This window comes from Aquimarina sp. KJ22-3 (assembly GCF_055808215.1).
Genome location: NZ_CM147859.1, coordinates 1,326,442 through 2,249,187, shown reverse-complemented (window position 1 = coordinate 2,249,187; position 922,746 = coordinate 1,326,442). Strand labels below are relative to the sequence as shown.

At 36.0% G+C, this 922,746-nt stretch carries 857 protein-coding genes, 15 tRNA genes and 23 pseudogenes (2 of these 895 cut by a window edge); 461 read left to right on the top strand and 434 right to left on the bottom strand.

All coding sequences use genetic code 11. The annotated features are described in order from the left end of the window. The 4 genes and pseudogenes from AC0L3Q_RS10270 to AC0L3Q_RS10255 form a co-directional block, all read right to left on the bottom strand. On the bottom strand, positions 1-534 hold the start of the coding sequence (locus tag AC0L3Q_RS10270) for an MAC/perforin domain-containing protein (protein WP_473286477.1). Its footprint begins 1,230 nt before the window's first position; the window shows 534 of its 1,764 coding nt (coding positions 1-534); its start codon is at positions 532-534; the stop codon falls past the left edge of the window. Positions 535-575: 41 nt separating this feature from the next. Further along, the gene (locus tag AC0L3Q_RS10265) at positions 576-1,724 is read right to left on the bottom strand and encodes a hypothetical protein (protein WP_473286476.1); all 1,149 of its coding nucleotides are present in this window, start codon (positions 1,722-1,724) and stop codon (positions 576-578) included. Between the two features lie 187 nt (positions 1,725-1,911). Further along, on the bottom strand, positions 1,912-3,450 hold the full coding sequence (locus AC0L3Q_RS10260) for a hypothetical protein (RefSeq protein WP_473286475.1): 1,539 nt from the start codon (positions 3,448-3,450) through the stop codon (positions 1,912-1,914). A gap of 355 nt (positions 3,451-3,805) precedes the next feature. Beyond that, positions 3,806-4,641 (bottom strand): annotated as a pseudogene (locus AC0L3Q_RS10255) (sterol desaturase family protein). A gap of 459 nt (positions 4,642-5,100) precedes the next feature. Between AC0L3Q_RS10255 and AC0L3Q_RS10250 the strand changes: the two are divergent. Next, a tRNA-Arg gene (locus tag AC0L3Q_RS10250) sits at positions 5,101-5,174 on the top strand. A 722-nt stretch (positions 5,175-5,896) separates the two neighbouring features. Here AC0L3Q_RS10250 and AC0L3Q_RS10245 read toward each other — a convergent pair. The 3 genes from AC0L3Q_RS10245 to AC0L3Q_RS10235 are packed head-to-tail and all read right to left on the bottom strand — an operon-like array spanning position 5,897 to position 9,197. Next, a complete protein-coding gene (locus AC0L3Q_RS10245; RefSeq protein ID WP_473286474.1) occupies positions 5,897-6,493 on the bottom strand; it encodes a biliverdin-producing heme oxygenase in 597 nt (198 codons plus the stop codon). Then, on the bottom strand, positions 6,483-6,893 hold the full coding sequence (locus AC0L3Q_RS10240; RefSeq protein WP_473286473.1) for a response regulator: 411 nt from the start codon (positions 6,891-6,893) through the stop codon (positions 6,483-6,485). The genes AC0L3Q_RS10245 and AC0L3Q_RS10240 overlap by 11 nt, the downstream gene beginning before the upstream one ends. Before the next feature lie 6 nt (positions 6,894-6,899). Next, entirely contained in the window at positions 6,900-9,197 is a 2,298-nt protein-coding gene (locus tag AC0L3Q_RS10235) for an ATP-binding protein (RefSeq protein ID WP_473286472.1), read from the bottom strand. 699 nt (positions 9,198-9,896) lie between these two features. Here AC0L3Q_RS10235 and AC0L3Q_RS10230 point away from each other — a divergent pair. Continuing rightward, positions 9,897-10,187: a phosphoribosylpyrophosphate synthetase gene (locus tag AC0L3Q_RS10230; RefSeq protein ID WP_473286471.1), complete on the top strand. Its 291-nt coding sequence runs from the start codon at positions 9,897-9,899 to the stop codon at positions 10,185-10,187. A gap of 178 nt (positions 10,188-10,365) precedes the next feature. Here the strand turns inward: AC0L3Q_RS10230 and AC0L3Q_RS10225 are convergent, their stop codons facing one another. Then, entirely contained in the window at positions 10,366-11,259 is an 894-nt protein-coding gene (locus AC0L3Q_RS10225) for a DUF6588 family protein (RefSeq protein WP_473286470.1), read from the bottom strand. A gap of 8 nt (positions 11,260-11,267) precedes the next feature. On the opposite strand from AC0L3Q_RS10225, the gene AC0L3Q_RS10220 reads away from it, so the two are divergent. Together AC0L3Q_RS10220 and AC0L3Q_RS10215 are read left to right on the top strand one after the other, a co-directional pair. After that, positions 11,268-11,933, top strand: coding sequence for a sensor histidine kinase (locus AC0L3Q_RS10220; RefSeq protein WP_473286469.1), 666 nt, complete (start codon positions 11,268-11,270; stop codon positions 11,931-11,933). Beyond that, a complete protein-coding gene (locus AC0L3Q_RS10215) occupies positions 11,920-12,318 on the top strand; it encodes a response regulator (RefSeq protein WP_073316603.1) in 399 nt (132 codons plus the stop codon). Before AC0L3Q_RS10220 ends, AC0L3Q_RS10215 begins: the two co-directional genes overlap by 14 nt. Positions 12,319-12,842: 524 nt before the next feature. On the opposite strand, the gene AC0L3Q_RS10210 is transcribed toward AC0L3Q_RS10215, so the two are convergent. Genes AC0L3Q_RS10210 through AC0L3Q_RS10200 form a run of 3 tightly spaced genes read right to left on the bottom strand, consistent with a single transcriptional unit; the run spans position 12,843 to position 14,637 of the window. Next, positions 12,843-13,328 (bottom strand): potassium transporter TrkG, encoded by a 486-nt coding sequence (locus AC0L3Q_RS10210; RefSeq protein ID WP_473286468.1) that lies wholly within the window; start codon positions 13,326-13,328, stop codon positions 12,843-12,845. A 5-nt stretch (positions 13,329-13,333) separates the two neighbouring features. Continuing rightward, on the bottom strand, positions 13,334-14,164 hold the full coding sequence (locus AC0L3Q_RS10205) for a potassium transporter TrkG (protein ID WP_473286467.1): 831 nt from the start codon (positions 14,162-14,164) through the stop codon (positions 13,334-13,336). Beyond that, the gene (locus AC0L3Q_RS10200; protein ID WP_473286466.1) at positions 14,161-14,637 is read right to left on the bottom strand and encodes a DUF3124 domain-containing protein; all 477 of its coding nucleotides are present in this window, start codon (positions 14,635-14,637) and stop codon (positions 14,161-14,163) included. The genes AC0L3Q_RS10205 and AC0L3Q_RS10200 overlap by 4 nt, the downstream gene beginning before the upstream one ends. 339 nt (positions 14,638-14,976) lie before the next feature. On the opposite strand from AC0L3Q_RS10200, the gene AC0L3Q_RS10195 reads away from it, so the two are divergent. The 9 genes from AC0L3Q_RS10195 to AC0L3Q_RS10155 all read left to right on the top strand — a co-directional run bounded on the left by AC0L3Q_RS10195 (position 14,977) and on the right by AC0L3Q_RS10155 (position 20,722). Then, positions 14,977-15,462 carry a Dps family protein gene (locus AC0L3Q_RS10195; protein WP_473286465.1) on the top strand — a complete coding sequence of 162 codons (486 nt, stop codon included), beginning with the start codon at positions 14,977-14,979 and terminating at the stop codon, positions 15,460-15,462. Positions 15,463-16,229: 767 nt separating this feature from the next. Then, positions 16,230-16,586 (top strand): hypothetical protein, encoded by a 357-nt coding sequence (locus AC0L3Q_RS10190; protein WP_473286464.1) that lies wholly within the window; start codon positions 16,230-16,232, stop codon positions 16,584-16,586. A gap of 201 nt (positions 16,587-16,787) precedes the next feature. Further along, on the top strand, positions 16,788-16,979 hold the full coding sequence (locus AC0L3Q_RS10185) for a hypothetical protein (protein ID WP_073316593.1): 192 nt from the start codon (positions 16,788-16,790) through the stop codon (positions 16,977-16,979). A gap of 189 nt (positions 16,980-17,168) precedes the next feature. Then, entirely contained in the window at positions 17,169-17,732 is a 564-nt protein-coding gene (locus AC0L3Q_RS10180) for a type 1 glutamine amidotransferase domain-containing protein (RefSeq protein ID WP_473286463.1), read from the top strand. Between the two features lie 303 nt (positions 17,733-18,035). Continuing rightward, complete coding sequence (locus AC0L3Q_RS10175; RefSeq protein ID WP_473286462.1) at positions 18,036-18,707, top strand: nitroreductase family protein; 672 nt, start codon at positions 18,036-18,038, stop codon at positions 18,705-18,707. Positions 18,708-18,777: 70 nt separating this feature from the next. Further along, positions 18,778-19,170: a hypothetical protein gene (locus AC0L3Q_RS10170; protein WP_473286461.1), complete on the top strand. Its 393-nt coding sequence runs from the start codon at positions 18,778-18,780 to the stop codon at positions 19,168-19,170. Then, entirely contained in the window at positions 19,157-20,080 is a 924-nt protein-coding gene (locus AC0L3Q_RS10165; RefSeq protein ID WP_473286460.1) for a formate/nitrite transporter family protein, read from the top strand. Before AC0L3Q_RS10170 ends, AC0L3Q_RS10165 begins: the two co-directional genes overlap by 14 nt. A gap of 27 nt (positions 20,081-20,107) precedes the next feature. Then, positions 20,108-20,410 (top strand): HPF/RaiA family ribosome-associated protein, encoded by a 303-nt coding sequence (locus AC0L3Q_RS10160; protein WP_473286459.1) that lies wholly within the window; start codon positions 20,108-20,110, stop codon positions 20,408-20,410. Positions 20,411-20,443: 33 nt separating this feature from the next. After that, the gene (locus AC0L3Q_RS10155) at positions 20,444-20,722 is read left to right on the top strand and encodes an acetyltransferase (RefSeq protein WP_473286458.1); all 279 of its coding nucleotides are present in this window, start codon (positions 20,444-20,446) and stop codon (positions 20,720-20,722) included. A gap of 443 nt (positions 20,723-21,165) precedes the next feature. Here AC0L3Q_RS10155 and AC0L3Q_RS10150 read toward each other — a convergent pair whose 3' ends face one another. The 4 genes from AC0L3Q_RS10150 to AC0L3Q_RS10135 all read right to left on the bottom strand — a co-directional run bounded on the left by AC0L3Q_RS10150 (position 21,166) and on the right by AC0L3Q_RS10135 (position 23,691). Next, a complete protein-coding gene (locus tag AC0L3Q_RS10150; RefSeq protein WP_473286457.1) occupies positions 21,166-22,182 on the bottom strand; it encodes a helix-turn-helix domain-containing protein in 1,017 nt (338 codons plus the stop codon). 47 nt (positions 22,183-22,229) lie between these two features. Continuing rightward, on the bottom strand, positions 22,230-22,388 hold the full coding sequence (locus AC0L3Q_RS10145; protein ID WP_473286456.1) for a hypothetical protein: 159 nt from the start codon (positions 22,386-22,388) through the stop codon (positions 22,230-22,232). A 123-nt stretch (positions 22,389-22,511) separates the two neighbouring features. Then, positions 22,512-22,958, bottom strand: coding sequence for a response regulator (locus tag AC0L3Q_RS10140; protein WP_473286455.1), 447 nt, complete (start codon positions 22,956-22,958; stop codon positions 22,512-22,514). Further along, positions 22,945-23,691, bottom strand: coding sequence for an AraC family transcriptional regulator (locus AC0L3Q_RS10135; protein ID WP_473286454.1), 747 nt, complete (start codon positions 23,689-23,691; stop codon positions 22,945-22,947). The genes AC0L3Q_RS10140 and AC0L3Q_RS10135 overlap by 14 nt, the downstream gene beginning before the upstream one ends. 109 nt (positions 23,692-23,800) lie before the next feature. Between AC0L3Q_RS10135 and AC0L3Q_RS10130 the strand changes: the two genes are divergently transcribed. The 7 genes from AC0L3Q_RS10130 to AC0L3Q_RS10100 all read left to right on the top strand — a co-directional run bounded on the left by AC0L3Q_RS10130 (position 23,801) and on the right by AC0L3Q_RS10100 (position 28,664). Then, a complete protein-coding gene (locus tag AC0L3Q_RS10130) occupies positions 23,801-24,973 on the top strand; it encodes a histidine kinase dimerization/phospho-acceptor domain-containing protein (protein ID WP_473286453.1) in 1,173 nt (390 codons plus the stop codon). Continuing rightward, positions 24,940-25,362, top strand: coding sequence for a sensor histidine kinase (locus tag AC0L3Q_RS10125; protein WP_473286928.1), 423 nt, complete (start codon positions 24,940-24,942; stop codon positions 25,360-25,362). The genes AC0L3Q_RS10130 and AC0L3Q_RS10125 overlap by 34 nt, the downstream gene beginning before the upstream one ends. 64 nt (positions 25,363-25,426) lie before the next feature. Further along, complete coding sequence (locus tag AC0L3Q_RS10120; RefSeq protein ID WP_473286452.1) at positions 25,427-26,044, top strand: hypothetical protein; 618 nt, start codon at positions 25,427-25,429, stop codon at positions 26,042-26,044. Then, positions 26,041-27,627 (top strand): ATP-binding protein, encoded by a 1,587-nt coding sequence (locus tag AC0L3Q_RS10115; RefSeq protein ID WP_473286451.1) that lies wholly within the window; start codon positions 26,041-26,043, stop codon positions 27,625-27,627. Before AC0L3Q_RS10120 ends, AC0L3Q_RS10115 begins: the two co-directional genes overlap by 4 nt. Continuing rightward, on the top strand, positions 27,620-27,889 hold the full coding sequence (locus AC0L3Q_RS10110) for a response regulator (protein WP_473286450.1): 270 nt from the start codon (positions 27,620-27,622) through the stop codon (positions 27,887-27,889). The genes AC0L3Q_RS10115 and AC0L3Q_RS10110 overlap by 8 nt, the downstream gene beginning before the upstream one ends. After that, positions 27,882-28,028 (top strand): hypothetical protein, encoded by a 147-nt coding sequence (locus AC0L3Q_RS10105; RefSeq protein ID WP_473286449.1) that lies wholly within the window; start codon positions 27,882-27,884, stop codon positions 28,026-28,028. Before AC0L3Q_RS10110 ends, AC0L3Q_RS10105 begins: the two co-directional genes overlap by 8 nt. A gap of 9 nt (positions 28,029-28,037) precedes the next feature. Then, a complete protein-coding gene (locus AC0L3Q_RS10100) occupies positions 28,038-28,664 on the top strand; it encodes a biliverdin-producing heme oxygenase (RefSeq protein ID WP_473286448.1) in 627 nt (208 codons plus the stop codon). Here the strand turns inward: AC0L3Q_RS10100 and AC0L3Q_RS10095 are convergent. The 8 genes from AC0L3Q_RS10095 to AC0L3Q_RS10060 all read right to left on the bottom strand — a co-directional run bounded on the left by AC0L3Q_RS10095 (position 28,627) and on the right by AC0L3Q_RS10060 (position 34,848). Then, a complete protein-coding gene (locus AC0L3Q_RS10095) occupies positions 28,627-29,010 on the bottom strand; it encodes a DoxX family protein (protein WP_473286447.1) in 384 nt (127 codons plus the stop codon). The two genes, AC0L3Q_RS10100 and AC0L3Q_RS10095, sit on opposite strands and share 38 nt — an antisense overlap. 7 nt (positions 29,011-29,017) lie before the next feature. Next, positions 29,018-29,260, bottom strand: a complete 243-nt coding sequence (locus tag AC0L3Q_RS10090) for a DUF7218 family protein (RefSeq protein WP_473286446.1) — start codon at positions 29,258-29,260, stop codon at positions 29,018-29,020. Positions 29,261-29,301: 41 nt separating this feature from the next. Beyond that, positions 29,302-30,159 (bottom strand): mechanosensitive ion channel family protein, encoded by an 858-nt coding sequence (locus tag AC0L3Q_RS10085; protein WP_473286445.1) that lies wholly within the window; start codon positions 30,157-30,159, stop codon positions 29,302-29,304. 39 nt (positions 30,160-30,198) lie between these two features. Next, positions 30,199-31,938 carry a thiamine pyrophosphate-dependent enzyme gene (locus AC0L3Q_RS10080; RefSeq protein ID WP_473286444.1) on the bottom strand — a complete coding sequence of 580 codons (1,740 nt, stop codon included), beginning with the start codon at positions 31,936-31,938 and terminating at the stop codon, positions 30,199-30,201. A gap of 149 nt (positions 31,939-32,087) precedes the next feature. Beyond that, entirely contained in the window at positions 32,088-32,417 is a 330-nt protein-coding gene (locus AC0L3Q_RS10075; protein WP_473286443.1) for a hypothetical protein, read from the bottom strand. Positions 32,418-32,546: 129 nt separating this feature from the next. Then, positions 32,547-33,221: a head GIN domain-containing protein gene (locus tag AC0L3Q_RS10070; protein WP_473286442.1), complete on the bottom strand. Its 675-nt coding sequence runs from the start codon at positions 33,219-33,221 to the stop codon at positions 32,547-32,549. 89 nt (positions 33,222-33,310) lie between these two features. Further along, a complete protein-coding gene (locus AC0L3Q_RS10065) occupies positions 33,311-33,463 on the bottom strand; it encodes a hypothetical protein (RefSeq protein WP_170864600.1) in 153 nt (50 codons plus the stop codon). Positions 33,464-33,486: 23 nt separating this feature from the next. Beyond that, positions 33,487-34,848, bottom strand: coding sequence for an NAD-dependent succinate-semialdehyde dehydrogenase (locus AC0L3Q_RS10060; RefSeq protein ID WP_473286441.1), 1,362 nt, complete (start codon positions 34,846-34,848; stop codon positions 33,487-33,489). A 182-nt stretch (positions 34,849-35,030) separates the two neighbouring features. Between AC0L3Q_RS10060 and AC0L3Q_RS10055 the strand changes: the two are divergent. The 3 genes and pseudogenes from AC0L3Q_RS10055 to AC0L3Q_RS10045 all read left to right on the top strand — a co-directional run bounded on the left by AC0L3Q_RS10055 (position 35,031) and on the right by AC0L3Q_RS10045 (position 35,919). Then, positions 35,031-35,362 (top strand): annotated as a pseudogene (locus tag AC0L3Q_RS10055) (YtxH domain-containing protein). A gap of 46 nt (positions 35,363-35,408) precedes the next feature. Then, positions 35,409-35,708, top strand: a complete 300-nt coding sequence (locus AC0L3Q_RS10050; protein ID WP_473286440.1) for a hypothetical protein — start codon at positions 35,409-35,411, stop codon at positions 35,706-35,708. A 7-nt stretch (positions 35,709-35,715) separates the two neighbouring features. After that, positions 35,716-35,919 (top strand): DUF6327 family protein, encoded by a 204-nt coding sequence (locus AC0L3Q_RS10045; protein ID WP_073316549.1) that lies wholly within the window; start codon positions 35,716-35,718, stop codon positions 35,917-35,919. A 1-nt stretch (position 35,920) separates the two neighbouring features. Here AC0L3Q_RS10045 and AC0L3Q_RS10040 read toward each other — a convergent pair whose 3' ends face one another. From AC0L3Q_RS10040 to AC0L3Q_RS10015, 6 genes are all read right to left on the bottom strand, one after another. After that, positions 35,921-36,985: a helix-turn-helix domain-containing protein gene (locus AC0L3Q_RS10040; RefSeq protein WP_073316547.1), complete on the bottom strand. Its 1,065-nt coding sequence runs from the start codon at positions 36,983-36,985 to the stop codon at positions 35,921-35,923. Between the two features lie 199 nt (positions 36,986-37,184). Beyond that, entirely contained in the window at positions 37,185-37,652 is a 468-nt protein-coding gene (locus AC0L3Q_RS10035; protein ID WP_073316545.1) for a hypothetical protein, read from the bottom strand. A 34-nt stretch (positions 37,653-37,686) separates the two neighbouring features. Then, the gene (locus tag AC0L3Q_RS10030) at positions 37,687-38,193 is read right to left on the bottom strand and encodes a Dps family protein (protein ID WP_473286439.1); all 507 of its coding nucleotides are present in this window, start codon (positions 38,191-38,193) and stop codon (positions 37,687-37,689) included. A 158-nt stretch (positions 38,194-38,351) separates the two neighbouring features. Next, positions 38,352-38,954 carry a DUF2652 domain-containing protein gene (locus AC0L3Q_RS10025; protein WP_473286438.1) on the bottom strand — a complete coding sequence of 201 codons (603 nt, stop codon included), beginning with the start codon at positions 38,952-38,954 and terminating at the stop codon, positions 38,352-38,354. Positions 38,955-38,972: 18 nt separating this feature from the next. Further along, positions 38,973-40,154 (bottom strand): DUF2254 domain-containing protein, encoded by a 1,182-nt coding sequence (locus tag AC0L3Q_RS10020; RefSeq protein WP_473286926.1) that lies wholly within the window; start codon positions 40,152-40,154, stop codon positions 38,973-38,975. 111 nt (positions 40,155-40,265) lie between these two features. Further along, positions 40,266-40,985 carry a flavodoxin family protein gene (locus tag AC0L3Q_RS10015; RefSeq protein ID WP_473286437.1) on the bottom strand — a complete coding sequence of 240 codons (720 nt, stop codon included), beginning with the start codon at positions 40,983-40,985 and terminating at the stop codon, positions 40,266-40,268. 505 nt (positions 40,986-41,490) lie between these two features. Here AC0L3Q_RS10015 and AC0L3Q_RS10010 point away from each other — a divergent pair. From AC0L3Q_RS10010 to AC0L3Q_RS09985, 6 genes and pseudogenes are all read left to right on the top strand, one after another. Then, positions 41,491-41,862 carry a hypothetical protein gene (locus AC0L3Q_RS10010; RefSeq protein WP_473286436.1) on the top strand — a complete coding sequence of 124 codons (372 nt, stop codon included), beginning with the start codon at positions 41,491-41,493 and terminating at the stop codon, positions 41,860-41,862. Between the two features lie 96 nt (positions 41,863-41,958). After that, the gene (locus AC0L3Q_RS10005) at positions 41,959-42,393 is read left to right on the top strand and encodes a hemerythrin domain-containing protein (protein WP_073316540.1); all 435 of its coding nucleotides are present in this window, start codon (positions 41,959-41,961) and stop codon (positions 42,391-42,393) included. 120 nt (positions 42,394-42,513) lie between these two features. After that, a pseudogene (locus tag AC0L3Q_RS10000) lies at positions 42,514-42,627 on the top strand (hypothetical protein); the annotation flags it as partial. 9 nt (positions 42,628-42,636) lie between these two features. Continuing rightward, positions 42,637-43,515, top strand: a complete 879-nt coding sequence (locus tag AC0L3Q_RS09995; RefSeq protein ID WP_473286435.1) for a DNA topoisomerase IB — start codon at positions 42,637-42,639, stop codon at positions 43,513-43,515. 111 nt (positions 43,516-43,626) lie between these two features. Next, positions 43,627-44,525: pseudogene (locus AC0L3Q_RS09990) on the top strand (mechanosensitive ion channel family protein). A gap of 157 nt (positions 44,526-44,682) precedes the next feature. Continuing rightward, the gene (locus tag AC0L3Q_RS09985) at positions 44,683-45,012 is read left to right on the top strand and encodes a four-helix bundle copper-binding protein (RefSeq protein WP_473286434.1); all 330 of its coding nucleotides are present in this window, start codon (positions 44,683-44,685) and stop codon (positions 45,010-45,012) included. Positions 45,013-45,163: 151 nt separating this feature from the next. On the opposite strand, the gene AC0L3Q_RS09980 is transcribed toward AC0L3Q_RS09985, so the two are convergent. Further along, positions 45,164-45,649, bottom strand: a complete 486-nt coding sequence (locus AC0L3Q_RS09980; protein WP_473286433.1) for a hypothetical protein — start codon at positions 45,647-45,649, stop codon at positions 45,164-45,166. 316 nt (positions 45,650-45,965) lie between these two features. Further along, a pseudogene (locus AC0L3Q_RS09975) lies at positions 45,966-46,174 on the bottom strand (hypervirulence associated TUDOR domain-containing protein). Positions 46,175-46,579: 405 nt separating this feature from the next. Between AC0L3Q_RS09975 and AC0L3Q_RS09970 the strand changes: the two are divergent. After that, positions 46,580-47,029: a ferritin-like domain-containing protein gene (locus tag AC0L3Q_RS09970; protein ID WP_073316534.1), complete on the top strand. Its 450-nt coding sequence runs from the start codon at positions 46,580-46,582 to the stop codon at positions 47,027-47,029. A gap of 109 nt (positions 47,030-47,138) precedes the next feature. On the opposite strand, the gene AC0L3Q_RS09965 is transcribed toward AC0L3Q_RS09970, so the two are convergent. The 3 genes from AC0L3Q_RS09965 to AC0L3Q_RS09955 all read right to left on the bottom strand — a co-directional run bounded on the left by AC0L3Q_RS09965 (position 47,139) and on the right by AC0L3Q_RS09955 (position 50,072). Next, positions 47,139-48,230: a DUF748 domain-containing protein gene (locus AC0L3Q_RS09965; protein ID WP_473286432.1), complete on the bottom strand. Its 1,092-nt coding sequence runs from the start codon at positions 48,228-48,230 to the stop codon at positions 47,139-47,141. Between the two features lie 91 nt (positions 48,231-48,321). Next, positions 48,322-48,906, bottom strand: a complete 585-nt coding sequence (locus AC0L3Q_RS09960) for a DUF3332 domain-containing protein (protein ID WP_473286431.1) — start codon at positions 48,904-48,906, stop codon at positions 48,322-48,324. 131 nt (positions 48,907-49,037) lie between these two features. Further along, positions 49,038-50,072 carry a helix-turn-helix transcriptional regulator gene (locus AC0L3Q_RS09955; RefSeq protein ID WP_473286430.1) on the bottom strand — a complete coding sequence of 345 codons (1,035 nt, stop codon included), beginning with the start codon at positions 50,070-50,072 and terminating at the stop codon, positions 49,038-49,040. 239 nt (positions 50,073-50,311) lie between these two features. Here AC0L3Q_RS09955 and AC0L3Q_RS09950 point away from each other — a divergent pair, with 239 nt between their 5' ends. Next, positions 50,312-51,013: an SOS response-associated peptidase gene (locus AC0L3Q_RS09950; protein WP_473286429.1), complete on the top strand. Its 702-nt coding sequence runs from the start codon at positions 50,312-50,314 to the stop codon at positions 51,011-51,013. Positions 51,014-51,030: 17 nt separating this feature from the next. Here AC0L3Q_RS09950 and AC0L3Q_RS09945 read toward each other — a convergent pair whose 3' ends face one another. The 3 genes from AC0L3Q_RS09945 to AC0L3Q_RS09935 form a co-directional block, all read right to left on the bottom strand. Then, entirely contained in the window at positions 51,031-51,333 is a 303-nt protein-coding gene (locus AC0L3Q_RS09945) for a hypothetical protein (RefSeq protein WP_473286428.1), read from the bottom strand. A gap of 129 nt (positions 51,334-51,462) precedes the next feature. Beyond that, positions 51,463-52,476 carry an AraC family transcriptional regulator gene (locus tag AC0L3Q_RS09940; protein WP_473286427.1) on the bottom strand — a complete coding sequence of 338 codons (1,014 nt, stop codon included), beginning with the start codon at positions 52,474-52,476 and terminating at the stop codon, positions 51,463-51,465. 125 nt (positions 52,477-52,601) lie between these two features. Continuing rightward, positions 52,602-53,744, bottom strand: coding sequence for a helix-turn-helix transcriptional regulator (locus AC0L3Q_RS09935; protein WP_473286426.1), 1,143 nt, complete (start codon positions 53,742-53,744; stop codon positions 52,602-52,604). A gap of 147 nt (positions 53,745-53,891) precedes the next feature. On the opposite strand from AC0L3Q_RS09935, the gene AC0L3Q_RS09930 reads away from it, so the two are divergent. The 5 genes from AC0L3Q_RS09930 to AC0L3Q_RS09910 all read left to right on the top strand — a co-directional run bounded on the left by AC0L3Q_RS09930 (position 53,892) and on the right by AC0L3Q_RS09910 (position 55,969). Beyond that, a complete protein-coding gene (locus AC0L3Q_RS09930; RefSeq protein ID WP_073316526.1) occupies positions 53,892-54,056 on the top strand; it encodes a DUF1328 domain-containing protein in 165 nt (54 codons plus the stop codon). 23 nt (positions 54,057-54,079) lie between these two features. Beyond that, on the top strand, positions 54,080-54,262 hold the full coding sequence (locus tag AC0L3Q_RS09925; RefSeq protein ID WP_073316525.1) for a hypothetical protein: 183 nt from the start codon (positions 54,080-54,082) through the stop codon (positions 54,260-54,262). A gap of 248 nt (positions 54,263-54,510) precedes the next feature. Further along, positions 54,511-54,843, top strand: coding sequence for a hypothetical protein (locus tag AC0L3Q_RS09920; RefSeq protein ID WP_073316524.1), 333 nt, complete (start codon positions 54,511-54,513; stop codon positions 54,841-54,843). A 119-nt stretch (positions 54,844-54,962) separates the two neighbouring features. After that, entirely contained in the window at positions 54,963-55,331 is a 369-nt protein-coding gene (locus tag AC0L3Q_RS09915; RefSeq protein ID WP_473287056.1) for a hypothetical protein, read from the top strand. Next, positions 55,238-55,969 (top strand): AI-2E family transporter, encoded by a 732-nt coding sequence (locus AC0L3Q_RS09910; RefSeq protein ID WP_473286425.1) that lies wholly within the window; start codon positions 55,238-55,240, stop codon positions 55,967-55,969. Before AC0L3Q_RS09915 ends, AC0L3Q_RS09910 begins: the two co-directional genes overlap by 94 nt. A 135-nt stretch (positions 55,970-56,104) precedes the next feature. Here AC0L3Q_RS09910 and AC0L3Q_RS09905 read toward each other — a convergent pair whose 3' ends face one another. Next, positions 56,105-56,515 carry an arsenate reductase family protein gene (locus AC0L3Q_RS09905; RefSeq protein ID WP_473286424.1) on the bottom strand — a complete coding sequence of 137 codons (411 nt, stop codon included), beginning with the start codon at positions 56,513-56,515 and terminating at the stop codon, positions 56,105-56,107. Positions 56,516-56,608: 93 nt separating this feature from the next. Here AC0L3Q_RS09905 and AC0L3Q_RS09900 point away from each other — a divergent pair, with 93 nt between their 5' ends. The 4 genes from AC0L3Q_RS09900 to AC0L3Q_RS09885 all read left to right on the top strand — a co-directional run bounded on the left by AC0L3Q_RS09900 (position 56,609) and on the right by AC0L3Q_RS09885 (position 59,516). Next, a complete protein-coding gene (locus AC0L3Q_RS09900; protein ID WP_473286423.1) occupies positions 56,609-57,235 on the top strand; it encodes a PLDc N-terminal domain-containing protein in 627 nt (208 codons plus the stop codon). Then, the gene (gene cls, locus AC0L3Q_RS09895) at positions 57,175-58,029 is read left to right on the top strand and encodes a cardiolipin synthase (protein WP_473286924.1); all 855 of its coding nucleotides are present in this window, start codon (positions 57,175-57,177) and stop codon (positions 58,027-58,029) included. The genes AC0L3Q_RS09900 and cls overlap by 61 nt, the downstream gene beginning before the upstream one ends. Positions 58,030-58,175: 146 nt before the next feature. Beyond that, complete coding sequence (locus tag AC0L3Q_RS09890) at positions 58,176-58,781, top strand: porin family protein (RefSeq protein WP_073316520.1); 606 nt, start codon at positions 58,176-58,178, stop codon at positions 58,779-58,781. A gap of 141 nt (positions 58,782-58,922) precedes the next feature. Beyond that, complete coding sequence (locus AC0L3Q_RS09885; RefSeq protein WP_473286422.1) at positions 58,923-59,516, top strand: porin family protein; 594 nt, start codon at positions 58,923-58,925, stop codon at positions 59,514-59,516. Positions 59,517-59,648: 132 nt separating this feature from the next. Here AC0L3Q_RS09885 and AC0L3Q_RS09880 read toward each other — a convergent pair. Both AC0L3Q_RS09880 and AC0L3Q_RS09875 read right to left on the bottom strand, forming a co-directional pair. Continuing rightward, positions 59,649-61,042, bottom strand: a pseudogene (locus tag AC0L3Q_RS09880) (NAD-dependent succinate-semialdehyde dehydrogenase). Between the two features lie 39 nt (positions 61,043-61,081). Continuing rightward, a complete protein-coding gene (locus tag AC0L3Q_RS09875) occupies positions 61,082-61,822 on the bottom strand; it encodes an SDR family oxidoreductase (protein ID WP_473286421.1) in 741 nt (246 codons plus the stop codon). Between the two features lie 209 nt (positions 61,823-62,031). Between AC0L3Q_RS09875 and AC0L3Q_RS09870 the strand changes: the two genes are divergently transcribed. After that, on the top strand, positions 62,032-62,667 hold the full coding sequence (locus tag AC0L3Q_RS09870) for an SDR family oxidoreductase (RefSeq protein ID WP_473286420.1): 636 nt from the start codon (positions 62,032-62,034) through the stop codon (positions 62,665-62,667). A 27-nt stretch (positions 62,668-62,694) separates the two neighbouring features. Here the strand turns inward: AC0L3Q_RS09870 and AC0L3Q_RS09865 are convergent, their stop codons facing one another. The 10 genes from AC0L3Q_RS09865 to AC0L3Q_RS09820 all read right to left on the bottom strand — a co-directional run bounded on the left by AC0L3Q_RS09865 (position 62,695) and on the right by AC0L3Q_RS09820 (position 76,980). Then, positions 62,695-63,591, bottom strand: a complete 897-nt coding sequence (locus AC0L3Q_RS09865; protein ID WP_473286419.1) for a DUF6268 family outer membrane beta-barrel protein — start codon at positions 63,589-63,591, stop codon at positions 62,695-62,697. Positions 63,592-63,595: 4 nt separating this feature from the next. Then, positions 63,596-64,873, bottom strand: coding sequence for a ShlB/FhaC/HecB family hemolysin secretion/activation protein (locus tag AC0L3Q_RS09860; protein WP_473286418.1), 1,278 nt, complete (start codon positions 64,871-64,873; stop codon positions 63,596-63,598). A 50-nt stretch (positions 64,874-64,923) separates the two neighbouring features. After that, a complete protein-coding gene (locus AC0L3Q_RS09855; RefSeq protein ID WP_473286417.1) occupies positions 64,924-67,302 on the bottom strand; it encodes a metallophosphoesterase family protein in 2,379 nt (792 codons plus the stop codon). A gap of 12 nt (positions 67,303-67,314) precedes the next feature. Further along, a complete protein-coding gene (locus AC0L3Q_RS09850) occupies positions 67,315-68,844 on the bottom strand; it encodes a GH3 family acyl-acid amido synthetase (RefSeq protein ID WP_473286416.1) in 1,530 nt (509 codons plus the stop codon). Positions 68,845-68,853: 9 nt separating this feature from the next. Next, positions 68,854-69,366 carry a Pycsar system effector family protein gene (locus AC0L3Q_RS09845; RefSeq protein ID WP_473286415.1) on the bottom strand — a complete coding sequence of 171 codons (513 nt, stop codon included), beginning with the start codon at positions 69,364-69,366 and terminating at the stop codon, positions 68,854-68,856. An 89-nt stretch (positions 69,367-69,455) separates the two neighbouring features. Beyond that, complete coding sequence (locus tag AC0L3Q_RS09840) at positions 69,456-70,076, bottom strand: HD domain-containing protein (protein ID WP_473286414.1); 621 nt, start codon at positions 70,074-70,076, stop codon at positions 69,456-69,458. A 49-nt stretch (positions 70,077-70,125) separates the two neighbouring features. Then, positions 70,126-70,698, bottom strand: coding sequence for a hypothetical protein (locus AC0L3Q_RS09835; RefSeq protein WP_139241996.1), 573 nt, complete (start codon positions 70,696-70,698; stop codon positions 70,126-70,128). A gap of 180 nt (positions 70,699-70,878) precedes the next feature. After that, positions 70,879-72,339, bottom strand: coding sequence for a CotH kinase family protein (locus tag AC0L3Q_RS09830; RefSeq protein ID WP_473286413.1), 1,461 nt, complete (start codon positions 72,337-72,339; stop codon positions 70,879-70,881). A gap of 1,012 nt (positions 72,340-73,351) precedes the next feature. After that, positions 73,352-74,053 carry a hypothetical protein gene (locus AC0L3Q_RS09825; RefSeq protein ID WP_473286412.1) on the bottom strand — a complete coding sequence of 234 codons (702 nt, stop codon included), beginning with the start codon at positions 74,051-74,053 and terminating at the stop codon, positions 73,352-73,354. A 230-nt stretch (positions 74,054-74,283) separates the two neighbouring features. Beyond that, entirely contained in the window at positions 74,284-76,980 is a 2,697-nt protein-coding gene (locus AC0L3Q_RS09820) for a leucine-rich repeat protein (protein ID WP_473286411.1), read from the bottom strand. A 380-nt stretch (positions 76,981-77,360) separates the two neighbouring features. Between AC0L3Q_RS09820 and AC0L3Q_RS09815 the strand changes: the two genes are divergently transcribed. The 32 genes from AC0L3Q_RS09815 to AC0L3Q_RS09660 all read left to right on the top strand — a co-directional run bounded on the left by AC0L3Q_RS09815 (position 77,361) and on the right by AC0L3Q_RS09660 (position 96,266). Then, positions 77,361-77,738, top strand: coding sequence for a DUF5071 domain-containing protein (locus tag AC0L3Q_RS09815; protein WP_473286410.1), 378 nt, complete (start codon positions 77,361-77,363; stop codon positions 77,736-77,738). Positions 77,739-77,803: 65 nt separating this feature from the next. Continuing rightward, positions 77,804-78,265, top strand: a complete 462-nt coding sequence (locus tag AC0L3Q_RS09810) for a hypothetical protein (protein ID WP_473286409.1) — start codon at positions 77,804-77,806, stop codon at positions 78,263-78,265. Positions 78,266-78,357: 92 nt separating this feature from the next. Beyond that, positions 78,358-78,795, top strand: coding sequence for a hypothetical protein (locus tag AC0L3Q_RS09805; protein ID WP_473286408.1), 438 nt, complete (start codon positions 78,358-78,360; stop codon positions 78,793-78,795). Positions 78,796-78,863: 68 nt separating this feature from the next. Next, the gene (locus tag AC0L3Q_RS09800; RefSeq protein ID WP_473286407.1) at positions 78,864-79,010 is read left to right on the top strand and encodes a hypothetical protein; all 147 of its coding nucleotides are present in this window, start codon (positions 78,864-78,866) and stop codon (positions 79,008-79,010) included. A gap of 167 nt (positions 79,011-79,177) precedes the next feature. Next, a complete protein-coding gene (locus AC0L3Q_RS09795) occupies positions 79,178-79,549 on the top strand; it encodes a hypothetical protein (protein ID WP_473286406.1) in 372 nt (123 codons plus the stop codon). A 193-nt stretch (positions 79,550-79,742) separates the two neighbouring features. After that, positions 79,743-80,318 (top strand): DinB family protein, encoded by a 576-nt coding sequence (locus AC0L3Q_RS09790; protein ID WP_473286405.1) that lies wholly within the window; start codon positions 79,743-79,745, stop codon positions 80,316-80,318. Positions 80,319-80,422: 104 nt separating this feature from the next. After that, complete coding sequence (locus tag AC0L3Q_RS09785) at positions 80,423-80,707, top strand: hypothetical protein (RefSeq protein ID WP_473286404.1); 285 nt, start codon at positions 80,423-80,425, stop codon at positions 80,705-80,707. A 29-nt stretch (positions 80,708-80,736) separates the two neighbouring features. Further along, the gene (locus AC0L3Q_RS09780; RefSeq protein WP_473286403.1) at positions 80,737-80,886 is read left to right on the top strand and encodes a hypothetical protein; all 150 of its coding nucleotides are present in this window, start codon (positions 80,737-80,739) and stop codon (positions 80,884-80,886) included. A gap of 6 nt (positions 80,887-80,892) precedes the next feature. Continuing rightward, positions 80,893-81,249 carry a hypothetical protein gene (locus AC0L3Q_RS09775; RefSeq protein WP_473280663.1) on the top strand — a complete coding sequence of 119 codons (357 nt, stop codon included), beginning with the start codon at positions 80,893-80,895 and terminating at the stop codon, positions 81,247-81,249. Positions 81,250-81,323: 74 nt separating this feature from the next. Then, complete coding sequence (locus tag AC0L3Q_RS09770) at positions 81,324-81,776, top strand: T6SS immunity protein Tdi1 domain-containing protein (protein WP_473286402.1); 453 nt, start codon at positions 81,324-81,326, stop codon at positions 81,774-81,776. Further along, positions 81,769-82,014: a hypothetical protein gene (locus AC0L3Q_RS09765; protein ID WP_473286401.1), complete on the top strand. Its 246-nt coding sequence runs from the start codon at positions 81,769-81,771 to the stop codon at positions 82,012-82,014. Before AC0L3Q_RS09770 ends, AC0L3Q_RS09765 begins: the two co-directional genes overlap by 8 nt. 231 nt (positions 82,015-82,245) lie before the next feature. Next, complete coding sequence (locus tag AC0L3Q_RS09760; RefSeq protein WP_473286400.1) at positions 82,246-82,584, top strand: hypothetical protein; 339 nt, start codon at positions 82,246-82,248, stop codon at positions 82,582-82,584. Between the two features lie 462 nt (positions 82,585-83,046). Next, on the top strand, positions 83,047-83,439 hold the full coding sequence (locus tag AC0L3Q_RS09755; RefSeq protein ID WP_473286399.1) for a hypothetical protein: 393 nt from the start codon (positions 83,047-83,049) through the stop codon (positions 83,437-83,439). 4 nt (positions 83,440-83,443) lie between these two features. After that, positions 83,444-83,839: a hypothetical protein gene (locus tag AC0L3Q_RS09750; protein ID WP_473286398.1), complete on the top strand. Its 396-nt coding sequence runs from the start codon at positions 83,444-83,446 to the stop codon at positions 83,837-83,839. 184 nt (positions 83,840-84,023) lie between these two features. Continuing rightward, positions 84,024-84,617 (top strand): hypothetical protein, encoded by a 594-nt coding sequence (locus AC0L3Q_RS09745; RefSeq protein ID WP_473286397.1) that lies wholly within the window; start codon positions 84,024-84,026, stop codon positions 84,615-84,617. 96 nt (positions 84,618-84,713) lie between these two features. Next, positions 84,714-85,298: a hypothetical protein gene (locus tag AC0L3Q_RS09740; protein WP_473286396.1), complete on the top strand. Its 585-nt coding sequence runs from the start codon at positions 84,714-84,716 to the stop codon at positions 85,296-85,298. Positions 85,299-85,577: 279 nt separating this feature from the next. Continuing rightward, a complete protein-coding gene (locus AC0L3Q_RS09735; RefSeq protein ID WP_473286395.1) occupies positions 85,578-85,985 on the top strand; it encodes a hypothetical protein in 408 nt (135 codons plus the stop codon). 316 nt (positions 85,986-86,301) lie between these two features. Continuing rightward, positions 86,302-86,742 (top strand): DUF2975 domain-containing protein, encoded by a 441-nt coding sequence (locus tag AC0L3Q_RS09730; protein ID WP_473286394.1) that lies wholly within the window; start codon positions 86,302-86,304, stop codon positions 86,740-86,742. 2 nt (positions 86,743-86,744) lie between these two features. Further along, entirely contained in the window at positions 86,745-86,951 is a 207-nt protein-coding gene (locus tag AC0L3Q_RS09725; protein ID WP_073312430.1) for a helix-turn-helix domain-containing protein, read from the top strand. A 142-nt stretch (positions 86,952-87,093) separates the two neighbouring features. Beyond that, the gene (mog, locus tag AC0L3Q_RS09720) at positions 87,094-87,636 is read left to right on the top strand and encodes a molybdopterin adenylyltransferase (protein WP_473286393.1); all 543 of its coding nucleotides are present in this window, start codon (positions 87,094-87,096) and stop codon (positions 87,634-87,636) included. Positions 87,637-87,670: 34 nt separating this feature from the next. Then, positions 87,671-88,054, top strand: coding sequence for a VOC family protein (locus tag AC0L3Q_RS09715; protein ID WP_473286392.1), 384 nt, complete (start codon positions 87,671-87,673; stop codon positions 88,052-88,054). Between the two features lie 227 nt (positions 88,055-88,281). Further along, complete coding sequence (locus AC0L3Q_RS09710) at positions 88,282-88,626, top strand: hypothetical protein (RefSeq protein ID WP_473286391.1); 345 nt, start codon at positions 88,282-88,284, stop codon at positions 88,624-88,626. Between the two features lie 167 nt (positions 88,627-88,793). Then, positions 88,794-89,354: a helix-turn-helix domain-containing protein gene (locus AC0L3Q_RS09705; protein WP_473286390.1), complete on the top strand. Its 561-nt coding sequence runs from the start codon at positions 88,794-88,796 to the stop codon at positions 89,352-89,354. 78 nt (positions 89,355-89,432) lie between these two features. Continuing rightward, positions 89,433-89,870, top strand: a complete 438-nt coding sequence (locus tag AC0L3Q_RS09700; RefSeq protein ID WP_473286389.1) for a GNAT family N-acetyltransferase — start codon at positions 89,433-89,435, stop codon at positions 89,868-89,870. A 219-nt stretch (positions 89,871-90,089) separates the two neighbouring features. After that, positions 90,090-90,644 carry a hypothetical protein gene (locus tag AC0L3Q_RS09695; RefSeq protein ID WP_473286388.1) on the top strand — a complete coding sequence of 185 codons (555 nt, stop codon included), beginning with the start codon at positions 90,090-90,092 and terminating at the stop codon, positions 90,642-90,644. 168 nt (positions 90,645-90,812) lie between these two features. Continuing rightward, entirely contained in the window at positions 90,813-91,364 is a 552-nt protein-coding gene (locus AC0L3Q_RS09690; protein WP_473286387.1) for a hypothetical protein, read from the top strand. Positions 91,365-91,513: 149 nt separating this feature from the next. Next, positions 91,514-93,442 (top strand): glycosyl hydrolase family 28-related protein, encoded by a 1,929-nt coding sequence (locus AC0L3Q_RS09685; RefSeq protein ID WP_473286386.1) that lies wholly within the window; start codon positions 91,514-91,516, stop codon positions 93,440-93,442. A gap of 57 nt (positions 93,443-93,499) precedes the next feature. Beyond that, complete coding sequence (locus AC0L3Q_RS09680) at positions 93,500-93,889, top strand: hypothetical protein (protein WP_473286385.1); 390 nt, start codon at positions 93,500-93,502, stop codon at positions 93,887-93,889. 15 nt (positions 93,890-93,904) lie between these two features. Then, on the top strand, positions 93,905-94,717 hold the full coding sequence (locus AC0L3Q_RS09675) for an AraC family transcriptional regulator (protein ID WP_473286384.1): 813 nt from the start codon (positions 93,905-93,907) through the stop codon (positions 94,715-94,717). A 140-nt stretch (positions 94,718-94,857) separates the two neighbouring features. Then, positions 94,858-95,238, top strand: coding sequence for a VOC family protein (locus AC0L3Q_RS09670; protein ID WP_473286923.1), 381 nt, complete (start codon positions 94,858-94,860; stop codon positions 95,236-95,238). A gap of 176 nt (positions 95,239-95,414) precedes the next feature. Beyond that, positions 95,415-96,017 (top strand): alpha/beta hydrolase, encoded by a 603-nt coding sequence (locus AC0L3Q_RS09665; protein ID WP_473286383.1) that lies wholly within the window; start codon positions 95,415-95,417, stop codon positions 96,015-96,017. Positions 96,018-96,032: 15 nt separating this feature from the next. Continuing rightward, the gene (locus AC0L3Q_RS09660) at positions 96,033-96,266 is read left to right on the top strand and encodes a hypothetical protein (protein WP_473286382.1); all 234 of its coding nucleotides are present in this window, start codon (positions 96,033-96,035) and stop codon (positions 96,264-96,266) included. A gap of 119 nt (positions 96,267-96,385) precedes the next feature. Here the strand turns inward: AC0L3Q_RS09660 and dsrP are convergent, their stop codons facing one another. The 14 genes from dsrP to AC0L3Q_RS09590 all read right to left on the bottom strand — a co-directional run bounded on the left by dsrP (position 96,386) and on the right by AC0L3Q_RS09590 (position 115,597). Next, the gene (gene dsrP, locus AC0L3Q_RS09655) at positions 96,386-97,612 is read right to left on the bottom strand and encodes a sulfate reduction electron transfer complex DsrMKJOP subunit DsrP (protein ID WP_473286381.1); all 1,227 of its coding nucleotides are present in this window, start codon (positions 97,610-97,612) and stop codon (positions 96,386-96,388) included. A gap of 30 nt (positions 97,613-97,642) precedes the next feature. Continuing rightward, positions 97,643-98,710: a 4Fe-4S dicluster domain-containing protein gene (locus tag AC0L3Q_RS09650; RefSeq protein ID WP_473286380.1), complete on the bottom strand. Its 1,068-nt coding sequence runs from the start codon at positions 98,708-98,710 to the stop codon at positions 97,643-97,645. Positions 98,711-98,741: 31 nt separating this feature from the next. Continuing rightward, entirely contained in the window at positions 98,742-99,362 is a 621-nt protein-coding gene (locus AC0L3Q_RS09645; protein ID WP_473286379.1) for a cytochrome c3 family protein, read from the bottom strand. Position 99,363: 1 nt separating this feature from the next. After that, complete coding sequence (locus tag AC0L3Q_RS09640) at positions 99,364-100,056, bottom strand: cytochrome C (RefSeq protein ID WP_473286378.1); 693 nt, start codon at positions 100,054-100,056, stop codon at positions 99,364-99,366. Positions 100,057-100,061: 5 nt separating this feature from the next. Continuing rightward, entirely contained in the window at positions 100,062-102,392 is a 2,331-nt protein-coding gene (locus AC0L3Q_RS09635) for a molybdopterin-dependent oxidoreductase (protein WP_473286377.1), read from the bottom strand. 6 nt (positions 102,393-102,398) lie between these two features. After that, entirely contained in the window at positions 102,399-102,632 is a 234-nt protein-coding gene (locus tag AC0L3Q_RS09630; RefSeq protein ID WP_473286376.1) for a hypothetical protein, read from the bottom strand. Positions 102,633-102,816: 184 nt separating this feature from the next. Then, complete coding sequence (locus AC0L3Q_RS09625) at positions 102,817-103,233, bottom strand: hypothetical protein (RefSeq protein ID WP_473286375.1); 417 nt, start codon at positions 103,231-103,233, stop codon at positions 102,817-102,819. Positions 103,234-103,391: 158 nt separating this feature from the next. Next, positions 103,392-104,447, bottom strand: a complete 1,056-nt coding sequence (locus AC0L3Q_RS09620; protein WP_473286374.1) for a S1C family serine protease — start codon at positions 104,445-104,447, stop codon at positions 103,392-103,394. A 39-nt stretch (positions 104,448-104,486) separates the two neighbouring features. After that, positions 104,487-105,164 carry an ion channel gene (locus AC0L3Q_RS09615; RefSeq protein WP_473286373.1) on the bottom strand — a complete coding sequence of 226 codons (678 nt, stop codon included), beginning with the start codon at positions 105,162-105,164 and terminating at the stop codon, positions 104,487-104,489. A gap of 4 nt (positions 105,165-105,168) precedes the next feature. After that, the gene (locus AC0L3Q_RS09610; protein ID WP_473286372.1) at positions 105,169-108,279 is read right to left on the bottom strand and encodes an efflux RND transporter permease subunit; all 3,111 of its coding nucleotides are present in this window, start codon (positions 108,277-108,279) and stop codon (positions 105,169-105,171) included. Between the two features lie 22 nt (positions 108,280-108,301). Continuing rightward, positions 108,302-109,393, bottom strand: a complete 1,092-nt coding sequence (locus AC0L3Q_RS09605) for an efflux RND transporter periplasmic adaptor subunit (RefSeq protein WP_473286371.1) — start codon at positions 109,391-109,393, stop codon at positions 108,302-108,304. Positions 109,394-109,403: 10 nt separating this feature from the next. After that, on the bottom strand, positions 109,404-111,740 hold the full coding sequence (locus tag AC0L3Q_RS09600) for a TolC family protein (protein WP_473286370.1): 2,337 nt from the start codon (positions 111,738-111,740) through the stop codon (positions 109,404-109,406). A 38-nt stretch (positions 111,741-111,778) separates the two neighbouring features. Then, positions 111,779-112,189, bottom strand: coding sequence for a hypothetical protein (locus AC0L3Q_RS09595; protein ID WP_473286369.1), 411 nt, complete (start codon positions 112,187-112,189; stop codon positions 111,779-111,781). A gap of 240 nt (positions 112,190-112,429) precedes the next feature. After that, positions 112,430-115,597, bottom strand: coding sequence for a cytochrome c biogenesis protein (locus AC0L3Q_RS09590; protein WP_473286368.1), 3,168 nt, complete (start codon positions 115,595-115,597; stop codon positions 112,430-112,432). 137 nt (positions 115,598-115,734) lie between these two features. Here AC0L3Q_RS09590 and AC0L3Q_RS09585 point away from each other — a divergent pair, with 137 nt between their 5' ends. Genes AC0L3Q_RS09585 through AC0L3Q_RS09575 form a run of 3 tightly spaced genes read left to right on the top strand, consistent with a single transcriptional unit; the run spans position 115,735 to position 117,630 of the window. Then, on the top strand, positions 115,735-116,499 hold the full coding sequence (locus tag AC0L3Q_RS09585) for a Rossmann-like and DUF2520 domain-containing protein (protein WP_473286367.1): 765 nt from the start codon (positions 115,735-115,737) through the stop codon (positions 116,497-116,499). Next, positions 116,483-117,007, top strand: a complete 525-nt coding sequence (locus AC0L3Q_RS09580) for a KdsC family phosphatase (protein ID WP_473286366.1) — start codon at positions 116,483-116,485, stop codon at positions 117,005-117,007. Before AC0L3Q_RS09585 ends, AC0L3Q_RS09580 begins: the two co-directional genes overlap by 17 nt. 50 nt (positions 117,008-117,057) lie before the next feature. Beyond that, the gene (locus AC0L3Q_RS09575; protein WP_473286365.1) at positions 117,058-117,630 is read left to right on the top strand and encodes a non-canonical purine NTP diphosphatase; all 573 of its coding nucleotides are present in this window, start codon (positions 117,058-117,060) and stop codon (positions 117,628-117,630) included. Here AC0L3Q_RS09575 and AC0L3Q_RS09570 read toward each other — a convergent pair. Beyond that, a complete protein-coding gene (locus AC0L3Q_RS09570; protein ID WP_473286364.1) occupies positions 117,627-118,259 on the bottom strand; it encodes a CPBP family glutamic-type intramembrane protease in 633 nt (210 codons plus the stop codon). The genes AC0L3Q_RS09575 and AC0L3Q_RS09570 overlap by 4 nt on opposite strands. Before the next feature lie 752 nt (positions 118,260-119,011). Between AC0L3Q_RS09570 and nhaC the strand changes: the two genes are divergently transcribed. Further along, complete coding sequence (gene nhaC / locus AC0L3Q_RS09565) at positions 119,012-120,493, top strand: Na+/H+ antiporter NhaC (protein WP_473286363.1); 1,482 nt, start codon at positions 119,012-119,014, stop codon at positions 120,491-120,493. A 45-nt stretch (positions 120,494-120,538) separates the two neighbouring features. On the opposite strand, the gene AC0L3Q_RS09560 is transcribed toward nhaC, so the two are convergent. Next, on the bottom strand, positions 120,539-120,937 hold the full coding sequence (locus AC0L3Q_RS09560; RefSeq protein WP_473286362.1) for an acyl-CoA thioesterase: 399 nt from the start codon (positions 120,935-120,937) through the stop codon (positions 120,539-120,541). An 89-nt stretch (positions 120,938-121,026) separates the two neighbouring features. Between AC0L3Q_RS09560 and AC0L3Q_RS09555 the strand changes: the two are divergent. Further along, positions 121,027-121,655, top strand: a pseudogene (locus tag AC0L3Q_RS09555) (NAD(P)H-dependent oxidoreductase). Positions 121,656-121,745: 90 nt separating this feature from the next. Then, complete coding sequence (locus AC0L3Q_RS09550; RefSeq protein ID WP_473286361.1) at positions 121,746-122,936, top strand: DegT/DnrJ/EryC1/StrS family aminotransferase; 1,191 nt, start codon at positions 121,746-121,748, stop codon at positions 122,934-122,936. 14 nt (positions 122,937-122,950) lie between these two features. On the opposite strand, the gene AC0L3Q_RS09545 is transcribed toward AC0L3Q_RS09550, so the two are convergent. The 6 genes and pseudogenes from AC0L3Q_RS09545 to AC0L3Q_RS09520 all read right to left on the bottom strand — a co-directional run bounded on the left by AC0L3Q_RS09545 (position 122,951) and on the right by AC0L3Q_RS09520 (position 130,717). After that, positions 122,951-123,718 (bottom strand): MBL fold metallo-hydrolase, encoded by a 768-nt coding sequence (locus tag AC0L3Q_RS09545; protein ID WP_473286360.1) that lies wholly within the window; start codon positions 123,716-123,718, stop codon positions 122,951-122,953. 71 nt (positions 123,719-123,789) lie between these two features. Then, positions 123,790-124,662: a helix-turn-helix domain-containing protein gene (locus tag AC0L3Q_RS09540; protein WP_473286359.1), complete on the bottom strand. Its 873-nt coding sequence runs from the start codon at positions 124,660-124,662 to the stop codon at positions 123,790-123,792. Between the two features lie 94 nt (positions 124,663-124,756). Then, positions 124,757-125,907, bottom strand: a pseudogene (ribB, locus tag AC0L3Q_RS09535) (3,4-dihydroxy-2-butanone-4-phosphate synthase). A gap of 44 nt (positions 125,908-125,951) precedes the next feature. Then, positions 125,952-127,394, bottom strand: coding sequence for an LptF/LptG family permease (locus AC0L3Q_RS09530; protein WP_473286358.1), 1,443 nt, complete (start codon positions 127,392-127,394; stop codon positions 125,952-125,954). Between the two features lie 126 nt (positions 127,395-127,520). Continuing rightward, a complete protein-coding gene (lolA1, locus tag AC0L3Q_RS09525; RefSeq protein ID WP_473286357.1) occupies positions 127,521-128,156 on the bottom strand; it encodes an outer membrane lipoprotein periplasmic chaperone LolA1 in 636 nt (211 codons plus the stop codon). Between the two features lie 59 nt (positions 128,157-128,215). Continuing rightward, a complete protein-coding gene (locus AC0L3Q_RS09520) occupies positions 128,216-130,717 on the bottom strand; it encodes an FtsK/SpoIIIE family DNA translocase (RefSeq protein WP_473286356.1) in 2,502 nt (833 codons plus the stop codon). A gap of 321 nt (positions 130,718-131,038) precedes the next feature. On the opposite strand from AC0L3Q_RS09520, the gene AC0L3Q_RS09515 reads away from it, so the two are divergent. After that, complete coding sequence (locus tag AC0L3Q_RS09515; RefSeq protein ID WP_473286355.1) at positions 131,039-132,166, top strand: hypothetical protein; 1,128 nt, start codon at positions 131,039-131,041, stop codon at positions 132,164-132,166. 60 nt (positions 132,167-132,226) lie between these two features. On the opposite strand, the gene AC0L3Q_RS09510 is transcribed toward AC0L3Q_RS09515, so the two are convergent. The 5 genes from AC0L3Q_RS09510 to AC0L3Q_RS09490 form a co-directional block, all read right to left on the bottom strand. Continuing rightward, on the bottom strand, positions 132,227-132,595 hold the full coding sequence (locus AC0L3Q_RS09510) for a diacylglycerol kinase (RefSeq protein ID WP_473286354.1): 369 nt from the start codon (positions 132,593-132,595) through the stop codon (positions 132,227-132,229). 5 nt (positions 132,596-132,600) lie between these two features. Continuing rightward, on the bottom strand, positions 132,601-133,101 hold the full coding sequence (gene tpx, locus AC0L3Q_RS09505; protein WP_473286353.1) for a thiol peroxidase: 501 nt from the start codon (positions 133,099-133,101) through the stop codon (positions 132,601-132,603). 110 nt (positions 133,102-133,211) lie between these two features. Continuing rightward, positions 133,212-133,469, bottom strand: coding sequence for a DUF6952 family protein (locus AC0L3Q_RS09500; RefSeq protein WP_473286352.1), 258 nt, complete (start codon positions 133,467-133,469; stop codon positions 133,212-133,214). Further along, positions 133,450-133,764, bottom strand: coding sequence for a thioredoxin family protein (locus AC0L3Q_RS09495; protein ID WP_473286351.1), 315 nt, complete (start codon positions 133,762-133,764; stop codon positions 133,450-133,452). The genes AC0L3Q_RS09500 and AC0L3Q_RS09495 overlap by 20 nt, the downstream gene beginning before the upstream one ends. 66 nt (positions 133,765-133,830) lie before the next feature. Continuing rightward, positions 133,831-134,469, bottom strand: a complete 639-nt coding sequence (locus AC0L3Q_RS09490; RefSeq protein WP_473286350.1) for a peroxiredoxin — start codon at positions 134,467-134,469, stop codon at positions 133,831-133,833. A gap of 320 nt (positions 134,470-134,789) precedes the next feature. On the opposite strand from AC0L3Q_RS09490, the gene AC0L3Q_RS09485 reads away from it, so the two are divergent. The 4 genes from AC0L3Q_RS09485 to AC0L3Q_RS09470 all read left to right on the top strand — a co-directional run bounded on the left by AC0L3Q_RS09485 (position 134,790) and on the right by AC0L3Q_RS09470 (position 139,122). Then, entirely contained in the window at positions 134,790-136,985 is a 2,196-nt protein-coding gene (locus AC0L3Q_RS09485) for a tetratricopeptide repeat-containing hybrid sensor histidine kinase/response regulator (RefSeq protein ID WP_473286349.1), read from the top strand. A gap of 112 nt (positions 136,986-137,097) precedes the next feature. Beyond that, positions 137,098-138,267 (top strand): trans-sulfuration enzyme family protein, encoded by a 1,170-nt coding sequence (locus AC0L3Q_RS09480; RefSeq protein ID WP_473286348.1) that lies wholly within the window; start codon positions 137,098-137,100, stop codon positions 138,265-138,267. Next, complete coding sequence (bshB1, locus tag AC0L3Q_RS09475; RefSeq protein WP_473286347.1) at positions 138,268-138,987, top strand: bacillithiol biosynthesis deacetylase BshB1; 720 nt, start codon at positions 138,268-138,270, stop codon at positions 138,985-138,987. 59 nt (positions 138,988-139,046) lie between these two features. Then, positions 139,047-139,122 (top strand) — tRNA-His (locus AC0L3Q_RS09470). Between the two features lie 141 nt (positions 139,123-139,263). On the opposite strand, the gene AC0L3Q_RS09465 is transcribed toward AC0L3Q_RS09470, so the two are convergent. Further along, positions 139,264-139,422 carry a hypothetical protein gene (locus AC0L3Q_RS09465; RefSeq protein ID WP_473286346.1) on the bottom strand — a complete coding sequence of 53 codons (159 nt, stop codon included), beginning with the start codon at positions 139,420-139,422 and terminating at the stop codon, positions 139,264-139,266. Between the two features lie 378 nt (positions 139,423-139,800). Further along, positions 139,801-140,862, bottom strand: coding sequence for a M28 family metallopeptidase (locus AC0L3Q_RS09460; RefSeq protein ID WP_473286345.1), 1,062 nt, complete (start codon positions 140,860-140,862; stop codon positions 139,801-139,803). Positions 140,863-141,034: 172 nt separating this feature from the next. Between AC0L3Q_RS09460 and AC0L3Q_RS09455 the strand changes: the two genes are divergently transcribed. After that, a tRNA-Ser gene (locus AC0L3Q_RS09455) sits at positions 141,035-141,119 on the top strand. Between the two features lie 178 nt (positions 141,120-141,297). Here AC0L3Q_RS09455 and AC0L3Q_RS09450 read toward each other — a convergent pair. From AC0L3Q_RS09450 to AC0L3Q_RS09420, 7 genes are all read right to left on the bottom strand, one after another. Further along, on the bottom strand, positions 141,298-142,695 hold the full coding sequence (locus tag AC0L3Q_RS09450; protein WP_473286344.1) for a serine hydrolase: 1,398 nt from the start codon (positions 142,693-142,695) through the stop codon (positions 141,298-141,300). Positions 142,696-142,777: 82 nt separating this feature from the next. Next, positions 142,778-143,242, bottom strand: a complete 465-nt coding sequence (locus AC0L3Q_RS09445) for a YybH family protein (protein WP_473286343.1) — start codon at positions 143,240-143,242, stop codon at positions 142,778-142,780. An 8-nt stretch (positions 143,243-143,250) separates the two neighbouring features. Next, the gene (locus AC0L3Q_RS09440) at positions 143,251-143,685 is read right to left on the bottom strand and encodes a nuclear transport factor 2 family protein (RefSeq protein WP_473286342.1); all 435 of its coding nucleotides are present in this window, start codon (positions 143,683-143,685) and stop codon (positions 143,251-143,253) included. A 12-nt stretch (positions 143,686-143,697) separates the two neighbouring features. Then, positions 143,698-144,444 (bottom strand): type 1 glutamine amidotransferase domain-containing protein, encoded by a 747-nt coding sequence (locus tag AC0L3Q_RS09435; RefSeq protein WP_473286341.1) that lies wholly within the window; start codon positions 144,442-144,444, stop codon positions 143,698-143,700. A gap of 75 nt (positions 144,445-144,519) precedes the next feature. Beyond that, complete coding sequence (locus AC0L3Q_RS09430; protein WP_473286340.1) at positions 144,520-145,335, bottom strand: helix-turn-helix domain-containing protein; 816 nt, start codon at positions 145,333-145,335, stop codon at positions 144,520-144,522. A gap of 311 nt (positions 145,336-145,646) precedes the next feature. Then, on the bottom strand, positions 145,647-146,048 hold the full coding sequence (locus AC0L3Q_RS09425; RefSeq protein ID WP_473286339.1) for an ACT domain-containing protein: 402 nt from the start codon (positions 146,046-146,048) through the stop codon (positions 145,647-145,649). A gap of 236 nt (positions 146,049-146,284) precedes the next feature. Continuing rightward, the gene (locus tag AC0L3Q_RS09420; protein ID WP_473286338.1) at positions 146,285-147,409 is read right to left on the bottom strand and encodes a glycoside hydrolase family 18 protein; all 1,125 of its coding nucleotides are present in this window, start codon (positions 147,407-147,409) and stop codon (positions 146,285-146,287) included. Positions 147,410-147,742: 333 nt separating this feature from the next. Between AC0L3Q_RS09420 and AC0L3Q_RS09415 the strand changes: the two genes are divergently transcribed. Next, positions 147,743-149,239 (top strand): hypothetical protein, encoded by a 1,497-nt coding sequence (locus AC0L3Q_RS09415; protein ID WP_473286337.1) that lies wholly within the window; start codon positions 147,743-147,745, stop codon positions 149,237-149,239. Between the two features lie 280 nt (positions 149,240-149,519). Beyond that, on the top strand, positions 149,520-150,029 hold the full coding sequence (locus AC0L3Q_RS09410; protein WP_473286336.1) for a GNAT family N-acetyltransferase: 510 nt from the start codon (positions 149,520-149,522) through the stop codon (positions 150,027-150,029). Between the two features lie 72 nt (positions 150,030-150,101). Here the strand turns inward: AC0L3Q_RS09410 and AC0L3Q_RS09405 are convergent, their stop codons facing one another. The 3 genes from AC0L3Q_RS09405 to AC0L3Q_RS09395 all read right to left on the bottom strand — a co-directional run bounded on the left by AC0L3Q_RS09405 (position 150,102) and on the right by AC0L3Q_RS09395 (position 152,257). Continuing rightward, positions 150,102-150,527 carry a nuclear transport factor 2 family protein gene (locus AC0L3Q_RS09405; protein ID WP_473286335.1) on the bottom strand — a complete coding sequence of 142 codons (426 nt, stop codon included), beginning with the start codon at positions 150,525-150,527 and terminating at the stop codon, positions 150,102-150,104. A 212-nt stretch (positions 150,528-150,739) separates the two neighbouring features. Next, positions 150,740-151,393 carry a DUF4386 domain-containing protein gene (locus AC0L3Q_RS09400; RefSeq protein WP_473286334.1) on the bottom strand — a complete coding sequence of 218 codons (654 nt, stop codon included), beginning with the start codon at positions 151,391-151,393 and terminating at the stop codon, positions 150,740-150,742. 450 nt (positions 151,394-151,843) lie between these two features. After that, complete coding sequence (locus tag AC0L3Q_RS09395) at positions 151,844-152,257, bottom strand: hypothetical protein (protein ID WP_473286333.1); 414 nt, start codon at positions 152,255-152,257, stop codon at positions 151,844-151,846. Positions 152,258-152,545: 288 nt separating this feature from the next. Between AC0L3Q_RS09395 and AC0L3Q_RS09390 the strand changes: the two genes are divergently transcribed. The 3 genes from AC0L3Q_RS09390 to AC0L3Q_RS09380 are packed head-to-tail and all read left to right on the top strand — an operon-like array spanning position 152,546 to position 155,114. Beyond that, a complete protein-coding gene (locus tag AC0L3Q_RS09390) occupies positions 152,546-154,570 on the top strand; it encodes a PAS domain-containing sensor histidine kinase (RefSeq protein ID WP_473286332.1) in 2,025 nt (674 codons plus the stop codon). Then, positions 154,567-154,749, top strand: a complete 183-nt coding sequence (locus tag AC0L3Q_RS09385) for an ATP-binding protein (RefSeq protein ID WP_473286331.1) — start codon at positions 154,567-154,569, stop codon at positions 154,747-154,749. Before AC0L3Q_RS09390 ends, AC0L3Q_RS09385 begins: the two co-directional genes overlap by 4 nt. Further along, the gene (locus tag AC0L3Q_RS09380) at positions 154,746-155,114 is read left to right on the top strand and encodes a response regulator (RefSeq protein ID WP_473286330.1); all 369 of its coding nucleotides are present in this window, start codon (positions 154,746-154,748) and stop codon (positions 155,112-155,114) included. The genes AC0L3Q_RS09385 and AC0L3Q_RS09380 overlap by 4 nt, the downstream gene beginning before the upstream one ends. Before the next feature lie 15 nt (positions 155,115-155,129). Here AC0L3Q_RS09380 and AC0L3Q_RS09375 read toward each other — a convergent pair whose 3' ends face one another. From AC0L3Q_RS09375 to AC0L3Q_RS09365, 3 genes are all read right to left on the bottom strand, one after another. Further along, positions 155,130-156,239, bottom strand: coding sequence for a DEAD/DEAH box helicase (locus AC0L3Q_RS09375; protein ID WP_473286329.1), 1,110 nt, complete (start codon positions 156,237-156,239; stop codon positions 155,130-155,132). Positions 156,240-156,315: 76 nt separating this feature from the next. Further along, positions 156,316-156,675 carry a hypothetical protein gene (locus tag AC0L3Q_RS09370; RefSeq protein WP_473286328.1) on the bottom strand — a complete coding sequence of 120 codons (360 nt, stop codon included), beginning with the start codon at positions 156,673-156,675 and terminating at the stop codon, positions 156,316-156,318. Between the two features lie 212 nt (positions 156,676-156,887). Next, entirely contained in the window at positions 156,888-157,781 is an 894-nt protein-coding gene (locus tag AC0L3Q_RS09365; RefSeq protein ID WP_473286327.1) for a DUF72 domain-containing protein, read from the bottom strand. 303 nt (positions 157,782-158,084) lie between these two features. Between AC0L3Q_RS09365 and AC0L3Q_RS09360 the strand changes: the two genes are divergently transcribed. Continuing rightward, positions 158,085-158,492, top strand: coding sequence for a glyoxalase (locus tag AC0L3Q_RS09360; protein WP_073314497.1), 408 nt, complete (start codon positions 158,085-158,087; stop codon positions 158,490-158,492). 2 nt (positions 158,493-158,494) lie between these two features. On the opposite strand, the gene AC0L3Q_RS09355 is transcribed toward AC0L3Q_RS09360, so the two are convergent. Further along, complete coding sequence (locus AC0L3Q_RS09355; RefSeq protein WP_473286326.1) at positions 158,495-159,451, bottom strand: phosphoribosylaminoimidazolesuccinocarboxamide synthase; 957 nt, start codon at positions 159,449-159,451, stop codon at positions 158,495-158,497. Positions 159,452-159,503: 52 nt separating this feature from the next. Then, on the bottom strand, positions 159,504-160,460 hold the full coding sequence (locus AC0L3Q_RS09350) for a PhoH family protein (RefSeq protein ID WP_073314501.1): 957 nt from the start codon (positions 160,458-160,460) through the stop codon (positions 159,504-159,506). Positions 160,461-160,721: 261 nt separating this feature from the next. Here AC0L3Q_RS09350 and AC0L3Q_RS09345 point away from each other — a divergent pair, with 261 nt between their 5' ends. The 11 genes from AC0L3Q_RS09345 (at position 160,722) to AC0L3Q_RS09295 (ending at position 170,402) form a co-directional block, all read left to right on the top strand. Continuing rightward, complete coding sequence (locus tag AC0L3Q_RS09345; RefSeq protein WP_473286325.1) at positions 160,722-161,552, top strand: SAM hydrolase/SAM-dependent halogenase family protein; 831 nt, start codon at positions 160,722-160,724, stop codon at positions 161,550-161,552. Positions 161,553-161,626: 74 nt separating this feature from the next. Next, entirely contained in the window at positions 161,627-161,911 is a 285-nt protein-coding gene (locus AC0L3Q_RS09340) for a putative quinol monooxygenase (protein ID WP_473286324.1), read from the top strand. Positions 161,912-161,951: 40 nt separating this feature from the next. Continuing rightward, positions 161,952-164,348: a gliding motility-associated ABC transporter substrate-binding protein GldG gene (gene gldG, locus AC0L3Q_RS09335; protein ID WP_473286323.1), complete on the top strand. Its 2,397-nt coding sequence runs from the start codon at positions 161,952-161,954 to the stop codon at positions 164,346-164,348. 148 nt (positions 164,349-164,496) lie between these two features. Continuing rightward, positions 164,497-165,192 (top strand): ABC transporter ATP-binding protein, encoded by a 696-nt coding sequence (locus AC0L3Q_RS09330; protein WP_473286322.1) that lies wholly within the window; start codon positions 164,497-164,499, stop codon positions 165,190-165,192. A 12-nt stretch (positions 165,193-165,204) separates the two neighbouring features. Next, positions 165,205-165,945, top strand: coding sequence for a DUF2927 domain-containing protein (locus AC0L3Q_RS09325; protein WP_473286321.1), 741 nt, complete (start codon positions 165,205-165,207; stop codon positions 165,943-165,945). Between the two features lie 92 nt (positions 165,946-166,037). Beyond that, positions 166,038-167,387, top strand: coding sequence for a DNA recombination protein RmuC (locus tag AC0L3Q_RS09320; RefSeq protein WP_473286320.1), 1,350 nt, complete (start codon positions 166,038-166,040; stop codon positions 167,385-167,387). A 10-nt stretch (positions 167,388-167,397) separates the two neighbouring features. Next, the gene (locus AC0L3Q_RS09315; protein WP_473286319.1) at positions 167,398-167,724 is read left to right on the top strand and encodes a hypothetical protein; all 327 of its coding nucleotides are present in this window, start codon (positions 167,398-167,400) and stop codon (positions 167,722-167,724) included. A gap of 4 nt (positions 167,725-167,728) precedes the next feature. Then, the gene (locus tag AC0L3Q_RS09310) at positions 167,729-168,898 is read left to right on the top strand and encodes a serine hydrolase domain-containing protein (protein ID WP_473286318.1); all 1,170 of its coding nucleotides are present in this window, start codon (positions 167,729-167,731) and stop codon (positions 168,896-168,898) included. Positions 168,899-169,031: 133 nt separating this feature from the next. Further along, positions 169,032-169,400: a 6-phosphogluconate dehydrogenase gene (locus tag AC0L3Q_RS09305; protein WP_073314517.1), complete on the top strand. Its 369-nt coding sequence runs from the start codon at positions 169,032-169,034 to the stop codon at positions 169,398-169,400. A gap of 6 nt (positions 169,401-169,406) precedes the next feature. Next, entirely contained in the window at positions 169,407-169,949 is a 543-nt protein-coding gene (locus AC0L3Q_RS09300; RefSeq protein WP_473286317.1) for an acyl-CoA thioesterase, read from the top strand. A 72-nt stretch (positions 169,950-170,021) separates the two neighbouring features. Further along, complete coding sequence (locus AC0L3Q_RS09295) at positions 170,022-170,402, top strand: c-type cytochrome (protein ID WP_473286316.1); 381 nt, start codon at positions 170,022-170,024, stop codon at positions 170,400-170,402. Between the two features lie 6 nt (positions 170,403-170,408). Here the strand turns inward: AC0L3Q_RS09295 and AC0L3Q_RS09290 are convergent, their stop codons facing one another. The 10 genes from AC0L3Q_RS09290 to rpmH all read right to left on the bottom strand — a co-directional run bounded on the left by AC0L3Q_RS09290 (position 170,409) and on the right by rpmH (position 187,033). Further along, the gene (locus AC0L3Q_RS09290) at positions 170,409-170,765 is read right to left on the bottom strand and encodes a hypothetical protein (RefSeq protein ID WP_473286315.1); all 357 of its coding nucleotides are present in this window, start codon (positions 170,763-170,765) and stop codon (positions 170,409-170,411) included. A 123-nt stretch (positions 170,766-170,888) separates the two neighbouring features. Next, positions 170,889-173,315: a VCBS repeat-containing protein gene (locus AC0L3Q_RS09285; protein ID WP_473286314.1), complete on the bottom strand. Its 2,427-nt coding sequence runs from the start codon at positions 173,313-173,315 to the stop codon at positions 170,889-170,891. Further along, positions 173,207-174,193 carry an FG-GAP repeat domain-containing protein gene (locus AC0L3Q_RS09280; protein ID WP_473286313.1) on the bottom strand — a complete coding sequence of 329 codons (987 nt, stop codon included), beginning with the start codon at positions 174,191-174,193 and terminating at the stop codon, positions 173,207-173,209. Before AC0L3Q_RS09280 ends, AC0L3Q_RS09285 begins: the two co-directional genes overlap by 109 nt. Before the next feature lie 78 nt (positions 174,194-174,271). After that, on the bottom strand, positions 174,272-176,035 hold the full coding sequence (locus AC0L3Q_RS09275) for a RagB/SusD family nutrient uptake outer membrane protein (protein ID WP_473286312.1): 1,764 nt from the start codon (positions 176,033-176,035) through the stop codon (positions 174,272-174,274). Between the two features lie 11 nt (positions 176,036-176,046). Continuing rightward, on the bottom strand, positions 176,047-179,496 hold the full coding sequence (locus tag AC0L3Q_RS09270) for a TonB-dependent receptor (protein WP_473286311.1): 3,450 nt from the start codon (positions 179,494-179,496) through the stop codon (positions 176,047-176,049). Between the two features lie 139 nt (positions 179,497-179,635). After that, entirely contained in the window at positions 179,636-180,646 is a 1,011-nt protein-coding gene (locus tag AC0L3Q_RS09265; RefSeq protein ID WP_473286310.1) for a FecR family protein, read from the bottom strand. Between the two features lie 157 nt (positions 180,647-180,803). Next, complete coding sequence (locus tag AC0L3Q_RS09260) at positions 180,804-181,358, bottom strand: RNA polymerase sigma factor (protein ID WP_073314529.1); 555 nt, start codon at positions 181,356-181,358, stop codon at positions 180,804-180,806. A gap of 107 nt (positions 181,359-181,465) precedes the next feature. Then, complete coding sequence (locus tag AC0L3Q_RS09255; RefSeq protein WP_473286309.1) at positions 181,466-183,739, bottom strand: glycoside hydrolase family 3 N-terminal domain-containing protein; 2,274 nt, start codon at positions 183,737-183,739, stop codon at positions 181,466-181,468. 180 nt (positions 183,740-183,919) lie between these two features. After that, the gene (gene carB, locus AC0L3Q_RS09250) at positions 183,920-186,772 is read right to left on the bottom strand and encodes a carbamoyl-phosphate synthase large subunit (RefSeq protein WP_473286308.1); all 2,853 of its coding nucleotides are present in this window, start codon (positions 186,770-186,772) and stop codon (positions 183,920-183,922) included. 102 nt (positions 186,773-186,874) lie between these two features. Next, positions 186,875-187,033: a 50S ribosomal protein L34 gene (gene rpmH, locus AC0L3Q_RS09245; protein ID WP_073314535.1), complete on the bottom strand. Its 159-nt coding sequence runs from the start codon at positions 187,031-187,033 to the stop codon at positions 186,875-186,877. Between the two features lie 175 nt (positions 187,034-187,208). On the opposite strand from rpmH, the gene AC0L3Q_RS09240 reads away from it, so the two are divergent. Both AC0L3Q_RS09240 and AC0L3Q_RS09235 read left to right on the top strand, forming a co-directional pair. Continuing rightward, complete coding sequence (locus tag AC0L3Q_RS09240) at positions 187,209-187,724, top strand: tetratricopeptide repeat protein (RefSeq protein ID WP_073314537.1); 516 nt, start codon at positions 187,209-187,211, stop codon at positions 187,722-187,724. A gap of 150 nt (positions 187,725-187,874) precedes the next feature. Continuing rightward, positions 187,875-188,717 carry a TlpA family protein disulfide reductase gene (locus AC0L3Q_RS09235; RefSeq protein WP_473286307.1) on the top strand — a complete coding sequence of 281 codons (843 nt, stop codon included), beginning with the start codon at positions 187,875-187,877 and terminating at the stop codon, positions 188,715-188,717. An 11-nt stretch (positions 188,718-188,728) separates the two neighbouring features. Here AC0L3Q_RS09235 and AC0L3Q_RS09230 read toward each other — a convergent pair whose 3' ends face one another. The 3 genes from AC0L3Q_RS09230 to AC0L3Q_RS09220 all read right to left on the bottom strand — a co-directional run bounded on the left by AC0L3Q_RS09230 (position 188,729) and on the right by AC0L3Q_RS09220 (position 190,839). Continuing rightward, positions 188,729-189,097: a sulfite exporter TauE/SafE family protein gene (locus tag AC0L3Q_RS09230; RefSeq protein ID WP_473286306.1), complete on the bottom strand. Its 369-nt coding sequence runs from the start codon at positions 189,095-189,097 to the stop codon at positions 188,729-188,731. Between the two features lie 56 nt (positions 189,098-189,153). Further along, on the bottom strand, positions 189,154-190,101 hold the full coding sequence (locus tag AC0L3Q_RS09225) for a lytic transglycosylase domain-containing protein (protein WP_473286305.1): 948 nt from the start codon (positions 190,099-190,101) through the stop codon (positions 189,154-189,156). Positions 190,102-190,167: 66 nt separating this feature from the next. Then, entirely contained in the window at positions 190,168-190,839 is a 672-nt protein-coding gene (locus AC0L3Q_RS09220) for an alpha/beta fold hydrolase (protein WP_473286304.1), read from the bottom strand. 280 nt (positions 190,840-191,119) lie between these two features. On the opposite strand from AC0L3Q_RS09220, the gene AC0L3Q_RS09215 reads away from it, so the two are divergent. After that, the gene (locus tag AC0L3Q_RS09215) at positions 191,120-191,431 is read left to right on the top strand and encodes an N-acetyltransferase (protein WP_073314547.1); all 312 of its coding nucleotides are present in this window, start codon (positions 191,120-191,122) and stop codon (positions 191,429-191,431) included. Positions 191,432-191,484: 53 nt separating this feature from the next. Here AC0L3Q_RS09215 and mtaB read toward each other — a convergent pair whose 3' ends face one another. Beyond that, on the bottom strand, positions 191,485-192,855 hold the full coding sequence (mtaB, locus tag AC0L3Q_RS09210; RefSeq protein ID WP_473286921.1) for a tRNA (N(6)-L-threonylcarbamoyladenosine(37)-C(2))-methylthiotransferase MtaB: 1,371 nt from the start codon (positions 192,853-192,855) through the stop codon (positions 191,485-191,487). Between the two features lie 70 nt (positions 192,856-192,925). Between mtaB and AC0L3Q_RS09205 the strand changes: the two genes are divergently transcribed. After that, positions 192,926-194,557, top strand: coding sequence for an ABC transporter substrate-binding protein (locus tag AC0L3Q_RS09205; RefSeq protein WP_473286303.1), 1,632 nt, complete (start codon positions 192,926-192,928; stop codon positions 194,555-194,557). Here AC0L3Q_RS09205 and AC0L3Q_RS09200 read toward each other — a convergent pair. From AC0L3Q_RS09200 to AC0L3Q_RS09190, 3 genes are all read right to left on the bottom strand, one after another. Further along, complete coding sequence (locus AC0L3Q_RS09200) at positions 194,554-195,729, bottom strand: GlmU family protein (RefSeq protein WP_473286302.1); 1,176 nt, start codon at positions 195,727-195,729, stop codon at positions 194,554-194,556. The two genes, AC0L3Q_RS09205 and AC0L3Q_RS09200, sit on opposite strands and share 4 nt — an antisense overlap. A 444-nt stretch (positions 195,730-196,173) precedes the next feature. Next, a complete protein-coding gene (locus tag AC0L3Q_RS09195) occupies positions 196,174-196,425 on the bottom strand; it encodes a type B 50S ribosomal protein L31 (protein ID WP_073314555.1) in 252 nt (83 codons plus the stop codon). Between the two features lie 83 nt (positions 196,426-196,508). After that, a complete protein-coding gene (locus AC0L3Q_RS09190; protein ID WP_473286301.1) occupies positions 196,509-197,003 on the bottom strand; it encodes a hypothetical protein in 495 nt (164 codons plus the stop codon). 331 nt (positions 197,004-197,334) lie between these two features. On the opposite strand from AC0L3Q_RS09190, the gene AC0L3Q_RS09185 reads away from it, so the two are divergent. The 8 genes from AC0L3Q_RS09185 (at position 197,335) to AC0L3Q_RS09150 (ending at position 202,359) form a co-directional block, all read left to right on the top strand. Beyond that, a complete protein-coding gene (locus tag AC0L3Q_RS09185) occupies positions 197,335-197,832 on the top strand; it encodes a DUF4199 domain-containing protein (RefSeq protein ID WP_473286300.1) in 498 nt (165 codons plus the stop codon). A 119-nt stretch (positions 197,833-197,951) separates the two neighbouring features. Then, the gene (locus AC0L3Q_RS09180; RefSeq protein ID WP_473286299.1) at positions 197,952-198,440 is read left to right on the top strand and encodes a DUF4199 family protein; all 489 of its coding nucleotides are present in this window, start codon (positions 197,952-197,954) and stop codon (positions 198,438-198,440) included. 36 nt (positions 198,441-198,476) lie between these two features. Continuing rightward, positions 198,477-198,986 (top strand): hypothetical protein, encoded by a 510-nt coding sequence (locus AC0L3Q_RS09175; protein ID WP_473286298.1) that lies wholly within the window; start codon positions 198,477-198,479, stop codon positions 198,984-198,986. Positions 198,987-199,610: 624 nt separating this feature from the next. Beyond that, on the top strand, positions 199,611-200,129 hold the full coding sequence (locus AC0L3Q_RS09170) for a DUF4199 family protein (RefSeq protein WP_473286297.1): 519 nt from the start codon (positions 199,611-199,613) through the stop codon (positions 200,127-200,129). A 34-nt stretch (positions 200,130-200,163) separates the two neighbouring features. Next, complete coding sequence (locus AC0L3Q_RS09165) at positions 200,164-200,673, top strand: DUF4199 family protein (protein WP_473286296.1); 510 nt, start codon at positions 200,164-200,166, stop codon at positions 200,671-200,673. 96 nt (positions 200,674-200,769) lie between these two features. After that, complete coding sequence (locus tag AC0L3Q_RS09160) at positions 200,770-201,273, top strand: hypothetical protein (protein ID WP_473286295.1); 504 nt, start codon at positions 200,770-200,772, stop codon at positions 201,271-201,273. A gap of 36 nt (positions 201,274-201,309) precedes the next feature. Continuing rightward, positions 201,310-201,813, top strand: coding sequence for a hypothetical protein (locus tag AC0L3Q_RS09155; RefSeq protein ID WP_473286294.1), 504 nt, complete (start codon positions 201,310-201,312; stop codon positions 201,811-201,813). Between the two features lie 36 nt (positions 201,814-201,849). After that, positions 201,850-202,359, top strand: coding sequence for a DUF4199 family protein (locus AC0L3Q_RS09150; RefSeq protein WP_473286293.1), 510 nt, complete (start codon positions 201,850-201,852; stop codon positions 202,357-202,359). A gap of 32 nt (positions 202,360-202,391) precedes the next feature. Here AC0L3Q_RS09150 and AC0L3Q_RS09145 read toward each other — a convergent pair whose 3' ends face one another. Further along, positions 202,392-204,083 carry a helix-turn-helix domain-containing protein gene (locus AC0L3Q_RS09145; protein WP_473286292.1) on the bottom strand — a complete coding sequence of 564 codons (1,692 nt, stop codon included), beginning with the start codon at positions 204,081-204,083 and terminating at the stop codon, positions 202,392-202,394. A 345-nt stretch (positions 204,084-204,428) separates the two neighbouring features. Between AC0L3Q_RS09145 and AC0L3Q_RS09140 the strand changes: the two genes are divergently transcribed. The 17 genes from AC0L3Q_RS09140 to AC0L3Q_RS09060 all read left to right on the top strand — a co-directional run bounded on the left by AC0L3Q_RS09140 (position 204,429) and on the right by AC0L3Q_RS09060 (position 218,409). Further along, positions 204,429-204,989, top strand: a complete 561-nt coding sequence (locus AC0L3Q_RS09140; protein WP_473286291.1) for an RNA polymerase sigma factor — start codon at positions 204,429-204,431, stop codon at positions 204,987-204,989. A 27-nt stretch (positions 204,990-205,016) separates the two neighbouring features. Next, positions 205,017-205,577 carry a DUF4199 domain-containing protein gene (locus tag AC0L3Q_RS09135; protein ID WP_473286920.1) on the top strand — a complete coding sequence of 187 codons (561 nt, stop codon included), beginning with the start codon at positions 205,017-205,019 and terminating at the stop codon, positions 205,575-205,577. A 31-nt stretch (positions 205,578-205,608) separates the two neighbouring features. Further along, positions 205,609-206,106 carry a DUF4199 domain-containing protein gene (locus AC0L3Q_RS09130; protein ID WP_473286290.1) on the top strand — a complete coding sequence of 166 codons (498 nt, stop codon included), beginning with the start codon at positions 205,609-205,611 and terminating at the stop codon, positions 206,104-206,106. Continuing rightward, a complete protein-coding gene (locus AC0L3Q_RS09125; RefSeq protein WP_473286289.1) occupies positions 206,075-206,671 on the top strand; it encodes a DUF4199 domain-containing protein in 597 nt (198 codons plus the stop codon). Before AC0L3Q_RS09130 ends, AC0L3Q_RS09125 begins: the two co-directional genes overlap by 32 nt. A gap of 1 nt (position 206,672) precedes the next feature. Beyond that, positions 206,673-207,170, top strand: coding sequence for a DUF4199 domain-containing protein (locus AC0L3Q_RS09120; RefSeq protein WP_473286288.1), 498 nt, complete (start codon positions 206,673-206,675; stop codon positions 207,168-207,170). 46 nt (positions 207,171-207,216) lie between these two features. Beyond that, positions 207,217-207,705 carry a DUF4199 domain-containing protein gene (locus tag AC0L3Q_RS09115; RefSeq protein WP_473286287.1) on the top strand — a complete coding sequence of 163 codons (489 nt, stop codon included), beginning with the start codon at positions 207,217-207,219 and terminating at the stop codon, positions 207,703-207,705. Between the two features lie 193 nt (positions 207,706-207,898). Beyond that, positions 207,899-208,423 (top strand): DUF4199 domain-containing protein, encoded by a 525-nt coding sequence (locus AC0L3Q_RS09110; protein WP_473286286.1) that lies wholly within the window; start codon positions 207,899-207,901, stop codon positions 208,421-208,423. 118 nt (positions 208,424-208,541) lie between these two features. Continuing rightward, positions 208,542-209,090, top strand: coding sequence for a DUF4199 domain-containing protein (locus AC0L3Q_RS09105; protein ID WP_473286285.1), 549 nt, complete (start codon positions 208,542-208,544; stop codon positions 209,088-209,090). 12 nt (positions 209,091-209,102) lie between these two features. Beyond that, entirely contained in the window at positions 209,103-209,630 is a 528-nt protein-coding gene (locus AC0L3Q_RS09100; RefSeq protein ID WP_473286284.1) for a DUF4199 domain-containing protein, read from the top strand. A gap of 12 nt (positions 209,631-209,642) precedes the next feature. Next, complete coding sequence (locus AC0L3Q_RS09095) at positions 209,643-210,476, top strand: DUF4199 domain-containing protein (protein WP_473286283.1); 834 nt, start codon at positions 209,643-209,645, stop codon at positions 210,474-210,476. Between the two features lie 204 nt (positions 210,477-210,680). Further along, complete coding sequence (locus AC0L3Q_RS09090; RefSeq protein WP_473286282.1) at positions 210,681-211,178, top strand: DUF4199 domain-containing protein; 498 nt, start codon at positions 210,681-210,683, stop codon at positions 211,176-211,178. Positions 211,179-211,397: 219 nt separating this feature from the next. Beyond that, a complete protein-coding gene (locus AC0L3Q_RS09085; RefSeq protein ID WP_473286281.1) occupies positions 211,398-212,345 on the top strand; it encodes a glycosyltransferase family 2 protein in 948 nt (315 codons plus the stop codon). Between the two features lie 72 nt (positions 212,346-212,417). Then, positions 212,418-214,148 carry a phospho-sugar mutase gene (locus AC0L3Q_RS09080; RefSeq protein ID WP_473286280.1) on the top strand — a complete coding sequence of 577 codons (1,731 nt, stop codon included), beginning with the start codon at positions 212,418-212,420 and terminating at the stop codon, positions 214,146-214,148. 30 nt (positions 214,149-214,178) lie between these two features. Next, positions 214,179-216,002, top strand: a complete 1,824-nt coding sequence (locus AC0L3Q_RS09075) for an ABC transporter ATP-binding protein (protein ID WP_473286279.1) — start codon at positions 214,179-214,181, stop codon at positions 216,000-216,002. Between the two features lie 676 nt (positions 216,003-216,678). Further along, positions 216,679-217,221 (top strand): RNA polymerase sigma factor, encoded by a 543-nt coding sequence (locus AC0L3Q_RS09070; RefSeq protein ID WP_473286918.1) that lies wholly within the window; start codon positions 216,679-216,681, stop codon positions 217,219-217,221. A 31-nt stretch (positions 217,222-217,252) separates the two neighbouring features. Next, the gene (locus AC0L3Q_RS09065; protein WP_473286278.1) at positions 217,253-217,897 is read left to right on the top strand and encodes a hypothetical protein; all 645 of its coding nucleotides are present in this window, start codon (positions 217,253-217,255) and stop codon (positions 217,895-217,897) included. 50 nt (positions 217,898-217,947) lie between these two features. Continuing rightward, the gene (locus AC0L3Q_RS09060) at positions 217,948-218,409 is read left to right on the top strand and encodes a hypothetical protein (protein ID WP_473286277.1); all 462 of its coding nucleotides are present in this window, start codon (positions 217,948-217,950) and stop codon (positions 218,407-218,409) included. Between the two features lie 31 nt (positions 218,410-218,440). Here the strand turns inward: AC0L3Q_RS09060 and AC0L3Q_RS09055 are convergent, their stop codons facing one another. Then, a complete protein-coding gene (locus AC0L3Q_RS09055; protein WP_473286276.1) occupies positions 218,441-219,505 on the bottom strand; it encodes a WD40/YVTN/BNR-like repeat-containing protein in 1,065 nt (354 codons plus the stop codon). A 76-nt stretch (positions 219,506-219,581) separates the two neighbouring features. Here AC0L3Q_RS09055 and AC0L3Q_RS09050 point away from each other — a divergent pair. The 9 genes and pseudogenes from AC0L3Q_RS09050 to AC0L3Q_RS09010 all read left to right on the top strand — a co-directional run bounded on the left by AC0L3Q_RS09050 (position 219,582) and on the right by AC0L3Q_RS09010 (position 233,791). Next, positions 219,582-220,789, top strand: a pseudogene (locus AC0L3Q_RS09050) (RsmB/NOP family class I SAM-dependent RNA methyltransferase). 127 nt (positions 220,790-220,916) lie between these two features. Beyond that, positions 220,917-221,210 carry a hypothetical protein gene (locus AC0L3Q_RS09045; RefSeq protein ID WP_473286275.1) on the top strand — a complete coding sequence of 98 codons (294 nt, stop codon included), beginning with the start codon at positions 220,917-220,919 and terminating at the stop codon, positions 221,208-221,210. A 2-nt stretch (positions 221,211-221,212) separates the two neighbouring features. Next, positions 221,213-221,644: a hypothetical protein gene (locus tag AC0L3Q_RS09040; RefSeq protein ID WP_473286274.1), complete on the top strand. Its 432-nt coding sequence runs from the start codon at positions 221,213-221,215 to the stop codon at positions 221,642-221,644. Positions 221,645-221,874: 230 nt separating this feature from the next. Next, positions 221,875-225,540 (top strand): phosphoribosylformylglycinamidine synthase, encoded by a 3,666-nt coding sequence (gene purL, locus AC0L3Q_RS09035; RefSeq protein WP_473286273.1) that lies wholly within the window; start codon positions 221,875-221,877, stop codon positions 225,538-225,540. A 341-nt stretch (positions 225,541-225,881) separates the two neighbouring features. After that, on the top strand, positions 225,882-227,654 hold the full coding sequence (locus AC0L3Q_RS09030) for an AMP-dependent synthetase/ligase (protein WP_473286272.1): 1,773 nt from the start codon (positions 225,882-225,884) through the stop codon (positions 227,652-227,654). A gap of 194 nt (positions 227,655-227,848) precedes the next feature. Beyond that, positions 227,849-228,304 carry a MarR family winged helix-turn-helix transcriptional regulator gene (locus AC0L3Q_RS09025; RefSeq protein WP_073314584.1) on the top strand — a complete coding sequence of 152 codons (456 nt, stop codon included), beginning with the start codon at positions 227,849-227,851 and terminating at the stop codon, positions 228,302-228,304. Between the two features lie 17 nt (positions 228,305-228,321). Further along, positions 228,322-230,727, top strand: a complete 2,406-nt coding sequence (locus AC0L3Q_RS09020; RefSeq protein ID WP_473286271.1) for a 3-hydroxyacyl-CoA dehydrogenase NAD-binding domain-containing protein — start codon at positions 228,322-228,324, stop codon at positions 230,725-230,727. A 21-nt stretch (positions 230,728-230,748) separates the two neighbouring features. Continuing rightward, entirely contained in the window at positions 230,749-231,936 is a 1,188-nt protein-coding gene (locus tag AC0L3Q_RS09015) for an acetyl-CoA C-acyltransferase (protein ID WP_073314588.1), read from the top strand. Positions 231,937-231,973: 37 nt separating this feature from the next. Continuing rightward, positions 231,974-233,791 (top strand): acyl-CoA dehydrogenase family protein, encoded by a 1,818-nt coding sequence (locus tag AC0L3Q_RS09010; protein ID WP_473286270.1) that lies wholly within the window; start codon positions 231,974-231,976, stop codon positions 233,789-233,791. Positions 233,792-233,903: 112 nt separating this feature from the next. Here AC0L3Q_RS09010 and AC0L3Q_RS09005 read toward each other — a convergent pair whose 3' ends face one another. After that, positions 233,904-234,698: a DUF8213 domain-containing protein gene (locus AC0L3Q_RS09005; RefSeq protein ID WP_473286269.1), complete on the bottom strand. Its 795-nt coding sequence runs from the start codon at positions 234,696-234,698 to the stop codon at positions 233,904-233,906. 656 nt (positions 234,699-235,354) lie between these two features. Between AC0L3Q_RS09005 and AC0L3Q_RS09000 the strand changes: the two genes are divergently transcribed. The 4 genes from AC0L3Q_RS09000 to AC0L3Q_RS08985 all read left to right on the top strand — a co-directional run bounded on the left by AC0L3Q_RS09000 (position 235,355) and on the right by AC0L3Q_RS08985 (position 241,065). Next, positions 235,355-237,649, top strand: coding sequence for a starch-binding protein (locus AC0L3Q_RS09000; protein ID WP_473286268.1), 2,295 nt, complete (start codon positions 235,355-235,357; stop codon positions 237,647-237,649). A gap of 117 nt (positions 237,650-237,766) precedes the next feature. After that, on the top strand, positions 237,767-238,570 hold the full coding sequence (locus tag AC0L3Q_RS08995; protein ID WP_473286267.1) for a sugar-binding protein: 804 nt from the start codon (positions 237,767-237,769) through the stop codon (positions 238,568-238,570). Between the two features lie 124 nt (positions 238,571-238,694). Further along, a complete protein-coding gene (locus AC0L3Q_RS08990; RefSeq protein WP_473286266.1) occupies positions 238,695-239,813 on the top strand; it encodes an MFS transporter in 1,119 nt (372 codons plus the stop codon). 70 nt (positions 239,814-239,883) lie between these two features. After that, the gene (locus AC0L3Q_RS08985) at positions 239,884-241,065 is read left to right on the top strand and encodes a nuclear transport factor 2 family protein (protein ID WP_473286265.1); all 1,182 of its coding nucleotides are present in this window, start codon (positions 239,884-239,886) and stop codon (positions 241,063-241,065) included. A gap of 26 nt (positions 241,066-241,091) precedes the next feature. On the opposite strand, the gene AC0L3Q_RS08980 is transcribed toward AC0L3Q_RS08985, so the two are convergent. From AC0L3Q_RS08980 to AC0L3Q_RS08965, 4 genes are read right to left on the bottom strand one after another with little or no spacing between them, the layout of a single operon-like run. Then, on the bottom strand, positions 241,092-242,894 hold the full coding sequence (locus AC0L3Q_RS08980) for a hypothetical protein (RefSeq protein ID WP_473286264.1): 1,803 nt from the start codon (positions 242,892-242,894) through the stop codon (positions 241,092-241,094). Between the two features lie 10 nt (positions 242,895-242,904). Beyond that, positions 242,905-244,113 carry a DUF4249 domain-containing protein gene (locus AC0L3Q_RS08975; RefSeq protein WP_473286263.1) on the bottom strand — a complete coding sequence of 403 codons (1,209 nt, stop codon included), beginning with the start codon at positions 244,111-244,113 and terminating at the stop codon, positions 242,905-242,907. A gap of 4 nt (positions 244,114-244,117) precedes the next feature. Continuing rightward, entirely contained in the window at positions 244,118-246,871 is a 2,754-nt protein-coding gene (locus tag AC0L3Q_RS08970) for a TonB-dependent receptor (protein ID WP_473286262.1), read from the bottom strand. Between the two features lie 12 nt (positions 246,872-246,883). Continuing rightward, positions 246,884-247,639, bottom strand: coding sequence for a hypothetical protein (locus AC0L3Q_RS08965; protein ID WP_473286261.1), 756 nt, complete (start codon positions 247,637-247,639; stop codon positions 246,884-246,886). A 278-nt stretch (positions 247,640-247,917) separates the two neighbouring features. Between AC0L3Q_RS08965 and AC0L3Q_RS08960 the strand changes: the two genes are divergently transcribed. After that, the gene (locus AC0L3Q_RS08960) at positions 247,918-249,258 is read left to right on the top strand and encodes a M28 family metallopeptidase (protein WP_473286260.1); all 1,341 of its coding nucleotides are present in this window, start codon (positions 247,918-247,920) and stop codon (positions 249,256-249,258) included. A 32-nt stretch (positions 249,259-249,290) separates the two neighbouring features. Further along, complete coding sequence (locus AC0L3Q_RS08955; protein ID WP_473286259.1) at positions 249,291-250,217, top strand: alpha/beta hydrolase; 927 nt, start codon at positions 249,291-249,293, stop codon at positions 250,215-250,217. A gap of 51 nt (positions 250,218-250,268) precedes the next feature. Here the strand turns inward: AC0L3Q_RS08955 and AC0L3Q_RS08950 are convergent, their stop codons facing one another. From AC0L3Q_RS08950 to AC0L3Q_RS08915, 8 genes are all read right to left on the bottom strand, one after another. Continuing rightward, entirely contained in the window at positions 250,269-251,003 is a 735-nt protein-coding gene (locus tag AC0L3Q_RS08950; protein WP_473286258.1) for an SGNH/GDSL hydrolase family protein, read from the bottom strand. A 72-nt stretch (positions 251,004-251,075) separates the two neighbouring features. Then, positions 251,076-251,867 carry a cupin domain-containing protein gene (locus AC0L3Q_RS08945; protein ID WP_473286257.1) on the bottom strand — a complete coding sequence of 264 codons (792 nt, stop codon included), beginning with the start codon at positions 251,865-251,867 and terminating at the stop codon, positions 251,076-251,078. Positions 251,868-251,896: 29 nt separating this feature from the next. Then, entirely contained in the window at positions 251,897-252,418 is a 522-nt protein-coding gene (locus AC0L3Q_RS08940) for a hypothetical protein (RefSeq protein ID WP_473286256.1), read from the bottom strand. A 10-nt stretch (positions 252,419-252,428) separates the two neighbouring features. Next, the gene (locus tag AC0L3Q_RS08935) at positions 252,429-252,800 is read right to left on the bottom strand and encodes a VOC family protein (RefSeq protein ID WP_473286255.1); all 372 of its coding nucleotides are present in this window, start codon (positions 252,798-252,800) and stop codon (positions 252,429-252,431) included. Positions 252,801-252,837: 37 nt separating this feature from the next. Then, positions 252,838-253,353, bottom strand: coding sequence for a hypothetical protein (locus tag AC0L3Q_RS08930; protein ID WP_473286254.1), 516 nt, complete (start codon positions 253,351-253,353; stop codon positions 252,838-252,840). Positions 253,354-253,440: 87 nt separating this feature from the next. Next, positions 253,441-254,532 carry a hypothetical protein gene (locus tag AC0L3Q_RS08925; RefSeq protein WP_473286253.1) on the bottom strand — a complete coding sequence of 364 codons (1,092 nt, stop codon included), beginning with the start codon at positions 254,530-254,532 and terminating at the stop codon, positions 253,441-253,443. Positions 254,533-254,547: 15 nt separating this feature from the next. Further along, positions 254,548-255,624, bottom strand: a complete 1,077-nt coding sequence (locus AC0L3Q_RS08920) for a serine hydrolase domain-containing protein (protein ID WP_473286252.1) — start codon at positions 255,622-255,624, stop codon at positions 254,548-254,550. 84 nt (positions 255,625-255,708) lie between these two features. Then, entirely contained in the window at positions 255,709-256,509 is an 801-nt protein-coding gene (locus AC0L3Q_RS08915; RefSeq protein ID WP_473286251.1) for a helix-turn-helix domain-containing protein, read from the bottom strand. 152 nt (positions 256,510-256,661) lie between these two features. Here AC0L3Q_RS08915 and AC0L3Q_RS08910 point away from each other — a divergent pair, with 152 nt between their 5' ends. Then, positions 256,662-257,324, top strand: coding sequence for a class I SAM-dependent methyltransferase (locus AC0L3Q_RS08910; protein WP_473286917.1), 663 nt, complete (start codon positions 256,662-256,664; stop codon positions 257,322-257,324). 29 nt (positions 257,325-257,353) lie between these two features. Here the strand turns inward: AC0L3Q_RS08910 and AC0L3Q_RS08905 are convergent, their stop codons facing one another. From AC0L3Q_RS08905 to nfsB, 10 genes are all read right to left on the bottom strand, one after another. Then, positions 257,354-257,875, bottom strand: coding sequence for a DUF4269 domain-containing protein (locus tag AC0L3Q_RS08905; RefSeq protein ID WP_473286250.1), 522 nt, complete (start codon positions 257,873-257,875; stop codon positions 257,354-257,356). Between the two features lie 15 nt (positions 257,876-257,890). Next, positions 257,891-258,454 (bottom strand): hypothetical protein, encoded by a 564-nt coding sequence (locus tag AC0L3Q_RS08900; RefSeq protein WP_473286249.1) that lies wholly within the window; start codon positions 258,452-258,454, stop codon positions 257,891-257,893. 9 nt (positions 258,455-258,463) lie between these two features. Further along, positions 258,464-259,597, bottom strand: coding sequence for an FAD-dependent monooxygenase (locus tag AC0L3Q_RS08895; RefSeq protein ID WP_473286248.1), 1,134 nt, complete (start codon positions 259,595-259,597; stop codon positions 258,464-258,466). A gap of 116 nt (positions 259,598-259,713) precedes the next feature. After that, positions 259,714-260,148, bottom strand: a complete 435-nt coding sequence (locus tag AC0L3Q_RS08890) for a cupin domain-containing protein (RefSeq protein WP_473286247.1) — start codon at positions 260,146-260,148, stop codon at positions 259,714-259,716. 91 nt (positions 260,149-260,239) lie between these two features. Then, the gene (locus AC0L3Q_RS08885; protein ID WP_473286246.1) at positions 260,240-261,718 is read right to left on the bottom strand and encodes a hypothetical protein; all 1,479 of its coding nucleotides are present in this window, start codon (positions 261,716-261,718) and stop codon (positions 260,240-260,242) included. Between the two features lie 101 nt (positions 261,719-261,819). Beyond that, positions 261,820-262,698, bottom strand: a complete 879-nt coding sequence (locus AC0L3Q_RS08880; protein ID WP_473286245.1) for an AraC family transcriptional regulator — start codon at positions 262,696-262,698, stop codon at positions 261,820-261,822. A 53-nt stretch (positions 262,699-262,751) separates the two neighbouring features. Continuing rightward, positions 262,752-263,675, bottom strand: a complete 924-nt coding sequence (locus tag AC0L3Q_RS08875; protein ID WP_473286244.1) for an LLM class oxidoreductase — start codon at positions 263,673-263,675, stop codon at positions 262,752-262,754. Further along, positions 263,676-264,473, bottom strand: coding sequence for an SDR family NAD(P)-dependent oxidoreductase (locus AC0L3Q_RS08870; RefSeq protein ID WP_473286243.1), 798 nt, complete (start codon positions 264,471-264,473; stop codon positions 263,676-263,678). A gap of 61 nt (positions 264,474-264,534) precedes the next feature. Continuing rightward, positions 264,535-264,837, bottom strand: coding sequence for a DUF1330 domain-containing protein (locus AC0L3Q_RS08865; RefSeq protein WP_473286242.1), 303 nt, complete (start codon positions 264,835-264,837; stop codon positions 264,535-264,537). 32 nt (positions 264,838-264,869) lie between these two features. Continuing rightward, the gene (gene nfsB / locus AC0L3Q_RS08860; protein ID WP_473286241.1) at positions 264,870-265,523 is read right to left on the bottom strand and encodes an oxygen-insensitive NAD(P)H nitroreductase; all 654 of its coding nucleotides are present in this window, start codon (positions 265,521-265,523) and stop codon (positions 264,870-264,872) included. Positions 265,524-265,637: 114 nt separating this feature from the next. Here nfsB and AC0L3Q_RS08855 point away from each other — a divergent pair, with 114 nt between their 5' ends. Further along, complete coding sequence (locus AC0L3Q_RS08855; protein ID WP_073315344.1) at positions 265,638-265,973, top strand: winged helix-turn-helix transcriptional regulator; 336 nt, start codon at positions 265,638-265,640, stop codon at positions 265,971-265,973. A 94-nt stretch (positions 265,974-266,067) separates the two neighbouring features. On the opposite strand, the gene AC0L3Q_RS08850 is transcribed toward AC0L3Q_RS08855, so the two are convergent. The 9 genes from AC0L3Q_RS08850 to AC0L3Q_RS08810 all read right to left on the bottom strand — a co-directional run bounded on the left by AC0L3Q_RS08850 (position 266,068) and on the right by AC0L3Q_RS08810 (position 272,205). After that, positions 266,068-266,625 carry a YbhB/YbcL family Raf kinase inhibitor-like protein gene (locus tag AC0L3Q_RS08850; protein WP_473286240.1) on the bottom strand — a complete coding sequence of 186 codons (558 nt, stop codon included), beginning with the start codon at positions 266,623-266,625 and terminating at the stop codon, positions 266,068-266,070. Between the two features lie 82 nt (positions 266,626-266,707). Next, positions 266,708-267,556: a helix-turn-helix domain-containing protein gene (locus AC0L3Q_RS08845; RefSeq protein ID WP_473286239.1), complete on the bottom strand. Its 849-nt coding sequence runs from the start codon at positions 267,554-267,556 to the stop codon at positions 266,708-266,710. 121 nt (positions 267,557-267,677) lie between these two features. After that, positions 267,678-268,046: a nuclear transport factor 2 family protein gene (locus AC0L3Q_RS08840; protein WP_473286238.1), complete on the bottom strand. Its 369-nt coding sequence runs from the start codon at positions 268,044-268,046 to the stop codon at positions 267,678-267,680. A 3-nt stretch (positions 268,047-268,049) separates the two neighbouring features. Next, the gene (locus AC0L3Q_RS08835) at positions 268,050-268,244 is read right to left on the bottom strand and encodes a tautomerase family protein (RefSeq protein ID WP_473286237.1); all 195 of its coding nucleotides are present in this window, start codon (positions 268,242-268,244) and stop codon (positions 268,050-268,052) included. A gap of 18 nt (positions 268,245-268,262) precedes the next feature. Then, complete coding sequence (locus AC0L3Q_RS08830; RefSeq protein WP_473286236.1) at positions 268,263-268,679, bottom strand: DoxX family protein; 417 nt, start codon at positions 268,677-268,679, stop codon at positions 268,263-268,265. 134 nt (positions 268,680-268,813) lie between these two features. Further along, complete coding sequence (locus AC0L3Q_RS08825) at positions 268,814-269,377, bottom strand: Crp/Fnr family transcriptional regulator (protein WP_473286235.1); 564 nt, start codon at positions 269,375-269,377, stop codon at positions 268,814-268,816. A gap of 38 nt (positions 269,378-269,415) precedes the next feature. Continuing rightward, positions 269,416-270,480, bottom strand: a complete 1,065-nt coding sequence (locus AC0L3Q_RS08820; RefSeq protein ID WP_473286234.1) for an alpha/beta hydrolase family protein — start codon at positions 270,478-270,480, stop codon at positions 269,416-269,418. A 120-nt stretch (positions 270,481-270,600) separates the two neighbouring features. Next, positions 270,601-271,512, bottom strand: coding sequence for a hypothetical protein (locus AC0L3Q_RS08815; protein ID WP_473286233.1), 912 nt, complete (start codon positions 271,510-271,512; stop codon positions 270,601-270,603). A 120-nt stretch (positions 271,513-271,632) separates the two neighbouring features. Further along, entirely contained in the window at positions 271,633-272,205 is a 573-nt protein-coding gene (locus AC0L3Q_RS08810; RefSeq protein WP_473286232.1) for a Crp/Fnr family transcriptional regulator, read from the bottom strand. Between the two features lie 79 nt (positions 272,206-272,284). Here AC0L3Q_RS08810 and AC0L3Q_RS08805 point away from each other — a divergent pair, with 79 nt between their 5' ends. Beyond that, on the top strand, positions 272,285-273,241 hold the full coding sequence (locus AC0L3Q_RS08805; protein WP_473286231.1) for a nucleoside hydrolase: 957 nt from the start codon (positions 272,285-272,287) through the stop codon (positions 273,239-273,241). 81 nt (positions 273,242-273,322) lie between these two features. Here AC0L3Q_RS08805 and AC0L3Q_RS08800 read toward each other — a convergent pair whose 3' ends face one another. From AC0L3Q_RS08800 to AC0L3Q_RS08725, 16 genes are all read right to left on the bottom strand, one after another. Beyond that, the gene (locus AC0L3Q_RS08800) at positions 273,323-274,096 is read right to left on the bottom strand and encodes a DUF1330 domain-containing protein (RefSeq protein WP_473286230.1); all 774 of its coding nucleotides are present in this window, start codon (positions 274,094-274,096) and stop codon (positions 273,323-273,325) included. A 7-nt stretch (positions 274,097-274,103) separates the two neighbouring features. Continuing rightward, the gene (locus tag AC0L3Q_RS08795; protein ID WP_473286229.1) at positions 274,104-274,973 is read right to left on the bottom strand and encodes an SDR family oxidoreductase; all 870 of its coding nucleotides are present in this window, start codon (positions 274,971-274,973) and stop codon (positions 274,104-274,106) included. Between the two features lie 67 nt (positions 274,974-275,040). Beyond that, a complete protein-coding gene (locus AC0L3Q_RS08790; protein ID WP_473286228.1) occupies positions 275,041-275,898 on the bottom strand; it encodes a helix-turn-helix domain-containing protein in 858 nt (285 codons plus the stop codon). Between the two features lie 123 nt (positions 275,899-276,021). Continuing rightward, positions 276,022-276,519 (bottom strand): GNAT family N-acetyltransferase, encoded by a 498-nt coding sequence (locus AC0L3Q_RS08785; RefSeq protein ID WP_473286227.1) that lies wholly within the window; start codon positions 276,517-276,519, stop codon positions 276,022-276,024. A 32-nt stretch (positions 276,520-276,551) separates the two neighbouring features. Next, entirely contained in the window at positions 276,552-276,899 is a 348-nt protein-coding gene (locus AC0L3Q_RS08780) for a VOC family protein (protein ID WP_473286226.1), read from the bottom strand. A 15-nt stretch (positions 276,900-276,914) separates the two neighbouring features. Beyond that, the gene (locus AC0L3Q_RS08775) at positions 276,915-277,211 is read right to left on the bottom strand and encodes a DUF1905 domain-containing protein (RefSeq protein ID WP_473286225.1); all 297 of its coding nucleotides are present in this window, start codon (positions 277,209-277,211) and stop codon (positions 276,915-276,917) included. Between the two features lie 93 nt (positions 277,212-277,304). Then, positions 277,305-277,724: an SRPBCC family protein gene (locus AC0L3Q_RS08770; RefSeq protein WP_473286224.1), complete on the bottom strand. Its 420-nt coding sequence runs from the start codon at positions 277,722-277,724 to the stop codon at positions 277,305-277,307. A gap of 104 nt (positions 277,725-277,828) precedes the next feature. Continuing rightward, the gene (locus AC0L3Q_RS08765; RefSeq protein ID WP_473286223.1) at positions 277,829-278,185 is read right to left on the bottom strand and encodes a SnoaL-like domain-containing protein; all 357 of its coding nucleotides are present in this window, start codon (positions 278,183-278,185) and stop codon (positions 277,829-277,831) included. Positions 278,186-278,193: 8 nt separating this feature from the next. Then, a complete protein-coding gene (locus tag AC0L3Q_RS08760) occupies positions 278,194-278,808 on the bottom strand; it encodes an SRPBCC family protein (RefSeq protein WP_473286222.1) in 615 nt (204 codons plus the stop codon). A gap of 53 nt (positions 278,809-278,861) precedes the next feature. Beyond that, positions 278,862-279,374, bottom strand: coding sequence for an SRPBCC family protein (locus AC0L3Q_RS08755; protein ID WP_473286221.1), 513 nt, complete (start codon positions 279,372-279,374; stop codon positions 278,862-278,864). A gap of 125 nt (positions 279,375-279,499) precedes the next feature. Further along, positions 279,500-280,372, bottom strand: coding sequence for an RNA polymerase sigma factor (locus AC0L3Q_RS08750; protein WP_473286220.1), 873 nt, complete (start codon positions 280,370-280,372; stop codon positions 279,500-279,502). A gap of 103 nt (positions 280,373-280,475) precedes the next feature. Further along, a complete protein-coding gene (locus AC0L3Q_RS08745; protein ID WP_473286219.1) occupies positions 280,476-281,288 on the bottom strand; it encodes a DUF4437 domain-containing protein in 813 nt (270 codons plus the stop codon). Positions 281,289-281,397: 109 nt separating this feature from the next. Then, the gene (locus AC0L3Q_RS08740) at positions 281,398-282,492 is read right to left on the bottom strand and encodes an L-dopachrome tautomerase-related protein (RefSeq protein ID WP_473286218.1); all 1,095 of its coding nucleotides are present in this window, start codon (positions 282,490-282,492) and stop codon (positions 281,398-281,400) included. 222 nt (positions 282,493-282,714) lie between these two features. After that, positions 282,715-283,185 (bottom strand): DinB family protein, encoded by a 471-nt coding sequence (locus tag AC0L3Q_RS08735; protein WP_473286217.1) that lies wholly within the window; start codon positions 283,183-283,185, stop codon positions 282,715-282,717. 18 nt (positions 283,186-283,203) lie between these two features. Then, on the bottom strand, positions 283,204-283,692 hold the full coding sequence (locus AC0L3Q_RS08730; protein ID WP_473286216.1) for an OsmC family protein: 489 nt from the start codon (positions 283,690-283,692) through the stop codon (positions 283,204-283,206). An 8-nt stretch (positions 283,693-283,700) separates the two neighbouring features. Continuing rightward, the gene (locus AC0L3Q_RS08725) at positions 283,701-284,099 is read right to left on the bottom strand and encodes an amino acid-binding ACT domain-containing protein (protein ID WP_473286215.1); all 399 of its coding nucleotides are present in this window, start codon (positions 284,097-284,099) and stop codon (positions 283,701-283,703) included. A 69-nt stretch (positions 284,100-284,168) separates the two neighbouring features. Between AC0L3Q_RS08725 and AC0L3Q_RS08720 the strand changes: the two genes are divergently transcribed. Beyond that, entirely contained in the window at positions 284,169-284,852 is a 684-nt protein-coding gene (locus AC0L3Q_RS08720) for an ArsR/SmtB family transcription factor (protein ID WP_473286214.1), read from the top strand. Between the two features lie 21 nt (positions 284,853-284,873). Here the strand turns inward: AC0L3Q_RS08720 and AC0L3Q_RS08715 are convergent, their stop codons facing one another. Then, a complete protein-coding gene (locus tag AC0L3Q_RS08715; protein ID WP_473286213.1) occupies positions 284,874-285,506 on the bottom strand; it encodes a LysE family translocator in 633 nt (210 codons plus the stop codon). A 362-nt stretch (positions 285,507-285,868) separates the two neighbouring features. Here AC0L3Q_RS08715 and rpsU (AC0L3Q_RS08710) point away from each other — a divergent pair, with 362 nt between their 5' ends. Together rpsU (AC0L3Q_RS08710) and AC0L3Q_RS08705 are read left to right on the top strand one after the other, a co-directional pair. Further along, positions 285,869-286,069: a 30S ribosomal protein S21 gene (gene rpsU / locus AC0L3Q_RS08710; protein WP_073314696.1), complete on the top strand. Its 201-nt coding sequence runs from the start codon at positions 285,869-285,871 to the stop codon at positions 286,067-286,069. Between the two features lie 317 nt (positions 286,070-286,386). Further along, positions 286,387-286,578 carry a cold-shock protein gene (locus tag AC0L3Q_RS08705; RefSeq protein WP_473286212.1) on the top strand — a complete coding sequence of 64 codons (192 nt, stop codon included), beginning with the start codon at positions 286,387-286,389 and terminating at the stop codon, positions 286,576-286,578. 99 nt (positions 286,579-286,677) lie between these two features. On the opposite strand, the gene AC0L3Q_RS08700 is transcribed toward AC0L3Q_RS08705, so the two are convergent. The 6 genes and pseudogenes from AC0L3Q_RS08700 to AC0L3Q_RS08675 all read right to left on the bottom strand — a co-directional run bounded on the left by AC0L3Q_RS08700 (position 286,678) and on the right by AC0L3Q_RS08675 (position 291,667). Continuing rightward, on the bottom strand, positions 286,678-287,445 hold the full coding sequence (locus AC0L3Q_RS08700) for a hypothetical protein (protein ID WP_473286211.1): 768 nt from the start codon (positions 287,443-287,445) through the stop codon (positions 286,678-286,680). 140 nt (positions 287,446-287,585) lie between these two features. After that, positions 287,586-288,095, bottom strand: coding sequence for a cupin domain-containing protein (locus AC0L3Q_RS08695; protein WP_473286210.1), 510 nt, complete (start codon positions 288,093-288,095; stop codon positions 287,586-287,588). Continuing rightward, positions 288,096-288,712, bottom strand: a pseudogene (locus AC0L3Q_RS08690) (FMN-dependent NADH-azoreductase). Positions 288,713-288,769: 57 nt separating this feature from the next. Continuing rightward, positions 288,770-289,603: a sigma-70 family RNA polymerase sigma factor gene (locus tag AC0L3Q_RS08685; RefSeq protein ID WP_473286209.1), complete on the bottom strand. Its 834-nt coding sequence runs from the start codon at positions 289,601-289,603 to the stop codon at positions 288,770-288,772. A 126-nt stretch (positions 289,604-289,729) separates the two neighbouring features. After that, positions 289,730-290,641 (bottom strand): alpha/beta fold hydrolase, encoded by a 912-nt coding sequence (locus tag AC0L3Q_RS08680; RefSeq protein ID WP_473286208.1) that lies wholly within the window; start codon positions 290,639-290,641, stop codon positions 289,730-289,732. A 117-nt stretch (positions 290,642-290,758) separates the two neighbouring features. Continuing rightward, positions 290,759-291,667: an NAD(P)/FAD-dependent oxidoreductase gene (locus AC0L3Q_RS08675; protein WP_473286207.1), complete on the bottom strand. Its 909-nt coding sequence runs from the start codon at positions 291,665-291,667 to the stop codon at positions 290,759-290,761. A gap of 263 nt (positions 291,668-291,930) precedes the next feature. On the opposite strand from AC0L3Q_RS08675, the gene AC0L3Q_RS08670 reads away from it, so the two are divergent. Next, entirely contained in the window at positions 291,931-292,311 is a 381-nt protein-coding gene (locus tag AC0L3Q_RS08670; protein WP_473286206.1) for a Fur family transcriptional regulator, read from the top strand. Positions 292,312-292,462: 151 nt separating this feature from the next. Here AC0L3Q_RS08670 and AC0L3Q_RS08665 read toward each other — a convergent pair whose 3' ends face one another. Further along, a complete protein-coding gene (locus AC0L3Q_RS08665) occupies positions 292,463-292,981 on the bottom strand; it encodes a GNAT family N-acetyltransferase (RefSeq protein WP_473286205.1) in 519 nt (172 codons plus the stop codon). A 207-nt stretch (positions 292,982-293,188) separates the two neighbouring features. On the opposite strand from AC0L3Q_RS08665, the gene AC0L3Q_RS08660 reads away from it, so the two are divergent. Continuing rightward, a complete protein-coding gene (locus tag AC0L3Q_RS08660) occupies positions 293,189-294,364 on the top strand; it encodes an alpha/beta hydrolase-fold protein (protein ID WP_473286204.1) in 1,176 nt (391 codons plus the stop codon). 44 nt (positions 294,365-294,408) lie between these two features. Here the strand turns inward: AC0L3Q_RS08660 and AC0L3Q_RS08655 are convergent, their stop codons facing one another. The 3 genes from AC0L3Q_RS08655 to AC0L3Q_RS08645 all read right to left on the bottom strand — a co-directional run bounded on the left by AC0L3Q_RS08655 (position 294,409) and on the right by AC0L3Q_RS08645 (position 295,771). Then, positions 294,409-294,807 (bottom strand): DUF4345 domain-containing protein, encoded by a 399-nt coding sequence (locus tag AC0L3Q_RS08655; RefSeq protein ID WP_473286203.1) that lies wholly within the window; start codon positions 294,805-294,807, stop codon positions 294,409-294,411. Positions 294,808-294,922: 115 nt separating this feature from the next. Then, on the bottom strand, positions 294,923-295,318 hold the full coding sequence (locus AC0L3Q_RS08650) for a hypothetical protein (RefSeq protein ID WP_473286202.1): 396 nt from the start codon (positions 295,316-295,318) through the stop codon (positions 294,923-294,925). Positions 295,319-295,399: 81 nt separating this feature from the next. Continuing rightward, complete coding sequence (locus AC0L3Q_RS08645) at positions 295,400-295,771, bottom strand: hypothetical protein (protein ID WP_473286201.1); 372 nt, start codon at positions 295,769-295,771, stop codon at positions 295,400-295,402. A gap of 112 nt (positions 295,772-295,883) precedes the next feature. Here AC0L3Q_RS08645 and AC0L3Q_RS08640 point away from each other — a divergent pair, with 112 nt between their 5' ends. Then, complete coding sequence (locus AC0L3Q_RS08640; protein WP_473286200.1) at positions 295,884-296,738, top strand: SPFH domain-containing protein; 855 nt, start codon at positions 295,884-295,886, stop codon at positions 296,736-296,738. Positions 296,739-296,740: 2 nt separating this feature from the next. After that, complete coding sequence (locus AC0L3Q_RS08635) at positions 296,741-296,920, top strand: type II toxin-antitoxin system antitoxin (RefSeq protein WP_073314726.1); 180 nt, start codon at positions 296,741-296,743, stop codon at positions 296,918-296,920. 29 nt (positions 296,921-296,949) lie between these two features. Here AC0L3Q_RS08635 and AC0L3Q_RS08630 read toward each other — a convergent pair whose 3' ends face one another. The 12 genes from AC0L3Q_RS08630 to nagB form a co-directional block, all read right to left on the bottom strand. Beyond that, complete coding sequence (locus tag AC0L3Q_RS08630; protein WP_473286199.1) at positions 296,950-297,081, bottom strand: hypothetical protein; 132 nt, start codon at positions 297,079-297,081, stop codon at positions 296,950-296,952. Between the two features lie 26 nt (positions 297,082-297,107). After that, positions 297,108-297,410 carry a hypothetical protein gene (locus AC0L3Q_RS08625; protein WP_473286198.1) on the bottom strand — a complete coding sequence of 101 codons (303 nt, stop codon included), beginning with the start codon at positions 297,408-297,410 and terminating at the stop codon, positions 297,108-297,110. Between the two features lie 204 nt (positions 297,411-297,614). Beyond that, positions 297,615-298,139, bottom strand: a complete 525-nt coding sequence (locus tag AC0L3Q_RS08620) for an STM3941 family protein (protein WP_473286197.1) — start codon at positions 298,137-298,139, stop codon at positions 297,615-297,617. Positions 298,140-298,197: 58 nt separating this feature from the next. Continuing rightward, positions 298,198-298,725: a DUF4442 domain-containing protein gene (locus AC0L3Q_RS08615; protein ID WP_473286196.1), complete on the bottom strand. Its 528-nt coding sequence runs from the start codon at positions 298,723-298,725 to the stop codon at positions 298,198-298,200. A 121-nt stretch (positions 298,726-298,846) separates the two neighbouring features. After that, positions 298,847-299,206 carry a DoxX family protein gene (locus tag AC0L3Q_RS08610; protein WP_473286195.1) on the bottom strand — a complete coding sequence of 120 codons (360 nt, stop codon included), beginning with the start codon at positions 299,204-299,206 and terminating at the stop codon, positions 298,847-298,849. A gap of 138 nt (positions 299,207-299,344) precedes the next feature. Beyond that, complete coding sequence (locus tag AC0L3Q_RS08605; RefSeq protein WP_473286194.1) at positions 299,345-300,364, bottom strand: M12 family metallopeptidase; 1,020 nt, start codon at positions 300,362-300,364, stop codon at positions 299,345-299,347. Between the two features lie 169 nt (positions 300,365-300,533). Next, entirely contained in the window at positions 300,534-301,838 is a 1,305-nt protein-coding gene (locus AC0L3Q_RS08600) for a lytic polysaccharide monooxygenase (RefSeq protein ID WP_473286193.1), read from the bottom strand. A gap of 84 nt (positions 301,839-301,922) precedes the next feature. Then, the gene (locus AC0L3Q_RS08595; protein WP_473286192.1) at positions 301,923-303,620 is read right to left on the bottom strand and encodes a carbohydrate-binding protein; all 1,698 of its coding nucleotides are present in this window, start codon (positions 303,618-303,620) and stop codon (positions 301,923-301,925) included. A 28-nt stretch (positions 303,621-303,648) separates the two neighbouring features. Continuing rightward, positions 303,649-307,281 (bottom strand): cellulase family glycosylhydrolase, encoded by a 3,633-nt coding sequence (locus AC0L3Q_RS08590; protein ID WP_473286191.1) that lies wholly within the window; start codon positions 307,279-307,281, stop codon positions 303,649-303,651. Positions 307,282-307,384: 103 nt separating this feature from the next. Next, complete coding sequence (locus AC0L3Q_RS08585; RefSeq protein ID WP_473286190.1) at positions 307,385-313,252, bottom strand: glycosyl hydrolase family 18 protein; 5,868 nt, start codon at positions 313,250-313,252, stop codon at positions 307,385-307,387. A 180-nt stretch (positions 313,253-313,432) separates the two neighbouring features. Then, entirely contained in the window at positions 313,433-315,478 is a 2,046-nt protein-coding gene (locus AC0L3Q_RS08580; protein ID WP_473286189.1) for a beta-N-acetylhexosaminidase, read from the bottom strand. 9 nt (positions 315,479-315,487) lie between these two features. Continuing rightward, positions 315,488-317,455 carry a glucosamine-6-phosphate deaminase gene (nagB, locus tag AC0L3Q_RS08575; protein ID WP_473286188.1) on the bottom strand — a complete coding sequence of 656 codons (1,968 nt, stop codon included), beginning with the start codon at positions 317,453-317,455 and terminating at the stop codon, positions 315,488-315,490. A gap of 317 nt (positions 317,456-317,772) precedes the next feature. Between nagB and AC0L3Q_RS08570 the strand changes: the two genes are divergently transcribed. After that, a complete protein-coding gene (locus AC0L3Q_RS08570) occupies positions 317,773-321,087 on the top strand; it encodes a VCBS repeat-containing protein (RefSeq protein ID WP_473286187.1) in 3,315 nt (1,104 codons plus the stop codon). A gap of 54 nt (positions 321,088-321,141) precedes the next feature. Here AC0L3Q_RS08570 and AC0L3Q_RS08565 read toward each other — a convergent pair whose 3' ends face one another. The 3 genes from AC0L3Q_RS08565 to AC0L3Q_RS08555 all read right to left on the bottom strand — a co-directional run bounded on the left by AC0L3Q_RS08565 (position 321,142) and on the right by AC0L3Q_RS08555 (position 327,724). Next, positions 321,142-322,980 (bottom strand): Ig-like domain-containing protein, encoded by a 1,839-nt coding sequence (locus AC0L3Q_RS08565; RefSeq protein ID WP_473286186.1) that lies wholly within the window; start codon positions 322,978-322,980, stop codon positions 321,142-321,144. A gap of 141 nt (positions 322,981-323,121) precedes the next feature. Next, on the bottom strand, positions 323,122-324,711 hold the full coding sequence (locus AC0L3Q_RS08560) for a RagB/SusD family nutrient uptake outer membrane protein (RefSeq protein ID WP_473286185.1): 1,590 nt from the start codon (positions 324,709-324,711) through the stop codon (positions 323,122-323,124). Positions 324,712-324,721: 10 nt separating this feature from the next. Then, on the bottom strand, positions 324,722-327,724 hold the full coding sequence (locus tag AC0L3Q_RS08555; RefSeq protein ID WP_473286184.1) for a TonB-dependent receptor plug domain-containing protein: 3,003 nt from the start codon (positions 327,722-327,724) through the stop codon (positions 324,722-324,724). A gap of 238 nt (positions 327,725-327,962) precedes the next feature. Between AC0L3Q_RS08555 and AC0L3Q_RS08550 the strand changes: the two genes are divergently transcribed. From AC0L3Q_RS08550 to AC0L3Q_RS08475, 16 genes are all read left to right on the top strand, one after another. Further along, a complete protein-coding gene (locus AC0L3Q_RS08550) occupies positions 327,963-329,012 on the top strand; it encodes a sensor histidine kinase (RefSeq protein WP_473286183.1) in 1,050 nt (349 codons plus the stop codon). Beyond that, positions 329,009-329,734 carry a LytR/AlgR family response regulator transcription factor gene (locus AC0L3Q_RS08545; RefSeq protein WP_073314759.1) on the top strand — a complete coding sequence of 242 codons (726 nt, stop codon included), beginning with the start codon at positions 329,009-329,011 and terminating at the stop codon, positions 329,732-329,734. Before AC0L3Q_RS08550 ends, AC0L3Q_RS08545 begins: the two co-directional genes overlap by 4 nt. Positions 329,735-329,747: 13 nt before the next feature. Then, positions 329,748-331,688 (top strand): sodium:solute symporter family protein, encoded by a 1,941-nt coding sequence (locus tag AC0L3Q_RS08540; protein WP_473286182.1) that lies wholly within the window; start codon positions 329,748-329,750, stop codon positions 331,686-331,688. A gap of 25 nt (positions 331,689-331,713) precedes the next feature. Next, a complete protein-coding gene (locus tag AC0L3Q_RS08535; protein WP_473286915.1) occupies positions 331,714-333,327 on the top strand; it encodes a M1 family metallopeptidase in 1,614 nt (537 codons plus the stop codon). Next, positions 333,327-333,845, top strand: a complete 519-nt coding sequence (locus tag AC0L3Q_RS08530; RefSeq protein WP_473286181.1) for a DUF2867 domain-containing protein — start codon at positions 333,327-333,329, stop codon at positions 333,843-333,845. Before AC0L3Q_RS08535 ends, AC0L3Q_RS08530 begins: the two co-directional genes overlap by 1 nt. 16 nt (positions 333,846-333,861) lie before the next feature. Further along, entirely contained in the window at positions 333,862-334,665 is an 804-nt protein-coding gene (locus AC0L3Q_RS08525; protein ID WP_473286180.1) for an arginase family protein, read from the top strand. 7 nt (positions 334,666-334,672) lie between these two features. Continuing rightward, positions 334,673-335,485, top strand: a complete 813-nt coding sequence (locus tag AC0L3Q_RS08520) for a hypothetical protein (protein WP_473286179.1) — start codon at positions 334,673-334,675, stop codon at positions 335,483-335,485. 33 nt (positions 335,486-335,518) lie between these two features. Beyond that, the gene (locus AC0L3Q_RS08515; protein ID WP_473286178.1) at positions 335,519-336,559 is read left to right on the top strand and encodes a zinc-dependent alcohol dehydrogenase family protein; all 1,041 of its coding nucleotides are present in this window, start codon (positions 335,519-335,521) and stop codon (positions 336,557-336,559) included. A gap of 11 nt (positions 336,560-336,570) precedes the next feature. Further along, on the top strand, positions 336,571-337,494 hold the full coding sequence (locus AC0L3Q_RS08510) for a carbon-nitrogen hydrolase family protein (protein WP_473286177.1): 924 nt from the start codon (positions 336,571-336,573) through the stop codon (positions 337,492-337,494). A gap of 109 nt (positions 337,495-337,603) precedes the next feature. Next, on the top strand, positions 337,604-337,762 hold the full coding sequence (locus AC0L3Q_RS08505) for a hypothetical protein (protein ID WP_473286176.1): 159 nt from the start codon (positions 337,604-337,606) through the stop codon (positions 337,760-337,762). Positions 337,763-337,916: 154 nt separating this feature from the next. After that, positions 337,917-338,798 carry a DUF4350 domain-containing protein gene (locus AC0L3Q_RS08500; protein WP_473286914.1) on the top strand — a complete coding sequence of 294 codons (882 nt, stop codon included), beginning with the start codon at positions 337,917-337,919 and terminating at the stop codon, positions 338,796-338,798. A 239-nt stretch (positions 338,799-339,037) separates the two neighbouring features. Continuing rightward, positions 339,038-339,889: a DUF6492 family protein gene (locus AC0L3Q_RS08495; protein ID WP_473286913.1), complete on the top strand. Its 852-nt coding sequence runs from the start codon at positions 339,038-339,040 to the stop codon at positions 339,887-339,889. A gap of 106 nt (positions 339,890-339,995) precedes the next feature. Continuing rightward, positions 339,996-340,835, top strand: a complete 840-nt coding sequence (locus tag AC0L3Q_RS08490; protein ID WP_473286175.1) for an alpha/beta fold hydrolase — start codon at positions 339,996-339,998, stop codon at positions 340,833-340,835. Continuing rightward, a complete protein-coding gene (locus AC0L3Q_RS08485; protein ID WP_473286174.1) occupies positions 340,828-341,322 on the top strand; it encodes an RNA polymerase sigma factor in 495 nt (164 codons plus the stop codon). Before AC0L3Q_RS08490 ends, AC0L3Q_RS08485 begins: the two co-directional genes overlap by 8 nt. A 24-nt stretch (positions 341,323-341,346) precedes the next feature. Then, positions 341,347-341,910, top strand: a complete 564-nt coding sequence (locus tag AC0L3Q_RS08480; protein ID WP_473286173.1) for a hypothetical protein — start codon at positions 341,347-341,349, stop codon at positions 341,908-341,910. Between the two features lie 72 nt (positions 341,911-341,982). Continuing rightward, a complete protein-coding gene (locus AC0L3Q_RS08475) occupies positions 341,983-342,558 on the top strand; it encodes a YdeI/OmpD-associated family protein (RefSeq protein WP_473286172.1) in 576 nt (191 codons plus the stop codon). A 7-nt stretch (positions 342,559-342,565) separates the two neighbouring features. Here the strand turns inward: AC0L3Q_RS08475 and AC0L3Q_RS08470 are convergent, their stop codons facing one another. Both AC0L3Q_RS08470 and AC0L3Q_RS08465 read right to left on the bottom strand, forming a co-directional pair. Then, entirely contained in the window at positions 342,566-343,294 is a 729-nt protein-coding gene (locus AC0L3Q_RS08470; protein ID WP_473286171.1) for a LytR/AlgR family response regulator transcription factor, read from the bottom strand. A 2-nt stretch (positions 343,295-343,296) separates the two neighbouring features. After that, complete coding sequence (locus AC0L3Q_RS08465) at positions 343,297-344,367, bottom strand: sensor histidine kinase (RefSeq protein WP_473286170.1); 1,071 nt, start codon at positions 344,365-344,367, stop codon at positions 343,297-343,299. 184 nt (positions 344,368-344,551) lie between these two features. Here AC0L3Q_RS08465 and AC0L3Q_RS08460 point away from each other — a divergent pair, with 184 nt between their 5' ends. The 9 genes from AC0L3Q_RS08460 to AC0L3Q_RS08420 all read left to right on the top strand — a co-directional run bounded on the left by AC0L3Q_RS08460 (position 344,552) and on the right by AC0L3Q_RS08420 (position 357,948). Next, on the top strand, positions 344,552-346,963 hold the full coding sequence (locus AC0L3Q_RS08460; RefSeq protein ID WP_473286169.1) for a TonB-dependent receptor domain-containing protein: 2,412 nt from the start codon (positions 344,552-344,554) through the stop codon (positions 346,961-346,963). Between the two features lie 180 nt (positions 346,964-347,143). Continuing rightward, the gene (locus tag AC0L3Q_RS08455) at positions 347,144-350,452 is read left to right on the top strand and encodes an amidohydrolase family protein (RefSeq protein WP_473286168.1); all 3,309 of its coding nucleotides are present in this window, start codon (positions 347,144-347,146) and stop codon (positions 350,450-350,452) included. A 149-nt stretch (positions 350,453-350,601) separates the two neighbouring features. Next, positions 350,602-352,098 carry a S10 family peptidase gene (locus tag AC0L3Q_RS08450; RefSeq protein WP_473286167.1) on the top strand — a complete coding sequence of 499 codons (1,497 nt, stop codon included), beginning with the start codon at positions 350,602-350,604 and terminating at the stop codon, positions 352,096-352,098. A 14-nt stretch (positions 352,099-352,112) separates the two neighbouring features. Beyond that, on the top strand, positions 352,113-352,574 hold the full coding sequence (locus AC0L3Q_RS08445) for a DUF3291 domain-containing protein (protein WP_473286166.1): 462 nt from the start codon (positions 352,113-352,115) through the stop codon (positions 352,572-352,574). Further along, entirely contained in the window at positions 352,567-353,157 is a 591-nt protein-coding gene (locus AC0L3Q_RS08440; RefSeq protein ID WP_473286165.1) for a hypothetical protein, read from the top strand. The genes AC0L3Q_RS08445 and AC0L3Q_RS08440 overlap by 8 nt, the downstream gene beginning before the upstream one ends. A 15-nt stretch (positions 353,158-353,172) precedes the next feature. Further along, entirely contained in the window at positions 353,173-353,865 is a 693-nt protein-coding gene (locus AC0L3Q_RS08435) for a DUF2490 domain-containing protein (protein ID WP_473286164.1), read from the top strand. Continuing rightward, positions 353,814-354,974: a pirin family protein gene (locus AC0L3Q_RS08430; RefSeq protein ID WP_473286163.1), complete on the top strand. Its 1,161-nt coding sequence runs from the start codon at positions 353,814-353,816 to the stop codon at positions 354,972-354,974. The genes AC0L3Q_RS08435 and AC0L3Q_RS08430 overlap by 52 nt, the downstream gene beginning before the upstream one ends. 118 nt (positions 354,975-355,092) lie before the next feature. After that, the gene (locus AC0L3Q_RS08425) at positions 355,093-357,171 is read left to right on the top strand and encodes a response regulator (RefSeq protein WP_473286162.1); all 2,079 of its coding nucleotides are present in this window, start codon (positions 355,093-355,095) and stop codon (positions 357,169-357,171) included. Beyond that, positions 357,172-357,948 (top strand): DUF1853 family protein, encoded by a 777-nt coding sequence (locus AC0L3Q_RS08420; RefSeq protein ID WP_473286161.1) that lies wholly within the window; start codon positions 357,172-357,174, stop codon positions 357,946-357,948. It begins immediately after the preceding gene. Positions 357,949-358,011: 63 nt separating this feature from the next. Here the strand turns inward: AC0L3Q_RS08420 and AC0L3Q_RS08415 are convergent, their stop codons facing one another. Beyond that, positions 358,012-359,475 carry a magnesium chelatase gene (locus tag AC0L3Q_RS08415; protein ID WP_473286160.1) on the bottom strand — a complete coding sequence of 488 codons (1,464 nt, stop codon included), beginning with the start codon at positions 359,473-359,475 and terminating at the stop codon, positions 358,012-358,014. Positions 359,476-359,525: 50 nt separating this feature from the next. Further along, positions 359,526-360,656 carry a vWA domain-containing protein gene (locus tag AC0L3Q_RS08410; protein WP_473286159.1) on the bottom strand — a complete coding sequence of 377 codons (1,131 nt, stop codon included), beginning with the start codon at positions 360,654-360,656 and terminating at the stop codon, positions 359,526-359,528. 443 nt (positions 360,657-361,099) lie between these two features. Between AC0L3Q_RS08410 and AC0L3Q_RS08405 the strand changes: the two genes are divergently transcribed. After that, positions 361,100-362,179, top strand: a complete 1,080-nt coding sequence (locus AC0L3Q_RS08405) for a serine hydrolase (RefSeq protein WP_473286158.1) — start codon at positions 361,100-361,102, stop codon at positions 362,177-362,179. Between the two features lie 271 nt (positions 362,180-362,450). After that, positions 362,451-362,810, top strand: a complete 360-nt coding sequence (locus tag AC0L3Q_RS08400; RefSeq protein WP_473286157.1) for a hypothetical protein — start codon at positions 362,451-362,453, stop codon at positions 362,808-362,810. Here the strand turns inward: AC0L3Q_RS08400 and AC0L3Q_RS08395 are convergent. Continuing rightward, positions 362,807-363,049 carry a hypothetical protein gene (locus AC0L3Q_RS08395; protein ID WP_473286156.1) on the bottom strand — a complete coding sequence of 81 codons (243 nt, stop codon included), beginning with the start codon at positions 363,047-363,049 and terminating at the stop codon, positions 362,807-362,809. The genes AC0L3Q_RS08400 and AC0L3Q_RS08395 overlap by 4 nt on opposite strands. A 111-nt stretch (positions 363,050-363,160) precedes the next feature. On the opposite strand from AC0L3Q_RS08395, the gene AC0L3Q_RS08390 reads away from it, so the two are divergent. Together AC0L3Q_RS08390 and AC0L3Q_RS08385 are read left to right on the top strand one after the other, a co-directional pair. After that, a complete protein-coding gene (locus AC0L3Q_RS08390; RefSeq protein ID WP_473286155.1) occupies positions 363,161-363,934 on the top strand; it encodes an MBL fold metallo-hydrolase in 774 nt (257 codons plus the stop codon). A gap of 18 nt (positions 363,935-363,952) precedes the next feature. Then, positions 363,953-367,142: pseudogene (locus AC0L3Q_RS08385) on the top strand (WD40/YVTN/BNR-like repeat-containing protein). 54 nt (positions 367,143-367,196) lie between these two features. Here AC0L3Q_RS08385 and AC0L3Q_RS08380 read toward each other — a convergent pair. Beyond that, positions 367,197-367,892: a hypothetical protein gene (locus AC0L3Q_RS08380; protein ID WP_473286154.1), complete on the bottom strand. Its 696-nt coding sequence runs from the start codon at positions 367,890-367,892 to the stop codon at positions 367,197-367,199. Positions 367,893-368,152: 260 nt separating this feature from the next. Between AC0L3Q_RS08380 and AC0L3Q_RS08375 the strand changes: the two genes are divergently transcribed. Together AC0L3Q_RS08375 and AC0L3Q_RS08370 are read left to right on the top strand one after the other, a co-directional pair. Next, positions 368,153-368,836: a DUF2490 domain-containing protein gene (locus tag AC0L3Q_RS08375; protein WP_473286153.1), complete on the top strand. Its 684-nt coding sequence runs from the start codon at positions 368,153-368,155 to the stop codon at positions 368,834-368,836. Next, positions 368,836-369,405 (top strand): cysteine hydrolase family protein, encoded by a 570-nt coding sequence (locus AC0L3Q_RS08370; RefSeq protein WP_473286152.1) that lies wholly within the window; start codon positions 368,836-368,838, stop codon positions 369,403-369,405. The genes AC0L3Q_RS08375 and AC0L3Q_RS08370 overlap by 1 nt, the downstream gene beginning before the upstream one ends. A 2-nt stretch (positions 369,406-369,407) precedes the next feature. Here AC0L3Q_RS08370 and AC0L3Q_RS08365 read toward each other — a convergent pair whose 3' ends face one another. Further along, positions 369,408-370,211: a helix-turn-helix domain-containing protein gene (locus AC0L3Q_RS08365; RefSeq protein ID WP_473286151.1), complete on the bottom strand. Its 804-nt coding sequence runs from the start codon at positions 370,209-370,211 to the stop codon at positions 369,408-369,410. A 449-nt stretch (positions 370,212-370,660) separates the two neighbouring features. Here AC0L3Q_RS08365 and AC0L3Q_RS08360 point away from each other — a divergent pair, with 449 nt between their 5' ends. Both AC0L3Q_RS08360 and AC0L3Q_RS08355 read left to right on the top strand, forming a co-directional pair. Then, positions 370,661-371,236, top strand: coding sequence for a type II toxin-antitoxin system RatA family toxin (locus AC0L3Q_RS08360; RefSeq protein ID WP_473286150.1), 576 nt, complete (start codon positions 370,661-370,663; stop codon positions 371,234-371,236). Continuing rightward, positions 371,233-371,772 (top strand): hypothetical protein, encoded by a 540-nt coding sequence (locus AC0L3Q_RS08355; protein ID WP_473286149.1) that lies wholly within the window; start codon positions 371,233-371,235, stop codon positions 371,770-371,772. Before AC0L3Q_RS08360 ends, AC0L3Q_RS08355 begins: the two co-directional genes overlap by 4 nt. Before the next feature lie 106 nt (positions 371,773-371,878). On the opposite strand, the gene AC0L3Q_RS08350 is transcribed toward AC0L3Q_RS08355, so the two are convergent. Beyond that, positions 371,879-373,003, bottom strand: coding sequence for an alpha/beta hydrolase family protein (locus tag AC0L3Q_RS08350; RefSeq protein ID WP_473286148.1), 1,125 nt, complete (start codon positions 373,001-373,003; stop codon positions 371,879-371,881). Between the two features lie 76 nt (positions 373,004-373,079). On the opposite strand from AC0L3Q_RS08350, the gene AC0L3Q_RS08345 reads away from it, so the two are divergent. The 9 genes from AC0L3Q_RS08345 to AC0L3Q_RS08305 all read left to right on the top strand — a co-directional run bounded on the left by AC0L3Q_RS08345 (position 373,080) and on the right by AC0L3Q_RS08305 (position 379,459). Next, on the top strand, positions 373,080-374,294 hold the full coding sequence (locus AC0L3Q_RS08345; protein WP_473286147.1) for a bifunctional alpha/beta hydrolase/OsmC family protein: 1,215 nt from the start codon (positions 373,080-373,082) through the stop codon (positions 374,292-374,294). 79 nt (positions 374,295-374,373) lie between these two features. Continuing rightward, entirely contained in the window at positions 374,374-374,679 is a 306-nt protein-coding gene (locus AC0L3Q_RS08340) for a Crp/Fnr family transcriptional regulator (protein WP_473286146.1), read from the top strand. A gap of 57 nt (positions 374,680-374,736) precedes the next feature. Continuing rightward, on the top strand, positions 374,737-374,943 hold the full coding sequence (locus tag AC0L3Q_RS08335) for a hypothetical protein (protein WP_473286145.1): 207 nt from the start codon (positions 374,737-374,739) through the stop codon (positions 374,941-374,943). A gap of 57 nt (positions 374,944-375,000) precedes the next feature. Continuing rightward, complete coding sequence (locus AC0L3Q_RS08330; RefSeq protein ID WP_473286144.1) at positions 375,001-376,005, top strand: NAD-dependent epimerase/dehydratase family protein; 1,005 nt, start codon at positions 375,001-375,003, stop codon at positions 376,003-376,005. A 113-nt stretch (positions 376,006-376,118) separates the two neighbouring features. Further along, positions 376,119-377,177 (top strand): helix-turn-helix domain-containing protein, encoded by a 1,059-nt coding sequence (locus AC0L3Q_RS08325; protein ID WP_473286143.1) that lies wholly within the window; start codon positions 376,119-376,121, stop codon positions 377,175-377,177. A gap of 74 nt (positions 377,178-377,251) precedes the next feature. After that, positions 377,252-377,605 carry a hypothetical protein gene (locus tag AC0L3Q_RS08320; RefSeq protein WP_073314819.1) on the top strand — a complete coding sequence of 118 codons (354 nt, stop codon included), beginning with the start codon at positions 377,252-377,254 and terminating at the stop codon, positions 377,603-377,605. 36 nt (positions 377,606-377,641) lie between these two features. Further along, positions 377,642-378,112 carry a YHS domain-containing (seleno)protein gene (locus tag AC0L3Q_RS08315; RefSeq protein ID WP_473286142.1) on the top strand — a complete coding sequence of 157 codons (471 nt, stop codon included), beginning with the start codon at positions 377,642-377,644 and terminating at the stop codon, positions 378,110-378,112. A gap of 28 nt (positions 378,113-378,140) precedes the next feature. Then, the gene (locus AC0L3Q_RS08310) at positions 378,141-378,494 is read left to right on the top strand and encodes a hypothetical protein (protein WP_473286141.1); all 354 of its coding nucleotides are present in this window, start codon (positions 378,141-378,143) and stop codon (positions 378,492-378,494) included. 128 nt (positions 378,495-378,622) lie between these two features. Continuing rightward, positions 378,623-379,459 carry a M23 family metallopeptidase gene (locus AC0L3Q_RS08305; protein WP_473286140.1) on the top strand — a complete coding sequence of 279 codons (837 nt, stop codon included), beginning with the start codon at positions 378,623-378,625 and terminating at the stop codon, positions 379,457-379,459. A 78-nt stretch (positions 379,460-379,537) separates the two neighbouring features. On the opposite strand, the gene AC0L3Q_RS08300 is transcribed toward AC0L3Q_RS08305, so the two are convergent. From AC0L3Q_RS08300 to AC0L3Q_RS08290, 3 genes are all read right to left on the bottom strand, one after another. Beyond that, complete coding sequence (locus AC0L3Q_RS08300) at positions 379,538-379,951, bottom strand: hypothetical protein (RefSeq protein WP_473286139.1); 414 nt, start codon at positions 379,949-379,951, stop codon at positions 379,538-379,540. A 170-nt stretch (positions 379,952-380,121) separates the two neighbouring features. After that, positions 380,122-382,401: a fibronectin type III domain-containing protein gene (locus tag AC0L3Q_RS08295; protein ID WP_473286138.1), complete on the bottom strand. Its 2,280-nt coding sequence runs from the start codon at positions 382,399-382,401 to the stop codon at positions 380,122-380,124. A 205-nt stretch (positions 382,402-382,606) separates the two neighbouring features. Next, positions 382,607-384,988, bottom strand: a complete 2,382-nt coding sequence (locus tag AC0L3Q_RS08290; protein ID WP_473286137.1) for an Ig-like domain-containing protein — start codon at positions 384,986-384,988, stop codon at positions 382,607-382,609. A 286-nt stretch (positions 384,989-385,274) separates the two neighbouring features. Here AC0L3Q_RS08290 and AC0L3Q_RS08285 point away from each other — a divergent pair, with 286 nt between their 5' ends. Further along, positions 385,275-386,030, top strand: a complete 756-nt coding sequence (locus AC0L3Q_RS08285) for a hypothetical protein (RefSeq protein ID WP_473286136.1) — start codon at positions 385,275-385,277, stop codon at positions 386,028-386,030. Positions 386,031-386,057: 27 nt separating this feature from the next. Here the strand turns inward: AC0L3Q_RS08285 and AC0L3Q_RS08280 are convergent, their stop codons facing one another. Further along, positions 386,058-389,309: a M36 family metallopeptidase gene (locus AC0L3Q_RS08280; protein WP_473286135.1), complete on the bottom strand. Its 3,252-nt coding sequence runs from the start codon at positions 389,307-389,309 to the stop codon at positions 386,058-386,060. 414 nt (positions 389,310-389,723) lie between these two features. Between AC0L3Q_RS08280 and AC0L3Q_RS08275 the strand changes: the two genes are divergently transcribed. The 4 genes from AC0L3Q_RS08275 (at position 389,724) to AC0L3Q_RS08260 (ending at position 392,318) form a co-directional block, all read left to right on the top strand. After that, on the top strand, positions 389,724-390,293 hold the full coding sequence (locus tag AC0L3Q_RS08275; protein ID WP_473286134.1) for a YdeI/OmpD-associated family protein: 570 nt from the start codon (positions 389,724-389,726) through the stop codon (positions 390,291-390,293). Positions 390,294-390,534: 241 nt separating this feature from the next. Further along, complete coding sequence (locus AC0L3Q_RS08270; RefSeq protein WP_473286133.1) at positions 390,535-390,897, top strand: superoxide dismutase family protein; 363 nt, start codon at positions 390,535-390,537, stop codon at positions 390,895-390,897. A gap of 88 nt (positions 390,898-390,985) precedes the next feature. Then, the gene (locus AC0L3Q_RS08265) at positions 390,986-391,516 is read left to right on the top strand and encodes an RNA polymerase sigma factor (RefSeq protein WP_073314838.1); all 531 of its coding nucleotides are present in this window, start codon (positions 390,986-390,988) and stop codon (positions 391,514-391,516) included. A 7-nt stretch (positions 391,517-391,523) separates the two neighbouring features. Continuing rightward, on the top strand, positions 391,524-392,318 hold the full coding sequence (locus AC0L3Q_RS08260; RefSeq protein ID WP_473286132.1) for an anti-sigma factor: 795 nt from the start codon (positions 391,524-391,526) through the stop codon (positions 392,316-392,318). Positions 392,319-392,374: 56 nt separating this feature from the next. Here AC0L3Q_RS08260 and AC0L3Q_RS08255 read toward each other — a convergent pair whose 3' ends face one another. From AC0L3Q_RS08255 to AC0L3Q_RS08240, 4 genes are all read right to left on the bottom strand, one after another. Then, a complete protein-coding gene (locus AC0L3Q_RS08255) occupies positions 392,375-393,532 on the bottom strand; it encodes a hypothetical protein (protein ID WP_473286131.1) in 1,158 nt (385 codons plus the stop codon). Between the two features lie 310 nt (positions 393,533-393,842). After that, a complete protein-coding gene (locus AC0L3Q_RS08250) occupies positions 393,843-395,132 on the bottom strand; it encodes a tetratricopeptide repeat protein (RefSeq protein WP_473286130.1) in 1,290 nt (429 codons plus the stop codon). A 152-nt stretch (positions 395,133-395,284) separates the two neighbouring features. Beyond that, positions 395,285-395,899: a DUF4331 family protein gene (locus AC0L3Q_RS08245; RefSeq protein WP_073314846.1), complete on the bottom strand. Its 615-nt coding sequence runs from the start codon at positions 395,897-395,899 to the stop codon at positions 395,285-395,287. Between the two features lie 23 nt (positions 395,900-395,922). Beyond that, positions 395,923-396,624: a DUF4331 family protein gene (locus tag AC0L3Q_RS08240; RefSeq protein WP_473286129.1), complete on the bottom strand. Its 702-nt coding sequence runs from the start codon at positions 396,622-396,624 to the stop codon at positions 395,923-395,925. A gap of 163 nt (positions 396,625-396,787) precedes the next feature. On the opposite strand from AC0L3Q_RS08240, the gene AC0L3Q_RS08235 reads away from it, so the two are divergent. Next, positions 396,788-397,972, top strand: coding sequence for an LETM1-related biofilm-associated protein (locus AC0L3Q_RS08235; protein ID WP_473286128.1), 1,185 nt, complete (start codon positions 396,788-396,790; stop codon positions 397,970-397,972). A gap of 1 nt (position 397,973) precedes the next feature. Here the strand turns inward: AC0L3Q_RS08235 and AC0L3Q_RS08230 are convergent, their stop codons facing one another. Together AC0L3Q_RS08230 and AC0L3Q_RS08225 are read right to left on the bottom strand one after the other, a co-directional pair. Next, positions 397,974-398,603, bottom strand: coding sequence for a hypothetical protein (locus AC0L3Q_RS08230; protein WP_473286127.1), 630 nt, complete (start codon positions 398,601-398,603; stop codon positions 397,974-397,976). A gap of 6 nt (positions 398,604-398,609) precedes the next feature. Beyond that, complete coding sequence (locus AC0L3Q_RS08225) at positions 398,610-399,104, bottom strand: RNA polymerase sigma factor (RefSeq protein ID WP_073314852.1); 495 nt, start codon at positions 399,102-399,104, stop codon at positions 398,610-398,612. A gap of 309 nt (positions 399,105-399,413) precedes the next feature. Here AC0L3Q_RS08225 and AC0L3Q_RS08220 point away from each other — a divergent pair, with 309 nt between their 5' ends. Together AC0L3Q_RS08220 and AC0L3Q_RS08215 are read left to right on the top strand one after the other, a co-directional pair. Beyond that, a complete protein-coding gene (locus tag AC0L3Q_RS08220; RefSeq protein ID WP_473286126.1) occupies positions 399,414-400,145 on the top strand; it encodes a LytTR family transcriptional regulator DNA-binding domain-containing protein in 732 nt (243 codons plus the stop codon). Between the two features lie 1,063 nt (positions 400,146-401,208). Beyond that, positions 401,209-402,507: an NAD(P)/FAD-dependent oxidoreductase gene (locus AC0L3Q_RS08215; RefSeq protein ID WP_473286125.1), complete on the top strand. Its 1,299-nt coding sequence runs from the start codon at positions 401,209-401,211 to the stop codon at positions 402,505-402,507. A 10-nt stretch (positions 402,508-402,517) separates the two neighbouring features. Here AC0L3Q_RS08215 and AC0L3Q_RS08210 read toward each other — a convergent pair whose 3' ends face one another. Together AC0L3Q_RS08210 and AC0L3Q_RS08205 are read right to left on the bottom strand one after the other, a co-directional pair. Continuing rightward, complete coding sequence (locus AC0L3Q_RS08210) at positions 402,518-402,748, bottom strand: GLPGLI family protein (RefSeq protein WP_473286124.1); 231 nt, start codon at positions 402,746-402,748, stop codon at positions 402,518-402,520. Positions 402,749-402,792: 44 nt separating this feature from the next. Continuing rightward, a complete protein-coding gene (locus tag AC0L3Q_RS08205) occupies positions 402,793-403,353 on the bottom strand; it encodes a hypothetical protein (RefSeq protein WP_473286123.1) in 561 nt (186 codons plus the stop codon). Between the two features lie 177 nt (positions 403,354-403,530). On the opposite strand from AC0L3Q_RS08205, the gene AC0L3Q_RS08200 reads away from it, so the two are divergent. The 13 genes from AC0L3Q_RS08200 to AC0L3Q_RS08140 all read left to right on the top strand — a co-directional run bounded on the left by AC0L3Q_RS08200 (position 403,531) and on the right by AC0L3Q_RS08140 (position 413,121). Next, positions 403,531-405,684 carry a TonB-dependent receptor gene (locus AC0L3Q_RS08200; protein WP_473286122.1) on the top strand — a complete coding sequence of 718 codons (2,154 nt, stop codon included), beginning with the start codon at positions 403,531-403,533 and terminating at the stop codon, positions 405,682-405,684. Between the two features lie 18 nt (positions 405,685-405,702). Further along, positions 405,703-406,125: a DUF2141 domain-containing protein gene (locus tag AC0L3Q_RS08195; RefSeq protein WP_473286121.1), complete on the top strand. Its 423-nt coding sequence runs from the start codon at positions 405,703-405,705 to the stop codon at positions 406,123-406,125. A gap of 96 nt (positions 406,126-406,221) precedes the next feature. Beyond that, positions 406,222-406,845 (top strand): hypothetical protein, encoded by a 624-nt coding sequence (locus AC0L3Q_RS08190; protein WP_473286120.1) that lies wholly within the window; start codon positions 406,222-406,224, stop codon positions 406,843-406,845. 31 nt (positions 406,846-406,876) lie between these two features. After that, positions 406,877-408,232, top strand: a complete 1,356-nt coding sequence (locus AC0L3Q_RS08185; protein ID WP_473286119.1) for a 2TM domain-containing protein — start codon at positions 406,877-406,879, stop codon at positions 408,230-408,232. Then, positions 408,225-408,527: a 2TM domain-containing protein gene (locus AC0L3Q_RS08180; protein WP_473286118.1), complete on the top strand. Its 303-nt coding sequence runs from the start codon at positions 408,225-408,227 to the stop codon at positions 408,525-408,527. The genes AC0L3Q_RS08185 and AC0L3Q_RS08180 overlap by 8 nt, the downstream gene beginning before the upstream one ends. Positions 408,528-408,540: 13 nt before the next feature. Then, a complete protein-coding gene (locus tag AC0L3Q_RS08175) occupies positions 408,541-408,873 on the top strand; it encodes a 2TM domain-containing protein (RefSeq protein ID WP_473286117.1) in 333 nt (110 codons plus the stop codon). Between the two features lie 4 nt (positions 408,874-408,877). Next, positions 408,878-409,192: a 2TM domain-containing protein gene (locus AC0L3Q_RS08170; RefSeq protein WP_473286116.1), complete on the top strand. Its 315-nt coding sequence runs from the start codon at positions 408,878-408,880 to the stop codon at positions 409,190-409,192. A gap of 48 nt (positions 409,193-409,240) precedes the next feature. Next, positions 409,241-409,549, top strand: coding sequence for a 2TM domain-containing protein (locus AC0L3Q_RS08165; protein WP_473286115.1), 309 nt, complete (start codon positions 409,241-409,243; stop codon positions 409,547-409,549). 57 nt (positions 409,550-409,606) lie between these two features. Beyond that, on the top strand, positions 409,607-410,362 hold the full coding sequence (locus AC0L3Q_RS08160) for a LytR/AlgR family response regulator transcription factor (RefSeq protein ID WP_473286114.1): 756 nt from the start codon (positions 409,607-409,609) through the stop codon (positions 410,360-410,362). A 120-nt stretch (positions 410,363-410,482) separates the two neighbouring features. After that, a complete protein-coding gene (locus AC0L3Q_RS08155; protein ID WP_473286113.1) occupies positions 410,483-411,184 on the top strand; it encodes a tetratricopeptide repeat protein in 702 nt (233 codons plus the stop codon). A gap of 320 nt (positions 411,185-411,504) precedes the next feature. Beyond that, the gene (locus AC0L3Q_RS08150) at positions 411,505-412,104 is read left to right on the top strand and encodes a helix-turn-helix domain-containing protein (protein WP_473286112.1); all 600 of its coding nucleotides are present in this window, start codon (positions 411,505-411,507) and stop codon (positions 412,102-412,104) included. Between the two features lie 506 nt (positions 412,105-412,610). Continuing rightward, entirely contained in the window at positions 412,611-412,811 is a 201-nt protein-coding gene (locus AC0L3Q_RS08145) for a hypothetical protein (protein WP_473286111.1), read from the top strand. A gap of 127 nt (positions 412,812-412,938) precedes the next feature. Beyond that, positions 412,939-413,121, top strand: coding sequence for a hypothetical protein (locus AC0L3Q_RS08140; RefSeq protein ID WP_473286110.1), 183 nt, complete (start codon positions 412,939-412,941; stop codon positions 413,119-413,121). A gap of 125 nt (positions 413,122-413,246) precedes the next feature. Here AC0L3Q_RS08140 and AC0L3Q_RS08135 read toward each other — a convergent pair whose 3' ends face one another. Beyond that, positions 413,247-414,050 carry a lysophospholipid acyltransferase family protein gene (locus tag AC0L3Q_RS08135; RefSeq protein WP_073314872.1) on the bottom strand — a complete coding sequence of 268 codons (804 nt, stop codon included), beginning with the start codon at positions 414,048-414,050 and terminating at the stop codon, positions 413,247-413,249. Positions 414,051-414,095: 45 nt separating this feature from the next. Continuing rightward, the gene (locus tag AC0L3Q_RS08130) at positions 414,096-414,692 is read right to left on the bottom strand and encodes an NUDIX hydrolase (RefSeq protein WP_473286109.1); all 597 of its coding nucleotides are present in this window, start codon (positions 414,690-414,692) and stop codon (positions 414,096-414,098) included. 38 nt (positions 414,693-414,730) lie between these two features. Here AC0L3Q_RS08130 and AC0L3Q_RS08125 point away from each other — a divergent pair, with 38 nt between their 5' ends. Then, a complete protein-coding gene (locus AC0L3Q_RS08125; RefSeq protein WP_473286108.1) occupies positions 414,731-415,480 on the top strand; it encodes a peptidylprolyl isomerase in 750 nt (249 codons plus the stop codon). Positions 415,481-415,530: 50 nt separating this feature from the next. Here the strand turns inward: AC0L3Q_RS08125 and AC0L3Q_RS08120 are convergent, their stop codons facing one another. Together AC0L3Q_RS08120 and AC0L3Q_RS08115 are read right to left on the bottom strand one after the other, a co-directional pair. After that, positions 415,531-415,692, bottom strand: a complete 162-nt coding sequence (locus AC0L3Q_RS08120) for a hypothetical protein (protein WP_473286107.1) — start codon at positions 415,690-415,692, stop codon at positions 415,531-415,533. Positions 415,693-415,762: 70 nt separating this feature from the next. After that, on the bottom strand, positions 415,763-416,479 hold the full coding sequence (locus tag AC0L3Q_RS08115; RefSeq protein WP_473286106.1) for an RDD family protein: 717 nt from the start codon (positions 416,477-416,479) through the stop codon (positions 415,763-415,765). 37 nt (positions 416,480-416,516) lie between these two features. Between AC0L3Q_RS08115 and AC0L3Q_RS08110 the strand changes: the two genes are divergently transcribed. From AC0L3Q_RS08110 to AC0L3Q_RS08080, 7 genes are all read left to right on the top strand, one after another. Continuing rightward, positions 416,517-417,482, top strand: coding sequence for a stage II sporulation protein M (locus AC0L3Q_RS08110; RefSeq protein WP_073314881.1), 966 nt, complete (start codon positions 416,517-416,519; stop codon positions 417,480-417,482). Next, entirely contained in the window at positions 417,472-418,344 is an 873-nt protein-coding gene (locus AC0L3Q_RS08105) for a hypothetical protein (protein WP_073314883.1), read from the top strand. Before AC0L3Q_RS08110 ends, AC0L3Q_RS08105 begins: the two co-directional genes overlap by 11 nt. Position 418,345: 1 nt before the next feature. Continuing rightward, on the top strand, positions 418,346-419,095 hold the full coding sequence (locus AC0L3Q_RS08100) for a DUF4129 domain-containing protein (protein WP_473286105.1): 750 nt from the start codon (positions 418,346-418,348) through the stop codon (positions 419,093-419,095). Between the two features lie 3 nt (positions 419,096-419,098). Next, complete coding sequence (locus AC0L3Q_RS08095; RefSeq protein ID WP_473286104.1) at positions 419,099-420,307, top strand: DUF4350 domain-containing protein; 1,209 nt, start codon at positions 419,099-419,101, stop codon at positions 420,305-420,307. Between the two features lie 12 nt (positions 420,308-420,319). After that, positions 420,320-421,360, top strand: a complete 1,041-nt coding sequence (locus AC0L3Q_RS08090; protein WP_473286103.1) for an AAA family ATPase — start codon at positions 420,320-420,322, stop codon at positions 421,358-421,360. A gap of 6 nt (positions 421,361-421,366) precedes the next feature. Continuing rightward, positions 421,367-422,698: a DUF58 domain-containing protein gene (locus AC0L3Q_RS08085; RefSeq protein ID WP_473286912.1), complete on the top strand. Its 1,332-nt coding sequence runs from the start codon at positions 421,367-421,369 to the stop codon at positions 422,696-422,698. Positions 422,699-422,853: 155 nt separating this feature from the next. Further along, positions 422,854-423,276 (top strand): DUF2141 domain-containing protein, encoded by a 423-nt coding sequence (locus tag AC0L3Q_RS08080; RefSeq protein ID WP_473286102.1) that lies wholly within the window; start codon positions 422,854-422,856, stop codon positions 423,274-423,276. A gap of 81 nt (positions 423,277-423,357) precedes the next feature. On the opposite strand, the gene AC0L3Q_RS08075 is transcribed toward AC0L3Q_RS08080, so the two are convergent. After that, a complete protein-coding gene (locus AC0L3Q_RS08075) occupies positions 423,358-423,981 on the bottom strand; it encodes a hypothetical protein (RefSeq protein ID WP_473286101.1) in 624 nt (207 codons plus the stop codon). 199 nt (positions 423,982-424,180) lie between these two features. Here AC0L3Q_RS08075 and AC0L3Q_RS08070 point away from each other — a divergent pair. Next, positions 424,181-425,130: pseudogene (locus tag AC0L3Q_RS08070) on the top strand (LysR substrate-binding domain-containing protein). Between the two features lie 14 nt (positions 425,131-425,144). Here the strand turns inward: AC0L3Q_RS08070 and AC0L3Q_RS08065 are convergent. From AC0L3Q_RS08065 to AC0L3Q_RS08055, 3 genes are all read right to left on the bottom strand, one after another. Then, positions 425,145-425,345, bottom strand: a complete 201-nt coding sequence (locus AC0L3Q_RS08065; protein ID WP_073314891.1) for a hypothetical protein — start codon at positions 425,343-425,345, stop codon at positions 425,145-425,147. A gap of 132 nt (positions 425,346-425,477) precedes the next feature. Beyond that, entirely contained in the window at positions 425,478-426,278 is an 801-nt protein-coding gene (locus tag AC0L3Q_RS08060; protein ID WP_473286100.1) for a TIGR00266 family protein, read from the bottom strand. Positions 426,279-426,384: 106 nt separating this feature from the next. Further along, a complete protein-coding gene (locus AC0L3Q_RS08055) occupies positions 426,385-426,840 on the bottom strand; it encodes a DUF4442 domain-containing protein (RefSeq protein WP_473286099.1) in 456 nt (151 codons plus the stop codon). 155 nt (positions 426,841-426,995) lie between these two features. Between AC0L3Q_RS08055 and AC0L3Q_RS08050 the strand changes: the two genes are divergently transcribed. The 6 genes from AC0L3Q_RS08050 to AC0L3Q_RS08025 all read left to right on the top strand — a co-directional run bounded on the left by AC0L3Q_RS08050 (position 426,996) and on the right by AC0L3Q_RS08025 (position 430,919). Continuing rightward, complete coding sequence (locus AC0L3Q_RS08050) at positions 426,996-427,448, top strand: DUF4870 domain-containing protein (protein WP_473286098.1); 453 nt, start codon at positions 426,996-426,998, stop codon at positions 427,446-427,448. Positions 427,449-427,451: 3 nt separating this feature from the next. Further along, the gene (locus AC0L3Q_RS08045) at positions 427,452-427,985 is read left to right on the top strand and encodes a hypothetical protein (RefSeq protein ID WP_473286097.1); all 534 of its coding nucleotides are present in this window, start codon (positions 427,452-427,454) and stop codon (positions 427,983-427,985) included. 75 nt (positions 427,986-428,060) lie between these two features. Then, positions 428,061-428,396, top strand: coding sequence for a PadR family transcriptional regulator (locus AC0L3Q_RS08040; protein WP_073314900.1), 336 nt, complete (start codon positions 428,061-428,063; stop codon positions 428,394-428,396). A 1-nt stretch (position 428,397) separates the two neighbouring features. Continuing rightward, on the top strand, positions 428,398-428,973 hold the full coding sequence (locus AC0L3Q_RS08035; protein ID WP_473286096.1) for a PspC domain-containing protein: 576 nt from the start codon (positions 428,398-428,400) through the stop codon (positions 428,971-428,973). Further along, complete coding sequence (locus AC0L3Q_RS08030; RefSeq protein ID WP_473286095.1) at positions 428,948-430,144, top strand: hypothetical protein; 1,197 nt, start codon at positions 428,948-428,950, stop codon at positions 430,142-430,144. Before AC0L3Q_RS08035 ends, AC0L3Q_RS08030 begins: the two co-directional genes overlap by 26 nt. Positions 430,145-430,190: 46 nt before the next feature. Continuing rightward, a complete protein-coding gene (locus tag AC0L3Q_RS08025; protein WP_073314904.1) occupies positions 430,191-430,919 on the top strand; it encodes a head GIN domain-containing protein in 729 nt (242 codons plus the stop codon). A gap of 185 nt (positions 430,920-431,104) precedes the next feature. On the opposite strand, the gene AC0L3Q_RS08020 is transcribed toward AC0L3Q_RS08025, so the two are convergent. After that, positions 431,105-431,602, bottom strand: a complete 498-nt coding sequence (locus AC0L3Q_RS08020; RefSeq protein WP_473286094.1) for a hypothetical protein — start codon at positions 431,600-431,602, stop codon at positions 431,105-431,107. 243 nt (positions 431,603-431,845) lie between these two features. Next, positions 431,846-432,676: a DUF1963 domain-containing protein gene (locus AC0L3Q_RS08015; protein ID WP_473286093.1), complete on the bottom strand. Its 831-nt coding sequence runs from the start codon at positions 432,674-432,676 to the stop codon at positions 431,846-431,848. 302 nt (positions 432,677-432,978) lie between these two features. Between AC0L3Q_RS08015 and AC0L3Q_RS08010 the strand changes: the two genes are divergently transcribed. Then, positions 432,979-433,839 (top strand): GIN domain-containing protein, encoded by an 861-nt coding sequence (locus tag AC0L3Q_RS08010; RefSeq protein ID WP_473286092.1) that lies wholly within the window; start codon positions 432,979-432,981, stop codon positions 433,837-433,839. Positions 433,840-433,917: 78 nt separating this feature from the next. On the opposite strand, the gene trxB is transcribed toward AC0L3Q_RS08010, so the two are convergent. Beyond that, on the bottom strand, positions 433,918-434,886 hold the full coding sequence (gene trxB, locus AC0L3Q_RS08005) for a thioredoxin-disulfide reductase (protein ID WP_073314907.1): 969 nt from the start codon (positions 434,884-434,886) through the stop codon (positions 433,918-433,920). A gap of 167 nt (positions 434,887-435,053) precedes the next feature. Here trxB and AC0L3Q_RS08000 point away from each other — a divergent pair, with 167 nt between their 5' ends. The 7 genes from AC0L3Q_RS08000 to AC0L3Q_RS07970 all read left to right on the top strand — a co-directional run bounded on the left by AC0L3Q_RS08000 (position 435,054) and on the right by AC0L3Q_RS07970 (position 439,843). Next, positions 435,054-435,878 carry a tetratricopeptide repeat protein gene (locus AC0L3Q_RS08000; protein ID WP_473286091.1) on the top strand — a complete coding sequence of 275 codons (825 nt, stop codon included), beginning with the start codon at positions 435,054-435,056 and terminating at the stop codon, positions 435,876-435,878. A 239-nt stretch (positions 435,879-436,117) separates the two neighbouring features. Next, positions 436,118-436,735 carry a helix-turn-helix transcriptional regulator gene (locus AC0L3Q_RS07995; RefSeq protein WP_473286090.1) on the top strand — a complete coding sequence of 206 codons (618 nt, stop codon included), beginning with the start codon at positions 436,118-436,120 and terminating at the stop codon, positions 436,733-436,735. Between the two features lie 363 nt (positions 436,736-437,098). Beyond that, positions 437,099-437,878: a sterol desaturase family protein gene (locus tag AC0L3Q_RS07990; protein ID WP_473286089.1), complete on the top strand. Its 780-nt coding sequence runs from the start codon at positions 437,099-437,101 to the stop codon at positions 437,876-437,878. Between the two features lie 82 nt (positions 437,879-437,960). Beyond that, complete coding sequence (locus tag AC0L3Q_RS07985; RefSeq protein ID WP_473286088.1) at positions 437,961-438,392, top strand: hypothetical protein; 432 nt, start codon at positions 437,961-437,963, stop codon at positions 438,390-438,392. Between the two features lie 15 nt (positions 438,393-438,407). Then, positions 438,408-438,749, top strand: coding sequence for a YdhR family protein (locus AC0L3Q_RS07980; protein WP_473286087.1), 342 nt, complete (start codon positions 438,408-438,410; stop codon positions 438,747-438,749). Between the two features lie 32 nt (positions 438,750-438,781). Further along, complete coding sequence (locus AC0L3Q_RS07975) at positions 438,782-439,393, top strand: trimeric intracellular cation channel family protein (protein ID WP_473286086.1); 612 nt, start codon at positions 438,782-438,784, stop codon at positions 439,391-439,393. A 36-nt stretch (positions 439,394-439,429) separates the two neighbouring features. Beyond that, positions 439,430-439,843 carry a hypothetical protein gene (locus tag AC0L3Q_RS07970; RefSeq protein WP_473286085.1) on the top strand — a complete coding sequence of 138 codons (414 nt, stop codon included), beginning with the start codon at positions 439,430-439,432 and terminating at the stop codon, positions 439,841-439,843. 52 nt (positions 439,844-439,895) lie between these two features. Here the strand turns inward: AC0L3Q_RS07970 and AC0L3Q_RS07965 are convergent, their stop codons facing one another. Both AC0L3Q_RS07965 and AC0L3Q_RS07960 read right to left on the bottom strand, forming a co-directional pair. Continuing rightward, the gene (locus AC0L3Q_RS07965; RefSeq protein WP_473286084.1) at positions 439,896-440,243 is read right to left on the bottom strand and encodes a hypothetical protein; all 348 of its coding nucleotides are present in this window, start codon (positions 440,241-440,243) and stop codon (positions 439,896-439,898) included. Positions 440,244-440,302: 59 nt separating this feature from the next. After that, entirely contained in the window at positions 440,303-440,821 is a 519-nt protein-coding gene (locus tag AC0L3Q_RS07960; protein ID WP_473286083.1) for a fasciclin domain-containing protein, read from the bottom strand. Between the two features lie 122 nt (positions 440,822-440,943). On the opposite strand from AC0L3Q_RS07960, the gene AC0L3Q_RS07955 reads away from it, so the two are divergent. From AC0L3Q_RS07955 to AC0L3Q_RS07895, 13 genes are all read left to right on the top strand, one after another. Then, complete coding sequence (locus AC0L3Q_RS07955) at positions 440,944-441,498, top strand: RNA polymerase sigma factor (protein WP_473286082.1); 555 nt, start codon at positions 440,944-440,946, stop codon at positions 441,496-441,498. Next, positions 441,495-442,277, top strand: a complete 783-nt coding sequence (locus tag AC0L3Q_RS07950; protein WP_473286081.1) for an anti-sigma factor — start codon at positions 441,495-441,497, stop codon at positions 442,275-442,277. The genes AC0L3Q_RS07955 and AC0L3Q_RS07950 overlap by 4 nt, the downstream gene beginning before the upstream one ends. Before the next feature lie 10 nt (positions 442,278-442,287). Then, complete coding sequence (locus tag AC0L3Q_RS07945; RefSeq protein ID WP_473286080.1) at positions 442,288-442,650, top strand: VOC family protein; 363 nt, start codon at positions 442,288-442,290, stop codon at positions 442,648-442,650. 133 nt (positions 442,651-442,783) lie between these two features. Next, complete coding sequence (locus tag AC0L3Q_RS07940) at positions 442,784-443,314, top strand: hypothetical protein (protein ID WP_473286079.1); 531 nt, start codon at positions 442,784-442,786, stop codon at positions 443,312-443,314. Positions 443,315-443,507: 193 nt separating this feature from the next. Beyond that, the gene (locus tag AC0L3Q_RS07935) at positions 443,508-443,834 is read left to right on the top strand and encodes a hypothetical protein (protein WP_473286078.1); all 327 of its coding nucleotides are present in this window, start codon (positions 443,508-443,510) and stop codon (positions 443,832-443,834) included. A 135-nt stretch (positions 443,835-443,969) separates the two neighbouring features. Continuing rightward, positions 443,970-446,117 carry a TonB-dependent receptor family protein gene (locus AC0L3Q_RS07930; protein ID WP_473286077.1) on the top strand — a complete coding sequence of 716 codons (2,148 nt, stop codon included), beginning with the start codon at positions 443,970-443,972 and terminating at the stop codon, positions 446,115-446,117. Positions 446,118-446,169: 52 nt separating this feature from the next. Further along, on the top strand, positions 446,170-447,444 hold the full coding sequence (locus AC0L3Q_RS07925) for a PepSY-associated TM helix domain-containing protein (RefSeq protein WP_473286076.1): 1,275 nt from the start codon (positions 446,170-446,172) through the stop codon (positions 447,442-447,444). Between the two features lie 2 nt (positions 447,445-447,446). Further along, entirely contained in the window at positions 447,447-447,800 is a 354-nt protein-coding gene (locus AC0L3Q_RS07920; RefSeq protein WP_473286075.1) for a hypothetical protein, read from the top strand. Positions 447,801-448,179: 379 nt separating this feature from the next. Next, the gene (locus tag AC0L3Q_RS07915) at positions 448,180-449,082 is read left to right on the top strand and encodes a DJ-1/PfpI family protein (protein WP_473286074.1); all 903 of its coding nucleotides are present in this window, start codon (positions 448,180-448,182) and stop codon (positions 449,080-449,082) included. Positions 449,083-449,146: 64 nt separating this feature from the next. Beyond that, positions 449,147-449,578: a hypothetical protein gene (locus AC0L3Q_RS07910; RefSeq protein ID WP_473286073.1), complete on the top strand. Its 432-nt coding sequence runs from the start codon at positions 449,147-449,149 to the stop codon at positions 449,576-449,578. A 245-nt stretch (positions 449,579-449,823) separates the two neighbouring features. Further along, on the top strand, positions 449,824-450,462 hold the full coding sequence (locus AC0L3Q_RS07905; protein WP_473286072.1) for an OmpA/MotB family protein: 639 nt from the start codon (positions 449,824-449,826) through the stop codon (positions 450,460-450,462). A 133-nt stretch (positions 450,463-450,595) separates the two neighbouring features. Continuing rightward, positions 450,596-451,546 (top strand): bifunctional helix-turn-helix transcriptional regulator/GNAT family N-acetyltransferase, encoded by a 951-nt coding sequence (locus AC0L3Q_RS07900; RefSeq protein ID WP_473286071.1) that lies wholly within the window; start codon positions 450,596-450,598, stop codon positions 451,544-451,546. 261 nt (positions 451,547-451,807) lie between these two features. Next, entirely contained in the window at positions 451,808-452,254 is a 447-nt protein-coding gene (locus AC0L3Q_RS07895) for a hypothetical protein (RefSeq protein WP_473286070.1), read from the top strand. 41 nt (positions 452,255-452,295) lie between these two features. Here AC0L3Q_RS07895 and AC0L3Q_RS07890 read toward each other — a convergent pair whose 3' ends face one another. Both AC0L3Q_RS07890 and AC0L3Q_RS07885 read right to left on the bottom strand, forming a co-directional pair. Then, on the bottom strand, positions 452,296-453,102 hold the full coding sequence (locus AC0L3Q_RS07890) for a DNA alkylation repair protein (RefSeq protein WP_473286069.1): 807 nt from the start codon (positions 453,100-453,102) through the stop codon (positions 452,296-452,298). Beyond that, a complete protein-coding gene (locus AC0L3Q_RS07885) occupies positions 453,099-453,452 on the bottom strand; it encodes a hypothetical protein (protein ID WP_473286068.1) in 354 nt (117 codons plus the stop codon). The genes AC0L3Q_RS07890 and AC0L3Q_RS07885 overlap by 4 nt, the downstream gene beginning before the upstream one ends. Before the next feature lie 110 nt (positions 453,453-453,562). On the opposite strand from AC0L3Q_RS07885, the gene AC0L3Q_RS07880 reads away from it, so the two are divergent. From AC0L3Q_RS07880 to AC0L3Q_RS07865, 4 genes are all read left to right on the top strand, one after another. Beyond that, positions 453,563-455,278 carry a LytTR family transcriptional regulator DNA-binding domain-containing protein gene (locus tag AC0L3Q_RS07880; protein ID WP_473286067.1) on the top strand — a complete coding sequence of 572 codons (1,716 nt, stop codon included), beginning with the start codon at positions 453,563-453,565 and terminating at the stop codon, positions 455,276-455,278. A 123-nt stretch (positions 455,279-455,401) separates the two neighbouring features. Continuing rightward, complete coding sequence (locus AC0L3Q_RS07875) at positions 455,402-456,208, top strand: DUF1330 domain-containing protein (protein WP_473286066.1); 807 nt, start codon at positions 455,402-455,404, stop codon at positions 456,206-456,208. A 371-nt stretch (positions 456,209-456,579) separates the two neighbouring features. After that, the gene (locus AC0L3Q_RS07870) at positions 456,580-457,188 is read left to right on the top strand and encodes a carboxymuconolactone decarboxylase family protein (RefSeq protein ID WP_473286065.1); all 609 of its coding nucleotides are present in this window, start codon (positions 456,580-456,582) and stop codon (positions 457,186-457,188) included. Positions 457,189-457,224: 36 nt separating this feature from the next. Beyond that, positions 457,225-458,127 carry a hypothetical protein gene (locus tag AC0L3Q_RS07865; RefSeq protein ID WP_473286064.1) on the top strand — a complete coding sequence of 301 codons (903 nt, stop codon included), beginning with the start codon at positions 457,225-457,227 and terminating at the stop codon, positions 458,125-458,127. A gap of 114 nt (positions 458,128-458,241) precedes the next feature. On the opposite strand, the gene AC0L3Q_RS07860 is transcribed toward AC0L3Q_RS07865, so the two are convergent. The 5 genes from AC0L3Q_RS07860 to AC0L3Q_RS07840 form a co-directional block, all read right to left on the bottom strand. Next, complete coding sequence (locus AC0L3Q_RS07860) at positions 458,242-459,003, bottom strand: DUF481 domain-containing protein (protein WP_473286063.1); 762 nt, start codon at positions 459,001-459,003, stop codon at positions 458,242-458,244. A gap of 73 nt (positions 459,004-459,076) precedes the next feature. After that, a complete protein-coding gene (locus AC0L3Q_RS07855) occupies positions 459,077-459,469 on the bottom strand; it encodes a DoxX family protein (protein WP_473286062.1) in 393 nt (130 codons plus the stop codon). A gap of 15 nt (positions 459,470-459,484) precedes the next feature. Continuing rightward, positions 459,485-460,114, bottom strand: a complete 630-nt coding sequence (locus AC0L3Q_RS07850) for an SGNH/GDSL hydrolase family protein (RefSeq protein ID WP_473286061.1) — start codon at positions 460,112-460,114, stop codon at positions 459,485-459,487. Between the two features lie 5 nt (positions 460,115-460,119). Continuing rightward, complete coding sequence (locus tag AC0L3Q_RS07845) at positions 460,120-460,974, bottom strand: DUF5694 domain-containing protein (protein ID WP_473286060.1); 855 nt, start codon at positions 460,972-460,974, stop codon at positions 460,120-460,122. Between the two features lie 44 nt (positions 460,975-461,018). Beyond that, positions 461,019-462,266 (bottom strand): hypothetical protein, encoded by a 1,248-nt coding sequence (locus tag AC0L3Q_RS07840; RefSeq protein ID WP_473286059.1) that lies wholly within the window; start codon positions 462,264-462,266, stop codon positions 461,019-461,021. 209 nt (positions 462,267-462,475) lie between these two features. On the opposite strand from AC0L3Q_RS07840, the gene AC0L3Q_RS07835 reads away from it, so the two are divergent. Next, complete coding sequence (locus AC0L3Q_RS07835; protein ID WP_473286058.1) at positions 462,476-463,264, top strand: LytR/AlgR family response regulator transcription factor; 789 nt, start codon at positions 462,476-462,478, stop codon at positions 463,262-463,264. Positions 463,265-463,266: 2 nt separating this feature from the next. Next, positions 463,267-464,373, top strand: a complete 1,107-nt coding sequence (locus AC0L3Q_RS07830; protein WP_473286057.1) for a sensor histidine kinase — start codon at positions 463,267-463,269, stop codon at positions 464,371-464,373. Between the two features lie 129 nt (positions 464,374-464,502). Here the strand turns inward: AC0L3Q_RS07830 and AC0L3Q_RS07825 are convergent, their stop codons facing one another. From AC0L3Q_RS07825 to AC0L3Q_RS07760, 14 genes are all read right to left on the bottom strand, one after another. After that, positions 464,503-465,774, bottom strand: a complete 1,272-nt coding sequence (locus AC0L3Q_RS07825) for a DUF6161 domain-containing protein (RefSeq protein WP_473286056.1) — start codon at positions 465,772-465,774, stop codon at positions 464,503-464,505. Positions 465,775-465,889: 115 nt separating this feature from the next. Further along, a complete protein-coding gene (locus tag AC0L3Q_RS07820; protein WP_473286055.1) occupies positions 465,890-466,759 on the bottom strand; it encodes a histidine kinase in 870 nt (289 codons plus the stop codon). Between the two features lie 189 nt (positions 466,760-466,948). Continuing rightward, on the bottom strand, positions 466,949-467,638 hold the full coding sequence (locus AC0L3Q_RS07815; RefSeq protein ID WP_473286054.1) for a response regulator: 690 nt from the start codon (positions 467,636-467,638) through the stop codon (positions 466,949-466,951). 190 nt (positions 467,639-467,828) lie between these two features. Beyond that, complete coding sequence (locus tag AC0L3Q_RS07810; protein WP_473286053.1) at positions 467,829-468,464, bottom strand: hypothetical protein; 636 nt, start codon at positions 468,462-468,464, stop codon at positions 467,829-467,831. A 91-nt stretch (positions 468,465-468,555) separates the two neighbouring features. Further along, positions 468,556-469,761: an extracellular solute-binding protein gene (locus AC0L3Q_RS07805; RefSeq protein WP_473286052.1), complete on the bottom strand. Its 1,206-nt coding sequence runs from the start codon at positions 469,759-469,761 to the stop codon at positions 468,556-468,558. Between the two features lie 81 nt (positions 469,762-469,842). Further along, a complete protein-coding gene (locus AC0L3Q_RS07800) occupies positions 469,843-471,402 on the bottom strand; it encodes a hypothetical protein (protein WP_473286051.1) in 1,560 nt (519 codons plus the stop codon). Next, positions 471,395-471,754, bottom strand: a complete 360-nt coding sequence (locus tag AC0L3Q_RS07795; RefSeq protein WP_473286050.1) for a hypothetical protein — start codon at positions 471,752-471,754, stop codon at positions 471,395-471,397. Before AC0L3Q_RS07795 ends, AC0L3Q_RS07800 begins: the two co-directional genes overlap by 8 nt. A 266-nt stretch (positions 471,755-472,020) precedes the next feature. Next, complete coding sequence (locus tag AC0L3Q_RS07790; RefSeq protein WP_473286049.1) at positions 472,021-473,418, bottom strand: serine hydrolase; 1,398 nt, start codon at positions 473,416-473,418, stop codon at positions 472,021-472,023. 341 nt (positions 473,419-473,759) lie between these two features. After that, positions 473,760-474,263 (bottom strand): hypothetical protein, encoded by a 504-nt coding sequence (locus AC0L3Q_RS07785; protein ID WP_473286048.1) that lies wholly within the window; start codon positions 474,261-474,263, stop codon positions 473,760-473,762. 196 nt (positions 474,264-474,459) lie between these two features. Next, positions 474,460-474,534 (bottom strand) — tRNA-Pro (locus AC0L3Q_RS07780). Between the two features lie 54 nt (positions 474,535-474,588). After that, on the bottom strand, positions 474,589-475,608 hold the full coding sequence (locus tag AC0L3Q_RS07775) for a cytochrome d ubiquinol oxidase subunit II (protein WP_473286047.1): 1,020 nt from the start codon (positions 475,606-475,608) through the stop codon (positions 474,589-474,591). Positions 475,609-475,613: 5 nt separating this feature from the next. Then, positions 475,614-476,912, bottom strand: coding sequence for a cytochrome ubiquinol oxidase subunit I (locus AC0L3Q_RS07770; protein WP_073314989.1), 1,299 nt, complete (start codon positions 476,910-476,912; stop codon positions 475,614-475,616). Positions 476,913-477,119: 207 nt separating this feature from the next. After that, on the bottom strand, positions 477,120-480,242 hold the full coding sequence (locus tag AC0L3Q_RS07765) for a starch-binding protein (RefSeq protein WP_473286046.1): 3,123 nt from the start codon (positions 480,240-480,242) through the stop codon (positions 477,120-477,122). Positions 480,243-480,616: 374 nt separating this feature from the next. Further along, entirely contained in the window at positions 480,617-481,558 is a 942-nt protein-coding gene (locus tag AC0L3Q_RS07760; protein ID WP_473286045.1) for a tryptophan 2,3-dioxygenase family protein, read from the bottom strand. 322 nt (positions 481,559-481,880) lie between these two features. On the opposite strand from AC0L3Q_RS07760, the gene AC0L3Q_RS07755 reads away from it, so the two are divergent. From AC0L3Q_RS07755 to AC0L3Q_RS07745, 3 genes are all read left to right on the top strand, one after another. Continuing rightward, a complete protein-coding gene (locus AC0L3Q_RS07755; protein WP_473286044.1) occupies positions 481,881-483,014 on the top strand; it encodes an AraC family transcriptional regulator in 1,134 nt (377 codons plus the stop codon). 154 nt (positions 483,015-483,168) lie between these two features. Beyond that, positions 483,169-484,155: a TolB family protein gene (locus tag AC0L3Q_RS07750; RefSeq protein WP_473286043.1), complete on the top strand. Its 987-nt coding sequence runs from the start codon at positions 483,169-483,171 to the stop codon at positions 484,153-484,155. Between the two features lie 57 nt (positions 484,156-484,212). Then, positions 484,213-485,127 carry a TolB family protein gene (locus tag AC0L3Q_RS07745; RefSeq protein ID WP_473286042.1) on the top strand — a complete coding sequence of 305 codons (915 nt, stop codon included), beginning with the start codon at positions 484,213-484,215 and terminating at the stop codon, positions 485,125-485,127. A 396-nt stretch (positions 485,128-485,523) separates the two neighbouring features. Here AC0L3Q_RS07745 and AC0L3Q_RS07740 read toward each other — a convergent pair whose 3' ends face one another. From AC0L3Q_RS07740 to AC0L3Q_RS07725, 4 genes are all read right to left on the bottom strand, one after another. Next, entirely contained in the window at positions 485,524-485,871 is a 348-nt protein-coding gene (locus tag AC0L3Q_RS07740) for a T9SS type A sorting domain-containing protein (protein ID WP_473286041.1), read from the bottom strand. Between the two features lie 17 nt (positions 485,872-485,888). Beyond that, positions 485,889-486,350: a leucine-rich repeat protein gene (locus AC0L3Q_RS07735; RefSeq protein ID WP_473286040.1), complete on the bottom strand. Its 462-nt coding sequence runs from the start codon at positions 486,348-486,350 to the stop codon at positions 485,889-485,891. Positions 486,351-486,664: 314 nt separating this feature from the next. Continuing rightward, positions 486,665-486,856 carry a hypothetical protein gene (locus tag AC0L3Q_RS07730; RefSeq protein ID WP_473286039.1) on the bottom strand — a complete coding sequence of 64 codons (192 nt, stop codon included), beginning with the start codon at positions 486,854-486,856 and terminating at the stop codon, positions 486,665-486,667. Between the two features lie 204 nt (positions 486,857-487,060). Beyond that, positions 487,061-488,170 (bottom strand): hypothetical protein, encoded by a 1,110-nt coding sequence (locus tag AC0L3Q_RS07725; protein ID WP_473286038.1) that lies wholly within the window; start codon positions 488,168-488,170, stop codon positions 487,061-487,063. A 325-nt stretch (positions 488,171-488,495) separates the two neighbouring features. On the opposite strand from AC0L3Q_RS07725, the gene AC0L3Q_RS07720 reads away from it, so the two are divergent. Continuing rightward, positions 488,496-489,122, top strand: coding sequence for a putative quinol monooxygenase (locus tag AC0L3Q_RS07720; RefSeq protein WP_473286037.1), 627 nt, complete (start codon positions 488,496-488,498; stop codon positions 489,120-489,122). A 96-nt stretch (positions 489,123-489,218) separates the two neighbouring features. Here the strand turns inward: AC0L3Q_RS07720 and AC0L3Q_RS07715 are convergent, their stop codons facing one another. The 4 genes from AC0L3Q_RS07715 to AC0L3Q_RS07700 all read right to left on the bottom strand — a co-directional run bounded on the left by AC0L3Q_RS07715 (position 489,219) and on the right by AC0L3Q_RS07700 (position 493,942). Next, complete coding sequence (locus AC0L3Q_RS07715; RefSeq protein ID WP_473286036.1) at positions 489,219-489,902, bottom strand: helix-turn-helix domain-containing protein; 684 nt, start codon at positions 489,900-489,902, stop codon at positions 489,219-489,221. A gap of 205 nt (positions 489,903-490,107) precedes the next feature. Further along, complete coding sequence (locus tag AC0L3Q_RS07710; protein ID WP_473286035.1) at positions 490,108-491,676, bottom strand: HAD-IA family hydrolase; 1,569 nt, start codon at positions 491,674-491,676, stop codon at positions 490,108-490,110. A 105-nt stretch (positions 491,677-491,781) separates the two neighbouring features. Then, positions 491,782-492,651 (bottom strand): polyprenyl synthetase family protein, encoded by an 870-nt coding sequence (locus AC0L3Q_RS07705; protein WP_473286034.1) that lies wholly within the window; start codon positions 492,649-492,651, stop codon positions 491,782-491,784. A gap of 304 nt (positions 492,652-492,955) precedes the next feature. Further along, on the bottom strand, positions 492,956-493,942 hold the full coding sequence (locus tag AC0L3Q_RS07700) for a lipocalin family protein (protein WP_473286033.1): 987 nt from the start codon (positions 493,940-493,942) through the stop codon (positions 492,956-492,958). Between the two features lie 715 nt (positions 493,943-494,657). Between AC0L3Q_RS07700 and AC0L3Q_RS07695 the strand changes: the two genes are divergently transcribed. The 3 genes from AC0L3Q_RS07695 (at position 494,658) to AC0L3Q_RS07685 (ending at position 496,493) form a co-directional block, all read left to right on the top strand. Next, complete coding sequence (locus AC0L3Q_RS07695) at positions 494,658-495,605, top strand: tetratricopeptide repeat protein (RefSeq protein ID WP_473286032.1); 948 nt, start codon at positions 494,658-494,660, stop codon at positions 495,603-495,605. Between the two features lie 141 nt (positions 495,606-495,746). After that, complete coding sequence (locus tag AC0L3Q_RS07690; protein WP_473286031.1) at positions 495,747-496,040, top strand: hypothetical protein; 294 nt, start codon at positions 495,747-495,749, stop codon at positions 496,038-496,040. A gap of 117 nt (positions 496,041-496,157) precedes the next feature. Further along, the gene (locus tag AC0L3Q_RS07685; protein ID WP_473286030.1) at positions 496,158-496,493 is read left to right on the top strand and encodes a helix-turn-helix transcriptional regulator; all 336 of its coding nucleotides are present in this window, start codon (positions 496,158-496,160) and stop codon (positions 496,491-496,493) included. A gap of 70 nt (positions 496,494-496,563) precedes the next feature. Here AC0L3Q_RS07685 and AC0L3Q_RS07680 read toward each other — a convergent pair whose 3' ends face one another. The 4 genes from AC0L3Q_RS07680 to AC0L3Q_RS07665 all read right to left on the bottom strand — a co-directional run bounded on the left by AC0L3Q_RS07680 (position 496,564) and on the right by AC0L3Q_RS07665 (position 500,601). Beyond that, the gene (locus AC0L3Q_RS07680; RefSeq protein WP_473286029.1) at positions 496,564-496,956 is read right to left on the bottom strand and encodes a hypothetical protein; all 393 of its coding nucleotides are present in this window, start codon (positions 496,954-496,956) and stop codon (positions 496,564-496,566) included. After that, complete coding sequence (locus AC0L3Q_RS07675) at positions 496,953-497,333, bottom strand: hypothetical protein (protein ID WP_473286028.1); 381 nt, start codon at positions 497,331-497,333, stop codon at positions 496,953-496,955. Before AC0L3Q_RS07675 ends, AC0L3Q_RS07680 begins: the two co-directional genes overlap by 4 nt. A 179-nt stretch (positions 497,334-497,512) precedes the next feature. Continuing rightward, on the bottom strand, positions 497,513-497,698 hold the full coding sequence (locus tag AC0L3Q_RS07670; protein ID WP_473286027.1) for a hypothetical protein: 186 nt from the start codon (positions 497,696-497,698) through the stop codon (positions 497,513-497,515). After that, positions 497,698-500,601 (bottom strand): leucine-rich repeat protein, encoded by a 2,904-nt coding sequence (locus AC0L3Q_RS07665; RefSeq protein WP_473286026.1) that lies wholly within the window; start codon positions 500,599-500,601, stop codon positions 497,698-497,700. Before AC0L3Q_RS07665 ends, AC0L3Q_RS07670 begins: the two co-directional genes overlap by 1 nt. Before the next feature lie 1,152 nt (positions 500,602-501,753). Here AC0L3Q_RS07665 and AC0L3Q_RS07660 point away from each other — a divergent pair. From AC0L3Q_RS07660 to AC0L3Q_RS07650, 3 genes are all read left to right on the top strand, one after another. Further along, the gene (locus AC0L3Q_RS07660) at positions 501,754-502,518 is read left to right on the top strand and encodes a LytR/AlgR family response regulator transcription factor (protein WP_473286025.1); all 765 of its coding nucleotides are present in this window, start codon (positions 501,754-501,756) and stop codon (positions 502,516-502,518) included. Between the two features lie 418 nt (positions 502,519-502,936). Then, the gene (locus AC0L3Q_RS07655) at positions 502,937-504,118 is read left to right on the top strand and encodes a DUF3440 domain-containing protein (protein ID WP_473286024.1); all 1,182 of its coding nucleotides are present in this window, start codon (positions 502,937-502,939) and stop codon (positions 504,116-504,118) included. Further along, positions 504,111-504,728: a ParB N-terminal domain-containing protein gene (locus AC0L3Q_RS07650; RefSeq protein ID WP_473286023.1), complete on the top strand. Its 618-nt coding sequence runs from the start codon at positions 504,111-504,113 to the stop codon at positions 504,726-504,728. Before AC0L3Q_RS07655 ends, AC0L3Q_RS07650 begins: the two co-directional genes overlap by 8 nt. Positions 504,729-505,252: 524 nt before the next feature. Here AC0L3Q_RS07650 and AC0L3Q_RS07645 read toward each other — a convergent pair. From AC0L3Q_RS07645 to AC0L3Q_RS07625, 5 genes are all read right to left on the bottom strand, one after another. Further along, positions 505,253-505,501, bottom strand: a complete 249-nt coding sequence (locus AC0L3Q_RS07645; protein WP_473286022.1) for a type IX secretion system membrane protein PorP/SprF — start codon at positions 505,499-505,501, stop codon at positions 505,253-505,255. Between the two features lie 29 nt (positions 505,502-505,530). Further along, positions 505,531-506,193 (bottom strand): PorP/SprF family type IX secretion system membrane protein, encoded by a 663-nt coding sequence (locus tag AC0L3Q_RS07640; RefSeq protein ID WP_473286021.1) that lies wholly within the window; start codon positions 506,191-506,193, stop codon positions 505,531-505,533. 515 nt (positions 506,194-506,708) lie between these two features. After that, positions 506,709-509,300, bottom strand: coding sequence for a T9SS type B sorting domain-containing protein (locus tag AC0L3Q_RS07635; RefSeq protein ID WP_473286020.1), 2,592 nt, complete (start codon positions 509,298-509,300; stop codon positions 506,709-506,711). Between the two features lie 405 nt (positions 509,301-509,705). Beyond that, positions 509,706-510,404 carry a hypothetical protein gene (locus AC0L3Q_RS07630; protein ID WP_473286019.1) on the bottom strand — a complete coding sequence of 233 codons (699 nt, stop codon included), beginning with the start codon at positions 510,402-510,404 and terminating at the stop codon, positions 509,706-509,708. Next, complete coding sequence (locus AC0L3Q_RS07625) at positions 510,401-514,615, bottom strand: T9SS type A sorting domain-containing protein (RefSeq protein ID WP_473286018.1); 4,215 nt, start codon at positions 514,613-514,615, stop codon at positions 510,401-510,403. The genes AC0L3Q_RS07630 and AC0L3Q_RS07625 overlap by 4 nt, the downstream gene beginning before the upstream one ends. A 613-nt stretch (positions 514,616-515,228) precedes the next feature. Between AC0L3Q_RS07625 and AC0L3Q_RS07620 the strand changes: the two genes are divergently transcribed. After that, a complete protein-coding gene (locus AC0L3Q_RS07620) occupies positions 515,229-516,224 on the top strand; it encodes a hypothetical protein (protein WP_473286017.1) in 996 nt (331 codons plus the stop codon). 149 nt (positions 516,225-516,373) lie between these two features. Here AC0L3Q_RS07620 and AC0L3Q_RS07615 read toward each other — a convergent pair. Further along, positions 516,374-516,451 (bottom strand) — tRNA-Pro (locus tag AC0L3Q_RS07615). A 182-nt stretch (positions 516,452-516,633) separates the two neighbouring features. Here AC0L3Q_RS07615 and AC0L3Q_RS07610 point away from each other — a divergent pair. From AC0L3Q_RS07610 to AC0L3Q_RS07510, 21 genes and pseudogenes are all read left to right on the top strand, one after another. Beyond that, positions 516,634-518,916 (top strand): TonB-dependent receptor domain-containing protein, encoded by a 2,283-nt coding sequence (locus tag AC0L3Q_RS07610; protein ID WP_473286016.1) that lies wholly within the window; start codon positions 516,634-516,636, stop codon positions 518,914-518,916. A gap of 43 nt (positions 518,917-518,959) precedes the next feature. Beyond that, positions 518,960-520,072 (top strand): PQQ-dependent sugar dehydrogenase, encoded by a 1,113-nt coding sequence (locus AC0L3Q_RS07605; RefSeq protein WP_473286015.1) that lies wholly within the window; start codon positions 518,960-518,962, stop codon positions 520,070-520,072. Positions 520,073-520,106: 34 nt separating this feature from the next. Further along, positions 520,107-520,574, top strand: coding sequence for a c-type cytochrome (locus AC0L3Q_RS07600; RefSeq protein ID WP_473286014.1), 468 nt, complete (start codon positions 520,107-520,109; stop codon positions 520,572-520,574). A gap of 129 nt (positions 520,575-520,703) precedes the next feature. Next, positions 520,704-521,453 (top strand): hypothetical protein, encoded by a 750-nt coding sequence (locus AC0L3Q_RS07595; RefSeq protein WP_473286013.1) that lies wholly within the window; start codon positions 520,704-520,706, stop codon positions 521,451-521,453. Between the two features lie 48 nt (positions 521,454-521,501). Beyond that, the gene (locus tag AC0L3Q_RS07590) at positions 521,502-522,359 is read left to right on the top strand and encodes an anhydro-N-acetylmuramic acid kinase (protein WP_473286012.1); all 858 of its coding nucleotides are present in this window, start codon (positions 521,502-521,504) and stop codon (positions 522,357-522,359) included. Continuing rightward, the gene (locus AC0L3Q_RS07585) at positions 522,353-522,586 is read left to right on the top strand and encodes an anhydro-N-acetylmuramic acid kinase (RefSeq protein WP_473286011.1); all 234 of its coding nucleotides are present in this window, start codon (positions 522,353-522,355) and stop codon (positions 522,584-522,586) included. Before AC0L3Q_RS07590 ends, AC0L3Q_RS07585 begins: the two co-directional genes overlap by 7 nt. Before the next feature lie 57 nt (positions 522,587-522,643). Continuing rightward, complete coding sequence (udk, locus tag AC0L3Q_RS07580; protein ID WP_473286010.1) at positions 522,644-523,252, top strand: uridine kinase; 609 nt, start codon at positions 522,644-522,646, stop codon at positions 523,250-523,252. 37 nt (positions 523,253-523,289) lie between these two features. Beyond that, positions 523,290-523,649, top strand: coding sequence for an FtsB family cell division protein (locus AC0L3Q_RS07575; RefSeq protein ID WP_425290157.1), 360 nt, complete (start codon positions 523,290-523,292; stop codon positions 523,647-523,649). After that, entirely contained in the window at positions 523,642-525,006 is a 1,365-nt protein-coding gene (locus AC0L3Q_RS07570) for a methylmalonyl-CoA mutase subunit beta (RefSeq protein WP_473286009.1), read from the top strand. Before AC0L3Q_RS07575 ends, AC0L3Q_RS07570 begins: the two co-directional genes overlap by 8 nt. A gap of 86 nt (positions 525,007-525,092) precedes the next feature. Beyond that, positions 525,093-525,725, top strand: a complete 633-nt coding sequence (locus tag AC0L3Q_RS07565) for a hypothetical protein (protein ID WP_473286008.1) — start codon at positions 525,093-525,095, stop codon at positions 525,723-525,725. Between the two features lie 119 nt (positions 525,726-525,844). Beyond that, positions 525,845-527,977, top strand: a complete 2,133-nt coding sequence (gene scpA, locus AC0L3Q_RS07560; protein ID WP_473286007.1) for a methylmalonyl-CoA mutase — start codon at positions 525,845-525,847, stop codon at positions 527,975-527,977. Between the two features lie 78 nt (positions 527,978-528,055). Further along, a complete protein-coding gene (locus AC0L3Q_RS07555) occupies positions 528,056-528,937 on the top strand; it encodes an SDR family oxidoreductase (protein WP_073315062.1) in 882 nt (293 codons plus the stop codon). Positions 528,938-529,077: 140 nt separating this feature from the next. Continuing rightward, the gene (locus tag AC0L3Q_RS07550) at positions 529,078-529,842 is read left to right on the top strand and encodes a ParA family protein (RefSeq protein ID WP_473286006.1); all 765 of its coding nucleotides are present in this window, start codon (positions 529,078-529,080) and stop codon (positions 529,840-529,842) included. 6 nt (positions 529,843-529,848) lie between these two features. Then, a complete protein-coding gene (locus AC0L3Q_RS07545) occupies positions 529,849-530,760 on the top strand; it encodes a ParB/RepB/Spo0J family partition protein (protein WP_473286005.1) in 912 nt (303 codons plus the stop codon). Further along, entirely contained in the window at positions 530,750-530,926 is a 177-nt protein-coding gene (locus AC0L3Q_RS07540; protein WP_473286004.1) for a hypothetical protein, read from the top strand. The genes AC0L3Q_RS07545 and AC0L3Q_RS07540 overlap by 11 nt, the downstream gene beginning before the upstream one ends. 41 nt (positions 530,927-530,967) lie before the next feature. Next, complete coding sequence (locus AC0L3Q_RS07535; RefSeq protein ID WP_473286003.1) at positions 530,968-531,378, top strand: DUF5683 domain-containing protein; 411 nt, start codon at positions 530,968-530,970, stop codon at positions 531,376-531,378. 32 nt (positions 531,379-531,410) lie between these two features. Further along, positions 531,411-532,108, top strand: a pseudogene (gene dapB, locus AC0L3Q_RS07530) (4-hydroxy-tetrahydrodipicolinate reductase). Positions 532,109-532,160: 52 nt separating this feature from the next. Further along, the gene (gene lepB, locus AC0L3Q_RS07525; RefSeq protein WP_473286002.1) at positions 532,161-533,738 is read left to right on the top strand and encodes a signal peptidase I; all 1,578 of its coding nucleotides are present in this window, start codon (positions 532,161-532,163) and stop codon (positions 533,736-533,738) included. A gap of 51 nt (positions 533,739-533,789) precedes the next feature. Continuing rightward, positions 533,790-534,413, top strand: a complete 624-nt coding sequence (locus tag AC0L3Q_RS07520) for a WbqC family protein (RefSeq protein ID WP_473286001.1) — start codon at positions 533,790-533,792, stop codon at positions 534,411-534,413. Beyond that, on the top strand, positions 534,414-534,722 hold the full coding sequence (locus AC0L3Q_RS07515; protein ID WP_473286000.1) for a DUF6122 family protein: 309 nt from the start codon (positions 534,414-534,416) through the stop codon (positions 534,720-534,722). 90 nt (positions 534,723-534,812) lie between these two features. Continuing rightward, the gene (locus tag AC0L3Q_RS07510) at positions 534,813-535,595 is read left to right on the top strand and encodes a M949_RS01915 family surface polysaccharide biosynthesis protein (protein ID WP_473285999.1); all 783 of its coding nucleotides are present in this window, start codon (positions 534,813-534,815) and stop codon (positions 535,593-535,595) included. A 55-nt stretch (positions 535,596-535,650) separates the two neighbouring features. Here the strand turns inward: AC0L3Q_RS07510 and AC0L3Q_RS07505 are convergent, their stop codons facing one another. The 6 genes from AC0L3Q_RS07505 to AC0L3Q_RS07480 form a co-directional block, all read right to left on the bottom strand. Further along, positions 535,651-536,634 (bottom strand): endonuclease/exonuclease/phosphatase family protein, encoded by a 984-nt coding sequence (locus AC0L3Q_RS07505; protein ID WP_473285998.1) that lies wholly within the window; start codon positions 536,632-536,634, stop codon positions 535,651-535,653. A gap of 42 nt (positions 536,635-536,676) precedes the next feature. Then, positions 536,677-538,317, bottom strand: a complete 1,641-nt coding sequence (locus tag AC0L3Q_RS07500) for a rhomboid family intramembrane serine protease (RefSeq protein WP_473285997.1) — start codon at positions 538,315-538,317, stop codon at positions 536,677-536,679. Then, entirely contained in the window at positions 538,318-540,222 is a 1,905-nt protein-coding gene (gene mutL, locus AC0L3Q_RS07495) for a DNA mismatch repair endonuclease MutL (protein WP_473285996.1), read from the bottom strand. It abuts the gene before it with no gap. Next, positions 540,223-540,513: a riboflavin synthase subunit beta gene (locus AC0L3Q_RS07490; RefSeq protein WP_473285995.1), complete on the bottom strand. Its 291-nt coding sequence runs from the start codon at positions 540,511-540,513 to the stop codon at positions 540,223-540,225. A gap of 101 nt (positions 540,514-540,614) precedes the next feature. Next, positions 540,615-541,121 carry a 6,7-dimethyl-8-ribityllumazine synthase gene (gene ribH / locus AC0L3Q_RS07485; RefSeq protein ID WP_073315084.1) on the bottom strand — a complete coding sequence of 169 codons (507 nt, stop codon included), beginning with the start codon at positions 541,119-541,121 and terminating at the stop codon, positions 540,615-540,617. Positions 541,122-541,199: 78 nt separating this feature from the next. Beyond that, positions 541,200-541,973 (bottom strand): tetratricopeptide repeat protein, encoded by a 774-nt coding sequence (locus AC0L3Q_RS07480; RefSeq protein WP_473285994.1) that lies wholly within the window; start codon positions 541,971-541,973, stop codon positions 541,200-541,202. Positions 541,974-542,109: 136 nt separating this feature from the next. On the opposite strand from AC0L3Q_RS07480, the pseudogene recF reads away from it, so the two are divergent. The 3 genes and pseudogenes from recF to AC0L3Q_RS07465 all read left to right on the top strand — a co-directional run bounded on the left by recF (position 542,110) and on the right by AC0L3Q_RS07465 (position 543,903). Next, positions 542,110-543,188, top strand: a pseudogene (gene recF / locus AC0L3Q_RS07475) (DNA replication/repair protein RecF). A 5-nt stretch (positions 543,189-543,193) separates the two neighbouring features. After that, a complete protein-coding gene (locus tag AC0L3Q_RS07470; RefSeq protein ID WP_473285993.1) occupies positions 543,194-543,607 on the top strand; it encodes a lipocalin-like domain-containing protein in 414 nt (137 codons plus the stop codon). Next, positions 543,607-543,903 carry a DciA family protein gene (locus tag AC0L3Q_RS07465; protein WP_073315091.1) on the top strand — a complete coding sequence of 99 codons (297 nt, stop codon included), beginning with the start codon at positions 543,607-543,609 and terminating at the stop codon, positions 543,901-543,903. Before AC0L3Q_RS07470 ends, AC0L3Q_RS07465 begins: the two co-directional genes overlap by 1 nt. On the opposite strand, the gene AC0L3Q_RS07460 is transcribed toward AC0L3Q_RS07465, so the two are convergent. From AC0L3Q_RS07460 to AC0L3Q_RS07445, 4 genes are all read right to left on the bottom strand, one after another. Then, complete coding sequence (locus AC0L3Q_RS07460) at positions 543,889-544,281, bottom strand: acyl-CoA thioesterase (protein WP_473285992.1); 393 nt, start codon at positions 544,279-544,281, stop codon at positions 543,889-543,891. The genes AC0L3Q_RS07465 and AC0L3Q_RS07460 overlap by 15 nt on opposite strands. A 159-nt stretch (positions 544,282-544,440) precedes the next feature. Then, positions 544,441-545,862, bottom strand: coding sequence for a hypothetical protein (locus AC0L3Q_RS07455; protein WP_473285991.1), 1,422 nt, complete (start codon positions 545,860-545,862; stop codon positions 544,441-544,443). A gap of 260 nt (positions 545,863-546,122) precedes the next feature. Next, a complete protein-coding gene (locus tag AC0L3Q_RS07450) occupies positions 546,123-547,544 on the bottom strand; it encodes a hypothetical protein (protein WP_473285990.1) in 1,422 nt (473 codons plus the stop codon). A gap of 228 nt (positions 547,545-547,772) precedes the next feature. Further along, positions 547,773-548,927 (bottom strand): hypothetical protein, encoded by a 1,155-nt coding sequence (locus AC0L3Q_RS07445; protein WP_473285989.1) that lies wholly within the window; start codon positions 548,925-548,927, stop codon positions 547,773-547,775. A gap of 169 nt (positions 548,928-549,096) precedes the next feature. Between AC0L3Q_RS07445 and AC0L3Q_RS07440 the strand changes: the two genes are divergently transcribed. From AC0L3Q_RS07440 to AC0L3Q_RS07425, 4 genes are all read left to right on the top strand, one after another. Then, a complete protein-coding gene (locus AC0L3Q_RS07440; protein ID WP_473285988.1) occupies positions 549,097-549,618 on the top strand; it encodes an RNA polymerase sigma factor in 522 nt (173 codons plus the stop codon). Between the two features lie 137 nt (positions 549,619-549,755). Further along, the gene (locus AC0L3Q_RS07435; RefSeq protein ID WP_473285987.1) at positions 549,756-550,670 is read left to right on the top strand and encodes a FecR family protein; all 915 of its coding nucleotides are present in this window, start codon (positions 549,756-549,758) and stop codon (positions 550,668-550,670) included. A gap of 4 nt (positions 550,671-550,674) precedes the next feature. Further along, positions 550,675-553,227: a TonB-dependent receptor domain-containing protein gene (locus AC0L3Q_RS07430; RefSeq protein ID WP_473285986.1), complete on the top strand. Its 2,553-nt coding sequence runs from the start codon at positions 550,675-550,677 to the stop codon at positions 553,225-553,227. Positions 553,228-553,293: 66 nt separating this feature from the next. Continuing rightward, complete coding sequence (locus AC0L3Q_RS07425; protein ID WP_473285985.1) at positions 553,294-554,400, top strand: C1 family peptidase; 1,107 nt, start codon at positions 553,294-553,296, stop codon at positions 554,398-554,400. Between the two features lie 51 nt (positions 554,401-554,451). Here the strand turns inward: AC0L3Q_RS07425 and AC0L3Q_RS07420 are convergent, their stop codons facing one another. Both AC0L3Q_RS07420 and AC0L3Q_RS07415 read right to left on the bottom strand, forming a co-directional pair. Beyond that, the gene (locus AC0L3Q_RS07420) at positions 554,452-554,871 is read right to left on the bottom strand and encodes a nucleoside-diphosphate kinase (RefSeq protein ID WP_473285984.1); all 420 of its coding nucleotides are present in this window, start codon (positions 554,869-554,871) and stop codon (positions 554,452-554,454) included. A gap of 160 nt (positions 554,872-555,031) precedes the next feature. Continuing rightward, the gene (locus AC0L3Q_RS07415) at positions 555,032-556,063 is read right to left on the bottom strand and encodes an alkaline phosphatase D family protein (RefSeq protein ID WP_473285983.1); all 1,032 of its coding nucleotides are present in this window, start codon (positions 556,061-556,063) and stop codon (positions 555,032-555,034) included. 78 nt (positions 556,064-556,141) lie between these two features. Between AC0L3Q_RS07415 and AC0L3Q_RS07410 the strand changes: the two genes are divergently transcribed. From AC0L3Q_RS07410 to AC0L3Q_RS07400, 3 genes are read left to right on the top strand one after another with little or no spacing between them, the layout of a single operon-like run. Next, positions 556,142-557,149, top strand: a complete 1,008-nt coding sequence (locus AC0L3Q_RS07410) for a DHH family phosphoesterase (RefSeq protein ID WP_473285982.1) — start codon at positions 556,142-556,144, stop codon at positions 557,147-557,149. Next, positions 557,146-557,697: a gliding motility-associated peptidyl-prolyl isomerase GldI gene (gene gldI, locus AC0L3Q_RS07405; RefSeq protein WP_473285981.1), complete on the top strand. Its 552-nt coding sequence runs from the start codon at positions 557,146-557,148 to the stop codon at positions 557,695-557,697. The genes AC0L3Q_RS07410 and gldI overlap by 4 nt, the downstream gene beginning before the upstream one ends. Positions 557,698-557,709: 12 nt before the next feature. Beyond that, on the top strand, positions 557,710-558,855 hold the full coding sequence (locus AC0L3Q_RS07400) for a peptidylprolyl isomerase (RefSeq protein ID WP_473285980.1): 1,146 nt from the start codon (positions 557,710-557,712) through the stop codon (positions 558,853-558,855). Between the two features lie 61 nt (positions 558,856-558,916). Here AC0L3Q_RS07400 and AC0L3Q_RS07395 read toward each other — a convergent pair whose 3' ends face one another. Then, positions 558,917-560,377: an aminoacyl-histidine dipeptidase gene (locus tag AC0L3Q_RS07395; protein ID WP_473285979.1), complete on the bottom strand. Its 1,461-nt coding sequence runs from the start codon at positions 560,375-560,377 to the stop codon at positions 558,917-558,919. A 100-nt stretch (positions 560,378-560,477) separates the two neighbouring features. On the opposite strand from AC0L3Q_RS07395, the gene AC0L3Q_RS07390 reads away from it, so the two are divergent. Beyond that, on the top strand, positions 560,478-561,548 hold the full coding sequence (locus tag AC0L3Q_RS07390; RefSeq protein ID WP_473285978.1) for a DUF3810 domain-containing protein: 1,071 nt from the start codon (positions 560,478-560,480) through the stop codon (positions 561,546-561,548). A 27-nt stretch (positions 561,549-561,575) separates the two neighbouring features. On the opposite strand, the gene AC0L3Q_RS07385 is transcribed toward AC0L3Q_RS07390, so the two are convergent. The 9 genes from AC0L3Q_RS07385 to tgt form a co-directional block, all read right to left on the bottom strand. Continuing rightward, entirely contained in the window at positions 561,576-562,700 is a 1,125-nt protein-coding gene (locus AC0L3Q_RS07385) for a pyridoxal-phosphate-dependent aminotransferase family protein (RefSeq protein WP_473285977.1), read from the bottom strand. 287 nt (positions 562,701-562,987) lie between these two features. Beyond that, complete coding sequence (locus tag AC0L3Q_RS07380) at positions 562,988-563,797, bottom strand: DUF6503 family protein (RefSeq protein WP_473285976.1); 810 nt, start codon at positions 563,795-563,797, stop codon at positions 562,988-562,990. A gap of 74 nt (positions 563,798-563,871) precedes the next feature. Then, positions 563,872-564,858, bottom strand: coding sequence for a DKNYY domain-containing protein (locus AC0L3Q_RS07375; RefSeq protein WP_473285975.1), 987 nt, complete (start codon positions 564,856-564,858; stop codon positions 563,872-563,874). A 123-nt stretch (positions 564,859-564,981) separates the two neighbouring features. Further along, positions 564,982-566,166 carry an asparagine synthetase B gene (locus tag AC0L3Q_RS07370; RefSeq protein ID WP_073315367.1) on the bottom strand — a complete coding sequence of 395 codons (1,185 nt, stop codon included), beginning with the start codon at positions 566,164-566,166 and terminating at the stop codon, positions 564,982-564,984. 97 nt (positions 566,167-566,263) lie between these two features. After that, positions 566,264-567,808, bottom strand: a complete 1,545-nt coding sequence (gene dnaB, locus AC0L3Q_RS07365; protein ID WP_473285974.1) for a replicative DNA helicase — start codon at positions 567,806-567,808, stop codon at positions 566,264-566,266. A gap of 168 nt (positions 567,809-567,976) precedes the next feature. Then, the gene (locus AC0L3Q_RS07360; RefSeq protein ID WP_473285973.1) at positions 567,977-568,930 is read right to left on the bottom strand and encodes an acetyl-CoA carboxylase carboxyltransferase subunit alpha; all 954 of its coding nucleotides are present in this window, start codon (positions 568,928-568,930) and stop codon (positions 567,977-567,979) included. A 52-nt stretch (positions 568,931-568,982) separates the two neighbouring features. Beyond that, entirely contained in the window at positions 568,983-569,915 is a 933-nt protein-coding gene (locus tag AC0L3Q_RS07355; RefSeq protein WP_473285972.1) for a DMT family transporter, read from the bottom strand. Then, positions 569,902-570,972, bottom strand: coding sequence for an LptF/LptG family permease (locus AC0L3Q_RS07350; RefSeq protein ID WP_473285971.1), 1,071 nt, complete (start codon positions 570,970-570,972; stop codon positions 569,902-569,904). Before AC0L3Q_RS07350 ends, AC0L3Q_RS07355 begins: the two co-directional genes overlap by 14 nt. Before the next feature lies 1 nt (position 570,973). After that, a complete protein-coding gene (gene tgt / locus AC0L3Q_RS07345) occupies positions 570,974-572,104 on the bottom strand; it encodes a tRNA guanosine(34) transglycosylase Tgt (protein ID WP_473285970.1) in 1,131 nt (376 codons plus the stop codon). A gap of 176 nt (positions 572,105-572,280) precedes the next feature. On the opposite strand from tgt, the gene AC0L3Q_RS07340 reads away from it, so the two are divergent. From AC0L3Q_RS07340 to AC0L3Q_RS07330, 3 genes are all read left to right on the top strand, one after another. Beyond that, positions 572,281-573,126: a transketolase gene (locus tag AC0L3Q_RS07340; protein ID WP_073315134.1), complete on the top strand. Its 846-nt coding sequence runs from the start codon at positions 572,281-572,283 to the stop codon at positions 573,124-573,126. 22 nt (positions 573,127-573,148) lie between these two features. Next, positions 573,149-574,102: a transketolase family protein gene (locus tag AC0L3Q_RS07335; protein WP_473285969.1), complete on the top strand. Its 954-nt coding sequence runs from the start codon at positions 573,149-573,151 to the stop codon at positions 574,100-574,102. A gap of 219 nt (positions 574,103-574,321) precedes the next feature. Beyond that, positions 574,322-574,927, top strand: a complete 606-nt coding sequence (locus AC0L3Q_RS07330; protein ID WP_473285968.1) for a porin family protein — start codon at positions 574,322-574,324, stop codon at positions 574,925-574,927. A gap of 54 nt (positions 574,928-574,981) precedes the next feature. Here the strand turns inward: AC0L3Q_RS07330 and AC0L3Q_RS07325 are convergent, their stop codons facing one another. Continuing rightward, on the bottom strand, positions 574,982-576,193 hold the full coding sequence (locus tag AC0L3Q_RS07325) for an FKBP-type peptidyl-prolyl cis-trans isomerase (RefSeq protein ID WP_473285967.1): 1,212 nt from the start codon (positions 576,191-576,193) through the stop codon (positions 574,982-574,984). Between the two features lie 89 nt (positions 576,194-576,282). Here AC0L3Q_RS07325 and AC0L3Q_RS07320 point away from each other — a divergent pair, with 89 nt between their 5' ends. Both AC0L3Q_RS07320 and AC0L3Q_RS07315 read left to right on the top strand, forming a co-directional pair. Beyond that, a complete protein-coding gene (locus AC0L3Q_RS07320) occupies positions 576,283-576,684 on the top strand; it encodes an RNA-binding S4 domain-containing protein (protein WP_473285966.1) in 402 nt (133 codons plus the stop codon). A gap of 93 nt (positions 576,685-576,777) precedes the next feature. Next, positions 576,778-577,278, top strand: coding sequence for a phosphoribosyltransferase family protein (locus tag AC0L3Q_RS07315; protein ID WP_473285965.1), 501 nt, complete (start codon positions 576,778-576,780; stop codon positions 577,276-577,278). Here the strand turns inward: AC0L3Q_RS07315 and AC0L3Q_RS07310 are convergent. Further along, positions 577,270-577,765 (bottom strand): annotated as a pseudogene (locus AC0L3Q_RS07310) (shikimate kinase). The gene AC0L3Q_RS07315 and the pseudogene AC0L3Q_RS07310 sit on opposite strands and share 9 nt — an antisense overlap. 149 nt (positions 577,766-577,914) lie before the next feature. Here AC0L3Q_RS07310 and AC0L3Q_RS07305 point away from each other — a divergent pair. The 3 genes from AC0L3Q_RS07305 (at position 577,915) to AC0L3Q_RS07295 (ending at position 578,252) form a co-directional block, all read left to right on the top strand. After that, positions 577,915-577,987, top strand: a tRNA-Lys gene (locus AC0L3Q_RS07305). Between the two features lie 40 nt (positions 577,988-578,027). Beyond that, positions 578,028-578,100, top strand: a tRNA-Lys gene (locus tag AC0L3Q_RS07300). Between the two features lie 68 nt (positions 578,101-578,168). Further along, a tRNA-Leu gene (locus AC0L3Q_RS07295) sits at positions 578,169-578,252 on the top strand. A gap of 56 nt (positions 578,253-578,308) precedes the next feature. On the opposite strand, the gene AC0L3Q_RS07290 is transcribed toward AC0L3Q_RS07295, so the two are convergent. Continuing rightward, a complete protein-coding gene (locus AC0L3Q_RS07290) occupies positions 578,309-578,731 on the bottom strand; it encodes a hypothetical protein (protein WP_473285964.1) in 423 nt (140 codons plus the stop codon). Between the two features lie 367 nt (positions 578,732-579,098). Between AC0L3Q_RS07290 and AC0L3Q_RS07285 the strand changes: the two genes are divergently transcribed. From AC0L3Q_RS07285 to AC0L3Q_RS07270, 4 genes and pseudogenes are all read left to right on the top strand, one after another. Then, the gene (locus AC0L3Q_RS07285; RefSeq protein ID WP_473285963.1) at positions 579,099-579,995 is read left to right on the top strand and encodes a MerR family transcriptional regulator; all 897 of its coding nucleotides are present in this window, start codon (positions 579,099-579,101) and stop codon (positions 579,993-579,995) included. Between the two features lie 15 nt (positions 579,996-580,010). After that, a pseudogene (locus AC0L3Q_RS07280) lies at positions 580,011-581,497 on the top strand (phytoene desaturase family protein). Positions 581,498-581,534: 37 nt separating this feature from the next. Further along, positions 581,535-582,374 carry a phytoene/squalene synthase family protein gene (locus AC0L3Q_RS07275; RefSeq protein ID WP_473285962.1) on the top strand — a complete coding sequence of 280 codons (840 nt, stop codon included), beginning with the start codon at positions 581,535-581,537 and terminating at the stop codon, positions 582,372-582,374. 75 nt (positions 582,375-582,449) lie between these two features. Further along, positions 582,450-582,851: a sterol desaturase family protein gene (locus tag AC0L3Q_RS07270; RefSeq protein ID WP_473286910.1), complete on the top strand. Its 402-nt coding sequence runs from the start codon at positions 582,450-582,452 to the stop codon at positions 582,849-582,851. A 14-nt stretch (positions 582,852-582,865) separates the two neighbouring features. Here AC0L3Q_RS07270 and AC0L3Q_RS07265 read toward each other — a convergent pair whose 3' ends face one another. The 12 genes from AC0L3Q_RS07265 to AC0L3Q_RS07210 form a co-directional block, all read right to left on the bottom strand. Next, positions 582,866-583,348 carry a TlpA family protein disulfide reductase gene (locus tag AC0L3Q_RS07265; RefSeq protein WP_473285961.1) on the bottom strand — a complete coding sequence of 161 codons (483 nt, stop codon included), beginning with the start codon at positions 583,346-583,348 and terminating at the stop codon, positions 582,866-582,868. Between the two features lie 252 nt (positions 583,349-583,600). Beyond that, positions 583,601-585,016: a hypothetical protein gene (locus AC0L3Q_RS07260; protein ID WP_473285960.1), complete on the bottom strand. Its 1,416-nt coding sequence runs from the start codon at positions 585,014-585,016 to the stop codon at positions 583,601-583,603. Between the two features lie 75 nt (positions 585,017-585,091). Then, positions 585,092-585,760 (bottom strand): Crp/Fnr family transcriptional regulator, encoded by a 669-nt coding sequence (locus tag AC0L3Q_RS07255; RefSeq protein WP_473285959.1) that lies wholly within the window; start codon positions 585,758-585,760, stop codon positions 585,092-585,094. 131 nt (positions 585,761-585,891) lie between these two features. Beyond that, complete coding sequence (locus tag AC0L3Q_RS07250; protein WP_473285958.1) at positions 585,892-588,162, bottom strand: aconitate hydratase; 2,271 nt, start codon at positions 588,160-588,162, stop codon at positions 585,892-585,894. 201 nt (positions 588,163-588,363) lie between these two features. Further along, positions 588,364-591,141, bottom strand: coding sequence for a bifunctional aconitate hydratase 2/2-methylisocitrate dehydratase (locus tag AC0L3Q_RS07245; RefSeq protein ID WP_473285957.1), 2,778 nt, complete (start codon positions 591,139-591,141; stop codon positions 588,364-588,366). Positions 591,142-591,768: 627 nt separating this feature from the next. Continuing rightward, on the bottom strand, positions 591,769-592,200 hold the full coding sequence (locus AC0L3Q_RS07240) for a hypothetical protein (protein WP_473285956.1): 432 nt from the start codon (positions 592,198-592,200) through the stop codon (positions 591,769-591,771). A gap of 118 nt (positions 592,201-592,318) precedes the next feature. Next, entirely contained in the window at positions 592,319-593,275 is a 957-nt protein-coding gene (locus AC0L3Q_RS07235) for an AAA family ATPase (protein ID WP_473285955.1), read from the bottom strand. 1 nt (position 593,276) lies between these two features. Continuing rightward, positions 593,277-594,539, bottom strand: a complete 1,263-nt coding sequence (locus tag AC0L3Q_RS07230; RefSeq protein WP_473285954.1) for a peptidylprolyl isomerase — start codon at positions 594,537-594,539, stop codon at positions 593,277-593,279. Next, positions 594,511-594,750: a hypothetical protein gene (locus AC0L3Q_RS07225; protein WP_473285953.1), complete on the bottom strand. Its 240-nt coding sequence runs from the start codon at positions 594,748-594,750 to the stop codon at positions 594,511-594,513. Before AC0L3Q_RS07225 ends, AC0L3Q_RS07230 begins: the two co-directional genes overlap by 29 nt. Then, positions 594,734-595,582: a peptidyl-prolyl cis-trans isomerase gene (locus AC0L3Q_RS07220; RefSeq protein ID WP_473285952.1), complete on the bottom strand. Its 849-nt coding sequence runs from the start codon at positions 595,580-595,582 to the stop codon at positions 594,734-594,736. The genes AC0L3Q_RS07225 and AC0L3Q_RS07220 overlap by 17 nt, the downstream gene beginning before the upstream one ends. Positions 595,583-595,585: 3 nt before the next feature. Continuing rightward, a complete protein-coding gene (locus tag AC0L3Q_RS07215) occupies positions 595,586-597,271 on the bottom strand; it encodes a peptidylprolyl isomerase (protein ID WP_473285951.1) in 1,686 nt (561 codons plus the stop codon). Continuing rightward, complete coding sequence (locus tag AC0L3Q_RS07210; RefSeq protein ID WP_473285950.1) at positions 597,205-597,540, bottom strand: hypothetical protein; 336 nt, start codon at positions 597,538-597,540, stop codon at positions 597,205-597,207. Before AC0L3Q_RS07210 ends, AC0L3Q_RS07215 begins: the two co-directional genes overlap by 67 nt. 167 nt (positions 597,541-597,707) lie before the next feature. On the opposite strand from AC0L3Q_RS07210, the gene AC0L3Q_RS07205 reads away from it, so the two are divergent. The 3 genes from AC0L3Q_RS07205 (at position 597,708) to AC0L3Q_RS07195 (ending at position 599,039) form a co-directional block, all read left to right on the top strand. Continuing rightward, complete coding sequence (locus tag AC0L3Q_RS07205) at positions 597,708-598,157, top strand: SRPBCC family protein (RefSeq protein WP_473285949.1); 450 nt, start codon at positions 597,708-597,710, stop codon at positions 598,155-598,157. 47 nt (positions 598,158-598,204) lie between these two features. Continuing rightward, entirely contained in the window at positions 598,205-598,444 is a 240-nt protein-coding gene (locus AC0L3Q_RS07200) for a hypothetical protein (RefSeq protein WP_473285948.1), read from the top strand. A 79-nt stretch (positions 598,445-598,523) separates the two neighbouring features. Further along, complete coding sequence (locus AC0L3Q_RS07195) at positions 598,524-599,039, top strand: OmpH/Skp family outer membrane protein (RefSeq protein ID WP_073315175.1); 516 nt, start codon at positions 598,524-598,526, stop codon at positions 599,037-599,039. A gap of 69 nt (positions 599,040-599,108) precedes the next feature. On the opposite strand, the gene guaB is transcribed toward AC0L3Q_RS07195, so the two are convergent. After that, positions 599,109-600,584, bottom strand: a complete 1,476-nt coding sequence (gene guaB, locus AC0L3Q_RS07190; protein WP_473285947.1) for an IMP dehydrogenase — start codon at positions 600,582-600,584, stop codon at positions 599,109-599,111. 315 nt (positions 600,585-600,899) lie between these two features. Here guaB and AC0L3Q_RS07185 point away from each other — a divergent pair, with 315 nt between their 5' ends. From AC0L3Q_RS07185 to AC0L3Q_RS07175, 3 genes are all read left to right on the top strand, one after another. Further along, positions 600,900-601,682, top strand: coding sequence for a phosphatase PAP2 family protein (locus AC0L3Q_RS07185; protein WP_473285946.1), 783 nt, complete (start codon positions 600,900-600,902; stop codon positions 601,680-601,682). Positions 601,683-601,853: 171 nt separating this feature from the next. Next, positions 601,854-602,189: a hypothetical protein gene (locus AC0L3Q_RS07180; protein WP_473285945.1), complete on the top strand. Its 336-nt coding sequence runs from the start codon at positions 601,854-601,856 to the stop codon at positions 602,187-602,189. A gap of 292 nt (positions 602,190-602,481) precedes the next feature. Beyond that, positions 602,482-603,558, top strand: coding sequence for an acyloxyacyl hydrolase (locus AC0L3Q_RS07175; protein ID WP_473285944.1), 1,077 nt, complete (start codon positions 602,482-602,484; stop codon positions 603,556-603,558). Positions 603,559-603,862: 304 nt separating this feature from the next. Here AC0L3Q_RS07175 and AC0L3Q_RS07170 read toward each other — a convergent pair whose 3' ends face one another. The 25 genes and pseudogenes from AC0L3Q_RS07170 to AC0L3Q_RS07050 form a co-directional block, all read right to left on the bottom strand. Further along, entirely contained in the window at positions 603,863-604,321 is a 459-nt protein-coding gene (locus AC0L3Q_RS07170; protein ID WP_473285943.1) for a hypothetical protein, read from the bottom strand. A 149-nt stretch (positions 604,322-604,470) separates the two neighbouring features. Next, entirely contained in the window at positions 604,471-605,763 is a 1,293-nt protein-coding gene (locus AC0L3Q_RS07165; protein WP_473285942.1) for an RNA polymerase sigma factor, read from the bottom strand. A gap of 5 nt (positions 605,764-605,768) precedes the next feature. Continuing rightward, positions 605,769-606,110 carry a YciI family protein gene (locus AC0L3Q_RS07160; protein WP_473285941.1) on the bottom strand — a complete coding sequence of 114 codons (342 nt, stop codon included), beginning with the start codon at positions 606,108-606,110 and terminating at the stop codon, positions 605,769-605,771. Positions 606,111-606,121: 11 nt separating this feature from the next. Further along, positions 606,122-606,469, bottom strand: coding sequence for a YciI family protein (locus AC0L3Q_RS07155; RefSeq protein WP_473285940.1), 348 nt, complete (start codon positions 606,467-606,469; stop codon positions 606,122-606,124). Positions 606,470-606,744: 275 nt separating this feature from the next. Then, positions 606,745-607,113, bottom strand: a complete 369-nt coding sequence (locus AC0L3Q_RS07150; RefSeq protein WP_473285939.1) for a lipocalin family protein — start codon at positions 607,111-607,113, stop codon at positions 606,745-606,747. Between the two features lie 113 nt (positions 607,114-607,226). Next, complete coding sequence (locus AC0L3Q_RS07145; protein ID WP_473285938.1) at positions 607,227-608,084, bottom strand: hypothetical protein; 858 nt, start codon at positions 608,082-608,084, stop codon at positions 607,227-607,229. A gap of 78 nt (positions 608,085-608,162) precedes the next feature. Further along, positions 608,163-608,585 (bottom strand): nuclear transport factor 2 family protein, encoded by a 423-nt coding sequence (locus AC0L3Q_RS07140; protein WP_473285937.1) that lies wholly within the window; start codon positions 608,583-608,585, stop codon positions 608,163-608,165. A 253-nt stretch (positions 608,586-608,838) separates the two neighbouring features. Beyond that, the gene (locus AC0L3Q_RS07135) at positions 608,839-609,318 is read right to left on the bottom strand and encodes a DUF1203 domain-containing protein (RefSeq protein ID WP_473285936.1); all 480 of its coding nucleotides are present in this window, start codon (positions 609,316-609,318) and stop codon (positions 608,839-608,841) included. A gap of 77 nt (positions 609,319-609,395) precedes the next feature. Continuing rightward, a complete protein-coding gene (locus tag AC0L3Q_RS07130) occupies positions 609,396-610,232 on the bottom strand; it encodes a bifunctional helix-turn-helix domain-containing protein/methylated-DNA--[protein]-cysteine S-methyltransferase (RefSeq protein ID WP_473285935.1) in 837 nt (278 codons plus the stop codon). A 74-nt stretch (positions 610,233-610,306) separates the two neighbouring features. Continuing rightward, entirely contained in the window at positions 610,307-611,548 is a 1,242-nt protein-coding gene (locus tag AC0L3Q_RS07125) for a DUF3570 domain-containing protein (protein ID WP_473285934.1), read from the bottom strand. Between the two features lie 41 nt (positions 611,549-611,589). Further along, positions 611,590-611,802: a DUF4266 domain-containing protein gene (locus tag AC0L3Q_RS07120; RefSeq protein ID WP_073315204.1), complete on the bottom strand. Its 213-nt coding sequence runs from the start codon at positions 611,800-611,802 to the stop codon at positions 611,590-611,592. Next, positions 611,799-612,728 (bottom strand): FAD:protein FMN transferase, encoded by a 930-nt coding sequence (locus tag AC0L3Q_RS07115; RefSeq protein ID WP_473285933.1) that lies wholly within the window; start codon positions 612,726-612,728, stop codon positions 611,799-611,801. Before AC0L3Q_RS07115 ends, AC0L3Q_RS07120 begins: the two co-directional genes overlap by 4 nt. Positions 612,729-612,869: 141 nt before the next feature. Further along, positions 612,870-613,220 carry a thioredoxin family protein gene (locus AC0L3Q_RS07110; RefSeq protein WP_473285932.1) on the bottom strand — a complete coding sequence of 117 codons (351 nt, stop codon included), beginning with the start codon at positions 613,218-613,220 and terminating at the stop codon, positions 612,870-612,872. 385 nt (positions 613,221-613,605) lie between these two features. Next, a complete protein-coding gene (locus tag AC0L3Q_RS07105) occupies positions 613,606-614,109 on the bottom strand; it encodes a ferritin (RefSeq protein WP_073315210.1) in 504 nt (167 codons plus the stop codon). Between the two features lie 157 nt (positions 614,110-614,266). Beyond that, positions 614,267-615,592: a tetratricopeptide repeat protein gene (locus tag AC0L3Q_RS07100; protein ID WP_473285931.1), complete on the bottom strand. Its 1,326-nt coding sequence runs from the start codon at positions 615,590-615,592 to the stop codon at positions 614,267-614,269. 137 nt (positions 615,593-615,729) lie between these two features. Continuing rightward, positions 615,730-617,862: a tetratricopeptide repeat protein gene (locus AC0L3Q_RS07095; protein ID WP_473285930.1), complete on the bottom strand. Its 2,133-nt coding sequence runs from the start codon at positions 617,860-617,862 to the stop codon at positions 615,730-615,732. 213 nt (positions 617,863-618,075) lie between these two features. Next, a complete protein-coding gene (locus AC0L3Q_RS07090; RefSeq protein WP_473285929.1) occupies positions 618,076-618,588 on the bottom strand; it encodes a PAS domain-containing protein in 513 nt (170 codons plus the stop codon). Positions 618,589-618,683: 95 nt separating this feature from the next. Then, a complete protein-coding gene (locus AC0L3Q_RS07085; RefSeq protein WP_473285928.1) occupies positions 618,684-621,152 on the bottom strand; it encodes a TonB-dependent receptor domain-containing protein in 2,469 nt (822 codons plus the stop codon). Continuing rightward, positions 621,133-622,491 (bottom strand): annotated as a pseudogene (locus AC0L3Q_RS07080) (HTTM domain-containing protein). The gene AC0L3Q_RS07085 and the pseudogene AC0L3Q_RS07080 overlap by 20 nt, the downstream one beginning before the upstream one ends. Positions 622,492-622,510: 19 nt before the next feature. Next, positions 622,511-623,626, bottom strand: coding sequence for an imelysin family protein (locus AC0L3Q_RS07075; protein ID WP_473285927.1), 1,116 nt, complete (start codon positions 623,624-623,626; stop codon positions 622,511-622,513). Positions 623,627-623,727: 101 nt separating this feature from the next. Then, positions 623,728-624,957: a DUF4856 domain-containing protein gene (locus AC0L3Q_RS07070; RefSeq protein ID WP_473285926.1), complete on the bottom strand. Its 1,230-nt coding sequence runs from the start codon at positions 624,955-624,957 to the stop codon at positions 623,728-623,730. 168 nt (positions 624,958-625,125) lie between these two features. Further along, entirely contained in the window at positions 625,126-625,587 is a 462-nt protein-coding gene (locus AC0L3Q_RS07065) for a heme-binding domain-containing protein (protein ID WP_473285925.1), read from the bottom strand. A gap of 13 nt (positions 625,588-625,600) precedes the next feature. After that, positions 625,601-626,466 (bottom strand): annotated as a pseudogene (locus tag AC0L3Q_RS07060) (hydroxymethylglutaryl-CoA lyase). Between the two features lie 226 nt (positions 626,467-626,692). Beyond that, positions 626,693-626,857, bottom strand: coding sequence for a hypothetical protein (locus AC0L3Q_RS07055; protein ID WP_473285924.1), 165 nt, complete (start codon positions 626,855-626,857; stop codon positions 626,693-626,695). A gap of 128 nt (positions 626,858-626,985) precedes the next feature. Next, a complete protein-coding gene (locus tag AC0L3Q_RS07050; protein WP_473285923.1) occupies positions 626,986-628,722 on the bottom strand; it encodes a helix-turn-helix domain-containing protein in 1,737 nt (578 codons plus the stop codon). Between the two features lie 387 nt (positions 628,723-629,109). On the opposite strand from AC0L3Q_RS07050, the gene AC0L3Q_RS07045 reads away from it, so the two are divergent. Next, positions 629,110-629,262 (top strand): hypothetical protein, encoded by a 153-nt coding sequence (locus AC0L3Q_RS07045; RefSeq protein WP_473285922.1) that lies wholly within the window; start codon positions 629,110-629,112, stop codon positions 629,260-629,262. Positions 629,263-629,378: 116 nt separating this feature from the next. Next, positions 629,379-630,008 (top strand): hypothetical protein, encoded by a 630-nt coding sequence (locus AC0L3Q_RS07040; protein ID WP_473285921.1) that lies wholly within the window; start codon positions 629,379-629,381, stop codon positions 630,006-630,008. 57 nt (positions 630,009-630,065) lie between these two features. Here the strand turns inward: AC0L3Q_RS07040 and AC0L3Q_RS07035 are convergent. Both AC0L3Q_RS07035 and AC0L3Q_RS07030 read right to left on the bottom strand, forming a co-directional pair. Further along, positions 630,066-630,697, bottom strand: a pseudogene (locus AC0L3Q_RS07035) (LysE family translocator). Position 630,698: 1 nt separating this feature from the next. After that, positions 630,699-631,724: a quinone-dependent dihydroorotate dehydrogenase gene (locus tag AC0L3Q_RS07030; protein WP_473285920.1), complete on the bottom strand. Its 1,026-nt coding sequence runs from the start codon at positions 631,722-631,724 to the stop codon at positions 630,699-630,701. Positions 631,725-631,816: 92 nt separating this feature from the next. Between AC0L3Q_RS07030 and pepT the strand changes: the two genes are divergently transcribed. After that, positions 631,817-633,061 (top strand): peptidase T, encoded by a 1,245-nt coding sequence (gene pepT / locus AC0L3Q_RS07025; protein ID WP_473286909.1) that lies wholly within the window; start codon positions 631,817-631,819, stop codon positions 633,059-633,061. Positions 633,062-633,145: 84 nt separating this feature from the next. On the opposite strand, the gene yajC is transcribed toward pepT, so the two are convergent. The 4 genes and pseudogenes from yajC to AC0L3Q_RS07005 form a co-directional block, all read right to left on the bottom strand. Further along, positions 633,146-633,439, bottom strand: a complete 294-nt coding sequence (gene yajC / locus AC0L3Q_RS07020; RefSeq protein WP_473285919.1) for a preprotein translocase subunit YajC — start codon at positions 633,437-633,439, stop codon at positions 633,146-633,148. A 1-nt stretch (position 633,440) separates the two neighbouring features. Next, complete coding sequence (locus tag AC0L3Q_RS07015) at positions 633,441-633,920, bottom strand: DUF1573 domain-containing protein (RefSeq protein ID WP_473285918.1); 480 nt, start codon at positions 633,918-633,920, stop codon at positions 633,441-633,443. 48 nt (positions 633,921-633,968) lie between these two features. Further along, positions 633,969-634,879 (bottom strand): annotated as a pseudogene (gene nusB / locus AC0L3Q_RS07010) (transcription antitermination factor NusB). A 171-nt stretch (positions 634,880-635,050) separates the two neighbouring features. Then, the gene (locus tag AC0L3Q_RS07005) at positions 635,051-636,151 is read right to left on the bottom strand and encodes a Glu/Leu/Phe/Val family dehydrogenase (protein WP_473285917.1); all 1,101 of its coding nucleotides are present in this window, start codon (positions 636,149-636,151) and stop codon (positions 635,051-635,053) included. 141 nt (positions 636,152-636,292) lie between these two features. Here AC0L3Q_RS07005 and AC0L3Q_RS07000 point away from each other — a divergent pair, with 141 nt between their 5' ends. The 3 genes from AC0L3Q_RS07000 to AC0L3Q_RS06990 all read left to right on the top strand — a co-directional run bounded on the left by AC0L3Q_RS07000 (position 636,293) and on the right by AC0L3Q_RS06990 (position 641,125). Beyond that, positions 636,293-638,050 (top strand): ABC transporter ATP-binding protein, encoded by a 1,758-nt coding sequence (locus tag AC0L3Q_RS07000; RefSeq protein ID WP_473285916.1) that lies wholly within the window; start codon positions 636,293-636,295, stop codon positions 638,048-638,050. A gap of 78 nt (positions 638,051-638,128) precedes the next feature. After that, positions 638,129-638,512, top strand: coding sequence for a PUR family DNA/RNA-binding protein (locus AC0L3Q_RS06995; RefSeq protein ID WP_473285915.1), 384 nt, complete (start codon positions 638,129-638,131; stop codon positions 638,510-638,512). 99 nt (positions 638,513-638,611) lie between these two features. Then, entirely contained in the window at positions 638,612-641,125 is a 2,514-nt protein-coding gene (locus AC0L3Q_RS06990) for a M14 family metallopeptidase (protein ID WP_473285914.1), read from the top strand. 21 nt (positions 641,126-641,146) lie between these two features. Here AC0L3Q_RS06990 and AC0L3Q_RS06985 read toward each other — a convergent pair whose 3' ends face one another. Together AC0L3Q_RS06985 and AC0L3Q_RS06980 are read right to left on the bottom strand one after the other, a co-directional pair. Beyond that, a complete protein-coding gene (locus AC0L3Q_RS06985; RefSeq protein ID WP_473285913.1) occupies positions 641,147-642,028 on the bottom strand; it encodes an alpha/beta fold hydrolase in 882 nt (293 codons plus the stop codon). Next, positions 642,015-642,479: an Mpo1 family 2-hydroxy fatty acid dioxygenase gene (locus tag AC0L3Q_RS06980; RefSeq protein WP_473285912.1), complete on the bottom strand. Its 465-nt coding sequence runs from the start codon at positions 642,477-642,479 to the stop codon at positions 642,015-642,017. Before AC0L3Q_RS06980 ends, AC0L3Q_RS06985 begins: the two co-directional genes overlap by 14 nt. 111 nt (positions 642,480-642,590) lie before the next feature. Between AC0L3Q_RS06980 and AC0L3Q_RS06975 the strand changes: the two genes are divergently transcribed. Both AC0L3Q_RS06975 and AC0L3Q_RS06970 read left to right on the top strand, forming a co-directional pair. Further along, on the top strand, positions 642,591-643,148 hold the full coding sequence (locus AC0L3Q_RS06975; protein WP_073315238.1) for a thioredoxin family protein: 558 nt from the start codon (positions 642,591-642,593) through the stop codon (positions 643,146-643,148). Between the two features lie 3 nt (positions 643,149-643,151). After that, the gene (locus tag AC0L3Q_RS06970) at positions 643,152-643,679 is read left to right on the top strand and encodes a GNAT family N-acetyltransferase (RefSeq protein ID WP_473285911.1); all 528 of its coding nucleotides are present in this window, start codon (positions 643,152-643,154) and stop codon (positions 643,677-643,679) included. Here AC0L3Q_RS06970 and AC0L3Q_RS06965 read toward each other — a convergent pair. The 5 genes from AC0L3Q_RS06965 to AC0L3Q_RS06945 all read right to left on the bottom strand — a co-directional run bounded on the left by AC0L3Q_RS06965 (position 643,676) and on the right by AC0L3Q_RS06945 (position 647,916). After that, positions 643,676-644,194 carry a YfiT family bacillithiol transferase gene (locus tag AC0L3Q_RS06965; protein WP_473285910.1) on the bottom strand — a complete coding sequence of 173 codons (519 nt, stop codon included), beginning with the start codon at positions 644,192-644,194 and terminating at the stop codon, positions 643,676-643,678. The genes AC0L3Q_RS06970 and AC0L3Q_RS06965 overlap by 4 nt on opposite strands. 6 nt (positions 644,195-644,200) lie before the next feature. Next, entirely contained in the window at positions 644,201-644,995 is a 795-nt protein-coding gene (locus tag AC0L3Q_RS06960) for a hypothetical protein (RefSeq protein WP_473285909.1), read from the bottom strand. Between the two features lie 269 nt (positions 644,996-645,264). Further along, positions 645,265-646,197, bottom strand: a complete 933-nt coding sequence (locus AC0L3Q_RS06955) for a peptidylprolyl isomerase (RefSeq protein ID WP_473285908.1) — start codon at positions 646,195-646,197, stop codon at positions 645,265-645,267. A 352-nt stretch (positions 646,198-646,549) separates the two neighbouring features. Further along, positions 646,550-647,353 carry a tetratricopeptide repeat protein gene (locus tag AC0L3Q_RS06950; RefSeq protein ID WP_473285907.1) on the bottom strand — a complete coding sequence of 268 codons (804 nt, stop codon included), beginning with the start codon at positions 647,351-647,353 and terminating at the stop codon, positions 646,550-646,552. Further along, positions 647,350-647,916 carry an RNA polymerase sigma factor gene (locus AC0L3Q_RS06945; protein WP_473285906.1) on the bottom strand — a complete coding sequence of 189 codons (567 nt, stop codon included), beginning with the start codon at positions 647,914-647,916 and terminating at the stop codon, positions 647,350-647,352. The genes AC0L3Q_RS06950 and AC0L3Q_RS06945 overlap by 4 nt, the downstream gene beginning before the upstream one ends. Positions 647,917-648,022: 106 nt before the next feature. Here AC0L3Q_RS06945 and AC0L3Q_RS06940 point away from each other — a divergent pair, with 106 nt between their 5' ends. The 6 genes from AC0L3Q_RS06940 (at position 648,023) to AC0L3Q_RS06915 (ending at position 652,850) form a co-directional block, all read left to right on the top strand. Continuing rightward, positions 648,023-648,613, top strand: coding sequence for a hypothetical protein (locus AC0L3Q_RS06940; RefSeq protein WP_473285905.1), 591 nt, complete (start codon positions 648,023-648,025; stop codon positions 648,611-648,613). A 215-nt stretch (positions 648,614-648,828) separates the two neighbouring features. Beyond that, entirely contained in the window at positions 648,829-649,416 is a 588-nt protein-coding gene (locus AC0L3Q_RS06935) for a hypothetical protein (protein ID WP_473285904.1), read from the top strand. A 70-nt stretch (positions 649,417-649,486) separates the two neighbouring features. Beyond that, positions 649,487-650,128: a hypothetical protein gene (locus tag AC0L3Q_RS06930; protein WP_473285903.1), complete on the top strand. Its 642-nt coding sequence runs from the start codon at positions 649,487-649,489 to the stop codon at positions 650,126-650,128. Next, complete coding sequence (locus tag AC0L3Q_RS06925; protein ID WP_473285902.1) at positions 650,125-652,218, top strand: CHAT domain-containing protein; 2,094 nt, start codon at positions 650,125-650,127, stop codon at positions 652,216-652,218. The genes AC0L3Q_RS06930 and AC0L3Q_RS06925 overlap by 4 nt, the downstream gene beginning before the upstream one ends. A 78-nt stretch (positions 652,219-652,296) precedes the next feature. Further along, positions 652,297-652,638, top strand: a complete 342-nt coding sequence (locus AC0L3Q_RS06920) for a hypothetical protein (RefSeq protein ID WP_473285901.1) — start codon at positions 652,297-652,299, stop codon at positions 652,636-652,638. 20 nt (positions 652,639-652,658) lie between these two features. Further along, complete coding sequence (locus AC0L3Q_RS06915; protein WP_473285900.1) at positions 652,659-652,850, top strand: hypothetical protein; 192 nt, start codon at positions 652,659-652,661, stop codon at positions 652,848-652,850. Positions 652,851-653,348: 498 nt separating this feature from the next. Here AC0L3Q_RS06915 and AC0L3Q_RS06910 read toward each other — a convergent pair whose 3' ends face one another. Next, positions 653,349-655,553, bottom strand: coding sequence for a RecQ family ATP-dependent DNA helicase (locus AC0L3Q_RS06910; RefSeq protein WP_473285899.1), 2,205 nt, complete (start codon positions 655,551-655,553; stop codon positions 653,349-653,351). 238 nt (positions 655,554-655,791) lie between these two features. On the opposite strand from AC0L3Q_RS06910, the gene AC0L3Q_RS06905 reads away from it, so the two are divergent. From AC0L3Q_RS06905 to lptB, 4 genes are all read left to right on the top strand, one after another. After that, positions 655,792-656,757, top strand: coding sequence for a KpsF/GutQ family sugar-phosphate isomerase (locus AC0L3Q_RS06905; protein ID WP_473285898.1), 966 nt, complete (start codon positions 655,792-655,794; stop codon positions 656,755-656,757). Then, the gene (tatC, locus tag AC0L3Q_RS06900; protein WP_473285897.1) at positions 656,757-657,590 is read left to right on the top strand and encodes a twin-arginine translocase subunit TatC; all 834 of its coding nucleotides are present in this window, start codon (positions 656,757-656,759) and stop codon (positions 657,588-657,590) included. The genes AC0L3Q_RS06905 and tatC overlap by 1 nt, the downstream gene beginning before the upstream one ends. Continuing rightward, complete coding sequence (locus AC0L3Q_RS06895) at positions 657,590-657,937, top strand: carboxymuconolactone decarboxylase family protein (protein WP_073315252.1); 348 nt, start codon at positions 657,590-657,592, stop codon at positions 657,935-657,937. Before tatC ends, AC0L3Q_RS06895 begins: the two co-directional genes overlap by 1 nt. Positions 657,938-658,019: 82 nt before the next feature. Then, positions 658,020-658,766, top strand: a complete 747-nt coding sequence (gene lptB / locus AC0L3Q_RS06890; RefSeq protein WP_073315253.1) for an LPS export ABC transporter ATP-binding protein — start codon at positions 658,020-658,022, stop codon at positions 658,764-658,766. 19 nt (positions 658,767-658,785) lie between these two features. Here the strand turns inward: lptB and AC0L3Q_RS06885 are convergent, their stop codons facing one another. Continuing rightward, positions 658,786-659,535 carry a CDP-alcohol phosphatidyltransferase family protein gene (locus AC0L3Q_RS06885; RefSeq protein ID WP_473285896.1) on the bottom strand — a complete coding sequence of 250 codons (750 nt, stop codon included), beginning with the start codon at positions 659,533-659,535 and terminating at the stop codon, positions 658,786-658,788. Positions 659,536-659,689: 154 nt separating this feature from the next. Between AC0L3Q_RS06885 and lnt the strand changes: the two genes are divergently transcribed. The 5 genes from lnt to AC0L3Q_RS06860 all read left to right on the top strand — a co-directional run bounded on the left by lnt (position 659,690) and on the right by AC0L3Q_RS06860 (position 666,084). Next, on the top strand, positions 659,690-661,357 hold the full coding sequence (gene lnt, locus AC0L3Q_RS06880) for an apolipoprotein N-acyltransferase (protein ID WP_473285895.1): 1,668 nt from the start codon (positions 659,690-659,692) through the stop codon (positions 661,355-661,357). Beyond that, on the top strand, positions 661,354-663,222 hold the full coding sequence (locus AC0L3Q_RS06875; RefSeq protein ID WP_473285894.1) for an ABC-F family ATP-binding cassette domain-containing protein: 1,869 nt from the start codon (positions 661,354-661,356) through the stop codon (positions 663,220-663,222). The genes lnt and AC0L3Q_RS06875 overlap by 4 nt, the downstream gene beginning before the upstream one ends. A gap of 37 nt (positions 663,223-663,259) precedes the next feature. Next, positions 663,260-663,838 carry a hypothetical protein gene (locus AC0L3Q_RS06870; protein WP_473285893.1) on the top strand — a complete coding sequence of 193 codons (579 nt, stop codon included), beginning with the start codon at positions 663,260-663,262 and terminating at the stop codon, positions 663,836-663,838. A 67-nt stretch (positions 663,839-663,905) separates the two neighbouring features. Next, a complete protein-coding gene (locus AC0L3Q_RS06865; protein ID WP_073315257.1) occupies positions 663,906-664,592 on the top strand; it encodes an ABC transporter ATP-binding protein in 687 nt (228 codons plus the stop codon). Positions 664,593-664,644: 52 nt separating this feature from the next. Next, positions 664,645-666,084, top strand: a complete 1,440-nt coding sequence (locus AC0L3Q_RS06860) for a sodium:solute symporter (protein WP_473285892.1) — start codon at positions 664,645-664,647, stop codon at positions 666,082-666,084. Here AC0L3Q_RS06860 and AC0L3Q_RS06855 read toward each other — a convergent pair. Further along, positions 666,061-666,423, bottom strand: a complete 363-nt coding sequence (locus AC0L3Q_RS06855; RefSeq protein WP_473285891.1) for a CoA-binding protein — start codon at positions 666,421-666,423, stop codon at positions 666,061-666,063. The genes AC0L3Q_RS06860 and AC0L3Q_RS06855 overlap by 24 nt on opposite strands. A 398-nt stretch (positions 666,424-666,821) precedes the next feature. Here AC0L3Q_RS06855 and AC0L3Q_RS06850 point away from each other — a divergent pair, with 398 nt between their 5' ends. Beyond that, complete coding sequence (locus tag AC0L3Q_RS06850; protein ID WP_473285890.1) at positions 666,822-669,194, top strand: TonB-dependent receptor; 2,373 nt, start codon at positions 666,822-666,824, stop codon at positions 669,192-669,194. Positions 669,195-669,476: 282 nt separating this feature from the next. On the opposite strand, the gene AC0L3Q_RS06845 is transcribed toward AC0L3Q_RS06850, so the two are convergent. The 7 genes from AC0L3Q_RS06845 to AC0L3Q_RS06815 form a co-directional block, all read right to left on the bottom strand. Then, a complete protein-coding gene (locus tag AC0L3Q_RS06845) occupies positions 669,477-670,484 on the bottom strand; it encodes a 3-oxoacyl-ACP synthase III family protein (RefSeq protein WP_473285889.1) in 1,008 nt (335 codons plus the stop codon). A 213-nt stretch (positions 670,485-670,697) separates the two neighbouring features. Continuing rightward, positions 670,698-671,606: an aKG-HExxH-type peptide beta-hydroxylase gene (locus AC0L3Q_RS06840; protein ID WP_473285888.1), complete on the bottom strand. Its 909-nt coding sequence runs from the start codon at positions 671,604-671,606 to the stop codon at positions 670,698-670,700. Continuing rightward, complete coding sequence (locus AC0L3Q_RS06835; protein WP_473285887.1) at positions 671,607-671,744, bottom strand: hypothetical protein; 138 nt, start codon at positions 671,742-671,744, stop codon at positions 671,607-671,609. A 337-nt stretch (positions 671,745-672,081) separates the two neighbouring features. Next, positions 672,082-672,714, bottom strand: a complete 633-nt coding sequence (locus tag AC0L3Q_RS06830; protein WP_473285886.1) for a response regulator — start codon at positions 672,712-672,714, stop codon at positions 672,082-672,084. Further along, positions 672,707-674,671 (bottom strand): tetratricopeptide repeat-containing sensor histidine kinase, encoded by a 1,965-nt coding sequence (locus tag AC0L3Q_RS06825; protein WP_473285885.1) that lies wholly within the window; start codon positions 674,669-674,671, stop codon positions 672,707-672,709. The genes AC0L3Q_RS06830 and AC0L3Q_RS06825 overlap by 8 nt, the downstream gene beginning before the upstream one ends. 269 nt (positions 674,672-674,940) lie before the next feature. Further along, on the bottom strand, positions 674,941-676,248 hold the full coding sequence (locus AC0L3Q_RS06820; RefSeq protein WP_473285884.1) for an ABC1 kinase family protein: 1,308 nt from the start codon (positions 676,246-676,248) through the stop codon (positions 674,941-674,943). A gap of 42 nt (positions 676,249-676,290) precedes the next feature. Continuing rightward, positions 676,291-676,956 carry a TetR family transcriptional regulator C-terminal domain-containing protein gene (locus AC0L3Q_RS06815; RefSeq protein ID WP_473285883.1) on the bottom strand — a complete coding sequence of 222 codons (666 nt, stop codon included), beginning with the start codon at positions 676,954-676,956 and terminating at the stop codon, positions 676,291-676,293. 255 nt (positions 676,957-677,211) lie between these two features. On the opposite strand from AC0L3Q_RS06815, the gene htpG reads away from it, so the two are divergent. The 8 genes from htpG to AC0L3Q_RS06775 all read left to right on the top strand — a co-directional run bounded on the left by htpG (position 677,212) and on the right by AC0L3Q_RS06775 (position 684,713). Then, positions 677,212-679,098, top strand: coding sequence for a molecular chaperone HtpG (gene htpG, locus AC0L3Q_RS06810; RefSeq protein WP_073315267.1), 1,887 nt, complete (start codon positions 677,212-677,214; stop codon positions 679,096-679,098). Positions 679,099-679,362: 264 nt separating this feature from the next. After that, entirely contained in the window at positions 679,363-680,205 is an 843-nt protein-coding gene (locus tag AC0L3Q_RS06805; protein WP_473285882.1) for a response regulator transcription factor, read from the top strand. A gap of 89 nt (positions 680,206-680,294) precedes the next feature. After that, positions 680,295-682,619, top strand: coding sequence for an outer membrane beta-barrel protein (locus AC0L3Q_RS06800; RefSeq protein WP_473285881.1), 2,325 nt, complete (start codon positions 680,295-680,297; stop codon positions 682,617-682,619). Between the two features lie 108 nt (positions 682,620-682,727). After that, positions 682,728-682,961: a thioredoxin family protein gene (locus AC0L3Q_RS06795; protein WP_473285880.1), complete on the top strand. Its 234-nt coding sequence runs from the start codon at positions 682,728-682,730 to the stop codon at positions 682,959-682,961. Between the two features lie 77 nt (positions 682,962-683,038). Beyond that, a complete protein-coding gene (locus AC0L3Q_RS06790) occupies positions 683,039-683,761 on the top strand; it encodes a hypothetical protein (RefSeq protein ID WP_473285879.1) in 723 nt (240 codons plus the stop codon). A 7-nt stretch (positions 683,762-683,768) separates the two neighbouring features. Continuing rightward, entirely contained in the window at positions 683,769-684,032 is a 264-nt protein-coding gene (locus AC0L3Q_RS06785; protein ID WP_473285878.1) for a DUF2024 family protein, read from the top strand. Positions 684,033-684,108: 76 nt separating this feature from the next. Beyond that, complete coding sequence (locus AC0L3Q_RS06780) at positions 684,109-684,378, top strand: MarR family winged helix-turn-helix transcriptional regulator (protein ID WP_473285877.1); 270 nt, start codon at positions 684,109-684,111, stop codon at positions 684,376-684,378. Beyond that, positions 684,375-684,713, top strand: coding sequence for a hypothetical protein (locus AC0L3Q_RS06775; protein ID WP_473285876.1), 339 nt, complete (start codon positions 684,375-684,377; stop codon positions 684,711-684,713). The genes AC0L3Q_RS06780 and AC0L3Q_RS06775 overlap by 4 nt, the downstream gene beginning before the upstream one ends. A gap of 55 nt (positions 684,714-684,768) precedes the next feature. Here the strand turns inward: AC0L3Q_RS06775 and AC0L3Q_RS06770 are convergent, their stop codons facing one another. Beyond that, entirely contained in the window at positions 684,769-687,078 is a 2,310-nt protein-coding gene (locus AC0L3Q_RS06770; protein WP_473285875.1) for a S9 family peptidase, read from the bottom strand. A gap of 252 nt (positions 687,079-687,330) precedes the next feature. Between AC0L3Q_RS06770 and AC0L3Q_RS06765 the strand changes: the two genes are divergently transcribed. The 3 genes from AC0L3Q_RS06765 to AC0L3Q_RS06755 all read left to right on the top strand — a co-directional run bounded on the left by AC0L3Q_RS06765 (position 687,331) and on the right by AC0L3Q_RS06755 (position 689,289). Further along, positions 687,331-688,185 (top strand): hypothetical protein, encoded by an 855-nt coding sequence (locus AC0L3Q_RS06765; protein WP_473285874.1) that lies wholly within the window; start codon positions 687,331-687,333, stop codon positions 688,183-688,185. 142 nt (positions 688,186-688,327) lie between these two features. Then, positions 688,328-688,675: a DoxX family protein gene (locus tag AC0L3Q_RS06760; RefSeq protein ID WP_073315274.1), complete on the top strand. Its 348-nt coding sequence runs from the start codon at positions 688,328-688,330 to the stop codon at positions 688,673-688,675. A 2-nt stretch (positions 688,676-688,677) separates the two neighbouring features. Next, entirely contained in the window at positions 688,678-689,289 is a 612-nt protein-coding gene (locus tag AC0L3Q_RS06755) for an alpha-ketoglutarate-dependent dioxygenase AlkB family protein (RefSeq protein WP_473285873.1), read from the top strand. A gap of 85 nt (positions 689,290-689,374) precedes the next feature. Here the strand turns inward: AC0L3Q_RS06755 and AC0L3Q_RS06750 are convergent, their stop codons facing one another. Beyond that, positions 689,375-689,788 (bottom strand): hypothetical protein, encoded by a 414-nt coding sequence (locus AC0L3Q_RS06750; protein WP_473285872.1) that lies wholly within the window; start codon positions 689,786-689,788, stop codon positions 689,375-689,377. A 203-nt stretch (positions 689,789-689,991) separates the two neighbouring features. On the opposite strand from AC0L3Q_RS06750, the gene AC0L3Q_RS06745 reads away from it, so the two are divergent. Continuing rightward, the gene (locus tag AC0L3Q_RS06745; protein WP_473285871.1) at positions 689,992-690,849 is read left to right on the top strand and encodes a helix-turn-helix domain-containing protein; all 858 of its coding nucleotides are present in this window, start codon (positions 689,992-689,994) and stop codon (positions 690,847-690,849) included. Positions 690,850-690,856: 7 nt separating this feature from the next. On the opposite strand, the gene AC0L3Q_RS06740 is transcribed toward AC0L3Q_RS06745, so the two are convergent. Beyond that, positions 690,857-691,639: a S1/P1 nuclease gene (locus AC0L3Q_RS06740; protein WP_473285870.1), complete on the bottom strand. Its 783-nt coding sequence runs from the start codon at positions 691,637-691,639 to the stop codon at positions 690,857-690,859. Between the two features lie 161 nt (positions 691,640-691,800). On the opposite strand from AC0L3Q_RS06740, the gene AC0L3Q_RS06735 reads away from it, so the two are divergent. From AC0L3Q_RS06735 to AC0L3Q_RS06715, 5 genes are all read left to right on the top strand, one after another. Beyond that, positions 691,801-692,727, top strand: coding sequence for an alpha/beta hydrolase (locus AC0L3Q_RS06735; RefSeq protein ID WP_473285869.1), 927 nt, complete (start codon positions 691,801-691,803; stop codon positions 692,725-692,727). A gap of 43 nt (positions 692,728-692,770) precedes the next feature. Beyond that, positions 692,771-693,577 (top strand): Cof-type HAD-IIB family hydrolase, encoded by an 807-nt coding sequence (locus AC0L3Q_RS06730; RefSeq protein ID WP_473285868.1) that lies wholly within the window; start codon positions 692,771-692,773, stop codon positions 693,575-693,577. A 2-nt stretch (positions 693,578-693,579) separates the two neighbouring features. Continuing rightward, the gene (locus AC0L3Q_RS06725) at positions 693,580-695,481 is read left to right on the top strand and encodes a M61 family metallopeptidase (protein WP_473285867.1); all 1,902 of its coding nucleotides are present in this window, start codon (positions 693,580-693,582) and stop codon (positions 695,479-695,481) included. Positions 695,482-695,560: 79 nt separating this feature from the next. Then, complete coding sequence (locus AC0L3Q_RS06720) at positions 695,561-696,865, top strand: DUF819 family protein (protein ID WP_473285866.1); 1,305 nt, start codon at positions 695,561-695,563, stop codon at positions 696,863-696,865. 174 nt (positions 696,866-697,039) lie between these two features. Further along, positions 697,040-697,738, top strand: a complete 699-nt coding sequence (locus AC0L3Q_RS06715) for a DUF4369 domain-containing protein (RefSeq protein WP_473285865.1) — start codon at positions 697,040-697,042, stop codon at positions 697,736-697,738. Between the two features lie 53 nt (positions 697,739-697,791). Here the strand turns inward: AC0L3Q_RS06715 and AC0L3Q_RS06710 are convergent. The 8 genes and pseudogenes from AC0L3Q_RS06710 to AC0L3Q_RS06675 all read right to left on the bottom strand — a co-directional run bounded on the left by AC0L3Q_RS06710 (position 697,792) and on the right by AC0L3Q_RS06675 (position 716,659). Then, positions 697,792-697,865 (bottom strand) — tRNA-Thr (locus tag AC0L3Q_RS06710). Positions 697,866-697,923: 58 nt separating this feature from the next. After that, positions 697,924-698,190 carry a hypothetical protein gene (locus tag AC0L3Q_RS06705; protein WP_473285864.1) on the bottom strand — a complete coding sequence of 89 codons (267 nt, stop codon included), beginning with the start codon at positions 698,188-698,190 and terminating at the stop codon, positions 697,924-697,926. 39 nt (positions 698,191-698,229) lie between these two features. Further along, positions 698,230-698,690, bottom strand: a pseudogene (locus tag AC0L3Q_RS06700) (peroxiredoxin). A gap of 1 nt (position 698,691) precedes the next feature. Beyond that, the gene (locus tag AC0L3Q_RS06695; RefSeq protein WP_473285863.1) at positions 698,692-699,102 is read right to left on the bottom strand and encodes a 6-pyruvoyl trahydropterin synthase family protein; all 411 of its coding nucleotides are present in this window, start codon (positions 699,100-699,102) and stop codon (positions 698,692-698,694) included. After that, positions 699,099-699,620 (bottom strand): isopentenyl-diphosphate Delta-isomerase, encoded by a 522-nt coding sequence (idi, locus tag AC0L3Q_RS06690; protein WP_473285862.1) that lies wholly within the window; start codon positions 699,618-699,620, stop codon positions 699,099-699,101. The genes AC0L3Q_RS06695 and idi overlap by 4 nt, the downstream gene beginning before the upstream one ends. A 222-nt stretch (positions 699,621-699,842) precedes the next feature. Next, positions 699,843-701,798 (bottom strand): OmpA family protein, encoded by a 1,956-nt coding sequence (locus AC0L3Q_RS06685; RefSeq protein WP_473285861.1) that lies wholly within the window; start codon positions 701,796-701,798, stop codon positions 699,843-699,845. A gap of 30 nt (positions 701,799-701,828) precedes the next feature. Next, entirely contained in the window at positions 701,829-702,785 is a 957-nt protein-coding gene (locus AC0L3Q_RS06680) for a PorP/SprF family type IX secretion system membrane protein (protein WP_473285860.1), read from the bottom strand. A gap of 50 nt (positions 702,786-702,835) precedes the next feature. After that, positions 702,836-716,659 carry an Ig-like domain-containing protein gene (locus AC0L3Q_RS06675; protein WP_473285859.1) on the bottom strand — a complete coding sequence of 4,608 codons (13,824 nt, stop codon included), beginning with the start codon at positions 716,657-716,659 and terminating at the stop codon, positions 702,836-702,838. Positions 716,660-717,213: 554 nt separating this feature from the next. Between AC0L3Q_RS06675 and AC0L3Q_RS06670 the strand changes: the two genes are divergently transcribed. After that, positions 717,214-718,800 carry a peptide chain release factor 3 gene (locus AC0L3Q_RS06670; RefSeq protein WP_473285858.1) on the top strand — a complete coding sequence of 529 codons (1,587 nt, stop codon included), beginning with the start codon at positions 717,214-717,216 and terminating at the stop codon, positions 718,798-718,800. 148 nt (positions 718,801-718,948) lie between these two features. Here AC0L3Q_RS06670 and AC0L3Q_RS06665 read toward each other — a convergent pair whose 3' ends face one another. From AC0L3Q_RS06665 to AC0L3Q_RS06540, 26 genes and pseudogenes are all read right to left on the bottom strand, one after another. Next, positions 718,949-719,263, bottom strand: coding sequence for a DUF3467 domain-containing protein (locus AC0L3Q_RS06665; protein ID WP_473285857.1), 315 nt, complete (start codon positions 719,261-719,263; stop codon positions 718,949-718,951). Positions 719,264-719,315: 52 nt separating this feature from the next. Continuing rightward, entirely contained in the window at positions 719,316-723,617 is a 4,302-nt protein-coding gene (gene rpoC, locus AC0L3Q_RS06660) for a DNA-directed RNA polymerase subunit beta' (RefSeq protein WP_473285856.1), read from the bottom strand. A gap of 99 nt (positions 723,618-723,716) precedes the next feature. Then, entirely contained in the window at positions 723,717-727,526 is a 3,810-nt protein-coding gene (rpoB, locus tag AC0L3Q_RS06655; RefSeq protein WP_473285855.1) for a DNA-directed RNA polymerase subunit beta, read from the bottom strand. 133 nt (positions 727,527-727,659) lie between these two features. Continuing rightward, positions 727,660-728,037: a 50S ribosomal protein L7/L12 gene (gene rplL / locus AC0L3Q_RS06650; protein ID WP_473285854.1), complete on the bottom strand. Its 378-nt coding sequence runs from the start codon at positions 728,035-728,037 to the stop codon at positions 727,660-727,662. Positions 728,038-728,104: 67 nt separating this feature from the next. Then, entirely contained in the window at positions 728,105-728,626 is a 522-nt protein-coding gene (rplJ, locus tag AC0L3Q_RS06645; RefSeq protein ID WP_073321994.1) for a 50S ribosomal protein L10, read from the bottom strand. A 15-nt stretch (positions 728,627-728,641) separates the two neighbouring features. Continuing rightward, positions 728,642-729,337 (bottom strand): 50S ribosomal protein L1, encoded by a 696-nt coding sequence (gene rplA, locus AC0L3Q_RS06640; RefSeq protein ID WP_473285853.1) that lies wholly within the window; start codon positions 729,335-729,337, stop codon positions 728,642-728,644. An 18-nt stretch (positions 729,338-729,355) separates the two neighbouring features. Further along, positions 729,356-729,793 carry a 50S ribosomal protein L11 gene (gene rplK, locus AC0L3Q_RS06635; RefSeq protein WP_073322000.1) on the bottom strand — a complete coding sequence of 146 codons (438 nt, stop codon included), beginning with the start codon at positions 729,791-729,793 and terminating at the stop codon, positions 729,356-729,358. Between the two features lie 74 nt (positions 729,794-729,867). Beyond that, positions 729,868-730,422 (bottom strand): transcription termination/antitermination protein NusG, encoded by a 555-nt coding sequence (gene nusG / locus AC0L3Q_RS06630; RefSeq protein ID WP_073322003.1) that lies wholly within the window; start codon positions 730,420-730,422, stop codon positions 729,868-729,870. 9 nt (positions 730,423-730,431) lie between these two features. Then, positions 730,432-730,629, bottom strand: a complete 198-nt coding sequence (secE, locus tag AC0L3Q_RS06625) for a preprotein translocase subunit SecE (protein ID WP_073322006.1) — start codon at positions 730,627-730,629, stop codon at positions 730,432-730,434. Positions 730,630-730,733: 104 nt separating this feature from the next. Beyond that, positions 730,734-730,806, bottom strand: a tRNA-Trp gene (locus tag AC0L3Q_RS06620). A 58-nt stretch (positions 730,807-730,864) separates the two neighbouring features. Beyond that, positions 730,865-732,052: an elongation factor Tu gene (gene tuf / locus AC0L3Q_RS06615; protein ID WP_473285852.1), complete on the bottom strand. Its 1,188-nt coding sequence runs from the start codon at positions 732,050-732,052 to the stop codon at positions 730,865-730,867. Between the two features lie 57 nt (positions 732,053-732,109). Next, positions 732,110-732,181 (bottom strand) — tRNA-Thr (locus tag AC0L3Q_RS06610). 123 nt (positions 732,182-732,304) lie between these two features. Then, positions 732,305-732,377 (bottom strand) — tRNA-Gly (locus tag AC0L3Q_RS06605). 60 nt (positions 732,378-732,437) lie between these two features. After that, positions 732,438-732,520 (bottom strand) — tRNA-Tyr (locus AC0L3Q_RS06600). 129 nt (positions 732,521-732,649) lie between these two features. Then, positions 732,650-732,723 (bottom strand) — tRNA-Thr (locus AC0L3Q_RS06595). Positions 732,724-732,824: 101 nt separating this feature from the next. Further along, positions 732,825-733,127, bottom strand: a complete 303-nt coding sequence (hpf, locus tag AC0L3Q_RS06590) for a ribosome hibernation-promoting factor, HPF/YfiA family (protein ID WP_073322013.1) — start codon at positions 733,125-733,127, stop codon at positions 732,825-732,827. 68 nt (positions 733,128-733,195) lie between these two features. Further along, a complete protein-coding gene (locus tag AC0L3Q_RS06585) occupies positions 733,196-733,792 on the bottom strand; it encodes a tyrosine-type recombinase/integrase (RefSeq protein ID WP_473285851.1) in 597 nt (198 codons plus the stop codon). Between the two features lie 99 nt (positions 733,793-733,891). Next, positions 733,892-734,077: pseudogene (locus AC0L3Q_RS06580) on the bottom strand (site-specific integrase); the annotation flags it as partial. A 109-nt stretch (positions 734,078-734,186) separates the two neighbouring features. Next, positions 734,187-734,381, bottom strand: coding sequence for a 30S ribosomal protein S21 (gene rpsU / locus AC0L3Q_RS06575; protein WP_473285850.1), 195 nt, complete (start codon positions 734,379-734,381; stop codon positions 734,187-734,189). 197 nt (positions 734,382-734,578) lie between these two features. Then, positions 734,579-735,961, bottom strand: coding sequence for an alpha-amylase (locus AC0L3Q_RS06570; RefSeq protein WP_473285849.1), 1,383 nt, complete (start codon positions 735,959-735,961; stop codon positions 734,579-734,581). Between the two features lie 217 nt (positions 735,962-736,178). Next, positions 736,179-737,345 (bottom strand): acyl-CoA dehydrogenase family protein, encoded by a 1,167-nt coding sequence (locus AC0L3Q_RS06565; protein WP_473285848.1) that lies wholly within the window; start codon positions 737,343-737,345, stop codon positions 736,179-736,181. Positions 737,346-737,550: 205 nt separating this feature from the next. Continuing rightward, positions 737,551-738,426: a ComEA family DNA-binding protein gene (locus AC0L3Q_RS06560; RefSeq protein WP_473285847.1), complete on the bottom strand. Its 876-nt coding sequence runs from the start codon at positions 738,424-738,426 to the stop codon at positions 737,551-737,553. 10 nt (positions 738,427-738,436) lie between these two features. Beyond that, complete coding sequence (locus tag AC0L3Q_RS06555) at positions 738,437-740,038, bottom strand: alanine/glycine:cation symporter family protein (protein ID WP_473285846.1); 1,602 nt, start codon at positions 740,036-740,038, stop codon at positions 738,437-738,439. A gap of 98 nt (positions 740,039-740,136) precedes the next feature. Next, complete coding sequence (locus AC0L3Q_RS06550; protein ID WP_473285845.1) at positions 740,137-741,030, bottom strand: potassium channel family protein; 894 nt, start codon at positions 741,028-741,030, stop codon at positions 740,137-740,139. Positions 741,031-741,148: 118 nt separating this feature from the next. Next, positions 741,149-741,370 carry a PspC domain-containing protein gene (locus AC0L3Q_RS06545; protein WP_073322038.1) on the bottom strand — a complete coding sequence of 74 codons (222 nt, stop codon included), beginning with the start codon at positions 741,368-741,370 and terminating at the stop codon, positions 741,149-741,151. 29 nt (positions 741,371-741,399) lie between these two features. Next, a complete protein-coding gene (locus AC0L3Q_RS06540; RefSeq protein WP_473285844.1) occupies positions 741,400-742,680 on the bottom strand; it encodes a DUF2851 family protein in 1,281 nt (426 codons plus the stop codon). A gap of 185 nt (positions 742,681-742,865) precedes the next feature. Between AC0L3Q_RS06540 and AC0L3Q_RS06535 the strand changes: the two genes are divergently transcribed. Beyond that, a complete protein-coding gene (locus tag AC0L3Q_RS06535; RefSeq protein WP_473285843.1) occupies positions 742,866-743,720 on the top strand; it encodes a peroxiredoxin family protein in 855 nt (284 codons plus the stop codon). Positions 743,721-744,047: 327 nt separating this feature from the next. Here the strand turns inward: AC0L3Q_RS06535 and AC0L3Q_RS06530 are convergent, their stop codons facing one another. Further along, positions 744,048-745,028, bottom strand: coding sequence for a helix-turn-helix domain-containing protein (locus tag AC0L3Q_RS06530; protein WP_473285842.1), 981 nt, complete (start codon positions 745,026-745,028; stop codon positions 744,048-744,050). Positions 745,029-745,179: 151 nt separating this feature from the next. Continuing rightward, positions 745,180-746,541 carry a pyridoxal-phosphate dependent enzyme gene (locus AC0L3Q_RS06525; protein WP_473285841.1) on the bottom strand — a complete coding sequence of 454 codons (1,362 nt, stop codon included), beginning with the start codon at positions 746,539-746,541 and terminating at the stop codon, positions 745,180-745,182. 197 nt (positions 746,542-746,738) lie between these two features. Here AC0L3Q_RS06525 and AC0L3Q_RS06520 point away from each other — a divergent pair, with 197 nt between their 5' ends. From AC0L3Q_RS06520 to AC0L3Q_RS06510, 3 genes are all read left to right on the top strand, one after another. After that, positions 746,739-747,185: a tetratricopeptide repeat protein gene (locus tag AC0L3Q_RS06520; RefSeq protein ID WP_473285840.1), complete on the top strand. Its 447-nt coding sequence runs from the start codon at positions 746,739-746,741 to the stop codon at positions 747,183-747,185. A 20-nt stretch (positions 747,186-747,205) separates the two neighbouring features. Then, on the top strand, positions 747,206-747,826 hold the full coding sequence (locus tag AC0L3Q_RS06515) for a tetratricopeptide repeat protein (RefSeq protein WP_473286907.1): 621 nt from the start codon (positions 747,206-747,208) through the stop codon (positions 747,824-747,826). Positions 747,827-747,930: 104 nt separating this feature from the next. After that, positions 747,931-748,335, top strand: a complete 405-nt coding sequence (locus AC0L3Q_RS06510; RefSeq protein WP_473285839.1) for a helix-turn-helix transcriptional regulator — start codon at positions 747,931-747,933, stop codon at positions 748,333-748,335. A 22-nt stretch (positions 748,336-748,357) separates the two neighbouring features. Here the strand turns inward: AC0L3Q_RS06510 and AC0L3Q_RS06505 are convergent, their stop codons facing one another. The 4 genes from AC0L3Q_RS06505 to AC0L3Q_RS06490 form a co-directional block, all read right to left on the bottom strand. Continuing rightward, positions 748,358-749,848, bottom strand: coding sequence for a TonB-dependent receptor plug domain-containing protein (locus AC0L3Q_RS06505; protein ID WP_473285838.1), 1,491 nt, complete (start codon positions 749,846-749,848; stop codon positions 748,358-748,360). Next, complete coding sequence (locus AC0L3Q_RS06500) at positions 749,845-751,023, bottom strand: carboxypeptidase-like regulatory domain-containing protein (RefSeq protein WP_473285837.1); 1,179 nt, start codon at positions 751,021-751,023, stop codon at positions 749,845-749,847. The genes AC0L3Q_RS06505 and AC0L3Q_RS06500 overlap by 4 nt, the downstream gene beginning before the upstream one ends. Before the next feature lie 17 nt (positions 751,024-751,040). Continuing rightward, positions 751,041-751,946, bottom strand: coding sequence for a FecR family protein (locus AC0L3Q_RS06495; protein WP_473285836.1), 906 nt, complete (start codon positions 751,944-751,946; stop codon positions 751,041-751,043). Positions 751,947-752,034: 88 nt separating this feature from the next. Further along, entirely contained in the window at positions 752,035-752,556 is a 522-nt protein-coding gene (locus AC0L3Q_RS06490; protein WP_473285835.1) for an RNA polymerase sigma factor, read from the bottom strand. 433 nt (positions 752,557-752,989) lie between these two features. Here AC0L3Q_RS06490 and AC0L3Q_RS06485 point away from each other — a divergent pair, with 433 nt between their 5' ends. From AC0L3Q_RS06485 to AC0L3Q_RS06455, 7 genes are all read left to right on the top strand, one after another. After that, complete coding sequence (locus tag AC0L3Q_RS06485; RefSeq protein ID WP_473285834.1) at positions 752,990-753,697, top strand: hypothetical protein; 708 nt, start codon at positions 752,990-752,992, stop codon at positions 753,695-753,697. A 77-nt stretch (positions 753,698-753,774) separates the two neighbouring features. Further along, entirely contained in the window at positions 753,775-756,675 is a 2,901-nt protein-coding gene (locus tag AC0L3Q_RS06480) for an immunoglobulin-like domain-containing protein (RefSeq protein ID WP_473285833.1), read from the top strand. A 128-nt stretch (positions 756,676-756,803) separates the two neighbouring features. After that, complete coding sequence (locus tag AC0L3Q_RS06475) at positions 756,804-757,505, top strand: hypothetical protein (protein WP_473285832.1); 702 nt, start codon at positions 756,804-756,806, stop codon at positions 757,503-757,505. A gap of 190 nt (positions 757,506-757,695) precedes the next feature. Further along, a complete protein-coding gene (locus AC0L3Q_RS06470) occupies positions 757,696-762,693 on the top strand; it encodes a C1q-like domain-containing protein (RefSeq protein WP_473285831.1) in 4,998 nt (1,665 codons plus the stop codon). An 18-nt stretch (positions 762,694-762,711) separates the two neighbouring features. Continuing rightward, positions 762,712-763,158 (top strand): T9SS type A sorting domain-containing protein, encoded by a 447-nt coding sequence (locus AC0L3Q_RS06465; protein WP_473285830.1) that lies wholly within the window; start codon positions 762,712-762,714, stop codon positions 763,156-763,158. Positions 763,159-763,599: 441 nt separating this feature from the next. After that, positions 763,600-772,014 carry an MBG domain-containing protein gene (locus AC0L3Q_RS06460; RefSeq protein WP_473285829.1) on the top strand — a complete coding sequence of 2,805 codons (8,415 nt, stop codon included), beginning with the start codon at positions 763,600-763,602 and terminating at the stop codon, positions 772,012-772,014. A 98-nt stretch (positions 772,015-772,112) separates the two neighbouring features. Then, on the top strand, positions 772,113-772,814 hold the full coding sequence (locus tag AC0L3Q_RS06455; protein WP_473285828.1) for a hypothetical protein: 702 nt from the start codon (positions 772,113-772,115) through the stop codon (positions 772,812-772,814). Positions 772,815-772,858: 44 nt separating this feature from the next. On the opposite strand, the gene AC0L3Q_RS06450 is transcribed toward AC0L3Q_RS06455, so the two are convergent. Next, a complete protein-coding gene (locus AC0L3Q_RS06450) occupies positions 772,859-774,100 on the bottom strand; it encodes an ABC transporter permease (protein ID WP_473285827.1) in 1,242 nt (413 codons plus the stop codon). Positions 774,101-774,108: 8 nt separating this feature from the next. On the opposite strand from AC0L3Q_RS06450, the gene AC0L3Q_RS06445 reads away from it, so the two are divergent. The 5 genes from AC0L3Q_RS06445 to AC0L3Q_RS06425 all read left to right on the top strand — a co-directional run bounded on the left by AC0L3Q_RS06445 (position 774,109) and on the right by AC0L3Q_RS06425 (position 780,549). Further along, positions 774,109-775,410, top strand: a complete 1,302-nt coding sequence (locus AC0L3Q_RS06445) for an exo-beta-N-acetylmuramidase NamZ family protein (protein ID WP_473285826.1) — start codon at positions 774,109-774,111, stop codon at positions 775,408-775,410. A 136-nt stretch (positions 775,411-775,546) separates the two neighbouring features. Beyond that, on the top strand, positions 775,547-776,827 hold the full coding sequence (locus tag AC0L3Q_RS06440; protein ID WP_473285825.1) for a tetratricopeptide repeat protein: 1,281 nt from the start codon (positions 775,547-775,549) through the stop codon (positions 776,825-776,827). Continuing rightward, the gene (locus AC0L3Q_RS06435; protein WP_473285824.1) at positions 776,794-777,711 is read left to right on the top strand and encodes a sensor histidine kinase; all 918 of its coding nucleotides are present in this window, start codon (positions 776,794-776,796) and stop codon (positions 777,709-777,711) included. Before AC0L3Q_RS06440 ends, AC0L3Q_RS06435 begins: the two co-directional genes overlap by 34 nt. 104 nt (positions 777,712-777,815) lie before the next feature. Then, complete coding sequence (locus tag AC0L3Q_RS06430; protein WP_473285823.1) at positions 777,816-779,915, top strand: tetratricopeptide repeat-containing sensor histidine kinase; 2,100 nt, start codon at positions 777,816-777,818, stop codon at positions 779,913-779,915. Further along, on the top strand, positions 779,905-780,549 hold the full coding sequence (locus AC0L3Q_RS06425; RefSeq protein ID WP_073322061.1) for a response regulator: 645 nt from the start codon (positions 779,905-779,907) through the stop codon (positions 780,547-780,549). The genes AC0L3Q_RS06430 and AC0L3Q_RS06425 overlap by 11 nt, the downstream gene beginning before the upstream one ends. An 18-nt stretch (positions 780,550-780,567) precedes the next feature. On the opposite strand, the gene AC0L3Q_RS06420 is transcribed toward AC0L3Q_RS06425, so the two are convergent. Both AC0L3Q_RS06420 and AC0L3Q_RS06415 read right to left on the bottom strand, forming a co-directional pair. After that, positions 780,568-781,503: a PorP/SprF family type IX secretion system membrane protein gene (locus tag AC0L3Q_RS06420; protein ID WP_473285822.1), complete on the bottom strand. Its 936-nt coding sequence runs from the start codon at positions 781,501-781,503 to the stop codon at positions 780,568-780,570. Positions 781,504-781,506: 3 nt separating this feature from the next. Continuing rightward, positions 781,507-788,073, bottom strand: coding sequence for a T9SS type B sorting domain-containing protein (locus AC0L3Q_RS06415; RefSeq protein WP_473285821.1), 6,567 nt, complete (start codon positions 788,071-788,073; stop codon positions 781,507-781,509). A gap of 200 nt (positions 788,074-788,273) precedes the next feature. On the opposite strand from AC0L3Q_RS06415, the gene AC0L3Q_RS06410 reads away from it, so the two are divergent. From AC0L3Q_RS06410 to AC0L3Q_RS06375, 8 genes are all read left to right on the top strand, one after another. Further along, positions 788,274-788,753 carry a hypothetical protein gene (locus AC0L3Q_RS06410; RefSeq protein ID WP_473285820.1) on the top strand — a complete coding sequence of 160 codons (480 nt, stop codon included), beginning with the start codon at positions 788,274-788,276 and terminating at the stop codon, positions 788,751-788,753. Between the two features lie 57 nt (positions 788,754-788,810). Beyond that, a complete protein-coding gene (locus AC0L3Q_RS06405) occupies positions 788,811-789,107 on the top strand; it encodes a zinc-ribbon domain-containing protein (protein WP_473285819.1) in 297 nt (98 codons plus the stop codon). Positions 789,108-789,192: 85 nt separating this feature from the next. Continuing rightward, positions 789,193-789,876 carry a Lipl32 family lipoprotein gene (locus AC0L3Q_RS06400; RefSeq protein ID WP_473285818.1) on the top strand — a complete coding sequence of 228 codons (684 nt, stop codon included), beginning with the start codon at positions 789,193-789,195 and terminating at the stop codon, positions 789,874-789,876. 96 nt (positions 789,877-789,972) lie between these two features. Continuing rightward, positions 789,973-790,173, top strand: coding sequence for a hypothetical protein (locus AC0L3Q_RS06395; protein WP_473285817.1), 201 nt, complete (start codon positions 789,973-789,975; stop codon positions 790,171-790,173). A gap of 20 nt (positions 790,174-790,193) precedes the next feature. After that, positions 790,194-790,961: a hypothetical protein gene (locus AC0L3Q_RS06390; protein ID WP_473285816.1), complete on the top strand. Its 768-nt coding sequence runs from the start codon at positions 790,194-790,196 to the stop codon at positions 790,959-790,961. Between the two features lie 20 nt (positions 790,962-790,981). Then, positions 790,982-792,022, top strand: a complete 1,041-nt coding sequence (locus tag AC0L3Q_RS06385) for an SPFH domain-containing protein (RefSeq protein WP_473285815.1) — start codon at positions 790,982-790,984, stop codon at positions 792,020-792,022. 32 nt (positions 792,023-792,054) lie between these two features. Continuing rightward, positions 792,055-793,134, top strand: coding sequence for a DUF6620 family protein (locus AC0L3Q_RS06380; RefSeq protein ID WP_473285814.1), 1,080 nt, complete (start codon positions 792,055-792,057; stop codon positions 793,132-793,134). Positions 793,135-793,371: 237 nt separating this feature from the next. Beyond that, on the top strand, positions 793,372-794,055 hold the full coding sequence (locus AC0L3Q_RS06375) for a Lipl32 family lipoprotein (protein ID WP_473285813.1): 684 nt from the start codon (positions 793,372-793,374) through the stop codon (positions 794,053-794,055). A 75-nt stretch (positions 794,056-794,130) separates the two neighbouring features. Here the strand turns inward: AC0L3Q_RS06375 and AC0L3Q_RS06370 are convergent. Further along, positions 794,131-794,618: pseudogene (locus AC0L3Q_RS06370) on the bottom strand (YkgJ family cysteine cluster protein). Between the two features lie 38 nt (positions 794,619-794,656). On the opposite strand from AC0L3Q_RS06370, the gene AC0L3Q_RS06365 reads away from it, so the two are divergent. The 3 genes from AC0L3Q_RS06365 to AC0L3Q_RS06355 all read left to right on the top strand — a co-directional run bounded on the left by AC0L3Q_RS06365 (position 794,657) and on the right by AC0L3Q_RS06355 (position 796,266). After that, positions 794,657-794,899, top strand: coding sequence for a hypothetical protein (locus AC0L3Q_RS06365; RefSeq protein WP_473285812.1), 243 nt, complete (start codon positions 794,657-794,659; stop codon positions 794,897-794,899). Between the two features lie 11 nt (positions 794,900-794,910). Continuing rightward, positions 794,911-795,372: a hypothetical protein gene (locus tag AC0L3Q_RS06360; RefSeq protein WP_473286906.1), complete on the top strand. Its 462-nt coding sequence runs from the start codon at positions 794,911-794,913 to the stop codon at positions 795,370-795,372. Positions 795,373-795,492: 120 nt separating this feature from the next. Continuing rightward, positions 795,493-796,266 (top strand): hypothetical protein, encoded by a 774-nt coding sequence (locus AC0L3Q_RS06355; RefSeq protein ID WP_473285811.1) that lies wholly within the window; start codon positions 795,493-795,495, stop codon positions 796,264-796,266. 95 nt (positions 796,267-796,361) lie between these two features. On the opposite strand, the gene AC0L3Q_RS06350 is transcribed toward AC0L3Q_RS06355, so the two are convergent. Further along, on the bottom strand, positions 796,362-797,990 hold the full coding sequence (locus tag AC0L3Q_RS06350; protein WP_473285810.1) for an amidohydrolase: 1,629 nt from the start codon (positions 797,988-797,990) through the stop codon (positions 796,362-796,364). Between the two features lie 382 nt (positions 797,991-798,372). Between AC0L3Q_RS06350 and AC0L3Q_RS06345 the strand changes: the two genes are divergently transcribed. Continuing rightward, complete coding sequence (locus AC0L3Q_RS06345) at positions 798,373-798,615, top strand: hypothetical protein (protein WP_473285809.1); 243 nt, start codon at positions 798,373-798,375, stop codon at positions 798,613-798,615. Positions 798,616-798,647: 32 nt separating this feature from the next. Next, positions 798,648-799,262, top strand: a complete 615-nt coding sequence (locus tag AC0L3Q_RS06340) for a hypothetical protein (protein ID WP_473285808.1) — start codon at positions 798,648-798,650, stop codon at positions 799,260-799,262. A gap of 49 nt (positions 799,263-799,311) precedes the next feature. Here the strand turns inward: AC0L3Q_RS06340 and AC0L3Q_RS06335 are convergent, their stop codons facing one another. Continuing rightward, entirely contained in the window at positions 799,312-800,085 is a 774-nt protein-coding gene (locus tag AC0L3Q_RS06335) for a LytR/AlgR family response regulator transcription factor (protein WP_473285807.1), read from the bottom strand. After that, positions 800,082-801,107 (bottom strand): sensor histidine kinase, encoded by a 1,026-nt coding sequence (locus AC0L3Q_RS06330; RefSeq protein WP_473285806.1) that lies wholly within the window; start codon positions 801,105-801,107, stop codon positions 800,082-800,084. The genes AC0L3Q_RS06335 and AC0L3Q_RS06330 overlap by 4 nt, the downstream gene beginning before the upstream one ends. 231 nt (positions 801,108-801,338) lie before the next feature. On the opposite strand from AC0L3Q_RS06330, the gene AC0L3Q_RS06325 reads away from it, so the two are divergent. Together AC0L3Q_RS06325 and AC0L3Q_RS06320 are read left to right on the top strand one after the other, a co-directional pair. Continuing rightward, positions 801,339-802,538 (top strand): hypothetical protein, encoded by a 1,200-nt coding sequence (locus tag AC0L3Q_RS06325; protein ID WP_473285805.1) that lies wholly within the window; start codon positions 801,339-801,341, stop codon positions 802,536-802,538. 118 nt (positions 802,539-802,656) lie between these two features. Continuing rightward, a complete protein-coding gene (locus tag AC0L3Q_RS06320) occupies positions 802,657-803,673 on the top strand; it encodes a YaaC family protein (RefSeq protein ID WP_473285804.1) in 1,017 nt (338 codons plus the stop codon). Positions 803,674-803,724: 51 nt separating this feature from the next. Here the strand turns inward: AC0L3Q_RS06320 and AC0L3Q_RS06315 are convergent, their stop codons facing one another. The 6 genes from AC0L3Q_RS06315 to AC0L3Q_RS06290 all read right to left on the bottom strand — a co-directional run bounded on the left by AC0L3Q_RS06315 (position 803,725) and on the right by AC0L3Q_RS06290 (position 814,402). Next, complete coding sequence (locus tag AC0L3Q_RS06315; protein ID WP_473285803.1) at positions 803,725-805,518, bottom strand: DUF885 domain-containing protein; 1,794 nt, start codon at positions 805,516-805,518, stop codon at positions 803,725-803,727. A 33-nt stretch (positions 805,519-805,551) separates the two neighbouring features. Next, the gene (locus AC0L3Q_RS06310) at positions 805,552-806,154 is read right to left on the bottom strand and encodes a hypothetical protein (protein WP_473285802.1); all 603 of its coding nucleotides are present in this window, start codon (positions 806,152-806,154) and stop codon (positions 805,552-805,554) included. Between the two features lie 22 nt (positions 806,155-806,176). Beyond that, on the bottom strand, positions 806,177-808,069 hold the full coding sequence (locus AC0L3Q_RS06305; RefSeq protein WP_473285801.1) for a DUF4214 domain-containing protein: 1,893 nt from the start codon (positions 808,067-808,069) through the stop codon (positions 806,177-806,179). Positions 808,070-808,731: 662 nt separating this feature from the next. Beyond that, positions 808,732-809,544, bottom strand: coding sequence for a M23 family metallopeptidase (locus AC0L3Q_RS06300; protein ID WP_473285800.1), 813 nt, complete (start codon positions 809,542-809,544; stop codon positions 808,732-808,734). 70 nt (positions 809,545-809,614) lie between these two features. Next, complete coding sequence (locus AC0L3Q_RS06295) at positions 809,615-811,357, bottom strand: TonB-dependent receptor (RefSeq protein ID WP_473285799.1); 1,743 nt, start codon at positions 811,355-811,357, stop codon at positions 809,615-809,617. A 27-nt stretch (positions 811,358-811,384) separates the two neighbouring features. Further along, on the bottom strand, positions 811,385-814,402 hold the full coding sequence (locus tag AC0L3Q_RS06290) for a tetratricopeptide repeat protein (protein WP_473285798.1): 3,018 nt from the start codon (positions 814,400-814,402) through the stop codon (positions 811,385-811,387). Between the two features lie 304 nt (positions 814,403-814,706). On the opposite strand from AC0L3Q_RS06290, the gene AC0L3Q_RS06285 reads away from it, so the two are divergent. Continuing rightward, positions 814,707-815,390, top strand: a complete 684-nt coding sequence (locus AC0L3Q_RS06285; RefSeq protein ID WP_473285797.1) for a cell division ATP-binding protein FtsE — start codon at positions 814,707-814,709, stop codon at positions 815,388-815,390. 933 nt (positions 815,391-816,323) lie between these two features. Here the strand turns inward: AC0L3Q_RS06285 and typA are convergent. Together typA and AC0L3Q_RS06275 are read right to left on the bottom strand one after the other, a co-directional pair. Next, the gene (gene typA / locus AC0L3Q_RS06280; protein ID WP_073321062.1) at positions 816,324-818,123 is read right to left on the bottom strand and encodes a translational GTPase TypA; all 1,800 of its coding nucleotides are present in this window, start codon (positions 818,121-818,123) and stop codon (positions 816,324-816,326) included. A gap of 141 nt (positions 818,124-818,264) precedes the next feature. Then, a complete protein-coding gene (locus AC0L3Q_RS06275; RefSeq protein ID WP_473285796.1) occupies positions 818,265-818,801 on the bottom strand; it encodes a DUF3575 domain-containing protein in 537 nt (178 codons plus the stop codon). 120 nt (positions 818,802-818,921) lie between these two features. Here AC0L3Q_RS06275 and kdsA point away from each other — a divergent pair, with 120 nt between their 5' ends. Together kdsA and aqpZ are read left to right on the top strand one after the other, a co-directional pair. Continuing rightward, complete coding sequence (gene kdsA, locus AC0L3Q_RS06270; RefSeq protein WP_473285795.1) at positions 818,922-819,743, top strand: 3-deoxy-8-phosphooctulonate synthase; 822 nt, start codon at positions 818,922-818,924, stop codon at positions 819,741-819,743. Positions 819,744-819,944: 201 nt separating this feature from the next. Beyond that, entirely contained in the window at positions 819,945-820,628 is a 684-nt protein-coding gene (gene aqpZ / locus AC0L3Q_RS06265) for an aquaporin Z (RefSeq protein ID WP_473285794.1), read from the top strand. A 191-nt stretch (positions 820,629-820,819) separates the two neighbouring features. Here aqpZ and AC0L3Q_RS06260 read toward each other — a convergent pair whose 3' ends face one another. Next, positions 820,820-821,176: a DUF1801 domain-containing protein gene (locus AC0L3Q_RS06260; RefSeq protein WP_473285793.1), complete on the bottom strand. Its 357-nt coding sequence runs from the start codon at positions 821,174-821,176 to the stop codon at positions 820,820-820,822. 114 nt (positions 821,177-821,290) lie between these two features. Here AC0L3Q_RS06260 and AC0L3Q_RS06255 point away from each other — a divergent pair, with 114 nt between their 5' ends. The 8 genes from AC0L3Q_RS06255 to AC0L3Q_RS06220 all read left to right on the top strand — a co-directional run bounded on the left by AC0L3Q_RS06255 (position 821,291) and on the right by AC0L3Q_RS06220 (position 826,769). Beyond that, positions 821,291-821,992 carry a DUF6090 family protein gene (locus AC0L3Q_RS06255; protein WP_473285792.1) on the top strand — a complete coding sequence of 234 codons (702 nt, stop codon included), beginning with the start codon at positions 821,291-821,293 and terminating at the stop codon, positions 821,990-821,992. A gap of 84 nt (positions 821,993-822,076) precedes the next feature. Next, positions 822,077-822,682 (top strand): hypothetical protein, encoded by a 606-nt coding sequence (locus AC0L3Q_RS06250; protein WP_473285791.1) that lies wholly within the window; start codon positions 822,077-822,079, stop codon positions 822,680-822,682. A gap of 29 nt (positions 822,683-822,711) precedes the next feature. Continuing rightward, positions 822,712-823,005, top strand: coding sequence for a winged helix-turn-helix domain-containing protein (locus AC0L3Q_RS06245; RefSeq protein WP_073321048.1), 294 nt, complete (start codon positions 822,712-822,714; stop codon positions 823,003-823,005). Positions 823,006-823,063: 58 nt separating this feature from the next. Further along, complete coding sequence (locus AC0L3Q_RS06240) at positions 823,064-823,378, top strand: hypothetical protein (RefSeq protein ID WP_073321046.1); 315 nt, start codon at positions 823,064-823,066, stop codon at positions 823,376-823,378. Then, positions 823,378-824,022 carry a DUF1361 domain-containing protein gene (locus AC0L3Q_RS06235; RefSeq protein WP_473285790.1) on the top strand — a complete coding sequence of 215 codons (645 nt, stop codon included), beginning with the start codon at positions 823,378-823,380 and terminating at the stop codon, positions 824,020-824,022. The genes AC0L3Q_RS06240 and AC0L3Q_RS06235 overlap by 1 nt, the downstream gene beginning before the upstream one ends. Before the next feature lie 30 nt (positions 824,023-824,052). Next, positions 824,053-825,408: a cell envelope integrity protein CreD gene (creD, locus tag AC0L3Q_RS06230; protein ID WP_473285789.1), complete on the top strand. Its 1,356-nt coding sequence runs from the start codon at positions 824,053-824,055 to the stop codon at positions 825,406-825,408. Between the two features lie 182 nt (positions 825,409-825,590). Beyond that, complete coding sequence (locus AC0L3Q_RS06225) at positions 825,591-826,190, top strand: RNA polymerase sigma factor (RefSeq protein WP_473285788.1); 600 nt, start codon at positions 825,591-825,593, stop codon at positions 826,188-826,190. Between the two features lie 84 nt (positions 826,191-826,274). After that, positions 826,275-826,769: a DUF192 domain-containing protein gene (locus tag AC0L3Q_RS06220; RefSeq protein ID WP_473285787.1), complete on the top strand. Its 495-nt coding sequence runs from the start codon at positions 826,275-826,277 to the stop codon at positions 826,767-826,769. 72 nt (positions 826,770-826,841) lie between these two features. On the opposite strand, the gene secDF is transcribed toward AC0L3Q_RS06220, so the two are convergent. From secDF to gyrB, 6 genes are all read right to left on the bottom strand, one after another. Further along, complete coding sequence (secDF, locus tag AC0L3Q_RS06215) at positions 826,842-829,877, bottom strand: protein translocase subunit SecDF (protein ID WP_473285786.1); 3,036 nt, start codon at positions 829,875-829,877, stop codon at positions 826,842-826,844. A 198-nt stretch (positions 829,878-830,075) separates the two neighbouring features. After that, positions 830,076-830,696 (bottom strand): hypothetical protein, encoded by a 621-nt coding sequence (locus AC0L3Q_RS06210; protein ID WP_473285785.1) that lies wholly within the window; start codon positions 830,694-830,696, stop codon positions 830,076-830,078. Between the two features lie 73 nt (positions 830,697-830,769). Then, entirely contained in the window at positions 830,770-831,696 is a 927-nt protein-coding gene (mdh, locus tag AC0L3Q_RS06205) for a malate dehydrogenase (protein WP_473285784.1), read from the bottom strand. A gap of 92 nt (positions 831,697-831,788) precedes the next feature. Next, the gene (locus tag AC0L3Q_RS06200) at positions 831,789-832,790 is read right to left on the bottom strand and encodes a DUF6588 family protein (RefSeq protein ID WP_473285783.1); all 1,002 of its coding nucleotides are present in this window, start codon (positions 832,788-832,790) and stop codon (positions 831,789-831,791) included. Positions 832,791-832,885: 95 nt separating this feature from the next. Further along, a complete protein-coding gene (locus tag AC0L3Q_RS06195; RefSeq protein ID WP_473285782.1) occupies positions 832,886-834,784 on the bottom strand; it encodes an outer membrane protein assembly factor BamB family protein in 1,899 nt (632 codons plus the stop codon). Positions 834,785-834,825: 41 nt separating this feature from the next. Continuing rightward, complete coding sequence (gene gyrB / locus AC0L3Q_RS06190) at positions 834,826-836,766, bottom strand: DNA topoisomerase (ATP-hydrolyzing) subunit B (protein WP_473285781.1); 1,941 nt, start codon at positions 836,764-836,766, stop codon at positions 834,826-834,828. A 421-nt stretch (positions 836,767-837,187) separates the two neighbouring features. Here gyrB and AC0L3Q_RS06185 point away from each other — a divergent pair, with 421 nt between their 5' ends. After that, a complete protein-coding gene (locus tag AC0L3Q_RS06185; RefSeq protein ID WP_473285780.1) occupies positions 837,188-838,360 on the top strand; it encodes a M12 family metallopeptidase in 1,173 nt (390 codons plus the stop codon). A gap of 123 nt (positions 838,361-838,483) precedes the next feature. Here the strand turns inward: AC0L3Q_RS06185 and asnB are convergent, their stop codons facing one another. Continuing rightward, entirely contained in the window at positions 838,484-840,166 is a 1,683-nt protein-coding gene (asnB, locus tag AC0L3Q_RS06180) for an asparagine synthase B (RefSeq protein ID WP_473285779.1), read from the bottom strand. A gap of 262 nt (positions 840,167-840,428) precedes the next feature. Here asnB and AC0L3Q_RS06175 point away from each other — a divergent pair, with 262 nt between their 5' ends. After that, the gene (locus tag AC0L3Q_RS06175) at positions 840,429-840,962 is read left to right on the top strand and encodes a DUF2911 domain-containing protein (RefSeq protein ID WP_473285778.1); all 534 of its coding nucleotides are present in this window, start codon (positions 840,429-840,431) and stop codon (positions 840,960-840,962) included. A 1,740-nt stretch (positions 840,963-842,702) separates the two neighbouring features. Here AC0L3Q_RS06175 and AC0L3Q_RS06170 read toward each other — a convergent pair. After that, positions 842,703-843,332 (bottom strand): 7-carboxy-7-deazaguanine synthase QueE, encoded by a 630-nt coding sequence (locus AC0L3Q_RS06170; RefSeq protein WP_473285777.1) that lies wholly within the window; start codon positions 843,330-843,332, stop codon positions 842,703-842,705. Between the two features lie 69 nt (positions 843,333-843,401). Then, positions 843,402-843,848, bottom strand: coding sequence for a RidA family protein (locus AC0L3Q_RS06165; RefSeq protein WP_473285776.1), 447 nt, complete (start codon positions 843,846-843,848; stop codon positions 843,402-843,404). 108 nt (positions 843,849-843,956) lie between these two features. Between AC0L3Q_RS06165 and AC0L3Q_RS06160 the strand changes: the two genes are divergently transcribed. From AC0L3Q_RS06160 to AC0L3Q_RS06120, 9 genes are all read left to right on the top strand, one after another. Next, positions 843,957-845,492 (top strand): helicase HerA-like domain-containing protein, encoded by a 1,536-nt coding sequence (locus AC0L3Q_RS06160; protein WP_473285775.1) that lies wholly within the window; start codon positions 843,957-843,959, stop codon positions 845,490-845,492. Positions 845,493-845,531: 39 nt separating this feature from the next. After that, positions 845,532-846,098 carry a hypothetical protein gene (locus AC0L3Q_RS06155; RefSeq protein ID WP_473285774.1) on the top strand — a complete coding sequence of 189 codons (567 nt, stop codon included), beginning with the start codon at positions 845,532-845,534 and terminating at the stop codon, positions 846,096-846,098. A gap of 9 nt (positions 846,099-846,107) precedes the next feature. Then, entirely contained in the window at positions 846,108-846,476 is a 369-nt protein-coding gene (locus AC0L3Q_RS06150) for a cupin domain-containing protein (RefSeq protein WP_473285773.1), read from the top strand. Then, entirely contained in the window at positions 846,473-847,312 is an 840-nt protein-coding gene (locus tag AC0L3Q_RS06145) for an alpha/beta hydrolase (protein WP_473285772.1), read from the top strand. Before AC0L3Q_RS06150 ends, AC0L3Q_RS06145 begins: the two co-directional genes overlap by 4 nt. A 63-nt stretch (positions 847,313-847,375) precedes the next feature. Further along, positions 847,376-848,236: a 23S rRNA pseudouridine(2604) synthase RluF gene (gene rluF, locus AC0L3Q_RS06140; RefSeq protein WP_473285771.1), complete on the top strand. Its 861-nt coding sequence runs from the start codon at positions 847,376-847,378 to the stop codon at positions 848,234-848,236. A gap of 84 nt (positions 848,237-848,320) precedes the next feature. Further along, on the top strand, positions 848,321-849,283 hold the full coding sequence (locus tag AC0L3Q_RS06135) for a YybH family protein (RefSeq protein ID WP_473285770.1): 963 nt from the start codon (positions 848,321-848,323) through the stop codon (positions 849,281-849,283). Between the two features lie 22 nt (positions 849,284-849,305). Further along, positions 849,306-849,734 carry a VOC family protein gene (locus AC0L3Q_RS06130; RefSeq protein ID WP_473285769.1) on the top strand — a complete coding sequence of 143 codons (429 nt, stop codon included), beginning with the start codon at positions 849,306-849,308 and terminating at the stop codon, positions 849,732-849,734. 133 nt (positions 849,735-849,867) lie between these two features. Then, positions 849,868-850,866, top strand: coding sequence for a sterol desaturase family protein (locus AC0L3Q_RS06125; protein WP_073320985.1), 999 nt, complete (start codon positions 849,868-849,870; stop codon positions 850,864-850,866). After that, the gene (locus tag AC0L3Q_RS06120; protein ID WP_473285768.1) at positions 850,863-852,227 is read left to right on the top strand and encodes an aldehyde dehydrogenase; all 1,365 of its coding nucleotides are present in this window, start codon (positions 850,863-850,865) and stop codon (positions 852,225-852,227) included. The genes AC0L3Q_RS06125 and AC0L3Q_RS06120 overlap by 4 nt, the downstream gene beginning before the upstream one ends. Here AC0L3Q_RS06120 and AC0L3Q_RS06115 read toward each other — a convergent pair. Further along, positions 852,224-853,024: a class I SAM-dependent methyltransferase gene (locus tag AC0L3Q_RS06115; protein ID WP_473285767.1), complete on the bottom strand. Its 801-nt coding sequence runs from the start codon at positions 853,022-853,024 to the stop codon at positions 852,224-852,226. The two genes, AC0L3Q_RS06120 and AC0L3Q_RS06115, sit on opposite strands and share 4 nt — an antisense overlap. A 123-nt stretch (positions 853,025-853,147) precedes the next feature. On the opposite strand from AC0L3Q_RS06115, the gene AC0L3Q_RS06110 reads away from it, so the two are divergent. The 10 genes from AC0L3Q_RS06110 to AC0L3Q_RS06065 all read left to right on the top strand — a co-directional run bounded on the left by AC0L3Q_RS06110 (position 853,148) and on the right by AC0L3Q_RS06065 (position 860,124). After that, complete coding sequence (locus tag AC0L3Q_RS06110; RefSeq protein WP_473285766.1) at positions 853,148-853,792, top strand: flavin reductase family protein; 645 nt, start codon at positions 853,148-853,150, stop codon at positions 853,790-853,792. Positions 853,793-853,829: 37 nt separating this feature from the next. Next, positions 853,830-854,366 carry a GNAT family N-acetyltransferase gene (locus AC0L3Q_RS06105; protein WP_473285765.1) on the top strand — a complete coding sequence of 179 codons (537 nt, stop codon included), beginning with the start codon at positions 853,830-853,832 and terminating at the stop codon, positions 854,364-854,366. A 51-nt stretch (positions 854,367-854,417) separates the two neighbouring features. Then, entirely contained in the window at positions 854,418-855,839 is a 1,422-nt protein-coding gene (locus AC0L3Q_RS06100; RefSeq protein WP_473285764.1) for an amidohydrolase family protein, read from the top strand. Between the two features lie 114 nt (positions 855,840-855,953). Further along, positions 855,954-856,793, top strand: a complete 840-nt coding sequence (locus AC0L3Q_RS06095; RefSeq protein ID WP_473285763.1) for a helix-turn-helix domain-containing protein — start codon at positions 855,954-855,956, stop codon at positions 856,791-856,793. A gap of 116 nt (positions 856,794-856,909) precedes the next feature. After that, a complete protein-coding gene (locus AC0L3Q_RS06090; protein WP_473285762.1) occupies positions 856,910-857,383 on the top strand; it encodes a hypothetical protein in 474 nt (157 codons plus the stop codon). A gap of 38 nt (positions 857,384-857,421) precedes the next feature. Continuing rightward, positions 857,422-857,793, top strand: a complete 372-nt coding sequence (locus tag AC0L3Q_RS06085; protein ID WP_073320959.1) for a DoxX family membrane protein — start codon at positions 857,422-857,424, stop codon at positions 857,791-857,793. A gap of 153 nt (positions 857,794-857,946) precedes the next feature. Beyond that, positions 857,947-858,102: a hypothetical protein gene (locus AC0L3Q_RS06080; RefSeq protein ID WP_170864653.1), complete on the top strand. Its 156-nt coding sequence runs from the start codon at positions 857,947-857,949 to the stop codon at positions 858,100-858,102. 164 nt (positions 858,103-858,266) lie between these two features. Beyond that, on the top strand, positions 858,267-858,815 hold the full coding sequence (locus tag AC0L3Q_RS06075) for a carboxymuconolactone decarboxylase family protein (RefSeq protein ID WP_073320956.1): 549 nt from the start codon (positions 858,267-858,269) through the stop codon (positions 858,813-858,815). A gap of 128 nt (positions 858,816-858,943) precedes the next feature. Continuing rightward, complete coding sequence (locus tag AC0L3Q_RS06070) at positions 858,944-859,312, top strand: cupredoxin domain-containing protein (protein ID WP_473285761.1); 369 nt, start codon at positions 858,944-858,946, stop codon at positions 859,310-859,312. Between the two features lie 86 nt (positions 859,313-859,398). Next, positions 859,399-860,124: a hypothetical protein gene (locus tag AC0L3Q_RS06065; protein WP_473285760.1), complete on the top strand. Its 726-nt coding sequence runs from the start codon at positions 859,399-859,401 to the stop codon at positions 860,122-860,124. A gap of 17 nt (positions 860,125-860,141) precedes the next feature. On the opposite strand, the gene AC0L3Q_RS06060 is transcribed toward AC0L3Q_RS06065, so the two are convergent. Beyond that, positions 860,142-861,284 (bottom strand): MFS transporter, encoded by a 1,143-nt coding sequence (locus tag AC0L3Q_RS06060; RefSeq protein WP_473285759.1) that lies wholly within the window; start codon positions 861,282-861,284, stop codon positions 860,142-860,144. Between the two features lie 126 nt (positions 861,285-861,410). On the opposite strand from AC0L3Q_RS06060, the gene AC0L3Q_RS06055 reads away from it, so the two are divergent. From AC0L3Q_RS06055 to AC0L3Q_RS06010, 10 genes are all read left to right on the top strand, one after another. Next, positions 861,411-862,277 (top strand): AraC family transcriptional regulator, encoded by an 867-nt coding sequence (locus tag AC0L3Q_RS06055; protein WP_473285758.1) that lies wholly within the window; start codon positions 861,411-861,413, stop codon positions 862,275-862,277. Positions 862,278-862,387: 110 nt separating this feature from the next. Next, positions 862,388-863,656, top strand: a complete 1,269-nt coding sequence (kynU, locus tag AC0L3Q_RS06050; protein ID WP_473285757.1) for a kynureninase — start codon at positions 862,388-862,390, stop codon at positions 863,654-863,656. Continuing rightward, positions 863,656-865,053 carry an FAD-dependent monooxygenase gene (locus AC0L3Q_RS06045; RefSeq protein ID WP_473285756.1) on the top strand — a complete coding sequence of 466 codons (1,398 nt, stop codon included), beginning with the start codon at positions 863,656-863,658 and terminating at the stop codon, positions 865,051-865,053. The genes kynU and AC0L3Q_RS06045 overlap by 1 nt, the downstream gene beginning before the upstream one ends. A 22-nt stretch (positions 865,054-865,075) precedes the next feature. After that, positions 865,076-865,492, top strand: a complete 417-nt coding sequence (locus AC0L3Q_RS06040) for a RidA family protein (RefSeq protein WP_473285755.1) — start codon at positions 865,076-865,078, stop codon at positions 865,490-865,492. Between the two features lie 26 nt (positions 865,493-865,518). Beyond that, entirely contained in the window at positions 865,519-866,286 is a 768-nt protein-coding gene (locus AC0L3Q_RS06035) for an IclR family transcriptional regulator (protein ID WP_473285754.1), read from the top strand. A gap of 12 nt (positions 866,287-866,298) precedes the next feature. After that, entirely contained in the window at positions 866,299-867,741 is a 1,443-nt protein-coding gene (locus AC0L3Q_RS06030) for an aldehyde dehydrogenase (RefSeq protein ID WP_473285753.1), read from the top strand. Between the two features lie 23 nt (positions 867,742-867,764). After that, positions 867,765-868,544: an SDR family oxidoreductase gene (locus AC0L3Q_RS06025; protein WP_473286904.1), complete on the top strand. Its 780-nt coding sequence runs from the start codon at positions 867,765-867,767 to the stop codon at positions 868,542-868,544. Between the two features lie 80 nt (positions 868,545-868,624). After that, positions 868,625-869,152, top strand: coding sequence for a 3-hydroxyanthranilate 3,4-dioxygenase (locus AC0L3Q_RS06020; RefSeq protein ID WP_473285752.1), 528 nt, complete (start codon positions 868,625-868,627; stop codon positions 869,150-869,152). A gap of 61 nt (positions 869,153-869,213) precedes the next feature. Continuing rightward, positions 869,214-870,314 (top strand): amidohydrolase family protein, encoded by a 1,101-nt coding sequence (locus tag AC0L3Q_RS06015; protein WP_473285751.1) that lies wholly within the window; start codon positions 869,214-869,216, stop codon positions 870,312-870,314. A gap of 110 nt (positions 870,315-870,424) precedes the next feature. Then, entirely contained in the window at positions 870,425-871,066 is a 642-nt protein-coding gene (locus AC0L3Q_RS06010) for an O-methyltransferase (RefSeq protein WP_473285750.1), read from the top strand. A gap of 98 nt (positions 871,067-871,164) precedes the next feature. On the opposite strand, the gene AC0L3Q_RS06005 is transcribed toward AC0L3Q_RS06010, so the two are convergent. From AC0L3Q_RS06005 to AC0L3Q_RS05980, 6 genes are all read right to left on the bottom strand, one after another. Continuing rightward, positions 871,165-872,661, bottom strand: coding sequence for a S8 family peptidase (locus tag AC0L3Q_RS06005; RefSeq protein WP_473285749.1), 1,497 nt, complete (start codon positions 872,659-872,661; stop codon positions 871,165-871,167). A gap of 344 nt (positions 872,662-873,005) precedes the next feature. Next, entirely contained in the window at positions 873,006-873,299 is a 294-nt protein-coding gene (locus AC0L3Q_RS06000) for a Sec-independent protein translocase subunit TatA/TatB (protein WP_473285748.1), read from the bottom strand. An 86-nt stretch (positions 873,300-873,385) separates the two neighbouring features. Then, positions 873,386-875,692, bottom strand: a complete 2,307-nt coding sequence (locus tag AC0L3Q_RS05995; RefSeq protein WP_473285747.1) for a M1 family metallopeptidase — start codon at positions 875,690-875,692, stop codon at positions 873,386-873,388. Positions 875,693-875,755: 63 nt separating this feature from the next. Then, positions 875,756-876,262, bottom strand: coding sequence for a DUF6702 family protein (locus AC0L3Q_RS05990; protein WP_473285746.1), 507 nt, complete (start codon positions 876,260-876,262; stop codon positions 875,756-875,758). A 41-nt stretch (positions 876,263-876,303) separates the two neighbouring features. Continuing rightward, a complete protein-coding gene (locus tag AC0L3Q_RS05985; protein ID WP_473285745.1) occupies positions 876,304-877,059 on the bottom strand; it encodes a peptidase associated/transthyretin-like domain-containing protein in 756 nt (251 codons plus the stop codon). Between the two features lie 79 nt (positions 877,060-877,138). Continuing rightward, a complete protein-coding gene (locus AC0L3Q_RS05980; RefSeq protein ID WP_473285744.1) occupies positions 877,139-877,930 on the bottom strand; it encodes a carboxypeptidase-like regulatory domain-containing protein in 792 nt (263 codons plus the stop codon). Between the two features lie 100 nt (positions 877,931-878,030). Here AC0L3Q_RS05980 and pepE point away from each other — a divergent pair, with 100 nt between their 5' ends. From pepE to AC0L3Q_RS05955, 5 genes are all read left to right on the top strand, one after another. Beyond that, positions 878,031-878,738: a dipeptidase PepE gene (gene pepE, locus AC0L3Q_RS05975; RefSeq protein ID WP_473285743.1), complete on the top strand. Its 708-nt coding sequence runs from the start codon at positions 878,031-878,033 to the stop codon at positions 878,736-878,738. 9 nt (positions 878,739-878,747) lie between these two features. Then, positions 878,748-879,662: a glutaminase gene (locus tag AC0L3Q_RS05970; protein ID WP_473285742.1), complete on the top strand. Its 915-nt coding sequence runs from the start codon at positions 878,748-878,750 to the stop codon at positions 879,660-879,662. Between the two features lie 1,243 nt (positions 879,663-880,905). Next, the gene (locus AC0L3Q_RS05965; RefSeq protein ID WP_473285741.1) at positions 880,906-881,520 is read left to right on the top strand and encodes a tetratricopeptide repeat protein; all 615 of its coding nucleotides are present in this window, start codon (positions 880,906-880,908) and stop codon (positions 881,518-881,520) included. A 350-nt stretch (positions 881,521-881,870) separates the two neighbouring features. After that, on the top strand, positions 881,871-882,974 hold the full coding sequence (locus AC0L3Q_RS05960; RefSeq protein ID WP_473285740.1) for a glycosyltransferase family 2 protein: 1,104 nt from the start codon (positions 881,871-881,873) through the stop codon (positions 882,972-882,974). A gap of 61 nt (positions 882,975-883,035) precedes the next feature. Beyond that, a complete protein-coding gene (locus AC0L3Q_RS05955; RefSeq protein ID WP_473285739.1) occupies positions 883,036-883,608 on the top strand; it encodes a class I SAM-dependent methyltransferase in 573 nt (190 codons plus the stop codon). Positions 883,609-884,174: 566 nt separating this feature from the next. On the opposite strand, the gene AC0L3Q_RS05950 is transcribed toward AC0L3Q_RS05955, so the two are convergent. Beyond that, positions 884,175-884,247: transfer RNA gene (locus tag AC0L3Q_RS05950), tRNA-Gly, on the bottom strand. Positions 884,248-885,086: 839 nt separating this feature from the next. Here AC0L3Q_RS05950 and AC0L3Q_RS05945 point away from each other — a divergent pair. The 10 genes from AC0L3Q_RS05945 to AC0L3Q_RS05900 all read left to right on the top strand — a co-directional run bounded on the left by AC0L3Q_RS05945 (position 885,087) and on the right by AC0L3Q_RS05900 (position 904,126). Further along, positions 885,087-891,116, top strand: a complete 6,030-nt coding sequence (locus AC0L3Q_RS05945; protein ID WP_473285738.1) for a hypothetical protein — start codon at positions 885,087-885,089, stop codon at positions 891,114-891,116. A 119-nt stretch (positions 891,117-891,235) separates the two neighbouring features. Continuing rightward, a complete protein-coding gene (locus AC0L3Q_RS05940; RefSeq protein ID WP_473285737.1) occupies positions 891,236-891,712 on the top strand; it encodes a hypothetical protein in 477 nt (158 codons plus the stop codon). Positions 891,713-891,756: 44 nt separating this feature from the next. Continuing rightward, positions 891,757-892,413: a hypothetical protein gene (locus AC0L3Q_RS05935; RefSeq protein ID WP_473285736.1), complete on the top strand. Its 657-nt coding sequence runs from the start codon at positions 891,757-891,759 to the stop codon at positions 892,411-892,413. A gap of 13 nt (positions 892,414-892,426) precedes the next feature. Further along, positions 892,427-897,937 carry a beta strand repeat-containing protein gene (locus AC0L3Q_RS05930; RefSeq protein ID WP_473285735.1) on the top strand — a complete coding sequence of 1,837 codons (5,511 nt, stop codon included), beginning with the start codon at positions 892,427-892,429 and terminating at the stop codon, positions 897,935-897,937. A gap of 316 nt (positions 897,938-898,253) precedes the next feature. Continuing rightward, a complete protein-coding gene (locus tag AC0L3Q_RS05925) occupies positions 898,254-899,402 on the top strand; it encodes a gliding motility-associated C-terminal domain-containing protein (RefSeq protein ID WP_473285734.1) in 1,149 nt (382 codons plus the stop codon). 378 nt (positions 899,403-899,780) lie between these two features. Then, positions 899,781-901,250, top strand: a complete 1,470-nt coding sequence (locus AC0L3Q_RS05920) for an immunoglobulin domain-containing protein (protein ID WP_473285733.1) — start codon at positions 899,781-899,783, stop codon at positions 901,248-901,250. A gap of 117 nt (positions 901,251-901,367) precedes the next feature. After that, complete coding sequence (locus AC0L3Q_RS05915; protein WP_473286902.1) at positions 901,368-901,919, top strand: ClpP family protease; 552 nt, start codon at positions 901,368-901,370, stop codon at positions 901,917-901,919. Between the two features lie 30 nt (positions 901,920-901,949). Beyond that, complete coding sequence (locus tag AC0L3Q_RS05910; protein WP_473285732.1) at positions 901,950-902,675, top strand: M15 family metallopeptidase; 726 nt, start codon at positions 901,950-901,952, stop codon at positions 902,673-902,675. Between the two features lie 56 nt (positions 902,676-902,731). Beyond that, positions 902,732-903,199: a CAP domain-containing protein gene (locus AC0L3Q_RS05905; protein ID WP_473285731.1), complete on the top strand. Its 468-nt coding sequence runs from the start codon at positions 902,732-902,734 to the stop codon at positions 903,197-903,199. Positions 903,200-903,358: 159 nt separating this feature from the next. Beyond that, positions 903,359-904,126 (top strand): M48 family metalloprotease, encoded by a 768-nt coding sequence (locus AC0L3Q_RS05900; RefSeq protein ID WP_473285730.1) that lies wholly within the window; start codon positions 903,359-903,361, stop codon positions 904,124-904,126. 75 nt (positions 904,127-904,201) lie between these two features. On the opposite strand, the gene AC0L3Q_RS05895 is transcribed toward AC0L3Q_RS05900, so the two are convergent. Beyond that, positions 904,202-904,582, bottom strand: coding sequence for an ankyrin repeat domain-containing protein (locus AC0L3Q_RS05895; RefSeq protein ID WP_473285729.1), 381 nt, complete (start codon positions 904,580-904,582; stop codon positions 904,202-904,204). A 474-nt stretch (positions 904,583-905,056) separates the two neighbouring features. On the opposite strand from AC0L3Q_RS05895, the gene gpmI reads away from it, so the two are divergent. The 4 genes from gpmI (at position 905,057) to AC0L3Q_RS05875 (ending at position 908,929) form a co-directional block, all read left to right on the top strand. Beyond that, entirely contained in the window at positions 905,057-906,574 is a 1,518-nt protein-coding gene (gpmI, locus tag AC0L3Q_RS05890; RefSeq protein ID WP_473285728.1) for a 2,3-bisphosphoglycerate-independent phosphoglycerate mutase, read from the top strand. Between the two features lie 103 nt (positions 906,575-906,677). Then, the gene (locus tag AC0L3Q_RS05885; RefSeq protein ID WP_473285727.1) at positions 906,678-907,244 is read left to right on the top strand and encodes a thioredoxin family protein; all 567 of its coding nucleotides are present in this window, start codon (positions 906,678-906,680) and stop codon (positions 907,242-907,244) included. Between the two features lie 74 nt (positions 907,245-907,318). After that, positions 907,319-908,137 carry a type I methionyl aminopeptidase gene (map, locus tag AC0L3Q_RS05880; RefSeq protein WP_473285726.1) on the top strand — a complete coding sequence of 273 codons (819 nt, stop codon included), beginning with the start codon at positions 907,319-907,321 and terminating at the stop codon, positions 908,135-908,137. A 24-nt stretch (positions 908,138-908,161) separates the two neighbouring features. After that, positions 908,162-908,929, top strand: a complete 768-nt coding sequence (locus AC0L3Q_RS05875; protein ID WP_473285725.1) for a methyltransferase domain-containing protein — start codon at positions 908,162-908,164, stop codon at positions 908,927-908,929. Here the strand turns inward: AC0L3Q_RS05875 and AC0L3Q_RS05870 are convergent. The 9 genes from AC0L3Q_RS05870 to AC0L3Q_RS05830 all read right to left on the bottom strand — a co-directional run bounded on the left by AC0L3Q_RS05870 (position 908,926) and on the right by AC0L3Q_RS05830 (position 917,438). Beyond that, positions 908,926-909,921 (bottom strand): FAD:protein FMN transferase, encoded by a 996-nt coding sequence (locus AC0L3Q_RS05870; RefSeq protein WP_473285724.1) that lies wholly within the window; start codon positions 909,919-909,921, stop codon positions 908,926-908,928. The genes AC0L3Q_RS05875 and AC0L3Q_RS05870 overlap by 4 nt on opposite strands. A gap of 5 nt (positions 909,922-909,926) precedes the next feature. After that, positions 909,927-910,304 carry a Na(+)-translocating NADH-quinone reductase subunit F gene (locus tag AC0L3Q_RS05865; RefSeq protein WP_473285723.1) on the bottom strand — a complete coding sequence of 126 codons (378 nt, stop codon included), beginning with the start codon at positions 910,302-910,304 and terminating at the stop codon, positions 909,927-909,929. A gap of 53 nt (positions 910,305-910,357) precedes the next feature. After that, on the bottom strand, positions 910,358-911,236 hold the full coding sequence (locus AC0L3Q_RS05860; protein ID WP_473285722.1) for a DUF4846 domain-containing protein: 879 nt from the start codon (positions 911,234-911,236) through the stop codon (positions 910,358-910,360). A 79-nt stretch (positions 911,237-911,315) separates the two neighbouring features. Then, positions 911,316-912,626: an NADH:ubiquinone reductase (Na(+)-transporting) subunit F gene (gene nqrF, locus AC0L3Q_RS05855; RefSeq protein ID WP_473285721.1), complete on the bottom strand. Its 1,311-nt coding sequence runs from the start codon at positions 912,624-912,626 to the stop codon at positions 911,316-911,318. Position 912,627: 1 nt separating this feature from the next. Further along, on the bottom strand, positions 912,628-913,344 hold the full coding sequence (gene nqrE / locus AC0L3Q_RS05850; RefSeq protein WP_073321595.1) for an NADH:ubiquinone reductase (Na(+)-transporting) subunit E: 717 nt from the start codon (positions 913,342-913,344) through the stop codon (positions 912,628-912,630). Positions 913,345-913,355: 11 nt separating this feature from the next. Continuing rightward, positions 913,356-914,054: an NADH:ubiquinone reductase (Na(+)-transporting) subunit D gene (locus AC0L3Q_RS05845; RefSeq protein ID WP_073321593.1), complete on the bottom strand. Its 699-nt coding sequence runs from the start codon at positions 914,052-914,054 to the stop codon at positions 913,356-913,358. Between the two features lie 3 nt (positions 914,055-914,057). Next, the gene (locus AC0L3Q_RS05840) at positions 914,058-914,816 is read right to left on the bottom strand and encodes a Na(+)-translocating NADH-quinone reductase subunit C (RefSeq protein ID WP_473285720.1); all 759 of its coding nucleotides are present in this window, start codon (positions 914,814-914,816) and stop codon (positions 914,058-914,060) included. Positions 914,817-914,818: 2 nt separating this feature from the next. Then, positions 914,819-916,078 carry an NADH:ubiquinone reductase (Na(+)-transporting) subunit B gene (locus AC0L3Q_RS05835; protein ID WP_073321587.1) on the bottom strand — a complete coding sequence of 420 codons (1,260 nt, stop codon included), beginning with the start codon at positions 916,076-916,078 and terminating at the stop codon, positions 914,819-914,821. A 4-nt stretch (positions 916,079-916,082) separates the two neighbouring features. Then, entirely contained in the window at positions 916,083-917,438 is a 1,356-nt protein-coding gene (locus AC0L3Q_RS05830; protein WP_473285719.1) for a Na(+)-translocating NADH-quinone reductase subunit A, read from the bottom strand. Between the two features lie 188 nt (positions 917,439-917,626). Here AC0L3Q_RS05830 and AC0L3Q_RS05825 point away from each other — a divergent pair, with 188 nt between their 5' ends. The 3 genes from AC0L3Q_RS05825 (at position 917,627) to apaG (ending at position 920,576) form a co-directional block, all read left to right on the top strand. Continuing rightward, positions 917,627-918,895 (top strand): type IX secretion system plug protein, encoded by a 1,269-nt coding sequence (locus tag AC0L3Q_RS05825; protein WP_473285718.1) that lies wholly within the window; start codon positions 917,627-917,629, stop codon positions 918,893-918,895. 141 nt (positions 918,896-919,036) lie between these two features. Next, positions 919,037-920,188 carry a DUF3667 domain-containing protein gene (locus tag AC0L3Q_RS05820; protein ID WP_473285717.1) on the top strand — a complete coding sequence of 384 codons (1,152 nt, stop codon included), beginning with the start codon at positions 919,037-919,039 and terminating at the stop codon, positions 920,186-920,188. A gap of 1 nt (position 920,189) precedes the next feature. Continuing rightward, a complete protein-coding gene (gene apaG, locus AC0L3Q_RS05815; RefSeq protein WP_073321576.1) occupies positions 920,190-920,576 on the top strand; it encodes a Co2+/Mg2+ efflux protein ApaG in 387 nt (128 codons plus the stop codon). Here the strand turns inward: apaG and AC0L3Q_RS05810 are convergent. Continuing rightward, on the bottom strand, positions 920,569-921,567 hold the full coding sequence (locus tag AC0L3Q_RS05810) for a DUF6695 family protein (RefSeq protein ID WP_473285716.1): 999 nt from the start codon (positions 921,565-921,567) through the stop codon (positions 920,569-920,571). The two genes, apaG and AC0L3Q_RS05810, sit on opposite strands and share 8 nt — an antisense overlap. Continuing rightward, entirely contained in the window at positions 921,564-922,280 is a 717-nt protein-coding gene (locus tag AC0L3Q_RS05805) for an NRDE family protein (protein ID WP_473285715.1), read from the bottom strand. The genes AC0L3Q_RS05810 and AC0L3Q_RS05805 overlap by 4 nt, the downstream gene beginning before the upstream one ends. 169 nt (positions 922,281-922,449) lie before the next feature. Between AC0L3Q_RS05805 and pruA the strand changes: the two genes are divergently transcribed. Further along, positions 922,450-922,746, top strand: the 5' portion of a protein-coding gene (gene pruA / locus AC0L3Q_RS05800; RefSeq protein WP_473285714.1) for an L-glutamate gamma-semialdehyde dehydrogenase. It continues 1,332 nt past the right edge of the window; the window shows 297 of its 1,629 coding nt (coding positions 1-297); its start codon is at positions 922,450-922,452; its stop codon lies beyond the right edge, outside the window.

Here is a 922,746-nt window from a genome sequence, read left to right as displayed (position 1 = left end):
CAATTGTGCTGCTCTGGGTTCCATGGGAGCAAAGCCTTCGGGAACTCCATAGCGATACATTGGTTTGTAGATTCTGGCAATTACAGTAATATGATTCTCATCCATTTTGATACGTTCTTCAATGGTTTTTTTACTACTTCTTCCAAAGCCAAAAATTTTAAAAAGAAAATTTACATTTGTACTTGTTGATTTTCGTAAAAAACGTTCCAATTCGTCATTAGTCTCTACAACTTCAACAGTTCTTTCAGCCAATGGAAGGTTACCATGATCTTGTTTGACAAATAACTGATTAACTGCAGGACGATATTCTCTGCCAGTAACAGGACTATAACCGTTACCAGCATACACTGGTTTACCATTATGGATTAATACTTTCTGAAAACTTTCAGAAACATCAATACCTTCATCTTTTATTGTTTCTTCGGTTATTTCTTCATTAATGGCGTCTTGTTCATTTAAGTTTTCCTTTTCACAGCTTAAAAAAACCGATAGCACCAATGAAAAAAATAATCTATATCTATATATTTTGTTCATAACTCTACATTTAAATTTAGCTTTTTGATAAACTTTATCTATTATACTCCTAGGATATCCGCATAATCACTCTCTTGAGGAGTTGTTGAATTGTTACAATTGCTAGAATTTTTAATTTGATTGTCAATAAACTGTAATGCCTCTTTGGCTTTTGATTTTTGATCCATATCCTCACTAAAAATTGCTATATCTGCTATTTTACTTCTTAGTTGATACCACGCTTTGGTATCTGAGATACACTTTTTAACTTTTTCAAAATTTTGTTGTAGTGTAGGATTAGTAATAACCGTGTTATAAGAATCTATTGTTGTGGTTTGAGGTGTCAAAAAGTTTTTATCCCTATTATTAATTTCTATCTTTAGTTTATTAAACTCTTCTTCAAGGTCTTGGGGATTATTGATATTCCCCGGAGAATAGCTGTTTAAACTTGAAAAAATTTTAACTTCTTTTGATGTAGTTTTAATAAGGTTTTGCTGTTCTACCGTAATCTGCCCATCAATTTCATAATCGAATATATCACCGAATTTAATACTCAGAGCTTGCTCTAAAACGCTCTTCTGTAATTCGGAAATAGTTGTGGTGTCATATTTATAGATATATAATGCATTACCCCCTACTGACTGTTTTGATATAAATCCTGGACCATAATATGGTTGAAAATAAACCGCATCTTGATAATCCAAAACAACACTTGCAAATGCTTCTATTTCGAATAAATTATCTTCAGATAGTTCAAACTCGGTCTTAGTCAAAGCTATACTTGAAATTACATATATGCTATTTCCTTCAATAGTAATTTCTCGATTTAAGATCTCTCTAAATGAAAAGGTAGTAGAAAGTTCTTCTTCTGACTCATTATTTTTTTGTTCTTGATCAGTTTCTACTAAAAAACTCTCAATATCTTGATGCGTTTTTATGATTTTAAACTTTACCGCTCGTGGTAATTGAACATCTTTTTCTTCTTCCAAAATATTTAAAAATAATGGAGAGTGAATGGACTTTATCAAAGGATTATACCCATATCCTACATTAAGTGTATCTCCTCTATAGACAATGGATTTTTGTGAAAAGAGGTCTTCTTTGGTAACCATTTGATTGTGCTCAAGATCATTTTTTTGATCCTCTTCAGAACATGACCATATTCCTAGCGATAAAAGGACGATAAATGTTATTAGACTATAATTTTTCATATTTTTTGTAGTTAAAAAAGGTCTTCTTAGGTAAACACCTTAGAAGACCTTTATGTATTTATTTAAACACTTTTGATCAAAAGTTCGAACTACAGCACCATTGAAACAAAGAATTTTGAAATTGTTTGCCTCAGATACTATTATTTATAACTTTTGGTGATCTCCTTAATTCGTGTTTAACTTTTAATTATAACCAACTTGCATAATTCGCTCTATTGGGTGTATTAGATCCTGTACAATTATCTCTGGAGTTTGCGATATTCGCTCTGATTTCATTTAAAGCGTTTTGTGCAGCTTGCTTTTTGGCCTGATCTGTACTAAATTCTATAACTGATAATGCCGTTCCTTCTAGGGCTTTCCATGCGTCCCAATCTGCATAACATTTGATCTGTTTTTCATAAGCTTCTCTTAATAAGAAGTCTACCTTTTGAGCTTGTTGATCGGCAAAAGGATTTGTCCCTGGAGTAGCATTGAATATCTGGTACATATCGAGGAAATTTCCATAATCACCAGCGATAACGCTAAAAACACCTGCATGATTTGGATTTGCAGCAAGATGATTTACTAGACCAGTTTGTACTTGAAAAAGGTCTTCAACAGCAGTTTCTGGTTTAATATTTGGAGGAACATACTGACCAATATTCGTGTATACTTCAACCTTGGTGCTTTTCTTTCTCAATTCTTTTTTAGTGAATTCTATCACTTCCTGACCAAAAGAAAAATTGAACAACGCACCTATACCTAACTTAAGCTTTAATGCATATTCTTTTCTTTCTACATCAGTCATATTTTTAGAACTAAATTCCATTTTATATACTACTTCTCCTCCCTTAATTACGCCCGATGCAAATAATGGTCCATACAGATCAACAAAGTAAGGTATTGCTACTTCGGGACCATTTGGCGCGCTAAGCGCATAATTAAAAATTTGTTTTGCTGTTGGATCAATATTACCCGTGTCTGTTGGATCAAATGGATTTAATGGAGGTTTGATTTTGATACCTGGTAAAGAATATGATTGATCGTACACCTTTACGGTTGCTAATAAAGTAACTGTGGTATCATTTATTCTAAGATCTTTTAGCACTTTATTCCTAAATTGGATATCAAAAGAGAATAAATTAGATTGAATACCCGGTGCGTTCGCCGGAGGTGTTGGTGAACCCGGTTTAGCATTTGGTTTTGCCGGTGTTTGACCATTTTCATTTTTACCTTCAGGGATTGTTCCTTCAGTTTTTGTAGTTTTCGGTTTGGTTTTTTGTTCCTTTCCTGGTTTTGCTGCCGGAACTACTTGTTCAGCAATTGATAGCGATAAGGTATCTGTTCTAGAAAAGTAAGTTATTGCTCCATCATAGTTTTCAATGATATCTACCTTTCTAAAAGATACTCCTTGAGCAGGATAGGATAAAATATCTTCTGTACCTTTAAATACAGGAAAAGCAAATTGCGTTACCGTATTTCCGTTTACATCTTTTGCTAATGGATCAAATCCATATCCAGCATGATAAGTCAAAGCATTTGGTGTACCAGCCCCAACTGTAACACTTTTGCCATCTAATTGAGATTCGCGATCGGCTTTTAATTTGTCTAACTTCTCTTTAAGTTCGCTTTCTGTTAAATCGAGTTGAGTTAGTTGGTTTTCTCTTTCTGCAAATTCATCATTGTCTTTGTCACAAGCGAATAACAAACCGCAGAGTAATGTTAGAAGAATTAATCGATTTTTCATTTGATTTTAAGATTTAATATGTTAAAGTTTTGGAGCCAAACGAGGATTCATCTGGATGTTAAAGAAGTAAATTTTAGAAATAGGTTTACATCACAAACCCATAAATCAAGCTCAACTCCATCTTGTTGATTGATTAAAAATAGGTTTATGAACTTACCCATCCAGGTAACTATTCATCAAGTATGTTTTAGGATTCACGAAAGAAGGAATACAATTCAGAAAAGAAAATATAAGAAAAGAAAAATTTATATGCATCTTGAAGAAACCAGGTGAAGAAGATCTCTACAAAAAAGGGTACTTTGCTAAAAAGGTTCTTTTGTTTACAAAAAACAATAAAGATCTACCGTAGCAGGTCTTATTTCTCCTTTACGAAACCGTGTATGATTTGTTTAAAAAAGCTCTTCGGAATTTTTTCATCCCCAGGAAATCCAATAGTTACTGTACCACTATCTTCAGGAATATAGTTTGTTTTGAAGAGGTAATCCCAGATACTAAGGCTAATTCCGAAATTTACTCCAAAAGCTCCTTTGGGCAATTCATAAGCATGGTGATATAAGTGCATGACAGGATTGTTTAGAATATATTTCAAAGGCCCCCAGGTAACCTTAATATTCGCGTGATTAAAATGACCAATAGCTATCGCTATAAAATGGACAATAAAAGCCTGCTCAGGTTCAAAACCACCTATTAGCATTACTCCCAGCGTTTTTAAGGGTTTATACAATATGTTTTCCATCCAATGATAGCGTAGATGTGCAGCAAATCCCATCTCTTTTACCGAGTGATGTATTTTATGAAACCTCCACAACAAATGGAATTTATGCAACAATACATGAGTAAACCACTGTACAAAATCCAACAGAATAAAGAATATCAAAAGCTGAAGCCACATCGGGAAGGTCGAAATATCCAATAACGTAAGGCTCTTCGCTGAAATTCCAAGCTGTTCGAACCCAACTCCTAGTATCCCGTAAAACCCACTAATGGCAATAGCGAAAAGAAAAAATTGAAATACATATATATACCATCTAACCAAAAATCTTTTCTAAAAATCGATTGATGTTTACGCCACGGAAAAGCAATCTCTAATCCCCAAACTAATAAAGAGATCAAGGTAAGTCCCCAAAAGTAATTGAGATACCAAGGCACCTCGAACAAAATAGATTTCCAGGTCCATTGTATATTATTCATAAAAGCCTCTATAAATACGCTGCTGTATTTTTCTATAATCATAATTCTTTTCGCACTTTTAAAAACATATTCTTTAGATCGTATGATATAGGATTCCTTTACACTCTACTTCTAATTTTTTGCAAAATAATACCCTCGATTCATCAAATCGGATCTAATTCTTTATTAAAAGTACGATTTACCTAGGACTATTTTTGTAACAATGGTCACAAAACCATTTGTACAAAAAAATATAAGGCTGTGTTTTTACCTAATAAATAATTGAAAACAAAATAATTGAAGTACGATTGTTTCATAAAAACATCAATAAAGAAAAAGACCAAAAAAAATGTACTAAAAAAATCCCGTATAATCCTTGCAGAAATGGTGATCTGTTGTATATTTGCGTCGCTGAAATCGACAACCAATCATTAAGCAATATAAGTAGGTCTGGTCCTACTACTACATATACAAAATAATGGTCGCGTAGCTCAGCTGGATAGAGCATCTGCCTTCTAAGCAGACGGTCACAGGTTCGAATCCTGTCGCGATCACAAAACAACCTCTCGATTTTCAAGAGGTTGTTTTTGTTTTAGGTACTTCTCTCTTCTTTGAGTTTTATGAAAACGCACACTTTTCCAAAATTTAACATATTATCATAGATTTTAACAGCATTTGAGCTTATTTGTGTTACCAACTATAAAACTCAAAACCTATTTTTACTATTTCAACCTTCCTTAGATATTCAGAAAACTTCAACTTCTCTTTTTTATAAAAAGCTTTAGAAAATGCATCTGTAGAATTAAAACCTACAGTGTTGACTATAGCTTTCAATTTGTAGTTTCGAAAGCTTTTAACATACTGTGACCTATTGATCAAATGGTTAATTCTAAGTTCATTCACATATTAGTAAAGCTTTTCTGTTTGTAATTATTCACTACCTTAAAAAGGTACTTAGAATTGGTGTTAAATTTTTTAGCTAACGTGATCGTAGTAATTTTGTGCTTGAGGTATTCTTCATTTTTTCAACCTTGGCATGCCTGTTTATCCTATAAAAAAATAAAGATGCAAATTGGGAATACCAGATTAATGCAACCAATATTTTGGATATAGATTCCAGAGTCAACAATAGTGCTACAAATCTTTTCGTATCATTATCAAGAACTTTTACCCAACCTAGATTTATTTCTTTTAGGCTACGTTATTATTTATAATATACTTTACTTCAGTGTGTGGATTTATATCGTAAAGTATTGGGTAAAAGCTAAATCAAATTTTACGCTTCAATTAAATCAAGTGATTTTTTGGCTTTTAAATGAAGCTTAGCAAATAACTGAAACCCTTCAAGACTACCATTTTCTATTTCTTTATAGTTGTCGTTTAGATAAATAAGTAATTCGTTTTTGAAAGATGTCCAGTTTTTTGTTGCTGTTTTTAATGAAGTTTTTAAGAAATTAGAAGCGTTCCAGGAAACAAAGTTTTTATTCTTACCCAATTCATTAAAAATTATTCTATTCCCCATGGTAGATCCCCTCATTACATAATACATTCCTAAAGCATGGAAAGCAGACTGATAATCATATATTGTTGGAATTGTTGAAACTTTTATGTTTAAAATATCTAAATCTTCTAATAGAGCTGCGCCAATGGCCTCTTGTTTTGGTAGATCTTCTAATTTTAAGCCATCAATCTCATTAGCTAATTTCATTTGGTGAGATACCTCATTATAAAACAGGTAATGTGTAAGTAGAAACAATGCGTAGCTATCCTTGTTTGGATTGCTTATTAAGTCATTTCCGTTTGTTGTTAGTTCTACTTGTTTATGCGCATCTCTTGTCGCGTATCTTAGATGAGTTAAATAATCATTTTTCATATTCTAACACGGTTTTGATTTTTTCTAATTTTTCTTCGCTCAACGGTTTTGACATAAAATCCAATACAAAAGGATGATTTTTTGCTTTAAATTTATCTGTTGGATTTGCAGAAGTAGAAAGCATTACTATGATGTGTTGTTGTTGCAAATCTGGTTTTAATTGATTGTACTCTTCTAGGAATTCCCACCCATTCATAACCGGCATATTGATATCAAGAAAAATAATCTCCGGGTTCACTACAGATGAATCGGGATTTTTATACTGATTTAGAAAGTCCAAAGCCTCCTGACCATCTCGACAATCATATACGTACTTGGCAAATTGAAATCTTTCAATAATTTTACGATGTACAAAGTTGTCACATCTATTATCATCTATTAATAATACACTTTTAAACATTTTCTTTTACTTTTTTGTTAATTCATGATCTAATTGTTCGCTTTTTAAGGTGAACCAAAATGTGGTTCCAACTCCAATTTCGGAGGTTAGCCAGATTTTACCGTTCATGCTTTCTACGATTTTTCTGCAAGTGGGTAGTCCTATACCAGTTCCAGGAATGTCTTCATGATGATGTAGTCTTTGAAAAAGAGAAAATACTTTTTCAAAATCTTTCTTTTTAATTCCAATACCGTTATCCGTAATGGAAAACATCCAACTAGACCCATTTTTTTTAGCATGAATTTCGATTATTGGGGAGATATTTTCTTTACAGTATTTTAGACTATTTGAAATGAAGTTTTGAAAAAGCTTTTTAACATCTACGGGGTCGCAGTAAATGACAGGGAGATCGTTGAAGATAATTTTAGCACCAAGTTCATTAATTTTTAAACCAAAATCCTCAATAATTTCGTTGAGAACACTATTTAAATCTGTATTTTCTCTCATTTTTGAGCTTCCTACTTTTGAATAAACAAGCATTTGATCAATGAGTTTACTCATACGTTTCGCAGAATTTCGTGTTTTACCTAGATATTCGTCAAATGAGCCATTTTTGTCACTTAATTCTTCATCGATTAGCATCAAATAGTTATCTATAGTTCTAAGAGGTTCTTGTAAATCGTGAGAGGCTGTATAAGTGATTTGCTCTAATTCACGTTTGTAATTTTCAGATTGAAAAGGATTCCAATCTCGGTTTCGCTTGATTATAATGTCTTTTACCCGATGGATCATTTCAATAGTTACATTATCCCAGGGAGAACATTTAAAATTTACTGCATTTTTCCACTTTTCAAATGATTTTCTGGGGCTTAATTGAATATCACCATCTTCATCATAATCAACTTCATAAGGACGTCTCGGATCTCCAGCCCATTCATATAAGGTACGCTCTGATTTTTTAAACCAAAGAATCATACAATCGTCTAACTCTTTTAGTTGAATAATAGCTGCACCACCTATTTCTTCAGATAATCCTTTAAGATTTATTTGATCTTTAACAAGCTCACGGATATCCTTGGTTGTGCAAATATCATTTTCAAAAAAATCTGGATTCTTTTGAAGACAATTATATATTTTTAGTAATATATCTTCATCTGGAGTTAATTTTTGGCGATAAATTCCTAAAGAAGAAGTCACCAATGCTGCTCCATCAACTTGTAACAAATCTGGAAGATCAATTTTATCATTAATAAGCTGTAGTAGCACTTCCCAGGAAGAAACTAAGTATTTGTTGAAATCTTCTTCCTTCTTTCTTAATTCTTTCCTTTTCTTTTGCTCTTTAGCAAATTCAATTTCAGAAATACGTCTACATAAATTATCCACAATTAGCTCTCCGGTTTTTCTGGTTTCATAATTGACGAAGAAGGGAGAGTAATGGTGACATGCTACGAGCCCCCAAAGCTTATTGTCAATGATCAGCGCTAATGTATAAGTTGCTTCTACTCCCATATTTTTAAGATATTCGATATGGATAGGAGAAGTGCCTCTTAATTGAGTGTATGTTAAATCCAAATAATCATAAGGGTTCTTAGCTTTAGGATTAAAAATTACCCTGTTCGTTATGGAGCTGACGTTAGGTATAATTCTACTTTTATTTTTTAAAAACAAGTCTCTGGCGATTGGCGGGATATCCGTCGCGGGATAATGGAGACCTAAAAAAGGTTCAATTTCTTGTTTTTTACTTTCCCCTTCAACGGATCCGTGATAATCCTCGTCAAAACGATAAATCATCACACGATCATAGCCTGTAACCTGTCTATATTTTTCGGTGAATACTTTAAAAAGTTCCAGTAAATTGTCAACGTACTGTAGTGGCTCTGTTACCATTCTAATTTCATGAAAAGAAGATAATGTTCGACCTATTAAATTTTTATCGCGATATATTGGTTCCAGTTCAATGAAACGAGTTTTATTATGAATATGCCTAATAACATTCCAGGGTTTGTTATTGATGAGAACAGGGATGGGATCTATAGAGTTCCATGAAAAAGGGTCTTCCATTTCTTCGAAGGCTTCAGAAATGTCATTATCCATCCATTCTTCAGTGGGCAAATTAAAGTATGAATCTATGTCAGGATTTGAAAAAACATTTGAGACATTCTCACTCAAAAAGATCGGGGCATTGGGTTGTTCATTATCCCATGCGATTAATACTCCATGACTTTGAGTGACAATAGGTCGATGTATGGGTTCCTCACCACAATTATCAAGGGTTAATTTAAAAGTAAGGTAATTTTTTCTATAACTATCTCGTGTTATTGGCATAAATTAAAAATTAAAATTCATGCTCTTGACGATGTGAGGTACTAATAATTTTAGGGGCAGAAATAGTTTAAAATAGAGATCGAGGAAATAAAAAAACTACATTTTTCTTTTTTTTGTTTTACTGACCTTCGCTTTTTTTAAACACATGTTAAATAAAATTACAAAAAAATATTATGCAATAATAACTGATAAGAATATTTTAACATTTATTGAAATTGACAAGTGATTCGGTTCTAATATTATAGTAGAAAGGAAAACGTTGACGATTAGCCTCTCATCAAATTGAATATCTAATTGATCCATAGATACTATATATAATACCGATCTTAATAATTTTTATTACTCAAAAAGAAGATAATAGCTACGCCAAAAGTTACCGATTCATTTTTAGATTTGACGCTTCAACTTTTCACAGATAAAAAATAGTACTTGTTGACTTGAAGGGATTATTTTCGTTTTTCGAATTTTAAATATGTATTACCTGTAAATCGAAACAACCATTATCATCCGTATGACTATTTATAGCGCTAATAGTATTGTATTATTTTTTTGGCGAAGATTTAATAAAGCTGGCATCAGTATTAAGAAGTTTTATTCCTATTTTTATTCTTGTTCCTCTTATTACATCAATTTACTTATCATATTTGGATAATAAGTAGTTAATACACTTATAAAAGCAAAACAAATTAAAAATAAGTTATGAAATATTATGATACACTTATCGAGGCTATTAATGCCTTAAAATTAAAAGGTTTTACCCAAGATTTTAATGTAAAAGGAGATACGATTTATTGTCCAGTTCTTAAAATGAACTATAAGCCAAAAGAATTTGAAATAGTAGAAAAACATCGTTTTGAAGGTATGAGCAGTGTAGACGATAATTCTATTCTTTATGCCATAAGCACCAAATCTGGCGTAAAAGGATTACTAGTGGATTCTTATGGGATATACAGCAGTGTTTCAAAAGAAATGCTTGATAAATTGAAGTAAAATTTAATGTAATCCAAATTGAGCATAAATTGTAATATACTTGTATGGAGATAAAGGATATTCTAATACACATAAAATCATAGAGTCCTTTAAGTAAAAAATTCTATGATTTTATTTGTATTTATCTATTAAGAAACAAACTACAGAACTTCATAATAAATCAATAATCCAGCAACTATTATAAACCAAAATTAAGACCGAAAGATAATCCGCTATACTCGGCTAGCGTATAATCTAAATTCATACGGAAAAATCCTAATGTAAGCTTAGCTCCTAAAGTACCACGAACGCCAGAGATCTTACTTTCTACTGAAAAAGGATCTGTAATCTCTTCTTCTGAAATTACACCGGATTGCACCCTATATGTCCCAAGTAAATCAGTGGTTGAAGTTCCTGAAAGATACCCTATTCCACCATAAAAATTGAAAACGGGCATTTTTGTAGCTCCAATCACTTGAAATAACAAGGTATTGGTGTTATTTTCAAATCGCTGATTTTCTCCGTCTACAATGTTGGTATCTGTAAAATCATAACTACCATCCAAATGAGTATAAGCTATTAAGCTAGAAATAGCAACAGGAAAAACCTTATCTGCAGGTAACCAAGATGTAAACTCATGTTGTAGACCAAAACCGTAAAAACCTACTTTGGCGTCGCTGGTGTTTATTTTTGGGAAGAATCTTGCCTTTATCTCCGTTCCTTTTAAAGGAGCAAAACTAGCTTGTAAAAAAGCAGTAGGAACAAAATTAATATTTGATTCTCCTAAACCTGTTGGTAATTCAAATTCTGCATCCTGTGGTGGTATTAAAGGCACTGAGCTTTCCCCTTCAACAACCACGACGATTCCTTCTATGTCTCCAAAAGCAGTAGCAACTTCTTTTTGTAAGCTCCCGTCCCTAAATTGTAGATTTTCATATTGAGAAGTATCTAAAACAAAAGACTTGTTATCATCTCCCACAAAGGCAGCGTTGGCAACTATTGAAATCTCAAAGCCGAACTTCTTCTTAGACTTCGCATCATTAAACCAACCATGATTCATGCTATACATCAAACCATCTGATGCTGGCCTCAAATAATCTGATGCAAAACTTTGCGCATATCGTCTCGCATAATCTTAAATCACATTCTGGTAATTTTAGTATGTTACTAGATCTTTATCTACAAGAACATCCTGAATTAGAAAATGATGAAATTGTCAAATTGTTTAGATTGGCGTCTGATAACTTAACGGAAACCGTAAAACATCTTAATGAAGTGGTCTTGATGAATACTACTGTAACAGAAGGCCTAACTAGTATTAATCTTTGTAAAACCATTAATAAAGTTATACATGGCGTAAAACTAATTGCTCAAAAGGCTAACGTAAAGATTGAAAATGCTGTGGACCAGAGTGCAAAAATCATGGCCGTTTCTGCATACTTAGATAGTATATTACTCAACTTCATAACCAACAGTATCAAATACCGATCTCTTACAAGAGACAGTTATATTATTTTGAATGCCTATCATCAAGACAACTATCTTGTACTTTGTATTGAAGATAACGGCATAGGTATAGATTTGGATAGACATCATGCTAAGCTGTTTGGAATGTACAAGACCTTTCATGAACACAAAGAAGCAAGAGGTATTGGATTGTTTATTACTAAAAATCAAGTTGAAGCTATTGGAGGAAAAATTGATGTAGAAAGTACTGTAGACGTCGGTACTACTTTTAAAGTATATTTTAAGTATGAAGAAAATTGATATTGCTTGTATTATAGATGACGATCCGATATTTGTATTTGGAGTAAAAAAAGTAATGCAACTTGCGGATGTTTGCACCAATTTCTTAATTTATAGAAACGGCAAAGAGGCCTTGGATGCGTTAACTAAGCTAATTTCCGATGAGGAAAAACTACCCGATGTTATTCTTTTAGATCTAAATATGCCTATTTTGGATGGTTGGCAGTTCTTGGATGAATTTATAAAGGTTCCTGTGTCAAAAAAAATAACCGTATATATCGTCTCGTCTTCGGTTGATCCCAAAGATGTCCTTCGAGCAAAATCTTACAGTATAGTAAACAATTATATTGTAAAACCTATTACAATGAAAAAACTTGTAGAAGCTTTTAGTAAAGTACATACATAAAAAGTGAATGTAAACTCTACTAAAGATAGATAATTTCTCTAAAGTAAATTATTGATTAAAATGAAAAATAAGTTGGATTTATTAATGATCAGCTAATATTTCAAATTGTAAAATCCTTAAAATCCTCTTTTAAATCACATCTAATTTAATGTAACAGAACAACTAGTTAAAACTTCTAACTTAATCATATATATTATTATTTTAAAATGATTAAAAAAAGAATCGATAGCGACCAAAACACCTATTGCTTATTGCTATATTGGGCACACATCCTCAGAGAATGACTATAATCAATAAACTAAAGGGTTAATTATGGAAAGTCAGCTTATGGTATCCGGAACTTCTAGCTGTGCCTTTGAGGATTTTTTTAAAACATCATCTATTTCTGTATAAAATTATAATCCCTAGTAGTAAGGGAATAGATTTGCTGACCGAATACTTCAACCATAATTAATTACTTCTGAACAAATGATTCATCGAAATAATACACAAGTAAACGCAGTAATCAAACATCAAAGTATATGTTAACTTTGCCTTTCGGTTTTTCGAGCTAATAAAGCATAACCGAAAGTAATAACTCCTAATCTACCAATAAACATAATTACTATAAAAACAATTTTACCAAAAGTAGTAAGTTCGCTTGTAAGACCTACACTTAATCCTACTGTTCCTAAAGCCGATGCAACTTCGAATAAGATATTTTTAAAATCTCCTCTTTCGGTGAACGAAAGCAAAAAACATGAAAAAAATATGATCATTGTATAGAAAATAAATGTAGAAGTAGCTACATATAATCTTTCAAATGGAATTTTCCTTTTTAAAAATGTAATCTCTTTTTCTCCATACAATCTACTTTTTATAATAGCGAGCATCGCAGTAAGAGTAGTGATTTTCATGCCTCCTGCTGTTCCAGCAGGTGATGCTCCTATATACATCAAAAAAATAACCATCAACAATATTGGTAATGATAATTGAGCTGTATTGATTGTATTAAAGCCTACGGTTGTCATTGAAGTCATGGCTTGAAAAAAGACGCCAATATTTTTTCTTTACCTTGTAATTCTTGTATCAAAGGCTCAGAAAAATATGTAATTACCGTCCCAAATAACAAAAGAATTAAAAATCCAACCGATACCATTTTAGTGGTAAAAGAAATCTTTGTGGTCCGTCTGGAAATTTTATACCAAATATCTGTTACGACTATAAATCCAAGTGAACCACAAATAGCCAATACGGATATAATAATATTAATAAAGGTATTTCCAGTAAAATCCATAAAACTATTGTTACTCAATCCAAACCCAGCTGTACAAAACGCAGAAACACTATGAAAAATACTATTCCAAAGTGCTTGCCCTACATCAATTCCCTCTTTCCTGAATGCTATAAAAAAACAAATAGCTCCAATGATTTCCATAAATAGCGTGTAGATAATTACAGAGCGAAGAAAATCTTTGATTTTAAGCTCTTTGGGTACATCAAACTCTGTCTGGATAATTTTTCTATGCCAGTGAGTAATTCGTTTAGTAGTTGATAACAAATAAAATGTAGTAAAGGTCATATACCCTATACCTCCAATCTGAAACAATAACATAACAATAAACTGACCTAATAGATTATAACTATCATAAATACTTACGGTTACCAGTCCAGTGGTAGAGATTGCGGAGGTAGCTATGAAGAGATTATCAACCGTACTTACATAGGTTTTTTGTAGAAAAGGTAAAGATAATATTCCCCATCCAATTAATATATAGGTCAAAAACCCATAAACCAAATTAGCTTGGGGAGAGTTTTTCAATTTAAATCGATCGTATTTTGAGAAAACAGTACTAAGTAGTTTCATTTTTTAGTTTCAGAAATTACAACGCCCTCAGTAGTAAACGCAAAGCCTTGCTGACCAGATACTCCAACCATCACTCCTTGAAAAATCGGAGCCAATGTTGTATTTGCTCCCCAAGTGATTAAAAAATTTGCTCCACTCCCACCAGAAGTATCTTCCTCTTCAATTACATATTCAATAGATTCCAAAGGTTTTAAAAATATAGGTTGTTCTATATACCCTCGAACTAAGTTTCCTTCTGTATTATAGTAGTCCACATTTTTTATAAAAAGAGAATCTTTTCGACTCGTATTTCTTATGCTCAAAGTTGCCGTAAGTTGAAATCTAAAATCCTTGGTCTTATTATATATGTCTGAATAAATAGGAACATATACCTCTTTTTTAACAAGATAACTGAAACCGTCATCGGTTTTCGGTATTGTGTTTTCTCGTAAAATACCTTGTTCTATCTCTTTGTTAGGATTTTTTTGATACAAGAAGATAAACTTAAGAGTATCAATAAAATAAAAAATTGGTGCTTATAATTCATCCTATATTCTTTTTTATGCAATCTGAAATTACATTTATTTTTCGGGTTATATCCTAAGTTTTAACATTTTGTAAATAAAACAATTGTTTACCTCCATGTTTTCTTAAAAACATATTTGCTCAAACTTGTTGTTCGACAATATCTTATTATTCACAATTACCAAAAAAGTCACAAAAACTACGGTATGAGTTAACCTATTGTTTGATTTTATGGTTAATTGAAAATAAGCTCAAAAAACGTAAAGAATTAATTTAAAATAAACCATATAAACAAGGTAGATATGACTATGAAAACACAAAAAGCTTATAAAAAACTAGGATTTACCTATTTAGAAACTGCAGAAATTGTCGTAGCCTTAAATAAGCTACTGGCCAATTATATCGTTCATTATCATAAGCTAAGAACGTTCCACTGGAATGTAGAAGGTGCTGATTTTTTTGAACTACATGAACAATTTGAAATTGAGTACAACAAAGTAAAAGAACAAACGGATATTATTGCAGAGCGAATAAGAGTATTTGGGTTAAAACCTAAAAACACCTTGCAACAACATCTTAATATGGCAGATATTACAGAACAGGAAAAAGAAGTCACTCCTATGGAGATGGTACGAGAAATATTACATGATTTTGGGATACTCCACGACTCTCTTTTAGATGTTTTAAATGCTGCCCTAGCATCAGGAGACACAGTAAGCGAAGAAATCACAACACAGTTTATGAGAAGATTAGAAAAAAGACATTGGATGTTTACGGCCTTTTCCAAATCATAATAGTCTAGAACTCCCCATCAACTCATTAACTATTCATTAACATATTTAACAGATATTATGTAGTCTGGACTCCAGAAATAGTTAAATCCAGTTAAAAGGCTTGACATTTTTTGGATATAAGATATTATATAAGGGTATGAGTATTACATCAACATTCTCAAAAAACATTCAATCTTTTCTGATGCCGACTCGCATCCAGTTTTAGTTGTTGATGACCATACTTTTCTTTTGAGATTAAACATATAGTTTTTTATATGATTCAAGGATTCAGGCTCCCAAAAGGTGCTCCGTCTTTATATATCTAAAGGAATAATGAAGTACAATTAAAATCAATTGTTTTGAAAAATGATACTAAAAAGTCCTTAATTCTATTAACTATTATGTCGGTTTTTGCCTTCATTATAGCCCTAGCAGTAACCATAGTATAAGGATAAATGAATGAAAAGATTCTAAATTCTAAATTCTAAATAGAAGTTAATGTTTAAATGATCAACTCATCACTATCATGTTTACAGACCTTTTGAAAAGATTATTTTATTAAAAACTGATTTTAAAGGAAAAGACATCAAAAAAATCTAAGAAATGAAACCAAAAGTAAAATTCAAGAAAAAAATAATAAAATCATTAGTTTTTCTAGTGTCTGGTGCCGTATTAGTTTATGGATTAGCGCTATTGGCTATTATGATTATTTAAGATAGCAAATTATGTCTATCCAATAGCATTAGTCAAATCATAAGATTCTTATACAAAAAAACAATAATCAATTTATGAATAAAAAAAAGTACATAGAAAGAGCACTTAACTGGGTGAATAAAAGACCTACTACCGCGATCAAATCGATTGCTCCGGGCTTCGATGAACCTAAAACATTTCTGAGCAAATCTACTAATGAAAAAATTAAAGCTGATTTATCATTCATCACATATGGAGGAGCAAAGCATTTTTCAGACATCGCTTTGAAAAAGAAAAATGCAAAAAAATTAGTTATTAAATGGAAAGTTTTGAGCTATATGGCAGCTATGAAACGGGGGAAACTACATCTTTTAGCACCAAGTGGTCACAAAGCTTTTACCAAAAGGCTCGTAGAGCGTCATAATATTAATGCAGAAATACATTCAATCTAAATCAAACAATCAATAAAAATGTCTAACAAAAACGGAATAAGTAACAAAGATAAAACAGCCCAAGATTTGAGAACCGAAATAAATTATTGGAAAAATAAAAGAAACCAAAGAACATGCAAGCAATTTTCCAAAATGTCCTATTGGGAGGTAGTATCCACGAACTCTGCACTTTAAAATCAATAATAATATTATAAAAAATTTATGTCTTTTATTCAAATTAAGCGAAAAACCAAAACCGAAAACAGATATAGTCAAAAAATGGGAAGACTTATTACACAAGTAACGTATATCCAAAAATATTGCTTAGGACTTCCTGTTCAGACTATTCATAAATATAGAAAAACCTATTATGGTAAAGTAAAAAGTTGTTCAGATTGCATATTAGAAGCTTAATCTTTTAAAGCTTTTTTTCTAAGAACCGGCATCATAAATATTTAAATTTATGTGATACTAATACCGTTAATAAGTGAATACCAAATTAGAATATGATATGAGTTAATCAATATCTTTTTTCAGCACCAATATAACCTTTATTCAATGTAATTTTATGTAAGAATATTTACTTAAAAAATTATAAAGGTTATGAAATTAAAAGGAAAAAACATTGCAATCCTAGCCACGAATGGATTTGAAGCTTCTGAGTTATTTTCTCCACTCGATGCGGTAAAGAAAGAAGGTGCTGAAGTGCACATTATATCCGAATCTCTTGGAGAAATTAAAAGCTGGGAAGATGGGAATTGGGGTAAAACTATAAGTGTTGATAAAACATTACAAAACGCCAATGAGTCCGATTATCATACGTTAATCTTGCCTGGTGGAGTTATAAATCCAGATACACTTCGAGCAAATGATAAAGCCTTATCATTCATACAAGCATTTTTCAAAAGTGGTAAGCCAGTAGCAGCGATATGCCATGCTCCTTGGTTACTTATTAGTGCAGGTGTAATTGAAAATCGCGAGGTAACATCATACCATACGATCAAAGATGACGTGATTAACGCAGGTGCAAAATGGGTTGATCAAGAAGTAGTTGTTGATAGCGGCTTGACTACAAGCAGAAATCCAAACGATTTACCAGCTTTCATAGAAAAAGTGATAGAAGAATTATGTGAAGGGAAGCATGAAGACCAAGTAGTGAATGCATAATCAATTCAGTGCAAAACTTGTCATGAATTTCACACAATATATCTAACACTACACTTTTGAAATTCTTTAACTGCCAGAAGTCACATCAACATCTTGCGAAAAATAGTAACTAATTTTTTGTAAGTCGTGTTGGAAAAGAAAAATCCAATTCCGTATCAGTAATTTCTACTTTGATAATTCATGTTCGGATTTACCGATGGATAGTAAATATATTTTCTTGAAACATAGAAGGTTAATAAGGGCTTCTGGCAACAAGTTACTAAACTAATTAATAGAATATTATCTGAAACAAAATTAATGATTATGGGAAATAAAATTGCTAAAGAAAAAGTTACCAAATTTAATATTTTACCTATTCTCAAGAAACGCTATTCGCCTAGAGTCTTTGCAGACACTCCTCTTACCGAAGTTGAACTTAGAACATTATTTGAGGCAGGAAGATGGGCTCCAAGCTCCTACAACAGACAACCCTGGAGAATAATATGGGGAATAAGAGGAAGTAAGACTTATGACAGAATATTTGATTGTCTAAGTGACTTTAATAAATCATGGGCAGCCAACGCTCCAGTCCTTTGGTTAAATGCTTATAAAAAAACAACTGAAGAAGGAGAAGATAACTTTCATGCGCTTCATGACTTAGGTCTATTCATGGGTAATGTTACCGCTCAAGCTCAACACCTTGGGATTGCACTACACCAAATGGCAGGAGTTAATTACAAAACAGCGCTTACAGAATTTGGATTCCCTGAAGATTATCATGTCGCTACAGCAGTAGCTCTAGGCTATTATGGTGGGGATTTAAACAAGCTTCCAGAAGATTTACGAGAACAAGAAAATCCAGAAAACAGAAGTCGATTAATGCAAAGAGAATTTACCTTTAATGGTAATTATATGAATAACAACGATAAAAACTCTACAGAGCAAGTTAAAAAATCTGATAAAGAACAAATCATGAAAAAGATAAATGGCGAATAACATTAATTATGCAAATTTTACTTTTCCGGTTTGCCTGAAATTTAACAACAAATAATTTAAGAAAAGAGTTATGAAAAAAATTCTAACAACATTGGCAATACTTTCCTTTACCATTGTTACCGGCCAAAACCCTTTTACTCAAAAATCTGATAATCTAAAGATTAAAGAAGAAGCAAAAGAGTTGGCTAAGGAATACGATCAACAACTCGGAATGACAGAAGATCAATTATTACAATTCGAAATAAAAGTTGAGGAGTATATGATAAATGAAAAGAAAATAAGGGATAGTAACTTGAATATCAAAGAAAAGATAAAGGCGCTTGAAATCAACTTGAATAAAGAAACATCGGCTATGAGCAATATATTAACACGAATACAGTATGATCTTTATAAGAAGATCAAACCGCAATATCAATCTATTGATTCTGTCGTAGTCGGTGAAGTAAAAAATGTTAAAAACTAAACATTTCTCTACTTTAGAAAAAGAAAGTACTGAAAAAAGAAAAAACAACAGAGGAATCAAAAGCCATATGGCAAAAACAAAAACTGAACAAAAGTCAAATATTGATAATCGTGACCTTAGTATTCAAGAAAACGCACCAATGTCACACTCAGAAATTTTAAGAGAACAAATTTCTGAAGCACTAGATATTTATGACAAAACCAATTCGAGTATTTTTCTTAGTTCGTTTACCGCAGGGCTTGAAATTGGTTTTAGTTTTCTTCTTATTTGTGTCATGTCAGATTTTTTAATGGGTAGCATTACCCAAGAAGCCATCTGGAAAATAAATGCCTTGGTTTACCCTGTTGGTTTTATTTTAGTAGTATTGGGTAAATCAATACTTTTTACCGAACAAACCTCTCTTTTATTTCTACCAGTTTTAAACAAAAAATCTAACTTATCAGATCTTTTTAGACTCTGGAGTTTAGTCCTGGTAGGTAATATTTTGGGAGGAATGCTAATTAGTATAATTGCAGTTTGGATAGGCCCTAGACTTCACATTTTCAGCGCTGAAACAATAGAAAAAATTTCAATTCATGTTATTCATGACAACCTAGTAGTTATATGGGTTAGTGCAATTTTGGCAGGTTGGCTTATGGGACTTTTATCATGGTTACTTACTTCATCCGATAGTACAATAAGCAGAATTCTTATCATCTATATTATCACAGCGGTAATTGGAGCTATGGGATTACACCACAGCATTGTTGGTAATATCGAAGTCTTTTCTGGTCTTATAATTTCTAACGAAATTACTCTAAGAGATTATTTACTTTTTCAGACCATTGCTATTTTGGGAAATGCTCTAGGAGGGGTCGTTTTTGTAGCTCTTTTAAAGTACAAAGCCTTTGCTTTTGATGGTAATAATTAATATAAAATGTTATAAATAAAAATAAAAATGAAGACAATTTTTGAATATACAAACGTAAGTGCTAGTTCTCGATTAGAGAGTATAGCCATCGAGAAATTAAATAACCTAAAAACAAAATATTCCTTTATTCTCAGAGGGGATATTTTTTTTAAGAAAGAGAACACTACATCAGATGAAAAAGGACATCATTGTGGAATCAGATTGAGCGCTCCTGGCCCTAGGTTATATGCAGAATCTAGTGAAGTTAGTTTTGCAGAGGCAATCACGGAAACTATTAGAGACTTAGACGATCAACTGAGAAAAAGAAAAGAAAAAATGAAAACGTTTTAAAACGGTTCAATAACATTCTGTGATATTCTATAAATGAAATATTCCGAACAATATGATGATGTTTATGAAATGCTTCCAGAAAAGCTTGCAGAAAAATATCCAGAGCTATCTTTCGATAATCATTGTTATCTAAGAATAGCTTTGGATAACATGGCCAGCACAAAATGGGATACGGTTATTTTAAGGCCTGCATACAAGCATTTATCTTTAGAACAACGAAAGGAAATTATAAGACTTTTGAAAGCTTACTTCTATGACAAGTCACTATTATTAAGTCACAATCAACAATCGTTACAATATCGCAGAAAATAAGTACTATTATTATTCTAACCTATTTGTCAGCGATTTCCTTTACTTTTTATGGAATCAATTGTCTGGTAAAACCATAAAATCAGGAGACAGATAATCAAGTCATATAAATAAGTTAGAAACTGCATTTTAATGGCGACCAATACTTATTCAAAATTTCATCTTTCAATGCAGTGAAAAATGTAAGAGTTATTCTCTGAATCGCCTCCTTTTGGTTTGAATAGTTAATCCCAAAAAACACTGTTCTTTTAAGTATCTAAAGAATAATGTATTATTATCATTTTTTAGATTGATTTCTGAACACTTAACACGTTCTTGATTTTTTTTATCCGTACAACTTCGACTTATTTCCGTTTTTTAATGTTAAAAATTTGAGTGATTTCTGCTATTTGTAAAATAAAAAGTGATTGCTTTTGGGCAACCACTTTTTCATAATATATAGAATCTCAAGCAGATGTCGCTAGAGAGTAGACGCGAGATTTTTCTTGATAATACCGTGGGCTGCAATTGTACTTTTCTTTAAAGATTTTTGAGAAATAGCTGCGACTAGTAAAACCAATTGTATAAACAACTTCAGAGATATTAAGATCAGTAGTTTTTAATAAATTTTCTGCTTTTTCAATTCTAATATTTTTAATGTAGTCCGTTACCGTTCGGTTATACAATAATTTAAAACCTTCTTGCAATTTTGCTGCGGGTAACCCTGTTTGTTGAATCAAGTATTTTATCGAAAAGGGATAATCACAATTATTTTGAATTTCTTCAGCAATATCCTTGATGATTTTTTGCTCTTTTAAAGTTAATAACCCGTTTACATCGCTAATCGACGAAATATCTTTATGGTGATGTTGAATTCCCATTGCTAAGATTAATTGTATCACTCCTTCGACAAATAATTTCTTTACCACTCCATTTTTCTCAGTACTTGATATTTTTCCTATTTGATCTGATATTTTGAGATTAGAAGATCCATAATATGCAAACTTCTTATTTTCCAGTTTTTCTTCAAATATTCTGAAAATTTCAGAAACTACACTGGTGATCATTTCCTTCGGTTTTTCTACAGATATAATGGCAATTTTTACCGTTTCGCCTTTTTTCAAAATCAAATCCGCTGACTCCTTGTCTATTATAATAGCTGTTTGAAATTCATCAATAACAGTTTCCTTGCCATTCATTTGATGAATCCCTTGTCCTTTACAACAATAGATAAAGTGTATCAAATCCGTTTCTTTTGTAAGAAAAGGTAATTTTACATTTGAAAAACACTCTAAATTAATTTCTGTATACCATTTGTATTTACCAGATGGAATTACTTTAATGTGCCCTTCAGCAAGCTCATTACTGATAGGTAAAACATATTCTTCTGACACTGAAAAATTTTCGACCTTTAACTTTGATAAAAGCTGCTCATAAAAGCCACGGTCAAAAGACGGTTTAAATGTACTTTCTAATACTTTCATAATTTCTTAAATCATTAAATGTTAACGTGTTTTGCATCAATGAAGAACTATCTTCTAGAGGAACTACTTTTACTACCGTGATTCGTTTTTAAAGAAATATTGAAACCTACCAGCGATGTTTGGTTAGAACGGTTTTCTGAACCCCCTGGATAGTTTTTTAAATCGTTAAAGACTCTACCTATTCTGGCGTGATGTTTCGTTTTCATAATTCGTGTGTTTAACTTTTTAGTAAATTTCGTAAACAACGAAGTGAAACACATTACAGAATTTTCAGAAAACGTTATAGAATTTTCAGAGAAGGGATGGATTTATTATAGTTCGAGTATGGTTTATACTCTTAAGAGGAAATTTTCTCTACTAAGATTAGAGGTTTGATATTGCCAATTTATTTTTAAAACTCGTTTTATTACAGATTTTAACTGATTAAAATCGTTCGGTTTATTGATATAGACATTTGCCCCTTTTACAAAAGTATCCTCAATATCCTCGTCAGAAGAGGAAGTAGAATATATGGCTATTGATAAGTCCTTAAATCGTTCGTATTCCCTTAATTCTTCCAGGCATTCAACTCCATTTTTTATAGGCATATTCAAATCCAAAAAAACCAAATGGGGTAAAGATTGACCGGGAAGTGTTAAATAGTCCAAAAATTCCTGTCCATTTCCAAAAAGGGATAGATTGGTCTTTAGATCTACTTCTTCAATAGCATCTTTAAAAAACATTCTATCATCTTCATCATCATCTACTAAAACGACTTGCAGTCTATCTAAATTCATTGTTTAGGAAATTAGGATTTTTAGGGGTCTCTGTAAATTCAGAGCGCTTTGTTATAATTTTCTGAAAACTTGTGGGTGTAAGTCCAGTTACTTTTTTAAACTGTGCTGACAAATGCGCAGTACTGCTGTAACCTAACTCAAAAGCAATTTGTTTTAAAGTAAATTGATCTTGTATTAGCATCTGCTTAACCCTATCAATACGCTTTATGATTAAAAAATTTTCTATAGAAGTATAGGTGCTTTCAGAAAAAAGACTAGATAGGTACGTATATGAGTACCCTAATTTTTCGGGTAAATATGCTGATATCTTATGATTCTTTTCTGAAGAAGTATCTAAAACCATTTCAGAAACTGTATCTTTTATTCGCTGAACGACTTCAGTTTTATGATCATTAATTATTTGAATACCGTATACAGATAGCAATGTTGTAAGTTCTTTAATTTTATCTATACTTAAAGCATGCAAAAACTCCACTTCTCCCACTCCATTAATTTTATAATCGATCTTTAATTGATCCAATTGCTGTTCTAATGTCTTTTTGAAAATGACATTCATATCATATTTAAGGTAAACCTTCATTGACAAACTCCCAAAATTCATAATTCTATGTAAAGCAAAAATAGGTAATGATTTTTGTCCATTTGATGTAATATTTAACACTATCAGGGATTTCTTTAGCACTATTGGATCAAAATCTAATTTTGCGCCAGAAACAATTATATTTAAATACAATTTGTGTTTCGTTTGAAGTAAATCTTATAACTCTGAAATTTATTAAAACAATTATTTGAAGACGCAAAAACATCTTTAGTTTAATAACCCATTTTCAAATTAATCGCTATTGGCTTTCAGTAATAATATATCCTCTCATTTAGATTCTGCAGAATTCTTAAAATCGTTGATTGAACGCTCGGATAGTATAATAAGCTATTTTACTCCAATTTTTGAAACAAATCAAATTGTTGATTTCAATCTAGACTATATTACAGCTAATTTTGATAAGTATATAAATAATCATGTCGATACTATAACAAATAAACTAGCATCAACGGTATTCCCCATTATTTTTGAAAACGGAATTTTTGAAATTCTAGTAGCTTGTTACACAAAAGAAGATTTGGAAATATCTTATGAACGTGAGTTCGAGTTTGAAGGGAAGAAAATATGGTTTCAAAATAAGGCAATAAAACAGGAAAATGGTATTACTATTACATCAAAGGATATTACTCAATTAAAAGAAATTGAAAGTAAGCTTAGAGATTCTTTAAAGCGATCAGAATTTCAAAACACTATTTTAAAAGATTCTGAATACATATCAAAAACCGCAAGTTTCAGATGGAATATTAATAAAAATAACTGGACCTTTTCAGAGAACATAAAACATCTCTTCGAATATGATTCAGAGTCCCTCGCATTAAAGAAAAAAGGGCTATTTAAGTTTTTGAATGATGATGAAGGAAAAAAACTAAAAATAAGTATTGACAAATTAAAATATGAAGACGTCTTACCGCCATTTGATTTTTCAATGCGTTTGAGTAACGGAGAAACTCGTTATTTTTCGTTGACTGCAAATTTTGTCCCTTCCAAAGATGGACAAATGATGCTAGGAGTGGTAAGAGATATCACCGATATTACTGAATCTCAACAATTATTGAAACGAAAAAATGAAGAACTTCTAAAGATCAATGAGGAACTCGACTCTTTTAATCATATTGCTAGTCATGACCTTCAAGAACCCTTAAGAAAAATTAGAATGTTTATTTCGAGAATAAAAGCAGGGAACCATGAAGCTATTCCCAATAAAACACTAGAATATTTTGAAAAAATCAATCTATCTGCAGAAAGAATGCAGGAACTTATACTACATCTTCTCACCTATTCACAAATCGGAAAAAAACAGGTGGCTAAAGAAACGGTAAATCTAAACGATATTGCCCAAGAATCCTTAATAGAACTAGAAGAAGAGATTAAGAAAAAAATATACAAATACATCTTGATAAACTTCCTACTATAAAAGGTGTTCCTTTTTTAATCAAACAATTATTCGTTAACCTTATTTCTAATTCAATAAAGTATAAAAAAACGAATGTAACTCCTAAGTTAAACATCTACTCCAAGAGCACGTCTAGCAATAATTCTGTTAACGAAAATGTTCAATATTTGGAAATTATTTTTGAAGACAATGGAATCGGATTTGACCCAAAATATAAAGATTCTATTTTCAAACTTTTCTACAGGTTACACGACAAAACAGTGTATAAAGGTACGGGTATCGGACTATCGATTTGCAAGAAAATTATGGAAAGTCATAATGGGTCGATCGATGCAGATTCTAAGCCTCACGAAGGGGCTAAATTTAAGCTGCGTTTTCCTGTACACAAAACATTATATCGATCAAGTTAAAATCAAATTGATAGCAGATAGAATAGCGATAGAAAAAAATTATCTTTAACAATAATAACGAATTATGGAGAGTCCTTCAACCCTATATCCCAAAAATATCGACCTCACCAACTGTGATAAGGAACCTATTCATTTAGTAGGAAAAATTCAAAATTTTGGGATTTTGTTGGCTGCTAACTTAACGACTGATGAGATTACTTTCTACAGTGAAAATTGTCTGCATTTTTTCAATCAAACTAAAGAAAACATCAATAAGATCAACGATTTAATACCTGCCCCATATTTAAAGTTGATCAAGGAAAGGCTTGAGTTAGACATTCAAGAACCCATACCTGTTATTTTATCAAATCAAAATTATTTACTTATTCCTCATGTTAGTGACACTAACTTGGTATTAGAAATAGAGGAAAATAATAATCCAATACAACCGTTGTCGTATCAGGCACAATTGACCAGAATCATAACGGCTCTTAGTCAAATTGATACTCCTCTGGAGATGTGTGATACCGCAGCTCAACTAATAAAGGAAATTTTTGGATATGACAGAGTGATGATCTATAAATTTGATGCAGATTGGAATGGTGAAATTGTAGCAGAACAAAAAGAATCTCATCTCGAAAGTTGGCTGGGCCTACATTATCCTGCATCCGATATACCTCAACAGGCAAGAAAACTCTTTTGAAGCAAGGAGTGCGAATTATTGAAGATGTTTCTTCAGAACCAATTCCCATTTTACCGGTAAACAATAAAATGTCTGTTTCATTGGATCTTTCAAAATCTGAATTAAGAAGCGTTTCTCCAATTCACATAGAATATTTAATGAATATGGGAGTCAAGGCTACCCTTACAGCTGCCATTGTTTTTCAAGGGAATCTATGGGGACTAATTGCTTGTCATCATTATACTCCTAAATACACCAATTTTCATCTTAGACTATCGTGTAAATTTATCACTCAAGTTTTTTCCACACAATTGGGATTAAGAAGTACAAATCGATTATTAGAAAAAACGAACATTTCAAACGAAATTAGATCGATACTTATAGAACAAATGAGTAAAGACTGGAATATTGTTGAAGGACTCACAACTGGAAAACAAACATTATTGGATATTACAGAAGCTACTGGCGCAGCAGTTTGTATAGATGGAGAAATTACTACTTTAGGAATCACTCCAAAAGAAGGAGAAATTAAGGAAATTGTTGAAGCTTGTTTTTTGGAGAAAAAAGCAGGAGTCTATAGAACTAATAATTTTAGTTCAGAACATGTCCAATTTGATTCTATTAGACAATCGGCTTCGGGAGTCCTTTGCGTTTTTATTTCCTCTACAGAGCAAAATGCTTTATTATGGTTCAAACCCGAGGTCCTTGAAACAATATCTTGGGGAGGCAATCCAAATAAAGCAGTCATTCAAAACAAAGACAAACGTATTTCTCCGAGAAAATCTTTTGAAAAATGGTCTCAAGAGAAAAAAGGCTTTAGTTTAGCTTGGCAAGACTATGAAGTTGCTGCAGCTATGGCGTTAAAAGATCATATTGCTGAGATTATAGTTCAAAAATATGATGAAATGAAAATTTTAAATAACCAGTTGAAAAAAGCGTATGAAGAGCTGGAAACATTTAGTTATAGCGTTTCGCACGATTTGAGATCCCCACTTAGAGGTATTGATGGCTTTGCTCAAATCATTAAGGAAGATTATTTTGAGAGCCTAGATTCCTTTGGTAAACAAGCAGTTAACACTATTATATCTTCAACTCAGAAGATGAATATGTTAATCGATGATATATTGTCCTTCTCGGGCCTAGGTAAAAAAAATACGGAATTTAACCAGCTAGATATGAACACCTTAGTCAATGAGGTAATTATCTATCTACAAGTATCAAATTTGTTTAAACAAACTCAACTAAAAATACACGACCTACCAACTGTGAATGGGGATAGAACAATGCTTTTTCAATTATTGAGTAATTTGATAAGTAATGCTTTTAAATACTCGTCAAAGGCCAAAAATCCAATTGTTGAAATAGGATACCAATCACCTAACTTTTATGTAAAAGATAATGGGATAGGGTTTGATGTAAAACACAAAGAAAGAATTTTTGGTATTTTTAGCAGATTGGTGAACGATGAATATGAAGGATCTGGAATAGGTCTTGCTATATCAAAAAGGGTCATTGAAAAACACAACGGAGACATATGGGTAGAAAGTATACCTGGATTAGGTTCCACTTTTTATTTCGCAATTAATACTACAAAAAATGAATAATTCTTATATCGTATCCATCGAAGATAGCCGCACAGATATAGAACTGATGAAGCGTGTGGTAAAGAAAGAAATGAAAGACTGCGATGTGAAGTACATTGAAGACGGAGAATCTGCTATTCAATTTTTCGAATCTCAGCAATTTCGGGACCACCCACCAAAGTGCATTCTCATGGATATTAAATTACCCAAAATGAATGGTTTAGAAGTACTAAATTATTTGAGAAATAAAAAAAGTAAAAAACATACCCGTAGTTATGCTTAGTTCGTCAGATAGGCCAGAGGAAATCGAAGAAACCTATCACCTTGGAGGGAATAGTTATATTGAAAAACCTAAAAACTATGCAGAGCTTAAAGAAAAATTACCAAAGATTATTACTTATTGGTTGACATATAACAAATAATGAAATTAAATGAGTACGTCAATATTACAAGTACTGAAACAAGAAACTTCATTGCTACACAAAACTGCAGAAGAAAAAAACCTTGCCAAGTATATCATCGAAAATTCGATCACACTTGAGCAATATATTGCCCTTATCAAACAGAACTATACCTTGTACAAAACCTTGGAAGATCAGTTAATCTGTAACAAAGAACTTTTACCTGAACCTTATCAAAAGTTTGTATCTAACAAAAAAAGTGAAGCCTTAAAAAAAGATCTTTCAAACCTTAATGTTTTTTGGGAAGACACAAAATCACTTACAATAAGTTTTTCTGATAGCTTTGCTTCTGTCATAGGTATTATGTATGTCATTGAAGGATCTATGCTCGGCGGACAGGTCATTAAGCATCATATCCAGAAATGCCAATCCTTACAAGGTATTCCAGAGCAGTTTTTTTTCGGAGATGATTCCAAAGCTGTCCGGCTAAGGTGGAATCAATTTTGCGATACGCTCCTTAAAAGCTCATTTACCGAAAGTGAGGTTAGACAATCTGTTTTGTCGGCAAAAAAACCTTTGAATATTTTATTCGAGTTTTCTCTGAAACCGAAAAAAAAGTTTAGAGAGTTAGATAGATATGAGTGCTCGAAGCAATAACCAAACACATTATCATAAAAATAAATGCTGGGTATGATTTATACAATGCGTCTTTTACCCTAAAATGCATTATAATTGATCCTAACAGTAAAACTGCCAAACCTAAACTAGCTATTTCCTGTACTATAGGGAACCATATAGAGGCTATTAATAATACTGCTAACGATATTTTAAGAAATCCAACAAAAAAACAAAACCATGTTGGTAAGCCGTAGAGATGAAACTCCTCTACAATATTTGTAGCATTACCTCCTCTCCATTTTGTTGCCTTTTTCGGATTAATAACCCATACATTTAAGATACTTAAACCAACGATTAGCTTTAGCCCGATGAGAATATAATTCATACGCTTATTAATTATTTCGTAATGCGTTTATTAATTCTTTTTTATTCATTTTTGACCTTCCTTCTATTCCTATTTTTTTGGCTTGCTGATAAAGTTCTTCTTTGGTTCTCTCTTCATAATTCGATGCCTTGCCTCCTTTTACTCCGCTATTCGGAGTATTAGCAATTCGAGCAGTTTTTTCTTTACTATACCCTTTATCGCGAAGGGCTTCATACTGGTCCTCATTTTTTATTCTAGGTCGATCCCCCATAGTTCTTACAGGTTTATATATGTTCTCTTATTTGTTCTATTTTAAGAAACTCCAGTAGACTTATTCTCTTCTTTACGCAGATCATACAATTTGATCTCTCTTTGCGGGAAAGGAATAGAAATATTATTCTCCTCTAATCTCTTTTTTGCTTCTTCTATTGTATAAAAGTGAATCGCCCAAAAGTCCTCATTCGATGCCCAATAGCGTAATGAAAGTGTTACAGAGTTGTCTCCCAAAGTAGTTACTACTACCTCTGGCGGGTTATCTTGCAGCACCCCTTGCTGTTCATTGATCAGTTCTAGAAGTAAATCTTTGGCTTTTTTAATATTACTAGAATAGGAAATTCCTATATCAATTTTATTTCTTCTAATCCCTTCAGCGGTATAGTTAATTATATTATCATTAGATAATTTGCCATTAGGAATAATAGCCAATTGATTTCCAAATGTATTTAGTTTTGTAGTAAAAATAGAAATCTCTTTCACCGTACCGGATATGCCTTGGGCCTCTATAAAATCACCTATTTTAAATGGTTTAAAAAATAGAATAAGTACTCCTCCTGCAAAATTTGACAAAGATCCCTGAAGGGCAAGACCAACAGCCAGTCCAGCTGCACCCAAAATTGCCACTAGAGATGAAGTTTGAACACCCAACTGGGTAATCACAAGAACAACTAATAGAAGTTTTAGACCAATATTGAATAAATCATATAGAAAGCGTTCAAGCGTTTCATCATAATCCTTTTTCTGAAAGAATTTTTTCAGTCCTCGACTAAATATTCGTATCATCCACAGACCGAGTATAAAGATGATGATTGCAGATAGTACGCTTGGCGTAAAATCCCAAGCCCATTCTAAAAATTGTTCCCAGTTTTCTTTAGTAAGTCCTAGTTTTTCCATGTGTTTTATATTAATTATGTTTATTCTCAAACTAGGAATTTAATCAAAATATGCTTCAATTTCTTGTTTTATATTTTCCCACTGTTCTTTCTCTCCGTTAAAAGCTCTGAGCACTTCTTTGATTTTTGATAATCCAAAACCTTTGGCTTCTTCCCAACCTATTTTAGGAGGTAGGGATAACTCAGCATTGGTAACAATTGCATCTATTACAAAAGGTTTTGTTGCTCTTTTGGCCATTTCTATAGCCGGAACTATGTCTTTCGCATGAGTTACCTTAATTCCATCACCACCGCATAGTTTTGCATAATCTGAAAAACTAAAATTATCTACTTTAAGTGCTTCCAAATTTGGAGCTAGACCTGCTTCTTCCATTTCAATTTTCACAAATCCCAGTTGCGAATTATTAAATACAATAATTTTTATGGGAAGATTGTATTTCACCGCAGTAGAAAAATCCTGTAATGACATATTAAAAGCACCATCACCTATAAGTCCCCATACCTCGCGATCAGGATATTGTAACTGAGCGCCTATCGCTGCGGGCAGACCAACAGCCATAGAACCGTGGTTAAATGAACCGATCGCTCTCCTATCTGAATGAAAATTCATAAAGTTAGATGCCCAGATAGCCGCGGTTCCCGTATCAATAGCAAAAATTGCATCATCTGATGCAACATCACTGATCTTTTTTGCAAAAATATGCGGATGTAAGGGCTCCATATCGCGCGAAGGATCGGCTTTGGCGTCATTAGTTTTTTTCCATTTTTTAAACTCTTCTCTCAATTCACTTAAAAAGGAATCATCCTGCTTACTATCACAAATTAATCCTAACGAGGCCACAGTTGATTTGACATCCCCATGCAACCCTAAATCAATTGGACAACGATTTCCAATATTTTCTGGCGCTATATCTATTTGAATGATTTTGCTTTTTTCAGGAAGGAAATCTGTGTAGGGAAAATCAGTTCCCAGCATCAGAAGTAAATCGCTATCCATAACAGCTTTGTATCCAGAAGGGTTCCCGATTAATCCTGTGAGACCAACAACATTTTCTGTATCATGATCAAAAATATCTGAAGCTCTTAAAGTATGTGTAATGGGCGCTTTTATTAATCTCGATAAATCTAAAACTTCCTTTTTTGCATTTCTACAACCTGCCCCAGCCAAAATACCAATTTTGTTTGCCGTGTTTATCAACTTGGCAGCCTCACCTAGTTCCTTTTTTAAAGGAATAACTACGCTGTTTGATCGAAACACCGCATGAACAAATTGTTGGTTTTCCGCTTTCATTTTTGCAATATCAGCGGGAAGCTCTATTCTACAAACACATTTATGATTAATAGCTATTTTGATCGCTCTTAGGATGACTCTAGGAGCCTCTTCTGGAGAGCGGATGATCGCCTGATACTCACAAACATCATCAAATATCTTTTTTAAATCTGCTTCTTGATGATAGTTTGTCCCCAAATGTTCAATCGGTATTTGCCCTGTAATTGCAACAACGGGAGATTTCTCTTTTTTAGCATTATACAATCCATTGATTAGATGTAGAGCGCCTGGGCCTACAGTACTGGCACAAACTCCAAAGTTGTTACTTAGTTCGCCCTGCGCGAAAGCCGCATAAGAACCGTTACCTTCGTGGTTCACACCAACCCATTGTATTTTGTCTTGTTTAGCAATAGCGTCCACTAAGGGATTTAGGGCATCTCCAGCAACACCAAAGATGTGCCGAACACCTTCTTCTGTCAAAATACTTAATAATTGTTCCGAAACATTCATTCTTGTTTATTTTAATTATGCAGTAAACACCAATTGAGACTCAAAAGACTCCGACCATTTAGAAGCCCTATCAATCGCAGGGATAATAGTAGCAAAAACCTTGAATTGTCTAGAATATACAGAGGTATTATCTTGTAACTTCCCCAATTTTAAGGCCATAGGTGTTTTGATGGTAGTATTTTTTTCTGTACTTCTTCGGATCTTAAGAGAATAGTTTCTTTACATAAAAAATCATCTTTTCTCTTGTCACATTCGATTCTCAACATTTTAGAATCATCCCAATTTGACAAAAGTACCGGAACGTCTTTTGTACCATGAATATCGAACACAAAAAGATGTAATATATATTCCATATTTCCTGTTACATCCAAGGGATGAAATTCTATTTCCGTATTTACAATGATGTTATTTACCTTTTGGTCATCCACTTCAACATATTCTGGAATTCTATCTAAGGTTACTTGTTTTATTTTAGCCATTTGATTTTTTTTACATGATTAAACCTATACTCTGGATCTACTTATTTGATTAGACTATGAAAGGGGATAAAACAATATTCTTCATCCCCCTTCACGCATAATCAATCAAACTAATCTACTCACAACAAATCATTTTCTTATTACAATAGCTCCCCCAAAGGTTTTATCCTCCCTTACGTTTTCTGGGTTACCATATATTTCAATTGTTCCTCCGGCAGTAACATTAGCTTCTACAAATTCATCGCTATGTATAAAAGCTTCTCCTCCTGCAAATACAGTTACATCCGTTTGTTTCGTTTTGAGGTCCTCACCATAATATCGACCTCCAGTTCGTACCACTACGTCTTGATTTGGCACTGTTCCCGAAACATTTATTTTTCCTCCTGATACCGCTTTTACATCTAATTTTCTAGCTTTAACTTCTAACGCTATTTTTGCTCCCTCCTGAACTCGAATGCTGATATATTTTGAGTCAATAATATCCTCGGATGTTATGGTTGCATTTTCATTGGCATCAATTAAATTCAGCTTCTCAGAATGATAAATAGTAACCTTTGTGTCCTTACCATCTAACATATTATCGATTTCCATTCGAACTTTAAGTCTTCCATCTTTATTAACAATGGCTACCTGATCCACATCATCACCAGTTATCACCGCTTTATTTTGATTTGATCGAATCAAATTGACGCTAATAGCATCATAGACCTTAATTTCATTAAACGTTTCTAATTCTACGGTAGTTTTTTGCGCTATAATTGCTAATGGCGCCATTAGTAACATCCATATTATTTTCTGTATCATTTACTATTTTTTTTATTAATTCAAATTTATTTTTCTTTCCTGTAGGTTTTTATCTCAATACCTAGTTTTATTAATTCATATCGAATGCTCTAAAAAAACTCTAATAAAAATCCTGATGTGATCACTCCTATAATTAAGAGCACTAGCACTAATGCTATAAATTTTGCTCCTAGTTTTGTTTTTTTATTTTTTTGAAAAATATAATCTTGTCTTTCTTCGTCTTTCTCTTTAATAAATTTCATTCTATGTTTTTTTGATTCTACTTCTATTTAACATAAACAGTTTTCTCATTAACAAATGCCAATATCCCTTCTTTGGACAATTCTCTTCCAAATCCAGAATTTTTTGTACCTCCAAATGGTAATCTGGGATCAGATTTCACCATTTCGTTTATAAAAAAAGCACCATCTTCTACTTCTCCAATTCGTTTTCTAATTGCTTCAATGTCTTGTGTAAAAACCATGATACCCAAGCCAAAATTTGATGTTTTCGCTAATTCAAACGCATGATCCTGACCGTTTGCTTTTGTAACCGCTGCTACTGGTCCAAAAACCTCTTCGTCAAACACAGGCATTCCTGGTTGGACATCTATTAAAATGGTCGGTTCGAAAAAAGCTTTGTCGCGTCTATTACCAAGAAATATTTTTGCTCCCATATCAATAGATGCATCCACTTGGCGTTGCAGTTCTATCGCAAGATCTTCTCTTGCCATGGTACTTATTTCAGTCTTGGGATCAAGAGGTGCTCCGAACTTTAATCGTTTAATTTCTTCTTTAAATTTTTGAAGAAATTCATCATAAATCTCTTCTTCGACTATAAATCGTTTTGCAGCGATGCAGCTTTGACCAGTATTTTGCATTCTTGCCCTAACAATGGTTCTAATATGTGCCTCCAGATCAGCATCCTTGAGTATAATACAAGGATTGTTTCCTCCCAACTCTAGAATGACTTTCTTAAGATTTCTTCCTGCTATTTCAGCTACTTTTCGCCCTGCTTTTTCACTACCTGTAAGACTAACTGCCCTTACTATTTTACTTTCTATAATTTGTTCTATTTGTTGATGCGTGGCAATAATAGTTTGAAAACAACCTTTTGGATAGCCTGCCTCTTCGAATATGTTCTGTATCGCGAGAGCACAACCAGTTACGTTATTCGCATGTTTTAATAAAATCGTATTGCCTGCGGTCAATGTAGGAACAGCGAAGCGAAATACCTGCCAAAAAGGATAATTCCACGGCATGATCCCTAAAATAGTTCCCAATGGATCCTTACTAATAAAGCTTTCTTGTGCTTCCGTTTGTATTAACTCATCCGCTAAAAAATTAGCAGCATTTACTTTATAAAAATCTATTGCCCAAATACACTTTTCGATTTCTGCTATGCTTTCTTTATAGGGTTTCCCCATTTCTTGAGTAATAAGATTAGCATAATCCGTTTTATTTTCCTCCAAAAGAACGCTCAACCTTTCTAATAGCTGGGTACGATAAGATATAGGTTGGAATTTCCACTCTGCAAAGACCCTTCGGGAATGGTTTAAACAATCCTCTAACTTTTCTTTACTGTAAGTTGTAAATTCTTGTAAAACTTCTCCTGTAAAAGGATAGGTAATTATAATTGTATCAGACATGTTGTTTTTCTTTGATTACCCAAAATTATTTAAGTTCGATAATAAAGATTAACCCTTTTCGAATAAATAATAACGCGTTTGAAAAATTCATTTCCGTTAACTTCCCTATGATTTGAGTTAACGTACACCACTGTTTTTCAAGATCTTTGTAATAAATTAAGTTTAACATAAAAACTAAAACAATGAGTAATAATAGTAATACAGTATTAGGCGTTCTTGCGGGAACAGCTATTGGTGCAACGTTAGGTATCTTGTTCGCGCCAGACAAAGGATCAAATACCAGAAAAAAATAGTAGAAGAAGCATCTGCTACAAGAGATCGTATCGCAGATGAAGCTATTACTTTGAAAGATCAAATGGCCGCTACACTTTCAACAAAAAAAGAAACCTTAGATGACCAATTAGAAGCCATTGTTTCTGATGCTAGTCACCAAGCAGAGGACTTAATTACCTCTTTGGAAAAGAAATTGGATAGATTAAAAGCTCGTACTAAAAAACTGCAGAAAACATCATAATGAAAGTTTTAGAATCCATAAATGAAACTTCGAATAAAGCTTTAAGTTGGGGGAGAGCTATGTTAAGTTTTCACAAAAATATTATAAGCTTAAAGCTTTTCAGCAGTTAACAAAAGCATTTTCTTTTTTAAGCAAGCTTGCCATCATAGGTAGCTTGCTTTTCTTAGGATTGATATTTCTTACCGTTTCAGGAGCAATCTGGTTAAGTCAAATAATAGGTAGTGCTCCATTAGCTTGTTTACTTATGGCAACTGCATTATTTATCTGTACAGCTATAGGATACCTATTTAGAAAACAAATTGACAAAAACATCATTAGAAAAATGTCTAAAGAATTTTTTGACTAAATACATTATGGAAAAAACATATAACTCTTTTAAAGAAATAGAACAAGATCTTCGCAAACTGAATTTACAAAGAAAAATATCTTTTGAGCAAATGAAATTAGTGAAACACGAACTAAAAGAAGATCTACAACCCTATAATTGGGTGATTACCGTATTAAATTCGGTAAAAAAATACGGTATACTATATATAATCAGAAAAATTTTTAAGTAAATCAAGCTACCTCAGCTATTTCCTCTACTGGTAATGCTGCTCTATTTTTGAATTCGTTAGGACTGATGTCGTATTTTTCTTTAAATATCTTCGAAAAATAACTCCTACTGCTAAATCCAATAGTATAAACTACTTCAGAAATATTCATTTCTGTAGTTGCTATTAGGTCTCTTGCCGCTTCAAGGCGTACATGTCGAATGTACTCGGTTACTGTCTTCGCATATAATAACTTAAAACCTTCTTGCAGTTTTGCTTGGGCCAAACCGGTTTCCAGCTCTAATTGTTCCAGAGTATAATCCTTAGCAACATTTTTAATTATTTTCTTGGCTAGATTCCGTATAATTTTTAATTCTCGTTTTAGCAATGTAGTTGGTAAAACTTCCTCTTTTACAGCCCTATCATGTTGTTGAATGTGCATGGATAATATCTGATATACCATACCTTCAATTTGTAATATTCTAATCATTCCCTTTTGTTTTACCTTCCGTAAAGCAGAAATTTTGTCAGCCAATTTCAAATTAAATGTACCAAAGTATGCAAATGCATTTTCATGGTCCTCATCCATGAATACCTCATATAACTTTTGATTTAATTGAGATACATTATTTAACCGTTTTTTTAAATATTTCTTTCTGGCAATCTGAATTACATTTATCTCTAGCTTTATCTCTTTAGGAAGATATCCATAATTGTATCCACCGTCTTTGCTGGTAATAATTACTGATTGAAATTGCTCTAATGATCTAATCTCAGTTTGAAACCCAAAACGATGACCACAATGCCCCTCTAAGCAATATGCAAAATGTATGGGGTTGTATTCTGAAGCATCCATAACCAATACATAATCTTTATGAAATTTGATGTCATATTCCAGTAAGTTAACTCCCCAATCGAAAGTTATAAATTTGATAGAACCATGTGCATTAAGATTATTTACCGTTAAAACATATTCTCCCCATCTTTCTTGTATGGTTCCCCCTATTACTTCTTGAATCTGCCGTACCGTACCTTCTGTACTTTGGGCTGTTATTTTAATTTCTATTGCATTTGGTGCTTCTGAATACATGATGACGAAATTAATTGAAAAACAAAAATGTTATATCAGATTATAAAAATAATAAACAAATGTTAAATTACCATTGGAAAAATCGACAATTATATGTTAAAATACATCTACGTTTTGAAAATATCATATCTAAACTCTACCACCTAAAAAAGACTTCCGTATGGAAGTCTTTTTTAATTACTAGTATCTATGCAGAATTTTAAATAGTATCAAATTCATCAATAAAGAAAAAGTCTTTATCCTCATTATTTACAAAATATACTCCTTCTCCAAAAATATATTCTACATACCTATCATCTACCACTACTTTGAATCCTCTATCGGTAGGTTTCAATTCAAAACTATCTTCAGGTTCTTTTGAATATCTAAGAACAATATATTTGTCGTAGTCATCGTACATATCATTATCAACATAAATCAATTTAGTCACCTTTGCTGGAGTAATCTCTCTATCTTGATTTAACTCACCTTTATCTTTCTTGTCCAACTTTAAAGGTGTTGTACTTGTCTTAAAAACGGTTACTTTATAAGGAACTGTTTTACCATCTTTTTTATACTCATAACTTTTTACCGTAGTTGTTTTCATTTTTTGCGAATCGCTTTGAGCGAAAGTAAAGTTGACGGCTAATATTAAAATTGTACTTACTAAAAATTTTATTGTTTTCATTTTTGTGTTTTTTAATTATTACTATTACTTCTAATTAGGCTTTTTCTACCATACTTGTATCCAGTTGATCTGCGGTATTCTTATACCATGCATTCAACATCCAACTTAATTTTTCCAGTTCTCGAATATAAGCTCCAATCATGTCAATGGTCCCCTCGTCCCCTGCTTCTTCAGCATGCGTTAGTACTACTCGCATTTGGATTAATAATTTTTTGTGGTCTTCCAAAAGTTCTTTTACCATTTCGGTATCTTTTAGAAGCGGAGAAACCTCTTCTACAGTGGCTATTTTGATATATTCTTGAAACTGACTGACCGGGTGGTGCTGCAATGTTAAGATACGCTCCGCTATTTCATCAATTTTAACTTTGGCATCATTGTATAATTCTTCAAATTTTTCGTGAAGATCAAAGAAGTTTTTCCCTAAGATATTCCAGTGAAACCCTCTCAGTTTTTGATAATATAGATTGTAATCTGCAAGTAGAATATTTAATTCTAACACTACAGGTAAAAGCTTTTTCTCATTCATATTCAAATAATTCATAGCAATTTTTTAAGATTAATTTTTTATTGAAATCAAACATTAAAACGTATTTCTTAATGCTCAATACAAAGATATGATGAGCTGCGAGGTGTTCTTTGCTCATTTACTATTTATCTTAACTCTATTGTTAGTTGAAGAAAGAATAAGAGAAAGAAGACTTATTCTATTAACGGTTTCAAATCAATGTAGCTGTAATTTACTTCTCCTATGTGTTGGTATTCGGTTTCTCGATCATGTAGATCACCCCAACCAAAATTACGTTCTATGGTAGTTTCCTTGTATTCGGATAAAAGATCTTCAGAGAGTAAAATGTATTCTTCTATTGGGATTTTATTTTTAAGTAGTCTATGGGCAATAATTACATCCTCCCCCATTAATTTGATGTTTTTACCAATAGGAACAGCTGTTATTTGTTTACCATAATGAAGGACTATTTTTAACCCCAAAATATCAGGTATTTTTTCTCCTCCTGGTACTTTTCTATACTTGTGTTTTAGTTGTTTTAATTGTTTATAAAACTCGGTATAAAACAATCTACATTGATATACCAATTCGGTAAAAGTAGGTAGTAACCCTGTTCGATAAAACAATATCGCATCGCCTTCTATTTCTGATACACGAAGTTCTAATTTATTCGCATATATAACTTTGTTAAGTAAGGATGGGATGACCTTTGAACTTAATTCAATATCCGTTGAGCTCATAAACTGAGTAAAGCCGCTAATATCAGGTATACAAATCAAGGTAGGTTCTGCTTCCATGTTTTAAATTTTATAGAATTATTCTACCAACTCTAAGATACGTTTTAAATCTTTATGATTACCAATATTCGCTTTTAAATCACTTTGTAAAGCCTTTATTTCATCCGATATAGCAGTAATATAATCTGTACAAATATTTTTCGTGTTCCAAACATAAATCAAAGTAGACATAAGTTCGTAGGCAACAGCGCAATCCATTTTTGCATATTCTCGTATAGGCTGTACTATTATTCTCATCAACTCTCTTGCCGGAATGTTTTGATGAATTATTAGCATTTCAAGGTCAGAACGTTTTTCCAAGGTTTTTGGTTTAAGTGTAAGTGCTTTTGATAATAACTGCCCAATTTTTGAGATAGCGTTAATCGCTGTCCCTGGATCATTTATTCCCGGAGAAAGTGCTTTTACCACTACTTCTGTTAATTTAATCATTCCACTAATACTACTATCATCCTCATGAGGATTAGACAAAATATACAATGACAGTTGTAGCTCTTCTATCTCATCATTTGACAATTCCTCTCGAACCTTCATAATCGGATCATTTTTCCAAACATGTTGATCGGCATATGGAATGATTTCAATAATTTTTTCTTGCTGTTTAAATGAATCTCCCAGAAGAGAAACATCAAAAGATCTATAATATCCGCTTTTACCGCTTTGGATTACTTTCCAATCTTCTGTAGAATTCTCTGGACTTGGTATATCTGCAGATTCTTCCTGTCTTCTCTTTTCAGCATCTAGAAGTTTGTCACTCTTATAAAAAATTTTATCAATGATATTTTGTATTTGTATTGCTTGAGAAATACTATGAATAAAATAGACAAACAAACCAATGCAAAAAGCGCCTAAAATGGCGGATATCATAACAGAAAATCCAACAGCATTTTTGGAAGGTCCATAAGCTCCAAGAGACATTAATACGATGATATTGAATAAAAGCGTACCAATATAAAATCCTAAAATAATTTGATGTCTTTTATTAGAGATAAGTCCAGGTAGTAAACGTGGAGAAAAATTAGTTGACGCCTGATTAAGCACTACCATTACCATAGTAAAACTAAAAACTGTTAGTGATAGAATACCTCCGAATAAAGTAGACAGGATAGTTCTAGCAGTTTCATGATCCTTTACAATTAAAAAAGGTATCTTCTTTTTAAAAGCATGAACAACTTCCAAATTTTCAACAAATAAAAGCGTAATGGCTAAGAAAAAAAGCTACGCTAATCAACACCGGGTAAAAAGCAATACTATGAAAAATAGTACTTTTTAATTTCTTCAAAAACTTTAGCGCAGCTTTCATATATTCAAGAACTATCTATATTCTGGATTCTCAAAATTCCATCGAGTTCCATCGTCCCAATCATTCCTTGAGTTCCCGTAGGAATTATACCCATTATTGGTTTTTAACATCTTTGCTAAATGAAGCATATTGTATGTCATAAAAGTGGTATTTCTATTAGTAAACTCATTATTTTTAGCTCCAGACTCTTTATCCAAGTAACTAGGCCCAGGTCCGGCTTCTCCTATCCATCCACAATCTGCTTGTGGAGGAATACTATAACCTAAGTGCTGTAAAGCGTATAAAATGCCCATGGCACAATGTTTTATACCATCCTCGTTTCCTGTCACCACACATCCACCAACTTTACCGTAATACACATACTGTCCCTTTTGATTGGTTTCTCCACTCATCCCATATAGACGTTCTATAAGCTTGGTGGCAATAGATGATTTCTCACCAAGCCAGATGGGGGTCCCAATAATTAAAATATCTGCGTCCATTACTTTTTGGTATATATCTGGCCATTGATCTTTATCTTTTCCCTGCTCTTTCATATCCGGCATAAGACCATAAGCTATATCATAATCTACCAGTCGTAAATATTCAACAGAAACGTTTTCTGATTTCATTATTTTTATTGATACTTCCATCAACCCTTCGGTATGACTTTGTTCCCCAGAATTTTTCAAAGTACAATTAATGTAAAGTGCTTTCAAATTGGAAAAGCTAGGTCTATTTATATTTTTCATATCAAGATGATTTTGCAGCTTTAAAACTCATCATTTACTACAAGAAAGTTGTGCTTAATTGCTTCGATTATTAACGCTATCCAAAGTTTTTGAGATCTCAAATGATCGATGTGAAATTTATTTGCAAAACAGTTAATCAAAATTGTAAATGCGCACAAAAAAAAGAGATTGCCCGTAGTTTTGATAAAACATTTTAATCAAGGGCTCCCGAAAAACGTAAAAACGAAATACATCATTAGGGCAAATGTAATGTGTAAATCAACTAGGTAGCCCTTGTCATTTTAACCTTAAACCATTTATTTATGAAAAATTTTATAGGAATAGCAATCATTATTATTTTATTAAGTAGTTGTGACGTACAACAAAAAAAGAGGCAAAGCTACCTGATGTAGATGTTGAGGTAGAGACCGAACCTGGTCAGTTACCAACCTTTGACGTGGATTGGGCGGATGTGAATGTTGGAACAAAAACTAAAACAGTTACAATCCCTAAAGTTGTCGTTGTGATGGAAGAAGAGGAAATAGAGGTTCCTTACATTGATGTAGATATGCCTAATTCTGGAGACAAAGAAGAACTTACTCTAAGAGTAGAAGCCGAAGTAGAAGATAAAGAACATACTATTGATATAAAGGAAATTATTGCCACTGGTAAAAATCTATATGTGATTTCGGAATTAGAAGAAAAAGAACAAAGTCTGGAAGACAAAAAATTAAGAATCTCAGATCAGGTTATTTTGAATGCTCCGGATCTTAATGTTAAACACATCATCATAGGAGAAAAACCTAATCGTGTTTTTAATGATGAATATAAATATGTAACCGACATAGCAGATTTTAAATCAAACCTTAAAAATTCAAAGGTGATTTTCACCAAATAATATATCCAGATTCCAGGATAGATATGGTTAGTTGCTAAAATAGCCTCTTAAGTATATTTAAGAGGCTATTTTTATCAAATCCTAAAACTTGAAACAATGAATATTTTTGAAGCATTAAGAGAAGATCATACACTACAACGAAATTTACTAAAAGAACTAATAGAAACCTCTGGTGATTCTAGCGAAAGAGTGCAGATTTTCAAAAAAATAAAAAAAGAACTTTCGGTTCATGCCGACGCAGAAGAAAGACATTTTTATGTTCCTCTTATCACTAGTGATCGGACTCAAGAAAAAGCCAGACATGGTATTGCAGAACATCATGAAATTGATGAGCTAATCGAAGAGCTAGAAAACACCGAATATTCCTCATCTGCTTGGCTCAAAATAGCAAAACAGCTCAAAGAAAAAGTCGAACACCATCTCGATGAAGAGGAACATGAAGTGTTTCAAATGGCAGGAAAAGTATTCACTCAAGAACAAAAAAATAATTTAGCAAAAGATTATTTGTCTTATCTCGATAATAACAGATAACCAAAAATTATTTGTGATGATGAATATGGAACGCACAAACCCTAAATTTTTAAAGCAGATCATTACTACACCTGAAACCGTAATTGATCAACTGGATTTGGTGTATGTAGATGAAAACCAATTAAAAATAATAAGACAAAAAAAGAGAATAACTTTTGTTACCTATTAGACAATAAGCTAATTAGTAATGAAAAAGACATTAAAAGAATCCAGAAATTAGTTATTCCCCCTGCATGGCAAAAAGTGAAAATCACTACTTTAGAAAATGGTCATCTACAAGCTGTAGGTAGAGATTTAAAAAATAGAAAACAATATCGATATCATTCTCTGTGGAAGACCATTCGTAATCAAACTAAATTCTATAAGATGATGGATTTTGGAAAACAACTCCCCAAAATACGTAAGAGAGTTGATCTTGACCTTGAACAGAGGGGTTGGCCAAAGTCAAAGGTTTTGGCATTGATAATTCGTTTAATGGAAGAGACACATATTCGAGTTGGAAACGAACAATATGCTAAACGAAACAAAACCTTTGGTCTCTCCACAATGCGCACACGGCATGTATCCTTAGAAAACAATAAAATGAAATTCGATTTCATTGGTAAAAGAGGGAAAAAACACTCGGTCACTTTGCGTAATAAAAAATTGATTCGTCTAGTCAACCAATGCGAGGAAATACCAGGATGGGAATTGTTTCAGTACTATGATATTAATGGGGATAAGCATAGTGTAGACAGTGGTATGATTAATCATTATATCCATCAAATATGTGGGGATTTATTTACCGCAAAGGACTTTAGAACTTGGGCCGCAACCTCTATTTTCTTCGAGACGCTAAAGGATCTAAAAATCGGTAATTCTGATCAAAAAAGACAAAAGAACGTACTACAAGCCTTTGATGCTGCAGCCAAAGGTCTTGGTAATACCAGAAATGTTTGTAGAAAATACTATGTACATCCAGCTATAGAAAGAGCATACTTAGACGGTTCTATTCAAAAAACTTTTGACAATATAGATAATTACATCTCGTCTTCTGCTTCCTATTTTTCGCCTTCAGAACAAGGTATTTTGGAATTAATCGGAAGTTATACCCCTGCATTTTTGGAAAACATTAAAAATTAAAATAAGTAAATTGTTTGAATAAGCCTCTAAAAATATCATGATACCTACAACCCTAAATATCCGTGGGGATATCATCTATTTTAAGAATTAAATAAATAAAAAGATAAAATAATGAAAGAACAATTGATTAATGCCTGGAATAAGATGATGGAGAAACTAGAGTCATGGCTAGACAGTATAGTGGTAAACTTACCAAATCTAATCATTGCGATTCTTGTTTTTATAATCGCTATTATCGCTTCAAAATATATAAGCAAACTTGTCCTTAAACTTTTGGAAAGAAGTCGTTTACAACGGGCAATGAAAAAGTTGATTTCTAAATTGGTATCAATATTAGTGATTTTGATAGGTCTATTTCTAATACTGGGAATATTAAATCTTAGCAAAGCATTAAATACCATCTTGGCGGGTGCCGGAGTAGCTGGTTTGGCAGTAGGTCTTGCATTACAAGGGGCACTTGCAAATACCTACTCAGGAATCATACTTTCGTATATCAAAAATTTAAAGTTTGGAGATTGGATAGAAACTAATGACTACGAAGGTGAAGTTGTTGATATCAGTCTTAGAGCACTCACATTGAAACAGGTCGATAATAACCTGGTGTATATTCCAAACAAGCTTGTCGTAGAGAATCCTATTAAAAATTACTCTACAACAGCACAATCAAGAGTTATACTAGAATGTGGAGTTGGGTATGAGTCAGATTTACGTTTTGTAAAAAAACTCACTATTCAAACCGTGGTAGAAAACTTTGAAGCAGTAGAAAAAAAGACGATGTATTATTTTTGTGGAGGGGATTTGGAGATAGTGCTATCAACTATGAATTGCGTTTCTGGATCAATTCAACTTCTGCTTTAGAAGTAGCCAAAGCCAAAAGTGAAACTATGATGTTGTTAAAGGAAGCTTATGATGATAATAATATCAATATCCCATTCCCTATTAGAACTCTTGATTTACCTGAAGAATTAAAATCGTTATTAGAAACTCATGAAAGAGCATCTGAAAAATAAAGAGCGATATCAAACAGATCTCATAATACTTGATCATGTTCCATTGGAAAATGTCGTTTTTTCTAACAACCAATTATATGCTTAAGCGGAATCAATAATTACAATAACCTCCACCCTACAAAAAGTATTTGCAGAGAGAAATTAAATATAACTTAGAATGAAAAATAATGAGAAGTTAATAAAAGAACTTGTGAGCTGCGCTATAGAAATTAGAAACTTTGGGTTTTTATGTCTTAAGGAACAAAACGTTGATAGATTTAAAAAGTGTATCGAAATTTCTGTATTAACTGCAGAAGTCTGTGAGTTTACCGCAAAAGTTTTGAGCACTCCAATTTCTGAAAAAGAAACAAATGACTTATTAAAACAATGTGAAGAACAACTTTTATCTTGTTTCGATGCATACAACCATCATCAACTGGACTATTGCAAAGAATGTTGTGTGATTTGTAAAAGAACTATAAGTACTTTATCTCAAAACATACAATAACCCATTCCTTAACAAATCTAACAACTCATACACTTTATTCCTTGCATAGTATATGCTTTTGAGCATAAGCGTTTATAACACGAAAGAATCCCGAATAATAATCGTGTCAATCAAATAGTTCTTTTATCAAATAAAACGAATAGATACCTTATCAATAGCTTTGAAGTCTAACAATTTTGGATTCTTTTATATTTATCTCCCTTTCTTTATTAAGTCTTTTGATCATCTCTGCACCTCTTACATGTTGAAAAATAAGAAACGTCATTACACGAGTTATTACTTCAGCGATTTCTATTGACAAGGAGGGTTTGTTCAAAAGCTCTGTAATCGTATCTATCAGTTCCCCATCAAAATTTAAACATTTAATCATTAAATGTATATATTTTTCTCTACCTAAGAGCGATGTTTCTTGATTCTCTGAACGTATGCCCTTTTCTATATACAACATAGTTGCAACCATGTTGTGTGAAGTTAAAACTTCAACAATTTCGTTAGCAAATTTATTTCTCTTCGAGCTTTGAAAATTCAAGAATCGTGTAAGTTCAACCAACTGAACTTCTTGTGCAGCTTCAAAGTATATTTTCTCCGCTTCAAAAATCATTTCAAGTAATTTTTGCATTTCTTTTTCAATTTCCATAGTTATTGTTATTTAGTTTTCTATTAATAGATATTGAGTCAGCATGTTTATATACTAGTCACTCCGACTGATTATTGGATGTTTCTAGAAAAACCTCATTATCGTTTTTGAGTACGTGTTTTCCATTTTTCAACCTAATATATAAAGCTTTTACGGCACGACTAAAGCGTGAAGCCTTACTTCTCTTTCTTATCGTTTTTTGTTGTTTATAAGCATATGTCTCCTCTACAATACCACTCCGAACTGTATTGTTTTCTTTCCATTTCACTTTATTACCTTTCCTTATCATTATTTTTAAATCTTTGATGAATTGATGCTACATCCGTTCTACTTCGCTTTCACTTTTTAAAGCATAATTACCGTCATCTAACTTTATGTATAAAGCCTTGTTATTGTTCTCCCCATTTCTGGTAACCTCGGTGCCTTTTATCGTTTTGGTAATTTTTTTGAATATGTTTCTTCTACTTTACCCGTAGCGTACCCATTTCCCCAATTCCATTTTACTTCTGTACCTTTTCTTATCATAATTATATTTTTTCAAAATATCTTAAACTATTCAATTTCACATTTGTCTAATCCGTTCAAATATTAACTCAAATCATCTATAGAACAATTACTTACTAAACAAAAAGTTAAATTCTAAATGAGTTAACAATTACATTTTTTGAGCAATCAATGCCTCAAACACCTAGCTATTTTTGGAGTATATCTTAAAATCATCATTTATGGGACTTCAGTTTTTACTCATATTTATAAGTGGAATAGCATCCGGTATTATCATCACTATCACCACAGGAAACTCTAAAAAACGGAAAAGAAATTAACCAACGTATAGCAAACCAAAAAGATATCTATACGACCTAATAGATAGATGTTAACCGATAAGCATCTCTAAATAATGTTATCGCTAATAATAAATAAATTGTTATTATGACAACGTATTCTGAAAAAGTAGGAGGTAAATTAAATGACCTTTTAGAAAAAACCTATGATGCAGAAAAAGGGTTTAAAAAAGCTGCAGACAATGTTAAACACAGTGGACTCAAAAATTATTTCAACCAAAAAGCGCAAGAACGCCATGATTTTGGATACGCTTTAAAAGCGGAAATTAAATCTTTTGGTCAGCCAGTGGACAATGGAGGAAGTATTACTGGAACAATGCATAGAGCATGGATGGATGTAAAGTCCGTTTTATCAAAAGATAACGAAGAATCTATGCTAGAAGAAGCCATAAGAGGAGAAGAAGCAACTGTCGAGGAATATAATGATGTACTTTCTGAGACGACATTGCCGCCAAGTACACAAACCATTCTTACCCAACAAAAGAACAAAATCATGAATGGATTATCTTCTATCAGAAGATTAGAAGACTTAAATTAAGAATTTCTATTAATTCTATTTTCAAGGGTCAAGATTATTTGATAGGTGTAACAGCCTCGAAAAGACTGTGATGAGTGTTTTAAGAAGTCTTTTAATCAAATGATCTTGATCATTTTTTATCCATTTCTTTTTGAACATTTTCGAAATTAATAGAATCATCTGTCACATTCTCAAAAGCCTTAATCCAGGCATTTTTAAAAATATTTAATATCGCATTCCAGCTACCTGTTTTTACGTTATTTAAATTCCCTTGTAAAGGGACCTTGGTCGCCAGGGAATCTTTCTTATGATTTTTTAGAAGAAATTTGAAAAATCCCACAAAACCCTCCCACAAAGTATCTAAAAAACCATCGTCATTACCGATTAACTTGGCATTTGTGAGTATTGGTTTGACGTATCCTTTTAAATAGCTATCTGCTATAACCACTTCACTATAAATACTTAGATCGCCTTCTTCAAAATCTAGTCCGGTATAATGATGAGTAAAATCATTTAACGACTTCATATTTGTTTTTTCTAGCGAAAACGAAATATCCATATCAGGAATTGTTTTTATCAGGTCAAGTTTTCCCTCTAATTGAACATTTCCCCGTCCTATTGAAACTGCATTGGCTTTTATCGTAGAGGGCAACTCTAAATTTTCCCGTGCCACGTTTTTTAAATTTTTTGCCTCCAAACTAATCTGATCAAAATAGAGGTCAATGGTAGGACTCGTGGATAGCTGGATAAAAGAAGCTTTTCCGTTAATAATTTCTAATCTATTAATATCAATAGGAACCAAATCTGTTAACGCTTTGGTCCAATCATTTAACACAGGTGATTCTGAATCACCAGTCCCTTGATCTTCAAAAACATAATTTAATTTTGGTTCAGTCATTACAATTTCACTTACGATCTTTCCTTTGAAGAGAGCAGCCCACTCTATTGAAATGTTAGTTTTTTTGAAGTCTAGAAATGGTACTTTAGAGTCGGCTTGTATTTTTTGTAATGACAAATATTCGATTTCATAAGCCCCCTGAAGTAAACAAATATTTATACCCTCAACCTGGCCGTGATATCCAGGAATATCGGCCAAGACTTCATTCACGTATTCTTTGACATAAAAAGGCAGTAAAAGTCTACCCACAATTAGAATTACCGCTATTATAACAGTTATAACCACTAGTTTTCTTTTCGTAAAAGCCTTTTTCTTACTTTTCATCATATTTTCAAAATAGAATAATTAATTCTTAAATCAAAAAAGAGATTGCTCTAAGAACAATCTCTTTACGGATATCTGCAGACAATACTAATTATTGGTCATTTTCTGTTAACAGGCAATCCTGAAACGAAATAATTTTATGATGTAATAGTGCCAACCCTTTATCCTTAGAATCATTAGGGTTAATTTTTACTTTTTCCCCATCAGGCAGATGTACTACATAAAAACCATCTTCAAAAGAAGAGAGTTTAATAAGTTCTCCATTAGCTTTTATTGCACTCCATGTTTTGTGAGAAGGGCTATAAACCAAATCCAATTTTTCTCCTTTTCGTATTCCCTCTACAATATGAATTTGTAGTCTATTTTTGGAAGCTGTCATTTTGTAAGTATTTCCATCTCGCTCTACAATTTGTGTTTCGCTTTCACCTTCATTCATTGCAAGAGGGTTTGACCCACTCCAAAATTCAATCACGTTAAAAATCAATGTATCTCCCAAAAAGAATAAACCATATACCGGTATGATATTTAACCCCCAAAAGACTAAGTTATTTACAAATCTACTATCGGTAAGATCTTGATTCCAATCTTTAAGTCCATTAAATGCACTAAATGATCCCAAGCAACTTGAGAAAAGAATAGATGTCGATAGTGCAATGCATATTGTTGTTTTTTTCATAATTTAAATTTTATTTACTATTTCAAAATTAACATCTACACTTGTTAAGATTGACTCAAAAGAAAATTTAACTAACTCAATACGTATTCTTAGAAACAAAAGAGCATTTTTGATTATATGTAGATAAAAAATTATTCTTGAGCCGATTCTTTAAGATACCTTAGGCATTTGATTTTATATTCTTTTGGACTATAATTATACCTCTTTTTAAAAATTTTGCAAAAATAGCTTCTACTGGTGAGCCCAACAGAGTAGGTAACTTCTGAAATGGTTAAATCGGTAGTGCGAATAAGTTTTTCTGCCTGTTCTAAGCGCACATTTCTAATAAAATCAGAAACTGTCCTATTAAACATAAATTTAAAACCCTCTTGTAATTTTGCGGGAGAAAGACCAGATCTAGCACACAATGTTTTTATAGTATGTTGATCCTCTGGTCGTGTTTTGATGTAGTCACTTGTAAAGGTTATCTCCTTCAATTCATTTTTCAATAAACCGCTAGTATTTTGATTATTACCTACCTCCTGACAAAATTTTTCTATGTGTCTAGCTAATACCAAATAGTATCTTCCTCTTTGCGACAACATTTCGGAAATTTCATTGGCATATTCTATACCGATAAGTAATTTTAATTGTTCTGCAATTTTCAAACTATGTCCTCCGGAATGATAATACCTTTTTCTGGTACCAATCTTCCTAAGAAGATCCTGAATTCTTCTTTCAAACTTGTTGGAATCCGCATCAAACTTGGCAAAATATTCCTTTTTATTGACTACCAATATGTTAAGCACTAAACGTTCCCCTGCCTTTACAAAAATTCGATTAACCAACCCTTGCTCAGTATGTATGACTGCAGTTTGAAATTGTTCTATCGTATGTACTTTATCCAAATCATCAAACTGATGTGAACAAGACCCTTCTAAACAATATAAAAATTGAAGAGAAGTAAACGTAATGCATTCAATTGGAATTTCTAAATCCTGAGATGGAGTTAAATCAAAATCAAACGATTGTAGCCCATATTGAAGATTAATAAATCTCACCTTTCCAGTCCCAACTTGTTTATTTGGTATAATACTATAAGTATCGTACTTTTTTTCAAGAACACCCTCTAACAACTCCTGGAATTGAAAAAATTCAGGAGGTATATCATTACGAAATGAGCTCATCGTCTTCACCATTACACCTTGAGCATATATAATATTAATTATCAGAAACTTACACCCAAATGTAACGTAATAAACTTGCTTTGTTTAACGTTTTTAGATTTTTCTATGACTCTATCGATTCACAAACTAAACATTCATTAAATTTATACGTTATATTTTATCATATGCGTTAGTAATTAAATGAAACAAGGTAATTTACGCTGTGTATTTTTATTTACTTGCGTACAGATATAAGTTGAATGTTAAAACAAGTTTCAAATATTGCCAATAGAGAACGTTTAGAAAATGAGATGGGCGTACCTTTCAAATACCCTAAACTTTATGTTCCGAATCCTGTAATTGACGGAAACTATGAATCTACTTTATCAGTTATTACCTTAGACAATCCCGACTATATTTCTTTTGCTATTTGGGGGATCTTGCCTTTTGATTATTATGATGATTGGAAGGATTTTCAAAAGGTACTGCAGACAATTACTGCTACTAAAGACAAACTAAGTTCTGATTACTTTTTTGAACAACCCTACCAACAAAGAAGATGTCTAGTTGTGGTAACAGGCTTTTTTATTTATCACCTTTACCAAGGGTCTTTACATCCTTACTATGTGTATTTAGAAAATCAACAACCTTTTTGTATGGGAGGTATATACAATACATTATCCGATGGCTTTATTACCAGTTCTATCCTATTAACAGAGTCTAAAGGAATAATCAGCAAAATTCAGAATTTAAATAACACTATGCCTCTTGTAATTCCAAAAGAATTTTATCAAACATGGCTGGATTCAAAAGCCCCTAGGGACAAGCTCGATAGCATACTAGATCATACATCAGTTCCAAAATTTAGGTCCCACCCTATTGCCAAAGAATTCTTCAAGAATGATATTGCATATACCTCTATGTTAGATCCGGTGTACTACAAAAACATCCCGATTCCCTAGTCATAAGTATCTTCTGTCTAAAATTGAAATTCTTTTTTAATTTGAGCCATATCAATTTTTAGCGTCATGGGTATAATCCCATATTTTGGACCGAGTCCGTTAATCATAAAGTTACCGATATATGCTCTCGCAAGATCTATATTTTCAAAAATATAGATAGCTCCCAAAGTTTTGGTTTCATCATTATAGTGACAATAAAAAGAGAATAGACCTTTAATCTCCCTAACCTTTTCTTTTCTATTTTCTACAATTTTTTTTAATTCTAATTCTGTTAATGTGGATTGAAATTTTAAATGTACAATTGTTCTCTCACCTTGCATCTAATATAGTAGGTTTTTAAGATTAGACTGTTACGTTTCATACTAAATAATGAGATATGAATCGAATTTATATTGGGGTAATAATAGGCATTTATTCAGACGACAGTACCATTGTGAATTTCTAATACTTTATTTTATTTTTTTGCGATATTCGGCAGGTAAAATCCCATATTTCTCAAAAAATATCTTAGAAAAATAGCTTCTACTTTTAAAGCCTATTTTATAGACAATTTCGGATATAGAATCATCCGTATTTTTGATATAATCTCTGGATATTTCTAGTTTTAACTGCCTAATATATTCATTTACAGATTTGGAATATAAGACCCTAAAACCAAGTTGTAATTTTTTTGTGCTAAGTCCTGCTCTGGTGGCCAAAATATCAACCGATAAAGGTTCGGAGATATTATCTATAATATACTCAGACAGTTTATGAATTTTTTTGATATCTGATTTGGATAGGGATTCTGGCAATACCATCCCACTTTCGTGATTGCTATGCTCTAACATTTGCATAGCCAAAATCAAATTAAGTTGACCTTCTATAGACAAAGTACGCACAATACCGCTCTCATAGCTTTCCTGTAACTGTCGTATCTGATCTGCAATTTTAAGATTAAAATTTCCAAAATGACTATATCGAGTTTCAGAATTCCCGTCTTGAAAAACATCAAGTAAGCTCTTGCTTAGAAAAGATAAATTATTATTTCTTTTCTTTGAATACTCCTTTCTCAACACGTAAATAAAATTTACTTTGATAGCTACTTTTTTTGGAAAAATGTAAGTTTCAATAGAATTTTTCCTGGAAGAAATAATAATATTCTGATAACGCTCAAAACTTCTTGGTCGAGGGTCAGAATCATTAGAATACTCTAGACTTCCCTCAGAAACAAAGATAAATTCTATAGGATTAGCATCAGCTATATTAAAAACAATCTTGATGTCTTCTGTAAAATTAACATCGTAATCAACCAGAGAAACACCCCAATCAAAGGCGATACTACGTATCATCCCCTTGCCCAATTCATTATCAAACTCCAAAACATATTCTCCCCATTGTTCTTTTAAACTACCCTGCAAATATATTTTGAGTTGTTCGAGGATTTCTGCTCCCTCTATACTTTTGATCTCGATTACGCGCATTCCTGTACTTCTAAGTCTTTTTTTGAATTGTACAAAGAAATCGGATTTACGTTAAACAGGTTAACAATTTTGAAACTTATAATAACACTATTGGTCTGTTAAGGCGGTAATTTTTTGTCAAAAATTTATTCAAAAAAGAGAGAACGGGAGTACTTCAGAAGATTAGTTTTATGCAGATCGAGAATCATCTTTCTGATTTCTAATCTGATCCAAATATTGCTTAGGACTAACACCATATTTTTTTTGAAAAGTTTTGAAAAATAGCTTCTAGAATTGATCCCAACTTTGTAAGTGATTTGAGTTATATTGAGATCAGACGACTCTAAAAATTCTTTAGCCTTTTCAATTCTATAATTTCTGATATACTCGTTAACCGAAGTTTTATATAATTGTTGAAATCCGTTCTGAAGTGTATTTTGGTTTAATCCAACGCGTTTTGCCAGATTTACAACGTTATCCATACTTTCTATTTCGTCTCTTATAATGGATGTTGCTTTTTGTATAGACTCTACTGTAGATTGCCTTAAAATCAAACGCTTATCAGGTTCATTTAAATCATCAAGATATTGTTTGAGTTGAAACGTTAAAATTTCATAAGCCTTCCCTTCAAGATACACCTGTCGCATAAAACCGGTAAGCTCACATTCTGTAAATTCAGAAATAAATTTTGATATTTCAAGACTGTAATAATTTTTGTAATAAAATTGTTTGATTCCATTTACATCCCTGAAAAGATCAATCAAATCGGTATTCATATTAGGAAGGAAAGACTCTATTTTTTCTTCAAACAATTTTCTGTTGATCTCTAAACTAAAAATGCATATTGGTACATTCGCAGGAATTTTAAAAATGTGGTTGTTGGTGGGAGTACTTGCTACCATCGTATTTTCCAATCTTCGAACCTCATGTAATTCTTTACCTTCTTCAAAACCATGAAAAAAACTTGATTCTCTATTGAAAATAACCTTTAGAGGATGAATCGTACCCTTTTCCAATTCGAATCTAAATTCCTTATTAAGTAAATAATCCGTTTCTACCACACCTACTCCAAAATCAAACTGAAAAGACCTAACATATCCAGAACCCATTTCATCGGGTAATCGAACACAGCATTCATGATGAGTTTGTTCATAATCTACTCCCAGGCTCGTCGCTAAATCAATTACGACCTTATGAACGCTATGGTCTTGTATACTTATTTTTTTCTCATTAAATAGGATTAGAAACTGAATATAGCTAAAGATACTGCATTTTAAAGTAAGAAGCATACTTTCAGAATCCCTATTTGCAATGGAGTTAACAATACTAGTGATACAGCAAAGCTTTTGTCTGATATCTCATGATCTTTGTTACACAAGTTCTTAAAGATCTTTTAAGTACTAAGACAATAATATTAACTAAAAAACACAATTATTATGTTACGTTGGACAGTCATTTTTATAATCCTAGCACTAGTAGCGGGAATATTTGGATTTGGAGGTATTGCTGCAGGTGCAGCTAGTATTGCCAAAGTTTTATTTTTCATTTTTATCGTATTATTTATAGTATCGTTAATTTTTGGAAAAAGATTTAAGGCATAATTAAATTTAAAATTAAACATATCATGAAAAAAGTTATAATAACCTTGTTTTCTTTTGTTTTTGTTGCAACTATATTAACAAGTTGTAGAGAAAAGAAAAGTACAGGAGAAAAAATAAAAGACGGAGTAGAAGAAGTTGGAGAAGGCATTGAAGAAGCAGCCGAAGAAGTAAAGGATGAAGTTGATGATGCAACTGATGGGAACTAAAAACGTATAGAAAAATTGTTGAGGATGAATAAACGGGTAATATCTGGGGTAGATTTTTTACCCGTTTATTATTATGTAAAATAAACAACCATGACATATGAAAAAAAACTCAGGCAAATACTTTCAAAACCTAAATCCTCAAAAAGTGGTAAAACTAGTTGTTCCACTATTTATAGCTTCTTTTATTGTAATGTGTATTTATTTCTTAATAATTTTTGAAACAGTTGTGGGCTAAACTATTTCATTTTATGAAAGCAAATCTTCCAAAAAACGAAAAATATTACATAAAAAAGTACGCCGATATAGGATACGCGACTAATTTTTATTTTGAGAAAAATAAAATAGTCAATAGTTTGACAAAATGCGCGCATAAGCCGAAGGATATTAGCATCGTAGCGCAACATCGCTTCGAGGGTATTAGAAATCCTGCCAACCTATCCATACTTTATATTATGGAAGATAGTGACGGTTACAAAGGCAGTTTTTTGGTTTCATATGGCGCCGCCGCTAATCAAGCTATAATTGAGTTTTTTAACCATGTCCCAGAACAAAACATTTCTAATAAAGCTTATATTATTTGATCCTATCTTATTAAATCAAAAGTTTTGAAAAAAAAGAGTCTATTTTTAACATTAGTGATTTCAGCAAAAAAATTATAAAATCCACTAGTATCGTCATCATTATGATATTGTGTACTTTTTTGATTCTTAAAGGTTTTAAAGTTTTATTGCTTATTTTGGCAGGTGTTTTATTTGCTACTTTTTTTCGAGGAATAGCCTCTGCAATAGAATCGAAACTCCCCTTCAACAGTGGTTTATCTTTATTCGCATCAGTACTATTAGTGGTAACAGTATTTTCATTAACCTTAGTTGGTATAGCACCTAGAGTTTCATCGCAAATGCAAATATTGGATAAAGAATTACCTCTAGCTGCTAAAGAAGCGCAGCAAAAAATAGAATCCAGCCCAGTGGGTTATTGGGTTATACAACAAATACGTATTTACAAAAAAAGTATGAACGAGATAACGAAAAACTCACACTATTTTTCAGTTCATTTTTTGGAGGATTAGCTGATATCTATATCATTTTCTTTCTTGGATTTTTCTTTATGATCCAACCAAAAATGTATAGTCGAGGAATTATCTTATTATTTCCTAAACCCAAAAGAGAAAGAGCCCACCAGGTAGTTTTGACCATGGGTTATACATTAAAGAAATGGTTGTTGGGAAAATTATTGTCTATGATAGTTGTAGGTGTTCTTACAGGTATAGGATTAGCAATACTTGGGGTGCCTCTGGCATTAACTTTAGCCATTTTTGCTGCACTTATCACTTTTATACCAAATTTTGGGCCAATTATAGCCCTAATTCCTGCATTTTTACTCGCATTTACGAAAGGGGTAGATCATGCTATTTACGTCTGTATTTTATATGCATTTATACAAGCCGTAGAGAGTAACATCATCACTCCTATCATTCAAAGGAAGATGATCTCATTCCCATTAGCTATGATTTTGATTGCCCAGGTTGTTCTAGGGATTTTTACAGGTGTATTGGGATTAATACTCGCAGTACCTGTAGTCGCCATCATTATGGTTGTAATAAAAATGGTATATATCGAAGACATACTAGGAGATTACTCCGTAGAAGTAAAAGGAGAAGAAAAATATATAAATAAAAAATTTGAACCTCAAAAACTAGAAGAATGAATAAAAAAAGTTTGAACAAAGAGAAAAAAGAAAAACTTTCCAGTCAGTTAGAAATGCCTCAAAAAAAGCTTCTTTTGAGGAAACCAAAGAAGCTATGCAAAAAGATCAAAAAACAAAAAAGTAAAAACTCTGAATTCATTTTTCCGGGTTTTTGGGTACTCCTGCACTATCTGGAGCCATAAATTTTAAAAAGTCCGCTGGGGTATGTAACAAATGAAATTCTGTATTTTGAATCAGAATAGAAAATTGAACTAAATGAGGATGGGTTTCTAATACTTTCAGCCAATCATGATCGTTGAGATGAATATCATCCGCATAGATTTCCGTAAAATCTGGGTGTTTTCTATTCACCAGTTTTTTAATTTCAACATTTAATTCGTCTGCGATTTCTACCCACTGCGTGGCCGTTACCTTTGTTTTTGCAGTATCGATACTTCTAACTTTCTTTTTGGATTCATTAATATATGCAAAGGTTTGTTTTCCTATAGAAGTATTAGAGTTATAAATTAATGTAAGTTGTTTGTTATCCGTTGAAAAAATTCCCATAATGATTTCGTATTTTTAGTAAAAATAGGATGTACTATAACAGGATCAAGATGCAATTCAACTAAATTTTAACGCATTTAATAAAAAAGATGTATGACTTTTTTAATTATCATATACGCAATCCTTACTCTGCTTGCTTTTTTCCATATTATTTTATTTGGTTCTAGACCTGTAAAGTCTCTAAGTTGGTTGCTTATTGTATTAATATTTCCTTTTATAGGTATACTACTATATATTGTATTTGGGATCAATAGAAGGAGAATAAAAATTTATAAACTCAAACAAACAGTTAGACGCCGACTTTATGATGACACGTTTCGTAATCATAAAACAAAAGAATCAGAACTAGAATTTGAGAATAAACAAGGTGAAAAATTAGCCAAACTCTTAAAAAATAGCTCCTATTTCGATGCTCAACCGGGAAATCATGTAAAGGTATTATACAATGGAAAAAAGACATTTGATACTATTTTTGGAGCTTTACAGAAAGCTGAAAAATTTATACATCTACAATACTACATTTTTGAAGAAGGAGATCTCCTTGATAGATTATATAAGTTATTCGAGGAAAAAATAAAGCAAGGTGTAGAAGTTCGCATTTTATACGATGCCATAGGTAGTTATGGTACTCGGAAAAAAATGAAAAAAAATTTAGAAGTATCGGAGCCAAGGTATACCCTATCTTACCTCTTCATTTTGGCAGTATTCTTTATACATTGAACTATAGGAATCACCGTAAAATTATTATTATCGATGGAACAGTAGGTTTTACCGGAGGGGTCAACATATCGGATAAATACATCAAACCAAATTCAGAACTTGGTATTTGGGACGACACTCACCTATATCTTAAGGGTCCCGTTATAGATAGCCTACATCGAGTTTTTATAAAGGATTATTATTTTGCTAGCAATGAAAAACTCCTATTGCAAGAAGAATATCTCCCGGAAATTAAAGAAGAAGGTACAATTACTGCACAAATTGTTGCTGGCGCTCCAGATGCAGATCATCCTGCTATTATGCAACAATACATAGCCATGATTAATCTTGCAGAAGATTATATTTACATATCGAATCCATATTTCATACCAAACAGTGCTATGCTAGAAGCCTTAAGAATTGCGGCTTTAAGTGGCGTGACTATAAAATTGCTTGTTCCTAGAAAATCAGATTCTTGGTTAGCAAAACACAGTATGTTGTCATTTTTTGAAGAGTTACTTTTTTTGGGAATAGAAATTTATCAACAAAAAGACGATTTCTTACACAGTAAAGTCATTGTAATGGATGGTAAAATTGCTTCTATTGGATCTGGTAACTTTGATCATAGAAGCTTTGAGCATAACTTCGAAACCAACGCCCTTATTTACGACCAAAATATAGCCGAAAATGTTTGCCAAAACTTCATCAAAGATTGTGAAGAAAGCGTTATTCTAAATTATGAAAGTTATAAAAAGAGGGCATTACACAGGAAATTATCCGAAGGTATAGCAAGATTCTTTAGTCCTCTTCTATAAGCAAGAGTAAATCCAAAACAAAAAAGCATATCTTCTTAATTTTTGTTAAACATTCTTTTGAGTTAAAGACTCTGTCATTTGAGTTCGTAAAGGGTACTTAATCTGGGTAATTTTGAAACCAGTAATAAATAAAAACTCAAAAAAAAATGAAAAAAATTACAGTACTATTAGCCTTCATGTTATGCACAACTTTAGCTAATGCCCAACAAGACACCGATAATAAAGTCCAATTTGGTGCTCGCGGAGGTGTTAACTTTTCTACGATTACTGGAAGTGATTTTGAAGACCCAAAATCGAGAACAAGTTTTTATGCGGGTCTTGTGGCAGAAGCTTTTATAGCAGAAAAATTTTCATTACAAGCTGAGGCTTTTTATTCGGGGCAAGGATTTGATATTGAAGAAACCTCTTTTGCCGGTGTCACCGTTACTCCATCAGCAGAATTTCAAGTCGATTATATTCAAGTTCCTCTTTTGGCAAAGATCTATCTTATTGAAGGATTAAACGTTCATGCGGGTCCACAATTTGGATTCAAAATAAACGAAGAAGTAGACACTGATCCTACCGGAGACGGTGGTGATTTTGACACTGATCAAATCAAAGATTTTGATTTCCAATTAGCGGCTGGAGCAGAATTTAAACTAACTTCTGGATTCTTTATCCAAGCTCGATACAGTTACGGTTTTTCTGAGGTAGTAGAAGATTCAGATGCCCATAATTCTGTATTTTCTGCGGGTATTGGATTTATGTTTTAAAAGCATATAAAGTAATGATGAACTAATTAAAAGCTTGTCTTTTTGAGGCAAGCTTTTTTGCGTTAATAACTATCTGTTTAGGGTTAAAAAATGTAGATGATAACGATTACTTTTCCAATCATAGATATCATAACTTACATCATGAAAAAGAAAATCTTTTTGTTCTTTCTAATTATCAATTCATTTAGTGTGATTTCACAAGATTATGATTACCTATTTGCATCCAGTCGAGTAGGCACTAAAGCCGGAGTCAATTTCACAAACATTGTGTCTTCATTAGAGGAGTTTGATAATACTCGGTTCAGAACAGGTTATTATATTGGTTTGGTATTTGAAGGAATGATAAACGAAAAGTTTGGGATCAATGTAGAGGCAATATACACTCGACAAGGATTTGAACTTAAAGAGAATGCTGCTCATCACAAATCGACAATAAAAATAGACTACATCCAGGTACCTATACTTACTAAAGCTTACTTGAGTAAAAGTTTCAATGTGCAAATAGGATTGCAAATGGGTTTTAAAATTGGAGATAAAATAAATAAAGAATTTTTTCCTGACTTAAATATGAGACCCATCAATAATTTTGACCTTCAATTAGTCTCTGGTTTAGAATATCTTTTAAAAACAGGTTTTTTTATTCAAGCTAGATACAGTTACGGTTTGTCTGAAATAATAGAAAGTTCAGATGCTCACAGTTCGGTATTTTCTACTGGTATAGGATTTATGTTTTAATCAATTATATAAATAAGTTTATTTAAAATAAAAAGCTTGTCTGTATTAGACAAGCTTTTTCAATTATTCCCTGTTTTGTTTTTTTACTATTAAATCTGGGTTCTTTTTATAACTAACATTTTTCTAATACTTCTAGTCTCTAATCATAATAGATTTCACATTAACGAACTCCTTAACCCCAAAACCACCATGTTCTCTCCCAAAACCTGAGTCTTTAACTCCTCCAAAGGGCATATTTGGCTCTGCCAATCCAAATGAATTAATAAATATCATTCCTGTATCAAAATTGTTTTCTGCTAATTTAATTGCTTTTTCAATATCCTCGGAAAATATTCCTCCCCCTAATCCGAACCTGCTGTCATTTGCGATGCGAAAGGCATCTTCATCATCTTTAGCTTTGATTAGTGATGCCACAGGTCCAAATAATTCATCATCATATGCAGGTTGACCGGGCTCTACCAATTCTAAAACAGTTGCAGGATAATAGAATCCAGCACCTTCAGGAATTTTTCCTCCACACAAGATTTCTGCTCCTTTTGATACACTTTCTACTACTTGATCATGCAGTTTATCCCGTAAATCTTCTCTAGCTATTGGTCCCATATCACTTTGATCAGAAAAGGGATCTCCAATTCGAATAGCTTTCATGGCAGCAACAAAGTTATCTTTAAAGGATTCATAAACTGAGTCTACTACTATAAACCGCTTTGCAGCGATGCAAGTTTCTCCGTTATTATAAATACGACCTTTAACACACATTTTTACCGCTAGATCTATATTCGCATCCTCAAGAACAAGATAGGCATCATTACTTCCTAATTCTAGTACTGTTTTTTTAACTGGACTCCAGCTTTTTTTCCTATTTCTTTACCTGCTATTGAACTTCCTGTCAATGTAACACCTTTCACTAGATTATTTTTTATTACATAATCTGATTGTTCATGGTCAATAATTAATAGTGTAAACAGACTTTTTGGAAGATCGGAATCGTTAAATACTTTTTCTAAAATTTTAGCAGATCCTGTCACGTTTGAAGCGTGCTTTAGTAATACACCATTTCCTGCCATAATGCTTGCAACTGCATATCTAATTACTTGATAAGAAGGATAATTCCACGGTTGTATTCCATAAATTACACCTAAAGGACTGTAGGTAACTATTCCTCTGCCGCCATTTAAAAGTTTTCTCTCTTGATTTTGAAGTGCACTAGGTCCGTTTTCTGCGGTATACTCACAAATTGCTATACACAAATCAATTTCTTGTTCGCTTTGTGATAACAGCTTACCCATTTCACTTGTCATCATCTTAGCAAGTTCGCTTTTATGAATCTTTAAGTTTTTACCGATGCTTAGTATAGCATTAGCTCTTTCTTCTAAAGAGGTATTTCTCCATTGTAAGAAAGCCTTATTACAATTTTCTATGCTGTCGGTCAATTGTTCGTCTGTGATATACTGATGACTTGCAAGTTCCTCTCCAGTAGCTGGATTTATAGTGGTGATAATATGTTCTTCAGTTGTAGTTTCCATTATTGTTTAATTACTTAATTATAAAAAATTAGTTTCTTTCTATTGTTGCTCACTAGGCATGATATAAACATCGTTTATATTAACTCTTTCAGGTTGGGTAATAGCATAGTAAATTGCATCCGCAATATCTTCTGCCTCTAATGTAGTCATCTCTTTCATAGCTGACATTTTCTCCAAAATTTCTTTATCGGTAATCGTGTCCAAAAGCTCTGTAGAAACTGCACCTGGCTCGATAGAAGTTACGTTTATTCCATATTTAGGAGCTAGCTCTTGTCGTAATCCTTCCGAAAACATTTTAACCGCTGCTTTTGTTGCGCAATAAACAGCTCCTCCAGGGAAGTATTTATAAGCTGCAGTAGAAGATATATTAACAATATGCCCTCCTTTATTTTTTATAAGTGTTGGTAGTATCGCTGCGACTCCATTAAGTACACCTTTAATATTAACTTCGACCATCGTTTCCCACTCATCGGTTTTCAAATTCTTAATGTACGATAATGGCATTAAACCGGCATTATTGATGATCCCATTAATAGTTTTATATTCTTCCAGAGTTTTAGACACAACCTTTTCGAAATCTTCTTTTTTGGTAACATCAGCTGTAACCACAAGTGCTTTCCCTCCGTTTCTCTCTATTTCGTCCTTCAGTTTTTCTAACTTTTCCTCTCTTCTAGCTGTTAAAACCACTCTAACATTATTTTTTGCAAGTTTTAAAGCTGTGGCTTTTCCTATACCGCTTGAAGCCCCTGTTATGATAAAAACACTATTATCTAATTTCATAATTATTAATTTAAGATTATTACATGTATTTACCCAAAGATGCATTATCATAAGGATAGTTCTTGTCGTGATCCAAACCATTATTAACCCATCTCAAAACAAAATGTAGTAAGTAAAAACAGCACAATTTCGTATGAGATAATTATTAAATGATTTGCATTACACATAATGGAAGAAAAAAAGAACTTTACCTCCTAAAAAAATTAATTATGGAACGCATACTTATAGCAGGAGCCAATGGAGCTGTTGGAAAAAAAATTGTGAAAATTTTAGAACACTCCCCACTTTATACTCCTGTAGCAATGATCAGAAAGAACGATCAAAAAGAACAATTTGAAGGTCGAAATATAACTACCGTACTAGCCGACCTGGAGGGTGATATTTCTGGGGTCACTGTAGGTATTGACAAAGTAATATTTGCTGCTGGTTCTGGCGGAAAAAAAGTGGTAGCTGTGGACCAAGAAGGGGCAAAAAAACTCATTGATCAATCTAGTGAAACGGGAGTCAAAAAATTTATCATGCTCAGTTCTATGGGGGCAGACTCACCTCAAGATGCAGATCGACTAAAAGAATATTTAATGGCAAAACATAATGCCGATGAACATTTAAAGAACAGTAATGTAAACTTTACTATCATAAGACCAGGGAGTTTAACTGATAAATCTGGTACAGGTAGGATTGTTTTAGACAAAAGGCTGAAAGAATCTGGAAAAATTAGTAGAGATGATGTAGCACAAGCATTGGTGGAGTCGCTACCTGACAATATCGCAAACAATGTCATTTTCGAAATCCTGGAGGGTGATCATTTAATTGCTTCAGAAATAGCTAAAACAAAAACGATGTAATACTGAAGAAATTTATTCTTCTCAAAATCATATTTTTAACTTTATCCCCCCTCTAAGGTAAAAACTATTTTGATCGTTTATTGTTAAAACATCTTCTCTATTTTCATTACGCAATCTAATATCATTAATCAATGTTACTCCTGTATAGGTATAGAATAAAAGATGCTTCGTAAAATAGTGTTCATATCCAACTCCAACCAATGCAGTTGTCATTGATATATTCGCGGCGTTTTTGACTTCCTGCTCCTGTTGATTGAAAAATACTTGATTATTCTGAAGGTTAGCGAAAAAACCGTCAAGGGTCACAAATCCTTGAAGTATATTGCTTTGATTAAAATAATATTTAACATTCGTTTTGGGAACTCCCAAGACAAAAGACCAAGAAGGATGAAATTGCCTAAAATAATTCACAAAAGGAAGCGGAAAAGGTCTACCAGCAGTAGTAGAATATCTTAACCCTAGAATTAAACGCCAAGGTTTCAAAAGATCATCTTTCATTTTATTTTTAACAAAATAAAATGAACCTGTAAACAAAAGATCATCTGTAATAAGTTTGTCTTGCTCAAAATTTGAAGCAGCAATCATACCTGCTCTTGTAGCAAATCTCCAATTGTTTTTTAATGTAAAGGTAATTCCTATATTCACCTCAAAAGAACTAAATCTTTCTAGATTATCAGTATTAAAAGTTGTTTGATCACGATATATAAAATTGATGTTTCTATACTCCAATCCGGGTACCAGATAACTTCCTTTATTATTTAGTTTTATGGGAAAATTAGCCAAAGCTCTAAATCTTCTAAAAGAGTTATCGCTGTCTTTTTGTGGAAAATACGTATATTCTATTCTGGCCAAATCACTAACCTGTGCCAAGATAGATACTTCACTTATGATTATAAATAATAGAATTAGTATACTACTTCTCATAGGCTTAGAACTTAAAAGCAAATGCAAATGAGAAACGTGCCCCATCTTCTCCAAAGAACAGGTTGAACGTACTATTGATGGCATCTGCGCTATTTACCCAAAAACCACCACCTACATCACTATGCCATTGATTTCGATCTTCGGTATCTACAAGCCATACTCTTCCTGTATCTACTCCTGTAAAAAGCCCTATTTGAAGCGGAAGCACTCTAGTTTTAAATTGATCAAAACTATATCTTATATCAGCGCTACCCGCGAGTGATGACTGTCCAGAAAAACGTTGATTACGATATCCCCTAAGCAAATTCTCTCCTCCTATTTGAGCAGACTGATAAAACTCGTACAATCGGCCTATATTAAATTGGCCTTGCGCCGCGGTTTTTAATACCCACTTTCGATTACGAGACAACGCGTTATAAAAACTTAAATGAGGTTTAATATATCCAAAGGTTCTTTCTGTATTTTCAACATTCATTCTACCCCCAACATTAACTTCGAATTTCATCCCTCTGGTAGGGTTTACATTTACATCATAACTTTCATATCGATAGGTTCCATCAAGACCTGCAAACCATTTTCTATCAAAAATTTCGGGATCATCAAAGTTAACTTCGGTAGTTATAAAACGATCTGGAGTATCGTCTACTTTTATCCCTTCAAAAGAAGCTGTATACTCGAAGTAACTTCCTAATCTACCATTTTTAACAGCTCCTATCAGAGTTCTGTAGGTGCTTAATTTCACCCTATTGTAATCGAAATCAAGATCATCTTGATTATTGTCTGTATCATTTCCAAATCCAAAAAAGTTTACAGCAAAATTGGGACTAGTGTATCTTCCTCCTATCAATAAATTGTAATCTCCCAAAACTCCAGAGAACTCTCCTTTATACTCTAAATCGAATCCTTGTGTAGCAAAATAATATCCTCCCGAAATTTTATGTGTTGCTGTAAAAGGATTTTGCTGGAATCCTTTTATAGAAACAATACCTGTAGGTCCGATTCGTAAACCGTCATCTGGGTTAAATCCAACAGCTGGTATTATCGAAGTGGCTTTTAAAACATCTTCATCTTTATTAAAATGGTTTATTCTATAATTATCGGTAAATTTAAATGCGGCTCCTCCTCTTTTTTCTACTGTATTGGGTTTACTTTTATGATCATATACTTTTACACGTCTTCCTTTTTTAATGTTATAAATATCATTGTTTTGCCCCCCAATAATTCTTAATTTAATAGGATTCTCCGGTTTTCCATGAACTTCGATACTATCATCATCATCCAAAGCATAAATCCAAATTTCTTTAGTATCTTTTTTATGGTAAACACGATCACTTACAATATCCGCTTTTTTCCCTTCTTAATCCTATAAATTGTGATTTTGGTCTTCCCATTTTCTTGTCGCTCTATATCTACGTAATCATCCTTATCCGTTCCTGTAACAATAACTAAATCTGATAAGTAATTATAATAACGATTAGCAATGTCTGTGATGTTGTTTCTTCTTTCTTTTAAACTATACTTTATATGTTGTAGATCTTCTCCCTTTGCTTCTGAAGGTATATTCTCGAATGCCTTATCGATAATTTCATCAGATAGGTTTTCTTTTATAAATCTTGCTTGCTCTAACCATTCTTCTCTACCACTATTTTTGATCAAGGTACGATCCAGGCGAGTAGCAGAAGTATTTAACCATTTTACATCCTTTAATTCTGCATCATAACGCTGGAATTGATTGGCAAAGCCAAATAATCCACGTAGCGCACCCATGAATCCACCATCAAAATTCGAAAAAGCCTGATCCCTGTCTCGCGGTATGGGTTTAAAGATATGATCTCCATTCTCTAATTCATACTCTGCCCAGCGCCATTGATCTTCATGCCTGTCCCAATCACCGATTAGCATATCAAACAATCTTGCTCGTATATAAGAGGATTCCTCAATCTTGTATTTTTCGTCCCTGCGTAATCGTTCGTAAACATCTGATGTACTCTCTATATCATCTGGTTTTCCAAAGGAAGATAGGTTTTTATGGTTTTCCTCTGGTCTTTCTACAATCATGTATAATTCATCTCCATGATCTATGTTGTATTTACCCAGGGCTTTCTGCTTGGGCACATAATATATCTTTGGATTCGTATGGAACACCCCAACAGCATCTGATAACATTGGTATTACGGTAAAAATATAGGGATGAGATGCTGTATAAAAGTCTTTTAATATATCCTCAGAAACTGTATTTTCTAATGATTCCTCGACATAATTATCCTTAAAAATAGTGGACTGTAAAAATTTAACTCCGCTTTTTTTAAGTGCTCTCATATTGTATTCTCGCCCATCTTTGGCCTTTAATCGTAGTGATCTAGTTTGATGCCCTCCTCCTTTCCGAACTACCTCTAATCCACCATAAAGTGTATCCAAAATAGCTACCCTGGCCTCGATTTTTGTTCCGTACAAATCTCTATAGTGATCCCCCCAGATACTTTCATAAAAATCAGTTTTTTCATTGGATTCTGGTTCATAGACCGAAGCTTGAATTGTTGCTGGATACTTAGGTGGTAGCATGTTTAAATCATACTCAACGTTAGGCCCATAAATTTCCTTACTGTAAAGAAGATATGGTTCGTTGTCTCGATTTCCATAATATGATACCCATGTTGACCCATTTTTATAGATGTCCAGTTTTGCAAAACCTTGTCCTCCATAGGCAAAAAGTCCGTCATTACTCAAGGTCGCATACGAGTTTTTTGCACCAGCACCAGAAACAATTTGTTTGATACCCTCGTGTTCAATGTATTGCAATGAGTGTTCATGTCCTGAAGCAAATATGATTCTTTCTGCTCCCTTTGCTAGAGTCTCTAGCCTTCTTACTAATGACTTATATTGTTTATTCTGATTATCCTGTGTTGAAATCCCACCTGCCGTACGTATTTGCATAGCAAGTGAACCTAAAATTGGTAATGGAATTTTCTTCTGTGAAGGAAATAAATGTTTGACCGGAGCGTACTGCCCTCCATGTACTCCATTGGTGTAAAGAGGATGGTGTAATGCAAAAAGAATAGTTTTATTTTGATTTTTCTTCAATTCACTTTCCACCTCCAAGAACATTGCTTCTCTAGTCTTTATCTCTGGACAATTATCATTAATGGTTGGGTGCTTATCCCAATCCTCGAGATACCACTGAGAGTCTAAAATAATTAATTGAATGTTTTCTGAGATTTCTATGCTCTCAAGGGCACATCCCGTTTTTGGTTTGAACAGCTTTTTATCGTCTAACCGATCCTCAAAATACTTTTCTTCTCGTTCTAATCCTTTCAAGCCCTCGTTATACCAGTCATGATTACCGGGTATAAAATACACTTGTCCACCAAAATCTTGTACTGCTTCTATTTGAACATCCAATCGGTGCTCTGCAATCTCACGATCCTTTGCATCTTTTTTGGGCATTCCATCTGGATATATGTTATCTCCCAAAAAAATGGTGTAGTTTCCTTTTTGGGGATGAACTGAAAGATATTTTTTTAAGATTGTTAAGGCAGGAGTACTTTTTTCGGCCTTAGCATAACCAGCATCTCCAATGAGGTAAAAGGTTTTCTCAATCTCGCCTTCATTAGGTGTGGCTTCATTGAATTCTTCTCTGTATTTAGGTTCATATAGTGCGCAACTAGATATAAGCAGAGCAACACATAAGAACATTACGTATTTATAATTCATTAAGATCTTTTTTTAGCTTGAAATAGTTTGTGAAATAAATGCTTCCCATTCTGAAAATTTTTCTTCAGACATGACTCGTTCCATTTTTACCTGCCCTCCTTTTTTCTTTTGCGCTCCGCTCCATTCTGCAAATAGCTCAACAGGAACTTTGGTAACTTTAACTCCCTTCAATGCTTTATTTCTGGCTACTTTGTAGTTTTTGTTTGCATCTTTAAGGCTTTTATCCAGTGTAATGGCCAAAGTTTCTTCATCAATTAGAGTGTCGGTACCCAAATACCAATGGTGATAAAACTCATTATTAATTCGAGTAGCAGCCAACGTAAATTCCGGGATTTCGGTATCAAATTTCTCTTCTATTTCTCTCAACGCTGCGTTCATTTTATTAACTGATAATTGAGATCCGACTACATTTAGAAAAAACTTAGTTCTACCGGTAATTTTAATTTCAGCTCTCTCGATATCTGTAAATTCTATGGTATCACCAATAATATATCTCCATGCACCAGACACCGTACTAATCAACAACACATAATCCTGACCCATCTCAACATCAGCCAAAGTGATAGATGGTGCATCTTGCTTCAGAGACCCGTCTTGGTTAATGTATTCCGGTTGAAAAGGCACAAACTCAAAATAAATCCCATTATCCGTTATAAGTTTCATTGCGTCGGTTTCGGGTCTTTCTTGATAAGCTATAAAACCTTCGGAGGCAAGATAGGTATCGATAACCGTGATAGGATGTGCTAAGAGCTTATTAAAACTTTTCTCGTAGGGAGCAAAAGCGACTCCTCCCGAAGTATATACTTGTAAATTGGGCCATATATCATGAATGGTATCCGCATTATGATAATCAATTACTTTTTGTAACATCAACTCCATCCAGGAAGGAATACCACTCAATGCTCCTATATCCCAATCTTTTGCTTTTTCTGCAATACGTAGTACTCTTTTGTCCCAGTCGTCAATTTGAGCAATTTGATTTCCTGGTTTATAATACCCTTCAAACCAAAATGGAATATTGCTAGCGCTAATACCACTAATTTCACCTTCTAAATGCCCATCTTTCTCTTTTAAATCTGTAGAACTACCTAACATCATGATTTCTTTTTCAAAAAATGAAGCTGGTAGATCAAAATTAGACAATGCCTCTACCTGTTTAATTCCAGCTTGTCTAATCGCTGTAATCATATCTTCAGTCACAGGTATCCGCTTACTTTTCTTACCAGTAGTTCCAGAACTGAGCGCAAAATAATCTGGATTTCCTGGCCAGGTTATGTTTTCTTCTCCTTCAATAACTCTACGCCACCATGAACTATGTAATTGATGATAATCAAAATAAGGAACTTCTCTTGCAAAATCTTCTTGAATTTCATCGGATTGAAGAATTAACTCGAAACTATATTTTTTACCAAATTCGGTATGTTTAGCCTTTTTCAGCAAATCGAGAAGAACTTTCTCCTGAGCTTCTATATGATTGGGTTCAGAGGAAAGCGCTCCTTTTAAATTAATTACTCCTTTTACTATTGATCCAATAATTTCCATATGATTTAGTTATTTTGTTATGATAGGTTCTACAACTTTTCCTGCAACATCAATTTCGGCAAACGCCAAGATAAAGGCTACTACAGAGAGAATGATCCCTGCGGTAAATACGATATATGTAATTTTAAGCAGGGTATATTTTTTCTTAAGCACAAGACCTAATAGATACAGATCTTTTGTAAGCATTTTATAAACATATGATTTGTCATTAATTACCTCGTCAATCGCTTCTTGATACCTCTCGTAGGACATCTTAAAAAAATTCCCGAAAAACAACAGATTAACTTTACGGTTCCTTACTTGTTCTTTGGTAAACTCACCTCCTGTAACTTTTGGTTGAGTAGACATTATGGAAAGTATAATTGCAGCCACACTGAATAGCACCAATATCAAACTAGGAATCATCAAGTGACGATTGGACGGAGCGTCCAATTTTGGAATTAAGTTCGCTAACGCCAAGGAGATAATAATCGCATTTACAGAGAGAAGAATATTCGCTTTGGTATCTGCGATATCACTCAACTTAATATGATTACGCAAGGTTACCCTATACAAGGTCTGTATTCCTCTTTCAGGACTTTCATGTTTGTATTTAGCTTTTAATTTTGCTTTTAAATCTTCTTTTTCTCTTTTTTTCTTCTCTTTTTCTTTTTTTTAAGAATGCCGAGTAGGTTTTTGTTTTTTTCTGGTTCCCAATGTTCAATAGCATACCTAGTATAATATTGATGCTCTTGGGTAAACAATTTTGTATTTTCTTCTCGCCATTCTTTGGCAGAGTATTCTCTCCCTTGCGCCAATAGTATCTCTTGGCGTAGCAATTGGCTTACTTCTTTAAAATAATTTTTGGCAAGATGAGAAGTATCAGCATCTTTAAGTATTTCTTCCAAAAAAGAATTTGGTTTTGTATCCAATTTAGTAGCTAGAATACAATTCTTAACTAGTGTAATTTTTTCCTTGTCTACTCCATTTTCAATACAAAAAGACTCAGCAATCTCTGCGCTTTTCAGTTCATGATCCTTTTCTCCATTGATATAACCTGTATCATGAAACCATGCGGACAATAAAACGATTTCTTGATTTTTCTCCTCAACTTCAGAGTTATCCATAATCTCTTTTGCCGAGTTTACAACTCTTTGCGTGTGCAAATAATTATGATAGAGGTACTTTTTCGGAAGCTTATTTTTAAAAAGTTCAAATATATATTTTTCAGATTTTTCTAGTATTGATTCCATTATGATTGATTTTTAGGTAGTTGCGAAATATGGATTACATATACAGCTACTAATTGCCCTCTAATTCCCTAGCAAGAGACAAAATTTCGTCAGGAGACAAGTATAATTTTCTTATACGATCTTTATATACCATAGGGAAATTACCATTATTCAGAATGAACCTTTTCGTTTCAACAATGTATTGTTGCATTTGATGCGTTATCGCATATACATCTGCTATTCTCTCGGCTTCCCTAATATGATTTTGAGAGAAAAAATAGCGTATACCAAACCAAATAAGATTAATGGTATTTCTATTTTTATAATCCATTATGTGACCTAATTCATGCCCTAACCAACCTATTAAAACGTTTTTTGGTATATCAGCTAATGGTAATTGCATACCATCGATTTTAAAAACTTTGCTGATCAAAATCACGTACTCTCTTTTCCCTTTGCTCTTGATAAGTGATGAAAATTTTGGTTGTGCCTTCATGAAAGATTTTTTTAATGAAGGTTTGAGCTTAAATTCGATTCTGGTTTCAGCCAGTTCTGGATAATATGAAAGTGCTGTACCTACCTCGTTAATAAGAGCTTCAGGTATAATTTTGTTTTTTAGATGTATGTTATTTGAAATTGCCATAATATAGTTGGAGGCTAAAATGCAAAAGCCTGTAAGTATTAGTTTTATTGAAATATAGATTCTGTACATTTTACTTAAGAAAGATAGTATTATGATAGCAGTATCTTTAATTCATATGATAGAAAGGGTAACTCTTTTGGTGGATTAAATATCGATAAGAAAGACAATAAGGCTCTTTTTTTAAAGTGTATCAAAATACTTATCCAAATACTGAAGTCGATTAAGTAACCAAGTTGTCATATAATCAAAATGGTCTTGTAAACTAATTCTGGATAACCATACCATTTGCTCTCTTTCATAAACTTTATTATCAAAGAAATAGTCATATTGTTCTTGGATCATTTCAAACAAATTGTCATTGCTAAGTTGTTGCCTACGAAGATTACTCCATCTTTCTTTGAGTCTTCTCCTAAAATTGTTAGGGTTAGTTTTCATCAAACGATCAAATAACCCGTTACTTAAAATATCGTCTGTAGTTGATATTCTTTTTCCATCCTGAATTGTTCCTAAAACACCATCTAAATCCCATGGAATATTAAAATAAGGGCTCTTTTTGTCGTATCTCGCTACATAAAAGTTTTTACCTAAATTATCTGTGGCGCGCAGCAGATTTACAAATAGAAAATAATCAATAGCATTATCCAGGTTGAATTTTTTAGAGACTTTCTTTTTGAAAACAAAATCCTTTGATTTAACAACAAATCTTGTGAATTTATAAATATTTTTCCATTGTACTTTGTAGTTTTTATATGGATATTCTATCTCGTATCCTGCCCAATGCGGAAAGATGTTCTTATATTTTGGAGCAACCCTGTAAGATGGAGCTCCATTGTAGCTTGATGCTTTAAACAGTTCTCCTTTTATCTTTTTCTTATTGTATTTTTTGAGCTGTAGTAGTTTTCTATCTACTTGTTCCATTAGCGCATAAATCCCAATATATTTTTCATTCAGAAACACTTCGGTAAAATGTAAATCGACTCCACTTTTGGCATCTTTTTCTTGATCCAAATAATGAGGTTGGTGAATCGACAACCATAATTTATTGGCTAAAAAAGAACGTAATCGCAATGGCTCATTATATAAACCATCTAATACCCAATCATCATCATTTCGCAAATCACCAAATTGAAGATCAACTGATTTTTGTTCTTGATCATCTTCCCAAAACTCTAGATCATAGGTCTTTTTTGGAAATTTTAAAGATATATTACCTCGATATTCTATTCCAGGTGATGCGCTTACAATAGTATCTCTATTCGCAAACGAAAATTTTGCAATAGTTTTAGGGTCATCCCTAATGGTATCTGTTGTTATCTTTATAATAGGTAATTGAGTTATATAAATCCTGAACTCGGTTTCGGCATTTTTTGCTTGAAGCCTTTCCTGGTAAGACAACTCTTTTAAAGAAAATATAAACTTCTGCCCTTTATTAAATTGTACTTGGACGTCCTTATTAGAAGAAAGAGAAGAAAAATCCGTAAGGTCTACATTCCAAACGATAAGATTATTCTCGTAATCTATCCCATAACTTTCAGTCTTTGGAATAACTTCATGATAATTTTGAGCCACAGTTTGTTGTGTACCTATAACAACAATAGATGTAATTAATAATAGCGTTATTTGCTGTAGGTACTTTCTCATGTTACAAAAATGCATTAGAAATAAAGCAAAGTATAACGCTATTCCGATATATCTTGACTGGATCCATAATCTCTTATTAAAGGGTTAGATGATTTTGTACAGGAGAATATAGATAAATTTAGACGCCTAGTATTCTTTTTTCTATACTTTTCTTCTATACTGAAGGTTGAGATTCTAGTTTAAACGATGAGTATTTTACGAAATATAAACTACTTGGAATCATAATGGTTGATCGAATGTATTATTATTGTCTCGATAAGTGCTACAAAAGTTTACGAATGTTGGATTTAAGACCGCAAAAAATATGGGTTCAATGGTAAACACTATCATTTCAATTTTATACTAATTACAACTGCTATATTTCTGGAACGTTGTGCAACATCACCTAAACCATGAATGCAAGAAAAAGTAATGATAAAATAATTAACATGTGTTTCATAAGAACCTAAGGCTATAGATGATATCATACTCTTGTGTTTTTATTGTTTGGATAGAAGTATCAATAAACAGGTTAAATTACGGTTCGAGTGATCCGTAGAAAGCAAATTGTTAGGTTACATTTAATAAGTTTTTTAAAAACTAGAAACTTAGTTTAGAAATTTGTGGGTTTGTAAAAATTCAAAATACAACTTTACAAATAGAAAATATTACGAAGACCTTGATCCTAAGAGATTTTTTAACCTATTACACAAACTCCCCCTCGACCAACATCGCGTCAAACCTAACCCACTAACCTCGATGGCCCTCCCCACAAATTTTTATCGACCAACGGCACTCGGTAGCTACTCCGCACAGATAGGTCACCCTCCCGAGCACTAGGTGTATCGATCAGTGGTATAGGGAGATGCTTCCGCGCAAGGTAAAAAGAAGCCCGCGTACCAAACCGGGGCGTCCGCATGGCGCGGAGACCCCAACCCAGTGCGCGGGCCAGTAATAGTAAGCTTTTAAAGAATATGAGAACTTAAAAAGTATCTAATTCTTACAACCATCAACCATCAACTATGAACAAGTCTCACCTACGTCGGTATCGGCTTATGTATCCTTTGTAACGCTCCGGATCTTTTCTAAAAGCATATTTACCCGTATCTCTAATCTCATCCATCGCTTCTTTAAGGTGGGTAAACGCACGGTCACGAATGTTCTTGGCTTTAGAATTGTCTAAAGTTGTACCATTAGCTTTGGCTAATAGCTCGGCCAGGTCGTCTGACTTTTGTTCAGCAACATCAAAGCGTGACAGGTCATACTTAATAGCTTCAAATTCGTTGGCATTTGCATTTCCCAGCACACTGATATCCATCAAATCCTGGATCATATCAGCATTACCATCGCCTCCTGCAATAGTGCGTACTCGCCCTAATAGATCTGGGCGTTTTCTAAACGCAAAACGCATATCAGCCAACAGATCGTTTCTAAACTCATAAGCTTTGGGTGACTCTTCTCTCCAGGCCTTGGCAGCTTCTTCCTGGCTATAACGTTCCTTGTTCCAAATGGCTTGTGCATATCGGCACGCTCCTGTTCGTATTGGTAGATCGATTACATATTTGCTCCAATCTAACCCTATACTAACTAGTACTTGTTTATCTTCTTGCGCCCAAACAAATAAGTCTTCGGCTTCTTGTGTAGTGACATCTACGGGTTGTGATGGTGCTTTAACTAATTCTTGGGGTATGTTTTCTAATTCGATTAATTTCTTTTCAAAATTTTGTTTGGACATTCGTATTATATATTTATGGTTTATACTTGATATAAGTTGTGAGGGGGCTTTTTTTGGAAATGGTACTTCGACTCGATGATCTGGTTTCTGAGCCTGACGAAGAACACCCTTCGACCCTTCGAGGACCTCAGGGTCCGCAGGGTTCGACATTACAGAGGGCTGAGGCTCTCGAAGCCCGACGAGCTCAGTAGCCACGGAGTCGAAGCCCGGCTACTACAGAAACAAAAACATCAATAATTAACATAGATCATTTTTGCTTCGTGGTCCAACCCAGGTTCGTTATAGTCGATCACACATACATAAGAGCCCACGGGTACCATGCTGCCATTATAAGTACCATCCCAGGCATCGCCGGGACCGCCATAATGGGCACTGAATAACAAGCGTTGGTTCAGGTCGTATATCTTGACCACGTTGTTCTTATATTTTTCAAGATCTTCGATCACCAAGGTATCTGCAATGCCATCGGCGTTGGGTGAAAACCCTCTATTAAAATTCTCAATAAGCTGGGAAAGGATACTTTCCGTTGATATTGATATAGATCTAAAGCCGCCCCAACCATTATCTTTATAAGCTTGTATTCTACCTGTGGGTACCACAAGGTCAATTTGGTGTCGATTTGCATTGGCGAAGGCAGTGGCATCAAGTGCTGGTGGATCATTGGCTTCTACCGTTACCAAGCTAAGGTCAGGATTGTTATAAAAAGCGTGGCTATCTATACGTTCCACACTGTTCGGTATAGCAATAGCTGTCAATTGGTTGTTACCGAACGCTAGTTCTCCGATACTGATTACAGCGGATGGAATCTCAATACTAGCCAGTTCTTTATTTTGAAAAGCATTTTCTTTGATAGCGGTCACTGTATAGGGTTCCCCACTATGATCCACTGTTTCAGGAATACTCACGTCTTTGGCCATGCCAATATAGTCCACCACCATAACTTCAGTTCGAGAGGTAATTCCGTATTTTATGTCATCAACGGTAAAGATTCCGTTGCTGATGGATCTGAACCCGTGCCACCCATTATCTAAATACTCCTGTTTCTTGCCAGTGGGTATAACAAGGTCTATTTGGTCACGATTTGGATTTGTAAATGTATCCTCATGGAGCGATGGAGGATCGTTAGCCTCCACTGTCATCAAGTGAAGGTCTGGGTTATTCTGAAAAGCATACAAATCAATGTTTTTCAGACTACCTGATATGGTTACCTCTGTCAATTGGTTGTCAAAAAAGGCCTGGTAACCAATATGTTCCACATTTGCCGGTATAGTAATCTTTGTTAGTTTATTTCGGGAAAAGATCCACTGTTCAATCCTGGTCACACCATTAGGTATGGTGACCTCCGTTAATTCGTTATGTCCAAATGCCCGTTGCCCGATACTAGTCACACTTTCTGAAATCTTAACACTGCTCAATTGGTTTTGCCAAAATGCATCTTTCCCAATACTTTTCACATTGCCTGGTATGTCAACCTCGGTCAATTGATTATATGCAAAAGCAGACTCTCCTATATAGGTCACACCTTCGGGTATGGTGATCTCTGTCAATTGGTTGTCTGCAAAAGCACCTTCCCCGATCCTGGTAACACTTTCTGGAATTTGTACAGTGTTTAATGTTCTGTCAACCCGTTCCGTTTCATCCGTAAAACTCCTTGAATCTGTATTCCGCATAGCATTATCCCCTATAGCCGTGACCGTATACATATTGTCATTCTCACTGTTTGGGAGGTAATGGACTTCTGAGGGGATTTCTACATGACCTCCGGTAGGAACTCCGCTAAGGCCTATATAATTTTTGAGCATTACTTCATTGGGGGATGTCGATGTGACTTCCCATATAAAGCCACTATTATTGTGTTCTTGGCCAATGAGCGAAAAGATGTCATTAAAACCTGTCCACCCTGCATCTTTATAAGCTTGCACCCTATCCTTGGGCACGATCACCTTTATTTTGTCGTGACGATATGGATACTGAAAGGCATCTGCATCGAGCGTCGGTGGTTCATGGGCCGTCACTGTCACTCGATTAATATGCCGTGTATAAAAGGCACGGGACCCAATACTTTTCACAGTCCCCGGTATCACAACCGTTAGCAAAGTTGGATTCAGAAAAGCATCATCACCTATAGCAGTCACCGGATAGGTACCCCCATCAATCTCCACCGTTGGAGGAATGGTCATATTAAAGCCTACGCCAATATTGCCAATCACTGTTACTTCGTTTGGAGTGTCAATAATTCCGTATATAACGCCATCCAAGATAATGGCTCCAGAGGTGATGCTCATAAAACCTAAGTCCTTCCAGCCTGCATCTTCATAAGCTTGGATACTAACAAAGGGAACCACAAGGGCCATTTTTCGGGTAGGGCCCTGTGGAGTATTAAAGGCTGTTTCATCAATTTCTGGTGGTGGATTGCCTTGGGATCTCACAATGAGGTCTCCGTTCCCAAAAAAAGCCCCGGGCCCAATATATTCCACATTGGCTGGTATGGTCAGCTCTTCTAAACCGTTGTTACCGGAAAAGCCCCACCTCCTGATATGGGTGACACTGTTCGGTATGTCTACCTCGGTCAATTTATTGTTAGTAAAAGCCCCAAGTCCAATAGTGGTCACTGTGTTGGGTATGGTGACATGGGTCAGCCCCTTTCCTATAAAAGGTCGAATAACACTCCCCTGAAAAGTATCGGTATCTTCACCAATGAGGGTCACTGTGTAGGTTTCACCATCATGAAGGACCGTTCCGGGGATGTCCACCTCTGTGGCCGAACCCTCATAAACCACAATCCTAATTTCGGGTGTAGTGATTGAAGTAATTTCGTATTTAATGGCATCAACCGTAAATTGATCCCCTACATTTTGGCCATATCCAGCCAGGCTCATCCATACCATAATAATGGTGGATATTATTAATTGTACTTGCTTTTTCATGTTGGAAAGTTTTTAGTATGAACTTTTGAATATTATTTTATAACAAAAAACCTTTACAAAAAGAAAGTACCCAACAATTAGTGCCCAACCTTGTTAAAAACGGGATGTTATATAGTGTTTTGGGGACAATGGGAATCTAGCAATCCCCTTTGGTGATCTAACATTAAGCCTTAGAAGCTAAAATTTAGGCAAGATGGTTCGAACTTTAGTCTATCAAAGTTTAAGCTTGAATCTTTTTGAGTTCTTAGGGTAACACTTTTGGGTTTACAAGCACTTACAATTAGTTACAAACAATTACAACTCCATATAGGAGAAATATAGTTACCTTTAATAACTATATACATACGTTGTGTGTCATTGTGTCATTGAATAAAATGAAATTGAAAGAATTAATCCCAAAGAATAAAAGTGATATAGAAACAGCCAATAGATTGAAAAACTATTCTTACCAAGAAATAAAATCTATTGTTCCAGAATTATTGGAATGGATTCAAGATTTGAACTGGCCTGTTGCTGAACCAGTAGCTGAATATTTAAAGTCAATTTCTGAATATCTAACTGAAGACATCATTAAAATTTTAAGAGGGAATGATGAAACTTGGAAGTATTGGTGTGTTTCTATTTTTGGAATTAATCCTACCAAGTCAGTTGATCCAGAATTAATGAAAGAATTTATGCGGATTGCAAACAATCCAACTGAAGAAGAAATTTCGGAAGAAGTATACGAACTAGCTCAGGAATTGATTAATAATAAATGAAAACGAAATTGAAGAAATTTAATCTGACTTTATCTCTTTTCGGAGTATTAGTAACAATATTTTTTATGTCTTGTAACAATGGAGATTATTTACAAGAGTACAAGAACTATGATGAATTCAGTGAGATTAAAAACCCAAGATTAATAGGTTGGTTTCCTATCGAGTTAATAAAGTCGGACGCTTTCAATATCAAAAATGTATCTTATCTGAGTACAAAATGTGTATTCGGAGTTTTTGATTATAAAAATGACAAATTGTATGATTCTATATTCAAAACGGAAAATTATATTGACAAAAAATATGATAGAATACTTCAATCTCAAATCGGATTAGTTAAAAATATCATTCCTGAATGGTTTCCAAAAGTGGACCATTGGAATGTTAAACAGAATGGAATTATTCTCTTTGATAATTGTTATGCTTATCGTGACTTGAATAAAAAACAGATATATTACTTTCATCCTGAAGAAGAAAGTACTTTAATCAACGGAAAAAGATATCCTGGAATAAGAAATACTATTAGATAAAACGAACACACAACAATTTGTATATTGCATATGCCGCCTTCGGCAGGCAAACGTAACATACAAGAGACGTTAGGTAATATTAGAACTTAAGAATGAAGAAAATCATATTAATTGTATTTATAGTTATACTTTCAACTCAAACTTTTGCTCAAAAAATATTTGGAGAAGGAGTTATCAATATTAGATTCAATGCTAATACAATTGTTGAATTTTATGACTCTATAGAAAGTGATTCTCCAACAAAAATTATGGAATTTTTTGACAATAAGTCAACTAAAAGTTGGGATATCAAAGATTTGGAAATGCATAGAAAATGGACTAATGCAATAATCCATCTCGATTATTCTATTTTCGAGTTCCAATACACACAAATTATTGATAACCGTATTGAAATTGTAGCAAACACAGAGACTGGAAAAAAATATTGGATAAAGAAAACTGATAATATAGAAATTAAACCCTGGTTTGAATACCTTTCTGGAATGTTTACAATTGGTTTGAAAAAAATTACCCACAAAAATTCCATTTAGAGCCCAAAAAGGGATCAAAAGAATTTAAAATTACAAAAGAGTATCAAAGATGTTATTTTGTAAAATCAATGAAAGGAGAATGGATTGAGATATCTACTCATGGAGATTGTGAAATTGATGATGTTTATGAAAGTAAAAGAAAAAAGATCCCCTCAGTATGGGTAAAATGGAGAGAAAATGACGAGATAATAATAGATTATTTCCATATAGCTTAAAACATTACCTAACAATTTGTATGATACATGTGTACCCTTCGGGATGCAAACATACCATACATTAAACGTTACCACACATCTGAGAAATCTAAAATTTGAAAATAGTTTTCAAAATATTAATTCTGACATCTCTCCTATTTGGTTGTTCAAATCCCAATCGAAATTTGATGGTATACGAAAATGACTATGAAGTTGATTTGACCGAATTGGACTCTGTTCGAAAAAATTTAAACGGATTTTGGATTCCAGAAAATGACCAAGAAGAACAAGAAATCCTATGGTTAAATTTTGAATCGAATAAGAATTTAACCAACTGGGAAACTATACCTTATACGGATGAAATAAAACGAACGGAAATATTACCATATAAATCTTGTTCTACAATTATTACTTTAATAAAAGTTAATAATGAAGTTCAAATACAATTCGTTTCGTTAGGTGGACAAGACACATCAAAAATTGACCAATTAACTAAAACGAAATTTAAAATTGACGGAATTACCTACCTGAAACACAAAGGTTATGAGTTCTTGAAATAATAAATGTGTGATAACACCATATATGTGATCATAGCAGCTAAATGATCAATCCAATGGTTATCGTATTTTTGCAAAGGTGCAATCCTTACAGAAAGGAAAAGCTAGCAACCAATGCACATAAAAGATCCAAAAGCAAGGTAATATTTTGCTCTGCTATTATACATATATTAAAGGTTGGCAATAATTTAGTAGAATGAATCAATTTAGAAAAATTCAAAGACCGATGCGGACAGAGTATCCAGAATATTCACAGCATTATTTTGATCTGATAAAAACGGATGACGATATTCTACAAGAGCTTCATGACAATTTTTTCAAACTAAAGGAACTGATCTTTTCTTTGCCAGAAGAGAAATTAGATTACAGATACGCCAAAGATAAATGGACCATCAAGGAAATATTGGTTCATAATATAGACGATGAAAGAATCTTCACCTATAGAGCTTTGCGGTATGCACGAAATGACAAGACTCCTTTGCATGGATTTGACCAAAATAATTATGCAAACTATTCAAAAGCTAATAAAAGAAGTTTAGAAAATATTTTCGATGAATACTGGAGCGTTAGACTATCAACATTATTATTATTTCAAAACTTACCTGAGGAATCTCTGATGCGGTCTGGAAGCGGAATCGATGATGATGGGGAAATTAAAAATGAAAGAACTGTTCGAGCTTTGATCTATCATATAGCTGGACATGAATTAAGACACATAAAAGTAATTAAAGAAAGATATATGGGAATGAAGGAAGAAAAATACCCTATTTAATAAAAATCTATTGCCAACAATGGCTATAATTTATTGTGGTTTTGTGCCACACCAAAATAAAAGTATAAATCAACAGCTGATTTCTAGACGGAATAATCTTGCGGATGATTCCACAACGAAATCATAGCCCGGAGCGTTATGTTCAATTACCAAAAATGGACGAAGAAAAAATAATTGATATAAAAATGTATGTTCCTGAAGAAGCTTCAACGGGTACATATGAGGTAATAAAAGTTTCGGAATACACATATAAATTAACTAATAACGACCCTTTTAGTGAAATTTTGACTTATGGGACCATAATAGAAGTTCTACCAGAAAAAAAGATGAAGATACATATGTCTTTAAGGGAGTTTATGCCGAATCTGATTATACTCTTGAAGTTATAGGATTGCCATCAGCTTTGAATGAAACTGAAATGAGAGTTGTTGGACAAATGGTTATTGATGAAGGTGGCTATTGGGAAGTTATTTTTGGAGGAATGGGATATGTTAATCTACCAAAGACTTCAAAGCTTAACGTAATTAACGAATTAAATAAGCTTATAAAAGCAAAGAAAAACGAATAAAGTCTAATGATTGATTTTGAATCAAAAATAGAAATTGAAGAATTACTTGCTTGGATGGACGGAGGTTCAATCACATTAAAATGTAGAAATAATCTAAATCAAGAATTTGAAATAGAATTTGTACAGAATGTCTCTTGGGTTTTATATGAGTCCCTAAGCATTCCTGGAAGAGTATATCTAGATAAAAAGTTAATCACCCAAAGGTCTGACTTGGAAACAAAAATTATCAACGCTTTAAAAGTGGCTAAACTTCATTCAAAGGACTCTTTGGATCAAAAGATATTGAAAGAAAAACTGGACTATGTCAATTCTGAAGAGTATTTGACTGATCAAGAAAAAATTAAAAAAGCAAAAAGAACATAACAATTTGTATAATGCATATACGCCCTTCGAGATGCAAACGCAACATACAAGAGACGTTGTGATTAATTACTAAAATGGAAGTCAAGATTAATAAATATTGGGGTTGGAAAGGATTTGTTGCGACTGAAATTATATCCACAAATGAATTTGGAAATGTAATCTTCAAAACGGACAAAAATCACTACTGGAGAATTTGTCCGGAAGAAATAAGTTGTGTAAAAATAGCAGAGAATGAATCTGATCTAAATACAATTCTGGTTGACCCTGAATTTATTGAAGATTGGAAAATGAACAATCTCGTGGAATTAGCAAAGTCCGAGCTTGGAGAATTAGAAAATAATGAAAAATACTGCCTAAAAATGGCAGCGGTAATCGGAGGTCAATATGAGAAAGACAACCTTGGTAAGATAGACTTTTCTCGACTCATAGCATTTAGTGGAGACTTAGGATATCAAATAAAAGATTTAAAAGACGGACAAAAAATAGAGCTAAAAATAGATAAAAAAACAAGTGAAGTTGATGAGTGAGGATTTTGAAATTGGAATGAAGCTCTCTTTGAATGGAGAAAATGGTGTTGTAGTGGAATCTGATTTAAAAGAATTTAATTCTTATGGAATAATAAGATGGGATACTGATAAAGAATCGGATTATGAAGATTGGAGAGGTCTCTTTGGCTCTTTTAAAGATCAAGGAGGAATAATTCTGGAAAACAATTATCAGTTTAAATTTATCAGTGATAATGGGAAACTCAAAAACAAAAACTGATCACAACACCATATATGATGTCATAGCAGCTAGGTGATCAATCTAATGGTTGTTGTATTTTTGGTAAGACACAATGCTAGCAAAAAGTAAAAGTTAACAATCGCTGCGTGGAGATATGCAAAAGCAGGGTAACATTTTGCCCTGCTGCGACACGTATGTTAAACGTTGGCAATAATTAGAACAAACTAAAATCCGAAACCGAATTTGATTAATATGACAAAAATCCCTTTAATGACTTTTGACAAATTATTTGACTTGATTGAGGATAATAGATTTGAAAACGATACTGATAAAAAGATTGCAGAAAAAATATTTGAAGCAGAAAGGGATTGGAAAATGACATCTCAGGAATCTTTAAATAATTTTATGACTGTACTTGAAAAAGAAACTGGAGAAACTGTTACTAAAACAAGTCTGAAGAAACTGTTGAAAAAATATAATCAAAACCTTTCAAAGTATGCCTGGGAAGTTGAAAGTATCTGTTCTTTACTTGAAATTTTTGAATTGACAGAAGAAAGCGAATTAAGAAATATTTTCTCAAACATTGCTAACAAAAATAAGACCGACTAATATGGAAATAATATTAATCATTCTTGTTCCGATTATTATTTGGATTGCAAGTATCTATATGCTTTCAGGTTGGGAGAAATTCAATAAGTTTTTCATCGTAAACGGAATTTTAATAATTGCATATGTTGGGTTTTTAATTTATGGAAAATCATTTTGAGGTCATGACGAATATGGATTAGGATTTCTGTTTAGATTAGGATTATGTTTATTGACTCATGTGTTGATTGTATTTGTATTTGCAATCATAAAAAGTAGACAATTAAAAAAATAACTATTTCCAACAATATATGTGCTCATAGCAACTAAGTGATCAATCGAGAGGTTATTATATTTTTGGTAAGGCGCAGCAATCGCAATAAAGAAAAGTTAGCAACCCATGCACAAAAAGATCGAAAAACAGGGTAACCTTTTGCTCTGCTACGACACATATATTAAACGTTGTGTGTCATTAAAACAAAAATTATGGGAAGATGGATGAGAGCTTTAAATAAAAAAGAAGAAGTTGTTTCTGAGATGGCTCCTAATTTTCTAATTTATTGTTCTAGACATTTACCTAAAAACATAAGAGATGAGTTCCCAATACTCTTGAATTTAGACCTCAATTCAGACAAATGGATAGACGAATTACAAACGTATAAACAGGACAAAATATCTGAACTGAGAAACGAAATTGAAAGAGTCAGCAGAATACTGAATAAAGAAGAGTTTGTTCCTAAAGTCGACTCGGAAAAGATTTTAAAGTTTTGGACAACGGATGATTATGCTTTGAAGGACATAAATAATGATATAGATAATTTAAAATCTTTCTTTAAAGAGTCGATAGAGCAAGGTTTAGAAGTGAAAATTTATTTGTAAATCAATGGAATCAGGTTTCATAAAAATCATTGAGTGTTTTAATATTTCAAGAGTAGGTCTAATGACGGAACTACAACATTTTGAAAATGGTATTCCACCTGGCGCCCAAATTATTGATTTGAATACAGAGGAATCTTGGATTGTTAAAAAAAGAGTTCTTTCAGGAACTTTACTAGTTGCAAATGATTCTGAGAAATACTTTGACTGTGAAACTGAATATATGCACGTTAGTAGTGTATTTAAGACAATAGAAGATAGAGAAGTTGCGGTTCAAAAAGAATTGGAAAAACGAAAAAATGGAATCTATTGGTATTTACTTAAACCTGAAAACAAAAAACAGAAAGTAAAACCTGAAATTGGAATTGAATTAAAAATAAAAACTATTGCTAACACTATGTAAAAATGCATTAAAACACATTTTACATTAAACGTTGTGTGTAATTCCAATATCAGAATTCAATTAATCTGTTGAAACTAACCAAATATGAAATTGAGAAATTTTGTAAAAATATAATTACACTGTATATCAGAAACAAAATTTGATATTAGTCCAGATTAGAAACAGACTTAATTACAAAAACAATATGGGAGGAATGTATCATCCTACTAGTAAAGGAATAATTGACGGACGTATAAAGGGTTTAAACAACTCAGTTGATATCACTAGATTTATGGTAAACAATGGCTTAAAAGAGTTAAAAATGCCTGATTACTATACTTTACCTGGAACTGAGTATTATATCGGTTTTGGTACAGGTTATGAACTAGGTCAAAAATTGAGAGATTTATTGGAAAACGATACCACTAGTAAAATGCCTTTAGACGAAAAAATAGAATGTCTTTCGTTTCTACTAAAAAAGCAAGAAAGCTGTAGATTAATACTATCGACAGATTCTTTTCTTGATAATATTAAACATTGGAATGAATTTAACATCTCAAAAACCGTTATAAATGATATTCAAAGCCTTTTAAAAGAAAATAAAATACAAAGAGCTGTTAACAAAATTCTTATATACCTAAAAGATAGATTTTACTTAAAAACTTCAATGGAATTTTATCCGATATATGAAAAACTAATATACCTAAGACAAGAGAAAAAGAAAGATAAAGAATTTGTAATTACTGAAGAGCTAGAAAAAATAAAAATGGAAATCCAAAATTGGATTAGTTTGAAATAAGGAAAACTACACACAACAATTTGTATATTGCCTAGGCTCCCTTCGTGAAGCAAACGCAATATACAAGAGACGTTGTAACACATTTTAACAAAAGCATTGAAAAATATAATAGCACTACTCCACCCGATTGAAAAAACAAAATCAATTCAAATAGAATTTAAAACAGAATTGAGTGAAATCGATATTTTCAAAAAATTAATACTTGAAGATTACAAAGTTTATCAGTTCATCCAAAATGACTATCTGTATAATATGGAACCTAATGAACTGGACTCTAAAAACGTGAAATATGATGTTCTAAAACGTGAAAAGAAAACTTGGTTTGGATTATCTAAAAAAAATGTCTCTGATATTCTAATTCATCCTAAAAATGATTTTTACTATCCATATGGATATGGACATTACTTTTATTTATACACAAAGAATAAAATTAACCTTCCCGAATTTGAAAATTGGATGAAGTCATATTTTCCTAATCCATTTGGAGATTTTGATGACACTTGGGGAAGTGGGGTAAGCGAAAACTTCAAGCTGTTAAATAAAGATGATTATATCTTGATTACAAATCACGATGCTCAAAAGAACATTGGAATTACAGCAAATGAAATCATAACGAACAAACTCTTAAAAAAAATTGAAAGTTTCGAAAACATTAAAAAACTGATCTTTGAAAGAAAATAGTAGAGCGTGTTACAACACCATATATGTGATCATAGCAGCAAAGTGATCAATGGAATGCTTGTTGTATTTTTGGTTAGACACAATGCTAGCAAAAGGCAAAAGTTAGCAACCAATGCACAGAAAGATCGAAAAACAAGGTAACCTTTTGCTCTGCTACGACACATATGTTAAACGTTGTGCATAATTTAAATGAACAGATTTCTAACCATATTTTTATTTCTTTTTATTTCAGTCGGTTCATTCGGACAAAATAAAAATCAGAATTCGGAATTAATAAAAATGTCGGAAACAGATTCTTTGTACTTGACTTCAATTGAAAAATACATAGTTGAAATTGATTCGTTTTACAACAAATACTCACAAGTAAAGCAACCAAAAACAATTTTTATTGAGTATCAAGATTACCTATCTAAAATGCCTGATTCGATAAGCGGATATCGAATTCAAAAAATCGGATTAGGAAATAGAAAGAAAATATTTAATGAAAATAAAGGTGAATTAAGATATGTGAAGATTTTTCCTCTGACAATAAAAGATGGACAATTTAACATAACGCTGATTCCATATTTTGCGGAATTAAAAAGAAAAAATCACTTATTTTTAAGTTTGAGCGATTGGACACGAGTCATTTTTGAATTTCAAAATGGACGTCTGAATTACCAAAAAACTGAAAATGGTGGAATTTAAAAAATGGAGTAAACTTTTTGCTATTCATCTCTCCTTCCTACTCGTTTAATCTTCGTTTTATAAAAGTGGCTATAAAGCTCTTTTATCTTCTCCATCAAAAAAACAAGCACCTGAAAATCAACTCCCAAAACTAATTTTTTATCATTTTTAAATATTTAATTATTGTTTTTCAATAATTTTTTATAGATTAGCAATAACAAAATATTTTTACAATGGGTAGTATATCAAAAAAAAAGGATACAGGAATTCAGGCTTTTAACACCATATACATTATCGGAATTATCTTCGTTATTGGTAAACTAACCGATGATTTACAATGGACTTTTCAACTGATAAAAAAATGGAGCTTGCCCGAGGAACCTTTTTCTCTAAAGTCAATATAGTCAACAGTGACGTACAGATTTCGATAACCGCATATCTTATTTTTGCTATCGCCTATATTCTGGTTTTTGGGTTTATCATCTTGGGGCTCTATCAACTTAATAACACCACAAAACTTCTGGCAGAAAGAAAAATTTTTCAACAAGAAGTGGGCGCAGCATTTAAAAAGGCTGGAAAATCATTTCTCGCTTTTGCATTTGGAACATTACTTATTGATATCGCTTTTCTCGCCTGGGCAAAAACTTCAAGTAGAGTTGTTGACCTTTTATCAACAGAACTATTAGTGTTTTTGATTTTGGGGTATTTTATGTTCTTTTTGGCTGATGTATTTAAAAAGGGAATTTCACTACAAGAAGAAAACGAATTAACTATATAATTATGGCTATAATAGTTAACCTAGATGTGATGCTTGCAAAACGAAAAATGCAATCAAAAGAACTGGTAAAAATACTGGGAATCACACCTGCAAATCTTTCTATATTAAAAACGGGTAAGGCCAAAGCAATTCGATTTACGACACTAGAAGCTATTTGTAAAGCATTGGATTGCCAACCTGGGGACATTTTAGAATATGTAGAAGATTAAACCTACTCAATAAGTAAGATTGAAATCGTTGTAATTTCGCTACTTTAGTACTCATTTTGAAAGCACTATAACACCATTTAAAAAAGCAAAAACAAATACGCCTCACCAGGCCTAAACCAACGATAACAAAAGATTATTCTGAATGCAAGTAAACAAAGAGATCAAAATAGGAATTATTACAGTAAGTGACAGAGCCAGTGCAGGTGTGTACGAAGATCTAAGTGGTAAAGCAATCATACACACCCTTAATGAATACCTGATTTCTGATTGGACCGAAGTATATGAGATAATTCCTGATGAGCAAGAAGTAATTGAACAAACCATCATTGATATGGTTGATCAGCAAAATTGTTGTCTGGTGGTGACCACAGGAGGTACGGGACCTGCTAAAAGGGACGTTACCCCAGAAGCTACCGAAGCAGTGTGTGATCGTATGATGCCAGGATTTGGAGAATTGATGAGAGCTGAATCTTTAAAATATGTACCCACTGCTATTCTATCGCGACAAACGGCGGGTCTTAGAGGAGGAAGTTTAATCATCAATCTACCCGGAAAGCCAAAATCGATACGAGAATGTTTGGATGCCGTTTTTCCAGCCGTACCTTATTGCATAGATCTTATGGATGGACCTTTTCTGGAATGCGATGAAGAAGTTATACAACCTTTTAGACCAAAGAAAAAATAATTAATTTGTAGTTGTAACTATCAAACCTAAACAAATGCCTGCTTTTTCATTCAATCATATTGCGCTTTCGGTAAAAGATGTTGACGAATCTATTGATTTTTATAAAAAAGTACTACAGCTTGATGAAATTGAGAATACAGCATCCAACTCCAAAACCAGATGGTTATCCCTAGGAGAAGGCAAGCAATTGCACCTCATTCCTCGCCCGGATGCAGAGATAAAAACCAATAAAGCTGTTCATTTTGCACTGGCCACAGAAGATCTAAGTCCATTTATTAAACATCTGGAAGTATTAAACATTAACTACTCTGACTGGCGAGATACGCCAAATAAGGATTATGTTCGAAAAGATGGGGTCAAACAGATCTATTTTCAAGATCCTAATGGCTATTGGATCGAAATTAATGAAGATATATAGTTTTTTATTTTAACGGCCTAATAAAACAGGATACTTCAATACTATTTCATTACCTTAGAGATTCCCTATCAATAATCAAAAAGGCGTATGACCAAAGAAGCTGCAGAAAGGCAAATTCACAAAAACAAAGTAACTGGAGACATCATACTTACCCCCTATTCTATCGAATACTCACCTATATTGTTGTGCTTGTTTTTTGTTTTATAACGATATTCTCCATCTTTTGGATGGTCATCTTAATACAAAAAGAAGGCTTGCTATCTATTGGTGGTATTCCTGTAATTACTTTTTTTGCCGGATATGGTGCATATGTTGGTTTAGTCTTAATTCGATATATAGGCACGAAGATTAGCTATAATAAATATGGTTTTACAATCATCAAAAAAGGGAATAGTGTTAATTATCCTTGGTCTCAAGTTGCAAAAACCAAGTATTATGGCATTTTTAATGTTTTAAGATTATTTGACGCAGAGGGTAAAACTATGTATACCATTCAAGGCACAACCAAATCCAATAAAAAGTTTATTCAAAAGATCAGTAGTGCTGTTGGATATACAAGCGATGTATTTTAATCCCAGAAGAAATTAAACTAATACATACTTTCTTATGATACTTCTATACATTAGACAACGCTATGACATTTGATAACAAAACAAATGCCGTATAAAAGTCAATAAAAAACCGTTATCATACTTTGGGTGAATCACTACTTTTAGCACCAAATAAAACAAACAAGAAAATGAATTGGATTGCGAGCAAAATAAGTGAAATCAGAAAAAAGAAAGGACTTACACAAGAGGAATTAGCAGAACAAGCAAAAGTAAACTTAAGAACCATTCAACGAATCGAAAACTCAGAAAATGAACCAAGAGGTAAAACGCTTAGTTTGATTTGTGAGGTTTTGGAAATTGATCCAGTGGAGTTGATTTCGGAAGAAAAGAAAAATCAAGAAAAAAACATTGGAAAGAAAATAGTAAACCTCTTTTTTCTCATAGCACTTAATTTAATATTAATAGGAATCATCGGATTTCTGACACTAGATTCTAATGCAAATACAAATAGTATATTTGGAGGATTTCTAGTAAGCATTTTTCTTCCATTCTTTATCGTATTTCTAAGTCAAAAAATAAGTGGCACTACACGGATCTTAAAATTCGGATTGGGGTATATCATTTATTTCTTTTTGGTGGTTATACAGCACGGATTCCCAACTGGGTTTGTGAGTGAGTTATTTCCTTGTCTTTTGATTAGTTTGGCTGTATTATATTTTGGAAATGATTTTTTCAAAAATGTGGTATAAAAAGCTTTGTTTATATTCACTAACCTTCTGCTTATTCAAAGATTCCAAATATAAGTTTGAAGCAAAATAAAACATAAAATGATCCGACCATATACATCAGCTGATAAAGAAGAACTATTGAGGGTTTTCGCCTTGAATACTCCTCATTTTTTTGATAAAAAAGAAATCCAGGATTTTGAGGCATATTTACAAGAAAACGCTTCAACTTATTTGACTATTGAGGTTGACAATCGTGTTGTAGGTGGCACAGGATATTATGTAAATAAAAATGACAAATCTGGCCGAATCACCTGGATATTCTTTGATCCCGAATATGCAGGGCAAGGACTAGGAAAACAGGCTGTATACCATTGTCTAGAACTGTTAAACAACCATAGTAACGTAGAAAAATTTGTAGTAACCACCTCACAACATGCCTATCAGTTTTTTGAAATATTTGGATTTAACACCTATCGAATCGAAAAAAATTATTGGGGAGAAGGGCTTGATCTCTATGAAATGGAAAAACCAAAATAGTGCTATTCCGTAAATGTTATTGACGATTAACCCTAACTAATATCAAACCTATATTCAACATATGTACTATAACTATTCTTACAATGATTAACAGAAACCGACGTTCAATAAGTAATAGCTAAACAACAAATACGTATTACAATTTTTCGACCTCACCATTTTTCTGCCCGCAACACTCAGCTAAATACAAGATTAGTATTTATAGTAGTGTTTTTCTGTGTGTTTGGTTTAAATGCTCAGGTTAAATTAAAAGTAGAGCCGGGAGTGCTTCTCGAAAATGATTCTGAAAACTTAGGACTACTGCTCAATATTGAACCACATGTAAAGGCTTCAGAAAAAACTGCCATCGGGTTGAGATTTGGAATTGCAGTAAATCCTCAAAAAATAAACATCGACAACGATTCGTCTTTTTTTATCGATGAATTAGATGACAATGGTATCATTTCATTTGTACCCACATTTGATTATTATTTCAACATCAATCGCATTAAACCTTACCTGGGATTGGGTACTGGATACTACCTATTCAACAATATTGATGTTTCAAATAGAAACACTGCTTTAACAGTAGAAGGCAATGTTAAGAACCAGCTTGGATTTTTGATACGAGGAGGGCTCCAACTTGGGAACACAAGATTTGGATTGGAGTATAATTTTATACCAAAAGCTGATATTAAAATCCCCGATGATCAGATCGTCGGAACCATCGACAATAGCTATTTGGGAGTATCAATTGGGTTTATTCTTGTTGGGAAAGAAAAATTTGAAGAATGATTAATTGTACTCGTCAATTGCAAAAATCAATGTAATCGTACATCACTTAGAATTACCAGGATCCACTTTGCCTTTCAGGATATCAAATGCAAAAACCGAAAAAAATAGTGTTTATTTGTATTCTTCATTGTGAATAGAAAAAGTAAAACAAATTAACTATTGCGGTTCATGAAAATAAAGTTTCCCAAGACAGAAAGAATTCTAAGTCTTTCAGCAATGATTGTGAGTATCCTGACATTGATTATTTTTATTTATCAAACCAATATTATTAACCGACAAAGCAAGCTTTCGGTTAAACCTCGTCTTTCATTTGGAATTACACAAACTACAGGAGATTCTATCGTTTCATTTACCCAATGGGTAAAAAACAAAGGGCTTGGACCTGCCATTGTGCAAAAGGCGAATATTCTGTACAAAAAAGAGCAGTACAAACTAGACTTCGATGCTTTTGCGATTAAAAAATTTCCACAAATTGAAGAGTATGGCAATATTGCTGAAACCGCTTCTGTGGAAGATTATACTACCCTATCCTCTAACGAAACTCTAGTCATTTACAAATTTGATATCCCTATTGCCAAATTACCTCAACTTACCAAATATTTAGAGCTAGATCCCATCAGCCTTAATCCAAAATGGAAGTTTAAAATTCAATATACCTCGATGTATGAAGATGCTATATGGGAAATCAATAATACAGATAATGTGCCTGTGGAAGAATAATGTATTGTATTCTATTCAAATTCTAATAAATGTAAAATCGATTTGCCAGAAAGTATTATTATCTAAAAGTTATGAAATAAAAATTAGGGGTAACATTTTGCTCTCTTACAACATATATCATAACTAACATTTGTTAAAATACACTATACATGAAAAGCAAAGTTTTTTATTATTTTTTGATCCTTGCAACTTCAATTTCTACTTTCGGCCAGCAAACTACTGAATTTGTAAGTACTGGAGGTATACAGGATAACAACAATGAACTAAACAATGAATTGTCTAGAGCTATAGAAGCCGTCGGAGGAAATGGTACTATCACTATAAAAGGAGATATTATCGTAATGGACGATTTTGAAATTCCGTCAGGAATAGAACTCAATTTTTTTAAAGGAAACAAAATAATAGTTAGCCCAGGTGCTAAACTTAATGTAAATGGATATATTAAAGCCGGTATTTACCAAATCTTTGATGGTGATGGAGATGTAATAGGGACTCCAATTGTCAAAAAAATATACCCTCAGTGGTTTGGGGCAAAGGGAAATGGTACTACCAATGACTATTCTGCAATACAAACTGCAATAAATTTATTACCTAAAAGTACTGATCAATCATATTCTGGAGGGATATTATTCTTCCCAAAGGGCAAGTATAAAATTGATAAGTCACTAGTAATTGATGAATCTATAGATCATAGTTTAATTCAAGGAAACAATCAGGGAGGTCCTAGTAGAATTGTTAATACATCCAATACCAACCCATTATTTAAAGTAAAAGGTATAGGGGTAACTAACTACTTATTGGGCATTCAATTTAAACATTTAATTCTTCAGGGACATATCGGAATTGAGACTTTTTACACTGCAGATTTGATCGTAGATAAATGTACATTTTCTATTACAAATAATGATCCTGGAAGTACCGTTAAAGCGGCAGGAATATTAATGGCAGAATCTGAAAACCCCCAAGAAAATGGACAAGAAGTAAGGACTCGAATTGTTAACTGCAGATTTACTGGTAGTAAAGATAGCGCTAATAGTAATTTTGGAATACACTCTAAAAGTGTATCTCGAATAGCTGATATAGACATTAAAAACAATATTTTCATTAACCTCTCAGAATCAGCAATTGATTTAGGGTATTTGGATGGTGGCGTCATTGCAGAGAATAAGTTTTTTTCTGATATCACCTCTGGATCTGCTCATGGTATAGTACTAGGCAAACCTATTTGGGCAATAATTAGAAACAATCATATTTTTAACAACAGAGGAAACGGGATCTTACTTAAGGGGCCTCGTTGGTCCATTTGCAATGAGAACATGTTTGTGAATACAGGGAAAGATCGAAGAGCTGCTTTAAGAATACAATCTTTTGATGCAACGCAATTTGATCCCGATGATAAAATACATTTGGGAAGTAACAATCAGTTTAAAGGAAACATTTTCAAAAATTGTTTTACGTCCGCAATTAAATTTATTAGTCTTGAGACCAATCAAAAAATGTCCAACAACCTAATTCAAAATACGCAAATATATGGGTCAGGTTATACTGGGGTTACTGCTGTGGATGCCATTATTCTTGAAAACTGTGAAGATTTTCAATTCAAAGACACCTACGTAAATGGAATAGCTACGGAGATCATTGACAACGTCGAGGTAAATATTAAACGTACAAGATATTGGTTAAACACAAAAGAATGTAGTAATATTTCGTTTTCTGGTACACGATTTGAAAATACGCTGGAATTGGATTTATTTAGAAACGGTTATAATCAATTATTTTTTAACAATTCTACTAAAGCAAAAGTCATAAACAATAATTATAATGTACTATCAACCGATAAGATTATTATTGGTTCTGGCAACATAAATATTTTTCTACCTTCAGCAAGTGTTGGAATAAATCCCCTAACTATCAAATTGGTATCTGATGGGCAATTGAGTATCGTCCCAAAAACAAACCAAACAATTGATGGTCAAATCATTTTTTCACTAAAAACCAAAAATGATACCGTATCTATGATGAGCGATGGGGAAAAATGGTATATTATCAATAATGATGTAGAAAATCTCAACAATTAAAGTATAAAGAAAAAGAGGTTCTGACATTTTAAAAGCTATAAATTCTAATTCATAGTAATGGATCAAAGTACATCCGAATGGTATCTAGACATTAAAAAAGAACAGATAGAAAAGTATGGGGCTGTAATTCCACCATGGGTATTTTCACCAGATTCTCACCCACTAAGTATAGAATGGAGAATGGGATCAGGAGAAACACAAGTTATGGTGTTTAGCATTTGGTGGGACCAACAACAATTTTCTGAAGAAGATGCACTTCGTTATTTCAAAAAGTTCTCGCCACCACCAAGATGGATGATGTGGATGGCCGATGTATTATGGGATATAGAAATCTGGGACTCTGAGGTGTTTGAAGATTCTCCTTCATATCATAAGCTCTTGGAATTAGGATTTGAAGAGGTAAAAGATTTTAAATCTGATTTTGAGGATCCGAAATGGTTAAAATAATTCGATCAACATGACATGAAAGAATTTGAAATCATAAAAAACCATTACAAACCTATTCAACCTACAGTAAAAGCTGAAGACAAAGAAATTGTATATCAGGAAATTCGACCCAATCCTATTATCGAAAATTTCGTGTATTGTTTTTGGCAATTAAAAACACCTAAACCTCTTCACAAACCCTTTGTATACCGAGTGGTTTCTGATGGATGTATTGACATATTTTTTGATCACAATCAGCCTTCAGATAATTTTATAATGGGATTCTGTAGAAAGTATACCGAGTTCCCTATTGGTACTCACTTTGATTATATTGGGATTCGGTTTTTACCCGCTGCCTTTCCTCTTCTTTTTGGGATCAATGCCAAAACATTAAGCAATCAATCACCACCTTTGAATGTAGTATTGCCTGAACTTTCTGATTGGATTGTTTCAGAAATAAAGCGATCTGATTCATTTGCTCATATTACTACCATCTTGGGCGATAAGTTAGCCAATATTATCCAAAATCAGGAGTTGCGATACGATACTCGATTCCTGAATTCTTTAGAGCTTATTTTTCAGAAGAATGGTTTTCTAGACACTGAAAGAGAACTGGATACTGGTCTAAGTTCTCGACAACTACGTAGAATTTTTAATTTTTATATCGGTACCACCGCAAAATCCTTCAGTAATGTAGTACGGTTTCAGTATATTTTGAATGCAAAACCTTCTAGGCAAAGCCTAAAAGAGGACAAACTATATTTTGATGTCGGTTTTTTTGATCAAGCCCATTTCATCAAAAACTTCAAAACATTTTACGGGGTTACTCCATCTGAAGCCTTTGATTAGCCTTTGTCCGATTTTTACAATTCCTCTCTCCTATCCTGCGCTAAGTTTGTGTTATCAAAACATAAGAAATGAGAAATATAATAGTAATCGCAGTTGTACTTATTTCATTTGGATCGGTACACGCACAAACAACAAGCATCATGAATCTGAACGCAGGAATATTCACCAAAAAAATCAAAGAAAGCAAAGCCTTTTATACTAATAACCTGGGATTTGGAGTGGCTTTCGAAAATGAATTCTATCTTTTATTACACACTCCAAACAAACAAGCTTCGATCTCGTTTACACAATCCAACCACCACACCCAACAACCCTTTTTCCAAACAGAATACGCTGGTACTGGTATGTATTTTACTATCGAAGTTGAAAATGTAGATGCTGTATATCAAGAATTAAAGGAAAAGGGTATTGAAATCAAAATAGCACTTAGAGATGAACCCTGGGGAGATCGACATTTTGCTATAGAAGATCCCAATGGTATTGGTATTGATATCGTAACCTACACAAAAACAGAAAATTAAAACATACGCAGGATAACGTTTCCACAAAACTTTACCGTACCCCACCCGCAAAGTAATTCCCTAACTCGGTCAAATTCTCCTTGTCCTTTTGAAGGATAAAACCGATAGCGGAATTCTTTGCAATTTCATTACCTTGGTAATCCACAAAAAACTTATCATCTATATCACTTTACAACATGACCAATTCACATCAAAGCACTAGAAAAAGTATTGTAAGTCTTGTAGTAGTATGGATTACTTTTTGGTCGTATGGACAACAACTACCCAATAAAATCAGTGAAACTGAGTTTTCGATTGGTAAATCAATCAAAATTCAATCGGAAATACTGAACGAATCTCGTACTTTAAACATCTATTTACCTTTGAGCTATACTTCAGATACTGCAAAAACCTATCCGGTTATCTATCTGCTCGATGGTTCAAAGGATGAAGATTTTATTCATGTATCCGGTATTGTTCAGTTTGGCTCTTTTTCCTGGATAAATATGTTGCCAGAATCTATTGTGGTGGGTATTGCCAATGTAGATAGAAAGAGAGATTTTACCTATCCTACTCAAAACGAAAAGGATAAAAAAGAATTTCCCACAACGGGTAAATCAGGACACTTTATCAAATTCATCGAAAAGGAGTTGCAACCATTTGTAAAAGCTCATTTCAGAACCAACCAAACCAAGACGATTATTGGACAGTCTTTGGGGGGATTGCTGGCCTCAGAAATATTAATGAAAAAAACTGAACTTTTTGACAACTACATCATTGTAAGTCCAAGTTTATGGTAGGATGATGGATCTTTATTGAACTATACTCCTAAAGAAGCTGTAACCGAAAAATCCATATTCGTCGCCGTAGGAAAAGAAGGTGAAATTATGGAACAAGCTGCCGAAAAGCTGTACAAAAAACTAAGTCTTCTAAAGCAGAACAATGCTAAACTTCATTTTAAGTTCTTAGAAGATAAAGATCACGGAGATGCACTTCACGAAGCAGTATATCATGCATTTGAAGCACTATTCAAAACCGAAAAAAAGTAGAAAGGCTGTTGTAATTTCTACATGTCTGGTAAAAGTTCTGGCAAGAACGAATAAGTACTTCTAAATCAAATAAAACATGAAAGACCCTCATTGCATAATCGCGTCTTTCCTTTCACATACTAGCTTTTTTTGTTTTTGAATCTCAACTTCCCGGTTTCGATACCTATTGCGGTTTTTGCCAAAATGGTAAACACAAAAGCCCCTAATGCCCAGATTCCAAGGGTTACCCCTATTTCGATACCTGTAGGCATATATTCTGCTATTTTCCCGTAGGGTCCTGGTATAAAACCTGGTACAATTAACCCAAAACCTTTTTCGATCCAAATTGCAACAAAAAGCATAAAGCAGCATAAATACAACACCCTGAAGTTGTTTCTCAGCTTACTAATCGTTAACAGAATGGTGGCAATCACATTTAATGTTATTGCTGTCCATATCCAGGGAAGCAATGCCGTTTTACCTTCTAGTCCAAAGAACAGGTAGAAAGCACTTTCGCTATGATGAGTTGGGAAGTAAAACTCTTTAAACAACTCAGAGATGAGCATAATCAAATTGATCTGCGCTGCTACAGTGACTATAGTAGCAATTTTCTTGATGGTTTTATCTTCAATACTAAACTCAGTAAACTTACGGATGATGGCCAAAACCAAAATGATCAAGGCAGGTCCTGCCGCAAAAGCCGAAGCCAAAAATCGAGGTCCCAACAAAGCATTGTTCCAAAAAGGGCGAGCTTGTAATCCCTGATATAAAAATGCAGTAACCAAATGAATTCCCACTGCCCAAAAAACGGATAAAATAGCTCCTGGGACATACACTTTGGGGTTGGCATCTTTTCCTTGATAGTGCTTAAAAAGAATATAGAAAGGAATGGTAATATTAATAAACAAATACCCATTAAGTACAATCACATCCCAGGTAAGCATAGAATTCGGAAAATTAAAGACGCCAATGCCCGGGATCATATGCCAAAGCACCGATGGACCTCCCATATCTGCAACAACAAAAGCCAAACACATAATCAATGCTGCTACCGCTAATCCTTCTCCTATAAGTACCGCTTGCTTAAAATCAATATCGTGCAATACATAGGTTGGCATAACCAACATTACCGCAGCAGCAGCTACACCTACCAAAAAGGTGAAATTAGAAATATAAAGTCCCCAACTTACACGATCTGTCATACCGGTAACTATCAGGCCTTCTTCCAATTGTATAGAATAGCAATACATCCCGACAAGCATCACCAACGTCAAAAAGGCCATCCATAACAAATATTTAAATGATCCTTTGGTAGAAACATCCAGACTATCGATAACTAAGCTTCTAAAAACTCTAAGTGTTTTCATTGTTTTGTTTTTGGAACGGTTTTTAACTCATTAATCCATAAAATACCAGAATTTGGGCTCTGTTCCCAGATCTTCCTTCAGTCGGAAGACTTTTTTGTTCTCCAACACCCATCGTATCGTACTATCGGGATCTAACAGGTTTCCAAAAATTCTAGCTCCTGTTGGGCAAGCTTCTACACATGCTGGATCTCTACCGGCTCTGGATCGTTGTACACAAAAAGTACACTTTTCCATTACTCCTTTCTTTCTCACGCGATTCCCTAAATAATGTTGGTTCTTATTGATTTCATTTTCTGGAACTTCTGGAGTACTCCAGTTGAATCTTCGTCCATCATAGGGGCAGGCCGCCATACAATATCTACAACCCACACACCAATCATAATCGATTACAACCAGACCATCATCTTCTCTCCAGGTGGCTTGAACGGGGCACACCTCAACACAAGGTGGGTTATCGCAATGAAAACACTGTGTCCCCATATAAAAATGTCCTTCAGCGGGGACTTCGTGGTAATAATTATCATCTGCTTCATTAAACTGAAAACCTTTTCCTTCTTCAATTTCATGAATACGGATATACTGCATTTGTGAATTTCTATCCTGATTATTTTCCTCTACACATGCATTTACACAATCCATATATCCTTGACATTTGGAAATATTAAAGGCATACCCAAACAACACATCTTCTGAAGCATTTTGAGAAGACATATTGATATTCTTGCCTTTACGGAGTTGATATGATCGAACCAAACGATCTACCGTTGCCTTTTTTTCATCATCGGTCATCAACTTATAATTTCCTTTAAACTGCTCTTCCCAATCTATTTGTGCCTTTTCTTTTGATTCATCACTGGTGGTAAGACTACAGGAAGAACTTACCGCCCCAGCTCCTATCAATAAACTAGCAGTTAGTTTTCGAAAAGCAGTACGCCTATCCATTGTTACATCAAACACTTGATCAAAGCCATCTTTGGTGGTTTGATCCTCCTGAGCATGTGAGTTACACCCTCCAGAAGATTTCCCACAGCCACAAGCCGTTTGCTTAGGTGTTTCTACTCCCAGATCCAGTTTAAACCATTTTTTATCGCTATCCATACAATTGTTTTTGTAAGGTTATTATATGATGCTATTCTCTTTCTTTTACTTTTTGTGTATTAAACCTAGAAGGCCATCTCGACACAATTTTAGGCTGATGCGGATTATGGCAATTCACACAGGTCATCGCCACTCTTGGATTGGCCCAACCCCCAATGTTTTTTCCATGTGCTCCTCCTACCCAATCTTTGAACTGATCACTATGACACTGGGCGCATAACTTATAACTATGATTAAAATCTATTGAAGCAGCTGCCAGGCTTTGCAAATTATTCATGCTATTTCCATTATGACAAGTAGCACAATTCATCACCTCGGGATCTGCATGTACTACTTTGATATCCCAATGTGCTTTCTTTTTTCCTTCTTCCTTTAACTCTTGTAAAGGTTTGGTATGACACTCGTTACAGGGGAATGAGGTAATTTGCCCCTTTCTATCAGGAATCAAAAATGAATGGCTTTCTTGTATAACTTCTACTGTTGTAATATCACCAACATATTTTTCTGATGTAATGGGTACTCCTTTGAAATCTTTACTTTCTGCTTCAATCTTTTCTTTTAAGGAATGGTATCCTTCTTCGTGATGATTACAAGAAGTGCAGAGTACAATAACCAGTAAAGTGAGTGTAAAATGGAATATTGTGTTTTTCATTTCAATTACTTTTGGTTCTGGTAAAAATTTCAGTTTGCACCATCTCACTACTTGCAGGCACATGACATTGTCTACAGTTGATACGTTCTGGATGCGTTACTCTAATTTCTTTGGGTGCCGCTGGACCTGCATGACAAGACAAACAATTTTCTCTCATATCGATAGGGTGAGGCATTATTGGTGGACTACCTGGCAAGGCATTATTGTACCCTACTGTAGCCGCTTTCATTTTATAGAAATTGGTTTCTTTAAAATTGGTATTGGCCAACTGTGCAACATGGCATTGTCTACAGTTGATCATCTCTGGATGTGGAGTTACTGGTGCATAAGCGTTAAACTTTTCTGTAAAACCGCCATTAAGATGGCATTGTAAACAAGCCTTACCTCCCATACCGCGTTCTCCTTTTACCAAAGGATGAGGGATTGAAGGAGGAGCTCCTGGGTAAGCACGATTTGTATAATAGGTGCTTAACGAGCGCTGATGATTAGAATCCACCGGCATCTCGAGATACTTTAGTGCCAACTCAGAACGTTCAAACACCTTTTTTTCTGAAGAAATGGTAGGAATTGCTTGTTCTTTAATAATTGGGGTATACGCTTCCTTAAGTCCTTGCTTATAGCTATACCCCCAGTTGGCGACAAAACCAGCAAACAGAAGTGTGAATATGACGATAATACCTAACCTCTTTTTCATACTACTTATACTTTTTCAACTTTTACCGCACATTTCTTGTAGTCTGGTTCTTTTGAAATTGGACAAAACGAATCCAAGGTAAGTTCATTGATCAATTTACTTTCATCAAAAAAGGGCACAAACACCTGCATCGGTGCCGGAATCCCACGTTGATCTACGGCAGCTGGTAATATGATTTCTCCCCTACGTGTAGTAAGCTTGACTTTATCTCCATTTTTGATTTGCATTCTTTTGGCATCCTCTGGGTGTAATTCTACATAGGCCTTAGGCATGGCTTGATGCAACACAGGTATTCTACGAGTCATAGAGCCTGTATGCCAGTGTTCTACTACCCGACCGGTTCCTAACCAGAATGGATACTCGTCATCAGGCTCTTCTGCGGCGGGTTCGTAGGGACGTTGCCATATTACTGCTTTACCATCTGGTTTTCCATAAAAATGAAAGTCCTTACCATTTGAACATGCTGGATCATATTTTGCATTAAAACGCCATTTGGTAGACTTACCATCTACATAAGGCCATAGCACTCCCGGTTGTGCTTTTAGCACTTCTAATGGCGCCATATTGTGCTTTTTACCTTCATGATGCCTACGGTATTCCTTATATATTTCTTCGATATGAGTTTCTTCTTTGTAGTAAAATTGTTTTTCGAATCCCATACGTTTTGCTACCTCAATCAGCTGCATGGTATCGCTCATGGCTTCACCAGGTGGTTCCAACATTTGCTCAAAATATTGTGTACGTCTTTCAGAGTTACCGTACATTCCTTCTCTTTCTACCCACATCGCCGAAGGTAAAATGACATCTGCCACATCGGTAGTTGGTGTAGGATATACATCGGATACTACGATAAAACGTTCCTCTTTTTCCGCTCCATTTCTATATCTGTTGAGCTTGGGCATGCTAACAAAAGGATTAGTGACCTGTATCCACATAAAACGAATATCCCCGCGATCTAATGCTCTAAACATTTCTACCGTATGATAAGTTGGTTTAGGAGAAATATTCTCTACGGGCACGTCCCATATTTTTGCGGCAAATTCTCGATGTTTTTTATTAGCCACAACACCATGTGGCAATTTATGTGTAAGCGTTCCTACTTCACGCACCGTACCACAGGCACTAGGTTGCCCGGTTAAAGAAAATGGGCTATTACCTGGTTCTGAGATTTTACCAGTTAACAAATGAATATTGTATACCAAATTATTGATCCAGGTTCCTCTGGAATGTTGGTTCATCCCCATACACCAAAAAGACATGACTTTCTTATTGGGATCTCCAAAATAGGATGCTAAATATTTAACATCCCTAACCGAAACCCCGGAAATTTGTGCTGCTTTTTCGGGAGTATAATCGTTCAGAAACGTTTTGTAATCTTCGAAAGTAATTTTCTCTTCCTTATCGCTGAAGGCATAATTATCTTCTAATCCATACCCCATATTTGTCAATCCTTTACTGAAAGTACAGTGCTCTTCAACAAAAGCTTTATTCATCCATCCATTATGTATAATTTCATAACAAATGGCATTTGCCACTGCCAAATCTGTCTGTGGTTGAAACAATATGGATTTGTTGGCAGCCATACTGGTTCTTGTGGTACGGGTGGCAAAATCGATAATCTTTACTCCTCTTTTTAAGCGCTGATCCAACAATCTCGAAAACAACACCGGATGCATTTCTGCCATGTTATTGCCCCACAACACAAACACATCAGCATGATCGATATCTTCATAACAGCCCATCGGTTCGTCTAGTCCAAATGAGGATAAAAAACCGGTTACTGCGGTAGCCATACATAATCTTGCATTAGCCTCTACATTATTGGTGCCTATACATCCTTTGAAAAGCTTGGATGCAGCATAACCATCGGGGATGGTCCATTGTCCTGATCCATAAATAGCCACCGAATCTTTTCCGGTTTTATCAATAGTTTCTTTCATTTTGGAAGCCACCAAATCCAACGCTTCCTTCATAGAAGTTTCTACATAGGTTCCATTCTTTTTCACCAAAGGTTTTGTCAATCTATCCTTGCCATACAACGCCATGATAGAGTGATATCCTTTTACACAACACAGTCCTTTATTCACGGGAGATTTTGGATCTCCTTTTACCGCCACTGCTTTTCCATTTTCGGTACCGATCAATACTCCGCAACCTACACCACAAAATCTACACGGTGCTTTTTTCCAATCCAAATTCGCATCAGACGGGATTCCTTTTTCTTGTTCTTCTGCAAACATAATTCCCGGAAACATTGTAGCCGCAGCTGTCATTGCCGATAACAGTGCCATCTGTTTTACAAACTTCCTTCTGTTGATCTGTTCTAGATGATCCATAATATATTAGTTTGGAGAGTTAAAACCGGATACCATTGCCAATAACTTCAAGCTTGAAATACTTTCAATTTTTGCTTTTAAACGCTCGTCATCCTGCTTGGTGGCTGTATCTGTGATCAGGATAATTACATCTTTATTCTCTGCCGGAAGGATATCACACATTGATAGTTGAGAAAGTGCAACTATGAGCTCCTCCTTTTTTCCTGAGTGTGGATGGGCTAGGTAACTTTTGATTGGCATAATAAAATAGTTTATTAATGAATACTAAAGATGTAGTAATCATAGGCAACAAAAAATGATATTGATCATTGATTATTACATCTTGATGTTCTACTATCAAAACATAATGCTATCTCTTATCAACAAGAGATCATAATAGCGTATCCAAAGACTATTTTATTTCCAATACTTACTTGTCGAAGTCTTACTGTTTTTCCCAACCGCTTCGGTTATATACACTAGTAACAATTTTATCAAAACTTTCTTTGTGTATATCAAACTGCGCTTTGGACAAAATCTCTTGTACGTCTTTGTCCATTATACCAAGTATAATTTTAAATTTGGAGATAATTTGCTGTTCTGTAAGATCAGAATCTTTATCATTCAACCTGGCCATCTTATTACTATGATACCCAATAATCATGTAATAATCATCCTGTAAATCTTCAGTAAGATTCATTTTTTCTACCTGCTCAGCAACAAAGGATTGTAAATTGTCTTTTTCTGATGAAGTGAAGATTTCTACCTTATTATTTTGTCTTTGTTGTTGTTTTTCGTCGTTAGTTTGACCCATTGACAAATAAGAAGAAAAAAGTAAAAGCCCTAAAACAAACTTTTTCATGGAGTGATGGTTTGGTTGTGTGAAAATGCAACTACTTAAATTTACTAATTTTCTCAAAACCAAGTGTTTTCAAAACATAAAATCCTTAAAAAACAGAATCGTTCTAAATAAATTGAACTTCTATTTAAAGTAGTAGTTGTAGTAGTAATTAATATTCGTTATTGTTTAGGAAATTTTACTGTGCCTACTCGTCCTTCCCGAAGAATGGTGACTACAATGGTATCCCCTGTATTAATTTTCTTGACTTTTTCCTTTACCAAATACCCGGAGTTTTCATTCTCAAACTTAATTCCAGCAATATCCAAAATCACATCTCCCCCCAGCATTATTGATTCTCCATCGATAATGGCGGGTATGCGACCTCCCTTCAATCCTAATTTGCCTGCTGTACCTTGAGTAGAGGTATTCAAAATCAATAAGCCTGTTGTTTGTGGTATATTGAGTACTCTGGCCAAAGTTCCTGAAACCAATCTGGCCTCCATCCCTGTCCAGGTATCCGGGTCATCCATTAAGAGTTTGTGTGCTACATTAGAAGAAACAGCAAATCCAATACCGTCAAATCCTCCTGAAACTGTATAAATCCTACTAGCTATGCCTACCACTTCGCCTTTCATATTAAAAACAGGCCCTCCCGAATTACCAGGATTGATCGCAGCATCGGTTTGCAAAAATTCTACTTTCACAAAGTTGTTACTCATATTTTCAGGAATATGTCTACCACTTAAAATTCCTCTGGACAAAGATTGTTTAAAACCATGAGGAGCACCCAAAACGAATATGTCTTCTCCTATTTGCACACTATCAGAGTTTCCGATGGTGGCCACGTTCTTATCTTTTACCTGAAAATCTCCTTTAATTTTTAGTAGCGCAACATCAGCACTAGGGTTGGATGATAAAACCTCGGCCTCATATTTGTCTCCATCTACAAAAGAAACTGTGATCACTTCTGCTGCCTTAATTACATGCTCTGCGGTCCAAATCAAACCTTCTTTTGAGATCAAAAAACCAGAACCTTGTGAAGATTGTGTGGCTAACTTTCGATTAACCCCTTCACCTTGCGAGCCTATACTTACGACATCTATCACCACTACAGAAGAACTAATCTCCTTGTAGAGATCGGCAAGGTTCTGACTATATGTATTTCCTAATGTAAAAAGGAAAATAAGACAAAATAGTATTTGACTGTAAACATTTGAAAAACAATTTCTTTTCATTGGTCTTATCATTACATCTTTAAATTCATAAAACAGTATCTATTCATCCAGCTTTCGGGGAGAATGTCCGATATACTTCCCAACGACAATTGCGGTGACAATCACCAAATAAAACTGTCCGAGAAGCCCAATCAAAACTGAGGCTTTTTGAGCCAAGGAAGTAACAGGTATAATCTCACCATACCCTATAGTCATTAATGTGATATAACTATAATACATCAATCGTTCTGTAAACAATTCTATCTGATCAGTTGTGGCGGCCAATCCTTCAAAAGAGTTGGGATACGCCATTTCGATACCCAAACAAATAAAAAAGCCTATCAGTCCCAAAGATATGTAGCCACTTATCAATCCTATAATTACATTTTTATTGACCAACTTGGCCTCCAGAATCTGCAATATGATTTCAAAAGTTACCATACCATAGAACAAAAAATAGGTAATCATGTTGAGGAATCTCAAAAATACGCTATCCTGATCTTCTAATAAATCCGCACCAAAAACAATCCCAGATACTACCAGTAGTACAATAAATAACCACATTAATTTTCTTCTTCTGGAAATCAGTAAAACCCCTGCAGCCAGATTCACCAGAAATAATATTGGTGAGATGACAATTTCGAAAAAGGCTCCGGGGAATATTAACGACCCAAAAAGAATTGCTATCTGACTGAATAAAAATAATTCAAATCGATATGGATACAAGCTTTCGAGCATAGGTTTAGTCCAATAATTCTTCGTTGAAGGTGTAGTCTTTGTAATCGACTTTGTACAACACACTATAGAACGAAGGAATAAACAATAAAGTGATTACCGTTCCAAAAAGTAATCCTATCATAATGGTTACGGCCATAGGCTCCCACATTTCACCCCCTCCTAGATATAAAGGAATCAAACCTAAAACGGTAGTAAAGGTGGCTAGCAAAATAGGTCGAAAACGTTGAATACATGCACCTATAATGGCATCTTGAGGTATTCGTTTTAATTCATTTTCTTCAATTTCAATTCGATCAATCAGTACAATTGCATTATTAATCACGATTCCCGCAAGAGAGATGACTCCCAAAAACGCCATAAATCCAAACGGAACACCAAACAATAACAATCCTAGCACCATACCGATCACTCCAAGAGGAATGGTGGTAACCACCATGGTCATTTTTCTAAAGGAATTAAACTGAACAATAAGCAACATTACTATGATAAATGCCGAAAGAGGCAGATACTTTGCTACTGCTCCCATATTCTCTGCCGTATTTTCTGCATCTCCTCCCAGTTTATATGTATATCCATCTCCCCATTGGTTTTGCTGTTCCTTCAACCAAGGAGTGATTTCTGAAGTTATCGCAGAAGCATTCCCATCTTCGGTCAATTCACTGGATACATTAACTGTTCTGGTAAGATCCAATCTCTTAATTTTTGAATATTGCCATTGTGGAATAATACTGGCCACTTGTAGTAAAGGAACACTTTTTCCAGAATTTTGGCTATACACATTAAGCGTTTCTAAAGAAGCCAAAGTTTGTTGTTTTCCTTGATTACTAGTCATAATAATTGGAATGGACTTATCCCCTTCTCTGTATTCTCCAGCCTTAAAACCATCCAAAATTGTTTGTAATGATATTGCCACATCCTGATTGGTAATCCCAGCGGTTTGCGCTTTATTTTGATCAATATTAATCACAAATTTCTTTCCTTTTGGTCCCCAGTCATCCTTGATGTTTTTAGTTCCCGAAATACTAAAAAGTCTTGTTTTGATCGATTCAGAAATACTGGACAGTTTATCAGGATCATCTCCAGAAACTTTAATTTCTATCGGGGTTCCACTTCCTCCAGATCCTAATAACCCTACTTTAATATCAGCATTGGGAAAAGTGTCAAAACAATAGGCATCTATTCGCTTCACCATATCATTGTTGACTAAAAAAGTAGAAGTGTTCACCAAAATATGTGCGTAGTTCGAATTTGCTTCATCTGGGCTATATCCCAAATCATAAGAAGATGGACCTTCACCTATATACGACGACCAATCAACAATCCCATCTTTGCGATCTTCATTTACTTTAAGATCCTCTATAATAAATTGTTCTATGGCAGCTACTGTAGCTGTTGTACTTTCAATTTTGGTGCCCTCCGGTAAATTGATATCAATAGTAATCATATTTCGATCACTATCGGGGAAAAACACAAATGCTAATTTTGTAAACCCGTATAAGGACAAGAAGAACAGGACCACAATACTTATTAATACTGTCTTTTTCCAGGTTAATGCTACTAGAATTAAATCCTTGTACTTTGATTTTAACAGATTGATCATTCGATCCAGAAAACTAGTCTTTCCATCTTCTTGCTTTTTAATCTTCAGGAAAAACACACAAAACAAGGTAATAATGGTTAGTGAAATGATCCATGAGGATAACAAAGCTATGGTAATCACCACAAAAAGAGGTCCCATAATATCTCCCATTACGGATTCTGCCAGGAAGAAGGATAAAAACGCCGCAGAAGTGGTCAAAGTAGAAATCAAAAGAGGAGTAAATAATTCTTTACAAGAATCTATGGCAGCTGATTTTACATCGATTCCATTTTCCATTTTTACCATTATGGACTCGGCCACCACAATAGCGTTATCTACCATCATTCCCAATGCCATAATTAAAGCAGCCAGGGTAATTTGATTCAGTCCAACGTCGATAAGTCCCATAACCATCAAAGTGGTTATAGTTACAATAGGAATTAAACTCGCAATCACCAACCCTGTTCTCACCCCCAGAAAAAGAAGCATTACCGCCAATACAATAACGATGGATTGCATCAGGTTCCCCAAAAAATCATTGATTTTAAGATCAATATACTCATCTATAGAAGCTAATCTAGAGACTTCTAATCCTACTGGAAGTTTAGCCTGCCACTTTGCCAGCAGTACATCGATTTCCTCACCCAATTTGATAATATTACTTCCTTCAATCAAAGAAACATGTAGGGAAATAGCATCTTTTCCATTAATTCTCACAATTTGATTGGGAGGATCGATATATCCCTTTTCTATCGTAGTGATATCGCCCAAACTTACTACCTGACCACTTTGACCTATCGGGATGAGCATTTCTTTGATATCTTCAACAGTATCAAAATTACCGGTAGGTTCCAGAATAATTCGTTCTTCTTCAATATTTACTTCTCCTCCAGAATTTAGAATATTTGTAGTGGTGATGATATTTTGTAAGCTACTGGATGTAAGCCCATAAGCCTTTAACTTCGCATTATCAAACTTCACAAAAACCCGCTCTTCTTGTGCACCGTTAATTTCAACTTTTGCGGCATCCTCTAGCTTAATGAGATCATCTCTCAAATCATCTGCCTGGTCTTTCATTTCGGCATAAGAGAAACCATCACTGGTTATCCCCACTGCAATCCCAAAAACTTCACCAATCCCATCATCTTTTAATTGCGGATACACATTATTAGGTAATCCGCTGATATCATTTAACTTTCTTCGTAACCGATCCCAAACGGATTGTAATTTTTGAGGGGTAACTTCCATCTTCAATTCTACCTGTACTACTGATAATCCTGTTCTGGAGGTACTTGTTACTTTTTTAAGTTCGGGTAACTCCTGTGCTACTTTCTCAATCTTATCGGTTACCAGTTCTTCGACCCGTTCGGGACTTGCTCCTGGAAATGAAGAAACCACTGAGGCCACCCTTACTGTATAAGGAGGCATACTGTCTCTTGAAAGAGAGGCGTATAACACCATTCCCATAATGATAACAACCCCCAGAATACTCAAAGAAACTCGATTTTTTTCTATAGAAAACTGTGCTAAATTCATACTAGCGTCTTTTTCGGAATGATTATTTTAGTTTCACTTTTTGTCCATCCAAAAGCGTTTGAAGCCCTGCTGTAGCTATTTTTTGACCTTTGGAGAGACCACTTTTTATTTTGAATCCGCTAGTAGTCAATTCTCCTAACTCTATATGTTGTTTCTTTACAATCCCTGTGCTATCGGTATCAGCTTCGATTAAAAAAACAAATCTACCGGTTCCATCTTCGCCCACTGATTTTACAGGAATTACAAGTGAAGTATCAGTGACACTTTGTTCATCCCCAAAATTAAACGTCACATTGGCCGTCATCCCAGGTTTGATATCCTTGGTTACATTGGTAATATCAATTTTTACGGGATAGGTAGCTGTACCTTCTCCTACTATTGGTGATATTTCGATAACGTTTCCGGTAAACTTTTGATCCAACAATGCCGAAAAAGCAATGTCAGGATTCATTCCTAATTTTACTTTATTGATCACATTTTCAGGTAATCCCACTTCAATATTGGTATGATCTCCAGCATTGAGCACTGCAATTACCTGTCCGGCACTTACGTTCTCATTTAGTTCGCTATTCTTGGCCGCAATAATTCCAGTTTTAGGAGCTCTTATATATCCATAATTGATCTGGGATTGTTGTATACCTTTGTTCCTCTTGGCAGATTCATATTGGTCCAATGCCGTCTGATAAGAGTTCCGCGCATTTTCGTAGTCACTCAATGAGTTGCTTCCCTTTTCATACAAAGACTTTACCCGGTCCAGGCTAGATTTTGCAGTATTCATTGCAGATTTTGCACTATTGAGTGCAGAAACAGATTGCTCATAAGCCAGATTGGCTTGTACATTATCCAACTTGGCAATCAAATCTCCTTTATTCACCTTCTGCCCTACTTTAATATCGAGAGTGGTGATAATACCATTGCTTCTGAAACTCAATTCAATTTCATCTCCTGCTTTTGCGATACCACTAAAGGTTCTTACATTTTGTGCACTAGAATTTCCTACCTCCTGATATTCTACAGGTCGTAAAACTTCTTCCTTTTGTACTTCTTTGTCTTTGCAGGCGCCAAATGTGATACTAATGCATATCCATAGCGAAATGTGTCTTAACAATTTCATAGGTCGTTACTTAGTTTTTATTTAAAATGTATTGTGTTGCTCGTTGAATAAAATCTTGATTATCTGCCTCGGTATTCATCAAAAAGAAATACCCTATCGCTCGTTCTAACTGCATCGAAGTCAATAAATAATCATAGTTTGCTGTTGCCCTTGCCAATTGGGATTGCAGATAGTTCGTTTGTGCATCAATTAACTGAATAAGTGGAACTGCTCCCTGTGCGTAGGCATTCTGCGTAAGATCTAAACTTTCTCTAGCTGCTTCTTCTGATATTTTGGAAATCTCGATATTGGCAATTTGATTGATCATATCTAATAGAATATCGTTGACATTTCTTTCAATATTCAACTCTATGTTTTCTTTCTGTACAGAAAGTTGATCTTCCTGGATTTTTGCCGTCCGTTTATTGATATTTCTCTGATTTTGCTGAAAAATAGGTAACGAAAGGTTCACCCCTACATTGTAGCTTCCATCAGGGATATCAGGAAAACCAACGGGAACTGTAGATCCTTCCCCAGATCGAGAAAAGGTAAGATTATATTGCCCTTGCAAAGCAACGGTAGGTACAAATCGCCCTAAATCATTCAATCTATAATTACGTTGTGTTGCTTCTAGGTTAAAGCCTATATTTTTTAGTTCTGGGGCATTTTTTTTGGCTTCTTCTACCAAAAATTCTATTAATGCTGGTCGTAATTTCGGGTCATCCAAAATCTCCAAAAAATCCTGATACTGATAGTTTTCAAAAACACCTTCAGAAATTTTGGCATCTTCGATATCGATTTCGGTGGTGATCGGATTATTCATTAACTGATTAATCGTATTTAGCGCTTGTCTTTTCTGGTTTTCTGCATTAATTAAACTCTGTGTATTTTGAGCGAGCTGACTTCTGAAACGCAATACATCAGACTTACCTGATTGCCCGGCAGCAAAATTTTGATCTGCCAAATCCAAATTCTTTTTGGTTACCTGAAGGTTTTGATTCTGAATTTCAACATTAGTTTTCAAAATTAAGGCGTTAAAATAAGCTGTTGTTGCATCCAACAAAGCATCCAGTTCTGCCGCATTATAGGTTTCTTGCTGTGCCTTCTGCAAATTCTCATTGATTGTGATATTAGCCCCAGCACTTTCTGAATAAATCACCTGCTCCAAAATAATGCTTCCTGAGGTAGATAATTCGGGATTTGCTCCATTAGAGACTTCGGCTGTATCAGGATCCAAGTACGCCCCATTGGCACTCGCGGTGACATTGGGTAAATAATTACTTTTTGCAGTTTTTACGTCCTGACTGCTTAGGTCTATGTTTTTTCGTTCGGCATTAAGGGAAAGATTCTTTTCTACAACACCCTTCATGATATCCAAAATTGAATACGAAGTTCCTACCAGAACATCATTATCTCCAACAAAATCTGCATTTGCCAGCATGCTATAACGCAAAGGGAACCCTATTTGTCTAGCTGTACCAGAATTAATGGATAGTTCCTTTTTGTAATCTAAATACATGGGTAGTTCTGAAGGGTTGGTACCATTAATAATAGCTTCTACATTTAATGCTATACGTCTAAAAAATTGATCAATATTGGTCGATGGTTGATTGGCTGCCAAAATCCCTCTTTCTACATCTTCTCGACTAAAAGCAGAAAATGAAGGAAGTTTTTTGGAATTGATATCATTGATCAACTCCTCAAAATTTTGATCACTTAAATAAAACCCACCAGCCAAATACACGGCGTCAATATCATTTAAATCATCGGTTACCTTTCCTTCTTTGGGCAACGCGATGAGCTTATACGTAGCCTCATTTTTTGCAAAATATCCATCAAATAATGCTTTAACAGGCAAAACGCCTGGAACGAAATCATCTATGATGATTCCTACCTTTTTATAGTTATATAGCGTTTTGAAGGTATCAAGATCTGCTGTATACGAAAAAGGAGCAATGAGATACGTAATATTATTGATGCCGGATGTTTTTTGATTTTCAGGAAATTCGTAAAAATCACTATTGGCGCTACCAAATAAAATGACAGGTTTTGGATACTGTTCTTCTTTATCAATAATTAAATTATTGATGACTCCAAATGCCAAAATAATATCACTGTCAGAATTCAGTAGTTGTTGATAATTAGCCTTTGCTTTTTCGATGGTAAAGTCGTTATCCTGTACTTCCTTAAAGACTACAGTAGCATTTTGACCTACTACAGCCTTGACTTCGTTTTTTAATTTCTCCAATAGTGGTCTGGTCTCCGGAGTGGATTTATCTGCCAAGACACCAATATTCACAGTTTTGGTGGTTTGTGAATATCCCAATAAACAAACTAAGGATAATACGAGTAATCCTATTTTTTTCATATTTCAAAGATGATTGTGTGTACTATTTCTTCGCTAAATTATAGCTGATTTAATCTTTTGCTCACCGACCAATACAAACGTTCGTAGAATTTGGAAAACTCTTCATACCGCATTTCTGGTAAAATGGATTTAAGCTCTTGATCTTGTTTCTCAACCAACGTCTTAAAATGATCTAAGCGTTCTATTTTTGTAAGATCTGAGTCTTCACCAAGTTGCTTCATCTTCAAACTATAATATGAGGTGATGATACCAAATCGTCGCACAGTCTCCTCATCCATATTCGCATCATTTCTTATTTGATCGAACCAGTTTTGGATATACTGAATCTCTTCTTCTTGAAAAATTGCTGTAGTAGGTTTGGGAGCTGCCTTATTTTCTTTTGACTGACCACGAGCACTGAAGGACAACAATAACGTTAAGGAAATAAAAATACATTTCTTCAAGTACATGTTGGTCGGTTTTGTATCTGTATACAAGTTACTAATTTTTGAGAGTTAGTCATGTTTTTTCAAAAAAATTAGACGTAAAGAAAAATAAGACACTATTATTCAGCTTCTTAAATATCAAAAAAACTTCTACGAAAATCGGGAACTATAGTTGATACTCAAATATAACTAATTTGAGAGGATGCTATTTACAAATAAAAAAGCCTTGTTAGATACAAGGCTTTTGAGAATGAGTATTTCTGATTACGAAATTTCTTTTTTCTTTTTATAATGCACATTGTGTCTCCAATAAGACACAGCTCCTAAAATCAGGATAAAGACTATAGAATAATATACCGAGCTAGGAGTAATCACTTTATCCCCACTAGCATAAGAGTGTAATCCTTTCAAATAGAAATTCACTCCAAAATAGGTCATCAATACACTGTAAATAGCAATTACAGACAGTAAATTAAATGTCCATCTTCCTCTTAACCCTGGTACCAAACGCATATGGATTACAAAGGCATATACCATAATGCTGATCAATGCCCAGGTCTCTTTAGGGTCCCAACCCCAGTATCTACCCCAACTCTCATTGGCCCACATACCTCCTAAGAAATTACCGATCGTCAACATCACCAAACCGATAGTAAGCGCCATCTCATTGATAATTGTAATTTCTTTGATGTTGAGTTCCATTCTTTTCTTGTTGGACTCTGTGGTAAGAATCGTAAGTAACAATGCTAATATTCCTAAAATTGCCCCAACAAAGAAAGGTCCGTAACTACCCACAATAATAGAAACGTGAATAAGTACCCAGTAGGAATCCAATACCGGTTGCAAATTAGCAATGGCCGGGTCGGTCCAGTTTTGGTGAGCGAAAAACAATATTATTGCTGCCACAAAAGTAGTAGCTGCTATGGTTAAATTACTTCTTTTACCGAAAGCTAAACCAATAGCCAGCGTCATCCAAGCCACATATATCATAGATTCGTAGGCATCACTCCAGGGAGCATGGCCAGAAACATACCAACGTATAATCAATCCTGCGGTATGCAAAATAAACAATAAGATTACGATCCCGATGGTACCCGAAATAAGTCCTCTAATAACTTTAGAATCTTTAAAAATCCTGAAAATCACAAATATCATCAAGAACAGTCCTATCATCATATAGTAACGATATAGAGTTCTGAAGATGTCGTACTTATTTAAAGCGATCTCTGCCTTGATTTTCTTATCTGAAGGTAATACCTCACTTCCAAACTTTTTCTGGTAACTCTTAATACTCTCTACATATTGATCTGATTTACTGTAGTCTCCTGTAGCACGAGCTTCTTGCAAAGATTGTCTGTAAATCGGAATGATTTGACGGGTATATACCGAATCCATTCCAGAGAACTTATATTCGTTCAGTTCTGGCATCGAAACCCATTTGTTTCCTTCATCGCCTTGTACAGGGAAAATCCTAAGAATACCACCACCTAATGCTTGATTTAGCAAATAGAATTTCTCATGCGTTTTTAAGAAATCTTTCTCAAAACTACTTGGAGTATTAGTTTTACTAGCCTCTTCCAAATATGGATCCAACTTATAGGAGCCATCTGGTTCAAACAGATCGATAAGTGATACTCTTCGTTCAGTTTTTGGCACTCCTAAAATTCTCCGGAGGCTATCATTTTCTCGTTGTATTTCTATGATCGGAACACTATACCACACAAATGGATTCTCTACCATAGAAACAAAAACCTGATCCGCATTTAATCCTTCGTAGGTATCTTTCTTGCTTATTTTTCGTAATAATTCTGAAGAAAAGGTATTTACCGGTTTCATTCTTCCTCTTTCGTCCTGAATTACGATACTTCCAAACTTGGCTGCATGTTCTTTGGTTACTGCGTTGGTTTTGATCACAGAATCCAATTCTGCTTTTGTAGGGAAGGTTTGTACATGATCAGAATGTCCTGGTACTTCTTGCGAAAAAGAGGATATTGATATCCCTAATAAGAAAACAGTAACTAGATCCTTTTTCTTCGATTTCACCTTGCTTAGCATCGCTTCCAAGTCTTTAAAACGTGATCCTCTGGTAAACAGAATAAGCATTAATCCAAGATATAATAACATATAACCTGCATAGGTAATCCCTGTTCCCCAGCGATCATGATTTACAGATAGCACAGTTCCTTTTTCATCTGGGTCAAAAGAAGCTTGAAAAAATCGGTAGCCTCTATGATCCAGAATATGGTTCATATAAATATCGTATGGTCTAGAGTTATTATTCTCTACAATATCCACTTTACTCATATAGGATTTGTATACGTTCTCTGTACCTGGGTATTTTTCAGCAATAAAATCGTTCAATTTTAACGAAAACGGAAGTTCCATTTGCTTGGATCCATATTGGAAATACATCTCTAGTCCTCCCAGAGATACTTGTGTCATATCATTAAGATATCCTTTACCTCCTAGCAGTTTTACTTCTTTTGTTTCACCGTTTGAAGTTACATCAAAAATTAAAGCATCTTGTTGACCTTTGTCTTTAATCTCGATTGGTGTTACATCATAATTTCCTTTGATTACAGGATCTGGAATCACAAATTGCATCCCAGCCGTTTGATACAGAGATCTTAATTGTAGAGGCTGCAAACTATCTTTAAATACCAATCCCTGATGTTGATCCGCCATACGTAAATATGAACCATCAAAAGGAGAGTCTATAAAATACTCATCATTTTTGTAAGTAATATTGATAGCGCCTTTGGTAGGTGCATTAAAAGCCATCAATATATTGTGGATATTGGCTACTTCTCCTTCTTTTAGGAAATGATCATGTCGATTCCCTCCACTTGACTCTACAATTTTCAAATAGTTTTCACCATTTTCTGAAGGAACTAAGCCCATTTCAGCTCCCATAATATAGTCTTTGTAGACAATAGTAACAGGTTGTTTGTTATAATCGGTCTGAATGGTAAAATCATTACCAGTAGCTTCAGCAAGTTCTAGCGGTTCGTAAACAATACGACGGAGTGGCTCTCCATCAATTTCACCATCCATAAAAATGGTTAAGTATGTTTTTTCAGAAAGGAACTTTGATGTAGTTTCTCCTTCTCTTATCGGCATTACTCCTTCATAACTAACATATCTAGTAACAAATGCCCCAACGATAATCAAGATAAAAGATAAATGCAATAACAGCGTAGCCCATTTTTCTTTTTTGTACAAACGATAGCGTACTATATTTCCGCAAAAGTTGATTGCAAAAAAGACCATTATGGCTTCAAACCACCAGGTATTATATATCCAAATTCGTGCTGCTGTAGTACCATGGGCATCTTCCAAAAAAGTGCCTATTCCCATAGCAACCGCAAATACAATAAACAATATGGCCATTAATCGTGTGGAGAATAAAATACTTGCAAGTTTTTTCTGCATCGTTACTTTCATTTTTAGCTCGGCAAATTTAAGGTTTTTGTAAGGATAAAATATGATTATTAGCTTTTACTTTAAAGGTTTTAACAGAAGTATGCATCTTGTTGAATTTTTTGATCGAACTTCCTTATTTTTACCGCATGATAGAAGTATGTCTTTTGGGCGCCGGAAACGTAGCAACACACCTATACCAAGCATTGAATGGGACGGAAGATGTGAATATTATTCAGTGTTATAATCGCAAGGGAGTACTGCTTCATCCGGATCAAGAGCCTACTAAAGTGACAACCGATATAGCTGCCCTAAAAGATGCAGATGTATACATTGTTGCTGTTAGTGATGACGCTATCGCCCAAATTTCGGATCAATTACCTTTCCAAAATCGTTTGGTAGTGCATACCTCTGGAAGCGTGCCTATGAGTGCTATTGCTGGTAATAACCGCAAAGGAGTATTTTATCCTTTGCAAACTTTCAGTAAAGATAAATCGGTAGATTTCAGTATGATTCCTATCTGTATGGAAGCCGAGGAAACCCAAGATTTAAATACATTAAAAAAATTAGCTTCGCCCTTATCTGACAAAGTATATGAAATAACATCCGCTCAACGTAATGTGTTGCATGTATCGGCTGTTTTTGTAAATAACTTTACCAATCATTTGTATACTATTGGCACCGATATCTGTGAGGCTTATGATGTTCCTTTTGAGATTTTGCATCCGCTGATCCAGGAAACCGCAAAAAAGATCTTGGAAATCCCTGCAATAGAAGCGCAAACAGGACCCGCAATACGTAATGATCAACAAACAATAGCGCGGCATTTAAAAATAATGAATACCGACTCGCAAAAAGAAATATATACTATCCTTACCAAAGCTATACAATCAAAACATGGAAAAAAGCTATAAAGAATACTTACACCACATCACCACATTTATCTTTGATGTAGATGGTGTATTGACCGATGGAACCGTAATTATTAATACCGATGGAGAACTTCTAAGAACAATGAACATCAAAGATGGATATGCTCTTAAAACTGCTGTTCAGCAAGGGTTTAACGTTTGCATCATTTCTGGTGGTAAAAATGAAGGGGTCCGTAAACGTTTAAAAGGTTTGGGTATTACTGATATTTATTTGGGAGCTCATCATAAAGTAGATCAACTAGATGAATATATGGACATCTACGATATTAAACCCGAAAACGTACTCTATATGGGTGACGATATCCCCGATTTACCCGTAATGCAATTGGTTGGATTACCCACCTGTCCTCAAGATGCCGTGGCAGAAATTAAAGAAGTGTCAAAGTACGTTTCTTTCAAAAAAGGAGGAAAAGGATGCGTAAGAGATGTCATTGAACAGGTTTTAAAAGTTCAGGGAAAATGGATTTCGGATTTTGACGCCGAAGCATAGACACAAATGATAGGATCATTTTAAGTTCAACCATAAGAAAAGTCTAACTTATGAAACTTGTTTTTGCTACGCATAATCAAAACAAACTAAAAGAAGTGCAAAAACTTTTGCCTACGTCTATTCAGCTATTAAGCCTTACTGATATTGGATGTACAGAAGATATTCCTGAAACTTCATCAACTATTGAAGGAAATGCTATTCTTAAAGCAAAGCATGTCAAACAAAATTATGGCTATGATTGTTTTGCAGATGATACAGGACTTGAAGTAGATTCCCTAAATGGTGCCCCAGGAGTATATTCTGCTCGATATGCTGGTGACCAGAAAAACGATCATGCCAATATGGATAAGCTGCTAGATGCGTTAAACGGCAATTCAAATAGAAAGGCGCATTTTAAAACGGTTATCGCATTAGAATTAGAAGATACGCTTCATACCTTTACAGGGATTTGTGAAGGAAATATTACCACTGATAAAAAAGGAAATGAAGGCTTTGGTTATGATCCTATTTTTTTACCTTATGGATATGAACATACTTTTGCGCAATTATCGCTAGAAGAAAAAAACAAGATCAGTCATCGAGGAAAAGCGGTACAGCAATTGGTTGATTTTTTAAACGGTTAATTCACTCCAGGAAAAGCAAGCATCTCCCCCATACCTACGGTAAACAACCAGTTACCATAAATTGCATGTTCTACGGAGACCAAAGTCGTTGATTTTGTTTTCTGATAGGTATACGCAAAAAGTAATCCTCCCAAAAAAGTAAGCAACTGCACTAAAAAGCTTTTTAAAAAGATATGAGCCAAAGAGAACAAAATAGCATTGATAAAGATGAATAACCATTTGTTATTAATCAGAGATTCATATCGATCGTAGAAAAATGTTCTATAGATGATTTCCTGAGGCCAAACGGATAAAAATGTATAGATAAACAAGATCATTACCCACAACTCTGGTCTTTTAAGCATTACAAAAAATAATTTATCTGGCGCCACAAACAGCACGTACGGAACAGTTACGGTAATAATAATCCCAAGTTTCAGCAAAATTTCTCTCAAAAAGGATTTCCAATAGGCCTTGGGAGGAAATTTTAATTTTAAAAGACCTCCTCTTCGTAGCAATATCAGTATGTATATAAAGCATATAAGGGTAAGTCCAGCTTTTATATAAGCTGGATACGGAAATAAAAAACTAATGGGTAATAGTACAAAAAGAAATAGTAATTCAAAACCTTTATAAGCGGAATTATACATAGCAGAGTTTTTTACGAATTTCATTATAAAAAATGAAAGAACACAACATCTGGTTAATTTTGATAAAATTTTAAACAAATGTCCTTTCTCAACCTAAGGAAATACATAGCATATAAAAAGCCTCTATGGTGTAGAGGCCTTTTATTAGGGGTAATTAATTTTGGCTTAAGCCAAGTTGAGTTCAGTGGGGCTAATCAATATTTTAAAAATTTATGTCGGTTGTAATCCTTGTTGTATATGTGGTAATCCGTAATACATCTTACAAACAAAATTACATTATTATCAATATTGATCGTCAAAGTACGAATTTAATCGATAAAAAGCAAAAATAGTGTTAAAAATGTTAATTTTTTACGGAAATTCTCAAAAAGAAAAGCCTCTTGGGGGAAGAGGCTTTTTAACAAGTTTTGGGGTCAATAATTCGGGGGAATTATTTTTTCCAGGGACAAAAAAAGTCTAAAAACAATCAAACAAACAATTCAAATTTTTCTCTTTCTCTTACTTTTCTCATTTACACTTCAAAAGTAGTACAGTATTCGAGATTTTATATAAAAAGGGGAATTCAAAAATCATGTTTTATCGATAAAAAACACAAATAATCGATGAAAAGCGAAATCTTGTATAAAAAATCAAAAAAAGAGAGAGTTTTTAAATGATAAGTACCGACTTTATCTACTAATTAACTGATCCCATACGTTGCATAAATTTCATTAATATCGTAACATTACATCCGAAAATTTTGAAAATCACGTATGGAAAGTCAAGACATTACTCCTTCTACCCCAAAAAATGAAGAAATTATAGAAAACAAAGCCCTTAATATTTGGGAAGCACTCATACCTGTAGTGATTTTGGTAATTATGCTATTCTATAATGTATTTGTTTTTGGTGATGATGCGTTGAGTGGAAGTAATCAGTTTATTCTGTTGTTAGGAGCAGCCGTGGCTGCCATTGTAGGATTCTTCAACAAAGTATCTTACAAACAAATGATGGAAGAAGTAGCCAATAATGTAAAATCCACTACTGGAGCTTTACTCATTTTATTAATGGTAGGTTCTTTGGCTGGTACCTGGCTTATTAGCGGAATTATCCCTACGATGATTTATTATGGGCTTCAAATCTTAAATCCCACGATATTCCTTGCCGCCTGTGTAATTATCTGTGCAGTGATCTCTATTGCCACAGGTAGTTCCTGGACGACTTCGGCTACAGTGGGTATTGCACTTATAGGAATTGGTGATACTTTAGGAATCTCATTAGGGATGACAGCTGGAGCTGTAATTTCTGGAGCTTATTTTGGAGATAAAATGTCTCCCCTTTCGGATACTACCAACCTTGCTCCTGCTATGGCTGGTGGAGATTTGTTTTCTCATATCAAGTACATGACGTACACTACGATTCCAACCATTACTATTACACTTATTGTGTTTATTATTATTGGCTTTTCGATAGATACTTCTGGAACTCCACAAATAGGAGAACAATTAGCAGCGATAAAAGGAGCTTTTACCATTACGCCATGGTTGTTTATCGTTCCAATTCTAGTGATTGTTCTTATCGTAAAGAAGACACCTCCTTTGATTGCTTTGTTGGCCGGTACTTTATTAGGAGCTATCGCTGCAATAATCGCACAACCTGATATTGTTATGAATATTACAGAAAGTTCAGAACTGACTTTTACCTCCGCCTATCAAGGAGTAATGAAAGCGATGACCGTGGATACTGCAGTAGAAACTACAAATGCACAACTCAATGATTTATTTACCTCTGGAGGTATGGCAGGAATGCTAGGCACTATATGGTTGATCGTATGTGCCATGGTATTTGGTGGTATCATGGATGCTATTGGAGCTTTGGCTACTATCAGTAAAGCATTATTAAAAATGTTTGATTCTGTGTTTGGTCTATTTGCAAGTACTGCAGCTAGTTGTCTGATCTTGAATGCTACTGCTTCGGATCAATATCTGGCGATTGTGGTACCAGGACGCATGTATGCAAAAGCGTTTAAAGATAAAGGGTTAGCACCAGAAAACTTAAGTAGAACGCTTGAAGATACGGGTACAGTAACATCAGTACTTATTCCTTATAACACCTGTGGAGCATATCAAAGTGGTGTATTAGGTGTTCCTGTTGTAGATTATGCCTTCTATGCGATCTTTAATTGGTTAAGTTTCTTTATGACCTTGATCTTTGCTGCTTTCCGCATAAAAATTAAACAACTGAAGGAAAACTAAATTCGATAAAAAAATAAAAAGGAGATTCTTTTGAATCTCCTTTTTTTATGATTGAACATCAACAATCGGAATTGGTTTTTTATCATTACCAATGGCAACAAATTTGAAAGATCCTGTGACCGCAAGCTCTCTATTAAAACTATACATGTCCTCTTTGTAAATATCTACTTTTACCGTACAACTGGTCCTTCCTACTGCTGCTATTTTTGCAATTAACTCTACAATGGTGCCACCAGGAATTGGTTTTTCAAAATCAACTTTATCCGAAGAGATAGTAACTACCTTCTTTCGGCTAAAACGAGTTGCACAAATAAAAGATGCCTCATCCATCAATTGCAGCGCAGTACCTCCAAATAAGGTTTCGTAGTGATTTGTAGTATTGGGAAAAACGGCTTTAAAGATTCTGGTTTCAGATTTTTCGATCAATTCTTCAATAGTGTTCATATGATGATGATATAGTTTTTTCTTATATAGATTTGTACCAAAGGTAAATCATATCGCAGTATCTTTGCTATGTATTTAAAAAACTTCCAATGGATATTATAGAAAGTTTACGTTGGCGTTACGCCACCAAAAAATTTGATGCTGAAAAAATTCTTCCAAAAGAAAAGATTGATATACTTACAGAGGCCTTTAACCTAACTGCTACATCATATGGGCTTCAACCACTTAAACTTATTGTCATACAGGATAAAGAATTACAAAAAAAGCTAGTAGCACATTCCTGGAATCAAAATCAGGTAGTGCAAGCTTCGCACGTTTTGGTTTTTGTATCGAAACGCAAATTGGAGAAGCATATATTCGTGATTACTTCAACAATGTAAAAGAAATCAGAAATACGTCTGAGGAGATACTGAAACCGTTTAGAGAACAATTAGTGGAGTCTTTCAAAGAAAAGCCTACAGATGAAATTGCCGTTTGGGCTGCCAAACAGGCTTATTTAGCCATGGGTAACTTATTAACCGTATGTGCCTTAGAAAAAATAGACGCCTGCCCTATGGAAGGTTTTATCCCACAAAAATATGACGAAATTTTACAACTTGATGAGAAAGGTCTGACCTCTGTTTTGGTACTCCCCGTTGGGTATCGAGCAAAAGATGATATGTTCTCTGACTTTAAGAAAGTAAGGCGCTCTACCAAAGACACTATAATAAATATTTAGTTAAAAAAATATAAAATAGCAACAAGCATATAAGAACTCTTTTCGGTACTTTTGCCGAAAAGAGTTTTTAATATAATACCACAACTAGCTATGCCAGGATTTGAATTATTTGGTGAAGAAGAAAGGAAAGAAGTACAAGACGTTTTGGATAATGGAGTCTTAATGCGTTATGGTTTTGATCCTATGAGAAACGGTCACCATAAAGCCCTCGAACTTGAAAAAGATCTGGCAAAGCGAATGGAAACCAAATATGCTCAATTAGTTTCTAGTGGTACTGCAGCTCTTACTGTTGCCCTAGCTTGTGCAGAAATTGGTGCAGGAGACGAGGTAATCATGCCCACTTTTACTTTTGTGGCAAGCTTTGAAGCCATACTTTCTGTAGGCGCTGTTCCTGTACTATGTGATATAGATGATACGCTTACTTTGGATCCAAAAGCAGTACAAGCTGCCATCACTCCAAAAACAAAGGCAGTAATGCCTGTACACATGTGTGGATCTATGGCGGATCTGGCAGCGCTAAAAGCTATTTGTGATAAACATCAACTTATTTTGTTAGAAGATGCATGTCAGGCTATTGGGGGGACTTATGACGGAAAACCTCTGGGAAGCTATGGGGATTTAGGTTGTTTCTCTTTTGACTATGTAAAAACGGTTACCTGCGGTGAAGGTGGTGGTATTATTACTAATTCTGAACTGTTTGCGGATAGAGCTCACAAATATCACGATCACGGACATGATCATATCGGTAATGATAGAGGTGCAGAAACGCATCCGTTTTTGGGATACAACTATCGTATTTCTGAATTAAACGCAGCGGTTGGAATTGCGCAATTGAGAAAATTAGATCATACGCTTTCTGTACAAGAAAAGAATTATACCGTATTGCGAAATGCATTAACCGAAATCCCTGAAATTACTTTTAGACGTGTACCGGAAACCGGAGTTGAAAATTATTCCTTTTTAAATATATTTTTACCCAATGAAGATATCGCAAGAAAAGCGCATAAAGCATTGGGAGCACATGGTGTAGATGCCTGTTTTTATTGGTTTGACAACAACTGGCACTATTACAAAAAATGGGAGCACCTACTAGAACAAAAGTCTTTAGGCAAATTGTCTCCCGAAGTACAATCCGGATTACAAAAGAACAATCGGTCTTTCGATGCCAGCGATGCATGGATGGGAAGAACCATTTCTTGCTTGGTGAAACTGGGTTGGTCTGAAGAGGAAACCCGAGAAAGGGCTACAAACATGGTGGCTGCTATCAAAAGCGTATTATAACTATATAGTTCGAATTAAAAGATCATACATTCTCCATCATTTGGAATAAATACCTTATCTGATAACCCTATGTTATGCACTTCTTTTTTTAGTTGTGCTCTGGTTGTGGGACAATGATTCACAGATTCCATATGGTTGGCGATAACATGACCCGGTGCATCCTTTATAAATTGAAGAATATCCTCCATGGTCATTAATAAAGGTTTGAAAATATCAAATTGAGCAGAACCTGTTGCCAAAATATTAATATCCGGTTGATATTCTGCAAGCACTTTTTTTACGTCATTGGTATAAATCGTATCTGAACTGATATAGATTGAAGGTTGATCCTTAAATTGAATATAAAACCCCATGACATTACCAGCAGGTTTTGCTATAAAACCATAACCATGACGAGCAGGAATTCCTTCAATTTTACCGCCTAAAAAGTCTACTCTTTTCCAATAGTTAATCTCCTGAGAAATATTCAAGCCTTTTTTCTCCAAAGCGGATACATCTTTTACACTGCAAATAATGGGTATGTTTTTGGAACGTAGGAAATGCTCTGCCTTTTTATCCAAATGATCCGGATGCAAATGAGTAAGCAAACAATGTGTTGTCTTTGAGATAAGCTCCATTGCGGCAGTGGGTAAATCAACTGTAGGATTACGTTGTGGTTTGAAACGGAAAAAGGTAAACGGAGGTCCCGTTTCTCCTTTTTGCCCCAACATTGGATCTACCAGGATTACTTTATCTTCTATTTCTATGACCAGAGTAGCATTTCGAATATGATGAATTTTCATTTCCTATTAGATTTTTAAAAAAGTACGCTACAAAAATCTAAATATGAAATGAATAGAAGGATACCAAACGGCTACGAATAACTACCATTTTGATAAGACAAGCGATACTCTTTTGGAGTTAAGCCTGTTTGATTCTTGAAAAACCTAGATAGATGGTTCGACTCAGAAAAGTGAAATATGTCGGCTAACTCTTCGATTGTAGACATGGTAAACAACAATTTCATTTTGATTTCAAAAGCCAATCTGGACTTCAAAAATTCGGTGGTTGTTACATTAAAATGCTTACTGATCGCTTTATTTAAAGTAACCCTACTTACCTTTAATATATCAGTATAATCATCTATACGCTGTTTTTCGTAGATATGTTGTTCTACCAATTTTCGAAACTGATACGCTAGAATATCATTAGAAATAGTAGAAACAATATCATACTGTTCTGAATACAAGCGATTCAACTGAATTAAAAGATAATACAAAATAGAGCGAATAAGATGAACACTATCGCTTTTGGGATGTTGTAAATCGGTTTTTATTTCCTTAAGCTTTTCTAAATAATCATTCTTTATACGCTCAGAAACATTGAGATGTAATGGGAAATCTGTTTGGTAAAAATATAGCAAACGATATGTAAAATATTGATCGGCAAAAAAATCATTTAGGAAGTCTTCTTGAAAAACTAGAATGGTGGCATCAAATTTTTCTTGATCCACATCCCATTGATATCGTTGATTTTCTGTAATGAATACAATACTATTATCTTCAAGAGTAATCGTTTGATCATTTAATAGTAATGTACCATTAGCCTCTTTGATAAAAACAATTTGAAAAAAGTCTGTAGTATATACATCATCAGAGAAGACAATGCTACTTTCAAATTTGATCCGCAGCACATTAAGAAGAAGATCGACTCCGCATAAACTTTTATTGAACTTTACATGTTTCATTCACCATATGGCTAGTTCTTCTTCTATTTTTTAACAAAACCAAATAACATTCGGTTCTATTTGTATCGCACTAAGCGTAAAGATTAATTACGTACTAATAATTGACGTAATCTACGATTTCGAGTCCATAACCAATCATCCCTACTCTCTTTTGTTGTACCGTATTAGAGACTAATCGAATTTTATGGATGTTCAAATCATGAAGAATCTGAGCACCTATTCCAAAATCTTTGCTATCCATCATGATTTTTGGCGCTTTTACTACATCTTCTCCATTCTGAATTTCCTTTAACCCTTTTAAACGTCCTAAAAGGTTCAAAGATTGACTTTCCTGATTGATAAAAATAATAGCTCCTTTCCCTTCGGTATTAATCCTTTGGAACATAGCGTCCAAACGTTTATCTGCATTGTTGGTCAAGGTTCCTAAAATATCATTATTAAATAAGGTAGAGTTTACTCGAGTCAACACTGGCTCGTTGTCACTCCAGTTCCCTAAAGTAAGTGCTATATGGATTTGGTTGTTTGTAGTTTGTTTATAAGCTCTTAATCTATATTTTCCAAAACGTGTTACTAAATCAAAATCTTCTTTTTTCTCGATCAAGGAGTCATGTTGCATTCTATAGGCTACCAGATCTTCTATAGAGACTAATTTCAAGTCAAATTTTTTGGCAACTTCGACCAGTTGCGGTAAACGAGCCATTGAGCCATCCTCATTCATGATCTCTACAATAACTCCTGCTGGTTTTAGACCTGCTAATCGGGCAAAATCTATTGCGGCTTCAGTATGACCTGTACGTCTTAATACTCCCCCTCTTTTGCCTTAAGTGGAAAAATATGACCAGGTCGAGCCAATTCATGTGGTTTGGTATTTTGATCGGTAAGTGCCAATACGGTTTTTGCTCTATCGGCAGCAGAGATACCTGTCGTAACTCCATTCCCTTTTAAGTCCACAGAAATGGTAAAAGCCGTTTCCATCGGATCCGTATTATTGCCGACCATCATATTTAATCTCAGATCTTCACAGCGATTTTCGGTAAGCGGAGCACAAATAAGTCCTCTACCATGCGTAGCCATAAAATTGATCATCTCTGGAGTCACCTTTTCTGCCGCAGCCAAAAAATCTCCTTCATTTTCTCTGTCCTCATCGTCTACTACAATGATCACCTTTCCCTGTCGAATATCTTCAATAGCTTCCTGAATAGTATTCAACTTGATCTTGCTGGTAGTCTCCTTAATTTCTGACATAGTATTCCATATAATTTAGATGCAAAGATATTCAAAAAAGAAGACTATTTTTCTTCTTTTGAGAATCGTTTTGCAAAGAAATCTTTAACAGGCTGAACAAAGTTATCAAAGTTAAAAATACCTTGATCCGTTGTTGCTCTTCGAGTAAGAAAGATACTGAGTGGAAAAATAATAAAGGTAGAAAGCCATGAACCTATAAAAGGGGGTATCCCTCCTTCTTCTGCACTATTTTTTGCAAAAATACCGATAAAATGATAGGTCAAAAACAGCACTACACCGATTACAATCGGCAATCCCATCCCTCCTTTTCTGATAATTGCTCCTAGCGGTGCTCCTACAAAAAACAGAATAATACAAGCAACTCCCAAAGCGTATTTATCATGCAGTGACATTTCGTATTTATTCAAAGCTCTTTTCAGCGCTGTAGTTGTACTTTGGGTAGAGTTAATTTGTCTGATAACTCCATCAGCATTAGAAAAAGCCAATTTAAAAATCTGTACTTTTTGTTTGGTATCAAAGTAATCCTTCAGGTCTAAAGAATCTTCGATTGCTTTTGGAAGTGTATCTATTTTAATATTCTTATTTAGTTCTTTTAAGCCATTTCTTTTTTCGATATTGTCTATTACCGATTCGAAATCTTTATTTACCCGATCAGACAAGGTATCGATCTCATGTCTCAGTTCGTTCACATTCAACATATTGTAGCCTTTTCGATACTGCTGTGCATCCATATCTACATTATCCAAAGAAGATAGATCTATGTTAAGTAAGTATTTTTCAAAATGAGTTTTGGCAAATGGGATCTTTTTTCTTCGTTGTGGAGAACGCTGCTGGATTTCGTCATAATAATTCCCATCTTTAAGTATCAGCGTAATTAAGTCAGAATCTGTACTCCCTCTTAATTCTCCATCTACCGCTTTAATCACTGTAAAATTACCCGGTCTTGCTGCTTTTTTATGGATGATAATATCTCTTAGAAATTGATCATTATCTCCATACTTCTCGGCGACCTTAATATTGATATCTCCCAGATCATTAAATTGATTGGGAGCGATTACCATTGCGGGTTTGACCTTTACTATGTTTTTCCTGAGATTAATGAATCTTTTTTCTGAAGATGGAATTACAGTATTCGAAAAAAGAAAAGCTCCTATTCCTACAAAAAAGATAAAAACAGCTAGTGTTCTCATGGCACGCTGTAGCGAGATCCCTGACGATTTCATTGCAGCAAACTCATAATTTTCGGCAAAACTCCCGAAAATCATGATGGAAGTCAATAAAATTGTAAGCGGCAGTACCATAGGAATTAACCTTGGTGTCGCAAACGTCAAAAACTTAATGATTACAGAAAAGTCCAAATCTTTTCCCGCCAATTCAGATATAAACAACCAGATTGTTTGTAATAAAAGAATAAACATAATAATGAAGAACAGTGGAAAAAACGTCTTCAAAAAGGTTGATAAAATATATCTGTCAAGAATTTTCATTCACTTAAATTTCCTAATCAATATTTATATAAGGACACTATAAAATGCCATTCCAAAAACTATTAAAAGACAAAGAACGTGTATTTTTTAATACCCGTTCTTTTGTTTATCATAATTTTATGTAGATCAATCCAAACGATTGATATAATAGCTATCGTACTTAGACTCATCAAAAATGAATAAGGTCTCTGATAGCGGTTGATTCGTTTTAAAACTAGTTACTGTAAAGGTTACATTAGAACCATTGTTTTGTTTCTGAATCATTTTATAAATGTGCTTTGTTTGCTTATCGATTCCTAGCAATACTTCTTTCAGATCGCTTCTCGAATCGATCGGAATCAACTTTACAAATTGAATCTTACGACCTTGTACATTCTGAACAATATCCATTTTATAGGTATACCCTTCTTCGTAAAAAGTCAGCATTTTGGATGGAGTGATGCTGTTGTCATCATCTTCATCTTGGGATGAAATATTAATCTCCTCATCTTCCGGCACAATTACGTATAACTTTTTACCATCATACATCTGCTCTGTCCCCATCAAATTCAAAAGATATTTATTTCCTTTTAAGGTAACGTCTCCTCTGGTTTCCTGAGATACATTTTCTGCTGGATTATTGATAGCATATTTAAATCCTATCACAATATTACTGTAACTTTTTACCTTTTGGGAAACCTCATCCAATAACCCCTTCGCATCCTGAGCTTGCATTGCAGCGGCTCCCATAAAAAGTACTGCGAATACAATCTTTTTAATCATTCTATTTAATTTCTTTGTTTTTGTGTGTATCATTATAAATTGGGTGTTAAATTCTATGATCACTCATTATCTAATAACTGTTGAAGTGCCACCAAATCTGTAACCAACACTTGTCTTGCTTTACTACCTTCAAAAGGTCCTACAACTCCGGCAGCCTCTAACTGATCGATCAAACGACCTGCACGATTGTACCCTAACTTTAGTTTCCTTTGTAATAAAGACGCCGATCCTTGCTGTGCTGTTACAATAACTTCAGCTGCTTCTTTAAACAGTTTATCTCTATCGCTTTTATCTATATCAAGACTTGTGCCACTTTCTTCTCCCACATACTCTGGAAGCAAATGCGCATCGGGATATGCTTTTTGACTACCTATGTACTCTGTAATGCGTTCTACTTCTGGAGTATCTACAAAAGCACACTGAATACGAATGATATCATTTCCTTGCGTATATAGCATATCTCCTCTACCAATTAACTGATCGGCTCCTCCGGTATCCAAAATCGTTCGAGAATCAATTTTTGAGGTTACCCTAAATGCAATTCGCGCAGGGAAATTGGCTTTAATCATACCTGTAATTACATTTACCGAAGGTCTTTGTGTAGCGATGATCAAATGAATCCCAATAGCACGGGCCAATTGTGCTAATCTGGCAATCGGAGTTTCTACTTCCTTACCGGCAGTCATAATTAAATCTGCAAACTCATCGATTACTAAAACAATGTAAGGTAAAAATCGATGTCCGTTTTCTGGATTTAATTTTCTAGTCTTAAACTTAGCATTATACTCTTTGATATTACGCACCATAGCCTGTTTGAGCAGGTCATATCGAGCATCCATCTCTATACACAAGGAATTGAGTGTATTTATTACCTTGGTATTATCTGTTATAATTGCTTCTTCGGCATCCGGTAGTTTTGCTAAGTAATGTCTTTCGATTTTATTAAATAAGGTCAATTCTACCTTTTTAGGATCTACCAATACGAATTTAACTTCTGCTGGATGTTTTTTATACAATAGCGAAGTCAGTATCGCATTAAGACCTACCGATTTACCTTGTCCTGTAGCACCAGCCATCAACAAGTGAGGCATTTTGGCTAAATCTGCTACAAAGGTTTCATTAGAAATAGTTTTACCTAGAGATAATGGCAATTCCATTTCAGCATTCTGAAATTTTGGTGATGCTATAGCAGAACGCATTGAAACAATGGTTGCATTTTTATTTGGTACCTCTATACCAATTGTTCCCTTACCAGGTATCGGAGCGATAATACGAATACCCAAAGCAGCAAGAGAAAGAGCGATATCGTCCTCGAGATTCTTAATCTTTGAAATTCGAATACCAGCTTCGGGAACAATCTCATACAACGTAACCGTTGGTCCTACAGTAGCTTTTATTTGAGCAATTTCAATTTTATAGTTCTTTAGTGTCTCTACGATTCTATTTTTGTTTTCTTCAAGTTCTCCCTGATCAATAGTGATCCCACTACTATTTGCCGTATAATCCTTTAATAGATCGATAGTTGGAAATTTAAAGTTGCCCAGCTCTAAGGTAGGATCAAACTCCCCAAAATCTTTAACCAGTTTATTACTGATATTTTTGACTTGTTCTTCTTCGGCAGTGGTCTCTACCTCCATCGCAATATCTTCTGGATTATCTTCGGATTTAATAACGAGTTTGTCAGGAACATCATTATCTCTATTCTCGGGATTGCCATAAAACTGATTGATAGTAGGGTTCAGCGTAATTTCGTTATTATCAGTATTGGTTGCAACAACTTTTACTGGCTCTTCCTTTTTCTTTTCTACCTTTTCTCCATTCTTGGATCTGGCAATAATGGCATCAATTTTTTCTTTAATTCCAGAAGAAGAAGTCTCTGGTTCTTTTTCTATTGTTTCCTTTACTTCATTATTAACCGAAGTAGGTTTTGGTGAAGCTTCAAAATCATCTGCAATCACTTTTTGTGTCTTCTTGATAGAGGCAGTTAGTTTTTCTGGTGTATATCGCAAACGGATCACAATGTATATGATTGCAAAAAACGCTAGTATCAATACTGTACCAATAAAACCTACATAATCTTGTAAAAGGTCATTGATCTCATATCCTATTACACCGGCCAAAAGACCTCCTTCTTTTTGTACAAAACCAAAAACTACCGATACCCAAATCATAACCAAAACTCCCCAAAACCAGAATCCAGCCAACTTCTTTTTATTCAAATCGAAGAACAGGTAAACCCCTGTCAGTGAAGTAAGTACCGGAAGCACTAGTGCTGATATTCCGAAACCTTGAAAAATGAAAAAATGACTCACTTTTGCTCCAGATTTACTTAACCAGTTTTTTGCAGTAGAACTTCTATTATAAAATTCTGAAATTTCGCTTTGATCCATTTTCCAGTTGAAGAAAAATGAGATAAACGCGAAAAATAATCCTATTCCCAGAAAAAACAAGAAGCTACCCAAAACTACTTTCTGTTGCCTGGATAAAGTGAACCTTTCTTTTAAAGAGGTTTTTGTTTTTTTTGTGGTTTTCCTTTTTGTACTTACTTTTCTTTTAGCCATTATTTTAATGTCTTATCGCAAAAATACGAATATCTATATTGGAACGTAAAAATGCCTTAAAAATTTTCTTTTATCCTTATAACAGCCAAAAGTTAGAACCATAGAATTATAACATTTTTAAGACCGAATTTAATAATTACTTAACGATTTAATTTATTAATAATCAGTATCTTGAAGAGATTTCAAGAACTACTTGATTCTTGTGTCCATCAACTTACCTTCCAAAAAAGTAACGTTCACCAGGTAACTGTTCTACTATTGCTTTAGAACGGCTATACTGCGTTGTATTCACATTAAATCTAAATGCTTAAAAAAAATGTTATGAAAAATTTACTTTTATCCTTTGCTCTATTAATTTCTTCTTTAGGTTGGACTCAAAACACCAATGATGTCATTACTTTAAAAAACGGAAGTGTCATTATCGGTAAGATTACCGAGTTTAACTACAACAGTAACGTGTCCATACAAACTCAGGATGGTTACAATTTTACATTCAGGGCTAATGACCTAAAAAGTGTAAAAAAATTACCCGCAACCAACGAACCAACTAATACTCCAATTCCTAATCAGAATTACGCCAATAGTAATTCTAATCAAGGGATCACTTCTTCTACAAATCAATTTACCAATACGCAGCCAGCTGTAAATCAAGGCGTCCCTTCTGGAACTAACACTTGGGATCAGCGGTCTTATACTCCTAATATTCAAAACAATCTGCAAAACCAACAGCTTCCCAGCACAAATCAACAATTTGCAGCAAACACAAGTGCCAATACATATGGCCAAAATTATCCAAATACAAGTACCTATCAACAGCCTAAAACATACCCAAATACACAACATGCTCAGAATTTTCAAAATCCTCAGCCAACACAGAACTTTCAAGGACAAAACCAATATCAATCTGCAAACGCTTTACCGGTAAATCCTTCTCCACAAAACGTTAGTCCCCAATATGGTAATACCGGAAACAATTATGCGAATCCAAATTCATCAAATCGTTATGCAGCACCACAAGGGTATGCTCAAAATCAATTCGTCCCCGCACCAGTTCCTAGTCCTACTCCCACAACTGTTCCTGCTCCTGCTCCCAGAGCCGTTCAAAGCTCCGATATTTTCACTAATGTTGATAACTATGGAAGTATTACAAAAACAGCTCCTGTAGACTGCTCCAGAGGATTTGGAAATTATGGTTTTATCAATAAAACAGGAAGAGATATCATTGTGAGCCTTCAAAAGCAACAAAGTGATGGTGTCTACGGCGATTTTAAAGAAATTTCTATCATCGCAGGTTCCAGAGGGTATTTTAATAATATGAAAGCAGAAAGCTATCCCTTTTTTATTAAACAGAAAAGTCTAGTAGGTAATAACCGAAACGATTATGTCATCTTGGGTAGAGGAAAAATAAAGATAGAAAAATGTAAAACCACATTTATAGAGATTAAATAATCTCCTTTACCAAAATACAAAAGCCGCTTTATCTCATTATAAAGTGGCTTTTGTTTTATTTTAAAATATGTAAGGAATATAAATGATCAATCCAATGATTACTGCGGTTACTGCCGCAATAAAAACTGCCCCAGCTGCAACATCTTTTATAAATCCAATTTTATTATGAAAATCTGGATGAATAAAATCCGCTACCGCTTCTATCGTAGTATTTAAGCCTTCGATACTCATTACCAATCCTATGGCAAAAATTTGTAAAATCCATTCGGTAGAAGTGATATTAAAATAAAATCCCAAAAAGGTCATAACTACAGCAATACCCGCTTGTACCTGTATACTTGGTTCTGTTTTGAGCAATAACATTGCTCCGGTAAATGCATAACCACATCCTTTTAGTCTTCCTACGATAAACTTGGTGATCTTACTCATCTTTTTTAGGAGAGCGCATTAATTGCAGCTTCATAATTAGGTTCCTGTGCAATTTCTGGTACTTGTTCTGCATATGCAATTGTCCCATTTTCATCTACAACTACAACTGCTCTAGAGTGTAATCCTTGCATAGGTCCATCAACGATTTCAACTCCATAATCCTTTCCGAACTGTCCGGTCTTAAAATCTGATTGATTGATTACATTTTCAAGTCCTTCTGCACCACAAAAACGCCCCTGTGCAAATGGTAAATCTCTGGAAACACATAATACTTTTGTATTTGATAAATCGCTAGCCTCTTTATTAAAAGCTCTAACCGAAGCAGCACATATACCGGTATCGATAGATGGAAAGATATTTAGAACTACCTTTTGTCCCTTATAATCTGATAATTTTGAAGTAGACAGATCTGTATTTACCAATTCAAAATCAGGAGCTTTCTGCCCTACTTCAGGTAATGTTCCGATAGTATGTATTTCTGTTCCTTGTAAAGTTATTGTAGCCATAATATAAATGATTGTTTTTTGTGTGTTAAAATTAAAAAGATTATATCGTATTTTGGTAAAGTTTCTATAAAATAAAAAACCTCCCGATAGGAAGGTTTGCTTTTTCTTTTTCAGGTATCGATAGACCCCAAAACTCGCTGCATAAAATTGTTGAGCGCTTCTTTTTTGGGAGTACCTTGTTTGATCATTTTATCAACCTCTAAGGCACCATACATATTCGATATTAGTTCCCCTATTACATCAAGTTCTTCATCTTTTAACGAAGGAACCTCTGTTAAGGCTTCCAAAGTTTCTATGGTTTCAACGACAAAATCTTCATCGTTTTCTTCTATAAAACTTGTAAGGTGCTTAATTACTGGTAACTTCATTTACTAGGTCTTTTAAGATTTCAAATTTATTTGTTTGGACCTGATTCACAAAAGCTCCATTTTTGAAAGTAGCGAATGTAGGTAAGTTATCTACTGTAGCCATCTTTCTGGAGTTTGGATATTTTTCGGCATCTACAACGATAAATGTAGTATCGCTATTTTCTGTAGCCAATTTTTTAAATTTCGGTTTCATTATTCTGCAGTTACCACACCATGAAGCAGAATACTGAACCACTACTGTTTCAGAACCTTCAACGATTTGAGAAAGGTTATCTTCACTTAGTTCCTGAACCATATCTATATGATTTAAAAAACGCACTCTTGGATCATAGCATACCCATAGAGTGCGTTTGTTACTATTTTAGTTAGCCGCCAAGTATGACGCTACACCTTCTCTATTTGCATTCATTGCCTCTTTTCCTTCTTCCCAGTTTGCAGGACAAACCTCACCATTTTTTTGAACGTGAGCATAAGCATCAATTAATCTTAAAAACTCTGCAACGTTTCTTCCTACTGGCATATGATTTACTCCTTCATGAAATACCGTACCTTCTTCATCGATAAGGTAGGTCGCTCTGTAAGTTACGTTATCTCCTTCTACAGTCACCACTCCAGTTTCCTCGTTGTACGTTTCATTAGTAATATCAAGGATTCCTAGAGTACTAGCAAGATTACGGTTAGAGTCTGCAAGAATTGGGTATGTTACTCCTTCGATTCCTCCATCTTCTTTAGCGGTATTTAACCATGCAAAATGCACCTCTGGTGTATCACATGATGCCCCGATTACAATTGTATTTCTCTTTTCGAATTCTGCTAACGCTTCTTGAAAAGCGTGTAATTCTGTTGGACATACAAAAGTAAAATCTTTTGGATACCAGAAAAGCAATACTTTTTTGTTGTTATTTTTTGCTTCTTCCAAAACGTTAAGTTTAAAAGTATCTCCCATATCGTTCATTGCGTCAACGTTTAAACTCGGGAATTTTTTACCTACAAATGTCATATTGTATTTTTTAAATTGATAATTGATTAATTTTTTAAAACAGCGCAAAGATACATCTTGATAACAGACTAGAAATACCCCTTTATTTTAATTTTTTATGTATGAATAGTTTTTTCTAATTATCCATTACGGAAACCACAAAATGTATTAAATTCTTACAAAATAACACATTTCCTTACAAAAATTACGGATAAATAGCACTTTTTTTACGGTGAATTGCACTCTGTTTCATCAATTTTCGTATTTTGGTCCAAGGAAACGAGCCAAGAATAACAAGAAAGTTGAAAAAATATATTCACTATATAACCATCATAGTACTAATGGGTTTTACCCATATAGTGCAATCTCAACCTTCCATTATTTCGGATAGTATTCAGAGCTATATCGAAAAAGCCAAGCAACTACAAAAAGAATACGAATACACAAAGTCCCTGGAGATTGCCAAGATAGCATTGCAAACTGCACTTTATAATAATGATGATAAAAGTCTTGCTGATATTTATTTTATCATAGCCAAGAATTATGAAATTAATGAAGATGATAACAAGGCAAGAACAAATTACCATAAAGCACTAATACTTGCTAAAAGCTCAAAAAGTAGAGAGTTAGAAATCGACCTACGCAACAACTTAGGTAGGATTAATACCAAACACAATCTTACTAGAGCCAAAGGTGTAGAAGATTACAAACAATCTTATTCGTTAGCTTTCAAGATTAATGATACCATACGAATGATTACTCCTCTCCTTAATCTTGGAGAGTATTATATCACCAGAAACGATTTTGATAGTGCTTACGAATATTTAGCGCCAGCCAGAAAACTTATACATGAAAATTCTCATAATCTGTCAAAAACCAAGTTGACCGGATTGTTAGGAAAATACTATTTAAGTATTAGAAAGTATGAAGATGCAGAAGGCTTTATTAATGAAGCCATTAACTATGCAGTAGTAGAAACCACCAATAAAAAGAATAGTGACGAAGTGTTATCTACTTATCACGAAGAATTGGCTTCTGCATATCAAACCAAATCAGAACTATACAAATCTCAAGAAGACTATCTACAAGCCTATATTTTTCAGAAGAAACAATTTCAGAACATCCTAAAAGAGAAAGAATACAAGAAATTTAAGGAACTGCGACAGGCTATTACAGAATGGGAAGTAGATCAGCTGGAAGAAAGAGCAACCAAAGCCGAAAATGAGAAAAAGGAAAGTGAATCGGAAGTGATCAAATGGAGAATTAGTATCATCCTTGGTATTATTTTGATTCTAATCTCATTGGCGTTTTTAATAAGTTCTTACAAAAACAATATCCAGAAGAAACGATTGAACCATGTATTGATCGAAAAAAATAAAGAACTGGTTAGTGCCAAGGAAACCGCAGAGCAGGTTTCTACGCTAAAATCCCAGTTTATATCTACAGTAAGTCACGAACTTAGAACTCCACTATATGGAGTTATTGGTTTGACCTCACTGTTGATGGAAAATCCAGCCGAAAAGAAGAAAAACGAATATCTGGAATCCTTAAAATTCTCTGGAGATTATCTGTTGGCATTGATCAACGATGTATTACAGCTGAGTAAAATAGAAACTAACGAAGTTACTTTGGAAAAGGTATCTTTCGAAATCCGATCGCTAATCGAAGGAATTGTAAACTCTTTGCATACCAAACAAAAAAGCAACAACAACGCCGTTCATATAGATATTGACTCCAAAATCAACAGCACTTTATTGGGTGACTCCGTTCGATTATCTCAAATTCTAATCAATCTAATCGGTAATGCCCTGAAGTTTACCAAAGATGGTAATATCTGGATCTCTGTGAAATGTTTGCAACAGTATGACGATCGTTATTTATTACGCTTTTTGGTGAAAGACGATGGAATCGGTATCCCAAAGAGCAAGCAAAAATCGATTTTCGATAATTTTGCTCAGGTTAAGAATGAAAACCAGGAGTATGAAGGTACTGGTTTAGGTCTTGCCATTGTAAAGAAACTGATACAACTACACAAAAGTGAAATCAAAATAAATAGTCAGGAAGGTAAAGGATCTGAATTCTATTTTGATTTGATTTACGAAAAAGCAATCAAAGAGCAGGAAATTTCATTACAAACTGGAGAAACGCTGAGTATTGGTACGACCAACTTTAATGTGCTGATTGTAGATGACAATAAGATTAACCAGATTGTTACTCAAAACATCCTGAAGAAAAAAGGATATACCTGTAATATTGCCAGCAACGGTATGGCGGCCATCGAGATGTTGAAAGAAGAAAAATTTGACTTGGTATTGATGGATATCAACATGCCAGAAATGAATGGTCTTGAGGCAACCAAAGTGATCCGAACCTTCAATACCCATATGCCGATTATTGCGTTAACGGCTGTAGAAGAGGGAGAAATCAGAAATCAAGCTATGTCGGTAGGAATGAACGATGTAATTATCAAACCATATGATACGCAGCAATTCTTCCAGACTATTATGCGTAACATTTCCAAAGTGAAAATGGCCTAATCTCCAGCCCATTTATTTCTTCTTAATATTTCTTTCTAAACTGTTAAATCCTATTCGATTTCTTTTGAATATCTTAATTTAGATGCAAAATCAATTACAGCACTAAACGACTATGAGTTCAAAAGAAATAGGTTTTAATACCATTTGCACCCATTTGGGAGAAATTGAAGACCAACAATTTAAAGGAGCTATTTCTCCGATTTATTTATCCACCTCTTACGCTTTTGAAGATGTTGATGTAAAACGATACCCAAGATATTTTAATACCCCCAACCAGGAAGCTTTATGCAGAAAAATAGCTGCTCTGGAAAAAGGAGAAGCATCTTTAATTTTCGGTAGCGGTATGGCCGCGATTAGCACTGCTTTGTTTGCTTTCTTACAAAAAGGAGATCATATCGTATTACAACGAACCTTGTACGGAGGTACTGCGAACTTGGTTAATGAAGAGTTTGAAAAACACGGCATTGAATTTTCGTATGTAGATACCCAAACCGCAACTGGTTTTGAAGAAAAGATTCAGCCCAATACAAAAGTGATTTATATTGAAACTCCGTCTAATCCATTGCTAACGATAACCGATATTGAAGCCATTGCTACTATAGCAAAACGCCATGGTATTGTTAGTATGATTGACAACACCTTTGCTTCACCGGTAAATCAAAATCCCATCGAATTAGGAATTGATATTGTCATTCACTCCGCTACAAAATATTTAGGCGGCCATAGTGATATTTTGGCCGGAGCGGTAATTTCTACTGAAGAATATATGAATCGCATCTTTGAAGTTGCCAAAAACTTTGGAGGAAGCCTAAGTGATTTTACGGTTTGGATGCTCGAGAGAAGTATCAAAACTTTAGGCTTGCGGGTAAAACAACAAAACGAAAACGCAATGAAACTTGCGACCTGGTTAGACGAGCAAGAAGACATTGCTGCTGTGCATTATCCAGGCTTACCAACACACCCAGATTACCAAATTGCCAAAAAGCAAATGAAAGGATTTGGAGGAATGTTATCGTTTGAATTGCAATCACATTTGGATGCTACGCAATTTCAGAAAGCGTTGACATTGATTAAAAGTTCAATGAGCCTTGCCGGGGTAGAAAGCACCATCCTCTCTCCTACACTTACCTCGCATGCTCTACTTTCTGAAGAGGAAAGAAAGCGTCAAGGAATAAATGACGGTCTATTACGACTAAGTGTAGGTATTGAAGAAGAAAACGACTTAATACAAGACATTGAGCAAGCTTTAAACAAAGTAAAAACTTTAGCACTTCAAGATTAAATGACAAAATTAGATATTCTGGCCATAGGCGCACATCCAGACGACATCGAGTTAAGTTGTTCTGGTACTATAGCCAAAGAAGTTGACCGTGGAAAAAAAGTAGGCATACTAGACCTTACCAAAGGAGAGTTAGGCACTAGAGGAACACCTCAAATAAGAGCCGCAGAAGCGCAAAAAGCCGCAGAAGTACTAGGAGTAACAGTGAGAGAAAATCTAGGCTTTAGAGATGGTTTTTTTGTCAATGATGAAAAGCATCAACTGGAAATTATTAAAGTGATCCGCAAATATCAACCAGAGATTGTACTCTGTAATGCTATTGATGATCGTCATATCGACCATGCAAAAGGCAGCAAATTGGCTAGTGATTCTTGTTTTCTATCGGGTTTGCGTATGATCGAAACCCAGGTAGATGGTAAAACACAAGCTCCTTGGAGACCCAAACAGGTATACCATTACATCCAATGGAAAAACATTGAGCCAGACTTTGTGGTGGATGTAAGTGGTTACATAGATCAAAAAATGGATAGTGTACGGGCCTATGCTTCTCAGTTTTATGATGAGAACAGCAAAGAACCTTCTACCCCTATCTCAAGTAAGAACTTTATGGAGAGTATTAAGTACCGAGCTGCCGATTTAGGTAGAATTATTGGGGTAGCCTATGCCGAAGGCTTCACTGTAGAGCGCTCTGTAGCAGTAGATTCCATTTTTGACTTAATTTAATTCAAAAAAATGTTTGCATAAATACAGAAATACTTTATTTTTGCAAACCAAAATTAAATGGTGGTTGTAGCTCAGTTGGTTAGAGCGCCTGATTGTGGTTCAGGAGGTCGTCGGTTCGAGACCGATCTTCCACCCGCCTTTAAAAACCTCGCTTATAGCGGGGTTTTGTCGTTTATAGCTCTAATGCAACCCTCCATGTTACCCAAAAATTCAGGGGTAAATACTTAAATTTTACAAAAAATCTATGCAAATAGCTATATATAAAAGGAAAGCAAACTACGACTTGCAATAACGTCCAGGTTCTGGCATCGCATTTAGTGCAATGAAGTTTTTACAATCACCTGCACTGTGATTTTTAGTATCAGATAATGCTCCACCATTGATAATTATCTGTTCTTTTCGGGATAAAGGTCTGAATTGTGTGAGATCAAGCATACTAATTTATTTTGATATGCTTAAAGATACTAAAATCTGTTCTTAAATCTTTGAAGAGAAGAACTTGCCTATTGGCATAAAAAAAGGTGTAGTTAGGGCTACACCAATTATTCATACTGTGCTTACGTTAAGGGTTAATCCCCCAATTTCTGCATTTTGACAATGCAATATTACGGTTTTACCGTAGATATTCCAAATTTTCCATAACGATTTCATCAAAAAAATTCGTTCTAACTGAACATAGGGCATATAAAGTTTAACTTGTTATAATGACAAAAGAGGAGTTCAATTACATTGAACCCCTCTTTTAATTTTTAATCCTCCTTTTACATCATTGTCTTCGATGATCAAAGGATTTCACTTTTATAAATACTATACTTATTTCCCTTCTTTTTTATCAGCACCATCTACAATAAGACGTTCTGAGCGATTGGCTACTTCCCAGGCGGTATAGAACACCAACTGTGCACGTTTGGTCAACAAATCATAATTAATTTTATCTGGAGTATCGGTAGGTTGATGATAATCCTCATGCACCCCATTAAAATAAAAGATAATAGGAATGTTATGCTTTGCAAAATTGTAATGATCACTTCTGAAATAAAAACGATTAGGATCATTCTTGGCATTATAGGTATAATCCAAATCCAGTTGTATATACTTTTTGTTTACCTCCTCACTAATATTGTGTAGTTCTGTACTCAAACGATCACTACCTATCAAATACACATAATTATTCTTATCATCAGTATCATGTGCTTTATCTATTCTACCGATCATATCAATATTCAGATCAGTCACTGTATTTTCTAAAGGAAAAACTGGGTTTTCTGTATAAAACTTAGAGCCATACAACCCCTTTTCTTCTCCTGTTACATGTAAAAATAGAATAGAACGCTTTGGGCCTTTACCATCTTTTTTGGCTTGCATAAACGCCTGAGCTATTTCAAGTATACTCACAGTACCAGAACCATCATCATCGGCTCCATTGTATATATTTCCATCTAGATCTACACCTACATGGTCATAATGTGCAGATAGTACAACGATCTCTTCAGGTTTTTCTGTCCCCTCTATATAGGCCAATACATTTTCTGAAGCTTTGATATCTCCCCTGAAATAACTTTTAGGAATCTCCTGGAAATAATCATCTCCTCCCAAAGGAGAAGGAATTCCCATTTTTTTATACTGTTCTTTAAGATATTCTGCAGCCTTTTTCTGCCCTGGTTCTCCGGTATCCCGCCCTTCAAAATCGTCTCCTGCAAAAGTGTACAAATAAGTTTTAAGTTCTTCGGCTGTAATGGTCTTTGCGTATTTTGTAGCCGTTTCATTCTTACTTTCGAGCGTACTTTCTGAATTTTGATCTGTGGTAGAAGATTTTTGTGAAGTCCCACAACAACAAACAATAAGGGACCCCAGTAGAATTAATGTGTTTTTCATGCAATTATTTAATTTAGAGCGTACAAGATACTTAATTCATTGCATATCTTTTCAACAATAAGTTATGGAATGTAAAAACCTCTAAAATTATTTTAAAAATATTCTTTTTAGAATTAAAAAAGGTTTTATATTTGCACCCGCAATCAGGGAATACCTGATGAGACCAAACACTGGAGAAATGGCAGAGTGGTCGAATGCACCGGTCTTGAAAACCGGCGAGGGTCACACCTCCGGGGGTTCGAATCCCTCTTTCTCCGCAAAAAGAAACCCACAACGAGAGTTGTGGGTTTTGTGTTTTATGAAGGGGATTTAATTTGTCTTAATTAAAAAAAGGAATTACTACGGTTTTGAGTATCAAATAATCATCAAAAAACAACAAAATAAACCATTCAGAAAGATTATCGAAAAATCTCCGAGGTTTTAAACCTTCATATGTTATTTTTTAATGTTGCTTTTTATCCTTTTAATCATCTCTTCGGCATTTGCGTTTTCTGGATTTAGTTCCAACGATTTTTTATAGTTTAGCAAAGCCAGATCATATTGTTTATCTGTGTAGTAAGCTTCACCCAAACTATCATATGCGTTGGCATTGTTGGGAAATTCCGAAACAGCTAATTTAAATATTTCTATACTCTGGTTTATTTTTTCTAATGACAGTAAGTCATACCCAAGACTATTTAGTTCGTTTGGGTTTTCAAAACTGTAGATGTCATGATCACTTTCTTTTAAAGAATAATAATATTGGATCCCTTCATTGATATTCTCTAAACACTTTTTTCTAATTTCTCGATATATCGACTTTTTAGGTAAGATGAACGTCTTGTCTTTCATAATATTAAAAACAGAATGTCCTATTTCCCATACATGATTTTTATTGTTGGACATTAAAATAACATTGAGGTCATTCTCGAATTCACTAATAAAAACTGATCCAAACTGATAGGATTCACCTCCATGTTTATGTATAGTATATTCGTCATCCGTACCCCCTAGAATTGCCTTTCTGTTTTCAAAATATTGATTCCTCAAAAGAGTTTTTAATGATTCTCTTGAAATTAACTTGTTATGGTGTAAAGCTGTAATCCATATATTTAAATCTTCTATGTTTGTCCATAAAATACCTTTTATCATATAAACTTCAAGAGAATTTTGCTTATAGATATCAAAACTTCTAGTTCTATTCGGGTAGACAAATTCCGGATCAAAAACTGCTCCTTTCATTCCTAAAGGAATAATAATATTTTCTTTCACAAACTCTTGAAACGTTTTTTTTGTAACCTTTTCAATAACTTTTTGTTGAAGAAAAATACTATTAAGATTGTAATGGAAATCTGTACCTGGTTCAAATAGTAAACTCGTTACTCCTTGTAAATCTTCTAAAATATCTTTCTCATTCTTTACATTATCATAATCAATTTGAGGAAGTCCACCTACATAGTTTAAGAGATGCTTGATGGTTATCTTTTCTGACCAATTTGGTAAACCTAAATCAAATCGAGAAAGTGTATCATCCAAATGTAATTCCCCTTTCTCAATCAACATCATAATAGATACTGCAACAAATTCCTTTGCAATTGAACCAGGACAGAAGATAGATTTTTTTGTGAGTCCAGTAGTTGATGAACCGTCTGTATATCCAAATGAGTTTTGATACACAATAGAATCATTTCTTGTTACTAATACATTGCCATTAAAAATTCCTCTCTTATAACTAATCTGCATTAGCGAATCAATAGTTTTATTGTATTTCAAAAGAGGTTGAGTTTCTTGTTTTTTTGAGCTGTTACATCCCAAAAAGAATATTGAAAGGATGAAAATGATATATTTGATCATATGACTAATTTGGTTTGATGAGCTGATTTATTAAGAGCTATAAGAGCTCTTTTTAAACTTTATAGTTTTTTTATCTAAAAAACTACCGAGTAGTTGAATTCCAGATATCCAGATACATTTTCCAATCGGTATCCACTTTTTTCCAAACAATAACATATTTACCCGTCCAAGCAGAAATGCTACCGTCTTTGTGTTTGGTTTTCCCCTCATAATAACCATAATCATAAGCTGTATTACCTACAATAGTAATCTCTTCTTGCATAATCTTATGATATGGAGTCGATATCCCTTCTGGTAAAGTCCAATATTCTACAATAGTATCTCCAGATAGAATTTTGGATTTATTTGGAAAGATCTTAGCATCTGCGGTATAACTATTAGAAATCCCTTGATAGTCTGAAGCCATTACATAGGCAGAAAACTGAGTCGTGTTTTTAAGGATAACATCAATATCGTCTCTGTTACCGTTAAACTGTTGAGCGTAAGAGCTAATGGACGACAACATCAATATAACCAAAATTTTGCCGGTATAAATTATGTTTTTCATATCGTCCTTTATGATTGTACTAAATTCTTAACTGTATAACTTTTGTGAATGATTTTCCACGTACCTTGATATTTAAGCAACATAAAGTAATCAGTAACAACCCTACGGTTAGGCATAATGATTTCTACTTTGGCCGTTGCTACATTTTGATCATAATCTATAGCAACAATACGTCCTATTCTATTGCTTTTTTGTCCTTCTTTTATCCTGTTTATATAGTTTTTACCCTCCCAAACGCGTAAACTATCTTCTTGAGTAACAGAATAGAGATTAAACTTAGGATGGAAAGCTTTTTTTAACTTATTGGGTTCTCCATTAGCGGTACCATCTATATACAGCATAATGGTTTCTGAGATTTTTTGAATTTCGGATGGGCTCTGTTTCTGACTATTAGCTGCACCGAATGCAAAAAGTAAAATTGTTGTAAAAATTATTTTTTTCATTTGTAAGAGTGTTTATTTGTTTGTTAGAATGTTGACCACTTGTTGCGCCACAGATTTTGTAGCGGATGGATCTTGACCAGTAATAAAATTCTCATCTATTACGTAAAAGTTATCTTGTCGCTGATCTGAGTATAAAAAGTTCCCTTTATTTTCTTTGATTTTTTTCTCGATTGAAAAAGGGAATGTCTTGTAATATGTTGCTCCTTTATTTTCAAATAAGTCCGGATAACCACTAATTTTCCTATTTTGGTAGAGAGAATTACCATGTTTATCTTTGAGGTTGACAATTCCTGCTGTTCCATGACAGACCGCAGAAATGATCCCATTTTGATTATAAATCTGTTCTGCGATATTTTTTATTTCTATATTTTCTGCAACACCGAACATGGCAGCTCCACCACCGCTATAGTATATAGACACATAGTCGCTTGGATTAATATCACTTGGCTTTTTGGTGTTTTTTAGGACATTCATGAATTCACTGTTGTAGATATATTTCTTTTGGATCGAATCTGAAGTTGAAATATATCCTATCGGGATTGCCCCTCCTTTGGGGCTGATAACATCGACGGAAAAGTTGTTATTTACAAAAATGTCATAAGCCTCAACTATTTCTGCAAAATGATTTGAAGCATTAATTTCACTATTGCCATAGGTATGTTGATTTGAAGTCACGATCAGAATACGCCCATTATTTTCATGTTTTGAGCAGTTCGCTAATAGTAAAACAACTAAAAAATAGAGCAGGTTTTTTTTCATATTTCTCTTGTTTTGAGCAAATATGAAAAACGGAATCGAGTAATAGATATAGAATAATCAAAGAGTAGTTCGGATTTATAAAACCGAACTAAAACCAATGTTTTTTTGGTATTCCGAAGGTGTTTGTCCAGTATTTTTTTTGAAGGCGGTAAAGAAAGTTGATTTCGATTTAAAGCCACTTTCATAACCTATACCTTCTATGGTGAAGTTAGTTTTTTTGTGTAGTAACTCCTTTGCCTTTTCTACACGTAGCTCATTGATGAAAGTTGAAAAAGATTTTTCCAGTATTTCATTCAAATACTGTGATAAAATGTGTTTTGGTACGCCCAGCTCTCCTGCTATTTTTGCGAGAGTTATATGCTGGTCAAGAAATAGTTCGTTATCAACAATTTTTGATAAACCCGTCTCTATTTCTGCTAGCATTCTATCTTCGATATCTTTGTTTTTGTATTTTTCCTTTTCTTCAAAAAATGTAGGCTGTTTATTGCTTTTAAAAATAAGCAGCAGTACTATTAGGTACAAAACAAATGAAAATGATAACGCTCCAACTATATATGAGGTGTATGCACCAATGTTATATCCTAACCAAATAAAACCAATTCCAAAATAAATACTTAGTAGCCAAATATCAATGTTTTTTAGTTTGTCTTTGGTTTTTAGCTTTTGAATGATAGGCTTGATAAATTTATAGGATAGAATAATGTAGACCAACCATTGAAAATAGATACCTTTTACTATCCATTGACTCCAAATCTTTCGGTGTCCTACATAGGGGTAAAAAATACCTAGAATAGAAATTCCAATCAAAAATGGTATGACATGAATTGCCCAATTTATTCTTTCTTTCTCAGTATATTTTTTTAGATAAAGAAATAAAAAAGGACCTATCAAAATACAGGCCGATAACCCAATTTGAATGAAAACATTGGATAGTTCCCGATTAAAATAGAAAAAAACCGATTTGATGATTCTAATGCTTAACACCAAAAGCAAGAAAGCCAGAAAATAATTTGAGAATTTTTTGGTCTTTGCGGTAAATGCAAAGTATAAAGAAAGAATAAAGCCATTGAAAGCCCCTAAAGCGCTAAAGAAAAAGATAATTTGACTTTCAAAATTCATAAATACGAGTTTGTTTCAAGTTTCAATTACATTGTTTAATATATGTCTTGTTGCAGCGCAAAATGTTACCGTAACTTTCGGTTTTACTGTTCATCTTTGGATAGCATAGACAGTACTTCAATAGCTTTATGAGCATCTCTTTTGTCAACAAAGATATGATCGTGATAATACCCAGCAATGACATTACAACTTATGTTGTGTTTTGCCAATTCTGTCGAAAATATCGCTGCTAAACCGACAGCTTCAAGTGATGAATGCACCATAAGAGTGATCCAAGAGGCAACATATTCGTAATCCAAGTTCAACTCATCTGCCTTTCCTTTCTCTATCACTATGGTTGTTCCTTCTCGCTCATTAAACTTACAAATAGTATCGTTGAGATTAATTTTACTAATATCGTTTATTGACGAAAAGACATACTCTCCATCATTAAGTTTGGGTTTCATTCCTTTTATTAATTCAGATAATTCTTTTTCACCAGCCATTTCATATTCGCTTTGTATTTGTATAAAGAGCTACCACATATTCTCCATTCAAACAGAACAAGTCAAAATAGCTCGACATAAATTTAATAAACATATATTTTAATCGGGGCTATTGTCCTGGTACAAATCAATATTTTGTTCTTCTGAAAATTTTTCAGTCAAAAGATCCCATAACTCAGCATATCCGTTATCATAGCCTAAGGCCCAAATTCCTACACCACCCAATCGATTGTTCTTTACCCAATCATATTTGATCGAAAGTGATTTTTTATCCTCAAAAAAAGCTGATGAAATTCGTCGTCATTTTCTTTAACAACCAAATAGGTTGAAGAACTTATGGAATCAAATTGTACCGGAGTTTGTAATGAATCTATATAGAATTTCTTAATCCTTTTGTAGGGTGGATGGTCTATAAATTTTGATACCGTTGCCCCTGGGGACGATTTTTTGGTAGACCATTGTGCGCCATAATAAGGTAGGCCAACGATTAACTTATTGAGATGTACTCCCTTATTTTCATAATATTGAATAGAGTTTTTTAACCCTTTTCCAAATTTTTGACTTTGATTAAATGGGGTCACTGGTCCTGTGATTTTGCTAAACCTACCATAATAATCGTACCCCATTAACGTGTAAAAATCTACGTAGGGATCAATCGTTGGAATATCAAAAATAGCGTTCCAATCTTCAGCATACAGACAGAGAGAGATCATGTAGTTTGGATTCTTTTGTTTTAGTCCGTTTGAAATTGCAATAATAAACTTGGTAAAGCTCGTTTTATCTTTTTTGGATACACCTTCGAAATCGATGTTTATCCCATCTGCCGATCTTAACGCTAATAAATTTGAAACGCTATCAATAAGAGTTTTCTGAGCTTTAGGGTTTTTAAGAAAAATAGCATTATTCTCACTTCCAAAATTAGATATAGAAAGAAATACTTTACAATTAGACGCCTTAGCACTATCGATCAAAACAGTAGTTTTCCATTGATGGATAGTTTTATATCTTCCTGTTTCTGGTTGTATGCTATAAGAAAAATAAGAAATACCCCATAGCATAGAAAAATTATAATTTTTCCAGGAAGAACCATTGGAATAAATGTGCCAGCCGAATGTGCGTATATCTGGATGAATTTTTCCTTTTTTGAGCGATACTTTTTTTTGTGAAATAGTATTAAGGCTATCCCACTGCTGTTCCGTTTCGAAATCAAATCCTTCATATTTCTTTTCATGTAAATGTCGTTGACTAATAAAATCGACCTTATCTAACTCTGAATTTGTATTCTTATTTTCAGCTGTGCTATCATTACCACATCCTACTAGTAATAGAATTGAAATAATAGTAATTAAAAATATTTTCATCGAATGTTATCTAGCGTTGCGTATCTAAAAAGTAGCAGATTTAACTGAATAATTTTTCAATTTTAAACTAATACTGAATTTACAAAAACTACTTTTGATTTATCATGTAAACCGGTTTTTTTAACTAACAACACAATTACTAAATAGAACTAACAAATACCATGGTGGGAGAATGAATTGAACATTTTAGTTATTGTATCTTTATCATTTTTAATTGATACTATCTTTATAGTTTTTCTTATAACTCTTAATAAGATTAAACCGATTTATTTATCTTTAACGCTACGTAAATACTCCGTCACATTAATATTTTTTTATCCTTACCTGATTATTGTGAATGAAGAAAAACCTAATTACGAAGACTTAAAACATGAAAACGAGCTTCTAAAATCCAAATTAGAGGAGATTGAACAATCCCGTAAAAAGAAAATTACGGTCACAAAATGGATTGGAAAAAAAGGCCTCACATTTTTTTTAGGATCGGGACTAAATGCATCTATTAAAAAATGTATTCATGAGTTTAACTCTGAAAAGATAATCTCTACTGACTCAATTGCTGATCTAGCTACACATCTTGTTTGGAGATTGACAAGAATAGGAATCATTGGGTTAATTCTTGCCGTTTTACCCTCAATTTTTTTGATTATCCAGACGAATTATCTAGGCAAACAAAATGAAAAAATAGATAAACAAAATGAGCTAATTAATAATCAAAACAGCAAATTAGTTCAGCAGAATTATTTGGTAGAAGCACAAAGAAGGGCAACATTGCAATTTGAGCTTTCTGAGATTTTAAATCGAATTGATGAAGAACTTGAAATCAATAAAAATGGACAACTAAGCGGATCGTTAAAGAGTAGAGTTATTGCTCTTACTTTAGCGATGAAGCCCTATCGTAGTTATGAAAATGATACACTTAAAGCTCCATTCAATTTTGAAAAGGGGCAGCTTTTTACATATCTGGTAAATAGTGTAATCAACGAAATAGATCTTAACGAAATACTTAGCAATGGAGATTTTTCCTATATGAAACTTAAAAATATCACATTAGGTATCCGTAAAAGGCATAATTTTTTATCAAAGAACAAAAATGATAGTTATCCAGGATTGAAAATCTACGATTTTACCTTTAAGAATTCAATACTCGAAAATGTAAATTTTGACAGAATAAGATTTGACCAGGTAAAATTTGAAAAAACATTAATCAATAATCTTAACTGGCGATCTGCAAGGTCTAAAAAAATAATATTTATTGACTCCGAATTATCAGAAAGTAGGCTTTACTTCCGTGATAATACAGAAAAAAATAATTTGAATGAATCTCAGACCCATGTAACTGAGTTTTTCTTAAGAAATTCGAATATAACCAAAACAAGATTTCAAGGTAAAAGTTATCAGACTGAACAAATAGACGCAATAAAGATTTCATCTTTACTCAATTGGTCTAATAAAATAAACAAGTCCTTTTTTTTAAATGTAAAACTAATTTTAGGTGCAATGCAACGACATAATAACTTATCCATTACGGATATAGTTTATATGAATCATAAACAAAATAATAATATAGAAATTTCCCGGAGAGGTTACACGCCCAATTTAAATAGAATCTATTCCAATAACGAGATAAATTTTACAGGAAATACTATACCATTTATAGTTCCAAAAGAAACGTTTCTTGGCAAAATGTATCAGGAAAACAATTGGATTAAAAAGGATTATATAGATATGCATAAAAAATTTAATGATACAAATAGTGTGTATAAAAATGATTCAATTGTAAGCTATCCATCTAAGATTAAATATTATAATTACATCAAAGCAAAATTGTAATTTCATAAATCTCATTTTGACTTTAAGTTTTATTTCTCCTTTAAGGAACAATTAACCACTTGTAATATATGTTTTACCTGATCTTCATATTCCAAATAACAAAAAGCAAATTAATTAATAGAAAATAAAACAACTTTAGTTTTTGCTTCAATAACACATATATTCACTCTCCATGAACTTTGATTTGTTCTCCTAAGATTTTAATAATTTTACCCTACCTAAGCAATTTTCGGGTTGTACCCTTTTAGTCGTACCTCGATCTTTGCTAAAACTAAAAACCATGAACATCCACAACTGCGAACTATCTGATATCTCAGCAATTTTAGAATTATACGAAGCGGCAAGAAACACACAAATACAGCACAATGTGGTGGTATGGCCCTATTTTGAAGCTTCGTTTGTACAACAAGAAATAGAAGAAGGACGGCAATGGAAATTGATCGTAGACGAGCAAATCGTGTTCAACTGGGCGATTGCTTATACCGACAAAGAAATATGGGGAGATCGGGATCAAAATGATGCCATCTATATCCATAGAATTTGTAATCATCCCAGTTTTAGAGGAAATGGCTACATCCATACGTTGGTTACCTGGGCCAAAATGCACGCAAAGGAACATGGAAAGAAATACATTCGACTAGATACACTGGGTAACAACAAAAGCTTAATCAAACACTATACGTCTGCAGGGTTTGAATTTTTAGGAATTTTTGAGCTTACCAATACCGCCTCACTACCTCAACATTATCAAGAGGAACCCAATTGTTGTCTTTTTGAGATGAAATTATAAAGTGATTATTAATAATCAACTTATACTTTAAATGCAAAGATTTCATTTATAGGTATAAAAACGGAAAAATTATTATTCCAAAGATTGCCATACCACCTTATTGATCATCCACTTATCATTTTGTTTCACTAGTAGCAAGTAATCGATTCCCCAATAAAGTGTCAATTTCACATTAGCAATTTTGTCTTGGGCATCCAGAATTTCAATCTTCTTTACGGCATCTTTTGGAGCCGCCCATTTTGGGTTATTTGCTACATCAACCGCAAAACCAATGGCTTTATCATAGGTCATAATATGCTCTTTGGACCCATTGCTTTTACTACCATATCCCAATTTGGATAGATTTGGATGAATACTTCTTTTGATCTTAGTTGTATCTCCTTCATAAAAACCCTCAATATAGTCCAGCGCTGCTCTTTCTATTTGATCCTTATCCTGGCCATATGAGTCTAGATGAAAACAACATATGAGCAGAAAAATTAAAATTAATTTCTTCATGATTTATACCTCTTGTTAATTGATATTACTTGTGCATATCTATCCCTACTAATTCTCATCTTTATACGTTCCCTAACGGCTTCGTATAGATATCTTTAACTAATTAAATATACTCAAATTTCTAGTTTACAACTAACCCTACTAATCACCGTCTGGTTGCTCACCTGTACTGGGGTGAAACCAAAGAGTAACCAAACCAGCTCTAATTGCACTTATATATCGTTATTCGCTTGTTTTTTTACTCCTCGAATTACAAACCATAAGATGAATATTAACTCTCCAAAGGTCATTAACTCCAGAATTAAGTTAAGTTGATCAAAATCAGGGAAAATTAGTTTTAGGAAAGAGTTGATAAGATATCCAAAACCAGCAATAAATAAGAAAATTCCGATTAATTTGGGAAACCAGTCAAACTTATACGCTAACCAACCAAGAGGTAACAACCATAATCCCCAAAATATTATCGAAATATACATTCTCTGATTATAAAGGGTTAGCATTTCAATAATTTTATCAGGATCTTCTAAATGCCCTGCAATACTTAAGTTTATGGTTTCATTAACCATTGAGATAGGCACACTTACCAATGCCAAGATGAGCAATAAAGCCGATGTGGTCTTATCTAGATCTTTGAACAATTGATAAAAAAGAAAAGGGATAATGATAAAAAGCAGTTGCGTGATTAACCTCCCAGCAACTCCTAGTCTAAATAGTAACATATTTTCCTTAATATTTTCGGATGTTGCTATTGGATCGGCAAAATCAATTAAAACTGAAGGAACATACATGATGCTAAACATTCCAAAAAGCATCCAAATCGGGTAAAGAATTCTAAGGTTTCTAACAATACTTGTTTTGCTTTCCATAATTCAATTTTTAGAAACTAAGCAGTGGACAATTTTGAAACTTCTTAGCGGATTAAAAATATACGACGATTGTATGGGAAGTATGTTACTTAACATTTCCTGCTTTCAAAAAAATCCCTCAATAAAAAATACAACCGACTTAAAAAACAGGGATTGGTTAATGCCTATGAAAGTCTAAAGTCATTCATAAAACTAATCAAACAATTGAAGCTATTATGAAACAATGCAATTTTGCTTAAGGGTTTAAATTTATTATCTCAGATACCGAAATTCACAAAATAGAGCTAACTATATTTCATGAGGATTAAATACTTCCAGTTCATCTAATACTATTTGGTAACGGAAGTTTTTATTTGATGAATTTCTAAAATATGTATCTGCCAAAAGCCCTCGACTTGATCAAGGGCTTTTGTTTGTATAAAAAATAAGATTCTCAATACTTCTACATACCTACTTCACTCCTATCATTGTAGGCTTTCCAGAGCCGTAATTAATGGTATGTATTCCCTTTCTATACGTTCTACAACTATATTGATCTCCACTTTCGTCCTTAAAAAGATATTTTCCATTCTTGTGATTCGCAAACTTAACTTGATAGTCATATAACCATCCTTCTTCAGACCATACATAACCACCACAAATACCAATACTTATGGCTTCTTGTGAAGTAAAACTATCACCATCTGGTGTGTAATTAATTTTTTTATATCCGCCTTTTGCTGTAGCAACTTCACTGTCTGTTTCCGCTAGCTCAGACATTAGATTTTCTTTGGTATAACCTGCTGACTTAGGGTAACCCACTTCGTATTTTTTTCCTGCATCATTGGTCAATTCAATGATGATGTAATCTTCTGTTTCTTCCATGATATTTATTTTTAATGTTTATATTTCTGTATACAACTAGTTTGTTATTTCGTTTTAAAGAATCCTGCTGTACGAAATTATTGTATTAAGAATTTTGAAAACAGACCATTAATCCTTGTTTTATAAATCAAGGGTTTATACGTATTGCATATCAGGTTCTATGATTTCAGGGTTTGAAGCATCTGAAGCCCTGTTTTACGGCTTTCCCATAGAAATCCCTCCTTTACGGCAAACCTCAATTTAAATTCGAAATCATTTTGTAACTTTAAGAGAAATATACCCTGAACTATGCCTTTTAACATAGCACAATTAGAAGTTCTTGCAGAAAAAACGCAGCTTTTTCTCTTTATCTTTTCACAAGAAGGAAAGATCATTGCGTTCAATAAAAGATGTGAACTTTTGTTCCCTGAAGGTTGTGATGGAATAAAAGGAAAAAACATAACGGATTTTGTAATCGATGATGACGTGCAGGTATTTACCAACACGATTTCGAATCTAACCGTACAACAGCCAAAAACCAATGAGTCCTTCACTTTTCCCTCTGGCAAAATAGGCGTCTTATCTTTAAAGTTTGATTTTACGCTTTGTGATAATTTGGTGTACGCCGCTGGTATAGACACCACCGAGGAGTATAAAGAACATAGAGCACTTATTACCATTTCTAAACTCACCAAGACCGGAGCCTGGTATTTTAATCCAAAAAGCAAGGAGATGTATTGGTCTCAGGGATGCTATTTTGTTAAAGATCTGGATCCCAGTACACCGATGACTCGGGATTTGGGAGCTAGTTTTTATCCCGAAGAATCCAGAGCACGGGTAGAAAACTATCTGGACACCCTTCTAAGAACAAAAAGACCCTATGAGTATACCGAAAAGATCATCACAGCCAAAGGAGTAGAAAAATGGGTAAAAGTAGTGGCTCACCCGGTGATCTATAAAAACGAAGTGGTCTTTGTAAATGGAACTATTGCCGATATTACCGAACGCTATAATTACATCGAAAAACTAAAATATAACGAAGAGACTAAGCACCTGGCACTAAAAGGGATTCAATCTGGTCTTTTTGATCATATCATACCAGAAAATGAAGTCTACTACAGTGCCGAATTTAAACGAATGTTGGGGCTTCCTTCCAATCAAAACCAGGTATCTGAAGAGGCTTTCAGACAGATGATCCATCCCGAAGATGTTGAAAGTGCCATGCAACGACATTCTGAAAACCTAAATAAACCTGACAACTACTATTTTAATCATTACCGCCTAAAAGATAACTCTGGTGAGTATCGATATTATGAGGTCCATGGTTTCAGAAGAAAAAATGATAACGGTGAAACGATACGTATGATCGGAAATCTAATCGATGTGCACCAAAGAAAAGTACATGAAAAAACCATAGAAGAAAATAAAAAACGACTTCAGGCTATGGTAAACAATGGAATGGACTATGTAGTACTTTTGAATACCAAAGGAGAAATCCTAATGGCGGATGAGGATTCTGTAAAAATTATAAAACGGGATTTTAATGTAAATCCAAAAGAATCTACCTGCCAATTTATTGATGTTATCCCTATAAGTTTCAAAACTACTTTTGCCCATTTTTTTAATGAAGCTATCAAAGGAAAAATTGTAAAAGAGGAAATAGAACGGGTTACTCCAAAAGGAGTAAATCAATGGTTGGAAATTAAGTATATTCCCATTTTTGATGATCAACTAAAAACGGATTCGGTATTGATCACTTTTCATGACATTACCGAAGAAAAACTGGCTCGTATCGCTATTAGAGACGCGCATATCAAAGAACAGGAATTAAGTGATCTGAAATCGAATATCTTGTCTAATTTCAGTCATGAAATACGTACTCCGCTCAATGGAATCATAACCATTAGCAAGCTTTTACTAGACGATCATAGTAAAGAAGAAAAAGACCAACTCAAAGATTATCTTCAGGAAAGTCAAGACCGATTATTAGATACTTTGGATACTTTGGCTGGTTTTAGTGAGCTAGAAACCATACAGAAGAATCTGCAGTACACCAAACAAGACATCAATTATGTGGTAGAAACCTCACACCGGGATCATAAACATCTCGCAAAAGCCAAAGGCCTTGATTATTTTTTGGATTTGGACGAGTCAAGTCCAGAGGCCTTAATTGACGAAGGACTATTTAAAACTGCCATAGATCATATTATTAATAATGCCATTAAGTATACGAACACCGGAAGTGTAAGAGTAAAGATTAGCACCCAAGAGTCGAAAAAAATATTTATATTTATATCATTGATACCGGAATCGGAATCGGCAAAAAATTCTTGAATAAAATATTTGATCCCTTTATTCAGGAAAGTATTGGTTTGAGCCGAAAGTATGAAGGAACCGGTATTGGCCTTAGTTTATCAAAGCGATATATTGAAATCTTAGGAGGAGAAATAAATGTAAAAAGCAAGCTAAACAAGGGTACCGAGTTTACGATTATAATTCCGAAATGCCTATGAATATTCTCTACGTAGAAGACAACAAAATAAATGCAATGGTGATGGATAAGATGTTGTCTAAACATAATTCTAATGTTATTATTGCAGAAAATGGTAGCGAAGCGCTAAAATTAGTACGAGAGAAAAACCTTGATCTTATTTTGGTAGATATTAACTTAGGCTTAAATCAAATGGATGGTTGCGAGTTACTACAACGATTTAAAAGGTTAGAAATCCTTAAAAACATCCCCGTATTTGCAGTTACCGCTTATGCTATGCCTGGCGATGAGCAGCGATTTCTTGGATTAGGATTTGACAACTATTTCTCCAAGCCTGTAAATTTTGAAAAATTAATCTCCGCAATTTCTACGCTAGCGATCAACTAATTTTCTATCCGAATATTACCGTACTTGTCCGAATCTAATTCCGAGTTCTTTCTCTATAGACCGAATCATTTTTACCTCGGTTCTTGTCACCAAGGCTAGCGAAAGCCCTGTATTACCTGCTCTGGCTGTTCTACCACTTCTATGCGTATAGTATTCTATCTGATCCGGAAGTTGATAATGAACAACAAAAGCCAAATTTGCTACATCGATTCCTCGCGCTGCCACATCAGTAGATACCAAAAGCTGTAATTTTTTACTCCTAAAAGCCCGCATCACCTTATCTCTGTCTTTTTGAGTCATCTCCCCTTCTAGCAATCCAACTTCATAATTCTTGGCCTTCAGTTGTTTTGATAATGTTCTTGCTGCAACCTTAGTCTTTGTAAAAATAATACCTCTGTTGTCCTTTTGTGTCTTTAAGAAATACGTGAGTGTATCCAACTTTCCAGCGTCCTCTCCTATTACAAATTGATGATCTATTCCTTTATTAGCAGTATCTTTACGATCTACCGCTATTCGAACTGCATTTTTTGCTACATAGGTGTTGATAATCTCATTAAGACTATGTGGCATGGTGGCAGAAAACAACCAGATATTGCGATACCCTTTAGTTTTATTTAAAATAGTCGTTAGATCTTTTTTGAATCCCATGCTCAGCATCTCGTCAGCTTCATCCATAACGACTGTATGAACACGAGAGATATCTATCACTTTCTTATCCATCAAATCGATAAGTCTTCCTGGAGTAGCTACAATAATATGGGTTGGTCTCTTTAATCTGGTAATTTGGCGTTCAATCTTTTCCCCTCCATACACAGATTCTGTGAATATTTTATGGGTGTACTTGGTGAACTTAAAAAGTTGTTTGGCGATTTGTTGTCCTAATTCTCGGGTAGGCGCTAGAATTAATGCCTGCACCTGTTTTTTGTTAGGATCTATTTTGGAGAGTAACGGAATACCAAAAGCCGCAGTTTTTCCTGTTCCTGTTTGTGCTTTACCAATAAAATCAGTTTGCTGCTCAAGCAAGATAGGTATGGCCTGTTCCTGGATTTTGGTGGGTACCACAATACCCATTTCTTTTAATCCTTTATTAAAGTCTTTAGGTACTCCTAAATCTGAAAACGTCATAGTTCACGAGTTTAAAGTGCAAAAGTAATTGAATAATCATAATTATTCGCATACAATTCAAACTCATAAAAATGGTTTAGCAAGAAATTTTCACAAAGTATCTGAAAAGTTGTCTTCTGCTTTTGATATTTAATCCTCTTTTATGAAAGTGAGTATGATCCATACAAAAACCTCCAAGGCAATTTAGATCCTCTTCTTTTTCAGAAGACATAATATCTAATAAGGATACATCATTACGATGATTATGTTCTGCTTCTAACTCAAGGTTAGCCAATAAAACAATAATAGTATCCGCATCCAAATGTGTATTTATGGATACCTTTTCGTGGCTATGCTGATGGGCTATTTGGGAAGTAGGTGTCGACGATTGAGAAAATCCAAGGTTGGATAAAAATATAAAAACCAATAAGAAAGAATAGTGTAGAAGTTTAGTCATATAGCTCATTATTAGGGGATTGAGTTTTGTTTTTCACAATTCAAAGATAAATTCGTACAATTTAAATCGATAAATTCTTACAAAATTACTTTTAAATTCATCGGCAAAGTACACATATTATCGTTTAAATGCAAGTTTAAACTGATTTTTAACACTTTAACCTCGAAATTAGTAAGACAAACTGCTTATCCCTATATAAATACTATAATTTGCTACTCAAACAATCGCGGCTCATTAGACAAATGAGCAGGCAAATGCAATTGTAAATCCAGCTTTTCGTTTAGTTTTTTGATAAAATATCCAGACAATAATGGAGATTCTTTTTCTATATTCTGGTGTACAAAAAAATGAATATGATTGATTCCGTAACCCTTCCAGGCAACTAATCTTTCAATCCAATCATCTAGTCTAGAATAATCAGTATCGTGATTTGCACCTACATAACGTACAAAAGCTTCGTCGTTGGTAAGTCGCATATGTAATAGATCTCTACGCCCTGCACTATCTGTTATAATATTTGCAATCGAATGCCTTTCCAAAAGATCATACAACTCATTGGCTACTGTTTCATCATTAAACCAATCTGTATGTCTAAATTCTACCGCTAATCGAACTTCTTTGGGCCATTTCTGAATAAAATTAACAACTCGATCAAAATTTTTGGGAGCAAAGTTCCCATGCATTTGTAAAAAAATGGTACCTAACTTTTCCTTGAGATGTATAGCATTGGCCAGATACTCATCTACATAAGGATATACATCCTCATTTAATCTTTTGAGGTGAGAAATATTTTGCACTAGCTTTGGGAAAAACTTAAACCCATCTGGGGTCTTGTCATACCACTTCTTGAACTGATCTTCTGGAAATATTCTATAAAACGTGGCATTGAGCTCTATACTATTAAATTGCCTCGAGTAATACTCAAGTTCATCTTTGGTCCCTCTGGGGTAAAACCCTTTGAGATCCTGTCGATTCCATTTGGCACATCCTACATGTACCGATAGACTATTTGTACTTGTTTCTTTTAAAACTCTTGGAGTTTCAGAATGATCATCGGGTAAAGTAAAATCAATAATTTCAGGACGTTCTACACTGCCAAATTTCATAAGAGTATCAAAAATTAGTTGTCATTAACAAAAATAGGGTTTAATTAGTTACGCTATCTATTTTAAGAAGACAAACTATATGGACTCCTTTCTTAGCAATTCTCACCTCACCATAACCTTATTATTATGAATAACTTATAGTTCTCCTAACTTTTCAGAAACATTAAAGTCATAAGTTATCAACGCACACAAAACATCCTGTACAACCAAAATAAACATTGTTTATAAGTAGTTTAAAACTCTAAATATAGACTTGAATTTTGCGTAAAACATTTAAGTAACTTTAGTAAACCTTCTTTAATTATGGAAAACAGGGAATCTAATTTATTGGCAATGCGTCCGCAATTGCTGAATGCAAGAGTATCAGATAATATGTCTAATGACGAGAGGTTTCAGAACAAAACCATTAGGCCTATTATAAAATTACAAGGAGATTTATTAATCGTAGTATTTAAAAACTACATCAAAAAAAGGAAAAACACCTTCTACGAGCTAAAGCTCGAAAAAAGAATGGAATTTATTGAAAACGCCATTCAAAAGGACATGAAATTCAGAAATAGTTTAAAAGGAATGATCATAGGCCAGTTTACGGTAGAAGAATATCAGATTTATATCCAAAATTCTTCTGCCCTCAACAAGCGTATGATGAATATTGTAAAAGAACGCCTTCAAGACAATGTGCAATTGCTTGAGCATTCTTTGGCCTCTTAGACTTATACTGTAGTCGTCTTTAAATAAGACAGCACATTGTTCTCTATGCGTTGTCTTATTTGAGACACGTCTGCTTTTTCAAAAGAAGTAGCGGTAATGTTCTCGAACAGTTCTATGTATCGATCTGAAACAGATTGAATATATGTCTCTGTCATTTCAGGAACTTGCTGTCCTTCTTTACCTTGAAATCCATTGCTAATTAACCACTGACGCACAAATTCTTTGGACAGCTGTTTTTGAGGCTCTCCTTTTTGTTGCAATTCTTCATATCCATCTGCATAGAAGTATCGTGAAGAGTCTGGTGTATGAATCTCATCAATCAATACTATTTTGCCATCTTTGGTTTTCCCGAATTCATATTTGGTGTCTACCAAAATCAAACCACGTTGTGCTGCAATCTCTGTTCCTCTCTGAAAGAGTTTACGGGTATAGTCTTCCAATACCAAATAATCCTCTTCGGATACAATCCCTTGAGCCAAGATTTCTTCTCTCGAAATATCTTCATCATGCTCTCCGTTCTCCGCTTTTGTAGAAGGAGTAATAATAGGCTCTGGAAATTTATCATTTTCTTGCATTCCTTCTGGCATAGCGACCCCACAAAGCATTCTTTTGCCCGCTTTGTATTCTCTTGCCGCATGACCAGACAAATATCCTCTAATTACCATTTCTACTTTGAAAGGTTCACAAAGATGACCTACGGCAACATTGGGATCTGGTGTAGCGATCAACCAGTTTGGCACCAAATCTTCAGTAGCCTTCATCATTTGGGTTGCAATCTGGTTTAGAATTTGCCCTTTAAAAGGAATTCCTTTAGGCATTACCACATCAAAAGCCGATAAGCGATCGGTGGCAATCATTACCAAAAGTTCATCTCCTATATTATATACTTCTCTTACTTTTCCTTTATAAACCGATTTTTGATTAGGAAAGTTATAATTTGTACTTACAATTGTATTCATTGATCATTGATTAATGTTGAGTCTTTGTGTTTCTACTGAAACCAAGACTACATTATCCATTTCTATTTTCTATTTCTTTGTAGGCTGCAATTACCTTTTTCACCAATTTATGACGAATCACATCTTTGTCATCCAGGTGGATAATCCCTATACCCTCAATATTTTTTAACACAAGTAACGCCTCTTTAAGTCCTGAAGTAACTCTGCGTGGTAAATCGATTTGACCTGGATCTCCAGTAACGATAAACTTTGCATTTTTACCCATACGTGTCAAAAACATCTTCATCTGCGCATGTGTTGTATTTTGTGCTTCATCCAAAATTACAAATGCATTATCCAAGGTTCTTCCTCGCATAAATGCCATTGGCGCAATTTGGATAACCCCTTTTTCGATCAAACTGTTTAGTTTTTCACTAGGAACCATATCCCTTAAAGCATCATACAAAGGTTGCATATAGGGATCTAGCTTTTCTTTTAAGTCCCCTGGTAAGAAACCTAAATTTTCTCCAGCTTCTACTGCTGGTCGGGTAAGGATAATACGTTTTACCTGCTTTTCTTTAAGCGCTTTTACTGCCAAAGCGACTCCTGTATAAGTTTTTCCGGTACCTGCTGGTCCTATCGCAAAAACCATATCATTCTTGTAGGAGCACTCTACTAATTTCCGTTGGTTTGCGGTTTGGGCTTTGATCAATTTACCTCCTACCCCATGCACCAAGGTTTCTCCGCTATTCTTAGACGTTTCATAATCTGCCTTACTCTCACTGGTAAGTACACGTTCGATTATATTTTCGTCTAATTTATTGTATTTGCCAAAGTGCTCCAGTAACATGTTCAAACGAGTATCAAACTCTTCTAACATGTCCTCATCACCATACACCTTCATTTTGCTACCTCGTGCTACAATTTTAAGCTTTGGGAAATATTTTTTTAACAATTGAATATTGCTATTCTGAAGTCCGAAAAATTCTCTCGGGTTAATTTCTGTAAGTTCAATAATAAGTTCGTTCAAAAGCTATACGAATTTTAGTATGAATTGTTTTTAGGATTAACTAAGTTTGTTATTTCGAATTCAATCGGAAAAACAAGTTGGTTTTATTGGAAAAAATGAAATGATCAATGGTAATTTGTAAAGGAATGGTACACAACAATACCCTCTTCTAAAACGCTAATTTCTTTCATTTTATCTTTCTGATAAAACCTTTTTAAAGTTCGAAACAAATTTACATATTTTTAAGCGCTTACGATTAAAAGATATTAACAATTATTGTTCATGCCAATTATTACTTTAACTACAGATTTTGGAATCAAAGATCATTTTGTGTCTGCGGTTAAAGGGGCTATCTATTCAGAATTGCCAGAGGCCAATGTTGTTGATATATCTCATGAAATTTCTCCTTTTCATATTACGGAAGCCGCGTACATCATTCAAAATGCATACAAAAGCTTCCCAAAAGGGAGTATTCACATTGTAGGTATCGACAGTGAGATGCATGCAGAAAATAAACACGTCGCAGTCAAACTGGATGATCATTATTTTATTTGTGCCAATAATGGATTGATATGCTTGATCACCTCACAATTTAATCCTGAAAAGATTGTTGAAATCAATATTCATGATGCCATAGTTTCTAACTTTCCGGTTTTGGATGTATTTGTTACGGTTGCTTGCCATATTGCAAGGGGTGGAACACTAGAAGTTATTGGGAAACCTATTTCAGAAATTAAAACTATCAAAGGGATAACTCCAATTGTAAATGTGGGAGATAAACAGATCGTTGGAAGCATCATTTATATAGATAACTACGGCAATCTGGTTACCAATGTAACCCGCAAACTATTTGAAGATGTAGGTAAAGGAAGGAAATTCAAAATAACTGCACGAACTGCAGTTTTTCAAAAGGTATATAACCGTTACAGCGACGCCATAAATTTTGAGATTGAAAAAAGTAGACGTGAGGAAGACGGTAAAAAACTGGCGATTTTTAATTCATCAGGATATTTAGAGCTTGCCATCTATAAAAGTAACCCTAAGACGGTGGGAGGAGCGTCAAGTCTTTTTGGTTTGTATTACAGAGATACAGTGAGTATCACTTTTGAATAGTTTTTTAATGTTTATTAAAGAAAAACAGAATATAAAACTTTGTAGCTTTGCCCTTTGGGTTGAAATTTAAAACAATGATAATACGGATTGTAAAAATGGGATTTGTTCCCGATCAAATTGATGCTTTTCTTGAAAACTTTGAAAAGAATAAAGATAAAATCAGACATTTTGAAGGGTGTAGTCATCTGCAACTCTTAAGAGATATACACCATACGCATCAATTTTTCACCTATAGTCATTGGGAATCTGAAGAACATCTCAATAACTACAGAAACTCTGCGTTATTCAAAGAAGTTTGGGCAAATACAAAAAACAAATTCAACCAAAGACCAGAAGCCTGGAGTGTGGATGCCGTTTAATTATTATGTTCATCCTTTCAATTTATAAACCTGAGCACATATGCTACCATTAATACGAAAAGAAATAAGTACCTTTTTTTCTTCAGCTGCCGGATATTTGGTGGTTGGTATCTTTTTAATTTTAAATGGACTTTTTCTTTGGGTTTTTAAAGGGCAATACAACATTCTGGATAGTGGTTTTGCAGATCTGTCTCCTTTTTTCCAAATAGCTCCATGGATACTGCTTTTTTTGATCCCTGCCGTAACCATGCGAAGCATTGCCGAAGAAAAAAGGCAAGGTACACTCGAATTATTGATGACCAAGCCGCTACCTATATGGAAACTGGCAGTTGGTAAATATCTAGGTTGTTTTTTACTGATTCTTATCGCCTTTATTCCTAGTATCCTATATGTGATCAGTATTTATCAACTTGGTAACCCCACTGGTAATCTGGATATGGGAAGTACATTAGGATCTTACATTGCGTTATTACTTCTAGGGGCTGCATACACTGCTATCGGTGTATTCTCTTCCTCGATTACCAAAAATCAAATTATCGCATTTTTGATTGCGCTATTTTTGTGCTTTGTATCCTATTTTGGATTTAGTGAACTAGCACAATACGCTTTTTTGAATTCAGATTCTTTCAGTGCCGAAGAGTTAGGATTGGCCTTTCATTATGACAGGATTAGCAAAGGGGTTTTGGATACCAGAGATGTCTTCTATTTTTTAGGTATCATTGCCTTGTTTCTACTTTTTACTGTTATTGCGCTCCACAAAGGTGATTTTAAACAAAAAATCAAACCTATTGTCATTGGACTGGTAGCTATATTGGTCATAAATGTTTTTGGAAATTCCTTTTATAAGAGATTTGACCTTACCCAAGATCAACGCTTCACTTTATCTTCAGCTACAGAAGATTTAATCTATCAAGCAAAAACACCAGTAGTAATAGATGTATTATTAAAAGGAGATTTTCCTTCAGAATTTAGACGTTTACAACAAGAAACTGCACAGGTTTTAGAAGAATTCAATTCCTTGAATTCGAACATTCAATATATTTTCACCAATCCATTTGAAGAAGAAATTCTACGTTCTGAAACCCTTGAAGAACTACAACGTTTTGGGCTCACTCCAATGGAGGTTAGTGTAAAAGAAAGCGGAAAGACGGAGATCGAAACCGTTGTGCCTTGGGCGATACTCAGTTATCAAAATAGAAGTGTAAAGGTACCTTTGATTAAAAACACTATTGGAGCCACATCAGAAGAACGTGTTAATAACTCGATACAGCAATTAGAATATGCTTTTGCCGATGGATTATCGAAGTTATTAAATCCCAAAAAGCAAAAAATAGCCGTATTAAAAGGTAATGGCCAGTTACCCGATGTGCAAATTGCAGACTTTATAAAGACACTTCAGGATTACTATTTTGTTGGTGCTTTTACTTTAGATTCGGTAGCTAGTGATCCAGAAAAAACGCTACACGATCTAGAAAGGTTTGACATGATCATCAATGCAAAACCGACAGAAGCATTTTCTGAAAAAGAAAAGTATGTATTAGATCAATTCATAATGAAAGGTGGGAAATCTCTTTGGTTGCTGGAGTCTGTAACCATGGAGGTTGATAGTCTTATGAATCCTGAAGGTAGTGCGGTTGCCGTGATGCAAGATCTTAGACTTGGAGATGCATTATTTTCTTACGGAGTACGGGTAAATCCAGTTATAGTGAATGATTTGTATTCTGCTCCCCTAGTATTAGCTTCTGGACAAGGAAATGATACGCAATTTACTCCTTACCCATGGTTTTATGCTTCGCTGACCAAAAGCAATAACAATCATCCGATTGTAAAAAATACAGAATCTGTCAAATTCGATTTTGCCAATCAGATTGATACTCTTAAAAATGAGGTTAAAAAAACGATCTTACTCACCAGTTCTGATAAATCCAAGTTAGAAGGAGTTCCTAAAGAAATAAGACTAGATATCATCAGAAAAAAACCAGATATCGCCAGCTATAATCAAGGACCACAAGATTTGGCCGTATTGTTAGAAGGAAAGTTTAAATCTACCTATAAGGATCGTATTAAACCTATGAATCTGAGTGCTCACAATGACTATAGCGTCAGTACAAAAATGATTGTAATCGGTGATGGAGATGTTATTCGCAACAAAACCAGAAGAGGACAACCTATAGAATTGGGTTACGATCCGTATATGAACCTGAAATACGGTAACAAAGAGTTCTTGCTCAATTCGATTAACTATTTACTGGATGATTCTGGTCTGATAGAAGTACGTAGTAAGGAAATTGAAATTCCCTTCCTGGATGTAGAAAAGGTAGTAGCCAACAAAACACTATGGCAGGTAATTAACATTCTTTGCCCTCTATTAGTCCTTGGTATTTTTGGTTTTCTCTTTACCTGGATGCGTAAGAAACGCTACCAAAAATTGAGTTAAAAATCTATTTTCTATCTTTGGGATAACCACAACCCAAAAAATTTAACCTATCGACCCCGATAATCTTCATATCGTATTAAGAACGGAAGACCTTTCTATTGGTTATAAAACCAAAAACGAATTAAAGGTAGTTTCTGCAGATCTCAATTTGAAATTATATGAGGGAGAACTGGTGGGACTCGTAGGTGCAAATGGTATCGGTAAATCTACTTTATTAAGAACTTTATCCAAGGTACAACCTCCTTTACACGGAAAGGTAATCCTCTCAGAAAAAGAACTAAGTTCGTATAAATCGATCGAGTTAGCTGCTCAACTCAGTATTGTGCTTACTGAGCAAATTGCTTCCAAAAATCTCACTGTCCAAGAACTTGTTGCTCTTGGCAGACAGCCGTATACCAATTGGGTAGGTAAAATGACCGAAGAGGATATCGAAAAAGTAAAAAAAGCAATCGAAGTTACCCATATCAACGATCTGGTATCCAAACGTTGTTATGAACTGAGTGACGGTCAACTTCAAAAAGCATTAATAGCACGAGCAATTGCGCAAGACACTCCATTTATTATGCTCGATGAGCCCACAACACATTTGGACATTTACCATAAAGCGTATATCTTAAAACTACTGAAACGATTGGCCTTTGAGACCAAAAAAACCATATTATTTTCTACCCACGAAATTGATTTTGCCATCCAACTATGCGATAAAATGATCGTCATGAACAAAGACGGTTATGAATTTGGCAGGCCCAAGGAATTGGTACAGGCAAGAGCTTTTTCTGGATTATTCCCCGAAGACCTAATACTTTTCGACTCAAAATCCGGCAGGTATAAAGTCAGAAACTAAACTTAAAAAGCTATGAAAACATTTTACTATAAACTCTTCGCACTTCTGTTTATTGTTACACTAACATTTTCTTCTTGTTCTAGTGATGACTCTACAGAACCGGATGGGATGGAAACCCCTGATGAGAATGGACTAACGGATTATCAAAAAGACGTAGTCACCTACTTCAAAGAAGTAGCTTTGGGATTCGAGTTTGGAAACGCTAGCCGAATTACCCGAAAATGGAATACGGATATGAAGATTTTTGTAGGCGGTACCCCAAGTACAGCTTTGAGAGATGAACTAGATCGAATCATTGCAGAAATTAATGCACTTACAACCGATGGATTTATGATCGAAATCGTTCAGGATCAAAATGAATCTAATTATTTTATATTCTTTGGATCTGGAAACGATTATGCTGCGATTTACCCGGATCAATCTTCATTTGTTGTCAATAACTGGGGCCTTTTTAGTGTGTTCTGGAACGGGAATAACGAACTTAATGGCGGACATATGTATGTGGATATTGTAAGAGCAAATGAAGCTGCACAAAAACATTTATTACGAGAAGAACTTACACAATCTTTGGGGTTAGCCAGAGATTCTAGTAGATATCAGGATAGTATTTTTCAAGCGGCATGGACCACTACTAACGAATATGCTACTATCGATACAGATCTTATTCGATTACTATATCATCCAGAGATGGAAATCGGATTAGACGATACTGCAGTAGAAACCTTATTAATCGCTATTCTTACTGCTCCGTAAACACCTATTTGTTGTTAGCAATTTCCTTATCGCAAAAGCGACGTTTCTTAGTTCTAATCTTTATCTTTGAATACAATAAATTCAAAGATTAGATGACAGAATACACACCGATCATTATTGCTGTTGGGGCAATGGTTGCAGCCATTATTGTTGGGTTCTTTATAGGTAAGTATGTGGCTTCATTGAAGTACAAAACAGATAGTAGTACGGTTCAAGAGCGGGCCAATCAACTACAATACCAATATGATGAACTTAAAAAGACTTCGGAAAAGCAGTTGGCAGAGCTAACACAAGATCGGGAAGGTATCCGAAGAGAAAAAGATTTCTTGAATACCGAATTGACTCGCAGAAACACAGAGTTTGAGGCCTTACAAATAAAAAACAAGGAGCAAAAAGAAGAAGTTGAAAAGCTACAGGAGAAATTCACCAAAGAATTCGAAAATTTAGCCAACAAAATTCTTGATGAAAAGTCTAATAAATTTACAGAACAGAATAAGGAAAACATCAAAAACATCCTGAATCCACTTCAGGAGAAGATCAATACCTTCGAAAAGAAAGTTGAACAAACTCATAAAGAAAGTATTGACTATCATGCTGCGCTGCGACAGCAAATTCTAGGCCTTAAGGATCTTAATGAACAGATGAGTAAAGAGGCTACCAATTTGACCAAGGCACTGAAAGGAGATAGTAAAATGCAAGGAAATTGGGGAGAATTAGTGCTCGAAAGAGTCCTCGAGAAATCTGGTCTGGAAAAAGACAGAGAATATTTTGTGCAACAAAGCTTTACCAATGAAGAAGGGCAACGCGTAATGCCAGATGTCGTGATCTATCTCCCTGATAATAAAAAAATGATTATTGACTCTAAGGTAGCATTAACTGCCTATGAGCGTTTTACCAATGAAGAAGACGATACCCAAAAAGCTATCCATCTAAAAGAGCATATTGGTTCCTTAAAAAGACACGTGGATCAACTTTCAGAAAAAAATTATCAGGATCTCTATGATATCGATTCTCCAGATTTTATTTTGATGTTTGTTCCTATCGAACCTGCATTTGCCATAGCCATAAACGAAGATAACAAACTCTATAATCAGGCTTTTGAAAAGAATATTGTAATCGTAACGCCTTCTACCCTTCTGGCAACATTGCGCACCATAGATACCATGTGGAATAATGAAAAGCAACAACGTAACGCCATTGAGATCGCCAGACAAGCTGGGGCATTGTATGATAAGTTTGAAGGCTTGGTAAAAGATCTTACTGGTGTAGGTAAAAAAATTGATGATGCCAAAAAAGACTATTCAGCTGCAATGAATAAATTGGTAGAGGGACGAGGTAATCTTATTACCAGTGTCGAAAAACTAAAGAAAATGGGAGCCAAAGCCAAAAAAGCGTTACCAGAAGCTATCATCAAAAGAGCAACAGAAGATTCGGATTTATAAAACTTTTAGTATGGGACCTAGTATATCAGAAATTATCTATTACATTTTTTTAGGATTAGTTACTTCCTTGGGGCAATTATTTCTAGTAGTAATTTGCATGTATTATCTTTTTAAAAGAGGTCCAAAAGCGGATAGTCTTTTATTAGTAATTGGTAGTGGATTATCTATTTTAGGAACTATTACCAGTCGAGTTGGGATCGGTTATGCTACTACCTGGGGATCCGACAAATATTTAATTTTCTCTTATTTTTTACAAGGGCTCTTCTTTTTAAGCTCACTCCTATTTGCCGTTGGTTTTCTGCTTTTAGTTCGACGAATCACCAAAAAACAACTCTAATTTTATGATTCCAATCCATCTCACACAAATTTCTCGTATTTTCAATAGTATATTGCTTTTCTTTTTTATGTTCTCTGCTTGGGGACAACAACTGTATTTTCCTGAAAGAGGAGAATGGGAAGAAAAAACACCAGCAGCATTTAGCATCAACACCCAAAAGTTACAAGAGGCCATAGATTTTGCCAAGACTAACGAATATTCTGGTGCCAAAGATTTAAGACAAGCGATATTAAAAGGGTTCGAAAGAGAACCTTATCATAAAATCCTTGGTCCTACCAAAAAGAGAGGAAATCCAGCCGGTGTGATTCTAAAAAATGGATACATCATTGCACAGTGGGGTGATACTGAGCGAGTAGATATGACTTTTAGTGTTACTAAAAGTTACTTATCTACCATGGCAGGACTCGCTGTAGACGCCAACTTAATCTCTTCTGTAGATGATTTTACATATACGTATTTATGGGATCAAACCTTTGATGGCGCTCACAACAAAACGATTACCTGGCGTCATTTACTAACACAATCCTCAGATTGGTCAGGTCAATTATGGGGAGGGTATGACTGGGCAGATAGACCTCCCAGAGAAGGAGGAATAGACGACTGGAAATCTCGCAAGCTCAACACCCCAGGAACTGTCTTTGAGTATAACGATGTACGCGTAAATGTACTGGCATATTCCTTACTTAACGTTTGGCGTAAACCTTTACCTCAAGTACTAAAGGAAAAAATTATGGACCCCATTGGCGCATCCACTTCCTGGAGATGGTTTGGTTACGACAACTCTTGGGTTACTATAGATGGTTTAAAGATGCAATCGGTAAGCGGTGGTGGGCATTCTGGTGGTGGACTTTTTATCAACACCCTGGATCATGCCAGATTCGGACTCTTGTTTTTGAATAATGGTAAATGGAAGAACCAACAATTGCTATCGCCATCCTGGATAAAAGAGGCTATACAACCTTCGCAAGCTAATTCGAACTATGGATTTATGTGGTGGCTCAATCAAAAAGGAGCTCGCCATTGGGAAGGGCTCCCTGAGCATTTGTATTATGCAGCCGGTTTTGGAGGAAATTTTATTGTTATCGATCAAAAAGAGCAACTGGTTGTGGTAACCCGATGGTTAGAGCCTAATCAAATTGATGAATTTATGACCAAAGTGTATCAGGCGCTATGAAATGAGTATAAACAAAATTAATTTTTTGTTTACTCACTTAAATAATTAAATTTTTTATGCGAAAACGAAGTGGTTGATCTAAGCAGAAATTTTTTATTTGTTTAATCACCAGAAAATAAAAATTTTCAAATAGATGAAAAAAATACTAGCCATAATTATTGCCGTTATTTTGCTGCTGTTTGCGGGTTGGTATGCTACCGTATATTATACCACTTATAGTAAAGGAACACGCAGTGGCGAGCTTATTAAATTTAGCAACAAGGGTGTTGTTTTTAAAACCTGGGAAGGCGAAATCAGTCAGGGAATATCAGGAGCGCAAATTTTTAGTTTCTCTGTAGAAGATAGTGACAAGGAAGTGATCAAAAAACTTCAGAAATTTCAAGGGCGTTATGTAAAACTTACCTACAAAGAACGATTTGCAACCATCTCCTGGTTGGGTGATACCAAATATTTTATTGTAGACGTAGTAGAAGAAATCTCTCCACATTTCAGAAATAAATAACTTGCCATGAAAAAATATAAAACCAATAAAGATTCCAGAGTACTGATTTCTGAACTGATGCTCCCCTCCCATTCTAATTTTAGTGGAAAAATACATGGCGGCTATATTCTTTCGCTAATGGATCAAATCGCTTTTGCCTGTGCATCCAAACATTCTGAAACCTATTGTGTAACAGCTAGCGTGGATAAAGTAGATTTCCTGAAACCAGTAGAAGTAGGAGAACTAGTAACCTTAAAAGCTTCTGTAAATCATGTTGGAACGACTTCTATGGTGGTTGGAGTGCGGGTTGAAGCTGAAAATATACAAACCGGTAAAATCAAACACTGCAATTCTAGTTATTTTACGATGGTAGCCAAAGACAATGATGGAAAAAGTGTTGCGGTGCCTGGTTTAATATTAGAGAACAAAACCGCTGTAAGACGTTTTGTAAGAAGTATTATCAGAAAGGAAGATGCCAAAGTAAGACGAGGGCGTTTTAAAGCTTCAGAATTTGAATATGAATCTCATTTGGAATTATTGAAGGAATATAACGTTAAAATTGAACTATAATTTAGCTGTATATTTCTCGTTATATAGGTAATTCTTGAATCTTTCGTATATTTCAGAGAAAAACCCCACGCTATGAAAACTATATGTTCAAAATTTTTACTTTTCGCCTCGTTACTCGTACTTGCAAGTTGCGGTGGTAGTGATGATTCTGATCCTGATCCAGGGCCAGATCCGGATGTAAATCCTAATCCAAATAAAATAACTACCTATGAAGCCGATGTAAAGGCAATCATCGATGAACACTGTTTAGAATGTCATACCATTCCATTGGCGCAAGGAGCTCCTTTCCCTATGCGAAATTATGATGAAACCATTATTGGCGTGAACAGAGATTTGGTGTTAAGAATGGTTTCTAATAGTGTTAATAACGTAATGCCTCCTGCAGGAAGATTACCTCAAGAAATTATCGATGTTATCCTAGACTGGGAAGCCGACGGGTTTTTAGAAAGATAGAGCTATCTATTTGTTATTTATAGCATCCTGTCCTTTATAAAATCTGCCAATAGCAACATAATTACCAGTATACACTTCTACCAGATAGTGTCCTTTCCTAAGGCCAGACACGTCGATATCTCGTTCTAAGTGCAACTTTTTCTCTAGTCTAACTAGTCCTCCTTTGTCCATAATTTTGATCTGGAGAGGTCCTTTTACATCCAAATTGGTTTTGATTGTAATCAAACCTGATGAAATAGCGGGAGCAACTTCTACAGAAAACACTTCGTTGTTTACCTTTATAGGATTTGTGCTTTCAGGAAGGTTGGGGTATACCAAGGTCATACCTGCGAATAACAAAAAATAGAGTAATACTTTTTTCATGTGACTGCTTTTACTACAATTTACTAATAATCAGTAATATATGTCGTTAACAAACACATAAAACAACAGATCTTTTGAAATTTTGACAAAAGATTATGATTTGTTGAAAAGCTACACTCCGTTTTAATTTTTGGTTTTAACTTCTACAAATTGAAGGTAATCATTGTTCTTTGCCGATATGATATACTCAGTCTTTTTGTTAGAAATTAGCGCCATATCCTTTACATCTCCAGAAATAAACAATCCACTCTCTGAAGCTGAAATGGGATCAAAACCACCCATTCCGTTTCCTTTTAGGAATAAACCATAACCTGCGTCATTTCTAGGGGTTTCTACTTCAGAGGCATATAGGTTTCCTGCAACTACTGCATCCATATTTCCATCTTTATCAAAATCCTTTACCAAAACCTGATTAATTGAAGATAGCTGCGCTTCTACCGGTAGCTCATGTACTTTAAACTCTGCTCCATCTTTATTTTCAATATAAATACTTGCAAAAGATTTAACCTGGTAATGCAAAGAAGAGTCCAAGGACTTTTTGGTATATACCTCAACCAACGTTGCTTCAGAGAAACTTTTGTAGTCTTTGAACTTATATTCTATCCCTGGGATTTGCTCTGAAGAACATTGTCTCCCCCTAACAGGAAACTGCTTCCCGTCATTAAAATAACTCAATACGATATCTGAAGAATTATTTTTATCAAAATCATTCACATAAATATCAAAGGTTTCATCTTCGGTAGCCTGGTATTTATAATTGAGTCCATTATTCCCTAAAATATAGTCCATATCGCCATCATTATCAAAATCTCCCTCTGCTATACTCCACCACCAACCGGTAGTATCATCGCCCAACCCTAATTGTTCCGTCTGTTCTTCGAATCCTGCTTTCGTGTTCTTAAAAACCCGTACCGGCATCCATTCTCCCACAATAATCACGTCTGGCCAATCATCATTGTCGATATCTGTAACTACCGCACTGGTTGCCATCCCTAATCCAGTTAGTTCTTTGGCCATTTTTTGAGTAACATCTTCAAATTTTGGAACTCCATCGCTACTTACATTTCGCAACAAGTAGCTATTCGCAGGGCTTGGATAATGCCATGGCACCTGTCTACCCAGTACCAAAATATCTTCTTGTCCGTCTTTATCAAAATCCAAGTTATACACACGAGATCCACTGGTTAACATTTGAGGTAAGGTACCTTCTTCTGCTTTGGATAAATTTCCTTTACCATCATTGATATAAATCCGATCCTGTAATTGTGCGGCATCTGGAGCAAACTCATATCCACCACTTACCACATACAAATCTTTATCTCCATCCTGATCTATATCAAAAACAAGGGCTCCAGTATCTTCGCTTTTCTTATCCGCTTCAAAACTATCTGTCTCTAACTTTTTAAAACCCGTCTCTTCTTGCAAATACACACTTCCTGCAACTCCAGAAGCTCCTCCTACAAAATAGTCTTCTAATCCATCATTATTGAGATCTCCAACCGCTAATGCAGGACCAAAACGAGACATTCTATGTGGCAGTAGTACTTGTATTTTAAAATCATCATAGGAGTTTTCCTCGTGTTTGTGTGCCGGAAATGAGGTTTCTGCTAAAGAAGAGAACAATGTTTGTTTTTCACCTTCTGAAGAGTCATTTTGAACAGCATCTGTATATGCTAAAGTAAGTATCTGATTTGCAGAAACTCCTTTAAGATCTTGTGATTTACCGTCTGGCCATACCACTTTAACTTCTTCTATTGCAGTCTCTGAACCGATTCCAAAATGCATTTCGGGAGCTACTGAGGATTGAAATCCACGAGTAAGTGTCAATTCCTGCATTTGAGTTTGATCAGCTACAGTGACATAAACTCTGGCTCCCAATCCAAATGTATTATTTTGATCTCCTTTGAATCGAATGGTTAAGTAATTATGAAGCTGTGCGCTTTTGTTTTCAAAAACAGAAGCGTGATCGTCAATATTATTGGTCACAATTTCCAGATCTCCATCATTATCCAGATCTGCATAGACCACTCCATTTGAGAAACCTTCGTACTCAATACCCCATTCTTTATTAATCATTTCAAAATTGTAATCTCCTGTATTGCGATACATGAAATTATCTATTCTTTCTGAAGGTATTTTTAAGCTTTTCTGTAGCAAGCTATCACTATCGGCCGATAATCGGTCTATTTTCTTAAAATAGTCATTGTTATTTATTTCTCGTCTTGTTCCGTTAGAAACAAACAGGTCTTTGTAACCGTCGTTATTGAAATCTGCAAATAACGGCCCCCAGCTCCAATCTGTAGAAGAGGTTCCTGTTATTCTGGACACATTTGTAAATTGAGGAACACCATCTTTAATAATTCCGGTGTTTTGTTGTAGACAGTTATGCATGTATTGATAATGAAAACCAGAATTTACAGTACTCCAAAACAAACTAGGATTCATACTGGCCATGTTGGCCTTTTTACGTCTATTGGATTGCGCATCCATATCCACCTGAAAAATATCCAGATTTCCATCATTGTTGAAATCTGCGATATCTGCTCCCATACCAAAAAAGCGGTTTGCGAAGTCGCTTCTTTTACGACTTCTCTAAATGTACCGTCTTGATTGTTGATGTATAAATAGTCTGGCGTACTAAAATCGTTAGACACGTAAATATCTGGCCAGCTATCATTATTTAAATCTCCAATGGTTGCGCTAAGGGTTAACCCAAAACTCCTTACATTAGCTTCCTTGGTTACATCTACAAATTTATCTCCATCGTTACGGTACAAATGATCAGATTCATGATCTTTTAACGTTCGCATTTTGAATGCATAATAGAAATTAGGAGCATTAAAACTTGTCGGCGGATAATTGGCTACATATAGATCCAAATCTCCGTCCTTGTCGTAATCAAAAAACGTAGCCTGTACACTGTTCCCTATATCAGCAATACCATATTCTTCGGCTTTTTCTGAAAAGGTATTGTCCTTGTTATTGATAAATAATTGATTGTATTTTGGTTCAAACTTACCTCCTACAGAACAGTAGATATCTAGATAACCATCATTATTGACATCTACCATAGTCACTCCGGTATACCATCTGTCATCACCAGAAACTCCGGCAGTTGTCGTAATATCTTCAAAAGTAAGATCTCCTTTATTGAGATATAATGCGTTAGCCACCTGATTTCCTGTAAAGTATAAATCCTTCAATCCATCATTATTGATATCTCCAACAGCTACTCCTCCACCCATATACAAATAGGAGTAGGTAAAATAGTTTAGAGAATCAGTCTCCGTAAGGATGTTACTAAATTCAATACCTGTCGTTTTTGGGGTTAACCTTTCGAAAATTTTCTCATCAAAAGATGTTTTTTCTTTTGTACAACTCCCTAAAATCAGGCCTATAATCAGGATTTTCAAATATCTCAATGTCATTTTCTTTTATTTAAAGAAGCAAAAAAACAGTATGCATAACATACTGTTTTTTAGAAAACAATTCAAACTAAAAACAATTTAATATCCATCGTTTTGCATGATAACACCACCGCTCACATCAATTACACTTTGTGCAATTGGATATACAATACTTCTTCCGGGAAAAGTTACTCCACTAAGATGTGTACGCTTGGTGCCTTCAACAGCAAGGTAGGTATTAATTGTATTTACGGCTTCGCCGCGTCTTACTAAATCAAAGAATCTATGTCCTTCGAGTGCAGTTTCGATTCTGTACTCGTGTGCTACTGCTCGTATTGCTTGTGCCTGATCTGTAAAGGTTCCATAAGTACTAATTACATAATTAGCAGCTGGTGTCGCGGTTGGGTTCCCATCTACATCCAATGTTCTTACAAAATCTTCTGGATTTGCTGCACGCATTCTCACTCTATCCACTAGTGCTGCTCCAAGATCACCCTCACCATTAGCAGCCATGATCTCTGCTCTCCATAAAAGAATTTCAGCAAAACGAATAATATTTGTATTAATCGCACTTACAGCAGGAGCCCATGCACTTGGCGCATCAATAGAAGGATCGTTAAACTGGCTAGCTCTAAATACCGAAACTTTTTGTAAGTACGGTCCTCCATTGGCCGGGTTTCGAATCCAGGATTGTCCTGGCATAATTCCCCAACCATTAAAATCTATTCCTCTTCGACCTACTTTCCAATCTAATCTTGGGTCCAACTCACCAGTATATGGTGTAAAAGGGTCTTCTGCAGGAACTCCATCATCATTGGTTACATCAACATCGTTAAATGTATCCAATAATGGTAATCCAGAAGCATCGGTCTTATAGGCATTCACCAAATTTTGTGATGGTTGGAAGAAACCACAACAAGCTCCTCCTGTAGTACCTACTGGTGCTCCCTGAGGAAAATTAAGTGCTTGTCCCCAAGTACCATTATCATCATTTGCAGCTCCATCACTAACCGTATGTTGTACTGCAAATATAGATTCACTAGAGTTTTTTGTCGCTGCATTAAAATTATCCGAATATTTCATTGTCAGACTATACGGACCTCCATTAATAACATTATCCAATATTGGACTTGCCGCAGCATAATCTAACTGGTACATATGGGCCTTAGCCAAATAAGCAGTGGCTGTCCAGCTATTTGCTGCACCCACAAATCTTGACGTTTCAGGAAGGTTATCTATAGCATATTGAAAATCAGCTTCGATCAATGCCCAAGAATCTACATTTTCATTAGATTGTGATTCTGTAACTGTTTCATCGATGTAAGGAATTTTACCCCAAAGCTTCTTAGCTTCAAAATGATAGTGTGCTCTAAGGAATCTACCTTCTGCCTCAAACTGAGCAGCTTCAGCAGCAGTTAGATCTCCACGTTCTAAACCTGTTTGAGCTCCACGGATTGCTTCATTACTTCTTGCTACTCCTTCAAAAATAGCATTCCATAAAAACCCATAATAACTATTTTCTGTAGCTAAAGCTCTATATGCCTCAATATTATCAATAATAGGCTGATCCCCAGGGTCACTACCTTTATAGGCATTATCTGAAGACACCTCTCCATAAATCCAATGCGAAGGATCTGATCGCCATGGATCAGAAGTTGAAACATTAAGGTCCAACATTCCATAAGCTGCAGTTAATTGTGAACTTACCCAACTACTATCAAACACAATTACATCTTCACTTAACTGACCTTGCAACGGGATTTCTAACTCGTCTTTACAAGCCTGGAATATCGTACCAGCAAGTAACAAAACAGTCATTACTTTGATTGTTCTGATTTTCGAAAGTTTATATATCTTAATCATTGCTATTTTTTTTAAAATGAAACGTTTACTCCCAGGTTTACTGAACGTGAAACTGGGTATGCTCCTCTATCAACTCCGATTTCCAAGTTGGCTTGTTGTTGGTTGGTGTAGTTTGATAAATTGATCTCAGGATCTAAACCAGAATAATCAGTAATCGTAATCAGGTTCTTTCCTTGCAAGAAAAATCTAATCTTATCTAACTTCAATTTTTCACTAATCGCATCTCCCAAGGTATATCCGACAGCTATGTTTTTTAATCTTACATAAGATCCATCTTCGATATAGTAGGATGATCCTACAGACTCATCTGCACTAAGCGTAAATGCAGGTAAAGTACCTCCTGGATTTGTTGGAGACCATGAATTTCTAATATAGTCTAAACTTCTAGCTCCTTCAAAATTTGAGAAATCTGTCCAGAACCTTGTTAGATTATAAATATCATTTCCTTGAGATCCCTGGAAAAGCATTGATAAGTCGAAATTCTTATACGTAGCATCGAAATTAATTCCGTAAGTAAAATCAGGATGCGGGCTTCCGATAATATCTCTGGCATCTCCCGTAATAATAGCTCTACCCGTATTTGGGTCTATTCCTTCCCAAGTAAATCCAACAAAAGAAGAAATAGGCTCACCTGCTAATGTATTGGTTGTTTCGAATCTAGTTTGCGATCCTAAATTCGGATTTGCAATTACTTGATCCAAGTTGCTCTCATCCAAGAAATCCACTTCGTTCTTATAGTGAGATACATTAAGACCTATCGAATAAGAAAAAGCTCTTTCTGGATTACTAGAGTATGTAATTCCAAGATCAAATCCTCTATTCGTCATCTGACCAAAGTTTCTAAAGATAGAACCAATAGTATTACCAAACACGGTAGGATCTACTGGTACTGCCAATAACATATCTTCGGTTACTGCTTCGTACACGTCTAAATCAACACTTAATGCATTGTTGAACAAGGTAGCAGCAATACCAATGTTGGTTGTGGTTGTGGTCTCCCAGGTAAGATCTGGATCTCCTATATTGGATAAGAAAAATCCAGTATTCCCATTATAGTTATAAAAGTTCAGGTTCGAAGCAAAGGATGTGATTCCTCTAAACGCAGGAATCGAATTGTTTCCTACTTGTCCCCAGCTAAACTTTAATAATAAATTATCAACTATTGGAGAATCTTCAAGGAAACTCTCTCCAGATAATCTCCATCCTAAACTAAATGCAGGGAAAACAGCATCTTGATTACCTCCTTCAAAAAGTGAAGATTGATCTTGACGCACGGTAGCACTTACTAAGTATTTATCGTCATAGGCATAATCCACTTTTCCGAAGACAGAAAAACTAGAAGATTTTGACTGTCCACTACCTACGGTTTGCACACCTGTACCTGCACTAATGAAGGTGAAATCAGGATCATCCTGTAAGAAATTTGTTACTTGCGCGAAGAATTGTTCGAATCGGTTCTTTTTAAATTCCGTACCTACGAAGGCATCTACACTATGCACACCATTAAAGATCTTTTTATACTGTAAAATATTATACCAGTTTGTATTAAAAATATCTGTAGATGTCTCTCTTAACAGGTTTACCTGTCTTGCTGCAGAATTTTCGAAATCTACAGGTCTAAAGAATGAAAATTTAGAAGCTGTTAAATCCGCAGTAAATGTGGTTTTTAGTGATAATCCATCAAATATGTCTACTTCGGCATAGATAGAACCTAAGGCTCTAATGGTTTCTGTAGGATTCTCTGCATTTCTATCTGCTTGTCCAATCGGATTTGAAGCATTACCAACCCCTCCAATACCCGCGGTACCTGCATAATTTCCTTGAATATCAAAAACAGGAATTAAAGGGTTACTACGATATAAGGATGCGATTTGTCCTTCATTATTCTGGTTACTTGAACTCCCTACAGGGTCAATAATTCCGATTCTTTCTGAATATGATACGTTTACAGACTCTCCTAATCTAAGACGATCTGTGATATCAAATTCAGAGTTTACTCTTAGGTTATATCTTTCAAAACTAGTAGCACGCCCTACCCCTTCTTGATCTAATAAACCAAGTCCTACGTACAACTTCGAATTTTCTCCTCCTCCAGTAGCAGAAATATTATGTTGTTGTACAAAGGCAGTATCAAAAAATGCATCAAACCAATCGGTTCCTGCCTGATTTGCTCTAGTAATTCTATTGTTTGGAAAACTATACGTACTCTCATCCAGTGTTCCTACAAAACCTTCAGGAAGAATGTAATCCGGAAGTATTGGATTAGGTCCTGTACCGTATTGCGGATGAGAAAGTGCTAAACCATCATTTGATAGGGCTTGCCAGCGTGCATCTGCAATTTGTTGTGGTGTAGCGAATTCTGGAAATACAGATTCTGGAATAAAATCAACACCTGTTAGCGCACTATAGTTAAAAGAAACTTTATTGTTCTTGTTTCCGTTTTTTGTAGTAATTACGATAACCCCGTTTGCTGCACCAATACCATAAATAGAAGCTGCTGCCGCATCTTTAAGAACCTGAATCGATTTGATATCATTAGGGTTTAAATCATTTAAACCTTGCCCTGTTTGTACCCCGTCAATTACATATAATGGATCATTACCATTAATAGTACCATATCCACGAATCCTTACTGCCGAATTTCCTCCTGGTCCACCTTCAACACCAACAGTAACCCCAGCTGCTTGTCCTTGTAATGCTTGTTCTAAACTAGCAGGAGTAGTCGCCGCGATAGCCTCAGATTCTACTATAGTTACAGATCCAGTAATGCTTCTGGCACTTTGTGTGGTATATCCTGTTACAATAACTTCACTAAGTTCGCTAGCATCTTCTAGCAAGGTAATATCCATTGAAGATTGCCCTGCAAACGTTTGCTCTTTGGTTACAAATCCGATATATGAAAAGACTAAAATATCTCCGCTAGAAACCTCTAGCGTGTATTTTCCGTCAAAATCAGTTTGTGTACCTTTTGAAGTTCCTTTTACCAATACATTTACCCCTGGTAAGGGAGATCCGTCTGATGTACTTACCGTTCCAGAAATTGAAGTCTGAACAGTAAGTGCGTCTGAAAACGTTTTCGTAATTGGCTCAATTTTTTGCCTTGATATGACAATTTGCCGATCAATAACTTTGTATACCAAACCTGTTTGCGTTAATGCCTTATCCAGTATTTCGTTTACTGTAGATCTTTTTAGATTAAGCGTTACTTTATGATCCTTTTTTAATACGTCGTCTTTGTAGAAAAATATAAACTCACTTTGAGAATGAATCTGCTCGAACAGATCTTCCAAAGTTGCGTTTTCGACTTTAATAGTAAGCTTTGTTTGTGAGTAAGAGTTATATGCGTATGCACTCGATAGCCCCAGACACAAGAATAAAATAAAAACCCTCATAATGGTTAATAAAAAATTGTATGTCTTCTTTTTGGATAAAAAAGAGTGACAGTTAGCTTTTTTATTCATAATTTTGTTTTTTATGCGTTAAGTATTGCATTATGCAATACGAGATGACTCTGGTCAGAAAATGTTGCCGCATTTTCTGACTTTTTTATGAAGTAAATAAAATGGAGGTGGTGGTTCTGTTATTTCATATATTTTCTGTTTAGTTAATTACAATTTTACCGTTCTCTTTTTCATATTTTAAATCAGTGGTTTCCTTAATAATTTCGATCACTTTTTCGATACTATCTTTTAAATCCAAATGCCCAGAGAAAGTCTCATTCTTAAGATCTTCGTCATTGATAACAATCTGAACATTATAGAATCTAGATAGTTTCTTTACAATTCCTGAAAGTCGTTCTTTTTTGAAAATGAACTTCCCTTCTCTCCAGGACATATATTTTGCAACGTCTACGTTACTGCTTCTTATCGTCTTGTTCCTATGACTGTAAACAGCTAATGTTCCTGGCTTAATTTTTATTTTAGAGTTTCCAAAAATTGAATTCGAAGTGTATTTGATTTCTACGCTTCCGCGTTCTAGAGCAGTACTAGTATAGGAATCATCCTCGTAACTACTTACATTAAACACCGTTCCTAAAACCTTAATATCATAATCATTAGTCAATACATAAAATGGTTTTTTCTGATTATGTCTAACATCAAAAATCGCTTCTCCTGTTAAGTGCACTTCTCTTTTATTTCCAACAAATGCAACCGGATATGTAAGTTTAGATCCAGAGTTCAACCATACTTTGGTTCCATCTGATAAGGTAAGTTTTGTTCTTTTCCCATAAGGCACCAATATCGTATTGTAACTTTCTTTGGCTACTTGCGCTACCTTCTCAGAACTATTGATATTCACTTGATCCCCAGTACTCGAGTATTCAATATTAGATTCTTTTTCCTGTATATTGATTTCTTTATTGTCATGTAATACAAGTTTCACATCTCCTTCTTGAATCAAATTCACCTTATTGGCATCCACATAATTTTTGATTTTCGAAGTCTTTGTGAATTTATTCTGGTAGACTATCGACAGCAATAACACTGAAATTATTGCCGCCGCCATACCAAAAAAATAGGTAACCTTCCTCTTCTTCCTTTTGCGATTATGTTCAACAATGGAGGTATTTATCCTAGATTTTAAAAATTCCTTTTCTTTTTCCGTTAACATCTTTATGATATTATATAATTACAATATTTCTTTATCAACACGTTTTTTTATTCGACGCAACCCATCATTCTGATACATAACGAATTGATCTTCTACATACTAAAGCACTCATATCAAAAAACATAGACAAAAATCTAATATTATTTTTTTTGATTGGCTATACTTCTATTTCACTTCGGAGTTTTTTTACTGCTCTGTAGATAAGAGTTCTTACAGATTCGATAGAAATCCCAAGGATAGCAGCTATTTCTTCGTAAGACTTTTTTTCATCAAATTTGAGGGACAATCCTTCTCTTTGCCTACTAGATAGGGAGGTTAAGGCCAAAGAAAGTTTAGCACTGATTTCTGCAGATTTTTCAGATTGTATAATAGATTCTTCGACAGAACTATTCATAGATACTATTTCTTTTCTATTCTCGTCTGCCGAAAAAAGTTTGATTTTAGACTTAAACTTTTTATTAATCTTACGTTTTAAAGATTTAAAAAGGTAGAATTTCACATTATCAACATCAGATAATTTCTTTCTATACTTGTAGATATCCACAAACAAATCATGGATACAATCCATAACATGATCTTTGTCGTTGGTATGTTGGGTTCCAAATGCATACAACGTATCAATATATTTATCATAAAGTGAATTAAAGGCTTCTAAATCTCCTTGTTTAACTTTAGACCATAATATAGCATCAACATTTGTAACGACTTGCATTTGAACGAATTTGTGTAATTTATGAATTCCTTAAAAATATAACCTCATTAGCACCTTTTCAAGATTAATTTAACATTTTTTTTATATATAAATATAATCAAAAACGTTTATATCTCTTTTTCTAAAACAATTTTTTTGACCAAATTTCCTACAGAAATTTCAAACTCCCCACTTTCTGCGACCCACTGGTTATTTTCATCTACAAATTTGAGATCATCTACATCGATTGTAAACGAAACGGTCTTAACTTCTCCCGGTTGAAGTTCGATCTTACTGAACCTTTTCAGCGATTTTACTTCTGGAGTAATACTGGCATAAAGATCTGTGAGATACAACTGCACCACTTCTTTTCCTTTTTTCTCTCCAGTGTTTTGTACATCTACGCTCACTTTTACAGCATCTCCTTTTTTGAAGAAAACTTTATCAAAACTCAAATTTTTATATTCAAAAGTGGTGTAGGACAATCCAAAGCCAAACTCCCACTGTGGATTATAACTTCTTTGATAATCTGCATCATCATTTTGTTCACTATCTCCAAGACTTTCGGTATACTTACGATTGTACTTTTGCAAAGCACTGGTATATCGCGGGTAATTGTACGGTAACTTACCACTTGGATTTACATCTCCATAAACCACATCAACTAAAGCTTTTGCACCTTCATTTCCTGGAAGATAGCACTGTAGTACTCCGTCCATATCCTTTTCAAACTGACTGATTATTCTTGGTCTTCCTTCATTAAGTACCAAAATGATTGGTTTATTCAGTTTACTCAATGCTTCAGCCAATTTTACTTGTGGTTCTGTAATTACCAAATCATCAATATCTCCTGGAGTTTCCGTATAATTATGTTCACCCAAACACAACACGATATAATCTGCTTGTTTTGCCAGAGCAACGGATTTGGCAATATCTATTTCTTCAAAAATAGATACTCCCGGAGCATATAATACATTTTCTTCCCCTAGTTTCTTTTCAAAAGCTTGCTTAATATTCAGGTTATCTTTAGCGTATTGATCACTCTTCTCCCCTTGCCATGTATAAGACCAACCACCATTTAGATATTTCATACTATTTGCGGTTGGCCCTGTAACCAATACTTTCTTTTCTTTGGACAATGGCAAAACATTCTCCTTATTTTTTAATAGGGTAATAGACTCTGAAGCCGCAATGTATGCTAAGGCCGAAGAAGAGGCTGTACCAAAATCGGGATAATCTTCAGGATTGGTAACTGGCGTTCTAAATAAATCTAATTCGTATTTTACTCTTAATATTCTTCGTACGGCATCATCAATTCGAGCCATTGGTATTTCCCCATCACTAACCAAAGAGAATAACTCCTCATAAAATGTATAATCCTCAGGAACCATACTCATATCAATACCTGCCATTACAGATTTTTTTACAGCTTCTCTCATGGTTGCTGCTACTTTATGACGCGTATGTAAATAAATAATATCTTTCCAATCGGTAACTACAAATCCTTTGAAGTTAAGTTCCCCTTTTAAAATATCGGTAATAATTCTTTTACTAGCATGAACTGGTGTCCCGTTAATCTCCCCAGAACTGATCATTACGCTTTTTGCTCCGGCTTCTACACTCTTTTCGTAAATCGGTAAATCGTATTGCCTCAACACTCGTTCTGGTATGATACTCGGTGTTCTATCTTTACCTGTTGTTGGACTACCATATCCTATATAATGTTTAATACATGCTGCAACTTTGTTAGCATCCCCAATATCATCTCCTTGAAATCCTTTAACCATGGCTACTCCCATTTCAGAAGATAAATAAGAATCCTCTCCAAAAGATTCCCAAAGTCTTGACCACGCTGGGTTTCTAGGTAAATCCAAATCTGGAGAAAATACCCATGGGATCGAAGAAGCTCTTGTTTCATATGCAGAAACCGCCGTACATTTCTCAACCAATTCTGGATCCCATGTTGCTGCCATACCAATCTGCTGGGGAAACAAAATGGCACCAGCGGTATAACTGGCTCCGTGTATAGCATCAATGCCATATATCACAGGGATCTTATTATCGGTTTTATTCGTTTCTTCTAGAATTTCGTTCAATACTTCGTACCACCGTTGTGGTGTAGGTGCACCAGGGTTAGGTACATTTAATATAGAACCTATTTTATATTTATGAATAGCTTCTCTCAACTTCTCTTTATCCAAAACACCTGGAGATCCGCTCTTCTCTAAGGCAGTAACTGTGATTTGTGTCATCTGACCTATTTTCTCTTCTAAGGTCATTTTTGACATCAATTCTGCTACTTTTTTATCTATTGGATCTGAAATTTCTTCTTTTTCTTTGAAGGCACAAGAGGAAAATAATGCTATTCCATAAATCATAATTAGGAAAGTGACGGTTCTCATATCAATATAAAATTTATTTCTCAGATACTATTATACAGAGAACCCAATTTACGATGTATAGACAAAAAAATTAAGTTTTTTTTAAGGAGTCCAAAAAAATAACTTAAAATTTTACGTATTTAACAAAATAAGCCGGATCCTAACTAGTAGAATCCGGCTTATTTTTATGTGTCAAAATGCTTATTTACTTAGATACATCTTTCTACGTGAGTATAGATCATAGAACTGATCATCTTTAAGATCATCAATGAATAAAATGCTCTCTCCAGTACTTTTCATTTCTGGTCCTAACTTCTTATTTACGTTAGGGAATTTATTGAAAGAAAATACGGGTTGCTTGATCGCGTATCCATTTAGATGTGGCTTGAAATCAAAATCAGTCACTTTCTTTTCTCCAAGCATTACTTTGGTTGCATAATTTACATATGGCTCTCCGTAAGCTTTTGCAATAAACGGAACCGTTCTAGAAGCTCTTGGGTTAGCCTCGATGATATATACTTTATCATCTTTGATCGCAAACTGGATGTTAATCAATCCCACTGTATTCAACTCAAGTGCAATCTTTTTGGTATGATCCTTAATTTGTTGCATTACAAATTCTCCTAAATTGAAAGGAGGCAATGTAGCATTCGAATCTCCAGAGTGTATACCACAAGGCTCGATATGCTCCATGATACCAATAATATATACGTTCTCTCCATCACATATCGCATCAGCTTCGGCTTCGATAGCACCATCCAAATAATGATCTAACAGCAATTTGTTGTTTGGTATTTTACGTAACAAGTCCACTACATGCTCTTCTAACTCCTGTTTGTTGATCACAATTTTCATCCCTTGTCCTCCTAGTACATACGAAGGTCTTACCAGAATCGGGAAATTCAATCGATCCGCCACTGCTAGGGCTTCGTCTGCTGTTTCTGCCGTATCAAATTCTGGATAAGGAATTCCATTTTCTTTTAATAAGGTCGAGAAACTTCCTCTGTCTTCTGCCAGATCAAGCGATTGATAACTTGTACCAATAATCTTGATTCCGTAACGATCTAATTTTTCTGCAAGTTTAAGCGCTGTTTGCCCTCCTAACTGTACAATAACACCTTCTGGCTTTTCGTGTCTTATAATATCGTAGATATGCTCCCAGAAAACAGGTTCGAAATATAGTTTATCCGCTGTATCAAAATCTGTAGAAACCGTTTCTGGGTTACAGTTGATCATGATCGTCTCGTAACCACATTCTGCAGAGGCCAATACCCCATGTACACAACAGTAGTCAAACTCGATTCCTTGTCCAATTCGGTTAGGACCAGAACCTAATACTACGATTTTCTTTCTATCGGTTACTACACTCTCATTATGCACAGACACCACACCTTCTGGTGTTTCTATTTCTTCTTCAAAAGTAGAATAGAAATAAGGTGTTTCTGCTCTAAATTCTGCAGCACAGGTATCTACAAGCTTGTATACTCGTTTGATTCCTAGCTCTTCTCTTTTATTATACACTTCACTTTCGTAGCAACCTACCATGTGTGCAATTTGTCTATCTGCAAATCCTTTTTGTTTTGCTTCTAAAATCAAATCTTTGGTAAGCGACTGTATCGTATAGGTAGAAATCTCTTTTTCAAGATGGTGTAGTTCTTCGTATTGTTTCAAGAACCACATATCGATTTTGGTAATCTCATGAATTCTACTCAATGGGATTCCCATCTGGATAGCATCATAGATCACAAATACTCTATCCCAGCTGGCATAAGTAAGTTTTTCTATAATCTGATCGTAGTTCTTATATCCTTTCCCATCAGCTCCCAGACCATTTCGTTTGATCTCTAGTGACTGCGTAGCTTTGTGCAATGCTTCCTGGAAAGATCTTCCAATTGCCATTACCTCTCCTACAGCTTTCATCTGTAATCCTAGCGTTCTGTCTGATCCTTCGAATTTATCAAAGTTCCAACGTGGTATTTTGACGATTACATAATCCAAAGTAGGCTCAAACAATGCCGAAGTAGATTTTGTAATTTGATTATCCAACTCATCTAAGTTGTAACCGATCGCTAATTTGGCGGCTACTTTTGCAATAGGATATCCAGTAGCTTTTGATGCCAATGCAGAAGATCTGGATACACGTGGGTTAATTTCGATAGCAATGATTTCTTCCTGATCATCCGGACTTACAGCAAACTGCACGTTACATCCTCCTGCAAACTCACCGATGCTACGCATCATATGGATTGCCATATCACGCATCTTTTGGAAGGTCTTATCACTTAATGTCATTGCCGGTGCAACCGTAATCGAATCTCCGGTATGAATCCCCATTGGATCCATATTTTCTATCGTACAGATAATAACTACATTGTCATTGTTATCACGCAGTAATTCTAATTCGTATTCTTTCCATCCGATCAAGGCCTTATCGATCATCACCTCATGGATTGGAGAAGTTTCTAATCCTCTGGTCAACAACTCATCAAAATCCTCTTCTTTATATACAAAAGAAGCTCCTGCTCCTCCTAAGGTATAAGAAGCTCTAATTACTAATGGAAATCCAAACTCCTGAGCAATTTCTTTACCTTTCAAGTAAGAATTAGCGGTTGCTTGAGGTGCCATTCCGATGCCAATCTTCAGCATTAACTCTCTAAACTGCTCTCTATCCTCGGTAATGTTAATGGCGTCGATATCTACACCAATAATTTCAACATTGAAATCTTCCCATATCCCTTTCTCATCTGCTTCGATACATAGGTTAAGTGCAGTTTGTCCTCCCATCGTAGGCAATACCGCATCAATCTGAGGGTGTTCTTTTAAGATTTCAACAATCGATTTCGTATTCAAAGGTTTAAGGTATATGTGATCCGCCATAGATGGATCAGTCATAATCGTTGCAGGATTCGAATTGATCAAAATCGTTTCAATTCCATCTTCTCTTAATGAACGTAATGCTTGCGATCCTGAATAATCAAATTCACAAGCTTGCCCAATTACAATCGGTCCAGATCCGATAATCAATATACTCTTAAGGTCTTCTCTTTTTGGCATGTACTTAAAATTGTGTTGTATATATTATTTTTTTCTAGCAGATATAAAAAAAGGCGTTACCGATAAAGTAACACCTTTAATATTTTAAACTACGCATTCTCATTAATGCTTATGTCTTAATTCTGAAGAGACAGATAATTTCTTTCTTCCTTTGGCTCTTCTTCTAGCCAATACCTTTCTACCATTTACAGAAGCCATACGCTCTCTGAAACCGTGTTTGTTTTTTCTCTTTCTTTTCGATGGTTGAAACGTTCTTTTCATTACTATCTATCTTTATAAAATCTTCTTGAATACCTTATTTTGAATTTTTCGGATATCTCTACCCAAAACTGCGGGCAAATATACGAAGACTTTTTACTTTGACAAACCTAAATATCAAAATATTTTTATTTGTTTTTATTACCTTTGCCGCGACTTACAAAATAACACATTTTCAATGTTCAATAAAAATATAAAATTAGTAATAGCAGCTCTAATTATTGGTGCTGGCGTATGGCAAATCATAGAAGGATACACGGGTAATGGAATAATGCTAATTTTATTATCACTGGTTTTTGTGTTTTTATACTTTAAAAACGAAATGATTTTGCTTGCTTTTTTAAGACTGCGCAAGCAAGATTTTGATGGTGCAAAAAAATGGCTGGACAAAATAAAAAATCCAGAGGTTGCCCTTACTACAAAGCAACAAGGATACTATAATTATCTTTTGGGGATTATGTTATCTCAAACCAATATCACACAAGCCGAAAAATATTTAAAGAAAGCGGTTAAGCTTGGATTATCAATGAATCAAGATTTGGCCGTAGCAAAACTTAATCTTGCTGGTATCGCAATGACCAAAAGAAGAAAGAGAGAAGCACAAACCTTGCTTACTGAAGCCAAAAAATTGGATAAGCATGGTATGCTTAAAGATCAGATTGCGATGATGAAACAGCAAATGAAGAAAATTTAGGCACACTAATTGTTTACTATATTACGTTATGTAATAAGTCTTGTATAGCTTTATTGTTGAAAATCTTAAAGTAAGGAGCATTAGTTTTTATAACAAAAAAGCTTATTTTTAAGGACTTTATAGTACATTAGCTATTGTAATTATTTTAGAATGAGAAAATTATTAATTCTAGGAATACTCTTCTCTTTTTGTAGTCATCTATTTGCACAAGAAGAAGTAAGAATCCCCTTTTCTGTCGCTATTTCTGCTCATATCGTCAAGTATAATCAAAAGATGGATGAAGCTTACAGACAAAACGACTTAGAGCGGGCCACCTTTTTATTTGATTCTTTGGTTACCAATCACCTTAATGGAACCTATATGGACGATTTTACCTTTAACACCATTAAGGAAGAGCCCATTACTTTCAAAGAATACGAAAAACCCATTTTTTTAATTACATATGCCGCATGGTGTGTTCCTGGAATTGGAGAAATCCCTGCACTTAATGATCTAGCAGATAGATTTCATGATCAGATTGATTTTGTGGTATTGTTTTGGGATACCAAAGAAAACTTAAAAGACAAAAGCGACGACTATAGCAAGAACATCCAAATGGTTTATGTTGACGAAAAGACCAACCAGGACTCGTATATCGTAAATAAGCTTAAACACGCCCTAGGATTCCCGATGATGTATTTTTTGGATGAAGAGAAAAAATTATTAAATATTCAGAAAATAGAAACGCATCATTCTAGCGAAACCTTGAGTAATTCTTATAACATTCATTTCAATTCTCTGTCCAAGGGAGTATCTTTAATCATTGCTGACCTTGATCGAAAAGGTCTACTTAAGGATGATACAGATACTGAAGCTCTTAAAGAAAAAGAAGCCGAAGATGAAGAAGTTGGTGAAGATGGTAGAACTGCTGAAGAAAGAAGAATCGACGAAGAGTACGAAAAATACAAAAGAGAAAAAGATTCGTTGCGAAACCTATTAAGAGACAAAAACTAATATTGAGTTCGTTACTTTCCTAAAATCATTTTTAGAGCTACTAGTAAAAGTACACCTCCGAATATTTTTTTGAGCAAAACTTGATTGATAGATATTGCAAGTTTACTGCCGAGATATCCTCCTATAATGAAGGTAATGGCAATAATACCTGCATATTTCCAGTTTACGTGCCCTTCCTGATAATAGTTATAGGCCGCCAACAAGGTAACCGGTACAGCAAGTACAGCCAAACTTGTCCCCTGTGCTTCATGTTGGGAAAAATTTAACCACAGTAACATCAACGGAATCATCACTACGCTTCCGCCAATACCTAAAGTTCCACTAAAAAAACCAGCTAATAATCCGATTAGCACCAAAGAGATTAGCACACTTATATTCATAGTTGTAATATATAAGCAGCTAACTTACTTAAAAAACTTGTAAAACGGGAGATTAATTACTGTCCGGTACCCACATTATAATATCCGTCTCTAGGAATTTTTATAAAATATTCCTTACCAGTGGTATTATTCAAATGGGTTTCTCTTAACCAGGGATTATGCAATTTTAGAATCTTATAATTGATATCATGTATTTTGGCAAACTCGTTGAAATCAGTAATAGGCTCATCTACAAACACATTAAATGTCGGAATGTGTTTATACAAATCTTCATCATTGAAATTGAATCCATATTTCTTTGGATTGCTCAAAATCTCTTTTACTGCAACGATTCTAAACACATAACGTCCTGTTTCCTCACCTAGCAACAGATCATAGTAAGAACCGGCATCTTGTCTTTCCAACTGTCTATTGATTCCTGCACGACCTGCATTGTATGCTGCAGCTGCCAATGTCCAGGATCCAAACTTCTCCTTGGCACTTTTTAAATATTTACAAGCTACTTCTGTAGATTTTTCGATATGATAACGCTCATCTACATTTTGATTCACCTCTAAACCATATTCTTTTGCAGTTCCTTTCAGCAACTGCCAGAAGCCAGTTGCTCTAGCTGGCGATACCGCTTGTGTCAAACTACTCTCAATAACAGCAAGGTATTTGAAGTCTTCAGGCACACCATTTTCTTTCAAAATAGGTTCTATAACCGGGAAATACTTGTTGGCACGTTTAAAAAGTAACAACCCATTAGATTGCCAGTAGGTATTTACCAACAACTCTCTATCCATACGCTCTCGGATATCCGGGTTATCGATAGGCACCAATTCTCCAGCAAAATTCAGATTATCAGGCATTGGGATAGCGTAAACATTGTAGTCGTTTACCAAATTATCCTCAAGCTGTTCTTGTACAGGGGTCTTTTGAGGTTCTTCCTGCGTTGCGTTTACCAGAATGCTGAAAACAAACAGCACTCCTAAAAAAACTAATACTTTTTTTATCATCTTCATCTCTAAGTAGGTTTTATTTTATTGGGGAAATAAAATTTAGATTACAATATAACGTAAAAAGTTAGACTAATGCAAGTTATCCCCGATTATTTCAGGTAAATGTTTATTAAACCATCTCGCCCTATTTACAATCATTACATGCGTTCCCTGATCAACCGTAATACAATTTTTGATATTCGCTATTGGAAAAACAATATCCTTATCTCCATGGATATGAATCAGGTCCTCTGGAGCTTCTTCTTGATCCCAGCATACCATATTCTTGATCGCCCAGTCCAGATATCCTTTATCATTCACCGATAAATAGCGTTGGTACATCGCTGCTCGTTTCTTTGCAAAATCCCCAAAAGCCAGTTTTTCCCAATTATCAATTTTAGAAACCACAGCAGTTGGCAACAACTTGTACAGTCCGGTTTTACGAGCGATTTTCATTCGCTTTGGCAATTCGTCTTTACTCTTTACACTAGAAACGATAATAAGTTTCTTAAGTTGCAAATATTTACTCATCTCCTGAACAATCACCCCTCCAAACGAAACCCCAAGCAACACTGCATCCTTATGTTTAATTTCTTCGCACATCCGTTGTGCATAATCCGCTATAGATTCTTCCTTATTTGGTATTTTCCAAGGGATAGTGTAGGTCTTAAAATGCGCTTCTGGTAGACGTATATGTTCAAAAATCGAAACATCGGCAGCCATTCCTGGCACAAAATAAACATGGGTAACTTCCTGCGACATAGCTATTTTAACAGTACTATTAAAGTTTAAAGCTCTAATTTTCTTATCTTTGCAACTCAAAATTATAGTATTCCCCCTTTAGATAAAAGGAAATACATCAATAATTTTTTATTGAAACAGGGAATGTAAACTAACAAATCTTAGTTAGGCATCAACAAAATAATTACTGAACCTATCAAGTTTCGGATATGGTTTTGCGTGTTGCTTTCGGATGTTAGTCAGTTAATCAAGGGGGTTACCCCATAAGTAAAACTTATTTACCTCATAATTAAAAAACAATATGGAGAACTTGAGTGATGTTGGATTAGAAGTTATTGACAATGAATTTCTAAGACAATTTGAGACTACAATTGAAGGTCAGAAAGCGACCATCGAGTACGCCCAACAGGAAAGAAAAATTTTCCTGACAAAACTCATCATGAGCGAAGAACTAGTAAAGAAAGGATTTGAGGAAGATTTTATCGTTGCTGTTTTCAACATTATCGAAGATCGCAACATAAGATTGGTTCCAACAAGCCCTACGATTGCAAAATTTATGCGGAAAAATAGAAGGAAATACAAAGATTTATTACCCGTAGGAATAAACATATAGTCTTACAACGTATATAGCATAAAAAAACTGCAATTACTTGCAGTTTTTTTTGTTTATGCTTCTTGTATTTTTTCGGGTTCTGGCACAAAATCAAATCGCACCATCCCATCATCATCAATTTTTGTCAACACCACCCGGTGCAAGGAATTTACATAAGCCGGATTCCATGGCATTTTTACCTTGACATAGTTTTCAGTAAATCCATGGATATATCCTTCCTTATTTTCAGATTCAAACAATACTATTCTTTCTGTTCCTATCTGACTCTCATAAAACGCTCTTCTTTTCTTAACCGACAAACCACGCAACATTTTACTTCTCTTTTTACGAACATCCATAGGCACTACACCATCCAAATCAGCTGCAATTGTATTATCCCTTTCGGAATAGGTAAACACGTGTAAGTAAGAGATATCTAATTGCGATAAGAAATTATACGTATCCAGGAAATGATCATCAGTTTCTCCTGGAAATCCAACAATCACATCCACCCCAATACAGGCATGTGGCATTACTTCATTGATTTTTGTCACTCTATCCACATATAGATCACTCAAATACCTGCGACGCATCAATTTCAAAATCTCATCATTACCGGATTGTAAAGGGATATGAAAATGTGGCACAAAGGTTCTGGATTGGGATACAAAATCTATAGTTTCGTTTTTCAATAAATTAGGCTCGATTGAAGAAATACGTAATCGTTCTATACCTTCAACCTGATCCAGGGCTTGAACCAATTCAAAAAAGGTATGCTCGTGTTTTTTGTTCCCAAACTCTCCTTTACCGTAATCCCCAATATTCACACCCGTAAGTACGATTTCTTTGATTCCTTGTTCAGATATTTCTTTGGCGTTTTTCAACACATTAGACAAAGTATCACTACGGGATATCCCACGAGCCAGAGGAATCGTACAATAGGTGCACTTATAATCGCAACCATCTTGCACTTTCAAAAACGCGCGGGTTCTATCCCCGATCGAGTAACTCCCTACATAAAAATCTGCCTCTTCGATCTCACAAGAGTGCACTTGACCGAAATCGTTTTTAGACAGATCATTGATATAATCTGTGATCTTGAACTTTTCTGTTGCTCCCAGCACCAAATCCACTCCATCTACCGCAGCCAGTTCTTCCGGCTTTAATTGCGCATAACATCCTACAGCAGCCACAAACGCATCTGGGTTTACTTTTTGCGCTTGTTTTACGATAGTTTTAAATCGCTTATCCGCATTTTCGGTTACCGAACAGGTATTGATCACATAAATATCTGCATGCTCTGCAAAATCCACACGATCAAAACCTTCGTCTACAAAACTTCGGGCAATAGTCGATGTTTCTGAAAAATTCAGTTTACATCCCAATGTATAAAAAGCAACTTTTTTCTCATAAAACCAGCTGTCGTTTTCCTTGAAGGCAGAAATCTCTTTATCTTTATCCTTTACAATAAAATTTAAGGGTGCAAATATACCAACAATAATTCGTTTACTAAAATTGAAATTCAATTATCATTTCCACATAAATCACTATATAACAATATTTTATATAGCCCTAACACTTGTTTCTTGTAGTAATTCTGAAGAAAAAGATAGAGATCACCTTGTTTTTCGCTATAATCAATACGAGAATGTAAGTTCGCTAGATCCAGCTTTTGCCAGAGATGTAGCCAATATTTGGGCTACAAATCAATTGTTTAATGGATTGGTACAGTTGGATGATAGTTTGCATATCAAACCAGATATCGCCAAACGCTGGGAAATCTCTGAAGATGCTCTGCACTATACTTTTTACCTTAGGGATGATGTGAAATTTCATAAACACACTTCGTTTAACACCAAAGACAGCACCAGAAGAGTGGTTGCAAAGGATTTTGTCTACAGTTTTAACCGACTAAAAGATCCTAAAGTTGCTTCTCCTGGGAATTGGGTACTAAAAAATGTAAAGCATTATCATGCCGTTAATGATACCATTTTAAAAATAGACCTCAAGATGCCGTTCCCTGCCTTTTTGGGACTTTTGAGCATGCGATACTGTTCTGTAGTACCCAAAGAAGCGGTTTCGTATTATGGTGACGAATTTAGAGCTCATCCCATTGGTACAGGTCCTTTTAAATTTAAGCTATGGGAAGAAAACGTAAAATTGGTCTTTCGTAAAAATCAATTGTATTTTGAAAAAGATGACAACGGCAAGCAACTTCCCTATCTTGAAGCCGTAGCGGTTACCTTTTTACCTGATAAGCAAAGTGAGTTTTTGCAGTTTACCAAAGGAAAGATCGATTTATTAAACAGTTTGGATGCTTCGTATAAAGATGAACTTTTGACGCCCAGCGGCAAACTAAGAGACAAATACAAGGATAGAATCAATATCAGCAAAGGGCCTTACCTAAACTCTGAGTACCTGGGGTTTTATATGGATACCGAAAAAGAGGAAATCCAATCCCTTTTATTACGTAAAGCAGTAAATCATGGGTTTGATCGTAAAAAAATGATCACCTATCTTAAAAATGGTATTGGTATGCCTGCGGAAAATGGTTTTATTCCCAAAGGGATTCCCGGTTATGCCAACATCCCTGGATTTGAATACAATCCCGAAAAATCAAGAAAACTAGTCGAAGCCTATAAAAAAGAAACGGGAGATAACGAACCCACAGTTCGAATTGCCACCGATGCTAACTATCAAACCATCTGTGAATATATACAACGCGAACTCGAAAAAATAGGTATCAACATTATTGTAGACGTGATGCCCTCCTCAACCATACGACAAAAGAAATGGGCTGGGAAATTAGATACCTTCAGAGCGAGCTGGATTGCAGACTATCCCGATGCCGAAAACTTCTTATCTCCCTTCTACAGCAAAAACCATACACCCAACGGACCAAACTACACACATTTCAAAAATGAAACTTTTGATCGTTTGTATGAGGAAAGTTTTTTGATTACCGATGATCAAATACGAGAACAATATTATGCCAAGATGGATTCTATCATTGTAGCCCATGCGCCTATTGTCCCGTTATATTATGACGAGGTAGTACGTTTTACACAAAAAAATGTGAGAGGATTAACTAATAACCCTCAAAACTTTTTGATTCTAAAACGAGTTTGGAAAGAGAAACTCGACTAGAAGTTTTTTCTCCAGTCTTTAGTCGTCTCAAAAACATGTTCTAATATCTTTTTATCCTCTTCGGTGAACTCGACCTTACGCCTATCCATTACTACTTTGGCCACTTCGAAAGCCTTTTTGGTAAGATAAGTCTTAAAACCTGCGCTCCCTCCCCAGCTATAACTAGGAATAAAATTGCGCGGAAAACCACCACCAAAAATATTGGCGTTTACTCCTACTACAGTACCCGTATTAAACATGGTATTGATCCCACACTTGGAGTGATCTCCCATCATTAATCCGCAGAATTGCAGCCCTGTTTTGGCAAAACCTTCGGTTTCGTAACTCCAAAGGCGCACAGGAGCATAATTATTTTTTAAGTTCGAAGTATTTGTATCTGCACCCAGATTACACCACTCACCTAGTACGGTATTCCCAATAAATCCATCATGCCCTTTATTGCTATATCCAAAAATTACCGAGTTATTCACCTCTCCTCCTATTTTGGAGTGTGGCCCCACCGTGGTTCCTCCATAAATCTTGGCCCCCATTTTTACAGTAGCGTTATTACACAACACAAAAGGACCTCTTATGATGCTTCCTTCCATAATTTCGGCATCTTTACCAATATAGATAGGTCCTCCACTAGCATTCAATATGGTAAACTCTAGTTTTGCTCCTTCTTCGATAAATACGTTCTCTGGAGCAATCACACGATTGCTTTCGGGTATAGGTTGACTTTCTCTATCGGCGGTAACCAAGGCAAAATCTTGCACAATGGCTCGCTCATTTTTAGAAAATATATCCCAGGTATTTTTAACCGTAAGCAGTTCCTGCTCGTGATGCACAATGGTAAAGCTCTCAAAATCCACTTCCTGATCTTCTTTTACAAAAAAGGCAATTGGTTCTTCACCATCAAAAATGGCTTGATTTTCTTGTAACTCTTTGATTTTAGCCACCAAATCTGTCGTAGGTAAATACGAGGCATTGATCATAACATTATCCTCCAGCTCCACCATAGGGAATTTCTCACTCAAATACTCTTCAGTAACGGTAGAAGTGGTATACCCAAGATGTTGCTCCCATTTTCCACGAATCGTTAAGATCCCGATTCGTATATCTGCTACAGGTCGTGTATAAGTAAATGGTAATAAAGCATTGCGCGAAGGCCCATCAAAAAGAATGTAGTTCATGTGCTATGATCAAAAAGTTACTATTGGTTAACTGCGACAAAAATAAGCACGTTGGTCTTAAAAATAATGCGGTTGGGCTATTTTATTTGGAAATAAATGGTGGAGGGGTTTTGATTTTGGTTGTATGGTGTGTTGATAAGGGGCTGCACTTCGCACTTCGACTCCGCTCAGTGCTCAAGGTAACGTTGCGATACACACAAATAACGCTTACTTATACCGAGTAGAACCGTACTTCGCCCTTCGAGAGCCTCAGGGCTCGATAAGACGATAATTGAAATATGTATTGGTTATGTGTGCCGGGTGCAGCCGCACTTCGACTCCGCTCAGTGCTCGGTAGCGTTACAATACGCTCAGGTCTGCCTACGTACACTGAGCGGAGCCGAAGTGTACAAACAAAAAAGCCTTTCCTATTCGGAAAGGCTTTTTGTAAACGATGTCGCCAAATTACTTCTTGAATTTCGCGTATTTGTTTTTGAACTTGTCGATACGTCCTGCGGTATCGATAAGTTTTGATTTTCCAGTATAGAATGGATGAGAAGTTCTAGAGATTTCTAATTTCACTAGCGGATACTCAACACCATCAACATCGATAGTCTCTTTAGTATTCGCAGTAGACTTAGTAATAAAAACCTCGTCGTTAGACATATCTTTAAAAGCTACTAATCTATAATTTTCTGGGTGAATACCTTTTCTCATTTGGTTTATCTTTTCTTTTTTGCGAGGTGCAAATTTACAACTAATTTCTTAATTGCAAAATATTTTTGATAGAATAAAAAGAATTAATCGTTAGTATTATCTCCTTCATCAGAAACTCCATCTCTCTCTTTGCAAACCCCGACAAGATCAAAAATGAATTCTAACACACCACTTGATGTGGAGCATATTTGATCTGTTGAATCCTTTCCCTGAGCACCTAGATCTATTCTTAAATATTCATAAAGTTTAACTATTTCTTGTAATTCTTCTCTGGAAAGATTCAGGGCTTTTAACTCATAATACAATCTTAAAAATGTCGGACTTAGATCTCCTAAGAACTCATTAAATATAACCTCTACCTCAGCGTCACTTAGTTCTTGACCATTTTTTGTGTGTGATAATTTCCCTAAAAAATCATGGAATTTACCTGTCTTGATTGCACTGTTATTGAACTCGATAAGTGCTTGTTTGACTAATAATTCTTTCTCTGCTTGAGAAACCTCCTCTACATCATCCCTGGTACAAGATGAAATTCCTATAACCGAAACGGCTATTAAAAAAAGTAATAATTTTCTCATACGTGATTCTTTTTGTTAATATATTTTTATTCAATTTAAAAATTGGGGTATTCTGTTAAAAATTCATCTTTTTCACATTCCAATCAAAGAGAAAAACCCATATCACTCAAAAAATCAATCATTTACATCAAATCCCCCTATATTGAGTAAATCCCCTTATTTTTCCACTGTTCAGGCCTTAAATTACATGTGGTAAAACCGTAAACATTTGGCTAAAGATACGATAAAATTATGAATTATCCCGACAAAATGCTAATTTTATTACAATTGTAACATTTTTTTATATTTGTATACTGATATTAAAAAGCATATCAAAAGGAATTTAACGCTTATGAGTGAAACTACTATTTCTTTTAAAAAACACATTCTCGTATACGGCCTAATAATGGGGTCCCTATGGATCATTTTTAGTCTAATCAGATATCTTACTCATAATACAATGAACGAGCATTGGGGGTTTTCGGTTATTGAATTATCCATATATATATGTACAGTCTTATTTGGAATATATAAGTACAAAGCTTTATCAAAAGGTTTTTTAACATTAGGTCAAGGACTGAAAGTTGGAATGGGCATAATTATTATCGGATCTTTGGTACAAATATTATGGGATATAATTTTACTTAGAATAATTGCCACAGATATACTTGACCAACTGATCAGAATATCTGAAAGCACCTCATCAGAAAAAAATCATGTATCGAACAAAAGATTTGATTTTTTACTAACAATATCGTTAGGCACTTTAATTGGTAATACTTTGCTTACCTTTGTAGTTTCTTTGCTCGGCGGAGCCATCATGCAAAAAAATCCAGATCCTTTTGATTAACATAACAAACTATTGTTTCTAATCGTATGACAACAGCAATATTTTGAGGAAATAGGGAATAGCTTGTAACATCTTAGTAAAACACTATAAAAGCAACCTTAAACAGCTAAATTTACAATATGAAAGAAACGAGTATTTCTGTAAAAAAACATATTGTAAAATATGGGCTAATACTTGGGTTTCTTTGGGTTTTTTACATTTATATTCTCTATTTGACTGATAATTTAACAAACTTTCATTGGATATTTGGAGTGATCGAAATAGCTATCTATGGAAGTATACCTTTTTTGGGCATTTATTTCTACAAAATCTTTAACCGAGGGATTATCAAATTCATTCAAGCGATAAAGATTGGACTAAGTATTGTTTTAATAGGTACTTCTATGCAAATCATTTGGGATGTTATTTTGTTTACATTGATTACTCCCGACCTACTTCATCAAAAAATTGGATTTCCCGAAGATATATCAATTGTTGAAAAAACTGACGTTAGTGAAAAAATTGCTTTCTTTTTAATTATATCAATTGGTAACATAATCGGTAATCTATTTTTGGGTACTATAGTTTCTGCATTGGCCGGGGCTATTATGCACAAAAGATCTATGTAAGTTAATTTTGATTATTCAAATACCTTGTATATCAATATGAAAAAAGCTAAGATTTCTATTAAAAAGCATATTATAACTTATGGAATTGTTTTAGGGATTATATTCATATTTTACTTATACATGTATAAGTATAGCAGTTTTAATTGGAATAACTTTGGACTACTTGGTATAACTATGTCAGCTTTATTTGATCTATTTTTTTATATCAGTTTTCTTTCTTTTGCTATATATAAGTTTAAAATGCTAAATGATAAAATCTTATCATTAAAACAGGCTTTAATAATTGGTGTTGGCATCATGGCACTTGGAACTTCCATACAAATCACTGTGGATATCATTATAAGAACATTAATTGCCCCTCATTTATTAAATCAAAATATTGGATATCCCAATGATGTGAGCTTAACACCGGAAAAACACTTTTTGGGGCAAGCTTTGGATCATATTTCTTTCTGGTCACTATTTACTGTTACTGTCAATTTATTTTTTGGATTTGTTATTTCATTGGTTAGTGGAGCGATTATGCACAAAAGACCTATTCAATAATTTTTTAGAAACAACTCGCAATTATCTATTATTCTCTCTACACCTATTTATGTCGATATTATGAAATATCTCTTCTTATCCTTAAGTTTATCTAATGAAACAAGGAAACATTTCTATTAAAAAGCATACAATAACCTATGGAGTTATTCTAAGTATAATAGCAATTGTATACATGCTTAAAAATTTCTATACCCCTTATAATTATAATGGCTATGGTCCCATTGGTAAAAATGTATCAAGTTTACTCGAACTATTGTTTTATATCTGTTTTATCTCTTTTGCTATTTACAGATTCAAAAATTAAACAATAATACAGTCGTATTAAAACAAGCATTACTAATTGGTGTAGGCAGTATGCTTATTGGTGGTTTTTTCATCACTAGTGTTGCCCGTATAATTTTATATGCTATAGACTCCAATAAATTAAACCGATTGGTTGGATTTCCTGAAGATATTTCAACACTATCTGAAAAATCACATTTTGAAAGAGTATTTTACAAGTTGGCCGACCTATTTTTGACAGATGTGATTTTCCATCTAGTTTTGGGATTGATCATTTCCTTAATTGCTGGCGCTATTATGCATAAAAGGTCTATTTAAGATAATTTTGATTTTTCAAATACCATGTATAGTATTACGAAACAAGCTAACATTTCTATTAAAAAACATATTCTAACCTATGCCGTGATTTTGGGGATTATCAAGACGATGTATTTACTCGTTGGCAAGTATAGTAAGTATCATTGGAATCATTATAATGAAGTTGGAAGGATTGTATCAAGTGTACTGGAACTATTGTTTTATATCAGCTTTATCTCTTTTGCCATTTACAAATTCAAAAAATTAAACAATAATGTAATCGTATTAAAACAAGCATTACTAATTGGTGTGGGCAGTATGCTTATTGGTGCTTTTTTTATCACTAGTGTTTCCCGTATAATTTTGTATTCAATAGATACAGACTTATTAAATAAATTCATTGGATTTCCTGAAGATGTTTCAACATTATCAGAAAAATTATATTTCGAGAGAATATTTTACAAGCTTGCTGACCTATTTTTGGTAAATGCGTTATATTATCTAGTTCTAGGGTTGATCATTTCTTTAATTAGTGGGGTGATTATGTATAAAAGATCAATTTAGTATCATTATTGATTAGCAAAAACGTTTTAGAATTATGAAAGCAACCCAAATTTCTATTAAAAAGTATGTTATAACCTATGGTGTGATTTTAGGAATTATATTAATAATATATTTACTTGTAGGCGTATACACCAAGTATCACTGGAATCATTATGATCAAGTTGGTAAGAATGTATCAAGTTTATTGGAACTATTGTTTTATATCTGTTTTATTTCTTTTGCCATTTATCGATTTAAAAAATTAAGCAATAATATGATCATATTAAAACAAGCACTAATTATCGGCGTGAGTATTATGTTTATCGGTATTTCTATACAAATTATAACAGATAAAATTTTAATCACATTAATAGATCCAAATTTATTGAATAAATACATCGGATTCCCAGAGGATGTATCAAAAACACCAGAAAAATATATTCTAACAAAATCTTTCAATCACATTATTGAGCAGACTTTAATTTATTATGCTTTCTATTTGCCATTGGGAGCAATCATTTCTTTAATAGTTGGGGCGATTATGCACAAAAGACCTATTCAATAATTTTTTTAGAAACAACTCTCAATTACCTATTATTCTCTCTACACTCTATTCATGTTGATATTATGAAATATCTCTTCTTATCCCTAAGTTTACCTAATGAAACAAGGAAACACTTCTGTAAAAAGACATACAATAACCTACGGAGTTATTTTAGGGGGCATAAATATTATGTATTTCCTTACCCGTGCTTATACCGGTTATTATTGGAGTAATTATAGTAGTTTTGGTAAGAATGTATCAAGTTTACTAGAACTTATTTTTTATGCCAGCTTCGTAACTTTTACCATTTACAAATTCAAAATGTTAAACAATAAAATCATACTATTAAGACAGGCTTTACTAATAGGTGTAGGTTGTATGGTTATTGGCACTTTTATTGATCAAGTTGTATCTATTGTTTCTTATACAGTGGATCCCGTCAAATTAAATCGGATTGTTGGATTTCCCGAAGATGTTTCGATACTAACAGAAAAATCCTATTTAGGAAGAATACTATATGAGATCGGGGTTGGATTTTTATTAAACTTAATTACCTTTTCAGGTTTAGGATTAATCACCTCTTTAATAAGTGGAGCGATTATGCATAAAAGATCGATTTAAGTTAATTTTGATTATTCAAATACCTTGTATATCAATATGAAACAAGCTAACATTTCTATAAAAAAACATATCCTAACTTATGGAATTATCTTGAGCATGGTATTAATTACTTATATGCTTGTAATAACCTATACGACCTACAATTATACTGATTATAATCAAGTTGGCAAGAACATATCCATTGTACTCGAATTGTTTTTTTATATCGGTTTTATCACTTTTGTCGTCTACAGATTTAAAAAATTAAACAAAAATACGATCATATTAAGACAAGCATTACTAATTGGAGGAGGTAGTATGCTTCTTGGTGGCACCATTCGTAATATTTCCCGTATGATTTTATATGCTATTGACTCCAATAGCTTCAATCGATTGATTGGATTTCCTGAAGATGTTTCAACATTTTCAAAAAAGTACATTTTTAAAAAAGTGTTTTTTAGGTTAACCGAGCAATTTTTGGGGGATGTATTTTTTCATTTAGTTTTAGGATTGATCATTTCTTTAATAGCTGGGATCATTATGCATAAAAGATCGATTTAAGTTAATTTTGATTTTTCAAATACCATGTATAGCAATATGAAAAAAGCTAAGATTTCTATTAAAAGGCATATCATAACCTATGGAGTTATTTTAGGGATTATAAATAATATATATTTCCTTACCCTTCGTTATATGGGTTATCATTGGAGTAATTATAGTCGTGTTGGTAAAAATGTATCAAGTTTACTGGAAATTATTTTTTATACCAGCTTCGTCACTTTTGCCATTTACAAATTCAAAACGTTAAACAATAAAACCATACTATTAAAACAGGCTTTACTGATTGGTGTAAGCTGTATGGTTATTGGCACTTTAATCGATTGGGTTCGTCGTATTATTCGTTATATAATATATCCCGATTTATTAAATCTGATTGTTGGATTCCCTGATGATGTTTCGACATTAACTGAAAAATCACATTATGCAAGAGTACTATATGAGATTGGATCTCGGTTTTTAACACAATTAATATTCTACGCAAGTTGGGGGTTAGTTATTTCTTTAATAGCTGGAGCTATCATGCACAAAAGATCGCTTGAGAAATAATAAACTTTTTAGAACTGCAATACTTACAATTCTTACCCTACTTGTTTTAACTTATTGATAAATGAAGATGGGTATAATCCTGTTTTTTTATGAAATGCCTTAGAAAAAGACTCGCTATTATTAAACCCTATATCTTCAGAAATTCCTTTGATCGAATACAACCGAAACTGTGGATCATTACGTAAACGCTCAATAGCATATCCAACCCTAAGATCATGTAGGTAGTTAGAAAAATTCTTCCCCTTAGACACATTTATAATTTTGGACAAATAAGCCGAATTGGTATTCAATTCTTTAGCCAATACCCCTAGACTATATTTGTTATCCAAATATCGCTGGTCATTCTCAAACGCCTCCATACCGTTTAGCACCCGATCGATAACTTCTTTAGAAATTTTTAAATCATTAAGCTGTTTTTCTTTCTCTTCTTTAAGTTCTGGACTACTTTCTTCGGCAGTATTGTTATTCGAGACTATAGCTCTAAAACTCTTTTGGTAACGTTTACGGTCCTTAAACAAATAAATAATGACCGAAATTAAAATGATCCAAATCAACACCGAAAAGATAAAGACCAATTTCCAGTATCTTATTTCATCACGTACATCCGAATATTTGGCATCTTTATTGGTGATTATTTTATACACATAAAAATCCTCAATCTCTTGTCCCAGATCTTCCGTAAAATTTGACTGAGTAATACTATCGATTCTAGCCTTACGTTGAGTATACCATTCTGTAGTTTTGGTATCATTTCTTAAGGTATAATGGTCCTGTAAAACGGTATATGCATCCATCATTCGGGGTAGGATATCCTGTTGCAATTGCACTACAGAGTCCATCTTTTTCAAAAAGTAAATACCTTTTTCTTGTTGACTTATTTGCGTATAGGATTGCCCCAAATAGTAATACAAATCTACCAAATCCCCATGAGCTTGCTTATTTTCCCAATAATTCACCCCTTTAGTCAAACTATCTACAGCATTTTGATATTGTTCTTGATGATAATGTGTAATTCCTGATCCTAATAGGGTTTTATAATAGCCTTCTTCATTTTTGGTAGTGTTATACTCATCTAACCCTTTTTGAATATACTCTAGTGCCTTTTCAAAATTTTGTTCATCATTATAGGCTTTAATCAAAAAAAGTAAATCTTCATGTCGTAAATCGATATCATTTTTTACAGCATATCGATAGCAATCTCTCAAAATTTGCCGTGCTCTTTTGTATTTCCCTACCCTACTTTTAAATCGCCCTAGTTTTCTATTACAATGATATCGAATACTTGCATTTGGTCTAAGTACCGTAGACGAATTAGCCCGTTCAAAGTATTCAAAAGCTTCTGCAAAGTTGTTTTTAGCAAAATAATAATCCCCTTTTAGCAAATATCCTCTGGCGGGATACTCATTACTTCTTGATTTTTCGTCCAGATTAATAATGCTATCAGCATATTTTAAGTATGTATCCTGCCCCTCATAAAAACGAGAAACCAAAAAATAACCATGGGCAATGGTAATTTTCTTTTCTTCTTTTTTTCCTTTTTCCAAATAGGCCTCGGCATAAGTAAGTGCTTTTTCGGGTGATGTTTTGTAATGTTCAAAAAAGAGTTCATACAATTTGAAGTAGGATTTAGAAAGTAACGAATCCTGACGTTTTGAATGATCAATATCATTCTGTGCACATATCGAAAAGCTTATCAAAAAAAATACAAACACTACTCTTTTCATCTTCAATATATCGTGTTATGGATAGAAATTAAGACAATATTACAACTTAAAACTACCAAATACCACAGAAAGCAACTCTAAAAATCAAAAAACGACACAAACCACTGTATACCAAACAAATAACACCTTTAATTAACCCTAAAAAAACAGTCGATTTTTATAAAATCCGACATATTTTGCTTGTAAATCGGTAAGAATTTGACATACATTTGTTTCAACAATCAAACAAAACCTCACTAACAAAAAAGACAACGTAAATCATCATATTCATTTTATAAAAAAAGTAAAACCCTACAAAACATACCCCCTTGTAACATGTAATCACTAAGTAAAAAATGTCCTACCATGAATGAAGAGAAAAGTATAGAAGGAATTATTGAAGGGAATCCAATTGTTTTAAAATCTATGTATCGCCAGTATTTGCCCTATGTAAAAAGTTATGTATTAAAAAATGGAGGTTCGAGTCAGGATGCAGAAGACATTTTTCAGGATGCCATGGTCATCGCTTATCTTAAACTAAAAGAAAATAAGGGTATCGTAACCACCACTTTTGGAGCCTATTTTTGTGGAATTTGCAAAAACTTATGGAAGAATCAACGTCGAAAGGATCGCAAATGGGCAATGATGGATGTGATGACTCAGCCCATCCAGGATCATGAAATCCCTGTTGAAGAACAACTGTGGCAAAACGAGCGAAAAAGCCTTTTTTACAGTTACTTTTCAACACTGCAAGAATCCACCAAACAACTGTGGCAATTGTTTTTTGAAGACAAAAGCACAAAAGAAGTGGCAGCACAAACCGGTTTTTCTGAGAACTATGTTCGTAAAAAGAAATGCGAAACCAAAAAAGAACTCATGCATACTATTGCACAGGATCCTATGTACTATGAGCTAGCAGCAAAATAATCACTAAGCAATATCTAGTTATACTCCATAGTTTTATTAATTTTATTTCTTTTTTTATTACCTGATCAAAAAATAACCATCATCTCTAAATCAAAATACATAATAGGTCTATACGGTACGCTTCTAGGCATGATCTGGGTGTTATTGAATCATTTTATCAATCCGGTTCACAACTTTTGGGCTACTTCTTTTACTTTACTTCTTATACAATGTCTAGTTATTGTGTATGGCATATACCAAAAAAAACAATACAACCAAGGTTGGATCAAAATTGACACAAGTCTAAAAATCGGAATGGGCATTACCTTACTAGGAGCGTTATTAATTGCTGTCTATACACTCATACTCATGGTATGGATTGATGCCGAAATGATGTCAACAACTGCCCTATCCTATGAGAAATGGATTGTAGAAAGCAACCCTAATATGTCTCCCCAAGAAATGCATCAACAAATGGAAAGCTTCCAAAAATACAATTCACCCTATATCTTTATCGCTATTGGATTTGGTATACTGCTGTTTTTTGGGTTTCTATATACCATAGCCTGCGGAGCTATTCTTTATAAACGGCCAGAAGAATCAGCATGAAAAAATATACTATACATACAGCGTTTCAGATATGAAAAAACACATGATTACATATGGGCTAATTCTTGGCATTCTTACGACGACAAAAATTATATTTATAAAGTATATTGCCAAGCCAAGTGGTTTTGTTATTGGTCTTTTAGATTTAATTTTTATAGGTTCAACTATTTTTTATGGTTTATATCAATATAAAAGAAGTAATAATGGTATTCTAACCATAAAACAAGCATTATATATTACTTTGGGAATTTCATATTTTGGGGGATTGTTTACAATCCTGTGGTTTGCTTTAAAAAATAATATTATAGAACCCGACTATATCAATACATTAGTAGAGCGAAAAACGGAAAAGTTATTACAAGAAAACTTCGATGTCACTTATGAAGAGGTCGAACAACTTAAAAAAGACATCCCTTTTTATGCAGGCTCATTTTCTCAAGCAGGAGTATTCACCGTCCAAAACCTAATAATTGGGCCTTTTTTCGGATTAATTTCCTATGTTTTTTTACATAAAAGGCAAAAATTATAGAAGGAATACAATGTTTAAAACGAATCTTCTTTTTAAAAAACACATCCTCAAATACGGAATCATTTTAGGAATTCTTCATAATCTGTATAGAATCAGCATTTACCTAAGTGGGAACTTATACACTAAAAATGATTTAATATACTTGTTTGATTTTATCATTTTGTTTTTGATCATTGTTGGTAGCATAGTCTTTTACAAAAAACAGAATAGTAGTTTTATTAGCATAAAACAGTCGTTAACTATTGGATGTTGGGTTGGAATTATTGGAGGTATAATCAGTTATGTTTGGTATTTTCCATTTCTTAATTTTATAGAACCAAATTATATCAATGAAATTTTATCAAAAAAACGAGAATTATTTGTCAAACGAAATCCAAATATGTCCTTAAGAGAACTAGAACAAACTATGGCTTTGGTATATCGATGGAATACTTCATATGCAAATTCATTATTTGCAATTCTTTCAAATTTAACATTGGGATCCATCATTTCTCTAGTAATAGGATCTATTCTCTACAAAAGACCGGAAGCGTCAGCATCGAACGCAAATAACACGAGGTATTGAAATGAAAAAATACATAATTACATATGGACTAATTCTTGGTGTCCTTAGTACAACAAAAATTATATTTATGAAGTATATTGCACAGCCAAGTGGTTTTGTAATTGGACTTTTGGAATTAATTTTTTTAGGTTTTACTATTTTTTATGGTTTATATCAATATAAAAGAAGTAGCAATGGTATTCTTACCTTAAAAAAGGCATTATATATTACTTTGGGAATTTCATTTATTGGGGGATTGTTTACCATCCTGTGGTTTGCTTTAAGAAATAACGTAATAGAGCCCGACTATATCAATCGACGAATAGAGCAAGAAAAAGAAAAACTATTACAGGAAAACTTCGATATCACTTATGAAGAAATAGAACAAATTAATAACGACATCTCTTTTTATGCGGCCTCATATACTCAAGCAGGAGTCTATATATTTCAAAATCTAGTATTTGGCCCTTTTGTGGGATTAATAGTTTATGTCTTTTTATATAAAAGGCATAAATTGTAGAAGATATATTATGTGTAAAAAGAACACTTCGTTAAAAAAACATATTTTGATTTACGGTTTATGCTTAGGTTTTCTTTCTACCCTACAACGTTTTTTTTATCATTTATCAGATTATTTTAGTATCAATCAGGATATAATAGGCTTAGCAGATGGAGCAATTTTGACAATAGTGATTTCTTATGGTATATTAAGATATAAGAAGATAAATAATGGGGTTATCAACTTAAAAAAGATAATGACTATTGGTTTGGGGATATCTTTTATTGGTGGATTAATTACGCTTATTTGGCATTTTGCATTACGAAATGTTATCGAACCCAATTTCATTGATGAAATATTGGAAACAAAAAAGCAAGAGCTATTACTTAAAACCCCAGATATATCTCTCAAGAAAATAGAACAACGATTATCATGGTTGCGTATATATCATGCTTCTTATACCCAAATGATTATTAGTATTTTATCTAATTTAATTTTTGGATCAGTAATCGCTCTAGTTATTGGTAGTTTTATACACAAAAAACAGAAATTATAATTGTACTAAAGTCTTCTCTACCCTTTTACCAACAACAATCTTAAGACATCCTACTACTTAAGTATTGTGTAGGAATAACCAACCAAAAAAGTAGGATCCTTGTTGAAAGGATTGAACTACCATCTTCTAATTTGTAACATTTTGGTATATTTATATACTTATGGTTTATAATTAACCTTAACAATGTTCAACAATGGAAAATGAAAAACCTTCTTCAAAAAAGATAATTGTCAATTATGGAGTAATACTAGGAATCATCTCTGTATTACTTGGTGTGGTGATTTATGTAACCAATACATACACCGATCCACATTGGTCTTTTACCCTAATTGGAATTTTAATCCTTATTGCAGTAATTGTAATGGGAATCAAGGCCTATAAAAAATCAAACCACGGTTTTCTAGAACTTACCGACGCTTTAAAAATCGGTATTGGGATCGCCCTTATCGGTGGGATTATTGTTGTAATCTGGTCATTTGTTTTAACAACAGTAATCGAGCCAGAATACATGCAAAATGTACTGGATGCACAACGTGAAAAATTACTAGAAAATCCAGACATGACAGAAGCCATGGTGGAGCAAAGTATGTCTGTAATGGAAAAAATGAGTAGCCCAATGATTGGTGCTGCATTTTCTCTTATTGGTAACTTGTTTTTAGGTTTTATCTTTTCGTTATTTGCGGGACTCGCAATGAGACAAAAACAAGAACTCTATTAAGACAAAATATATAGATTTTACGATTTATAACGTAAAATCAACATATCGCATAAAAGGGCTGTAATCGTATTACAGCTCTTTTTTTATATTCCCTGGGTTGCCATCAAATAGTTTTAATTTGGTATTTTCGGTTTTTGCTTCAAACAAAAATGATGAACTCGCCAATATGTTAGTCAAAATGACTCCAATCAATAAACTCATTGTAAAACACGGCTTGATTTATGGAAGTATCTGGTTTCTTTATTATTCCATCTTTTACATATTTGACGCACTAGAGTATAAAAAATCAATTAGATTCATTTTTGGATGTTTATTTCAAGTATGGTGCTTTACCTACTCAGTATATATCTATAAAAAAATAAATCATAATATCTTAAAACTTAGAGAGGCAATAAAAATTGGTGTTGGGATAGGTCTTTTTGTTGCAATTTTTAATGCATTATGGTGGCCGATACTTTACCGATTTGTTTTAGAACCAAATTGGTTTGATGACATATTAAATAATGACATAATAAATAATCCAGAATTGACACCATCTGAGGTAAAAAAAGATCTTATTTCAATGTTTTTACTTGTCAACATTTCTGAGTTTTTTCTTCAAATTTTTGTAGGACTCTTAATTTCCTTAATTGCTGGAGCCATATTTTCCAGGAGAAAAAAATTATAATCAATCCCAATCATGACAACCAATAAATTTCCATTAGGTAAACATATACTCAAATACGGGTCTGCTTACGGTGGTATCTGGCTTTTAAAAACCACTGTTTCTTATCAAATTTTTAAAGCTCCAGATCCCTTGCTTTGGTCATCCATTGTAATAGAAATTTTCCTTTTTATTATTGGAATAACCTATGCAATATACATCTATAAAAAACTAAATAAAGGATTTTTAAAAGTTGCGCATGCCATAAAAATAGGCCTTGGCATGGAGCTTATTAAACTTATTATGATTACCGTACTAATATTTACCTACAACCATGTTACTAATGCTCACCTAGATGAAACCGTTTTGGACGAGCGAAGAGAAAAAATAATCGTAAATGAACCAAATATATCTCCAGAAAAAATGAAAACAGTAGTATTTCAACCAAAAAGGAATTCCGTTTTTTCCACTAACTACTCTGTTGGACTCTTAGGGAATCTTCTATTCAGTTTTATAATTGCTATTATCGTTGGGGCAATACTTGCGAAAAGAAAAAAATTATAACTACAAACTATCATGACAACCAACAAATTCCCATTAGGCAAACATATACTCAAATACGGGGTGATTTTTGGCATCATATGGCTTATTAGGCACTTTATATTCACAAAACTAGAATTAGACGAGCCATTTCCATTATGGACAGATGGAATATTAAATGTTTTGGCTATTATTCTGCCAATATATATTTATAAAAAGAAACATTTCGGGTATTTAAAATTTGTAGATGGCTTAAAGATTGGTAATGGTACGAGTTTCATAGTTTTTATTTTTTTACATGTCAGACTTGTGATCACCAGAATCAACGATCCAAATTTTGCCAATAATATAGTAGATAAGGAAAGAGAAGAAATGATTACAAATAATCCCTTATTCTCTCCTAATAGTGTCACAGAAAACATTCCAAATGCTCTACTTACACCAAAAGATATCTGGGTATCTTTAGCTTATTTTGTGGGCTGCTTTATACTCTCCGTGATAGTAACCGCAATATTATATAAAAGAAAAAAATATGATCAATCTCAAATCATGACAACCAACAAATTTTCATTAGGTACACATATACTCAAATACGGGGTGATTTTTGGCATTATATGGATTTTAAGAAATATCATCGTATACTTTATATATAATAAACTAGGGCCACTTGATTTATTACCAACATTAGCTGATCTTATCCTATATATTTCAGGAATAACCATAGGAATATGTACCTACAAAAAGAAAAACTTTGGATATTTAAAATACCTTGATGGTTTAAAGATTGGTAATGGCACAAATCTAATTGTTTATTTTTTTGCATCTTACAACTGTCACCTATCGGCTTTATCATCCAAGTTTTATGGATAAAATTGCCACTAATCGAAGGGAGGAGATAATTACTAACAACCCAATCCTATCTCCGGATGAAATAAAAGAAACCCTCCCAAGTACTTTTTTTCGCCCGCTGAAGACATTCAGACTTTGTTAATTCATATGCTCTTCGGTTTAACGATCACTCTGGTAGTTACAATTATTCTTTATAAAAGAAAAAAATTATAATCAACCCCAATCATGAAAACCAACAAGTTTCCATTAGGCAAACATATACTCAAATATGGATTAATTTTTAGTGGCTTATGGCTTTTAAGATTTCTTATTATCTATATATTTAAAAAATTAGAGTTTGAAGTACCAAAGCCAATAATACTAATAGCAGAAGCTCTACTGTTTGTTTTCTGCGCCATCCTTGCAATTTACACCTACAAAAAGAAAAATTCTGGGTATTTAAAATTTATGGATGGCTTAAAAATTGGTAATGGCACTAATATCATAGTTGTTATTTCTTTACATATCAGACTTATGATTATCAGAATCAACGATCCAAATTTTGCCAATAATATAGTAGATAAGCAAAGAGAAGAAATGATTACAAATAATCCCTTATTCTCTCCTAACAATATCACAGAAACTATTCCAAATGCTTTGTTAACGCAAAAGGATATCCTGGGGTTTGCAGTTTATTTTGTATTTTTTTATACTCGCTTTGATTATTACTGCAATACTATATAGAAGAAAAAAACCAGATTCGGGTATTTAGATTCGGTAGCGTATAAAACCGTATATTCTATTTTTTTAGACCTGACCCCAAAACCTAGTTGTATTGGATCATACCAAAAACCTATACCAGCTCGTAACATTTTATTATCTTTGATTCATATTTGCGGTTTGCCTTGACAAAAAAACAAATGCAAGAGATAATCTCGGCAAATACAACTTATGTATTAATTTATGAATATATCTGTGGTCATACCACTGCTCAATGAGCAGGAATCACTTACCGAATTATACAATTGGATTGCAAAAGTTATGCAATCCAATTCTTTTTCTTACGAAATTATCTTTATTGATGATGGTAGTACCGATGGATCTTGGGATACCATCACCCAATTGTCACAACAAGACCCACAGGTAAAAGGGATTCGCTTTTTAAAAAACTTTGGAAAGTCCCAAGCCTTACACGCTGGCTTTGAACAAGCAAAAGGTAATGTGGTGATTACTATGGATGCAGATCTACAGGACAATCCAGAAGAAATCCCAGAATTGTATGACCTGATCGACAAAGACGGGTATGATCTGATCTCAGGCTGGAAAAAGAAACGCTACGACTCGGTAATTGCAAAAAATTTACCTTCTAAACTATTTAATGCAGCAGCGCGTAGCACCTCTGGAGTAAAATTGCATGATTTTAACTGCGGGCTCAAGGCCTATAAAAATATTGTAGTAAAAAACATCGATGTACATGGTGAGATGCACCGCTATATCCCAGTTTTGGCTAAAAATGCTGGTTTCAACAAAATTGGAGAAAAAGTAGTGTTGCATCAGGCCCGTAAATATGGTAAAACCAAGTTCGGGATGAGTCGTTTTATCAATGGCTTTCTGGATTTGGTCACTATTTGGTTCATGTCTCGTTTCGGTAAGCGACCTATGCACTTTTTTGGGTTAATCGGCACCTTATTATTTATCGTTGGATTTGGGTTTTCGTTATACCTGGGTATCGATAAACTTTTTATAGAAACCAAAGGTCGACTTATCGCCCAGCGCCCAGAGTTTTATATTGCTTTGACTGCCATGATTCTGGGAACACAGTTCTTTTTGGCTGGTTTTTTAGGCGAAATTATCCTCACTAGCAAAAGAAGCAAAGAGCGTTATAAGATTTCCGAAAAAATACACCTCTAAAAGTGTGATTTTCTGCGGTATTTTCATGCCCAAACTAGTATTAAATAGTATTTTTGTTATAAAATCATTTTCATGCAAGTAACAGATTCCGACATCAGCCAAAAAGTAAGCGAGTGGCTTACTCCTATCTTTGACACAGAAACACAACAACACATTAAAAACCTACAGGAAAACGCTCCCGAAGACCTAAAAGAAAGCTTTTATAAAGACTTAGAATTTGGTACCGGTGGGATGCGTGGTGTAATGGGTGTCGGAACCAATCGCATTAATAAATATACCCTGGGTAAAAGTACTCAAGGACTTAGTAATTACTTACTCAAACAATTTGAAGGCGAACAACCCAAAGCAGTAATCGCCTACGATTGCCGAAATAATAGTGATACCCTGGCGCAAGTAGTTGCCAATGTATTTTCGGCCAATGGAGTAAAGGTGTACCTATTTTCTAGCCTACGCCCTACTCCAGAGCTATCTTTTGCCGTAAAAGAGTTAGGATGCCACTGCGGGATTGTACTTACGGCTAGTCATAACCCACCAGAATATAACGGATATAAGGTATACTGGCAAGACGGTGGCCAATTGGTACCACCACAAGATGCTGAAATCATTGCAGAAATCAATGCATTACAATACGCAGATATTAATTTTGAAGCACAACCGGATCTTATTGAAAAAATAGATACAACTATTGATGAAACTTTTATCAATCAAAGTGTACAAAACGGGAGTATCTCAGCTACTAAAGAAGCCAAAGATAATCTTACAATCGTATTTACCTCCTTACATGGTACTTCTATCACTGCTGTGCCCGAAACCTTAAAACGTGCAGGGTTTAAAAACGTGCATATCGTAGAAGAGCAAGCAGAACCTGATGGTAATTTCCCAACAGTAAAATCTCCCAATCCGGAAGAACCAGAAGCACTAACCATGGCTATGGATTTGGCCAAAAAAGTAAATGCTGATATCGTGATCGGTACTGATCCAGATTGTGACCGTTTAGGAATCGCGGTACGTAATACGGATGGAGATTTACAATTGCTGAATGGGAATCAAACCATGGTGGTAATGACCTGGTTTTTGCTAGAGCAATATGCCAAAGAAAAAACATTTAAGGGTAACGAATTTATTGCCTCTACCATTGTATCCACCCCCATGATGCGTAGCATTGCCAATGGTTTTGGAGTGGAATATCTAGAAGTGCTTACCGGATTCAAATGGATTGCTAAACTGATCAAAGACTTTCCTGAAAAACATTTCATTGGTGGTGGTGAAGAGAGTTTCGGTTTTATGGTAGGTGATTTTGTGCGTGATAAAGATGCGGTGACTTCTACCCTATTGGCTTGCGAAATTGCAGCTTACACCAAAGCAAATGGCAGTTCATTCTACACTACTTTGTTAGAACTGTATACCAAATATGGTTTTTATAAAGAAAATTTGGTGTCGCTAGTTAAAAAGGGAATCGAAGGGGCGCAAGAGATCAAACAAACCATGATTGATCTTCGTAATACTCCACCACAACATTTGAATAACGAAAAAGTGGTCTTGATCGAAGATTACCAGAGCAGCGTTGCCAAAAACCTACAAGATCATACAGAAACAACCATCGATATCCCAAAATCGAATGTGTTGATTTTTTACACCGAAGGTGGTAGCAAAATTGCGGCTCGACCTAGCGGTACCGAACCAAAAATTAAGTTTTACATCAGCGTACAAGCGTCTTTGGATTCGGTAGCTGACTTTGATACCGCACAACAACAATTGGATAGCAAGATTGAAGCTATCAAAAAAGATTTACAATTAACTTAAATAACAGTGATAGCTGTTTTGAAATAATTAATGAAATACTTTAAACAAATTCTCCGCTTTGCGGCTCCTTATAGAATATATGCAATCTTAAATATCATCTCGAATATTTTTTATGCGCTCTTTGGTACATTGGCCATGGTGTCTTTATTTCCTATGCTTAATGTATTGTTTGACAAAACCAAAAAAGTATATGAAGAACCGCAGTGGGAAGGTTTCTTTAAGGTGCGCGATTATGCCGAGAGTTACCTGAGTTACTTTGTAACACAAAAAGAACAACAAGGAAGCGATGATGTATTGATTTTTATGGTGATTCTGGTGATCAGCATGTTCTTTTTGAAGAACATTTTTAGTTACCTGGCCATGTATTTTATCACCTTTTTACGAAATGGGGTATTAAAAGATATTCGTAATGAACTGTATCACAAAACCGTAGCATTACCCCTTTCTTATTTTTCTGAAAAACGAAAAGGAGATACGATGGCACGTATATCTACCGATGTTTTGGAGATTCAACATTCTTTTTTGTCGATTTTAGAATTGATTGTACGAGAACCGTTAATGATTCTATTCACTATTGTAGCGATGGTGTTGATCAGTGTAAAACTGACCATATTTGTATTCATTTTTATACCCGTATCTGGTTTCTTAATCTCTTTGATCGGAAAGCGTTTAAAAAAGGACTCAGACAAAGTACAGCAAGAACAAGGGTTTTTCCTCTCTATAGTTGAAGAAACGCTTGGTGGATTGAAGGTAATCAAAGGATTTAATGCCGAAAAGATCTTTGGGAACAAATTTGAAGCTTCCACAAAACGATTCTATGACTTCTCGAATACCTTATTAAATAGACAGAATTTAGCATCTCCTACTAGTGAGTTTCTAGGAATCTCAGTTATTGCTATCTTATTATGGTATGGTGGACAAATGGTTTTGGTAGACAAAACCCTGGATCCAGGGCTCTTTATTGTATATATGGGATTGGCATATAATATTCTGACTCCGGCAAAAGCGATATCCAAAGCCAGTTATGGTGTAAAAAGAGGAAATGCGGCTGCAGAACGTGTCTTAGAAATTTTGAACACGCCTTCTCCTTTACAAGACAAGCCTAATGCCCAGGAAAAGGAAGGGTTTGGTCAAAAAATTGGGATTAATAATATTTCCTTTAAGTATGAGGATGACTATGTATTAGATGATTTTTCTTTAGAGGTTCCAAAAGGTAGCTCCGTTGCCTTGGTGGGACAATCTGGTAGTGGTAAATCCACCATTGCTAACCTGGTCACTCGTTTTTATGATGTCAATAAAGGAAACATCAGCATCGATGGTGTTGATATAAGAGATTTAAGCAAACACTCTTTAAGAAATTTAATGGGATTGGTAACTCAGGATTCGATCCTATTTAATGATACCATCAAAAACAACCTATTAATAGGAAACGAAACAGCAACAGAAGAAGAGATTATAGATGCGTTGAAAGTGGCCAATGCCTGGGAGTTTGTAAAAGACTTACCCAAAGGTATCGATACCAATATTGGAGATAGCGGAAATAAACTAAGTGGTGGTCAAAAACAACGTCTATCGATCGCCAGAGCGGTATTAAAGAACCCACCTATCATGATTTTGGACGAGGCTACCTCTGCACTGGATACTGAAAGTGAACGACTTGTACAGTCTGCCTTAGAGAATATGATGAAAAATCGAACCAGTATTGTGATCGCTCATCGATTATCAACAATACAAAATTCAGATTTAATCGTTGTAATGCAAAAAGGTAAAATTGTTGAAAAAGGTACACACGAAGAATTAACTGCAAAAGATGGAGTGTATCAAAAATTAGTAACGATGCAGTCGTTTGAATAAAAATTAATTGACTTCCAAATAGTTATAAAAGAAAAAAGAGTGCTATCGCACTCTTTCTCTTCACACAAATCATCTTAATTTAGGGGCTTACTCTAAAATTAAAACTCACTCTTATTAATAAACTTTCACCTTGGGGGAAATGAAAGTAGTAATTCATTATTACAGTGTAAAGATACGACTAATTTTCAGTTTTCCAAATAAAAAATGCATTTTATCTAAAAAAATGTGTTTTTTAACGTTTTGATATATTAAATACATCATATTTTGTAGCCTTATTCCTACTTCACTCAAAAATATCAAAAAGCTATAAAAAGAAAAAGAGTGCTGTCGCACTCTTTCTCTTCACACAAATCATCTTAATTTAGGGGCTTACTCTAAAATTAAAACTCACTCTTATTAATAAACTTTCACCTTGGGGGAAATGAAAGTAGTAATTCATTATTACAGTGTAAAGATACGACTAATTTTCAATTCTCCAAATAAAAACTGCATTTTATCTATAAAAAATGCAAATAAACATCAAATTTAACATTTATTCCTACATTTTTCCTACATTTTTCCTACAAAATTAATCGGTTTACCTTTTTTTACAAGTTTATTAAACCTTTTTTGTGTACATTAGTCTAAGAGGTTAGAATAAACTATCACTAATCATATAAAAAGTCTACCATTGAATATTCAAGAAGAAGAAAGCTTACTTATTACCCTGCAATCTGATGAAGATATCAATGCAGCCTTTAGCAAGTTGGTTACCCTCTACAAGCAACGTTTGTATTGGCATATACGTAATATGGTCAAAAGCCATGACGACACCGATGATATTTTACAGAATGTCTTTATTAAGGTATATAAGAATATAGGTAAGTTTAAAGGAGAAAGTAAATTGTATTCCTGGTTATATCGTATTGCTACCAACGAATCGATTACCTTTCTCAATCAAAAAGCAAAAAAATATAATATTAGTAACGAAGAACTAAACTTGCAATTGGTACAGAATTTGGAAGCTGATGTATATTATAATGGTGATGAAATGCAATTGAAGTTACAAAAGGCCGTTGCCACTCTGCCTCAAAAGCAGCAACAAGTATTTAACATGAAGTATTTTCAGGAATTAAAATACAGAGAAATATCAGAAATCCTGGAAACCAGTGAGGGAGCCCTAAAAGCTTCTTATCACCTGGCAGTGAAAAAAATAGAAGAATTTTTAAAAGAAGGTTAAACCTTTATACATTTACACAGTCATATATATAGTGAAAAAAGATAAATTACATAAAGACAACGGAGGTTTTAAAATACCAGATGGATATTTTGAAACATTTGAGGACCGGTTACAAGAGGCCATCGCTTCTGAAACCGATACCTCTCTTACTCTGGATACAAAGATATCTTCAGGGTTTACTGCTCCCGATGGCTACTTTGATCATGTAGAGGAATCTATCACTAAAGCCATAACGTCTCAAGAAGAAGAGAAATCAATACTAGATCATAAAATCTCTTCTGGGTTTGGCACTCCTGAATCCTATTTTGAATCTTTGGAAGAAAAGGTATTGCAAAAAGCTACAAAAGAAACGCCTAAAGGAAAGGTAATCTCAATATTCTCTAAAAGGAATATACTTTACATCTCTGGTGTAGCGGCTTTGATTGCCATTATCATTTCTGTATCTATTACTAAAGGGAATACCGGCTTAACAGATATCAATACTCTGGAATTAGCAGATATCCAAGATTATTTTGCAGAAGGGAATGTAGAACTTAGTAATGAAGATATTGCTTCCTTATTGGATGAAGAGACTAACTATGCCGATGTATTTGAGGAAAAAGAAATTTCCGAAGAAGAACTATTAGAATATCTATCCGAAGAAGATCTCGAGGATGACATTATATTTACAGATTAACAAATGAACGAGTGTATAGCTCCAAATGAACGATTGAAAAATTAAATTTGATGAAAAAGATACTACTACTGATATGCTTCGCTTTTATTTCGCTACACGCTATGGCGCAAGGACCTGGTCCAGGTGGCGAAAAAATCAAAGCGTTTAAAGTTGCCTTTATCACAGAACAATTAAATCTAAGTAGCAAAGAAGCGCAACAGTTTTGGCCTATCTATAATGCTTATGATGAAACCGTGCACCAAATAAAGAAAAGTGAGCGTAAGGGTTTTAGAGCACTAAAAGAAGCTTACAATGGACCCGATGGATTAAGTGATCGCCAGGCAGGAACATTTTTGGACAATTATATGGATGGCGAAACTAAAAAAATGGAAGCTAGAAAAAAATTGATCAAAGATTTGCAAAGCGTGCTCCCAAATAAAAAGATCGTACGTCTGATTAAGGCTGAAAATGATTTCAATAAACGATTATTAGATCGAGTACGACAATGGCGAAATCGAAGAAATAATCAATAAATATAGGAAGAGGCTTAGATAAGCCTCTTTTTTATTTAAACGTAAGTTTGGCAATTCTTCCTTTACCCGCTGCAATAGCAGTACTATCTTTCAAAAAACGTAAGGTGTAAAATCCTTCTTTACTTAGTTCTTTCCAGGAAGCTCCCCTATCGTTGGAAATGCTAATCCCGGTAAAACCTACCACAACCATTTCTTCTCCTTTCCCATTAGGGATGTAGCGAACGCAACTTTTATAACCCGCTCCACTACCATCGGCAATCAAAGTCCATGTTTTCCCTCCATCTTTCGTAATGGCTTTGTTGGCCTTGTTGTCCTCAGGTTGGGTATAGTCTCCTCCATAAATCACTCCATTCATAGCATCAAAAAACGCCATCGAATATGCTCCCGTAGTTGGCTGTCCTTGTATAATAGGTGTATCTGTAACCGTCCAGGTTTTTCCTTTGTCTGGCGAGTAAAACACCCGAGATTTCATCCCTCCTGACACAATCCAGGTGTGCTCGTCTTGTATAGCGATATTGCCATTACTTGCCGCAAATGCAGCCTCTCCTTCTGCTGTTTCTGGTAGATCTTCGCAAGATACCTTTTGCCAGGAATTGCCTCCGTCTCTAGTGATGATAACAGATAAGCATCCATCTGTTGGATCCCCCATTGCGATTCCTTCTTTATCGTTCCAAAACGCAATGGCATCATAAAATGCTTTTTTATGATGTTCTTCGTAGACCAACTTTTCTTCTTTATTTTCAATATTCACCTTTCGCAACCTGGCTGGCGAACTGATTCCCAAACTGTAAAATGAATTGTCAACAAAAGTAACTGCTCGATGTTCTGTGATCCAATTCTTACTGCTATCTACCGTCTCATTAATTGTATACTCTTTCAATTCCACCGTATTGGTCTTCAAATCCAAAAAACCATACCCTTTGTTAAATCCAAAACCAACCAAAGAATCTCGATATATGTCAATAGCGCGTATGCTTATTGAGTCCTTATAGAGTATTTCTATACCCACTTCAGAAAAACTTGGCTTTACGATTTCCTCTTTAGTAGCACAGGATAATATGCTCAAAACGAAAATAAGGATCAAAACTACTCTCATATGCAACAATTTTGACCAAATATAATAGTATTTGATTACAAACGTCTACCTTTGCAAACCTTTAAAAAGTAGCAACATGCGTTTACATAGAAATCTTGTTTTTGCGGTAATTGACGGACTTAATGAAATCTTTAATGAAGATGGCTATGCCGACAAAGTAGTTCAAAAACTTTTGAAGCGGGACAAAAGATGGGGATCTCGGGATCGAAGCTTTGTAGCAGAAACGGTTTATGAAATTGTACGTTGGAAACGCCTGTATGCTGAAATCGCTGAAGTAAAAGAGCCTTTTTCAAGAGAAAATCTATGGCGAATTTTTGCGGTTTGGGCTACGCTACGAGGAATTACACTACCCGATTGGAAACAAATCGGCCCTACTCCTACTCGACGTATCAAAGGACGATTTGATGAATTAAGTAAAATCAGAAAGTTTAGAGAATCTATTCCTGATTGGATGGACGAAATCGGAGAACAAGAATTAGGGGCTAAATGGGAAAAAGAATTGAAAGCGCTCAACGAGCAGGCTCCAGTAGTGTTAAGAACCAATACCTTAAAAATTTCGAGAGATAAATTACGAAGTGCCTTAGAAGATGAAGATATCGATACCGAATTCATCAAAGGATATCCAGACGCTTTGCAGCTTACTGAGCGCAAAAATGTATTTACCTCAGATGCTTTCAAAAATGGTTTTTTCGAGGTACAGGATGCTTCATCGCAATTGGTGGCTAACTTTCTGGATGTACAACCAGGGCAACGTGTAGTCGATACTTGTGCCGGTGCTGGAGGCAAAACGTTACACCTTTCTGCATTGATGCAAAACAAAGGGCAAATCATTGCTATGGACATCTACGGCAATAAACTGAAAGAATTAAAAGAAGAGCAAAAAGAGCAGGTGCTCATAATATCGAACCTCGCACCATAGAAAGCACTAAGGATATCAAAAAGCTACATGGAAAAGCAGATCGGGTTTTGATTGATGCTCCGTGTAGTGGATTAGGGGTACTAAGTAGAAATCCTGATGCCAAATGGAAGCTTCAGCCTGAGTTTCTGGATTCGATCAGACAGACACAATCAGAAATTTTGGAGAGTTATTCAAAAATGGTAAAACCCGGAGGGAAACTGGTTTATGCTACGTGTTCCATCCTACCTTCAGAAAATCAAAACCAGGTAGAGGATTTTCTTACCACAGAAACCGGAAAAAATTTCAGTTTTATCAAAGACAAAAAAATATTATCTCATCAATCTGGTTATGATGGGTTTTATATGGCTTTACTAGAAAGAAAGTAAACTAGTCTTTTCTTACCTATTAATAATTGTAAATCATTTTCACTGAAAACAAGGTGTTTTGGTAAATGTCTTTGCAAGATATTTGCTTCATGTTTATAAGTACAACACTATAATTGTAATTCGTAAAATGAAGTGGATTAATTCTCAAATGGTGATCTGGTTGGTAATTCAATTACTGATGCTTCTAATTACCATGTCTTCTCAGGAGCAAGAAAGCCTCATTATCTTTTGGGTGACTCTTCCATTCGCAATATTAAATTGTATTGCCATCGCTATTATTTGGTTTGGAAAACCTAAAACCGGAAGTATTTTATTCTTTATAGGAAGTGTTTTATTTATACCCATTGGCATCATTGGAGCTATAGGAGCCAGAAAAAACCTAAATCAAATCAAAAAAGAGAAGTTCATTAATACAATATAAGTATGGAATTAATACAAGAATTTTCACTACGTAAACAATTAGCCAATCAAAACTTAATCATGGGAGGAATAATCGTACTCATTAGTATTATTATGTTTTTCCTAATTGGAAATCTCATGATGATTGGTCCAGGTATTTTATTATTGGTCATTGGTGGTTTAAATCAAAACTTAAAAGTAGTAAAAGTCTATCCTGAATATTTAGAGGTTAAACTTGGAGTTCTCGCGCCGAAAAAATTTATTCGCTACAATCAAATCACCCAATTCAAAGCTGTTAATAAAATCCTGGAAATACACTATAATACAGACGAAAGTAAATTCAAAAAAGTAAGAATTGCTAAAAGAGCTCTGGAACAAGAAGATATAATTGCCATTAATAATTTTTTATCAGAGCATACAGATTTGGATTCGAATAACAGTTGGATTAACGGGTAATTACAGGGGCTAGACGATACTTTGGGATCCAGCACTAAAATTATACACAATTGTATGTATTGCAAAAAGGTGGGGCGTTAATTATCAGAATGTATACCTAGTAGTCTTTATACTTTCTGGTTTTTAAAATTTGGTGAATAACTAAAGGATCCAATAGCTATTTTGTGCTTGATTTTACATTTAAAATAGTAAATTTGCAGCTTAATTAAAACAACACAAATAATCGAAGTATGATTCATTTCTTCGGAAACCCAAAAGAGAAAGTATTTGCCGTTCAAGCCAATACTGAAATTACCCCAGAAAGTATTAAAAAACTCACATGGTTATTTGGCAACCAACCTAAAATATCTACGGCGTCTGTTGACGCTTTTTTTGTTGGTCCACGTGCCGCAATGATCACTCCTTGGAGTACCAATGCAGTAGAGATCACCCAAAATATGGGTATCGAAGGAATCATACGAATTGAAGAGTTCAACTCGGTTCCAGAATCGCATACGGACTTTGATCCAATGCTTTCTCAAAAGTACGATGGATTGGATCAGGATATTTACACTATAGACATCCAACCAGAAGCGATTATGGCCATCGAAGATATTGCAGCCTATAACGAAAGTGAAGGATTAGCACTAAGTGAAGAAGAGATTGAATACCTGGAAGGAATAAGTCAAAAAATTGGTAGAAAACTCACAGATTCTGAAGTATTCGGTTTCTCACAAGTAAATTCAGAGCACTGTCGTCATAAAATCTTTAACGGTACTTTTGTTATTGATGGAGAGGAGCAACCCTCTTCTCTTTTTAAAATGATCAAGAAGACGTCAGAAACACATCCTAATCATATCGTTTCTGCATATAAGGATAATGTTGCCTTTATCGATGGACCTAAGGCTACGCAGTTTGCTCCTAAAACCGCAGACAAACCAGACTTTTATACCGAACAAGATTTTGAAAGTGTAATTTCTCTAAAAGCAGAAACACATAACTTCCCGACCACGGTAGAGCCTTTTAATGGTGCCGCTACAGGTTCTGGAGGGGAGATAAGAGACCGTCTCGCAGGAGGAAAAGGTTCTTTACCGCTAGCAGGAACTGCAGTATACATGACTTCATACTCAAGACTTGAAGAAAACAGACCTTGGGAGCAAGCCGTTGCAGAGCGCGATTGGTTGTATCAAACTCCAATGGACATTTTGATCAAAGCTTCTAATGGAGCTTCGGATTTTGGAAATAAGTTCGGGCAACCTTTGATCACTGGATCTGTACTTACTTTTGAACATGAAGAAGATGCTAGAAAGTTAGGATTCGATAAGGTAATCATGTTAGCTGGAGGTATTGGATATGGTAAAAAAGACCAAGCAATCAAAGCCAAACCGGAAACAGGTGATAAAATTGTAATTCTTGGTGGAGAAAACTATAGAATCGGCATGGGAGGTGCAGCTGTATCCTCTGCAGATACTGGGGAATTTAGTAGTGGTATCGAATTGAATGCCATCCAACGTTCTAACCCAGAAATGCAAAAAAGAGCAGCCAATGCGATTCGCGGTATGGTAGAAAGCGATCAAAATACGATTGTTTCTATTCATGATCACGGAGCTGGTGGGCATTTAAATTGCCTTTCAGAGTTAGTAGAAGAAACAGGAGGTAAAATCGATTTGGATAAGCTACCTGTGGGAGATCCTACCTTATCCGCAAAAGAAATCATAGGAAACGAATCACAAGAGAGAATGGGATTGGTGATCGGACCTGATAATATCGACACCCTACAACGTATCGCTGAGCGTGAACGCTCTCCTATGTATCAGGTTGGAGATGTAACCGGAGATCATCGTTTTACCTTTACTTCAGCAACTAAAGGAGACACCCCTATGGACATGGATCTGGACCATATGTTTGGAAGTTCTCCAAAAACCATCATGAACGATGTAAGTATTGATCGTAACTATAATGAGATCAATTACACTACAGATAAATTAAAAGATTACCTCGAGCAAGTGTTGCAATTGGAAGCTGTTGCCTGTAAAGACTGGTTGACTAACAAAGTAGACCGTTGTGTAGGAGGACGTGTAGCCAAGCAACAATGTGCAGGACCTTTGCAATTACCGTTAAATAATTGCGGAGTAATGGCGATAGATTATAAGTCCGGAGAGGGTATTGCTACTTCTATAGGGCACTCCCCTATTTCTGGGTTGATTGATCCCGAAGCGGGAAGTAAAAACTCTATAGCAGAATCACTTACCAATATTATTTGGGCTCCTTTGAACGAGGGATTATCTTCCATTTCATTATCTGCAAACTGGATGTGGCCTTGTAAAAATGAAGGAGAAGATGCAAGGCTATACAAAGCTGTTAAAGCTGTTTCTGACTTTGCCATAGATTTAGGGATCAACGTACCAACGGGTAAGGATTCTTTATCCATGAAACAAAAGTATCCTAATGAGGAAGTTATCGCGCCGGGTACAGTAATCATATCCGCTGCTGCACATTGTAATGATATTGCCGGAGTGGTTGAACCGGTATTAAAAACATATGGCGGAGATATCTTCTACATTAATATGTCCAATGATAAACATCAATTAGGTGGATCTTCATTTGCGCAGGTACACAATAAAATTGGTACAACAGCACCAAATGTAACCGATGCTAAAGCCTTCAAAACTACGTTTAATGTCATCCAGCAATTGATTAAGGATCGTAAAATTATCGCAGGGCATGATGTTGCCTCAGGAGGTTTAATCACTACATTATTAGAACTATGTTTTGCTGATGTAGATCTTGCTGCCAATATTGACCTTTCTGAAATTGGAGAGTTTGATTCTATCAAACTCTTATTTGCTGAGAATGCTGGAATTGTTTTCCAAAGTGCTCCTAATAGTGATGTAGCACAAATACTTGCTGAAAACGGAATTGAATTTTTCAAGATTGGTAAAGCTGTTGAAGGAAACACACTTCAAATCGTGAATCAGGACGATAGTTTTGATTTGAATATTGCAGAACTCCGAAATACTTGGTACAAGACCTCTTACCTTTTGGACCAAAAACAAACGGCAAATGGCCTTGCCAAAGATCGTTTCGAGAATTATGCAAAGCAACCTTTGAAATATGAGTTCCCTATTCATTTTATGGGAAGAAAACCGATCATTGATAGTAGTAAGCCTCGTCCAAAAGCAGCGATCATTAGAGAAAAAGGAAGTAACTCTGAGCGTGAAATGGCCAATGCTATGTACCTGGCTGGTTTTGATGTAAAGGATGTGCACATGACTGATCTTATTTCGGGACGTGAGACTCTTGAAGACATTCAGTTTATTGGTGCAGTTGGAGGATTCTCAAATAGCGATGTATTGGGATCTGCAAAAGGATGGGCTGGAGCATTTCTATATAATGAGAAAGCCAATACGGCGTTGAAAAAATTCTTTGATAGAGAAGACACACTCTCTGTAGGGATCTGTAACGGTTGTCAGTTATTTATGGAATTAGAAGTGATCAATCCAGATCATGAAACCCATGGAAAGTTAATTCACAATACTTCGCATAAGCACGAAAGTGCATTTACATCGGTAAAAGTTCAGGAAAACAATTCTGTAATGCTATCTACTTTGGCAGGAAGTACACTTGGGGTTTGGATTTCTCATGGAGAAGGGAAGTTTAACTTACCCCTATCTGAAGACAATTATCATATCGTAGCCAAATATGGTTACGATGCATATCCATCTAATCCAAATGGATCAGATTATAACGTAGCGATGATGGCGGATAAAACCGGTAGACACCTTGTAATGATGCCACATATCGAACGTTCGATTTTCCAGTGGAACTGGGCTAATTATCCAGATGGTAGAAAAGATGAAGTATCTCCATGGATCGAAGCTTTTGTAAATGCAAGAAAGTGGATAGAAAACCGATAATCATAAAGCGGTAGGATTAAAGATATCTTAAACTAGAATAGAGAATACTACCATATCCTCTTTAAAATTACGATATCAAGAATATCGCATCAAAAACAATAAAAAATTAAGGAGTTGATAAATTACAGCTCCTTTTTTTATATATTAGGGTTGTGTATTATCAGATTTTTTATAATTTGCGAAACTATGCACGCATAGTAATTTAACAAGATTCCTAGAAAGTAAAATGAAGCATTTGTTTTTGGTATATAATCCCTTGGATTTTACTATCTTATAAAGTTTTTATGCCATTCTTCTAGATAAGATTTGTTGAATTCTACAAAAAACATTTAAAACGACTTATGACGACAATTACTAGATTATTTGATTTTCCACATTATCAATTAGAGAAATTTAATTTAGACAAGGCTTTAATCACAAAGTATAATGGAGAGTGGATTGCTACTTCTACCCAAGAATACATTAATAAAGCTAACCAGATTAGTAGAGGTTTACTAAGACTGGGGGTAAAACCAAACGATAAAATCGCCATAATATCTTCAAATAATAGAACTGAATGGAATATTACAGATATTGGTGTGTTACAAATCGGAGCACAAGATGTTCCTATTTATCCTACAATTTCTCAGGAAGATTATGAATATGTATTAAATCACTCAGAGTCGGTATATTGTTTTGTTTCTGATGATGAAGTATTTCAAAAAGTAAAAAATATTCACGGAAATGTACCTTCATTAAAAGGAGTATATTCTTTTAATGATATAGACGGTTGTAAAAGCTGGAATGAAGTTTTAGAATTAGGTAAAGATGACAGCAACCAGGAAGAAGTAGAAAAGTTAATGGCAGGAGTACATGAAGATGATCTCGCTACCTTAATATATACCTCTGGTACTACAGGTCGTCCAAAAGGAGTAATGCTAAGTCATAAAAACGTGGTAAGCAATGCCTTGAGTGCTGCAACTCGATTCCCTATTCCTTCGGGAGAAGCGAAAGCATTAAGCTTTTTACCAGTATGTCATATCTATGAGCGTATGCTGATGTATTTATACCAATATTTGGGTGTAAGTATCTATTTTGCAGAGTCGCTAGAAACGATCAGTGATAACCTTAAAGAAGTGAAACCAGATGTAATGACAGCGGTACCTCGACTTCTCGAAAAGGTATATGATAAAATTATTGCAAAAGGAGCGGATTTAACAGGGTTAAAGAAAAAGCTCTTCTTCTGGGCAGTAGAACTTGGTTTAAAATACGAACCATACGGAGCCAACGGATGGTGGTATGAAAAGAAACTAGGGTTAGCCAGAAAATTAATATTCAGCAAATGGCAGGAAGCTCTTGGAGGTAACCTAAAAGTAATTGCTTCTGGAAGTGCGGCACTACAACCAAGATTGGCAAGAGTATTTAATGCTGCTGGAATGTCTGTGATGGAAGGATACGGTCTTACCGAAACCTCTCCCGTAGTATCCGTAAATGATGAAAGAGAGAAAGGTTTCAAAATTGGAACTGTGGGTAGAATGATCCCAAATACTGAAGTTAAAATTGCAGAAGACGGTGAGATTCTTGTAAAAGGACCACAAGTAATGCAAGGATATTACAAAGACCCAGAAAAAACTGCTGAGGTATTAAAAGATGGATACTTCCATACTGGTGATATCGGTGAGATTGATAGCGATGGGTTCTTAAGAATTACAGACCGCAAAAAAGAAATGTTCAAAACTTCTGGTGGAAAATATGTGGCTCCTCAATTGATCGAAAACGCCATGAAGCAATCCAGATTCATTGAACAAATTATGGTGATCGGTGAAGGAGAAAAAATGCCAGCTGCTTTCATTCAGCCTAACTTTGAATTCTTAAAAGATTGGGCAGAAAGAAAAGGACTGCAGATCGGCGGAACAATGGAAGAAATGATTAGCAATCCTACCGTAATAGAACGCTATCAAGAAGAGGTAGATGAGCATAACGAAAAATTTGGTAAGTGGGAACGCGTAAAGAAATTCGAATTGACTCCAGATGAGTGGAGTATCGATGCGGGTCACCTTACCCCTACTATGAAACTAAAAAGAAGAGTTATCAAAGAAAAATATAGTGCGTTATACACTAAGATTTATGGCTAATTCAAACTACTGATTACAATTGTAATATATATACAAGCTTAACTGTTAATCAGTAAACTCCTCATTTTATGGGGAGTTTTTTTATTAATTCAATAGAAAAACGTAAATTACTTCAACATTTTCTAAATTTTTACATTATTTATTATGCATGCATAATAAATTTTTCTTACCTTTACCATCACAATAATAAACGAATGAGGGAAAAAACGATCGACTATGCCCTTCGGGCTACATGGATGGCGGTTGCCAAGATGTATAACGAAGAAGCAAGTAAAAAAGGCAGTACTATGGCTACTGGATTTGCACTCCTAAGTATTGATCCAGAAAGCGGCACTCCATCAACCTCTTTAGGACCCAAAATGGGCATGGAAGCTACAAGCCTGTCACGTACTTTGAAAACCATGGAAGAAAAAGGATTAATCTATAGAAAAAAGAACCCTCAGGATGGCCGAGGTGTTTTGATCTATTTAACCCCTTTTGGAGTAGAGATGAGAAATTTCTCTAAAGAAGTGGTTTTCACTTTTGACAACGCGGTAAAAAAACATATTCCAAAAGAAAAGCTTGATGTTTTTCTGGAAGTATTTCAGATCATCAACGATTTAATATCGTCAAAGAAAATTTATAAAAAACAGGAATCTATAAAACCTTAACAACCAGAAGTTCAACAATGAAAAGAATCATTAAAAAAGTTGCAGTCGTCGGCTCAGGAATTATGGGATCGGGAATTGCATGTCATTTTGCTAATATTGGTGCAGAAGTTCTATTATTAGATATCGTTCCTAGAGAACTAAACGATAAAGAAAAGGCAAAAGGCCTTACTTTAGAAGACAAAGTAGTAAGAAATCGATTAGTAAATGATTCGCTTACCGCTGCGCTTAAATCAAAGCCCTCTCCTATTTACCATCAAAAATTTGCAAACCGAATTACCACAGGTAATTTGGAAGATGATATTGCAAAAGTTGCAGATGTAGATTGGATTATCGAGGTTGTTGTTGAGAGACTTGATATCAAAAAACAAGTTTTCGAAAACTTAGAAAAATACAGAACACCAGGAACTTTAATTACTTCAAATACTTCTGGTATTCCTATCAAATTTATGAGTGAAGGTAGAAGCGAAGATTTCCAGAAACATTTCTGTGGAACACACTTCTTTAACCCTGCTCGTTACTTAAAGTTATTTGAGATTATCCCTGGTCCACAAACTTCTACAGAAGTATTGGATTTCTTAAACGGATACGGAGAGCAATTCTTAGGTAAAACTTCTGTTGTAGCCAAAGATACACCAGCATTTATCGGTAACAGAATTGGTATCTTCAGCATCATGAGTTTATTCCATATGGTAAAAGAAATGGGATTAACTATAGAAGAAGTGGACAAACTTACTGGTCCGGTAATCGGTCGTCCAAAATCAGCTACCTTCAGAACGGTAGATGTTGTTGGTCTGGATACTTTGGTTCATGTAGCTAATGGTATCGCCGAAAACTGTCCAGATGACGAACGTCATGAATTGTTTAAACTTCCTGATTTCATCAATACGATGATGGAAAACAAATGGTTAGGGAGCAAAACAAAACAAGGATTCTATAAAAAACACGTTTCTCCAGAAGGTAAAAAAGATATTCTTTCTTTAGATCTAGATACTTTGGAGTATAGAGAAAAGAAAAGAGCTTCTTTTGCTACATTAGAAATGACGAAGACTATCGATAAAGTAATCGATCGTTTTAAAGTACTAGTATCTGGAAAAGATAAAGCAGGAGAATTCTATCGTAAAAACCTTGCCGCTTTATTTGCATATGTTTCAAACCGAATCCCAGAAATCACTGACGATTTATACAAGATTGACGATGCGATGAAAGCTGGTTTTGGTTGGGAACATGGACCATTCCAAATCTGGGATGCTGTAGGTGTTGAAAAAGGAATAGAAATGATGAAAGCTGAAGGATATGAGCCGGCAGCTTGGGTAAACGAAATGTTATCTTCTGGAAGTTCTTCTTTCTACACGGTAAAAGAAGGTGCTACATATTTCTACGAAATTCCAACAAAACAACAAACTAAAGTCCCCGGACAAGATGCCTTTATCATTTTAGATAATATTAGAGAATCTTCTCAGGTATTCAAAAACAGTGGTGTTGTTGTTGAAGATCTTGGAGATGGAATCTTAAATGTAGAATTCCAAAGTAAGATGAACACTATTGGTGGTGATGTTCTTGCTGGTCTTAATAAAGCTATTGATCTTGCTGAAAAAGATTTCCAGGGATTGGTTGTTGGTAACCAGGGAGCAAATTTCTCTGTGGGTGCAAACATCGGTATGATCTTTATGATGGCCGTAGAGCAAGAGTATGACGAATTGAACATGGCAATCAAATACTTCCAGGATACCATGATGCGCATGCGCTACTCTTCTATCCCAACAGTTGTGGCTCCTCACGGAATGTCGCTTGGTGGTGGATGTGAGATCTCACTTCATGCAGACAAAGTTGTTGCAGCTGCAGAAACTTATATGGGATTAGTAGAATTTGGTGTTGGTGTGATCCCAGGTGGTGGTGGATCTAAAGAAATGGCATTGAGAGCTGCTGATTTATTCAAGAAAAATGATGTAGAGTTAAATATTCTACAAGAGCATTTCTTAACCATTGGTATGGCAAAAGTGTCTACTTCTGCTTACGAAGCCTTTGATACTAACCTACTACAAAAAGGTAAAGATATTGTTGTAGTTAACAAAGACCGCCAGATCGCTACCGCAAAAGCACATGCAAAATTAATGGCAGAGCAAGGATATACACAACCGCCTCGCCGTAAAGACATAAAAGTACTTGGAAAACAAGCACTGGGTATGTTCTTGGTAGGAACAGATTCTATGGAAGCAAGTAGATTTATCTCTGAACACGATCACAAAATAGCCAACAAACTAGGTTATGTAATGGCTGGAGGAGATCTTTCTGAACCTACCCTGGTTACAGAACAGTATTTACTTGATCTTGAAAGAGAAGCTTTCTTGTCTCTTTGTACAGAACGTAAAACTCTTGAGCGTATCGAACACATGCTTAAGAAAGGAAAACCTCTTAGAAACTAGAACCTTAGAAAAAGAAAAAAGATGAAAACAGCATATATAGTAAAAGCTTATAGAACAGCCGTGGGAAAAGCGCCCCGCGGATTGTTCAGATTTAAAAGAACTGATGAATTAGCTGCAGAAACTATCGAGCACATGATGAAAGAGCTTCCTCAATTGGATAAGTCTCGTATCGATGATGTGATCGTAGGAAATGCAATGCCAGAAGGTGCACAAGGATTAAACATGGCCCGTTTGATTTCATTAATGGGATTAGATTCTATCGATGTACCAGGTGTTACCGTAAACCGTTTCTGTTCTTCTGGACTTGAAACTATCGGAATCGCTACTGCAAAAATTCAAGCAGGAATGGCAGATTGTATCATTGCTGGTGGTGCAGAGAGCATGAGTGCAGTACCAATGACTGGTTTCAAAACAGATTTGAACTATGACCTGGCAAAAGATAACGCAAGTTATTACTGGGGAATGGGGAATACTGCAGAAGCCGTAGCAGATCAGTTTAAAGTATCTCGTGAAGATCAGGATGAGTTTGCTTACAATTCTCATATGAAAGCATTGAAAGCACAAGCTGAAAATCGTTTTCAGGATCAAATCGTGCCTATCAACGTAGAACAGACTTATATCGATGCTAGTGGTAAGAAAGCTACAAAATCATATACGGTAAACAAGGACGAAGGACCTCGTGCTGGTACTAGCAAAGAAGTTCTAGGTAAACTGAGACCAGTATTTGCTGCAGGTGGTAGCGTTACTGCGGGTAACTCTTCTCAAATGAGTGATGGTGCTGCTTTTGTATTGGTAATGAGCGAAGAGATGGTAAAAGAACTTAATTTGGAGCCTATCGCACGCATGGTAAACTACGCAGCTGCTGGAGTTGAACCAAGAATTATGGGTATCGGACCAGTAAAAGCAATTCCAAAGGCGTTGAAACAAGCTGGTTTAAAGCAAGATGATGTAGAGTTGATCGAACTTAACGAAGCTTTTGCTTCTCAATCGCTTGCTGTAATCCGTGAACTTGGATTAAATCCAGACATCATCAATGTAAACGGAGGTGCTATTGCACTAGGACACCCACTAGGTTGTACAGGAGCAAAGCTATCGGTACAGCTATTTGATGAGATGCGTAAACGTGAAATGAAAGGAAAATACGGTATGGTTACTATGTGTGTAGGAACAGGACAAGGAGCCGCTGGTATTTTTGAGTTTTTGAATTAAAATAAAAGAGTAAAAGAAGAAATATAATACGAAGAAGATGAGTACAGAAACTATAAATAAAGATATTTTACGAGGTGGACAATTCCTGGTAAAGGAAACAAAATGTGAAGATGTATTTACTCCAGAAGATTTTTCTGAAGAGCAAAAAATGATGCGTGATAGCGCGAGAGAATTTGTAGATCGCGAATTATGGGCGCATTGGGAAAGATTTGAGTCTAAAGACTACGATTACACCGAACAGTGTATGAAAAAAGCTGGTGAGCTTGGTCTTTTAGGTGTTGCTGTTCCTGAAGATTATGATGGACTAGGAATGGGATTTGTTTCTACAATGCTTGTATGTGATTATATTTCTGGAGCAACTGGGTCATTCAGTACAGCGTTTGGAGCACACACTGGTATCGGTACTATGCCAATCTCATTATACGGAAATGAAGAACAAAAGAAAAAATACGTTTCTAAATTAGCCACTGGTGAGTGGATGGGTGCATATTGTTTGACTGAGCCTGGAGCAGGATCTGATGCTAACTCAGGAAAAACCAAAGCTGTTCTTTCTGAAGATGGAAAATACTATTCGATCTCTGGTCAAAAAATGTGGATCTCAAATGCAGGATTTTGTAACCTAATGATTGTTTTTGCTCGTATTGAAGACGACAAAAACATTACAGGTTTTATTGTAGAATATGATCCAGCAAATCCTAATGGAATTTCTTTAGGAGATGAAGAGAAAAAATTAGGAATCCACTCCTCTTCTACTCGTCAGGTATTCTTTAGCGATACCAAAGTACCAGTAGAAAACATGTTATCTGAAAGAGGTAACGGTTTCAAAATTGCAATGAATGCTTTAAATGTTGGTCGTATCAAATTAGCAGCTGCTTGTTTGGACGCGCAACGTAGAGTAATCAATGAGGCTACAAAGTATGCTAACGAGCGTATCCAGTTTAAAACGCCTATCGTTAATTTTGGAGCTATAAAATCGAAGCTTGCTGAAATGGCTACCAACACCTATGCTGATGAGTCTGCAAGTTATAGAGCTGCAAAAAATATCGAGGATAGAATCGCTATTCGTCAAGCCGAAGGTAATACTCACCAGGAAGCCGAACTTAAAGGTGTAGAGGAATATGCTATCGAGTGTTCTATTCTTAAAGTAGCAGTTTCTGAAGATGTACAAAGTTGTACAGATGAAGGTATCCAAATCTTTGGAGGTATGGGATTCTCTGCTGATACTCCAATGGAATCTGCTTGGAGAGATGCTCGTATTTCTCGTATCTATGAAGGTACCAACGAGATCAACAGAATGTTGGCAGTGGGTATGCTAGTAAAAAAGGCAATGAAAGGTCATGTTGATCTGTTAGGGCCAGCTATGAAAGTTGCTGATGAGCTTACAGGAATTCCTTCATTCGATACTCCGGATTACTCAGTATTGTTTTCTGAAGAAAAAGAAATTATTGCCAAGTTGAAGAAAGTATTCTTAATGGTGGCTGGATCTGCTGTTCAGAAATTCGGACCAAAATTAGAAGAGCACCAACAGTTATTAATGGCTGCTGCTGATATCTTGATCGAGATCTACATGGCAGAATCTGGAATACTACGTACCGAGAAAAACGCTAAACGTTTTGGTGAAGAATCTCAGGATACTCAAATTGCAATGAGTCAATTATACTTGTACAATGCAGTAGACATCATCATCAAGAAAGGAAAAGAAGCTATCGTTTCTTTTGCTGAAGGAGATGAGCAAAGAATGATGTTAATGGGTCTTAAGCGTTTTACTAAATACGCAAACCAACCTAACGTTGTTGAATTAAGAACTAAAATTGCCAACAAAATATCTGAAGAAAACGGATACTACCTTGGATAATTAATAATACATATTGCCCCCCTAGGGCGTTAAACTAGGGAGTTGTTTAATTTTGATTTAAGAAACCGCCTTTTTAGTATTGGGTAAAAGGCGGTTTTTTTATGCGTATTATTTAACCTCTACATCCTCGTATTACTCCAAAAAGGTAATCATCTGCAGCTTGTCCATACTCATCGCCACAATTACTATCAAATGGATTGGTACTTCCTCCTAATACTCTACCGCACTGATCATGATCCAGACAGTCCTTTGTCCATGCACTAGCCAAAGTAAAAATTCCAGGACATCCAGAACCGCAACGCCCCAAACAACGATCACCGTTTACTAATTTTCGCTCTCTGAATTCTCTTCCTCCGGCATCGTCATAAACCGCGGTAACATAAGTATTTTTGCGAATACAGGTAATTCCTTCATTAGCCCCTTTTATTCCATTAAGCCTATTACTTCTTATGCTCAACTTATCATGAGCATAATGGTTAGGTGATTTGGCCCAATATTCTAGTAATCTCAATAATGTAAACTCTGCCAGCGTAAAATTATCTACAGAACCATCTTTAAACAAATACTCGGATAACTCTTGACCCAAATCCAAAAATGCTTCTTTTTGACTTTTACTTAAAACTGCTTTGCTTCCATCCAGATCTATATTTTCTGTAGCATAATCAATAGCGGCAGTAAGAGAATATTGGTCTATATTAATCGTAGCGATATAAAGCACATCACTCTTAGCGATCACCTTAAAGTGAATTTCGTGACCATTAATTCGTTTTTGCCCACTGAGTATATCTGTTTCCTGAATTTCTAATCCTACAGATTGTGCAGTTTGATTTTCTTCAGATTGCTCGCAAGAAACTGTTAACAGCAAACAAATCAAGGCAATACCTAATAATCTAAATCGATTTTTCATTGTATAATAAAATTTAAGTTAGTGTTCTAAAGATAGAAAGTGAAAAAAACACAATGAAAACCTAAATATTACCAAAACATTAAAATAATGGACGAAAGGTTAAAAGGGTAATAACTTTGTAAGATATTACTCAATAAATCAACAATTTATCAACACGAAAACGTTGTAGTACGGTTAGGACTCAAAGAAATTGAATATTTCGTAATAACTTAGTGAAAATTTAACACAAGAGACACTTTTACAAACAAAAATTTATTAATTATGAAATTAATTTCTCCAACTACGAAAATTGGAAATTTATTTGAGCTACTTATCATACATCAAAGAAGCCTCATTTTTTTTGATTAATGCTATAGTTTTTCAAATTCTGAAAACTCATCTTCAGGATATTTAAAGTACTTCTAGATTGTTTAGTTATCTGTTTTGATCTTCCTAACCTAACGAGTAAACCACAATACAGATAATTACACCAGAAAAACATAATCGGTTAGTCATTGATTTACAAGGTTTTTCAAATTTCAATCAAGTTGACATCCAAATACAACCACTCCTTAAGATTTAATGTATTCAACATAGCCATACTGTATTCTTATTGGCTTGTTTTATTAAAATTTTAAAACACTTATCACACTTAACTTAACTCAAAAAATTGAGAAATGAAACGAAAATTTTTTACCTCACTTTTAGTAACCTTACTTTTATGGATCCCCTTCATAGGGGTTCAGGCCCAAGATGAAGATGTTATGTTTCAGGCTTTTGACTGGAATGTACAAAACCAACCTGCCGGACAGACTTGGTATAACGTTGTAACTCAAAATCGAAACGCTATTAAAGATGCAGGCATCGATTTGATTTGGATGCCGCCACCAAGTAATTCTGCTGCTCCACAAGGATACTTACCTAGAGAATTGTATAACTTTGATAGTGCATATGGTACTGAAGCGCAACTACGTAACTTAATCAATCAATATCACGCTTTAGATATGCGTGTGATTAGTGATATCGTTATCAATCACAGAGTTGGTACCAATGATGCGGTTACATTTACAAATCCTGCATGGCCCACGTTTTATATCACTGCAGATGATGAAGGAAGAAATTTCGTAAACTTCCCAGTTAATTTCAGTATCAACAACGACTTCTTTCCTGGTAATGCTCTGAAAGCTGACGGATCTAATGGTGGATTTGCAGCGGCAAGAGATTTGGACCACGAAAACCCAGAGGTACGACAAGAAATCATCAGATGGATGAATTTCTTGAGAAACGATCTTGGTTTTGATGGATGGAGATATGATTTTGTACATGGGTACAATCCTATTTACAACAAAGAATATAACGATGCGACGAATCCATATTTTGCTGTTGGTGAATTGTTAGAAAGCAGCCGAGTACAAACCAATAATTTTGTAAACTGGACACAAGGTTCTTCGTCTGCATTTGATTTTAACACCAAGGTAAGTCTACAAAATGCGATTAGAGATAATAACCTATCCTACTTACGGGATTTTTCAGGAAACCCTTCGGGGATGATTGGGATTAACCCAACCAAATCAGTTACATTCTTAGACAATCATGACACAGGAGAAGCACAGCAATGTTGTGGATCTAATTTTGTATTTCCAGGTGGAGAAACCAACTTAAGAAAAGGATATGCTTACATTCTTACGCACCCGGGTAATCCAATGGTATTTTGGACACATTTCTTCAATGCTGGAACAGGAGTTCGTGATGCGATCAAAGATTTAATTGCGATCAGAAAAGATGTAAGAGTATTTTCAGGATCCAATATCAGTATTGCTGAAGCAAAAAATGACCTCTACGCCGCTTACATCGATGGTAGAAATGGTACTATTGCAATGAAATTAGGTAGCGGTAACTGGTCTCCTAATGGTAGTGGATGGACCTTAAGAACTTCAGGTAACGACTACGCTGTTTGGACACAAGGAGGAAGTAATACTGGAGGTGGAACCACAACGGTAGATCCATTTACCGTTAATTTCCAAAAACCAAGCGGATGGAGCAATAACGTTAATGTATATTTCTTTGATGCTTCTACAAATGCAACGTTACCAGGGACTGCAGGATGGCCAGGACAATCTATGAGTAACATCTCTGGGACACAATGGTATGCATATACCTTATCACCACAAGCTGGTACGTCTGCGGCGAATATTCGAGTAATTTTTAATGATGGTAGCGGCAATCAAACCGACGATCTCACTAGAAGTACAACAGGATGGTATACCAACAATACTTGGACAGATACGTGCCCAAGTGGTTGTAGTGGTGGATCAACTCCTTCTAATCAGGTAACCCTTAATTTCTTAAGACCTGGCGGCGGATGGGGCAATACTGCCAATATCTATCTGTACAACAAAGCCACCAATCAAACACTATCCGGCACACCTGGATGGCCAGGCCGATCTATGGATAATCTGAGTGGTACATCATGGAGTGAAAGTACATTTACAATCCCGAATGGTGTTTCTACTAATGATATTGGAGTTGTTTTCAATAATGGAAATGGGCAACAAACTGTAGATTTAACAAGAGGTACCAACGGATGGTTTAGAGTAACAGGTAGCAGCAATGGAAAAAGAACAGGAACCTGGACTGCAAATTGTACAACCGGATGTCCAAATAGAGCAGCTAACCTAACCGTTGCTATTGATGATGACAATGGAGTATTAGCCAAAAATGCAGTAACCATCTGGCCAAATCCTGTAAGAAGTAATGCTACCATTTCAGTAAATACGATCACTGATGGGATTCTGGAAATCACAGTATCCAATATTCTAGGTCAGACAAAAACTATTTACAGTCAAAAAACATTGGCAGGAAGCCAAAATATTCCTTTAGAAAACTCTCAAATAGGAGAAGGAATGCAGTTCTATACCGTAAAATTAAATGGAGAAAGACTTTCGGAACCAATACGGGTCGTAAAACAATAATCCGCTAAGTTTATTCAATTTTAACATTTTTTTTGTTATACTAATAAGCGATTGTGTCTTATATAAGATACAATCGCTTATTAATTTTTAGAATAAACTTTTATTAGCAATAGATATATGAACCGATTACTTATTTTACCAGCATTTACTTTTATCTTTCTTTATTCCTGTGCCAAAACTCAAAAACAGGACTCAGATAGCTCTGTCTCATCGGTAGCAGCAGTAGCACAGACATTGGCAAAACCAGAAAAAAAGGATCACCAAATCATTGAAGTCCAAAAAGCAGTCATCGTACCCGAAATTGATGGAAAAATGAATGATCCTATATGGAACGATTTAAAATGGTTACCTATGGACCAGGCCTGGATTGGTGAATATCCTACGGTAGATGATTTTTTTGGCAGATATAAAATTGCTTGGACTCCAGAAGCCTTATATATCCTTGTAGAGGTAAAAGACGATGTATTAATTGATCAATACAAAGACCCCCTTACACAATGGTGGGACGACGACTGTGTCGAAATTTTTATCGATGCAGACAACTCTGGAGGAGAACACCAGTTTAACAACAATGCTTTTGCTTATCATGTGGCATTGGATGGAAACGTTGTTGACCTTGATGCAAAAAAAGAACCCATTCTGTACAATAATCATGTAACCTCTAAGAGAACAACTACAAATGATGTTTCTGTTTGGGAGTTTGAAGTAATCGTTTATAACGACACTTATGAAGAAGGAAAAACCAATGATGCCAAGATCCTGCAAAAAGATCAGAAAATAGGTTTCGCCATTGCCTATAATGACAATGATACCAGTAAAGAACGCGAAAATTTTATGGGGTCTGTTTTTGTTCCAGGGGAAGATAAAAACCAAGGTTGGATCAATGCTGATATCTTTGGAACCATAGTGCTTCAAGAATAGGACAGGCTAGTTTTAAAAGATATTTATGAATTAAAAAATCTAGAAACCGATTTTAAATACATATATTTAGTCATAAATATCTAGTCCTCTGAAACCAAAGTTTTATATACTTCCTGTAATTATTTTGTCACAATTTTTTTGCACCTCTCTTTGGTTTGCAGGAAATGCGGTTATCGATGACTTAGCTACACAATTTAGTGTAGAATTTAATTTACTAGGGTACTTATTATCTTTTGTTCAGTTTGGATTTATCGTTGGGACCCTCACCTTTGCTTTGTTAACCCTGGCCGATCGCTATTCTCCTTCTAGAATATTTATGATTTGTGCCTTTTTGGGGGCAATATGTAATTTGTCATTGTTAATTCCCAACATTAGTATTTTCAACCTGCTCACCGCACGCTTTGGAACCGGTTTTTTTCTTGCAGGGATCTATCCTATCGGTATGAAGATCGCTTCAGATTATTACAAAGGAGGATTAGGTAGAGCCTTGGGATATTTGGTTGGTGCCTTGGTTCTGGGAACTTCTTTCCCTCATTTTATCAACGAATTCTCTTGGAGTAGTGATTATAAAGCGGTAATTATAAGTACGTCTATTTTGGCTAGTATTGGAGGCATTAGCATTTGGGGACTTGTACCCGATGGCCCATATCGAAGACCTGTGAGCAAATTGCAACTTGGTATAGTTACGCAACTTTTTAGTATCCAAAATTTTAGGAAAGCAGCTTTTGGTTATTTTGGACATATGTGGGAGCTTTATGCTTTTTGGGGATTCGTGCCGGTAATTTTAAAAACATATGCAAGATACAATGCTATCGAATTACCGATTTCCTTCTGGTCTTTTATTATTATAGGAATAGGAGCTGTTTCTTGCGTGTTGGGAGGATTAATCTCCCTGCGAACGGGAAGCAGAAAAGTGGCCTACAATTCTTTACTCGTTTCAGGAATATTTTGTGTGCTCTCTCCCTTGTTATTTAAGCTATCTCCTCAACTATTCATCTCAGCCTTATGCATTTGGGGAATGGTAGTCATATCAGATTCACCACAATTTTCTACTATGGTTGCAGCGACCTCTCCTCCAGAATTGAGAGGTACTGCCTTAACGATCACCAACTCTATTGGTTTTGCCGTGACTATTATTAGTATTCAGCTATTATCAGCATTGGTTGAAGTTTTTGACGATCGATTGATCTATTTATTCCTGGGATTTGGACCTTTGTTTGGATTATACGCCATGCGCAAATAGGTATTCATTATTAACAATTCCTTAGGAAAAAGCCTTTTTTTCCATGTATTTTAGAAAGCAAATATTTTTTATGAAACGTATCGTCTTTCTCGCAATTCAGCTTATCGCTATCACTGTATTGTCTCAAACCAATACTGAAGTTTTTCTATTTGACCTCAATAAAGAAAATAATGTCATTACACTCAATAATCAACGAAATATATCCAACAACGAAGGATATGACAATCAACCTTCTTTTTTTGACGATAACACCCTTCTTTTTGCGGGCACCAGAAATGGTCAGACAGATATTGCTGCATACACCATAAAAACGAATACTATCCATTGGGTAAACTCCACTCCAGATGGTAGTGAATATTCTCCTACCAAAATTCCTGATGCGAACAAAATTTCATCAATTAGACTGGATAAGGACGGGAAACAACTTTTATATGCCTACGATTATAAAACAGGAAAATCCAAAGCCCTTTTTGAAGATTTGAAAATAGGATATCATACCTGGTATGATGAAAATATTGTGGTTTCATCAGTTTTAGAAGATGGTGGTTTATCTCTTGTTGTGTCTAACCTAAAAGACAACACCAACAAAACTATTCAGAAAAAAATAGGGAGGTCATTACATAAAATTCCTAATTCTAATTTGATAAGTTATATCAGCAAAGAGAATGAAAATTGGGAAATCAAAAGCCTTGATCCGCTTACAGGAGTTACGAAAAAAATTACAAATACTTTCCCAAATGTAGAAGACATGTGTTGGTTGGCGGATGGTACTATTCTTATGGGAAAAGGCAACTCCATTTTTAAATTCAAACCCAAAGAAGACCAATTTTGGAATATGTTTCACTCTTTTACTGATAAAGAATTAGGAAATATTACTCGAATTACTACAAATTCGACCTCAACAATGCTGGCTCTCGTATCGGATGCTTCTCCAGAACATATTGTTCAAAAACAACTTGATGCTTACAACAACAGAGATATTGAAGCATTTTTGGCAACATACAGCAAGAATGTAAAAGTGTATAATTTCCCTGAACAATTGCAATATGAGGGTCGTGATCAGATGAGAACTTCGTATGCAGGCTTCTTTAAAAACACTCCTGATTTGCATTGCGAAATCAAGAATCGTATTGTTTTTGGCAATAAAGTGATCGATGAGGAGTTGGTAACGCTTAACGGCTCTCAATTTAGTGCTGTAGCGATTTACGAAGTTAGTAACGGTAAAATATCAAAAGTTACTTTTGTTAGATAAATACTCCATGCAATAAACCAGGAATACTATTCTACGGTAAATAGCTTTCTCACAGAAATGGGTACTCCATCGTGAGTAAAACCTTCCAAAGCAATTTCATAGGTGCCCACCACATCCGAAGTAAAAAAATGAAGCTCGTTTTTACTATCAGGTTGTATCTGTAGTCTGGGTTCCCAATATAATTGATATCGATAATCTGGGATACGATCATACGTTGTAGTCGTATAATCTTGCTTATAGTATTGTTTTTCTCTAGCTGGCCTATGGGTAGTAATTTGTTTGATGTAACTCTTATTGAGTTCATCAAAATAATTTCCTTCCAAGGTTTTGATACTTACTAATCCATCATATACCTCTGCGCCTAAATAATAGCGATCTGGTAAAAAACCTATACTTTTTACTTTTCTGGCATCATAATTTAATACCTCTTCTTGTTCTTGTACCAAAATCCCGTCTACCAGTACTAAAGGCAAAAAATTATCATCCTTTTTTATCGAATAGTTTCCCTGTATAGCAAAGACTTCTTCTTTGGTACTACTTTTCCTGGTCCAAACTTTGTCTACAATCTCTACCAATGTTTCTTTTACTGTGGCAAATCGGGTGTAATCATTTAACTCATAATTCTCATAAAGTTGCCCATAAAATGGTTTTTCCTTTTTAACTTCATTAATGGTATCTGGTTTTATATTATAAAAGCTATTATCAATTTGATTATAAATACTTCTATGTAAAATTTCTTTACGCATGGCAGCAGTAATCGCTAGCTTATGCATGTTAAAAGATTGTGGATTTGGAGAAGGCACCTCATCCAGAATAATACTGTACTTATCCTTTTGTGTATCCAAAACCTGAACAAAAGATGCTCCTGCTCCTTGTTGATTGTGTTGTATATTAAAAACAAAATTACCTTTTAGATCAGTAGACACTATACTGATATGATTTTCTCCGTCCACAGTTGAGAGAGCAACGGGTACATTTGACACCTTGCACAAAGAATCCTTTGATACTATTTTACCATAGATCAATTCACCCCTCATTTCAGGTAAAAAAACAGAAGCTCCCACATTTTTTCCTTTGCTTCGAAGTTTGTTTGGATCGAATTCATTAAAATCAATTGTTTTTATAGGAGTAGCAGCATGAATTGCATTAACTTTTCTCACAGACAACGAATACGAAACTGATGTATCCGATGTATTTCCTATGGCAAGGTTCACTTTTGTTCTTTTGGAATACTTTTGCTTATCCAGAAAAATAGTTACCAGGTCTTTTCTGTTTTCCTGGGAAATTACAATGCTTTCTTTTTGATCATTCGGTAAAGAAAGTAGCTCTGAATTATTCGCAAGTACTTTTTCCTGATTTCCTTGATACGGATTAAGAATACTCACATCCCCTTGAAAAAATGGAACTTCCTCGGCATTGAGCATCCACTGGGTATATGCCAAAAGTTTGTAGTTACCCGAAGGAAGATCAACTGGTATAAAGAAGTCTCCTTGTGCCAATCCAGAATGCAATATTACTTTTTGTTGAAGCACCGTTTCCTTGTTTTGATTGATCAACTTTATATAGGCTATTTTACTGATATCACTTAGTTGTCTGTTTTGGTTGTTAATACAGTACAAACTATAGTACAAATATTCTCCACAAAACAACAAGGTACTATTGTAATGCACAAAAATTCGTTCTTGTGGGATTTGACTATACTCTAGTACTTCTTGATTAGTTCTTAGCTCAGATAATCTTTGACCATAGCCTATCAAACTGTTAAACAGAAAAACGCTAAGTACAAGGTTTGTTTTTAGTACAGTTCTATATTTTACTTTTTTTTGCATAAATCACTATTTAATCTACCCAAAAATCAGGCACTGCACTACTTCCAAAAACAGTACAATCCCCACAGGGTCTGGGTACAAAAACCAAAACACCACTTCCTGGTTCATCACCTCTAATTTCTTCTAAGAATTTGATACTGCCGGATCGAATCAATTCTCTTAATCTTCTGTCAAAAGACTCTGGAGTTTCGCCTGTATTGGGTCTCGGTATTATTCTATCACATCCAGGAGAAAATCTAGGCAAATCATTTAAGAATTCTTCTCTATCAAAAAATATACGTTCTTCCTTTACCGAAGCCACATTAAAAAAACCAAGAACTCTTTCGTTGGGGTTGGTCTGGGAGGTAATGTTACCACTAATAAAACCAGGTTGTACTTGCGAAAACAAACTTTCGGATTGAGAGAAATTGGAAAGTGTTTGATAAAACCCATTAGCTTCCTGCGATTGCACGAATTGTCGTACTAAAATGCTGTATCGCTCTGACACCCGTATATCTTCTGCCTGAATAAAACGCAGGAAAAATCCGCTCACACGATCTTCATTTAATGTATTGGTATCTGTAATCAAAATCTCTTCTGAAACTCGATTATTAAAACATGTTTGCTGATTTTCTGATCGTTCTACAAACTCTAACGAAGGTGTCAAATCCACTGGCACCCAAAAACGAGCTACAATTTTATAAGTCTCTTCAAACTGATATCGGTAAAACTTAGAGTTTCCGGTTTCATCAAAACTATCCACAAAAAGCCCAACACCTTCTACTCCATCGTTATTTGTCATTCGCATTGGAAACACCCGTTCTATATTAGAAGTAACAGGAGGCAATTGCACTATTTTAGACAGATAAACCCGACCTTCTACAGTTTCTATAGAAAGTTGATAGTTCTTGTTGGGAACAACGGTAAAAGGAATAATGGACTCATACCTGCCTGGAAAAATTTCATCAAAAGGAATCGTGGTAGTTTCATCTTCAATAATTTTTACAATAGCGCCTTGTTCGGCTGCTGGTCCATTCTCTTCAAATCTAAAAGTTCTGGTAAGGAGTACTTCTTGACGTTTTAACTCATTTGTAATTGTGGCATTAACCACCAAAATACTCTCAAAATCTTCGGTCTCAACATCAAATTCTTCAACACAACTGAATAGCAACAAACAGCAACTCAATAGATATAAGATTGCTTTATGATACGTATGATTATGATTATTTAGTATCTTCATCACCTTAAAATTTGAAATTATATGTAATAGAGGGAACAGGTACCGAAAAGACCGAGCTTTGTAATGCCTTTACTTCTCCTTCTTCGGTCACAAAAAAGACAGAAAGTGGATTGTTACGTCCTAACACATTGTATACCGAAATGGTCCAAAACCCATGCGCTAGCTTGTTCTTTTTATGATTCCCTTCTATATTCAACCCAATATCTAATCGGAAAAAATCTGGAATTCTAAACTTGTTACGATCACTGAACACCGTAAATTCTGCATCATCAAAACTAAAAGTACCAATGGGGAAAGTCACTGGTCTACCGGTTTGATAGACAAAATTGGTAGCCAAGCTAAATCGTTTCGTAAATCGATAGTTGGTCACCAAACTAAAATCGTGCGGTCTGTCAAAGTTTGACGGGAAAAAATCTCCATTATTGACCCGCTCCTCACCAAAGGGACTATCTAATTGTATAAAGGATCTTGAATACGTATATCCCAGCCATCCATAAAGCTTTCCTTTTTGTTTTTTGACCAGGAACTCAACTCCATAAGCTTTTCCTTTTCCCTGTAACACTTCGGTTTCTATATTTTCATTCAGTAGGATTTCTGCACCTGTCTTAAAATCAAGTATATTTTTGGAGGTTTTGTAAAACCCCTCTAGACTCATTTCGTAGGTGTTATCATCAAAGTTTTTATACAGGCCAAGGGCATAATGTCGCGAACTTTGCGGTTCGATATTTAAATCAGAGAGTTTCCAGGTATCTATAGGGGAAACTGTTGTATTATTGGATAAAGTATGGATATACTGGTAGGTCGAATTATAAGATGCTTTTAACGAAAAGTCTTCAGTAAACAAATACCTTCCTGACACTCTTACTTCTGGAGCTGAATAGGTTTCTATCACTTCATTTTCATCAAAAGTAAGCGTCTCTGTAATACTGCTTTCTTCTCTAGGGACTCCCTCTTGAAATACATTTTGAGTTCCAGCTCCCAGGGCATTATAGATGGAGTATCTTAGCCCGGCATCCAACGTAAACTTTTCAAAAAGATCTACTTCTGCGGCAACAAAAATAGCCGATTCCAAAGCTCTTTCCTTTTCGATAGTTAATGGCTCTACAATTGATTCTGTGCCTTTGGGTGTAATGCTTCCAGGATTTACAGAATATAGTTTACTCGCGACGCCATAATCAAATTTCAATCGATCACTATATAAGTGCTTAAAATGTAATTTTAAAGCGGTTTCATTGATTCGATATCCCAATTCGAAATCATCATCTGCATCTCCGTCAAACTCAATATCAAAGCTATATTCACTGTTTGAAAGCGCTATTTCTCCACTATTTTTATCATTAAATTTCTGATCCCAACGTAGAGAAAAAGCTTTATTCCCATACACATACAAGGAGTCAGAAGTAATACTAAAATCATCTCTACTCCAATAGGCCATCGCTTCTAGTTTAGCGTTTTTTGAAATCTGATGATTGTACTTGGCAATTCCGTCATAAAATGAAGCCTCACTATCTTGCAGGGATTCTTCATCCAAAGCATCCAAAATCCAATTCGCATATGCCGCTCTACCTCCTACTAATAATCCAGATTTCTCTTTTACAATAGGTGTTTCGAGAGCAATATTTGCGGTTACAGGTCCAATTGCTCCTTCTAAACCGAATTTATCTGTAGAAGCATCTTTGGTCTGTAGATCAAAAACCGATGATAATCTTCCTCCATAAGATGCTGGAATACTACTTTTATAAATATTTGCTTCTCCCAGTACAAATGGATTTAAGGCCGAAAAAATCCCGAAAAAATGTTGAGGATTATAAACCACTGCCTCATCCAACAAGATCAAGTTTTGATCAGATTTACCTCCTCGTACGTTGTAACCTATCGTACCTTCTCCTGCTGTTGTTATTCCTGGTAACGTAGCGGCAACTTTTAAAACATCTCGTTCTCCTAGCGCCAGCGGTATATTTTTGGATTCTTTGATATCAATTTCAGTTTTGGTTACTACATCGGTTACCGCATTATTTACATCAGACTGAAGAATTACAGCTTCGAGCTGTTCAATTTTTTCTTCTAGTTTGATATTCAGGGTTCCGTTATTGTATATAATCAAACGCCTTTTGAAATTCTCCATTCCTAAGGCATTCACTTCAAAAAGATAAGTTCCTCTTCTAAGTTCTATAGCGTAATACCCATTATTATCTGTTCTAACTCCAGTATTTCTACCTCCAAGAATGATCAAAGCATTTACCAATGGTTTTTGTGTTTTGGTATTAGTGGCATATCCAGATATGGTAAAGGATTCCTGATTCGTTATTTCTGAAGATTTTCCGATTTTGACGGTAGGAATGATTTGTTGATTTGATTGTCGATATGACTTCTCAAAAATTAGAGAATTGATCCTTTTGGATGTATTAGCAACGGTACTATCCCCTATTTCCTGGGCTCCAAAAAAGCCTTTAGGCAAGTATCCATAAATGCGATTATTGTTGGTTAAAATGACCCTATCTTCCAGAAGAAAGTAATTTAGAGAAGTAGTATCCAAAAGGTTTTCTAATATTTCTTTCATCGTAGCATTCTGAAAACTACCGCTTACATCCTGATATTGATCTACCCAAGGTTCCTGATAAAAAAAAGTACAATCACAAAGTCCTTCTAACTGCAATATGGCCGATTGTAAATCCACATTTTCAAAAGTAACGGTAATCCTCTTGTCTTCTCCCTGAGACCAACCTATCTGAGCACACAAAAAAAGAGTATGATCCAATTATTTTTCATACTATATATCGTTACTGGTTGATAAGTTATCCCCTATATATTCAAATAAGTTTTTCATAAAGAGATCCGGATTCGACTTTCGTTCTTGTCTTTGATCGGTATAGTATTTTTTGATGATGCCTTTCTCTTCGGGAAAAACATCTAGAATATCGCTTTTAGAGGTAACATCCCAATAAGAATCTTCATAGAACAAGACATAGGAGTGATCATCTACAAATTCATAATAAATCTTTGTTTTCCCTAAATCTTCTATACGCTCTTTTCTATTCCTTTTGTTTTTCTTGTACAACGTAAAGACCTCATCGTTTACTATGATTTGATAAAATCCCCTTATTTCAATTCCATCAGTAGACATCGTATCCAATCGCTTAAAATTGAAATCTTTAATTGAGAAATACTCTATTTTCTCATCAATCAATTGAATTATCGAAGAAGAGGTACCTGATTTTAGAGCTACCAATACATGATCATTTTCTAAATTGTATTTCAATGGTACCTCATAATAGGTTTGATTATTATAGGTAATCGTTGCCAGCTGTACTTTATCAGACAGAAAAAAAGCATGCCTATCTTCAAAAATTTTATTTACATCGGTATCTACATATTGTCTTCCATTAAAAAGTCCGGTATGTGTTTTACCAATCATACCATCGAACCAATTATAGTATTGGGCACTATCACTATTTTTTTGACCATAAAAAGCATATGATACCAATAGCAATACAAAAGCGCTCTTTTTTGTGATTATAAAATTCATGTTCCCCAAAAGATAATTATGCAAAGAATTTATGTCGGTAATCCAGTATTTTTGTCCCCCAAAAACACCAACACTATAGAAAGATAGATCGAAATATTGAATTGTATCACTTACTAATTCAGCTACAACGTTTTCGTGTTAATAAGTTTGTAAAATATGCAACATAAGCCTTAGAAAATCGCATATCTTATTCCAAATCTTCAGATCTCTTATAAATTTGTTAATGAAGCTTCTTACACAAGTGCTTTTACTTAAATTAGGCGATCAAAAAATTGAAAATGAAAATAGTTTTTACCACCGCCTTACTTTTATTTACTACCACTCTTGTCGCTCAAACCGACCAAAAAATATACGATATTATCAATGCTGTATCCACAGAAAGAATTGAAACTGATGTCAAAAAACTTGCTGGATTTGGTACTCGCCATACTTTAAGCGATACTGTTTCTAATACCCGAGGTATTGGAGCGGCAAGAAGATGGATCAAAGGAGAGTTCGAACGTATTTCTAAAGATTGCAATAACTGTTTAGAGGTATTCTTTCAAAAGGACTTAGTAAAAAAAGGAGCCAACCAACGTATTGTAAAGGACTTATGGGTGTATAATGTAGTTGCGATCCAAAGAGGAACTAAGTATCCCAACCGTTTTATCGTAATGAGTGGTGATATCGATTCAAGAATTACCGATCCCAATAACTTTACCGATGACGCCCCTGGAGCTAACGACAATGCTACTGGTATGGCAGGAGCAATAGAAGCGGCCAGGGTACTTTCTAAATACAAATTCGAGAGCAGTATCATCTATGTAGGGTTGTCAGGAGAAGAACAAGGTCTGTTCGGGGGACAAGGCCTGGCGCGATTTGCTACTGAGAAAAAATGGGAAATCATTGGTGTGATGAACAATGATATGATCGGAAATATAAAAGGAGTTGACGGAGTAATTGATAACCGTACATTTAGAATATTTTCTGAACCCGTACCTCCCTCTGAAACCAAAGAACAACGAAGAGCAAGACGTTTCTATGGTGGTGAGGTAGATGGTATCTCCCGACAGCTTGCCAGATACATACATAAAACAGTAAAGACCTATATGCCTGAAATGAATCCTATGATGGTATATCGATTAGATCGTTTTGGAAGAGGAGGACATCACAGACCTTTTAATGATGCTGGTTTTGCTGGTATTCGAATCATGGAAGCTCACGAAAATTACACACAACAACATCAGGATATTAGAGAAGAAAATGGAATCAAATATGGAGATGTTGTAGAGCATGTTAATTTTGAATATGCAGCCAAACTAACTGCCGTAAATGCAATCAACCTAGCAAGTATGGCCTGGGCACCTCCTGCTCCAACAGAGGTAGGAATCGGAGGTATCGTAGAACCTTCTGCAAAGTTTCGATGGAAAAAGAGTAATGACCCCAACATAAAAGGATATAAGATATATTGGCGAGATACTACTTCTCCTACCTGGGATTACAGCAGATTTGTAGGAAACGTAGATAATTTTGTATTAGATGGAATTGTCATCGACAACTTCTTTTTTGGAGTTAGCGCGGTGAGTAAAGACGGATTCGAAAGTCCAGTTGTATTTCCTACCAAAATCTTTAGAAACTGAAACAATTCATAACACCACTAAAAACTTAAATAATGAGAAGATTAACCACCTTTTTAGTTACCATTGTCCTAATAGGATGCAACCAGACTAAAACTCCCTCGACGCAAGCAGTAGCTGTTTCAGAACCAACCAATGCGTTGAAAGAAAGCAAAGTTGTGATCCACAAAAACTTTGAATCCAAATTCGTAGATGCTCGTAATGTTGAAGTCTATTTACCAAAGGGATATGATGAAAATAGCACCGAAAAGTACCGGGTACTGTACATGCACGATGGACAAAATGTTTTTAATCCTGAGACCTCCTATACTGGGATTGATTGGGGAGTAGATGAAACTCTGGATAGCCTGTTGGAAAATGGTAAAATCAAAAAAACCATTGTTGTAGCAGCCTGGAACAATGGCCCGAAGCGGTTTGTAGAATACATGCCAAAAGCACCCGCTGAAGCTACAGCCACTCCTGAAGCCAAAAAAGGATTAAAAGACAATACCGGTTTTGATCAACTGTATTCTGACGATTATCTTCAATTTTTGGTAGAAGAATTAAAACCATTTATTGATAAATCCTATAATGTATCTACGCTAGTTGAAGATACTTCAGTTATGGGATCATCTATGGGTGGGCTGATTTCATTGTATGCGATCTGTAAATATCCAAAAGTATTTGGCGCGGCAGGATGTGTCTCTACCCACTGGCCAGTGCCTGTTTTGGGAGATGCTTTTATCGGTACATTAGCTGCTTCTCTACCAGATCCAGAAACCCATAAGATTTATTTTGATTTTGGAACTGAAGGATTAGATGCCCAATACGAACCTTTTCAAATCAAAGTAGACAAGATCATGGTTGATAAGGGGTACACACAAGAAAAAAACTGGATCACCAAAAAATTCGAAGGTGCAGGCCACAACGAAAAGAGTTGGAAATCCAGAATTCACATCCCTCTGGAGTTCTTATTGAACTAAGTAATCACAAACATTATTTTGTATTGAAATTTCAGTGTTTTTGTTAATTCTCTATTTCAATATATCTTTTAAAACCGTAAAGTACTTGTTGGCTATAAAAGCGGCTCCCGCGGCATTATAATGCACATCGTCAGCCAGAAAGGAATCATTAAAACCATCCTGCATATCAACCGTCATTACTTTTGAAGTGGCGGTGGTTTGCTGCGTTGCAATGCGTGAAATATCTTGTAGGGCTTGGTTATAAAAAGTCAGGAACTCTTGAGTTTGCTCGCTCGTTAAAGGTGGAGCGGGTAATTCTATAAGAATGGTTACATTTTGATTGGCAGCCTGAATGGCGTCAATAATTGCGTTAATATTGGCCAAAGTTTGGGTATAATTATCAATTCCGTCATTACCCCCAGGTGAGCTAAACAGCACAATATCTGGGATTCCGGCTTCATTTATCCATCCATTAAGTCCGGCAAGAATTTCTGTAGAATTGATACCTCCTCTCCCCTCGTGATCTATATCAAAAGATAAACCTTTAAAATCAGGATAAGAGGCCCCATCTTTTGCGGTTCCTATAAAATCGAAATCATATGCTCCATCTACCAGTAATTTCCATAAATCGTATCGATAACTTTCGTATTCTGGTCTAGCTCCAGCAACCCTGGAAGCACCTAACGGCATAATTTTATTAATAGAAGTACTTGGATTGGACGTGGTGGGAGCTGCATTATCATCCTCGCTACAGGATAAAAAAATGAACAAAAACACTAAAATTGGGTAGAAAAATTGGTTTTTCATTGTTTTACTTTTATGATTTGCTGTAAGAACAGCTCAATCAAAAAATACCCTACTTACTTGTTGCTATTTCTTTCAAATTTGTTTTACCCGTAATGTTCTGCAAAGATCGTGTCCTTCGCTTTTCCAATGTCCCGTAAACCCTTTGGGGAGAACAAAAAAGTCTCCTCGATAAAAAGTTTGAGAATTTCCTGATTTCGGAGTAATCGTAAGTACTCCTGCGAGTACATGAATAAATTCTTCTTTTGGTTGATCCACGATTTCCATTTCACCAGAGATTTCAGCTTCTGTAGTTACTTCTAACTCTACCCCATGGTACAAGACATCCCTATATTTTTTCGACCCTAAAGGGGTGAGCTGAATTCCGGAAATACGATCTTTATTCAATACAAAAGGAATTTTTGATTTTGATATTGCTGTACTATCCGAACGGGTATTTGATATTACCGAAAGCTCTAAGTGGTAGGTATTCCCACCATTATTTGTCCATTTCCCCGAAAATCCTTTGGGCACAAAAATGTAATCTCCAGCAAAAAAAGAAAACTCTTTATCGTCTTTGGGTTCGATATCGGCACGTCCATTCAAAAAATATACAAATTCATCAATCGGGAAATTAGGTATGTCATTAACTGCTGTTTCACTGGAAAGGATAAAAACACTCAACTCACTACCCTGGTAAATTCTTTTTTGGAAATACTCACGATCTGGATGCGCTTTTAACTTCAGCTTTGGAATATCCATACCAGACAATAACCGATCCTCTATTTTAAAAGGAACTATAGCTTCCTTCTCTTGGGCAAATCCAGAACTAATAAAGACTAAGAAACTTAATACTCCTATTCCTTGTATAATTTGGTTTCGTTTCATGTCATTGTTAGGTTATGAATAGTTTGATTTCAAAAACAAGGCGAACTTCCGTAAGGATCAGCGTTGTGATCAATGGTAAAATTGAAAACCTTCGCATCTTTACCTCTGGTATACTCCACATAATCCCAGATACCCGAATGTGTTAGCTTATATACTCCGTTTATCTTTCCTTCGTAAATTTCATTATAATACCTTGCATACACCGGATATGGCCCTCCTGGGTTTAAATTATCCGATTCCTTCACAAAAGTAAGGTCAATCGCAGTTTTCATTCCTTTGTATTTTACCTGCCTGGCTTTACTCTGATCATCAAAACTAATCCAAATGACCAAATCAGATTGTTCATCTTCTGTATAGCAGATATAATGATCTATTTTGCCAGGTTTTGAAGCATTCTTGTTTTCTTCAGTTACATCATTTTTACTATGATCTATCTCCTCTTCATTCTTGAGCGTATCAATTGCTGTAGATTCCTTATCCTTATGATTCGATTTTGTTTGTGAACAAGCAATAACAACCACCAAAAGGCAAGAGAGCATTATTTTTTTCATGTTACTGTTATTAAACATGTTGATCAATAAGAATAGCATTGCCATCTGGATCAAAAACCGTTATACTACCCGGACCCGAAGTGGTGGTATCTACTTCCTTTTGCAACTCAATCCCTTTTGATTTTAATTCTTCCTGAATCGTTCTTATATCATCAAACGTATCCAATTGTTCTGCATTTGTATTCCATCCCGGATTGAAAGTGAGAATATTATTCTCAAACATTCCTTGAAATAAACCTATCAAAGAATCCTCGTTTTTCATAATCAGATAATTGTTTGCCGGATCACCTGCAAAAACCGTAAATCCAAAAGTTTCATAAAATTCTTTGGACGCCTTTATGTCTTTTACACTAAGGCTAATAGAAAATGCTCCTAATTTCATGTTTGTATGTTTTTTAAATTAATTCCTATAACAAATATCACTTATTAATCATCTCAATAGCCTTAGATTCATCTTCATTTAGTATTACATTCCTCATAATTCCTCCTCCCGTATCATCCCATAGCATAAAGGCAATTACATAGTAGTTTCCAGACGGGAGATTGCTAAACTCGAATTCTCCTTCTTGATTACACATTGTTTTTTTGGTGTCGTGATATGCTTTGGGATCTGGTGTAAATTTTGGAACACCATCTTCTACATATACATATCCAAAATCTTTATTGTTATATATATGCATTAATCTTTCTTCGGTATATCGACAATTAGGCATTAATTCGATTCTGAAATCTTTTCCATAGCGTAATTCACCATTTTTCGAAGTGAATTTTGCAACACCTTTTATGGTACCATTACCTGTATTCTTGAACCATTTCGTCCCTTCTTCATCAAACGCATTTTCAATCTTTATAGGTTTTTCCTGCTCTACATTTTGTTCGCTATAACTACATAGGTATGTAAATCCAATAATGAAGAGTATCAATTTGTTTTGCATGGTTGATATGGTTGTAAGTTTCCTTACGAATATAAGAAACCTTGTAGTTAAAAAGCGTTAAGTATCCGTTATTCTAAAATCTACCATTTAATCGAAACAAGGAAGTACATCTTCTTCGAAGTAGGGTTTTTGATCTACCCAAAACATATAATCTACTTTCAAAAAATCTGAAGCAAAAGCGTATAACATAGGTACAATATTGTTTCTACCAATTCCTTTGTCATTTTTTTCGTTATAATCTTTGTCTGCTCCAGTTTTGCCTATATAGTTGCCGTCTTGAATTGCGATTCCTACAGGAACCGTCAGCGTATTTTCATGCATTTGTGCCAACGCATGATTCAATTGCCCTTTTCGGGTGACCATCAAATCTGGCGCTCCTAAACCTACACCAATTTCCTGACCGTAATTATAAATTCCTTTCAAGTACCCTTTATCTTCCCAAGGCAACCACTCTCCTGGCATAAAATTAGCGTAAATCATTGTTGTACTTTTTGGAAATGCTTTCTTCAGAGCTAACATATTATTTTTTACTCCATCTACATACTTCACTTCGGTAAAACCATACTCGTTATTTTTGAAACTCAAAGATGTTTCCTGAAGATTGATTCCTTCAATTCTACCATCAAACTCCTGCCCCAAAGCCATCAAAAAAAGTGCAAAACGTTCTTGTACTTTTTTGCTCCATCGTTTGGCAACCCATCCAACGGGTTGTTTGTTCTCGTGATGTAGCACTGCACCCTGATCATACTCTTCCTGCATGAGATATTCTGGGACCGGTTTATTTTTTACGGAAAAAGTAGCATCTTGTAATTGGATAAATAATTTCTTGCCAAATTTTTCCAAATAGCTAAGATCTTGTTCTATTATTGAAAAATCATACGCTCCCTTTCTAGGTTCTAGTTGCTTCCAGGAATACATAATTTGTGCCCCTGCAAATGCATCATGATTCAACATGGCATGCGATTTAAGCTTTCCTCTGTCCCTGGAAAAATAAACAAAATGCTGGATTTGGCTTTTGGGTATTGGGCAAGAAGCTTTGCTGTATTTTTTATAAGAATTGAGGTATTTGTTTGCCGGATTATCCCAATTTTGAGCGGAACTCCAGAAACTAATGATCAAAAAAGTAAACACAAGAAAAAATCGCATTTCTATAACAAGGCCTCCTGTTGGTTTACTCATCTAGCTTATCAATTTTTATCCATTATTAATTCCAGGTACAATATACTCATTTATGATCTCATCGGTATAATTATGAGCATTTCTATTTCCATAATTTGTAGTAGTAATTACTAATACTACATCCAATTCTGGGATGGCCAATACCTTTTGTCCTCCGTTTCCAGCCATAGCGTACGAACGGTATTGTTGATCCTTCCCAAAGGCTTTTAACCAAAACAAATATCCATATTCTACTCCATCTCGTACCTTAGCTTTGGGAGTTGTTGCTTTTTGAATCCACGATTTGTCCATAATTTGTTGCCCGTTCCATGCACCACCATTTAAACACATTTGGATAAGTTTTAAAAAGTCTCTGCTTTGATATTCACTTCCTCCAGCAGTATTCAAGATACCCTCTGGGTTATAATGAATTTTGTAATCTTTAATTTCCAGGGGTTCGAACAGGTGTTGCTTTGCAAATTCTACCACATCCATACCGACTGCCTTCTGTACAATTTCTGCCATTGCAGCCGATCCTGCCGAGCAATAACTAAAGGATCTCCCATAAGGTTGATCTTCTGGTTTGGGTTCAAAAGGATAAGATCGGATGGGTAGATCAACAAAAAAGCTGGTCCAATCTTCTATAGGGTACATACGTTCTTCATTCCCCCTCGAAAAACTATTAAAATCATTGCACTCCAACATCGAACTCATCGTTAGTAGGTCCTCTATCGTAATTTCTAACTTACGAGGGTCTGGATGCTCTACAGGAGTCTTATGTTTCAGATAAGTAAATATCTTATCTTTTTCAGATTTTATATGACCATTTTTTATCGCAATACCAGTAAGTAGTGTTGCCATTGTTTTTGTTGCCGATCTAGTATTATGCTTACTATTTTGATCTGCCCCATTATAATATTTTTCAAACAACACTCTTCCTTTTTGCGCAATCAAAACACTGGTAATTCGTTCGTATTTTCCGGATTGAATGGCACTATCCATGTTATCAAAATACTCATTTGGAGTACCGTTTACTTCAGAAAAATCCAGCTGCCCCATAATAGTTTGAAAAGCAAATAAAAAAGTAAGGGTAATTAAAGATGTTTTATACATAATTTACGTTTTTTGAGATCGCAAAATACTATTCCCTACATTGCAAAAATAGAATGAAATTAACATCTATGCCGAAACCTCAACTTAAAGTACATTTTTTCTAAATGCACTTGGTGTTCTTTGCAAATAGGTTTTAAAAGTTCTCGTAAAATGGCTTTGATCCGAAAACCCGCATATGTGGGCAATTTCGGTTAAACTAAAGTTCTTATTCATCAAATAAGCTAAGGCTTTCTTAATTTTTTGCTGACGAATATAATCTCCTAAAGAACTTGCAAAATACTTTGGCACCGCCCTAGAAATATGTCCCGGATGAACGCCTAACTGATCAGAGAGAGATTGAAGTGTTATTTGATCATGAGTGTCATTTAGTATTTGCCTTAGTGATGCCACCCAAGCAGGTTGTTTACTTTTAGAGAGCGCCGCCTCCTGTATATTTTCGCATAATTGAAGTAGCAATAGTTCTATGGGCAATTCTGAATAAACATCTTGAAATCTGAATTCAAAATAAATCTTTGCCAACAGATGATGAGATTTGGGGTGATCAACGATACTGCTTCCTTCCCAAAGGTTAATATTCAATTTTTTAGTATCAAACCAAGCTCTTGGAAATTCTATATGAAACCCTCTGGCATACGAAGTTTCTTTAGAATTGTAATGAGCCTCTTGCCAGTTATGAAAAATTAGACTTCCGGGCTGACATGTTTGTTTCAACTTTTTATTTACATCAAACAAGTTTCCTTGCAGAACGTACATAAAATAGGGGTTTTCATGAAAATGCCAATCCGTACGGGCAGCAGAGTAATCGTATTCAGATAAGATAACCCCGTCAAAATCTACTTCAGATTTTTTTATTCCGTAGTATTTCCCTGGGGTAAGTATTTTCATACTTTGTTGCTAGTTAAATTTGACATAAACAATATAGGCAAAAGCTATCATACTGAGGCGGCTTATTAATCCAAAAAGCCAATATTTATAGCATTTAAAAAAATTATTGTTTGGCTTTAGTTACTTTTACCATGGTAGCAATGCAATCACTCATGAAAGAAAAAAGGAAAAAGCAACCCTGGCCCACCCAAGAGGTTATGAAACAGATTTATGAGATGCAACTTTGGGGAGCTAATGATGCTGCCTTTTATTCGGGAATCGGGTCTCATCATACCGATATGGTTGATCCTTATTTAACAGCAGTACGTTCATTTTTGAAATCTTTTGAAAGTCCTATCACAGTATGTGATTTAGGCTGTGGTGATTTTAATGTTGGAAAAGAATTGGTACCCTACACTCAAAAGTACATTGGGGTAGATATTGTACCGGATTTGATCACTCACCATAGAGAACAATTTAAGACTGCACATTTAGAATTTCACTGTTTAGATATTGCAAAAGATGATTTACCTGCTGGAGACTGCGCCATACTAAGACAAGTATTACAACATTTATCAAATACCGAAATACATGGCATTGTCAAGAAGTTATCTCAGTACAAATATATTATTCTAACAGAGCATATCCCAGAAGGAAATTTCGAACCAAATAAAGATATCATTACAGGGCAAGGTATTCGTTTGAAAAAGCAAAGTGGAGTGCAATTGTCATCTCCTCCCTTCAATTTTAAAGTAAAAGAAGAAAAAATGTTGCTATCCAACCGTATCGATGAACATCCAGGTATGGTGGTAACCACTTTGTATACAGTCTTCTAAATCACCAAGTGGCACGAACAAGATTTTTGCTAGGGTTTAATCTTAAGAAGGGCTTCATAAGGGTTTCCCTGTAGACCTAGTAGTTTGGCAAATGCGGGTTCTGTTTTATAGCCTTCTTTCTTTAATTGGATAATGTTCTTCTTAAACACTGCATCCTGTTTATTCAATATTTCGTACTCAATGAGCATGTGTCTGTAGGCATTTTGACTTGTAGTAGGTATATCCTGACCGAAAATTTCAACTCCAAAATGATCAGATTCAAAATTGGCCACAGTTACCAAAAGATGATCTTGAATATAAGTTCGTATTTCAAAATTCTCTTCCTCAGAGAAAAACTGCTCAATGGTGGATGAAAATTCAGTATGATCATTGCATTGACAAATGATGTCTAAATCACTATTTGGGAGATCAATACCAATAGGTATGGTACCGGCCAAAACTGGGTTGTACTTCTCTAACTTCTCGAATATTTGAAGTTGCGTAAGGTCGGTATACGCTTTTTGCTGACGTTCATTTCCATTCTTCAAATAAGTTATATCCAGGAAATTCATCTCTCAACTTTTCAATTATTTTTTAACCGCTTCATCCCATATTTTCTTGATACTTTCTAAATTGGTTTTTGGTCTTATTCCTAGCGGATGTAGCGCATTTTTGGTTAACAAAAGTATTACTTCCTGATCTTTACGTAATCTCGGAAAACTTGGTTCATCTATAAAAGTTACCTTATTTACTTTGTTGTATGAAGGACTAAAATAAAGATCGATTTCTTGCGGTCCTGGGCCCTGCTTATAGTTTACATTTTTGGCTTTAACATGAAGTACTACTTTCTTTTTTTCTTCAAGATCTTTTTTCAGCTTTGCATATTTAAACGAAAAATACAAGTACAAAACCAAAGCTCCTGAAATCGAAAATATCATGATTAAGGTAGGGAGCACTCCCAAAGACTCAAACATGGTCAAATTAGGGTCAGAAATCTCAACTCTTCTTTTTTTAGGGATTAATCCCATGGGGATTACCGAAAAAACTATTAACAAAACGAAAACACCACCGCCCCACATGGCGATTAGGTTTCCTATTTTTTCATAATGTCTTCTTAACTTACTTTTTTCAGCTGGGTTTAAATCTTCCATATACTATTTTCAAATTTGATACATTTCTATCATCTTCTTTTGCAGTACTTTTTTCGGAACACGTTTCAACACAAAGTTTCTAAAACCTTGGCCATATTTCCAGTGTGCCATCTTTCCAGTACTCCAGGATTGATTAACAATTGTGGTTACTTTCTTCTTTCTTTTCCCTTCAAATATCTTAAAATTGTGTTTATTCCCCTGATCATTTGCTATCATTTTACTCAAATAATAGGCATCTTCTATCGCTTGTGCTCCTCCCTGTCCCATATTAGGAGTGGTGGCATGGGCTGCATCCCCAATCAAACAAATATTATCATGATGCCAATGATCCAGAAGAGACAAATCAATAATGTCATTACGAACTATTTTCTCTATTGGTGTGGATAAAATCAACTGAGTTACCATTGCATCAAATTCCTTAAACATTTCTACAAGCTTTTGCTGTAATTGATCACGATTGTCCTTTTGATCGGGACGATCCAGGGCCACTGCAAACCAATACACCTTGTTTTCTGCTATTTTTGATATTCCAAATCGTATTTGATTCCCCCAAAGTTCCATCCCTCTATGTTGAAATTCGGATGTCATTTCAAAATTTGCTACCCCTCGCCAACATGTCTGGCCAGAATATCTGATTTTACTTTCAGGAAAAAGTTGTTTTCTCACTTTGGAATGTATCCCATCGGCACCTAATAAGTAATTTGTTTCAATAATGGTATCATCTTCAAATTTTACCTTGATGTTTCCATTTGGATGTTCTTCATACGATTGAAAGCCTTTACCCAAATGTATTTTTTCTTTCGGAATTTTATCAAACAACAGTTGTTGTAATGCTGCTCGATGTATCGCAATTGTGGTAAATCCAAACTCTTCTTCTATAAAATCCTGATCATTATCCGAAATTGGAGCCAAGTCTGCCTGTGCCAAGGTAATTTGGTTGATTGTATTTCCTTTTACTTTTACCTCGTCCAAAACATCCAAATATTGCAAAACTGATAAGGCATTTGGAGCTAACCAAATCCCCGCTCCCACTTCATCTATTTTTGGTGCCTTTTCAAAAACCTCGTAATCTGCTCCGATTTTTTCTAAAGCTAAGGCAGTGGTCAATCCCCCAATACCTGCTCCGATAATTGCATATTTCATCTGTTTAAAAAATTTTATTTTTCTGGTAATAAAACAAACAAAAACTCTCTGCTAAGATCCACCTATCCGTTTTCCAATAAGTTAATCAAATTTCCTATAATCAAAACTGAACAAAACTATTCTTCATAAATATCATATGCCTCAGAGATTGATCTTATAAGTTCTGGATTTTCAAAATCAGATTCTGAAAGCAGAGATAGTTTCTCTAAATAAAGATCAAATTGACCATTTTTGAAAATCGTTAGCATTTTCCCTCCTTCTTTACAACTTGCTGCATGCCATACGTTAGGCGGTACCGTGATCGTATCTCCCGGTTTACCCACAATCGTTTCGTTATCAAAAATCAAGGTTACTTCTCCTTCCAAAATATAAAAGACCTCTGTCATGATCTTATGATGATGTCTCCCCAAATAAAATCCTGGTTTTAATGTATCCTTTACAAAGCTAAGTTCCCCATTCGTATGCTTCGAAGAGAGCTTTATAAAACAATGATCTTGAGCATAGTTGTAGTTCTCTCCTTCTCCTTTTCTTATAATTTCCTGTGTTTCCATTTTAGTTTGTTTTAAATAAAATAGTTGAAAAAATTATAAAGGACCATTCCTATAGAACGGCCCTTTAAAATTATCATTTGTTTAGTTAAGATTAAAATTTTCCGTTCTGATTTTTCCATTCTGATCTTGGTGGAATAGTTGCAATTACATCCCAATGTTCTACAATCTGCTCATCCTCTAATCGGAACAAATCATAAAAAGCGGTATGCGCTCCTTTACCAAATTTCCCTTCGCTAACGGTAAGCACAAAATTTCCTTCTCCCAATACCATATGCAGCTTATCATACTCCATGACCAAGCCATTTTCTTCAAAATATTTCATTGCCGCTCCAAAACCCTCTAAACCGTCTGCTACAGCTGGATTGTGTTGTATGTACTTTGTTGGATTGATGTAAGTTGTGATTTGATCATTTTGATGATTGAGTAAAACATCGTTCACAAATGATGTTACAATGGTTTTATTACTTTCACGTTTTTCTTTATCCGTTATATCTGTAGCCCCATCAGTTTGTGTGCGATCACTTGGATTAGGTGGTTGTACTTCTATCAGGTTATCCCAATGTTCTACGATCAATCCATTTTCAAATCTGAAAATATCAAAGCCGATTTTAGGTCCAAAAAAATCGTAAATCGTATGTGTAAACACATAATCTCCGTCCTGAAAGGCTCTTACCACATTGGCTTTAAAACCTTGTGGTGGTGCATGCTGCATAATCTCTCCAAAACCTGCACGTCCATCTCCTACGCTCAAATTATGCTGAATATACTTTTGAGGATTGATGTAAGAAATCGGTGTTTTGTCTCCTGTATTAAAACTATTTAATAAGGCAACTACTTTTTCTTTGTTCGTTAGTTCCATATTCAAAAATTTATATCTTCCCATAGCCATGGTAGATTGATCCATATCTTGCATAAATTCTTTGGCAGTAGGATTGTTCATAAATGCATCTAACGAAGCATCAGAATCTTCCTTATTGGTCCAATACACTGCAACCAATTGTTTACCCTCTTCATTTACACCGGTAAGTCTTTGTAGAAATCCTTTTCGTTTTCCAGTAAAATCGGTTTCTACTTTTTGATTCAACAAATTAAACTGTGTGATATCCGTTTCCTGGGCCAAATTAAAAGACATCACCTCAACAAAATAGCTGTCATTCGCATTAAAAACCTTATCTATCCCATACCTAGACATTTTCATGGTATTCGCATTGATCATTTGTGCATAGTCTTCAACAGATGGATCGCTCATAAATTTATTCATGGAAGCATCGGCATTAGGTATACTCTTCCAGTATACGATGACCACATATTCTCCTTTTTCGTTAACACCGCTTTGGCGTTTGATAAATCCGGGTTGCTTACTGGTAAAATCACCTTCTATTTGCGCATCTCTTTTCTCAAAATCAGCAGGATTTACATCGTTATTAATTTGAAAAGTGGTTACCTCCATAATGGTTTTTCCTTCCATAGCATTCTCAGTGTTTGATTGGGGATCCTTCTTTTTGTTGGTAGAGCATTGACTAAAAACTAAAGCCAATACCACCAACATACATTGTGCAGAATATTTCATTTTTGATGTGTTTAATGGTTTGAAATTCTGCAGTAAAATTAATTTTACGCCTAAAAAAAGAATGGTGAAAACCATCCTTTATAGTGTCAAAATTGGAAAATTTACTGATGCGCCTGTCGAAACACATCCGGAGAAGCGCCTACATACTTTTTGAAATATTTGAAGAAATTAGCGGGATCATCAAACCCAGAGGTATACGCAATTTCTTTGATGGGAGTATTGGTACTAATCAGTAGTCTTTTGATTTGCATTATGGCAATTTCATTGATAAATGTTTTGGCAGGTTTATTCACCACAGCTTGCACAATATTATTTAGTGTTTTTGTGGTCACCCCCATACTTTGTGCATAATCCATTACTTTTTTATTTTCAAAACACTGCTCTTCTACCATACGTTGAAACGAAAGAAATTCTTCCAAGTACTTTTTCTTGCCAGAGAGTTGGCCATTCTGTGATTTTATACGAAATAGTTTGGTAATGATCATATGCAATGCACTTCGGGTTATTCCTATCGAATATTCATCTTTACATTGATACTCTAATTCGATTTGCTTAATCAAGGTGGAAAAACTGGAAAATGCTTCTTTATCTTCTCTTAATTCTATTTTGGGAAAACTCAATAATTCATTAAAGAGCTGGAAGGATTTTAAGGCTTCTAATTTATTAAGATGACTCACGATAAAATCTTCTGTAAAAATCAATAAATATCCTTTTACAGTACCACTTTTAAAAAACTTTTGTATTTGATCCTTTCGAATTAACAATACAGTCCCGCTCTGGTATTTGTAATCCGTAAAATCAATAGTATGGTAACCCTCTCCCTCCAGTACCAAAAAGATATTGTAAAATTTGATGATATGATTCTTGCAGATATCATGATCCAAAGTTCTGTTCAACAGCTCTTCAATTCGAACTACCTCAAAATATGATTGAGGATTGGTTTTATTATCGAATTGTATTTGCTTGATGTCTTCTCTCATGAAAACCTTGAATAGAACATTGGTTATGTTCGAAGCAATATACTAATATTCTATCAGGAAAAATGAGGCAATACACTTTCTCCAAGCTCTTCAATCACCTGATCAGCTGGTCTGGAACCATATTTCAAATTCAGAATTACGTGATTGACTCCATAGGACTCTAAGAGTTTCAAATGAGAGATTGTATACTCTACCCCTGCTTTAAAACCAAGGTGTATTGGGCTTGGGGTAGCTTTTTCATTCTCTAATAAGTCTACATACAGTGATTGCATAAAAGGTTTCCAATCTTGTTGCGCTTTGTCAAGTGCGTCATTCCATTGATGCATTACTCTTTGTAGGGTAGCAAAATCTCTGGGGTAATACAGCCACCCATCGGCATATTCTGCTATCCAATCTATAGATTGTCCTGAATGCCCGGTTACCAGAAATGGTGTTTTTGAATTGTATTTTGGTAATATATCTATACCTCCATTTGTACCACCGTAATATTTGGATTGATACACCGGAAAATCTTGTTGTAGGGCTTTGATGTAAAAAAAGCTATCTCTGAAAAGTTCTGCTTTTTGATCTAATTTTTGATGAAAAGCAGGATACTCAACAGGGCGATCACCAGAAGCTACTCCTGCCACGACTCTACCTCCAGACAAAACTTGTAAACTATTTATTGATTTTATCGTATGTACTGGATGACGTAATGGAAGAATCACGCTACCTGTAGCCAAAGCAATCTCATTGGTGTGATTCATAATATGCGTCATGTATATCCAGGGATCAAATAATTGCCCCGCATCCCCAAACATGGGATCATTAAACGGTACATCCCGGAACCATAATGCCTTAAAACCTAATTCCTCGGCTCTTTTGGCCAAATGCTCTTGATTTTCCATTTTGGCAATTGATCCTTTGTAAGATTCTAACGGAAAGACAAGCCCTAATGTGAGTTTTCCCTTTTTTGCTATTTTTTGAAATGCTTCCATTTACACAGATAAAATTGATTTGGTGGCTGCAATTAGTTGATGTATTTTGTTGTCATCGTACGCATCAGTGTGCGCTTGGGAAAACTTCCCTTTATCATTATCAAAGTATTTACCTGAGCTATTTGCATACTGGTCAGAACTAGCTAAATCATACAAAATAGATGCTCCCTTGTCGGCAGAAGACCAATGCTGCCCATAAGCTTCTTGTACCATTTTTGTATTTAATAAAGAGCCTGGGTTTACAGCAATTACATTGGCAAAATCCCATTGCTTCGCTAAATAAAAACTCCACATTGTTAACGCTAATTTACTTTGAGCGTACGTCTGCTGTGTGGGCACTATTTCTTTACCTAGCAAGGCATTTAACGAAACTGGTGATTGCGCAGCCGAACTAAGATTAATAACTCTTGGAGAATTTGATTTTTTAATAAGATCGTGCAACTGATTGGTAAGTAGAAATGGAGCCAAATAATTGACTACAAATCGAAGATCCAATTGATCCTCGTTTTGTTGATTTTGACTCTTAAAAACACCCGCATTATTGATCAATACATCAATTTTTGAAAGCTCTTCTTTAAGCTGATCTGTCATCTTTTGTATGCTTCCAAAACTGGATAAGTCGGCAACGTATCCTTTTATACGATCATTGTTTGTTTTTTCTTTTAACTCTGCAATAGTAGTATTTAGTTTTTCCTGATTTCTTCCATGCAGTATCACTTCATGCTGATCTTTTGCAAGCTTCAAAGCGGTCAACTTACCGATACCATCTGTACTTCCTGTAATCAATATCGTTTTCATGCCCTAGTGTGAATTTTAAAGAAAGAGTGCTCTTCTAGAGAGCAACTCTTTCTTGTATTAGTTATGCCAAATCATCTTTGGCTTCGATTAAATAGTGATGACTTACCGATCCCTTGGTTCTTGCTTCTAAATGTGGCACATATTCTTGATCCTTCATAAAGTTCAATGCAGCTTCCTTGGATGGCCATTCTAAAATTATCCGTAAAGCAGCAGGTTGATCGTTTCCTTCTATTTGTTCGTGAGAAGCAGTTCTTGCCAGATATTTACCTCCGTGTTTTGCAACTATTTTACCTGAAACGGCTACATAGTCGGCCACCCATTTGTCGTCTGTGGGTGTTACATCTAATACTGAATAATAACTCATTGTTTTGTGTTTTAAATGGATTATATTTTTGATTATACTAAGGTTAAAATCTCGTTTTGATCCAATCTGGATTTTGGAAGTTTGGCATTAAAATCCTCTTCACTACGATATCCCAAAGCCACTAATGTAACCGCAGTAAATCCTTTTTCACGCAAACCAAATTCTTCGTCAAAAGCTTTCATGTCAAAACCTTCCATAGGAGCGGCGTCTATGCCCATTGCGGCTACACCCAGTAAAAAGTTACCGATGTTTAGGTATACTTGTTTTTCCATCCAATGCTGAAAATCTTTCACATCATACCTATGGATATCTGCAAATAGGTTTCTAGCTCCATACGTTTGTTCTTTGAATTCTGGTTTGGCGTATCGGCCATCATTGTCTTCTTTATCTACCAAATGACGCATGTACTCATCAGTAGCGCTAGTTCGAGAACAGAAGGCAACTACATGAGATGCGTTGAGGACTTTGGGTTCGTTGAAAATAAAAAAACCTTGTGTGCTTTTGGTAAAACGTTGCTTGCCTTCTTCGGTTCCAGCAATAATGAAATGCCAAGGTTGTAAATTGGTACTTGAGGGAGACATTTGTAACAAGGATTTAACTTGTTCTAAATCCTCTGGAGAGATTTTTTTATTGGGATCAAACGACTTTGTCGTATATCTCCAATTCAATACATCTGTAATATTCATGAGTGTAAAACTTTATACTATATTTTTTATAGTAGCAAAACTAATTATAGTTTTTTATCTTTGCAATAACGGTCAAAAAGGATAGTATAGATTATGGAAGAAGCAACACCGAAAATGTTAACGTTTAAAGGAAAGGAATATCCTTGCTGCGCAAGTCTTACCATGGGCATTATAGGAGGTAAATGGAAAACGGTAATTTTATTTCATTTAATGCACGGAACACTTCGCTATAGTGAGCTCCGTAAACAAATGCCTACGGTAACCGAACGTACCTTAAGTTTACAGTTGAAAACACTGGAAGAAGATGGAATCATCAACAGAAAGGTATATACTTCAAAACCTCCTCTAAAAGTGGAGTACTCTTTGACCGACTTTGGAAAGACACTCATCCCTATTGTGCAATCCATAGCCGACTGGGGAGATTTTGTATTAGAAAACTATTCAAACTAAGGGTAACGTTTTTAGAGGAGATTTACAATTTCCTTAAAAAAACAAAAACGCAAACCCGAGAGTTTGCGCTCATTACACTATTTACCCAGATGTATTATTTTGCTGTTCTTTGGTAATATGTTATCAAACTAGCTTTAGCCAATGTATTGTTCCATAAATAATAGCCTACTACTGCGGGATTGGTATTGGCTTTTAACCCCAATTTATCCGTTTTTAATGCATGTACAGTTATAATGTACTGGTGCAATCCATGTCCTTCTGGTGGACAAGGACCACCATATCCATTGGCTCCATAATCGGTAATACTTTGAATAGCTTCTTTTGGGGCTAAATTTAATGCTACATTTCCTGCATTGGATACCAATTCGTTAACATCCGCTGGAATATCAAAAACCACCCAATGCCACCATCCACTGCCCGTGGGAGCATCCGGATCATACATGGTAATGGCAAAACTCTTGGTGCCTTCGGGAGCATTTTTCCATGATAATTGAGGAGATTGGTTCTTACCTACACACCCAAAACCATTAAATTCTTCATTGATTGTCGCTTCTCCACCCAAATCCGTACTGGATAAAGTAAAGGTACTTTGTGCAAAAACCGTAGTTGAAAATGCAAGTATAATTCCTAAAATAAAATTCGTCTTATTCATCAGTTGTACTTTTAAAATTATAGGTACAAATGTATCGACGACCTTTAGAAAAGAGGTGTTTCCTTTAGCTCGAAAAGTAGTGCTAAAAGTTCATTTTTGATTGGTACTGTTTAGGTGTAATTCCGAACTTCACCTTAAATGCATGAATAAAATTAGACAGGTTTTCATAGCCTATTTCTTCAAAAATATCTGAAGGTCTATTGGATTTATTTTTCAAGAGAAATGCAGAGTGCTCTAATCGTTGATCCTGAAACCATTTACTGGGAGAGCTATGAAAGTGTTTTTCAAATTCTCTTTTGAAAGTAGACACACTCATATTAGACAGAAATGAAAGTTCTTTGATCGTCAATTTATTCAAGCGATTACTCTCAATAGTCTGAATAAATTTTTGGCTCTCATTATCAGTATCATGTAATAAGGCGTACAGAAATGCTACTCCTTTAACTTGAATCAGATACAGCATTATTTCTTCAAATTTAACTTCGAGTATATTCTTTTGAGTATCCTTGGGGAGTTTGGAAACGTCAAGAATACTTTCTACAAACCTACTGATAAACCCATCATAACTAAATGAGTAGGTAGAATGATGCTCCAAACTTTTAGGAGTATCGAAGTCATATTTCCGGATAAACTTAAGTACGGATTCATTAGAGAAGAAGAATAATACACTACGATAATAATTCTTGATATTAGACAGTTTTTCGGTCATCAAACAATGACCTGATTTCATCAATAAAAACTGATGATTATCAATTGCAAAAGATGAGTTATCAAAAAATACTTCCTTATTCCCTTCTTGAAGGAAACTAAAGGTGTTTTTGGTTAGGACCACCTGTTGTTTTGAAATTTCCTGGGTACTCTCATAATCGTAAACCTCGATAGCAATCGACGAATCCTGATACAATTCATCTGGTAAAGTAATTGTTTTCATTATCGTTTAATTAAAAACAGTCTAATACTTCGTAAAAGTACAATTTACTAGGTATTCCATAAAATGATAAGGGCAGTTTGCCCTTATCATTATCTCCAAAACTCGATTTACCTCATGGTTTTTAATTCACATGTGTATATAACTTATTAACTATTTTCCATCCCTCCTTTCCTTTATACAGTGATAAGAAATCATAGTAATTATATCCTAACATTGGCACATGTAATTTTATCATTGCCGTTTTTCCTAAGATATCCACTCCTATAATTTTCATTCTCAATGATTCACCCAGGTCATTAGGACTTTGTCTATTTCCAACAGCTGCGAGATAGGCCTCCATATTTTGAATACGATCTGTTCCATTAATATCTCCATAAAGAACCGCATCCTCATGAAAACAATCTTTTAGTTTGCTAATCTCACCATAAAAGATTCCTTCAAAATAATTATGGATGAGCTTCTCAATTGCTTTGTGGTTTGACGTAAACATGAGCTACTTTTTTGTTCCTTCATATTGTTTACCATCATATCCCCAATTGTCGATGGGTACTTCGTCGATAACAATATGAGTAGTTTTTGGGTTTTTCTGAAGTACATCTACCAGTACCTTAGTGGTTCCCTCGATTAATAAGCGCTTTTGTTCCTTGGTAACTTGTTCGTCTGTGATTTTGATATTTACGTATGGCATAATTTTTATTTTTATTGATTAATCCCATTTTGAAGTTGTGGATACTGCATATTTCCCTGCTCCCAGAAAAAATATAGTTACCGATCCTAATAAATAAAGTACCTGAAGCTCTATTCCCCATCCGCCAAACTGATTCAACGAAAAAACATCTGCTCCATGAGCTAATAAAATCGCTATTAGGAAATTAAAGGCCACCGCCAAACTGCTTAGTTTAGCTTTATATCCAATAATTATAAGAATTGGAGCTATTATTTCTCCTACAAAAACTCCGTATGCCAAAAGGCTGGGAATTCCGTATCCATCAAGTAGTTCTTTGACAAAAGCGTAACCCGAATTCATGTTGGCAATCCCATGAAATAGAATTAGCACTCCGATCGTAATTCGAAGCAATAAAAATCCTTTGTTATTGCTTTCTTCTTTTTGTAATGCATTCATATCTAATTTTTTAGGTTAAAATTATTTATGAAGCAAAGTTGTGGGATATTAGAATGAATGAACAGGACCTAGATCACCTTTTTGAAGTGATCTACATCACATTGTGGAAGAACATAACCAAATAGAATTTTGGGTTAAGAATCTAATCTACTTAGGGTTTCTCGGGAAACACCCAAGTAAGCAGCAATCATTTTTTTTGGGACTCGTTGAAAAAGTGCTGGGTATTGTTCTAGGAGCATTTCATATTGTTCTTTGGTAGAACTTTTTAATAATGCCAAAACTCGATTCTGAAGAGCAATACGTCCCATTTTACTCTTTTTTGCCCAAAAATGCTCCATTTTATGCATCTCGGCAGTGAGCTTCTCTCTATTTTCATAAGTAATGTAGAGTAGTTCGCTATCTTCAATACAATCGATATATGTTTTGGATTTTATTCGTTTCACAAAGGATTCGTAATCAGTAATCCACCAATTTTCCATACCAAATTGTAAGATATGCTCTTTCCCCTGATCATCTACAAAATAGCTTTTTAAACACCCTTTGATGATCCAATATTCTTTATCCACATAGTCTCCTTCCTGCACAATATATTGATGCTTTTTCTTTTTGATGGGAGTAAAATGACTGAGCACAAAATCAAACTCCTCATCAGTAAGAGTAATAATTTCTTCAATATGTTGTCTAAGAAGATGTTTCATAAGAAGTTATTTCTACAAAAAGATAACACGGGACGCCCCTATTTTGTTTTTTTCTGAATCCATTTGAGCATAATCTCCATAGCCGTTGGAGAAAATGTTTGTTCTATCGATGCATATTCATTTGGCAAACCCGTTTCGCTCTCCTGAAATAAATGATTTAAATTATCTAATACCATGGTTTCTACATCTACATTACCGCCTTCTTTAAGATTCTTTTCGATACTTTCGAGGTTTTCTGTTGCGGGTACTTGTAGATCATTACTACCATTAAGTGCAAGCACTGGGCATTTGGTTTTACCAAGCGCTATTGCAGGGTCAAATTTGATAAAATCTACCAACCAAGGAATTGCTAACTGCTCTGAAAGTAAATTGAGCTGATTTTCTGGTAGCGCCGCTCCAAAAACTTTGGTAAAATAGCTTTTTAAATCCACCTCCAGTTGTGTTCTATCTGATGATGCCAAAATGATGTCATAGGCGCCTTTCATGTTTTGTTGTCCCAGTGTGATCATCGGCTCTGGGACCAACATTTTTCTTTCAATTTTTTCTTTTTGCAAGAGCATTAATTGATCTCCACGTAAAGCAGAACCAGAAAGTAAGACGACAAAAGAAACATCGTTTGATTGACTAGCAACCATGGGAGCGATCACACCACCTAAACTATGCCCTACCAAACCAATCTTATCTGTGTCAATTTCTTTTCGAGACTTCAAATATGCAATTGCACTTTGGGTATCCCTAGCCAATCCTTCTAAACCTGTATCATTATGACTTCCTTGAGATTTTCCAGCACCCCGATCATCTACTCTTAATACGGCAATACCATTTTTCGTTAAATAATCGGCAATAACCAGAAAAGGTTTATGATTCATCAATTCTGAATCCCTATTTTGTGCTCCACTACCACTGATTAGAATTACCGAAACAAAATCAGAACCTGTTTTGGGGTATGTAAATGTACCAGCAAGAGCAACACTATCCGTTTCGTTCTTAAAAACTACTTCTTCGACATGATAATCAAATGGTTCTTTGGGTTCTTGTGGTCTATTTTGTCCGTATATACATGATACTGTAATGAAAAGAAAAAACGAAAGAGTTTTATTCATAGGGTTAGTCGTTTCTTTAGGATATGAAATTAAGTAGGCAACTTTTACTTCCAATCTCGTATTGATGAATTATTGCCATGCGTAAAGGTAGGTAATACCTATGAATTCTTAAAAAATGTACTACCAATCATCCATTATTTTCAGGAAATAAGGATCTACTTCGGTAGCCAATCTATCTCCGAAATCTTCTTCGCTCATTTTTCCTTTCCAGGAATCATCATATTTGATCAAAAAATCATTTAAAGGTTTTAAAATATCACTCCCTAAAGAGTCTATTAATTGTTTTGCTGTTTGTGTAAATCTCATTTGATACTGCCCATAATTTGCAGGATTCATTTCATAGTAATGCGTATCAAAATCCAATAGACTTGTATAGGACAAATCTGGTGGAGGATTCCTTAAACTAAAATCTACCAACTCCATAACATACTTCAGTTCTTTTGGTTTTTTGGTCTTATAAAAAGCATATAAGCCCATATTAGCATGTATTTCTTCTAGCCATCTACTCATAGAATAGTTTTCCTGATTTTCAGGATCCTGAAAACTATGCGTTAATTCGTGTATTACTAACTTATCAAAGAAAAGGCGCATGTCTAGTTGGCCATTAGCATTGGTATAGGTACTTACCAAATCCTGTGTCATGTCCTTGGGGAAACTTTGAATCATTTCTTCGTATCCAGAAGCCATATGATTTTGTCCCGCCCCAACAATAAGGTTGCCTCGATAATACTCTGGCATCCCCACTACCGGAGAGTATGCGTTTCTAGTCCAATCTTGAGGAGCGACCACCAACACACAAAAATTATCTTTAGGTCCCATTATTTCAGATAAGAACTGATAGGCTTCATTTACCAAAATGGACTGTTTTTCGGCATGATTTATTTCTCCTTCGCTATATAACGTTTGAAATACATAGTTGGTTTCCAATTGTATAAGCCCTTCGTGCTTAGCTGTGTCTAAAACTGGCTGCTGCTTAGATTTACCACATGAGATGAATAGAAAAACGAACAAGAGAAGATAGGCTGATTTCATAACTATAAATTCTAGATGATATTGAAATAGGCCTGTATTTGGTAGAAGAGCACTCTAAGATAACAAAAATCCACATAACACATTCAATAGCAACCTCTTGCTCTTTCCCACAACATACTTTTATAGGTTGTTTTCAGTATTATTTTTTAATGCCCTGTTTAAACTTCGAATCGTAATCCCAAGGTAATCGGCAATATCTTGTTTCGAAACATTTAATTGTTGGTTGGCTATCAAAGCCATAAACTTTTTCAAATTATAGTCAATAGGATGTAATTGTTGTTGAGAAGCTCTCATCGCGGTGTTACGCAATTTCACGGCTATTGCTCTTATTACAATTTGGTTTAAAGCATGATGCTCATCCAGTAATTTGTAGAAGTCGCTTTTATATACTTTGAAAGCAGTAATCTCTGTTATAGCCTGTACATTGCTAAAACTTAACGTATCTGTAAACACTTCAATTTCGCCTAATATTTCTCCCTCGCCTACAAATTCCTGGATAAAATCTCTACCATTATCCTCATTTACAAAGCACTTGGCAATCCCTCTTTCAATAATGAAAATAATATTACCCTTTTTGTGCTGATGAATTAAGAAATCTCCAGGACCAAAAACTTCTTTGTGTATACAATCTATAGTGTTCGAAGTTTTTAAATCCTTGAAATAGTCTACCAACTCTTTATTAATTCTAATCATGACATGGCTTGGACAAATGTCCTTTTAGTTCTCGATACAGCATGCTTACTTTGCTTCTTGTTAAAGGTACACAACTACAATGAAAAAAATAATTATTGATACTGATCCTGGCATAGACGACGGAATGGCGATACAGTTAGCCTTGCATAGTCCAGAATTAGACATATTAGGTTTAACCACCATTTTTGGAAACGCATCAATCGACTTAACTACAGCCAATGCCCTGCGACTTTTAGAAATTGCGGATCAAACCAGTATTCCCGTTTGTAAAGGTATCAACAAACCTCTTAAAAGGCCATTTGCTGGAGGCGTTCCTCAAGTACATGGAGAAGATGGTAAAGGAAATATCGAACACCCTAAAAGTAAATTAAAACCAGATCCAAGATCGGCTCACGAGTTTATGGCTGAAAATATCAAATCCCATCCGGGTCGAGTTACTATTCTTGCTATTGGTCCGCTAACGAACCTTGCACTATTGCTAAAAGAATACCCAGGGATTGAAGAACTGGTAGAAGAAATTGTTATTATGGGAGGTAATGCTTTTTGTCCAGGAAATGCTACTTCTGCAGCAGAGGCTAATATCCTGTCTGATCCAGAGGCAGCGGATATTGTTTTGGGAGCCAACTGGAAAGTGCATATGATAGGGTTAGATGTTACTCACAAAGTTTTGATGACCAGCGAGCAACTGGATCGAATTGCCAAAACCGAAAGTCCTTTGAACCAATATGTCTCTGCCACCTTTCATTTTTATAGAGACTTCTTTAAAAAAGTAAATCAAATTGATGGTATATATGTTCATGATTCTACTGCAGTGGTATATGTTCTGAAACGAGCTCTTTTTGAAACCAGAGATTTTCCAGTAAAAGTGGAAACTACCAATTCTATGAGCCTTGGTAAAACATGGCCTTCGATCGGTGAATCGGATCATGAGGATGGAGATGAACTCTTACCCTGGAAAAATCGCCCTAAAATAACTATCTGTGTAGATGTAGATGCCAATACTGTTTTACAGCTTATTGAGGAGCGACTCCATTAAATCTAGTAATAAAAAAAGCAGAAAAGAATATGCTAGATTCTTTTCTGCTTTTTTCAACGGACAACTACAAATCACCTGTGCTTATAAAGAGGCTTCACCAATAAAGAAATATAAATTCTGAAGGGCTTCATCTCTTTTAGGAAATAGTGCCTGCATTCTTTCATCTGTTCCCATTTGTTGCAATCCATTCATGGAGTCAAAGTAAAATCGGTGGATCTCATCTGGCATTTCTACACTTCCTTTGGATTGAAACGGAGCTATAAAACGTTCGAAATGGGTTCCAAATTCTGGCATGATTTTACAAACATCATCGTGATACTCTTCAAACTGCTTTACATAACGTTCACCCTCCTTAAAATAGATCAAAGCAACACCATAGGTTTTGGTATGATCTCCGGTTTCTCTTTCAAATTTAAAACTGGTATTCTTACTGGTAAAAATAGAAATGTCCTTTATTGCGGGCATTGCATATTCATTTCGAATCTTTATAAATTCTGGATCCTCATTGAATTTATTGAATACCTCAATACTTGGGTAGGTCGCAAAATGAATCTCATCGGGCAATGCTATTTCTCCTTTTGCCAACATTTTGGGCGCAATAATACGTTCTATTTTTCCGCCATATTTTTCTAATATGGCTCCTCCTTTTTGTTTGTATTCTTCAAAACGTGCTTCTTCTCCTTCTTTAAGATATACCAAAGCTACATTTACTATTTCTTCATTTTTAACTATCATTGGATCTACTGTTTGTACATTAGTATTCGCCTGTTCTGGCTCTTGCGTGGTAGATGTTTTACATGAAATAATCAAAAAACATATAAAAGCTACACCTACCTGATTTATCATCGTTTTCATTTGTTGTCTAGATTAAATGTTCCATTTGTAATGTGTCCTTGATCAAGCTTTCCTGAATTGGACTCGTTTTGGTATTCAGCTCGTTCGTATTATAATCTATGCCAACCGCTTCTCGTATAGGCCGGGTTCCTTTTTCCATCTGAATCACATTTAAAATAGCATCTGCGATCTCTTCAGAATTTGGAGCATCTTCACTTTTAAAAAACTCTCCAAAATTTTGAAGCATCGCCGCCGGAACTTCACGCATTTCTCCATAGCTTTTCAGCACCTCATCGTCATCTTCTTTAGGGCCACTGTATAGTAGACCTGAAGGATAAGGTCCTGGTTCGATAATAGTAACATCTACGTTTAATGGTTTTAATTCATACTTCAACGATTCCGAATAGGCTTCCAGAGCGAACTTACTAGCGCAATACACACCAAAATATGGGAATACTAATCTCCCGGCTAATGATGAAATATTTATAATCAATCCGTCTGAAGATTCTTTAAGCAAAGGAAGGAAAGCTTTTGATGTTCGGATTACTCCAAAGAAGTTAGTATTGAACTGTTCTTCTACCTGTTGTAAACTATACGCCTCGGTAATACCTACGTACATTACTCCGGCATTGTTTACCAAAACATCTATCCCACCATCTTCTTTGGTAATTTGTTCTACTACCGCATTTACAGAGGCATCACTAGTTACATCCAAATCTGTCACCGTAATAGCAATATTTTCACTCTTTGCTATAGATGCTAACGCTTCCCTTTTTTCTTTGTTTTTTCCACTTGAGTCACGCATGGTAGCCCAGACTTTATACCCTTTTCGAGCTAACGCGAGTGTAGTTAAATAACCAAACCCATTACTTGCCCCTGTAATCAATACATTTTTCATTAGTAATTTATTTTTCGATTAATAATGAAACAAAGATCGATACCAGAGAGAAGGAACCGTTTTACGATTAGTTCAATGATTTGCCCAAATAGGTCAATTTATAAGTAGTAGGAGAAGTTCCATACCGAAGCTTAAAAGTTTTAGAAAAATGAGAAACGTTAGTAAAACCACATTCGTAGGCAATATCGGTGGTTCTTAGATCTGTAGAGATCAGCAGTTCTTTGGATTTTTCTAATTTTTTATCTCTTAAATAGGTTGCCGGTGAAGTATTATATATTCTTTTAAACTCTCTTTTAAAGGTAGATAAGCTTTGATTGTTCAATATCGCGAGTTCCTCTAAAGTAATATTAGAATAATGATGGGCTTGTATAATTTCTCTAAAGGAATAGGTATTGGGTTCAAATAAATTTGAAAGGATGGATTGTATATCGGGTGCATTTTGCGTCTGATTTAATAACAATACAATTTCCTTCAGTTTTAGGATTAAAATTTCTTCATTAACCAAGTTGGGATTTTCAAAATAAAACAAAATACCTTCGATATACTTTCGGATTAAAATGTCACTTTTAAGTTTGGACATCCCTGTATCCAAAGGCATCTTTTTTGTGAGAAACTCTGGTAGTTTGTTTTCGTAGATCTTCAATAAGATTTCAGGATAAAAATGCACCGCCAATGCCTGATAGGTATCCGATTCTCCCGAGGGTAGCATGTTACAGGTATAATTCCCACATTTCATCAACAGGGATTCTTCTGCCTCGATGGTGACACGTTGTGTTTCTGAAATGGAATTATATTCTCCTTGCAGAATATACAAGAAACAAGCCTCGTTAGGCATCAAAGTAGGCTTCTTATAAGGAGGCTTCAGAATAATGGTTTCAAAAAGCAATTTACCAAATAAGTCTATGGTTTTATAATCCTGTATCATCCTTCATTTTCTATCAAAAATACATGTTATCCCTGTATTTTTCTTTTAAAATTAGTCCAAGCATTTGTCAATTCGGGTCAAACTAGGTTAAAATGTTCATTGATCTAGAAATCAAGCACTAAGTCATCTTTCTTGGTATATTTTCCTTTTTAATTCAAAAACGAAACAGCTAGTGGCATCAAAATCTCGCTCTTCAACAAATTCGAAACCGAGTCTTTTATAAAAGCGATGTGCTTTGGTATTTGTTTTCAAAGGGTCGATTAGTATTCCATCAACATTTGGCACTTCAAAACATCTTTGTATCGCAAGTCTCATCATTTGGGTACCGTACCCTTTATTAAGATCCGTTTCTTCTCCTATCCAAATATCGATGGCCCTTTTATTGGGTGCAACCTTTCCCCAATAATGAGTCTCTTCTAGATATGGATCAATGATTTGAATAAACCCAATTGGTCTGCCATCTAATTCGGCAACGAGTTGTTCTCTCCAAACAGGAGTATGTGGTAATTCTGTTTCCCAATTCCAATCCTCATCGGGATCACAATCGATTACATGTTGCTTGGTATCCCAATATTTCAGTAGTTCGAGGTCATGTATTGTAGCGGCACGTAGTGAAATCATGATACAAATAATAGTCGAGTCTTCTTATTTCATTATTGATCAGACCAAATAGCCAACTCATTGCCCGCTGGATCCAAAAAGTGAAATCTACGCCCTCCGGGAAACGAAAAGATCTCTTGCGCAAGTTTTCCTCCGTACTGCAATACGGTTTCTTGTATTTTCTCCAAATTTGCATGATACAATACCACCAAAGCACCATTAACTATAGGATCATCCGATTTTTCAAAACCACCTTCTAGTCCACTATCTGCAAATGCAGTATAATCTGGCCCATAATCAGTAAACTTCCAACCAAAGGCTTTTATATAAAAGGTTTTTACCGCTTCCAGGTCTTTTGCTTTAAACTCTATGTAATTGATATGATTGTCTTGTTGCTTCATTCTTGAAAGGTATGTTTATAATAAAATATATACTTTGATCTCTTCATCGATTTGGATATGAGTCTTTTTCCTAATTGCCGCTTTTACTGGTAATATATAAGCCTCATTCTTTGTATCATACCAAATAGCAGTATCCCATTGGATCTCCTTAATAATAGCAGAAGCTTTCATCCTTCCCCAACCTTCTTCCTGCCACTGTAGATGTTCTCTGATTTCTTTTGACATCTCTTTTGGAACGGATACAAAAAACCATCCTCCCGGAGCATCGTGCTTCCATAATTTGGCTGAAAAAGTATATTCAATTTTTGCCATATGTTTTTGCTATTGAAACATAAAAATATTAAAAAAAGCACAGGCCTTTACGCCTATGCTTTATTAGTTATCACCAATATTATGGATTGTAGATTATTTGATGAATCCTACCATATTTTCCACCATTTCGGTTACAGCTCCTTGTAAAAAGGCTCTGAATTGAATCTCGGTCATATTCGGGTTTTTCAGGAATTCGTAATTAGATGTCCATACAATCATCGATTTATTTAATCCCATATCTACGACCCGAAAACTATTCTCTACCTTCTTTGCCGGAACTCCTTCTACCACTTGCCACGTATAGGTTCGGTCACTATCATCAAATTTCATGATTTTTTCTTTAAACTTTCCATTTCCATCGGGCGCAGTACAGACTCTGGTTCCTCCTACTCCTTTTGGACCTATCCATTCTACCTTGCCCACAAAAGAAGATATCTTATCAATATTATCCATTTTTCGTATTTGTTCCCAGACCTTATCCGCAGAAAAATCTACATGTGATACATAACTCAAATCTGATTTGTGATTTTGTGCCTGTACCTGAAACGTTCCTACTACGGTAACTATTATTATTACAACTTGTTTGATCTTTTTTTCATTTTGTTATGTGTTTATTGTTAATAAAAGAATTGTTCAAGAATGATTTTACCATCTTCGACTTGATAAATAATAAGTTCATCAAGCTCCATTTCATCTCCATTTTTGAGCGTTAAAGAAATCTTATACGGAATAGCAATGAAGTTCTTGCTCGTCACATAATCTCCAATTTCTAAGGACGTTACTTCCTCAATATTTCCGGTCATAACTGTATCCTTTTCTTTGATGGCTTTTACTCCAACTAATTCGGGAAAATGAGGAGATTGTGGTTCGATGTGTTTTACCTTCTCTTGATGAAAAAGGGTGTCATAAATGTCTTCGAACTTCCCTTCTTCCAGCAGTGTTTTTAGTTCTTCGGCTATAGCTTCTGTTGTCATATTATATATTATTTTAACACGGTGTAGTTATAAGTATTTTTAATGTCTTTGAATTTGTTGTTAGAGGCATTTACTACTTCTCCAGTTTCTACATAATGTTTTAATCCCACTAATGTCTCTCCCAATAACTTTTTGAATTTACCCTTAGCCAATCCAGCCATAAAAGCAGGTTTGGTTCTAAACTGAAACTTATAGCCTGCTGTTGCAGTCCCATCTCCATTATCTTTCACATAGTAAATAGCTTGAGAATTGTTTTTGTCCAAAGGAAATTTAGCTGCATCTTTAATGATATTGGTCATACGCAAATTTTGCGCATCAATGTCAAGAATAGTCTCGTGTGCCCATCTCTTTTTATTTTCACTGAAATAACACTTTCTCTCTGCTCCAACTTCTCCTTTTAAGGAGCCATTTTCATAATTAGAAGAATAGATAAAGGGAGAAAAGTTTCCCACTTTGCCATAGTCCAATACCATGGTTTCCCAAACTTTTTCTGCTGAAGCGTTTATTACAATTTCGGTATTAAGGGTTTTGAACTTTTTTGTCATCCGTTCTTGCCCCAGGATCGAATGACTTGCTAATCCAAAAGCCAAAACGATCATTACTGTGTGCATTACATTTTTCATGTGTTTTTAGATTTTTAAAGGTTTATTGTTTGGATACATCAATTCAAACGGTGTTACAAAACTGAAGCCACCTTCTTTGATAATTTTTGTAATTCTTTTGTTTTATTAGGGCTAGGCTGTCCTGTTTCTACAAAGTGTTTTAAGTCATTTGGAATACTTGCAATCTGTTTGGCTAATTGTATTTTCATTATGGGAGCCATTACTCCACCAATAAAACCTTTGGTAGTCACTATCAGATGCATATTTACTCTGGTCGTATCGCTTCCTATTTCGTTCAACTGCCAATTATTAATCGCGGTATCAACAAAAAACGGAAAACCTTCTATGACTTCGTACTCTAACTCATAGTTCTGTGGATCAAAAGTTCGTATTACCTCTTTGATCTTACCTGATGGTAATTCGCAAGCTCTGTTATTAGAAGGAGCTTCTACAATTGTTGGTGCTCCATATCCTTTGGAATGATTGAGCCCTGAAGCCCATTTGTAGGCATCCCCAAATTGATTCCCCAAGATATCCCACACGGTTGCAATCTTCCGGTTAATAATAATTTCTTTCTTAAATTCCATATCGATAAAAATTAAATGAATTAATGATTTATCATTTGGATACGAGAAAGTTATAGGTGTTACAAAATCAAAAAAGACTACTTCTTATTGAAGTAGCCTTTGATATATAATCGAAAAAAGGAGGATTACAGACGGAAATAGTCAGTAAGCTTTTCATTATTAATCAACTCATTCACAATGGTATCTTTGTCAAAATCATCTTTTACCGGATGTTCCTGAAACAGTTTTGTATATGTGTCAGAAAAATCATCTAATGCGGCAGCATGATTTTGCTCTACAAAGTCTTTTACTTTGGTTTGCGTTTTGATATTGAATACCATCTTTTCTTCGTCCAAGACTCCCATTTGTTTTAAGGTCTTTGCCTTTTTGGGACAACGACAAGGATTGTTTGTATTGACCAAACCACATTTGTTATTCATATAATTAAACAGGTCTTTACGAGCTCTATGTAATTTGATTCTAAAATTTTGTGTGCTGATATTGAATATTTCCGCACCCAAATTATGATCAATTCCAAAACTTGCTCCCAAAATAAAAATAAGACGCTGTTCCCTATTCAGACACATAATCATCCCACTCATACATTGAATCTGCATTTCTTTAGAAAGTTCTTGATAGGCAATATCTTCCTCGATAGTCAATTCGGCATTGGGCACCTGATCCAGGCGTTCGCCATAATCAGTAAAGTCCGAAAATTTCTCTTCTCCTTTTCTGCGTTTGGTCTGCAAAAATTCATTAACCACAATTCGATACAACCAGGTACGAAATTTACTTTTGAAACCAAACTGCGCTAATTTGGTTATCACTTTTATTAATACCTCTTGTGTAAGATCTTGAGCATCGTTTGGATCATGACACAATTTCCAGGCAAGGTTATAAATAAAAGGTTGATGATATCCTATAAGATCGTTGAGCGCTTTTCGATCACCTTGGATAGCTTGTTTTACTAATTCTTGTTGTTCATTATCAGAATACGTTTTGCTAAATGGAAAATTCATAATTACAAGGTTTTATTATTCTGATACAGAATTCGTGTAGGTGTTACAACTTTATGGAGTAATTGCTATCTGTACCAAACAACAATCCTCAACTGAAATGATTTCAGTTTTTCACTTTGATATCACCATTAGTTCTAATATACAATATACTATTGTCATTAGTTTCGTTGGCTACCCTATGAATTGCCTCATCCGTAGCTGTGAAATAACTTCCAGGATCTAAGATTTTCACATCTCGATTTTGAGGCAAAGTGTAATGCAGCTCTCCTTGCACAAGAATCGCATGAAAAACTTCTCCATCACTAACAATTTCACCGGTAAATTGTTTTGGTATTTTTACTAAAAAGCCTTGTAGACCATCATTATTATTACTTTTCCACAGAAAACTTATTTCAGCATTACTTTCTACACTAATCCAATTGGTAGCTTTGTTAGTTACCCAAACTACGTTTGCAGCATCTATGTTAACAGGACGTTCTCCATTATCAAAAGCTTGATCAATGGGTTTTACCAAATATGGCCCGTTATCTATTTCCACATAGGCAATATTTTCTTTTCCTTTTGCAGAAGTAATATGAGATTCTCCTGCCGGTTGTGTCCAAAAAGAACCTTTTGGCATCCACATAGCAGTAGCATCTGGATCATCATTATGAATTAAACCCTCGATTACAACAGCCCGATAGGTAACATTATGAATGTGCGGAGGTGAAGAAAAACCGTCTACAAATTTTGCCAAAAATCCAGTTGCTACAGTATCTTTTCTATCGCCCCAAACCGTTCCTGCTAGTGGGCTTTTATCTCCTCTTGCCGGATTTAATTTTTCCCATTCGATTTCAGAGCTTAATACTACCTTATTCGTAGATATTACTTTTTTAGGGTTGGAAACCTTTTGTACAGGCTTTTTTCTTCGGCACAAGAAATTGCCATACTAACGGCAATAACTATGTATAAGATCTTTTTCATTGTCTCCTAAAATTTTATTGTTTACTGAATTTATCCAACACGAATGGGTTTCTAGATACGTGTTATAACTTTACTTTTTTGATGAAATAAGGAGGCGTTCCTAAGTCTTCGGCTCCAGTAAATGCTGGTGCTTTATGCAATTGGTTTACTACCACGTACAACCATCCATCATTACCCACTGCTACATTATCTGGCCAATCGATAGACTTATCTCTTATTACGGGTTGTAATTCTCCTGATGCATTCAATACATCTAAACCATACTCCTGAAGGTTGGTAAAGTAATGGTTCCCATTTCTATCTGTAGCAACACCGTCTGATATAGGTTTTGCTCCTACTACCTGTATCGCCTTAGCTATTTCACTGTCTTCCTTTCCTTCTCTAAATACATTTGCTGGCACACTATACCATTTGGTTCCATTCATGGCTCCAAAAAACAAGGTATTTCTATCATAATTTAAAGTAATTGGATTTACCGCTACTCTCGCCGGAGCACCTCCAAAATGGATCACTTTACCATCGATGACCATATCGATGTCCTCGGCCTCAACCACTTTATCTGCAAATCTTCGTACCGTTTTGTTGTTGATATCAACTGCCAAAATTCCTGGATTTGCAATATCTGCAAGATAGACCCAACCGTTTTTCTCATCTACCGCCAAGTCCTGAATAAAACTTCCCTTGGGAGCCACATCTTGTGGAAACTCGAATCGAAACACCTCTTTTTTGGTACCAATATCAAAACCAAACAAACGAGTTTTTCCTAGATTTTGCCCCATATCAATAATCCAAAGCACATTGTTTTTGGCAACACGTATTCCTAATGGAGTATCGAGTTTATCGTCACTTGCGGCTGCACCATTCTTTTGGTAATCGGTACTTGGAAAAGGTTCTATATTACCATTCTTTATCTCTACTAACTGAAAGTTAGAAGCATCCAAAGGATGCATGGTAGCAAACACACGCCCGTCTTTGGATACCGCAACATTGCCCGGACGGGTATCAAACTCAGCAACATTTTGCAGTACCTTTTCTTCTTCTTTCTCCTCAGTAACTTCAGTAGCATTGGTGTTTTCCTCTTTCTTTTCAGGAGATTTACACATAGTACAAACACTTAAAATCCCAGTAACGGCTAATGCTATAGTTATTTTTTTCATAGTAAGCGGTTTTAATGATTTGTTGACTTTTTATTGAATGCGATCCTTAGCATGACAAACGAATCTTGCTAATCTATTCTCATCCTATGATTCCTATACATGCAAAGGTACATAGGGGTTGCTTACCATACAATACCGGTCAAAAAGGATAGTCTTGGTTTTTAGGTTAAACCTTCGTTAAAATTCACTTTACAATGAATGACAGCAACTTCTCTATTTCCATTAATCCCATATCAAAGGTCTCTCTATCCCAATGGTTCTGAGGTAGTCCAGAATTTGCCCAGTATGCACGGCTTCATGATATGCAATACGATTTAAGTAATCTCCCAAGGTTTTGCTTTGTCCCACTTCAGTTCTTTCTATCCTAATGCTATTGAGACTCGACGGATCTATATTTTGTATCATTTTTACAAAGGATGTTCGATACGGTTTGCAAAACTCAAGTTCATATTGGAGGTCTGAGTAGGGTAACTCCTGCCATGGAGATGGATAATCGCCAAGGTTTCCTCTATTTTTAATAATGGTATGAAAGAGATGTTCTGCTTCCAAAACATGTCTGACCATTTCCAGACATGTAAATGCTTTTGGGTCTGGTTTCCAATTGAGATATTCGTCGGGGATACCTTCCCAGAGTTTGATACTTCGTCTTCTGATTTCAGAAAAATTTAATAGGATGACTTCGATAGGGTTCATTTCATCTTATTTAGTTAGTTATTGATGTTTCTTGTCTTCCTCAGAAAAACATTGAGGATGATGTGTCACTTTAAAATTCATAGAATTCGCGATAAAACAATATCCATTGGCTTTTTCATGTATTTCTATTGCTTTTTCTATCATTGTATCTTCTGCAACGGTTACTACGGGATGTAAACGTACTTCAGAAAAATATCCACTTCCATCCTCTTTTTCGATCATTATGCCTTTTGCCTGATCTTTATAACTGGTCACTACAACTTTTGCAGTAGCGCACAAATGCAAATACCAAAGCATATGACAGGAGGATAAGGACGCCAGCAATAACTCCTCTGGATTATGTTTTGCCGGATCTCCTCGAAATGAAGGATCCGAAGATCCTAAAATTTCCGGTTTATTGACTACGCTAATGCTATGGCTCCGTTCAAAAGCGCTATACGCTGCGGTACCTTTTCCTGTATTGCCTGTCCAGGTTATGGTAGCCTGGTATTGATGTTCTTTTTTCATATTATTTATTAATTATTCCACCATTTTTTCATCCAAGTATCGGATATTACTTTTGCCTTATCATAATCATCTACAACTACGATCAACTGATTGTCATGATCACTGTATTGCGTGATAATATTGACATTGGCCTCGGCTAATGCTCTGCAAAACATTCCTAATTGACCAGGTACGTCCTGTCTAAGTTTTTGAATCACCACCTCATTAATTTGGGTAACCTTTATTCCTTCTTGTTCTAACACGATTTTAGCTTTGTCAGCTTCGGCGACCAAAAAATGCGCAATAGCATGTGTGCCATTATAAAAAACGCCTCCGCCCTCGAGGCTAATGTTGTTCTTTCCTAAAGTTTCGCCCATTAAAGCCAATTGCCCGGGCTTGTTTTCGAATATAATTTCTATGTCTTTCATTTTATATGGTTTTAATTTATGACGAAGTAAATTCAATTATTACATTTACATTTCATTTGAGAATGAACTATGGAAGAAACTAATTTTGTCTCGGTGACCTCTTTGCTTTGTGAACCTTCCAGAGCAAAAATTCTGTGGAATTTATTGGATGGAAGAGCCTACACCGCAGGAGAATTAGCACTTGCTGCCGACATATCAACTACTTCGGTGAGTAACCACTTATCTAAACTACTCAAAGGCAACCTACTAAAAGTAGATGTGCAGGGTAGACATCGATACTACTCTTTTGCTTCTAGTGAAGTCGCCTATGCCGTAGAATCTATGGCCTATTTGGCGAATAAAAAATTACCAAATACAGAAAATAAGCGTACCCAAAAAATCGGGGTCAAATATTGCCGAACCTGCTATGATCATATGGCGGGGTACTTAGGCGTAACCATAACCGAAGCTATGGAAAAGAAGGGATACCTTCAAAAAAGTGAGAACCATTATCTAGTTACTCAAAAAGGATGGACATGGTTTTCTCAGCTTGGTATTTCCCAAGATGATTTTATCAAAAGCCGTCGTCCCTTGACTAGGCAGTGTCTGGACTGGTCCGAACGTCGCCCTCATCTGGCAGGACACTTGGGTGCTGTACTATTGAACAAAATGTTGGAACAACACTGGTTTAAAAAAGTAGAATTCTCCCGAGAGCTTGTAGTTACTTCCAAAGGAAATCAATCTTTATACGATCATTTGGGAATCAAACTTTAACCTCTCTTGGTCTCACCTAGACTATTTCACTTTAGCAAATGCCATTTTTACTGCCAATCCTGTGAGTACCGATGCCATAAACCATTTCTGAACTCGTAACCAAATTGGTTTTTTTGAAAACCAGTTAGCCATTTTGGCGGCAGATAACACAATCAAAAGGTTAACAATAAAACTGATGACCACCTGTACTACACCCAACTGAAAACTCTGACTTAAAATCGAACCATATTCTGGTTTGATGAACTGCGGAAAAAAGGAAAGGTAAAAAACCGCCATTTTCGGGTTCAAGACATTCGTCATTAATCCAATATTAAACAGTTTGAAGGGTTTATCTTTTTTAAGGTTTTGATCCGCATCAAAAATTTTGTTTTTTGATCTTACCGAATTGTATGCCAGATAAAGCAGATACCCTACCCCAAGAAACTTTACGACAACAAATGCATAAGGCACTGCAAAGAATATAGCTGTAAGTCCAAATGAGACCATGAGAATATGAAATAAAAAACCACACATTACTCCAAAAAGAGAGATAATTCCTGCATTTTTTCCTTGGGATAAAGAACGAGAGATTAAATAAATCATATTTGGTCCTGGTGACAGTACCATAAGTAAAGCTGCTAATGCAAATACTAGTATATCAGTTATGGGTATCATAGTTTATATATTATAATTTAAATTAAAGCGATAATCCTGTTTTGAATTTCAGCATTCACAACTTTCCTATAAGAATCGTTCTTTCTTTGTAAAAATACGATAATCCACTATTTCTTGTTGTTATAAATCAGAGTATCTCTGCTTAAAGACCAACTGATTTCATTGAATTAAAAATAAACCCAAATAATAAGTGATAAGTTATAATAATACCTTATCTATGCATATGCGTTTGTGATTCATCAATCGCAGTACTACAAAATCTTTAAGAGAATAATATAGCTTGTTTTAATTGATGCTTAAATAAGATCGAAAAAATCGAGATCATTACGAACTTTTAGGTGAAAACAATTAAAACTAAAACTATGCTAATAATACAGGTTAAAAAAGGAGAAAGTATTGATAGAGCTCTTAAAAGGTATAAGAGAAAGTGCAAAAACGTTAAGCTTGTAAAAGAAATAAGGTCACGCAAAGAATATGTAAAAAAGTCTGTTAAAATGCGTGAACAAATGAAAAAAGCTCAACATAAGGCAAAGTATCTTCGCGAACATAGTGACGAATTTTAGCTAAGAGCATAAAACACAAGCACTTCATTTACTGTGTATTAATTTATTGTTATCAAAATAATTTTTCATTTGATCATGGTTATTTTGCGAATAAATATGCTATTTTTGCAGCGTTCAAATAGAACTGCTTTTTGATTTTAAGGTATTATTTAGTAATTAGTTTTTTGAGTTTATTCTCTTCTTGCCTTTTTTATTTCATTATTACTTTATTTTTTTAAGTGTTTAGAATGACGTTATAACTATTGTAATCAATTCTAAATTTTATTAAGAAGAACTGTTTGAACACTATAACATTTAATAATTTAAAATTTAGTAAGATGCAAGAAGGCACAGTAAAATTTTTTAACGACTCAAAAGGATTTGGGTTCATTTCATCAGAATCAGGACAAGATATTTTTGTACATGCAACTGGTTTAATAGATGAAATAAGAGAGAATGACAAAGTTGAATTCGAAACCGAACAAGGAAAAAAAGGATTAAACGCTGTTAATGTTAAAGTGATTTCATAATTCAAATTATATAATCATTTTAAGAAGTGAAAAATATTGCAAAGATTGTCTTACAAAGACAATCTTTGTTGTTTATATGACTGGCTTTATTTCAACATGTTAGTTGATAATATAAAGAAATAGGACTAGTAACAAAAATACAATTCCAAACGCAACTTTTATAGGAAATTGAGCTACACCAAAAGTAATATTCATCACTTTTTCTAAACCTGTTGTTGCAGCATCAATTGAATTTGAATACACTTGTAGCGCTCCAGGTTCATCCTCCTTTTTTTCTAGTTCCTGTTTTAATTTTTGCTCATCAAATTTTACTGTATTAGCTACTAATCTCAGAACTCTTTTCACCATCCAATTTATGACACGACCTACAAATGGAACTTTGTCAGCTATTATTTTTGAAACCATCGGAATCGTAATAATATGGATAATACCCTTGAAAAGTAATCCAAGAACATCTTTTCTATTCTCCTTATCTATTTGATTATTTACTTGGTTGATATCCATTACTGCAGATTTCATAATATCTAACGAATAGTTGATGATTCCCCACATGTCTGATTTCATTTTCCAAGTCAAAAAAAGCAATCCAGCCAGAATTCCTGATGCAAGAAAAAGTACCAAACCAAATATCCCATAAATTAGGTATTCAATATGCACCAAACTAAATATAAAAAAACCTACTACGTAAAGTAAAATTGAAATTAAAACAGGACGAACTACCCAATTGATCACGTACTTTGGAAAAATCAACAAGTCTACAAAATTGGCAACGACCTCTTCATTTCGATATTTCTGTACATCGATGCCTAGTTCTTCCTTTATTTTAAGGTCTAATTTCTCAACATCCTTTTGGGTTCTTATTTTCATATTTTGGATTTATCTTTTTACAAAAAAGATGCAATATACAAATTGTTAGTCCCAACATGTTCAACATCCATAAAGATCAACAAACTAAGTGTACCCTATGGTTTCTTCTTATCAATTCTTCAAAGCTTATCTTACTTTGACTACTCCCTAACTGGCAGCATATCCGAAGTATCTACAGGGAAACTGTCGTATTTGTTATATAATTTCAAATACTTTTTGGGGTCGATAGGAACTTCGTTTAAGGTTTCGTACAACCCTCTAAAAAACCCTTCTCGTTTTTGTGATGGGTTAAAAACCAGACTCAGTTTCACTGTCTTATCGGTATCATTTTTAAATCCATGTGGTGTAAATCTAGGAATATAAGCGACTGTACCTGGATGTACCTGCATTTCTTTATCTCCCACTTGCATCGTTAAAACTCCTTCGTTTACGATAAAGGTTTCGTCCATAAATCGATGATAGTGTAGCTTTGCACCAATGGCCATTGGAGGTAAGGTAATTTCATAAATCCCTAATTGATCGTTAGACATTTCGCTGGTCACTTTAAAGTTTATCGAAATGGTTTCCAATTCTAGTTTTTCTCCTTGTTCTGGAGCTACAATCACTGCTTCATTTTCCAGTTGATCATTAAAATAATCTGTTTTTTTCATTTATCGTGTTTTTAGTATTTCTAGTATTTGTTCTTTTTGACGGTTTAGATTTTCCTGAAGAATGTTTGGATGCGCCGTCCCTTCTAGCGAGAAAATGACCCTTTGCTTTATCCCCATAAAACCGAAAATGGTGGTTAAATATGGCTCTTGAAAATCCAAAGCTTCCATAACCGTGTTTTTGTAAACTTCTCCTTTGGCAGTGATGATGAAAGCTTCTTTTTTTTCAGTAATCCCTGATAATTTCCATTATGATCAACCATAAAAGTATGTCCAGACCTAACCACATGATCCAGATATGATTTTAAGGCTGAAGGTACATTCAAGTTATACAATGGACTGCTTATCAGAATTTGATCTGCTGATTTGAGTTCTTGTATCAAAGCATCAGACAAGGCAATCGCCTCTCTGTTTTGTTGAGTATAGTTCTCTTCAGGAATATGAAAAGCCTGTACCGTTTCGTTCTGTAAATGCGGAATATTGATTCGGGTTAGATCCCTGTGTATTACTCTTCCTCCTGGGTTTGCTTTTTCCCAATGGGTTTCAAAAAAATCGGCCAAATTCCTGGAGTGAGAACCTTCGGTTCTGAGACTTGCGTCTATTCTTAATAATGTTTTCATCTATTGATTTTTTATATTCAATAGAATGACAAAAAAGCCCTTTAAAACGTGACCGATTTATAACAAAAAAGACCGTAATTTCTTTGGATCAACTATAGAATAGATACTTTTGATTTTGGTCCCTTCTAACTCAAAAACCTGGCAGTTATATAAGGTACCATTTTGAAAAAACAAAATAGCTGGTTGGTGGTTTAGATACTTCATTTTGATCGTCAACCCTGCCAAAAATGCTTTGTATACGTAGATCAATAGTTTGGAAGCACTTGTTATTCCGGTAGTTAATGCTCTTACCACTTTGATATCTTTTCCTCCATCCGCAGCCACAACGATATCATTGGACAATAGATTTTCTAAAGCGATAAGATCCCCACTTTGTATGACTTTGACATAATTTTCTAAAGAATAAGTATCATACACCGTATTTGTATTTTCATTGATCTGGGTATTCTGCACTTTTACCTTTGCTCTACTTAGTAATTTTCGAGAATTTTCTATTGAAAAACTGAGCACTTCAGCTATTTCTTTGTGAGAATAATCGAATGCTTCTTTTAGAATAAAAACCGCGCGTTCTTTTACCGTTAACTTTTCAAGGAGGACCAACATCGAATAGGATAATATTTCCTCTTTATGAATACTATCATCCGTATTTTCGGTAGAAAAAGGTTCTGGTAACCAAACTTCATTCATTCGGGTAATTTTACTTCTCCTCTTTTTTAGATTGATGGCATGATTAATTACAGATCTGATTAAGTATCCAATCTCATTTTCTACAGATGATTTATCTATGGATAGATACTTTATCAAAATATCCTGAATAGTATCTTTTGCATCTTCAGAAGAACCTAAGATGTTATATGCATAAGGAAATAAGATGTCATGATAGTTTTTCAAAACAAGCAGGTGTATTTTATAATAAGACAATTCAAATTATAAAAATGTGACATCATTCTGAAAAATAATATTAAAAACAGACGATAAACCAGTCGTACATATGTTTTTGGCCCCTGAAACCTATTGTTATTGATTCTCCTTTTTAGATAAAGATCTAACTATGTCAATCATTGCAGTACTAAATTTTTTAGGTTCGTCACTTGGGATCTCATGTGTAGAGTTATAAAACCAAATAATTTCTTTATGATCCGCTTCGATATCTTGGATCAGCTCTTCTGCTACCTCATAATTTGACACCAAGTCCTTTTTACTTAAGAAAAAATAAATCGGACAATCTATTTTTTGAACAATATGCGAATAATCAGTCCTGGAAGCCTCCAAAAAAATCGACATCCATTTTGCGGACCATTCTTTGAACAAAGCCTTGGGGTAGTATCTTTTTGAAGATTTTGCATTAGAGAAATAGGCAGTCCATTTTCTTTGAACATACAACGCCTTCCAAGAGGCAAATGGAATTGTAACATCGGTAAGTTCTTCTATGGCCTGTGAATTATTCGTATGTTTTGCTTTTTCTTTAATAAGTTGTAAAGTTTTTGCTTCGGAAGCATCTCCATGGATCATAGCACTTACCGATATGTAGGCATGTAATAGTTCTGGATATTGATGTGCAAATTGAAGCCCAAGGACACCTCCCCAAGAAAACCCGACTAAATACAGTTTTTCTTTGTTAAACTTCTGCAATACATAATCCACTACTTCTTTGGTATCTTGATGCATCAAGTCTATTGAGATAGGATCATCTTCGGATCCCCATGCTGCCGTAAAACCACTACCTCGCTGATCCCATTGTACTACAATGAAATCTTTTTTTAGATCTTTTATAAACTTCTTGCTATACACCTTGGATGAAAACCCTGGGCCACCATGCAGAAATAAAAGCACTGGTTTTGTTGCATCTTCCCCTTTGGCACCTATCCATTGTTTGATCCCTCCTATTTTTACACCTTCATGAGTTTTTACAGATTGTGCAGAGGCCAAAATATTGAAAAAAATGCTAGTATCAGTATAATAGTGGTAGTTGTTTTCATGTTAAAAATTTACTGCATTGGATCAAAAACAATACCAACTTTGTGAATCACCGCTTTGCAATAACGCCTAGAATTGCTCTTGTGCCAATTCCATATTCACAACCGCACCCGTTGTATTACCAGCGGCTACCGCATTAGCTACAGAACGCATCCTGGTAGTATTATCCCCACACGCAAATACGCCTTCTACGGTTGTTTTTTGCATCATATCTACTTCCAGATAGCCTTGCTCATTTAATGTACAACCCAAAGAAGCTGGAATATCCGAATGCTGAGCAAAAGGAACGGAAGCATATACAGCTTCAAAACTTGTTGTACTACGATCAGTAAAAATTACATTTTTCACATACCCGTTATCGTGTTCTATTTCCAAAACCTCTTTTTCTACAACCTCAATATTATTGCGCTTAAGTTTTGCCAGCTCCTCTTTATCAAAATCTGCTTTTCCAGAAGTGATAATAGTTAGATCATCGGTTAGATTAGCAACTAAAGTTGCTAAATGCATCCCTTTTTCACCATTAGCCATAATTGCCGTTTTTTTATGATGTACTTCGTAACCATGACAATATGGGCAATGAATTACAGAAATCCCCCAACATTCTGATATTCCTTTTATGGCCGGCATCAAATCCTTTACTCCAGTAGCAAAGATCAATTTTTGAGTAATAAACTCCTCTCCTTTTTCTGTAAAGACATGAAATCCTTGAGCAGACTTCTTACCATCGACTGCCAGATCTTCAACGAATTTTATGGTTTTATACTGCAATACTTGTGCTTTGGCTTTTTCCGCAATTACACTCGGTTGTACTCCATCCTGGGTAATAAAATTATGAGAATGAGGTGTTTGTCGATTGCAGGGCAAACCACTATCGATTATTAATACTTTGCGCAAAGAACGGCCCAATGACATTGCCGCAGATAAACCTGCATAACTCCCTCCTATGATGATGACTTCAAAATTATTCTCTGTATTCATTTTCTTACCATTTAAAAAATTAGCTACGGAAAGGGTTCACGCTACCCAAATCCTTTGTAACGTATTTTTCATCTATTTTAATTTTATTATTGCGATTAAGTCGCAATAACATGAGTACAAATATAAACCTATTTCATATTATTGCAATGAAGTCGCAATAAAATTTTACATTTGTGATATGAAATAAGCCATTATGTTGATCTTCAACAGAACTGATTATATGGCGATTCCATCTGACGATTGAAAACAACAAATAAAAACAGATGAAACGAAGAAATACTCCTACAAAAGAGGCTGTACTTTCTGTTTTGGAATCAACAGCCAAGGCAATGAGTCAAGATGCTATTGAGAAAAAAATTGGTATCGATATCAATAGAGCCACCATCTATAGAGTATTAAACCGTTTTTGTGATGATGGCATACTACATAGAATTGTTGCTGACGATGGGAAACAATATTTTGCTTTATGCATGAAATGCGATGATCATCATCAACTAAAGGATCATTTTCACTTTCGATGTAAAGTATGTGAAACCATTGAGTGTTTACCTGTTCCTGTACATTTTTCTTTAGCCAAAGAATATCAGGTAGAAAATGTGAACTGTGTGATTACAGGAGTTTGTAGGGATTGTTGTAGCTCATAGAACTATAGGCTTTTTCATTTTATTACTGTACTTCCTTTAGAAAACTTTTTTAATCCAGATGTATACACATAAATTATATATCCAAATACCAAGGTAATAAAATTGAAAGAAATTATAATCTAAGACTACTTATTACCTTATGACCTGTCTTCTAAACCAGCACTTTGCGCATCACTAGATTTTCATAAGTATTGAACTCCATTGGAAAATCTACATTACCGATAGCAACATAGCCTTGTCTTTTGTAAAAAGTAATCGCTCTAGCATTATGAATGTATACCTCTAGATTGCATTCTTTGTATCCATTTATCTGTATTTCCTTTTCGACTTCTTGAAGCAAACCAAATCCGATACCTTTGCCATAAAACCGTTCTAATACATATAATTTACTTAATTCTGGAACAGATATTTTTCGAATTGGACAGGTGCTGTGATACATTATTTCGGCAACTCCAACCGGATTCCCGTTTTGATAAGCCACAATCAATTGGTTTGGGTTTTCTTGGATCACTTGCTCAATATAGTCGGTAGAAAATCTTTTGGTAATAAAATTGGCAAACTCAAACGTGATTCCATCTATTGCATAAGTTTGAATATATACGGTTTTTAACAATACCGATATTCGTAAAGCATCTTTGTATTTGGCTTTACCATAAGTTATTTCATTCATAATATTGATTTCCTATTATTCTTTAATGTATCTGTTTGCTCTAAAGATGCAAGATATTCTTACCCGTTGCTTTTTACATTGTAAAAATCCCATTTTGTTGTACAACTGTAACAATCCAAAAAAAATGTACTCTTTACTAACGTATAGTTTCACTATACGTTACGAGTAACATAAACAAATATTTACTTCTACAAAACACTAGCCGTCATGAAATTCATTAAAACCATCCTTTGTCTTTGTATTTTATTTAAGAGTTGCCTGGCATTTGGGCAAGACAAAAACCAATCAGAAATTGAACATACCATTGATTCCAAAATTTTTGAAAAGAAACGTAGTATAAAAGTTTTTTTACCTAATCGGTATCATCGGGATTCTATTTCAAAATATGCTGTGACCTATGTACTGGATGCGCAACATCAGATATTTTGGGATGCCGCCAAAGGAAACATCGGATACATGGTAGACAACTATTCTGTAATGCCTATGATTGTGGTAGGTGTGGTTTCGGATCAACGCGGACCAGAATTTAATCCAAAATCTACCAAATTGCAAGAACATTTGGCCAAAGAGGTTTTCCCGTTAATAGAAAAAGAGTACAGAACAGACTCTTTTAGAGCAATCGTAGGACACTCATGGGGTGGCGCATTTGTAGGGAATACGATATTTAGTGACAAACGTGATATGTTTGATGCCTATGTTGGCATCAGCCCTTCTTTTGGAGATAAGGATAACGTCATTGTAAAACATGCTGATTCTTTATTAAAAAACAAAACTACCTTTGGTAAATACCTGTATTTTAGCCATGGAGATGTAGGCCGTAGAGAAAAAGAATTCAAAGGATATGTGAATAGCATTGATTCCTTGTTAACCAAATATCCAAATACAACAATCGCTTGGCAACCTCGGCCTATCACAGGTGTGGGGCATTGGCAAATTGTTGGACCTTCTATTTGTGATGGTTTGATTAGCATGAGTCGTAATTATTTTGCGGATCAAAAGGTAATGGAAGATCTGGCAAAAAAGCCCAACAGTGATTTAGCTGCTCAAGTTGCGCTTTTTAACAAAAAACAAAAAGCAACTTTTGGATATGTTCATGAAGCAAGTGCAGGTTATTTGAATTTTGTCGCTAACGATTTTAAGGCTCTGCAGGATTATGAAACTGCTTTAGCTATTTATACTATGGCAATTGCGAAAAAGCCTAACCATGTACAAATACATGCTAATGTGAGTGACTTGTATGATAAAATGGGTAAAAAGGAACAGGCAAAAACCATGTTTTTAAAAACCAAAAAACTATTAGACGAACAGAAATCTGATTTTAGTGAAAACTATTATAAAAACACTTCCGAATGGATTGACGAAATGTTAGCTGGCTATGACTAAAGAAGCAAGCTACTTTCCTTTTCTATCCTGATTCTCCGGGTAACCTATGCTAGTGGTTTGCTTTTTAATAAAACCAATGCAGATAGTGTCCCTAATAGTAATTCGATAACCAACGCTATTAGCAAAGATTGGTTTGGTGTGCCATCAAGCCCCAAACTTACTATCCTGCCCAATGCGTACCCAAGATATACCATAGTAGAAACGGTTAACGATAGCCTTATCATTTTTTTCTGAAATACTCCTAAAAACATTAGAAATCCAGCAATTACTAACACCCCGCCCGGAGATCGTAATTCGCTTAACAAACTGGCACTTGGCGATTCAAAAACAATCTGAGACGTAGCGTGAAAATCTAAAGGAGTAAATGTCAAAGCTCCTCCAATCCATAACGCTACCACACTAGTAACAACTAATAATACTTTGATTAAATATATAGCTTTCATGACTTATTATTTTGATACAAATATGAGTCAAAGAAGCTGTTTCAATTTGTTTGAAAAGCGTTTTGATTTGTTCGAAAAGAGATAGCACAGAAGAGTTTAAATAGGATACATGTATCTAGGAATCTCGTATCTTAGAAAAAATTCCAGTTGCACCATTTTTGTCAAGTGTATATGTCACTTTTTTTCTGTTTTCAGATACTACGGGTTTGATTATAATCTTTTTCGGAACTCTGTTCCGATATATGAAACCTGACATTTTATTATCTGGTGCTAAAGAACTATATCTACTTTTTACGTAGGGTCTGGCACCATCAGTTGGATGAAACTCTTCCTCGAGATACTCTATTTCATCTTCATACAATTCTCGTACAGTGCCGTCATCCTCAACATAAACATATGCAAACCCATTTTCTTTAGGACGCAATGGTATAAAATATCTTAAATAAATAATTCCTATTGCTAAAAGAATTATCCCCGCCAAAACTCCAATTATAATAAATAACACGCTCATTTATGATTACTATTCTTTAAAACTAAACCCTACAACAACAATTCTTTTATGTATCTAATCATTAAAATTCTGATTATCATATTAATTCAAACTTCTTGTCTTGTATTGAAAGCTGAAACTGTTGTTTACCAATTGCACTTCCGCCGAATAAAAATTGAGCTGGTTATCATCAACATCCAATTCATACACCACAATTTTTACATGATGCCCTGGCCTTCCATCAAAGTCTTTGGGAATGTCTATTCCAGTTACCACGATCGTAATTCTTTCACTACCTACACTAACATTGCCTTCGTACCAATCCTCATCGGCATAAGCGATAGTACCGTGACTTATCGTTAATTTATCCCCATACCAATCCTGATCCTGTAGACTACTACCATCTTCAAAAAGTGTTCTTAGGTTAATTCTTATCAGACGTTGTTGTCCTGCCATTGCTATTTGTTTTTGCATCTATTACAAGTTTACAATATACAAACTGGGTTCCCTTTTATCGAAAAATGCAATTCCAATTTTTAAATCTGAAAAATATTTAGTATTATTATGATATCAAATTAGTATCAAAATGAAAAAAGAAACAGAATTTAAAGCGACCAATGGATATATAATGTTATTTATACTAGCCGTAACTATTACAGGCATGATGACAGGTTTGATCATTTTCGACAATCCTTTTTTCTTACTACTAGGATTACTCATTATACTGATTGTCAAAGGCTTTTTTATTGTTAATCCTAATAGTTCTAAAGTACTCGTGTTATTTGGTGCTTATAAAGGAACAGTTCGAGACAATGGTTTCTTTTGGGCCAATCCGTTTTTTTCTAGACAAAAAATTTCGTTACGCGCTAGAAATTTTGACAGTGAACGTGTAAAGGTGAATGACAAAATTGGTAATCCCATTATGATTAATGTGATTTTGGTTTGGCAGGTTTCTGACACTTATAAATCAGCTTTTGATGTAGACAACTATGAAGAATTTGTAAAGGTACAGACTGATGCTGCAGTGCGTAAACTTGCCGGGTCGTATCCTTATGACAATTTTGATGATGAACAGGCAGAATTTACACTACGCTCAGGTATGGACGAGGTAAACGAAGCCTTGGAAAATGAAATTACTGAACGTCTCGCTATTGCAGGAATTAAAGTAATGGAAGCCCGAATTGGATACCTGGCCTATGCTCCGGAAATTGCAAGCTCGATGTTAAAACGCCAGCAGGCAGTAGCCATTGTAGCCGCCAGAAAGAAAATTGTAGAAGGTGCTGTGGGTATGGTTGAAGATGCTTTGCATAAATTATCAACCGACGATATCATTGATTTTGATGATGATAAAAAAGCATCTATGGTTAGCAATTTAATGGTAGTTTTGTGTGGTGATAAAGAGGCGGTTCCTGTAGTGAATACCGGAACTCTAAATTCTTAATTGTGAGTAAAAGAAAATCATTTGTACTTCGTATTGACCCAGAGCTATTTAAACAAATCGAAAAATGGGCTGATGATGAGTTTCGTAGTGTTAATGGCCAAATCGAATGGATGATCCATAAAAGCTTGAAGGAAGCAAAACGATTACCCAAAAAGGGTCGAGATAAAGATGATGATGCTTAGATCGAAAAATTTATCCATATAGATAACTCTTATTGTTTTTGCATCCTGGCAATATTTCTTAGATTTATCAATACTCGTTCGGCATCTTTATTTTCAGGAAATAGAAAGGATCTGGTATTAATAATAAGATAAGTCTCAAATGTTCCATCATCATTTTTCATTTCTACTGTTATGTATTTTGTCTTTTTTAATTGAAATGAATCAGGATACCCGATTTTATCAAAAGAATACGATTTAGCCCGTCTAAATTTCTTTTTAAAACAATTTTATCTCCTACAATTCGTGCATCGCAAGCATACAGAAATTGATAAATTACTAATACTACCAGTAAGAGTAATAATACTCCCCCTAATAACATTCGTTCATTGAATTCATATTCTATTACCGCAAATAAACCTATAGCCAAAAGAAATAATGTAAATATACCAGCCGCATACAATCCAAAACTAGTCCAATTTGAAGATAGTTTGACTTCTTTTTGAGTATTCATTTTATTTAGGTTTTAAGTGAGTATTGGTCTCAATTGATTAATGGTTAAAATCTGTTCTTATTACGCTTTAGATTAAAAAACTAACAATTTTAATATACGGTATATACCTACGGCTTTTCAGGCTTGGTCAACCAATTTATCAACACTAATATACTCCTTTTCATTAAAAAATAAATAAGAATCATAAACAAAATAAGCTTATTTTTAGGCAGGAGAAGGTAAGGTTTTTAAGAGTTGCTCACGATGATCTACCTCGGCCTGTATCATAGCAACAATAAGATAGGTCAACTTTACTGCATCTACTTTTACCTGACCTAGATTCAGGTTCAGTTCTTGCGCGCCCAAAGCTTCATTCCATCGCACTACATTCCGTTTAAAACGGCTTTGCTTATGTGAAGGTTTAAACTGCTCATCGATCACTAAACATACAAATTCCTGCCCGCTAATGCTTATGGGATAGGCATCTTGTATTAGCTCCCAGTTGATAAACTCATTATGCGCAGTACGATCAAAAATCCCAATGGTATTGATAATAATTTGTGGTCTGCGATCTAATAAATTATAGATCCCAATTGGATAACCCAATCCAAAAAAACCTATCGCTAACCAGATGACCCACCCGGGAGCATCAGTTGTAAGCAACCAAATACCAGGTATCACAAACAACGAGCACAAAAGCATCAATTTTATGGCTTTCCAAGGCGATTTATAGATCTTTATTTCTTGCATTACAGGTAAGTATTAGCATTTATAAATGTAAGAAATAAAAAGTCAATTGCAGCTATTGTTAGCGCTGTTGGGCTTGCTTTCGTTTTTCTTTATAAAAGGCCTTATCCGCTATGTAAATGATCTTTCGAACTTCACAAAAGGTTTTATTGTTGTCCTTATTGGTGAGATAAGTTATTTTTTCGATCTCGATCTCTTTTTCCTGCTGTACTCTACGAGTAATATCATTGAGTTCCTCTACTGTATAAGTAAAGTCTGCATACAAATGCTCTTTGGCTGGTCGTTTAAAAAATACTTGAGCAGATTTGTCCCACACCACATAATCATCTCCAATCAGATTCATTAATTGCACCATAGGAATAGGATCTACTGCTGAGAACATACTGCCTCCAAAAATAGAGCTCACATAGTTTTTGTTTTTGTAACTGATCTTAATACGTATCCGAATATGCAACAGATCTTTTGATGCCTGAATTACACGACCAGTACTACGCCGATACATGGGTGATAAATTGAATCCGTATTTAAAAAGGACATCTTTCCCTAAATATTTGGTGCCTACAGCAGCTATTTTTTGGTAAATGGACATTACACCTTGTTTTTGTAATTTTTCTCAGTCCACAAAACTAGGAATTGCTGGGCAAATTCCGATATATTATTTTGAGAAGCGTTCGTTTTATTTGATAAATCAATCTGATTCTTTTTAAAGCTTAACGAGTAGGTAATAGTTTGTGTAAATATATATTTGATGTGATCAATACAACAATAAATACGAGGTTGATCACTGTAATCCCCCAACCATCTTTATGAGCAATATGAGCTACAATCGCGGTGACAAAAAATAGTCCTATCCCGGCATACCCCCATTCTTTAACTTGAACAGGTACTTGTGGAACCAGTAATACGACTACCGCCAGAATTTTTAGAACAGCTAATTGTATTCTAAAAAAATCAGGAAAACCCAGAGATTTAACTCCTTCGATCATTTCTTTATTGGTCAAATAAGCAATAGCACTCCACAACAAAATTGCTGATAACAATAAGGTTGATGTCCAATAGATTACTTTCATAAATAACGGTCTAAACCTAAATTAAACAATCACGAGTAAGATCCTGATTAAAGTAACTAAAAAAACATTCTAAAAAAAGAAATCCCCAGATTCTTAAAGATCCTGGGGACAACTCAATGACGATTGTTAAACGTATGCTTAACTTATATAATACCAGGTGGTACCTCTTAATTCTACACGTCTCCAACGACTTTGACTACGATCGTAATACCACCATTGGTCGTTCCAACGGTATACACGAACTCCGTGGATCGTATAGTAATTTCCGTTTTCGTACTCTTCTCCTCCTCCATCGGCTGGATACATTTTATTGATCCCGGCTAGATCTCCTGCCGATAATCCATTACGTTGTGTACTATACCCACTTCCGTCTTTTTTGGTGATCGTACGTTGTCCATTTTTAGAAAATGATCTTGAGCTATACATCATGATCGATCCAAAATCCAGGCTGTTTGTGTATTCATCCCCATCACGTCCTCGTTGTACATAGGTTTGAAAATTGTGTTCTTTACCAGATTGGATGTTTTGCCATTGTATGGTGATCCAGTCGTCTCGATCTGCTCTACTTTGTTCATGCCATAATCCTACAGCATGACCAATCTCATGGATCGTACTCCCGGTAGAGCAACCATCTGCTAGATTAATATTCTGTCGCCCTCCAATCATTCCTACGCTTGAAGAACATCCTGATCCTTTTCTAAATCGTATGTAGTTGGATTGATTGGTACGGCGTACAAAAGTTAAAGCAGTATTAGCTTCCCAATGAGCTATGGCATCAGTAACTCGGTACTGCTTAGGCAAACCTGAATCAATAGTGTAATATACCGTATTATTGGGCCAACGCCCTCCGGTTCTACCCACACTTTTGTTGGCTCCACTTTCCCCAGGTTCAAAAACAAGTCTTTCTGGATCTCGGGTTAACATGTCTTTTTCGAAAATGATGTCTCCCTCCATAATAAACTGTCCATTGATTTCCTCGATGGCCAGTTTCTCTCCGGCATAGTACATTTCACTTACTTTACCTGTTTCATCAGGAAAAGCTACTTCTACGGTTTCTTCTTTTGACGATTGATTGAGAATCGTATCATCAAAGGTCTCATGGGTACATGCAGTAACCAAAAGCCCTAAAAACAATGACTTTGCGATTGTCTTTTTCATAATAGTTGAGTTTGTATTAGGTTTAGATATAAATTGGTTTTGGTGTGGTCGTTTGGTTTTTGACCTCCCAAAAGTACGTTCTACATTGCTTATTTACTGGTACTAAACTAGTATCCGAAGGCATTGATTTAGTATTCGACAAATCACGCTTCCATTTACCCATTTCATACTATCTAACAATGATTTTATGGCTTGTAAAAGCTCCATTTTGATCCTCTAAAACACATAAATAAATTCCTGGAGCCAAGCTTTTCGTATCAAAAGAATGCAGGTGTATCTCTGGTGTTTTAGGTTCATTTTCAAATACGGTTAACACTTTTTGATTGGATAAACTTCGTATCGTCATGGTTAACTTCCTGGGCATATCTACTTGGTATGTTACTTCCGAAACATTTCCAAATGCATTCGAAACGCTTTTAATTTCAAACGTTTGCTTGAAACTATTACGAGTAGTACCGGTGCAGTCTCCCATATTTTTCCATACATCCCACTGACCTGAATTGACTTCCGGATTATCTCCTTGGGTCCACCATTTTGCCTGGTACGTCACTCCATTGTATGCCACTTGATCACCACCTATATAAATTGTTGTAGGCAGCCAAGTAGTCAAACCATCACATTCATCACTTCCAGCACCTTCACAATTCCCTACAGAAGTATAAACCAGTTGCTCACAATTCACTGTAAATTCACTAATTAGATGGTTAGAAAGATCTTTTGACTGCCATTGGCTACCTACTGTAGTGTTCGTATCATATACATTGCCAGCAGTGGCTGTTCCCATAAGAGTACTATCTTGAAAATACTGAAGTGTGCAATCGGTGGTGTTACTAAAAGTAACAGCTATCGAATCTCCTGTATTACATCCGGTTGAACCATCAACCATGATATCGCTTACCGAATAAAATGCTTCGTGACTTTCGTTATAGTCCCGTTGCCAAACACTTACCAGAGCAGCTCGTTTGCCAGCATAAGAATCGGGAATAAAAGATCTAATCGTAGTAAATGCTGCTGCTGGGCTTTGACCAACATGACCAATTTCTAACAAGTCATTCCAGTGTAATGGTTGCGTAGGGTCCCAATCCAAAGGAGTAATATACACCTTATAATATTGTGTTTTATGCGGTGCTGTATTTTGCCATTGCACATCTATATATCCATGATTAACTGTTGTTGCGGGCCAGGCATTCGTTAACGCATCCAGGCAACTAAAATCTATTGCGCTACCATTACCTCCGCTGGCAATTTGACCATCCGGCACAAAATCCTGGTGTCTACCAAAATTAGTATCCGGTTGTAGAACTCCCATCCAATTATAGACTGCATTGCCACAAGGTTGACATATACTAGTTGTTGGATTGTTGTAACAATTGTAAATTCGACTAGGGGGCCAAATGACGGTCCCGTGCGAAAAAGTAAGTTGAGAAAAACTCAATAAAAACAGAAAAAATGAGCACAGTTTAATTTTTTTCATAATATCAAAATTTAGATTAGTATTATTTTAAAAAGTGCTAGGGGTAGCAAAGGCCCAGGCAGGCCTTACATGTATTCTTTTGGTTTATTGTTTTGTAAAACGTTTGGTTTTACCGGTTTTAAAGTCTTTTACTACATACATTCCTGAAGGCAATTCATGCACATCTATAATCAAAGAGGTATCATCCGCCTTCGTTTTAGTGGTTAGCAGTAGATCTCCATCTAGGTTATAAATACCAAGAGAAGTTTGGGCTTTTGCACCTTCCAATCGAATTTCATGCGTAGCAGGAACAGGGTAAATGATTAAGTGTTCTTCTTTGCTCGGATCTAATTTTAACTTGGAAGTAAGTGTATTGGTCGTAGATCGTATCTCGAGCCAATTGATATTCCATCCTCCCGAAAGAGCTTTTATCGCTATTTGCTGAACTCCTTGTTCTAAGTTGACCATATGCGTTATAGTGGTCCAGTTTTGCCAGTCTCCTGTATTAGGAATATCTAGGGTGCCATAAACAGGTGCTCCACCTGCCTTTTCAAATTGAAGTCTCCCTCCAGTATTGGGACTCGCCACCCGATATTCAACAGAATAACTTCCTGTTCTTGGAATAGTTACATCCCAAACCAACCAGTCATTAGCATCAATCCAACCTACATTAAGCCCGCCTTCAGAGCAAGGTTCTGTTTGAGTTCCAGACTGTACGACACTGTTTTCTGCTTCGATACGTGTAGACCAAGAAGGTTGAATTTTGGACACGATTGCCGAACTCATAATATCATTAAACCCTTCATTTACTAAGCAGTTATCATCACTTGTTTTTAGTAAAGATGTTCCTGTAAAATTATCATGTTCATACATGGTAATCTGATATCCATCCTGAACGCGAACTGAAGAAATATCATTATCCACCAACCCAAGTGCCTGCAGTTGATTCATAGAGTAGCTACCTTCATTTAGAGGTACGCTATAGCCTCCGTAATCACAATGCTGAAAAAGATTTACAAGTCCTGAAGGCGCATTCGTTTGTTGATACACTCGAACATAATCTACTAACATCCTTCCAGGAAAAGCAGTATTATCCACCGCAAATCCAGGCCAATTTCCTCCTATCGCCATATTGAGTAAAATGAAAAAATTGTCATGAAACTCCGAAGTTCCATTTACTCCGTTGGCAATACTAGCTTCGTGATACAGGATGTTATCCACATACCATTTGATAGCATTGGCATCCCATTCTATGGTATACACATGAAAATCCGTAACATTGCCTACAGGAGTAGCCCCACTATAATTAGCATATAGATTATTATGATCCTGCCAATGGATGGTTCCGTGAGTTTGTGTTTCGGTATTTACATGCTCCATAATATCTATTTCTCCGCAAGCTGGCCAGCCTATTGATGAAATATTATCGCCCAACATCCAAAATGCAGGCCAGGAACCCGTAAATGAAGGCATTGCAATACGAGCTTCAACCTTCCCGTACTTCCAGGATTTTCTTCCCTGGGTTTTCATTCTTGCCGAGGTATAATTGTAACCTCCTACAGATTCTTGCCGGGCCGTTATGACCAGATTGCCATTTTCAACAGTAGCATTTTGCTGTTGATAATACTGAAGTTCATTATTACCCCATCCAGAACTTCCATTTCCGGTTTCGAAAACCCAGTCTGTACTTATTCCATTTGTAAATTCGTCTTGCCAAACCAAAGTCCAGTTTTGTGCAATTGACAAATGGCAGCATAAGGATGTAAATAAAAGCAGGATCGTTTGTGTTTTGATCGTTTTCATAATTGTTAGTTTTAAGAGTTACTTACTATTATTCCTTGATCAATCTTCCTGTATACCTTTTGTCGTTTACCCTACTCTTATAAAAATACATTCCAGGAGCTACATGTTCCAAATCTATTCTCACTGATGTATTTACCTTCTTATTGGTAAAATCATCTTTGTGATATACTTTCATCCCGACCATATTGTAGATCTCAATGCTGAAATTATGAATTGGTGTATCTAGAGTGAAGTGTACATATCTTTGTATTGGATTCGGAAATATGCTAAGCTCCTCGGTACTAACTTTTAGCGATGTAGCTACTTCATTACTTCGACTTTCTAATCCATCGAGATAGGCTCTTACTGTATTTGAAAAGTTTTTATTTTCGAACGCATCCCAATTGATAGACCAACTCATTACACCTCGCAACGCCGGATAGGTTTGTGTAAGATTGTATTGCCCTCCAAATCCATTTCCTTTGATCAGGTAATCAAGAGCTGTAATTACACCTTGTGCTCCTGTGTGACCATTCCCAGCATTTACTGTTGACGGAACTCCAATCAAAATCTGATCAGGTCTTAAGGCTGGGAAGAACTTACTTTGATCTCTGGTTATTGGAAAACCTTTCAGTAACATATCCACCAAAGACACATAGAAATCTGAATTCCCCATACCATAAAACTGATCGTCCAATGCCGTTATCGAACCAGAATTATAATACTGTACCTGTAAAAAGGTAAGCTTATCACGCAACGCATGAATTAACGGCAAATATGCTCCTGCTCTGCGATCTGCTCCTGCAGAAATTCCTCCATAGAAAGAATATCCTAACTGTACAAAAAAGGTCTCTGGTGCCATCGTAAGGATAAAATCGTCTCCAAAATGGTTGCATACATCTCTCACCGCATTTATGGTATTCACGATTACCGGAGTGGTGGGATTTTCAAAATCGGTATCTCCCAGATTAAACGAAAGAGATTGTCCTTCAAAATCAATATCCATCCCATCGAATCCGTATTCTTCAATAATCGAAATCATGGAGGTAATGAACTTGTCTCTTGCTGAGGTGGTATTCAACTGTACTTGTCCTTCAGCACCACCGATAGAGATGATTACTTTTTTACCCTGACTTTGTAACCATTGAATATCGGACTTAAATTCATTAACATCATAATTAATAGTCCCAAAAACAGGGTCCAGCTCGAAGCCTATTTCACCATCGGTTGGAGAAATTTTAGACACCGCAAAGGATACATTGATTACATCCCAAGCAGGAGAGACATCTCGTAATTTGATTAACCCAGATCCATTTTGAAAATTATGCCAATATCCATTCAAAATTCTGGCTGGTAATCCTGTGGTAGGTGGCGGAGTTACAGTACCTACTGTGATAGTTACCGCTGCAGATTCAGTGGTTGCATTATCGTTATCGGTTGCTTTAGCTGTTAAGGTATAAGTTCCCGTAGTGGCATTAGTCCAAATCGACTCATAAGGTGCTGTGGAATCTTCTCCTATTTTTATACCGTTTCTAAAAAACTCTACCAAACTAATTGTTCCATCTGTATCTGAAGCTGAAGCCGTAATGTTAATCGTGCTTCCCGCGACAAAAGATTGCCCGGTATTAGGCTGTGTAATAGTCACGGTAGGGACTTCATTTCCATCGGGTGGATTACCCCCTCCACATTCACCAATCAAAGTCCAGGCGTCTTGCCAATAGGTTCCTTCTCCTGGTGCATAGGCCCATGCGGCTCCATTACACCATCCCGAAAACGGATACGGTTTACATTCATATGTATTTCCATTATTTTGAACCACACTACCTGCAACATAACCTCCATTTTCAGCATATTGTGGATCAGTACAGGTCGTACCTCCAGTATTGTTTTCTACGGAAATAGTAACAGCAGAAGATGTACTACTGGCATTATCATTATCGATAACTATTGCCGAAATTGAATGACTTCCCGTAGTTGATACCCAACTAGCATCGAAAGGAGCCGAAGTATCCTCTGAGATCTTATTTCCATCCACAAAAAACTCTACACGGGTTACACTACCATCTGCATCGGATGCATTTGCAGAAATAGTTACGGTTTGTCCTGCTGTATATGTCTCTCCTTGTTGGGGTGCGGTAATCGTGACAATCGGCAATTGATTATCAGGGGTTGTTTCAGAAGTAAATGTAAATCGATGAATATTAAAATCACCACTATCCATAACTACCCGTATGATCTGTGGTCCTGCAGTAAGGGGAACATTAGCTGAAATAGTCTGCCAAACTTGCCACCCTCCCGTATTAGGTACAATCATAGGGCCACTAACATCTTGATTGTTGACTTCCAAATGAAACTGTTTCCCTCCGGATATAGCGGCTACACGAACTTCAAGAGCATACGTTTTTGTCTCTTGTACATCTACAGAATACTCCAACCACTCGCCAGCATTGATCCACCCCACATTATATCCTCCTTCGGAGCAGGGTTCTACATCGACCTCATCAGTACGATATGAACCTCCCTGATTTGCAAAACTAAGATCGTTGTAGGCGATACCAGAACCGCCAAGATCATAATTTTCTGCCTCTACAATTCCAGGAATTACAGCTGGAGTCCCTAAATACGGACTTTGGGTTTCTCCCGGATCACCCCCTGGAAAATCATCGGCTGGAAATTTAATTTTATCACGTATCCAATTACCAGCTTCTTTTAATCGATTGGTAGTCCATGGACCTCCAGAACATGTTCCTGCCTGCCATGCAGCTCCAGAACGGGTATCATCAGAGTAATTCCAACTGGTCCAGCTTATTTTCTTTTGACGCATCAAATCAATAAAACGCTGCGTCATAATAAAGTCATTCTGGCCATCTCCTGTAAATTCCTGACTTCCAAATTCGGTGACAAAAACAGGCAGTTGATTAGAAGCTTGATCCAAAACATTTAGATATGCATCCTGATGACTCTTTGCATAAAAATGAAATGTATACATCACATTATCAAAAGACAACGGATTATCGAGTACATCCTGTAGATTCCCTTCTCCAGACACTCCAAATGTTGCCCATCCCTGAGTACCTACCAGAACCACTGCATCGTTATCAATCCCACGAATTACCGGGATGATCTGATCTGCGTATGTTTTGATACGATTCCAGTTCACCCCAGCACCGTTGGGTTCATTGCACACATCATATATAATATTATTCTTATTCTTATGTTCGTTGGCTATATCGGCAAAAAATCTTTTAGCATTTTCGAGATTGGCATTTGGATCTCCGGGACTGAGTTGATGCCAATCAATTAGCGCATACATCCCTCTTTCTGTTGCTTCATTAATCAGTCGACTCACTTGTGTGGTAAATCCAGCCGGATCGGTTTCATATCCACCTTCCTGTACATATAAAGAAATACGAAGGATATCTGCTTCCCAATCGTATGCCAAGGCATCCAGCGAAGCTTCGGTTAAACAATCTTCCCATCCATACCATTGTATACCATGGGTACTCATTCCACGCAGTTGTACGGGTTGATTATATTGGTTACAAAGTTGTGTTCCACATACTTTTAGTTGACCATTTTGGGATACAGGGGTGTTTTGAGCGATGGTCTTTGTACTAAACAATATGCAGAACACAAGAGTAATCAAAACAATATAATTGGCTAATATATTTTGTGTTTTCATAGTTGATGTTTTAAGAGGGGAATTAGGATTCCCAAATAGAGAAAGAAAAAATCACCCGATGACAGCAATTCTAATATCATCGGGTGATCAAAAAAATGAGAGCTTAACGCTTAATAAGCTTTCCTGTGGTCTTACCTTTTGTGGTAGTAATCGTATAGAAGTATAATCCTTCTTCTAGTTGACTTACATCAAAAGTGGCTAGGTTACTTCCCTTTTGTAATTTGGTATTTTGGTATTGTAATACCTGTATACCTGTGGCATTAAAAATTTGTAGATCAAAAGTGCTGTTAGATATTTGATTATCCAATTTTAAGTTGATCACATCTCCTTTAACTGGGTTTGGAGAAAGGGTAACTTCGGTAGTTTCCTCTTCCTGAACGAGGCTTGCTCTGGTATCCAAACCATCCAGATACGCTCTGTGCGGATTAGAGAATCCGAAACCTGCTACAATATCCCAGTTGATAGACCAAGTCATCAATCCTCTGAAATTAGCATATCCAGAAGGGTTACGCAACGTATAGCGCCCTCCAAAGGATTGCCCCTTGATGATATAATCCAATGCCTTATGCACCTCTGAAGCCTCTGTATATCCACTCCCCGCCGCTGAAGGGCTTGCCGGTAATCCTATAGCAACCTGATCCGGACGCAAAGCAGGGAACTGTTGTCCACCCGCTACAGGGAATCCTTGCAGCAACATATCGGCCATGGCCACATGAAAATCTGCGTTTCCTGATCCATAACACAATCCATCTAAACCAAGCATACACCCGGTGTTGTAATGTTGCACATGAATGTAATCCATATCGTTACGAAGTGCATATATTAATGGAAGATAAGCTCCACTTGGTCCTCCATATCCACTAAATCCTCCTTGCACAAATAACGTTTCTGGAGCCATAGACAATATAAAATCAGAGTTATATTGACTCAGGATAGTTCTAAAGGCATTGATTAAATTAACCACCTTAGGAGATGTTGGGTTTTTAAAATCGGTATCTCCCGTGGCCAACGAAATTGAAGAACCTTCAAAATCAATATCCATTCCATCAAAACCATATTCGTTGAGAATACTGATCATCGAATTACTGAAAGCTTGAGCATCTGCTGGGCTATCTACATCTACAGCTCCGGTGGCACCACCCATAGAGATTAATACCTTCTTACCTCGACTTTGCAATAAAGCAACATCATTCTTAAACTCCTGAACACTTGAATAGATCGCTGGATCCGGAGTAAAAACCATTGTAGCTCCATTAGGTACCGTCGGGATGGCAAAAGATACATTGATCACATCCCATTTATCGGATACATCTCTTAGTTTTGGTATAGAAGAACCGTTGTCAAAATTATGCCAATACCCAACCAAAATTCTTCTTGGTAAATCTCCTCCTGGATTTGGTGGATTTGTAGATCCTACAGAAATATTTACCGCAGTAGCATCACCTGTAGCATTTTCATTATCAGTTGCTGTGGCAGTTAAGGTATAATTCCCTGTAGATACATTACTCCATGTATAACTATAAGGACTATTGGTATCCTCTCCTATTTTGGTGCCATTACTGAAGAACTCAACCTTGGTCACTGTACCATCACTATCTGATGCAGATGCATTAATAGTTATAGTACTTCCTGCTGTAAATGTTTGTCCGTTTGCCGGTTGTGTAATCGCAACTGTTGGTGCTTCGTTACCCGGAGGATTACCTCTATCGCATGCTCCTACCAAGGTCCAGGCATCTTCCCAATACGTTCCTTCTCCCGGAGCATAGGCCCAAGCAGCACCATTACACCATCCAGAGAATGGATATGGTTTACATTCATACAAATTACCATTGTTCTGCACCACACTACCTGCTTCGTACCCTCCATTTTCTACATATTGTGGGTCATTACACTCGCCTCCATCAGCTGGATTTCTGGTAACAGTTATCGAGTTTGAAAAATCATAATCTCCCTGTAAATCTGCAGTATTATTGTTGGCTGCAAGACCTACTAATCCATCTTCATAGCTTAAATGCCAGATCAGGCAGATCCCAGCAGGGGCTTCATCAAAATTCACATCCTCTGGAGCTGCAGGTAATCCAAGTATAGTTCCCATATCATCGGTAACCACCCATTGAGAGTTGGTTCCGCTATTTCCAGTTAAAGTAACTCCCGAAACATTATCAGCAATACCATCTCCTACTGTAAATACAAATGGCCCACCACTTATTGTTCCTCCAGAAACAGTATTTCCATCAGTATTTACTACGATGCTTATCGCAGAAGATGTGGTTGTAGCTCCCTTATCGTCAGTGGCCATTGCAGTAAGCGTATGATTGCCTTGAACTGCAGTCCAATTGCCCCCATAAGGTGCTGTTGTATCCTCTGCTATCATATTTCCATCCACGTAGAACGTCACTTTTGTGACACTACCATCACTATCTGATGCCGTTGCAGCGATATTAACAGCATTACCCACTGTAAATGTTGCTCCGGACGGAGGCGAAGTAATAGAAACTTGTGGTGCTACATTATCGGGCTGACATGGATCTCCTACTACTTGGTTAATAGCAGCCAATAAAGAGGTGTTCGGATCTGAAGTGTCGTGAGATAGCTCCCACATCATGATTCCACCAGCACGATCTAATGCCATTTGCGTTTTCGCCTTGATGGTTGGAATTCCATTATAATTATTTCCTTGAAAAGAATCACTATTCGGACTAGCGCCTTGTGCTAATAACGAAGCATAGCTCTGCGCTTGCGGGCGGCTGTAAAAAGGAACTCCCAATACTGCTTTTTCTTTTGGTAATCCTCTGCCTAACCAATAGTTTAACCCTCCTTCGGCTTGAGCCATTGTAGAGTGCTCAGGACCATCATAGGCCATAATATTTAAGAAATCTACGTCATCAAAAACACCGTTAAGCACGCCATCTGCATTCCATCCGGAAACCACAACTGCAGCAGTCAATAGTTTTCCACGACTATGCATAGCCTGACCTAATTCTTGCATTAACAATTCGAAGTGTTGTGGTTCATTCCCTTCTCGAGGATATTCCCAATCCATATCAACTCCGTCAAGATTATATTGATTTACAAAGTTGACCAGATTATTTATAAAAGCTGTTCTTGTCGTTGGATTTGCTGCCAATGTAGTAAATGGAGCATCATTACCATCCATCCATCCTCCCACAGCAATCAATACTTTTACACCTTGCGCATGCCCCAAAGTAACGATTTCTTGCATTTTTGCAGCATTTTCGAGCGGTCGTAAACTACCATCACTATTCGGCAGTAGGAAAGAATAGTTAATATGGGTTAATTTATCATATTGAATTCCGTTTGCGGCTCCCTGCCAGCTAGGCATATATCCAACAACTTTAAAACTACTATTACCGCAACCTCCATCAGCATTTACCGAAATGGATACAGCAGATGAAGTAGTTGATAAATTAGCATTGTCTGTAGCAATAGCAGTGATGCTATGACTTCCCAGAGTACTATTCCAGTTTGTGGTATATGGTGCAGTAGTATCTTCGGCAATCAAATTTCCATCCACGTAGAATGCTACCTTAGTGATATTCCCATCCGCATCTGATGCATTTGCATTTATTGTTACTGTACTACCTTCGGTAAACGTTTGTCCGCTTGAAGGTGAGGTGATGGATACCTGTGGGGCCGCTTGACCATCTCCACAAGGACCTATCAGTTTCCAAACATTTTCGCGATTCGTTACGGGGTCATTATTTTGTGTCCACCACTTGGCTTCGTACTCATTTCCTTGATAAGACACTCTATCCCCTCCTGTGTACACTTGACCAGGAACATATGCGGGTACAGAACAATTGTCTCCTCCGGTAACCGTAATAGTAACTCCTACCTGGCTTGTTCCGTTTCTATTATCTGTCGCTCTTACTTGTATCGTATGACTTCCTGAAGAAGCTCCTGTCCAGTCATAACTATATGGTGCTGTAGTATCTTCTCCCAAGAGCACATTTCCATCATAAAATTCTACCTTGGTTATGGTTCCATCAGCATCTGAAGCATTAGCAGTAATACCAATAGTAGCTCCAGATGCAAATGAAGTTCCTTCCTGAGGAGCAGTAATAGCTACTTGAGGTAGTTGATTTTCTACGTCGATATCACCAACAATAACAGATACGGTTGCTGTTGCACTCGCTCCGTCATTATCATAAGCTTTTGCGATTATCGAATTAGGTCCCAGTGGTGCGTTCTGCCATGTATAGGCATATGGAGCAGACGAATCTTCTCCTAGCAAAACTGTACCTGCATAGAACTCTACTTTAGTAATACTACCATCAATGTCATTGGCATCAGCTGTTATTGCAATATCATCTCCAGCAGAAAACTCGGTATTGTTGGCTGGAGATGTTATAGATACCGTAGGATTAATATTTCCTCCACCAGTAGCAAAAACTTCATTTACCTTATTCACTAAAGGTGATTTTACATTTGACCATCGTTTTAGCTTATTTCCAAAGGATTGGGCTGTACCTGATATTTCGAGGTCTCCAAAAACAGTCCATACGATAGTTCCTCCAAGGTTATTCTCGTTGATATATTGTGCCTTAATTCCTATAGACTCTTCATCATCATAACTCAAAAAGAAATTTCCTTTGGTCATATAAGGTACTTTGGCCTGATCGTCCCATTGTCGGGTCCATCCACTACCTGCTCCAGTTTTTTGTTTGATAAAAAAGTGGTTTGGTGTTCCATCATACACATCCAAAGGCCAGTTGGTATAATCTGCAGATGTACTTACTGGTCCATCAGGTTGTATCGTTACATTTCTTTTAGAAGTAGGTGCGTTGAGAGCAGCTGTACCTTCGGTAACCACTCCTCTACCATAAAAAGGAATCCCAAAATTGATTTTAGTCGATGGAACTCCCAAAGAAAGTAGTTTGTTAAGTGTAGATTGCCAATTGAAATCTGGCGCTTCGGCTCCATCATATGGATAGATAGGTGCATTATGTCCTGCAATATTTGACCATCCTCCGTTAAAATCATAGGTCATCATATTAAAGTAATCCATACTGTTCACTAACTGAGGCCAGTTGAATCCATCCAATTTTACTGGATCTGCAGACATTGCTGCGGTGATTAATTTATCTGGGCCAATAGCAGTTCTAATCTCTTGAACCAGAGTTGCAAAATTGGCAAAATCGGCGTTGGTACCTGTAAAGTTCATCCCGGCATAAGGCCCTGGATATTCCCAATCCAAATCGATACCATCAAAGCCCATATTGATTAGCTTTTTGCAGTCTTCGATAAAGCGAGCTCGTTTTACCGGATCTGCTGCCATTTCAGGAAAATGTTTACACATACTCCAGCCTCCTATGGAAGCCATCACTTTTACCCCATTGTCATGAGCAAGTTCTAGGAGTCCTTTGGCTCCGCTACCTTCTTTTGGTAATGGAAGTGGTAATACCCCGCTTAATCCCCATTCGGGATGTGTCCATGTATTTCCGCCAACCTCTACCTGAAAACCTAAAGCTTCAGCGCGTTGTTTGACATCTTCGTTGATCCACTGAATGGGTTCTATTTCTCCAAAAAGAATATAGAAATCCCAACTACTATAAACATCACCATATAGTAGATCTCCTGGTTGCTGTACTTGCCCCTCTTGATAGATCTGTTTATTTCTTAAATCTCCGCTATGCAATGACCCGTCGACTGCCACTCCAAAAAAGGAAAAATTAAGAATTGTGTATTTTGAATAATCTATATTCAATTGTGTTAAAGCACCTGCGGAAGGTACTCCCGCACTAGCGGCTTTCCAAGCATCCCAATTGGTAATATATCCAATGATTTGCTTGTTGTGATTAGATGTAGTTGCACTTCCTCCAGTATTCACTTGTGCCTGGCACAAGTCACCGATAAGAAGTACGCTAATAATCGCTAAAAAGTTGAAAACTCGGATTGATTTTTTGGGTATAATCCCCTCTAACCAGTCCCAAAGATTGATTGGTTTCATGAGTTAAAGATTTGTGTTTGTATTAAGTCTTTATAAAAATATTAACACTGATACTCAATGTGTAATTTTTTATACGGAGGGAGTCAAATAATAGCTAAACAGCCTTATTTTTATCACTAATAGCATGTACATCAAAAATTCAACAAAACCGGAAGAAACTGGTTAATATCGTATTAAGTATTACAATTCATTTTTCTTTAAATGCTCAAACAATTTCATAAAAGCGTCATAAGTCACGATCTCGACATCCGCTCGAGGCTCTTTGACGATGTTCATTAAGGAAGAGAAATCATTTGCGTCTACTTTGGATACCCCTTCTTGTTTTAGAATTTTCAGGAAAAAAGCTGAAACATCTTTTAGCGCTGACGATAATTTCAATACTTCTGAAACCAAAGGCGTTTCTCCTTGCAGAACGAGTAGTTCTTCGTGATTTCCTATCCATTGATGAAACATAGATTCTAAAGGTTTTTGAGCTACTTCAGCATTTGTAATAAAGGCATTCACCAGTTGATTAAATTGATAAGCATCCAGAGCATCTGTAGTACAAGCATCTGCAAATAATGTAAAGGGCGAATACGATTTGTACTCCGTTCCTCCCTTATTGCGGCTGTATTTTTGTAAAGGTTGACAGACTTTGGTTAATTTCTGAAGTGCATCTATTTGATATCCATTGGAGATATTTCTTAGGATCACATTTTGATTTTTAAGATGAGTGAGTCCAAGTTCTTCTAGTCGAAAACTGATCATAGTAAGTCGTTTTCTCATGTGTTGAATATCTGTAACCGTAGCAGGTGACCAAAACCGTTCGGCTATTGCTGCAGTTCTTGGCCAGATCCTGGAATCGATAGTAAGCGGTGTTACTAATTCTCCCCACATGGTAACTTCTCCTCCTAAAATTTTCTTTTGCTCCTCTTTTGTTAAGCTGAAGGATTTGGGCAGCGGATCTACTAAATAATGGTTATCTACATCATGCATACGATCGATATAATACCCAGTAGATAAAATAGAATAATGTCCTTTTTGTGCCGCTTTAGCCAATGACTCACCTGGTTGTAGCCCTTCCTCTACGCCTCTCCATGAATGAATTAATGCAGTTGTTGGCATTTGTGGAGTCATAATCTCTTCCCATCCTACTAACTTTTTACCTAGTTTTTCTAAGATCTTTTGTAATCTGAGATTGAAATGGGTTTGTAAATCGTGATTTGATTGAAAACCGTGTTCCTTTTTGAAAGCTATGATTTCAGGGTTTTCGTCCCAGTGCTTCCCTTCATTTTCATCACCTCCAATATGAACATAAGGATCAGGAAATAGTTCTGCTATTTCGGTAAATACATCTTCCAGGATTTGATATGTCTTCTCGTTGGTAGGATCCAAAGTAGGGTCAAAAATACCAGCATAACGTTCGATAGTATAAGTATCTTTTTTACTTCCCAACTCAGGATATGCGGTAAGCAACGCAGATGCATGCCCGGGAACATCTATTTCTGGTATTACCTTAATCCCTCTCTCTGCAGCATATTGAATGATCTCTTTTATTTCCTGATGTGTGTAGTACTCTCCGTCAGAACCAAGTTCATGCAATTTCGGGTGTCGTTTTGATTCCAATCTAAACCCTTGATCATCTGTTAAATGCCAATGAAAAACATTGAGTTTAACAGCTGCCATGGCATCAAGGTTTCGTTTTAACACGTCCAAAGGTTGATAGTGTCTAGCTACATCGATCATCAAACCACGCCAAGGAAACCTTGGTGCATCTTCAATATTCAATGCAGGAATATAAAAATAGTTAGCACTGGGGGTTACTAATTGCAACAAGGTTTCCAGGCCTCTTAGAGCACCAATATCAGTTATCGATTTGAGATAAATAGTCTTATCTGTTATTTGCAGCGAATATGACTCATCATCAAAGTTTTGTAAACTTCCCTCTCGTTCAACTTCAATAATAAATGATGGAATATTTTTTGCTTTTTGTGGGAAGCCTTCTTCAAAAAACACCCCTGTTCTTCCACTTAATCGTCTTAAAAAACGAGTAGCTCCATTATGCAATCGTTTAGAAGACACATTTTGAATAAAAAGGGTAAAATCTTCTTTTATTACATAACTTCCTGCACCTTGACGGATTTCTTTTGGCCAAGGCATTAAATTATATGAATACTGATCCGTTGTTTGTGCTGTAACTAATTGCATTGTCCCAAGTATTAGGGCGATCCAATATATTTTTTTCATTAACTTCTTTTAAAAATGATATCGTTTAAAAGCCTCTATGGCTTCGTATTCTGCTAAACCTAGTTTGTGATATTTTTCTGCTGTTTGTTGATTTCGTTCTTCTGCTCTTACCCAAAATTCTCTAGAGTCATCTCCTTGAAACATCACTCCATCCTTTTGAGACTGGTGAAAAAATATGGCCTTGCGTTTCTTTAGTACCTCATCTGGGCTTAAGGGAACGGCCATTTCTATATCATGAATATCCCATTCCTGCCAAGCTCCTCGGTATAGCCATACCCAACAATCCTTCATATATTCTTCTTCTCTCAAATCATTTAGCACTTCAAACAACACATCCAAACATACTTTATGTGTCCCATGAGGATCTGCCAGGTCACCAGCGGCATAAATTTGATGGGGTTTGACTTTTTTGATTAGGTCGGTTAATCGTTTTTTATCCTCTGGTCCGTACGGGTTTTTCTTTACCGTTCCGGTTTCGTAAAAAGGAAGATCAAGAAAATGCACATATGCATCTGGCAAGCCCAAAAACCGTGTCGCTCCATAAGATTCTCCTCTACGGATCAGTCCTTTTAAAGATCTCGTTGATTCAGAATCTATAATCCGTTCCTGTTTCTTTTTGAGTTCCAAAATGATTGAACCGATGTTTTCCTTATCAGTTGAAGGTAACATATTTTGTATCACCTCTGCATATTTTATGGCCTCTTCATCAGACACTGCAATGTTCCCTGAGGTCTGATACGCTACATGTACAATATGATCTTGTTCTATTAACCGAAGAAATGTTCCCCCCATAGAAATCACATCATCATCGGGATGAGGACTCAAGATCAACACCCTCTTTTTATGTGGAGTATTTCGCTCTGGTCTATAAGTATCGTCAGCATTTGGTTTCCCACCTGGCCATCCGGTAATGGTATGCTGTAAGGTGTTAAACATTCTGATATTTAGTTCATATGACGAGCCTTCTTCTGCCAAAAGCCCTGACATTCCATGGTCATTATAATCCTTGTCCGTTAATTTCAGAATTGGTTTTTGCACCTTTTGACTCAACCAGATAATGGCTTTATTCTTGTTTTTTTCGTTCCAACGGCAAGGGCCAACTAACCAAGGAGTTTTGATTCTTGTAAGTTCTTCTGCAGCCTCCTTATCCAGAACAAATGTGGTATTTTCATGACGCTGCAAATACGAAGCAGGTACTTCGGAAGAAACCATTCCTTCTATAGTTTCCTTTACTACCTCGGCTTTTTTATGCCCCCAAGCCATAATGACAATGCGCTTTGCTTTTTTAATGGTTCCAATACCCATCGTAATCGCTTTTTTCGGAACATTTTCGATACCAAAAAAAGCAGGAGCAGCATCAGATCGTGTAAGATGATCCAGAGTGATACTTCGAGTTACCGAATTATAATGAGATCCTGGTTCATTAAATCCAATGTGCCCGGTTCTACCGATTCCTAACAGTTGAAAATCCAATCCACCAAAGGAGTTTATTTTTAGTTCGTAATCTATACAATATTGGTGAATTTGTTCCTGTGGAATAGTCCCATCAGGGATATGAATATTTTCTGGTAAAATATCTACATGATTAAACAGGTGTTCGTGCATGAAATAGTGGTAACTCTGTACATTGCCCTTTTCCATTGGGAAATACTCATCCAGATTAAACGTAACCACATTGGCAAAACTAAGACCTTCTTCTTTATGCATTCGTACTAGTTCTTCATATACTTTTATTGGCGAAGAACCCGTTGCTAATCCTAAAACACAAGATTGTTGTTGTGCTTGCTTTTCTTTGATTAATCCTGCTATTTCTTGTGCAATAATGATAGAAGCATAATCCGAACTCTTAAAAATCACATTATGGATTTTTTCAAACCGTGTCTCTTCAAATTTTCCGGCTTCGCGATAGCTGATATCCTTGTAATAAGGTCCGTTGCTATTATTGATCGAGGAATCGTACTTTGTTTGTGTACTCATTGCGTAACTTAAGTTATGTTGTTTAATGGCTTATCGAAAATGAAACTATTACCTATATGGCTTTTATGAAAAGTTTTTCGACAGATGACATGAAAGCAATCACAAATGACAATAAAATTGCACCGGATGGTGAAGCAAAAAAATACCGATACTTCTATAGAAACTCGGTGATTGTACTAACGGGGTTCTTTCCCCATAAAAACACCTATATTCAAAATCTGGTTGTATGTCGACAAAAGCATGCTATATAGAGCATAAATTCGGGAATTGACACAAACTTGATTACTTTAATTTCTTATAGAAATTTGTCTTCGAAAATGGTCTTTAGAAAATTCTGGATTTTACTATTCCTACTTCTTGCACATTGCAATACAAAGCATCAAAACAGTAACGATAAGAAAGTTCAAGAAAAGGAATCACTATTCAAAATGATTGACCCTTCTGTTTCTAATATTTATTTCAAAAATGAGGTGTCTGAAACCTTATCATTTAACTTCTTAAACTATGCATACATATACAACGGTGGAGGAATTGCAGTAGGAGATATCAATAATGATGGATTAGAAGATCTGTATTTTAGTTCTAATCAACACAGTAATAAATTATACCTAAACAAAGGCAATTTTGTTTTTGAAGACATTACTGAAAAAGCCGGAGTTGAGGATGCTACTGGTTGGACTACCGGTGTATCGATGATAGATATCAATAATGATGGATGGATAGATATTTACGTATGCAAATCGGGTTCATTACGTGACTCTGAAAAAAGGAAAAACAAATTATATATTAACCAACGAGACGGAACTTTTCTAGAGCAAGCAAAGGTCTATGGACTAGATAGTGAAGCCTATTCTACTCAAGCCTATTACCTGGATTACGATAAAGACGGTGATATGGATATATACTTGGTCAATCATCGTGCTGATTTTAACAACAATGTGGTTGTTGATCCCAGAATACAGAATAATATCGATCCAGAAAGTACAGATCAGCTCTTTGAAAATGTAAACGGAAAATTTAAAAACCTCACACAAACCTCCGGAATTCTAAATAAAGCCTGGGGACTTAGCGCAGCAATTGGTGATTTTAATGAGGATGGATGGCCGGATATTTACGTAGCCAATGATTTTCTGGAACCGGATTTCCTTTATATCAATAATAAAGATGGGACTTTTACCAATCGGATTCTTGAAACTTTTGATCACATTTCTGCAAACAGTATGGGATCAGACTATGCAGATATTAATAATGACTTAAAACCAGATCTTATCGTTTTAGACATGCTTGCCGAAGATCACCAAAGAAGCAAAGAAAACATGGCAACCATGAGCACTGATAACTTCAAGTATTTGGTAGATATTGGATATCATCATCAATACATGTCTAATATGCTTCAGTTGAATCTGGGAGATGGGTCTTATGGCGAAATTGGACAGTTATCAGGTATTGCCAAAACTGACTGGAGTTGGGCTCCTTTAATTGCAGATTTTGATAATAACGGGTATAACGATCTTTTGGTTACCAATGGTATCAAACATGATCTTTCTAATCAGGATTTTAGAAATCGTATGCGAAACAATATCCTCAATCAAAAGAAAGTCACTTTGCAAGAAGCCATAGGCATGATGCCTTCTACAACTTTGGAAAACAAAATATTTTCGAATGCTGGCATGTATCAGTTTCAAAACAAAAACCAAGAATGGGGATTACACCACAAAATAAACTCTAATGGTGCAGCCTATGTGGATCTTGATAACGACGGTGATTTGGATATTGTCTTAAACAATCAAGATGACATTGCCAGTATTTACCAGAATCAACAATCCAACAATTATATAAGCATCACATTGTCTAATCCTGAAAACAATAATACACTTTTGGGGACTCACATTAAGGTATACACCAATCAACATCAACAGATGAAAACATATTATACCAGTAGGGGTTTTCAATCTTCGGTAACCAACAGACTGCACTTTGGCTTGGGCAAAACCGAAATCATAGACAGCATTGTGGTTGATTGGCCTAACAATCAATCCAGTTCTCTAAAAAACGTTGCGGCAAATCAAAAACTTTATATTGATTATAAAAAGAAAGAAGCATTCTCAAAATCACAAACGACAGAGACGGTCGCAATAAAAGTCCATCCTAGAAATGCATTTGGAGTAACTTACAAACATCAGGAAACCCAATTTGATGATTATGCACTACAACTATTGCTCCCCCAAAAACAAAGTGAAAAAGGAGCTCCAATTGTAGTAGCTGATGTCAACAACGATGGCTTAGAAGATTTCTTTGTAGGGAATGCAAAGGGAGCTAGTGCCATGCTCTATATTCAAAATGATTCGGGTTCTTTTTCTATCATGAGTCAAAACACTTTTGAGCAGGATAGTTATTTCGAAGATCGAAAAGCGCTGTTTTTTGATTATGACAACGATGGAGATCAAGATTTGTATGTTGCTTCCGGGAGTTATGAAGATGCAATTGATAGTTCTTATTTACAGGATAGAATTTATGAGAATAATGGTCAAGGTCATTTTACAAGAAAAGAAAATCTATTACCTAAAATCCAAACCGTATCAGGAGGAATTGTTATTGCAGATTTTGACAATGATCAAGATCAGGACATTTTCATCGGTGGAGGTTTTATTCCAGGTAAATACCCTTCTGCTTATCCTTCCTATATTTTGAAAAACGAAAACGGAAAGTTTATTGATGCTACTCAGGATATAGCAAAAGACTTATCAAACATTAATCAGACCAATGATGCCCTATTTTCTGACTATGATAATGATGGTGATCTGGATCTTATGGTTGTTGGCGAATGGTCTTCGCCTACAATTCTAGAAAATAAAAAGGGAAAATTTGAGACTGCAGATATCAAAGCGCTAAATGATTTGTCTGGTTGGTTTTTTAAAATTTCAAGTTCGGATATTGATAACGACGGTGATATCGATTACCTCTTAGGTAACTTGGGTGAGAATAATAAATTTCATCCCTCGACAGATAAACCTTTCCATATATATGCCAAGGATTTTGACATCGACAGTAGTATTGATATTGTCTTAAGCAAAACCACAAAAAAAGGAGTTTTGCTACCTGTTCGAGGAAAGGAATGTTCGTCTCAGCAAATCCCTGGGCTTTCTGAAAAATTTAAGACGTATAATTCATTTGCTGCCGCTTCTTTACCTGAAATTTATGGTCAAGAAGCTCTAAATAATGCAGTTCATTATACTGCTACCTGTTTTACTAGCTTGTTATTAAAAAACAAGGGACAAGGAAATTTTGATGTTCAAGAACTGCCTATTACAGCTCAATTCGGCCCCACTTCAGATTTTTTAGTCGAAGACTTTAATCAAGATGGTTATAAAGATGTTTTTGGTATCGGATCTCTATATGAAGCTGAAACCGAAACTATTCGCTATGATGGTAACAAGGGGTATTTCTTATTTGGAAATACAGATCACACTCATTTTACTTCTTATCTGCTATCTGACACATTACAACAATTACAGGCTAAAGCCTGCAGATTTATTACTATCAAAAACAAAAAGCACATTCTGATTTTTACCAAAAACAACGAGTTGAAGTTTTTGGAATACAAATTTGAAACAAAAAACCTCCATAAATAGCAGCCACACTATTTACAGAGGTTTCTCCAATTAAAAACTAACATTTATACATTTCTAATCACATGAACGTATGGTTTTCCACCAGTGTTCTCCACTTCCTGGAGTTACCCAAATTGGTCCGGTTTGTGCCTCATACAACACTCCTTGATATACCACCTGATCTCCTTGATTGTATATTTTTGGATAAGCTTCCCAATTAGCAACTCCGCTGCAAGAACCACTACCCCCTCCATCAGATTGTACTGAGATTGCAACCGCTGAAGAAGTTGTTGTTTCTCCAGCATTATCCGTGGCAATTGCGGTAATGGTATAATTTCCAGTACTTGCATTAGTCCATGAATAACTGTACGGGCTTGTAGTATCTTCTCCTAATTTGGTGTTTCCTTCAAAAAACTCTACTCTAGTAACGGTACCATCGCTATCAGATGCATTGGCAGAAATTACTATCGTAGTCCCTTGAGTAAACGTGGTGTTGTTTGATGGAGAAGTGATCGTTACCGAAGGTAGTTGATTACTTCCATCGCCTCCACCATCACCACAATTCTGTACCAATTCCCAAGGTTTACCATTTCCTGTATTCGAGGAGGGTACATCTCCTTGGGTCCACCATTTTGCACGATATAATTGATTTTGGTATACCGCTTCCTGACTACCTTGATATGCTGTGGCGGAGTTCCATTGCGCTGAATTACATCCAGTACCATCTCCACCACCATCACCTCCGCCGTCTCCACCGTCATATGGTGATTCTGGGTAGTTTTCTGCATTCGCGATGGCTTGGGATTGCGATATTCCATCCAATACCTGACTTGCCACATACAAATATCCATAAGCAGAGGAATTTCCATCTCCCAACAATAATTGCCAAATCATAATCCCATCATTGTTCACATTAGTTGCTGCTATATGAGCAGATAGCTCTGCCATAGTTTGATAGGTATACGTATAATATGGCCCCCATGGTTCATCCGGATAATGTGTTCCTGCTGCAATCGAGAAACCATATCGATCTGCATAATGCTTGTAAGCATCGTACATTATTTTTCTGTTGCTTGCAGCTCCAGTATTATACCCTTGATAGGCTATTAGATCTATTTTATCTCCCACAGCCTCCATCACCGGAATCATATGCCCTGTGGTAGCAAAGCCATATAAACTAATAGCTTGATTTGGAGAAGTAGCATTATATAAATTCGCATCAGATTCTCCAGTTACGCTATTTCTTTTGCTATAGGCAAATGGTGATGAAGGATCATCATTATTTAATCCTCCTAAGGCTCCAACTCCTGCTGGTGCACAGGCTAACAGATATTCTCCTTTGGGCATTATCGCTCTTGAGTTATTGAAAAAATCAATAAATCGTTGCACATTAATAGGTTCTCCTATGGTAGCAAAGCTCCCATTGGGTTCAAAATCCCAATCGATCCCTTCAAATCCCATGTCATCGACAAGATCTTTGATTTGTTGATAGTTAATATCATAAGCAGCATCCGATCCCCAATACGTCTCTCCTCCTACGGATAGTATCACTTTGGTCCCCTTTGATTTTAGGATAGCTACAGATTCTTTTAGCGTAGCACCTCCATACGGTGTTTGGATACCTGTATTTGTTATATCCAGTGATCCTTTCTGATATCGTAGATTAGGTCTTGCAAAAGCGAGAAACACGTGGGTAACATGTTTGGGAATATCTCTAAGTTTAGAACCCTGACCCGTTGTAGTCCAACTCTCTGACCATGATGGAAAATATCCCAAAACAATGGGTTGTGTAAGCGCAGTTTTTCCATCAAGCTGAACGGATGGATCTTCCTCTCTGAGATCATTTACAAAGCTCTCATTATTGCAAGAAAACAATAATGCTAGCATCGTAATTACTGTGATAATTCTTTTCATTGATTTCATAATATATAGTTAGATGTTTGTGTTAGGTAGTATTTATTTCATGCATTCTTGTTTAAATAGTTCATTAAAAGAAGGAAAAAAGAGAGAAACGGAATACAATTCACTATTTCTCTCTTTAAAATCACATGTGTGTTAGAAGTTTCCTCCAGGCACATCCCACCAAAGTCGTGTACCTGCGTTATCAGGCCCTCCCAATTTGGTTACCGCATCGGCCACACCATCAGGATTGGTTTGTAATTCGCTATCTACAAAAGGTATCCTTCTGATTTGAAGATCGGTATCCACTACTCCTCCACTCTGGTTACTCACAACAGGGAATATTTTTGGATATCCAGTACGTCTGTACTCACTCCATGCCTCTTGCCCTTCTGGGAATAAGGCGATCCATTTTTGAGTAATGATACGTTCTAGTTTTTCTTCATTAGTAGCCGCATCATCCCAGGCAATAGTAATGGTGCTTAAAGCATTTATACTATTTCCTGGTGTAACAGGATCTACATAATCCATGGGAGTTCTTGTTCCATTGGAAACATAATCTGATATACCTCCTAAGCCATACTGCTGAAACGAGGTGGTAATTCCTTGCTCGTAGTTACCCTGTACATCTCCTGCACCGGTCCAACCTCTTAATCCAGCTTCTGCTTTTAAGAAAAACACTTCGGCTGCTGCCATCAATTGCACTCGTGGCGTCAACACTTCATCTGCCAATAAAGAAAAAGTAACATAGTCTGCTTTTTGAGCCAGCTCATCATCATATCCTGGTAAAAGCGGTAATCCATTTCGAACTCCTTTATATACTCCTTCTTCAACTTCTGAAGTATTAAAGTAGCTACCAACTCTAGGGTCTTCATATCCTACTAAAATAGATTCCATCGAAGCATTCATACGGATATCTCCCCAAGAATTATTAATAGTGCGTACCGGATGATCTAGTGTTCCATTCACAAAAAAGCCATCAGGATTAGCTTCGATAAGTCCTATAGGATGATTTAATGATTTCTCACCTTCGGATTGTGCCTTGGTAGGTGCTACTTTTGAAATTCGGATCGCTAAACGTAATCGAAGTGCATTGGCATACTTAATCCAGTTCTCATAATTTCCGCCATAGGCTAAATCAAAAGCTGCAAACCTTGGGCTATCAATATTATCCGATAGTATTTGGATAGCCTCTTCCAGATCTGCGAAAAAAGCATTATAAGCTTCCTCCTGTGAGTCATACTCACTCGTTGTTGCAGATTCTCCAAATTTGGTATACACTATTGGCCCAAATACATCAGATACTCTGTGCATAGCAGTAACTTTTAGTATTTGAGAAACCGCGAACAACTCTGGAAATGTTTCCCGTGTTTCGTTTTCAATGGTCTTGGCATTGTTCATTACATTAGAGTACGGTACACTCCAAATGAAATTATTCCAACCACTTACCAAATTATAGGTAGTATTGTTCGCCCCAGCTACAAAAGGTCTGGGATTCGTCATATATCCCGAAAACACATCTGCATTGAGATTTTGCTGTAGTTGAAAAGACCATGGCGGTGTATATTGATAGATATTCTCGAACATAGGCTTATATAAAGATCCTACATTCTGAAAGTCCACTTCTAACTGTTCTTGAGTAATGTTTCTGGGGTTTCCGTCCAGGTCTTCTAAACCTTCAGCACAGGAAGACAAGAAGAATGTTATCACCACAAACCCCGATAAAAATATATTGCTGTTTTTCATTTTACTAATTTTAGAAACTTAGATTAACATTCAACCCCCAACTTCTGGTTGAAGGAAGTCCTAATACATCAACACCTTGTAAAGCGTTTCCTGTACTTAACGTCACGTTTGGATCATGCGGAGCATCTTTATAAAAGAAGAATAAATTGTTACCGATTAACGAAGCCTTTATACTTCTGAAAAAAGAATTTTCTGAAAGTTGGAAATTATATCCCAAAGCAATTTCGGCAAGACGTACATTGGTAGCGCTGTATACATACTCTCCTGTAAATCCGTTTCTTCCTCCTGCTAGCCCATAATATTCTTGCGCAGTCAAAGTCGATACATCTCCTGTTGGACTTACCACTTCGATCAATGCATTTTCGGTTTCTCTTTGTGTATTATTACTCAAACCTTCGACAATAGCCTCAGTCATACTGATGGTTTCTCCTCCAAATTTCCCATCGATCAAGAAATCCAAACTGATGTTTTTGTAAGTCATGGTGTTGTTCCACCCCAAGGTAAAGTCAGGATTGGCATTACCCACTTTTTCTAGTCCTGCAATGGTATTGTCTGGGTTTTCATCATTAATTACTATAGCTCCCGCGTCAACTACAGGTCTTCCGTTGGCATCACGTTTTACCACTTGCGCATAGATATCTCCATACTGCCCACCTTCTACCAAATAAGAGGCAAAAGTATTTACCCCAGGAGGCGAAATCACTTGATTATCAATTTGTACATCATCAGATGGGTTACTGATTTCTTGAACCTCATTATCATTAGCCGCAAAATTGATATTCGAAGTCCATTTAAAATTTTCTGTTTGAACTGGAGTAGCAAAAATTGACGCTTCGAATCCTTCGTTAATGATATCTCCAGAGTTTACTCCTACAGTTACAGAACCTGTTCCGGTAGATACCGGTACTTGAAAATATTGATCCACTGTACTGGTATGATAATACCCAATATCAAATCCAAATCGATTATCAAAGAATCTCCACTCGGTTCCTATCTCAAATGAGCTTTGTTGTTCTGGGCGTACTTCACCCAAAGGTCTTACTGGATCCAAAGGACTTAATCCACCTCCGAAAAGAATTTGTCGTTCAGGAAATACTGTGTTTGCCGGTACATCATTACCTACTTGAGCATAAGATCCTCTTATTTTTGCAAAGGAAATTTTCTCTCCCATATCAAAAATCTCCGTCAGAATTCCCGTAATACCCGCCGATGGATAGAAGTAAGAATTATTACTAGAAGGTAAAGAAGAAGACCAATCATTTCTTGCTGTTAGATCTACGAATACTTTTTCATTAAATCCAATGGTAGCACTGGCAAAAATTGAGTTTACCTTTTTGTCTAACGAACTTTGAAATAGAGAAACTTGTGGGTTTGCATTAAAATTCTGAATAGAAAACACATTCGCAAATTGTAAGCCTCCGTTAGTTCCAGAGTCTGCATTTAATAATTCTACGGTAGTTCTCGTCGTACTCGTCCCGACATTTGCTGAAAGTGATATGGTATTAAACTGTTTATTTATCGTAGCGATCACATCACCGTAAAGTTGTCTGATATCCTGTTCTGTAAAAATATACCTTCCATTTGCGGGTGCTAGCGTAGCTTCGGTAGTTGCATGAACCTTTTTCTCGTAATTCAAAAAAGTTTGATCATATGTACCTCTACTCTGTACAGAAATCCAATCATTGATTTTGAATTTTAAATTCATGGAAGCCAACAATTTCCTATTAGTGTCTTCACTTGCATTTCTGTTTAATATCCAATAGGGGTTTTGTTCGATATCCGAAGTTGCTCTAAACCAGCGTTGACTTTGAATATTTCTATCAGGGTCTAATTCTTCAAAATTCTCATAATCCGATAGTCGTTCTCCTGGGGAATCAAAGTTGTATGCTCCCACAAGTGGGTTAAAATACAAACCTGAAATCGGTCGATTATCAATGGTTTGTGTAGATGCCAATACATTGGCACTAGCCGTCAAAACACCGTCGAAGAATTGTGCATTCTCTCGAATGTTTATAGTATGCTGGCTCATTTTATTGGTGGGTAATATCCCAGAAGCAAAGGTGTTGGAATATGAAAAATACGTTTGTGCTTTCTCACTTCCTCCAGAAAGAGAAACCGCATTAATATTGGTAACCCCATTGTTGAAGAAATCCTCAATATTACTTTCGGCTTCGTCATTAAGATCGATATAATACGCCGCAGACTCTACTAATAAATTAGAAGACGCTTCTACCTTAAAAGATCCCGCTCTTCCTTTTTTGGTAGTAATCAATATGACCCCGTTCAATCCTGCGCTTCCGTAAAGTGCAGATGCCGATGCTCCTTTTAAAACGGTTAAGGATTCTATATCGTCTGGATTAATTAAAGACAATACATCTCCTCCATCACGGTTTCCACCGTTAATATCTCCAAAGGTATCCAAGGGTTGTCCTCCCGTAGGGTTGGATAATGGTACCCCATCAATTACATATAAGGGTTGGTTATTCCCCAATGAAGCATTTCCTCGCAAAGTAACTTTTACAGATCCCCCAGCACCTGAGGAGCTGCGGTTTACAACTACCCCAGAAACCTTCCCGGATAGACTATTTACCGGATTGGTTTGCCGTACTTTGTTTAATTCATCGGCATTAATGTCCTGAGCAGCATAGGTAAGTGATTTTCTACTTTTTGCAATACCTAATGCAGTAACAACAACATCTTCGAGCTGCTCCAGGTTCTCTTCCATAGCAACATCGATTACGTTTGATGCTCCTACTGTAAGCGAAATAGTAGTGAGTCCCACATAACTAAACTCCAAGACATCACCCGCAGATGCCGTAATAGTATATTTACCATCAAAATCTGTTTGTGCCCCTTTTGCCGTTCCTTTTACAATTACATTAACTCCTGGAAGCGGCATGGCATTTTCTCCCGTTGAAGTTACTGTTCCCGAAATTGTTTTTTCTTGCGCTTTGACCTGTTGTGTCATTAATAGTACTAAAAGAACAGAAAAAACTAGAATAGTTCTTTTCATGAAATTAAGATTGATTTGTTTGATTATTTCCGATTTAAAGGTTTTATGAATAAACTTGAAAAAGAAATTAAATATCTAAACAACGTTAAAAAAACAATAAACGACATGTTTCTTCATATAAGTGTTTTTGCGATTGAGTACTTTTTAAAATATTCACTAAAGTATTTTGCTTTTAAACAAAAAAACACATAATTTTTTCACGTTTTTTAACAATTTCACACAAAAAACATCAAAAACCGTGTTTAACTGGATAGCAACATCTGATGGTTACAAAATGCCAAAAAAGTATCATTTCATATTTTGGGCAGGCTATTTTTTGATCAATTTTATTCGTTGGGGAAGTTACTTCGATGATTATGTGTATTCATTGAAATCAAATCTGGTAGAATTCTTTATTCATATTCCGATTACTTATTTTCATATTTATTACCTGATTCCCAAATTTGTTCTTAAGAAAAAACTACCACTCTATCTTATCACAGCCATATTAACCTTGGCTGTGGCATACATCGTACGAACAGAACTTAATCTTCTATTAGTGACCAGCAATATCTGGCCAGAAGCTATCGGGACCCAAAAAGCCTATAGTTTTAATCATATTGTAGCGGTTACTATTGGAGAAGTATATGTAGTTGCACTCGCTACCGCGATAAAATTAACTATGGATTGGATTGCCGAACGAAAGAAGAATTCTCAATTGAAACAATTACAGCTAAAAACTGAATTAAAATATCTAAAATCACAAATACAACCTCATTTCTTCTTTAACACCTTAAACAACCTATATTATTTAACGATAGAAAAATCGGATAAAGCTTCGGATGTGGTTCTTAAATTATCCGAAATCATGCAGTATGTTTTGTACGATGTTAAAGAGCCAAAAATTGGATTGCTTAATGAAATTAACTATATCGAAAGTTACTTAGAACTAGAACGATTACGACATGGTGAAAAAGTAAACTCAGAAATTCAGATAAGAGGAAACATTGATGATATTTCTATTCCTCCGTTGTTATTACTACCTTTTATCGAGAATTGTTTTAAACATGGTAGTAAAAACAATGAAGAAGTACGTCTCGACATTCATTTTGAAAATGAGAAAAACGAACATCTCATTTTTAAAGCCAAAAACAACTTTAATTCTGATTATACGGATGATAAAAAAAGAGGTATCGGAATTGAAAATGTAAGACGAAGACTAGAATTATTATACAAAAACAAATACTCTTTAGAGACCAAAGTAATAGATAATACGTTTAACGTATTATTAAAAATCCCCATCCTATGATTGTCAAATGCATTATAATAGATGACGAGCCATTCGCGATAAAAGTAATCGAATCGCACCTGGCTTCTTTTAAAAACATAGAACTTTTAGGATCTTTTCACAATCCTATAGAAGCCTTAGAAATTATAGAACAAGGAGAAGTCGATGTCATCTTTCTGGATATCAATATGCCCGGGATGAACGGATTAGATTTCATCAAAAACAGTAGAAACAACTATCAGATTATTATCACTACAGCGTATCGCGAGTATGCTGTAGAGAGCTTTGAACTAGACGTTCTGGATTATTTGGTAAAACCTATTCCTTTTAATCGTTTTTTAAAAACCATCAATAAGCTCACTCAGGTCATTAATAAAGACCAATCAAAAAATGAAGAGTATCAAGGAAATAAGGATCCTTTTATTTTTCTTAAAGTGGATAAAAAACTGGTAAAAATACTCTTGAAAGATATTCTTTACATCGAAAGCCTTAAAGATTATATTAAGGTGATTACAACACATGGTAATTATCTGGTTCATAAATCGCTAACAGGAATAACGGAAGAGTTACCTGATTCCAATTTTATACGCGTGCACCGCTCCTATACTATTGCTATCGATAAAATTAAATCTATTGAAGGCAATCTGGTAGAAATCGATTCTAAACGAATACCCATCGGCCGTAACTACTCCAAACACGTAAAAGAAACTATTTTCAGCAACAACAAAGATTTACATATTTAAAATATCATTATACATGATCACACTTTCAACCCTAGACCTTATTCTTATATTTTCATTTTTCACACTCACTTTATTAATTGGTATTTGGGTTTCTAGAACCTCGGGGAAAAATACCAGCGAATTCTTTCTATCGGGTAGAAACATGCCTTGGTGGTTATTGGGACTATCTATGGTGGCCACCACCTTTTCTACTGATACTCCAAATTTGGTTACCGATATTGTTAGGAAAGGAGGAGTATCTGGCAACTGGGCATGGTGGGCTTTTTTGATTACAGGTTTACTCACTGTATTTGTATATGCCAAATTGTGGCGTAAGTCTAATGTAAATACCGATATAGAATTTTATGATCTAAGATATGGAGGTAAACCAGCGCATTTTTTACGTGGATTTAGAGCAGTATATCTAGGGATCATTTTTAATGTACTCGCAATGTCTGGTGTTACCCTTGCTGCTATAAAAATTGGACAAGTGATGCTTGGGTTAACAGCCTTAGAAACTGTAGGTATTGCTTCGGTAGTAACTGTTATTTTTAGTGCTATTGGAGGGTTTAAAGGAGTAGTGTATACGGATTTCATTCTTTTCTTTACAGCAATGATTGGTGCACTTGGAGCGGCTTATTATATAGTAAATTTACCTGAGGTGGATGGCGTAGCCAATCTTATAGCTCACCCACAAGTGGCCGATAAAATCTCGTTACTTCCTGATTTTGATAATACTGAATTATTGGTATCATTATTAATCATTCCACTTGCTGTGCAATGGTGGAGTTCATGGTATCCTGGGGCCGAACCTGGTGGTGGTGGATACATTGCACAACGTATGCTGGCAGCCAAAAATGAGAATCACGCTATTGGTGCTACTCTATTTTTTAACATCATGCATTATGCTATCCGACCATGGCCATGGATTTTGGTAGCACTCGCTTCTTTGGTATTATACCCAAAAGATGATGCCAACACTATGGAAGCTGCTAAAAGCAATTATATAGAAATGCAAAAGTTGGCAGAAACCAGAGAACTTACTCCTGAAGAAGCCGAACGAATGGACGCTTATTATTTTGCTTCGGAAGGGCTAACTGCCATACGACAAGCGTTCCCCGAAGATAAAGTACAAAAAGATAAGATAGGTCATGATATCGCATATTCGGCAATGCTTACTCGTCTACCTTCAGGATTGTTGGGTATTGTTTTGGCTTCGCTGATAGCTGCTTTTATGTCGACTATTTCTACGCATCTTAACTGGGGATCTTCCTACATCGTACATGATTTTTATGCCCAACAAATCAACAAAAAAGCTTCAGAAAAAGAGCTGGTGCTCGTAGGAAGAATAAGTACTGCTATTTTGATGATTCTTAGCGCCGTCTTAGCATTATTGCTCACCAACGCTAAGCAGATTTTTGATTATATTATTATGTTTGGTGCAGGAACCGGACTTATTTTCATCTTGAGATGGTTTTGGTGGAGAATCAATGCCTGGAGCGAAATCTCTGCTATGTTTGCCTCAGGAATCGTATCTATAATTTTTGGATTAGAATCTGTAGACCATGCATTATTTGCTGAAGGAATGCTTCCTGGATGGTCAAAATATCCAATTATCGTAGGTATTACAACCGTGATTTGGCTTATCGTGACCTTCGTAACTAAGCCAGAAGACGACAAGGTGTTATTCGATTTTTATAAAAAAATACAGCCCGGAGGACCTGGTTGGAAAAGCACGATTCAAAGGGCGAAACACCAAGATCTAAATATTGTTACAGATAATAGTACATGGAGTGTTCCTTCAGGAATATTGGCAATGATTGTAGGGTGTATTATGATCTATGGAGTACTTTTTGCTGCTGGATATTGGATCTATGGAGAATATACTTTTGCAATTATTTTAACAATAGTTGTTATTGTCGCTGTCTACATTTTAAGTAAGTTGTGGAAGAAAATTAAAACCACCATCTTATAAGAGACGGCTCACAATACATGATTAGATTTTTTTACCCTTACTATTAGTTCTGGGGTTCACTACTATTGAGGCTCAAGAACATACATTTACAAGACAAGATACCTTAAGGGGTTCGATAACACCCGAGAGAGCATGGTGGGATCTTACCTACTACCATCTAGATATTACTGTAAAGCCTGATCAAAAAACGATTTCAGGAAAAAATACGATACAGTATAGGGTATTGGATGCTCATAATACCATGCAAATTGACTTGCAGCCTCCTTTGAAGATTGAAAAGGTAATGCAAGGCGATCAAGAGCTAAAAGTAAATTCTGATGGAAATGCCCATTTTGTGACACTTACTGATGAACAAAAGAAAAACGACGTCAATACTGTAGAGGTATACTATAGCGGAAAACCTCGAAAAGCTGTAAATGCTCCTTGGGATGGGGGTATTTCCTGGAAAAAAGATAAAAATGGAAAACATTTTGTTGCTTCTTCATGTCAAGGATTAGGTGCCAGCGTTTGGTGGCCTAATAAAGATCATATGTATGATGAAGTAGACAGTCTTTTGATAAGTGTGAATGTTCCTAAAGGTTTAATGAATGTGTCGAATGGTAGACTGCGAAAGATAGATGAACATAATAATGGTACCAGAACCTTTCATTGGTTTGTCAGTAATCCTATCAATAATTATGGAGTGAATATTAATATTGGAGATTATATTCATTTTGGAGAACAGTACAAAGGTGAAAAAGGGTATTTGGATATGGATTATTATGTATTACGGTATAACCTGGATAAAGCCAAAGAACAATTCAAAGACGCTCCCAAAATGATGAAAGCCTTTGAACATTGGTTTGGCCCCTACCCTTTTTATGAAGATAGTTTTAAACTGGTAGAAGTTCCCTATTTGGGTATGGAACATCAAAGTTCGGTCACTTATGGTAACAAGTACAAAAATGGATATCTGGGTCGAGATCTTTCTGGTTCTGGTTGGGGATTAAAATTTGACTTTATCATTATCCATGAAGCTGGTCATGAATGGTTTGCCAACAATATTACTTACAAAGATGCAGCTGATATGTGGGTGCATGAAGGATTTACCGCGTATTCTGAAAATCTGTTTCTGGATTATTATTATGGCAAAAAAGCCTCTGCCGAATATGTGATTGGGACAAGAGGAAATATTCAAAATGATAGGCCAGTTATTGGCACCTATGATGTTAATCATGAAGGTTCCAGTGACATGTACTACAAAGGAGCTAATATGCTGCATACCCTAAGACAACTTATCGAAGATGATGAAAAATGGCGAACTATTCTTAGAGGATTAAATAAAGATTTTTATCATCAAACTGTTACCACAAAACAAATAGAAGACTACTTAAGTAAAGCGACCAATATTGATCTTACTCAGTTTTTTGATCAATATTTGAGAACGATCAAAATACCAAATCTTGAGTATTCTTATAAAGATGGGGTCCTTAAATATCGCTACACCAATGTCGTTGAAAAATTTGATATGCCAGTACGTGTTTTTGTTGATGATAAAGCGCATTGGATACAACCGAATGCCAAATGGCAAAGCAAAAAGTTGACCGGAAGTAATTTGCAGATTGATGCCAATTTTTATGTACATCCAACACCCATATAATGATCGTTTCAGAAGTCGATTTACCAAAGAGCTCTTTGCTAGCGAATACCAGGCATGATTATACCGATAGCTTCTCTGGCAGCATCAATACTTCGTCTACTATTGATCAGCATCAATTAGTAAAAGCTTTTTTTGTATCCTCTCCAAAATGGGTGGGTGCATTACTGTTTTTACGAAATAAAATTGTGGCTGTATTTGGACTCAAAACTGGTGAAGCAATTTCAAAAGAAGACATTCTTAAGAAAGATTTCAGACTACAGAAAGGAGATGCTGTTGGAATTTTTAGAGTATACGACAAAAGTGAAGATGAAATTATTTTTGGAGAGGACGACAGCCATCTTAATTTTAGAGTCTCTCTTTTATTAACACAAGAAAACACAACCAGGGATTTGATCATATCTACAGTTGTGGTATTCAATAACTGGTTAGGAAAATTATATTTTCTTCCAGTAAAACCCTTCCATAAGCGTATCGTAAAAAGTATGCTCAAAAGAACACTAAAGGAATTAAAGAACTAAACAATTACTCGAGTTAATGAAAATTTATTTTCCACAATGGCAAGGATCTGGTACAGGAAAAAATATTGAACCTGGAGCAGAAGCGATTCTAAAATACCTTGATGACCCCGAATTCATAAATATTCCTTTGTCTAGTATTACCGCCGGAGCACAGGGAATACAAAAACATCATATTAACAACTACGACGCCATTACCGAACAACTAACTCGTTTAAAAAAAGAAATAGCTACCGCGCAACCCGATACCCTTAAAACTATTGGTGGAGATTGCGGATTAGAAATTGTGCCTGTATCTTATCTCAATCAGAAATATCCCAATTTGGGTGTAATATGGTTTGATGCACATGCTGATATTAATAAGCCTTGTGATTCCCCAAGTTGTAATTTTCATGGCATGCCCTTACGTACATTATTAGGTGAAGGAGAACCCGAAATGAATCCTTTACTGTTTTCTACCATTACGGCATCACAAATCCACTATGTTGGGTTACGAGATATAGATAAGACCGAAAAAGACAGAATACAAGAAGGAGAAATTTATGCCCCGACCCAAATAGATGTTGATCATCTAACGGAGACCTTGAAGGCTAAAGATATCACCCATTTGTACCTGCACTTCGATTTTGATTGTCTAGAGCCCAATGATTATGATAAAACCTATTATAATGTTCCCAATGGAGTAAGTATTACTGATGCTGAAACCTGTATAGAGGCACTTACCGAGAATTTTACGGTTGTAGGAAGTAGTGTTCTTGAATCTGTAACGACAAAAAGTGAAGAACTACAACCGATTTCAAAAATTATCGATCTTTTAATCTGACACTGCTATGGACGCTAAATTCGTATTCTCTTTCTTACTAATTTTCACCCTTTTTGTTTTGGGATGCAGTAATGAAACCGCAAAGAAAAATACGAACAACAAAGAAAATAAGAAAAACGAAGTATTGGTATTAGGAGCCATTCATGGGGGACATCTTACAGATTCAGTATATAATACAGCGTATTTAACTCAACTAATAAGAGCAATACAACCAGATTATATCCTAGCAGAAATACCCCCCGATCGATTTGATCAAGCTGTAAAAGAATTCAAAGAAAATGATAGTATTTCAGAATCCCGAGTACGTCGGTTTCCTGAATATGTCGATGTGGTTTTTCTGCTAACCAAAGAAATGAATTTTGAAATTATTCCTACTGCTGGGTGGACATTACCCATGGCACAAGAACGCAGCCAAAAATTACAGGCGATAAGCAAGGACTCTACTCGAGTTGAAGACTGGGATGCATATCGCAAAGCAAACCGTACATCTGATTCTGTTTACCAAGCAACGGGAAAAGTAAATGATCCTTACTTTATTCATACCCACACTTATGATAGTATACAGGATATCGCTTTGCAGGTATATAATGATTTGTTTAATGTAGAATTAGGCCTGGGAGGATGGGATAATATCAATATTGCTCACTATTGGAAAATTGAAAAAGCACTAGAAAAACATCGGTATCAAAATAAAAGAATGCTTATTATATATGGAGCAGGTCATAAAGGTTGGTTTTTAAGAGAGTTAAGAAAGCGTGATGATATCAAATTATTAGAGATGAAACCTTTTCTTGACAAAATATCTCAAAACCCATCCTAAAACCCAAGTTCCACCAGCATATTAAAAAGTTCTATGAAAGCAATTGTATTTGAAGAATTTAAAGGTCCTCTAACCGTACAAAATGTACAAGATCCAACACCTAACTCACACGGTGTTGTTATTAAAGTCACTGCAACTGGGTTATGCCGTAGTGATTGGCATGGTTGGATGGGACATGATCCAGATATCCGATTACCACATGTCCCTGGGCATGAATTAGCAGGGGTTATCGAGGCTACCGGGAAATTTGTCAAAAACTTTAAAATTGGAGATAGAGTTACCGTTCCCTTTGTAGCGGGTTGCGGTCACTGTGGTGAATGTATATCGGGCAATCATCAAGTGTGCGATCACCAATCCCAACCCGGATTTACACACTGGGGTTCTTTTGCAGAGTATGTTGCTATAGATTATGCAGATACTAATTTGGTTCGACTACCCGATTCGATCGATGATGAAACCGCTGCTACTTTGGGGTGTCGATTCATCACATCTTTTAGAGCTGTTGTAGAGCAAGGTAAAGTAAGTGCAGGACAATTTGTAGCAATTCATGGATGTGGTGGTGTTGGTTTGTCGGCAATAATGATTGCAAAAGCGATAGGTGCGCAAGTTATTGCGATAGATATCAATGATCAAACTTTACAATTTGCCAAAGAATTGGGTGCTTTTGCAACAATTAATGCAAAAGATCAAAAACATATTGTGGATGAGATACGATCCTTGACCAATGGAGGTGTTCATGTTTCCCTCGATGCGTTAGGAAGTGCAGCTACTTGTTTTAATTCTGTGGCTAATCTCAGAAAAAGAGGAAAACATATTCAGGTAGGTCTAATGACAGGAGATCACGCACATCCCAAAATCCCCATGGACATGGTACTAGCTAATGAGCTAGAAGTAATTGGAAGTCATGGGATGCAAGCTTACAAATATCCAGAGATGTTACAAATGATAAGCGACGGTACGTTGAAACCCCAAAAATTAATCCAGAAAACTATTTCTCTCGAGGATGCAATAACCGCCCTACCCCAAATGAACACTTTTCAAAATATGGGAGTACAAGTAATTAACTCTTTTTAAAACCCTAAGGTATGTCTATAAAAGTATGTTTGATTCAGGATCACCCAGAATTTTTTGACAAAGAAAAAACCATTGATAAGGTGGCTTCTTTGGTTTCTCAATATGCCAAAGAAGGTTGTAACTTGATTGTTTTCCCAGAATCTTTTATACCTGGATATCCCAGAGGGTTTTCTTTTGGAGCAAAGATAGGTAGCAGAACTTCAGAAGGCAGAGAACTATATGCTACATATTATAATAATAGTATTGATCTGGAAAGCGAGGATCTAAAACGCCTAGAAAAAATAGCTAAGTCCGAAAATGCATACCTGGTTATTGGCGTAACCGAAAAACAAGTCGTAAACGGAAGTTTGTATTGTTCTATGCTTTACATTTCTCCAACTGAAGGATTGTTAGGGGTACATAGAAAAATTAAACCTACTGGTACAGAACGCCTAATCTGGGCTGAAGCTGCTGGAGAATCCTTAGTGGCATTCGATACTAAAATCGGGAAATTAGGAGGATTGATCTGTTGGGAAAATTACATGCCACTAGCGCGTATGTCTATGTACCAACAAGGAGTAGAAATTTATATTGCTCCCACTGCAGATTCTAGAGAAGAATGGACCTCAACCATGAAACATATTGCTCTAGAGGGGAGATGTTTTGTTTTGGGTTGCAATCAATACTACACCAAATCTATGTATCCAGACACCTATCAAACTATGGTAAATAACGAACCTGAAGAAATGTGTCCAGGAGGTAGTATCATTGTTTCTCCATTAGGAAAAGTTATAGCGGGACCTCTTTTCGGTGAATCCGGAGCGTTAATTGCTGAATTGGATCTGAATGAAATCACAAAAAGTAAACTGGATTTTGATGTAATTGGTCATTATTCCAGAAATGACATCTTCCATTTTGAAGTAAAAAATCAGCCCGATATGAAGGCAGAAAATTAAATTCCTAATAAATCTTAATATCAGTTAACCTTAGGTTAATTAACACTTGAATTCAAAATACCTTATCTCATAATTAATACATTTAAGTATCAACTTAAATATATGTATCATGAAAAAGCAGAAGCTAAAAAAGCTAAAACTGGACAAGAATGTAATTTCTAAACTGGGTTCTTTACAACTAAAAGGAGGAACTGCTAGTGGTTTATGTACTTCTAGTATTGATCCTCATGAATGTCCTTTGGCTTGTGCCACTGGAGGAACTTGCTAGTCCTCAAAAGTGTGAATCACTTTATTTAACTCTTATGACCGTTGAAGCATTATGTTTTAACGGTTTTTTTGGTGATCTATCACAACATTTTTACAAAAAAATTTAAAAAATCATTAATTTGGTATTACCATGAGACCAATAGTTTTATTTTTTCATCTTCACGAATTTTTGTTTTTCCCAGCAAATAGCAGACGAAAGTTATGATCCTAAAATAGAAGATCCAGTCTACGAAAAAGGTAAAGGTCCTATAGTATACCTTGATGAAGCGCACCATAATTTCCATACTAAAGATGGGCGTTACAAAGGCTTTACAAAAGTATTAGAAAGTGATGGGTACGTTGTAAAATCTTATAAAAAAGCTTTTACCAAAGAAGAGTTAGCCAAAGGGAAAATCCTGGTAATTTCCAATGCACTTCACGAAAGTAATCGTAGAGCTTGGTACCTTCCCAATCCTTCCGCTTTTACTCAAGAAGAAATAGACGAGATAAAAGTATGGGTACATCAAGGAGGAAGTCTATTTTTAATTGCTGATCATATGCCAATGGCTGGCGCTGCACAAGATCTTGGATCCACTTTTGGTTTCGAGTTTACTAATGGCTTTGCGTTAGACACGGTTCAAAGAGGCCCTTCATTTTTTGATACAAAAGAAGGTTCGCTTATTGAGAATGCTATCACCAACGGAAGAAAACCAGAAGAAAAGGTACATCAAGTTACTACTTTTACCGGACAAGCATTCAAAATACCTACGGATGCTGAACCTATATTGGTTTTTGACGAACGATATGTAAATCTTCTACCCGACACGGCTTGGGCTTTCAAAAAAGAAACTCCTAGACACAACTTAAAGAACTGGTATCAAGGCGCCTATAAAAAACATGGCGCAGGAAGAGTAGTAGTTTTTGGTGAAGCAGCCATGTTCACTACGCAACTGGCAGGGCCAAACAAAATAAAAGTGGGTATGAATCATCCAGATGCCAAACAGAATTATCAGTTATTATTAAATATTATTCACTGGTTGGATCACAAATACAATTAATGCAAAGTATCAAAATACAACAAAACAAGTTGATGTATTGAGAGCTAAAATATTCTTAAATCTTAAATAGTTTAAGTACTAAATTGTACAGAAATTGAACAAAGAGCATTCCTACCCCATTTAATGAATACCAATTAATGATGAACTGCCTTTATGAATAAACCTATTAAATTCACCTTTGTTTTACCTACCAGACTTAGGGGAGGAAGAAAATATGATGACTACTTCAGAGTAAAAGAATTTCTTATCCCTTCACTGAAAAAAATTTAATTGATAAAGATCGTATTGAATTAATCATTATCATCCCAGAATATGAATTCATCTATTTTGACCCAGAAGACCTTGGGCTTTCAAATTTTAGATATAGAGTTTTTGGCGACAAAGAAGTCATAGGAAAACAACATCATATTGGTGGATGGTACAAACAACAATTGATTAAACTAGCAATTGCCGGTGTTGTTACTTCAGACTATTTTTTGACTTTGGATGCTGACGTTATTTTATGTAACCCTATTTCTTATAAAGATTTTTTTCAAGATGATAAACCCATAATTCAAAAAGAGTTGTATAGCTATCACATCCGATGGTGGCAAAGTACTGCAGCTCTATTACATTATGACATCAAATTTGATCCCAAAGCGTATTGTCCTGGTGTTACACCCGCGGTACTTTCTAAAGAATTGGTAATCAAAATGGTTTATCATCTTCGAAAGCATTTTAATGACTCAGATTGGATGGGTAGTTTATGTAGAAATCTGAAACATCCTTACGAAGCGTCCTGGACAGAATATTGTTTGTATTGGTTATTTATAATGCAAGAGCATAATTTGTCCTCTTTGTACTGCACAAACCCAGATCGAATTTTATTAGGTAAAAGTATTTGGTCTGATGGTGAATTCCATAATATGAAAGGAAGCATAGGCTCTCAACTGTTTGAGTACAAAAATCATATTTTTAGTATTGTACAAAGCAATCTGAATGATTTGAGTTTTGCAGAATTAAAAAAAGAGTTGACACCGTTTATTTTTGAAAAAGGTGTGAATCCTTATGAACCCAGAAAAACGAATACTTGTGCCGGTTTTATTCATTAATGGGATTATAAAATTTTAGCTATATCCAATTTTTTTTGTGTTTTTTCAAATCAGGTGTAACAATTCTTTTGGCATTGCATCAAAGGGAAAAACAAAACACAAAAACATGAAAACTTTAAAAATCGCTTTTCTACTAATTATCGCCACAAGTTTGGGATATAGTCAATCATCATCAATCAAAATTGAAGTTCTTGGCGAGGGGGATCCGATACTATTCCTTCCAGGTTTTATCACCCCAGGATCTGTTTGGAAAGAAACGGTAACACACTTAACTTTAGATAATGAAGCACACTTAGTATCCTATGCTGGTTTTAACGGTATAGCTCCAATAGAAATGCCTTGGTATGACACCATCAAGAAAGAATTGGTCACCTATATCAAAAATAAAAAAATGACAAATGTAACGATAATAGGACACAGTATGGGTGGCAATCTCGCTACAGATTTGGCGGCAGAACTACCGAATATCGTAACCAAATTGATCATTGTGGATGCTCTTGCTTGTATGCGCGAAGTCATGATGCCCGGTGTACCTGCCAGTAGTTTACAATATGATAGTCCTTACAATCAACAGGTATTGGCTATGGAAGAAGCTCAATTTAAGCAAACAGCTATGATGATGGCTCAAAACATGACGAGTACTAAAGACAAAGTACAAACCATCGTCGATTGGATCTTGGAGGCCGACCGCAAAACGTATGTTTATGGATATACAGATTTATTAAAATTGGATTTGAGAGAAGTATTGGATAAGGTAAACGCTAAAACTTTAATTCTCGGAGCTTCTTTTCCTTCTTTAGAAATGGCCAAAGATAATTATGAAAAACAATATGCAAATTTATCTGATAAGACCATTACCATGGTTTCAAACAGTAAACACTTTATTATGTTTGATCAACCCGAATGGTTTTATAATCAGGTAAACACTTTTCTAACTAATGAGTAAAAAGAACCAACAACTCTTTGAGACGGTATATCGGCAGTGCTACCCTATGGTATTGCAAATGTGCCTGGGTTTTGTAAAAGGTAATAGTGATTTGGCTAATGATTTATCTCAAGAAGTATTTATCAATATTTGGAATGCTCTAGATAAATTCGAAGGAAAATCCACTCCCAAAACCTGGGTGTATAGAATTACTGTGAATACCTGTTTACAATATCTTAGAAAAGAAAAGAATAAAACGAAACTTCCGATAGAAAAAGTAGAACAGGTATTGATTGATGAATCCAAAGAAATTGATCATCAACAAAATCAACACCTGTACCGTGCAATTGGACAACTAGAAGAACTAGATCGGCTTCTTATCATGATGGTACTCGAAGAACAAGATTATGATACTATTGCCGAAGTACTAGGAATTACTCCAACGAATGTTAGAGTAAAAATTCACAGAATTAAAAAAAGACTAAAAAAAATATTGGATCATGAGTGATAATTTTGAAGCACTACAAAATCAGTGGAAAAAAATAAAAAGCAAGTTGAACACGATTCTGATGCGATGAGCAAAATGTTAGCATCTATAAAAGCCAAAAGAAACTGGAGCAAACGATTTCATTACGGGAACATCGTTGTTCTCTCCCTTGTAGTCGTTCTAATTTCTTCCTTTTTCTACTTTGTCGCACCAGTACAAAAAATCTTAAGTCAGATTGGAGTGGCACTTATGGTCGGAGGTTTACTACTTAGAATAGGCATCGAGTTTTTTAGTGTTGAAAAACTAAAGCAAATACAATTTGACGATACTGTTTTGAAAAACACAACGGATACTCTGTCTTTTTATGCCTTCAGAAAGCAAATCCATGGCCCAATTACAATAGGCATTATCGCCTTATACACTATAGGTTTTTTCTTTATTACTTTAGAATTTACATTATATTTTTCTACAGTAGCAATGATCCTTATTTATGTATCCTATGTTATTGGAGCGATTGTCCCTGTATTTTTTGTTAGGAAAAACATCAAAAAAGAAATTAGAATTTTAAAAGAAATCTCCCAATTAAAAGACCACATTAGTATAGCATAAGCTACATATCCAAAGTACTACTAAAAAATAAAAAGCGTATCTTAAAATTCTTATTGAAATACTCCAAACAAAATGCAAGACAAACCCGAGTTATATTTCAAAAATGATGAAGAATGGCGTGGCTGGCTACACGAAAACCATAGGGAATATGGAGGTGTTTATCTCATCTTTTATAAGGTGGAAACCAAAATACCCAGTATGCGTTGGGAAGAAGCCGTGCGTGTAGCCCTTTGCTATGGATGGATCGATTCTACTGTTAAGAGGATTGATGACCAACGTAGACGGCAATATTTCTGCCCTAGAAAACCAAAAAGCGTTTGGAGTAAAGTAAATAAGATCCATATCAAAGAGCTTATCAAAAACAAACTTATGCACAAAAGCGGTTTGACTAGTATCCAAATCGCCAAAGAAAATGGATCTTGGACTGCTCTAGACGATGTCGAGAACGGAATTATACCTGAAGATCTACAAAAAGCCTTTACATTAAATCCTCAAGCCTATCAAAATTACCAACAATTCGCCAGAGGATATCAAAAAAGCTATTTATACTGGTTAAATCAAGCCAAAAGAGAAGAAACTCGAAATCAACGAATTATTGAAATTATCAACTTATGCGAAGCCAATCAAAAAAGTAGAGGTAATCGATAACGAAGTATCAAAACATCAATTTTTTGATATTATCCATATATCCTCTACTCACTCTAACCACCTCATCATTTTGCATAACTACATCGTAGCTTTTGGTGTATTTAATTAACTCTTTCACATTATGAATATTAATTATTGAGGAGCGGTGAACTCTAATAAATACTGATGGATCCAGTTTTTCTTCCAAAACAGAAATTCCGAAATTACTCAAATAAGTACCATTATTCGTAATCAATTTAGAATAATCCCCATACGCCTCAACACGAATAATCTCATCTACAGCTACAGTAATTAGTTTGTTTTGAGACTGTACCAAGATGCGTTCTGGATATTTGGGTTTATCCATCAATAAACTCTCTGCTAATGGCCTAATTTTATTTTCTTTGGTGTTATTCGATAATTTTTCTATCGCTGTTTTAAAACGTTCTTTGGTATATGGTTTCAACAGATAATCAATCGCATGCACTTCAAAAGCTTGCAAAGCATACTTATCGTAGGCGGTAGAAAAGATAATTTCAGGGATTTCTTCAATATGTGTCAGCACATCGAACCCCGTCATACCAGGCATCTGTACATCCATAAATACCAAATCCGGAACGAACTCATTAATCATTTTTACTGCGTCCACTCCATTATTAGCTTCTCCTAGTAACACGAGTTCGGGAAAATCAACCAAATACTCTTTGATCAACTTTCTTCCAGCTACTTCGTCATCAACAATAATTACTTTTTTCATTTTTAAATAGCAAAATTTATTTTAAGGCCCTTAGGCTCATTTTCTGAAATATGTAATGTGGTATTGTAAATTTTTTCTAGTCTCATTTTGGTATTCGTTAACCCAATACCTTTATCGAATACCTTTTCTTTATCCTTGATTCCAACACCCGTATCTGAAACCTCAAAATATAGTTTTTCTTCTTTTCTGAATATTTTTACTGATACTGTACCGCCTTCGATGAGAGATGCTAATCCATGTTTTACAGAGTTTTCTACCAAAGGCTGTAATAACATGGGAGGAATCATTTCATTCATTACATCTTCTGCAACATCAATTTCAATTTGTAAACGTTCTTCAAATCTTTCTTTTTCAAGTGCAAGATATTTTTTGACAAAATCGAGTTCGTCTCGAAGAGGAACTCGTTCTGATTGAGAAGCTTGTAGTTGATATCGAAACAAATCTGATAATTCTGCTATTAGATGTCGTGTCTTTTCGTTACCAGGAGGAACTGAAGCGCTTATTGTATTAAAAACATTGTATAAAAAGTGCGGATTTAATTGCGCTTTTAAAGCTGCCAATTCACTTTTTAATGCTGATGCTCTTAACTCTGCCTCAAGTTTTATTTTATTTTTATTATCTACATGATATTGATACGAATGAAAAATTCCAAACTGTAAAATATAAAACAAAGCAGGTATATATATATCCCATATTTTTGCTGGCCCCGTTAAATAGAAAAACCCAAATAGACTACTAAAAATGCTGTATAGCTGTTGCCAAACTAAAACAAAAAATGGCAATAACAAGACATGTAACAATAATTTCTTTTTCATTGGCCAAGCCTTTAATTCTCTAAACAAAAGCCACCAAATGGGAATAGTGATTATAATTTTTAACAGATACCCTAACCCGCTGTCGTCCATAAAAGTTATCGGATCAAACAATATATTCCCTTCATTATCGAATCTGCCACGATTCATCCATAAAGCGATATGATATGCTGAAGCAAAAAAACAATAGAATCCTATAAACGCCATCAATTCGCCGATTCGAACTCCTAAAAACTTTTTCTGTAAAAATGATTTTTCCATAACGATATTCAATACCTACAAAGCTAAACTTAAAAAACTTTTCTATCATTTATTTTTCGATGAGTGGTCCTATAGCCCGCCGAACTGGAATTTTCCGTTCAACCCCATATAGGACCACTTATCGGTTTTCACGTGCTTGATATCATCTTAAAATTCATATTTGCCTCATCAAATTTTAACAATCATGAAAACGAAAACAGTCAGGTTATTAGTAGTATTAGGGATAATTATAAACCATTATGCAATTGCACAGTATAACGTTACAGGTACTATTGCAAATGAACAATCCTCCCCTATCGAATCCGCTACCATTTCATTAATCAATTCTTCGAATAATCAATTTATTAAGGGAGTAATTACAAATACCGAAGGGATATTCAATATTCCTAATATCAACAATGGATCTTATATTGTAATCGTTTCGAATTTGGGGTATGCAGAATTTAGAACTGCACCCTTTACTATTGAGGACACGGATAAAAACTTAGGTATTATTCAACTTTTTCCCGAAGCCGAAAATCTAGAGGAAGTTACCATTACAGCAGAAAAACCTATTGTCGAAGTACTTCCAGACAAAACAATATTTAATGTTCAAAATACTTTGGGAGCCACTGGAATTTCAGGTTACGAATTGTTGCGTAAAGCTCCGGGAGTAATTATTGATAATAACGACAATCTCGTCGTAGAAGGTAAAACCGGAGTATTAATTTATATCGATGACAAACCATCTGTGCTAAGAGGGCAAGATTTGGTGAATTACCTAAAAACCATACAATCCAGCGATATTGAAGCCATCGAAATTATCACACAACCTTCATCAAAATATGATGCCGAAGGTAATGCAGGTATCATTAATATCAAGTTAAAAAGAGATAAAACTTTAGGTACGAATGGATCTGTGGGTAGCGGTTTCACCTATGGAGATTTTGCAAGATATGCGAGTTCTCTCTCATTTAATAACAGAAGTAAAAAATCTAATTTTTATGGGAGTTACAGCAATCGATTTGGAAAGAGTTTCAACTTTATCAACCTTTTCCGAACGCAAAACAATACCATTTTTGATGCCAGAACAGAGACTATTAACGATAACAATAGCAACAATATAAAACTAGGGTATGATTATTATGCCAATAGCAAATCCACTTTCGGGGTCATTATTTCTGGTAACTTCTCAAATAACATCTCTGATAGTGATTCGAGAACTCCAATCATTCTACAAGGGACTACAAACCCAGATCAAGTTTTGGTCGCTGGCAGTGATACGGATACCCAGACTCAAAACCTATATGCCAATATCAATTACAAGTTTAAAGATACTCTGGGGCATAGTCTGAATGTGGACTTAGACTATGGTGGATACAATAGTGATCGTACAAATTTGCAACCTAACCGTTATTTTAATGGAGATGAAACCGAATTGATTAGTGAAACCATCAATTTTATGGTCACCCCCATAGAAATCACACTTTTAACAGCAAAAGCCGATTACGAACAAAATTTTTGGAAAGGAAAACTTGGGTTAGGTGTAAAATATTCCAATATCAATACAGAAAACGAATTCGATTTTTTTGATCGTATAAACGGCAATGATGTTCTTAACTTAGACAGAACTAATGATTTCACCTATGACGAAAGGATAAGTGCGGCTTACGTGAATTACAAACGAAAATTCAAAAAAACATCACTTCAATTTGGACTTAGAGTAGAACATACTGATTCTGATGGACAGCTATTTAGTGCTCAACAAAATGCAGACGATCGTGTAAAACGTGATTACACAGATTTTTTTCCTAGTGGAGGGATCACCCATCAAGTAAACAGAAAAAACTCTTTGGCCCTATTGTATAGCAGAAGGATACAACGACCTAATTATCAGAACTTAAATCCTTTTGAGTATAAAATTGATGAATTATCATTTAGACAAGGAAATCCTTTTCTTCAACCTCAGTATACCGATAATATTAAACTTTCGCATACTTACAACTATCGATTAACCACTGCCATCAGTTATAGTTTTATCAAAGATTACTTTGCCCAGGTGACCGAGGCTCTTGGTGATGATCAAAATTTTATCATTACCCGTAATGTAGCTAATCAAAAAATTATCAACCTTAGTATTTCATATCCTACAAAAATTACAAACTGGTGGAGCGTATATTACAGCATAAATGCCTATAGAAGTATTTTTGAAGCTACCGATGAGGATTTTCTTTCTGTATCCCAAAATACACTAAGTCTTTATGGCCAGAACACCTTTTCCCTACCTAAAGAATTCAAGATGGAAATCTCTGGTTGGTACAGCTCTCCTTCGATCTGGGGAGGAACGTATCAAACACAAAGTCTGGGATCATTAAACCTTGCTTTACAAAAGAAATTTCTTAATAATAAACTTACCGCTCGTCTAGCATTTAATGACATTTTATTTACCACTCCATGGGAAGGTGACACACAATTTGGCGACTTAAGAATAGATGGTAGCGGAGGAAGTGATAGCAGACAAGTACAATTTAACTTGACCTACAACTTTGGAAGAAAAGAAATTAAAGCTTCCAGAAAACGAAAAACAGGTCTCGAAGACGAAAAGAAAAGAATTTAGAATTAGCCATAATCTTACTCACCGGAATTTATGACAAATGCATGAATTCCGGTTTTTTTATTGTCATATGCTCCTACGTTATGGAACGCTTTTGATTCCTCTACCTCTAACCGATTAACAACTCTTTAAGATATTTTTTGGTATAAATCCTTATTTTCGGATCACTATAAACTACACATCATGCATAAACATATTATTACTGCTCTGACCTTAGGAGTATTTGTAATTTTTAACGCACACGCTCAAAAGAAGAAAAAAGACAAAAAGGAAGAAGAAAAATGGGAGGTTACCAATCCGAAAGGAGAGTTTAACTACAAAGATCATTCGTTTACTACTACTGAAGGAACCTGGATGAACCTAGATATAAGTCCCGACGGTAAAACAATAGTTTTTGATATGCTGGGAGACATCTATAGTCTTCCGATTTCTGGAGGTAAGGCCAAAGCATTACGAACCGGAATCCCCTTTGAAATCCAACCTCGTTTTAGTCCAGATGGAACTAAAATATCATTTACCAGTGATGATGGTGGTGGTGACAACGTTTGGATAATGAATACCGATGGAAGCAACGCCAAACAAATTACCAAAGAAAGTTTCAGGCTATTAAACAATGCTGTTTGGATGCCCGATGGAAACTATTTGGTAGCAAGAAAGCACTTTACTTCTCAACGGTCTTTGGGAGCTGGAGAAATGTGGCAATATCATGTCACCGGAGGTTCTGGATTGCAATTGACCAAAAGAAAGAACGATCAACAAGATGTAAACGAACCTAATATTTCTCCCGATGGAAAATATATGTACTACAGTGAAGACATCTACCCAGGTGGTTCTTTTCAGTACAATAAAGATCCGAATAAGCAGATTTACGTTATAAAGCGCTATGAATTCGAAACGGGAAAAACGACAACGGTTACTGGTGGACCTGGTGGCGCTGCCCGTCCTCAAGTATCCAGAGATGGAAAATTATTGGCATTTATTAAAAGAGTTCGTACCAAATCTGTTCTTTTTATTCATGATCTCGAAACTGGTCAAGAGTGGCCTATTTATGATCAATTAAATAAAGATCAACAGGAAGCTTGGGCTATTTTTGGAGTGTATCCCAACTTTAGTTGGCTTCCAAATAATAAGGAGCTCGCCTTTTGGTCTGGAGGAAAAATCAATACGATTAATATAGATACCCAACAGGTCACTAATATTCCTTTTACTGTAGATGCTACTATTAAGATTGCAGAGACTTTACATTTTAACTCACCTGTAGCTCCAGAAGAGTTTACTGCCAAAGTGATTAGAAATGCAGTAACTGCACCAGATGGAAAAACAATTGTTTTTAGTGCCTTAGGCCAATTATGGAAAAAAAGTTTACCAAACGGAAAACCTCAACGTCTTACATCACAATCTACACACTTCGAATTCGAACCCAATTTTTCTCCAGACGGACAAAGTATTGTTTATGTAACATGGAATGATGAAGAACTAGGGTCTGTAAATAAAATTTCGATTTCTGGAGGATCGTCTACAAAGCTTACCGTAGAAAAAGGAATCTACCGTACGCCAACATATAACAATACTGGAACCGTAATCGCTTTCAGAAAAGAAAATGGAAATAGTGATCAAGGACTTAGTTTTGCCAAAAACACTGGAATCTATACCATGTCCTCTACTGGTGCTAATCAAAAATTAGTGATCAACGAAGGAGAATACCCATTGTTCTCAAAAGATAACCAACGTATTTTCTATCAAACAGGTGGTACTTATTTTGGTAGTTTGACTAAAAAGCTAGCTTCAGTTAATCTAAATGGAAAAGACAAGAAGACACACCTTAAGTCAAAATATGCAAACCGATTGGTGCCAAGTCCAGACAATAAATGGATTGCTTTTACCAACTTGCACAAAGCTTTTATAGCTCCTTTGGTTCTAAACGGAAAAGAGATTGACCTCGATAACAAAACCAAATCGGTTCCTGTAACTCAAATATCCAAAGATGCAGGTATTAATCTTCATTGGTCACGGGACAGTAAAAAAATATTCTGGACTTTAGGGGGTGAATACTTTGCAAATGATGTAAAAGACAAATTTACTTTTTTACCAGGATCACCAGAAAAAGTAGGAGAAATTACATCAAAAGGTATTGAAATTGGCTTAAATGTAAAAACAGATGTTCCTACTGGTAAAATTGCATTTAAAAATGCCCGAATTATCACTATGGAGGGCAACGAAGTTATCGAAAATGGAACGATACTTATTAATGGTAATCAAATAGAAAAATTAGGGAATGCTTCTGAAGTAACCATACCTGCAGATTACAAAACTTATGATGTTTCTGGTAAGACGATTATGCCAGGAATCGTAGATGCTCATGCACATATTGGTGGTTTCCGATACGGACTTACTACCCAAAAACATTGGCAACTGTATGCTAACCTTGCTTTTGGAGTAACAACGGTACACGATCCTTCTGCTAACACGGAGTCAATTTTCACCATGTCAGAAATGATCAAGGGCGGAAATATGGTAGGACCTCGTCTCTACTCTACCGGGATTATTTTATATGGAGCAGATGGAGATTTCAAAGCGGTAGTCAACAATCTGGAAGATGCCAGATCTGCTATACGAAGAACTAAGGCATTTGGAGCGAAATCGGTAAAAAGTTACAACCAACCGAGACGAGATCAAAGACAACAAGTAATACAAGCAGCGCGAGAATTGCAAATTAATGTTGTGCCCGAAGGGGGATCGACCTTTTATCACAATATGTCTATGATTATGGATGGTCATACCGGTATCGAACACAATATTCCTGTAGCACCTGTTTACAAAGATGTTAACGAATTATGGAAGACCAGCAAAACCGGATACACTCCTACTCTTATTGTAAATTATGGAGGTATGAACGGAGAGTATTACTTCTATCAAAAAGATAATGTTTGGGAGAATGAAAAGTTACTGAAATATACTCCTAGATCTATTGTAGATGCAAGATCAAGACATAGAACCATGGTACCAGATGAAGAATATGAAAACGGTCATATTTTGGTTTCTAAAACCTGTAAGGCATTGACAGATCTGGGTGTAAAAGTAAATCTGGGAGCACACGGTCAATTACAAGGATTGGGGGCACATTGGGAATTATGGATGTTTGAACAAGGAGGTATGACCAACCTTGAAGCCTTACAGGCAGCAACCATCAACGGCGCTCAATATATTGGCGCCGGAAATGAAATTGGATCCCTTAAAGCAGGAAAACTTGCCGATCTTATCGTTTTGGATAAAAATCCTTTAGATGATATCCGAAATACTGAAAGTGTAAAGTTTGTAATGGTAAACGGTAGATTGTATGATACAGATACCATGAATGAAATTGGAAATACCACCAAAGAACGCAGTAAATTCTGGTGGGAAAACAACAAATATAATCAAGCTTTTGAATGGCATCAGGAATCTCAAAGCTTTATGCGAGCCGGATGCGGATGTCATATCGGACATAATTAATACCAAAGACCCTAAAGATGCTCAATCTCTAGGGTCTTTTGATATAAACTCAACTCAAAAAAACTATGAAAAGACTAGTATACCTAATCTTATTTTCCACACCATTTTTTGGCCGTGTACAGATAAAAATTAAACCTTACATTTAAAGAATGAAACACCAACGATCAATTCTTACTCATCTGCTTCTACTTTTAGTGGTAACCTTAAATGCACAACATGTAAAAGTTCCAATAGATACCACCATAGTCTCCAATCACAGTACAACAATCAAAGGGAAAACAATTCCGTACAAAACTACTGTAGGTTTTCAGCCTGTTTGGGATGAAAACGGAATGCCCATAGCTTCCTTGTGTTACACCTATTACAAACGATCTGATATCAAAATTGATCAAAATCGTCCGCTGCTAATTTCATTTAACGGAGGTCCAGGTTCTGCTTCGGTTTGGATGCACATTGCTTATACAGGTCCAAGAATACTAAAAATAGATAATGAAGGGTTTCCTGTACAACCTTATGGTATAAAAGCAAATCCAAATTCGGTTCTGGATGTCGCCGACATTGTTTTTATTAACCCAGTAAATACTGGTTATTCGCGAATGATCCCAGGAAAAGATGGTAAAATGCCTGATAAAAAATTGTTTTTTGGAGTTAATGCAGATGTAAAATACCTGGCGGACTGGATCAATACTTTTGTATCCCGTACCAATCGTTGGAGATCCCCTAAATATCTTATTGGTGAAAGTTATGGAACTACCAGAGTATCGGGATTGGCATTAGAATTGCAAAATCGTCAATGGATGTATTTGAACGGCGTGATTCTGGTATCTCCTACTCAGATAGGATTTAAATTTGATGGCCCAGTAGAGGTAGCAAATCGTTTACCTTATTATGCAGCAGCAGCATGGTATCATAAGATGTTACCACCTGAGTTGCAAAGTAAAGATTTGCTAGAAGTGCTCCCCGAAGTCGAAAATTATACAATCAATGAGTTGTTACCTGCTATTGTACGAAGCGGGTATTTGGATGCGAGTAAAAAAGAAGAAGTTATTTCCAAAATGGCATATTATTCAGGTTTATCCAAAAAGACCATTCGCCAGCATAATCTAGAAGTCCCCAAAAGTTATTTCTGGAAAGATTTACTAAGAGATAAAGATGGTTATACCATTGGAAGATTAGATTCCAGGTATAAAGGAATGGATATCAAAGAGGCCGGAGAAAGACCTGATTATAATAGCGAACTCACGGCTTGGTTACACGCTTTTACGCCAGCAATAAATTATTATTACAGCCAAGAATTAGGTTTCAAAACGGACTTAAAATACAATATGTTTGGTCCTGTAAGACCTTGGGATAGAACGGAAGATAGCACTGGAGAAAACCTGAGAAAAGCAATGGCTATGAATGCTAATTTATATACGATGATCCAATCTGGATATTATGATGGTGCTACCACTTATTTTAATGCCAAATATGTAATGTGGCAATTAAACAGTAATGGTAAATTAACCGATCGTCTCAGTTTTAAAGGATATCGAAGTGGACATATGATGTATCTTCGTAATGAAGATCTAATACGAGCCAATGAAGATATACGAGCATTTATTACCAAATCTTCAGCAAATATCAATAAAGGTTCTAAGTATTAAAAAATTACAATATCATGCATTTAGCTCAAGTAAATATTGCCGAAATGATTGCTCCTATTAATGATCCGGTAATGGCAGACTTCGTCAACAATCTAGATAGAATTAATGCTCTGGCAGAATCTAGCGAAGGTTTTGTTTGGCGACTAAAAGGTGATGAAAACAATGCCACCGCCATACGAGTTTTTGACTACGACTTTTTAATTATTAACATGTCTGTATGGGAAGATATCGATACCTTATTCGATTTTACGTATAAAACTGCTCATGTAGAGATTTTAAAGCGAAAAAAAGAATGGTTTCATAATATGAAACAAATGCATATGGCGTTTTGGTATGTAGAAGAAGGACACCATCCCACTCCTGAAGAAGCCAAAGAAAAATTGCAATATATCAGAGAGCATGGTGAAACACCTGTGGCCTTTACTTTCAAAAGCAGATTTACTCCGGAGGACTACAAAACGTATCAACATGGCTAAGCTCATTCGATTGTACACCCCTCTGTTGACCTTTGCTCTATTTGGCATGACGTTTACAAGTTATTCTCAAATAAAATTTGAAAAAGAGTATCGAATCAAGGAAGACCAAGTCCCGAAGCAAGCAGTGATGTTTATCAAAAAAGCCTTTGATAACGTCAAGATCAAATGGTATAAAGAAGAAAGCCATGAAGGGAAAACAATAGAAGCAAAAACTGTAGTGGATGGGATAAAGCACAGTATTGAGTTTGATACATTGGGCACCCCTTTGGATGTAGAGAGAACGGTTAAATTATCTTCATTATCCTCTACACTTCAAGAACATATCAAAACTACACTCGAGCAACAATTTGTAAAATATAAGATCATCAAGATTCAAACACAATGGAAAACTATTGATGAAACTCTTATACAACTGATCAAAGAAGAAAAAACAACACATCCTTATGTTCAAAATTATGAGATTGTGCTAAAAGGAATGGTAGATCGTTCATATCAGCGATTTGAAGTTTTGCTTAATCAAAAAGCTGAATTATTAAAAATATTGACTATTCAGCAAAGAAATACAGATAATCTGGACTTTTAAAAACTTGAACTGGTGATGAAGTTGTTGATCTGCATACTTTTTTCTTTCCTTTTTATCTCATATTCCTGGTCTCAGTCTAGCTTTTCTTCTGGGTTATTACCCAGAATACGAGTATCCACCAAAATCGGGGATAACTTAAAATTGGTCAACGGAATAGAGTCCAGACAACTACTCATAGACAATACTAGAGAAGAATCTTTTGATTACGAATATGTGCTTACGGATCTTTCTTCCTTACTCTCTTATAAATTGGGTTCAAGTAGCAAGATCAACGCTGGATATCTCATTCGTTTTGAGGATAATGAAGTATTCCATCGAACGATACAACAATTGAGTTGGGTACAATATGCAGATCCAATTAGATTCGGACATCGTTTTGTTACTGATCAAACCTTCGGAAACAAACAATCTCCTAAATTTAGGGCACGATACCGACTTACTCTTGAAAAACCACTCTCAGGAAATAAAATTGATCCTACCGAATGGTATCTCAAATTAGGAAATGAATACCTTGGAGAATGGCAAAACGGTGAATTTAATCTGGAAATTCGTTTGCTCCCATTTCTAGGATATGAAGTGAGTAACACCAATAAGATTGAGTTTGGATTGGATTATCGAATTAGTAATTTAATCGATTCTGCTACAGAAAATGATCTTTGGATAACGGTGAACTGGTATTACACTCTTCAGTTCAAACCAAAGAATTGAAGTTAAAAATCAAAGGATTACTATTCTCATTCTTTTATCTTAACCCAACTTTAATACATCATTTCGGATTAATTAAATACATTAGAAAAAAATTAGAGATGCCAGCAATCAAAAAAATCAAACCTCTAGGGTTTCCTTGGGAAACCAGTGATCCTTTTTTATTTTGTGCTTACCACGAGGATCAATATCCCAAAGGAAATGGAAAACTTGGCCCAGCAGATTCTCTCGAAGGCCGTAATCTTGGTCAAGATTTCACGGTAAAGAATGGCTGGCGTATGTATCATGGAACAAAAGTCCCTGGTTTTCCAGCGCATCCTCATAGAGGTTTTGAAACCGTTACTATTGTACAAAAAGGACTGGTAGATCACGCGGATTCGTTGGGTGCTGCTGGGAGATTTGGTAATGGTGATGTGCAGTGGATGACTGCAGGCCGTGGTGTGCAACATTCTGAGATGTTTCCTTTGCTAGAAACCGAAAAAGAGAACCCCTTTTTATTGTTTCAGATTTGGTTAAATCTACCCAGAGAGAAAAAAATGGTCGATCCACATTTCAAAATGCTATGGAATGAGGAAATTCCTAAAATCACTATCAAAGATGATCAAGGTTTTTCTACTGAAATTGTTTTGGTAGCCGGAACCATCAACAACATAAAAGCTCCAGATCCAGCACCAAACTCATGGGCTGCTCGTGCAGACAATGATTTGGTAATTGCCACTTTGAAAATTGATCCACATGCTACGTTTTCGCTACCTAAAACTTCATCTGGGACAAACAGATCCTTGTATTTCTTTAAGGGAAATGAAATAACTTCAGAAGGGTTTACAATTCCCGTAAATCATGAAATCATTTTGGAAGGAAGTGAAGAGTTAATCCTCAAAAACGGTGACGAAGAGGCACATCTTCTATGGCTTCAGGGAAAACCCATTAATGAACCCGTGGCCAAACATGGCCCATTTGTTATGAACAGTCAACTAGAAATACGAGAGGCTATCCATGAGTATCAACAAACTGAATTTGGAGGATGGCCCTGGCCAACTTATGATCATGTCCATGATCCGACAAAGGGTAGGTTTGCGCGCTTTCCTGATGGAACAGAGGTTACCAAGTAATTTTGGTGAACCAAAACGCTTGCTTTTGAGTATTTTACTATTACATTTTTAAAAGTGTTAACATTATACTATCTTTATTTTAGGGCTCAAAAAGTAAAGGAAGTATTAGTATAGCATTATGTCAAAAAAACCACTAACCACTCTTTTAGCATTTTCTATATTTTTCGGGCTCATTTCATGTTCTAAATCCACGTCTGTACTTACTCCGGAAGAAGAACAATGGTTACAAGAAAAAGAAAATATTTCAGTTGCTTTATTTCCGTATTATGCTCCTTATCAATACATCAAGGACACCAATAAAATAGATGGTATCCTCATTGACTATTTACAGCTTATAGAAGAAAAGATTGATTATAAGTTCGAGCGCAGAATATACTATAACTGGGAACAAGTAATACGGGATGCCAAAAATGACAATTTGGATATCATTCTTGAAATTCAAAAAACTCCAGATAGAGACCCCTATCTTAATTTTTATTCACAACTATTCAAATCTCAACATGTTATTGTTACCAGAAAGGATAATGATCTCGGTTCAAAAATTAAGAATTATTACAATAAAACAGTCGTTGTGCCCAAAGATTTTGCAATCGATGACATCCTTAGGGCGAATGAAAAAAAATTAACACTAAGTAATGAGATCGATGATCTTACCTGTCTAAAGCAAGTTAGCAATGGAGTTTATGATGCCTATATCGGTCCTATTGCTGTTGCCAACTATCTAATCAGCACAAAAAATCTGGATAACCTAAAAATTGCCGGAGAAACAAAATACAGTTATGTACCTGGAATTGCAGTACAAAAAAATAATGCTATCCTAAATCGGATAATTGCAAAAGCCGAAAATAGCATTTCTGATACCGAGAAAGAGGTGATTTATGACAATTGGCTATACCGAGAAATTGTACCCTTTTACAAAAGAGCGGATTTTTGGATTTGGCTTTCGGCAATTGTGGTAGTTATCCTTCTAGGAATATTGTTGATCAACAAGTATTTAAAACATATCATCAGACAAAGAACCAAAGAACTAAGAGCTGCCAAGGAACTAGCAGAAGAGAGTAATAAACTTAAAACTGCCTTTATACATAATATATCTCACGAGGTTCGCACGCCGATGAATGGGATAATGGGATTCTCGGAGTTATTAAATGATCCCGAAACCACAGCAACGGAACAAAAGGAATACTCAAAAATCATTATAGAAAGCAGTAATCAATTGATTAATATTATAGATGATATCATCGAGATATCTCGATTAGAAACCAACCAGATAGAATTACATCTGGAAGAAATCAATTTCAACAGATTACTAGATACTCTGTTTTCCCAATTTCAGAGTAAAGCGGTGAGCAAAAACATCGCAATTCATCTCAATAATAAGTTAACTGAAGAAGAAGGCAATATCCTAATGGATCGATCCAAAATCAATAAAATACTATATAATTTGATCGACAATGCCATCAAATTCACTAAAAGAGGGATTGTGGAAATTTCTACTGAAATAAACAAAGATACCTTACAAGTATCGATTCGAGATACTGGGATAGGTATTAAATCAAAAGATCAGGAAATCATTTTCAGGAACTTCTCTCAATCCGAAAAAAATGTAACAAAAAGCTATGATGGACTAGGACTAGGGCTTTCTATAGCACAAAAAAATGCGGAGCTTATCAAAGGAATAATTACCTTTACTTCTATTCCTAATAAAGGTTCTACTTTTATGCTAAAAGTTCCTTACCATCCTGTAATGGACCCCAACAAAATGCAAGATATCGATACCCCAAACTCTGAAGAAAAACCGATCAAACAAGTAATTCTTATTGTAGAAGATGGTGATGTTAATTACCTTTTCCTGAAAACGGTTCTAATGAAAATGAAAGATTACAAATTTGTGATTCATAGAGCGGAAAATGGTAAGGAAGCGGTAGAAATATGCCAAAAGAACGAACATATTGACTTGGTTTTAATGGATATAAGAATGCCTGTTATGGATGGATATACTGCGACTCGAAAAATCAAAAAACTAAGACCTAAATTGCCTATTGTTGCGCAAACGGCGTATTCTACAGAAGAAGATATACAAAAGGCCTTGGACGCCGGATGCGATGATTTTGTTTCAAAACCCGTGGATAGAAAAATACTAAAACCCATTATAGGTAAGTATTTCTCGGTTTTTACCAGATCAAAATATTCATAAATGCCTTTGAAAGAACAGTATCTCAGTTTTTTAAAAACTCCTGTTCTATGGAATAATAATGGTGTTTTTGATATTCATTCGTTCCACTTAGACCACAACGAATTGGAAATGTCCATACCTGAACCTTCTGAAATTACTTTTTCTGAAAATGAAGTATTGGGCAAACGAATCGAACACTTTTTTGATTACTATATCAAAACTTCTGAGAGATACCTACTTCTTCTCAAAAATCTGCAAATTTTTAGTGATCAGATCACGATTGGCGAATTGGATTTTATTGTTCAGGATCTAGTTAAAAATAAAGTGATCCATATAGAACTCGTATTTAAGTTTTATGTATATGATCCCACATTTAATGATGAGATGGATAGATGGATTGGGCCTAATCGTAAAGATACTTTTCGGCAAAAAATGGACAAACTGAGGCAAAAGCAACTCCCACTACTTTTTAAAAAGGAAACCGGAGCTGCATTAAAGGAATTAAAGCTCGATACTCAGGACATCGATCAAGCTGTATGCTTTATGGCTCATCTCTTTGTTCCTAAATCCATGATTGGAACATCTACTACCTCATTCAATACTAACTGTATTGTTGGATACTGGATACGAGGAGAAGCGTTTTTGGAGGCAGCATATGGTAAGCATCTCTTTTATATAGCACAAAAAAAGAATGGATGGTTGATCCCAAATACCATTCAGAGTGGTACTCATTTACAACAGCTCAAAAGTATGTCTCAGAGGTATTGTTACAAAAAAGATCTCCACTACTCTGGATGAAAAGTGGAGATCATGAATTTGAACGTTTTTTTGTGGTTTGGTGGTAAGAAATGCTTTATTCGCCTACAAACCACTTATATAACTTCCGTAAAGGTCTTTGAATCCAAAACCTTCAGAAAGTCTATACTTGCTTAGTTTTTTGAATTCTACTAACCCCCAGAGTAAAAACTCTTTCATGAAATAAGTGTCTTTTTTATCCAGATCCTCCTGATGTTCTTTGATCAATTGATTAAGTGGTTCGATAGAATCTAACTTCTCCATATATTCTTTTTCAGGAATATCATCTAGTAGTTCAAACCCGCTCTCTTCAAAAAACCAATTCACCAGATCTTGATAAGGACTTTTGTAATCTTCTCTTTCTAATTTTTCCACTTTAGGAAAGTAATCCGGGAACAATGTTTTTATGGCATCTGTAATTAACGTTAAAGCCACAGAAGCAGATCCTTCCTGTTCTCCTTCGTACACCAACTCCACTTTACCAGTAATTGCTGGGATTACACCTGTAAAATCACTAAGTCGTAACAAAGTATTGGTATCTCCTGTACGCAGTGCTCTATATTCTGCTGTACTCAATAAATTCTCGAATGCTGTGATACTCATTCTGGCACTTACCCCACTTTTATGGTCTATGAATTCACTTCGACGAGCCTCAAAACTAATTTGTTCCAACAGGTCTTTTGCAATTTCTGGCACATAGACCAAATCGCTCTGTCGATCATCCATATCGGCTTCTTGTTGGGTAATCGTTTTTGCGATCTCGATAGTTTCTGGATAATGCGTCAGAATTTGAGATCCAATACGATCTTTAAGTGGAGTTACAATACTCCCACGATTCGTATAATCCTCTGGATTTGCGGTAAATACAAACTGTATATCCAAAGGTAATCTCAGTTTAAAACCTCTAATTTGTATATCACCTTCTTGTAGAATATTAAACAAGGCTACCTGTATTCTAGCCTGTAAATCAGGCAATTCATTAATCACAAAAATACTTCTATTTGCTCTTGGGATCATCCCAAAATGAATCACACGATCATCGGCATAGCTCAATTTAAGATTTGCAGCCTTTATTGGGTCTACATCCCCAATTATATCTGCTACACTCACATCTGGTGTCGCTAGTTTTTCTGCAAAACGTTCGGATCGATGTACCCAGGCTATTGGGGTATCATCTCCTTTTTCTTCTACCAAAGTTGTGGCATATCTTGATATAGGCTGGAAAGGATCATCATTAATCTCTGAACCCTCTACGATAGGCATCCACTCGTCCAGTAGGTTAATCATTTGTCGCGCCAACCGTGTTTTGGCCTGTCCTCTAAGGCCCAGCAAATTAATATTATGTCTGGAAAGAATTGCGCGTTCTAATTCGGGGATAACGGTATTCTCGTATCCGTGAATTCCGGTAAAGGTTTCTTCTTTATTCGTGATTTTTTGTCTTAAGTTATCCCTTAGTTCATCTTTTATAGATTTACTGTTGTATCCTGATTTTTTTAGTTCTCCTAATGTCTTTATATTTTCTATTTTCATATGTATGTTCTCTAAAAACAATATTTTTTTGAGTGTTCAAACTCAGTTGGTTATCCTTTTATTCTTTTTCTTCTGTTGGTTTCATAATCTTCAAAAATCATTTCTCCCAGGCCTTTTAACCCAGTGTAGAAAGCTTTCCCCTGATTGGCATAGGTAAACTCCCTTACAAACTGCATCAAATAAGGATCTTGTGCAATCATGAATGTGGTTATAGGAATATGTAATCTTCTTGCTTGTTGGGCCATCATATAACATTTGTTAATGATTCTTCTATCCAGACCATTACTATTCTTATAATACTCCCCACTGGGTAATCGCAAACAGCTTGGTTTACCATCGGTAATCATAAAAATTTGCTTATTGGTATTCCGTTTTCTACGCAACATATCCATCGCCAACTGCAAACCGGCAACTGTATTAGTGTGATAAGGTCCTACCTGCAAATACGGTAAATCTTTTATCGCTATTGGCCATGCATCGTTACCAAACACCAAAATATCGAGAGTATCTTTTGGATATCTGGTGGTGATTAACTCTGCCAAAGCCATAGCCACTTTTTTGGCAGGAGTAATCCGATCTTCACCATATAGAATCATACTATGACTAATATCGATCATCAGCACCGTACTCATTTGCGCTTTAAATCGCGTTTCTTCGATAACAAGGTCTTCTTCTGTAAGATTCAAATCTCCAATCCCATGATTGATTTGAGCATTTTTTAGTGTCTCAGTCATCGAGATTCTTTCTATCGAATCTCCATATTGATAGTTACGAAACTCTCCTGCATGTTCATCTCCACGTCCCACATAATTGGTTCGATGATTCCCGGCTCCACTCCGCTTCAATTTACCAAAGATCTGATCTAATGCTCGTTTCCGTATAGCCTGTTCGGTCTTTGCCGTGATCTCCATCTTACCGCTTCCGTCCGGTCTGATTTCTTCTCGGATATACCCTTTCTTTTTAAGATCTTCCACGAAATCATCTAAGGTATAATTTTCATCGGTGAGTTGATACTCCTTGTCTAGTTCTCGCATCCAATCCAGGGCTTCATCCAAATCTCCAGAGGTATGTGTGATAATCTCCTGAAAAATATCAAAAAGCTTATCAAAGGGAGACTGTTCTGGCGCTTCATACTTCTTGAAGGTGAAACCTTTTTTGAACAATTTTCTTTTCTTTTCCATTATATAAAGTTAGCATATTTTACAAAAGATTGGTCCCCAATTCGACGATAAGAAATAAGAATTAACATTTGTTTTGGAGAATAGCAATGTCTTAACTGTTTATCATATTGACCTCAAAGTTCTAACACTAACTTTTTTTGAACTTAAAACTCAAAAATCAAATAGCTCTGAATTCATTATATATTTACTCACCTATTCCTCTCTATTTAAAGATGAAGAAATTGGTTCTATTCATTTGGTTACTCTCATTTACTGTATATTTATATACTCTATGAATAGACGTAAAAAAACTATTAATTAACAAACGATAAAATGCCTTTTGCAATAGAGGCGATAACTATTATGAAGCAGATAAAGAACTTTACGCCAAAAAAAACCTATTAAAGCTTTTTCTACTTCTTGTTTTTCCTCTTTGCTTATTGTCTTGTTCAAAAGAATCTCCTTTGGATACTATTTTGTATTCTGATCATGCAATTATTAATAAAGTCATTTCGAATGTTGAAGATCATGAAGTACAAGTCATCTACTCACAAATTCACCGAGATGAAAAAGGCAATATTACTTTTGAAGATCACCAATATAACGTAAACGACAGTGTATATTTTTATCCTGCCAGCACCGTAAAATTACCTGTGGCATTATTAGCCCTGGAGAAGTTAAATGAGCTACAAAAACAAGGGGTACCTATTGATTTACACACCTATTTCAAAACCCAAAACGACACCCTGTATTCAAACTTGGAAAGAGAAATAGAAAAAATCTTTGGGGTAAGTAGTAACCTAGCTTATAATCGATTGTTCGAATTCTTGGGGCAAGACGATATTAACAAAAGACTGGCAGACAAAAATATTCCTGAAAGCATTTCGCATCGACTATCTGCCTTTTTTTCCCATAACCCAAAGACACAATCCATTGTTTTTAAACAACATCTTAATGATAGCATCCCGGTTTATGTGCAAAACACTATAGAAAATAAAATACCTCCAAAATTAACATTACAACGAACCCAAAAAGGTATTGGTTACATTTATAACGATTCTCTGATGCAAAAACCTAAAGATTTTTCAGAGAAAAATTACCTGCCACTATCTTCATTGCATGGGATCATGAAACGAATACATTTTCCAGAACTATTTCCCGAGAATCAACAATTTCGTCTCACAAAATCAGACAGTGAATTTGTTACCCAAACGATGAAAAGAACACCCGCCGATCTTGGTTTTGATAAGAATAAATACTATGATGCATATGGCAAGTTTTTTATGTTTGGAGATAGTAAAAAAGATATTCCTCAGCATATTCAGATACATAATAAAGTTGGCTATGCTTACGGATATCTTACAGATTGCGCCTATATCGTGGATACAAAAAACAATGTTGAATTTTTGTTGTCCGCAACGATTCATGTAAATCAGAATAGAATTTTTAATGATGATCAATATGAATATGAGGAAATAGGAATTCCTTTTTTGGCAGAATTAGGAAGGCAAATCTATGATTACGAATTAAATAGAAAACGATAGCGCACCAATATCCACCAATAACTTTCGTTTATTTTTCTTGTTTATTTACTAAACAAAACTGTTAAAAACGACGAATTTTAAGAAATATTACGGTTTTTTTAACAAAACAATACCACTAAAAGCTTGAGGTATGGGTTAACTTTATAGTACCCTTATTTTAGATTATTGTTAAAGCATTAGCAAATACGCCCTATGAAAACAAACGTAAACCAAGTGTAATTGCATTTTTTGCTCCTACAAGCAAGGTATGTAATTCGAAAATATTTCGCTTATGAAACATTACATACTCTTTCTTTTTTTGTGCTCCTCACTTTTAGTACCTCCACGGTTATATGCAAATATTGAATGTTTATTAAACATTGAACAAGTTCAAAATCCTCGTGATAGAGAAATTCCTAAAGAAGAAGAAAAACGACGTGGTTTGGACCTTTTAGCCAGTGAAATCATCGAAGGTATTGATGAAATTGATATCCGTAAAACCGCTAGGTCTTCTATTTTTGAAACCTCTTATGGTTTCCGATGGAAAATGGTAAATCTTCATACCAGCAAAAGAATAATTATCAAAGTGGATAAAGATTTCAAATTGATATCAGCTAGATATAGCGACAATTCTAAAATTATGAGGCCTTAGAGATATTTAGAAAGTATTCCCTTTATTTCTTTATAGCTTTCTTGATATTCCCAATAAATAATACGGTCATGGGTATATTTGGTTAAGATGTATTTTTCACTAACAGATAAAATTCGATCTATAGCTACGAGTTTTTTTGAAGCTTCTTTTACTTCTACTTCTTCTATGATTTCCTTATTTCTTGCATCAAAACCATGTACAATCATATGATTTTTTAAGGTAAGCTCTATGAATTTCATGTGTGATATTTTTTGATGTGTTAAATGTAGTGAATTCACCTTAACACCCCTTTAAGAATTTGACATTTTCATTTTAGTACCTTTAGGGCACATAACTCAATCCTGTTTGTAGTGTTTAGAACGGTTCTTATCCTATTTACTTTTTTGATATGTTCTTTAGGGTTATCCCAAGATAAAATTACCATTACCTATATGGGTAATATGGGAGTGCATCTGGCAGGAAAAAACATTTCGGTTTTGATAGATGGTTTACATACCAAATATGGCGAAGATTATCTGTACCCAAATGCTGAGCTAATCAAAAAAATTCATACCCATTATACACCAAATGCCCTTCTTTTCACGCATCATCATGGTGACCATTTTAGTACAGCCCTTTCTTCCAATTATTTAAAATCGAATTCAAAAGCAGTGGTTTTTGGAGCACAACAAATTACAGATAGTCTAAAAACATTTAAAGATCAAAGTTTTACCATAACAACATCCGATTATATCAAGCAAACCATTGAACTGGGCGGCTTAAAAGTAACTGGAATGAAAGTGGATCATGCTGGTAAACGACATCGCTCAATACAAAACGTTGGTTTTATTGTAGAACTTGATCATCAAAAGATATTGCATCTGGGAGACACTAGTTGGCTAGAGGAAATTAAACTTTTTGATCAACTACAGTTGGTTCAAGAACAAATCGATATTGCAATACTTCCCTATTGGATGTTATTAGAAGAGGATGCATCCTCCTTACTCAAAAAATACATCAACCCAAAACATACTATTGCTACACATATTTCACCCCGAATAAAAGAAAAGGAACTTTCTTCCTTAAAAGGAAAATATCCTGACGTATATTTTTTAACTCGTTTAGGCCAACAAATTCATCTATAATTAACTCGTTTTCATCTCATGAAAAAAATTCTATTTCTAATTTTATTTTATTCCCTCTCTTATCTCACTGCGCAAGATTTTAATATCGACCTTATAAAAGATCTTACTCCACGAAATATTGGACCTGGAGGGATGAGCGGTCGTGTAACCGCTATCGATGTTGTCAACTCAAATCCAGACATCATCTATGCCGGAACCGCATCTGGTGGTTTGTGGAAATCTACATCTGGAGGGATCAAATGGGATCCCATATTTGATAATGAAGCAACCGCATCAATTGGGGCTGTGGCAGTTCAACAATCGAATCCCTCTGTAATCTGGGTAGGTACCGGAGAAGGAAACCCAAGAAATAGTTTGAATGGAGGTTATGGAATTTACAAATCTCTCGACGGCGGAAAGCATTGGAAACTTATGGGTCTCGAAAAAACACGTCATATCCATAGAGTGATTATCGACCCTACAGATCCAGATACGGTGTATGCCGCTGCTATTGGTTCTCCTTGGGGAGAACATCCTGATCGTGGTATTTTTAAGACCACAGATGGAGGAATTACCTGGAAAAAAGTTCTTTTTACCAATAATAAAACGGGAGCTGCCGATTTGGTAATGGACCCAAAAAACCCAAATAAGCTTATTGCTGCTCTTTGGGAACATAAAAGGGACCCTTGGTTTTTTAAATCCGGAGGACAAGGTTCTGGATTGTATATTACTCACGACGGAGGAAAAACGTGGGAGCAAAAAACAGATAAAGATGGATTACCAGAAGGTAATCTAGGTAGAATCGGATTAGCAATTGCTCCAAACAAACCAGATATTATCTACGCACTAATCGAGGCTAAAAAAATGCATTGTACAAATCCGAAGATGGAGGATTTAACTGGAAAATGGTGAACAACAAAAAAGATATAGGAAACCGTCCTTTTTACTATTCTGACATATACGTTGATCCACAAAATGAAAATCGTGTTTATTCTATTTTTACCTATGTAAATGTTTCTGAAGATGGAGGTAAAAACTTCACGCAACTTATGCCTGCATATAGAGCCAACAATGGTGTACACCCGGATCATCACGCCTGGTGGATCCATCCGCAAAATGGGAATTTTATGATTGATGGTAATGATGGAGGACTAAACATTACCAAAGATGGCGGAAAAACGTGGCGATTTATTGGGAATCTTCCGGTAGCTCAATTCTATCATATCAATGTTGATAACGAGTTCCCTTATAACGTATATGGTGGAATGCAAGATAATGGTAGCTGGCGAGGACCTGCCTACGTATGGAGAGATCAGGGAATCAGAAATTCGTATTGGCAGGAAATATCCTTTGGAGATGGGTTCGACGTCGTACCAGATAAAGATGATTCACAATACGGATGGTCCATGAGCCAACAGGGTTTTGTCGTACGATACGATTGGAAAACAGGAAATAATTATATCGTAAGACCAATACATCCCGATCCAAAAGTAAAGCTCCGTTTTAACTGGAACTCTGGGATCAATATCGATCCTTTCAATAATAGCACGCTTTACTTTGGTAGTCAATTTGTTCATAAAAGTACTGACAAAGGCCTTACATGGGAAGTGATTTCTCCTGATCTTACTACCAATGATCCAGAAAAACAAAAGCAATCCGAAAGTGGGGGTCTTACCATGGATGCAACAGGTGCAGAAAACCATTGTACTATTTTGGTTGTAGAACCTTCTACTCTGGAACAAGGTATGCTTTGGGTAGGTACCGACGATGGTCGTGTACATATTACTCAAGATGGTGGAAGCAGCTGGACGGATGTATCCAAAAACATCAAAGGGTTACCCCAAGGAAGCTGGATTGCCCAAATCAAAGCTTCAAACAAAAAGAAAGGCGAAGCACTTTTGATTGCCAATGATTATAGAAGATACAATTATACTCCGTATGCATATCGCACAACAGACTACGGAAAGACCTGGAATCGCATTGTAGATCAAAACGATGTGACCAGTTATGCGCTAAGTATTGTAGAAGATCCTATCGAACGAAATCTATTGTTTTTAGGGACCGATGATGGACTCTATATTTCCTTAAATGCAGGTGCTAAATGGACAAAATGGACCGCTGGTTTCCCTACAGTTTCTGTAAAGGACTTGGTTATACAAACCAGAGAAGATGATTTGGTAATCGGTACTTTTGGTAGAGCGGCTTGGGTACTAGACAATATCAAACCTTTACGAGCTTTGGCAAAAGACAAATCCATTTTGAATAAGAAACTGCATGTTTTTGATCCTCCTATTGGATATCAGGCTGCCTACCAACAACCTACAGGAACACGTTTTGGAGGTGATGCGTTATACAGTGCTGAAAACAGAAAAGAAGGTGCTTTAATCTCTTATTATGTGCAAGCACAGAAAATGGAGAAGAAAAAAATAAGGAAGATGATGCCGATAACGAAAATGAAGAAGCCATTGTAAAGTGGGACTCTATACAGCTGAAAGTATATAATAACAATGAACTCATCAGAACCCTGAAACAAAAGGCACCAGATTCTACAGGTTTTTATAAAATGGTATGGGATATGACCGAAAAAGGAGTTCAAAATCCAACCCGAAAAATTGTAAAACCTAAAGTAGAACCTGCAGGAGTCGAAGTAAAACCTGGCACATACAAAGTAGTTATGGAGTATGGAGATCAAAAGTCTGAAACTACTATCCAGGTAAAGTCTGACCCAAGGTTGACCATATCTCAAAAAAATATCAATGAGGTATATGCAGCTTCAAAAGAAATTCAGAAAATGAGGGAAACGGTACTTAATGCTTTGCAACAACTCATAGAAAGCAAAGATGTAACGGCTGAATTTCAAAAGAAACTTAAAAAAGAGGATAAAGAGAAGTATAAAGATCAAATTAAGTTATCCAAAGAAGTTTCTAAAAAAGTAGATAGTGTTATGGCTTATTACATTGGTAAAGAAGATAAAAGACAAGGTATCACCCGAAATCCAGAGGTAACAGTGATGCAGCGCTTAAACTCAGCTACATTTTATGTGGGTTCAAGGCAAACCGGATTAACCTCAACAGAAAACACCTTATTGAAACAAGCTAAAGATGCTTTGAAAGAAGCATTGGAAAAGACGAATACATTTTTTGATCAAGATTGGAAAACCTATAAAGAGACTATAGAAACATTAGACATTTCTCCTTTTAAAGAAACCAAAAAGTTCTCAATAGAGTAAAGAGAAACTACAAATATCCTGAAAAGCGTGCTTTTCAGGATATTTTGTTTAGGTTTAATTTTTTACATGCCTCATATTTCTTACAGCTCGATGTCCTTTTTTTCTTCCAAAACCGTACATTCCACTAATCACTAAATCAAACGTCCAATGATCATTGGATTGTGGCCAGGGATGATCTACAGAAACTTCAATCGGGATGGTCACCACAGGATATACATTAATCCCCACTTTACGCCATGCTGAAGAGGTAGGTTGCCTTTCCAGACTAAGCGGATTTCTAATAGTAACTTTACTATCCCTCATTAACCTGGATCTAGTACCACCAGCTGCAAAGCCAAAGGTTGCTTGTACAGATGGACCATTGTATTGAACTCTACAAGTCAATTGAATATTTACTTGCTCTATCCCAGAGATTGGATTTGTTTTACGGTATTTGAATATTGTCCTTGCTCTTGGTCGTACCGTTTTTAATTGACTTCTGATTTTGCTAGGAATTCCTGAAGCCGTAACTCCAATTGGTCCATTGGGCATGACTACATTTAAGTCCCCCTTGGTAAAAGTGGTCATCGCGCTGGACAAGATGTTAAATGTAAGTCCTGCTACCGCGGCACCTGCAGAAACGCCTGCTGCCGATTCGTATCGATCATCTTCATCTTCATAATGATCATAATACCCTAAATCGTCTTCAAAATAATACTCATCAAAATTTTCAGGATGAGTATCATATCCATTATGCTGTATATTTTCCATAGTATTAATTTATCAGCTGTTAAACATCATCTCTTACCCAAAGTTATCTCTACCTAAGATTTTAAAACAGAGGGAAACCACCTAATCAAAAAGGGTAAACAACTGTTTTTGAGACACTTTAGTTATCCATTGAAAAAGCTTGAATCATCATTTTTAGGATTTAACAGATTTTTAACCTCTTAAAAAGTCCTATAATATTTTATATTATCTGAAATTTACGAGCTAAATTCTAGCATATCTTTACATCTAAATCGCACATAATGAAGAAAATTATTTTATCTGTTCTCTGTTGTTTTTTTATGGCTCACTGTTTTTCTCAAGAAACTGGAGAAGACGAATGGGGAGCATGGTATATGTATTTTGGGACCAATAGAGTAAGCGATAAGTTAAGTATTCATTCTGAAGCGCAATTCCGATTTTATGAAATAGCATCGACTTTTAATCAACTGTTGCTGCGTACAGGTCTTAATTATCATATCAATGAAAATGCAATAGCCACTTTGGGATATGGATACATCAATACTGATGGTAGTTTTGAAGATATTCCTGGTGAAGAAAACAGCAACGAGCACCGAATTTTCCAACAATTTATTTTAAAAAATAAAGTAGGTAAATTCAAGTTTGAGCATCGCTACCGTTTGGAACAGCGATTTATAAGTACACAAGTAGATGATTTTACTGAACATAGAGCGCGATATCGTTTACAACTTACTTATCCAATTGATGATAAGTGGTTTTTGAATGTGTATGACGAGGTGTTCATTAATCTCCAGGAGCCTATTTTTGGGCAAAATCGTTTATATGGTGCTGTTGGGTATAATGTAAAAGACAACTTAAGCATCCAGTTTGGGTATTTGAAAAATCATTTCACCGGAATTAATTTTGATCGTTTACAGTTAGGAGTGTTTTTTAATACCGACTTTAGAAAAAAACAAGATCAATAATGGGAAGTTTTAAAGCAAAAAAACCAGCACTTTTATTAGTAGATATTCAGAAAGGGTTTGAAGATATTCCGTATTGGGGAGGAGAACGTAACAATCCAAATGCAGAGAAAAACATAGAGACGCTTCTTTCTGTATGGAGAGATCAAGAATTACCTGTTTTTCATATCAAACACTGTTCTACAAATCCCAACTCTCCCCTATCCAAAAACAATCCGGGGAATGCTTTTATGGAGTTTAATACTCCCAAACCCAACGAACCCATTATCGAAAAAGAAGTTAACAGTGCTTTTATCGGTACTGACCTTAAAACACAACTAGAACAAAATAACATCGATACGGTTGTCATCGTAGGATTAACCACAGATCACTGTGTTTCTACCACAACCAGAATGGCGGGTAATTTTGGATTTGAAACTTATCTTATTGATGATGCAGTAGCTACTTTTAATAAAACAGGTGCCAACAGTGAGTTGTATAGCGCTCAATTGATCCATGATACCGCCATTGCAAGCCTAAAAGATGAATTTGCGACAATTTTGTCTACCACTGAACTATTGAATAAACTTTAGGCTTAGGAGATCTGATAGGATTGATATTGAGCAGGTGTCATTCCTGTTATCTTCTTAAAAGCCCTATAAAAGCTAGTTTTACTGCTAAAGCCACACTCTTCACCTACTGCCTGAACAGATATTTTTTCCAGTGCACCCGATGCTAAGAGCTCCTTTGCTTTCTCAACTCTATAATGATTGATTATTGTATAGAAATTAGTGTTCATTCTTTCGCTTAATACCTGCGAAATATGATGTGAAGGTATTTGTAATCCATCCGCCAAATCGGCAACTTTAAGATTAGGATCCAAATAGTTTTCTTCTTTTACCAAAAAGTTATGGATTTTTTTCTCAATCAGTACTGCCTGCTGTTGAGATACGGGAGATGTTTTATATTTCTTTCCTTCTAATACCGGTAACACCTGCTTTATGTCTACAATCCAATATCCTAAAAGAAGTACGGTAATTGCCATCAAACCTGCCAAAACAATCTCTGCAGTAATTGCTGAAGCTCCCGTAAGTAAAAAACCTGCTTGTAACAAAATCTCGGTAAAAGCCAAAATCGCCATAAGGATACTGAATCTCTTCAACAGTATGCTATTGGTTTTATCTCTTTTTTGTATCAACATAAAAGCGGCTACTGCATAAACTAACAACAACACTAAATGCAAACTGGCCTGAAACCAATCTGAAAGCGCTACTACTCCATTAGGTAAAAGATCGTAATAATAGGTGATAATTTCTTGTTTTTCTGCAGCACTGTAAAAGTACTTGGGAGCAAAAAAATCAACATCATCAAAAAAGGCAGAAAGTGCAGGAAATTCCATCTTTTAAAACTAAAAGAAGACTCCCCGTAATGCTTTATAAAAAGAAAAAAACAAGGGCCTACCAAAAACAATAATGGATATCCCAATCCAAACAAATGAGGCCATACTTTGATCAATTGTGTGGTAAACAAAAGATAAGTAAACAAATGTTGTATAAGTCCAAGTAAAGTAATCGCCAAAAAAATCGGGAATGTTTTAAGGTAACACTTTTGAGTACTACCAACAAGATAAAACAACCGATCAAAATAACCCCTCCTAACAAAAAGGTGATGATAAAAGCAGATGACTCAATACTATTCATAGTATAAAAATAGTACACCTTAATTAAATAGAAAACCCTTGGTTGAGAGAAAGAACCAAAAATGAGTTTCAATTAATTGAGAGCACCCCATTTACCGAATATCCAGCAGTTTTCTGAACTAATTTTATGGCAACAAAAAGCAAAAGTTATGATACGTAAAATTTTAAAAGTACTAGCACTTTTCTTGGTATTAGATATAGTGTTATTGTTAGGTTACGGATTTATCCAGTACCCTAAAGCAAAAGGAGAACAACATTTTACCGCAGAACGAATAATTCATGCTCCAAAAGATAAAGTATGGAATATCATTGCAGATGTAGGTAATTATCACGAGGTAACTGCTCCCAATATTCATCATGTAGAAATTACCGAGGGGCAAGGACTTGGCATGAAAAGGGTATGCAGTGCACCAGATGGTAGTAGTTGGGAAGAGACCTGTACCGTTTGGGAACCCGGTAAAGAATTTCAATTTAAGGTCCATACAGAACGAGAAGATTATCCATTTCCATTAAAATCATTATCGGGACTATGGAGAGTAGAAACGGTAAGCCCTTTTCAAACTCGATTAGTATTGGATTTTACTTACGAATTCAAAAACCCTTTTTTGAGCGGATATTTCTTATCCATGGGCACCAAGCAAGCAAAAGAAGACACCGAATATCTTCTTGATAACTGGCAACATCTTGCAGAAAACAACAAACAAATTTCAACAACCCAATTATGAAATCAGTACTAAAGCTCTTGACAATTTTGTTTTTAAGCACTGCCAGTGCCCAACAAAAGATTCCAGATTGGTTTGTTGAAAACATGAAAGCTTCTACGGGAACCTGGATTACCGACAATACATCTTACCAAAATCAAAATGAACCCTTTGATCAATATGGTATGCACTGGGACTGGGGTGTTGGTAAACAAAGTATCACTGGAAAGTTATACGGATTGATTAATGGGAAAAAACAGGGGGTTTTGTGGGAGTTCAGACAATACTGGGATTATGGTAAAAATCGAGGAGTCATCGTTCAGTATGGAGCAGATGGCACCGTGGGAAAAGGTCCTTTGACATTAAAAAAGGATCAAATCTCAGAATTAATCCAGGAATTTGTAGCACCTAATGGAAAAAAGACAATTCATGGACACCGATCAACGCTCAAAGATGGTGAATTGATTACCACTTCTTTTGATATTGACAGTCAAGGTGCCTGGCAAAAAAGACGGACCTACACCTGGAATCATATTGAAAATCAAAACAGCATGAACTAGATAATTCTTGGATTTGACACATAAAACCAAAGGTTATTATTATTTTTCATCGGGCATGGATGATTTCTATAAGCACAAGTCATTCATGCCTAAATGATAAGAAGAATTAATTATGCTGGCGTAACCAATCCATGATATATCGGGTTTGATTATCAATGGCATGTCCCTGATCGGTAATTCGATATTCAAAATTCTCTTTTTGCTTTAGTTTAGCAATCACCTTATGTGCATGAGAAACAGGCACTATTTTATCATTTTCGCCATGAATTAACAATAAAGCATTGGGATATTTTTCTACAAAATAAATTGGAGAACTCTTGATCATTTTAGCTCGTATCTCCATAATGGATTTTTTATGACTTAGGAACTGGTACTTATACTGTTTGGTATAACGATTATACATTTCTTCAGAAAAGAAGTTCGTTGGTGCCGCTATAGATATCACCGCATTAATCCCGGGATCTCGAATCCCCATCAAAAGCGCTACTGTTCCCCCTCTACTCGTGCCACTAACAACAACTCTGTTATTGTCTATTCCTTTAAACTCGTTCTTGGCTAACGCTAGAAGTCGTAATGCATCATCTGTAGCGCCATCAAAAGCATCGCCAAAAAAACCGTCAGAGCAATACCGGCGACCGTTTGCTACCAGAGCTTGCCCTCGGTAAGAGGGCACTAAAATAAAGTAGTCCTTAAGACGCATAAACACCTTTCCCAAACCTCTCAAATCTACAGTGGGATTAGATTGATCCAAACCGTTTGCCCAAACCAATAGAGGATATTTTTTGTTCTCATCATAATCTTTGGGCAATACAATAGCTCCGTAATGTTTTGCCCCTTGTACTGTATGTCGAACTACCAACAAATTTCGGTTATAAAAATATCCACTTTTATTAACCGTTTGATAGGTATCACTCTCTTCGGAAAAATTCTTCCAGGATAAGAGAATATTTTGCAATTCGGTACTATCAGTAGGAGTATATAGCACATCCAGATCTATCTCTTTATTGAGATCTATATTCTGATAAGAAATCCGATCCTTACATTTACAATAGTCCTTGCGCAAATACAGGATCAGAGCAATCAAAAGTATGCTGCCGAGTGTTACTGTTATTTTTGTTTTTAAGCTCAAAATTGTTCCGTTGGGTAATTCCTTATAATTTAATAAATTATCCAGTGCAAAATCTTGAGTTTTATCAAAACTTATCCCCCACAAATCAACAAAAGCTCTCATTTCTTTAACATACTTTTAATACCAATAAAATTTATTTTACACCAAAAAATTCGACATTACTATAAAAATAACACCAATGAGTTTATCCAAAGTCTCCTTTATCAATTCTGAAGGCCAAAAACTTTCTGGTCGACTAGAGTTACCTGCCGATCAACACCCCCATAATTTTGCGTTATTCGCTCACTGTTTTACCTGTAATAAAAATCTGAGTGCTGTACGAAATATTAGTCGAGGACTTACTTCGCAAGGTTTTGGAGTTTTGCGCTTTGATTTTACTGGATTAGGAGAAAGTGAAGGTGATTTTGAAGACACTAATTTCTCGGGCAATGTAGAAGACCTTGTAGCTGCAGCTAATTTTTTGAAAGAAGAGTACCAAGCCCCTACGGTCTTAATTGGGCACTCTTTGGGTGGAGCTGCTGCCATATTTGCAGCTTCTGAATTGGACTCGATCAAAGCAGTAGTCACTGTGGGTGCTCCTTCTAACCCTAAGCATGTTACTCATTTGCTAAAAAGCAATCTTGAAGAGATAGAGGCCAATGGTAAAGCGGTAGTTAACCTTAGCGGTCGAGATTTTACGATCAAAAAACAATTTATAGATGACCTGCAAACCAAATCGCTCCCTGAAGTCGCCAAAAATTTGAATAAAGCGCTCTTGGTCATGCACTCCCCTCAGGATCTTACCGTAGAAATTAAAAACGCCGAAGAAATTTATATTGCCGCAAGACATCCTAAAAGTTTTGTGTCACTAGACGGAGCAGATCACTTATTGATGCGAAAAGAAGACTCGGTTTATGTCGGAAAAGTGATTGCGGGTTGGGCTTCTAGATACGTAGATATTCCAGAAATGCCCAAAATTAACAGCCAACATCAGGTCGTAGCAAGTTTGGACGATAGTGAAGGATATACCACCCAGATGAAAGTAGGAAATCATTACATGGTTGCTGATGAGCCCGAAAGTGTTGGTGGAAAAGATTTTGGTCCTTCTCCCTATGAGTTAGTTTCAGCAGGTCTATCGGCTTGTACAGCAATGACCATAAAAATGTACGTTGCAAGAAAAGGTTGGAAGCTAGAAAATGTAGAAGTACATACCAGTTATGGTAAAACTCATGCTATTGATTGTGAGAATTGCGAAGATCCAAATGCTATAATAGATACTTTCGAAAGAGAAATCAAATTAGAAGGAGAACTCGACGAAAAACAAATCAAACGTATTCTGCAAATCGCAGACAAGTGTCCTGTACATAAAACGTTACATAGCGAAACTCAGGTCATCACTAAGTTAATATCATAGTGTAGGACTCGAGCCATCCTTTTTGTTTAAGATCGATACTAAAATCTAACTAATGTAAAATGTTTGTAGAACAGCACATATGGATCAACTAATCTCTTTTTTTGAACAAAAAATCCAATTATCAGAGAAAGAGATTGCTCTACTCGAACAAGTGTTTGCCTATGTAGAGCTCCCCAAAAAATCTATCATCATCCAAGAGGGAAAAACCGAATCCTATTTGTACTTCGTGGTAGAAGGAATTCTAAAAGGATATAAAAATAAAAACGGAAAAATAATTGTAGAGCATCTCGTAGGAAATACTACTTTTTTTACAGCATTAGACAGTTTTATGAATGGCACTCCATCTGAAGATTGTTTTGAGAGCATTACAGATTGCAAATTATAAAGAATTTCTAAAACCAACTTTGATCTCCTGAAACAATCCGATACCAAATGGAATCAATTGGCTGAAGCCATTATCAACGAGAGTCTTCGCTGTAAAATGGAGCGTGTGTATGATTTTCAAACTCTAACGGCCAAAGAGCGTTATCTTAAGTTTATCAAACAAACTCCTGAACTAGCATTACAGGTATCTGTAGAAAATATTGCCTCCTTTCTAGGTATAGAACCTCAGTCCTTGAGTAGGATCCGGAAACAAATTACTTTCTAACAAATGTTATTTTTGATTCCTTTTTAAGTTTCGAGATTTGCTCAAACATCAAAATGTATGAGCAACGAAATTTCACTGGTTACTGGGGCAAATGGGCACCTTGGCAACAATCTGGTTAGATTACTACTATCAAAAAATAAAAAGGTCCGCGTTACAGTAAGAAACATCAACAACCTTACTCCCTTTGAAGGACTTGATTGCGAAGTTGTACATGCCGATATTACAGACAAAAACTCTTTGAGAACAGCTTTTACAAGTGTTACAAACGTTTATGCTGTAGCAGCTAATTTTAACATGTGGGCCAAGCACCCCAAAAAAGAAATTTATGACACCAATATCCAAGGTACACAAAATGTATTTGACATTGCCAAAGAATGCGGTATCAAAAATATCGTTTATGTCAGTTCTGTAGCTGCATTGGATTTCACCAAGCTTCCAGCCAGCCCAGAAAATGGATATAACAAAGATCGGAGAAATTGGTATTACAATTCAAAAAACGACTCGGATCAACTTGCGCTTTCGTTAGGAAAGAAATATGGAATCCGAACAGTCCTTATTTTACCTTCAGCAATGATAGGAAGTATTGCTCATAAACTAAGTTATTCTAATCATCTGGTATTTCAAATATTACATAAAGAAATCCCCATTGACACTAACATAACTCTTAACTGGATAGACGTAAAAGATGTAGCCCTTGGCGCATATCAAGCGATGCGAAAAGGTAAGGACGGCGAACGATATATCTTAGCCAATGAAAAGCACACTAGTTTATATGAAAGTGTAGCCATAGCTTCCGAGCAATATCCTAATCTAGAGATTAAAACTCCAATAAAAGTCCCTAGATTTTTACTTTATATAATAGCAACAATTATGGAATTATGGTCATATCTATCTGGAAGAGAGCCTTTATTACAACGTCATTATTTGGATATGTTTTATGGTTTGAAACAAGACTATAACATCCAAAAGTCAAGGGTCGAATTGGGGTTTTCTCCTAAATCATCAAAGCAAGCATTGATAGAAGCTTTAGCATATTTAAAAAACAACTGGAAACAACAGTGATCAAGCTTCAGAAGAAGATCCAATCTGAAACCCAAATAACGTTTGAACAACGATATCAATTTTTACAAAATATTTATCTTTGAAAGATCTCTTCAATTAGATAAAGCAACTGAATGCAAAAGGTAGAAAAATTTACTCCTGAAATTAATAAGATATACTTTATAGAAAGGCATACTCTTATTCATATCTTATATGGAGAAGGGAGCATTCAAGTTGATTTCAAAAATTATTTTGATTGGAAAGAGAAAGCTATTTTCCTGGAAAAAGGGCAATACATTAAATTCTTATCTGATGATTTCTTGGTAAGAAGAATTGAATTCGGTAATGAAGATAAGTTTTATAATAACGACGTTCGCGTTTTGTTTAAACACCTCATCTCTTTAGGGTATATCGATTTATTAGAATGTGATGAGTGCAATACTTTTTTATCCAAATCTGTATTAACCGATAATTCTGCGGATATCATTGACATTTCATCCAAACAATGGTACTGGCAAAATCCTTTTAAAGCCAATAAGGAAGAATATCATGTCATTTTTGATGTAAAAGAGGTGATCGATGATGAATATTCTAATAACTTAACGAGTACCGATTTGGTAAACCTAATTAATGATCGCGGTTATAACGCGCAGTCTCTGGTTAAAAATAAAATCGGTTTATCCATCAAAAACTTAATGAGTGCCAAGAGATTACAAGAAAGTCTCAAAGAAGTGGCTTTTACGGATAAAAACATCCAAGAGATTTCTTACGAATTAGGGTTTAAAGATGATGCCTATTTTAATCGTGTATTTAAAAACTCTACTGGGCAAACTCCCAAACAGTTTAGAGAAAACTTTGATTTCAAAAACAGAGATCTGTTTACACAGGATATCATCGAGCTTCTCAAAAAGTATCATACACAAGAAAGATCTTTGGGATTCTATGCAGATAAAATGAACCTTTCTATAAAATCCTTATCCAAAAAAGTACAATCCAAAATGAACACTTCTTTTGGGCAGTTGATTCGATTAGAATTGATCAATACAGCCAAGCTCATGCTAATCGAAGATCAGTCTATATCAGCTATAGCAGCGCAATTAGGGTTTGAAGAGCCCAATCACTTTTCCAGGTTTTTTAAACATTATTCGGGTACTACACCCACAGATTTCAAATTAAAAAAGTACAATTCTTAGTCCTTTTTTTGTAGCAACAAACCCTTGATTCTGATTCATCTTTGCAGTGTATTAATTCACTAAAAAATAAAAAGATGAATATTAAAGAACAAGTAACAAAAATGGATGCAATAGTAAGTCAAGGAGCTATTGTAGACGCAGTAAAAGAATTCTTCGCAGACAATGCTATTACCTCGGACTATGGTGATGGTAAAACCAGCAACAAGGCAGAAATGGTTGCCAAAATGGAAGGTTTTGCAGGATCTATCGCCAATGTAAATGGCATTCAACATCATCATTCTATCGTAGACGGAAACGTATCCGCTTCAGAATTTACTTTCGATTTTGATATGAAAGACGGAAGCAAGATCTACTGGCATGAAATCATCCGTAGAATATGGAATAATGAAGGACAAGTAATCCAGGAAGAATACTTCAACGCAGAATAACAAACAAAAAATCACAAACATTAAAAAAATAAAAAAATGAAAACTTTAAAATTAGTATTAGTAATCGCAGCATTTTCACTGACCACAACAATTTCGGCTCAAGATAAAATGGCCAATAATATTGACAATAGTAATATTGCACTTCAAGGATATAGTGCAGTATCATACTTAGATCTTGGACTAGCACAAAGAGGAAATAAGAATTACAAGTCAGAATACAACAAAATAGCATACTACTTTACCTCTGCAGAGCAAAAAGCAACTTTCGAAAAAAACCCTGCAAAATATGTTCCTCAATACGGTGGATACTGTGCTTTTGGAGTATATGCCGGAGCAAAGTTTAGAGTAGATCCTAATAAATTTATCGTGAAAGATGGTAAATACTACTTATACCTAAACAATGTAGAGTTGGATGCTAAACAACTGTGGTTGGCAGAGAAGAATCACGGAAAATTAAAAGGTGTTGCTGATAAGAATTGGAATAAACTGAGCAAAACCCACAACTAGTATTAACCCCCATATAAAAACAATAATTATGAAATTTGTAACCAAAAGAATACATGCGTTTTTAGACTACCCAGTAGCTATAGCATTGATTGTATTACCCTTCATATTGGGATTAGGAAGCTCTAACCCGATAGCATTGCAACTATCGGTAGCTATAGGAATTGCAGCCTTTGTATTGACACTATTAACGGATCATCACTTAGGAGTGTTTAGAGTATTATCGTATCGTTTTCACCTTATTGTAGATTTTGCAGTTGCTGTGTTATTCATTTTAGCACCTACTATTTTCGGATTCAAAGGAATTGATTCCTACTATTATTGGGTGAATGGTATAGCAGTACTGACCGTTGTAAGTCTGCATAAACCTGAAGTAGCCGTGTAATATATACTGATGTTATTTTACTTATATACAAAAGCGATTTGAACTTACTTTCAAATCGCTTTTTTTATGTTTCTCCTTCAATAGAACGAGGCATTGTAACAAAATCAAATTTTTCTGATCTTTATAGTATGTACAGAATCATACTTTTATTTTTTATCCCCATACAATTTGTATTTGGTTTCAACACCGATAATTTGCTTTATAGTGTTTCGAAAGATTCAGTAAAAAAAGACATTAGCTTAAAAACGATTAAATTTGAAAAAGGCACTGCAGTCAGAGCCTTTAATCACACCTATGCTCCTCTTCTTTTTTATATCAAACTGAGAGCAACAGATAGTCTGGTGAAAGAAATGGTGCTCCCTCCCAAAGACAGCTTAGTAGTTATACAATGGAAAGAAAAAGATCGAACAATCGCTACAAAAGAGTTCAATAAAACATATCGAGCTGGGTATTACATTGGGGATCCTACAAATACAAAACCTAATACCAATTATTTATACCGATTACCTTTTAAGAAAAATAAAAAATATCGGGTATCACAGGGTTTTAATGGTAAGTTTTCGCATACTAAGACAGCATCAAAATATGCAATAGATTTTCAGTTAGAAATCGGAGAACCCGTTTATGCAGCCAGAGAAGGATTAGTAGTAAAAGTGCAAAGTAAGTTCAAAGAATCCGGAGGCAAAGCGTTTTTATACAAAGCCAATAGAATTATCATCCTACATGATGATGGAACCACAGCCTCTTACGTACATTTGGATTACGATGGTGTTCTTGTAAAGGAAGGAGATCAGGTTACTAAAGGGCAGCATATTGGTTTTTCAGGACTCACAGGATATACCAGAGGCCCTCATCTTCATTTTGTAGTGAGAAAAGAAAGAGATATTGCGATCCCCATTTTCTTTGAAGGATATGCTGGTAAAGAACTAAAACAAGGAAGAAAATACAGTGTTAAAAAGCTTTAAAATAAGTATTAAAACAAAAAAGGGAAAGTTCTTGTAAATACTTTCCCTTATCTGTACATATGAAATGCTCTCCAGAAATTATTCAGACCAATAACGAAGCGTTACGATAATGTAACCGTTGGGGTCAACAAGTTCTTGGCTCAGCTTAACAAATGACGATGATGCACCGTCAAAATACCCATCATAAGCATCAAATCGATACGATCCTTCTGGTAAGAACCTGAAAACATTATCATCATCACTACGATTAGGATAAAATACCTCTCCGGTATCTTGATTAATTGCAAAGTATCCCTGTAACCCATTTGGTCCCACAGGCTGACCAAAACGATCGACTAACTCAATCTTTACATCAAATGTAGAACTGCTTTTTGCCTGAGTGCTTTTTGAAGAATTTTGCAGCAATTCGACATCATCATTTCCCGTTTCGCAGGCTACCAATAAAATTACGCTCAACACTAGACGTGTAATAGATTTCACTAAATTATGCATAACAAAGGTTTTAAGATTATTACAGCTAATTTCAGGATATCATACTATTAAATACTTATCGTAGAATTACGAAAACATCATTTAACAAATTCTCTAGAAAAAGAGAACCGTTAATCTTTAGATAGATTAACGGTTCATATATAGAAGCACGCCTAGAAGCGTATATACTGTTATTTCTTGATCAACCTATGATTTTCTAAAATCTGACCATTTTTATCAAATATAGAAAGTAGATAAACACCTGATTCTTTAATTTCCGGATTAAATATTAACCCTTCCTTTTTCATGGTTGCAGTGATATTCGCTTTGTATATTTCTGCGCCTGCAATATTATAAATAACTATTTCATTCGCTTTGTTCAAGATCAATGATGAACTTGATATATGAATGGAGGTAGTAAATGGATTGGGATGAATAATAGTTTGCTCCACCAAATCATTAAACAAAGGAGGGGTAACTCTTTGAACAAAAGTAGTATTGATTCTTGATGCCCCACAAGCTTCGATAAATTGCCAGCCACTAGAAGTTCTTTCAAAAAGGTTTCCTTGATAGGTCACTCTATCACCAGTTGAATAACTTACACCACTTTGCCATTCGGAAACTCCAGCACATGGATTTGGTGGTGGAGGGTTACTATCTGTAGTATAACTTATAATTAATCGAGGGGCTTTACTTGCTCCTCCTTCATAAGAATCAGCCACTCGTTTTGCCGAAGTACTTGTTAAACTTCTTCCTTTTCCTCTAATGATCATACTCAAACTATTCCCAGACGACCAATCACTTTTATTGACTAAGCTTTGTACCATATTCTTTAGATTAGGAGATCGTTGTGCGTTACCACTTTGATTACTCGACCATGATTGTGGTGTCCATGTCACCTTACTGGAAAAAGTAGTTCGGTTTGAAACTTTGTTGGAATTTGAGAAAGCTGGAGAATTACTACTGTTGTGCAATGCTATTTCTAATTCTGCATCTGCACTATTACTTTCGTCTGCGGTGAACTGTAAATATGCATTGGTAATCGTTGCATTTTTAGGAACTCCTACTCCCCTAAAACGCAAACCAATTATCTGATATCCTGCATTGCTATAGCTATCATACACTAGTTCAAGATCACTACTATTCGTATATAAATCTCCATTTTCACGTTCTTCTACATCATCATTCCCCGAAGAAATTGCCACATCTACGGTACCATTATCCGGATCTGGATCTACCACTGTTCCTTTATTTATAGTGACCACACTCCCATTTGATGGGTTCCAGATATCCAAATTACTTGGTATGGCAAATACATTATTATTAGAAACAGATCCAACTTGAGAAGCATTATCTACCTGTATGGTTCGAGTTTCTATTTTGTTTTCATCTACAAAAATCCATTTAAACTGATTGAAACGAGCCGAGTTTCTCGTCCAGTTTTTGTTATCATTATTAGATCGCAATGGAGCTCCCCAACACCCTTCTCCAACATAGACGGTTCCATTTTGATTATCTCTAACAAAACCTTCATCACTTCCCGATCCAGTTGACGGGCGTACAGGCCAGGTTGTTTTTACGGTATGTGCATCGCACTCTACCACCAACTTCACTCCTTTTTCATAAAATAATTGTGCCCAATTGTTGTATTGGTTATTTCCTTCAGATTTTGAAGATACATGAGGGCGCATTGGTTTATGATATTGCGCCATTTTCCAAATAACATTGGTATTTGCGTTCAAATCATTTCGTAACCAGTTAGTTTGATTTCCGGAAATCGAAATTTCTGTATTAAGGGTATATGTTCTTACTAGATTATTACCAAAAGTAATCGCATAATAAACACTGGTAGAAGGTACATCGAATAAATGATATACACTATTGTTACTATCTTCATGATTACCTCTGGTAGCTACAATTGGAAACATTCTATTGTCGCTGGCGATAGTCAATTGCCAATCGTCAAACCATTCTCTCCATTCAGAATTAGTATCTCGGTTCGTCATATCCCCTCCAAATAATACAGCATGTGGTTTTAACTTTGCTACCAAACTATTTGCATTTCGTCTTGGAGTTCTATTATTTCTAGAGTCTCCTCCCGCAATAAATGACAATCTACTGTTATCTGAAGGTGCTGTTTTGAACCAAAACCGCTCACTAGTACCTTGACTATCTCTAATCACAAAATAGTAGGCTGTATTAGGTTGTAAACCTGTCAATCGTGCAAAATGATTATTCATTCCTTTGTACGATACAATTCTATCGGGAGATTTAGAATTTGGATAATTGTTATAATTCGTTCCAAAATCTGTTGTTCCGAAATATACTGTAGGATTACTTCCTGAAATTTGGTTCCACCCAATAACTATTGAAGTCGCTGGATTGCCTCTTAAGGTAAGTCTGTACTTATCATTTGAAGCAAATAACTGAAAACCAATAAAAATAAAGATGAGAAAGTATGTTCTTTTCATGATTTGTGTGTTTGTTTAGGTTGGTTAAAATTAATGTATGACGTTTTAAGAAATACATTGTAATCTAATAGTAACTTAGAGTTAATATTGGTAACATAAGGTTTTAAAAAGGTTAATATACAGTTTAAAATTGGTTAATAAAACCGATATAAATGAAAAAGAGAGAGGAAAAAATCAACCTCTCTCTTTGTTGTATAAACCGTCTTTATTTCTTGAGTATTTGTTCTGAGAGTAATGTCTTTCCGTTCTTGTCAATTACCTGAACGATATAGATTCCTTTATCTAGTATTTCCGGACGAATACTTACTATTTTATTACGTATTGGGTTAAGGTTTGAATATCTCATCTTTCCTGATTTATCATAGATCTGTACCGAAACATCTCCTTTTACATTTGGAATCAAGATCTCAAACTCTTGATCGAATGGATTGGGGTAGATCTTAGCTTTTTCATTAATTTTCGGTTCTTTTAACTTAACGGCTAGTTCTTGTTCTGGCTCTGTTACTGCTCTACGACTACCGCTAAATGAGTATACCACAATCAATTTAGCTGCCTTATGGGCTCCGCTTTCATACGCTCCGGCAACTCGTTTATACTTTGTTCTGTAAGAGCTCTTACCTTTTCCTCGGATGATGAAACTCATACTATTTCCTGGCCTCCAACCTTGTCTATCCACAACTTGTTGTACCATACCTTTTAACTCTGGTGTACGTTGAGCAGCTCCATACTGACCTTCAGTCCAAGGTTGTGGTTTCCAACGTATTTTGTGTGGTACCACACCTCTACCTGAAACATTATCTCGATCCGTAAATTGAGGCGAATTATCACTATCGTGTAAAGAAAATTCTAATTCTGCACTACGACGGTTACTTTCGTCTGCCGTAAACTGAATATATGCATTGCTTATGGTAGCGCCCTGAGGTATATCAACATTTTGAAATCGAATTCCCACTTTCTGAAAACTTAAAAGATTTGTAGAGTCATATACCAGTTCTAAATCACTACTATCTACATACAATTGTCCGATCACATTTTCCTCTACATCATCGTATCCTTCGGAAACTGGTATCGTGATATTTCTGGCAAATTGACCAACTGTAATGGAAATTTCTTTTTCGCTACACAATTCATGATTATCAAAAGCTACCACTTTGATTTTATGGATACCACTACTCAAATTTCTTGGAGTGTTGTAAGGGTAAGTAAAATCAGTATTGATCAGATTTCCATCTACATAAAACTCTACTTTTTCTACTTGTCCATCACTATCGATAACGTTTGCCTTAATATCCACAGTACCAGAATTGGGTAAGTGTTGACCATCAGTAGGATTAACCAATGTGATTTGAGGTGCCTGAAGGTTTTTATTAATAATTTTAATAACGCTTCCGTTACTAGGATTCCATATCTGAAGATTACTTGGTATTTGGAAAACATCATCGTTAGACACCTCTCCTACTTGTAAAGCGTTATCGACCATTATCGTCCTTGTTTCAATTTTTGCTTCATTCACAAAAATCCATTTAAACTGATTAAACTTTCCAGAATCTCTCGTCCAACCTTTAATATCATCATTATCTCGTAGCGGAGCTCCCCAACCACCTTCTCCTACATAGACTGTTCCGTTTTCATCTCGTTTAAATCCTTCTTCACTTCCGGAACTGGTAGAAGGACGAAGTGGCCAGGTACTCTTTACCGTATGTGCATCACATTCGATAACTAGTTTCACTCCTTTATCATAGAATAATTGGGCCCAATTGGCATATTCTATCAAATTTTCACCTTTGGAAGAGACATGTGGTCGAATAGGAAAATGATATTGGGCAATCTTCCAAACCACACTAGAGTTAGCATTAAGATCATCTCGAAGCCAATCTTTTTGCGATCCCGAAATAGCAGTTAATGAATTTAAGGTATAAGTTCTTACAATATTACGGCCAAAAGTAATGGCATAATGAACCCCAGATGAAGGAACATCAAATAAATTTACAATAGTACTATTACTATTCTCATGGTTTCCTCTTGCCGCAATTATCGGAAACATTCTACCATCATTTGCTATGGTGAATTGCCAATCATCGAACCACGTTCTCCATTGAGCATCGTTATCATTGTCGGTCATATCGCCTCCAAAGAGAACTGCATGCGGTTTAAGCTTTGCTACCAATCGATTTGCATTTTGTCTAGGCACTCTGTTATTTCTGGAATCCCCACCGGCTATCAAAGAAAATTTACCTTCTTCCAAAGGCGCAGTTTTAAACCAAAGCCTTCTACTAACACCTTCACTATCTTTAATCACAAAATAATAGGCTGTATCTGGTGTAAGTCTTGATAATCTTACAAAATGATTGTTCATCCCCCGATAAGAAACAATACGACTGGGTGCCGCAGAATATCGATAATCTTGATAATTACTACCTTGATCGACAGGACCATAGTATACTACAGGATTTGTTCCCGAAATTTGGTTCCATCCGATCACTATGGTAGTTGCTGGATTATCACGCAAAGTTAATCTATATTTGTCACTGGAAGCATTGGATTTCCATGCAAAAAGGATTACAAAAAGCAGGCATATTTTATTCATGGTTTTAAGATGTTAGGTTAAAAAAACAAAGTTAAAATATTGAAAAACAGAATTTTAAAACCTATCTCAAACTTAATTCAGAATTAAATATGATAACACTCCTTTTTACGAAACATAACTATATCTTCAACTAATGTTAACATCAATATGATTTATTTTGTGGCATGAAAAACTCAACTACTTTATGGATTATTAAAGGCTCTGTATTTCTGATTTTTATAGGACGAGCCTGGCAGCACCTATTTTGGGATGCTCCTTTTCGCTCTTTTTTTGGGATGAAGCCCTGTTGAAACCTATTGTAGAATCTATATTTGACATCCCATGGAAAGAATATGTAACCAGTAGTACCACAGATGATTTTATACAAAATAGCATTCGAGTGAATGGATTGTTATACTTGATCGCTGCTATAGTTTCGCTCACTGTGAATACCGTTCCAAAAATGTGGCAAAAAATTCCAATTTATGCGGGAGGAATTAGTTTAATCTTATTGTCCGTATTAATGGCTAAAGAAAAGTTCTATCACTTGGGTCAGTTTTTTGAGCACAGTATACAATTTAGTACTCCATTTGTGTTTATTCTATTTGTCAAGAATACCATTAGCAAAGAACGTATTATTCTTATCCTTAAGATTTTGATTGCCCTTACCTTTTTTTCGCATGGATTATACGCCTTTGGTTTTTATCCTGTTCCGGGGAAATTTGTAGATATGGTGATTCAAATTTTTGGATGTTCTGAATCTAGCGCGTTGACTTTTTTGTATATCGCAGGAATTCTTGACTTTATCGTTGCCGCCCTGATTTTTGTACCCAAAGTAATGAAGTATGCGCTTTGGTATGCCGTAGTTTGGGGGTTACTTACAGCATTAGCTAGAATAGTAGCTAACTTTTATGTCGATTTCCCCCTAGAATCTTTGCATCAAAACTTGTATCAAGTAGTGTATAGATTGCCACATGGTTTAATACCGTTGGCCGTACTATATATAGACAAGTATCAAAACAATTTTCCTCATACCTATAAAAGAAAAAAGGCCGTTGTATAACGGCCTTTCCTTTCTCAACAAATCAAATTAGTTAATTATAAAACGTTCAACAGTCTTCATTTGTGAATTTTGAATTTGAAGCATGTACATACCTGCTCCAAGGTAATCCACATTAATCCAACCATTACTGTTAAGTTGTCCTTTTCCTACTTCTTGTCCCATTAGGTTAATAATTGAGTAAGAAGTGTCTGTAGATTTAGACAACTGATTATTAGGCATAAATACCTGTAATGCGTTTCCTTTTTGTAAAGGGTTTGGTGCTATTCTGATCGAAGATAACTGACCTTCGTCTTCTGTTCCTATTTGTGCCGTAACCGGTCCAAAATCTACTGGTGCAAATGATGATCCACAAGAACCTTCAAAGATTTTCACATTAGAGAATGTAGAAGTATTACCAGAACCTGCATCATTATCATTGATAAACACTAGTCTATCCATACTACCTGTGTAGAACGTACCCACTGCAATCGTATAGGTTGTTGTTCCTCCAGAATAGTTATCAAAATTGGTTACCCCATAGTTTTGAGTACCGTGAACTTTGAAATATCTAGTAGATGTTAAGCTATTATCATCTTCGAATCCTACAGCATGAATTTCTCCCTGACTAGTACTGCTAAAATCGAACTCGATCACTGTGTTAGCAGTTACCGTATAATTTAAAGGAATAAACTTCCAAGTGTTATTTGTAAGTGATAATGAAGCTCCTCCGTTTCCGATAGAAGAATCACCAGCTGAATCCTGATTCGAGAATGAATTAATAGTGAAGTTGTTAAAGTTAAGTGCATCACATGTTGGACCAGGGTTACTTGATCCTTCCTGAATACTTACATCATCAATAGCAATATCACTCTGCCATCCTTGACTACCACTACCAGTTACTACATTAAATCGAAGTTGCACGCTAGCTTGTCCTGCATACGCGGAAAGATCAACATCTGCAGCGTTCCAGTTGCTACCTTGATCTCCGTTTCTGCTGAATACACTTGTCCATGCTCCATCATTATTGGTTCTTGCTTCAACATTTAAGCTGTTGATAGCGCTTCCTAACATATGGTATTGGAAAGTTAGTGTAGGTGTTGACAAACTACTGAAATTCAAACAAGGAGAATTCAAAATCGCTCTCTTATTAGGATATCCTGTTCCATTTCCAGAAGCTTCAACATATAGATAGAAACTACCATCCGCTGCGCTTCCAGGTCCGGTTCCGTTAGAAGGAGTACCATTTGCATCTCTAGTCCAGTCTAAATCATCACCAGTTGTAGCTTGTGCCCACTGACCTAAATTAGTTTCGAAACTTTCGCTAAATGGGTAAGAAGTTACATCTCCAGAACAATCTCCGGTTCCTGGACCAGGTCCTCCTCCATCACAAGGGTTCGTGAATGAAACAGTTTGGTCTGTTTGTCCGTTAGAACCTCCGTTATTATTTTCATTAGCTCCTTCACCTACTCCTCTTTCAGCAAAAGCTTTCCAGATTAGACAACTGTACTGTCCTCCATAAAGGTCCTGATCTGCCTGAAGGATTCCATCACGACCTGATACAAATCCAGGGTTATTCGCTGTATTCTTAAGTCCTTCTACAACAAGAGCCAACGCGATATTGTTACCTCCGGTTCCGTTATAAAAATCTGGATCAAATCCTTCTTGATCGATAAGCAACCAAGTCATATCCCAAAGAATTGTAGCAAAAGCGTATCCTACTCCGTGTGGTCTTGCTAATCCACCTATATCTGCATAGTCGGTATCATTAATAGATCGATTAGTGGAATAACGAGTTGGACGAATACCGGCTCCATCAGTTGCCTGACCTAGCACATAAGCTCCTACTCCTCTACCATCTGTCCCTTGATCTCCCGCTCTCATAGTAAGCATTAGACCAAAATAGTCAGACCATCCTTCTCCCATTTGCTCAGATCCACCAAGTGTGTTTGATGATGGTCCACCTACCAAACGGATAGAGATACCATGACCATATTCGTGTACGATAATTACGTTATCAAAAGAACCATCTCTTCCTGGATTAGTTCTATTCCATAAGAACATCTGCATTCTCGGATTTCCTCCGTCACCAGGTGTAGAGAAGTTTGCATTATTAGTTCCACTTCCATCTTGTGCATCTGCATTTACAGAATCACTTCCTGATCCACCTCTTCCATAGTTATTTTCCTGGAAGTTTCCACTAGCTTCATCAAAACCATACTGATAAAACACATCATGGATAATGTTATTCCAGTAGAACAAGTTAGTTACAGAAGCGCTTAAATAGTTACTTGGAGATTGATTTAAGTTTACAGGAAAATCAAAATCCAAACCAGATCCTCCATCAGGAGAAAAACCAGTTCCATTATTTCCATTACTGTCATCCTGTGCCCATACATTGTTACCTCTTGTAATCGTAAACTCAGCACCAGCACTACCGTTGGTATCATGCCATCCAAATGGAGAAGCAGTAGCTTCTGCGGGATCCGTTACGATAGAACGCCCTCCATGAATAGGGCTCTCAATTGGCATTGGATATACATTATAAGAATCAGGAGCAAATGCTAGTGATTCTGCTTTAGTCATAGGCCCAGCTACAGTATCATCAAATAGTACTGACTCGGTATGGCTATGATTATGATTAGCGTGACCAGGCTCATCGAAACTACAAGAAATCACATGGTTCTCTTCGTGAACAACTGCTCCAGTATTGGCATCCACATCAGCTACCCACCAGTGTTGCCCATTCTTTTGATATAAACTTACATTCCAGCATAATAGCAATTGGTCTTTAACCAATCTGTATACCAGTTTAGCTTCCAGAGGTTGCTCTTTTATCGTTAATCCAGAATTTTTATATACCAATACATCTCCTAATTTAGATTTTCGAGATGTTCTTGATAAACTTTTTGCTTGAGCAAGTTTATGTTTGCTAACCACAGCATTAATTGCTTGTTCTGGAGTGATCCCAGGGCTAACTGAATTAATTTTACTGTTCACAGCATCTACAAACTGATTAATCTCATAGGTAACTTGATTATTTTGAACAGTTAATTTATAACTACCATTCATGATCGGAATGTTGTTATACATCTGTCTCAGATATACGTGAGTAATTCCCTTCTTTAATGAAGGCACCTCATCTGTAATAACGTAGTTATAGTCGTTAAGAGTAGCCTGAGATTTTGAAGTGTGTGAAATCGCGTCTTGAAAATGATTTTGGACAATACCACTAATGTCCTGTGCAAAAGTTGTTTGACAAATTACAAAGCATAAAATGACAAACGAGTAGACTTTTTTCATAAAAATAAGTTTTGAGTTTGTGTATAGCAAAATTAAAGAAAAATGAAGGATTTACGATAATGATTGCGAAACGCATACTAAATTATCATAAATTAACTTATATATTATTTTTTATTTAACACATTTGTTAAAACACTCTTTTTTATACATTCGCTATTCCGAAACTATTATAAACACTGTTAGTCACAAAAAACCAGAACAAACCAAAACCTAACTATTTGATAAACAAATGATAAAACAACCATTATTCAATTACGGGAAAAGTGTAAAAATTTGATGGTGTTTTTTCTAAAAAACAGAATGTTTTACATAGTAAAATGATAGATTTGATTAACAAATTTCAACAAACTCTAAACAAGATATTCTAAGCCCTAAGAAAATACATCTTAGTCTTATCTTTACAAAAAACAGCGTATGAGCACTTTAGCTTTTGAAACACATTTACATTCTGGACATACCTTTATTGTTCCTGATAAAATTGCCCATAATTTTCTTGACCAAGGTTATAAAAGAGTAATCGTTACTATTCTGTTTGAAAACAGATCAACTTCCTTCCATGCTGCTATTCAAAAGTTTAACAATCAATATCACATCACTTTTAATAAAGCCAATCAAAAAAAGATGAAGATATTTCCTTCGGATTATTTTACAGTACAATTGAACGAAGACACTTCGAAGTACGGGGTAGAAATGCCCGAAGAGTTCGATGCCGTTCTGCAAAGTGACCCAGAAGCCTTTGAGATTTTTGAATCCTTAACTGATGGTAAAAAAAGAAGCCTTATTTATTTTATACTGAAAATCAAAAACTCGCAAAATAGGATCAATAAGGCCCTGATTATCACAGAGAATCTTAAACGAGGTATCAGAAATGCTCAAGAATTGATAAAAAAATATAACCATATACCAAGTAAACATTACTTCTTACAGAATGATTTCATTCACGAATCTTTTGTAATCATCGAAAACTACACTATCTTACCCTAGTAAACAAAGGACAAGTTATAATTATGAAAGCGTTACAATTGATAGTCTTTGCTTTCTTGTCAATCATAATTGTCGGCTGTAAAGGTGAAAAAAAACAGGAGATAGATCCAACCACTACAGTTGAAAAATTATATAAAAAAAGGAAGGCGAAGTTAAAACGATTACTATTACACTAGACCCTAAAAGTGATAGCAAAGTTTCGGGTAAAGTTACTTTTATCGAAACTGAAGGTATTGTTAATATGACAGCAGAACTCAACGGACTAAATGAAGGAGAACATGCTATCCATATTCACGAAAAAGCAGATTGTTCATCTCCTGACGGAAAATCTACGGGAGGGCATTGGAATCCTACCATGGAACCTCATGGAAAATGGGGAGCAAAAGAAGGTTATCACAAAGGAGATATTGGGAATCTAAAAGCGGATGCTGAAGGCCATGGGGTGATTAATTTCGCAACTACTGAATGGTGCATTGGATGTGATGATGACAAGAAAAATATTTTGGGCAAAGCAGTAATTGTGCACCAAGGAATCGATGATTTTACTTCTCAACCATCTGGAGCCGCAGGTAGCCGAGTAAGTTGCGGTGGAATCATACAATAACATATACTAAAAAAAGAAATGGTTAAACGAGCTCTTTTTCTTTTAACGCACTAAATCATTATTTAATAGTTTACCCTCACACTCTTTAATGCAACCCACAGCACTTATAATAGCATTACAAAACAAAGAGCAATCTGCTTTGCAAAGCATTTATGACATGTATGCTACTAATGTCTATGGGATTATTTATAATATATTAAGAGATAAAGAATTATCCGAAGAGGTTTTACAAGACGTTTTTATTAAAATCTGGAATAATGCACCTTCTTATTCAGAAAAAAAGGGCAGGTTCTTTACCTGGATACTCAATATTGCTCGTAATGCGGCAATTGATAAAACCAGATCAAAAAGTTTTAAGAATTCCTATCAAAACCTTGAAGCCGAAAATTTCGTAGATATATTAGAGGACAACAATAATTTTTTAAGTAAAGTAGATAGTATAGGAATAAAAAAATACATCAGTGCTCTAGAGCCTCTTTGTAAAAAAATAATTGATTTGCTGTTTTTTAAAGGGTTTACCCAAAAAGAAACTGCAGAAACTCTGGATATTCCTTTGGGAACAGTGAAAACCAGAAATAGGATTTGTATCGATAAACTAAAACAAGTCTTAGAAGTATAACAAATACATGGATATTAAAGAATACATAGCATCCGGGATTTTAGAACTTTATGTTTACGGTTCTCTTTCTGAAAAAGAGAATACCGAGGTGTATGCTATTTTGCAAAAACATCCAGAAGCTCTGGCGGAGGTTGAGCGAATCGAAAACTCTTTGAAAGAACTATCTGCAGCTGTGGCTCCCGATTTGGATGCATCCATATACTCAAAAATCGAAAATCGTTTAGATCCTGAAGATAACTCTGTAATTCCGATTACCAGAAAACGAAGCAATTTACCGATGTATATTGGTTGGGCAGCTTCAGTCGCCTTATTAGCTGGTTTATTTGTACAATTGAATAAAAATAAGGAGCTAAGGCAACAACTGGTAGAAAACCAAATAGAAAAGCAATTACTTGAAGGCAAAATTCAAGTAGCAGAAGAAGATTTATCTCAAACCAAAAACTTACTAAGCGTTTTACGTAATAAAGAGTTTATCCAGGTACCATTAGCTGCTCAACAAGTAGACCCTAATGCTTATGCTACAGTATATTGGGACAAAGAAAATCAAAAGGCCTATATTGATGTTGCGGGGTTACCCACTCCTCCTCCCGGAAAAGTTTATCAGGTTTGGTCCTTAGGCTTGAACCCCTTGACCCCGACAAGTATGGGAACGTTGGATGCTTTCACCGATAATAAAAATAAGATCTTCTCCTTATCCAACCCTAATAATTCCGAAGCCTTTGGAATTACCCTAGAACCAGAAGGCGGAAGTGAATCTCCTACATTAGAAATGCTATATACGCTTGGTGCGGTAGAATCATAAAAAAAGGGTTAAGATAACATCCTAACCCCTTTATTATTTATTTTTACAAACTTTTCTTAGTTCGTCTCTGTAATCATAGCATCACTATTCATAAAGATGTTTGCTCCAGAAAGCTTGTCGATCTCAAAACTGAATGATGTTGTTGGTGTATCAAATTGCTCTGAGAAGTTGTTTGGTGTATTAAATCTTCCTGTTCCGTAGTTGAAGTTGATCTCGCACATTTCGTATCCTGGATTAACAGAATATTCAATTTTTAATCGAGTATCGCTTACAGAAGACACGTTGATGTGTCCAACTTCGGTACTAGTGCTGATATCACATCCATTTGGATTCGTGATCAATTCAATATTAAATCCAGCATCTCCTCTACTATCGATAAACACATATGCTAGGAACGTGTTGAATACGTCATTCTCGCAGAATCCACACTCTTCGTGGAAACCATATGCTTTTACACATTCTGGTGCACAACTTTTCACACAGTACTCAAAAGAACGTACCCACTCTCTGTAGTAGTAGCATCCAGAGTAATAAGAATATCCATACTCCTGAGTTAAGTTTTTGTTGTATGCAAACGCAGAATAGAAACACTTGCTGTCTGCATCGTAAATTTTAGAATACGCTACGATTTCAAAACAATCTAAGTTAATAGATGATAATGGAATAACGTAAGCCGCTTTCTTCGTTCCTCCAAAGTAGTAAGGAAAAGCTTTGTAGTTAAATTTACGTAGATTAGGAAATCCATTAGAATAAAATGGAATTTGTCCTTTTTCACCAATATACAGATATACTTTTTTCATATATCTAGACTTATTGGCCTTAAAGAATAAGTATAAGTTTTCTCCGTCGTTAGTAACTTCTACTCTACCTACTCTTTTCTTTTGTGATCCAACTAATAGTGGAATAACTTTAGTTTCTCCACAACCTGCTGCTTTTACATCATCAAGAGTTAAATCAGTTGGTTTTAATAATGTATAATCGTAGTGACCATACGTTTTTGCACCAAATTCTTCAGGAGCGTTTTCTTCTTCATCGTGTCCTCCCTCTTCTTTGGTTAATCCTTCTGACCCGTCATTTTTAACAAAGTCAGGTTCTGCAACTTCGCTTGCAGGTTCTTCCATTAGTTCATTTTCCTCACTCTTGTTACAAGATGTGTAAACAAAAAATAAAGCAATGAACGCATACTTCAATACTGATACGTAATTTGTTTTCATATAAGAATGGTTTATGGTTGAAATTTCCCCTTTTGTGGGGTCAAAACTAATAAAAAATAGTATTCAAAAGATGTGATAATCAGGCAAAACCGATATAAACAATGATAAATTCGATGATCTTCACAACTCATATGCCAGAATACCCAAATAGTAAGATTAATAATACAAAAAAGCTTGCCTACTCCCCCAAGTAGACAAGCCCTCATCTAAACATCAAAAAACAAAAATCAAAAATTGTATATAAGTTGTACTCCGGCAACAATGTATTGTCGGGCGTAAATGATATATCCTTATTGGTTGCAAAAACCAATCATAAGTTCTGGACTTTTACAGCAGTAAGCGGACCTAACTCATAATCGCTCCCTATCAATTCCTCCTTGATCACTTCCATCTTATCCAAAAGTCCATTGGCCTTATAAATCTGAGCAATGTGCAGATTGGCAACGGGTTCAAAGGTTTTATCCACTACATGTGCATTTACCAGATTCAAAGCTTGTTGGTATTCTCCTTTCAGATACAAGATGTATGCTTTCAAATCATAAGATTGAGGTGTGGGTCTATTGTTAATCTCAATTTCTGCCAATGCCATAGCCTTATCAAACTGCTGATATTCCTCAGCCAACAGTATCGCATTATGAACATTATACATTACCCCATAGTTGGGGTTGTCTACTCCTTCACGGTAGTTCTTTAGATTGTCTTCCTTTTGCGTTTGATCTGCTAAATACTCACTGATTTCTGCTTTCAACAAGTAATAATCCGGGCTCTTACTGTTCGCAATCACGTTATTCATTATTCTTAGAGCTACCTGTGGTTTCTTTTCGTAAGAATAGGCTATCCAAGCGATACCCTTTTTGGCATAGGTATATGAAGGATCGATCTCCAACGCTTTCAAATAATGTTGATACGAATCTTTGATCCTACCTGCATGCCCATAATAATCGCCCAAATTGGTGTAAGACCATAACATGAGTGCTTTGTTGTTCTTTTGTTCTACGAGTTTTGTGGCTTTCTCCATATATTTTATGGTCAAATCGAGATTACCTTTGAAATCACTCCACTTTGCCAATCGAATTAAAAAGTTGAAATCATTATGATCTGCAATCTTTTCTAAATATTTTGAAGCATTATCGTATTCTCCCAACTCCATCGACACATCAAACAACACCATTTTCGCAGCCTTGTTGTCATTAATTTCTCTTGCAGTTTCTGCTGCTGCCTTTGCATCTATAAAACGATGTTGGGTACTATAATTTTGAGCAAGAGCTAACCAATAATTCTCTCTTTTGAAAGCGGCTATATCTGCAGATTTTTGTAAAATTTGTTCAGCTTTTTTCAGGTATGAAATCTCACCTGTAGCTTGAAACAAATCGGTATATGCTTGAGCCACGGGGCCCATAGATGTAATTTGAGTACTATCTTCTTTTATTCTTGCATTCCAGAATGCTAATTCGTGCTCTGCTTTAAGGGTTTTATCCTGTTGATCTATTTGTAAGTAGCTGCCATAATCGCTTATGTTACTTATTCTTTTGGTGTCTTCATTACAAGAGGCGAAAAGGCTTACTGCTATTAAAATGTATAAGGCTTGAATTGTTTTCATCTGTTTAAGATTTTAATGTTTAATTTTTTTAAACCACCGCTACGTATGGAACATTACGTCATGGTATTCATAATGCTGCAACCCCTATGACATATGGTAGATTTATTTGATTGCAACATTATATGTAGTAGCGGTGGTCAAAAATTTAGCTTTTATGAAGCGTGGGGCGGTTCCAGATAAGGAAATGACGCCAAAGGAGTTTCTCCTGATGCATCCACTCCATCACTAACCAAAATCGGAAGATCCGCATTTCCATCTCCATCAAGATCCTGCCCATTAAAGCGATCTCCGTTTTGCCCTCCAAAAATCAATATCAATGAAATATCAATGACATCATCCGTAAGTCTTCTACCCGTTAATAGATTTGTACCGTCAAAATAAGTAGTTGGAGCATCTGGTGCTACCTGTAGTACATCTGCTGCCAAAAATGTGGTAAGTTGTACAGCATCTTGACCAAGAATATTATTTTCATATTGTGCTCCGTATGCACCGTAAAGACGAACTGCCTCTTCTAAAAATAACGGTTGAAAAATTGGCACTCTTTCTGAAGGAATAGTAACATTAAACGCATCTTTGTTTGCTCCATCGTCAAATCGTAATAACGCGCTGTTTATTGCCGGTCTACCCATCTGATCTACCTGAGCAAAAGTTCCTGTAAAATCAGGTCCTGGATCAGGAATATTTGGATTTCCATCGTCATCATTGTTACAACTTGTCGCAAACAATAAGGTGATCAAAAGTAGGGTGCTATATTTTAAAATTTTCATGATTATAGTTTTTAAAAATTAGATTATTGTTTTCTTTTGGTTTCTACCCATGCATTAAACACTTCTACATTGGTTCCTGCAGGGTGGCTAAATGTTCCTCCTAATAAAGAATTAGGAACTTCGATGACTACGGCTAGTACATTGGTACCATCAAATGTATCTGTTCCGTTTCTATTGAAACCTTCTGGAACTACTTGCCCGCGAATAACTTGTGAAAAACGATCAAAATCGAAGAAAAAAGGATCTTCTCTAAGCCCGGCGAAATAAGAAATTCCATTGGCTGTAGCCGTATTGGCGGCTGCTCCCGTACTAATCGCTACTTCTCCGCGTAGAGATGTGGTTTCGTCGATTACACTGTTCAATCCTGTATTTGATGGTGCATAAGGACCAAAGAAATACATGGTTCCATCTCTTGGAATGGCTTGGATCACCATATCCTCGACCATATCACCATCGTTATCAATATTGATTTCGATAAGGATATCTTCATCAAAAGAGGCATCTGCTCCAGGCATCTGTAATCCTTGCACAGTTGTAGCAAAAACAGTGTTATCAGGATTTGCTCCTTCATAAGCATAAAAATCGGCTATGTCTGCTTTGGCATCACCTCCGTCTGCTAATCGAATACCTGGTGCATCAATGTGATCTGCTGCCATAAGTATTACTGCAACCAGAATTAGTAAGCTACCAAACAGAAGCACATTTGTTTTTTTAATAGAGTTCATTTTTTTAGTTTTTAAAAAGTTTACGCCTATACTTACGAGCCATTATTAGGGTCGGTTTTATTGATATCGTTAAATGTTTGTTAATGATTATCGTAAACATCATAACACCATCGTTACTGTTTAGAAAAAAATAAACCTAAATTTGTAATAAACTGGTAGATTAATGAACCCTTCTACTTCTGGATGGATTGATAAATATCTTAGAGATTTGGATGATGACTCTGAAAGACTTCAGTGGTCATTTGAACAATTATATGCGGGATTGAGAAGTGCCGGTTTTATTTACGGGACTTCCATCCATTCTTTAATAGATAGTAGTTCGGATATTACCTACTCTGAAGAAGAAAAAACAAAAATCAATTTATTAACTGCTTTGGTTGTGGTGTATTACGACACCATACAGAATGCTAATCCTAAAGATTGTATCAATGCATTAGTACAGTTTTATGGCTTTCTGGACACCAAAAAATCATTTTTCTCTTTTTCTAACGTACTCCCCACCAATAAAACAGAAAAGCTAGAAAAGATCATTCATGCCAGAATACAAACGAATGAATCGATCTTCAGAAAAAACTTTAGTCACTTGCTCACCAATGCGCTCTTGTTTATTGATGTGTTAGCTTTTGATTATTTCTTGATTCACAACAAAAACCCTTTTGAGTACGCTGCCCAACTAGAAGAAACCTTAACCAATACCGTTTTTCTGGCATTAAATTCTAAAGATGAACAAAATGAACACGATAAATTATTAATAAAGTTATTTGCTTCGTCGGTGAGATATACTAATATCTCTACGGAAGAAGATGCAAGTTTCGATTATATCGAGTTGGATCCCTATACTGATGATATTGAAAAAAAATACATACTAGATCTATCCAGTATGGCTATTTGGAATGATAAAGAATTAGATCAGGGAGAACAAACCTTTATGTCGGCACTGGGAGCAGAACTCAAATTATCAAATGCCGAGGTTAAAGAATCTATAGATATGGTTCATGAATTTATCAATGCTCATAAAGATCAGATCGCTTATTTCAATTATTCGAATCCTGCGTTACATTTCTATCAGCAAACCTCAAGAACCGTAAGTATTTTGGTATTGAGAAATAAGAAAAGATTGATCAAAGAAATTACTGAAAGTAAGGAACTAATGATTTTATTAGGTCAATCTGCAATGAGAGAACTCTCTAAAGAAGAAAAGCAACAGGTAAAACAACAACTTATCGACATCTGCAAGACCATTCCTTCTCTTGCTATATTTATATTACCTGGAGGAAGTCTTTTGCTTCCTCTGCTCATAAAATTTATACCTCAGTTGCTACCCTCTGCGTTCAACGAAAATAAATAAGTTATACTTCTAATTTTTCTAACTCCGTATAATTCCTTTTTAGTCTTCTGGTAATGATACCATAAATGACTCTATAGAATAACGCAATAAATCCGATAAAGATTAAACCAAGAATAATAGAGCTTACTATAATAATTGTGGTAGACGCCTGCCCCAGATCCGCTTGTTTTTGATAATGATCGGTAAAGGCAGCCAGATAAATAGTAAAGGACATAAAAGTCAACGCAAAGAAACCGATATTAAACCAAACATAGTATTTTACGGTTTTTCTGGTTCTGAAAATATTTTCCATCAAAACTTTGGCGGAATCCGTAGTTTGAATTTTCTTATAATTTAAATAAAACCGAACCACAAAAAACACGATTACTGCATAATATACCAATGAAAGTCCTACAATAAAGCCGCCACTTAGTAGCTCGTCTACCTGCTCTTGTTCTGTATATCCGTTCACCCTAAGGAAAATATCCAATAACACCCATAGCGAGAACTCCAGAAGACTGATAATGAAAATCCACTTTACCATCGAAGACGATTTTTTCAAAATCATCTTGTAGATCTCATTATACGACAGCCTTGGCATAGCAGTATCCTGCTTCTTCCAATCTTTTTTTAATAACTCTAATTCATCCATACGGGATTAGGGATTTAATATTTTTTTCAATTTTGTCTTTACCCGATTCATTTTCACTCTGGCATTTACCTCACTTATACCCAAGGTATCAGCAATTTCCTTATAGGATTTATCTTCCAGATACAAAAAGACCAGGGCTTTTTCTATATCGTTGAGCTGCTTTACTGCAGCGTACATTAATTTCAATTGTTGCTCTACCTCATCATCATAGTCTTCAGCTTTAATTCTGAAATTCATCGCATCCAGATCCGTAGTTTTTATACTTCTCTTGGATTTCCTATACAACGTTATTGCTGTATTCAAGGCTACCCGATACATCCAGGTGCTGAATTTTGCATCTCCCCGAAATTTGGGGTAAGCCTTCCAAAGCTGAATTGTAATCTCTTGAAACAAATCATTATGTGATTCTGAATCACTGGTGTAGATCCTACAAACCTTGTGAACAATATTTTGATTTTGTTCAAGATTAGTTACAAAACTATGTTCTAATTCTTTATCCATTTAGTCAGTTACACCTTATATGTAGTCGGTAAAACTAATCCGTTACAACTTTTACCAACAAATTATTACTTTTTTTAAGCAATAAAGAAAATGGATATCAATAAAACTTTCTTCATAAAAAGAAGCAAAACCCATACCAATTTTATATTTCTTTTGCTATATTTAGTCATCCTAATAGGTTAAAAACTAATTGTCGTCGCCCCTTGTTATCGATGGAAGTAATTACCCTTTTTTAACCTTTTACCCCTACGACATTGTCTTATTTTTCAAAAATGCATCATGTTTAAAAGTAAAATAATTTAAACACGTATGACGGTTGCTTTGATTGGAAACAATACAGATATTTTAGACACTATAAAAAAATATCTACTGGAACACTTTGCATATATTTTCTCTTGTGAATCTGTAAGTATATTTGAAGTGCACGATATAAATATTCAAAAATATCAACATGATTTGGTCTTATATGATTTTCCAGAAGATCAGAACAATACAGAAATCATTCGAAAAATAATCAAGTCCAAATCATATATATTCCCTATAGTTTCAGAAAATGCTGATATTATAAACTTATTGAAGCAAAATGATATCAGATACCTAAAAAAACCTATCAATTTTGAGGAATTGCATTTTTTTGTGGACAGTTATTATACTTTTAAATCTAAAGAGTTAGAAATAAAACAAATCATTAAAGAGCTAAAACTTACCGCTCCAAAAAGAAGAATTGCTATTCCACAAGAAAGACAAATTCTTATGATTCCTGTAAATGAAATTCTATATATCAAAGCAGACATTAATTATTGCAAAATTTTCATGCCCGATAAAAAGAACATTTTGGTTTCTAAAACATTGAAAAATTTTGAGCAACAACTCATTAACAATCCGGAGTTTTATAGAATACATCAATCCTACCTCATTAACTTGAACTATATCCAAAAAGTAATCAAGACCAAACTTCTACAGGTAGAAATGAGTAATGGAGAAATCTTATCCATTTCAAAATCAAAACGAACTGAGTTTTTGAATCTAATTCTAAAATAAAAAGAGACACTCCTTACTAAAGTGTCTCTTTGTATGACGTTGGCGTCATTAATACATTGTATGAACAATGGAAATCCAATCTAATTAAGGTTTATTAGTCCTTACTTTTTCTGTTCGTTTATTGATTCTTACTTTTCTGTTTTCATTTCCCTTATGTGTAGCACAAGAAATCAAAGTGTTACTGAGCAAACTATTACTATAGATGCCACTACCAATAAAGACATATAAATATCCAGTGAATTAATTACGAATTTTTTCATGACTGTACTTTTAAGATTAAAATAAAGGTCCTCGTATTTTCAACGATTAGTATAGAATACGTTGCAATTCGATCGCAATTTCCCTATAGATTTGAAATACCATTATACTGTATTTCATAGGTGATCCACTCACACATAGAGAAATCGAGAATAACTTCTATTGGCGATGTGCTAAAAAAGTAGTAATGTGTCCGGTGGTGGTAAAGTGTATTTTCTGATCATAACATAACAATTAGGTTAAACAATTCAATTTGGGTTGAAATTTTATATTATGACGAAGTGTTGTACGTTGTAAAAGTTCCTGTCAATAACTGATTACAAGAGGTTTACATGTATTAAAACTTTTACATATGCAATTTGAGAATTAATCCCTGTTTAAAAAAATTAATTTATTATTCTGGGTTAAAACAACCCTTTTTTGGATTAATTGGTTATTATTTGTACTTTTTTCGTCGCTGTAATTTACCAAAAACAAACCTAAAAACACAATTTAATTACGCAAAAACCATAAAAAATCACCAAAAAACTAGGTTAAAAACCACATTTTCAAGAGAAAAAAACCACTTTAATTACTGCAAAACCATAAGCCAATAGAAAAATCCAATATAAAATTGTTCATTGAAACACATAAAAATCAGTAAAGCATATTTATCTGTATCTAATCTGTTTTTATGTGCTAAATCCCTTCTTCAACTAGCTAATTCCAATTATCTTTGTAGTATTCCATTATTGCATGAATACAACCGGGGAAATAAGATCACTGTTGGAATTTTGATGCTAAACATTATACTAAATAGTAATATATGAACATACCTTTCTCTAACGTACCAAGATTGGTAATTATTGGTGGTGGTTTTGCAGGTGTTGCTCTAGCCCGAAAAATGATCAAAGAAGACGTTCAACTTGTTTTATTAGATCGACAGAATTATCACACATTTCAACCCCTACTTTATCAAGTATCTACCTCTTCCCTGGAACCTGATTCTATTGCTTACCCGCTAAGAAAAATTGTAAAAAGAGGTAAAAATACATTTTTCAGAATGGCAGAAGTAGCATCTATTGATCCCAATCTTCAGAAAGTAGACACCAACATTGGAGAGATATCATATGACTACTTAGTAATTGCTACTGGTGCCAAAACCAATTTCTTCGGAAATATCACGATTCAGGAAAATGCGATGAGGATGAAAAATCTTCCGCAGGCTTTGAACCTTCGTAGTCTAATGTTGGAAAACCTGGAGCAAGCTGTAATTACCAGCGATCCTGAAAAAAGAAAAGAGTTATTAAACTTTGTATTAGCCGGAGCAGGTCCAACTGGGGTTGAACTTGCTGGAGGTATTGCAGAATTGAAACTCAATGTACTCCCCAGAGATTATCCTGATATGAATTTTGATGAAATGCAAATTCACTTAATAGAAGGAGCATCTAGAGTATTGCCGCCTATGAGTGAAAATGCTTCAAAGAAAGCTACCCAATTTCTGGAAAAATTGGGAGTGCATATTCATGTAAACACTCAGGTTACGAATTACGAGAACAACTTGGTGACCACCAATACAGATCTCGCCATCAAAACAGCTACCTTTATATGGTCAGCAGGGGTTACTGGTGCTCCAGTAGAAGGGTTAAAAGCAGAAGCCCTTATTCCCAGAGCTAATCGTTATAAAGTAAATTCTTTTAATCAGGTAGAAGGCTATGATAATGTATTTGCAATTGGTGATATCTCGGTGATGGAAACCAAGAACTATCCTAAAGGACACCCTATGGTTGCACAACCTGCTATACAACAAGGAAGCCACCTTGCCAAAAATTTTAAAAAGCTCTTAAAAGGTAAACCTATGACCCCTTTCAAATATTTCGACAAAGGTTCGATGGCTACTATAGGTCGAAATAAAGCAGTGGTTGATATTGGCAATTTTAAATTTGGAGGATTTTTCGCTTGGTTTATCTGGATGTTTATCCACCTTTGGTTCTTGGTTGGTTTTAGAAATCGTTTTGTTACTTTCTTCAACTGGTCCTATAACTACATTAATTACGATAAAGCCGCCCGGCTTATCGTAAGGCCTTTTAAGAATAGAGAAAGTGAATTAGAACAAAAGGTATAGTACCTGGTTTTTAATTGTCTGAATAAAATAGTTTTGCAGGTAGCTCTATAAACTCTTGCCTGGAAATCTTTTTCCCCTCAGTAGGGGGCTGTAAAGTAATTGTGTCTGACAAATATGAAATTCTGTCGAATATTACATGTTTTTTACCTTCTGTCATTTCCAGAATAAGCCCAGGTAATCCCCAATATCCCATAGGACCTTCATTGATCTGTATTTCCTTTGTAAACCAAGCCTCAATCAACGCATCTCCTTTTTGTAATGTGGCCCTATAACAAGTGTAATTTGCTATATTTTTTTCTCTTTGGTAATGATCCAGTTGGGCGTTATGATGGGGTCCTCTATTAAAAATGAGCGCCTTTTGAAATCAAACACATATACCCTTAGCTCACTATTTTTTTTCATTTGATCCAAATCTTTGTAAATGATTTCAGAATCATAAAAATTAATAATGTATTTTTCAATAACCTGTCCAGATGGTGTGGTTAATTTTTTGGATACGGTATCGTTTTGAACTTTCTCTTGTGGATAATACAACGATTTATTTCCATCTACCCTTAAGACGGTGGTAAACCTATACTCTGGAATATCATCTAAAACAAAATCATAGGTTCGAAGTTCATCTATTTTTCTTTTTATAGAATCGATTCTTCTTCTCGCATCAGCGTATAAAGAGTCAGGGTCATTTTCTGGCAACATTACTTCCATCAACTCAATTCTTCCCATAAATGCAGAGTTGTTCTTTTTTGATTTTGCCGGTACTCTTTTTTCTTTATAGAAGACAGTAATCTGTTGAGAATACGAGGACATCGTAAACAAAGAAATGATTATTAATATACTTTTTTTCATGGTTGGTTTGTAAATCAGAAACTAAAATAGACATATTTAACTTTATCCAAAAACGATTGTTCCTAACTAAAGCTTTTCTGCAATTCATAATCAAATTTTGACAATTGAGATATTTTAAATTTCACTACTTCTCATCATTATACATTTTTGTCTCATCAATCAAAACGATTCTTAAGCATGAAACAATTACTAACCATAGCATTTATTTTAACCTCTTATCTTATTCAGGCACAAACCACCATCAATGGTACTGTAAAAGATCCTTCTGGAATCCCTATACAGGGTGCAAACATTTATCTGGATGGAACCTACGATGGTTCTTCTACAGATGAAAACGGTGCTTTTACTTTTACCACAACAGAAACAGACGTTCAAACCCTGGTAGTATCGTTCTTATCTTTTGAGACCTATTACCTTACCCAAGACATCAACACCTTAAGCAACCTAACCATCACCCTAAAAGAAGATGTAAACTCCCTGGATAGTGTAATTCTAAACGCAGGAACGTTTTCTGCCGGTGATAATAGTAAAGCTTCTGTGCTTACTCCATTGGATATCGTCACCACGGCCGGTGCAGATGGAGATTTTATAGGAGCACTGCAAACATTACCAGGAACTTCTAACAATGCCGAAGACGGAAGACTTTTCGTTCGAGGAGGAAACGCAGACGAAACCAACGTATATATTGATGGATTGCGTGTATTTCAGCCCTTTGCGGCTACTACCAATAATATTCCTACTCGTGGCCGTTTTTCTTCTTTCTTATTCAAAGGAACTAATTTTTCTACCGGGGCATACTCTGCAGAATACGGAGACGCACTATCTGGCATCCTACAACTCAACACCATTGACGAGCCAGATCAGAACAAGACAGACCTTCAGTTTATCAATGTTGGATTAGGAGGCGGACATACCAAAAAATGGGAAAACAGCTCTTTAAGCGTAAATGGATTTTATGTAAACCTGAAACCATATCAGGAAATTATATCCCAACGTGTAGAATGGATCAAACCTTATGAATCTTTATCTGGAGAAGCGGTATACCGTCATAAATTAGGGAACGGACTCTTAAAACTTTATGGAGGATTAAGCTATGCAAATTTTGATTTAATACAGGAAGATATCAACGTTCCAGAAGGAGTCAACTTTGCTTTAAAAAATAGAAATCTGTACTTCAATTCTTCTTATGCGGCCTCTTTGGGCAATGACTGGAAAATTAACACAGGAGCAAGTTTTGCTAACGATTTCAATGATATTGGAATTGACGATACGGATATCAGAGATGATATCAATAGTTTTCATTTTAAAGTGAAGTTACGAAAGAGATTCAGTAATCGTTTCAAACTGAATTTTGGAGCGGAACAATTCATCAATCAGTTTACAGAAAAAGTAGAGGTTCCAGAAGTTGATACTTTTAATACCAAATTTGATAACAATAGCACCGCGGCTTTCAGCGAAGCTAACATATTTTTCAGCAAAAAACTGGCCCTACAAGTTGGAGTAAGAGCAGTACATAATTCGTTACTGGACTACACCAGGGTATCTCCAAGAGCTTCGTTTGCCTACAAAACTTCTTCAAAATCACAGATATCTCTGGCTTATGGAGATTTTTATCAAGCCCCACAGCAAAATGTACTAAAATTCAATAATACCCTAGATCCCGAAAAATCCTCACACTACATTATCAATTATCTCTATCAACACGAGAGAAGAACACTTCGATTAGAAGGGTACTATAAGTCTTATGAAGACCTGGTAAAATTTGATAGTGAGCTACCTGAATTTAATAGTTTGTATAGCAATGAAGGAGATGGGTATGCCGCAGGAGTAGATCTATTCTGGAGAGATAACAAATCCATAAAAAATCTGGAATACTGGCTAAGCTATTCTTATCTGAATACCGAGAGAAATTACAGAAATTATCCTAACCGAGCCACTCCAAATTTTGCAGCAGAACACAATCTTTCTTTGGTGACCAAATACTGGATTACAGATTGGAAATCTCTGTTGAGTATGACCTACAACTTCAATTCTGGAAGGCCCTATAATGATCCTAATCAAGGTGTTTTTCAGAACCAAAAAACCAGAACGTTTAACTCTCTCAATTTTAGTTGGGCGTATTTGCTAAGCCAGCAAAAGATATTGTATTTCTCAGTATCCAATGCACTTGGGTTTAATAATGTATTCAACTATCAATATTCGAATACGCCAGATGTTAATGGAAATTTTGCCAGAAGAGGAATTCGTCCTACTGCTGATCGATTCTTTGTTGTAGGATTCTTTTGGACCATCAGTGATAATAAAAATGACAATCAATTAGACAATTTATAAACCAAAAATTCAGCAATCATGAAAACTTTTATTCTTTCACTTGTAACGATTTTTATCCTGGGATCTGCTGCAGGGTTTTCTCAAAGCACCGCAACTTCGATAGAAGTCAATATTCAGAACATCAAATCCGATAAAGGAACCCTACGAATTGGATTGTACCAAAAACAGGAAAATTTCCTGGGAGAAGCATTTAAATCTTTGGATGTAAAAGCAAACTCCAAGGGAGTTACAGTAACATTTGAGAACATTGAACCCGGAGAATATGCCATTTCTTTATATCATGATAAAGATGACAATGAAAAGCTAAACACCTTCTTAAAAATGCCTACAGAGCCGTATGGCACTAGTAATAATGCAAAAGGTCAGTTTGGACCACCAAAGTGGATAGATGCCAAATTCACCGTATCTGATCAAAAAGTAGTACAAAACATTAAACTATAAACATTTCATCATCAAAAAATAACAACTCGGTCAGAAATAGTTCTAAAAAACACTCAGGCTGAAGATCTTTACACTGTAATTATAAAAAACACCACCATGAGAATTATTTTAATAGTACTTGCTTTTATTGCTTCTGCAAATATCAACGCACAAGGAGCGTACGAAAAAGGAATGACCAAAGCTTTTGAACTTTGGAAAAACGGAAAACAAGACGAATCTATCAATATGTTCGAACGCATTGCTAGAGCAGAAAAAGAAAACTGGTTACCATTTTACTATGCTGCTCAAGTACATATCATTACTTGTTTTAATATCAAAGACGAAACCGAGGTTCAAACTCGATTAAAAAAAGCTCAGGACTTTTTGAATGAAGCCAAAATTTTCTCAAAAGAAAATGCCGAAATTCTGGTGATGGAAGCGATGTTAAACACTGCTTATGTAGTATCGAATCCATCAGTGTATGGACCTACCCTATCAGGAAAAGTAGAAGAGTTATATCGGAGTGCCAAAGGGATAGATCCCGAAAATCCAAGAGCAACACTATATCATGCCGAGTGGAAAATGGGAGGCGCAAAATTCTGGGGTAAAGACCCAAAGGACTTTTGTCCTGAGGTAGAAAAGGCTATCTTGTACTTTGAAAAGGAGTCTAAAAACGAAACGCCTTTTTATCCTAAATGGGGTAAAGACCAAATAACTAGAATTCAGAAAAATTGTAAGTAGTAAGACAATGGATTCTAAAAAACCAGAGGACATGAAGACGAACATCACAAAAATGGTAAAAATAAGTATCGTCATTGCGGTGATCATAGAGATAGCAGAGCTGTTGTTTGCTATCGGAGAGCCCATCATTCTTATGGATGTACTTGAAGATACCTTAATCCATTTTATGTTTGCGTTTCCTCTGGCCATAGCCAACTTCTATTTCTTTGATTTATTGGGAAAATGGTACACCTGGGAAAAACACCCTAGAAAACGATTGTTTTACGGAGCTATTGGTTCCATTATCGTTACTATGATTGTTTTTGGATTGATCAGAATGATTATCATCGTTGGTATCAACGGGAGATCCTTCCAAGCCTTTTTAGAAAACGAAAAGTTGAGCTACTATTTAATAGGATTCTTTATTACACTACTGATCTCTTTGTTTTTTCATGCTTTTTACTTTTACAAAGAGCTACAAAAACGAAAGATCACCGAGCAAAAAATAATTGCAGGAACGGCCTCTGCAAAGTTTGCAGCTCTCAAAAATCAATTGGACCCTCATTTTCTTTTCAATAGTTTAAATGTATTGACATCACTAATTGAAGAAAACCCCAGACTGGCTCAAAAGTTCACCACTTCTTTATCCAAGGTATATCGATATGTTTTGGAACAAAAAAACAAAGAGTTGGTAACCGTAGATGAAGAATTGAAATTTGCAAAGACCTATATGACTTTGGTACAGCTTCGGTTTGAAGATAGCATCATCTTTGAAATGCCTGAGAAAGCTGCAAATCCAGATGCTAGAGTAGTTCCACTATCATTGCAGATATTACTGGAAAACACAGTAAAACACAATGTAGTGATGCCAGAAAAACCTTTGCACATTAAAATCTATGAAGAAGATGGTTTCCTGATTGTAGAAAACAACTTACAACCCAAAGAAGTCATCAAGCAAAGCAGCGGTGTTGGCTTAGGAAATGTACAGCAACGATATGCGCTGCTCACCAAAAGAGAGTTTATGGTGTATAAAACTGAGAAAGCTTTTATCGCAAAACTCCCAATGTTAACCAAAAAGATAAAAATAATGGACGCAACAATAGAAAGACCTATCACAAATATCAAAGAATTAAAATACAATCGTGCCAAAGAACGAGTACAGAAAATAAAAGAGTTCTACGGAAACTTCATTTCTTATATCATCGTGATTCCGTTTTTAGCATTTATTAATTACAGCACAACAGGTTTTGGCATCCCTTGGGTGATATTCCCTATCGTTGGTTGGGGTATTGGAGTCATATTCCACTATGCCGAAGCCTATGACCGACACCCAATCTTTGGAAAAGACTGGGAAAAGAGAAAGATCAAAAAGTATATGCAAGAATCTAAAAGAAATGGTTATGAATGATTTAAAAGATCGTGAAGCTTACGAAAGAGCAAAAAAGAAGGTAGATGCCGAAAAAGGATTCTACTCTCACCTTACTGCTTATGTGATCATCAATATAGCCCTTTTGTTAATGAGCATTGATTTGGATTTTATTTTTCTGAGTTGGGCACAATGGAAATTCTCCTTAACCACTCCGGTTTTATGGGGAATAGGGTTACTGATTCACGGAATATGTGTATTTGGACCTAGTATGCGAATCTTTAAAAAATGGGAAGAGGATAAGATCAAGAAACTAATGGATAAAGACGATTTTTAAAAATTGGACGACTATGAATATGAACGAAAATGAACAAAAGGCTTATCAAGCTGCCAAAAAACGAGTGGAAAAAGAACGGGATTTTTATATCCACCTAGCCATCTATATTGTCATTAACATTGCCCTCTTCTTTTTCAAAACAAAACTCTTGGTATTTATTGGTACCGACGATAAAGACGTAGACTTTTTGAAATGGTGGAATTTCAGCAATATCATTACACCTTTGGCCTGGGGGATTGGCTTATTTTGCCATTGGCTTTGGGCATTCGAAAAAGTATTTCTTTTCAGTAAAAACTGGGAAGAAAAGAAGATTAAAAAAATGATGGAAGAAGATGTAAATGAATAAAACTATGCAAACACCAGATCAACAAAAATACGAACGAGCAAAACAGAGAGTTAAAGAGGAAAAGGGGTTTTATATACACCTTACCATATATATTATTATCAATACGCTAATCCTCTTTGTCAATACCAACTTTGAGAGTCAAGGCTTTAAAAACTGGTTACAATGGCATTTGTACATAACTCCGGTGCTTTGGGGAATAGGATTACTATTTCATTACATCAAAGCTTTTGACAGAAATCCCTTTTTCAGTAAAAAATGGGAAGAACGCAAGATTAAGGAAATACTTAGAGAAGAAGATGATTTTTTCAAGGACCTCTAAACTAGATTTCCTTTAAACAACAATACACTAACCGCTAAATGAATCATCATGAATAATTTTGATCAACAAAAAAGATATGAACGTGCAAAAGAACGAGTAGAAGAACTCAAGAAATTTTATAATAACTTGATATCTTATATCATTATTATTGGTTTTCTTGCAGGACTTAACTACTACCAAAACGAATGGAGTTATCCTTGGTTTCTATGGGCCGCTTTTGGTTGGGGAATTGGATTGGCATTTCACGCTGTAAAAGCATATCGTATTAACCCGATGTTTGATAAAGATTGGGAAGAGCGAAAAATAAGAAAGTATATGGAAGAAGAACAAGATGATCAGAAACAATTGTGGGAATAACAACCACAACAATTGCATCTTTTTATTGTTTTTCACAAACTAATAATGACATAACCCATGAACGTAATAATCATTGAAGACGAGAAACCTGCAGCCAGAAGATTAAACAGAATGCTCAGCGATTTGGATATCGAAGTACACACCATGCTACATTCTGTCAACGAATCTATCGAATGGTTTAGCAATAACGAACATCCAGATCTTATTTTTTTGGATATACAACTCAGTGATGGATTATCGTTTGAAATTTTTGATACGGTAACCATAAAAAGTGCCATTATCTTTACTACCGCTTATGATGAGTATGCACTCAAGGCGTTTAAATTAAATAGCATTGATTATTTGTTAAAACCAATTGATGATGATGAATTAGAAGCTGCGGTTACCAAATACAAAGAACAAATCCCTGCAAAGCAACAAATTCAGGTCGACTTTGATGATATCAAAAAGTTATTGATCAATCCTATAGATCGTCAGTACAAAAAACGTTTTACCGCAAAAGTTGGGCAACATCTTAAAATATTCTCTGTAGAGGACATCGAATGCTTCTATTCTGAAAATAAAGGTACCTATTTGCATACTACCGATAATAGAAATTATCTAATTGATACTACTCTGGAATCACTGGAGGAAGAATTGAATCCTCAGCAGTTTTTTAGGGTAAGTAGAAAGTTTTATGTAAACATTAATGCAATAAAGGATATTATCTCTTACACCAATTCGAGATTACAAGTAAAGCTCAATCATTTTAACGAACAAGAAATTATAGTATCCAGAGAACGGGTAAAAGATTTTAAACTTTGGTTAGAATGATCAAAGTAGCTAAACAAAATAAATTAGTTCTTTGATTTATTAATAATTACCCGGGCGATGTAACCATTCTTGGAAAAACAAAAGTATTACTTACTTTTGAGGATACACACATCCATCAGAATGACAACTCGTAAACCCTCCTATTTTGGCAAATACCATTCGTTAGCATTAGTGATCTCAGTATTCTACTCTGTTAACTTTTGTGCTCAAGAGATTGATATGCAAAATGCCATTGCATATATCGAAAAAGCCAAAATCTTTTATCAAGAAGAAAATTACGAACAAAGTATGTCTTATTTTGACATGGCGGAGGAAATAGTAAAAGAGTTACATAATGATTCTTTGTTATCTGTTATATACACTAGAAAAGGTCATATTCATCTAAGAGATGGAAAAAACAAAAACGCGTTAACTGCTTATTCAAAAGCTTTAGATATAGCCGAGTTAACCGAACATAAAGAACTTGAAATAACTGCTAATTCTGGGCTCATAGTTCTTCTAAGAAGGATGAACAGATTAGATAAAGCCTTAAAAATTGCTCATCGTTCTCTTAAGCTACTACCACACACTAAACATTATAAAGAAAGAGGTCATGCTAGCATCCTTGTTCTCATAAGTGAAGTTCATCTACATCAAGAGCAATATGACTCTACATTGCACTATATTGAAAAAGGACTAAAGATCAGTAAGGAAATTGAGCACCAAGAAGCCACTCTAGATTTATACCTTAAAAAAGGAATGGTGTATTACTACCAAAAAAATATGATGAATCACTTCGTTATTTATTTCAAGCTAAAGATATCCTATCCAGGCAGGCAATAAATAACAAATCCTTTCCTACAATAAATGCTAGCTATTTTATTGCGAGTTGTTACTATCAACAAGGCCACTATGACCAGGCAATTACTATATTACTTGATAGTATAAATAGGTTCGAAGAAAATGATCTTTTTAAACCTCCCGCTATTAGATCTCACCTTCTATTAGCCAATTGCTACAACGAAAAAAGAGAATATCAGAAGGCAAATCAGTGGCGCAGTGAATATGTAAAACTCAATGCATCTTATCAAAGTGATAAAGATCAAACTGTTGATATCATTCATGAGAGAGAAACAAAAAGACTCCAAAAAGAAATCATCAACATGAAAGCTGATCAAATTAAAAATCAGCAAGCCAAAAATCAAATATTCTGGATTCTTTTACTGACCGTTACCGCATTGATTTATTTTGCATTTATGTACTTCAAAAAACAAAAATCAAACAAATCATTATTTCAAAAATTAATGCAAAAAATCAATGAATTAGAATCTGTAAAACATCCCTCAACCTCAAAAGAACAATCAAAAAAAGAAGTCATTATAGATGATCAGAAAATAAACGAAATTGCAAAAGGATTGGAAAAGTTAGAAGCTCAAGAGTACTTTCTAAAATCCGAATGCAATCTTAGAGCTATGGCAAAAAAGTTAAAAACCAATGCCACATATCTATCCAAAACCATAAGCATTCATAAACAAAAGAATTTTACCGATTATATCAACGATCTAAGAATTGAATATGTTTTAAAAAGATTAAAAAACGATAAAAAATTCAGATCATTTTCCATTCAATCCATTGCTACAGAAATCGGATACAAAAGTAGTTATTCACTAGTTAAACATTTTAAATCAAGAACAGGAATCAATCCATCCTATTTTATAAAAAATCTTGACAAGCAACAAATACCTTCTGAAATTAAGGTATAAACCATGGCTATTTTAGACAATTTAGCCATATAGTTTTATCAAAAGCCTACAGAATAAAATATATTCCTTACGAAATACATTTTTCTAGACTCTTCAATTAAGGGTCAAAAAACTAATCAAATAACTTAATGATCTTAAAAATGAAAAAAAAGGAATACAAAAAATCGAACTTAAAAGATTAACAATAGCAAAGATGAACGCAGCTTCTATGAAAAATATCGATGGAGGAAGTAGTGTTTTAACTAGTGAATATTCTGAACATCCAAACGGAGTTATGATTGATTATTGCTATAACGAAAAATAGACATCTTTTTTTGCTGATAACAACCCTGCCAAGACGCAGGGTTTTTTTATGGCTAAATTGTCTAAAATAGCCATACTTCATTTTAAATACCCCGAATTGCTATCTACTTTAGTTTCAGAATCAAAACACATTGAGTGTTTGTTTTTGATAAAGGGGCAACCGAAAACCTTATCCGTAGAGTAGGTAATTAAAACATATGATTATGCTTAATAACATTCTTAATTTAAATGGAGCTATCGTTCTTAAAAAACAACATCAAAAATTAATCCGCGGAGGTACCTTTGGGTGCCAGAACATAGCTAGAAAGTGCACAAGTGATAGTGATTGCTGTTCAGGAAGCTGCGGTGTCGAAAAAATAATTAATGGGAGACCTGTCTTACTCTCAATCTGCTCTTATGCCTAAACATTTCTTCCAATTACCAAACGCCTTAGAATACAATTAAAAGCCAAAGGTTTTTATTACCAACAGACAGAAAATAGCAACTGTCTTAAAATGTTTGCGACAATAACAATCAATTAAATGAAAAAAAATGAAAAAACTAATGCAAGTAAAAGGTGCTCAAATTTTAAATAAAAAAGCACAAAAAGTAATTAACGGAGGTATTACAGGAATGCGCTGTTATAGCCATTCTGATTGTGACATTTTAAGTTCAGTTCCTGGTTTTGAGCACGAAGAATTCTTCTGTTTCTGGGGATCGTGTCAGATAATGTAATAACTTAATTATTACCTTTAGTATATCATAAAAGGCCAAGAGATCATTTGATTTTTTGGCTTTTATCTAATACTATCTTTCAAGAAAAGGGAAATATTTATCAGAACAATACATCTAGATGCAAACTAATATTCCCACTGTCTTTTTTTGTTCAATTCTTCTTCGGCATCCAACTCTGCTTGCGGAATTACTTTTAGGAACGAAGGATGTTGCTCTATAGCAAATTCTAGTTTACTTACGATGTCATCGATAGAATCATTATCGTAATCAATCTGCAAAGGTTCTTTGATTACCATAGATTGTAAAATCCCACGTTTCTTGATACGAATTCCTTTTTTATCAAATGATCTTCGGAAACCATCAATAACTATTGGGATTACAATTGGTTTGTATTGTCTGATAATATGAGCTGTACCTTTACGAATAGGTTTAAAAGGTTTTGTTGTACCCTGCGGAAACGTAATTACCCAACCATCTTCAAGAGCTCTTTTGATATTGGTGATATCACTCATTTTTACCTGTCGGTTCACATCTTTTCCTGCTTCCCTCCAGGTACGTTCTACCGTTATTGCTCCGGCATAGGCCAAAATACGAGCCAGCAATCCAGCTCTCATAGTTTCTTTTGCCGCTACGTAGTACAAGTTAAGCTTAGGATGCCAGAGGTAGCCAATATTTTTAATAGAGTCTACTCGCCCACTCAAACTTGCATTAAAAACATGAAACATTGCCACTACATCTGCAAAATATGTCTGATGATTAGAGACAAATAATACATTATTATCTGGAAGATCTTTGATGATCTCACTTCCTTCTATTTGTAATTCGTTGAAACCGCGATAACGCCTGTGCGTCATTGATCCCATGATACGAATAAGCCACTTTTTCAAAAACAAAACATGACCAAAAGGATTTCTTTTAAATATTCCCATGCGTAGAAATCTGGTTGTATTTAGATTGGCAAAGATACAAAATCATTATTCCATTGTAGTCTTTAAAAAGATTTTAAGCTCACTCAACATCATAGCTGTTGCCCCCCAAACTGTGTAACCGTTTAGTTTAAAGGAAGGTACCTCTATATCGTTGGCATAAGAAGTCGTTAATCTTTGTGGCACTACATTATGATCATTCAGCAATTCAGACAATGGCACCTCGATTACCTCTGCCACTTCTTCTTCCTGAGCCACAAATTCGGGTCTATGATCTGTAAACCCAATAAAAGGATGTACCCAAAAATTTGATGGCGGGATATACACTCTTGTCAATGTTTTCACCACCTCGATAGTTTTATTAAATACACCTATCTCTTCTTCGGTTTCCCGCAGAGCGGTTTCTTTATAACTTGTATCATAGGTTTCTACTTTTCCTCCGGGTAAAGCAATCTGACCCGAGTGGACCCCTTCGTAAGTAGGTCTTAGGATCAAAACAATATGAGTTATTGCTTTTTTGGGATAAAAAAGCATCATTACGGCAGCATTCCTGGGGTTTCTTTCTTCAATTTTTAAACGGTTTAACTCCTTAGTTCGCATTTCGGGAGCCATAACAAAATGAGAAGATTCTCCCGGTACTGACATTTTCTTTATTTTTGGAATTAAATTTTTAAACGTATCAAATGTCATTTACCAGATCAATTTTAGTCTTTTGCATTAGCATTTTTGTATTCTCTAATTGTGAAGATACACAATCTAAAAAATATAAGCAGAAGGATTCTCCATCTGTCATTCAGCAAAAGGTTGAAAAAACAAACGCTACTCCTTCAAAAAAACCAGCTGTAGAAAACACTGACACCAACAAAAAGACTGAAGAAGAGCCTTTTAGACTAACCAACGAAAACCTGAGGGAATTTATGGCAGCATACGGAAAAGAAAATCCAGAAACTTTAGTACGAATATCTACATCTTATGGAGATATTCATATCAAACTATATAAAGAAACGCCATTACATCGAGCAAATTTTATTTATTTGGTCAAACAAAAATACTTTGACGAAACCTTTTTCTACAGAGTGGCCAAAGGTTTTGTGATACAGGGAGGAAATAGCGATCGTGAGCAAATGGCAAGAAAACGTTTTGAAATTGGTGAATACACCATCCCGCAAGAACAGGTAAAAGGATTAAAGCATGTACGAGGTGCTGTAGCACTATCAAAACAATGGGTAGACAATCCTTCTAATCGTTCTACTCCTTATGAATTCTTTATTGTTCTAGCCAAACAAGGAGCCAGTCATTTGGATGGAGAACACACCATCTTTGGTAAGGTAGTAAAAGGCATGAATATCGCAGACAAAATATCAAACGTTCCTGTAGATGGTAGTGAATGGCCTAAGAAGAACATCTTCATCAAAGCTGAAGTCATTAAATAATAATCCTTTATACAATAACAAAAAAGCGGACCGAAGTCCGCTTTTTTCTTTTAACAAGGAGAAGCAATGGTCTCGCATTGACAAGTATTTCTTGTACCTACATAATATTTAACGCGTTCTTTGTATTCCCCCATTGGGTGAGCTAACCCACCTCTTAATTGTGCAATACTGTCTTTACTTAATTGTAATTTTTTGAAGTTCTTTTTCTTCATGATATAAAAATTTTGTGATTTATATCCCTATATCAGGAAGAAGAAAAAATTGTTACCCCTTGGTGATAAATTACAATTGTTGCGTGTAATAATTGTAATCTGCAATCACTCTATCTACAAAATGTAGAGGCTTTTCTTGCGGGGTTACATCCATTATTGCACTTACCTTTTTGGAGAGTTCCAAAATAACGTTGTGATTAGCTTCACGTTTAGCCTCAGAGTAGATTGTTTTAATTTTTCTCATTTCAGCATCACTAAAAACAGTAACCTGAGGATAAACAGCAACATAATCGTCTGGTATATCTACTAATATGGTTTGATGAAATTGTACGCGTTGTCGTTCACTGATTACTGTGGTCCCTGCAGCCATATCTCCCAAACGTTGTCCTTTTCCATTCATCAAAATGGTAACCACTGCTACTCCACCCATTGCCAAAGAGATATCCAGTAAACGAAGTAACCAACGAATCAAATAATTCGAAAACGCAGGTCGTGATCCATCTAGTCTTGCTACCTTGATTTTCATAGTAGCCTTACCTGGTGTTTTTCCATCCCAAAAGGTTTCCCATAACAGGAAATACAAAAACGGAGGAATACTCAAAATCAACCAAAAAGCCCAGTGATCTCCTGTACCATTATCCAACGCACCAACAATAAACAGTATGACAATATAATACGCGATGATAATCACCAAGTCAATAAAATATGCTAATATGCGCTCTCCAATACCAGCGACATTTTGTTGTATGCTAACATTTTGGGCAGTTTCTATTTGAAAATTATCCATTAATTATGTTTCTTTGAACCTCTTAATCTTTTGATACATGCGCGAGGCGGCTTTTGTGAAGCAAAATAAAGATAAATGGTTAAAATTTGAAAGTGTTCTGGTTAATAATACCATCATTCCACCAGATGAACTTTCGGATCTGTATATAGAAATAACCGATCATCTTAGTTATGCACAAACATTTTATCCCAATAGTCAAACACTAAGTTACCTAAATGGCTTAGCCAGCAAAGCCCATCAAAAAGTGTATCGAACCAAAAAAGAGAAGAAAAACAGGTTCTATACGTTTTGGGTAAAAGAGTTTCCTTTAGAATTTTATAGCTATCAAAAAGAGCTGTTGATTGCCTTTTTGATTTCGGCACTATTTACCGCAATAGGCGTATATTCTTCTGCCACAGATGGGGCATTTGTCCGCTCGATTCTTGGAGATGCCTATGTAAATATGACTTTAGAAAATATTGCAAAAGATGATCCCATGGCCGTGTATAAACAAATGGGAGAAACTAACATGTTTTTGGGTATTACCATCAACAACATTCGAGTAGCCCTCAACTGTTTCATATTAGGGGTAATGTTTGGTATTGGAACTGTATATATGCTCATGCAAAACTTTATCATGCTCGGCGCATTTCAATACTTCTTTTATGCCAAAGGTTTACTGTGGGAAAGCGCAAGAACGATTTGGATTCATGGTACCATAGAAATCTCTGTTATTATTATTGCAGGATGTGCTGGTTTGGTAGTGGGCAAATCCATTTTATTCCCTAAAACATATACCCGTTTGACTTCCTTTGTAAAAGGGATTAAGGCAGGATTAAAAATTGTAATAAGTACTATTCCTTTCTTTATCATCGCAGGATTTTTGGAAGGATTCGTAACTCGACATACGGAAATGCCGGATTGGCTTGCCTTAATCATTATACTAGGCTCTTTATCACTGATCCTGTTTTATTATGTAATTTACCCCAGACAACTATATAACAAACTAAAAAATGAACAATAACTACATAGAATTCAAAAAAAGAAGAGAATTAGGAGACATACTGACAGATACTTTTGGTTTTTTAAGACACAATGGAAAATCATTATTCGGTATGTTGATCAAAACCTCTGGTATTCCTTTTGTAATACTGCTATTAGCTTCAGGCTATTATACGCATGCCTCGGCCGATGTGCTAGATCCTGTAAACCTTAGTAGTGGAGGTCTTTTAGGCACTGGAAACATGTTTATTGCCTTGTTTGTTATGCTAATCACGCTATTAGTTTTTTATGGACTCCTTTTTGGAACCGTTCTTCATTTTATCAAATCGTATATTGAAGGAAAAGGTGTAGTAGATCAGGATGCAGTATCGCAAGGGGTAAAAAAAGATTTTGGAAGTATGATAGGACTGGGATTACTATCAGGGATCATCATATTTTTTGGCTTTATGCTATGTGTTATTCCAGGGGTCTATCTATATGTTCCGATGAGTATGGTATTTTCGCTTTTGGTTTTCAGAAATATTAGTGTTTCCGACTCGATCAATGAAAGTTTTCAACTAGTCAAAGATGAATGGTGGATTACCTTCGCTACGCTATTTGTATTGGGAATTATCATTTGGCTCATTAGTATGGTATTTTCAATCCCAGCAGTGGTTTATTCTTTAACCAAAACGTTTACCGCTGCCACAGAGAGTACAATGTCGGATCCTTCATCTATGTTTGATTGGGTGTTTATTATATTAAATACGATTTCGTCTGCCGCTCAATACATACTATATATCATCACTGCTGTAGCCACCGCCTTTATATATTTTAATCTGAATGAAAGAAAGCATTCTACAGGAGCTTTTGAACAAATAGAATCCTTAGGAAAATCTGAATAACTTGAAACTTTTATACTTCTTACTGTTCTTTATCCCTTTTTCTATAGCTGTTCAAGCTGTGGATAGCACTAGTGTAGTCCAAAGTCAAGAAGTAATTTATGATTTAGATTCTGAAATAGAAGTTCAAAAGTTGAATCAGGATAAAATAGAATCTTACAAAAATGACAAAGCTTTTAATTATACAGAGAAGCAAGAAGTAGATAATTGGTGGACACAATTCAAAAGCTGGTTGGCCCAGGCATTTATGAAATTCATCAATTGGTTGTTTGGCACCAGTGAAGCTAATAGTTTTTGGGCAGGTTTCTTCAATATATTACCGTATCTGGTCATTATCGCAGTATTATTCTTATTAGTCTGGTTGTTTATGAAAGTAAATCCAAGAGAAATGCTTTTAGAGAATGAAGAAATCCCACAAGTTGCTTTTACAGACGAAGAAGACATTATCCATAACCAAGATATCAGAGATCTCATCAATCAAGCCATAAAACAACAAAATTTTAGGTTGGCGATTCGTTATTATTATTTGTTAGTCCTAAAGAATCTATCTGAAGCCGAGTATATCGATTGGGAGTCTCAAAAAACGAATACAGATTATAGTAAAGAGCTTACCGACAGTAGCCTGAGAGAACAATTTAAAGTAATTACCAAGTTATACGATTTTATTTGGTATGGAAGTTTTGAAGTCAATCAAAACACCTATCAACAGGCTGAAAAAGAGTTCTTATCCATAACCCAAAGCATTCAAAAATAATAGATGAGTAAGAAATCCAAAATATTCATCATTGTAATTGTAGTAGCCATCGGGTTGCTTACTTTTTTGGAAGCTAATGAACCGGAACCGGTTAATTGGTTTCCTAGTTATGCCAAAACTGATAAAATTCCTTTAGGAACTTTTGTTTCTTATAATCTGATCAAAGAAGCATTTACCGACGAAAAAGTAAAGGACATTAATCAACCTCCTTACGAATTCTTAACCGATAATGACACAATATCGGGCACCTATTTCTTTGTAAATGGAACCGTGAATTTTGACAAAGATGAGTTGAATAAAGTATTGAATTGGGTAGATAAAGGAAATACCCTATTTATCTCGGCAAAAACTATAGAAGAAAAACTCTTAGATACTTTGCAACTTGAGGCCGAAAACCTAATTTCGGTTAACAATATTACCACCAAACCATTACTAGAACTGGTCAATAAAAATTTAAAAGTGGACCTCCCCTATTTGTACGATAGGGATATTTATAACTCGTATTTCAAAACCATCGACACTCTAAAAACTACGGTGCTGGGCATAACTGAGCTGTATAAGGATACGCTACAAATACAATCTCCCAAGGTGAACTATATCCAACAACCTTTTGGAAATGGTGTTATTTTATTACATACCTTCCCAGAAGCTTTTGGAAATTACTTTATGCTTAAAGCAAACAATTTCGAGTACACTCAAAATGCACTGACTTATATTAAAGGCAAGCCTATTCTTTGGGACAATTATTACAAGGCTGGGAAGACTTTTTATACGTCTCCACTATTTTTATTACTCAGTAATCGATATCTCAAATGGGCCTATTATTTTGTGCTCATTGCCGCGGTATTATTGGTCATTTTTGAAGGAAAACGAAAGCAAAGAAGTATTCCAATTATCAACCCCCTAAAAAATCAAACCCTAGCCTTTACCAGGACCATAAGTGGGATGTATTTTGAAAAAGAGAAACACAAGGAAATTGCAAAAAAACAAAACCTATTGTTTTTGGAGTACGTTCGGAATACCTTACGAGTACCAACGAATAATATAGATGAAAAAACAATAATAGACATCGCAGCTAGAAGTAATAACACGGTAGAAGACACCAAAGAATTGTTTAATTTTTTCAACGAGCTACACAACACACCAAAAATAGAAAAGGAACAACTAATCCGACTTTATCAATTGATCAAAGAATTCAAAAGTCGATCATAATAAAAAACGCACATGGAAAACGAGGAACTGCAAAATAATACTCCGCCAGAAGAAACGTCATCTGGAGCACCGACAGAACAAGACCTTAACTTCGAAAATCGAATTGATTTGAGTGAGTTGCAACAGGCAGTAGAAAAGCTAAGAACCGAATTAGCGAAGGTTATCGTTGGACAACAAGATTTTATAGAATTATTGATTGTGTCTTTGTTATCCAATGGTCATGTTTTGATCGAGGGAGTTCCGGGAATTGCCAAGACCGTGACCGCAAAATTATTTGCCAAAACCTTGGAAACCGGGTTTAATCGTATTCAGTTTACTCCCGATCTCATGCCTAGTGATGTTTTGGGAACTTCGGTTTTGAATATGAAAACAAGTGATTTCGAATTCAAAAAAGGCCCTATTTTTTCTAATATGGTGCTTATTGATGAAATCAACAGAGCTCCTGCCAAGACACAAGCTGCTTTGTTCGAGGTTATGGAAGAAAGACAAGTAACTATTGATGGTGTTCGATATCCTATGGAACCACCTTTTATGGTCTTAGCTACGCAAAACCCGGTTGAGCAGGAAGGTACCTATGCCCTACCCGAAGCACAATTAGATCGTTTCTTGTTTAAGATTAAGGTAGATTATCCTAATCTCGAAGAAGAAATCAATATCCTTAAAACACATCATGAGCGTAAAGCAACAAAACCGCTTGAACTGATTGGTTCTGTTTTAACTCCAGAAAAATTATTAGAATTCAAAAATAAGACGCAAGAGGTTATTATTGAAGAGAAGATATTGGGATACATTGCAGAGATTGTGACCAAAACCAGAACCCATCCTCATCTGTATTTAGGAGGTTCTCCTCGTGCCTCGATCGCAGTGATGAATGCTTCAAAAGCTTTTGCAGCAATCAATGGTAGAGATTTTGTGACTCCAGAAGATATAAAGAAATCGTTATTCCCAGTATTACGCCATCGTATTATTCTATCTCCAGAGCGCGAAATGGAAGGAATGACCACAGAAGATGTTATTGAAATGATTTTACAATCTGTAGAAATCCCCCGTTAAGTAGTGATCCAGTTTTTCAAATCTTTATACCTAACCAAAAACGTATTTTATATACTCTTTACGATAGCCGTACTATTTTTACTATCGTATTGGTTTCATATACTGTATCCTTTTACATGGCTGTTGGTATGGGGATTTGTGATTGTGTTTTTATTCGATGTTATCATTCTTTTCAATTCCAAAAATGGAATTGATAGTAATCGATTATTACCAGATAAATTTTCGAATAGTGATTTCAATGCTGTACCGATACGGATCAAGAATAACTATCACTTTACTACACATGTTGAAATTATCGATGAGATACCAGTTCAATTTCAGAAGAGAGATTTTTTGAAATCAGAACGTATTGGTCCCAAAAACATACTTGATTTTGAATATTCGCTTCGCCCCGTTCAACGAGGTGAATATGTGTTCGGTAGTTTACATATTTACGCCATGAGCAAAATACAATTTGCTAAAAGAAGATATAGCTTTGACAAATCTGCTATGGTGAAAGTATATCCTTCGTTTATCCAAATGAAGAAATACGATTTTTTGGCGATAGATAATAAACTAACACAAATTGGGCTGAAAAAAATTCGCCGCATTGGGCATACCATGGAGTTCGAGCAGATTAAGGAGTATGTGGTTGGCGATGATGTACGTACCATTAACTGGAAAGCCACTGCCAAGCATGGCAATCTGATGATCAATCAATTTCAAGATGAAAAATCACAGCCTATTTATTCGATTATAGATGCGAGTAGGGTCATGAAAATGCCATTTAATGAGTTGAGTTTATTGGATTATGCGGTTAACAGTACGCTGGCCTTTTCTAATATTGCTTTAAAAAAGCATGATAAAGTAGGAATGTTGACCTTTTCGAATACGGTAAATGATTTTCTTCCTGATAGTGGTAAGAAAACATATATCAATACCATTTCAGAAACGCTTTATAACGTAAAAACGCAGTTTTTGGATTCGGATTTTGGTTTGTTGTACGCTCATGTCAAACGACAAATTACACACCGCAGCCTCCTTCTTCTCTATACCAACTTTGAACATATTTCTTCATTAAAAAGACAACTTCCATTTTTGCAAGCACTGGCAAAAAAGCATTTATTAGTAGTTATCTTTTTCGAAAACACCGAATTGAATCAGCTAATCAAAACGGAAGCGGAAGATTTGCAAACCATTTATGATCAAACCATAGCACAACAATTTGCTTACGACAAAAAAGTAATGGTCAAAGAATTGCAAAAGTATGGTATCCAAACCGTACTTACTACTCCTCAAAATCTTACTGTAAACACTATTAATAAGTACCTGGAAATTAAAGCACGAGGACTTTTATAAGGAGACTTTGATCCTATTCAATTTCCGATTACTTAGTACCAGATACAATTCATCCTATGATATTGACAATTCGGTAACATACTTTATTACATACACATGGATTTATAGACTTTTGAAGTGTTCAAACATCAAATAACTATAAAAATCTTATGTATATGAAAACTCTAGCTTTATTACTTGCCTTGTTTACCTCTAATTTTATACTTACTGCACAAGACAATGCCAAAGGAATCACAATTACAGTAACCGTTCCTAATGTAACTGGTTCTGAAGGAGAAGTATTATTTGCCCTATATGATGAGAATACGTTCATGAAAGCGGCTCCGATTCAGGCTGCAAAAAGTGAAATCGAAAACGGCGTGGCCAAAGTGACTTTCACTAACATTCCTGCAGGAGAATATGGAATCACTTGTTTGCATGATGCTAACGGAAATGGAAGAATGGATTTTGAAGCCAACGGAATGCCAAAAGAAAGTTACGGAGTATCCAACAACAACATGAGCTACGGACCACCAATGTGGGGAGATGCAAAATTCGAAGTGGGTAACGAAGACCTTGCTTTTGAAATAAGAATGTAATCCAACAGAAAATATTCATCAATCAAAAAAGCTGTCTATTAAGACAGCTTTTTTTCCTATTGTATGCCCTATATAAACACCCTAGTTCATAACAATAGCTCTGACGTGTGTTTTTAAGTTTTGTTCGTTGCTTTTTAACACTTTGGTTCGGAGTTTACATCTAATCGATTGTACTTCTGACACTTCTAACTGAAGCTTTTTTGCTGTTTTTTCTGAAGGGATATTCAAATAAAGGAAAACACAATGCTGAATTTCATCTTTAGAAAAATTAGGATACAACGTACTTAATTGGCTGCTCAAAAGAAGATGATAAGGCAGTAAGGTCTGCATTTGTTGATCTTTTTCCTTTCCAGTAATATAGGCTTGTTGTTGTCTTGCCGAATATTCTTCAAAAAAATGCCCCAAATGTTTGCCTCTACCTGATCGAAGGAAGGCTAATTCTCTTTCTCTCTTCTTTAATAATGCTTCTGCAACCTTTTTCTCCAGTTCATGTTTTAAAACGATGCGTTTACTTTTTTGAACTTTATTAAAACTAATTACCACAATTACTCCCATAATCAATACAAGGACCAATGCTATACATGCAAAAATCACCCAATTCAGTATTGCATTTTGGATATAAAGGATCCATAAATGGCTAAAATTCCCCAGCACTTTTCCAAAACCTATTATCGCATCATAAAGGGGATATGCTATAAGGTACATATTGATCAAGTTAGTGTTTCTTTATCTTTATTGTTAAAACACCATATTGCGGGTTTACCCTACTTTTATTTAAAAAAAGTAATTTTACCAGTAATTTCTTATAATAAACACTAGCATTATAGATAAAACAAATTTTTAAATACTTATTGATAAATAATATCAATAGCTTTATTATCTTTGTAGTTCTAAAATATAACCTATGACCATAACACAACTAAAATATGTTCTAGCCGTTGCCGAGCACAAAAACTTCACCAAAGCTGCGGAAAAAACATTTGTAACTCAACCCACATTGAGTATGCAAATTCAGAAATTGGAAGAAGAGTTAGATATTCTGATTTTTGACAGAAGCAAAAAACCTATAGAGCTTACCGAAGTTGGGAATAAACTAGTACAACAAGCCAGAAATATTGTCAATGAGAGCGAACGCATACAAGATATTGTAGACCAACAAAAGGGATTTATTGGAGGAGAATTCAAACTGGGAGTTATCCCTACCATTATGCCCACATTGTTACCTATGTTTTTGACCAATTTTATCAAAAAATATCCCAAGGTAAAACTAAAAATTGAAGAACTAACTACAGAGGCTATTATTGAACGCTTGATGGATGGGCATTTGGATGCGGCCATAGCTGCTACCCCGCTAGAAAATGAGAATATAAAAGAACGTGTTCTATATTATGAACCTTTTGTTGGATACATCCCCAATAACCATAGGTTGAACCAAAAGAAAAAGATCGATGCGACAGATTTGGATATAGATGACTTGCTATTGCTAGAAGATGGTCACTGTTTTAGAGATGGTATTATCAACTTATGCAAGACACAAAAAAGTTATGATGAAGATCATTTCCAGTTGCAAAGTGGAAGTTTTGAAACTTTGGTAAAATTGGCGAACGAAGGATTGGGTATGACTCTACTCCCTATTTACATACTATGGATGTAAAGGAAAGTGAAAAAACGAATTTGCATTATTTTAATGAACCAACACCAGCAAGAGAAGTAAGCTTAATCTTCAACAAAAGTGAATTAAAAATGCAGATCATAGATGCACTGCATACCACTATCGCTGGAGTAGTAAAAGGTGCAATCGCATTTCAAAATGTTCAAATTATAAGCCCTATTACAAAAGTAAAAAGCGACTAAAAAGTCGCTTTTTTTTATGTTGTTTTTAAATAGATTAAACAAGATTGTAATTCTGGTTGTTTAACCGTCAAGGATTGAATCCATATTTTCAATTCTTCAATCTCGTGCGGAAGTAGTCTGTTTAGTGCTTTTAGAACTTCCTTTGTAAAAAGATTAACATCAAAACTTACTTTTTTAAGAACAGTTTTAGTGTAATCAAACATTGCTCTGGCCATAAATTAATAGGGGTTTAAATGTTAGGTTTAAACTAGTAATTGTAGGAATAAGCTTACATTTTAATATTTAACTAATACTAATATATGCAAATAAAACTAAAAAACCAGTCTTTTAGCGCTTATTTAACACAGTTAAAAATTGTTATCGCCATCCAAAAGATCTCCTAAACCTCCCAAAATACTACCTTCACCTTTACTTTTACCTCCTCCCCTTGGAGCTAAAGCAAGTACTCGATTTGCTAACCTACTAAATGGAAGTGATTGTATATATACTACTCCTGGTCCTGTTAAGGTAGCAAAGAATAATCCTTCGCCCCCAAAGATGGTATTTTTAATACCTCCTACAAACTCAATATCATAGTTTACTCCTTTAGAAAAACCAATAATACATCCGGTATCTATCTTTAATTTTTCACCTGGTTGTAGCTCTTTTCGTGCTGTGGTACCCCCAGCATGCACAAATGCCATACCATCACCTTCTAGTTTTTGCATGATAAACCCTTCTCCCCCAAAAAGGCCACGACCTAATTTTCTAGAAAACTCGATTCCGATAGAAACTCCTTTAGCGGCGCATAGAAAAGCATCTTTCTGACAAATAAATTTACCGCCGTAATTCGTTAAATCAATAGGAATGATTTTTCCTGGATAGGGAGAAGCAAAACTTACGCGTTTCTTTGCTATAGCTTCATTATAAAAGGCTGTCATAAATAAACTTTCTCCGGTAAGCAGTCGTTTTCCCGCTCCAAAGATTTTACCCATGATCCCTTTATCCTTGTCAGACCCATCTCCAAAGATGGTATCCATTTTTATACCATCATCCATCATCATAAAGCTTCCTGCTTCGGCAATTACGCCTTCTTGTGGATCCAACTCGATCTCCACATATTGCATTTCTTCTCCAATGATGTCGTAGTCTATTTCGTGTGCTGTCATAATAACTAGGTATACGTTTTAATGATTAAATGAATGTTTATACTATTGGTAAACATTTTTTACAAAGCGTTACACCTATTTTTGATTTAAGTAGGATCGCTTTGTGTTACCCTTTTACTTTCAAGGTCCATTCAAAGTTAAAAGTAGATACTTCTACTCCTTCTTTATTGGTTCCGATAGATTTCATCCATACCGTTTGCCCTTCTCCTGTTTCAATAGCTTTTTCGATTGCTTTTTCTACCAATCCACCATCTTCACAAACAAAAGTAATTCTCCCCGTAGCCTTTTTGGTAAAGGTAGCATTGTTATTAGCTACCAACATCGAAATTTTCTTTCCGCTGTTCCTAATATAACCAGTTACTAAAGCTCCTGTGGTTAACTCAGCTGCCATTCCCTGTACGGCCCAAAACATAGAATTAAAAGGATTTTGATTGAACCATCTGTGCTTTACGGTAACGGTACAAGTCGTTCTGTCGATAGATTTAACCCGTACTCCGCATAGCCAAGCCGAAGGTAATTTAAATAGTAAGAAGGTATTTAGTTTTCCTGGAGTGATATTCATTGATTAACATTTTTGATAGTTACAATATAGGTAAAAGTAATTGGGTTCGAAAATCCATGTTTTCTTAAATTTATGTTAAATTATGGTACTATGTTTTGCATAATACCTTTTTTTAGACATATATTTGCATAAGAAACTATTATATACTTTTAAAAATGTCATCTAATAACCACAAAAATATCGCAACGTTCATGCACCTGGGGGCATTTTCCAAATACTTTATTCCGTTTGGAAATTACATTGTTCCCATATTGCTTTGGACCACCAATAAGGACAAATCAGAGTTTATTGACGAAAACGGAAAAGAGGCCATCAATTTTCAACTGAGTATATTATTGTATACTGTTATCTTAGGAATGTTTTCCTTCCCGTTTTTCATCTTTAATGTTTTTGGAGATGCTTCTATTACAGATTTATTTCACCATGATTCGATATCTATCAATTTTTCGAATCCTGGAGGATTTAGAACACTTATAGGTGCTTCGTTTATAGGAGTAATCGCGCTAATCGGTTTCTTTCTCGAAATCATTTTTGTAATTACTGCTGCATTAAAAGCGAACAAAGGAGAATCATATATATACCCGTTATCCATCAGATTTATCAAATAAACAATGAAGTCATCTATCAACATATCGTATATTTTGGTTACTGCTTTGGCAGTGTTGCTTACCTTCATTGTACATGAGTTTGCACACTATGTAACTGGAGAGCTATTAGGGTATTCGATGAAGATGACATTAAATTCGGTAACCTTAAAAGAGGGAACCTATAATTCTGATTGGCATAGCTATTTAGTAACCGCTGCCGGACCTATAATAACTATTGTATTAGCTTTTGTGTTCTTTTATGTACTAAGAAAAACTGGTAAAGTATCCTGGTATCCATTTTTGTTTTTCGCTTTTGTTTTTAGACTTATGGCAATGGTAATTTCCATATTCAACCCTAATGACGAAGCAAGATTAAGTTATGTCCTTGGACTTGGATATTGGATGCTTCCATTATTAGTAACATTTACATTATTGTTTCTGGTTATCAAAACCTCAAAAGAACAAGGGTACAGTCTAAAATTTAACCTCATCAATTATCTTTTAGCAACAGTCTTTGTTACTGGAGTTGTATGCCTTGATCAATATGTTTTAAAATAATCATCAATCAAAATTCATCAATCAATCAAACCATCAATCAAAAAATGAACAGTTTAACTTTTAAAAATTAGTTTTATGAAGATCGAAAACACGAAAGCGCAAATGCGCAAGGGTGTTCTGGAATATTGCATACTTTCTATCTTAAAGGACGATGATGCTTATGTTGCCGAGATTTTGGGAACCTTAAAAGATGCAAAGATGCTCGTGGTAGAAGGTACGATTTACCCCCTACTAACCAGGCTAAAAAATGCCGGGCTTTTAAACTATCGCTGGGAAGAATCAACCTCGGGACCGCCACGGAAATATTATGGACTCACAGAAACCGGAAAGTTGTTTCTAAAGGAATTAAACACTACTTGGGACGAATTACAACACGCTGTAAATCTGGTAACCAAACAAAAAAAGAAGTAAAATGAACAAAACAGTCAATATAAATTTAGCAGGGATATTTTTTCATATCGATGAGGATGCCTATCTCAAATTGCAACGGTACCTCAGCGCGATCAAACGTTCCTTTACAGATTCTCAGGGTAGAGACGAGATTATTGCCGACATAGAAGCACGTATTGCAGAGCTTTTTAGTGAAAAAATAAGAGATGAAAGACAAGTTATCGGTAATAAAGAAGTAGATGAAGTAATCGCAGTGATGGGACAACCAGAAGATTACCGATTGGATGAGGAAATTTTTGAAGACGAACCAAGAGCATCGTATCAAAGACCGAAAAGTTCTAAGCAGTTGTTCAGAGATACTACCAATTCGTATGTAGGAGGTGTAAGTTCAGGGCTTTCTCACTATTTAGGAATAGATTCTACATGGATTCGTTTGGCATGGATTTTATTTACGATCTTTTCTAGTGGAGCTTTTATCTTGATTTATATCGCTTTCTGGATTTTTGTACCAGAAGCCAAATCCACTTCAGACTTTCTTGCCATGAAAGGAGAGGCGGTGAATATCAGCAATATTGAAAAAAATCAAAGAGGGTTTTGACGATGTAGCCGATACCGTAAAAAATGTAGACTATCAAAAATACAGCAATAAAGTAAAAAGTAGTTCTACCACTTTTTTTGAAGCCCTTGGAGACGTTTTATTGTTCTTATTGAAGATCTTTGTAAAATTCATTGGTGTCATCCTTATCATCACTGCCGGTATTACTTTGATCAGTTTGTTTATAGGATTATTTACGGTAGGGACCTTTGGATTTATGGATACCCCTTGGACCGAATATATCGAAGTTGGTAACCACCCCGATGTTCCACTATGGATTGTATCCTTGTTAGCGTTCTTTGCAGTAGGAATACCTTTCTTCTTCCTATTCATCCTTGGATTGAAGATTTTGATTAACAACCTTAAATCCATAGGTACCCCTGCAAAATTGGGATTATTAGGAGTTTGGATCATTTCTATAATCGGATTGAGTGTGATCGGTATTAGACAAGCAACTTTAGAAGCATATGATGCTGATGTAATTACCGAAGAAAAAACACTTCCAATTACAGCCAAAGACACGCTTACCATCAAAATGCAAGGTAATGATCGATATGTGCGTCAGTTAAGACACAGAGATGATTATAGAATCAAAAGAGATGAAGAAGGCAATAGAGTGATTGTAGTACGCGATATAGAAATCTATATGAAGTCTACCAAAAGAGATTCTGTAGTGAGTCTTGCCATAAAGAAAAAAGCAGAAGGTAGATCGTATGATGAAGCTTCAGAACGTGCGGAAGACATCAAGTACTTTTATGAATTAGAAGGAAAAACACTACTGTTAGATGGATTTGCGATCACAGATTACGCAAACAAATTTAGAGATCAGGAAGTGAATATCACCCTAACGCTACCAGAAGGTATTACCATTTACGCCGATGATAACACATCTGGTTTCAATAACTCCTGGACCTATGATGATTATATCACTATCGATCGAAAAGAGGAAGAATATTTGAAATTAGTTGACGGTAAGTTTGTATGCGAAAGCTGCCCTGAGAAAGAAAACGATTGGGAGTATGATGAAGATGAGGACGAGGTAAACATTCACATTAACTCTGAGGACAAAAATTTTAATTTAAAAATAGACGAAGACGGCGTTGAATTAAATAATGAACCCGTAAAAGTAAAAATAGACGAGGACGGTATAGAAATCAAAACCGACGAAAATTAAATCAAAAAACGAACAGTTAAATCACAACACTAAAATCTGAAAAACAATGACCACACTAGCCAAATTTTTAGTCACCCTTTGTATGTCCCTAGCCTTTTGTTCATGCAATATTTCTATCGATGGACTTAATGGGATCAAAGGACAAGGAGAAGTAGTAAAAAAAGAGAGAACCATAGATCAAAACTTTGAAGCTGTAAAAGCAAGCAGAGGATTAGATGTTATTTTAGTAGAAAGTAATGACAAGAAAGTTATCGTAGAAGCTAATGAAAATCTACATGAGCATATTGAGATTTATGTAGAAAAAAACACCCTGTACATTACATCTGATGAGAATATTTATAGAGCAGACGAGAAAAAAGTATATGTCTCTTATGATCAACTCAACAAAATACATGTCAATAGTGGAGCCAGCGTATATTCTGATCAGGAAGTAGCGCAAAAAGATCTTGCGCTTAGTGCTTCTAGTGGAGCGGATATCAAGTTGAAAGTAAAAGCACAAACGGTAAACTCTTCGGTTTCTAGTGGTGCATTTATTGATCTTGAAGGAAAAGTAGAAAACCATTCTGCAAGTGCCTCGAGCGGAGCTAATATTCGCGCTCAAGATCTATTGAGTTTGGTTTCAGAAGCAAAAGCAAGTAGTGGCGCTAACATAAGAATCCATGCTCAAAAAGAATTTACAGGAAAAGCTACAAGCGGTGCCAATGTAGTATACTATGGAAAACCAGAAAAAGTATCAGAAACCGATAACTCTGGAGGAAACGTAAGAAGAAACTAATCAATCCTAACAATCTAACCAACCAAAATCATACTGCCCGAAAAGCACCCATTGTTGAAACCTTAGTTCATGTTAAGTACTAAATTTTTCGGGCAGTTTTTATTTTACGATTCTAGTTTAATAAATATAAAAATATCCTGTACAACTTGTGCAGGATATTTTTGCTAAACAGTTTTTAGAAAAAATCAAAGTAGTCCATATACGATTTTTACTTTTGATCCAATTATTTTTTCAAGGTCCTCAATGAAACTTTCTTTTAATGACCAATTCCAAAATATAAACCCTAGATCCCCAAATGCCCATACATAATTAAAATCATAGTCAGTAATATCATTGGTTTCTAAACAGTTTGAACAGGTTAAATTTGTTTCTCCTACTTGATCATACCAATTACTGACAAGACTGACCCAATCTGTATCTATCATATTATAAAAGCAATGAGGACACAGAAGTTCCTCGACATTATTTTGACCACTATTAAACACAGTACGGGTATTAACAATTTGAAGATCAAGCATAAAAACTCCTTCATCTTTAATAACAGTATAGGCCTTTTTACCGGGACTAAGATCCTCCTTAATAATTTCTCTTTGGATCAAACTGTCCTTGACTTTTTTAGTAATCCTAGGAATATCCTGTTTTTGAATACCTACTGGAACAATTGAAATATAAGAATCACTCATTTACAAAATCTTATTTGGTGTAGGTTTAAGAGTTATTTGAATTTCTGATCGTCCTTTTTTAACACCCTAAATTAAGGGATGTTACTATTTATTAGTATTTAGAAATAATCTTCAAATTGTATGATTGACTCATAAGTTCAATGCCTTCCTTCTATTTTTCTGTATAAGAATGTATGTATAAAGGAAACATATTTATTGAAGAATACCAATGTGGTGAACCTTATGGAACGTTAACAATATTCTTTAATCATTTTGTGATGTGAATCTAACATTACCAAAATCTTTTTTCCGAAGATCCTCTTCATGGATGCCAAAATAAAGTACATTATTGAATCGCTCATCATAATCTCCATCCAAAAAGTCTAGTTGTAGCAAATTAATATATCTAGGCGCTTGTTCTTTTGCTTCCTCTTCAGCTTTTACGTAATCAAAATTCTGGTCAAACTTTTGGTTCATATGAATCCAAGAAAAAGCAGGGTCATTCTGTAAATTCTTGGTGTGACCTAAAATTTGACTCCCAATATCAGCGGAATAATTAACAATCTTGTTTATTTTTTCTTGTATATCAAAGATAAAATCATCTTCCTCAAACAAGTTTAGATAATCTTCATTTTTGATATGATAACTATCCTCAGTTGAAGGTATTGTCAGGTATTCTTTGAAGTCAATAAAATACTCCTTAATCGTTGGGAATACCCCATTATTGAAATTACAAGGAGCTGTCTCTAAGTACTCTTCAATATAGATGACTTTTACATAATCCTGTTGTATAGGGTAAGTTTCTAGGTAATCCTGTATAAAAAAGTAAAGAATACCTTTAACGGGTAATTTATTTTCTAAATCAAAATGTTTTATTTCGTTTACAAAAATTTGAGAGATAAAAACATAAGGTTTACCATTTAATTCTGGATATTTAAAGCTGTTAGGAACATCAGGAATGCCTCCTATTTTGGATTTGTTCTTTGTTCGGTTTTCGGATAAAGAAATAGCTATTGCAGGCAATAAATGATCTATAACAGCTCCAGCATTCAAGGGCGACTCATTTATCAAAGCTTTTTTTACGGTTTCAATCATTTTAAGAAACATTGACACGAAAATATGAAAGTAGATAGAATATTAAATACAGTATTCTGTATTAGAGTAGATTTTTTACATCTATCGCATTCGTTTTTAATTCATCATAAATTGAATAAGACATTTTTATGACTCCCAAAGCCCCTTTTTCTTTGTTTTTACCATCTGGCACAATTTCTTTTTAAGAAAAATGTTATTGTTTTTGGTACATGTTTTGCGCTACCATTTTTGTAACTTATGTTTGCTACATAAACATTTGCTTTTTTTGTAGTCTTTATCAAAAATTAAAATCACACAATCCAATGAAAAAGTTATTCTTTTTATGCTGTATTTGTTTCATAACCTTCAGCGCTTCTGCTCAAAAAGAAAAAATAAAGGGAAACAAAATTGTAAGCACAGAACGTTATGAGGTAGAACCCTTTCATACTATAGAAATTTACGAAGGGTTTGAAGTTACTTTGGATGAAAGTAGTGACAGTGAGGTAAAAATTGAAGCTGACAGCAATATACAACGTGTCATACAAATAGAGGTCGTAGATAGTGTACTAACTATAAAATCTGACAAAGATCTTCGTCGAGCCAAAGCACTCAATATTGATATTTTGTATGGATCAGAGCTTAAAAAGATCATCTTATATGACAAGGTGAATGCAAAATCATTGTCTGCTATCAAATCTTCCGGCCTTACTGTTGAAGTTAATGATTATGCAGAAGTGTTTCTCACCACAGAAACCGGTAATTTGAGTTGTATCGCCTATGGAAAATCAAGAGCAGAGTTACACGCAAGTGCCACTAGCGTTGTCTATCAAGTAAATGAAAACTCTGAAGTAAAAGGTATTGTTACTGCTGATGAATTTAAAATTGATTTGTATCAAAAAGCTACGGCAGAACTAGAAGGAGAAGTGCAGTTTATGCAACTACGTACCGATAACGAAACTGACTTTTATGGGACTAAATTAAATGCTACAAAAGCTTCTCTTTTGGCCGAAGGGTCTAGTGATAATTATGTTCAAATCCAAGAAGAAATAACCATCGAGGCCAAAGATAAATCTGAAATTTTTCTGTTAGGAGAACCTAAAATTAGTATTCAAGGATTTACCAATGAGGCTGCACTTTTCAAGAAAAATATTGACTACACTCCTAGTAAGTTACGATTAAACTAGGTGCATAAAGTCTTACGAAAACAAAAAAAGCATCTTGATACTCTCAAGATGCTTTTTTATATCTTCAAATTCTTTCTTTTAAGCTGAAACTCCTGCGTTTGTTTCTACAGTCGCTAAATAGCGTTCTGCGTCCAAAGCTGCCATACATCCGGTTCCTGCAGCAGTAATCGCCTGTCTGTATTCTTTATCCTGAACATCTCCTGATGCAAATACTCCAGGGATATTGGTCTTCGTAGATTTACCTTCGGTAATGATATACCCTGTATCATCCATATCCACCTGCCCTTTAAAGATATCCGTATTGGGTTTATGTCCAATAGCAATAAACAATCCAGTGATACTAATATCGGTTTTTTCGTTGGTTTGATTATTTACCATACGTAATCCTTCTACCACTTGATCACCTAATACTTCATCAACCTCGGTATTATACATCACCTTAAGGTTTGGTGTATTGTTCACTCTATGTTGCATTGCTTTTGAGGCTCTCATATAGTCTTTACGTACCAACATAGTAACACTAGAACAAATATTAGCCAAATAGGTAGCTTCTTCAGCGGCTGTATCTCCTGCTCCTACAATAGCAACGTCTTGACCTTTGTAGAAAAATCCGTCACATACCGCACAGGCAGAAACTCCTCCTCCTCTTAAACGTTGTTCACTAGGTAAACCAAGATACTTTGCAGTGGCACCAGTAGAAATAATTACAGTCTCTGCTTCTATTTCTTTACTATTATCTACAGTAACTTTGTGTATTCCTCCCACTTCTGTACTGAAGTCAACAGCAGTTACCATCCCGATGCGTACCTCGGTACCAAAGCGCTCTGCTTGTTGTTGTAACTGGACCATCATTGTTGGACCATCAATTCCCTCTGGATATCCAGGGAAATTATCAACTTCTGTTGTAGTAGTAAGTTGTCCTCCTGGTTCCATTCCTGTATACATTACAGGTTTCAAATCAGCTCTCGCTGCATATATAGCTGCAGTGTATCCTGCAGGTCCTGAGCCTACGATAAGGCATTTTATTCTTTCGATTGTATCAGACATAGTCATTTCTTTATTATCTGATGTAAAAGTAGCAATTTGAACATAAACCTTACATTAAAGTTATTAAGAATTGTTATGAAGTTATAGACATCTTAAATTATTATTAAATCATATAAAAACAGGCATAACAACTCTATATTTGTATGTCAATCAATCAATAAACCATAATGCGGGGAATACTCATTACATCCTTATTACTCCTTGTTTCTTTTAGCTATTCACAAAATAAAAAAGCAGATAGTTTACAAAATGTATTAAATCAATACTCAAAAAAAGATACTATTCGAGTTCATTTACTGAATGCTATTGGCTTTGAATATTGGATTAGTGATGCCAATCAATCTATCAATTTTGGGCAACAGGCTTTAGATTTATCAAAAACACTAAATTATGCTAAAGGGCAAGCCACAGCACAACGCATTATTGGCGTTGCCCATTGGGCGCAGGGGAATCAAAATGAAGCATTACGATTTTTGACCCACTCTCAACAGGAGTTTCAAAAACTAAAGGACGACGAAGGAATTGCCAATACTATGCTCAACATAGGTATGGTGTATGCCGATCTTAAAGAGTATGATCGAGCTCTGGAGAATTACAACAATGCTATTGATTATTTTACAGCACTGGGCTTGAAAGGAAGAATTGCTACGACATTTACAAAAATGGGGACCGTATTTTTGGAACAAGACAGACATTATGACGCCAAAGAATATATATCAAATGCACTAAAAATCCATAAGGAAAATAACTTTACCTATGGTATTGCCGAAGCTCATAATCGATTAGGGATTTTATATATCAAAAACAAAGAGTTTGCTCAGGCCAAGTATCATATCGAACGATCAATAACCACAGGGAAATCCATAGACGACAGGGATGGAATAACAAGTAATCTGATTCAATACGGGAAATTGCTCCGATATGAAAAGAACTATGAAGCCGCAGATATTCATTTGCAACTAGGGTTAAAAAGAGCAAAAAAAATAACTTAAAAAAATATGAGCTTCAGGCATATAATGAACTAAAAGAGTTAAGAAAAGAACAAGGCAAACTAGGGGAAGCCCTGGCCTTTTACGATCAATATATTTCACTCAAAGATTCTGTTTTCAATACCGAAAAATCCAAGCAAATTGCCTATCTCGAATTCGAGAAAGAGCTTGAAAGTCAGAACCGGGAACTCATATTCTTAAAAGAGAAAGAAAAAACCGATGCTTTAATCAAATGGAGTTTGATGATGGGTATCATCATTCTAGTAGGCGGAGGCTTTTTGGTGTTCAGAAATCTACGCCAACGCTCTAGAAAAAATAATGATCTCCTCGAGAAGAGCAACGAATTACTACAATCCAAAGCTCAATTGGCTCAACAAGAAATGGAGAATGCTACATTAAAACAACAGGAATTAAAGCAACAACTCAATTTCAAGAATAAAGAACTCACCTCCTATGCGATCAATTTTGTACAGAAGAATGAGTTGCTCGAAGAACTTAGAAACACTGCGTTATTAGCAAAAAAAGCAACCCCAAAAGAAAAAGATAAACTGATCGATCAGCTTAATAAAACCATCAGACAACACCTAAATATTGATAAAGATTGGGAGGATTTCAAGCGATTTTTTGAAGAAGTGTATGTTGGTTTTTATGCAAAATTGAAGGCTAAACATCCTGATCTAAGTGCAAATGACCTTAAAGTTTGTTCGTTAACCCGACTTAATCTAAATGTCAAAGAAACGGCAAGCATACTAGGGATCTCTCCAGAAAGTGCAAAAACAGCTCGCTACCGACTTCGTAAAAAGCTCGCATTGTCTCAAGAACAAGAAATATTTACCTATTTATTATCACTGGAAAATTAGTTCCTTGATTTTTGGGCAGTTCGGACGGTTAGAACTTCTTAAAACCTATCACCATATAAACAACTGTTTATCAAACAAATAAATATCACTGTCTACCTAAAATCTACTTTAGTTTAAGACCATTAAAATAGTGGTCTACTTTTAATAAAAAGATGCTCACCACGGGTACACCCCTATTCTTTCCTAAACCTCAGCAACCCTTATACTTTTGATCCCGGAAAACAAATCAAAGTTTAAAGTTATAAAAAATAACATGATGTTTAAAAACAAGAAAAATGAGGAAACAAGATCCATAAAACAATTTTGGATCAGGAGGAAAATTGAATTCACGAATAGATTAAATAACAAAAAGTAGGAGAAATTATGAAAGAGATAATAAATGCGTTGCCTAGCCCTTTAGAAATTATTACAGATCCCATATCACTAATTGTATTAGCCATGTATGCCGGTCTAATGATCTGGGAAGGCATTGCTCCGGCACGAAGCTTACCAAAAGTAAAATTCTGGAAACTTAAAGGTATGATTGCCTTTGTAGTATTTTTCTTTTTATCTACCTACTTCCCATTGTTATGGGATGGATATCTGGCCAAGTATCAACTTTTTGACCTTACCTTTTTAGGTACCGCTTGGGGAGTAATCGTAGGCGTATTGATATACGAATTAGGGTTATACCTATGGCATAGAACGATGCACAAGAATGATGCGCTATGGAAGATATTTCATCAAATGCATCATAGCGCCGAACGTTTAGACAGTTACGGAGCTTTCTATTTTAGTCCAATGGATATGATCGGGTTTACCTTTTTGGGTAGTTTATGCCTGGTACTTATTGCAGGTTTTACCCCAGAGGCTACCACATTGATCATCCTAGGAACTACATTCTTGGCAATCTTTCAGCATAGCAATATCAAAACACCGAGTTGGATAGGATATATCGTGCAACGTCCTGAAGCGCATACGTATCACCATGCCCGAGGGATTCATGCCGATAACTATGCAGACTTACCCATTATAGATATGATTTTTGGGACATTCAGAAATCCTAAAAGTTATGATCATGAAACTGGTTTTTATCCCGGTGGCTCTAGTAAGGTAAAAGACATGTTACTATTCAAAGATATTTCACAACAAAGTGAGGGTTGAGTTGAGCGAGAAGCAATTGTCCCTGGTTTTTGTAGGGTAAAACCGGGGCAATTCTTCAAATAAGTCCCAAAAAATGTATCTCATGAAAACGATCACAAACATAGGTAACAAAATCTACCGTAGATTTTTAAATAATCGATCTACCATAAGCGCATTAGTATATGGTATACTGTTGTTTTCAATTGTCCCGGAACAAAGTTTGAGTACCTCCAAATTGGTGTATCTCGAAGTATATAATGCCACCTTGTTTTACATCATAGTAAACATGCTTTTTTATACCAGCGATATTCTATATCCCAAAAAGGAGCATGTCTTTTCAAGAGACCTAATTGAAATTCTTGTAAACGTGTTGATCTCTGCGATACTCATCATCTATCTATATGCAATACGAAACAATGCAACGGAAATCAAAACCAGCCCCATATTGCTTAAGATAAACGCGCTTCTGATGTTACTGATATCTGTTTATATTTCAATAAAAACACCTTCAAATCAAAATAAAATCACATCATAAATACAGCAAGCATTCATGTTAAATGAAAAAGTAATTGTCAACGTGCAGTTTAAATCAACTTTATCCCCTAAACAATTAAAAAAAATCTCTATTAAAAGTTTGGATGAGATGGCAAATGTAAAAGGGCTAATCACCAAGTACTGCTACATCAATCCAGAAACCAGCATTATTGGGGGTACCTATTTGTTTGAAAACCTAAAGCTAGCCAGAGAGTATTTGAGTTACTTTCTTATTCAAGGAATTGGTTTAAAATATGGTATTATCCCTGATACATTGAAAATGGACACTGGAATAGTTCATCTAGAAATCAATGGAAAGAACACAAAATATTATACGAAAGATCATAATCCCAAATAGATACGCTACATTTATCCCCAAAATGAAGCCTAATGACCATTTTTACTGCTTTAGATATTTTGGGTACCATAGCTTTTGCTATTTCTGGAGCACTTAGTGCGATCAATCGTAAACTTGATCCGTTTGGTATTTTTATCATTGCGTTTGTAACCGCTATCGGAGGAGGAACCGTGAGAGATATCCTAATTGGTAATACTCCTGTTTCCTGGATGCAGAATACGCTCAATATCTATTTGATAGGAATAGCGGCAACCTTAGCGATCATTTTTAGAAACAAATTGGGATATCTTAAAAGATCGCTTTTCCTTTTTGATACCATTGGATTGGGAATTTTTACCATTATTGGGGTAGAAACAGGAATAAACGCTGGGCTAGAGCCTATTATCTCTGTTGCTTTGGGAGCTATGACAGGATGTTTTGGTGGTGTAATACGGGATATTCTTTGTAATGAGATTCCGGTAATTTTCAGGAAAGAAATTTATGCTACAGCATCTATTGCCGGAGGAATATGCTTTATGGTTTTATATGCTTTTGCTATTGACCAAAACATCATTTATATTGCTACCACATTGCTTATCATTACGATACGCCTGGTAGTTGTGAAATATAAAATCTCATTACCTACTTTTTTTATAAAGAGCTAACCTCAGTAGAAAAAGTAATTACTTATTTTTTGTCCTATGGAAAAGCATAACGAATTATCCGATCTCGATTTCAAAAAGCAGTTTCAGCAACTAAGCCTTGCTCCTGCTCTTTTTACTCACGAAGCACATTTGCGATTGGCCTGGATCCATATCCAACAAACAGGTCCCAAAAAAGCAGCAACAACCATTTGTGACCAAATTCTTCGTTTTGCTACCAAACATGGTGATCCTGGCAAGTTTAATAAAACAGTAACCATCGCAGCTGTGCAAATGGTCTATCATTTTATGCAGAAGTCAACTAGCAAAAGTTTTACAGACTTCATTAAAGAATTTCCTAGGTTGAAAAATAATTTCAAAGAGCTTATAGCCAGTCATTACAGCTGGAATATTTTTACAGCTGATCATGCCAAAAAAGAATACGTAGCACCGGACCTGTTACCTTTTACCTAAAAAAGCACCTTGATTAAGGCGCTTCTGTCTTTTTCATAGCAAATTTGATTCCCTAGTCTATCGCTTCAAATCTTACAACTGCCACAGATTTTGATGTAGCATCAAAGAATACTCGATCTTTTCCGTTAAGTTTAAACCTAGCCGTTGTAGCAGGAGCAACATCAGTCCTCTTTATAATTTCTCCATTGTTTTGAATCCTAACTCCAAAAGGATTTTCCCCTCTATTTTTAATGATAATAAAACTATCGTATCCAAAATAAGGATTAATTACAGCATCTTGACCAGGCCCTATACCTGTAATTCCCATAGATTGAGAAGAATCTAATTCTAAAGTGGTCTTGTAAGCATCACAAGAACTTAAAACACCAGCAACGATGTGTAGTAATAAGAAATGTTTCATAATACTATTTTTTATGAAAAGACTATCTGTTGGATGATCCAACAGATAGTCCGCCTTCATTACTTAGGCATTACCACATCACTAATCACATGGATCACTCCATTTTTGGCCATTACATCAGTTTTTACGATCTGACTGTAGTTACCATTCTGGTCCTTCAGCCAAATTTTACCGTCTTTCTTAATTACTTTTAATTTTGACCCCTGTAGTGTAGTTACTTCGGCTTTACCGCCTCCTTTTTTCAAGGCATTTACTACATCACTGGCAGCCAACTTTCCGCTTACTACGTGATAGGTTAGAATAGCAGAAAGTTTTTCTTTGTTTGCTGGTTCTAATAAACTGTTTAAGGTTTTTGAATCGATTTTTGCAAATGCATCATTGGTTGGAGCAAATACTGTGAACGGCCCGTCTCCTTTTAATGCGCCTACTAAATCTGCAGCTTTTACAGCTGCTACCAATGTAGAGAAGTCATCTACAGATACTGCCACATCTACAATGTCTTTATTGTTTTGAGCAGAAGCCATTTGGGCAACTAAGAATAAGAATAAGGTTGAAAGAACAAAAATTAACTTTTTCATGATTTTTATTTTAATAATTAAACATTTTTTCTGCGCGCTTTACATTATCATATACACATGTTTTTTCCTTTTGGATGAGATTGACTCATTTTTTTTAAATTTGGATAACCCTAGCCCATAAAATGCAAGATAATTTAGAGCTTATACAAAGGTTACAACAGAAGGACGGCAAAGCACTTTCGGAGATCTATGACCACTACTCTGGTGCATTGTATGGGGTTATTTTACGTATTTGTAAAAATGAGGCTATGGCGCAAGATCTATTGCAAGAAACATTTGTGAAGATCTGGGAAAAATCGAATCAATACGATCCGAAAAAGGGAAAATTCTTTACCTGGTCCTACAGAATTGCTAAAAACCAAACGTTAAATTCTTTACGTAATCCCAATAAGCTCATCCAAAATGAAGATTTGAGTGTATATATAAATAAGACTGACGAAGAACCGAAAATAGACATCCAAGAATTGGACGGTTCTCTGAAGCAACTTGAACCTCATCATCAAAAAGCGTTGGAGTTGGTTTATTTTAATGGACTTACGCATCGCGAAGCTCATGAAGAAATGAATGTGCCTTTGGGTACATTCAAATCATATGTGAAACAGGCTTTGAAAAAACTTAGAGAAGTATATCAAAAAGAACTCCTTATTCTATGGGTGCTTACTGAAATGATGATATGATGGATAGGAATACGATAAAAGATACAGGAATATTAGAGCAGTACCTGCTTGGCGAGCTCTCCGAAGATCAACGAACTCAAGTTGAAGATCTTTTGAGAGAAGATGCCGATTTGCGAGATTATTTGGGTAAAATCGAAGATGATTTTGAAAAAATCGCTTTCGAAAACGCAATTACCCCACCCGCTCATATCAAATCCGATGTACTAAATCATATTACTGATACCGCTGAAGAAGTTCCTACCATCCCTAGGCCACAAAAAAGTCAATTAGTAACTTACCTAGCTATTGCAGCTGGATTGGCCATGGTGTTTATGATTAGTGGACTGTGGTTGTATACACAATGGCAAGATGCTAAAGAAACTTTAGAAGTTGTACAAAATCAAACCAATGATTTAAGAGATAGAATTGTATCCCTGGAGAACAACCTGAATGAAACCAGCAAATGGTATACGGCTATCAATAACCCAAATACGGTAAAACTGATCTTAAAAGGCAATCAAATATCACCTACCTCTTCGGCAATCACTTATGTCAACCATTCAGAAAAAACGGTGATTTTAAATCCGCAAGGACTAACAAAGTTAAACGATGCTGAAACCTATCAAATGTGGGCCGATGTGGATGGAGAAATGATTGATATGGGCGTGATCCCATCGGATCAAAATATGATAGTGATGAAGTATATTGACAATGCTGAATCTATTAATATTACCATCGAACCTAAAGGTGGTAACGATCATCCTACAGTCGAGCGTTTGATATCCAATGTTTTATTATAACTACTAGCATATGGCAGCAAAGCTTCCGTTCATTGTCCCTGTTCTTCCCTCTGCGGATATAAAGAGAGATATACAATGGTATAAAGAAATGACAGGCTTCGAACTGGTGTTTGGAGATCATATGTATGCCGGCTTACAAAGAGATGATCTCGAAATACATCTGCAATGGCATGCGGATACCGAAGACGATCCTTTATTAGGCGGATCTGTAATCAAAATCTTTGTAGAAAATGTTATTCCCATTTTTGAAGAGTTTGTAGAACGGGGTACAGTCAACAAAGACAAATTAAGAAAACATACTCCCTGGAACACTCACGAATTTGGTTTTTACGACCCCAACAACAACGCTATCTTTTTTGTTCAGGATATTTGATTCAACTTCTTTTGATATGAAATAAGCCATATCAATAAAGTGAATACCAAATCGAAATGATGATATGGCGATTCCATTCTGGTGCTGAGTGTCATCGAAGTATAACCTATTAAGAAATAATAAATAAAAACAGATGAAAAATATAATATTCGTTCTCGTCGCTTTTGTATTTTGCAACAATCTACATGCACAAGATAACAACACCGATTATACCGAGAAAGTACAAACCCTTGACCAAACCATTATAACCCTATACGATGTTATCTCTGGTGAAAAAGAAGAAGAACGTAATTGGGAATTGTTTCGGTTTCTTTTTAAACCCGGCGCAAAACTAATCCCATCTGGAAAAGATAAAGAGGGAGTTTATCAAGTACGCTACCTATCCCCCGATGATTATATTAAAACTTCAGGGAAATGGTTGATTCAAAATGGTTTTTTTGAAAATGAAATTCATCGGGAAACACAAACCTTTGGTAATATCACACAAGTATTTAGCACCTATGAATCTTTCAAAACTAAAAATGATACCACTCCATTCATAAGAGGCATCAATAGCATTCAGTTACTTAATGATGGGAAAAGATGGTGGATCATCAATATCTATTGGACACAGGAAACTGAAGAAAATCCGATTCCTAGCAAGTACGCTACTAAAAACAAATAACGTAATCCTCTGAAAGTAGAACGGATACGATATTCTTGTGCTTATCCAACAACTTTTAACAACAACTTATTTAATTTTTGTGAGTATCAAACCGCACGAATTCGTATTTTTGCGCGAAATTTAGTAGCATTTAATGAGGGTTCTGTTCTCAATACTATTGTTTGCCACATTTGCCGTAAAACCGGTTATGGAGATGAGTACAATCATGTACTATCAGCTCAATATCGATTATATTGTGGAAACCTATTGTGTAAACAAAGAACGCCCCAAACTTAATTGTAATGGTAAGTGTTACTTAATGAGTCAAATGAAGGCTAAAACACAACCTTCTGAAGAGCAACCCGACACCATTATTAGTACAGAGGCTTTTATTCCTCTTTTCTTTCAAGATCATACGGTTCGCATTAAAAACCTTGATTTTTTAGGTTTTGAATACTTACACAATTGGAAAACCGAGGATTTGGTTACCAAAACCATTCTCAACGATATAGATCATCCACCAGAATACCTCCTTTCTTAATTATTTACTTTTTACAGAATGCTAAAAGCTTAGGGTTCTGAGTATTCTTTTAAATCATTTTTAAATAAAATGGCGAGTCTGTTGTATGAATATTTCAAATCATACATTGGATGGACTATACAATCAATTATTATAATGAAACTACATACTTATGTCTTATTCCTTCTTATAGGAATACAGACGTATGCACAAAATGAGTATCCAACAAAAGAACAGGATACGATTATGTCAGAAGAAACACTAGAAGAAGTTATTGTGACTTCGGCTAGTCGAGAAATACAAAAAAGATCTGAAGTACCAGGTTCTATCTCTACCTTAAATGCAAAGGCTTTAAAAGAAACCAAAGCATTTGGAATCGATCAACTGGTGAATCAAGTACCTGGAGTTTTTATGTCGACTTCAAGGGTAGCGAGTAACGAACAACACTTTATGGCTGTTCGTTCTCCGATATCTACAAAAGCATTGTTTTTATACCTGGAAGATGGTCTGCAAATACGGCCTACCTCTGTTTTTAATCACAATGCATTATTAGAAATGAACGATGTGGCCTATAACCGAGTAGAGGTTTTAAAAGGACCAGCATCGAGTATCTACGGTAGTGAATCGATAGGAGGAAGTTTTAACTTTATTACAAAATCTCCATCCGAAGATTTGAGTGGTAGCGTAGGTTTCCAGACCAACGACCTGGGATTAACACGTTACGAATTTGAAGTTTCTGATTCACCTAGCGAACAATTCGGGTTTTACTTGGGCGGACAACATGTACAACGACAAGATGGCCCTATCGAGCACAGTGATTACGAGAAAACGGCCATTACTTTTAAAACGGTATACGATATCTCCGAAAAGCTTAATTGGACAACTGTAGTAGATTTGGTAGATTATCGTTCGGATATGACCGGTTCTTTGAGTGAAGCGGATTACGAAAGTGGTAATTTTGAAAGTGACCAAACGTTTACAGAGCGAGATGCATTGGCGTTTAGAGTACGAAGCACATTCAACCCCCAATGGAACGAACAAAACAAAACCTCGTTCAACCTGATCGTTCGTGATAATCGTATGGATCAGAATCCATCCTATAGAATTCGTCAATTCAGAAACCAGGGGCAACTTACTGGCTTTGGATCTGGAGAGATCAACTCCAATCAATTCAGGAGTTATGTAGGTTTAGTCCAACACAAAGTAAACATGAACTTTGCCAACTCTTCTTTAATTGTAGGAGCTACAGCAGATTATTCTCCTCAGGAATATATGGCAGAAAGCACCAATGTTATTGTAGATCCAGAAACGGGTAGAAACATTGATTTTACGATCAACTCTGGACAGTATATCTTGAACTACGAGGCTGATATTTTTAACTACGCTGGTTTTTTTCAGTACGAAATATCACCTGTGGATCAGGTAAAAGTAACGGCCGCACTTCGTTATGATGCCTTCGAATATGATTATGACAACCAAGTGGATGGTATCGTAGGAGTTGATGATGCTGTAGATAATTTCAACAATCTTACACCAAAACTGGGAGTGAATTATAATTTCACTTCAAGATCTGGAGTATATGCTAATTATTCGCAAGGATTTACACCACCACAAGTTTCTACATTGTACCGTAATCGTAACGATTTAATAGGAATCAAGCCAAGTCGTTACAATAACTATGAAATTGGAGGATACCTCTCTTCTTCAAAATTTAAAGTAGATGCTGCTATTTATGTTTTGGATGGACAAAACACCTTAATCACGTTAAGAGATCTTGATGATAACTTTTTCAATACCAATGCTGGTAAAACAAGATCCTATGGTGTTGAATATGGAGTTACATGGTCCCCTATCAAAGAATTATCCATTACGCACAATGGTAGTTATGCGATGCACAGATATATAGATTTCTTTGATCGTGGGGTAGACTTCTCGGATACCGATAGAGAAACCGCTCCTAACCTTTTAGGGAATTCTTTGATCACCTATCGAAAAAACATCAACACCGATTTAGGGTTCAGTGTTACTGCAGAACACGAGTTGGTGGGTGAATACAATACCAGTTTCGAAGGACAGGTAGAAAATGAAGATGGTACTTTTGGTACCGCCACCTACGATGGACATAGTGTGTTCAACCTAAGAGCCAATGTAGCTTACAAAGGATTCGAGTTGTGGGGTCATGCGCTCAATGTTTTTGACGAGTTGTATGCTGCAAGAGCTTCTTTTAATCGATTTAGAGGAGAAAATAGCTTTACGGTAGGAAATCCCCGAGCTTTTCATGTAGGGATGCGATATAATTTTTAAACCATTGAGACCTGATGAAACTATTATTCATCAGGTCTTATTTTTTTGAACAATGAAAAAAAACGAAAAATTAAATAAATGGCTTTGGAAATGGCATTTCCTGGCCGGACTGATCACTCTTCCCTTTATTAGTATCCTCTCGATCACTGGTGGCATCTATCTTTTCAAAACGGATTACGAAGCCAAGAAACAACAGCACATTACCGGGGTTAGTGTTCAAGGGGAAGCCATAGATTTCCAGAAACAATGGGAAATTGCAAATCAAAACGCGGTTAAAAAACCAAATTCAATGATTGTTCCCACAAAAAACAACCAGGCTACTCAATTTGTCTCGGGTCGTTTTAGCGGGAAAAGTGACTTATATGTCAATCCTTACTCAGGAAAAGTTTCTGGTGAGGTAATTACCAAAGAAACCGATATGTACAAAGTCAGAAAGTTACATGGTGAATTGCTTATGGGATCCTTTGGGACTAAGATTGTCGAGCTTATCGCCAGCTGGATGGTGGTGCTTATCGTAACCGGCATTTACGTATTTTGGCCAGCTAGAAAATGGAATCTCTCTGGATTCTTTATCCCTAGATGGAAACATGGTAGACGTACCTTTTTTAGAGATCTACATGCTATTAGTGGGTTTTGGATTTCTGGACTATTGATTCTGGTATTGGCAGGAGGTTTCCCATGGACGGATGTATTTGGAGAAAACTTTAAATACGTACAAAAGGTAACGAATACCGGTTTCCCAAAAACCTGGCATGGGATAGGATTACAATCGCAACCCACAGGAAATGCGATTACCTTGGATGAAATGGTGGCCAAAGCGGTTGCCCTAGATCTTCCTGGTCAAACTACTATACACTTTCCTAAGGGTCCCAAAGGTGTTTTTAGCATCTCTAACCAAAACCCCAGTGATCTTGGATCGCAAAAAAAGATCCATTATGATCAGTATTCGGGTCAAGAAATGATGACGGTAGCTTGGGCAGATGTTGGGATCCTGATGAGAGGACGAATGTGGGTGATGGCTTTTCATCAAGGAGAATTTGGTAAATGGAATTGGTGGTTGATGCTTGGAGTTGCTTTGGTATTAACGATAATGAGTGTTTCGGCATTAGTATCCTATGTTTTACGCAAACGTAAAGGAAGCTGGGATGTCCCAAAAGTTCCTGTTGCATTTCGTGTAGGGTATGGCATAGCTATCGTTGTCGTAATTTTAGGACTTATTTTCCCTTTGTTTGGGGCAAGTATCCTACTGTTAGTACTAATAGAGTATCTTAGAAAGCTGAAGAGAAAAAAGTACATCCTGTTCCAGCATCCTAACCAGAAAATATGATTATGCAAAAACGTGAAATAGTAAGAGCGACCAGAAAATGGCACAGATACCTGGGCCTTATTTTAGGATTACAATTTTTAATGTGGACAATAGGAGGACTCTATTTTAGTTGGACCAATATTGATGAAATTAGGGGAGATAACCTAAAAAATAGTGCTCAAAAGATTCCGTATCATTTGGATTATGTTGCTCCACAACTATTTCTGAAGGACCATATTACAGAAAGAGATAGTTTGATTTCCCTCGAACTCTCTACTATTCTACAACAACCGATATACAGAATACAATATGGCAATTCCAAACAGAAACAAGTGCTTTTGGTAGATGCCATAACCGGAAAAAAAGAAAAGAGCTAACCAAGGAAGAAGCTATTGCGGTCGCCAAAGAAAAACTGAATGTTACTGCCGATCTTACCGAGGTTGAATATATCACCGAAACCGGAAACCATCACGAATATCGAGGCAGGCCATTACCTGCTTATGCCATTACTTTTGATCAACCCGCCAACACCACGGTTTACGTTTCTGTAGACTATGGTAATGTGCAGACGTTTAGGAACAACCAATGGCGAGTGTTTGATTTCTTTTGGATGTTACACACCATGGATTATCAAGAGCGTGATAATTTCAACAACCTATTGTTAAGAGCATTTTCGCTGTTTGGACTCTTTACTATTTTCTCTGGCTTTCTATTGTATGGGTTGACTTCTAAAACATTGAATAAAAGAAAAAAGTCATGAAGAATTTTTTAATACTGTTCTTAAGCACGATGCTATTTGCACAGTGTAAAAAACAAGAGCAAATCCCTGTTACCACTGAGCAGAATAACATTATACAACAAAAAGAAGAAAAAAACGTCGGTCTTTCCAAAGATCGAATTGTAAAGCAAGACGGATCATCATATACTCTTGAAGAGTTGAATGCATTATCGCATACCGAATTAATGCAAGCGGTTTACGAACCGCCAAAGGATACCATCAAAACTATAGGAATCCTATTGTATGAAGGATATTTTATGTTGGATGCCATGGGACCCCTCTCAGTACTCAATCATATCCATCCCGCTCAAAAATTACTTATTGGTAGAGAAAAGGGAATGGTCACTAGTAGCGATAACGTAAAGATACAAGTGGATCACAGTATTGACGACATCGAACAATTGGATATTCTCATTGTACCCGGTGGTGTGGTAGAAACTTATAAGGCTACTCAAGACCAGGAATTACTCTCCTGGATTCGTAAAATTGATCAAAAAAGTACATATACCGCAAGTGTATGTACCGGAGCCTGGATTTTGGGAGCTGCAGGTTTGTTAGAAGGAAAACAAGCAACTACCAATTGGTATAAAGCCGAAGAAAATCTCGAAAAATACGGAGCCGAATTTGTACAAAAAAGATATACCCATGATGGTAAATATTGGACCAGTGCAGGGGTATCGGCAGGAATCGATATGAGTCTTGCTCTGGTAGATCATATTATGGGACGCAATTATGCGCAGTTTACTGCGTTGAACTTAGAATACGATCCCGATCCTCCTTTTGAAGGTGGGCATCCGGATAAAACCGATCAAATGGTCACCTTTATGACCGAAAAAATGTATGACCAGTTGTTACATACGGTGTCTACGGAGAAAAACTAATAGACGCTTTATCACAAAACAACACCAATAAATAATATCTTTGAACAATTAAAATCAAATCATAATGAAACTACGTATTTTTTATTCCCTTATACTTTCAATACTGCTGTTTTCTTGTAATCAATTATCCAAAGAAGAACAGGAGTTTGATGCACTAATGCAAAAGGTAATTGATGTACACGACGAGGTAATGCCAAAAATGGGAGAAATGAGTTCACTCATCAAAGAATTGGAAACCAAAGTAGATACTACTGCTCAAGGGCAGAACTACGCAAAAGCACAACAAGATGTAAAAGACGCCTATGACTATATGATGAGCTGGATGGGGAATTTTAGTGATTCCTTCCCACATGATGAAACCAACGATAGTACTGACCCAGAAAAATTGGCAGCTAAGTTCAAATTACTACAAGAAGAAGAGGTAAAAGTTGAGAAATTAAGGGATCAAATTAACACCAGTATTAAAAACGCAAAAGCGATATTGCAAAAGCCCTAAAGTGCTATGCTATCATAATTTCTAAAAAAGTTTTACTTTAGCAGCTGCAACAAATCACTTAAACCAATGAGAAAAATAATTTTATTTGCAACCGTACTAGTTATTTCGGCATCTTCAGGATATGCCCAGAAAAAAAGGATCTTCTTGAAGAGATAGACAAGCTTAGAAAAGAGCTAAAAACTACAAAAGCTGATCTAAGTGATTCCCGAAAGAAAGAAAAAGCCACACTGACACAAGTAGCGACCATGGAAGCTCAGGTAAAGGATCTTAAAGATACCAATGCTTCTTTACTATCCAACATGAGTAATTTTACAGAGCTGTCTAATCAAAAGGCCGAAAACCTTAAGAAATCTCAAGAGATCATTCAGGAGAAAGACAGACAACTGAAGACCATAAATGATGCGCTAACGCAATCTGATTCTACCAATCTGGCAGTTTTTAGCACCTTTAAAAATGCTATTGGTGGTGATAATGTAAAAATCGGACAAGGTGTGATCTATATTGTATTGCCAAATGATATGCTTTTTGGTGACAATGATAAGAGCTATATGGTGGCAGACGGTGGAAAAGCCATGTTAGAAAAAATTGCTGCTGTACTGAACAAAAGTAAAGACTTGAACGTAATTGTTGAAGGAAATAGCAATGCGCTCAAGCTGGATGGTAAAACTTTATTAGATAATTGGGATCTAAGCGCAAGACAAGCGGCCTCTGTGGTTCGCATATTGCAAAACGATTACAAAGTAGATCCTAAGCGTTTGGAAGCTGTAGGTAAAAGTGAATATGCTACCGATGGTATAGAAACGGTGACCAAAATTATTATTGATCCAAAATTTGATAGTTTTTTCAATTTGGTGAAGAATAATATGAAAAACGACAAAGGATAAAAAAACAACTCCTTATATCTTAAAATCCGATCGTATTGATCGGATTTTTTTGTACCCCTACTTTATAGATTCCTTTGAAAATTCAATTAATTTCAATACATTTACGTAACTAGTTACGTAAATAATAAACGATATGGATTTTTTTGATAAAGCAGGCGTCATGGCTATAGGTTCAAGATTGAGAATGTTGAGCGAACAACTCACTGAAGAAGCCACAAAGATCTATGACCTATACAATGTGGGGTTAAAACCAAAATGGTTTCCTGTATTTTACCTCTTATCCCATGATGAATCCAAATCCATTACACAAATCGCAACCGAGATTGGTCACTCCCACCCTTCTGTAAGCAAGATCGTAAAAGAAATGATCAAAGAAGGGATCCTTTCGGAACACAAAGACAAAATCGACGGCCGTAAAAACAATATTCGGTTGACCCCAAAAGGAAAAGAAATTGCTTCTCAGATTGAAGATCAATATCTGGATGTACGAAACGCTGTTGAGGAAATTCTAAATCAGAGTACCCACAATATGTGGAATGCTTTACAAGAATTCGAATTCTTATTAGAGCAGAAACCACTTTTAAAACGCGTAAAAGCACTTAAGAAAAACAGAGAAGCGCAACATGTTCAAATCATTCCTTACGCTCCCAAATACAAAACCCATTTTAAGGAGTTCAATGAGGCTTGGATTACCCAACATTTTAAAATGGAAGATACCGATCATAAGTCTCTGGATCATCCGGAAGATTATATTTTGGATAAAGGAGGTGAAATTTTAGTTGCACTATATAATGAAATACCTGTAGGAGTCTGTGCTTTGATCAAAATGGATCATCCAGAATATGATTTCGAACTCGCTAAGATGGCGGTTGCCCCAGAAGCCAAAGGAAAAGGCATCGGATGGATATTAGGGCAAGCTACACTAGACAAAGCAAAATCCCTGGGGGCCAAAACCGTATACTTAGAAAGCAACACGGTGTTAAAACCAGCAATACATCTCTATCATAAGCTCGGGTTCAAAAAAGTAGTAGGCTATCCTACTCCCTACGAGCGCTGTAATATTCAAATGGCGATAACGTTATAAGATACTTTCAAACTACTATGTTTTCGGCGTAGAAGTACTTTTAAAACCATTTCATAATGGTTGTTTAAATGTTTTACCTTAAAAGCTAACCTACGCCGATGCATAGTAGGATCTGGCTCTTTATGGTTACCTCCTTTTTCGCGCAATCCATCTAGAAGAAAATCAGACTTGTTTTAAAGCTTTCTTAAAAGCAAATCAAAATGATCTTATCTCGTTAAATTTTTGTAACTTAATGAGGTACAGACTTTAAAACCTCTCATCATGAAAACCTTAATTTTTATTCTAATGGGGTTCTGTTCCTTCCTGGCGATCAATCAGGAAAACAACAAACCCAATAGCGAACTCTATAACCTGGAAGGTGTTTGGGAATTACAGCATCAATTTATGTATCAAGATAATCATATTGCGGATACCTTGCTGAATCAAAATGGATATCGACAAATCAAAATGTACAGTCAAGGAAAAGTGATGTGGACACGTTATGATCCAAAAGACAGTAACGAATGGTTTGGCTACGGGACGTATACCATAAAAGATGGTATTCTGGAAGAACGTCTAGAGTACGCCTCTGGTTCTATGATGAAAATCCTGGATACTACCAAAGTATTTACTTTTGAGCTAATTGTTGGTCCTGATTCTTATCAACAAATTGATCTGGATGAAAATGGACATTATTACCATGCCGAAAACTATAAACGAATAAAATAAAAGAAATGCATCACTTATTCTGATGCATTTTACTTTTGTTTTTACTTCGTCTTGGCGATGGTACGCATCGCTTTTTTAACGATGTAAGCCGTTTCTTTGGTAGCCGAGTCTTTGGTCCAGGTAGTACAAATCATACTCACCCAATCGGGTTGTGTTTTGCTGGCATCGTTGAGCCAGTTTCCTACCGAATCTCGTACATATTTTGAGGGATCCGATTTCACCGGTTCAAGAAGCGAAATCCCTTTTTGAGGGTCCTCCTGAAAAGCCAGTATTTTTTTGGTCCATACCCCTACTGGTCGTAAAGATTCGACCGCATAACGACGAATATTTTCGTCCTGATCCTTTGTCCAACCAGACAATATTTGAATGGCAGAATCCAGATCTTCGATCATTCGCTCTTTGCTTGCAAAAATAACTACCTCTCGTACTCCAAAATGCGAATCCGCAGCATAGGGTTGCATAGCGGATAATAAATCGGCAACCACATCATAAAACAAGCTCTCGGCCCAGCAGCTCCAGCATCGTACAATATCACTGGGATGACTGGATAAGTGTTTACGAATAAAAGCAATATCCGAAAGCTCGGCAAAAACCTCTCCGATCACTTTGGTATTACTATTGGCTGTTGGTTTTTTCTGCGCATTTACCGCAACTTCAAAAGAGGAAAACCAATCCATTTTTCCCAAAGGTTCCAAAACCGTCTTCAGCAATACCAACTGATCGGTAGCCAACCATTCCATCAAGTTTTTAGTTTCTACTTTTCCGGCATTTAAATATTCTATTACTTCTGGATCTAAATCTTTTAAGCTTCTTGGGCCTTTTCTGTTTTGGATGTGCTCTGGGATCATTTTTTATTTTTTGATTTAGGAATTACACCGATTAAATGACTATTCTGTTTTATTAGCTCTGCTATGGCTGCGGCTGCTTCCTCAAAATCATCTGCTTCATCAGGTAATAACAGCCAGGATTTAATATTGTAGGTTTCCAAATTTCGTAAAGAGGGGAACATTTCCTTCAAAATGGGTTGATATGCTACTTTGGTTGCGATCCAAATCCCATTATCTACAGGACTATGCTCTTTGAAACGGGTGGCCAATACGATTTTTTCTTCTACATAGATCCCTACATTCCCAAACATCTTTTTGGTTCGTAAGGGTAACGAATATAATAAATCCAGTATGAAGTCATAGGGTATCATAAGTACAAATGTAACGGTATATAGTATCCCTACATACCCATTCACTACATACCAACCAAAATTTTTATCTTATAAATATATTTGTACCATAAAGGATCATCAATATCTATATGACTAAGAGAATAGCCATATTACCCTTTGAGTATAAAGCGGAACAACTACAGTTTCTGTCGCACAGCATTCAGGAAGTGCTAATGCAAGAGCTTGGTCCATCACAAAAGTATACGGTAATCTCTAAGCAATCCTCCCAGGTAGCCGTAGCGCAATCCACTAATTTAGCACACATTAGCAGCCAATTGGATGTGATTCGCGTGATTACGGGTACGATTATAGAGCAAAATGCATTAACAGTGCATATACAATACCACAGGCTTGATCTTAACGAAATAGAAGAAACCACCATTTCTATTTCCAAAGCAAACATCTTTACCCTTGGGGAGCGCTGTAGAACTGCTGTTTTACAATTGCTACAGATCAAAGAAGAAAAACAAAAACCCCTCACCGTACAAAAACTCACCCATCCTGAACTGTATCAAAAATTTATGCTTGGGGGTTATCATTTTAACCGATGGACTCCAGAAAATGTTGCAGAGGCCATAGCATTATTCCAGGAAGTGATCCAAAAAGAGCCCAATTTTGCACCTGCCTATTTAAAATTGGCCAAATGTTACATCTTTCAGGCAGGGCGAGGCTTAGAGAAACCAGATACCGTGTATCCAAAAGCGCGAAAAGCCATCGATCAGGCATTACAACTCAATCCTGAATCTGGAGAAGCTATCATTGACAAAAACCTCATCGATTTCTTTTACAATCTGGATTGGCGAAACATCTACAACAGTATAGAAGAAGGGCTAGAGAAATACGTAGATGCCAGCGAAGCTTACCAACAATTGTCCTTTTTCTGGTATGGGTTAAAAGAATACGATGCCGCATTGGATGCCCTATATTCGGCTTTGGAGTATGACCCATTATCCACCGGTATTTTGAATATGATCGGAGATGTGCAATTGAGTGCAGAACTCTATGATGACAGTGAGAAAACCTTTCTATCCATCTTGAAAATGGTTCCTAATGACATTGCTTCTCTAGAGAATCTAATGTACATCGCCTCTTTGCGAGGAAACGAAGCTCTTGCCTCTCGTTACCTACGGAAACTGCAAAAGAACTTATCAGACACCACTCCTTATGTTCCCAGAATGGGGTATTTCTACGGAAAATTTGGTCATGATCAGGAAGCTCAGGACTTTTTGGACCATTTTGATAGGATAGAACAACAATTCCCTAATCGGGTGCTACATAATTACAAAGCTCAGGTGTATTCTGGCAGAAAAGATTGGGAAGCTGTAATGGACCTTATAGAAAAAGGTTGGAAAGCACGTACGGGCATGCTATTCATTCTCACCGATCCTCAATTAGCTCCCATCCACAAATGGAAACGGTATCAATTGATGGTTTCTCAGGTGTGGTTGCCAGAAAAAGTGGAAGACGTTGATTATATCTCCTTACATACTGATATTAAAGAAACCATTCGGGTGAACTTAAAAGCCCTATTGTTTATCAAAGCAGAAGACAATTATTCCCGTCTGTATTTCTTTCAAAATTTCAGGTTAGAACAAAAACTGGTACGCGCTACGCTCAAAACTATAGAGAAACAGCTTCCAAATGCCTTTGTACGCATCCATCGTACCTACCTTTTAAATACCACTAACCCTTTCCAACTCTTTGGGAATTCTAAAACACGCTTTGTTACCCAGCCACAACATGATATAGAAATACCAGTAAGTCGCAGTTTTGATCATACGCTGTTAACCAATATCACCGCATAGTCATTCCTACCCAACTACTACACAAATCTCTACATTTTTTTCACTGCTTACCCATTGATCACATAAATGATTTAAAAGCAAGTGCACTTTCGACATTTGAATAAACTTTTAAAAATCATTAAAATGAAAACAGTAAAATTCTTAACCTTGATGGTGTTATTCGTGTCCTTTTCGGCGATAGCCTCTTGCAAAAATCCATCAACCGAAAAAACCAACCAACTTGCAAAAGCTCCTACTACAACAACTGAAAGTGCTTCTACAACAGTGAAATCTGCCAGCATCACTTTTAAATCGGGTAAACTTATCGAAGTAGCCTTATTATCTGTAAAACCAGAAGGTCAAAAAGCATTTATGGAAGAGTATTTTCCAAAAGTAATGCCGGTAGCAACTCCTTATGGAGCAAAACCAATCGCTTCTTTTGCCGTAGTAAAAACAGTATTGGGTGATAAACCCAACCAAATGGTAGTATTTTTTGAATGGGATAGTATCGAACAAAAAAGAGCATTCGAATCCAATCCAGAATACCTAAAACTAAGAAACATCAGAGATAATGCATTGAGTTTCTTAAGCCAAGGGTACTTTCAGGTAGAACAAGATGTCACTGTTACCATCTCTTCGGATCAGATTTATGACTTTGCAGGTATTTTTATCAATCCCAAAAAAGCACACTTGCTACAAGAATATTTTCAGGCGGTGCTACCTACGGCCTCAAAACCAGAATTTGGGTACACTCCTATTGTTAACCTCAACCCTATCCCGGGAGTCTATGACCAAAATTATCACCCTTCGGTAATTGCCTTTGCACAATGGAAAGGTGGGCCAGACTCTCAGGCGCGCTTTGAGAAAACAAAAGCTTTCCAACAGCATAAGGAAAAAAGAAGCCAGGGTGCTCCTTATATCGATGTATTTCACATCAAACCTATCCTATAATATCAAAAGGAGGTTGTTATGAAAAATAAAAAAAGATCGAAAGAAAAAACCTCCAAAAAAAACTCAACAAAAAAAGAATGCAAGTGTCAAACACAGAAATCTAAAAAGAGCTTGTATTACCTTCTTTTCAAAGGTGGACTTTGGTAGCGATAGTGATTGATTGATGATTGTTCGTTTGTTTAACGAAAATTGGGCGGGATGATGTGCTCTCTCGCTCAATTTTCAAAACAAGTATATAGAATGTCTTACCCATTTGCTACAAGATGATTCTTCATCATTCATTCTTGATACCTGTTCACTACACAAAGAAATCAAAGCAAAACGATATAGACATCTTTGATAACATTAAATAACTTAAATACACATTAAAAATGGAAACTAAAACAGAAAAGAAACAAACCCTAAGAGGATTCGATTTAGAACTGCAAGAAAATCCGTCAAAAGAAGTACAGGCAGTGTATGATTGGTCGAGCGAAACTTTTGGTTTTATCCCTAATCTCACCAAACTACTAAGTGGATCTGAAGCGACCTTACTTTCTTATATCCATGCCCAATGGAATCTGGATAAAATCGGTAGTCTTTCTCCAGAAGAAAACAATATCGTGCAATTGAGTATAGCCGTAGAAAATGAGTGTAAATATTGTACCGCCGGACATACGTTGGCAGGAAAAGTATTTTTTGGTTCTGCAGAAGAGGATTTAGCTGCTTTACGTAGTAAAACTGCCTTATCTAGCGAAAAATTTGATGCATTACGTGCTTTTGCGATTAGCGTTTACCAAAAACATGGTCGTGTGAATGATATTGAATTAGAAGCATTTAGAAATGCAGGGTACAACAATGCACAAGCTTTGGATGTGATCACCAACATTGCGGTAAAAGTCATCTCTAATTTTGCCAATCAACTTGCGATCAACGAAGTGGATGAGCCTATGCAACCCTTTACGGAAGGACTTGAAGTTTTCAAAACAGATTACCGCTAAGCACATAGCAAACGAACATTCTAAATTTTTAAAATCATGAAAAACAGTTTAAAATCAATACCCGTATGGATTTGTATCGCCCTGTTCACTTCTTGTAAATCTGTTGATTTACGAACGGACTATGTAAAAAGTGTATCTCCACAAACCTTGGAAGAGAAAGGCAGACAGCTGCTAATAGAATCTTCCAACAAAATGGGATATGATCAATTGGCCAATAGTGAAGTGTATGAAACGGTGGCCAACTTTCAATGGAAAGGCCTCTGGCCACTCATGCCTATGAATGCTTTGCCAGGGAACCTGAATAAAGACATCCAATTTCGTTTTGCCACCAACTCTTTTGATGGACAGGTAGAATATCTCGAAGGTCGTAAAGAAGGACTGGTACAGGGACTCCAATCCTGGGAAGGCTATAAAACCTGTGTTGATCATAAAGAAATCACCAGGCACGAACACGATCGTTATTTATGGGGACTTGCTACCTATCACTATCTCATAGAAGCACCGTTGACGATAAAAGATGCCGAGATCGTGCGATATGCAGGTGAAAAGAAATTTGAAGGAAAAACCTATGAAACGGTATATGTTACTTGGGGAAGCGAAGCTCCCAACAAACAATACGATCGTTTTCTGATCTATATCAACAAAGAAACTCGATTTATTGATCTTGCAGAACTCACCATTGGGGATTTCTTTTTACCTATGCCCAAAGGCATGCAGCATGCCACGGTACAATGGGATCGGGAGAGAGCCAGCAATGGTACCTACTTACCCAGTACTACCTATATCCAGTTGGGTAAACCCAGGGACAAGCAAAAACACGTATATAAATACACGACCAGAGACTACAAGTTTGATAGTTTCGAGAAATCGATATTGTATCCTGTAGCCAATTTAGAACGATATGGTACTTCAAAAAAGTTTACCAATGATCAGATGTGAAGGTCAAAACGTTTGAAGAAATTCAAAAATGATTTAGCTGGTTTTCCGTTTTAGCGATGCGGATTTGTGGTGGTCCATTAAAAATCCAATCTTATCGGTTGGATTTTTATTGTTTTACTGAAACGTATACGCCAACCCATTGGTCCACTCGTATTGGGTATCCGGAATATCCATAGCCGGGAAGGAATCAAATAACAAAGTAAAGGTCGATTTAAACCTGAGGTCTTTGAATATTTTAAACACGATTGAAGTTTCATTCGAAATTCGATAATCTCTTATCGCATCTACTCGTGGCTGATAGTACGAAGTACTAATGATCGACATATTATCCGACGGATATAAATTTACCGACACATACATACTCCCTCGAATGTCCGAATTGATCACCTCCATCTCCATTTCTTCGGTTTCTTCGTATTCATACATTAATAGGGTTCCTATATAAAAGCGATGCTTTTTAGACGGCAGTACTTTAAATCGGGTTCCTGAACCTGCCAATGCTCGGATATTGATGTTAGAAACCGGATCAAACTGGGTTTGCACAAAAGCTTCCCAGGTGATGCGCGGATGAAATTTGTAATTGTACCGGAAGTGCTGAATACCCCGGTTTACAAACTTCTCATCATCCAGTTGTTGAATATTCAGGTCATTGATAAACAGCAGCAAATGTTTTCCTGCACTGTATTGCACATGGGTACGGTTGGCAATCTTAAAAATATCCCGTCTGTTTTTGATTAAGGACAAATCCAGGCTTACAAAACCCGACCAACCCGAAGTATCTGCTACTTTTCGTAAAGATTCTACATTCACAATTTGCGCATTGGTGGTGCTACAAATTGCCATCAATAGGGCTACGATATATATTCTTTTTGACATTCGGTCTTTCAATAAAAGCCCAAAAATATTCAAAAAGTGCAGAAAATAAGCGCATCCTTATTGGATTTAGTCATCAAACACACATTTCTTGTTTTGCAGTAGGGTTTCGCCAACTATTTAAAAACAAAAAAATCGAGCTGCACAACATTACAATCGCCGGGAATTTTTGAGGATATGGATCACCCAAATGCACCAAACCAATGGCTACTACAAAATTGACAATCATGACCAGGGCTGCCCATTTTATTTGCTTTCCCAGTATGAATAATATCCCACAAATAAATTGAGCGTACACCGAAATGTGTGCAGCCACTAATGGAAAAATAACCTGGTAATTGACCAGAAAATCGGCGAACTCTTGCATACGTTCAACAGAAAACACATTATCCTGGGAGCCATAGATCAAATGAAAACCTACGGGGCCTCGAATAAAAAAATCGGCATGTCTTTTTAATAGGGTAAACATGTGATCGGTACTTCATTAATTTTTGGTGTTGGTATGTACAAACAATCGCTCCACAATCACTTGTGCCGCAACCATACTCCCTTGTAGAGAAGGATGAAAACCATCTGGCCCATAGTAGGAAAAGTCTTGAGTGGCATCAAAATGCGCTTTCCAGGCTTTCCCCACTGGACATAACAAAGCATTGTTTACTCGAGCGGCGGTGGTATAATTGGCAATCACCCCATCAAAAGTGTGGTAATAGTATTGTGCTGGCCACACCATAAAATACACCAATTGCGCATTGTTCTTTTTGCATAGTCTTGCATATTTTTTCCCATCACGAATTAGCATCTCGCCCCCCTCTTTTTGTGACGAAGGCCCTTGTTGGATCACCACATAATCAAATTGTTTTGAATTGATAAAGCGTTGTACCTCTCCTTCTGCCCAATGATCTACAATGGCATAATTAGGTTTTGCCAACATACTTACCCCAATCACCATTCCTTTTTTGGCTGCTGTATTTTGCACCAACTTGGGCAGATCATTGTTGTAGGTCAAACTATTGCCCACAAACAACACTTTGATCCCATCTGGAGGTTCCTGCCCCTGGGTAGTGCAACCAACCATGTTTAGTGCTATCAACAACAACAGTATTCGAATACGCATGGCCATTAAGATTTTAAATAGTCCTGAATTTCAACATACTCGATATCATGTCTATCCATATAAAAGTCCTTTAACACGGCCCGATGGGCTCCCCCAATGATCACCAATATTCGATCGTCTTTGGTAATGTGCCGATCGATATTGGACATGATATAAAAATTACGTTCCCACCATTTGGCTACAAACTCCACCCCGATATAGGTCGAATCCGAAACAAACTGCCCCGTCCCCACTACATATTGATTTTTGTTCTTAAGGTCTTCTTCTTCAGAGTTTTTATAGGCATAGTATTCAATAAGCGTACGCTCCCGTAAAAGCTCTGAGTCTTTTTTGTCATTTTCTTTGATACTCTTCAAAAAGGAGTCAAACTCTTCTGCTTTATGGGTTTGGGCAAAAGCAGCCAATTGATCCAAGGGTAAACTTAGGGTGTAATCGATACTATACATATGTATATGCCCCAATGCTTTGGCCAATCGAAACCCCAGTTGCTCAATTTCATTGATCGTTAACTCATGGGCACCCTCCAGATACTCCAAATAGGTTTGGTTTAAAGCTTCGGCTTGATCCATAGGATATTCTACCATGATTTTGGTGGGTTTGTATTTTTTAAGGTGATCCAGCAGGTTTTTGATTTGGAGTTGACGTTTTGGGGATTGAAAATTATCCAGATCCATCGATGAAAAATCAGAAGTTGCTCCAAAGTGGAAGGTCCCCAAAATCGCAATACTAGGCACCTCTGGTTTTGGTCCGATTAATGCGTCTGTTGCTGTTTTTTCGTTTTCAGAACAGGATATGAGGAATGCACATACCATTAGCACTAAACTGCACCATATCTTATTGCTCAAATAATTTTGTTTCATAGGTATTTCCTTTGAGTTTGTATAATCGATTAATAACAAGGAGGCTACTTTCCTAGCTTCAACAATCGAATTTGTTGTGGTTCCCATTGATCTAGCATAGGTTGTGCTTCTTTATCATAATGCGGCCACTGACTATTGCTGATATACATAAAACCGATCTCGGGATCGTATGAACCATTGGTAGGTTCTCCCGAAACCGGTAATGCATTATCCAACAACAAAACGTCCACTACTCTCATCTCATCATGATTGATTTTTATTAATCGTTTTGGTGTAGTGTTATTTTGTATGGACAACAAAGTCTTTTCGTCCAGATAGGTAAGCCCGTCTATTCCTTTTAGTAAATATTGAGGGGACCGCATCCAAACGGGTGTTTTATCGGTATCCTTGATATTAATTTTGCATATCCCTTTGATATAATCGGCTACGTACAGGCTTTCTTTGTTGGGATCCAGGGTAATCCCCTGCAAGTTTTTGGCATCGGGTACGGCTATGGTCTCTATCAACTCCTTTTTGCGGGTATCGACCACAAAAATCTCTGGCTTTGCTGAATTGGAAGCATATAACCTCCCCTGTTGATCCATCACCATACTCCCTACTACGACCTTATCTGGCAATGTGATTTCTGCAATGATTTCCTTTTTGACGATATCAAACGCTACCAAACGTGCTTTTTGCTCCTTCTCTTTGGAAGTACCTTGAAACTGAGGCAAAGCAGCCATAGAAACCCATACAGACTTTTGGAAGGTATCACTCACAATGGCTAGCAGTGCCCCAGGTAACTTGAGTAACACTTCACTTTGTTTTGTTTTCAGATTATAGGCAATAAGACGCCCTTCTCGGATATCTGTCATATACAGAGTATTTCCTACTTGTACCAGATCTTCGATATGATATTGGGCATCGATCTCGGCATAGGACTCACTGGTCGTTTTTGGAGTTTGGAAGGTTTTAGAAGCCTGCTGTAACTCCGGTAAAAAATTACTCGCTGCTACCATCGCCTCAAAATCAGCATCCTTTTCAAATTCTACCAGTGCATTCCAGGATAATAATTGTTGTAAAGTATTTTTTGCAGATTGCATATCCCCTGTTAAACTATAAGCCGCAGCCAAATTATACAAGATGGTAGGTTGTGAAGGATGTATGGTCAAGGCTTCTTGATTTAAGGCTTTGAATTTTTGAAAATCCTTGTTTTTATAGGCCTCCATACTTTGTTTGTACAGACTATTGAGGTCTTGCGCCTGACCTAAAAATGCCATCAAAAACAAACCGACCCATAGTATATTTCGCATATTGTGTTCTTTTGATTAAAGGTACCTCAACAATACCTCGAACCACTATATTTTGATATGGACGACTTATTTAAAGATGTAAAAAGGCATTTTTTGGTTGTTTTTTGATGGTACATAGCAATATTTGTGGCGAGTATATCTTTGGTTGGTATGCCACTCATTTTTTTCATAACTTGGTTTTCGAATCCAAATTGCTATAGCTCATATTGATGAAAATCCTGATTGCAGATGATGAAACCCTGGCCAGAAAACGAATCCTGAATATTCTGGAAAAAGAAAGCGAACCCTATCAACTCGATGAAGCCAGCTCTGGGAAAGAAGCGATTTTAAAAATCAATACCACCCAACCCGATATTGTGTTTTTGGATATCAAGATGACGGATTTGACCGGTTTTGAGGTGATCGAACATATCGATACCGCTGTACTGCCTATCATTGTATTTGTTACTGCTTTTGATCATTTTGCGATCAAAGCTTTTGAGGTCGAAGCGGTAGATTTTTTATTAAAACCTTATAAAAACGATCGCTTATTAGCGGCCTTGCATCGAGCGATTGCCCGAGTGAACTCCAAAGAGCGGGATGCGTATCAGGAAAAGGTACAGCAGCTGTTGCAGCAATTGGCTACACAAAACGCAGCTCCTAACACCAACAACACTCCTTATTTGGAAAAGATCGCCTTAAAAATGGGAAAAAAGTATGTGTTTGCCGATACAGCACAGATCAAATACATTACCTCCTCTTCGTACTATGCTGAGATTTTTATGCAGGATGGGAAAAAACATGTGTACCGATCCTCTATGGCGGCATTATTAGAAAAACTGAATCCTAATCGCTTTTTACGCATCAATCGTTCTACCATAGTGGCGATTCCTGAAATCAAAGAAGTGATCAGTGAAGGTTTGGGGGATTATAGCATCACTATGAAAGACCGTACGGCATTTAGTGTGACCAAAAACTATCGCCAGGCATTTTTAAAAATAATGGGTATAAAATCATAATTGTGGAATCCAGAAAAAAGAACCCTTTTTATTTTGACAAAAAACTACTGCAGTTTTTGTTGTTTTTTTACCTGATCGCCTATCTGGTAGATTTTTTGGGGGTATACCTCTCTTCTTTGGCAAGTACAGACCCTATACAAGATGATGGGTTGGTGCGCTTGTTGACCAACTATGTTTTTTATTATTTTACCAAGTCTTTGTATATCTACCTGGCCCTAGTGTTTACCCAAAAATATCTTTTTGGTGGTAAACGAATCGTATTAAAATCTACGATCCATATTTTGTTGGCGTTTTTGCTATCCTTTTATACCTCTGTTGTACAACTCTTGATCAGCAAACACATTATGGGCAGTGCGATCGAGGTGACTTTTGAAAGCGTCTATATTAGAGGGTTAAACGGTTTAAGCTTCAACTTTTTTGTTTATTTTTCTATGGTGGCTATTTTGTATGCGTATAACTATTTGCAGAAAGAAAAGGAAAATGAAATCCAGCAAATGCATTTAACCAACCAGTTGTTTGACTCCAAGATACAGGCCTTACAATCCCAATTACAACCGCATTTTTTGTTTAATGCCTTAAATGATATCTCATCTTTGATGGAAGAAGACATTACCAAATCCCAGGACGCCATTGCCGATTTAAGTGATTTGTTACGAGATACCTTAAACTTGACCGACTCCAAATTTATCCCCCTAGAAAAAGAATTGGAACTGCTAAAAAAATACCTACAGCTCGAAAAGATACGGTTTGATGACAAGCTACAATTTGAGATCAATGTGGATCCAGCACTATTATCTACCAAGGTCCCGCCTTTATTGTTACAACCCATACTCGAAAACGCCATCAAACATGGCTTTTCCTTACATCATGATGTACTCACTATTACCATAGAAATTACCACATTCCAAGATAATATACATTTGGTCATTAGTAACAATGGCCAACCCTTACCAGAAACCGAACCCGCTATGGGGATTGGGATTAGTAATATCTTGTCTCGTATGGATTCTTTATATAATGGGAATTTTACTTTTGAAATGAGGAATACTACCGATCAAGATGGAAATCAAAAAGTGGTGACTGAGATGGTGTTTCAGATAATGAGATAAGTGAATAGTCTGAAATCTTTTGGATTACTATTTTTTAAACTTTCCTTTCCATTATTTTAAACTGTCTATTGTCTTTTGGTATTGCACAAACTTAAACCGCCATGATTAGTAGTCATTATTGATCAGTGACTATTTATTAATAATTTTGCTCACTAAATCATTCGGCATTGTTGGTCCTGAATCTTCTTTTAAAAGTCCAGTATCTGAACGGCTAAACAAGGATTGTAAAATCAGTTTCCTATCTTCTGAATCCATTGACGTACCTTGTTCATTCAATAAGGATAAATACACGAAAGTTAACGCATGCCTTTCCTCTGCATCTCTTGATAAATGAAGAGAGCTAAACATAATTTTATTAACTGCTTTTATTGTAAATGCCATTAATGCTAAAAATGCTATAAAAATTAAAGACCAACGAACAATAGTTACTTCGTTGCCATTAAATACTTGTTTGAAAATATAATCAGGTGCCATTATTAAAATAGCTCCAAGTAATAATGCACAAAAACCTATTAGTAGCATAAGAATAGTTCTAGCAGTTTTATAATTCTTAAAATAAGTTTTCGCTTTAGTTTGCCAATATCTTGCTGGTTTGGATAACTCAAGTTTTTTGTCATAGGCAATTTCTAGATTCTCCCTTCTCTCTTTAGATTCCTCGAAAAACTTAATTAGTTCTTTTTTAATTCCATCATTTTCTTCGTTCCCCTCAAACCAATTATTAATAAGAGTTTCTTTATCTTGTTTTAGTTTATCTATTGCTTTTACATAATTTTCGTAATCAGCATTGGCATTGGTTAGATGTTCATTTAAGTCTTTTTCAGACTCATTAAGTTGTTCTTGGAACTTACTTCGTAATTTGCTTATTGAGTTTTTTTCCTTATTTCGTCTATTTATAATTTCCGAATAGTCTTTTGACTCAAACTCATAAGCTAATAACGAGCCAATAAAATCATTTCTATTACTAACACGGTATATTCCAACAACGTAATTGTACGCTCCTTGAAAGAAAGCAGGTTTATTTTGATGCATTTCCACAAGGAAGTCCGTTAGTGGTGCATCAGAAGTGAAAAAATTCGAATTACTCGATAATTGTCCTGATTCTTGTCTCCAATAACTGTCTAAATTTGCTGAATTCGTTTGATTGTGATAAGAATTGACAAAATTCTCAATTCTTAATTTCAAATTAATGAAATGTCTCTTTGATTGTTCAAACTGGTTAGGTAAAGAGCCATAGTCTTCCCAACCCTTTATTTGTTGCGAAAGCCACTTATGTATTGAACTCAGTCCTTCTAACTGAATGGAAAAGTTAATATATGGATAGCTGATATTGGCAGTAGCCGAATTGAACCAATCTGGTAATTCCGCTTCTGTAATTCTCTTTCTTAATTCAGTTGTTGTCATACTTCCGCTTTTAGCTAAGGTCTCGTGTATGAATGGTAGCGGGTTTCAACTCACAAACCTTTCGTTTTATATATTAAATCTCCATTATTGTTATACAATGTTGGTTAGTTTTTTATTATTTCCAAGTATTCTGCCCGCTAAAAATAATTCTAAATTCATTACCTTCATAGTCTACTCCTTTATGTTTTTTAGAGAACTTGAAAGCTCTTGGTGAAATATCCAATTTTGCATTATTAAAATTAAGTGTTTTTACAATTCTATACATACCTATTCCTAATCCTTTTGTATTAATTTTCTTTGCGATTTCGGAGCGATATCCACGTTCTGTAATTAATTTTTTTTCAGATTCTTTTATTTCCAATGAAACCATTTTTATGATGATATCAAATGAATTTTTTTCTTCTGAAAATCTAATTTTAAAATCTGTTTTTGGACAACAGTATTTCACAGCGTTATCAAAAATATAGTAAAAAGATACAAATAAGGAGTCATAATCTATTTCAAGAATTTTTTCTGTCCCTCCAAGATGAACTTGAATATTCTTTTTATCAAAATCAGATATAAATATTTGTAAAATTGATAAAACAACAGGTCTTATTGAATGTTCTTCTTTTAGTAGTACACTAGAACTTTTTAAAGTTCGTTCAAAAACTGAGAATTCAACTTTAGTTGCTAAACTATATTTGATTTGTTTTAGTAAAGTATCTACTGTTATATTAGGCTTGGTTCTTATAACTTCTCTTATAATCTCTTTTTGCTTATTAATATTTCCTGTTAAACTTTTTTGCGGAATTAATGTGAATAAATCTTGAATGCTATAAGAATTTATAGATGTTGCATTATGGATAAATTCTTCTATTGTTTTTTCGTGTTTTTGTGTTAAATCTTCTTGTAATTTGAGTATTGGTTTGATATAATTAGAACTTGAATTCACTAATTCTTTAAAAAATTTTAATCGATTAACGAATTTATTTTCTATTGTCAAAACATAAACTTGAAAATCAGCACTCTTCTTTAATCCTATCCTAGCTTTTATTTTTTTCCATCCAAACTTACTAAGATTGGTTGTTTGTATTCTTTGTAATCTAAAGCAAGATTTTTTAATTCTATGGGGAAATTATCGAAAATATAGTTACCGTCTAATTGCCTTACGTAATAAAAAGTTTTTTCCATACTAGTTGTAGAATTCTAAACTATAATTTTCAACTAAATTTTGAAATTGATAAGGCAGAGCATTCTTCTCTAGTCGCGAATCTACAATACCCCAGGCTTCATGAAATGAATAACTATTTTTATTTGCAGAGTAAATTATGATTTTCTTTTCTGGATATTTTTGTTTCAACATTAATGCTAAGTCAAGACCTTCATACTGCAAATTTAATATTTTGCCAACCCCATTAATGTCAACAAAAATTATTTCGGAATTCTTTACCTGATTTATATCTAGACTCTTTATATCTGTAATTGTTTTAGTTTTTTTCCAATCACTATCCTTTAATATTTTAACAATATTAAAATTCTTATCATCATCAATAAAAAGAATCCCAATTTTATCTTTTTTTGTTTCTATTAAGGCATTCTTATCCTTTATAGATAGTTTCTTCTCTGACTGTATAGGGTCACTAAAATTATTTACTGTTACCTTAATCTTTTGTTTGTTTTGGTTTTTTGATTTTTGAGATAATTCCTCATTGTTTTTTTTGTTCTTAGGAACCGTAAAATAAGTTATCACTTCCAGAAATGAAATTATTAATAGAATTACAGGTTCAAACTCCCATTTGGAATAATATCCCCATATTAAACCACCAATTAACCCAACAAAACCTATAAGTAATGTTACTGTATTATGTATAATGTTTTTCATTTTAAAAAAATTAGCTATAACTCATATATTTAGTGATCAAGAATTATATATCTTAAATACATGTTATTTAAATTTACGCCATCACAATATCAATAATTTGAAAACACCATCATTACGGGTTTCCACAATCGAAGCAAATTCAAAGAAAAAATGAGATGGGTGCTTTTGATTGGGATGACCGGATTATCTATTACTGCATACAACTGTTGTTATACCACTCTACAACTTGCCCTACTTTACGGATTTGTTTTTGTTGTATAGCTTTCCCTAGTTCTGGGCAGTTTGAAAAATAACGTTGTAATACTTTTCTTTTTAATCCAAACAACCCTTGATCTGCACGGATCAAAAAGGCATCTTTTTCTTTTTTGAGTAAAGACATGGACCATAGAGCATCATTATCTTGTTCAAACCATTCTAGTTGATAGTGGCTTAGTTTGCCCTTGCTTACTACTCTTAAAAAATGTTGTTCTCCCTGGTTATGATCTATGGTGTACTTAGGATTTCCCAACGCACCCGTTATCAAGGATTGTGATTCTTGATATAACCAAAAGCTTTCAAACACAACACCGTCTACACGAAAACTGGAGACGTCTCTTCTTTGATACTTTTTTGTTTTACCTCTGGCATTGGTGATCCTGATTTTTTTATGAAATCTTCGACCCCCAAATCCACCTTCTTTGATGTGCTCTACTTTGCCATATAAGGTGTCACTGGTACGCAACACTAAATAGTCCGATGCTGGGTTGTTCTGGGCGTATACACCTGTAGACACTAAAAATATTAGAAAAGAAAGGGGCAAAAAGCGTGTTTTGGGTGTATGTATCATCTTTGTGACTGGTTTTATTTAGGTTCTAAGGCTCAAACAACGTGCCAATACTTAATCCAGTAAAAAGATCGAATACATCTGGTTTGAGTTATTATTGGAGTTTTTCCATTAGTTCAGACTCCATTTTTTCCCTATTTTCTAATAATCCATGGTTTGGGAATGCTGTAGCGTCTAACAATTCATCTTTTATCATCTGATAATATGTATTTTCTTTTACCGATGGTATGTCGTAAACCGTATTTCTTGCAGGGATCAGATATCGCGGGTTAGCGTTGTTGTCTTTACTTAACACTATCATTTCATAAATTCTATCGGAATTCATAAACGCTATAAATTTTAAGGAAGCTTCGTATTCTTCTTTACTACATTTGTTATTGATGGTAAAGATATCGGCAAACAAAGACGGAGTATCGTCACTACCTAAAATGAGAGATTTGATTTTGATGTCATTGGCCGTAATAGGTTCTAAATCTATTACCTCTTTTAATCTTTCTGTGAAACCAAAAAATACATCTACACTATCTTTAGCAAATAACGCTTCGGCTTTAGTATTGTATTTATATTTTTCATCCAAACAAGGATTACCAATACTATCTTTACATTCGGTAACAAAGCTTTTTAGGTTGTTGACGATGGTGTCATTCAGTTTTAAAAATGAGTAGTCGTTAATTTCCTTCTGATTATCCAATAATGCATCGATATAAAATCCAGGTAAGGTCCAACTTCCTCCAAAGTTACCGGCAATATCTTTTTCTTTGGTTTTTGGTGAATTTATTGACGTTAGTAAGGTAGTTATATCTTTGCTATTTGCAATATTATCATCCCTGGTAAATAACATAAATCCACAAAGCCAATGTGGAACTCCATATAATGTATCATTACAATAACTTGAAGCAATACCAGCCTTATGGTAATCACTTAGATCATAGTTTTGGAGTTCTTTTATCAAATTCGCTTTTACCAAATCCCCAAGTATTACGGCATCTACTTCTACCACGTGGTATTGGATAGAATCGTTCTTTAGGTAATAGTTCTCTTTGGTTTCATTTAAATCCCTATAGGTATCCACATTATCGCTCTGATCCATATCTTTTAATACCAGGTCGATAGCAGGATTTTCTTCCTCAAAAGTATTCTCTATAAAATCCATAAATGGCTTATAATTATTCCATTGATCATGAGGTATATATTCGTATAGCGATACTCTTAGTTGAATTTTGGTATCACTCGGTTTTTCGGTTTTCTTGCAACTCGCAACGCAAGCCAGTAATAAGATGATAAGTGCTAATTTTTTCATTTTATATAGAATTAATTGGATGATAATAATTGCTTTTATTAGAAGAATCTATTTACAACAACCTGAATCCATTTACCTTATCTAGTTTTGTACTAAAAACGGAAAGCAAAGTTCTAAAAAACCTTTCCTGATTTTGGCGTTTTTAAAATCTTCATTAACCTTGTTTTTTCTAGTCGGATTACAGAGCAGTTTAGATTCGTAGAACTTATCAATTATGCAAGATTCCATATTGTAGCGCTCAGCCAAAAAATCTGCAACAAATGGATGTAGATCATCTTTATTTGGTATTGATGTTTTACCAACTAACATTAATTTGTTGTTCATCCCTAAAAAAGCCAATACAAGAGAATCAGCGATTTGATCAAATTCTTTCAAAAGCCTACTAACAAAATTATTTTCGTTAGGTTTCATAATCTTAAATACACTGTCATAAACTTGTGTAAAATCAAATAATCCAATTTTTAAAAACGCTAGTATATCAGGTATATTAACCTCTCCTACTAAATGCTCCGGAAAATACTGTGAAACAGCTATCATTCTTTCTGCTTGTGAGCAAATATGATTAAAGACTCTCGATAACAGTGATGGGTAATCAGCAGAGGCTTTTGTAGGGTCTGAATTATTTTTTATTGAAAAAATCAAAATAGGAATGGTACAGCCAATAGAAATAAGTCTTGCTAGTATCATTTTTTGGTTTCGACTTAATCCATCTCTCTCTTTTTGCCCCATCTTTAGTCTTATTCGCTCCTCTACTGTTACCTTATCCAGAAAGATAAAATACAATTCGGAATCGTAACAATAATCTGTATTTCGAAAGGAAGAACACATATCCGCTTCCATTTCTGAGGCTCTCCTGGCTTTTAGTTCATCATGATCAAATGAATGAGTAACTAATTCATCAAAAAGAAATTCTTGATTGGATATACCTAATTCATCAATACGCTTTATATGACCCGAGTAAGAGTGCGCGTCTTCATGTCCAATTATCCAGAACAAAGCAATTATAGAAACATTATCTGCAAATATCTGCCTTGTTAAATCCGTAGAAACACAGTTAAAGCAATTGAACATAAATGAGGGGATTTCGTGTTCTATGGATTCATTCGGGTTATTCCCGGGGCCCCAAATTCGGGCTGGATCATAGTTTACAAAATTTTCGACATCTCCTATCTCTTTACTAACTAATGATCTAAGCAACCAATAATCAGCGCTTTTAAATGTAATCCCTGCAGGTTCTTTCATCAATGCAAACACAGAATGACACACATCTTCTACACTCAATATAACACCTCTTGTCAATTTTGTAGTTTCCTCGCCTTTTTTGATATAAGCTCCTATGACATTTGAATCATCTACATCCATTTTGAAATCTTCGGATACTCTACGATAATTTTCTGGTGGCATTGCAGTTCTGTATACATACAACCTATCCGCCCCCCACTTTGAAGACTCCATGTAATACCACCAATCCACATAATCCTGATAGGTTTTTTCAGGCCCCTTATCATTTGAAAATTTATTGTACAAATCAAGTAAATCGTCTTTACCAAATCCTTGAACAGTAATAGATCTTCTTAAATTCCAATGTAAATTATTGTATGGCCACTGGATTCTATTGCCCCAAACATTACTTCTACTCATTACAAATAGATTTTATCCCCATTTTAAAAATAACTGCAGCGATGTACATTGCTGGAATGGATTTTATATCGCTATTTATCATTCCGGCTATCATAACAATTAACTCAAGAGATTTTTCTTTAGAGTAACTATCATTTATAAAGTTTTTTCTGATGATCTTGTTTGAACATAACTTTTCTTTTGAAGAGTCAATTATTTCTCTGTATACCTCTTTACCCTTTTCAATCAATGTGTTCTTATCAGGAAGGGAAATTCCAAGTTCTTCGTTTTTTACAGTTATACTGCCAATAGCTGCAAAGATGGTTTCAACATCTGCATCAATTAGTTGAGCTGCGATTTTTTCATCATTCATATTGTTGTTTTTTACTTTTAAAATTCTTCATTTGTACAGTTGATGTTTACGTGCTCATTTAGTCATTAATAACTATGTTTTTGTAATATGAGGTATTGAAAATAATCATCTGTAATGTATGTATTATCTTAAACCAATACTTATGGGTTTCCACAATTGATGTAATTCAAAGAAAAAAGTGACGTAGCTATTTATAAAAACAAAAAATCCAACCCTAATGGATTGGATTTTTGTGGTTGGGATGATTGGATTCGAACCAGCGATCTCTATTTTTCTTCTATATTGTTAATCTTCCTGATCATCTCTTCGGCATTCGTGTTTTTGGGGTTAAGCTCCAAAGACTTTTGATAGTTTGTTGCCGCCAAATCGTATTGCTCATTGGTGTAAAACGCTTCCCCAAGACTGTTGTACAAATTGGCGTTTTCTGGAAATTCAGAAATGGCTAACAAAAATATCTTGATACCCTCTTCTATCTTTTTTTCTGATAGTAAATCTTTACCTAAACTATTTAACTCATTGGGATTATCAAAACTATAGGTCTCATACTCGCTTTCTTTTAACGCATGATATTGTTTAATCCCTTTATCAATATTGACTAAACATGTTTCTCTGATTTCTCGGTATATTGATTTTTTGGGTAAGGTAAAAGCTTTGCCGTTCATGATATTATGCACCGATTGTATAATTTCAAAGCTTTTGTTTTTGCTGTTAGACATTAAAATAATATTGAGATCCGTATCTAATTCACTCATAAAAGCGGCTTCAAATTGCCAGGATTGACCACCATGAAGATGCAAAGCAAAAGAATCATGAAATGAACCTAAACTCCCCTCTTTATTTTTAAAATACTGATTCTGCAAAAGCAGTGTTAGCGACGCTTTAGAAATTAATTTGTTATTGTGCAACGCAGTGATCCATTTGTTTAAATCATCGATTGATACCCACAACCTATCTTTGCTCGTAGAAACTTCTTCGCAATTTACTTTGTGTACGTCAAAGCACCTAACTTTATTTGGATAATCCGAAGCAGGATCAAATACGACATTTTTCATTTGTAAAGGGGAAATAATGTTTTCTGTCACAAATTCTTGATATGTTTTTTTTGTCACGCGTTCAATAATTCGTTTTTGAAGAAAAATGCTATTGTTGTTGTAGTTGTAATTTGTGCCTGGTTCAAACATTAAATTAGGCAGAAGTTGCAAGTCTTTCAAAATGCCTTTCTCATTTTCTACATGGTCATAATCAATTTGTGGAATCCCACTAACATAGTTTAAAAGATGTTTGATGGTCACTTTCTCGGACCAATCGGGTAAGCCCAAATCAAATTTAGAGAGTTTATCGTCTAACTGTAAATCGCCTTTTTCGACTAACATCATAATAGAAACTGCATTAAATTCTTTTCCAATTGAACCTATATTGAAAATAGAGTTTTTGGTCAGTTTGGTCTGCTCTGAACCGTCTGTGTACCCAAAGAATTTTTGATACACCAAAGAATCGTTTCTGGTAACCAGAATATTACCATTGTAAATGCCTTTATCAAAACTATACTGCATAAGTGAGTCTATAGTTGTATAATACTTTTCAAAAGGTGGTGTTTTTTGTGTTTTGGTATCGCTACACCCCAAAATACATAGGGACAGCATAAGAATAACTAATTTGTTCATGATTTGATTGATTGATGTTACCAACTACAGACAAGTTGGTTGTAAAATTGTTACAGTTTTTATAGGGTTATTGGTGTTGTAATTCACTAGACTATTAGTACCACTCGTATTTGCCATGTTTTTATTTCTTTTATATCAATAGGTGTCTTAATCTTATAATTGTTATCACCATATTCTAAGAAATTGCTTGTGTAAGTTTTTTCCAAACAAAAAATCCAACCCTAATGGATTGGATTTTTTTGGTCGGGATGACTGGATTTGAATTAGCGATCTCACACCTTCCCGACCAGTATATGCTAATTGATTAATTATTATTTAAAAATCATTTTCTTAGGCAACTACTAATAGGTAAAAAACCACGCTTCATCTCCCTTAGCAAATAGAGAAAAAGACACCAATTTTTCTTTGTTTTCAGATAACATAAAGTATTGTAATATTTTATTTTCTTCATTATCCAATAGCACATAAGCATCTTCCAAAAGGCTTTCATCCATATTAATTACTACCTGATTTAAACCTTCATAGTCTTTATACCTACCAATTTTTGGTGTTTTAATAGATGCTATTTTAGGGTTAGGATATAGCCAGCCCAGGTTTTCCTTGTTTTTTCTTACATCTTTAATATGCTCTATAAGAACCGACTTTCTTTCTGCAAGATTTTTATCATGATCAGCATCTTCTTGAATAAGAATATATTTCTCGGCCAACTCATCTGGGTTGATGTTCGAGTCAAATTGATCTACAACAAAGTTTTGAACTAGTTGTTGCTCTTTATCCTGGCAACTTATAACTGCAAACAAAAGCCCTAGTAAAATGATTTTGTGCAATAGCTGTAAAGCTTTCATAGTGAAATTAATTTTTGATTTTGCCTACTCTTCATGTTTTTCGGCCTCCTCATTCTTAAGGACAAGAGGGTGTACTACAATATATGTATTTATCAATCAAAATGTTACTTCAAAACCAATTTCATCTACTACTTTTTTGCTCAAATCATTTCCAAAAAATAAAAAATCCAACCCCTAATGGATTGGATTTTTGTAGTCGGGATGACTGGATTCGAACCAGCGATCTCACGCCCCCCAGACGTGCACTTTAACCGGGCTAAGCTACATCCCGAAATCGGTGAGCAAATATAAAAATATCTTGTACAACAAAAAGAAAATCCTTTGGCTATCTTTCTAAAATCTTAATCATTTTAAAAGATTTTAATAAATGGAATAATCCAGGCAAGATCACCAATCCCCCTATGATCAAGGCTACTCCCAAGGCTTGGATCACACTATCGGGTGCGATATCCTGTAGCAGACTCACACTGGCGTTGGTAGTAATCACCACATTTGGGAAATGAGATACCAAGGCCGCCAATAGAATCAAAAACACCTGTAGCCCCGCATAAAAACGACTCCACACCTTATTCCCTTTTTTGATGGTCGTCCACAACGGATATAACAATACCGCAGACAACATTACCGAGACTACAGCAAATCCATTTTCTATAAATCCCATCACGAAGGCCTTACCTGTAATAAATCCATATAAAAAGGTGACCAAACCAATAATCACCACCACCATAGCGGCAATTCCTGATTTTTTGATATATACCTTTTCGTTACCAGGTTCTGCCTCCCCTATCAATAATACCGAGGATAAAAAGGCACATAAGGCTGCAAAAAACATCCCTATCAACAAGCTAAAGATATTGAACCAGGGCTGTAAAAAGGCTTCATAAAAGGATAGACTAGCTATATCATCGGTGATCACGATATTTCCACTAATCAATCCCCCAAAGACCATCCCCAAAAAGATGGGTGTGATCAAACTAGAGATTTTAAACATGGTATCATATACCTTTTGGGAATTATCGATCACCGCATCATAATGTCTAAAGACAAAGGCGACTCCACGCAGAGTAACGCCCAACAACACGATCGTTAACGGGATATGCAAATGCACCACCATAATGTTGTAATAAGCAGGAAAAGCAATCCATAAAATCACAATCAAAATAATGATCCAAATATGATTGGCTTCCCAAACAGGCCCCATGACCCGATAAATGGTTTTTTTGGTGATTTGTTGGTTCTCTTCAGAAGAAAACAATTCGACAATTCCTGCGCCGTAATCCGCACCGCCTAGCACCACATACAGGTATAACGAAAAGATGAGAAAAAATAAGACAACGTATAACATGGGCATTAATTTGAATGATTAAGAACTCGGATCTGTCGTAGCATCAACCAGGTTACGGCCACTGATAAGGTCGCATACACCACAATATAAGTATAAAAACTTACCACAATCCCAGGCATAGGCGTTACGGCATCCTTGGTTCTCATGATTTTATGGATGATCCAGGGTTGGCGCCCTACTTCGGTGACGATCCAACCAGCCTCCAAAGCGATAAACCCCATGGGGGCCAATAGAATGAATAAGAGCCAATATTTGTTGCTATTCAACCATTTCCGTTTTTTGAGCGACACAAAATAGAGAATTCCTGCCAACAATAGGATACTTCCGATCCCCACCATAATCTGGAATGCATAATGTACCATAGGCACATTGGGGCGTTCATCCTCTGGGAAATCATTTAAGCCCTTTACCTCCGCATCAAAATCTCCAAAAGCCAAAAAGGACAACATCCCCGGCAAAGCGATCTTATGACTCACCTCCTGGGTTTCGGCATCTACAATCCCTCCGATGTACAAAGGCGCTCCTTTTTCGGTGTTATAGTGGGCTTCCATAGCGGCGAGTTTTACCGGTTGCCGCTTCGCAATATCTTTGGCAGAGATATCTCCACTAATCGGTTGTAAGATGGCCGCCACTGCACCAAAAGCAAGGGCGATCTTGAATGCTTTTTTATGTAGTTCTACTTTTCGTTTCTTATATACTTGATACGCATGGATACCCGCTACGGCAAATCCTGTAGCAGTAAATGCCGCCAAGGTCATATGCAGAGCTTGTGTAAACCAGGCAGGATTGAGCATGGCTTGTATGGGATCTATATTGGTAAACTGCCCATCGATATAATCGAATCCGCTTGGGGCATTCATCCAACCGTTTGCAGCGACCACCAATATCCCCGATGCTACACCAGACAGTCCTATAATAATCCCTGTAAACCAATGAAACCGTTCTGGCAATTTCCCCCAACCGTATAGATAAAATCCCAAGGCAATGGCTTCTACAAAAAAGGCAGCCCCTTCTAGCGAAAATGGCATACCGATAATGGGACCCGCATGTTTCATAAATTCTGGCCAAAGCAAGCCCAACTCAAAGGACAATGCCGTACCCGAAACCGCACCGGTCACAAAGAAGATAGCGACACCCTTTTGCCAGGCTTTGGTGAGCGTCAAATACATTTGATCTCGCGTTTTTAACCATTTGTAATGAGATACGACCATAAAAAAAGGCATCACCATACCAATACAGGCAAATACAATGTGAAATATCAGTGTAAATGCCATTTGGAGCCTTGCTGCATCAAGATTTTCCATAAAAAATATTTAGCGAAGAAATTGGTTTCCAATTAGGATATAAAGATACGACACAAAGCTTGTTTAAGGAAGAAAAAGGGAAGGATGTTTTTGATTTGCTATCGTTAAACTTTTGTCAAGAAAAAACAGGAACAACCGACTAGTTGATACCAACAAAAAAAGCTTGCCACCTCGAAGAAGTAGCAAGCCTTTTACAGAACCAAAAATCTATTTTACAACTTTAATTATTTCGGAAGTACTTCCGTAATTAACACGTAATATATACATGCCCTTTGGCAAGGCAGATGTATCAAAAGTTAGAGTGTTTGCTCCTTCTACAGGAGAGACCTTCATTTGCTTTCCTTGTAGGTCATACACCACAGCTTCTATGGATGACTTATTCAATCCATTTGCCACCGATAAGGTGAGCGTATTGGTAAATGGATTTGGCGAAGCACTGATGCTTTGATTCCCTTTCTTGAAAATCGAAGTTCCTGATTGTGCGCTAGCTCTATTACAATCGCTAGGGCAAGAATCGAACCATTGGTTGTCGTACCAACCATCTGTCGTTCTAAACACATCTGGGCTTTGCGCTCCCCCATTATCGTTAAATACAATACCTACCTCTACCGTTTCATCAATAGTAGCCGAATACCATGGGGTACCTACTAAGGCTTTCATTGGTACTCCCGGCCATGCAGGTGCTCCTGGGATAGCTGCATTGGCATTTTTGTCGTAGATGTAGATGTATGCTGTACTCCACGAAGCTGGTTTTTTGAAATATACATCAAAAGACGTATCGATAATATCTCCAGGGCACTCACTTGGGCAAGTATCAAACCATTGGTTATCATACCAACCTTCAGTAGTTCTAAACAAATCATCGCTTTGGGCACCACCATTATCATTAAATACAATCCCTACCTCAACCGTTTGATCGATAGTGTATTTGAACCACGGAGTATCTTTTACTGTAGTCATTGGAATACCCGGCCATGCTGGGAATCCAGGAATAGCTGCATTGGCATTTCTGTCGTACAGATAGATATACGCACTGCTCCATGAAGCTGGCTTTTTGAAGTATACATCAAAAGCGGTATCGATAATATCCCCAGGACATTCGCTTGGACAAGTATCAAACCATTGATTATCGTACCAACCTTCGCTAATTCGGGTTAAATCGTCTGACTGTGCTCCCCCATTATCATTAAATACAATACCTACCTGTACATCTTGATCTATAGTATACTCGTACCAGGGAGAATTTCCTTCTTGTGTCATTGCTACTCCCGGCCATGCTGGGAATCCTGGTAATGCTTCTCCTGTATTTTGATTGAAAATATAGATATAGGCCGAAGACCAATCTGCTGGTTTTTTGAAATGTACATCAAAAGCACTGATATCTCCTACCACATAGTCTCTAAGGATGATAGGTGATTCATTACCATCTGAGTCAATTGCAATTGCTCTAACCGTCGTATTATCACCTACTTCAAATGAAGAAACATAAGGTGTACTTGCTGCTGTAGGCGTTGACCCATCAAGTGTATAGAAAATAGATACACTTGCACCATCAGCAGTAGTTGAAGCCGCCATCTCTACCGTTACCGGGCTAGTGTATACTCCAGAAACTGGATTAACAGTTAAGGACACAGAATCTGATAAGTCTAGTGGCTGTCCTACCAATACCAAACCAAAGGTAGTTCCAAAATTCACCGTCCCATTAGTTACTGTAGCTGTAAGATCAGAGAAATAATCTTTTAATACGGTACCATCAGGCCATAGTCCATATACATTCAATGCGCCTGCAAAATCTCCATCTTGTCCCTGGAACACCAAGGTCTTATCGCTTTCACCATTTCGGTTATATTCTCTTTTGAAAATATACGGAGATTCATTCATACGTTGGTGAGATCCAGCCCCCACAGAGATATGCTGTCTTCTGAAAGTTCCCAGTTTTCTCCAGTGAAACAACATCGCCTCATCAATAGAATCCCAATTCATATCACCACGATATCCTGCATCTACATAGGTCTGAGATTCAAAAAACTGTCTTCCGGATTCGTCTCCGTAATAAATCTGAACTCCACCAGGAGATAATAACAAGGTTGTTCCCCCATAAAACATGTTTCCGGTATAGAATTCACTAAAATCATGTGATCTTAGGTAACTGATCATATTGTATTCTCCTGGAGTATTGAATCCTCCGTCGTTATCGTTCAATTTTGCGGCAAAAGAACTGAAGATCTCTTCTTGTCCTAGATCCGTATAGGCTTCTTTTGGAGATCGGAAGTTGATCATACTATTAAACTTACCTACGGTAAAGTCGTCTGGTAGGTTATCCCCAACATTGCCAATGATATTTACTCCGGAGTGTTCCCCGGTCATATAAAAATCAAGGTCATCTAACTTTTTGGTTGGGTTGTTTTGTTTCCATTCTTGAAGTGCCAAAACGGCTTCGTCTTTCAACTCGGCCCAGGCATCTACTCCAACATGTCTTTCGGTATCCACTCTAAAGCCGTCGATACCATATTCTCTTACCCAATCCGTCAACCATTTGATAAGGTAGTAACGAGGTGCTCTTGGTTTACCGGTTCTGGCAAAATAAGCATTCAGCTCATCGACTTCTTGCTGCCTTCTTCCTTCGGCATCCCACTTGTTTAATAACCACTGTGGTAATGCTACTTCGCTAAACGATTCTGTTCTGATATCCGGTAATCCAAATAAAGGTGTGGTTAGATCATCGCAAGGAAGTTCTCCATTCTCTACTCCACATGTTAATCGTACCCAATCGCTAGGGTAATCTTCGTCTACAAATTGGAGTTGCCCATTCACTTCTTTATAGGTACGATATCCAGAGTGATTCATCACGATATCCAACAATACACGAATCCCATGATCGTGCGCCTCGTCTATAAACTCCTGAAACTGTTCTGCCGAAGTAAAGTTAGGGTCAAAAGCCGTCCAATCGTTGGTATGGTATCCATGATACGGATAATCTCTAAAGGTTGGATCGTTGGCTGGTGGGTTATTAAAACCGTGTCTGTTTTCTACAACAGGAGTCACCCAAATGGCACTTACGCCCAGTGCATCAAAATAGCCTTCACGCAATTTTTGCGTTACCCCGGGGATGTCTCCCCCATGAAAGTCAATCTCGTTGTTTCTACTATCCTGCTTCCTATCGAAGTTAATATCATTAGTGGTATCTCCGTTATTAAATCGATCAGTGATCAGGAAATAGACCGTTACATTATCCCAGGAGAATGGTAAGTTCCGAAGGGATTGCGAAGTTCCTACTTTTGGGAGCAATAGACTTAAAAGCAGCCCAAAATAGAGTAAGCGTTTTTTCATAATTAGTTCTTAGTTTGTGTGATTGTTAATAAAACCATCTGAAAATCAATTATTAGTAAATATTTCAAACGTTGTAATAAATATTTCTAAAAAAATCCGCTTTTGGTAACATTGGAAGTCCCTATTTTTCTCGCAAACGATTGAGTGTTGATATTTTATTTTCACTTATGTTAAAACCTTATTTTTTGTACAAAAAAAGCACAACTATTTTGTCAAATTTTTAGGCATAGGATTCCCTGTTATTCAGGAATCGAAAACGTAACAACTCCAAAATTTCGAATTTGCTGTTATTTCTATCTGAATATTAGGAACTACATATTAGCAAACACCAATATGGTTTTGTAGAACAGGTATTTAGAAAAAAACAAGCTTTACTAGATGGTAGCGTATCCCTCGAGGTTAGTCACTCCCCAGTTCTCCAGCTCGTCTTCTGACCATAACTCAGGGAAAAAAACTCTTCTTTGGTATCTGGGATGCATGTATTTGTGCCAATCGCTCCCTCCGGTTGCCTTTTTATTGGTTTTTCCAGAATCTAAGTACTTTCCGGCTGTTTGGTAGTGATGCATCACCCATTTGATATTCACCGTATGATCGTAGTGACGCATGGCATTGATCAACTTCTTTTCTTGTTGCTCTGCCGCTGGCAATTGAATATACTTGTCCCAAAGGTTCACGGTATTGTACTCCTTCATCCATTCGATCAATTCCTTTTTGTATTGATCTTCAAAATTGAGCAGCAACTTGGTTTTGTTACCAGTTTTATAGTCTTTGCCAGCTGCTTGCCAATACATATGATCAAAGGCATGCTCAAAAGGAGTATCTCTATCGATCGTTTTTCTGAAACGATAATCGATCAAATTGATCAATTGTGTTGAGGCGATCTCAATTTTTCGGTATTGCACCGATTGGAAACCACTGGCCGGAGTGAGGGTATCTCTAAATTTTAGGTATTGCTCCACCTCCATCCCTGCGGTCATGATATCAAACGAATTTGACAACATATCAAAGTATCGGCTGATGCGCATCAAATGCATTTCAAATTGTGTGACTGTGATCTCTTCAGCGTACGAAATTTGCCCCATCTCCCAAAGGATCATCTTAAACAATAATTCATTGATTTGATGATACATGATAAACACCATCTCGTCGGGTAATTCGGTACGCTTGATCTGTAACCCCAAAAGGGCATCTAGTTGGATGTAATCCCAGTATTTTATGGGTTCTGAATGTAATAAACCAGATAAGTATACATCTGGATTTTGCCCCATGGCAGTATATTTTTTATCTATTGCTGCTAGCAACTCTTCTCTATTCATGTTTGAAAAAATTAAAATAAATGGAAATCCCTGGTGATGATTGTATACGAATTCGTGCACAAAATCATTCCGGGAACTAAAAATCTAAAAAAGAAAAGGGGAGCTTATGAAAAAGGAGATTTGATGTTTATATAACCAGCCACACTATACAAAGTATAGGCTGTCCAATTGATATGACAATGGTGGTTATTCATTTTTGTGCTTTAAACATTTCTTATACAAAAATATTAAATTTATTTTCTTCGGATACTATGATTCTTCATTCAATTCCAACGCTTCATAATAATTTAAAATCCTATCTTCATATCTTCAATACAAAGCTATGGAGTATCGGTTTGATTTTTATAGTATTCTGGCTTTTGTAGCATTGGTACAGCTTTTTATTTTAATCGTATATCTATGCTTTAAAAGAAAAATGAATCGGATCAATGGTTTATTGATTCTATTCTTTGCTGCACTGTCCTTTGATTTATTTCATTACATAATCATTGCAACCAAGGCGATCTTAAGTATTCCTTTCTTTATCGGTGCGGGTTCTATCGCTCAGTACCTATATGGTCCCACCATCTATTTCATTGTACTTTCGGTACTGCACCCTAATAAAAAGTTCAACCCATACCAATACCTACACTACCTCCCTTTTCTGATCAATTTGATATGGTTTTTAAGCTATAAATCTCCCGAGCATATTGATCAGCATTTAGATATGGCCACTCAATTTGTTACCGATATGGATAGTGATCCGAAACTTAGATTTGGATACCCTATTAGTTTACCCTCTTATATAAAATTATTAGTACTGTTTAGTATACATCCGATTATCTATCTCGTTGTATCCATACGAAAATTGGATGTCGTAAAAACCGACAAGCGATTAAAAAATTCTGCATACTACAAATGGTTGCGGACTATCATTTTTGGTTTTTTAACGGTTGTATTATTGAGCGAGTTGGCGTATGCACTTGTTCATTTTTTTGAAGTGTATTACTGGTTTTTGAACAGTTTTGTGATCTGGCGTCCTCTTTATGTTTCCATTTTGCTCTTTGCAGCTCTGCTTTGGCCTTTATCTCAAAAAAGTTTAAAACATTTTGGAAGTTCCCAGACTGGTTCTGATTTCATCATGGTATTACAAAACCACATGGAGGCATCTAAGCCCTATAAAAACCAACAGTTATCCCGATATCAACTCGCAGATGCCCTGGAAGTATCTCCTGATTATCTCACCAATATGATCAACAGCGAACTTGGGGTGAATTTTAGAGAATTCATCAATACCTACAGGATACAAGAAGTGAAGACCCGTATTGAACATGGAATCCTGAAGGATTTGACCATCGAGGCAGTTGGCAATGAGGCAGGGTTCTCCTCTAAATCTACATTTTTCAGAGTGTTTAAAGATCAGGAAGGGGTAACTCCTTTATCCTATGCAAAACAGCATCATCAATCTGCAAACTAGTCTTAAAACTAAGTTTTGACACTACATTATTCCTCGTATTTACTACGATCTGGTATTGTTTTATAAGCTTTGTATCCAAGTCCATTTGAAACATCACCTATTGATTTTCAACACGTACTGATATCATCAATCAATCTTTCAAATTCAAAATGCTATGAAAATACATGTAGTAGGTATCGCAATACTGTTTTTTGCTTGTACTGGTAAAAGTCAAACGAATACAATAGAAAACAAGGCTGTCCAAGGAATCACAAAAACCAAAAAAGCACTATTCTCCAAAATTTTGTTTGCACGAAAACATAACACTGAAAATGGGTGGTCCATATTTGCTATCAACCCAGATGGAACCGAAGAAAAAATAGTCATCCCATACGTATCTGGGCAAGGCGAATACAATCCAGACATCTCTCCCGATGGTACTACGGTTTTGTTTAACTCCTATCGATTTGGTGGATGGAAACTATTAACTACTACTCTACTCACAAAAGAATCTAAGAGGATTTCATTTTCTACCGATTATTATTTTAATGGTAGCTACTCGCCCAATGGAAATCAAATCGCATATGAAAAAGTAGGACGTGGAGAAAAAACGCAGATATACATTTCAGATAAAAATGGAGGCAAGGAAACTTTGGTTTCTATAGGAATGAAAGATGTTGAAAACCGCATGCCGGTATGGAGTCCCGATGGTACATACATCATTTTCTATAGTAACAAAAATGGAGATACTGATATTTACAGTTACGATACAGCAAAAAAGGATATAGTCAATCTCACCAAAAACGAAAAGGGGAATAATTTTAATCCTAGTGTATCTCCCGATGGAAAGAAAATTGCCTTTTTCTCTGATAGAAACGGGTATCTGGATCTATACATCATGGATAGTGATGGAACTAACTCCAAGAACCTTACAGCCGGTCTTCATAATAAAAACAACGAATACAATTATTACGAAAACAGCAATCTATTCTGGCTTTTTAAATGCTCCTGGTCTCCGGATGGGAAATCATTGGTATTCTCGAATGCCAACACCACCAATATCGATCTATTTACCATCAAAAAAGATGATACCGAATTACAGCAAATCACTAAAACCGAGGGATCAGAATTAACTCCGGTTTGGGGAATGATTGATCAGTAATACATCAAAAAGTCTTAACTATCTATTAAAAATTAACAAAACATAAATCCCAACTCAATGAAACGAAATATCATCACCATATTCCTGATAAGCCATTGCATATTTTCTTATGCGCAGTCCAAAATTCTATTTTCTAAGAGTTCCGGAGGCTTAAATACCGGAGGGACTTTGGATCTCATGCTGTATAATCCTGTAGACAATACCACAAAACTGTTATTGCAAGGTACAGTAAACCGAAGAGGAGAATACAATGCAGTCACCTCCCCTGATACAAAAAACATAATTTTTAATACCTATAAATTTAGTGGCTGGAAACTAGGCATTGGTAATTTTGATGGGAAGACCATCACTAATATTTCAAAACTAACCCCACGATCCAATTATGAATATAATGCAAAATATGCTCCAGATGGCTCAAAAATCGTGTATCAAGAGTACAACTGGGCAAGAGGAACTGCTGATATCTATATAGCCGACAAAACAGGAAAAAATGCCAAGCACTTCTTCACCAATAATATTAGTGATCAGAATTTAGCCTGGACCAAAGATGGAAAAGCGATCATCCTTACTTATATCGAAAATGAAAAATTAAGGGTTTACTTAAAATCGTTGAACCAAAAAACATTCAAAAAACTAACACAGCATGATGCTAATGATTTTGCCGTATCTTCATCTAAGGTAGAAAACAAAATTGCTTTTTTATCAGACAAAGCCGGTAAAATTGATCTGTTTGTTATGGATCTAGATACAGGCGCACTAAAAAATCTTACTCCCAATCTAAAATCAGCAGACGCCGATGTGAATAGTATCTGGGCCTATAAAACAAGTTGGTCTCCCGACGGGAAGCAAATTGTGTTTAATGCCATGGTGGGTGGAGATTTAGAACTTTTTGTTATCAACAAAGATGGATCAAACTTATCTCAAATAACAAATAACAACGACACAGAAATTACTCCTTTTTGGACGAATTAATCTCATACAATCAAAAAACAATGTGGCTTTTAAGTATATCTACACCAATATCAAAGAGATAACCTTTTCCGTTGGTTTATACGTAACACGAGACCATTGGGTTGGTAAACTAAGATATCCTGATGTTTAACTTGCACTTGAGGGAAACTTTGAAATTGGAAAATAAATCTAAAGAAATGTTCCACTATAAAAGGCAGAAATTTGGTGAACCATATAGTGGCTTCAATTGCGTACTTGTCAGAACATCAGGTATCTTAGTTAGGGCTACACAAACTCAACTTAATCAAATTTTTACAGCTCCGTAGCCGCTATGGGCTTCTTATAGTGTAGGGTTAATTAAATCTTTTACAGGATCATTTTGATCCAAGTGTGCATCGCTTCTAAAAAAGGTTTGACTTAAAGTTTATTTATAATTATTCTTTTAACTACTTTAATTCCTGTTTTGGTTGTTATTTCGAGTATATACATCCCATTAAATAAATCGCTTACATCAATTTGCAACTTGTGCGACGAATACACTTGAACACCAAGCGTATTGTATATATGTATTTGCTGTAATTCTTCTCCTTCCTTTAGTTGAATATGAATTTTATCTCGTGCAGGGTTGGGATATACCGTGAAATCATGAGACTCATTTATATCATTTGAAAGCTGCTCTACCTGTACAGCGATGGATGTAGACTCGAAGCTGTCATTACGGTTTTCATATAGAATCCCGTCATTCAAAGGAACTATCAGGTTCATTTTACCTCGGTGATCTTCTATAAACTCATTACTAGTTCTCTTCTTAATTTCAAAAAGAGAAGACTATTCGTATCGACCAGTACCGTGGTATACTCTGGACGATTCAAATAAGACCAAATCCCAATACCTTCAATTTTTGTTGGAATGGTTACCTGCTCTAATTGATTCCATCCAAAAGCATTACACCCTATACTTCTCACACTATTTGGTATGATCACGCTCTCTACCCATTCTCCTTTTTGAAAAGCATTTGTTCCTATATGGGTTAAGGTATATTCGATACCATTATTAAGAACTTTTTCGGGAATATTTACACTAGTCGCAGTACCTGTATAGTCCACAACCATAACTTCAGTCGCAGAAATAATTTGATATCTTATATCATCAACAGTAAAGCTTTGCCCATAAGTAACTATCATTAAAAACAAAGAAACCATAACCAGTTCCCATTTATTCTTAAATTGTAATTGACTTTTCATAGCTTATTTATTACTTGTTTTTTGATGTTTTTTTAATCCATAAGGTTATCATTATGAAGAAATGATACTGATCTACCCCAAAACCATTGTTCATAACTGGCTCTTGGTTTTATGAGGTGGTATGTAAGTTGCTCCTTGTATACCCCAATTCTTATTAATTTACTAATCAACTATTTTTTCAACAAATAAGAATGCTAACGAAGCAACCTACCCTCTCTGATAAAACATACCACCTTTAAACTTCTACAGTTAAGTGTTTGCAACTATATGGAAACACTCTCTACCCTGTATACCTATTATATCTCGCATTGTTTTTACATATTTTTCCAACTGTAAATTGCGATGTAAACCAGGTTTACTACTCCAAATAAAATGACCATCATCTGCATAAACACAATAAAGTACAACAGGTATTGATATGATACTTTTATCATGTTAATCGGCTTTTGAAACGCTTTAAGTAATGCCATCATAAAGACATCTTTTTTTACTATATTTTCTTCCATCTTTTAGAATTTATTTGTTTTGATATACTACTACAAGAAGTGGTATACAGGCTGCTCGCCAACGGGTTCCAATCCAAACTCATTAAAACAATTTCCCTACTATATATTACCTGCCATCGCCATATTTAAAGTAATACGAAAAGGAGTATTGGAGTGTTGAGGGAGCAACCTATACTTCCACTAAAAAGACAACATTTTTAACTTTTATATTTGAATATTTGCGTGCTTCCATACATTGGAACTCTTTTCAAATTTGTACACCCGCATATAGCTTATTATGGGGACTTGTTTATTCCTATTTTCTTCTTTATCAAAGGCCCCGATAAGGGTAACTGTATTGTCATTACTCAAATTCATCGTATTAAAACCTGATAGGTTATATCCCGCTATGCGATCATCTATATCTGCTCCTTGTTGTACCCAGCGATTAGATACATTGCGGTAAGTCCTTACATATCCGTACCTCTTCTCTTTACCATGGTTGTACGAGGCTATTGAAATGGCGGTACCGTTGTCAGATAAGCTAATATTCCACCCTGAAAAATTACCGGTTGGTAATCCAACAATATCTTTACCTATTTGCTTCCAAAACCCTGATACGTTTTGATATACACTCACATAACCCGATGATATTCCACCCTGGTGAGCTCCTATAGCCATCATTTGACCATCACTGGACAAACTCACACTTGCTCCGAAATAATCTCTTACTGCTTTCCCATTAATATCTTCACCTATCTGAGACCATTTCCCCGATGTATTTCTATACACCCGTACCTGGCCCGAATGTTTACCCTTATCACTGTTTAATATTGCTCCTATAGCTAGTGTAAGACCATCTTGAGATAAGCTCACACTATAGCCAGACCAATCCCCTTTCTTCTCGCCATCGATATCTTCTCCTACTTGTTCCCATACGCCATCATTATTTTTATACACGCGCACATGTCCAGAGAGTTCACCATTACGCCCGTTATTACGCTTAGCTCCAATGGCTACCGTAGTACCGTTTCCTGATAAGCTTACACTATACCCAGACCAATCTCCGGTTGCCTCGCCATAGATAGCATCCCCTATTTGATTCCACGCTCCCGAATCTCTTTTGTATATGCGTACACATCCTGATTTTTCACCATTATAGTTCGCTTCATATGTCCCTACAGCCATAATGGTTTCATTATTGGATAAACTCACACTGTAGCTTGACAAATCAACTACTGGTTTATTTATGTTTCCGGCTAGTTGAGTCTGAGCAGAACTCACTACGGTTAATACCCCAAAAAGAATGATCGTATGTCTCTTCAATTGTCTCAATTCTTATCTATTTTGAAACGAAGATTCACCGTATTTAGCTACCCTAATAAAAAAAGTGCTGAAGTATGTTAAATCGGGGACTAAGAATTTATTTTATGGGACTTTAAAAACTTTCCTATAGCATTTTTAAAGGGTTTCTGTCCATGTAAAATTGTCCATGAATAAGTTACAGATATCCATTCCCAGATCTTCCTATTAGTCACAAATTTGCCCTATAATTAAATATCAAACCATGAAAACAGGAATTCTATTAAAAACCACAATCCTAATCATGTTTTTAGGATTTTCTATTCAATCATTTTCTAAACTCAAAAACAGTACTATTATGAAGAACACAAAAAAAGAAACCATGGGATTATTAGTAATTATGAAAGCAAAAGCTGGTAAGGCAAAGGATGTTCAAGACTTCCTATTAGGCGGATTACCACTAGTACATCAAGAACCTGAAACCGTATCTTGGTTTGCTTTTCAAATTGATGATACCACTTTTGGTATATATGATACTTTTGAAACGGAAGCTGGCAGACAAGCCCATCTGAAAGGTGAGGTAGCAAAAGCATTATTAGCTAATGCTGATGATTTACTAGAAAATTTTGATGCAAACACAAGCATTCAATTTATTGATGTGATTGCCGATAACCACAAACCAGGAACACAAAACAAAGGCCTACTTGTTATGATGAACGCCCAGGCCGGAAAATCTAAAGCCGTAGAAGATTTTTTGAAGGCCGGAAAACAACTGATCAATAACGAACCGGAAACCTTAGGATGGTATGGATTTAAAGTAGATGATACAACCTATGCCATCTTTGATACTTTTGCTGAAGATGCTGGAAGAGATGCTCACCTCAATGGTAAAGTGGCCGCTGCTCTCATTGAAAATGCCCCAGTGCTATTGAAGGATTTTAGTGCTACAGCTATCCAGAAGATCGATATTTTGGCTTCAAAATAATAGTCGGCTATTACAGTAAGAAAAGGAGCATTCTAATGGATGCTCCTTTTTTTGTATCTAAATAAATGTTCCTGTTTTTTGTATAATGACAAGAGCTTAACTTGGTGTTTTTTCAAGTTTAGCAAACCCAACGGTCTTTCTGTAAATATCTGGCGAAACGCCTACTTTCTTTTTAAAAAATCTACTAAAATAAAATTCATCTTCATACCCCAAATTGGCTGCTATTTGCTTTACTGGTTTAGAGGTTAGATACAATTCTCTTTTGGCTGCTACTACAATTCTATGGGTGATTAAAGAAGTTAACGTTTGATTTAAATATTTCTTTACGATTCCTGCCAAAGTCCTGGAATTTACACATAGCATATCTGCATATTCTTGAGGGGCATGTAATCTAGCATAATTACTTTCTATAGCATCTACCAGATTTTGTAAAATTTCGGATTGTCGATCTGTAAATTGAAGCACTGAATCTTTATCAAATTTCTTTTTCTGTCTTACCGCTTCAATAAGAAACACTTTTAAAAAAGCCACCAATACTTCATGTTGCGCAATCGAATCTTTACTCATTTCCCTTGAAATTTGCTCCATAAGGCTTGAAAACAAAAACTCTTCTGCTACCTTGAAAAAAGGCAAACCATGAAAATTGCCAAAAAGCACCCCTTCTGTTCCTATTTCATTTTGATGGCGATACGTACAAAAAAATCGGGATGAAAACTCAATATAAATCCCGAGCATTCTTCTTCCGAACTCAACATAAATGGCTGGTAAGGTGACAAGCAAATGATATGATTTTCTTTGAGTTGGTATTCTGAGAAATCTACTTGCAAAGTAAAACTATTCCCTCTTAACAGAATCATAGAGTAATAATTTTTTCTTTGCAAATGCTCAAACTGATCCAGGCTGCTGAACTGTTCTAACCTAAATGCTAACTCATTGTTTTGTTTATTAATAATCGTTTGTACCATAAATAAAACTTCGCTTCGTTCTAACTCAATATATGTAACGCTTCCAGGGCAAATGCCGTACTAAGCTCTCTACTTCCAAAATAGGTATTTGATTTTGGTGCTATAAAAAGCCCATACACTGGCCAACCTCCATCTGCTAACTGTGTGTCCAATAATTTTAAAAAATCTACCCTGTTCACAATGCCTAGCTTCTTTAAAGCGATGATTCTCAACGCTCTTTCTAAGGGAAATGTTGAACAATTTACCCGGGTTATAAGCATCTCTGTAAGTGGCTTATGAAATTTCTCGAATTGATCAGGAAAATCAACTACTAATCTAGAAAGAAAAAACAAAAAAACATCCGGCGCCGGGTAATATCTTGTACCCTTAAGATATTCTTTACTTATTAAAAAATAAAACACAAATGCCTCGGTTTCTTTTAACTCTTTTCTTTCTCCGTAACCAATTTGATGCATCAAATACAATACATTAATAGCCACTATAGCATCTATTCTTGGTCTATTCTCATCAAAATATACCTGTATAACTCCTTCTTCATTTCTATTAGCTATCATTTGTTCTGCCACGGGTATAATCTTTTCTATAGTGAGCTTGTTATGATTTAATAGGAAAGATAACACCATAGAAGTTGTATCCAGATCGTCTGGGAAATTATCAGGTCTAGCCTCATTTTTATAAAAACACCAACGTAGCTTGTTTTGCCCATCATGGTTGAGTATCTCATGGCACATGGATGCTATAATATCATCCGGAAGTGATGTGTATGAATGTAAAATGACCGCTGTAGAGAATATTTCTTTAGAAAAATCTTCGCCTCCTATTAACTCTACATTGTTACTGACAAAACTCTTGCAAAAAGGAAATTTACGTAATCTAAGGTTTAAATAGTCTTCTCCTAACGTCCTCTTTTTATATATCTCTGGCGTCATATTTTGAAGAGGTATCGGCCAAACGCCATCTATGGCTGTATATTCGAAGTTATCTTTGTTATATTTTAAGGTACTAATCCCAAAGTTTGCTGCTTCCTGAAGGTTTTCTGATTTATCATCTATAAAAATGGTGCTTTTGGTGTTTATCGACGCACTAGAAATAAGGTATTGAAAAATATCTGGGTTTGGTTTTCTAAGCTGTAACAAAGCTGACACGTATATCCCATCAAAATATTTCCAAAAATCAAAATGCCTATATAAGTAAGAGAAAGATTCTAAATCTACATTAGACAGGCAATAAATTTGCTTGTCCTTTTTATGTAACACTCTTAGCATCTCTACCATGAGCGGATTTACTTGTAAGCTAGCTATACTTAACTCAAGCATTTCTTTTAGCTTACTGCAAGGAGTATCTAACTCACAACTAAGTGCCGTAAGTGCAAATTCTTGATTAATCAAACCTTTTTCTAAATCCTGCCAAACAGGGTGTTTGACCATTTTTCGTACATCATCTATTCCTTTTGTTTCTGAGGTAAAGTGAACAGAATCCCAATGTAAAAGGACATCGCCCAGGTCAAAAACAATTGTGTCATACCGATCTAATGTTTGTGATAATTCTTGTAAACTGGTAATAAGTTCCGGGGTTAAAACTTCTTTCATGTTGCTTTGATTTATTGGTGAAACATTTGACGAGAAATCCATCTTAGCTTTTTGTTCTGGAAAACAATAGGTAAGATGAGTGTTTACTTTCTGGGTAATATTAGATTAGCGCCTCCTCTGAACTGTAAATCTTGCAAGTTCTTCTAAAACCGCTACATTATTGTTTTCAAATTCGTTTAAATTAGCGATAGCCTTTTCTGCCAATTTGTTGGCTTCGATTTGAGCATTTTCTACAGAACCAAAAAGGGAAGGATAGGTTAGCTTATTTTCGTCGGCTTGTTCTCCCGCTGGTTTGCCCAACGATTCTGTTGTTTCGGTTTTACTAAGGATATCATCTTTTGCTTGAAATGCAAGACCCAAATAATATCCGTAATCCAACAGTTTGTTTACTTTTTGTTCTGATAATTTGCTAGAAATACACCCTCCCAAAATGGCGATTTGAATTAAAGCACTTGTTTTTCCCGAATGTATAAATTGCAAGTGTTGTAATGACACCATATCATCTGCCCAAGATTCGGCATTTAAATCTGCACATTGGCCTTTATGCAACTGATTATTTAGTTTTCGGAAAAGTTCTATGTCCTGGCAATACTTATGAAATGGATACAATCCTTCCTCAAAGAGTCTTGAGGCAGCCAAGGTAGCTGTGTTGACATCATATTTTATATGACAGGTGGGCGCATTTCTTCTAATAGCATCATTGTCTTGAATATCGTCGATAATAAGGGTATAGGTATGAATAAACTCTACTGCTTTGGCAAATTCAAAGGCTTGCTGTGTATCACCATTAAATCCCTCTGATATCGCAAAAACAATGGCCGGTCTTATTCTTTTCCCGCCATCTCCCAAATTTAGCATATAATACATAGCCTCATTTGTAGATTCGAGCATATTTGTATCCGGGAATGCTATATCTCTAAAAGCGGTGTCCATTTTTGTTTTAGTTCTTGTCAGAACATCCTTGAGTCTTTCCATTTTCTATATAGGTTTTTAGAGTTCTTAACTTGAGGTTTTAGATGAATCTCAGCACGCTGCTTTAATTTTCAACGTTTTACGACACATCTAAATTTTCGTAATCTCGTTAAACAATTATTAAAACATTTCTGTATTTTGTTAATACACTGGAGGCGAGTTTGTCAGTCTGAGCTGGTCGAAGGCAAATTGAAAATCAACAGTTTAAAAACTTCGACAAGTACGATTTGAAATCGTGAAACTACTTTTTAGATAGCCTCATTTTTTAACGTTTATTATTTCTACCAAATAAACTGTTCTGGTCTCTTTATAGCTTTTTGTAAATAAATTCTCTAATTTGTTCATTATTATCACTATCAGTGAATGTATGGACAAGCTTAATAGTAGTGCTATCTTCTAATACAAATTTGACCCTGGGGTTATTTTTAAGGGCAATAGTTTTCTCATCTTTTACTACATACTCTAGAGTACTGGTTTTGATAAATTGACATTCTGCGCTGGTATCAAAAACAACCGTGCTATTTCCTTTGATAATTGTTGCCTCAATACTCTCTGGCAAAGGATAACTCACACTTACATTGTAGTCTAACAAATCTCTACGATTAAAGGTTTTTTTATGTTGAATAAATTCAAAAACGTTTTGGGGTTTAAATTCTATGGTGTTTTTTTGAAGGCAATCTTTGTCAGAGTCAATTTTCCATTTTCCCAATATATTTTGAATTACTTCTGTTCCATCAAAAGTGTCGTCATTATTATCCTCATCTGTCTGATTATCTGTTTCTACCTCGTCTGTTTCTTCTGCCTGATTTTCTCCTAATTCTGAATTGTCACTTCTAATAAAAACATCAATTTGATCTTGTTCTTCATTATCATTAGTAACTTTGGAAGTAATCTGTAAAGTATCGTCAATCAACTTGATTTCAGAATCAAAGTTAAAAAAAGTGACACTATTCAAACCAACAACTGTATAGGTCCCGGATTGTGTAACTGTTCTAGAACAAAGATTTGTTGAATTACTCCCTAGTTTTAAAAAAGTTACTTCATAGGTGTCGTCTTGATTGAAAGTGGCCGTTGATTTTTTTAAGCATTCGAATTCAGATGGTGAAACATTTTCATTGTCGATAATACTACTTACTAATATCCAATCTCCAATTAATTTTTCTTTAGTGACCATTATATCCTGAGAAACTTGCTCATTGTTTTCTGAATTAGAATCGTTATCAGAATCACAAGAAAAAAGAGTTAGAGACAACAGAATACATAGAATTGATTTGTAGGTTTTAATACGGATCATTTTGTTTAATTTTAATGTTTACTTTAAGAGTTGGTTTCAATTTAACGTGAGTTCGAAATAAGACTTATTGACAATCAGATTTTCACAGACTTAGTTGGTTAAAAACTGATTTTGCACTGATGTTCTAATAAAAGGCGTAGCATCATCTACACTAACAATACACTAAAAGTATTATGACATTTACTATCAGGAATATTCCTCAATTAGTTTTGCCTTTTTTTAAAAACGCCCTTTATTTTTAGGTATTAGATTGTGGTAACAAACGTATTGATCATGTTTACCTTTTGCAAAAATAGGGGGTGGACAAAGGGGGGACAGTACGTTAAAATCAAAAAAAACTATACATTTAGGAAATAGAAAAAGTGAGAGCTATGCCTTTTGAAATCAAAAAGGGGATTTAAGAAATTTCTGGATTTTGGAAGCCTTTCATCTCTTCTGGTGCCACCAATTGAATTTATACTAATGTAAGCACTGAAGTCGTTAATAAAACAACTGCATTTTTATCCGCAGACCGGAGTATAAATATTGGGAAAGGCATTATTTATCAAGAAAATGGGAGAAAATAAATAGCAAATGGCTTTTGATCTATGATGAATTTCAAGTACTGAAAAAGTATTAAAACAATATAAAGCAAAGAGGTGAGTTAGTACCTTACTTTATTTCCTATAAATGTCATAAATAGACAAAATTTAACTTGATTGAAAAAAATGTAAAAATGTTTCTTAAAACCTTCTTATCCTTTTGGCTTTTTTTTGTTTGTGTGTTTGTAAATGCACAAAATAAAAGAGTAGTGGATAGCCTTTTACAAATTATACATCAAAAATCAGTAGCAGATACAACCTTAGCAACAGCCTTTAATGATATAGGAGTCGAATATGCTATATCAAAACCCTCATTGGCAAAGGATTATATAATGAAGGGGCTAGCTATTTCACAACAAAATAATAACCCTAGAGGAATAGCTGATTCATACAATTGTTTGGGTAAGGTTTACCTTTATCAGAATGAGTATGATAATGCTCTAAAATATTTTGAGAAAGCGTTACAGGTTAGTAAAAAATCAAATCATATTTGGGAACAGGCTTCTGCACTGCATCAAATTGCTGCTACTCATGTTTATTCAGGAAATTATCTTGAAGGAATCACTGTACTAGAGAAATCTGGAGCGTTGTTCTTGAAAAAGAATGATTCTCTCTCTTATGCAAAATCACTTCAAACTTTGGGGGTTGCTTATAAAAGATTGGGACGGCTAAGCGTAGCGACTAAGAAATACTTAGCCTCAATAAAAATCTATAAACAACTTAACATAACAACGGGGATAACACATTCAAACTATCAATTAGGGGATATTTTATTGATAAAAAAAGAATATAGAAAAGCTTTACCTTATTTGAACTCGTCTTTATCAGGCTTTCAAGAAATGGGTAATTTTAAATTCATTTTAGTTAATCATCAAAGTTTAGGATGGTGTTACAAAGAATTAAAAGATTATGATAACGCCATTAAACACTATGAAAAAGCATTAGAAATTTATAAAAACAAATATCCAATATCCAATAGTTGTTATGCATTATCCATGTTAAGTGAGATCTATTACGATTTAAATCAGCTGGATAAAGCTACCTACTATCAAAAAAGCCGTACTGGAATTGAATTCCAATAAAAAAATGTACAAGCTAGGGAAAGCGTACACCTATATTTCTATGGGCACACTTTTTCTAAAGCAAAAAAAACGGACTCAGCAGTCTTTTACGCACAAAAGGCATTAAAATATACACGTAAAAATGGTTTTTTACGAGCAAAAATGGATACCTATCAACTATTGGCGCTTACTGCAGAAGAAAAAAACAATAATATTGTTGCTCTTGAATATTTTAAAAAATTGGCAATGTTGAAAGATTCTATACAAGAGCTAGAAAATAAAACGCTGGTTTACGAACTGAGTGCTCAATATGAAGCCAATGAAAAAGACTTAAAGATTGAGCAATTCGAAAAAAGCACTAAAACGAAACGAAAACAAATTGTTGCATTACTGATTTTGGGGGTAGTTTGTATAGCTTTTTTGCTTGTAGGTGGGAAGATATTAAGAAAAAAATAAGCAAAAACAAAAATTGGAGGAAATAGTGGAACGAAAAAATAAAGAGTTAACCACCAATACACTCCATTTGCTAAAAAAAATAACACGCTTAATAGCGTTAAAGAAAAAGTAACAGACTTGTGCAACACACAAGATGCAAATATATATGAGTATCGTAAGGTATTACAGGTTATAAATTTTGATAAAAAAGAAGATCAAAATTGGAGGCTTTTTAGAGAACTTTTTGAAGAAAGTCATCAGGGTTTTTATAAAGAAATAAAGAACAGGTTTCCCACTATTACCTCAAAAGAGCTAAGACTTATTTGCTTGTTAAGACTTAACCTTTCTTCAAAAGAAATAAGTACATTTCTTAATATATCTCCAGAAGGAGTTAAAAAAGCTCGTCACAGATTAAGAAAAAAATTGAAGCTTACTATAGAAGAATCTCTTGAAGATTATATTATGAGTATTTAATAGAGGCTTAAACCCGGATGATGCATTGAAACTTCTTATGTATCTTATAAGGTTTTAGTTTTAGTAATAGTTATTCCTTCTCCTTAAACAAATAGCTATATTCAATCTTAATTTGAAAGGATAATAACGCTAAATAGATCACAAGTTCCTTTTCTTTATCGTCAATTTCTGTAGAATTTAAAATTTCTGTGATCTCTGTAGAAATCGTTGAAGCTTCTTTTTGAATATCAATCAATAAAAAATCTTGTCTATCCAGCAATTGCAGATAAAAAGCTCTCCTAAAAGCATTGTGCCAATTATAAACAGATAGCTTATCAAAAATCCGTTTTTCTATATATCGATGCGTCCTACTATCCTTAAACCGTAGTTTTTTGGCTATTGCTTTTTTATCCACCCCTTGGTAGGTTAAGCTTAAATAGACTAATTCCTTATCACTAAGTAGTTTTGATAGTGTATGCATCATTTTGAAGTAATTATCAAATGTTTTAGAGTAGATGTTACTGTATGATCAAAATCAAGAACTGTATCCTGAGAGAATTGATATCCATATGAAATATCCTTAAAATCCTTTATAATTTTTGATGCATATCCCAATGCTATTTTTTCTACCGTTGCATCCACATAATCTTGTTTTTTTAAGATCCCAAGTTCAAATGCTTTTTGAATTAAAGCTGCCCAATTTTTGGTTTTAAATTTCTTTTTTAAAGTACCTCTTACATAACCTAAATCTTCCTTTCTAAGTGAAAGAAAATCTGCAATATATTGATCGTCGAAATTAAGAACCGACAATTTCAAAAAGTACTTTTCTATATTTGACAATGTGATTAAATTACCCTCCATAATTTATTTTTTTCTCAAAATCCTTATGATATCAAAGATCAATTCTTAATCTAAATTATTCCAAAAAAAGTGTTGAAACCCCTTTAAAACGGGACGAAGAAAGATTGAAATGTGATTTTAAAAAGTTATACCTCACAGTAAATATTCTTAGTAAATCATTTGCTATACCTATTGCTTACTTAATGCCTCCTTCTTACTTTTTTTGAAACATTGATAGATTGTTCGATTACCCATTTGATATTCCAACTTATCAATGCCGACACCACTAAAATTGCCAATAGCATAAAAACGATAAAAATACACACGGCTAAAACACTTTGACAGAAATCTTTCATAAGATCAGGAGGCATTTCTCTGGCTAACATCAATAATTGTCATATATCATTTTCGTTTCATGATCCAGCTCTGGCTCATTGTAATCTATCACACAAACATAGGATCCTACAGGAACCAGGCTCCCCTTATGGGTGCCGTCCCAACCACCACCGGGTCCATCATAATGGCCGCTGAACAGTAATTGCTGGTTCAGGTTATATATTTTCACCTCATTGTTTCCATATTCCTCAAGACCCTGGATGACCAAAGTATCAGCTATACCATCTCCATTGGGAGAAAACCCTCTATTCAACCCTACCAGAGCTTCGGACCCGCATCGCTCAGAGAAGGTCACCGTTGCTACATTTGCTCGAGACGCCTCCATATTGGGCAAATTGTTTGCTCCCATAGCTACATCTGCCGGTACATCTATGGTAATATCACCATCGCAGAGCGATGTAGCTACAATAGTAGCAGCATATGTCGATCCACTCCCTTTAAGGAGGTTTATCGTAGCATTGGTAATTTGAATATCATCCAACACAAAATCTGTTACATCGTTATCAAACATAATGTTTACCGTAAAGGGATTCAGGTGATCAATACTCTGTGGTGCATCAATGGTTGGCTGGGGAGGTGCGCTACCGTCTAATGTAGATCTAAAGCCACCCCATCCATTGTCTTCATAAACTTGCATCCTACCTGTGGGCACCACAAGGTCAATCTGGTGACGATTTGCATTGGCAAAAGCAGTTGCATGGAGCACTGGTGGGTCATTGGCCTCTACTGTTACCGAGACAAGGTCGGGATTGTTATAAAAAGCGTGGCTATCGATACGTTCTACACCTCCAGGTATGGTAATCGTAGTCAATTGGTTATCACTAAACGCTAGTTCTCCAATACTGATGACACTGGACGGAATCTCAATGTTGGTCAGTCCTTTATTTTGAAAAGCATTTTCCTTGATCGTGATCACGGCATACGTATTCTCGCCATGATCCACTGTTTCGGGGATATTCACGTCTGTGTTTGTACCAGTATAGTCGACTACCATTACATCGGTTGGAGAAGTAATTCCGTATCTGATGCCATCCACGGTAAAGATTCCGAAGCTTATGGATTTGAATCCGTCCCACCCATTATCTAAATAATCCTGCATGGTACCCGTGGGCACTACAAGATCTATTTGATCACGGTATGCATTTGAAAAAGCATTCTTATCCAAGGATGGAGGATCGTTGGCTTCTACCGTCACCAAGCGAAGGTTGGGGTTGTCTAAAAAAGCATACAAATCTATACGAGTCACCTTGCTCGATATGGTCACCTCTGTCAATAGGTTAGAAGAATAGGTCCATCTTCTAATCCAACTCACATTGCTTGGTGTGGTCACACTGGTCAATTCGTTATGCGCAAAAGCTTGCTCCCCCATGCTGGTCAAGCTTTCTGGTATCTCAACACTGGTTATGTTATTATTCAAAAAAGCATTTTTGCCGATCCATGTCACAGCACCAGGTATAACCACTTCAGTCAAGTCATTTCCGCAAAACGCACAATCCCCAATCGAAGTTACAATATCGGGTATATCAACGCTAGTCAATGGGTAAAATCCATAACGCCAAAAAGCATTGTTCCCTATAGACGTGACCTGATATGTCCCATGTCCAAATTCTGGATCGCTGTCATTGGGATCAATAGAATAGTATCGGACTTCTGAAGGAATTTCCATGTGGCCTTCCTGGGCACCTACATAATCCGCTAGCTCCATTTCATTAGGAGATACCGATGTTACTTTCCAGTGGAAGCCACTATTGAAATGGATCTGCCCTTCGAGCGAAAAGATATTCTTAAAACCCGTCCACCCTGCATCTTTATAATCCCCTATCCTGCCCTCGGGTACTACCAGGTTGATTCTTTCAGAACGGTATGGATACTCAAAGGCATCCGGATCAAGTGTCGGTGGTTCATCAGACATTATAGTTAACCGATTGATGTGTATAGCGGTATAAAAGGCCTGAAACCCAATATTTTTCATACTCCTTGGCAAGACCAACTGTAGTAAGTCCCCTGCACCTTGAAAAGCATTATCACCTATTGCGGTCACCGGGTAGCTGTTCCCATCAATATCTATCGTTTCAGGAACGACCAAATTAAAATCTGTGCTATTATTTCCTGTAATATCAATAACCGTTGCCTCGGTTGGAGAGTCTACGATTCCGTATTTAACACCCTCTAAGCTAGTGATTCCAGAGGTAACGTTTCCGTAGTCTGTCCAGCCTGCATTTTCATAAGCTTCAATAGCTTCAAAGGGTACCCTAAGATCAAAATTTATTAATAGGAACTCTCCGCCTGAACGCGCTTGAAAAGTATCTGCTTCGTAGACCGGAGGTGGATTACGTTTTATAGTTACCAGGTCAAGATCATTGTTTGCAAAAAAGGCTTGTTTCCCAATAGATTCTACGCTAGCGGGTATAGTTACCTTTGTTAAACCATTTTGAGCAAAGGCCCACTGCTCTATTCTAGTAACACCATTGGGTATAGTTACCTCTGTCATCTCTTTATTACTTCCAAATGCTCGTTGTCCGATATCGGTCACACTTTCTGGAATCTCAAGTACACCTGTCAATTGGTTTTGAAAAAAAGCATCTTCCCCAATACTGGTGACGTTGCTAGGCGTGCTAAAAGTAACTTTGGTCAATTCTTTAAGATGAAACGCTCTATTACCAATAGCCGTAACTTCATAATCGATACCTTGGTCGTTTACCGTTTGAGGGATGGTCACCTCTGTTCCTGTACCCAAATAATCTACAATCTCAACTGTGATTGGTGCAGTAATCTTATATTTGATCTCATCAACGGTAAATTCGCTTCCTACATTCTGGCCATATCCCGCCAGGCTCATCCATACCATAAAGATGGCAGATAGTAGTAATTGTAATTGTTTTGGATTTTTCATGATGCGTCTACTTTTTCAAACTTTTGAATATTAATTTGTAACAAAGAATGACCATACCAAGAAAACACCCAACAATTAGTGCTAAAACCATTTAAAAAAGGGACATAACAGCAAATTTTCGGGATTTTAAAAACAGAAATCCAATAAGATTTTGTAACACTAATTTTACATCAGACACCCATGCACATCCTTTCAAACCTATTTGTACTTTACAGATAAGAGAATCGACTTTTTAAAAGGCAGTAACCAAGATCAAGAGTCTATAAACAGTTCCCAAAATACATTCCTTTGATGCGCTATCACTATAAATGGATTGTTTGTCCCTATTTTAATTGACATGAACACATTTTATGGTTTGATCTTCTACTAAAACCTCATTTTTGTTTTCAATAAACGTTTATCCAACCACAAGTATAGGTAATGGATTGATAGTGTGGATCCTAATCAATCATTGATCCTATAAGGGTAAATATTTTGAGTTAGTTTTAGGTTTATTAACCACGACGGGGACTTACAACGACGGTTCCCGTCGTTTTTTGTAAAACCAAGTGCTTTATCCCCGTTTTATTACATCTCTTTTTTTAAAACGTTACAACAGGTTGTATGATCACATTTTGATTCTGGAGTTCCTCTCCAACAAAGCGAAGCCCCAATATTATTAACCCAAAGTGATAAAAGATGTTTAATCTCGAACCTATAAATACTTGTGAAAAACTGTTTTACAAAGTCCCTTAAAACCATTTTTTAGTCCCCATTTTAACACGCTTAAACACATTTTTTTATAAGAATAGATAATTAGGATGAATATTAGCATACGCAAGTGAAATCCCTATTGAGACGTAACATAAAATTATCCATGCTTAATAGATAATTATCCATGTTTTAGTACAGAGAATGAAAGTAGCTTTGTCTATAGATAATAACAATATGCGTGTCGTTATTTTGGCGCTAAGTTGGATAAGTTAATTTGATATTCCTGCGTAATGACCTCAATTTTCAACTTAGGTAAGGGCACGCTTATTTTTCACCTTGGTATATAGCTGCTAAGGTTTTAACAAAAGTAGCAACGAGATTTTTGAGCGTATAACACAAAAAGAAAATTTAAGATTTTATGACGAATAAAGTGGCAATTTTGGCGAGGGAAAAATCACAATGCACATCCTTGTTAGAGGACTTAAAGTTAAGTGGGGTAAGAAGAAGTACGGTTTTTTTTCTTGGAAAGACATATGGTTGTCTGAGCAGAAAAACCAGTACGATTTTATATTAATCGATTATTACTTCTTTGATATGTTTAGAGGTGATATAGTGATCTACCACTTATTTCATCAATATAAATATAAAATAACTTTTTACAGTAACATTTCACAAAAGGTAAAAACTCCAGAAGGCCATGCAACCATTGATTTATATAGAATTTTCTTTAGACCTTTTGTTGATTTTAACACCCTAATAAAAAACACTGCTAAAAATGAAGTGCTCGCGGGAATCCTGGAGAATTCATTAGAGAATGAATCAGAAACAGAGAAAATATCGCCTCAAAAAGACACTTTTTTCTTAAAAGAAGGATATTCTCTAATTAAATTTCATTTGAAAGAGGTCTTATGCTTGGAGAGTGATCGTAATTACATCACCATATATCTAGCTAACAATGGGAAACACTTAATAAGAGAAACCCTCCAATCCATATCCGAAATTTTACCCAAGAATTTTTTAAGAATTAATAGGTCTGTAATCATCAATATAGATAAAGTCTATAAGGTGGTAGGCAATAGAGTTCATATTGATGGCTTAAATAGTTTTAGGCCATTAATAGCGAACAAATACAAATTAGACATTTCAAACGCTGTACCTCTATTTAGTCAAAAGCATACCGTGAATTGGAATTGTGAGAAAAAAGAAAAAGACTATAAAATTTAAAAATTAGTATCCCAACTATAAAACGAAGAAAACACATGAAAAAAACAACAAGAATGTTATTTCGAACAATAGCAGCAATAATATTATTTCTATACCTGACTATATGTCTCTATATGATTTTAGGATATGATCTATTTTAATCAGGTTGTCGAAAGAGATGTTTTACCATCTATAAGAACCAGTTGATCTTGATTTTTTACGAATTAGAAAAGTCAGAATGAATGCTATCCAATAGAAAAACTCTAAAATGAAACATTTAGAAGAAAAATTATATGCGTTATGTGCTTTGGCAGTTATACTGTTTATATGCACAGTATTATTTATCATATCACTATTCATCGATTAGCTCTGACTAATAAAATCAACACAAAACAACCATAAAAAATAAATGATATTAAATAGTAGTACAACATAAAATATGCCTAAAAACTATCTGCAAGAAAATGTTCATGTCGCAGCCAAAAAACGTATACAGGATATTTTTAACACGTTCCCAAAGGTATACATCGCCTTTAGTGGAGGAAAAGACAGTACTGTAATGTTACATATGGCACTCGAAGTGGCGAGATCAGAAAACAGACTACCTCTTGATGTATTATTTGTCGATTTAGAAGGGCAATACGATACTACAATACGTCATATTGAAGAAGTAGCACTAAACTCGGAAGAAATTAATTTGCATTGGATTTGTTTGCCTTTAAATCTTCGAAACTCGGTTAGCGTTTTTCAACCCCATTGGCGATGTTGGGATCCGGAACAATCTAATGTCTGGATTCGCCCAATGCCTACACACCCGCAAGTAGTATCTGATCCAGAGCAATATACCTTTTTTAAACACGGAATGGAGTTTGAAGATTTTGTCTACCAATGGGGCAATTGGTTTTCAAACGGCGAAAGGTGTACATGCCTATTGGGGATTCGGTCCGACGAAAGTTTAAACCGATTCTTTTCTGTTACAAAACACGGTTGGCGTGGGAAAAACTGGCTAAGCAAGGCTTCAAATAATTTAGTGTTTTCCTATCCTATTTACGATTGGCGAACCGAAGATATATGGCGTTATGTAGGGAAGCAGAACATACAGTATAATACACTGTACGATTATTTTTATTTGTGCGGAATGTCTATTCATAAAATGCGTATTTGCCAACCTTATGGAGATGACCAACGCCAAAGCCTTGTCTATTATCAGCAGATAGAACCTGATACCTGGAACAAGGTAGTAAAACGAGTTCGTGGGGTTAACTTTGGAGCGCTTTATAGCAAAACAGCAGTTTTGGGCAGAATAAAAGTGGTGTTACCTGAAGGACTTACCTGGCAAAGATATGCTCATATCTTATTACAATCTATGCCAGCGATTACAAGAAAACACTATACTGGGAAAATAAAAACTTTCCTCAAGTGGTGGGATACCAATGGATTTACTTTAGACCTCATCCCAGATCAGGGAAACCTAAAATTAGAAAATACAGGCAAAATGCCGTCCTGGAGAAGGATATGCAAATGCATCATCAAAAACGATTGGTGGTGCCGTAGTTTAGGCTTTTGTCAAACTAAAAACACCTACAAAACCTTATATGCAAAAAAACAACCTCATGAATAAGAGTATAAAACAAGACATTATAGACATCATAAAAGAAAGTAATTTCATTTTCGAGGATCATAAAAAACAACTCGAAAAAAAGATTTTAAACGCTTTCAATCAACAGCAAGAACCTATTTCAGAAGTGTTTTGGATAGCTATAAATTCCATCTCACCTAATAGTTATAACCCCAATAAAATGGCAACCCCAGAAAAACGTCTACTACTTCGTTCTATGTTGGATCATGGAATCACTCAACCTTTGTTGGTAGCGCCAGAAAAAAACCAACGGTATGAATTAATTGATGGATATCATCGTTGGAGGGTTATAAAAACAAACAAAGAATTACGTAATCGATTAAATCATAAGGTTCCTGTGGTCATCTTGAATACATCCGACAAAAACCAAATCGTAGCCGCAATTCAACACAACAGGGCCCGTGGACGGCATCAAATAGGAGAAATAGGTGAAGTCGTAAAAACCTTATCAAATAGCGGATGGTCTTCAAGAAAAATTATGGATGCCTTGGGAATGGAAGCGGATGAAGTACTACGACTAAAACAGTTTAAAGGGCTTGGAGAACTTTTTAAAGATGAGGACTATTCGCCATCTTGGTCATGGGAAGAATAGACAAACCGAACATATATTGTTATAACTTTCTTAGAATATGGAATACAAAAAAATGGAGGTAAAACTACCCTCCATTTTTTTGTATCAATTATTTATTGTTCTGGTATATTTTATAGTTTTTTGTAACGTTTCAAATTTTCCTTATTTAGCTTTTAATATGGTTTAACTAACTCTTAACTTAGCGCCTCCAATTCCATTTGTATTTTTTTCCGTGTCTATGTATACGTAATGTTTGTTATTGCGCAACTAGCTGCTTGGAAGTATATAGATTGGTCTCTGTAAAAGTCCCTAAATCCTTTTATGAAAAAACCATCTATCTTACTTCGTTTACCTTGATAAGTAAAGATATTTATGGACCAACCTAAATACCACTTCCATTTTACAACTCTATAGTACTTATCTAATGCTACATACAATCCAGTATATTATGCCATCTCTGTTATCCTTTTTGATGGTATAAATAAATCTTTATATGTACGCATGAGCACTTGGTTATTATTACAATATTGGTTGTTACATCTCTATTAATTTAGCTCTACGGTTGTGGTTTGCGGTTGTGGTTGTTTTTCTGAAAACAGTGGAACTTTCAATATCACTTCGTGATTTCCTCTTCTATAATTACTTACAGCCGTTATAGAACTATCATAAGCATAGCCTACCTTGATTCTATCCAGCATCTTAAATAACACAACAGTACTGATCGATTCCTTTAATCTATAGCTAAGACCAAATTCTGCCTTGTCATACAGATCGAAGGTTCCGCTGATATCCATAGAGAAAGGCACTTCGCTTATTACCCGTGTTAAAAAAAGGGAGTAAAGGTCAAATTCTTGTTTAAAGTAAAATGATATCCTGCCCCCATAAAAAATTGCATTTTGTCCGTGGCCTGTGTTACAATACCCGATTCCTTTTCGTATCTCCTTGTTTTTAATAAGGCAGGTGCAGATATGTTTACATAAAAGCGTTCTCCTTTTAAATAGGCACCCATCCCAACATTTGGATTGAATACACTTACGTTTTCTGAGAAAAGCGGATCCTCATCAAGCCCTATCCCTGCCAGGTCTATATTAACCGAAGAGCCTCCCGCTTTAACCCCCAAATACAGATCTAATGTTTCCTTTAATTGTAATTTATACGAAAAATCAACAAAAACATCAGTTTCTTTGAGTACAAACACACTACTATTGGTAACAGAAAGGCCCAGTCCCACCTTGTCACCTATCCCTTCCTTTCTGCGCATTGGGCCGCTCAATGAAAAACTCCAGGTCTCAGGTGCTTCATCAAGCCCTGCCCACTGTGCTCTATAGTTTGACGTGAGCTCAAAATTTTCACCAGTTCCCGCATAAGCAGGGTTGATGATATTCATATTATAATTGTACAGTGTAAATGTTACATCCTGTTGCGCATAAGACTGAATGCAGCATATCACTACTATTGTAAAAAAGTATAATTTGTTATTTTTCATTTTATTTTTTTTAATGTGAATGATTTTATTTAGAATTCTCTTGACTCATTCAATGGGTCCTTCAATTATTTATTCTCACGATTATTTTTACTACGTATTTCAAATCATGGACAATTCTTGATTATATGATTAAACCATAAATACGTACTCCAACGATTGCCTATAGTATTGTAGACCTACACCTTCCTGTATTTCTATTTCAGAACCAAAATTCCACCCTTTACGGTTAATCTCAATAAAAATGTGTTGACCCAACTAAAAAATGGGACAGAGAAAGCGAAGGTTGGGACGAATACCCTAGAAACGCTAGTTCTTGCGGTGTATCGTCACGCATTTATAGACTTTTCTAATCGCTAATGTTTTGGATAATTAGCTGCTTTTGATGACGCTTATAATCACTATATAAACAAAAAGTAAGGGTGTTTTTACGTCAGCTCCCTTACTTTCGTTTTTCTTTCTGAGGAGGGAGGGGTATCTCCACTCACATCCTTTAAAATTTTTATTCATGTCAATGCCTAATAATTGACATATATCATTTTTGTTTGGTGGGTCAATCCCGGTTCGTTGTAGTCTATGACACATACATAAGCACCAACAGGCACTCGCCCTCCACTATAGGTACCATCCCAACCATCGCTAGGTCCATTATAATGGGCACTGAAGAGCAACTGTTGGTTAAGGTTGTATATCTTAACCTCGTTGTTCTCATATTTTTCCAGGCCTTTAATCTCCAAAGTATCGGCAATACCATCACCGTTGGGCGAAAACCCTCTATTTAAATCCGTAAAAAGTTGGGGCTCACAATTCCCTTCGACCGTCACTGTGACAGTTGCCACCTCCGAATTGTCACCATGTGAAGCCGTAAGGGTCACTGTTACTGGCGCTCTCGAATCAGCACAGGTAAACGTATTCCTGTCTAAACTCAAGCTTGGGGTATGGCCACACCCATAAGAAGAACCTTCGTCTACATCCTCTGGAGAGATGGTAAACTCTCCGTCGTCATTCAATTGTACAACAATGTTGTCTTTGGCCTTGACCTCTAAATTATCCAGATTCTCTTCTACGGTCACGGTAGCCGTAGCCGTATGTGAATTGTTGCCCTGGGCAGCAGCAAGCGTTACGGTTACCTCGCCCACATCTTCACAGCTAAAAGTACTCTTGTCCACGCTTAATAAAATAGGTGTCGTTGTGTTGTAACAACCACTCCCTGAACCATTGTCGATTTGCCCAGGGTTGATGGAAGCTATTCCATCAGCATTCAATTGGATGGTAATATCTTTGGTCACAGCTACAGGACCGTTAATATTGTTTTCCACAGTTACTACGGCAGTCGTTGTATCTGTTTGGTTACCCGAGGTAGCAGTAAGGGTTACGGTTACTGGAATTCCTACATCACTACAAGTAAAGGTATCCCGATCTAAGCTCAATGTAACTGGATCTCTATTTTGGCAGTTATGACTGGAACCATCGTCTATATCCGCTGGAGAGATGGTAACCATTCCATTGGGATCCACCTGTACAGTAATGTCCTGAGCAAGCGCTACAACCCCGGTTTTGACAACAACTTCTTGAGCTACCAGACTGGACATGTTGGAATCTATATCGAATCCCGCACCAGCAGCTACATTTATGGTAATATCATCATCATCCCCACATATCGATGCAGGGGTAATGGTCGCGGAATATTTGGATTCGCTGACGGCCTCAAAATTGCTGACTGTAGCATTAGTAACCTTAATATCCTCTTCATTGAAACCGGAAACCACCCTATCCAACTTAAAAGTAACTTCAAAAGGATCTGTAGTATTTATTGTTTCTGGTGCCCCTTCAATATAAACACCACTTATGCCAATATTGAACATGCGTGCCCGGCCCCATAGCAGATTATAACCAGTTGAATTATCAAAGCCGTAGTCAGAAGCTCCTATTGCAATAACTGAGCCATCTGCAGACAGACTGACACTGTTACTATTGCCCAACTCATGACCCCTATGTTCACCATTAAAACCACCTACTACCTCCCAGGTATTATCAGGACGGTATTTGTAAATACGCACTGCACCTACATTTAAGAAACGATCGAAATCTCTAAGGGGGGTTCCTATAGCCAAAGTATTTGCATCATCGGATATTGATAGGGCATATCCAAAACTTCCTTTGAGTTCATTACCTTTTAACGTCCAATTATCATCGGCATCCCTTTCATAGACCTGTACAGATTGATCTATAACTGAAGTCATCGCCAAGGTATTGCCGTCTCCCGTAAGTCGTACATATGCCCCTCTATCATCACGGGTAACTATCCCTTCTTTCCCTATAAATTCACCTATCAGACTCCAATTGTTGTTATCATTTTTAAATACTTTTGTTATTACACCTTCAGAATCCCATTTTAACCGGTTATACTCGTCACGATATCCTGGTCCAAGATGAAGTGCTGTCATGGCCAAGGTGTTACCGTCATCAGACATACTCACGCTTATCCCCAAACGTTCGTGTCCTGACTGACCTTCAATATCGTTACCTATTTGGATCCAATTACCAGAGGCATCTCCACTTCTTCTAAACACACGTACCTGGCCAGCATTGGAAAGGTCGTCAACGTCAAAAAATGGAGCTCCTATGGCCACGGTAGTACCATCCCCGGACAGGCTCACATCAAATCCGGATAGACTCCACGCTTGTATACCATCAATATCGTTGCCCATTTGCTCCCATTTATAGCCTCCTGGAGATGAATCATCTTTTATTTTTTGAAATACACGTACATGACCTGTATCTGTACCAGCTCCATTGCCTTCATTACCCCTGGCTCCTATAGCGATAACGGAACCATCATCTGATAGACTAATAGCTCTTCCGGAACGTTGACCATAATAGTGCTGCTCCCAAAGAGTTTCCGGGAATATATAATCACCTACTTGTTCCCAAGTGACCCCATGACCGGAAACTGTTTTTGTATAAACACGTACAGAACCATTATTCCCATAAACACCCTGTGACCATAGATGTGCATGCCTTGGATCATTAGGAGCATACCAATTGGGAGACCAGAGTCCTATAGCAACAGTATTGCCATCTGCTGATATGCTTGTGCTTTCTCCCAAGGCCTAAATGGCCAAATCCTAGTATTTCTTCTCCAATTAAGGTTTGCCCATGGATGCCCATTCCGATTACTCCTAAAAGTAAAAACAAGCTCCATTTTAACCGGGTTTTAAATTGTATTTGCTTTTTCATTTTGAATGGTTTTTTGACTTTTTGAATATTATTTCAAAGCAAAGAATGACTATACAAGGAAAACATCCAAAAACTAGTGCTAAACCTCTATAAAAACGGGATGTAAGTACAGAATTCAGGGACAATGCAAAAGATGTATAGAATACTATATACAAGGAAAAGAAGAACCATTTATCTCCAAACAAGGATAAACAAAGGGCATGAAAAAATATTTTTTCATGCCCTTTGCGCTTTTAATTGCCTCTTTGTTTTTTATTTGATTTTACTTTCCAAAACTATGTTTTGAATTCGAAGATTTCAGACTGGGATGTATTTCCCTTTGCGTCCCTGGTCAACACTCTCCAATAATATACCTGATTGGAACTCACTGTTATCTCCTTAATTGTTTCGGAAGTGGAAGCGATCTGGATTTGGGGATTTCTGTCGATGCCGAAAAAAATCTCGTATTCTACAATATCATTATCCACATCATTGCCTTTCCATTCCAATATAAGTATTCCACTTACATTTATGGTAGCCCATCTTGGAGGATTGACCGCCACGGCCGGGAATGGTGCATAATTCTCAATACCTGTGCCCTGGTTGTAAAACCTCCAGCTTGCACTTGTGGCTGTCTCACCGGTACCATTAGCTCGAGATATCACAAACCACTCATATGGAGTGCCTCGCTGTATGATAATGTCCACCTCATTGGTTGTGGCAGAGACCTGAAACATGGTATTAGTATTCAGGTTCATCAGGTTTACAGTATAACTATCAGTATGTTGTGAAGTGCTCCAGCGGAAGGTCACTTTGCTTTCTTCATCGCTTAGATTCTCTCCTTCATTGCATTCTTCATTATTATCAGGGAAGATCAGGGTAGCCGCCTGAGGAATGGGCACCGGTTCCGGATTAGGGTTATCATCTTCGTCTGAATCCTCCCTTCCGCAGGAAACCATAACAAATGGAATTAATATTCTTAATAAAATTTTCATTGTTTAGCAATTTTAAAATTGAACATGGAAGTTTTTGTTCTGACTTTCAGTAGGTAGATCCCAGCTGGTAAATCATCTACATTTAACATTAATTCTCCAGCTTTTGTTTCATAAGGCCTGTCAAAAACCTGCTGCCCATTCATATTGTATAAGGCAACATCTACTGTTTCCAGCCCTATGTCCCCAAGGAAGACTGAAACTATTCCTTCAGTAACCGGATTTGGATAGACAAACAATTCTGAACTCAGGATGATCGTCTCCTCATAAGTCCCCTGACAATCTTTATCTGTACGTACAATAAGTTTGTTACTGGCTTTGGCTAAAGGAAGGATAATATGCTCTTCCGAGGTGCGATACTGCTGCCCATTGAGTTGAACGATATACATTTTTCCACCATGGAGCTCCAGGGATATCTCGTGCTTGGCTCTACTCACTTTTGAGCTTACCGAAAGTAACTCAGGTTCCGAAATATTGACATCAAAACAAATTTTGTAACCACTCTGCCCTTCAACCGTAATACAGAGGATGTAATCTCCAGCAGCCAAACCACTCAACTCTGCAGTATCTGTAAAATTCTCATTTTGGTTTAAGCCATTTCCGCTTAGGGTGGCGATATAGTTCAAAGACTCCTCTGTTTCTATCGAAATACTACCGTCATGGCTAGAAATACAGCTCGCTGAAGTACTCAATACCCTAAAATTTGTATTCGGTAATGAAAATACTGGGCATCCATCAATGTCCACAACAGCACCTACAGGAGTATCCGAACATTGATCTATATTGTTAAGTACTCCATCATTGTCTACATCATTATCACAAACATCACCTATGCCATCCATATCTGCGTCTGACTGATCTACGTTAGCGAGTAGCGGGCAGTTATCTTCATTATCCGGGATACCGTCATTATCGTCATCGTCATCATCTCGAAATCCTTCAACCACAAGGTCGTCTATGACGATCCCTTCCCTGTTTTCAAATTCATCCGAATGGAAAACAATTCTGAAAAGTACATTGGATTCGCCGGTAAGATCCGTTTCTCCATTGACTGCATTACTTACAAAGTTGTAAGCGTATTCGGTTACCGTTGTATTGGTGCCTGTCCATTGCGCTCCGGGACAGTTCTGACAATCGTTTGCGGATCCTGAAGTAGTATTTGTCCTGTCGCTAGTATACCAGTTCGGCTGGCTGTTTACACTGCCCAGCACGTTCCATGAGGCTCCTTCATCAATAGAATATTCTACATAGACCACATCCCAATTTTCTTCGAGGTCGTAGGCCATATTAAAACGCAAAACAGGTACCAAAATCGACGACAGTTCATAACAATTACTTATCAAATAAGATTTTGTCTGATCCGGATAGTCCCCGTCCAAATTGGTTCCATATACCTGGGATCCTGACCCCGCCTGATTCAGCAATGTGCCTATGGGAACTCCTTTTTCCCAAACACTCGTTCCTCCTCCTTCATTGTAAGTCAGCAAGGATTCGCCAACAGTTTCAAAGGTGTTCACTGCGTCCCCTACTCCAAAGTCACTGGTAAAGAATGTACTGGTAACACTATTATTATCATCGAAGGCGTCATTGGTTATGGTAACGCTTACCTCAAGTTCAACCGTGCTGAGTGGGTCAAAGTTCTGAGAGGGCAATGTAATGGTAGCCTGATCATCTGTGTTCAGGATGGAATCGCTCCAGTCAAAATTCTGTGGTGTCCCCCCATTGATCGTATAAGTGACAGAAACCTTTGTTATAGGATTTAACCCCTGGTTTTCCACAACTAGTTCTGGGGAAACCTCTCCGCAAAGTACGGTTCCGGATGTAGGAGTTAAGGAGACCATACGCACGTCGTTGTCAGGCTGCTGAATTGGGATTGGTGATTGCCAAACTCCTCTACCGTAGGTGCTGGCAACAATGAGTTCGTCGTCCAGGCTTATTTCAAGATCACTTACTGCCGTACCTGGCATATTTGTAAAGTATTCTTCCCATGCTGTAAGGGTATCATCCAGACGATAGACTCCTACGCTGGTACCCACATAAATAGGGTTATTACCATCCCTTCCCTGATGGGCAATGGAGAAATAGCCTAGTTCTGTGGGAAGATTTAAGGTGATATTTTCCTGAGTTGCCGTATTGCCATTTATGGTCACTTTAAAAACTCCACGGTCAGGGAATTGGAAGTTTTGAGAGATCCCAACCCTTCGTGAAGTGGTCACATATACCGTGTTATCCACAGTAGTGTTTATGGCAATGTCCGATATATCTGCAGCAAAGGAGGTTAAAAAGAGAAAGGTAATTCCCCCATTCTGACTACGATATAGGTTGTTTCCAACTGCAGCATAAATGGATAAAGGATCGTTTGGATCGACTTCCAGATCGTCAATAGGATCGTTTATACTCAATACCGGGGATACTTCTTCCCAGGCATTTCCAGCTAATCGATACACCTTGTCAAAACCTGCGTAAACTTCACCATCGCCACTTATAGCAAGCGGGGTGATCCATTCCCCAGAAATAGCATTTCCGTTGTCATCTCTCGGAGCGCCTATCGCGCCTATATTTTGACCAAAATTATTGGTGATAAAAAGAGCTCCGCCAAACTGAATGAAGCCGTAGACCACATTGGCATTGGAAGGGTCAATTTCGTAGTCCATTCCGTCTGCACCAGTATAAATATTCCATTGCTGATCGTTGTAAATAAAACCAGAATTATCCTGAGTCCCCCCGCTGATCTTACTAGCATCATTTTTTGCTATGGATATCCTGTAGAACTGGGCTACGGCCAGTCCGTCCGTATAATCTGTAAAAGTAGTCCCTCCATCTGCTGATACATAAACACCTCCATCACTCCCCACAAAAAGTTGATTGTTGAAAAATTTAAGAGTGTGAATATCCACATGGGTATATGCCGGACCTACATCATTATCATTATCGTTAAGGCGAACAAAGGAGTCACCACCATTTGTGCTTTTCCAGATGTTGATTGCTCCGGTATAAACTTCATCCGCATCTGTGGGCGAAATTGCTATCGCCAGGTTATACCAGGCTTGATTTCTCTCAAAAATATCTGTGGTATTCTGGGTCCGGGTAAAGGACTGCCCGCTATCGTCAGATCTGAACAATCCTAGAAAAACAGAATCGTTAGCTGTGGTATCTGCGACCAAAACATATACGACATTGGGGTTGGCTTCAGTCACCCCTATTACCATTCTTCCTGCGTTATCGGGAAAAGGTTCTCTTACCCTTTTAAAAGAGCCTCCTCCATTGGTACTCCAATAGAAAGCACTTTCGGTAACCACGTAAATGGTGTTTGGATCTCCAGGTTTTAATCTGAGATCGCCAATCAGACCGTTAAAAGTAAGATTCCAGGTGTCTCCTGCATCTGTGGACTTATAGAGACCTCTATTGGTAGTTACCCAGACAATATTGGAATTGGTTGGATCGATAAAAATCTCATTCATGCTCCAGCTAAAGTCGCTGATATTAGCATTGAGGCTTGTAGCATTCCAGGTATTACCTCCGTTAGTAGATTTAAATACTCCAATGCTATAGGAGTCTCCCGCATCATCATCTCCGGTGGTAATATAGATGACATCCGAATTATTGGGATCTATTGCGATTCCAGAAACTCCAATTTGAGGAAAATCATCAAAAAGAGCAGTCCAGCTGCCGCCAGAATTTATAGATTTCCATATTCCTCCGGATGGAGCACCTGCATACCAGATATTGGCATTGTTTGGGTCCACGGCTATAGCATTGATGCGTCCGTTTCCAGGTTGTCCTATAGATAGGGTTCCCGTAGAAAAGGGACCTAAAGAGGTCCAGTTACTCGTTGGATTAGTCTTGGATACAGCACTTCTGGCCTTGATCCAGGCATCCCATAATTCTTTAGAAGTTGGGATGTATCCGTTTTCATCTACAAAGTTCTTCCAATAATTTTCCCAACGCATATAAGGTTTGTAACCACTACCTTTTTCGTTAGGATTCTTATCCTTCCAATATTCATGGAAAGCAGTTGAGATTTCATCCAGAGTATAACTTTGCTGTTGCCCTTTGGTGATAGTATTTTTGGATTTCTCTAGGGTTTTCATCCAAGGAGCGTTGGCATTAAATTGAGCATGCAAAAACTGGCCTATAAAGAAGCTCAGCAGTACTATTTTCTTAGTCTTCAATGAAGTTCTGATAAGATCCACCTTATATATTACTTTCAACATGAGTTTTGTTTCATTTCGTATGGATTTACTGATTATTAATAGCATACCGTTTATGACTTACAATTCACTAAAGGAAAAAGTATTACTGTAAAAAGAAATTAAAAGGGACAAATGATACGTAAAGACGGATGAAGACAGGAGATTATGGGACAAAAAGAATATCTATTAATCTATTAGATTAGATAAATCTCTCTCTTTTTATTGAACTTAGGAACAAAAATTTTTATATCCTTGCTTATTTTGTCATCGACCACTGTAGTATATATTGTGCCCTAAATATTTTTGTTGGAACTTCTATTAGAAGTTTTTCATTTCCAGTTCTCAATATCCCAACAATCCCTTTTCTCGTCACTTTTTTAGTCGGTCACGTCACTTTTTTCTTTTTCTCTTTTAACTGTTCTTTTATTTAATCCTTAAATCAATAAAAGTCTTTACTGCTAGTAAACTTTCCTCTTATCGGAGAGGTAAAACAGGGATACCTGCATAAAAAAACAAAGACCAACTAAAATCATATGCCTATGAAATAGTGTCATTTTACCAACAGGGGACGAATCTAAAAAAATGGGTAGCCTCGTAGCATATAGAAATCTTAATCATTTTAAAATCTAAAAACATGAAAAGAAATTATTTATGGCTTTTAAGCTTTTTCGCTATTTCATTATTTATCATTTCTTGTGAATCCGAATCAGCAATCGGAAACCCAGAGAATACCATTGAAAATGTATCACTGGATGAAGCTCAGTTCAAAGGGATTACTTTTTTGGATTGGCAAGAAGTTTATGAAACCTATGAATTCTTAAGCACCTTGGAAACCGAGGACGAACTATTGAGTTGGGCGATGGACAAAGGTCATATCTCTTTGTTGACTCATATCATTACCAGCACGGACCATAACGAAATCGAAAAATCGGCTGCTTTGACCCCAGAATTGATGACCTTTATGAACAAGGATTACCATTTTATGGTAGGGGATAAATTGATCAGTTTTTCGGACAATATGTTCTATGAATCCTCAAAAGACAGTCCGGAATTGTTGGCACTGGACAATATTTCTCTGGGGCAGGAAAGTCACCAACCAGTGGGGTCCGTGGATGAACATAATTTAAAGGCAGCTGGGGGAACCATTTACCTAAATGAAAATGGAAATTCTCCAGGTTCAGACCATGATTTTTACAGGGAATCCATGCGAGTAGGATGTCAATCCGGAGGATTGAACACCAATAGATCGGCAAGGAAATTGCGATATGTCCAGAAATTTACCTCTGTGAAGTTTGGCGGGACTGTTTACTTGTACGTGGAGACCAAATTGTATTGGAGAAACAGTAGCAATCAGCTTCGTTACACTTCAATGGAGTATAGAAACTACGATTATAGTTTATCAGGAACAGTTTCTATCCGAGGAGATTCCAATAAGTATGAGTATCGGAACATCAATATGAATACGAGCAGTGATTGTGTTAGAACCAATATCTACAAAAAGTTAGTTGCACAAATTAATATAGCCCATTTCAGTCAGATGGGCGTATGGAGCATTAACTTGTCAGGAAATGTAAGTCACCATATTCATGGGGATTGGCCCATCAACAAATGGTATGCAACCCCAAACTAAAACACTTTATTGGTAAGGGCACCAATGTTGCCCTTACCACAATTGTCACTGCAAAGTAGCTTAGTCTCGTATCGACTTAAGATTATAAAAACTTTGTTTTGAAGTTTCATCAAATAAAAAATCCAACCACTTTCGTGATTGGATTTTGTTGGTCGGGGTGGCAGGATTCGAACCTGCGACCTCCTGCTCCCAAAGCAGGCGCGATAACCGGGCTACGCTACACCCCGATAAAAGGATTATCCCTTTAGCGGGCGCAAATATACATAATACTATTTGTATTCTCCCAAAAAAATGTCACTAAAAATAATTGGTGTTGGCAAAACCTAAGATTTTCACAAAAAACGTTAACAGAATCATGTTTTTTAAACCCGTTTATATGCGGTTTACGATATTTGGCAAAAACTAAGACTTGAAAAAAATACTATTCCTTTTCGCTTTACTTTCTTCCATTTCTATATCTGCTCAATTTACTGCGACAGGTATCGTTATCGACAAATCTCTAAACCAACCGCTCGATAATGTCACTGTTATGGATACGATTTCCAAACAAGAAGTTGTCACTCGTATGGATGGAACATTTCGTATTGAAACCAGCGGAATTTTAAAATTCAGTAAAAAAGGATATCAAACCCTATTCCTATCAGTTACAAAAGATCAACAGCTTACAGCTTACTTAATCCCAGACACTGCTTTGGCACTGGATGAAGTGCTTATTAATGCTCCTTCCATCCCTATTCCCTACAAGGAAGCTACGGATGCTGTTTCTCTAGTCACCAATTCAGACATCAACCGAGGTAATACCCTAGAATTGCATCCCATTTTGAATAGAGTTCCTGGGGTGTTTATGCAAAGTGCAACACTCAATACCAATAGAATTGCTATACGCGGGATTGGAGCACGAAACCTATTTGGAACGGCAAACATTAGAGCCTATTTTGGAGACATCCCTCTTACCGATGGGAATGGAGAATCTTCTATAGAAGACCTGGAACTTGGCGCATTATCAGGTATCGAAATTCACAAAGGCCCCTCTGCCAGTAGTTATGGTGTGGGTCTGGGTGGAGTGATTCTGTTGCACCCCCAATACAGCACTACTGATACGCCTGAAGGTCAAATCGAATTTACTACCGGAAGTTTTGGATTGAGACGTATCGTGGCCAAAACATCTGTAAATACCAATACTGCGAATCTAAATGTACTGTTCAGCAACAATCATAGTGATGGATACCGGGATAACAATGAATACAACCGAAATACGCTAACCGTTACCTCTCAAATTGACCTTGGAGATAAAGACCAGCTTTCGATACTAGGGAGTTATATAGATCTCGAAGCAGGAATCCCCAGTTCTTTGGATCAGGAAGATTTTGACAACAATCCAAGGCAAGCTGCTTTTACCTGGGGGCGATCCCAAGCGTTTGAAGATGTGAACTATGGCATTTTGGGAGTTACCTGGAAACACGACTACACTCCTAGTTTATCTCATAACACTAGTGTATTTACTTCTTTTAGGGATAACTACGAACCTCGTCCTTTTAATATTTTGGAAGAACAATCCACAACTGTTGGAATACGTACACGAGTTTTGGGTGCAGATCCTTCAGGAAAGAATACCATATCTTGGACTGCAGGAGCCGAGCTTTTTTATGATACTTATAATGGTAAGACGTTTCAAAACCTATTTGAGGACTTTCCAGTAGGTACGGGCAGTGTACAGGGAGATCTACTTTCTGATCTGGATGAAAAACGATATTACTACAATCTTTTTGCCGAACTCAATTATCAACCAATAGAAAAATTAAGAATTAATGTGGGGGCGCATCTTAATCAAACCTTTTTTGATATTGATGATAAATTTCTACAAGATGGTGAGGATAATTCGGGAGATTTTGATTTTGATCCTATTTTTTCTCCAAAATTGGGGGTCAATTATGAGATCCAACCAGAACTTATCCTTTTTGGCAATATCGCACATGGGTTCTCTACTCCTACCACTGCCGAAACCTTATTACCGGATGGTATTTTCAATCCCGATATCAAACCCGAAATTGGCTGGAACTACGAAGTAGGAATGCGTTACAAACTACTGAATAGATTGCAAGGTTCTGTTTCTTTCTATACCTTGAGAGTACAAGATTTATTAGTCTCTCGAAGAACTGTAGAGGACAACTTTTTTGCCATCAATGCAGGAAAAACAACACACAACGGTATTGATGCCGAACTTAGGTATCAACTCTTACAAAAACAAAGCCATCAGCTACATTTCTTTGCCAATGTTTCTATCTATGATCATACCTTTGATGATTTTGTGGATTTGGACAATGATTTTTCTGAAAACGATGTGACCGGTATCCCTTCTGAAGTGATCAATGCAGGTCTTGACCTTACTTCTCCAAAAGGATTCTACGGAAATATTTCCTATCAAATTGTGGGAGAGATTCCTGCCAATGATGCCAATACTGTGTATGGAGAACGATATGACCTGTTACATGGTAAAATTGGATATAAAAACAATCTAGGTAATCGCCTATCCTATAACCTTTCTTTTGGCGTGAATAACATTTTGGATACCAAATACGCCTCGCAATTACAGATCAATGCTCGTGGATTTGGAGGAAATCAACCCAGATTCTTTTACCCTGGATTACCGATTAATGTCTTTGGAGGGATTAACATAAATTATAGATTATAAATCATATTTTATCGTAATTTTCGTGCTGTATAAACTATCACACATGAAATCACTCTCTTTTCTCATCGTATTACTCTTTATATTTTCGGCATGTGCGCAAGAAACTAAAGAAAATGATATCGTTCTCGAAGAGGATCCCAAAAATTATACAACAGAAATCATTGTTCCTGGTCTTCAAATCCCTTGGGGAATGGCCTGGTTACCCGATGGCAGCATGCTAATCACTGAAAAAAGCGGTACGCTGATTCATTTTAAGGACGGTAAAAAGGTAAACATCGCTAATGTTCCTGAAGTTTATAATAGAAACCAGGGAGGTTTACTGGACATCGAGCTGCATCCAAAATACGAGGAAAATGGTTGGATTTATATCACCTATTCTTCTAAAGAAGGAACAGAAAAAGGTGGAAATACAGCCTTAATACGAGCAAAATTAAAAGATAATCAACTCACTAATATTGAAACTTTATACAAAGCGACACCAAATACCACTAGGGGCCATCATTTTGGATCTCGTATAGAGTTTGACAATGATGGATATTTGTATTTCTGTATTGGAGATCGTGGAAATCGAGATGTAAACCCTCAAGATATTACCAAAGATGGTGGTAAGATCTATCGCCTTAATGATGACGGTAGCATCCCCAAAGACAATCCTTTTGTAGACCAAGCGGGAGCCAAAACCGCGATTTACTCCTACGGGCATCGTAATCCACAAGGTATGGCATTACATCCTGATGGTACTATATGGGTTCATGAGCATGGACCAAGAGGTGGTGATGAGATTAACCCGATCAAAAAAGGAGTCAATTATGGTTGGCCGGTAATTACTTACGGTATTAATTATAGCGGTACAACGATTACTGACATCACTACCAAAAAAGGAATGGAACAACCCTTATACTATTGGGTACCTTCTATTGCACCGAGTGGAATGGACTTTGTGACCAGTGATAAGTATCCAAATTGGAAAAATACCGTGTTAGTAGGTTCTTTGAAATTTCAATATTTAGAACTATTGCAATTGGATGGATACCAGGTTACCAAACGACAAAAATTATTAGATGGTATGGGACGTGTACGAAATGTACGCCAAGGACCTGACGGGTTTCTATATGCTGCTATCGAAAATCAGGGCATTGTAAAAATCATACCATAAAACACTCATTTTTTATCTCAGTAAAAATCGGAAAATGAAAAAACATACCAAGCGTCTTTTTATTTTAGAAATCGCAGTTTTTATCCTTAGTATCTCTATTGTTGCACAGCAAAGCAAAAATGATGAAGATTACACACAAATTCCTGTAACTGTTTTGGATCAGGATCAGGAGTTGGCCAAGAGTATTGCGCAAGGGAAAGAGATCTATGCTGATTTTTGCATGCAATGTCACCTGCCAGATGGAAAAGGGACTCCCAATGTATTCCCTCCTCTTGCCGGTTCGGATTGGTTGGTAGATAAACGCGAAGAAAGTATCCACTCTGTGAAATATGGCCTTAATGGTCCTATCAAAGTAAACGGAAAGCCTTACAACAGCGCAATGACATCCCTGGGATTAGAAGATGAAGAAATCGTAGACGTGATGAATTACATCATGAACAGTTGGGGGAATACACAAAAGAAAATGGTGACTCTAGAAGAAGTAACCGAGATCAAACAATAGCAAATTTCTTTTTTAGATTTCATAATATAACAAATATGGCGTATCTTACGTTATAATTAGTGTATTGCATAATCCCCATCGTGCAATAGAGAACTTGACCTAACAACTAGTACCACCAATTTTACTATTATGAGGTTCTCGACACTTCTTATTACTTTTTTAATCACCTTGTCCGTAAGCGCTCAAAGTTCTTATGACGAATCTCCCAATCGATATCGATTCAAATATAAATCTGAACTGTATAAAGGAACCAGACTACAGATTACCTCTCAATTGCGTAAGCTGAAAAATGATTCAAAATTCACCAATATTCCCGAAGAAATTGAGCAGGAACTTCATTCTCTTTTTATAGCCACCAAAAAACAACCAATCCCCAAATATTATAAAAAACGTGCTTATATCTTTTTGGATGCGTTGTATGCTTATGAAGATTTTGCCAATATCTATGAAAACGCATTGTATCAGGTAGTAAGAAAGGTAAAAAAAGATATGTATGTGGTGGATTTTAAGTTTGAAAGACAATTCACCAAGGCCAAAGTAACTTTGGATCGTTATATGAAAGAAGATTATTCTGATATTGAAAGGTTTGACCAGCTCAAAAAAGAATTGATCGATAGCCAAACCAAATTAGCCAGCCATCGATGGATGAAAGGAAAGTTCGAGAATTATGATACCATCGAAATTGTAAAACACCCTGACGAACTTATGGGGGCGTTCAAAAAATCCGCAGCTGTTCATGTCTATAGACTATACAACGACAACAACATAGCAGCCATAAAACCTTATCTCGAAAATCAAATTATTGATTTTTATTACAAAAAATCATTGCCCGAGATCAATCCGGAATCCTTCGATCTGCAATACATTACCAAAATATAGCAGGCAAAGAAGATCAAATCCTTAAAATTATTTTGTTAGTTTGTACGTATGGATAACTCCCCTCGCACATACAAAGTATTAGGATTAATGTCTGGAACTTCTCTAGACGGATTAGATATTGCGTATTGCCATTTTACTAAGGATAATCATCGCTGGACGTTTTCTATCGAAAAAACCAGTGATATCGCTTATTCGCAAACCTTAAAACAAAAGCTAAAAAATGCAATCCATTTAAGTGCGGTACAACTGTTGGCACTTCACAACGAATATGGAAGCTGGTTAGGAAATCAGTGCAAGGCATTTATTACCCAACATCGTCTTGATATAGATTTTATATGTAGCCATGGGCACACCGTTTTTCACCAACCCGATATCGGCTTAACCTATCAAATTGGATCTGGTCAGCATTTGGCAAATGCTTCAGGACAAAAAGTTATTTGTGATTTCAGGACCAACGATGTGATTCATGGCGGACAAGGAGCTCCCTTGGTTCCCATCGGGGATCAATTATTGTTTAGCAATTATGATTTCTGTCTAAATCTAGGCGGAATTAGCAATGTTTCGTTTCAGCATCAAAACAAAAGAATCGCTTACGACATCTCTCCGGCCAACATGCTACTCAACCACATTTGTAAATCCATCGATCTGGAATATGATAAAGGAGGGAAAATAGCGGCTACAGGTATTGTAAACGCTGAGTTTTTTGAGAACCTAAATGTATTGGACTATTACAAACAACCTTTTCCTAAATCTTTGGGTTATGAGTGGTTTGAAGAACAAGTGATTCCTATCATCAACAACACCAAAGATACGACTACCAACCTTTTGCATACCGCGGTTCATCATATTGCGTTTCAAATTGCCAACGAGATTAAAAAGGTAAAAAAACTAATCCAAAAATGCTAATCACTGGTGGTGGCACCAAAAATGAGTATCTGATTAAAGTACTTAGCCAAAAGTTAGAGGGTATTGTTAGTATTGACATTCCCCCTGCTGTAATCATAGATTTTAAAGAGGCCATGATTTTTGGATTTTTGGGGGTTTTAAAAGATCGTAACGAAGTAAACTGCCTAAAATCAGTGACCGGAGCTACTCGGGATTCCTCTTCCGGGGTTATTTACAATCCAGCATGAAAATTTTATGACGAAGATTAAATCGCATTCTTTAAATTTGCCGAAAAACAAAGTACAATGTTAATTATTGGTATTGCCGGAGGAACTGGCTGCGGAAAGACTACGGTTGTGAATCAAATCGTGAATGAACTTCCAGAAAATGAAGTATGCGTCATTTCGCAAGATTCCTATTATAAAGACACCAGTCATCTTTCTTATGAAGAACGAGTTCAGATTAATTTTGACCATCCTCAATCTATTGATTTTGAGTTATTGGGGCAGCATTTGATGGCTCTAAGAAAAGGAGAAACTATAGAACAGCCGGTGTATTCTTTTGTAGAACACAACAGAACCGGAGAAACCATTTCTACAAAACCTAGTAAAGTGATCATCGTAGAAGGTATTCTGATTCTTACCAATCCAGAAATCAGAAACATGTTCGATATAAAAATCTATGTGCATACCGATAGTGATGAAAGATTGATAAGACGATTAAAAAGAGATATTGCAGAACGCGGTCGGGATATGGACGAAGTTTTGGATAGATACCAAAACACTCTCAAACCCATGCATCAACAATTTATTGACCCTACCAAAGAATTTGCTGACTTGATCATCCCAAATAATCATTACAACAATGTAGCTGTTGATATTGTTCGTACAATTATTAAAGAACGCTTGAATTAACTTTTGTACCTTTACACCAATATTATTCTTACACCGATTGAAGCTAAAAAGTTATTTTCAGAAATTAAAAAACAAACCGGCACTTATACCGATTTTTGCCATATTTCTAAATAAATATGTGCTAATCATATTGCTTTTTGTGATCTGGATGCTTTTTCTGGATACCAACTCCTGGCTTATACATCGCGAACTGGATGAAGAAATCCAGGAACTCGAGAACAATAAAGAATATTATATCAAAGAAATCGTAAAAGATCAAAAGGATATCAAAACCCTTAAAGATAGCAGTGAGCTAGAAAAATTTGCTCGAGAAGAGTATTTTATGAAACGTGACGATGAAGAAATCTATATCATCGAATATGAAGACAGCTTACCCAAAAACAAAAAAGATGACTAAATCTCTATTCGAAAGTTTCGATGAAGTTTCTGCAAAACAATGGAAACAAAAAATTCAGTTTGATTTAAAAGGTGCAGATTATAATGAAGCCTTAATTTATAAGTCTTTAGAAAGTATAGACATCAAACCTTTTTACAATCAGGAGGATATCACAGATATCGATCATACAATTGCTCATCCTACCCACTGGAAAAATTCGATTCGGATAGAAGTTGAAGATGCCAATACTGGAAATCAAAAAGTTAAGGATGCTTTGAAAAAAGGGGCAGAAAGTATCTTTTTTGTAATTACCAAGGAACAAGTAGATCCGGCTACCCTATTTCAAAACATTACCAAAGCAACTCCTGTTTTTGTGCAAACCCGCTTTCTTTCTGAAGCATATATACAAAGCATCAAGAACATCGCAAAAGAGCAGCAACTAGATATTCATATCCTTACGGATATCATCAATAGATTAGCAGAAACTGGAAATTGGTTTAATAACCTTAACCAGGACCATGAAGTCTTAGAACAAATAGCAAAAAATGATACTTTAAAAAGTTGTATTAGCATAAATACCGGATTGTACCAGAATGCTGGTGCGACCATGATACAACAACTCGCTTATGGTCTGGCTCATGCCAACGAGTACCTGAATCATTTTGACAACAAGGAGCAAAATCCATTCAAACAGTGCAAAGTTGTATTCAAAGTAGCCATTGGTGGTAATTACTTCTTTGAAATCGCTAAGCTACGTGCATTGCGATTGCTTTGGGAATCTCTGGCTCCAGCATACGGGGCAATAAAAGATTGTACCATTATTGCTTATCCTTCTCACCGTAACAAAACTATATTAGACTATAATGTAAACATGTTACGTACCACCACCGAATGTATGAGCGGAATTTTGGGAGGAGCAGATTTCATTTACAACCTTCGTTATGATGACATTTACAATCTGGATAACGATTTTGGAACCCGAATTTCTTTGAATCAATTATTAATTTTAAAGAACGAAAGTTATTTTGATCTTGTTGAGAACCCTGCTTCAGGGTCTTATTATATTGAAAGCTTAACCAATCAGTTGGCGGAAAAAGCACTTTCTTTATTTAAAGATATCGAAGAAAACGGTGGTTTTTTGCATCAACTTAAATCCGGTACTATTCAGAAAAAAATAAAAGAATCTGCAAAAAAAGAGCAGGAACTTTTTGATCAAGAAAAAATTGTTCTTACCGGAACTAACAAATATAAAAATCAAGAAGAAACAGTACCTACATTTCAAAAATCAGTCTTTTTAGAAAGAAATGTAAGAAAAACCCTTCTAGAACCAGTAATAAAACGGCGATTAAGCGAGATTATGGAGAAAAATATGCATTAAAACGTTAATATTTGCTAACAAATTGTTAACTTGCATACATAATTATAAATTTTAGCCTATACACTAACATTACTAAATCTAAATCAATGCCCCTAAAGATTGGATCTAGGATCTTCGTCATTTGCTTGATCGTATCCGCCCAAATTTCGTCTGCTCAATCAAGATATTATTGTCATGATGTAGATGACTCTGGAATTATCAAAAGAGCATACGAATCTTTTGAAAAGGATATTTTCACTCACTACAAGTTTGGCACGGATTCTATCAAGACCTATAGAACATTTCTAGCAGAAGTGGCCAGTTTATCTATTGACCTCAGAAAATTACCTTCTGAAAAGTCTATTCAGTTAGCTCGTCAATTCAAGAAAGTAGCCAACAACAAAAATTCTATCTGGATCAAACTAAGCGAATACGAAAATCATGAGGCGTATAGAAAATCATATCCCACTACCAGTTCCAGTAAAAAAAATGAAGAAGAAATTCTAATATTTAACTACCGTGGTGGTTTTATACAATGTTTAAAAAATTCTAGTGATAGTGATGATTTTCAGGATATCGTAAATGCATTAGAACTGGATGGAAATGTAAGTACTTCTTTGATCGCTCAAAAGATTTATTATATCCCGGATAAAGAATTTTGCGGAGTAGAAATCAAGAACTTCATTGCTTTTGATATTTACTATTCTATTCTTATGGTGATCGAAAAAGCTTTTGGTTAATTTTTCGGTATTTTCAATTCTGAAAGTAAATCAGACACCTTTTTTGAATAAAAATCACTTTTAAAAGCTTAATTTTATGGCCTGTTTAATTTTTTTATGGCAAACAGGTTAAATTGGCAATGAGCAGAAAAGACATACAACATATACAACTATCCAAAGAAACATTAACAACCAATACTCCAACAGTTAACACTTTTACTACGTCTGAAGGTATTGAAATTAAATCTTCATACGTCAATAGTGATATCGAAAACCTTGAACACCTCAATTTTAGTGCAGGTATAGCGCCTTATCTAAGAGGACCTTATTCTACCATGTATGTTCGACGTCCATGGACAATAAGACAATATGCGGGTTTCTCGACAGCTGAAGAAAGTAATGCGTTTTACAGAAGAAACCTTGCTGCAGGACAAAAAGGGCTGTCTGTAGCGTTTGATTTGGCTACACACCGAGGTTATGATAGTGATCATGAACGTGTAGTAGGTGATGTAGGTATGGCTGGGGTAGCTATTGATACGGTAGAAGACATGAAAGTGCTCTTCGATCAGATTCCGCTGGATAAAATGTCGGTATCGATGACCATGAATGGAGCTGTACTACCCATCATGGCTTTTTATATTGTTGCTGCAGAAGAACAGGGAGTGGACAAAAACCTGCTTTCAGGAACGATTCAAAATGATATCCTTAAGGAGTTTATGGTGAGGAATACATATATCTATCCTCCTACTCCTTCGATGCGGATTATCAGTGATATTTTTAAGTATTGCTCTGCTAATATGCCAAAATTTAATCCGATTAGTATTTCGGGATATCATATGCAAGAAGCAGGTGCTACTTGCGATATCGAACTGGCATATACACTGGCAGATGGATTAGAATATATCCGTAAAGGTATTGAAGCAGGTTTGGACGTAGATTCTTTTGCTCCAAGACTGTCTTTCTTTTGGGCTATAGGTATGAATCATTTTATGGAAATTGCAAAAATGAGAGCCGCTCGTATGCTATGGGCCAAACTCATACAGCAATTTAATCCTAAAAATCCAAAATCTTTGATGCTCCGTACCCACTGTCAAACTAGTGGTTGGAGTCTTACTGCGCAAGATCCTTTTAATAATGTAGCAAGAACCTGTATCGAAGCTAGTGCTGCTGCTTTTGGAGGAACACAGAGTTTGCATACCAACGCTTTGGATGAAGCAATTGCATTACCAACGGATTTCTCTGCAAGAATTGCAAGAAATACGCAGATCTTTTTGCAAGAGGAAACACTGATTACTCGTACTGTTGACCCATGGGCAGGAAGTTACTATGTAGAGTCACTTACCAATGATATTGCAGAAAAGGCCTGGAAACTGATAGAAGAAGTAGAAGAACTTGGCGGGATGACCAAAGCCATTGAGGCCGGTATCCCAAAAATGAGAATCGAAGAAGCGGCTACACGTAAGCAAGCGCGTATTGACAGTGAACAAGATTTGATTATCGGTGTCAACAAATACCGATTAGAGGAAGAAGAGGCAATTAGCACCCTCAAAGTAGACAATCAAGCAGTTCGAAATCAACAGTTAGAGAGTCTTAAAAAAGTAAAAGACTCAAGGGATGAAGAAAAAGTACAGCAAGCACTTGAGAATTTAACTGCCGGTGCTGCAAATGATACTCAAAATTTATTAGCTTTAGCGGTAGAAGCTGCCAGACTGAGAGCTACACTAGGAGAAATCAGTGATGCTTTGGAGAAAAAATTTGGCAGACATAAAGCAGAAATAAAATCGTTTACAGGAGTGTACGCCAAAGAAATAAAAAATGATGAGTCTTTTGACAAAGCGAGAAATTTAGCCAATAAATTTGCTGAGCTAGAAGGACGTAGACCACGTATTATGATTGCCAAAATGGGTCAGGATGGTCATGACCGAGGTGCCAAGGTAGTCGCTACCGGGTATGCCGATGTAGGCTTTGATGTAGATATTGGCCCACTTTTTCAAACTCCAAAAGAAGCAGCAAAGCAAGCCGTAGAAAACGATGTACACATCGTCGGAGTATCTTCGTTGGCTGGTGGTCATAAAACGCTAGTACCTCAAATTGTAGAAGAACTCAAAAAATATGGAAGAGAAGATATCATGATTATTGTTGGTGGTGTGATTCCTCCTGATGATTATGACTTTCTTTTTGATGCGGGAGCGGTAGCTGTATTTGGCCCAGGTACAAAGATTAGTAACGCAGCGATCACTATTTTAGAAATTCTAATTTCTACTTTTGAATAGACATAAAAATACTATGCGCGCATAGTTTTTCAGGAATAATATCGTAACTTCCCCAAAATATAGAAATTACATATACCAATGAGTTATACAGATAAAATGCTTCGTGATGGAGCTTTAGAAGGAAAAAATATCGTTGTTACTGGTGGAGGTAGCGGACTAGGAAAATCTATGACCAAGTACTTTTTAGAACTTGGTGCAAAGGTGGCTATTACTTCTCGTAATCTTGAAAAACTACAGACCACTGCCAAAGAACTTGAGGACGAAACTGGAGGTACTTGCCTTCCTCTTCAATGTGATGTGAGACACATTGATCAAGTCGAAGCAATGAGAGATGCAGTAATCAAAGAATTTGGTTCTGTAGATATATTATTGAACAATGCTGCGGGAAACTTCATTTCTCCTACCGAGCGTTTATCAGCAAATGCATTTGATACCATTATTGATATTGTACTAAAAGGAACCAAAAACTGCACTTTAGCTTTTGGTAAACACTGGATCGATACAAAATATAGAAATACTGTTGTATTAAATATCGTAACTACCTACGCCTGGACAGGATCTGCATATGTAGTACCAAGTGCTACGGCAAAAGCTGGTGTTTTGGCCATGACAAGATCTTTGGCGGTTGAGTGGGCAAAGTATGGTATGCGTTTCAATGCCATCGCACCGGGACCATTCCCTACCAAAGGAGCTTGGGATCGTTTAATGCCGGATGAGCTTAAAGAAAAATTAGATATTACCAAACAAGTGCCCTTAGGAAGAGTGGGTAATCATCAAGAATTAGCTAATCTTGCAGCATATTTAGTTTCTGACTTTTCTGCTTATGTTAATGGTGAGGTAATGACTATTGATGGTGGAGAATGGCTTAAAGGAGCTGGAGAGTTTAACATGCTAGAGCTAGTACCCGAACAGATGTGGGATATGCTAGAAGCTTCTATCCGATCAAAAAACAAGAAATAAGTAGTTATTAACAATTCATAAATTACTCAGGACCATTTGCAAAGGCAAATGGTCCTTTTTTGTACATACTGTTAACATTTTTCATTTTTATAATATATAATAAATCGTATTTTTATCGCTTAAAAACCAAATCTCCCCAAATGGGTAAAATAATAGCGATTGCCAATCAAAAAGGAGGTGTAGGAAAGACTACTACCTCAGTTAATTTAGCAGCTTCTCTAGGTGTTCTGGAGAAGAAAGTGTTACTAATCGATGCGGATCCTCAGGCTAATGCTACTTCAGGACTAGGTCTTGATGTAGAAAGTATCGAAAATGGAACGTATCAGATTCTTGAGCATACCATAAAACCTCAGGAAGCAATTTTGGAGACTACCTCTCCAAATGTACATATCATTCCTGCGCATATTGATCTGGTTGCTATCGAGATCGAACTGGTAGATAAGGATGACCGAGAGTATATGATGAAAAAGGCTATCGAAGAGTTACGATCAGAATATGATTATATTCTAATTGATTGTGCTCCATCGTTAGGACTTTTGACACTAAATGCACTTACTGCTGCAGATTCGGTGATGATCCCTATCCAGTGCGAATATTTTGCACTAGAAGGACTTGGTAAATTGTTGAACACCATAAAAAGTGTACAAAAAGTACACAACACCAATCTGGATATCGAAGGGTTGCTATTAACTATGTATGACTCTAGATTGCGATTGTCTAACCAAGTGGTTGAAGAAGTGCAAAAGCACTTTAACGAAATGGTGTTTAAAACAATCATTCAGCGAAATATTCGTTTAAGTGAAGCCCCAAGTTATGGAGAGAGTATTATTAATTACGATGCGGCCAGTAAAGGAGCAAGTAATTATTTGAGTTTGGCGCACGAAATTATAAAGAAAAATAGTTAAGGATACATGGCGAAGGCAACAAAAAAACAGGCATTAGGAAGAGGGCTATCTGCACTCTTAAAGGATCCAGAAAATGATATCAAATCCGTCGATGATAAAAATGCAGATAAGGTTGTAGGAAATATCATAGAGCTTGATCTGGAAAGTATTGATGTAAACCCTTTTCAGCCGCGAACAAGTTTTAATGATGAAACATTACGCGAGTTAGCCACTTCTATTAAAGAAGTTGGGGTAATCCAGCCTATTACGGTAAGAAAATTAGATTTTAACAGCTATCAGCTGGTTAGTGGAGAACGCCGTTTCCGCGCTTCTAAATTGGCAGGTTTAAAAACAATTCCTGCGTATATACGAATTGCCAACGATCATGAGTCTTTGACCATGGCTTTGGTAGAAAATATTCAGAGACAGGATCTTGACCCTATCGAAATCGCTTTGTCTTACCAACGTTTGATTGATGAAATCAGTTTAACTCAAGAACAGTTAAGTGATCGCGTAGGTAAAAAAAGATCGACTATTGCCAACTATTTGAGATTACTAAAACTGGATCCTATTGTTCAAACGGGTATGCGTGATGGTTTTATCTCTATGGGGCATGGACGTGCTTTGATCAACCTAGAGAATCAACAGCAACAGTTGGACATCTATGAGAAAGTGATTGGAAAAGGGCTTTCGGTTCGCGAAACAGAAAAATTGGTAAAATCCTTAAAAGACCCTTCTGAAAATTCAACTGCTGAATCCAATACAACTTCTTCGCAACTACCTAAGCATATTGCAAAAGGAGTTAAAGAGTTTTCTGAATATTTTGGCGCAAAAATTGATGTAAAAGTTTCCAGTAAAGGAAGTGGTAAATTGATTATACCCTTCTCTTCTCAAGAAGATTTTAAACGAATAAAGAAACTCATCAATAGTGAAAATTAAATATTGTTATATCATTTTTTTTGTATTGTTCTCATTTCATAATGCATTTGCACAAGAAGAAGAGGATGAATTAAAAGTTACCACTGAAGAAGTAGCTGTTAAAAAGAAAAAAGGGATAGAAAAAAGGAAAGAAGAGAGAAAAGAATTCAACCTTACGAACCTCTAGCTCCTGCCAGAGCAGCTTTCTATTCGGCTGTACTCCCTGGTTTGGGGCAGGCATACACCAAAAAATATTGGAAAATCCCCATTGTATATGCTGCAATTGGTACAGGGATTTATTTCTATCTTGATAACAATAGAAATTACAACGATTTTAGAGATATTTTCAAGAGGCGACTAGCGGGCTTTACCGATGATCGTTTCATTAACCAACAAACTGGAGAGATACTAGTCTCTAATGAGCAGTTGATATCACTACAAGAACGTTTCAGAAGAGATCAGGAATTATCGTTATTACTAACTGTAGCCGCCTATTTATTAAATATTGTTGATGCCAACGTTACAGCGCATTTGCAACAGTATAATATCACAGATGATCTTTCGCTAAAACCAGGAATAAATTTTAACGAATTTGATCTTACTCCGAATTATGGAGTTACTTTAAATTTTAATTTTTAAGATCATTTCATTTTTATAATAACCAACAACACATGAACATTGCATTACTAGGATATGGTAAAATGGGGAAAACCATTGAGAAAATAGCAACAGAAAGAGGCCATGCCATAGTACTAAAAGTAGATAAAGACGATACCAACTATGATTTATCTCAGGCAGATGTAGCCATAGATTTCAGTATCCCAACGGCAGCCGTGAATAATATTTCTAATTGCTTCGATGCTGGCGTACCCGTGGTTTCTGGAACTACAGGCTGGTTAGATCATTATCAAGAAATGGTGGCTTTATGCAAAGAAAAAAAGGTGCTTTTATCTACGCTTCTAACTATAGTTTGGGCGTTAATCTTTTCTTCGAGCTTAATAAAAAACTAGCAAAAATGATGAATCCTGTAGAGGGATATTCTATCAACATGGAGGAAATTCACCATACCCAAAAACTAGATGCACCCAGCGGAACAGCCATCACACTAGCTGAAGGAATCATAGACAACTCCAATAAAACAGGTTGGCAACTAGATGAAGGGGATCAGAACACTATTCCTATTGTTGCCAAAAGAATAGAACAGGTTCCTGGCACACACACAGTGACTTATTCTTCTGAAGTGGATGATATAGAAATTACGCATACTGCTCATAATCGAAATGGTTTTGCTCTAGGTGCAGTAGTTGCAGCAGAATGGCTAAAGGATAAAACTGGTATTTTTGGAATGAAAGACGTTTTAGGTCTGTAAAAATGTAACGCTTTACCAACAAAAGGTACATATACTAAAAAAATAAATACTTATGGCACTCACAGAATGGCTTATATTTTTCCTTGTACTTCAAGTGATCCACTTTTTGGGAACCTGGAAATTATACACAAAAGCAGGCAGAAAAGCTTGGGAGGCTATTGTTCCTATATATAATGCAGTAGTTTTAACAAAAATCATCAATAGACCTTGGTGGTGGGTTATTTTGCTGTTTATTCCCGTAATCAATGTGATTATGCTTCCTGTGATTTGGGTAGAAACCATTAGAAGTTTTGGTAAAAACTCGACCACAGATACCGTTTTAGTTGTGGTGACCCTGGGGTTTTATATCTTTTATGTAAACTATGCTTTAGACGTAAAATATATTGAGGACCGCAGCCTAAAACCTAGAACTTCGACAGGAGAATGGGTGAGTTCTATTTTGTTCGCCGTAGTTGCAGCTACTATTGTACATACGTATTTTATGCAGCCTTATACTATTCCTACAGGCTCTTTGGAAAGAACACTGTTAGTAGGTGATTTTTTATTCGTTAGTAAATTTCACTACGGAGCACGCACACCTATGACCGCAGTCTCCTTTCCAATGGTACATGATACCATACCTTTGGTAAGAACAAAATCATATACGAGCAAACCGCAATACCCATATTTCAGACTTCCTGGTTTTCAGAAGATAAAACGCAATGACATTGTAGTTTTCAGTTGGCCAATTGATACGGTACGTTTTTTTAGAGATCAATCAAAGAAAAGCTACTACAAACCAATTGATAAAAAATCCAACTATGTAAAACGCTGTGTTGGCGTACCCGGTGATTCTTTATCTGTAGTAGACGGATATGTACACATCAATGGAGAGAAAAATGTGTTACCTGAACGTGCCCAAGTGCAATTTTCATATCTCGGAAATACCAAAGGGAATAGTTTTAATTTACAAAATCTTTATGATCGCTATAAAATTAAAGCAAAAAACCCTCAAGAGTTTGGATATGACAACCAACGCTTTTATGTTAAAGGTATGACTGTTGAAGCTGCGAATAGGTTTAAGAACCATCCTAACGTAGCTAGCGTTGAAAGAGCTGTAGCTCCAAAAGGACAAAAAGATCCAAGTATTTTCCCTAACAATGGAAAAGTAAATTGGAATAACGACAACTTTGGTCCAATCTATATCCCGGAGGCAGGTAAAACAGTAAAAATGGACCTTAAGAGTTTCTCCTTATACCGCAGAATAATTGAAGTATATGAAGGTTCTGAAATGGGTATTGACAATAAACTTTCTGTAAACGGAACTCAAGTGTTACTTAACGGAAAACCTTTGGATTCTTATACTTTCAAACAGGATTACTACTGGATGATGGGAGACAATCGTCATAATAGTGAAGATAGTCGTGTGTGGGGTTATGTACCTGCTAATCACATCGTAGGAAAACCTGTTTTTGTATGGTTTAGCTGGGATTCTAATGCCAAGGGACTATTCAACAAAATAAGATGGGATCGTATGTTTACTACAGTTGGAGGTAGCGGAGAACCTGTATCTTATTTCAAGTATTTCTTGATTCTATTGGCAGGATGGATGATCTACAATCAATATCGAAAAAGAAAGAAAGGAGCTTAAACAATACAGAAACTAAGTTCGTACTAGAAATTCACAATAGCTACCAAAAAATTGAAAAAAGTTCTGTTACATCCTACGTATTTTGGCTCTATAACACAATATGTTGCGATAGCACAATCTGATGAGGTTGTTTTCGAAAATGAGGATAATTATCAAAAGCAAACCTACCGCAATCGCACCTATATTTATGGAGCTAATGGAAAACTACTTTTAACCATCCCTATAAAACATACTGGGAAAGCAGGAAGACAATTATACAGGGATGTACGTATTGAAAACGATTTTAGTTGGCAGACCTTACATTGGAAATCCTTGGAGACTGCATATAGAACCTCTCCCTTTTTTGAATACTATGAAGATGAATTTGCTCCTCTTTTTGAGAAAAGAAAAGAGTTTTTACTGGATTTTAATTATGAGTGCTTTCAGGCGCTTCAGGACTGCTTGCAGTTAGATACTCCTTTTTCGAAAACTTCCAAGTATCAAGAACAACCCGAAGATAGTATAGACTTACGAAACTTGGTAGTCGCCAAAAAAGAAAAATCGTATGATCTACAGTCTTACATCCAGGTATTTAGTGAGAAGCACGGTTTTATTTCTAATCTTTCGATACTGGACTTACTTTTTAATGAAGGAACTAATGCCTTGACATATCTAGAGCAACAGACTATTTTTTAAATGATTCGCCCAGCTATTCATTATAGTTTACATCTTGTTATTCCTCTAGTAGTGATTCTAATATTCTTTCCAAAGCAATGGAAAAAATTATCACTCATTTTTCTACTCTCTATGCTTGTCGATTTGGATCATCTTCTGGCAATACCTGTCTTTAAGGCTAATCGATGCAGTATTAACTTCCATCCTTTGCATAGCTATATCGCTTTTTTGGGATATGCAATACTGCTGCTATTTCCAAAAACACGAGTATTAGGCATAGCTTTACTTTGGCATATGATCACAGATCAAATTGATTGCTGGATGATGTAAAAACATTGGATATCAGTTCGTTTGTAAAATATTAATTATATTTAGAACGAAACTTGTACAACAAGCCCCATTAACCTAAATCTATTATCTATGAATAAATTTTTACTTGTATTGGTAATACCACTAGTATTATTCTCTTGTAAACAGCAATCTAAAGAGCCAAAAAAAGAAGCAGAACAGACAACAACTCCCGAGGAATCTTATACTCCTATTGCCCTTAAAAACAGTGATACGCTTTCCCTGGATCCTAAATTTGCAAAAAGACTAACTCCTCAAGAAACCGCAAGTATCTTTACCCGAAGAATTAAGCGTCAATATGAGGTGACCTATCCGATTCGTCAGGCGTATTCGTATCAGGATGAAGCTGGATCTTATTATGTAGCACTTGCTCAAGATCAATCTGAAATCAATAAAGAAGGAGATACCCTTTATGATAAATTACAAGGACTGATTTTGACCAAAAAAGGCAATGGCCTAAAAAAGAAGTCCAGTATCAATGATGAAACTGACAATGATTGGGAAACATCTATTTTCTTCTGGAATCACTACTCAGAAATTAAAGATTTTGATAATGATGGATTAGCCGATTTGATATTGGTGTATGGTACTACAGGACAAGAAGACTATGCTGATGGCCGTATGAAAATGATGATTTATCACAAAGGAAAAAGAATTACGGTAAGACATCAAAATAGTGATTATGATGGTAGATTGACCAAAATTAGCAGTAGGTTCTATTCACTCCCCGAGCAGCTTCAAAAGGTAGTTATTGACAAAATGAGAGCAATGACCAAAAACAAACACGCCACTTTTTCCACAAATTGGGAAAACAAAATGATGAAAGACAAAGCGACCCAATTGGAAGATTTGTAAAAAACAACTAGAACAATAGACTTAACAAGAAACCGAAAGAGACCATACTCTATACCTACAATTGTACTCTAGAAAATATCGGATAATGATCGGATAGTTCTTGATGGATATTTTTGAATTCTAACACTTCATATTCTTCTGGAACCAAGATAAAATCTATACGCACAGGAAAAAGATCGAATTCCCAGGTTTTACCAAACCCCTTCCCTGCTTCTTTAAAGGTATCCTGAAGCCCCTCAGACACGATTTTATCATATACATAAGAGTATGCAGAGTTATTAAAATCTCCCATTACAATGTTTCTATAAGGAGATTGACGCATATGCTCAATAAGTTCATCAACCTGTTCCTGTTGACGTTCAAACGAAATTTGGATTCTTTTCAACAACTTTTGCGAATCTTCCTGAGAAATTCGGTTGGTATTCGAACTAATCTTGTGGGATTGTAAATGGACATTATATATCCGTAATGTATCTTTTTGAATAGCGATATCACAAAAGATAACATTGTTTGCCGTTTTTTTAAAGTGAAGCGATCCTTTATTAACGATAGGATACTTCGAAAAGACAACCAGCGCCAACTCACCATTATCATTGTTAAAATCTTCGAACTTATACTGATATTGCGAAAAGTCGGTATCCGGGTTGTTATAATATTCCTGAGCACAGAAAATATCAGGGCTTTCTGATCGTATAAAGGCAGAAATATCCTGAGGGATAGTTTTGGAATCAATCCATGAGAATCGATTAAAACTCCTTACATTAAAACTCAATAAGGAAATACCATCCGCTGTATCTTCGGTAGATTTACCACTTATTTTGTACAAGGAAGTAACATGTGATATTCCCAATACTAATACTACCAGAGATAGGATTGCTTTTTTATTTAAGAGCACCACCCAATAGATCAAAAAAATAACATTGACCACAATCAAAATAGGTACTGCTAGACTCAATACCGATAGCAAGGGAAAAGTTTTAGGTGAAACATAGGGCAATAAATACGATAGCAACAACGCAAACGCCGCTATAGAATTCATCAAAAAGATAAATTTATTTACTAATTTCCTCATAGATAGCCCCTATTCCTTACCTGCCTTAAATAAAAAATCCTTTTCTTCTTTGGTTAAACTATCGTATCCACTCTTGCTTATTTTATCAAGAATTGCATCAATTTGCTCTTGATTTGGGGTTTTTACGTATTTCTTTTTAGAAGAACTCGTTCTTTGTTTAGGTTTTGTATATGATTTTGACTTGTGTACAGTTTTGAGTGGGCTTTTCTTTTTGGGGGTGAACATATTAGCAAATCCATCCATTATTTTTTCAAACCAAAGCCCAATATCATTTCCTTTTTTTAATTGAATGGCATACATATAACCAAACAGCGCACCGCCTAAATGTGCTATAAGTCCACCAGCATTTCCTGAAGTCGGTATTTGAATAAGATCTGAAAGCACTACAAATACCCCGATTTGCCACAATTTCACATTAAAAAAGATGATTCTTACCTCTGCATTGGGTGTATAGGCGGCGATAAAAATCATAATCGCTCGTACTGCAGCAGAAGCTCCTATAAGATAAGCTAAAGTACCGGATAGCACAGGAAATACATTATAGGCTAATACAAACAACAACCCACCACAAATGGCGCCCAACAGATATATGGTGAGAAAGCGTTTCTCGGTAAATAAATTCAATACATATTGTCCAAACCAATACAACACCAACATATTCCAGAAGATATGCCAAAACCCAAAATGCAAAAAGCTATAGGTCAACAGGCTCCATAGCTGGATAATCAAAGAACCAGGCTCTACAGGCAATACAAACCATTTCATCAACTCACCAGCACTGGTTTTGAAGATCCACGAACCTAAGGTAGCCACAAGAAATAAGGCTACATTAATGACAATAAGCTTAATGATAATATTTGCAGTCTTAAACTGATATGTAAAATTAGTCGACGTCATATCAATACCAACGATTCTGATTAAACGAATTTTTTTCCAATACCACATAGTGATAAACCCAATTACCGCACCTCCAATATGCGCCCAATGCGCAACATTAGAAGGGCCTAAAATCGCTTGACCTGTAATCCCTCCCCAAAGATCTAATAAGAAATATCCTCCAATTAAATATTTAGCTTTAATAGGTATTGGTATAAATATAATATACAAAGGCAAGTTAGGAAACAATACCGCAAAAGCAGCCAAAACTCCAAAAATTGCACCCGACGCTCCTACCATAGGAGTAACATAAGCTCGAATCATTTTCTCGGTAACCTCTTGCTGAATACTAGGATAAACTTTGTACTGACCGGATGTAACCGTTTCTTGTATGAATGTATTTATTTCTGCTGAAGAGAAACCTGCCTCTAAATAAGCCTGGTAACCCGGAGCGAACTGAAAATAGGTAAAAAGAATCTGGAACCCAACCGCACCGAGTCCTGAGAAAAAGTAAACGAATAAAAATTTTCGTTGTCCCAATGAATTTTCCAAATGGCTTCCAAACATGTATAAAGCAAACATATTAAAGAAGATATGACCTGCATCGGCATGCATAAACATATGAGTAACAATCTGCCAAATCTGAAAATTATCATTTTTTGGAAACCACAACGCTAACCATTCAAACGCATGATCACCAAGTGAGATAGACCCGATAAAAAAAATGATATTAATTATCAGTAAGACTTTTACTGTTTCTGTGATTCTCCCCATTTAAAAAAATTTCTTATCGATCTCATCTACCGAAAACGTGATGAAAGTCGTCTTATTATCTGGTGTTATTGTTGGCTCGGTACAAGCAAAAAGACTATTCGCCAAATACTGTATTTGTTCTGCACCTAATTCTGTACCTGTTCTTACTGCTATACTCTTTGCCATAGATTTTGCTAATGCATCGGTTTGAGAAAATCCACTATCCGGAACATCATTCTCCAAATCACTTATCAATTGTTCCAAAAGTGTTCCCACTTCTTTCTCTCCTACTACAGATGGAATTGCGGTTATTTCCAGCTCTCCCAAATTGTCGTCGCCAAAAACAAATCCAGTATTTTCTAATTGCTCTTTTACCGTATCCAAAAGTGCCATTTCTGTTTTTGACAACGAAATCTTAAGCGGAAATAACAATTGTTGACTTACTGAGCTAGCCATGGTAATACTACGAAGTAATTCTTCGTACAAAATTCGTTGATGTGCTCGATGTTGGTGTATAATCACCATTCCACTTTTGATGGTGGTAACTATATATTTCTTTTGTAATTGATAGGTGTTTTGATGTACCAAATCCTTTTTTTCATCATCTTCGAACAGGGATCCAGTTACTTCAGCACTTTCAAATTCTATAGTAGAAAAACCTTCTTCTTTTTCTGTTTTGGTATCCGTAGATGAAGTTATAGGGGCCTCAGACTCTAAACCTACATACAGATTCTCCCAGCTACCTGCTGATTCTTTCTTAAATGATGAAAATGAAGACTTCCCAGAAGATTGACTACCCCCTGAAGAAGAACTACTCTCTTTAAACGGATTAAAATTACGGTCCACCTCTACTTTGGGAACCTGAGCTGCCTTATTCTTATATTCATAAGGGGTATCCATCGTAGCATCCCTGTCAAAATCTAATACAGGAGCCACATTAAATTGCCCCAAACTATGCTTTATTGTTGATCGCAACATGGCGTATAGTGCATGTTCATCTTCGAACTTGATCTCTGTTTTGGTAGGATGGATATTGATATCTACTGTTTCCGGATTTACTTCTAAATAAATGAAATAACTGGGATGCGTTTTTTCTTTTACTAATCCTTCAAAAGCAGCATTTACCGCATGGTTCAAATATGGACTTTTGATGTATCGATGATTGACAAAGAAAAACTGTTCTCCTCTAGTTTTTTTGGCATACTCTGGCTTCCCCACAAAACCACTAATGGTTACTAAATCAGTTTCTTCGGATATGGGTACCAACTTTTCGTTCGTTTTACCACCAAAGATGTTTACTATGCGTTGTCGATAATTTGAAACCGGTAGATTGAAGATCTCACTACCGTTATGATACATATCAAAACGAATATCCGGATGCGCCATGGTCACTCTATGAAACTCATCGATTATATGACGTAACTCTACAGCATTTGATTTCAAAAAATTACGTCGCGCCGGAATGTTATAAAACAGGTTTTTTACGCATATCGAAGTCCCTTTGGGTGTTACACATGCTTCCTGAGAAGAGATTTTACTACCTTCTATTTTGATTTCGGCACCCACCTCATCACCTTCTTGCTTGGTTTTAAGCTCTACATGGGCTATCGCAGCAATAGATGCCAACGCCTCACCACGGAATCCTTTGGTATCCAAATGAAACAAATCCTCTGCAGATTTGATTTTCGAAGTAGCATGTCGCTCAAAACTCAATCTGGCATCAGTATTGCTCATCCCTACTCCATCATCAATAACTTGGATTAAGGTTTTACCTGCTTCTTTTATAATTAGTTTAATGTACGATGCTTTTGCATCGATCGCGTTTTCTAACAATTCTTTGACTACAGAAGCTGGTCGCTGAACCACCTCTCCTGCAGCAATTTGATTAGCAACGTGATCTGGTAATAGTTGTATGATATCAGACATTTATCGTCTTGCAGTAAATATGGATAAATCAAAATCTATTAGAAACAGGAATACAAAAAGTAAGATCATAAAAATAACGAGAACTCTTCTGTTGATTCTTCTATCTGAGTCATGTCTTAGTTCATTCCAGGCATTTTTGAAACGATCCTTAAGGTTTCCAGTCTTACCAATCGTACTTCGGTATTCATCAAACTTATGTGTGATTTGATAAGGACTACCTTCTCCTTTATCGTCCCAATACCTTGGCGTGTAACTAAACTTTTTATTTTTTCTTGTCTTAAAAATTCCCATAACGTATTCAAATATACTTAAAATGCATTGTAATGTAAAGCTTTTAGCATTACAATAACATCAAGCAACACTTGTGCCAAATAAAGAAATTAAACGGAAGATTATTCTTTGTAGAATTTGGAATCTTTTCTTAGTTGAGCCATTTTAATCGCCGCTATTGCCGCTTCTGTCCCTTTATTACCATGCTTTCCGCCAGATCTATCTATCGATTGTTGCATATTATTATCGGTAAGTACACAGAAAATTACAGGAATATCATTTTGGATATTTAAATCTTTTATCCCTTGCGTAACTCCCTCACAAACAAAATCGAAATGTTTGGTTTCTCCTTGAATCACGGATCCTATAGCAATAATTGCATCCAGCATATCAAAGGACTCTTGCATCTTTTTGCAACCGTAAATCAATTCAAAACTTCCGGGAACATTCCATCGCACGATATTCTCTTTGATAGCACCACAATCAATAAATGCATCAAAAGCTCCCTGAAAAAGACCTTGGGTTATGTTTTCGTTCCATTCTGAAACAACAATCCCAAACCGAAAGTTTTTCGCGTTTGGGATTGTTGCTTTATCGTATTGTGATAAATTTTTATTTTCTGTAGCCATTCGTTTACGTTAAGCGTTTAGGATCATGAGTTAAGAGTTACTCATACAATCACTACACTCTTAACTACACAATCACGACTATTTTTGCATTGCACGTGCTTTTCCTAAGTGTACGTCTGCTTGATTTGCTTCTACGCTTTTAGGAAATTCATTTTTAATTCTTTCCAAATACTGCACCGCCGCCTCAGACTTGCCGAGAGAGATTGCAGTAATTGCAGCTTTCAATAAAAATTTTGGAGTAGTAAAATTATTAGTTTTGGAAGAAGCTGCTTTTTCATAATATCCTAGAGCTTCATCTTGTTGGTTTAATTGAGCAAAAGCATCTCCAATACCTCCCAAAGCCAATGGACCTAACATCTCATCATCGCTTTTGAAGTTATCTAAATAATCGATCGCTTCCTGATACTTATTCATATTCAAATAAGAAAAACCAACATAATAATTGGCAAGGTTAGCCGCTTTTGTACCTCCGTAATTATCTATGATTTCTAAAAATCCGTATTTACCCTCTCCTCCATTAAGAGCTAGATTGTATATCGAGTCACGAACTGTAGAATTACCATTTATTGCAAGGTCAAAATATTGTTGGGCCTGAAACATCTCGTTGGCTGCTTCTTGTTCTTTTGGCTCCTGGATAAACTTTTGAAATCCTAAATAACCCAAAATTATCAAAGCAATAAGCCCTACACCACCTAAAATGTATTTTTGATTCGCTGCAACCCATTCTTCAGTTTTAGAAGCACCTTCATCCAAGGTGTTAAACACTTCGGCTGTTGTTGAGTTTTCTTCAACCTGTTCTACTTCTTCCGCTTTATTTTTTGGTTTGTATCCGCGTTTCTTGTAAGTTGCCATAAATTTTCTTTAATGAAGGGCAAAAATAAAATTTTTATTCATAATTAAAAGCACAAGTATTTATTATTTTTCAATATTTTGCACCGATTAATTGCGAATCTTATTTCTAGCACTATCTGTTGATCATCAGTGTTTTATGTTTTTAAAATCACTTTCTTTACTCAATTATAAGAATTTTGAATCGATTGATTTCGAATTTGACCACAAGATAAATTGTCTCGTAGGAAACAATGGAGTAGGCAAAACCAATATTTTGGATGCCATTTACCACCTTTCCTTTGGGAAAAGTTATTTTAATCCGGTAACGAGTCAAAATATTAGACACGGCACAGATTTTTTTGTTATCGATGGTCTCTATGAAAAGAACGAACGAGAAGAGAAAGTTATTGTAAGTACCAAAAGAGGACAAAAAAAGTCATTAAACGCAACGGAAAAGTATATGATACTTTTAGTGAACACATTGGCTTTTTACCATTAGTCATTATTTCTCCGGCAGATAGGGATTTGATTACCGAAGGAAGTGATACCCGACGTAAATTTATTGATGGAGTCATATCACAAAGCGACCATGGTTATTTGACTACCTTATTAAAGTACTCCAAACTGGTCTCGCAGCGTAATTCACTCCTTAAGTATTTTAGTGCCAATAACACCTTTGATGCCACCCAACTTGATATCTACAATCAACAATTGGATGAATTAGGAAATGTAATCTATGAAAAAAGAGTAGCCTTTCTGGATACCTTTATTCCTATTTTTATTAATCGATATCAAGCCATAAGTTCTGGTAAAGAAAATATTTCGCTCACCTACCAAAGTAAATTATCTCAAAATCGTTTGTTGGTTTTATTAGAACAAAATCTGGAAAAAGATCGCGTATTACAATATACCAGCGTTGGAGTTCATAAAGATGATTTGTCCTTTGAAATTGAAGGCTATCCTATCAAAAAATTTGGAAGCCAGGGCCAACAAAAATCCTTTTTGATCGCACTAAAATTAGCTCAATTTGATTTTATCAAAAAACAAAGCAATGTGAATCCAATTCTTTTACTAGATGATATTTTTGATAAACTAGACGAAAAGCGTGTAGAGCATATCGTTAAGTTGGTAGATGACCAAAATTTTGGACAGCTATTTATCAGTGATACGCATGCCGACAGAACAGAAGAGGTGGTTAAAAAGATTTCACAGAGTTATAAAATTTTTAAGTTGTAGACATCATGAAAAAATTGTTTTTTGTCTTACTACTGGCTTTATGTACTGCTTGTACAAAAGTGGATCCTAATAGTTTTAAAAAGCATATCAACGGGTATTGGGAAATTGATCGTGTAGTGCTATCTACAGGTGAAGAAAAAGAGTACAATTTCAACCAAAGCATTGACTTTTTTGAATTAAAAGATACTATAGGAACTCGAAAAAAAGTACAACCCAAAATAGATGGGAATTTCATTGTAACTCGAGATAGTGAAACGTTTGTGGTAAAAATCGAGAATGATAGTTTAAGAATGTATTACACCACTCCTCTCGACTCCTGGAGAGAAACTGTAATTTCTGCCAAAGAAAACCAGATCATCATCAAGAATGAAGCCGGAAATATGTACTTTTATAAACGCTATCAAAAGATTGAATTATAATGGCAAAAAGGAATCGTGAACATCAAAGCTTGAAAGAGGTTTTAGAAAACTTTGTTACCGACAACAACTTACAAAAAGGGTTAGACAAAGTTAATGCTAAAGAAGTATGGGCAAAAGTTATGGGACCTGCTATTATGAATTATACTCAAAATATAAAGTTAGAGCGTAATACCTTGTTCGTACAATTAAACTCATCTGTATTACGAGAAGAATTGAGCTATGGTACTCAAAAAATAATCACCAATCTTAATGAAGAGTTAGGTAGAGAGCTGATCCAAAAACTAGTCTTGCGCTAATCGATCTTTTACATACTCTATTTTAGTTTTACCATGAGGCGTAGGCCTGCCATTTTCATCCAAATTCACCAATGTAATATTTTCCACGTTGATAATGGTCTTCCTGGTCAACTTATTACGGACCGTACATTTTAATACCAAAGAGGTATTTCCAAATTTTACCACATCCATACCTATTTCTATTATATCTCCTTGTACTGCAGAGCTCACAAAGTTGATTTCTGACATAAATTTGGTGACTACCCTTTTATTCTCTAGCTGTATTACTCCATATAATGCTGCCTCTTCGTCTATCCATTCCAGTAATCGACCTCCAAATAAGGTTTCATTAGGGTTTAAGTCTCCAGGCTTTACAACTTTTCTGGTGTGATATCTCATAATTTCTTTGTTTTTCCTACTACAAAGGTATCGAAAACCATAACAAGAATCCAGTGTTTATAGGGTTCTGAACAAAAATTATGAGATTGAGAATTATTACTTCCTTACATTACCATAACAGGAATTATAGGATTTGGATTTTATGAAAATCTAAGTGTTTTAGGGCACGGTTACAGTTACACAAAACTTTGGAGCGGGTTCGCATCCTGCGATTTCACTCTCAATACATACTTCATAAGTACCTGGTGTAAACTGAAATGTAAATGTATTATCACCGGCTACTCCTCCATCGGTCTCCTGAGGTTCTCCATCGATAGTCCATTGGTAGGTAACTTGTTCTATTCCTAAGAAATCCGCATTGAATATATAGGTATTTGTGTTTCCTTGTTGTTCTGCGGTAAAGAACAATTCTGGACATACGATAATGTCCTGGCAAAATTCTGTTCCCTGCGGACACAATGGTGTCTCTGTAGCAATACACACCCGATGTGCTCCCGGAGTAAATTGAAACACAAAATTATTATCACCTTGGGCTCCTCCATCATTTTCTTCGATCACCTGATCATCAACCACCCAGTTGTATTGGGTATCGTTGATCCCCTCGAAATTTGCAGTGAAGTTATACTGAAAAGTTCCCTGCTCTTGCTCAAAAGTAAATCCAAGATTAGGACATCTGCTTTCTACCACAAGGGTTTGACAAACCTCTTTCCCTTCTGGGCAATCTGAAGACACCACTTTTACACAAACTTCATAAGTTCCTGGTGTGAATTCTTGTCTGAATATATTTCCATCCAGAACCGCATTGGATACTTGTCCATCAATTTTTAGCGAAACTTGAAAATTGTCAAGAATTTCGAAATTAGTAACGATTTCATACAACGTATCAGAAACCGACCGAATTTCAAAACGAATATTGGGACACCCCACGCAATTATTAATGATGCTATAAAACTCAAAATAAGAAGAAACCGTTTCGGAGACCAAATCAGACCCTACTAACACATTAATTGGAAACTTGAAATTAGGTTGATAAGTACCTCCCTGATCCATAAGGAATCCTACAAAAGCTTCCTGATTTTCTATAGTTACTTCTGCATTTTGGCTATTGATTACCGTAATTGGATAATCAAATTTGAAACATTGCCTAAACAACGCATTAAATTCATCTCTAAAGGTTCCCAATTCGCACTCTCTTAATACTTCGATTAAGCCAGCTTCATTTTGGATAGTGACAGGGCTTGTACTCGTTCCAAATTGAATGGTTACCGGGAATGCTAATCCAGTGATATTAAAATTTCCACTTTGACCTGAGATGGCGTCTACTAATCCTTGAAAATCGTTGATACGAATACTCGAATCGTTATTGAATCCCAGAACAATAGGATACTGAAATGAGAAACATAAATTATCTTCAGAAACTCCTGGTGTACTTACCAATTGGTTAAGTAATGTCACCAAAGCAATAGAGGATGTAATCTCCCCTCTTTCTTCGGGAAAAAAGGAATCATCATCTACACATGAGCTCGCTAATACTAAAAATACCAGCGCCAATGTTTTGAAATATGTCTTGATTATCTTCAAAATAAAAGTGTCTTATATAGATATAACGCTTTGAAAATCATTTACCCTACCCCCTTGCTCCTATCACTTATATACCCTGAAAGTATAAAATTTTGTTTACAATATAAAAAACGTCAGCTATTCAACAAGGTATTAGTTGAAGTTCGTATTGTTTTACCATAAAAAAAATCCCCAGAAGAAGTTGCCGTTCTCCTGGGGATCAACCTAATTAATCTAACCTAAACTAAACCTATCTTATCGACGTTTAATTTTAAATTTCTTTATTCTATTACTAATGTTTTACAATATCTTACTCCTTGCGGACAGTTTGGTGTCTCGGCAATAATACAAATCTCGTAAGTACCTGCTCCAAACTGATAATACAGATAGTCATCTTTTTCTTCGTTACTATCCACGATTTCTCTGTCAACTACTTCTCCATTAATCGTCCACTCATAAGAGGTGTCTTGCATTCTGTCAAAACTTGCATAGAAGTTATATCCTGGTGTGTCTCCTTCTTGCTCCATTTCGAAGAATAGCTCTGGACAGTCATAATCGATTTCGATCACTTTACAGAAAGAAACTCCTTCTGGACAATCTTCGGTCTCTATTAGCATACAAACTTCATATCTACCTGGTGCAAACTGGAAGTAAAATGGTTCATCGTGTCCTTGTGTTGTTCCCACAAAATCCTGATTTACTGACCAGGTTATTGGAGTTTCTTCGATACCATCAAAGTATCTTGGATAGAAGTAATACGCAAGATTATCACCATCTCTTTCAGCTTCGAAAGTTAATTCTGGACAGGTTTGCCCTACTCTAATTTCTTTACAGTACACTACGCCATCAGGACAATCTGGAGTAGTTACTTTTAAACATACTTCGTATACTCCTGGTCCGAATTCCTGTACCAATACTCTAGATCCTTCTTGTTGATCTGTAGCGTTCTCTACTTGCTGATCGTTTACATACCATAGGATTTCACTCACCTCATCTGTACCTTCGATCACTGCTTCAAAAACATAGGTTCCATCAGTACCTGGCTCCATTTCTTTTCTAAAGAATACTTCAGGACAAGCCAAATCAGATTCTTCAACTCTAATTTCTTTACAATAAGAAGCTCCTTCTGGACATTCGTCAGTTTCTGTCTTAATACATACTTCGTATACTCCTGGCTCTTCAAAATCCCAGATTAAATAGTTACGCTCATTTGGTGATGAATCTTCTACCAACTCTCCATTGATATACCATCCATAATCCAAACGCTCTATTCCTTCAAAATCAGCGATAAATTTATAAGTAGATGGTCTTTCGTAGGTTCTGCTCTCAAAGAAAAGATCTGGGCATGGATCAGTTTCATCTCTTACTACATCTATTTCTTTACAAACTTGTATCGGACAATCGTCACTTGCCACCTTTACACAAACCGTATGTTTACCTGGTTCAAATCTATAATCTAAGATTTGACCAATAATATTATCAATATTCCCTGTTGCTATTTCTTCGTCGTCTATTGTCCAAGTAAATCGAATATCTTCTAACTCATCTAGCTGGGCGATAAATCTGTACACCGCGCTACCTGGTTCGTTTTCGATTTCCAGATTAATTTCTGGGCAGGTTTCAAATTCTTCATTTACCTCACAAGAAGTAAATGTTAACATCATAGCAAAAACTGTTATCAACCAAATACTAATTTTTTTCATCGTAAATAATTTTAGGGTTACTTGTTTCGAATGGCTTTGCGACCGCTCTATAAGTGAAACGCCTGTTTAAAAAAACACCCTACCCCCTGTGAGGGTATTTTCCCTAAAAAAAATCAAAAACAAAGAATAAATGCATTGAAAAACAGTGTTTTACAATAACAAAAAGAGACAGCAAATTTGCTGTCTCTTTTAAAATTTTGGCTTTATGAATGCTAAGATTACGGTAATCTAAAGCGCTAAAAAGTCTACTTCAATACATTTTTCCAAAGTACCACAATCTTGTGATTCTCCTTTGTAACATACTTCATACTTACCAGGTTGAGTAAGATGATCATCCAAAATGATAAAATTACCCGTAGGAGAATTAGACGGCACTTGATTACCATCAATAGTCCAAACCACAGTACTTGGATCTACAAGAGGAACAACAGGATTACGAGCCACAAATTCTCTATTTCCACTAGAAGCGTATATGATATTAAAAGCGTTACAATCTACTGGTTGCGGCATAGGAATGACCACTTCTAAGCAAAATTCTGTGCCTTGAGCGCACTCATTGGTTTCTGCTTTAATACATACTTTGTATGTTCCAGGATTGTAGGATCCTAAATCCAGCATATCATCTCTATCCTGGCTTTGAAGATCTTCGGTCTCTACCAATTGACCATCTACAAACCACTCGTAAACGTCTAATTGATCAATCCCAGGGAAGCTTGCAAAAAGAAGGGTTCCTTCTTCTATAAAAGATAAATCCGGACAATTATCTCCTCCTGTATTATCGTCTTCTATCACCACAACTTTACAAAATTCGACACCCTGTGGACATTCTGGGGATTCGAACTTAATACATACATTATATTCACCTGGGTTGTATGTACTCAAATCCAGTTTATTATCTCTATCCTGATTTTGATTGCTTTCGGTTTCTACTACTTGCCCGTCTACAAACCACTCATAAACATCGATTTCATCAATACCTTCAAAACTGGCTGTAGCTACTCCACCTTCTACGGTAAAAGCAAGTGAAGGACAGTCCTCATTCCCGTCAGGTTCTTCAATTGTGATTTCTTTACAGAATTCTACGCCCTCCGGACAAGTTTCTGTTTCAGCTTTTATACATACGGTATATGTTCCGGGATTATAGGAACTAAGATCGAGCTTATTATCTCTTTCGTTTTGAAGACTTTCGGTTTCCACTAATTGATCATCAACAAACCATTCGTATACGTCGAGGTCATTGATTCCATCAAAATCTGCAAACAGTTCTTTTCCATCTTGTGTAAAAGATAATTGCAGACAGTCATTTTCTTCAATATCTTCACAAGATGATACCAAAGCCAATAGCCCAAATAATAGGTAAATTACATTTTTAAGATTTTTCATTTTAATTTTTAAATTAAGTTCTAGATTTATGCGAATGCTCAATTGAGATTTGAAATGTTATAACAAGAATAGAACGAGTGTGAAAAGGTATACCCTACCCGTCTTTCTTTATATTTTTTTGATAGCTTAGAAAAAAATCTAGATTTGACCTCATCTATATCCACCCCAGATGTCTGACAATAAAAATTCTACATGTAACGAAAAGGTATTTGATAATTTCTTTAAAAGTCATTCCAAACTTTTAAGGAACTATCTGTATTATAAGTTTGGAGATCTTGATCAAGCAGAAGATATCGTACAGGATGCTTTTATTAAACTATGGAATAACTGTGTTAATGTATCGATAGACAAAGCCAAAAGTTATGTATACACCGTTGCAACCAATTTGGGGATTAGCATTACAAGACATCAAAAGGTAAAATTTAAATATCAGGATTATGTGACTCAGCGAAAATCAGATATTAATCACGAGTCTCCAGAGTTTATAGCTTTGGAAAAGGAGTACATGGAAAAACTAAAAGCAGCTATTGCTTCATTACCCGAAAGACAACGTGAAGTATTTTTGTTGAGTAGGATCGATAAAAAAACCTATAAAGAAATTGCTGAACTATCAGGAGTTTCTGTAAAGGCCATTGAAAAATTAATGCACAAAGCCCTAGGCACATTACGAAAAACATTAGGAAATATATAAAACACACAACAATACTGCTCAAATCAGGTTATGATGATAGCAGTAATTCATAATAAAACAAGTAGTTAGATTATTTTTTTCAAAATAGTGGTAGGGTAATTTAAAGTTAATGCGTTCATATTATATAGACAGAAGTTATGTTTGATGATAAAAAAGATGATTTTTTCTTAGCCAGATGGGTAAGCGGAGAGCTTTCTGAAGAGGAACTCAAGGCGTTTAAGAAGCATCCAGAATATCAGTACTATGCCAAAATAATGGCTGGTGCAGATGCTCTTGATCTTAAGACGTATGATGTTGAAAAAGAACTCATCGCTTTGAAGTCTAAACGAGAAAACACTACTAATAAAAAGAAAAAAGGTACAGTAATCAAACTGCTACCTTACGTGGCCGTGGCTGCATCTATAGCTATCATATTTGGGATATTTTTATTTGGACCTAAAGATGATTTTGCTACCCAATATGGCGAAACATTAACGGTGCAGTTACCTGATGGTTCTGAAATGATATTGAACGCAAAGTCTAAAGCTAGTTTTGATAAGGACAATTGGAAAAATACCCGCCTTGTTTCTTTGGAAGGGGAAGCTTTTTTTAAAGTAACCAAAGGAAGTAAGTTTACGGTAGCCACAAAAAACGGAGAAGTTTCTGTATTAGGAACCCAATTCAATGTGCAGTCTCACAATGCTCTCTTTGAAGTGAATTGTTATGAGGGAAAAGTAAGCGTGGTGAATAAAAATTATACCGAAATACTTACCGCCGGTAAGGCATATAGAAACTATGGAAATACACCAGAAAACTGGACTTTTACCGGAGCAGAGCCTACGTGGTTAAGCAACACAAGCTCTTTTAGAAGTATTCCACTGAAATATGTTTTTAAAGAATTAGAAGAACAATACAACATACAAATCAACTCCTCTAATATTGATCTAACTACCATTTATACAGGTACATTTCCTAATAATGATAAGGAAGTGGCGCTTAGAACAGTTTTTAGTACCTTAGGCATGGACTACACCATATCGGAAGATGGAAATACCGTGGTGCTAGAAAAATAAAAGCATGATTAGATTTTTGTGTGTATGTATTTTTTTGTGGAATATCTCTGTTTTTTCTCAAGAAAGAACAACTATTGCTGCGTTAAAAAGCGCTCCCTTATCTGAAGCACTTACCATAATAGAAGAGCACTATCAGGTAAAATTCTCTTTTATCGATGATTTGATTGCCAACAAAGAGGTATCTCTTGATATTACTTCTGCCAAATCTTTGGATCAAGTATTACAAGAAATTAGCAAACAATCTCAATTAAAATTTGAGAAGACTGGAGCCAATTTTGTCACCATCAGATCCTATGGCAAAAAAGATAATCTTAGCATTTGTGGATATGTTTTTGACGAAGAACAAAAACCGTTAAAGAATATTGGAGTTTTCTTCAAAGCGCTACGGTTCAATACGACCACTGACGAGAATGGTTATTTTGAACATCCCGAAATTCCATTTAATTCTGTCACGCTTATCAGTGCTCCCGGTTTTAGGCAAACGGTATTAAAAACAGCTTCTTTTATCGATGGAGATTGTATCAATATCTATTTGAGTCGAACTAAGGAAGAAGAACTAGAAGAAGTACTCATCCAAGAATATCTGGCCAAAGGAATCACTCAAAATAAAAAAGTCATTAATATTGATCTCAATAATGTAGAAGTACTCCCCGGTAGAACAGAACCCGATATATTACAAACGGTACAGCTTACTCCAGGAGTAAATAATCCTAACGAAACGGCTTCAGGCCTATTTGTAAGAGGAAGCACCCCCCACCAAAACCTTATTCTTTGGAACGGAATAAAAACCTACAACCAAGGACATTTTTTTGGTATGCTATCCGCTTTCAATCCCTATGTCGCCAAAGAAGTAAATTTCTCAAAAAGCGGGGTAAGCGCAAAATATGGGGATCGAATTGCCGGTGTTATCGATATCAGTTCTGAAAACAAAGTAGCCGATCGGTTCTCTGGTGGTGCTGGGATCAACATGATCAATGCAGATGCCATCATCACTACTCCAATCATAAAAGACAAAGTATCTCTTCAAATTTCCGGAAGAAGATCATATACAGATGTTTTAGAAACCTTTACCTATAATCAGCTTTCGGATCGGGTGTTTCAGAATACTCAAATTGCAGAAACCACACCTTTGGATGAAGAAGACAATGATTTTTTCTATGCCGATTACAATGCTAATCTTATTATTCAGCCTTCAGAAAATCAACATATCGAGATCAACACTATTTACAATAAAAATGACCTTGATTTTAGAAGAAGTGATGGTGTAGAATCTCTAAGTGATGCTTTGGTAACCGAAAATGAAGGATATAACATTCGCTGGAAAAGTCAATATGGCGATCACCTATCCCTAGATGTGAATGGATACTATACCAGATACCTATTAAATTATCAATTCATTACCAGAGATCTTGGAGCTATTACAGAAATTGAAAGCAAGAAAAATAGTATTCGGGATTTTGGAGGACAATTCAATTTAGATTATAAATTTACAGAATATCAGAGTCTATCGGCAGGCTATCAATTTTCTAACAACGATATCCGATTTGCTTTTGTTACCTCTACCCCTAGTTACGAACTGATTTTGGACGAAGATGATCGTTTCTTAAACACTCATTCTTTCTATTCTGAATATAAATACGAGGATCCTAAGAACATTTTTGTATCTGCAGGGTTGCGTTTTAATCAATATGCAGAATTAAATGAATCATTTATTGAGCCCCGAGTGTTTGTACAAAAACATTTAAGTAAACACTGGACCATCAACACTAGTGCAGAGTATAGGAGTCAAGCTGCTAGTCAGATCCAAGAATCTGTGGTAAGCAATTTATCTCTGGAAAATCAAGTATGGACCTTATCTGACAATGATGAATTTCCAGTAGTGACTAGTTATCAGTTCACCCTTGGTTCTAGTTTTCGAAAAAACAGATGGTACATAGATGTGGATGGGTACTACAAGCAAATTGACAACATTACCTCGCTTACCGCCGGTTTTATTAATCCAGTAGATAATACCTATCATAATGGAGAAAGCAGAGTATTTGGAATGGATATTTTCATCAAAAAAAGGTTTAGAAACTACAAAACCTGGGTGAGTTATTCTTTTATAAATACGCGTAACCGATTTGATGATGTAAACAACAATGAGTTTTTTCCAGGCAATTGGAATATCGAGCACACCGTAAAATGGTCTCAATTTTATAAAATCAAAAACTTTCAGTTTTCTTTAGGTTGGCTCTGGCATACCGGTAAAGCCTTTACCAACATATCTGGAGTAGATGACTCAGGAGATATTGTGGTTTTAGAGTTTGGAGAAATCAACAGTAATACCCTACCTGTATATCATAGGTTAGACTTTTCGGCAATCTATGATTTTCAATTGAAAGCTAACTCTTCGGTAAAATACAGATTAGGATTATCTGTGCTCAACCTCTACGACAGAGAGAATTTATTGAATAGAGAAATCAGAACCACAAACTCGCTAAATAATCAGTTTATTAGTGCAGATGTGGTTTCTTTGGGTATTACTCCTAATCTTAGCTTTAGAGTCTTCTGGTAATTAACACATTTCAATTTTATAATTACAGAATTTCTTGTACATTACTCACTCACAAATCACAATACAATGAAACGTTTCGCATTTATTGCATGCCTTACACTCTCTTTGGTTGGGTATGCACAAGAAATACATCCGAATTACACCATTACAGATCAAGTATCTTATGAATGTACTCCGGTAATAAGTCAAGGAAAAACGGGTACTTGTTGGAGTTTTTCTACTACTTCTTTTATTGAATCTGAAGTGGCTCGATTAGGCAAAGGGATGCACAATCTATCAGAGTTATATCAGGTACGAAATACCTATCTGGATAAAGCCAGAAACTATATCTTACGACAGGGTAAGGCACAATTCAGTCAAGGAGCGTTGGCACACGATGTCATGAATTCTATTCAGAAGTATGGAATCGTGCCTAATCCAACCTATACAGGATTTACGAGCGCCAAAACGGATCGTCATGATCACAGCGAATTAATTCAGCTGCTTACCAATATGGTTGATAATGCGGTAGAAAATCAAATTTTATCAGACAAATGGTGGAAAAGTTATGAAGCTATGTTGGATATCTACCTTGGAGAAAAGCCAACATCTTTCACTTATAATAATAAAACATATACTCCTCAGGAATTTGCCAAGGAACTAGGCATCAACACCAAGAACTATATTACCCTTACTTCTTTTACGCATCATCCAGTGTATAGCAGTTTTATATTGGAGATCCCTGATAATTTTTCAAACGGGGTATATTACAACATTCCACTAGATGAATTACAACAGGTAGTAGACCATGCCCTAAAAGAGGGATACACCGTGGCTTGGGATGGGGATGTAAGCGAAGTAGGATTTTCTCAAAAAAGTGGATTAGCCATTTTGAGTAAGGAAGAGGAAAAGAAAGATGCTTTTAAAAAATACATCAAAGAAGAGGTTGTAACTCCTGAGTCTCGCCAAAAAGAATTCGAAAACTACAATACTACAGACGATCACCTGATGCACATTGTAGGAAAAGGTATCGATAAAAAAGGTAAAGTCTATTATAAGATCAAAAACTCTTGGGGACAGCAAGGTCTTCATAATGGATATCTCTACATGTCTGAAGCCTATTTTAGAATGAAGACAGTAGGCATTCTATTGCATAAAGACGGTATGCCCAAACAAGTAAAAGAAAAAGTATAACAACAAAAAAAGGCTGTCGTAGGACAGCCTTTTTTTATTCTAGTATATTGTTTAGAATTGCTCTCTTCCAGAAAAATGGAAAGCACCCTCGATAGCAGCGTTTTCATCACTATCACTTCCGTGAACAGCGTTTTCACTAATCGATGTCGCATATTTTTTACGAATCGTTCCTTCTGCAGCTTCTTCAGGATTAGTAGCCCCGATTAAAGTTCTAAAATCCTCTACAGCATTTTCCTTTTCTAAAATAGCTGCTACAATAGGACCACTTGTCATATATTCTACTAACTCTCCATAGAAAGGACGCTCTTTATGCACCGCATAAAATTCTTTAGCATCATTGGTAGTAAGCTGAGTCAATTTCATAGCCACAATTCTAAATCCTGATGCTGTAACTTGTTCAAGGATTGCTCCGATATATCCTTTTCTTACCGCATCCGGTTTTAGCATTGTAAAAGTTCTGTTTGTTGCCATTGTATATTTTTTTATTGTCAACTTCTGAAAGTAGAAGCAGGTTTACATTAATTAACGGAAAAATCCGGTTTTTAAATTTTTGTGCAAAAGTAGCTATAAAAGCTTCAAAAACAAGAATTATTATAAGAAAGTATCGTTCTTAGATCTCAACATTCAAAATCTAATCTTTGGGATATTGCTTTTTATATTCCTGTAAAACGATATTATTATCCCCTACCATTTGCATGGTAACGATATAGGTATCCAGATCAAATTTCAAAACACCATAACTGGTTGAAGAAATGACTCTTCCTACCCGATATTGATTAGGTTCTCCTGTATAGCTTGAATACGAATGAGTGAGTCCACTAGAGGTAAAATCAATCAATGGATATTTTAACCCTTCGATATTGGCCATAGAAAACTCTGAAATATGACGGTCTCCACTCAAAATAATAGCATTTCTTACTCCTTTTTTAACTAGTAAATCCTTAAGTTTTTTTACTTCATGAGGAAAGTTACCCCAAGTTTCAAATCCGTGCTCCCATGATAAAAACTGGATACTACTTACAATGATCACAAAGTCAGAAAAGTTATTCTCGAGTTCTTGTTCCAGCCATTGCCATTGTTTTTCTCCCAAAACTGTTCCTTCACCATTATCATAGGGCATATAACGTCTTTCTTCTGAAAAGTCTCTTTGTAAAGGAGATCTGAAATAACGCGTATCCAAAGTAATTACCTTTATACTTCCTTTTTCTATTTCAATTACTTCTGAAGTGTAAACCCCTTCTTGTGATCTTCTTGGATCATTTTTGGGCACACCAAAAAAATCTAAAAACAATTGTTGACTCTCTTTCTTTTTCTCCCATTCTACTCCGGCGTCATTTTTACCAAAATCATGATCATCCCAAGTTCCCATAATGGGTACTGATTTTTTTAATTTTTGATACCCTTTGTTTGAGTTCTGTATAGCATAATCGTTTTTGATTTTGCTCATATCATCAGAATCCGCATACACGATATCACCTCCCCAAATGAATATATTAGGATTTTGCTGTATAATGCCTTCCCAAAAGGGCTGTGGATTATTCTGTTTGTTACAGCTACCAAATGCAATCACAAAGTCAGCTTGACTATCCAGCTCCTTATGCTGCCCAATACCAAATTGGATAGTTATTGCAAACAAAAAGATCGTTAAACCCAGTTTTTTCATTACTTCACTTTAAGAATTCTTACAAAATTAATTGATCTAATATTACTAAAATATTATTTATCGTATATTCGCTGATCTATGAATATTCAAGAAATAAAACAGCTTTTAAGCACCCCAAAAAACATCGTAATCACCGCACATAAAAACCCTGACGGTGATGCGATAGGTTCTTCTTTGGGATTACACCATTACCTCTCCTCTTTGGGTCATAATAGCACCATAATTATGCCCAACGAATACCCAGATTTTTTGAAGTGGGTTCCTGGAGAAGAAAATATCATAAAATACAATTGCGATACCGAAACTGCCCAAACAAAGATAAGAGAAGCTGAAGTGATTTTCACTCTCGATTACAATCACCTATCTAGAAGTGGCGAAATGCAAGAGAGCTTATCCTCTGCTGAAGCCATATTTGTAATGATCGATCATCACCAACAACCAGATGACTATGCACAATTTGTATATAGCGATGTTACGATGAGTTCTACATGCCAGATGGTGTATCACTTCATTCAAAAATTGGATGATCTGGATAAAATCACTCCAGAACTGGCCACTTGTATTTATGTGGGTATTATGACGGATACCGGATCTTTCCGGTTCAGGTCTACGACAAGCGTTACACACAAAGTTGTTGCCGATTTGATAGATCGGGGAGCAAACAATACCGCTATACATGAAAACATTTACGACACGAATACCTTGTCAAGATTGCAATTAAAAGGCGTAGCTCTTAAAAACCTCAAGGTATTATCCGAATACAATACCGCTTATATTTCACTTTCGCAGGCAGAGTTGGATCAACACAATTTCAAAAAAGGAGATACCGAAGGATTCGTTAACATAGGCTTGTCTATAGAAGGGGTTAAATTTGCGGCTATTTTTATAGAGAATAAAACCGAAGGAATTATCAAAATTTCTTTGCGTTCAAAAGGAGATTTTTCGGTCAACGAATTCTCTAGAGATCATTTTGAAGGTGGTGGGCACCACAACGCCGCAGGGGGAAAAAGTAATCTTTCTTTATCAGAAACTGTTGAGAAATTTATTAGTATCTTACCATCATATAAAAACCTCCTGAATCCATGAAATTAGTACTATATATCTTTGGCTTTTTGATAGTATTTTCCTCTTGTAAAACTCAGGAAGCTCGTAGACCTGTGAGTGTAAAATCGGGGTCATTTATTTCTGAATCGATAACAAGAAACAAGCAACTTGCTGCAAAAGAAGAAGGTCTTATCAAAAAAATCATGGATAACGATACGCTGAATGAATATATCACTTCTGAAGGTGGCTTTTGGTATTACTACAACAAGAAAGACACAGTATCCAAAAAAACTCCAAAATTTGGGGATATCGTAAATTTCAATTACGACATCAAAGACTTAAACGGAAATCTCATTTATTCGAAGACCGAGCTGGATACAGTAACCTATTACATTGACAAAGAAGAACTTTTTCTTGGGTTACGAGAAGGGTTAAAATTAATGAAGGAAGGAGAAGTAGTTACTTTTTTATTCCCTTCGTATCAAGCATATGGATATTATGGAGACAATCATAAGATTGGGACAAATATTCCGTTAATGAGTGAGGTAACTTTACATAAAATCACAAAAGAATCAACAACAGAAAATTAATTAAACCTAAAAATGAAAAAATTAAATCTCTTATTCTTAGCTATTATTGCTATTACTGTAGTGGGCTGCAAAGAAAAATATCCTGAATTACCTGAAGGAGTTTATGCCGAAATTGTTACCAATCAAGGTACTGCCGTTGCTAAATTATATTATGATGCAACCCCGCTAACTGTAGCAAATTTTGTTTCTCTAGCTGAAGGGACCAATACTATGGTAGATAGTTCTTATCTAGGAAAACAATTCTATAATGGTGTAGTTTTTCATCGTGTAATCAAAGACTTTATGATTCAGGGAGGAGATCCTCTAGGTACTGGATCTGGAGATCCAGGTTATAAATTCCCAGATGAAATCGTAGATTCTCTTACTCACAAGTCAAAAGGAATGTTATCGATGGCCAATTCTGGACCAAACACCAATGGAAGTCAGTTTTTTATTACCCTAAAAGATACGCCTTGGTTAAACGGTAGACATACTGTGTTTGGTGAAGTAGTTATGGGACAAGATGTAATCGATAGTATCGGTGTAGCAGAAACCGGACCAAGAGATAAGCCAAAAAGTGAAATTAAAATGCTAGAGGTGAATATTCTTAGAAAAGGAAAAGAAGCAAAAAATTTCAAAGCGGCAGATATTTTCACAGACAAGCTACAACAAATCAAGGAAGAGGAAGAGGAAAAAGAGCGAAAAGCTGAGGCAAAAGCAAAAGAAATTGCTGCTAACTTTGAAGCTTTAAAGGCAAAAGCAACCAAATTAGAAAGTGGCTTAGAAATTTTATTTGTTCACAAAGAAGAAAATGGTCAAAAACCAAAACCTACAGATATCGTAAATATCAACTACGCTGGATACTTTACAGATGGTAAAGCGTTTGACACTAATATTCGTGAAAAAGCTGAAGAATTAGGAATATTCAATGAAAGAAGAGCGGCAGACCCTAGAGGATACGCGCCGATTCCTATGCCGTATTCTCCGGATGCACAAATGATTCCTGGATTCAAAGAAGGGGCTCAACAAATGAATATTGGAGATAAAGCCATTTTATTCATCCCATCTCACTTAGGATATGGAGAAAGAGGTGCTCGTGCTATTCCACCTAACTCTGATTTAGTCTTTGAACTTGAGTTAGTAGGTATTAGAGACAAAGCTCCTGGAGCAGCGCAATAAACACTGAAAAAGTTATATAAAAAAACATCCCGATCGATCGATCGGGATGTTTTTTTATGCTTTAGTTTTTAGGAATATGACTTAGAATCTCCTTTACAAACTTCCAATATTTTTGTACCGAAGATATACTTGCTCTCTCATCCGGAGAATGTGCTCCCAAAATGGTAGGACCGAAAGAAATCATATCCAAATTAGGATAATTCTGTCCCAATATCCCACATTCTAAACCGGCATGACAGGCAGCAACATGGGCTTTCTCTCCGTTTATATCTTGATACAATTGATCAAGAACTTTTAAAATTGGTGAATCCATATTTGGTGCCCAACCTGGGTAATCTCCACTTGTGGTTACCTCGCACCCTATCAATTCAAAAGTTGCCCTTAATTTGTTCACCAAATCAATTTTTGAAGACTCTACACTACTCCTGGTTAAGCATTCGATAACCACCTTTCCATTTCCTATAGAGACCTTGGCAATGTTATTTGAAGTCTCTACCAAATCAGCGATAGAGGCACTCATAGTATACACACCATTATGCGCTGCATATAATGCTTTCAATACTCCTTCTTGTACTCCCAATTCCATTACACTTTCAGGAAGGTCTGCCTTTTTAATTTCGATCTTCAAATTGGGTTCTGCTATCGCTAACTCTTTTTGAATCGTTTGAATCAATTGCTCGGTTTCAAAAACAAAAGCTTCTTCCTGTATCCCATCGATCACAATCGTAGCAAAACTTTCTCTAGGAATCGCATTTCGCAAGCTTCCTCCTTTTATGGCACTCACCTGCAAACCGAAATTTTCAAAACCTTCAAATAATAATCTATTCATAATTTTATTAGCATTACCCAATCCTTTATGAATATCCATTCCAGAATGTCCACCATTAAGTCCTGTAATGGCAATAGTATATCCTACTTTACCTTCATCAACATCTTCTTCCTGGTAAGATCTTTGGGCGGTAACATCAATTCCTCCTGCACATCCTACTCCTATTTCATCATCTTCTTCGGTATCCAAATTCAACAAAATATCACCTTTCAACCATCCACCTTCTAATCCCATAGCACCGGTCATTCCTGTTTCTTCATCAATGGTGAACAATGCCTCTATAGCTGGATGTTCAATATCTTTGGATTCAAGAATCGCCATAATCGTAGCTACTCCCAATCCATTGTCTGCACCCAACGTAGTACCTTTTGCACGTACCCAATCTCCATCTACATACATTTCAATTCCTTGTTGATCAAAATCAAAATCCGTATCCGCATTTTTTTGGTGTACCATATCCAGATGCGACTGCATCACCACAGTTTTTCGATCTTCCAGGCCGGGTGTTGCCGGTTTTTTGATCAGTACATTTCCAACTTTATCGACTTCGGTGACCAAACCAAGAGATTCTCCAAACGCTGTCATAAAAGCAATAACACGTTCTTCTTTTTTTGAGGGTCTGGGAACCGCATTAAGATCTGCAAATTTATCCCAAAGTACTTTAGGTTCTAAGTTTCTTATTTCTGAATTCATGAGTATTTTGTCTTTTCGCAAATGTACTATATTAAGATAATCTTAAACATAATGATATATTAAATGTTGTAGATTTATCGTTCTATTATATATTTATCGAATGCAATCCAAAACCAAACTTTATCTTACTTTATTCTTACCTATTCAGATACTAGTGATTAAAGTAATTTCTTTTTTCCCTGAGCTTATAGAAAATGTATACAGTAATGGAGTTTTTGTATATACCTCTAAAGCCTTGAGATATGTCTTTGGTTGGATCCCTTTTTCTTTTGGGGATGTATTATATGCTGTACTCGTCGTATTATTAATTCGTTTTTTAATCCGAAAAGTATTCACAAAAAAGATACTTTGGAAAGAAGTGCTCTTAGATATTGGAGCAACTTTGTCTATCGTATATGCTTGTTTCCACTTATTATGGGGAATGAACTACTACAGATTACCGCTTCATGAAATTATAGATATTGAAGATCAGTATACCGAGCAAGAACTAATTTCGGTGACTGAAAGTCTAATAACACATGCTAATCGATTACATACCAAATTAGAACCCAACGACTCTTTGTCTATTGCAATGCCGTATACCAAGGATGAGATTTTTCAAAAAACCGTGCCGGCGTATCAACAACTGCAAACCTTGTTACCACAGTTGAATACATATAACCCAAAAAGTATTAAAACTTCTTTGTTGAGTATTCCACTCACCTATATGGGGTTTAGTGGGTATCTCAATCCAATTACCAACGAGGCACAGGTTAATGGACTTATTTTAAACTATAAAGCTCCAACTACCAGCTGTCATGAAGAAGCACATCAAATTGGTTTTGCCAAAGAAAATGAAGCTAATTTTATAGCCGCTTTGACGACAATAAACTACGATGATGATTATTTTAAATACAGCGGAACTACATTTGCCCTAAAATTCTGCATCAATGATCTTTATTTACGAAATGAGGAAAAAGCCATTTGCTTAATAGAAGAACTACGCCCAGGAATCAGAAAAAACTATCGAGAGGTTAACGAGTTCTGGGAATCTTATGAAAATCCTCTAGAACCTATTTTCAAAAGCACATATGATAGTTATCTGAAAGTCAACAACCAACCAGATGGTATAGAAACCTATAGTTATGTAGTCGCCTTATTGGTGAATTACTACAAAAAGCATTCGATATAATTCAATCTACACCTCCTCTATCCCAGTTTATCCTTTTTTAAACTCTTTCATATCCTCTAGTGCACTTACCAACATATTGACATGATTAAGGGTACAACTCTCTCCCATAATTCCTACTCGCCAAATCTTACCTGCAAAAGCACCAAGTCCTCCTCCTACTTCAATATTGTACTCATTCAACAATTTTGATCGTATTAACCCCTCATCATTCCCTTCGGGTAAGAAAACAGAGTTCAGGTTTGGTAATCGATATGGTTCTTCTACCAGGTATTTAAATCCAAGTGCTTCTAACTTGCTTTTCAATACCTGATGTACCTCCTGATGCCGTTTCCAACGATTTTCCAATCCTTCTTCCAGAACAATTCTAAGCGACTCTCTAAGCGCATACACCGAGGACACCGGTGCCGTATGGTGATAAGCCCGCTTGGCTCCTTCCCAATAGTTTTTTACCAAACTCAAATCCAAAAACCAACTTTGCACTTTGGTTTTTCTATTTTCTAACGCTTTAACTGCTCTATCCGAAAAACTTACCGGAGATAAACCCGGAGGAGCACTAAGGCATTTTTGTGTACCCGTATAAATAGCATCTACACCCCATTCATCTACTTTAAGTTCTACTCCACAATAGGAGGTTACTGCATCTACCATCAACAAACCTCCTGCATTATGCACAAGATCGCTTATTTCTTTAAGAGGTTGTAGTGCTCCAGTAGAAGTTTCGGCATGTACTAAAGCCAACAGTTTTGGTTTGGGACATTTTTCCAAAGCCTTCTTTACATCTTCTGGGGTTACTACAGTACCCCATTCTTTTTCTATTTTGTATACATTAGCTCCACAACGTTCTGCTATATCTGCCATTCTACCACCAAAAACTCCATTGATACAAATAATAGCATCATCCCCTGGTTCCAAAAGGTTAACCAGACAAGTTTCCATACCGGCACTACCTGGAGCAGAGACCACAAAAGTGAGATGATTCTTGGTGATAAAGGTATCTTGCACCATGGTTTTCACCTCATCCATAATCGTTACAAATTGTGGATCCAAATGCCCTATCAAAGGAGTGCTCATGGCCTTTAATACTCTTGGGTGTGCATCTGATGGCCCAGGCCCCATTAAAATTCTTGTACTGGTATTTAACTCGTTATACATAAAGAAAGCGTTTTTAAGCTACTATATCGTTTTCGTAAATCAAATAAATAAAAAGCATAAAATTAGCTAATTCTTTGCGTTTGTTTTTGAGTACAAAAGAGGATTTCACTTCAAAACCTTTATAAAAATGACAAATACGTAATTCTGACAATCAAAAAGACTTCTGAAATGAAATATTCTCAAAATACGAAGGCTATTTTTATCAAAAAAAGTTTGTGATCGATGCTGAAAAAAGAAATGCCTATTGCGATCCGCAATAGGCATTTTATCTTTATCCTCTATTCAATTTAGAGAGATTCTTGTTTTTCTTCTTTTGGTTTTTGAAATAGGCTAGCTGCAGGTTTATCTTTACTAGCAAGCGCATTTACAAAGCTTCTTTCACTCTTTACATCCCCTACTACTCCATCTTTGTAATCTCTCCACTTCAAGGTTTTAGGAAGTATTAGACCATTAACATCATTCCAGTCAGCATACTCGATCAAGCTTATTTTTTCGCTGGTTTCTTTGCTAAAGAAAGTAACCGTATATCCTAAAAACTTCATTTGCTTAGAATTGGCATCATAGTACAAGAAATAATTATCCTTTGGAGAATCTCCTACGCCTTCTCCGTAAGAAATTTTATATCCGGGATACGATACTCCGTCTACCTGTAAATCTTCAACTTTTTCATAGAGCACTCCTTCGTCACCCAAAACAAAAGGCATTGCATAAAAGTAGAACATCAGGTTATGATAAAACCTTGGATTTCCTTTGAAATATGTTGAATCTTGTTCTAACCAGGCTTCTTTTCCGTCAAAACCTAAGGCAAATTTATTTGATTCGATTCGAGCATGACGTGACTTAAGATCTGTAGTATGTTTTTCGTTTCCACCTTCTTTTTCCATTTCAAATACGAGAGTATTCATAGTATCGAAGGCTTTGATACCACCATGGGCGGCAAAAACAGCATTGATTTCTTCTGGAAAATTACCCGATCTATCTGGTGTAACTTCTTCTTTAAGAGTTTCTGATACTACTGTTGTTTGGTCTGATTTCACCTCTTGTTTACAGGAAATCAGTACAAGCACTAATAGTAAAAGTGTTGATAGCTTTTTCATGTGTAAGATTGTTCTTTTAGTTTTAAGAGAGAATAGTCGAAAATAACGATCAACCTTACAAAAGATAATGAATTTTATCTTTTTCTTGTCTTTTCTCCTCCTTCGTACACATAATTTTTATCATAGAAAAAGTAATCTCTGTCATTGTATTTAAAAGTTCCAGGATCCGCTCCTTCAATTATTTTTCCTAGAAAAAAGACATGATTAGCATCTTTAACATAACCATAAGCAACTTCTTCAAACGACGAAGCATCAGCCTGGTCAAAAACTTCACCTTCAAAATACATTTTATCCCCTACCTTAAGCCATGCTTTTTCTTCAAAAAACACGATCTCCTTTGGGTCTTCAAAAGGAATACTAATAATTTCATCGGTATCCTCATATTTTATACTTCCCAAATGAAAAAACAAATTTTGGTTGTCTCGTATACAATATGGTGTAAGAGATACTACCTCATGATCATTGATACTATCTATTTTCTGCAAAGGATTTTGATACCTATAGTGATATACCCCGTCTTGATCTTTGCAAAATTCTCCATTTATAATTTCAAATGATTTGTGATCGATTTCGGTTAGCTTCTCATTATTTCTGAAGATAACGTTTTTATCTCTTGCAAAATCATAGTTTAACTGTTCGTAGGTATCGGGATCTGCATCTTCTAATATCTTGAAACCTGATTTGGTATCATCAAGATAGGCATAGGCATCAACCAGTACATACACATGATTTTTGTCCAGTGGCACATAACCTTCAAGCACTCTAAAAGAAGGTACATCGATACCAAAATCCATAACTCTGGATTTGAAATAGGCATTTTCTTTATCCTTTGCATAATCTATCCCCAATACTTGAAAAGAACTCATATCCACCTCCATTTCGGTTTTACCAAGTTCAAACCAATTTCCCATGGGGCTGTAAACTATTTTCTCCTCGTCTCTGGTGTAATAATAAGAGTTTGAAACTTCTTCATTTACCAATCCTCCAAAAGGATTAAAGAAACGATACACCCCATAAACCAATAAAGAAATTAGGATAAAGAAAATAATTGCGATTGTCATGAGCACTTTTTTAACCATAATACATTTCATTTTTAAAATGAACTATAACAAAGCTATAAAAAAGTACGGTAGCAACCTTTCCCTATAAACCGTGAAAATAGATGTGCTATGAATAAAAAACGTTTAGGTCTTCTGCTTTTTCTTTTTTGCTGCCGGAAAAAGAACATTGTTTAATATCAAGCGATAACCTGGAGAATTGGGATGTAGCTCAAGCTCTGTCTTTGGATCTCCAACACGGTGTGTATAATCTTCTGGATCATGACCTCCGTAAAAAGTAAAGAAGCCTTTTCCTTTTATCCCATGAATATATCGAGCTTCGCCATTGGTCTTATTTTCACCCAGAATCAACACATTGGATTTAATTTCATTAGGGTTATAGGCAGTTGTTTGCCCCATAAACCCTTTAACCAATGCGGTATGATTTTGACATAACATAGTGGGAATAGGATCCCATTTGGCAGAAAAATCCATCAATGTGAAATAATCTGTGGTTTTAGAAATACGACGTTTACGCGTCATATCTATCGAAGAGAACTCATATACATTGGGACTGCGCTCTAGTGTAAAGTTCTTAAACGCAAAGGTCTTGCTATAATCAATTTTTGATTGATAGCCAGGCTCGCTAGGATCTCCATCAAACATCGGCTCGCAGATATCTACGTTTTCTGCAGAAAGCGCAATTTCAAAACTATCAGTAGCACTGCACATTGCAAACATGAACCCACCACCTACTACATAATCTCTAATTTTGAGAGCAACTGCTAATTTTTCCTCGGACACCTTATCATAGCCCAAAGATTTCGCCAATTTTTCTGCTTCAGCCTTTTCTTTTATATACCATGGAAAAGCTCTATACGTGGCATAAAACTTCCCGTATTGTCCCGTAAAATCTTCATGATGAAGGTGCAACCAATCATATAGAATTAGATTATCTTCTAATACCTCTTTATCATAAATGGTTTTGTAGGGAATTTCGGCAAAGGTAAGCACCATAGTTACTGCATCATCCCAAGGCTGATTTCCTTTCGGAGAGTATACCGCAATTTTTGGCGCTTTTTCTAATACCACGGCATCCATATTTTGTGAAGGACTGGCGATCTCGGTCAGAATCTCTTCGGTTTCACCATCACTTAACACTTCATAGGTTACCCCACGAATAGTACATTCTTTTTTTATGGCTTCGGTATCCGGTAAAAGAAAAGAACCTCCTCGATAATTCAATAACCATTTTACCTTAAGATCCCTACTTAATGTCCAATAGGTAATCCCATAGGCCTTTAAATGATTTTGTTGACCATCGGCATCCATAGGTATTAAAACATAAGATGCATAAGAAGGTATTACGCATAGCAAAACTACTATGAGAAGGATACTATTTTTTAATTTTCTGGATACAATTGTTTTTTTAGAACGGTACTTCATCATCATTATCAGAATCATTTATGCTCCCCCCGAAGGCTTCATCAGCACTTGGCAAATGACTAGTGCTAAATGGATCTTCTTCTTTTTCGTCATTCATCTTTGAATGAAATTCAAAAGGAGTACTAAAATCATCTAAGTTATCAAATTTACCTAAGTGACCAATGAATTTTAACCTAATATTCTCAAGTCCACCATTACGGTGCTTGGCGACGATAAATTCTCCCTGTCCTTGAGTCGGTGATCTTTCTTCGTCATCCCACTCATCAATTTTATAATATTCTGGTCGGTAAATGAAAGCTACAATATCCGCATCCTGCTCGATCGCTCCCGATTCACGAAGATCACTAAGAAGTGGTCTTTTACTACCTCCCCTGGTTTCTACCGCACGAGAAAGCTGGGATAGCGCGATTACAGGAACGTCTAATTCTTTGGCCAAGGCTTTCAGGTTACGAGAGATGGTAGAGATCTCTTGTTCACGGTTACCATTTTTACCGGTTCCCCCTGCCGTCATTAACTGCAAATAATCTATTACGATCATTCGTATCCCATGTTGAGAAGACAAACGACGCGCTTTTGCTCTAAGGTCAAAAATGGATAAGGAAGGAGTATCATCAATAAACAAAGGAGCTTTTTCTAGGTCCTTTACTTTAACATTTAATTGTTCCCACTCGTGTTTTTCTAATTTACCCGTACGTAACTTTTCTGAAGACAATCCTGTTTCTGAAGATATCAAACGCGTAATTAACTGTACCGAGGACATCTCCAAAGAAAAGAACGCTACCGGAATATTTTGCCCAACGGCCATGTTTCTAGCCATCGAAAGCGTAAGTGCCGTTTTCCCCATACCAGGGCGGGCAGCCACAATAATCAAATCACTGGGCTGCCAACCCGAAGTTAGTTTGTCTAGCTTATCAAAACCAGACGGGATTCCACTTAAACCTTCTTTGTTTGATATTTCCTGTATCTTCTTTTTTGCCTGGATCACCAAACTTTGAGCAGTTTCGGTTGATCGCTTTATATTTCCTTGAGTAACCTCATATAATTTGGATTCGGCCATGTCCAAAAGATCAAAAACATCTGTAGTTTCGTCATACGACTCCTCAATAATTTCATTAGATATTTTGATCAGACTACGCTGAATATACTTTTGTAAAATAATACGAGCATGAAACTCGATATGTGCAGAAGAAGCGACTTTTTGAGTCAATTGTATCAAATAATAGTCCCCACCTGCCAATTCAAGCCTTCCGTCCTTCTTTAATTGGCTCGAAACCGTTAATAAGTCAATAGGTTCCGAATTTTCGAAGAGTTTATAGATGGACTCAAATATGTATTGATGCGCTTCGCGATAAAAGACATCAGGATTCAGTATATCGATTATTTCGTCAACCCCCTTTTTGTCGATCATCATTGCTCCGAGCACAACTTCCTCTAAATCAACGGCTTGAGGCGGGATTTTACCTTTCTCAAGTGCGATTACGTTCCCCTTTCCGTAACCAGCTTGTTGCAACTGCTGTACTTTTTCCATAACCACGAATGTAAAAAAATTGTAAAGAGATATACCCAATTACAAAGATACGAATGTCCACTGTTCTTCAACAAATGAACTGTTAATAAGTAAATTTTATTGTTAATAAGCATAAAAAAATCTGAAGTATAAAACTTCAGATTTAGGTAATAAGTGATTTTTTGGGGTCTAACCTTTAAAGACTCCCATATTTGCATATTTGTCCATACGTTTTTCGACCAAATCTTCTGGTGATAAGTTTTTTAGTTCTTCGTATGATGACAAAATTTTGTCTCTTACTGTTTTGAATATTTTTTCTCGATCACTATGTGCACCTCCTAAAGGTTCCTTCACAATTTCATCGATTAACTTCTGTTTCTTCATGTCGGTAGCAGTAAGCTTTAAGGCTTCTGCAGCTTGCTCTTTAAATTCCCAACTACGCCATAAAATTGAAGAACAAGATTCTGGAGAAATTACCGAATACCAAGTGTTTTCTAACATCAACACTTTATCTCCTACTCCTATACCTAAGGCTCCACCGCTGGCTCCTTCTCCAATAATCACAACGATAATAGGTACTTTAAGGCGAGTCATTTCCAAAATATTACGAGCAATGGCTTCTCCTTGTCCTCTTTCTTCTGCTTCCAGTCCTGGATAAGCACCTGGTGTATCTACAAAACACACTACAGGGATATTAAATTTTTCGGCACTCTTCATCAATCGTAGTGCTTTTCGGTAGCCTTCTGGATTAGCCATACCAAAGTTACGATACTGTCTGGTCTTGGTATTATATCCTTTTTGTTGACCAACAAACATAAAACTCTGATCTCCGATTTTTCCTAAACCGCCGATCATCGCTTTATCATCCTTTACTGTTCTATCACCGTGTAGTTCCAAAAAAGACTCTCCACAAATGGCATCCACATAATCCAATGTATATGGTCTGGAAGGATGTCTTGAAAGTTGCACCCGTTGCCACGGAGTTAAATTTTTGTATATATCTTTTTTTGTCTCTTGTAGTTTCTTTTCTATCTGCTTGCAGGTATCAGTAACATCCACTTCGCTTTCCTCGCCTATGGCGCAAGCTTTTTCAAACTGTTCTTCAAGCTCTTTTATGGGGAGTTCAAATTCTAAATATTCCATAATCAAGAATATAATTTATGTTAACTAGGGTTAGCTGACAAATATAAAAACTTTACTTCGTAATGTTACCTAAAGTTGAAGTACTTTTTCTTTTTTTAGCATTTTTAAGGATTCCGTTGAGGATTACCGTACTCAAAATAATAAGCGCACCGTAGTAAAACTGGGGACTCATTTTTTCGGATTCTCCAAAAATCACCACCGCCAACATGATTCCATACACAGGTTCCAAATTGATGGTAAGCATTACCGTATAAGGACTCAAATATTTCATCACCTGTACAGAACCAATAAAAGCATAGGCTGTACATATAGAAGCAAGAATAAGCATATACGTCCAATCGGATAAAGAAAGCTGAAAAAAGGAAACAGTAAATCCTTCAGTTTGGCTCCCAAACATCGTGAGAAACAACAAATACAAAGTGATTACCCCTACACCACTTAGCAATTCATAAAACGAAATCATTGAGGGATTGTACTGCTGTGCTACTTTTCCATTGATCACTGAAAACACTGAAGATAGAAAAGCCGAACATAAGGCATATAGAATCCCTAAAAAATAATCTCCTTCTACTTGAAATATGATATAGAGCCCTAAAATGACCAGAAGGCCAAAAAGGACTTCGTACCAGATCACTTTTCTTTTGTAAAATATAGGTTCTAAAATAGATGTAAAAAAAGCTCCTGTTGACAGCATTGCCAATGTTATAGAGACATTAGAAACTTTGATTGCTGCAAAAAAAGTAATCCAATGCAAGGCAATTACAATACCTGCAAAAAACAGGGTAAAAAACAGCTTCCTTGAAATATGGAGCGTAATTTTCTTAAAACGGATATACAAATAAATAAACCCCGAAGCCAAAAGCATTCGATACCAAACCAGAGGTAGCGCTTCTATAGAAATTAGTTCTCCCAGGATTGCCGTAAAGCCCCAGACAAATACTATAAAATGAAGATGTAAATAATTTTGAAGTTTAACGTTTGGCATTATACAGTAGGTAAATTGCTAAAATCCCAAAAGATATATTCGGAAACCAAACCGCAATAACCGGCGGAAAATCTGATTGATTGGCTAATGTACCCAATACTTTATCAAAAAAGATGAATATAAAAGCTAGTGATATTCCTACAGCAAGGTTAACTCCCATACCTCCTCTTCTTTTCATAGAGGATACTGCTACCCCTATAATCGTCAAGATAAACGCAGACACTGGGATACTCCATCTTTTATACGCCACTACTTTGTATCGATTGATGTCTGATGATCCTCGCTTGCTTTCTTTTTCAATAAACTTACTTAGTTCTGTATAATTTAAAGTTTCTGCTACATAAGTTACCGGAGTAAATTCATCAATATTAAAAGGAAGCACCGTATCCTTCTTGATTGCTTTTTCCAGGATATCTTCGTTTTCCAACACTTTACGTTTTACAAAATCTCGAAGTTCATAAATGCTGTCCTTGAAAGTAATTTTTTTTGCAGAAATCTTGGTATCTAGCACATTTCCGTTGAAATATTCTAAAGTAAAATTAGTAGCCGACTTTTCTAAAGGCTTAAAGTTATTAGCATACAAAAATATACTATCGTTAAGTTGTCTGTATACATTCTTGGTCTCCTGAACTTTTCGACCTTTTTTAAGATAGGAATATTTAAACTCATTAAATCCCTGACTGGCTTTAGGCGCCAAAAACAGTCCCATTGCCAAAGCACCCAGGCAGATAATTACCGCACCAATCATATATGGTCTTAAAAATCGCCAAAACGATACTCCCGAACTTAAAAAAGCAATGATTTCGGTTTTGTTGGCCAACTTAGAAGTGAACCAGATAACAGATAAAAAGACAAATAATGGAAATAGTAAATTGGCAAAATACACCATGAAATCAAGATAATATCCTATTACTGCCTCAACGGGAACTTTATGCTCCAGCATATTATCTATTTTTTCTGAAAGATCAACAATGATGCCTATTGGAATAAACAATAAAATCATTGTAAAAAATGTCCCCAAATATCTTTTCAGTATGTACCAGTCTAGTATTTTCAATCTATAATCTTTTATCCATTTGTTTTACCATCATATTTTTCCAGGAATAAAAATCTCCCGCTAAGATATGTTTTCTTGCCTCTCTAACCAACCATAAATAAAATCCTAAATTATGAATGGTAGCTATTTGTCTTCCCAACATTTCGTTAACTGTAAACAAGTGACGTAAATATGCTTTCGAATATTCTGTATCTACAAATGTTATCCCCATTTCATCAATTGGTGAGAAATCATCTTCCCACTTTTTATTCTTTATATTTATGGTTCCATGGGCAGTAAACAACATTCCATTACGCCCATTACGAGTTGGCATCACACAGTCGAACATATCTACTCCCAAAGCTATATTTTCTAAAATATTGATAGGAGTTCCTACTCCCATCAAATATCTGGGTTTATCTTCTGGCAATATATCCGTAACCACCTCGGTCATCGCATACATCTCTTCGGCGGGTTCTCCTACCGACAAACCACCAATTGCATTACCTACCGCCCCAGCATTTGCTATATATTCTGCAGACTGTTTTCTTAGATCCTTATAAGTACTTCCCTGTACGATCGGAAAAAAAGCCTGATCATATCCATATTTAACCGGAATTTTTTCTAAATGTTGCATACAGCGATCTAACCATCGATGTGTCATGTGCATACTACGCTTTGCATACTGGTAATCACAAGGGTATGGCGTACATTCATCAAAAGCCATGATAATATCTGCTCCAATGGTACGTTGGATCTCCATTACATTTTCTGGAGTGAAGACATGATAAGATCCGTCAATATGGGATTTAAACTTTACTCCTTCTTCTTTGATTTTTCGATTAGCAGAAAGCGAATACACTTGGTATCCTCCACTATCGGTTAAGATATTTCTGTCCCAGTTCATGAACTTGTGTAACCCTCCTGCTTTTTCCAAAATAGGAGTTTGCGGACGTAAATACAGGTGATAGGTATTCCCTAATATGATATCTGGATTGATATCATTTTTCAGCTCACGCTGATGGACTCCTTTTACAGAAGCTACAGTCCCAACAGGCATAAAAATTGGAGTCTCTATAGCTCCATGATCTGTTGTTATTTTTCCTGCTCTTGCTTTGCTTTGAGGGTCTTTGGATAAAAGGTCAAATTGCATATCTTCATTTTCGTAGAGCGCAAAGATAACTAACTAAAATCATATCCATAACTCTTGGTTTTCGAAAACTTTTCGTTATTAACATCGAATTCTTAATTAAAAGCTAGGTATACATTTTGTAGCCGTATTCAAAACCTTTATTTTTGGGGCTTTATTATCAAGAAATCAGCATTATAATGCCTAAAACAAAACAACTAGAAGATTTTGCAACACAGGTCCGTAGAGATATTCTACGTCAGGTGCATAAGGTAAATTCAGGTCACCCAGGAGGTTCTTTAGGATGTACCGAATTTTTTGTAGCTCTGTATCAAGAAATCATGGAAAGAAAAGATGATTTTGATATGGACGGAATAGGAGAAGATCTGTTCTTCCTATCTAACGGACACATTTCACCGGTGTATTACAGTGTATTAGCAAGAAGTGGATACTTCCCTGTTGAGGAATTGAACACTTTTAGACTTATCGACAGTAGATTACAAGGTCACCCAACAACACATGAAGGTCTACCTGGTATACGTATCGCCTCGGGATCACTAGGTCAAGGGATGTCTGTAGCCATAGGTGCAGCCGAAGCCAAAAGATTAAACAACGATCAACATTTGGTGTTTAGTTTACACGGAGATGGTGAATTACAAGAAGGTCAAAACTGGGAAGCGATCATGTACGCTTCTGCCAAAAAAGTCGACAATCTTATCGCTACTGTAGATCTTAATGGACAACAAATCGATGGTTCTACAGATGATGTATTACCTATGGGAAGTCTAAAAGCTAAGTTCGAAGCATTTGGATGGGATGTTTTGGAAATCAAAGAAGGTAATAATATGACAGCCGTAATTGATGGCCTAAATGAAGCTAAAGCAAGAACAGGTAAAGGAAAACCGGTTTGTGTACTTCTTTACACAGTAATGGGTAATGGTGTTGATTTTATGATGCATACTCATGCTTGGCATGGAAAGGCTCCAAATGATGAACAATTAGAAATCGGATTGGCTCAAAATCCTGAAACTCTAGGCGATTACTAATACATCCAAATTAAATAAACAGATGAAAAAATATATAGATACAGGAAAAAAGGATACACGTTCAGGTTTTGGAGCAGGTTTGGAAGAATTGGGTAAAACCAACGAAAATGTGGTTGCGCTATGTGCTGACTTGATAGGATCTCTTAAAATGGATGCTTTTATAGCCAATAACCCAGAACGTTTTTTTCAAGTTGGAATTGCAGAAGCAAACATGATGGGAATCGCTGCTGGATTAACTGTTGGAGGTAAAATTCCATTTACAGGAACTTTTGCAAATTTTTCTACAGGTAGGGTTTATGACCAAATTCGTCAATCCATTGCTTACAGCGGTAAGAATGTAAAAATATGTGCTTCTCATGCTGGTTTAACACTAGGAGAAGACGGTGCTACACACCAGATTCTTGAAGATATAGGTTTGATGAAAATGCTACCAGGTATGACCGTAATCAATACTTGTGATTACAACCAAACCAAAGCAGCAACCATTGCTATAGCTGATCATCAAGGACCTGTTTACTTGCGTTTTGGAAGACCAAAAGTAGCAAACTTTACGGCAGAAGATCAGAAGTTTGAAATTGGTAAAGCAGTGACCTTACAAGAAGGTACAGATGTAACCATTGTAGCTACTGGACATTTGGTTTGGGAAGCATTGCAAGCTGCAGAAAGTCTGCATGAAGAAGGTATTAGTGCTGAAGTAATTAATATCCATACCATCAAACCTCTTGATGATGAAGCTATATTAAATTCTGTAAAGAAAACAGGAAGCATAGTTACCGCAGAAGAGCATAATCACCTTGGTGGATTGGGAGAAAGTGTTGCCAGAGTATTGTCGCAACAACACCCAACACCACAAGAGTTTATTGCTACCAATGACACTTTTGGAGAAAGTGGTACTCCTGATCAACTTATGGAAAAATACGGCCTTAACGCCGATGCAATCAGCAAAGCTGTACACAAGGTTATCAAAAGAAAATAATATTTTTATATACCTAAAAGCTAACCGCCTTTTGACAATGTCCAAAAGGCGGTTTTCTTATAAAGACATTTCATTTATATCAGCTTTTGAAAAAACATTCTCCAGATTACTGTTTTATGGCAAACTTTTTGATTATAGAATAAACCAATTATTAAAACCGTTTAACCAATACCAGCCAATTCACATCATCATTCAATTATTAATTAAAACTTATTCACAATGAAAAATGCACTTGTTTTTTTAATGTTATTCACTATCTGTACAGTTTCCGCACAACAAAAAGGAATCACTTTTGGTGTAAAAGCTGGACTTAACTACGGAGACAATGGAAAAATTGAGATTTCAGATCTCGCCGATGCTGGTAGCAACGTATTATCAGAAAGAGCTGATGATAGGGTTGGATACCACTTTGGTGTTTTTTTAAGAGGAAATCTAACCGAAAACCTTTATTTACGACCAGAATTGCAATATACGGTAAACAATAGTACCTATGAGCTGGATGGAAGAAGCCTGGACTACGACATCAAAAAAATAGATTTACCCATTTTACTTGGAACACGTATCTTAGGCCCAATTCATGTATTTGGAGGACCAGCATTGCAATTTATTGTAGATAACGAACTGGAAGATGTACGACTAGGAGATGTAAAGAATGAATTCACCGTCGGTGTTCAATTTGGTGCCGGGGTTCAATTAGGGAGGCTAAATGCAGATGTACGATATGAAAGAGGATTAAGCAGAAATAGAGCACAATCTATAGACGAAAGCATTCGTGTTGACTCTAGACCTGATCAATTCATATTAGCGCTTTCTCTGGATTTGTAAAGACCTTAAAATTATGAATAAAAAAACTCCGGTATGTTACCGGAGTTTTTTTATTTAGTCATTTTTCGAATCTCTATCATCAGGATCAAGATGGTTTTGTACTCCATCACCATCATCATCATAAAAGGTAATTTCATCCAAGCTAATGAATCCATCTCCGTTGGCATCATTTACCGTAATTTCGTCTCTGGTTTGAGTTCCATCGCCATCATCATCGGTATCCAAATAATTGGCCGCATTATCACCATCTGTATTATCATCTGCATCCAACACCAATCTATCATTGTCTAAGTCCTCCAAATATGAAGGGATTCCATCTCTATCATGATCAGATTCATTGATAGCATACAATTGAATATTAAAAATCAACGCTTTATATGCTCCGATTCCAGTTCCCAATGGTGGGTTTTCAAAATATGCTAAGCCAGAAGGAATAAATACTGTGAAATTCCCGAAATCATCCGTAAAATCGATGGTACCATCTCCATTAATCATACTTCCTGAAGCTCCACTAAAACCGGTTGTAGCCTCTCTGAAACCATCTATAACTCCAACCAGATCAAACCAAATAGGAGTTACTGCATTATCAAATACTCTACGATCTGGATCATTATTATCTACTGGGTCGTTATCATCGATAATTCCATCACCATCAGAATCTACTTTTCCTGCATCAGTTCCTGGGGTACCATCATCGTCGGCATCACTATCATCTGCGATACCATCATTATCTCTATCCGTTCTTGTAACTCCGTCTATCTCGTCAGCAACATTATCTCCATCTGCATCAACATCGGCAGCATCAGGAATACCGTCACCATCCATATCCAGATTTTCATAAAACTGCTCTCCTCTGAAGGTGACTAATGCTGAATCTGCAAATTGAGGTTTTCTCTCTGTTGGAGCTCCATCGCGCAGATTCAATATATATAGAGTATAATCAATATTCTCTTCTGTAACAGGATCTTCTCTTGTTATTGTTCTAGTTTCCAAAAACTCTGAATCAATAATTGCTTGTTCTCCACTGTTGGCTCCAGCGATGGTATCCAACTGTACAATCTGATAATCTGGATTAGCCGGATTGTCTATTAACCTAAAGAAATGTGTTTCTAAATACCTTCTTATAATCGGATCTTCATTGGCTTGCTGTTCTGCTCTATCCCGAATAGGAATCGTTTCCAGATCGGGGTCATCATCATCATTATTACAAGCGAATAAAGCTACCAAAGTAAAAATGGTAGCAAAAACATATTTGTTAATATTCATCGAATTACTTTTTTGAAGGCGCAAGATACGATTTTCTTGTACTTTTGTTTTACAATTTTTTAATATAAAACGCATTTTAAACACTTTTTATGCGAGTTGATAAATATTTATGGTGTATTCGATACTTCAAAACAAGAAGTATCGCTACCAAAGCCTGTAAAGAAGGAAAGGTAAGAGTAAATGGAGATCTTATCAAACCTTCTCGAGAAATCTATCCAATGGATAAAATTTCCGTCAGAAAAAACCAAATAAACTACGAACTCGTTGTTTTAGATACTCCTGATAGCCGTATCGGCGCAAAATTAGTTGATATCTACCGTAAAGACATCACTCCAACCGAAGCGTTGCAAAAATTAGACCTTTTAAAATATTCTAAAGATTATTATCGAAAAAAAGGAACTGGGCGTCCAACTAAAAAAGACCGAAGAGATATTGATGATTGGTTTATTGATACCGATGATCATCAGTCTTCTGATTCAGAAGAAGAATAGGATAACATCTGTTTATCATTGACCAAAGACCCTCTCTAGATTGGGAGCAATTGTCTATCTTTACCCCATCAATCATCTTCAACAAGATTATTTATGAATACCGAAAATAACATCATCCTTACTCACGAGCAAATACAGCATAAAATAAAGAGAATTGCTTATCAGATCTATGAAACGAATGTTGGCGAAAAAGAAATCGTAATTGCTGGGATTGCTCAAAACGGATATGTTTTTGCAGAGAGAATAAAAGAAATACTGGAAGATATTTCGGACTTAACCATAGTGCTTTGTAAAGTGACTATGGACAAGAAAAATCCAACAAATACAGTAAGCACCTCTCTTTCTGCTGAAGAATATCAAGGTAAATCTCTTGTACTCATCGATGATGTATTGAATTCTGGAACAGCCTTAATGTACGGGGTAAAACACTTTTTGGATATGCCTCTTACCCGATTCAAGACAGCAGTGCTTGTGAATCGAAATCATAAAAAATATCCGATCAAAGCTGATTTTAAAGGAATTTCCCTCTCGACTTCTTTACATGAGCATGTGGAAATCATTTTTGGAGAAGAAGACTCTGCTATTTTAAAATAAAGCTTCCTGAATCTCTTTGCTAATTTCGTCTGGGTCCTTTTGATCAGTGTTTACTTTATGGGTGGACTGATTGTAATAAAAAGATCGTTCGAAAAGATGTTTCCGAATAAAATCTTTTAACGCCTCATCACTTTCTAGATGTGCGATTAGAGGTCTTTTCTCTTTTTCTGCATACAATCTTTGCGTTAGTTCATCCAGAGATGTCTGTAGATATACTGTGGTTGCGTTACTTTTTTGTTGAATGAATTCTAGGTTTCCTGCAAAACAAGGAGTCCCTCCTCCTAAAGCAAGCACAGTGTTTTCAAAATTGGCAAGTACTTCTTTTAGGTAAATTGTTTCCTTTTTTCTAAAATATATCTCTCCATGGTCCTGAAAAATATCTTTTATTGTTTTTTTCTTGCTCTTCGATATACGCATCCAAATCCAAATAATCATACCCTACTTTTTCGGCTAGCGTATTGCCTATCAGGGATTTTCCACTCCCCATATATCCTATTAAAACTAAAATCATACCCCTATTAATTGGTGAAAAAAAATTCATTTTAAACAAAAAGCAAATTTATATTAATTTCTTCTTGAAAAATAAATTAATGATAGTATATTTGCACCCGCATTCAGGAAATAGTGTAATGCTATGACTTGGTAGCTCAGTTGGTAGAGCATCTCCCTTTTAAGGAGAGGGTCCTGGGTTCGAGCCCCAGCCAAGTCACAAAGAATAGTTCTGTAAAATACTAGAAAAAACAACAAATGACCAGGTAGCTCAGTTGGTAGAGCATCTCCCTTTTAAGGAGAGGGTCCTGGGTTCGAGCCCCAGCCTGGTCACTAAAAAGTATCGTATATAGTACGATACTTTTTTAGTTTTATAGTATATTGTTCTGCTAAAAATTACTGCCCAGATGCTGGAATTGGTAGACAGGCATGGTTGAGGGCCATGTGTCCATTAGGGCGTGCGGGTTCGACTCCCGCTCTGGGCACTTATCTACCAAAGCTGAAATCTTAAAAAACGAATCGAAAACGTAACGGGTTTCTACTAATTATTGCAGTTCTTGATGTCTTCGTAAAAAACATGATATTCTGCTGTAGGAATAACATCTCCCTTTTTACTTAACTTGATAGATTGATTTTCTTTAAAATTCCGCAAAGACAACATATTTATCGAATATCCTTTGTAGACAATTTCGAAATGACTTTGATCCTTTACTCGTAATTCGTCTACAGAGAACTCGAAACGGCCTTCGGCATCAGTATAGGCACTCATACAATCATCATCATCCAGATAAAGCTTTACTGCGGCATATTCTACGCTTTTTCTTTTATCATCTACCACTTTACCTTTAAATACCTTTAATTCTTGTCCTGAAGCATTAGAATCTACATCGCTACTAGAATTTTCTTTTGATTTACAGGAAGCTAAAAAAACTAAGCTCGCACAAAACACAACTATTTTTCTCATATACATTAATTTATTTTGCAAATGGTTATAGTTTTTAAGAGTCTTAAAACTCAGTTAATATTTATTGTCACTGTTAAATATACAAAATTATGCAGTCAGTTGTACTATGCTTCAATTTTCTAGAAAAAACATAAAAAAAGACCTTTTTTTATTGACAAAAACCAAAAAATAAAAGGTTTTATTAAAAAAACACCAAACCTCCAGATGTGATTTTTTTCGTTCCGATTTGTTAAAATAATACAAAAGTTGTTCTCCTGAAATCGTAGAATATTCTGGTATTTTAACAAAAAACTCTACATTTTTAACAAATAATGAAAAAAAATATGAAATCTTTTAAGTAAGTTTGTTTAACTATTTTTTGGAAAAGGTGAACAATATTAAACAAACATTTAGTATCAAGGATCTTGAAAACCTCTGTGGGGTTAAAGCTCACACGATACGTATTTGGGAAAAAAGATACAACTTACTCTCTCCAGATCGTACAGAGACCAATATAAGAACCTACAATCTAAAAAGCTTACAAAAACTACTTAATGTAACTTATCTAGTAAATAGCGGTTACAAGATCTCCCGTATATCCAAATTGAATGAAGAAGAAATTAATGAATATGTAAGGAGCATAGTTTCTGATAATAGCACAAAAAATCAAGCTATCAATTCATTCAAGATCGCTATGCTTAATTTTGATCTTGAACTTTTTCTAGGTACATACGAGCAACTGGAAAGCAGAAGAAACTTCAGACAAATATTTACTGATGTATTTATTCCATTGCTAAAAGAGATTGGTCTGCTTTGGCAAACGGACACTATCAGTCCGGCTCATGAGCATTTTGTGACCAATCTGATTAAGCAAAAACTCTTGTTGAATATTGAAAAGCTTCAATACTCTAAACCGACAAAGAAAGAGAAAGCCTTTATTCTGTTTTTACCGGAAAATGAAATACACGAATTAGGCTTATTATATATCAATTACGAAATCCTGCTACATGGTTACAAAGCCATCTATCTAGGTCCAAGTATTCCTCTAGATAGCCTTCCAAATATGCTTACATTTCATGAAAACACGGTATTTGTATCCTATTTCACCATCAAACCCGAAAAGGATCAAATATCAAAATATGTCCAAAGTTTTAACGAAATGATTTGCAAGGAAAGGGAATGCGAGTTTTGGATGTTAGGTAAGCAAATTATGCACATTTCGAAGAGCAGTGCACCTAATCATCGCTATTTTGACTCCATTAGCGCTTTATTAACCGAACTTTAATACCACTAACATTACATGTCTAAAAAAGTCGTAATTATTGGCTCAGGGTTTTCTTCCCTATCCGCATCATGCTACCTTGCACAAATGGGATATGATGTAGCTATTTATGAAAAAAATGCTACAGTTGGAGGTAGAGCGAGACAATTAAAAAAAGAGGGATTTACTTTTGATATAGGGCCTTCCTGGTATTGGATGCCTGATGTATTTGAAAGTTTCTTTAACGACTTTGAGCGCCAAGTATCTGAGTATTATACTTTAGAAAAACTAAATCCTGCTTACAAAGTTTTTTTGAAAATCATGAAAGCATAATCATAGAAGATACACTAGAAAAGATTTATGCTGCTTTTGAAAAAGAGGAAAAAGGAAGTTCGATCAAGCTCAAAAAGTTTATAGATACCGCCAGAAGGAATTATGATATTGCTATCAAAAATCTGGTATATCGTCCAGGCGTATCCCCTTTAGAATTGGTTACCAAGGAGACTATCCTAAGAGTAAGTCAATTTTTTAGCACGATTTCCAAAGAGGTTAAAAAAGAATTCACTAATAAAAAATTGATACAAATTCTTGAGTTTCCTGTTCTCTTCTTAGGAGCCAAACCTAGTGACACTCCTGCTTTTTACAGTTTTATGAATTATGCTGATTTTGGGTTAGGCACCTGGCACCCAAAAGGAGGAATGTATCAGGTTATCTTAGGAATGAAACGATTAGCCGAGTCTCTCGGAGTAGATTTTCATACCAATGCTGAAGTTGAAAAAATTACTGTTGAAGGAGGTGAAACTAAAGGAATCGTAGTAAATTCAGAATTGATAGCCGCTGATATTGTATTATGTGGTGCTGATTACCATCACGGAGAATCTTTGTTAGATCCTCAATATAGACAATATTCAGAAAAATATTGGGACAAAAAGACTTTTGCTCCTTCTTCTCTACTCTTTTATGTAGGGTTCGACAAAAAACTTAACAACATCCATCATCATAATCTATTTTTCGATACAGATTTTAATGCACACGCTAGAGACATTTATGATGATCCTAAGTGGCCCGAAGAACCTCTTTTTTACGCCAACTTCACCTCTGTTACGGATCCTGGTACTGCTCCAGAAGGAAAGGAAAATGGTTTTTTCTTAATTCCCTTGGCGCCGGGAATAGAAGATACAGAGGAGCTTAGAGCACTGTATTTTGAAAAAATTATAACTCGTTTTGAAGCACTTACCAATCAAAATGTTAAAAATAGTATTATCTTTAAAGAGAGCTTTTGTGTAAAAGATTTTATTAAAGAATATCATTCTTACAAAGGAAATGCATACGGAATGGCCAATACGTTGCTACAAACAGCATTCTTAAGGCCTAAGTTAAAAAGTAAGAAAGTCGATAACCTATTTTTCACCGGGCAGCTTACCGTGCCTGGACCTGGAGTACCGCCATCATTGATTTCAGGAAAATTGGTAGCTGGATTGATTCAAAAGCAATACAAGCAGACAAAAGAACTACAACCAACATAACAATACGTAAACTTAGAACCTTCTTAAACTGACTCTTATGAAAGCTATTTTTGATAATGTATCTTATGATTGCAGTAAAATTGTAACCAATTCTTACAGTACCTCGTTCTCGTTAGCATCCAAAATGTTATCGGAATCCATACGACAAGATATTTACAACATCTATGGTTTTGTAAGATTTGCTGATGAAATTGTAGATACTTTTCATGATTATGACAAAGAGGTTCTTTTTAATGACTTTGAGAAAGGGATGTATAAGGCTATTGAAAACAAAATAAGTCTTAACCCCATCCTTAATGCTTTTCAAAAAACGGTTCATCAATACAATATACAACCGGAGCTTTATGAAGCATTCATGAAAAGCATGCGATTAGATCTTCATAAAACAGATTATCTCACCGATGCAGAATATAAAGAATACATCTATGGTTCTGCAGATGTAGTTGGACTAATGTGCCTAAAAGTGTTTGTGAATGGTGATGAAAAGAAATACAACGATCTTAAGGATAGCGCTATGCACTTGGGATCGGCTTTTCAAAAAGTAAATTTCTTACGAGATCTAAAAGCCGATTTTGAAGAGTTAAACAGAACATACTTCCCGAATACTGATTTAAGACAACTGGATGAAGCTTCAAAATTGAAAATCATTCAAGAGATTGAAGAAGACTTCGAAAAAGGTTTAAAAGGCATTTTAAAGCTTCCTGTTGAAGCAAAATTTGGTGTCTATACTGCTTTTATTTATTACAGAAAATTATTGAACAAACTTAAGAAAACTCCGTCTTTAGAAATTAAAAACACCCGTATACGAGTACCCAACTATCAAAAACTTGGTTTGTTGGCCAAATCGTATTTTGATTACCGATTAAATTTAATTTAAACGTATTTTTGTAAAAACATTCGAACTGTGAAATTATTTATTCAAATACTGGTTTTTTTTGGTACATTTTCGATCATGGAGTTTATGGCCTGGTTCACTCACAAATACGTGATGCATGGTTTTTTATGGATTTTGCACAAAGATCATCACCATAAAGACCATGATAGCTGGTGGGAACGTAATGATCTTTTCTTTGTTTTTTATGCTGTAGTAAGCATGTCTAACATTCTATTTCACGACTCAGAAACATATTGGATAGGTATACCTGTTGGTTTAGGAATTTTGGCTTATGGTATTGCCTATTTTGTGGTACACGACATTTTTATCCACCAACGTTTCAAGATGTTTAGAAATGCGAATCATTGGTATGCCAAAGGTGTAAGAAGAGCTCACAAAATCCATCACAAAAATAGATTTAAGGAAAAAGGAGAATGTTTTGGGATGTTAGTGGTACCTTTTAAATACTTTAAAAAATAAACAACTACGATAGATTATTGCTCAGCCAATAACTTATCGATTGTTTCTCTCACTTTATCACTGTTCCAATTAGCAGCATTGCTTTTATCGATAACAATATTACCTTTTTTATCTATAAGATAGGTTTGTGGTATTGGATTATTTACTAATGGTTTTGGACGTGATGAAAGAGATCTGTATATCGGAAAATAGTACTTCTTATTTTTCATAAACTTATTTAGTTCAGGATCATCATCTGTGGTAACAAATAAGAAAACCACCTCATCCTTATAATCATTGTACAATTTCTGCAAAGAAGGCATCTCTGCAATACAAGGAGGGCACCAAGTAGCCCAAAAGTTGATCAACACAACTTTTCCTTCCGCAGTATCAAAGTTTATCGACTCTGTATTGACTCCGTGCAATTTCCAGTTAAATGAAGCCACCTCTGCACGTTCTTCGACCTGTACGATACCAGGACTGAAAGAAAAAATTCTGGTTAAAAATATCTGCATCATCCCTCGAGTATTTGGGATAAAAAACAGAATCAAAAAAATAGCAAAAACTAAATTCGAAACATTTTTTTTATTCAATTTTCCTTTCATATCAATTTTATAAAAACCTCGTTAGATCAACCTATTTTAATCAATAAAGCGCAATCTTGGATTGCGCTTTAAAACTAACAAAAAAACAACGAACTATCTTGGCAAAAATTCTAAAATAGAATTTGAAATCTCTAAGGAGTTCGAAAGTATTATCTTTATGTGTGTCTATTCTCTATTTACTGTAATCGAATTGGACAGGTCGAAACATCCTTCAAGTTCGTTGGCATTCATTCCCATTTCAAGCCCTTTCAGTCCTGCTTCGTAACGTATATACCAAATCAAACAAACTCCAACACCAGCTTCATCAAAGTCTACCCCTTCTACTTGTGCTAACGTTTCTGGTAATCCAAGAATCATACCTTGATCGTCTGTGATGATCCATGAACTATTTGTTCCTGAAGCTCCAGTAGCATCCAACATGATACCTGATACCATATCAGGAGTTCCGTCTACAGTAAATGTAAAAGGCCCACCAGAAAGCGTTCCTGCTTCGGTCATTCCGCATTCACGAACTACTTCGATAGAGTTTGACAAATCAAAATCACCTTGTAGATTTCCTGCATTCATACCCATTGCCAATCCCTGTAAACCGTCTTCATATCTCAAATACCAGATCAAACAAGTACCAGGTCCAGCATCATCAAAATTAACATTTTCTACATCTGCTAAGGTTGGTGGTAACCCGAGGATATTCGAAGCGTCATCTGTAATCACCCATGTGCTATTAGCACCAAAGGCATTGGTATCATCTAACTCTATACCAGACACCATATCTGGAGTCCCATCTACGGTTGTGGTAAAAGGTCCACCGGTAATTTTCCCAGCGTTTACCACTTGATTTCTTACTACTGTGATCGCATTAGACAAATCGAATTCTCCTGTTATATCATTAGCATTCATTCCCATTTCTAAACCAGTAACCATACCATTGTATCGAGCATACCAGATTAAACATGTACCTGCCCCTGCATCATCAAAATTCACACCTTCTACTGCTGCCAACGTTTCCGGTAACCCAAGAATCATACCTTGATCATCTGTAACAATCCAAGTACTGTTCTCACCAAAGGCATTGATATCATCCAGGGTAATTCCAGTTACCATATCTGGCTCTCCGTCTACATCAAACTCAAAAGGTCCCCCAGCGATACTACCCGCATTTGCGACCTGGTTACGCAATACTGTTATAGAATTCGATAAATCAAATTCACCTTCAACATCATTAGCATTCATCCCCATTTCTAAACCAGTAACCGTACCGTTATATCTAGCATACCAGATCAAACAGGTACCTGCACCAGCATCATCAAAATTCACACCTTCTACGGCCTCGATTGTAGGGGGTAATCCCAGAATCATCCCTGCGTCGTCGGTAACAATCCAAGTACTATTTTCTCCTATTGCATTCGTGGCGTTTAAGGTAATCCCGGTCACCATATCCGCTTCACCATCTACATCAAACTCAAAAGGTCCCCCAGAAATCTCTCCGGCGTTTACCACCGGAACATTATCATCGTCGTCGTCACAAGAGGCGGCAATAAGCCCGATTGCCAAAACCCCTAACATTAATTTTTTGAACATTGCTTTTGTTTTTTTATGATTATTAGACCATAAAATTATTGACAATGAACATTTTAAAATGTTAGGTGGCTAACATTACGCCACACTTTTCAATCGAATTTCCTTACGACTGAAATCGATGATATTTAATTCTTTCAACTCATTAAGAATGATATTAAGAGTAGGTCTTGAAGTCCCTATTAGATTAGCGATATCTTTCTGTGTATAAGGATGTTCGATCACCATATCACCGGTATCCGGGCAACAATGGCCATAATCTTCTTTGAGTTCGTTTAAAAATTCTAATAATCTGGTTTTGGTATCCTTAAAAAGAAGCAGTTGGAGTCTTCTTTCCAGTTTCCGAAAACGCAATCCGATAAATTTATAAATACGAAGGCTGAAAGACTGATTTTCTCTCATTAATCCATGCATTGTTTCTACTCCGATAGGGCAAATTGAAGTGGTATTATCAACAGATTGGGCAAATTCAGTTCTTTTGTTTACGCCAAGAATTGCTTTTTCGCCAAAAATTTCTCCTCGTGTTAGAATAGCTTTAACTACTTCATTTCCATCTTCGGCATAATATCCAATTTTCACCTTTCCTTTCTCAATGAGGTAAATTTTGTTGGCAGAGTCCTGCTCAAAATAGATATAATCGTTCTTTCGATACGCATCGAAGTCGTGGTCTTTTTTATAATTTTTGAATTTATGAGGGCATAACACTTTGAATAGATTGGCATCCTCAAAAAACCATATGGCACCCATGATGATTGTGTTTAAGAAGTTACTTCTGTAGTAGTGTCGTAACACAAACGATATCCTTACATTTTTTTATAAAAAAACTCTCAAGAAATAAATTCTTGAGAGTTTATAAAAAAGAGTTCTATCTACGTTCTCTACACGTTCTGTTTTTTGATCAGATTCAATGCTGATCCTTCTTTAAACCATTCGATTTGAGAATCATTATATGTATGATTTAATTTGATGGTATCTGTTGATCCATCTGCATGTACAACTTCCAGGGTGAGTTGTTTCCCTGGTGCAAATTGATCCAAATCTAAGAAGTTAAAGGTGTCATCCTCTTGAATTAGATCATAATCATTTTCGTTGGCAAAGGTTAATCCAAGCATTCCTTGTTTTTTAAGGTTAGTTTCATGGATTCTTGCAAAAGACTTTACGATTACTGCACGCACTCCCAGGTGACGTGGCTCCATAGCAGCATGCTCTCGGGAAGACCCTTCTCCATAGTTGTGATCACCTACTACGATCGTTGGCACTCCGGCAGCTTTGTAAGCTCTTTGCACATTAGGCACCCCGTCATATTCATTATTCAGTTGACTCTTAACAAAATTTGTCTTTTTATTATATGCGTTTACTGCACCTATCAAACAGTTGTTAGAAATGTTATCCAAATGCCCTCTGTAACGTAACCAAGGGCCAGCCATAGAAATATGATCGGTAGTACACTTTCCAAATGCTTTGATAAGCAACTTTGCTCCTGTTATATTTTTACCATCCCATGGTTCAAAAGGAGTCAATAATTCTAAACGCTCTGAATTAGGATCTACAAATACTTCTACATTAGAACCATCTTCTACCGGTTCCATATACCCATTTTCCTTTACTTCAAAACCTTTTGGAGGTAACTCCCATCCTGTAGGCTCATCCAGCATAACCTCCTGTCCTTCTTCATTGATCAGCTTATCCGTCATCGGATTAAAATCCAAACGCCCGGCTATAGCTATTGCGGCCACCAACTCTGGCGATGCAACGAAAGCGTGTGTATTTGGGTTCCCATCTGCACGTTTAGCAAAGTTTCGGTTAAAGGAATGTACAATACTATTTTTTGGTGCATTCTTAGGATCTTCATAACGGCCCCACTGCCCGATACACGGACCACAGGCGTTCGTAAATATCTTAGCGTCTAACTTTTCGAAAACACTTAAAATACCATCTCTATCCGCAGTATAACGCACCTGCTCAGACCCTGGATTAATCCCAAATTCGGCTTTTGTTTTTAATCCTTTATCCAAGGCTTGTTGTGCTATAGAGGATGCTCTGGACAAATCCTCGTATGAAGAGTTGGTACAAGAACCAATAAGTCCCCACTCTACCTGTATAGGCCAATCGTTTGCCTTAGCTTTTTCTGTCATCTCACTACCTGCCGGAGTAGATAAATCAGGAGTAAACGGACCATTCAATAATGGCATTAACTCGGATAAATTAATTTCAATAACCTGATCAAAATACTGTTCTGGATTAGCGTACACTTCAGCATCACCAGTAAGGTGTTCTTTTACTGCATTTGCAGCATCTGCAACATCAGCACGGTCAGTTGCACGTAGGTATCGCTCCATAGAGTCATCATAACCAAAAGTTGAAGTGGTAGCACCTATTTCTGCTCCCATATTACAAATGGTTCCTTTACCTGTACAAGACATTGCCGTTGCTCCCGGGCCAAAATACTCTACAATAGCGCCTGTTCCTCCTTTTACGGTAAGAATTTCGGCTACTTTCAGAATCACATCTTTTGGCGCAGTCCACCCAGAAAGTTTTCCTGTTAATTTCACACCAATTAATTTAGGAAATTTCAACTCCCATGGCATTCCTGCCATAACATCTACAGCATCTGCTCCTCCTACTCCAATCGCTACCATTCCTAATCCACCGGCATTTACCGTATGAGAATCCGTACCGATCATCATTCCTCCTGGGAATGCATAATTTTCTAAAACTACCTGGTGGATAATTCCTGCTCCAGGTTTCCAGAAACCGATTCCATATTTATTTGAAACTGACTCCAGGAAATTAAATACTTCGCTACTGCTATTTAAAGCAGATTGCAAATCCTTATCTGCTCCAAGTTTTGCTTGTATCAAGTGATCACAATGTACCGTAGTAGGTACAGCCACTTTATTTTTTCCAGCCTGCATAAATTGCAAAAGTGCCATCTGTGCAGTTGCATCCTGACAAGCAATACGATCAGGGGCAAAATCTACATAATCTTTTCCTCTAACAAATGCGGTTTCAGCTTTACCATCCCAAAGATGAGCATATAAAATTTTCTCTGCTAGTGTTAAAGGTTTACCAGTAACTTCTCGCGCCGCATTAACACGATCAGCCACTTGACTGTAGACCTTTTTTATCATTTCGATATCGAATGCCATATGACTTTTGTATATTTCTGTTATTTAATTTTTTGTATTCCAAGATACGAAATATACAAGGACTACGAAAAGGGATAAAGAATATAGAATCATTTTAAAAAAAGAAGCTGCTGCACTAACGATAAACCAAAATAAAAGCAATGAAAAAAGCCTTAGTAATCAAATACTAAGGCTTTTCTATTGATGATTATAAAATCGAAATTATATAACTAATCGTTTTTGTGATGGTTTGAACTTGGTAAGTACAATACCATCTACCGCTGCTTCATACTCTTCCATTGTAGGCGTTCTTCCTAAAATGGTTGATAATACCACTACAGGTGTTGATGATAACAAAGACTCTCCTTTTTTCTCATTAGAGTCTTTTACTACTCTTCCCTGGAACAAACGTGTAGAAGTAGCCATTACCGTATCTCCTGGCTCTGCCTTTTCCTGGTTCCCCATACAAAGGTTACATCCTGGTCGCTCCAAATACAGCATGTTTTCATATTTGGTTCTCGCCAAGCCTTTTGGTGCATTATCGTCGAATACAAATCCAGAGTATTTTTCCAGCACTTCCCAATCTCCTTCTTCTTTCAACTCATCAACAATGTTATATGTTGGAGGAGCAACTACCAAAGGAGCATTAAATTCAACCTTTCCTTGTTGTCCTTCGATGTTTTTCAACATCTGAGCTAATATTTTCATATCTCCTTTGTGCACCATGCAAGATCCTACAAATCCTAAATCCACTTTTTTGGTTCCTCCGTAAAAGGATAGTGGTCGAATTGTATCGTGTGTGTATCGTTTAGAAACATCTTCATTATTTACATCTGGATCAGCAATCATTGGTTCTGCTATCTCGTCAAGATCGATAACTACCTCGGCATAATATTTTGCATCCGCATCAGGTTTTAATGCAGGTTTAACCCCTGTTTTTACCTCCTGAATTCTTTCATTTGCTTTATCTACAAGACCTTGAAGCATTTGCTTTTCGTTATCCATTCCTTTTTCGATCATGATTTGGATACGATCTCTAGCAATTTCTAAGGATTCTATCAAAGTCTCATCTTCTGAAATACAGATAGATGCTTTAGCTTTCATTTCTGCTGTCCAGTCTGTAAAGGTAAAGGCCTGATCCGAAGTCAAAGTACCAATATGCACCTCAATGATTCTTCCCTGGAATACATTTTCTCCTCCAAACTGTTTCAGCATTTGTTGTTGTGTAGCATGCACAACATCACGGAAATCCATGAAGCTTCTCATTTCTCCTTTGAAAGTTACTTTTACAGACTGTGGGATTGGCATAGTAGCCTCTCCTGTCGCCAAAGCCAAGGCAACCGTTCCTGAATCTGCTCCAAACGCAACTCCTTTGGACATACGCGTATGAGAATCCCCACCAATAATGATTGCCCAATCGTCGATGGTAATATCGTTTAATACTTTGTGGATTACATCGGTCATAGAGTGGTACACTCCTTTTGGATCACGAGCAGTAATCAACCCAAAGTCATTCATAAACTTCATCAACCTAGGGATATTCGCTTTTGACTTATCATCCCATACCGAAGCGGTATGACATCCTGATTGATATCCTGCATCCACAATTGGAGAAACCACAGTAGCAGCCATCATTTCTAATTCTTGAGAAGTCATTAATCCAGTAGTATCCTGAGAACCTACGATGTTTACCTCTACACGAACATTAGAACCGGCATGTAGTGTTTTTCCTGGAGTTGTACCTACCGCATTTTTATTGAAGATTTTTTCTACAGCAGTCAAACCTTGACCTTCAACAGAAATTTCTTTTGACGCGGCGTATACCTGAGGCACTTCAATACCTAAAACTTTACAAGCAAAGGTTTGTAGCTTCTTACCAAAGACAACAGCATAAGACCCTCCGGCTTTGATAAATTCTAATTTTTGAGGAGTTAATGCTTCGGAAATATCTTTCAGTTCCTGATCCCCATTATATAGTTTTTTCTTCTTAGTATTAATAGTAAATACCGTTCCTGTCTCTACAGAATATACTTGTTCCAAAACTGGTTCTCCATCCTCATCTACTACGGTGTTTCCATCGGCATCCTTTTTGGTAATCCAGTTTTTTAAGTCAACTCCAATACCACCGGTTACTCCAACAGTAGTCAGGAAAATCGGAGCAATACCGTTGGTTCCTGCAATTACTGGAGCAATGTTAATAAATGGAACATATGGACTTGATTTCACTCCGGTCCACAATGCCACATTATTTACACCAGACATTCTTGAAGACCCTACTCCCATTGTTCCTTTCTCTGCCACCAACATCACACGTTTGTCGGGATGCTGCTCTTTGAGTGCAAGAAGCTCTTTTTGCATTTCTTTGTTATGCTCAAAGATAGACTGACCGTGTAATTCGCGGTCTGATCTAGAATGTGCATCTGCTCCTGGAGATAACAAATCTGTAGAAATATCTCCTACTCCAGCAACATAGGTAACCACTTCAATTTCTTCGTCAACTTCTGGCAATTGTGTAAAGAACTCTGCCTGAGCATAACTTTCGATAATATCTTTAGCAATTCCGCTTCCTTCTTTGTAAGCATCCTCCAAACGTTCTGTATCCGCTTCATAAAGGAATACCTGTGTTTTTAAAACCTTAGCGGCTTCTTGAGCAATAGCATCATCATTTCCTAAAGCCAGATCTAACAATACTTCAACCGAAGGTCCACCTTTCATATGAGACAACTGCTCAAAGGCAAAAGCAGGAGAGATCTCTTCAAGAACCGCTTCACCAAGAATAATTTCTTTTAAAAATTTAGCTTTTACACCTGCAGCACTGGTTGTACCAGGTAATGTATTGTAAATAAAAAAGTGAAGTGAATCCTCACGATGTGCATTGTCTTTATCTTTGATTTGTGAAATAATTTCACTTAATAAGGCCGCTCCATCGATCGGCTTAGGGTGTAATCCTTGAGATTTCCTTTCTTCGATCTCCTTGAGGTAATCGTTATACGTGTTCATATAGTAAATAATAGAATTCTTTCCTTTTTAAAATGTGTAATCACATATAAACTTTTGTTCCATACTTTTTAAAAACCACAATACGTCGTAAACGATTATCGTTTCTTGAAAAGTTATAGGATCTGTAGCAAAATTTACATGGTCCTTACATCTCAATATGTTCATGCCTTATGAATTTTATCTCATCAAAAACAAGAACCTTAAACTTTTATCATGATTACTAGGGAGTATTCTATGTATTTGAAAGCATTTTTTTGTTTTCGCAATCCATAATACGCCTTTTTATCATATCCATATTCTGTATCAAATACTGAATATTTTAGGCATTTAAAAGTCTTGCGAAAATACGAATTTTAGAAGATTTTATTAAATGAATAGCCTTATTCAGATGTTTTTGCGTTTTTCAAAAAAATAGGGTATCGATTTCTTGAAATTCATAAATTCAGTTTGTTAAAACTATCAATTTTATAAAAAAATAGTGAAGAAAATAACACCCTCTCTTTGCGATTTACGAAAACGTTATAGTAAAATTCAAAAAAATCCTCAAAAAAACACCCATTTTTATCAAAAAAAGAAAAGTGAAGACCATAGCTTCACTTTCCTATATTCTAAAATTTCAAGATTCTATCACTTCCCGGAGTGTCTTTTTCCTCTTCTCTTCCTTTTATGTTTTAGGCTCTCGTATTGTGCCAGTTGCTCTTCGGTTAAAGTTTCCTTGAAGGCTTCATTTTTGGCTTTCATTTCCTCTTTATGTGCTTTGGCCATGGCTTTTTGTTCAGCAGTCATTGTAGGCAATAAAGCTTTTCTACGTTCGCGTCTGGATAAATCTTTATTTGCCACAATAGCCAATTGCTCTTCGGTAAAAGTAGCTTCCATTTTGGATTTGTGCGTTTCTCGTAAAGCCTTATGGCTGTCGAGCTGGCTTTTTTGTTCTTCTGAAAGGTTTTGATAAAATTCTTTTTTCAATCCTCTACCTTTTCCTTCATGGTTCTCAGACTGTGCAAATGAAGATAACACTACACCACAACTTAGAAAAATACCTACTATTAAATGTCTCATATACTATAACTTTTTAAATGTTTAGTTATAAGACTAAAAAACACATCATAGGTTTAATCTATCCGATAAAAAAATATAAGATTTTTAAGGATTAGAATTCGTCGAGTTGATGAATAATTTAAAACAGGCTTTGAATGATATCTTCAACGCTTACCCCTTCGGCTTCGGCCTTGTAGTTTTTGATAATTCTATGTCGTAGGATCCCCATGGCAACAGCTTGCACATCTTCTATATCAGGAGAGAATTTTCCTTTTACAGCAGCATTTGCTTTTGCTGCCAAAATTAAATTTTGAGAAGCCCTTGGTCCAGCACCCCAATCCACATAATTCTTTACCAACTCTGTAGTTGAATCTGCATTAGGTCTTGTTTTACCAACCATACCCACTGCATACTCAATAACATTATCAGCTACCGGGATTCTACGGATCAAATGTTGAAAATCCACAATCTCCTGAGCTGTAAACAACGGATTAATGGTTTTGGAAGTATCTCCAGTAGTATTTTTTACCACCTCTACTTCTTCTTCAAAGCTCGGGTATTTTAACTCTATAGCAAACATAAATCTATCCAGCTGCGCTTCTGGTAGCGGATAGGTTCCTTCTTGTTCTATAGGGTTCTGCGTTGCCAATACAAAATAAGGTAAATCTAGCTTGTAGTGATGTCCGGCGACCGTTACAGCGCGCTCTTGCATAGCTTCTAGCAAAGCTGCCTGAGTTTTTGGCGGTGTCCTGTTGATCTCGTCGGCTAAAATAATGTTGGCAAACACTGGTCCTTTGATAAATTTAAAATGCCTGGACTCATCTAAAATTTCACTCCCAAGGATATCACTTGGCATTAGATCCGGAGTAAACTGGATACGCTTAAAATCTAACCCTAAAGCTTTGGAAATAGTATTTACGATAAGTGTTTTTGCCAATCCAGGAACACCAATTAATAAAGCGTGTCCCCCAGAAAAAATTGAAACCAGGATTTGGTCGATTACCTTTTCCTGGCCAATAATAGCTTTAGCAATTTCTTGTTTTAGTTGGGAATGTTTTTTTACCAGCTGTTCGATAGCCGCTACGTCGTCTGACATCTTATTTTTCTTTTTTTAACCAGTTACCGCTATACTCGCAGTCCCTGTAGTCGCCATTAACTTTTACATAAGTATCCATTATCTTTTCGTTTTGCCACTTTCGGATTGCTTCAATTTGCTTTTTCCTAAGCGCCAATTCCTGAATTTTAAGATAGTCTTTGGAGTAATCGGCGATATGCTCATCATATCTGTTAAGCACTGTAATCAGCTTGAACTTTTTTCTTCCTTGACGATCTTGATCAGGAATCACCAATGAAACATCATTGGTTTTTAGTTTTGATACTTGATCGTACAATATAGGGTCAATTTTGGTAAGTTCAAAACGGGTATCACCTGTTGTTGGATTAATTAATTGCCCACCATCTTCTTTGGTCTCTTTCTCATCACTGAATTTTCTTGCGGCTTCTTTAAAATCAATCTTTCCAGCCACTAATACATTTCTAAGTGAATCAATATGTTTTTTCGCATTTTCGACACTTGTTCTGGTTACTTCTGGGACCAAAAGGATATGTCTTACATCGATTTCCTCTCCTCGAATTCGATCTACTTTTACAATATGCCAACCAAATATCGTTTTGAAAGGCTCACTAACTTCGCCTTCTTCTAGACTGAAAGCTACGTCCTTAAATTCTTTTGCAAAACCACTTTTTCTATCCAAAGTATATTTTCCTCCGGTAGATTTAGATCCTGGATCTTGAGAATACAATACTGCCTTTGTTGCAAAACTACTTCCGTTTTCTACAATATCTTCTCTAAACTGATTCAATCGATCTACTACCTTCTGCTCTTCTTCTTCGGGTATTTCAGGTTCGATTACAATTTGTGCCAGTTCTACCTCGGTACCAAACAAAGGACGTTCTCCTTCGGGAATAGCATCAAAAAACTCTCGAACTTCTTCTGGAGTAATTTCAATATCTTCGATAATATTGGTACGCATCAACTCAGACAATCGGTTGGATTTGTTGATCTCAAAAAGTTCCTTTTTAAAATCTTCTACATTGTCTTTTTTGTAAAATCTTAATACTTTTTCTATAGTCCCCAACTCGTTAGTCATATACCCTAACTGCTGATCTACCATTGAGCTAATCTCAGCATCTCTAACCACAATACTATCTTGTACTGCGTGATGCGCATATAGTTTATTTTCAAAAAGACTTCCTGCTAATTCGCAACGACTTACATCTCCTTGAGAAACTCCTTCGCTTAACAATTGTTGATAAGCAATATCTATATCACTATCCAGGATTACGCTTTCTCCTATCACCGCTGCAACACCGTCTATTTTTTCTTCTTTTGAAAGGTTCTTTAACAGGCTCTTTTACTATTTTTAAAGAATCTGTTGCAATCCCAAGAGTATCTATTGTTGTAGTAGAATCTACTACAACAGTATCTTGTATAACTTCTTGAGCAAATATTCCTTCTACACCTATGATAAGGATCGTAAAATATGCTGTAATTTTAATTATAGACTTCAAATTGTTTGTTCTCAACTGCATCTCTTGTAATGTCTTTTTCTATTTTCTTAACCAGCTCTAGCTTTCTCTTGTTAAGTATTATTTGTCTGATTGTAGGTTTGATATATTCGATCGGGGCTTTTTCATTTCGTTTCAATACATCTTCAATCTTAATCATAAAAACTCCTGTAGAGTCCCTAAGTTGCATGTATTTTCCACTTTTTAATATTTTGTTCTTATCCTGTTTTTTAAGAATAGGAATTTTATTCAACAACTGATCCAAACGCACCCAAGTCGAATCATTTAGAGAAAACCCTAAATATTCGACCTGCTTGGTCACTAGTTCTTCTATATCCTCTTCATTAAAACGATTTAATTGTCGCTGCGTTGCAACAATATTTCCATAATCAGGTGGCAAATGTAAGTAACGTAATTGTACTAACTCCTCATTAAGATTAAAATTTTCTAAATTTTCGTTATAATACGTGATCAAATCCTCTTCGGTAATCTCCATATTTATGGATTTGTTGATCACGGCATTTTTATAGGCGTTGATATACAATGTACTTTGATAACTTTCTACCAGCTCATCAAATTCCTTAAGTTCTGCTTCGGTAAGATTTCTCTTGGCCTGATCTATAAAAAGTTGTCGTGTAGCCCAGGAATTGATATAGTTCTGCACAATGCTAACACTATCCTGTTTTGGAGTATTTGCCGGAACCAAAGAAGCAATATCCTCTTTGTACAAATAGGTTTCGTTAACCCTGGCAACCGCTTCTTTCTGTAATTGATTCCCGAACTTTTGGCAGGAAATCATCCCTAATATTACTAATGAAAATATGAAATATCTCATGAACTATTTTAACAACTCCTTTTTTACTTTTTTCATCACTTTAGCATCAACTTTAACAGGGTATTTTGTTCGCAACTCTGCCAGCCAGCTCTTTTCCATGTTTTCTTGAAAATCATTGATCACTTCCCCTTTGATTTCTTCAAACTTTCTGACTCTTGAAGATACTATTTCTTTTACCATTATCAAAGTGATAAAATTCCCTTCGTTGGTTGTCGTAATTCCGTCTTTTTCTGCAACAAAGCCTTTTGGAAATTTATGCTCTCCTTTAATTAAATCTTCTTCTGAAAAAAGCACTATAAACGCATCGCCAGTATTCACTTGCTTCTTAATTTCTTCTAGAGGTTTTTGTTGCTTCAGTAGTTTTTTTACTTTTTCTATAGCATCTTTTCTAGTTGAAGATGCTTTTATAATCTTAAAAGTCTCTGCTTGTACATACTCTTCTTTTCTAGTATCATAGAATTTTCGTAGACCTGCACTATCTGTTTTTGCTACATTCCATATTTTGGTTTCCATTAGATCAAACAATAACAACCCATCTTTGTACTCATTAAAAACAGTAGCAAAATCAGCATTATCGTCTTCTAAATGTTCATCATAATACTCTAATAATGTTGTAGACTCAAATTGAGTAAACATTTCTTCTACAAAAGTGTCTCCATCAACGCTTACTCCTGCTCTTAATCTTTTATTCATCAAAAACTCAGCAAAATCTTGATAGGTAACTTTTTGATCTTTTAACGAAAAAATCTCTTTGTTCAAATTTGCATTTTCCTCTATCGTCCACTCTTGATTAGAAATGGTATCTGGAATAATTTGTTTGAAGTATTCAAGTGCATCTTCATTACGAGATATCCCATACTTTTCCTTTAGAGAATTCATAAAAGATGTAGTCACCAGTTTGGATCTGCTATCTCTTTTTACTTTACTTGTAAGTTCTGCTTTTTGTTCTTCGAAAGATTTTGGAGGATGCTTTTCTATCAACTTGATAATATGCCAACCATATTTGGTTTTTATGGGTTGAGACAGTTCATCTTTTTCTTGAAGAGCAAAAGCGGTTTTCTCAAATGTCTCTGAGTTTAATACTCCTTGACCAAAACGCCTTATTTTCCCTCCATCGATGGCTGTACTTGGATCATCACTATATTCTTTTGCCAAAGAAGCAAAAGACACTCCCTGGCCAAGCTGTTGATTGATTTCTTCAATTCTGGTTTTGGCTTGATCTTCTGTTCTCTTCTCATTAATCGCCACCATAATATGAGCAACTGTTACCTCTCCTAAGCTCTTTTCGCGGTTATTCACTTTTACTATATGGTATCCAAATCTAGTTCTAAAAGGTTGGGAGACCTCTCCTATCTTAGTTGTAAATGCTTCGTTCTCGAATGGGTATACCATTCTAAAAACTGAAAACCATCCCAGGTTACCACCATTTTTAACTGCAGAAGGATCCTCGCTATAACTCTTTGCTATTTCTTCAAAATTTGCCCCGCCAATGACTTTATTTCTGGCTTCAATAATTTTATTGTAGGCTTTCAGCGTATCCTGCGGAGAAGCGGTGGGTTTAACCAAAGTCAAAATATGACTCGCATTTACACGTTCTAAAGACCTATCATAGGCTTCCTTGATTAAAGCATCAGAGGTTCTTGTATCCGTAAGATATCCCGAAGCCAGTTGTTTTCTATATCCCGACAACTCCTTTTGATACTCTTTTTTTGATCCAGACCTAAAGCCTTTGCCTCTTTAAGTTTTAACTTGTAGTTCACGAACAAATCCAGATACTCATCTATATTTTTTTGAGAATCATCCTTAACCAAATCGATATTTTTGAGATATACTTTTTTAAATTCTGAAATGTATACCGGTGTACCATCTACAGTAAGTAATACCTCTTCTTTTTCCTGAGCGTTGGCAAGCCCGAAAAAAAGTAACCCTAAAAAAAAGACAAATGACTTTGTATGCATGATTGATTTGTGATAAAGTCCGTAAACTGGACAAAAATAACAATATTAAGATGTTTTACAAGCTACAACATTAACGAAGGGATTCCTTCAAATCGTATTTTCTTTTAATTTTTTTACGTTCTGCGTATATTGTCTCCGCTTAACGACCTAACAAACAAAAACACAATATGGAGTATACCCTTGATATCGAAATTGCCCTGCCCAGAAATGAGGTTATTCAAAAATTTGACAATGAAGAAAACCTAAAACATTGGCAAAAGGGTTTGATAAGTATGGAACATTTAAGTGGTGAAAAAGGCAAAACTGGCGCTACTTCCAAACTTACTTATAAAATGGGAAAACGGGAATTAGAAATGATCGAAACCATTACTCTTGTTGATCTTCCAGAAGCACTTCATCTTACTTTTGACGCTAAAAATGTATACAATATTCAGGAAAATTATTTTGAAGAGCTCGCCAATGGACATACCAAATGGATCTCTAAAAACGAATTTAAGTTTAGTGGTTTCATGAAACTTATGGGATTCTTAATGCCTGGAGCATTCAAAAAACAATCTTATCTGTACATGCAGGCTTTTAAAGCTTTTGCCGAAGACGGGAAAAGTGTTTTGGATTAAGCACAAGCATCAATTCGTATCTATGTTTAACTTATCTTCGTTATCACTTGGAAAGAAAACTAAAACTTATTTGGGATTTTAGAGGACCTGCTGCCAGCAAAACAGCTCAACATCATGAAATCCATCTCAAAGAATTTATCGTTGCAGAAAAACTAGCATTAAACATTACTGGTTTTGAGGAGCTTACCGATATGCATAGTATTGCCTATATGGTGGTCCCAGAGTCTGAAATGAAGAAGGTTCGTGATCTGTTAAAACCTCATCGCGGACAAGTTTATTCTGAATAATTTGTAAAAATATTGGGATTGGTACGGATATTGTCTAAGACCTTATATATTTGCAAAAATTTAAAAATCAGAAAACAACATGAAAAAGATATTCCTAACCATTTTTGTTTTAGTAGTAAGTCTTCAACTTAGTGCTCAGTCGAAAACAGGAACCATTGACACCGAATTCGTTCTTTCTAAAATGCCTGAGCTTACAAAGGTTCAAGAAGATTTGAAAGCTTATAACAAGAAATTAGAAGATGAATTAAAGGTAAAAGTTGAAGGTTATCAAGCCAAAGTAAAAGACTATCAAGATAACGTAGCTTCATTTACAGAACCGATGAAAAAAACCAAACAAGAAGAAATTCTTGCCATGGAAAGCGATATCGCAAAGTTTAGACAAAACGGTTCTCAGTTGGTACAACTAGAACAAAACAAATTATTACAACCACTTTACACAAAAATCGGAAAAGCTCTTGAGGAAATCGCAAAAGCAGAATCTTATACTCAAGTATTTACGATTACATCAAGTGGTTTGGCATATATCGATCCAAATTATGACTTAACTAGAAAGGTGATGACGAAGTTAGGTATCAAAATCGAAGAAGGTAAATAAACCATTGCAATTTACGACATAAAAAAACCTGCTAATCAGCAGGTTTTTTTATATAATTATTTTAACTGATTATCTTCTGCTATAATTTGGAGCTTCTTTGGTAATAGTCACGTCATGCGGATGACTTTCATGAATACCACTTGCTGTAATTTTTATAAAGCGACCGCTATTCTGTAAAGTTGCAATATCTTTAGACCCACAATATCCCATACCTGCTCGTAAACCTCCAACAAATTGATGAATACTTTCTGAAAGATCTCCTTTGTATGCTACACGACCAACAATACCTTCTGGTACTAATTTTTTGATATCGTCTTCTACATCCTGAAAATAACGATCTTTAGATCCTTTTTTCATTGCCTCTACAGATCCCATACCCCGATATGTTTTATACTTTCTTCCTTCATAAATCACAGTTTCTCCTGGAGATTCTTTGGTACCAGCTAACAATGACCCCAACATTACCGTATCTGCTCCAGCTGCTATAGCTTTAGGAATATCTCCTGTATAGCGTATACCTCCATCGGCAATTACCGGTACTCCTGATCCTTTGATTGCATTTGCAACTTCTAGTACAGCGGAAAACTGTGGGAAACCAACTCCAGCTACGACACGGGTTGTACAAATAGATCCAGGACCAATTCCTACTTTTACAGCATCGGCTCCTGCTTCTACCAAATATTTTGCTGCTTCAGCTGTGGCAATATTCCCCACTATGACATCAAGATCGGGGAATTTTGCTTTCACATCTTTTAAAACGGTAACCACTCCTTTGGTATGTCCATGAGCAGTATCGATAACTACCGCATCTACACCAGATTGTACTAACGCTTCTGCTCTATCTACTGCATCTCCGGTAACTCCAATAGCCGCTGCGACTCTTAATCTTCCCAAAGCATCTTTGTTTGCCATTGGATTCAGGGTTAACTTGGTGATATCTCTAAATGTGATTAAACCTACCAATTTATAGTTTCCATCAACAACTGGTAACTTTTCAATTTTATTATTCTGAAGAATTACTTCTGCTTCTTGCAGAGAAGTCCCTTCTCCTACGGTAACCAAGTTCTCACTTGTCATCACCTCAGAAATTGGTCTTTCATCATTTTTTTCGAAACGAAGATCTCTATTCGTAACAATACCAATAAGCGTATTCTCATCATCAACGATAGGAATACCTCCAATACTATGCTCACGCATGTTGTTTTTGGCATCAATCACTTTTGCATCCCTTGGCAAGGTAACCGGATCTATAATCATCCCACTCTCAGCACGTTTTACCTTTCGCACTTTGATCGCTTGTTCTTCTATCGTCATGTTCTTGTGCAGAACACCGATCCCTCCTTCTTGCGCCATGGCAATCGCCATACTGCTTTCGGTAACCGTATCCATTGCTGCGGAAACGATAGGAACATTAAGCGTTATGTTTCTGGTAAATTTTGTTTGAATACTTACTTCTCTTGGAAGCACCTCAGAAAAGGCAGGGACTAAAAGTACGTCGTCGTAGGTAAGGCCTTCTCCAAGTATTTTGGACTCATGTGCTGTCATCGCAATTAAAATTTAATTGCGTGCAAATATACGTTTTTTTAAAGAATACTTCATGTTATCCTTATGTTATTTTTTTACAGGATTTTGAAAACCATTAACAAGGTTTTGACCTTTTGTAAAGAATATCTGCATTTCAGTATAAGACGACAATAAACATCGTTAAAAAACGTTATTTATCGACAAAAAGCACATTTTTATCAAAAAAAGTTAATTATTTATTAACAAAAATTGATTTATTAACATTTTTTTAATGCAAAACTTGTATATTTCTGTTGATAATTGATCACACTGCGTAAGTCCCCAAAATGAATCGCTATGAAAAAAATTATATCCCTATGGCTTGTATGCCTATGTTGTCATACTTCTATTGCTCAATTGACTCCCAAATCAGAACAGAAAAATGATTTTACGAAGTATTACCAAACCGAACAATCAGTAAAGAAAAAGAAACTTACTGGTAGGTTAGTTCCCATTGCATTAATAACCACAGGAGTTTTATTGTCTACCAACGATTTTGAACAATCCTTACAAAAAGATTTACGGAGTTCAATCGGTAATGATTTCAACACCAAAATAGATGATTATACCAGGTATATACCTGTAGTACAAATGTATACTGCGGACATTTTGGGAGTTAAGGCTCAAAATCATTGGTTTGACCAAACAAAGATTTTGGTTTTATCTTCTTTATTGAGTAATGGTACTTCTACTCTTCTGAAAAAAGAAATTTACAAAAAAAGACCCGGAGATTATGCAGAGAACTCCACACATGCAAACTCCTTTCCGTCTGGACATACCACCACTGCCTTTACAACCGCTAGCGTTTTGTATGAAGAGTTCAAGGATACAAGCCCGGCTTTAGCATATAGTGGATACGCTTTTGCAGTGATGACCGGAGCTTTACGAATGATGAACAATGCACATTACCTATCCGATGTATTGGTAGGTGCCGGAATTGGTATTTTGGCAACCAAAGTAGTTTACCATTTTGAATACTTATTCGATTGGAATCCCTTTAAAAAACTAAAAGGAGTAGCATTTGCTCCTCAATACAACGATAGCTATGGTTTAGGTTTCTACTTTACCAAAGTGTTTTAATCACAGAATCCTTAAAAATGTTTAAATAATTGATAGAAAAGGGAAATACCCCTGGTCAAAATCCGTGTTTTCCCTCTACCGTGTAAAAGCTATATCCAATAACTTTGGAACAAATATTGATGATACAAATAAAACAAACAATCATTAACTCTTAAAAAAGCAATACCAAAAATGGTTTTTACACACAAAATAGAAAGCTATAACATTAAGATTATTAGCAACTATGCAGAAGGTGGAGGTTATCAAATGGGGTATGTGTACTTGTACGGGGAAAATTCAAAGTATTTAGGCTGCCTGGGGATTATCAAAAATGATAAGGCACTTCCTAAAAACAAACTGAAAGCGGACAAAACGTTTTTAGTACATTTTCACGAATCAGGTTTACAATCAATATTGGATACCTTCAAACAACAAAATCCTATTTTTATTCAATTCGATTCCAGGTCGCTACTGGCTTCATTGATAGTAGGAAAATACGAAGAGAGCGGTAATGGTATTGCCGCTTAGAATAAAAAGGCCTTTACCATAGAGTAAAGTCTTCACTCTCAATTAACACATGGGCCAACCGTAAAAGAGAGTACTAAAAAATATTAATTGTGAAAAATGTAATTGGTCACAATACGGTAACAGTGGAAGTGTTTTAATTACAGACTTTTCGAATTGATTTAGGTCTTTTTATCTTTTTTCCTGGTTTCTATCAAGGAAAAGACTCAATCCTGGGCTTATTTACTATTTTATTACCAAAATAATTTTATCGCCACCTAAATTTTAAGTACCTTATTTGTACATATATAGAGGTATGCTTAGAATTATTATGCTCTGCATCATATTGGGTACTTATAGCATTGTGAATGCCCAATCGGACTTAAAATTTTATGGTGTAAAATCACACTACGGTTTTATTATTGCTCATACTCCAGACCTAAAACCTATATCTCAAACCAACCCGTTTGGATTACAAATTGAAATAAGTAAGCTCAAAACCAGTGATAAAGCCTGGAAAACTTGTTTTTGCTATGGAAAAACGGGTTTTGCTTTTGCATATTTCAACTATGCAAATCCTGATGTATTGGGGAATTCATATAACCTTATCTATTTTGTAGAACCTTATTTTATTTATCAAGGACCATTAAAATTCTCTCTTAGAGGATCTATCGGTGCGACATATCTGGACACTATTTTTGATGAAGAAACCAATCCAGACAATCTACTTTTTAGTACCAATTTGAGTTTTTATCTGGCCTTATCGCTCAATCTCAATTATCATTTCAATAATGGTTATGCCATCAATCTTACCGCAAATTATAATCACATTTCGAATGGAGGCCAAAAACAACCTAATAAAGGGATGAACTTCCCCACACTATCCCTTGGTGTTGACAAGGTGATAGGTGATTACAAACTAACTCCTAAGCCAGATGAATTAAAAAAATATGCTACCTCCTGGAGTTACTATCTTGGCGGTTTTGCAAGTTTAAGATCTTCTGATCGTGAAGCCGAAGCATCCAACCATCCATTATTCGGAGTACTGGGAGGAGCTCTTAAACCTTTATCCCGAATAAACGGCTTTAATCTGGGAGCAGAATTATGGTATGATTGGTCTGACGAAAAACGAGCAGAAAACGAAGGAATAAATGAATCTGCTTTTTCTTCAGCGATTACGGCAGGTCATCATTTTTCTGTAGGTAACTTCTATTTTCTTCAACAGTTTGGGATCTATATAACCCATCCCGAAACATTACAACCCAATGATGTATATCAGCGCTATTCTTTTTGGTATCGTATTGCAAATCGATGGACTATAGGTGCTTCTTTGATTGCCTACGGAAGAGTAGCAGATCATATGGATGGTAGATTGATCTATATCCTCGAATAAACACGAATTAAAATATATCCGCTTAAACCCTAGAGAACAAAAACCTAATACAAGTAACTGACAATCAGGTATTTAAAAGTTTGGCACAGCTATTGATTTATATAAACCAAATAATACAAATAATTAAAATTAATAGCGTATGAAAACTTTAAACTTTACATTCGGATTGGACTTTAAACCATTTATTAACTTTTTAAAAGAACTTCCAGCATCTTGTAGTTACGCAATTCACAGGTAATGGAAACAAAACGCAATAACTAAGGACGGTTACACTGAATAAGCAGTACGTGTAGCCGTCATTTTTTTAGCCTTCCAAACATTTTCCATATTCACAATCTTCAGCGAGACCTTTTGAATAACTCACCTTTGAGACAATATCCATAATGAGATATACTTTATTTTTCACAAGAACAGAAACATAGTCTGGTTGCCAATGTATCGAAATATGTTTTTTTCTAATGTTTTTTATATATCCAAACGAATTAACTATTGAAGAAGGCAACAAAGTATCTGCAACTGGTTTTTCTTGTATAGAAGCATCATTTTTTTTGGGATTAATTACGGTGCATAGAAAGCCTTTAAAGTCAATTCCTCCTTTGTCTGATCGCAGCAAATACACCCAAACATTATACTCATTTTCTTCGATCATTATCGTTCTTCCAGTAGCATTATCTGTAGAGGTAATAAAAATAGTATCCTGATGATTTCTGGACCCATTGATCAAAAACCACTCCCCAAAAAAGGATGACAACAATTTCTTCATTAAATATATTACTTAGTGCTATTTAAACATGGCTATTCCCCATTAACCATATTTTTAGTAAAACGTAGCTAAGCAACGAACATACTTAAATATTTAATACAGAAACTACGGGTTCCCGTAACCTGCATTTATTTTTATCAACATCCCTTTTATTTCGATTGAATTGACTTCATCATTTCTTGAATTTTGCCTTCTAGTAGTTGTTTTTCTTGCTTGGATCCGGTCAAAGCAATGGCGTTTTCAAAATGGGCGATTGCTTTGTCCAATTGCTGTAGTCTTTTATTAATCTCTCCCAAAGCTGCATGATAAAGGTAATACCCTTGTAATTGTTTTTCGTTTTTGATATGATCAATAGCTTCCAATGCTTCTAGTGGCCCGTAAAGTTCAAGAATAACCAAGGCACGATTTAGAAATACAACGGGATCAAAAGCCAGTTTCAGAAGAATATCGTAATACTCTAAGATCTTTTTCCAATTGGTATTTTCGTATTGCCTAGCACTACAGTGTTCATAGGCTATTGCCGCTTCTAGATGATAGATAGACAACTGATCCCCAAAAGACGCTTTATTCATATACAATTTCCCTGAGTCGATCAAAGATGAATCCCAAAGTTTTCGATCCTGTTTATCCAAAAGAATCAACTCTCCGTTGCTTCCTAAACGACTATCCAATCTTGCTGCATGAAAACACATCAGTGCCATCAACGCATATACTTGTGGCAGTGCTGTTCTTTCTTCAGAAAATAGAGAACGGCATAGCAACATGGCCTGACCAATTAAATCTTTACGTATAAGATCATTAGAATGTGTAGAGTTATACCCTTCATTGAACATCAGATAAATTGCGCTCAACACCGTATTGGTTCGTAAAACAATCTGATCTGATTTGGGTATTTGGGGTTTAATCTTATGTTTTCTGAAGTACTCTTTGGTACGATACAAACGTTTTGAAACGGTATCTTCACCAGTCAAAAAAGCTTTTGCTACTTCTTTGGTACTGAATCCGCATAAGGATTTAAGAACAAAGGTAATTTGGTTTTCTGGAGAAATATTAGGGTGACAACAGGCAAACATCATCGCTAGAAAATCATCTTTTATACTATCTTCTTGCCAATAGGTATCCATAGTCGCGCCCAAGGTATAATTAGATGTTAACAATTGCCGTTGAGGATCCGAAAAATCAATAACCCGGCTATGTTTATTTCTACGGATGACATCGATAGCTCTATTCTTTGCCGTACGATACAACCATGCACTTGGGTTCTCTGGAAGTCCTCTATATTTCCAGGTCTCTAATGCCTTTAGCAAAGCATCTTGTACCACATCCTCGGCCAGTTCTATATTTTCTGTTCCAAAGATCTTGATCAAAACAGCAACCATCTTTCCAGATTCTTTTCTAAAAAGATGGTTTACGGTAGCTTCTATGTTATTGTAATTATCCAAATGAATTACATCGGACTTATTTCTCGCACCTCGACACTACAATTGTAGGTAATACTCGGACATTTTTTAGCAATTTCAGTAGCACTATCCAAAGACTCGGCTTTGATCAATAGATATCCGCCTACAAGTTCCTTGCCTTCTGCAAGAGGCCGATCAATCACTTTTTTACCAAAATCCAACAACGTTTTCCCCTCATTCATCAAAGGTTGACCTCCTAGCAATTTCTCCTCCTTTGCCAAAGCATTCATCCAATCTTGCCAATCCTCCATATGTTGTTGCATTTCTTCAGGAGAATTCTGGGCATACAATTCTTGCCCTCCTCTTATAATTAATAAAAAATCACTCATAGCAAAATGGTTTAATGTTCAGTCCATACTTCGCGAACTTCAACTCCAGAAGCATCCCAATGAAAACCTGGGCATCCCTTGGCCATTTCTGTCGCTTCTTCGATGGAATCTGCTTTTATCCTAAGATATCCTCCAACAAGTTCTTTACCTTCGGTTAAAGGGCGATCAATGATACTTGTTCCTTTGTTTACTACTGTTTTTCCTTGAGTTCGTAATCTTTCTCCACTTACGAATTTACCCTGTTCTGCGATTTCACCGATCCATTGTTGCCAGTGCTGCATGTGTTCTTGTTGTTCTTCTGGAGATTTGGTATCCCATACTTCATCTCCTCCTCTAAAGAGAAACATAAATTCTTTCATGTGTTTGTTTTTTAATGGTTTACATTTTTTTTACACCATTATGACGAACATCGATCTTTTATTTGGACAATATTTAGAAAAAAAGAAAAATTAGCTCTCCTGCATTATTTTTCTATGAGCAGACATACTATATAGAGATGGCTTTTATTGGATGTCCCATATTATTGAAAAAAGAATATCAAATTGTCCAACCAAAGTCTTTTTTAACCCAAATGGACCATTATAAAAATAGTACTTTAGTATTCTAGATGTATCTGTAGTTAAGAACAATATCACTAATGTCCTCTATATCTAGTGTAAGGTAGTTTCATGTTATCCATGGTCAATACAAGTACATCCTGGTTAAGCATAAATTCTATACACATTTCTGCACCGTTCTGTTTTTCAGAAGCTTTTAAACAAAGTTTATCATTTTTTACAGACCAGAACCTTTTCATTGGTTCTCCTATAGACTTTTCTGTGGCTGTTCCGTCTGAATTTAATTCTATATAGGTCTCATCATCTCCATCCATCATCCACTTTCCTACCAATTCTTCCGGGTTTTCTTGATCAAAGGATAACATCTTGCTATCGGTCGTGCTCGCATTAGCGAAATGCAATGTAAAAAACATCAATACCCCTAAAAAAACAACATTAACTTTCATAAGCTCCGAATTTAATCTAGTTTAAATTTAGTGTTTTTTAACGTATCCACATCTATACTATTGAATATCTTTTCACAATTCTTTAAGAAATATCTATTCGCATAACTTACTTTTTATCTGTAACTATCCAAAATCTTAGCATCCACCCAATAAATATCTCTATTACTGGTGTAAAACAAATATTTACCGTCATTACTCACAAAAGGACAGAGTTCATGATTTTTGGTATTTATCGATGCTCCCATATTTTTAGCTTTTGTCCAGCTGCCATCTTCTTGCTTGAAACTTATATACAAATCTCCTCTACCAAAACCATCTTTTCTAGTGGCACAAAAAATAATGTACGACTCATCTAAGGCTACGAATACATCCGCCTCGTAAGCTTTGGTATTGATTGCAGCACTCAACTTTACCGGTTTTTGAAATTCATTGTTGCGATAAGCCGCACTATAAATATCAAAATTGTGTCCCTCATTTTGTGCTGCATTTTTATTAGAACTAAAGTACATTGTTCCCTCTGCAGTAAACGACATATAGTATTCGTTGGCTTTGGTATTAATATTTGGCCCTGCATTGATAGGTGCCGACCAACCCTCTTTTTCTCGAACAGAATACCAAATATCATAATCTTTACCCTCTCCTTTTCCATCTAATGGGCGATCAGAAATATAATATAACCTGTTTTCGTCTGGAGATAAAAAAGGATCATTAAAGCCGTAAACCTCGTGAGCAACTATTATTTTTGGAGTAGTCCAAGAATCTTTTTCCTTTCGGGTATATCTTATTTCTGATCTGTTTCCTGTATCTACTCCATAAAAAAATTCTTCTCCATTTTTTGAAAACACTGATCCAAACTCGTACTCATCTTCATTAGAAATAATTCCAGGAGCAAAAATTTCTGGGGTAGTTCCTGGCGCCTTCTGTTTTAGGTATGTTCCGTTATTTTGCGAATAGGCATAGCTTGTTGACACTAGTAAAAGTGCAACCCAAAAGTATTGTCTAAAAATCATTGATATGGTCTCTTATAATTGGATAAATACTTAATACTTCTACTTAGAAGCTAAGTCTTGCGTTTTCTTGTAAAAAATCTTATTCACGATTTTCCATTCTCCATTGATCTTTAGCAGATTCATATAATCAATGAAGGTAAAATTTGGGTATTCAATTTCTAATTTTGCATTGGCAGCATGTCCAGACACATTGATATAATCAATTCTTGTTTTTCTGTTTTGTTTAGGACCAGGTTTCATTTTTCCAAAAAACTCCAGTGCATTCACTTCTTTGTATTCGTCTCCAATAAATTTCATAGTAGCCGTTTCATGAAATGCCTTTTTTAAGGTCTCAAAATCATTATTGGTACCTCCATCCAGGTAATAACGTACTGTTTTTTCTACAAGGGCGTAGTCTGATTCTTGTGCCTGGCAAAAAGCAATAGCCATACACATTACTAATAAAGTGATTGTTCGTTTCATTTTGATGATTTGTTATATTAATAAGAATTAGGTGATGCTCTAAAGTAGAAAAACAATTTGGATACTTCTCATAAAAAAAACTTAATCCTTTTTACAACTAACTAAAAATGAAAAAATTAAAAAAATGATACTTAGGGGTAGGGTTATTCTTTTTTGAAACGTTACACTATAAAATGCTCGTGGATTACCTCTAAAGCTACATGGCAAAAGGGAACGCTGTTTTATGTGTTCCCTTTTTTTATTAACGTTGACTTTATACCCTTTCGATTTTACAGATATAACAACCTGCCTCGGCATTTCTGGCATGTAAATAAGATACTTTTTCATGCTCTTCAAAGATTTGTGAGATTAATACATCCACATCATCATCCTTAACCAATTGCGTAAATACCATTTTTTGATCTTCATCATAGCCAATCAGTGTTAATGGAAAGTTTTTGGTATCTGCCTTAATCTCTGGAGGGAAAACATGGATATCTTGATACGGTGCTACTTCTTCTTTATGAACAAAAATAGGTCCAGGTTGATCGAATGCATTAGCAATTTCAAACGGACTATGCCTAAGTAATAGCCTTTTGTCCTTCCCGGGTTCAAAAGGTTTTAATGAAAATCGACAAGGACCATATCCACTTGCAAGTTGTTCAACAACGGGATAGCCATACGCATCTATTTTGGTAGCTTTAATTCTCGAAACATACTCTTTTGATAATGGCACAATTCTAAATGTATTCATCGCTATAATTTTAAAGTTCTCTTACAAAGATGAACTTTAACGATCTCGTATACCACCCGAATATTGCTCAATGTATGCTACACATTGGCGGCCTCCCAGCCGATAATTGCTGTCTTCCTAACACTTCCCCAATGGTATTGTCCAAAATCTCCACATGCTCTAATCACCCGATGACAAGGAATTAAAAAAGCCACTGGGTTTTGTCCGATCGCAGTCCCAACCGCTCTTACGGCTCCTGGATTATCAATATGATTAGCGACATCGCTATACGTTGCTAAACCTCCTTTAGGGATTTTAAGCAGTGTACTCCATACTTTAATTTGAAAATCAGTAGCTTTTAAATGAAGTTTTATCTGGTCCAGTTGTCTCCAATCTTTGGTAAAAAGATGTAGTGCATTTTCTTGTATAGGATCTGTAGTTTGGTTGAACTGTGCTCTACAAAACCTTTTCTGTAATATGACAAACCCTTCATCTCGATCTTCGGTAAATGCCATATGGCAAATTCCTTTGCTCGTAGACCCCACCAGGATGGTCCCGAAATTAGTATCGTAAAAATTATAGTTGACTTCTAGATTTTGACCTTCGTTTTTATACTCTCCTGGAGTCATCCCTTCGATGTTGATAAACATATCGTGTAATCTTCCTGTACCGGAAAGTCCGGTCTCAAAAGCCGTATCGAACAAAGTTGACGCATTATTCTTCAAAACCTGCTTTGCATATTCTATACTTATGAATTGTAAAAACTTCTTGGGGCTTACTCCAACCCATTCTGTAAATAGTCTTTGGAAATGAAATGGACTCAAATGTACCTTACTCGCAATTTCATCCAAATCGGGTTGTTGTTTGAAGTTTTCTCTGATATACCTAATCGCCTCCGCTACACGGTTGTAATTAATACTATTTTGTGGTGTCATTTTTTTCTATTTGAAACCTTACAAAAGTACATTCGTATATACTTCGAGTAAACCCGAAACTTGCTGGATGTGCGCTAATCCATTTGGAAATTAAAGCCTCCCGAGAATAAATTGGCATTCAACCCAGAGTTTCGTTCGTAGTATCTATATCTAAAATCAATACTCTTCAGTCCGAACTTCCAAATATGCGCTTTGGCAAAAATATCAGTATAACTTATCCCGATACCATATTGATTTGCATTAAAATCTGATAAATCAAAATCCGAAGTGTAAAATTCCTGAATAGACAAATGCTCATTAAATGGTGCAAAATAATCTGCTTCGGTTTGATGATAAAAACGATAACTTGGATATACCGTAAACTTATCGGTGATTTTTATGGGTAATTCGATACTAGCCGTATGGGAATTGATCCCCCAATCGTCGGTATAATATCTATAAAACGTTCGTACTGCAACATATTCATTCACATAATAATGCAGTCTACCCCCCATAGCAATTTTGAATCGGGTATCCGGTAATCTTTCTACATCATCACCCAAAGTAAATTCCTGAACCACCTGATCGGCTACATCGGCGAATAGTACTCTTTGAAAAGGCGTAGAAAGTAATCCTTCTTGTTGTATGAGATCTAAAGACAAAGAACCCTGAAGTTTTTTGGATAAAATCTGAGAAAAGCCTAACCCAAGTGAATAAGAGTTTCGGGATTCGTCATCAAACTCAATAAATGCTGGATTATCCCTTAATTCTGAAGGGTAAATTGCGTTCCAGGTATCCAAGAACACATTGGCTTTGATACTAACTTCGGTATTTTTTTCATTAAACAAATAGGCATAACTACCACCGAAACCTACTGAGAAATAGTCGTATTCGTTGGCGATAGAGGCATTGACCGACCATACTCTATTTCTGTCGTCACTACTATGGCTATAGGTACCTGTAAATGTAGCTAAAACATCATTTCTTGAAGCTCCAGACGAAGCAACAAATGGATTAGCAAGTCCTTCGGTATCAAAAGGATCAACATTACTTGATGAAGCCGAAGTATAGGCAGAAACACTCGAATCTATAATCAAGACATCGTCATCATTGAGAGGAATCGACACCACTATGGTAGGTGTTACATCGGTAAGTTCTTCTGTTCCCAGTCCACCAGTCACCGCTGCATTATTACCATCCTGTGTATAATAACTCATCAGGTAATCGACTTCTGTGGATTCCAAAACTCTTTTCTTATATCTTTCTGTTTCTTGTTGTTCTTGTCCTACAACGCAAAACGTATTCCATAAGATAATGATCAAAATTAGTCGTTTCAAAAGCTAAAATTTAAGAGTTATATTCTTTGTATACAATTAGTTTAGTTGCAACCACATCCTCCACCGGTTTTACCTCCATTAGCACCAGCAGCTGATTCTCTGTAGGCTTGAAAATTGGTTTCAAATCGATCACATTTTTTAAGTGCCAACTCCATATCTGGATCATTTAATTGCACTTTCTCGTATTCTTTTACCACCACACACGAATGCAGCAGGCTGGTAAGAAGAATTCCTAAAACTAACCTATAACTCATTGGTCTATTTTTATGTTTTTGGAGGTATGTATATTACCTTCATTATCTATGATAATACATTCAATATTATCTAATTGATTTATTCTATCCATTCCCGTGGTTACTCCCATTACAAAAACCGAAGTAGCTAATGCATCAGCTAATTCTGCTTTTGGAGCAAAGACGGTTACACTTGCGATCTTTTCTGTAGGGTACCCGGTGCGGGGATCAATAATATGCGCATATCTTTTTCCATCTAAGATAAGATACTTTTCATAATTCCCTGAAGTAACCACCGCACGATCCACAAGAGGTAGCATGGCAAAAGCATTTTTTTTGTTCAAAGGATTGGTAATTGCTACTTTCCAACGTGTCTTATCAGGTTGTACTCCCCAGGCACTCATATCACCAGAGGCATTGATAATCCCTGCTTTCACACCGTTGGCAATAAGTAATTCTTTAGCTTTATCAGCTGCGTACCCTTTACCAATTGCACCAAATCCAATTTTCATTCCTTTCTTAGGTAAAAAAACTGTTCTTTTTTCTTTATTCAACTTAATGTTTTGAAACCCAACATTGGCAATAGATGCTTTAATTTCTGCTGATGAAGGCAAAGCGTTTATCGTACCATCAAACTTCCATATCTTATCCATAGAAGCATAACTAATATCAAACGCACCATCGGTCAATCTAGATATTGCTATTGATCTTGCTATAAGATCAAAAAGCTCCTTGTCTACCTCAACAGGGCGTATCCCAGCATTTTTGTTAACTGAAGAAGTCAACGAATTTTGATCCCAGGATGATATCTTTTGTTCTATCCTTTGAATTTCTTGGATAGCTACATCTATATATCGATCAGCATATTCTTTGTTCTCGGCAACTACCGTGATCTCAAAATCACTCCCCATTAATAAAACAGCACGCTTATAAATTTGCTGTGCCATCGCAGGATAACTAGCTAAATATATAACAAGAGTAATTAGAAACTTCAAATCGTTATTGAATAATAGAGTTTAAAAGTTTGATATACGATTGGGGTGACACCTTTTTGTAACCAGTTTCCCCAAGTTTATTTCCGGTTTTATCTAACACGACCACCAATGGGAATCCTCCACTTCTATTATACTTTTCTGCCAGAACGTTGTTTTGCTCCTGGAGCGTCTTAGGTAACTGGTTTTTTTCTTTCTTGGAAAATCCGCCTTCATTAGAATGTAGTGTTCCTTTGCGTACTTTTGGAACTCACTCGTATGTAAAATCTGTTTTTCAAGTTTGATACATGGTACACACCAATCTGAACCAGCAAAAACCAAAACAATAGGTTTATCATTTTCTGAAGCTACTTTTTTTGCCTCTTCAAAATCAGTAAGCCACTCCTGCCCGGTTGCCATATGAAGACCTGCAACCAAAAAGCATCCAACAATCATTATCAATCGCATAGCATAGAATTTTATATACAATAATAAAAAATTATCTTTCAAGTTACTATCCAACACTTACAATCTTGTCATAAAAAAACGGAGATAATTAATTATCTCCGTTTTTGACATCAGTGAATATTTACCAATGTATGTTTAGTTCTATTAAAGTTTTGGACATCTTTTGCAGTTCGTTTTTCCTTTCTTCTTGTACTTCTTACAACACTTTTTCTTTTTGCCTCCGCAGGCAACTTCGCAATTCATAGAAGCACAAGGGGAATATAATGAAGGGGTATCTGTACTATACACTTTGTAATTTTTATTAAATCTAAATAAAGTGCAAAAATATAAAAAATACTTCCCCAGGCAAGAAATCCTTTCTCTTTATTTACTAACTTATTAACAATTAGTTAGCTGGTTCTTCTGGCTGAAAAGAATTGATATCACGATCAAACAAATAATGACCTGATTTATCATCCCCAATAATCTTCAATTTATCTAGCAGATCTCTTGCAGTAGCCTCTTCTTCTAATTGCTCTGCAACATACCACTGCATAAAATTATGAACATTATAATCCTTAAATTGCAAGCATTCATAAATAATATTATTAATTTTTGCTGTTACGAACTCTTCACTTTCCAGGAATACTTCAAACAACTCCATTAGAGACTTAAAATCATCTCTAGGTTTATCTATCGCGGGTATAACTGCGTTACCACTTCTTTCATTAATAAATTTTACCAATTTGGTCATATGTACTCGTTCTTCTTCTGATTGTGTATAGAAGAAATTGGCAACACCATTATAACCATTTGTATCTGCCCAACTTGCCATTGATAAATATTGCGCAGAGGCTTTGGCTTCATATTTTACCTGCTCATTTAATAATTTTTCTATTTCTGGTATCATACGCTTAACTTAGAATTTTTGTCAAAAAACTAAAGTAAGCAATTTCCCATCCATTTAAAATGAACTTCACTCCTTCTTTACTTATTTAAAATTAAACTACATAATGATAGAAGCAGTAGGTTGTATTTGCCTTTACAGTTGACAATACTCTCACCAATCATTTTTCAATTCCCGAAAGCGACATATCACTAATTTCTGAAGGCTTGTTTTTTTCAAGTTCGATCACACCCACCTTAATTTTCAACAACTTACGTAAATACAATCCTGCAATCATAAACAAAATAGATCCAAAAGAAATTAATGCATAATACCCTGCAGATAAAATGCTAGTGGAGGTTCTAGAATCTGGCACTTTAAAATCCATTTTCTCCAGAACCTTAATCATATTTACTTTTTGATCTTTGGCAACTAACTTTTGAATCTCTGTTACCAAGGCTGTTTTATCGTTAAAAGGAACTCCGGTAATACTTTTTATACCAGCAACTCCTTCTTCTTTTAATGAAAATGTTTCTGATAGATAAGCGATCCCTTTTTCATCAAGTGCATAACTATCCGTACTTTTAGGTAGGAAATAAAAGTAATATTGACAAAATGCAAACAGCACAAAAGCCATACTGCAAACCAATAAAGCTCTAGATCTTTCATTGATATTAGTATCCCTTTTGGACTTGATAAATGTATTGATCTCTTCTATGGCAGTTTTTGCTTTGATGTTGTCAGGATTGCTATCCAAGGACTTTTTAAAACATTGCAAACTGTCTTTCAAATACGAATTATTGATCTCTAATTTGTTTTTTTCGTATTGTTTGGTTTTAATATATCCTCTAGAATAGTATAAATCCGAAAGTTTTAAATCTTTATACTTCTTTTCTTTGGTACCGAAGTTTCGGTTTTCGTAAAGATTAAGTTGTTTTGACCCCTTTCCAGATTTTCCTATTTGTATAGCATCCTTTAGATACTTGTCCGTTTCGCTTAAAACCTTTTCATTAAGTTCTTCGTCGGGTCCATTCAAATTCAATTCACTCAATCCAATTAGTGCATCCACATTATTAGGATCTCGTCTTAGTACTTTATCAAATTCATTACGAGCCGCCGAATACTCTTTGTTTCTCAAATAGGCATTCCCCAAATTGTTAGACAACAAGAAATTATGCTCATCCAGTTTTACGGCTTTCTTAAACGAACGAATAGCTTTAAGGTATTCTTCTTGGGCCAAATATAACTGCCCCTGTAGATTAAACCCTTTGGCACTAGGCTCCCCATAACTTAGGTATTCATTGATTGCCTTGTGCCCTTTTTCATTTTCACCTTCTAGAGCATATAATTCTGCCATTTTAAAATAATCATTGGCAAAATTATACGGTTTGTTTATTATTTTTTCTGCGGCCTTTAAATTCGCATTTCGTTTCCAATAATTGCTTAATTCTGCATTGACTTCTCGTTTATCCTTTTCGGCATATAATTGATTCAAAGCAAATAACAAGCTTGTATTTTTATTATCTCTTCTAACGCCTTCCTCAAAAAGATGTTCGGCTTTATCGAGATCCCCAAAAAATTCAAAATAAATATTGCCACAATACAGATAGTTATTGGGGTCTTTCCTGAAGATAAGATTCTCTTTTAACTGCTTTTCGTAGAATTGTAATACTTCTTGCCATAACTTTCTGGAATTTTGATACCCCCTTTCTTGAATAAGTAATGTGCTTTGTTATGTAAAGCATATACATTATTGTTATTATTTTCTTCCAAAACCTCATCAAGGACTTCAACGGATTTTTGAAGATTTCCTATAGAATCATATAAATTTGACAAATCAAGGAACCCATCTTTAACTTCTCCATACAATGTTGCTTTTTCGTAGTAAAAAAGACTTTGAGCATAATCTTTCAAAAAGTACTGATACAAATTCCCAAGTGCCCAAAATCCATAGACAGATTTATATTTATCCACCAAATCATGAAAGTTTTTCACCTCTTCCTTATAATCTTTCAATAAGGTTATGCAGTGGTAAATGTCGTTATACGCATTGACATCATCGTTCTTTTTGTGTATAATTTTCTGATAACATGCAATAGCTTTTTGGGGATCTTCGTGACGAAAACTAAAACCTAAATTGGAGTATGCAAGATGGAAATTAGGATCTATTTCCAGGCATTTATTGTATTTTTCTCTAGCTTCCTTGAGCATTCCTTTATCCAATAGCACATTCCCCCATACATTATAGAGTTCTACAAATTTGGGATCGGCTTTCCTGGCTTTTTCATAATATGCTATAGCTTTATCCGGATCATTTTTTTTGGATAATCGTCCTAGAAAATAATATCCTATTTTTTTTATAGCATCGGTATTGGACCATTCTTCAAACTTGGCCTGAGCTTTTTCTTTATCTTCCTGATCTAATAAAATATCTCCCCAATTTAAATAAGCTACTTCATATTTTGAATCTATTTCTATAGCCCTCTGATAATATTGAATTGCCTTCTCGTACTCGTTCTTATTTTTGGATACAATACCCAGATTGTGATAAGCCCATTTATAATCTGGATCCAACTGAATACATTTCAGATATTTTTCTCCTGCTTCTTCACTTTTTCCAAGGCTAAGCAAAACATTGCCCCAACTATTATATCCAGTAACAAAATTATTATCTTCTGTGATCGACTTTTCAAAATATGTTATTGATTTCTCTGGCTCCGTTTTTTCATAGGTTCTTCCCAAATAATAATAGCCTATTTTCTTTCCTGTAGTTGTCTTTGTCCATTTACTATATTCTCTTCTTGCTTGTAAAACAGTACTCCGATTAAGTAATAACTCGGCCAAACTATCATAAGCTGCCTGATACTCAGGATCTATATGGATAGCTTTTTTATAGTGTTTTATAGCACTCTTAGTATCCTTAACTCGTTCATTAAGAACCCCTAGATTATAATATGCCCATTTAAATTTGGAGTCTATTTCTATACATTTCTCATACTTTTCTTTAGCTTCTTCATATTGTTCTTCCCCCAATAATAAATTTCCCCATCGGTTATATACATCCGTAAATTGTGGATCCAAATCAATTGCTTTTTGGTAGTATTCAATTGCTTTTTTTGTGTTGTTATTTTCAAAACAAACTCCAAGATTATAATGTGCCCATTTATATCCCGGATCTATTTCTAGGCACTTTTCATACCAATTTCTAGCCTCTTCGTAATTCTTTTGATCAGACCAAATTCCGGCAATAGCGTAGTATGCTTCGAGATAATTAATATCAATATCTATTGCTTTTTTATAAGATGCAATTGCTTTTATATAATCTGTTTTTTCAAATATTCTTCCCAAATTAAAATGCGCCCATTTGTAGTTAGGTGCAATTTCCAGGGACTTTTTGAAATATTTTTTTGCCTCTTCATATTTCTGACTGTTCAACAATACACTACCTAAGGAATTATATGCTTCAAAATAGTATGGATCCAATGCTATAGCTTTGTTGTAATAATCTATAGCTACCTCCGGTTCACTTCTCTCCATTAGATATCCCAAATTGTGATACGCTAACTTATAATTTGGATCTAGTTCCAGGCATTTTTCATACTTTTCTTTTGCTTCATCTGGTTTCCCCTGATTAAGCAATAAATTACCCCAATCCAGATAAGCTTCAACGTATTGAGGATTAATTTGCGTTGCTTTTTCGTAATATTCAATGGCTTTTTCTGGGTCGCTTTTCTCGTGCGAGTACCCCAAACTATAATACTCCTGTGCAGTTTCCATAATGAATGAATTGGTTACAGATACTAATTGATCTCAATATATTTGGGGATAAAAAATAAGAGGGTGCATCAAAATTAGCACATTTTGACTTAAAAAACACGGGGTATTTACCTGTTTATCAAAATATTACACGGAAAAATACGATCAGAAAAAAGTCTTGAAAATTTTCTTTTTTAATCAGAAGAAGGAATTGCGTGTAATAAAAGGGAATATCTAAGCTGCTTTTTCAAAAGCTATGTAGTTAAGTAGCTTTCCTTTTTTGTTCAAAACAGGATACCCTTTTATCACACATGTATAAGGAGTTTGATCTTTTCGATAATTCAATATAGAAACCTGAAATGGTTCGAGCTTTTCAACAGCCGCTCGTATCTTGGCAGAGGTCTTCAAACAAGTATCTTTTCCCTGAAACATTTTGGGTGAATTTCCTATCACCTCTTTGGGAGAGTATCCGTTCAGTTTCATGATATTACTAGAAGCATAAACAATCTTCAGTTCTGGACTAGTTACTACGACTACTGATTGCTTGTCTACAAATTCCGAAAGATAATCTCTTTCAAAATCCCAGTTTTTGGTAATTCTTTTAAGCTCAGAAAGGTCCTGCTTGTACGTTTCTAAAGAAGAATGATATTCCCCGTAGAATTCCCACGACAACAAAGGCAATACGTAATTAGATAAACCTTCGTAATACTCCGCCATCATATGATCATACCCGCTAAACTCTTTCATAAAATGTTAATTTCTTCAAAAATATAGAAATCTACTTTTATTTCAGATTGAACAAAAGTTAATTCTTAGGGTAAACAAAAGTTAATCTTTTACCACTATAACTTGAATTGCAAGGTAGCATACCACGAAATTGGTGCCGAAGGAATGATCCCTGGACCAGGATATCCCGTTGCTCTTTGAGTGAAATAACTCTCGTCCAAAAGATTATTTACTCCTGTCTCTAGCTTAAAATTCTTATACGTATAAGAAAAAGAAACATCCAAAATTGAATATGCTGGAATTTTACCCAAGGTTCCTTCCTCTCTACTCCCTGGTACTCCTCTATCTGCATTGGTCACTTCAGTAAACTGTTCAGACAAATGGGTAAACTGAATGCTACTCAAGAAATTTTTATATCCAAACCCTATTCCTGTTTTCAGGTTGATCAAAGGTATAAACTCTACTTTATTTCCTTCGATAGGTTCTTCCGATCTGGTATATTCAGAATCGGTTATAGCTAGATTAGTAAATGCATTCAATACATAATTGGTATCATCGGCCAAGAAAGTAGTTGCCATATTCCAATTGATGTAACTTTCAATACCATAAATAAATGCATCACCTATATTACCCCGTACCCGTTGTGCTCTATCATTAAAAACCTCGCCAATTCTGTCTTGATACCACAATCCAAAAACACTTGCGTCATAAGTAAGCGTATTATTGAACTTGCCACGGATACCTATATCTGCTGTAAATCCTTCTTCATCGCTAATATCAGGACGAATAACAAAGGTTGGATTTACAATTCGGATATCATTAAATGTTACCGACCTGTAGTTTTGAGAAACATTCGCATATCCTTCCAGGCTTGGATTGAACTTATAGCTAGCTCCCAAACCTAACAACAGGAAAGAGCGCTCAAAAGTCTCATCATCTCGTTCTAACGTATTATTGATGGGGTTACCAGCATTATCAAAGATTACATTATTGAAGGTTCCATCTGCTTCAGTTTTGATGTATTCAAATCTAGCTCCTGGGGTCACTGAGAGCTTGTCTGTGATATTGAATATATTTTCTCCGAAGACCGCAACATTTTGATTAGGAAAATCAAAAGTGGATTGATTGGCATAATCTGGAAAAAGATCATTTTGAAAATCAAAATTCGCATCTGTTCCTATACTCCCCGGTCCTTGTCTGGCATCATTATCTGCCTGATAATATTTGGTACCGATCAAAAACACCGATTCTTTGCCTAAGAAATTATACCTACTCAAAAGTCTTGCTTCTGCTCCCCAGTTTTTAAAATTACCAACGATCAAATCTCTTGGTGTAATAAAATTACCATTTACATCGGTTTCGTCTACTGCAGTTATTGGATTGGTGTTAAGGTCTGTAGGTATTCCTCTAAATCCTAAGGCTTTTCTGGAAGCATCCAAGGCAAAAAGATTGACGCTAAAATCAGTTTTTTCAGAGAATTTATGTTCTAATTTAAGTGAGAACAATTTCCAATCTACATCAAACCAATTCCTTGTACGATTACTGAAATCCGGATCAAGCTCAAACTGGGTATCTGTAAGACCTCCTGGTTGTTGCGCCAGGTAATCCAAATAGGTAAACTCTCCCGTTATTTTGGTGTTATCCGTTAATTGGTATCCAATATGCGCATAGATATTTTTTGAATCATAATCTGAATTAGGTCTGAATCCATCTCCACTCTTATAATTAAAATACGTATAATAACTCAACTTACCTACCGTACCGCCGATGCTATTAAAACTACTAAATGCATTAAAAGAACCATAAGATTGGCGGGTAACCAGTTCTATTTTCTTGTTGGGATTAGGTTGTTTCATTTTGAAGTTAATCAGTCCTCCAAACTGAGTTCCATACTGCAATGATGCTGCTCCCCGTACCACCTGAATTTCACTTAAGGCCTCTGCTGGCGGAGTATAATAACTTTCTGGGTACCCTAAAACATCAGCACTTATATCATATCCATTCTGACGGGTATTGAAATTTGCAGTACGATTGGGATCCAATCCTCTACCACCAATATTGAGCTGTAATCCTCCAACACTGTTTTCGTAGATATTCAATCCCACTACCTGCGCATAAATTTCTCTCGCATTGTTAGAAGCCAAATTTCCCAATGCATTCTCTAACAAAACCACTTCACTCTTCTTACCGGCATATATAGCAGTACCTTCTACAGGTTTGAGTTGCTTCAACCCAAAAATCTTAGCTCTTCGTTGCGTGATTAATACTTCTGAAAGTTGCTCTCCAAGAGGAGCCAAAACAAAATCGAAATTGGTATTATTATCGATTGTAATCTGCTTTTCTAAAATCTCATAATTATAGTTAAAAACAGTGAACAAATACGTTCCCTCTTCCAAATCTGTAAATTCAAAACTACCATCTGTAGAGGTAGTTGTCTGCTCACCTGTAGTTTGATTATATATCTCGGCGTTTACCACACCTTGACTGTTTTGATCCAATACCTTTCCCGAAAGTATATGTTGTGAATAACTAAATCCAGTAATAAAAACTATGACAAAAAATACGTTATAATCCCTTAATCTCATCTTTGAATGGAATAATCCAAGTTTTATGTTTAAATGATTCTTTTTGTTTTCCTAAATCTACATTTGGGTCAATGTATGGGCTACTTAAGCGCCCATTAAGTGCGACATAACTTTCTACATAAATTTCAACATTTTGATGACCCTGATTTTCAAAATGTTGTTTTAGATAATGTGCATATTGCAAGATAAAATCTGGCTGTGTTGCCATCTGTTTTTGCTGAAATGCAGTGAGAAAATCATCATTATCTACATAAAATCGCTTTCCGGTTTGTCCATCTACAATTTTAAAATTGGCATAGCCTGCTTTTTCCATAAGCATTACTCTCCATGAGAATCGAAACCCCTCCTCTGTCCAAAATAATTCGCCAGGATATAGCAAATATCGAAACGGCAAAAGTAATTGAATTGCAAAGAAAACAGACAATAAAACCACACTTATTCTTGATCGTACTTGGTTACCTATCCAAGACTTACCCGTGTCAAAAATCTCTTTGTTGATTTTGGCCATCTTTGCGATTACTCCCAAGATTTTATGATGAATTTTTGCATCAAAAAATATCAATGTACTGACGATCATGATATATGGGAACATCCCTATCGGGAACAATACTCTAGTTAATACATGAAAAGCAACTACGAAGACAAATGCTATAATTCTTGTTCTTTTGTAGAGTAATAAGAACGGAATTGTTAGATCATAAACAGCTCCAAAATAGCTAAACGTATAGTGTATCCACTCTTGCTGCATTAAATCTCCCAATAATGGAATACTATATTTGGATGGCAACCATATTTTTAACGGCATCGCTTTCAGCAACCAATCAGAATTCAACTTGGCTAAACCTGCATAAAAATACACGACCCCTAATAACAATTTAACAGCATCAATAGTCCATACGGGAATTTGCTGAAATGATTTTTTCTTCTTCCAGGCATCCACAGAAAAATAAGCATGCGCAGGTAAAAAAATCATCAAAAAACTAAGCAAAGAAATGAAATAGTAATGATTAAGATAAGTAGTCTTATCCATCAACTCTATGTACGTAAAGCTTAAAAAAAGGTAATTATAGCTAACCTATACTTAAATCCCAATGCCACCATTAGAGCAGAAATCCCGCAGATGGCAAAAATCACATAGGTATAAACTCCTAAAGGTTTTACAAAGTCAAAACCAAAGTATGAAAAAAGAAGTTGGGTTGAATGTACAACTTATCAATCCAGCCATAACTCCAGAAACGAATAATGCTTATGAGCATCATTATTCCAAAAAAATACGAAAGACTGCCAATGGTGCAGCCTCCGTATGTTTATAAAAATATGCTTTTGGACTAAAATCCATGTATAATCAAGATATAATACTAGTCACCATCTGCATCAACAAAATCAACTCTAACTGAAAATGCTTGTAGCATATCTACTTTTAAATGAACTACATTTTTTTGAAGTTCATCATAGGTATTCAGCATTAGATTATTATTGGAACGAACTTGTTCTGTAAAACTATCATCCAAACCGGCAGCAGTAGTTCGTGAAAGATTAAATTGATTATTGATGATCTCAGCAAGGTCTTCACCTTCTTTTATAGTATTCAAGAAATCCAAATAGGTTTTAAAACTCTCTCCTGTAGCATTGCTTCCAAAATGTTTCCCGTTAAAGAAATCCTGCATTGCGTCCAAATTGGCATTAAATAGGGCTTTAGAAAAGTCTCCTTTATAAAAAGCTTCTACTTTGTCATCAAAAGTTTGAGTACCAAATACTCCTGCTGGTATTCCTACTTTTCCAGCTCTTAGGTGTTTTTCGTAATGAAATATAAAGTCATTAGCGATTTTATCTACAGAACTTGTAGCAGAAGATCCACTATTACCAACAAAAGTTGCTCTGTAATCACCATTCCAATCTGCCAGTACTTCTGTAGTCAAATTGTTCATTCGGTCTACTAGGTCTGTTAAGTAGGAAATGTATTTGCTACCATTGGTTGCATCGGTATAAAAAGCAACGATATCTGCATCTGCAGTCGCTAACCCATTGATCATATAATCTAAAGCTCCAAAACCTTGTTCATCTTGAGCAGCTACAGCGCCTAGATCATAAGATTCTGAAGTAATATTAGCATCAATATTTGCTGCATTAACCGGAAAAACGTTCATAAAGTTTCTATACGATAACTCTTCTGCCTTTCCAATCTCGAACATCCCTACCGCTTGCCAAGATAAATATGCATTAGACCATGCTGTTCTTAAAGCCAATAAATTTGTTTCATTGGCATCGGCAGTAAAAGCAGTAGTTGCTTGATCTAAAGCCGTTATATCTGTAGAAAACTTTTGTAATGACGGGATGATGATATTATCTGCAAAATTTACCAACATTGCAGCTCTGTCAAAACTATCTCCTCCTGCTTCTCCACCATCATCACTTGTAGAACAAGCGGATGCCAAAAGCATCAAAACGAAAAATGAACCTAGCAACTTCTTCATATTATTTTTATTTATTCTTAATAAGTTTTGCAAATGTAAAAAAAGAGGTTGAAAACATACTGTTTTCCCTCCTCTTTTTTACGATTTTATGTTTTGTTTCATTAATTAGTGCTACCAGCTTGCTCAACAGTGAAGTCAAATCTTGCAGCGATAGCTTCAGAAATTGATTGTAACGTTGCAGGAGTAACATCCCATAAACCATTGGTACCTCCCATCAATTGACTAATAAACCCTTGTACTTCCGTTCTGCTAAAGTAAGGAGCATTCGTATCTGGATTTCTTGTAAATTGTAGACTGTAAATAAATCCATACCCTTCAGAAAGATCGTGGAATACACTTGCAAAATCTACAGTACCAGCTTCAAGACCATTCTTACCTTGCTGTAGGTAATATACTGCTCTAATCCCTACAACTTCAGAGATTTTTCTTCTTAAGATAGCAGATTGCGCATCACGAATATCATATCTCTTTGCAACGATTGCCGCTCTACCCAATTTGAAAGCATCAAATATCTCTTCGGCAATACCCGCAAAATCAGGATCTCCTTCTACTCGTCCTATATACTTGTTTAAGAAACTGTCATCATCTCCAATAGTAGGGTTTGGATTAGCAGTATTTGCCGAAGTTCCGTAAGCATATCCATAGGCTTCATCCCATTTATGCTCCATAGTGGTGTAGTTATTACCTTCAGCTAGCACATCATTATCATTATTAGCTCTGTTTTCAGCCTCATCCAAAACCGCAACACCCAAATAGTTATTCAATGCCTGGTCCACCATTAGTGCTCCAATTAATCCTTTATTAAATGCTTGATTTAATTCTAATCCTTTGGCGTTTACATATCGATCAGATCCACCTCCTGCTTCTTGGATTACACCAGGTGTTCCTGCCACTGCAGTTGTACCCCAATTTGGGAATACCTCATCTACCTGCCCTTTAATAAAAGCATCAAATTCGGCTTTGATTGCAGTAGCATCAGTAGTATTTGCAGAAAAATAATCGCGAGAAGCCGCGGTTTTACTTCTTACGCTTTTGTCTGATGCATTAAGATCTGCCTCAGAAAAATCGTTTGCTCCTTCAACGTGCGCAAACATAGCATCGATTGTAGCTTCATCCAAAGTCTCTGTCATAAATGCGGTAAGGATCTCCTCACCCATCTTAATTCTAGTGGTTTGCCCACTAAAACTAACAGAAGATTCTCCGTTACGCTCAAAAACATAGGTTGCAGGTGCATTAATCCCTGTATCAGGTGTATCATCATCAGAAGAGCATGATCCTAATACAGCAACTCCGGATAAACATATAACTTTTAATAAGTGATTGATTTTCATTGACTTTTTATTTAGACTTAATTCAAATAGTAATATTTATGTGGGCAAATATATAGATATAAATGCATCTCACAAACTTTATTTGTAATAAATCTAAATAAAATTAACCTAAAGATAATATAGGCTTGACCTTCCGAAAACGGTATCAAATAGAATACTTACAGTAACTTATTCTGCCACAGAATATTGACTTCTTACCTGTTTTACCCAATTGATCAATTGTTCTTTTTCTGCTTCTTCAAGATTACTATGCAACCAAGTGTATGATGAAAGTGGCATCTCTCCCTCTTCTACTTCTTCTATGAACTCTTCTAACTTATGATCTTTCTTTTTAACGCTATATCCTTCCCAAGCGGATACATTAAAATGTTCTTTTCCTTCTTCTACATGATGATCAATCCAATACGACACAGGAGCAACTTCTGCATACCAAGGATATATGGTTTGATTACTATGGCAATCGTAACATTTGGTTTTCAGTATTTGTTGTATCTCAGGAGAAGGCTTGGTTTCTTTTTCGAAATAGGCTACAGACTCATATCCAGACTCATTTTTATCTGGTCTTACGAATTGAAGAACTACCAATACGACCAAGAGTGCTATTCCTACTTTTTTTAAAATTCCTTTCATTTTAGTTTGTTGTTTAGTGATATACCGAAAATATTTTGGACGCCTCATTATGCGAGGACTCAAAACTTAGTGTTCTAATATTTGTATCCGCTTGAACTGTGGTAAAATAAGAAATCATACGTTCTGTAGGCATATTTCCTGTTAATTCATCCTTTGCCATAGGACAACCTCCAAAACCTTGTATTGCACCATCAAATCTTCTACAACCTGCTTTGTAAGCAGCATCTACTTTTTCGTGCCAAGTGGTCGGCGTAGTATGTAAATGCGCCCCAAATTCGATATCGGGATACTTAGGGATCAAATTTGAATAGAGATAATCAATAATTTCTGGAGTAGAGGTACCCACAGTATCTGATAGTGAAAGTATTTTTACCCCCATCTTGTTTAATTTCTCTGTCCATTCCCCAACAATATCTACATTCCAGGGATCCCCATAAGGATTACCAAACCCCATAGAGAGATAAGCAACCACTTCTTTGTTGGCATTGCCAGCAATATCCAAAATAGCCTTAAGTGTTTCTACAGACTCTGCAATGGTCTTATGTGTATTACGCATCTGAAAATTTTCTGAAATCGAGAATGGATATCCCAAATAATCAATAGCTTCGTGTTGTGCAGCATCATTTGCCCCACGCACATTGGCAATAATAGCTAACAACTTACTTTCTGTATTAGACAAGTCTAATCGGGATAGTACTTCTGCAGTATCTACCATTTGTGGAATAGCTTTTGGCGAAACAAAACTTCCGAAATCAATAGTGTCAAAACCACATCTCAATAAAGATTGAATGTATTGTACTTTTTTTCGGTTGGGATAAATTCTTTAATGCCCTGCATTGCATCTCTAGGACATTCAATAATTTTTACTTTTTCGGCCATTTTAGCAGATCAAAATAGAAAATATTCAGTTACGCCTATAAAAGTATGATTATTTTTCAGAATTAAAAGAATCACTAATATTCTTAGGAAAATTTTATGCATCCACTATTTCCAAACGTGTGACTTCGTAAAAAAAGCACTTAATTTGAATCAAGTGCTTTTTATAATTATCGTAATCTCCATATCACTGTAACATGATTTTTATCTTGTAGATAATTTTCCCTTTTTACACCCATGGCACATCAGGATTATCTGCGCAAGTTTTGGTACATGTTTTATGATTTGATTGGGTATCGGGTCCAAAACCACCTTTTATATAAGAGAGGTTGGTAATTTGAGCAATTTGGATCTTCTTTAAACGGATACTACTTTTTTTTGCATTTCTTTTCATTGTGACTGAGTTTTAAGGATTGATTACCTAAATGTATAGTTTTTCCCTTGTATTCAAAGGCTTAACCAACCGTTAACTGTCTGGTTTCCGGAAATCAGACCATCAAAAAAAAGTTAAATCAACCCTAGTTAAGCAGGTACCTCCAATTCATCCTCGTACTCTGTTATTCGTTTGATAAAATAAGAAGGGTACAGCCCTGTTTTTTTATGAAAGTATTTTGAAAAGGCCTCTGTAGTATTAAAACCGATCTCACCAGAAATCGCTTTAATGGTATAGTTTCTAAACTTTTTATTCGTTTTTAACTCCTCTATCAAATACTCTACCCTCAAGTCATTAATATAATTCGTAAAATTTTTCTCTTTATAAATGTTCACAATCCGAGAAACGTACTTGCTGTTGGTTTTAAATTGTGCCGCCAAACTATTGGTGGTAATGTTAGGCTCAAGAAACTCTTTATTTTCCTCAAACTTCTCAATTTTGGCCAAAATATCTGCTTTAATCTCTTCGGCTATTTTCAGTTTTTTAATCTCTCCCGCTTTTGCATCCATCACAGACTCTGCAACCATTTTTTCACTTCTTCGACTTTCTTCTTCCATCAATTCATTAAATCGCTTAGCATATAATTTTCTTTTCTGAAATTGATAGTAGAACAAAATAGTTACCCCAAAAACAATACCCACCAAGATCCATATGTAAATCTTGAAATTTGAATTTTTAGCATAAACCATTTCAATTAATTTTTCCTTTTCTGCCAGAAGGTTAGCAGTATCGTATTGCTTGACCATCTTTTCATTGACCTGCGTATTATTCTTACGCATAATGCTATCAAATTTTAAAAGTCGATCCACATAAAACAACTGATTTTCGAAATCTTGTTCGGCTTTATAATTATTAATCAGAAACAAATATCCCTCTCTTACTTCGGGAACTATAAATTGAGTATGATTAAAAACAGAATCTATACGCTTGTAAAAGAAGATGGATTCTTCATGATGTACTAACGATTCTTTTATTTTACCCAAATAATAATAGGCCTTGACCAGAAATGCTTTGTCCTCTATCTTTTTGAGATAGGGTAAGGTCACTCTTAAGGTTTTCTCAGCATTTAGATATTCTTTTTTATAATAAAAATTGACGCCTTGGTTAAGAAGTAATTGATAGTATAAATTCTCGTCATAATAATTTAGAGAAGAAAAAGTTCGAGCGATATAATAATCAGATGAATCTATTTTATTGTTTTTAGTGTATGATTCTGTAAGATGTACCATGATATCTAAATAATCAATAGTATCTCTTATGCCCTTTTTTTCTTGATGCTGTCTACTCCTTTTGAAGATTTGCAAAGCCTCATCATGCTTTTCTAGTTTAGTTTTTATAAGCCCGATATTGTATTCCACCATATATTGAAAGCTTTCATTTTTATTCTTTTTGGAATAGTCCAAAGCTTTCAAATAATTATCCAGTGCATTTTCGTAATCCCATTTCTCGAAATAAAAATTACCTTTTGATGAATACGGGAAAGTAGGATATAGTGTGTGCCCTAGATTTTTGGATAATGATATGGACTTATTTAAATACTCTAGTTTTAAGGAATCATTTTCTTCATAAAAGTAAAATCGAGCATAAATCTCCGCCATTTTAAGGCTATCATTTGCCTGAACAGCTTTTGCCAAACAGGTTTTTAAATAAGGAATGGATTTAACGTCGTCTTCATAACTATCCCAGAATTTTTCCAAAACTTCTTCGTAAGAAAATGACTTAAGGGAATCTGGCACTACGAAGTGTTCATCAAGAGATTGAGAAAATGTTAGATTCGAGCACCACAAAAGAACTAAAAACCGTGCTATTCGTGCTATTTTATTCATTAGGTTTTAAGAATGTATAACACCACCAAATGTTTATATAACCATATACTACATTCAATTAAGCCAATCTGCAACTAAAACAAAAAACATTTGGTAGTAAATGTGATTGATTGATGTGTAGTAAATATACCATTTTAAAAGGTATCATCTCCAAAAACACCCTGTATTTCTATAGGTTTCATCTATAAATTTCTAAGAAAAACTATAAGGTCTGGTTTCCGGAAATCCTACTCCCTATTCTGGAAACCAGACTTTAAACCTTTGTTTTTAAGACATATACCCTTTTAAATTTGAATATACTTCAATCATAAATTTCAAATCATTTTAAATCAAGGAGGAATCTGAAAATCCTAAAAACAGAGTAAGACCATAATTAATTTATACCACATGAAGCACAATCAAATTTTAAACATCGAAGGAATACAAGTATTACAAAGAGAACAAACTAAAACAATTAAAGGAGGTGCCGAGGATAATATGGTCTGTGACTGGGTAGGTAGCGAATACATCTGTTTTGATGTCATTGACGTCGTTGCCTAGCCAAGGATGGAGCACTGCTTTACCTCTGGTTCAAAGCAGTGTTTCTTAGGCCTTCTTATTGGTGATTTCACAATTTAAAACAATCAATTTTATACAAATCTTAAAACAAAACTTTTATGAAAACTCAAAATCTAAAATTACGCTACCTTTTTGTACTTCTTATCTTTTTAGCATTGTTCCTTATTGTTTCTTGTGAGAAAGAAGAAGATACTTTTGAACCACCTGTAGAAGCCGTAGACACTACAGAGAATATAGAAAACACAGGTAAAATTTATCCATTACTAGATCGCCCAGATTTTACTCCGCCTGATATCCCACAGCCACCAGCATTTGACGCGCATTGTGTAGTGAGACTTGCTTATCTATCCTATTTAAGAAGGTGCCCAGAAAGCACACAAATAGTAAATGGATGGATCCAGGTTCTTTTAACTCAAGGGTTTGATGATCTGGCCAAAGGGTTTATCACATCAAACGAAGCGAGTGTAAAATGGAACTCACAATACCACAGTTTTCTTTCAAGAAATAATTTAAACAGTGTAGAAGTACATAAATTTATTTATATCGCTTATCGAGGTTTATTGCTTAGAGAACCGGATGTAAATGGTGGAAAAGGTTGGACAAACGTCTTTTACGATCGAGGAATTAGAGCTGTAGCTAATGGAATTGCTAACTCTGCAGAGTTTAGGCTTAGGTTAGCGAACATTCAAACAGAATGTAACAATGCAGCTAATCAATGTACTTTTTAGATTTCTTCTACTATCTAGATAAAATGTAAGCCTCTTGATTACAGGGGGCTTATTTCTTTATTTTTCAGAAAAAAGAACAAAAACCCCTATCCCTATAAAAACGATAATTTGTAGCCATTTAAGAACAACTCCTACCCTTGCATTTTTCTTAAGATACTCTGAAATAGCTCCCGCCAGTACGGCGATTAATCCAAACACCACAAATGACACCAAGATAAACAACAGTCCCAACACATAAAACTGCACCACAGTACTTAATTCTTGACTAAATAAAAACCCGGGAAAGAAAGCTAAAAAAAGATGGAAACTTTTGGGTTTAAAAGGTTCATAATAAACCCTTGCTTAAACAATTGCAATGGATTCTTTTTGGGCACACCAACTTCCGATAATTGAATGGAAGATTCACTTCTGAACACTTTATACGCCAAAAAGAACAGATAAAGCGCCCCAAACAATTTGATAATAAAAAAGAGTGTTTCGCTTTGTTTTATGATCACCGATACCCCAAACGCTAATAGAGAAGTATGTATGATACAGCCAGTCATCAGTCCAGCCACTACAGAGAGGCCATATTTTTTCCCATTTGCCATACTTTGCATCAAGACAAAGATGTTATCTGGACCTGGCGAAATGGATAGCGCAGCAGTTGCTAAAACAAAAGTGTATAGGATTTCATAATTAATATCCATACTATTTGTTTTGTAATAACGCTTTATTGATGCGTTTGATCAGTTTAGGCCCTTCGTAGATAAATCCTGTATATAATTGCACCAGGCTTGCTCCTGCTTCTAGCTTTTCTAGAGCATCCTCTACGGTATGTATACCTCCTACTCCAATTATAGGAAAAGCTTTATTACTTTCTTCAGACAAAAATCGGATAACTTCTGTAGATCTATTGGTAAGGGGTTTACCACTAAGTCCCCCTTTTTCGTTTGCCAATGTAAGATTGGATTGTAATCCTTTTCTGGAGATTGTAGTATTTGTTGCAATAACACCTGCTATTTTTGTCGTCTTTACAATATCAATAATATCCAACAATTGATCATTAGTAAGGTCTGGTGCAATTTTCAACAAGATTGGTTTTGGAGAAGGCTTTTTCAAGTTTTTCTCCTGTAAGGTATTCAAAAGTTGTGTTAGCGGTTCCTTATCCTGCAAAGCTCTAAGATTAGGGGTATTGGGTGAACTTACGTTTACCACAAAATAATCTACATGATCAAATAGAGCATCAAAACAAATGATATAGTCGTCAGTTGCATTTTCGTTTGGCGTTACCTTATTCTTACCGATGTTCCCTCCTATCAGGACTCCTTTGTTTTTCTTTAAACGTTTTACAGCATCCTCTACTCCGCCATTATTGAACCCCATTCGGTTGATAATTGCGCTATCCTTTTTAAGACGAAACAATCTTTTTTTAGGATTTCCTCCTTGAGGTTTTGGTGTTAACGTACCAATTTCTACAAACCCAAAACCAAAATCATGAAGCTCATTAAACAGTTTTGCATCCTTGTCAAATCCTGCGGCCAGACCTACCGGGTTTTTAAATTTCAATCCAAAAACTTCTCTTTCCAATTTAGGATCATTTACATGATATATGCTTCTGGTCAGAGAAGAAAAAAGAGGAAGCGCAGACAAAAATTTGATCATTCTAAATGTAAAATGATGTACTTTTTCTGGGTCAAAATTAAAAAGTATAGGACGTATTAATAATTTATACATGAGTATCTGGATTTGCTTGGCAAAAATAAGTTATACAGGGTTCTAATAAAAGTGTATTTTTGAATTCTTCAGTATACAACATTTTAAGTCTTATGATTTCTAAAAAACACATCACAGATCGATTTATAAGTTACGTTACTATTGACACCGAAAGTGACCCTGCTAGCCAAACCACACCCAGCACCAAAAAACAATGGGATCTAGCCAACAAACTAGTAGAAGAATTGAAAGCAATAGGCCTAAGCGATGTCACTATAGATGAGAATGCATATATCATGGCCACACTTCCTTCGAACATCGACCAAGAAGTGCCAACCATTGGTTTTATCTCTCACTTTGATACCAGTCCTGATTTTACCGGAGCCAATGTAAAACCACAAATCGTAGAAAATTATGACGGTAAGGATATCGTTTTAAACGAAGCCGAAAACATTGTTTTGTCTCCTGATTATTTTGAAGATTTACAGCAGTACAAGGGACAAACCCTAATCACTACAGACGGTACTACACTTCTTGGAGCAGATGATAAGGCTGGGATCACCGAAATTGTTACTGCAATGGAATACTTGATTCAACATCCTGAAATCAAACATGGAAAAATACGAATCGGATTCACGCCTGATGAAGAAATAGGAAGAGGTGCTCATAAATTTGATGTATCCAAGTTCGGAGCCGATTGGGCATATACTATGGACGGTAGTCAAATAGGAGAATTAGAATACGAAAACTTTAATGCTGCCGGCGCCGTAGTTACAGTAAAAGGAAAGATAGTTCACCCCGGCTACGCCAAAGGAAAAATGATCAATAGCATGTATATTGCTCAGGATTATATCAACGCATTACCTAAAAAAGAAACACCCGAACATACTAGTGGTCGTGAAGGTTTCTATCATTTACATACTATAAAAGGTGATGTAGAAGAAACCAAACTGTACTATATCATTAGAGATCATGATAAGGAGAAGTTTGAAGAAAGGAAGGCTTTTATGCTTCAAACGGCCCAAACGATCAACTCAAAATATAATAACGAGCCTATTACTGTTGACATCAATGATCAATATTATAATATGCGAGAAAAAGTCGAACCTGTAATGCATATTGTAGATATTGCTGAAGAAGCTATGAAATCTCTAGATATCACCCCTCTTATCAAACCTATCAGAGGAGGAACAGATGGTTCGCAACTAAGTTTTAAAGGCCTACCTTGTCCTAATATCTTTGCTGGAGGACATAATTTTCATGGACGTTATGAGTATGTGCCTGTAGAGAGTATGATCAAAGCGGTAGAAGTGATTGTACGAATAGCAGAACTAACAGCTAGCAAGAAAACGGCATAAAGCTTTCATCAAATACTTCTAAAATAAAAAAGCGCGATAGAATTAGTTATAATTTTATCGCGCTTTTAACAAGTAGGCTAGTTATTACTTCTTATCTGTAGCGGGTTTGTTTAACTTTTCGCTCATCTCCAAAGAGATCGCAGATCTGTCAAACGTCAATTTCCCTGCTCCTGTTTCAATAATAATAGCATTGTTTTTTTCACTAAAGTCGAAAACTTTACCATGAAGACCGCTTTTTGTTACTACACGATCTCCTTTTTTTAAGTCTTCAGCAAATTTTCTTTCCTTTTTTGCCTTCTGCATTTGTGGACGTATCATAAAAAAGTACATCACCACAAAGATCAGGATAAAAGGAAGAAATGATTGTATTTGTTCCATATTAGTTTCCTGCTGGTGCTCCTCCTGCTGGCTTAGCCTTTGGAGTTACCATTGCCTTAATCTTAAGAATTTCTTTTCCAGCTTCTGTGTTAGCAGTAATAGTTACCTGCTTAGTTTGCTGATTTGGCTTACCATTTGAGTTAAACTTTACCAACATTTCACCTTCTGCTCCAGGAGCAATTGGTTCTTTCGGCCACTCTGGCACTGTACATCCACAGCTTCCTTTTGCGCTTACAATTACTAAAGGAGCTTTTCCTGTATTTGTAAATTTAAAAGTGTGCTCAACTACATCTCCTTCATTGATTGTACCGAAATCAAACTCAGTTTCAGCAAATGTCATTACAGGAAAATCAGTATTCTTTGCATCTCTTTCTGCCGCTATTTCAACATTTTCTTCTTTAACTTTTTTTGTTGCATCTTCTTTACAAGACACCATCGTCATAGCAAAGATTCCGGCTAAAATTAAGATTCCTTTTTTCATTACTTGGGTTTTTAATTAATTTGAGGGTTAAAAATACATTTTTTTGAACTACATAAGTCCCCTACCAACTTTATTTAGTTTACCATTCTTCTGATACTCTTTTGATAATTTATCAAGAATACCATTGATAAAAATACTACTTTTAGGAGTACTATATTCTTTTGCAATCTCTAAATATTCGTTAATTGTTACTTTTACAGGGATTGAAGGGAACTTTACAAACTCGCAAATTGCCATTTTTATAATCGCTTTATCCAGTTCTGCTATACGGTCCTGATCCCAATTTGGTGTTTTACCATCGATCTCTTTGGTAAATGTATCTCCGTTAAGTACCGTCTTCCTGAAAATGTCTATGGCAAACTTTTTATCTTCTTCGTCCTTATATAACTTTGGTAAAGATTTGTGCTCATCATGAGAAGCTTTGGCTTTACGTAACATCTTTACGATTGCAGTATTTACCAAAGGCAAATCATCTACCCAGGTTAACCTTTTATCTTCAAAATAATCGTACAGTTTCTCGTTGGGAGCAATTACTTCTTTAAAGATATCCAGAACAAACTCTTTGTCTTCCTTAAAAGAACTCAGTTTGGTACTCATATAATCTGTATATACTTCACTCTCTTGAATAGCTTTCCATAAAAGGGCTACATACTCACTATCAAGTTCCCAACAATTCATTTTTTTCTTTCGATGCTTTCCTTGAGTTCTACATTGCTTTCCAACCATACTAACACCTCATTATCGATAAATTTAGTGTTGGGATTTTTTTCTTCGGAAGTAGCGAGATATTTTTTTTGGCTTTTGGTTAGAAACTCAGCTGCGTGTTTCTTAATTTCTACAAGGAGTTGCAGATTTATAAGAAACAAATCGTACATCTGATCAATACTAAATAGCAGGAATTTTTCTTCTTTATCAAGGTTATCACTTTGGGTCTGCCCTACGGTATAGAGCGACTGCATGACTTTTACTCTAATATGTCTTCTGGTTAACATAGAATAATTACAAAGAACTTTATACAAAAAAAACGGGCGAAAGTATACTTAACTTTCGCCCTGCAAAAATACTATTATTTTTAATCTAACTACTTTAAATTTCTTTTTTCTGTAGCTAAATTTTAAATTTTCAAAATTCTATAATTGCTCTTTTTTTCTTGCAGCAATTCGATCCTCTGCAATGCTCATCGCAGATGTATTTGCGGTGATGTTCATTGCTTTTGATTTATTCAAAATATCCAAAGTAGTATTGTAGATATTCTCGGTCTTGGATTTGATCTCTTCTCTACCGTAACCTTCAATCTCTGCATATACATTAATGATACCTCCTGCATTGATCAAGAAATCCGGAGCATACACTATTCCTTTCTTTTGAAGTAGAGGACCGTGAATATTCTCGTTGGCCAACTGGTTATTAGCTGCACCAGCAATTACTTTTACTTTTAATTTATTAATGGTCTCATCATTTACAGTAGCACCAAGTGCACATGGAGCGTAAATATCTGCAGTTTCTGCATACAGGTCTTCTCCTCTGTAAATCTCTGCTCCATACTTCTTACTTACCTCCTGTAGTCTTTCTTCATTAATATCAGCAATAATCACTTTCGCATCTTCTTCTGCAGCAAGACGCACTAATTCTTCACCTACATGACCAATTCCTTGCACCAAAATACGTTTTCCTGCCAAAGCATCATTCCCATAAGCGAATTTTGTTGCTGCCTTCATCCCCATGTATACTCCATAAGCTGTTACAGGAGAAGGATTACCTGCCCCTCCTTTGGCTTCAGAAATACCAGTTACGTAAGGAGTAACTTCTCTTACTGTATCCATATCAGAAGTTTCCATACCTACATCTTCGGCAGTGTAATATTTCCCACCTAAGGTATGAACAAACTTACCAAAACGGGTCATTAATTCTGGGGTCTTGATTTTCTTTGGATCTCCTATAATCACAGCTTTTCCACCACCTAGATTTAATCCAGTGATTGCTGCCTTATAGGTCATCCCTCTAGATAACCTTAATACATCATTAAGAGCATCCCACTCTGATGCATAGTCGTACATACGAGTTCCTCCTAATGCTGGTCCTAAAATTGTGTTATGCACACCAATTATTGCCTTCAATCCTGTATCTTTGTCTTGACAAAAAACAACTTGTTCGTGATTGTCAAAAGATAGTTGTCCAAATACGGGCGCTTCTTTTTTTAATTGATTTGCTGTTAGCACTTCGGTTATCATTTATTAAAAATTTAAATGGTTATAAATTATATAATATTCAAAATCAGAGTGCTAAAATAATGCATTTTTATGAAATTAAAATTTTTAGCTGTTAAATTTTACGAATTCTTTAATAATTAACCCCTTGCAAAAAGATCTTACATGCGTGCATTACGCCATTTGAACAAATACTTTTTAAAGTATAAATACCGACTTTTAATTGGTTTAGTAATTACCGTAATTGCTAGAATTTTCTCAACCTTAGTTCCTACAATTGTAGGAGATTCTGTAGATATTGTAGAGAAGTACATTAATAACGAAGTCACTGATATTTCAGAAGTAAAAAACGGACTCATTATTAATATCCTCCTCATTTTGGGGGCAGTTTTAATTTCTGCACTGTTTACCTTTTTAATGCGTCAAACCTTTATTGTCGTTTCCAGATTTATAGAGTTTGATTTGAAAAATGAAGTTTTTCAGCATTACGAAAGATTATCACTTAATTTCTATAAGAAAAACAGAACCGGTGATCTGATGAATCGTATCAGCGAAGATGTATCCAAGGTAAGAATGTATGTTGGTCCTGCTATTATGTATAGTGTAAACACCATAACTCTATTCGTCGTGGTGATTGGATATATGATCAGCATTGCTCCAGAACTCACCTTGTATACTGTTGCTCCTCTGCCCATATTGTCCGTTTCTATTTACAAATTAAGTGTCGCTATCCATAATCGTAGTACCATTGTGCAGGAGTTTCTATCGAAACTCACCACTTTTACTCAAGAATCATTTAGTGGTATTACAGTCATAAAAGCATACGGTATTGAACCGCAAACCAATCAAAACTTTACCGAATTATCAAGTAACAGTAAATCTAAAAATTTAGATCTTGCCAAGGTACAGGCACTATTCTTTCCTTTGATGGTATTGCTTATCGGGTTCAGTAATATCTTGGTGATTTATGTAGGAGGAAAACAATATCTCGACGGAACGATACAAGAAATAGGAGTCATTGTGCAATTCATACTATATGTAAATATGCTTACCTGGCCGGTAGCTACTGTAGGATGGGTAAGCTCTATTGTGCAGCAGGCAGAAGCCTCTCAGGTAAGAATCAATGAATTTCTGAGCCAAGAACCAGAGATTGTAAACACAGTAACCCAAAAAACTCCTATACAAGGGAATATTAAGTTTAAAGATGTTAGCTTCATTTATGATGACACCAATATTACAGCGTTAAAAAACATCAGTTTTGAGATCAACAAAGGCGAAACTATTGGTATTATCGGTAAAACAGGTTCAGGAAAATCCACTATTTTGGATCTACTGGGAAGACTATACGATGTCTCTTCTGGAGTAATCGAAATAGATGGTAGATCTATAACAGACACCAATCTATTTGATCTCAGAAATCATATAGGTTATGTACCACAAGATGCTTTTTTATTTAGTGATTCTATCAAAAACAACATTAAATTCGGAAAAGAAGACGCTACCGACGAAGAAGTATATCAAGCAGCAAAGAATGCCGTAGTACACAAAAACATTGTTGGTTTTACCAATGGTTATAATACTATTTTGGGTGAGCGTGGGATTACATTATCCGGAGGACAAAAACAAAGAGTATCAATTGCAAGAGCCATCATCAAAGACCCATCTATACTTTTATTTGACGATTGCCTATCGGCAGTAGATACAGAGACTGAAGAGGAGATTATGTCTAATCTAGGGAAGATTTCTAAAGATAAAACCACATTTATAGTAAGTCATCGTGTATCCACTACCAAAAACGCTGATAAAATCATAGTCATAGACGATGGACAGATCACCCAGCAAGGCACTCATAATCAGCTAATCACAGAAGATGGTTACTATAAAGAATTGTATTTAAAACAGCTCGATGAAAAAGAAATTTAAGCTTTTTTTGTGCGATTAACAATTTTTTTAGATTTTTGAAACCATCATAGTATATTAATTAATTAAGAAATACGGATTATGAATGACAATGAAATGATGGAGAAAGAAGAAATTTTCTCAAAAGTTTTAAGAGCAGGAAGAAGAACATATTTCTTTGATGTTAGGGCTACCAAAGCAGGAGATTACTATCTAACTATAACAGAAAGTAAAAAGTTCACTAACGATGACGGATCGTTTCACTACAAGAAACACAAGATCTATCTTTACAAAGAAGATTTCGCTGGATTTACTGAAATCCTAAATGAGATGACTAATTTCATTGTTGATGAAAAAGGTGAAGAAGTGATTAGCGAAAGACACCAAAAAGACTATCAAAAATCATATGAAAAGACAGCTGTAGGCACTGAAGAAGTTACTGCTTCTACTGAAAGTTTTACAGACGTAAGTTTTGACGACATATAAGACAAAGCCATACAGGTTAAGTTAAAGTTATGTAAACCGCTTCATTCTCTGAAGCGGTTTTTTTTATATTCACGCTTCACAAAATAACTCAGCTCAAAAATGAAGTACTTTTACGCAGCGTTTATTTTTTTAATAGGAATTACCGCTACCGCACAACAAAACCTTTCTTTAGAATATTATCTCCCAAAAAACACTACCTATGATCCCTCGATTCCTACTCCACAAAGTGTATTAGGTTTTGTTCCAGGAAAATGGCACGTTTCTCATGATAAACTTGTGAGTTATATGACTACACTTGCCCAAGCATCTTCGAGAATAACGATCGAAAACCGAGGAAAAACCTTTGAAGATCGTCCTATACTTCTTCTTACAATTACGTCAGAAAAAAATCATCAAAATATTGACCAAATACAGAAACAGCATCTTGAACTGGTAGAAAGCAATACTAGCACTATTGATCTAGAATCCCTACCTGCGGTAGTTTACCAGGGATTTTCTATTCACGGTAACGAACCTAGTGGTGCTAATGCTGCCTTGGTAGCAGCATATTACCTTGCTGCAGCCCAGGGACCTGAAATTGAAAACCTCTTAAACAATACCGTTATTTTATTTGACCCTTCCTTAAACCCAGACGGATTGCAACGTTTTGCTTATTGGGCAAATACAAATAAAAGCAAAAACATAAGTTCTGATCCGCAGGATCGTGAATACCGCGAAGTATGGCCTGGAGGTCGTACTAATCACTATTGGTTTGATATGAACCGAGATTGGCTCCCTGCCCAATTGCCAGAATCTCGAGCCAGAATCAACACCTTTCATCAGTGGTATCCCAATGTACTCACTGATCATCATGAAATGGGAACAAACAGCACCTTCTTTTTCCAACCAGGAATCCAATCGAGAACGCACCCGCTGACTCCTAAACTCAACCAGCAACTCACCAAAAAGATCGCTAATTTTCATGCCAAAGCACTAGATAAAATTGGCTCTTTATATTATACCGAAGAAAACTTTGATGACTTCTACTATGGTAAGGGTTCTACGTTTCCTGATATCAATGGTGGGATTGGGATTTTATTCGAACAGGGAAGCTCTAGAGGTCATGCTCAGCAATCGGCTAATGGATTACTTACATTTCCGTATACGATAAGAAATCAATTCACAACTATTTTATCTACGCTGGAGGCTGTACAAGAAATGCGAAAAGAGCTGCTTGCGTACAAACGTGATTTTTATGCAAATGCCAGACAAGAAACTGCTAAAGGTGCTTATTTATTTGGGAACACGAACGATGCAGCATCAACTTTTCATTTAGCCGAAATGTTACAAAGACATAAGATCGAACTACATGAAATAAAACAAGATGTAACCATCGACGGAAAAGTGTTCAAAAAAGGATACAGCTATATAGTTCCCAAAAACCAACGTCAAAAGCGACTATTAAAAGCTATTTTTGAAAAAAGAACCACTTTCCAGGATAGTCTTTTTTATGATATTTCTGCATGGACATTACCCATGGCGTTTAATCTGGAGTATACAGAAAATGCTCCTTTGTCTAACATGGGTACGAAAGTTACAGACGTTAAACCTCGCAATACTCCATCAGTCAATAAAAGTACTTACGCCTACCTCATGCAATGGCATGAGTATTATAGCCCTAAAGCTTTATACCAAATCTTATCCAAAGGGTTACGAGCAAAAGTAGGCTTACAATCTTTTGAACTCGAAGGTAAAAAATATGATTATGGTACAATACTCATTCCTATTCAAAATCAAATTTTGAGTGCAGATCAGATTCACAATCTACTGGAACAAGTAGCTTCGGAAAATCATATTAATATTACTGGTGTACAGACCGGATTAACGTTGGGCATTGATCTGGGGAGTAATCAATTCAGAACTTTAACTTTACCCAAAATAGCGCTATTCACAGGACAAGGAATCACCCCTTATGATGCAGGAGAAATATGGCATCTGATGGATCAACGATATGACATTCCTATTACAAAAATAACCACTGATCGCTTCGCAAGCATCGACTTATCAAAGTACACACATATCATTCTTCCCAATAGTTACAGGCAACATATCAGTAGCGAAAAAGTAGAGAAATTAAAGACCTGGATCCGAAACGGAGGTACATTGATCGGCTACCGAAACGCCGCACAGTTTTTTAAGAATAATGGATTCATGAATATCGATTTCGCAAGGCCAAAAAATGATGCGAAAAATATTTCGTTCGAGCAAAAACAAGACTTTGCTGGTGCGCAGCATATCGGAGGGGCTATTTTTGAGGCTAGCATAGATCGTTCTCATCCTATTAACTTTGGATATGCCCGAGATAAAGTGGCTCTATTTAGAAATACAACCTTTTTTGTAAAACCAGACACCCAAAGTTATAATAACCCCATACAGTATACCAAAAACCCATTATTAAGTGGATACATTAGCAAAAAGAATCTGGATTCTTTGGCTACAACAGTGCCGTTCCGCCATAACGATTTGGGTAAAGGTGACATCATTCTATTTACGGACAATACGAATTTTAGAGCCTTTTGGTATGGAACTAACAAATTATTAATGAATGCCATCTTTTTTGATCACACCATGTAAATAACGTGATTAAAAGGTCTCTCACAAGGTATCCCGAAATTCGTAATAATGTTGTAATACTTTTTCGGGAGCCTCTACTTGTGGGTAATGCCCTATCTCTTCCAAAACGATCACATCGGCATTGGGAACGATTTCCTGATAGAAATCTGCCATATGCTTGCCTGAAATAGGATCTACTCCCCCATCTATTAAGCGTTTAGGCATATCTGTGTATTGAATGGCTTCTCTCCATCTGATTTTATGCACATCTCTTTCTGTTAAGTATTTAATGAGCTTAGGAATCACATCTTTACCACTATTATAATCTATTACCTCCCAAAACTCGTCTATCTCTTCTGCACTGGGTTGTGTATACGCTCCAAAAATTTTCTTAAAATTCTTGGCTAATGTATTTCTGCCCATAAAATGTTTTAGCAGGTTTCCGAACGGAGTTAGTAAAAGTCTTTGTGTAATTGTTGGAAAATTGGTCTCAGGGAACATCCCTCCATTCAAAAACACTACTGATTGGATATCATAGGGGTATTGTTTGTTCTCTTTATATCTCGCCAGCATTTCCTGCACTACTGTATCTCCATAATCATGAGCCAGAATATGAAATTTGCCTATTTTTTGTTCTGAAAGATAATACTCCCATAAATCCACCTGAGCCGCAATGGAATATTTGAAATCCTTAGGTTTTGAAGTAAATCCATATCCCACCATATCCAAAGTATGCACTTCGTACTTGGTAGTTAAGCTGCTCCAAATTTTCTCCCAATCCCAGGAAGAAGTAGGAAAACCATGTACCAAAATAAGGACCTCTCCTTCTCCTGATTTTTGATAAAATACCTGATGTTTATCCTTATAGGTAAAATAAGAACCTGAGTCTTTCCAGTCTTGTAATGTCATCTTATTTTTTTCCAAACATTTTTTGAATTACCCAAGCTGGTCCGATCAATAAAAACTGAAGATCTTTGATAAACGAAGGTTTTTTCCCTTCAATCTTGTGTCCATAAAATTGCCCGATCCAGGCCAAAGCAAAAATACCTATAGAAACCATCCACAAAGGCGCATATTGCCCGATGTAATAATTCGCTATAATACAAAATCCCGAAAACAATAAGATTTGTAGTGCCATTTTTATGGATAATCTTACGTAGAAAAACAACACTACTAATAGGATTAAAAAAGCCCAATTTTCTATAAATGGATTTGTTCCAGGAATAATGCTTGCCAGTATACCACTAGGAATACTCATCAACAAACCTACTATCGAAAAAAATATGGCAGGAACACAAATAAAATGAATGGCAATATTTGTTTTATTTTGATGGCTTACCGCATATTCCTCAAACCAACTGTCTAATGTCTTCATAATTAACGCTTATTTTAGGAAGTGAACTATTAACTGTAACTAAGGTAACAATTTTTAGACTTATACAGTATAATATTGTAATTTGGAACCTTTGTAAATGTTGAAATAATTATGGCACGTACTCCTTCAAATATGCTTCCTTTGGGCACTATGGCCCCTGATTTTCATTTAACGGATGCTGTTACTAACGATAAATTTTCTTTGCAAGATGTAAAAGGAGAGAAAGGCACCGTGGTTATGTTTATTTGTAACCATTGTCCATTTGTAATTCATGTAAATGAAGAAATTGTAAGAGTCGCTAATGACTACAGAGTACAGGGCTTTGGTTTTGTGGCTATCAGCAGTAATGATATCGAAAAATATCCTCAGGATGGTCCTAAAGAAATGTGGAAAACCGCTCAGAAAAATAATTATACGTTCCCGTATTTATTTGATGAAACACAAGAAATAGCAAAAGCATATGATGCGGCCTGCACTCCAGATTTTTATCTATTTGACGCTCAATTGAAATTAATCTATCGAGGTCAATTAGACGATTCACGCCCCGGAAACGGAATTCCCGTAAATGGTCGTGATCTACGACAAGCATTGGATGCCGTTTTACGAAATGCTACCGTTTCTAGTGACCAAAAACCAAGTATTGGATGTAATATCAAATGGAAGGAATAATTTATGCTATCAGAAATTAGTTTTGAAAAATGTTCTAAAAAAGATATCGATATTCTAACCACAATAAGTCAATCTTTTTATCCCGAGCATTATGCTCATATCTGGCAAAATCAAGACCCATCCTTTTATCTTAACCTGAGTTTTAGCAAGAAGGCTTTTGAAAAAGATTTTAACATCGAAAACATCATTTATTATTTGATTAAGAAAGATGACATTCATCTTGGCTTATTAAAAATCCGAAAAGATGAACTTATTCAAGATTATACTAATAATGAGGCTTTGCAGCTAGAAAAAATCTACTTATTACAATCATCAACTGGTTTGGGGATCGGAAAAAAGCTATGCATTTTTATTATTGAATATGCAAGATCCATCAATAAAAAGGTTGTTTGGTTGGATGTAATGACCACCAGTAAAGCATTGGATTTTTACAAAAAAATAGGATTTGTTACGGTATATCACTATGAGTTAGATTATCCTGGATTAAAGGATGGATATAGAGGTATGCAACGTATGATTTTAAAGCTCTAAAGTATTCCTGCCACAATCTTTAAATGTGCCAGATGGTGATTTCCATGCCAAGCGTAAATACCTATATCTTCTGCCAGAGAAATAGTTACATTACCTTCTGGATGTACAAAAGCCTTTTTTAGGTCTTCTTCTGTAAGTCCTTTCAGAAAATACACCCATTTGGCATGTAGTGCTTTTATGAGATCCAAAGACAAATGAATAGGAGCAGTTTTGGTATCAAACAATTCTGCCCATAAGTTTTCAAAATACGCTTTTATCATCGGTGTATCTTCTGTCATTGCCCATTTAAAACGTATATACCCATTATGATGGCTATCATGAATATGATGAACAACTTGCCTGGCAGTCCAGCCTCCCTCTCGGTACGGAGTCGCCAATTGTTCCTCTGTAAACCCCGTCACCAAATCGATTAGTTTAGCCGGCAACTCTTCGATATCAGCAATCCATTTTTGAACATCATTTGATGTTATATTTTCGGGACACTCAAATTGGCCAATGGGATACTTTAAATTCATAGGATACTATTCTACTTTAGCGTACATAAATTCTTCATTCGAAAACTCATCTATCAAGGTCAATACATTTTCATCAAGACTTTTTATTTTATATCTGTACATGCGATCATCCATTGGGAAGAAACACACCAAAACACCGTCTTCGATTCTAGTTTTTAAACGATTTGCGAATTTCCCATCGTAAAAATTAAATCGTATAGTTCCTTCAAAAATGATGTAATCCTGAGTATTTTGAACATACAGCCATTTTCCTTGTAAGGCAGAATAGGTATCTTTATTGTAGAATTTATTATCGAGAAGTCCTTTCATTTTATTGGCATACTCCACAAAATCGGTTTCAGGAGAAACATCATCAAGTGGGGACCCTACTGTTTCCTTATCTACCCTTTCTCCATTATTGAAAAAATGCTTAGACTCGTATTTGGTAAACGATCGTGAATAATCCAACACTTTCTGTCCGCTTTCATTGGTTGCATACAAATAAGGTCTCTGTTTATAATTCACATAAATCAATTGATCATTCCAGAAATAAAATTCTGTAATTAGATTAGCATTTCTGGTACTAACCTTTCGATGAATCTTTTTGAGACGTTCATGTTCGTAATATCCTTCTAATTCGGCACCATGATCCGCCATTTTATCCAAAAACTCTTCAGGATCCAGATAAAATGTTTCAAATTCGATGTAGCCATCAATAATCTCCATTTGGTCTTTAATATTGGTTAAAATATCCTCTTTACTTTGACCAACACAGAGACAAATATTGCATAGCATTAAGAACGCGATTAATACTTGTTTCATATCTAGGGGGTATAGCAGTTTTGTTAATAAGATACTTAAATCTTAATTCTCTAACAAAATCATTTTTAGCAAAATATAAAAATCTATTGTTAAAAGAAATTTAAAATTCAAAAAATAGTGCTTAACACATAAATTTTATGAGTGAACACAACAATCTATTCTATTTGTTACATAATGTTCAAAATAATCCGTCATTTTCTTATTTTTTTAAAAAAAAGCCCCTAATAACTAGGGACTTTTTGAATATGTTTACTCATTTCTCGAATGAGTTATTTCGCATTTACCAATTCAACATCAAAAATTAACGTTGCGTTTGGTGGAATTACTCCTCCTGCTCCTCTTTCACCATATCCTAAATATGGAGGGATTACAAAACGAGCTTTGTCTCCAACCTGTAACAATGCAATTCCTTCGTCCCAACCCGGAATCACATGTCCCATACCTAATGGAAAATCTATAGGTTGATTTCTTTTATACGAAGAGTCAAATACCGTGCCATCTGCCAAACTTCCTTTGTAATGCACTGATACAGTGTTACCTTTCTCGGCTTTTGCCCCATCTCCTTTTTGGATAATTTGATAACGCAGCCCACTATCTGTCTTATCAAAACCGGTCGCTAATTCTTCCAATAATTCTTCAGCTTTCTTTTTGGCTGCAGCTTCTCGTTCTGCTTTGGCACCATTGAATTGTCTAAAAGTTTCTACCGCATTAAAACCTTCTGCATCTCCACCAACTCTGATGATTTCAACTTCTTCTATCGCATCTCCTTGCGCAACTTCATTTACTACATTTTGCCCCTCTACAACTTTACCAAAAACAGTATGTTTCCCGTCTAACCAAGGCGTTTCTACATGGGTAATAAAAAACTGACTTCCATTGGTACCTGGTCCAGCATTTGCCATCGATAATACCCCTGGTCCATCATGTTTTAAATCGGGATGAATCTCATCATCAAACTGATATCCTGGTCCGCCAGCACCTGTTCCTTGCGGATCTCCTCCCTGAATCATAAAATCTGCAATCACTCTATGGAATTTTAACCCGTTATAGTAAGGTTTTCCCTGAGGAATCGCCTGATTTTCTAGGTTTCCTTCGGCTAACCCTACAAAGTTACCTACCGTTCCTGGTGTTTTTTTATATTCAAGATTGACTAGGATGTCTCCCTTTGTGGTTTTAAATTTTGCGTATAATCCGTCTTGCATGACAATAATTTTTAACGTTTTAATTTTGAGCAGCAAAGATAGTTAATTGTTCTTCGTTTTATGAAGTAAACTCAGGATATATTCCAAGCCCTTTGGAACTCCAATCTTAGAACGTAAAGCGTTAAAAGATAATACCGTATCTTTAAGCTATTACATCTTAAAACTCAAAAGCAAATGTTAATTGAATTATTAAAAACAGAAGGAGTTTATAAATTAAGTAAAGTAGGACAAAGTGCAATCCATGGAGGTTCTGATCTTGAACCCTGTAGATCAAGGACCAAATCATTATTTAGAGATATTTGCGATAGTCATGGAATACCACCTGACGGTGCTAAGTGAATATATTTATTACCTATATTTTTTCAAGAAGAGCTTTTGCTTCCTTAAAGTTATAATTGTTAGGATCTGAGGTAATCTTCACAAGAATTCCTTTCAGTTTTTCTTTTTCTTCTCCCTTCAGATATACCATTGCCTTATACCAATTGGCTTTTTTACTTTGTAAGGTGTTTGTTTGTTCGAGCAATTCGAATTGCTCTATTGCTTTGTCAAATTTATCCAATTCGAGGTAGGCAACACCGCTATAAATATAACTTAAGGGATCTATGTCAGCCACATTACTTTGGTGATATTTTAAAAAGATAGCAGCGGCTTCCTCATACTTCTTTTGTTCAAAAAGCTCTTGCGCATTTTTAACTAGTTCATTTTCCTCTTCTCCTCTTGTAATCATGGATGGGATTTCATCTAATGCAATATTTTCTGCATACAGCACATTATAATCACTCTCTGAAAACACGAAAACAGAGATCGTCATAAGTACAATAATAGAGGCAGCAATACCCAAAAAATAAAAATTTTTGTTCCTATTCCCTGATTTTGTACGATTTTGATCGACCACCTCGGCAATCGATTCTTTCAATGATGATGCTTCATCACTTCTAAAAAAATCCGACAATTGCTTAGCCTCATTGTTTTTCAAAGCCGTTGTATCTCCTTCGATCCAATCCTTATCTTCATAAATGGATCGCATGTCTTTTTGAAGCTTTAATTCTTCGGCAAGAGTACTATCATTATCCACCTTTTCCTCAAAAGATTTTCTTTCTTCTGGAGTCATGATATCATCAAGATATTTATCTATTTCTTCCAAAAAATCACTCATACGTCCTTTATTTGTCTATACCTGGAGTCGTTTTTAATTAGTTTTGTTAACTGTGATTTACAATTAAAAATCCGTTGTCTCACCACATTGTCTGAACTGTATCCCAATTTGCCAACAATTTCTTTGTACGGTACTTTTTGAAAGAAAAGTGCTAACAATTGCTTACAATTATCTGATAATTCCTTTAGTTTTTCCTGAAACAATTCCCATTTTTCTTGTTCCAAAACGGCCATAGTCATATCATCTTCTTCTCTAACTAGTTCTATAGTATCTTGTTTTGTTACTACGCGTTTTTGTTTTTTTAATTCTCTACGCCATAAATTACGGCAAGCACCGTATAAATAGCCGTCAAAAGAGCTTTCTATTACAAAAGATTTTGTTTTATATCTCGCAATAAGCTGCAACAATGCTTTTTGGAAAACATCTTCTGCATCTGTAGGATCTCCGTTGTTCTTCACAACAAAACTTCTAATCTTAGGAAACACGGAGCTATACAACTCTCGTATGACGCTGCTATTTCCTGAAGCTAACTCTTTTAAAAGATCTTTTTCTTCTGTCGGCATTCAATAAAAGGTCTTTATTTTTTTAATTTTTTTTATTTTCGCGTGGTAACATTATTATGTAAAGGGAAACATACTAATAAATTAGAAAACAAAAAAAACATTTTTAATGAAAAAATCAGCTTTATTAATTTTGGCTGCAACCTTTGTAATTGGAATACAGAGTTGCTCTACAGACGATCAGGAGGAAATTTCCCCGGAAAACTTTTCAACAACTAAAGATATTATAGAAAAAAACAACTTCCCTGGTTTTTCAGATTGTTTTAAAACCATATACATAGATTATGGAAACATGGGATTAGGTAATAGAGCAGACTTTAAAGAATTAGCTTCCCAAAAATGGTTTGACTACAAAGTACTTATAAAAATTACTAATTGCCCTAGTGTTGAGGCCTGGACCGTACCATGCGAATTAATAGACCAGTATCGATACAGTGCAAAAAATGATGAAGAAAAAGAGATTGTTATTGATGCAGAAGAAAGTCTTACTCTAGGCGAAGGGGGAGCTCCACCAGCACCAAGCGTAACAAGTTCTCCAAGATACAAACCTGATAGTGTATTTAATTACCACATATGCGTTACAGGCATTGAAGATATTATAGAAGATGATGACAATTTAGGAGATAATCCTCCAGCACCAACTCCTGATGATGACAATCCTCATAATACGCCAGGATTACCAGTAAGAAATATTCGATAACTCTAAACAACTTGTTTAAAAAGTTGCTTATTTACCAATATATTGCAATATCATCAAAAGTATTTTTGTATTAGGTTTTAAACAAAAATCATTTAAAACCTAATACAGAATAGTATGTGTCATTTATATACTAATTATCACATTAAAGTATAACATAAGTACTTATAAGGGCATTAATATATAACCCATAACTAGTAAAACACAAACTCTTTAAAATGAAAAAATCAGTTTTATTCATCTTAGCTGCGATTTTTGTAATTGGAATACAAAGTTGCTCTACAGACGACCAGAAGGAAATTTCCCCGGAAAATTTAATAACAACCAAAGATGTTCTAGAAAAAAATAGCTTACCCGGTTTTTCGGATTGTTTTAAAACCATATATATAGACTATGGGAACATGCTAGGTAACCGAGATGACTTTAGAAAACTAGCCGCCGCGCGTTGGTTTGAAAATAGGGTACTTATAAAACCTACTCATTGTCATAGTGTAGAAGCCTGGACTGTACCTTGCGAACTGATAGACAGGTATAGATATAGTGCAAAAAATGATGAAGAAAAAGAGATTGTTATTGATGCAGAAGAAAGTCTTACTCTAGGCGAAGGAGGAGCTCCACCACCACCAAACGTAACTAGTTCTCCTAGATATAAGCCTGATAGCCCTTTTAACTACAATATATGTGTTACTGGTATTGAAGATATTATAGAAGATGATGATGATACGGGTGATCACCCAGCAGTACCTACTACAGATGATGACAATCCTCATAACACACCAGGATTACCCATAAGAAATATCCGTTAACAAAAAATTTAGTATTTTTCAATTTATTAATTCTCAACACAACACGTCAAAACCCTAGCGCAAATTACATATGAGAACCTATAAATTGGTAATTACAATATTTATGTATTTCCTGATCCAGACTTGTATGGGTCAGGAAATATCTTTTACACTGGATTCTATTCATCAACTCCCAGGTAAAGATTCTGAAAAGCTTACCCAATACGATGAACTTTTTGAGCTCCATAAAAAAAACAAAGATTTTACACAATTAGGGTCAGATGCGCATCAGGTGGGGCGTTGGTTGTTTTATAAAGAACGAAAATGGAAAAAGGCACTGGCAGCTACCAAAGTAGCTATTGAGGCAAGAAAAAAAGCCGAACCTTTCAATGCAGAGATGTTAAAAAGAAGCTATTTTAATTATGCTATCTTCAACAAATTATATAAGAACCATGATATTAGCATTGAATATTTCAGAAAACTAATTGATGTCAAAGGTTCTGATTTCAACAATAACCAAGCGTACGCCCTAATTGGCTCATCTTACAACGCATTAGGTGATCCTTACAAAGCCATTGAATATCAATTACTCGCTTTTAAATATTTTGATCCCGTAAAGGAAAAAAATACATTGTTTCTAATCATATCAATACCGCGCTTTCTTATAAAAATATTCGAAATGCTAAAAATATTGCAAAAGCAATTACACATTTACAAACCGCTGATTCTTTGATCAAAACGATAGAGAAACCTAGTATACACGATCAATATGCCATAAATAATAATCTTGGAGATTTATATATAAATAAAAATACGGCAAAATCCATTTCATATTTTGAAAAAGCGCTGGGATTGGCAGAAAAAATGAATCGCACTAAAAACCTGGCGCAGATCAATTTTAATTTGGGAATGAATTATAATGAAACGGACACCGAACTGGCCCAAACATATTTTGACAAAGCACTGTTCTATGCCGAAAGCAGTAGCAGTGCCAGCTATTTAATCCCCAAAATATATCATGGCTTAGGAGAGTTGGCCTTTACAGAAGGAAATTTTTTAAAAGCGCATACCTATTACCAAAAAGCATTTTCAAAATATTTGAATCAGGAGATCCCAGACATACATTGGTTACCTTCGAAAAAAGAACTTGTTAATATTAATGACAAATCTGTTTTTTTGGAATCCCTAAAATTGAAAAGCCAAGTCTATATGGTTAAAGCCAAAAAAGATGACGATGATTCCTCTTATAAAAACGTAATTAGAACTGTTAAGTCTGCAGATGTTTTGACCGACCTTATCATGCAAGAAAACTTATCTTATCGATCCAAACTTATTTGGAGAAGTTTGGCTTCACAGATTTACGCTATAGGTATTGAAGCTTGTTACAAGTTGAACGATATTGACGCAGCTTTTTACTTTATGGAAAAAAACAAGGCCTTATTACTAACCCAAGAGATTAATACAAAAAACAGTGATATTCCCACAGGAATTCTTGAGAGAAAGACAGATCTCGAAAGTGAAATTATATATCTACAAAAACGATTTGTTAAAGCTCCCATAGCCCAAAAAGATTCTATTAGTGCTCTTATTTTAGATCAAAAAGAAACTTTAAAACAATTTAAGGATTCATTATCCTCTGTTTATCCTGCTTACTTTACCACTATTTCAAATCCCAAAATACTATCGCTAAAAGAAATAGAAGTAAAAAAAGATGAAGTTATCGTTCAATACATGATAGCAGAATCTATTGCTCTTACCATTCCACAAACCCACGGTATTGTCATAACTAATGATGACACTCGTTTTTTCAAAATTGAGAACACCAAAAAATTATTAGATCATGCGTATGATTTAAGAAAACGATTAAACCAACCGTTTGTTACCTCAGCAGATATCACAGTATATACAAAAACAGCATACGCTTTATATGATCAACTTTTCCCTCAAGAAATTCAAGGGCTATTAAAAAATAAAAAAGTGACCATCATACCCGATCGCCAATTGAGCTTTATTCCTTTTGAAGCGCTGGTCACTAACCTTGACAAAAGAACCTATTTCATTGAGGAATCAGATATTAACTATCTATATTCTTTATCTTTTCAAAAAGAAAATGCCGCTGTACATCGACAACATGAAAATGAGTTTTTGGGTGTAGCTCCTATTAATTTCTCAAACGGACTTTCTACCTTATCAAAAAGCAAAGATGAAATTGATATCGCTCAAACCTATTATGCAGGCTCTTTATTAATGAATGATGAAGCGTTGAAAGACAGTTTTATTAAAAAAGCGAGGGATTACAAAATTTTACATTTAGCAACACATGCAGATGCTTCTGATATTAACACTCCATGGATCGCTTTTCACGATTCTAAATTAACAGTTGACGAAATCAATGTATCCAAGACCAATGCTGAACTAGTGGTATTAAGCGCCTGTAATACTTCATTAGGCGAAGTAACGCATGGAGAAGGTGTGCTTAGTCTTGCCCGAGGTTTCTTTTCTTCTGGGGCAAACACAGTGATTCCATCGCTTTGGAGCACTAATGACAAAACTACGGCAACAATCACTTCAAATTTTTATAAAAATCTAAGTAAAGGAAAAACTAAATCTGAAGCGTTGCGTTTGGCCAAATTGGATTACCTAAAATCCAATACTGATGCAGAAGCTTCACCACATTACTGGGCTCCTTTGATATTGATTGGAAACCCAGATGCTTTATTACCTCAAGATAACTATTCAATTTTATGGATCAGCCTTGCTTTGATTCTGGTATTATCTGTAATTGTTTATCTCTTTGCGAATAAAAGAAAAAGAAATTCTTAAAAAATGTTAATTTCGCGTGGTAACATGTTTAGGTTTGGGGAAACCTATTAATGAATACGGAAAACAAAAAAACATCCTATGAAAAAAATTGCTTTATTAAGCCTTACTGCACTCTTTATGTTTGGAGCACAAAGTTGTAGCATAGATGAACAAGAAGACATCGCACCTCAAAAAATTTTAACTCCAGAAAAAACCGAAACCAAAAACCTTAAATTACCTTCTGGTTTTGAATGTCGAAAGATAATATACGTTAACTTTGGTGAAATGTCTCCCTCTGATAGGAGTCTATTTAGATTTATTGCCGCACAACGATGGTATGATTCAATAAGAGTAGAAGAAACTCTATGTTCGAATATCGAAGCATGGTGGGTGCCCTGTTACAGATATTACAATCCTAAAAACGACGAAGAAAAAAAGTAGTTGTTGATGCCGAAGAAAGCATGACTCTTGGTGAAGGTGGAGCAGCTCAACCTCCATATATTGGACCACCTCCGGTTTTTGAAAGAACGGATACTCCTTTAGCAGGGTGCGTTGCTGATGGTCCTAATACAGATCCGCTATTCCCTGATGGGGATGATAACAATGACGACGATGATACAGGTGGTGGTCCAATCGGAATACCTTTGCGATAACATTTGATATCTTTAATATAACTATACAAAACCGACTGCATATACAGTCGGTTTTTTTATGGTTTTAGATTTTACATTAAGGAATAAAAAATGATGTAGTAACATTTCATGATTTAATGAACGATACAACAGATAGTACTATCAAAGACATACATCTTGAGTGTCTCTAAATGTTCAAGCACTTATCATTTTTTTTAAAACATTAAAATCATGAAGAAAAAAAGTTAGACGGTTTATCACTAAAGAAAAATGTAATTTCTAGAATTGGTAGCTCTGCAGTTAAAGGAGGGATAATAATAATGGTATCCAATGGTTGTCCTAGTTATAACGATTGCTCCGCAAAGCTAGAGTGCAATTCCAAAGATTGTATCGTTCAAACGGATGGTTGCGGGCATACAGAAGTAAGCTGTAGATCTATTCATGTAAACTGCGAATAAATTTTAAAACAAAAGGCTGTCGATATGGACAGCCTTTTATATAGATTTTCATCATAAAACTCTAATTCGCTACATCACTAATAAATTTGATTCGGTATAAACGAAGTTCTTCATCATCGTAATCTCCATCAAATTCTTCGATAGCTAAGTCTATTTTGTCATTTTCTGCTTCTAAGAAATACTCATGAATTTCTTCTTGCTGATCTTCGTCCAAAATTTCATCGATCCAATAGGTGATATTCAACTTTGTACCACTGTATACGATCGCTTCCATTTCTTTAATGAATTCTGGCATTTCCATCCCCTTGGCAGATGCGATATCATCCAGAGGTAATTTACGATCCACATTCTGAATAATATATAGTTTCAAACCACTATTGGCTCCCGTACTCTTTACTACGAAGTCATCCGGGCGAACAATTTCATTTTCTTCTACGTACTTTTCAATAAGGGCTACAAATTCCTTCCCATACTTTTTGGCTTTCCCTTCTCCTACTCCATGTACATTACCTAATTCTTCTATAGAAACAGGATATTTTAATGCCATATCTTCTATCGAAGGATCCTGGAACACAACAAAAGGAGGTACACCAAGCTTTTTGGCTACACTCTTTCGCAGATCCTTCAACATACCTGCCAATTTCTCGTCACTGCTTCCTTTTCCTCCTCCTTTGGCAGCTGTTATAATCGTATCATCTTTGGTTTCGTCGTAAATATGATCCTCGGTCATCATAAAACTTGAAGGTGACGTAATAAAGTCTTTTCCTTCTTTGGTCATCCGTATAATGCCATAGGTCTCTATATCCTTCTTTAGATATCCAGCAACCAATAATTGTCTTGTCAGCGCCATCCAATATTTATCTTCTCTGGCCTTACCACTACCAAAAAAATGCTGTTGGTGCGTCTTATGAGAAATGATTAATGCGTTACTCTTTCCGATAAGTGTGTTTACCAAATCCTTGGATTTATATATCTCTCCGGTTTTACTCACTACTTCTAAGAGCAGTTTGGCCTCATCTTTGGCTTCATGCTTTTTCTTTGGATTACGAACGTTATCATCCATATCCGCTCCTTCTCCATGCACTTCATCAAACTCTTCTCCAAAGTAGTGTAAAATGAATTTACGTCGTGATATAGAGGTCTCTGCAAATGCCACAACTTCCTGAAGCAACGCATGACCTATTTCCTGCTCTGCAACAGGTTTACCGCTCATAAATTTCTCGAGTTTCTCGATATCTTTATAGGAGTAGTATGCCAGACAATGTCCTTCTCCGCCATCTCTACCAGCACGACCAGTTTCCTGATAATAACTTTCAATACTTTTTGGAATATCATGATGAATTACAAATCTCACATCTGGTTTATCGATTCCCATTCCAAAAGCAATTGTGGCTACTACAACATCTGCATCTTCCATCAAGAACATATCCTGATGTTTTGCTCTCGTTTTGGCATCTAATCCCGCATGATACGGCACTGCTTTGACTCCATTTACTTCCAATGTTTGCGCCAGTTCTTCTACTCGTTTTCGGCTTAAGCAATACACAATACCACTTTTACCCGAATTTTGCTTTACAAAACGAATGATATCGGCATCTACATTTTTGGTCTTTGGACGGATTTCATAAAAAAGATTAGGACGGTTAAAAGAAGCTTTAAAGGTCTGAGCATTGCCCATCCCCAAATTTTTAAGAATATCCTCTTGCACCTTGGGAGTTGCAGTTGCCGTAAGGCCAATGATAGGGATATCTTCTCCAATTCGTTTGATGATATTTCGCAGATTTCTATATTCCGGCCGGAAATCATGCCCCCATTCACTGATACAATGGGCTTCATCCACCGCTAGAAAAGAAATCTCCTGGGATTTTAAAAAATCTACGTATTCTTCTTTTGTCAGCGACTCTGGAGCGACATATAGTAGTTTTGTCACACCGCTTTCGATATCTCCTTTTACCTTTTTTACCTCTGATTTATTCAACGACGAATTTAAAACATGGGCTATTCCTTCTTCTGCAGATATACTTCGGATAGCATCCACCTGATTTTTCATCAAGGCGATCAAGGGAGATACGACAATTGCCGTTCCTTTACACATCAATGCTGGGAGTTGGTAACATAGGGACTTCCCACCACCTGTAGGCATAATTACAAAAGTATTTTGCTTGTCAAGAATACTTTTTATTACCTTTTCTTGTAATCCTCTAAATTGACTAAAACCAAAATACTTCTTGAGGGCATCTTGTAAGTCAGTTTCATTCACACTCATTAAATCCTTAAACTTTTATAAACCAATTAAATAAAGATTTCACTAACACTAAAATCTATCTCCCCAATAACAGATTTAAGTGGATAATATCAATTACAGTTTTAAACTGTCAAATATAAGGAAATCATAAATTATAATCCTTTTTTTGACAGTATTTAAAATTAATAAGGTATTACATACCTTTGCGTAAATTAAAGATAATAAAATCTTTATTGATAACATGCAAATTTTTTAAATTTTGAATACCCAAGACACCATAATTTCTTATGCTAAAAAAACCATAGCAGAAGAAGCACAAGCGATAGCTTATTTAGAGGAATTAATCGACGAAGAATTCGCAAAAGCTGTAGAAACGATACAAAACTCAAAAGGTAGAGTGATCATAACGGGTATTGGCAAAAGCGCTATCATAGCTACCAAGATCGTAGCTACAATGAACTCGACAGGTACTCCGGCTGTATTTATGCATGCTGCAGATGCCATCCATGGAGATTTAGGAAATATCCTCGAAGATGATGTGGTAATTTGCATTTCTAAAAGTGGAAATACTCCAGAAATAAAAGTGCTTGTCCCGCTGATCAAAAATTTCAAAAACCCGTTAATCGGTATTACTGCAAATAAAAATTCATTCTTAGGACAAGAAGCTGACTTTATATTACATGCTTATGTAGATAAAGAAGCTTGCCCTAATAACCTGGCTCCTACCACAAGTACTACAGCTCAGTTAGTAATGGGAGACGCCCTGGCTGTATGTCTATTGCACTTGCAAGGCTTTTCGAGTAGAGATTTTGCCAAGTACCATCCGGGAGGAGCATTAGGAAAGAAATTGTACTTGAGAGTAAGTGACATTACCTCAAGAAACGAAAAACCACAGGTTTCTCCAGACTCAAATATTAATGAAGTTATTGTAGAAATGACCGAAAAACGACTAGGAGCAACCGCAGTGGTTGATGAAGAAAAAATTATCGGTATCATCACAGATGGTGACCTTCGGAGAATGTTGACGACCAACACTTCTTTTGATGGTCTTACGGCAAAAGATATCATGTCTCCTAATCCTAAAACAATAACAAATACTGCTATGGCAGTTGATGCTCTCGAAGTATTGGAGGAAAATTCCATTTCTCAATTATTGGCCGCAGAAGAAGGTAAATATAGCGGTGTAGTCCATATTCATGATTTAATGCGAGAAGGAATTTTATAATGGCAACAGATACGCAAAAAGATCCACAATCCATGTCTTTTCTGGATCATCTAGAAGAGTTACGCTGGCACCTCATAAGAGCAACTATGGCGGTTTTGATAGCAGCTATCATTGCATTTGTAGCTAAGGAATTTATTTTCGACGTTCTTATTTTTGGTCCAAAGAAACCAGATTTCCCCACCTACAAAGGACTTTGTAATTTATCCAAATTATTAGGCTTGGATGATAGCCTTTGTTTCAAAGAATTACCGTTCAGCGTTCAAAGTAGAAAAGTAGCTGGACAGTTTTCTGTTCATATCTGGACCTCGATTACTGCCGGTTTCATCATAGCTTTCCCTTATGTCCTGTACGAATTTTGGAAATTTATCGCTCCAGCGTTATATGACAATGAGAAGAAATATTCAAAAGGATTTATCATCATTTGTTCGTGGTTATTCTTTCTTGGTGTTCTTTTTGGGTATTACGTAATTACCCCGCTATCCATTAACTTTTTGGGAGGCTATCAAGTAAGTGCCGAGGTTTTGAACGAGTTTGATATCGATAGCTATATTGCTTTGGTAAGAGCTTCTGTAATCGCCTGTGGATTGATCTTCGAATTACCTGTAATCATGTTCTTTTTGACCAAAGTAGGCCTGGTTACTCCAGAATTCCTAAGAAAATATAGAAAATTTGCATTGGTCATCGTACTTATTCTGTCTGCAGTAATTACACCACCAGATATTGCAAGTCAGGTCATTGTAGCGATTCCGATTATCATATTATACGAGGTAAGTATTTTTATCTCAAAAATTGTCATCAAAAAAGAAAAACAAAAACTTCAAAAACAATCCTAATGAGCAACATAGTTGACGAATTTAACGCTTACAGAGAGAAAATGAATTCTCGTATCCTGGAGGATAATAACAAAGTGATAAAGAGAATATTCAATCTAGACACCAATGCTTATATGGAAGGCGCATTGTCTGTAAAAACCAAAGAATTGTTGGGTCTTGTTGCTTCTGCTGTATTACGTTGCGACGATTGTGTTCGTTATCATTTGGAAACCTGCCATAAAGAAGGTCTTTCTAAAGAAGAAGTAGCAGAAGCCTTAAGTATTGCTACATTAGTAGGTGGAACCATTGTCATTCCTCATTTACGAAGAGCTTATGAATTTTGGGATGCATTAGAAGCTCAGAAATAACAAATACTTGTTGTTTGAAAGAATAATGTAAATTTACAGCCCATTTGTAGCAACACCCCAAAACTAAAGAAGTCATTCTATTATGAAACTGAAAGCAGATAACTTAGTAAAATCATATAAAGGAAGAAAAGTAGTAAAAGGAATTTCTCTTGAAGTAAACCAAGGTGAAATTGTTGGATTACTTGGTCCAAATGGAGCAGGTAAAACCACCTCTTTCTATATGATTGTGGGCTTGGTGAAGCCAAATGGAGGAAAAATAACGTTAGACAATACCGATATCACCAAGTTTCCTATGTATAAACGTGCTCAGAATGGAATTGGATACTTGGCTCAGGAAGCTTCGGTTTTTAGGAAATTGAGTATCGAAGATAATATTCTAAGTGTTTTACAACTGACCAAACTTTCCAAAAAAGAACAGCTCGATAAAATGGAAGCTCTTATTGAAGAGTTTGGTTTAGGTCATATCCGTAAAAACCGTGGAGACTTACTAAGTGGTGGAGAAAGACGTAGAACTGAAATCGCTAGAGCTCTAGCGACGGACCCTAATTTTATTCTGCTTGACGAACCTTTTGCTGGTGTAGATCCTGTTGCTGTAGAAGATATCCAACGTATCGTAGCCCAATTAAAGGATAAGAATATCGGAATCCTGATCACGGACCATAACGTACAGGAAACTTTGGCGATCACAGATAGAACCTATTTGATGTTTGAAGGAAGTATCCTAAAAGCAGGTATTCCTGAAGAATTGGCGGAAGACGAAATGGTTCGAAAAGTATATCTTGGTCAAAATTTCGAATTGAGAAAAAAGAAACTGGACTTCAACAATTAGTTTTCCTTTTCAGCAAAGGTTATTTATCCTTTAATACTAAGGACAAAAGGATATACATCAAGATCACCAAAGGAATGGCAACAAATTGAAGTACCACTATCAAAATAATCGCCAATATCAGAAAAACATATCGGGTTACATTCTCTTTTAACCCCCATGTTTTAAACTTCAAGGCAAACAAAGGAATTTCTGCATTTAGTAAATAACAGCTCAATATCGTAACCCCTATCAAAAACCACATATTCATTATGATTTCTAAAACCCAAATTTCTTGCTGATATTTAAGAATAAGTGGTAAACTAATAATAAGTAGTGTATTTGCCGGAGTTGGCAAACCAATAAAGGAAGTAGTCTGACGTGTATCTATATTAAATTTTGCCAAACGATATGCAGAAGCCAGGGTAATCAATAACCCCAACAAAGATAAATACGGCATGCCTATCTCTTTAAAAGCTCCATTAGCACCCAAGGAATCTGTTGCGTCAGCAAATGGTGTCCCTACTACTTGAGATAATAATTGATACATTACTATACCTGGAGCCAAACCACTGGTTATCATATCTGCTAAAGAATCCAATTGCAATCCTAAATCACTTTGTACCTTCAGCACTCTTGCAGCTAACCCATCAAAGAAATCAAATCCGATACCCAGCATTACAAACAAAGCGGTATACTCCAATTTTCCGTTCACAGCAAAAATCACCGCGATACAACCACAAAAAAGATTCAATAAAGTGATACTATTAGGGATGTGCTTTTTTATTTGCATGAATTTTACATTTGGTGTAAAAATAACAAACTATTTATCTATACACCAAGAATGAACCCATGAAGTAAGCTTAACAAAAAAGAAGTATTCTATTTTCTTATTTGTAACGAAATAAGTTTATTTTCGTTATCATATTATCGTGTATCCTTCTTTTATGAAAAACGTTGTATTTGCTATTCTCACTGGATTGCTTTTGGCGATAAGCTGGCCAACCTATGGATTCCCTTTATTTTTATTTTTTGGTTTTGTCCCACTGTTAGTAGTAGAATACCAAATTAGAAATAGCAAGCGAAGCGCTTTGAAAATATTAGGGCTATCCTATCTCGCTTTTTTCACATGGAATATGATAACCACCTGGTGGATTTACAACTCATCAGCATTTGGCATGTGGGTGGCAGAATTGGTAAATAGCCTTTTGATGTCTTTGGTGTTTCTGCTATATCATATTGTTGCTAAAAGAACAAAATTTACGATCTCGGCAGTATTTCTGGCTTCTATATGGATGGGGTTTGAGTACTTCCATTTACAATGGCAGGTTTCATGGCCGTGGCTCAACCTTGGTAATGGATTTGCTGGTTTCACCTCGTGGATACAATGGTATGAATACACAGGTACTTTTGGAGGTACGCTTTGGGTATGGATTGTAAATCTGAGTGTTTTCAAAACCATACTGCTTTTTCAAGAACACAAAGACAAACAAATACTTTATCGATCTGCTCTTAGAAATGGTTTGATTATTCTTATCCCCATCATCATATCGGTTGTTATTCTTAAGACTTATGAAGAAAAAGGAGAAGAAATCGAAGTGGTATTGCTACAACCCAACATCAATCCCTATACTGAAAAATACAACACTTCTGATCAGCGAATCAGTGATTTACTTACTTCGCTTACCACTTCAGAAATAACGAGTAATACTCGCTTTATAATCGCTCCTGAAACCGTTTTTGCGGATAGCAAACGATTAACCAATTTCCCTGGTTCTATCGCCAAAAAAACAGGTGTAGATATTCTAAAATTGTATCCAAACGCTCACTTTTTATCAGGAATATCCTTAGTTGATGTGTTTAACGATCCTTCTCGGATCAGGCCTCAAACCAATATCTATAAAGAAAATGTATTCTATGATGATTACAACTCTGCTTTCTTTGTACGCCCGGATCAATCGCATGAGTTATATCATAAGAGCAAACTAGTAGTCGGAGTAGAGAATTTCCCATATCAGAGCGTCCTAAAACCCATTCTTGGTGATGTGATGATAGATCTGGGAGGTACCGTTGCCAAAAAAACAACTCAAGATGACCGAGAAGTGTTTTACACCAAAGATAGTATTGGTGTAGGGACCATGATTTGTTATGAAAGCATCTATGGCGAATTTGCCACAGGATACGTAAGAAACGGAGCTGATTTTCTATCCATTATTACCAATGATGCCTGGTGGGGAAATACCCAAGGCCATCAGCAACATTTATATTATGCACGACTGCGAGCCATAGAGACTAGAAGAAGTATTGCACGTAGCGCAAATACAGGAATTTCCGCAATTATCGATCAAACTGGTAAAATCATTACTTCCTTAGGCTATGAAAAACAAGGAGCTTTGCGAGGTACCTTAAAAACAAATGACAAGATTACCTTTTATGTAAGAGCCGGAAATTACCTTGCTCGAACTGGTATTTTTCTAGCCGTGTTTATATTTCTATTTTCAATCACTCGCAGAAGAAAAAAATTGGATAATACCCTGCTCGTTTTTCTTTACAAACTAATGATTTTGTTCCTGAGCAACTTTGTACCTTTGTCCCTTAATAAAAAGCGACTGTGAATTACGTATCGGTAGAACATATAGCCAAAGCCTTTGGAGAACGAGTACTTTTCAAAGACATTTCTTTTGGAATCAATGAAGGACAAAAAATAGGTTTTGTTGCAAAAAATGGAACAGGAAAGACCTCTTTACTCAATATCATCACCAAAGTTGAACAACCCGATGAAGGGCAGGTAGTGTATCGAAAAAACCTTAAAGTTGCTTTTTTACCTCAAGAACCGAATCTGGATCCCAGTTTAACCATCGAGCAAACCATTTTTGCGTCAGACAACGAAACGTTACAAGTCATAAGCAATTACGAAAAAGCATTACTCAATCCTGATGATGCCGAAGCCTATCAAAAAGCTTTTGAGCAGATGGACGCGATTAATGCCTGGGATTTTGAAACGCAATACAAACAAATTCTTTTTAAACTCAAATTAGAGCACCTCGATAAAAAAGTTAGTGATTTATCCGGTGGGCAAAAAAAACGACTCGCTCTGGCTAATATTCTATTGAGTAAGCCCGAACTGTTGTATCTTGATGAACCTACCAACCACCTGGACTTAGAAATGATTGAATGGTTGGAGGAATACTTTGCCAAAGAAAATTTTACGCTTTTTATGGTGACACACGATCGCTATTTTCTGGAGAACGTGTGTAATGAAATTGTAGAATTAGAGGGCGGAAAACTATATAGCTACAAAGGTAATTATGCCTACTACCTTAACAATAAGGAAGCTCGTATCACCAATGAACAGATTGCTACAGAGAAAGCCAAACAACTCTATAAAAAAGAGTTAGAATGGATGCGGCGCCAACCCAAGGCTCGAACTACCAAGTCTAAATCAAGAATTGATGATTTCTTTGAAATCAAGGAACGAGCCCATAAACGCCGTAACGAACACCAAATTCAACTCGAAATCAATATGGAACGCCTGGGAAGCAAAATCCTAGAAATCCATAAAGTATCGAAAAAGTTTGATAACCTTACCTTACTTGATCAATTTGAGTATGTTTTCAAAAAAGGAGAACGTATTGGGATTATCGGTAAAAATGGTACTGGTAAATCCACCTTCCTAAACTTGATCACTGGGTCCCTTGCTCCTGATCAAGGAAAAATTGTGATCGGTGACACGGTGAAATTTGGATACTATACGCAAAGAGGAATCACTATAAAAGAAGGTCAAAAGGTAATCGAAGTGATTCGGGAGTTTGGAGATTATATCCCTTTAAAAAAAGGTAGACAAATCTCGGCACAACAATTACTTGAACGTTTTTTGTTCGACAGAAAAAAACAATATGATTTTGTGGAAAAACTAAGTGGTGGAGAGCGAAAACGACTCTATTTATGTACCGTTTTGATCCAAAATCCTAATTTTTTAATTCTGGATGAACCTACCAACGATCTGGATATCGTCACTCTTAATGTTCTGGAAAATTTCTTATTAGATTTTCCCGGTTGCTTACTAGTTGTTTCTCACGATCGATATTTTATGGATAAAATCGTAGATCATCTTTTTGTATTCAGAGGCAACGGAATTATTCAAGATTTCCCAGGAAATTATACGGATTACAGAGTATATGAAAGCAGTAGTACTCCGCAGAATACTACTCCAGAAACTACTGAGGCCAAAACCAAAAAAACTTGGAAAAAAGATTCAAAAGCAGGGTTATCCTACAACGAACAGAAAGAGTTTAACCGTATTGAACGAGATCTCAAGAAACTAGAATTACAAAAGAAGGAAATTGAAGCCTTATTTGCTGAAGGGACCCTAGAAGGCGATGATATCAATGAGCAGTCACAAAAGCTTCAAACGATCATTAGCGATATTGAGGAAAATGAGATGAGATGGTTCGAACTTTCAGAAAAAATGGAACAGTAATCCCATCGATCTACAAAGCTATATTCTATTTGGCAGCATGTTTTTAAGAATAAAATCGTATTTACAGTTTCTTTTTAAATCAACCAATCAACATGGAGTCCACTCCCCTTTTGTATACCAATTGGTAACAAAGTGTTTTTACAATAAGAAAAAGTTTGAGATTTATAGCGATATTAAAGCATGGAGCCAGCGAGATGAAGAAAACAGCGCTTTCAAACTAAAAACGCTTAAATTACTATTTCGTCTACCAACCTACCTTAACTACCAAAACATCTTTCTTTCCAAGGGTACTCCAAAGATCATTTCACAAATATGGTCCTCTCAAAACGAACTTGACGTTACTTCAAAAATCGATACCCATCCAACCTATGATCTTATTTACATCGACGCACAATATGACATCCCTGCTGTAGCTGAAGTTATTGAGTTTTTCTCATACATCCACAATGATAGTTTACTGTTAATTCGTGGCATACATAATTCCCCAGAGCACCTTTTGTTATGGGATACCCTTAAACGACATCCACAGGTTCAGGTAACGATCGACACCTTTTATTTAGGGTTTGTTTTTTTCAGAAAAGAACAGGCAAAAGAACATTTTACAATTAGATTGTAACAACTTTTCAGTTCGTGCGTCAAATAGCTGAATATTGTATCTTACACAAAATTCTAGAGGTCATTATATGGAAAACGTTATAGAGATAAGAGGCATAATACGTAATTTTCAATTAGGTCAGGAAACCGTTTATGTACTAAAAGGTATTGATTTGGACATCAAAAAAGGGGAATATGTGGCAATCATGGGCCCTTCTGGGTCAGGAAAATCAACCTTAATGAATCTTTTAGGATGTTTGGATACACCCACAGCCGGGACTTACATCCTGAATGGTAATGATGCCAGTACAATGACCGATAACGAATTGGCTGAGATTAGAAATCGAGAAATAGGATTCGTATTTCAAACCTTTAATCTACTACCAAGAACTACAGCTCTTGATAATGTTGCCTTACCTATGATTTATGCTGGTGCTTCTAAAAAAGAAAGAACCACACGAGCAGAAGAGGTACTAACCGATGTTGGATTAGCAGATCGTATGGATCACAAGCCTAATCAGCTTTCTGGAGGACAACGACAACGTGTTGCAGTAGGTAGAGCTTTGGTCAATAAACCTTCGATCATATTGGCTGATGAACCTACTGGAAATTTGGATTCTAAAACCTCGATAGAAATCATGAATTTGTTTGATGAAATTCATGCGGCAGGAAATACGGTAATTATCGTTACTCACGAAGAAGAGGTTGCCGAGCATGCACATCGAGTGATACGCCTTAGAGATGGCATCATAGAAAGTGATGTACGAAATAAATAAGCAATAGTTTCGAGTTAATTTGTATTTTGGGGTTTCATTATAACCAAAGTTTATGCAACCCACACAAATACTACTGCTCATAGCGGGCTATTTTGGCGTTCTCTTACTCATCTCTTATTTTACTGGAAAAAATTCTGGAAACGAAGCTTTTTTTAAAGCAAACCGACAATCTCCCTGGTATGTAGTTGCCTTTGGAATGATCGGAGCTTCATTGAGTGGAGTTACCTTTATCTCTGTACCGGGTTGGGTTGAAGCTTCTCAGTTTAGTTATATGCAAGTAGTATTGGGATATATTCTTGGATATACGGTAATCGGTACTGTATTACTTCCTTTGTATTATCGACTTAATCTTACTTCTATATACACTTATTTGGATGAGCGTTTTGGAAACTATTCATACAAAACAGGAGCCTCATTCTTTCTGCTCTCCAGAGTTGTTGGAGCAAGTTTTAGACTATTTCTAGTTGCCAATGTATTACAGTCCATATTATTTGACGCTTTAGGGATATCTTTTTGGGTAACTGTTATTATCACTATCCTACTTATTTGGTTATATACATTTAAATCCGGTATTAAAACCATTGTCTGGACCGACACTTTGCAAACTCTGTTTATGCTTATTGCTGTGGGAGTAGCCATCTATTATGTTTCGGATGACCTGGGCCTCAATGGAGCAAATCTCTTAGGATATGTGCTGGATAGTGACCTCTCCAAAATGTTCTTTTTTGATGATTTTAAAAGTGCCAACTATTTCTGGAAACAATTTTTCTCTGGAGCTTTTATTGCCATTGTAATGACCGGTTTAGATCAGGATATGATGCAAAAAAACCTAACTTGTAGAAGCCTGAAAGATGCACAAAAAAATATGTTTTGGTTTACTATTGTCCTGACTTTTGTGAATTTTATTTTCCTTGGTCTTGGGTTATTGCTCACGCAATACGCTGCACAAAATGGAATAGATGCTCATAAAGACCAACTTTTTCCGGCTATAGCAACACAAAGTGGACTTGGTGTAGGGATTGCTTTGTTTTTTGTTTTAGGATTAATTGCTGCAGCATACAGCAGTGCTGATAGTGCTTTGACCTCGTTAACTACGTCATTTAGTATTGATATTCTGGATATCGAAAAGAAATATACCCCAAAAGATCAAGTACGAATTCGTAAAAAAATCCACGTGCTTTTTTCTGTCATCCTTGTTTTGGTGATTATTGCTTTTAAATATATTATTAGAGACGAGAGTGTCATTGCTAAACTATTTGTTTTTGCTGGATATACGTATGGACCGCTACTAGGGCTGTATGCTTTTGGTTTGTTTACCAAACTTAATGTGAAAGATCAATGGGTACCTATGGTTGCTATTCTCTCACCCGTTCTTTCCTATATCATTAGTGATAATAGCGCCACCTGGTTTGGTTTTGAGTTTGGATTCTTTATCCTTATTCTAAACGGTTTTTTAACTTTTCTCGGACTAATATTGATTCATAGACAATAATACCAAAGTACAAGCTACCTCTACCTCTATGCCAACCTCTTGTAGTTGGGAGTACAACTCTGGATTCTCGGTACCTGGGTTAAATATTACTCGATTGGGTCGTAAACTTATAATATAATCGTAGTAAACACTTTGTCGTCTGGGATTGAGATATAAAGTAACAGTATCCAGATTCTCAAAAGCTATAGGTTTTGTAGCAATTTCAACTCCTGAAACATTTCCCTCTTTTAAACCGACGGCTACCACTTCATGTCCATGATCTACTAATCTATGAATAGCCAGGTTTGAATATCGATTTGTTTTTAGTGAAGCACCTAAAACAGGTGTCTTTTTAGTCATTAAAAATTTTTAGGTTTTAGACAGTAAACGTTAAAAAAATAAGTCAGAATGTTAAAAACAGAGTACTAGTGTAACACAACATAAAGCAGTCCGTCTTACATATATAAAGATATGATTTTTCATAGATTTAGTTAGTTAGTTACTTAGATAATAATCAAATTTTATTCATAGTTGATGGTTAGTGTTACTATTTGGTTATTATAAGAAAACCGCCTTTCTCAAGGCGGTTTTTGTTTTATACAATCTTTTGTTAAAACTTAATTAAGTTGTAACAGAAATCTATCAGGTTCGTCTAGTCTGTATATACGCTTAATCACCGTATAAAAATTAAGTAGGCTTTTATTTCTCATGAAATAAAAATCTACGTATAGCATCAATCAATCAAATAAACGTTCAGAATGAAAACAATTAGTCAAAAAACAATTGTACTGTTTTTCTGTGCTTTTTACTGTCTAATCTTAAAAGCACAACCCAACAACGAAGCTATCGTAGGCACCATAAAAGGTAAAGTAGTTGACAAAAATCTCAATCAACCGATCCCCTATGCTTCGGTAGTCATTAATGACGGATCAAATAAAGTAGTTAGCGGTGGTATTACAACAGAAAATGGAGATTTCTTAATTGCAGACATTCCAAAGGGAAACTACACCTTAAAAATTCAATTTATAGGGTATGCAACACACGCGCAATCCATAGAGATTTCGAGAAAAAATAAAGATATCGATGTAGGAACTATTTCTTTGGAAGAAACTGCGGAAGCCTTAGACGATGTAACCGTAGTTGCCGAAAGAACAACCATAGAGCAAAAGATCGATCGAAAAGTAATCAATGTTGGAAAAGATCTTGCTACAACGGGAGGTACAGCTGCAGAAATCATGAACAACATTCCTTCGGTAAATGTTGACCAGGACGGAAATATCGCTTTACGAGGAAACCAAAATGTTAGAATTTTGGTAGATGGTAAACCTACCAATTTGACTCCTAATCAATTACTGCGACAGATCCCCTCTACTTCTATTAAAAAAATAGAGTTAATTACTAATCCTTCTGCAAAGTACAATCCAGAAGGAATGAGCGGAATCATAAATATAGTCCTTCACAAAAACAGTAACATAGGCTTTAACGGTAATATCAACACCGGAGTAAACTGGGACGAAAATGCCAGATTCAACAACTCTATTGATTTGAATTATAGAGCTGGAAAATTAAATGTTTATGGAAGTTGGGGTGCTAACATTACCAAAAATAGAAATGCTGGTTTCGTATTACGTGAGGATGAGAACTATTTGACCAATTTTACCTTTTTGGACAACAACAAGTCTCATCTGATAAAAGTAGGTGTAGACTACTATATCAACGACAAAAACACTATTTCACTGTACACCAATCAAAACCTGTTTGATGGTTTAACCACTGGGATAACTGATATCATATTTTTGGATATGGACGAGAATGACCTTACGCAAAATTTGAGAAGTGATGGTGAAAATCTTGGGTCTACCTATAACCTGGATTACAAACATGATTTCGAAAAGGAAGGTCATAATATAGAACTAGAAATTGATTACAATGTTTTTGACGGCGACAACGATGATGATTTTGGTTTTGTAGGAGGCGATGGTTCTTTTATTAATTACAATGACCTTATTGATAATGAAAGAACAAATACCACCATTAATCTTGATTATGTAAATCCACTAAGCGAAAAAACCAAATTAGAGTTAGGGTACGAAGCTCGTTTACGAAGAACGGATAATGATTATCGATCAACACTTTTTCCTAATTCAATCTATAATTACGATCGTGATATCCATTCCCTGTACACTACTTACGGCACTAATTTTGAAAAATGGTCATATCAGGTAGGTGCCCGATTCGAGAGTTATCAGGTGGATGCCATATTTAATGGAGAAAAAGTTTTTGAGGATGAAATTTTCACCGTTTATCCTTCAGCATATCTAACGTATACCCCTGGTGAGAAAAACACCTACCAGCTTAGTTATAGCCGCAGGGTCGATCGTCCTGGATTGAATCAAGTGAACCCTATTAGAGAATGGAGCACTCCCAGGATAATTTCGATTGGTAATCCTGCATTAGATCCACAGTTTACCAATTCTATAGAATTTAATTACACTCGTAAGCTTGAAGGTGGTTCTATCACAGGTGGTGTATTTTATCGATTGATTAATAATGAGATCAATCAAACATTAATCGAAAACCCCGACGTAGAAGAAGGGCAGATATTAACCTTTGATAACTTTGATAACAACTCTGCCTATGGTGTTGAACTCTCTAGCAATTACAAACCAACCAAGTGGTGGAATTTTAATGCAAGTTTTGATTTGTATGGGCAAACACAAAGAGGTATTGTAGAAGGAATCACAAGAGAGGTAGATGCAGTTATTTACAATTTTAGAATTAATAATAATTTCAAAGCCACCAAAAATCTAACTTTTCAACTATTTGGATTCTATAGAGGCGAACAAGAAGGCGTACAATTCAAAACAAAACCATTTTACTTTATTAATACTGGAGCACGATACAACTTGTTTGGAGGAAAAGGAACAGCCAGCATTAACTTTAATGATATTTTTAATACGCTGCGTTTCAGATTCTCTGGAGATACTCCTTTTCCACAAAATGGAAGATTTCAAGGAGAAACACAAACTATATATTTAGGACTTTCTTATAGGTTTGGTAGTGGGAAAAATAGAAAAATCTCAAGAAAACGTAGAGATAATAACGAAAAATCCGGTGGAGGGATACTATAAATTAACTATTTTCAAAAAATATGTTAATTAGATGAATATTAATCAATAATTTAGTTAAATTAGCTATTAACTACTCACAAAAAGCCTTAAAGTTAAATAATTGTAAAAATTTAGCATTTTTTGTAACACTTTACAATTTATAACGTTTAATATAGTACAGTCATGGTTATAATTTATTTGAATTAGCCTTTAAAAAATAATAACCGAGTTATTTCATATTAACGCGAAGTCCTTTTCAGCACTTCGCGTTTTCTTTTGTTATAAACTGTAGTGTCTTTTGTATTACCATCTAATAATAGCACTACCCCAGGTAAATCCACTACCAAAGGCCGCCAATACAACGAGATCTCCTTCTTTTACTTTTCCTTCTTCCCAAGCTTCAGTAAGCGCAATAGGAATTGAAGCCGCTGTAGTATTTCCATATCTTTGGATATTGTTATACACCTGATCATCAGACAATCCAAATTTCTTTTGTACAAACTGTGAAATTCTAAGGTTGGCCTGATGAGGGATCAGCATGTTGATATCTGCAGGGGTTAATTCATTTGCTTGTAAACCTTCATTAATTACTTCCGAAAAACGAACTATGGCATTTTTAAAAACAAATTGTCCGTTCATATATGGGTAATACGGTATATTTTCTTGAGGATTTTCTTCAATAATAGCTGGTACCCAGTGATCCGTACTTGGCCCTTCCAAAGATAATTCTTTGGCATGAGCTCCTTCGCTATGTAAATGCGTGGATAGAATTCCTCGATTTGGGTCTTCACTTCTACTCACTACCGCTGCTCCTGCACCATCTCCAAAAATAACGGATACACCTCTACCTCTAGTCGTCATATCCAAACCACCACTGTGGTTTTCGCTACCGATCACCAATACGTTTTTATACATCCCAGTCTTTATAAACTGATCTGCCACAGATATCGCATATACAAAACCACTACATTGGTTACGAACATCCAACGCCGGGATTGTTCTCATGTTCATCATTTCCTGAACACGCACTCCTCCACCCGGGAAATACATATCCGGACTTAGTGTCGCAAAAATGATTAAATCGATATCGTCGGTGGATAAATTAGCGCGCTCTAAGGCAATTTTTGCGGCTTTAACACCCATAATCGATGTACTATTTCCATCTCCTTTTTTGATATGGCGTCTTTCTTTGATCCCGGTACGCTCTTGAATCCAAGCGTCATTAGTATCCATAAGTTTTGAAAGATCGTCGTTTGTAACCACATTTTCAGGAACATAAGATCCCAATCCTGATATTCTAGAAGTATACATATATATTTTACTTAATGTGTATTGTGCTTAGTTTAAAATGCATTAAAATCTGCCGCACAATATAGATATTCTAGACATTTTGATAAAGCAAACGATGATTATATTATATGCATGCATAACAAATAGTTTAAATTCATTTTACTATTTATTAACTTATCATTTTTGGGTCACCAAAAGCAACATTAAAAAGAGAATACACCTTAGAAACAACACCTAAACCAACTCTCCGTTTAATGCAATATGAGACAGTTCTAAATGCACTTGTTCTCCCAACTCTGTGAGAGTGCAATTACTTTTTATTGCATCTGATGTTTCTCTTGCTTTCTTTAGATAATCGTTATGGTAAGTACGTAAAACCTCTACTTCATTAGAAAGCATTTTCGAATCTTTCAGCTTATATCTTATATAATTGAGCATAAAGGAAAGTGCGACTAGCCCATGCAATGCTTTTATTGCCGGTCTTGATTGTTGTCTGATTCCCGACCAAATAGGTGTAAGCATGTCTTTTTCATGAATCAATGTATCTGTACATTGCAGAAGAAATAATATTTGATGTCCCAGCTCATGAACCAAGCTGATTTCAAATAGCAGTTGCCCATGCTCTCTGGCATACGGTATTTCAATAAAAATGGCGCCTCTTGCCAAGATTGTACTATACGAATAAGATTTATAATTTGGAGCAGATACTGGAACTATGACATTTACAATATCATCAAAACCTTTTGAGAATAGAGGTCCTTTTTTTATTTCAGCTTTTGAAGTTTCGTAGAACTCTATGAGTTCTGGAGCGATTCGATCCATTAAACCAATATCACTCACTTTTTTATTAGAAATGCCTGTTTTTTCTTCGGAAAGATCCCATACCAAAGCCCCATCTGTTCTTAAAAAATCATCTAAATCTTTAACTATTAGCGGATCAGATAAAATTTCTCCTTTACTAGGTTGATGATTATATACCGGATGAAAAGAATAATCTCCTTCGTTTTGCACTAATCCACATAACCAAGGAGAATAAGATGTTAAAAGAGTCCCTAATTTTTCATTTGTTAAACCGATAACTTGTTGATCAATACTTTTTTTAAGATCAATCAGATCATCAAGAAGGTTTTCATGAAAAATCATCTACGCTCTGTTATGGCGATCCGTTTGATCCGTTCCTTCTCCGGCTTGATTCCCGCCTAAAACTTTTAGCATTTCTATCTTTTTCAATTCAATGTTTGACTTTAGATTTTTTAGAAGATTTTCTTTTTTAATTTCCATGCCCTTAATATTTAATGGATTGCGTATTCTATAAAGATAACTTTATTAGTATTAAGATCCAACCCTATTCTTGTAACACCCCCTCAAACACAAAAAAGCTACAAACCAAAAGTTTGTAGCTTTTTTCCCCAATGTTCTTAAAACAGATCTGTTTTTAGAATATTTTACTCATTACCCTGATTTTGTTTTCCCAATTCGTTTCACAATGAAATCCCTTATTCGGTAATGATTTGAACAAAACTGTATTTTTGATTCTCAGCGTTTTAAGATCAATACAAAGATATATTGCAGATACATATCGGACCATACGTAGCCCTACGTAAAAACGAAAAAACGCCTATAACAAAGATTCTTTATTTTTTTGAGCCCAGATCAACAATGCATTAGGTTTTTGATCCAAATCGAGTTTCTTGATAATATTGGCCCTATGCTTTTCTACAGTACGAACAGAAATACTTAAGAAGTCTGCAATCTCACCGCTTGTCATTTCGTCGGCAATCAATTTGAGTATTTTCATTTCTGAACGTGTCAATTTTTCAATATGAGTACCTTGCTCTGTGGTCGTCGAAAATCGTTTGTATATTTTTTCACTGAAATAAGACTCCCCCTTACACACACTCTCAATACAAGCTTCTATTTCTGAAAGGGCAAATTCTTTTAAAAGATACCCATGAATATTATACTTTACCGCTTCTTCAAAAATCCTTTTCTCCTTATGTAAAGTGTTGAGCACTATTTTGGTATCGATCTGATGTCGTTTGCAATTCTTTGCTATATCAATACCCGTCATATTGGGCATTTCTATATCCAAAATTGCGATATCTGGTTTTTCTTTAATGATCGTATTGTAAGCTGAAAGTCCATCGGTACAAGTTGCGATGATCTGGTAATTTTTCTCTCTTAAGAATTCTTCAAGACCTCTTAAAAGCAATGGATGATCATCTGCTATAAGTATATTAGGTCTAAGCATATTTTGGTATTTTAAATATCAATGTGGTCCCCTGATCTATCTCTGATAAGATTTTGAAACTGGCTTTTAAAAATTTAGATCGTTCACTTAATGTTTTCAGACCTATTTTGGAGATTGCTGTTTTTTCTTGAGAAACATCAAAACCTTTTCCATTGTCTTTGATAACAATCTCGACATCATTTTCTTTATTATTGACTCTAATTTCTGCCGACCTAGCGTTAGAATGCTTGAGAATATTATTAAAACTTTCCTGAACTAATCTATAGATATTAATCTCCTTTTCGGGATCAAAAACCTGATCAATATTATCGATATCCGCAGAAATAAAAATATCATAATTCTCATCAATCATTTCTACACTACTTTCTAAGGTAACCGTAAGTCCTAATTCTTCCAACTTAAACGGATGCAAGCTTCTCGAAATACTTCTCACCTCATCAATCACATTATCCACCACTTTGGCAGTTTGTTCATCCTTACTCTGCATAACTCGATTTTTGATCAGTAACAAACTTTGACCAACACTATCGTGTAAATCTTTTGAAATACGTTTACTTACTCGTTCTTGGGTTTGTAATAATTCCTGTAAAAAAGACTGTTGCAGTTTCTTGTTACGAAGCAAGAATACTCTATTTCGGTACAGATAAATAGACAGGAATAAAAGGCTTAATCCCACACCACCAAAAATCATCAAGTTTCGTTTCGCCTTATTTTTTTCTTCGAGTATACTAATATTTGCATTTTGAGCAGCAATCTTACTCTCTTTCTTTTCTATTTCATATAATGTGCGATAATATATGATACTATTAGACCTCCTGATATTGTACAAAGAATCTTTGAGGAGCAAATGCTTCTCAAGGTGTTTAGAAGCCTGGGCAAAATTTTGAGTTCCTTGATGAGCTTTGTGTAATTCCTTTTCCACATAAACTTGGCTTTGCAAATCATTGGATTTGGTGAACATTTCCAAAAGTTCTTTCAAATAAGGAATCGCATTTTGATATCTCTCTGAAGCTAACTCATACTCTGACGCAGCCTGTAGATAAAACATTTTATCGTAAGGGCTATTCACCAAATCAGGAAACATTTCAAGAGTATCTAAAAATTTCTTCGCAACTTCCAATTGTCCTCTTTTGGAGTAAAATTTAGACAGATACCCTCTCAGTCTGAATCTGCTAGCACCGAGTTTTTCATCTTTAGCAACCAGAGACAAAGCTTCTAACAAGGCTTCTCCTTGTTTTTCGTATTCTTTTCTTTTTACATAATCTCTAGAATCATTAATCTTGAGTTCGGACAAGGCAACTATGTCTTTTTGTTGCTGTTGGCTCAATAACTCTCTGATTTTTTGGCGTTCATCAAAAGATTTATCCAATAAATACAATTGACTAAAAATACCTGAAATTGCTAATCCAGTATAAGCTACATATGCGGTATCTTTCATCTTGCCATACAACTCATTCGCTTTTTGATACTTCAAAATCGCTTCAGAGAGTCTTCCTAGCCGTTCTGTTGCTTGGCCATTAAAATACAGTGCATCTGCCTCAAAAATGGTATCTCTGGTTTGATGATATGTCCTTTCAGCCTTTTCATAGTCTACAATAGCTTTTTCCAGATTATCTATTTGATAAAAAGCCGCCGCCCTCTTGACGTAAAGGTGTCCCAGATTAATTCTTTTCTTAATCTTATTACTATCGGGAATGATATTATTGACAATCACTAAGGCAGAATCTGGCCTGTTAATAATATTAAGATAATGATACGTAAGTCGAGAGGTTCGGAAAGCCGCCAGATCTATGCTATCTAACTGTTTTGCTAAATCGATATGTTGCAGTGCATACTTCGAATAGTGTTCTTTATAAAATTTGGTATCACTCCATTTTAACTCATTGATTTGTTTAGAAAGGGAATCTAACAACGTCAGTTTATCTTGACCAGGAGCCATTTGATCCACCTGTTCCATAAATTGGGTAAGCTCATTGTTTTGCTGAGAAAATCCGCAAAAACCAATGATGACGAAAGAAAAAAGATGTAAACGTTAACTCTACACATTGTAAGGGGAAATTTCTAAACGTGAATATACACATTATTGTATTTTATAATAGCATCTTTTTAGTCAATTTATCCCTACAAAGAAGATCCGATGTTAAATGCGGAAGGTGTGCCAACCACAGCACACCTTCCTAACAACCTAACCAATAAATAAACAAACCAAGTCAATCGGACGACTGACTAAAGGTATTTTTCAAAATTTCTTACTCGAATTGTTGCTTTCAAATCGTGTAACAAATTGTATAAGCCGAAAAATGTTCTGTTGATATATAGGAAGTGCTTGCTCCCTCTATTACCATTCATTTTTCTTAGCTCAGTATCCTTAGAGTATTTTTCACTTAACTCATTAATTTTTCCCCAAAAGTCTTCATCGGCCATATCAAAGACCTCTCTATTAAATGGTCGTGTTAATAAGCTCAACATTTCATGAAACAGCTCCGAGAAGAATCTTTTTTCTTCGGGGGTGTCATCTTCTCGGAGAATTTCCAGTTGAAACATCTTTTGGGTAAAAAATTCTTTATCACTAATATTTTTATGATCAGCCAACTCAAAATAAGGCGTATAAAAATCCATAGGGATCTTTTTGACACATCCAAAATCTATGGCAATCAGATTATTGTCTGAATCTACCAGGAAATTTCCAGGGTGCGGATCCGCATGAACTGCCTTCAAAACATGTATTTGATACATGTAAAAATCCCACAGCGCTTGCCCTATTTGATTGGCAATCTCTTTATCTTCATTTTGCTTTGCGAATTCACTTAAATGAACACCGTCCATCCAATCCATTGTGATAATTCGCTCACTGGATAAGTCTGCATAATACTTCGGAAATTTTAAGTTTGGGATTTGTGCACATGCACTGGTGATCTCCTGACTTTGTTTTACCTCGAGCACATAATCTGTTTCTTCGAGTAACTTCCCTTCTACTTCTTTGAAGTATTTTTCAGAATCTTTTCCTTTTAAATTAAACATTCTGATGGCGATGGGCTTAACCATCGCCAAATCAGAACTTATGCTGTTTGCAACTCCAGGATATTGAATTTTCACAGCAAGTTTTTTCCCATCTTTAACTGCCTTATGTACCTGTCCGATACTGGCCGCATTAACAGATTGAGTTGCAAACGTATCATATAATTCTTCGGGGTATTTCCCGTGATATTTCTTAAATGTCTTTCTTACCAAAGGTGCAGATAATGGTGGAACACTAAACTGTGCTAGTGAAAACTTCTCTACATATGCATTTGGTAATAAATTCTTCTCCATCGACAGCATCTGAGCCACTTTCAATGCGCTTCCTTTTAGGTTCTTTAACCCATCATATATATCTGCCGCATTGCTTTCGTTAAGCTCTTCCCTAGTCGTATTAGGGTTTACTGCTTTCTTACTATAATATTTGAGATAATTGCCTCCCACACGAACTCCCGTTTTTACCAATTCGGTAGTTCGTCCTAGTTTTGTAGTGGGTATTTTATCTATTGTTTTCATATATTCTACAACAAGAGTCTGATCTAATTCTAATTCCTTACATTAATTTGACATAACCTTTTCTTTCCACAGAAATTTTCCGAAATCCAGGATGCTATTCAGTGGCGTATTATCGAAAAGATCAAATATGGTATTCACCGATTTCTCGATAGCTATATCAGTTTTCTCAAACCGTGCAGAATCATCATTTGCCCAAAAATTCAACAAAAACAAAAACTGTAACCAAGCACCTTCAGAAAATACTTGCACTGGGTTTTTGGTAATTTTATATTGTTTCTCCTCGTTATCGGTTTCAATAAGGTCTTTTGCAAAATCTCTAATATTGCGTCTTAACTCCTTGAGCTGACTTACATTCTTCAAAGGCATGTTGCTCTCTTTCAAAGCAAATAGCACATAACTTCTGTTGAGTGTCAGCATTTCAAAAAACGTATAAAAAAATGTCAACATCTTTTCCCTACTGGTAAACTCTGCGTATTCTTTATTTTTATGCATTGCGTCTACAGTAGTGGTAAAAAAGGCAGCCCATATACTGGAATTTACCTTTTCTAAGCTTCCAAAACACTTATAGAATTCTTCTTCAGTAATTTTGATCTCTTTACAAAACTTATATACCGATTTTGGAAACCCATCATGTTCCAAAGCATATTCCATATACTTCGAAATAATGAATTGACTATCAACTATTTTTTTGTTTTTTGAAGTTGCCATATTTTTCTTTTAACTATGTAAAGATAATAATTGTTTAATCTTTACTAATAAAAGTTAAACAAAAAAATTGTTAAAGTTGTTTCATAAAAAATGAAACTTTATTGCTTGGGATAGTTTAGTCTATAAACCTCTTTAAACATTACATGCTGCATTCATAAAAATGTATTAATGTCAGTTTGTCAGCAAATCAGAATTGGTATTTTTTTTGAAACGAGGTTATTCCAATAAGGACAATAAATTTAAAATCATATAACAATGACAACAGGAAATATTAATGTATCGGTTGAGAATATTTTTCCGCTGATTAAAAAATTCTTGTATTCAGATCATGAAATTTTCTTAAGAGAATTAATTTCTAATGCAACCGACGCCACATTAAAACTTAAGCATCTTACCAGCATTGGTGAAGCCAGTGTAGAATATGGAAATCCACTTATAGAAGTAAAAGTCGATAAAGAGAATAATCTTTTACGTATCATAGACCAAGGTATTGGGATGACTGCTGAAGAGGTGCAGAAATACATCAACGAAGTAGCTTTTTCTGGTGCCGAAGAGTTTCTTGAAAAATATAAAGACAGTGCCAAGGATGCTGGAATCATAGGTCATTTTGGTCTTGGTTTTTACTCTGCGTTTATGGTAGCAACCAAGGTTGAAATCATTACCAAGTCTTATAAGGATGAACCGGCTGCGCATTGGATTTGTGATGGATCTCCTACCTACAGTCTTGAAGCTCATGACAAAACAGAAAGAGGTACCGAGATTGTTCTGCATATTGGTGAAGAAGATGCCGAATTTCTTGAAGAAAGTAGAATTAGAGAATTATTGGTAAAATATAATAAGTTTATGCCAGTACCGATTAAGTTTGGTACTAAAACTGAAACTTTACCAAAACCAGAAGATGCAAAAGAGGAAGATCCAGCTCCTACGCAAGAAGTAGACAATATCATTAACAATCCTAATCCTGCCTGGACGAAACAACCTGCAGATTTACAGGATGAAGATTATAAAGGTTTTTATAGAGAACTGTATCCAATGCAGTTTGAAGAGCCATTATTCAATATCCACCTTAATGTAGATTATCCTTTTAACCTTACCGGGATTTTATATTTCCCAAAATTGGGACAGGATATGAATATGCAAAAGGACAGAATTCAATTATACCAAAATCAAGTTTTTGTAACAGATAATGTAGAAGGCATAGTTCCTGAATTTTTGACTATGCTTCGTGGTGTAATCGATTCTCCTGATATTCCTTTGAACGTATCAAGATCCTATTTGCAAGCTGATGGAAATGTAAAAAAGATATCGAGCTATATCACTAGAAAAGTTGCTGATAAGTTAAACTCGATGTTTAAAAACAATCGTGAGGATTTTGAGCAAAAATGGAATGATATTAAGATTGTTATTGAATACGGGATGCTTTCTGAAGAAAAATTCTTCGAAAAAGCAGATAAGTTTGCACTTTATCCTACTGTAGATGAAACATATTTCACTTTTGAAGAGCTACAGGAAAAAATTAAAGACAATCAAACTGACAAAGACAATAAGTTAGTAGTGCTTTATGCTTCTAATAAAGATGAGCAGCATGCTTATATTGCTGCTGCAAAAGACAAAGGATACGAAGTACTGTTGCTAGACTCTCCTATCGTTTCTCACTTAATTCAGAAATTAGAAACTAGCAAAGAAAACATCTCATTTGTACGTGTGGATTCGGATCATGTAGACAATCTTATCAAAAAGGATGAAGAAACTATTTCTAAACTTTCTGATGAAGAAAAAGAAGTATTAAAAACAGATCTTGAAAAGGTAATTCCTGCAGAAAAATATACGGTACAGTTAGAAGCTATGGATAGCAATGCTGCTCCGTTTATGATTACACAACCAGAGTTTATGCGTCGTATGAAAGAGATGCAACAAACCGGTGGTGGAGGAATGTTTGGTATGGGTAATATGCCAGAAATGTACAACCTGATTGTAAATACGAACCACGAATTGGTTGGACAAATTGCTAGTACCAAAACTGATAAGAAAAAAGAACGTTTGATCAAGCAATCTTTGGATTTGGCAAGATTATCTCAAAACTTGCTTAAGGGTGAAGAATTGACAGCCTTTATCAATCGTAGTTTTGAAATGATAAAATAAGAGTATAAATAATCTTATCACACTATACCGCTTCATACTGCTATGAAGCGGTTTTTTTGTGCCTCCTCTTTTGAAATCAACCTTAAATATTCTACATTCGTAACAATCAGATAAGAGCAAAAATGAGAGCTTTTCAGTACTTTTTTCTTTTTACATTGTTATTCCAGATCCATACATTTGGTCAAGCTCCTGTTTCGGGGTACCTTAACATTGATCAGCCTGAAAAATGGGAAAACAAAGTCACATTAAGCAAAATAGATCTTAGTGACCAAGACAGTGATTATCACGCTACACCAATTGCCACAGCAAGCATTACAGAAGAAGGTTTTTTTGCATTTGACCAAGAGCATTTTGAAAATCATGCACAACTGTATAAGCTACAACTTCAACCTTTATCAGATAAAGAGAAAAAAGCTTTCCGAAAAAATAAAAAACTACCAATTATTTATTGCTTCAAAAAAGGATACGGTATCGTTTCATAAAACCACCAAGTATTTTGACAAGTACACTACCACCAGCAAAGCAGATTTGGAATGGCAAAAACTAAAAAAATTCAATGCACGGTTCGAGAATTTGACTTCTGATTTTGATACCAAACAATATTTGATCGAAACCAAGGGGTATGTAAAAGATTCTTTACAGATACTCCTGGTAAAGCTTATTGGTATCAAAGCCCTTGATGATCAAAATTTATTAGAGAAAGACATCAAAAAGAATCCCAAATACTACGTAGATCTTTTACAAGAACTAAAATCCAGTGAACTTGATCCTTCTACGTATCTTTACTTGGAGAACAAACTTCATTTAATCACCAAAGAATTGACTACTCAAAAATATCAGGTTAGTCTTTGGGCTAATGCTGTAGCAATTTTGATCATAGGGATACTCATTGGTGGTATCTTCTACATGAAGAACAAACGAAATGTTCGTCAAATCCCGCTAAGCAAACAAGAACAAATTGTAAAAGACCTCATCCAATCTGGAAAAAGCAATAAAGAAATTGCCAACGAACTATTTGTAAGCATAAGCACGGTAAAAACGCATATCTCCAACATTTACAGCAAACTAAATATTGCTAATCGCCAGGAATTGTTATCCAAAAGATAAAATCATACCGGTACTAGTACCATAATCCGCTCTTAAAAATTAAAGGAAGCATTGTTTTCTAGTGTTATTTGTTTTCAGAAAACAAAAACATGCAAAAAACAATTTTCACCCTATTATCACTATTGCTTTGGGTATCCTTTTATGCTCAAGAAACCTACACCCTATCCGGAACAATTTCAGATCAAAATGGCACCCCCGTAATCGCAGGAGATGTGATATTAAAAGACAACACTACTCAGGAGATCATCACTTTTACTTTTGTGGATAACGGCATGTTTATTTTTAACCCTATTGCCGAAGGTCGCTACTTGTTATCAATTTCTTGTTTGGGATATGATACCAAAACCCTGGAGATTCTATTAAATGAAGACAAAAAGATTTCCTTGCAGTTGTCAAAAGCTTTAGTTGGCCTTGATGAAGTTACCATAAACAGTACAAAAAACACCTTTAGTTTTAAAGAAGGGAATCTAAGTGTGAACGTAGAAAATTCTATTCTGGAATCCCTACCTTCTACGACCGCTCTTTTTTCAAAACTACCAGGTATTCAAATAAGTCCAAATCAGGAATCGTTATCCATTATAGGTAGAGGTACCCCATTATTGTATATGGATAATCAAAGAATCGATTTTGATCAATTAAAATCTATAGCTGTTGGAGATATCAAATCGGTAGAGATTATTGACAATCCTCCTGCCAAATATGAGGCCGAAGGTAGAACGCTAATCTTGATCACTAGAAAACGAAACAAAAAGGAAGGCTATAAAATTGATCTTTCAGAAACTGCTTCTTTCAAAAGGAGGTTTAGTAATTATCTGGAATTACGTTCAAGTTTTAAACAAAAAAAGCTAGAGCTACAAGCCAATATCAATTACAACCAAATCGGTTTTTGGGAAAACTCCGGATCCAGATTAGAAGTCCCCGAACAAAATATCATATCCGATTATAATGCCAAAGCAATTGGCCCCAGACCTCAGTTTATTTTTGGTGGTGGTTTTTTCTATGAATTGAATAAAAGTGATTACTTCTCTGGAAGAATCAATTACAGAACACAGCGTGATCGATTTCCCATTCTTACCAATACATTTTTACAAATCGATCAAACAGAAGATTTCATCATATCGGAAAGCTTAAATAATGCCCCACGAAGTTTTTTGACTTCGAATATCAACTACAATAAAAAACTGGATGCAAAACGTAATTTGTTTTTTGGTGTTCAGTATTCTGATTATTCAAGAGACTTAGAGAGCAGTATTTTTAATAATGTAAACCAAAATGGTTTTGAATTATCTCAAAACAGGGATCAGACTTATGATATTGCTGTTCTAGCATCAAGAATAGACTTTGAAAATGAAATCAATAAACGAATTAAAGTTGAAGTTGGTGGTTCTGTGTCCTTAAGTAAAGCCAAGGCATTTTCTGATTTCGAATTTGTCGACACTGATCAACGTCTGGTGACTGTTTATGATTACAATGAAGATACTTATGCTTCCTATGCCCAATTATCAGGTAAAGTAAACAAGATTGGCTATAACGCAGGATTGAGAGTAGAAACTAATGTGGTAAAAGGAGGTTTTAGAAACGAGGAAGATCTGTTGGTGGATAGAACGCAAACTCAGTTATTCCCAAAGGCTAGAGTTAATATCCCTATAGACAGTACAAAATCTTTAAATCTTGCTTACAACAAAACGATCAATAGACCGGGTTACCTCAATGCAAGTTCGATAAGTACATTCATAAATCCCTTGGTAGAATTTACCAGAAATGTAAACCTACGTCCTACCATCACACAAGAGCTATCTACCAATTTTGTCACCAAAAAATCCAATCTTAGCTTTCGTTATTTCCATACAGAGTACCCCATTTTTTTTAGTTCTGTCTATAATGCAGAAGAAAGCCGTATTATTTCCTCTCCGCAAAACTTTGAGCAAGAAACCGGATATAGCATTCAATTTCAAAATACACAGCGCTATAAAACGATTACCTCAACCAATATCATAAGTCTAAACTACTCCAAAATAAAAGATCCACTTGCCATACAACAAAAAACCAGACCCTATCTATATTACTACTCTAATACAGAATTAAAAATCAAACCCAAAACTACCTTAGGTGTTAATTTCTGGGGCCTATCCAAAAGATATCAGGGAATTTTTGAAAGAAATGCGTTAGTTGTAGTGGGCGCATCTTTTGCAACTACCATATATCAAAAACTACAACTGTCTATTAATGCTAATGACATTTTCAGAAATATGAATTTTGAAGATCGATATACTGCCAATCAAATCCAGGCCAAGGATACCTTCTTTGTCAATGCGCAGGAGCTTTCATTCTCATTACAGTACTCTTTTGGTAAGACTAAAAAGTCATCCTTCAAAAATAAAGATGTAGACGACAACCTCAACAGAATTCGATAATCCTCATCTACTCTATTGATGAACCATGTTAAAAAAAATAAAAATATTTTTTTAGTTAGGATTCCTTACTATATTTGTATCGAATTAATAAACAAAAAAAATAAAATTATGAGTAAATCAATTTTTTATCATGCTGGTTGCCCAGTATGTGTTAGCGCCGAACAAGACCTTGTACACCTTATTGGTAACAAAAACGTAGAAATTGTTCATTTGGGAGAAGACCAGTCACAAATAGCAACTGCAGAAAAAGCAGGAGTACGATCTGTACCTGCATTGTTAACTCCAAACGGAAATGTATTGCACATCAATTTTGGAGCTGCTATAGCCGATGTAAAGGCTTAATTTTTTTCATGTTTATAGTTAGGACTCCTTATTAAAAAGGGTCCTAACTATATATGTAACCTTTAAATATCAAAGTAATGAAACTACTATCTCTAAGTATACTTTTAATCCTATCGAACGTATTATACGCATGCGATGATTGTAAAAAGTACAATAATGACGATCTCAAAATAACAGCAGCTTCTGTTATTCATAACGAAGAAATCTCCAGCACTATTTGGGAAATTACGGTATCAGGAAATGCAGGTAAAACCACGCCCACTCCAGCCGGACAGTTGCATGGTGCCCCTGTGTTGGGATATGTATTCCCTACCACCTTACAACCCACCGATGTAGGTTTTAGTGCAACCGATGGTATTGTAGCGTTGGCTCTAACCTCTCATCCAGATTTTGACGATACTCCGCTGTGGGATGAAAACACAGATAATATATATGACAATGATGGGATCGTATGGCATCCCCATTGGGTGGTGCTACATCAGGACAAACGGGTAGAAGGAGGCTTGGCCGTAAAGCAATTTGACAAAAATGACAACTCTGTAAACCTACCGCCTACAAATCCCGGAATGCCCATGTATATGGATTCGCCAGGTTTTCAAGTGATCACAAGAGGAAATAAGATTAAAGTGGTCATTCCTGATTATAGAATGAATCATAAAACCGATTTTAAGTTTGATGCGGTAGCTGCCTATATGCAGGTAAATACTGAAAACAAAGATAAACCTATGCTAGGAGTATATGAAGTATACAGCGTGCTAAGCAAAGATCTTTCACTTCCCTATCAAGTAACATCAAAATAAGATAACTATGGAAATAGCCGTTTGGGACACCTATGTACAAAGAAACGATGGAGCTGTTATGCACTTTGATATTTTGGTATCGGATACCTTAACAGATGAAGAAAAAATATTTGAGTTTGGTCGAACTTACTTAAAAACAAAATCTTTTGAAACTGGTAGCTTAACCTCAAAAGAATGTAGGTTTTGTCATATTGCTGTAGCTTCCGAAGAAATGATAGCACAGATCGAAACGAAAGGATATTATATTCTTGAAATGGAAAACTGTAATTAATAATCTCCAAAATAATTAGGATCACTAACTTTGCCAATAAGAAATTAGTATTTCTTGTTGGTAAAGTTGTAAACATATGGATAAAAGCATTTTTGATATTACTTTTCAGAATACCGATACGGTTTCCAAAATTGTTGTGGGTTTAGAACGCATTTCGGAAGCGTTTAGAGCTTTACTTTGGGAGTATGCCAAGACCATTGGCCTAAGCCCTATTCAAATACAAATTCTAATTTTTGTTGCCTATCACAAGGAACATTTATGTACGGTTAGTCATTTGGCAAAAGAGTTTAACTTAACCAAACCTACGATAAGCGATGCGGTAAAAGCTCTCGAAAAAAAGGGATGATTAGCAAACATAAAACCTTGGTTGATAGCAGAAGTTATTTTATAGCATTGACCGCGGAAGGTAAAAAAACCGTTTCGGCAACAGAACATTTTGCAAACCCTATTCGAACTCAGGTGGCTCAATTTGATCAAGAAAAGCAAGAATCTCTATTATCTACCATAAATACTTTGATCTATAAACTAAATAGAACAGGTATTTTATCTGTCCAACGTACTTGTTTTGGTTGTAAGTTTTATCAAAAAAATAAAGAAGATCACTATTGCAACCTGATCAAAACCACTCTATCTGATAAAGATATCCGTCTGGACTGCCCAGAATTTGAAGAAAGTGCATAAAAAAGCCCCCTGACCCAAGTTACAGGAGGCTTTTCACTCAAAATTAAGACTAAATTTATCCCTTTACAGGTTTTGTTTGTTCTTTTTTCAAATGTTTTGCATAGAATCCCATCATTGCTTTATACATCGCAATAGAGTTTTCTTCTTTTCCGAAACCATGTCCTTCATCATATCTAACCATATAAGGTACATCATACCCTTTATCACGTAAGGCTTTTACGATCTGATCTGATTCATCGATATTTACTCTTGGATCATTGGCCCCCTGTACTACAAACAATGGTTTCTTGATTTTACCAATTTGATACACAGGAGATACTTCTTCCATGATGGCTTTTTCTTCAGCCACATCTTCGTCATACCAAATTTCTTTGATAATCTTTAAATAAGGCTTCCAGTAAGGAGGAATCGTTTTCATAAAGGTAAATAAGTTTGAAACCCCTACGTAGTCTACACCACAAGTATATAAATCTGGAGTTTTGGTCAATCCTCTTAGCACAGCATATCCTCCATGGCTTCCCCCATAAATCGCTACTCTATCCTTATCTACCCATCCTTGCTCGATTACATATTTCAATCCATCCTCTACATCATCCATCGCTTTTCTACCAATTTGCTTAAATCCAGACTCCAAGAACTTTCTTCCGTATCCTCCAGAGATTCTAAAGTTCACCTGAAGTGTTGCATATCCTCTACTGGCAAATAATTGAGCTTCTGGATTAAATCCCCAAGAATCGCGGATTCCTTGTGGTCCTCCATGTGGATTTACTACCAAAGGCACTTTCTTACCTTGTAAGGCTTCTTTTGGCAAAGTGATATACCCATGAATGGTAAGCCCGTCTCTACTAGTAAAAGTAATCGGTCTCATCTCTGCCATATCATTTTCTTTAAGTTGTGGCATCAGATTATACAACAACTTGAACTCTTCGGTTTTGGTGTCATAAGAATAATATACTCCGTATAACTTATCACTTTGTAAAAAGATCAGATACTTATCTTCTTCGTCTGTCTTATCTGCAATCGAATATTGGTGATCCGGGAACTTAGCCGTAATTTTTGCATGTAGTTTCTTGTAATAATCACTAACTGGAACTACTACTCTTTTCTCACCTTGATAAGAGAAATAGTCTAATTCATATCCTCTTTTTCTGGACACTGAAAGGTTGGATACATCATACTTATCGTTAGAGAATAACTTTTTGATCACCTTATCCTCTTTCAAGTCATATAAATAAATTTCAGACTTATCAGAATCCAAATTAGATACAATATACGCATCATGTGGATTATCTGTTGAATAGTCAAAGTTTAAGATCGAAAACGTATCTTTCCAGTTTAATTGCTTGATGATTTCATAGTTCCCGTCTGTTTTTGCATAATAGAAATCAAAATTCACTCCGTCACGAATCTTAGCATATCCTTTTAAATTTCCATCCTTATCAAAATTGTATCCAGCAATAGGATTAGCAGCATCTTCATTTTTAAACAACTGTTTGATTTCTCCTGTTACAATATTGATCTTGTAAGGTTCAAAAATCTGTTTGTTGTTTTTGTTCATCGAAATGATCATATGATCTTCATCTTCTCTTAACCCTTCCAAAATATTTACTTGCACTCCTTCATAAGGGGTCAACTCTTTTTGATCAGATCCGTCGATATTGGCAGCAAACAAATGATAATCTTCATTCCCGCCTTTATCCATTACATATACCAGACGGCCATTGTTGGCCCAGCCATAACCTCGGATCAATTCTTCTTTCTCTTCGATTACACGAGTTACTTTGCCCGAAGCAATTTCTTTTACATATACATGGTTCTTTTTGTTCTCATCCTTTTCTCTGTACGAAAGGTATTTACCATTTGGGGAGAAACGAAAGGTTCTGGCCTTTGGTTTTGCAAAATAATCTTCTACAGAATACCCATAGGCACCTTTATCCAGGTCTGCCAACTTTATTAATTCTGCATCAGAGGTAACCAATTCTGGATTACCGGGGATTGTTTTTTCAGATTTTTCCATTTCTAAGGGTAATTCCATTCCGCCTTGATAAAAAGTTCCTTTTAATTTTTGTGGTGCTACTGCCGCTACATATTTGATACCAGCTTTCTTGAATACTAATGTTAATTGTTCATTTTCTAGTAATACTTTATCCATTGGCAGTCCCGTAGCTCCTTGAGAAGGACTATCCATGGTAGCCGCCAAAGCTCCATCCTTTTTTTCGATGTGAAATGCCAAAGGGATTTCAGCTCCTTGCACAGATAATTTACCTTTCCAGGTACCCGTGACTTCTTGTGCTTGTATAGGCACAAAAGACAAACATAAAAGCACTATAAATGTGCTCCAAACTGTAGATGATTTTGTTCTCATATTGATTGATTTATAAAGAAAAAGTGTGTTTCTAATATCATAAGTAATCATCGCTTGGCTTTTGTTACATTCTATTTATGTTTTAACATAAAACTTGCAAATTTGGAAATAACCAAAGCAAAATAATCGCTATCGCACCAGTACCTCTATCATAGATACTTAGAATATTATGGAGTGTTACATTTTTCCCAAATATTGCTGTTCATTTTTTGGTTTTAGTACTTTTACTCGAGTAACACAAATTAACTATCTATGAAAAAATTATATATGTTGGTGGTTGCCCTTATTCTTATAAGTTGTAATCAAACCAAGAAAGAAGAAACTAACACCGATCAATCTTCAGAAACTCAAAAAGAAGCTATCCCTGTTGAACCCAACGAAGGTATTGGGGATGGAGCAGTTTCTATTACCGATAGTTTTATCGGCAGCATTGAAAAAGCACATAAAAAAAGTGATTTCCTAAAGCATAAAGCCATCAGTTTTAATATCAACATCATCTTTGGTGGTAAGGAGCATCTGGATGGAAAGATTACTATGCTCACCAATTCTACAAAAATCAGAATTGACAAAAAAGATGAGACGAAGCTTATTTATAATGGTGAAAAAGTATTTTTATGCCCCGAAGATGCTACTGCTGGAGGAGCGCGATTTGATATGTTTACTTGGACGTATTTCTTTGGTTTACCTTATAAATTAAATGACCCCGGTACACAATGGGACTTAAAAAACGATCTACCGTTGGACGGAGTTGATCATCATACTGCCAAACTTACTTTTAAACCAGGAACAGGAGATGCTCCAAAAGACTGGTATGTCATCTATTCTGATACTGAAAAGAATACGTTAAAAGCTGCAGCGTATATCGTTACTTTTGGAAGTGGAGATGATATCAGTAAGGCTGAAGAAGATCCACATGCCATACAATATAAAAACTTCGAAATGGTAGAAGGAATACCTTTTGCCACCTACTGGGAATTTTATGGATGGCAGGAAGATAAAGGGATGACTCAAAAGCTTGGTGAGGCCACCATTACAGATATCACTTTCCTTGAAGATGAAGGTGCCATTTTTGAAACTCCTGATAATTCAAAAGAAATTTCTTTGTAATTTCTACAACCCGAGATACGATCTAATCCCTTTGCTATTGTTACGCAAAGGGATTTTTTTATTCATGCATATCCTTATCTTTAACTAAATAAATTTTGTGGTATCTTTTACCCTTAATCCTATTAACACTTAATTTTAAATAATGAGTTGGCATTTATACGTACTTTCTTTTATATTTATAATAGCAGGAATTTTTCATTTTATCCGACCAAAAGCTTTTATGAGGATAATGCCGCTTTACATACCATATCATAAATTTTGGGTGTACCTAAGTGGAGTTTTTGAAGTTCTGGCAGGTGTAGGGTTAATTTTTGAGAGTACCCGAATATTTTCCTTGTTATTAATCATCATCATGCTGGTTCTGTTTTTTCCGGTGCATGTCCATATGTTGATCAATAAAAAAGCAGGACTTAATCTTCCGAAATGGGTGTTGATTCTTAGATTGCTTTTACAATTTGCCCTTATCTACTGGGTGTATCAATATGTATAAAAATGGAACCATTACTCTTTCCCAATAACTCGGATCCAATACAATTAGATATGAAAGATGCAGATGTGTGGTACTATCCTGCTTTTTTCACCGATGAGGAGTCTTCTTATTTTTATGACCAACTTACCAAGACCATAGCATGGCAACAAGATCCCATTACTATTTTTGGAAAAACCTATATGCAACCAAGACTCACCGCTCTTTATGCCAATAATACAAAGCTATATCGATATTCAAATATCACCATGCATCCAAAAGCTTTTACTCCAGAATTGTTATCAATAAAGAATAGCATCGAAAACACTTGCGATACCGAATTCACAACTTGTCTATTAAATCTATATCGAGATGGAAGCGATAGTAATGGTTGGCATGCAGATAATGAAAAAGAACTAGGACAACATCCAGTAATTGCATCTGTCACTTTTGGAGAAGAGCGTTGGTTTCACTTCAAACACAAACATGACAAAAACCTGAAACTAAAAGTAAAATTGCAACACGGTAGTCTATTAGTTATGCAGGGGGCAACTCAAGAAAATTGGCTGCATCAAATTCCTAAAACGAAAAAAAAGATTTCTTCTCGCATCAACTTGACCTTTAGAGTGATAAAGTAAAACCCCTACCAGGGGGCGGCAGGGGTTTTGAATCAAACAAAAATCAATTTATGAAAAAAATCCTATCTGTAGGGATTGTCTTTTACTATGTTAACCTATAAAAATCTTCAGTGTAATCTTTTGACCTAAGGTCATAATTATCCTTCTTCAACAACACCAAAGACACCAAACAACATAGCAAATGGATAAACGCACAACTTTCTCTACCCGCATCCCAAAGAAATAGGGTAAAAAAAGCAAACAACACCACAGATATTTTTAATACATGTTTGGTAAACATTCCTAATACCAAGAAGAAGCCAATTACAAACTCTTCAAAAGGAACCAGAGGAGCCAACGCTTCTAACACCTTATTATCAAACAAAGAAACTGAAACGAAGTAGCCATCCAGTCGATCTAGATACCCCGAATACCTGATAACATTATAAGTACTATACACGACCAAAAAAACACCGAAAGCGATCCTGGTAAAGTGATATAAATAAATTTTGAGTTTCATGTGAAGGTGTTTAAAAAAACGGAGAACAAAATTACTAGAAAGGAGTTCATAATCTCTTGTACTTTTTGCTAAATAACTTGTACAAAAATCACCTAACCATCTCGTTATCAATAAAATCAAACGGTTTCGTCGAAATTTACTTGTAAAAAATAAATGTTAAAATATTGATTTTATTTTGTAACTTTAAATACAAAAAGTTGTTTATGAACCGCTATACATTGCATGAAACCTTTGTGGTACACCAATATTCTATCGATGAATGGGAAGCGGAACCTCACAATCATAATTATTTCGAAATAATTTTTGTTGAACAAGGAAATGGGTATCATACCATTAATGATGTCAGGTTTCCATACAAAGAAAATGATATTTTTCTATTGGCTCCAGAAGATACACATCACTTTGAAATCGAAAGTCATACTAAGTTCACTTATTTTAAATTCACAGAGCTTTTGTTTTCCAGTAAGGTTAATCTCCCCGACAGGAAGTATTGGTTACAACGTATAGAACAATTGCTACACCATCCAAATATTATTCCTGGGGATGTGATCTGCCATGAAGAAGATCGAAGTATCGTTTGGGATATTCATAATTTGGTGTTGGAAGAATTCAAAAACGAAAAGATTTACTATCAGGAAATCATCTCCAACGCAATTAGTACCATATTAAGTATCATTGTCCGCAATATTTCAGAAAAGTATAACTCAAACAAAAGAGAGATCACTGTTAATCATTCGAAAATAGATCAAATACTAAGTCATATCCGGCAACATGTATATGATAATGATCTTACCAAAATCAATTTTTTGGCGAACAAGTTCAACATGTCTCAGAGTTCAATTAGTACATATTTCAAAAGAAAAACAGGAGAATCTATCCATCAATATGTAACCAAGTATAAAATGAAATTGGTTGAATACCGATTACAACATACTGAGTTTACCATTGCAGAGATTGCCTACCAATTAGGATATACCGATGAGAGTCACTTAACAAAGACTTTTAAAAAGCATTTTGCAATGTCTCCCAAACAGTATCGTAAAGAATTGGCGTTAAGCTGATCTCGACTTATCCAAAAATTTCATTGAGTACTACCGCAAGTCGGATTCCTCCCTTTTGCAATTGGGCATGTAGGGTAGGAAAGTAATCGTACATATATCTATATCCGAGCTTTTCACCTACATTAGCAGAAGCATACACTTTTTTGGCTAAATCCTGAGATTCCTGAATCCAATCCAAAACGGTACCTTTTTTGATTTCTTCAATTTGCTGATCAGAAAATAAGGTAGCGTTCTTAGACAATTCAGTATAACTCATACCAAAATGATTGATCATATTGCTGTCCCAAACCCGATGCAAATTTGATCCATCTTTAAACCACCTTACCTGGATATCATTACCTCCTTTATCCTCTCCTCTACCCACATGTAGGGGTTGATGTAAATCCCCTACAAAATGAACCAGCATTTTTAAATAGAACTCCTTCTCTTCTATTGAAGAAGTATCATTTTTTAACACTGTTATGCATTTTTGTATTCCTTGCACCAGGTCCCCGTATTCGCTCGGCGTTTCTTCTCCATATTTTTTATCAAAAGGAAAATTCACGTAATGCCAGGGGCTGTATCCTTTGTACTTTGCATCACTTTTAATATCGTCAGCAAAAGTAGACACCATAGCAAGGCTTTGCCCTTTTAATATTTTCGCAATATTACGTTTTGCTTTTTTGGTAAGGTAATTGCTTGCTATTTCTCCAGTCGCCCTATGACCGGTTTTACCCCAATCGTCTTTTGCGGTAATTGTAATTGAAGAAATACATAATATGATAAGTACAAGCTTATTTTTCAGATTCATGTTTCAATATTTTGCGGCAAAGATAAAAAAAGGGTATGTTAGTGATTCGTTAAAATATGACTAGAGTTAAACCGTGCATTGTAGGTTGTTTAATTTTGTACATCAAAATATGATGAAGTATTTAACGTTTGCTATATAACTCTAAAGATACTACCCCAGATATGAAGTCAAAGTTTATACTTATTTTTTCATTATTCATATTTATTTGTTCTGCTCAGGAAAAAGAGTATAATTCAGCCATAGTAAAGGTCAATAGGTATGTCGAAGGTTCTTTAGTTACACCATATTCCGACAAAAAATCCCCTCTTCTCATCTTTATTATGGATGCGGGACCAATCAATCGAGATGGTAACGACCGAATGTCTAAGAATGATACCTTCAAAAAACTAGCCTACGATTTAGCCAAAGCAGGAATTGCAACATTTAGATACGACAAGAGACTTTTTAAAATGGAAAGCCTGGGTATTAAGGAACATGAAATATCTTTTGATCATTTTGTCGAGGATGCTAAGTCAATAATTGATTACTTCAAAAGAAATGATGCTTATACCAAAGTAATGGTAGTTGGGCATGGTCAGGGCTCATTAATTGGCATGATCGCTGCAAAAGAAAGAGCAGATGGTTTTATTTCTATCGCTGGAAATGCGGATCCTCTGGACGAAGTGATTGTGGAGCAAATAGCCAAACAAGCTCCTGGATTAGAGAAAAATGCTGCAGTCGCATTTCGACAATTGCTAGAAAACGGAAGAGCTGTTGGATATGATCCGGCATTAGAGTCTATTTTCAGATATGATTTACAACCCTTTATCAAATCTTGGATGAAATATGACCCTAAACAAGAAATAGCAGCTTTGGATATTCCCATTCTGATAGTTCATGGGGATAAAGACATACAAGTTGAGCTTTCCCAATCAGAAAAACTTAAAGAAGCTTCTCCCCAAGCCACCTACGCCATTATTTCGAATATGAATCATATTCTCAAGGAAATAAAGGGGGATCGTCTCGAAAGTTATAAATCTTATAACGAAGCCTGGAGAAAAATTATGCCCGAAGTTCTAAACAGTATCACTAAATTTGTAAAAGAATAATTATTATCTTAATTTGGATCAACCCAAATCTCAACCACTGCTAATGCCAAATCGCATTGTATTTTCTGACATTGATGGAACTTTATTAAATCCAGAAAGAGAGCTTTCATCGTTCACCATTTCCGAAGTTCAAAGAATAAAGAATCAGATCCCGGTAATTTTAATTTCCTCTAGGATGCCCAGTGCAATGACTCATTTGCAAAATGAGCTTGGTATTATCGATCAACCATTAATCTGCTATAACGGAGGGTTAATTTTGGTAAATCAACAACCTATTCACTCTACAGTAATCCCTGTAGATATTATCGATGAACTAAATACTTTCAACGCTAGCACCAAGGTGCATCTTAGCCTTTATTATGAAGATGAGTGGTATGTTCCTGAAATGGATTTTTGGGCAAACAGAGAGGCTAATAATACCAAAGTAGTACCCCAAGTAAAATCCACTTCGAGGGTTATTGACACTTGGAGAGATGGCAATAAAGGAGCTCATAAAATTATGTGCATGGGAGAAGAGCCCATGATTGATAAGGTTTTCAACTATTTAAATAGTACCTTTAGTGACCATTTACATCTCTATAGATCTAAGCCAACCTATATAGAAATAGCTCATAAGAGTATTTCTAAGTTAACTGCCATTGAAATGTTATTAGATACGCATTTCGATATTCCGATTTCTGATGCGGTAGCTTTTGGTGATAATTATAATGATATGGAAATGCTAAAGGCAGTAGGTACAGGTGTAGCCGTTGCCAATGCCAAAAAAGAGGTGCTACAAATTGCAGATACAGTAACTCTGGCTGGAAAAGAAGATGGTGTAGCCACCTATATTAAGAATAACATTTTATAATTGTGAAGAAGAACTATAGATTTATACCTATCCTTGTATTAACAATACTATGCGTTATTGTTTTACCTAGGTGTAAATCGGCCGAATCTTCTTCTACAGCAATCAAACATTATTCACCCATCAATGCTTCAATCGATCTTTATGAAATTATTGATGATAAGGTAAAAATAGAAATCAGGACCGAAAGTATAGATGCCGATACCATAAGTTATTTCTTACCCAAGATCGTTCCCGGCACCTATCAAAATAACAATTATGGTAAGTATATCGAAAGTTTTGAAGCTTTTGATAAAGAGGGAAAATCATTGTCTGTTCAAAAAGTTGGGCATAACCAATGGGAAATTAATAACGTTAGGCAATTGGCAAAAATTACATATCTCGTCAATGACACCTTTGATATAGAAAATACACACGAAATATTCTCTCCCACCGGAACGAATATAGATCAGGACAAAAATTTCATTCTCAACTTGTATGCTTTTGTCGGGTATTTTTCTGAGATGAAAGAAACCGAGTATCGTCTGTTTATAAAACATCCTGTTCATTTAGAAGCTTCAACCTCTGCCACAGAAGTTGAACCTAGAGATTCTTCAGAAAATATCAATTTCAATGTTGACTACTTTATTTTTAATAGATATGCCGATGTAGCAGATACTCCTATTATGTATTCTGTTCCCGATCGGGTTACCTTTACTGCAAATGGAATTGAAATATTATTAAGCATCTACTCCCCTAATAAAATACACAAAGCATCGCGTTTTACAGAGCAAATGGAGCGTATGATTAGAGCTCAAAGTAATTTCCTTGGAAACATTAATACCACAAAAAAATATAGCATCTTATTATACCTATCGACTACCAAACCAAATGATGCTTCTGGTTTTGGAGCTTTGGAACACGACACCTCTACTGTAGTGGTCTTGCCAGAATCGCTCACAAGGGCAAAACTGACTGAATCCCTAATTAATGTCGTTTCTCATGAGTTTTTTCATATTGTAACTCCATTAAGTATTCAATCCAAAGAGATCCATTTCTTCGATTATAACCAGCCAAAAATGTCAAAACATTTATGGTTGTATGAAGGAACTACCGAGTATTTTTCAATCATCTTTCAAATTACACAAGGACTTATCGGGCAAGAAGAATTTATGGAAATACTGTTGGAAAAAATTGAAATTTCAAAACAGTTTGATGATTCCTGGTCTTTTACCGAAATGAGTAAAAACATCTTAAAAGAGCCTTACCGACAGAATTATCGTAATGTGTATGAAAAAGGAGCTTTGATTTCTATGTGTATTGATATTTTGATGCGAGAAAAGAGCGATGGGCTTTACGGAATTGTAGACCTTATTCACAATCTATCTCAGGAATATGGCAGTCAAAATCCTTTTGACGATGATGAACTGATCCCAACAATTCGCGAGTTTTCTTATCCTGAAGTAGGCGATTTCTTAGAAAATCATGTCGTTAATAATACCCCAATCGATTATAATTACTTTTTGAACAAAGTGGGCATTCAATTTGGCGAAAAGACAGTAAACTCTTCCTATTTTATAGATGGGCAACAACCACTAGTAAAAGCCTCTGAAGATAGTAATGAGATTATTTTTGAATCTAACACTAAGTATAACAATTTCTTGAAAAATTTAGGTATACAAGGTGGTGATGTACTGCTGAGTATCAATGATAAAAAATATCAAGTAAAGAACATTTATGATCTTTTTGGAGATTCTAATCAATGGAAATTGGGCGACACAGTTATTTTTGAAATTAAAAGAGGAACGGAAAAAATGACTTTACAGACTGAGGTCATCAAGCCCACTATACAAAAAACCATTCTCGAGCAAATTCCTGAGGCTTCAGAACAGCAAATAAAATTATTGAAGAGCTGGATCAACGACTAATAATTTTTCGTAAAATGCAGTTTGAGCTTTTATAAAATAGTGTATTTTGTGGGCTATTATCAAAAATTACACTTCTCGAATGGAAAATTCTCCTTTTTTTACTGATGACACTATAGTTTTCGGAATTTTGATGCTTTGTTTAGGTTTGGTATTTTATACTTCATCCATCGACAAAGGTTTCTGGAAATCTTTCTACAAAATAGTACCAGGAGTTTTACTTTGCTATTTATTACCCGCCATTTTTAACTCAGTTGGACTTATTTCTCCCCACTGGAGCGAGCTGGATGCAGATGGTGAATTGGTAGAAAAATCTTCAAATGTATATTTTATCGCAAGTAGATATCTTTTACCAGCTTCATTGGTCTTAATGACCTTAAGTATCGACTTAAAAGGAATTTTTAATCTAGGGCCTAAAGCGCTTATCATGTTTTTGACAGGTACGCTAGGAATTGTTATCGGTGGACCTGTTGCTATCTTATTAATTTCTCTGGTATCCCCGGAAACTGTTGGAGGTGCTGGGTTTGATGCCGTATGGAGAGGATTATCTACACTTGCAGGAAGCTGGATTGGTGGAGGAGCAAATCAAGCTGCTATGTTAGAAATCTACCAATATAACCCCGACAAATATGGTGGGATGGTTTTGGTAGATATTGTAGTTGCTAATGTTTGGATGGCTCTATTATTAATCGGAATTGGGAAAAGCGCCAAAATAGATCGCTGGTTAAAAGCTGATAATACAGCCATTGAAGCACTAAAGGAAAAAGTATCCACTTATGCCGACAGCATCACTCGAAATCCATCGCTTACGGATTACATTGTCATGTTAGCAATTGCTTTTACCGCAGTTGGATTATCACACTGGGGTGCCGCAGGAATGTCAAAGATGTTATCTAATAACTTTGAAATTTTTAACGATAAAAGCTCTGCACTATCCTCTTTTACTTCCAAATTTTTCTGGATGGTAACGATTGCAACTATTATAGGAATTGCCTTATCCTATACCAAAGCCAAAAAATATGAAGGTGCTGGTGCCAGCAAATTAGGAAGTATTTTTATTTATATACTGGTTGCTACTATCGGAATGAAAATGGATCTAGGGATGATTTTTGAAAATCCAGGTCTAATCGCCATTGGCTTGGTTTGGATGTCTATTCACGCCTTATTACTCATTTTTGTGGCCAAAATAATCAAAGCCCCTTATTTCTTTTTGGCTGTAGGTAGCCAGGCTAATGTTGGTGGTGCTGCTTCCGCTCCTGTAGTTGCGGCCGCTTTTCACCCTTCATTAACTACTGTTGGAGTACTATTAGCAGTTTTTGGATATGTCGTAGGTACTTATGGTGCTATTTTATGCACTATATTGATGGAAATCGCATCAAAAGGATAAACCTATAAAGCACTTAAAACTCCCTCTAAAAAGATAAAGTATTGAAGACTGAAAAGGGAATATGCAGCATTTATTTCAAATAAAATCTGCATCTTTGTAACCCATTTTAATTGAATATTTCGAACGCATGAAAAGAATTCCTTTTTTATTAATTACAGTACTATTATTAACCTATTGCAGCTCTCCAAAAAAGAGGGGAATGTTGTTATTTCCGGAAACATTGATGGGTTAAAAAAAGGGACATTATATCTGCAAAAAATTAAAGACACTTTATTGGTGAACGTAGATTCGGTAGTTATTGAAGGAAACTCAGAATTTGTAATGCAGTCTAATGTAGAAGAACCGGAAATACACTATTTATATCTGGATAAAGACGATGGTACTCAGTATAACGATCGCATTGATTTCTTTGCAGAACCAGGAGAAATAGTGATCAAAACTACACTGCAAGACTTTGAAACCGATGTACAAATAACTGGTGGAAAAAACCAGGAAAAATACCAAGAGTACAAGAAAATGCTGGAACGTTTTAATCAACGTAATCTTCGGCTAATGAAGGAAGACTTTGAAGCTACCAAACAAAAAGATGATGAGAAATTGATGGAAAACGATGTGGCCTACAAAAAGCTTTTACGTCAAAAGTATCTGTATACCATTAATTTTGCGGTTTATAATAAAAAATTAGAGGTAGCTCCTTATGTCACACTTAGCGAGATCTATGACGCTAATATCAAGTATCTGGATACTGTAGCAAAATCTCTTAGCCCAAGGGTAAAAAAATCTTTGTACGGCAAACAACTTATAGCTTATGTAGAAAAGCGAAAGAAACAGCAAGAAGAAGCTGAAAAGACCATAGATTCGCTAAATCAGTAAAAAATATCACCAAAAGAAAAAGCTCTAAACAATGTTTAGAGCTTTTTTTATTGAGCCGATAGAGGGACTCGAACCCACGACCTGCTGATTACAAATCAGCTGCTCTAGCCAGCTGAGCTATATCGGCAAAAGCGGTTGCAAATATAATTGCTCTAATGATATTTGCAAATACTTTTTCAAAAAAATTATAATGAATTTACTTTATCCAATAATCCTTTTGCTGTTTTTTCTAAATCTTCTCGAATCGCTTTAAAATGCTTTGAAGCATTCTCCACTTTTTTATTATTCATTCTTTCTATAAAACCGTCAAAAGAAGCGATAGCTTCATCAATAATAGCTTCTCCTGCCTTATTATCCTTTCCTGGGTTTTCTAATTCCCAAGCATATACTTCCTCGATAATATCTCCTAATACGTAATTGATATCTTTTTTGAGATCTCTCTTATTTGCCATAATTATATCTGTTTTATGATGTAAAATTACGATTTTCGATCAAATCGTAGTCAATTCTTTTACTTTATCCATTGCTTTCCCCAAGTGTTTTGAGGCATTCATACTATTAAATTTTAAACGTACCACACCCTCCTTATCGATTACGAAAGTTTCTCTGCCCGGCAACAACCCCAATAATTCAGACTTTACTCCAAATAACTTTCTTAGTTTTCCATTGGCATCTGATAAAAAAGTGAATGGTAAACGGTATTTGTTTTTGAATTTGGTATGAGAAGAAACACTATCTGAACTTATCCCGATTACCTCGGCTCCCATACTTTTAAAATCTTCGTAACTATCCCTAAAAGCGCAAGCTTCTTTGGTACAACCCGGCGTGAAGTTTTTGGGATAAAAAAGAATACTACAGGCTTTCCTCCAATCAAATCGGTGCTGCTTATTAGTTCTCCTGAATCGTCTTTTGCCGTAAACGCTGGTATTTTATCTCCTATTTCTAACGCCATGTTATTGTCCTGTATAAATCACAAAATTACGAGGAGTTTCATATAGTGTTATTTCCAAATCAAACTTCTCATCTATTCTTTTACGTAGTCGGTTCCAAATAACGACTGCAATATTCTCTGCAGTAGGATTTAGCGAAGCAAATTCTTCAACCTCTTCATTCAAATTTTTATGATCCATATAATCTTCAACTTCAGATTTAATATGATCCTTTAAAATTTTAAGATCGATGAGATATCCTGTTTCCGGGTCAATTTCTCCAATAACTCCAACCACTAGCTCATAGTTATGACCATGATATCTTGGATTATTACATTTTCCAAATACCTCTTGGTTTTTTTCAGCGCTCCAATCCTTACGATATAGCCTATGTGCTGCATTAAAATGAGCTTTTCTGCATGCTTTAATTCTCATAATGTAATATGCGAATAAAATTTATCAAATATAATCTTAAACCACTCTGTATAAGTTTCAGGACGCATCATAATGTCATTTTTGACATCCTCTACAGGCATCCATTTCCAATCTGCAACTTCTTCAGAATTAATTACGGGATCCTTTTCGTATTCACCAATAAGTACGTGATCGTACTCATGCTCCGTCAATCCATTATCAAAGGGAGCTTTATAGATAAAAGACACAGAGTCACGTAGTGGAGTGACAAACCCCATTTCCTCTTGTAATCTTCGGGTGCCTGCTTCTATATTTGTTTCTCCTTCCCTTTGGTGACTACAGCATGTATTGGTCCATAATCCTGGAGAGTGGTATTTATGATGAGCTCTTTGCTGAAGCATCAATTCGTTTTTGCTATTTAGAACAAATACCGAAAAGGCTCTATGAAGTAATGCTTTTTCATGCGCCTCTAGCTTAGGCATCAATCCAATTTGCTCATCATATTCGTTGACCAAAATGACTTTTTCTTCTTCTTTCATTAATTTTTTGTTGTGTCAAAATTACAAAATCATAGTAGTATTCGTTTTACTAATTAGCAGGTTTTTAACGCTAAATCACTTTCCAACCTCAAAATGAACTTATTAGCAAAAAATGCTCTACTATTATGAACGTTATTCTTTCAATATAGTACAATTAACTTAAAACAAAAAAGCACCTTAACGAATAAGGTGCCTTTTGTAACTCTTTTTGGGTTATCGTTTTTATTTCAAAATAATAAACTCACTTCTTCTGTTGAGTTGATATTGATCTTTGGTACAGTTGCTATCATTGCCGCAGTCATTAACCGGTTCGGTTTCTCCATATCCTTTGCCACTCAAACGATCTGCAGAAATACCTTTACTGATCATATAATCAACCGTAGACTTGGCTCTCTTCTCAGATAAGTACAAGTTGTAATCATCATTACCATGACTATCCGTATGTGAGCGTACCTCTATCTTCATTTGTGGATATTGAGCCATCACTTCAATCACTTTAGCCAATTCTATCTTAGCATCTTCTCTGATGTATGATTGATCAAAATCAAAATAGATCGGTTTTAAGGACAATACTTTAGCCAGATCATCCCCAACTCCTGCTGATTTGATCTTCTTCTCTAAAGCTAAAGGAACATCAAGGGTTTGTTTGGTATCTGGAGTAGTAACCAGCTTTTCTGTAGTGGTGTATTCTTCTTTCTCGGCTCTTACAAAGTATTTGGTACTGCATTCCAACTCGTCGGTAGTGTACTTCCCGTCTTCGCCTACTTCTATACTTTCGATCAAGTTGTTGGCACTATCATAAACCGATACCTTTACTCCTGTAAGTGGCTCGTTGGTATCTTTATCTGTGACTAATCCTGCTATAACAATCTTACAAAACTTACGCAGGTCTTCTAACTGTAAAAAACTATAGATATCATCACTACCTATTCCTCCTGCTCGGTTGGAAGAAAAATAACCTCGCTTGGATTCATCATCTACAATAAAAGCGAAATCATCCTTGGGACTATTGACCGGCTTACCGATATTAACCACCAAAGCTTCTTCTTCGGTTTGTGGGTTTAAACGAGTTACAAAAACATCTAACCCTCCTAATCCTAAATGTCCATTTGATGCAAAATAAAGATCATTGTTCTTACTGATGAATGGGAAGGTCTCCTTTCCTTCGGTATTGATCGTATCTCCTAAGTTCTTCGGCTCTCCAAAACTACCATCTCCATTGATGGCAACACTATAGATATCCGACAATCCTTTACCTCCTGGCATATCGGATGAAAAATACAAGGTCTGTTCATCTATACTCAAAGCCGGGTGGGCTGTAGAGTATTCATCACTGTTAAAGGATAAACTCTGTGGAGTAGTCCATCCTCCCTGACTGTTCTTATACGATCGGTAGATCTTTAACTTATTGGTTCCTTTCTTATCCTTACCGTACTTGCGTTTTACGTAGTTGTTTCTGGTAAAATATACTGTACTCCCATCTTTGGTAAAGATCGGGGTAGACTCATGAAACTCTGAATTGATCGTACCGTTAAACTTCTTGATCTCGGATAACTCTCCATTGGTAGGATCATATTCGGCCTGAAACAAATCCAAAAAGGCCTCATTATTCCATTGATGTACTGTCTTTTTAAATATCAGCGTATCTCTGGAGGAAGCAAAAACTACAAAACGATCATAAAAGGCAGTACCAAAATCCGTAAACGAAGAATTGATAGAAGAGTTCTCTATATCAAATCTACCCGATTGAAAATCGATCCTTTCTAAGTAATTAGGTTGATCTCCAAATAGTTTAACCCGATTATCATCATTTGCCAGTTCGGTAAACTTCTTCATGTATACATCGGCCTGATCATATTGCTCAGCAGCTTTTAAGGTCTGAGCATATCGAAAATAATACTCCGCCTCTGCCTCACTACTGTAATCATCAATTAGCTCCTTATACCATTTCTGTGCCTCTGCATATTCACTGTTGAAATAATAACTATTGGCCAACTTCTTTAACAAATCGGCATCCTTGTAGCCTTTCTTTATGATCTTTAGATAGGTCTCTTGGGCATCGATATACTCATATCGATCATATTGACCCTGCGCCTTGGCTAGTTTCTTCTCTTGACCAAAAGAAACCGATAGCATAACTAAGGAAACTAAAACAACTGAAAGTAAATCTCTCTTCATATCAATGGTTAGGTTATAATATCTCTACTATTAAAAGAATCTTGGAGTCAGCATTCTATTGTATTTCTTAAACAACTCAAAGCGTAACATCACCTCATAACTCCCATCATTGAACTGCGATTGCCCCAACTCGGTCGTCTCTCTATCATAAGCAAAACCAATCATCATCGAATCCGAAATCTGGAAAGCAACCTGACCCGTCACTGCAGCACTCCAGCGATAAGCAACTCCCAAAGTTAAACGCTCATATAACAAAAAGTTCGCTGAAACATCAACCTGTAACGGTGCTCCAAAAACTAATTTACTCAATAATGCTGGTTTAAATTTGAGGTCATCCGTAATATTGAAAACATGGCCCGCTATCAAATAGTAATTGATACGCTCCTCGGCCAAAAAACTAACCGCTTCACTAGAACTACTTGTAGTACTCTCATCAAAATGATCCGTCTCTAACAAATTAGGAGCACTAAGTCCCAAATAAAACTTATCGGTGTGATAATACACTCCAATTCCTACCTGAGGACTAAATTTATTATCAATATTATTCTCAAACAAAGCATCGTTTTGATTGAACTGAGTCAATTCCTGAAAATCAACATTCAACAAATGAGCACCTCCTTTCAATCCAAAACTCAGCTTTCCATACTCAGAGGTAGGAATCGTATATGAAAAATCAACTCCTATAAAGGTCTCATCGGTAGGACCGATCTCATCGTTGACAATAGAGAGTCCTAATCCCAAACGTTCTGAATCTCCAATAGGAGTATTCAAAGTTAAGGTTTGAGTACGCGGAGCTCCATCCAATCCAACCCATTGGCTACGGTGAAGACCCATAACACTCAAAACGCCTCGACTACCAGCATAAGCCGGATTTACACTAATCGTATTGTACATATACTGCGTATACTGTGCATCCTGCTGCCCTTGAACTTGTTCAATGCATAGTGTTAGAAATGCTAGCACAATTATTAATAATGGTCTATTCATCGATATTTTATTTGATTTAGGGTATAACAAATATATGTTATTCTAAATTATTATCTATTTATATATAAGTATCCTGCTCTTGATCTGGTAATACCTTCAGAATCTTCGAACCTTAAAACATAGTAATATGTTCCCACAGGTAACTCTCTATTCTTACTTATTGTGGTTCTACCTTCACTAATTCCAACAAAGAATCTCACTCCCGGTTGTTCGTATCCATCCTGATCAAAAACCTTCACTCCCCAACGGTTGAATATCTGGAGATTATTTCTTGGGAAATTCTGCAATCCAACAATTCTGAATTCATCATTGATTCCATCTCCATTAGGACTCAATCCCGTGAAAATTTCTATTTCAGAATCTCGAATATCTAAAATGGTAATGGTTACATCTTCAAAATCACCATCATTATCAAGATCTACATTGATATCCTCTAAAGGATCATCTGAGAGATCTGTGATATCTTCTCCGTTAGGATCTTGCCCTGTTACAGTAGCTTGGTTCTCCACTCTTCCAGCAAATATATCATCTTCGGTAAGAGTGTACACTGCAGTAAAACTACTTTCATCAGTTTCCCCTACTAACAGATCAATTGGTCCACCATTAATTACAATACCAGGTAAAGGATCTGATAAAGTAATATTAGTTATATCTACATTACCTGTATTGGTAACTGTGAACGTATATTGAATTTCATCTCCTGTATTAAGCAATCCATCATTATTGGTATCTACATATATCCCTAGCTTAGTCAATGCCAAATTAGGCAATTGTTCTATTTGAGTAATTGTAGGGTCGTTTGTTGGATCACCGTCTCCATCTTCATCTACTAATTCATCTCCACTATCAGAAATATCCATTACATCGTTTCCTATTGGATCTTGTCCAATAACAGTAGCACTATTCATTACTTCACCAAGATTGATATCGGCTTGGGTAAGTACGTATGTAGCAGAAGCTGTCCCTTCTTCTCCCGGTGCTAATGTCGACGGATTAATCGCTAAATTCACGCTTCCAGTTAATGGATCATCTACCATTATATTATCAATTACGGTATTTCCAGTATTTGTCACCGTAAATGTATAGGTGATTTCATCTCCAACTTGTGCACCGTTTACTTCTGCAATTTTTACTAAAACTAATGACGGAGCAGGAGCTTCAATTACTGTTGCCGTAACCGTTGCTGTAGAACAACTTGGTGGCGTATCATCATCACAAAGGGTATACGTAAACGTATCATCTCCTAAAAACCCTGGTGGTGGAGTGTAGGTAAACGTTCCATCTCCATTATTTACTACCGTACCTCCATTGGTACTGGTAGCGTCAAATGCAGTTATTGTAGCATCATCAACAACAGTATCATTATCCAACACATTACCTGTAGTTACCGGAGTATCTTCAATTGTAGTAACCGTATCATCCACAGCAATTGGATCTCCTTCATCTGTTACAGTTACCGTTACTGTTGCTGTAGAACAACTTGGTGGTGTATCATCATCACAAAGCGTATACGTAAATGTATCATCTCCAACAAATCCAACTGGTGGTGTATAGGTAAATGTACCATCTCCATTATTCACTACCGTACCTCCATTGGTACTAGTAGCGTCGAATGCAGTTATTGTAGCATCATCTATAACTGTATCATTATCCAACACATTACCTGTAGTTACCGGAGTATCTTCGATTGTAGTAAATGTATCGTCTACAGCTACTGGATCTCCTTCATCTGTTACAGTAACTGTAACTGTCGCTGTAGAACAGCTTGCTGGTGTATCATCATCACAAAGCGTATACGTAAACGTATCATCTCCAACAAATCCAACTGGTGGTGTATAGGTAAATGTACCATCTCCATTATTCACTACCGCACCTCCATTGGTACTGATAGCATCGAATGCAGTAATTGTGGCATTATCTATAACTGTATCGTTTGTTAATACATTACCTGTAGTAACTGGAGTATCTTCCGTTGTAGTAGCAGTATCATTTACCGCTAACGGATCACCCGTATCATTTACAGTTACATTAACGGTTGCTGTAGCCGTACTACCATCCACATCAGTAATCGTATATGTAAAGCTATCTGTACCACTAAATCCAACATTTGGAACATATTCGAAGACACCATCGCTAACTTCTACAACTGTACCATTAGTAGGACCTGTTGCTATAGCAAAGTCATCACCATCTCCTCCATCACCGCCAATATTATCATTGGTCGATACATCTATCTGATTCGCTACGCCTGCTGTACTATCTTCATCTACTGTCAAATTATCATCTGTAGCTGTTGGAGTATCATCTACTGGAGTGACATCGAAGGTAACCGTAGCACTAGACGTATCTCCATCAGCATCTTCAATCTCATAGGTGATTGTTACCGGACCATTATAGTCTAAGGCTGGAGTAAAGTCGATCGTATCATCGGTCGGATCGTTTGGTGTACCTCCATTGTTCACTACTGCAGTTCCTACTGCGGCTGGGATGGCAGTCACATTGATCGTTCCGGTACTTGGACCATCTCCTCCAAAGCTATCGTTGCCTAATACTGCAATGTTGGTCGTTCCACTATCTTCTGCTACATCAGAAGGAGTATCATTTACTGCCGTTGGGGTATCGTCTACTGGGGTTACATCGAAAGTAACCGTAGCACTAGACGTATCTCCGTCAGCATCTTCGATCTCATAGGTGATCGTTACCGGACCATTATAGTCTAAGGCTGGTGTAAAGTCAATCGTATCATCTGTCGGATCATTTGGTGTACCTCCATTGTTCACTACTGCAGTTCCTACTGCAGCTGGAATGGCAGTTACATTGATCGTTCCGGTACTTGGACCGTCTCCTCCAAAGCTATCGTTTCCTAATACCGCTATGTTAGTCGTTCCACTATCTTCTGCTACATCAGCAGGTGTATCATTAGTAGCCGTTGGCGTATCATCTACTGGAGTGACATCAAAAGTAACCGTTGCTGTATCGGTATCTCCGTCAGCATCTTCGATCTCATAGGTGATCGTTACCGGACCATTATAGTCTAAGGCTGGTGTAAAGTCAATCGTATCATCCGTCGGATCATTTGGTGTACCTCCATTATTGACTACTGCAGTTCCTACTGCGGCTGGGATGGCAGTCACATTGATCGTTCCGGTACTTGGACCGTCTCCTCCAAAGCTATCGTTTCCTAATACCGCTATGTTAGTCGTTCCACTATCTTCTGCTACATCAGCAGGTGTATCATTAGTAGCCGTTGGCGTATCATCTACTGGAGTTACATCAAAAGTAACTGTAGCACTAGACGTATCTCCATCAGCATCTTCGATCTCATAGGTGATTGTTACCGGACCATTATAGTCTAAGGCTGGAGTAAAGTCAATCGTATCATCTGTTGGATCATTTGGTGTACCTCCATTGTTTACTACTGCAGTTCCTACCGCAGCTGGAATGGCAGTTACATTAATCGTTCCGGTACTTGGACCGTCTCCTCCAAAGCTATCGTTTCCTAATACCGCTATGTTGGTCGTTCCACTATCTTCTGCGACATCTGCAGGTGTATCATTTACTGCCGTTGGAGTATCGTCTACTGGAGTTACATCGAAAGTAACCGTTGCGGTGTCCGTATCTCCGTCAGCATCTTCGATCTCATAGGTGATTGTTACCGGACCATTATAGTCTAAGGCCGGTGTAAAGTCAATCGTATCATCGGTCGGATCATTTGGTGTACCTCCATTGTTTACAACTGCAGTTCCTACTGCGGCAGGAATGGCAGTTACATTGATCGTTCCGGTACTTGGACCGTCTCCTCCAAAGCTATCGTTGCCTAATACTGCTATGTTGGTCGTTCCACTATCTTCTGCTACATCAGCAGGTGTATCATTAGTAGCCGTTGGGGTATCATCTACTGGAGTGACATCGAAAGTAACCGTAGCACTAGACGTATCTCCATCAGCATCTTCGATCTCATAGGTAATTGTTACCGGACCATTATAGTCTAAGGCTGGAGTAAAGTCAATCGTATCATCCGTCGGATCGTTTGGTGTACCTCCATTGTTTACTACTGCAGTTCCTACCGCAGCTGGGATGGCAGTCACATTGATCGTGCCGGTACTTGGACCGTCTCCTCCAAAGCTATCGTTTCCTAATACGGCAATGTTGGTTGTTCCACTATCTTCTGCGACATCTGCAGGAGTATCATTGACTGCCGTTGGGGTATCATCTACTGGAGTTACATCAAAAGTAACTGTAGCACTAGACGTATCTCCATCAGCATCTTCGATCTCATAGGTAATTGTTACCGGACCATTATAGTCTAAGGCCGGTGTAAAGTCAATCGTATCATCGGTCGGATCGTTTGGTGTACCTCCATTGTTCACTACTGCAGTTCCTACCGCAGCAGGGATGGCAGTTACATTGATGGTTCCTGTACTTGGACCGTCTCCTCCAAAGCTATCGTTTCCTAATACTGCTATGTTGGTTGTTCCACTATCTTCTGCGACATCTGCAGGAGTATCATTTACTGCCGTTGGAGTATCGTCTACTGGAGTGACATCGAAGGTAACCGTAGCACTAGACGTATCTCCATCAGCATCTTCGATCTCATAGGTGATTGTTACCGGACCATTATAGTCTAAGGCTGGTGTAAAGTCAATCGTATCATCGGTCGGATCGTTTGGTGTACCTCCATTATTGACAACTGCAGTTCCTACTGCGGCTGGGATGGCAGTCACATTGATCGTTCCGGTACTTGGACCATCTCCTCCAAAGCTATCGTTTCCTAATACTGCAATGTTGGTCGTTCCACTATCTTCTGCTACATCAGAAGGAGTATCATTTACTGCCGTTGGGGTATCGTCTACTGGGGTTACATCGAAAGTAACCGTAGCACTAGACGTATCTCCGTCAGCATCTTCGATCTCATAGGTGATCGTTACCGGACCATTATAGTCTAAGGCTGGTGTAAAGTCAATCGTATCATCTGTCGGATCATTTGGTGTACCTCCATTGTTCACTACTGCAGTTCCTACTGCAGCTGGAATGGCAGTTACATTGATCGTTCCGGTACTTGGACCGTCTCCTCCAAAGCTATCGTTTCCTAATACCGCTATGTTAGTCGTTCCACTATCTTCTGCTACATCAGCAGGTGTATCATTAGTAGCCGTTGGCGTATCATCTACTGGAGTGACATCAAAAGTAACCGTTGCTGTATCGGTATCTCCGTCAGCATCTTCGATCTCATAGGTGATCGTTACCGGACCATTATAGTCTAAGGCTGGTGTAAAGTCAATCGTATCATCCGTCGGATCATTTGGTGTACCTCCATTATTGACTACTGCAGTTCCTACTGCGGCTGGGATGGCAGTCACATTGATCGTTCCGGTACTTGGACCGTCTCCTCCAAAGCTATCGTTTCCTAATACCGCTATGTTAGTCGTTCCACTATCTTCTGCTACATCAGCAGGTGTATCATTAGTAGCCGTTGGCGTATCATCTACTGGAGTTACATCAAAAGTAACTGTAGCACTAGACGTATCTCCATCAGCATCTTCGATCTCATAGGTGATTGTTACCGGACCATTATAGTCTAAGGCCGGTGTAAAGTCAATCGTATCATCGGTCGGATCGTTTGGTGTACCTCCATTATTGACAACTGCAGTTCCTACTGCGGCTGGGATGGCAGTCACATTGATCGTTCCGGTACTTGGACCATCTCCTCCAAAGCTATCGTTTCCTAATACTGCAATGTTGGTCGTTCCACTATCTTCTGCTACATCAGAAGGAGTATCATTTACTGCCGTTGGGGTATCGTCTACTGGGGTTACATCGAAAGTAACCGTAGCACTAGACGTATCTCCGTCAGCATCTTCGATCTCATAGGTGATCGTTACCGGACCATTATAGTCTAAGGCTGGTGTAAAGTCAATCGTATCATCTGTCGGATCATTTGGTGTACCTCCATTGTTCACTACTGCAGTTCCTACTGCAGCTGGGATGGCAGTTACATTGATCGTTCCGGTACTTGGACCGTCTCCTCCAAAGCTATCGTTTCCTAATACCGCTATGTTAGTCGTTCCACTATCTTCTGCTACATCAGCAGGTGTATCATTAGTAGCCGTTGGCGTATCATCTACTGGAGTGACATCAAAAGTAACCGTTGCTGTATCGGTATCTCCGTCAGCATCTTCGATCTCATAGGTGATCGTTACCGGACCATTATAGTCTAAGGCTGGTGTAAAGTCAATCGTATCATCCGTCGGATCATTTGGTGTACCTCCATTATTGACTACTGCAGTTCCTACTGCGGCTGGGATGGCAGTCACATTGATCGTTCCGGTACTTGGACCGTCTCCTCCAAAGCTATCGTTTCCTAATACCGCTATGTTAGTCGTTCCACTATCTTCTGCTACATCAGCAGGTGTATCATTAGTAGCCGTTGGCGTATCATCTACTGGAGTTACATCAAAAGTAACTGTAGCACTAGACGTATCTCCATCAGCATCTTCGATCTCATAGGTGATTGTTACCGGACCATTATAGTCTAAGGCCGGTGTAAAGTCAATCGTATCATCGGTCGGATCGTTTGGTGTACCTCCATTGTTCACTACTGCAGTTCCTACCGCAGCAGGGATGGCAGTTACATTGATCGTTCCGGTACTTGGACCATCTCCTCCAAAGCTATCGTTTCCTAATACCGCTATGTTAGTCGTTCCACTATCTTCTGCTACATCAGCAGGTGTATCATTAGTAGCCGTTGGCGTATCATCTACTGGAGTGACATCAAAAGTAACCGTTGCTGTATCGGTATCTCCGTCAGCATCTTCGATCTCATAGGTGATCGTTACCGGACCATTATAGTCTAAGGCTGGTGTAAAGTCAATCGTATCATCCGTCGGATCATTTGGTGTACCTCCATTATTGACTACTGCAGTTCCTACTGCGGCTGGGATGGCAGTCACATTGATCGTTCCGGTACTTGGACCGTCTCCTCCAAAGCTATCGTTTCCTAATACCGCTATGTTAGTCGTTCCACTATCTTCTGCTACATCAGCAGGTGTATCATTAGTAGCCGTTGGCGTATCATCTACTGGAGTTACATCAAAAGTAACTGTAGCACTAGACGTATCTCCATCAGCATCTTCGATCTCATAGGTGATTGTTACCGGACCATTATAGTCTAAGGCCGGTGTAAAGTCAATCGTATCATCGGTCGGATCGTTTGGTGTACCTCCATTGTTCACTACTGCAGTTCCTACCGCAGCAGGGATGGCAGTTACATTGATCGTTCCGGTACTTGGACCATCTCCTCCAAAGCTATCGTTTCCTAATACTGCTATGTTGGTTGTTCCACTATCTTCTGCGACATCTGCAGGGGTATCATTTACTGCCGTTGGGGTATCGTCTACCGGAGTGACATCAAAAGTAACGGTAGCCGTATCTGTATCTCCATCAGCATCTTCGATCTCATAGGTAATTGTTACCGGACCATTATAGTCTAAGGCTGGAGTAAAGTCGATCGTATCATCGGTCGGATCGTTTGGTGTACCTCCATTGTTCACTACTGCAGTTCCTACCGCAGCTGGAATGGCAGTTACATTGATCGTTCCGGTACTTGGACCATCTCCTCCAAAGCTATCGTTTCCTAATACTGCTATGTTGGTCGTTCCACTATCTTCTGCGACATCTGCAGGAGTATCATTTACTGCCGTTGGAGTATCATCTACTGGGGTTACATCAAAAGTAACCGTTGCGGTGTCCGTATCTCCATCAGCATCTTCGATCTCATAGGTGATTGTTACCGGACCATTATAGTCTAAGGCTGGAGTAAAGTCAATCGTATCATCTGTCGGATCGTTTGGTGTACCTCCATTGTTTACTACTGCAGTTCCTACTGCAGCTGGGATGGCAGTCACATTAATCGTTCCGGTACTTGGACCATCTCCTCCAAAGCTATCGTTTCCTAATACTGCTATGTTGGTCGTTCCACTATCTTCTGCGACATCTGCAGGGGTATCATTTACTGCCGTTGGGGTATCGTCTACCGGAGTGACATCAAAAGTAACCGTAGCCGTATCCGTATCTCCATCAGCATCTTCAATCTCATAGGTAATTGTTACCGGACCATTATAGTCTAAGGCTGGAGTAAAGTCAATCGTATCATCGGTCGGATCGTTTGGTGTACCTCCATTGTTTACTACTGCAGTTCCTACTGCGGCTGGGATGGCCGTTACATTGATCGTTCCGGTACTTGGACCGTCTCCTCCAAAGCTATCGTTGCCTAATACTGCTATGTTGGTCGTTCCACTATCTTCTGCGACATCTGCAGGAGTATCATTAGTAGCTGTTGGCGTATCATCTACTGGGGTTACATCAAAAGTAACCGTAGCCGTATCGGTATCTCCATCAGCATCTTCAATCTCATAGGTGATCGTTACCGGACCATTATAGTCTAAGGCCGGTGTAAAGTCAATCGTATCATCGGTCGGATCGTTTGGTGTACCTCCATTGTTCACTACTGCAGTTCCTACTGCGGCAGGAATGGCAGTCACATTGATCGTTCCGGTACTTGGACCATCACCTCCAAAGCTATCGTTGCCTAATACCGCTATGTTAGTCGTTCCACTATCTTCTGCGACATCTGCAGGGGTATCATTTACTGCCGTTGGCGTATCATCTACTGGGGTTACATCAAAAGTAACCGTAGCCGTATCTGTATCTCCATCAGCATCTTCAATCTCATAGGTGATCGTTACCGGACCATTATAGTCTAAGGCTGGAGTAAAGTCAATCGTATCATCAGTCGGATCGTTTGGTGTACCTCCATTGTTCACTACTGCAGTTCCTACTGCGGCTGGGATGGCAGTCACATTGATCGTTCCGGTACTTGGACCATCGCCTCCAAAGCTATCGTTTCCTAATACCGCTATGTTGGTTGTTCCACTATCTTCTGCTACATCAGAAGGAGTATCATTAGTAGCTGTTGGCGTATCGTCTACTGGGGTTACATCGAAAGTAACCGTAGCCGTATCTGTATCTCCATCAGCATCTTCGATCTCATAGGTAATTGTTACCGGACCATTATAGTCTAAGGCTGGAGTAAAGTCAATCGTATCATCGGTCGGATCGTTTGGTGTACCTCCATTGTTTACTACTGCAGTTCCTACCGCAGCAGGGATGGCAGTTACATTGATCGTTCCGGTACTTGGACCATCTCCTCCAAAGCTATCGTTTCCTAATACCGCAATGTTGGTCGTTCCACTATCTTCTGCTACATCAGCAGGAGTATCATTAGTAGCCGTTGGCGTATCGTCTACTGGAGTTACATCAAAAGTAACGGTAGCCGTATCGGTATCTCCATCAGCATCTTCGATCTCATAGGTGATTGTTACCGGACCATTATAGTCTAAGGCTGGGGTAAAGTCAATCGTATCATCGGTCGGATCATTTGGTGTACCTCCATTGTTTACTACTGCAGTTCCTACTGCGGCAGGGATGGCAGTCACATTGATCGTGCCGGTACTTGGACCATCTCCTCCAAAGCTATCGTTTCCTAATACCGCAATGTTGGTCGTTCCACTATCTTCTGCTACATCAGCAGGTGTATCATTAGTAGCCGTTGGCGTATCGTCTACTGGAGTGACATCAAAAGTAACGGTAGCCGTATCGGTATCTCCATCAGCATCTTCGATCTCATAGGTGATTGTTACCGGACCATTATAGTCTAAGGCCGGTGTAAAGTCAATCGTATCATCAGTCGGATCGTTTGGTGTACCTCCATTGTTCACTACTGCAGTTCCTACCGCAGCTGGAATGGCAGTTACATTGATCGTGCCGGTACTTGGACCGTCACCTCCAAAGCTATCGTTGCCTAATACTGCTATGTTGGTCGTTCCACTATCTTCTGCGACATCTGCAGGTGTATCATTTACTGCCGTTGGAGTATCATCTACTGGAGTGACATCAAAAGTAACCGTAGCGGTGTCCGTATCTCCATCAGCATCTTCAATCTCATAGGTGATTGTTACCGGACCATTATAGTCTAAGGCCGGTGTAAAGTCAATCGTATCATCTGTCGGATCGTTTGGTGTACCTCCATTGTTCACTACTGCAGTTCCTACTGCAGCTGGGATGGCAGTTACATTGATCGTTCCGGTACTTGGACCGTCTCCTCCAAAGCTATCGTTTCCTAATACTGCAATGTTGGTCGTTCCACTATCTTCTGCGACATCTGCAGGGGTATCATTTACTGCCGTTGGAGTATCGTCTACTGGAGTGACATCAAAAGTAACGGTAGCCGTATCTGTATCTCCGTCAGCATCTTCAATCTCATAGGTGATCGTTACCGGACCATTATAGTCTAAGGCCGGTGTAAAGTCAATCGTATCATCCGTCGGATCGTTTGGTGTACCTCCATTATTGACAACAGCAGTTCCTACTGCGGCTGGGATGGCAGTTACATTGATCGTTCCGGTACTTGGACCATCTCCTCCAAAGCTATCGTTTCCTAATACCGCTATGTTGGTCGTTCCACTATCTTCTGCGACATCTGCAGGGGTATCATTTACTGCCGTTGGAGTATCGTCTACTGGAGTGACATCGAAAGTAACCGTTGCGGTGTCCGTATCTCCATCAGCATCTTCAATCTCATAGGTGATTGTTACCGGACCATTATAGTCTAAGGCCGGTGTAAAGTCAATCGTATCATCGGTCGGATCGTTTGGTGTACCTCCATTGTTCACTACTGCAGTTCCTACCGCAGCTGGGATGGCAGTCACATTGATCGTGCCGGTACTTGGACCATCTCCTCCAAAGCTATCGTTGCCTAATACCGCTATGTTGGTCGTTCCACTATCTTCTGCGACATCGGCAGGAGTATCATTTACTGCCGTTGGAGTATCGTCTACTGGAGTGACATCGAAAGTAACCGTTGCGGTGTCCGTATCTCCGTCAGCATCTTCGATCTCATAGGTGATTGTTACCGGACCATTATAGTCTAAGGCTGGAGTAAAGTCAATCGTATCATCGGTCGGATCGTTTGGTGTACCTCCATTGTTTACTACTGCAGTTCCTACTGCGGCTGGGATGGCCGTTACATTGATCGTTCCGGTACTTGGACCGTCTCCTCCAAAGCTATCGTTTCCTAATACTGCTATGTTAGTCGTTCCACTATCTTCTGCGACATCTGCAGGGGTATCATTTACTGCCGTTGGGGTATCGTCTACTGGGGTGACATCAAAAGTAACCGTAGCACTAGACGTATCTCCATCAGCATCTTCAATCTCATAGGTGATCGTTACCGGACCATTATAGTCTAAGGCCGGTGTAAAGTCAATCGTATCATCGGTTGGATCGTTTGGTGTACCTCCATTGTTTACTACTGCAGTTCCTACTGCGGCTGGGATGGCAGTCACATTAATCGTTCCGGTACTTGGACCATCTCCTCCAAAGCTATCGTTGCCTAATACTGCTATGTTGGTCGTTCCACTATCTTCTGCTACATCTGCAGGTGTATCATTCACTGCTACAGGCACACAAGCACTTATAGCATTATTTGTTACTGCTGCAGCCGTAGCTTGTGGACTCCCCGAAATGGTAGGAACACCACTTCCGTTAACCCCTGCTGCAGAGTTTGCCAAGTTATCAGCTCCAGTCAGGTTTGCGGCTACAAAACTTCCTCCTCCTTCTATAGCATCCGGACAACCATCATTATCACTATCTACTTCTAAGTAATCTGGAATATTATCATTATCACTATCTAAAGCCGTACAATATGAAAAATTGTACACTTCAATGGTATTATTATTGCTATCAACATCTGCCTTACCAGATACAACCACTAATCTTTTCACAGCCTGATGTACCGAAATACTAACTGCCTCATTAACATAATTTGCTGTCACAAAACTTTGAAGCGTACCAATATAGGTAAATCCGTTTCCTACTGCACTCACACTTCCTACAGTGGTAAAATTGGCAGTGGTAAGGGGAATAGGATTGTTATTCACATCGAAGGCTGTAAAGACTAAACGATCGTCGAAATCTAATCCTCCAAACGTAATATTATTAATTCTTGATTCTTGGTCAAAGACAAATTCGTAGGTTGCAGATCCTGAACCATCTCCAACATTATTAGGTTGTAATAAAAGCGTATTTGCTCCTACCTCTCCTCCTTCATCAGCAATTTCGATACCTCTATTCCAGGTAGCTGTACCACTTAATGTATAATTTAAATCTATACTATTACCAGCATTTGCAGCCAAATCTGCAAGCGTACCGGTATTTCCTGTTTGTAAATTGGTTACCGGATTGTATGGCAAACTATTTACTTCAACATTGGTTGCGCAAATAATTTCATTCGTATCTAAAATTCCGTCATTATCATTATCCAAATCACAATTATCTGGCACATCATCATTATCGTTATCCAAATTGTCGTCAAATCCAGGACAAACATCAGAAGTATCTGGAACTCCATCATTATCGGCATCATTATCACAAACATCTCCAATACCATCAAAATCAGCATCTTCCTGGCCAGGATTAGGTGTATTGACACAATTATCAGTTTCATCCAGAATACCATCATTATCTGTGTCAGACAGACAATTTCCGAAGAATACAATCTGCTGAGAGAAGTTAAATCCTTGAGTGACTCCTGTAGAAGTACATGATGTAGGGAAAGGAATATTTTGAAAAACCGGTGCTACTGTAGAGCTTACCGTATCGGGATTGCTAACAAAGTTTAATGCACTAAAGCCACTTGCCGATATATATAAATTATCGTCCGGTCCAAGTTGCACCCCTGAAACTACATTACTTCCGTTTAATGCAGTAGAAATTGTTTCACCAATTACGTGAACGAATAATAAACCGTTCCAACCTGTAAATTGACCATCGAAGGTAGCTGTAGTTTGGTGTCCAAAAAACAATCTTGATCCGTCAGGAGAAAACTCCACACTATAACCTGTTTCTGTATCGTCGGTAGCAGAAATGGGCACTTTTGTCCATGCACCTATCGCACCTGTAGAGGAATCCCAATTTGCATAATATACCCCACCATCAATGGTGGTAAATCCACCTTCAATTGCAATAGCTATACGATCATTTTGGGGAGAAAAGCGTATAGATCCTCTTTCCCCTGGTCTTGGTAGGTTTTGTGGCAGAGCTATCGTCAAATCCGGATTATTCCCTCTTGCTGGAGTTAGTGGATTGTCAGCATCTACCTCCCATAAATTTAATGTAGCCGCACAATCAGCAGTACAAGTGTTATCATCTACAGAAATAGCAGCTATCCAAGCACCACAGGCGCTTCCATTATTAGTCCCATAAATAGCTTCAGAGTTATCACTAAGTAATAGATTATTACTACTAATTACCGTTTGAGAAGGTACATCTACTACAGAGTAGAAAGCGGTACCATTTCGATCTTCATCTCTACCATTACTATGAATAATATAAATCTGATCAGCATTAGTACCTGGAACCGGCATTACAGAGGCCATCTGTGTACGAGTTCCGTTGGTGTTAAGTCCTGTACCATTAGTATATAAATTCCCCAGGTTATCTCTTACCGTACCATCGTCTACATAGAATATGAGATTACCAGTTGAGGGATCACTCCATGTTGCGGTAGCCTCGAAAGCTCCATCTGAAGTTAACCCACAACTTATGGTAGGTGTAGCTGTTCTAAAGTCAACAAGATATCCTCTACCATTCCACCAATTAGCATCTACAGTTTGTGCAAACGATGCCGGTGAAAGAAATAGGGAAAAAACGAAGAATACATATAACCTAAGCAGGTTATTTCGCTTTAATCGGTTAGAATCAAAATGTAAGGCATGCACAATATTGGCATACCCATAGACTTGGGTAATTTTTTTCATATGACGATGTGTTTACTACCTCATCCATAAAAAACACAAAAAGGAGATTGCCTTTTACGGACTATTATTAAAACTTATCAAGCTATTCTACACAAATAAAATACGGTAAAACCGTAATTATCTAGTCGTAAAAATAGTTAATTTCTTAATGCAATCTAAACAATAAGCAAACTTTTCATGCTTATTTATCGATAAAGTGCGCATATTTACCGACAAAACAACACTATTTGCTGTCAAACAACATATAATCTAGGGGAAACCGTTTAGAAAACTCGACTAACCCAATATCAGCATCGACAGTAATGTTTCTTTTACTACTTACTACATTATCAAAGGTTAGGAGACACAAAAGTTGTGTTTAAATTTAATATTTTAACATTTGAAAACACGGATTTTCCCAATAAAATCGACGAAATACACTCGGGAACGACAAAAAACACTTTCTTGTTAAAAAATGCGGTTCCCTTTCCAGACATTATAAATGATTTGATTAATCTATTCTATACATCATTGAACATTTAAGTGTTATATTTGCCACCACATTTGATAGATTTATGAAATTCTTAGAAGAAATCAACAGAAGAAGAACCTTCGGTATTATATCTCACCCGGATGCAGGAAAAACCACACTTACCGAAAAGTTACTTCTTTTTGGAGGGGCTATCCAGGAAGCCGGTGCTGTAAAATCGAATAAAATAAAAAAAGGAGCTACTAGTGATTTTATGGAAATCGAACGTCAACGTGGGATTTCCGTAGCAACTTCTGTTTTAGCTTTTGAATATAAAGACATCAAAATCAACATTCTAGACACACCAGGTCACAAAGATTTTGCCGAAGACACCTTCAGAACACTGACAGCAGTAGACAGTGTAATTGTTGTTATTGACGTCGCAAAAGGGGTTGAGGAACAAACTGAAAAACTGGTATCTGTATGTAGAATGCGAAACATCCCAATGATCGTTTTTATCAATAAATTAGATCGTGAAGGTAAAGATGCTTTCGAACTTCTGGATGAGATCGAACAGAAATTAGGACTCACGGTTACTCCTTTAAGCTTTCCTATAGGAATGGGATACGATTTTAAAGGAATCTATAATATTTGGGAAAAGAACATTAATCTTTTTAGTGGAGACAACAGAAAAAATATAGAAGAGACTATTGAAGTGTCTGATCTACAATCTGAAGAATTGGACGAGCTAGTAGGAGAAAATTCTGCTAATCAATTAAGAGAAGAATTAGAATTAGTAGAAGGGATATATCCAACATTTGAAAAAGAAGCTTATCAAAACGGATCTTTACAACCCGTATTTTTTGGATCGGCCTTGAACAATTTTGGAGTTCGTGAGCTTTTAGACTGTTTTGTTTCCATTGCTCCTCCTCCAAAACCCAAAGAAAGCGATGTTCGGTTGGTAAAACCTGAAGAAGAGAACTTTACCGGTTTTGTTTTTAAAATACATGCTAATATGGATCCAAAACACAGGGATCGATTAGCCTTTGTGAAAATTGTTTCAGGGACTTTTGAGAGAAATGTTCCTTATCTGCATACCAGACATAATAAAAAACTAAAATTTTCTAGTCCAAACGCCTTTTTCGCTGAGAAAAAAGAAATTGTTGATATCTCTTATCCAGGAGATATTGTTGGACTTCATGACACAGGTAACTTCAAAATTGGTGATACCCTTACCAAAGGAGAAGTATTACATTATAAAGGTATTCCTAGTTTTTCTCCAGAGCACTTTAGATACATCAATAATGCAGATCCAATGAAATCTAAACAATTGGCTAAAGGTATTGATCAGTTGATGGACGAAGGAGTAGCCCAGTTATTTACTTTAGAAATCAATGGAAGAAAAGTTATTGGTACTGTAGGAGCTTTACAATATGAAGTAATTCAATACCGATTAGAACATGAATACGGTGCTAAATGTACCTATGAAAATCTAAATGTACATAAAGCCTGCTGGGTAGATCCAGAAGATCAGGATAATGAAGAGTTCAAAGAATTTAAAAGAGTAAAGAGCAAATTCTTGGCTAAAGACAAACAAGGGCAATTGGTCTTTTTTGCAGATTCTTCCTTTAGTTTGCAAATGACCCAACAAAAGTACCCTTCTATACAATTTCATTTCACATCGGAATTTTAAAGCGTTTTAAAGGGTTAAAAAACACTAGCACATAACAATGTGTGCAAAAAACAAAAAATCCGCTCAGAGATTAATTCTGTGAGCGGATTTTTATTTAAGTATAAGGTATTATTATTTCTTAATCAAAAACTATCAAAACTACTGATCGTTAAGCCTCTCCTGTAGGACCAAAGTTCATTGGGATGGGAGGTTGTTCATAATCCTTAATTTCTCCATGAGCAGATTCGAATCTACTTACATTATCATTAAGTGCTTTTAGCAATCTTTTTGCATGTTGTGGAGTTAAGATAATTCTGCTTTTGACTTTGCTTTTTGGACGACCAGGCATAATATTTACAAAATCAATAACGAATTCTGAAACCGAATGATTGATAATTGCAAGGTTACTATAAGTTCCGTCTGCAACTGCTTCATCTAATTCTATATTCAATTGATTTTGATTGAGGTTTTTATTATCTGCCATGTTTACTTATTATATAAAAAAAGCCTGTCGCAGTGCGACAGGCTTTTAAGAATTAATTATAATTAACTTCTTGTCTTTGTTCCATTCGATCTTCGAATTCTTCTTTAGAACCTACAATGATACTCTCATAGCTTCTCATACCTGTACCTGCCGGAATTCTATGCCCAACAATTACATTTTCTTTAAGACCTTCGAGTGTATCTACTTTACCGCTTACCGCAGCTTCGTTTAATACTTTTGTAGTTTCCTGGAATGACGCTGCAGAGATGAACGATTTAGTTTGAAGCGATGCTCTTGTAATACCCTGAAGTATTGGAGTCGCAGTTGCAGGAGAAGCATCTCTTGCTGTTACTAAGTTTTTATCTTCTCTACGCAGTACAGAATTCTCATCTCTTAAATCTCTTGGTGAAACGATCTGACCTGCTTTCAAGGTTTCACTATCTCCAGCATCTTCAACCACTTTCATTCCGAAAATTGCATCATTTTCTTCAATGAAATCTGATTTATGTACCAATTGATTTTCTAGGAAAATAGTATCTCCCGGATCCTGAATTCTTACTTTACGCATCATTTGTCGTACAACCACCTCAAAGTGCTTATCATTAATCTTCACACCTTGTAGTCGATATACTTCCTGAACTTCGTTCACCAAATATTGTTGTACTGCAGAAGGCCCTTTAATCTTAAGGATATCTTCTGGAGTAACAGAACCATCTGATAATGGCATACCTGCTCTTACGAAATCATTTTCCTGAACAAGAATCTGATTAGAAAGTTTTACCAAGTATTTCTTGATCTCACCAATTCTAGATTCTACGATGATCTCACGGTTACCACGCTTGATCTTTCCGAAAGAAACAACACCATCAATTTCACTTACTACAGCTGGGTTAGATGGATTACGTGCTTCGAACAATTCGGTTACCCTTGGAAGACCTCCAGTAATATCACCAGCTTTAGCTGATTTACGAGGAATCTTAACCAAGACCTTACCTACTCCAATCTTATCATTATCATCTACCATCAAGTGTGCTCCTACTGGTAAGTTATAAGAACGAAGTACTTCGTCTCCTTTACCCATAATCAATAACGTAGGAATCTTTTTCTTATCTCTGGATTCTGAAATTACTTTTTCCTGGAAACCGGTTTGTTCATCGATCTCTACCTGATATGTAATTCCTTGTTCGATATTTTCATACTTCACCTTACCAGCGAATTCTGAAATAATCACACCGTTATAAGGATCCCACTGACATACCACCTGATCTTTTTCAATGCTATCACCATCTTGGATGAAAAGCTGAGATCCGTAAGGAATTACATTTGTACTTAATACAATCTTAGTCTTAGGATCGATCACTTTGATTTCAGAAGTACGAGAAATTACAACATCAATTTCGTTTCCTTCTGCATCTTCTCCTTTAACGGTCTTCAATTCTTCAATTTCTGCTTTACCGCTAAATTTAGATTTCAATTGGTTTTCTTCAGAAATGTTACCTGCAATACCTCCCACGTGGAACGTACGTAGTGTAAGCTGAGTACCTGGTTCACCGATTGATTGTGCAGCAACTACTCCAACAGCCTCACCTCTTTGCACTGTTTTACCAGTAGCAAGGTTACGACCGTAACATTTCACACAAATTCCTTTTTTAGCCTCACAAGTAAGTGCAGAACGAACTTCTACTGATTCTACAGGAGAATTGTCAATTCTTTTTGCAATTACTTCATCTATCTCAACTCCTGCTTCCACAAGAACTTCTTGTGTCAATGGATCAATAACATCTACTAATGCCGTTCTACCAACAATTCTATCTGCAAGAGGTTCTATAACCTCCTCATTCTTCTTCAATGCAGTTACTTCAACTCCTCGTAATGTACCACAGTCTTCAACGTTTACAATTACATCTTGCGCTACATCAACCAAACGACGTGTTAGGTATCCTGCATCAGCAGTTTTAAGAGCCGTATCTGCAAGTCCTTTACGTGCACCGTGAGTAGAAATAAAGTATTCAAGAATCGAAAGACCTTCTTTAAAGTTCGAAAGAATCGGGTTTTCAATAATCTCACCACCAGCAGAATTCGATTTTTTCGGCTTAGCCATTAATCCACGCATTCCTGTAAGCTGACGAATCTGTTCTTTAGATCCCCTCGCTCCAGAGTCAAGCATCATATACACCGAGTTAAATCCTTGCTGATCTTCTCTAATACGCTTCATCGACAATTCTGTCAATTCTGCATTGGTAGAAGTCCAAATATCAATTACCTGATTATAACGTTCGTTATTGGTAATAAGTCCCATGTTATAGTTGGCAACGATATTATCTACCTGAGAATTTGCATCCGCAATCATCGTATGCTTTTCTGCTGGAATAATAATATCTCCCAAACTAAATGAAAGACCACCCTGGAATGCCGAGTTATATCCTAATGTTTTAATTTCATCAAGGAAAGCAGCTGTTTCTGGTACGCTCGTTACTTTAAGGATGCTACCAATAATATCTCTCAAAGATTTCTTAGTCAATACCTCATTAACGTATCCTGCAGCTTCTGGTACTTTTTCATTAAATAGTACTCTACCTGTAGTCGTCTCAATCAACTGATCTACTAATTCTCCTTCGTCATTGAAATCTTTGGTTCTTACCTTGATAATGGCGTTAATGTCTAATCGCTTTTCGTTGTAAGCAATGATCACTTCCTCTGGAGAGTAGAACGTAAGTCCTTCTCCTTTGATCACCAAGTCTTCTGTTGTCTTACGCGGCTTTGTTAAATAATATAAACCAAGTACCATATCCTGAGAAGGTACGGTAATAGGAGAACCATTTGCGGGATTCAATATATTATGAGAAGCCAACATTAACAATTGCGCTTCCAAAATAGCCTCCGGCCCTAATGGAAGGTGTACCGCCATCTGGTCACCATCAAAATCCGCGTTAAATGCCGTACATACTAATGGGTGCAACTGTATTGCTTTCCCCTCAATAAGTTTTGGCTGGAACGCCTGGATTCCTAAACGGTGAAGCGTAGGAGCACGGTTCAGTAATACCGGATGTCCTTTAAGAACATTCTCTAAGATATCCCAAACAACAGGCTCTTTTCTGTCAATAATCTTTTTAGCAGACTTTACTGTTTTTACAATACCACGCTCGATTAACTTTCTAATCACAAATGGCTTGTACAGCTCAGCTGCCATATTTTTTGGAAGACCACATTCGTATAATTTCAACTCAGGTCCTACAACAATTACAGAACGAGCAGAATAGTCAACACGTTTACCAAGTAAGTTTTGACGGAAACGTCCTTGCTTACCTTTTAACGAGTCTGATAACGATTTTAATGGTCTATTAGAATCTGTTTTTACAGCAGAAGCTTTACGAGTATTATCAAATAATGAATCTACTGATTCCTGAAGCATACGCTTTTCATTACGTAAGATTACTTCAGGAGCTTTGATCTCCATCAATCTTTTTAAACGATTGTTACGGATAATTACACGACGATAAAGATCATTCAAATCTGAAGTAGCAAAACGACCACCATCTAATGGCACTAATGGACGTAATTCTGGCGGAATTACCGGTACTACTTTCAGGATCATCCATTCTGGACGATTTTCTCTATTTTTATTGGCATCACGGAACGACTCAACAACCTGAAGACGTTTTAATGCCTCAGTTTTACGTTGCTTAGAAGTTTCGTTATTTGCTTTATGTCTCAACTCATAAGAAAGTGCGTCCAAATCAATTCTTCTAAGAATTTCGATCAAGCATTCTGCACCCATCTTTGCGATGAACTTATTTGGATCTGTATCTTCTAGGTATAAGTTTTCCTGAGGAAGACTATCTAAGATATTTAGATATTCTTCTTCGGTAAGGAAATCCATTTTTTGAATAGGTTCCCCTTCTTCATTCTTGGCAATACCTGGTTGAATTACTACGTAACGTTCGTAGTAAATAATCATATCCAATTTCTTGGAAGGAAGCCCTAACAAGTATCCGATCTTATTTGGTAAAGATCTGAAATACCAGATATGAGCTACAGGAACCACCAAGTTAATGTGTCCAACACGGTCTCTACGTACTTTTTTCTCAGTTACTTCAACTCCACATCGGTCACAAACGATTCCTTTATAACGAATTCTTTTGTATTTACCACAAGCACATTCAAAGTCCTTTACTGGTCCAAAAATTCGTTCGCAAAACAAACCATCACGTTCTGGTTTGTGTGTACGATAATTGATAGTTTCAGGTTTTAAAACCTCTCCATTTGATTGCGCCAAAATAGATTCTGGAGAAGCTAAACCAATAGAGATTTTATTAAATCTCTTTACTGTATTCTTATCATTATTTCTTGCCATAATATATGGTTGCTAAAGAATTATTGTAATTTAAATTTGAATAATTAAGTGTTAAGCATCGTACCCATCAGCATCGTTCAGGGTACGATGACAAACTTATTATTCTTCTAATCTGATATCCAGACCAAGACCTTTTAATTCATGCATTAATACATTGAAAGATTCTGGTAATCCTGGCTCTGGCATAGGCTCACCTTTAACGATACTTTCGTATGTTTTGGCTCTTCCTATTACATCATCAGATTTTACGGTCAATATCTCACGAAGCGTACTTGAAGCTCCATACGCCTCAAGTGCCCATACTTCCATCTCACCAAAACGCTGACCTCCAAACTGTGCTTTACCACCAAGAGGCTGTTGTGTAATCAATGAGTAAGGACCAATAGAACGGGCGTGCATCTTATCATCTACCATGTGACCTAGTTTTAACATATAAATCACACCTACCGTTGCTGGCTGATCAAAACGATCTCCTGTACCTCCATCATACAAGTAAGTATGACCGAATCTAGGAATTCCAGCTTCATCAGTAAATCCATTAATTTGGTCTAGAGAAGCACCATCAAAAATTGGAGTAGCAAATTTTCTACCTAATTTCTGACCTGCCCATCCTAATACAGTTTCATAGATCTGACCAATGTTCATACGTGATGGTACCCCAAGTGGATTTAATACAATATCTACTGGTGTTCCATCTTCTAAGAATGGCATATCTTCTTCTCTTACGATACGTGCCACAATACCTTTGTTACCGTGACGACCTGCCATTTTATCTCCTACTTTCAGTTTACGTTTTTTAGCAATATAAACTTTAGCAAGTTTGATGATTCCAGAAGGTAATTCGTCTCCAACAGAAATTGTGAATTTCTCTCTTCTTAAATTACCTTGAAGATCATTCTCTTTAATTTTATAGTTGTGGATAAGATCTGCAACCATTCTGTTAAGATCATCATCTGTAGTCCAAGTACCTTTGGTAAGGTGTGCATAATCATCAACACTGTTAAGCATTTTTTGAGTATACTTTTTCCCTTTTGGAAGTACTTCTTCACCTAAATCATTCATCACACCTTGAGAAGTTTTACCTCCTACGATGGCGAATAATTTATCTACCAATTCAGATTTTAACAACTCGAATTTAGCGTCATAAGATCTTTCAAGGATTTCGATATCCTCTTTGTCCTGAGAGCGTTTTCTCTTATCCTTAATCGCACGAGCAAATAATTTCTTATCAATTACTACCCCGTGTAATGAAGGTGAAGCTTTTAAAGAAGCATCTTTAACATCTCCAGCCTTGTCACCAAAAATAGCACGTAGTAATTTTTCTTCTGGTGTAGGATCACTCTCTCCTTTTGGAGTAATCTTACCAATAAGAATATCACCAGGCTTAATTTCGGCACCTACTCTAATCATACCATTTTCATCAAGGTCTTTTGTAGCCTCTTCAGAAACGTTTGGTATGTCGTTTGTTAATTCCTCATTACCTAATTTAGTATCTCTTACTTCAAGAGAATACTCATCGATATGAATAGAAGTAAAGATATCATCTCTTACTACTTTTTCAGAAATCACAATCGCATCCTCAAAGTTATACCCTTTCCAAGGCATAAATGCTACTTTCATGTTTCTTCCTAGTGCAAGCTCACCATTTTCGGTAGCATACCCTTGACATAGCACCTGTCCTTTGGCAACCTTATCGCCTACTCTAACGATTGGTTTTAGGTTGATACTTGTACCTTGGTTAGTTTTTCTGAATTTAATAAGATCATAGGTCTTAGAATCTCCATCAAAACTTACCATTCTTTGTTCTTCTGTTCTATCGTATTTAATCGTAATCTTATCCGCATCAACGTACTCAACAACTCCTGCGCCTTCAGCATTGATCAATACTCTTGAATCTGAAGCTACCTGACGCTCAAGCCCTGTACCTACAATCGGAGCATCAACTCTTAATAATGGAACTGCCTGACGCATCATGTTTGATCCCATCAGTGCACGGTTCGCATCATCATGTTCCAAGAATGGAATCAACGATGCAGATATAGAAGCAATCTGGTTTGGAGCAACATCGGCATAATTTACCTGGGTAGGATCAATAACCGGGAAGTCACCTTCCATACGTGCAATAACCTTATCAGAATCTATAGTTCCATCTTCTTTTAAAGGAATGTTTGCCTGAGCGATTAGTTTTTCTTCCTCTTCTTCGGCACTTAGATATGTAAATCCTGAAAGGTCTACTCTACCCTCCTCTACCTTACGGTAAGGAGTTTCTAAGAATCCCATTGAATTTACTTTTGCAAATACCGATAAAGAAGAGATCAATCCAATATTTGGTCCTTCTGGAGTTTCGATAGGACAAAGACGACCATAGTGTGTATAATGAACGTCACGAACCTCGAAACCTGCTCTTTCTCTTGATAAACCACCAGGTCCTAATGCAGAAAGTCTACGTTTGTGTGTAATTTCTGCTAATGGATTGGTTTGATCCATAAACTGAGAAAGCTGGTTGGTACCAAAGAATGAGTTGATTACCGAAGACAATGTCTTCGCGTTAATCAAATCGATTGGTGTAAATACCTCATTATCTCTTACGTTCATTCTCTCACGAATGGTACGCGCCATACGCGCTAATCCTACACCAAACTGCTGAGATAACTGCTCACCTACAGTACGTACACGACGATTAGAAAGGTGATCAATATCATCGATCTCAGCTTTTGAGTTGATCAGCTCGATCAAATATTTGATGATGGTTATAATATCTTCTTTGGTAAGCACCTGCTTATCCATATCGATATCAAGACCTAATTTTTTATTCATTCTATATCGACCTACTTCACCAAGATTGTAACGTTGGTCAGAGAAGAATAACTTGTCAATAATTCCTCTTGCAGTTTCCTCATCAGGCGGTTCTGCATTACGTAATTGACGATATATATGTTCTACCGCTTCTTTTTCAGAGTTGGTAGGGTCCTTTTGTAATGTGTTGTGAATGATTGCATAATCACCTTTTTGATTATCCTCTTTGTGCAATAAAATAGTTTTTGCACCAGACTCGATAATTTCTTCCAGGTGATCTTTATCTAATATAGTATCACGATCTAAAACGATCTCATTACGCTCGATAGATACTACCTCTCCAGTATCTTCATCCACGAAATCTTCGTGCCAAGTATTTAAAACACGAGCAGCCAATTTACGGCCTAATACTTTTTTCAATCCGGATTTAGAAACTTTTACTTCCTCTGCAAGGTCAAAAATCTCTAAGATATCTTTATCGCGCTCAAAACCAATGGCGCGGAAAAGTGTAGTTACCGGTAATTTTTTCTTTCTATCAATATACGCATACATTACGCTATTGATATCTGTAGCAAATTCTATCCAAGACCCTTTAAAAGGAATTACTCTTGCAGAATACAGCTTGGTTCCATTAGCATGGAAAGACTGTCCAAAGAATACCCCTGGAGAACGGTGTAATTGCGATACAACAACACGCTCAGCTCCATTAATACAGAAGGTTCCACTAGGAGTCATGTAAGGAATAGTACCCAAATACACATCCTGTACAATAGTTTCAAAATCTTCATGTTCTGGGTCTGTACAGAATAATTTAAGACGTGCTTTAAGAGGTACACTATAAGTAAGACCTCTTTCTATACACTCTTGAAGATCATATCTAGGAGGATCAACGAAGTAATCTAAAAATTCAAGTACAAATTGATTACGAGTATCCGTAATCGGAAAATTTTCCATGAAGGTATTGTATAGACCTTCGTTTCCTCTTTCTTCAGATTTTGTTTCTAATTGAAAGAAATCCTGAAATGATTTGATCTGGATATCCAAAAAGTCCGGATATTCAGGTCTGTTCTTTACAGAAGAGAAATTCAATCTTTCAGTTTGCGTTGCTAACATCAATGGACGGAATTAAATTAAAATTTTAAAAAGGGGTGCGTATGCAAAGACCTAACTTTTATATACGCAAAATGGTTTAGACCTCAGAGAGAAACTCTCTGGGTCTAAACCTATATATCAATCTATGGTAAGCTTACTTAAGCTCAACCTCAGCTCCAGCCTCTTCTAATTGAGTTTTAAGAGCTTCAGCTTCATCCTTAGCTACACCTTCTTTGATAGCTTTAGGAGCACCATCTACTAATTCTTTAGCATCTTTAAGACCAAGACCAGTTAATTCTTTAACAAGTTTTACAACTGCTAATTTAGAACTACCTGCAGCCTTAAGGATTACATCGAACTCTGATTTTTCTTCAGCAGCTTCACCACCACCAGCGGCACCACCACCAGCAACAGCTACTGCAGCAGCAGCAGGCTCGATACCATATTCTTCTTTTAATATATCAGCTAACTCATTAACTTCTTTTACTGTTAAGTTAACTAATTGTTCTGCGAAATCTTTTAAATCTGCCATTTTCTATCGTTTTAAATAATTTTTTTAATGAAATATAATTGTTAAAAAGTGCGTACACTATTGATTGTTATCCTTCTTTTTCGGATAACGTTTTAAGGATACCAGCAAGTTTACCACCACCTGATTTCAACGCAGAAACTACGTTCTTAGCAGGAGACTGTAGTAAGCCAATAATATCTCCGATAACTTCTTCCTTAGACTTGATACTTACAAGTGCATCTAGGTTTTCGTCACCAACAAATATTGCTTCCTCGATAAATGCTCCTTTTAATAAAGGCTTCTCAGATTTCTTGCGAAACTCTTTGATAACCTTTGCAGGTGCATTACCAGCCTCGGCAAACATGATTGAAGTATTACCTTTTAATACATTTGGTAATTCTCCAAAATCCTTATCTGAATTCTCCATTGCTTTTGCAAGGAGTGTATTCTTAACTACTTTTAATGAAACATTAGCTTTGAAACAAGCTCTTCTTAAATTAGAAGTTGTTCCTGCATCCAACCCTGAGATATCTGCCAAGTAGATATTCGCGTTATCAGCCAACTGAGCAGTTAAGTCATCAATTACTTGTGATTTTTCTTCTCTTGTCATAATCGTTTATCTTAATTACCCAGCAAAGTTTTTAGCATCCACTTCTACTCCAGGACTCATTGTAGACGACATGTAAATCGACTTGATGTATACTCCTTTAGCAGTTTGTGGTTTTAACTTTACCAATGTTGTTATTAATTCTTTAGCGTTACCAGCTATTTTCTCAGCTTCGAAAGAAGATTTACCGATTGCAGCATGTACAATACCTGTTTTATCAACTTTGAAATCGATCTTACCAGCTTTAACATCAGATACTGCTTTTGCAACATCCATAGTTACGGTACCTGTCTTTGGGTTTGGCATCAATCCACGAGGTCCTAATACTCTACCTAATGGTCCTAATTTACCCATAACACTTGGCATAGTAATGATCACATCTACATCAGTCCATCCTCCTTTGATCTTATCCAAGTACTCATCTAACCCTACAAAGTCAGCACCTGCTTCTTTAGCTTCTGCTTCTTTATCTGGTGTTACCAACGCTAATACTTTTACATCTTTTCCTGTTCCGTGAGGTAACGTTACCACTCCACGTACCATTTGGTTAGCTTTACGTGGATCAACGTTCAAACGAACAGCAAGGTCTACAGAAGCATCAAAGTTCACATTTGTTATTTCTTTTACCAAAGCTGATGCTTCAGCAAGAGAATAAGCTTTGTTCTTATCTACTTTAGCTTGCGCTTCTTTTTGCTTTTTAGTCAATTTTGCCATTTTGTAAACGTTTTTGGATTAAAAAGGAGCTTGTCCTTTTACAGTTACACCCATGGAACGAGCAGTACCTGCGATCATTTTCATTGCAGATTCGATAGTAAACGCATTTAAGTCCTGCATCTTATCCTCAGCAATTGCTTTTACCTGATCCCAAGTAATACTTGCTACTTTTTTACGGTTAGGCTCTCCAGAACCCTTCTTTTGTTTTGCTGCTTCCAGAATTTGAACAGCTGCTGGTGGAGTTTTGATAACAAAGTCAAAAGACTTGTCAGAATACACACTAATTACAACCGGTAATACTTTACCAGCCTTATCTTGTGTTCTACCATTGAATTGCTTACAGAATTCCATGATATTTACTCCGGCAGCACCTAGAGCAGGTCCAACAGGGGGTGATGGGTTTGCCGCACCTCCACGAACTTGAAGTTTTACAACTTTACTTAACTCTTTAGCCATTTTTCTAATTTTAAATTAGAACTGTTCTACAGTTGGAAGCAAAAGAACAATTCTGATATATATAATGTAACAGTTTATACTTTTTCAACTTGCATATAGCTCAATTCTAATGGTGTCTTTCTACCGAAGATTTTCACCATTACCTCAAGCTTACGCTTTTCTTCATTTACTTTCTCTACAGTACCATTAAACCCGTTGAAAGGACCGTCTATTACTTTTACAGTCTCTCCAACAGTGTAAGGAATCGCAACGTTATCAGTTTTTACTGCTAATTCATCTACTTTTCCTAGCATTCTGTTTATTTCTGCTTTTCTTAATGGTACAGGATCTCCTCCTTTTACTTCACCAAGAAAGCCAATCACACCATTAATTGATTTAATGATATGAGGAACCTCACCTGCCAAGTTAGCTTCAATCATAACATAACCTGGAAAGTATACACGTTCCTTATTTATTTTCTTTCCATTACGGATTTGAACTACCTTTTCCGTTGGAACCAAAATCTGGGAAACAAAATCTTCAAGTCCCATATGAGCTATTTCACGCTCTATATAGTCTTTAACCTTATTTTCCTGACCACTTACCGCTCTTACAACGTACCACTTCTTTGAATTATCCACCTCGGCCATTTTGAAAATTTAAGATTTAACTAACGTAAAATAATATTCGATCATGTTACTAAAAACAGTATCTACTCCCCAAATAGCCAGAGAAAAAATAACTGAAAAAACAATAACTACTATGGTTAATCGCTGTGCTTCTGCCCAGGGAGTCCAGGTTACATGATTTTTCAACTCGTTATATGATTCTGTAATATAATTTATTAATCCAGCCATTGTATTCGGTTTTTATTGACAGTCTTCAGAAAATACTCCTCAGTTCCGTCAAAGAATTCAATATTATAATGATCTTATTTTGCAAAAAACATCAATCATTTCAGCACGGGTTGAGAGGCTCGAACTCCCGACACCTGGTTTTGGAGACCAGTGCTCTACCAACTGAGCTAAACCCGTATACATAAGGCAAGGTATTCGCCAGTGCGAATACCTTACCTATATATCTATAATTGTATTAGTCTAAAATTTCGGTTACCTGACCAGCACCTACTGTTCTACCACCTTCACGGATAGCAAAACGAAGACCTACATTCATTGCGATTGGTTGAATCAACTCAACAGTAATAGTTAAGTTATCTCCAGGCATTACCATTTCTACTCCATCAGGAAGCGCAATGTTTCCAGTTACGTCAGTTGTACGTACGTAGAACTGTGGACGGTAGTTGTTATGGAATGGAGTGTGACGACCACCTTCTTCTTTCTTAAGGATATACACCTCAGCTTTGAAGTTTTTGTGTGGAGTTACAGATCCTGGCTTAACGATTACCATACCTCTAGAGATTTCAGTTTTCTCGATACCTCTTAATAGGATACCTACGTTATCTCCAGCTTCTCCTCTATCTAATATCTTACGGAACATCTCAACCCCAGTAATAGTAGAAGTTAATTTCTCAGCTCCCATACCGATGATCTCTACAGGATCTCCAGTGTTAGCAACTCCAGTCTCGATACGTCCAGTAGCAACAGTACCACGACCAGTAATAGAGAATACATCTTCGATTGGCATCAAGAAGTCTTTTTCAACATCTCTCTTTGGCAACTCGATCCACTCGTCTACAGCAGCCATAAGTTCCATTACTGTATCAACCCACTTTTGCTCTCCGTTAAGAGCACCTAAAGCAGAACCAGCAATTACAGGACCGTTATCTCCATCATACTCATAGAAAGAAAGAAGTTCTCTTACTTCCATCTCTACAAGCTCTAAAAGCTCCTCATCATCAACCATATCCACTTTGTTAAGGAATACAACGATTCTAGGAATACCTACCTGACGTCCTAAAAGGATGTGCTCACGAGTTTGTGGCATTGGACCATCTGTAGCAGCAACTACTAAGATCGCACCGTCCATCTGAGCAGCACCAGTTACCATGTTCTTTACGTAATCCGCGTGACCTGGACAGTCAACGTGTGCATAGTGACGATTTTGAGTTTGGTACTCAACGTGAGACGTGTTAATTGTAATACCTCTTTCTTTTTCTTCTGGAGCGTTGTCGATAGTATCGAAATCTCTTGCTTCAGAAAGACCAGCCTCTGCTAATACCTTAGTAATCGCAGCAGTTAACGTAGTTTTACCGTGATCAACGTGTCCAATAGTACCAATATTTAAGTGCGGTTTGGAACGATCAAAAGTTTCCTTTGCCATAATTAATTTATTTAATCTTAGTTATATATTAGTGTTCAATTTATATGCTGAACCAAGAGCCAATGACGAGATTTGAACTCGTGACCTCTTCCTTACCAAGGAAACGCTCTACCCCTGAGCTACACCGGCTTTTTAATGAGCATAATGAAAAACCAGAATACTTTCATTTTTTTCAGAAAGAAATCCGATTAATCATTACAGTTATGTTAAAAATCCAACCTCAAAACTTTCATTTCGAGGTTAGCTCATTTGAGCGGGAGACCGGGTTCGAACCGGCGACATTCAGCTTGGAAGGCTGACGCTCTACCAACTGAGCTACTCCCGCTTTTCAACCCAAAACAATTTCTCAAAAAACTGTTTTAGTATTGCTATTTTTTAAATTTTGTGGGGAGAGCAGGATTCGAACCTGCGAAGGTAAAAACCAACAGATTTACAGTCTGTCCTCGTTGGCCGCTTGAGTATCTCCCCCAAGTAAAAAAATTCAAAATTTCAGTATGAACTTTATGAATTTGAGAGCGCAAAAATAGTAATTTATTTTACATTTCAAAATTCATTTTAAAAAGGCTTTAATTTTTATTCCAATTAACTCCTTTTTTGAGCCGATAGAGGGACTCGAACCCACGACCTGCTGATTACAAATCAGCTGCTCTAGCCAGCTGAGCTATATCGGCTTTTCACCATGTTTTAGAACATAAAAAAGTCCGCTATTTCTAACGGACTGCAAATGTATAATAATTTATTTTTTAGACAAAACTATTTTTTAAAAAAATAGTCAAACATGTGCATTTAATTTTTGCTTCCGTTTTTTCAGTTGTCGTTCTAAAGAACTAACACACTCATCCACACCTTCTTCAAAGGTTTTATTAATTTTTTTAATCATCAACTCTCCTCCTGGAACACTCAACAAAATTTCTGTAACTTTATTCTCTTTTCCACTTGTATTCATCACTTTTAAGAATACATCTGCATGAATAATTCTACTAAAATACGTCTCAAGTTTATCTAGTTTAGTCTGCGTAAAATTTACCAACTTTTGATCTACATTAAAATTTACGGATTGCAAGTTCACTTTCATAGGTGTTAGTTTAAATTGGTTAAACAATAATATTAAGCCGAAAAGACAAGCAATTAAAGGGTTGCTTTTTACTTTTTATTCCTAGGATGAGATTGTTTATAAACTTTTGTCAGCTGTGCGATACTATGATGTGTATACACTTGTGTTGCAGCCAGACTGGAATGACCAAGTAATTCTTTTACAGCATTTAAATCTGCCCCTTCATTAAGTAAATGAGTCGCAAATGAGTGTCTTAGGATATGCGGACTCGTTTTTACCTTTGAAGACGCCTTACTAAAATAACCATTTATGATTCGATATACAAGTGTTTCGTATATTTTAACTCCTTTTTTGGTCAATAACAAATACTCGTTCTGATCATCTTTTAGAAGAGCCATTCTTAAAGGCAAGTACCGTTCCAGTGTTTTACAAACTGTAGAAAGCAATGGCAAAACACGTTCTTTATTTCTTTTTCCTAAAACTTTGATCTGTTTATTACGAACATCAACATCAGAAAGACGCAAATTCACTAATTCTATCCTACGCATACCGGTAGCATAAAAAAGCTCTACGATCAATCGGTTTCTTACACTTTCAAAATCATCTTCATCTGTTAGCTCATCTAACACAAGTTCTATTTCTTGTTCTGAAAAAGGAATCTGTAATTTCTTTGAAGCTTTCAGCACCTGATGTTTTGCCAGAGGATTTTTATCAATTTGCTCTGATTTTAATAAAAACTTGTAATACGATTTAAGTGAAGATACTTTACGATTAATCGTACGATTAGAAATTCCCTGATCTACTAACTCAACAATCCAGGAGCGAATCTGAGCATAGTTTGCTTTAGCAATATCAGTGCCACCATAATTTTCTTCATAAAACCCTAAAAAAGACTCTAAATCGGTTTTGTACGCTGTAGCTGTATGCGAAGAGTATTTTTTTCTAAAAGAAGGTAGTCTAAAAACTCTGATATAAACATAAAAAAACCGTTAGAACACAAAAATATAAAACTTTTGTCTCTCTAACGGTTTTAATTTATACTTGAAAAACGGAATCTTATATAAAGACTGCGTTCACTTTTTAAATTTCTTCCTGATCTCTTAAACGCTGAATGTATTGCGCTTTTTGGATTTGAGCTCTACGCTCTACAGAAGGTTTTGTAAACTGTTGACGTTTACGAAGCTGACGCATCGTACCTGTTCTATCAAATTTACGCTTAAAACGTTTTAACGCTCTATCTATATTTTCTCCGTCTTTTACTGGTATAATTAACATAGTTGCACCTCCTTTCTTTAAAAATTAGGATGCAAAGATAATACAAAACTATTATCTACAAAGTTTTTTTTCGCAGAAGTTATATTTTATTTCCATTTTCCTAAAAAAACAAAAAAGAAACAATTCTTTAACCATTCGTAGGGGGTGTTTGAATGATTAAAAAATCGTTTCTGGATCAGGGGCTGGAATATTGATCTCTATTTCAGAGACCAAACAGTATATCCTTTTGGCGGTGCCTGGATTTTTACCCATCGACCACCTTGGGTAACGGGTTCCCACCCAGAGTTACCTGTATAATCTTTTATTCTTCTACTGGACCAATTGGTCTCTACCCATCGTTCCTTCCAGGAATTTGAGTTGTTGATGTATACAATAAGACCATTTTTACCATAACCACCATTTCGTTTGGCAATGTACTCATCATTGTCCGTCCAAAGATTTGTAGTACTACCTCCCGCAAGATTGTTATGTATCCAAATCAAATTATTCATCTTGGATTTACTCAACCACTCCTCATAATCTCTATAGAATATTGCGGGGTAGCCTTCATGAGTCAAAATATAAGCATAGGCCAGTAACTTGTTATTGATAATTTCATCGGTATCGTGATTAGCTACAAAGGTCACCGCCCTACTTGCATTTCTTTTCCATAGCATATCTCCGCTTAAAGCATTAAGATTATTCCCCATAAAAGCATCTCTCATTTTATAGTAACATCCAAAATCAAAAGCAGACATCTGCGCTTGGTTTACCCACCAGTTTAGTGTATTTACATTACCATCCCAATACTCTCCTACGGCAAATCCACCAACATTTCGTTGCCATTCTCTAGGCACCCACGGTTCGAATCCTTTTACGTAATCAAATCTCCATCCATCAAATCCCATGGTATTCTTATAGTATTTAGCAACAGAGTTAGAACGTTTCCACAACCAATCCTGTACGTAAGGCTTGCTGTGACTTAAATCCGGAAAACCACCAAAAATCCCACTATCAGAGTTATACTGCTCATTAGGATGGAAATCATACTTTGTTCTATTAAACTTGCCCGAAAGTGGAGTAAACTTTGTATACGTATTTTTTCCCGCAAACTCATTCCACTCCAAATCTCCTCCACTATTGTGATTAATAACAATATCTGCTATAACATTGAGATCATATTGATGTGCTCGAGATATTAAGGATTCTAATTCTGATCTGGATCCAAATCGCGTTTCAGTACTCCCCATTTGGTTATATTCTCCAAAATCATAATAATCAAAAGGATCATACCCCATAGAGAAAGGACCGTTTTGCGCTTTGCTTACGGGCGGCAACCAAATGGCATCTATTCCTGCATTACTCCAGTCATCTACTTTATTTCTAATGGTATTCCACCAGGTTCCTCCAGCAGGTACATCCCAGTAAAAAGCTTGCATCATTACCCCAGAACCGATAGGTTTTAATTTTGAGGATACATTTTGAGTGGGTTTTAGAGATTCGGATTCTGGCTGTATCGAATCTAATTCTTCATCCTTATTACATGAAGCAAAGAGTAAAGCCGTAATAAGAAATCCATAAAAAAACTTGCTAATTTTCATGATTACTTAGTGTTTGTGTTAATTTTTTTTCAAATTAAGAATTTACCTACGAACGAAAACGTTTGAAGTTTTACGAAATCGTTTTCGTGTTGATAAAAGACAAACAATTACCTATAATTACTAGTAAAAAACGATATGTATTACTTTTGAAGCAAAAAAATAACCCCTAAACGGGGTTATTTAACTTATTCTGAAATGATTACAAAAAGAACTACTACTAGGTCGTAGGCTTATACTCTTTTTTATCTATAATCATTTTGGCTATAATTTCTTTTAATATTTCTGAAGTACCTCCTCCTATCGGGCCTAAACGACTATCTCTAAATAATCTTGCCAAAGGATATTCTTCCATATATCCATAACCACCTAACAGTTGTAAACAATCGTAAGCTACCTTATCTGCCATTTTGGTAGAAAGTAACTTAGACATTGAAGCTTCTTTCACCACATACTGCCCTTGGTCTAATCTTTTTGCAATAGAGTAATTGAACTCCTTACACATTTCCATCTCGCTTGCCATTTCGGCTACAGAATGCCTTAGTGCCTGGAATTTATTAATCGTTTTACCAAACGCTTCTCTCTCTGACATGTACTGAATCACATAGTCGATAGCAAATTCTGCTCTAGCATGGGCATTGATTCCCATAATTAATCGTTCTAAGGCAAAATGTTGCATGATATACCCGAATCCTTGATTTTCATCTCCCATCAGGTTTTCTGCAGGAATTCTCACATTATCAAAAGCGATCTCTCCTGTATCCGACGCTCTCCAACCTAACTTATCTAGTTTTGTTGCCGACACTCCTGGTGTATCTCTATCGACAACAAAAATACTGATCCCTTTATTTCCTAATTCTGGACTTGTCTTTGCGGCTACTACCAAATAGTCACTATACACTCCATTAGTTATAAAAGTTTTTGATCCATTGATAACGTATTGATCTCCATCTTTAACTGCGGTAGTTCTCATACCTGCAACATCCGATCCTCCAAAAGGCTCGGTAATAGCCAAACACCCTATTTTATCTCCAGAAATACTGGGCGCCAAATACGTTTCTTTAATTCTATGATCACCTTCTTTATTAAGGTGTGTCATTGCCAGATATACATGTGCCCATATTGCCGCCGCAAAACCTCCAGAATTTATTTTTTGAAGCTCTTCTAAAAGAATCACCGTGTAAAAAAGATCCAGATCCATTCCTCCATATTCTTCGGGATAAGCGATCCCAAAATATCCCATCTCTCCAAACTTCTTCCAGATAAAACGGTCGATATCTCCGGACTTCTCCCATTTCTCAATATGCGGAACAACCTCCTTCTTTAAAAACTCTTTTAAACTTTGTCGAAACAACTCGTGCTCTTCAGTAAAATACATGCTATTCATCTGTACTTTTTATCGTATTAAAAAGGTTGGATATAATTTGTCGAATCACCTGATATTGAAGCATCAATAGCGCTAAGACCAATTTCCTTTACAACCTTTGTTTTATTAACAATTCATCATAAAAATTAAGAAATTCTCAATAAACGATAAATAAAGATCTATAATTTGAGAATTCGTTAAAATTAACTATGATTTTTTCCGATTTTTATTTCACTGTCAAATATAACGCTATTCTGTCTATTTTATCCAAAGAAAAGCCTTCGATTTTTCCCAATTCTTTGAGATCCGAAATAGGACCATTAGTTTTTATGAAATCTCTAATATCCAAGGCTGTTTCAAAATCAAAATAAGGAACTTCCAAAAGTTCTTTCACCTCTGCGGTATTCACATTGATCTTCTTAATCATCTTTTGAGAAGAAACCTGATACAATTCCTTTATCTTCTTTTGGTGATATGGATACAACCCCTTTATATCTTTCAGCTGACTTACATGAACAAAACCATTGATTCGGCTTCGATACTTAACAATGCGTTTTGCCACAAATTCTGGCACATTGATGATCTCCTGCAGTTCCTGAATGCTAACTTTGTTCAAATCCCTTTTTGGAAGAAACTTCTTTTTTGTTTTTTTTCGTCGGTTTTTGAATACAGTATTAGCTCTATTCCTTTTCCAATCAGGAAATTTAAATAAAGGAGCGATTTGCTGAAGAATAGCATCATCTACACCTGTTACTTTTTTGAAATCATCTACAGAATTAATCCACTGTCCTTTGTTGCGATAGGCATAAAGCCTATCTAACTCTACTGCTGAAAGGCCCAAAGTATATCCTTTGTAATCAGAAATGAAATTGGGATTGAAGGGTCGAAGCGTATATGCTTTCTCTTGAAGAGCAACATCCTTTTGTAAGCCATTTACCTGCTTTTGAAATTGCGCCAATTCTGAAAGCGCTATTGTTTTTGGTTCCTTATAATCAATAAGAAAATAATACTCAATTACAATGATGAATAGGAATATGGATAAAAGAAAAATCCCATTTCGGAAACGTAAATTCATCTCGAAATGGGATTTTATATTTTTCATAAATTGTTATTTACCCTTCTTTAGACGCCTTGATCGCATCAAAATATCTGGTCAATTGCTTCTTCACTATCGGGAACAAGAAGTACAATCCTACCATATTAGGGAATACCATTGCAAAAATCATTGCATCAGAGAAATCCCAGATAGATTTCATACTTGCAGCGGCACCAATTACCACGAAAGTTAAAAACAATAGTTTATATACCAAGTCGGCTTTCTTACCTCTTCCGAAAAGGAATTTCCAGGATTGTAATCCATAATAAGACCAAGAAATCATTGTCGAAACCGCAAATAGCACTACTGCTATGGTTAAGAACACATTAGAAAATGGGATATACTTGGCGAATGCTTTTTGTGTTATTCCTGCTCCTTCATAAGATGCTCCTTCGATCATTACAGCTCCGCTACCATCTCCTCCATAAATGAATGCTCCATCAGAATTAAAAATGATAATTACTAAAGCAGTCATCGTACAAATCACAACTGTATCAATAAATGGCTCTAATAACGCCACTAAACCTTCAGAAGCAGAATATTTTGTCTTTACTGCAGAGTGTGCAATAGAAGCAGATCCAGCACCAGCTTCATTAGAGAAAGCTGCTCTTTTGAAACCTACTAATAACACACCGATCACTCCTCCTACTCCAACAGCTTTTGGATTAAAAGCTTCAGTAAAGATCAATCCAATTGCATCATCAACAAATGAAAAGTTACTAAAGATGATATACAAACAAGCTAAGATGTATAATAATGCCATAAAAGGAACTACTTTCTCTGTTACAGAAGCAATTCTTTTTATCCCACCAATGATAATGATACCTACCAAAATCGCTAAAGTAATACCGATCCAGAAACCAGCAGCTGTACTTTCTAATCCTAATAGATCTTTCAGCACCACAGTAGCTTGATTAGATTGTGCTGCGTTTCCTCCACCAAAAGATCCTCCGATACAGAATACAGCGAACAATACTGCGGTTATTTTACCTAACCATGTAAATCCTTTTTCTTTTAATCCTTTGCTTAGGTAGTACATAGGTCCTCCATATACCGTTCCATCTTCACCAACATCTCTATATTGTACCCCTAGTGTACATTCTACAAATTTGGTAGACATCCCTAGAAGCCCACAAATGATCATCCAAAATGTTGCTCCTGGTCCTCCCAGTGCAATAGCCAGTGCTACTCCAGCAATATTACCATTTCCTACTGTACCAGACACAGCAGTTGCCAACGCCTGAAAGTGAGAAACCTCTCCTTCTTTGGATTCATCTCTTATGGTATCCTTAATATCACCATCAACTGCAGCACTTGGATCTCCTACCCCATGTCCTTCCACATCATCGTATTTTCCTCGTACTACGTTAATCGCTTTTCCGAAATAACGGATATTAGGAAAACCAAAATATAAGGTAAAGAATAGGGCACTTACTACCAGAAGAATCAAAACAAAAGGTGTTCCTCCTATAGTAAAAAAGATAACTGAAGAGAAAAAATCAGAAATCGGTTTAAAACCTTCATCTATTTTTTGATCTAGACCTTTTTCTACTGTTTCTTGTGCAAATGTTATAAATGGAATTGTGAGTGCTAATAATGAAAGAAGATATCTCTTCATGATTGTATGAGTTAATTGAATTTTATTTTTAGAAGCCCCCAAGATGCTAAAAAAAACAGTTGTTTACAATTTTTTAAAGGTTAAATGTTTTGTAACTGTTAAATATTAAACTCCTTATTTAGCTGATTAATTTGCTCTGGACGTCCTAATACAACAATCCTTGATTTAGGTTTTAGCAAGGTGTCTGCTTCGGGATTTACAATATAATCTCCTTCGGGTGATTTATACCCAATTATGGTACATCCTGTTCTGGATCTCATGTTAATATTACGAATGGTTCTTTCTACATTATCATCAAACATATCCTCAAAAGAAATTTCCTCGATATTGATAGATCGTTTTCCTACAATCGATAAATTATCCAAAAACTCAATCAAATCCGGAACCACTACCAAAGATGCCATATGATCTCCTCCTATTCTATCGGGCATAATCACATTATCTGCTCCTGCCAAACGAATTTTCTTATATGATGCATCTTGTGAAGCCCTACTAATAATTTTTAAACCACTATTAATTTGCCTTGCCGAAAGCACTATAAACAAATTATCTGCATCTTCGGGTAATGTACAGATCAGGCAAGCTGCTCGTTTGATCCCTGCCTCTATCAACACTTCATCTTCAGTGGCATTACCTCTCAAAAAAACTAATTCATCACTTTGATAACGCTCGATAAGCGTACCATCTCTTTCAATAATAATAAATGGTTTATTGTATGCCAAAAGCTTGGCCGCCGCTTGTTTACCATTTCGGCCGTATCCAACAATAATGATATGGTTTTCTAACTGATGTATCATTTTTTGTATTTTTCGATATTGTGCTCTTTTCGGATCATTCTTACCTACAATGTATTCTGTGATTACAGATACGGAATAGGCAAATATGGCAACACTGGTTGAGATCAGAAAGACGGTAAACAACTTTGCATTATCGTCTAAAGGTTCTACCTCTCCAAAACCAACAGTAGACATGGTGATTACTGTCATGTACAATGCATCAATCCATGAGTAATCAGAAAAAAACGAAAGCCAATAACCCCAATAGCCACGACAATAAATAATAATATCACGGCAATATAGATTCTAGGTCTTCCCCAATTCTGAAGTTTTATCATAAATCAAACACAGACGTTCTTTTAGTATACACTAAGTCCTTTATTTTTAACCAAAAAGCCATATTAAGATACAAAACAAAACCCAGACCCGCAGTTGCAAAGGTTAAGTAGATAAAGAACAGACGTACAATCTTTGCACGCATTCCCAAACGATCTGCCAGCCTTGAAGAAACATAAAATCCATTACGCTCTAAGAAGTGTCTTAAATTGTATAGCATACCGCAAAATAAATATATTATCTTAATTTTTAATCTTGATTCAATAAATAATTCCCGATAACACATTTTAAACATGCTTTACGATCACAATAGTTTTGCCTGAGTTGCAATATGGATTGCGATTGTAATGCATTTTGAAAAACCAAACCACTTTCCTCAAATTTTGTAACAATGGTATTCTTTTCAGCCTGGATACTAGTCATTAACGCCATTACAGCTTCGTCAGCATTTTTCCCTAAACTTCTGAAATAACAAAAACGAATAGGAATAACAGTATTGATCAAAATTAAATCTACCATTTGGTGGGTAATGGGTTTATCACGTACCACCGATTCTTTTGAGAAGGTGTAATGATTTTTCCAGAAATTGCTGATCTCTATTGAGAACAATTGATAGAAATCTGTTAGCGTATTCGTATTTACAACAAGATCAAAAAGTGCAGGGTATTTTGCATACAAACCTGCTAATTGTGCAATACGAATTGTAGGAAAATTTGGTGGTCTCAATCTAAAAAATTGAAATGGAAGTACATTTCTAGTATTCAAATCGAATTTATGCTTCAAAAATGCATATTCTTTTTGCAAACTATTGACATAAGAAACATCAGATTCCTTTTCCAAAAGTCCTGCCTGTCCAAATAGTAATGCTTCTAAAACCGTTTGATCCTGACTACATTTCCGAAATACAGAAAATTCAAAAGACTGTGCGAGACTCAAAAAAGCATCCCCATTTACCTTTAATCCAAAGTTTTTTGCCAGTAGCATAAAAAACACAGCTTCCCAATCGTTGGCATAACTAGAAAGTAAATTCATAATCAGTTTCGATTTTTGTTCTAATCGTTCTACAAATAATCGATCTTGAAAATTAGAAAGCAGGAAATCGGGAACTTGATTTAATCCCGACTTGCAGGGCAATTGATGATTAGAAGAATACACAAAAAGTTGATGATACCGATCCAACAATTGCTCATCCACATAATCTCTTAATTGTAATGTAGGCACTCTGGTATTGTCTTTCCTAAAAACTTCTATATCATCGTCCCAAACCACATGCAGAATTACATTATCATATGCACTATCTTGTTCGTGGTGATGGGCATACCAATCGCTAGATTTGATATGTAACTCCACATTTCCAGCCCATTTCTGACCTTCTATGCTAATCAGTGCATTAAAGAAATCCGGTCCAGCATGTGCTACATTATGTACACCTAACCGATATAATTTAATTTCTTCTTTTGAAGTGGTTTTTAAATTTGAGCAACTAAACTTTTTGAATTTCCATAAATAATGGAGAAAATCTTCCTTCATCCCTTTTGTAGTTATTAGCGTTATTCTTTACTCCTGAAAAATTCAGGAACACTCGCTATTTACCTTTTCAGGTAGGATGAAGAAAATAGAAATAGCGTTCTATGTTTTTCAAAAGTACTAAATTTTGGAGTATCCTTGTAAGCATCATTTAAAACCACTGACCAAATACTAAACTAACTCCTCTTATGAAGAATGTATTGAAGTCCATTTTCATCTCTCTGTTTCCGGCAATAGCACTCTATTTTGTGATTGACAGTGTTATACATCTTATCAATCATGATATATCCTATCGCTATTTGGGGAGATTACTTCTAGCTCTTGCTATTGTTTCGTTCTTTGCTCTTCTTTTTATAAGACCTGTAGCACGAACTGATGCTAATCTAAAGGTGTATACGGTATTTATAGCTATTGGTTTTTTGGTGAGCATGATCTTTGGAGGAATTATCCAAAATGATATCAATGGGTCTTTACCTAGTGTAGGTTTATTTTTAGGATGGGTATTATATATTAAATGGTATTCTGTTTTTGAAGATAGAAAATCTAACAAAAGTATAGTTGTTGGTAAAACGCTACCAGAACTTACCTTTGAGAATCCAGAAAAACAAGAAGTACAAAGCTCTCAATTTTTGGGTAATCCTTCGATTTATCTTTTCTACAGAGGAAATTGGTGCCCCTTATGTATGGCACAAATTAAAGAAATTGCAAATCAATACAAAGAGCTAGAAAAACGAAACGTGAATGTGGTGATGATTAGCCCTCAACCACATTCGCATACAAAATCTCTTGCCAAAAAATTTGATCTCAATTTTAACTTTTTGGTAGACAAAGACAATACTGTTGCTAAACAATTGGATATTCTGGGAAAGAATGGACTCCCGATGGGATTTCAAACTTTGGGATATGATAGTGATACGGTATTACCGACTGTTGTCATTACTGATAAAAATGGCAAAATACTTTTTGCAGATCTTACTAATAACTACAGAGTACGTCCAGAACCCGAGACCTTTTTAAGGATTTTGGATCAACATGCTATCTGATTATTAGCAACTTTCGGGTCAATCTCTTCAAATTTGCGCTCATTTTTACGGTAAAAAAGTCTTTAAACTAACCAAAAACTGCATAAAAACGGGGTCAAATTCTTAAAATCTAGTTAATTTACTATAGAAATGTACTATTGGTAAGAATTTATGTATTAATGGAAAACCTTACAAAAATTACATTTCTTTACTTTGTTAGTAACAAAAGGGAAAAACACTTTCAAAAAACGACATAAAAATTTCAAACCCTAAGCTAAGTTGAGTTTGTGTTAGGTTATAGATGGTTGCTACTTGTTAGTGACCATCTTTATTTTAGAACAAAATGTACTAAATAGAAATGTCGGGGTAAATGTCGAATTTATTAAAAAATGCCTTTCGAAATTTTGAGGAATTAGAATAGTTCAGTGCATCCATAACTTCCTTTACAGATAAACCATCTGCAAAAATCATATTATAAGAACTCTCGAGTTTTTTGTTATTAAAAAATTCAAGGGGAGTTTGATTATGAATCTCTTTGAACATATTAAAAAAATTGGTTCGACTCATATGCGCCATTTTGGCCAACTGATCCACTCCAATAAAAGGTTCGTGCAAATGCCCCCTGAGGTAATCACTTACTTTGTAAATACTCCCAACCTGAGCACTATTGATATTAAAGGGGTTACTTTCTGTTTCCCATTTTTGAACATCTTTCCAAAAGGTTTCCAGTAATCGAATTCCTCGAGAAACAAAATAGAGGTAATTCTCTACTTTTTTAAGATCGGGTGATACGATTTGATCAAAAAGATGAGACTGTTTATACGAAAGATAAAATTTATGGATATGTTGATGAGAGTACCGAATATAGCTATCTACTTTTTCTGCCATATCACTACTCTTCATAAAATAAGGTTTGGTATACGAGCTTTTTAATACAATCATTGTTGATTTTACCTCGGCTCCTTTGGTAATAAAAACCTGTTCTCCTTGCTGTGCATCCATACAGCGCATATTACCTGGAGTATAGCTATCAGAATATTTGCTGATGATTTCTTGAGATTCTATCTTGTGATCAAGGGCATATTTTCTAAAATGCAGAATAATGTCTTTTTCATCTATAGGCCTTCGAACGTAATGAATATCTGTATTGGCCTTGTAGTTATTGACTAACAAAAATACTTCGGGAGAAATCTTATAGTATGAGAGGTATCCTTCTCCTATTTCTGGAGGGAAATAGATATGATCAGAAGTACTATCAGGATTTAACTGGGACCTGAAATAGTTCCTTAGTTGATCAATATCCGAGAAATCAAAAATATACTTATACATACCCCTACAATTTATGCTAGTCTTTACCCTTATAGATTACAACGGTCCCTTAACGTTGCGTAATTTTTATCAAAAATAAATACTACAAACAACCCCTTTATCAGCAGATAACGCTGATAGAGGGGTTAAATTATATTTTAAATATAATGATTTATTTTATATGACTAATAACGTCATATTTGGTAATAATATGATGTTTTCCATTTTCGAGTGCAACAAGAACAGCAGGATTTCCATTTTTGATGAGCTTAGATATCTCATCAAGAGAAGCTTTTGCATTTACTATGGGAAATGGTTCTTTCATCACCTCTTTTATAGGTGTGCTATCCATATTTTTGTCTTCCATAAAAGCTTTAAACAAAGCGCTTTCATCTACAGAACCTACAAACCCATCGGTATCTACAACTGGTATTTGCGAAATTTGAAATTTACGCATACGTTCGATCGCATGAGAAACCAGTTCTTCTGTTTTTACGGTTACCAAAGGTTTGTCTGAATGATTTTTGATCAAATCGGTAGCCACAGAAATTTCTTCCTCCAAAAATCCTCTTTCTCGCATCCAATCGTCATTAAACATCTTACCCACATATCGGCTTCCGTGATCGTGATACAATACTACTACCACATCATCTTTGGTAAAGTGTTCTTTGAGCTGCAAAAGTCCTTTGATCGCCGCTCCTGCACTATTCCCTAAAAACATACCTTCTTCTTTTGCCAATTTTTGAGTGTATATGGCAGCATCTTTATCAGTAACTTTTGTAAATCCATCTATTACCGAAAAATCTACATTTTCAGGAAGAATATCTTCCCCAATTCCTTCAGTAATGTAGGAGTAAATTTCATTCTCGTCAAAGATCCCTGTCTCATGATACTTCTTGAATACAGATCCATAGGTATCCACTCCCCATATCTTTATATTAGGATTTTGTTCTTTAAGGTATTTTCCAACCCCAGATATTGTTCCTCCCGTACCTACTCCTACAATAAAATGGGTAACTTTTCCATCTGTCTGTTCCCAGATTTCAGGACCAGTAGATTCGTAATGTGCTTGTGCGTTGGATGGATTGTCATATTGATTCACATACCATGAATTCGGTGTCTCTTCAGCCAAACGTTTGGATACAGAATAATACGATCTGGGATCATCTGGTTCTACATTTGTAGGACATACCATTACTTTGGCTCCAACAGCTCTCAGGATATCCATTTTTTCCTTAGACTGTTTATCTGCCATAACACATATTAGCTTATATCCTTTTACGATGGCTGCAAGGGCTAATCCCATTCCGGTATTACCCGATGTACCTTCGATAATAGTACCGCCTGGTTGTAATCTACCATCAGCTTCTGCATCTTCAATCATTTTTAATGCCATACGATCTTTTACCGAATTTCCAGGGTTAAAAGTTTCATATTTGGCTAATACCAAGGCATCGACATCCTCAACCAATGCATTCATCTTTACCAAAGGAGTATTCCCAATGGTTCCTAATATATTTTCTGCGTATTCCACACTACTAATTTTAGATTCCCAAATAAAGGGTATTTTGCTTGCAAAGATACAATCTACAGTATCGATTTCAATATTGATTCGTAATTTTTATTCTCAGGAGATTTCGTAATTATGCTTATATCAAATACATTTGTTAATACGTAAACCAACTACCCTATTACATGATTGCAAAAAAGGTTTTCTTACTCGTCATATGCATGAGCTTTTGTTTTGAAGTTCACTGTCAAATTGAGAGAGACACCCTATTCATCAATCTACAAAAAGAAGTACAACTTGCTTCGAATGATTCGTCAAAAATAAAAGCGCTGATCAATCTCGGAGATTATCATATCACCCGTGATTTCAGAAAAGCAGAACCCTACTTACTTGAGGCTCTTAAGTACATTCAAAAAAGCCCTGAAAATTCACAAAACCGACAACAGGCAGCGCTCTACGAAGCACTTGGTATAGTCAATAAAAGAAAAGGCGATTATCCTGAAGCCATATCTTTTTACTTAAAATCACAAAAGCTTTACGAAACCATCAAAGATTCCTCAAACATCGCCGATATACATCACAATATTGCAATGGTTTTTAGAGATCAAAAAGAATACAAAAAGTCCATTAGTTATTTTAAAAAAGCGATAGCAATCAAAAAAAGCTAGGTGAAGCATCTGGTGTTGCTATTGGATATAATATGATGGGAGTCGCCTACCGACAAGCAAAAAAAATGGACTCTGCTTTGTTTTATTATCAAAAAGCAAAAGACACATTTATTGGATTAAATGATAAAGAAAATATCTATAATGTAAATTCTAATCTGGCGGCCTGGTATCATTCTCAAAAAGAATATCGTAAGGCCATAGAAATTTATACCGACAATCTTGTTTTTGATCAACAAAACAACAAATTACTATCGCTACAACGGGTACATTATAACATTGCTGGGAGTTATATGCAGCTTAAAGAGTATACAACAGCTTTGGAGTACATCGAAAAAGCGCTTGCTATGGCAAAAGAGCAAAATGCTAAAACCAGAATTTCCCGAGCTTATTTGAGAAGTAGTTTCTTGAATAAACAACTTGGGAATTATGAAAAAGCGCTAAATGATTATCGATTACACAAAAAATATTCTGATTCTATTTTTAATGTAGAAAATGCCAAAAAGATTCAAGCGCTAGAATTAACCCATCAATTCAATCAGGAAAAACTAGCTGATAGTCTTCAATTTGTGAAACAAAAAAGAGAACTAGAACTCATCACCCAAGCAGAAAGTTCTAAAAAAGATTATACCTCACCCTACTGATAACTGCAATACTAGCCGGTGTAGTTATTACCTATCTCATTAGAAAAATATACAAAAATAGAGCGCTGCTCGCCTTACGAGAACTTGAAAAAAACAAACAAGAGTTGGCCGATTTCACCCAACAACTCATTAAAAAGAGTAATGAACAGGAAGCGCTAAGCAAAGAGTTGGAGGAATTGAAATCCGAATTTGGAGAAAAGGAAGCTTTAAAAAACCTTCAGGAACTCACTGCTTCCAAAATACTAACTAAAGAAGATTGGTATACCTTCAGAAAAAAATTCACTAATGTACATCCTGGTTTTTTTACCAAAATTAAACATGGAGGGTTTGAACTTACGCAATCTGAAGAACGTTTGATAGCTATGGAAAAACTAGGATTGGACACCAAACAAATTGCTAATATGCTGGCCATCTCTGAAGATAGTGTGATGATGAATCGATATCGGTTACGCAAAAAAATTAATGCCCCCAAAGGAGCACCAATTCTTGATTATCTTGAACACAATTAATTCTTTGTTTCTTCTATTTTCATTACAAAAACACCCTGAATACAGCATTTGGTGTAAACCCAAGTGAGAATCGCTGAATTACTTGTTCCAGAATGACTTCTAATTCTTCTGGCGAAGAACCATCGGTTCCTGGTATTGCAATACCTCCATCATCCAAAGGCTTACGTTCTGCTTTATAAATCAAATTCAAAGGTTTTACTCGGTCATAGATATTCAAAAACGACAATCCCAGTTGAGATCTTATATTTTTACGACCTGCTTTGATATTAAAATCATATAATATTGAAGCATCCAATCTGTGAAAATCAGGTAATCGATCACTATTTACCGAACCAAAATTAACAACTCCTGCATTTTCTCCATCGGCATCGATCTGGATCACATAGCTATCTACAGGTGTAATCGGTTTTCCTGACCTAAATTGCCAGCCTAACGAAAACTGCCACTTTTCTAATTGCAAGGTGTTCGAAATTCTGAATGAGTGTGTAATATCATTATTCCCGGGAAATTTAAAAGGAGTATCCGCCAAATTTGGGAACTGAAATGTAATATCATTAAATGTATATCCCGCCCATACTTTGTAATTCTTCCAGCGGTACTTTAATAAAATATCGACACCTGCAATGGTGCTTTCTCCTTCTTCTAAATTCTCAAGAGGGTTACTGAAACCATTGGTAAATGTAGTCAAGCCTTCTAATTCTTTGTAATACGCATCAACATCAATGTTCAGGTTTTTGTAATGATATAATATCCCACCAGAAATTTGATTACTACTCAACAAAGGAAACAGTTCATCGTCGGACAAACGATATAATTCATTTTCCAGACGTAATTCGGTATGATTAAATTCTACCAATTGAGAGATCGGTTGATTGCGTCGTTCTACGGCTGTTTTAATTCGTAATCGATCAGTTAATGAATACTCAAAATTAACTCTAGGTTCTACCAGAAACTCATCTAGCGAGCTATAATGTACCAAACGAACTCCTGCATTGATCAGGCCTTTATTCTTGAAATTAAAAGTATACTCTCCAAATAGTGCATTTTGCAAGTTTTCGTCATCTTGTACTGATCTTTCCAACTCATCATCTATTGGGTTTTCTTTACTTATAACCACATCCAAATCGGTATACGAGAGTTCGTATCCCAAAGTAAGCTGTTGGGTTTCTTTGATCGCAGCGGTAGACGTGAATTTTAGTCCCAAATCAACAATATCGTTTTTACGGATATTGATTTCTGCAAGATCCAAAATACCATCTCCGGTTTCGTCTTTTATTTCATCATTTTGATAAAACGAATTGTATTCTGAAAAATAGGCAGAAAGCTTTTGTTGATACTTCTCGTTAGGTCGATAGTCCCAATTCACACTTGCGCCTTTGTTTTGTGTAATCAACGAATCTACCACTACTTCGTCTCCTCCTAAGAAATCAAAATCTAACCGATTTCTTGTATAAAGACCACTCACAGATATGTTGTTTTTAGCATTCGGTTTCAATACCACTTTGGCATTCATATCGTTGAAAAAAAGTCGCTATTACTCGATTCTCTGCTAAAATCATCATCAGTCTCTAACTCCAAAACATTTCCATTAATATCTCTAGCTACACCAAAATTTGTAAATATTTTATCCGCATAACTGATATAGGTCGGCGTTTCTACAACATCTGCGTAAGATCTTCTGGCAAAGGCATATACAGCCACTTTTTCTGATAAAGGAGCTTTTATATAACCATTTATAGATAACCCGTCGATTTCTACACCTCCTTCTGTTTTTTCTGGGATCAAATCCCCACTGGAAATGTCAATAATCCCAGAAATACGATCACCATAGGTGGCACTTGTTCCCGATCTGAAAATCTTTGCTCTTTGGGTTGCAAAGGGATTAAATAAAGAGAACATCCCATAAAAATACCCCGTATTGTAGAGTTTGATATCATCATACAATATCAGGTTTTGATCTGGTGATCCTCCTCGAATCTGAATCCCTGTGGCAGACTCATCCAAGGTTGAAATCCCAGGTATTAATTGAATACTTTGTGATATATCTGGGCTTACCAATCCTGGAAGAATCCCTAATTTTTCGGAATCAATACTTATCGAACCATCTTTATTTCTATCAATACCCGAAGTCACATACCCCAAAACTACAACCTCATCGAGTGTAGATGATAAAGGAACTAGTGCTATGGTTGGACATGGATCTCCAACGGTAATAGTCACTTCTTGATCCTTGTATCCTATAAAACGAAATTGTACATTCTCGGATCCGAGACTAGTATCTTCAACAGCAAAGTATCCATTGTCATCCGTCGTTGTATTTATATCTTCATTGATGATCACGGTGACAAAAGGTATACTCTTTTTGGTAACTTCATCGATCAGATATCCGCAAATCATCTTACGTTGTGCAATGATAATCTGTTTGGCAGATACTTTTTCAAAGATCAATCCTGTTTGTGTGGCTAAAGCCACCAACAAATCATCAATACTTATTTCTTGCTCCTGGAGGGTAATTGTTTTTGAACTAATCACTTCTTGCGAGTACGAAAACAAGATATCGGTCTGGCTTTCAATATCCGCTATTACCTCTTTAAGTGTTGTGTTTGAATATGCCGTATTTATCTTTGATTGCGAATACGATAGTACCGACACAAAAAGTGCAATTATAAAAATGGGGTGTTGGTTCATAGATATATTAAGTAGGTTTATTCTAAATATACAATGGTATTATCTTCAGATACTGTATAAGAAACTCCCATTGGCGTGAGTGTTGATCGCAATGCCTTTTCAAGGTCATCGTGCACAAAACTTCCTGTAAACAAATCAGATACATTGGCATTTCCCGTTTGGAATTGAACTCCATATTGAATTTCAATTTCTTTCAACACTTCTTGTAATGGCCTTTCTTTAAAAACAGAAATACCATTCATCCAGTTTGGACGATTTTCTTTGGTTTTTTCGTCTATTACTACATTCTCCGAAAGTGTAATTTTATCATTTGCTTTCAGAATATGATATTCTTCGGAACCTTTTTTATCGAATCTTACTGCTCCTTCGAAACAATTCACTTCAAAAATAGTAGACCTTGTTTTGATATTAAATTTGGTTCCTAACACTGATACTTCTCCTCTTGCTGTTGCAACCACAAAATCTCCTCCCTTTTCAACTTCAAAATAGGCTTCTCCTTCTAAACTTACATCTCTATTAGCATTCCAAAAGAAACGTTTGTGCTCTAAAGTAGAATTTGCATTGAGTTGTACTTTTGATCCGTCGGGTAATGTAACCGCAAGTTGTTCTCCAAAAGAAGTTGTATAGCTTTTGGTTGATATGAATAATCCCACAACCCCCAGAAGAATTGCAATAGATGCAGCTACTGCATACCAGGTCATCGAAATCACCTTACCCTTTTTCTTAAAAGCAATACGTTCTTTGGTCTTCTCTAAAGCCTTTTGAGCATCTGCTGGAGGGGCTTTAAATTTTTGTGATTCTTTATTGATATGATTAAATACCGAATAGGCATCCGTTTTTTTGAACTCAGACAACTCTTCTTCACTCAACTCTCCTGCTACCCATCGAGCTATAAATGTTTCATCAGATTCGTATTTTTCCATAATAATGGGTATTTTAATTAAGTTGTTTCTTTACTTCATCATCTCCTACAACTTTAATACAGCTAAACAAAGAATTACCCTATTTTTTTTAGATTTTTAAGTCCTCACCTAACATTTTTCTTAGGTTAATAAAGGCATTACTCATTCTTCTTTCTACCGCTTTTACAGTGATCCCAATTATTTCAGCAATTTCTTTATACGTTTTTTTGTCAATTCTGCTTAGTAAAAATACTTCACGCTCTTTTGCAGACAATTTTGCAATAGCCTGTTCTAATTTATCTTTAAACTCTTCTGTTTCCAAAATAAAATCTGGGCTTTCGTGATCTCTATCATCTCTTGGCATAGCTTCGTACCGTAATTTTACCTTTTTATGTGCAAACTCGTTTAGCAAGGCGTTATTACATATCTTAAAAATAAGGGATTTTGCCGTATTGAAAATAATGTCAGCACATTGTTTCCACAATTTCACAAAAGCATCTTGAACAATGTCTTCTGCTTGTTGCACATCCCCACATTTATAATACAAATAGTTCCTTGCCGATTCATAATGGGCATGAAACAATGTATCAAAATTCTTTTCTTCACAAACGGATAGGTTTTTGTCGGGCATAGGAAACAAAAATTATACGATACTCAAAGCTATTAAAAAAAGTAGTACTATGATAACCTTTTATTCTTAGAACTACATTATACTCATTTTAAAGATTGCAAAAGAAACAACAAAACTGCTTTTTTCCAAACCTACACAATTTTGTAGGGGTAGTTGTAGGGGTAGTTTTTAACCGATAAAATAAGAAATTCTAGACTTTTGTTTCGAAATGTCCCAAACTCCTACTATGATATGAAAACAACTTCGTATACCTACATCTTTTCTATAATTATTGCTATAGCATCTCCGATTATGATGTAGCAAACATCTTAAACTTATCTATCAGCTTTTTTCGAATTCCTAAAAAAATTACAACTAAAAATAGGGTATTCCAAAAGTTGCCTGTAATAGATAAGAAACAACGAAACAATTAATTCTTATAAACCCCTTATTTATGAAAAAACTACTACTAATGTTATTAGCATCTTTCTGTTTTGCTCATAACGCACACGCACAATGCGGGCCGGGACAGGACACCACACCTCCAGTTTTTGGAGATGCTGGAGACGGTACCATGGCCAATCCATTTCGAAATTTATTGCAATCTACCGTAGGTAGTGTTCCTAGTGGAACGTACTATTTTAATTTTAACGGTAGCACATTTCAAGGTGAACTCGATAACGACACTGATGGTGGTGGCTGGTTAATGATCCTCAACTATGTTCATGTTGCAGGAGACAATTCTGCACTAACGGTAAGAAATACCGATTTACCATTGCTAGGCTCGTCTACACTTGGAGACAATGAGGCTGGAACAGCCAATTGGGGCCATATGGGAAATACTCTTGCTGCAGCAATCGACTTTGAAGAAATGCGATTTTATGGAACAACGACCGGACATAGCCGTGTTATCGATTTTAAGACCAATTATACCAATGTATTGAATTATGTAAAAACAGGTAATGGTTCTTTTAGCGGAATTAATAGTACAACAAATTTCACCACTTTAGCTGGTCATACTGCTAATATCCCTGCGCAAGCGTTTAATACCTTTGCGAACGAAGGAGATTTGGCATTGACCAATTTCCCTTTTGGAGAAGTGGGTTATATCACTGGGGAATTGGAGCATCAGGCCGTTGGGAAGTTGATGATTTTTCTATAAATACCAATAGCACTATACATCGTGTATGGGTACGTGGCGATTTATCTCCAGTTGCAACAACCACACTTAACCTTACTTTGGATGCCACAGGAAATGTAACCGTAGCTCCGGGTGATTTTGGATTGACGGCTACAGATAACTGTGTTGCAACACCAAGTCTTAGTTTAAGTCAAACCGACTTTGATTGTACCAATATTGGAAACAACATCGTACAATTAACAGCAACCGATGACCAAAATAATAGCACATCAATCGATGTCACGGTTAATATCACAGACTCTGCCCCGGTAATTACTACAGATCCCTTTTTAGATGTCGATTTAGATCCTAGCGGTAACGTTTCTATCACATTAGCCGACCTTAATGCCAGTGCTACTGACGATTGCGGATTACAAAGTTTTACCATAGACCAAACAGATTTTGATTGTAGTAATGTTGGTTCGCCAAATTTTGTTACGCTAACCGCTTCTGATAACAATGGAGCTGTAAGCACAAGGCAAGCAGTTGTGTTCATTAATGACCCTATAGATCCTGTAGTACAATGTGTGGCTCCTTTTACTTTAGAATTGGATGGTACAGGAAATGCAAGAATAACTGAAAATGATGTTGTTTTGAGTGCCACTGATAATTGTAACATAGACAGTATCAGATTAAGTAGAAGTTCATTTACGTGTTCTGATATCGGAGATAATACGATAACCGTAACCGTAAGAGATGACGATGGAAATAGAGTGACTTGTACAACGACAGTTACCATTACTGTACCCTCATGTCCTTCAGACTTTACTTTAGAAAGTGACGCTAATCAATGTGGAGCTACATACAACTATCCATGTGCCAGCAATATTACCGCAGGCCCAGCAAGTGGATCCCTATTACCAATTGGTAGCACTACAACATTTACCTATGATACGCTGGACAATACAGGAGCAACCGTATCCTGTAGTTATGATGTAACCGTAGTAGACACCAGAGCACCATTATTGAATACCAAAGACCATATAGTAACATTGAATGCTAATGAAACCACTACTATATTGCCTACTGATATTATTGGTACAGATCCTATTGCACGTGATTATACCGTAGAAACTTCTGGCACTTTGGATCGTGTAGATATTAGCGCTACAGGTACTCAAGTAACCCTTGATGATGATGAGTTGACTCCGGCATTACCGATAGGATTTGAATTTGCTTTTTATGGAAATCTATATACCGAATTCTATATCTCATCCAATGGATTTATTACCTTTTCTGACGAAGGTGAAGATGGGTGTTGTAACGGGCAAAACCTTCCTGACACTGATGAACCTAATAACCTTATTGCTTTTGACTGGAATGATATTAATCCTGAGGATGGAGGAACTATGCGCTATACTACCATCGGTACTGCACCCAACAGAATCCTGATTATGGATTGGGACAGCGTAACTCATATTGACGATTCTGATGATATCACCACAACCCAGGTAAAACTGTTTGAAGGATCTAATCGTATCGAGATCCATACTATTAACATCCCATTGACCGGAGATGATAAAACGCAAGGGCTAGAAAATATTGATGGAACTGCAGCTATTATTGTTCCAGGTCGGAATGCAACCCAATGGGGAGCTACCAACGATTATGTTGCATTTATTCCTACTAATGGTGTCTTTGACAATTGTGGAATCGATACTATGGAAATTTCTCCTAATACTTTTGATTGCAGTAACAAAGGAGATAATATGGTAACCTTAACCATCACCGATGTAAATGGTAATGTTGCTAGTAAAACAGCCAATGTAAGAGTAGAAACTGTAGATACAACTGCTCCAATTATCACATTAACTGGTAGCGATCCTCAAGTTATTGAGTTAGGAGATGGATACACCGAATTAGGTGCTACTACAGACGACGGGTCGGCTGTTGTAATCAATACAGATAATTTTGTGGATGCTGTAGGAACTTATACGATTCGATATAATGCAACCGATGACTCTTGTAATAATGCTGAAGTGACCCGAACTATTGAGGTAATAGATACTACGGCACCAATAATTACACTTTTAGGAGATAACCCACAAATGATTGGGCCTGGTGAACCATATGTTGAATTAGGTGCTACCACCAATGACGGTACCGAAGTGACTATTGATCTTTCACAATTTATCAACGCCGAAGGAACATATACAATTACTTATAACTCGGTTGACCCTTCTGGGAATATAGCTACTCCCGTTACACGTACTGTAATCGTAACTGGTTGTGCTATCGATACTTTACCAGAAAATAACTTTCAGGTTTCAGCATCAAGCGAGACTTGCCCTGGTAAAAACAATGGGATTATTTCTGTAACTACTATCACATCTGGAGATTATATAGCAACCATCGATGGGCAACAATATCCATTTACCTCAACTTTGGAGGTAGCAGATCTAACCCCTGGAAACTACCCGGTATGTTTTATCGTTAACGGAGAGCCAAATTGTGAAGTGTGTTTCCAACTTGCTATAGAAGAAGGTATCGTGATGTCTGGAGAAACTTCTGTTTCTAATGCAAATAGTTTTAATAAACAGGTACAAGTGAATATTGAGAAAGGAACCCCTCCATTTACTGTAATGATCAATAACGAGATCATTGGAGAGTATCCAACGAATAGCTTTGTCATCAATGCAAAAAGTGGAGACGCTATTGAAGTATCTTCAAGTTTGGAATGCGAAGGAAAGTTAACCTCAAAAATCGACGGTAGTTTGTTTGAAAACGTTACACTTTATCCAAACCCGACTCGTGATCAAGTAACCATTACCTGGCCTGAAATTGGTAAAAACAGTATTTCTGTAAGTGTAAGAAATGCACTAGGAATGACTGTCTCTTCTGAACAGTATAGCGTAGTAGGAGGTCAAGTAGTACTCCCTATGCAAGAATTACCAACTGGAATTTATTTTATCCAGATTGATAATGAAGTTTCCAAAACCTTTAAAGTGATTAAAAATTAGAGTATGAGAGTTGTCATCACCAGGAGAAATTGAATGAATTTATGATCGCAATTCTCCTGGTCTGATGGTGCTAAAATGCTATCAATCATTCCAAAAAATTAACGATAACAAGATTAAAAATAGATACCATGAAAAAAATATATATCACTATACTTAGTATTCTATCATTATGGGCTTGCAGCCCAGAAGAAGATGAAGAGGTAGTACGTGTTGCCTACCCTATCAACATCGATGTAATACCATCGCTTCCTAATTTGATATTCCCTGGTAATAATTTAATATGTACCAACTTCAATCTGGAGTTTCAATGGGAAACATCCGAAGCGTTTAACAGAAATAAAGTAACCTATTTTATTGATATTGCTCAAGATGAAACTTTTGAGAACATACTTTTTGCTGCCAATACAAGTCAAACCAGCATTGTTTTCAATCTTGAAAAAGGAACCACCTATTTCTGGAGGGTAAAAGCGATTGATAATAAAGGATATGAAAGTAGATACACCCCTGCACAAACGTTCTTTACAGAGCCTGAAGCAGGAGTAAATGCCATCCCAAACTCTCCGGTAGCCATAGCACCAGCAGCTGGATCAACAGTTTCGGGATCGCAAACCACATTAGATTGGAATGCAACAGACAATGATGGAGATCCATTAGTGTTTGATGTTTATTTTGGCGAATCCAACCCTCCGCAATTATTTGCAGAAAATCTGGAGGTTAGCACGTTGGATGTTCAAATTGAAGCTGGTAAAACCTATCATTGGAGGGTAATTGCCAAAGATAATCAACAAGGAGTAGCCATTGGCCGTGTTTGGAATTTCAGAGCAGAATAAGGGGGAAATCATGATGATCTAAATTCTAAACCACGGTGTATAAAAACCACTCATTTATGGGTGGTTTTTTATTTACATCCATTCATAAAAACCATGTATCCATAAAAAATTAAAAATAAAAATAGGGTATCTCAAAACATAGCTGTACTACTATAAACCAAAATAAAGTAAATGCTATAACCCTTCGTATATGGATGCAAATTACAATTCGACCCAAAACACATTCGCAAAAAAATATGTACAATGGTTAACCACCGTTATACTATTACTTATTGCACAACAAGGATTTTCTCAATCTTTTAACTACCAGGCAGTAATCAGAGATGCTTCTGGGAATCCAATGATCAATCAAACCATTGGTATTCAAATTACCATTTTACAAGGTGATGCTAATGGAAACAATATTTATCAGGAAGCACATCGAGTGACTTCAAACGCTCAAGGAGTAATTGCTCTTGCTATTGGCCAAGGAGCAACTGCAGATAATTTTGGAGCCATTGCATGGAGGTCTCAAGATTACTGGTTACAAGTAGCAGTAGATACTTCTGGCGGAGATGCCTATACCATTATTGGCTCCTCTCCTATTTTATCAGTGCCTTATGCCAACTATGCCGCAAATGGACCAGATTCAGATCCTAATAATGAGATCGAACTCCCCAACGGTGGCACCAACGGACAAATTTTAGCCACAGATGGAAATGGGAATTACCGTTGGATTGATCCAAATAATACCACAGATGCAGATGTTGATCCTACCAACGAAATCGAATTACCAACAGGTGGAACCAATGGACAAGTATTAGTAACCGACGGAAGTGGAAATTACAGTTGGGTAAATGACAACACAGATGATGCTGATGCCGATCCAACCAACGAAATCGAATTACCAACAGGTGGAACCAATGGACAAGTATTAGTAACCGATGGAAGTGGAAACTACAGCTGGGTAAATGATAATATAAATGATGCTGATGCCGATCCAACCAATGAAATTGAATTACCTACTGGGGGAACCAATGGACAAGTATTAGTAACCGACGGAAGCGGAAACTACAGCTGGGTAAATGATAATGTAAACGATGGAGATACTGATGCCACTAACGAAATCGAATTACCAACAGGTGGAACCAATGGACAAGTATTAGTAACCGACGGAAGTGGAAACTACAGTTGGGTAAATGATAATGTAAACGATGGAGATACAGATGCTACCAACGAAATTGAATTACCAACCGGAGGAACTAACGGACAGGTATTGGTGACCGACGGAAGTGGAAACTACAGTTGGGTAAATGATAATGTAAACGATGGAGATACTGATGACACTAACGAAATCGAATTACCAACAGGTGGAACCAATGGACAGGTATTAGTAACCGACGGAAGTGGAAACTACAGCTGGGTAAACGATAATGTAAACGACGGAGATACAGATGCTACTAATGAAATTGAACTCCCAACCGGAGGAACCAACGGACAAATACTAAGTACCGACGGATCTGGCAATTACAGCTGGATAACGGATTCACAAGGTGCATTTAGCACAGCTGCTAACATAACCAGCAATACTAATGGTACTATTGCCACAGATGATTTTGTATTTGGTAGTTCGCAATTGGATAATGTTGCAGGTAGTATGGATGATAATGCACGATTTTTCTTCGATAAAAGTAAAGGTGCTTTTAGAGCCGGATTTGCTTTTGAAGATCCAGCTGATGGTACTACAGGAAACGAATGGAATGAAGCAAACATCGGATTTGGTTCTGTTGCTATGGGACTATCTCCAATAGCCACTACAGAAGGGTCTGTTTCGCTTGGACGATATAATGAAGTAACCGGTGAAACAGGATATGCTATGGGTAATGGCAATACAGTTACAGGAGGGTATGCAGGAGCATTCGGAGCCAGTAATCAAGTAGCCGGTACTTTTGCCTTAACGCTTGGAAGAAATAATGAAGCCAATAGTTATGGACAAACTACCATTGGATATTATAATAACCCTGTAAACGGAAACCTTAACGCTGCTGTTGCAACCGATAGGCTTTTTGTAATTGGTAATGGTACATTTTCGAATAAAAGCAATGCTTTGGTCATGCTTAAAAACGGAAATACTACATTGAATGGTCAATTAACCATCGACGGAGATAATGAAGGAGCAGGTGCAGCCTACACTTTGCCTGCGCAAGATGGTACCGCTAATCAAGTGATGACAACAGATGGAAGCGGACAAGTATCATGGACAAACCTGCCAACCGCGCCAACTTTAGCATTTTCTACAACGAATAATGTAACAAGCAATACTAACGGTACAATCGCAACTGACGATTTTGTATTTGGAAGCTCGCAATTAAATGATATAGGAGGTACAGCAGATGATATCAGAATGTATTTTGACAAGAGTAAAGGTTCTTTCAGAGCCGGTAGTGCTATAGCATCCGATGGATTTGCAGGAGATTGGGATGAGGGTAATTCAGGTGATTTTTCTGTAGCTATGGGACGAGGAAACCTAGTACAAGGTGTCGCCGGAACAGCTTTTGGTACTTATAACAACTCTGGAGGGGAAAATGCCTTCTCCGCAGGATTTAATAATTTATCCTCTCGTTTTGCTTCCATTTCATTAGGAGCATACAACAGTACTTCGGGTAATTATGCAGTAGGTATTGGTCGTGGAACTCAATCTACCAGTTATGGACAGCATACCATTGGATTATTTAGTGAATTCGTAAACGGAAGCGACGCAGCCTATGTGTCAACAGATCCTTTATTCATTATTGGTAATGGAGTAGACGATAGCAACAGAACCAACGCATTAGTGATGCGTAAAAACGGTAATACTCAACTTAACGGACAATTAACGATTGATGGTGATAATAACGGAGCTGGTGCAGCCTATACTCTACCCGCTCAAGATGGTACCGCTAATCAAATCATGAGCACAGATGGAGCAGGAAATGTGTCTTGGACTACTGCTTTATCAGGAGCTTTCTCTACTACATCCAACGTAACTAGTAATGCACCTGGCGCAATCGCTACAGACGATTTTGTATTTGGTAGTACCCAATTGGATAATGATCCTTTAACTACTGATGATAACGCAAAGATGTTTTTTGATAAAAGTAAAGCCGCTTTTCGTGTTGGTAGATTAAAAGACTTAGATCCTACAGACCCAACTGATAATGAACCAGGAGACCAATGGAACGATGCCAATGTTGGTGAAGGTTCTATCGCTATGGGAGAAGGTTCTATTGCAGCAGCCAGGAACTCCATAGCCATTGGAGATAATAATGCTATACGTGGAACTTCAGCCGGTTCTATCGCAATAGGAGACGGAAACGATATTAGCGATAGCACAATAAGCTATGCCTTTGGACAGAGTAATACGCTTACCGATGGTGCTTCAATGGCTTTTGGGTTTTCAAATACATCTTCAGCCTTTGGAGCAATTGCTATGGGATTTGTTACTCATGCTGGTAGTTATGGACAAACCTCTATTGGTTTTAACAATACCGTTGTCAATGGAACAAAAGATAGTTTTAATGCAACAGATCGGCTTTTTGTGATAGGAAATGGAATTTCTGTACTTCAAAGAAGAGATGCTCTTGTGATGCTTAAAAACGGAAATACTACTTTAAATGGACAATTGACTATTGATGGCGATAATAACGGAGCTGGTGCTGGGTATACCTTACCCGCTCAAGATGGAACGGCCAATCAAATCATGAGTACCGATGGAGCAGGAAATGTTTCATGGATCACGAATACTGCTTCAGGTTCAGGCACTGGTCTAGAACAAATAACAGAAGGGAGTAATACAGGATGGAGACTTGCAGGAAGAGATCCAGCTCATTATGGAGATATAGGTAATAATGCTGTTGATTTAAGTATTTCAGAATTTGCAAGTACCAATAGTGGTGCCACAGGCGCATATGCAGTAGCCCTTGGACAACGAGTAATTGCTTCTGGAACCAACTCTATTGCCATAGGAGATGCTGTAGAAGCTTCAAATAACTTTGCAACGGCAATAGGATATGGGAATACAGCCTCTGGGTATCGATCTTTTGCTGCGGGAGAAAGCAATACAGCTTCAGCCTCAAGTTCTACAGCTATTGGATACGCTTCAACGGCATCCGGAAGAGCCTCTGTGGCCTTAGGAAGAGGAACCACAGCTTTAGGAACATATGCAACATCTACTGGATTTTTTACCAATGCAGAGTCACAAAACTCTTTTGCATTAGGTCGCTATAATATTGGTGGAGGAGCTACTAATTCTTGGGTAGACACAGACCCATTATTCGAAATAGGAAACGGTTCTTCTTCAACAAACAAATCCAATGCTTTAACGATATTAAAAAATGGTAATGCAACCTTAAATGGATCATTAACCATAGATGGAGATAATGCAGGGGCTGGAGCAGCCTACACATTACCAGCACAAGATGGAACGGCTAACCAGGTAATGACTACAGATGGATCTGGAAATGTTGCATGGTCTACCGTTTCTAGCGGAAGCACGCTACCCGCTGGAGGAACTAATGGACAAATTTTACGTACCGATGGAAGTGGAAACTATAGCTGGGTAAACGATAATGTAAATGATTTGGATGCAGATCCTACCAACGAAATTGAACTTCCTACAGGAGGAAATAACGGTGATATCTTAACTACAGATGGTAGTGGCAATCATAGTTGGAGTAATGATGTTAATGCGAACTCGGTAACGACTTCTGCTTTAACCGTAACCAATTTACCAAGCTTCTCTGCAGATTTGGATGGAACGCTAGTATTATCTGGAGCGGGTAATTTTTTCCAGGTACCTACGTGGAGAACTAGCGATGCTACCTTAACTAATCTGCATGATAGTGGAAATCACTTTGATGAAACTACAGGAACTTTTACAGCTCCGGTTAATGGATTATACTTCTTTTCTGCTCAGGTACGTTTTGACGGAATCACTTCTGGACATTTTAGATTATTGATTGGGGTTCAAAACAAAGTGAGTTTAGAAAACGGTATGCATGCGATCGCTGAAGGAGATGCGGGAACTGATTTTCATACCCTTACGGTAAGTGGAGTCATGAGACTAAATGCCGGAGAAAAGGTAAATGTAATCGCCAATTCTAGCACCGATACCGATTGGAGTATACAATCTGAAAGTGGTTTTAGTGGTTACCTAATCAGCAGATTTTAATCCATAACTCCGTACCAAATGAAAACATATCTATTCATAATTGTGTTGTTTCTCGGTGTATCGGTAACCGCACAACATATAGAACGACAAGTGATTGGTGCTGCAGGAACTACTCTGGTGGGTAATGGAATCTTGTTGGACTACACACTGGGTGAAATAGCAATAAGCACGATCCATACCGAGGATGTCATACTCACACAAGGGTTTCATCAGTTACCATATGCTGTAATAACCATAGATCCAGACCCTCCTACAGTTTTTTCGTTGTATCCTAATCCTACATCAGGATTGGTGATCATCGAAGGAGAGGGCATTCAAAAAACAGAACTCTACTCCATATCAGGACAAAAGGTGTTTCAAACACAAGAAAATCGATTTGATATTTCTCACTTATCCTCTGGAGTGTATTTAGTTAAGATTACCACAATTACAGAGATTATAACCAAAAGAGTTGTAAAAGACTAAAATCTTTAAGAGCACTCCATACTTTTTTTACAAAGTTGTGGGGTGCTTTTTCTTTTAAAAAAATGTATTAGATACTACCGCTATAAACACCTAATATGTTAGGGTCCACAAAATTTTAAAAAAAGTTACACAAAAAAATAGGGTATCCTCAAACTTAGCTGTATACCTATTAGACAGCGGTATTAAAATGTGCTGATCGACCAAAATAATAACTAAGACCCCTAATCTTATGAAAAAAAACTACTATTCCTACGATCAACCTACCATATGGTTCAATCTTCTAAAAGCATGTTGGTTTTTTCTACCAACAAAAATGAGCAATAGTATCCATACTGGCGCTTAGTTAATCCATATCAAATAGTATCAAAATCCAATTCAAGTATGCCCGCATACCTGAGTTGAGTATGCATAAACGATTCCAAATTACTAATAAAACCTCTTATGATGAAACAATGTAACAAACCAACAATGATTTTAAAAAGGACTTATTACGTCATTTTACTTTTTCTGGTGGGTATCTTCAGTGCTTCTGCACAGAACCTACTAGAAATAGAACCCAACAACGCTTTTAGCGATGCAGGAATTCAAGAAATTTTTGATAGAGAGAGCCTCTGGGGAAGTATCATTAACAATGACCCATTTGGTCAACATGACCCCATTGATATTTGGCATATCACCCCTACTCCTGGTACAGATCGTTATCTGTATCACAATTACCAAGGAGTAAGAGTGCATCCACGTCCATTTATCACATATGTCAACCCAAATGTATGGTTAGTAACTCGTAGTGGTAGTCATAATGGGCCTATGGTAAGCCAGGTAGAGCTTAAAAATTCTATTACTTCTCGCCATTTGTTAGATTACACAGGAACCGATTATTATTATTCTATAGAAGTCAGAGGTCAGGATGGTTTATACAATGCTCAATCTGGATTTGACGCTCGTATTACAGTACGATCGAATAGTACCACTTTTTGCGAAGATCCTAATGCTGCTAACGTAATAAACTCCGTAGCTTCGGCAAACTCCATCAATCTAAACTCCATCACTCCTCCTGTTGGTGGAGCCACTGGTTACATGGTAAAAATTAGCGACACTGATAGCTTTACCGATCAAATGGATAACTTTGATATCCTGCCCGTCGCCAACACTGTTTATGGAGGTTCTGGAGAACAAGTTATATATTCTGGCACATCAGCTAGTCCAAATATTAGTATCACTGGACTAACAGCCGAAACGGAATATTTCATAAAAGTATACACCTACACAATTTGTGATAGTGATTTTTACTTTTACAATAATGCTGGTAGTAGTACAGCAATTAAAACCTGTGTACCACCAGCTAACCCTACTGCAAATCTTGTATTTGGAACCGAAACTAATAGCAGTATCAATCTTACTAGTTATGATGCCGTAGCTGATGCCGATGGATATGTAATAAAAGTAAATACAACTAATAGTTTTACAGATTTCACAACAGTTGCAAGTTTACCTTCTGCTAGTACAGCCTATTCAGGTTCTGGAGAACAAGTGGTATATGCAGGAACTTCAAGCAATCCTGATATTACCATTACAGGTCTAAACGAATTGACCCAATACTATGTAAAAGTATATGGATATAACGAATGTCTAGGTAATTTCTATCTTGAAAACGCGGCACTTGCAGCTTCCTCAACAACTTGTGGTAGTCCTATGGATAGCCAAATAGGGTTGGCGGCCAATAATGCTGCTAAGACAGAAACTTCTGTTCAGGTGCAGCAAACCAAACCGGCAACAATAGATGGTGTTGTTATTTTTATTAACGATACAAATTCGTTTACTGCTCCAACAACAGCAACCTCTTTACCTATTGCGGATGCTTCATACTCTGGTAGTGGGCAACAAGCCGTTGCTATATCTACTTTAGCTACTTCATCAGTAGATGTAACCAGCTTAAGTGCGAATACTACCTATTATTTTAGGGCTTATGGTTATAATTCGTGCGCAGATGGTAATTATTTTTTCGAAGCTTTGGGTACAAGTCATTCTGATGCCACCTGTGGTATTACTTCAAATCTAACCAGTAATGCTGGGGTATCTTCAGTAAAAATGAACTCATTAAACCTTGACAGTTTTGATGCTCCTTCTAGTGATACTTTTGGAAATGACCCAACGGGTTATGTGGTGGTAATGAATACAGCTAATTCCTTTATACCATTAGCTACAGGTACTACACTACCATCATCGAGCGCAACTTATGCAGGTGGACAACAAGTGGTGTATACTGCAAGTTCAAACACACCTAATCTAAATATCTCTGGACTTACTGAAAATACCGATTATTACTTTACCGTTTATGCCTATAGACTTTGTGATAGTAACTATTATTTTCAACAGACAGGATATTCATTTAGTCAAAAAACTGAGGCAATTACAGCAAATTTAGCAAGTAATGAGCTACTATCTAATGTAACCCGTAGCGGTTTGCAAATTGATAGTTTTACTCCATCTGCTACTGATGTTGCTGCGGCTGATATAAATGGTTATGTAATAGTAGCAAACACTGCTAATTCGTTTACAGCGATCAACCCTGGAAATACATTACCTGTTGCAAGTACCACTTATACAAGTGGTGAGCAAATCATATATGCAGGAAATTCAAATACACCTAATCTATCTATTGATGGACTCACTGAAAATACAGATTACTATTTTGTGGTATATGGTTATGCACTACAGGATGGTATCTACAACTACCAGCAAACAGGATATGCCTTTTCGCAGCGTACATTAAACATTGATTTTACCAATCCAAGTCTAACTTTTGGAGGTGCAGATGTTACTTTAAGCGGAAATGCAAGTTCGGCAGGTGCTGTTAGTTTCAGTTTGGTTGGTGATACCACAGGAAGTACTATTTCAGGAACTACTTTCACTATCGGAAATGCTGGAAATACCACAGTTCGTGTAAGTGCAGCAGCCAATGGAATTTATGGAGCTGATTCCAAAGATTTTGCGGTAACCATTAATAAATTAAATCCGGTAATCACCTGGAGCGCACCAGCAAGTATCGTTGCAGGTGTTCCTCTAGATGCCTCGTACTTAAATGCAACCGCCAATGTACCAGGTACTTTTGAATACTACACCTTTTATAATTCATTTTCGAATACATTTTCTGGAAGAATTACCGAAGGAGTTACCTCATTAGCATACAACAGCGGTTTCTCTTCTTCAATTTACACGAGATTCATTCCTAATGACATTAATTATAACGTAGTCGTAGGTAGCACTCCAATTTCTGTAACAAGTACGGGACCTAGTACTTTAGAAATCACACCTAATAATATTACCAAAACTCTTGGTAATGCAGATCCATCATTAACATTTTCATTTACTTCAGGTGAATTAGGCTTTCAAGAAAGAATTTGGGTTCCTTTAGTAAGAGAACCAGGAGAAACAGAAGGCACCTATGTGATTTCAATTGACCCAACAGCCCAGGCACCCGCAAGTTTCGATTCGAGAGGTCTTTGTGCTACTGGTGTTTGTATACTAGGAGAAGATCCTTTTGGAGATGGAGACCCTATATTAGTTACCGGAAATTATGCGATTCAATTGCAAACAGGAGTTTTTACCATTGCCAATAAAGAAGAAGTAACTATTACCTTAGATCGATTTGATTTATATCCAACTTTTTATAATGCAAATCCAAGACAAGCTATAGATATCTCAAGTATTGTTAAAATTTCTGATGGAAGTCCTGTTTCACCCACTGTAAATTTCACATATAGGGGAAGTGATTTCTTTGGAAATTCTTATGGCCCTTCGGCTACCCCACCTACTAATGCAGGTAATTATACAGTAATCGCATCAGTTGATGCAGCTGACCCTAATTATTTTGGATCAGTAACGGGCAGTTTTAGTATTAATCAATATCAGATCGGCATTACTCCTGACAGCCCACAAACAAAAGCATACGATGGTAGTCCTAAAACTTTTGAAGCTACTGCAACAGGATTATCTGGAGAAAATATCCCTTTAAGAATACAATACAGAGTAGGAATCTATTTTAGTGAGGCAGCCCCTATAGAAATAGGAAGTTATCCAGTATCAGTTCGCGAAACTGGAACAGGTAATTATGCTATTTTCTATCCGGGAGGAACTTTGACAATCACTGATAAAACAGAGGTAACTATAACGCTTGCAGATCTTACACAACAATTTGATGGCACTCAAAAACCTGCTACGGTAAGTAGTATTGAAACGAGTCCGGGGGTAGCAGCAACACCAACTCCTACTGTAAATATAACCTATGAAGGAATCAATGGAACATCTTATTCTAAAAGAACTACACCTCCAACCTTAGCAGGAGAGTATAAAGTTTTTGCCTATGTAGATACGGCTGATGCTAATTTCTTCGGAAGTGCAAGCGCTACATTAACGATCTTTACTAAAGAGAATGTAACCTTTAATTTTGGTTCTGGAAGTTTAACCTACAATGGAAACCCACAAGGAGTTACTATTACAAGTCTTACAGACAGCAATGATGATGTGATTACGTCTATTCCCGCTTATACCATCTCTTATGATGGAGAAGATTACGACGGAAATACATATGGACCAACTCCCATTCCACCAACAAATGCAGGAGATTATAGCATTACCACTACTATAGATGTAGCAGATCCAACCTATCAAGGCAGTGATACTTACGATTTTACTATAGGTAGAAGAGCTATTGAAGTAACTGCCGATGCTAAAAGTAAAGCATACAGTGATACAGACCCTGCCTTGACGTATCAAATTACCTCAGGATCATTACTAGGTGGTGATGTATTGACAGGAAACCTCACGAGAACAACCGGAGAAGATGTAGGTACTTATACTATTAATCAAGGAACACTGGATAATGGCAATTATGCAATCACTTACGTTTCTAATACTTTAGAAATTACCAAAGCAGACCAAGCGATTACGTTTGGGGCTTTAACTGATGTAATGTATGGTGATGCTGATTTTGATTTAACCGCAACTTCAGATTCTGGTTTAACAGTGTCGTATGTAAGTTCTAATACTAGTGTGGCTACTGTATCTGGAAACACAGTAACTATTGTAGGAGCAGGTGCTACAACCATTACAGCTAATCAGGCAGGCGATGCTAATTATAATGCAGCTGCAGCTGTACCACAGGTATTGGTGGTAGATAGAAAGGACTTAGAGGTTACTCCAGCTATAAGTACTATAGAATATGGTTTCTTTTTAGATGCAACAGGTACAGTACCACTAAACGTGACTGGATTTGTAAATGGTGATGATATTAACGTATTAACTCCAAGTGGTCTTCAATATAGAGTAGATTATTATGATATAAATCTAGGCCTTACCATAAGAAATATAGGGACGTATACCAATGGAACTAGAGTCTTTGGTGGAGGGTTACAACCCTTTGATTCTCATCCAAATTATAGGTTTGTGTATCCTTATGTACCTTTAGAAATTGTACAACGAGAAGTTACGGTTACGGCTAATGCCAATCAAACTAAAAGATACGGTGATGTAGATCCAGCTTTAACTTATAGTCTAAGTGCTTTCCCAGAGAGTGGAAATACTACAAATCAATTTTATGATTTCAGTTCATTTGAATTATCAGGAGCATTAACAAGATTAGCCGGTGAAAATGTAGGTACCTATGCTATTAACCAAGGTACCCTGGATGCAACTACAACAAACTACAACGTAACTTTTGTATCTGATAACTTTGAAATTATAGCTAGATCTATCGAAATCACTGCAGACGCACAATCCAAGACTTATGGTGATGCCGATCCTACTTTTACCTATCAAATCACTTCTGGTAGTTTGGCGGGTAGTGATGCCATTATCGGAATCCTAGAAAGAGCTGCAGGGGAAAATGCAGGAACCTATGCTATTGATCAAGGAACTTTGGGTATCAATTCGAATTATGCTATCAGTTTTGTAGGCGATGATCTTACAATTACTACAAGAGCTATTGAGGTAACCGCGGAAGCAAAAACAAAAATTTATGGAGATGCTGATCCTGCATTGACTTATCAGATCACTAACGGTTCGCTACAATTTAGCGATACCTTTACGGGTGCCTTAGCCAGAGCAGCTGGACAAGCACAAGGAAACTATGCGATTAACCAAGGTACTTTATCACTAGGAGTAAACTATGACCTTACTTTTGTCCCAGGTAATTTATATATTGATTTTAGATTTATTAGAGTGGTTCCTGCTGCTCCTATACAGAAGGTATACGGAGATGCTGACCCAGATCTAACCTGGCCGCATGTTATCACTCAAGGATCATTAGCATTTGATGATACCTTAGAAACCTTTGGAACCTTTAGAGTTTCTGGAGAAAATGTAGGGAGGTACCAGATAAGAGGATTATCTGCTCGATTTACATCCAGTAACGGAGGACAATCTTCTTACGCGATTACCTATACCAATGCTGGTTCGGTAAGTTTGGATATAACTGCTCGCGCTATTGAAGTTACAGCAGATGCACAATCCAAAGCATATGGAGATGCAGACCCCACCTTAAGTTATCAAATTACTAATGGAGCACTACAGTTTAGTGATGCATTTACAGGTGCTTTATCCAGAGCTACAGGCGAAAATGTAGGTGCCTATGCTATTAACCAAGGAACGTTATCCGCGGGAAGTAACTATACCATGACCTATATGGGTGATGATCTTACTATCGGTCAAAGAGCTATCGAAGTTACCGCTGATGTTCTGAATAAAGCATATGGCGAAGCAGATCCTACCCTAACATATCAAATTACCAGTGGTTCCTTAGCGTTTAGCGATGCCTTTACTGGAAATTTAACGCGTGTAACTGGAGAAACTTTAGGAAATTATGCCATTAACCAGGGAACTTTGGCCCTCGATGGTAATTATAACTTAACTTATATCAGTAATGATCTTACGATTGGTCGAAGAACTATAGAAATCACTGCAGATGCCAAAACGAAGATTTATGGTGATGCAGACCCAGCATTAACCTATCAAATTACAGCTGGTAGTCTGGTTGTTGGAGATGTATTTACAGGTAGTTTAACACGTGTAACAGGTGAAAATGCAGGTGATTATGCGATACAACAAGGAAGTGTTGCCCTTAATGCAAACTATACCCTCAATTTTGTAAGTAATGATCTTAGTATTACGCCTATATCTCTAGAAATAACAGCAGATAGTAAAACCAAAACTTATGGAGATGTTGATCCTGCATTAACCTATCAAATTACCAATGGAGCACTACAATTTGGTGATGCTTTATCTGGAGATCTTTCCAGAGTTACGGGAGAAGATGTAGGTAATTATGCGATACAACAAGGAACGGTAACTGCTGGTGGCAATTACAATATCTCCTTTGTATCAAACGATCTGACTATCGGGCAAAGAGCTCTTGAAATTACTGCTGATCCGGCAAGCAAAATCTTTGGAACAACGGATCCAGTATTGACCTATCAACTTACAGCCGGACTGCTGCAATTTGGAGATACATTCTCAGGAAGTCTTTCCAGAACTGTAGGAGAAAATGTGGGGAATTACACCATCCAATTAGGAAGTGTAACAGCAGGTAATAATTATGCATTGAGTTTTGTAGACAATACATTTGCAATTACTCAGGCATCTCAGGCAATTACCTTCGGGCCACTTAGCAACGTTATTTTTGGAGATCCGGATTTTAGTCTGAATGCAGTAGCATCATCAGGTTTGGCAGTAACCTATACGAGCTCAAATCCATCGGTAGCGACTATCTCTGGAAACACGGTAACCATTGTGAGTGCTGGTACTACAACGATTACAGCTTCTCAAAGTGGAAATGGTAATTATACCGCAGCAGCCGATGTAATGCAACTACTAACGGTAGATAAAGCCGATCAAATCATCACATTTGATACGTTAGACACCATGATTGTTGATGGCCCAGATTTTAATCTAAACGCAACGGCTTCTTCGGGATTAGCAGTAACGTATACTAGTTCTGATCCTTCTGTAGCCACAATAACAGGAAATATCGTAACAATCATTGGTATTGGTACCACAACAATTACCGCTAGCCAGACAGGTGATAGTAATTGGAATCCTGCCAACGACGTACAACAAGTACTAACTGTTGTCGAAGGTTGTCCACTTGCTGATCTGCCAATTGATAACTTCCAGATACAAACTTCGAGTGAGACTTGTGCGGACAAAAACAACGGGAATATATTGATTAATGCAGTAGCAAATTTAGATTATGTGGCTACCGTAAATAACGAGACGTACAATTTCACATCTCGTTTGCTAATCACAGATCTTGCACCAGGAAAGTACCCCGTATGTATCCGCATTAATGGTTTTGCCAATTGCGAACAATGTTTTGAAATGGAAATTGACGAAGCTCCAATCCTAGATGGAAAAACAACAGTAAGTAACGGAGCAAATAACAAACAAGTATATGTAGAGATCGAAACGGGAACAGCTCCATTTACATTGATGCTCAATGATCAATTTGTGGGTGAATATGATAGTAACAGCTTCTTGATCAATGCTCAAAATGGTGATAAAATTGAAGTGACTTCAAGCGTAGCTTGTGAAGGGAAACTATCTACTACAATCAATCCATTCGATCAAATGAGTGTATTCCCTAACCCTACCAAAGCGAATGTAACTATGGCTTTACCAAAATTTGAGTCAAGTTCAGTAACAGTAAGCATACACAATACTTTGGGTACTATGGTTTCATCAAAAGTATATAACGTTGTGGGTGGCAGAGTACAATTACCAATGGAAAATCTTCCTGCTGGGATCTACTTTGTTACTGTAGAAGACGGGATTTCACAAACATTCAAAATTATTAAAGAATAGTCTGTTCTAAAATCAGGTGGAGTCGAAACCCACATTACCAATAGTTTCGACTTCATCTGATAATTACAACAATTTTAAAACCATTTAAAGATCTTATCATGAAAAAACTATATATCACTTTATGTACATCAATCCTGCTAATTGCCTGTAGCGGAGATGATACTACCAGTATTCGTGTGGATAATCCATCAGATATCAATGCCATCCCATCGATTCCTGAGATGGTATTTCCTACCAATAATTTAACGTGTACTAATTTCAATCTTAATTTTGAGTGGGATCCATCTACATCAGATATAACAACCGATTTCACGTACACCATCGAAATCTCATCTCAATCCACATTCGACGAAATTTTGTTTTCTGCGAATACTACACAGACTTCGGTAACCTTTACCCTAGAAAAAGGAATTGTATATTTCTGGAGAGTGAAGGCAACAGACGACGATGGTAATGAAAGTCCTTATTCTGAAGTACAATCGTTCTTTACCGAACCAGAACCTGGATTTAATTCCATTCCTTTTGTTCCCGAATTAGTTGCTCCTGCATTACGATCGACTGTAACAGGTACCGCAACTACTTTACAATGGAATGCATCAGATACCGATGGTGATCCATTGACCTATGATGTTTACCTGGGAGAAACCAATCCTCCTACGTTGTTAACAGCAGATTTAACAACTACATCTATCGATATCACTATATCACCAAACACAAAATACTATTGGAGAGTGGTCGTAAAAGACGATAAACAAGGAGTCACCATAGGACAAGTCTGGAATTTTACTTCCAGCAACTAAGAGAAATTAAGTAAGGAGGACATTGTTCCTCCTTTTTTATGCGGTTACTCAAATCGAATCGATTTGGTAGGTGATATTTTTGACACAATATAAGAGGGTATCAACAACATGATTAAACACAATATCATAGTACCCAAGTTCAATAATAAGATATATCCAATATTAATGTATACCGGTGCGGTACTTACATAATAGGTTTCGGGATTAAGGCGTACCACCCCATAGATATCTTGAATCCAAAGCAATCCGATTCCTATTAGATTTCCCCAAAAAAGTCCTATGGCAATAAGATACGCCGCGTTATATAGAAACACTTTCCTAATGGTCCAGTCGGTTGCTCCCAACGCCTTCAAAACACCAATCATAGGTGTTTTCTCCAGGATTAGCACTAATAAAGCCGTGATCATATTAATTCCTGCAACCAGAATAATAATGGCGATAATACCTATGATATTGAGATCAAAAAGTTTTAACCATTCAAAAATAGTGGCATACTTCAAAGTAATGGTTTGACTATCTAAGGTAGAAGGAACATTTTCATAAATCTCCTGTCCTTTGGCATCAATTTTTTCAAAATCATCAATATACACCTCAAAATTCCCTACTTCATCTTCTTTCCACTTGTTCATGCGTTGTATATGCCGTATATCTGCAAACAAATAGGTCTCATCAAACTCCTGAAACCCTGAATTATAAATTCCCACGATTTCAAAAGCTCTGATATAGGGTCGAGAACTAGAACTCCCATTTTTCTTCAGGAAATAGGTAATCGCTTTATCCCCTATTCCTAATTTCAAACGATTGGCAAAATGAGAAGATAAAAGGATTTCGTTATTGAGAGTATTGGTAAAATCAGGAATTCGTCCTTCGATGATATATTCTTTAAAATATTCCCAATTGTAATCCTTACCTATACCTTTTACCACAACACCATCAAAATCAGTCTCTGTACGAATCAATCCAATTTTGGTAGCTACTCCTTGCAAATGCTCAATTCCTTCCACATCATCAAAGTCCGGATAAAAATCTTGATTTGTGGATATTGGGATCAAAGTCTCTACACTACTGTTGTTATCAAAGCTATTAATTAAGATATGACCGTTAAAAGCGGCAACTTTTTCCCGTATTTTACGTTGTAAACCTATCCCCGTAGCTACAGTAATCAACATCATAATCATACCAATCGCAATGGCAGAAATCGCAATTTTTACAATAGGAGTCGAAATGCTACTTTTATGTTCCTTACCTTTGATAAGGCGTTTAGCGATAAAATACTCGAAATTCAAGCTTAATTATGGTTTTTATTAAAAATGCATCTTCCAAAAAGATAGATAGGTTCAAAAATACATTTTTATTCCTTTCTCTGATTTTTATTTCCTGTATAAGTGGAATAAAAAAGGGATCTGGCGCCTCATCTCCCTCTGATCCAGAGGTTGTGTCTGATCAGATCGTGGTAAATGACACCGTACAAAATCAAGATCCAATACTGGTTGGAGCCAATCAAACAGAGGAGTATCTTCCTTTACTTGAAAACAAAAAGGTGGGAATTGTCGGAAATCAAACCACGGTGATTTTTAGAGAAGGAATCACCAACAAGAACTATATTCATCTGATAGACACCTTATTATCAAGAAATATAAACATCAAGAAGGTATTTGCTCCAGAACACGGATTTAGAGGAAAAGCAGATGCAGGAGAATTAATAGCCGACGGAAAAGACATCAAAACAGGATTACCCATTATCTCGTTGCATGGTAAAAATAAAAAACCTTCAAAAGAATCCCTATCTGGTATTGAGATCATGGTTTTCGATATTCAGGATGTAGGAGTTCGGTTTTACACCTACATTTCTACCTTACATTATGTAATGCAGGCCTGTGCAGAAAATAATATTCCTTTATTGATTCTGGATCGACCAAATCCCAATGCTCATTATATCGATGGCCCAACCATGAAACCTGAACACACTAGTTTTTTGGGTGTACACCCTATCCCCCTGGTTCATGGTATGACTATAGGAGAATATGCCAAAATGACGAATGGACAAGGCTGGTTAGGCAATGAGCTAAAATGCAATATTACCGTAATTCCTGTTGCAAATTATACTCATAACACTTCATATAGCTTGCCTATACGACCTTCGCCAAACTTACCCAATGATACAGCCATCAACCTATACCCTAGTCTTGGTTTCTTTGAAGGAACCACCATCAATGCGGGAAGAGGTACCGAAACTCAGTTTCAGATATACGGTTCTCCGGATCTTACTATAGACAAGTATGATTTTGCCTATACCCCCAAACCTAATTTTGGTGCCAAATATCCAAAACACCAGGGAGAAGTTTGCTATGGAAACGATTTAACCAAAACTAAACGCCTCAAAGCCATCAATCTATGGTGGTTGGTTAACGCTTATAAAAACTCAACCGACAAAGAAAAGTTCTTCAAAACCAAATCGTTTACTGCCCATGCTGGAACCGAAAAATTACAGCAACAAATTATGGAAGGGGTAAGCGTGACAGAAATCAAAAAGTCATGGAGTGATGACCTTAGAAAATATATGGAAATGAGAAAGCAGTATTTGCTTTATCCATAGCCATTAGACAAACAAGATTTTCAATGTTCATCAAATTACTCGGTTAATGATGTCCATATTGTAACCACTTCTTTCTCTATATAATACCCCCTGTTTTCAGGGATAGAAGGGTCTTCTAGAATTAATATCTTTGTTTATGACTAAATTCATCCTCCGATACGTTATCATTGGCATGTTTGGATGCATTCATTGGGTTTCAGGACAAAGTGATGCTAGTGGTCTTGGGAAAGTCCCAAAGGAAATCACCCTCCAAGAGCTTGAAGATCGATTAATCGATGAGGCATTCGAATGGTTTAATAATAAGGAATATGACCGAGCTTACAAGAGAGCACATGAACTTCGAAAATCTTTAAAAACAGAAAAGGCTGCCAGTAATAGCCTTTTACTCCTGGCGTATCATTTCAGAAATCAAACTTTGATCGACTCTTCAAACTTTTATGTCAAAGAAGCATTAAAGTATAACCATATTGGTACAGATTCTACAAAGGCCAAATTTCGATCTACTGCGTATAGCATTCTTGGAACCAATTATAAAAATCAAGGCCTGTTTGAGGAAAGCAGAAAATGGCATCTCAAAGGAATAGAAGAAGCCCAAAAATACAACGAAGAAAATCTGTATTATACAAATTCGCATGGACTGGCATTAAATTATAGTGAAGCCGGAGAATATGGAAAAGCCTTGGAGCTATTCAAAGAATGCATTACCTATGAAGATGATGAGGAAATCGTTTTTGGAAGTTATATCAATATTGGTATGATTTACTCTGGTCTGGAAGATTACGAAACAGCCGAAAAATATTTACAAAAAGGAAGAGAACTTAGTCAGCAAAAAAACAACCAAAGTGCACTTGCCGTCATATTGCTCAACCAAGGTGTGAATGCACAAACCCAAGGCCATCATGATCGTGCCATCGAATTGTATGAAGAAACCGTAGAAGTGAGTAGCAAAATCAATTTACGCCGTATAGAATTGATTGGAAGAATGAACATTGGAAGCGTGTTTTCGGAAATGGGGAACAATAAAGATGCAGAATTGATCTACAGTCTTGCCCTATACCATGCCAGAGAAATGGGTTTGTTTGATCAACAACTCAATATTCTTGACAATCTAAAAGAAATTGCAATTGATCAAGGGAATTATAAGAATGCACTCCATCATTTATCTAAATATTTTGAGGTAAAAGACTCTATAGTAAAACTACAAAAGGTCAAAGAAATTAATGAACTAGAGGTTCGTTACGAAACCTTAAAAAAGGAAAAGGAAATCAAAATATTAAAGATTCAAAATTCGAATAGAGATCTTAAAGTAAAGAACCAGCAAGAAGCGATCAAAAACCTCAAACTAGAGCAGGAAATCGAAAAAAGGAGACCGAAAATCAGATTTTGGCTTTTGAAAATGCTTCAGAAAAAAGGGTAAATGAAATTAATTTATTAAAAAAGAATCAGGAACTTCAGGAATTGAATCTTGCTCGCCAGAAAACGATAAAAAATATTATTTTATATTCTTTTTTAATCATACTTGTTCCTATCATTGGTCTCTTGGCTATTTATTATCAAAAGCTACAAGCCCAGAGCGAATTGAATGTAAAAGAGAAAGAAGTGAATCAACAAAAGATTACTTCTTTACTTAAAGATCAGGAACTAGAAGTGATCAAAGCAAGCGTTGAAGGGCAGGATAAAGAAAGGAAAAGAATTGCGCAAGAGTTACATGATAGTATTGGAGGTAATCTTGCTGCTATCAAATTACAATTGAATAGCCCCCAGGTTAAGAACAAATCTTATATGAACGGAATAAATCATCAAATTGACGAAACCTACCAGCAAGTACGAAGTCTTTCGCATAATTTGATTCCAAAAAAATTTAAGAAAAATAACTTTTGCGATGTTATTGAAGAATACCTTAGCAAGATTAGTAATGCAAGTAACATAGCATTGTCTATTGCAGTGTACCCCAGAAAAGAAATTGATTATCTTAGTGAAAAACTTCATGTAGAAATTTTTAAAATTATTCAAGAGTTGATCACTAACACTATTAAACATGCCCAAGCATCCCAGGTAGAATTACACATTAATTTGGGGGAAAATAACGATTTGAATATTATTTTTGAAGACAATGGAATTGGGTTCAATACTGAAAAGCAAAAAAATGGATTAGGCTTTTTAAGTATAAAAAGCAGATTAAAAGATATATCTGGAATCTTATATATTGACTCCAGACCAAATAGAGGTACCGTTATTAACATTGAAATCCAAACACAACCCAGTCAAAAAAAGCAAGAACAAAAACTAGTAAACCCCTGAAAACAATTACCAACCACATCTTATTTTCTAGAACTCCATTCAATGTTGTAATCGGAGTTGTTTTACTTATTTTCTTAGGTCTTTCTACAGGAGTTAGCGCCCAAATGGATAGCAAAGACAAGGCTTCTAACTATTATAACAAAAAAGAAGAAAGAACAATTGTTAAAAAGTTGCAAGCCTTAACGAATAGTACAATTAATGGGGAAAACAACAAAAAAGTGTATCAGGAAATTAACAGTCACTTTACTTCAAAAAAAGTAAGGAGTACTAGGTTTAAAGCTGATTTACATCTCATACTAACTGCTTATTTCAATAAAAGATCCGAAATTGATTCCTCTATTTATCACGCCAAAAGAGTATTGGCTCTAAAAGATTTTGAAAACGACACACTAAGAAGTAACATTTACGGATTGGCATATCATTGGCTAGGGAGTATCAATGGATCAATAGGCCTTAATAGCAAAGCAAAAAAATGGTACCTAAAAGGTATTGAAATATCTCAAAAATATGATGACAAGCGTATTTATTATGTCAATGCTTTTGGTCTTGCCAATAGAATTACGAACTCTTCCAATAAGCCAGAAGAATTAGATACCGCTTTAGATCTCTATAAAAAATGCAGCGAGTATAAAGAACATAAAGAAATGGTTTTTGGATGTCTTGTCAATATCGCCAATATTTACGGATATAGAGAAAACTACCTTGAGTCTATTAATTATCTCGAACAGGCACTAGAAATATGCCGAAAAAATAATAGAAAAAGTTGTATCGGAACCATCTCGTTCAATCTGGCGGTCAACTACAAAAAGATAGACAAACTAAATCAGGCATTAGCATTCGTAAGTGAGTCTATAGAAATCGCAGAAAATAATGGTTTTCAACGGATGGAAGTGATGGGTAAGCTCGAAAAAGGACGCATACTAAGTCTGCTGGCCAAATATGATGAAGGCGAAAAATTGATCTTTGAAGCTTTGGAAAAAGCGAAAGCATTAAATTTATTAGAGAATCAAAAAACAATCTACTATCGTTTACGAGAAATTGCTATCCTACAAAATGATTATAAAAAAGCACTCAAATACAGCGACCAGTATACCGAAATCTTAGATTCCATACGAACATTGGACAAAGACAAAGAAGTAAATGAATTGGAAGTAAAATACAATACACTTGAAAAAGAAAGAGCTATAAAAATATTAAAGGTAGAAAATACCAATCGCGAGCTAAAACTAAAAAACCAGGAAGAAGCGATTAAGAATTTAAAACTCGAAAAAGAAATTGAAAAAAAGGAAAACGAGAATCAAATTCTTGCTTTTCAAAATGTTTCAGAAAAAAGAGTTAATGAGATTAGTTTATTAAAAAAAGATCAAGAACTACAAGAGTTAAATCTTGCTCGTCAAAAAACAATCAAAAATATTATTTTGTATTCTTTTTTGATCATCCTCATCCCTATCATTGGTTTGTTGGCGATCTACTATCAGAAACTGCAAACTCAAAGCAAATTAAATGTAAAAGAAAAAGAAGTGAATCAACAAAAGATTGCTTCTTTACTAAAAGATCAGGAATTAGAAGTAATCAAAGCAAGTGTCGAAGGACAGGACAAAGAAAGAAAAAGAATTGCACAAGAGTTACATGATAGCATAGGAGGTAATCTTGCCGCGATCAAGTTACAATTAAATAGTCCTGAAATTAAAGATAAACGCTTAATTGGTAATATCAACCATCAAATAGACGAAACCTACCAGCAAGTAAGAAACCTATCTCATAACCTCATCCCAAAACGATTCGGAAAAAATAAGTTTTGCGATGTTCTTGAGGAATACCTGGATAAAATTGGATCTTCTAGTAGCATTACCCCACATCTTTCTTTACATCCCAGAAAAGAAATTGATGACCTTAGCGAAGAATTACAAATTGAAATCTTTATGATTATTCAAGAACTTATCACTAACACCATTAAACATGCAGAAGCCAGTAGTATTGAATTGCATATCAATATGGCGAAAGAAGATACTGTAAATATTATTTTTGAGGATAATGGAGTTGGGTTTGATATTCAAAAGATTGCCGAAGGATTAGGATTTGTCAATATAAAAAGTAGATTAGAAAAAGTCTATGGATCCTTAATTATTGACTCTAGAAAAGGCAGGGGGACTATTATCAATATTGAAATTAACAATCTCAAACCAACCACTTATGAAATATAATTTGATTATTGTTGACGACCATAAAATGTTTTTGGACGGCTTATTAAGCATTCTTAATTCTGAAAATGATTACAATGTTTTGTTATCCAGTAAAGATGGTTCGCATATCGCTAAATACCTGGAAATTAATCCTGACGAGAAAATTGACCTCATTATTACAGATATATCCATGCCCCAACTCGATGGGATTTCTTTAAACAAGATTATTAAAGAGAAAAATCAACATATTAAAACCTTGGTGGTAAGTATGCATAGTGATGTTGAAATGATTGATGACCTCATCGAGAATGATGTTGACGGATACGTACCCAAAAACGCAGAAAAAGAAGAGCTTCTTAAAGCAATCCAAACCATTCTACAAGGAGAAAAATATTTTTCTAAAGAAATAAAAGACATTTATCTTCAAAACAAACTATCCAACAAGAAGAAAGAAAGTGTAAAATTAACACAACGGGAAGTCGAAGTAATCACACTCATCGCTCAAGAGTTTACCACACAAGAAATTGCAGATCAATTGTTTTTAAGCAAGCATACTGTAGAGAGTTACCGAAAAAACCTAATGAGCAAACTGAATGTAAGGAACGTTGCTGGGTTGACAAAATATGCGCTCAAAATGAAATATATAGAGCACTAAAATCTAATGTTGGCCTTCCTAATTGGAGGCCAACCCTCTATTTTTGAAACCTGTCCCCAAACGATAGCTTAAAATAATACCATGTGTAGTTTGTACAGGAGCATCTCTTAGCATTTGATTGTAATTATAAATCAAACGCAAGTGATCCGAAAGGTATAACCCCGCCAAAAGATTAATCGATGAATTTGTGCGGTACCCCGCTCCTACCTCTATCTTATTTTTATAGCTAACAATGGTATTAAAATCAAACTGAGCAGGAGCCCCAGAAACATATTTGGATAAAATACTGGGGTTGATTAATATTTCTTCAAATCGTGAAGCAAAAAAACGATACCCGGCATACAGGTAGTAAGGAATCTCTAGGTTAATATTATCCTCTGTAGACCATGCATCCCCTAATAGATTTGGCGCAGAAAACCCTACATACATCTTATTTCTATTATACAAAATCCCCACTCCCAAGGTAGGTAAGGTAGTATTGATATTGTTGGCAAAATTAGGATCATTTTGTATCCCCAACTCTAATAAGTTTTCATCATAGATCATCGCGCCAGCGGTAATCCCAAAAGATAAAACATGAGGATTATACGACCACCATCGTGCGCGATTATAGTTATGATCAAAAATTAATTTATACGCATATGCAGCAAATATATTGGTAGCAGTAGTCACCCCTACCTGATCACTAAAAACCCCTGCGCCAAATCCCATTTTTTCGGATCGCAAAGGTGAATTGAACAATAAACCTATATTTCTTGGACTCCCTTCTATCGAATTTACATACCCTCTATTACTGAGTGTAAATTCTGAATTCTGGTGAAAACCAGCATGTGCAGGATTAATGATCACTGTATTGTAATTATAATTGGCAAACACCGGAGTTTGCTGAGCAAACATGGTGCTCCAACCCATCAATAATACCACTAGGGTTATGAATGTATAGTTTTTTTTCATGAATTAACGTTTTAAAACAAGGAAACCTTCTGTTTTCCTTAAGGAGTTTGGACCACTAGTTCTGATTTTGAAGAAATAGGTTCCCTCGGGGAGTTGATCTCCCCCAAGGCTTCGTTTTCGATTAGCAATTCCTCTAAATACTCTTGAAGTGTTGTTATATCCTTCTATTTCGAAGACCAAATCTCCCCACCTATTAAAGATGGACACACTGTTATTTGGATAGTTCTCTATAGTATCGATCTCCCAAAACTCATTGATCCCGTCCCCATCTGGAGAGAATCCATATCTGGTGTTATCTATCGAATCATTATCGGTAATCTCAATATCTTGTGTTGTAGTCGATCCAAGGGTAATACCTGTTGAGGGATTGCTAATCGTTAATGTTGCAGTTTCTGTACCTTCTACATCTGCATCATCTACAATCGTAAAAGTTACACTACCTTCAGTCATACCATCGGCAATAGTAATAATCGTATTACTCAAGGTAAAATCTGAAGCCGTAATTCCAACTCCTGCAGCTGCAAGATCAATAGTTTGAGTACCTACAACAGCTGACGAAGAAGTCGCCGTTACCGTGATCACTGTACCCGCCGCTTCTGTACCTGAATTTACCGAAACTGAAAGATTGACTTCAGGAATAGGTGCTGAATCATTATCGGTAATCACTATATCTTGAGTCGTAGTCGCTCCAAGGGTAATACCAGCTGAGGGATTGCTAATCGTTAATGTTGCAGTTTCTGTGCCTTCTACATCTGCATCATCTACAATCGTAAAAGTTACACTACCTTCAGTCATACCATCTGCAATAGTAATAATAGTATTACTCAAGGTAAAATCTGAAACCGTAATTCCAAATCCCGTAACTGCAAGATCAATAGTTTGAGCGCCTACAACAGCTAACGAAGAAGTCGCCGTCACTGTGATCACTGTACCCGCCGCTTCTGTACCTGAATTTACAGAAACTGAAAGGTTGACTTCAGGAATAGGTGCTGAATCATTATCGGTAATCACTATATCTTGAGTCGTAGTCGCTCCAAGGGTAATACCAGCTGAGGGATTGCTAATCATTAATGTTGCTGTCTCTGTACCTTCTACATCTGCATCATCTACAATCGTAAAAGTTACACTACCTTCTGTCATACCGTCGGCAATAGTAATAGTCGCATTACTCAAGGTAAAATCTGAAGCTGTAATTCCAACTCCCGTAGCTGCAAGATCAATAGTTTGAGCACCTACAACAGCTAACGAAGAAGTCGCCGTTACTGTAATCACTGTACTCGCCGCTTCTGTACCCGAATTTGCCGAAACTGAAAGGTTGACTTCGGGAATAGGTGCTGAATCATTATCGGTAATCACAATATCTTGGGTCATAGTTGCTCCAAGAGTAATACCAGCTGAGGGATTGCTAATCGTTAATGTGGCCGTCTCTGTGCCTTCTACATCTGCATCATCTACAATCGTAAAAGTTACACTACCTTCAGTCATACCATCTGCAATAGTAATAGTTGCATTACTCAAGGTAAAATCTGAAGCTGTAATTCCAACTCCTGCAGCTGCAAGATCAATAGTTTGAGCGCCTACAACAGCTAATGATGAAGTAGCCGTTACCGTGATCACTGTACCCGCCGCTTCTGTACCTGAATTTGCAGAAACTGAAAGATTGACTTCAGGAATAGGTGCTGAATCATTATCGGTAATCACAATATCTTGTGTTGTAGTTGCTCCAAGGGTAATCCCAGCTGAGGGATTGCTAATCGTTAATGTTGCCGTCTCTGTACCCTCTACATCTGCATCATCTACAATTGTAAAAGTCACACTACCTTCTGTCATGCCGTCGGCAATAGTAATCCTCGCATTACTCAAAATAAAATCTGAAGCCGTAATTCCAACTCCCGTAGCTGCAAGATCAATAGTTTGAGCGCCTACTACTGCTAACGAAGAAGTCGCCGTTACTGTGATCATTGTACCCGCCGCTTCTGTACCTGAATTTGCCGAAACTGAAAGATTGACTTCAGGAATAGGTGCTGAATCATTATCGGTAATCACAATATCTTGGGTCGTAGTTGCTCCAAGGGTAATACCAGACGATGGATTGCTAATCGTTAATGTAGCCGTCTCTGTACCTTCTACATCTGCATCATCTACAATCGTAAAAGTTACAATACCTTCAGTTGCACCATCTGCAATAGTAATAGTCGCATTACTCAAGGTAAAATCTGAAGCCGTAATTCCAACTCCCGTAACTGCAAGATCAATAGTTTGAGCACCCACTACAGCTAACGAAGAAGTCGCCGTCACTGTGATCACTGTACCCGCCGCTTCTGTACCTGAATTTGCAGAAACCGAAAGGTTGACTTCAGGAATAGGTGCTGAATCATTATCGGTAATCACAATATCTTGTGTTGTAGTCGATCCAAGGTTAATACCAGCTGAGGGATTGCTAATTGTTAATGTTGCCGTTTCTGTACCTTCTACATCTGCATCATCTACAATCGTAAAAGTTACACTACCTTCTGTCATACCGTCGGCAATAGTAATCCTCGCATTACTCAAGGTGAAATCTGAAGCTGTAATTCCAACTCCCGTAACTGCAAGATCAATAGTTTGAGCGCCTACAACAGCTAACGAAGAAGTCGCCGTCACTGTGATCACTGTACCCGCCGCTTCTGTACCTGAATTTGCAGAAACCGAAAGGTTGACTTCAGGAATAGGTGCTGAATCATTATCGGTAATCACAATATCTTGTGTTGTAGTCGATCCAAGGGTAATACCTGCTGAGGGATTACTAATCGTTAATGTTGCCGTTTCTGTTCCTTCTACATCTGTATCATCTACAATCGTAAAAGTTACACTACCTTCAGTCGCACCATCTGCAATAGTAATCCTCGCATTACTCAAGGTGAAATCTGAAGCCGTAATTCCAACTCCCGTAGCTGCAAGATCAATAGTTTGAGCACCCACTACAGCTGACGAAGAAGTCGCCGTTACCGTGATCACTGTACCTGCTGCTTCTGTCCCTGAATTTGCAGAAACTGAAAGATTGACTTCAGGGTTTGGTGTTCTTACCTCAAAAGTACACTGGTCTTGTTTCCCACTATTGTCTGTAACAGTAATAGTAACTGTTGTGTTAGCAGTAAATATTGTACCCGCCTCAGGACTTTGCACTATTTCCAAATTCGTATCACAATCATCTGTTGCACTAACTGAACCTGTATAATCCGGTAAAGCCGTCCCAGAACTTAAGGTTTGATTACCTGGACAACTTGTAATTTGAGGAGGGTCAACATCTGGAATGTCTTGTCCAAAAACCACAAAAAAAGTAGGAGCAGGAGCATCTATATCATAACTGCTCATGACATTATACTTTCCTATAATAATATCATCAATACCATCATTATTAACATCCCCCGCATGACTTGTTGCAATATTTCTACCTTCTCCCAAGTCTAATCCAAAAGAAATGGTTGCGACAGATGCAGAAGCAAGGGTTATGGAAGCGTCCCAACTACTTTTACCATAGAGTAGAGAAACCGAATTTCGTAAATTGATGATAAGATCATCAATTCCGTCGTTATTAAAATCACCTGCAAATTCCAAACCATTAATGGAAACTCCATCAAAAGTAAAACCATTGGCACCATCTAAAGTATTTAGATCAACCACTGATGGAAATACAGCCCTTCCGAACAGGACATATTGATTACTAAAAGTAATATCATTAAAACCATCCGCATTAATATCTCCCGTTTTTCCAACCACTCGTGACAGCGTTGCGGAACTATGTTCTACAGCAAAGCCATTAGTACCATTTAAACTTGAAACATCAAGAGTTACAGGAAAAGATGTATTTCTCCCGAACACCACAAATTTTCTATCTTTTTGTCCACCAATGACAAGATCATTGATATTATCTCCATTAACATCTCCTAAGCCCGATACATAATAACCTATTTTACCGGTGGTGGCATTATCTCCAACAATAGTAAATCCATTTGAGCCATTTAACTCGTTTACCCTAATGACTGCGGGGAATCCAGATCTTGTTCCATACAGTACATGACATTTTCCGGTGAAAGTACTTCTACTTCCCGAACCTTCAGACAAAGCGATGTCATCAATACCATCTCCATTAAAATCGCCAATGTTATCTATTCCATAACCAGGTCTTTCAAAAGGATCCACTCCTATAACAGTAAAACCATTGCTTCCATCTAAACTGGAAATCAAGATCTCTCTGGAAAAACCGGATCTACGACCAAAAATTATATAGATATGCCCTAATTCTGAACCCAAACTCGTGCTTCTAAATGGATCACTTATCATCAAATCATCAATACCATCACCATTAATATCTCCCGTACTACTCACGGAAGCCCCTGTGCTCGGAAAACTTCTAAAATCTGTGTCATTACGAACGATAAAACCATTAGTCCCATTCAGCAATGCCAAATCAATATTTGGTGGAAAGCCACTAGCGGTCCCAAAAACAATATAGGCAGAACCATCTCTGGTAACACGCTGATTATTAAAAGGGCCGTCAAAAGAGGTATCCATTCCTGTGGTACCGACAATAAAATCCTGTATTCCATCTCCATTCACATCTCCTGCCGTATCTACATCCAGCTCTTCTCCTCCCCCAGTTCTTCCCATTGCAAATTCACCATACAATACAATCCCATTCGTACCATCAAGATCACTTACGCGAAAAGAAGGCGTGTTACAGGCAATCGTAGAGGATGTGGTTTTGATGGAAACCGAAAAACTACAAGAATTTGTGTTCCCATTCTTATCGGATACTGTAATAGTGACATTCGTATCGCTATTAATTATAGTTCCCTGTGGTGGCGTTTGTGTAAAAGTAAGTTCTCCTTGATAGGTACAATTATCGTTAGCATCTCCAATAAAAGAAATATAATTCGGTAAGGTTGAATTAGCGTAAAGTTGTTGATTTGATGGACAACTAATCGTTGGCAGTTCTGTATCAGCAAGGTCAAAAGTACCTCCATAAAAAATATAAGCCCTCCCATTCTCTGATCTGAAGGAAGAACTTCGAATAGCGCCGACGGCAAAATCTGTAACCCCATCACTGTTGAAATCTCCAAGGTTACTTACCGCTTGCCCGAAACGCTGGTTAGCAAATCTCGTATCTTCAAAAATTTGATAACCCACGGTACCAAAAACATCATCTGCACTTATTAGACCTGGATGAGTAGAAGCCCCATAAATGATATAAACTCCTCCTCGATTCCCTGCTCCCCCGCCTGTGGCAGCAACGATGATATCTGTAATCCCGTCTCCGTTAACATCTTTGAGGCCGTCTACCGCATAACCCAAGTTGTTGGATCCAGAACGAGAAAAAAGCTCAAAACCTTCATCTCCTCTAATGGTTACGCTATTAGTATTATTTAAATCTGAAACTCTAAATAATGCAGAAAAAGAGCTTCTCCCATAGATCACATAAGCTTCTCCAAGGTCTCTTATTTCACGAGTTGTAGTATGATCCTTTCTTGGCGAACCTATAATAACATCTGTGATTCCATCATTATTAAAATCTTCTGCTGTACTCACTGAAAAGCCCAGGGCAGCACGTTCTTCTTCTCCGACAAAAGAAAAACCATTAACTCCATTCAATGTTGTTAAATCAACTGATGAAGAAAATCCTGAACCACTTCCAAAGATCACACAAGCTCGACCTACTCCTACAGTTGTTCCTTCACTATAATTTGGGAAACCCAATATCAAATCATCAATCCCGTCATTATTGATATCCCCTGCATCACTTACTTTGGTCCCAGTTCCTGAAGATTGAGAAAACCCATCGATAAAAAACCCGTTTGCTCCATTCAATATCGAAACATCCATGCTAGTAATAGATGAATTACCAAAAATAACATAAGACCGCCCAGAATTTGTAAATACTGTATCATCGAGTGGAGCGGTAATTATAATATCATCCACACCGTCATTATTGACATCACCTGCGCGACTTAGTGCTTCACCAAACTGATTCCCAGCAACATCAGAAGAAATAATTACTCCATTGGTTCCATTAATATCGGATTCTTGGTATAAGGATGAGAACCCTGAATTAGATCCAAAAACCACAATGACTTTACTTACACCCGTATTTGGGGTAATTCCTATGATTACATCATCAATCCCATCCGCATTAAAATCTCCTGCTCCATCAACCGCCTTTCCCAATTGATCATTTGCATTGGTTCCTCTTATGGCAAATCCATTTGTTCCATCCAAAGTAGATGGATCAAAAGATCCAATACTTAATCCTGATTCTCCAAAAATGACATAAGCCTCACCTACATCTTCTACCGTATTATCAACAGCAGGAGCACCAATAATAACATCTGCTATACCATCTCCGTTGACATCCCCGGCATCTTTTACCGAAAATCCTAAATCATCTTGCGGATTGATTCCATTTACAATTAGACTATTAGAACCATCCAAAATAGATATTGGTACTTCTGGACAACCCTGACTATACGACGTGCTAATAATAAAAAGCAGTATAAAACCTTTTATGAGTATGTTTCCCCTAATACTTCCCATAATTCATTTTGGCGTTTTGAGTTTACACCACAAAATTATCCGCTATCCTCTTTTTAGGAATCACTAGAAACCGGGAATTACTAATATCCATATCCCCCTGTTTTCAGGGGAGCTATTTTTACTAGAAAGGGTGTTTTTCTGGAGAGCAATCTACCTCATCTTTGTAATGTGATTCTGAAGTAACAAAACGAAGTCTATTTATGATTTCAACTTTAATGAATACACAAAAAATAATCACTAACCCTTTAAATAGATATATTATGACTTGGGGAATTACCTTAATCTTATTGAGTATTATTGCAGTACCTTCTTTATTACTTGCAAAAAAGCCTAACGCTAAAGAATTATTAGAAAAAATTGAACCTTATCAAGGATGGATCGGATTAGTCTTCTGCTTCTGGGGAGTATGGGGAATCATCTCTGCAGTCTTGAACATTGGATGGTTGACTACACATCCTATTTGGTGGATTACCTTATTAGCTGGAAACGTGGTTGAAGCTATTTTAGGTTTCATGCTAGGTTTTGGACTTATCAACAAATTTTTCTTATCAAAAAACGAAGCGGCAAAAGAAAAAGCTGTACGTCTAAGAGAGAAATTAGCTCCTAAACAAGGAAAGCTTGGAGTTCTAGGACTTATCGTAGGAGCCTGGATGATTGTAGCTTCTTTCTTATTCATCTAGTCATCCCATTATTTAACCACATTATCCTGGTAAAGACAACTAATTAATCTTAATACTATGATCATATTTGGAACAAGTTCTTCGACCATAGCTCCACAAAAACTGGATAACGGAATTTGTCCGCATTGTGGAACTCAAAACAATATGTGGGTACAGGGATACAAAAAATATGTCCATGTGTTTTGGATACCATTTTTCCCAATAGGAAAAAAAGTATACACAGTCTGTGGTCATTGCAAAGGAGCTTTTGAAAAAGAGAAATTCAAAACCAGGAACTCCTTACCAGTTTTGAAGATTTCAAAAAAGACAAAATCAAAACGCCTTGGTATCACTTTATTGGACTTATACTTTTAGCCTTTGCTATAGTATTTGTAAGCATCATGCCATACCTGGCAAACAACAACTAATCAATTATTAATTAATATTTTAAATTTTAAAAATGAAAACAAAAATTTTAATTGTTCTAGCACTTCTAACTTTTGGAAGCAACGTTACAACTCAGGCTCAAAAATTAAAAAAATTCGGTAGCTCTGTAGAAAAGAAGATTGGACCAAAAACCATCAAAGTACCATATACAGACGTTGTTTCTTATTTAGGATATGCGGCACCAGGAAATGAGGATGAAGTAAAAGACGGAAAGAAATTTTACTATATCTATGTATGGATCCCAGCTGTAGCGCCAGAACTAGGGGTAAGAATGATGTCTCCTGTTGGAAAAACAAAAGTAAAAGGGGCTACTTCTTCTCAGGCTTACCAGGATAATGCAGGTTCTAAAGACTATTTTGATACTTATGTTACTCTAGAAAGATCAGATATTATCAGTAAGGATAACATCAGCGAAGATGCTGTAAAAAGTGCGAACTGGGTAACGTTAGAACGTAATGATGATAGTAGTGAAATGCCAAAGCAACCAAGCGGAAGCAGCTACAACTCTTTATTAAGATATAAAAGTCAAGCTAGCGATCCATTAAAAGCACTTACTGTAGGACTATACAGAATTGGTTTTACAACGTATAAGACTGGAGAAGTAAAAGGAACTTTTCTAGCGCAGGTAGCTGCCCCCATCAAGTTACCTGGTGTAGTGATGGCGAAAACAATTGCTGATCTAAAGAAGGGGTTATAATACCATTTGGAATATGATCAATTGATCCTACTAGCCCTTATGTTTTACTTGGTAACATAAGGGCTATACATTTTAATTCACTTCAAAAAAGTAGAGATGCAAAAAAAGAACAACAAAAAATCCAAAGAAGAAAGAAGTCTATTGGATGATATCCTTGCTAATGCCGTCTCTTCCACCAAAAAGTACGAAGAAACAGACGCTGGTCTTGAAACCAAAAAATGTAAAAGCTGCGGAGCGGCAAGACCAGAGGACACAGATCTTCAATATTGTGATTTCTGTGGGAATCTATTCTATTAATCCTTAATCCAAATAGTATAATGTCTTTTAGTGATACACAACATAGATGGGATAGTTTTCTCAAAAAAATTGAAGAACGGTTTCTAGAAATACTCAAAAAAACCGAAGCTGTCTTGCCCATGTTATTTGAAGCAACAGATTTCGAAACAACTACTTTCAGTAATGCATGGCAAGGAATTTACTCTCAAGCTACTGACCTTATTTACAAAATCGATGATACCTGGCAGGAGAAAGTTGAAGATGCATTTTTAGATGTCGGTGTGGATTTTGGCTCCACAGCTTTTAATAAAGAACGGGACAAAGGCTTTTCTCTTAGATTCGAATTAGAACAGCAATTAAAATCATACGAGGTAAAAGTTTTTTCGGAGGCTGCAAAAACACTAATAAAAGAAGTTAAAGACATTTTATCCAAAGACTTTTGTTGTACACAATGCCAAGCCAAACTTCCTGTAAAAGATAATTTTTTTAGATCCTATTATAGCACCTGTTCCTATTGCCAAACCGTAAATACATTCGAACCGGGAACAAAAGCCAGAAACATCGAACATTTTGCAGTTCACGCCTTAGGAGAAGAAGCTGGCTTAACACATTACCTGCACTATGAGTATTTGAAATTTCAAAATTATCTAAGAGACTCAGAGGTCCACAACAAAGAAGAGTTAGCCATACACTATCAAAAATATGTAGAAGCTTACCTAAAAAGGCGCATAGACATTATCCCTGATTATAAAGACAGATACGAGAAAGACCTGAAAGCCAAAACAGCTTTTTTAACGAACTACCAGTAATCCAATAAAAGAAAAAAGATATGTCAAATTCATTTAGTAATCAACTTCGTTCGGTAATCGAATGGCATCACCCAAAGCCAGAAACTCTTTTTGAAAAATGGACCGAAAATGGGGACGAAATTAAGAACGCATCAAAACTCATTGTGGGTCCGGGACAAGGATGCCTTTTTGTATACGAAGGAGAAGTAAAAGGCTTTTTTGAAACTGAAGGTCTTTACGATCTTAAAACTGGTAATATTCCTTTTTGGACTACGATCAAAAGCATTATGTATAAATTTGAGTCTGCTCACAAAGTTGGTATCTTCTTTTACCGTAAAGCAGAAATGCAAAATATACGATGGGGGACTCCTTCACCAATAACCTATAAAGATCCTGTATATAATTTTCCAGTAGGATTAGGTGCCTTTGGAAACTTTTCTTTCCGGATCACCAAACCTGTTAACTTTTTTACAAATGTCATTGCAGGGGATGATTATTACCCCGTCAAAGCAATACAAAAAGTAATACTTTCCAGAATTACACAACCTATTAGTGATTTTCTCGCCAATGCATCTTTCAGCTATATAGAAATTGACAAACATCGCAATGAAATAGCATCCTTCTCAAAGAATTCCAGTATTCAGATTTTTGATGATTTGGGATTCGAATTACTGGATTTCAGAATAGAAGGTACCAGTTTTGATGAAGAAACCAGGACAAGAATTGGTAGAATCGCAGATATGAGCGCCGAAGCTCAAGCGATGAAAGAACTTGGTGTTAGTTATCAGGATTACCAACAACTCGAAGCCTTAAAAAATATGGCAAAAAATGAAGGGGGTGGTAACCTTGGCATGCAAATGGGAGCCGGACTCGGAATGGGTCAAATGCTAGGTAACATGATGAACAATCAAACCAATCAAGGGCAAGCTTCCTCGCCTCAACAAAACTCCTCTAACCAAAATACTTCTTCAGAAGATGATCTTATGCAAAAACTTGAAAAGCTAAAGAAAATGTTTGATGCAGGATTAATCGATGAGCAAGAGTACAAACGGAAAAAACAGGAAATATTATCTCAATTATAAAAACAAAAATCAATCATTAAAAATTAAATATTATGAGTACAGTGAATGAATTATACCAAAATGTAACTGGAAAAAACAAAGACGAATATCGAGATTATTTAATGGTACTAGACCGTATGGACTGGCATGACTATGATTATACCACATGGCCATGCGCAGATTTGTCTTTTCAGGATCTTGATGCAGACGAGAATCATGATGTTTGGCCATACAAACCCGACTTAAGTGAGCCACATTGGGTAGATCTCAACAACCAATTTCCAATTGGTATTAGAAGATATGGATATGTACATAAATTTGAAATGCCGGAGCAAGTTCGTGAACTTTCTCATGATGATGCTACGAGTATTCTTAATGAAATTAAAGATATTAAAGATGATAACCTGGAAGAGTTTAACGATCAAATTCAAGAATACGGATTCTCTAATGAACAACATTTTTTGTGGGGAATAGCCTTACTCGATGATGCTCAGGAAAAGGCCTATGATGCGGCTGATGACTTTTTAAAGGAACAGAAAGCGAAATTAGACGCCCAAATGGATTCGCATATCGAAGCCGCAGAAGCCGGAGGGTTATTGGATCCTATTTCTGGAATTGATATGGAAACCTGGGCAGCAGCCAATGCTAAAATTGCAGGAGGTATGGATCTTGAAGAAGTTTTACAGATTGTTGGAACCGAAAAACCCATTTGGGATGAAGTATCTGCAGAGTGGAATACGAGAATGTCTCAAGACACTACATTTGCTATCTCTAAAGTGTACGGAGATGCTTTTGTAAATTCGAATATAGGAAAGTTTGCCTCTCAAGAAACTAATCAGGAATCTGAAGCCAATACTACTAGCAGTGGTAATAGTTTGACTAATGTTATGGAAGATTTTGAGCTATACATAAAAATTATGTGTCATCAAAATATGGGGGCTGCACAAGGAAAAGATGCCGCTTCTATTTTACAGGAGTATGGGCTTACAGTAACAGACTGGGGTTCTGTTGGAGCTCATTGGAGTCCCAAAATGGCAACGGATACTCGTATGGCATTAAAAATGGGGGAACTTATGGAAAAATACAATGCTGAGTTCGCTGGGGCAAAAGCTGGAGACGATATCGATTTCTAAAAGAACTATTGTTGTTGTATAGATGACTCGAAATTTATCTGATTTTATAAAAACACTACAATTTAACAAGATAAAATCGGGTCATCTTGTTTTTTAATTGGTAATAATATATTAACCAACAAATGGTATTATTACCTAGATAAAAACTCATATTTGTCTATATTTAGTATTGTTAATTACTTATATCATATAAGTGTGTCTAACCAATTATCAATAAACATAACTAATTCAACTATTATGAAAACAAAAACCTTAATTTTATTAAGTGCATTTGCCCTGGTTTTTTCTACAACAGCTCAAGCTCAAAAACTAAAAAAGTTTGGAGGTCTTACTGAAAAGAAGATCGGTCCAAAAACCATCAAAGTACCTTATACTGATGTGGTATCTTATTTAGGATATGCAGCTCCTGGTAATGAAGACGAGGTAAAAGAGGGGAAAAAATTCTATTATATCTACGTTTGGATTCCTGCTGTAGCTCCAGAACTTGGAGTTAGAATGATGTCTCCTGTAGGTAAAACTAAAATCAAAGGAGCTACTGAAGCTGCTGCATATACAGAAAACGCAGGATCTAGCGATTACTTTGATACTTACATTACTTTAGAACGTTCTGATATTGTAAGTAAAGATAAAATTAGCGAGGATGCTGTAAAAGCGGCTAACTGGACTACATTAGCTAAAAATGACGACAGTAGTGAAATGCCAAAACAACCAAGCGGAAGTAGCTATAACTCTCTTTTAAGATACAAAAGCGAAGCTAGCGATCCTTTAAAAGCGTTAACCGTTGGTTTATACAGAATCGGATTTACTACTTACAAAACTGGTGAAGTAAAAGGTACATTCTTGGCACAAGTTGCCGCTCCTATTAAACTACCTGGAGTAGTAATGGCAAAAACTATCGAAGACTTAAAAAAAGGATTATAATCATCCGAATTAACGAATAAAAGACACACTTCCAAATTATTCCTATGCCTTGTACAAGGCATGGGAATTTTTGTATTATAGCATAGCTTTCATCTTTTCAACAATATTATAGGCTGCAGGACAAATCGCTACGTTCTTTAGGGTCAAATTCGAAATCTGCTGAAATTTCTTACGGTCGGTATGAGGATATTCTCTGCAAGCCTTTGGTCGTACCTCATAAATCGAACAATAGTTATCTGCCCCCAAAAACGTACAGGGTACTTCTTGCAATACCAAATCTCCATCTTCATCTCTTCTTAGGTACGTTTCTTCAAACTTTTGCGGTTTCATCCTAAAAAACTTGGCAATACGCTCCACATCTCTGTCTGTAAACAAAGGGCCGGCAGTCTTACAGCAATTAGCACATTCTAAACAATCGGTACGTTCAAACTCTTCATCATGTAACACCTGCATTGTTTCATCCAACTTCTTGGGTGGCTTTTTTTGAGTTTTGCAAAGAACTTTTTGTTTTCGTTATGTTTATCTTTGGCCAGTTTTGGTAATTGATCTATGAATTCTTGCATAAGGCAAAATTACAATTTACCTTTTATCCTATACTATTATGAGCAAAGATATCTTTGGAACAGCAATTAGAGATTACTATGATCAGAATTATTCTGAAGATATCACCGTGCATGCTCCGGATTTTGATGATGATTATATTCCTGTTTCCTATTTGTTCAGAACGTATCACGATATGCCCAAAATAGAACAAATGGCATTGGATCTTGCCTATGGCAAAGTATTGGATGTGGGATGTGGAGCAGGTAGCCATAGTCTTTACCTTCAGGAAGAAAAAAACTAGATGTTACGGGCATCGATATTTCTGAAGGAGCTATTGAAATTGCTCAAAAAAGAGGATTACAACAAGCAAAGGTTCAGGATATCTTCACATTAAAAGACAAAACCTATGATACGCTCCTTTTTTTGATGAATGGTAGTGGCATCATTGGTCGTTTGGATCAGATCGATCGCTTTTTTGTTCATCTCAAAACACTTTTGACTCCTAACGGACAAGTACTCATCGACTCTTCTGACATTTCCTATTTATTTACTGATGAAGATGGTGGTTTTTGGGTAGATCCTACAGCAGCTTACTATGGTGAGATGCGTTACAAGATGACCTATAAAGCATTAACTACAGACTGGTTTGATTGGTTATACATTGATTATAACACCTTACAAAATGCCGCAAATGCACATGGCTTTTTGTGCGAATTGTTAGTCGAAGGGGAAAATAACGACTATTTAGCCAAGTTTACCTTATTGAATGCCTAACATGGTATAGTCTTTGTGGCGATTTATGTTTTTGTCACATGATCTGGATTATAGCGTTTTTTAAAGCATAATCTATATCCATCATCTAGGTAACCAAAGTATTAACTAAAACTAAGTCTCGTGCAAATCACAAAGCTTTTAGCATATCTATTATTTTCTTCTTTTATTTTAATTAGTTGTTCTGATGATGATGACAACACCTCTCTAGAAACTGCTGCGATACCTGCTAGCAACCAGCAACCTTTGGGTAGCTCTGCTAATGATTTATTGAGTAGTACCAACTTTAATAGTTTGATTGTAGAAATGGTTTCTGTACAAGGTTTTGAACCTACGACTACCGCTGTTAACGCTTTTAGACAGTTTCTAGAAGAACGACTATTTAAGCCTGATGGTATTGTAATTAATCAGCGTTCTGTACCTTCTTCAAATCAAGCTCCTTTTACTATACAAGAAATTGCGGCTATCGAGGCCAACACAAGATCTATATTTAATGCAGGTGATGAGATTACGGTATACGTGTATTTTGCTGATGGTGGAAACGAAGAAGACAGCAACCAACAAGTGACTTTGGGATCTGCTTATCGCAATACATCTATGGTTATTTATGAAGGAACATTGAGACAGTTGAGTACTCGCCCAGGTGCTCCTTTGTTAAGTAGTATAGAAACGGCTACACTGAATCATGAATTTGCCCACCTTATGGGACTGGTTAATATTGGGACTCCTTTACAATCTGCTCATGAAGATGAGGAAAATAGTGGTCATTGCAATGTAGAGAGTTGCTTGATGGAAGCTGCTATCGAATTTGGCAGTGGTATGATGGGATTGGGAGATGAGATACCAGTACTTGATCCACTTTGCATTGCCGATCTAAGAGCTAATGGAGGTCGATAATACATAGACATTCAATATCTAAACACATCATATAAAACAAAAAGCTAGAAACATTTAGTTGTTTCTAGCTTTTTGTTGCTGCAAATGGGCTCCTCCTATTTGCTATACACTTCTTCTCCGTTGAGATAAGTCGCTTTCACCTCTATATTGGGTATGTTATCTTCTTCAACTTCCATAATATTCTCTTCAAGAATTACAAAATCAGCAAATTTACCTTTGGTAATACTTCCTTTTTCGTTTTCCTCAAAATTACTGTATGCTGCCCACAATGTCATTCCTTTTAAGGTTTCTTCTCTGGTAAGTGCATCTTCCTTCTGAAACCCACCTTCGGGATATTGTTTTAGATCTTTTCTGGCCACGGCAGCATAAAAGGTATAGAACGGACTCACATTCTCTACCGGATAATCAGTTCCTAAGGCGATCGTTCCTGTTTTTTCCAATAATTTCTTATAAGCATACGCTCCTTTGATACGTTCTTCTCCCAAGCGTTCGTCTGCCCAATACATATCGCTTGTTGCATGGGTAGGTTGTACACTCATTACCAGGTTATTATTTAGTATCTCAAATTCTTCTGGAGCTACCACTTGGGCATGCTCGACTCTCCATCTGCGATCGGATTTTCCTTTTAGCGCATGATAATACGTTTTCATCACCACTGCATTGGCAGAGTCTCCGATGGCGTGGGTATTCATCTGGAAAGGAGAGTCCGCCAATCTTTTAGCCAAAGCTTTAAAATCTTCTACTCCAATAACCATTGCTCCATGATGATCATGCTTATCACTATAAGGTTGTTTTAAGACAGCTCCTCTGGATCCCAAAGCACCATCTGCGTACACCTTGAAAGAAGATACATTCAACCGATCTGTTTTATGAACTCCTTTTTTCAAGTAGTAATCTACATACTCTGGTACATTACTAACCATAGTATACATTCTGATTTTTAATTCTCCTGTTTTTTGCAGACTATCGATCATCGAAATCACCTCTGGGCTTAACCCCGCATCGTCTACTGTAGTTAACCCAAATCCGAAGTTAATTTTTTCGGCATCCTTTAAGGCTTGCACTTGTTCCTCAACAGTTGGTTTTGGAACCACCTTATCAACCATTTTCATTGGGGTATCTACTAGTACTCCGGTAGGTTTCCCATCTTTTAAAATTACTTCTCCTCCAGGCACCTTTGTCGCTTCAGTTATCCCAGCCATATCCAGTGCTTTTTGATTGACCAGCATCGCATGTCCATCTACTCTACGTACAGCAACCGGTGTGTCTGGGAAAAGACTATCTAATTTCTCTTTGGTAGGAAACTCTTGTACTTCCCAATCGTTTTGGTCCCATCCACGACCTGTGATGAAGGAAACATTTTTTTGCTTTTGAAATGATACTATGCGATCCAAAACCTCATCGTAACTTTTGGTGCCTACCAAATCCACTTTCTGCTGTTGCATCCCTAGTCCATAAAAATGACAATGCGCATCAATAAGGCCAGGAAGGATAGTTTTTCCCGCGGCATCTACGGTTTTGGTGGATGTATAGGTATTCAAAATTTCCTCAGTACTACCAACAGCAACAAATTTACCATCTTTGACCGCAAAGGCTTGGGCTTTGCTAGCACCATCATCCACTGTGTATACATTTGCATTAGTAACAACCATATCCACCTCTATTGATTGCTGACAAGAAATGAAGAGTAAGGTACTAACACCTAAAAAAAGAATCTTTTTCATAATTGAGTTGAGTTGTGATTTTCGAGGCTAAAAATAGGGATAAGCAATAATTGACATCGTTAAGGTTTTCTTAATTAAAGTCATGCAACAATCTTACATCTGCGTGATCCCCAACAAACTTTCTCTTGCAAAATATAGGCTACTTATTAAATTTTTGATCAAAAAAATAAAAGCAAAACAATGTATTAAACAACGTATAATTCTCACCCAATCCGTATAAATACGGTATTACAAATCAAGTATTTATGGTCTTGTTCGCCTTTCCTTGGCGCCATACTTTTGAGAACACAAATTATCTCTATTTGTGGAGCTCAGAAACCACTTAAAAACAACGAGGCGCAATCCGAAAAGCCAAAAGAGTAGGAAGTAAATACTGAAAACCATGGCATGTAGAACAGCAAAAGTACAACGCGTTGCCGACAAAACAGTAAAGGCAAAAGAACAGATCGAGAAATTGGAAGCAATGATTATCGCTCAGGAAGGAGCACACAAAGAGCGTTTTTTTCTAAAATTGAAAGTCATTTATCCGATGCACAAATTACAGACCCTCGACAAATCGATTACAATTCAGCTATCAAAACAGAATATACCAGTCAGTTTAGCCTGGATAAAATCGCAGAAGTAGTTACCTCCTCTCTCAAAGCAGCTATCAAAGCAATGGATCCAACGGTGGTACAACCTGCAACCAGTCCAGAGGCTATCGAAGCTTATGTAGATGTAGTAAATACCGTAGCACAAGCTGCTAAATCGTCATCTCAATCGGCCACTAGCCTATCATTTTCTATGAACCGACTATCCCCTGGGGTATTTGCATTTTTATATGCTTCTTCGACCAATATTGAAGACAACGAAACTTTTGGAAACGAAGCAGTAACCACCACAGCCATATATTATCGGGTGATACAAAGTATAGACGACATCAAACATCAAGCAAAGTTTGATGCTGCATTAATCAACAAAAAGAATTATTTGCATATGAAGGCATTGCAAGCAGCACTTACGGACGAATTGGGTGAAGGTAAAATCGATATCAATACTTGGATGGAACTTGACAGACAATATTCGGAAGCCGTAGCTAGATTAAAAGCTAGACTTAGCGAAGATCAGTTGAAAGAAGCCCAACAACTAGTTGCTGCCAAAAATGGACTAGCATCGGCTCTCCCCAACGAACAATTGGTACGCAACGCTATTGAAAAAATATCTAAAATGGGAGCAACTCATGCTGTAGCTTTAGAAAAATCGAAAGAACGTATTGCGAATGCTTATTTTTAAATCAATAATACACATAAAGCTTAGCGGTTACGATGATAGCTGCTAAGTTTTATGTTTCATTCAGAATAAGTTTTATGTACCTCGACCGCTCTGGACTTAAACAAATTTCTTCGTGAAACTGAGGTTGTAGTGTTATCCTTAACTGTCCAGGTTTTGCGGTCTGTAATTCTTTTATGGCATCAATATGTACCAAAATTTGCCGGTTCAATCGAATGCAGATTTTGGGATCCAAAATATGCTGCAATTGATGTAAAGAATAATCCAATACAAAGGACCTACCATCAAAAAGTTGGGCAAAAACTAATTTATCCCTGTAGAAGTATGCAATTTCATTTATAGTAACAGGTATCATATTCTGACCGGACTTCAATAAAAAGCGTTCTCTGTATTTCTTTCCATAGTGTCCCCTAACATTTTGTGCCAGATCTATACTCTTAATCCCCAATTCATCATCAGGCTGAATGCTGGTTTTAAAAAATTTGTTTAGCGCGTTTTCAAGATCATCTTTTACAATAGGTTTTAGTAGATAATCTATTCCTGTAGTTTTAAATGCCTGAATCGCATATTGATCATATGCCGTTACAAAAATGATAGGGACTTCGATTTCTATCTCTTGAAGAATATCAAAAGATAACCCATCCGACAATTGAATATCCATAAAAATCAAATCAGGAGAAGGGTTTGTGGTAAACCAAGATATCGCATCTTCTACAGAAGCTATCGATGTGATTATTCTGATATCACTGGTAATCTGCCCCAGAGTTTTTATAAAATGATCCCTTGCTGCGGTTTCATCTTCTATAAGTACAGCGTTACGCTTCATTGTTCACTTTTTAATAAAGGGATGGATACTTCGAATTCCCTTGCCTTCTCAATTATTATGACTTTTTGGTTCGAAAGAAAACCATATCGTTTTTTGATGTTGTCCAAACCTGTTCCTGTAGTTTTTAACAAACGTTTGGGGTTTGTATTATTTTTTATGGTAAAATAATCCTCAGAAACTTCAAAACCAATAGTCAAAGGATAATGTTCATCTATCCTGTTATGCTTGATTGCATTTTCCACCAGTTGCTGCAAAACCAGAGGAGGTACGTTTTTATGTTTGAGCATTTCAGCATCCACATTAATATCGATACTTAACGCACTTTTATATCGCAATTCAAGTAATCCCAAATACTGTTTTACCATCTGATATTCTTGAGATATAGGAATCAATGCCTGATCATTATACTGCAAAATGTACCGATATACCGATGATATATTTTCTAAAAACTGTCGAGCCAGTGTAGTGTTTTCATCAATTAAATAGTATAACGTATTAAAATTATTGAACATAAAATGAGGATCTAATTGATTTTTAAGAATCGCCAAATTTGCTTTTACTATTTCTCTCTTAAACTCTTCATTCTCCAATTGGGATAAGTAATATTGATTTTTCCAGTTAGACGCAATAAGAATTAAGCTGATTATTGCCGAAATAGCTAAACCTATAAAAGCAGCAAAAACCATATGCTGCAGCATAGGAACCTCGCTATGCAAAACAAGATGATCTAACCATTTGTAAAAATAAAACAAGACTGTATATACTGTTGTCCCAAAAACTACACTCCCCAAAAAAATCAAAACATTATTCAATTTTTTTGTCCACACTCTTTGTTGAAATTGAACAATCGATTCAAAACAGAGATATATCAAAAACAGTTTTAGTATCAAAAAAACAGGATTAAAACCAGGAGGTTCTCTAAACATGGAACCAATAGCAATAATCCCAAACATTACCGCACCTATGGTCACTACAATTGCTAGTTTCCAAACTACGGGTAATCTGGGTGATTGTACAGTCATATCGTCATTTTAGGTATATAAAAATAGCTAATCAATACTAATTCCCAACTTCTTTTAGAGCCATAACAGCACCAATTCAGTGCGCTTTTTTTGTCTTCATCAGGAAAATATCTAATCTCACACTCTAAAAACACCTCTTCATATAGCTCTAATCCTTACTCATGGTTTTCTACAAAAAAAGCGATTGGTAAACTCTCTAATTTTGATTCATCAATCAAAAAAGTACATCTTATGAAAAAAATATATGTCATTTTATTTATATCAGCACTATTGTTTTCCATATCTGGTCATACTCAAAACAAAATCAATCTTTCGGATTACAGTTTTGAAATTGACGAGTTGTCTGAAGAAAAATTCATCACTTTTGCCAAGAAAGAACTAGAAAACAGTCAATTTGTATTTGTAGGAGAGCAACATGGCATCAAAGAAGTAGGTGCGTTTACGAATTTCCTATTCGACCAAGCACAATCTTATGAGTACAAAACATTATGTATAGAAACCGATGCCATTGCAGCAAAAAAGATCAAGGCAATGGCATCCACAAAAGCTCCTATTGATAAAGCAAAAAATCTAGATAGGGAGTTTCCATATAGCATACCATTTTACAACAATGAAGATGATTATGACCTATTTACTAATGTTGTAACAAAAGCAGGAGATATCTGGGGAATTGACCAGACTTTTATGGTTCAGTTTCGTTTAAACTTTGAGTACTTGAGTCGAACTACCCAGAATAAAGCCTTAAAAAACAAAGTAGAAGAGCTCAAAGAAAAAGCAGGCATCGCATACAAACAAGCCGTAGCACAAAAAGACTACACCGCACCTTACATTTTTCAATACGATAAGGCTACTCATGATCATTTATTATCGCTTACCGATGATCCAAATGAAATTGAAATTATCAAGCAACTTTGGAAAACTAAAGAGATCTATGCCTACAACACGATTACCAAAGAGTATTACAAGAATAATAACGAAAGAGGACTATTGATGAAGCAAAACTTTGCTCGTTACTATAAAGAAGCTCAAAAAATAACACCAACGCCTAAGGTAATTTTTAAACTGGGAGCGAATCACGCTGCCAAAGGGCTAACTCGAACCAATATCTACGATATCTCTAATCTAGCCAGCGAACTGGCTATTATGAACAACATGCATTCGGTTCATTTTGTGGTTATGGGAATCACAGGAACTGCTGCCACCGGTAACCCATTTGCTCCTTCATCTTCGGTGCCTTTTGACAATACGAAACAGTTCCCTAAAGAAATACAAGAGCTCATACCTTCTATTACGAAAAAATACTTTGTTTTAAACTTAGCACCCTTGAGAGAACATGCATATTCAAATTTCTCTGAAGGATTCAAAAAGACCATATTTAGGTACGATATATTGGTTTTGATAAAAGATGCAGAAGCCTTTAAAGGGTTTTAACCATCTACACCTCATCAATTCAAGATGAAAACTCTTTCTATGTTGATTAGAAAGAGTTTCTTTATTCTTATTGGCAAAAAACTAGTAGCTTTACAAAACAGTTGAGCCAGCTTAAAAAATGACAGAATTAAAAGAAAAATATGGGTTCCCTTTGTTTACCAAGGAAACCAATCTTGTTTATTTAGGACACGAAAGAAAATTAATCATCTCCGACGTTTGGGCATTTTGGGATTATGTGATTAAGAAGAAAAACATCGATAAAAAGTTTTTGCTTTCTCTATTAGAACAGGCCAAAAACTTCTACAATGCGGCAGAAAGTGCTCCTCTCAATACCAAACCCTTATTGTTTTACTATTCGTTTCTCAATCTATCCAAGATTGTTTTGAATCTGGAACATAATTATGGGCAGCACATTCATTACCTCCATGGTATTAGCGAGCGTAATAACAATTCTTTTCGTAGAAGCGGGGTAACCTTACAACCTATTGAAAAAGATAAAATCAAGGTAGCTTCAGAATTGTATCGGTTATTTAATGGAGTTACCATTGACACCAATACCACAATCAACCTGAAGAATCTGTTATCACACTGTGTAGGGATTCATAGAGCCTATAGTGAGATCTATCGCGTTTCAGAGTCCTTTTGCAAACTATCCAATGTGCTATATTTTAAGGATGGTAAAGAAATAGGGATCAAAGCCAAAGTACAATGTGATGGTAGAGATATTACTTCATTAAAAAAATTAGGATATCATATTGAAAAGGAAGAAGGCGTTCCATATTTAATCGAATCTTTAAACATCGACAAATACAGTCCTACCCGACAGGATTATTACGCCCTATCCCAACAACTTATACATAAGGGAGTTTGGTATTATGTGGGTGATGATGGGTACAAAATGTATATCTCAAAACAGAAGCAACACCGATACCCTACTGAGATGATTATTTATTGGACTATCTTCTATTTGGGTTCTATTACCCGCTACCGTCCTAACTTGTTCAAAGAAATATTTAATGATATGGAGCAGTGGTTAATGAGTGAATTTTTAACCACGCAGCCCAAGCAATTTTTGTATTTAACAACAGCCAAAATGCTGGGGCAAAAAGTACTTAAAGCATACACTAGTTTCTAAACAAAAAAAGGCGCCTGATTTCAAGCGCCTTTATTATTTCATAAGATCTTTCTATTTACTCTTAGCAATCCAGCCATTGATTTTATCCTCTAACAAAGCAAGAGGTACACATCCAGTTTCTAACACTTCATTGTGAAACTGGCGGATATCAAACTTATCTCCTAATTCCTTTTCGGCTTTGGCTCTAAGTTCTCTAATCTTTAACTGGCCTATTTTATATGATAAGGCTTGTCCTGGGTTGGCCATATATCGTTCTATTTCAGAAATGATCCCAGCTTCTGATTCAGCTTCATTATCCAAAGAATATTGAATCGCTTGTTCTCTGGTCCATCCTTTTGAATGTAACCCTGTATCTACCACCAAACGGATAGCGCGGTGCATCTCTGCCCCAAGCATTCCAAAGTACTGATAAGGATCGGTATACAAGCCTAGTTCTTTTCCTAAAGATTCACTATACAATGCCCAACCTTCACCATAACCACTATACCATAATGTTTTTCTAAATTTTGGTAATTCTTCACTTTCCTGAGTTAAAGAAATTTGATAGTGGTGTCCTGGTATAGCTTCGTGTAAAAACAGTGACTCATCACTATACGTATTGTATTTGGTCACATCTGGAATCGGAGTATAAAAAATACCTGGTCGCGTACCATCCAGAGAACCTGGATTATATTCTGCACTAGCCGATTTTTCACGAAAAGCCTCTGTACGGCGCACCTCAAAAGGAGTTTTAGGCTTTACATCAAACAACTTTTCTATCTGTGGTTTCATACGATCATGAATCGCATTAAAATTATCGATTACCTGTTGCGGTTCTGTAAAAGGCATTAGCTCCTTTTTGTTACGTACGTGATTAAAAAATGATTTTAAATCACCCGTGTACCCCACCTGCTCTTTTATTTTTTCCATTTCGGATAAAATTCGAGCTACCTCAGACAATCCCAATTCATGAATTTGGTCTGCGGTCATATTGGTAGTAGTGTACAACTTAATTTGATAATCATAATATTCTTTTCCTCCAGGGATATCAGCTATACCAGAGCTTGCTCTACCTGCATCCAGATAGTCTGCACTCATAAATTTATGCAGAGAAGTATACGCAGGAATGATTTTCTCAGAAACCATTTTACCATATGCTTCGGTAAGTTGTTTCTTATCTTCTTCAGAAAAATCCTCAGGAAAATTCTTAACTGGTGCATAAAACAAATGCTTGTCAAGATCATTCACCGTCAATGCTTCCAGTTGCGGAAGCACTTTTACAATTAAGGATTTTGGTAATACATATCCTTGTTGCATTCCTTCTTTCATTTTTTCTTCTGCAGATTGCATCCAAGCCAAATACCCTTCTAAACGTTGTAGCCAATTGTTATAATCTTCTACCGTTTTAAAAGGTTGAGCACTGGCTCCACTGGCCAATTGTCCCGCCATTAAATTAATCGACCACATTTGATCGATAGGAAAATATTCCTTCTTATAGTTAAAAGCATCAAGATTAATATCACATTCCCATTTCAAAATGGCCTTCGTCATTTTTTCACTATCCGAAAGCGATGCATCATCAAACTGAGCCAGTTGTTCTTTGTATTTAGTGTAATATGCTTTTACTTTATTTACGGTTTCGTCGGCTAGCGGATTCGGAAACTGGTCATTAAAACGATTATCTCCTGCAAAAGTAGCTTGCACAGGGTTAAGCACTAAACCTTCTTCGTAGTAATTGTCTAGCATTTCATTAAACGCCTTACTTACATCCGCTTTTGGTGCTGTGGTCTCGGTAACTGTCTTTTCCTTTTTACAAGCACCAACTGTAACCGCCATGAGTGCAATTACCAGTGTTTTTTTGATCATATTTGTTTGTTTTGGTGTACTCTATATCTCTAATTATCGGTTTACCTCATATATTTCTTCAGAAGTAAACATTTCAATTAGTTCTTGTTTTGATAATCCGTAGCTAAACTCGCCATAATTCTCTGGTTTATCAATTTTATAAATCCCAGTCTTCTTCTCTATTTCGTATTCGTTGGGCACTACCCGAATACTATCGGTAGAAACGTTTACTACTTTAAGAGATGAATAATATCCACTTTCGGTTTTATACTCATAGATATCTCCAACTTTTGGAGCACCAATATACTCAAGATTTTTCTTATCATTTTCTTTACTCGAATAAATTCCCCACGCGATCAAAAAAGAAATCAATACCAGCCCCGAGAATTGCCAGATATGTGGCTTTACGTCCATCTTTAGGTTTTTATACTCCCGTTTTATTTCCTCAGGCATTTGTTTGACCTTCATGGTATGCTGACAATGTTGGCATTGCGAAGTTCCTGTTTTTCCATAAGGGAAAAGAGGTATCCAAAAAATATGGACATGTCTGCTAAAAACACTGATGACAGTAGACCCTTGGGTTTTACAACTTGGGCACACTGCCGTTTTGGATTTTGTAGATCGTAAATGCGCTGCTTTCCATCCGTAAATAATCATATTGAATCGGTTTAGTTAGTTATTAATTTGGAAGAAACGAAAAAGGAGTCCTTCTTTCGTATCCTGCTACAATTGATTTATTCCAAAATTCTTCGGATATCAAGAACTTAACGATTAGTTCGTTCTGATTTAATCCGTTTTTCATTTGGTCCACCCAAAAATTCACTCCAGATTCTTCCCCAGTACGGTCAAATATTTTTTGAAATTGCTGTTGCACAAAAAGTTCTAGGTATGCATCCTCATGTATTACACTAACTACTACTGTGTATCTTAGCGCACCAGAATTTAATTCATTTACCCAATGATTCAAACCACTTGGATCTGGATCTTTACCTAGCAATTTGCGATATAAACGTATCACAAAATCGGTATTATTTTGATTCGAAAGATTCCAGAAATCCGCCCCTGAGCAAAAATCAACAATAATTTGTTCTCTACTCGCTCCATTTTTCATTCTTTCGGTCCAATAATTTACTCCTCCTGTATCTCCTTCTTTATCTAATAGCGTTCTGTATTGTTCTTGTACAAAAAGTTTGTAACTTCCTTCTGGTAAAATTCTTCCAAGAAAGTCTTCTTTATTCCTTAGGTTCTCAAAAATATCACTCCAAAAAATAAGCCCTTCTTCCTCAGGAGACCTTTCCAGCATTTTTTGATAAATGCTATATACATAGTCCTCGTATCCATATTTAGATTCTTCTATTTTAAACTTTACCATTTCGGAAACCGGTTTATAGATCAATTGATCTTGTAAAAAGGGGTGCTCATTTGAAGACCATTTAATCAATCCATAATTGGCTTCGTTAGGCCTTGTACTTCTAGTTCTTGGTTCGTTAAATAACTCATAAATATAAAAAGCTTTGATCTGACTCGTACCACCCAAGTTATTGATCATCGATAACAACCTACTTTTTTGTTCTTCTTCTGGATTTGGATTGCTATCCTCTGGGTTACTACCATAACTCCCGTTTCTTCTATTCACCTCTGTAATCCAAATATCTTTTCCAATCCCACTATATAGACTTAGAACATTCTGAATCCTATCTTCTTCATCCTTACCAGAATACCAATGTACTCCAATAACATCGAAATTAACTGATCTCATTTCTCCTCCAATTTCAACTCCTTGTTCTAATATATCAAAGAATCCTTTATGCCATGGATCTCCAACGTTGATCATTATTTTATAATGATCTAGAGTGCTTACGTTGAACTCTTCGATAGCCTGGATCATACCTACAAAATAGGCAGCAACTTGTCTGACTAAAGTTTTGTTATATTCGCTAGTTTTATCTCCACGTGTGTAATTATTAATAACTCTTTCTACGCAATCGTCACCTACTTTTCTTACACATCTCACTTCTTCCTCATTTCCGATTTCGATGTACTTGAAACCGTCCTCATGTGCCTGAAAGTTCTGGTCATGTGTCATTAAAAAACCTTGGGCCAAATTATATCCTTTGGAAAATAAAGTTTCGTGGGATTCACCAAATTCAAATCCAGAAAGCTTTAACACTGGTAGAATTTTTATGTTGTTTTGATGTAATTTGCTTACCAACCTTTCGTAAAACGGTTGTTGCCAAATTTCTATATTACCTGTAGCATCAGGTGCATAATCTATTCGGTAATGCTCAAATTGAAATTCATTTAATAAATCAACTTGCAGATCCGCATATTCGTCTAACCCTTGAGGTGATAAAGGGGGACGATATTCTGTTGATGTCACAGGATGTCCCTGAACTCCCCATTTAAATCCATCTGGTAAAATCAAAGGTAAATTTTCATTTCCTGTTGCTGCATTTTTTGCAACATCAGAATGAGATTGATGATCATTTTTTGCATTAAGTTCATCTAAAGTATCCTTCTCACAGCTTAATAAAAACAAAATGGTTAATACACCATAACATAACTTTTTCATAATATTCATTATTTTTTGGGTAAATGATTTACTATATATGTCATCACCAAACGAAATATTACCTCTTATTTTAATTTTTATACGAATCCAAGAGGTATGATTATTCAAATATCAGTAAACCTGAACAGGGAAGAAAATAAGAATAACATAAAACTATGACTTTATATTATGATAAAGAGTTAGAACACCATCACTTTTCTACACAAGTTTTTAAAGCCATAAACAAAGCGTTCGAGAGCGAAAGAGTACAATAACACATTTATGATCAATCCCCCTAAAATACCATATAAACCATTTACAAAACCACTATATCCCAAACCATTTGTAGGGAGATTAAGTATAGGATGTAGTTTCATTAAAAAAGTCGTGGTCGGTGTAAAAACCAAGGTTTCTTGTTCGTAAGCATTATGAAGTAAACTACAAACCCCAGTGAGAATAAACAAAAAAGCAAAAAGAGTGAACCAAGTATTTAAATTGATATTTTTCATCTTACATATAGCGTTATAAGGTTTAAACATTGACAAACCTCAATTAGATACTACAAGATATCTTGGTTTATCCGCACTTAAAACGCCATAAACAATGAAATTAAAACACCCAAAAACAGGGGTATAGCGTATTGAGAACTCGTTTTCTAGCAAGTAGATACCCTACGTTGTTTCTCAATAGTCTCGAGTGTATTGCTCTTTTTCAATAAGCTGAATCGCTTGTTTACCTTTACCGGTTAAGAATTTCGTTTTTAGGGTAACTCGTTCTTTTAACCGTTGAAAGAAAACTACAAAATGAAGATGTGGTCCCGTAGCCCAACCTACATCACCACTGTATCCTATAAATTGTCCTTGCTTAATCTTATCTCCTACCTTTACCACGGATCCATTTTTCTTGATATGCGTATACTCTGCAAAAGTGCCATCGCTATGATATACCAAAATATAATTATTGAATTTGGCACAATCCTGAGACGTACATCTTTTTTCATAACTCTGCTGTACCTCTATCACCACAGCATCTCGTGCAGCATGAATCTTAGTACTCATCGGCATTTTGAAGTCCAGAGCATATTCATTTTGGTGAGAAATAGCCCCATTATATCCTTGTGAAAGCCAAAACGTTTTTCCTTTGGCAAAAGGTAAATGATACTCAAAATCTTTATCGTAGGTGTTGAGTGTATGATCTCCGTGATTATATGCCGATTCGAATCCCAGTTTTAAGGGTTTTCTTCGATCTACAACATTGAGCTCGGTAATGATATGCTTTTTAGTTTGGGCAGGTACTACAAAAACCTTATTATTTCCATTTGAAGAAGTGAGGTTCTCTAACCTAAAGTTCATCTTTGCTGATACTGGACTATACTCATCATTATCGGCAAGTATTATAAATCCGCTTTCAGTCTCTTCATAGTAGAGTTTAAAGTTTTTTTGAGCTATTGCAGTATATGAAAACAACGCAACCAAGAGAAACACCATGATTTTCATAGGACGAAATTTTCTTTAAGATAACAAAAATTATACCTAATCTAGTTGTATTCAACTAAAGGACTCTGTACTAGTAGTCAAATTTATACGTGACACCACCTAAAAACTGTATTCCTTGTACTGGGAAATTTACCCAACGTTCGTAGTTTTCTCCTATCAGATTATTTCCTTTTACAAACAAAGACAATCGATCATTCAATCGATACCCTACATTTACATTAGCATCAAAATAACTATCTAGTGTAACCGTTGCTAATGGTAAAGTCGGAACCGCGGTTACGGTATTATCGATATCCTGTCGCTCTCCTACATAAAATAGTTGTGCACCCAAAAACCATTGTTTATTGATCTGGTAATCTAATAATACCGAAGCTTCTACTTCAGGTAGATTCCATGCCTCTTGTTCATCCTCTGTATCGTAGTTAAAATAGGTAGCGGATGCTCCTAAGGTGAACTTTTTGTTGATTTCAAACTTAAGCTCTCCATACGCGGATAAGGTAGTTACATCATCGTATCGATATGAAAATGAGTTACCGTAATCATATCCTTCTAAAGCAATAAAAGTTCTTGGATTATGCACAAAAAGCGGTTTTTCATCTTCTGAAAGATAACTTCCTTTAACATTATAACTAACAACATCAGATATTTTCCCTTTCAGTCCAAAATAAGCGTCGTATAATCTATTGGTTTGTTCTATAAGTAAAGTAGGCGACACAAAAGGATTAGCTTGCACTGCATCTCTATAACTATTCTGCTCTAAATCTCCTTCTAGACCTCCATAAGCAATAAGTCCATCATCTATTACTCTATAAGAGGCTGTTATTTTTGGATAAATAAAGAAATCATTATCGCTATTTTCGGTATCAATACTATAAAATACTGCAGCACCCAGATTAACTGTAAGATTATCTTTAAGTATAGCCAGACTAGGATTTACTCCCAGATTAAGAATCCCATACGTATTTGGAAGTTGTAATGCCGGATCAAATTCTCGATCAAAACTACCGGTCAGGTAATCTACTATAAAATTGGTATTAATCAGAGAATCTCCTGCTTCAAACTCAAACGAAGGTTTTGCCACTACGTGATGTTCTGTAGAACTTAGTCCATCTCCAAAAAATCGATATTTGAGGGTTGCTTTCTTAAAATACAAATCATCAAACTGTACTTTACCACCTAGTTTTATACCAAAATAGTTCTGTTGCGGGTCTATAGCCGCTATTTCTTCAGGAGTAAGCACAGGTGTTTCTGGCAATCCATACCAGTTGTACAACTGATGTTCTGCTCCAAACTCTAATCCATAGGTATAGTCTCTGTTTCTCGAGGTATAATTAAGATCCAAAGAAGTATTATAAAATTTATCATCGAGTTCCACGTCTTCGATTCCTCCTTGAGAAGAGTTATGATGCAAATACAGTCCTATATTATCAGATCTATTGATTTGAAAATTACTATAGAACTCTGCGAGTACTGAAGTGAAGTTTCCGAAACCTAAAGTAGCATAATTATCAAATATTTTGATAGGTTTTGGCCGATCTATATTTGCTGCTCTCCCTTTGGCTGGTGTATAGGTAGAAGCTACAGGTACCGAAAAAATACTATACCGAATAGGTTTCTTTTGTTGGGTTACCGAATCATTTAATTCTGGATTCGATTTAATTTTGAAAGCATCACTTATCGTTGGTGTATACGCTTTTACAATAACCACCCTTTCGGTTTCAAGATCTTCCTTTTCTTTCTCTTGCGCTACAACCATAGCACTTATCATACAAATACAGATAAAAAGAAATACGTTTTTAAAATATGGAATCATAAACTACAAATCGTTTTACAACTAGGATTACTGTTCGGTTTGGATGGATGAATTAGTTTTTGCCTCTTCGGCTTTGATTTTTTTAAGCTCCTCTGTAGCTTCTTCGACCACATCGGGATAATCTGCAAAATTTTTGATTACACTTTCCAGGATATAGGTAGCTTGATAGGCATCTTTAAGTCCATAAAAGTTCTTTGCCATAAGCACCAAACCTTTAGATCCATAAAGTCGATATCCAGGGTAATCTTTCGCTAGTTTTTGGATGTTTACGTTAGAGTTCTTATAATCAGCATTCAAATTTTTGAAATACGCATCATAATACAGTGATTCTGCTGCAAGTTCTCCCTTTGCTATTTTTTGAACTTCTTTATACGCTTTTTGCGCGCGTACCAAATCATTAGTTTGTAAGGCGGCTCTAGCAGTAAATATTTTTGCATCACTCTTGATATCGTTCTCGATCTTTGGATTTGCCAATACCTTATCAGCATATTCGATTGTCTTTTGATAATTCAGTAACTGATAGTTAGACTTCATCAAATTAGACTGTGCAAAAACAATATTTTGAGGAAAATCTGCATCCTGTTCTAGTCTTTCTAATACAGGAATGGCTTTTTCGTAGCTTCTATTTTCAAGATGCACCTGTGATAAACGCGCTAAAGCTTGTTCTGTAAACTCAGTTCGATCGCTTTGCAAAACAAATTCGTAATGTGGAATCGAAGCATCTTTATCCCCTCTTTTAAAAAGTAGCTGCGCCAAGTAGAAATTACTCTTCAACGCATGTATACCGTTAGGAAATTCGTTCAAATATTTTTCCAACCCATTGATAGCCGCACTTTCGTTATTCTCCAAAAACTGTTTTTCGGCTGCTTCGTAAGAAGTATTATCCAGATCAGCATCGGTAACGCTTACAAAACTTAATCCCTTTACCCAAGAAGCATACTCATCGGTTCTGCCCAGGTCTACATAAATCAATCTTGCTGTGTTTACTGCTTGTATTGCTTCTGCAGATCCAGGATAATCGGCCACCACTCTTTTAAATTTAGACAATGCGCTATTGCCTTTGTCTCCATTATAAAATACCAATCCTTGTTTTAACAATGCTTTTGGCACATATGAACTTCTTGGTATTTCTCTAATCAAACGATCATATGCTTGGATACCACGATCAATTTTGTTTTCTGCGATGTACACATCTCCTAGCGCAAACATAGCATCGTCGCGATAGGTAGATCTTGTGTACTGTAGCAAGAACATTTCCAGATCCTTAATCTTTTGATTGTTCTTATTTACAAAACCATAGCTTATTGCTTTTTGATAGTGTGCATAGTCTGCATCAGGACCATTTGCCTTGATCGCTTTATTGTAAGCTTCCATAGCTGGCCAATATTTACTGGAAATAAAATGACTATCTCCTAACCTCAAAAAGGTATCGGTTTGTCGAAGTTCGTCGGCACTATCATTATTTGAGTAAGTTTCAAAATGCTTTGCGGCCTGTGGATATTGCTTTAACTTAAAATAGGTATACCCTAGGTTATAATCCAATTGCTGGTACTCAGAAACGGTAGATCCGCCAGTACTGTTCTCAAATTCTTTGAATCCAATAAGTGCTTCATCAAAATCATTTAATAAATAAGCACTCTCTGCTTTCCAGTAGATCGCTCTGGCTTCAAATTTCGGATCCACGGGTTGCTTTAAAGATTTATCGAAGTAGATGATGGCTTCGTTATAGTCGTTTTCTCCATATAATTCTATAGCTCTATAGAATGCTACCTTCTGATATACCTCTTTATCGGCAAAGTTTCGACTTCCTTCCAGAAGATCCATGGCTTCTTTATAATTCCTGGAAGTGATATAAGAACTTATTAGAAGTTCTTTCATTTCCTCTTCATATTCGGTATTAGGATACTGATCCAAGAAATTAAGCAATACACCAGGAGTACTCTCATAAGAGTTACCAATATCGTAACTTAATTTCCCGTAGTTATACATAGCATCTTCCTTTATCTTGGCATCAAAATTCATTTCGGAAGCATTCTTAAAAGCATTCAATGCCTGTTGCTTTTGATCTGTATTAAGATATGATTCGGCTAGATGATAATATGCATTCTGAGCGGTAGCATTGCGACCATCGACAATCTTATTGAATTCTGAAATGGCACTTGCATAATCTCCATTTTTATAATAGGCATATCCCAGGTAGTAATAATCTGTATTGTTCCACTTCCCTTTACGACCTCTGTATTCTTTTAAGTATGGAATGGCTTTTTGGTACTCTCCCAAATTAAAATAGCTTTCCCCAATGATTTTGTTTAATTCTGATCTTTCTGAAGGCTTGGATTTTGGAAGTTGCGCTAATCCTTCTCGTATTGCTTCTTCAAAATTGCCCGACTTGAAATTCATATCACTCTGAAAGTACGAGAGATTCTTATTGTACTCATTCAAATCTTTTACCTCATCAAACAAGCGATCTGCTTCTTGATAGTTATCTCCTTCATAGGCAATAAATCCCAGGTAATATTTGGCCTTAGCCCCGTACTCTGGTGAATCTTGTACTCTACTTAAGAATTTTTTAGCTTCATTAAATCTTTGAATTTTGAAATAGGCATACCCATTATTAAAATTAAATCTTTCTTTTTCTTTACGACTTAGATTCCCTTCTTCTACTTTTTCATACCATTTTCTTGCATACGCATATTTCCCATTATCAAAATAATAATTCGCAGCATCCAAGTATGCCGAATTACGCTTGATACTAGTGGGATATTTAACTACAAACTCTTCAAGGAGTTGATCTGCATCTCTTTGATTAAGCCATACTGCACAGTTGGCAATATAATAGGTGCAATCGGCATCAATATTTTCGTCATCCACCATATCTCTGACCTTATCAAAAAGGTTTTGAGCAGCAAGAAATTGTCGATTATTATATAATTCAAGTGCTTGATTATAGAGCACCAGCTCATTGGTGTAAATGGCAGACTGTTGTGCAGATGTTAATGCAGACAGGCCAATCACAAAAAGCATCGAAATGATGTATTTGTTCATCGAATTAGGTATTACAATCAAAAAGGTAAATATCGTTTCCCGCGAATAAATTTTGTGTTAAAGATAGCCTAATCTTCATACTAATAACGAAAGAATTTGGAGATAATTACACTAGGAATCGACAAATATGAATTATAGTAGTTTTAAATAGTGGATAAAAAAATGACATCCTGTAAAATAAGAATCCCCAAAAACGGGTTATATCACAAAACTGAAGTAAAAATCTAAGGTTGAACCTGACCATTTTATCCGAAAACTTTTTACTTTTACCAATCAAGTCTTAATAAATTCAGAATCATTCATTATGTCCAATACGGTATTACACCTTAAAGATGCTTCCATCTATCAACGTGAAAATCTAATTCTCTCTGATGTAAATGTTGAAGTAAACAAAGGAGATTTTGTATATCTAATTGGGAAAACAGGAACCGGAAAAAGTAGTTTCATGAAAACGCTTTATGGAGACTTGCCATTGTTAGAGGGAGAAGGCAGCATTGTAGATTTTGATCTTCCTACACTACAAGAAAAGCAAATTCCATTTCTACGCAGAAAATTGGGGATCGTATTTCAGGATTTTAAACTACTTAATGATAGGACTGTAAAAGGAAATCTTTTGTTTGTTCTTAAAGCTACCGGATGGACTGATGAAAAAGCCATGGACAGCAAAATTGATGATGTTCTGGATAAAGTGGGTATGAAAACCAAGGACTTTAAATATCCTTATCAACTCTCTGGAGGAGAACAACAACGTGTCGCTATTGCCAGAGCATTGCTTAATGATCCAGAACTAATATTAGCAGACGAGCCTACGGGGAATTTGGACCCACAAACTTCAGTCGAGGTTATGGAAGTCTTACAGGATATCAATAAAAATGGAAATACCATTTTGATGGCCACACATGATTATGCTTTATTACTAAAGTACCCTTCTAAAACGTTAAAATGCGATGGCAATAAAGTTTTTGAAGTTGTACAACGAAAAGGATAATTTCTACCTGTTTTCAAGCCTCAGTATTTTCTTACAAATTCATAGGTTTTATGTAAAAACCATACTTCAAAATATGTGAAACCGTTGTTTTTTGTGTATTTTGTCGTATAAAAAATGTATTTTACCGATAATTTATTGTTTTTTACAAGTTGCACCCCGGAGTTGTTTCTTACATTTGTATTGTAATTGAAATGAATGTTATGGCAATTCGCCCCAAAATATAGAATTAGCCCCAAACAGTGCCCCAAAACACTGAATTAGCCCCCAGATTCATACCCCAATTTACCCCAAAATATCGATTCTAAATCCCGAGTACCCCCTCGGGATTTTTTACTTTATATCCCATCATTTCATAAGCATGAAGTAATAACTATAATTTGGCAAATGTTAAATACTTCAATATTATGGTAACATTTTATCCCAAAGCACACTTATAAATAAAGAATAGCACGCTATTCTTTGGGGGACATTTTTAATAACAAAAAAACAGGCTTATGAAATCACTCTACACTATCCATCTATTTAGTTTCAAAAAATTATGGAATTTCTTGAAGGAATTGCCAAGTGCATCCAGCAATGCAATTCACCGATAATTGGATATTTCAAAAACAAAATGAAGCGTATCTCGATCAACCATTAGGTTTGAGAACAGACTCTTAAAGTTTCTATAAAAGTTTCAATTTTAAAAACTTTGGCCCGATTACTGTGTTCTATTTTTTGAAGAGTTTTAGTTCTTCAAACAAATACATAGGGATTAATTAAAAGGGAAAGGATATGAAAGTTTTTATTGGAATTATGACGATTGACTTAACAGCGCTAAAGAGCTTTTTAAGACAATTGCCCGGAGCTAGCAGATACGCAATGAGAAGGTAATGTGTGAAACCTTCTTTTGTAACAAAAACCCCAGTAAATACTGGGGTTTTTATATGATAGTTATATTGCTTTATTTCTTTTTCGCTCTACTTCGGTAAGCAAGATTTTTCGCAATCGTAAATGGTTTGGCGTTACCTCTACATATTCATCCTTTTGGATATATTCTAGAGCCTCCTCCAAAGAGAATTTGATCGCGGGTACAATCTTTGCCTTATCATCTGCTCCCGCAGAACGTACGTTGGATAATTTTTTGGTCTTAGTAACATTTACCGTCATATCATCTCCACGAGAGTTTTCACCGATAACCTGTCCTTCATAAATATCTTCTCCCGGATCGATAAAAAACTTACCTCTTTCCTGTAATTTATCAATAGAATATGGGATTGCAGTTCCTTTTTCCATAGATACCAAAGAACCATTAATACGTCCAGGAATATCTCCTTTTACGGGTTGGTATTCTTTAAAACGGTGTGCCATAATTGCTTCACCAGCCGTAGCAGTCAACAGTTGATTACGCAAACCTATGATCCCTCTAGACGGAATTAAAAATTCACAAACCATACGTTCACCTTTGGCTTCCATACTTAGCATTTCTCCTTTACGAAGAGAAACCATTTCTACCGCTTTACCTGATACATGTTCTGGCAAATCGATGGTAAGCTCTTCTATTGGCTCACATTTCTGTCCATCAATTTCTTTAATGATTACCTGTGGCTGACCGATTTGTAACTCATACCCTTCTCTTCTCATCGTCTCGATAAGTACCGACAAGTGTAAAACTCCTCTACCAAAAACCATAAACTTATCTGCACTATCTGTTTCTTGAACTCTAAGTGCCAGGTTTTTTTCTAATTCTTTCTCAAGACGTTCTTTGATATGTCTGGAGGTTACGAACTTTCCATCTTTCCCAAAGAAAGGAGAATCATTGATCGTAAACAACATACTCATTGTAGGTTCATCGATTGCAATGGTTTTCAAACCTTCTGGGTTTTCTAAATCTGCAACAGTATCACCAATCTCAAAACCTTCTAATCCTACCAATGCACAGATATCTCCAGCTTCGATCTTTTCTACTTTTCTTCTTCCTAAACCTTCAAAAGTATGTAACTCTTTGATTTTGGATTTTATTACCGATCCATCTCTTTTTACCAAAGAAACTCTCATCCCTTCGGTCAACTCACCTCTCTGCAAACGGCCAATTGCGATTCGCCCGGTAAATGAAGAAAAGTCTAGCGAAGTAATCAACATTTGTGTAGTACCTTCTTCAATTTTTGGAGATGGGATATGTTCGATAACCATATCCAATAAAGGTTCTATATTGCTGGTTTCGTTTTTCCAGTCATCACTCATCCAGTTGTTCTTTGCAGAACCATATACCGTTGGGAAATCCAACTGCCACTCTTCTGCTCCTAATTCGAACATAAGATCAAACACCTTTTCATGCACCTCATCTGGAGTACAGTTTTCTTTATCCACTTTATTGACAACCACACAAGGTTTTAGTCCCAGGTCAATTGCCTTTTGTAATACAAATCGAGTTTGTGGCATCGGACCTTCAAAAGCATCAACCAGCAACAATACACCATCTGCCATATTAAGTACTCGCTCTACCTCTCCTCCAAAATCGGCGTGACCCGGAGTATCAATAATATTGATTTTGGTTCCTTTATAGGTAACCGACACGTTTTTTGAGGTAATAGTGATCCCTCTTTCACGTTCCAGATCGTTATTATCCAAAATCAGATCTCCAGTGTTTTCGTTTTCACGAAACAATTGACAATGGTACATGATCTTGTCTACCAAGGTTGTTTTACCGTGGTCTACGTGTGCAATGATTGCAATATTTTTTATAGCTGACATAAACGCCTCATTTTTAAGGCTGCAAAGGTACAAGATATTTTTAGAGTTTGTATACGAAAATCCAATTAATAAAAAAGCTTTATGCTCAGTCGTTTAAAACCAAACATAAAGCTTCCATATTTTTAAAATTATAATATCGATTTATCTACCAAAAGCCCAACCCAGTCTGAAACCAACAATTGGTGCTACAAAAGAGTCACTTTCACTAAAGGTATACCCTAATCCTAATTCTAAACCGAGATTAAACCCAGAGTTGTATGTGCGCTGAAAACCCCATACAGGCCCTACTTGACCGATATAATCTGTATCACTTTCCAAATCCCCAATAATTGGATCACCGCTAGCCAAAAAAGTGGTGAGTGCTACATAATTCCCAGAGTTCCCTGAAGTATTCTTACCCTTACTTGCTCTTTTTTCGAAATTATAATAATAGCGATAAGCTCCCTCAAAATTTAAGAAAACCCCATAATCTTCATCATCATTTACTTTTACATAGGCTAACCCTGTTCCTAATCTAAAATCAAGTGTGGAATTTTTGGATACCCCAACCTCGTATTCCAAACCAGGTGTTAATAATAAGTTTACTTTAAATAGTTGTTTTTCTACCCCCACTATAGAATTTTGAGCAGACAAGAAAATAGTGCTCAATAAAAAAATTGCTGTGATTGTTTTTTTCATAAGAGTGTTTTTGTTTTGATGCTTTCTTCTTAATCAAGCCCCATGCCATAATTACTTTTCTGGATAATACTTTTAATGACAACCTTAAAAGATTTATCTTTGCATTTTTAAAAAACACCTATGGATCTTTCAAACATAAAAAACCTGAAACACCTTGATGCTGATAACTTTTTCTTACTGGCAGGGCCTTGTGCAATCGAGGGGGAAGAAATGGCATTGCGAATTGCAGAAAAAGTAGTTGCTATTACCGACAAACTGAATATTCCATACGTGTTTAAAGGATCTTTTAAAAAGGCAAATCGAAGTCGAATCGACAGTTTTACCGGTATTGGGGACGAAAAAGCCCTAAAAATACTTCGTAAAGTAGGAGAAACGTTTGAAGTTCCTACGATCACAGATATCCATACGAATGAAGATGCTGCTATTGCCGCTCAATATGTCGATATATTGCAAATCCCTGCTTTTCTAGTGCGTCAAACCGATTTGGTTGTCGCCGCAGCAAACACGGGAAAAACTGTCAATCTGAAAAAAGGGCAATTTATGAGTCCAGAGGCGATGCAACATGCTGCCAAAAAGGTACGGGATAGTAAAAATGATAATGTAATGATCACTGATCGTGGTACCATGTTTGGCTATCAGGATATGATCGTAGATTTCAGAGGAATTCCTACCATGAAACAATACGGCACTACGGTTCTTGACGTTACCCACTCTCTACAACAACCCAACCAATCCAGTGGAGTAACCGGAGGAAGACCGGATATGATAGAAACCATAGCTCGAGCCGGAGTGGTAACAGGTGTAGATGGTTTATTTATGGAAACGCACTTTGATCCTGCTAATGCCAAAAGCGACGGAGCGAATATGTTACATCTGGATCACCTGGAAAAATTACTAACTAATCTGGTAGCCATAAGACAAGTAGTAAATGAGTTGAAGTAATTTTTGCTTCTACTTTTTTCACCGAATAAAGCATTCAACATCACACTTCTTTTTATTGATTTAGGAGTAATTCATAATCATCTGGTCAGGGGATATTATTTTTTTAGTACCTTTCAGGTATTCCTACCCACTGTTTTAATACTATTATACAAGACCTTCACTAGTACCTAAGTATAAAGTAACAACATTAAAACACAGATTATGAAAAAACTTATTGCCGAATTTATTGGCACACTCTGGTTGGTACTGGGAGGGTGCGGAAGTGCTGTTCTTGCAGCCGGATTTCCTGAATTAGGAATTGGATTTGTAGGGGTCTCTATCGCCTTTGGTTTAACCGTACTCACCATGGCGTATGCTATAGGTCATGTTTCGGGTTGTCATCTCAATCCAGCAGTTTCCATTGGATTACTGGTGGGAGGCAGATTCGACAAAAAAGACCTACTACCCTATATCATTGCACAGGTATTAGGTGGAATTGCAGGAGCGGGAATTTTGTATGTGATCGCTACCGGGAAAGCAGGATTCGATATCGGAGGTTTTGCTGCCAACGGATATGCAGAACATTCTCCCGGAGGGTATTCTATGCTTTCTGCTTTGGTTACCGAAATTGTAATGACCTTTATGTTTTTGATCATTATTTTGGGAACTACACACTCTAATGCATCCAATAAGTTTGCCGGAGTAGCTATTGGGTTAGGTCTTACGTTAATTCATCTAATTAGTATTCCTGTTACCAACACTTCGGTGAATCCGGCCAGAAGCACAAGTCAAGCCATATTTGCAGGTGGGTGGGCTATAGAACAATTATGGTTATTCTGGGTTGCTCCAATTGTAGGGGCTATTCTAGCTGGTATAGTTTACAAAATATTAGCTCCAGAAAAGTAAACTACCTAGGGGCAAGCGCACGAGGCATTGGGTCGAAAAAAATTTTTTGATTTTGAGGCAAGCCTCGGGTATCATACCCTTTGGTGGTGCCGATAAAAAACCCTGTTCCTAGACTTAGAGTACGATGTTCTTTTTTATAAATGATGTCGTACTCTATTTAAAAAACCAAAGTACTTTCTTTTTGTCTGGTACTAGAAGAACTTTTTATCCTTAACCGAATACGCTTCTTGTAAGACCTCAATCAAAATTGTCTCATCGATCTCTTCAATACTTTGATATCGTAGGGATTTCATCACTTTACGTCCCGCAGTAGTCATCTGATCCAGATGTTTGGTCAAATGACCTGCATTCCAAAAACCTAAGTCCACATATCCTTTGGAGGCATTTAAATAGCAAAATGGTCTACTCTCTATGTAGTAGAAAGGAATCTTATATTTATATAGTAATTCTACGGATGGAACCGTAGTTTCAACAATAACCTGCAAATGCAATAAAATAGACTTATACGGCTCTGATTGATTAAGGATATAGGCTTCTGCTGGATTCATGTTTCAAATGTACATTTTTGAATTATGAATTAAAACCAAAAAAGTTTCTCTATTTTTAGCTAATAAACAGACATCTACGTGATCGCTTTATTCAGAAAAATTAGAAAATCAACCATGACAAAAGGTAAAATCTTTAAATATCTGGTCTATGCCATTGGTGAAATTATTTTGGTAGTTATAGGAATCTTAATCGCTGTACAAATCAATAATGCCAATGAAACAAGAAAACAAAACCGCCAACTACAAGGAATTTTAAAAAACATTATTTATGATCTAAGCACAGATACTACAATTGTTGGTAATTATATTAAGATTGAAGAACATAGGATCGCAGAAAGCAAACGCATTCTTGCAGGAGAAATCTCCATAGAAAACTTTAAAGAATGTGCTTTATGTCCTAGCATAACAACTACGTATACACCTGTCACCATTAACACCAAAGGGTTTGAACAATTAAAAGGAGTTATTGGTCAGAACACCAATGCAAAAGATTCTTTGTCTACCGATATCACTCAGTTTTATACCATTTTTTCAGATTTTATAGCATCCAGCAATGAAATGCTTAAAAATGAATCACTCAAAAATATTGAAGATTTCAAGTCGTATGATTGGTTTGTAGATTGGACACAAGGAAATAACACCCCGGAAATGATTTCCTACTTTGCAACGAGCGAAGATTACCGGAAAAGAGTGGCTTCTTATAATATCCTTGCGGCCAATAATCACCTGCAATACTTAAAATCGTACAAACAAAACGCTACCTATATTCTGGATAAAATAAATACGCGTTTAGCAAAAGAAGGAGCTTCTAAATAGTATGTTTTAAACTTTGCTCAGGAAACAAAAGTTTGCATAATCGAAATATTTAATTTTACTTTGTATTTCAAAGTACTTTTAAATATGAGCACAGAAGACTATCTAAAAGACATTACGGAGATCAAAGATATGATGAATAAATCATCCCGTTTTCTTTCTCTAAGTGGTTTATCCGGAATCATGGCAGGCATCTATGCTTTGGCCGGAGCAGGAATTGCATATTATCTCGTTAGCCAAAGTGGTAGAAATTATCTAATCCTTGACGGAAAGATCTTTACCTTCATTCTTATCGATCTTGCTGCCGTAGCTTTATTGAGTATTGTTACAGCCATTATTTTGAGCACACAAAAAGCAAAGAAAAACAATGAAACTCTTTGGAACGGAACTTCAAAACGGTTACTGTCAGCCTTTTTGATTCCTCTTATTACGGGAGGTATCTATATACTCATCAAAATATTTAGCAATCATTATGGATTAACAGGTTCGTTAATGCTTATTTTTTATGGACTTGCTCTTGTAAATGCCTCAAAGTATACTATTGGTAATGTAAAATACCTTGGCTATATTGAAATTCTTTTGGGATTGATCTGTGCCATATTTCCGGGGTATGGGTTTTGGTTTTGGGTACTTGGCTTTGGGGTGATGCATATTCTTTACGGAAGCTTGATTTATCTAAAACACGATCGCTAAAAGCACGAATTACATCTCATTTTACAGCAATGAAAAATATTATAGGCAATATTAATAAAGCGTTTGATCATCGAATACGGTTGGGTATTATGTCGATATTGATGGTTAATGAATATGCCGATTTTAAAATGCTAAAAGAATTGTTGGGGGCTACAGACGGAAACTTGGCCAGTCACACCAAAGCGCTAGAAAAAGAAGAATATATTCTGGTAGAAAAGTCTTTTATAGGTCGAAAACCCAACACCCGCTATAGTGCTACCAAAAAAGGAAGAGAAGCCTTTAAGAAACATGTAGAAGCCATCGAAAAACTTTTGAAACAATAACTATATTTTTTTACTTATGTACTTTGAAATTCAAAGTACTTTAAAACTTAATATGAAAATGAAAATCGTACAACCCGTTAACAAAAAAGCCCTATTTATTGCTAGTGTCAGCTTATTATTAGGCACTATTTTTTTACTCTTTTTTCTCATCTCACAATCCGGATATGTGATCAGAGCAGGTATTGTTTATGTGCTTATCGCTTTGGTACTAAACTCGATCACCCTGATAGGTTTACTTTTTAATCTGATTATAAACCATCAACATTTCAAAGAAAATCTGACCACTATCGGTTTATTCTTACTCAATATCCCAATCACTATTGGCTACATCTATATCGTATTTATGAATCCTTTAAAAAATGTTCTTATCTAATGGAAACGATCTACAAACAATTACCATTTATCAAAGGTTTTACAGGCTCGGTCCTCTTCGGGTGTCTATTATTACTTACCCGAATCATAAAAACAGATTCGTTATACTACACTTTTCTGGTTTGGAACTTATTTCTGGCGTGTGTCCCCTACGGAATTGCCCTTTTACTAAAAATAAGCAAACCGAGACGATTCGTTTTCTGGATCGGTTTTTCGGTGTGGTTAGTGTTCCTGCCCAACTCACCATATATCCTTACCGATATCCAACATATACGATGGAGTACATTATCACAAATATGGTTTGATGTGCTACTCATATTGTCTTTTGCGGTAAATGGTTTAATTGTTGGTTTTGCCTCTCTAAACTTAATGCAAGAGCAGCTCAAAGAACGGCTTTCCAAAAAAACTACACACTTCATCATTTACATCATCCTGCTACTCTGTGGGTTTGGAATTTACCTGGGACGAGTGTTGCGTTGGAATAGTTGGGATATCCTTCAAAACCCCATGGGGATTCTATCCGATATCGCAAAAAGGATACTCTTTCCTATTCAACATACCAATACCTGGGCATTTACGATAGGATTTGGTGGATTTCTCATCATCACCTATCGATTAATACATCACTATCAACAAAAAAGATAACATCAATTGTAACTTATAAATCATTATTTTATGGAAACCCAAAAACAAAAAAAGTCTTTCGGACAATGGATCAAAACTTCAATAACAATACGAATGCTCATGGTGGGTATATTAATTCTCGTACTCTTAATACCACTATCGTATATCCAAAACTTGATACGTGAACGCTCTTACCGACAAGAAGAGGTTGTAAAAGAAATTAACCAGAAATGGGGTAACGAAGTATTGTTATACGGCCCAGTTCTAAAAGTGCCTTATCAGGTGCACAGCCAAACAAAGACCTGGGATGATAAAACCAAATCCTATATACAGGAAAATTTGATTACGGTATACAACGCTTATTTTTTCCCAAACACCTTAGATATAAAGACCAATATAGAATCTGAAACTTTGGGAAGAAGTATCTACGAATCTGTAGTGTACACTGCTGACATGAAAATTAAGGGCTCTTTTACCGTTCCAAATTTTGAGATCAAAGACATCGAAGCTGATGATATTTTGTGGAACAAAGCCACAGTGATTATCAACTCCACTAACCTGAAAGGAATTAGAAGTAATCTGACCTTAAATATTGGTACAGAAAGTTACCCGTTACGTTCTAAGTACAATCAAAACTCTTATACCAATACCCTTGAAACTCAATTTATCAAAGAAGTCTCACTCCCAAAGGAAAATACTGTTGAGTTTGATATGGATCTTATCATTAATGGTAGCGAGCAATTGCGCTTTGTTCCTGTAGGAAGAGAAACCAATGTGGCTATGACCTCGGATTGGGCGTCACCTAGTTTTAATGGCAACTATTTACCGGATACTAAAACCAAAGAAATCACAGAAAATGGTTTTAAGGCACAATGGAAAGTTTTGCAAATCAATAGAGAGTTCGAACAAGAATTCTTTGGTGAACTCCCACAAATCAATGCTTCAGCTTTTGGCGTCAAACTACTAATTCCCGTTGATGAATATCAAAAAAGTGAACGAGCAACCAAATATGGATATCTGGTAATTGCATTGACTTTCTTAGTTTTCTTTCTTATCCAAACGATCAGTAAAATCAATATTCATCCGTTTCAATATTTGATGATCGGTTTAGCACTTTCTATGTTCTATACCTTATTGATTTCGATTTCAGAACACTCTAGTTTCCTAAAAGCCTATATCATAGCAGGTATTGCAGTAGTTGTATTGATTGCTATGTATTCTAAAGCCATTTTGAAAAGTCTAAAGTTTATGGGATTCATTGGTTTATCTCTCACCGCGTTGTATGCCTTCATTTTTGTAATCATACAATTAGAAAGTTATGCCTTGTTGGTAGGTAGTATTGGACTATTCCTGATTCTGGGTACTATTATGATGATTTCGAGGAAAATTGATTGGAAAAACGATTAGGTAGTATATTGTCTTTTGACAATACTTCTTGCTCAATCAGATATACCCTTTACTCACTTAAAGGGTATATCTACTCAAAATACATACCGTAACAGCTCCACTATTCCTAATTTAATACCAATAACCTGCTGAGCAACCTCAGCAGTCTCGACTAGCAAACTGAAGTAAACCAACACCAAAAAATGTCTGACCACACCAACTCATCTATTCTAAAAGGAATTCAAAATGGAGATCATCACATCATTAAAAAATTTTATAAAAAGAACTTACCCGTTCTCAAGAAATATATCCTAAGAAATTCTGGCAACGAAGACGATGCCCACGATGTTTTTCAAGATGCATTACTCATTTTGTTGCAAAAACCAGCTCTGTCATTAGATCAAACCCAATATTCTATTCATTCCTATTTCTTTGGTATTTGCAAAAACCTATGGAGAAAAAAACTTCGGGAAAACAAAAAACTAATTTCCTCTCCTACTTTTTTGGAAGATACACCTTATCAAGGTGATGATCTTATTTCAGAAATACATTACATCGAGAAACAGCAATTATACCTTACTCATTTCAGAAAGTTAAATCCGAGTAATCAAAAGGTACTTCATCTATTTTTCAGCGGTAAAACAATGCGAGAAATTGCAAATACTATGGGATACACCGAAGCCTATGTGCGGAAGAAAAAATTTGAAATCAAGAAAAAATTATTATCGATGATTGAAAAAGATCCAAAATATTCGAAGTTGTTTGCGTCGAATCATAAAGTAGAAGTCACTTTAGTCAAATGAGTTATACCATGGATTAGAAAACCGTTTCATAAACTTTTGTACTGAAACTTTTTTATCTACTTTTAATCAGAATAAAAACAACCTATGAAAACAACTTTTTATACACTATTGGCAAGTACTGCAATGCTCATCTTCTCTTGCGGTGATGGAAAGAAGAATACCAAAAATTTGGTAAAAGAAGTCACCTTTACCAAAGAAGGCGAACTCACGCTATACAACCTTCAGGACACCGTTCCTACTCTGATTTCTAAACTGGATATCGAGATCGCAGATGATGATTATCAAATCCAAACGGGTTTGATGTACCGTAAGTCTATGCAAAAAGACCGAGGGATGTTATTTATTTTTCCAAATGAGTCTCCTCATTCTTTTTATATGAAAAATACTGAGTTCCCGTTGGATATCATATTTATCGATGCTAAACAAAAGATAGTAAGCATTCAAAAAAATGCACAACCGCTGGATGAGCGCTCACTACCCTCTGAAGGTCCTGCGCAATATGTACTGGAGGTCAATGCACAACTCACCGACGAATGGAATTTACAAAAAGGAGATTCGATTGCTTTTTCCAAACAATAAATAGATTAAATACATGTAAACATAAAAAAACCCATCAATAATTGATGGGTTTTTTGTGTATAATCAAGAAAATTATTTTTTCTTTTTCTCTTCAGTTTCAGGCTCTTTTATTTTAAGACCCACTTTGCTTACCGTATCATGCATGATCGGTGTAGCAATGAATAACGAAGAATATGTACCTACCAATACCCCGATGATTAACGAGAACATAAATCCTCTAAGTGGTACCGCAAATATGAAGATTGCGATAAGTACTAATAAGGTAGTTAACGAGGTATTCAACGTACGGCTTAACGTACTGTTTAAGGCTCCATTTACATTTTTATCCAAAGGCCAAGAAGTATGCTCCTGGAAGAATTCCCTGATCCTATCAAATACAACCACTGTATCATTCAGAGAGTATCCAATTACCGTTAGGATTGCTGCAATAAATGCCTGATCGATCTCCATGTTGAACGGCATAAATTTCCATGTTAATGAGAAAATACCTAACACGATCAATACATCATGGAATACCGCAGCTACGGCACCTAAACTAAATTGCCATCTTCTAAATCGTAATAAGATATATAAGAACACCACAATCAATGATCCTAATACCGACCAGAAAGCCGCTTGCTTAATATCATCAGCAATGGTTGGCCCCACTTTCATCGATGACATGATACCTACTTGCTTTTCTTCGTCTCCATTAGAGAACTGATCGTAAGACAAACCTTCAGGTAAGTTTGGCTTTAAAGCTTCGTATAATTTATTCGAAATTTCAGTATCAATATCTTCTCCGGTCTCGTTTACTTTATATTTGGTAGTAATCTTTAACTGGTTCTTAGCACCTAACGTCTTTGCCTGTGCACTTTCGAAAACGGCCACAAGATCCTTTTCTATTGCAGATGGTACCACGTCCTTAGCAAAACGAACAGTATACGTTCTACCTCCAACAAAGTCTACACCATAATCCAGGCTATTGGTAAATAACGAACCAACACCAGCGATAATAATGATTCCTGATATAATGTAAGCTATTTTACGCTTCTTTAAGAAGTTGATATTTACATTCTTAAATAAGTTCTTGGTAGCCCCAGTAGCAAACATTAATTCTTTACCGTTCTTACCATATCCATCAATAAACAAACGAGTCACAAAAATCGCTGTAAATAACGATGTAAGAATACCGATTAATAAGGTAGTTGCAAAACCTTTAATTGGACCTGTACCGATAGTTAATAAGATCAGACCCGTAAGACCCGTAGTGATGTTTGCATCAAGAATAGAAGATAATGCATTATTAAATCCATCTTTGATGGCATCTACCTGAGACTTTCCTTTGGCCAATTCTTCTCTAATCCTTTCGAAGATTAACACGTTTGCATCCACCGACATACCGATCGTTAATACAATACCGGCGATACCAGGAAGTGTCAATACTGCTTTTAATCCGGCTAATACTCCAAAAATGAAAAGGATATTTACTACCAATGCAACATCAGCAAATGCTCCTGCCTTACCATAGTAAAAAATCATCCAGATCAGGATCAATACCAATGCAATAGCAAACGACATTACACCACTATCAATAGCTTCTTGTCCAAGAGATGGACCTACTACCTCACTTTGGATGATATCTGCAGATGCTGGTAATTTACCTGCTCTTAATACGTTGGCTAAATCTTGCCCTTCTTCAATAGTAAATTCTCCAGTAATTTCACTTCTACCACCGCTAATAGCACCGGTAGTAACTCCTGGAGCAGAATATACGATATCATCAAGAACGATTGCAATTTGGCTTCGTTGGCTAAAGGCACGACCGGTCATTTCTTCCCATTTCTTAGCTCCTTTACCATCCATTTGCATAGTAACCGTTACTTTACCTAATTGGTTGTACTCTTGTCTAGCGTCTGTAATTACTCCTCCACTTAATTCAGGAGTGCTATCTCTATTACTCTTTATAGCATATAGATCAATAATTTCAGAATCCTTAACCGCTTTACCCCAAGCAAATTTTACATATCGTAACTCTTGTGGTAATAATGCTCTTACTTCTGGATCGTTAAGATACGCCATCATTTGATCTGCGTTCTTCTTTTCTACAGACAACACCACAGGACCTCCTTGACCTCCTTGGCCAGCCATCAGATCAAATATTGGATTTACCTGAGCTTCTACATTGGTAGAATCTTCTGCTGCGTCTTCTAATAGATCTTCGATTGCCGCATCTTCGTCAGATTTTGTAGTATCAGTTTGCGTAGAATCTTCAACTACTTCGCTTTTTTCCTCAACTTCAGTCTTAACTTCTTCCTTAGTCTTATCTAATCTTTCTTTTAGCAAGTTGTTTGCTGTAAACAAGAATGGGAAAATCTCTTCAGCTTTATATACGTCCCAGAATTCTAATTGAGCCGTACTCTGTAGTAATGATCTTACCCTGTCTACATCTTTTGCCCCAGGCAATTCTACCAAGATTCTTCCAGATTCTCCAAGACGTTGGATATTTGGTTGTGTAACTCCAAACTTATCAATACGCTTTCGAAGTACTTCGAAAGCTGAAGTTACAGACTCATCGATCTTTCTTCTTAACACAGGTTTTACCTGATCGTTGTTCATATCATAAGTGATATCATCACTTAAGTTCTTATTCGCAAAAATATCTGGTGAAGCTAATTGCGCATCCGGTATTTTTTCGAACTCAGTAAAGAAATCTTCGATATAAGTATTTTGACTATTCTTTTGGATCTCGTCTGTTGCCAAAAGTGCTTGGTTGAAAGACGGATCTTTAGAATTATTTGAAAGTCCTTTCAAAATGTCTTTTACCGAAATCTGAAGAATGACGTTGATTCCTCCTTTAAGGTCAAGACCTTTGTTTAGCTCTTTATCTTTTGCATCGTTATAAGAAATTCCTGCAAAGATCTCTTCTTTACCGATAGAATCAAGGTAAGTACTCTCTGCTACTTCTCTTAGTTTCGAGTAATTCTCAACCGATTCTGGGTATTTCTGAATGGCATAGGCTTCTGCCTCTTTTTCTTTTGTGTAAGTTAGATAGGTATACGATAATTGGTAAATACAAACCAATCCAAATAAAATCGCAAATATCCTTACAACTCCTTTATTTTGCATTGTGTAATGATTTAGGTCAAATCTTCAGAGCATCCGAGATGCATGCTCTTATGTTTGACAATTATTTAATTTGATGATTTATTGTTCTTAAATAGGATCAACATCACCATTTTGCAATGTTGATGAGATACATAAAGTATACGAGACGTACTCTTGTACTTTATGGATTACTTTTTACGGGGTATTAAATTCCGTTTTTTAAGCCAAAGGTCCGGCTCTTACTTCAGGAATTTTACGTGTAGTCCTGTCTATCGCAAAAGCAATAGCAGCATATATTTTTTGTGTTACCCTGATCTGTCGATCAAGGTCATTATAGTTACTTACACTAAGAGCATGAAATGAATAACCGTTTGAATCTCCATGTTGCGCATGTTTAATCTCTACGATAACAGCACCATTAAATCCAGTATCCGTATCTATACTTTTCTGGATTTCATAAACATTTAAACTATAATCTCTAGCGTCTTTATCACTTGGAGCTTCATTGTTATTGCTATGACGATCAAGTTGCAAGTGATCAATAGCAATACGTTCATCCTGAGAAAAAATACGTTTGATCTCTTCTACATCAGCTTCGCTATAGTAAGTGATTTTAAGCTTTCCCGCTTCTACATCTTGCGATAATCTTGTGTTTTGAACACCAATGGATTGTAATTGCTTTTTTACAAAAGCAATGGTGTTTTGAGCTTCTACAGAAGTAATATCAACGGTCTCAAATTCGAGAACGATCTCTTGATTAGGTACTACGGCATTACGCTGCAAAGCAATAAGCAGCGTAAATGTGGTCATCAGAATACCGAAATACCATTTTTTACTCATGCGGCAAATATAAAAAAATAAAAGCTGCATCAAAGCAGCTTTTACTATAAACCTTGTAAGAAGATCGAAATGATTACAATTCTAATAATCCATTTGTTTTCTTCACACCTTCAGCACTTTCCGTTAATTTGGCTTTTTCAGCATCGCTAAGCTCTATTTCTACAACTTTTTCGATTCCATTTTTACCCAAAACTACTGGAGTACCAATACAAATATCGTTTAGCCCGTATTCTCCTTCTAAGAAAGTAGAACATGGGAAAATTTTCTTTTGATCACAAGCAATCGCCTGTACTAATCCTGAAACTGCTGCTCCTGGAGCATACCATGCAGAAGTTCCTAATAATTTAGTCAATGTAGCACCACCAACTTTGGTATCCGCCGCTACTTGATCCAATCTCTCGTCTGAGATAAACTCTGAAACAGGCACACTGTTTCTTGTCGCTAGTCTCGTAAGTGGAACCATACCTTTATCACTATGTCCACCGATTACCATTCCGTCTACATCAGAGATTGGTGCTCCTAAAGCTTCTGCTAGTCTGTATTTAAAACGTGCACTATCCAAAGCTCCTCCCATACCGATAATTCGGTTTTTAGGAAGGTCTGTTGTTTTGTGTACTAAATACGTCATGGTATCCATCGGGTTACTCACTACGATGATGATCGCATTTGGTGAGTGTTCTATAAGACTAGAAGATACAGTTTTTACAATCCCTGCATTGATTCCTATTAATTCTTCTCTTGTCATTCCTGGTTTACGAGGAATTCCTGAAGTAATTACAGCGATATCGCTTCCAGCAGTTTTAGAATAGTCTCCAGTGGTTCCTGTTATTTTGGTATCGAACCCATTTAAAGAAGCAGTTTGCATAAGGTCCATTGCTTTACCTTCTGCATATCCTTCTTTGATGTCTAACAATACAACTTCTGAAGCAAAATTCTTTATGGCTATATACTCGGCACAACTTGCACCAACCGCACCAGCTCCTACTACTGTAACTTTCATTTTATATGATTTTGATGTAATTAAACTTATTTATTTTGTAGTCGCGAAAGTACGAATTCTTTAACAAAATAATTCACAATTAAAAAGTTAAATTACCATCCAAAACGAAGTCCAAGAGAAAGATTATTAAAATTCTGAAAGCTATAATCCAAATTAGCATTAAATACTCCAAAAGCAACTCTAGCTCCTAATGTTGCCTTTACCCCTTTTGTTTTTGTTCGTACACTAATTGGATCGACTACCTCTACTGAGGCAAAAGGACCATTTTGTATCTGATAGGTTCCTAAGAGATCTGCATCATTAGATCCAAAATAATACCCTAGTCCTCCATAAAAGTTAAGTATTGGCATTTTTGTAGATACTATACTTGTGAGCAACCAGGAATTTGAATTGAGTTCTACTTCTTGTCCAGTACCAGGTACTCCACCTGCCCCATTCAAATCATAAAACCCTTTTACATTGGTATATCCCAAAAGAGCAGAAAGTCTTACCGGCCATCTTTTGGTTCTAAAAATCCAATCTGTAAACTCGTGCTGAAAAGCGACTCCATACAACTGGATTTCTGCATCTTCGACTGCCTTTATACGAGGTAAGAATCTAACTTTTATCTCAGTACTTTTAATTAATCCCATTGATCCTTGTAAAAACCCACTGGGAACAGAACCAATAGCCGAATTACCAATACCGTCTGGTAATGTAACCTCCAATTGAGATGCACTACCCTCATTAATAATCACTGTAATATCTCCAGAATTAGATCCTAAGGCCGAAGAAACAAATTGACTGAAAGATCCATCGGGAAGGGTAATATCTGTGTATTCTGCCGTACGAAATAAAAACGATTGTTTGTCTTCTCTTACAAAAGACAGATTACCTACAAAGCCTACTTGAAAATGCCATAGTTTCTTGGTTTCCGCAGTGGTATACCAGCCATTAGACATTGCATTTATCAAAGCTTCTCCAGCTGGAGCAAAATAATCTTCACTAAATCGTTGAGCGTTTTCGACACCAATTTCGAGAATCTGATCAATATCCGTTTGGGAAAACAAAACGCCATTGAAAAATAACACAAAGATTAGAATGGTTTTTTTCATGAATTATGATTTAAAGGCTTTGCAATATAAAAAAATCCGCTACACCTTGTCATGTAACGGATTAATCAAATATTTATGATGTATATCTATAAGTTTTATTCAAATACTTGAATTTCATCTTTATAGAGATAATATACGGTTCCTGTTAAACCGTCAATGGTATATTCTGGTTTGTTATTAGAAAACTGATATTTAGAAACTTCTTTACCCGTATCCTTTTCTAATTTCACCAATACTTTTGCATTTTCTTCTTGCTGATCTTTTTCTCTAGAGAAGAAAAAACCAAAATTTTCTGAATTTCTAGTGGCATCAAATCTTCTTTTGATAACCGCCAATTCTGCATCTGCAAAACCAAGCACATCACCAGCAACAGCTCTTTCATTACTACCAAAAGCAGGAGAAGAGGTTCTTACCGTATTTCCATTTCTATCTGTAGAAACAGTTTCCAAAGTGGTATTAGCTACAATATCTGCACCAACAGCAGCTACTCCAAGCCCAACTTTTGCCAATCCTCTTCCAAAACCACCTGGTTCTTTATAGAATTTTTGATACAATACTTTTCCAGCTTTATCAACATAGGCTACTTCACCTAAACCACTTAAGTAATATCCTTTATCTCTTATTTCAAGATTATTGATATCTTTTTCTTTTTTGATTTTCAATTCTGTTAAAGGATCTGGACGCTCAGTTAAAGCAGAAGTAAGTGCAAAAAACTCCTCATCGTGATATACGATAAACTTATCGGTAGCTTCATCATAAGCTACTTGCGTTGGTCTTTTCTCGTTAAACTTCAAATTCTTTTTCCAGATTCGCTTTCCTGTTTTAATATCCACAAGATTTGCATAGGTGCTGGTTACATACATTACCTTATCTCCTTTAATCTTTTGCAAAACAAAAACATTATCTTCTTTATTATCAGAGATCTCAATGAATTTTTTCCATTTCTTCTCTCCGTTTTCATCGATCAATAACATTTCGTTACCCGCAGTATATAAATATCCTTCTTCAAGTAAAATCACATCAGAAAATCTTTTCCCTCTAGGATCTTTTTTCCATGCCTTTTCACCGGTTTTGTAGTTGTATTTATTAAAACCATTGTAGTGCGCAAAAATAAACTCATCTCCTAAATCTTGAATAAAGGCCACAGATTTTGTTGAGATACTTTTATCCCAGTTAAATTTTCCTGTTTGCGGATCCAAAACATTTAAGTTTTGTTTTGTTCCCAGAGCACCGCCAAGTCCTTTACCTTTTTCTAGCGTAATGATATTTTTTCCTCCTTCAGTAATTAAGAATTCAGAAATTTTTCTTTCGCTATCACTTTTCCATACGATCTCACCCGATGACAGGTTGATTTTATATATAGAGTTTCCTCTTGGGATAAATCCAAATTCTCCTTCTACTTTTGATCGGTTAGCTTGTGCATCAAAAAGCCATTTTAGGAAAGAAGACTTCTCCCCTATTTTGGTAGACCATGCTATTTTTTGATCCTCTAATGAATATAAGGATACGTATAGTTGCTGATTATGCTCGGTATCGATCAGAAACGCTAATTTTTCTGGTAAAAAACCAATGTTTTCAACAGTACCATTTACTTTACTAGAATCAAATACCAACTCTCCGTTGAATGTATTGATCACAAGAAAAGCACCTCCCAAATCGATATTCATATAAGGAGTATCCTGTACGTTAGAAAGTACTTTTGTCTTTTCTGAAGAAAACATGTCTAAGCTAATACCTCCATTTGTAAGGACTTGAGACATAAATGAAAATGCAGAAAATTCTTTTTCCCAAACCTTTTTATTGGTACTGGTATCTATTCCCGAATAACTTTTGCCGGTTAGTACTACAATATAACCGGTTACATCATTCAATAGCAATTCTTTAGCACTTTCATTCAATTTCACCACCGAACTTGGCTGTTGAAATTGAGCATAGGAAATGACTGAAATAAACGCGAACAGCAAAAAGACGCGCGTAGTTCTATAAAATTTCATAGTTAGTGTGTTAGATTAATTATTAGATCTCAATTGTAAAACTAAGCATCTATATTTGCATACACCGCATTTTTCTCTATAAATTCTCTACGTGGCGGTACCTCGTCTCCCATCAACATCGAGAAAATACGATCTGCTTCGGTAAGATTATCAATACTAACTTGACGCAGCGTTCGATATTCAGGATTCATAGTTGTATCCCATAATTGCTCTGCGTTCATCTCTCCAAGACCCTTATATCGCTGGATTTTGGAATTCTCACCAAACTCTCTAACAATTTGATCACGTTGATCATCATTCCATGCATACTGCTTTTTAGCTCCTTTTTTCACTAAGTATAGAGGTGGTGCCGCTATATATATATGTCCAGCTTCAATAAGCTCTTTCATATATCTGAAAAAGAATGTTAAAATCAAGGTAGAAATATGACTACCATCAACATCGGCATCACACATGATTACAATTTTGTGATATCGTAGTTTTGATAGGTTTAACGCTTTACTATCTTCTTCTGTTCCAATAGTTACTCCTAAAGCTGTAAAAATATTCTTGATTTCTTCATTCTCAAACACCTTATGATGCATCGCTTTTTCTACATTCAAGATTTTTCCACGAAGCGGAAGAATTGCCTGAAACATACGATCACGACCTTGTTTTGCAGTTCCACCTGCAGAATCACCCTCTACCAGGAACACTTCACACAATGCTGGATCTTGTTCAGAACAATCAGAAAGCTTTCCAGGAAGCCCTCCAATACTCATCACACTCTTACGTTGCACCATCTCACGAGCTTTCTTGGCTGCATGACGTGCTTGTGCTGCAAGAATTACTTTTTCTACAATAGTTTTAGCATCTGAAGGGTTTTCTTCCAGATAATTCTCAAGCATTTCAGAAACAGCTTGAGATACTGCAGAAGTCACCTCACGGTTACCTAATTTGGTTTTTGTTTGTCCTTCGAACTGAGGCTCAGCTACTTTTACCGAAACAATCGCAGTAAGTCCTTCTCGGAAATCATCACCAGAAATTTCGAATTTCAATTTATCGAGCATTCCAGAAGAATCTGCATATTTTTTTAGTGTAGACGTAAGTCCTCTCCTAAACCCTGAGAGATGAGTACCTCCTTCATGAGTATTAATATTATTCACATACGAATGAAGATTCTCTGCATATGAATCATTATAAATCATCGCCACTTCTACCGGAATATTGTTCTTTTCTCCTTCCATAGAAATTACATCTCCTATAATCGGGCTACGACTAGCATCAAGAAATCTTACAAATTCTTTTAGTCCTTCTTGAGAATGAAAAATTTCAGATACATTATTCCCTTCTTCATCCTGGTGACGCTTATCGGTTAAAGTGATCGTAATCCCCTTATTGAGGTATGCCAACTCGCGCATACGACTAGCAAGAGTATCATAATTATACTCCAAGGTCTGTTGGAAAATTGTTGGATCAGGTCTAAAGGTCACTATTGTACCATTAAAATCGGTATCACCTGTTGATTTTACCGGATACAAAGGTTTTCCTCTTTCATATTCTTGCTCCCATACTTTACCTTCTTTATGCACTATCGCGTGCAAGTGATCCGATAATGCGTTAACACAGGATACACCTACTCCATGCAGACCCCCAGAAACTTTATAGGAATCTTTATCAAATTTACCTCCCGCACCGATCTTGGTCATTACCACTTCTAGGGCAGAAACGCCTTCTTTTTTGTGTATCCCAACCGGAATCCCTCGCCCATTATCCTTGGTAGTAATGGAGTTATCTTCATTAATGGTTACATCGATGGTATCACAGTGTCCTGCCAACGCTTCATCGATAGAGTTATCCACAACCTCGTATACCAAATGGTGTAGTCCTCTTACTCCTACATCTCCAATATACATGGACGGACGCATCCTTACGTGCTCCATTCCCTCTAACGCCTGAATACTATCGGCGGAATAATTACTTTTCTTTTGTTCTTCGCTCATAAACCAGCTTTATTTTTATGATAATTTTGGTCAACGAACAAAGATAAAAAAACACTAAAAGGATAAAAGCCTTTTCACAAAGATGATTTAAAGAGTTATCAACAATTAGTTAAGATAAATACCAGAAAAACAAAAAAAGCTCTTAAAAACGATAAAAACACCCTTAAACGGGTTTTATAAAAATTTTAATATTTCTTTAAGTGCATTCCATTTATCCTCAAATGAGGATAAAAAATCCAGTTCGCAAGATAAAAAAAGCATTAGATATCTACGCTTACTCACTCATCTCTTACGAATACTCAGGCCTTATGAATAATTAACATTTTTTAGATTTTTTTAACCTGATGATTTGTACTAACCACAGGAAACATCAAGTTATGACTGCTGTAACAAAACACAAACCCGTAATTTAAACTTTAAAATGAAAACGAAAAACCTAATTAATTTAGCAAAGGTATCGCTATTTAGTCTGGGACTATTTATGACCTCCTGTTCTAACGAAAGCTTTGATGAATTACCAAACCCCGTAGGAGAACAACCTCAACTTATCGAAAAATTCTTTTTGGGAGAATCTATTCAGGTAGAAGACCTGGGAGAAGGATTGTATCTGCATGATGATGTGATCTTTACCGAAGATCAACTTACGGATACTGCTATAGATTTCAACAAATCTCCCGAACCTGGCTCAGACGAAGATCAAAAACTAGGCTTAGCCGGAGGGGTACGTAAATGGCCAAACAATACTGTCATCTATGTACTAGATAACAGTTTGACATCAAACCAAATACAAGTGACACTTAACTCTATGCAAGAGTGGTCTACAAAAACCAATGTTCGCTTTAAAGAAAGAACTAATGAGAACTATTATGTAACCATAAGAAATAATGGAAATACCTGTAATTGTGGTTCAGCAAATCTCGGTGTAATTGGGGATCGAGGAAGAATTAACATCGGAACAAGAACCAGTGAAGTAGTAATGATCCATGAGATCGGTCATACATTAGGATACATTCATGAGCAAAACCGATCTGATAGAGATGACCATGTAATCATTAGATTTGAAAACATTCAAGATGGAGCAGAAAGCCAGTTCAGAAAAAGTAATAGCGCACAATTGATTGGAGATTTTGATATTCAGTCTACAATGATGTACGGAGCTTTTACATTTAGTAAAAACGGTCAACCAACCATTACTCTTTTAGACGGTTCTACACACCCAAGAAGACAACCGAGATTATCTGCCGGAGATATTGCTGGCACCAATCAGGTATACCCTGGCGATGGTGGCGGTGGAGATGGTGGCGGAGATAATGACATCTGTGCCGGAGTTGAAGAATGGGTTCGAGGAAGACAATATAATGTTGGAGATAAAGTGACCTATCAAGGGTTCTTATACGAAAGAGATTTCACAAGATGGAATCGTATCGGGCAATGCGAAAACACCAATCCTAATCCTGCAGATATTTGCGAAGGAGTGGAACCTTATAACAGATCGACAAGATACTCACCAGGAGACGAAGTAACATACCAAGGGTTCTTGTATGAATTGCAGAGCAATTTTAGATGGGCAAACCAAGGAAGATGTGGAAACTAAACCAATTTCATTATATAATTAATTAATCAAAATAAAACCCTGAGAACTCACTTCTCAGGGTTTTATACTCTCAATTAAACTCAACTTTCAGCTAGCAAATAAACTGAATTCTTCAATTTCTTCTTATACAGCTTCTACAGACTCGTAAGCTTCTTCGTGCACGTTGGCTACGGCTCTTCCGCTAGGGTCATTCATATTTTTAAAGGCTTCATCCCATTCTAAAGCAATTTTGGTACTACAAGCTACCGATGCTTCCTGAGGCACGCTTAGGGCTGCTACATCGCTAGGAAAATGACTCTCGAATATCGAACGGTAGTAAAACTCTTCTTTATTTTGAGGGGTTTGTATAGGAAATCTAAAATGTGCATTTGCCATTTGCTCATCAGAAACTTCTCTTTCTACCACTTCTTTCAAAGTATCTATCCAGCTGTACCCTACTCCATCAGAAAACTGCTCTTTTTGTCTCCACGCTACACTTTCTGGCAAATAAGATTCGAAGGCTTTTCTTATTACCCATTTTTCCATTCTTTCGCCATTGATCATCTTATCTTGTGGATTAATTCGCATGGCTACATCCATAAATTCTTTATCCAAAAATGGAACACGCCCTTCGATTCCCCATGCTGCAAGAGATTTGTTAGCTCGTAAGCAATCATACATATGAAGCTTACTCAACTTACGCACCGTCTCTTCATGAAACTCCTGAGCATTGGGTGCTTTATGAAAGTACAAGTATCCTCCAAAGATTTCATCTGCACCTTCGCCAGACAATACCATTTTTACTCCCATAGATTTAATTACTCTCGCCATCAAATACATTGGCGTAGAGGCTCTAATGGTGGTTATATCATAGGTTTCCAGATTGTAGATCACATCTTTTATTGCATCTAATCCTTCCTGAATTGTAAATTTAATTTCATGATGCACAGTACCAATATGATCCGCTACTTTTTGGGCTGCAGCAAGATCAGGAGATCCTTCTAACCCAACAGAAAACGAGTGTAATCTTGGCCACCACGCTGCATCTGCATCATCAGACTCTATTCTTTTATCGGCATACTTCTTAGCAATTGCAGAAGTAACTGAAGAATCTAATCCTCCTGATAGTAAAACTCCATAAGGTACATCAGACATCAGTTGTCGATGAACCGCAGCTTCTAAAGCGTCTCTCACCTCATCAATACTGGTTTGGTTATCTTTTACCGCTTCATAATCTGTCCAATCTCTTACATACCATTTGGTTAACTCAGTATCCTTACTAAATAGGTAATGACCGGGAGAAAACAATTCAATTTTAGTACACACACCTTCCAGAGCTTTTAGTTCTGAAGCTACATAAAAAGTTCCGTTTTTATCCCATCCCATATATAAGGGTATGATCCCCATGTGATCACGAGCAACCATGTATAAGTCATTTTCTACATCATATAGTGCAAAAGCGAAAATACCATTAAGCTCATCTACAAAATCGGGTCCTTTTTCTTTATACAAAGCTAAAATCACTTCACAATCAGACTCCGTCTGGAAATTGTACTTACCTTCAAATTGTTTACGAAGTTCTCTGTGGTTATAAATCTCTCCATTGGCTGCCAAAATCAACTTCTTATCCTCACTAAACAATGGTTGCTTTCCTGATACAGGGTCTACTATCGCTAATCGCTCATGTGCTAAAATCGCCTTGTCGTTTGCGAAGATCCCGCTCCAATCCGGTCCTCTATGTCTTATTTTTTTTGACATTTCTAATAATTGAGGTCTTAACACCTCAGCATCTTGCTTTAAATCAAAAGCACAAACAATACCGCACATAATTTTTCTTTTTCTATTAATTGAGAGTTCAAATATGGCTTAATAGTTTAAAATTGTAAACACATACCACCCAAATAACATTAATATGAAACCAAAAAAATTATATATACACATAAATTGTAATAAAAAAATAGATTTTAGCCACAATTACTATCAAACTGTTATAGAAAACTTTTAACACAATTTATAGACTCGATTAACATTTAGCTTATAAGTTCGCATATATCTTTACGACTATATTGTTTTTAATAAAATTTGAATTATGAAAAAATCACTCTTACTAATTGCTATTATGTTTATTGGGGCATTATCTACTGTAAATGCTCAAAAATTTGCTGGATTACAAAAAAGTCCAACAGATATCGTTTATGCTAAAGCGGACAGAAGTGCTAAACCAGAAATTAAAGTTATTTATAGTAGACCTCAAAAAAAGGGAAGAACTATTTTTGGAGACTTAGTTAAATATGACAAGGTTTGGAGAACTGGTGCTGACGAAGCTACAGAAATCAAATTTTTCCAAGATGTAAAAATGGGAGACAAAACTGTAAAAGCAGGAACATACTCTTTGTTTACTATTCCTGGAGAAAAAGAATGGACGATCATTCTAAATTCTGATCTTGACAGCTGGGGAGCATATTCTTATGACAAAGGAAAGGATGCTGCCAGAATTACTGTACCAGCTTCATCGGGAGATGCTTTAGAAGTATTCTCTATTGCTTTCAAAAAAGTTGATAAAGGATATCATATGGTTATGGGTTGGGATGCAACTCGTGTAGAAGTACCTTTTTATATGTAATCCATTAGATTATATACAATAACGAATAAAAAAACAGCTTGATATCTCAAGCTGTTTTCTTTTTAATTTATGCCCTAAATTAATGATTTGGATTATCCTTTGCACATTAAGGATAATGATTTCTTTTTTCGCTTACCTATGGATTGCATGACTTGAAGCTCCAGGTAAGTCTCCTAGAAATTCCATTACAATTCTAAAGGTTAATCTGAATTTAGTGTAAAATAGCCCCATATTTCTATATTAAATTAACGTTAAACAAATATACCACTCAAATAATTGGCAATCAATAATTTTCAATATTTTTAGATATAACCGAATATTTTATCGACAACAAGCACAAAAAATTTTATTGACTATAATTTCCCCGGTTAACATTGTTGTTTTTTACAAGGAAAATGGGGTGAATTCCCCAAATTCCATAATTATTTATTTACAAAATCGTAATCTTCACTTCCCTCTATTCTCGAAAAAAATCGAAAATTCATTATCTATGAATTGCATTACTGCAAGCCGATGGCAATTGCTTCAAGAAATTCTTTAAAGCTTTCAAATCAATTACCAAAATACCGTAAAATAACTTCATAATCCTTTGATTTGTAATTTGTTATACAAAGATACTACCGTTGACTGTGGGGGTGAAAAAATTAACATTCATAAAGACGAGTTTTAGATATACTTCTATATACATCGCCGTTCTACATTATAAAACATTTTTAAAGTTAATTTTTGAAGAAATATCCTACGCAAACTAATAGATATTTAGGGGTATTTTCCCCTTAATGCTTCTTAAGCTTTTCTGTAAAACTTCTTCCTTCCCTCAACATATCGTTCTTTTACATCAAAATTGATGTAACGTATATAAATACTCTATAATTTGACAACCAAAAACATTTTAATTTTATAAAAAAAGAGACTACACCATTTGGGGATAGTCTCTTCATTATTTTTGTTTGTAAACTTTTTGTTTATTCTTAAAATCTGGCTTCTTACGAACTCCTAATGACGCATTGCATTACCAGAAGCTCCAGGAAGGTCTTTGATAAAACCTATAAAAGATTTTATACCCAACCAGATATTTCTAAAAAACTTATCCATGTGTGAATGATTTAGAATTTAACTGGTATTAAATTTAATTAATCCATTCGAGAATGTAAAGGATATTAAAAAGTATGTTTAGACTTTTTGATGAATCACACGATTGCTACGACAAGTGCATATCTATAAAAAAGATCCTACAAAAAAATATTGAATTTTCCTACAAAAAAAGAGGTTAGCAAAATACTAACCTCCTTAAATATAGTGCCTTAACCCATAGACATTAATAAGACTTATACCGTCTGATACAAATCTTATTATTATCTACGCATTGCATATTTTGATGCACTTGGTAACTCGCTGATAAAGCCCATTACCGATTTAACTTGTAGTCCAAAAATAGTGTAAAATTGTTTCATAGCCCTCTGATTTAAAAATAGTTATGTAAAGCTAACACTCAAAAAGATTGTTGTCAAGTTTGGTGTTAACTAAAACTTAAACTTTCGTTACAAAACTTAAAACAAGGGATAAAATACGTTTGTACAAGGAAACAGAAAAAATAAGAAGTAAGGTTTTTCTTTCGCGAGCCACATGCAGTTCAAGGGAAATTTCCCTTACAGCTATGGTTTTACCATAAACTTATAGTTATCAATTACTTGTATTTTCTTACAAAAAAAGGAAAACCGTAATTCTCTAGGATTTTTGTTATGGAATATTCAAATATTTATGAGTTTGTAAAGAAACTTTCCATTTAGGGTTTTTCATTACATAATCAACGATCAATGGAATCATCTTTTCTCTTACGCTCCATTCTGGTTGTAGATACAATATACAGTCTTCCGAAACTTTGGAAGCTTGCTCTTCTGCAAAAGCAAAATCACTTTTATTATAAACAATACACTTTAACTCATCAGCCAACGGATAAATCTCAGCTACCGGTAGTTTTACTTTTTTTGGTGAAAGACAAACCCAATCCCATTTACCACTTACTGGATAAGCCCCAGAAGTTTCGATATGTGTTTTTGCTCCTCCTTCTCTCAGTCCTTTGGTTAACAATGTCATATCCCATGTTAAAGGTTCTCCTCCTGTAACCACAACCACATCACTATACTTCAATGCAGTGTTTACTATAAGATCGGTTTGTGTAGGTGGATGAAGCTCTGCATTCCAGCTTTCCTTTACATCACACCAATGACATCCTACATCACATCCGCCTATACGAACAAAATAGGCAGCAGTACCTTTGTGGTACCCTTCGCCCTGAATCGTGTAGAACTCCTCCATCAAAGGAAGCATTTCTCCCAGATTTACTAATTCCTGTGTACTCTTTTGCATAAGGGTGCAAAGGTACACAACATAAAAGAATTATATCAAATTACTTGAATTGGATTATTGAAACACCTACTATTTTTTTACAGCGATGCACTCGATCTCTATCTTTGCTCCTACAGCAAGGTCTTTGGCAGCAAAAGTGGTTCGAGCTGGCTTTTGGGGAAAATAAGTCTTATAAATACTATTGAATGTAGAAAAATCCTTGATATCCGCCAGTATTACAGTACACTTCACCACATCTTTCATTTCCATATCGTGCTGTGCCAACACTGCTTTAATATTTTCCAGAGTTTGTTTGGTTTCTGCTTCTATACCTCCAGACACCAATTTGCGTGAAGTATGATCCATTCCTACCTGTCCCGATAAAAAATACATATTACCTACTTGTACCGCGTCCGAAAATGGAGCATTTGCCTTCTTAGGCTCATGAGTTTCATGAAAAATTACTGCTTGAGAGGTGTTAGTTTGACAGGCACAAAATAATACAGTCGTTAAAAATAAAAACATGATTTTTTTCATAGTAGTGTCTTAATATAGATGATGTAGCTCTTTAATTCTGATTAAAAATAGCGTATAATTTCAATAGAAAAGTTAAGATTCCTATTTTTATCAAAAATTACATCTACTATGAGCGATCATCAGGCATTTCTTGATCATATAAACCAAGGATATACAACTAAAGGAGATTATTTAACCGTGGGAGCCGCCATGCTGAATGGAGAAACAATTGGTGATGCTCATGTAAAAGTTCCTTTAAAAACCTTAAATCGCCATGGGTTAATCGCTGGTGCAACAGGTACGGGAAAAACAAAAACGTTACAAGTTCTGGCAGAAAACCTGAGCGAAAAAGGTATCCCAGTTTTATTGATGGATATCAAGGGTGATTTGAGTGGTATTGCTGCGGCAAGTGTAGGGCATCCTAAAATTGATGAACGCCATGAGAAAATAAAAATTCCTTTTGAAGCCAAAGATTTTCCAGTAGAAATACTTTCTTTATCAGAGCAAGATGGTGTTCGATTGAGAGCCACTATTAGCGAATTTGGACCAGTATTATTATCCAGAATTTTAGATGTAACCGAAACACAGGCAGGAATCATTTCGATCATTTTTAAGTATTGTGACGATAATAAACTTCCGCTTCTGGATCTAAAAGATCTCAAAAAAGTACTCCAATTTGCTACTCGTGAAGGTAAAAAAGAACTAGAAAAAGACTACGGTCGTATTTCTGCCGCTTCTACCGGATCCATTTTGAGAAAAATTGTAGAACTAGAACAACAAGGAGCTGATCTGTTTTTTGGAGAAAAATCTTTTGACGTTCAGGATCTGTGTCGAGTAGATGACAACGGTAGAGGAATTATCAACATTATTAGACTTACCGATATTCAGGATAGACCTAAGTTGTTCTCTACATTTATGTTGAGTTTACTAGCCGAAATTTATGGTACTTTTCCGGAACAAGGGGACAGCGACAGACCAGAATTAGTCATTTTCCTGGACGAGGCACACTTAATTTTTAAACAAGCCTCAAATGCCTTAATGGACCAAATCGAAAGTATTGTAAAGCTAATTCGATCCAAAGGTGTGGGGCTGTATTTCGTAACGCAAAACCCGACCGATGTCCCTGACGGAGTTCTGGGGCAATTAGGTTTGAAGGTGCAGCATGCGCTTCGTGCCTTTACTGCTAAAGACAGAAAAGCAATCAAACTTACCGCAGAAAACTACCCGATCTCAGAATTCTATGATACCAAAGAAATATTGACTTCTTTGGGAATTGGTGAAGCCCTGGTATCTGCTCTTGATGAAAAAGGGCGACCTTCGCCACTGGCTGCAACCATGCTTAGAGCACCAATGAGTAGAATGGATATATTATCCCCTGCCGAGCTGAAAGCACTGCTAAAAAAATCGGAGCTAAGCAGTAAGTATAATGAAGAAATTGATCGGGAAAGCGCTTATGAATTACTAAACGAAAAAATTGAAAAAGCGGAAGCTGAAGAAGCCAAAGCCGCTGCAAAAAAAGAAAGAGAAAAGCTAAAAAGAAGTTCTTCGAGTTCTCGCTCTGGCAGTAGAAGATCTAGCGCGACCGAAAAAGCAGTAATAAAAGTATTAACCAGCGCTACTTTTATTAGAGGAGCTTTGGGAGTATTAAATAAGTTATTGAAATAATTTACGTTAACAATACATAATTATTCAATTCACACAATTATGACTACTAAATATTTTGGAATCATCATATTTCTAATGCTTTTGACCTCATGTCAAAAAGAATCCCAACCAGACCCGTTTGAAATTGCTAAAAACAGAGTGGGGTTGCTCACCAATGAGATACAGTTGAATCAATTAGATTCGATTTTTGGCAATGATTCTATTGTTAACCGTAAAGCAGGAAACCAATTTTTGAGCAAATCCAACGAAATTGAAATTTATGAAAAAGGAGGTGCAAAACTTTTGGTACTCGAAGCCAAAAACGAATCAGATCCAACTTCAACTATAGAAAATATACAAGTTATAGACGCCAGATATAAAACGGCTTCTGGCTTATCTTCGGGAAGTACTTTCAAAAGTATTAAGGATAATTATACTATTTCAAAAATCAATAACACTTTAAGCACAGCAGTTATCTTTGTGGATAGCATTCAGGCCTATTTCACCATTGATAAAAAAGAATTACCTGTAACGTTTCAAAACTCGACGGACGCCAAAATTACGGTTTCAGACATCCCTGATACTGCAAAGATTAAGCATTTCTGGATTAGTTGGAGCGAACATTAAAATTATAGAATGAGTAAAAAATATCATATTCAAAAAACACCATTTGTTGTTCCTACTACCGACGGGAAGCTTATCGAAGAGCATTTTGGAAGGGCTACCGATGGTAATTCTCAAATTAGCATTGCGCATATGGTTGCTCCCCCAGGATGGAGTGAACCTTTTCAAACACCAGAATTTGATGAATACACTTATATCATAAGAGGTAAGAAACAGTTTACCATCGAAGGCGAAAAGGTAATACTGCATTCGGGACAATCCATCAAAATTGAAAAAAATACAAGAATTCAATATGCTAACCCATTTGATGAAGAATGTGAGTATATTGCCATTTGTCTTCCTGCTTTTTCTATGGAAGCTGTACATCGAGAAGATGAATGAGAGAAAAATTTAAAAAATACGCACCTTTACTCATTGGAAAATATCTCCAGTTATTATTCTTTTTCTCTCCCAAAAAGGCATTACATAAGGCCTACGTCCTATTTTGTACTCCTCGAAAAGGTAAAGTATTACCAGAACAAGAAGATTTTCTTGATGAAGCAGAAGATGCTGTTATTGCCGTAGAAGACATTTATGTACAGTCTTACAGATGGGCCAACATGGGAGAAACTATTCTTGTGGTACACGGATGGGAAAGCAATACTCATCGTTGGAAACGAATCATAGAGAAATTACACCAACAAGGGTATAACGTGGTTGCTTTTGATGCTCCCGCACATGGATATTCTAGCGGAAAAATACTGAGCGTTCCTTTTTACACCCAATGCCTTCAAAAGATGGTCGAATTGTATCGCCCTGATCATATTATGGGGCATTCGGTAGGTGGTATGACAACACTTTATCATCAGTACGTATATCCTGATCAAGAGATCAATAAACTCATTATTCTAGCACCACCTTCAGATTTAGAAAGAATCATGGGACAGTTTCAAGGAATACTTCGTTTATCTTCAAAATTCATGAAAGCTTTGGATGACTTTTTTAAAAACAAATATGGATTTTATTTCGAAGAGTTTTCGGTTTCAAAATTTGCAACATCCATAGATAAAAAAGGATTACTTATTCATGACAAGTATGACGACATAGCTCCTTATAATGAAGCCGTTGCTATTTCTCAAAGTTGGAAAGGATCACAGTTTATCACTACCGAAAATTATGGTCACTCTTTATTTTACGAAGAAGTAGACGATATGATTATTACTTTTCTAAAAAGCTAAACATCTTTTTGATACAAAGCCAAAATCCGACCGGTAATAGAATTTAATAATTACCTTTGCCGTGTGGAAAATGCTAAACTTACCAGACTAAATAAATATTTGAGCGAAGTAGGATATTGCTCTCGCCGTGAAGCTGATAAATTAATTGAGCAAGGTAGAGTTACTATCAACGGGAAAGTGCCGGAGATGGGAACCAAGGTGGCTGTAGATGATGAAGTTCGCGTGGATGGTGATCTTATAACAGAACCTAAAGAAAAACATGTATATCTTGCCTTCAATAAACCGGTAGGGATTGTTTGTACCACCGCTCAAAATGAAAAGGACAACATTATTGATTTTATCAATTATCCGAAACGTATTTTCCCAATTGGTCGTCTCGACAAACCCAGTGAAGGTCTAATTTTTCTTACTAGTGATGGAGATATTGTAAATAAGATCCTAAGAGCCCGTAACAATCACGAAAAAGAGTACATAGTTACCGTCAATAAATTGATCAATCCTCAATTTATCAAACGCATGGGAAATGGTATTCCTATTTTGGATACAGTTACTCGAAAATGCGAGGTAGAACAGATTAGCAAGTTTACTTTTAGAATTGTACTTACACAGGGGCTTAATCGACAAATTAGAAGGATGTGCGAATATCTGGGCTATGATGTAGTATCCCTGAAAAGAATCCGAATCATGAATATTACTCTGGATGTTCCTGTCGGAAAGTGGAGATATTTTACAGAAGAGGAACTGCAACACATTAACAAAGATGTAGGGGATTCTAGCAAAACAGAAGAAGCCTCAAAATTTGAGGAAAACAAAGAGCGATCAAGGCCAAAACGAAATATCGATCGTAAAAACAATACTTCTGCTGCTTCCAAAAGAAATACTTCCAGCGACCATAGGAGAAAACGCAGAAGAAATAGCCGTTAACAAAATCCTAATTTTCTGATTCCTCAAAACAATTTGCTGATAAATTAAGTAAATTACTCATCTGTGCACTTAAAATGCTAACTGATGAAACATCTAATCACACTACTATTTATTGGTTTGATTTCTATTGTTTGCTGGGGGCAATATGAAAATGAACCCTCTGAAGCCTATCCATTTGGAAAACCTCATCCCAATGCACCTAAAGAAATTATGGATTTCCAACCGATGATCGGGATTTGTGATTGTACCTCGATAACCCGAAACAAAGATCAATCCTGGGCAGCTCCCAATACAATGACTTGGGAATTTAAATATATAATGAACGGAATGGCTGTTCAGGATGAAACACTAAAAGAAGATGGGAAACATTCTGGTAGTATTCGTCAATTTATCCAGGATAGTAGCAAATGGTACGTGCATTATTATTCTTCTAGTGGTCCTACTCCGGTGCTCTCTGCCTGGGAAGGAAACAAAAAAGATGATAGAATCATTTTGTACAAAGAACAAAAAGCTCCTAATGGAATGGAGGGATATTACAAGATCAATTTTTATGATATTACCGAAGAGGGATTTAAATGGTTAGGAGAATGGGTAAATACCAATGAGTCCTTTTCTTATCCCACCTGGAAAATTGATTGTATAAAGAGAAAGGATACTGAGAAGGTATCTGATGAAGACCAAATCCGCAATGCTGCAAAATCTTTTTCCGCTGCGTATTTAAAAAAAGATTTTGAAGCTATTGCGAATGCGTATACCAAAGATGCCAAAATATTTCCCAATAACACGCCTATTATCAAAGGATATGAAGCCATCAAAAAGCGATGGTCTGGGGGTGCCGACAGTTACACTCCTATTGCACACGAAATCATTCCCGAAGAAATCGTGATTTTGAATAATACAGCCCATGATTATGGGATTTACAAAGGGAAAAACAAAAGAGCGGATGGTACCGAAATTAGTTATCAAGGCAAATACGTGGTGGTATGGAAAAAAGAAAACAACCAGTGGAAAATGTACCTTGATATCTGGAATACTATCAAAGATTAACACAAATACTTCAATTTTTACTATGAATCATACTTTATCTCCTTTTCATCTAGCCATCCCTGTAGACGATTTACAGAAAGCCAGAAAATTTTATAATGATATTTTTGAATTAGAAGAAGGCCGTAGTAGCGATCATTGGGTGGACTTCAATTTTTTTGGACATCAGTTAGTGATACACTATAAGCCAAAATCTGAGGAAGAAAAAGCGCATAGCAATCGGGTTGATGGTAAAGACGTTCCTGTACCTCATTTTGGAATCATTCTAGAGTGGGATGTTTGGGAAAACCTAGCCAAAATGTTAGCTTCCAAGAATATCACTTTTGTTATCGAACCCTACATTCGTTTTGAAGGAGAAGTAGGAGAACAAGCTACCATGTTCTTGTATGATCCTTGTGGAAATGCTTTAGAGTTCAAAGCCTTTAAACATAAAGAGCAAATTTTTGCCAAATAAAGGTAAACAAAACAAAAAAGCAGGTTAAAAATGATAAAAAACTACAACTTTTTAGCAATTCATTCAAAAATGTTAAAGAATTGCTAAAAAATCTCACTATATTCTGCCCTTATTCAACAAGAACAAAAAAAGAATGGATTTTACCAACCCCTTAGTCTATGGAGTACCCTGCTTCTTAGGATTGATTTTATTAGAGCTAACCTACAGCAAAACGCATGATCACAGTAAAAAAGATCTGTATGAATGGAAAGATCTAGGAGCCAGTTTGTTTATGGGTGTAGGATCTGCATTACTTGCTCCACTGATCAAAACTATTTCGGCTATTGTTATTTTCAACTATGTGTATGACTTTTTTAATCCACTGGTTGATGGTGTACGAACTAATATTATGGGATGGGAGTCCTTTGGATATGCCTGGTATGTTTGGTTAGTCTGTCAATTACTCGATGATTTTACCTACTACTGGTTTCATAGACAAAATCATATGGTTAGAGCACTTTGGGCCGCACATATTGTCCATCATTCGTCCGATAATTTTAATTTGGGTACCGCTGTGCGCAATGGGTGGTTTACTATTTTGTACAAACCCTTATTCTATATGTGGCTGCCGGCAATAGGTTTTCCTCCAGAAATGGTAGTGGTGTGTTTAGGAATTGAAGCTTTATGGCAATTCCAACTGCATTCAGTATACATCCCTAAGCTTGGTTTTTTGGAAAAGATATTCAACACGCATACGATGCATCAAGTACACCATGCCAAAAATGTGGAATACATGGATAAGAACCACGGAGGGTTTCTCAATATTTTTGACAAAATGTTTAATACCTGGAAAGAATTAGACGAAAATATCGACGTACAATATGGAGTAACACATGCGCCTAACTCCTACAACCCATGGGTGATACTTACTCATGAATATAGAGACATCTGGAACGACACCAAAAAATCCAAAAACTGGTATCATAAATTCATGTATATTTTTGGTCCTCCGGGATGGAGTCACGACGGAAGTACGCTTACTGTAAAAGAAATGCAACGAGAACTTGAACTTCAAAAGAAACAAGCTTCACCAAAAAAGGAAGTAATTCGAGAAAAAGCGAGTCATAAAAACCTTGAAAAAGTAGAAATATGAATTATCAAGAAATAGTAGATCAGCAACGTAATTTTTTTAATACGAATGCAACCAAAAATATTTCTTTCAGAATTCAAGAGTTAAAAAGATTAAAAAACGTTTTAAAACAAAACGAAACGCTACTTTATCAAGCTATATATCAGGATTTCAAAAAATCCGAATTTGAAACCTACCTTACAGAGCTATCAATTATTTATCATGAAATTGATCTCGCACTGGTAAAGATTAAAAAATGGGCAAAAAAGAAAAGAGCCTCTACCGGTTTGGCTAACCTTCCGGGTAAGAGCTATATTATTCCCGAACCTTATGGTACTGTTCTGGTCATCGGTGCCTGGAATTACCCGTACCAATTATCTCTTTGCCCAGCAATAGCAGCGATTGCTGCGGGATGTACTGTAGTTTTAAAACCAAGTGAAGTGCCTTCCCGAACTTCTGAAGTAATGGCGCAGTTAATCAATCAAAATTTTGATCCAAAACTGTTTAAAGTTGTAGAAGGTAGCGTAAAAGAAACCACAGCATTACTAGAGATTCGTTTTGATAAAATATTTTTTACCGGCAGTGTTCCTGTGGGAAAGATTGTATATCAAGCTGCCGCAAAACACCTAACACCGGTCACTTTGGAGTTAGGAGGAAAAAGTCCTGCTATAATCACAAAGGATGTAAATATCGATATGACGGCTAAGCGATTAGTTTGGGCAAAATATCTTAATGCCGGGCAAACCTGTATTGCTCCAGATTACGTTTTGGTCGATGCCACTATAAAAGACAAATTCTTAGCAGCAATCAAAAAGTATATCGAAAAATCAGATTATCACGTCGATAACGATAACTATACTCAAATCATTAACGAAAAAAATCTGGATCGTCTTAATGACCTCATCAACGAAGACAAAATCTTTATAGGAGGTAAAGGAAACAAAGAAGAAAGAGTAATTCCTCCTACTGTTTTAACTGATGTCGTATATACAGACAAGGTAATGCAAGAAGAAATCTTTGGCCCTATTATGCCCATACTCACTTTTGATACTATCGATGAAGCTATAGAGCGTGTCAAGACATTTGAGAAACCGTTATCTTTTTATGTATTCACCAAAAATAGCACAACCAGAAAAAGAATCTTAAATGAAATTTCTTTTGGTGGTGGCGCCGTAAATGATGCTGTGATGCATTTTACCGAACAGACACTTCCTTTTGGAGGTGTTGGAGAAAGCGGTATCGGGACCTATCATGGCAAATACGGTTTTGAAGCTTTTTCTCATTACAAAAGTGTGCTTCAAAAGCCATTTTGGGTAGAACTAGACCTAAAATATGCTCCGTATAGCAGCAAGAAATTAAAGTGGCTAAAGCGTCTTGTGGGTTAGCGGGTTGCCTTTACCGAAAATAAAAGCGGATAGAGTTTCTCACTCATTTCAAACATCCCCTCTTTATTCTTTATAAGATTTGGAAAAATTTCATAAGGAGATACATCGTGCTCTTGCAGATACTCAATCTTTAAACCAGCTTTGATTAAAGATGAAATGACTTCGCCTAATCCATGATTCCACCCGTACTCTTTACTGATCATACTAGAATCAGTATCGGCATACGTTCCTTGATACTCCTCATAAATCGCTTCCTTTTGATGGTATCCATATCGTATCACAGGTTCTTTTTCGAGATAATCAAACATCCATACAATAGGATGAAATTCTACCAAATAAAAGGTTCCTCCAGGCCGTAAACGTTCTGCAATCATGCTTGCCCAAGGTTGTAAATCGGGAAGCCAACCAATCACTCCATAACTTGTAAATACAATATCAAACACTTCTTTGACATGCGATGAAGTATCTAATACATTACAACATACAAATGAAGCATCTAGTTCTAGTTCTGAAGTTAATTTTCTGGCCAATTCGATGGCATTTTCAGAAATATCTACCCCCGTACACCTAGCTCCCATCCTACTCCAGCTCAACGTATCTTGCCCAAAATGACATTGAAGATGTAATAGCGATTTTCCAGAAACATCTCCTAATGCATCGATTTCAAATTGGTTTAACGAAGTTGCTCCTTTTTTGAACCCCTCCATATCATAAAATGCACTACCCGCATGAATATTTACTTTTTCATTCCAGGTTTGTCTATTGGTTTCAAAATACTTGTCAAATGTATCCGACATGATTGCTTGAATTTTATATTTTATTGGTTGTTGTCTCCCAAAAGCGATACGGGCAAACTTGTGATTGTACTTACTTTTTCAGTAGTTTTGAGTTTTTAGTATCAACTCACATTGCAATATACCATGAATCACTATACCTTACAAGACCTTACCACTATGCCATCCAGATTTAGAGCAAATCTAATCAATAGTTGTACTGGTTATAAATCTTGTAATCTACTAGGTACCAAAGGAAAAGACAACAACACTAATGTAGCCATCTTTAATTCTATCATTCATATTGGTAGTAATCCTCCAATGTTGGGTTTTGTACTACGACCTACTACGGTTCCCAGGAACACCTATAAAAACATTAAAGAAACCGGGTTCTTTACCGTAAATCAGGTCCATAAAGATTTCATTAAAGATGCTCATCATACTGCAGCAAAATACGAAGCAGACGTTTCTGAGTTTGACAAAACCGGCCTTAATGAAGCCTATATTGACGATTTTTTTGCTCCTTATGTACAAAACAGTCCTATACAGCTAGGATGTAAATACATTAATGAATACCATATCAAAGAAAATGATACTTTATTAATAATTGGGGGGATTGAACACATATACATGGACGAAAAAATCATTCATCCTGATGGTTGGGTGCAACTGGACAAAGCTGAAACAGTATCATGTATCGGCTTGGATGGTTATGCATTACCACAGGTATTGGATAGATTTCAATATGCAAAACCTAACGAAGAAACACGATCTCTTTTAAAAGAGCAATAAGTATCTTTCTTTACTAAAATTTACAATTCTATTTCAAATGAAATACTTGCTCACAGACCAAGAAACCGAAAGATTACGATTTCGGTTATTACAAGACAATGATTTTGATGAGTGGACCAACTTATTCAAAGAGGATCACGTAGCAGAGTTCTTAGGCTTGGATCCCAAATTATCTCCTTCTCAGCTTTGTCAAGCATGGTATGACAAAACCAATAATAGATATGACAAACAATTAGGAGGAATGAATGTACTGATTGATAAAAAAACTGATCGATTTGTTGGACAAAGTGGGTTATTAGTACAAACCATAGATAACGAAGAAAGGCTCGAGGTTGGATATTCTATACTACCAGAGTTTTGGAAACAAGGATACGCCTACGAAGCTGCTTTGAAATGTAAGAATTATGCTTTTGAAAACAACTTTGCGGATTCGCTGGTTTCTGTAATACATTTCGACAACATTGGTTCTGAAAAAGTAGCTCTCAAAAACGGAATGACTTTCGAAAAAATAACAGACGAAGTTTTCAACGTTTTCAGTATTACCAAACAAGTCTGGATGGACCAAAAACGGTAGTTCAAAAGAATTTCGCATCTTAGTACTTCGCTAAACTTTATTAAGTCAATCATGAAAGCTAAACTATTTGTACTTCTCACTCTAATACTTAGTTCGCTACATATTAGTGCACAAGATTTTACGCAACAAGTAAAAAAATTCATCACGGTCGACTCTTCATTAGTAGCAATCACTAATGTTTCGATTATAGATGGCACAGGTGCTCCCGAAAAATCAAACCAAACGATCATCATTAAAAATGGAATTATTGATGCCGTAGGAGATAGTGACTCCATAAAAATCCCAGAAAACGCTCTGGCAATTGACGGGACTAATAAAACAGTCATTCCAGGTTTAGTAATGCTCCATGAGCACATGTTTTATCCTAAACCTTTTGAAAATTGGTTTAGTGTTGGACAAATGACCTTCACCTTTCCCAGGTTATACCTTGCGGGCGGAGTTACCACCATGAGAACAGCTGGAAGTATCCAACCGGAAACCGATCTTAACGTAAAAAAATGGATCAATGAAGGTAAAATGACTGGGCCAAAAATGGACGTTACCGGTCCTTTTATAGAACGTGAAGGATATCAAATACCTGAACTTGGTTTTATCAATGGGACAAGTGATGTCGCCAAATTGGTTAATTATTGGGCAGATAGAGGCGTTACTTCTTTTAAGGTTTACAATCATATCACCGAAGAAGATTTAAAAACTTGTGTTACTGAAGCCCATAAAAGAGGATTAAAAGTAACTGGGCATTTGTGTTCTTTGACGCATCGCGAAGCTTCAAATATTGGTATAGATAATTTGGAACACGGATTTATGGTGTCCAGCGATTTTGTAAAGGATAAAGAAGAAAATCACTGCGATCCTTTTGTAGCTCGCAAAGCTTTGGATCAGGCTCCTCTAGACGACCCAAGAATACACTCACTTATCGACCTCTTAATCAAAAATAAAACAGCAATAACCACCACTCCTGTGGTTTTCGAACCATTTACTGGTCATGAAGTAGTACCAGGAGGAGGTCTAAAAGCTTTGGCACCTCAATTTCAGGAAAAAATACAGGAACGCTATGATCGAGTTGTAAACAAAGATTCTTCGGCGATTAAGCGATTTGAAAAAAACCTAAAATGGCTCAAACAATTCAATGACAAAGGAGGTCTTTTGGTTGCTGGAACCGACCCTACAGGTGCTGGAAGAACAGTAGCTGGATACGCGAATCAGCGTACTGTAGAAATACTGGTAGAATCAGGTTTTAGTATCGAAGAGGCTATCAAAATATGTTCTTTAAATGGTGCTATTTATCTAGAAAGACAAAAAGATATTGGCACTGTCGAAAAAGGAAAAAAAGCAGATCTGGTTCTTATAAATGGCAGCCTGAAACAAAACCCTAAGAATATCCGAGAAATGGAAATTGTTTTTAAAGACGGATTCGGTTATGATTCAAAAAAAATGTTTGAATCCGTTCAAGGAATGGTAGGATTAAACTAAACATCTATTTTTTAAACAGTCAATCTCTATAGATTTAGAATTCTTTATAAAGATTAACAATAAATTATTACATCCATACTGTAATGAGAAGGGTAAAAATCCGACCTTTATAGTATGATCAAAGAGTTTAGAGAATTTTCAACCACAGCCTTACTCAATGTAGCCAACGAAGAAATCCTTCAACCCTTTAAGCAATCTAAAGTTATTGGGTTGTATACTTTTATATGGGTGAAGAATTCCAAGGCTGTATTTGAGATTGATGGTATCGATGTTACCGTGGATGAAAACAATATTGTTGTCTTAACTCCTAATCAGTTTTTTAAATATATCAGTGGTTCCGATCTCATTATATATCAATTTAATCGGGAATTCTATTGTATCAAAGATCACGATAAAGAAGTAAGTTGCATGGGAGTTTTGTTCTATGGTAACAGTATAATCCCTACTATACATCTGGACCAAAAGGAACAGGACAAACTAGAATTATTTCATAACATCTTCCTAGAAGAGCTGGATACAGTAGATACCATACAAGCTGAAATGCTTCGTATGTTGATGGCTAGGTTTATCATCACCACCACGCGTCTAATCAAACAACAAAACGATTTTAGCGCGGTTGATGATCAAATAGATCTAATCAGACAATTTAATGCATTGGTTGAATTTCACTTTAGAGAAGAACATTCGGTAGGTTTTTATGCCGATAAGCTGTTTAAGTCTCCAAAGACCTTATCCAACAATTTTGCAAAGTTTGAAAAAAGTCCATTACAGATTATTCATGATCGCATCGTTTTAGAAGCTAAGCGTTTGTTAATTTATACGGATAAAACTGCTAAAGAGATTGCCTACGAACTTGGTTTTGATGATGCATCTCATTTGAGCAGAATGTTTAAAAAACACACCTCTTTTTCTCCATCTGAGTTCAAAAAACAATTAAAACCTGAACCAGCGTAGGGAAAAATTGACAAGCTTTAAGGAATTAGAGCTATGTCATTATTTTAGTTTTTGCCCCAATTTTGTATCACAATCAAAAACAACCACCGAAATAGTTCGGGTAAAAAATAAAAGTCATGAAGAATTCAATACAACATATCAGATTTGTCATTACTACTCTTCTTGTAATGACCATAACTATTAGCAGTGCTCAAGTAACTTACGAAGATGAATTGGAAACGGTATACTTAAATGACCAAAAAGAGGAAGTAGTATACACCAACGACTTCAGTAACTATAACAAAGAGATCATTGCAAAGAATGAAATTCATTTTGTGTCCGCAATTAGAGACGCCAAGCAAAATAACGACTATTTATTGTTCCTTTCTGAAAGAAGTAACCTAGAAATTTTAAATATTGCTTATTTAAAAACATTACGTAAAGGAGCAAACAGAAGTGTTGACGTTGAGGCTTTTGCAGATTTCCTAAGAGATCGCCTTCCTGAGTTAATCCAACAATTTCAAAAAGATAAAAATCTTGAACAATTGTATATTATCTCTAGAAAGAATACTTTTAATGGGAAAATAGATGCATTACCTAGTGTTTTATAAACACAGGGAAGCAAAAAAAGTAAACACAAACTCTACAAATGAAAAAAATGTTACCCCTATTGCTGCGAATTATCGTGGCAATAATTTTGATTCAAACCCTCAGGTTTAAATTTACCGCACACCCCGACAGTGTCTATATTTTTACCAAGGTTGGCTTAGAACCTTATGGAAGAATTGGCACCGGAATTACAGAACTTATTGCTGGTATTTTGTTGCTTATTCCAAAAACCACATGGATCGGCGCGATGTTAACGCTGGGAATAATTGGTGGTGCGATAATGATGCATTTGACCAAATTAGGCATTGAAATTAATAATGATGGCGGTGTTCTTTTTATTACCGCAGTAATTACGTTCGTGCTAAGCGGTGTCATACTTTGGATCAACAGAAAAGATGTGAAATTCTTTTAAAGAATCACCATTAAAACGATTTTATTACAAACCTCTGCAAAGCAGAGGTTTTTTTATGTTCGGGAAATATTGACAAGTCTTAGGGAAGAACCAACATTTTATTACCTCCTTGTATACCTCATCTTTGTACTGTTAATTTAAATCAATAATCAAATGAGAATTCAAAATAAATCAATCTTTAATCTTATAGAGATTTTCAGACAAGGAAGAAAGCAAATTATTAATTCGATAAGCCCTAAAACACATTGTGAACAAAAAGGGATTCATGATTTTTATTGTGATGCCGAAAAGCCTTTTGTCAAAAATTAATTCTTAAAAAACAACAAGGGAAATTTTGACAAGTAGTCGGGAAAAACGAACATTTTTTTGCTACGCATATTGAATGACCTTTGTTTCATATTACAAACGACAATAAAATATATTATCAACACACACTGATCTAAATATTAGATTATCAAAAAAATTCAAAAATTATGAGCACATTTAATGTACCAACCAGAGAAGAAGTAAGCGCTAACAACCAAGCGATATTCGACAATTTAAATAAAGCACTAGGTTTTGTACCTAATCTATATGCAACTTACGCACATAGTGATACTGCACTAGAAAACTACTTAAACTTTTCTAATGCAAAGACTTCACTTTCTGCCAAAGAGAAAGAAGTAGTAAACTTAGCCGTAAGTCAAGTAAACGAGTGTATTTACTGTTTATCTGCACATACAGCGATAGGAAAAATGAACGGTTTTACAGACGAGCAAATCCTTGAGCTAAGAGCTGGTAGTGCCTCTTTTGACGCAAAATTAGATGCGTTAGCAAAGTTAGCTAAGAACGTTACAGAAAACAGAGGTAGAGCAGATCAACAAGTAGTAGAAAACTTCTTGGCAGCTGGATACACAAAAGGAAGCCTTATCGATACTATTGTTTTGGTAGGAGATAAAACCATATCAAACTATATCCATAGTACTACACAAGTTCCTGTAGACTTTCCAGTTGCGCAACCACTAGAAACTACAACAATATAAGTAGTAACCACTAGAGTTACCCCAAACATAAAACTACCTGAAAAGGAGAATACAAATAACCAACCCTCCTTTTCAGGTCTATAAAACAAAAAAATCAATAATCATTTATATTAATCATTTTTAAAACTATGAAAAATTTAATCACATTATTCACATTCATTTTAGCAATTACCTTTACTGCGCAAGCACAAGATGTTAAAACTGTTGCTCTAGAGCAAACCAAAGGAGAGTTCACCCAAAAAGAGATCAAACTATCCGAAGGTAGTTATGTATTTAACATCTCAAACAACAATGCTGGTACTGATGTTGGATTTGTATTAGTTCCTGCTGGAAAAGACGCTGCAGATGCTAAAAATCACATCAAAGAAGCTTATGTAACCAAAGTAGTTGGTGAAGGAAAGACAGAGAGTTCAAACACCGTTACGTTGAAGAAAGGTACTTATACTTACTTCTGTCCGCTAAATAAAACTCCACAATACACATTGACTGTAGAGTAGATTTCATATATATCAAATTCTAAAACCTTGTTAATCTAGATTAACAAGGTTTTTCTTTTTATATTTTTGCCAGAAAATGAACAAACATGAGATATTTATCAATTTTATTGTTATTTACTATTCTTCTTTCTGGTTGTAAAAATGAAACCAAGAAAACCGATGTATATGAAGATGATGTAGAAGTAAGAGATCCAAAACCTGCACAGACTACTAGCAAGCCCAAAATATATTCGACTACAGAATCCATTGCATTAGCCAATGGTTTAAACCAATGGGATAAAGTAAGGGAAATAAAATTTACATTTAATGTGGATCGTGACACCGTTCATTACGAGCGCTCATGGAGTTGGAAACCAAAAGAAGATTTGGTGACCATGACCACTGCCAAAGACACTATCACTTATAACACTACCAAAATAGATAGTACAAATCAAAAAGCAGATCAAAGTTTTATCAATGATAAATATTGGTTACTAGCTCCTTTCAATTTGGTTTGGGACAAAAAGAGTTTTGCAACCAAACACTATGTGACCTCGATTGCTCCTATTAGCGGAAAAGAAATGCAAAAACTAACCGTTATTTATCGAAATCAAGGAGGATATACGCCTGGAGATGCTTATGATTTTTATTTTGAAGGAGATTTTGTGATCAAAGAATGGGTGTTTAGACAACAGAATAGCGAAGAACCTTCTTTGATTACCTCTTGGGAGGATTATGAAACTTTTGAAGGTATTAAAATAGCCAAAACCCATAAAAGAAATGAAGGGAATTGGACATTGTCCTTCTCTAATATTGAAGTGCTAACCGAATAGAATTATCAAAGAGCTGTTTATTTCTTTATCAAAAAAGACGTTGCAAAAGATACTGCAGCAAACAACAGTAATGCCAGAAAACTAAGTCGTAGGGAAGACATATCTGCCAAGAAACCTAGTAAAACAGGACCAACCAGAAAACCTACAAAACCTGATCCGGCGATAGCAGAAACACCTTGAGAAGCTTCGATATTTTCGGCTCGACCTCCTATTCGGAATAACTCGGGAACAATCACCGAAAAACCAAGTCCAACAAATCCAAAGCCAGTAATGGCAATTATTGGATCGACTAGCAATACCATAACAAAACCTAATCCTCCTACAAAAGTACCAAGAGTAATAGTACGTTTTGCACCAAGATTGGTGCTAATCGCGTCTCCTAAAAACCTCCCTAACGCCATGGTTGCAGAAAAGGCGGTGTACCCAAACCCAGTCCAGGAAATTTTGGCTTTTGACACCTTCTCAAGGTAGAGAGCACTCCAATCTACAATTGCTCCTTCTGAAGCCATGATACAAAACCCTATTAAAATGAGTCCAAACAAAGGGATAAAATGACGAATATTAAAAGAGAGCTCTTCAACTTCTTTAGAGACGATATGAATATAGTTTCGAACCAGCAGCGCATTGACAATAATCATGATTCCTACCACAACTAGAACATGATAGAGCGGATAAGTAACCGAAGTCAAAAAGAAGGTCCCAATCCCTGCACTAATCATTCCTCCCAGACTAAAAAAGCCATGATTGGCAGACATAATATATACTCCATCCTCTTTTTCTACCTCAGTAACCAAAGTATTCATGGCTATGTCTGTAAAACCCGAAAAAATCCCCACAAAAAACATCACAAAGCACAGCATATAAAATGAAGATGCAACAAATAATAATGGGAACACCAAAAGCAATCCCAAAATACCATAGGCCGTCGCTTTTCCAACATATAGTTTTTTGATAATCCCTGGAGCACTAAGTAACATCGTTATTGTACCCAATGCCATAAAGAAAATGGCAACCCCCAAAGTTCCTTCGTCAATGTCCAACTTATTTTTAATAGTAGGTATGTATATGGCCCAGGTACCAAACAAAATATTTATGGTAGAAAACACCACTGCTGGTGCCAAATACCTTGATCTACTACACAATAAAAAAAGTGAGTTCATACCTTGAGATTAACTATCTCAAAATTACAAACATAAATCAGAGACTACTGAAACAAATTATTCCAATTATAAGACAAAATATCCCCAAAATATATCTATAAAATCTAATTATGATAATTTTGTCTCATGGGAGTATTATACGAACAAATTTATTTGAACCAATCCAGTTCACTAAAAGTAGCTAGTTACAATCACAAGAATAAATCTCAATGTAATATTGTAAGCTGGCACTTACACCCTGAGTATGAACTGGTATTTATAAGAAATGGAAAAGGAACGGTACAGCTTGATACGTATGCGGAAACCTATGACGATGGTTTACTAATTTTTCTTGGGCCTAATATCCCGCATATGCCATTTGGAAATACAGATTTCAGAACTAATGTTGAAGTTGTAATTCAATTTCCAGAGAGTTTTGTAGAAGAAAAACTAGTTCATTTTCCAGAGTTCAATGGATTATCAAAGTTTATAGATTCCGCCAAAAATGGAATTATATTCTCTTCAGAAACACACAAAAAACTATCCAACCAATTTTTGAAACTCAAAAATCAAAACCCTACAGAACAACTTCTTAATACCGTTCATATTCTTTACCAACTTTCTGTTGCCAACAATCAATGTCGACTCTTAAAAAACAAATCCTTTATAGATATCAGTAACCATTCTTTAGAGAGAATTGCGACGGTATATGAGTTTGTGAATACACATTATGCAGAACACATAGGATCAGAAAAAATTGCCCAACGACTAGGGTTGACTTCAAATTCATTTTGTAGATTATTTAAGAATACGACTAACCGTAGTTTTATTAGCTTTTTGAATGAATTCAGAATAAAAAAAGCCAAAGAGTTTTTTGATAATCATGACGATACTAGCATTTCAGAAGCTATGTATCAATGTGGTTTTAACGACCCTTCTTATTTTTCTAAACAATTCAAAAAATATATGGGTTACACCCCTACTCAATACCGTAAACGATTATTGCAGTTATAAAGTGATTCGTATTTAACAATTCTTTTTCAAAAAATTAAACCAAATATTTTTCTGGGCTCGATGATTTTTGTAAATTAGTGAAACACTGTTTCAATAATTAAAACACGTTTATGTCTACCTTACAAAAATCCAGTCTGGATTTCGCAAAAGAACAAGATCAAAAGGATAAGCTAGCGGCGTATAGAGATAAGTTCCATATTCCCAAAGACAGTAATGGAAAAGATTGGATCTATATGTGTGGTAACTCTTTGGGATTACAACCCAAAACCACACAACAATATATTCAACAAGAATTAAAAGATTGGGCTCATTTTGGTGTCGAAGGTCACTTTGAAGCCAAGAATCCCTGGATGCCTTATCACGAGTTTTTGACCGATAGTATGGCAAAAATCATGGGAGCAAAACCTATAGAAGTGGTGATCATGAATACCCTCACTACCAATTTGCACTTATTGATGGTTTCTTTTTATCAGCCTTCTGCAAAAAAATACAAAATTGTCATAGAAAGTGACGCCTTCCCTTCTGATCGTTATGCTGTAGAATCTCAGTTACATTTCCATGGATTTGACCCAAAAGATGGATTGATCGAATGGAAACCCAGAGAAGGAGAGGAACTTTTGCGGATGGAAGATCTGGAGACAATTTTGGATGAGCAAGGAGATGAAATTGCTTTGCTATTAATTGGAGGACTCAATTATTATACGGGTCAGTATCTGGATCTCAAACAAATTGCAGACCTAGGACATGCCAAAAATTGTATGGTAGGTATCGATCTTGCGCATGGTGCAGGTAATATCATGCCCAATCTTCATGACTCAGGAGTAGATTTTGCAGCTTGGTGCACCTATAAATATTTGAATTCAGGACCAGGTAGTCTTGGAGGTTTATTTGTACATGAAAAACATGCATATAATAAAGATTTAAAACGTTTTGCAGGTTGGTGGAGTCACAATAAAGATACTCGGTTTAATATGCGTCAAGAGTTTGATGTAATGCCGGGTGCAGAAGGGTTTCAACTCAGCAATCCTCCTATCCTATCCATGGCCGCTATCAAAGCATCTCTTGATATTTTTGAAGAGGTAGGCATGAGTAATCTAAGAGAAAAATCGAAAGCACTTACAGGGTATTTTGAATATTTAATCAACGAAATAGATACGGATCGAATTCGAATTATTACTCCGAGTAATCCCGAGGAACGAGGATGTCAATTGTCCATTCAGGTGAAACATGCAGATAAGAGTTTACATCAAAAACTCACAGATCACCATATCATTACTGACTGGAGAGAACCGGATGTAATTCGTTGTGCACCTGTGCCTCTTTACAATACTTTTGAAGATGTGTATCGAATGACCGAAATTTTAAAAACATTGCTATAATGAGCAAAAAGGAACATATTGTTATTATTGGAGCAGGGCTTTGTGGTTCGATGTTAGCACTACGCCTAGCACAACGAGGATACAAAATATCATTGTATGAAGGACGACCGGATTTGAGAACTACCGATATTTCTGCAGGTCGCTCCATCAATCTAGCACTATCAGATCGCGGATTAAGAGCCTTGGATATGGTAGGTATTGCAGACAAAGTATTGCCATTATCCATCCCGATGTATGGTCGACTAATTCATGATACCGAGGGAAACACTTTTGCTTCCAACTACTCGGGAAGAACAGGTGAATATATCAATTCTGTATCTCGTGGAGATCTAAATGCTTTACTGCTGACAGAAGCTGAGAAACACGAAAATGTAAACATCCATTTCAATAAAAAATGCATTGGCGTTGATATCGAAAAACCCACAGCAGAATTTCAATGCTATCTCACCAAAGAAGAATTTACAGTAGATGCAGATGTGATTTTTGGAGCTGATGGTGCAGGGTCGGCATTGCGAAAAAGTTATTATCTAGAGAAGAAGTTCTTATTTAGCTATTCACAGAATTTTTTGACTCATGGATACAAAGAATTAGAAATCCCTGCAGATCAAGTGGGTAATCATCAGATCAGCAAAGACCATCTGCATATTTGGCCAAGAGGACAGTACATGCTTATTGCTTTACCTAATCTAGATGGAAGCTTTACGGTGACCCTATTTTTATCTTATGATGAGGGCGAGTACAATTTCAATAACCTAACAACCATTGAAAAAGTAAGAGAGTTTTTCGAATCTCAATTCCCGGATACTTTATCACTAATTCCGGATCTTAAAAATGAATTTTTTAATAACCCAACGGGATCTTTAGGAACTGTAAAGTGTTCCCCATGGTATTATAAAGGAAAAACTTTGTTGATTGGGGATGCTGCACATGCTATTGTTCCCTTTTATGGACAAGGAATGAACGCCTCTTTTGAAGATGTGGTTGTTTTTGATGAGATCTTAGATCAATACGAAGGCGATTGGGATACTGTATTTAAAATGTATCAAAAAGCAAGAAAGGAAGATACCGATGCTATTGCAGACCTGGCCATAGACAACTATTATGAGATGAGAGACCATGTTGCTAATCCTATTTTCAAAGAAAAAAGAAAACTTGAAATGGAATTGGAAAAAGCATTTCCGGAGGAATATTCTTCAAAATATTCTATGGTTACTTTCAACGAACATATCAGCTATGCAAAGGCCATGAAAATAGGTAGAGCTCAAGATAAAGCGCTGCTTAATTTGATTGCTGATAAAGAAATTGATGCGGATCTGGACATGAAACAAATCCTGAAACAAGTACAAAAAGAAACTGATGAAATTCTGGAAGAAGACAAAATAGCCAGATTGAAGTAATCTAAAAAAACAATCATTACACATGAATACCGGAAAACTAGTAAAAGGCAAAGCAACTCCCAGAGGAAAGTTCCCGCATGTAAAACGCGTGGGCGACTTTATATACGTTTCTGGAACAAGCTCCAGACGACCAGACAACACTTTTGAAGGTGTTGAAGTCGACGAATTTGGCACAACAAACCTGGATATCAAGGCGCAAACTAAGGCAGTGTTAGAAAATATCGATGACATTTTAAAAGAAGAAGGAGCTAGTCTAAATGACGTGATTGATATTACTTCTTTTTTGGTAAATATGAATGATTTTGGCGGATACAATGAGGTGTATGCACAGTATTTTGATTACAGTGGTCCTACCCGAACAACGGTAGCTGTACACCAACTACCTCATCCGCACCTGCTCATTGAGATCAAAGCAGTCGCGTACAAGAAACAAGCCTAATCAACAACACCATAAATCCACAAAAAATGAGTGATACGGTAGACAAAAAGATTCTAAACACTTCTGTAGAAAAAGCCTTCAAAATTTTGGATTGCTTTTCTACCGATAAAATAGAATTAGGGGTTACCGAAATTGCTCGTTTAATGAGTACCAACAAAAGTGCGGTATATAGAATGCTAGCCACTATGGAAGCACTAAATGTAATTCAGCAAAATCCAGAAAACGAAAAGTATCGATTAGGATTGAAGTTATTTGAGCTTGGCCAAAAAGTAAGTATTCATAAAAATTTTATATCCAAAGCCAGACCTTTTATGGAAGAGTTGGTCAAACGAGCAGGAGAAACTGCCCATCTTGCGATTTGCAGAAATCAAAAGGTATATTTTTTGGATAAGGTGGTAGGAAGACATGATCTGCAAATCAACTCACAAATAGGTAGCGAAAAACCTTTGCACTGTACAGGTTTGGGGAAAATTATGCTCGCCTTTGGCATACAGGATTATCACAAAACAGTAGCGCAATTAGAATTGGAAACGGTAACCTCAAACACCATTACGAATAAACAAAAGTTAATCGAAGAAATTGAGAATATCAAAAGAAATGGCTTTGCTTTGGATATGGAAGAAAATGAAATCGGGTTAGTTTGTGTGGCAGTTCCGGTATTTGGCATCAATGGAAAATTCATAGCTGCTATAAGTACCTCAGGACCTTCTGCACGATTTAACAAAAATGAAATCAAAACCTATACTGGAGATCTTAAGCACACAGCAGAACAGTTAAAATACATTTTCAGCTAATTGAATTAAAGAATGAAAGAAATACATAACTATATCGACGGCAAATTTATCCCTCCTGTACTAGACAACTGGATAGATAATTACAAACCTTCCACTGGTGAAGTGTATGGACGTATTCCTAATTCGACTACCGAAGATATTGAGCTGGCCTACACGGCGGCAAAAAACGCCTATCCCAATTGGTCCAACACCACTTTGCAACAACGCAGCGAAATTCTTTCCAGAATCGCGACCTTAATCAATGAAAAAGCAGATGAGCTAGCACTAGCCGAATCAATAGACAATGGCAAACCTCTTGGCCTTGCCAAAAGTGTGGATATCCCAAGAGGAGCCTCTAATTTTCAATTCTTTGCACATGCTATTACGCAATTTGCAAGCGAAGCGCACGAAAGCAGTGGTCTGGATGCGATCAATTTTACGTTAAGACAACCCATAGGTGTAGTAGGCTGCATCTCTCCCTGGAATTTGCCATTATATTTATTTACCTGGAAAATCGCGCCTGCTCTAGCTGCGGGAAACACCGTAGTGGCCAAACCAAGTGAAATTACTCCAATGACTGCATTTTTATTAGGAGAAATCTGCACAAGTGCAGGATTACCCAAAGGAGTTTTAAATATTGTACATGGGTTGGGTACTAGTGCAGGTCAAGCTATTATCCAACACCCAGATATTAAAGCTATTTCTTTTACGGGAGGCACCAAAACAGGAGCTCATATTGCAAAAGTTGCTGCTCCAGCATTCAAGAAGTTATCACTAGAGCTAGGAGGTAAAAATCCAAATCTAATATTCGCAGATTGTGATTATGACAAAATGTTAAGTACTACACTCAGGTCCTCTTTCGCCAATCAAGGACAAATATGCCTCTGCGGTTCAAGAATTTTTGTTGAAAAAAGTATTTATAATCAATTCAAATCCGATTTTGTCGAAAAAACCAAAGCATTAAAAGTTGGGGATCCATTAGCCCCCGAGACCAACTTAGGAGCGTTAGTTTCTAAACCCCACCTCGAAAAAGTAAAGTCCTACATAGATAAAGCCAAAGAAGAAGGAGGAACTATTTTGTGTGGTGGAGAATATGTTACCGTTGAAGACCATGAAAATGGATATTACTTGCAACCTACAGTTATAGAAGTAAACTCCACGCAATGCAGTGTGATGCAGGAAGAGATCTTTGGCCCGGTAGTAACCATCACACCTTTTGATAATGATGAACAAGCATTATCTATGGCCAATGATGTTCGCTATGGCTTGTCCAGTACCATATGGACGAACAACTTAAATCGAAGTATGTATTTGGCCAAACACATCCACGCAGGTATTGTATGGATCAATACATGGATGATGCGAGACTTGCGAACACCCTTTGGTGGTATCAAAAATTCTGGAGTCGGTAGAGAAGGTGGTTTTGAAGCCTTACGCTTCTTTACGGAACCTAAAAACGTATGTATACAATATTAAAAACACTATAAGAAGTTTCTATGATGAATCTGAATCTTACCCATAAAAACGCATTAGTCTGCGGTAGCACCCAGGGAATAGGAAAAGCCTCTGCCCTACAATTAGCAGAATTGGGAGCCAATATTACCTTGGTAGCGCGAAACGAACAAAAGCTACAAGTGGTGCTAAAAGAACTGGATACCACCAAAGGACAATCCCATGATTATTTGGTTGCAGATTTTCAAAACCCTTCTGACTTAGAAGAAAAAACAAAAAACACTACAAAGAATTATCACATACTCATCAATAACACCGGAGGACCAGCTGCCGGGCCTATATATGGTGCAACAGTCCAAGAGTTTGAAAGCGCTTTTACGCAACATTTAAAATGTAATCACATTTTAGTAAAAGCTTTGGTTCCCGGAATGCAAAAGGAAGGATATGGTAGAATTATCAATATTATTTCTACTTCTGTAAAGCAACCGCTTTCTGGATTAGGTGTATCAAATACAATCAGAGGGGCCGTCGCGAATTGGTCAAAAACACTAGCCAATGAGTTAGGACAATTTGGTATAACCGTTAACAATGTGTTACCAGGAGCTACAGCTACCGAAAGATTATCACAAATCATTAAGAATAAAGCTTCAAAAACTGGTAAGTCGATTGAAGAAGTTGAAAATGCTATGAAGAATGATATTCCGGCCAAAAGATTTGCGCAACCCGAGGAAACTGCTAATGCTGTTGCTTTTTTGGCTTCAGAAGCAGCATCGTATATTAATGGGATTAATGTTCCTGTTGATGGAGGAAGGACAAAGTCCTTATAGTTAACCATTTGTTATTATAAAATACAAATCAAAATACTTACATTTAATAAAGGAATACTTATCAAAATTGAACGAATATTATGAATAATCTAGTTTCACCATTAAATTTTAAAGCCTGGATCGAAGAGCATAGACACCTGTTAAAACCTCCTGTTGGAAATAAATGTGTTTGGGAAAATGGAGATTTTATAGTCATGGTTGTTGGTGGTCCTAATAATCGTAAAGATTATCACTATAATGAGACTCCAGAATTTTTCTATCAGGTAGAAGGAGATATCGTACTAAAAATAATAGAGAATGGTGAACCTAAAGATGTTCATATCAAAGAAGGTGATATTTATCTCCTACCGCCTAAGGTACCACATTCACCTCAACGCGGGGCCAATACAGTAGGCTTAGTTATTGAATATCCGCGTAGTGAAGGTATGATGGACGCTTTAGAATGGTATTGCGAAAACTGTAATTCTCCCTTATATAGAGAGGAGTTTGCTTTGGATAATATCGAAACTGATATGCCTATCATTTTTGACAAATACTATAGTGATAAAGAAAAGTGTACTTGTTCGAACTGTGGAGCTGTAATGGAGCCTCCTCAAAAGAAATCCTGATACACAACATGCTAATGAGCTAAAACTCATCAAATAACTTACATAACAACATAACAAACAGATGAAACGAAAACTTAGAATTAACGGACATTCGCATTTACTGCCCTATCCCGAGGAGATTCCGAAGTTCATGAAAGAAAAGGAGATTTTTTGGGTTGATGATGAGCGAAAATATATGTTACAAAAAGGCTGGAAACGGCCGGTAACACATTCCAGCTTTTTCTTGAATGAAAAACTGGAATGGATGGAACAAAACAAGATTGATCATGCGGTAGTACTTAATCTTTCGCAATTGTATGGAAATGGCTTAAGATTGGAGGAAATGAAACACGCTTTGCGTTTTCAAAATGATTTCAACGCAAATGTACAGAGAGATCATCCAGACAAATTTTCTTGTGGTTTTGTAGTGCATCCTGGATTTATTAATGGAGCACTATGGGAAATTGAGCGCTGTGTAGAAGAGCTAGGCATGTATGTTTTATGCTTACCTACACATTTTATGGATTCTATAGGACAATGGCGATGTATTTTTGACGAGGAAAACGATCCTATTTTTGAGCTTGCTGACAAATACAAACTTGCTATCGAAGTACACCCTTATGATGGTGATAAAATGATAAAACTTGAAAATGTAGCCTGGCGTTTTCATTTGGTATGGATGCTGGCCCAATGTGGTGATGCTTATCATTTTTACACTTTAAATGGAATGCAAAATCGATATCCAAATATTAGAACCTGTTTTGCTCACGGAGGGCAATTGGCACAAATGAATCTTGGACGGCGTATTCAAGGTTTTGATGGTAGACCCGATCTTTTTGAAGGAAAACAACACCCAAGAAAAGCAGTAGGACATCCAAACATCTATTTTGACACTTTGGTTCACGATACAGATTCGTTGAAACTTACTGTAGAACGACAGGGTAGTAAACAGGTAATTATGGGGCTCGATGACCCTTATCCTTTGGGAGAAATGGAAAGCGAGCCACAATCTTCTTATCCTGGAAAAATATTGGATTTGGCCCTGGAACGTAATATTATCAATGAAAAAGAATACGACGAAATTTGGGAATGCAATGTTCTAAATTGGTTATTTGGAGATAACGAAGAAGCCAAAAGAAACTTAACAAACAAAATTTTGGGAGAGACTATGAAAGTGGATTAATCCTAACTCTTCCAACAATACATTTAAATACACAAAAGGCTTTCTAATTGATAAACAACAAGAAAGCCTTTTATGAATTATCACAATCAAGCTTTACAAAAAACTTATATATGCACTTCATTCCAGAAGAATTGGACAATTATGTAATTCAGCACACACAACAGGAACCCGAATTACTACAACAACTCACCAGAGAAACCTATCAAAAGATTTTACAACCTCGTATGCTGAGTGGTGCTTATCAAGGGAGAGTATTAAGTATGCTTTCTAAACTTATATCTCCAAAACATATTTTGGAAATAGGAACCTATACCGGTTATTCTGCAATTTGCCTGGCAGAAGGAATGCAAAAAGATGGACAACTGCACACCATAGATATCAACGAAGAGCTGGAAAGTTTTCAGCGCAAGTACTTTGATTTATCACCTTATGGAAACCAGATTCATCAACACATAGGAGATGCAACAGCCATTATCCCTAGTATTGATTTAGCATTTGATCTGGTTTTTATAGATGCAGACAAACCCAATTATCCTCGTTATTTTGAATTGATTATCAATAAAATAAAACCAGGAGGCGTAATACTATCTGACAATGTACTGTGGAGTGGCAAAGTAATAGAAGCTTTAGAGGAAGACGATCTTTCTACCAAAGCACTCCTTAAATACAACAAACTATTGGTTGAAGATACTCGTATTGAAACCGTACTGCTTCCAATTCGAGATGGTCTTACGATAAGTCGGGTACTTTAGCAATATATACAAAAAAGAACATCTCCTCTTGTACAAGAGGAGACGCCTTACTCTTCTTTTCTGACCTAACCCAGAAAACAAATCATTACTCGCTCAACTTACTGCACTGCTTTCAGTGCATTAATATTTCCATATCCAAATCGACTATTACGACTAGGATAAAAATCTCCTGCTCTTTTTAACTTATCCAGTACTTGTGCTCTGGACATATTTGGGTTACGAGCCCATACCAAGGCTGCAATACCTGCTGTTGTAGCAGTAGCTACCGAAGATCCTCCAACATAACTTCTAGTTCCTCCGTTAAATCCAACTACTGGAACATTTCTGCCAGAATCTCCCGCTCTTTGCATCACGATAGTAAAATCTATCTTATTTCCATCGTGACAGTTGCTACAACGGTTATACCCATTATCTTTTATTCCGGTTACAGCAACGGTTTCACTCATACTAGCTGGAAAAATAACTCCATACCAGTTGGTAAACGAAGTTGAAGTTCCTCCTGCTGCAATAATCATTTTTCCTTTTCCGTAAGCATAACGAACAGCATCCTTTACATTACCAATAGACCATGGATAACCTATAGACATCGAGATGATTTTTACATCACTCCGATTCCCCAATGCTCTTAAAGCATCACGAACTCCTTTACGCTCATGATAATCTTCTAGCACTACATCAGAAGTTCCTCTATAAGACACCAAATTACTATTGTACGCTACTCCTACTGGCATACCATCATCATTTCTTGGAGAAGCAATAGCTGATGCCATCGATGTACCATGACCACATCTGTCATTTGGTCCATCTACATTATTGGACCACCACCAAGGAGAATCGATATACGTTCCAAAACGTTGTACGAATCTTCCATTAGAACTTCCATCATTAAAATTGCTACCCAATAAACTTTGGTTAGCAGAAAGCCCTGTATCTATTAACCCTACAGTAATTCCAGCTCCTGTACTATAATTCCAGGCTTGTGGTACATTATGAATATCGAAATTCCATGGCAACCATGCATTAGGAGAAATCACACGATAATCATTCCCATTAATATTTTGTCCACTTTGTTCGCATCCAAAATCTTTTTGCTGCGTATCATTTTGCTCTAAGTAAGAGGTATAAAACGTATCTATGTATCGTACTTGATCTGCTTGTTGCAAGGCAATCACTGTTTCCAAACTAGAAATCTCAAAATCCACAAAGTTGAAGGTCTCATCTTCATATTGTAAGACATTGGATTTTGTAGTCTGTTCTGCATTTTGAACGATATCAATAAGATTATTTTTAGCACTGTTCAATCTCGGAGAGCGTTGTTGCGTAGTAAAGCTTTCTCCTTTTTCTCCATAACCAACACTTAGAATACCCCCACTATGCATTACTGCGCTGTATAGCATCATTGCTGGTGCATCGCGCCACACTAGATCACCTGTTGCTTTTAGCTCGTTAGCTATATACTTGTTGATCTCCTCTATAGAAAGAATTTTTTGAGAATCGGTTGATTCTACCATAGGATCAATAACTGAATTTGGGTCCTCTTTGGAACAAGAAAACACCAAAAGAAGTCCAAAACTTAGAAGGATTAGTTTTTTCATTTTTAGAATAAGATTTATGAGTTTGTGTGTTAAATACTGGCAAATGAAATTATCGAAAAAATCATCGAAATTTATCATTTAGTTAATTTCACTCCTAATATATTAAATATATTCTAAATATTTGATTGATTTTTTGCGGTAATCGCAATAAAAAACGTGATATTATGCTCGCATAGCACCTTGTTATTAAGATAAAATTTCCCCGAAACACCAGTAAACACAGTAGCTCTTACCGGTTGGTATTCAAAAATATCATGTCGGCAAAAAAAATGTGTTTTTTTTGAAAAAAAATTAAAATCTACAAGGAAAATTGATCAAAAACGTAAGTGGTTTGAAAATTGAAATTACAATTTCCGTTTTACCGGACCGGTAATCTCTCCAATATCGTCTTTTACCTGATCGATTTCTTTTTTGATATCTGTAGTAATAGAAGAAGTAATCTCGGTATCCATACCATGCTTTTCTGCGCTTTTGGTAATCTCGGTTTTGATATCGTTTGTAGCATCTTTTACGATTCTCATTCCCTTACCTAAGCCTCGAGCAATTTCAGGTATTTTATCCGCACCAAAAACCATTACCAATATAAAAACGATAAAGGCAATTTCGGCTCCACTTATAAATAAAGGTACTGTCATCATACGGGTACAAATATAGGTAATATCCATAAAACAAAAGCCATCACAAGTAATGTGATGGCTTTGTTTATGAAAATTTTATGCTTGGGTTATTTTCCCTTCACTTTGTTTTTGAATTTATCAAATTTACCAATTTGATTGTCTTGTGGCCAGCTGTTATTTGACGTATCTATATCAGCAGTCTCAAAATTTGGATCTACCACTATTTTGGTAATACTCTTTTCTGAAGCTATAGCACGTTTAACTCTTGTGTCATTTTTTCTCCAGATCTCTGCAGGATAAGTAACAGTTTCGGAAGTACCGTCCTCATAAGTATATTCTACAATTAATGGCATTACTAAACCTCCTGGCTTTTCAAAAGTAACCTCATAAAAATACTTAGGCTCTTTTAATTTCTCTCTTTCTCCCAAAGAGAAGTTATCCATTACATACTCTTTTAGGGTCTTCGCATTATCAATAATGTTTCCATTACTCTTAATCGTATTGTATTCGTCACTACCTTCTTCTACCATAAATACTAATGGTCCAAAGTCTTCAACTCTTACTCCACGAGCAGCTGCAAAGTCTTTAGCCTGCTGAGTAGCTTCTTTGGATACTACAAACTTCTTCACCTCTCCTACTCCGATATCTGTATAATCGGTAGTGTAGAACCATCCTCTCCAAAACCAATCTAAATCTACAGCAGAAGCATCTTCCATAGTTCTGAAAAAGTCCTCTGGAGTTGGATGTTTGAACATCCATCTCTGAGAATACGTTCTGAAAGAGTAATCAAAAAGCTCTCTTCCCATAACAGTTTCTCTCAATATATTCAAACCAGTTGCAGGCTTTGCATATGCATTAGGCCCAAATTGATGGATATTGTTAGATTGTGTCATAATTGGAGATAAGAAATCCTGATTTCCACTCATATAAGGAATGATTTTTTGTGCAGGACCTCTTCTTGAAGGATATTTTTTAAGCGGTGCTACAGCTTCTGGATACCATTCTGCAAAATCCTGTTCTGCTACGTACTGTACAAAAGTATTTAATCCTTCGTCCATCCAAGTCCACTGACGCTCGTCACTATTTACAATCATCGGGAAGAAGTTATGTCCAACTTCGTGGATGATCACACTCATCATTCCATATTTAACTCTATCGCTATAGGTACCATCAGGATTTGGTCTTCCATAATTCCAGCAAATCATAGGATACTCCATACCTTGATTTTTGGCATGCACAGAAATGGCTTTGTGATATGGATAATCAAAAGTCATTCGACTGTACGATTTTAAGGTACTTGCCACAACTTTTGTAGACCAATCTTCCCAAAGTGGATTTCCTTCTTTTGGATACATAGAAACAGCCATTACGTCTTTTCCTCCGACTTTAACAGCCATCATATCCCATATAAATCTTCTAGAACTAGCAAATCCGAAATCACGAACATTCTTAGCGCTAAATCTCCAAGTCTTTTTATCGCTAGCAAATGATTTCTCTTTTGCTTCAGCTTCTTTTTGACTTACTATAATTACTGGTTTATCATAGGATTTCTTAGCCTTTTCGTAGCGACTCATCATTTCCTTACTAAAAACCTCTTTTCTATTCGTTAATTTTCCAGTAGCATCCAAAATATGGTCTGAAGGTACAGTGATGTTCACATCAAAGTTTCCAAAAGGTAATGCAAACTCTCCTCTTCCCCAGAACTGGTGATTTTGCCATCCTTCTACATCATTATATACTGCCATACGAGGATAAAACTGAGCGATTACATAAGCTCTGTTTCCATCTGCAAACTCTTCATATCCAGATCTCCCTCTTTTAAGAACATGGTTATTAATGTTATACCACCAATCGATAGAAAATACAAATTTCTCTCCAGACTTAAGATCCTTTGGCATTTCTACACGCATCATCGTAGCGTTGATGGTATACTGTAGAGGACTACCATTAGCATCTTTTACTGCAGTAATATTAAATCCTCCATCAAAAGGAGCTCCAAGGTATTTAGCCGCAAAAGTTCCAGGCTGTTCTGCTCCTGCCACTCCATCCGGTTGTATTAATGGAGTTTTAGAATCTTTTGCTCTCATATTTTGATCCAATTGCACCCATAAAAACTCTAAATCATCTGGTGAATTATTGGTATATGTAATCGTTTCTTTACCCGTTATTTTTTTGTTCTTATCATCAAGCTCGATATCCATTTTGTAATCTGCTTGCTGCTGATAATAAGCTGCTCCCGGTGCACCAGAAGCTGTACGGTACATATTAGGAGTTGCAAACTCCTCATACATTTGTTTGAACTTGTTTTGATTTGTGTGCCCTAATCTTCGCGCACCTCTATCGTTCCCTTGGTCTTGTGCATAGGCCCCAGATACCATCATAGCCCCCAAAAGAAGTAAAAGAATCTTTTTCATTGGAATGAATTTGAGTTAATTGAAATGATTTGCAAAATAGTTGTTTTTTAAAAGCTTAAAGATTTATTCACTAAATTTTAACATCCCTGTATCCCTTCTTTTTTCTAGGATAAGGCTCTTGCGGATGTTTTCATTTTTAACATGAATAATATTTTGTTGTTCTTCAAAAAGATCCATTAATACTTGATTGGATATTTCAAAAGTTTCTAAACTATTTATATTTTCTATTTCCAGATATAAGAGGATCAGATCATCTTCATATTCTTTTCCTAAAAATACGAAAGGCTTTTCTTCTCCATTAATGATAAAAGTGATTTTTTGATCGAAGTATTTCTCCAAATATTCATCGACATTTGGACTTTCTGCATTTGGCTCTAGTTGAATTTTTGCATCATATCGCTGTCGAAGTACTTCTTCGATATCATCGATAAAAACTCTGGTAATAATCTGAAGTGATTGTTGTTCTTTATTATATTCGACTTGTGTAACACTGACATAAAACTTATGAGCAACGAACGAACTCAAAGCAATCACCATAACACACAACACAAGACTTAAGCTCTTTTTCATATTTATAAAAAATTATAAAGGGTTAAATGTACTTAAAATAATTAATCCAGCTCTTTGTGTTCTCGATATAATACTGCTTTACCTTTAAAAAAATCCATCAGGCTCAACTTTTTTGAATTTGTCAACAAATCTTTAAAGTAATCGTCCTCTGCGCAATAATAAATAAAATCAGTAACCAACTCCTCAGGAATCTCCAGAGCAATCACAAAAAAAGAAGTGTCAAAAGAGGTCTCACCCTGATGTACTACCTTATCTAGATCTTGAAGCGCTTTAATTCTTTTTAATTTTTTGAGAGTACCATTCAAATAATTGATAGGCCTTTCCAAAATCCCTGATTTTGCAGTATAAATCCTTCGTTCTATTTGTGTAGGTTGTGGTTTATCACTAAAAGGAAGCCCTAAAATTTTATTATCTACATAAGGTAACAATTCTACCTTACCCACATCGTCATTAAGGTATCCAGACAATTCAACATTACTTACTTTTACACGATCAAGCAATTGTACTTTGGTAGACAAGACAATTTCTAAGTTTTCATTATCCAAATCCTCTTCACTCACTTTTAGAGTAACTGCTTTGTATTGAACTGAAGAAAAGACAATAGAGTCCCCAACATTTGCAGGAATATTGAAAAACCCATTCTCGTCATTAGTAGTTCCCTTTAGATTAGAGTAATTAACAATATTGATTGCATACCCTTGTATTGAATCTGCAACCACCCTACCCTTAAGCATTTGCGCATACCCAAAACCAATAGGTAACACTAGTAACATAAAAAGAGTAATAGTTTTTTTCATCAATTACGAAATAGAAACCCAGTGAAGTATCCACTAAGCGCTACGTAAAAGACGTTACTTGGATCCGTTCGTTACAAAACTATTGTCGCTGACGGTATAATTTACTTTGATACACCAAAAACTGAAGAAGATCCAGTTCTTTACCGGTTTCGAAATATGCATTATCCAACCCATTATCTTCGGCAAAGAAGATAAAGTCGTTAATCTGGTCCATCTCAAGAGCCAAGAAGTTTCTAAAGAAATCATCATTATACATATCTCTCATCTTGACATCAATATCTTTGGGCCTTTTTTTATTTTTTGAACTCTCTTTATTATTGTATACCAACTTAAAAAGATTGACAAAGTTCAAACCATTAATCATCCTGTCTTCCAAAAAAACTTTGTTTTCGAGTGTACTCACTTCATCTGGTCTAAAATCATAATCGGTATCATTAATTCTCGTCGAGGTTTCTTTGGAGACCTCTCCTATTCCACTTTCACTAAAACCTATTTTTTTGACATCCACAGATACATTCCCTAATAGATCATAAGGAGTAACAACTACTTCTTCTAATTGATTTACAGATTCATTAAGAAATACATTCAATCTTTTACTATCTACCACTCCCTTATCTATCAATACCAAAAAGTGTTGATACTGCATTGCCACAATCTCTATTTTGTCATTAATACCAGCATTGATTTTAAATTCTCCTTTTTGATTGGTGATCGTTCCTTTATTTGAGCTACGATTATAAATCACTACTCCTTCGACATCATCACCGATTGGAGCACTAATTTTACCTTCGATCATAACTCTTGAAGTAATTTGAGAAATAGATTGAGTAACTACTAAACAGATAAATAGGATGGCTAATTTCACTTTCATTGTAAACAGGGTTAATTTTCTTCAAAAAGATACTACATTTTTTTATCTTACCTCGGTATTTCGCTATAAGAAAAAGTTAAACCACCTATAAGAAAAATTAATGACAAATTGCATTATCGCCAGCACCTCTACCCTTTATGGTAGCCAACCACTAGAATATTTGTTAGGCACGTTGGAAGAATTGTACCAAGGCCGAGACGAAGTTCTTTTCATTCCGTACGCCCGCCCCGGAGGCATCTCCCATGACGAATATACTATTGGTATTAATAATATTTTCAAGAAAATAAATAAACGCATTGTTAGCATTCATATGTTTTCTGATGCGCAAGAAGCTTTTAAGAATGTACAAGGTATCTATACAGGAGGAGGAAACACATTTTTGTTGGTAGATCAATTGTATCGTAACGAATGCATTCCGCTAATAAAAGACGCTGTTATGTCCGGCACGCCTTATTTAGGAACTAGCGCAGGCAGTAATATTTGTGGTTTAACCATGCAAACCACCAATGATATGCCGATTGTACATCCACCTAGTTTGAAAACTTTGGGTATTGTTCCTTTTAATATTAATCCACATTATTTGGATCCAGACCCTAATTCTACTCATAAAGGAGAAACGCGTGAGACTCGTATCAAAGAATTTCACAACCTCAATACACAACCGGTAGTCGGTTTACGAGAAGGAAGTTGGTTAAAAGTAGAAGGAGATAAAATTACACTGGGAGGAAATCTAACCGCTCGTATTTTTGAAAAAGACAAAACTCCATACGAGATTGAATCTGGAAGTTCCTTAAGTGAACTCAACTAACTTTTGATAATGAATTATCAGGATATACTTAATCAAATACAGGAAGAATTAGATACAAAACAAAGCGCAGGCAAGGTTGCCTCTTATATTCCTGAACTCGCAAAAGTGAATCCAAATAAGTTCGGGATGAATTTGTATTGTATTAATTCCGGACATTATTATTTTGGAGATTATCAAGAGCGATTTTCTATCCAGAGTATCTCAAAGGTTTTTGCACTTACGCTGGCAATGTCATTAACCGATGATAGTTTGTTTGAGCGTGTAGATGTTGAGCCTTCTGGAGACCCTTTTAATTCTCTTGTACAATTAGAGTATGAACAAGGCATTCCAAGAAACCCTTTTATCAATGCGGGTGCTTTGGTAATTTCGGATGTCTTAATCTCACTTTTGGACAATCCTAAAAAAGACTTTCTCAATTTTATTCATACTATAGTAGGTGATAAAACTATGGACATCAATAAAGAAGTATTCTATTCTGAAAAAAAGTATAGCCACAGAAATGCAGCTCTACTGAACTTAATGAAGTCCTTTGGAAATATTAAAAACGATATCGAAACAGTGTTGGACTTTTATATTTTTCAATGTGCAGTGGCGATGTCTTGCAAAGAACTATCCACAGCATTTATGATTTATGCCAATCAAGGCAAAAAACTATCTGATGGACTACAAATTCTGGCACCTCAAAAAGTAAAACGAATTAACGCTATTATGCAAACCTGTGGGTTCTATGATGAAGCTGGAGAATTTACCTTTAGAGTAGGTTTACCAGGTAAGAGTGGTGTTGGTGGGGGTATAGCGGCAGTACATCCCGGGCAATATACCGTAACCGTTTGGAGCCCACCTCTCAATCCAAAAGGCAACTCTGAGTTGGGCATGTTTGCTTTAGAGCGATTAACAACACTTACAGGTTTGTCTATTTTTTAAATAAACAAAATATTCCTAAAAATTATGAATATACCCTTCTCTAATATTTGAGATTATACATTAACCCGAGAAGAAAGGAACTTTCAAAATCATAACGAAATCATAAAAACTCTTATATTTAGCTTCTGTAAAAGTATTTCTTACTTGAGCTAACTCTAACATCAAATAATTTTTGGTAATTATTGCTGTCAATATTTATTAAGGATTACGCTTACAATTTAAAAGTATATGTTTAACAACTTCACTAACCGAACTTTTCAAACGGTAGCTTTATCTACAATACTTATTGTGACTTTTGTTGTTTATTTAAATCACTTTGACAATCCTTTTTTCTTTGATGACTTTCATACAATTACTGAAAATGAGTCCATTCAGAGTTTAGACAATTGGACAGAATTCTTTACCAACGCTGACACTTTTAGTTCCTTACCCGCAAATAGATCTTATCGCCCTATGATAACATTGATGAATGCTTTGGACTATAAGTTGGGAGGTGGTTTAAATCCTGAGTTTTTTCACTATCACATATTTTTTTGGTTTCTGGTTCTCATTATTCTCGTATTCATTCTCATCAAAAAGATTTATAAGCTCTCTGAATCCTCGAACAAAGGGATAATCATAACTGCTTTATTGTCTACAGCATGGTTTGCCGTTCATACTACAAATGCAGAAACTATCAATTATATATGTGCACGGTCTGATTCTTTTTCCACGCTTTGTGTAGTTATGTCTTTACTTTTATATATACATCCTTTCGGAAAAAAATGGCATTTGTATCTAATAACTGCCATAATTGGAGTATGGACAAAACAAACAGGGGTAATGTTTTTACCTATATTGTTTATGTATATATTACTATTTGAAGAACATTCACTGCTAACTAATTTCAAAACAGACACTAAAAAAAGTTAATTACATTTTCAAAAAAAGTAGCGCCTACTGCGATAGTTTTAACTTCATTATTCATATTCAATCAGTACTATCTAACACCGGAGGCCACGGTATCTACAAATTACACAATTACCAGATTTGAATATATTAGCACCCAGTTTTTTGTTACTCTGCATTATCTAGGAAACTTCATTTTACCCATTAACTTAAGTGCCGATCCCGATGTTGCTATCATCAAACCATGGTATGATTTTCGTATTTTATCTGGACTTATTGTAATTCTTATAATGGTTGCAGTCATGATAAAAACTTCCTTTCAAAAGAAATTAAGACCTATTTCTTTTGGATTCTCGTGGTTTTTTATTGCTTCATTACCTACTACATTAAATCCTCTTTTTCAAATCGCCAACGATCATCGCACTTTTTTCCTTTTATAGGTTTATTCATAGCTATCCCATGGGCTCTTCTAATAATATTCGAAAAATATAAGCTGATCCAGAACAAAAAGAAAGCATCTATTCTCATAGGTTTATTTCTGGTAGTAATTAGTGCTCATGCTTATGGAACCATTCAAAGAAATAAGGTCTGGGGGTCTACAGAATCCTTATGGAAAGATGTTACCATTAAAAGCCCAAAAAATGGACGTGGATTGATGAATTACGGATTAAGTCAGATGGAGAAGGGAAATTACGACCTTGCACTTGATTACTATAACAAAGCGTATCAAATACAACCTAACTACTATGTTCTACATGTCAATATGGGTATTTTGTATGGCGCTCAAAACAACCATCAAAAAGCAAAAGAACATTTTGAATATGCCATTAACCTAAATTCATCTTCCCCTACTCCAGAATATTTTTATGGAAGATATTTATATGAAAGAAATAAATATGTAGAGGCAAAAAAATACTTAAATCAAGCCTTAAAAAAAGCCCTAATCATGCCCAATCAAAAAGCTTATTAAAAAATACATCTTCAAAAATCACCCTATTAAAACAAGAAATTGAGGCAGATCGAAAAAAGGCAATACATGACGCTGATATTAATAAATTACTAGAATTAAGTTTAAAATATTATAATTTAGGGGAATATCAATCGGTTATTTCCATATGTAGAAATATTCTAGAAATAGATTCAAATAATGCTTATGCCTACAACAACATCTGTTCGGCACATAACCAAATGAAACAATGGAAACTTGCATTTGAAGCCTGCAAGAAATCCTTAGACATTGCTCCAGATTACCAATTGGCTAAGAACAACCTTAAATGGGCTTCAGACAACTTAAATTGACACTTAATTAAAAAGTAGACAATGTTAAACAACAAAACAATCGCTATTGTAATTCCTTGCTATAATGAAGGCACACAAATAGCTATGGTCATTGATAGTTTACCCGATTTCGTAGATCGTATCATAGTCATTGATGATGTATCCAAAGACAATACCGTAGAGGTTGTTACGGAATATCTAAAAGGAGATAACACCTCTGCTCTTACCATGTCTTCAAATCTCAAAAAGAATATTACCCCTACGATCTATAATCAAGCCGATATAGAGGTACATCAAAAAAACATAGAGGAAGTAAAAAAGTTTACTCCTATAGAAATTGTCAACAAAGATCCCGACAATGACAAAATAATTTTGATCAAACACTTAAAAAATGGTGGTGTAGGAGCTTCGGTTGCAACCGGATATAAATGGTGTAAAGATCATGATATTGATTGCGCTGTGGTCATGAATGGTGATGGCCAAATGGATCCTAATGAACTAGAATCCATTTGCAACCCTGTCGTTTACGAAGACATTGACTACGTAAAAGGAAATCGATTAATTCATAAAAGTGCATGGGTGATTATTCCAAGAATACGTTTCTTCGGAAATTCTATATTGAGTATTCTCACAAAAATAGTTTCCGGTTACTGGGGGATTTCTGATACACAAAGTGGATATACAGCAATGTCAAATAACGCATTAAACTCTATCCCTTTATATAAGATCTACAAAAGATATGGCATGCCAAATGATGTATTGGTAAAACTTAATATTGCCTTCTGTACCATAAGAGAAGTCAAAATAAAACCTGTTTACGGTGTTGGAGAACAATCTAAATTAAGCGTCATAAAGGTTACATTTCCCATTCTGTTCCTATTAATTCGATGCTTTTTTAAAAGATTAACCATAAAATATCTCTACAGAAGTTTCCATCCTTTATTCGTCTTGTATTGGGTAGCTATTCTCATAGGAATTATAAACTCTTATTTCCTTTACCACTTGTTGTATAATTTTTTCACCCCTAATGTAAAGACTCCAACAGACTACCTGATTATTTTTATTTTTCTAACTATTTCTGGTTTTCAGTCCTTCTTATTTGCAATGTGGATGGATATACAGGACAATGAGCGCTTGTCAAAATAATTTTTCAAATAATTATCTTTGATCAAATGCAACCAATAACAGATTTCAAAAAAGACTAGTTTTGAAAAAAATTGACCACTCCAAATTAAAAGCGACTCCAGAAACTGAAGACTTCTCGGGCAAATACGAGAACGAAGGCTTCATTGCAAAATATCTGGTAAATAGTTATTTCAAATCTGTAGAAAAATTATTAAAAAAAATACCAGAAATTAAATCTGCTCATGAGATTGGTTGTGGAGAAGGAAGATCTACTATCAAACTTCATCAATTCGTTTCTAATTTAACAGCTTCAGAATATGTTGAAAACTTGGTTGGTGTTGCAAAAAGAAATAATCCAGATTTAAATATTTTTCAAGAAAGTGTTTACGAACTTAAATATGATAACTCTAGTATAGAGTTAATTTTTTTACTTGAAGTCTTAGAACATCTCGACTATCCTGAAACTGCCTTAGATGAAATAAAAAGAGTATCCCAAAAATACTTGATCTTGGGTGTACCAAGAGAACCTTTGTGGCGATTTTTAAATATGTGTAGATTGAAATATGTAAAAGACTTCGGGAATACACCAGGACATTTAAATCACTGGTCAAAAAAATCTATCGTAAAACTTATTGAAAAAAATTCGGAAAGGTAATCGCTGTCGAATCCCCTATTCCTTGGACCATAGTTTTAGCCGAAAAACAACCACCAAGAGGTTTGTAAACGATTCACAAGAAATGTTTAAGTTCCAAAAATTACTCAGTGAAGAAAATAAAGCTTTGACTGTTAGATATATTCTCATCAGTCTATTGAGCTATGGATTTGTTTTTTTGGGCTTAATATTTATGGTAAACTTGTTAGAAGTAAATCAAACCTTATCCTTTATAATAGTATACGGAATCAATTATATCTTCCTATACATGGTTCAGTTAAGATATTTATTTAAGACCAAACACAACAAGAAAAAATTATTCCGCTTTGTTTGCTTTATCCTTTTCTTTTATACCTGTGCCAATATCTTTTACAACATAGCATTAAATTTAAATATCCATTATTTAGTTGCTACGGCACTTACAGTTATTCTTTTAATGCCCTTTAGAATACTAGCATCAAAGTTGATTGTTTTTAAGGACTAGGATGTATGGTAGATAGCACCCCGAATAATTTACAAGGGATCAGATATAAAATAAAAAAGCTCCATCAACGAAGATGAAGCTCTAGAGCGGGAGACCGGGTTCGAACCGGCGACATTCAGCTTGGAAGGCTGACGCTCTACCAACTGAGCTACTCCCGCCTTTTGTGATGGCAAATATATTAGATTTAGTGAAAATAAAAAATATAATATTCCATTTATTTTTAGTTCATCAAATTTTAACAATTCATAAAACTTTATCTTATGAGAAGCGTATGTCGATAACTAATTTAACACGTTTTATCGACTAAAATTGTATTTTATCGAAAAAATCGTATATTTGCTTGGTTAACTCTAATTTAATAGTTTTAACAGTATAAATTTAATTTTGAAAAATTTACGTTAACCTACTTAACATTCGTCAAATGTAATGGCTTGTACATTATAATTTAATGTTTGCCACAAATAAACTATGAATATGAGGATAAAATTACTCTTTATCATCTTATTTTTATCTTTAGCTACCTCTCAGGCACAAGTCAAAGTTGGTGATAACCCTAATCTTATTGATGCAAGTTCCTTGATGGAACTAGAAAGTTCAGATAGAGCATTTGTTCTTACAAGAGTTACTGATGCTCAAATGAATGCCATTACTCCCTTAAATGGAGCTTTAGTATATAATACTGATAACAATTGCATCTTTCAATTTAACAATAATAGTTGGAGTAGTCTTTGTACAGGCAATGATGATCAACAATTAAGTTTCGATTCGACCACTAACATCTTGACTTTAGAAAATGGTGGAGCAGTTAATCTTTCTTCCTTAATTAATGATTCAGATGCTGATCCAACCAACGAAATACAAATCTTAAGTCAAAGTGGTAATACGATTACCTTATCCAACGGAGGAGGTTCTTTCACAGAAACAATCTCGACATTAACGTCCAACCCAGACGGGACTTTTACATATACCGCAGAAGACGGAACACAAACTACATTTGGTGCTACAGGTCCAACAGGTCCTCAAGGACCAACAGGAAATACAGGTGCCACTGGAGCACAAGGACCGACGGGTGCCACTGGAGCAACCGGTGCACAGGGACCAACAGGTAATACAGGTGCCACTGGTGCACAAGGACCGACAGGTGCTACTGGAGCTACTGGTGCACAAGGACCTACAGGTGCTACTGGAGCAACCGGTGCACAAGGACCAACAGGAAATACAGGTGCCACTGGTGCACAAGGACCGACAGGTGCTACTGGAGCAACCGGTGCACAAGGACCAACAGGAAATACAGGTGCCACTGGAGCACAAGGGCCTACAGGTGCTACTGGAACTACTGGTGCGCAAGGACCAACAGGAAATACAGGTGCCACTGGAGCACAAGGACCGACGGGTGCTACTGGAGCAACCGGAGCACAAGGACCTACAGGTGCCACTGGACCTACAGGTGCTACTGGAACTACTGGTGCGCAAGGACCAACAGGAAATACAGGTGCCACTGGTGCACAAGGACCTACGGGTGCTACTGGAGCAACTGGAGCTCAAGGGCCAACAGGTGCTACTGGAGCAACCGGTGCACAAGGACCAACAGGTGCCACTGGAGCTACTGGTGCACAAGGACCAACAGGTGCTACTGGAGCAACCGGAGCTCAAGGACCAACAGGTGCCACTGGAGCAACAGGAGCACAAGGACCTACGGGTGCTACTGGAGCAACAGGAGCACAAGGACCAACAGGTGCTACTGGAGCAACCGGTGCACAAGGACCAACAGGTGCCACTGGAGCTACTGGTGCACAAGGACCAACAGGTGCTACTGGAGCAACCGGTGCGCAAGGACCAACAGGTGCTACTGGAGCAACAGGAGCACAAGGACCTACAGGTGCTACTGGAGCAACCGGTGCACAAGGACCAACAGGAAATACAGGTGCCACTGGTGCACAAGGACCAACAGGTGCTACTGGAGCAACCGGAGCACAAGGACCAACAGGTGCCACTGGAGCAACCGGAGCGCAAGGACCAACAGGTGCTACTGGAGCTACTGGTGCGCAAGGGCCAACAGGTGCTACTGGAGCTACTGGTGCGCAAGGACCAACAGGAAATACAGGTGCCACTGGTGCACAAGGACCGACAGGTGCTACTGGAGCAACCGGAGCACAAGGGCCTACAGGTGCCACTGGAGCAACAGGAACACAAGGACCTACGGGTGCTACTGGAGCAACAGGAGCGCAAGGACCAACAGGTGCGACTGGAACTACTGGTGCACAAGGACCAACAGGAAACACAGGTGCAACTGGAGCACAAGGACCAACAGGAAATACAGGTGCCACTGGTGCGCAAGGACCGACGGGTGCTACTGGAGCTACTGGTGCACAAGGACCAACAGGTAATACAGGTGCTACTGGTGCACAAGGACCTACGGGTGCTACTGGAGCAACCGGTGCACAAGGACCAACAGGAAATACTGGAGCAACCGGTGCGCAAGGACCTACGGGTGCCACTGGAGCAACAGGAGCTCAAGGACCAACAGGTGCGACTGGAGCAACCGGAGCGCAAGGACCAACAGGAAATACGGGTGCCACTGGAGCAACAGGAACACAAGGACCGACAGGTGCGACTGGAGCTACTGGTGCACAAGGACCAACAGGTAATACAGGTGCCACTGGAGCACAAGGACCTACGGGTGCTACTGGAGCAACCGGTGCACAAGGACCAACAGGAAATACTGGAGCAACCGGTGCGCAAGGACCTACGGGTGCCACTGGAGCAACAGGAGCTCAAGGACCAACAGGTGCGACTGGAGCAACCGGAGCGCAAGGACCAACAGGAAATACGGGTGCAACTGGAGCAACAGGAACACAAGGACCGACAGGTGCGACTGGAGCTACTGGTGCACAAGGACCAACAGGAAATACAGGTGCCACTGGAGCACAAGGAGCTACGGGTGCCACTGGAGCAACCGGTGCACAAGGACCAACAGGAAATACAGGTGCCACTGGTGCACAAGGACCGACAGGTGCTACCGGAGCAACAGGAGCACAAGGACCTACGGGTGCTACCGGAGCAACCGGTGCACAAGGACCAACAGGAAATACAGGTGCAACTGGAGCACAAGGACCAACAGGTGCCACTGGAGCAACCGGTGCACAAGGACCAACAGGTGCGACTGGAGCAACCGGAGCGCAAGGACCAACAGGAAATACGGGTGCCACTGGAGCAACAGGAACACAAGGACCGACAGGTGCGACTGGAGCTACTGGAGCACAAGGACCGACAGGTGCTACTGGAGCTACTGGAGCACAAGGACCAACAGGTAATACAGGTGCAACTGGTGCACAAGGACCAACAGGAAATACAGGTGCAACTGGTGCACAAGGACCAACAGGTGCCACTGGAGCAACCGGTGCACAAGGACCAACAGGTAATACAGGTGCCACTGGAGCGCAAGGACCAACAGGTGCTACTGGAGCAACCGGAGCACAAGGACCAACAGGTGCCACTGGAGCTACTGGTGCACAAGGACCTACGGGTGCTACTGGAGCAACCGGTGCGCAAGGACCAACAGGTGCGACTGGAACTACTGGTGCGCAAGGACCTACGGGTGCTACTGGAGCAACCGGTGCGCAAGGACCAACAGGTGCCACTGGTGCACAAGGGCCGACAGGTGCTACTGGAGCTACTGGTGCGCAAGGACCTACGGGTGCTACTGGAGCAACAGGAGCTCAAGGACCAACAGGTAATACAGGTGCCACTGGTGCACAAGGACCAACAGGAAATACAGGTGCCACTGGAGCGCAAGGACCAACAGGTGCTACTGGAGCAACCGGAGCACAAGGACCAACAGGTAATACAGGTGCCACTGGAGCACAAGGACCTACTGGAGCAACCGGAACACAAGGACCGACAGGTGCTACTGGAGCAACCGGTGCACAAGGACCAACAGGTGCTACTGGAGCAACCGGGGCACAAGGAGCAACAGGTAATACAGGTGCTACTGGTGCACAAGGACCAACAGGTGCCACTGGAGCACAAGGACCAACAGGAAATACAGGTGCCACTGGTGCACAAGGGCCGACGGGTGCTACTGGAGCAACAGGAGCTCAAGGGCCAACAGGTGCTACTGGAGCAACCGGTGCACAAGGGCCGACAGGAAATACAGGTGCAACTGGTGCACAAGGACCTACGGGTGCGACTGGAGCAACCGGTGCGCAAGGACCTACTGGTGCCACTGGAGCTACTGGTGCACAAGGACCAACAGGTGCGACTGGAGCAACCGGTGCGCAAGGACCTACTGGAGCAACAGGAGCACAAGGACCAACAGGAAATACAGGTGCCACTGGTGCACAAGGACCGACAGGTGCTACTGGAGCAACCGGTGCGCAAGGACCAACAGGTGCTACTGGAGCAACCGGAGCACAAGGACCTACGGGTGCCACTGGAGCAACCGGAGCACAAGGACCAACAGGTGCTACTGGAGCAACCGGAGCTCAAGGACCAACAGGTGCCACTGGAGCAACAGGAGCACAAGGACCTACGGGTGCTACTGGAGCAACCGGAGCACAAGGACCGACAGGTAATACTGGAGCAACCGGTGCGCAAGGACCGACAGGTGCTACTGGAGCAACCGGAGCACAAGGACCAACAGGTGCTACTGGAGCAACCGGTGCACAAGGACCAACAGGAAATACAGGTGCCACTGGTGCACAAGGACCGACAGGTGCTACTGGAGCAACAGGAGCACAAGGACCGACAGGTGCTACTGGAGCAACCGGAGCACAAGGACCAACAGGAAATACTGGAGCAACCGGAGCACAAGGACCTACGGGTGCCACTGGAGCAACCGGTGCGCAAGGACCAACAGGTGCTACTGGAGCAACCGGTGCACAAGGACCAACAGGAAATACAGGTGCCACTGGTGCACAAGGACCGACAGGAAATACTGGAGCTACTGGTGCGCAAGGACCAACAGGAAATACTGGAGCAACCGGTGCACAAGGACCTACTGGTGCAACTGGAGCAACCGGTGCACAAGGACCAACAGGTGCGACTGGAGCAACCGGAGCACAAGGACCAACAGGTAATACAGGTGCCACTGGAGCACAAGGACCTACTGGAGCAACCGGAACACAAGGACCGACAGGTGCTACTGGAGCAACCGGTGCACAAGGACCAACAGGTGCTACTGGAGCAACCGGTGCACAAGGGCCGACAGGAAATACAGGTGCAACTGGTGCACAAGGACCTACGGGTGCGACTGGAGCAACCGGTGCGCAAGGACCTACTGGTGCCACTGGAGCTACTGGTGCACAAGGACCAACAGGTAATACAGGTGCCACTGGAGCGCAAGGACCAACAGGTGCTACTGGAGCAACCGGAGCACAAGGACCAACAGGAAATACAGGTGCCACTGGTGCACAAGGACCGACAGGTGCTACTGGAGCAACCGGTGCGCAAGGACCAACAGGTGCTACTGGAGCAACCGGTGCACAAGGACCTACGGGTGCCACTGGAGCAACCGGAGCACAAGGACCAACAGGTGCTACTGGAGCAACCGGAGCTCAAGGACCAACAGGTGCCACTGGAGCAACAGGAGCACAAGGACCTACGGGTGCTACTGGAGCAACAGGAGCACAAGGACCAACAGGAAATACAGGTGCCACTGGTGCACAAGGACCGACAGGAAATACTGGAGCTACTGGTGCGCAAGGACCAACAGGAAATACTGGAGCAACCGGTGCACAAGGACCTACTGGTGCAACTGGAGCAACCGGTGCACAAGGACCAACAGGTGCGACTGGAGCAACCGGAGCACAAGGACCAACAGGTAATACAGGTGCCACTGGAGCACAAGGACCTACTGGAGCAACCGGAACACAAGGACCGACAGGTGCTACTGGAGCAACCGGTGCACAAGGACCAACAGGTGCTACTGGAGCAACCGGTGCACAAGGGCCGACAGGAAATACAGGTGCAACTGGTGCACAAGGACCTACGGGTGCGACTGGAGCAACCGGTGCACAAGGACCAACAGGTGCGACTGGAGCAACCGGAGCACAAGGACCTACGGGTGCTACTGGAACAACCGGAGCACAAGGACCGACAGGTGCCACTGGAGCAACCGGTGCGCAAGGACCAACAGGTGCCACTGGAGCTACTGGTGCACAAGGACCAACAGGTGCTACTGGAGCAACCGGTGCGCAAGGACCAACAGGTGCTACTGGAGCAACAGGAGCACAAGGACCTACAGGTGCTACTGGAGCAACCGGTGCACAAGGACCAACAGGTGCCACTGGAGCAACCGGAGCACAAGGACCGACAGGTGCTACTGGAGCAACCGGAGCGCAAGGACCAACAGGAAATACAGGTGCAACCGGAGCACAAGGACCAACAGGTGCTACTGGAGCAACCGGTGCGCAAGGACCTACGGGTGCTACTGGAGCAACCGGAGCACAAGGACCTACGGGTGCCACTGGAGCAACCGGAGCACAAGGACCAACAGGTGCCACTGGAGCAACCGGTGCGCAAGGACCGACAGGTGCCACTGGAGCAACCGGAGCACAAGGACCTACTGGTGCAACTGGAGCAACCGGTGCGCAAGGACCTACGGGTGCAACTGGAGCAACCGGAGCGCAAGGACCAACAGGAAATACAGGTGCAACCGGAGCACAAGGACCAACAGGAAATACAGGTGCAACCGGAGCACAAGGACCTACGGGTGCTACTGGAGCAACAGGAGCACAAGGACCTACGGGTGCCACTGGAGCAACCGGAGCACAAGGACCAACAGGTGCCACTGGAGCAACCGGTGCGCAAGGACCGACAGGTGCCACTGGAGCTACTGGTGCACAAGGACCAACAGGTGCTACTGGAGCTACTGGTGCACAAGGACCAACAGGAAATACAGGTGCCACTGGAGCACAAGGACCGACAGGTGCTACTGGAGCGCAAGGACCTACGGGTGCTACTGGAGCAACCGGTGCACAAGGAACTACAGGACCTCAAGGACCTACGGGTGCACAAGGACCAATAGGTTTACAAGGACCTGCAGGAGCAACTGGACCTCAGGGAGCAACTGGACTTCAAGGACCAACAGGTGCTACTGGAGCTACTGGTGCACAAGGACCAACAGGTGACCCGGCAACAAATATTGTGACGAATCTATCTCAGAATACAACAACGGGTGTAATCACATACACCAATGAAAATACACCAACTCCAGATACACAAACAGCTAATGTGGTTAGTACTAATGCCAATAACGATATTACCGTAGGTAGTGATGGAGGAGCATTCTTTGCTAGTCCTGTAAAAGCTATGGGTAAAGTTTCTGGAGCAGGATCAGCGCTTAAAATTTTAAACGCAACCGTATCTAGAATTGACGAAGGTGACTATCAAATCACTTTCACCAACGCAATGCCTGACGCTAATTATATCATACAACTTTCCATTTTGGATTGTGGTGGTGATTGCCCAGGAAATACTGGACAAGATTATGATGATCCCGGAATCACATATTATAACCAAACTACTACCGGATTTAGAGTAAATATTGGAGATAGTGACAATGGAACCAATCAGAAAGACGATATTGATTTAGAATTTATGTTTACCGTACTCGATTTCTAATAAATATTATTTAAAACATATAATAAGGATTAATAGATATCAAAATGAAAAAATTACCCCTATTAATATTATTTCTAGCATTAATGAATCAGGCTTTTGCGCAGATAGGTCCAAATGATGCTAATGCTTTGATGGGGTTACCCACCGCTACTAACCTAACTGAGATTAATGCTATTATTAATCCACAAATAGGATCAGTGGTCTTTAATCTGGACGACGAAGAAATATATCGTTATACCGGCGCAACTAATGGATGGCAAAGAGCTACAGATGACCAAACCGATGCAGAAGTACTACTTGCGACACCAATAGATGTCGATGAAGATGCTGTCTCTACTCCTACTAACGAGACAAACTTACAAGAAGTGGTTCAGGCGATAGCTCCAATTACTTCAAAAGCTGGAAGAGTATTCTTCCCTCCTTCTATTGAAATTGATGCTTCGGCAATAGTAAGCAATCAAACTATAGATTTATATGCTTTGTATAGAGCGCAATATGCAACACCGGTGATAAGCAGTCCTAGTGCTCCCAATACAATCCCCATTTATGAAGCTAATGAACTTTACTATTATGTAACTTTTGCAGATCCAGTCGTTTTTAATATCGATAGTTTAAGTGACGCCGGAGTTTTGCAGTATGACATATTAAGTATACCAACCGATGACAATACCTTGATCAATGTGGTGTTCGTAGTTAGGTAATTAATGCTAACATATGAGATTGATACAGAAAATAACATATCTACTTACACTTTTCTCTATTGCTGTATTGTCAATACATTCTTTATTTGGGCAGGATACCTATGCTGATAATTTTAATGGAGGAGGTAATTATGCAAATAGTTCTGGTAATCAAACATGGACCCCTGGATGGGTTGAAAATTTTGATGGAGGTTCTCCAAATGGAGGTAGAATAGAAATAAATGGAAATCAATTAGAGTTCAATAATCTTGATGGCCGAAGTATTAGTAGGTTACTTGATTTAAGTGCAGCGACAGCCGTTACTCTTACGCTGGACTTTGATGCAACAAGTAGAGGTAATGAATCCTTGTTAGTCCAATTGAGAAATTCTGCTGGTGCATGGGTAACTATAGCCACCATTAATACTACTAATACCGGTACTATTACGCATACATTAACTGCAGATCAAATTTCCGCTAATTCCGGAATACAATTTGTTGGTGGGGATAATGCTTGGAATGGTGCAGAAACAATCTTAATAGACAACGTTCTATTTACAACCGACAGTAGCACCTTTGTTATTACTGACGGGGTAACTGTAAATACTTGTACCGGAACTTTTGTTGATTCAGGGGGCTCTGGTGGAAACTATTCTAATAACGAAGATATTACATATACCATATGTCCAGACGTCGCGGGATCGAATGTAAATATTACGTTTACTCAATTTAACGTAGAGGACGATTTTGACTTTCTAAGAATCTATGATGGAACTTCTACTGCTAGTCCGCTCATAGGTATTTTTGACAATGGTAATTCTCCTAATGGTACTACAATATCCTCTACCACAGGATGTCTTACATTTAGATTTACTGCGGATTTTATTTTTAATTTTTCCGGTTGGGAAGCCACTATTGCTTGTACTGCTTCTGCAGCAGATTTATCTATTGGTGATGCTGTAGTAAATGAAAATGCAGGGACCATAGATTTTACGGTTACGCATTCGGGAGCTAATACTACAGGCCCCTTTACTGTAGAGTATACTACTGCTGATAATACAGCAACTGCACCTGGAGATTATACGGCAACCGGTGCTCCAACTCCCACCATTACATTTTCTGGTACCACCGGAGAAACACAGACCATTTCTATACCTATTATTGATGATAATTTCACAGAAAATACAGAAACTTTTTTCGTGGATATTGCCAATCCAAGTGATGGGACAGTCACGATAAGTGATTCACAAGGAGAAGGAACTATTAATGATGATGACACCGCATCGATTGCTATTGGAAACGTTACCGTGAATGAAGGTGATGGAACTGCCACCTTGGATGTTGTTTTATCTGGTGCTAATGTCGCGGGAGGATTTACTATAGAATACTCAACAGCAGATGGTTCTGCTACTGCCACTGCAGATTATACGGCTACGGGTGCCCCTACTCCAACAATTTCATTTACGGGTACGGGTAGTCTCCCAGAAACACAACAAATAACAATCCCTATAATAGATGATTCTGATGTAGAGGGAAATCATAACTTTTTTGTAAACCTTGGCACAGTAAGCAATGCCCTTGTTACCATAAGTGACAATCAGGGAGAAGTAACGATACAAGATAACGATGCTGGTATTAGTATCGCCGATCTTACCAACATTGGTGAAGCTTCTGGTACAGCAAATTTTGTAATTACACATACCGGAGCAGATGTTCCTGGAGGCTTTACTGTTAATTTTGCCACAGCAGATAATACAGCAATTGCACCTGGTGATTATACAGCCACTGCCTCCCCTCCTGCTATTTCCTTTTCCGGAACAAGTGGAGAAACACAGGCTATATCGGTAACCATTATTAACGATGGAGATACAGAGGGTAACGAAAGCTTTTTTGTAAATCTTACTGGGGTTAGCAGCCCACAAGTCACAATTACGGATTCGCAAGCAGAAGGGACTATTGTGGATGATGAAATTCCGTTCGTTATTACGGATGGAGTAACCGATAATACCTGTAGTGGTTTTTTTGTAGACACAGGAAGTTTTAACGGAAATTACAGCAATAATGAATCAATAACCTATACGCTATGTCCAGATACTCCTGGAAGTGTTATTGTTTTAGATTTTGAAGAATTTAATGTAGAAGACTTTTTTGATGGTTTAGCTATTTTCGAAGGAACTACAACAACTACACAAATCGGTGTTTTTGATAATGAAAATGTTCCAAGGCAAATCGTTTCTACAGACCCTAGCGGTTGTCTTACTTTTGTATTTACTTCGGATGTCACTGTTGTAGACGATGGTTGGGTAGCTCGTATTTCTTGTGCCTCTGTCTTCTTAAATGTAAGTAATGTAACCGTAAGTGAAGATGCGGGAACTGCAACTTTTACAGTAACTTTAAACGGAAATGTACCAGGAGGTTTCACGGTAGATTACCTTACTGAAGATGGTACTGCATTTGCCGACTCTGACTATACTACAACTTCAGGAACATTAAGTTTTACTGGAGTAAATAACGAACAAAGAACAGTTACGGTACCTATTATTGATAACACTTTCGCAGAAAATGATGAGATATTTTACCTTACTTTAAATAATGTATCTAACTCCACTGTTGGACTTATAGAAGGTATTGGTACAATTACTGATGATGCTGGAGATACTCCAGTAGATGATGACGTACCGCTTACTTTATTTGATGAATTTAATGGTTATTTTGATTATGCCCTTACTGGAGGTTCGCTAAGGTTAGCTTCGGATTCTGTTGACCCTTGTGGAATTGCCGCTTCCTCATCGAATACGTTAACCACTGCTATACCACCAGGATCAACTATAGAGCAAGCATATCTTATCTGGGGTCATACCAGTCCTAGTGCAGATGATGTTGTCGTCTTCGAAGGACAAAATGTAACCGCTAGTGTTATCAATTCGGCCAATGGGGGTACTACTTATGGAATGGTGGGAGATGTAACTTCCATTATTCAAGGTATTGCAGACCCTTCTACCAATGTTTATGATTTTAGCGGGTTATCGGTAGATAATCGTACGCTATGTGACAATACTATTATTATTGGAGGTTGGTCATTAATGATATTTTATACAAACCCTGCTTTCCCAGCTGTGGGAATAAACATGTATAACGGTTTTGATGCCTCTTCAAACAATACGACAACATATACTCTTGATGGTTTTTATGCTATTGGTGCCGCTGGATCTAAAACATCAGTTTTATCCTGGGAAGGAGATGGAGATATCACCGGGAATGAAGAAATATCCTTAACTGTTGGTGTAAATAACACTACATTGAATGGTGATGGAGATAATACAGGAGCAAACCAAAATGTATTTAACTCTACTATATTTGACGATACCGTTATACCCAATGTGAATACCAATACAGATTTTGCCATAGACTTAGATACCTATGACATCTCTGCACTGATCGGACCTGGAGAAACATCGGCTACGACAGAGGTTACTACTGGAAATGATTTTATCATTCTGAATACTGTTTTACTCAAGGTACCAAGTAACCTTATTACCGGATTCGTTTTTGAAGATGTTAATTACCCTGGTGGCGTTGGAAGAAATCTTGCAACTTCTTCTGGTGTAGGTATCGAAAATGCGCGAGTAGAATTATACAGAGAAACCAGCCCTGGCACATTTACCTTTGAAGAAGCAACAACCTCAGATAATACTGGAGAATATACTTTTGGAGGTATTCCTGATGGAACATATCGCGTTCGTGTAGTGAACAATACCGTGAGTTCCACAAGAGGTGGAGGAGCGGCTTGTACAACTTGTTTGCCAATACAAACCTTCAGAAGGGATTATGCATCAGGAGGTACATTTACCGATCAGCCTAATGAAGTGGGAGGTGTAGACCCTACCGCTACAGATGCTGCTTCAAATACACTTACCGGAGCTCAAACCGTTTCTAGTGTTACCATAAATGGAGAAGGAGTTGTTGATCTTGACTTTGGGTTCAATTTTAACACCATTGTAAATACTAACGCAGATGGTCAAGGGTCTTTAGAACAATTTATAGTGAATGCTAATAATTTGGATGAAACTGGGTTAAATATTGAAGCTAATGGTATTTTTAATCCAGCTGCTGGTGTGGATACCTCTATATTTATGATTCCGACCAATACAGATCCGCTCGGAAGAACGGCAGATCCGAATTACGATGTAGCCAATGGTTTTTTTGACATCAATACAACAAGCAATCAACTTACAGAAATAACCTCTGACAATACGAGCATTGATGGTAGAACCCAAACTGCCTATTCCGGCGATACTAATACCGGTACCATAGGCGCAGGAGGAAGTACTGTTGGTGTATCCGCTACTACCCTACCAAACTATAACCTACCTGAAATTCAGGTACGAAGTGATTTTGGAGATGTATTACAAATGGCAGCTTCGAATACGATTATAAGAAATATAGCAGTATATGGAGGAAACCGAAGAGCTGTAAGACAAAATTCTGGAACCAATAATCTTATTTCGTCAAGTCTATTGGGGGTGAATGCTTTAGGAGCTGTTGGAACAGTAGGAGTAGCATCTTATGTTGACGATGGTGTGCAGGTAACTGGTGGTGAGGTAGTAATAGATGGTAATTACATCGCCTCGAATACTGATTTTGGTGTTATTGTAAATGGAGGAACATCTACCACAATTCAAAATAATCATTTTACGGGTAACGGTGCTCGAAATTGTGAATACAATGTCAATCTAACTGGAGGAGCAGGAATCGTTATTCAAAACAATTTAATAGAAAATGCTGAAGCTACAGGTATCAATGATGCCGTAGGAAGTATCACCATTTCCGAAAATACAATTACTACTTCTGGTGCAAATACTGGAGGAGGATGTACAGAATTGAGTGGAATTAATCTTTCACAAAGCAATTCTTCGGTTACCAATAACATCGTAAACAGCAATGCTGGAGCCGGAATCGTATTAAGTGGAGGAAACACTTCAGGAAATCGTATATCTCAAAATTCTATTTTTGCAAATGGTACTTCGGCACCAGCATTAGGTATTGATATAAATAACGATGGTGTTACCCTTAATGACAATGGTGATACAGATAACGGACCAAATACCTCCATCAATTTTCCAATAATAGAATCTGCTGCCATAAGCGGAACTACATTACGCATAAGAGGTTGGGTTGGTGCAGGTGCAACCGTAGAGTTTTTCTTAACCGATATCAATCAAGGTACAGCTACTGCAGGAGATAACCAACTTGGGTTATCAGTAGATTATGGTGAAGGTCAAGTATTTGTCACCTCGGCTACAGAAGGTTCAGGAATAGATAGCGATGCCACAACATCAGGTTATACGGATGCAGATGGAAACACAGATAGTACAAATAGATTTGACTTTTTAATTACACTGGCATCTCCTATTGCCCCAGGAAGCCTCATATCGGCAACCGCCACAATATCAAATTCTACTTCAGAATTTGGAGGTTCTGCCGTTATTGGTTCGGCCAGAGTAATTACCAACAGGACAATAACCTACAGAGTCAGACAAAATTAAAACATCAAAAAATTACCCAGTATAAGTAAAGTAAACAGAATTATTAATCATCGTCAAAATTTTATAAATCGTCAAAATCATGAAACTACACCTTTTTTCTTTTTCACGAAATTTTATTCATAGCGGGTCGACTAAGTCCTAGATAATCATACAGTTTGTATGAAAAAACCCATTTATCACTGATAAACGGCAAAAAAAACGCCGTTCATCGAAAATAATGTGCGTTTTACCGTAAAAAATTAGTCGGATTTAAATATAAAGTTTATTTTAGCCATATAATTAGTACGGTTAAACCGTAAACACATCTTAAAGCCCCATGAATAAAATAATCGTCATAGCAATTTGTTTAATAGCACCTATTACCCTATCAGCCCAACAAGCCTTTCATAACTTTGGAGATATACAAATCCACGATCAAGGTCAAGTTGGTTTTCATATCGATGTAATTAACGATGGTGCTTTTGATAATAACTTAGGTCTAGCTGGTTTTTACAATGCAGATCAAAGTTTAACTGTTTCTGGAGATAACAGACCTGTATTCCACGATATGGAAATCGATGTAGCTAACGATCTTAATCTTGAGATCGCAGTTGGTGTTACTAACTTCCAAGAGTTTATAGCAGGTAGAGTAGTTACACCAAGAGACCGAAGAGGAGTTTCATTGGATTATATTAACGACGCTCCTTATTTGGGAGCCAACGATGATCGTTATGTAGATGGATATGCTACTATCAATGGACTTTTAGACTTCACATTTCCGGTCGGAGACGATTTCAGGTTACGACCAATGCGAATCGAAAACGCTGCAGCCGTAAACACTGCCAGAGGAGCATATTTCTTCGAAGATCCAAACAATCCTAACTTTTTCCCTACACCATTTGACACGAATAGTTTTGGTGATCTACTATTTGGGATTAGTAATTTTGAATTTTGGGATCTTGATGGTGATGTATCAACCAGAGTAACACTTACCTGGGATGATAATAGTAATATTCCTACGCTAGTAGATGATTTGGATGACCTAAGAGTAGTAGGATGGGATCCTAACCTAAACCAATGGATCAACCTTGGTAATGTAGCAACTATAGGAGATTTGGATAATGGAGAAATCACTTCGGAAGCTTTTGTTCCTAACGACTATACGGTAATTACCTTCGGAACCTCTAGTCTTATCTTGGATGGAGATTTAGAAATTTTTACTGCTGTATCGCCTAATGGTGACGGTCTTAACGATACCTTTATCATACAAGGGATTGCACAATTCCCAGAGAATGAATTATCGATTTTTAACCGTTGGGGAGTGATGGTATACAACAAAAAAGGATACGATAACTCCTGGGGTGGAATTTCGGAAGGAAGAGCTACGATCGCCAAAGGAGAAGAATTACCTGTAGGTACATATTACTATGTATTAAAAATTGAAGGTCAAAAGGACAGAGCTGGACACTTATATATAAATCGATAAAATTAGATACTTTTTACAATTCAGTAAAAGTAAACACATTGTCAAATTTACCCCAATAAGGTATCTGATGAATTTTCAGATACCTTTTTATATATCTCCCTGGTATTACTTTCTGATCCAAGAAAATATAAGTGATATGATTTTATCATTACAAAGAGAGATACAAACCCACTAGTCTACAACTGCAAAATATTTGCTGGTTAGGAAATAAAGGAGTATCTTAAGGATTAAATCGTCTTTTTATCGGTATTACAAAATGAATTAGTTTTCCACTACACACAAAATCAACATAAACTATATTTTTGACACTAATGATTTAGTCTGAAAAATAAAGCATTACTCTAAAAACATACTCTTAACCAAAACATTATTATTTACATGCTTAGATATATCATAACCATTATATCTTGTTTTATTTTTTCTGTATCCTTTGCACAAACTATTAACGATTATAGAACAACTGGTTCTGGAAACTGGACTAATGTAGGAATCTGGGAGGTTTTTAATGGTACCAACTGGGTAGCCGCAACCAATTATCCAGGGCAAGTAGCAGGAGCCAATGATGTTTCAATTATTGGAGATGTGACCGTTACACTCAACTCCAATATTCCTAATAGTTTTAATTCTTTAACCATTGGAGACGGTAACGGGACTGGTGATTTTTTGGACATTGCCGGAACCTCTAGCTTAAACACGCAACGCATTGATATGCTGAGCGATGGCTTCATCAGATGGACTGCTAATGTTACATTTTCTCTTCCTGCCGGAGCCGCTGTGGTTGTTGAAAGCGGAGGAGGACTTCTGGCCAATGGTCCATGTAACGGTTCCAAAAGATTAGTAATTGGTACCGTTCGCTATGCTGTATGTAATGGACAAGCTGGAGCAGATTTTTCTTTTGAAGATGTAAACAATGGCGGAGGAAGCTTAAGCGTAACTCCAGATTCTAATAGCCCTATTTGTGTTGGAGAAACCCTAACTCTTTTTGCTAATCTTTCAGGTGCTGGAAGTTCTGGAGCAACCATAAACTGGTCTGGCACAGGATCAGGAGGATACAGTTTTAATTCTACTCAAGAAAACCCTACAGAAACTGGTTTAGCTGCAGGTAACTACACTTATACCGTCACCGCTACTTCCTCTGATGGTTCAATTTCAAATACCAACTCAACAAATGTAATAGTTAACGATTCACCTTCTGCTCCTATCAGTAATGGGGATCAAACTGCATGTATTGGAGGCGCAATACCTGCCCTCACAGTTACGGTAAATGCAGGGGAAACAGCAGATTGGTATGATGTTGCTACGGGAGGAACGGCTATACAAACTGGTAGTACAAGTTTTACTCCTACTACTGCAGGTAGTTATTTTGTTGAAGCCAGAAACAGCACTGCCGGCTGCATAAGTACCACGAGAACAGAAATTACATTAACGCTACGTGGCTGCAGGGTAATAACCAATAGAAGAATAACCTATAGAGTGAGTGGTGCAAGTTCTGGAGGTTCTGGAACCCCTACAGGTACTCCAACTACAGATATGATTGTTAACTTTTTTGCCGATGGCCAATTCGGTTCAGGTAATCCCTACCAACTGCAAGTGCAAAACAATACTGCGACTCCATTCAGTTATGAAATATTTGTAGAAAATGTACCCTATGGAAGCATTCCTGGTTTGGCTTTGGGAAATCATACGGTTATTACAACGGATAATGGAGATGGAACTTTCAATTATTTATTTACAAGTACTGTACAACTTGGTGCTTTTCAAACAACATCAATAAACGGTTCTGGAGGTGCTCCCTCTCCCCCTGGTTCGGGTACTGCATGTGGATGTATCTCTTTTTATAGGTTATAAGTCCCTATATCTTAACTACGTTGTCTCCAAATTTTGTAAAATACAGGATTTACTAGTGTTTTTTTCCAAAAATTGACATACATTTAGCTGTCATAGAATTTAAAACTTAAAACCATTATAATGAAAGAGAAATCGGGAAAAACGCAAGACCTTTTAGACAAAAAATTTTTAGAGGAACGTACAGTATTTCTTTGGGGACAGGTAGACGACAAATCCGCAAAACATGTTATTGATCGCCTAATGTATTTGGATATGATGGGAGATCAGGAAATAAAGTTATATATCAATAGCCCAGGAGGGTATGTAACTTCTGGTTTTGCTATGTATGATACCATTAAAAGTTTAAAAAGCCCTGTTTCTACTATCTGTACGGGATTAGCCGCTTCAATGGGATCAATTCTTCTTAGTGTTGGTGAAAAAGGGAGAAGATTTATCCAACCTCATGCCAAAGTGATGATTCACCAACCTAGTGGAGGTGCCAGAGGGCAGGCTTCAAATATTGAAATTCAAGCGGCCGAAATTCTTAAAACCAAAGAATTAAGCGCCCAGATCCTAGCAGATAACTGTGGACAGGATATGGAAAAAGTACTTAAAGATTTTAATCGCGATTACTGGATGGATGCTCAGGAATCTCTAGAGTATGGTATCGTTGATGGTATCATCGAATAAGTTCCCTATCACTCTTTTCGAACAACTGTTATGTTTAGACGTGATTTCATAAAGGCAAACGCCATTGCGGCTTTAGGATTATCCTTTTCTGGGTTTACTGTGTTTCAGAACACCTTTTCGAAAGATGACCTTATGGGAAAAGGTAATCCTACTTTTTTTGGTGATGGTTATCGTCTTCAAAAGGAAACATATGAAGCTTTTTTAAAGATGAAAGCAGCAGCTCAAAAAAGTGGATTCGAAATCAAAGTAGTATCCAGTTATCGAAACTATGCACATCAAAATCGCATTTGGGAACGTAAATACAAAAAGTTCACTACAGGAGGCCTATCCCCCACCCAAGCGATCCAAAAAATTGTTGAATATTCTACTATTCCTGGTACTTCAAGACACCATTGGGGAACAGATTTGGATATTGTAGATGGCAATGCACCACAACCAAAAGGATTGTTACTAGCTAAGAATTTTGAAGGAGACGGTCCTTTCTGTAAATTCAAGGAATGGATGGATAAACATGCCAATAGTTTCGGCTTTTATCTGGTCTATACAGACAGGGTTGACCGAAAGGGTTTTAAATACGAACCCTGGCACTATTCTTACGCTTCCCAATCAATACCTATGCTGAAAGCCTATAGGAAATTGGATATCGCTTCAGAGCTTAAAAAAGCTAAATTATTAGGTAGTGAGTTCATTACCGAAACCTTTATTGAACAATATATTAATGAAAACATATTGGATATAAATCCACAATTATTGTAATTTTTTATACTAAATTGCTCCAATTTTAGTTAATTAATAAAAAAGACCCCATACCTATGAGAACCTACTTTACGAAGTATTGTTGCATTTTTGTAATGCTAATCACTGCCTTTTCATGTTCTGACGATGATAATGCAGCCGCCTCACCTAACGACTTGTCGGTAACCGATGAAATTTTAAAATTGATCAATGAACATCGCGCCAGTGAAGGACTATCACCTCTGGAAGTAAATGCTACTGCAGAGCGATTGGCTATAGAGCATACCGAATATATGATCGCTGAAGCCGATATTAGTCATGATAATTTTCAGGCAAGAAGTAATGAACTAAATCAAAGCGAAAATGCCTCAAGTGCTGCAGAAAATGTAGCGAGCTTCTATCCTAATGCTGCCAGTGTTGTTGAAGGATGGTTAAACAGTACAGGACATCGCAATAATATTGAAGGTAATTATACACATACCGGGATTGCGGCACTGCAAGACGAAAATGGAAATTACTATTATACACAACTTTTTTATCGCTAAACTAGGCAAACTCAACTATGCTAGTTAGCACTAAATACATTCTATAACAGAATGATAAACCTCTAGTAGTTGCTTACTAAAAAGTGTTTTTACATTTTATTAGTAAGCAACTTTTATTTTATATTTAGTACATTTAGATTTTAATCAAAACCTTATTACATGAGACGTGGCGGCCTAAAAATCAGAATCCTTATAGGTGTAGCTATTGTTGCGTTTGCCTTTATCAAAAAATGTAGTAATCGCACCCATAATCCATATACCGATAGAGTACAAAATATCAATATGACCAGTGATCAAGAAATCGCCATAGGATTACAAAGTGCTCCTGCCATGGCAGAACAACATGGCGGCTTATATCAAGACCAAAAGTTGCAAAGCTATATCGACATGGTAGGTAACAAATTGGTAAACTCTAGCATGGCCAAAGAAACGCCGTATCGTTATGAGTTTCATTTGTTGGCGGATCCAAATACGATTAATGCTTTCGCTTTGCCGGGAGGTCAAATTTTTATTACCTATGCCCTACTATCAAAGCTTGAAAACGAAGATCAGGTAGCCGGAGTATTAGGTCATGAAATAGGACATGTTCTGGGACGTCATTCTGCAGAAAGAATAGCAGAACATGATTTTTGGAAAACCATATCTACAGGAGCATCTGTGGGAGCCGATATGGGAGGGCTCGTAAATGGTATTGGTCAAAATGTATTACTGGGAAATGGTAGAGATGATGAACTAGAAAGTGATAAACTAGGTGTTTTGTTTATGATTAATTCTGGATATGATCCTAATGAGATGATTGATGTAATGAAAATTTTGAAAGCTGCGGCAGGTCCAAATAGAGTTCCAGAATTTCAAAGTACCCATCCAGATCCTGAAAATCGAATTGAAAAAATCAAAGAAGCAATTAGAGAGTATCAAGGAAGATAAAATCAATTCAACCGCATAAAAAAACAGGTTTGTATGAGTCATACAAACCTGTTTTTGCCTTATATACTAATTAAATTAAGATACTTCTTTAAGAAGCGCTACAGCTTCCTTGGCGTTAGACAATTCTGCAAATTTCATTGCAGTATATCCTTTTTTATCTCTGGTTTTTACATTTGCTCCCTGATCAATAAGTAATTTCATGATCTCAACACGATTGTATCGTGCCGCATACATCAAAGGAGTCATTCCTAGAGACTTTTGATTTACATCGCTACCTAGCTCTATCATTTTCTTTACTGTGTCCACATCTCCTTTTACAATTGCCATGCAAAATGGGCTCGTTTTTACAGTTGTAAGTTCATAAGATTGATTGTCAATAGACGTAGTGGTGTCTGTTGCAAATGCGGCAGAAGAGATTAGCATCGCCGCAAAAGCGAATAAAAATGTTTTTTTCATGATGAATGAATTTAAAGTTAAATTATTGATTATACTTAATAAGACCTCTGATCTATTCATTTTGTTACATTTTAATATTTTAAATAACAGAAATTTAACCTTTGTACAACAAAATATTAAGATTCTGAAACTAAACCAACTCACTGATTTACATATGCTTATCAAAACATCTCCTCTCCTCCTAGTTTCCAAAATATTTTATTCAAAAAAAATTATTACCACAAATGAATTACAATATTCATACAAAACACTATCAAATTTTAAGGATAACTCACTTTTAACCTTCAGCAAACAAATTCGTTAATAGTATCACAAAAAAAGGGTTCTCCTTACCTAAGACATCAACAAAATTCATGTATCAATAAACTTATGTTTTTGTGTAGCTGAGTATGAAATTGTAATTTTGTCTCTTGTCTTATTTTAGCATAAAAATAACCGGGAAAACAACCAACTAAAACCTAAATTCAGAATTCCATGAATAAAAAAGTTATCTTAATGATCCTAGATGGATGGGGAACATCACCAGATCCAAAAGTTTCTGCTATTGATCACGCCAATACTCCTTTTATCGACAGCCTATATACCAAATACCCAAGTGCTTCTTTACGAACCGATGGTTTACATGTAGGATTACCTGAGGGTCAGATGGGAAATAGCGAAGTAGGACATATGAATTTGGGGGCTGGTAGAATTGTATATCAAGATCTTGCCAAAATCAATATGGCTGTTGATAAAAACACCCTTAAGGACGAGCAAGTTTTGATTAATGCCTTTACTTATGCCAAAGAAAACAACAAAAACATTCATCTTCTCGGTCTAGTGAGTGATGGAGGTGTTCATTCTCATATCAATCATATCAAAGGTCTTTTGAATGCCGCGCATGAGTACGAATTAGAAAATGTGTTTTTGCATGCCTTTACTGATGGACGAGACGTAGATCCGAAATCAGGAAAAGGGCATCTTCAAAATATACAGGAACACATGTCCAAAACTACCGGGAAAATTGCTTCTGTTGTAGGAAGATATTATGCAATGGATCGCGACAAACGATGGGAAAGAGTAAAATTGGCTTACGATTTACTTGTACACGGACATGGGACACCAACCACTAATGTTTTGGATAGTATCCAGGCCAGTTATGATCAAGACGTTACCGACGAATTTATCAAACCCATTTTAATACAAGAAAATGGTGAAGCTATAACTACTATTCAAGAGAATGATGTTGTAATCTTCTTTAACTTCAGAACAGATAGAGGTCGGGAACTCACGGAGATGCTATCGCAAAAAGATATGCACGAATACAATACGCATAAGTTACCGCTTCATTACGTAACCATGACGAATTATGATGATACTTTTGAAGGAATTCAAGTAATTTATGATAAAGAAAATATCACCAATACCTTAGGACAGGTATTAGCCGAGGCAGGAAAGAAACAAATTCGAATCGCTGAAACCGAAAAATACCCTCATGTTACCTTTTTCTTTTCGGGAGGACAAGAAACCCCTTTTGAAGGCGAATCCAGAATTCTTAGAAACTCACCAAAGGTGGCTACTTATGATTTAAAACCTGAAATGAGTGCTTATGAATTGAGAGATGCTTTGGTTCCTGAATTACAAAAAGGAGAGGTGGATTTTGTATGTCTCAATTTTGCAAACGGAGATATGGTGGGGCATACCGGAGTGATGGAAGCTGCTATCAAAGCTTGTGAAGCTGTTGATGAATGCACCAAGGATGTTGTTTCTACTGGATTAGAAAATGGATACACCACATTACTTATCGCCGATCACGGAAATTGTGAAACTATGATCAATCCCGATGGTTCTCCGCATACTGCTCATACGACCAACCCAGTACCTTTTATTTTGATTGATGCAGATGGGATCAAAGTAAAAGATGGAGTTTTGGGAGATATTGCTCCTACTATCCTGGATCTAATGGGTGTTGATCAACCAGAAGCTATGACGCAACATTCATTGTTGGTGTAAGCTTATAGGTATCGTTTTTTTGATTTTGCTAAACTAGCATTAAGATATACTATTGAGCTAAGGGTTTATGGTATCTTCGCGTACTGAATTATTATTATTTACAATGAAAATTATACGCTTATTATTAAGTATTATCGTTCTTAATTCGTGCATTAGTGCATCTATAGCTGTAAACACCTCTGGTCGTTCAGAAAACCAATCACAAGCATCTGATAGTTCTGAAACGAAACCAGATATGCTGGTAGGGAAACATCAACGAGCAGCTCTTGAGCAACAACCCTTTGCATCCTGGTTTACTACAAATTATGAAGAGTATACAGTGGATACCGAAACCACTGCCAAAATTTCTCCGTATCTTAAAGATATCTCTGTAAAAGCTTTTATGGGGACTTGGTGTAGTGACAGCAAAAGAGAAACACCAGCCTTTTACAAAATCCTGGATGAAGCAAAATTTGATTACAATAATTTTGAGTTAATTACAGTATCTCGTTCAAAAGAAACTACAGAAGGATTTGAAAAAGGATTAAACATACAAAGAGTCCCTACTTTCATTTTTTACAAAGAAGGCAAAGAAGTTGGACGTTATGTGGAGTTTGCCAGAGAAAGTTTGGAAAAAGATATGCTGGTTATTTTATCAGGTCAAGGATATAAACACTCGTACGAGGATTAAAAATAGCGTCAATTTTAATTGATCCCAATATTCTTCGTAAATTTGCCTGCTTTTAATATGGAATTTTACGACCTATGATCATTACCAAAACAAGAGAAGAAATAGAACTAATGCGTGAGAGCGCTTTGATCGTTTCCAAAACGTTGGGCATGTTAGCCTCTGAGGTGAAACCAGGTGTTACTACATTACATTTGGACAAATTAGCTGAAGAATTTATCAGAGATCATGGTGCCATACCAGGGTTTCTAGGGCTTTATGACTTTCCGAATACCTTATGCATGAGTCCTAACGCACAAGTTGTTCATGGTATCCCTAATGATACACCTCTTAAAGAAGGAGATATCATTTCTATAGATTGTGGAGCTATCAAAAATGATTTTTACGGTGATCATGCATATACCTTTCCTGTTGGTGAAGTTTCTGAAGATGTAGCCCGTTTGCTACGCATCACCAAAGAATCTTTGTATGTTGGTATTGCCGAATTCAAAGTAGGAAATCGTGTGGGTGATGTTGGATATGCCATCCAAAAATTCACAGAAGATGCAGGATACGGTGTAGTAAGAGAATTGGTAGGGCACGGTATTGGTCGTAAAATGCATGAAGATCCAGAAATGCCTAACTACGGCAGACGTGGAAGAGGAAAAAAGTTTGTCGAGGGAATGGTAGTCGCTATGGAACCGATGACCAATATGGGAACACATCGCATCAAGCAATTGCGTGACGGATGGACCATCCTTACGGCAGATGGTAAGCCTAGCGCACATTTTGAGCATGATGTGGCTATTATAGACGGTAAACCAGAGATTCTTTCTACCTTCAAATACATTTATCAAGCTTTAGGTATTGAATCTGATGAAGAAGATGCATTCCGACAAGAATTATTAGCGGTATAGGTATTTGTGATCCAGTCCTAGTTCATGAAAAGGCTTTTTAAATTTATTCTTAATACAATTCCTAGACCTATCCTTATCAGGCTAAGTTATTGGGTTCGACCGATAGTCTCTTTTTTACTACGCGGAAAAACCTATACAGACCCAATAGATGGGAAGAGTTTCTCTAAGTTTCTCCCTTATGGATATGGAAAACAAAGAGAAAATGTTTTATCGCCTTCTACGCTATCATTAGAACGTCATCGTTTGCTATGGCTGTATTTACAAAAAGAGACCAATTTCTTTTCTGCACCAGCCAAAATATTGCATTTTGCTCCTGAGCAAGCCTTCTATAAGCGATTCAGAAAGTTATCGCATTTAGACTATACAACTACAGATTTACTGTCTCCTTTGGCGGATGTAAAGGCGGATATATGTAACCTGCCATTTGATGATGACCAATATGATGTTATTTTCTGTAATCACGTCTTAGAACATATCCCCGATGACACCAGAGCCATGCAAGAGCTATATCGTGTCTTGAGACCTGGTGGTATGGCTATATTGCAAATTCCACAGGATCTAAATCGAGAGACTACTTTTGAAGATGATAGCATTACAGATCCTAAGAAAAGAGCCGAAATTTTTGGACAATACGATCACGTACGTGTATATGGTCGGGACTATTTTGAAAAATTAAGAACTATTGGATTTAAGGTAGACGAAGTGGATTACACTTCTGTACTATCTGATGAGGAAGTCATCAAATATTGCCTGGCCAAAGGTGAAATCCTTCCTGTTTGTTACAAACATTAGCTTTCAGGAAATCCATTCACGGCTAGTGTTTTTAACTCCTTATCGGAATCTTCATAAATAAAATACACTTTTAGCTCTGGATGAGTGGTAAGAAACTCTTTTGCCCGTTCTAACCCCATAGTCATTAACGCAGTAGCATACGCATCGGCATACATACAATTTGTCGTGATCACTGATACACTTAATACATTTGATTTGTGAGGGTAACCAGTTTTTGTATCAATAATATGCGCATAACGATTACCATTCTCATCTACTTTAAATTTGCGGTAACTCCCAGAAGTAGCCATCGCTCCGTCCTCTAAAGAAATTACCTTGCTATAGGATTGAGTCTGATCAAAGTTTGGATCTTCAACACCAATTTTCCATGGTTTTTGCTTGATCAAATTACTGCCTTTGCCTCGAATTTCACCTCCAATTTCTACCAAGTAATTATCTTGACCTTTACTTTCTAAAAACTCGGCAAATACATCTACCGCATATCCTTTGGCAAGTGCGTTGAAATCTATAAACGTATTAGGATGTTCTTTTACCATCTTATCCCCTTTTAGCACAACTTTTTGCACCCCTACAGTTTGCAACAAGCTATCAATTTTAAGGCTATCCAACCCAACAATTTTACCCTCTGGCCCAAAGTCCCATGCATTTACCAATACACCAATAGTTGGATCAAAAGCACCTTGAGTTTGGCCGTATATTTGTTTTGAAGCTACAAACACCTTCTTAAAATGGTCATCCACAACGACTGTTGTATCTCCTTTATTAATTTTAGAGATATCAGAATCATCCATGTAGGTAGACATTGATCTATTGATTACTTTAATCAGACTATCGTATGAAGATGAAAAATCTGATTTTTCATTGCTGATATACTGTACAGAAAAAGAAGTTCCAAAAGCCTCTCCATTTTGATAATTCAAATGCAAAGTCGGTTCTTTTTTACAAGCTACCACTGCAAAAAAGAGAAACAATACCAATAGTCTTTGTATCATAATGATTAATTCAGATGAGTTTCGATGGTTTGTAACCCGGCATATTCTAAAATATACTCTTCATTAAGCTGAACAGGTTTATTTGGATTTTCTGCATTTTGCAATCCTACTCCGGCATAAAACACTTTTGCCTCTTGTTCTCTCGCATGCTTCTTGAAGGATTCCATCCAAATCATATCATAATTATGAGGATTATCAGGATATGCTATTGCCTTCACGATCACAAAATACCGTTGATTTGATTGATCTATACAAACAAATTGTGGGTGTTTCCCTAATTGACTGTTGATTGCTATAAATTCGTAGCCCTTTTTCTCTAATTCTTCTCCAACAATATTCATTGCCAGATTGTGTAGTTCTTGTCTTGTTAAAATCCTTGCCATTACGCTGCAAAGATACAATCAAAATGATGAATTTTTCAGAGGTAATTCGTGATTTATTTAAACCTTACAAACTTAGCTTCATCAAAATAGTAACTAGGGGTATACACTGGCTTTTCGGCTTCAAATTTGTACCAGGGAGAAGTCTCTGGTTCTTCAAAATTTTTAAGTAAACATACACTTTGTGCAGGAGTATTTCCTTGAGCAAGCAAATACATTTTCTCTCCGTTCTCATTCTTTATTTCATCAACAATAATTTCAATATGTCCCGGTGATCCAGGTTTAACCAACATATCTCCTATTTTTATTTCTGAAACCGGCACCTTTTTCAACTCATGATACATAGAAAGCGTTCCCGCATAGGTGTAAATGAGATTAAGGTATTTATAAAAGTTAGATTTAGAATGATTGGCTGCAGCTGTTTTATGAAAGGAAACTTTATTCCCTCTAATTTTTGGTCGATATCCTTCGGCATATTTCTTCCAGGAACAATAATGACCGGAGGTAAAATTAAATCCGATTTCATTTTTGCGATTGTTATTCCATAAATACTCTGATCGAATACGCATTAAAGCATCTGCGCATTGCTGTAAACCATTTTTAGGAACTGGCACCTCAAGTATGGCATCATGCCAATTTTGAGCAAAATATTCGCTCTCATCATAATTAATGATTTTACTACCATATGGTTTCAACTGATAGTTACGTAAGTACTCTTCAAAAGATCCATTGGGATACGTAACTCTGGTATACCCTTCTGGCAGTAAAACTCTGGTTACGATCGAATCTCCTTCTTCATTAATCAGACTAGGTTTGGAAATCACATGAGTCACTACTCCTTTTACTTGATGCGTCAACATCTTTCCTTTTGAGGTGTTCTGAAACACCACAAACATAACCCCAATAATAATCAACACTACCACTAATTTCTTCATAACTTCCCTTCTTATACTCTCAAAAATAAAAAAACCGATACAAAATGTATCGGTTTTTGATTGTATATAGAAAGAAATCTTATCCTCCAAAGTCGTCGAATCTGATATTCTCATCAGGAATACCAAAATCTTCACCCATTTTCTGAACGGCTTTATTCATTAATGGTGGCCCACAGAAATACAATTCTATATCTTCTGGAGCTTCATGATGATTCAGGTAATTATCAATCACACAATTGTGTACAAAACCAACAAAACCATCTCCTTCGGCATCATTAATATCTTTTTTCACTGTCCAGTTATCTTCTTCCAAAGGTTCTGAAAGTGCTAAGTAGAATTTGAAATTATCAAACTTCTTTTCCAAGTCATAAAAATGATCTAAGTAGAAAAGCTCTCGCTTAGAACGACCTCCATACCAATAGGTAACTTTACGTCCTGTTTCCAGAGTTTTGAATAAGTGATATAAGTGAGAACGCATTGGCGCCATACCTGCTCCACCTCCTACATATAGCATTTCTGCTTCAGACTCATTGATAAAGAACTCTCCGTAAGGACCAGAAATTGTTACTTTATCTCCAGGCTTTTGTGCAAAAATATAAGAAGATGCAACACCAGGATTTACATCCATCCATCCATTTTTTGCTCTATCCCATGGCGGAGTAGCGATACGTACATTCAACATAATATCACGTCCCTCTGCTGGGTAAGAAGCCATAGAATATGCACGTTCCACAGTTTCAGTATTTTTCATCACAAGAGGCCATAATCCAAACTTGTCCCATTCTACCTGGAATTTGTCTGGAGTTTCATGCTCTTCTGGGTGCGCAGTAATATCCATATCAGAATACTTGATCTCACAAGGAGGAATTTCAATCTGGATATACCCACCTGCTTTATAATTCATATCCTCAGGAATGCGTACAACGAACTCTTTGATAAACGAAGCTACGTTATAGTTACGCACTACTTCTGCTTCCCATTTCTTAATACCAAATACCTCTTCTGGGATTTGGATATTCATATCTTGCTTTACTTTTACCTGACATGCCAATCTCGCTCCGTGTTGTAACTCTTTACGAGAAAAGTGTGGTGTTTCTGTAGGTAGTGCTTCTCCACCACCTTCTAGTACGTGACACTCGCATTGTATACAAGTACCTCCACCTCCACATGCAGAGGGTAAAAATATTTTTTCGTTACCTAAAGTCGATAAAAGCGTTCCTCCTGAAGCTACTTCTATCTCTTTTTCACCATTGATGGTAATCTTTACCGGACCAGAAGGCAATAATTTATCCTTTGCGAATAATAAAATTCCTACCAATACCAGAATAAGGACCAAAAAGGAAACAATGGTAATAGCTATTGTTCCACCGGTTGATGCTAATAATATCATATTATTTAAGTATTGTAACATTAGTATTTTGGGCTACTTCTTTTGTAGTCTTCTCTTCTTCTACCTGAACAGCTTTTGGCGCCTGCTTTTCCTCTTCATCTCCACCTGTTAGCATTCCACCAAAACTCATAAATCCAATAGCCATTAACCCAGTAAGAATAAACGTAATTCCTAAACCTCTTAACGGCGCTGGCACGTTTGAGTATCTGATTTTTTCTCGAATAGCAGCAATTGCCAAAATAGCCAAAAACCATCCGATCCCTGAACCGATTCCATATACGGCAGCTTGAGAGATATTTGCAAACTCTTTTTGTTGCATGAACAACGACCCTCCTAGGATGGCACAGTTTACCGCAATCAAGGGTAAGAAAATACCCAAAGAGTTATACAACGATGGAGAAAATTTCTCTACTATAATCTCTACCAATTGTACCATTGTAGCAATTGTTGCAATAAATAGAATAAAAGTTAAGAAACTTAAGTCATAACTCGCATATTCTGGGCCTAACCATACTAATGCTCCTTCTCTAAGAATATATTTATCTAATAAGAAGTTTAATGGCACTGTAATGGCTAATACGAATATCACTGCTGCACCAAGTCCTACTGCTGTAGATACTTTTTTGGATACTGCAAGGTATGAACACATCCCAAGAAAGAATGCGAATACCATATTATCTATAAAGATCGATTTTAAAAATAATTCTAAATATTCCATGTTTCTTTCTTTTAATGATCTTCAATTAATGCTTTATTTTTACTTCTTTGGATCCAAATGATAATTCCTACAGTAATCAAAGCCATTGGGGCTAATACCATGAAACCGTTATTTTCGTATCCGATAGCATACAATCCTGTTTTTTCGATTGGATCTCCTAGAACTTTGGCTCCAAAAAGAGTTCCTGATCCTAGTAACTCTCTAAAGAACGCTACAATAATCAATAGCACTCCGTATCCAGCAGCATTTCCGATTCCGTCTAAGAAGGATTTCCAAGGTCCGTTACCCAAAGCAAAAGCTTCGAAACGTCCCATGATGATACAGTTGGTAATAATCAAACCGATAAATACCGAAAGTTCCTTACTTAGCGTATACGCAAAGGCTTTTAATACCTGATCTACGATAATTACCAAGGCAGCTACAACAACTAACTGTACGATAATTCTAATTTTTGAAGGAATAATGTTTCTCATCAATGAGATCACTACATTACCTACTCCCAAAACAAACACTACAGATATCGCCATTACTATAGAAGGCTTTAACTGTGCAGTAATTGCAAGTGCTGAGCAAATCCCTAATACCTGAATAGTAATTGGGTTATTATCTGCTAGAGGATCCGTTAATAATTTTCTGTTCTTTTTTGAAAACAAAGGCTCTTTTGGCTCCTTTACTTTCGCTTCAACTTTTTCTTCTATTACTTCGGCCATAGCTTATTTTTTTAAAGTTTCGAAATAAGGTTGATACATTTTGATTCCTTTCTTCACCATTGCAGTTACACCATCACCAGTGATCGTAGCTCCTGCCAATGCATCTACCTCATTATCCTTTTTATCCTGATTCTTAGGATCTCCGTTTCCTTTCTTAACCGTAATTCCTTTGTAGTTTCCACTAGCGTCAAGAATGCTCTCTCCGATAAAATCATCTCTAAAATAAGCTTCTTTAATGTTAGCACCAAGACCTGGTGTTTCTCCTTTATGATCAAAGAAAGCTCCTTTTACAGTTTTGAACTCTTTATCCAAAGAAACATATCCCCAGATCGCATCCCAAAGTCCATTTCCTCTTAAAGGAACGATATAAAATTCTTCTCCATCCTTTTTACCGATAAACAAAGGCATTTTACGCTCGTAATTTGCGTCTTGCTTTACTTTGTCATTCTCTTTCTTAACTTCTATATCGAAAGCGTCAGTTGTTTGCTCAGCTTTACTACCTACAATAATGAACTGACCTTTATCTCCAACATATTGATTGAAAAGATCCTCTGCTTGCTCAGGAGCAACAAATTCGTTAGGATCTTCGCTATCGGCAATTCCCATTGCAAACAGGATATTTTGTTGTTTTTCAGTTCTTTTATTCGCATCTATTCGCCCTTTCAAAGAAGACGCGGTAAATGCTAATAAAGATCCTACCACTACCACCATCGCTACAGCGAATATGATAGTATATGAGTTTTTATCTGTATTAATCGCCATGATTAAGCAGTTTTAAGTTTTAAACGTTTCATTCTTTTCTTCACATTACCTTGTACCACATAGTGATCAATGGTAGGAGCAAATACATTCATTAATAGAATTGCTAAGAATACTCCTTCTGGATATGCCGGGTTGAATACTCGAATCAAAATTGAAATGAATCCGATTAAGAATCCGTAAATCCATTTTCCTTTATTGGTTTGCGAAGCGGTTACCGGATCGGTTGCCATAAATACAATACCAAACGCAATACCACCAACGATTAGGTGTTTCCAGAATTCAAGATCCATTAATGCATAGAACTTACTTGATTCTGCAATCCATCCTGCATTAGTGATTCCATTAAAAATAAGTCCCATGATAAGTGCTCCAAGAACAGCACTCACCATAATTCTCCAGCTTCCTATTTTGGTAAAAATCAAGAATAATCCTCCTAACAATATTAAGATAGCCGAAGTTTCTCCCACAGATCCCGGAATGAAACCATAAAACGCATCAGCGATAGAGTATGTTACTTCTTTGCCGTGAGATGCAGTTTGTGCTAGGATCTCTTTCCCTTGCGCCAAACCACCTAAAATAGTTTCTCCAGAAATAGCATCCAATTGAGCTCCTCCTGCAATTTCATTAGCTCTCTCTACAGCTCCGTGCACCCACACCTTATCTCCAGACATCCAGGTAGGATACGCAAAGAATAAAAATGCTCTAATCGTAAGTGCCGGGTTAAGAATATTCATTCCTGTTCCACCGAACACTTCTTTACCGATTACTACTCCGAAAACAACAGCTACAGCCAACATCCAAAGTGGTGTATCTACTGGTACTATTAATGGAACCAGCATTCCTGTAACCAAGTACCCTTCTTCTACTTCATGACCTTTGATCACAGCAAAAACGAATTCTACTGCAAGACCAACTCCGTAAGATACCACAACCAAAGGAAGTACTTCCCAAAGCCCTACTATAAGGTTATCCAAAGTCCAGAACTCTGCACTTAAGAATCCCCCAGAAACTGCTTGAATTTCTCCTAAGGCCAAATGATGCTGATAACCGGCGTTAAACATCCCAAATATCAAACATGGTAGTAAGGACATGATTACCGTATTCATTGTACGTTTCAAATCATCGGCTGCACGAACGTGTGATCCCGAATGGGTAGTTTCGTTAGGCAAATACAAAAAGGTATGGATCGCATTAAATGCGGGGGCCATCTTCTTCCCTTTATATTTAAGTTTTAGTTTATGTAATTTATCTTTTAATCCCATAGCACTATCCTATTTCTTTTAACATTAGGTCCAATCCTTCTCTAATTATCTGTTGGTGCGGTTGCTTTGACACACATACGAACTCCGTAAGAGCAAAATCTTCTGGAGCTACCTCGTACATTCCTAGTTGTTCCATCGCGTCCAAATCATTTACCATACAAGCCTTCAACAACTGTAATGGATAAATATCCAACGGGAAAACATTTTCGTAACTTCCTGTTACCACAAATGCTCTATGCTCACCATTGGTATTAGTATTCAGTGCATACTTTTTATTTGGGAACAACCAAGAGAATGTTAGTGCTCTTGATGGAGATATCTTATTGAAAATTGGTTTGTTCCAACCAAAAAATTCGTAATCATCACCTTCTGGAATGATTGAGATCGTATTGTGATAGTATCCCAAATATCCATCAGGCTTTACATTTTCACCAGTTAAAACATCACCACTTATCACTCTGATGTTACTTTCATCATGAACTCCAGAATCGTACACCATTGTAGAAACTTCTGTCCCGATAATCGTTTTGTAATATTGAGGCTTCTTTACAGAAGATCCCACAAGAGCTATCGTTCTTTCGGCATTAAATTTACCTGTTAGTAATAATTCCCCAATGATCACAAGATCCTGTGGATTTACTACCCAAACTACTTCTCCTTTATTAATAGGATCAATCTTGGCGATTTGCACACTTACGTTTCCTGCCGGGTGTGGACCAGACACTTTATGTAGTGTTACATTATTAAGGTTTGAAAGTGAAGAATTACCTTGTTTCCCTACAGAAACATGTACTTGTCCTTCGGTCAACTTGCTCAAGGCAGTTAATGCCACTTGCAATTCATTTTCCTTTCCTTCTAGAACATAATCCAAATCTGCAGCCAAAGGTGCTGTAGCATAACCAGACACAAAAATTGCTTTTGGAGCAACATCTGGATTTGCAATTACGTCATAAGGTCTCTGCTTGATAAATGGCCAACATCCCGATGACAACAAGTGGCTTTTTACTTCCTCGCCGCTCATTGCATTGACATCTTTGGTGCCAAAATCAGCAAATTTTTGTTCCTTATCTCCCAAAATCTTAAAGGCTAAGATTTTTCTTTTGGCGCCACGCACAATTTCAACTATCTCTCCACTTACTGGTGAAGGAAAAAGTATATTTTCGTTAGATTTAGAGTGGAAAAGTGGTTCGCCGGCCTTAACTTCTGTACCTTGTTTTGCAATAACTTTTGGTACGATACCGTGAAAATCGTCAGGCTTAATTGCGTAAACATTACTTCTGATAGCGTTTACAGTTTTCTTTTCTGCTTCGCCAACAAGCTTAATGTCTAAGCCCTTTCTGATACGAATGTCTTTTGACATATTTGTAGTCTATGTTAATTAACTAAAAAAATCGTGCAAATTTACTAATTAAAACACGTAAGTGAAAGCAGGTTATGTTATAAGATTTTATTTATAATAATTCTAAATAACCTTTTCAAGATATACAAAAACTCCTTTTATCTGTTAGGCATACATTTTGTTATATTTACATCCAGAACAAAGCCAAAATGTTAAAAATAAATAAGCCAGCGTTAGCGCTATTCATTCTGTTTATTGGGATCCATCAAATCATTATTTCTCAATCTCCGATTGATGAAGCGCCCACTGCAGATTACATCAAAACCATTCAATTTTCTGGGGACCAAGAATTTGCAGGAATCCCTATCATCAAATTAGGGGATCCGATCCAAATTTCTTTTGATGATGTTAATGGTGATGAAGCTGATTACTATTATCGGATCACACATTATGATTTTGATTGGACTCCATCTGTGTTATATAAAAACGAGTTCATGGATGGCTTTGATGAGATCCGAATCGTGAATTACGAAAACTCTTTCAACACCTTACAAATGTATAGCCATTATACTTTGGAAATTCCTAATCAGGATACAAGAGGCTTAAAAGTAAGTGGTAACTACCTACTGGAAATATACAATGATGATGAAGATGTTGTTTTCTCTAGAAAATTTATCATCTACGAACCCTTAACCACAGTTAAAGTATATACCAAAAGATCCCGTGACCTCAACTTTATCAACACCAAACAATCTGTTCAATTTGAAATAAATTCTCCCAGAGAAATCCTGAGAGACCCTAAAAGAACGGTAAAGACTTTGGTGATGCAAAATAACGATATCAAACAATCCATTACTGATTTGATTCCTCAATTCACCATCGCAAACTCTTTGGTATACAAATACGATCAAGAATCTGCTTTTTGGGGTGGTAACGAATTTTTGGCTTTCGACAATAAGGAAATCAGAGCCTCTACCGCAGATATCGAACGTATTGAACTCAATGATATTTACCACAATTATTTGTATCGAGATATAGTTCGCGCAAACCGACGATACACCTACAACCCAGATATCAATGGAAATTTTGTAGTTCGTAATCTAAATGCAGACAACAATAATGTCGAAGCTGATTATGCCTGGATACACTTTGCATTAGAATGCTACGAACCTTTGGAAGGAGGTGAACTTCATATCTACGGAAATTTCAATAACTACACTTTGGATGAATCTACTCGTTTGGAATACGATCAAGAAAGTGGTTATTATTTTCTAAAGAAGTTATTCAAACAAGGGTTTTACAACTACAAATATGTACTAGTTCGCCCTGATGGAAGTATCGACCCTGGTTTTGTAAGCGGTAACTTCGACGAAACCGAAAATGAATATATCGTTATCCCTTACTACAGAGCCCCGGCAACACGTTACGATAGAGCCATTGGGAAAGGAATAGGTAATTCTGCAAACATTACTAACTAAAATCTGTACTTGAAATAAACGAGATCTCTTTCAGAGGACAATTAGAAGTTCGTACAACCATACTTACCTCTTATCAAGTGGGGAAATAACAAATAATTAACATAAAACCTTTATTTTAGACCCCAGTAACACATTTCTTACATGAAAAATAAGGGGAGATTTCTAAAAAAGTATAGAGGAAATGAATGTCTAAACTGCGGAGTACCATTGGATATGGTGGATAAATACTGCCATAGCTGTGGCCAGGCAAACACCACAAAACAACTCTCCTTCAAAGATTTTTTTAATGAATTTTTTGCTAGTATTTTCTCTTATGATTCAAGATTAAGACATACTATCATTGCACTTTTATTTAGTCCTGGAAAAATTTCCAAAGAATATATTAATGGAAAACGGGTGAAGTACGCCAATCCTTTTCGATTTTACTTAAGTGTTTCGATCATCTTTTTTATCATCAATGGCTTGTTTATCGATTTTGATAAATTCAAATCAAGCATTGAAGAAGATGTCACCAAAACCAAAGCCACCTTGTCAGAATTAGAAGAAGGCATGAATGTTCCTGACTCCGTAAAACAAAGAATCGCAGAACAAATCTCTGAGACAAGAGGTATTCCTGTTTCGGAGAGAGAAAAGATCAAAACAGCCATTTTGCAAGCCGATAGCCTTAATCTTGAGGCGCTCACAAATGACAAACCCAAAGAAGTTGCGTATTACACACAAGCTCAAATCGATAGTATAGGTTTTTTCTCTAGACCATTCAAACTGTTTCAGATGTACGATGATCATTATGAAAAAACAGAGGAAAAATCTACTTTCAAAGCGCTAGCAGACCTCAAGCACGACGAAAATCGATTGAACAAATACATTTACAACAGAGTCAAGAAAACCAATAAGATAAACGACAATTACGGCATAGAATTATGGGAATTTATCTTTAGCAAATTACCTTTTATTATCTTTTTCTTTCTGCCTTTCTTTGCCCTTGCCATATGGTTTGTATATATCAGAAGATCCTATACCTATATGGAACATTTGGTGTTTACTTTTCATACACAAACCGTGTTTTTTATTTTAATAGGAATATCCATATTGATTGGTCAAATCATACACAGTTCTGCCATAGGTATCACCCTTTTATTATTTCTATTTTACCTCTACAAAGCAATGCGCAAATTTTACAATCAAGGAAGATTCAAAACTATTGTTAAATTTCTGTTAGTAAACGTTTTATTTTTTATATTAGCAAGTATAGGATCTGCGATTACTTTGGTAGGATCGATTTTCATTTTTTAGTATGGTTCAACAAATAACTCGAGGCATAAAAATTTCGGTGGATACCACCTTTGAGGGTACGTTCTATAAGAACTATAAGATCCATTTTGCCTTTGGTTACAAGATCACCATTGAAAATCAAAGTAAAGATTCTGTTCAACTTACCTCTCGTTTTTGGGAAATCAAAGACGCCTTAAACAATACTGAAATTGTAGAAGGAGAAGGCGTAATAGGAAAAAAACCAGTATTAAAACCTGGAGAATCCCACACTTATAATAGCGGATGTTTACTAAGTTCTCCCTTTGGAGCCATGAAAGGCCATTACAACATGGTTAATTTTACTTCCACACGGAAATTTAAAGTAATGATTCCTGGCTTCAAATTATATGCTCCTTTTGCACTTAATTAACGATTCGCTCTACCAGATCAAACCTTATTTTTTCTCCATTTTGTTCTATATGGCAATATTTACAATTTGAATCGTATACAAATCGATATGTTTTGGTGATATCAAATGCTGATTTTTTTGCTTCAAACAGCCCTTTGAAATCTTCTTCTCCATATTCATCAAATCGTATGATTTCATACAAATTATGATGATTTTCGGGTATTCTAAGTTTAAAATAAGCACTACTTCCTGTTCCCGACAAAAAGCAGGCATCTTCCAAATGCTTAGGTTTCTTTTCCTGCCCTGCAGAGTCATTGGGATTTGGAACGTTTTTATCAAAATAATTCGTCATATTTTCTTTAAATGCCGAACCCTTATATTCCTTAACCTGCCCTTCTATTACTTCATAAATCGGATTATGAACAGATGACTTTTCTACATTTCCCACTGTGCTCGGTGTAAACCTCTTGTTTCGAAGTAATGGCTTTCTGATTTTACGATAATCAGTACCTGCTAGGATGGTGTCTGTAACGATCCTGGAACAATTGCTCCCTTCTTTTCCAAAAGCCTTATATGGAATACTTCCTTTTCCTTGCACAGAAAGCACATACGTTCGCGCTTTTTCGTAATCAATAAAATCACACACAGATGCTACCAAACGTCCGCTACCATGCGTTTTGTGTGGATTTGCTTCTAACCAGACTAAAAACTCTTTTAAATTTTCAAGATTGTGATCCGGATCTAATATGGCTTTGAAAGGGATTTCGAGCTCTACATCAGTAATTGCACTGCGAACCCTACCATAACCCTGAGGTGTGATATACCTCCCAAAATCATAGTATTCAGCTCTTCCCGTCGAATTTTCTATTAACACAAATGCCGCATGTCCGGCTTTGATATATCTGTTCCTTCCTAAACCAAATATTGGAAGTAATTGCAACACAGATTCGTCAGAATATCGAACAAAGGTATCAGGAAAAGCAAGAGAAATTATTTTACCTGTATATTTCACGCAGTTATTGCCTCAAAAATAATCGTACTCACCTCACTGTCCTGTAGGTTTTCGTAGCGCATAGAAAGTTCTTCTTCATTTTTTACTACTTGCGTAATACTTCGGGTTTTCAAGAAACCTCGATCAATTTGAAGGTCTACATCTTTATCGCCTACACCTGCATTTTTATGAAAATCTAATAAAGTATCCGAACTCAAAACATTTTCATTTTCAAAAGTTTCGAACCAGTCTTCTCTTATTTTCTTCATTTCTTTTGTATAAAGTGTCGATGACGACCAAATATGAGTTTCTTTTTCTAATTTCCTCACATGTTTTTTCTTGCCGTCCCACACTAGCTCAAGCAGCAATAGATCTGCACTCCAATTGGCAGCTACGATAGTAAATGGTTCTATCCCTTTTAGGTTATACGTTGCTATAGCATTTTCAAGATCTTCAGCCTCTAATAAGTCTTTAACCACGACCCCTCTACTCTGTCGGTAAGAAACCATTCTTTCATGGATTTCAAAACCACCATTAAGTAAACAAATCATTGTATTTTTATCACTTACCCCTATCCAGGTACCTCCTGCAACTGCATCCTTTGGAAACAGCATTCTTGTACCATTTATTTGATAGAACTCTGGCAACAGAGTTTTTCGATTTATAGCCTCATCACGATTTGAGGTAAGAATAAAATTATTTTCTTGAGTTGGAATTAATGTTACTGTACACATAAATTTTGGGTCGGCTAAATATTTCACAACTTACAAAAAAATACATACTCCACAATGTTTATAAAAGGTTAAAATGGATAATACCCTTTTTAATTTTCTATCTTTGCCATCTAATTTAACTAACTCGTTAAATAACACATCTTAATAACTATTAATAACACTTCTTATCATGGGAAAAGGTTTTTTTCAAGTTCCTACTGCCATTAACGAACCTGTAAAATCATATGCTCCAGGCACTCCTGAGCGTGAAGAGGTTCTGGCCACCTATAAAAAAATGTATAATGAAACTATAGATGTTCCTTTATATATAAACGGAGAAGAGATTACCACTGGCGATACAGCTACAATGTCTCCTCCTCATGATCACAAACATATTCTTGGGACGTATCATAAAGCTGAAAAAAAGCATATTCAACAAGCTATAGATACTGCGCTTGAAGCCAGAAAAAAATGGGCAGATTTGCCT

Coding starts and splice junctions, on each gene's coding strand:
- AC0L3Q_RS10265 (WP_473286476.1), bottom strand. CDS start 1,724: ATGAAAAATTATAGTCTAATAACATTTATCGTCCTTTTATCGCTAGGA.
- AC0L3Q_RS10260 (WP_473286475.1), bottom strand. CDS start 3,450: ATGAAAAATCGATTAATTCTTCTAACATTACTCTGCGGTTTGTTATTC.
- AC0L3Q_RS10245 (WP_473286474.1), bottom strand. CDS start 6,493: ATGAAAAATGATTATTTAACTCATCTAAGATACGCGACAAGAGATGCG.
- AC0L3Q_RS10240 (WP_473286473.1), bottom strand. CDS start 6,893: ATGTTTAAAAGTGTATTATTAATAGATGATAATAGATGTGACAACTTT.
- AC0L3Q_RS10235 (WP_473286472.1), bottom strand. CDS start 9,197: ATGCCAATAACACGAGATAGTTATAGAAAAAATTACCTTACTTTTAAA.
- AC0L3Q_RS10230 (WP_473286471.1), top strand. CDS start 9,897: ATGAAATATTATGATACACTTATCGAGGCTATTAATGCCTTAAAATTA.
- AC0L3Q_RS10220 (WP_473286469.1), top strand. CDS start 11,268: ATGCAAAACTTTGCGCATATCGTCTCGCATAATCTTAAATCACATTCT.
- AC0L3Q_RS10215 (WP_073316603.1), top strand. CDS start 11,920: ATGAAGAAAATTGATATTGCTTGTATTATAGATGACGATCCGATATTT.
- AC0L3Q_RS10210 (WP_473286468.1), bottom strand. CDS start 13,328: ATGACAACCGTAGGCTTTAATACAATCAATACAGCTCAATTATCATTA.
- AC0L3Q_RS10205 (WP_473286467.1), bottom strand. CDS start 14,164: ATGAAACTACTTAGTACTGTTTTCTCAAAATACGATCGATTTAAATTG.
- AC0L3Q_RS10195 (WP_473286465.1), top strand. CDS start 14,977: ATGAAAACACAAAAAGCTTATAAAAAACTAGGATTTACCTATTTAGAA.
- AC0L3Q_RS10190 (WP_473286464.1), top strand. CDS start 16,230: ATGAATAAAAAAAAGTACATAGAAAGAGCACTTAACTGGGTGAATAAA.
- AC0L3Q_RS10185 (WP_073316593.1), top strand. CDS start 16,788: ATGTCTTTTATTCAAATTAAGCGAAAAACCAAAACCGAAAACAGATAT.
- AC0L3Q_RS10180 (WP_473286463.1), top strand. CDS start 17,169: ATGAAATTAAAAGGAAAAAACATTGCAATCCTAGCCACGAATGGATTT.
- AC0L3Q_RS10175 (WP_473286462.1), top strand. CDS start 18,036: ATGGGAAATAAAATTGCTAAAGAAAAAGTTACCAAATTTAATATTTTA.
- AC0L3Q_RS10170 (WP_473286461.1), top strand. CDS start 18,778: ATGAAAAAAATTCTAACAACATTGGCAATACTTTCCTTTACCATTGTT.
- AC0L3Q_RS10165 (WP_473286460.1), top strand. CDS start 19,157: ATGTTAAAAACTAAACATTTCTCTACTTTAGAAAAAGAAAGTACTGAA.
- AC0L3Q_RS10160 (WP_473286459.1), top strand. CDS start 20,108: ATGAAGACAATTTTTGAATATACAAACGTAAGTGCTAGTTCTCGATTA.
- AC0L3Q_RS10155 (WP_473286458.1), top strand. CDS start 20,444: ATGAAATATTCCGAACAATATGATGATGTTTATGAAATGCTTCCAGAA.
- AC0L3Q_RS10150 (WP_473286457.1), bottom strand. CDS start 22,182: ATGAAAGTATTAGAAAGTACATTTAAACCGTCTTTTGACCGTGGCTTT.
- AC0L3Q_RS10145 (WP_473286456.1), bottom strand. CDS start 22,388: ATGAAAACGAAACATCACGCCAGAATAGGTAGAGTCTTTAACGATTTA.
- AC0L3Q_RS10140 (WP_473286455.1), bottom strand. CDS start 22,958: ATGAATTTAGATAGACTGCAAGTCGTTTTAGTAGATGATGATGAAGAT.
- AC0L3Q_RS10120 (WP_473286452.1), top strand. CDS start 25,427: ATGGAGAGTCCTTCAACCCTATATCCCAAAAATATCGACCTCACCAAC.
- AC0L3Q_RS10110 (WP_473286450.1), top strand. CDS start 27,620: ATGAATAATTCTTATATCGTATCCATCGAAGATAGCCGCACAGATATA.
- AC0L3Q_RS10105 (WP_473286449.1), top strand. CDS start 27,882: ATGCTTAGTTCGTCAGATAGGCCAGAGGAAATCGAAGAAACCTATCAC.
- AC0L3Q_RS10100 (WP_473286448.1), top strand. CDS start 28,038: ATGAGTACGTCAATATTACAAGTACTGAAACAAGAAACTTCATTGCTA.
- AC0L3Q_RS10095 (WP_473286447.1), bottom strand. CDS start 29,010: ATGAATTATATTCTCATCGGGCTAAAGCTAATCGTTGGTTTAAGTATC.
- AC0L3Q_RS10090 (WP_473286446.1), bottom strand. CDS start 29,260: ATGGGGGATCGACCTAGAATAAAAAATGAGGACCAGTATGAAGCCCTT.
- AC0L3Q_RS10085 (WP_473286445.1), bottom strand. CDS start 30,159: ATGGAAAAACTAGGACTTACTAAAGAAAACTGGGAACAATTTTTAGAA.
- AC0L3Q_RS10080 (WP_473286444.1), bottom strand. CDS start 31,938: ATGAATGTTTCGGAACAATTATTAAGTATTTTGACAGAAGAAGGTGTT.
- AC0L3Q_RS10075 (WP_473286443.1), bottom strand. CDS start 32,417: ATGGCTAAAATAAAACAAGTAACCTTAGATAGAATTCCAGAATATGTT.
- AC0L3Q_RS10070 (WP_473286442.1), bottom strand. CDS start 33,221: ATGATACAGAAAATAATATGGATGTTACTAATGGCGCCATTAGCAATT.
- AC0L3Q_RS10065 (WP_170864600.1), bottom strand. CDS start 33,463: ATGAAATTTATTAAAGAGAAAGACGAAGAAAGACAAGATTATATTTTT.
- AC0L3Q_RS10060 (WP_473286441.1), bottom strand. CDS start 34,848: ATGTCTGATACAATTATAATTACCTATCCTTTTACAGGAGAAGTTTTA.
- AC0L3Q_RS10045 (WP_073316549.1), top strand. CDS start 35,716: ATGGAAAAAACATATAACTCTTTTAAAGAAATAGAACAAGATCTTCGC.
- AC0L3Q_RS10040 (WP_073316547.1), bottom strand. CDS start 36,985: ATGTATTCAGAAGCACCAAATGCAATAGAAATTAAAATAACAGCCCAA.
- AC0L3Q_RS10035 (WP_073316545.1), bottom strand. CDS start 37,652: ATGAAAACAATAAAATTTTTAGTAAGTACAATTTTAATATTAGCCGTC.
- AC0L3Q_RS10030 (WP_473286439.1), bottom strand. CDS start 38,193: ATGAATTATTTGAATATGAATGAGAAAAAGCTTTTACCTGTAGTGTTA.
- AC0L3Q_RS10025 (WP_473286438.1), bottom strand. CDS start 38,954: ATGGAAGCAGAACCTACCTTGATTTGTATACCTGATATTAGCGGCTTT.
- AC0L3Q_RS10015 (WP_473286437.1), bottom strand. CDS start 40,985: ATGAAAAATATAAATAGACCTAGCTTTTCCAATTTGAAAGCACTTTAC.
- AC0L3Q_RS10010 (WP_473286436.1), top strand. CDS start 41,491: ATGGAAGAAGAGGAAATAGAGGTTCCTTACATTGATGTAGATATGCCT.
- AC0L3Q_RS10005 (WP_073316540.1), top strand. CDS start 41,959: ATGAATATTTTTGAAGCATTAAGAGAAGATCATACACTACAACGAAAT.
- AC0L3Q_RS09985 (WP_473286434.1), top strand. CDS start 44,683: ATGAAAAATAATGAGAAGTTAATAAAAGAACTTGTGAGCTGCGCTATA.
- AC0L3Q_RS09980 (WP_473286433.1), bottom strand. CDS start 45,649: ATGGAAATTGAAAAAGAAATGCAAAAATTACTTGAAATGATTTTTGAA.
- AC0L3Q_RS09970 (WP_073316534.1), top strand. CDS start 46,580: ATGACAACGTATTCTGAAAAAGTAGGAGGTAAATTAAATGACCTTTTA.
- AC0L3Q_RS09965 (WP_473286432.1), bottom strand. CDS start 48,230: ATGAAAAGTAAGAAAAAGGCTTTTACGAAAAGAAAACTAGTGGTTATA.
- AC0L3Q_RS09960 (WP_473286431.1), bottom strand. CDS start 48,906: ATGAAAAAAACAACAATATGCATTGCACTATCGACATCTATTCTTTTC.
- AC0L3Q_RS09955 (WP_473286430.1), bottom strand. CDS start 50,072: ATGAGCTCATTTCGTAATGATATACCTCCTGAATTTTTTCAATTCCAG.
- AC0L3Q_RS09950 (WP_473286429.1), top strand. CDS start 50,312: ATGTTAAAACAAGTTTCAAATATTGCCAATAGAGAACGTTTAGAAAAT.
- AC0L3Q_RS09945 (WP_473286428.1), bottom strand. CDS start 51,333: ATGCAAGGTGAGAGAACAATTGTACATTTAAAATTTCAATCCACATTA.
- AC0L3Q_RS09940 (WP_473286427.1), bottom strand. CDS start 52,476: ATGCGCGTAATCGAGATCAAAAGTATAGAGGGAGCAGAAATCCTCGAA.
- AC0L3Q_RS09935 (WP_473286426.1), bottom strand. CDS start 53,744: ATGCTTCTTACTTTAAAATGCAGTATCTTTAGCTATATTCAGTTTCTA.
- AC0L3Q_RS09930 (WP_073316526.1), top strand. CDS start 53,892: ATGTTACGTTGGACAGTCATTTTTATAATCCTAGCACTAGTAGCGGGA.
- AC0L3Q_RS09925 (WP_073316525.1), top strand. CDS start 54,080: ATGAAAAAAGTTATAATAACCTTGTTTTCTTTTGTTTTTGTTGCAACT.
- AC0L3Q_RS09920 (WP_073316524.1), top strand. CDS start 54,511: ATGAAAGCAAATCTTCCAAAAAACGAAAAATATTACATAAAAAAGTAC.
- AC0L3Q_RS09905 (WP_473286424.1), bottom strand. CDS start 56,515: ATGGGAATTTTTTCAACGGATAACAAACAACTTACATTAATTTATAAC.
- AC0L3Q_RS09900 (WP_473286423.1), top strand. CDS start 56,609: ATGACTTTTTTAATTATCATATACGCAATCCTTACTCTGCTTGCTTTT.
- AC0L3Q_RS09890 (WP_073316520.1), top strand. CDS start 58,176: ATGAAAAAAATTACAGTACTATTAGCCTTCATGTTATGCACAACTTTA.
- AC0L3Q_RS09885 (WP_473286422.1), top strand. CDS start 58,923: ATGAAAAAGAAAATCTTTTTGTTCTTTCTAATTATCAATTCATTTAGT.
- AC0L3Q_RS09875 (WP_473286421.1), bottom strand. CDS start 61,822: ATGAAATTAGATAATAGTGTTTTTATCATAACAGGGGCTTCAAGCGGT.
- AC0L3Q_RS09870 (WP_473286420.1), top strand. CDS start 62,032: ATGGAACGCATACTTATAGCAGGAGCCAATGGAGCTGTTGGAAAAAAA.
- AC0L3Q_RS09865 (WP_473286419.1), bottom strand. CDS start 63,591: ATGAGAAGTAGTATACTAATTCTATTATTTATAATCATAAGTGAAGTA.
- AC0L3Q_RS09855 (WP_473286417.1), bottom strand. CDS start 67,302: ATGAATTATAAATACGTAATGTTCTTATGTGTTGCTCTGCTTATATCT.
- AC0L3Q_RS09850 (WP_473286416.1), bottom strand. CDS start 68,844: ATGGAAATTATTGGATCAATAGTAAAAGGAGTAATTAATTTAAAAGGA.
- AC0L3Q_RS09840 (WP_473286414.1), bottom strand. CDS start 70,076: ATGGAATCAATACTAGAAAAATCTGAAAAATATATATTTGAACTTTTT.
- AC0L3Q_RS09835 (WP_139241996.1), bottom strand. CDS start 70,698: ATGGCAATTTCAAATAACATACATCTAAAAAACAAAATTATACCTGAA.
- AC0L3Q_RS09830 (WP_473286413.1), bottom strand. CDS start 72,339: ATGAGAAAGTACCTACAGCAAATAACGCTATTATTAATTACATCTATT.
- AC0L3Q_RS09825 (WP_473286412.1), bottom strand. CDS start 74,053: ATGTCCAAACAAAATTTTGAAAAGAAATTAATCGAATTAGAAAACATA.
- AC0L3Q_RS09820 (WP_473286411.1), bottom strand. CDS start 76,980: ATGAAAAAGCAAGTACAATTAATAATATCCACCATTATTATGGTATGG.
- AC0L3Q_RS09810 (WP_473286409.1), top strand. CDS start 77,804: ATGTCTTGTAACAATGGAGATTATTTACAAGAGTACAAGAACTATGAT.
- AC0L3Q_RS09805 (WP_473286408.1), top strand. CDS start 78,358: ATGAAGAAAATCATATTAATTGTATTTATAGTTATACTTTCAACTCAA.
- AC0L3Q_RS09800 (WP_473286407.1), top strand. CDS start 78,864: ATGAAAGGAGAATGGATTGAGATATCTACTCATGGAGATTGTGAAATT.
- AC0L3Q_RS09795 (WP_473286406.1), top strand. CDS start 79,178: ATGGTATACGAAAATGACTATGAAGTTGATTTGACCGAATTGGACTCT.
- AC0L3Q_RS09790 (WP_473286405.1), top strand. CDS start 79,743: ATGAATCAATTTAGAAAAATTCAAAGACCGATGCGGACAGAGTATCCA.
- AC0L3Q_RS09785 (WP_473286404.1), top strand. CDS start 80,423: ATGATTCCACAACGAAATCATAGCCCGGAGCGTTATGTTCAATTACCA.
- AC0L3Q_RS09780 (WP_473286403.1), top strand. CDS start 80,737: ATGAGAGTTGTTGGACAAATGGTTATTGATGAAGGTGGCTATTGGGAA.
- AC0L3Q_RS09775 (WP_473280663.1), top strand. CDS start 80,893: ATGATTGATTTTGAATCAAAAATAGAAATTGAAGAATTACTTGCTTGG.
- AC0L3Q_RS09770 (WP_473286402.1), top strand. CDS start 81,324: ATGGAAGTCAAGATTAATAAATATTGGGGTTGGAAAGGATTTGTTGCG.
- AC0L3Q_RS09765 (WP_473286401.1), top strand. CDS start 81,769: ATGAGTGAGGATTTTGAAATTGGAATGAAGCTCTCTTTGAATGGAGAA.
- AC0L3Q_RS09760 (WP_473286400.1), top strand. CDS start 82,246: ATGACTTTTGACAAATTATTTGACTTGATTGAGGATAATAGATTTGAA.
- AC0L3Q_RS09755 (WP_473286399.1), top strand. CDS start 83,047: ATGGGAAGATGGATGAGAGCTTTAAATAAAAAAGAAGAAGTTGTTTCT.
- AC0L3Q_RS09750 (WP_473286398.1), top strand. CDS start 83,444: ATGGAATCAGGTTTCATAAAAATCATTGAGTGTTTTAATATTTCAAGA.
- AC0L3Q_RS09745 (WP_473286397.1), top strand. CDS start 84,024: ATGGGAGGAATGTATCATCCTACTAGTAAAGGAATAATTGACGGACGT.
- AC0L3Q_RS09735 (WP_473286395.1), top strand. CDS start 85,578: ATGTCGGAAACAGATTCTTTGTACTTGACTTCAATTGAAAAATACATA.
- AC0L3Q_RS09730 (WP_473286394.1), top strand. CDS start 86,302: ATGGACTTTTCAACTGATAAAAAAATGGAGCTTGCCCGAGGAACCTTT.
- AC0L3Q_RS09725 (WP_073312430.1), top strand. CDS start 86,745: ATGGCTATAATAGTTAACCTAGATGTGATGCTTGCAAAACGAAAAATG.
- mog (WP_473286393.1), top strand. CDS start 87,094: ATGCAAGTAAACAAAGAGATCAAAATAGGAATTATTACAGTAAGTGAC.
- AC0L3Q_RS09715 (WP_473286392.1), top strand. CDS start 87,671: ATGCCTGCTTTTTCATTCAATCATATTGCGCTTTCGGTAAAAGATGTT.
- AC0L3Q_RS09710 (WP_473286391.1), top strand. CDS start 88,282: ATGGTCATCTTAATACAAAAAGAAGGCTTGCTATCTATTGGTGGTATT.
- AC0L3Q_RS09705 (WP_473286390.1), top strand. CDS start 88,794: ATGAATTGGATTGCGAGCAAAATAAGTGAAATCAGAAAAAAGAAAGGA.
- AC0L3Q_RS09700 (WP_473286389.1), top strand. CDS start 89,433: ATGATCCGACCATATACATCAGCTGATAAAGAAGAACTATTGAGGGTT.
- AC0L3Q_RS09690 (WP_473286387.1), top strand. CDS start 90,813: ATGAAAATAAAGTTTCCCAAGACAGAAAGAATTCTAAGTCTTTCAGCA.
- AC0L3Q_RS09685 (WP_473286386.1), top strand. CDS start 91,514: ATGAAAAGCAAAGTTTTTTATTATTTTTTGATCCTTGCAACTTCAATT.
- AC0L3Q_RS09680 (WP_473286385.1), top strand. CDS start 93,500: ATGGATCAAAGTACATCCGAATGGTATCTAGACATTAAAAAAGAACAG.
- AC0L3Q_RS09675 (WP_473286384.1), top strand. CDS start 93,905: ATGAAAGAATTTGAAATCATAAAAAACCATTACAAACCTATTCAACCT.
- AC0L3Q_RS09670 (WP_473286923.1), top strand. CDS start 94,858: ATGAATCTGAACGCAGGAATATTCACCAAAAAAATCAAAGAAAGCAAA.
- AC0L3Q_RS09665 (WP_473286383.1), top strand. CDS start 95,415: ATGACCAATTCACATCAAAGCACTAGAAAAAGTATTGTAAGTCTTGTA.
- dsrP (WP_473286381.1), bottom strand. CDS start 97,612: ATGAAAACACTTAGAGTTTTTAGAAGCTTAGTTATCGATAGTCTGGAT.
- AC0L3Q_RS09650 (WP_473286380.1), bottom strand. CDS start 98,710: ATGGATAGCGATAAAAAATGGTTTAAACTGGATCTGGGAGTAGAAACA.
- AC0L3Q_RS09645 (WP_473286379.1), bottom strand. CDS start 99,362: ATGAAAAACACAATATTCCATTTTACACTCACTTTACTGGTTATTGTA.
- AC0L3Q_RS09640 (WP_473286378.1), bottom strand. CDS start 100,056: ATGAAAAAGAGGTTAGGTATTATCGTCATATTCACACTTCTGTTTGCT.
- AC0L3Q_RS09635 (WP_473286377.1), bottom strand. CDS start 102,392: ATGGATCATCTAGAACAGATCAACAGAAGGAAGTTTGTAAAACAGATG.
- AC0L3Q_RS09630 (WP_473286376.1), bottom strand. CDS start 102,632: ATGCCAATCAAAAGTTACCTAGCCCATCCACACTCAGGAAAAAAGGAG.
- AC0L3Q_RS09625 (WP_473286375.1), bottom strand. CDS start 103,233: ATGAAAAAGTTTGTTTTAGGGCTTTTACTTTTTTCTTCTTATTTGTCA.
- AC0L3Q_RS09620 (WP_473286374.1), bottom strand. CDS start 104,447: ATGAAAAGAAATTGTTTTTCAAATGTTTACAGTCAAATACTATTTTGT.
- AC0L3Q_RS09615 (WP_473286373.1), bottom strand. CDS start 105,164: ATGCTCGAAAGCTTGTATCCATATCGATTTGAATTATTTTTATTCAGT.
- AC0L3Q_RS09610 (WP_473286372.1), bottom strand. CDS start 108,279: ATGAATTTAGCACAGTTTTCTATAGAAAAAAATCGAGTTTCTTTGAGT.
- AC0L3Q_RS09605 (WP_473286371.1), bottom strand. CDS start 109,393: ATGAAATTGTTAAGACACATTTCGCTATGGATATGCATTAGTATCACA.
- AC0L3Q_RS09600 (WP_473286370.1), bottom strand. CDS start 111,740: ATGAAAAAAATAGGATTACTCGTATTATCCTTAGTTTGTTTATTGGGA.
- AC0L3Q_RS09595 (WP_473286369.1), bottom strand. CDS start 112,189: ATGTACTTGAAGAAATGTATTTTTATTTCCTTAACGTTATTGTTGTCC.
- AC0L3Q_RS09590 (WP_473286368.1), bottom strand. CDS start 115,597: ATGCAGAAAAAACTTGCAAGTATTTTATTCTCCACACGATTAATGGCC.
- AC0L3Q_RS09585 (WP_473286367.1), top strand. CDS start 115,735: ATGATAGAAGTATGTCTTTTGGGCGCCGGAAACGTAGCAACACACCTA.
- AC0L3Q_RS09580 (WP_473286366.1), top strand. CDS start 116,483: ATGGAAAAAAGCTATAAAGAATACTTACACCACATCACCACATTTATC.
- AC0L3Q_RS09575 (WP_473286365.1), top strand. CDS start 117,058: ATGAAACTTGTTTTTGCTACGCATAATCAAAACAAACTAAAAGAAGTG.
- AC0L3Q_RS09570 (WP_473286364.1), bottom strand. CDS start 118,259: ATGTATAATTCCGCTTATAAAGGTTTTGAATTACTATTTCTTTTTGTA.
- nhaC (WP_473286363.1), top strand. CDS start 119,012: ATGGAAAGTCAAGACATTACTCCTTCTACCCCAAAAAATGAAGAAATT.
- AC0L3Q_RS09560 (WP_473286362.1), bottom strand. CDS start 120,937: ATGAACACTATTGAAGAATTGATCGAAAAATCTGAAACCAGAATCTTT.
- AC0L3Q_RS09550 (WP_473286361.1), top strand. CDS start 121,746: ATGCCAGGATTTGAATTATTTGGTGAAGAAGAAAGGAAAGAAGTACAA.
- AC0L3Q_RS09545 (WP_473286360.1), bottom strand. CDS start 123,718: ATGAAAATTCATCATATTCGAAATGCTACTCTGGTCATAGAAATAGAA.
- AC0L3Q_RS09540 (WP_473286359.1), bottom strand. CDS start 124,662: ATGAAACATGTAAAGTTCAATAAAAGTTTATGCGGAGTCGATCTTCTT.
- AC0L3Q_RS09530 (WP_473286358.1), bottom strand. CDS start 127,394: ATGAAAATTCTTGACAGATATATTTTATCAACCTTTTTGAAGACGTTT.
- lolA1 (WP_473286357.1), bottom strand. CDS start 128,156: ATGATTAAAAAGATTGTATTCGCAGTACTTTTTATGGGAGCCGCTGCA.
- AC0L3Q_RS09520 (WP_473286356.1), bottom strand. CDS start 130,717: ATGGCTAAAAGAAAAGTAAGTACAAAAAGGAAAACCACAAAAAAAACA.
- AC0L3Q_RS09515 (WP_473286355.1), top strand. CDS start 131,039: ATGAAAAATTTACTTTTATCCTTTGCTCTATTAATTTCTTCTTTAGGT.
- AC0L3Q_RS09510 (WP_473286354.1), bottom strand. CDS start 132,595: ATGAGTAAGATCACCAAGTTTATCGTAGGAAGACTAAAAGGATGTGGT.
- tpx (WP_473286353.1), bottom strand. CDS start 133,101: ATGGCTACAATAACTTTACAAGGAACAGAAATACATACTATCGGAACA.
- AC0L3Q_RS09500 (WP_473286352.1), bottom strand. CDS start 133,469: ATGAAGTTACCAGTAATTAAGCACCTTACAAGTTTTATAGAAGAAAAC.
- AC0L3Q_RS09495 (WP_473286351.1), bottom strand. CDS start 133,764: ATGGTTCAGGAACTAAGTGAAGATAACCTTTCTCAAATCGTTGAAGGT.
- AC0L3Q_RS09490 (WP_473286350.1), bottom strand. CDS start 134,469: ATGACATTTGTAGGTAAAAAATTCCCGAGTTTAAACGTTGACGCAATG.
- AC0L3Q_RS09485 (WP_473286349.1), top strand. CDS start 134,790: ATGGGTTTTACCCATATAGTGCAATCTCAACCTTCCATTATTTCGGAT.
- AC0L3Q_RS09480 (WP_473286348.1), top strand. CDS start 137,098: ATGAGTTCAAAAGAAATAGGTTTTAATACCATTTGCACCCATTTGGGA.
- bshB1 (WP_473286347.1), top strand. CDS start 138,268: ATGACAAAATTAGATATTCTGGCCATAGGCGCACATCCAGACGACATC.
- AC0L3Q_RS09465 (WP_473286346.1), bottom strand. CDS start 139,422: ATGCTTGATCTCACACAATTCAGACCTTTATCCCGAAAAGAACAGATA.
- AC0L3Q_RS09460 (WP_473286345.1), bottom strand. CDS start 140,862: ATGAAAAACACATTAATTCTACTGGGGTCCCTTATTGTTTGTTGTTGT.
- AC0L3Q_RS09450 (WP_473286344.1), bottom strand. CDS start 142,695: ATGATCAAATATATCATTTTCATCCTTTCAATATTCTTTTTGGGATGT.
- AC0L3Q_RS09445 (WP_473286343.1), bottom strand. CDS start 143,242: ATGAAAAACATAATTTATACCGGCAAAATTTTGGTTATATTGATGTTG.
- AC0L3Q_RS09440 (WP_473286342.1), bottom strand. CDS start 143,685: ATGAAAAAAATAATTTTTACAACAATTTTACTTTTTGCATTCGGTGCA.
- AC0L3Q_RS09435 (WP_473286341.1), bottom strand. CDS start 144,444: ATGAAAAAAAACCTGCTCTATTTTTTAGTTGTTTTACTATTAGCGAAC.
- AC0L3Q_RS09425 (WP_473286339.1), bottom strand. CDS start 146,048: ATGGCTGGTGAAAAAGAATTATCTGAATTAATAAAAGGAATGAAACCC.
- AC0L3Q_RS09420 (WP_473286338.1), bottom strand. CDS start 147,409: ATGAAAATATTTTTAATTACTATTATTTCAATTCTATTACTAGTAGGA.
- AC0L3Q_RS09410 (WP_473286336.1), top strand. CDS start 149,520: ATGAACATCCACAACTGCGAACTATCTGATATCTCAGCAATTTTAGAA.
- AC0L3Q_RS09405 (WP_473286335.1), bottom strand. CDS start 150,527: ATGAAGAAATTAATTTTAATTTTTCTGCTCATATGTTGTTTTCATCTA.
- AC0L3Q_RS09400 (WP_473286334.1), bottom strand. CDS start 151,393: ATGGAAAGCAAAACAAGTATTGTTAGAAACCTTAGAATTCTTTACCCG.
- AC0L3Q_RS09395 (WP_473286333.1), bottom strand. CDS start 152,257: ATGGAAGAAACAGAAGATTACATCATCATTGAATTGACCAATGATGCA.
- AC0L3Q_RS09390 (WP_473286332.1), top strand. CDS start 152,546: ATGCCTTTTAACATAGCACAATTAGAAGTTCTTGCAGAAAAAACGCAG.
- AC0L3Q_RS09380 (WP_473286330.1), top strand. CDS start 154,746: ATGAATATTCTCTACGTAGAAGACAACAAAATAAATGCAATGGTGATG.
- AC0L3Q_RS09375 (WP_473286329.1), bottom strand. CDS start 156,239: ATGACGTTTTCAGATTTAGGAGTACCTAAAGACTTTAATAAAGGATTA.
- AC0L3Q_RS09370 (WP_473286328.1), bottom strand. CDS start 156,675: ATGACTAAACTTCTACACTATTCTTTCTTATTGGTTTTTATATTTTTA.
- AC0L3Q_RS09365 (WP_473286327.1), bottom strand. CDS start 157,781: ATGAAATTTGGCAGTGTAGAACGTCCTGAAATTATTGATTTTACTTTA.
- AC0L3Q_RS09360 (WP_073314497.1), top strand. CDS start 158,085: ATGGAAAACAGGGAATCTAATTTATTGGCAATGCGTCCGCAATTGCTG.
- AC0L3Q_RS09355 (WP_473286326.1), bottom strand. CDS start 159,451: ATGAATACAATTGTAAGTACAAATTATAACTTTCCTAATCAAAAATCG.
- AC0L3Q_RS09345 (WP_473286325.1), top strand. CDS start 160,722: ATGCCAATTATTACTTTAACTACAGATTTTGGAATCAAAGATCATTTT.
- AC0L3Q_RS09340 (WP_473286324.1), top strand. CDS start 161,627: ATGATAATACGGATTGTAAAAATGGGATTTGTTCCCGATCAAATTGAT.
- gldG (WP_473286323.1), top strand. CDS start 161,952: ATGCTACCATTAATACGAAAAGAAATAAGTACCTTTTTTTCTTCAGCT.
- AC0L3Q_RS09325 (WP_473286321.1), top strand. CDS start 165,205: ATGAAAACATTTTACTATAAACTCTTCGCACTTCTGTTTATTGTTACA.
- AC0L3Q_RS09320 (WP_473286320.1), top strand. CDS start 166,038: ATGACAGAATACACACCGATCATTATTGCTGTTGGGGCAATGGTTGCA.
- AC0L3Q_RS09315 (WP_473286319.1), top strand. CDS start 167,398: ATGGGACCTAGTATATCAGAAATTATCTATTACATTTTTTTAGGATTA.
- AC0L3Q_RS09310 (WP_473286318.1), top strand. CDS start 167,729: ATGATTCCAATCCATCTCACACAAATTTCTCGTATTTTCAATAGTATA.
- AC0L3Q_RS09305 (WP_073314517.1), top strand. CDS start 169,032: ATGAAAAAAATACTAGCCATAATTATTGCCGTTATTTTGCTGCTGTTT.
- AC0L3Q_RS09300 (WP_473286317.1), top strand. CDS start 169,407: ATGAAAAAATATAAAACCAATAAAGATTCCAGAGTACTGATTTCTGAA.
- AC0L3Q_RS09295 (WP_473286316.1), top strand. CDS start 170,022: ATGAAAACTATATGTTCAAAATTTTTACTTTTCGCCTCGTTACTCGTA.
- AC0L3Q_RS09290 (WP_473286315.1), bottom strand. CDS start 170,765: ATGAAAAAAGTATTACTCTATTTTTTGTTATTCGCAGGTATGACCTTG.
- AC0L3Q_RS09285 (WP_473286314.1), bottom strand. CDS start 173,315: ATGGGAGCAGATATCGCAGATTTCAACAATGATGGAAATCTGGATATT.
- AC0L3Q_RS09280 (WP_473286313.1), bottom strand. CDS start 174,193: ATGACATTGAGATATTTGAAAATCCTGATTATAGGCCTGATTTTAGGG.
- AC0L3Q_RS09275 (WP_473286312.1), bottom strand. CDS start 176,035: ATGATTAAGATATATAAACTTTCGAAAATCAGAACAATCAAAGTAATG.
- AC0L3Q_RS09270 (WP_473286311.1), bottom strand. CDS start 179,496: ATGAATAAAAAAGCTAACTGTCACTCTTTTTTATCCAAAAAGAAGACA.
- AC0L3Q_RS09265 (WP_473286310.1), bottom strand. CDS start 180,646: ATGTTAACGGAAAAAGAAAAGGAATTTTTAAAATCTAGGATAAATACC.
- AC0L3Q_RS09260 (WP_073314529.1), bottom strand. CDS start 181,358: ATGCAAGTCGTTACAAATGTTGATGCTATATTATGGTCTAAAGTTAAA.
- AC0L3Q_RS09255 (WP_473286309.1), bottom strand. CDS start 183,739: ATGAGAACCGTCACTTTCCTAATTATGATTTATGGAATAGCATTATTT.
- carB (WP_473286308.1), bottom strand. CDS start 186,772: ATGCCAAAAAGAGAAGACCTTAAGAGTATATTGATTATCGGATCTGGA.
- rpmH (WP_073314535.1), bottom strand. CDS start 187,033: ATGAAAAGAACGTTTCAACCATCGAAAAGAAAGAGAAAAAACAAACAC.
- AC0L3Q_RS09240 (WP_073314537.1), top strand. CDS start 187,209: ATGTTCAATAAAAATATAAAATTAGTAATAGCAGCTCTAATTATTGGT.
- AC0L3Q_RS09235 (WP_473286307.1), top strand. CDS start 187,875: ATGAGAAAATTATTAATTCTAGGAATACTCTTCTCTTTTTGTAGTCAT.
- AC0L3Q_RS09230 (WP_473286306.1), bottom strand. CDS start 189,097: ATGAATATAAGTGTGCTAATCTCTTTGGTGCTAATCGGATTATTAGCT.
- AC0L3Q_RS09225 (WP_473286305.1), bottom strand. CDS start 190,101: ATGAAGATGATAAAAAAAGTATTAGTTTTTTTAGGAGTGCTGTTTGTT.
- AC0L3Q_RS09220 (WP_473286304.1), bottom strand. CDS start 190,839: ATGTCGCAGGAAGTTACCCATGTTTATTTTGTGCCAGGAATGGCTGCC.
- AC0L3Q_RS09215 (WP_073314547.1), top strand. CDS start 191,120: ATGGAGAACTTGAGTGATGTTGGATTAGAAGTTATTGACAATGAATTT.
- AC0L3Q_RS09200 (WP_473286302.1), bottom strand. CDS start 195,729: ATGAACTACATTCTTTTTGATGGGCCTTCGCGCAATGCTTTATTACCA.
- AC0L3Q_RS09195 (WP_073314555.1), bottom strand. CDS start 196,425: ATGAGAAAAGGTATTCACCCAGAAAATTATAGATTAGTAGCTTTTAAA.
- AC0L3Q_RS09190 (WP_473286301.1), bottom strand. CDS start 197,003: ATGAGAAAATTATTACTTTTTTTAATAGCCGTTTCGGTTATAGGAATT.
- AC0L3Q_RS09185 (WP_473286300.1), top strand. CDS start 197,335: ATGAGTGAAACTACTATTTCTTTTAAAAAACACATTCTCGTATACGGC.
- AC0L3Q_RS09180 (WP_473286299.1), top strand. CDS start 197,952: ATGAAAGAAACGAGTATTTCTGTAAAAAAACATATTGTAAAATATGGG.
- AC0L3Q_RS09175 (WP_473286298.1), top strand. CDS start 198,477: ATGAAAAAAGCTAAGATTTCTATTAAAAAGCATATTATAACTTATGGA.
- AC0L3Q_RS09170 (WP_473286297.1), top strand. CDS start 199,611: ATGTATAGTATTACGAAACAAGCTAACATTTCTATTAAAAAACATATT.
- AC0L3Q_RS09165 (WP_473286296.1), top strand. CDS start 200,164: ATGAAAGCAACCCAAATTTCTATTAAAAAGTATGTTATAACCTATGGT.
- AC0L3Q_RS09160 (WP_473286295.1), top strand. CDS start 200,770: ATGAAACAAGGAAACACTTCTGTAAAAAGACATACAATAACCTACGGA.
- AC0L3Q_RS09155 (WP_473286294.1), top strand. CDS start 201,310: ATGAAACAAGCTAACATTTCTATAAAAAAACATATCCTAACTTATGGA.
- AC0L3Q_RS09150 (WP_473286293.1), top strand. CDS start 201,850: ATGAAAAAAGCTAAGATTTCTATTAAAAGGCATATCATAACCTATGGA.
- AC0L3Q_RS09145 (WP_473286292.1), bottom strand. CDS start 204,083: ATGAAAAGAGTAGTGTTTGTATTTTTTTTGATAAGCTTTTCGATATGT.
- AC0L3Q_RS09140 (WP_473286291.1), top strand. CDS start 204,429: ATGAATGAAGAGAAAAGTATAGAAGGAATTATTGAAGGGAATCCAATT.
- AC0L3Q_RS09130 (WP_473286290.1), top strand. CDS start 205,609: ATGAAAAAACACATGATTACATATGGGCTAATTCTTGGCATTCTTACG.
- AC0L3Q_RS09125 (WP_473286289.1), top strand. CDS start 206,075: ATGTTTTTTTACATAAAAGGCAAAAATTATAGAAGGAATACAATGTTT.
- AC0L3Q_RS09120 (WP_473286288.1), top strand. CDS start 206,673: ATGAAAAAATACATAATTACATATGGACTAATTCTTGGTGTCCTTAGT.
- AC0L3Q_RS09110 (WP_473286286.1), top strand. CDS start 207,899: ATGGAAAATGAAAAACCTTCTTCAAAAAAGATAATTGTCAATTATGGA.
- AC0L3Q_RS09100 (WP_473286284.1), top strand. CDS start 209,103: ATGACAACCAATAAATTTCCATTAGGTAAACATATACTCAAATACGGG.
- AC0L3Q_RS09095 (WP_473286283.1), top strand. CDS start 209,643: ATGACAACCAACAAATTCCCATTAGGCAAACATATACTCAAATACGGG.
- AC0L3Q_RS09090 (WP_473286282.1), top strand. CDS start 210,681: ATGAAAACCAACAAGTTTCCATTAGGCAAACATATACTCAAATATGGA.
- AC0L3Q_RS09085 (WP_473286281.1), top strand. CDS start 211,398: ATGAATATATCTGTGGTCATACCACTGCTCAATGAGCAGGAATCACTT.
- AC0L3Q_RS09080 (WP_473286280.1), top strand. CDS start 212,418: ATGCAAGTAACAGATTCCGACATCAGCCAAAAAGTAAGCGAGTGGCTT.
- AC0L3Q_RS09075 (WP_473286279.1), top strand. CDS start 214,179: ATGAAATACTTTAAACAAATTCTCCGCTTTGCGGCTCCTTATAGAATA.
- AC0L3Q_RS09060 (WP_473286277.1), top strand. CDS start 217,948: ATGAAAAAGATACTACTACTGATATGCTTCGCTTTTATTTCGCTACAC.
- AC0L3Q_RS09055 (WP_473286276.1), bottom strand. CDS start 219,505: ATGAGAGTAGTTTTGATCCTTATTTTCGTTTTGAGCATATTATCCTGT.
- AC0L3Q_RS09045 (WP_473286275.1), top strand. CDS start 220,917: ATGAAGTGGATTAATTCTCAAATGGTGATCTGGTTGGTAATTCAATTA.
- AC0L3Q_RS09040 (WP_473286274.1), top strand. CDS start 221,213: ATGGAATTAATACAAGAATTTTCACTACGTAAACAATTAGCCAATCAA.
- purL (WP_473286273.1), top strand. CDS start 221,875: ATGATTCATTTCTTCGGAAACCCAAAAGAGAAAGTATTTGCCGTTCAA.
- AC0L3Q_RS09030 (WP_473286272.1), top strand. CDS start 225,882: ATGACGACAATTACTAGATTATTTGATTTTCCACATTATCAATTAGAG.
- AC0L3Q_RS09025 (WP_073314584.1), top strand. CDS start 227,849: ATGAGGGAAAAAACGATCGACTATGCCCTTCGGGCTACATGGATGGCG.
- AC0L3Q_RS09020 (WP_473286271.1), top strand. CDS start 228,322: ATGAAAAGAATCATTAAAAAAGTTGCAGTCGTCGGCTCAGGAATTATG.
- AC0L3Q_RS09015 (WP_073314588.1), top strand. CDS start 230,749: ATGAAAACAGCATATATAGTAAAAGCTTATAGAACAGCCGTGGGAAAA.
- AC0L3Q_RS09010 (WP_473286270.1), top strand. CDS start 231,974: ATGAGTACAGAAACTATAAATAAAGATATTTTACGAGGTGGACAATTC.
- AC0L3Q_RS09005 (WP_473286269.1), bottom strand. CDS start 234,698: ATGAAAAATCGATTTAGATTATTAGGTATTGCCTTGATTTGTTTGCTG.
- AC0L3Q_RS09000 (WP_473286268.1), top strand. CDS start 235,355: ATGAAACGAAAATTTTTTACCTCACTTTTAGTAACCTTACTTTTATGG.
- AC0L3Q_RS08995 (WP_473286267.1), top strand. CDS start 237,767: ATGAACCGATTACTTATTTTACCAGCATTTACTTTTATCTTTCTTTAT.
- AC0L3Q_RS08985 (WP_473286265.1), top strand. CDS start 239,884: ATGAAACGTATCGTCTTTCTCGCAATTCAGCTTATCGCTATCACTGTA.
- AC0L3Q_RS08980 (WP_473286264.1), bottom strand. CDS start 242,894: ATGCAAAAAAAAGTAAAATATAGAACTGTACTAAAAACAAACCTTGTA.
- AC0L3Q_RS08975 (WP_473286263.1), bottom strand. CDS start 244,113: ATGAAGATACTAAATAATCATAATCATACGTATCATAAAGCAATCTTA.
- AC0L3Q_RS08965 (WP_473286261.1), bottom strand. CDS start 247,639: ATGAATTTTATAATCACAAAAAAGAGCGCTTTTGTATTGCTATTGGTA.
- AC0L3Q_RS08960 (WP_473286260.1), top strand. CDS start 247,918: ATGAAAATAGTTTTTACCACCGCCTTACTTTTATTTACTACCACTCTT.
- AC0L3Q_RS08955 (WP_473286259.1), top strand. CDS start 249,291: ATGAGAAGATTAACCACCTTTTTAGTTACCATTGTCCTAATAGGATGC.
- AC0L3Q_RS08950 (WP_473286258.1), bottom strand. CDS start 251,003: ATGAAAAACCAATTTTTCTACCCAATTTTAGTGTTTTTGTTCATTTTT.
- AC0L3Q_RS08945 (WP_473286257.1), bottom strand. CDS start 251,867: ATGAAACGAAACCAAATTATACAAGGAATAGGAGTATTAAGTTTCTTA.
- AC0L3Q_RS08940 (WP_473286256.1), bottom strand. CDS start 252,418: ATGAAAAAAATAATGCTCTCTTGCCTTTTGGTGGTTGTTATTGCTTGT.
- AC0L3Q_RS08935 (WP_473286255.1), bottom strand. CDS start 252,800: ATGAAATTAGGAGCATTTTCTATTAGCCTTAGTGTAAAAGACATAAAG.
- AC0L3Q_RS08930 (WP_473286254.1), bottom strand. CDS start 253,353: ATGCAAAACAAATTGATACTCTTCATTATTGGATTTACATACCTATGT.
- AC0L3Q_RS08925 (WP_473286253.1), bottom strand. CDS start 254,532: ATGAGTAAACCAACAGGAGGCCTTGTTATAGAAATGCGATTTTTTCTT.
- AC0L3Q_RS08920 (WP_473286252.1), bottom strand. CDS start 255,624: ATGTATAAAACATCTTTAATTACCCTTACTTTTTTATTTGCTTTTCAA.
- AC0L3Q_RS08915 (WP_473286251.1), bottom strand. CDS start 256,509: ATGAAAATACTTACCCCAGGGAAATACTACGGAATAAAAAAATCTGAA.
- AC0L3Q_RS08910 (WP_473286917.1), top strand. CDS start 256,662: ATGAAAGAAAAAAGGAAAAAGCAACCCTGGCCCACCCAAGAGGTTATG.
- AC0L3Q_RS08905 (WP_473286250.1), bottom strand. CDS start 257,875: ATGAATTTCCTGGATATAACTTATTTGAAGAATGGAAATGAACGTCAG.
- AC0L3Q_RS08900 (WP_473286249.1), bottom strand. CDS start 258,454: ATGGAAGATTTAAACCCAGCTGAAAAAAGTAAGTTAAGAAGACATTAT.
- AC0L3Q_RS08895 (WP_473286248.1), bottom strand. CDS start 259,597: ATGAAATATGCAATTATCGGAGCAGGTATTGGGGGATTGACCACTGCC.
- AC0L3Q_RS08890 (WP_473286247.1), bottom strand. CDS start 260,148: ATGGAAACACAGGAAATTATAAGAAAAGGAGAAGGAGAGAACTACAAC.
- AC0L3Q_RS08885 (WP_473286246.1), bottom strand. CDS start 261,718: ATGAAATATTCTGCACAATGTATGTTGGTGGTATTGGCTTTAGTTTTT.
- AC0L3Q_RS08880 (WP_473286245.1), bottom strand. CDS start 262,698: ATGAGAGAAGACATCAAGCAAATACAATTCGATAATAAAACCAATCCT.
- AC0L3Q_RS08875 (WP_473286244.1), bottom strand. CDS start 263,675: ATGGAAGCATTTCAAAAAATAGCAAAAAAGGGAAAACTCACATTAGGG.
- AC0L3Q_RS08870 (WP_473286243.1), bottom strand. CDS start 264,473: ATGAAAACGATATTGATTACAGGAAGTACAGATGGTATCGGTAAGTTG.
- AC0L3Q_RS08865 (WP_473286242.1), bottom strand. CDS start 264,837: ATGAGTTATTATTCAGTATTAGATGTAACACCCACAGACGACAAATGG.
- nfsB (WP_473286241.1), bottom strand. CDS start 265,523: ATGAATATTACAGATGTATTGAATTGGAGATATACGACAAAGTCGTTT.
- AC0L3Q_RS08855 (WP_073315344.1), top strand. CDS start 265,638: ATGTTAACGTTTAAAGGAAAGGAATATCCTTGCTGCGCAAGTCTTACC.
- AC0L3Q_RS08850 (WP_473286240.1), bottom strand. CDS start 266,625: ATGAATAAGACGAATTTTATTTTAGGAATTATACTTGCATTTTCAACT.
- AC0L3Q_RS08845 (WP_473286239.1), bottom strand. CDS start 267,556: ATGAAAACAATTACTTTACCAGATGAATTGTATCAGGATTCGTCGATT.
- AC0L3Q_RS08840 (WP_473286238.1), bottom strand. CDS start 268,046: ATGTTTACGTCAAACCACAAAGCAATTGAGAAGCTCATCCATAATTAT.
- AC0L3Q_RS08835 (WP_473286237.1), bottom strand. CDS start 268,244: ATGCCATACGTAAATATCAAAATCACAGACGAACAAGTTACCAAGGAA.
- AC0L3Q_RS08830 (WP_473286236.1), bottom strand. CDS start 268,679: ATGAATGCATTACAAAAAGAAGAAAGCAATAACAAAGGATTTTTATTG.
- AC0L3Q_RS08825 (WP_473286235.1), bottom strand. CDS start 269,377: ATGAAACATCTTCTTAGACAACATATTGAAGAAATTATTACTCTTACT.
- AC0L3Q_RS08820 (WP_473286234.1), bottom strand. CDS start 270,480: ATGAATAAAACTCTTTCGTTTTTTCTTTTCATTACAGTATCATGTATA.
- AC0L3Q_RS08815 (WP_473286233.1), bottom strand. CDS start 271,512: ATGAAATCAGCCTATCTTCTCTTGTTCGTTTTTCTATTCATCTCATGT.
- AC0L3Q_RS08810 (WP_473286232.1), bottom strand. CDS start 272,205: ATGATTAGAATTAATAAAGAGTTGGTAGACTATTTCAAGGATTTAAAA.
- AC0L3Q_RS08805 (WP_473286231.1), top strand. CDS start 272,285: ATGAAAAAAATAATTATTGATACTGATCCTGGCATAGACGACGGAATG.
- AC0L3Q_RS08800 (WP_473286230.1), bottom strand. CDS start 274,096: ATGAAAACGATGATAAATCAGGTAGGTGTAGCTTTTATATGTTTTTTG.
- AC0L3Q_RS08795 (WP_473286229.1), bottom strand. CDS start 274,973: ATGAAAAATGTATTGATTACAGGGGCAAGTAATGGGTTTGGTTATTTA.
- AC0L3Q_RS08790 (WP_473286228.1), bottom strand. CDS start 275,898: ATGATACAGGATTATAAAACCATAGACTTATTTGGTAAATTGCTTTTT.
- AC0L3Q_RS08785 (WP_473286227.1), bottom strand. CDS start 276,519: ATGATTTCACTACGTGCCGCTACAATACATGACCTCGAACTACTGAAA.
- AC0L3Q_RS08780 (WP_473286226.1), bottom strand. CDS start 276,899: ATGAAGCAACAAGACAATCATATCAATTACATAGAGTTTAAAGCAAAA.
- AC0L3Q_RS08775 (WP_473286225.1), bottom strand. CDS start 277,211: ATGGCAAAAATTGAATATACTTTTTCAGCCAAATTATGGAAGCACGAT.
- AC0L3Q_RS08765 (WP_473286223.1), bottom strand. CDS start 278,185: ATGACAACAGAAGCTATAGCCGAAGAACTAAAAACACTGCTGGAAGAA.
- AC0L3Q_RS08760 (WP_473286222.1), bottom strand. CDS start 278,808: ATGAAAAATGTAATGCACACAGTAATGATCGTTTTGGCTTTTGGATTA.
- AC0L3Q_RS08755 (WP_473286221.1), bottom strand. CDS start 279,374: ATGGAATTTAAGAAAGAAATTATTATTAACCGGAAGATTGCAACCGTG.
- AC0L3Q_RS08750 (WP_473286220.1), bottom strand. CDS start 280,372: ATGAATTTTCCATTTAGCAAAACGTATTCTGATAATGAACAACAAGAA.
- AC0L3Q_RS08740 (WP_473286218.1), bottom strand. CDS start 282,492: ATGAAAAAAATAACTATAGCATTAGCCGTTACTGGGATTTTAAGTGTT.
- AC0L3Q_RS08735 (WP_473286217.1), bottom strand. CDS start 283,185: ATGAACCCTATCGAAGTCATCCTATTAAATTTTTCTGAAATCAGAAGA.
- AC0L3Q_RS08730 (WP_473286216.1), bottom strand. CDS start 283,692: ATGAAAAAAGAACATCAATACCAGGCTACCATAACCTGGACAGGCAAT.
- AC0L3Q_RS08725 (WP_473286215.1), bottom strand. CDS start 284,099: ATGAAAGACATAGAAATTATATTCGAAAACAAGCCCGGGCAATTGGCT.
- AC0L3Q_RS08720 (WP_473286214.1), top strand. CDS start 284,169: ATGGAAGAAACTAATTTTGTCTCGGTGACCTCTTTGCTTTGTGAACCT.
- AC0L3Q_RS08715 (WP_473286213.1), bottom strand. CDS start 285,506: ATGATACCCATAACTGATATACTAGTATTTGCATTAGCAGCTTTACTT.
- rpsU (WP_073314696.1), top strand. CDS start 285,869: ATGCTAATAATACAGGTTAAAAAAGGAGAAAGTATTGATAGAGCTCTT.
- AC0L3Q_RS08705 (WP_473286212.1), top strand. CDS start 286,387: ATGCAAGAAGGCACAGTAAAATTTTTTAACGACTCAAAAGGATTTGGG.
- AC0L3Q_RS08700 (WP_473286211.1), bottom strand. CDS start 287,445: ATGAAAATAAGAACCCAAAAGGATGTTGAGAAATTAGACCTTAAAATA.
- AC0L3Q_RS08695 (WP_473286210.1), bottom strand. CDS start 288,095: ATGAAAAAAACAGATTATTTTAATGATCAACTGGAAAATGAAGCAGTG.
- AC0L3Q_RS08675 (WP_473286207.1), bottom strand. CDS start 291,667: ATGAATACAGAGAATAATTTTGAAGTCATCATCATAGGAGGGAGTTAT.
- AC0L3Q_RS08670 (WP_473286206.1), top strand. CDS start 291,931: ATGAAACGAAGAAATACTCCTACAAAAGAGGCTGTACTTTCTGTTTTG.
- AC0L3Q_RS08665 (WP_473286205.1), bottom strand. CDS start 292,981: ATGAATGAAATAACTTATGGTAAAGCCAAATACAAAGATGCTTTACGA.
- AC0L3Q_RS08660 (WP_473286204.1), top strand. CDS start 293,189: ATGAAATTCATTAAAACCATCCTTTGTCTTTGTATTTTATTTAAGAGT.
- AC0L3Q_RS08655 (WP_473286203.1), bottom strand. CDS start 294,807: ATGAAAGCTATATATTTAATCAAAGTATTATTAGTTGTTACTAGTGTG.
- AC0L3Q_RS08650 (WP_473286202.1), bottom strand. CDS start 295,318: ATGAGCGTGTTATTTATTATAATTGGAGTTTTGGCGGGGATAATTCTT.
- AC0L3Q_RS08645 (WP_473286201.1), bottom strand. CDS start 295,771: ATGCAAAAACAAATAGCAATGGCAGGACAACAACGTCTGATAAGAATT.
- AC0L3Q_RS08640 (WP_473286200.1), top strand. CDS start 295,884: ATGAAAAAAGAAACAGAATTTAAAGCGACCAATGGATATATAATGTTA.
- AC0L3Q_RS08630 (WP_473286199.1), bottom strand. CDS start 297,081: ATGAAAAATGATGATGGAACATTTGAGACTTATCTTATTATTAATACC.
- AC0L3Q_RS08625 (WP_473286198.1), bottom strand. CDS start 297,410: ATGAATACTCAAAAAGAAGTCAAACTATCTTCAAATTGGACTAGTTTT.
- AC0L3Q_RS08620 (WP_473286197.1), bottom strand. CDS start 298,139: ATGCAAGAAATAAAGATCTATAAATCGCCTTGGAAAGCCATAAAATTG.
- AC0L3Q_RS08615 (WP_473286196.1), bottom strand. CDS start 298,725: ATGTCCATTTACCAAAAAATAGCTGCTGTAGGCACCAAATATTTAGGG.
- AC0L3Q_RS08610 (WP_473286195.1), bottom strand. CDS start 299,206: ATGAAAGTAATCTATTGGACATCAACCTTATTGTTATCAGCAATTTTG.
- AC0L3Q_RS08605 (WP_473286194.1), bottom strand. CDS start 300,364: ATGAAAAAGACAATCGCAAAGTCATTGTTTTTAGGGCTTTTGGTTACT.
- AC0L3Q_RS08600 (WP_473286193.1), bottom strand. CDS start 301,838: ATGAAAAAAATTAAACTGTGCTCATTTTTTCTGTTTTTATTGAGTTTT.
- AC0L3Q_RS08595 (WP_473286192.1), bottom strand. CDS start 303,620: ATGAAAACGATCAAAACACAAACGATCCTGCTTTTATTTACATCCTTA.
- AC0L3Q_RS08590 (WP_473286191.1), bottom strand. CDS start 307,281: ATGAAAACACAAAATATATTAGCCAATTATATTGTTTTGATTACTCTT.
- AC0L3Q_RS08585 (WP_473286190.1), bottom strand. CDS start 313,252: ATGAAACCAATCAATCTTTGGGACTGGTTAGAGGGGATTATACCCAAA.
- AC0L3Q_RS08580 (WP_473286189.1), bottom strand. CDS start 315,478: ATGAAAAAAATATATTGGATCGCCCTAATACTTGGGACAATGCAATTA.
- nagB (WP_473286188.1), bottom strand. CDS start 317,455: ATGAGTACACAAACAAAGTACGATTCCTCGATCAATAATAGCAACGGA.
- AC0L3Q_RS08570 (WP_473286187.1), top strand. CDS start 317,773: ATGGTCTTTAGAAAATTCTGGATTTTACTATTCCTACTTCTTGCACAT.
- AC0L3Q_RS08565 (WP_473286186.1), bottom strand. CDS start 322,980: ATGAAAAGAATTATCACAGTAATTACGATGCTAGCATTATTGTTTTCT.
- AC0L3Q_RS08560 (WP_473286185.1), bottom strand. CDS start 324,711: ATGAAAAACAGCAATATATTTTTATCGGGGTTTGTGGTGATAACATTC.
- AC0L3Q_RS08555 (WP_473286184.1), bottom strand. CDS start 327,724: ATGAAAAGAACTATTCTAGTTTTTTCTGTTCTTTTAGTACTATTAATG.
- AC0L3Q_RS08545 (WP_073314759.1), top strand. CDS start 329,009: ATGATTGTCAAATGCATTATAATAGATGACGAGCCATTCGCGATAAAA.
- AC0L3Q_RS08540 (WP_473286182.1), top strand. CDS start 329,748: ATGATCACACTTTCAACCCTAGACCTTATTCTTATATTTTCATTTTTC.
- AC0L3Q_RS08530 (WP_473286181.1), top strand. CDS start 333,327: ATGATCGTTTCAGAAGTCGATTTACCAAAGAGCTCTTTGCTAGCGAAT.
- AC0L3Q_RS08525 (WP_473286180.1), top strand. CDS start 333,862: ATGAAAATTTATTTTCCACAATGGCAAGGATCTGGTACAGGAAAAAAT.
- AC0L3Q_RS08520 (WP_473286179.1), top strand. CDS start 334,673: ATGGACGCTAAATTCGTATTCTCTTTCTTACTAATTTTCACCCTTTTT.
- AC0L3Q_RS08515 (WP_473286178.1), top strand. CDS start 335,519: ATGAAAGCAATTGTATTTGAAGAATTTAAAGGTCCTCTAACCGTACAA.
- AC0L3Q_RS08510 (WP_473286177.1), top strand. CDS start 336,571: ATGTCTATAAAAGTATGTTTGATTCAGGATCACCCAGAATTTTTTGAC.
- AC0L3Q_RS08505 (WP_473286176.1), top strand. CDS start 337,604: ATGAAAAAGCAGAAGCTAAAAAAGCTAAAACTGGACAAGAATGTAATT.
- AC0L3Q_RS08490 (WP_473286175.1), top strand. CDS start 339,996: ATGAAAACTTTAAAAATCGCTTTTCTACTAATTATCGCCACAAGTTTG.
- AC0L3Q_RS08485 (WP_473286174.1), top strand. CDS start 340,828: ATGAGTAAAAAGAACCAACAACTCTTTGAGACGGTATATCGGCAGTGC.
- AC0L3Q_RS08475 (WP_473286172.1), top strand. CDS start 341,983: ATGCAAGACAAACCCGAGTTATATTTCAAAAATGATGAAGAATGGCGT.
- AC0L3Q_RS08470 (WP_473286171.1), bottom strand. CDS start 343,294: ATGAAAAAAGTAATTATTGTTGATGACGAAGTAGCTGGAAGAAAGTTG.
- AC0L3Q_RS08465 (WP_473286170.1), bottom strand. CDS start 344,367: ATGGAAAAATCATTTTTACAGAAAAAGTTTTTAGGAGTTCGAATCGGC.
- AC0L3Q_RS08460 (WP_473286169.1), top strand. CDS start 344,552: ATGAAAACGAAAACAGTCAGGTTATTAGTAGTATTAGGGATAATTATA.
- AC0L3Q_RS08455 (WP_473286168.1), top strand. CDS start 347,144: ATGCATAAACATATTATTACTGCTCTGACCTTAGGAGTATTTGTAATT.
- AC0L3Q_RS08450 (WP_473286167.1), top strand. CDS start 350,602: ATGAAACACCAACGATCAATTCTTACTCATCTGCTTCTACTTTTAGTG.
- AC0L3Q_RS08445 (WP_473286166.1), top strand. CDS start 352,113: ATGCATTTAGCTCAAGTAAATATTGCCGAAATGATTGCTCCTATTAAT.
- AC0L3Q_RS08440 (WP_473286165.1), top strand. CDS start 352,567: ATGGCTAAGCTCATTCGATTGTACACCCCTCTGTTGACCTTTGCTCTA.
- AC0L3Q_RS08435 (WP_473286164.1), top strand. CDS start 353,173: ATGAAGTTGTTGATCTGCATACTTTTTTCTTTCCTTTTTATCTCATAT.
- AC0L3Q_RS08425 (WP_473286162.1), top strand. CDS start 355,093: ATGTCAAAAAAACCACTAACCACTCTTTTAGCATTTTCTATATTTTTC.
- AC0L3Q_RS08420 (WP_473286161.1), top strand. CDS start 357,172: ATGCCTTTGAAAGAACAGTATCTCAGTTTTTTAAAAACTCCTGTTCTA.
- AC0L3Q_RS08415 (WP_473286160.1), bottom strand. CDS start 359,475: ATGAAAATAGAAAATATAAAGACATTAGGAGAACTAAAAAAATCAGGA.
- AC0L3Q_RS08410 (WP_473286159.1), bottom strand. CDS start 360,656: ATGGAAAAGAAAAGAAAATTGTTCAAAAAAGGTTTCACCTTCAAGAAG.
- AC0L3Q_RS08400 (WP_473286157.1), top strand. CDS start 362,451: ATGAAACATTACATACTCTTTCTTTTTTTGTGCTCCTCACTTTTAGTA.
- AC0L3Q_RS08395 (WP_473286156.1), bottom strand. CDS start 363,049: ATGAAATTCATAGAGCTTACCTTAAAAAATCATATGATTGTACATGGT.
- AC0L3Q_RS08380 (WP_473286154.1), bottom strand. CDS start 367,892: ATGGAAAATATACAGCATAATGGATATGATACTCATCCTGAAAATTTT.
- AC0L3Q_RS08375 (WP_473286153.1), top strand. CDS start 368,153: ATGAAGAAAATTATTTTATCTGTTCTCTGTTGTTTTTTTATGGCTCAC.
- AC0L3Q_RS08370 (WP_473286152.1), top strand. CDS start 368,836: ATGGGAAGTTTTAAAGCAAAAAAACCAGCACTTTTATTAGTAGATATT.
- AC0L3Q_RS08365 (WP_473286151.1), bottom strand. CDS start 370,211: ATGGAATTTCCTGCACTTTCTGCCTTTTTTGATGATGTTGATTTTTTT.
- AC0L3Q_RS08360 (WP_473286150.1), top strand. CDS start 370,661: ATGATACGTAAAATTTTAAAAGTACTAGCACTTTTCTTGGTATTAGAT.
- AC0L3Q_RS08355 (WP_473286149.1), top strand. CDS start 371,233: ATGAAATCAGTACTAAAGCTCTTGACAATTTTGTTTTTAAGCACTGCC.
- AC0L3Q_RS08350 (WP_473286148.1), bottom strand. CDS start 373,003: ATGAGAGCTTTTGTTGATTTGTGGGGGATAAGTTTTGATAAAACTCAA.
- AC0L3Q_RS08345 (WP_473286147.1), top strand. CDS start 373,080: ATGAGTTTATCCAAAGTCTCCTTTATCAATTCTGAAGGCCAAAAACTT.
- AC0L3Q_RS08340 (WP_473286146.1), top strand. CDS start 374,374: ATGGATCAACTAATCTCTTTTTTTGAACAAAAAATCCAATTATCAGAG.
- AC0L3Q_RS08330 (WP_473286144.1), top strand. CDS start 375,001: ATGAGCAACGAAATTTCACTGGTTACTGGGGCAAATGGGCACCTTGGC.
- AC0L3Q_RS08325 (WP_473286143.1), top strand. CDS start 376,119: ATGCAAAAGGTAGAAAAATTTACTCCTGAAATTAATAAGATATACTTT.
- AC0L3Q_RS08320 (WP_073314819.1), top strand. CDS start 377,252: ATGAATATTAAAGAACAAGTAACAAAAATGGATGCAATAGTAAGTCAA.
- AC0L3Q_RS08315 (WP_473286142.1), top strand. CDS start 377,642: ATGAAAACTTTAAAATTAGTATTAGTAATCGCAGCATTTTCACTGACC.
- AC0L3Q_RS08310 (WP_473286141.1), top strand. CDS start 378,141: ATGAAATTTGTAACCAAAAGAATACATGCGTTTTTAGACTACCCAGTA.
- AC0L3Q_RS08305 (WP_473286140.1), top strand. CDS start 378,623: ATGTACAGAATCATACTTTTATTTTTTATCCCCATACAATTTGTATTT.
- AC0L3Q_RS08300 (WP_473286139.1), bottom strand. CDS start 379,951: ATGCATAATTTAGTGAAATCTATTACACGTCTAGTGTTGAGCGTAATT.
- AC0L3Q_RS08295 (WP_473286138.1), bottom strand. CDS start 382,401: ATGAAAAGAACATACTTTCTCATCTTTATTTTTATTGGTTTTCAGTTA.
- AC0L3Q_RS08290 (WP_473286137.1), bottom strand. CDS start 384,988: ATGAATAAAATATGCCTGCTTTTTGTAATCCTTTTTGCATGGAAATCC.
- AC0L3Q_RS08280 (WP_473286135.1), bottom strand. CDS start 389,309: ATGAAAAAAGTCTACTCGTTTGTCATTTTATGCTTTGTAATTTGTCAA.
- AC0L3Q_RS08275 (WP_473286134.1), top strand. CDS start 389,724: ATGAGCACTTTAGCTTTTGAAACACATTTACATTCTGGACATACCTTT.
- AC0L3Q_RS08270 (WP_473286133.1), top strand. CDS start 390,535: ATGACAGCAGAACTCAACGGACTAAATGAAGGAGAACATGCTATCCAT.
- AC0L3Q_RS08265 (WP_073314838.1), top strand. CDS start 390,986: ATGCAACCCACAGCACTTATAATAGCATTACAAAACAAAGAGCAATCT.
- AC0L3Q_RS08260 (WP_473286132.1), top strand. CDS start 391,524: ATGGATATTAAAGAATACATAGCATCCGGGATTTTAGAACTTTATGTT.
- AC0L3Q_RS08255 (WP_473286131.1), bottom strand. CDS start 393,532: ATGAAAACAAATTACGTATCAGTATTGAAGTATGCGTTCATTGCTTTA.
- AC0L3Q_RS08250 (WP_473286130.1), bottom strand. CDS start 395,132: ATGAAAACAATTCAAGCCTTATACATTTTAATAGCAGTAAGCCTTTTC.
- AC0L3Q_RS08245 (WP_073314846.1), bottom strand. CDS start 395,899: ATGAAAATTTTAAAATATAGCACCCTACTTTTGATCACCTTATTGTTT.
- AC0L3Q_RS08240 (WP_473286129.1), bottom strand. CDS start 396,624: ATGAACTCTATTAAAAAAACAAATGTGCTTCTGTTTGGTAGCTTACTA.
- AC0L3Q_RS08235 (WP_473286128.1), top strand. CDS start 396,788: ATGAACCCTTCTACTTCTGGATGGATTGATAAATATCTTAGAGATTTG.
- AC0L3Q_RS08230 (WP_473286127.1), bottom strand. CDS start 398,603: ATGGATGAATTAGAGTTATTAAAAAAAGATTGGAAGAAGCAGGATACT.
- AC0L3Q_RS08225 (WP_073314852.1), bottom strand. CDS start 399,104: ATGGATAAAGAATTAGAACATAGTTTTGTAACTAATCTTGAACAAAAT.
- AC0L3Q_RS08220 (WP_473286126.1), top strand. CDS start 399,414: ATGACGGTTGCTTTGATTGGAAACAATACAGATATTTTAGACACTATA.
- AC0L3Q_RS08215 (WP_473286125.1), top strand. CDS start 401,209: ATGAACATACCTTTCTCTAACGTACCAAGATTGGTAATTATTGGTGGT.
- AC0L3Q_RS08205 (WP_473286123.1), bottom strand. CDS start 403,353: ATGAAAAAAAGTATATTAATAATCATTTCTTTGTTTACGATGTCCTCG.
- AC0L3Q_RS08200 (WP_473286122.1), top strand. CDS start 403,531: ATGAAACAATTACTAACCATAGCATTTATTTTAACCTCTTATCTTATT.
- AC0L3Q_RS08195 (WP_473286121.1), top strand. CDS start 405,703: ATGAAAACTTTTATTCTTTCACTTGTAACGATTTTTATCCTGGGATCT.
- AC0L3Q_RS08190 (WP_473286120.1), top strand. CDS start 406,222: ATGAGAATTATTTTAATAGTACTTGCTTTTATTGCTTCTGCAAATATC.
- AC0L3Q_RS08185 (WP_473286119.1), top strand. CDS start 406,877: ATGAAGACGAACATCACAAAAATGGTAAAAATAAGTATCGTCATTGCG.
- AC0L3Q_RS08180 (WP_473286118.1), top strand. CDS start 408,225: ATGAATGATTTAAAAGATCGTGAAGCTTACGAAAGAGCAAAAAAGAAG.
- AC0L3Q_RS08175 (WP_473286117.1), top strand. CDS start 408,541: ATGAATATGAACGAAAATGAACAAAAGGCTTATCAAGCTGCCAAAAAA.
- AC0L3Q_RS08170 (WP_473286116.1), top strand. CDS start 408,878: ATGCAAACACCAGATCAACAAAAATACGAACGAGCAAAACAGAGAGTT.
- AC0L3Q_RS08165 (WP_473286115.1), top strand. CDS start 409,241: ATGAATAATTTTGATCAACAAAAAAGATATGAACGTGCAAAAGAACGA.
- AC0L3Q_RS08160 (WP_473286114.1), top strand. CDS start 409,607: ATGAACGTAATAATCATTGAAGACGAGAAACCTGCAGCCAGAAGATTA.
- AC0L3Q_RS08155 (WP_473286113.1), top strand. CDS start 410,483: ATGACAACTCGTAAACCCTCCTATTTTGGCAAATACCATTCGTTAGCA.
- AC0L3Q_RS08150 (WP_473286112.1), top strand. CDS start 411,505: ATGAAAGCTGATCAAATTAAAAATCAGCAAGCCAAAAATCAAATATTC.
- AC0L3Q_RS08145 (WP_473286111.1), top strand. CDS start 412,611: ATGCTTAATAACATTCTTAATTTAAATGGAGCTATCGTTCTTAAAAAA.
- AC0L3Q_RS08140 (WP_473286110.1), top strand. CDS start 412,939: ATGAAAAAACTAATGCAAGTAAAAGGTGCTCAAATTTTAAATAAAAAA.
- AC0L3Q_RS08135 (WP_073314872.1), bottom strand. CDS start 414,050: ATGGGAATATTTAAAAGAAATCCTTTTGGTCATGTTTTGTTTTTGAAA.
- AC0L3Q_RS08130 (WP_473286109.1), bottom strand. CDS start 414,692: ATGTCAGTACCGGGAGAATCTTCTCATTTTGTTATGGCTCCCGAAATG.
- AC0L3Q_RS08125 (WP_473286108.1), top strand. CDS start 414,731: ATGTCATTTACCAGATCAATTTTAGTCTTTTGCATTAGCATTTTTGTA.
- AC0L3Q_RS08120 (WP_473286107.1), bottom strand. CDS start 415,692: ATGAAGAAAAAGAACTTCAAAAAATTACAATTAAGTAAAGACAGTATT.
- AC0L3Q_RS08115 (WP_473286106.1), bottom strand. CDS start 416,479: ATGGATAATTTTCAAATAGAAACTGCCCAAAATGTTAGCATACAACAA.
- AC0L3Q_RS08110 (WP_073314881.1), top strand. CDS start 416,517: ATGCGCGAGGCGGCTTTTGTGAAGCAAAATAAAGATAAATGGTTAAAA.
- AC0L3Q_RS08105 (WP_073314883.1), top strand. CDS start 417,472: ATGAACAATAACTACATAGAATTCAAAAAAAGAAGAGAATTAGGAGAC.
- AC0L3Q_RS08095 (WP_473286104.1), top strand. CDS start 419,099: ATGAGTAAGAAATCCAAAATATTCATCATTGTAATTGTAGTAGCCATC.
- AC0L3Q_RS08090 (WP_473286103.1), top strand. CDS start 420,320: ATGGAAAACGAGGAACTGCAAAATAATACTCCGCCAGAAGAAACGTCA.
- AC0L3Q_RS08080 (WP_473286102.1), top strand. CDS start 422,854: ATGAAAACTCTAGCTTTATTACTTGCCTTGTTTACCTCTAATTTTATA.
- AC0L3Q_RS08075 (WP_473286101.1), bottom strand. CDS start 423,981: ATGTACCTTATAGCATATCCCCTTTATGATGCGATAATAGGTTTTGGA.
- AC0L3Q_RS08065 (WP_073314891.1), bottom strand. CDS start 425,345: ATGGCCAGAGCAATGTTTGATTACACTAAAACTGTTCTTAAAAAAGTA.
- AC0L3Q_RS08060 (WP_473286100.1), bottom strand. CDS start 426,278: ATGACAGCACACGAAATAGACTACGACATCATTGGAGAAGAAATGCAA.
- AC0L3Q_RS08055 (WP_473286099.1), bottom strand. CDS start 426,840: ATGAATATCACTCCAGGAAAACTAAATACCTTCTTACTATTTAAATTA.
- AC0L3Q_RS08050 (WP_473286098.1), top strand. CDS start 426,996: ATGTCATCTAATAACCACAAAAATATCGCAACGTTCATGCACCTGGGG.
- AC0L3Q_RS08045 (WP_473286097.1), top strand. CDS start 427,452: ATGAAGTCATCTATCAACATATCGTATATTTTGGTTACTGCTTTGGCA.
- AC0L3Q_RS08040 (WP_073314900.1), top strand. CDS start 428,061: ATGAAGATCGAAAACACGAAAGCGCAAATGCGCAAGGGTGTTCTGGAA.
- AC0L3Q_RS08035 (WP_473286096.1), top strand. CDS start 428,398: ATGAACAAAACAGTCAATATAAATTTAGCAGGGATATTTTTTCATATC.
- AC0L3Q_RS08025 (WP_073314904.1), top strand. CDS start 430,191: ATGACCACACTAGCCAAATTTTTAGTCACCCTTTGTATGTCCCTAGCC.
- AC0L3Q_RS08020 (WP_473286094.1), bottom strand. CDS start 431,602: ATGAGTGATTCTTATATTTCAATTGTTCCAGTAGGTATTCAAAAACAG.
- AC0L3Q_RS08015 (WP_473286093.1), bottom strand. CDS start 432,676: ATGATTGAAACCGTAAAAAAAGCTTTGATAAATGAGTCGCCCTTGAAT.
- AC0L3Q_RS08010 (WP_473286092.1), top strand. CDS start 432,979: ATGAAAAAGTTATTCTTTTTATGCTGTATTTGTTTCATAACCTTCAGC.
- trxB (WP_073314907.1), bottom strand. CDS start 434,886: ATGTCTGATACAATCGAAAGAATAAAATGCCTTATCGTAGGCTCAGGA.
- AC0L3Q_RS08000 (WP_473286091.1), top strand. CDS start 435,054: ATGCGGGGAATACTCATTACATCCTTATTACTCCTTGTTTCTTTTAGC.
- AC0L3Q_RS07995 (WP_473286090.1), top strand. CDS start 436,118: ATGATGGGTATCATCATTCTAGTAGGCGGAGGCTTTTTGGTGTTCAGA.
- AC0L3Q_RS07990 (WP_473286089.1), top strand. CDS start 437,099: ATGAAAGAGATAATAAATGCGTTGCCTAGCCCTTTAGAAATTATTACA.
- AC0L3Q_RS07985 (WP_473286088.1), top strand. CDS start 437,961: ATGAAAACGATCACAAACATAGGTAACAAAATCTACCGTAGATTTTTA.
- AC0L3Q_RS07980 (WP_473286087.1), top strand. CDS start 438,408: ATGTTAAATGAAAAAGTAATTGTCAACGTGCAGTTTAAATCAACTTTA.
- AC0L3Q_RS07975 (WP_473286086.1), top strand. CDS start 438,782: ATGACCATTTTTACTGCTTTAGATATTTTGGGTACCATAGCTTTTGCT.
- AC0L3Q_RS07970 (WP_473286085.1), top strand. CDS start 439,430: ATGGAAAAGCATAACGAATTATCCGATCTCGATTTCAAAAAGCAGTTT.
- AC0L3Q_RS07965 (WP_473286084.1), bottom strand. CDS start 440,243: ATGAAACATTTCTTATTACTACACATCGTTGCTGGTGTTTTAAGTTCT.
- AC0L3Q_RS07960 (WP_473286083.1), bottom strand. CDS start 440,821: ATGAAAAAGTTAATTTTTGTTCTTTCAACCTTATTCTTATTCTTAGTT.
- AC0L3Q_RS07955 (WP_473286082.1), top strand. CDS start 440,944: ATGCAAGATAATTTAGAGCTTATACAAAGGTTACAACAGAAGGACGGC.
- AC0L3Q_RS07950 (WP_473286081.1), top strand. CDS start 441,495: ATGATGGATAGGAATACGATAAAAGATACAGGAATATTAGAGCAGTAC.
- AC0L3Q_RS07945 (WP_473286080.1), top strand. CDS start 442,288: ATGGCAGCAAAGCTTCCGTTCATTGTCCCTGTTCTTCCCTCTGCGGAT.
- AC0L3Q_RS07940 (WP_473286079.1), top strand. CDS start 442,784: ATGAAAAATATAATATTCGTTCTCGTCGCTTTTGTATTTTGCAACAAT.
- AC0L3Q_RS07935 (WP_473286078.1), top strand. CDS start 443,508: ATGAGTACAATCATGTACTATCAGCTCAATATCGATTATATTGTGGAA.
- AC0L3Q_RS07930 (WP_473286077.1), top strand. CDS start 443,970: ATGAAACTACATACTTATGTCTTATTCCTTCTTATAGGAATACAGACG.
- AC0L3Q_RS07925 (WP_473286076.1), top strand. CDS start 446,170: ATGAAAAAAAACGAAAAATTAAATAAATGGCTTTGGAAATGGCATTTC.
- AC0L3Q_RS07920 (WP_473286075.1), top strand. CDS start 447,447: ATGCAAAAACGTGAAATAGTAAGAGCGACCAGAAAATGGCACAGATAC.
- AC0L3Q_RS07915 (WP_473286074.1), top strand. CDS start 448,180: ATGAAGAATTTTTTAATACTGTTCTTAAGCACGATGCTATTTGCACAG.
- AC0L3Q_RS07910 (WP_473286073.1), top strand. CDS start 449,147: ATGAAACTACGTATTTTTTATTCCCTTATACTTTCAATACTGCTGTTT.
- AC0L3Q_RS07905 (WP_473286072.1), top strand. CDS start 449,824: ATGGAAGCTCAGGTAAAGGATCTTAAAGATACCAATGCTTCTTTACTA.
- AC0L3Q_RS07900 (WP_473286071.1), top strand. CDS start 450,596: ATGGATTTTTTTGATAAAGCAGGCGTCATGGCTATAGGTTCAAGATTG.
- AC0L3Q_RS07895 (WP_473286070.1), top strand. CDS start 451,808: ATGAAAACCTTAATTTTTATTCTAATGGGGTTCTGTTCCTTCCTGGCG.
- AC0L3Q_RS07890 (WP_473286069.1), bottom strand. CDS start 453,102: ATGATCCCAGAGCACATCCAAAACAGAAAAGGCCCAAGAAGCTTAAAA.
- AC0L3Q_RS07885 (WP_473286068.1), bottom strand. CDS start 453,452: ATGATACCCTATGACTTCATACTGGATTTATTATATTCGTTACCCTTA.
- AC0L3Q_RS07880 (WP_473286067.1), top strand. CDS start 453,563: ATGACTAAGAGAATAGCCATATTACCCTTTGAGTATAAAGCGGAACAA.
- AC0L3Q_RS07875 (WP_473286066.1), top strand. CDS start 455,402: ATGAAAACAGTAAAATTCTTAACCTTGATGGTGTTATTCGTGTCCTTT.
- AC0L3Q_RS07870 (WP_473286065.1), top strand. CDS start 456,580: ATGGAAACTAAAACAGAAAAGAAACAAACCCTAAGAGGATTCGATTTA.
- AC0L3Q_RS07865 (WP_473286064.1), top strand. CDS start 457,225: ATGAAAAACAGTTTAAAATCAATACCCGTATGGATTTGTATCGCCCTG.
- AC0L3Q_RS07860 (WP_473286063.1), bottom strand. CDS start 459,003: ATGTCAAAAAGAATATATATCGTAGCCCTATTGATGGCAATTTGTAGC.
- AC0L3Q_RS07855 (WP_473286062.1), bottom strand. CDS start 459,469: ATGTTTACCCTATTAAAAAGACATGCCGATTTTTTTATTCGAGGCCCC.
- AC0L3Q_RS07850 (WP_473286061.1), bottom strand. CDS start 460,114: ATGCGTATTCGAATACTGTTGTTGTTGATAGCACTAAACATGGTTGGT.
- AC0L3Q_RS07845 (WP_473286060.1), bottom strand. CDS start 460,974: ATGAAACAAAATTATTTGAGCAATAAGATATGGTGCAGTTTAGTGCTA.
- AC0L3Q_RS07840 (WP_473286059.1), bottom strand. CDS start 462,266: ATGCGAAATATACTATGGGTCGGTTTGTTTTTGATGGCATTTTTAGGT.
- AC0L3Q_RS07835 (WP_473286058.1), top strand. CDS start 462,476: ATGAAAATCCTGATTGCAGATGATGAAACCCTGGCCAGAAAACGAATC.
- AC0L3Q_RS07825 (WP_473286056.1), bottom strand. CDS start 465,774: ATGACAACAACTGAATTAAGAAAGAGAATTACAGAAGCGGAATTACCA.
- AC0L3Q_RS07815 (WP_473286054.1), bottom strand. CDS start 467,638: ATGAAAAACATTATACATAATACAGTAACATTACTTATAGGTTTTGTT.
- AC0L3Q_RS07810 (WP_473286053.1), bottom strand. CDS start 468,464: ATGATACATACACCCAAAACACGCTTTTTGCCCCTTTCTTTTCTAATA.
- AC0L3Q_RS07805 (WP_473286052.1), bottom strand. CDS start 469,761: ATGAAAAAATTAGCACTTATCATCTTATTACTGGCTTGCGTTGCGAGT.
- AC0L3Q_RS07800 (WP_473286051.1), bottom strand. CDS start 471,402: ATGAGTAGAAGTAATGTTTGGGGCAATAGAATCCAGTGGCCATACAAT.
- AC0L3Q_RS07795 (WP_473286050.1), bottom strand. CDS start 471,754: ATGAATGATGAAAAAATCGCAGCTCAACTAATTGATGCAGATGTTGAA.
- AC0L3Q_RS07790 (WP_473286049.1), bottom strand. CDS start 473,418: ATGAACAAATTAGTTATTCTTATGCTGTCCCTATGTATTTTGGGGTGT.
- AC0L3Q_RS07785 (WP_473286048.1), bottom strand. CDS start 474,263: ATGAAAGCTTTACAGCTATTGCACAAAATCATTTTACTAGGGCTTTTG.
- AC0L3Q_RS07775 (WP_473286047.1), bottom strand. CDS start 475,608: ATGTTATACGTTGTCTTATTTTTTCTCATCTTTTCGTTATACCTGTAT.
- AC0L3Q_RS07770 (WP_073314989.1), bottom strand. CDS start 476,912: ATGGAAAATCTTGATGCAGCAAGGCTCCAAATGGCATTTACACTGATA.
- AC0L3Q_RS07765 (WP_473286046.1), bottom strand. CDS start 480,242: ATGAAAAAACGCTTACTCTATTTTGGGCTGCTTTTAAGTCTATTGCTC.
- AC0L3Q_RS07760 (WP_473286045.1), bottom strand. CDS start 481,558: ATGAATAGAGAAGAGTTGCTAGCAGCAATAGATAAAAAATATACTGCC.
- AC0L3Q_RS07755 (WP_473286044.1), top strand. CDS start 481,881: ATGGAGTATCGGTTTGATTTTTATAGTATTCTGGCTTTTGTAGCATTG.
- AC0L3Q_RS07750 (WP_473286043.1), top strand. CDS start 483,169: ATGAAAATACATGTAGTAGGTATCGCAATACTGTTTTTTGCTTGTACT.
- AC0L3Q_RS07745 (WP_473286042.1), top strand. CDS start 484,213: ATGAAACGAAATATCATCACCATATTCCTGATAAGCCATTGCATATTT.
- AC0L3Q_RS07740 (WP_473286041.1), bottom strand. CDS start 485,871: ATGAACCTGATAGTTCCTTTGAATGACGGGATTCTATATGAAAACCGT.
- AC0L3Q_RS07735 (WP_473286040.1), bottom strand. CDS start 486,350: ATGAAAAGTCAATTACAATTTAAGAATAAATGGGAACTGGTTATGGTT.
- AC0L3Q_RS07730 (WP_473286039.1), bottom strand. CDS start 486,856: ATGGAAGAAAATATAGTAAAAAAAGATGTCTTTATGATGGCATTACTT.
- AC0L3Q_RS07720 (WP_473286037.1), top strand. CDS start 488,496: ATGAAGAACACAAAAAAAGAAACCATGGGATTATTAGTAATTATGAAA.
- AC0L3Q_RS07710 (WP_473286035.1), bottom strand. CDS start 491,676: ATGAAAGAAGTTTTAACCCCGGAACTTATTACCAGTTTACAAGAATTA.
- AC0L3Q_RS07705 (WP_473286034.1), bottom strand. CDS start 492,651: ATGGAAAGACTCAAGGATGTTCTGACAAGAACTAAAACAAAAATGGAC.
- AC0L3Q_RS07700 (WP_473286033.1), bottom strand. CDS start 493,942: ATGATCCGTATTAAAACCTACAAATCAATTCTATGTATTCTGTTGTCT.
- AC0L3Q_RS07695 (WP_473286032.1), top strand. CDS start 494,658: ATGTTTCTTAAAACCTTCTTATCCTTTTGGCTTTTTTTTGTTTGTGTG.
- AC0L3Q_RS07690 (WP_473286031.1), top strand. CDS start 495,747: ATGGATACCTATCAACTATTGGCGCTTACTGCAGAAGAAAAAAACAAT.
- AC0L3Q_RS07680 (WP_473286029.1), bottom strand. CDS start 496,956: ATGATGCATACACTATCAAAACTACTTAGTGATAAGGAATTAGTCTAT.
- AC0L3Q_RS07675 (WP_473286028.1), bottom strand. CDS start 497,333: ATGGAGGGTAATTTAATCACATTGTCAAATATAGAAAAGTACTTTTTG.
- AC0L3Q_RS07670 (WP_473286027.1), bottom strand. CDS start 497,698: ATGTTAGCCAGAGAAATGCCTCCTGATCTTATGAAAGATTTCTGTCAA.
- AC0L3Q_RS07665 (WP_473286026.1), bottom strand. CDS start 500,601: ATGAAAAATCCAAAACAATTACAATTACTACTATCTGCCATCTTTATG.
- AC0L3Q_RS07660 (WP_473286025.1), top strand. CDS start 501,754: ATGCACATCCTTGTTAGAGGACTTAAAGTTAAGTGGGGTAAGAAGAAG.
- AC0L3Q_RS07655 (WP_473286024.1), top strand. CDS start 502,937: ATGCCTAAAAACTATCTGCAAGAAAATGTTCATGTCGCAGCCAAAAAA.
- AC0L3Q_RS07650 (WP_473286023.1), top strand. CDS start 504,111: ATGAATAAGAGTATAAAACAAGACATTATAGACATCATAAAAGAAAGT.
- AC0L3Q_RS07645 (WP_473286022.1), bottom strand. CDS start 505,501: ATGGATATCAGCGGAACCTTCGATCTGTATGACAAGGCAGAATTTGGT.
- AC0L3Q_RS07640 (WP_473286021.1), bottom strand. CDS start 506,193: ATGAAAAATAACAAATTATACTTTTTTACAATAGTAGTGATATGCTGC.
- AC0L3Q_RS07630 (WP_473286019.1), bottom strand. CDS start 510,404: ATGAAAATTTTATTAAGAATATTAATTCCATTTGTTATGGTTTCCTGC.
- AC0L3Q_RS07625 (WP_473286018.1), bottom strand. CDS start 514,615: ATGTTGAAAGTAATATATAAGGTGGATCTTATCAGAACTTCATTGAAG.
- AC0L3Q_RS07620 (WP_473286017.1), top strand. CDS start 515,229: ATGAAAAGAAATTATTTATGGCTTTTAAGCTTTTTCGCTATTTCATTA.
- AC0L3Q_RS07605 (WP_473286015.1), top strand. CDS start 518,960: ATGAAATCACTCTCTTTTCTCATCGTATTACTCTTTATATTTTCGGCA.
- AC0L3Q_RS07600 (WP_473286014.1), top strand. CDS start 520,107: ATGAAAAAACATACCAAGCGTCTTTTTATTTTAGAAATCGCAGTTTTT.
- AC0L3Q_RS07595 (WP_473286013.1), top strand. CDS start 520,704: ATGAGGTTCTCGACACTTCTTATTACTTTTTTAATCACCTTGTCCGTA.
- AC0L3Q_RS07590 (WP_473286012.1), top strand. CDS start 521,502: ATGGATAACTCCCCTCGCACATACAAAGTATTAGGATTAATGTCTGGA.
- AC0L3Q_RS07585 (WP_473286011.1), top strand. CDS start 522,353: ATGCTAATCACTGGTGGTGGCACCAAAAATGAGTATCTGATTAAAGTA.
- udk (WP_473286010.1), top strand. CDS start 522,644: ATGTTAATTATTGGTATTGCCGGAGGAACTGGCTGCGGAAAGACTACG.
- AC0L3Q_RS07570 (WP_473286009.1), top strand. CDS start 523,642: ATGACTAAATCTCTATTCGAAAGTTTCGATGAAGTTTCTGCAAAACAA.
- AC0L3Q_RS07565 (WP_473286008.1), top strand. CDS start 525,093: ATGCCCCTAAAGATTGGATCTAGGATCTTCGTCATTTGCTTGATCGTA.
- scpA (WP_473286007.1), top strand. CDS start 525,845: ATGAGCAGAAAAGACATACAACATATACAACTATCCAAAGAAACATTA.
- AC0L3Q_RS07555 (WP_073315062.1), top strand. CDS start 528,056: ATGAGTTATACAGATAAAATGCTTCGTGATGGAGCTTTAGAAGGAAAA.
- AC0L3Q_RS07550 (WP_473286006.1), top strand. CDS start 529,078: ATGGGTAAAATAATAGCGATTGCCAATCAAAAAGGAGGTGTAGGAAAG.
- AC0L3Q_RS07545 (WP_473286005.1), top strand. CDS start 529,849: ATGGCGAAGGCAACAAAAAAACAGGCATTAGGAAGAGGGCTATCTGCA.
- lepB (WP_473286002.1), top strand. CDS start 532,161: ATGGCACTCACAGAATGGCTTATATTTTTCCTTGTACTTCAAGTGATC.
- AC0L3Q_RS07515 (WP_473286000.1), top strand. CDS start 534,414: ATGATTCGCCCAGCTATTCATTATAGTTTACATCTTGTTATTCCTCTA.
- AC0L3Q_RS07510 (WP_473285999.1), top strand. CDS start 534,813: ATGAATAAATTTTTACTTGTATTGGTAATACCACTAGTATTATTCTCT.
- AC0L3Q_RS07505 (WP_473285998.1), bottom strand. CDS start 536,634: ATGAATTCTATAGCGGCGTTTGCGTTGTTGCTATCGTATTTATTGCCC.
- AC0L3Q_RS07500 (WP_473285997.1), bottom strand. CDS start 538,317: ATGGGGAGAATCACAGAAACAGTAAAAGTCTTACTGATAATTAATATC.
- mutL (WP_473285996.1), bottom strand. CDS start 540,222: ATGTCTGATATCATACAACTATTACCAGATCACGTTGCTAATCAAATT.
- AC0L3Q_RS07490 (WP_473285995.1), bottom strand. CDS start 540,513: ATGGGAATTTTTAAGACAAGAAAAAATAAAAAGTTTAGTTACACGCCA.
- ribH (WP_073315084.1), bottom strand. CDS start 541,121: ATGGCTACAGAAAATAAAAATTTATCACAATACGATAAAGCAACAATC.
- AC0L3Q_RS07480 (WP_473285994.1), bottom strand. CDS start 541,973: ATGGCAACTTACAAGAAACGCGGATACAAACCAAAAAATAAAGCGGAA.
- AC0L3Q_RS07470 (WP_473285993.1), top strand. CDS start 543,194: ATGAAAAAATTGTTTTTTGTCTTACTACTGGCTTTATGTACTGCTTGT.
- AC0L3Q_RS07465 (WP_073315091.1), top strand. CDS start 543,607: ATGGCAAAAAGGAATCGTGAACATCAAAGCTTGAAAGAGGTTTTAGAA.
- AC0L3Q_RS07460 (WP_473285992.1), bottom strand. CDS start 544,281: ATGAGATATCACACCAGAAAAGTTGTAAAGCCTGGAGACTTAAACCCT.
- AC0L3Q_RS07450 (WP_473285990.1), bottom strand. CDS start 547,544: ATGAAAAAAATTAGTATTTGGTTGATAACAGTTTTTGCTATGATGTTA.
- AC0L3Q_RS07445 (WP_473285989.1), bottom strand. CDS start 548,927: ATGAAAAATCTTAAAAATGTAATTTACCTATTATTTGGGCTATTGGCT.
- AC0L3Q_RS07440 (WP_473285988.1), top strand. CDS start 549,097: ATGTCTGACAATAAAAATTCTACATGTAACGAAAAGGTATTTGATAAT.
- AC0L3Q_RS07435 (WP_473285987.1), top strand. CDS start 549,756: ATGTTTGATGATAAAAAAGATGATTTTTTCTTAGCCAGATGGGTAAGC.
- AC0L3Q_RS07430 (WP_473285986.1), top strand. CDS start 550,675: ATGATTAGATTTTTGTGTGTATGTATTTTTTTGTGGAATATCTCTGTT.
- AC0L3Q_RS07425 (WP_473285985.1), top strand. CDS start 553,294: ATGAAACGTTTCGCATTTATTGCATGCCTTACACTCTCTTTGGTTGGG.
- AC0L3Q_RS07420 (WP_473285984.1), bottom strand. CDS start 554,871: ATGGCAACAAACAGAACTTTTACAATGCTAAAACCGGATGCGGTAAGA.
- AC0L3Q_RS07415 (WP_473285983.1), bottom strand. CDS start 556,063: ATGAAAAAACTGGGTTTAACGATCTTTTTGTTTGCAATAACTATCCAA.
- AC0L3Q_RS07410 (WP_473285982.1), top strand. CDS start 556,142: ATGAATATTCAAGAAATAAAACAGCTTTTAAGCACCCCAAAAAACATC.
- gldI (WP_473285981.1), top strand. CDS start 557,146: ATGAAATTAGTACTATATATCTTTGGCTTTTTGATAGTATTTTCCTCT.
- AC0L3Q_RS07400 (WP_473285980.1), top strand. CDS start 557,710: ATGAAAAAATTAAATCTCTTATTCTTAGCTATTATTGCTATTACTGTA.
- AC0L3Q_RS07395 (WP_473285979.1), bottom strand. CDS start 560,377: ATGAATTCAGAAATAAGAAACTTAGAACCTAAAGTACTTTGGGATAAA.
- AC0L3Q_RS07390 (WP_473285978.1), top strand. CDS start 560,478: ATGCAATCCAAAACCAAACTTTATCTTACTTTATTCTTACCTATTCAG.
- AC0L3Q_RS07385 (WP_473285977.1), bottom strand. CDS start 562,700: ATGTATAACGAGTTAAATACCAGTACAAGAATTTTAATGGGGCCTGGG.
- AC0L3Q_RS07380 (WP_473285976.1), bottom strand. CDS start 563,797: ATGAAAAAGCTATCAACACTTTTACTATTAGTGCTTGTACTGATTTCC.
- AC0L3Q_RS07375 (WP_473285975.1), bottom strand. CDS start 564,858: ATGACAATCGCAATTATTTTCTTTATCCTAATTTCTTTATTGGTTTAT.
- AC0L3Q_RS07370 (WP_073315367.1), bottom strand. CDS start 566,166: ATGGATGCCGATGGTCAACAAAATCATTTAAAGGCCTATGGGATTACC.
- dnaB (WP_473285974.1), bottom strand. CDS start 567,808: ATGGAAAAAGTACAGCAGTTGCAACAAGCTGGTTACGGAAAGGGGAAC.
- AC0L3Q_RS07360 (WP_473285973.1), bottom strand. CDS start 568,930: ATGGAATATTTAGAATTTGAACTCCCCATAAAAGAGCTTGAAGAACAG.
- AC0L3Q_RS07355 (WP_473285972.1), bottom strand. CDS start 569,915: ATGCCAAACGTTAAACTTCAAAATTATTTACATCTTCATTTTATAGTA.
- tgt (WP_473285970.1), bottom strand. CDS start 572,104: ATGCAATTTGACCTTTTATCCAAAGACCCTCAAAGCAAAGCAAGAGCA.
- AC0L3Q_RS07340 (WP_073315134.1), top strand. CDS start 572,281: ATGCCTAAAACAAAACAACTAGAAGATTTTGCAACACAGGTCCGTAGA.
- AC0L3Q_RS07335 (WP_473285969.1), top strand. CDS start 573,149: ATGAAAAAATATATAGATACAGGAAAAAAGGATACACGTTCAGGTTTT.
- AC0L3Q_RS07330 (WP_473285968.1), top strand. CDS start 574,322: ATGAAAAATGCACTTGTTTTTTTAATGTTATTCACTATCTGTACAGTT.
- AC0L3Q_RS07325 (WP_473285967.1), bottom strand. CDS start 576,193: ATGAATATTAACAAATATGTTTTTGCTACCATTTTTACTTTGGTAGCT.
- AC0L3Q_RS07320 (WP_473285966.1), top strand. CDS start 576,283: ATGCGAGTTGATAAATATTTATGGTGTATTCGATACTTCAAAACAAGA.
- AC0L3Q_RS07315 (WP_473285965.1), top strand. CDS start 576,778: ATGAATACCGAAAATAACATCATCCTTACTCACGAGCAAATACAGCAT.
- AC0L3Q_RS07290 (WP_473285964.1), bottom strand. CDS start 578,731: ATGAGAAAAATAGTTGTGTTTTGTGCGAGCTTAGTTTTTTTAGCTTCC.
- AC0L3Q_RS07275 (WP_473285962.1), top strand. CDS start 581,535: ATGAAAGCTATTTTTGATAATGTATCTTATGATTGCAGTAAAATTGTA.
- AC0L3Q_RS07270 (WP_473286910.1), top strand. CDS start 582,450: ATGGAGTTTATGGCCTGGTTCACTCACAAATACGTGATGCATGGTTTT.
- AC0L3Q_RS07265 (WP_473285961.1), bottom strand. CDS start 583,348: ATGATGCAGATATTTTTAACCAGAATTTTTTCTTTCAGTCCTGGTATC.
- AC0L3Q_RS07260 (WP_473285960.1), bottom strand. CDS start 585,016: ATGTTCAAAAAATTAATGTTAGGGGTTTTGGCAATCGGGCTTATTGCC.
- AC0L3Q_RS07255 (WP_473285959.1), bottom strand. CDS start 585,760: ATGGGTGCCATATGGTTTTTTGAGGATGCCAATCTATTCAAAGTGTTA.
- AC0L3Q_RS07250 (WP_473285958.1), bottom strand. CDS start 588,162: ATGGCATTCGATATCGAAATGATAAAAAAGGTCTACAGTCAAGTGGCT.
- AC0L3Q_RS07245 (WP_473285957.1), bottom strand. CDS start 591,141: ATGAACACGTATAACGATTACCTCAAGGAGATCGAAGAAAGGAAATCT.
- AC0L3Q_RS07240 (WP_473285956.1), bottom strand. CDS start 592,200: ATGAGACATTTAATAGTAGGTATTTTTCTAAGTTGTGGTGTAGTGTTA.
- AC0L3Q_RS07235 (WP_473285955.1), bottom strand. CDS start 593,275: ATGTCAGACGACGTAGCGGCTATCGAACAGCTGGTAAAAAAACATTCC.
- AC0L3Q_RS07220 (WP_473285952.1), bottom strand. CDS start 595,582: ATGAGATATTTCATATTTTCATTAGTAATATTAGGGATGATTTCCTGC.
- AC0L3Q_RS07210 (WP_473285950.1), bottom strand. CDS start 597,540: ATGCATACAAAGTCATTTGTCTTTTTTTTAGGGTTACTTTTTTTCGGG.
- AC0L3Q_RS07205 (WP_473285949.1), top strand. CDS start 597,708: ATGGAGTATACCCTTGATATCGAAATTGCCCTGCCCAGAAATGAGGTT.
- AC0L3Q_RS07195 (WP_073315175.1), top strand. CDS start 598,524: ATGAAAAAGATATTCCTAACCATTTTTGTTTTAGTAGTAAGTCTTCAA.
- guaB (WP_473285947.1), bottom strand. CDS start 600,584: ATGACAGCACATGAGTCCAAAATACTTGGAGAAGGCCTTACCTACGAC.
- AC0L3Q_RS07185 (WP_473285946.1), top strand. CDS start 600,900: ATGAAAAAAATTATATCCCTATGGCTTGTATGCCTATGTTGTCATACT.
- AC0L3Q_RS07180 (WP_473285945.1), top strand. CDS start 601,854: ATGGTTTTTACACACAAAATAGAAAGCTATAACATTAAGATTATTAGC.
- AC0L3Q_RS07175 (WP_473285944.1), top strand. CDS start 602,482: ATGCTTAGAATTATTATGCTCTGCATCATATTGGGTACTTATAGCATT.
- AC0L3Q_RS07170 (WP_473285943.1), bottom strand. CDS start 604,321: ATGAAGAAATTGTTGTCATCCTTTTTTGGGGAGTGGTTTTTGATCAAT.
- AC0L3Q_RS07160 (WP_473285941.1), bottom strand. CDS start 606,110: ATGAGTGATTTTTTATTAATTATAAGAGGAGGGCAAGAATTGTATGCC.
- AC0L3Q_RS07155 (WP_473285940.1), bottom strand. CDS start 606,469: ATGAAAGAATTTATGTTTCTCTTTAGAGGAGGAGATGAAGTATGGGAT.
- AC0L3Q_RS07150 (WP_473285939.1), bottom strand. CDS start 607,113: ATGAAAGTTAATGTTGTTTTTTTAGGGGTATTGATGTTTTTTACATTG.
- AC0L3Q_RS07140 (WP_473285937.1), bottom strand. CDS start 608,585: ATGAAACGAACAATCACTTTATTAGTAATGTGTATGGCTATTGCTTTT.
- AC0L3Q_RS07135 (WP_473285936.1), bottom strand. CDS start 609,318: ATGAATACATTTAGAATTGTGCCATTATCAAAAGAGTATGTTTCGAGA.
- AC0L3Q_RS07130 (WP_473285935.1), bottom strand. CDS start 610,232: ATGACACCACAAAATAGTATTAATTACAACCGTGTAGCGGAGGCGATT.
- AC0L3Q_RS07120 (WP_073315204.1), bottom strand. CDS start 611,802: ATGAGTTATAGGTTAGTTTTAGGAATTCTTCTTACCAGCCTGCTGCAT.
- AC0L3Q_RS07115 (WP_473285933.1), bottom strand. CDS start 612,728: ATGGCACAGCAAATTTATAAGCGTGCTGTTTTATTAATGGGGAGTGAT.
- AC0L3Q_RS07110 (WP_473285932.1), bottom strand. CDS start 613,220: ATGCGATTGATAATGATTGTTGGATGCTTTTTGGTTGCAGGTCTTCAT.
- AC0L3Q_RS07105 (WP_073315210.1), bottom strand. CDS start 614,109: ATGATACCAGAAATAGAAAAATTATTAAATGAGCAGGTAAAATATGAA.
- AC0L3Q_RS07095 (WP_473285930.1), bottom strand. CDS start 617,862: ATGGAAACTGCACAGGAGTATTATAGTTTGGGGTACTCGCACGAGAAA.
- AC0L3Q_RS07090 (WP_473285929.1), bottom strand. CDS start 618,588: ATGAAAGAGTTTAGCGGGTATGATCATATGATGGCGGAGTATTACGAA.
- AC0L3Q_RS07085 (WP_473285928.1), bottom strand. CDS start 621,152: ATGAGATTAAGGGATTATAACGTATTTTTTGTCATAGTTTTTATTACT.
- AC0L3Q_RS07075 (WP_473285927.1), bottom strand. CDS start 623,626: ATGAAGAAGTTGCTAGGTTCATTTTTCGTTTTGATGCTTTTGGCATCC.
- AC0L3Q_RS07070 (WP_473285926.1), bottom strand. CDS start 624,957: ATGAAAATCAATCACTTATTAAAAGTTATATGTTTATCCGGAGTTGCT.
- AC0L3Q_RS07065 (WP_473285925.1), bottom strand. CDS start 625,587: ATGAAAGGAATTTTAAAAAAAGTAGGAATAGCACTCTTGGTCGTATTG.
- AC0L3Q_RS07055 (WP_473285924.1), bottom strand. CDS start 626,857: ATGAAAAGAAATGCAAAAAAAAGTAGTATCCGTTTAAAGAAGATCCAA.
- AC0L3Q_RS07050 (WP_473285923.1), bottom strand. CDS start 628,722: ATGAATAAAATAGCACGAATAGCACGGTTTTTAGTTCTTTTGTGGTGC.
- AC0L3Q_RS07045 (WP_473285922.1), top strand. CDS start 629,110: ATGAAGCACAATCAAATTTTAAACATCGAAGGAATACAAGTATTACAA.
- AC0L3Q_RS07040 (WP_473285921.1), top strand. CDS start 629,379: ATGAAAACTCAAAATCTAAAATTACGCTACCTTTTTGTACTTCTTATC.
- AC0L3Q_RS07030 (WP_473285920.1), bottom strand. CDS start 631,724: ATGTATAAATTATTAATACGTCCTATACTTTTTAATTTTGACCCAGAA.
- pepT (WP_473286909.1), top strand. CDS start 631,817: ATGATTTCTAAAAAACACATCACAGATCGATTTATAAGTTACGTTACT.
- yajC (WP_473285919.1), bottom strand. CDS start 633,439: ATGGAACAAATACAATCATTTCTTCCTTTTATCCTGATCTTTGTGGTG.
- AC0L3Q_RS07015 (WP_473285918.1), bottom strand. CDS start 633,920: ATGAAAAAAGGAATCTTAATTTTAGCCGGAATCTTTGCTATGACGATG.
- AC0L3Q_RS07005 (WP_473285917.1), bottom strand. CDS start 636,151: ATGATAACCGAAGTGCTAACAGCAAATCAATTAAAAAAAGAAGCGCCC.
- AC0L3Q_RS07000 (WP_473285916.1), top strand. CDS start 636,293: ATGCGTGCATTACGCCATTTGAACAAATACTTTTTAAAGTATAAATAC.
- AC0L3Q_RS06995 (WP_473285915.1), top strand. CDS start 638,129: ATGAATGACAATGAAATGATGGAGAAAGAAGAAATTTTCTCAAAAGTT.
- AC0L3Q_RS06990 (WP_473285914.1), top strand. CDS start 638,612: ATGAAGTACTTTTACGCAGCGTTTATTTTTTTAATAGGAATTACCGCT.
- AC0L3Q_RS06980 (WP_473285912.1), bottom strand. CDS start 642,479: ATGAAGACATTAGACAGTTGGTTTGAGGAATATGCGGTAAGCCATCAA.
- AC0L3Q_RS06975 (WP_073315238.1), top strand. CDS start 642,591: ATGGCACGTACTCCTTCAAATATGCTTCCTTTGGGCACTATGGCCCCT.
- AC0L3Q_RS06970 (WP_473285911.1), top strand. CDS start 643,152: ATGCTATCAGAAATTAGTTTTGAAAAATGTTCTAAAAAAGATATCGAT.
- AC0L3Q_RS06965 (WP_473285910.1), bottom strand. CDS start 644,194: ATGAATTTAAAGTATCCCATTGGCCAATTTGAGTGTCCCGAAAATATA.
- AC0L3Q_RS06960 (WP_473285909.1), bottom strand. CDS start 644,995: ATGAAACAAGTATTAATCGCGTTCTTAATGCTATGCAATATTTGTCTC.
- AC0L3Q_RS06955 (WP_473285908.1), bottom strand. CDS start 646,197: ATGCAAGACGGATTATACGCAAAATTTAAAACCACAAAGGGAGACATC.
- AC0L3Q_RS06950 (WP_473285907.1), bottom strand. CDS start 647,353: ATGAGTGATTTTTTGGAAGAAATAGATAAATATCTTGATGATATCATG.
- AC0L3Q_RS06945 (WP_473285906.1), bottom strand. CDS start 647,916: ATGCCGACAGAAGAAAAAGATCTTTTAAAAGAGTTAGCTTCAGGAAAT.
- AC0L3Q_RS06940 (WP_473285905.1), top strand. CDS start 648,023: ATGAAAAAATCAGCTTTATTAATTTTGGCTGCAACCTTTGTAATTGGA.
- AC0L3Q_RS06935 (WP_473285904.1), top strand. CDS start 648,829: ATGAAAAAATCAGTTTTATTCATCTTAGCTGCGATTTTTGTAATTGGA.
- AC0L3Q_RS06930 (WP_473285903.1), top strand. CDS start 649,487: ATGAGAACCTATAAATTGGTAATTACAATATTTATGTATTTCCTGATC.
- AC0L3Q_RS06920 (WP_473285901.1), top strand. CDS start 652,297: ATGAAAAAAATTGCTTTATTAAGCCTTACTGCACTCTTTATGTTTGGA.
- AC0L3Q_RS06915 (WP_473285900.1), top strand. CDS start 652,659: ATGACTCTTGGTGAAGGTGGAGCAGCTCAACCTCCATATATTGGACCA.
- AC0L3Q_RS06910 (WP_473285899.1), bottom strand. CDS start 655,553: ATGAGTGTGAATGAAACTGACTTACAAGATGCCCTCAAGAAGTATTTT.
- tatC (WP_473285897.1), top strand. CDS start 656,757: ATGGCAACAGATACGCAAAAAGATCCACAATCCATGTCTTTTCTGGAT.
- AC0L3Q_RS06895 (WP_073315252.1), top strand. CDS start 657,590: ATGAGCAACATAGTTGACGAATTTAACGCTTACAGAGAGAAAATGAAT.
- lptB (WP_073315253.1), top strand. CDS start 658,020: ATGAAACTGAAAGCAGATAACTTAGTAAAATCATATAAAGGAAGAAAA.
- AC0L3Q_RS06885 (WP_473285896.1), bottom strand. CDS start 659,535: ATGCAAATAAAAAAGCACATCCCTAATAGTATCACTTTATTGAATCTT.
- lnt (WP_473285895.1), top strand. CDS start 659,690: ATGAAAAACGTTGTATTTGCTATTCTCACTGGATTGCTTTTGGCGATA.
- AC0L3Q_RS06870 (WP_473285893.1), top strand. CDS start 663,260: ATGTTTTTAAGAATAAAATCGTATTTACAGTTTCTTTTTAAATCAACC.
- AC0L3Q_RS06865 (WP_073315257.1), top strand. CDS start 663,906: ATGGAAAACGTTATAGAGATAAGAGGCATAATACGTAATTTTCAATTA.
- AC0L3Q_RS06860 (WP_473285892.1), top strand. CDS start 664,645: ATGCAACCCACACAAATACTACTGCTCATAGCGGGCTATTTTGGCGTT.
- AC0L3Q_RS06855 (WP_473285891.1), bottom strand. CDS start 666,423: ATGACTAAAAAGACACCTGTTTTAGGTGCTTCACTAAAAACAAATCGA.
- AC0L3Q_RS06850 (WP_473285890.1), top strand. CDS start 666,822: ATGAAAACAATTAGTCAAAAAACAATTGTACTGTTTTTCTGTGCTTTT.
- AC0L3Q_RS06845 (WP_473285889.1), bottom strand. CDS start 670,484: ATGTATACTTCTAGAATATCAGGATTGGGATCTTATGTTCCTGAAAAT.
- AC0L3Q_RS06840 (WP_473285888.1), bottom strand. CDS start 671,606: ATGATTTTTCATGAAAACCTTCTTGATGATCTGATTGATCTTAAAAAA.
- AC0L3Q_RS06835 (WP_473285887.1), bottom strand. CDS start 671,744: ATGGAAATTAAAAAAGAAAATCTTCTAAAAAATCTAAAGTCAAACATT.
- AC0L3Q_RS06830 (WP_473285886.1), bottom strand. CDS start 672,714: ATGCTTAGACCTAATATACTTATAGCAGATGATCATCCATTGCTTTTA.
- AC0L3Q_RS06825 (WP_473285885.1), bottom strand. CDS start 674,671: ATGGAACAGGTGGATCAAATGGCTCCTGGTCAAGATAAACTGACGTTG.
- AC0L3Q_RS06820 (WP_473285884.1), bottom strand. CDS start 676,248: ATGAAAACAATAGATAAAATACCCACTACAAAACTAGGACGAACTACC.
- AC0L3Q_RS06815 (WP_473285883.1), bottom strand. CDS start 676,956: ATGGCAACTTCAAAAAACAAAAAAATAGTTGATAGTCAATTCATTATT.
- htpG (WP_073315267.1), top strand. CDS start 677,212: ATGACAACAGGAAATATTAATGTATCGGTTGAGAATATTTTTCCGCTG.
- AC0L3Q_RS06800 (WP_473285881.1), top strand. CDS start 680,295: ATGCAAAAAACAATTTTCACCCTATTATCACTATTGCTTTGGGTATCC.
- AC0L3Q_RS06795 (WP_473285880.1), top strand. CDS start 682,728: ATGAGTAAATCAATTTTTTATCATGCTGGTTGCCCAGTATGTGTTAGC.
- AC0L3Q_RS06790 (WP_473285879.1), top strand. CDS start 683,039: ATGAAACTACTATCTCTAAGTATACTTTTAATCCTATCGAACGTATTA.
- AC0L3Q_RS06785 (WP_473285878.1), top strand. CDS start 683,769: ATGGAAATAGCCGTTTGGGACACCTATGTACAAAGAAACGATGGAGCT.
- AC0L3Q_RS06780 (WP_473285877.1), top strand. CDS start 684,109: ATGGATAAAAGCATTTTTGATATTACTTTTCAGAATACCGATACGGTT.
- AC0L3Q_RS06775 (WP_473285876.1), top strand. CDS start 684,375: ATGATTAGCAAACATAAAACCTTGGTTGATAGCAGAAGTTATTTTATA.
- AC0L3Q_RS06770 (WP_473285875.1), bottom strand. CDS start 687,078: ATGAGAACAAAATCATCTACAGTTTGGAGCACATTTATAGTGCTTTTA.
- AC0L3Q_RS06765 (WP_473285874.1), top strand. CDS start 687,331: ATGAAAAAATTATATATGTTGGTGGTTGCCCTTATTCTTATAAGTTGT.
- AC0L3Q_RS06760 (WP_073315274.1), top strand. CDS start 688,328: ATGAGTTGGCATTTATACGTACTTTCTTTTATATTTATAATAGCAGGA.
- AC0L3Q_RS06755 (WP_473285873.1), top strand. CDS start 688,678: ATGGAACCATTACTCTTTCCCAATAACTCGGATCCAATACAATTAGAT.
- AC0L3Q_RS06750 (WP_473285872.1), bottom strand. CDS start 689,788: ATGAAACTCAAAATTTATTTATATCACTTTACCAGGATCGCTTTCGGT.
- AC0L3Q_RS06745 (WP_473285871.1), top strand. CDS start 689,992: ATGAACCGCTATACATTGCATGAAACCTTTGTGGTACACCAATATTCT.
- AC0L3Q_RS06740 (WP_473285870.1), bottom strand. CDS start 691,639: ATGAATCTGAAAAATAAGCTTGTACTTATCATATTATGTATTTCTTCA.
- AC0L3Q_RS06735 (WP_473285869.1), top strand. CDS start 691,801: ATGAAGTCAAAGTTTATACTTATTTTTTCATTATTCATATTTATTTGT.
- AC0L3Q_RS06730 (WP_473285868.1), top strand. CDS start 692,771: ATGCCAAATCGCATTGTATTTTCTGACATTGATGGAACTTTATTAAAT.
- AC0L3Q_RS06720 (WP_473285866.1), top strand. CDS start 695,561: ATGGAAAATTCTCCTTTTTTTACTGATGACACTATAGTTTTCGGAATT.
- AC0L3Q_RS06705 (WP_473285864.1), bottom strand. CDS start 698,190: ATGGCAAATAAGAGAGATCTCAAAAAAGATATCAATTACGTATTAGGA.
- AC0L3Q_RS06695 (WP_473285863.1), bottom strand. CDS start 699,102: ATGAGAATTAAAGCATGCAGAAAAGCTCATTTTAATGCAGCACATAGG.
- idi (WP_473285862.1), bottom strand. CDS start 699,620: ATGAAAGAAGAAGAAAAAGTCATTTTGGTCAACGAATATGATGAGCAA.
- AC0L3Q_RS06685 (WP_473285861.1), bottom strand. CDS start 701,798: ATGAAGAGAGATTTACTTTCAGTTGTTTTAGTTTCCTTAGTTATGCTA.
- AC0L3Q_RS06680 (WP_473285860.1), bottom strand. CDS start 702,785: ATGAATAGACCATTATTAATAATTGTGCTAGCATTTCTAACACTATGC.
- AC0L3Q_RS06675 (WP_473285859.1), bottom strand. CDS start 716,659: ATGAAAAAAATTACCCAAGTCTATGGGTATGCCAATATTGTGCATGCC.
- AC0L3Q_RS06670 (WP_473285858.1), top strand. CDS start 717,214: ATGAAATTCTTAGAAGAAATCAACAGAAGAAGAACCTTCGGTATTATA.
- AC0L3Q_RS06665 (WP_473285857.1), bottom strand. CDS start 719,263: ATGGCAGATAATAAAAACCTCAATCAAAATCAATTGAATATAGAATTA.
- rpoC (WP_473285856.1), bottom strand. CDS start 723,617: ATGGCAAGAAATAATGATAAGAATACAGTAAAGAGATTTAATAAAATC.
- rpoB (WP_473285855.1), bottom strand. CDS start 727,526: ATGTTAGCAACGCAAACTGAAAGATTGAATTTCTCTTCTGTAAAGAAC.
- rplL (WP_473285854.1), bottom strand. CDS start 728,037: ATGGCAGATTTAAAAGATTTCGCAGAACAATTAGTTAACTTAACAGTA.
- rplJ (WP_073321994.1), bottom strand. CDS start 728,626: ATGACAAGAGAAGAAAAATCACAAGTAATTGATGACTTAACTGCTCAG.
- rplA (WP_473285853.1), bottom strand. CDS start 729,337: ATGGCAAAATTGACTAAAAAGCAAAAAGAAGCGCAAGCTAAAGTAGAT.
- rplK (WP_073322000.1), bottom strand. CDS start 729,793: ATGGCTAAAGAGTTAAGTAAAGTTGTAAAACTTCAAGTTCGTGGAGGT.
- nusG (WP_073322003.1), bottom strand. CDS start 730,422: ATGGCCGAGGTGGATAATTCAAAGAAGTGGTACGTTGTAAGAGCGGTA.
- secE (WP_073322006.1), bottom strand. CDS start 730,629: ATGGCTGGATTAATAAATTATATTACAGAATCATATAACGAGTTGAAA.
- tuf (WP_473285852.1), bottom strand. CDS start 732,052: ATGGCAAAGGAAACTTTTGATCGTTCCAAACCGCACTTAAATATTGGT.
- hpf (WP_073322013.1), bottom strand. CDS start 733,127: ATGAAAGTGAACTTGCAATCCGTAAATTTTAATGTAGATCAAAAGTTG.
- rpsU (WP_473285850.1), bottom strand. CDS start 734,381: ATGTTAATTATACCAGTAAAAGACGGAGAAAATATAGATAGAGCGTTA.
- AC0L3Q_RS06570 (WP_473285849.1), bottom strand. CDS start 735,961: ATGAAAATTAGCAAGTTTTTTTATGGATTTCTTATTACGGCTTTACTC.
- AC0L3Q_RS06565 (WP_473285848.1), bottom strand. CDS start 737,345: ATGAATAGCATGTATTTTACTGAAGAGCACGAGTTGTTTCGACAAAGT.
- AC0L3Q_RS06560 (WP_473285847.1), bottom strand. CDS start 738,426: ATGAAAAATATAAAATCCCATTTCGAGATGAATTTACGTTTCCGAAAT.
- AC0L3Q_RS06555 (WP_473285846.1), bottom strand. CDS start 740,038: ATGAAGAGATATCTTCTTTCATTATTAGCACTCACAATTCCATTTATA.
- AC0L3Q_RS06545 (WP_073322038.1), bottom strand. CDS start 741,370: ATGCTATACAATTTAAGACACTTCTTAGAGCGTAATGGATTTTATGTT.
- AC0L3Q_RS06540 (WP_473285844.1), bottom strand. CDS start 742,680: ATGAAGGAAGATTTTCTCCATTATTTATGGAAATTCAAAAAGTTTAGT.
- AC0L3Q_RS06535 (WP_473285843.1), top strand. CDS start 742,866: ATGAAGAATGTATTGAAGTCCATTTTCATCTCTCTGTTTCCGGCAATA.
- AC0L3Q_RS06530 (WP_473285842.1), bottom strand. CDS start 745,028: ATGTATAAGTATATTTTTGATTTCTCGGATATTGATCAACTAAGGAAC.
- AC0L3Q_RS06520 (WP_473285840.1), top strand. CDS start 746,739: ATGAGCTTTTGTTTTGAAGTTCACTGTCAAATTGAGAGAGACACCCTA.
- AC0L3Q_RS06505 (WP_473285838.1), bottom strand. CDS start 749,848: ATGAATGCCAAAGTGGTATTGAAACCGAATGCTAAAAACAACATATCT.
- AC0L3Q_RS06500 (WP_473285837.1), bottom strand. CDS start 751,023: ATGAACCAACACCCCATTTTTATAATTGCACTTTTTGTGTCGGTACTA.
- AC0L3Q_RS06495 (WP_473285836.1), bottom strand. CDS start 751,946: ATGGAAAAATACGAATCTGATGAAACATTTATAGCTCGATGGGTAGCA.
- AC0L3Q_RS06490 (WP_473285835.1), bottom strand. CDS start 752,556: ATGCCCGACAAAAACCTATCCGTTTGTGAAGAAAAGAATTTTGATACA.
- AC0L3Q_RS06485 (WP_473285834.1), top strand. CDS start 752,990: ATGAAAAAACTACTACTAATGTTATTAGCATCTTTCTGTTTTGCTCAT.
- AC0L3Q_RS06475 (WP_473285832.1), top strand. CDS start 756,804: ATGAAAAAAATATATATCACTATACTTAGTATTCTATCATTATGGGCT.
- AC0L3Q_RS06470 (WP_473285831.1), top strand. CDS start 757,696: ATGGATGCAAATTACAATTCGACCCAAAACACATTCGCAAAAAAATAT.
- AC0L3Q_RS06465 (WP_473285830.1), top strand. CDS start 762,712: ATGAAAACATATCTATTCATAATTGTGTTGTTTCTCGGTGTATCGGTA.
- AC0L3Q_RS06460 (WP_473285829.1), top strand. CDS start 763,600: ATGATGAAACAATGTAACAAACCAACAATGATTTTAAAAAGGACTTAT.
- AC0L3Q_RS06455 (WP_473285828.1), top strand. CDS start 772,113: ATGAAAAAACTATATATCACTTTATGTACATCAATCCTGCTAATTGCC.
- AC0L3Q_RS06445 (WP_473285826.1), top strand. CDS start 774,109: ATGGTTTTTATTAAAAATGCATCTTCCAAAAAGATAGATAGGTTCAAA.
- AC0L3Q_RS06440 (WP_473285825.1), top strand. CDS start 775,547: ATGACTAAATTCATCCTCCGATACGTTATCATTGGCATGTTTGGATGC.
- AC0L3Q_RS06430 (WP_473285823.1), top strand. CDS start 777,816: ATGGATAGCAAAGACAAGGCTTCTAACTATTATAACAAAAAAGAAGAA.
- AC0L3Q_RS06425 (WP_073322061.1), top strand. CDS start 779,905: ATGAAATATAATTTGATTATTGTTGACGACCATAAAATGTTTTTGGAC.
- AC0L3Q_RS06420 (WP_473285822.1), bottom strand. CDS start 781,503: ATGAAAAAAAACTATACATTCATAACCCTAGTGGTATTATTGATGGGT.
- AC0L3Q_RS06415 (WP_473285821.1), bottom strand. CDS start 788,073: ATGGGAAGTATTAGGGGAAACATACTCATAAAAGGTTTTATACTGCTT.
- AC0L3Q_RS06410 (WP_473285820.1), top strand. CDS start 788,274: ATGATTTCAACTTTAATGAATACACAAAAAATAATCACTAACCCTTTA.
- AC0L3Q_RS06405 (WP_473285819.1), top strand. CDS start 788,811: ATGATCATATTTGGAACAAGTTCTTCGACCATAGCTCCACAAAAACTG.
- AC0L3Q_RS06400 (WP_473285818.1), top strand. CDS start 789,193: ATGAAAACAAAAATTTTAATTGTTCTAGCACTTCTAACTTTTGGAAGC.
- AC0L3Q_RS06395 (WP_473285817.1), top strand. CDS start 789,973: ATGCAAAAAAAGAACAACAAAAAATCCAAAGAAGAAAGAAGTCTATTG.
- AC0L3Q_RS06390 (WP_473285816.1), top strand. CDS start 790,194: ATGTCTTTTAGTGATACACAACATAGATGGGATAGTTTTCTCAAAAAA.
- AC0L3Q_RS06385 (WP_473285815.1), top strand. CDS start 790,982: ATGTCAAATTCATTTAGTAATCAACTTCGTTCGGTAATCGAATGGCAT.
- AC0L3Q_RS06380 (WP_473285814.1), top strand. CDS start 792,055: ATGAGTACAGTGAATGAATTATACCAAAATGTAACTGGAAAAAACAAA.
- AC0L3Q_RS06375 (WP_473285813.1), top strand. CDS start 793,372: ATGAAAACAAAAACCTTAATTTTATTAAGTGCATTTGCCCTGGTTTTT.
- AC0L3Q_RS06365 (WP_473285812.1), top strand. CDS start 794,657: ATGAGCAAAGATATCTTTGGAACAGCAATTAGAGATTACTATGATCAG.
- AC0L3Q_RS06350 (WP_473285810.1), bottom strand. CDS start 797,990: ATGAAAAAGATTCTTTTTTTAGGTGTTAGTACCTTACTCTTCATTTCT.
- AC0L3Q_RS06345 (WP_473285809.1), top strand. CDS start 798,373: ATGGCATGTAGAACAGCAAAAGTACAACGCGTTGCCGACAAAACAGTA.
- AC0L3Q_RS06340 (WP_473285808.1), top strand. CDS start 798,648: ATGGATCCAACGGTGGTACAACCTGCAACCAGTCCAGAGGCTATCGAA.
- AC0L3Q_RS06335 (WP_473285807.1), bottom strand. CDS start 800,085: ATGAAGCGTAACGCTGTACTTATAGAAGATGAAACCGCAGCAAGGGAT.
- AC0L3Q_RS06330 (WP_473285806.1), bottom strand. CDS start 801,107: ATGACTGTACAATCACCCAGATTACCCGTAGTTTGGAAACTAGCAATT.
- AC0L3Q_RS06325 (WP_473285805.1), top strand. CDS start 801,339: ATGAAAAAAATATATGTCATTTTATTTATATCAGCACTATTGTTTTCC.
- AC0L3Q_RS06320 (WP_473285804.1), top strand. CDS start 802,657: ATGACAGAATTAAAAGAAAAATATGGGTTCCCTTTGTTTACCAAGGAA.
- AC0L3Q_RS06315 (WP_473285803.1), bottom strand. CDS start 805,518: ATGATCAAAAAAACACTGGTAATTGCACTCATGGCGGTTACAGTTGGT.
- AC0L3Q_RS06310 (WP_473285802.1), bottom strand. CDS start 806,154: ATGATTATTTACGGATGGAAAGCAGCGCATTTACGATCTACAAAATCC.
- AC0L3Q_RS06305 (WP_473285801.1), bottom strand. CDS start 808,069: ATGAAAAAGTTATGTTATGGTGTATTAACCATTTTGTTTTTATTAAGC.
- AC0L3Q_RS06300 (WP_473285800.1), bottom strand. CDS start 809,544: ATGAAAATCATGGTGTTTCTCTTGGTTGCGTTGTTTTCATATACTGCA.
- AC0L3Q_RS06295 (WP_473285799.1), bottom strand. CDS start 811,357: ATGATTCCATATTTTAAAAACGTATTTCTTTTTATCTGTATTTGTATG.
- AC0L3Q_RS06290 (WP_473285798.1), bottom strand. CDS start 814,402: ATGAACAAATACATCATTTCGATGCTTTTTGTGATTGGCCTGTCTGCA.
- AC0L3Q_RS06285 (WP_473285797.1), top strand. CDS start 814,707: ATGTCCAATACGGTATTACACCTTAAAGATGCTTCCATCTATCAACGT.
- typA (WP_073321062.1), bottom strand. CDS start 818,123: ATGTCAGCTATAAAAAATATTGCAATCATTGCACACGTAGACCACGGT.
- AC0L3Q_RS06275 (WP_473285796.1), bottom strand. CDS start 818,801: ATGAAAAAAACAATCACAGCAATTTTTTTATTGAGCACTATTTTCTTG.
- kdsA (WP_473285795.1), top strand. CDS start 818,922: ATGGATCTTTCAAACATAAAAAACCTGAAACACCTTGATGCTGATAAC.
- aqpZ (WP_473285794.1), top strand. CDS start 819,945: ATGAAAAAACTTATTGCCGAATTTATTGGCACACTCTGGTTGGTACTG.
- AC0L3Q_RS06260 (WP_473285793.1), bottom strand. CDS start 821,176: ATGAATCCAGCAGAAGCCTATATCCTTAATCAATCAGAGCCGTATAAG.
- AC0L3Q_RS06255 (WP_473285792.1), top strand. CDS start 821,291: ATGACAAAAGGTAAAATCTTTAAATATCTGGTCTATGCCATTGGTGAA.
- AC0L3Q_RS06250 (WP_473285791.1), top strand. CDS start 822,077: ATGAGCACAGAAGACTATCTAAAAGACATTACGGAGATCAAAGATATG.
- AC0L3Q_RS06245 (WP_073321048.1), top strand. CDS start 822,712: ATGAAAAATATTATAGGCAATATTAATAAAGCGTTTGATCATCGAATA.
- AC0L3Q_RS06240 (WP_073321046.1), top strand. CDS start 823,064: ATGAAAATCGTACAACCCGTTAACAAAAAAGCCCTATTTATTGCTAGT.
- AC0L3Q_RS06235 (WP_473285790.1), top strand. CDS start 823,378: ATGGAAACGATCTACAAACAATTACCATTTATCAAAGGTTTTACAGGC.
- creD (WP_473285789.1), top strand. CDS start 824,053: ATGGAAACCCAAAAACAAAAAAAGTCTTTCGGACAATGGATCAAAACT.
- AC0L3Q_RS06225 (WP_473285788.1), top strand. CDS start 825,591: ATGTCTGACCACACCAACTCATCTATTCTAAAAGGAATTCAAAATGGA.
- AC0L3Q_RS06220 (WP_473285787.1), top strand. CDS start 826,275: ATGAAAACAACTTTTTATACACTATTGGCAAGTACTGCAATGCTCATC.
- secDF (WP_473285786.1), bottom strand. CDS start 829,877: ATGCAAAATAAAGGAGTTGTAAGGATATTTGCGATTTTATTTGGATTG.
- AC0L3Q_RS06210 (WP_473285785.1), bottom strand. CDS start 830,696: ATGAGTAAAAAATGGTATTTCGGTATTCTGATGACCACATTTACGCTG.
- mdh (WP_473285784.1), bottom strand. CDS start 831,696: ATGAAAGTTACAGTAGTAGGAGCTGGTGCGGTTGGTGCAAGTTGTGCC.
- AC0L3Q_RS06200 (WP_473285783.1), bottom strand. CDS start 832,790: ATGAAAAAAACCATTCTAATCTTTGTGTTATTTTTCAATGGCGTTTTG.
- AC0L3Q_RS06195 (WP_473285782.1), bottom strand. CDS start 834,784: ATGAAATTTTATAGAACTACGCGCGTCTTTTTGCTGTTCGCGTTTATT.
- gyrB (WP_473285781.1), bottom strand. CDS start 836,766: ATGAGCGAAGAACAAAAGAAAAGTAATTATTCCGCCGATAGTATTCAG.
- AC0L3Q_RS06185 (WP_473285780.1), top strand. CDS start 837,188: ATGAAAACGAAAAACCTAATTAATTTAGCAAAGGTATCGCTATTTAGT.
- asnB (WP_473285779.1), bottom strand. CDS start 840,166: ATGTGCGGTATTGTTTGTGCTTTTGATTTAAAGCAAGATGCTGAGGTG.
- AC0L3Q_RS06175 (WP_473285778.1), top strand. CDS start 840,429: ATGAAAAAATCACTCTTACTAATTGCTATTATGTTTATTGGGGCATTA.
- AC0L3Q_RS06170 (WP_473285777.1), bottom strand. CDS start 843,332: ATGCAAAAGAGTACACAGGAATTAGTAAATCTGGGAGAAATGCTTCCT.
- AC0L3Q_RS06165 (WP_473285776.1), bottom strand. CDS start 843,848: ATGAAAAAAATCATGTTTTTATTTTTAACGACTGTATTATTTTGTGCC.
- AC0L3Q_RS06160 (WP_473285775.1), top strand. CDS start 843,957: ATGAGCGATCATCAGGCATTTCTTGATCATATAAACCAAGGATATACA.
- AC0L3Q_RS06155 (WP_473285774.1), top strand. CDS start 845,532: ATGACTACTAAATATTTTGGAATCATCATATTTCTAATGCTTTTGACC.
- AC0L3Q_RS06150 (WP_473285773.1), top strand. CDS start 846,108: ATGAGTAAAAAATATCATATTCAAAAAACACCATTTGTTGTTCCTACT.
- AC0L3Q_RS06145 (WP_473285772.1), top strand. CDS start 846,473: ATGAGAGAAAAATTTAAAAAATACGCACCTTTACTCATTGGAAAATAT.
- AC0L3Q_RS06135 (WP_473285770.1), top strand. CDS start 848,321: ATGAAACATCTAATCACACTACTATTTATTGGTTTGATTTCTATTGTT.
- AC0L3Q_RS06130 (WP_473285769.1), top strand. CDS start 849,306: ATGAATCATACTTTATCTCCTTTTCATCTAGCCATCCCTGTAGACGAT.
- AC0L3Q_RS06125 (WP_073320985.1), top strand. CDS start 849,868: ATGGATTTTACCAACCCCTTAGTCTATGGAGTACCCTGCTTCTTAGGA.
- AC0L3Q_RS06120 (WP_473285768.1), top strand. CDS start 850,863: ATGAATTATCAAGAAATAGTAGATCAGCAACGTAATTTTTTTAATACG.
- AC0L3Q_RS06115 (WP_473285767.1), bottom strand. CDS start 853,024: ATGTCGGATACATTTGACAAGTATTTTGAAACCAATAGACAAACCTGG.
- AC0L3Q_RS06110 (WP_473285766.1), top strand. CDS start 853,148: ATGAATCACTATACCTTACAAGACCTTACCACTATGCCATCCAGATTT.
- AC0L3Q_RS06105 (WP_473285765.1), top strand. CDS start 853,830: ATGAAATACTTGCTCACAGACCAAGAAACCGAAAGATTACGATTTCGG.
- AC0L3Q_RS06100 (WP_473285764.1), top strand. CDS start 854,418: ATGAAAGCTAAACTATTTGTACTTCTCACTCTAATACTTAGTTCGCTA.
- AC0L3Q_RS06095 (WP_473285763.1), top strand. CDS start 855,954: ATGATCAAAGAGTTTAGAGAATTTTCAACCACAGCCTTACTCAATGTA.
- AC0L3Q_RS06090 (WP_473285762.1), top strand. CDS start 856,910: ATGAAGAATTCAATACAACATATCAGATTTGTCATTACTACTCTTCTT.
- AC0L3Q_RS06085 (WP_073320959.1), top strand. CDS start 857,422: ATGAAAAAAATGTTACCCCTATTGCTGCGAATTATCGTGGCAATAATT.
- AC0L3Q_RS06080 (WP_170864653.1), top strand. CDS start 857,947: ATGAGAATTCAAAATAAATCAATCTTTAATCTTATAGAGATTTTCAGA.
- AC0L3Q_RS06075 (WP_073320956.1), top strand. CDS start 858,267: ATGAGCACATTTAATGTACCAACCAGAGAAGAAGTAAGCGCTAACAAC.
- AC0L3Q_RS06070 (WP_473285761.1), top strand. CDS start 858,944: ATGAAAAATTTAATCACATTATTCACATTCATTTTAGCAATTACCTTT.
- AC0L3Q_RS06065 (WP_473285760.1), top strand. CDS start 859,399: ATGAGATATTTATCAATTTTATTGTTATTTACTATTCTTCTTTCTGGT.
- AC0L3Q_RS06060 (WP_473285759.1), bottom strand. CDS start 861,284: ATGAACTCACTTTTTTTATTGTGTAGTAGATCAAGGTATTTGGCACCA.
- AC0L3Q_RS06055 (WP_473285758.1), top strand. CDS start 861,411: ATGGGAGTATTATACGAACAAATTTATTTGAACCAATCCAGTTCACTA.
- kynU (WP_473285757.1), top strand. CDS start 862,388: ATGTCTACCTTACAAAAATCCAGTCTGGATTTCGCAAAAGAACAAGAT.
- AC0L3Q_RS06045 (WP_473285756.1), top strand. CDS start 863,656: ATGAGCAAAAAGGAACATATTGTTATTATTGGAGCAGGGCTTTGTGGT.
- AC0L3Q_RS06040 (WP_473285755.1), top strand. CDS start 865,076: ATGAATACCGGAAAACTAGTAAAAGGCAAAGCAACTCCCAGAGGAAAG.
- AC0L3Q_RS06035 (WP_473285754.1), top strand. CDS start 865,519: ATGAGTGATACGGTAGACAAAAAGATTCTAAACACTTCTGTAGAAAAA.
- AC0L3Q_RS06030 (WP_473285753.1), top strand. CDS start 866,299: ATGAAAGAAATACATAACTATATCGACGGCAAATTTATCCCTCCTGTA.
- AC0L3Q_RS06025 (WP_473286904.1), top strand. CDS start 867,765: ATGAATCTGAATCTTACCCATAAAAACGCATTAGTCTGCGGTAGCACC.
- AC0L3Q_RS06020 (WP_473285752.1), top strand. CDS start 868,625: ATGAATAATCTAGTTTCACCATTAAATTTTAAAGCCTGGATCGAAGAG.
- AC0L3Q_RS06015 (WP_473285751.1), top strand. CDS start 869,214: ATGAAACGAAAACTTAGAATTAACGGACATTCGCATTTACTGCCCTAT.
- AC0L3Q_RS06010 (WP_473285750.1), top strand. CDS start 870,425: ATGCACTTCATTCCAGAAGAATTGGACAATTATGTAATTCAGCACACA.
- AC0L3Q_RS06005 (WP_473285749.1), bottom strand. CDS start 872,661: ATGAAAAAACTAATCCTTCTAAGTTTTGGACTTCTTTTGGTGTTTTCT.
- AC0L3Q_RS06000 (WP_473285748.1), bottom strand. CDS start 873,299: ATGATGACAGTACCTTTATTTATAAGTGGAGCCGAAATTGCCTTTATC.
- AC0L3Q_RS05995 (WP_473285747.1), bottom strand. CDS start 875,692: ATGAAAAAGATTCTTTTACTTCTTTTGGGGGCTATGATGGTATCTGGG.
- AC0L3Q_RS05990 (WP_473285746.1), bottom strand. CDS start 876,262: ATGAAAAAGAGCTTAAGTCTTGTGTTGTGTGTTATGGTGATTGCTTTG.
- AC0L3Q_RS05985 (WP_473285745.1), bottom strand. CDS start 877,059: ATGAAAAAAACTATTACTCTTTTTATGTTACTAGTGTTACCTATTGGT.
- AC0L3Q_RS05980 (WP_473285744.1), bottom strand. CDS start 877,930: ATGAAAGTGAAATTAGCCATCCTATTTATCTGTTTAGTAGTTACTCAA.
- pepE (WP_473285743.1), top strand. CDS start 878,031: ATGACAAATTGCATTATCGCCAGCACCTCTACCCTTTATGGTAGCCAA.
- AC0L3Q_RS05970 (WP_473285742.1), top strand. CDS start 878,748: ATGAATTATCAGGATATACTTAATCAAATACAGGAAGAATTAGATACA.
- AC0L3Q_RS05960 (WP_473285740.1), top strand. CDS start 881,871: ATGTTAAACAACAAAACAATCGCTATTGTAATTCCTTGCTATAATGAA.
- AC0L3Q_RS05935 (WP_473285736.1), top strand. CDS start 891,757: ATGAAAAAATTACCCCTATTAATATTATTTCTAGCATTAATGAATCAG.
- AC0L3Q_RS05930 (WP_473285735.1), top strand. CDS start 892,427: ATGAGATTGATACAGAAAATAACATATCTACTTACACTTTTCTCTATT.
- AC0L3Q_RS05925 (WP_473285734.1), top strand. CDS start 898,254: ATGAATAAAATAATCGTCATAGCAATTTGTTTAATAGCACCTATTACC.
- AC0L3Q_RS05920 (WP_473285733.1), top strand. CDS start 899,781: ATGCTTAGATATATCATAACCATTATATCTTGTTTTATTTTTTCTGTA.
- AC0L3Q_RS05910 (WP_473285732.1), top strand. CDS start 901,950: ATGTTTAGACGTGATTTCATAAAGGCAAACGCCATTGCGGCTTTAGGA.
- AC0L3Q_RS05905 (WP_473285731.1), top strand. CDS start 902,732: ATGAGAACCTACTTTACGAAGTATTGTTGCATTTTTGTAATGCTAATC.
- AC0L3Q_RS05900 (WP_473285730.1), top strand. CDS start 903,359: ATGAGACGTGGCGGCCTAAAAATCAGAATCCTTATAGGTGTAGCTATT.
- AC0L3Q_RS05895 (WP_473285729.1), bottom strand. CDS start 904,582: ATGAAAAAAACATTTTTATTCGCTTTTGCGGCGATGCTAATCTCTTCT.
- gpmI (WP_473285728.1), top strand. CDS start 905,057: ATGAATAAAAAAGTTATCTTAATGATCCTAGATGGATGGGGAACATCA.
- AC0L3Q_RS05885 (WP_473285727.1), top strand. CDS start 906,678: ATGAAAATTATACGCTTATTATTAAGTATTATCGTTCTTAATTCGTGC.
- map (WP_473285726.1), top strand. CDS start 907,319: ATGATCATTACCAAAACAAGAGAAGAAATAGAACTAATGCGTGAGAGC.
- AC0L3Q_RS05875 (WP_473285725.1), top strand. CDS start 908,162: ATGAAAAGGCTTTTTAAATTTATTCTTAATACAATTCCTAGACCTATC.
- AC0L3Q_RS05870 (WP_473285724.1), bottom strand. CDS start 909,921: ATGATACAAAGACTATTGGTATTGTTTCTCTTTTTTGCAGTGGTAGCT.
- AC0L3Q_RS05865 (WP_473285723.1), bottom strand. CDS start 910,304: ATGGCAAGGATTTTAACAAGACAAGAACTACACAATCTGGCAATGAAT.
- AC0L3Q_RS05860 (WP_473285722.1), bottom strand. CDS start 911,236: ATGAAGAAATTAGTGGTAGTGTTGATTATTATTGGGGTTATGTTTGTG.
- nqrF (WP_473285721.1), bottom strand. CDS start 912,626: ATGATATTATTAGCATCAACCGGTGGAACAATAGCTATTACCATTGTT.
- nqrE (WP_073321595.1), bottom strand. CDS start 913,344: ATGGAATATTTAGAATTATTTTTAAAATCGATCTTTATAGATAATATG.
- AC0L3Q_RS05845 (WP_073321593.1), bottom strand. CDS start 914,054: ATGGCCGAAGTAATAGAAGAAAAAGTTGAAGCGAAAGTAAAGGAGCCA.
- AC0L3Q_RS05840 (WP_473285720.1), bottom strand. CDS start 914,816: ATGGCGATTAATACAGATAAAAACTCATATACTATCATATTCGCTGTA.
- AC0L3Q_RS05835 (WP_073321587.1), bottom strand. CDS start 916,078: ATGGGATTAAAAGATAAATTACATAAACTAAAACTTAAATATAAAGGG.
- AC0L3Q_RS05830 (WP_473285719.1), bottom strand. CDS start 917,438: ATGTCAAAAGACATTCGTATCAGAAAGGGCTTAGACATTAAGCTTGTT.
- AC0L3Q_RS05825 (WP_473285718.1), top strand. CDS start 917,627: ATGTTAAAAATAAATAAGCCAGCGTTAGCGCTATTCATTCTGTTTATT.
- AC0L3Q_RS05820 (WP_473285717.1), top strand. CDS start 919,037: ATGAAAAATAAGGGGAGATTTCTAAAAAAGTATAGAGGAAATGAATGT.
- apaG (WP_073321576.1), top strand. CDS start 920,190: ATGGTTCAACAAATAACTCGAGGCATAAAAATTTCGGTGGATACCACC.
- AC0L3Q_RS05805 (WP_473285715.1), bottom strand. CDS start 922,280: ATGTGTACAGTAACATTAATTCCAACTCAAGAAAATAATTTTATTCTT.